Source organism: Treponema brennaborense DSM 12168, from assembly GCF_000212415.1.
In the GTDB taxonomy this organism is placed as follows: Bacteria; Spirochaetota; Spirochaetia; order Treponematales; family Treponemataceae; genus Treponema_F; species Treponema_F brennaborense.
Map to the genome: position 1 here is coordinate 2,364,532 of NC_015500.1, position 691,049 is coordinate 3,055,580.

At 51.5% G+C, this 691,049-nt stretch carries 589 protein-coding genes, 7 tRNA genes, 3 rRNA genes, 1 pseudogene, 2 CRISPR repeat arrays and 1 riboswitch (1 of these 603 running past the window's edge); of the genes and pseudogenes, 232 read left to right on the forward strand and 368 right to left on the reverse strand.

Annotated features, from left to right (window positions below; translation table 11 throughout):
• The 14 genes from TREBR_RS10300 to TREBR_RS10365 all read right to left on the reverse strand — a co-directional run.
• A protein-coding gene (locus TREBR_RS10300) for a hypothetical protein (protein ID WP_013759115.1) crosses the window boundary here: on the reverse strand, window positions 1-398 show its 5' portion. The gene continues 604 nt to the left of window position 1, outside the view; only the first 398 of its 1,002 coding nucleotides appear in the window; its start codon is at window positions 396-398; the stop codon falls past the left edge of the window.
• Window positions 391-1,365 carry a hypothetical protein gene (locus TREBR_RS10305; RefSeq protein ID WP_156786654.1) on the reverse strand — a complete coding sequence of 325 codons (975 nt, stop codon included), beginning with the start codon at window positions 1,363-1,365 and terminating at the stop codon, window positions 391-393. The genes TREBR_RS10300 and TREBR_RS10305 overlap by 8 nt, the downstream gene beginning before the upstream one ends.
• Window positions 1,366-1,367: 2 nt before the next feature.
• On the reverse strand, window positions 1,368-1,586 hold the full coding sequence (locus TREBR_RS14325) for a hypothetical protein (protein WP_156786655.1): 219 nt from the start codon (window positions 1,584-1,586) through the stop codon (window positions 1,368-1,370).
• A 10-nt stretch (window positions 1,587-1,596) separates the two neighbouring features.
• On the reverse strand, window positions 1,597-2,121 hold the full coding sequence (locus TREBR_RS10310; RefSeq protein ID WP_041610419.1) for a hypothetical protein: 525 nt from the start codon (window positions 2,119-2,121) through the stop codon (window positions 1,597-1,599).
• Window positions 2,122-2,124: 3 nt separating this feature from the next.
• Window positions 2,125-3,309: an ABC transporter permease gene (locus TREBR_RS10315; RefSeq protein ID WP_013759117.1), complete on the reverse strand. Its 1,185-nt coding sequence runs from the start codon at window positions 3,307-3,309 to the stop codon at window positions 2,125-2,127.
• The gene (locus TREBR_RS10320; protein ID WP_013759118.1) at window positions 3,306-3,974 is read right to left on the reverse strand and encodes an ABC transporter ATP-binding protein; all 669 of its coding nucleotides are present in this window, start codon (window positions 3,972-3,974) and stop codon (window positions 3,306-3,308) included. Before TREBR_RS10320 ends, TREBR_RS10315 begins: the two co-directional genes overlap by 4 nt.
• A gap of 1 nt (window position 3,975) precedes the next feature.
• Complete coding sequence (locus TREBR_RS10325; RefSeq protein ID WP_013759119.1) at window positions 3,976-4,701, reverse strand: hypothetical protein; 726 nt, start codon at window positions 4,699-4,701, stop codon at window positions 3,976-3,978.
• The gene (locus TREBR_RS10330) at window positions 4,673-5,434 is read right to left on the reverse strand and encodes a hypothetical protein (protein ID WP_013759120.1); all 762 of its coding nucleotides are present in this window, start codon (window positions 5,432-5,434) and stop codon (window positions 4,673-4,675) included. The genes TREBR_RS10325 and TREBR_RS10330 overlap by 29 nt, the downstream gene beginning before the upstream one ends.
• A 534-nt stretch (window positions 5,435-5,968) precedes the next feature.
• Window positions 5,969-6,562: a hypothetical protein gene (locus TREBR_RS10340; RefSeq protein WP_041610421.1), complete on the reverse strand. Its 594-nt coding sequence runs from the start codon at window positions 6,560-6,562 to the stop codon at window positions 5,969-5,971.
• Between the two features lie 86 nt (window positions 6,563-6,648).
• On the reverse strand, window positions 6,649-8,235 hold the full coding sequence (locus TREBR_RS10345; RefSeq protein WP_156786656.1) for a M30 family metallopeptidase: 1,587 nt from the start codon (window positions 8,233-8,235) through the stop codon (window positions 6,649-6,651).
• A gap of 142 nt (window positions 8,236-8,377) precedes the next feature.
• Window positions 8,378-9,073: a hypothetical protein gene (locus TREBR_RS10350; RefSeq protein WP_013759123.1), complete on the reverse strand. Its 696-nt coding sequence runs from the start codon at window positions 9,071-9,073 to the stop codon at window positions 8,378-8,380.
• A 7-nt stretch (window positions 9,074-9,080) separates the two neighbouring features.
• Window positions 9,081-10,421: a lipase family protein gene (locus TREBR_RS10355; RefSeq protein WP_013759124.1), complete on the reverse strand. Its 1,341-nt coding sequence runs from the start codon at window positions 10,419-10,421 to the stop codon at window positions 9,081-9,083.
• Between the two features lie 14 nt (window positions 10,422-10,435).
• Window positions 10,436-10,879, reverse strand: a complete 444-nt coding sequence (locus TREBR_RS10360; RefSeq protein WP_013759125.1) for a hypothetical protein — start codon at window positions 10,877-10,879, stop codon at window positions 10,436-10,438.
• A gap of 471 nt (window positions 10,880-11,350) precedes the next feature.
• Complete coding sequence (locus TREBR_RS10365; RefSeq protein ID WP_013759127.1) at window positions 11,351-12,340, reverse strand: hypothetical protein; 990 nt, start codon at window positions 12,338-12,340, stop codon at window positions 11,351-11,353.
• A gap of 224 nt (window positions 12,341-12,564) precedes the next feature.
• On the opposite strand from TREBR_RS10365, the gene TREBR_RS10370 reads away from it, so the two are divergent.
• From TREBR_RS10370 to TREBR_RS10400, 7 genes are all read left to right on the forward strand, one after another.
• The gene (locus tag TREBR_RS10370) at window positions 12,565-13,347 is read left to right on the forward strand and encodes a helix-turn-helix transcriptional regulator (RefSeq protein ID WP_013759128.1); all 783 of its coding nucleotides are present in this window, start codon (window positions 12,565-12,567) and stop codon (window positions 13,345-13,347) included.
• 190 nt (window positions 13,348-13,537) lie between these two features.
• Entirely contained in the window at window positions 13,538-15,226 is a 1,689-nt protein-coding gene (locus TREBR_RS10375; RefSeq protein WP_013759129.1) for a SulP family inorganic anion transporter, read from the forward strand.
• 192 nt (window positions 15,227-15,418) lie between these two features.
• Entirely contained in the window at window positions 15,419-16,768 is a 1,350-nt protein-coding gene (locus tag TREBR_RS10380; protein WP_013759130.1) for an ABC transporter substrate-binding protein, read from the forward strand.
• A 127-nt stretch (window positions 16,769-16,895) separates the two neighbouring features.
• A complete protein-coding gene (locus TREBR_RS10385; protein ID WP_013759131.1) occupies window positions 16,896-17,741 on the forward strand; it encodes a carbohydrate ABC transporter permease in 846 nt (281 codons plus the stop codon).
• Window positions 17,738-18,592, forward strand: a complete 855-nt coding sequence (locus TREBR_RS10390; RefSeq protein WP_013759132.1) for a carbohydrate ABC transporter permease — start codon at window positions 17,738-17,740, stop codon at window positions 18,590-18,592. The genes TREBR_RS10385 and TREBR_RS10390 overlap by 4 nt, the downstream gene beginning before the upstream one ends.
• A 144-nt stretch (window positions 18,593-18,736) precedes the next feature.
• Window positions 18,737-19,168, forward strand: coding sequence for a PaaI family thioesterase (locus TREBR_RS10395; protein WP_013759133.1), 432 nt, complete (start codon window positions 18,737-18,739; stop codon window positions 19,166-19,168).
• Between the two features lie 121 nt (window positions 19,169-19,289).
• The gene (locus TREBR_RS10400) at window positions 19,290-21,869 is read left to right on the forward strand and encodes a beta-mannosidase (RefSeq protein ID WP_013759134.1); all 2,580 of its coding nucleotides are present in this window, start codon (window positions 19,290-19,292) and stop codon (window positions 21,867-21,869) included.
• Window positions 21,870-22,073: 204 nt separating this feature from the next.
• On the opposite strand, the gene TREBR_RS10405 is transcribed toward TREBR_RS10400, so the two are convergent.
• The 7 genes from TREBR_RS10405 to nagA (TREBR_RS10435) all read right to left on the reverse strand — a co-directional run bounded on the left by TREBR_RS10405 (window position 22,074) and on the right by nagA (TREBR_RS10435) (window position 30,650).
• A complete protein-coding gene (locus TREBR_RS10405; RefSeq protein ID WP_013759135.1) occupies window positions 22,074-23,237 on the reverse strand; it encodes a carbohydrate ABC transporter permease in 1,164 nt (387 codons plus the stop codon).
• A 1-nt stretch (window position 23,238) separates the two neighbouring features.
• Window positions 23,239-23,973 (reverse strand): carbohydrate ABC transporter permease, encoded by a 735-nt coding sequence (locus TREBR_RS10410; RefSeq protein ID WP_245523713.1) that lies wholly within the window; start codon window positions 23,971-23,973, stop codon window positions 23,239-23,241.
• Between the two features lie 297 nt (window positions 23,974-24,270).
• Window positions 24,271-25,554, reverse strand: coding sequence for an ABC transporter substrate-binding protein (locus TREBR_RS10415; protein WP_013759137.1), 1,284 nt, complete (start codon window positions 25,552-25,554; stop codon window positions 24,271-24,273).
• Between the two features lie 175 nt (window positions 25,555-25,729).
• A complete protein-coding gene (locus tag TREBR_RS10420; protein WP_013759138.1) occupies window positions 25,730-27,079 on the reverse strand; it encodes an ABC transporter substrate-binding protein in 1,350 nt (449 codons plus the stop codon).
• Complete coding sequence (locus TREBR_RS10425; protein ID WP_013759139.1) at window positions 27,076-28,320, reverse strand: ROK family transcriptional regulator; 1,245 nt, start codon at window positions 28,318-28,320, stop codon at window positions 27,076-27,078. The genes TREBR_RS10420 and TREBR_RS10425 overlap by 4 nt, the downstream gene beginning before the upstream one ends.
• A gap of 243 nt (window positions 28,321-28,563) precedes the next feature.
• Entirely contained in the window at window positions 28,564-29,367 is an 804-nt protein-coding gene (gene nagB / locus TREBR_RS10430) for a glucosamine-6-phosphate deaminase (protein ID WP_013759140.1), read from the reverse strand.
• A 116-nt stretch (window positions 29,368-29,483) separates the two neighbouring features.
• Entirely contained in the window at window positions 29,484-30,650 is a 1,167-nt protein-coding gene (gene nagA / locus TREBR_RS10435; RefSeq protein WP_013759141.1) for an N-acetylglucosamine-6-phosphate deacetylase, read from the reverse strand.
• Between the two features lie 203 nt (window positions 30,651-30,853).
• Between nagA (TREBR_RS10435) and TREBR_RS10440 the strand changes: the two genes are divergently transcribed.
• Both TREBR_RS10440 and TREBR_RS13815 read left to right on the forward strand, forming a co-directional pair.
• The gene (locus TREBR_RS10440) at window positions 30,854-33,325 is read left to right on the forward strand and encodes a glycoside hydrolase family 94 protein (RefSeq protein WP_013759142.1); all 2,472 of its coding nucleotides are present in this window, start codon (window positions 30,854-30,856) and stop codon (window positions 33,323-33,325) included.
• Window positions 33,326-33,420: 95 nt separating this feature from the next.
• The gene (locus TREBR_RS13815) at window positions 33,421-34,305 is read left to right on the forward strand and encodes a carbohydrate-binding family 9-like protein (protein WP_013759143.1); all 885 of its coding nucleotides are present in this window, start codon (window positions 33,421-33,423) and stop codon (window positions 34,303-34,305) included.
• Window positions 34,306-34,442: 137 nt separating this feature from the next.
• Here TREBR_RS13815 and TREBR_RS10450 read toward each other — a convergent pair whose 3' ends face one another.
• The 15 genes from TREBR_RS10450 to TREBR_RS10520 form a co-directional block, all read right to left on the reverse strand.
• On the reverse strand, window positions 34,443-34,775 hold the full coding sequence (locus tag TREBR_RS10450; RefSeq protein WP_425358328.1) for a (2Fe-2S) ferredoxin domain-containing protein: 333 nt from the start codon (window positions 34,773-34,775) through the stop codon (window positions 34,443-34,445).
• Window positions 34,705-35,901, reverse strand: coding sequence for an aspartate-alanine antiporter-like transporter (locus TREBR_RS10455; RefSeq protein ID WP_013759145.1), 1,197 nt, complete (start codon window positions 35,899-35,901; stop codon window positions 34,705-34,707). Before TREBR_RS10455 ends, TREBR_RS10450 begins: the two co-directional genes overlap by 71 nt.
• Window positions 35,902-35,916: 15 nt before the next feature.
• Window positions 35,917-37,530, reverse strand: a complete 1,614-nt coding sequence (locus tag TREBR_RS10460; protein WP_013759146.1) for an FAD-dependent oxidoreductase — start codon at window positions 37,528-37,530, stop codon at window positions 35,917-35,919.
• A gap of 10 nt (window positions 37,531-37,540) precedes the next feature.
• Window positions 37,541-38,215 carry a 4Fe-4S dicluster domain-containing protein gene (locus TREBR_RS10465; protein WP_013759147.1) on the reverse strand — a complete coding sequence of 225 codons (675 nt, stop codon included), beginning with the start codon at window positions 38,213-38,215 and terminating at the stop codon, window positions 37,541-37,543.
• A gap of 12 nt (window positions 38,216-38,227) precedes the next feature.
• Window positions 38,228-39,055 carry an FAD/NAD(P)-binding protein gene (locus TREBR_RS10470; RefSeq protein WP_013759148.1) on the reverse strand — a complete coding sequence of 276 codons (828 nt, stop codon included), beginning with the start codon at window positions 39,053-39,055 and terminating at the stop codon, window positions 38,228-38,230.
• Window positions 39,055-40,083 (reverse strand): 4Fe-4S dicluster domain-containing protein, encoded by a 1,029-nt coding sequence (locus tag TREBR_RS10475; RefSeq protein WP_013759149.1) that lies wholly within the window; start codon window positions 40,081-40,083, stop codon window positions 39,055-39,057. Before TREBR_RS10475 ends, TREBR_RS10470 begins: the two co-directional genes overlap by 1 nt.
• Window positions 40,083-41,009: a 4Fe-4S dicluster domain-containing protein gene (locus TREBR_RS10480; RefSeq protein WP_013759150.1), complete on the reverse strand. Its 927-nt coding sequence runs from the start codon at window positions 41,007-41,009 to the stop codon at window positions 40,083-40,085. Before TREBR_RS10480 ends, TREBR_RS10475 begins: the two co-directional genes overlap by 1 nt.
• The gene (locus TREBR_RS10485; RefSeq protein WP_013759151.1) at window positions 40,994-41,440 is read right to left on the reverse strand and encodes a hydrogenase iron-sulfur subunit; all 447 of its coding nucleotides are present in this window, start codon (window positions 41,438-41,440) and stop codon (window positions 40,994-40,996) included. Before TREBR_RS10485 ends, TREBR_RS10480 begins: the two co-directional genes overlap by 16 nt.
• Window positions 41,431-43,428, reverse strand: a complete 1,998-nt coding sequence (locus TREBR_RS10490) for a CoB--CoM heterodisulfide reductase iron-sulfur subunit A family protein (protein ID WP_013759152.1) — start codon at window positions 43,426-43,428, stop codon at window positions 41,431-41,433. The genes TREBR_RS10485 and TREBR_RS10490 overlap by 10 nt, the downstream gene beginning before the upstream one ends.
• A 21-nt stretch (window positions 43,429-43,449) precedes the next feature.
• On the reverse strand, window positions 43,450-43,842 hold the full coding sequence (locus tag TREBR_RS10495) for a 4Fe-4S dicluster domain-containing protein (RefSeq protein ID WP_013759153.1): 393 nt from the start codon (window positions 43,840-43,842) through the stop codon (window positions 43,450-43,452).
• A gap of 1 nt (window position 43,843) precedes the next feature.
• Window positions 43,844-44,641 (reverse strand): CoB--CoM heterodisulfide reductase iron-sulfur subunit B family protein, encoded by a 798-nt coding sequence (locus TREBR_RS10500; RefSeq protein ID WP_013759154.1) that lies wholly within the window; start codon window positions 44,639-44,641, stop codon window positions 43,844-43,846.
• Window positions 44,642-44,761: 120 nt separating this feature from the next.
• A complete protein-coding gene (fumC, locus tag TREBR_RS10505) occupies window positions 44,762-46,138 on the reverse strand; it encodes a class II fumarate hydratase (RefSeq protein WP_013759155.1) in 1,377 nt (458 codons plus the stop codon).
• Window positions 46,139-46,160: 22 nt separating this feature from the next.
• Entirely contained in the window at window positions 46,161-47,108 is a 948-nt protein-coding gene (locus TREBR_RS10510; RefSeq protein WP_013759156.1) for an L-lactate dehydrogenase, read from the reverse strand.
• Window positions 47,109-47,313: 205 nt separating this feature from the next.
• Window positions 47,314-48,138, reverse strand: a complete 825-nt coding sequence (locus tag TREBR_RS10515; protein ID WP_013759157.1) for an SdpI family protein — start codon at window positions 48,136-48,138, stop codon at window positions 47,314-47,316.
• Entirely contained in the window at window positions 48,135-48,419 is a 285-nt protein-coding gene (locus tag TREBR_RS10520) for an autorepressor SdpR family transcription factor (RefSeq protein ID WP_013759158.1), read from the reverse strand. The genes TREBR_RS10515 and TREBR_RS10520 overlap by 4 nt, the downstream gene beginning before the upstream one ends.
• A 124-nt stretch (window positions 48,420-48,543) precedes the next feature.
• On the opposite strand from TREBR_RS10520, the gene TREBR_RS10525 reads away from it, so the two are divergent.
• A complete protein-coding gene (locus TREBR_RS10525; RefSeq protein ID WP_013759159.1) occupies window positions 48,544-49,968 on the forward strand; it encodes a hypothetical protein in 1,425 nt (474 codons plus the stop codon).
• 71 nt (window positions 49,969-50,039) lie between these two features.
• On the opposite strand, the gene TREBR_RS10530 is transcribed toward TREBR_RS10525, so the two are convergent.
• Window positions 50,040-51,329 carry a solute carrier family 23 protein gene (locus TREBR_RS10530; RefSeq protein ID WP_013759160.1) on the reverse strand — a complete coding sequence of 430 codons (1,290 nt, stop codon included), beginning with the start codon at window positions 51,327-51,329 and terminating at the stop codon, window positions 50,040-50,042.
• A gap of 119 nt (window positions 51,330-51,448) precedes the next feature.
• Here TREBR_RS10530 and TREBR_RS10535 point away from each other — a divergent pair, with 119 nt between their 5' ends.
• The gene (locus tag TREBR_RS10535; RefSeq protein WP_013759161.1) at window positions 51,449-52,507 is read left to right on the forward strand and encodes a YncE family protein; all 1,059 of its coding nucleotides are present in this window, start codon (window positions 51,449-51,451) and stop codon (window positions 52,505-52,507) included.
• Between the two features lie 2 nt (window positions 52,508-52,509).
• Here TREBR_RS10535 and TREBR_RS10540 read toward each other — a convergent pair whose 3' ends face one another.
• Both TREBR_RS10540 and leuB read right to left on the reverse strand, forming a co-directional pair.
• Window positions 52,510-54,696 (reverse strand): methyl-accepting chemotaxis protein, encoded by a 2,187-nt coding sequence (locus TREBR_RS10540; protein ID WP_013759162.1) that lies wholly within the window; start codon window positions 54,694-54,696, stop codon window positions 52,510-52,512.
• 236 nt (window positions 54,697-54,932) lie between these two features.
• Window positions 54,933-56,030 (reverse strand): 3-isopropylmalate dehydrogenase, encoded by a 1,098-nt coding sequence (gene leuB / locus TREBR_RS10545; RefSeq protein ID WP_013759163.1) that lies wholly within the window; start codon window positions 56,028-56,030, stop codon window positions 54,933-54,935.
• Between the two features lie 315 nt (window positions 56,031-56,345).
• On the opposite strand from leuB, the gene TREBR_RS10550 reads away from it, so the two are divergent.
• From TREBR_RS10550 to TREBR_RS10565, 4 genes are read left to right on the forward strand one after another with little or no spacing between them, the layout of a single operon-like run.
• Window positions 56,346-56,672: a PadR family transcriptional regulator gene (locus tag TREBR_RS10550; RefSeq protein WP_013759164.1), complete on the forward strand. Its 327-nt coding sequence runs from the start codon at window positions 56,346-56,348 to the stop codon at window positions 56,670-56,672.
• Window positions 56,673-56,687: 15 nt separating this feature from the next.
• Window positions 56,688-57,341 (forward strand): DUF1700 domain-containing protein, encoded by a 654-nt coding sequence (locus TREBR_RS13820; protein ID WP_013759165.1) that lies wholly within the window; start codon window positions 56,688-56,690, stop codon window positions 57,339-57,341.
• Complete coding sequence (locus TREBR_RS13825; protein ID WP_013759166.1) at window positions 57,338-58,201, forward strand: DUF4097 family beta strand repeat-containing protein; 864 nt, start codon at window positions 57,338-57,340, stop codon at window positions 58,199-58,201. The genes TREBR_RS13820 and TREBR_RS13825 overlap by 4 nt, the downstream gene beginning before the upstream one ends.
• A 27-nt stretch (window positions 58,202-58,228) precedes the next feature.
• A complete protein-coding gene (locus tag TREBR_RS10565; protein ID WP_013759167.1) occupies window positions 58,229-58,453 on the forward strand; it encodes a PspC domain-containing protein in 225 nt (74 codons plus the stop codon).
• A 171-nt stretch (window positions 58,454-58,624) separates the two neighbouring features.
• Here TREBR_RS10565 and TREBR_RS10570 read toward each other — a convergent pair whose 3' ends face one another.
• Window positions 58,625-58,978: a helix-turn-helix domain-containing protein gene (locus tag TREBR_RS10570; protein ID WP_013759168.1), complete on the reverse strand. Its 354-nt coding sequence runs from the start codon at window positions 58,976-58,978 to the stop codon at window positions 58,625-58,627.
• A 145-nt stretch (window positions 58,979-59,123) separates the two neighbouring features.
• Between TREBR_RS10570 and TREBR_RS10575 the strand changes: the two genes are divergently transcribed.
• From TREBR_RS10575 to TREBR_RS10610, 8 genes are all read left to right on the forward strand, one after another.
• Window positions 59,124-59,849 carry a hypothetical protein gene (locus tag TREBR_RS10575; RefSeq protein WP_013759169.1) on the forward strand — a complete coding sequence of 242 codons (726 nt, stop codon included), beginning with the start codon at window positions 59,124-59,126 and terminating at the stop codon, window positions 59,847-59,849.
• Window positions 59,850-59,946: 97 nt separating this feature from the next.
• Window positions 59,947-61,371, forward strand: a complete 1,425-nt coding sequence (locus TREBR_RS10580; protein WP_013759170.1) for an oligosaccharide flippase family protein — start codon at window positions 59,947-59,949, stop codon at window positions 61,369-61,371.
• A complete protein-coding gene (locus TREBR_RS10585; protein ID WP_013759171.1) occupies window positions 61,368-62,381 on the forward strand; it encodes a glycosyltransferase family 2 protein in 1,014 nt (337 codons plus the stop codon). Before TREBR_RS10580 ends, TREBR_RS10585 begins: the two co-directional genes overlap by 4 nt.
• Window positions 62,378-63,562 (forward strand): polysaccharide pyruvyl transferase family protein, encoded by a 1,185-nt coding sequence (locus tag TREBR_RS10590; protein ID WP_013759172.1) that lies wholly within the window; start codon window positions 62,378-62,380, stop codon window positions 63,560-63,562. The genes TREBR_RS10585 and TREBR_RS10590 overlap by 4 nt, the downstream gene beginning before the upstream one ends.
• Window positions 63,552-64,337: a glycosyltransferase family 32 protein gene (locus tag TREBR_RS10595; RefSeq protein ID WP_013759173.1), complete on the forward strand. Its 786-nt coding sequence runs from the start codon at window positions 63,552-63,554 to the stop codon at window positions 64,335-64,337. Before TREBR_RS10590 ends, TREBR_RS10595 begins: the two co-directional genes overlap by 11 nt.
• A complete protein-coding gene (locus TREBR_RS10600) occupies window positions 64,337-65,407 on the forward strand; it encodes a hypothetical protein (protein WP_013759174.1) in 1,071 nt (356 codons plus the stop codon). The genes TREBR_RS10595 and TREBR_RS10600 overlap by 1 nt, the downstream gene beginning before the upstream one ends.
• Window positions 65,394-66,203 carry a glycosyltransferase family 2 protein gene (locus TREBR_RS10605; protein WP_013759175.1) on the forward strand — a complete coding sequence of 270 codons (810 nt, stop codon included), beginning with the start codon at window positions 65,394-65,396 and terminating at the stop codon, window positions 66,201-66,203. The genes TREBR_RS10600 and TREBR_RS10605 overlap by 14 nt, the downstream gene beginning before the upstream one ends.
• On the forward strand, window positions 66,200-67,387 hold the full coding sequence (locus TREBR_RS10610) for a glycosyltransferase family 4 protein (RefSeq protein WP_013759176.1): 1,188 nt from the start codon (window positions 66,200-66,202) through the stop codon (window positions 67,385-67,387). Before TREBR_RS10605 ends, TREBR_RS10610 begins: the two co-directional genes overlap by 4 nt.
• A gap of 147 nt (window positions 67,388-67,534) precedes the next feature.
• Here the strand turns inward: TREBR_RS10610 and TREBR_RS10615 are convergent, their stop codons facing one another.
• From TREBR_RS10615 to TREBR_RS10625, 3 genes are all read right to left on the reverse strand, one after another.
• Window positions 67,535-68,350, reverse strand: coding sequence for an Rpn family recombination-promoting nuclease/putative transposase (locus tag TREBR_RS10615; protein ID WP_013759177.1), 816 nt, complete (start codon window positions 68,348-68,350; stop codon window positions 67,535-67,537).
• A 438-nt stretch (window positions 68,351-68,788) separates the two neighbouring features.
• Window positions 68,789-69,013: a hypothetical protein gene (locus TREBR_RS10620; protein WP_013759178.1), complete on the reverse strand. Its 225-nt coding sequence runs from the start codon at window positions 69,011-69,013 to the stop codon at window positions 68,789-68,791.
• A 209-nt stretch (window positions 69,014-69,222) separates the two neighbouring features.
• Window positions 69,223-69,591, reverse strand: a complete 369-nt coding sequence (locus tag TREBR_RS10625; protein ID WP_013759179.1) for a RidA family protein — start codon at window positions 69,589-69,591, stop codon at window positions 69,223-69,225.
• A gap of 63 nt (window positions 69,592-69,654) precedes the next feature.
• On the opposite strand from TREBR_RS10625, the gene TREBR_RS10630 reads away from it, so the two are divergent.
• A complete protein-coding gene (locus TREBR_RS10630) occupies window positions 69,655-70,569 on the forward strand; it encodes a PfkB family carbohydrate kinase (protein WP_013759180.1) in 915 nt (304 codons plus the stop codon).
• A gap of 168 nt (window positions 70,570-70,737) precedes the next feature.
• The gene (gltX, locus tag TREBR_RS10635; protein ID WP_013759181.1) at window positions 70,738-72,297 is read left to right on the forward strand and encodes a glutamate--tRNA ligase; all 1,560 of its coding nucleotides are present in this window, start codon (window positions 70,738-70,740) and stop codon (window positions 72,295-72,297) included.
• Window positions 72,298-72,477: 180 nt separating this feature from the next.
• On the opposite strand, the gene TREBR_RS10640 is transcribed toward gltX, so the two are convergent.
• The 16 genes from TREBR_RS10640 to TREBR_RS10715 all read right to left on the reverse strand — a co-directional run bounded on the left by TREBR_RS10640 (window position 72,478) and on the right by TREBR_RS10715 (window position 93,195).
• Window positions 72,478-73,392 (reverse strand): substrate-binding domain-containing protein, encoded by a 915-nt coding sequence (locus TREBR_RS10640; RefSeq protein WP_013759182.1) that lies wholly within the window; start codon window positions 73,390-73,392, stop codon window positions 72,478-72,480.
• A 73-nt stretch (window positions 73,393-73,465) separates the two neighbouring features.
• Window positions 73,466-74,461 (reverse strand): ABC transporter permease, encoded by a 996-nt coding sequence (locus TREBR_RS10645; RefSeq protein WP_013759183.1) that lies wholly within the window; start codon window positions 74,459-74,461, stop codon window positions 73,466-73,468.
• A 35-nt stretch (window positions 74,462-74,496) separates the two neighbouring features.
• Window positions 74,497-76,005, reverse strand: a complete 1,509-nt coding sequence (locus tag TREBR_RS10650; protein WP_013759184.1) for a sugar ABC transporter ATP-binding protein — start codon at window positions 76,003-76,005, stop codon at window positions 74,497-74,499.
• 10 nt (window positions 76,006-76,015) lie between these two features.
• The gene (locus TREBR_RS10655) at window positions 76,016-77,275 is read right to left on the reverse strand and encodes an AGE family epimerase/isomerase (protein WP_013759185.1); all 1,260 of its coding nucleotides are present in this window, start codon (window positions 77,273-77,275) and stop codon (window positions 76,016-76,018) included.
• 70 nt (window positions 77,276-77,345) lie between these two features.
• Window positions 77,346-78,359 (reverse strand): LacI family DNA-binding transcriptional regulator, encoded by a 1,014-nt coding sequence (locus TREBR_RS10660; protein ID WP_013759186.1) that lies wholly within the window; start codon window positions 78,357-78,359, stop codon window positions 77,346-77,348.
• 308 nt (window positions 78,360-78,667) lie between these two features.
• Window positions 78,668-78,741: transfer RNA gene (locus TREBR_RS10665), tRNA-Ile, on the reverse strand.
• Window positions 78,742-78,815: 74 nt separating this feature from the next.
• Window positions 78,816-80,897, reverse strand: coding sequence for a heavy metal translocating P-type ATPase (locus TREBR_RS10670; protein ID WP_013759187.1), 2,082 nt, complete (start codon window positions 80,895-80,897; stop codon window positions 78,816-78,818).
• Between the two features lie 8 nt (window positions 80,898-80,905).
• Window positions 80,906-81,232 (reverse strand): ArsR/SmtB family transcription factor, encoded by a 327-nt coding sequence (locus TREBR_RS10675; RefSeq protein ID WP_425358337.1) that lies wholly within the window; start codon window positions 81,230-81,232, stop codon window positions 80,906-80,908.
• 205 nt (window positions 81,233-81,437) lie between these two features.
• A complete protein-coding gene (locus TREBR_RS10680) occupies window positions 81,438-82,118 on the reverse strand; it encodes an ATPase domain-containing protein (RefSeq protein ID WP_013759189.1) in 681 nt (226 codons plus the stop codon).
• Window positions 82,119-82,126: 8 nt separating this feature from the next.
• Window positions 82,127-84,217, reverse strand: a complete 2,091-nt coding sequence (gene fusA / locus TREBR_RS10685; protein ID WP_013759190.1) for an elongation factor G — start codon at window positions 84,215-84,217, stop codon at window positions 82,127-82,129.
• 100 nt (window positions 84,218-84,317) lie between these two features.
• Window positions 84,318-85,775: a hypothetical protein gene (locus TREBR_RS10690; RefSeq protein ID WP_013759191.1), complete on the reverse strand. Its 1,458-nt coding sequence runs from the start codon at window positions 85,773-85,775 to the stop codon at window positions 84,318-84,320.
• A gap of 51 nt (window positions 85,776-85,826) precedes the next feature.
• Window positions 85,827-86,657, reverse strand: a complete 831-nt coding sequence (locus tag TREBR_RS13830; protein ID WP_013759192.1) for an SPOR domain-containing protein — start codon at window positions 86,655-86,657, stop codon at window positions 85,827-85,829.
• A 3-nt stretch (window positions 86,658-86,660) separates the two neighbouring features.
• Complete coding sequence (gene coaE, locus TREBR_RS10700; RefSeq protein WP_013759193.1) at window positions 86,661-87,332, reverse strand: dephospho-CoA kinase; 672 nt, start codon at window positions 87,330-87,332, stop codon at window positions 86,661-86,663.
• Window positions 87,332-90,112 carry a DNA polymerase I gene (gene polA, locus TREBR_RS10705; RefSeq protein WP_013759194.1) on the reverse strand — a complete coding sequence of 927 codons (2,781 nt, stop codon included), beginning with the start codon at window positions 90,110-90,112 and terminating at the stop codon, window positions 87,332-87,334. The genes coaE and polA overlap by 1 nt, the downstream gene beginning before the upstream one ends.
• An 87-nt stretch (window positions 90,113-90,199) precedes the next feature.
• Window positions 90,200-91,123 carry an Rpn family recombination-promoting nuclease/putative transposase gene (locus TREBR_RS13835; RefSeq protein ID WP_013759195.1) on the reverse strand — a complete coding sequence of 308 codons (924 nt, stop codon included), beginning with the start codon at window positions 91,121-91,123 and terminating at the stop codon, window positions 90,200-90,202.
• A 509-nt stretch (window positions 91,124-91,632) separates the two neighbouring features.
• A complete protein-coding gene (locus TREBR_RS10715) occupies window positions 91,633-93,195 on the reverse strand; it encodes an autotransporter (RefSeq protein ID WP_013759196.1) in 1,563 nt (520 codons plus the stop codon).
• 241 nt (window positions 93,196-93,436) lie between these two features.
• Between TREBR_RS10715 and TREBR_RS10720 the strand changes: the two genes are divergently transcribed.
• From TREBR_RS10720 to TREBR_RS13840, 3 genes are all read left to right on the forward strand, one after another.
• Window positions 93,437-94,090 (forward strand): hypothetical protein, encoded by a 654-nt coding sequence (locus TREBR_RS10720; protein ID WP_013759197.1) that lies wholly within the window; start codon window positions 93,437-93,439, stop codon window positions 94,088-94,090.
• A 292-nt stretch (window positions 94,091-94,382) separates the two neighbouring features.
• Window positions 94,383-95,933, forward strand: a complete 1,551-nt coding sequence (locus TREBR_RS10725; RefSeq protein WP_013759198.1) for an autotransporter — start codon at window positions 94,383-94,385, stop codon at window positions 95,931-95,933.
• Window positions 95,934-96,364: 431 nt separating this feature from the next.
• On the forward strand, window positions 96,365-97,204 hold the full coding sequence (locus TREBR_RS13840; RefSeq protein WP_013759199.1) for an Rpn family recombination-promoting nuclease/putative transposase: 840 nt from the start codon (window positions 96,365-96,367) through the stop codon (window positions 97,202-97,204).
• A gap of 7 nt (window positions 97,205-97,211) precedes the next feature.
• Here the strand turns inward: TREBR_RS13840 and TREBR_RS10735 are convergent, their stop codons facing one another.
• Complete coding sequence (locus TREBR_RS10735) at window positions 97,212-98,315, reverse strand: tyrosine-type recombinase/integrase (RefSeq protein ID WP_013759200.1); 1,104 nt, start codon at window positions 98,313-98,315, stop codon at window positions 97,212-97,214.
• Window positions 98,316-98,456: 141 nt separating this feature from the next.
• Here TREBR_RS10735 and TREBR_RS10740 point away from each other — a divergent pair, with 141 nt between their 5' ends.
• Window positions 98,457-99,791, forward strand: coding sequence for an acetate kinase (locus tag TREBR_RS10740; RefSeq protein ID WP_013759201.1), 1,335 nt, complete (start codon window positions 98,457-98,459; stop codon window positions 99,789-99,791).
• 20 nt (window positions 99,792-99,811) lie between these two features.
• Window positions 99,812-100,960, forward strand: a complete 1,149-nt coding sequence (locus TREBR_RS10745; protein WP_013759202.1) for a PfkB family carbohydrate kinase — start codon at window positions 99,812-99,814, stop codon at window positions 100,958-100,960.
• Here the strand turns inward: TREBR_RS10745 and TREBR_RS10750 are convergent.
• Window positions 100,946-101,545: a DJ-1 family glyoxalase III gene (locus TREBR_RS10750; RefSeq protein WP_013759203.1), complete on the reverse strand. Its 600-nt coding sequence runs from the start codon at window positions 101,543-101,545 to the stop codon at window positions 100,946-100,948. The genes TREBR_RS10745 and TREBR_RS10750 overlap by 15 nt on opposite strands.
• A gap of 82 nt (window positions 101,546-101,627) precedes the next feature.
• Between TREBR_RS10750 and TREBR_RS10755 the strand changes: the two genes are divergently transcribed.
• From TREBR_RS10755 to TREBR_RS10765, 3 genes are read left to right on the forward strand one after another with little or no spacing between them, the layout of a single operon-like run.
• A complete protein-coding gene (locus TREBR_RS10755) occupies window positions 101,628-102,869 on the forward strand; it encodes a response regulator (protein WP_013759204.1) in 1,242 nt (413 codons plus the stop codon).
• An 18-nt stretch (window positions 102,870-102,887) separates the two neighbouring features.
• Entirely contained in the window at window positions 102,888-104,972 is a 2,085-nt protein-coding gene (locus tag TREBR_RS10760; protein ID WP_013759205.1) for a hybrid sensor histidine kinase/response regulator, read from the forward strand.
• A complete protein-coding gene (locus TREBR_RS10765; RefSeq protein WP_013759206.1) occupies window positions 104,969-105,838 on the forward strand; it encodes a histidinol-phosphatase in 870 nt (289 codons plus the stop codon). Before TREBR_RS10760 ends, TREBR_RS10765 begins: the two co-directional genes overlap by 4 nt.
• 45 nt (window positions 105,839-105,883) lie before the next feature.
• On the opposite strand, the gene TREBR_RS10770 is transcribed toward TREBR_RS10765, so the two are convergent.
• Window positions 105,884-106,240: a TraR/DksA family transcriptional regulator gene (locus TREBR_RS10770; RefSeq protein ID WP_013759207.1), complete on the reverse strand. Its 357-nt coding sequence runs from the start codon at window positions 106,238-106,240 to the stop codon at window positions 105,884-105,886.
• A 105-nt stretch (window positions 106,241-106,345) separates the two neighbouring features.
• On the opposite strand from TREBR_RS10770, the gene infA reads away from it, so the two are divergent.
• Window positions 106,346-106,567 (forward strand): translation initiation factor IF-1, encoded by a 222-nt coding sequence (gene infA / locus TREBR_RS10775; protein WP_483754789.1) that lies wholly within the window; start codon window positions 106,346-106,348, stop codon window positions 106,565-106,567.
• Between the two features lie 21 nt (window positions 106,568-106,588).
• Here infA and TREBR_RS10780 read toward each other — a convergent pair whose 3' ends face one another.
• From TREBR_RS10780 to TREBR_RS10815, 8 genes are all read right to left on the reverse strand, one after another.
• A complete protein-coding gene (locus TREBR_RS10780; protein WP_013759209.1) occupies window positions 106,589-107,164 on the reverse strand; it encodes a DnaJ domain-containing protein in 576 nt (191 codons plus the stop codon).
• 61 nt (window positions 107,165-107,225) lie between these two features.
• Entirely contained in the window at window positions 107,226-107,897 is a 672-nt protein-coding gene (locus tag TREBR_RS14330) for a Smr/MutS family protein (protein ID WP_013759210.1), read from the reverse strand.
• Window positions 107,894-109,339 (reverse strand): SH3 domain-containing protein, encoded by a 1,446-nt coding sequence (locus tag TREBR_RS10790; protein WP_013759211.1) that lies wholly within the window; start codon window positions 109,337-109,339, stop codon window positions 107,894-107,896. The genes TREBR_RS14330 and TREBR_RS10790 overlap by 4 nt, the downstream gene beginning before the upstream one ends.
• On the reverse strand, window positions 109,288-110,988 hold the full coding sequence (locus TREBR_RS10795) for a VWA domain-containing protein (RefSeq protein WP_013759212.1): 1,701 nt from the start codon (window positions 110,986-110,988) through the stop codon (window positions 109,288-109,290). The genes TREBR_RS10790 and TREBR_RS10795 overlap by 52 nt, the downstream gene beginning before the upstream one ends.
• Window positions 110,985-111,986: a VWA domain-containing protein gene (locus tag TREBR_RS10800; RefSeq protein WP_013759213.1), complete on the reverse strand. Its 1,002-nt coding sequence runs from the start codon at window positions 111,984-111,986 to the stop codon at window positions 110,985-110,987. The genes TREBR_RS10795 and TREBR_RS10800 overlap by 4 nt, the downstream gene beginning before the upstream one ends.
• Window positions 111,986-112,972, reverse strand: coding sequence for a hypothetical protein (locus tag TREBR_RS10805; protein WP_013759214.1), 987 nt, complete (start codon window positions 112,970-112,972; stop codon window positions 111,986-111,988). Before TREBR_RS10805 ends, TREBR_RS10800 begins: the two co-directional genes overlap by 1 nt.
• Window position 112,973: 1 nt before the next feature.
• The gene (locus TREBR_RS10810) at window positions 112,974-113,876 is read right to left on the reverse strand and encodes a DUF58 domain-containing protein (RefSeq protein WP_013759215.1); all 903 of its coding nucleotides are present in this window, start codon (window positions 113,874-113,876) and stop codon (window positions 112,974-112,976) included.
• 1 nt (window position 113,877) lies between these two features.
• Complete coding sequence (locus TREBR_RS10815; RefSeq protein ID WP_013759216.1) at window positions 113,878-114,930, reverse strand: AAA family ATPase; 1,053 nt, start codon at window positions 114,928-114,930, stop codon at window positions 113,878-113,880.
• A 112-nt stretch (window positions 114,931-115,042) separates the two neighbouring features.
• Here TREBR_RS10815 and TREBR_RS10820 point away from each other — a divergent pair, with 112 nt between their 5' ends.
• The 6 genes from TREBR_RS10820 (at window position 115,043) to TREBR_RS10845 (ending at window position 121,365) form a co-directional block, all read left to right on the forward strand.
• Window positions 115,043-116,353 (forward strand): aminotransferase class I/II-fold pyridoxal phosphate-dependent enzyme, encoded by a 1,311-nt coding sequence (locus TREBR_RS10820; RefSeq protein ID WP_013759217.1) that lies wholly within the window; start codon window positions 115,043-115,045, stop codon window positions 116,351-116,353.
• Window positions 116,334-117,638: an extracellular solute-binding protein gene (locus TREBR_RS10825; RefSeq protein WP_013759218.1), complete on the forward strand. Its 1,305-nt coding sequence runs from the start codon at window positions 116,334-116,336 to the stop codon at window positions 117,636-117,638. The genes TREBR_RS10820 and TREBR_RS10825 overlap by 20 nt, the downstream gene beginning before the upstream one ends.
• 53 nt (window positions 117,639-117,691) lie before the next feature.
• The gene (locus tag TREBR_RS10830) at window positions 117,692-118,084 is read left to right on the forward strand and encodes a hypothetical protein (RefSeq protein WP_013759219.1); all 393 of its coding nucleotides are present in this window, start codon (window positions 117,692-117,694) and stop codon (window positions 118,082-118,084) included.
• Window positions 118,085-118,298: 214 nt separating this feature from the next.
• The gene (locus TREBR_RS10835) at window positions 118,299-120,125 is read left to right on the forward strand and encodes a phosphoenolpyruvate carboxykinase (GTP) (protein ID WP_013759220.1); all 1,827 of its coding nucleotides are present in this window, start codon (window positions 118,299-118,301) and stop codon (window positions 120,123-120,125) included.
• Window positions 120,126-120,275: 150 nt separating this feature from the next.
• The gene (locus TREBR_RS10840) at window positions 120,276-120,488 is read left to right on the forward strand and encodes a (2Fe-2S)-binding protein (protein WP_013759221.1); all 213 of its coding nucleotides are present in this window, start codon (window positions 120,276-120,278) and stop codon (window positions 120,486-120,488) included.
• A gap of 13 nt (window positions 120,489-120,501) precedes the next feature.
• Window positions 120,502-121,365: a glycoside hydrolase family 191 protein gene (locus TREBR_RS10845; protein ID WP_013759222.1), complete on the forward strand. Its 864-nt coding sequence runs from the start codon at window positions 120,502-120,504 to the stop codon at window positions 121,363-121,365.
• A gap of 75 nt (window positions 121,366-121,440) precedes the next feature.
• Here TREBR_RS10845 and rpmE read toward each other — a convergent pair whose 3' ends face one another.
• Window positions 121,441-121,647 (reverse strand): 50S ribosomal protein L31, encoded by a 207-nt coding sequence (rpmE, locus tag TREBR_RS10850; protein ID WP_013759223.1) that lies wholly within the window; start codon window positions 121,645-121,647, stop codon window positions 121,441-121,443.
• A 118-nt stretch (window positions 121,648-121,765) separates the two neighbouring features.
• Window positions 121,766-123,499 (reverse strand): transcription termination factor Rho, encoded by a 1,734-nt coding sequence (rho, locus tag TREBR_RS10855; RefSeq protein ID WP_013759224.1) that lies wholly within the window; start codon window positions 123,497-123,499, stop codon window positions 121,766-121,768.
• Window positions 123,500-123,781: 282 nt separating this feature from the next.
• Here rho and TREBR_RS10860 point away from each other — a divergent pair, with 282 nt between their 5' ends.
• The 3 genes from TREBR_RS10860 (at window position 123,782) to TREBR_RS10870 (ending at window position 126,742) form a co-directional block, all read left to right on the forward strand.
• Window positions 123,782-125,056, forward strand: a complete 1,275-nt coding sequence (locus TREBR_RS10860) for an IdeS/Mac family cysteine endopeptidase (RefSeq protein ID WP_013759225.1) — start codon at window positions 123,782-123,784, stop codon at window positions 125,054-125,056.
• Between the two features lie 347 nt (window positions 125,057-125,403).
• On the forward strand, window positions 125,404-125,712 hold the full coding sequence (locus tag TREBR_RS10865; RefSeq protein ID WP_156786661.1) for a hypothetical protein: 309 nt from the start codon (window positions 125,404-125,406) through the stop codon (window positions 125,710-125,712).
• Entirely contained in the window at window positions 125,702-126,742 is a 1,041-nt protein-coding gene (locus TREBR_RS10870; protein WP_013759227.1) for an SAM-dependent methyltransferase, read from the forward strand. The genes TREBR_RS10865 and TREBR_RS10870 overlap by 11 nt, the downstream gene beginning before the upstream one ends.
• Here TREBR_RS10870 and metA read toward each other — a convergent pair.
• Entirely contained in the window at window positions 126,735-127,652 is a 918-nt protein-coding gene (gene metA, locus TREBR_RS10875) for a homoserine O-acetyltransferase MetA (protein ID WP_013759228.1), read from the reverse strand. The genes TREBR_RS10870 and metA overlap by 8 nt on opposite strands.
• Window positions 127,653-127,700: 48 nt before the next feature.
• On the opposite strand from metA, the gene TREBR_RS10880 reads away from it, so the two are divergent.
• Window positions 127,701-128,678, forward strand: coding sequence for an alpha/beta hydrolase (locus tag TREBR_RS10880; RefSeq protein WP_013759229.1), 978 nt, complete (start codon window positions 127,701-127,703; stop codon window positions 128,676-128,678).
• Entirely contained in the window at window positions 128,666-130,117 is a 1,452-nt protein-coding gene (locus TREBR_RS10885; RefSeq protein WP_013759230.1) for a peptidase U32 family protein, read from the forward strand. Before TREBR_RS10880 ends, TREBR_RS10885 begins: the two co-directional genes overlap by 13 nt.
• A 233-nt stretch (window positions 130,118-130,350) precedes the next feature.
• Here the strand turns inward: TREBR_RS10885 and TREBR_RS10890 are convergent, their stop codons facing one another.
• Genes TREBR_RS10890 through prfA form a run of 3 tightly spaced genes read right to left on the reverse strand, consistent with a single transcriptional unit; the run spans window position 130,351 to window position 134,317 of the window.
• On the reverse strand, window positions 130,351-132,180 hold the full coding sequence (locus TREBR_RS10890; protein ID WP_245523715.1) for a RelA/SpoT family protein: 1,830 nt from the start codon (window positions 132,178-132,180) through the stop codon (window positions 130,351-130,353).
• A gap of 14 nt (window positions 132,181-132,194) precedes the next feature.
• Window positions 132,195-133,199 carry a peptide chain release factor N(5)-glutamine methyltransferase gene (gene prmC / locus TREBR_RS10895; RefSeq protein ID WP_169310640.1) on the reverse strand — a complete coding sequence of 335 codons (1,005 nt, stop codon included), beginning with the start codon at window positions 133,197-133,199 and terminating at the stop codon, window positions 132,195-132,197.
• A gap of 38 nt (window positions 133,200-133,237) precedes the next feature.
• Window positions 133,238-134,317 (reverse strand): peptide chain release factor 1, encoded by a 1,080-nt coding sequence (gene prfA, locus TREBR_RS10900; protein WP_013759233.1) that lies wholly within the window; start codon window positions 134,315-134,317, stop codon window positions 133,238-133,240.
• Between the two features lie 178 nt (window positions 134,318-134,495).
• Here prfA and TREBR_RS10905 point away from each other — a divergent pair, with 178 nt between their 5' ends.
• The 3 genes from TREBR_RS10905 (at window position 134,496) to TREBR_RS10915 (ending at window position 137,845) form a co-directional block, all read left to right on the forward strand.
• On the forward strand, window positions 134,496-135,083 hold the full coding sequence (locus TREBR_RS10905; RefSeq protein ID WP_013759234.1) for a TetR-like C-terminal domain-containing protein: 588 nt from the start codon (window positions 134,496-134,498) through the stop codon (window positions 135,081-135,083).
• 117 nt (window positions 135,084-135,200) lie between these two features.
• Window positions 135,201-137,048: an oleate hydratase gene (locus TREBR_RS10910; protein ID WP_215904821.1), complete on the forward strand. Its 1,848-nt coding sequence runs from the start codon at window positions 135,201-135,203 to the stop codon at window positions 137,046-137,048.
• A gap of 242 nt (window positions 137,049-137,290) precedes the next feature.
• Window positions 137,291-137,845 carry a DUF5698 domain-containing protein gene (locus TREBR_RS10915; RefSeq protein WP_013759236.1) on the forward strand — a complete coding sequence of 185 codons (555 nt, stop codon included), beginning with the start codon at window positions 137,291-137,293 and terminating at the stop codon, window positions 137,843-137,845.
• Window positions 137,846-138,195: 350 nt separating this feature from the next.
• Here the strand turns inward: TREBR_RS10915 and rrf are convergent.
• The 9 genes from rrf to TREBR_RS10965 all read right to left on the reverse strand — a co-directional run bounded on the left by rrf (window position 138,196) and on the right by TREBR_RS10965 (window position 149,167).
• Window positions 138,196-138,304: ribosomal RNA gene (rrf, locus tag TREBR_RS10920) — 5S ribosomal RNA — on the reverse strand.
• Window positions 138,305-138,403: 99 nt separating this feature from the next.
• Window positions 138,404-141,380 (reverse strand): 23S ribosomal RNA (locus tag TREBR_RS10925).
• A 210-nt stretch (window positions 141,381-141,590) separates the two neighbouring features.
• Window positions 141,591-141,664 (reverse strand) — tRNA-Ile (locus TREBR_RS10930).
• 107 nt (window positions 141,665-141,771) lie between these two features.
• A 16S ribosomal RNA gene (locus tag TREBR_RS10935) occupies window positions 141,772-143,314 on the reverse strand.
• The 16S, 23S and 5S rRNA genes sit together here with 1 tRNA gene alongside, the layout of an rRNA operon.
• Before the next feature lie 442 nt (window positions 143,315-143,756).
• Window positions 143,757-144,986, reverse strand: a complete 1,230-nt coding sequence (locus TREBR_RS10945; RefSeq protein ID WP_013759237.1) for a YibE/F family protein — start codon at window positions 144,984-144,986, stop codon at window positions 143,757-143,759.
• A gap of 93 nt (window positions 144,987-145,079) precedes the next feature.
• Window positions 145,080-146,699, reverse strand: coding sequence for an alkaline phosphatase (locus TREBR_RS10950; RefSeq protein WP_215904822.1), 1,620 nt, complete (start codon window positions 146,697-146,699; stop codon window positions 145,080-145,082).
• A 282-nt stretch (window positions 146,700-146,981) separates the two neighbouring features.
• Entirely contained in the window at window positions 146,982-147,572 is a 591-nt protein-coding gene (gene pgsA / locus TREBR_RS10955; protein ID WP_013759239.1) for a CDP-diacylglycerol--glycerol-3-phosphate 3-phosphatidyltransferase, read from the reverse strand.
• A 48-nt stretch (window positions 147,573-147,620) separates the two neighbouring features.
• On the reverse strand, window positions 147,621-148,349 hold the full coding sequence (locus TREBR_RS10960) for a hypothetical protein (RefSeq protein WP_013759240.1): 729 nt from the start codon (window positions 148,347-148,349) through the stop codon (window positions 147,621-147,623).
• Complete coding sequence (locus TREBR_RS10965; protein WP_013759241.1) at window positions 148,346-149,167, reverse strand: cytidylate kinase-like family protein; 822 nt, start codon at window positions 149,165-149,167, stop codon at window positions 148,346-148,348. The genes TREBR_RS10960 and TREBR_RS10965 overlap by 4 nt, the downstream gene beginning before the upstream one ends.
• Before the next feature lie 97 nt (window positions 149,168-149,264).
• Here TREBR_RS10965 and TREBR_RS10970 point away from each other — a divergent pair, with 97 nt between their 5' ends.
• Window positions 149,265-149,831 (forward strand): NUDIX hydrolase, encoded by a 567-nt coding sequence (locus TREBR_RS10970; RefSeq protein WP_013759242.1) that lies wholly within the window; start codon window positions 149,265-149,267, stop codon window positions 149,829-149,831.
• A gap of 64 nt (window positions 149,832-149,895) precedes the next feature.
• Here the strand turns inward: TREBR_RS10970 and TREBR_RS10975 are convergent, their stop codons facing one another.
• Window positions 149,896-150,591 (reverse strand): LysM peptidoglycan-binding domain-containing protein, encoded by a 696-nt coding sequence (locus tag TREBR_RS10975; protein WP_013759243.1) that lies wholly within the window; start codon window positions 150,589-150,591, stop codon window positions 149,896-149,898.
• Window positions 150,588-151,526, reverse strand: coding sequence for a hypothetical protein (locus tag TREBR_RS10980; protein ID WP_013759244.1), 939 nt, complete (start codon window positions 151,524-151,526; stop codon window positions 150,588-150,590). The genes TREBR_RS10975 and TREBR_RS10980 overlap by 4 nt, the downstream gene beginning before the upstream one ends.
• A 226-nt stretch (window positions 151,527-151,752) precedes the next feature.
• Here TREBR_RS10980 and TREBR_RS10985 point away from each other — a divergent pair, with 226 nt between their 5' ends.
• The gene (locus TREBR_RS10985) at window positions 151,753-151,977 is read left to right on the forward strand and encodes a YdbC family protein (RefSeq protein ID WP_013759245.1); all 225 of its coding nucleotides are present in this window, start codon (window positions 151,753-151,755) and stop codon (window positions 151,975-151,977) included.
• Here TREBR_RS10985 and holA read toward each other — a convergent pair.
• The 5 genes from holA to TREBR_RS11010 all read right to left on the reverse strand — a co-directional run bounded on the left by holA (window position 151,972) and on the right by TREBR_RS11010 (window position 155,438).
• Complete coding sequence (gene holA, locus TREBR_RS10990; protein WP_013759246.1) at window positions 151,972-153,018, reverse strand: DNA polymerase III subunit delta; 1,047 nt, start codon at window positions 153,016-153,018, stop codon at window positions 151,972-151,974. The genes TREBR_RS10985 and holA overlap by 6 nt on opposite strands.
• The gene (gene lexA, locus TREBR_RS10995) at window positions 153,015-153,629 is read right to left on the reverse strand and encodes a transcriptional repressor LexA (RefSeq protein WP_013759247.1); all 615 of its coding nucleotides are present in this window, start codon (window positions 153,627-153,629) and stop codon (window positions 153,015-153,017) included. The genes holA and lexA overlap by 4 nt, the downstream gene beginning before the upstream one ends.
• A gap of 6 nt (window positions 153,630-153,635) precedes the next feature.
• Window positions 153,636-153,902, reverse strand: a complete 267-nt coding sequence (locus tag TREBR_RS11000) for an HPr family phosphocarrier protein (protein ID WP_013759248.1) — start codon at window positions 153,900-153,902, stop codon at window positions 153,636-153,638.
• Window positions 153,903-153,969: 67 nt separating this feature from the next.
• The gene (gene hprK / locus TREBR_RS11005) at window positions 153,970-154,959 is read right to left on the reverse strand and encodes an HPr(Ser) kinase/phosphatase (RefSeq protein ID WP_041610853.1); all 990 of its coding nucleotides are present in this window, start codon (window positions 154,957-154,959) and stop codon (window positions 153,970-153,972) included.
• A gap of 188 nt (window positions 154,960-155,147) precedes the next feature.
• Window positions 155,148-155,438 carry an HPF/RaiA family ribosome-associated protein gene (locus TREBR_RS11010; RefSeq protein ID WP_013759250.1) on the reverse strand — a complete coding sequence of 97 codons (291 nt, stop codon included), beginning with the start codon at window positions 155,436-155,438 and terminating at the stop codon, window positions 155,148-155,150.
• 289 nt (window positions 155,439-155,727) lie between these two features.
• On the opposite strand from TREBR_RS11010, the gene TREBR_RS11020 reads away from it, so the two are divergent.
• Entirely contained in the window at window positions 155,728-156,492 is a 765-nt protein-coding gene (locus TREBR_RS11020) for an RluA family pseudouridine synthase (protein WP_013759251.1), read from the forward strand.
• A 127-nt stretch (window positions 156,493-156,619) separates the two neighbouring features.
• Here TREBR_RS11020 and TREBR_RS11025 read toward each other — a convergent pair whose 3' ends face one another.
• The 5 genes from TREBR_RS11025 to arfB form a co-directional block, all read right to left on the reverse strand.
• Window positions 156,620-157,903, reverse strand: a complete 1,284-nt coding sequence (locus TREBR_RS11025) for a hemolysin family protein (protein WP_013759252.1) — start codon at window positions 157,901-157,903, stop codon at window positions 156,620-156,622.
• A complete protein-coding gene (locus TREBR_RS11030) occupies window positions 157,900-159,204 on the reverse strand; it encodes a hemolysin family protein (protein WP_013759253.1) in 1,305 nt (434 codons plus the stop codon). The genes TREBR_RS11025 and TREBR_RS11030 overlap by 4 nt, the downstream gene beginning before the upstream one ends.
• Window positions 159,205-160,197 carry a thioredoxin family protein gene (locus TREBR_RS13845; protein ID WP_013759254.1) on the reverse strand — a complete coding sequence of 331 codons (993 nt, stop codon included), beginning with the start codon at window positions 160,195-160,197 and terminating at the stop codon, window positions 159,205-159,207. It lies immediately after the preceding gene.
• A 61-nt stretch (window positions 160,198-160,258) separates the two neighbouring features.
• Window positions 160,259-164,491 carry a phosphoribosylformylglycinamidine synthase subunit PurQ gene (locus tag TREBR_RS11040; protein WP_013759255.1) on the reverse strand — a complete coding sequence of 1,411 codons (4,233 nt, stop codon included), beginning with the start codon at window positions 164,489-164,491 and terminating at the stop codon, window positions 160,259-160,261.
• Window positions 164,492-164,731: 240 nt separating this feature from the next.
• Window positions 164,732-165,148, reverse strand: a complete 417-nt coding sequence (gene arfB, locus TREBR_RS11045) for an alternative ribosome rescue aminoacyl-tRNA hydrolase ArfB (RefSeq protein WP_013759256.1) — start codon at window positions 165,146-165,148, stop codon at window positions 164,732-164,734.
• A 126-nt stretch (window positions 165,149-165,274) separates the two neighbouring features.
• Between arfB and TREBR_RS11050 the strand changes: the two genes are divergently transcribed.
• The 4 genes from TREBR_RS11050 to TREBR_RS11065 all read left to right on the forward strand — a co-directional run bounded on the left by TREBR_RS11050 (window position 165,275) and on the right by TREBR_RS11065 (window position 168,785).
• Window positions 165,275-166,036 carry a hypothetical protein gene (locus TREBR_RS11050; protein WP_013759257.1) on the forward strand — a complete coding sequence of 254 codons (762 nt, stop codon included), beginning with the start codon at window positions 165,275-165,277 and terminating at the stop codon, window positions 166,034-166,036.
• Entirely contained in the window at window positions 166,033-166,890 is an 858-nt protein-coding gene (locus tag TREBR_RS11055) for a metallophosphoesterase family protein (RefSeq protein WP_013759258.1), read from the forward strand. Before TREBR_RS11050 ends, TREBR_RS11055 begins: the two co-directional genes overlap by 4 nt.
• A gap of 240 nt (window positions 166,891-167,130) precedes the next feature.
• Window positions 167,131-167,616 carry an Lrp/AsnC family transcriptional regulator gene (locus TREBR_RS11060; protein WP_013759259.1) on the forward strand — a complete coding sequence of 162 codons (486 nt, stop codon included), beginning with the start codon at window positions 167,131-167,133 and terminating at the stop codon, window positions 167,614-167,616.
• The gene (locus TREBR_RS11065; RefSeq protein WP_013759260.1) at window positions 167,616-168,785 is read left to right on the forward strand and encodes a pyridoxal phosphate-dependent aminotransferase; all 1,170 of its coding nucleotides are present in this window, start codon (window positions 167,616-167,618) and stop codon (window positions 168,783-168,785) included. Before TREBR_RS11060 ends, TREBR_RS11065 begins: the two co-directional genes overlap by 1 nt.
• Before the next feature lie 141 nt (window positions 168,786-168,926).
• Here the strand turns inward: TREBR_RS11065 and TREBR_RS11070 are convergent, their stop codons facing one another.
• On the reverse strand, window positions 168,927-171,047 hold the full coding sequence (locus TREBR_RS11070; protein ID WP_013759261.1) for a methyl-accepting chemotaxis protein: 2,121 nt from the start codon (window positions 171,045-171,047) through the stop codon (window positions 168,927-168,929).
• A 70-nt stretch (window positions 171,048-171,117) separates the two neighbouring features.
• Between TREBR_RS11070 and TREBR_RS11075 the strand changes: the two genes are divergently transcribed.
• The 7 genes from TREBR_RS11075 to TREBR_RS11105 are packed head-to-tail and all read left to right on the forward strand — an operon-like array spanning window position 171,118 to window position 179,730.
• Window positions 171,118-173,403 (forward strand): ATP-binding cassette domain-containing protein, encoded by a 2,286-nt coding sequence (locus TREBR_RS11075; RefSeq protein WP_013759262.1) that lies wholly within the window; start codon window positions 171,118-171,120, stop codon window positions 173,401-173,403.
• A gap of 17 nt (window positions 173,404-173,420) precedes the next feature.
• Window positions 173,421-174,038 (forward strand): NUDIX hydrolase, encoded by a 618-nt coding sequence (locus tag TREBR_RS11080; RefSeq protein WP_013759263.1) that lies wholly within the window; start codon window positions 173,421-173,423, stop codon window positions 174,036-174,038.
• Between the two features lie 8 nt (window positions 174,039-174,046).
• Entirely contained in the window at window positions 174,047-175,099 is a 1,053-nt protein-coding gene (locus TREBR_RS11085; protein ID WP_013759264.1) for a calcium/sodium antiporter, read from the forward strand.
• Between the two features lie 57 nt (window positions 175,100-175,156).
• Entirely contained in the window at window positions 175,157-176,665 is a 1,509-nt protein-coding gene (locus tag TREBR_RS11090; RefSeq protein ID WP_013759265.1) for a hypothetical protein, read from the forward strand.
• Entirely contained in the window at window positions 176,665-177,810 is a 1,146-nt protein-coding gene (locus TREBR_RS11095; protein WP_013759266.1) for an efflux RND transporter periplasmic adaptor subunit, read from the forward strand. Before TREBR_RS11090 ends, TREBR_RS11095 begins: the two co-directional genes overlap by 1 nt.
• A gap of 23 nt (window positions 177,811-177,833) precedes the next feature.
• Window positions 177,834-178,547 (forward strand): ABC transporter ATP-binding protein, encoded by a 714-nt coding sequence (locus TREBR_RS11100; protein WP_013759267.1) that lies wholly within the window; start codon window positions 177,834-177,836, stop codon window positions 178,545-178,547.
• The gene (locus tag TREBR_RS11105) at window positions 178,540-179,730 is read left to right on the forward strand and encodes an ABC transporter permease (RefSeq protein ID WP_013759268.1); all 1,191 of its coding nucleotides are present in this window, start codon (window positions 178,540-178,542) and stop codon (window positions 179,728-179,730) included. Before TREBR_RS11100 ends, TREBR_RS11105 begins: the two co-directional genes overlap by 8 nt.
• Window positions 179,731-179,818: 88 nt before the next feature.
• On the opposite strand, the gene fabV is transcribed toward TREBR_RS11105, so the two are convergent.
• The 3 genes from fabV to TREBR_RS11120 all read right to left on the reverse strand — a co-directional run bounded on the left by fabV (window position 179,819) and on the right by TREBR_RS11120 (window position 184,226).
• The gene (fabV, locus tag TREBR_RS11110) at window positions 179,819-181,030 is read right to left on the reverse strand and encodes an enoyl-ACP reductase FabV (protein WP_013759269.1); all 1,212 of its coding nucleotides are present in this window, start codon (window positions 181,028-181,030) and stop codon (window positions 179,819-179,821) included.
• A gap of 39 nt (window positions 181,031-181,069) precedes the next feature.
• Window positions 181,070-182,329: a beta-ketoacyl-ACP synthase II gene (gene fabF / locus TREBR_RS11115; RefSeq protein ID WP_013759270.1), complete on the reverse strand. Its 1,260-nt coding sequence runs from the start codon at window positions 182,327-182,329 to the stop codon at window positions 181,070-181,072.
• Between the two features lie 205 nt (window positions 182,330-182,534).
• Window positions 182,535-184,226 (reverse strand): AMP-binding protein, encoded by a 1,692-nt coding sequence (locus TREBR_RS11120; RefSeq protein ID WP_013759271.1) that lies wholly within the window; start codon window positions 184,224-184,226, stop codon window positions 182,535-182,537.
• 291 nt (window positions 184,227-184,517) lie between these two features.
• Here TREBR_RS11120 and trxA point away from each other — a divergent pair, with 291 nt between their 5' ends.
• From trxA to TREBR_RS14665, 7 genes are all read left to right on the forward strand, one after another.
• Window positions 184,518-184,829, forward strand: coding sequence for a thioredoxin (gene trxA, locus TREBR_RS11125; protein WP_013759272.1), 312 nt, complete (start codon window positions 184,518-184,520; stop codon window positions 184,827-184,829).
• A gap of 209 nt (window positions 184,830-185,038) precedes the next feature.
• The gene (locus TREBR_RS11130) at window positions 185,039-185,563 is read left to right on the forward strand and encodes a hypothetical protein (RefSeq protein WP_013759273.1); all 525 of its coding nucleotides are present in this window, start codon (window positions 185,039-185,041) and stop codon (window positions 185,561-185,563) included.
• A gap of 167 nt (window positions 185,564-185,730) precedes the next feature.
• Complete coding sequence (locus TREBR_RS11135) at window positions 185,731-188,697, forward strand: fibronectin type III domain-containing protein (RefSeq protein WP_013759274.1); 2,967 nt, start codon at window positions 185,731-185,733, stop codon at window positions 188,695-188,697.
• A gap of 229 nt (window positions 188,698-188,926) precedes the next feature.
• Window positions 188,927-189,484, forward strand: a complete 558-nt coding sequence (locus TREBR_RS11140; RefSeq protein ID WP_013759275.1) for a DUF308 domain-containing protein — start codon at window positions 188,927-188,929, stop codon at window positions 189,482-189,484.
• Between the two features lie 359 nt (window positions 189,485-189,843).
• Complete coding sequence (locus TREBR_RS14715) at window positions 189,844-190,125, forward strand: SDR family NAD(P)-dependent oxidoreductase (RefSeq protein ID WP_156786662.1); 282 nt, start codon at window positions 189,844-189,846, stop codon at window positions 190,123-190,125.
• The gene (locus TREBR_RS14720) at window positions 190,115-190,600 is read left to right on the forward strand and encodes an SDR family NAD(P)-dependent oxidoreductase (protein WP_281054881.1); all 486 of its coding nucleotides are present in this window, start codon (window positions 190,115-190,117) and stop codon (window positions 190,598-190,600) included. Before TREBR_RS14715 ends, TREBR_RS14720 begins: the two co-directional genes overlap by 11 nt.
• Before the next feature lie 275 nt (window positions 190,601-190,875).
• Entirely contained in the window at window positions 190,876-192,660 is a 1,785-nt protein-coding gene (locus TREBR_RS14665; protein ID WP_013759276.1) for an NAD(P)/FAD-dependent oxidoreductase, read from the forward strand.
• Window positions 192,661-192,746: 86 nt separating this feature from the next.
• Here TREBR_RS14665 and TREBR_RS11155 read toward each other — a convergent pair whose 3' ends face one another.
• From TREBR_RS11155 to TREBR_RS11165, 3 genes are all read right to left on the reverse strand, one after another.
• Window positions 192,747-194,123: an MATE family efflux transporter gene (locus TREBR_RS11155; RefSeq protein ID WP_013759277.1), complete on the reverse strand. Its 1,377-nt coding sequence runs from the start codon at window positions 194,121-194,123 to the stop codon at window positions 192,747-192,749.
• A 142-nt stretch (window positions 194,124-194,265) separates the two neighbouring features.
• A complete protein-coding gene (locus TREBR_RS11160; RefSeq protein WP_013759278.1) occupies window positions 194,266-195,183 on the reverse strand; it encodes a DMT family transporter in 918 nt (305 codons plus the stop codon).
• Window positions 195,184-195,396: 213 nt separating this feature from the next.
• Window positions 195,397-196,047 carry a lactate utilization protein gene (locus tag TREBR_RS11165; protein ID WP_013759279.1) on the reverse strand — a complete coding sequence of 217 codons (651 nt, stop codon included), beginning with the start codon at window positions 196,045-196,047 and terminating at the stop codon, window positions 195,397-195,399.
• A gap of 192 nt (window positions 196,048-196,239) precedes the next feature.
• Here TREBR_RS11165 and TREBR_RS11170 point away from each other — a divergent pair, with 192 nt between their 5' ends.
• The 4 genes from TREBR_RS11170 (at window position 196,240) to TREBR_RS11185 (ending at window position 199,613) form a co-directional block, all read left to right on the forward strand.
• On the forward strand, window positions 196,240-197,226 hold the full coding sequence (locus TREBR_RS11170; RefSeq protein ID WP_013759280.1) for a sialic acid TRAP transporter substrate-binding protein SiaP: 987 nt from the start codon (window positions 196,240-196,242) through the stop codon (window positions 197,224-197,226).
• A 105-nt stretch (window positions 197,227-197,331) separates the two neighbouring features.
• Window positions 197,332-197,805: a TRAP transporter small permease gene (locus tag TREBR_RS11175; RefSeq protein WP_013759281.1), complete on the forward strand. Its 474-nt coding sequence runs from the start codon at window positions 197,332-197,334 to the stop codon at window positions 197,803-197,805.
• Entirely contained in the window at window positions 197,802-199,085 is a 1,284-nt protein-coding gene (locus TREBR_RS11180) for a TRAP transporter large permease (protein ID WP_013759282.1), read from the forward strand. The genes TREBR_RS11175 and TREBR_RS11180 overlap by 4 nt, the downstream gene beginning before the upstream one ends.
• 78 nt (window positions 199,086-199,163) lie before the next feature.
• Window positions 199,164-199,613 (forward strand): NanQ anomerase/TabA/YiaL family protein, encoded by a 450-nt coding sequence (locus TREBR_RS11185; RefSeq protein ID WP_013759283.1) that lies wholly within the window; start codon window positions 199,164-199,166, stop codon window positions 199,611-199,613.
• Window position 199,614: 1 nt separating this feature from the next.
• On the opposite strand, the gene TREBR_RS11190 is transcribed toward TREBR_RS11185, so the two are convergent.
• Window positions 199,615-200,430, reverse strand: a complete 816-nt coding sequence (locus TREBR_RS11190) for a TatD family hydrolase (RefSeq protein WP_013759284.1) — start codon at window positions 200,428-200,430, stop codon at window positions 199,615-199,617.
• Window positions 200,431-200,658: 228 nt separating this feature from the next.
• Here TREBR_RS11190 and TREBR_RS11195 point away from each other — a divergent pair, with 228 nt between their 5' ends.
• The 3 genes from TREBR_RS11195 to TREBR_RS11205 all read left to right on the forward strand — a co-directional run bounded on the left by TREBR_RS11195 (window position 200,659) and on the right by TREBR_RS11205 (window position 203,529).
• Window positions 200,659-201,696 (forward strand): ABC transporter ATP-binding protein, encoded by a 1,038-nt coding sequence (locus tag TREBR_RS11195; protein WP_013759285.1) that lies wholly within the window; start codon window positions 200,659-200,661, stop codon window positions 201,694-201,696.
• On the forward strand, window positions 201,693-202,544 hold the full coding sequence (locus TREBR_RS11200) for an ABC transporter permease (RefSeq protein WP_013759286.1): 852 nt from the start codon (window positions 201,693-201,695) through the stop codon (window positions 202,542-202,544). Before TREBR_RS11195 ends, TREBR_RS11200 begins: the two co-directional genes overlap by 4 nt.
• Window positions 202,545-202,731: 187 nt before the next feature.
• Complete coding sequence (locus TREBR_RS11205) at window positions 202,732-203,529, forward strand: ABC transporter permease (RefSeq protein ID WP_013759287.1); 798 nt, start codon at window positions 202,732-202,734, stop codon at window positions 203,527-203,529.
• Here the strand turns inward: TREBR_RS11205 and TREBR_RS14355 are convergent.
• From TREBR_RS14355 to TREBR_RS11245, 8 genes are all read right to left on the reverse strand, one after another.
• Window positions 203,508-203,660, reverse strand: a complete 153-nt coding sequence (locus tag TREBR_RS14355; protein ID WP_156786664.1) for a hypothetical protein — start codon at window positions 203,658-203,660, stop codon at window positions 203,508-203,510. The genes TREBR_RS11205 and TREBR_RS14355 overlap by 22 nt on opposite strands.
• Window positions 203,661-204,220: 560 nt before the next feature.
• Window positions 204,221-212,492: direct repeats of the CRISPR family, unit length 32 nt; unit sequence GTTTCAATCCACGCTCCCGTGAAGGGAGCGAC.
• Window positions 212,493-212,711: 219 nt separating this feature from the next.
• A complete protein-coding gene (gene cas2, locus TREBR_RS11215) occupies window positions 212,712-212,999 on the reverse strand; it encodes a CRISPR-associated endonuclease Cas2 (RefSeq protein WP_013759289.1) in 288 nt (95 codons plus the stop codon).
• A 4-nt stretch (window positions 213,000-213,003) separates the two neighbouring features.
• Window positions 213,004-214,035 (reverse strand): type I-C CRISPR-associated endonuclease Cas1c, encoded by a 1,032-nt coding sequence (gene cas1c / locus TREBR_RS11220; protein WP_013759290.1) that lies wholly within the window; start codon window positions 214,033-214,035, stop codon window positions 213,004-213,006.
• Window positions 214,032-214,676, reverse strand: coding sequence for a CRISPR-associated protein Cas4 (gene cas4, locus TREBR_RS11225; RefSeq protein WP_013759291.1), 645 nt, complete (start codon window positions 214,674-214,676; stop codon window positions 214,032-214,034). The genes cas1c and cas4 overlap by 4 nt, the downstream gene beginning before the upstream one ends.
• Before the next feature lie 3 nt (window positions 214,677-214,679).
• The gene (gene cas7c / locus TREBR_RS11230) at window positions 214,680-215,522 is read right to left on the reverse strand and encodes a type I-C CRISPR-associated protein Cas7/Csd2 (protein WP_013759292.1); all 843 of its coding nucleotides are present in this window, start codon (window positions 215,520-215,522) and stop codon (window positions 214,680-214,682) included.
• Window position 215,523: 1 nt separating this feature from the next.
• Window positions 215,524-217,368 carry a type I-C CRISPR-associated protein Cas8c/Csd1 gene (cas8c, locus tag TREBR_RS11235; RefSeq protein WP_013759293.1) on the reverse strand — a complete coding sequence of 615 codons (1,845 nt, stop codon included), beginning with the start codon at window positions 217,366-217,368 and terminating at the stop codon, window positions 215,524-215,526.
• Window positions 217,365-218,048, reverse strand: coding sequence for a type I-C CRISPR-associated protein Cas5c (gene cas5c / locus TREBR_RS11240; RefSeq protein WP_013759294.1), 684 nt, complete (start codon window positions 218,046-218,048; stop codon window positions 217,365-217,367). The genes cas8c and cas5c overlap by 4 nt, the downstream gene beginning before the upstream one ends.
• A gap of 27 nt (window positions 218,049-218,075) precedes the next feature.
• Window positions 218,076-220,541, reverse strand: coding sequence for a CRISPR-associated endonuclease Cas3'' (locus tag TREBR_RS11245; protein ID WP_041610435.1), 2,466 nt, complete (start codon window positions 220,539-220,541; stop codon window positions 218,076-218,078).
• A gap of 520 nt (window positions 220,542-221,061) precedes the next feature.
• Window positions 221,062-225,512: a CRISPR direct-repeat array (repeat unit 32 nt; unit sequence GTCGCTCCCTTCACGGGAGCGTGGATTGAAAC).
• A gap of 6 nt (window positions 225,513-225,518) precedes the next feature.
• On the opposite strand from TREBR_RS11245, the pseudogene TREBR_RS11250 reads away from it, so the two are divergent.
• Window positions 225,519-225,929 (forward strand): annotated as a pseudogene (locus tag TREBR_RS11250) (IS256 family transposase); the annotation flags it as partial.
• 174 nt (window positions 225,930-226,103) lie between these two features.
• On the opposite strand, the gene TREBR_RS11255 reads toward TREBR_RS11250, so the two are convergent.
• The 4 genes from TREBR_RS11255 to TREBR_RS11280 all read right to left on the reverse strand — a co-directional run bounded on the left by TREBR_RS11255 (window position 226,104) and on the right by TREBR_RS11280 (window position 230,036).
• Entirely contained in the window at window positions 226,104-226,643 is a 540-nt protein-coding gene (locus tag TREBR_RS11255; protein ID WP_013759296.1) for a flavodoxin family protein, read from the reverse strand.
• A gap of 1,096 nt (window positions 226,644-227,739) precedes the next feature.
• Entirely contained in the window at window positions 227,740-229,086 is a 1,347-nt protein-coding gene (locus TREBR_RS11270) for an MATE family efflux transporter (protein ID WP_041610866.1), read from the reverse strand.
• Between the two features lie 192 nt (window positions 229,087-229,278).
• Window positions 229,279-229,632, reverse strand: a complete 354-nt coding sequence (locus tag TREBR_RS11275) for a hypothetical protein (RefSeq protein WP_156786665.1) — start codon at window positions 229,630-229,632, stop codon at window positions 229,279-229,281.
• A gap of 47 nt (window positions 229,633-229,679) precedes the next feature.
• A complete protein-coding gene (locus TREBR_RS11280) occupies window positions 229,680-230,036 on the reverse strand; it encodes a PEGA domain-containing protein (protein ID WP_013759299.1) in 357 nt (118 codons plus the stop codon).
• A gap of 137 nt (window positions 230,037-230,173) precedes the next feature.
• Here TREBR_RS11280 and TREBR_RS11285 point away from each other — a divergent pair, with 137 nt between their 5' ends.
• Window positions 230,174-230,494 (forward strand): helix-turn-helix domain-containing protein, encoded by a 321-nt coding sequence (locus TREBR_RS11285; RefSeq protein ID WP_013759300.1) that lies wholly within the window; start codon window positions 230,174-230,176, stop codon window positions 230,492-230,494.
• A 6-nt stretch (window positions 230,495-230,500) separates the two neighbouring features.
• Here TREBR_RS11285 and proC read toward each other — a convergent pair whose 3' ends face one another.
• The 4 genes from proC to TREBR_RS11305 are packed head-to-tail and all read right to left on the reverse strand — an operon-like array spanning window position 230,501 to window position 234,004.
• A complete protein-coding gene (gene proC, locus TREBR_RS11290) occupies window positions 230,501-231,352 on the reverse strand; it encodes a pyrroline-5-carboxylate reductase (RefSeq protein ID WP_013759301.1) in 852 nt (283 codons plus the stop codon).
• Window positions 231,349-232,149: a glutamate 5-kinase gene (gene proB, locus TREBR_RS11295; RefSeq protein ID WP_013759302.1), complete on the reverse strand. Its 801-nt coding sequence runs from the start codon at window positions 232,147-232,149 to the stop codon at window positions 231,349-231,351. Before proB ends, proC begins: the two co-directional genes overlap by 4 nt.
• The gene (locus TREBR_RS11300) at window positions 232,146-233,411 is read right to left on the reverse strand and encodes a glutamate-5-semialdehyde dehydrogenase (protein ID WP_013759303.1); all 1,266 of its coding nucleotides are present in this window, start codon (window positions 233,409-233,411) and stop codon (window positions 232,146-232,148) included. Before TREBR_RS11300 ends, proB begins: the two co-directional genes overlap by 4 nt.
• A 23-nt stretch (window positions 233,412-233,434) precedes the next feature.
• Window positions 233,435-234,004 carry a hypothetical protein gene (locus tag TREBR_RS11305; RefSeq protein ID WP_013759304.1) on the reverse strand — a complete coding sequence of 190 codons (570 nt, stop codon included), beginning with the start codon at window positions 234,002-234,004 and terminating at the stop codon, window positions 233,435-233,437.
• Window positions 234,005-234,211: 207 nt separating this feature from the next.
• Here TREBR_RS11305 and def point away from each other — a divergent pair, with 207 nt between their 5' ends.
• From def to TREBR_RS11320, 3 genes are read left to right on the forward strand one after another with little or no spacing between them, the layout of a single operon-like run.
• Entirely contained in the window at window positions 234,212-234,775 is a 564-nt protein-coding gene (gene def, locus TREBR_RS11310) for a peptide deformylase (protein ID WP_013759305.1), read from the forward strand.
• Complete coding sequence (fmt, locus tag TREBR_RS11315) at window positions 234,772-235,785, forward strand: methionyl-tRNA formyltransferase (RefSeq protein WP_013759306.1); 1,014 nt, start codon at window positions 234,772-234,774, stop codon at window positions 235,783-235,785. Before def ends, fmt begins: the two co-directional genes overlap by 4 nt.
• 3 nt (window positions 235,786-235,788) lie before the next feature.
• A complete protein-coding gene (locus tag TREBR_RS11320; RefSeq protein WP_013759307.1) occupies window positions 235,789-236,811 on the forward strand; it encodes a PASTA domain-containing protein in 1,023 nt (340 codons plus the stop codon).
• Between the two features lie 137 nt (window positions 236,812-236,948).
• Here TREBR_RS11320 and TREBR_RS11325 read toward each other — a convergent pair whose 3' ends face one another.
• Both TREBR_RS11325 and TREBR_RS13870 read right to left on the reverse strand, forming a co-directional pair.
• Window positions 236,949-238,565, reverse strand: a complete 1,617-nt coding sequence (locus TREBR_RS11325) for a Na+/H+ antiporter NhaC family protein (protein ID WP_013759308.1) — start codon at window positions 238,563-238,565, stop codon at window positions 236,949-236,951.
• A 124-nt stretch (window positions 238,566-238,689) separates the two neighbouring features.
• Window positions 238,690-240,516, reverse strand: a complete 1,827-nt coding sequence (locus TREBR_RS13870; protein WP_013759309.1) for a methyl-accepting chemotaxis protein — start codon at window positions 240,514-240,516, stop codon at window positions 238,690-238,692.
• A gap of 156 nt (window positions 240,517-240,672) precedes the next feature.
• Between TREBR_RS13870 and TREBR_RS11335 the strand changes: the two genes are divergently transcribed.
• Entirely contained in the window at window positions 240,673-242,166 is a 1,494-nt protein-coding gene (locus TREBR_RS11335; RefSeq protein ID WP_041610869.1) for a type I 3-dehydroquinate dehydratase, read from the forward strand.
• Window positions 242,167-242,180: 14 nt separating this feature from the next.
• The gene (gene rpiA / locus TREBR_RS11340) at window positions 242,181-242,894 is read left to right on the forward strand and encodes a ribose-5-phosphate isomerase RpiA (RefSeq protein ID WP_156786744.1); all 714 of its coding nucleotides are present in this window, start codon (window positions 242,181-242,183) and stop codon (window positions 242,892-242,894) included.
• Between the two features lie 68 nt (window positions 242,895-242,962).
• On the opposite strand, the gene TREBR_RS11345 is transcribed toward rpiA, so the two are convergent.
• Both TREBR_RS11345 and era read right to left on the reverse strand, forming a co-directional pair.
• A complete protein-coding gene (locus TREBR_RS11345) occupies window positions 242,963-243,850 on the reverse strand; it encodes a DUF4230 domain-containing protein (protein ID WP_013759312.1) in 888 nt (295 codons plus the stop codon).
• A 30-nt stretch (window positions 243,851-243,880) separates the two neighbouring features.
• Window positions 243,881-244,765, reverse strand: a complete 885-nt coding sequence (gene era / locus TREBR_RS11350) for a GTPase Era (RefSeq protein ID WP_041610870.1) — start codon at window positions 244,763-244,765, stop codon at window positions 243,881-243,883.
• Window positions 244,766-244,992: 227 nt separating this feature from the next.
• Between era and glgX the strand changes: the two genes are divergently transcribed.
• Together glgX and TREBR_RS11360 are read left to right on the forward strand one after the other, a co-directional pair.
• Complete coding sequence (gene glgX, locus TREBR_RS11355) at window positions 244,993-247,137, forward strand: glycogen debranching protein GlgX (RefSeq protein WP_013759314.1); 2,145 nt, start codon at window positions 244,993-244,995, stop codon at window positions 247,135-247,137.
• Between the two features lie 125 nt (window positions 247,138-247,262).
• Window positions 247,263-249,710, forward strand: coding sequence for a glycogen/starch/alpha-glucan phosphorylase (locus TREBR_RS11360; protein WP_013759315.1), 2,448 nt, complete (start codon window positions 247,263-247,265; stop codon window positions 249,708-249,710).
• A 329-nt stretch (window positions 249,711-250,039) separates the two neighbouring features.
• Here the strand turns inward: TREBR_RS11360 and putP are convergent, their stop codons facing one another.
• Window positions 250,040-251,527 (reverse strand): sodium/proline symporter PutP, encoded by a 1,488-nt coding sequence (gene putP, locus TREBR_RS11370; protein ID WP_245523716.1) that lies wholly within the window; start codon window positions 251,525-251,527, stop codon window positions 250,040-250,042.
• Window positions 251,528-251,649: 122 nt separating this feature from the next.
• Here putP and TREBR_RS11375 point away from each other — a divergent pair, with 122 nt between their 5' ends.
• Entirely contained in the window at window positions 251,650-253,947 is a 2,298-nt protein-coding gene (locus TREBR_RS11375) for a bifunctional diguanylate cyclase/phosphodiesterase (protein WP_013759317.1), read from the forward strand.
• 60 nt (window positions 253,948-254,007) lie between these two features.
• Here TREBR_RS11375 and TREBR_RS11380 read toward each other — a convergent pair whose 3' ends face one another.
• From TREBR_RS11380 to trxB, 3 genes are read right to left on the reverse strand one after another with little or no spacing between them, the layout of a single operon-like run.
• Window positions 254,008-255,054 (reverse strand): GNAT family N-acetyltransferase, encoded by a 1,047-nt coding sequence (locus TREBR_RS11380; RefSeq protein WP_013759318.1) that lies wholly within the window; start codon window positions 255,052-255,054, stop codon window positions 254,008-254,010.
• Between the two features lie 12 nt (window positions 255,055-255,066).
• Window positions 255,067-256,845 carry a glycoside hydrolase family 3 protein gene (locus TREBR_RS11385; RefSeq protein ID WP_013759319.1) on the reverse strand — a complete coding sequence of 593 codons (1,779 nt, stop codon included), beginning with the start codon at window positions 256,843-256,845 and terminating at the stop codon, window positions 255,067-255,069.
• Complete coding sequence (gene trxB, locus TREBR_RS11390; RefSeq protein ID WP_013759320.1) at window positions 256,846-257,784, reverse strand: thioredoxin-disulfide reductase; 939 nt, start codon at window positions 257,782-257,784, stop codon at window positions 256,846-256,848.
• A gap of 156 nt (window positions 257,785-257,940) precedes the next feature.
• Between trxB and TREBR_RS11395 the strand changes: the two genes are divergently transcribed.
• Window positions 257,941-258,012: transfer RNA gene (locus TREBR_RS11395), tRNA-Cys, on the forward strand.
• Between the two features lie 257 nt (window positions 258,013-258,269).
• Here TREBR_RS11395 and TREBR_RS13875 read toward each other — a convergent pair.
• From TREBR_RS13875 to TREBR_RS11430, 8 genes are all read right to left on the reverse strand, one after another.
• Window positions 258,270-259,070, reverse strand: coding sequence for a methyl-accepting chemotaxis protein (locus TREBR_RS13875; RefSeq protein ID WP_052296189.1), 801 nt, complete (start codon window positions 259,068-259,070; stop codon window positions 258,270-258,272).
• Between the two features lie 75 nt (window positions 259,071-259,145).
• Window positions 259,146-259,997 (reverse strand): MCP four helix bundle domain-containing protein, encoded by an 852-nt coding sequence (locus TREBR_RS13880; RefSeq protein WP_052296190.1) that lies wholly within the window; start codon window positions 259,995-259,997, stop codon window positions 259,146-259,148.
• Window positions 259,998-260,147: 150 nt separating this feature from the next.
• Complete coding sequence (locus TREBR_RS11405; protein ID WP_156786666.1) at window positions 260,148-260,663, reverse strand: hypothetical protein; 516 nt, start codon at window positions 260,661-260,663, stop codon at window positions 260,148-260,150.
• A 78-nt stretch (window positions 260,664-260,741) separates the two neighbouring features.
• Entirely contained in the window at window positions 260,742-261,164 is a 423-nt protein-coding gene (locus tag TREBR_RS11410; protein WP_013759322.1) for an arsenate reductase ArsC, read from the reverse strand.
• A gap of 7 nt (window positions 261,165-261,171) precedes the next feature.
• Entirely contained in the window at window positions 261,172-261,444 is a 273-nt protein-coding gene (locus TREBR_RS11415; protein WP_245523717.1) for a thioredoxin family protein, read from the reverse strand.
• Window positions 261,445-261,538: 94 nt separating this feature from the next.
• Window positions 261,539-261,982 carry a C-GCAxxG-C-C family protein gene (locus tag TREBR_RS11420; protein WP_013759324.1) on the reverse strand — a complete coding sequence of 148 codons (444 nt, stop codon included), beginning with the start codon at window positions 261,980-261,982 and terminating at the stop codon, window positions 261,539-261,541.
• Window positions 261,983-261,999: 17 nt separating this feature from the next.
• Window positions 262,000-263,013 carry a permease gene (locus TREBR_RS11425; protein WP_013759325.1) on the reverse strand — a complete coding sequence of 338 codons (1,014 nt, stop codon included), beginning with the start codon at window positions 263,011-263,013 and terminating at the stop codon, window positions 262,000-262,002.
• Window positions 263,014-263,095: 82 nt separating this feature from the next.
• Complete coding sequence (locus TREBR_RS11430) at window positions 263,096-263,410, reverse strand: ArsR/SmtB family transcription factor (protein ID WP_013759326.1); 315 nt, start codon at window positions 263,408-263,410, stop codon at window positions 263,096-263,098.
• Window positions 263,411-263,686: 276 nt separating this feature from the next.
• Between TREBR_RS11430 and TREBR_RS11435 the strand changes: the two genes are divergently transcribed.
• The 5 genes from TREBR_RS11435 to TREBR_RS13885 all read left to right on the forward strand — a co-directional run bounded on the left by TREBR_RS11435 (window position 263,687) and on the right by TREBR_RS13885 (window position 269,466).
• Complete coding sequence (locus tag TREBR_RS11435) at window positions 263,687-264,790, forward strand: alpha/beta fold hydrolase (RefSeq protein ID WP_013759327.1); 1,104 nt, start codon at window positions 263,687-263,689, stop codon at window positions 264,788-264,790.
• Between the two features lie 448 nt (window positions 264,791-265,238).
• Window positions 265,239-265,919 carry a redox-sensing transcriptional repressor Rex gene (locus TREBR_RS11445; protein WP_013759328.1) on the forward strand — a complete coding sequence of 227 codons (681 nt, stop codon included), beginning with the start codon at window positions 265,239-265,241 and terminating at the stop codon, window positions 265,917-265,919.
• 64 nt (window positions 265,920-265,983) lie between these two features.
• Complete coding sequence (serC, locus tag TREBR_RS11450) at window positions 265,984-267,096, forward strand: 3-phosphoserine/phosphohydroxythreonine transaminase (RefSeq protein WP_013759329.1); 1,113 nt, start codon at window positions 265,984-265,986, stop codon at window positions 267,094-267,096.
• Between the two features lie 180 nt (window positions 267,097-267,276).
• A complete protein-coding gene (locus tag TREBR_RS11455; RefSeq protein WP_013759330.1) occupies window positions 267,277-268,455 on the forward strand; it encodes a phosphoglycerate dehydrogenase in 1,179 nt (392 codons plus the stop codon).
• 189 nt (window positions 268,456-268,644) lie between these two features.
• Entirely contained in the window at window positions 268,645-269,466 is an 822-nt protein-coding gene (locus tag TREBR_RS13885; protein ID WP_013759331.1) for a transglycosylase SLT domain-containing protein, read from the forward strand.
• A 14-nt stretch (window positions 269,467-269,480) separates the two neighbouring features.
• Here the strand turns inward: TREBR_RS13885 and TREBR_RS11465 are convergent, their stop codons facing one another.
• The gene (locus TREBR_RS11465; protein WP_013759332.1) at window positions 269,481-271,145 is read right to left on the reverse strand and encodes a hypothetical protein; all 1,665 of its coding nucleotides are present in this window, start codon (window positions 271,143-271,145) and stop codon (window positions 269,481-269,483) included.
• A gap of 124 nt (window positions 271,146-271,269) precedes the next feature.
• Window positions 271,270-271,716, reverse strand: coding sequence for a PTS sugar transporter subunit IIA (locus tag TREBR_RS11470; RefSeq protein WP_013759333.1), 447 nt, complete (start codon window positions 271,714-271,716; stop codon window positions 271,270-271,272).
• Window positions 271,717-271,816: 100 nt separating this feature from the next.
• On the opposite strand from TREBR_RS11470, the gene TREBR_RS11475 reads away from it, so the two are divergent.
• The 4 genes from TREBR_RS11475 (at window position 271,817) to TREBR_RS13890 (ending at window position 275,684) form a co-directional block, all read left to right on the forward strand.
• On the forward strand, window positions 271,817-272,221 hold the full coding sequence (locus tag TREBR_RS11475; RefSeq protein ID WP_013759334.1) for a hypothetical protein: 405 nt from the start codon (window positions 271,817-271,819) through the stop codon (window positions 272,219-272,221).
• A complete protein-coding gene (locus TREBR_RS11480) occupies window positions 272,222-273,250 on the forward strand; it encodes a radical SAM protein (RefSeq protein ID WP_013759335.1) in 1,029 nt (342 codons plus the stop codon).
• A gap of 78 nt (window positions 273,251-273,328) precedes the next feature.
• Entirely contained in the window at window positions 273,329-274,309 is a 981-nt protein-coding gene (locus tag TREBR_RS11485) for a hypothetical protein (protein WP_013759336.1), read from the forward strand.
• A 535-nt stretch (window positions 274,310-274,844) separates the two neighbouring features.
• On the forward strand, window positions 274,845-275,684 hold the full coding sequence (locus TREBR_RS13890) for an Rpn family recombination-promoting nuclease/putative transposase (RefSeq protein WP_013759337.1): 840 nt from the start codon (window positions 274,845-274,847) through the stop codon (window positions 275,682-275,684).
• Window positions 275,685-275,768: 84 nt separating this feature from the next.
• Here TREBR_RS13890 and TREBR_RS11500 read toward each other — a convergent pair whose 3' ends face one another.
• The 11 genes from TREBR_RS11500 to TREBR_RS11550 all read right to left on the reverse strand — a co-directional run bounded on the left by TREBR_RS11500 (window position 275,769) and on the right by TREBR_RS11550 (window position 286,313).
• Window positions 275,769-276,746, reverse strand: a complete 978-nt coding sequence (locus TREBR_RS11500; RefSeq protein ID WP_013759338.1) for a GDP-L-fucose synthase family protein — start codon at window positions 276,744-276,746, stop codon at window positions 275,769-275,771.
• A gap of 116 nt (window positions 276,747-276,862) precedes the next feature.
• Window positions 276,863-277,936: a GDP-mannose 4,6-dehydratase gene (gmd, locus tag TREBR_RS11505; protein ID WP_013759339.1), complete on the reverse strand. Its 1,074-nt coding sequence runs from the start codon at window positions 277,934-277,936 to the stop codon at window positions 276,863-276,865.
• Window positions 277,937-278,092: 156 nt separating this feature from the next.
• The gene (locus TREBR_RS11510) at window positions 278,093-279,175 is read right to left on the reverse strand and encodes an NAD-dependent epimerase/dehydratase family protein (protein ID WP_013759340.1); all 1,083 of its coding nucleotides are present in this window, start codon (window positions 279,173-279,175) and stop codon (window positions 278,093-278,095) included.
• Complete coding sequence (locus tag TREBR_RS11515; RefSeq protein ID WP_013759341.1) at window positions 279,172-279,951, reverse strand: glycosyltransferase family 2 protein; 780 nt, start codon at window positions 279,949-279,951, stop codon at window positions 279,172-279,174. The genes TREBR_RS11510 and TREBR_RS11515 overlap by 4 nt, the downstream gene beginning before the upstream one ends.
• A gap of 36 nt (window positions 279,952-279,987) precedes the next feature.
• A complete protein-coding gene (locus tag TREBR_RS11520) occupies window positions 279,988-280,788 on the reverse strand; it encodes a glycosyltransferase family 2 protein (protein WP_013759342.1) in 801 nt (266 codons plus the stop codon).
• Between the two features lie 28 nt (window positions 280,789-280,816).
• Window positions 280,817-282,004: a glycosyltransferase gene (locus TREBR_RS11525; protein WP_013759343.1), complete on the reverse strand. Its 1,188-nt coding sequence runs from the start codon at window positions 282,002-282,004 to the stop codon at window positions 280,817-280,819.
• Between the two features lie 4 nt (window positions 282,005-282,008).
• Entirely contained in the window at window positions 282,009-282,725 is a 717-nt protein-coding gene (locus TREBR_RS11530; RefSeq protein ID WP_013759344.1) for a polysaccharide deacetylase family protein, read from the reverse strand.
• A gap of 277 nt (window positions 282,726-283,002) precedes the next feature.
• Window positions 283,003-284,244, reverse strand: a complete 1,242-nt coding sequence (locus TREBR_RS11535; protein ID WP_013758161.1) for an IS256 family transposase — start codon at window positions 284,242-284,244, stop codon at window positions 283,003-283,005.
• Window positions 284,245-284,320: 76 nt separating this feature from the next.
• Entirely contained in the window at window positions 284,321-284,779 is a 459-nt protein-coding gene (locus tag TREBR_RS11540) for a polysaccharide biosynthesis protein (protein ID WP_041610440.1), read from the reverse strand.
• Between the two features lie 230 nt (window positions 284,780-285,009).
• The gene (nusG, locus tag TREBR_RS11545; RefSeq protein ID WP_013759345.1) at window positions 285,010-285,537 is read right to left on the reverse strand and encodes a transcription termination/antitermination protein NusG; all 528 of its coding nucleotides are present in this window, start codon (window positions 285,535-285,537) and stop codon (window positions 285,010-285,012) included.
• 53 nt (window positions 285,538-285,590) lie between these two features.
• Window positions 285,591-286,313: a hypothetical protein gene (locus TREBR_RS11550; RefSeq protein ID WP_013759346.1), complete on the reverse strand. Its 723-nt coding sequence runs from the start codon at window positions 286,311-286,313 to the stop codon at window positions 285,591-285,593.
• A 144-nt stretch (window positions 286,314-286,457) separates the two neighbouring features.
• Here TREBR_RS11550 and TREBR_RS11555 point away from each other — a divergent pair, with 144 nt between their 5' ends.
• The 3 genes from TREBR_RS11555 to TREBR_RS11565 all read left to right on the forward strand — a co-directional run bounded on the left by TREBR_RS11555 (window position 286,458) and on the right by TREBR_RS11565 (window position 292,871).
• Window positions 286,458-286,721 carry a helix-turn-helix domain-containing protein gene (locus tag TREBR_RS11555; protein WP_013759347.1) on the forward strand — a complete coding sequence of 88 codons (264 nt, stop codon included), beginning with the start codon at window positions 286,458-286,460 and terminating at the stop codon, window positions 286,719-286,721.
• A gap of 157 nt (window positions 286,722-286,878) precedes the next feature.
• Window positions 286,879-288,927 (forward strand): 4-alpha-glucanotransferase, encoded by a 2,049-nt coding sequence (locus TREBR_RS11560; RefSeq protein WP_013759348.1) that lies wholly within the window; start codon window positions 286,879-286,881, stop codon window positions 288,925-288,927.
• A gap of 134 nt (window positions 288,928-289,061) precedes the next feature.
• A complete protein-coding gene (locus TREBR_RS11565) occupies window positions 289,062-292,871 on the forward strand; it encodes an alpha-amylase family protein (RefSeq protein ID WP_013759349.1) in 3,810 nt (1,269 codons plus the stop codon).
• Between the two features lie 276 nt (window positions 292,872-293,147).
• Here TREBR_RS11565 and TREBR_RS11570 read toward each other — a convergent pair whose 3' ends face one another.
• Complete coding sequence (locus TREBR_RS11570; protein WP_013759350.1) at window positions 293,148-294,458, reverse strand: pyridoxal-phosphate dependent enzyme; 1,311 nt, start codon at window positions 294,456-294,458, stop codon at window positions 293,148-293,150.
• A 47-nt stretch (window positions 294,459-294,505) separates the two neighbouring features.
• The gene (locus tag TREBR_RS11575; RefSeq protein WP_013759351.1) at window positions 294,506-295,423 is read right to left on the reverse strand and encodes a DUF2156 domain-containing protein; all 918 of its coding nucleotides are present in this window, start codon (window positions 295,421-295,423) and stop codon (window positions 294,506-294,508) included.
• A 192-nt stretch (window positions 295,424-295,615) separates the two neighbouring features.
• Between TREBR_RS11575 and pepT the strand changes: the two genes are divergently transcribed.
• The 3 genes from pepT to murA all read left to right on the forward strand — a co-directional run bounded on the left by pepT (window position 295,616) and on the right by murA (window position 298,509).
• Complete coding sequence (gene pepT / locus TREBR_RS11580; protein ID WP_013759352.1) at window positions 295,616-296,911, forward strand: peptidase T; 1,296 nt, start codon at window positions 295,616-295,618, stop codon at window positions 296,909-296,911.
• Window positions 296,912-296,978: 67 nt separating this feature from the next.
• Window positions 296,979-297,221, forward strand: coding sequence for a TIGR03905 family TSCPD domain-containing protein (locus TREBR_RS11585; RefSeq protein WP_013759353.1), 243 nt, complete (start codon window positions 296,979-296,981; stop codon window positions 297,219-297,221).
• The gene (murA, locus tag TREBR_RS11590) at window positions 297,214-298,509 is read left to right on the forward strand and encodes a UDP-N-acetylglucosamine 1-carboxyvinyltransferase (RefSeq protein ID WP_013759354.1); all 1,296 of its coding nucleotides are present in this window, start codon (window positions 297,214-297,216) and stop codon (window positions 298,507-298,509) included. The genes TREBR_RS11585 and murA overlap by 8 nt, the downstream gene beginning before the upstream one ends.
• Before the next feature lie 90 nt (window positions 298,510-298,599).
• Here murA and TREBR_RS11595 read toward each other — a convergent pair whose 3' ends face one another.
• From TREBR_RS11595 to TREBR_RS11615, 5 genes are all read right to left on the reverse strand, one after another.
• Entirely contained in the window at window positions 298,600-299,355 is a 756-nt protein-coding gene (locus TREBR_RS11595) for a J domain-containing protein (RefSeq protein ID WP_013759355.1), read from the reverse strand.
• Window positions 299,348-301,159 (reverse strand): hypothetical protein, encoded by a 1,812-nt coding sequence (locus TREBR_RS11600; protein ID WP_013759356.1) that lies wholly within the window; start codon window positions 301,157-301,159, stop codon window positions 299,348-299,350. The genes TREBR_RS11595 and TREBR_RS11600 overlap by 8 nt, the downstream gene beginning before the upstream one ends.
• Window positions 301,156-302,085 (reverse strand): hypothetical protein, encoded by a 930-nt coding sequence (locus tag TREBR_RS11605; RefSeq protein ID WP_013759357.1) that lies wholly within the window; start codon window positions 302,083-302,085, stop codon window positions 301,156-301,158. The genes TREBR_RS11600 and TREBR_RS11605 overlap by 4 nt, the downstream gene beginning before the upstream one ends.
• Window positions 302,086-302,408: 323 nt before the next feature.
• Window positions 302,409-302,960, reverse strand: a complete 552-nt coding sequence (locus TREBR_RS11610) for an STAS domain-containing protein (protein WP_013759358.1) — start codon at window positions 302,958-302,960, stop codon at window positions 302,409-302,411.
• 120 nt (window positions 302,961-303,080) lie between these two features.
• Window positions 303,081-303,815: an SDR family NAD(P)-dependent oxidoreductase gene (locus tag TREBR_RS11615; RefSeq protein ID WP_013759359.1), complete on the reverse strand. Its 735-nt coding sequence runs from the start codon at window positions 303,813-303,815 to the stop codon at window positions 303,081-303,083.
• 45 nt (window positions 303,816-303,860) lie between these two features.
• On the opposite strand from TREBR_RS11615, the gene TREBR_RS11620 reads away from it, so the two are divergent.
• The gene (locus TREBR_RS11620) at window positions 303,861-304,616 is read left to right on the forward strand and encodes an RNA methyltransferase (protein ID WP_013759360.1); all 756 of its coding nucleotides are present in this window, start codon (window positions 303,861-303,863) and stop codon (window positions 304,614-304,616) included.
• Here TREBR_RS11620 and TREBR_RS13895 read toward each other — a convergent pair.
• Genes TREBR_RS13895 through TREBR_RS11640 form a run of 4 tightly spaced genes read right to left on the reverse strand, consistent with a single transcriptional unit; the run spans window position 304,586 to window position 308,854 of the window.
• Window positions 304,586-305,725 (reverse strand): sigma 54-interacting transcriptional regulator, encoded by a 1,140-nt coding sequence (locus TREBR_RS13895; protein WP_013759361.1) that lies wholly within the window; start codon window positions 305,723-305,725, stop codon window positions 304,586-304,588. The two genes, TREBR_RS11620 and TREBR_RS13895, sit on opposite strands and share 31 nt — an antisense overlap.
• A gap of 24 nt (window positions 305,726-305,749) precedes the next feature.
• Entirely contained in the window at window positions 305,750-306,493 is a 744-nt protein-coding gene (locus tag TREBR_RS11630; protein WP_013759362.1) for a WecB/TagA/CpsF family glycosyltransferase, read from the reverse strand.
• Window positions 306,466-307,326: an RsmE family RNA methyltransferase gene (locus TREBR_RS11635; RefSeq protein WP_013759363.1), complete on the reverse strand. Its 861-nt coding sequence runs from the start codon at window positions 307,324-307,326 to the stop codon at window positions 306,466-306,468. Before TREBR_RS11635 ends, TREBR_RS11630 begins: the two co-directional genes overlap by 28 nt.
• A gap of 1 nt (window position 307,327) precedes the next feature.
• The gene (locus TREBR_RS11640) at window positions 307,328-308,854 is read right to left on the reverse strand and encodes a S41 family peptidase (protein WP_013759364.1); all 1,527 of its coding nucleotides are present in this window, start codon (window positions 308,852-308,854) and stop codon (window positions 307,328-307,330) included.
• 176 nt (window positions 308,855-309,030) lie between these two features.
• Between TREBR_RS11640 and TREBR_RS11645 the strand changes: the two genes are divergently transcribed.
• The 3 genes from TREBR_RS11645 to lgt are packed head-to-tail and all read left to right on the forward strand — an operon-like array spanning window position 309,031 to window position 311,591.
• Entirely contained in the window at window positions 309,031-309,483 is a 453-nt protein-coding gene (locus TREBR_RS11645) for a hypothetical protein (RefSeq protein WP_156786668.1), read from the forward strand.
• Window positions 309,474-310,601: a P-loop NTPase gene (locus tag TREBR_RS11650; protein ID WP_013759366.1), complete on the forward strand. Its 1,128-nt coding sequence runs from the start codon at window positions 309,474-309,476 to the stop codon at window positions 310,599-310,601. Before TREBR_RS11645 ends, TREBR_RS11650 begins: the two co-directional genes overlap by 10 nt.
• Before the next feature lie 12 nt (window positions 310,602-310,613).
• The gene (gene lgt, locus TREBR_RS11655; protein ID WP_013759367.1) at window positions 310,614-311,591 is read left to right on the forward strand and encodes a prolipoprotein diacylglyceryl transferase; all 978 of its coding nucleotides are present in this window, start codon (window positions 310,614-310,616) and stop codon (window positions 311,589-311,591) included.
• Between the two features lie 143 nt (window positions 311,592-311,734).
• On the opposite strand, the gene tkt is transcribed toward lgt, so the two are convergent.
• The 3 genes from tkt to TREBR_RS11670 all read right to left on the reverse strand — a co-directional run bounded on the left by tkt (window position 311,735) and on the right by TREBR_RS11670 (window position 315,774).
• Window positions 311,735-313,702 (reverse strand): transketolase, encoded by a 1,968-nt coding sequence (gene tkt / locus TREBR_RS11660; protein ID WP_013759368.1) that lies wholly within the window; start codon window positions 313,700-313,702, stop codon window positions 311,735-311,737.
• 120 nt (window positions 313,703-313,822) lie between these two features.
• On the reverse strand, window positions 313,823-314,299 hold the full coding sequence (locus TREBR_RS13900) for a PTS sugar transporter subunit IIA (RefSeq protein ID WP_013759369.1): 477 nt from the start codon (window positions 314,297-314,299) through the stop codon (window positions 313,823-313,825).
• Between the two features lie 20 nt (window positions 314,300-314,319).
• Entirely contained in the window at window positions 314,320-315,774 is a 1,455-nt protein-coding gene (locus TREBR_RS11670; RefSeq protein WP_156786669.1) for a hypothetical protein, read from the reverse strand.
• A gap of 484 nt (window positions 315,775-316,258) precedes the next feature.
• Between TREBR_RS11670 and TREBR_RS11675 the strand changes: the two genes are divergently transcribed.
• Window positions 316,259-316,696, forward strand: a complete 438-nt coding sequence (locus tag TREBR_RS11675; protein ID WP_013759371.1) for an Hsp20/alpha crystallin family protein — start codon at window positions 316,259-316,261, stop codon at window positions 316,694-316,696.
• A 155-nt stretch (window positions 316,697-316,851) separates the two neighbouring features.
• Here the strand turns inward: TREBR_RS11675 and TREBR_RS11680 are convergent, their stop codons facing one another.
• The 49 genes from TREBR_RS11680 to TREBR_RS11905 all read right to left on the reverse strand — a co-directional run bounded on the left by TREBR_RS11680 (window position 316,852) and on the right by TREBR_RS11905 (window position 350,699).
• Window positions 316,852-317,490, reverse strand: coding sequence for a CBS domain-containing protein (locus TREBR_RS11680; RefSeq protein WP_013759372.1), 639 nt, complete (start codon window positions 317,488-317,490; stop codon window positions 316,852-316,854).
• Between the two features lie 28 nt (window positions 317,491-317,518).
• On the reverse strand, window positions 317,519-318,223 hold the full coding sequence (locus TREBR_RS11685; RefSeq protein WP_013759373.1) for an ABC transporter ATP-binding protein: 705 nt from the start codon (window positions 318,221-318,223) through the stop codon (window positions 317,519-317,521).
• Window positions 318,223-319,035, reverse strand: a complete 813-nt coding sequence (locus TREBR_RS11690; protein ID WP_013759374.1) for an ABC transporter ATP-binding protein — start codon at window positions 319,033-319,035, stop codon at window positions 318,223-318,225. Before TREBR_RS11690 ends, TREBR_RS11685 begins: the two co-directional genes overlap by 1 nt.
• The gene (locus TREBR_RS11695) at window positions 319,028-320,086 is read right to left on the reverse strand and encodes a branched-chain amino acid ABC transporter permease (protein WP_156786670.1); all 1,059 of its coding nucleotides are present in this window, start codon (window positions 320,084-320,086) and stop codon (window positions 319,028-319,030) included. The genes TREBR_RS11690 and TREBR_RS11695 overlap by 8 nt, the downstream gene beginning before the upstream one ends.
• A gap of 2 nt (window positions 320,087-320,088) precedes the next feature.
• The gene (locus TREBR_RS11700; protein ID WP_013759376.1) at window positions 320,089-320,988 is read right to left on the reverse strand and encodes a branched-chain amino acid ABC transporter permease; all 900 of its coding nucleotides are present in this window, start codon (window positions 320,986-320,988) and stop codon (window positions 320,089-320,091) included.
• 180 nt (window positions 320,989-321,168) lie between these two features.
• Window positions 321,169-322,317 carry an ABC transporter substrate-binding protein gene (locus TREBR_RS11705; RefSeq protein WP_013759377.1) on the reverse strand — a complete coding sequence of 383 codons (1,149 nt, stop codon included), beginning with the start codon at window positions 322,315-322,317 and terminating at the stop codon, window positions 321,169-321,171.
• A gap of 130 nt (window positions 322,318-322,447) precedes the next feature.
• The gene (locus TREBR_RS14435) at window positions 322,448-322,624 is read right to left on the reverse strand and encodes a hypothetical protein (RefSeq protein WP_013759378.1); all 177 of its coding nucleotides are present in this window, start codon (window positions 322,622-322,624) and stop codon (window positions 322,448-322,450) included.
• Between the two features lie 30 nt (window positions 322,625-322,654).
• Window positions 322,655-323,173, reverse strand: a complete 519-nt coding sequence (rplQ, locus tag TREBR_RS11710; RefSeq protein WP_013759379.1) for a 50S ribosomal protein L17 — start codon at window positions 323,171-323,173, stop codon at window positions 322,655-322,657.
• The gene (locus tag TREBR_RS11715) at window positions 323,163-324,215 is read right to left on the reverse strand and encodes a DNA-directed RNA polymerase subunit alpha (protein ID WP_013759380.1); all 1,053 of its coding nucleotides are present in this window, start codon (window positions 324,213-324,215) and stop codon (window positions 323,163-323,165) included. Before TREBR_RS11715 ends, rplQ begins: the two co-directional genes overlap by 11 nt.
• Before the next feature lie 11 nt (window positions 324,216-324,226).
• Window positions 324,227-324,862, reverse strand: coding sequence for a 30S ribosomal protein S4 (gene rpsD, locus TREBR_RS11720; RefSeq protein ID WP_013759381.1), 636 nt, complete (start codon window positions 324,860-324,862; stop codon window positions 324,227-324,229).
• 18 nt (window positions 324,863-324,880) lie between these two features.
• Window positions 324,881-325,261 (reverse strand): 30S ribosomal protein S11, encoded by a 381-nt coding sequence (rpsK, locus tag TREBR_RS11725; RefSeq protein WP_013759382.1) that lies wholly within the window; start codon window positions 325,259-325,261, stop codon window positions 324,881-324,883.
• 17 nt (window positions 325,262-325,278) lie between these two features.
• Complete coding sequence (gene rpsM / locus TREBR_RS11730) at window positions 325,279-325,644, reverse strand: 30S ribosomal protein S13 (RefSeq protein ID WP_013759383.1); 366 nt, start codon at window positions 325,642-325,644, stop codon at window positions 325,279-325,281.
• A 10-nt stretch (window positions 325,645-325,654) separates the two neighbouring features.
• Window positions 325,655-325,768 (reverse strand): 50S ribosomal protein L36, encoded by a 114-nt coding sequence (rpmJ, locus tag TREBR_RS14155; protein WP_013759384.1) that lies wholly within the window; start codon window positions 325,766-325,768, stop codon window positions 325,655-325,657.
• A 124-nt stretch (window positions 325,769-325,892) separates the two neighbouring features.
• Window positions 325,893-327,212, reverse strand: coding sequence for a preprotein translocase subunit SecY (gene secY / locus TREBR_RS11735; RefSeq protein WP_013759385.1), 1,320 nt, complete (start codon window positions 327,210-327,212; stop codon window positions 325,893-325,895).
• A 17-nt stretch (window positions 327,213-327,229) separates the two neighbouring features.
• A complete protein-coding gene (gene rplO, locus TREBR_RS11740; RefSeq protein ID WP_013759386.1) occupies window positions 327,230-327,682 on the reverse strand; it encodes a 50S ribosomal protein L15 in 453 nt (150 codons plus the stop codon).
• A complete protein-coding gene (gene rpmD, locus TREBR_RS11745) occupies window positions 327,682-327,867 on the reverse strand; it encodes a 50S ribosomal protein L30 (protein WP_013759387.1) in 186 nt (61 codons plus the stop codon). Before rpmD ends, rplO begins: the two co-directional genes overlap by 1 nt.
• A gap of 3 nt (window positions 327,868-327,870) precedes the next feature.
• Complete coding sequence (gene rpsE, locus TREBR_RS11750) at window positions 327,871-328,383, reverse strand: 30S ribosomal protein S5 (RefSeq protein ID WP_013759388.1); 513 nt, start codon at window positions 328,381-328,383, stop codon at window positions 327,871-327,873.
• Between the two features lie 8 nt (window positions 328,384-328,391).
• Window positions 328,392-328,754: a 50S ribosomal protein L18 gene (gene rplR, locus TREBR_RS11755; RefSeq protein ID WP_013759389.1), complete on the reverse strand. Its 363-nt coding sequence runs from the start codon at window positions 328,752-328,754 to the stop codon at window positions 328,392-328,394.
• A 12-nt stretch (window positions 328,755-328,766) separates the two neighbouring features.
• Window positions 328,767-329,306: a 50S ribosomal protein L6 gene (rplF, locus tag TREBR_RS11760; protein WP_013759390.1), complete on the reverse strand. Its 540-nt coding sequence runs from the start codon at window positions 329,304-329,306 to the stop codon at window positions 328,767-328,769.
• A 12-nt stretch (window positions 329,307-329,318) separates the two neighbouring features.
• The gene (gene rpsH, locus TREBR_RS11765) at window positions 329,319-329,717 is read right to left on the reverse strand and encodes a 30S ribosomal protein S8 (RefSeq protein WP_013759391.1); all 399 of its coding nucleotides are present in this window, start codon (window positions 329,715-329,717) and stop codon (window positions 329,319-329,321) included.
• A gap of 15 nt (window positions 329,718-329,732) precedes the next feature.
• Window positions 329,733-329,918 carry a type Z 30S ribosomal protein S14 gene (locus tag TREBR_RS14160; protein WP_013759392.1) on the reverse strand — a complete coding sequence of 62 codons (186 nt, stop codon included), beginning with the start codon at window positions 329,916-329,918 and terminating at the stop codon, window positions 329,733-329,735.
• An 11-nt stretch (window positions 329,919-329,929) separates the two neighbouring features.
• Window positions 329,930-330,481: a 50S ribosomal protein L5 gene (gene rplE / locus TREBR_RS11770; RefSeq protein WP_013759393.1), complete on the reverse strand. Its 552-nt coding sequence runs from the start codon at window positions 330,479-330,481 to the stop codon at window positions 329,930-329,932.
• The gene (rplX, locus tag TREBR_RS11775; protein WP_013759394.1) at window positions 330,481-330,795 is read right to left on the reverse strand and encodes a 50S ribosomal protein L24; all 315 of its coding nucleotides are present in this window, start codon (window positions 330,793-330,795) and stop codon (window positions 330,481-330,483) included. The genes rplE and rplX overlap by 1 nt, the downstream gene beginning before the upstream one ends.
• Before the next feature lie 26 nt (window positions 330,796-330,821).
• The gene (gene rplN, locus TREBR_RS11780) at window positions 330,822-331,190 is read right to left on the reverse strand and encodes a 50S ribosomal protein L14 (RefSeq protein WP_013759395.1); all 369 of its coding nucleotides are present in this window, start codon (window positions 331,188-331,190) and stop codon (window positions 330,822-330,824) included.
• A 17-nt stretch (window positions 331,191-331,207) separates the two neighbouring features.
• Entirely contained in the window at window positions 331,208-331,483 is a 276-nt protein-coding gene (gene rpsQ, locus TREBR_RS11785; RefSeq protein WP_013759396.1) for a 30S ribosomal protein S17, read from the reverse strand.
• Window positions 331,484-331,493: 10 nt separating this feature from the next.
• Window positions 331,494-331,694 (reverse strand): 50S ribosomal protein L29, encoded by a 201-nt coding sequence (gene rpmC / locus TREBR_RS11790; RefSeq protein WP_013759397.1) that lies wholly within the window; start codon window positions 331,692-331,694, stop codon window positions 331,494-331,496.
• 10 nt (window positions 331,695-331,704) lie between these two features.
• Complete coding sequence (gene rplP / locus TREBR_RS11795; protein ID WP_013759398.1) at window positions 331,705-332,124, reverse strand: 50S ribosomal protein L16; 420 nt, start codon at window positions 332,122-332,124, stop codon at window positions 331,705-331,707.
• Between the two features lie 2 nt (window positions 332,125-332,126).
• Window positions 332,127-332,873 (reverse strand): 30S ribosomal protein S3, encoded by a 747-nt coding sequence (rpsC, locus tag TREBR_RS11800; RefSeq protein ID WP_013759399.1) that lies wholly within the window; start codon window positions 332,871-332,873, stop codon window positions 332,127-332,129.
• A 1-nt stretch (window position 332,874) separates the two neighbouring features.
• Window positions 332,875-333,231 (reverse strand): 50S ribosomal protein L22, encoded by a 357-nt coding sequence (gene rplV, locus TREBR_RS11805; protein ID WP_013759400.1) that lies wholly within the window; start codon window positions 333,229-333,231, stop codon window positions 332,875-332,877.
• 9 nt (window positions 333,232-333,240) lie between these two features.
• Window positions 333,241-333,519, reverse strand: coding sequence for a 30S ribosomal protein S19 (rpsS, locus tag TREBR_RS11810; RefSeq protein ID WP_013759401.1), 279 nt, complete (start codon window positions 333,517-333,519; stop codon window positions 333,241-333,243).
• A 17-nt stretch (window positions 333,520-333,536) separates the two neighbouring features.
• Window positions 333,537-334,361 (reverse strand): 50S ribosomal protein L2, encoded by an 825-nt coding sequence (gene rplB, locus TREBR_RS11815; protein WP_013759402.1) that lies wholly within the window; start codon window positions 334,359-334,361, stop codon window positions 333,537-333,539.
• Between the two features lie 38 nt (window positions 334,362-334,399).
• Window positions 334,400-334,684, reverse strand: coding sequence for a 50S ribosomal protein L23 (locus tag TREBR_RS11820; RefSeq protein ID WP_013759403.1), 285 nt, complete (start codon window positions 334,682-334,684; stop codon window positions 334,400-334,402).
• Window positions 334,684-335,316: a 50S ribosomal protein L4 gene (rplD, locus tag TREBR_RS11825; RefSeq protein ID WP_013759404.1), complete on the reverse strand. Its 633-nt coding sequence runs from the start codon at window positions 335,314-335,316 to the stop codon at window positions 334,684-334,686. Before rplD ends, TREBR_RS11820 begins: the two co-directional genes overlap by 1 nt.
• 15 nt (window positions 335,317-335,331) lie before the next feature.
• Complete coding sequence (rplC, locus tag TREBR_RS11830; RefSeq protein WP_013759405.1) at window positions 335,332-335,952, reverse strand: 50S ribosomal protein L3; 621 nt, start codon at window positions 335,950-335,952, stop codon at window positions 335,332-335,334.
• A 101-nt stretch (window positions 335,953-336,053) separates the two neighbouring features.
• Window positions 336,054-336,362, reverse strand: coding sequence for a 30S ribosomal protein S10 (rpsJ, locus tag TREBR_RS11835; protein ID WP_013759406.1), 309 nt, complete (start codon window positions 336,360-336,362; stop codon window positions 336,054-336,056).
• 78 nt (window positions 336,363-336,440) lie between these two features.
• Window positions 336,441-337,628, reverse strand: coding sequence for an elongation factor Tu (gene tuf / locus TREBR_RS11840; RefSeq protein ID WP_013759407.1), 1,188 nt, complete (start codon window positions 337,626-337,628; stop codon window positions 336,441-336,443).
• A gap of 583 nt (window positions 337,629-338,211) precedes the next feature.
• Entirely contained in the window at window positions 338,212-338,682 is a 471-nt protein-coding gene (rpsG, locus tag TREBR_RS11845; RefSeq protein ID WP_013759408.1) for a 30S ribosomal protein S7, read from the reverse strand.
• 12 nt (window positions 338,683-338,694) lie between these two features.
• On the reverse strand, window positions 338,695-339,069 hold the full coding sequence (gene rpsL, locus TREBR_RS11850; protein ID WP_013759409.1) for a 30S ribosomal protein S12: 375 nt from the start codon (window positions 339,067-339,069) through the stop codon (window positions 338,695-338,697).
• A 161-nt stretch (window positions 339,070-339,230) separates the two neighbouring features.
• Window positions 339,231-343,472, reverse strand: a complete 4,242-nt coding sequence (gene rpoC / locus TREBR_RS11855; protein WP_013759410.1) for a DNA-directed RNA polymerase subunit beta' — start codon at window positions 343,470-343,472, stop codon at window positions 339,231-339,233.
• Window positions 343,473-343,552: 80 nt separating this feature from the next.
• Window positions 343,553-347,074: a DNA-directed RNA polymerase subunit beta gene (gene rpoB / locus TREBR_RS11860; RefSeq protein ID WP_013759411.1), complete on the reverse strand. Its 3,522-nt coding sequence runs from the start codon at window positions 347,072-347,074 to the stop codon at window positions 343,553-343,555.
• 159 nt (window positions 347,075-347,233) lie between these two features.
• Window positions 347,234-347,614, reverse strand: coding sequence for a 50S ribosomal protein L7/L12 (gene rplL / locus TREBR_RS11865; protein ID WP_013759412.1), 381 nt, complete (start codon window positions 347,612-347,614; stop codon window positions 347,234-347,236).
• Window positions 347,615-347,730: 116 nt separating this feature from the next.
• Window positions 347,731-348,252, reverse strand: coding sequence for a 50S ribosomal protein L10 (rplJ, locus tag TREBR_RS11870; RefSeq protein ID WP_013759413.1), 522 nt, complete (start codon window positions 348,250-348,252; stop codon window positions 347,731-347,733).
• A gap of 2 nt (window positions 348,253-348,254) precedes the next feature.
• On the reverse strand, window positions 348,255-348,935 hold the full coding sequence (gene rplA / locus TREBR_RS11875) for a 50S ribosomal protein L1 (RefSeq protein WP_013759414.1): 681 nt from the start codon (window positions 348,933-348,935) through the stop codon (window positions 348,255-348,257).
• Window position 348,936: 1 nt separating this feature from the next.
• Window positions 348,937-349,368: a 50S ribosomal protein L11 gene (gene rplK / locus TREBR_RS11880; RefSeq protein ID WP_013759415.1), complete on the reverse strand. Its 432-nt coding sequence runs from the start codon at window positions 349,366-349,368 to the stop codon at window positions 348,937-348,939.
• A gap of 148 nt (window positions 349,369-349,516) precedes the next feature.
• The gene (gene nusG / locus TREBR_RS11885; RefSeq protein ID WP_013759416.1) at window positions 349,517-350,074 is read right to left on the reverse strand and encodes a transcription termination/antitermination protein NusG; all 558 of its coding nucleotides are present in this window, start codon (window positions 350,072-350,074) and stop codon (window positions 349,517-349,519) included.
• Between the two features lie 13 nt (window positions 350,075-350,087).
• A complete protein-coding gene (secE, locus tag TREBR_RS11890) occupies window positions 350,088-350,267 on the reverse strand; it encodes a preprotein translocase subunit SecE (protein WP_013759417.1) in 180 nt (59 codons plus the stop codon).
• Between the two features lie 26 nt (window positions 350,268-350,293).
• Window positions 350,294-350,366, reverse strand: a tRNA-Trp gene (locus TREBR_RS11895).
• Window positions 350,367-350,398: 32 nt separating this feature from the next.
• The gene (rpmG, locus tag TREBR_RS11900) at window positions 350,399-350,572 is read right to left on the reverse strand and encodes a 50S ribosomal protein L33 (RefSeq protein ID WP_013759418.1); all 174 of its coding nucleotides are present in this window, start codon (window positions 350,570-350,572) and stop codon (window positions 350,399-350,401) included.
• Between the two features lie 54 nt (window positions 350,573-350,626).
• A tRNA-Thr gene (locus TREBR_RS11905) sits at window positions 350,627-350,699 on the reverse strand.
• Between the two features lie 202 nt (window positions 350,700-350,901).
• Here TREBR_RS11905 and epsC point away from each other — a divergent pair.
• Complete coding sequence (gene epsC / locus TREBR_RS11910; RefSeq protein WP_013759419.1) at window positions 350,902-351,750, forward strand: serine O-acetyltransferase EpsC; 849 nt, start codon at window positions 350,902-350,904, stop codon at window positions 351,748-351,750.
• A 28-nt stretch (window positions 351,751-351,778) separates the two neighbouring features.
• Here the strand turns inward: epsC and TREBR_RS13905 are convergent, their stop codons facing one another.
• Entirely contained in the window at window positions 351,779-353,017 is a 1,239-nt protein-coding gene (locus TREBR_RS13905) for a lipid II:glycine glycyltransferase FemX (protein ID WP_013759420.1), read from the reverse strand.
• Between the two features lie 448 nt (window positions 353,018-353,465).
• Here TREBR_RS13905 and TREBR_RS11920 point away from each other — a divergent pair, with 448 nt between their 5' ends.
• The 6 genes from TREBR_RS11920 to TREBR_RS11945 all read left to right on the forward strand — a co-directional run bounded on the left by TREBR_RS11920 (window position 353,466) and on the right by TREBR_RS11945 (window position 361,738).
• Window positions 353,466-353,711 carry a (2Fe-2S) ferredoxin domain-containing protein gene (locus TREBR_RS11920; protein WP_013759421.1) on the forward strand — a complete coding sequence of 82 codons (246 nt, stop codon included), beginning with the start codon at window positions 353,466-353,468 and terminating at the stop codon, window positions 353,709-353,711.
• On the forward strand, window positions 353,708-355,462 hold the full coding sequence (locus tag TREBR_RS11925) for a [Fe-Fe] hydrogenase large subunit C-terminal domain-containing protein (RefSeq protein ID WP_013759422.1): 1,755 nt from the start codon (window positions 353,708-353,710) through the stop codon (window positions 355,460-355,462). The genes TREBR_RS11920 and TREBR_RS11925 overlap by 4 nt, the downstream gene beginning before the upstream one ends.
• On the forward strand, window positions 355,459-356,697 hold the full coding sequence (locus tag TREBR_RS11930) for a SpoIIE family protein phosphatase (protein ID WP_013759423.1): 1,239 nt from the start codon (window positions 355,459-355,461) through the stop codon (window positions 356,695-356,697). The genes TREBR_RS11925 and TREBR_RS11930 overlap by 4 nt, the downstream gene beginning before the upstream one ends.
• A 191-nt stretch (window positions 356,698-356,888) precedes the next feature.
• Window positions 356,889-357,143, forward strand: a complete 255-nt coding sequence (locus TREBR_RS11935; protein WP_013759424.1) for an NAD(P)H-dependent oxidoreductase subunit E — start codon at window positions 356,889-356,891, stop codon at window positions 357,141-357,143.
• Between the two features lie 137 nt (window positions 357,144-357,280).
• On the forward strand, window positions 357,281-358,756 hold the full coding sequence (locus TREBR_RS11940) for a 4Fe-4S dicluster domain-containing protein (protein WP_013759425.1): 1,476 nt from the start codon (window positions 357,281-357,283) through the stop codon (window positions 358,754-358,756).
• Window positions 358,757-359,062: 306 nt separating this feature from the next.
• Window positions 359,063-361,738, forward strand: coding sequence for an FtsK/SpoIIIE family DNA translocase (locus TREBR_RS11945; protein ID WP_013759426.1), 2,676 nt, complete (start codon window positions 359,063-359,065; stop codon window positions 361,736-361,738).
• Between the two features lie 1,135 nt (window positions 361,739-362,873).
• Here the strand turns inward: TREBR_RS11945 and TREBR_RS11955 are convergent.
• The 3 genes from TREBR_RS11955 to TREBR_RS11970 form a co-directional block, all read right to left on the reverse strand.
• Window positions 362,874-364,103 (reverse strand): dicarboxylate/amino acid:cation symporter, encoded by a 1,230-nt coding sequence (locus tag TREBR_RS11955; RefSeq protein ID WP_013759427.1) that lies wholly within the window; start codon window positions 364,101-364,103, stop codon window positions 362,874-362,876.
• Window positions 364,104-364,293: 190 nt separating this feature from the next.
• The gene (locus TREBR_RS11965) at window positions 364,294-365,286 is read right to left on the reverse strand and encodes an AEC family transporter (protein WP_013759428.1); all 993 of its coding nucleotides are present in this window, start codon (window positions 365,284-365,286) and stop codon (window positions 364,294-364,296) included.
• A gap of 40 nt (window positions 365,287-365,326) precedes the next feature.
• Window positions 365,327-368,110, reverse strand: a complete 2,784-nt coding sequence (locus TREBR_RS11970; RefSeq protein WP_013759429.1) for a glycoside hydrolase family 3 protein — start codon at window positions 368,108-368,110, stop codon at window positions 365,327-365,329.
• Between the two features lie 153 nt (window positions 368,111-368,263).
• Between TREBR_RS11970 and TREBR_RS14360 the strand changes: the two genes are divergently transcribed.
• Both TREBR_RS14360 and TREBR_RS11975 read left to right on the forward strand, forming a co-directional pair.
• Window positions 368,264-368,425, forward strand: coding sequence for a hypothetical protein (locus TREBR_RS14360; RefSeq protein ID WP_156786672.1), 162 nt, complete (start codon window positions 368,264-368,266; stop codon window positions 368,423-368,425).
• A complete protein-coding gene (locus TREBR_RS11975) occupies window positions 368,418-369,542 on the forward strand; it encodes an acyltransferase domain-containing protein (RefSeq protein WP_041610445.1) in 1,125 nt (374 codons plus the stop codon). The genes TREBR_RS14360 and TREBR_RS11975 overlap by 8 nt, the downstream gene beginning before the upstream one ends.
• A 68-nt stretch (window positions 369,543-369,610) precedes the next feature.
• On the opposite strand, the gene TREBR_RS11980 is transcribed toward TREBR_RS11975, so the two are convergent.
• From TREBR_RS11980 to TREBR_RS11990, 3 genes are all read right to left on the reverse strand, one after another.
• Window positions 369,611-370,252, reverse strand: coding sequence for a peroxiredoxin (locus TREBR_RS11980; RefSeq protein WP_013759431.1), 642 nt, complete (start codon window positions 370,250-370,252; stop codon window positions 369,611-369,613).
• 210 nt (window positions 370,253-370,462) lie between these two features.
• Window positions 370,463-370,960 (reverse strand): methylated-DNA--[protein]-cysteine S-methyltransferase, encoded by a 498-nt coding sequence (locus TREBR_RS11985; RefSeq protein ID WP_041610885.1) that lies wholly within the window; start codon window positions 370,958-370,960, stop codon window positions 370,463-370,465.
• Between the two features lie 125 nt (window positions 370,961-371,085).
• The gene (locus TREBR_RS11990) at window positions 371,086-372,000 is read right to left on the reverse strand and encodes an alpha/beta fold hydrolase (protein WP_013759433.1); all 915 of its coding nucleotides are present in this window, start codon (window positions 371,998-372,000) and stop codon (window positions 371,086-371,088) included.
• A gap of 199 nt (window positions 372,001-372,199) precedes the next feature.
• On the opposite strand from TREBR_RS11990, the gene TREBR_RS11995 reads away from it, so the two are divergent.
• Window positions 372,200-373,060 (forward strand): sulfide/dihydroorotate dehydrogenase-like FAD/NAD-binding protein, encoded by an 861-nt coding sequence (locus TREBR_RS11995; protein WP_013759434.1) that lies wholly within the window; start codon window positions 372,200-372,202, stop codon window positions 373,058-373,060.
• On the forward strand, window positions 373,057-374,556 hold the full coding sequence (gene gltA, locus TREBR_RS12000) for an NADPH-dependent glutamate synthase (RefSeq protein ID WP_013759435.1): 1,500 nt from the start codon (window positions 373,057-373,059) through the stop codon (window positions 374,554-374,556). Before TREBR_RS11995 ends, gltA begins: the two co-directional genes overlap by 4 nt.
• A 308-nt stretch (window positions 374,557-374,864) precedes the next feature.
• On the opposite strand, the gene TREBR_RS12010 is transcribed toward gltA, so the two are convergent.
• The 8 genes from TREBR_RS12010 to TREBR_RS12045 form a co-directional block, all read right to left on the reverse strand.
• The gene (locus TREBR_RS12010; RefSeq protein ID WP_013759436.1) at window positions 374,865-376,772 is read right to left on the reverse strand and encodes an AMP-dependent synthetase/ligase; all 1,908 of its coding nucleotides are present in this window, start codon (window positions 376,770-376,772) and stop codon (window positions 374,865-374,867) included.
• A gap of 157 nt (window positions 376,773-376,929) precedes the next feature.
• The gene (gene pheS, locus TREBR_RS12015) at window positions 376,930-378,486 is read right to left on the reverse strand and encodes a phenylalanine--tRNA ligase subunit alpha (protein ID WP_013759437.1); all 1,557 of its coding nucleotides are present in this window, start codon (window positions 378,484-378,486) and stop codon (window positions 376,930-376,932) included.
• A 12-nt stretch (window positions 378,487-378,498) separates the two neighbouring features.
• The gene (locus TREBR_RS12020; RefSeq protein ID WP_013759438.1) at window positions 378,499-378,867 is read right to left on the reverse strand and encodes a hypothetical protein; all 369 of its coding nucleotides are present in this window, start codon (window positions 378,865-378,867) and stop codon (window positions 378,499-378,501) included.
• Window positions 378,868-378,950: 83 nt separating this feature from the next.
• Window positions 378,951-379,649 (reverse strand): hypothetical protein, encoded by a 699-nt coding sequence (locus TREBR_RS12025; protein WP_013759439.1) that lies wholly within the window; start codon window positions 379,647-379,649, stop codon window positions 378,951-378,953.
• Window positions 379,625-380,266, reverse strand: a complete 642-nt coding sequence (locus TREBR_RS12030) for a rhomboid family intramembrane serine protease (RefSeq protein WP_013759440.1) — start codon at window positions 380,264-380,266, stop codon at window positions 379,625-379,627. Before TREBR_RS12030 ends, TREBR_RS12025 begins: the two co-directional genes overlap by 25 nt.
• Before the next feature lie 36 nt (window positions 380,267-380,302).
• Window positions 380,303-381,430, reverse strand: a complete 1,128-nt coding sequence (gene dgcA, locus TREBR_RS12035; protein WP_013759441.1) for a diguanylate cyclase DgcA — start codon at window positions 381,428-381,430, stop codon at window positions 380,303-380,305.
• The gene (locus tag TREBR_RS12040) at window positions 381,430-383,010 is read right to left on the reverse strand and encodes a DUF5312 family protein (RefSeq protein WP_013759442.1); all 1,581 of its coding nucleotides are present in this window, start codon (window positions 383,008-383,010) and stop codon (window positions 381,430-381,432) included. The genes dgcA and TREBR_RS12040 overlap by 1 nt, the downstream gene beginning before the upstream one ends.
• A gap of 59 nt (window positions 383,011-383,069) precedes the next feature.
• A complete protein-coding gene (locus tag TREBR_RS12045) occupies window positions 383,070-385,898 on the reverse strand; it encodes a CHASE2 domain-containing protein (RefSeq protein ID WP_041610447.1) in 2,829 nt (942 codons plus the stop codon).
• A 272-nt stretch (window positions 385,899-386,170) separates the two neighbouring features.
• Between TREBR_RS12045 and TREBR_RS12050 the strand changes: the two genes are divergently transcribed.
• From TREBR_RS12050 to TREBR_RS13915, 4 genes are read left to right on the forward strand one after another with little or no spacing between them, the layout of a single operon-like run.
• The gene (locus tag TREBR_RS12050) at window positions 386,171-387,724 is read left to right on the forward strand and encodes a hypothetical protein (protein ID WP_013759444.1); all 1,554 of its coding nucleotides are present in this window, start codon (window positions 386,171-386,173) and stop codon (window positions 387,722-387,724) included.
• Between the two features lie 43 nt (window positions 387,725-387,767).
• A complete protein-coding gene (locus TREBR_RS13910) occupies window positions 387,768-388,238 on the forward strand; it encodes a hypothetical protein (protein WP_013759445.1) in 471 nt (156 codons plus the stop codon).
• Window positions 388,235-389,338 (forward strand): hypothetical protein, encoded by a 1,104-nt coding sequence (locus TREBR_RS12060; RefSeq protein WP_013759446.1) that lies wholly within the window; start codon window positions 388,235-388,237, stop codon window positions 389,336-389,338. Before TREBR_RS13910 ends, TREBR_RS12060 begins: the two co-directional genes overlap by 4 nt.
• Before the next feature lie 9 nt (window positions 389,339-389,347).
• Window positions 389,348-390,058 (forward strand): FecR family protein, encoded by a 711-nt coding sequence (locus TREBR_RS13915; RefSeq protein ID WP_013759447.1) that lies wholly within the window; start codon window positions 389,348-389,350, stop codon window positions 390,056-390,058.
• On the opposite strand, the gene TREBR_RS12070 is transcribed toward TREBR_RS13915, so the two are convergent.
• Genes TREBR_RS12070 through TREBR_RS12080 form a run of 3 tightly spaced genes read right to left on the reverse strand, consistent with a single transcriptional unit; the run spans window position 390,051 to window position 393,187 of the window.
• Window positions 390,051-391,145: a glycosyltransferase family 2 protein gene (locus tag TREBR_RS12070; RefSeq protein ID WP_013759448.1), complete on the reverse strand. Its 1,095-nt coding sequence runs from the start codon at window positions 391,143-391,145 to the stop codon at window positions 390,051-390,053. The genes TREBR_RS13915 and TREBR_RS12070 overlap by 8 nt on opposite strands.
• Before the next feature lie 33 nt (window positions 391,146-391,178).
• Entirely contained in the window at window positions 391,179-392,405 is a 1,227-nt protein-coding gene (locus tag TREBR_RS12075; protein ID WP_013759449.1) for a tRNA-dihydrouridine synthase, read from the reverse strand.
• Window positions 392,406-392,413: 8 nt separating this feature from the next.
• Window positions 392,414-393,187: a TatD family hydrolase gene (locus TREBR_RS12080; RefSeq protein WP_013759450.1), complete on the reverse strand. Its 774-nt coding sequence runs from the start codon at window positions 393,185-393,187 to the stop codon at window positions 392,414-392,416.
• Window positions 393,188-393,475: 288 nt separating this feature from the next.
• Here TREBR_RS12080 and TREBR_RS12085 point away from each other — a divergent pair, with 288 nt between their 5' ends.
• Genes TREBR_RS12085 through ricT form a run of 4 tightly spaced genes read left to right on the forward strand, consistent with a single transcriptional unit; the run spans window position 393,476 to window position 396,425 of the window.
• On the forward strand, window positions 393,476-394,498 hold the full coding sequence (locus tag TREBR_RS12085) for a M23 family metallopeptidase (RefSeq protein ID WP_013759451.1): 1,023 nt from the start codon (window positions 393,476-393,478) through the stop codon (window positions 394,496-394,498).
• 10 nt (window positions 394,499-394,508) lie between these two features.
• Window positions 394,509-394,949 carry a bactofilin family protein gene (locus TREBR_RS12090; RefSeq protein WP_013759452.1) on the forward strand — a complete coding sequence of 147 codons (441 nt, stop codon included), beginning with the start codon at window positions 394,509-394,511 and terminating at the stop codon, window positions 394,947-394,949.
• Window positions 394,936-395,469 carry a YaaR family protein gene (locus tag TREBR_RS12095; RefSeq protein WP_013759453.1) on the forward strand — a complete coding sequence of 178 codons (534 nt, stop codon included), beginning with the start codon at window positions 394,936-394,938 and terminating at the stop codon, window positions 395,467-395,469. Before TREBR_RS12090 ends, TREBR_RS12095 begins: the two co-directional genes overlap by 14 nt.
• A 23-nt stretch (window positions 395,470-395,492) precedes the next feature.
• Window positions 395,493-396,425, forward strand: a complete 933-nt coding sequence (gene ricT / locus TREBR_RS12100) for a regulatory iron-sulfur-containing complex subunit RicT (protein ID WP_013759454.1) — start codon at window positions 395,493-395,495, stop codon at window positions 396,423-396,425.
• 97 nt (window positions 396,426-396,522) lie between these two features.
• Here ricT and TREBR_RS12105 read toward each other — a convergent pair whose 3' ends face one another.
• On the reverse strand, window positions 396,523-397,257 hold the full coding sequence (locus tag TREBR_RS12105; RefSeq protein ID WP_013759455.1) for a class I SAM-dependent methyltransferase: 735 nt from the start codon (window positions 397,255-397,257) through the stop codon (window positions 396,523-396,525).
• A gap of 121 nt (window positions 397,258-397,378) precedes the next feature.
• A complete protein-coding gene (locus TREBR_RS12110) occupies window positions 397,379-398,407 on the reverse strand; it encodes a hypothetical protein (protein WP_013759456.1) in 1,029 nt (342 codons plus the stop codon).
• Window positions 398,408-398,636: 229 nt separating this feature from the next.
• Between TREBR_RS12110 and TREBR_RS12115 the strand changes: the two genes are divergently transcribed.
• Window positions 398,637-400,034: an MATE family efflux transporter gene (locus tag TREBR_RS12115; RefSeq protein WP_013759457.1), complete on the forward strand. Its 1,398-nt coding sequence runs from the start codon at window positions 398,637-398,639 to the stop codon at window positions 400,032-400,034.
• Window positions 400,035-400,153: 119 nt separating this feature from the next.
• Here the strand turns inward: TREBR_RS12115 and TREBR_RS12120 are convergent, their stop codons facing one another.
• Both TREBR_RS12120 and TREBR_RS13920 read right to left on the reverse strand, forming a co-directional pair.
• Entirely contained in the window at window positions 400,154-401,257 is a 1,104-nt protein-coding gene (locus TREBR_RS12120; protein WP_052296193.1) for a phosphotransferase enzyme family protein, read from the reverse strand.
• A gap of 82 nt (window positions 401,258-401,339) precedes the next feature.
• A complete protein-coding gene (locus TREBR_RS13920; RefSeq protein WP_013759459.1) occupies window positions 401,340-402,287 on the reverse strand; it encodes an AraC family transcriptional regulator in 948 nt (315 codons plus the stop codon).
• 158 nt (window positions 402,288-402,445) lie between these two features.
• Between TREBR_RS13920 and TREBR_RS12130 the strand changes: the two genes are divergently transcribed.
• The 5 genes from TREBR_RS12130 (at window position 402,446) to TREBR_RS12150 (ending at window position 409,470) form a co-directional block, all read left to right on the forward strand.
• Entirely contained in the window at window positions 402,446-403,828 is a 1,383-nt protein-coding gene (locus tag TREBR_RS12130) for a carbohydrate ABC transporter substrate-binding protein (protein WP_013759460.1), read from the forward strand.
• 137 nt (window positions 403,829-403,965) lie between these two features.
• The gene (locus TREBR_RS12135; protein WP_013759461.1) at window positions 403,966-404,868 is read left to right on the forward strand and encodes a carbohydrate ABC transporter permease; all 903 of its coding nucleotides are present in this window, start codon (window positions 403,966-403,968) and stop codon (window positions 404,866-404,868) included.
• Between the two features lie 13 nt (window positions 404,869-404,881).
• On the forward strand, window positions 404,882-405,790 hold the full coding sequence (locus TREBR_RS12140; protein ID WP_013759462.1) for a carbohydrate ABC transporter permease: 909 nt from the start codon (window positions 404,882-404,884) through the stop codon (window positions 405,788-405,790).
• Window positions 405,791-405,935: 145 nt separating this feature from the next.
• Complete coding sequence (gene gnpA / locus TREBR_RS12145) at window positions 405,936-408,095, forward strand: 1,3-beta-galactosyl-N-acetylhexosamine phosphorylase (protein WP_013759463.1); 2,160 nt, start codon at window positions 405,936-405,938, stop codon at window positions 408,093-408,095.
• A 175-nt stretch (window positions 408,096-408,270) separates the two neighbouring features.
• Window positions 408,271-409,470, forward strand: coding sequence for a radical SAM/SPASM domain-containing protein (locus tag TREBR_RS12150; protein WP_013759464.1), 1,200 nt, complete (start codon window positions 408,271-408,273; stop codon window positions 409,468-409,470).
• Between the two features lie 8 nt (window positions 409,471-409,478).
• On the opposite strand, the gene TREBR_RS12155 is transcribed toward TREBR_RS12150, so the two are convergent.
• Window positions 409,479-410,939, reverse strand: a complete 1,461-nt coding sequence (locus TREBR_RS12155; RefSeq protein WP_013759465.1) for an arylsulfatase — start codon at window positions 410,937-410,939, stop codon at window positions 409,479-409,481.
• Between the two features lie 142 nt (window positions 410,940-411,081).
• Here TREBR_RS12155 and TREBR_RS12160 point away from each other — a divergent pair, with 142 nt between their 5' ends.
• Window positions 411,082-412,197 (forward strand): aminopeptidase, encoded by a 1,116-nt coding sequence (locus TREBR_RS12160; RefSeq protein ID WP_013759466.1) that lies wholly within the window; start codon window positions 411,082-411,084, stop codon window positions 412,195-412,197.
• 16 nt (window positions 412,198-412,213) lie between these two features.
• Here TREBR_RS12160 and TREBR_RS12165 read toward each other — a convergent pair whose 3' ends face one another.
• From TREBR_RS12165 to ptsP, 4 genes are all read right to left on the reverse strand, one after another.
• The gene (locus TREBR_RS12165; RefSeq protein WP_013759467.1) at window positions 412,214-413,758 is read right to left on the reverse strand and encodes a small ribosomal subunit Rsm22 family protein; all 1,545 of its coding nucleotides are present in this window, start codon (window positions 413,756-413,758) and stop codon (window positions 412,214-412,216) included.
• Complete coding sequence (locus tag TREBR_RS12170) at window positions 413,755-414,138, reverse strand: MerR family transcriptional regulator (RefSeq protein ID WP_013759468.1); 384 nt, start codon at window positions 414,136-414,138, stop codon at window positions 413,755-413,757. The genes TREBR_RS12165 and TREBR_RS12170 overlap by 4 nt, the downstream gene beginning before the upstream one ends.
• The gene (der, locus tag TREBR_RS12175) at window positions 414,114-415,607 is read right to left on the reverse strand and encodes a ribosome biogenesis GTPase Der (RefSeq protein ID WP_013759469.1); all 1,494 of its coding nucleotides are present in this window, start codon (window positions 415,605-415,607) and stop codon (window positions 414,114-414,116) included. Before der ends, TREBR_RS12170 begins: the two co-directional genes overlap by 25 nt.
• 102 nt (window positions 415,608-415,709) lie before the next feature.
• Window positions 415,710-417,413, reverse strand: a complete 1,704-nt coding sequence (ptsP, locus tag TREBR_RS12180; RefSeq protein ID WP_013759470.1) for a phosphoenolpyruvate--protein phosphotransferase — start codon at window positions 417,411-417,413, stop codon at window positions 415,710-415,712.
• 164 nt (window positions 417,414-417,577) lie between these two features.
• On the opposite strand from ptsP, the gene hisIE reads away from it, so the two are divergent.
• Both hisIE and hisD read left to right on the forward strand, forming a co-directional pair.
• Window positions 417,578-418,873 (forward strand): bifunctional phosphoribosyl-AMP cyclohydrolase/phosphoribosyl-ATP diphosphatase HisIE, encoded by a 1,296-nt coding sequence (gene hisIE, locus TREBR_RS12185; RefSeq protein ID WP_013759471.1) that lies wholly within the window; start codon window positions 417,578-417,580, stop codon window positions 418,871-418,873.
• Between the two features lie 9 nt (window positions 418,874-418,882).
• Window positions 418,883-420,202: a histidinol dehydrogenase gene (gene hisD, locus TREBR_RS12190; protein WP_013759472.1), complete on the forward strand. Its 1,320-nt coding sequence runs from the start codon at window positions 418,883-418,885 to the stop codon at window positions 420,200-420,202.
• Here the strand turns inward: hisD and TREBR_RS12195 are convergent.
• Window positions 420,197-421,150 carry a 1-acyl-sn-glycerol-3-phosphate acyltransferase gene (locus TREBR_RS12195; protein WP_013759473.1) on the reverse strand — a complete coding sequence of 318 codons (954 nt, stop codon included), beginning with the start codon at window positions 421,148-421,150 and terminating at the stop codon, window positions 420,197-420,199. The genes hisD and TREBR_RS12195 overlap by 6 nt on opposite strands.
• A gap of 126 nt (window positions 421,151-421,276) precedes the next feature.
• On the opposite strand from TREBR_RS12195, the gene TREBR_RS12200 reads away from it, so the two are divergent.
• Window positions 421,277-422,386 carry an AI-2E family transporter gene (locus TREBR_RS12200; RefSeq protein WP_041610892.1) on the forward strand — a complete coding sequence of 370 codons (1,110 nt, stop codon included), beginning with the start codon at window positions 421,277-421,279 and terminating at the stop codon, window positions 422,384-422,386.
• 4 nt (window positions 422,387-422,390) lie between these two features.
• Window positions 422,391-424,112: an NAD(P)H-hydrate epimerase gene (locus TREBR_RS13925; RefSeq protein ID WP_013759475.1), complete on the forward strand. Its 1,722-nt coding sequence runs from the start codon at window positions 422,391-422,393 to the stop codon at window positions 424,110-424,112.
• On the opposite strand, the gene TREBR_RS12215 is transcribed toward TREBR_RS13925, so the two are convergent.
• Entirely contained in the window at window positions 424,109-424,588 is a 480-nt protein-coding gene (locus tag TREBR_RS12215; RefSeq protein WP_013759476.1) for an S-ribosylhomocysteine lyase, read from the reverse strand. The genes TREBR_RS13925 and TREBR_RS12215 overlap by 4 nt on opposite strands.
• A gap of 337 nt (window positions 424,589-424,925) precedes the next feature.
• On the opposite strand from TREBR_RS12215, the gene TREBR_RS12220 reads away from it, so the two are divergent.
• Entirely contained in the window at window positions 424,926-426,161 is a 1,236-nt protein-coding gene (locus tag TREBR_RS12220) for a galactokinase (RefSeq protein WP_013759477.1), read from the forward strand.
• A 21-nt stretch (window positions 426,162-426,182) separates the two neighbouring features.
• Complete coding sequence (gene galT, locus TREBR_RS12225; protein ID WP_013759478.1) at window positions 426,183-427,688, forward strand: UDP-glucose--hexose-1-phosphate uridylyltransferase; 1,506 nt, start codon at window positions 426,183-426,185, stop codon at window positions 427,686-427,688.
• On the opposite strand, the gene TREBR_RS12230 is transcribed toward galT, so the two are convergent.
• Both TREBR_RS12230 and nifJ read right to left on the reverse strand, forming a co-directional pair.
• Complete coding sequence (locus tag TREBR_RS12230) at window positions 427,672-428,124, reverse strand: (deoxy)nucleoside triphosphate pyrophosphohydrolase (protein ID WP_013759479.1); 453 nt, start codon at window positions 428,122-428,124, stop codon at window positions 427,672-427,674. The two genes, galT and TREBR_RS12230, sit on opposite strands and share 17 nt — an antisense overlap.
• A 173-nt stretch (window positions 428,125-428,297) precedes the next feature.
• Window positions 428,298-431,858, reverse strand: coding sequence for a pyruvate:ferredoxin (flavodoxin) oxidoreductase (nifJ, locus tag TREBR_RS12235; RefSeq protein WP_013759480.1), 3,561 nt, complete (start codon window positions 431,856-431,858; stop codon window positions 428,298-428,300).
• 210 nt (window positions 431,859-432,068) lie between these two features.
• Between nifJ and TREBR_RS13930 the strand changes: the two genes are divergently transcribed.
• Together TREBR_RS13930 and TREBR_RS12245 are read left to right on the forward strand one after the other, a co-directional pair.
• Entirely contained in the window at window positions 432,069-434,498 is a 2,430-nt protein-coding gene (locus TREBR_RS13930; RefSeq protein WP_013759481.1) for a patatin-like phospholipase family protein, read from the forward strand.
• A 37-nt stretch (window positions 434,499-434,535) separates the two neighbouring features.
• Window positions 434,536-435,441 carry an ATP-binding cassette domain-containing protein gene (locus tag TREBR_RS12245; protein ID WP_013759482.1) on the forward strand — a complete coding sequence of 302 codons (906 nt, stop codon included), beginning with the start codon at window positions 434,536-434,538 and terminating at the stop codon, window positions 435,439-435,441.
• A gap of 28 nt (window positions 435,442-435,469) precedes the next feature.
• Here TREBR_RS12245 and TREBR_RS12250 read toward each other — a convergent pair whose 3' ends face one another.
• Window positions 435,470-435,835 carry a hypothetical protein gene (locus TREBR_RS12250; protein WP_013759483.1) on the reverse strand — a complete coding sequence of 122 codons (366 nt, stop codon included), beginning with the start codon at window positions 435,833-435,835 and terminating at the stop codon, window positions 435,470-435,472.
• Window positions 435,836-435,844: 9 nt separating this feature from the next.
• A complete protein-coding gene (locus tag TREBR_RS12255; RefSeq protein ID WP_013759484.1) occupies window positions 435,845-437,599 on the reverse strand; it encodes a M30 family metallopeptidase in 1,755 nt (584 codons plus the stop codon).
• A gap of 65 nt (window positions 437,600-437,664) precedes the next feature.
• Between TREBR_RS12255 and TREBR_RS12260 the strand changes: the two genes are divergently transcribed.
• Genes TREBR_RS12260 through rsmG form a run of 5 tightly spaced genes read left to right on the forward strand, consistent with a single transcriptional unit; the run spans window position 437,665 to window position 441,488 of the window.
• On the forward strand, window positions 437,665-438,438 hold the full coding sequence (locus TREBR_RS12260; RefSeq protein WP_013759485.1) for an RsmE family RNA methyltransferase: 774 nt from the start codon (window positions 437,665-437,667) through the stop codon (window positions 438,436-438,438).
• 18 nt (window positions 438,439-438,456) lie between these two features.
• Window positions 438,457-439,260 carry a hypothetical protein gene (locus tag TREBR_RS12265; RefSeq protein ID WP_013759486.1) on the forward strand — a complete coding sequence of 268 codons (804 nt, stop codon included), beginning with the start codon at window positions 438,457-438,459 and terminating at the stop codon, window positions 439,258-439,260.
• Window positions 439,247-440,167, forward strand: a complete 921-nt coding sequence (locus TREBR_RS12270) for a hypothetical protein (protein ID WP_013759487.1) — start codon at window positions 439,247-439,249, stop codon at window positions 440,165-440,167. Before TREBR_RS12265 ends, TREBR_RS12270 begins: the two co-directional genes overlap by 14 nt.
• Window positions 440,168-440,213: 46 nt before the next feature.
• The gene (locus tag TREBR_RS12275) at window positions 440,214-440,801 is read left to right on the forward strand and encodes a GNAT family N-acetyltransferase (RefSeq protein WP_013759488.1); all 588 of its coding nucleotides are present in this window, start codon (window positions 440,214-440,216) and stop codon (window positions 440,799-440,801) included.
• A 12-nt stretch (window positions 440,802-440,813) separates the two neighbouring features.
• The gene (rsmG, locus tag TREBR_RS12280) at window positions 440,814-441,488 is read left to right on the forward strand and encodes a 16S rRNA (guanine(527)-N(7))-methyltransferase RsmG (protein ID WP_013759489.1); all 675 of its coding nucleotides are present in this window, start codon (window positions 440,814-440,816) and stop codon (window positions 441,486-441,488) included.
• 50 nt (window positions 441,489-441,538) lie between these two features.
• On the opposite strand, the gene TREBR_RS12285 is transcribed toward rsmG, so the two are convergent.
• Complete coding sequence (locus tag TREBR_RS12285) at window positions 441,539-442,894, reverse strand: tetratricopeptide repeat protein (protein ID WP_041610452.1); 1,356 nt, start codon at window positions 442,892-442,894, stop codon at window positions 441,539-441,541.
• 178 nt (window positions 442,895-443,072) lie between these two features.
• Here TREBR_RS12285 and TREBR_RS14365 point away from each other — a divergent pair, with 178 nt between their 5' ends.
• Together TREBR_RS14365 and TREBR_RS12295 are read left to right on the forward strand one after the other, a co-directional pair.
• Window positions 443,073-444,839 (forward strand): LysM peptidoglycan-binding domain-containing protein, encoded by a 1,767-nt coding sequence (locus TREBR_RS14365; RefSeq protein ID WP_013759491.1) that lies wholly within the window; start codon window positions 443,073-443,075, stop codon window positions 444,837-444,839.
• A gap of 8 nt (window positions 444,840-444,847) precedes the next feature.
• A complete protein-coding gene (locus TREBR_RS12295) occupies window positions 444,848-447,007 on the forward strand; it encodes a flagellar assembly lytic transglycosylase (RefSeq protein ID WP_013759492.1) in 2,160 nt (719 codons plus the stop codon).
• On the opposite strand, the gene TREBR_RS12300 is transcribed toward TREBR_RS12295, so the two are convergent.
• From TREBR_RS12300 to TREBR_RS12310, 3 genes are read right to left on the reverse strand one after another with little or no spacing between them, the layout of a single operon-like run.
• The gene (locus tag TREBR_RS12300; RefSeq protein WP_013759493.1) at window positions 446,999-449,107 is read right to left on the reverse strand and encodes an adenylate/guanylate cyclase domain-containing protein; all 2,109 of its coding nucleotides are present in this window, start codon (window positions 449,105-449,107) and stop codon (window positions 446,999-447,001) included. The genes TREBR_RS12295 and TREBR_RS12300 overlap by 9 nt on opposite strands.
• A gap of 10 nt (window positions 449,108-449,117) precedes the next feature.
• Entirely contained in the window at window positions 449,118-450,002 is an 885-nt protein-coding gene (locus TREBR_RS12305; protein WP_013759494.1) for a M48 family metalloprotease, read from the reverse strand.
• Window positions 449,999-450,478, reverse strand: a complete 480-nt coding sequence (locus tag TREBR_RS12310) for an SH3 domain-containing protein (RefSeq protein ID WP_013759495.1) — start codon at window positions 450,476-450,478, stop codon at window positions 449,999-450,001. Before TREBR_RS12310 ends, TREBR_RS12305 begins: the two co-directional genes overlap by 4 nt.
• Before the next feature lie 162 nt (window positions 450,479-450,640).
• Here TREBR_RS12310 and TREBR_RS12315 point away from each other — a divergent pair, with 162 nt between their 5' ends.
• Entirely contained in the window at window positions 450,641-452,365 is a 1,725-nt protein-coding gene (locus tag TREBR_RS12315) for a cation:proton antiporter domain-containing protein (RefSeq protein ID WP_041610898.1), read from the forward strand.
• A gap of 52 nt (window positions 452,366-452,417) precedes the next feature.
• Here the strand turns inward: TREBR_RS12315 and TREBR_RS12320 are convergent, their stop codons facing one another.
• From TREBR_RS12320 to TREBR_RS12350, 7 genes are all read right to left on the reverse strand, one after another.
• Window positions 452,418-453,212 carry a sulfite exporter TauE/SafE family protein gene (locus TREBR_RS12320; protein ID WP_013759497.1) on the reverse strand — a complete coding sequence of 265 codons (795 nt, stop codon included), beginning with the start codon at window positions 453,210-453,212 and terminating at the stop codon, window positions 452,418-452,420.
• A gap of 284 nt (window positions 453,213-453,496) precedes the next feature.
• Window positions 453,497-454,732: a diphosphate--fructose-6-phosphate 1-phosphotransferase gene (locus TREBR_RS12325; RefSeq protein ID WP_013759498.1), complete on the reverse strand. Its 1,236-nt coding sequence runs from the start codon at window positions 454,730-454,732 to the stop codon at window positions 453,497-453,499.
• Between the two features lie 63 nt (window positions 454,733-454,795).
• The gene (gene nagA / locus TREBR_RS12330) at window positions 454,796-455,968 is read right to left on the reverse strand and encodes an N-acetylglucosamine-6-phosphate deacetylase (RefSeq protein ID WP_013759499.1); all 1,173 of its coding nucleotides are present in this window, start codon (window positions 455,966-455,968) and stop codon (window positions 454,796-454,798) included.
• 140 nt (window positions 455,969-456,108) lie between these two features.
• The gene (locus tag TREBR_RS12335; RefSeq protein ID WP_281054882.1) at window positions 456,109-456,360 is read right to left on the reverse strand and encodes a substrate-binding domain-containing protein; all 252 of its coding nucleotides are present in this window, start codon (window positions 456,358-456,360) and stop codon (window positions 456,109-456,111) included.
• Between the two features lie 60 nt (window positions 456,361-456,420).
• Entirely contained in the window at window positions 456,421-456,759 is a 339-nt protein-coding gene (locus tag TREBR_RS12340) for a cyclic-di-AMP receptor (protein WP_013759500.1), read from the reverse strand.
• A 115-nt stretch (window positions 456,760-456,874) separates the two neighbouring features.
• On the reverse strand, window positions 456,875-457,567 hold the full coding sequence (locus TREBR_RS13935; RefSeq protein WP_013759501.1) for a hypothetical protein: 693 nt from the start codon (window positions 457,565-457,567) through the stop codon (window positions 456,875-456,877).
• Window positions 457,564-458,118 carry a Gx transporter family protein gene (locus tag TREBR_RS12350; protein ID WP_156786673.1) on the reverse strand — a complete coding sequence of 185 codons (555 nt, stop codon included), beginning with the start codon at window positions 458,116-458,118 and terminating at the stop codon, window positions 457,564-457,566. Before TREBR_RS12350 ends, TREBR_RS13935 begins: the two co-directional genes overlap by 4 nt.
• 217 nt (window positions 458,119-458,335) lie before the next feature.
• On the opposite strand from TREBR_RS12350, the gene TREBR_RS12355 reads away from it, so the two are divergent.
• Window positions 458,336-459,601 carry a hypothetical protein gene (locus tag TREBR_RS12355; protein WP_013759503.1) on the forward strand — a complete coding sequence of 422 codons (1,266 nt, stop codon included), beginning with the start codon at window positions 458,336-458,338 and terminating at the stop codon, window positions 459,599-459,601.
• A gap of 746 nt (window positions 459,602-460,347) precedes the next feature.
• Here TREBR_RS12355 and TREBR_RS12360 read toward each other — a convergent pair.
• The 7 genes from TREBR_RS12360 to TREBR_RS12390 all read right to left on the reverse strand — a co-directional run bounded on the left by TREBR_RS12360 (window position 460,348) and on the right by TREBR_RS12390 (window position 467,666).
• Window positions 460,348-461,355, reverse strand: coding sequence for a hypothetical protein (locus TREBR_RS12360; RefSeq protein ID WP_013759504.1), 1,008 nt, complete (start codon window positions 461,353-461,355; stop codon window positions 460,348-460,350).
• Window positions 461,356-461,381: 26 nt separating this feature from the next.
• Window positions 461,382-461,942, reverse strand: coding sequence for a flavodoxin family protein (locus tag TREBR_RS12365; protein ID WP_013759505.1), 561 nt, complete (start codon window positions 461,940-461,942; stop codon window positions 461,382-461,384).
• The gene (locus TREBR_RS12370) at window positions 461,939-462,580 is read right to left on the reverse strand and encodes a DUF2271 domain-containing protein (RefSeq protein WP_013759506.1); all 642 of its coding nucleotides are present in this window, start codon (window positions 462,578-462,580) and stop codon (window positions 461,939-461,941) included. The genes TREBR_RS12365 and TREBR_RS12370 overlap by 4 nt, the downstream gene beginning before the upstream one ends.
• Window positions 462,577-463,179: a TetR/AcrR family transcriptional regulator gene (locus TREBR_RS12375; RefSeq protein WP_013759507.1), complete on the reverse strand. Its 603-nt coding sequence runs from the start codon at window positions 463,177-463,179 to the stop codon at window positions 462,577-462,579. The genes TREBR_RS12370 and TREBR_RS12375 overlap by 4 nt, the downstream gene beginning before the upstream one ends.
• A gap of 185 nt (window positions 463,180-463,364) precedes the next feature.
• Window positions 463,365-465,806, reverse strand: a complete 2,442-nt coding sequence (locus TREBR_RS12380) for a helix-hairpin-helix domain-containing protein (protein WP_013759508.1) — start codon at window positions 465,804-465,806, stop codon at window positions 463,365-463,367.
• Between the two features lie 230 nt (window positions 465,807-466,036).
• The gene (locus TREBR_RS12385; RefSeq protein ID WP_013759510.1) at window positions 466,037-466,798 is read right to left on the reverse strand and encodes a putative ABC transporter permease; all 762 of its coding nucleotides are present in this window, start codon (window positions 466,796-466,798) and stop codon (window positions 466,037-466,039) included.
• A gap of 190 nt (window positions 466,799-466,988) precedes the next feature.
• On the reverse strand, window positions 466,989-467,666 hold the full coding sequence (locus TREBR_RS12390) for a hypothetical protein (RefSeq protein ID WP_013759511.1): 678 nt from the start codon (window positions 467,664-467,666) through the stop codon (window positions 466,989-466,991).
• Between the two features lie 145 nt (window positions 467,667-467,811).
• Between TREBR_RS12390 and TREBR_RS12395 the strand changes: the two genes are divergently transcribed.
• Window positions 467,812-468,210, forward strand: a complete 399-nt coding sequence (locus TREBR_RS12395) for a hypothetical protein (RefSeq protein ID WP_013759512.1) — start codon at window positions 467,812-467,814, stop codon at window positions 468,208-468,210.
• A 151-nt stretch (window positions 468,211-468,361) separates the two neighbouring features.
• Window positions 468,362-468,949, forward strand: a complete 588-nt coding sequence (locus TREBR_RS12400) for a hypothetical protein (RefSeq protein ID WP_013759513.1) — start codon at window positions 468,362-468,364, stop codon at window positions 468,947-468,949.
• A gap of 94 nt (window positions 468,950-469,043) precedes the next feature.
• Here the strand turns inward: TREBR_RS12400 and TREBR_RS12405 are convergent, their stop codons facing one another.
• A complete protein-coding gene (locus TREBR_RS12405; protein ID WP_013759514.1) occupies window positions 469,044-469,463 on the reverse strand; it encodes a hypothetical protein in 420 nt (139 codons plus the stop codon).
• 105 nt (window positions 469,464-469,568) lie between these two features.
• The gene (locus TREBR_RS12410; protein WP_013759515.1) at window positions 469,569-472,451 is read right to left on the reverse strand and encodes a clostripain-related cysteine peptidase; all 2,883 of its coding nucleotides are present in this window, start codon (window positions 472,449-472,451) and stop codon (window positions 469,569-469,571) included.
• A gap of 392 nt (window positions 472,452-472,843) precedes the next feature.
• Here TREBR_RS12410 and TREBR_RS12415 point away from each other — a divergent pair, with 392 nt between their 5' ends.
• The 6 genes from TREBR_RS12415 to TREBR_RS12440 all read left to right on the forward strand — a co-directional run bounded on the left by TREBR_RS12415 (window position 472,844) and on the right by TREBR_RS12440 (window position 477,798).
• The gene (locus TREBR_RS12415; RefSeq protein ID WP_013759516.1) at window positions 472,844-473,503 is read left to right on the forward strand and encodes a hypothetical protein; all 660 of its coding nucleotides are present in this window, start codon (window positions 472,844-472,846) and stop codon (window positions 473,501-473,503) included.
• A complete protein-coding gene (locus TREBR_RS12420; protein ID WP_013759517.1) occupies window positions 473,500-474,051 on the forward strand; it encodes a GNAT family N-acetyltransferase in 552 nt (183 codons plus the stop codon). The genes TREBR_RS12415 and TREBR_RS12420 overlap by 4 nt, the downstream gene beginning before the upstream one ends.
• On the forward strand, window positions 474,048-474,860 hold the full coding sequence (locus tag TREBR_RS12425; RefSeq protein WP_013759518.1) for a hypothetical protein: 813 nt from the start codon (window positions 474,048-474,050) through the stop codon (window positions 474,858-474,860). Before TREBR_RS12420 ends, TREBR_RS12425 begins: the two co-directional genes overlap by 4 nt.
• A gap of 91 nt (window positions 474,861-474,951) precedes the next feature.
• Window positions 474,952-476,367 carry an aldehyde dehydrogenase gene (locus TREBR_RS12430; protein ID WP_013759519.1) on the forward strand — a complete coding sequence of 472 codons (1,416 nt, stop codon included), beginning with the start codon at window positions 474,952-474,954 and terminating at the stop codon, window positions 476,365-476,367.
• A gap of 18 nt (window positions 476,368-476,385) precedes the next feature.
• Complete coding sequence (locus TREBR_RS12435; RefSeq protein ID WP_013759520.1) at window positions 476,386-476,841, forward strand: hypothetical protein; 456 nt, start codon at window positions 476,386-476,388, stop codon at window positions 476,839-476,841.
• A gap of 96 nt (window positions 476,842-476,937) precedes the next feature.
• On the forward strand, window positions 476,938-477,798 hold the full coding sequence (locus TREBR_RS12440; protein WP_013759521.1) for a flagellin N-terminal helical domain-containing protein: 861 nt from the start codon (window positions 476,938-476,940) through the stop codon (window positions 477,796-477,798).
• 9 nt (window positions 477,799-477,807) lie between these two features.
• On the opposite strand, the gene recR is transcribed toward TREBR_RS12440, so the two are convergent.
• From recR to dnaX, 3 genes are read right to left on the reverse strand one after another with little or no spacing between them, the layout of a single operon-like run.
• Window positions 477,808-478,395 carry a recombination mediator RecR gene (gene recR / locus TREBR_RS12445; protein WP_013759522.1) on the reverse strand — a complete coding sequence of 196 codons (588 nt, stop codon included), beginning with the start codon at window positions 478,393-478,395 and terminating at the stop codon, window positions 477,808-477,810.
• Between the two features lie 8 nt (window positions 478,396-478,403).
• The gene (locus tag TREBR_RS12450; protein WP_342606940.1) at window positions 478,404-478,715 is read right to left on the reverse strand and encodes a YbaB/EbfC family nucleoid-associated protein; all 312 of its coding nucleotides are present in this window, start codon (window positions 478,713-478,715) and stop codon (window positions 478,404-478,406) included.
• 2 nt (window positions 478,716-478,717) lie between these two features.
• Window positions 478,718-480,736, reverse strand: a complete 2,019-nt coding sequence (dnaX, locus tag TREBR_RS12455; RefSeq protein ID WP_013759524.1) for a DNA polymerase III subunit gamma/tau — start codon at window positions 480,734-480,736, stop codon at window positions 478,718-478,720.
• 145 nt (window positions 480,737-480,881) lie between these two features.
• On the opposite strand from dnaX, the gene TREBR_RS12460 reads away from it, so the two are divergent.
• Window positions 480,882-481,523: a hypothetical protein gene (locus TREBR_RS12460; protein WP_013759525.1), complete on the forward strand. Its 642-nt coding sequence runs from the start codon at window positions 480,882-480,884 to the stop codon at window positions 481,521-481,523.
• Between the two features lie 36 nt (window positions 481,524-481,559).
• Here TREBR_RS12460 and TREBR_RS12465 read toward each other — a convergent pair whose 3' ends face one another.
• The 8 genes from TREBR_RS12465 to TREBR_RS12500 all read right to left on the reverse strand — a co-directional run bounded on the left by TREBR_RS12465 (window position 481,560) and on the right by TREBR_RS12500 (window position 492,765).
• Window positions 481,560-483,968 carry an ATP-dependent RNA helicase gene (locus tag TREBR_RS12465; RefSeq protein WP_013759526.1) on the reverse strand — a complete coding sequence of 803 codons (2,409 nt, stop codon included), beginning with the start codon at window positions 483,966-483,968 and terminating at the stop codon, window positions 481,560-481,562.
• Window positions 483,969-483,982: 14 nt separating this feature from the next.
• On the reverse strand, window positions 483,983-485,833 hold the full coding sequence (locus tag TREBR_RS12470) for a methyl-accepting chemotaxis protein (protein ID WP_013759527.1): 1,851 nt from the start codon (window positions 485,831-485,833) through the stop codon (window positions 483,983-483,985).
• Between the two features lie 97 nt (window positions 485,834-485,930).
• Window positions 485,931-486,611, reverse strand: coding sequence for a PAQR family membrane homeostasis protein TrhA (trhA, locus tag TREBR_RS12475; RefSeq protein ID WP_052296217.1), 681 nt, complete (start codon window positions 486,609-486,611; stop codon window positions 485,931-485,933).
• Window positions 486,612-486,911: 300 nt separating this feature from the next.
• On the reverse strand, window positions 486,912-487,700 hold the full coding sequence (gene rlmB / locus TREBR_RS12480; protein WP_013759529.1) for a 23S rRNA (guanosine(2251)-2'-O)-methyltransferase RlmB: 789 nt from the start codon (window positions 487,698-487,700) through the stop codon (window positions 486,912-486,914).
• Window positions 487,690-488,190 carry a YchJ family protein gene (locus TREBR_RS12485; RefSeq protein ID WP_013759530.1) on the reverse strand — a complete coding sequence of 167 codons (501 nt, stop codon included), beginning with the start codon at window positions 488,188-488,190 and terminating at the stop codon, window positions 487,690-487,692. Before TREBR_RS12485 ends, rlmB begins: the two co-directional genes overlap by 11 nt.
• Before the next feature lie 76 nt (window positions 488,191-488,266).
• Window positions 488,267-489,244 (reverse strand): SDR family oxidoreductase, encoded by a 978-nt coding sequence (locus TREBR_RS12490; RefSeq protein WP_013759531.1) that lies wholly within the window; start codon window positions 489,242-489,244, stop codon window positions 488,267-488,269.
• A gap of 25 nt (window positions 489,245-489,269) precedes the next feature.
• Window positions 489,270-490,481, reverse strand: coding sequence for a DUF5723 family protein (locus TREBR_RS12495; RefSeq protein ID WP_013759532.1), 1,212 nt, complete (start codon window positions 490,479-490,481; stop codon window positions 489,270-489,272).
• Window position 490,482: 1 nt separating this feature from the next.
• Window positions 490,483-492,765, reverse strand: coding sequence for a hypothetical protein (locus TREBR_RS12500; RefSeq protein ID WP_013759533.1), 2,283 nt, complete (start codon window positions 492,763-492,765; stop codon window positions 490,483-490,485).
• 193 nt (window positions 492,766-492,958) lie between these two features.
• Here TREBR_RS12500 and TREBR_RS12505 point away from each other — a divergent pair, with 193 nt between their 5' ends.
• From TREBR_RS12505 to TREBR_RS13940, 4 genes are all read left to right on the forward strand, one after another.
• Window positions 492,959-493,591, forward strand: coding sequence for an ECF transporter S component (locus TREBR_RS12505; RefSeq protein WP_013759534.1), 633 nt, complete (start codon window positions 492,959-492,961; stop codon window positions 493,589-493,591).
• On the forward strand, window positions 493,588-495,030 hold the full coding sequence (gene trkA, locus TREBR_RS12510) for a Trk system potassium transporter TrkA (protein ID WP_013759535.1): 1,443 nt from the start codon (window positions 493,588-493,590) through the stop codon (window positions 495,028-495,030). Before TREBR_RS12505 ends, trkA begins: the two co-directional genes overlap by 4 nt.
• 23 nt (window positions 495,031-495,053) lie before the next feature.
• Complete coding sequence (locus tag TREBR_RS12515; protein ID WP_041610457.1) at window positions 495,054-496,499, forward strand: TrkH family potassium uptake protein; 1,446 nt, start codon at window positions 495,054-495,056, stop codon at window positions 496,497-496,499.
• A 74-nt stretch (window positions 496,500-496,573) separates the two neighbouring features.
• A complete protein-coding gene (locus TREBR_RS13940) occupies window positions 496,574-497,521 on the forward strand; it encodes a DUF975 family protein (RefSeq protein ID WP_013759537.1) in 948 nt (315 codons plus the stop codon).
• Window positions 497,522-497,678: 157 nt separating this feature from the next.
• Here TREBR_RS13940 and htpG read toward each other — a convergent pair whose 3' ends face one another.
• The 6 genes from htpG to TREBR_RS12550 form a co-directional block, all read right to left on the reverse strand.
• Window positions 497,679-499,667 carry a molecular chaperone HtpG gene (htpG, locus tag TREBR_RS12525; RefSeq protein WP_013759538.1) on the reverse strand — a complete coding sequence of 663 codons (1,989 nt, stop codon included), beginning with the start codon at window positions 499,665-499,667 and terminating at the stop codon, window positions 497,679-497,681.
• A gap of 91 nt (window positions 499,668-499,758) precedes the next feature.
• Window positions 499,759-500,550, reverse strand: a complete 792-nt coding sequence (locus tag TREBR_RS12530) for a hypothetical protein (RefSeq protein WP_013759539.1) — start codon at window positions 500,548-500,550, stop codon at window positions 499,759-499,761.
• Window positions 500,547-501,455 (reverse strand): arginase, encoded by a 909-nt coding sequence (rocF, locus tag TREBR_RS12535; RefSeq protein WP_013759540.1) that lies wholly within the window; start codon window positions 501,453-501,455, stop codon window positions 500,547-500,549. Before rocF ends, TREBR_RS12530 begins: the two co-directional genes overlap by 4 nt.
• A 40-nt stretch (window positions 501,456-501,495) precedes the next feature.
• Window positions 501,496-503,220 carry a hypothetical protein gene (locus TREBR_RS12540; protein ID WP_041610458.1) on the reverse strand — a complete coding sequence of 575 codons (1,725 nt, stop codon included), beginning with the start codon at window positions 503,218-503,220 and terminating at the stop codon, window positions 501,496-501,498.
• Between the two features lie 103 nt (window positions 503,221-503,323).
• Entirely contained in the window at window positions 503,324-504,883 is a 1,560-nt protein-coding gene (locus TREBR_RS12545; protein ID WP_013759542.1) for a bifunctional metallophosphatase/5'-nucleotidase, read from the reverse strand.
• A 102-nt stretch (window positions 504,884-504,985) separates the two neighbouring features.
• Complete coding sequence (locus TREBR_RS12550) at window positions 504,986-505,372, reverse strand: arsenate reductase family protein (RefSeq protein WP_013759543.1); 387 nt, start codon at window positions 505,370-505,372, stop codon at window positions 504,986-504,988.
• Between the two features lie 249 nt (window positions 505,373-505,621).
• On the opposite strand from TREBR_RS12550, the gene TREBR_RS12555 reads away from it, so the two are divergent.
• Both TREBR_RS12555 and TREBR_RS12560 read left to right on the forward strand, forming a co-directional pair.
• Entirely contained in the window at window positions 505,622-506,818 is a 1,197-nt protein-coding gene (locus TREBR_RS12555) for a THUMP domain-containing class I SAM-dependent RNA methyltransferase (RefSeq protein ID WP_041610911.1), read from the forward strand.
• The gene (locus tag TREBR_RS12560; RefSeq protein ID WP_013759545.1) at window positions 506,802-507,398 is read left to right on the forward strand and encodes a TetR/AcrR family transcriptional regulator; all 597 of its coding nucleotides are present in this window, start codon (window positions 506,802-506,804) and stop codon (window positions 507,396-507,398) included. Before TREBR_RS12555 ends, TREBR_RS12560 begins: the two co-directional genes overlap by 17 nt.
• Window positions 507,399-507,692: 294 nt before the next feature.
• On the opposite strand, the gene TREBR_RS12565 is transcribed toward TREBR_RS12560, so the two are convergent.
• From TREBR_RS12565 to TREBR_RS12640, 17 genes are all read right to left on the reverse strand, one after another.
• Complete coding sequence (locus TREBR_RS12565) at window positions 507,693-508,853, reverse strand: HAD family hydrolase (protein WP_013759546.1); 1,161 nt, start codon at window positions 508,851-508,853, stop codon at window positions 507,693-507,695.
• A gap of 877 nt (window positions 508,854-509,730) precedes the next feature.
• Window positions 509,731-512,817, reverse strand: a complete 3,087-nt coding sequence (locus TREBR_RS12570) for a DEAD/DEAH box helicase (RefSeq protein WP_013759547.1) — start codon at window positions 512,815-512,817, stop codon at window positions 509,731-509,733.
• Window positions 512,807-513,613: a Hachiman antiphage defense system protein HamA gene (locus TREBR_RS12575; RefSeq protein WP_013759548.1), complete on the reverse strand. Its 807-nt coding sequence runs from the start codon at window positions 513,611-513,613 to the stop codon at window positions 512,807-512,809. Before TREBR_RS12575 ends, TREBR_RS12570 begins: the two co-directional genes overlap by 11 nt.
• A gap of 47 nt (window positions 513,614-513,660) precedes the next feature.
• Window positions 513,661-515,601 (reverse strand): restriction endonuclease subunit S, encoded by a 1,941-nt coding sequence (locus TREBR_RS14500; RefSeq protein ID WP_013759549.1) that lies wholly within the window; start codon window positions 515,599-515,601, stop codon window positions 513,661-513,663.
• Entirely contained in the window at window positions 515,601-517,130 is a 1,530-nt protein-coding gene (locus tag TREBR_RS12585; RefSeq protein WP_013759550.1) for a class I SAM-dependent DNA methyltransferase, read from the reverse strand. The genes TREBR_RS14500 and TREBR_RS12585 overlap by 1 nt, the downstream gene beginning before the upstream one ends.
• A 16-nt stretch (window positions 517,131-517,146) precedes the next feature.
• Entirely contained in the window at window positions 517,147-519,543 is a 2,397-nt protein-coding gene (gene hsdR / locus TREBR_RS12590) for an EcoAI/FtnUII family type I restriction enzme subunit R (protein WP_013759551.1), read from the reverse strand.
• 404 nt (window positions 519,544-519,947) lie between these two features.
• The gene (locus TREBR_RS12595; RefSeq protein WP_013759552.1) at window positions 519,948-520,193 is read right to left on the reverse strand and encodes a hypothetical protein; all 246 of its coding nucleotides are present in this window, start codon (window positions 520,191-520,193) and stop codon (window positions 519,948-519,950) included.
• Between the two features lie 9 nt (window positions 520,194-520,202).
• The gene (locus tag TREBR_RS12600; protein WP_013759553.1) at window positions 520,203-521,921 is read right to left on the reverse strand and encodes a plasmid recombination protein; all 1,719 of its coding nucleotides are present in this window, start codon (window positions 521,919-521,921) and stop codon (window positions 520,203-520,205) included.
• A 12-nt stretch (window positions 521,922-521,933) separates the two neighbouring features.
• Window positions 521,934-522,677, reverse strand: coding sequence for a ParB N-terminal domain-containing protein (locus tag TREBR_RS12605; RefSeq protein ID WP_013759554.1), 744 nt, complete (start codon window positions 522,675-522,677; stop codon window positions 521,934-521,936).
• 74 nt (window positions 522,678-522,751) lie between these two features.
• The gene (locus TREBR_RS13945) at window positions 522,752-523,447 is read right to left on the reverse strand and encodes an ATP-binding protein (protein ID WP_013759555.1); all 696 of its coding nucleotides are present in this window, start codon (window positions 523,445-523,447) and stop codon (window positions 522,752-522,754) included.
• Window positions 523,448-523,458: 11 nt separating this feature from the next.
• The gene (locus TREBR_RS12615; protein ID WP_013759556.1) at window positions 523,459-524,163 is read right to left on the reverse strand and encodes a helix-turn-helix domain-containing protein; all 705 of its coding nucleotides are present in this window, start codon (window positions 524,161-524,163) and stop codon (window positions 523,459-523,461) included.
• 183 nt (window positions 524,164-524,346) lie between these two features.
• Window positions 524,347-524,571 (reverse strand): helix-turn-helix domain-containing protein, encoded by a 225-nt coding sequence (locus TREBR_RS14175; RefSeq protein ID WP_013759558.1) that lies wholly within the window; start codon window positions 524,569-524,571, stop codon window positions 524,347-524,349.
• A gap of 154 nt (window positions 524,572-524,725) precedes the next feature.
• Window positions 524,726-525,886 (reverse strand): hypothetical protein, encoded by a 1,161-nt coding sequence (locus TREBR_RS12620; RefSeq protein WP_013759559.1) that lies wholly within the window; start codon window positions 525,884-525,886, stop codon window positions 524,726-524,728.
• Between the two features lie 233 nt (window positions 525,887-526,119).
• Entirely contained in the window at window positions 526,120-527,823 is a 1,704-nt protein-coding gene (locus tag TREBR_RS12625) for an RNA-binding domain-containing protein (protein WP_245523719.1), read from the reverse strand.
• A gap of 70 nt (window positions 527,824-527,893) precedes the next feature.
• Window positions 527,894-528,706 (reverse strand): ParB/RepB/Spo0J family partition protein, encoded by an 813-nt coding sequence (locus TREBR_RS12630; protein ID WP_013759561.1) that lies wholly within the window; start codon window positions 528,704-528,706, stop codon window positions 527,894-527,896.
• An 18-nt stretch (window positions 528,707-528,724) separates the two neighbouring features.
• Window positions 528,725-530,062 (reverse strand): tyrosine-type recombinase/integrase, encoded by a 1,338-nt coding sequence (locus TREBR_RS12635; protein WP_013759562.1) that lies wholly within the window; start codon window positions 530,060-530,062, stop codon window positions 528,725-528,727.
• 131 nt (window positions 530,063-530,193) lie between these two features.
• Window positions 530,194-530,266 (reverse strand) — tRNA-Met (locus tag TREBR_RS12640).
• Window positions 530,267-530,456: 190 nt separating this feature from the next.
• Here TREBR_RS12640 and TREBR_RS12645 point away from each other — a divergent pair.
• The 8 genes from TREBR_RS12645 (at window position 530,457) to TREBR_RS12670 (ending at window position 540,551) form a co-directional block, all read left to right on the forward strand.
• Window positions 530,457-530,530, forward strand: a tRNA-Ala gene (locus TREBR_RS12645).
• A 287-nt stretch (window positions 530,531-530,817) separates the two neighbouring features.
• Complete coding sequence (locus TREBR_RS12650; protein WP_013759563.1) at window positions 530,818-531,300, forward strand: PWWP domain-containing protein; 483 nt, start codon at window positions 530,818-530,820, stop codon at window positions 531,298-531,300.
• Between the two features lie 4 nt (window positions 531,301-531,304).
• The gene (locus TREBR_RS12655) at window positions 531,305-531,673 is read left to right on the forward strand and encodes a hypothetical protein (RefSeq protein WP_041610459.1); all 369 of its coding nucleotides are present in this window, start codon (window positions 531,305-531,307) and stop codon (window positions 531,671-531,673) included.
• A complete protein-coding gene (locus TREBR_RS14180) occupies window positions 531,667-531,939 on the forward strand; it encodes a site-specific integrase (protein ID WP_083816492.1) in 273 nt (90 codons plus the stop codon). Before TREBR_RS12655 ends, TREBR_RS14180 begins: the two co-directional genes overlap by 7 nt.
• Before the next feature lie 30 nt (window positions 531,940-531,969).
• A complete protein-coding gene (locus TREBR_RS14370) occupies window positions 531,970-532,206 on the forward strand; it encodes a hypothetical protein (RefSeq protein ID WP_156786674.1) in 237 nt (78 codons plus the stop codon).
• Window positions 532,207-532,340: 134 nt separating this feature from the next.
• Window positions 532,341-535,754: a helicase-related protein gene (locus tag TREBR_RS12660; RefSeq protein ID WP_013759565.1), complete on the forward strand. Its 3,414-nt coding sequence runs from the start codon at window positions 532,341-532,343 to the stop codon at window positions 535,752-535,754.
• An 11-nt stretch (window positions 535,755-535,765) separates the two neighbouring features.
• On the forward strand, window positions 535,766-537,175 hold the full coding sequence (locus tag TREBR_RS12665) for an RNA-binding domain-containing protein (RefSeq protein WP_013759566.1): 1,410 nt from the start codon (window positions 535,766-535,768) through the stop codon (window positions 537,173-537,175).
• A gap of 1 nt (window position 537,176) precedes the next feature.
• The gene (locus tag TREBR_RS12670; protein WP_013759567.1) at window positions 537,177-540,551 is read left to right on the forward strand and encodes an Eco57I restriction-modification methylase domain-containing protein; all 3,375 of its coding nucleotides are present in this window, start codon (window positions 537,177-537,179) and stop codon (window positions 540,549-540,551) included.
• Here TREBR_RS12670 and TREBR_RS12675 read toward each other — a convergent pair.
• From TREBR_RS12675 to TREBR_RS12705, 7 genes are all read right to left on the reverse strand, one after another.
• Complete coding sequence (locus TREBR_RS12675) at window positions 540,548-541,426, reverse strand: TaqI-like C-terminal specificity domain-containing protein (RefSeq protein WP_013759568.1); 879 nt, start codon at window positions 541,424-541,426, stop codon at window positions 540,548-540,550. The two genes, TREBR_RS12670 and TREBR_RS12675, sit on opposite strands and share 4 nt — an antisense overlap.
• 1 nt (window position 541,427) lies before the next feature.
• Complete coding sequence (locus TREBR_RS12680) at window positions 541,428-542,057, reverse strand: master DNA invertase Mpi family serine-type recombinase (RefSeq protein ID WP_013759569.1); 630 nt, start codon at window positions 542,055-542,057, stop codon at window positions 541,428-541,430.
• 1,147 nt (window positions 542,058-543,204) lie between these two features.
• A complete protein-coding gene (locus TREBR_RS12685; protein WP_013759570.1) occupies window positions 543,205-543,957 on the reverse strand; it encodes an acyl-[acyl-carrier-protein] thioesterase in 753 nt (250 codons plus the stop codon).
• A 75-nt stretch (window positions 543,958-544,032) separates the two neighbouring features.
• Window positions 544,033-544,893 (reverse strand): TonB family protein, encoded by an 861-nt coding sequence (locus TREBR_RS12690; protein WP_013759571.1) that lies wholly within the window; start codon window positions 544,891-544,893, stop codon window positions 544,033-544,035.
• A gap of 17 nt (window positions 544,894-544,910) precedes the next feature.
• A complete protein-coding gene (locus TREBR_RS12695) occupies window positions 544,911-546,926 on the reverse strand; it encodes a TonB-dependent receptor (RefSeq protein ID WP_013759572.1) in 2,016 nt (671 codons plus the stop codon).
• Window positions 546,927-546,952: 26 nt separating this feature from the next.
• A riboswitch (cobalamin riboswitch) is annotated at window positions 546,953-547,155 on the reverse strand.
• 20 nt (window positions 547,156-547,175) lie between these two features.
• On the reverse strand, window positions 547,176-549,764 hold the full coding sequence (locus TREBR_RS12700) for a homocysteine S-methyltransferase family protein (RefSeq protein WP_013759573.1): 2,589 nt from the start codon (window positions 549,762-549,764) through the stop codon (window positions 547,176-547,178).
• Between the two features lie 244 nt (window positions 549,765-550,008).
• A complete protein-coding gene (locus TREBR_RS12705; RefSeq protein ID WP_013759574.1) occupies window positions 550,009-550,365 on the reverse strand; it encodes a helix-turn-helix domain-containing protein in 357 nt (118 codons plus the stop codon).
• 104 nt (window positions 550,366-550,469) lie between these two features.
• Here TREBR_RS12705 and TREBR_RS12710 point away from each other — a divergent pair, with 104 nt between their 5' ends.
• The 4 genes from TREBR_RS12710 (at window position 550,470) to TREBR_RS12725 (ending at window position 554,094) form a co-directional block, all read left to right on the forward strand.
• Window positions 550,470-550,874 (forward strand): hypothetical protein, encoded by a 405-nt coding sequence (locus TREBR_RS12710; RefSeq protein ID WP_013759575.1) that lies wholly within the window; start codon window positions 550,470-550,472, stop codon window positions 550,872-550,874.
• A 19-nt stretch (window positions 550,875-550,893) separates the two neighbouring features.
• The gene (locus TREBR_RS12715; RefSeq protein WP_013759576.1) at window positions 550,894-551,820 is read left to right on the forward strand and encodes a glycosyltransferase family 2 protein; all 927 of its coding nucleotides are present in this window, start codon (window positions 550,894-550,896) and stop codon (window positions 551,818-551,820) included.
• Complete coding sequence (locus TREBR_RS12720; protein ID WP_013759577.1) at window positions 551,817-553,115, forward strand: DUF6056 family protein; 1,299 nt, start codon at window positions 551,817-551,819, stop codon at window positions 553,113-553,115. The genes TREBR_RS12715 and TREBR_RS12720 overlap by 4 nt, the downstream gene beginning before the upstream one ends.
• Window positions 553,116-553,668: 553 nt before the next feature.
• Window positions 553,669-554,094: a GatB/YqeY domain-containing protein gene (locus tag TREBR_RS12725; RefSeq protein ID WP_013759578.1), complete on the forward strand. Its 426-nt coding sequence runs from the start codon at window positions 553,669-553,671 to the stop codon at window positions 554,092-554,094.
• 195 nt (window positions 554,095-554,289) lie between these two features.
• Here TREBR_RS12725 and TREBR_RS12730 read toward each other — a convergent pair whose 3' ends face one another.
• From TREBR_RS12730 to TREBR_RS13950, 5 genes are all read right to left on the reverse strand, one after another.
• Window positions 554,290-555,126 (reverse strand): MerR family transcriptional regulator, encoded by an 837-nt coding sequence (locus TREBR_RS12730; RefSeq protein WP_041610461.1) that lies wholly within the window; start codon window positions 555,124-555,126, stop codon window positions 554,290-554,292.
• Complete coding sequence (locus TREBR_RS12735) at window positions 555,102-555,467, reverse strand: YbaN family protein (protein ID WP_013759580.1); 366 nt, start codon at window positions 555,465-555,467, stop codon at window positions 555,102-555,104. The genes TREBR_RS12730 and TREBR_RS12735 overlap by 25 nt, the downstream gene beginning before the upstream one ends.
• Window positions 555,468-555,673: 206 nt before the next feature.
• A complete protein-coding gene (locus TREBR_RS12740) occupies window positions 555,674-556,396 on the reverse strand; it encodes an ABC transporter permease (RefSeq protein ID WP_013759581.1) in 723 nt (240 codons plus the stop codon).
• A complete protein-coding gene (locus tag TREBR_RS12745) occupies window positions 556,393-557,184 on the reverse strand; it encodes an ABC transporter ATP-binding protein (RefSeq protein WP_013759582.1) in 792 nt (263 codons plus the stop codon). Before TREBR_RS12745 ends, TREBR_RS12740 begins: the two co-directional genes overlap by 4 nt.
• A 79-nt stretch (window positions 557,185-557,263) precedes the next feature.
• Window positions 557,264-557,995, reverse strand: a complete 732-nt coding sequence (locus TREBR_RS13950; RefSeq protein WP_013759583.1) for a vitamin B12 dependent-methionine synthase activation domain-containing protein — start codon at window positions 557,993-557,995, stop codon at window positions 557,264-557,266.
• A gap of 58 nt (window positions 557,996-558,053) precedes the next feature.
• Between TREBR_RS13950 and TREBR_RS12755 the strand changes: the two genes are divergently transcribed.
• The 5 genes from TREBR_RS12755 to TREBR_RS12780 all read left to right on the forward strand — a co-directional run bounded on the left by TREBR_RS12755 (window position 558,054) and on the right by TREBR_RS12780 (window position 563,355).
• Window positions 558,054-558,926 carry a cobalamin-binding protein gene (locus tag TREBR_RS12755; RefSeq protein ID WP_013759584.1) on the forward strand — a complete coding sequence of 291 codons (873 nt, stop codon included), beginning with the start codon at window positions 558,054-558,056 and terminating at the stop codon, window positions 558,924-558,926.
• Window positions 558,923-560,014 carry a FecCD family ABC transporter permease gene (locus TREBR_RS12760; protein ID WP_013759585.1) on the forward strand — a complete coding sequence of 364 codons (1,092 nt, stop codon included), beginning with the start codon at window positions 558,923-558,925 and terminating at the stop codon, window positions 560,012-560,014. The genes TREBR_RS12755 and TREBR_RS12760 overlap by 4 nt, the downstream gene beginning before the upstream one ends.
• Entirely contained in the window at window positions 560,007-560,837 is an 831-nt protein-coding gene (locus TREBR_RS12765; protein ID WP_013759586.1) for an ABC transporter ATP-binding protein, read from the forward strand. Before TREBR_RS12760 ends, TREBR_RS12765 begins: the two co-directional genes overlap by 8 nt.
• 254 nt (window positions 560,838-561,091) lie before the next feature.
• On the forward strand, window positions 561,092-562,144 hold the full coding sequence (locus TREBR_RS12775; protein WP_013759587.1) for an ROK family protein: 1,053 nt from the start codon (window positions 561,092-561,094) through the stop codon (window positions 562,142-562,144).
• Between the two features lie 2 nt (window positions 562,145-562,146).
• A complete protein-coding gene (locus TREBR_RS12780; RefSeq protein ID WP_013759588.1) occupies window positions 562,147-563,355 on the forward strand; it encodes an MFS transporter in 1,209 nt (402 codons plus the stop codon).
• A gap of 146 nt (window positions 563,356-563,501) precedes the next feature.
• Here the strand turns inward: TREBR_RS12780 and TREBR_RS12785 are convergent, their stop codons facing one another.
• From TREBR_RS12785 to TREBR_RS12805, 5 genes are all read right to left on the reverse strand, one after another.
• Complete coding sequence (locus tag TREBR_RS12785; RefSeq protein ID WP_013759589.1) at window positions 563,502-564,965, reverse strand: response regulator transcription factor; 1,464 nt, start codon at window positions 564,963-564,965, stop codon at window positions 563,502-563,504.
• On the reverse strand, window positions 564,962-566,722 hold the full coding sequence (locus TREBR_RS12790) for a sensor histidine kinase (RefSeq protein ID WP_169310641.1): 1,761 nt from the start codon (window positions 566,720-566,722) through the stop codon (window positions 564,962-564,964). Before TREBR_RS12790 ends, TREBR_RS12785 begins: the two co-directional genes overlap by 4 nt.
• Window positions 566,723-566,967: 245 nt before the next feature.
• On the reverse strand, window positions 566,968-568,608 hold the full coding sequence (locus tag TREBR_RS12795; protein ID WP_013759591.1) for an extracellular solute-binding protein: 1,641 nt from the start codon (window positions 568,606-568,608) through the stop codon (window positions 566,968-566,970).
• A gap of 20 nt (window positions 568,609-568,628) precedes the next feature.
• On the reverse strand, window positions 568,629-569,540 hold the full coding sequence (locus TREBR_RS12800) for a carbohydrate ABC transporter permease (protein ID WP_013759592.1): 912 nt from the start codon (window positions 569,538-569,540) through the stop codon (window positions 568,629-568,631).
• Between the two features lie 72 nt (window positions 569,541-569,612).
• Window positions 569,613-570,590, reverse strand: coding sequence for an ABC transporter permease (locus tag TREBR_RS12805; protein ID WP_013759593.1), 978 nt, complete (start codon window positions 570,588-570,590; stop codon window positions 569,613-569,615).
• Window positions 570,591-570,772: 182 nt separating this feature from the next.
• Between TREBR_RS12805 and TREBR_RS12810 the strand changes: the two genes are divergently transcribed.
• The 4 genes from TREBR_RS12810 to TREBR_RS12825 all read left to right on the forward strand — a co-directional run bounded on the left by TREBR_RS12810 (window position 570,773) and on the right by TREBR_RS12825 (window position 579,859).
• Window positions 570,773-574,309: a hypothetical protein gene (locus TREBR_RS12810; RefSeq protein ID WP_013759594.1), complete on the forward strand. Its 3,537-nt coding sequence runs from the start codon at window positions 570,773-570,775 to the stop codon at window positions 574,307-574,309.
• Window positions 574,287-575,723 carry a glycoside hydrolase family 30 protein gene (locus TREBR_RS12815; RefSeq protein ID WP_013759595.1) on the forward strand — a complete coding sequence of 479 codons (1,437 nt, stop codon included), beginning with the start codon at window positions 574,287-574,289 and terminating at the stop codon, window positions 575,721-575,723. Before TREBR_RS12810 ends, TREBR_RS12815 begins: the two co-directional genes overlap by 23 nt.
• 234 nt (window positions 575,724-575,957) lie before the next feature.
• Window positions 575,958-577,982, forward strand: coding sequence for a YgiQ family radical SAM protein (locus TREBR_RS12820; RefSeq protein ID WP_156786676.1), 2,025 nt, complete (start codon window positions 575,958-575,960; stop codon window positions 577,980-577,982).
• On the forward strand, window positions 577,979-579,859 hold the full coding sequence (locus TREBR_RS12825; RefSeq protein ID WP_013759597.1) for a B12-binding domain-containing radical SAM protein: 1,881 nt from the start codon (window positions 577,979-577,981) through the stop codon (window positions 579,857-579,859). The genes TREBR_RS12820 and TREBR_RS12825 overlap by 4 nt, the downstream gene beginning before the upstream one ends.
• Here the strand turns inward: TREBR_RS12825 and TREBR_RS12830 are convergent.
• The gene (locus TREBR_RS12830; RefSeq protein WP_013759598.1) at window positions 579,849-580,850 is read right to left on the reverse strand and encodes an omptin family outer membrane protease; all 1,002 of its coding nucleotides are present in this window, start codon (window positions 580,848-580,850) and stop codon (window positions 579,849-579,851) included. The genes TREBR_RS12825 and TREBR_RS12830 overlap by 11 nt on opposite strands.
• A gap of 9 nt (window positions 580,851-580,859) precedes the next feature.
• Window positions 580,860-582,644 (reverse strand): phospholipase D-like domain-containing protein, encoded by a 1,785-nt coding sequence (locus tag TREBR_RS12835; protein ID WP_215904823.1) that lies wholly within the window; start codon window positions 582,642-582,644, stop codon window positions 580,860-580,862.
• Between the two features lie 69 nt (window positions 582,645-582,713).
• Here TREBR_RS12835 and TREBR_RS12840 point away from each other — a divergent pair, with 69 nt between their 5' ends.
• Entirely contained in the window at window positions 582,714-584,378 is a 1,665-nt protein-coding gene (locus tag TREBR_RS12840; RefSeq protein WP_013759600.1) for a hypothetical protein, read from the forward strand.
• A gap of 65 nt (window positions 584,379-584,443) precedes the next feature.
• On the opposite strand, the gene TREBR_RS12845 is transcribed toward TREBR_RS12840, so the two are convergent.
• The 4 genes from TREBR_RS12845 to TREBR_RS12860 all read right to left on the reverse strand — a co-directional run bounded on the left by TREBR_RS12845 (window position 584,444) and on the right by TREBR_RS12860 (window position 587,337).
• Entirely contained in the window at window positions 584,444-584,716 is a 273-nt protein-coding gene (locus tag TREBR_RS12845) for a hypothetical protein (protein ID WP_013759601.1), read from the reverse strand.
• A gap of 3 nt (window positions 584,717-584,719) precedes the next feature.
• A complete protein-coding gene (lspA, locus tag TREBR_RS12850) occupies window positions 584,720-585,292 on the reverse strand; it encodes a signal peptidase II (protein WP_013759602.1) in 573 nt (190 codons plus the stop codon).
• Window positions 585,293-585,364: 72 nt separating this feature from the next.
• Window positions 585,365-586,132 carry a Nif3-like dinuclear metal center hexameric protein gene (locus TREBR_RS12855; RefSeq protein ID WP_013759603.1) on the reverse strand — a complete coding sequence of 256 codons (768 nt, stop codon included), beginning with the start codon at window positions 586,130-586,132 and terminating at the stop codon, window positions 585,365-585,367.
• A complete protein-coding gene (locus tag TREBR_RS12860) occupies window positions 586,129-587,337 on the reverse strand; it encodes a hypothetical protein (protein ID WP_041610463.1) in 1,209 nt (402 codons plus the stop codon). Before TREBR_RS12860 ends, TREBR_RS12855 begins: the two co-directional genes overlap by 4 nt.
• 169 nt (window positions 587,338-587,506) lie before the next feature.
• On the opposite strand from TREBR_RS12860, the gene TREBR_RS12865 reads away from it, so the two are divergent.
• Window positions 587,507-589,024 (forward strand): HDOD domain-containing protein, encoded by a 1,518-nt coding sequence (locus TREBR_RS12865; RefSeq protein WP_013759605.1) that lies wholly within the window; start codon window positions 587,507-587,509, stop codon window positions 589,022-589,024.
• Between the two features lie 57 nt (window positions 589,025-589,081).
• On the opposite strand, the gene TREBR_RS12870 is transcribed toward TREBR_RS12865, so the two are convergent.
• From TREBR_RS12870 to TREBR_RS12900, 7 genes are all read right to left on the reverse strand, one after another.
• The gene (locus TREBR_RS12870; RefSeq protein ID WP_013759606.1) at window positions 589,082-589,903 is read right to left on the reverse strand and encodes a TrmH family RNA methyltransferase; all 822 of its coding nucleotides are present in this window, start codon (window positions 589,901-589,903) and stop codon (window positions 589,082-589,084) included.
• Between the two features lies 1 nt (window position 589,904).
• Window positions 589,905-591,053: an iron-containing alcohol dehydrogenase gene (locus TREBR_RS12875; RefSeq protein ID WP_013759607.1), complete on the reverse strand. Its 1,149-nt coding sequence runs from the start codon at window positions 591,051-591,053 to the stop codon at window positions 589,905-589,907.
• Window positions 591,054-591,142: 89 nt separating this feature from the next.
• Entirely contained in the window at window positions 591,143-591,430 is a 288-nt protein-coding gene (locus TREBR_RS12880) for a flagellar biosynthesis anti-sigma factor FlgM (RefSeq protein ID WP_013759608.1), read from the reverse strand.
• The gene (rsmI, locus tag TREBR_RS12885) at window positions 591,420-592,154 is read right to left on the reverse strand and encodes a 16S rRNA (cytidine(1402)-2'-O)-methyltransferase (protein WP_013759609.1); all 735 of its coding nucleotides are present in this window, start codon (window positions 592,152-592,154) and stop codon (window positions 591,420-591,422) included. Before rsmI ends, TREBR_RS12880 begins: the two co-directional genes overlap by 11 nt.
• A 151-nt stretch (window positions 592,155-592,305) precedes the next feature.
• Window positions 592,306-593,259, reverse strand: coding sequence for an alpha/beta hydrolase (locus TREBR_RS12890; RefSeq protein ID WP_041610925.1), 954 nt, complete (start codon window positions 593,257-593,259; stop codon window positions 592,306-592,308).
• A gap of 81 nt (window positions 593,260-593,340) precedes the next feature.
• Window positions 593,341-594,066 (reverse strand): hypothetical protein, encoded by a 726-nt coding sequence (locus tag TREBR_RS12895; protein ID WP_013759611.1) that lies wholly within the window; start codon window positions 594,064-594,066, stop codon window positions 593,341-593,343.
• A 72-nt stretch (window positions 594,067-594,138) separates the two neighbouring features.
• The gene (locus TREBR_RS12900; protein ID WP_013759612.1) at window positions 594,139-594,891 is read right to left on the reverse strand and encodes a hypothetical protein; all 753 of its coding nucleotides are present in this window, start codon (window positions 594,889-594,891) and stop codon (window positions 594,139-594,141) included.
• 519 nt (window positions 594,892-595,410) lie between these two features.
• Between TREBR_RS12900 and TREBR_RS12905 the strand changes: the two genes are divergently transcribed.
• Together TREBR_RS12905 and TREBR_RS12910 are read left to right on the forward strand one after the other, a co-directional pair.
• Window positions 595,411-595,965 carry a hypothetical protein gene (locus TREBR_RS12905; protein WP_013759613.1) on the forward strand — a complete coding sequence of 185 codons (555 nt, stop codon included), beginning with the start codon at window positions 595,411-595,413 and terminating at the stop codon, window positions 595,963-595,965.
• Window positions 595,952-596,707: a helix-turn-helix transcriptional regulator gene (locus TREBR_RS12910; RefSeq protein WP_013759614.1), complete on the forward strand. Its 756-nt coding sequence runs from the start codon at window positions 595,952-595,954 to the stop codon at window positions 596,705-596,707. Before TREBR_RS12905 ends, TREBR_RS12910 begins: the two co-directional genes overlap by 14 nt.
• 6 nt (window positions 596,708-596,713) lie before the next feature.
• Here TREBR_RS12910 and TREBR_RS12915 read toward each other — a convergent pair whose 3' ends face one another.
• The 4 genes from TREBR_RS12915 to TREBR_RS12930 form a co-directional block, all read right to left on the reverse strand.
• Window positions 596,714-597,697, reverse strand: a complete 984-nt coding sequence (locus tag TREBR_RS12915; RefSeq protein WP_013759615.1) for an aspartyl protease family protein — start codon at window positions 597,695-597,697, stop codon at window positions 596,714-596,716.
• 338 nt (window positions 597,698-598,035) lie between these two features.
• Entirely contained in the window at window positions 598,036-600,366 is a 2,331-nt protein-coding gene (locus TREBR_RS12920) for a transglycosylase domain-containing protein (RefSeq protein WP_013759616.1), read from the reverse strand.
• On the reverse strand, window positions 600,347-606,373 hold the full coding sequence (locus TREBR_RS13955) for an alpha-2-macroglobulin family protein (RefSeq protein ID WP_013759617.1): 6,027 nt from the start codon (window positions 606,371-606,373) through the stop codon (window positions 600,347-600,349). Before TREBR_RS13955 ends, TREBR_RS12920 begins: the two co-directional genes overlap by 20 nt.
• 81 nt (window positions 606,374-606,454) lie before the next feature.
• The gene (locus TREBR_RS12930; protein WP_013759618.1) at window positions 606,455-607,387 is read right to left on the reverse strand and encodes an undecaprenyl-diphosphate phosphatase; all 933 of its coding nucleotides are present in this window, start codon (window positions 607,385-607,387) and stop codon (window positions 606,455-606,457) included.
• A gap of 202 nt (window positions 607,388-607,589) precedes the next feature.
• On the opposite strand from TREBR_RS12930, the gene TREBR_RS14375 reads away from it, so the two are divergent.
• Both TREBR_RS14375 and TREBR_RS12935 read left to right on the forward strand, forming a co-directional pair.
• Window positions 607,590-607,766, forward strand: coding sequence for an NADPH-dependent FMN reductase family protein (locus TREBR_RS14375; RefSeq protein ID WP_013759619.1), 177 nt, complete (start codon window positions 607,590-607,592; stop codon window positions 607,764-607,766).
• A gap of 70 nt (window positions 607,767-607,836) precedes the next feature.
• Window positions 607,837-608,748: a M15 family metallopeptidase gene (locus tag TREBR_RS12935; RefSeq protein ID WP_013759620.1), complete on the forward strand. Its 912-nt coding sequence runs from the start codon at window positions 607,837-607,839 to the stop codon at window positions 608,746-608,748.
• 57 nt (window positions 608,749-608,805) lie between these two features.
• On the opposite strand, the gene hcp is transcribed toward TREBR_RS12935, so the two are convergent.
• On the reverse strand, window positions 608,806-610,398 hold the full coding sequence (hcp, locus tag TREBR_RS12940) for a hydroxylamine reductase (protein WP_013759621.1): 1,593 nt from the start codon (window positions 610,396-610,398) through the stop codon (window positions 608,806-608,808).
• A gap of 64 nt (window positions 610,399-610,462) precedes the next feature.
• Window positions 610,463-611,206 carry a 4Fe-4S binding protein gene (locus tag TREBR_RS12945; protein ID WP_013759622.1) on the reverse strand — a complete coding sequence of 248 codons (744 nt, stop codon included), beginning with the start codon at window positions 611,204-611,206 and terminating at the stop codon, window positions 610,463-610,465.
• 92 nt (window positions 611,207-611,298) lie between these two features.
• Between TREBR_RS12945 and TREBR_RS12950 the strand changes: the two genes are divergently transcribed.
• Together TREBR_RS12950 and pyrE are read left to right on the forward strand one after the other, a co-directional pair.
• A complete protein-coding gene (locus tag TREBR_RS12950; protein ID WP_013759623.1) occupies window positions 611,299-611,979 on the forward strand; it encodes a Crp/Fnr family transcriptional regulator in 681 nt (226 codons plus the stop codon).
• A 138-nt stretch (window positions 611,980-612,117) separates the two neighbouring features.
• Window positions 612,118-612,777, forward strand: a complete 660-nt coding sequence (pyrE, locus tag TREBR_RS12955; RefSeq protein ID WP_013759624.1) for an orotate phosphoribosyltransferase — start codon at window positions 612,118-612,120, stop codon at window positions 612,775-612,777.
• A 61-nt stretch (window positions 612,778-612,838) separates the two neighbouring features.
• On the opposite strand, the gene TREBR_RS12960 is transcribed toward pyrE, so the two are convergent.
• The 7 genes from TREBR_RS12960 to TREBR_RS12990 all read right to left on the reverse strand — a co-directional run bounded on the left by TREBR_RS12960 (window position 612,839) and on the right by TREBR_RS12990 (window position 620,481).
• The gene (locus TREBR_RS12960) at window positions 612,839-613,825 is read right to left on the reverse strand and encodes an alpha-hydroxy-acid oxidizing protein (RefSeq protein ID WP_013759625.1); all 987 of its coding nucleotides are present in this window, start codon (window positions 613,823-613,825) and stop codon (window positions 612,839-612,841) included.
• Complete coding sequence (locus tag TREBR_RS12965; RefSeq protein WP_013759626.1) at window positions 613,810-614,895, reverse strand: 6-phosphofructokinase; 1,086 nt, start codon at window positions 614,893-614,895, stop codon at window positions 613,810-613,812. The genes TREBR_RS12960 and TREBR_RS12965 overlap by 16 nt, the downstream gene beginning before the upstream one ends.
• A gap of 146 nt (window positions 614,896-615,041) precedes the next feature.
• Window positions 615,042-616,214, reverse strand: a complete 1,173-nt coding sequence (locus TREBR_RS12970) for a biotin--[acetyl-CoA-carboxylase] ligase (protein ID WP_013759627.1) — start codon at window positions 616,212-616,214, stop codon at window positions 615,042-615,044.
• Complete coding sequence (locus TREBR_RS14670; protein ID WP_013759628.1) at window positions 616,211-616,873, reverse strand: P-II family nitrogen regulator; 663 nt, start codon at window positions 616,871-616,873, stop codon at window positions 616,211-616,213. Before TREBR_RS14670 ends, TREBR_RS12970 begins: the two co-directional genes overlap by 4 nt.
• Window positions 616,870-618,354: a DUF1538 domain-containing protein gene (locus TREBR_RS12980; protein ID WP_013759629.1), complete on the reverse strand. Its 1,485-nt coding sequence runs from the start codon at window positions 618,352-618,354 to the stop codon at window positions 616,870-616,872. The genes TREBR_RS14670 and TREBR_RS12980 overlap by 4 nt, the downstream gene beginning before the upstream one ends.
• A gap of 10 nt (window positions 618,355-618,364) precedes the next feature.
• The gene (locus TREBR_RS12985; protein ID WP_013759630.1) at window positions 618,365-619,060 is read right to left on the reverse strand and encodes a 5'-methylthioadenosine/adenosylhomocysteine nucleosidase; all 696 of its coding nucleotides are present in this window, start codon (window positions 619,058-619,060) and stop codon (window positions 618,365-618,367) included.
• Window positions 619,061-619,284: 224 nt separating this feature from the next.
• Entirely contained in the window at window positions 619,285-620,481 is a 1,197-nt protein-coding gene (locus TREBR_RS12990) for an alpha/beta hydrolase (RefSeq protein WP_013759631.1), read from the reverse strand.
• 411 nt (window positions 620,482-620,892) lie between these two features.
• Here TREBR_RS12990 and TREBR_RS12995 point away from each other — a divergent pair, with 411 nt between their 5' ends.
• From TREBR_RS12995 to TREBR_RS13020, 6 genes are all read left to right on the forward strand, one after another.
• Window positions 620,893-621,576, forward strand: a complete 684-nt coding sequence (locus tag TREBR_RS12995) for a zinc metallopeptidase (protein ID WP_013759632.1) — start codon at window positions 620,893-620,895, stop codon at window positions 621,574-621,576.
• Window positions 621,577-621,769: 193 nt separating this feature from the next.
• Window positions 621,770-623,077, forward strand: a complete 1,308-nt coding sequence (locus tag TREBR_RS13000; RefSeq protein ID WP_013759633.1) for an extracellular solute-binding protein — start codon at window positions 621,770-621,772, stop codon at window positions 623,075-623,077.
• 112 nt (window positions 623,078-623,189) lie between these two features.
• Window positions 623,190-624,101, forward strand: a complete 912-nt coding sequence (locus TREBR_RS13005) for a carbohydrate ABC transporter permease (protein ID WP_013759634.1) — start codon at window positions 623,190-623,192, stop codon at window positions 624,099-624,101.
• 68 nt (window positions 624,102-624,169) lie between these two features.
• Window positions 624,170-625,036, forward strand: a complete 867-nt coding sequence (locus tag TREBR_RS13010) for a carbohydrate ABC transporter permease (protein ID WP_013759635.1) — start codon at window positions 624,170-624,172, stop codon at window positions 625,034-625,036.
• A gap of 112 nt (window positions 625,037-625,148) precedes the next feature.
• Window positions 625,149-625,775 carry an HAD family hydrolase gene (locus tag TREBR_RS13015; protein ID WP_013759636.1) on the forward strand — a complete coding sequence of 209 codons (627 nt, stop codon included), beginning with the start codon at window positions 625,149-625,151 and terminating at the stop codon, window positions 625,773-625,775.
• On the forward strand, window positions 625,766-626,842 hold the full coding sequence (locus TREBR_RS13020; protein WP_041610465.1) for an ABC transporter substrate-binding protein: 1,077 nt from the start codon (window positions 625,766-625,768) through the stop codon (window positions 626,840-626,842). Before TREBR_RS13015 ends, TREBR_RS13020 begins: the two co-directional genes overlap by 10 nt.
• A 53-nt stretch (window positions 626,843-626,895) precedes the next feature.
• On the opposite strand, the gene TREBR_RS13025 is transcribed toward TREBR_RS13020, so the two are convergent.
• Together TREBR_RS13025 and TREBR_RS13030 are read right to left on the reverse strand one after the other, a co-directional pair.
• Entirely contained in the window at window positions 626,896-627,708 is an 813-nt protein-coding gene (locus tag TREBR_RS13025) for a response regulator transcription factor (RefSeq protein WP_013759638.1), read from the reverse strand.
• Window positions 627,705-629,615 (reverse strand): sensor histidine kinase, encoded by a 1,911-nt coding sequence (locus TREBR_RS13030; RefSeq protein ID WP_013759639.1) that lies wholly within the window; start codon window positions 629,613-629,615, stop codon window positions 627,705-627,707. The genes TREBR_RS13025 and TREBR_RS13030 overlap by 4 nt, the downstream gene beginning before the upstream one ends.
• Window positions 629,616-629,754: 139 nt before the next feature.
• Between TREBR_RS13030 and TREBR_RS13035 the strand changes: the two genes are divergently transcribed.
• The 3 genes from TREBR_RS13035 (at window position 629,755) to TREBR_RS13045 (ending at window position 632,227) form a co-directional block, all read left to right on the forward strand.
• On the forward strand, window positions 629,755-630,180 hold the full coding sequence (locus TREBR_RS13035) for a MarR family winged helix-turn-helix transcriptional regulator (protein WP_013759640.1): 426 nt from the start codon (window positions 629,755-629,757) through the stop codon (window positions 630,178-630,180).
• A gap of 97 nt (window positions 630,181-630,277) precedes the next feature.
• Entirely contained in the window at window positions 630,278-631,609 is a 1,332-nt protein-coding gene (locus tag TREBR_RS13040; protein ID WP_013759641.1) for an MATE family efflux transporter, read from the forward strand.
• Window positions 631,610-631,864: 255 nt separating this feature from the next.
• Complete coding sequence (locus tag TREBR_RS13045; RefSeq protein ID WP_013759642.1) at window positions 631,865-632,227, forward strand: DUF4180 domain-containing protein; 363 nt, start codon at window positions 631,865-631,867, stop codon at window positions 632,225-632,227.
• A gap of 132 nt (window positions 632,228-632,359) precedes the next feature.
• Here TREBR_RS13045 and TREBR_RS13050 read toward each other — a convergent pair whose 3' ends face one another.
• The gene (locus TREBR_RS13050) at window positions 632,360-633,193 is read right to left on the reverse strand and encodes an alpha/beta hydrolase (RefSeq protein ID WP_013759643.1); all 834 of its coding nucleotides are present in this window, start codon (window positions 633,191-633,193) and stop codon (window positions 632,360-632,362) included.
• A 188-nt stretch (window positions 633,194-633,381) separates the two neighbouring features.
• On the opposite strand from TREBR_RS13050, the gene TREBR_RS13055 reads away from it, so the two are divergent.
• The 5 genes from TREBR_RS13055 to TREBR_RS13965 all read left to right on the forward strand — a co-directional run bounded on the left by TREBR_RS13055 (window position 633,382) and on the right by TREBR_RS13965 (window position 639,727).
• A complete protein-coding gene (locus TREBR_RS13055; RefSeq protein ID WP_013759644.1) occupies window positions 633,382-634,599 on the forward strand; it encodes an HD-GYP domain-containing protein in 1,218 nt (405 codons plus the stop codon).
• Between the two features lie 182 nt (window positions 634,600-634,781).
• Window positions 634,782-636,698: a M3 family oligoendopeptidase gene (locus tag TREBR_RS13060; protein ID WP_013759645.1), complete on the forward strand. Its 1,917-nt coding sequence runs from the start codon at window positions 634,782-634,784 to the stop codon at window positions 636,696-636,698.
• Between the two features lie 12 nt (window positions 636,699-636,710).
• On the forward strand, window positions 636,711-637,625 hold the full coding sequence (locus tag TREBR_RS13065; RefSeq protein WP_013759646.1) for a 4Fe-4S binding protein: 915 nt from the start codon (window positions 636,711-636,713) through the stop codon (window positions 637,623-637,625).
• Window positions 637,622-638,509: a tRNA threonylcarbamoyladenosine dehydratase gene (locus tag TREBR_RS13070; protein WP_013759647.1), complete on the forward strand. Its 888-nt coding sequence runs from the start codon at window positions 637,622-637,624 to the stop codon at window positions 638,507-638,509. The genes TREBR_RS13065 and TREBR_RS13070 overlap by 4 nt, the downstream gene beginning before the upstream one ends.
• Before the next feature lie 342 nt (window positions 638,510-638,851).
• Complete coding sequence (locus tag TREBR_RS13965; protein WP_013759648.1) at window positions 638,852-639,727, forward strand: Rpn family recombination-promoting nuclease/putative transposase; 876 nt, start codon at window positions 638,852-638,854, stop codon at window positions 639,725-639,727.
• Between the two features lie 75 nt (window positions 639,728-639,802).
• On the opposite strand, the gene TREBR_RS13080 is transcribed toward TREBR_RS13965, so the two are convergent.
• A complete protein-coding gene (locus TREBR_RS13080; protein WP_013759649.1) occupies window positions 639,803-639,997 on the reverse strand; it encodes a hypothetical protein in 195 nt (64 codons plus the stop codon).
• Window positions 639,998-640,124: 127 nt separating this feature from the next.
• On the opposite strand from TREBR_RS13080, the gene TREBR_RS13970 reads away from it, so the two are divergent.
• Window positions 640,125-640,454, forward strand: a complete 330-nt coding sequence (locus tag TREBR_RS13970) for a helix-turn-helix domain-containing protein (protein ID WP_013759650.1) — start codon at window positions 640,125-640,127, stop codon at window positions 640,452-640,454.
• A gap of 308 nt (window positions 640,455-640,762) precedes the next feature.
• Here the strand turns inward: TREBR_RS13970 and TREBR_RS13095 are convergent, their stop codons facing one another.
• Window positions 640,763-641,719 carry an ROK family protein gene (locus TREBR_RS13095; protein ID WP_013759651.1) on the reverse strand — a complete coding sequence of 319 codons (957 nt, stop codon included), beginning with the start codon at window positions 641,717-641,719 and terminating at the stop codon, window positions 640,763-640,765.
• Window positions 641,720-641,857: 138 nt separating this feature from the next.
• On the opposite strand from TREBR_RS13095, the gene TREBR_RS13100 reads away from it, so the two are divergent.
• Entirely contained in the window at window positions 641,858-642,604 is a 747-nt protein-coding gene (locus TREBR_RS13100) for a copper homeostasis protein CutC (RefSeq protein ID WP_041610934.1), read from the forward strand.
• 48 nt (window positions 642,605-642,652) lie between these two features.
• On the opposite strand, the gene TREBR_RS13105 is transcribed toward TREBR_RS13100, so the two are convergent.
• On the reverse strand, window positions 642,653-643,519 hold the full coding sequence (locus TREBR_RS13105; RefSeq protein WP_013759653.1) for a LysR family transcriptional regulator: 867 nt from the start codon (window positions 643,517-643,519) through the stop codon (window positions 642,653-642,655).
• A 69-nt stretch (window positions 643,520-643,588) separates the two neighbouring features.
• Here TREBR_RS13105 and TREBR_RS14570 point away from each other — a divergent pair, with 69 nt between their 5' ends.
• Window positions 643,589-643,852 carry a putative sulfate exporter family transporter gene (locus TREBR_RS14570; RefSeq protein WP_215904824.1) on the forward strand — a complete coding sequence of 88 codons (264 nt, stop codon included), beginning with the start codon at window positions 643,589-643,591 and terminating at the stop codon, window positions 643,850-643,852.
• 6 nt (window positions 643,853-643,858) lie between these two features.
• Entirely contained in the window at window positions 643,859-644,728 is an 870-nt protein-coding gene (locus TREBR_RS13110) for a YeiH family protein (RefSeq protein ID WP_215904853.1), read from the forward strand.
• Between the two features lie 135 nt (window positions 644,729-644,863).
• On the opposite strand, the gene TREBR_RS13115 is transcribed toward TREBR_RS13110, so the two are convergent.
• From TREBR_RS13115 to TREBR_RS13130, 3 genes are all read right to left on the reverse strand, one after another.
• The gene (locus tag TREBR_RS13115; RefSeq protein WP_013759654.1) at window positions 644,864-645,886 is read right to left on the reverse strand and encodes a sugar kinase; all 1,023 of its coding nucleotides are present in this window, start codon (window positions 645,884-645,886) and stop codon (window positions 644,864-644,866) included.
• A gap of 289 nt (window positions 645,887-646,175) precedes the next feature.
• The gene (locus tag TREBR_RS13125; RefSeq protein ID WP_013759655.1) at window positions 646,176-647,525 is read right to left on the reverse strand and encodes a glycoside hydrolase family 28 protein; all 1,350 of its coding nucleotides are present in this window, start codon (window positions 647,523-647,525) and stop codon (window positions 646,176-646,178) included.
• 93 nt (window positions 647,526-647,618) lie between these two features.
• On the reverse strand, window positions 647,619-648,704 hold the full coding sequence (locus tag TREBR_RS13130) for a pectinesterase family protein (protein WP_013759656.1): 1,086 nt from the start codon (window positions 648,702-648,704) through the stop codon (window positions 647,619-647,621).
• A gap of 131 nt (window positions 648,705-648,835) precedes the next feature.
• Here TREBR_RS13130 and TREBR_RS13135 point away from each other — a divergent pair, with 131 nt between their 5' ends.
• The 3 genes from TREBR_RS13135 (at window position 648,836) to TREBR_RS13145 (ending at window position 651,148) form a co-directional block, all read left to right on the forward strand.
• On the forward strand, window positions 648,836-649,729 hold the full coding sequence (locus TREBR_RS13135) for a GIY-YIG nuclease family protein (protein ID WP_013759657.1): 894 nt from the start codon (window positions 648,836-648,838) through the stop codon (window positions 649,727-649,729).
• Between the two features lie 28 nt (window positions 649,730-649,757).
• Window positions 649,758-650,264: a flavodoxin domain-containing protein gene (locus TREBR_RS13140; protein ID WP_013759658.1), complete on the forward strand. Its 507-nt coding sequence runs from the start codon at window positions 649,758-649,760 to the stop codon at window positions 650,262-650,264.
• Between the two features lie 155 nt (window positions 650,265-650,419).
• On the forward strand, window positions 650,420-651,148 hold the full coding sequence (locus tag TREBR_RS13145; RefSeq protein WP_013759659.1) for a Lipl32 family lipoprotein: 729 nt from the start codon (window positions 650,420-650,422) through the stop codon (window positions 651,146-651,148).
• A 124-nt stretch (window positions 651,149-651,272) separates the two neighbouring features.
• On the opposite strand, the gene TREBR_RS13150 is transcribed toward TREBR_RS13145, so the two are convergent.
• From TREBR_RS13150 to TREBR_RS13195, 10 genes are all read right to left on the reverse strand, one after another.
• Window positions 651,273-652,619 (reverse strand): pectate lyase family protein, encoded by a 1,347-nt coding sequence (locus tag TREBR_RS13150; RefSeq protein ID WP_013759660.1) that lies wholly within the window; start codon window positions 652,617-652,619, stop codon window positions 651,273-651,275.
• A 218-nt stretch (window positions 652,620-652,837) separates the two neighbouring features.
• Window positions 652,838-655,357, reverse strand: a complete 2,520-nt coding sequence (locus TREBR_RS13155) for a pectinesterase family protein (protein WP_013759661.1) — start codon at window positions 655,355-655,357, stop codon at window positions 652,838-652,840.
• Window positions 655,358-655,453: 96 nt separating this feature from the next.
• The gene (locus TREBR_RS13160) at window positions 655,454-656,008 is read right to left on the reverse strand and encodes a hypothetical protein (protein ID WP_013759662.1); all 555 of its coding nucleotides are present in this window, start codon (window positions 656,006-656,008) and stop codon (window positions 655,454-655,456) included.
• A gap of 51 nt (window positions 656,009-656,059) precedes the next feature.
• Window positions 656,060-656,554 carry a hypothetical protein gene (locus TREBR_RS13165; RefSeq protein ID WP_013759663.1) on the reverse strand — a complete coding sequence of 165 codons (495 nt, stop codon included), beginning with the start codon at window positions 656,552-656,554 and terminating at the stop codon, window positions 656,060-656,062.
• A 301-nt stretch (window positions 656,555-656,855) separates the two neighbouring features.
• On the reverse strand, window positions 656,856-657,791 hold the full coding sequence (locus TREBR_RS13170; RefSeq protein WP_013759664.1) for a cation diffusion facilitator family transporter: 936 nt from the start codon (window positions 657,789-657,791) through the stop codon (window positions 656,856-656,858).
• A 122-nt stretch (window positions 657,792-657,913) separates the two neighbouring features.
• Window positions 657,914-659,635, reverse strand: a complete 1,722-nt coding sequence (gene pheT / locus TREBR_RS13175) for a phenylalanine--tRNA ligase subunit beta (protein ID WP_013759665.1) — start codon at window positions 659,633-659,635, stop codon at window positions 657,914-657,916.
• 251 nt (window positions 659,636-659,886) lie between these two features.
• The gene (locus TREBR_RS14380; RefSeq protein ID WP_013759666.1) at window positions 659,887-660,027 is read right to left on the reverse strand and encodes a hypothetical protein; all 141 of its coding nucleotides are present in this window, start codon (window positions 660,025-660,027) and stop codon (window positions 659,887-659,889) included.
• Between the two features lie 154 nt (window positions 660,028-660,181).
• Window positions 660,182-660,853, reverse strand: coding sequence for a hypothetical protein (locus TREBR_RS13185; RefSeq protein ID WP_041610470.1), 672 nt, complete (start codon window positions 660,851-660,853; stop codon window positions 660,182-660,184).
• Between the two features lie 227 nt (window positions 660,854-661,080).
• The gene (locus TREBR_RS13190) at window positions 661,081-661,722 is read right to left on the reverse strand and encodes a leucine-rich repeat domain-containing protein (protein WP_013759668.1); all 642 of its coding nucleotides are present in this window, start codon (window positions 661,720-661,722) and stop codon (window positions 661,081-661,083) included.
• 20 nt (window positions 661,723-661,742) lie between these two features.
• Window positions 661,743-661,928 carry a hypothetical protein gene (locus TREBR_RS13195; RefSeq protein ID WP_013759669.1) on the reverse strand — a complete coding sequence of 62 codons (186 nt, stop codon included), beginning with the start codon at window positions 661,926-661,928 and terminating at the stop codon, window positions 661,743-661,745.
• 520 nt (window positions 661,929-662,448) lie between these two features.
• On the opposite strand from TREBR_RS13195, the gene TREBR_RS13205 reads away from it, so the two are divergent.
• The 14 genes from TREBR_RS13205 (at window position 662,449) to TREBR_RS13270 (ending at window position 677,384) form a co-directional block, all read left to right on the forward strand.
• Entirely contained in the window at window positions 662,449-662,709 is a 261-nt protein-coding gene (locus TREBR_RS13205) for a DUF3795 domain-containing protein (protein ID WP_013759670.1), read from the forward strand.
• On the forward strand, window positions 662,694-663,368 hold the full coding sequence (locus tag TREBR_RS13210) for a GyrI-like domain-containing protein (RefSeq protein WP_169310643.1): 675 nt from the start codon (window positions 662,694-662,696) through the stop codon (window positions 663,366-663,368). Before TREBR_RS13205 ends, TREBR_RS13210 begins: the two co-directional genes overlap by 16 nt.
• Window positions 663,369-663,397: 29 nt before the next feature.
• Entirely contained in the window at window positions 663,398-664,030 is a 633-nt protein-coding gene (locus TREBR_RS13215) for a GyrI-like domain-containing protein (RefSeq protein ID WP_013759672.1), read from the forward strand.
• Window positions 664,031-664,257: 227 nt separating this feature from the next.
• Window positions 664,258-666,894: a hypothetical protein gene (locus TREBR_RS13220; protein WP_013759673.1), complete on the forward strand. Its 2,637-nt coding sequence runs from the start codon at window positions 664,258-664,260 to the stop codon at window positions 666,892-666,894.
• Window positions 666,891-667,991, forward strand: coding sequence for a hypothetical protein (locus TREBR_RS13225; protein ID WP_013759674.1), 1,101 nt, complete (start codon window positions 666,891-666,893; stop codon window positions 667,989-667,991). The genes TREBR_RS13220 and TREBR_RS13225 overlap by 4 nt, the downstream gene beginning before the upstream one ends.
• 249 nt (window positions 667,992-668,240) lie before the next feature.
• Window positions 668,241-668,960, forward strand: a complete 720-nt coding sequence (locus TREBR_RS13230) for an ABC transporter ATP-binding protein (RefSeq protein ID WP_013759675.1) — start codon at window positions 668,241-668,243, stop codon at window positions 668,958-668,960.
• Window positions 668,961-668,986: 26 nt separating this feature from the next.
• Window positions 668,987-670,252 (forward strand): ABC transporter permease, encoded by a 1,266-nt coding sequence (locus TREBR_RS13235; RefSeq protein ID WP_169310644.1) that lies wholly within the window; start codon window positions 668,987-668,989, stop codon window positions 670,250-670,252.
• A 162-nt stretch (window positions 670,253-670,414) separates the two neighbouring features.
• Window positions 670,415-671,617, forward strand: a complete 1,203-nt coding sequence (locus TREBR_RS13240) for an ABC transporter permease (protein ID WP_169310645.1) — start codon at window positions 670,415-670,417, stop codon at window positions 671,615-671,617.
• 34 nt (window positions 671,618-671,651) lie between these two features.
• Window positions 671,652-672,392, forward strand: a complete 741-nt coding sequence (locus TREBR_RS13245) for an outer membrane lipoprotein-sorting protein (RefSeq protein WP_013759678.1) — start codon at window positions 671,652-671,654, stop codon at window positions 672,390-672,392.
• The gene (locus TREBR_RS13250; protein ID WP_013759679.1) at window positions 672,386-673,612 is read left to right on the forward strand and encodes a hypothetical protein; all 1,227 of its coding nucleotides are present in this window, start codon (window positions 672,386-672,388) and stop codon (window positions 673,610-673,612) included. The genes TREBR_RS13245 and TREBR_RS13250 overlap by 7 nt, the downstream gene beginning before the upstream one ends.
• 413 nt (window positions 673,613-674,025) lie before the next feature.
• Window positions 674,026-674,523 (forward strand): helix-turn-helix domain-containing protein, encoded by a 498-nt coding sequence (locus tag TREBR_RS13255; protein ID WP_013759680.1) that lies wholly within the window; start codon window positions 674,026-674,028, stop codon window positions 674,521-674,523.
• Window positions 674,524-674,709: 186 nt separating this feature from the next.
• Entirely contained in the window at window positions 674,710-675,006 is a 297-nt protein-coding gene (locus TREBR_RS13260) for a hypothetical protein (RefSeq protein WP_013759681.1), read from the forward strand.
• 89 nt (window positions 675,007-675,095) lie between these two features.
• Window positions 675,096-676,376, forward strand: coding sequence for an MFS transporter (locus TREBR_RS13265; RefSeq protein ID WP_013759682.1), 1,281 nt, complete (start codon window positions 675,096-675,098; stop codon window positions 676,374-676,376).
• A gap of 12 nt (window positions 676,377-676,388) precedes the next feature.
• Window positions 676,389-677,384, forward strand: coding sequence for a LacI family DNA-binding transcriptional regulator (locus TREBR_RS13270; protein ID WP_013759683.1), 996 nt, complete (start codon window positions 676,389-676,391; stop codon window positions 677,382-677,384).
• Between the two features lie 18 nt (window positions 677,385-677,402).
• Here TREBR_RS13270 and TREBR_RS13275 read toward each other — a convergent pair whose 3' ends face one another.
• Window positions 677,403-679,082: a hypothetical protein gene (locus tag TREBR_RS13275; protein WP_156786678.1), complete on the reverse strand. Its 1,680-nt coding sequence runs from the start codon at window positions 679,080-679,082 to the stop codon at window positions 677,403-677,405.
• 381 nt (window positions 679,083-679,463) lie between these two features.
• Between TREBR_RS13275 and TREBR_RS13280 the strand changes: the two genes are divergently transcribed.
• Both TREBR_RS13280 and TREBR_RS13285 read left to right on the forward strand, forming a co-directional pair.
• Window positions 679,464-680,324, forward strand: coding sequence for a phosphohydrolase (locus tag TREBR_RS13280; RefSeq protein ID WP_013759685.1), 861 nt, complete (start codon window positions 679,464-679,466; stop codon window positions 680,322-680,324).
• Between the two features lie 8 nt (window positions 680,325-680,332).
• The gene (locus tag TREBR_RS13285) at window positions 680,333-681,151 is read left to right on the forward strand and encodes an epoxyqueuosine reductase QueH (RefSeq protein ID WP_013759686.1); all 819 of its coding nucleotides are present in this window, start codon (window positions 680,333-680,335) and stop codon (window positions 681,149-681,151) included.
• A 105-nt stretch (window positions 681,152-681,256) separates the two neighbouring features.
• Here TREBR_RS13285 and TREBR_RS13290 read toward each other — a convergent pair whose 3' ends face one another.
• The 3 genes from TREBR_RS13290 to TREBR_RS13300 all read right to left on the reverse strand — a co-directional run bounded on the left by TREBR_RS13290 (window position 681,257) and on the right by TREBR_RS13300 (window position 684,379).
• Window positions 681,257-682,129 (reverse strand): carbohydrate ABC transporter permease, encoded by an 873-nt coding sequence (locus TREBR_RS13290; protein ID WP_013759687.1) that lies wholly within the window; start codon window positions 682,127-682,129, stop codon window positions 681,257-681,259.
• 16 nt (window positions 682,130-682,145) lie between these two features.
• Window positions 682,146-683,057, reverse strand: a complete 912-nt coding sequence (locus TREBR_RS13295) for a carbohydrate ABC transporter permease (RefSeq protein WP_013759688.1) — start codon at window positions 683,055-683,057, stop codon at window positions 682,146-682,148.
• 68 nt (window positions 683,058-683,125) lie between these two features.
• On the reverse strand, window positions 683,126-684,379 hold the full coding sequence (locus TREBR_RS13300) for an ABC transporter substrate-binding protein (protein ID WP_041610940.1): 1,254 nt from the start codon (window positions 684,377-684,379) through the stop codon (window positions 683,126-683,128).
• Between the two features lie 139 nt (window positions 684,380-684,518).
• Between TREBR_RS13300 and argA the strand changes: the two genes are divergently transcribed.
• Window positions 684,519-685,871 carry an amino-acid N-acetyltransferase gene (argA, locus tag TREBR_RS13305; protein ID WP_013759690.1) on the forward strand — a complete coding sequence of 451 codons (1,353 nt, stop codon included), beginning with the start codon at window positions 684,519-684,521 and terminating at the stop codon, window positions 685,869-685,871.
• A gap of 663 nt (window positions 685,872-686,534) precedes the next feature.
• On the opposite strand, the gene gyrA is transcribed toward argA, so the two are convergent.
• Window positions 686,535-688,988 carry a DNA topoisomerase (ATP-hydrolyzing) subunit A gene (gene gyrA / locus TREBR_RS13310; RefSeq protein WP_013759691.1) on the reverse strand — a complete coding sequence of 818 codons (2,454 nt, stop codon included), beginning with the start codon at window positions 688,986-688,988 and terminating at the stop codon, window positions 686,535-686,537.
• Window positions 688,989-689,069: 81 nt separating this feature from the next.
• Window positions 689,070-690,986: a DNA topoisomerase (ATP-hydrolyzing) subunit B gene (gene gyrB / locus TREBR_RS13315; RefSeq protein WP_013759692.1), complete on the reverse strand. Its 1,917-nt coding sequence runs from the start codon at window positions 690,984-690,986 to the stop codon at window positions 689,070-689,072.
• Window positions 690,987-691,049 lie beyond the last annotated feature (63 nt).

The window sequence follows — 691,049 nt, forward strand, 5'->3', positions numbered from 1 at the left end:
TACTTCTTTTTGCCCAATACAAAAGGTAAATAAATTCCTCCTCTTTTCATTTGAAAATCAAGTTTGTTTTTGTTATAAAATACATGATTATTAAAAGAAACAAGAGAGGGTAACAATTCATAATGCAATTCAGATGTAAAGCGAATTTGCTTTAATGTTAAACTGATCCCAGCTAAAGATGCTAAAGAATAAGAATCGTCTGAATCGAAATTAAAACCAACAAAGGGAAATATCCCCCAGTCATTTTGTCTATATTCATAGCCAATTTTTATATTTATAGGAAGTCCATAATAATTCATATCTAAAGAAAGCTTTGACCTAGTTATGAAATTCTCTGAAAAAATTGAACCTAAAGTTAAAATTAACAATACGACAACTAAAAGTCTTTTTTTATTCATATGTAACTCCCAAAATAAATAAACTATCATCACTCAAAGATTTTTTTAAAATATCACCTGTCATATAAGACATTTCAAATTTATATTTGCCTAACACAAAAGATGCTTTATTAATAATTTTCAATTCATTTTCACTAGAATATTTTATAAAAAAAACATTATTAAGATATGTACCTAAATCCATATTCATATTAAAACCACAAGAGAAAACTTCATCTTTAAACAAAAATTCAATTTTAGGTGTAAAAATAGACTCTTTAACAAAAAAAGATTTATCTATAGAAGCTAAAAAGGAATAGTTTTGGTTTTCAGAAAAATTTGAAAGTAGAGAAGCTGCAAAATATAAAGAATAGTCATTTTTAAGGAAAAACTGTGTATCCAAAGCAAATTTGATTTTCGAAATATCAGGACTATCAAATTTATAATCATAATCGACACAAAATCCAATCATGGTAGATAAAGTATTATAAGTATAATAAAAATATGGATTTGTATAGTCAGGAATTTCATAATAGTCAATATCAGGATCAATTAAAGCACCTAAAGTCACGGTATGCTGATTTAAATACAAATCAAATTTACCATACCATTCCGTACTATCATTAATTTTTTGAGAAACACTTTGAGGGATAATCGGATTATAAATATAGCCATGCCCCATTGAATAAATATTTTTTGATAAAGAAAAAACTGCATTTTCAAACAAAAAATCAAACTTAAAACGATAAAAATTAAGAAAACTATTTTTATTTTTTAGCGAAAGGGACGGGCTGGCTGAAAAAATAATATAATCCGATATAATTTGAAAATTTAAAAAAAAGTTACTTTTGTTTGTAAAATAAACTGATGGTGTATATTCGGTTTTTTCAATAAATGAATAATTTTGAGAAAGATTAAAACCCAAATCTAAAGAAAAAATCCCTGTTGTAAAAAAAGAAAAAATAAAAATAAAAATTTTTTTTACCATACTCATTTTATCTCTAAATAGGGAATTAAATTTTGAAATTGCGTATTTGAGAAAAGAACATTCGGTATTTTGATTTTACTGAGCGACGAAGTTATATATCTTTTAATAGTTGATGTATTAAATAAATGATTATGGATTTCAATATCTGAAAAATATTCTATTCCATCTACAAATCCTGTCTTATATATTAAAGTTTTAATTGGAGTTTTGTTTTTATCCATAAAGGTTATTTCATATTGTTTTAATGATTTTTCTTTTAGGTAAACATACGGGTATACCATTTGTTTTAATGATTTTTCTTTTAGGTAAACATACGGGTATACCATTTTTTTTTGAAACTCGTTCTAATAATAGCCCTTGTTCATTATCATCAACCGCTTTTTTATAATTTTTTTCATAATCAATACGCAAAATATCTTGTATTTCCATTTCATCAATTTGAAAATTCCCGGATATTTTTAGAGGACTTTTTAATTTTCCATTTAATATCCAATAGCCTTGAGGTGTACTCAAAAAATAAGTACCAGACAAGGAGGTAACTTGTGATTCCCCTGAAAATATGGTTATTGCCGATTTCTCATCTACAAATTTATTATCCTCAGCAACCAGCATTTTTTGTAAAGATACATATTGCTGGGTTCCTAAAATATTATTAATTCTAATAAATTCATCATAAAAAGAAATATCATTTTGGGAAAAACCAAATATCGAACAGCTTATAAACATTAAAATGCAAACAGTTTTTTTTATAAACATAAACTACTCCACATGATGCATTAATTTAACAACAGAATTTGTTAGAACATGATATATAGGAATTATCATAGCAAGAATGCAAGTCAAAAAAACGAAAAAAACTGCTAAAGATACAATTTCGGAAGTTACAAAAAAATTAAGCAAATACCCTTCCGAATATCCTGGAGGTGTAAACGTTATTTTTAAGAAGGTAATAAATTTCGATAAAAATACCGAAAATAAAACGCCCCCAAGTATTCCAATTAAAGAAAGAAAAACGACTTCGTTAATTAACAAAACAATTAGTTTATTCTTTTTTAACCCGATAGCTTCCAAAGTTCCAAATTCATACAATCGTTCATTAAATGCAGTTGAAATAGATTGTGTAAGAGAAATAAAAACTAACGCACACATAATGACGCTAATTATTGTACATTGTACTTCATTCATAGCATTAATTTGATTGTAAGAAGGATTCATTTCTATCCAGTTTTTGACTTCAAAAGAAGCAGATAATTTTTTCTGCAAATTTTCTTGCATTTCTTTAGTATAAGAATCGTTTCGTGTATAAACCTGAAGATAAGATGCTATGTTGTCTAATCCTAAAAACTCCAAAATTGAGGCTCTTGAGGCTATCAATAAACCTTCATCATTTTGAGGAATCCCTGTAGATGTAATTCCTGCAATATTAAAAGAAGCTAACGAAATTCCCGAATCATTTGTGTTCGATAAAACATTTCCATAAGAGTTTTCCAAAGAATCAAAGTTTATGCCTAGCTTTTCAGCTAACAAAGTCCCAATAACAATACTGTCAGAATTCTTAAAAACGGGTTTGCCATATAAAACGCCATATTTTTTTTCAGGATTATCATAAGCTTCTCCCCAGAAAATTGTAGAGGTTTTATCAGTTCCTATAATTCCCGAAAAATCCAAAACAGGTTCAACGTTCTTTATGATGGAAGAGTTCTTTAATTCCGAAAAAATCATATTCATTTCAGCTTCCGTTAGATATTCAGAATTGTTTTTTTTTGAAATTTGCAAATTGCCCGTTTTTTCTATAAAACTTAAAGCCATACCTTGTTTTGAGTATTCAGTGTATCCTCGATACAATATTAAAGAACTGACAGTTACCATTATTAAGACTAATTGTAATAAAGTTCGTTTCCAATTTGCCCACAAATTAGTCCACGCAAGCTTTACAACAATCATAATTTCTCCAAAATTCCATTTTGCATTTTATACACACTATCCACATAATTTTCGATTATCGGATCATGTGAAACAAAAACACCTATACCATTATTTTTTTTAATATATGCTCGTATAACTTGATAAACAAACTTTGACATTTCAACATCTAAACTAGCTGTAATTTCATCTGCAATTATGTATTTAGGATTAGTCACCAAAGCTCTGATAATAGCCGTTCTTTGCTTTTCACCACCTGATAACTGATTTGGTTTCTTATTTTTTAACTCTGCTATTTGAAATTGCTCCAAAAAAGGATAAATAATATTTTTTATAGTTTTTGTATCTTTTTTTTGTAATTGCAAAGGAATTGAAATATTGGAATACACATTCTGTGTCTTTATCATCTCAAAAAACTGAAAAATTAACCCACAATTTGATAATCTAAAATCGGCTTTTTGATTACCAGTCTTTTTTGTTAAAGAATCTCCATCCCAAATAACTTCACCTTTATCTTCCTTATCCAGTCCTACCAATAAATTAAGCAATGTAGTTTTTCCTGATCCGGAATTTCCATAAATCCAAATCAGTTTGCCATCTTGAACTGTTAAATTGATATCTTTATTTGCATTGATAAAAGTCTTTCCTATACTGTATGATTTGCAAATATTATTTACTTTAAGCATATTACCACCCCATAATCCCTTTTTTATAATTTTCTTCTATTATCATTGTAAGAATACTATTTGGGAATATTGATTTTGCTTGGTCTAAGTAAAAAATTGATTTTTCCGAATTATAATTTTTGGCATAAAAAATTGAATACCACAAATACCCGTTGAATTTATCCACATCGTTCAATTTCGAAATATTTGCTTCTTGTAGTTTTATAAAACCATTCCAATTTGAAGTTGTATAATTACTTGCAGAAATATACCAAATTGATAATTTTGCTAAAGGGTCTGTATTATTTTTATTTAAAGAAGAAGCTTTTCGGTACAAAATAGGTAACTTCATAATAATATCACCAGTATTTGTTTTCCATGAAAATTGCGAATATAAAAAATTTGCATATTCCATACATATATCATAAGAAGATAAACTTTGTGGAAAATGATTAATAAGCTTTTTTATTTCATCATCAAGAGAATTCACTAACTCCTCATACTTAGGCATAAGCCCTGAAGAATAAAGAGTTGATAGTATAGTTGAAGCATATAAATACTCCAATATGCTGTCTTCTGTTAAATCTTCAAAATTTATAGCATTTTTGGCTTTCTCATAAATTGCAATAGCTTCGTTTATTTTAATATCATTACCGGAATAAAAATCCTCAATGATAGATTGGGTATGTCCGGCAAATGAAATTAAGATAAAAAGAGAACTAATCAAACAACGTTTTACCTTGTTCATTTTTCTCTCCTAGTACTTTTGTAAATTGTTCCTGCTCAAACAGCAAATGAGCTTTTTCCAATGCCTTTTTTGATTCTGTTAATCTATTCATTGAATATAAAATTTGAGATTTATTAATTAATGCAAAAAAAAGTTCTTCATTATTTATTGCATATTTTTCGGCTAAAGTAATATTTTTTAGAGCTTCAGCATATCCACCTCCTGCAACAGGCGGTGCAAAATATAACCACAAAGCATAACTTGAAAGACCAATACTTGATTTCTTATTTTTCTTTAAGCCTTTCATATATAATTCTTTAGCAAACATTGATTCTTTATACATTTCAGACTGTGAAAGATAAGATAATAATCTTGTTTTCAAATCTGCAAATGAAGTTAAATACTCGGTAGAAAAAGATGTCAATTTTTTATCTTTAATGAATAATTCATTTTTTAGATTTTGTGTATTCAGTGATAAATAAATTTCTTCATGATTAACGGTATCATCAAACTGGAAATTAATTTTTTCAATAAGAAGTAGATTTTCAATCGTTAAAGCAAGTTCATTGTTTTTAACAAAATTTTCATGTTTATTTTGCTCTATAATTTTTTCAATTTCTGAAATAACAATAGAAGGATTCTCTTCACTGTAAAAATTTATTTTCGCTTTATAAAAATCGTTTATTGAAGATATTTGTCCGTAGGAATAAACCGCCATGTAAATAAAACAAACAATTAAACTAAGTCTTTTCATGTAACCCTCCCAAGTTATTTTATGTATAAAAGTTTTTTTAATCTTTCTTTTTCAATTGAATCAGAAAGAAAAAATTCATAGAAACAAAAAACAATAAATAACAATATAATTATATTATTGAAAAGTAAAAAAAGAATACTTAACCCCAAACTATTTTTGTTACTATATTTATCTTTGAATAAATTAGGTGATTCATTCCAAAAAATGTTGAACTTAAAATTATATAGAATAGTTTTCCAATAAAAACGAACTTGCATCTGAATTTCCGTGACGTACTGTTTTCACGTTCAAACCTTACTGTTTTCACGTTCAAACCTTACTGTTTTCACGTTCAAACCTTACTGTTTTGACGCTCAAACCTTACTGTTTTGACGCTCAAACCTTACGGCCGTGACCCTCAAACCTTACGGCCGTGGCTCTCAAACCTTACGGTTAAAGTCATTGAAAAACACAGTGCTGCGATGAACGTTGCGGCACCGTGTTTCACTCGCGGTTACTTCATTCACCGCCGCAAAAAAGTCGCCGCGCCGGCTGTCAGAATTTCATGCCGGCGCCGAGTACCAAAAACGATCCTTCCGAACCGGCACCTATTTCAGCAGTGCCGAACATCGTTTTTCCGCCGAACTGAATGCCGATCGGCACTTCCTGAAAAGCAACGAACGGAAACACGGTGCCCCGCAGCGGCGTTTCAAAGAAAATTTCGCATCCCAAAGAAGTTGCCCCGTACAGACGGACGGCAGCGTTCTGCCAATACGTATACCGATACTTGAACGTGGCCGCAACGTACTGCAGCAGAACGTTTTCGCTTGAGGCTCCCTGCGTTTGTCCGTAAAACGGAATACCGTACGTAACGGTCGTGCCGATTGCGTGTCGTTCCGTAATGTTGTGCAGATATTCAACTGAAAAAACCGGAATAGTATATACGGTAGTATCGAAAATTTCAGAAGATTTGAACAAGCTCCCGAAAAACAAATTCGATACCTCAACGGTAAGCCCCACTACAGACTCAACAGCCGGAAACATCCCGATTTTAAGCTGTATTTCATTTTGCTTGGAATACTCGTCCGCAGCGCCGAAAGAAAGCGGCAGCACACACAGGCACGCAATGCTTATAAAAATCCTGTTCATTCGATTCATGATATCCTCGCTGTGTACAGTTTATACTAATTTTACCCGGTTGTAAACGGGAAAAAATAAGAACGCGATCACTGCGGTCATTCAATTTTCAGCATTCCGGCGTATACGGTACCGTTTATGCCATTCGCAGAAAAAACGATCGGCTGCATGGATTCAAATGTAACAGGATCAAAAAAAGAAACGGAATATTTCAATACCGAGAATTCCGTTTCAGACGTATATAAGCGCGGAATTCCTATATCGTATGATTTCCCGCCGAATTCAAACATACCCATATTGCAGAAAAAATCTACAGGTTCACCTGTTACCGAATCGGTGCGGTACGGAAAAGGTTCACCGGTATACACCGCCGTGGCAACCGCTGAAACAAAAGAACCGAACAGATAATCCGTTGAAGTTCCTAACGCCTCACCTATACATTCCCAGCCGAAACAATGAGAATCGAGAATATTCCGCAAAAAAGAATCGCCGTCTGCAGATTGCCGGTACAGCCATGACAAAAATAACAGCATTGCACCGCGCCGCCCCACAGAATCACTGCGGCCGTATTTATCTTCCGCACAAAGCGAATACGAACCGGTATCTTTTAAGAATGCATCAAGAAATACGATATTACCACCGGACACGCCGAATCCGCAGAGATTTTCACTTAAATGACTCAATCCCTCGTCAAGAAACAGTTCTTCCTGTTTTCTCTGTGTATCTCCGGCAAGAATGTGCCGGAACGTTTTGCGATTAAACGTTACATTATGAGTCAATTCATGCGCAACAGTTGCAGACAGCGAAGCGGCACTGTAATTGCCGGTCGCTGCAGCGGAAGGAACCGCAAGATACAACATATCCAGTTCATTGCTGTAAGGATTATATGAATCCGATGTTTTATCAGTGTTGCGGATAAACAAATCCGCCGAATTAAAGAAACCGATTGCCATTTGTTCCTGATTAATAGTCGGACACAGCAAAACGGCAATTTTTCCGTCACCGTTTATATCGGCCCATTGTCCGAAAACGGAACACACACGAGGAATCACGAGCGTTTCAATATTTTCTATGAGCGTATTAACGGCGGCAGCATCAACGGCGAACGATAACGGTTTCCATATCGTATATGTAGAACCCGCCGCATACAATTCAGCACGCACTATATGAGGTGCCGCAAGCTGATTCGCCGTATTGATTACAAAAAAATCACGTTCCTGAACAAGCATATCATCGGCAGCCGCAGTACGTGAAAAAGATACGTTTGCGAGCGGAACCAATGTTTTTATATCACAAGCAACGGAAAAATTCCTGCCGAAACCGGCGTGATTATCATCTTCATACGCCGCGTATGAGTCAGCAGTATACTTTACCGGAGCTGACATCTCCAACTGGGAAACGGAACCGTTATATGTATACACAATCGGTACATACGTACCGCTATCCATGTACAAGGACTGCTTCGGAGCATTCAATAAATGAGGCCGGATTTCACCTGTATTCAACACGCGGGAAACGACCGTTATGGATACCGCATCGCTGCTGCTGCCGTGTACAGCGGTAATACGATGAATACCGGCGGAAAGCAACACATCGACGGTACTCCCGACACCTAAACAGCCGTCTATTGAAGACTGCCATACAGGATACGCTGATTTACTGTTTGTCGAAAAACGGATCGGCATATCCGTATAGAATACCCAATCCGCCCGGGGACTTGTTATTGCAAACGACATTCCCGGCAATTCCGACTGATACACCTTTTCACATCCGCAAAAAACAAATAACGATCCGGCTGCAATAAAGAGGCAGCGCAATACGGTTCTTTTATTCAAGTGAGAACCCTACGTTAGAACCCGTATACACGGAAACGGAATAATACGGTGCATTTTTAAAGAAAGCATCACCCGCTATCCGCTGTGCCTGAACTTGCGCATAATACGTTTGATTCGGCAGCAAAGTACCTGCCGGAATAACAACTTGCGCCTGCTCGCAGGAAACCGTATAGACCGCTTCAAGCGCAGTCTTCACGGCAACTTTATATACAGTACCGGCGACGCCGTCGGTATTCCAGCAAATCTGGATATCCTTTGCCGAAGACGGCTTTTCGCCGGCAAAAACGGACTTACCTTCGGAATCCTGAATGAGGGTAACAACGGGGGCTCCTTTACACTGAAAATGAGGAACAGTGTATTCCTTTGCCGCCGCAGAAACAGCGGATGAAACGGAAATACGGAATATACCGTCGGAGGGAACCGGCAGAGTGATTTTATAACACCATTCCTGCGTGTCGAATTTGACCGGTGAAACCTGTTTCAAAGTATCATACACCAGTACCGTCGCACCGGTCAGCATATTTCCGTCAGCACCTTCCGCAAAAATCCGTACGACGGCGTCAGATTTTTTTTCGGATTCGACAGCGATGCGGACAAAGATATCCGCATCGCCGGAAGACATCATCTGAGAACACGATACTAACAGAAACAATATGCCGCCCGCAAAAAAGGAAATGATATACTTCATACTATGCTTATTTGCCCAGCAGTTCCAGAACTCTGGTCTCTGAGGTCGTTTTTGAAAGTGACCCCGTGTTGTTAATCGTTTCATGATTCATATCCCTGTATGTCCGGAAATCCGTGTTATTCAAAATAACCGTATCATAGCCGGTGCCGACGAGCGATTTTTGCGGTAAATACTGGCTTGACAGAGCTACCAAACCGTCGTGCGTTTGTTCTCCCACCAGTTCACTGATTTCACCGTTCAAATTATTACACCAATTTGCAGCTTTGCGGCAGTCGTTTGCTGCAGAAATACTGCCGGTAAATAACCCCCAAATACACACCGCTTTTGCATAATGCAAATACTCCGCACCTCTAAAAACGTTTCCCGTATGATCGAATCCCGTTTTTATTTTCCGTGCAGTATCGCCGTCAGCAAGACCTAACGAGTCGCTGACAGTTCCGGCAAGAAACATAAAGGGAAGATTTTTATCAACTTTCAAATCTACGCTCTGTGCTGCAACGATAACAGGTTTCGATTTCCATACAAGAACCGGATATCTTATGCCCCACCAACCTCTGCGCCATTCGACGGCAAGACTGCTTGTCGTTTTGGATTTGTGCTGCATATAGACCGTCTGCTCGGTAAGTACGTAATCCGTTATAAGTTTGCTCTGGGGCACCATGTCTCTTATTTGGGCATGACCGTCCCAATCCCGATTGTACATTATGGGATAAGCAAACTCTTTTGTTAAAGGCAGCATGCCGCCCAAAATCAATTTACACAAATGCCATGCGGCGCCGTTTATATCAGCTTTTGTTATTCCACCAAATATATAATCATTTACAGGATCGCAAAAAGGTATCAAATCAAAGAACTTGGCGACTCCGTATATCCCATTCGTGAGAATCTGAACATCGTTAAACAATCTTGAGCGGAACGCGGAACCGCGCCCTTCGAGCAGTTTCAGACCGCGGTCTATTCCCGAAAGCGTTATCACGCCTCGCAGCTGCTTATACAGTTCCGGATCACGGCGCTTCAAATACGTACTCATTGCAAGGGAACGCAAGCCTCCCTGACTGTGCCCGACGAATACGAACGGCTGTTTACTTGCCTTATATCTAAACTGCAGCAATTCAAGCGTCGTCTGCAGCATCGGTTCTATGCCGACCGATTCAGCTTCATAGCCTGTAAAATCGAAGCCTTTAAAGTAGACGTAGCCGACAACTTTGTTTTTGTTGCTGTCTTCATCAAATTCCATTCGTGCAAAATCTTTTTTGAGCTCAAAGTTCTCTTCTGTTACTTGTGAAAATACAAACGAATGCATCACAAACATACTTACAATAATACTTATTAACAGCTTGTTTTTCATAACCGCCATGCTCCTTAAATTGACCTTGAAAAGATATAGCTAATTTTTCCTTCATATACTATGGAACCGTCTTCACTGGTAAACTTAACAGGGATTGCATATATTCCGTCTTCTTCCAAATACGGCACATATATAGATGCAAATACCCGTACGTTCTTTCCTGATTCATACTGTATTTCCAATTTTACCGAATACGTAAAATCACGCCGCGTTTCAGGTTGCCCGCGGCCTGAACCAAGGAACCCCGGTCTTGAAGTAAGTGCAATTAACGGATATTTAACCAAAGTACCGTCGGCGTTAACGTCATACACAGCTTTCACCGGCCCCAGTTCCGCGGATTCCTCTCCAATGTAAAGATAGTAGGTTATAGAGACGCTTTTGCTTCCCCATTCATCAGAACATCCCGTGCACGTCAACGCACACACACAGACCGCCAGCAATAAAATAAGCTTTTTCATAACCGCCATGCTCCTTAAATTGACCTTGAAAAGATATAGCTAATTTTTCCTTCATATACTATGGAACCGTCTTTACTGGTAAACTTAACAGGGATTGCATATATTCCGTCTTCTTCCAAATACGGCACATATATAGATGCAAATACCCGTACGCTCTTTCCGGATTCATACCGTATTTCCAATTTTACCGAATACGTAAAATCCCGTCTCGTTTCAAGATCCCGGCCGCCAGAACCCAAGAACACCGAGTTTGGAACACTCTCATCAAATGTCAGTAACGGATATTCAGATAAAGTACCGTCGGCGTTAACTCGCCGAACATCTTTCACCGGCCCCAGTTCTGCGGATTCTTCTCCAATGTAAAGATAGTAGTTTATAGAGACGCATTTGCTTCCCCATTCATCAGAACATCCCGTGCACGTCAACGCACACACACAGACCGCCAGCAATAAAATAAGCTTTTTCAGGGTCTTACTCCTTCAGCAGTAATCTGAACGGATTATCCGTTACGGTATTTATTTCTATATCGTTGTATACTTCGATTATCGTTTCCTGATAACTCATATCCGCCGGATTGCCGAACGGCATAGCCTCTACTTCCGTTATTTCTCCGCTATCCAGCAGCCGCTGGTATTCGGCGTCGCTTATTTCAGGAATATCAGCAATGGAGTCAAAGTATTCCGCATCTTCAAACTCCGCCAGTAAACCCGGTGCTTTTGAATCGATAACAGTTACCGAACCGATTTTAACGGGTTCTCCGTTTTTTTCTTCATACATCGGATACGTCGTCGTAGTTACGTTCGTACCGTCCTGCAAAACCGTTACGATTTCGACTTGATTTAACGTTTCGTTAACCGTATCAAACGTTACCCTCGTAGACAGCCGTGTTTTATACGGATCTGCAAAAAAATCATTCGGAATTGAAACGATCAGCGCGCTTCCCTGTTCATCAGTCATATCGAATGCAAGACGCCGTGCTTCCGTTTTTATAAGGGATAAATTCACCCTGCTTACAGCGGTTTCCGTTCCGAGAAACGCAAGATCCGCAGAATAATCGTCCTGCACGGGAATCCGATATTCGATTTCTTCAGAAACCGTATCCACTATAATCGTTTCCGCAGTATCGGATATGGCGGAACGGAACAGCCCGCCGTTGTATTCCGGATCAAAATCCAATCGCACATACGGCACGTCGTTAACAGTCTTTAACGACATTCGATATTTATTTTGCAGCGAAGTTCCGGTACCCGCCCTATTCGTATTCGTATACACGGATACGTCCGCCTGAAAACTTTCAATATCTTTTTCTGCTCCGGACTGCCACGTAATAGTTACGGGATTTTCCGCAAAAAAATCTTCCGCAGGCTGTTTCTGCACCTGGGAAAACTGCCCGCAGGCACACACATATAAAACGCATCCTAAAACAACCGCACAAAAGCAAAAATTCCTGATGTTCTTCATAATCGTACCTTCTCCATTATTTACACAGTTTCTTATCCAGTTATAGTGTATAATGCAGTTTCCGCTCCTGTAAATGAATTCGCTGCCGAATTAACCGAAGTTACCGCAGAAGTAACCGAAGTTATTATTCTTGTCTGAAAAAAGCAAAGCGGGAAAACGAAACTTGGCAAATTTTCACGCCCATGCTATACTCGTATACGGTACGCTGCCATCAGGAGAGAAATATGAAACGAAGAAAACGAGCCGATTCAAGTCCGTTTACCTGCCTTACGGTATGCGGTTTTATCGCGCTGCTGACCGGAACGCTCCTGAATATTTGCTTCGGCAGCAGTTTCACGCAATCTTTCATACCGTATACGGAAACGGTAACGCCCTGTGTAAACGGATTTTGTACGGTTCTTTCCTTAATTCTCATTTTTAAACCGAATAAACGCATCCTGCTGTACGTGATTTTAGTTATACAAAGTGTTTACAACGTATGCACCGGATTCGATTTACTCGGACTGTTCCTGTTCGCTTTTCTTAACCTCGTCTTATTTTGCAAAGGATATTTCAAAACTCGGGCAAAACTGAAAACGACACTCATCGGCACCGGTTGGATACTGACACTGACAACGCTCATACCGTTCGGCATTGAAAGGTTCATTTTTGCAGTCAGTACTTCAATTTTCATGTTTGCGGCATACGTGTACATCTATTATTTACTGAGCGATAAGCTTTCCTATTTGCTGCCCGACGTAAACGTATGTAAAATGAAAGCTGCCTGCACGCTGCCTGAACCGGGAAAAATACTGAACCTGAGAGCGCTCGGATTAACCGAACGGCAGCGGCGGTGCGTGGAAGCATGTCTGCAAGATTCCATATCGTATAAAACGCTTGCAGATACGCATTACGTAAGCGAATCAACCATAAAAAAAGATATGACGGATATATGCCGTTTGTTCGGCGTAAAAAACCGGGAAATGCTCAGATTCTTATTGGTTCAATATAAGGTGGATAGTACCTGATTCCGCACGGCCGTATCTGCGGCTGAACGCACGCCTTGCACTTCTCTCGGCAAAACGGTATAATACGGTACGTTATTCACATAAAAATTAACGATCATTAAGAATAGGGGGCAGTCTGAAACTTTTTTCGGGCAGCACCGGATTTTTTTTGACTGATACCATAAAATGTCGTTTCAAATCGGAGCATACCATGTTCAAACCGGAATTACTCAATTCACTGAAAGGTTATTCAGTAAAAACGTTCGCCAGTGACCTTTCGGCCGGAATCATCGTCGGAATCGTCGCACTGCCGCTCGCCATTGCGTTCGCAATAGCGTCCGGCGTCGCACCGGAGCGGGGGCTGTACACCGCCATAGTCGCAGGTTTTATCATTTCAGTACTCGGCGGCAGTAAAGTGCAGATCGGCGGCCCGACCGGCGCGTTCGTCGTCATCGTGTACGGCATCGTCCGGCAGTACGGTTTTTCGGGACTGATGCTCGCCACGATGATGGCGGGCGTCATGCTGATACTGCTCGGTGCGTTCAAAATGGGCATTTTGGTCAAATATATTCCATATACTATTATCACCGGATTTACGGCCGGTATCGCGGTTACCATTTTGACTACGCAAATCGGCGATTTTTTCGGTCTGACGACCGGCCCGCTGCCGGGAGATTTTCTCGGCAAAATCAAGGCGTACGCCGCCTCGTTCGGGACGGTCAACCCGTACGCAGTGGCAGTCGGCGCGGTTTCGCTTGCCGTCATTCTGGTATGGCCCAAAATAAATAAAAAAATCCCCGGTTCGCTCGTCGTTATCATTCTGATAACGGCCGCGGTAAAACTGCTGAATCTGCCGGTCGATACGATCGGTTCGCGGTACGGGGCAATTCCCGCTTCGCTTCCGGCGCCGCAGTTGCCCGCGTTCAGCTTTGAATTGCTGCGGAAACTGTTCGCGCCGGCGCTGTCGATCGCCATACTCGCGGCGATAGAATCTCTGCTGAGCGCCGTCGTTGCCGACGGAATGATCGGCTCAAAGCACGATTCAAATACGGAACTGATCGCGCAGGGAATCGCGAACATTGCGAGCCCGCTGTTCGGCGGTATTCCCGCAACCGGCGCCATTGCCCGAACGGCCACGAACATCAAAAACGGCGGACGTACACCGGTGGCCGGAATCGTACACGCGATAACGCTGCTGCTCATCATGTTCATTTTCGGCCGATTCGCCGTATATATTCCGCTGGCGGCGCTCGCCGCCGTATTGGTGTCGGTCGCATGGAACATGGCGGGCATTCCCGCGATAAAAGCGCTGTTCAAAGGACAGAAATCGGACATAACGGTTCTTGCCGTTACGTTCCTCCTGACGGTTTTTATCGACTTGACCGTCGCGATCGAAGTGGGACTGATTTGCGCCGCGTTCTTTTTCATAAAGAAAATGATCGATCTGTCGTCTATCCGGCAAGTCAGCACGAATAAACCGGCCGTAAGCATAAAACCGGCTTCCGCACAGCCGTCGCAGACCGGCCGCTCTGAAACCGATGTTACAGAAAGCACCCCCGCACTACCGGACGGAACGTTCATATTTGAAATCGAAGGGCCGCTGTTTTTCGGTACGATACAGAAGTTTGAAGAAGCAACGGCCGTTTCCGGCATCACCTACAAAGCGCTCGTGCTGCGTATGCAGAACACCATGTACTTGGATGCGGGCGGAATACACGTGCTGGAACAGTTGTATCAGAACTGCTGCAGCAGAAACGTCATTCTACTGATATCGGAAATCCACACGCAGCCGTACATGCTTGCCATCAAAACGGGCCTGACGGTTAAACTCGGCAACGGGAATTTTTTCAGCACGTTTGAAGAAGCGCTTACGCGCGCTGCGGAAATCTGCGGAAAATAGCGGAACGCCGCCGCTGACAGACGCGCGCCCCGAGCGGTCTCGGCAAACGCCGCCGCCGCTCCGTTTGATTTACTAAAACAGCCGGACTATACTTAAATTACAAAAAAGTAAAAGTTTTTCTTGACAGGTCAAGAAAACCGGTTTACTATATATTCATATGCGAGATGCCGTAAACACGGCAAAGGAGAACACATGAAAAAGGTATTAACAATGGTGCTGGCTCTTTCAGTTCTGTGCGGGTCGATATTCGCCGCCGGCGGAAAAGATGCAACGCAGGAAATTTACTTTTTAAACTTCAAACCGGAAATCGCTTCCGTCTATGAAGAAAAAGTCGCGCCCGCTTTTGCGGCTGAAAATCCCGGTTATAAACTGAAGGTCGTAACCGCCGCTTCAGGAACATACGAACAGACTCAGCGCAGTGAAATGGCGAAAGCCAATCCGCCGGTCATTTTCCAGGTCAACGGTCCCACCGGGCTGAACAACAATAAGGATACCGTTGCGGCGCTCGACAACACCGGTTTCTACAAACTGCTCGGCGACAAATCGATGGCGCTGAAGCTGAACGGAAGCGTTGCGGCAATTCCTTACGCCGTTGAAGGTTACGGTATTATCTACAACGAATCGATCATGAAGAAATACTTCGCGCTGCCGAACAAAGCCGTTTCCGTTTCATCAGCGGATCAGATCAACAGTTTTGCAACGCTGAAAGCGGTTGTTGAAGACATGCAGAAAAACAAAGACGCGCTGGGAATCAAAGGCGTGTTCGCTTCAACGTCGATGTCCGCCGGTAACCAGTGGAGATGGCAGACGCACACGGTGAACGTACCGCTGTACTATGAATTCAACGACAAAAACTCAGGCGTTCCCGCGGTGACCACCGGTCTGGCTTCCGACACGATTGCGTTCAAATACGGAAAGAACTTCAAAAACCTGATCGACTTGTACACGAACAACAGCGTAACGCAGAAAACGCTGCTCGGCTCAAAGAGCGTCGACGACTCGATGGCTGAATTCGCGCTCGAACAGTGCGCCATGGTTCAGAACGGAAACTGGGCTGCCGCTCAGATTCTGGGAACACCGGGAAACAAAGTAAAAGCGGAAGACATCAAATTCCTGCCGCTGTACATGGGCATCAAAGATGAAGAAAAAGCCGGTTTGTGCGTCGGTACCGAAAACTACCTGTGCATTAACAAAGCGGCTTCCGCCGGAGCGCAGAAAGGTGCGGACGTATTCCTGACCTGGCTGTTCAGCTCCGATACGGGAAAAAGAATCGTTTCCAACGATCTGATGTTCATTACGCCGTTCAACAGCTTCAAAGCGAGCGAACTGCCGGCCGATCCGCTGTCTCAGCAGGTCAGCATCTGGATGAACAAAGACGGTGTTTCGTCGGTACCGTGGGCGTTCGCCGCGATTCCGTCGGAAGAATGGAAAAACGCATTCGGTTCGTCGCTCCTTTCATATTTTGAAGGAAAAGCCGACTGGGCCGCAGTTGAAAAAACGGCTGTCGACAGCTGGGCAAAAGAAAAATCCCTGCTGAAGTAAGCGTCGGGCTGCTGCCTATTTGATATAAAAATAACCGGAGGCCGTCTCTGACGTGTGTATTACAGCGAGGAGGCGGCCTTTTCTTTTGCGTTCAAACGGGGAAGTTCCCCGTACTTGCGAGGATTCTATGGAAAAGACATTGCGCAAATATTTTGTTTTGTTCGCACTTCCGGGTGTGATCTGTTTCTTGATAGCGTTTCTTATTCCCATGTTCATGGGTATTTATCTTTCTTTCTGCGACTTCACGAACGTTACGAACGCACAGTGGGTCGGGCTTTCAAACTATGTAAAAGCTTTTACGGTCGATAATTATTTCAATTCGGCGTTATGGACGACGACCAAGTTTACGGTCGTGTCGGTACTTTCAATCAATATAATGGCGTTCGCACTCGCCATAATGCTTACCCGCGGTATAAAAGGGACGAACGTATTCAGAACGATATTTTTCATGCCGAACCTTATCGGCGGTATCGTCCTCGGCTGGATATGGCAGGTTATCATCAACGGCGTTCTGTATAATTACGGCGCGACGATCGTTTCAAATCCCCGCTATGGTTTTTGGGGTTTGGTTCTGCTGATGAACTGGCAGAACGTCGGTTACATGATGGTCATATATATCGCGGCGATTCAGAACGTTTCAACGGATATGCTTGAAGCGGCGGCGATCGACGGCGCGAATTACTGGAAAACGCTGTTCAAAATCATCATTCCGACCGTCATGCCGTCCATTACGATCTGTCTGTTCATGACGGTTACCAACGGTTTCAAATTATTCGATCAGAACTTGGCTTTGACCGCAGGAGAACCGGGCAAACAGTCGGAAATGCTCGCACTGAACATTTACAACACGTTTTACGGGCGGTCGGGTTTTGAAGGCGTCGGACAGGCGAAAGCGGTCGTTTTCACCTTGATAGTCGCCGCTATTGCGCTGATTCAGTTGAGACTCACACGCAGCAAGGAGATCGAACAATGAAAAATTCCATCCGCGGTACAACGTCCAAGAAAATCATTTTTACCTTTCTGGTATTGGCGGCACTCTACGTGCTGTTTCCGATCGTCGTCGTATTGATGAACTCTTTTAAAGGCCGCCTGTTCATCTCAACGGAACCGTTCAAACTGCCCACGGCGAACGAGGCGGAACCGACGTTCGTCGGTCTGCTGAACTACGTAACCGGTATAAAGAAAATCAAATTCTTTTCCGCCTTCGGATATTCGCTGTGGATCACCGTCGCGTCGGTCGCGGGCATTCTGCTCATTTCGAGTATGCTCGCCTGGTTCATCACCCGGGTGAAAAACAAGGCTACCAGTATCATTTATTATTCACTGGTATTTTCAATGATCGTGCCGTTCCAGATGGTCATGTTCACCATGAGCAAGATGGCGAACCTGCTGCATTTGGACAATCCGGTCGGTATCATTCTGGTGTATATCGGCTTCGGATGCGGTATGTCGACGTTCATGTTTTCAGGATTCATAAAATCGATTCCGCTCTCCATGGAAGAAGCGGCGATGATCGACGGAGCGACTCCGCCGCAGATATTTTTCCTGGTTATCATACCCATGCTCAAAAGTACCGCCATTACCATCGGTATTCTTGAAATCATGTGGGTATGGAACGACTACTTGCTGCCGTATCTGACCATCGGTACGGACTATAAGACCATCCCGATCGCAATTCAGTATCTGCGCGGCGGCTACGGTGCCGTCGACATGGGTGCGATGATGGCTATGCTCGTTCTGGCCATGCTGCCGGTTATCATTTTCTACCTGGCATGTCAGAAGCATATTATTAAGGGTGTTCTCGCCGGCGCCGTAAAAGGCTAACCGCAGCGCACTATTGTTCTTTTCCTTGAACGGGGCGGTCGGGCAGGCAACTGTTTCGGCCGTCCCGTTCTCTTTTTCAGATTTCCGTAAAATGCCGCGCCCCGAATCTTTGCAAAACGGCGAAAAATCGATATACTATAACGTATGAATACACGTGAACCGCAGGGGCTTGACCTCATACGGGAAAAATTCAAAGCCGATAAATACGCAACGCAGGTAACCGGAATCAGCATAGACGACGCGCGTCCCGGTTACGCAAAATGTTCGCTTGAAATTACGGAAAAACATCTCAACGCGGCCGGCGCCGTCATGGGCGGCGTGCTGTTCACGCTCGCAGACTTTGCGTTCGCAGTGGCGGCGAATCAGGAAGAAGGCTGTATTACCGTTTCACTGGCAAGCCAGATTGCGTTTTTGGGCACCGCCAAAACGGCGTTTCTGAGCGCGGAAACACGCTGCGTCAAAGACGGCAAATCGACCTGTTTTTACCAAATCACCGTGCAGGACAGTCTGGGAACGCTCGTTGCGGAAATTTGCATTACCGGATTCAAAAAACAGCTTGCGGAATCGAAAGCCTGAAACCGATTTATCTTCAAAAATATGACAAACGGACCGCAATATGATATACTTTATACGGATTCATTACTGAACGACGCGCAACGGCAACATTCCGTACAAAATAAGTGAAAAGGAAATAACCATGAAAGCAACAGCACTCGACGGAACATGGAAATTACGCCCCCGGCATCCCGAACGGGTTGCCGCTTATACGGACGCATTTACCGCTCATACGGAAATACCCGTCCCGATTCCCGGAGACATTCATTCGGCTCTCATTCACGCGGGAATAATCGCGGATCCGTATTTTGCAAAAAACGAACTCGACGTACAATGGGTCGGCAAAGAAGACTGGATCATTTCACGGGAAATAAAAATCAAAAAAGCTTTTCTGAGCGGACAGCAGTTCATATCGTTTCAATTTGCCGATACTTTTTTTCACGTGTTCATAAACGGCAGAGAAGCGGGCAAAGGCGGAAACATGTTCCGCAGCTGGCGGTTCAACGTAAGCGGTTTGCTGCACGAAGGAATCAACACGATTGAAATCATGTTTGAATCAGCCGAACGGCGTGCCATCGAAAGCGCCGCCCGACAGCCCTACCCCGTACCGTACAGCGTGTATCCGGTGTATTCACCGCACCGCAATCTGGTACGCAAAACGCAGTGCCACGCGGGCTGGGATTGGGGACCGTGCATCATGGCGTTCGGCGTGTACGAATCCATCAGACTCGAACAGACGACGAAAGGCTTTATCGACTACGTCAACACCAGATACGTACGGGAAAACGACGACTGGCAGGTTGAAGTAACGACCGTTTACACCGCCATCACCGACTGTACGATTCCGGTATCGGTCAAGATAGAAGGACCGGGCATCGATACGGTCATTACGGGAACGCCGGTCAACGTTACCGTCGGTGAAAACCTGATCCGGCACACCGTAACGGTGCGCCGCCCCGAACTGTGGTGGCCCGCCGGATGCGCTCCCGAAGACACGGCGGCCGTGCTGACCGGCAGCAGTGCGCTCCGTGAAAATCCGCTGTATACGCTCACCGTTACCGCCTATCACGCCGTAAAAACCAAACGGATTGCGTTCCGCACTATCGACGTCGTAGCCGAACCCGACGAGCACGGCAAAAGCATGTACTTTAAGGTAAACGGCCGCCCCGTGTTTTCAAAAGGCGCCAACTGGATACCGTGCGACGCGCTGCCGTCCCGCCAAACTCCCCAAAAATACGAAAAACTGCTGCGCGATCTTGCGGCGGCACACATGAACACCGTGCGCGTCTGGGGCGGCGGTCAATATGAAAAGGATATTTTTTACGAATTGTGCGACCGGTTCGGCATCATGGTATGGCAGGATTGTATGTTCGCCTGTTCCCTGTACCCCGCGACGCCGCCGTTTTTACGCAGCGTCAGGGCGGAAATCCGCCATCAGGTACGCCGGCTGAAAGATCACCCTTCGCTGGCACTGTGGTGCGGCAATAACGAAGACGTCGGCGCGCTGACCTGGTATCCCGAATCGATTGCAAACCGGGACCGGTATATCATCGACTACGACCGTCTGAACGAAGGCGTACTTGCCGACGAAATCAGACAGCTCGACCCCGACCGCGCCTGGTGGCCCAGTTCACCTTCGGCGGGACCGAACGACTATTCGGACAACTGGCACGCCGACGGCCGGGGCGACATGCACTATTGGAGCGTCTGGCACGAAAAAAAATCGTTCGACGCTTATTTGACGATAAAACCGCGATTCGTTTCTGAATTCGGCTACGAATCGTTTCCGTCGCTGTCGGAAGTGCAGACCTACGCTCCCCGCGACCAGCTGAACCTGACCAGCCCGGTCATGGAATTCCATCAGCGGTCGCCCGGCGGCAACTCCATCATTCTGGAAAACTTTTCACGGTATTTCAGATTCCCCGAAGGAATCAAAAACATGCTGTATCTGAGCCAAGTGCAGCAGGCGCTCGCCATCAAGACGGCCGTCGAATACTGGCGCAGCCTGCGTCCGATCTGTATGGGAAGCATCATTTGGCAGCTGAACGACGTTTGGCCGGTCGCCTCTTGGTCTTCCATCGAATATTCGGGCAAATGGAAGCTGCTGCATTATGAAGCGAAAAAGTTTTTTGCACCGGTCGCCGTCGTGCTGTACAAAAAGGACGGAAAAATCAGCGCGCACGTGCTGAACGACACGGAAGAAAATCTGCCGGTACGCGTTGCCATCCGATTTCTCACGTTCGACGGAAAAAGCGCCGCGTCGCAAACCGGTGCGCACGCAGGAACGCAGACCGACCTCAGCATCGATGCGACCGTTGCGCCGGATTCCGTTTTGAAGGTGTTCGAGTGCCCGGAAACGGAACTGCCGCTCGCCGCCCACGAATGTTTCATATACGCGGAACTGACTTACGGCGACAACCGGAAAACGTCGAATACGCTGCTGCCGGCGCTGCCCAAGGAATGCGAACTGCGGAAAGCCTGCATAAAAACGGCCGTAAAGCGGCTCGCTCCGCAGATATTTGAAATTACCCTAACGACCGATAAACCGGCGTTCTTTACGGCGCTCGATACGAAAAAACTGGGCGGAACGTTCTCCGACAATATGCTCACGCTGCTGCCGGAAGCTCCGGTTACGGTGCGCTTTACCGCCGACAGTGAAAAACTGACGCAGGAGAAATTTGAAAAAGCGCTTTCCGTTACGACGCTGACGGACACTTACTGAAAACGGCCGGCAGCGGAAAGAAACGGCGGCTAACGGCAAACCGTTCGTCTGCCGCCGGCGGCTGTCAGCCTTTTAAGACGTACCGTAAAAAAAAATCCGACCGGAAAAACCGATCGGATTTTTTTTACGTTTTCACGGTACAGGCGGTCGCCGCACACCGGCAGCCGCCTGTACCGTCTTGACGTCCGTACTGCGAACGGAAACCTATTCCTTGATAGCGCCGCCGGCAACACCTTTGGCAAGCTCTTTCTGGAACGCAAAGTAGACGATCATAACGGGCACGGTCGCGATAATCAGCGCGGCAATTTGCCAGCCCAGCTGGATACCGGTGCGGCTCGAGAACGAATACACACCGACCGGCAGCGATTTTGTCATTTCCTTACTGGCAAAAATCAATACCAGCAGGAACTCATTCCAAACGTTCAGCGCGGTCATAATGGAAATCGTTACGATAACCGGAACGGTCATCGGACATATGATGCTGACAAACGTTCTGAACGGCTTGGCTCCGTCTATATACGCCGACTCGATCAGACTGTTCGGCAGTCCTTTAATGAACTGCGCACACAGCATGACCGAAAGCGGCAGCCCGAACGCAATATACACCATGATGATACCGATATGAGTATCGGTTAAACCGATGCCCGTCATCATAAGGAACAGCGGAATGATAACTTGGTTAACGTCGAGCAAATACCCCAGCCCGATCAGTCCGGAAACGATCAGCGCAATCCGTTTGTACTTGAACTTGCTGATACCGTATCCGATCATCAGTCCGAACAGTACGACGAAAAACGTGGATGAAACCGTATAAATGATACTGTTCAGGAACTTCATTCCCAGCGACCCGCGCTTCCAGGCAGACGTGTAGTTCCACCAAATCGTATTCCAGCTGATCGAACGCTGATACGATTTGGGCAGCTCGTTCAGCGTGATTTTGGCATTCGGAACCAATCGGGCGTTCATTTCATCCGACAAATCGGCGCGTTCCAAAAACTGCACCATAAGACGGCGCCCGCCGCCGATAGTCGTCGATTCCAGAATAACCAGCTTCTCATTGATATCGTCGAAGTTACCGGGAACGATTTCCAGCTGCTTTTGGAGCTTTTTGGGATACACGATGTTCAGCTGCGGTGCGACGACCACGTACTCGTCTTCCTTGTTGTCGAACATAGCGTGCGGCAGCGAATAAATGTTACTGTTCAGTTCTTCATTCGTTTTGAACGACGAATAGAGCATCCAAACCAGCGGCGCGATCGTAACCACAGTCCACAAAATGAAAATGAAATAGGAAAGCCCCTTCGTAAAATTTTGGGCTACCACGGATCCTGTCCGGGCTTCCTGCGGAATCGAATTGAATGTAGCCATATCAATACTCCTCGTCCGTACCGAGTTTCTTACCGACGAAATTGCTGAAGCAAATCATCACGACACTGATAAGAACAACGGTGTTTGAAATTGCGGAACCGTACGCGAATCGCATCGGATTACTGAAATCCTGGAACGCCGTCCGGTACATCAAAATGGGGAGTACTTCCGCATTTAACCGGACTATGCCGTCCGCCGCAATGGCAAATATTAAACTGAATCCTTTAAGAGAACCGGCGATAGCCAAAATGCACGACGTCAGAATGGTACCGGCCAGCAGCGGCACGATTACCTTAAAGAAAATCTGCGGCTCGTTTGCACCGTCTATTTTTGCAGCTTCAATCATACTTTCGTTGATTTTCTGCAAGTTTGCAAGGAAGATAATCATATAAAAACCGGTATATACCCAGATCAGCGCGATACCTATAGGAATCATAACTTTATTGCGGTCGAGCATCATCGTAAACTGCCGATGCGGATCGCCGGAAACGGACTGCATGATACGGGCAACGGGACCGTCGACCATAAACAGCATACGCCACATGATACCGATAACAATCATTGAAAGAAATTGCGGCAGGAACACCATCGACTGGAAAAAATTTCCGCCTTTGACCTGCTTTCTGTACAAGATAAACGCAAGAATGAATCCGATAGGAATCTGTCCGAATACGGAAACCAATACGACAATCATATTATTTTTTAATGCGTGCCAGAAATCAGGATCTGCAATCATCGTTTTATAATGTGTTAATCCCATAAAATGCCAAGCACCGCCGATATTCGGGTTGAAATCGGACAAACTCAGCACGACGGAATAACAAATGGGGTATGCAACTATAAAAAGGTACAGAAGGAACCCCGGAAGTATAAATCCAAGAAAAGTTAAAAAGTCTCTCGTATCACGTTTATTCAAAACAGAACCTCCTCGAAACTTCGGGTTGCACCGCGCGGATGCCCCTTTTAAAAGAAAGGGCTGCCCGGATTATCAGACAGCCCCTTGCATCAACCGATTCCTGCCAAGAGGATCCGATTATCTGGAATAAAGGCTTTCAACTTTTGCAGCAACCTGTGCGGCAGTTGATTTACCGGCAACGATTTCCTGCATACCTGCGTTCAGCGCGTCGTTGGGCGCACCGGTCAGCGTTGAATCGATAACGTCGCACGACACGTATTTACCCAGCGCGATTTTTTCGGAAATGATCGCGGGCATATCGGCCGGAACTTTATAATCCTTCAAAATCGGGGCAACGATCGCACCGTCGCGCAGACGCTGCGTAACTTCGGCAACACTGTTGAAGTAGTTCAGGAACTTGATGGAAGCGTCGAGCACTTCTTTTCCTGCCGCAACGGTCGCTTTCGTAATACCGTAACCGACCTGCCACGCACCGGCCATCGTATCGGGGCCTTTCTGACCGGGGAGAGACGGGAATGCGATAAGTTTGGTAACAGCCTGTGCTTCAGGTGAAATGTTACCGGCATCCCACTGACCGGTTACGTACATCAGGCATTTGCCGTTGCTGTAATCTGAAAGTCCGGTACCGGAATCGATCAGAACAGCTTTCTGAGACATAACGCCGTCTTTTACCATTTGGTTCAGGAACGCAAGACCCGAAACGACGTCCGCATCGGTGAATTTCTTGGCACCGCTGGCAATGTCGCTCATGTAATCCGTTTTGCCCGTCGTGCGGGAAAAGAGAGCCGACATCACGCAGGAACCCCACGCCCAGCCGTCCGCACCGTGAGTTGACAGAACTTCGATTCCTTTCGCTTTCGCCGCGGGAACCATGGCTTTCATGTCGTCGTACGTTTTCGGAATGTCGAAACCGAGTTCTTTAACCAGTTTTTCGTTTACGAAAACGACGGTACAGGCGTTCGACGTTCCCAGCGGCAGGTAGTATTTTTCGCCGTTCGGGCCCATTTCGGGAATCAAGCTCAAATCATACTGATTCTGATCGATGTACGGTCTCATGTCTACCTGCTGAGCAGCTTCTTTCCATGCGGTACCCCAGCGCGCGTCGGCTCCCATATACGCAACGTGCGGAACGTCGCCGGAAGCAAGGCGGGCGGGAACTTTCTGATGATACGCTTCATCATACAGCATTTCATAGTCGATATCGATAGTGGGATTGGCAGCTTCAAAAGCTTCGACAATGCGGACGAAACTCTGTCCTTCAGAATTCGAGTTGTCTCCGTAGGCAAGCACTTTAACGACTGTTTTTCCGGATTTACCGTCTTTTCCGCCGCCGGCAAAAACGATACCCATTGCCAAAACAGCAAAGAGCCCAATCAAAATAACTTTCTTTGAAAGTTTCATACATCTCCTCCTAAATAAGAAGTATGGAATACTATTCTTAAATCGGTGAAACCGAATTAAGAGCTTTGTTAGTTGAATCAATCAACTAACATTATCGTACACCTACTTTTCCAATATGTCAAACATTTTTTTAATTTTTTTCACTATTTTTTGTATAAAATTGTACTATAAGGATTTATAAGCCGAAATAACGGTCCGCCGCTTCCTGAATCGCCTGTGCGGCTTGCAGTGCGGTCATTTTTTCCAAACAAACGAGGGGCAGCACTTCGTTGCAGACCGTGCTGACTTCCTGCGGCAGGCCGCCGTCGAACACGGGTGTAATACTGAAGTACGCTTTGGTAAACGCGGCGCTTTTGGACTGAAGCGGTTCGAGCGCAGCCCCGGACGTGTTTATATCCGTGCGTGACGGGAACGGCGCGATGCCTTTTTCCATACGCCACAACTGTATTTCCGCGCTCTCAAGCCACTTGATGAGCTGCCACGCCGCTTCTTCTTTGGCAGAACCGGCCGGTATGGCGGCGCTCATTCCCCACCCCGTGCCGCAGATTCCCGCAACGCTGCCGCGCTGACGCTCGCCGGGAATCGACGGGAACACCAGCAATTCGATACGTTCCTGATCGGCAGGGCTTATGAGCGCCTTTCCCGTTACCGCGTCGGTTATAAACGAACCGATACGCCAATCGCCGTCTATCAGGTACGCGGCGCGGCCGGCCGCAAAATACCCGACCACGTCGTTGTAATTGACGTCGAACGTCGATTTTGCAATAACGTCGTCAAGGCACATCCGTTTCAAAAATTCAAACGCGGCCAGAAATTCGGGATCGGTAAATTCGGCGGTACCCGACAGGATGTGCTCCACCCAGTATTCGCCGGCGAACCGCCCGAGCAGCAGACTGAACAGACACGACTGGAGCACCCACTGCTCTTCGTTCGCCATGAGCACCGTCTCGTATCCCTGACGGGCAAGCACGGGCACCTGAGCGGCAAGTTCTTCATACGTTTGCGCAGGTTCAAGCCCGCAGGCGGCGAGCACGGCGTTATTCGCGTACAGCACGGAGGTATGCGTCATTCCGTTCGGCAATTCGCCCAAATAGCCGCCCATCTGCTTTTTCAGCGCGACTGCGTTGAACACACCGTCCAGACCGTCGCGTTCAACGAACGGAGCCAGATCTTTTACCAGATTGTTGGCGTGCAAATCGGAAGACCGTCCCGACGGCCACAGGTACAGAACGTCGGGGATCTGCCCCGCGTCCACGTACGATTTGAGGCGCTCGTGGAACGGTTCGTTGAACAGGTCTTCCCGTACGACTTTTATGTCCGGGTGCTGCGCGGAAAACGCGTTCCATACGCGTTCGATTTCATCGGTCGCGTTGGCACGAGTTATATCGAAGTAATTAAGCACGTGCAGAACGACGTTGCCACCGGAACCGTCTTTTTTTCCGGAACACCCGCACAGCAGGCACAACGAGAGAGCAACGGTTATCAGCGTGAAACCGCCCCCAATCATGATTCGCAGTTTTTTCATAAAACCTCTTTCGGAGCGGGACGGACAGCACCGCCGGTTGCCGGATACCGTTCTTTCATTTCATTAAACGGCTGCCGCAGATTTGAAAACGTTTCCAGCATCGAACGGGCCGTGCCGGACATGGAAGCCAAAGTTGGCAGCGCAAACAAATCCTCAACCACCATAGCCGCGGCACCGTACGAAACGGCAAAGTGCCCCAAAGAAGCGACGCGCACTTCATATTTACGGTGCTGATGATACGGCCACTGAAATTCGATTCGGGATGAAATGATTTTTGCTATCCGTTCGGCGAATTCGGATTCAATTCCGCCGATATACACGACTTCCAGATTCAGTATATTGACTAAAAAAGCGACGTGCCGAGCCAGTTCAAAAAAAACCGATTCCATTGAAGCGTTTTCAAACGAAATCGTTTCCAACCGGTCTTCGCCGGAAAAAAACTGTCCGGCATTGTCTGATTCCCAGAGAATGCTGCGAAATTCGCCAGCCGAACCTTCGTTTCCTTTATAAATCTGACCGTTGATAACGATCCCCATACCGACCGACAGGTTTTTTTTCGACGCGATTTTAGGCTGCAGCACCCGGTATTCGGTCAAAACGAACAGCATGTTCCCCGTACCGCGGTCGTTTGAAAGCATTTTTTCACTGTAGCAGCAGCAGCGCGCATCGTTTTCAAGAAAAACGGGAACGTCTATCTGTTCCGAAACCGACTCGACGAACCGGTACGGATCGTCTATCATAAGCGGAACGGACTGAATGATTGTGCCGTCATCGGAGTTCACCATTGCCGGCACGCCCACCCCCACGCCGATAAGCGGTATACCGCGCATTTCCGCTTCCGCGGCGATCATTTCAAACGCTTTGAAAAAAATACCGTCGCAGCGCAGCCGTTCGTACGTGTGCGGCTGCACGTTTTCCTGATACTGAAACAGCACGATTCCGTGCAGATCAAGCAGACAGCACACAAATCGCTCCGGATTGATTTCCACTCCGCCGACGCAGGCAAACGAATTGGTTATTTCAAGATATACGGGCTTTCTGCCGCCGAGCGGGCCGGGAACACCGTGAGACGTTTCCGAAATAAGACCGATGGACGACAATGAAGCCGTTATTTTGGTAACGGTCGATTTATCTATACCCAATTCGTTCGCGATTTCGATCCGGCTGATGCCTTTACTTTGCCAAATCAGACGGAGAATACGGGATACGTTTATATCTGCGGGCGAGTTAATTGATTTCATCTCTCAACTATCCTATCAGCACTTTTTGATATTTGCAATAAAAAAAACGCGTTTCCGGCCTTTTTCGTTATATTTAAGCCCGAAAACACGTTTTTCAGCTCAAAGCACACGCCGCGCGGCTATTTTTGCACCGGCGTGCGCCCTTTTCTCACCACCGCGCGGCTATTTTTGCCGGCGTGCGCCCTTTTCTCACCACCGCGCGGCTATTTTTGCCGGCGTGCGGACCGTAAACGGGAAAACGTTTTACAGCCCGTTGTTCATATTGTTTTTTTCGATATCCTTGAAATATTTCAGCGTGCCGACGCGCAGTTCGTCGGTAGCGTCTTCATCGCAGACGATAAGCGCGTGCTCGTGCAGCTGCAATTTGCTGATCGTCCACATCTGGGAAATTCCCTCTTCCACGCCGTGCTTTACCGCCATCGCCTTGTTGTGACCGGTTGCAAGGATCACCACTTCGCGGGCGTCCGTAATGGTACCGACGCCGACGGTCAGTGCGGTCGCCGGCACTTTGGAAACGTCGCCGCCGAAAAAGCGCGAATTGACCGCAATCGTATCGGCAGTCAGCGACTTGACGCGCGTACGGGATGAAAGCGACGAACCCGGTTCGTTGAACGCAATGTGCCCGTCGACGCCGACGCCGCCCAAAAAGAGGTCTATACCGCCCGCGGCTGCGATAGCTTTTTCATACGCGCGGCATTCGGCGGCGGGATCTTTTGCCATACCGTCGAGAATATGCACGTTTTCCTTTTTGATATCGATGTGATTGAAAAAATTATCCCACATAAAACGGTGGTAGCTCTGCGGATGATCGGCGGGCAGACCGACGTACTCATCCATATTGAACGTAACGACGTTTTTAAACGAAACTTTACCGGCTTTGCACAAGGCGATCAGCTGCTTATACGTTCCCAGCGGCGTGGAACCGGTCGGCAGTCCCAAAACGAACGGTTTTTCGGCCGTAGGAGCCGCGTCGATAATCCGCTTCGCAATATGATTGGCAGCCCACACCGAGCACGCGTCATAATCAGGTCTCACAATTACTCTCATATACAAACCTCATTGTATGTATAAATATCGTTTTTTCTCCGAACGGAGAAAAGTTTCCGCAAAACGCACCGCATTCGGCCGAAGCCGCCGCAGTCTGCGGCGGTTTTTATCAGGCGTTACATGATGTTCTTTTTAATATCGCCGGCTATAACCGAAATCAGCACGTTAAAATACTTGTCGAACACGACGACGTCGCCGTCGTAACCGGGAATAAGCTGTCCTTTACCCGCGTACCGCATGATCTGCGCCGGATTCGTCGAAGCGCATCGGACCGCGTCTCCCACGGGAAATCCGAACGACACCAAATTCTTGACGCCGCGGATCATCGTCAGCGCGGAACCGGCGATCACACCGTCGGCTTTCCGGTGGAAACAGCCGCCTTCAAAAACGACCTGTTCACCGTTCGCGTACAACTCGCTGCCCGCCTGCTCGGTCGGTTTGAGCGCGTCGGTAACCAGTACGATTTTATCGATCGGTTTATCGCGCATCAGCAATTTGAACAGATCGGGATGCACGTGCACACCGTCGGCTATGACCTCACACGACATTTCCGGATGGATCAGTACCGCGCCGACCGCACCGGGATTGCGGTGATGCATCTGGCTCATCGCGTTGAACAGGTGCGTCGAATGCAGAATACCGGCCTGCATACCTTCGACCATATTTTCATACAGCGCGTTGGTATGTCCGGCCTGCAGAACGATGCCCCTTTTTATGCAGTACAGCGCCAGTTCGCGCATACCTTTTACTTCCGGCGCAACAGTCATATTGACGATCGTACCTTTGGAAGCCTGCCACAGGCGTTCCATCATTTCGATATCGGTGCCCTTGATGGTTTCCGGACGCTGAACGCCCGCCTTATCGGGAGAAACGAACGGACCTTCCAGGTGAATGCCCATAATCCGCGCGCCTTCTTCTTTGCCCATCGCTTCGGTAACCGCTTCAATCGCCTTGACGAACGTAGGTTCGTCGGAGGAATACAGCGTCGGGTTGAACGAAGAAACGCCGTAGTCGGCAAGATCTTTCGACATGGCGAGGATCGAATCCGCGCTGATGTCTTCCGTTCCGTGCCCGTTGAAACCGTGAATATGCGTGTCGATCAGACCGGGTGCGATATATGCGCCTTCCACGTCGATCAGGCGAACTTTCGACGCAAAGCGCTTCTGCTCGAAACGTTTCTGACTGAAAACGTCGGCGATTTTTCCGTCTTCAATGAGAACCGCACATTTTTCCATCACGGAAAAACCGCTCAGCAGCGTACCGTTATACAGACAAATAGACATAGTAAACTCCTAAAACTGTCGGTAAAACAAGATTGTACACACACTGTACAATCTTTAATTCTCCCTGTCCAGAGTAATCATATCATAAAACGGCTAACTTTGCACGTTTTTTTCGGAATTCGGAAAATTTTGTTTGACAGATGAAATTTTCTGTGATACGCTATAGTTGATTGGATAAATCAACTAACCAAAGAGGTAGTAATATGCGCTTCGGACATTTTGACGATATAAACAGAGAATACGTTATAGAAACGCCGGAAACTCCGTACCCCTGGATCAATTATCTGGGAAATACGAAGTTCTTTTCCATCATTTCAAACACCGCCGGCGGATACGCGTTTTATACCGACGCACGGCTGCGCCGGCTGACGCGCTATCGGTACAACGACGTTCCGCTCGACAACAACGGGCGGTATTTTTATATCAAAGACGGCGATACCGTTTGGAATCCCGGCTGGAAACCCTGCCGCGTCGCCCTCGACGCGTACGAATGCCGCCACGGATTCGGCTACACTAAAATCAGCAGTTCCAAAAACGGCGTAAAAGCCGACGTGCTGTTCATGGTTCCCAACGGGGAAAACGCCGAAGTGCAGCAAGTTACGCTGACCAACGACAGCGGCGCAGCTAAAAAACTGTCTTTGGTGTCGTACGCCGAATGGTGCCTGTACAACGCGCACGACGACACGACGAATTTTCAGCGCAATTTTTCAACCGGAGAAGTCGAAATTTCCGGCAGTACCATCTATCATAAAACCGAATACCGCGAACGCCGGAATCATTTTGCGTTCTATTCGGTAAACGCGCCTATAGACGGATTCGACACCGACCGTGAAACGTTTCTCGGCCTGAGCAACGGCTGCGACGCACCGAAAACCGTTCTTGAAGGCAAAAGCGGCGATTCGGTTGCCGACGGCTGGTCGCCGATCGCGAGTCATCGTCTTAACTTGGAACTCAAAAGCGGTGAATCAAAAACGTTCATATTCGTACTCGGCTATATCGAAAACGAAACGGATAAAAAATGGGCGGCCAAAAGCGAACCCGGACTGCTCCAGACGAACGCGGCGATGCATGTGATCAACAAGGAAAAAGCGATCGCGCTGCAGCACCGGTTTTCCGCTCCGGCGCAGGTTCAGGCGGCATTCGACGAACTGAAAGCGTTTTGGAACGGAATGCTGTCGAATTTCACGCTCAAAACGGGAGACGAAAAGCTCGACCGCATGGCCGTGTGGAATCAGTACCAGTGCGTGGTTACGTACAACTTTGCCCGTTCGGCTTCCTATTTTGAAAGCGGTATCGGCAGGGGAATCGGTTTCCGCGACACCAGTCAGGACATGCTCGGCGTCGTGCATCAGCTGCCGCAGAGCCGCCTGCGCGAACGGTTGTACGACGTTGCGGCGACGCAATTTGAAGACGGCAGCGCGTATCATCAGTTTCAGCCGCTTACCAAACGCGGCAACGCCGACGTCGGCTCCAACTTTAACGACGATCCGCTGTGGCTCATTCTGGGCGTCGGCGGCTATATCCGCGAAACCGGCGACACGGAATTCCTGAATCAGCACGTTCCGTTCGACAACGACGAACGCAACACGGCGACGCTGTTCGAGCATTTGAAGCGCTCGTTCCGCTATATCACGACGCACAAGGGGCCGCACGGGCTGCCGCTCATCGGGCGGGCCGACTGGAACGACTGCCTGAACCTCAACTGCTTCAGCACCGACCCGAACGATTCGTTCCAAACGTGTACGAATAAAGACGGCGCGAACGCCGAATCGGTGATGATCGCACAAATGTTCGTGTACGTCGCGCCCGATTACGCGGCCATGTGCCGCATCGCCGGCGACGAAGCGGAAGCCGCGTTTGCGGAAAAAGCCGCCGCGGAAATGGCAGAGCAGATCTGCAAAACGGGCTGGGACGGCGAATGGTACCTGCGCGCGTACGACAACGACGGAAACAAAATCGGTTCCAAAGAATGCGGCGACGGTAAAATTTTTATCGAAACGCAGGGATTCGGTTCCATGGCTCAGATCGGCGCGGATAAAAACTACCCGATCAAAGCGCTGGACAGCGTAAAAAAACACCTCGATACGAAATACGGTATCGTCATTCTCGATCCGCCGTATAAAGAGTACCACGTGGAACTCGGTGAAGTGTCTTCATATCCGCCCGGATATAAGGAAAACGGCGGTATTTTTTGCCACAACAATCCCTGGGTCGTCATCGGTGAAGTAAAATCCGGCCGCTGCGAGCGCGCCTGGGAATATTACACGAAGATCGCACCCGCGTTTCTTGAAGACATAAGCGAAATACACCGGCTGGAACCGTACGTATACGCGCAGATGATTGCCGGCAAAGCGGCGCGCCGCCACGGTGAAGCCAAGAACAGCTGGCTGACGGGAACCGCCGCATGGAACTTCGTCGCGCTGTCGCAGTGGATCTGCGGAATCCGCGGAGAATACGACGGTCTGCGTATTGAACCGCGGCTGCCCGCCCATGTCAAAAACGCGGTGATTACCCGTAAATTCCGCGGCTGTACGTATACGATCAAGATTGAAAACCGCGACCCGGCGCGCGCCGTTTCGCTTGCGGTCGTTGAAGGCGACGGTTCGGTCAACGGCAGCCTCGTCCGGGTAAAACCCGGTACAAAGGAAATAACGATTCATGCTGTAATAGCCTGACGTTTTTCATATTTTTCTCCTTCCTTGTTTCTATCCGCCCGGATCGTCGATTCGGGCGGATTCTTTTTTTCCGAAAAGCGTGCTATACTGTCCGCATGAAACAATTCAGCGTACCGATCCTGCCGATCAGAGTCGAGCGGGACACCGATTCCAAAATGCAAACGTATGAAGTTTCGGGAATCGAATTGGAATACATTCCCGGCTGCACTGCCGGCCGGAATCTGTTTACCGGCGCCTTTTTCGCCGGCGGGACCGACGGACTGGCCGTTTCTTTCTGCGCCGAAGCGCCGCACGCAAAAGCGTTCGCACAGCGGCAATACGATTCGTATACACGGGAAGGGCTCGCCGCTCAGCGGAACGCCGTTCCGCCGGGATTTACGGCGAAGCGGCGTTCTTACAAGGGCAAAGTGTTTGAAGACGACTGCCTTGAACTGTTCATACGTCCCGCCGATTCCGACGTCTATTACGGCTGGGAAATCAATGCGTGCGGCGCCTGCCTCGATTACCGTGCCGGCGTCGGGGAAAGCGGGCTGAAAACCGTTTCCGTCCCGAATCGCGCGCAAGACGGCAGCACAGAACGGGACGGTACCGCCGCGCCGGACGCTCATCGGGAAGTCTGCGGACGGAAAACGGATCGGATTGAAGGAATCGATATCCATTTCGATTACGATTGGCAAAGCCGCGCGCAGTGGCGCATGGAATGCGAAGACGTTTTTTGGTATTTGGAACTGTTCGTTCCCTGGAGCGACTTCGGCATGAGCGAACCGCCGGCACGGGGAACCGTCTGGTACGGCACGATAAACAGAATAGACGCGGGAGTTTACGGCCGGCCGCACGTGCGCGGCGAGTCGGGACTGCAATGCCTGCTCGACTTCGCCGATACGGACGCCCCCGCTCCCCGGTTTCATCAGCCGCAAAGATTCGCCGCGTTCGAGTGGCTGCCCCTGCCCAAAAAAAATACCGGCGGCACATCGAAATGACCGTCGGTATCGAACGAACGTAAAAAAACCGCCCGTAAACGAGTTCCGCGCGGTACGCCGCCGGACTCCGTCAGGGCAGTTTTTTTGCCTATTTCGGCCTGTCAGCCGTTTTCAGCTTATCAGCCGTTTTCAGCTTATCAGCCGACCACTTTTTTGACGCGAGTGTCGAAGAATTCGGCAAAATTCGCTTCGGTTATACCGGTGATAACTTCGTCGCCGATTTTCAGATTCGCACCCGGTTCACCGCAACGGCCGAGGCACAACGTACCGGCAAGCGTTACTTTGTTTTCAAGCCCGTTTTCCTTGATCGCCTTTTTCAAAAGCTCAAGAATGCGGCCGGCACCTTTTGCATGGCAGGAGCTGCCCATACATGCTTCAATCGTCATACTACACCTCACTTTATACGAACAGTATAAATAACTTCGTCGCCAATACGACGGCAACGAGCGCAACCGGATACGTCGCGGCATATGCGGACGCCACGTCGTCCGTTCCGGCCGTATTTATTAACGCTCCCAGGGCCGGAGTACTGGTCATACCGCCGGTAATCGCACCGAGATTGTTGAAAATACTTAATTTGAACACATACTTTGCAACCAGGAATCCGATTATCATCGGTACCAGCGTAATGATAGCGCCGAAGATAAAATACGAAACGCGCACGTTGTGCACGAATTCCATACCGCCGGGAACTCCCGCTCCGATCAGGAACAAAATCAGCCCCAATTCACGGAAGCATTTGACGTTCGCCTTATCGATACGGCAGTCCAGAGGCCCGATGTGACCGAAATGGCCGATAATCAGCCCCGCAACCAACGTTCCGCCGGACGTACCGAGCGAAAAATTGATGCCGGGGATTTCGATCGCACCGATGATACAGCCGAGCGAAATCGCCAGAAAAAACGGAAAGAAACCGAACTGATCGAGCTTTATCAATTTGCCCTTCGGTTCCGGAACGGCGATCGCGTTCGCCGCAACGAAGTGTTCCCGTTCCTTCGCGATATCGACTTTCAGCAGTTTGGGAACGATCTGCACGAACAGCACGACCCCCAAAACGCCGAACAGATACGCGATACCGTATCCGGCGATAACGGATTCCTGACTCGCCGCCACTTCTTTTGCGGCGGAAAGTCCGGGCGTACTCGTCAGAGCACCCGTCAGCAGCCCCGCCAGCAATTCGGGAGACAAATCCTTATCGACCAACGACATAACGATGATCGAAAGGACGCCGGAACCGATGACGACGATTGCTATCACGATATACGCGAGCGACTTCCGGTTTAACGTCCGGAAAAACTTCGGCCCCGCAATCAGACCGACCGCCGTTACGAACAGCGCGGTTCCGATATTGGATACGAGCGAAAACTGCGTTTTCTGCACCGCACTGTACAAGACGATTTCGCGTCCGCCGAGGGAAAACGAAGGCACGTAACTCAACAGGATTCCGTACGCAAGCGCTATGAGCAGAACGCCCGCAGAGCCTAACGAAATTCCTTTAACGCTTATGCCGCCGACCAGATGACCGAGCGCGCCGACCGTGAAGATAATAAATATCGTCGAAAACAGCGACGCTCCCACACCCGCTACATACTCCATACGATTCCTGCCTGCTTATTTCGCTTCAAAACGAGGATTGCCGTGCGTGTACGACGGCAGCAATTTCGGAGAAACGGTATTTCCGGTGATTCCGGCCTTTTTCCGTTCGTCGGCAAAGGACGCGACGTGCTTCAAGGAAGGTTTGCCCGGTTTTGCCGTTTTGGCAGTCGCCGCCGCGTTCTTTCCCGCGTTGCGGCCGAACACGATAATGTCCAGCAGCGAGTTGCCCATCAGCCGGTTGCGTCCGTGAATACCGCCGACCGCTTCACCGGCAACGAACAGGTTTTCAACGCCGGACATGCAGTCCGCGCTGATGTCGATGCCGCCGTTCTGATAGTGCAGCGTCGGATACACGAGGATCGGTTCCTTGCGGATATCGATACCGTATTTTTCAAACATGCGCAGCATGGCCGGAATACGTTTTTCGATCGTGCCTTCGCCGTTTTTCAGTTCAATCATCGGAGTGTCGAGCCAGACGCCGTTGCCGCCGCCGGTCGCGATGCCTTTACCGCGTTCGCTGCATTCGCGGATAATAGAGGCGGCCGAAACGTCGCGCGTTTCAAGCGGATGCATGAACGCCTCTCCGTCGAGGTTGATCAGTTTGGCGCCGAGCGAACGCACTTTTTCGGTTACGAGCGCGCCGAAAATCTGTTCGGGATACGCAACGCCCGTCGGATGATACTGCAAAGTGTCGGCATACAGCAGTTTTGCGCCGGCGCGGTATGCAAGTACCAAACCGTCGGCCGTCGCACCGTAGTGGTTAGACGTGGGGAATCCCTGATAATGCAGACGCCCCGCGCCGCCGGTCGCGATAATGACCGTTTTCGCGCGCGCGATGAGGATTTCACCGGTTTCCATGTTCTTGAGAACGGCGCCGCACGCTTTGCCGCTTTCGTCCAGAATCAGTTCGATCGCCGCCGTAAAATCGACGACCGGAATACCGCGGTTGAACACTTCGTCGCGCAGCGTGCGCATGATTTCGGCGCCGGAATAGTCCTTTGCCGCGTGCATGCGTTTGCGCGACGTTCCGCCGCCGTGCGTCGTAATCATCGTGCCGTCGGCGTCTTTATCGAATTCGACGCCCAAATCGTTCAGCCACTGAATGGCTTCGGGCGCTTCGCATACGAGCGATTTCAGCAATTCGGGTTTCGCGGCGAAGTGTCCGCCGCCGAACGCGTCCAGATAATGGATTGCAGGAGAGTCGTTGGGCTTGTCGGCAGCCTGAATGCCGCCTTCGGCCATCATCGTGTTGGCATCTCCGATACGCAGTTTCGTCACGATCATGACTTTTGCACCGGCCTCGTCGGCTTCGATCGCCGCCGAAGAACCCGCGCCGCCGCCGCCGATAATGAGCACGTCGGTTTCATAATCGGTACGGGACAAATCGATATCGGAAGGACTGACGCGGCTGTTGCCCTGCAGCAGTTCGGCAAGTTCGAGCGGCACTTTTTCACCCTTGTTCGGTCCGATTTTAAGTTCGGCAAATTCGCTTTTCTTGTAATCGGGATGAAACGTTGCGAGCAGTTTGTCTTTTTCATCCGCCGTCATACGGCGCGGTTCCAGCTCCGCGTTCGCTTTCCGGGCAGCCGCCACTTTTTCGGCGGATTTACGCATTTCGTCTGTATACATGTCGCGTCTCCTATTTTTCGATTTCCCGGTTGTTGTACAGTTCTTTCATTTCCGACACCGGTTTCTGCATCAGTTTTTCGATCAAATCGTTAAACGTACCGTCTTTGATTTCCTGAACGCGGTCGCTCAAGTGCTTCGACGCGGGAGCGAGATATTTGCCGTTCAGACGGCGCGCAAGCAAACCGACTTGCGGATGTGAAATACCCGCCGGGCAGCGTGAAGAACAGACGCCGCACATAACGCAGTCGAACGATTCTTCGGCACATTTTTCAAACTCACCGCGCTGCGCGTACGCAACGTACTGCATGACGTTCAAACCCTGCGTACAGGCTTTCGTGCACGCGTTGCAGCCGATACAGCTGTAAATTTCGGGATACAGCTGCATCATCACGCTCTGTTCGGGTTTGATTTTTTCGATATCGTACACCTGTTTTACCAGCGGAAAAAACGGCAGCGTCGCAACGTACATATCCGCTTCAACCTGCGTCTGGCAGGCCAGGCACGCGTGCAGTTCGTTTTTACCCTTGATGCGGTAAATGGTCGCACACGCACCGCAGAAACCGTTGCGGCAGCCGCAGCCGCGCACCAACTGATATCCCGCGTATTCCATCGCGGTCATGATAGTCAGATTCGAGGGAACGTCGTATTTCTTTCCCATCAAAAAAATAGAAACCATATCGCTCATAGTTCGTAACTCCTAGTATTCGGAAGGCAATTCGCCGAGCTGATCAAAACGGAACACCGGTCCGTCTTTGCATACGTATTTGTCGCCGATATTGCAGCGACCGCATTTGCCGATACCGCACTTCATGCGCAGTTCCATCGTCGTATACACCTGCGTGTCTTTGAAGCCGAGCTCTTTGAGACCGGCGAGCGTAAACTTTATCATGATGGGCGGTCCGCACATCAGTACCGTTTTGCCCAAATCGGGATTCAGTTCCTTAACGTAGTTCGGAATGAAGCCGACGTGACCGTCCCAGTCGTCCTGCGGATTGTCGATCGTCAGGTTGACTTCCACGCCGTCGCTTTTCATCCATTCGTCAAGAATTTCCTGATAATCGACGAGGTCGGCTTTCGAGCGGGAACCGTAAATAATCTGCACTTTGCCGTAATTGGCGCGGTTGTCGCGCACGTAGTTGATGACCGACCGCAGCGGAGCGAGCCCGATTCCGCCGGCAATGAACAGCAAGTCTTTGCCTTTCAGTTCGGTTTCGACCGGAAAGCCGTTGCCGTACGGTCCGCGTACGGTAATCTGCTGGCCGACTTCCATATCGTGCAGCCACGAAGACAGGCAGCCGCATTTTTTGACGCTGAACTCCATAAAATCCTTGTTCGTCGGAGACGACGTGATCGAAATCATCGCTTCGCTGACTCCGGGAACGGAAAGCATGGCGCACTGGCCGGGAATATGTTCAAACAGTTTTTTGCCGTCGGTTCCCACGACGCGGAACGTCTTAACGTCGGGCGTTTCGCTGCGGATATCGGTTACGACCGCAACTTTGGGAATAAGCGTATCTTGTTCCATTATTCGTCTCCCAATGTTTTCATTACTTTTACGATGTTCATCGAAATCGGGCATTTTGCCAGACAGCGGCCGCAGCCGACGCAGCCGTACTGCCCGTCATTGTTCGACGGAAAATACACGAGCTTGTGCATGAAGCGCTGACGGAACCGTTCAAGTTGCGTCAGACGCGGGTTGCCGTGCGCCATTTTGGTAAAATCCGAATACATGCAGCTGTCCCAGCAGCGAAACCGCTTGACGCCGTGACCGGTGTCGAAATCGCGGATATCGTAGCACTGGCACGTCGGGCAGACGAACGTACAGGTGCCGCAGCCCAGACACGCCTGAGACAGGCTCTTCCAGCGCGGATCGTTAAAAATGTCGAGCAGGTTTTCGCCTTTGAAGCGGTCTTTGCACAGATGCGCGAACGGCTGTTTTTCCATCGCGGCGGAAGTCGCCTTTTTCTGAGCGGTTACCGCCGCTTCGCCTGAAGCGTCGGCCGGAGTAACGGCGGCGCTCAGCGAATCGAGCAATTTTTTGCCCTTTTCGGTTTTCGCTTCAAGGTACAGCGTACCGTCGGCAATCCAGCCGCTTACGTCTCCGGCAGGGTCCGCCGCGTCTATGCCAAACAGGTTGCAGAAGCACGTCGGCGCCGGCGCGGTGCAGGCGACGGTTACGATCGTGCCGTGTTCGCGCCGTCCTTTATAGAACGAATCGACGGGATCTGCAAGGAATACTTTATCAAGTATGCCGAAGCTCGCCGCGTCGCACGCACGCACACCGAATACGATAAAATCCGCGTTCGGTTCACGGGCGTCCACTACTTCGATATTCTTTCCTTCCATTTTGAAGTCGACGATATTTTCCGTCTGCGGAAAGAAAAAGTCTTTCGCACTGCGCACGGTATTTAAAGCCGAACTCAAAGCGGCGCCTTTCCGCCATTTTTTGAATTCAGCCTGCCCCGCCTGATTGTTGACGGGCAGATATACGTCCTGTTTTTCCGCCGCAGCGGCAAAAAAACGGTCGAGTTCGGAAACGGGAATTCGTACCATCAGTCGTTTCCTCCTTTTTCGGAACTCCGCTCGTATACGACGGAGGGTTCAACGTCGCCCGTCGTGTACGTGTTCAACGGCGCGCGCGATTCGGTATCGGCGCCGGCCTGATAATCACCGTACAGTTCGTCGATGTCTTTAATGAACTTGCGGTTCAGCAAATGCAGCGGAATGTGCTGCGGACACACGCGCGAACATTCGCCGCAGTCCGTACAGCGGCCGGCGACGTGAAACGCGCGGATAATATGGAACATGTTTTCTTCAAACGAATCGGACGGCGCTTTGTTCGCAACGCCGGATCCCGGATTGTCGAACACGCACAGTTCACACGAACAGGCGGGACACACGTTGCGGCACGCGTTGCAGCGGATACAGCGGGACAGTTCGCCCCGCCAGAACTCGAACCGCTCGTCGGGAGACAGGGCTTCAAGTTCGGCGACTTTTGCAAACCGTTTTTTTGCCGTTTCCGCGTCGAGCTCGCTTTCGTCGCAGCTTACGCCGTCCGCGCTCAACAGTTCGTCGTACGCGACGTGTTTTTTGCCGCGGCACACCAGACAGCGCTCGGCAGTTTCACCCGATTCGGGGTCTTTCATGCCGTTGCACGGCACACCCACCGCGTACACGTTTTCGCGGATAATGCGGTGTTCCTTGATCAGCTGATTGAAACTGTACGTGTCGCACGGTTTCAAAAATACCAGAATCTTGCCTTCTTTGCGCGATTCTTTAATCAGATATTTCGACATATTCGCACCGCAGAACTCGTTGTACACGAATTCCCTGCCGAGTTCTTCTGCCGAAGAAAACACGGCGGGCGTAATGTCGTAATTGAACAGCCCTTTCTGCCAGCCGAGCACGCGCGCAACGCTGCCTGAAGCCAGCATGTCTTTTGCCTTGGCAAGCAGGGCGGCGTTTATCGTTTCGTACATCGCAAGTCCTCCAGCCGTTTATTTTTACCGAGCGACGTAATCGTCGCCGCAAAATCGTTCATCGTCGCGGCGAACTTCGCTCCTTCCGCTGCGGAAACCCATTCCACGCGGGTGCGGCCTTTTTCAATTCCCAAAAAATCGAGCATCGAAAACAGCAGCGTCATGCGGCGGCGCGCAAAATAGTTGCCGCTCGTATAGTGGCAGTCGCCCGGATGGCAGCCGCACAAAATGACGCCGTCCGCGCCGCGCTGAAACGCGCGCAGAATGAACATCGGGTTGATCCGGCACGAACACGGCACGCGGATAATTTTTACGTCGGCGGGATACGCCAGACGGTTCGTTCCGGCAAGGTCGGCGCCGGCATACGAACACCAGTTGCAGCAGAACGCGACTATTTTGGGTTTAAAAGCTTCCGTTTCAGTTACCGGCATATTGCGTCCACCTCCGCCATGATTTGACTGTTGGAAAATCCGTTCAAGTCCATCGCTCCGGACGGACAGGCAACCGTACACGCGCCGCAGCCCTGGCAAACTGCCGAGTTAACCTGCGCAACGCGGCGCACGGCGACGGTGCGGTCGGGCATTTTGAACTCTTTATCCGCATAGGTGATAGCACCGTACGGGCAAACCTTTTCACATGAAGAACAGCCGTTGCACATCAGTTCGTTGCTGCGCGCAACGCACGGGTTGCCGGTCAGTTTGTCTTTTACCAGCAGACTGATAACTTTAGACGCGGCGGCGCCCGCCTGGGCAACCGTTTCCGGAATGTCTTTTGGCCCCTGACACGTTCCGGAAAGGAACACGCCGGCAGTCGGACTTTCGACCGGGCGCAGTTTGGGATGCGCTTCGGTAAAGAAATCGTTCGTATCCATACTGGCAGTCAGCAGCGTCGCAAGCGGACGCGCCGTTTTATCCGGCTCGATCGCGGCAGCCAAAACGACCATATCCGCGCTGATGTGCAGTTGTTCGTTTGAAATCAAATCGGACGCCTGCACGTCGAGCGTTCCGTCCGCACGGGGAACGACTTTACCAACCATGCCCTTGACGTAATGCACGCCGTATTGTTCGACGGCGCGCCGGTAAAACTCGTCGAAGTTCTTGCCGGGCGTACGTACGTCGATATAGAACACGTACACGTCGGTATCCGGATATTTTTCGCGCGTAAGCATCGCGTGCTTTGCCGTATACATACAGCAGATTTTGGAACAGTATTCTTTGCCGCCTTTACAGCTGTTCTGTTCGCGGCTTCCCACGCACTGAACGAATACGATCGTATGCGGATGTTTGCCGTCAGACGGGCGCAGCAGCGTTCCCGACGTGGGACCGGCGGCGTTCGTCAATCGCTCGAATTCAAGCGACGTAACAACGTCTTTGCTCTGCGCGTATGCGAATTCATCGTACTGATCGATTTTAATCGGATTAAAACCGGTTGCAACGACGATTGCACCGTATTTTTCTTCTATAAATTGGTCTTTCTGCGTATAGTCGATAGCGCCGGCACCGCACACTTTCGAGCAGATGCCGCACTTGCCGCTTTTGAGCATCATGCAGGAATTTGCGTCGATAGTCGCAACTTTCGGAACGGCCTGCGCAAACGGAATGTACACGGCGGTGCGGTTGTTCATGCCCAAGTTGAATTCGTTGGGAATCTTTTTCTGCGGACATTTTTCGGTACAGATACCGCAGCCGGTGCATTTGGTTTCATCGACGTAACGCGCTTTACGCTTGATCGTAACGGTAAAATTGCCGACGAAGCCTTTTACGTCGGACACTTCGCTGTACGAATAGATTTTGATTTTGTCGCTCTGGGCGCAGTCTACCATTTTCGGGGTCAGAATACAAGCTGCGCAGTCGAGCGTGGGAAACGTCTTGTCGATCTGCGTCATTTTACCGCCGATAGTCGGCTGTTTTTCTACGATATCGACTTCAAATCCCGCGTCGGCAATATCGAGTGCAGTCTGAATACCGGCAATACCGCCGCCGATAACCAGCGCGCGCTTGGTAACCGGAGATTCCCCCGGCGTCAGCGGCGCGTTCAGATGCACTTTCGCAACGGCGGCTTTACCGAGCGCGATCGCTTTTTCGGTTCCGGTCGCCATATCTTTATGAATCCACGAACACTGCTCGCGGATGTTCGCAATTTCGACCATATACGAGTTGAGACCCGCGGCGGCGGCCGTTTTTCTGAACGTCGCCTCGTGCATACGGGGCGAACAGGAGCAGATAACGGCACCGGTAAGTTTATGTTCTTTTATTGCGTCTTTGATGATGTTCTGTCCGGCTTCCGAACACATGTACTGATATTCGGTAGAAAAGACAACGCCCGGTTCGTGTTTAAGCACTTCGGCAACAGAGCGCACATCAACGGTTCCTGCAATATTCGTGCCGCAGTGGCACACAAAAACGCCTATTCTTTGCATTTTTCTTCCTTAATTAACCGTCTATTTGCTGTATTTTCTGAAAGCACTGACCAAAAGCTGCTGCGGAATTTCCGCGTCTTCGGCACAGAGCGCCGGAATCTCTTCCGGCTTCAGATGATTTTGACCTTGCTGCCGGATAACCGCCAAGCGCACCGCTTCCACCAATTTGGCAGGCTCCACGTTACGCGGGCAGCGATCCACGCAGGCAAAACACGACAGGCACCGGTACAGCGACTTTGAATTCAGCAAAGGCTCGATGTTGCCGGATTCAACCATGGCCACGAACTGATGCGGATGATATTCCATTTCGTCGTACGACGGGCACGTTGCAGAACATTTACCGCACTTCATGCATTTGCGCGGATTTACGCCGCTTGAACGGATGATCTGTTCGCGGAGATTTTTATTTTCCATTTTACAGAACCTCCTTTTCCGACACGCCGAGCGCCTGCGCGAGCAGTTCCGTAAAATAATATACGGGAGTCGTTTTTGACGCTTCGTTCTTGTTCAGATTATACAGGCAAAGCGGGCACGCGGTTACCAATAATTCGGCATCCGATTCCGCCGCGTTCAAAAGAATTTTGCCGCCGCGTTTGTGCGCCGTATTTTTATCTTCAATCGTAGCGTAACCGCCGCAGCATTCGTTGCGCAAACCGTACGCAACCGGTTCGCCGCCGATTGCACGGATAAAATCTTCGATAATCACCGGATTTTCCGGATTATCCATCTGCATGACCCGCCCGGGACGCAGCAGCAAGCAGCCGTAATACGCGCCGATTTTTTTACCGGTAAACGGTTTTACGACCTTTTTTGCAATCGCATCGAAACCGACTACGTCGCGCAGCAATTCCAGATAATGCAGCACCTTCGTTTCACCGTTGTACGGCGTTTCAAGCTGCATATAGTTGTTCGCCTTCGCCGCAATCTCCGCGTCGGTACGCATATCGTTGTTCACCTGCTTGAGCACGTTGTGACACGCCGAACAGATCGTTACCAAATCGCGGCCGCCGTCGCGCGCCTGAGCGAGCGTGCGCACGGAAGACAGCTTCGTCGCGATTTCATCTTTTGCCATCGGATACACGCCGCCGCAGCACTGCCATTCGGGAACTTCTTCAAGCGTAATTCCCAAAGCGGCGGCGGCCGCGCGTGCGGAACGATCAAGTTCGACCGCTTTCGTCCGCAGCGTGCATCCCGGATAATAACTGAAAGTCATTTTTCTTCCTTATAAGTTTGGCGGCATGTATGCGCGCCGGGTTAAAGAGTCTGCGCAAACACTGCAAAAGCGCAAACTCCCGTTAAAAGTGCACCGGCACTTTTAAACCTGCAGTGCGTTCTAAACCATTTGTTCGGGATGAAATACTTCATCGAATTTTTCGGCACTCAGGAAACCGAGCGCAACGCACGCTTCTTTCAGGGAAATGTTTTCCTTGAACGCTTTTTTTGCCGTTTTCGCCGCGTTTTCATATCCGATATACGGATTGAGCGCGGTAACGAGCATCAGTGAATTGTGCAGGTTGTGGTGCATTTTTTCCCGATTCGCTTTTATGCCGACCGCGCAGTTATCGTTGAACGAAACCATCGCTTCGGCAAGCAGCCGCACTGACTGCAAAAAATTGTAAATGCAGACCGGCATGAACACGTTCAGCTCAAAGTTTCCCTGACTTGCGGCCATACCGACGGCAACGTCGTTGCCCATAACCTGAACGGCGACCATCGTTACCGCTTCGCACTGCGTGGGATTGACTTTACCGGGCATGATTGAAGAACCGGGTTCGTTTTCGGGTATGAAAATTTCACCGAGACCGTCGCGCGGTCCGGACGCGAGCCAGCGAATATCGTTCGCGATTTTCATCATATCGCACGCGAGCGCTTTGACCGCGCCGTGAGCGAATACGATTTCGTCCTTACTGGTGAGCGCGTGGAATTTGTTCGCAGCGGTAACGAATTTTTTACCGGTCAGTTCCGACACGGCGGCGGCGACTTTTACGTCGAAGCCTTTCGGTGCGTTCAGCCCCGTCCCGACCGCCGTTCCGCCGAGCGCAAGCTCGGTCAGCGGTTCTATCGAACGGACGATCAGTTCGCGGTCGCGTTCCAAAGAAGAACGCCAGCCGCTGATTTCCTGCGAAAAGGTAATCGGCGTCGCGTCCTGTAAATGCGTGCGTCCGCTTTTGACGACGCCTTCGTTTTCGGCTTCGAGCCGTTTGAACGTCGCAATCAGCGTATCGACGGCGGGCAGCAGTTTGTCTTCGAGCGCCATAACCGCCGAAATGTGCATCGCCGTCGGGAACGTGTCGTTCGACGACTGACTCATGTTGATGTCGTCGTTCGGATGCAGCAGTTTGGAACCGGCGATTTCATTGCCGCGGTTCGCGATAACTTCGTTCGCGTTCATGTTCGACTGCGTACCGCTTCCGGTCTGCCAGACGACGAGCGGAAAATGATCGTTCAGCGAACCGGAAATGACTTCGTCGCAGGCTTTACCTATTGCGGAAAGTTTTTCCGCAGTCATTTTTTCGGGCTTGAGCGCGGCGTTCGCCATTGCGGCAGCCTTTTTGAGGATACCGAACGCTTTGGTAATTTCGCGCGGCATCGTTTCGATTCCGACGCCGATTTTGAAGTTTTCGTGACTGCGTTCCGTCTGGGCGGCCCAATATTTATCGGCGGGAACTTTTACCTCGCCCATTGAATCGTGTTCTATTCTGTATTCCATAATACCGTACTATGCTCCGCGCTTAAAATTTCAGCTGGCTGATAACGTCTTTGAGGCTGTCGGCGCTTTTCTTCAGCGATGCGACTTCCGTATCGGACATCGGCAGAATCAGTTTTCCGCCGATACCGTCGCGGCCTACCAGGGAAAGCGTACTCAGACACACGTCTTCAATACCGTACTCGCCGTGCATCAGCGTGGAAACGGTCAGCGTCGTGTCCGTTTCGCAGAAAATGCATTTGCAGACGTGACAGACCGAAATGGCGATCGCGTAGAACGTCGCGCCTTTGCGGGAAATGATGCGTCCGCCGGATTTGCGTACGTAATTTTCAACTTCTTCATGCACCAGCGGCGGGAACAATTTGTCTTCCGCTTTTACGCAGCTGCTGAACGAATCGATCGGCACCGTCGAAATATTGCACAGCGACCACGGCACGAACGAACTGTCGCCGTGTTCGCCGAACACGTACGCGTGCACGTTCTGCTGGCTGACTTTGTAATATTCGGAAAGGCGCGAACGAAGACGCGCGGTGTCCAGCGTCGTTCCGGAACCGATAATGCGGTTTTCGGGCAGCCCGGACGTTTTATAGAACTGATACGTCAGAATATCGACCGGATTGGCAACGATAATATATATCGCGTCCGGCGCGTATTTGGTAATTTCGGGGATGATCGATTTGGTGATATTGACGTTCGTCTGCGCCAAATCGAGGCGGGACTGACCGGGTTTGCGGGCGATGCCGGAGGTCAGAATGACGATATCAGAATCTTTGGCGTCCTGATAGCTTCCCGCGTAAATCTGAACGGGATCACAAAACGGCATTCCCTGCCGGATATCCAGTGCTTCACCCAATGATTTTTCGAGGTTGATGTCGATCATGACAATTTCGGAAGCAAGACTCTGCACTGCAAGCGTGTACGCGATAGTAGAGCCGACGCTGCCCGATCCGATGATAGTAATTTTGTTTCCCATTATATCCGTCCTTATAGCAAGTGCCGAAGCCGGAAAAATTCCGGGAGCACCCGTATTTTCATAGTACGGTGCCAGTATACCAAAACGTAAAAAATTAGGGAATACATTTAGATAATATTTTATCAATAATTTTTTAGATAAATGCTGTTTTTTGTAATCGGACAACGGTATTGTGCAAAAACTTCGTACAATACCGCATATCCGGTTATTTTTCAGCGTTTCGGCGAGCCGAACCGGCCAGAATGCGCGCATACGGGAGCGGCGCCAGCATAAGCAGGACGGCGATTCCCAGCCCGGCGAGCGCCGGAACGGTGTTGCCTGAACGGACGGTTACGATCGCCGCGGCGAGCAGCAGCACACCGGCGCCGACTCCGCAGAATCCGGCCGCGCGGTGCGTTTTACGCCAAACCGTTTTATCCGAAAACGTCGCGGCTGTCCGCACTCCCAGCCATTTATTCGGTTTTATGAGCGCCGAATAATTGCCGATCGCCATAAACGTGAGCGCAAGCGGTACGAGTATAAACAGCAGCATCACCGCGGGCATCGGTTCGCCGGACGCCGCGCGCTCGAACTGAAACGCCGCATATACGCACATCCATGACGCGCACAGCAGCACGGCGGTTACCGCCGAGATAACGACGGCGACGACTTTTACGTTCTGTTTTTCGGGTTTCGTTGCGCGGAATGCGCACAGCGCCGCTACCGGAAACAACACCGGAATCAGCGAAAAAAGCCGCAGTTCCCACACGCTGCCCCAACGGTCTGCCATCAACGCCCAATTCACGTGCACCGGTACGGACGCGGGCAGGCGCGCCGTTACGGCGAACAGCACCGCGCAATTAAGCAGCGCTGCGGCGGCGCATACGATGCACGTAATCAGTCCGACGCGCATCGGCGAAACCGCCGCACGGGAAGTATCAGCCGCGCGGGAAGTATCAGCCGCGCGGACGCCGTCGTCAATCACACGGGCAGAATCAGCTGTCCGAGAAGTATCCGCGTACATCGGCGGATCGGATTTTTTTTCATTCATTTGTTTGCCTCCAAAGGATCACTCGACGAATCGGCCATTGCAACGACCAATTCTATCAATTCCTGAAAAACCGTCATATTGGCCGAATAGATCAAATTCTGCCCTTTTTTTTCGCATGAAACGAGTCCCGCGTTTTTCAGGATACTCAAATGGTGAGAAACCGACGGTTTCGCCATATCAAAATGGGCGGCGATTTCACCGGCCGTCATATCGCGCTCCCGTAAAAGCGCGATAATCGTCCGCCGCGATTTATCCGCCAGCGCATTCCACACATCCGACACGTTTGCCTCCATTTATTATATATTTAGATATATATCTAAATATATAATAATATAAACACGGAACAGTGTCAAGGCTTGCTGCAACCGATTGCATACTTTCAAAAAATACCATACAGTTTTTGTTATGAACACACACAGGAACCCGTTTTATCGGGCAGCGGCCGTTTTAATAATATGCGTATTCCCGGTCGTCTCAGCTGCCTACGGCGTCTCAACCGCAGACGCCGTCTCCGCTGCCGATGCACAGCAGAATGATACGTTTCCTTCTATTGAACCGGCTTTCGTTTACCGAGCGCAGACGGCGGACGGAGAATTGACGCCGCAAGATTTGATTCAAGCCGCGCTCGCGTTTTCCGAGTGCCCCGCCGATTCGGACGAAGGGCGCGCAGTGATCGCTGCGTTCAGCCGCATCAGCGCCGCCGTGTCGCAGCCGGATTTTATGCAGCTGCCGGAACCGGAGCGCGCGGAAGCCGTTCTGTCGCTTCTCTATCGCGACGTGCTGAAACGGTACCGGGAAAACGAATCCCGCATACAGCGCCTGTTTGCCGAAGGAACGTACAACTGCGTCTCGTCGAGTATCCTGTATATGGCGGCGGCGCGGGCGGCGGGACTGACCGTAACCGGGCAGAAAACGCCCGACCACGCGTTCTGTACGCTCAACCTTGAAACCGGCGCAGTCGACGTGGAAACGACCAATCCGTACGGCTTCGATCCGGGGTCAAAAAAAGCACTTGCCGCGGAATCAGCAAACGCGAGCGCGTACGCATACGTTCCCAAACGCAAATACGCGAACCGCGCCGCCGTCAGCGACCGGGTGTTCGTCGGTCTGATCGGCGGCAACCTGAGCGTTTCCGCTATGAACCGCGGCGAATACGGACGCGCCGTACCGCTCGCCGCCGCGCGGTACGTATTTCTTGCCGGAGAAACAGGCGGAGCAGCGAACGACGTCCGCAAAGAATTCGACATCGTGTGCACGAACTACCTGACGGTACTGCAAAAACGGAAAGCATACGATCAAGCGCTCCGCTGGGCGGCTGCGGTTACCGAAAGATGGGGAACGACGGACATATGGCAAAAAGCGATAAACACGGCGGTATACAATACGGTTGTGGAATTGCTGAACGGCAAGAGTATTCCGCAAGCGGAATCACGTTTTACGGAATGGGAACCGCGTGTTGATGCGAACACGCAGCGAAAGATACGGAACGCAATTGTTGCGGCCCGCGATGCCGAAGGCGCCGCCGTCTGGATACAAAAAGTGATTGAAGCGGCAAACGGCAAGGCCTTTCTTGAAGCGGCGGAAATCGCACGGCAGGGACTTGCGGAATATGAAGGCAACGCGCAGCTGAAAAAACTGCACGATCAGTGTCTGCAAAATTACGCCTCACTCGTACACAATCAAATAGCACTGTTATACAACAGGCAATCGTACGAACAGGCTAAAATGGCTGCCGAAGAAGGTCTTTCCCACGTACCGGCAAGTAAGCTGCTCCAAAACGATCTGCTGAAAATCACCCGGCAGCTCGAAAATAACGGTATGAACGACTGATGATCGTCCGTACCGTTATTAACGCCAAGCAGCCGGAAACCGGCGCGTAGCCTGCCGGCGCTGAAAACACATCAGTCTTTTTCAGCCTCGGGCGTATCGATCGTTTTAGGCAGCAGCAAGTTCAGCAGAATACCGACCAGCGTCGCAAGCGCGACGCCGCCCAGAGAGAACGTAAAACTCTGGCCGATGTTGAACTGCAGGATACCGCCGCCGATACCGATAACCATAATAACCGACGAAATGGTCAAATTCCGCTTATCCTTGTAGTCGACGCCACTTTCGACGATCGTGCGCAATCCGCTTGAAGCGATCAGTCCGTACAGCAGCATGGAAATACCGCCCATAACCGGACCGGGAATAGTCTGAATGATAGCACCGAATTTCTGGATAAAAGACAGCAGCAGCGCAATCACGGCCGCGCCGCCGATAACCCAAACGCTGTACACTTTCGTAATCGCCATTACGCCGATATTTTCACCGTACGTCGTATTGGGCGGGCCGCCCCACAAAGACGCCCAGGCCGTCGCAAGTCCGTCGCCGAGCAGCGTCCGATGCAGTCCCGGATCCTTGTAAAAATCGCGGCCGACGACTTTGGACGTAACGAGCGTATCGCCCAAATGTTCGCAGATCGTCGCGAGCGACACGATGATAAACGTAATAATCGGCACTATGCTGAATTGCGGCAGCGCGAAATGCGGAAAACCGAACCAAGCCGCCTCTTTTACAATGGTAAAGTCGATCAGCTTATACGCCGGAAAGAACAACCCCATCACGAACGTAAACATATATCCGCCGACCAGTCCGATCAGGATCGAAATCGTATTGAAAAATCCCTTGCAGAAAATGCTGGCAACGACGGCAATGCCGAGCGTCACGATGGCGATTGAAAAATACGCCAAAGAATAGGTACCGTTGTTCATCATAGCCGAATTCATCGCCGTAGGAGCAAGATTCAAACCGATGACGATGATAACCGAACCGATAACGACCGGCGGCAGCGCGCGGTCGAGCCATGCCGTACCGGCAACTTTCACGATTCCGGCCACGAGGGCATAAAAAATACCGGCACAAAACGCGCCGCCAAGCGCAGCCGGCATTCCATACACACTTGAAATCCCGATTATCGCCGGAATGAACGCGAAAGACGATCCCAAAAAGGCGGGAACTTTCGCGCCGGTTACCAGAATATAAATCAGCGTTCCGGTTCCCGCCGTAAACAAAGCGGTCGACGGGCTTAACCCCGTCAGCAGCGGAACCAGAACGGTTGCGCCGAACATGGCGAACACGTGCTGAAAACTCAGCGGAATCCAACGCCCCAGCGGAGGGCGGTCGGAAGGGCCCAGAATCGAATGATCACTCATTTTTTCCTCCTCACAAATCGTCGAACACTGTAGCATAAATGCCGATTTTTGAAAAGAATGAAACATATATATTGAAAAGAAATATATACAACTGAGACAAAAAAAAGTATACTTTTCCCATGAAAATAAAACACGGAGCCCGACTGACGGCGCTCATCGCCGCACTTGCCGTATTAACGGTGCAAATATCGGCTCAGACACTGTCGGTCACCAAAAGCGCGGTACTGCCGTGCGGAAAACAGCCCAAACAGGTTCTCTTTACGCCGGACGGCAAAGCCGTCGTGCTGCCGCTGCTCGACGATACGGGCTTTGAAGTCATAACGCTCCCCGCTGCCGGCGAACCGGCACAAACCGAAACGCCGGCGAGTCGAAGCGTCGTCCGTCCGCCGCGCGCCGAACGGAAAGGCTTTGCCGAAGGCTTATTCGTTCCCGAAAAAGGCGCCTTTTTCATATCGCAAATGACCACCGGTTACGTGTACGAATACGCATATCCCGGATTTACGTTACGCCGTGAAATTCCGGTCGGCGGCGAATGGTGCAAGTTTATCGCCTGGGACGGAACGCGGCAAAGACTCGCCGTATCCAATTGGATTTCAAACACGGTTTCGATTATCGATTACGAAAGCGGTAAAACCGTTAAAACCGTGCGCACCGCCGCAGCCCCGCGCGGCCTCGCCTTTACCGAAAACGGAAACACACTCATCGTAACCTGCTTCGACGGCGGCGTCGTTCAGAAGATTCACGTTGAATCCGGTACCGAAACCGCCCGGATCGGCGTACCCAAATCTGCCATGCGCCACATTGCCGTAACCGCAGACGAAACGCGCGCGTACGTCAGCGATATGTACCACGCGGCGGTTTACGAGATAGACCTCGCGGCGTTCACCGTAACGGACACGTACCGCGTGTTCAACAATCCCAATACGATCTGCCTGTATAAAGATCGCTACCTGTTCGTGTCTTCACGCGGTCCCAACGATCCGGTCGATTACACCAGACGCAGCCCCGAAAACGGTAAAATCACCGTGATCGACACGGCCGCCAAGACGGTGCTCGCAGCGATAGACGGCGGCAACCAGCCGACCGGCTTGAGCGTCGCACCCGACGGCAGTTCGTTCTGTTTTTCAAACTTTCAGGACGCAAACGTCGAATTATACCGCATACGGTTTGCCGAATAACGCTACAGCTTATACTGGCTAACGATTTCCGAAAGTTCTTTGATACTGTCGGTTATCAAAAGACTTTCCTGATTCACTTCCTGAACGGCGTTGTTGATCTGTACGGAACCCGCCGCCATTTCGTTCATGCTGCCGGAAACTGAATCGCTCAATTCGCTCAGCTGCTTTGCTTTTTCCCGCAGCGCGTTGCTCGCCGATATCATGTTCTGCGAACTTTCCGACACGGTATGCGTTACCGTATCTATCACCTGAATCGATTTGAGTACCTGATCGTTAGCAAGATTTTGCTCCTGCATCGCCTGCAGCACGACGTCTTCCTGCCGGCTGACGGTAACCGTCAAATTGAGCATATCGGAAAACGCCCGATCAGCCGTACCGGCGGATTCCGCAATCAGTGAAATTTTGGCCATAAGCCATTTCAGAACGCTCGTAATCGCCTTGCTTTGCCGGCTTGATTCCTCCGCCAGTTTGCGGATTTCATCGGCAACCACCGCAAATCCCTGCCCGTACTCACCGGCGTGGGCGGCTTCAATCGCGGCGTTCATGGCGAGCAGATTCGTCTGACTCGAAATGTTCTGTATGACCGAACTTGCGTTCAGCAGGGAATCGGATTTTGCATACATTTCGTCCGACATTTTTCTATTATCGGCGGCGATATCCTGAGCCACTTTTGCCTGCTGTTCAAGCTGTTCGATCGACCGGATATTTCCCTCTACGATTTGCGTAACGGAACGGACGTTGGCAACCATTTCTTCCACGGACGCAAGCGAATCCTGCACGCTCCGTTCCTGCGCCGCAATGTCTCCGTTCAAATCGGTGAGCAGCTGCGTCATTTTCTGCACCGTATTTTCCGTTTCCAAGACGATTTCATTCTGGTTTCCGGCCTGTACTTTGACACTGTCTATATTTGCGGTAATTTGATGAATCGCCGCAACCGTTTCTTCCATATCCGCGGCAAGCGTCGTACCGGCGGAACATATTTTATCCGTGTGATTGCGTACCGAAACGAAATTATTCCTGATTTTTTCTATCGTTTTGTTGAAATAAAGTGCGATACGCGCCGGCTCGTCTTTTCCGACGCACTCAAGCCGGACGGTCAAATCACCCTCGCCGTCCGAAATATCGTGCAACAAATCGGCCGTCGTTATCAGCGGCTTGAGCATCGGCGTAAGAACCAATACGAAACTCAGAATCAGAATACAGCCTAAAACCGAAAACGTCAAAATCAGCATTCCGGTTACACGATCCGCCAACGCGTACGAGTCTTTCAAGGGCGTCATCGATACGACGAACCAGGTTGAATCGCTGTCTCTCAGCGAAAGCGGCAGGACAATGCCGACGACTTCCTTATCGAGATCAATCGAATGAGTTACGAATAAAAACGAACCGTTTTCAACGGTGCCGGTTCGGAGCGAATCGAACACCGATCGGTTCTTTTCAAAAAGGGGGTCTTTTTGCCCGATAGACGATTCATTCGGAGAAACGAGCACGTTACCTTCGCCGGAAATCAACTTTGAGTAGTTATTTTTGACTGAAGTATCCGTATCCAAAGACACCCAATCGCTCAAATGAATATCGAATCCGACGAATCCCATCCGAATACCGGAAGCATCGGTTACCGGAACCGCAATGGTAAAAATCAGCGTATGTTTGCCGAGCGCCAAATCGTCTTCGTCAAAAGCGGGCTCGCTTATGTCCAGCGCGTTTTTTTGCGCCAAAGAAGTATACCAGTCGGTATCCGCATAATCTTCAATCGAAGTGAAAGAGGATTCACCGGCGTCGTCGGTGAACCAGCAGGCAGAAAACCGGCCCTGCGCTCCGTACAATTCCGATCCGGCGAATTCGGCGTCCCGTCCGTCCAGCGCGTTCGGCTCCCAAATGGTCCAGGCACTGTAACAATTTTCCATACTTTCAAACGAATCTTTCAATAAGCCGGACAATATATTCCGGCGATATTCGGCCGGAATTTGTTTGAACGAACCGAATTGTGCTGCAAGATTTTCCGCTATTCCGATTTTCAACTGCATATCGGATTCAATGCGGGAACCGATAGTCTTGGCGAACAGAGTCAATTTCGTATCAGTTTCATCTTCCACCGCACGTTTTACAAAATGTGAAACGAAAAAGCAAGCGGCCACACTGAAAACGCACAAAACGGAACATAAAACGAGTAGTAATTTTTTCTTCATATCTACCATCCTACTGTACAAAAGTTGTATACCACACGGTGTACGAAATCGTATAGTAAATGATAACGAAAATTTTTTCAATATGTAAAATAATTTACTTTTTATGAATTCAAGTGTCCGGAGAAAGGAAACGACCGTTTTTGCGGAAGGAACGCAGCTCTGCCGGGAACCCGTCGGGAACCCGATCTGTCGGGCAAAAGAGATTGCCCGACGGGGTCCTTCCGCAGCCGGAGCTGCTATTTCAGCTTTTCGATAACGAGATCTCCCATTTTTCCGGTACCGACCAATTTTCCGGCAGCTTTCACCGCTTCCAGATCCGCACCGCTGCCGGCAATGTCGCCGGTCCGCCATCCCGCGTCGAGCACCGCTTCCACGGCTTTTTCAACGGCCGCGGCTTCCGCGTTCATGCCGAAGTCGTAACGCAGCAGCATTGCGCACGAAAGGATCGTCGCAAGCGGATTCGCCTTGTCCTGCCCCGCGATATCCGGCGCGGAACCGTGAATCGGCTCGTACAACCCGGGGCCGGATCCGTCGCCCAGAGAGGCGGACGCGAGCATTCCGATGGAGCCGGTAATCTGACTCGCTTCGTCGGAAAGGATATCGCCGAACATATTGCTCGTCGCGATAACGTCGAACTGTCCGGGATTGCGCACCAACTGCATCGCCGCGTTGTCCACGTACATATACGAAAGTTCCACGCCCGGATAATCGGCCTTAACCGATTCGGTTACCTCGCGCCACAGCCGGCTCGATTCCAGAATGTTCGCTTTATCAACGACGCACAGCTTATTGCGGCGTTTTTGTGCGGACTCGAAGCCGAGGCGCACGATGCGCTCGATTTCGGGAACCGTGTATTTTTCGGTATCCCACGCGGTGCTGTTGTCGGCAGACCGGCCGCGTTCCCCGAAATAAATGCCGCCGGTCAATTCACGCACGATCAGCAAATCGAGACCTTTTCCGACGATTTCGTTTTTAAGCGGGCACGCGGCGGACAATTGTTTAAACATGACGGCCGGGCGCAGATTCGCGTATACTTTCATGCCTCCGCGCAGACCGAGCAGCGCCTTTTCCGGACGCAGATGGCCGGGAACGTTGTCCCACTTCGGCCCGCCGACGGCACCCAACAATACGGCGTCGCTTGCCAGACACGTGTCCAGCGACGCTTTCGGCAGCGGCTCTCCGGTAGCGTCGATAGCGGCGCCGCCGGCCAGAACCGTTTTATAGGAAAATGAATGTCCGAATTTTACCGCCACTGCGTCAAGCACGCGGACACCTTCACGCACGATATCAGGTCCGATACCGTCGCCGGGAATAAGCGCAATCGTTTTTTTCATAAAAACCCCTATGAAACGTTAAGCCCGTCCGGAACCGTTCGGCGGCTGACTGCCGGTACGCTGCGTCGACACAATGTACCGCCGCAACACACCGGCGCATGAGCGCAGTACGCACGGAACCCGCAGTATGACGCGGAATCCGCCCCGCACGATGCTTAACAAATAATAAAATATAAGCAGTATTTATAAATATACTACACTATTGCGCGGATCGTGTCCAGACGATCGGCTTACGAGCGCAAAAAACAGAAAAAACATAATATCCTCTTGACAAAATGATATTATAGTAAGTATAATATCATACGAGGTACAAATATGGAATTTAATACCGGCGCGGCCTTGCTGGACGCAGTTGTACTTTCGATAGTTGCCAGAGAAGGAACATACGGATACAAAATCACGCAGGACGTCCGGAATATCATGAATATTTCGGAAAGCACGCTGTATCCGGTACTCAGGCGGCTGCAAAAAGACAACTGTTTGGACACGTACGACGTCGAATTCGGCGGCAGAAACAGGCGCTACTACAAAATTACGGCAAACGGCATGATACGGCTTGACGAATATCGCCGGGAATGGAATGCTTACCGTAAGAAGATCGATAAGGTGTTGTTCGGCACGGAAGCGGATAACAACGGGTAACAGAGGAAGGAGACTATGAACAAAACGGAGTATATTGCCGCGCTCAGAACGGAGATTCAAGCACTGCCGGAAACTGAGCGAGAAGAAGCAATTTTATACTATACGGAATACTTCGACGACGCAGGAGCGGAAAACGAAGCGGCGGTTATTGCCGAACTCGGTACGCCCGAAGAGTTGGGAAAGTATATTTTGACAAAGTTTTCGTGTGTGCCGGAAACGGTCAAAGCTTCCGCCAAAAAAAAGGCGGAGTCCGCCCTGAATGCAGCCGGAAAAACGGAAAAGGCGTCGTCGGGAGCAAAAATTCTGCTCATCATCCTGTTGGTTGTCATAACGTTTCCGATTTGGATACCGGTTGTCAGCACCGTTTTCGGCATCGCGTTCGGTCTGCTGATCGCCGCAATCGCTATCGTATGCAGCCTGTTCATCGCGGCGATCGCCGTTCTCATCGGCGGGTTGGCGGCGCTCATCTTCGGCTTGGCGGCAATGTTCACCGCGCCGGTGTCGGGCATTTTGCTGGCGGGGCTCGGTTTGATGCTGGCGGGAGCCGGTTTGATCTGCACCGTCTTCGGCATTTGGATCTGCACGAAATGCATTCCCGTCATTATCAGGGGATTCGTAAAATTGTGCAAAATGCCGTTCAGCAGACGGAAGGAGAATGACAACGTATGAAATCCAAAAATAAAATTGCAATTATCATCGGACTGTGCCTTGCCGGAGCGGGTCTGCTGTTAACGCTGATTGCACTCGCCGCCGGTGCAACGATAGAAAAAGCGGTGTACGATATTGACAAAAATATCGGAAAAAACGGACGCGCCGCCGCCGTTTACGAAAAGTGGGACGACTACGACAAAGGAGAGTATTATATGGAAGAAAAAGACCTTATTCTGCGCGGAGAAACGTATTCGGCGGAATCAGTCAGGCGTCTTAAACTGGACATTGCGGCGGCGGAAGCACAGCTCGTCATCGGGGACCGTTTTTCCGTACAGTCTGCGAATATTCCCTGCGCGGTCGATTTCAGCGACGGCACGCTGAACATACGCACGAAACATCCGCGCTGGAACTGGCTGTTCAAAGCGCCGTGGAAAAATCCAAAAATCGTCGTAACGGTTCCGCCGCACGCGAAGCTCGACTCGGTAAGCATCGAAATAGGAGCCGGCTCGCTTGTCAGCAAAAACGCGGAAATTTCATGCAATTCGGCAAAAATCGAAGTCGGAATGGGCGAATGCATATTGTATAATTTTACCGCAGCGGAATACGCCGATATAGAATGCGGCATGGGCTCCATGGAAATCCGCGGAACGATTACCGGTTCGGCAAAAGTCGATTGCGGTATGGGAGAAATCAATCTGTACCTGTACGGCGATCCGCAGGACTATTCGTACACCGCGTCGGTCGGTATGGGAAGCGTGCGTGTGAACACGACCGAACTGAACGGTATGGGCGGAAAAGCGCAATCTCCTTACCGAGGTAAAAACGACCTTGAAATTGACTGCGGAATGGGTTCCATCAACGTCCAAATCGCACGATAGACGTACAATAAATAGGAATAACCGATTATGGAGGAAAATCAATTGGCAGAAACGGAAAACACCGGAAAAAAATTGCGCAAATCACGGAACAAAATGATTTGCGGTGTGTGTGCGGGCGTCGCCGAATACTTTGCGGTAGATCCGACGCTGATCAGACTGATAACCGTCTTTCTGGTATTCGCGGGAATCGGAAGCGGGCTGCTCGCCTATATCATCGCGGCAATCATCATGCCCGAAGCGCCTCAGTCGTAACCGGAACGGCGCCCTGAAGCAAAACGGCAGCTTTTCTTCAGCGGCGCTTTTTTTACAACCGCGTTGCCGGCCCCGCACCATTTACGGCTACGGGGTACCGAGCCTCACGTTACGGCGGACCTCGCTTCGGCCAATCAGCACACACGAAAAGAATCTTCCCAAATGCGGTTTTTATTGTTTCCGATATAATTCTTCGATTTTCTCGTGAATGGAAGACTGTGCGTTTTCCAATTCCTTGTCAATGATCGAGTTAATTTTGTTCTGCACGGAACCGTCTATCGTATGCGCATTCTGAGAATAAAACAACAAAGACGGAGCGATATTAAAAACATCTATCATTTTTTCAAGCAATTTGTACGTTACAAATTTACCGCCTGTTTCAATAACGCTTAAATGGTTCGGTGAAATTTCAAGAATTTCTGAAAGCTGCTCTTGAGAAAGTCCCATCTGCTTTCTGTAATATTTTACATTTTCTCCAAAAATCTTTCTTATATTTATTTCACACATAAAAAAAGTATGAAGCATAAAACGAACTTATTACACATTCAAAAAGAATTAGTATTTATAAAATACATTCTTTTAGATTGATTATTATCTCGAATTGAATTATAATATTTATAAAATCATTCTAAAAGAATGTTTGTTTTTAACAAGGCGCTTTGAGAGAATCATGGGAATGACTGTTTTTGAAAACCGAATCGTTAACCGTTACGCCGTTCTTGCCGGAACTTCCTCTAAAGCGGGATTCCAGCAGAAATCAATTTGCAGCATATACGATTTTCTCAAAAGTACGGCCGGCGGCGCATGGGCGGACAGGGAGATTTTGATTCTTCCCGAAGGCGTTGACGTTCCCCTGCTGAAATTCATTCTGCGGCGTGCTGCGGAATGCGGAACTGATTTTCTGTTCCTGTATTTCTGTGGAAACGAGCACGACGGGCTGACAGGGGACGGCTTCTCCGTCGGCGGCACGGAAATTAAGCGTAATTATATAGAAGAAACATGCAAAAAACAGGTTACGGTGTTCGACACGTGCGCGGCGCTTGTTCCGGCGGACGCTGACGGTGCGGAGGAATGGAACGCTGACGACGGTGCAACCGCGTGCTGCGCGGACACCGGCGACGGTGCAGACGAGCGGCAGCTTGCAATGGCACGCATATTGGGTGATGAAGCGCTTTGTGCGGTGGACGGCGGTCTGTGGCTGTCAGGGTGCACGGAGGGCGAACGGCCGGTGCTCCGCGTTGACGGCTGTGGCGTGTACACCGCGGCATTGGTAGAATCGCTTGCCGCGGCGAACTCTATGCTCGATTTTAGAACGGCGGACAGAAGCGCGCGGTTTGCGTGCGCCGTGGCAAGGGCGGCGGCGGAAGCTGCTGTCAAAGAGGGAATTCCGGGGTGACGAAACTACCGTGCAAGATAAGAAAACTTAAAAAAACAGTTGGGAGAAAAAAGACCGCATATTACGTACCCGTTACGTATAGTTTGGCAGAAACAATATGAAAGGTAAGCGTTATCTTGCAAAAAATATGTTTTTTCTCACAATCGGGCAGTTCGGAACAAAATTGTTAAGTTTCTTTCTTGTACCGCTGTATACGAGCGTTCTGACTTCGGCAGAGTACGGAACGTACGACTTATATTCGGCGACGGTAGGACTGTTGGTGCCGATTCTGACACTGAATATAGCGGATTCAACCATGCGCTTTATGCTGGACAAGAACGTTTCAAAGGAAGCTGTCGTTTCCATCAGCATAAGAAATTATATTTTCAGCATTGTTCTGTTCACGGCATTCATTGCCTTGAACAGTGTTTTCAACCTGTTTCCTATTTTCAATGAATATCGTGCGTTTCTTTTTCTTATGTTCGCTACCAACGGCCTAAGTTCTCTTTTTTTGAATATTGCCAGAGGATTTGACAAGATAAAAGACGTTTCAGTTTCCGGTGTACTTTGTTCTGCCGTAATGATTGCGCTAAATCTGATTTTTCTACTGCCGCTTCACCTTGGGCTGAAAGGCTATTATCTTGCGACGATTACCGGAATCGCCGTTCAGATTGCGTATCTGTTTTTTTCGCTCCGAATATACAAATTCAGCAACTTCAAGATAAAAGAGCCGGCTCTCAATAAGCGAATGCTTCGGTATTCCTGTCCGATGATGTTGAACTCCGTTTCTTGGTGGGTCAATTCGGTTTCCGACCGTTACATCATAACATGGCTCTGCGGAATTATCGAAAACGGCATCTATTCGGTGGCGTATAAGATTCCGTCTATTTTGACAATGTTTCAGAGTATTTTTGCACAGGCTTGGACGCTTTCTGCGGTACAGGATTTTGATAAAGAAGATGTAAGCGGATTTTTTTCTGACATGTACAACTTTTATAACGTCTGCATGGTTCTTCTATGTTCGGGACTCATAATTCTAACAAAACCACTTGCCCATGTGCTGTTTGCAAATGATTTTTATGCAGCATGGAGATACGTACCGTTTCTTCTGCTTTCTACGGTTTTCGGTGCACTTTCAGGTTATATAGGCGGAATTTTTGCCGCAGTGAAAAATTCCACGGCATTTGCAATATCAAGTTTTGTTGGTGCGGCAATAAACATCGTGCTGAATATAATTCTTATTCGTTTAGTCGGAACAGTCGGGGCTGCGGTTGCGACACTCGTAAGCTATTTTGCAACTTGGATTATGCGCCTTATCTGTACAAGAAGAATCATAAAACTGAAGGTGAATTTTTTTAGGGATGGAGCCGCTTATGCCGTTCTCCTTTTGCAGACGGTAATAGTTCTGAAAATGAAATCTTCGTCGCCTATTCTGTATGGCACCTGTCTGATTCTGCTGATTCTGATTTTAATACTGTATCGGGTGGTGATTTTCGGGGTAATTCATTTTGTAATGGAAAAATTCAAAGAGGTCAAAGTATGAGTGAGAACGAAAAAGTGTCTGTTGTCGTAGCTATTTATAAATCCGAGGAATTTCTTGATAAACTTATTATTTCTTTGATTGAGCAGACTTATAAAAATATTGAAATAATTCTGATTGACGACGGTTCTCCTGATAACAGCGGAAAAATTTGTGATGCTTATGCGGAAAAGGATTCAAGGATAAAAGTAATCCATAAAAAAAACGGCGGTACGTGTGAAGCCAGAAATGTGGGAATGGAACAATGTACAGGAGAATGGCTGGTAATTGTTGATGGTGATGACTGGCTTGAAACGGACTATGTAGAGTATATGCTTCGCCTTGTGCATCAAACAGGTTCTGATATGGGAATGAGTACTGAGATTTTTACCACACGAGACAGAATTCAAACTGCTGTTGATAAGATTGAAACGTGGACATCTGAATATACTGCGGCGCAGATTATTCTTCCATATATTGCAATCGGACCTTGGAATAAAATTTATAGGCTGGACGTTTTACGACAAAATAGTCTAACGTTTTCTGTTCCGTGGTCGGGTGAAGGTCTTTATTTTTCATCTTTTGCGGCTCAATATTCAAACCATGTTGGTATCGGACATCGGAAAGTTTACAACTACCGTTTAAACAATGTTAATTCCGGTCTTACAAATTATAAGCTGGAGATGGGAACAAATGCCTTCCAGAATATAAGATATATTAAGGAACATCTTATCATAAAAACTCCGCTCCTTATAAATGCCTGTAACTGGCACATTTGGAAAAATTACAATTTTATTCTGTTTTTAATTATCGCAACAGATTCAAAAGGAAAAAATATAGAACTGTATAAAGACTGCTTAAAAAATAATAGGAAACTTTTCATTTCTGCAAATTTAAAAGCAGCACTTAAACTTAAAACGAAAATAAAGGGTTTAACAATCGGCCTCTTTCCGGTTTGGTATGCAAAACGCAGCTTCAAAAATCAAAAAAAAGCTCTGGCGAAAGATATCGCTGAATTGGGAGCCGCCCGGTGAAAACAGCAGGAATCATCACATATTGGGACACGGTTAATAATTACGGAAGCATTCTGCAGAACTATGCGCTACAGCAGTTCCTTATAAAACGCGGAATCAAGCCGTTTCTTATCAGAACTCGGTTTTATATTTCTAAAAGCAAACTTGAAATTTATAATGATGAGTTAAAGCGTACGGGAATTTTTGATGGCATGAGGAATCTTCCCGGAAGGGTCTTTCGGAAACTGTACCGTATTCTTGCCCGCTCCGATAAAAAAGACTCACGGAGGGATTTTTCTTCATTCATCGCAGAGAATCTTTCTCCGACGGATATTTTTACATCCCTTCCCGAGCTGCAAAAAAAATGTCCGGAAGCTGATTTTTATATTGCAGGCAGCGACCAGATTTGGAACACCTATGGCAAATTGCGTGCTGAAATCGGAGATGAAGTCCAGTCGTTTCTGCTTGACTTTGCACCCTCCGCTTCAAAGAAAATAGCCTGCGCAGCTTCCTTTGGAACGGATATATTGGATGAAAAATGCAACCCGCTGTTCAGGAAAGCACTCCTGCAGTTTGACTTTATTTCCGTCCGTGAAAAGAGCGGCGTCGATATATGCGGAAAACTCGGATTTACTAACGTTTTTCTGCAACCTGATCCTACGATGCTTCTTTCTGCTGATGATTATCGGGCTATAGAAAGTGACAGGCTTGTTCCGCACGGTGCTTACATTCTACTTTACCTTTTGGGAAACACGACGGATTTTTCAATAGGCAGATTGAAAGCATTTGCAAGAAAAAACGGACTTGAAGTGGTGTATGTGTATGCCAATGACTTACAGAGAATTAATTTCTACAAGAAAACATACTCAACTATAAATGAATGGCTCGGTCTTTTCGACCGTGCGGAATATGTCGTCACCAATTCATTTCACGGAACGGTGTTCTCACTGATATTCAATAAACGGTTTATTGCTGTTCCGCAAAGCAGAAATTTTTCAAAGCAGAACGTAAGGATTCGCTCCCTTTTGGAGATTTTCGGGCTTTCTGCGAGAATAGCTGCGGACAACTGTAAATGGAATGCTAACTCATTCTCTCAACTATTCGAGTCCGTTGATTGGGAAAAAATAAATTCGAAATTGGAGAAAATCAGGAAAACAGCTCCGTTTGTGAAGTATATGGAGGAGAGGAACTATGATTCCTAAAATAATCCATTACTGCTGGTTCGGCGGGAATCCGCTGCCGGAACCGGCACAGAAATGCCTTACTTCATGGAGGAAATTTCTTCCTGATTATGAAATAAAGGAATGGAATGAAAACGACTACGATGTCAGAAAAATTCCGTATGTCGCCCAAGCGTATGAGGCGAAAAAGTATGCCTTTGTGAGCGACTACGCGCGCTTCGACATTCTGTACCGGTACGGCGGAATTTATTTTGACACGGATGTTGAAGTAATAAAACCGCTTGATGATATTTTAGAACGCGGAGCGTTTGCCGGCGTTGAGTGCGCGGGCGCACTCAACGCCGGACTTGGCATAGCAAGTCCGGCGGCGAGTCCAATTTACAAAGAAATCCTTGATTCCTATGAAAAAAGCAATTTTCTGAAACAAGACGGTACGCAAGATTTAACAACAGTTGTTACGAGAGTAAGCGATATTTTCAGAAAACACGGATTCACCGACAAAGACGAAATTCAGACTGTCGCCGGAATAACGATATATCCGACGGAATATTTCTGCCCGAAATCATTGGAAACGGGAATAATTAGAATTACAAAAAATACTTATACGATTCATCATTATGACGGCAGCTGGACAAGCAAAGCTCAGAAGAAATATGACGGGAAACGCAAAAAACATTATGCGCAATTCGGCTGTCATATCGGAAAGTTTGTTTCTTTGGGTGCATTTATTCAATGGCAAATTACGGATAACGGATTCTTTGGTTTTTGCAGAAAAATCATAAGGAAGTTGAAGTAATGTTTAATATTTCAACTTTCTGGATTTTTTTATTGGGCATACGCCCTTTTTCTGAATTTCTCGGCATTCCGGCTGTTACTTTTACAGCATTAATTACCGGTCTTCAAGTTATTCATCTATTTATATTTCTTGAAAAAACATGTGGGAAAATGCATAAACATTATTTTTTCCTAATTTTGTTGATTCTTTTTACCGCATATAATTTTGCAACATTGGCTACCGTGAATATTGTGATATCCATAATTCTCTTAAAAAATGAGAGTTTAAAGAAAATTTCCCTGATATGTTTCTTGAGTATTTTAACGGCGTTATTTATCTATCTTTCGCTTTTGTCACTAACTATTCTGAAAGATGAATTAATCAGAATGCCGAAAGGTGTCGGTCATACATTCGGATTTGACAATACAAACGGAATCGGTGCTTTCGCAATGCAGATTACCCTTATTACCTATGTTTTTATCGCAAGCCATTTCAGAAATACAATACCGATTTATATTTTTTTGTTTCCGAATTATATGATCTACAAATTATCTTTAGGAAGAACACCGTTTTATACAATTATGATATTCTTTTTACTGATTTTAATCTTTTCATTATTTAAGAATACTTTGTGGAAATTAAAAAAAGCCGTTACGTTTTTACCGATACTGCTTTTTCTTTGTACAATAATTGCCTGCAAAATTTACGAACAATATCCGATTCTTGATGTCATTTTTACGACACGATTCAGTAAAAATTCTGTTCATTTGGATACGATGACTCCGCTTAATTACCTTATCGGATATAAATTACCGTCAGGCCCGATGGACTCTGCCTATCTTGACTCGCTTTTTGCCGGTGGAATTTTATCTGTATATATTTTTATTTCAGTTTCTATGAGAGGAATCTCTGAATTCAAATTCAGCGAATTAACCAAGTATATGCCTTTTGTAATCTGTATGCTTATCTCCGGATTTACCGAAAATACTTTTTCGTCTTTTTCATTGCAGACACTTCTTTTCTATAAAGTTTTATGTAATCAATTCCCCATAAAAGGGATTAAACGGAGGTATTTATATGCTGACATTTGAACTCTTAGTATCAACAATGCACAAAAATCAGGAACAGGTTCTTCAGATGCTTCAAGATGAGAACATTCACTGCGACAGCGTTGTGATCAATCAGTGTGATGAAAACAAAAATGAAGAACTCAGATTTGAAAATCAATCTGTCAGGATTTTTTATACAACGGAGCGCGGTTTAAGTCGCAGTCGCAACATGGCGATTCGGAATGCAAGGGCTGATATCGTCGCAATTGCAGACGATGATCTTTTTTACTATGACAGTTTTGACAGGACGATTTTGAATTATTACGAGAAGAATTCTATGGCGGATGTTGTTATGTTCAATATGGATTCTTTTATGAAGAAATTCGGAAATCATGAAACGAAATGTAAGTTCACAGAATTGGGTACTTACATTTCGGTTCAAACCTGTTTGAACCGAAGTGCACTTTTGAAAAAAAATGTCTGGTTCAGAGAAACGTTCGGAACAGGTTCAAAAGTATTCGATGCCGGAGAAGAAAATATTTTTCTTGCGGACTGCTTTAGAAGCGGACTGAAGATTTATTACTGCCCGGATAAAATTCTAAAACATGAACAATCTGATTCAACATGGTTTAAAGGTTTTAATGACCCGAAATTCCTCTCTGATAGAGGTGCCATTTATTGCGCAATTTCTCCTGTCTTTTCATGGTTATATTATTTACGCTTCGTAATTGTAAAAAGAAAAATCATTAAACCGATTTCAATGGCACAAGCATTTAAATTGATTCTAAATGGAAGAAAAAAATACAAAAGATTTCTTAAAGAAGAGAAAAAAATATGAAAATATGTTTTTTAACTCCAAGATTCCCGTTTCCGGAAAACGGAGGCGACGTACTTAGAATAAACAGTATTGCCCGGTATTTGAAATCGAAGGGAAACGAGCTGATTTTGATATCATTTTGTTTTGGTGAGATAAAGCTGAAAAAAGAATATTTCGATTTATACGATACGATTTATGTGGTAAAAAAATGCAAATTATCTTCTTATGTTTTCGCGTTTCTGTTTGCATTGTGCCAAAAACCTCTTCAATGCGGCTATTATTTTTCCGCCAGTTTCCTCAGACAGTTCAAGCGCACTCTTATCCGCGAGAGGCCGGATGAATGCGTTGCACACCTTTTGCGCATGGTTCCGTACCTTGAAAAGACGCGTGTCCGGGAAAAATCAATCGTAGAAATGACGGATGCACTTTCAAAAACATATGCAATTTCTTCTCAGACAAAACGGAATTCACTTAAAAAATTTATTTATCAGGCGGAATTTGGACTTATAAAAAAATATGAGCGTCGCGTAATCAGAACCTTTCCCAAAGTTGTACTTGTATCTCAGTCTGACATCGACTATTTAAAAGATATGAGCGAAACCTCAGGAGAAAATCTGTTTTTGCATACGAACGGAGTTACTGTAAATGAAAATATGTGTATCAATTACAATTCAAAGAAAATATGTTTTATAGGCAATATGCGCACTTTACAAAATCAGGATGCCGTTTTATTTTTTGTGAACGAAGTTTTTCCGCTTATAAAAAAAACAGAGCCGGAAACCGTGTTTTATATAATCGGAGCTGAACCGTCTGAAAAAATTAAAAATCTCTCAGATGATAAGTCGATTTTTGTAACGGGATTTGTTAAAAATATTGAATCGGCAATCGCTGATTCCTGTCTTGCCATAGCGCCGGTCAAAATTGCAGCCGGAATCCAAAATAAGGTTCTTACAGCAATGAGCTGTGCAGTTCCTGTCGTGATGACATCTCTTATTTCAGGTGCAATTCCTGAACTTTCAGACGGTAAAAACTGCATTATCAGAGATTTCCCCGGCGAAATGGCGGAAGCTTGTCTTCAATTAATGAAAAATGCCGAATTCAGACAAACTGTTTCAAAGGCCGGTCTCGAAATGGTATTAAATCATTATTCTTGGAATGAAAAACTTGCAGGGTATGAAAAAATACCGCGAAACGCCAAATCCTAGCGGTCTCTGCATTCGATATTTTTCCAAAAAGCGTTGAAATCTATTGGTTTACCGCTGCAAATCCCGTCGTTCCCTATGTTCCGCTAGAGTGATTTTTGAGTCGATGCACAGCAAGCCGGGCTGCCATAATCCGCCGGGCCGCCGATTTTACCTTTCCCTGCAAGCGAGTTCCCGCACGGTTTCCAGCGGTAATTCCGTTGCGGCGGCAATCTGCTCCGGCGTAAGCACTCCCATAGACAAAAGGTTGCCGGCCGTGGCGTATTTTTCTTTCTCCATACCGCTCGATTCGCCCTCGGCAAAGCCTTCCTTACGGATGCGTTTGATTTCTATTTCGTACTTCATGAACGCCCCCTTGGCGGCACCGTCGGTTTTCAGCTTGAACACCCGTTCGGCAAAGCTCTTCGCCGTCTCCGTGTCCGTTCCGCCTTCCGCTATGTAGTGTAACATGGCCGCCGTTTCCGAATCAAGCTCGTTTTCATACGCTGAGGCATTATAGACGACGGCAAACCGTTCGTCCCGGACGTCGAGCGCAGTGTGCTCGTCGCAGACGGTTCTGAGCGTGTAGCGCGGCAGCCCTTCGCCGAACGGATCCTTCGTGCAGATGAACAGGACGTACAGCTTTTTCAGGTCGTCGTAATCAACGCCGCGCTGTGCGGTGCCGATGTCGATGGAGCTTTGATAATAGCGGATCCGCTTGAACAGGTTCGGCTCGGAGGTCGTCTGCATCTCGACGTTGACGATCTCGTTCGTGGTTTCGAGCAGTACGTCGAGGCGGACGCTTTTGGAGCCGGGGGCGGCGGCGAGGGTTTCCTGCGTGTTGACGTAAGTGATTTCCTTTGCGTCAAGCTTGAGCAGGGTGCGCAGAAGGAGGCGGCACAGTTCGGTGTCGTGAAGCATCGAATAGGCGAAGAAGAAGTCGTTGGTGATGGTAACGTCTTCCCAGCGGGGAAAATCTGCGTTCATGGTCTCTCCTGTATAAAGCCGCTCCGGGCGGAATTTACGATAATCGGCGCGGCTTAACAAATAATCCGCGAGCTGTGGCAACCGGGCAGCGTTAGCCAAAGACGGCGGCCGCGGCGTAGCGACTGGCCGCGGCTCAGCAAATAGCTGCGATTTCCGATAATCAGTACCGTTCACTCGGCATATATATATTATGGGAGAAAATGAAGCGAATTTGATTCGGATTGGCCGCATCGGCTGACTTTCAGGCAAGAATCGGCTGATTTTTCAGGAAAAAATCGGTGTTGGGGGAAGAACACTTCCCTGTTACGAAAAAACACGCATGTTTTTCCGAAGTCGCTTCAAATATGGCGGAGACAGGAAAGCGTCTGTACAGTTGGGAAAAAGCGGCACAGCAGTACAACGCGCTGTATTGATTCATAAAAAATTTTTAAGAGCGGATTACAGTTGATCCAGCCCGGCTTTTGTCAGAATAAAACGTACAGAATCAGGATTAGAATCAGAATCAGTTTTTTTTGAAACGAAATTTTTAACCATGCAGCCTTCAAGCGCTTTTTCCGCTGCAGCCGGATTTTCAAATTGAGAAAGGAGTTCCCTCTTTGACATTATTGCAGAAGAAGCTATGAGCTGAAGCATTTGTTTTTCAAGCGAAGTGGCTGCAAACATACGGTTCTCTATATGATATAGGGATTTAAATTTTATGTCAATTTGCGGCGCAAAAAGGAATATCGCTGCCGTCTTCGAGCAAATAAATATATTCTGATCGCGCTTTCAGCAAAAACAGGCGCCTGACGCGCCGTACCGCTTCTGAAAAGCAAAGTTCGGACAGCGGCACGGTGAATTCGGCACGTCCGTATCCGGCTCGTTCCGGCCGTTTACAATTCCGCTATCGCCTCGATTTCACACAACACGCCTTTAGGCAGCTGTTTAACTGCAACGCAGCTGCGCGCCGGTTTTGAAATGAAATAGCGCGCGTACACTTCATTAAAAACGGCAAAATTTCCCATATCCGATAAAAAACACACGGTTTTTATCACCTTTGAAAAATCGGAACCGGCAGCTGCAAGAACGGCGCCGACGTTTTTGCAACTTTGCTCGGTTTGAGCGGCGATATCGTCCGCAATGGAACCGGTCTGCGGATGCAGCGGAATCTGACCGGACGTATACACCATACCGCCGCTTATCATGCCCTGTGAATACGGCCCGATAGCGCCGGGCGCGTCAGTCGTTTCAATTCGTTTCATAGCGTAAAATCCTCCGCATATAATATAGCACAGTTTCACAAAATCTGTTATAGTAATTCCCTTATGAAACAGACTCTTGTCATAGGTTCTACCGTAGTGGACGTCATCGTGGCCATTCCGCACTTGCCGAGTACCGGCGAAGACATAAACGTCACCGCTCAAACCCAGCGGCTCGGCGGCTGTGCGTACAACGTTTCCAACATGCTGCGCCTTACGGGAACGCCTTACACTTTGTGTTCCCCCGTCGGGAGCGGTTTATACGGCGACTTCGTTGCCGAACGATTGGCTCAGCTCGGAATTCCATGTTTCATCAGACTTGAAAACGTTCCCAACGGCTGCTGCTACTGCATCGTTGAAAACGACGGCGAACGGACGTTTTTATCTCAGCACGGCGCCGAATACGTCTTTTCCCGCTCCTGGATGCACCGCATCGACAGTGAAAGCGCAGACAGCGTGTACATCTGCGGCCTTGAAATCGAAGAACCCACCGGCAGTGAAATCATATTATATCTGGAAGAACATCCCGAATACACCGTATTTTTTGCGCCGGGACCGCGTATCAGCAGCATTCCGCAGGAACGGCTTAACCGGATATTCGCGCTTCATCCGGTGCTGCACCTCAACGACACCGAAGCGGTCGGTTTTACCAAACGCGCGGCGGTTTCCGAAGCGGCCGCGGCGCTCTATGAAAAAACGGGAAACGCAGTCGTCATAACGCAGGGTAAAGACGGTGCGTTCTGCATGGATCGCGGCCGCGGGTTTTCCGTACCCGGATTTCCGGCGGAGGTAGCGGACACGATCGGAGCGGGCGACGCGCACGCAGGCTCGGTCATTGCGTATCTGAAACAGGGTTTTTCCCTTGAAGAATCAGTCCGCCGTGCAAACCGGATCGCCGCCGCAGTCGTTTCCGTAAACGGCGCGACGCTCCCCGACGGGCAATACGCCGCCACCGTGCAAAATTTCGTTCCGGCACTTTGAAACGCCGCGGCAACCGGCGTTCCGGAGAGCTGCGCCGCCGCATTTCACCGGCCGCAGTAAGCCGATGCAACCAGCCGGCGGTAAACCGGCGCACACGCACGCCGCTCACGTATTGCCGTTCTCAACCGTTATGTACTATAATATATCAACACATTAAAGGAGTTTCCTGTGGAAGTTCGCGTTCGCTACGCCCCGTCGCCGACGGGAATGCAGCATATCGGCGGTGTGCGCACCGCATTGTTCAATTATTTATTTGCCCGCGCAAACGGCGGGAAATTCATTTTACGACTTGAAGATACCGACCGCACTCGCTACGGTGAAGAATACGTGCAGAATTTATTCGATACACTCGCATGGCTCGGCATCGAATGGGATGAAGGTCCGGACAAAGGCGGTCCGTACGGTCCGTACGTTCAGTCGGAACGGTTCGCGCTGTACAAAAAACACGCCGACGAACTGGTTGAAAAAGGTCAGGCGTACTACTGTTTCTGCGACGCGGAACGGCTGGAACGCATCCGCACCATCCAAACGATGAACAAAATGCCCCCCGGATACGACCGCAGCTGCCGCCATTTAACGGCGGAAGAAATCAAGGCGAATATCGACGCGGGAAAGCCCTACGTTATCCGGCTTAAAGTGCCACTTGAAGGCGTTACCCGTTTTCACGACGCGCTTTTAGGCGATATCGAATGGAAAAACGAAGACATAAATCCCGACCCCGTTCTGCTCAAAAGCGACGGTTTTCCGACCTATCATCTGGCGAACATCGTGGACGATCACTTTATGAAAATCACGCACGTCATGCGCGCGCAGGAATGGATTCCGTCGACGCCGCTTCACGTACTGATGTATCGGGCGTTCGGATGGGAGCCGCCGCAGTTCTGCCACCTGCCGATGGTTATGGGGCAGGACGGGCAAAAATTGTCAAAACGCCACGGTGCGACGAGCGTAAACGAATTCCGCGCACGCGGATATATTCCCGAAGCGCTCATCAATTACGTTTCGATGCTCGGCTGTTCGTACGAAGACGGGCGCGACCTGTATTCGCTTGCCGATTTTGAGAAATTGTTCAAAATCGAACATCTGAACAAAGCGCCCGCCGTGTTCGACTACAAAAAACTCGAATGGTTTAACGGACAGTACATGCGCCTGATGAGCGACGAAGCGCTGTACCGGGCTACCCTGCCGTTCCTCACCGGAACGGGAGACGCTGCGATTCCCGTAAACGCTACGGAACAATTTCCCGCACCCAAAGTCGGCCCGGACGTTTCGGGCGTTTCGCTCGACGAAAACGGAGCACCGATAGCTGAAGGGCTGACGTCCGCTCAGACCAAAGAAAAACTTCTGCAGCTCATGCCGCTCATCAAGGAACGGCTGCACTTTTTGTGCGACGCGGCGGAAATGGTGCGCTTTCTGTTTACCGAACCCGCCGTTCCGCCGATCGACCAGATCGTTCCCAAAAAACTCGACGCAGCAAAGACGAAGGAAGTGCTTGAAGCATCAATCGATTTCATACAGGCGATTCCGTCGCTCGATCACGAAGCGGCCGAAGAACTCGCGCGGAAAACGGCGGAAAATCTGGGAATTAAACTGGGCGATTTCATGATGCCCATCCGCATGGCCGTAACCGGAAGCCGCGTCAGTCCGCCGCTTATGGGTTCGATTGCAATACTCGGCGCAGACCGGGCCGTTGAGCGCACGCGAAAAACGCTCGAATTGTTTAAATAAAAAGAAGCGCGCGTCCGAAGCGGAGGAGCATTTTCATCTTTCGGACGGGCGCTTCACGTACAACTGATAAAACGAAAGGCAGCCTGAAAATTATCGGAAATCGGACCGCCTATCGTACTCTGAGGAGCCGGAAAAGTCGTTCAAGCGATACGCTTCAGGACTTTCCCGGTTCCTTGTTTTTTACAGATCCGATTTCGTGATGATCGAAACACCGGTATCGAAATACGACGGAGAAACTTTTTCACCGGCGAGTACTTTCGCCGCAGATTTCACGCCTTCATATCCCATGCGGTACGGATTCTGCGCCATAATGCACAGCAGCGCGCCGTTTTTTACCAGCGATTTGTTCATATCGGAAGCATCGGAACCGCAGCCGACGACGTTTTTGCCCGCAGCTTCTTTTACCGCGTTACCGACTCCGACCGTCGAACCTTCGTTCGCACCGTAAACGGCGACGCATCCCTGCGTAATGAAGTTCGCAGCCATATCTTTGGCAACGGCAGCGTCACCCTGACAATACTGCGTTTCGAGCAGCGTAAAAGCGGTTCCTTCAAACGCGTCGCGGAAACCGAATTCGCGCTGATTGCAGGATTCGGTTGCGGCGTTAACGCCTATAATACCGATCATACCTTTGGCAACACCTTTGGAAGCCAAATCCTTGATCAGCGTTTCACCGACCTGACGTCCGCCGGCACGGTTGTCGGTTGCAAGCAGCTGTTCACCGGGAAAATCGGCGGCGGAGTCTACGTATACGATTTTAACACCGGCGGCGGCAGCTTCTTTCAAAGCGGACGTAACCGCGTCGGGACCGTTCGCGGCGAGCAGGATGCAATCCGCACCGGCGGCGACCGCGTTGTTAACGCATTCGATCTGTTTCGCGTCGTCCTTTACATCGGGAGCAAGCCATTTATACTGGATATTTCCCAATTCCTTTACCGCAGCTTGTGCGCCGGCGTCAACCTGCACCCAGTGCTGATCCATTTGATCCATCGTAATGAGGAATACTTTTTTCTTTCCGGAATCTTTGGTTCCGCCGGCAAACAACGTCGCACCTGACACCATCAGCGCGGCTGCAACAAATAACGCCTTTTTCATAAAAACTCCTTTTGCGTTTCCGCATCTTATATTCAGAATCGTTCCGAAAGCGTAAAATCGGGAACGGTTCCTTTTACCGTTTTTTGCCGCCCTTTTTGGGAGCGCGGCCGCGTACCACTATGTCGAGCAGAACGGAAACGACGACGATGCAGCCGATGACGATGTTTCTGATAGCAACCGGCGCACCGGCAAACTGTAATCCGTTCTGCAGCACCGCCCAAATCGACGCACCGACCACCGTGCCCAGCAGAATACCCTGCCCGCCGAGCGTCGAAATTCCGCCGATAACGGACGCGGCGACCGCGTACATTTCATACGCCGAACCGGCGTCCATCGCGCCCATACCGGCCGACGCGCACTGTATCAGACCGACCACGCACGCACAGAAAGCCGAAACCAAAAACGTTTTGGTAACCGTTCCGAGCAAGTTCACACCGCTCAGTTTTGCCGCTTCTGGATTGCTGCCCACCGCGTATATGTAGCGGCCGCTCCTCGTCTTACTCAAAATGAAGTTAAAAATCGCCCACAACAATACGGAAATCCAAATCGTATTGAACAGCCCGAACGTTTTTCCGTAATAGAAAAAATCACGGAATCCCTGCGCGGCTTCACCGATACTGTTCGTGTTGTAGTTGTTGTTCACTATCTGCGCGATACCGCGAGCAACGGTCATCGTACCCAGCGTCGCAATGAACGGCGGAATTTTAAATCCGGCTACGAGATACCCGTTTATCAAACCGATCAGCAGACAACACACCAGCGTAATCGCGACGGATACCCACGGATTCACGCCCTTGGTCATCAGCGTCGCACTTATCATCGTAGACATCCCGACGACCGAACCGATGGAAAGATCGATGTTTCCGGTAATCAGTACGTACGACTGCCCGATACCGATAATCAGAATCGGCGCGATCTGACGCAGTAAATTGCTGACATTCCGGCCGGAAAAGAACGTCGGGTTGATAATGCCGAATACGAGACACAACACCGCAAGTCCCGCCGTAACGGTCAGTACCTGCCCGGTACCGCGCGCCATACCCAATTTTTTCTTCGCAATCGTGTTCATATAATACCCCTTACAATTCCGCGTGAGCGGCGCCCTTATACGGCAAGTTTGTTTTCAAAACTGGTCGCCAACGTCAGGATTTTTTCCTGCGTCGCTTCCGCCCCCGGCAATTCTCCGGTTATCCGCCCGTCGCACATAACCAGTATACGATCGGCGAACCCCATAACTTCGGGCATTTCGGACGAAACGAACAATACGCCGACCCCTTGCAGTTTCAATTCGTTCATCAGATTGTAGATTTCCACCTTAGCGGCAACGTCGATGCCGCGCGTCGGCTCGTCGAACATAACGACGCGGAACGACCTGCCCATCCATTTGGCAACGACGACTTTCTGCTGATTGCCGCCGGAAAGAGTGGCCGCGTTCACTTCGGCAGAAGGCAGCTTGATCCGCAGATTTTCAACGCCGGTCCGTACCATCGCCGCCTCTTTTTTCCGGTTTACCATGCCGATCTTGTTGCACAGCAGATCAAGATTCGGCAGCGCGATGTTTTCACGTACCGGCAGCTTCGTACAAAGACCGTCCTTTTTACGGTCTTCGGGTGCGAGCACGATCCCGTGCCTGATCGCGTCGAGCGGCTTACGAACGGTAATCGGTTTCCCGTCCAGACGGATATCTCCCGAATCGATGCGGTCGATTCCGAACAGCGCGCGCGTCAGTTCCGTACGGCCGGCGCCCATCAGCCCCGCGATGCCCACGATTTCACCCGCGCGTACCTGAAAAGACACGTCGCGAACCAGCGGCCCGGCGCAGAGGTTACGCACGTCGAGCACCGTTTCGCCCACCGGACATCTGATCCGCGGATACTTTTCCTTGATTTCCCGCCCCACCATGTGCGAGATGATCGACTCCATATCGAAATCGGCAAATTCACCCGACGTGATAAACTTTCCGTCGCGCATGATGGTTACGTCGTCAACGATATGCTTCAATTCTTCCAGCCGATGCGAAATGTAGACGATCGCGCAGCCTTCACTTTTAAGCTGCTTGATGATAGCGAACAGTTCGTTGATTTCCTTGCTGGTCAAGGCGCTCGTCGGCTCGTCCATGATCAGTACTTTCGCGTTGATCGAAAGTGCTTTCGCGATTTCAACCATTTGCTGTTTCGACACCGGCAATTCGTCAACCAGCGTATCCGCTTGAATATCGCAGCCGAGTTTTGCAAGAATGGTTTCCGCCGCTTTATTCATGGCCGCAGTATCTACGATAAAACCCTTTTTGAATTTTTCCCGTCCCAAAAAGATGTTTTCCGCAACGGTCAAATGCCGGCACAAATTGAGTTCCTGATGGATAATCGCAATGCCTTTTTCCTTCGCCGTATTCGGATTCAGGACGTCAACCTGCTCACCGAACAGCGTAACGGTTCCGCCGTCGCGGCCGTAGATACCGCTCAGTATTTTCATCAGCGTCGACTTTCCGGCGCCGTTTTCTCCGAGGAGCGCCATCACCCGCCCCGGCTTCAAACTCAAGGAAACACCGTCAAGCGCCTTTACGCCGGGAAACGATTTGCAGATACCTTCCATCCGTACGATGACTTCATTCATATACACATCCTCATTTGCAGCGGTCAAGGCGCTTGATGCATTCGGCAAGCGCCCGTCCGGTATGATACATACCTTTCCAGGGATTTCCCAGATTTGAAATCAGCGGAACTCCGGAACGGCTGAGCAATTGGCGGCTTTCACCGAGTTTGTGGTTCATAAAATACGCGTGAATGAAATCCCACGTACCGGCAAACGCCTTAAAATATTTTTCGTCTCCGAACAGAATGTATCCGTTCAGAAAACCGGTCATGGACTCAAAATTCTGCCACCATTCTTTGTCGTATACGAGCGCTTTCCGATCCGCGACCCCGTCTCTATAAACACCGCCGAACTCGTAGTCGTAACCGTACGTCAGCGCGTGATCGAGCAAACGCTGCAGCAACACGTTGTCGCAGAGCGTACGCTCGTTCAGTACCGTCAGCGCCAAATCCGCAAGCCAGCTCAATTCCGTATTGTGTCCGTAACTGGTCGTATCAGTCGGCGCGTCGATTTTTTCCCCTGCTTCACGCTCCGCATTCCAGGTGCGTTTTATATTGATTGCCGGCAGTTTATTGAAATCCAAATCAAACTGATTGTATCCGTATCCTTTTTCCGCGTTGACCATGCGACGTACGATCAAATCGTACACTTCGCGCAGTTTCCGGGCATGAATGGATTCGCCGGACGCCAAATACAGCGTAGTGTATGCCTCAAGCAAATGCATGTGAATGTCGAGCGATTTGCGGTCGCCGGCAAAGTCGCCCGCCGGCGACAGTTTCCAATTGCGCTCGATGTTTTCATAATAGCCGCCGCGCAGCGTGTCCGTCGCGTACTTTTGCAAACAATCGAATCCCCTGCACGCATATTCAAGCGCTTTTACATCTTTACTCATCAGATAATATTCCGACAATGCGTAAATGGCGAAGCTTTGCCCGTACGTCAGTTTAGCCGGATCACGCACGGACGCGTCCCGATTCAACAGCCAGTAAAATCCGCCGAATTCCGGATCCCAAAATCGCTCTGTCAAAAAACGCGCGCCCTGCGCGGCGGCTTCTTTCATTGTCGCTTTATCCTGTTCGCGGGCGAACGGAATTAAATTTGAAAAACCCCACACCATACGACTCTGCGTAACGATGTTCTTTTCAAGTTCACCGAACAGTTCCCCGTTTTCATCAAAGCTGGTCAGATAACCGCCGAACTGCGAGTCCACGGCCCGTTCAAGCCAAAACGGAATCAGTTTATCCCGTAATATTCCGGATAACTCTTTCTTATATTCTCCGGCATTCTTCATATAGCCTCCTGTAAAATACGAGTCTTCAGCCGCCGAATTGAACCGGTTCAATTAACGGTCAAAAAAAAAATCACCTTTGCGCAATCGACTTGCGGAGTACCACGCGCGGTTCAAGATACACCGGCTCCGCAACGGTTGCATCTCCGTTTATCTGACGGAACAGATTTTCAACCGCAATACGGCTCATCTGTTCCAAAGGCTGATGCACCGTCGACAACGGAGTTTCCTGCAAGCCCGAAACCGAAATATCGTCGTAGCCTGCAACCGACACGTCTTCCGGAACCCGAACGCCGCACGCATGCAGACTGCTCACGATCCCCATAGCCATCACGTCGTTGATTGCAAGGATCGCGTCGATCTTCTGCGAAAAATACACTTTCCGTATCGCATCGTAACCGCCTTGAAAACTCATGGACAGCGTCGTGATTATCCGATCGGCCGAAAACGGTATGTTCCGATCCCGATGCGCCTGAACGAATCCCCGGATGCGTTCCTCGAACGGCACGAGTTCGGGATTACCGGAAATCAGAATGATATGCCGGTGTCCGGAATCCAGCAGCTGCAAAGTCAAATCATACGAACCTTTGCACAAATCGGTCATCACACAGTTCGCTTCGACACCTTTGTAATAGCTCGAAATGAACACGAACGGAAAGGTATCTTTTATCAGCGTCCGAATGTGTGTCAACTCGGGTGCGTTTTCAACGACGGGCACGATGATTAAACCGTCGATCCCCCGATCGATGAATTGCCGGATCAGCTTCGCTTCCTGAGCGCTCGATTCGTTGCTCAGGCCGAACATCAGCGCGTTGCCGCGGCGTTCGACTTCTTTCTGCAAATACCCCGCCATTTCGCCGAAAAACGAGTTAAGCAAATCGGGAACCAGAAAGCCAATCGTGTGTGAGGATGAAAGACTGAACGACCGCGCGTACGGATTACGGTGATAATCGAGCTGCGCAACGGCGTCAAGAACCAACTGCTTGGTCTGCGCCGAAATGCGCGGAGAATCGTTCATCGCCATAGACGCAGTGCCGACCGAAACGCCGGCCAACGCCGCCACATCTTTTATGGTCGTCTTTGCCACACAAACTCCTTTCGTGGAACCGATTGCTGAATCACTTGTCAAACAGTAGTTGAACCGATTCAATAGTTGTATTGTAACCCCGAATTTTCGAGCTGTCAATCTTTTTTTTCAAAAAAATACAAATTTACGGAAGGCACTGCGAAACGGGACGGAAATCTGGGCGTTATTCAATCTCCAGAGCGTTATCCGTTCTCCGGATCTCTTCCCCAGAAAAAAAGAGAGAGCCGATCAGCTCCCGCCTGCGTTTTTCCGCTACAAATAAAAAAGGACTGTCCGCAAGCACGTATACTTGAAACAGTCCCGTTTAGTGGGCCCACCTGGACTTGAACCAGGGACCGACGGATTATGAGTCCGCAGCTCTAACCAACTGAGCTATAGGCCCGAAGCCTTTTTATGATAGCACAAAAAGAAGCTTCGGGTCAAGACTACCGAACGGCATTCTTGCCGGCATAACGCTTACGCGCTTTTTCTAGCGAGCAGACGCATCGAATTCAGCACGGCAAGGAACGAAACGCCTACGTCCGCAAAAACGGCGGCCCACATGGAAGCAAAGCCCGCCGCACCCAGCAGCAAAATCAGCGCTTTTACGCCCAACGCAAAAACGATATTCTGCGTAACGATACGCCGTGTTTTACGGGCGATTCCGACCGCTTCGGGAATCTTCGACGGTTCGTCGGTCATAATCACCATGTCGGCGGCTTCTATGGCAGCATCGGACCCGAGCGCCCCCATGGCGATTCCCACGTCGGCACGCGCCAGTACGGGTGCGTCGTTTATACCGTCGCCGGCAAACAGCAGCGTTTCCCGCTTCGTGCTGCCGCCGGGAGCTGCCGCGAGCAGTGCTTCAACTTTTGCAACCTTATCTCCCGGCATCAGATCGGCGTAAACCGTATCGATACCGAGCATTTCCGCCGTCTTCCGCCCGGACACTTCGGTATCACCGGTCAGCATGACCGTCCGCTTCACTCCGTACGATTTCAGCGCCGCAATCGCCTGAGCAGCATCGCTTTTCACTTCGTCGGAAATGACGATGTGCCCCGCGTACGAACCGTCCACCGCAACGTGAACCACCGTTCCCCCGTCGGCAGCGGCGCACGCTTCGGGAGACCGGACGTCGTCGCCGACATCGGAAAACCCGGTAACCGTAAAAGCGCGCATCAGCTTATTGTTGCCGACTAGTACCGCGCGGCCGTCCAAAACGGCACTGATCCCCTGCCCCGAAATCTCTTTTACGTCGCTTAAACTGACTGCGGCACAGCAATCGCACGACGTTTCGGAACAATCACCGCACATCTCTTCCGTATGCGCGTTTTTCAGCGAAACGGAAATGGGATGATTTGAATACTTTTCGGCATGCGCGGCAAGCGCAACCAGTTCACGTGCGGGAACCCGAACGGGATCCGCCGGATGTACCGCCGTAACTTTAAACACGCCCTTCGTCAGCGTTCCGGTCTTATCGAATACGGCCGTTCCCGTACGGGCGAGCGCTTCAAGATAGTTGCTGCCTTTGACCAAAATACCTCGGCGCGACGCCGCTCCGATACCGCCGAAGAACCCGAGCGGAACGGATATGACGAGCGCGCACGGACACGATACGACGAGGAAAATCAAGGCGCGAGACACCCAAGTGCTCCATTCGGCTCCGGGAACGACCAGCGGCGGAACGAGCGCAAGCAACACTGCGGAAACCGTTACGAGCGGCGTATATACCTTCGCAAATCGCGTGATAAAACGTTCCGTCACGGCTTTTTTACTGCCCGCGTGTTCCACCAGATCGAGTATGCGGGCAATGGCGGAATCCCCGGCGGATTTTGAAGTCCGTATCCGAAGCACGCCGTTCGTATTTATACAGCCGCCCAAAACCTCGTCTCCCGCCGCGACTTCCCGCGGAACGGATTCTCCGGTCAGCGCCGACATATCGACGAAGCTCGAGCCGCTTTCAACGACTCCGTCAAGCGCGATACGCTCGCCCGGCCTGACTTCTATCAATTCTCCCGGACTGACCGTTTCGGGAGCCACCGTCAGTACGATTCCGCCGCGTACGACGCCGACCGTATCGGGGCGCAATTCCATCAGAGCCGATATCGACCGGCGCGATTTTCCGAGCGCGTATTCCTGAAAGTATTCTCCGATCTGATAAAACAGCATGACGGCGGCAGCTTCGGGATATTCGCCGATAACGAACGCCCCCACGGACGCAATCGTCATCAGAAAGTTTTCATCAAAAATCTCACCGCGAAAAATGTTTTTTACCGCGTTCAGCAAAACGGGAAATCCCGCAAGCAAAAATGAAACGGCCACGAGGGCAAACCGGATGACCGCAATCGGAGAATCGGGCCTCCCGTCGCGAACGCCGCCAGCCGCTCCGACGATCAACGCGGCGGCAAAGAAAACCGCGCTCGCAATAATCCTATACAGCGTTCCGCGCCCGTCGGTATGTTCTCCGTGCAAATCCGATCCGCAGCCGCAGCCGCAGCCGCAGCCACCGCACGATTCTGCGGCGGTTTCTTCGCCGCACTTACATTCCTGTGATTCCATATACACTCCTATTCCGCAATATGTTCCATTCCCTGGCTTAAAATCGACGTAATATGTCCGTCCGAAAGTGAATAAAACAAAACCTTTCCTTCCCGCCGGAATTTCACCAATCCGTTCGTTTTCAGCACGCGCAGCTGATGCGAAATGGCCGACTGCGTCATGCCGAGCAGCACCGCAATATCGAACACGCACATTTCGCTTTCCAGCAGTGCGAACAATATTTTTACCCGCGTCGTATCACCGAATATTTTAAATAATTCAGCCAAATCGAACAGCATTTCTTCCGCCGGCATTTTTTCATTCATGCGGCTGACTTCGTCCCCGTGCATATGCATGAACTCGGCCGGTTCCGTTCCGTTTTCCGTCCCGCTCATATTCACCTCCATACAAACATATATACATATGAACAATTGTTCATATGTATATAATACAAATCTGCCTGAGGTCTGTCAAGCCGAAATAAAAAAAAGACTGCCCGAAAACTCACGTTTCAGGCAGTCTTTTATCGGTTTTCGGAATGAATCCGAAACCATACGATACTTATTTTTCAGCGATAAGCAGTGTTTTTGAATCGAGTTTCAAACCGGATGCTTTAACGGTCGCATCACGCAGTTTCAAAACGGCGAGTTCAATCATATCCGGCTTCGGATTTAAATGAAGCACGGCGGCAAACAGCGCGGCAAAATCGGGCTTCACAGTTGAAGCCAAATCGGTACCTTCAGAGGAGGCACTGAACCACACGGCAACGCCTGCTTCCTTCGCATACGACGCGACACATTTTATATCGTCCGCGGATACTTTCGATAAATCGATTCCGTCGATAACGAGACAAGCGGTAGCGATACCGCCCTCCGCCAGCGCTTTGACCGTTTTGACAACCTGCGGCAGCGTGATCGCATCCTGATTGAAGTTCAGAATGATCCGCTTCCGCACGAGTTCGTTCACCAGATCGGAAACGTTTGAAATATTCTTTTTCTTTGCAATTTCAGTAAAAATATCCTGATACCAAGTAATGACGTTTGAAGACTGCTGGTCAAAAGAAACGTGAACGACCTGTTTATCCTGCAGCAGCGTGTCAACGCCGAACTGAACAAGAACGGAAGTCTTTCCAAGACCTTTTTTCGCTGTCAGCAATCCCAATTCACCGGCTTTCAGGCCGCCGTCCGTTGCCTTGTCAAAACAGCGGATAGGGCTGCGTTCAAAGAGTTCATCCTTAATCATGGTTCCTCCTATTTATTCTGTTCCTTTCTGCGTTTTTCTTCATATTCCTTAATGAGCGTATCTGCAATGCTGTTCGGAACTTTACCGTATTTCAGGAATTCCATCGAAAATTCCGCCTTTCCCTGAGTCAGAGACCGAAGGATGGTAGAAAATCCGAACATTTCGCTCAGCGGAACTTCCGAATCGACACGAGAGAACGTACCGTCTTCCGTTGAAGAAACTATGATACCGCGGCGCTGGTTGATAACGGCGAAGATATTTCCCTGAAATTCAGTCGGACCTTCAATAGAAACTTTCATGATCGGTTCAAGAATAACCGGTTTCGCCTTCGCATACGCTTCGCGGAAAGCACCCATAGCGGCTACCTGGAACGCAATGTCCGAAGAGTCAACGGGGTGCGACTGACCGTCGTTAATCGTGCATTTCACACCGACGATCGGGAATCCGATCAAAGAACCTTTCGCCAGCGAAGCACGGAATCCCTTATCACAAGAAGGAATATATTCGTTCGGAATCGAACCGCCCTTGATCGCATCAACGAATTCGTAATCTTTTTCTTCAAGCGGTTCCATAAAACCGGCAACGCGGCCGTACTGTCCCGAACCACCCGTCTGCTTTTTGTGCGTATAGTTGAAATCGGCACGCTGCGTGATAGATTCGCGGTACGCAACCTGCGGCATACCGGTTTCCACTTCACACTTGTACTCGCGTTTCATACGTTCAATATAGACGTCGAGGTGCAGTTCTCCCATACCTTTGATGATCGTCTGATTCGATTCCGGATCGACGTACGTCTGGAACGTGGGGTCTTCTTTCGTAAAGCGGTTGAGCGCTTTTGCCATCTGGTCCGCAGATTTCTTGTCTTTCGGCGTAATGGCAAGAGAAATAACCGGTTCGGGAACGTACATACTCGACATCGCGTAATTCAATCCGCCGCCGCAGAACGTATCGCCCGACGCACAGTCGATGCCGAACAGCGCGACGATATCACCGGGAACACCTTCGTTAATATCTTCCATACTCGCGGAATTCATGCGGACGAGACGTCCGACCTTGAACTTTTTGCGGGCACGGGTATTGTACAATTCATCGCCTTTCTTGAGACATCCCTGATAAATGCGGACGTACGTAAGCTGACCGTACTGGCCGTCTTCAAGTTTGAAACCCAGAGAAACGCACGGTTTGCTTTCATCGGGAATCAATTCAACCTGCTCTTCGTTCTTATCAAGATCGAGCGCGTAGTTTTTAACTTCCGTCGGATTGGGCAAATAACTGACGACACCGTCGAGCAACGGCTGAATACCCTTGTTTTTGTACGCAGAACCGAGGAATACGGGCACGAACTGTTCAGCCAAAGTACCCTTACGGATGGCGGATCTGATCATGTCTTCGGAAGGATTTCCTTCCAGCACGGCTTCCATCAGTTCGTCGCTGAACATGGATGCCGCTTCCAGCAATTCTTCGCGGTATTTGTTCGCATCGTCAACGAGGTGCGCGGGGATTTCGGCCATACGGATCTCCGTTCCGCCTTCACCTTCAAAATACAGCGCTTTCATCGTGATAAGGTCGACGACGCCTTCCAGCTTGTCTTCCAATCCGATCGGGATCTGCATCATATACGCATTCAATCCCAATTTTTCACGCAGCTGCATCCGAACTTTAAACGGGTTCGCTCCGGTACGGTCGCACTTGTTTACGAACGCGATGCGCGGAACGTGATAGCGTTTCAACTGGCGGTCTACGGTGATAGACTGTGACTGAACGCCGCCGACAGAACAAAGAACAAGGATCGCTCCGTCGAGAACGCGCAAAGAGCGCTCAACTTCTACTGTAAAGTCTACGTGACCGGGTGTGTCAATAACATTAACCGTGTAATCTTTCCATTGAACCTGTGTTGATGCAGACTGGATGGTAATACCGCGTTCGCGTTCCAGTTCCATGTTATCCATGACAGCACCGACACCGTCTTTACCGCGGACTTCATGAATTGCATGAATCTTATCGCAATAAAAAAGAATACGTTCAGACAGGGTTGTTTTACCTGAGTCGATGTGGGCACTGATACCGATATTCCTCATCTTGGAAATATCAAAACTCATTTTGTATCTACCTCTCAAAATTGGTTTGCGTAATAGAGTAAACTAAATCACCATAGTGTACCCTAAACTGCAAAGAGTATCAAGAGGTTACAATAAAAAGTCAAAAAGAGAATGAAACTTCAACCGTTCCGCTGATCCGGAATATCCCCTCGCGTACGTTCCAGGTAAAAGAAACCACGCCTTTTGACGCCCCGTATTCTCCGCCGGCAAAGACGCTTTCGGACGAAACGGCGACGGCCGGCAAAAATTGCTGCGGAAACCGGCCGCCGCGTGCGTCGGGTTCCGCGGACAACGCGCCGGTTATTACGATTTTTCCGGCGCTGCCTGCTCCCGCCGGATATCGCCGGATTCCGGCCGATCCTTTAAACAGCGAATAAACGTTCCGCACGGTGCCCGGACTGCCGGCAGTATTCCGAAACGTGCAGCCAAGCGTGCCCCCGACATATTCGCCGGAATCCGATCCAGCAGCGTTTTCGGTATCGTATACGGAAAATCCGCTCCACACGGCGGAAGCACGCAGAGAAAAACGGCTGAAAACACATTCAGCGCCGGCGCTCATTTTACCTTCCGCTCCGAAAGCGGTACCGATACCGCCGGAATTTCTCCCGTTGACGGCAGTTTTTGCCCCGAACCGCAGCAGCGCCGAACTTCCCGCCCGAACGGAAAACAGCGGATGCAGAAAAGCCTGAAGGGTATTCCGTATACGCGTGCCTCCGATTCCGATACCGCCGGAATCACCGCAATACGCGCCGCCGTTTACGGACAGCACGCCGACATCGACACGTCCTTGAATTCGCCCCCACCGTGAAAATCCGCCGAACGGAGATTCCCTAAAACCGGCCGCACCGTATACTTGCCACTTTCGTGCACGGACGGTAAGTTCCTGCAGCACCCCTGTGCAGCGATTTCGCAAAAACGCGGGAATACGGAAACCGTTATCGGTGAAAACGGCGTCGTCAAGAAACCAGACGCTCTGCCGCAGTTTTTCGGAAACGGTACCGGCGTTTTCATACGAACACACGGAAACCGCATATATCCAGCTGATATCCGCAAGCTCAAACGGAAACCGGAACAGCATCGCATACGTTCCCGCAGTATCTCCCGCACACTGAATCGAAGCACGCCGCGCGACCGTTTTCTCCGGACTGCCGAACGGGATCGTGCACGACACGGCAAACGGCTTCCGTTTGGAGCCGCTGCCGGAATATCCCGCACCGAGTCCGGGATCGGGAAGCGCACCGGATCCGAACGGATTCAGGGATACCGTAAAAGAAGGATTTTTAAAAAGCGAAAGCGTTTTTGAAAACGTTAATCCGCCGAACAGCACCGTTATACCGCATTGCCAGCGCAAAGTAACCGCCGTATGGAAATCCGCCGCGTCCGGTTCAGGATACAGCTCAAACGGAAAATCCGCCCGTATCGAAACCGCCGGCACGGCGCGACGTTCGGCGGCCGGAAACGAAACGGTCGCTCCGGCTCCTGCGGAAACGGTATCAACATGCGCATAGAGCGGGCAAAGTCCGCATAAAGCGATAAAAAAATAAGATAGTATTCGCATACTATCTTATTCGTTCAGGAATATAGGAAATGTGCTTTATTTACGATACATTTATTTATTTTTCGGAGCGGTTGAATTGGTTACGTAACTCTGGCTCGCAGAAAATTCATCTATTAAAACGATTCGGGAACGCCAATATTCGGCTTCGGTCTTCGTCGTATACGGTCCCACGCGCAGCCGGTAATACACCTTGTTTGCAGAATCGGAATACGTAAAAATTTCACTCGCAATTTTATTGTCGAGCAGCGCCGTACGGGCCTCTTCCGCGTTTTTTTTGCTGGCAAACGACGCTACTTGCACCCAATACTGATCGGGCAATTTCCCGGCGTCAGCAGGCTTTTTTTCAGCGGCAGCAGACGGCTTTGCGGAAGCGGCCGATTGAGTCGCCGTTTTCTTTTCGGCAACAGCGGGAGCGGCGGATGCAGCCGGAACCGACGTCTGCTGCGGTTCGGAGGAACGCGCCGTCGTTCCGGAAGCGGCGCCCGCGGCGGAAACAGCGTCGGCGGCAGCCTGATTGAGCGGAGTTACGGCCGCAGACTGGGCTGTCGCCGGAGATTTAAGCGCGTTTATATCTATAACCGTAGAACCGGTTCCATACACCGTCGTCGTACCCGAAATCACGGTCAGTTCGTCCACGTTTTTTGCGGAAGAACCCGGAGTTTGCTCCGTACCGGATACGGTGGAAACGGACGGCTGCTCCGGCAGAGAAGGAACAGTTGAAGATACCGGCGGCAGCGTCCACGTATCGTTCTGACCCTGCAGCGACGCAATCGCAGGATCACGGGTTCGAGCAGGCGAATATAAAATGAGCGCCGCACCGATAACGACGAGCAGGAAAACACCCGCCGCCGCAATAATCCATAATGTCCGTTTCTGTTCCATAAATCAGTATCCTTTGTAGCGGCAATACGCAAGGAACTTATCTATTTTCCGTTCCAGCGCGTATGGTTTGCCGATATTCCATACTTTGTATATATCGGCATTTGTTTTTTTATATTTAGCAAAGATACCTGCCTGCGCGTGAAATCTTTTCAGAATTTGCCGGAATCCCAGACAGTCGCGGCTTTTTATTCTGAAAAAACGGATCAATTTAGGCGCGTCAACGAACAAAACGGCGGAACACCGTTTGAATACGTCCGTTTTGTAAAACACCGTGCCGTTGAGCGCAATCGGTTTATCGGAATTTGCATCGATAAACGTATGCAGCGCCGCGTCTACGGCCGGATGCACGAGCGATTCCTGCGCAGCAAGCGCTGCCGGGTCGGAAAACACGATTTGGCCGACGGCGCGGCGGTTCAGCGTACCGTCCGCGTTCAACAATGAAATTCCCCGCTTCCGCGCCGCGTCTGCATGTAAAACGACGATTTTATCCTTGAGGTTTTCCAGAATATCGTGTACGAGCCTATCCGCGTCTACACACAGCCAGCCGCGGCGCTCCAATACGGAAGCGGCCTGATTTTTGCCGGCAGCTATGGGACCCGCTATGCAGATAACCGGGAACTTTCGTCCGGGTCCCGGTATTCCGCCGTTCCGGGGTTCGGAAACACAACCGCACATCAGTGAAAATCACCCCAGCGGGGTCCGATTTCAACGGAAACCTTCAGCGGAACTCTGAGCGAAACGACGTTTTCCATCGTCTGCTTAATCAAAGAAGCCGTTTCGGCAGCCGATTCCTGCGGACACTCAAGAATCAATTCATCGTGAACCTGCAATAAAAGCCGCGCTGGGGAACCGGTCTTTTTCAGAGCGGCCGCCACGTCGATCATCGCCTTTTTTACGATATCCGCTGCGGAACCCTGTATCGGCGTGTTCACCGCAACGCGCTCCGCACCTGATTTTTCGATTTTACTGCTGCTGTTAATCGCACGGATGTACCGCCGGCGACCGAAAATCGTTTCAACGAATCCGGATTGCTGCGCCGCATTCACCATTTCGTTCATGAAATTGCGGACGCCTGCATAAGTTTTAAAATAGGCCTCGATGAATTCGGCCGCCTGAGTCCGCGGAATTCCCAACGCACCGGCAAGCCGAAAAGCACTCATACCGTACATGACGCCGAAATTGATCGTTTTTGCCGTCCGCCGCATATCGGGCGTTACCGCGTCAGGCTGAACTCCGAAAATGAGCGCCGCCGTGGCACGATGCACGTCGGTGCCGCCCGAAAACGCCGCGCAGAGATTCGGATCTCCGGACAAATGAGCCAAAATTACCAATTCGATCTGAGAATAGTCGGCGGAAATCAACTGACATCCCGGTTCCGCCGTAAACGCCAGTCTGATGCGCCGTCCGTCTTCATCCCGAACCGGAATATTCTGCAAATTCGGTTCCCGGCTCGATAAACGCCCCGTCGCGGTACCCGTCTGAATGAAACTGGTGTGTATGCGGTCATTGCCGTCGACCATAAGCGGCAGCGTGTCGACGTACGACGAAAAAAGTTTCGTTTTCAATCGGTAATCGAGAATTTTCCTCGGCACCGGATCAAGCGCGGCAAGCGTTTCAAGTACGCCGGTATCGGTCGAATATCCGGTTTTCGTTTTTTTACCGGGCGGAAGCTTCCGTTCCTCAAACAGCACGTCCTGCAGCTGCTTGGTGGACGCGACGTTGAATTCATGCCCTACCAATTCATAAATTTCACGCCGAATACGCTCGATTTCTGCCGTAAGTTCCTCTCCGTAGGAAATCAGTTCGCTTTTTTCAATATGAATGCCGTCCAGTTCCATTTCGGCAAGAATCGGCAACACCGGCATTTCAAGATTCCAAAACAAATCGCCCAGCTTTGCAGCGGCAAGCCGCGGCAGAAACAATCGATATAACTGCCACGTCAGATCGGCATCTTCAGCGGCGTACGGCACGGCTTGTTCAAGCGGAATATCGGCAAAAGTGGACCCCTTCGGCACCACGTCCGTATACGGAATCGTTTCCAGACCGAGTTTATCGGCGGCAAGCGCTTCCAGCGAATACGCGGAACGATCCGGGTCGAGCAGCCAAGCGGCTACCATCGTATCCGCTATCCGGCAGCGAGGTTCCGCCAAACCGTTTGAACGCAGAACTTCATAGTCGAATTTACCGTTGTGCATGGCGAGCGTACAGGCCGGGACGGAAAACAACCGTTCAAGCTGAACGAACGCATCCTGTTTTTCTATAAGCGTCTGCGTTAACAGGGCATCCGGAACCGAAAGGGGAACGTAAATACCGGTTCCGGCGCGGCGGGAAAGCGAAAATCCGACGATACGGGTATGGATGCGGTCGAGGCTGTCCGTCTCACAGTCGAACGCCGCTTCAATAGGCTCGGACGCAAGAATTTCGTCTATATATGAAGCCAAAACGGCAATCGACGTAACTGCCATATAATCCCCCGTATTTTTCGTCAGTTCCTCAAAAACGGGTTCATCCGGAATCAGTCCGGTCGGCCCTTTACTCTGAATCGCCTCAGTTTCCGATCCGGCGGGAAGCGGAACGGATGCGTACTGTTTTGCAACCGCCGGCACGCCGTATCGGAATAAAAGGCGGGAAGCCGCTTCGTAATCAAGCGATACGGTCCCGAAAGACGGAACGCACGTATCGACCGGCACATCGTACCGGAGCGCTATCAGCGACTTTGAAAAATACGCGGCATCTTTTCCGGCGCGGATTTTATTGCCCACCGCTCCCGAAATATCGTCGGCATGAGCAAAAATTCCGTCGAGCGAACCGTATTCGTCAAGTAATTTGAGCGCCGTTTTGATACCCACGCCGGAAACGCCCGGCACGTTATCGGAAGAATCACCGATAAGAGAAAGCAAATCGAGCATCAATTCAGGCTCGACACCCCATTCGGCTTTAACACCGTCTTTCCCAACAATCTCCCAACCGCCGTTTTTATCCGGTTTAAGTATCTGTGTCGTATCGTTAACCAGCTGCATCAGATCTTTATCCGCGGATAAAATCCGGCAGCACCTATTCTCCGCTCCGCACACGGAAGCAATCGTCGCAATTACGTCGTCTGCTTCAAAGCCGTCGCATCTCAGAACCGGTATGCCCAGAGCCGTCAAAATTTCCTCTATAACGGGAACTTGCGCGTGCAGGTCTTCGGGCGTTTTTTGCCTTGTCGCTTTATAGTCGGCATACATTTCATGCCGAAACGTCGCCTTACGAGAATCGAACGCCGCCGCGATATATCGCGGCTTATAGTGATCCAACACCGCTTTGAAATTACGGAAAAAACCGAATACAGCCGATACGTTTTTTCCGTCTTTATCCGTAAGCGGACGGTTGATGAACGCATAATACGAACGATAAATAAGTCCGTATGAATCAAGAATATACAGCGTTGAGTCAGGATCGGAAAAGTCATTCATACGTATAGAGTACGGTAATTACCGCTTTCGTGCAAGACCCCGGATTTCCGAGCGGTACGGAAATTCATCGTACTGTTTACGTCCCGCTTAAAACTGCGGTATATTTTCCCGGCAAGCAAGTTCCTGCACGGTTTTCAGCGGAAGTTCCGTTGCGGCGGCAATCTGCTCCGGCGTAAGCACTCCCATAGACAGGAGATTGCCGGCTGTAGCGTAGATTCCTTCCGCTTTGCCTTTCTCCATGCCGCGTATTTCGCCCTTAGCAATACCGCTCGATTCGCCCGCAGTAAAACCCTCACTACGGCCCGCTGCAAAACCGAGGGATTCACCTTCTGTAAGACCCTCGGCGAAGCCTTCCTTACGGATGCGTTTGATTTCTATTTCGTACTTCATGAACGCCCCCTTGGCGGCACCGTCGGTTTTCAGCTTGAACACCCGTTCGGCAAAGCTCTTCGCCGTCTCCGTGTCCGTTCCGCCTTTCGCTATGTAGTGTAACATGGCCGCCGTTTCAGAATCAAGCTCGTTTTTATACGCTGAGGCATTATAGACGACGGCAAACCGTTCGTCCCGGACGTCGAGCGCAGTGTGCTCGTCGCAGACGGTTCTGAGCGTGTAGCGCGGCAGCCCTTCGCCGAACGGATCCTTCGTGCAGATGAACAGGACGTACAGCTTTTTCAGGTCGTCGTAATCAACGCCGCGCTGTGCGGTGCCGATGTCGATGGAGCTTTGATAATAGCGGATTCGTTTGAACAGGTTCGGCTCGGATGTCGTCTGCATCTCGACGTTGACGATTTCACCGGTGGTTTCGAGCAGCACGTCGAGGCGGACGCTTTTGGAGCCGGGGGCGGCGGCGAGAGTTTCCTGAGTGTTGACGTAAGTGATTTCCTTTACGTCCAGCTTGAGCAGGGTGCGCAGAAGGAGACGGCACAGTTCGGTGTCGTGAAGCATCGAATAGGCGAAGAAGAAGTCGTTGGTGATGGTAACGTCTTCCCAGCGGGGAAAATCTGCGTTCATGGTCTCTCCTGTATAAAGCCGCTCCGAGCGGAATTTACGATAATCGGCGCGGCTCTGCGAATAGCTGCGGCTTAGCGACTAATCCGCGAGTTCTGGCAACCGGCCGCGTATCCGGCAACCCGCGCTTCAGCGTATAAAGTCACGTTGAATGTGTTCGCGACTTACCATTCACTCGGCATATATATTATGGGAGTAAATGAAGCGAATTTGATTCGGATTGGCTGCATCGGCTGAGTTTCTGACAGAATCGGCTGATTTTTCAGGAAAAAATCGGTGTTTGAATAAAAACAAAGAAAAAACGTAAAATTGAGTTCAAGTGACGACACATTTGCATATACGCCTGACGACACATTTGCATATACGCCACGCGCATTAACGGACGCCCTGCACGTTTGCCGCACTGCCCCGTGCGTCTGTATACTGGCGTTTACGTATAAAAAGGCCAGCCGAAAAACGGCTGGCCCGGTCGCGCATGCGTGCAAGGCAGGAGAAACCTGCCTTACGTCGGCTTACAGTGCGATTTTAGCTTTGAAGTTCAGTGTTCCGAGTTTGGAAACATTTGCACCGCTTGCAGCTTCCAACGAATTCAGCACGTTTGCTGATTCGTAGATCACGGACAGCGTCGTATTGCTGATAAGACCCGCAACGTCGACACCGGCTTTGATGTTCATGAAGTTACCGTCAAACAATGCAGAACCGGTTTTCGTCTTCTGATCACCCATTGAGAGTTTATAAGTACCATCTTTCTTACCAAAAACACCGTCATCGGCTTCACCGAAGTCTTTGTAGTTATCAGCGTAAGATGCGTTTGCAAAGCGTACACCGGCGTTCGGCGTGATGGTCATGGCATCAACCGGAATCGCGTATTTAGCGCTCAAAACGAACGCCATTCCCATATCTTTGTTGGCAACAGTCGGATATTTATCGTTCATTACGACGATATCACCGTAAGCAGCCGCAGTCAGGTTCTTGACGATTTCACCGCTGAAGAACGACGGCATGATACGAGCTGTATACAGCTGTTCAGCATCAGAACTAACACCAGCTACTTTAGAAGTACCTTTGAACGGTACGTACGCTACGACACCGACGCCCGGAGAAACTTTTTTTGCCATATCGTCGTCAAGGAATGCTACGTCGGCATTTTTATCCATACCGATTTCGCCCCAGCCGAACAGTACGCCGAATGCCATCGCCATACCGGACTTGCTGTTATTTGCGTCAGTTTTCGAATTAGCTCCAGCAAAACCGACCTGCGGACGAATGTAATACGTATCGTTCAATGCCAGTTTGTAACCGGCAGACGCGCTGTAACCCAGCACAGTGTCCAAAGAAGCCGACGTATCGGATGCCGTGTTTGCATAGAATTTGTCACTGAAGTTATAAGACGCACCGGCTTTTATGCTCAGGTTTTCAACGCCTTTAAATTCGGCTTCTCCGGCAAACGCGTACGCACCGGTGTATTGATTGACGATATCCGTTGAGTCTGTTTTATCTACCGCATATGAGCGCAGGTCAACGTCGATTCCGAACATGTCGTTCGCAAATCCCACGACGATACCCTGAGAAAACTTATCGGGGCCGACGTTGGAAAGCCATTTTGCCTGATCGTCGTCTGAAGAGCGGATAGCCGCATCCATTTTCAGTTCACCGGTCTGCGTGTCACCGCGTTTGATACCGATGTATGCGGGTCCGAGGTGAATCTTGGCTACGTCGACGAATACTTTCAGTCCTAAATTTTTACCATCCTGCATACCTTTGTTGGCATTAAACTTACCGTCGCTGTTTTCAGTATTTTTCCAACCGATGAACGTATCATCGTCGGTCTTCAATACCAATTCACCCCATACGCCGTCGCCGGTCGTAGACTTGGTGCCGTTGTTCAGCAGGTTCAGCTTGAACACGACTTCATAGGCATTCAGGAAACCTGTTTTTCCCGAATCGAGGTTTACACCCCACTGTACGGACGCATTGCCGCTGAATTCGGCGATTTTTACATCGGCTACCGGTTCCGCCGCAAACACGGACGAAACCAGCGCCAGCATAAGGAACACTACAAGTGCTTTTTTCATTACGAAAGTCCTCCTAATTTTGTTCAAATAGTTTCTTTAAGAAACTATTTCCTTCACGTTATTAGCCTACTACATGATTTTTGTCCTGTCAAGTGAAAAGTTTTAAATTAAAACAGATTTCATGTGTAACGTGTTTTTTTTCCGTTTGTTATGTGTTATCATTAATAGGTCTCTTTTCCGAAAATTATCCGGTAAAGGACGCCCGTTTTATTTTTTTCCTTAATAAAGGAGGGTTTCATTCATGAAGTCCACATATATGCGCAGCGCCGCCGCGGCGTTTTTGGCGATTTCCGTCGTATTGCTGAGTTCCTGCCTGTCGTCGTCAAAAAAAACGGCGGCAGACGACCCGAATTTTCTCGGCGATTTCAACCCCATTCAATTGGAAAACGGAATGGCTTTAACCAGTCTGTTCGGCAATACGAAACCGAAGGAACTTGAAATTTATTTGATTCCGCGAACAAACATAGTCGAAATATATTTCCGCGATATGGCGAATAAAGTATGTCTGATATTGGAACAAAAACAGCGGGACATGATTCAGCAAAGCGCGCTGCAGTTTCTTGAAGGTGCGGAAAACGGAACGCTTGCCGATTACAAGCCGTCTGCCAAAAACGCATATGCCGAAACGACTTGTTCTCTCGGCTGGGGCGTTACCGGTGTCGCTCGGGTAACGGAAAAAGCCGTTGCGCAATTTAATCACGAATATCTCGACGGCAAACCGTATTATTTGGTACGGCTGCTGCCCGGTCCCGATACTGCGGACAGCGAAGTGTATTCACCTAAAGTTGAACTTTATTTTTCACCTGCACAGCTGCGAGATTTCTGCGCGGCTATCGATCAGTCTGCTTTACAAGCATTGGTCGATGAACGGGAAGCTAAAGCGTACGCATATTAGCGTACTGAATATCCGCAAACGTTTTCTTTATCCGCAAACGGCGCGCTCTTGCTCTATCCGCAAAGGACGCGCCTTACTGCGGTATGCTTCCGCGGCATGTTTCCGCACGTTCGGTGTTATAAGCTGTCCGCAGCAGCCTCCGTTTTATCTGTAAAATTTCCGTATCGATTCAAAATATTTCTTTCACACTCACATTTCCTCTATTTGATTACGAAAAATCCCGCACGCTAATAACGTGAAGGAAATAGTTTCTTAAAGAAACTATTTGAACAAAATTAGGAGGACTTTCGTAATGAAAAAAGCACTTGTAGTGTTCCTTATGCTGGCGCTGGTTTCGTCCGTGTTTGCGGCGGAACCGGTAGCCGATGTAAAAATCGCCGAATTCAGCGGCAATGCGTCCGTACAGTGGGGTGTAAACCTCGATTCGGGAAAAACAGGTTTCCTGAATGCCTATGAAGTCGTGTTCAAGCTGAACCTGCTGAACAACGGCACCAAGTCTACGACCGGCGACGGCGTATGGGGTGAATTGGTATTGAAGACCGACGGTGACACGTTCATCGGTTGGAAAAACACCAGTTATGGTGATACGGCGACGAAATCAGGTGAAGGAATGACATCAGACCTTAAACTGAAGACGTTCGTCGACGTAGCCAAGATTCACCTCGGACCCGCGTATATCGGTATTAAATCCGGCGATACGCGGACCGGTTCGCTGAAAATGGATGCGGCAATCCGCTCGGCAGACAACGACAATGCGTTTATCCCCGTTGTGAGTAACGAAGACAATAAGACATATAACTACTTACACGATGTCGGACCTAAAGGCTTCTCTCAGGGTATCGTTGCCGGTTTTGCGAACGACATGTTCGGAATCGACGTTGACCTGCGCTCATACGAGGCTACCACACAGTATTCCAACGCATATGCGTTTGCAGCAGAAGCCGAATTCAAAGGCGTTGAAAACCTGAGCGTAAAAGCCGGTGCGTCTTATAACTTCAGTGATAAATACTATAATGATGATACATCTTCTGTTAAAACATCACTGGCAAACGTCATGGGCTACTCCGCCTCCGCAGGTTACAAACTGGCATTGAATGATACCTATTACATCCGTCCGCAGGTCGGTTTTACCGGTACTAATTCAACTCAAACAGTTGCTTCTGTTGAAACGAAATCAAACTCTATGGATATGGCATTCGGCGTACTGTTCGGCTGGGGCGAAATCGGTATGGACAAGAATGCTGATGTTCCGTTCCTTGACAACGACGGAGCTAAAAAAGTATCCCCGGGTGTTTCAATTCACGCTGCTATGCCGCTTGCTGCAAAAACCGGTGATACTGATTATCTGAAAGACGGACGCGCGATAGTTCTGCGGCCGGCGTTCTTCAGCGGTGAAATCGTTAAAAACCTGACTGTGGCTGCGTTAGCCGATATTGTACTGCCCGTCGGATACGATAACAATCCTGATCCTATGTTCGGTATGGTGTTCGGTGTGAAATATGCGATTGCCGTTGACGCAATAACCGTTACGCCGAATTTCGGTGTACGTTTTGCTAACAAAGAGTATGCGGCATATGCAAAAGCAGTTGTAGCGGAAAATAATGAATCGCTCATAACGAGAGATTGGTATGATGGTACTACGGAAAAAAATGCTGCTATCAACGGTTCTGTAGACGGTATTATGAACATCAAAGCCGGTGTTGACGTTGCAGGCCTTATCAGCAACACAACGCTGTCCCTGATCTATGAATCGGCAAACTTGCAGAATTCAAAAGATTATACGGGAACTGCTAATCCCGTAAAACTCGGAACTTTGAACCTCAAAGCTAAAATTGCACTGTAAGCCGGCGTAAGGCAGGTTTCTCCTGCCTTGCACGCATGCGCGACCGGGCCAGCCGTTTTTCGGCTGGCCTTTTTATATGTAAACGCCAGTATACAAACGCCCGGGGCAGTGCGGCAAACGTGCAGGGCGTCCGTTAATGCGCGTGGCGTATATGCAAATGTGTCGTCACTTGAACTCAATTTTACGTTTTTTCTTTGTTTTTATTCAAACACCGATTTTTTCCTGAAAAATCAGCCGATTCTGTCAGAAACTCAGCCGATGCAGCCAATCCGAATCAAATTCGCTCCATTTTCTCCCATAATATATACGCCGAGTGAATGGTAAGTCGCGAACACATTCAACGTGACTTTATACGCTGAAATACGGGTTGCCGGATACGCCACGCCGATTATCGTAAATTCCGCCCGAAGCGGCTTTATACAGGAGAGACCATGAACGCAGATTTTCCCCGCTGGGAAGACGTTACCATCACCAACGACTTCTTCTTCGCCTATTCGATGCTTCACGACACCGAACTGTGCCGCCTCCTTCTGCGCACCCTGCTCAAACTGGACGCAAAGGAAATCACCTACGTCAACACGCAGGAAACGCTCGCCGCCGCCCCCGGCTCCAAAAGCGTCCGCCTCGACGTACTGCTCGAAACCACCGGTGAAATCGTCAACGTCGAGATGCAGACGACATCCGAGCCGAACCTGTTCAAGCGGATCCGCTATTATCAAAGCTCCATCGACATCGGCACCGCACAGAGGGGCGCCGATTACGACGACCTGAAAAAGCTGTACGTCCTGTTCATCTGCACGAAGGATCCGTTCGGCGAAGGGCTGCCGCGCTACACGCTCAGGACCGTCTGCGACGAGCACACTGCGCTCGACGTTCGGGACGAACGGTTTGCCGTCGTCTATAATGCCTCAGCGTATGAAAACGAGCTTGATTCGGAAACGGCGGCCATGTTACACTACATAGCGGAAGGCGGAACGGACACGGAGACGGCGAAGAGCTTTGCCGAGCGGGTGTTCAAGCTGAAAACCGACGGTGCCGCCAAGGGGGTGTTCATGAAGTACGAAATAGAAATCAAACGCATCCGTAAGGAAGGCTTTGCCGAGGGCGAAATACGCGGCATGGAGAAAGGCAAAGCGGAAGAAAAATACGCTACGGCCGGCAACCTTTTGTCTATGGGAGTGCTTACGCCGGAGCAGATTGCCGCCGCAACGGAATTACCGCTGGAAACCGTGCGGGAACTTGCTTGCAGGGAAAATGTATCTCATTTTTAACGAAAAACTATGAAATATTCGTGTCTAAAAAGGGAGCAAAAATATTCACTGCCGTTTTTTTTATGATTTCCACGTCGTTTTCAAGCGAATGATCTGCATAATGTTCAAGCATGGTTGCCGTTTTATGCCCGCTGACACGCTGCAGCAGTCGGGATTCGAGTTTTCCTTCATTTTTCATGTGCGTTATGAAATAATGCCGCCAGCTGTGAAAATTAATTTTCCTGATAAGCAATTCGTCAACGGATAAGCGATGCAGTTCGGCACGGAGTTCCCGCAGCCAGCATTTCGCATCCATCGGCTGATGCGCCGATCGTATATGAAAAATAAAATCGCAATCTTCCGTGGCAAAAGATCGCAATTCATCCAAAAACGCAGGAAACGGAACGTACACGATACGTTCCGAGCCGTTTTTCGGTTTTTTCAGACCGTCAAGCAAATTCCAGCTATGCCTGACGTATACGCACTCCGTGCCGATATCGCAGCCGCGCAAAGCCTGAATTTCTCCGGCCCGCAATCCGGAAAGCATTGCCAATTTATTGGCGAACATCGCTTTTTTATGTTTCCACTGCCGGTTGAATAATGCGCGGACAATATCCGACGGCAGTATCGCTATTTCGGGTGTATCACCGCTGTAATACGAGAGACCGGCGGTAACGTCTTCACTCATCAGTCCGTTTTGAAACGCCCAGCGGAGCGCTATCGTTCCGCTGCGGATGATATCGTTTTTTCCTTTTGCAGATTTTGGAACTTTCTGTTCCATAAACGACAGCACGAATTCTTTCAGCGTCATTCGGGAAACGCCTGACAGCGGCAGCGTGTCTCCGAACCACGGCAGCCAGTAATTACGGACGGAGGCGGCACAGCGTGCTACGTAGCGGCGATGTATTCCGTTTTTCTGCAAAAGCCGCTCTTTGATATATATCGAAGAATCCCAATCCCAAAAACCGGACAAAAACGCTATAAGCGAAACCTCCGTTTCCGCAGCGGGAAGCGGGAACAACTGTTTATATTTAAGGATATTAAGGATTTGTTCAGCTTCCGTCCTGCCGATATCGGCGATAAAAAGATTGAAAAGTAAATCGTAAGTTGCCTTATTTTTATGCAATACCATATTTTGTATTATCGGCACGAAGCGGGAAATACTTTGACATATCTGAATAAACAAAAAAAATATCTGGATTTGCACTTCACACGAGTTCTTTTTGGGCGTATACTGTACGCATATTTATCACCATTTTATAGAGGGAAATCCATGGTTATTCTAACTTTGAATTGCGGAAGCTCGTCCGCGAAGTACCAGGTATACGACTGGAACAATAAAGACGTTTTGGCATCGGGTGTCGTCGAACGGGTTACACAGGATGGTTCGGCCATTACGCACAACGCGAAAGGAAAAGAAGAATTCACTCTGGAACGGCCGTGTCCTACCCATAAAGAAGCGATTGAACTTATTATCGAAACGATCACCTCGCCTAAATGCGGTGTAATCAAAGACATGTCCGTTATAAAAGCGGTCGGGCACCGCGTTCTGCACGGCGGCGATAAATTTACCAAATCGGTCGTTGTTACGCCCGACGTGCTGGAACAGTTCCGTGCCGTTCAGGATTTGGGTCCGCTGCACAATCCGGCGAACATTATGGGTATTGAAGCGGCACAGAAAGTGCTGCCCGACGTACCGCACTGCGCCGTTATGGATACGGCGTGGCATCAGACGATGCCCGCAACGTCGTTTATGTACGCGGTTCCGTACGAATGGTACGAAAAATATTCCGCACGCCGATACGGTTTTCACGGTACGTCGTTCCTGTATACGGCCAAGCGGGCGAGCGTGCTGCTGCATAAAAAACCGGCGGATACGAACATCATTATCGCGCATATCGGAAACGGTGCGTCGATGTGCGCGGTCAAAGGCGGGCAATGCTTCGACACGTCGATGGGAATTACGCCGCTCGAGGGACTCGTCATGGGTACCCGTTCGGGCGACTGCGACCCCGCCCTTCCGTTTTACATCATGCGCAAAACGGGCATGACCGCAGCGGAAATGGACACCGCGCTCAACAAGAAATCGGGACTGCTCGGTATAACCGGTAAATACGTAGATCGCCGGGACGTCCAGTCCGCCATGGAAGCAGGAGACAAACGGGCGGAATTGGCGCAGGACATGGAATGCTACCGGTTGCGCAAATATTTCGGCGCATATTTGGCGGCGATCGGTCCCGTAGACGCGATCGTGTTTACAGCCGGTGTCGGTGAATTCGCCTATCAGGTGCGCGCGAAAGCGTGTCAGGGACTTGAACATTTGGGAATAAAACTGGATCCGGCCAAAAATAAAATGGCGCGGACACGCAACGCGGAAACGCTGATCAGCGCGGACGATTCCGAAATCAAAATATTCGTCATTCCCACGGATGAAGAACTCGTCATGACGGAAGACGCGTACGCGCTCATGATGGGAACCTACGACGTCCACACGAATTTTACGTATTCGTTCCAAGATCCCGGCTACGTAAACAAAGCCCGTGCAGAAGGTTTGAAAAAAGATCTGAAAAAAAATCCGGATCTTGCGAAAATCATTGCAAAACCGTAAATCCGTGGTATACTGCGCTCATGGCGTTTTTTTACGGAATCGGACACGCACTCGTCGACTATTTTTTTGACGGCGAACTGCCGATCGCACGGTTTTCACCGGAACTGCAAGCCGCAGCTGCCGCGCGGCGGCCGGTGCACATCGGAAGCCGCAGCTTTGACGAACTGACCGCACGGCTGCAGGCCGCCGCCCCGGACTGGTCGTCAAAGGCCGACGGAATACGGACGAGCGGCGGCACGTGCGCGAACATGCTTAAAACCCTTGCCGCGCTCGGTGCGGAAACCCTGTTCAGCGGCAGCTGCGGCTGCACGCAGGACGGCGGTGAACGGAACGGCAGTCTGAAACGTGACGAGGAAGCGCTCTTTTTTCAAAAATCGCTTGCGCAAAGCGGCGTGTCCGCCCGCCTGAAACTCAGACCGGATCGGACGGGGCGCTGTCTCGCCGTGCGGGACGGACGGATTTCGTTCATTCTGGCCGTAAGTCCCGGCGCCGCGCCGGATATCGCAGCGGATCAGATAAACCCCGAAACACAGAAAAGGCCCGACTGGATCATAGCGGAAGGAATGCCGCTGGCGATTGATTCGGTGCGCGCGGAACTGAACGCCGTACGGCGAGCGCTCCGGATCCCGCTTGCCGTTGCGTGCGGTACGCCGGCGGGAGCCGTGCAAACCGCGGCGATGCTCAAAGAAGCGCAGTTTGAATCGGATCGGGCGGCACACGTTTCATCGGCGAACGTTTCATCAGCACACGCGCCGCCGCTGTCGGTTCCGCCGCTGCACGCACCGCCGGCGATCGTGTTTGCGAACGACGGCGAAGCCCGGATGCTTGAACGAAAAGGCATTGATCCTGCGCGGTACTCGGCGGATTACGGTACGGTGTTCGTCGTAACGCACGGCTGCGGCGGAAGCAGCGCCTACGCCGCCGGCAGCAGAATTTCCGTTCCGGCGCGAACGGCCGCCGAATGCGCGTTTACGGACGAAACGGGCGCAGGAGACGTATTTGCCGGCGCCTTTCTGTTCAAACTGACGGAGCCGCAGCCGTACGATTCGGAAAAAGCCCCGGCGCGGCGAATGGAACGCTGCCTTGCGTTCGGTTCGGAAGCGGCGGCGCGGATTCTTTCAGTTCCGCTGTGCCGCGTAACGAAAACGCTGCTCTCAGGATTGACATAAAGGCCGCATAACGCCGCCGATTCTCACTTTTTCAGCTGCCGCTTCACCGGCAACCAGCCGGATTAACTGCAAAGAAAACTCTTCCGCGGCTCCGGGACCGGCGGCGGTTACCAGAGTACCGTCAACGACGCAGCGCTCGTCCGTTTTGCGGGCGCCGGCCGTCAGCGACTGCCATTCGGCGCCGCACCATTCCGGCATGCGCTGCTCCATTCCCGGATAACACGTATAGCGTTTTCCCCGCAATATGCCGGTTTTTGCCAGTACGACGGCAGGAGCCGCGCAAATGGCCGCAACGATACCGCCGCGCCGGTGAACGTCCGCAACGGCTGTAACGGCCGCTTCGCAGGCGGCGACGTTCGCCGCACCGGGCATTCCGCCCGGAACGACAATGCCGTCCGGCGCGGCTTCGGCCAGATCGGAAACACAGATATCGGTTAAAACGGTTACGCCGTGGGAACCGGTAACGGCATTCGATTCCTTGCAGGAAACGGTCAGTACGGTCGCTCCGCTGCGGCGCAGATAATCGACCGGAGTAACGGCTTCAACTTCCTCAAAGCCGTCCGCAAACAGGACAGCGATCGTCATTATAATCTCCTAAATAATATTTTCCATTATTTTACTACATACTACTATTGTAAATATAACATTTTAAGAGTATCATGTATACATGAAACAAGTACTTATCGTGGATGCACCGCCGCTGTTCAGAGGTTATTTGAAAGACAAGCTGGCGGCAGAAAAAGTGTCTGTCGAATTTGTGCAGGGCAGACGGGATGCTTTCACCAAAATGCTCTCCGTTTTACCGGATCTTATCATCATCGACGCAGCCGAAGATATCGCTGAAACCATTGAATTCATGGAAAAAAAGGCCGCGGATCCGAACGCCGGTCACATTCCGACTATCATTTCGGGCCCGGAAATAGAACGTTCATTTATAGCGGATTTTGCAAAACTCGGAGTCATAAAATATTTTAACAAACCCATTAAATTCGATATTTTCTTTGAGGCCATCGGCCGCGTTTTGAAAATAGCGTTTTCCATCGACACCACGCCGTGCATTCTCGAAACGCACCTCAACGGCAATATCATTTTCATTGAAGTTGCAACCGGGCTCAATCGGGAAAAAATTTCACTGCTGAAATACCGGATTACCGAAATGATACAGGCGAACCGCATCACTACGCCGAAAATCGTTTTGATGATGACCGATTTGTCGCTCAGTTTCGTAGACGGTGCCAATCTTGAAATGCTGCTCGACAGTATCATCGCCGATCAGCACATAGCGAAAAAAGACATAAAAGTACTTGCGCTCGATTCGTTTACCAGGGAATTGATCGCGGGGCACAAAGAATACGACAGTATCCAAGTGTCCACCAACCTTTCCGCCATATTGAATTCGCTCGTAGACAATTCCGAAACGCACGACATTTCGGAACTGATTTCCGATAAAATCCTATCCGCAACGGAAGAAGCGCCGGCTTCCATCGAAATGCGGTTTTACTCCGAAACGGGAACCGGCGACGCACAGGCGGAACATAATACGAAAAAACAGATCGCCATTGCCGACGACGACACCGTACTGCTCGCCCTTTTGAAAAAGACTTTTTCCGCAATCAACGCCGACGTTTCCGCGTTTTCATCGGGCACGGAACTGCTGGCTTCAATCAATAAAACGGTGTACGATCTCGTAATCCTCGACATCATGATGCCGGGACTTTCCGGCTTCAATATTTTAAAAATACTCCAGCAAAAACAATATCCGGCACCGGTCGTCATTTATTCCGGCGTCATGCAGCGCGAATCGATCATTCAGGCACTCAGCTTGGGCGCAAAAGCATATCTGCTGAAGCCGCTCGCTCCCGATGCCATACTGCAGAAAGCGCTGGAAATAATGAACGCCGCCGTCTAATTTATAAGGAAACACGTCATGCAGCCGGTTCAGAGCAGTTTTCTCGCCTCGACACTTCACGAAATTCGGACACCGATACAGACGATATTGGGAACGGCGGAACTGCTGCAGGAAACGCAGCTCGATCCGGAACAGCAGGAATACGTGCGGCAGATAGCGTTCAGCGCGGACGTCCTGTACACGCTGGCAAACGAAATTCTCGATTTTGAAAAGATACGCACGGGAAGTATGCAAATCGAATACATTCCCTGCGCCGTCGGAACGCTTACCGAACAAATCGTCGATTTACTCTGTATTGAAGCGCACAATAAAGGGCTCGAACTGGTCACGGATATCGCCGACTCCGTGCCGGAAACGATAATCGGAGATCCCGTCCGCATTCAGCAGATATTGCTGAATCTGGTAAAAAACGCGGTCAAGTTCACGCAGTCCGGATACGTCGCGGTCAAAGTATCCGCCCGGAAGGGCGCGGACGGCGCCGGTACGCTGAGTTTTCAAGTTATCGATTCGGGGATCGGCGTTTCGGACAGTGCAAAAAAATTGATTTTCAAGGAATTCGTGCAGGCGGATGCTTCAACGACGCGCAAATACGGCGGAACGGGTCTGGGACTCGCGATATCGACGCGGCTCGCCGCACTCATGAACGGAAAGATAACCGTTACGGACAACGAGGACGGCGGCGCCGTGTTTACGTTTACCCTGCCGTACGAACGACCGGCGGACGCTCATCAGGCGGATGTTCATCCGGCGGCGGAAAATCCGGCGGACGTGCAAAAAAACGACCGCTCCGAAACACGCATCGTGCCCGACGGATTCAGAATACTGCTGGTAGACGACAGCCGCATCGCGCTTGAAAGTATGCGGAATAAAATCCGCCGGTTCGGCGGTACGGACGTGGAAACGGCCGCTTCGGGAGAAGAAGCGCTGCAAAAACTACGGGCAGCGCATCAGGCGGGGAAAGATTTTGCCGTCGCGTTCATAGACATGATAATGCCCGTTATGGACGGCTGGCGGTTATCGGCGGACATCAATTCGGATATCACGATAAACGGCACCAAACTGTTTCTCATGATTCCCGAAGGCGCTATGGGCAGAGACGCCAAAATGAAACTGCTCGACTGGTTCAACGGATATTTGTACAAACCGGTTAAAATGCAGATGCTCGAAGCGCTGCTGAAAGACGCCGTCGCGGATCCGCTTGAATTGCCGCCGGCGGATATTCCGGAAAAACCGCCGGTTTCTGTTGAAGAGCTGCCCGTTGCTGTTGAAGAGCTGCCCGTTGCTGCCGAAGAACCGCGGAACGCTCCGGCTCCGCAAAAAACCGAACCGTCCGTCGGCTGTTCGGTATTGGCGGTCGAAGACCATCCGGTGAACCGGAAAATCATCACGACGTTTCTGAGCGGATTCGGCGCCGTCGTATACACGGCGGAAAACGGCCGGGAAGCGATCCGCGTCGTACGGGAACACCCCGACATAAGCATCGTGTTTATGGATATTCAGATGCCGGTCATGAACGGACTAGACGCCGCAGTTGCACTCAGAAAACAAGGATACCCCGGGATCATCATCGCCTGTACGGCAAACTCGGATCCCGCGGATTTTCGGGAATACGGCCGCAGCGGGATGGACGATACGCTGGTAAAACCGTTCAAAAAGCAGACGCTGAAAGCGATGCTCGACAAATGGACCGGAGCAGCCGCGCAAACCGCTGCACTTCAAACCGCAGCGCCGTCTGCGAACGCCGTCCGTACGCAGCGGAAACAGCCGCTCTGGGATAAAACGGAACTGCTGAAATCGTTCGGCAATGACGAACCGTTCATAGCGGATCTCATAAGAGAATACATGAAACAAACCGATTCGCTGCTGACTTTACTGCGCGCAGGCGGTACGCCGGGCGACGCGGACAGTTCCCGCCGGGCGGCGCACACGCTCAAAGGCAGCTCTGCGGCGATATACGCGCGGCCGCTCGCACAGAGCGCGGAACGGCTGGAGCAGGCGTATAAAGACGGAAATGCCGCGAACGCCGACGCGCTGTTAGCCGAATTCGGCAGTCTGTACGCAGCGTTTGCCGAAGAATTCCGCTCAAAAGGAAAAATATCGTGAAAACGAATTATCACACGCACACGACGTTCTGCGACGGAAACGATACGCCCGAAGCGATGCTGCAAGCCGCGCTGCAAAAGGGATTCGACGTGTTCGGCTTTTCCGGGCACAGCATGTATCCGTTCGCCGCCGAATGGCACATCGCTCCGCGAAATTTCGATACGTATAAAGAAGAAATACGGCGGCTCAAAGCCGCGTACGGCGCACGTATCGGCGTTTTGTACGGATTTGAGGCTGACTACCTGCCGCCGCTTTCAAAGCCGCACAGGGCGCTCTACGACGCGCTGCAGCCCGATTTTCTGATAGGTTCCGTTCATTACATTACGGAGAATCCCGACGCCCAGCCGGCGGCGTGCAGGTGGTTCACCGCGGACGGTCCGGTAAAAGAAGTCGCGGACGGGATCCAGGACGTTTTCGGCGGAGACGGAAAAAAAGCGGTGCAAACGTATTTTTCACTGCAGCGGGACATGATGCGGAACGGCGAATTCGATATCGCCGGTCATATCGACGTTATCAGAAAACGGAACGGAACGCTTCGCTTTTTCGACGAAACGGAACCGTGGTACAAACGGGAACTTGCGGCAACTGCGGAAATCGCGGCGAAAACCGGCGTGATCGTCGAAATCAATACCGGCGGAATCGCCCGCAAGGCGATCGACGACTGTTATCCGTCGGCAGCTTTTTTGGCACAATTGCGCCGGTATGACGTTCCCGTAACGGTCTGCTCGGACGCCCACGCGGCGCGAGACGTCGACTGTGCGTTCGATCTTGCACGGCGGAAAGCTCTGGACGCGGGATACCGGGAAACGGCGTATCTGCTGCCGGCAGAAGGCGGCGTGCCACGACGCTGTACGGCGGAACTGTAATAGCCGCCGCACCGGCCGATATTTCCGGCCGGACGTTCAAAACACTCAGCGATTGCGGCGTTCGTCCGCAGCCTTGCAGTCGATGCACAGCATGGCGAACGGAATGGCCCGAAGCCGCGCTTCGGGAATCGGTTTGCCGCATTTCATGCACAGACCGTATTTCCCCAGTTCGATGCGGCTCAAAGCCGCGTTGATCGCGTTCAAACGGTTCGTATCTTTAGTGCCGAGCGCTTCGAGCATCTTTCGGTCGACGACGTCGGAAGCTTCGTCTATACAATCGCGCGCTTCGCCGCCTTCAACGAGCTGTCTGAAATCAGCGTTATTTTCCAGCAGTGAATCTATAATTTCTTTTTTCTGCTCAAGCAATTTTTCTTTCATTTCCGATACAAATTCTTTTTCCATTATCCAACTCCCATGTTGACAACTAATTGATTTACTCATAAAATTATACGAATGAAAAGCGAAAAAGACAACTTTTTTTTTCGTTTTTTTACATTTTTTGGAGGAATTGTGGCTAAAGAGGAAGCAATTGAAGTCGAAGGTATCGTCAGGGAAGCATTGCCGAATACGATGTTCCGAGTTGAGCTTCAAAACAAACACGTGATTCTGGCTCACTTGTCAGGAAAAATGCGCAAACACTACATCAGAATAGTTCCCGGAGACAGCGTCAAAGTAGCGTTGTCTCCGTATGATTTGAACCGGGGACGAATTATCTTCCGGGAACGGTAAATCGACCGGTACGCTTGATCTTTACTGCCGCGGTTTCGGCTTCAGAATATATAAGATCGAGCGTACGGCTCCCGTAATCCCGTTCGCAATCGCCGCTATGGACAATATGGGGCCGAACGGGAAAATAAACCACGAATATCTGAAAAAGAATACTCCCAATAAAAAGATACACGCATATTTGATGAACGAAGCGAACGCAGCGGATTTCGTCGGTTTATAGTCTTCCGCAGAATCGTTCGTCCAGGTATAGGTATAGCGGCGACCGGAATCGGTATTGCCGTAAGATCCGCCGCCGTATCCGCCGAACATATCCCAAAACGGATCGCCGGTCTGTCCGGCAGAACCGTACGGACGGTTCTGCGTTTGGGAAGCATACGGATTCTGTCCGGCGGCTCCGTAACGGTCGTATTGCGCACGTTTTGAAGGATCGCCGAGCACGTCGTACGCCGCGTTTATATTCTTGAATTTTTCTTCAGCAAGAGCATCGCCGGGGTTTCTGTCCGGATGATATTTAAAAGCCGCGTCACGGTATGCTTTTTTTAATTCGTCAGCAGTTGCCGTTTTGGGCACGCCCAGAACGGCATACAAATCGTCCATCTGCAACCTCACAGTATACTTTTAAAATAACTAATAACGCCTATCGTTACAAGCGTTTTTTTCATTTTTTTCGGATTATTACCCAGGTGGCACCGGTACCGCCCAGTTTTTTGTCCGGATGTCCGGAAATACCGAGCCGCTTGTCGCATTCGATAAAAGAACGAACCATCGCACTCAGCACGGAATCCCCGGCTTTATCGGAACTGTGATTACCTTTGCCGTGTACGATGAGCACTTTCCGGAGCCCGCGGTGCGCGCAGTCGCCGATAAAACTGTCGAGCCGCGCCCAGGCTTCGTCGCGGGTAAGTCCGTGCAAGTCCACTTTTGCTTCCGGCGGCAGCGATTTCAGATATTCCCGATTCTGCGCACGCTCCCGCTCGAGGGACGCCGCAGCCGCGGCATCCTTGTCAACGACGCCGTAACGCCGCAGCCACAGATCCATCGGGTTTACGCGGGGTTGTTCACCGGCGTACCGATCGCCGCCGCTGCCGCACGGGCTGCCATTTCCGCACGAGTTGCCGCCGCTCTGTGTGATTCCGCCGCCGCGCGTTTTGTCTCCGCGCGTGCCGTCCGAAGCCGATACCGATGCAGAACCGACCGCGGCGGTTTTGTTCCGGTCGGATGCGTTTGCAAGCCGTTTGCGCGGCACGTTATCATCGTTTTTCCGCGCGCCGCGGGCGTTCCGCCTGCACTGTTCGTCCCATTGTGCAAGAATATCTTCAAAATCCATCATTCACCTTCCGCGGCGGCGCCCTTCGACGTATGCCGTCCGCCGATCCGGAACACGTGCGTTTCCGGTACCCAGCCGCCGTTCGTATCGGTTTGAATATACAGCCATTTGCCCGCTTCCGACAAAATTTCCACTCGCGATCCGGCAGCGAACGCATACGCACCCGAAACCGAATTTTCGGGAACTGCGCGCACCAAACCGCCGGCAAAAACACCGGTATCGGCCCACAGCCGGGACGCGTAAATACCGCCGCACGTCAGCAGCAGCGCGCAAAGCGCCGCACCGCAGGCACAGACGGCTTTCTTCCCGAACAGCGCGAACACGACGCTTCCCGCACCGCAGACGGCGGCACAGACGGCGATCAGAATAGCCGCGGGAACCGACGGTTCGTTTTCGGAAGCCGTGATACCGTACGAGGCTTCCGAGCGCAGCCGCTCGTTACGGAACCCGGGACGCGGCAGCGCGTACCGCTCGGCAGTCCGGAGTTCCGCAAGCAAAGCGGCTCCCTGAGCGTCGGCAGTCCGATACGCATCCGTTTCCGCAACGGTTTCTCCCGGACGGGCGGTAAACGCGGCGGCAAACAAATCGGGAACCGCCGCCGGCGCGGAACCGGAGGCAGCGGACGTATTCGACGCGGCGGACGGCAAAACGTTCACCGTATAAGACGGCAGCGGCAGCGTCATCCGGTATCCGCCGAACGAAACTACCGTTACCGTGATGTCCGGCAGCGCGTACGTACCGGCAACGAGCGGCGTCCACTCGAAATCGGCAACCGCGTCCCAATCGGGAGAAAACGTCCCGCTGCCGTTCCGTGAACGGGAAAACGGATAGCGCTGCACTTCCGAAAAAAGCGAATCCCGCGGCAGCTTCCATGAAAAATCGGTCAGATTGGCGGCGAACCGCACCGATACGGAAAGCGTTAAAACTTCCGCCGCCCGCATCGAAAGAACGCCGCGCGAATCGGGCGGCAGCAGCTGCCCGTCTGCCGCACGGAATTCCAGGGAAAGTTCGGGTTTTATCAAAGCGGGATCTTCGTACACTTCCACCTCTTCAAACGGAACGGCGTACGTTCGGCCCGAAATGCGAACCGAAAGCGGCGGCAGCCGGATGCGGCCGCTTTTCATAATCGAAAACCAAACGCGCACGGACGTTCCGCGCACTTGTTCGCTAATAAGTTCGTCTTTATGCAGGGAAATGAACGAAACGCCCTCCGGCAGCCGCTGCACCGACGCTTGTACCTGCGACGGCGGCACGCCGGGAATTTCGAGTGAAAAGCCGCATTCGCTTCCGGTAAAAAACCAGCTGCCGTTCGGCGTAACGGAAAGATTGCGGAAATCGGACGGAGTTTGCGCACGGATCGACGGAATCGCCGCGCACAAACAGGCGGCTGCCGTTAATAATCGGATGCGGAATCCGAAACGTCGGTTGATTGCTGATTTTTCCATCGGTTCTGATCATTCTCCCTTATAAGCGAAAATATCGTGTTTTCCAAAGCCGAATCGCGCGGTTGTTCGGAAACCGGCGTCATTTCGACGGCGCCCGAAGACGAGGAAGACTCCTCCTGACGCAAAGACAATTCCAGGTTGATTTTGGCATTCATATTCGTACTGTCGATCAAAAGCGCCTGCCGGAACGCTTGCGCGGCCTGCTCGTACTTTCCCTGTCGATGCGCAATGACTCCCGCGTTGTACGCCGCAGAAAACCGGATAAAGTCGGGCGCACTGTCCGAAAGTTCGGAAAGTCGCGCCAAAGCAGCGTCCAGTTCGCCCTGCATGAGGTACGTAGCGGCGAGCCCGTACAAACCGTACTGTTTCAGCGTTTCGTCGTGCCGAAGCTCCGCCGTTTCCGTTACGTTCATAAATCCGGCGACGGCCTCACGATATTCTTTCCGATACCAGCGGAACGTGCTTTCAAGAATGTCTGCGCCGCTTTGCCAATCGGCCGAACAGCCCGTTGCCGACAGCACCAACAGTACCAGCAGCCCCGTCAGTCCTGCGGAATTGCGCCGTTTCTTCGGCGAATCGGAGGCGGCGGGAATCCGGGATTTTTTTTTCAGCCTAGTAACGTCGAATTCCGCTCCGACATATCCGAGCAAAAAGAACGCGACGGCCAACAGACAGAACAGCGGGAACCGTTCTATAGGCCGGTTTTCATATGAAAAACCGGAAAATTCGGCAGTTCCGGCGTGTTTCCGCACCAGATCCAGCACTTCCAGCGCGGAACCGGGAGCGTCGCTGTCCAGGTAAAACGCACGCGCCGTCTGCATGTCGGGAAAAACGACCGCTGCTCCCCGCGGCGTTTTCGCCGAAGCAACGAGATTCCGCAGCGCTTCCGTACGCAACGCCGTTTTTACCGTCGTTTTTTCGTCGCCGGCGAGAATTTCGCTTTCCGTATCGGAACCGAATCCGACGAACACGACCGGAATACCGAATTTCAGCGCGTCTGCCACCGCACCGCTCATGCGACCGTCGGTTTCTTCCCCGTCGGTAAAAACGACTATCGTCCGCGCGGCGGCGGACAGCGGCGGAAACGAATTGACGGCAGCTTCTATTCCGGAACCGATGCTGCTTCCGGTACTCGTCAGCAGCGCGGGTGAAAGCGACGGCAGCAGGGAACGCACCGCGTTCAAATCGGAAGTAAGCGGCACCGCGACGACGCCGCTGCCTTTTGCAATAACAGCAGAAACTTCAGTGCCTTCCATGCGGTCGAGCAGCGCGGCCGCATAGAGTTTCACCGCGTCCAGCCGCGACACCGGTTTGGAAACCGCCGCGCCTGCCCCGGACGAAACATCCTTCGCCGTCATGCTGCGCGAAACATCGAACACGAACGAAACGGACGAACCGGTTCTGCGGACGGGAATCAATTCGGTGCCCCAGCTCACGCCGGCATACGCCGTTATCAGAAAACACCAGGCGAGCGACCAGCAGACTGTCCGGCACATTACGGCGCGCCGCATACGGGCAAACGAAGGGCTCCGTTTTGAACCGACGGCGCCGGACAGCCGGCCGTAATACAGCCGGCACGCGATAACGGCGGGAATGATCGCGAGCAATCCGTAAAAGGCCCACGGACGGACGCATGAAAAATCCATCATATCAGCTCCTTCAAGTACAAACGGCGTATCAGCCACGCGCACGCGAAACAGATACCCGCCGCCAACAGCAGCCGATCGTAATACGAATCTTCAACGTTTTTCAGATAAAACGACTGTACGGTCTGTTCCCTGCCGGTAACGGCGGAAACGGCCGCCGTCAGCTCTCCCATCGATTCAACGCCGAAATACCGTCCGCCGGCCGTCAGGGCGATTTCCTGAAGCGGGCTTTCGTCGAATCGGGAATCCAAATAGCCCGAATACGTTTTGCCCGTCGCCGGGTCAACGTATTCCAGCGGTACGGAACCGCGCGTGCCGACACCCAAAACGTACAGCGTTATACCGTTTTCAAAAGCAAGCTGAGCGGCGGTTCCCGGATGCACGGAACCGGCGTTATTTTCACCGTCCGTTATGAGCACGATGCTCTTTTTGGGCGCCGCTGAAGAAATCAAATGATACGCAGCGGTGCTGACGCCCATACCGATGGCGGAACCGTCGCCGAGTTCTCCGGCTTGCAATGAATTCAGCCGGGCAAAAAAAGCTTCGCGGTCGAGCGTCGGCGGCACCATCAGCGCCGCTTCGGAAGCCAGCGCGACCAGCCCGAACGCCGTGCCGCCCGCTTCCGGCACGATGACGCGCACCGCCTGCTTTGCGGCTTCAAGCCGCGACATGCCGGCGATATCTTTCGCCGCCATCGACGGGCTGACGTCGAGCACGAACAGGATTTCGGAGCCCTTCGCCGTGTATACTTTTTCCTGCCGCATCACGACCGGGGACGCGAGCGCCGCGACCACGGCGCAGTATCCGGCGATGCATAAAATCCGCGACACCGCGGAGGCGATACGGTTCGGCGCATATTTCCATTCAAACGGTGATGCGTTCCAGTCGCCCAAAACGAGCGGAAATGCGGGACGGTTAAAAATACCGGTTCTGCGCAAAACGAACAGCAGCGGGATTGCCGGTAAAAAAAGGAAAAATACCGGATGTTGAAACGCAAGCATCACACTGCTCCTTTTTCAAACAGCTGCAGGCAGCACCGGACGTCCGCCGCCAGCTGTTCGCGGTCGACGTGTTCCTGCTGTTCGGCCGGCGCGAACCGGATATAATCGCAGCGGCGGAAAACGCCGCACAGCAGCTCCACCGCGTCGAACTGCAGCGCGTCGAGCGTTCCGCCGCTCAGCATATCGAACGCCGCCGGAATTTCCGCCGGAACGGCGGCCGAAAACGGATAATCGAAGCGTTTTTCAAGATACGATCGTAAAATCAGTTCGAGCGACGCGGCGAATTCGGCCGGAGAAACGCCGGAACGTCCGAGTTTTTTCAGTTTTGCAAGCGTACCGCGGTAATTTCTGAAATACCGCCGTCTGAGCGCTTGGTTCCGCCAAAACAGCAGCACCGATTTGAACCGCACGAGCGTCACGATGATACATATCAGCAGCACAAGAACGGCAACCGCCGCCGCGTACACTACGTACGTGGTTCCCGGAACGATAACCGGCGCCGCCGGAGAACGCAGCTGAGTTTCATTTAATTTTGCCGAAAGGGAACTGATCGTCACGCGCCCCGGATCGATTGTAAACCGGAAATCTTCCGTTTCCGCGAACATCGCGCGGACAGCCGGAAACGCCGTCAAATCTATCGGCGGAAACGACAGGCTGCCGGGCTTCCACGGAATGAAAAAAACGGATACGCGGTATCCGCGGTCGAGTTTCTGCAACGACAGCTCCCGCACCGTACAGACATCGGCCAGGCCGGCGAACAGCGCGGAATCCGGAACGAACGAATCGCCGTCCACATCGTCCGGCAGCAGCGACACGGACGTGAGTACCGTACAGCGCAGTTCGGCGGTGTCGCCCACGTACACTTCTTTCGGAATCAAAACGGCCGAATCGGCGGGTACCGCCTCGGCCGCGGAAAGGCCCGCCGCAGTGCACACGCAGAGCGCGCACACGCTGACCGTACACACGAACACTAAAACCCGATTCACGTCAGCGGCCCTCCCGTACGGCGAAAAAGCGGACGAGACTCTGCGCTGGATCTTCGGCGGTCGACATGACCAGCGGGACGGCGCCGCGCCGCACGCACGCAGTCTGCCAGCGCTCCACTCTGGCCCGTCCGTCTTCGCGCCACGCGCGGCGGAACGCCGTAAACGTCGTCGGAAGCTGCACGACGGCGGCGCTTTCCGGATCCTGAAACGGAACGCAGCCCATCTCGGGAATATCCGTGTCGAGCGGATCCGTTATGCGAACGGCGACGACGTCGTGCTTCGCACTCAAAACGGCGAGCGGTTTTTCATAGCCGGCCACCCTGAAATCGGACACCACCAGTACGAGCGAACGTTTTTTCAGAAGCCGCGCGGCACCTTTAAGCGCTTTATCCAACGCGGAACCGGCCGCCGCGTCGGACGGCCCAGAGGCCAGCGCATCGTCAAAAGCGGACAAAACGAGCATAACCTGATCGCGGCCTGATTTCGGTTCGCACGAAAATCTGATATCGCCGTCGAACAGGACGGCGCCCACCGGGCTTCCGGTCTGCTCCGCCGCGAACGCCGCGAGCGCGCACGCTTCGCAGGCAGTCCGAATCCGGCTCGAATCGCCGGAACCGGTCAGCATGGAAGCCGACGCGTCGACGATCAGAAACAATACGAGTTCACGCTCTTCTTCAAACAATTTGACGAACGGCTTTCCCATCCGGGCGGTAACGTTCCAGTCGATCGCACGCACGTCGTCGCCGCGCAGATATTCGCGCACGCCGCTGAATTCGACACCTTGTCCGCGGTACACGGACCGGAACGAACCGGATTTCATGCTGTCCGCGAACGTCTTTGAAGCAAGCCGCAGTTTTCCGGCGCGGCGGATAAGCGAGCGGCTGTCGAAAACGGAATCGTCCATATTACGGAACCGGCATCAGGGCAAGAATTTTAGCGATCAGGTCGTCGGCGTACACGCCGTCCGCCGCCGCTTCGTACGAAAGCACCAGCCGGTGCCGCAGCACTGCCGGAGCGGCCGCTTTGACATCTTCAGGCAGCACGAACGACCGGCCGGCAAAAAGTGCCGCGGCTTTGGCGCAGCGGCACAGCGCGATGCTCGCGCGCGGAGACGCACCGAACGAAATGTACCGGTGAATGTCGTCTTGAGCACGGGCGGCTCCCGCAGCAATGTTCCGCGCGCCGCCGAGTTTGAGCGCGGCGGACGGCGCGTTTTTCACCGGCGCCGGACGCGTAACCGACACGATCGAAACGATATATTCTATTATTTTATCATCGCATGAAACCGCTTCAAGCAGTTTACGGCAATTTCCGAGTTTTTCCGCGGAAAAAACTTTTTTGACCGGTACGGTTTCCGGATTCCCGCCGCCGCGCACGATGTTCACTTCTTCCGCCGCAGAAGGATAGGAAACCTGCAATTTTAACAGGAAACGGTCGAGTTCCGCTTCGGGCAAACTGTACGTTCCTTCCTGCTCGATGGGATTCTGCGTGGCAAGCACGAAAAACGGATCGGGCAGTTTATACGTCCGTTCGCCGATCGTAACCTGTTTTTCGGCCATCGCTTCAAGCAGCGCCGACTGAACCTTCGCCGGCGCACGGTTTATTTCATCGGCAAGCACCAGATTTGAAAACACCGGTCCCTTGCGCACCGAAAACGTTCCGCTGCCCTGTTCGTAAATCAGCGTTCCGGCAACGTCCGCCGGAAGCAGATCGGGGGTAAACTGGATCCGCTTGAAATCGAGTCCCGAAAGATCCGAAAACGTCTTCACCGCCAGAGTCTTGGCTAGACCGGGAACACCCTCAAGCAAAACGTGTCCGCCGGCGACCAACGCAGTCAAAATACCGTCTATAACCGCCTGCTGCCCGACGACCCGTTTTGCCGCTTCATCACGGCAATCCTGCAGCAGCTGTCTGCACTGCTCGAAATCGGCCGCATCTATTTCCTTCATCAACGCCATATACCCGTATCCTCATATTCTAAAATATGTATGAATTTGCAGAAATTTTCATCAAAATGTATGTTTATACAGATTGACACAAAATAACGCTTTCACAATAATATACTCTATCATGTTACACTTTTTAGCACAAGAATTAAACGATATTCTTACCTCGACCGCGCCCGGCGCGCTGCTTTCCGACTTCGGTCAGCGTATGTATTTTCCCAAGGGAATTATTGCACAAAGCGCGGAGGCGAAACAGTTCGGTAAAAAAGCGAACGGAACCATAGGCATGACGGTAAAAGACGGCAAACCGGTCATTCTTCCCTGCATTCACAAACAGGTTCCCGATTTGTCTTCAGCCGAATTGGTCGCGTACGCACCCACTGCGGGAAACCCGGAACTTCGCCAATTGTGGAAAGAAAAAATCATACGGAAAAATCCGGCGCTCACGGGAAAAAATTTCTCGCTGCCGGTAGTGGTTCCCGGACTGACTGCGGGAATTTCCTATTTGTGCGATCTGTTCCTCTCCGAAGGGGACGTTCTGCTGTCGGGCGATCCGTCGTGGGACAATTACGTGCTGATAGCCGAATCGCGCCGTAAAGCCCGGTTCGTACAGTTCAACATGTTTACCGAGGCCGGTCTGGACGGCAGATTCAATTGCGCCGAATTCAAAAAAGCGGTCGAAACGAACGCCGCGTCGGGAAAGTTACGCATACTGCTTAATTTTCCGCAGAATCCGTCCGGATATTCGCCGACGAAATCGGAAGCCGACGAAATCTGTTCTATTATTAAAGAAACTGCGGAAAAAGGCTGCACCGTCATGGTGTGGTGCGACGATGCGTATTTCGGGCTGAATTACGAATCGGACATCGAAGCGCAGTCCCTGTTCGCCCGCCTTGCCGATATGCATGAAAACGTGTTCGCGGCAAAAATAGACGGCCCCACCAAAGAAGATTTCGTCTGGGGTTTCCGCTGCGGATTTTTGACGTTCGCGGGCAAAGGTTTGACGGACGCGCACTACGACGCACTGGTAAAAAAACTGATGGGAGACATCCGTTCTTCGGTGTCGTGCTGTTCGACGCCGCCGCAGTCGATCATGCTGCGCGCGTTCAAGGAAGCTTCGCTTGAAGCTGAAAAAAAAGAATTCCGCGACATGCTTGAAAGACGGTACCGCAAAGTCCGCACGTTCCTTGAAGGCAAAAGAACCCATCCGGTGCTGCAGCCCATGCCGTTCAACTCCGGCTACTTTATGAGTCTGCGCTGCAACGGAATTGACGCGGAACAGCTGCGGCAGAAACTGCTGCATGAAAAAGGAATCGGCGGCATCGCTATCGACGATAAAACCTTCCGCATCGCGTTCTCCAGTATCGACGAACGGCTTATTGACGAGGTTTACGAGGCTGTGTACACTACAGCAGATGAATTGGCTCACTCCTGATTTTACACGTACCAAAAGAAGCGCCCGGCAGCGTGCTGCCGCGGCGTTCACACTCGCTTTTGCCGCCGCTTTCGGCTGCGTTTCCTGCACTGTGGGAAAGGCGGATCCCGTTATCGTGTGGACGAACCGGCAGGAATTGGTTTCATACGCCGAACTGTTCAATTCGGTCCAGAACGAAACCAAAGTTTTTATCGTCTACAAAGACGCTCCGGTCGAATCGATCCCGCCGGCAAAAGACGAACCGAGTCCCGACATCGTCGTGGGCCCGTGGCTTAAAAACGAAAAAGTTCGAAAAAACTTCAGACCGCTCGATTATATGTTCAGCGAACAGCGTGTCAATCAGGCGACGTTTTATCCGCAGCTGCTCAATTCGGGCAACGTCAACGACAAACAGTACCTTTTTCCGCTCAGTTTCAATCTGCCGGCGGTAATCTTTGCCAACGGAAACCGGAAATACGTCGATGAAAATTATATTCTGTCGCTGGACCAAATCCGCGACAAAGCGGCGGCGTTCAACGCAAAAAACAAATCGGGTATTTACACGTCGATGGGATTTGCGCCGCGCTGGAATCCCGATTTTCTCTATCTCGCCGCCAAAATAAAACAATGCGGTTTCCGGGAAAAAAACGAATTGTTTTCATGGAACGAATTGAAACTGGCGGAAACCATGAATTATCTGAAAAACTGGACGACCGCAGCGAACGGGTCGACGGCGGAAGAACGGGACTTCGAGTTTAAATATCTGTATACTCCCGAATACAAACAGGTTACCGCGGGAAGCTGCCTGTTCGCCTACGTAACCAGCGACGAACTGTTCACCATTCCGGCGGAACGGCTGCAGGAAATAGATTTCCGCTGGATACATGAAAATTATCGGATTCCGGTTGAAGATTCGCTTATTTACTTGGGATTGTATAAAAAAGCGCGCAACCCCGACGGAGCGGAAGCGTTCATTTCGTGGCTGCTGAAAGAGCCGACGCAGAAACTGCTGCTCGACCGGACGGCGGAGATGAATCTGAACACGACGACGTTCGGCATAGCCGGCGGTTTTTCTTCAATAAAAAGCGTCAACGAACGGGTGTTTCCGCTGTATTACCGAACGCTGCTCGACAACATGCCGGCCGCCGAATATCTGACGCCGCCGAATCCGCTGCCGCCGCGCTGGAAAAGTCTCAAGGAGCGGGTCGTCGTGCCGTGGCTGGAAGACGCTTCCGACACCAAAAACGAAACGCCGCCCAAATCGATGGACGCGCTGATTTCCGAATGGTCTAAGCAGTATTACTAAAACTGCTAAACCCGTAGCGTTTGGAGCCGATACTTTAAATGAGGGTATCGGTTATGATTTCCAATATCGGCGCGTTCAACGCTTATTCGTACAATGCAATTCTCGGCAACACAGGAAGCAGCAAGCTGCAAATTCCGGTACAGCCGGGTCTCGTCGTATATTCCCAACTGGAACATATTTCGGGCGTCGCGGCAAAACAGAATCAGAGCGGCGTCAACATCACTAAAATACAGATACTGAACACGCTTATCGACCAGCTCGTTTCCCTGAAAAAAAAGCCCGATCAGGGAGCGAAGCCGGACACGCTTACCGGCGATCAAGTAGATACGCTCATCAAAAACTATCAGAATCAAATTCAGACGGCAATAAAAACGGCCGAAGCCAATCCGTTCGCACCGGCGGGTGTCTCCGTGCAGCCGGGCGCGCTGTTCAGCCTTTCGGTGTAAACGTCTCCGCTGCCGCCGTGCGGGCGCGATTCAAAGGCACACGGCGCCGCCGACCGGCAGTTTTCATGCACAATTGCGTCAATCAATAAATTTTTCTCTTATTACTCCTTTTCAGATGTTCCGCTGTTGAATAAAACCGTAAAAAAAGGTATATTTTTCATATATACAGTCAGGAAGTTCTCCGGACAATACCGGTAAACGATAAGGAGTTATTATGACAATTAATGACATCAAACACCCCAAAATCAAAGCGTGGGTGGAAGAAGTCGCAAAAATGTGCGAACCCGACAACGTATACGTATGCGACGGATCAAAAGCTGAATACGACAAACTGATGCAGGAGATGATCAAGTCCGGCCTTGCCACTCCTTTGAAAAAACGCCCCAACAGCGTTCTGTTCCGCTCACAGCCGTCAGACGTTGCCCGTGTTGAAGGACGTACTTATATTGCAAGCACGAAAGAAGAAAACGCCGGTCCCACGAATCACTGGATCGATCCGAACGAACTGAAAGCGACGATGAAAGGATTGTACAAGGGCTGCATGCACGGCCGCACGATGTACGTCATTCCGTTCTCGATGGGTCCCGTCGGTTCCAAAATCGCCAAAAACGGTATCGAAATCACCGACTCCGCGTACGTTGTCTGCAATATGGACATCATGACCCGCGTGGGAACGGCCGTTCTCGACGTATTGGGTACGAACGGTGAATTCGTTCCCTGCCTGCACTCGGTCGGAAAACCCCTCGCGAAGGGTGAAAGCGACAACGGCGACTGGCCGTGCGCCGATATGGAACACAAATACATTTCCCACTTCCCCGAAGAACGCACCATTTGGTCGTACGGTTCGGGTTACGGCGGAAACGCCCTGCTGGGAAAAAAATGTTTTGCGCTCCGCATCGCGTCCGTACTGGCGCGCGACGAAGGCTGGCTTGCCGAACACATGCTCATCCTGAAGCTGACAAGCCCCAGCGGTGAAGTCAAATACGTTACCGGCGCATTCCCCTCTGCGTGCGGTAAAACGAACCTCGCCATGCTTATTCCGACCATCCCCGGCTGGAAAGTCGAAACGATCGGCGACGATATCGCCTGGATGAAATTCGGTGACGACGGCCGTCTGTACGCCATCAACCCCGAAAACGGATTCTTCGGCGTCGCGCCGGGAACGAGCAACGATTCCAACAAAAACGCCATGGAATCGATCAAAGAAAACACCATCTTCACAAACTGCGGTTTGACCGAAGACGGAGATATCTGGTGGGAAGGAATCGGTTACCCGGCTAAGGGCGAACTGGTCGACTGGCACGGAAACAAAAAACCGGCGCCCGCAAAAGACAAGAGCCCCAAAGGTGAAGAAATCGCTCACCCGAACGCCCGCTTTACCGCTCCGGCGCATCAGTGCCCCTGCATCGCTTCCGAATGGGAAGATCCCAAAGGTGTGCCGATCAGCGCGTTCCTGTTCGGCGGACGCCGCCCGTCTACGATTCCTCTGGTGCACCAGAGCCGCGACTGGAACCACGGTGTGTTCCTCGGTTCGATCGTCGGTTCCGAAGTAACGGCAGCCGTCATCTCCGATCAGGTCGGTCAGGTTCGCCGCGACCCGTTCGCGATGCTCCCGTTCTGCGGATACAACATGGGCGACTACTTCCAGCACTGGATCAATCTGGGCAAGAAAACGACGGCGGACAAACTGCCCAAAATTTTCTACGTCAACTGGTTCCGCAAGGACGCCGACGGCAACTTCATGTGGCCCGGATACGGCGACAACAGCCGCGTTTTGGCGTGGATTTTCGACCGCTGCGACAACAAGGACAACTTCGTTGAAACCGCTATCGGCTATATGCCGAAAGACGGCGCGATCAACACGACCGGCCTTGACGTTTCCGCCGACGCGATGAAAGCCATCACCTCCGTGGACAAGGAAGGCTGGCTGAAAGAAATCAAGGACATCCGCGAAAACCACTACCCCAAATTCGGAAAACACCTGCCTAAAGAACTGTCTGCCGAATTGGACAAATTGGAAGCGAATCTGAAAAAAATGTAAACGTGCCGAGCCGTAATTTGCGGTAAGGATACGGAACTCCGTAACTCCCGATATCGGGCGCTGCGGAGTTCTTTTCTTTTTAAATAAAATTTGAAAAAAATCCGTAACGGTAGTAATATATGGAAATGAAACCAAGGAGGTTTTTATAGTATGGATGAACTTGCAAACGGTGAAAACAGGGAAATATGTCACTGCAAAAAAGTTTCGTACGTCGATATAGAACGCGTACTGCACAACAGCAAAAAATTCAGCGACGTTGAACGGGCGTTCGCGGAAGTGCAAAAGCAGACCCATTGTTCGACGGGCTGCGGAAAATGTCAGAAAGAAATTGAAAAAACGATATCGGAAATCATGTCCGCATAAAGGCGGAATACTGTTGAGCGCGGCACTCGCCGCGTTCGCTGCCGCCGCGTTCGCGGCCGCAGCATTAGCGCAAACGGCAAGCGCCCAAACGACAGACGCAGTACTAACGGCAGACGCCGATCGGGCTTCGTACGGCGTGTTCATCGGCTTGGAACCGGAAAACGCCGGCGCGGCGGCCGGATATGAAACGATCGTCGTCGACGCAGCGCTTTTTTCTGCGGAACAGATTGCGGATTTACACCGTTCGGCCCGAACGGTGTATTCGTATTTGAACATCGGTTCGATCGAAAAATTTCGCAGCTATTACGCCGATTTCAAAAAAATTACACTCGGCCCGTACCGTAACTGGCCGGAAGAACGGTGGATAGACGTTTCTAATCCGGCGTGGCAGAATTTCGTAACCGAAACGCTTGCGCAAAATCTTGTCGAAAAAGGCATAGACGGCTTTTTTCTTGACAACGCGGACGTATGGCACGAATATCGGGAACCGCGAATTTACGCCGGACTGCTGCAGATACTCGCTGAACTGAAAAGATTCGGGCTGCCCGTGATACTGAACGGCGCCGACACGTTCGTGAGGCACGCGCTCGATACGGGAGAACTGGCGGGACTTGTCGACGGAGTGAATCAGGAAACGGTGTTTACGACGATCAACTTCAAAAAGGGAACGTTCGGTACTGCAAAAACCGACGCTATCGATTATTATACGGACTATTTGCTGCGCTGTAAACGCGCGGGACTTGCCGTCTATCTGACCGAATACGGAACGGACGCCCGAACGGCGGAGCGCATAGCCGAGTTCTGCATACGCAACGGGTTCGCGTATTACGTGTCGCCGTCCGTACAGCTGAACGGTGCGCCGCCGCAGGCCGAATAAAAAAACCTCCGCTACCGAACGGTACGGAGGTTTTCTCATACGGAAACCCGCCTGACGGCGGGATCGTACGCGGATTTAGTCCTGCTTGATATTAAAGCGCTTGTTAAAGCGTTCGATACGACCGGCAGTGTCGACCAATTTCTGCTTACCGGTAAAAAACGGGTGGCAAGCGGAACAAATTTCAACGTTAATATTTTTTACCGTTGACCGCGTTTCAATCACATTGCCGCAGGCACAGGTGATTTTCGTCATTTCGTACGTAGGATGAATACCTTCTTTCATCATTTCCTCCAACTATTCGATTCGTCTTGCCCGAAAACAGGGACGCACCCGCATAAAAGCGGAAGCGATCTTCTGCATCCACAAAACGTCAAGTTCCATATCCGTTCTTGAGCAACCGTTACGCTCCGCCGAGCGTATTCATTGATTTCAGGAACGCTTCATTATTCTTTGTTTTCTTCATTCTGTCAAGCAGCAATTCTATAATTTCCGCATCGTCCATCGGATTTATGACTTTGCGCAGCACCCACACTTTCTGCAATTCTTCTTCGGTAAGCAGCAGTTCTTCTTTGCGCGTACCGGATTTCTTGATATTGATTGCCGGGAACAGCCGGCGGTCGGCGAGCTTGCGGTCGAGATTGATTTCCATATTGCCGGTTCCCTTGAATTCTTCAAAGATAACCTCGTCCATACGGCTGCCGGTTTCGATCAGCGCGGTCGAAATGATCGTCAGACTGCCGCCTTCCTCAACGTTGCGCGCCGCACCGAAAAACCGTTTGGGCTTATGCAGCGCGTTGGAGTCGACACCGCCGGACAATACTTTGCCGGACGTTGGAACGGTCTGATTGTACGCACGCGCAAGACGCGTGATGGAATCGAGAAAGATCACGACGTCGCGTTTATGTTCCACGAGGCGCTTCGCCTTTTCAAGCACCATTTCGGCAACCTGCACGTGCCGGGTCGCCTGCTCGTCGAACGTGGAAGAAATGACTTCCGCGTGTATCGAGCGTTCCATTTCGGTAACTTCTTCGGGGCGTTCATCGATCAGCAAAACGATCAGATACACTTCGGGATGATTCGCCGTGATCGCGTTCGCAATCTTCTGCATCAAAATGGTTTTACCGGCTTTCGGCGGCGCCACGATCAGCGCGCGCTGCCCTTTGCCGATCGGGCAGAACAGATCCATTATGCGGGTGGAAACTTCACCCGTCGTCGTTTCCAAATGCAGTTTTTCATTCGGATACAACGGCGTCAGGTTTTCAAACGGTATGCGGGTCTGCGCCACGCGGGTATCGTCGAAGTTGACCGTTTCAATGCGGAGCAGCGCGAAAAAGCGTTCGCCTTCTTTGGGAGAACGAATCTGACCGTAAATGGTGTCGCCGGTTTTCAGATTGAACAGGCGGATTTGACTGGGTGAAATGTAGATGTCGTCCGGTCCCGGAAGGTAGCTGTTCTGCGGCGAACGCAGAAAACCGTAACCGTCGGGGAGGATTTCGAGCGCGCCGCTTGCAAAAATGATTCCGCCGTGTTCCGTATGGGCTTTCAGGATGACGAAAATCAATTCCTGTTTTTTCATCGGTGCAAGGTCGTCGTGCGGAATGCCGTACTGACCGGCCAATTCACGCAGTCCGTGCATACCCATACTCGTCAGTTCGTTTATGGAAAGACGGGGCTTTGAATCGTTTGCGGCGGCATCTTCCGCAGTGTTTTGCAAGGCGGCGGCGTCACCCTGATTTTCATACGCGGGACCGGCGTTCCGGTCGGCGTACGCCGTGTTCCGACCGCCGCTGCGCGGCCGGCCGCGGGGATTATATTCCTGATCCTGATTATTCCGGTTTGCGCCGCTGCGGTTTACCGGAACACGGCGGGCGGTTCTGCGAACCACCACGCGTTCTTTTGGGGCTGATTGCTGCTCCGAAACGTTTTCCGTTTCAGGACGAACCGTTCGAGCCGGCTCGGCGGTGCAACTATCCTGATTTGTTAAAGTATTACTTTCTGATTCGGCGGGATTTTCTGCGAAAGAAGGTGTTTCAGCGTTTGCAACGCCCAATTCGAGCTGCGCCTGAACAGGTTGCCCTTCTTGCGGCTGATTTTCTGACGTATCGACAAACCGCCGTCTTTGAATCGGTGCCATTAAAATATCTCCATGTTTATGGTTTATTAAAATGAAATAGGCATAGAATTTATTAAAACGAATTCAAAATGACTTAGTAATTGATTCTACCAGAAACGGCACCTACCTGTCAAGTATTACGCACGATATTTTTTGCCGATATGCAGCAGTTCGCCCTATAGACCAAATCGGAAAAATCTTGTATTCTTGTTACGAATTTTTTCCTTGTCTACGGTTTGTATCAAGAAAAATTCCAAAATATAACATATTGTCAATCGCATTGACAAAAGATAGGAGATACTGATGAAATTGATATCCCTGTTTTTGTTGCTTGTGGTTACATCCTGTAGTTTGGAAGATACCAGGAGCTTGGTGGACCACAAAGAAAAGCAAAACGAGATCACGGAGCCGCAGGTTCCGCAGCCATCAAAACCACCGAAAAATATTTTTCCCGAGAAAATTACACTCGCTACCAATGAAAAATACGAATTCCCCGTAAAGGGACTTTTCATCGATAATAGCGGAAACAAGATTTTCAGCATAAACGACAACATGATTGTCCCCAACGGAGAAACGACCGGCTCCCATACGATATTCTTCTATTATGAAAACAAACCCTACAAAATTGAAGTCGAGATCGTCAAGGCAACGGAACCTGAACCGGCAAAACCCGTCTCCCCGCAGGAAGAAAACACTCCCATCGTAAAACCGGATGTCAATCCGGGCAGTAAACCGGAAATAGCCCCCGTGGACAAAAACTACAAAATCAAAGAGACCAAGTGGCTGAAAGGAATCAGGGAACCTGCTGCCGGTGCCATCAAAACGGTAGACGGATATAAATCGTGGCCGGAGAACCCGCCCGCCACGAATTGGTACAATACCATGAAACTGGCCTACACTCACGGAGCCGATTCATTTATAAATTCCGGATTCAAGAGCGATGCAAGTCTCTGCTACGGAGTGGTTGCCGCAAACATGATTCACTGGTGGATCGACGTCAATCGCGACACTATAAACGGAATGGGTGAAGAGATATCGAAAAAAATATACGAGGAGATAAAATACGAGATACCGGACGGCAACTCCACCTACAGCACTTTGCTGGCTAAAATACGGGACAGTGACAAGCTCAATCACGCGAGCGGAGGCGACGTACGGGAAGTTCTGTACTGGTTTTTTGACACCTATCTGCCGGGCGCGTACGACAACGGCAACAGCTCGTCCACAAGGCTCATCTATTCGGAATTCGTTTCTCCCGCCGATTTTGAGGCGAAACTCAAAGGCTACATAGATGCGGGGCATTCCGTAGCCTTGAGTTACGCCATAAAAAACAGCGGCAGGCATATCATCAATGTATTCGGCTACAGTGTCGACGATAACGGAAAAATCGTCGAGATTTGGATCGGCGATTCAAACCACGGAAACAAAGACGAGCCGTTCAGAGGTTCCAAACTCATACCCTACGGCCTCTATTACCGAGGAGGTAACATTTATTTTACCAACTTGGGAGCCGGCTGGACAACGACGAACAGAATTGAGGAACTGACCATATTGAAATCTCATCCCGACGGCGCCTGAGCCGAGTGATTCGCCGTTTACGGTCTTTGCCGGCACGGAAGCAGCGAACAAGGCGGCGCTTTACAAAAAAAGGCTAGCCCGGCTTGGAGGGAGCGGAGCGTAAAAAAGAACCGGAACGAAAGTTCCGGTTCTTTTTTACCGGCCGTGAGGGTAAGTCCCGGAAAGCCGGGTTGCAAAGGACGCCGCTCCGAAAAACGCTCACTCGCGGCACTCTTGACTGTTCGCCGATAATCGGGCATAGTGTACCAATGCAAATAGAAAAACGACGGATGCCCCGCTTTTCCGATATAGGACGGGTTGAGGCGGCAGATATTTGTATTTTTCCCGGAACACTCATAGACATTTGTATGAAGGGGTGTAAAATCCGGTTTCCCATACACGTAACGCTTGATATGGACACGGAATACGAATTGACCGTAACGGTCAGCAGGAAATCCGTGCCGCAGTCGCTGACGCTTATCGGCCGGCCGGTACGGCTGGAGTACAGCGGAACTTCTTCCGAAATAGGTTTTCAGGTGCTGCGCAGTCCCGATTCACGCCTGTTTGAATCGTATATTCGGGCGCGGACAGCCGAGCAGCAATCCGAAGACTGCGGGTCCGATTTTGAATCCGAATCGGACGAAGAGTCGTACGTTTCCAATTATTATGTCGGCTGAGCGGAGCCCGGCGAGTACCGAGCGGCAGCCGGTGCGGGGTGAACGAAAGCCGATGCCGAACGGGGCCGCCGCGTATTTGGCGTTTCCCGAGGCGGCGCATCTGTTTACCGAAGAACTGCACAACAGGTTCGGTGTGGCCGAATCGGAAATCGCTTCGTTCAGACGGTACGGAGACTTATTCGTCCTGCCGCACGCGCTGGAAAAGACGCCGTATTGGTGCCGAACTGCGCTTACGGAGCCGTTTACGTTCTCGTTCAATTCGATCGGCGAGGCGGCGGCGGAACTGAAACGCATTCAGCGCAACTGGGCGCCGTACGGATTTACGTCGTTCAGGCGGACCGCTTTGATTCAGGAAAAACTTCCGTACGTCAATATGAAGCCGAAAACGTTTCCGGTCAAAATTCCGACGAGTCCGATCGGTGTGTATATGCTGACGGACGATCATACGATGCTCGCTTCCGCCCGAACGACCAGTTTTTTGCCGGCGGGTACGTTGGAATTCAAGGAAGATCACGAAAATCCGCCGAGCAGAGCGTATCTGAAACTGCAGGAAGCGCTTACGCACGTTTACAGCAGATTCGGCGTATTGCCCGGCGAAGGCAGCCGCTGCTTCGACGCGGGGGCGTGTCCCGGCGGCTGGACCTGGGTACTCAGACAGCTCGGCTGTACGGTGTTGGCCGTAGACCGTGCGGAACTGGCGCCGAAGCTCATGGCCGATCCGCTCGTAACGTTTCAAAAACACGATGCGTTTACGCTGCCGCCGCAGGAGATCGGCCCGTTCGATTGGGTGTGTTCCGACGTCATCTGCTATCCGGAACGGCTGCTCGAATGGGTAGGTAAATGGCTGGACAGCGGTATGTGCCGAAACATGATATGTACGATAAAAATGCAGGGTGCGATCGATTGGCGCGTCGTCGAGCGATTCGCCGATATTCCCGACAGTACGGTGCTGCACTTGAATTACAACAAGCACGAGCTGACCTGGATACACGTCGACGGCGCTGATTCACGCACAGAGAACGCTATTTAATAGAAGACAAATCGAACGGCGTTTCCTGATAGACGCAGTAGTTCAGCCAATTTGAATAAAACAGGTGAGCCGTACTGCGCCACGAAGACAGCGGCGGATTCGCCGGATCATCGCCGGGAAAATATCGGTACGGCACGTCGATCGGCAGCCCTTTTTCCTTGTCGCGGAAATATTCGGCGGCAAGCGTATCGGTATCGTATTCCAAATGCCCGGTCATGAATATTTCCCGATTCGTCGGTGAGCGTACCAGCAGCACGCCGGCTTCCCGGGATTCGGCCAAAATAGTCAAATCTTTTTGCGCTTCGATATCGCTGCGCGAAACGGTCGTATGGCGCGACTGCGGAACGGGAAAAATGTCGTCAAAGCCGCGCAGAAGCGGTTCGGCGGCGCTCGTCCGGTAATGATCGTAGACGCCGAACAGTTTTGCATCCAGCAATTGTTTTTGCACGCCGTAATGGTGATACAATCCGGCTTGAGCGCCCCAGCAAATGTACAGCGTACTGAACACGTTCTCTCGCGCAAAATCCATGATCGCGCATAAATCGTCCCAATAATCTACCTGCTCGAACGGCAGCTGTTCCACCGGCGCACCGGTAATGATCATACCGTCGTATTTGGAATGCAGAACGTCTTTCGACGTAATGTAAAATCGCTCCAAATGTTCCGGGCCGGTGTTTTTCGACACGTGGTGTTCCATGTGCACGAGTGAAATTTCCACTTGCAGCGGCGTGTTACCCAGCAGACGCAGCAACTGCGTTTCTGTGGCGATTTTGGTCGGCATCAAATTGACGATCGCTATTTTTAAAGGGCGGATATCCTGACAAACCGCCCGCTGATCCGTCATAACGAAAATATTTTCATTTTCGAGGATGCTGCAAGCCGGCAAATCGGATTGTATTTTAATTGGCATAACGGAAAGAGTATAGCATATTCCGTTCAGATTTGCTATACTTCACTTATGAGATTCTCTGCCTACCGAGCGGAGGATGGGGGCGGCGCAGGAAAACCGGATAAAAAGAAAGCCCTGAAAAAGCTGAAAACACTGGTTTTTACTTCAAAAAACGAACCGGAACCCTTCCGTAAAAAGATAGAAGAAACGTTCAACTCTCCGTTTATCCCGGCTAAAGTCGAATGCCGGGATCTTGCGTTGGGTACGGTTCCGTGCGATATACTGACGCCCGAAGTCTGTTTCGCGAAACGAATCATTTTATATATTCACGGCGGATCGTTTATCGGCGGTTCGCGTTTTTCATGGAGAAGTTTCTGCGCTTCATTCGCTGCGGAAGCGACGTCGCGGCTGGTCGTACCGGAATACCGGCTTGCGCCGCAGCACCCTTATCCGGCCGCGCTTGAAGACGTTCAGACCGTGTTCCGTGAAATATATACGAAAGAACAGAGCGCCGGCAAAGACGAGCCTGAATTTATCATAGCAGCGGACGGAGCCGGAGCGTCCATCGCGCTGGCGCTCGTACAGACGCTGCGCGATAAATACCGGCAGAGTATCAGAAACATCATGCTGTTTTCCCCTTGGCTTGATCTGACGGCGGCATCTTTGACTCCGAGTGAAAAGAAACGTTCCGACGACATCATAAACGCGGACTGCATCAAGCGCAGCGGCAGTCTGTACACGTATGAATCGAATTTGAAAAATCCGCTGGTTTCACCGCTATACATGCCGCAAGACAAAATAGCCGATTTTCCGCCGGTATACGTACAATGCGGCGGCGCCGAACTGCTGCTGCGCGACGTGCGGACGTTTCAGGAAAAACTGAAAGCGGCGGGCAGATCGTGCACGGTCGACGTATGGCCGGACATGATGTTCATGTTCCAAATGGCAGACGCTGACCTGCCGCAGGCGCACTTCGCCGTACAGCGGGCCGGAAAATACATTCAAACGTACGACAGGGAGCAGGACGGTCCGCAATGGAACTCGTAGCGCCTGCGGGAAATCTTGACAAACTCTTTTACGCCTACACGTACGGCGCCGACGCGGCGTACATCGGATTGAAACGTTTTTCACTCCGGGTAAAGGCCGATAATTTTTACGGAAACGAATACGAACGTATCATCGGATTGAAAAAAGAGCATCCGGGGAAAAAACTGTTCTGCGCACTCAACATCAGTTTCCATAACCGCGATATAGATCATTTTCTGGCGGAATTGGATTACTTTCGGTCCTACCCGATCGATTCTTTTATCATTCAGGATATCGGCATGGTTCCGATTATCCGAAAACATTTTCCGGAAGCGGCGCTGCATCTGAGCACGCAGGCGAACTGCATCAACCGCGAAGCCGTTAAAATGTACCGGGATCTCGGATTCAAGCGGGTCGTTTTGGGGCGCGAAGCGTCGCTGAATGAAATCCGCGAGATAAAAGACGCCGTGCCGGAAATGGAACTTGAAGTATTCGCACACGGCGCAATGTGCATCGCCTATTCGGGAAGATGTCTCATGAGCGCGTATCTGACCGGACGCAGTGCGAACGGCGGATTCTGTTCCCATTCGTGCCGCTGGGAATACGGCGTACGGGCGAATCTGCCGCAGTCGGGCGCACTCGCGCTGGAAGAAAAAGAACGGCCGGGGGAATATTTTCCCGTATTTGAAGGCGAAGATTTTACCGCCGTCCTGTCGTCAAAAGATTTGTGCATGATAGATCATCTTGACGATATGAAAAAAGCCGGCGTCGATTCGTTAAAAATCGAAGGCCGCATGAAAAGCATATATTACGTAGCGCTCGTTACGCGGGCGTATCGGAAAGCACTCGACGCACTGGAAGGCCGTATTACGTCCGAAGCGGCGGACCCGTTCGTGCGGGAACTGTACAACGCGAGCCACCGCGAATTCGGCACGGGTTTTTTCTACAGCCGGGAGGACGCTGACAAGACGACCGTCGGTGCGTCCGACAGTCCCTACGAATTGAGCGCCGCGCTCGGGAACCGCCTGTCCGAAACACGGGAACGGCTCGTGTTTACCCGCGCGGCGGAAACTGCCGCCCGGCGGAAAGCGGAAACGGAGGCGCTGCATCCGGCGGCCCGCGCCGCCCGTGAAGCCGATTACGCCGCTCACCCCGAAAAGCGACCGCCCGTCGTACAGCCGCGCGCCGGCTGGCATTTTTACGAATACGATTCCATGAATAAGATTTCCGCACCGTCCTGCGGCGGCGCACGGGAGACGCGGTTGGAGTTCATTTCACCGGACTGCGCGGCGCTGCGCACGGAACGCGGCGAATACGAACTCGTTGATCCCGAAACGGGCGAAATCATGCAGTGGGTATGCCACGGGCATCCGTGTCTGCTGTATACGGCGCTGCCGATCGAAAAAGGAATGCTCGTCCGTGCGGAGAACCCGCTGTTCGGCAAACCGCAGGGCCGATAACATCCGGCGTCTGCACTGCCAATAACCGCGCGGCGGAAAGCGGAAACAGCGGTCGGCGCTCAACAGCTGAGTTACCTATAACCGCAGGGCCGGTAACGTCCGGCGTCTGCACTGCCAATAACCGCGCGGCACGGTCTGTTGCCGATAATGCGGCACGGTCTGTTGCAGACGAGCGGCGGCACCGGAACGGAATAAACCGCCGGCAGCGCCGCGGGATATTCCGTTCCGGCGCGCTATTCGGACTGCCGCGGGCGGACGGCTTTTTTAGCCGGAATTTCAGCGGGCTCGTCCCATTCGACTTCAAGCGAGCGCTCTTTACAGTTTGGAATGCGGGCGAACACAGAACAGTCCGCACGGTGAATGATAATTCCCCGGCCGCGCGACACGAATCCGACGATAGGATCGCCGAAAACGGGTTTGCAGCAGCCGGCTTTCGTAACCAGAAAATTCGTCGTAGTACCGATTCTGATCTTATCCTGTCCGCCGCTTACCGGAGGAACGCCGGGCTTCACACCGTCGCCGCGCCGATGCGGCCGGGACGCCGCGGCATCCGATTCGGCGGCAGCGGATTTGAGCGCGCCGGGCACCGGCTGTTTTTCCGAAAATCCCGGGTCGTTTTGCAGCAGCCACGCGCGTATTTTGCTGCGGGCTTTCGCGGTGCGAACCATCTGCAACTGATTGGCCGTCGGATGCGCCTGCGGATTGGTGAGCACGTCTATACTCTGCGTATTTTTCAGCGGTTTTGACAACGGAATGATCTGACCGTCGGCCTTTGCACCAGTAATTTTTTCGCCGATCGCCGAATGTATCTGATACGCAAAATCTATGGCCGTTGATCCGGCCGGCAATTCGATGACGTCGCCTTTCGGCGTAAACACATAGATCGAATCGCCCAGCAAATCCTCTTTTATCTCATTGAAAAAGTTTTCGTCGTTCAGATATTCGTTTCTCAGCTTTTTAAGCTGATTGATGATCGATAAATTATCGACGCTGACTTCGTCGTGATTCGTGCCTTTTTTATACAGCCAGTGACTGGCGACACCGTATTCGGCGACCGAATGCATGTCTTTCGTCCGGATCTGTATTTCAAGGGGCATCCCCTCGCACAGAACCGTGGTGTGCAGACTCTGATACCCGTTCGCCTTCGGCATCGCGATATAATCCTTAAAACGCCCGTCGAGCGGCTTCCACAAATTGTGTACCAAACCCACCAGCGTGTAGCATTCGGCGCTCGTATTGCAGATAACGCGAAGCGCCAGCAAATCGAACAGTTCGTCGGCGGCTTTATTGCGTTTGCGCATCTTCTGATATATCGAATAAAAATGCTTGGCTCGGCTTGAGACGGCGATTTCGATGCCGGCACGCGAAGCTGCCCGATATATTTCCTTTTGCGCTTTTTCCAAATAATCGGAGCGCTCGTTTTTCTTGAGCGCCACGATACTTTTCAGTTGGGCGTATACGTCGGGATTCGTAAATTTCAGACTCAGATCTTCAAGTTCCGACTTTACCGACGACATACCGAGCCGGTTCGCCAGCGGCGCCCAAATGTCGATCACTTCCTGCGCAATCAACTTCTGCACATCCGGTTCCACCGAGGACAAATTTCGCATACGATCGAGGCGGTCGGCGAGCTTTACCAAAATGACGCGGATATCGTCTATCATGGCGAACAGCATTTTCCTGATGGAATCGGCCTGATGCAGCGTTTTTTTCTGGATTTTCAGATTCGTTATTTTCGCAGTTCCGCTGATAATGCGGAATACGGCCGATCCGAACCGGGATTCGACGTCCGCGGGATCGACGGTTTCAAGAGAAAGTACGTTGTGCAGAAACCCGGCGACGATCGTGTCGGCGTCGAGTCTGCTTTCGGCCAATATGCAGGCGACGCGCATCGGATGCTGGTAATACGGTTTTCCGCACGCGCGAAGCAATCCGGCGGTTGTGCCGCACAGATATTCCCACGCAGTGCGTATACGTTCCCGCTCGTCCGCCGTATAGTCGGGAAATGCTTTCAAAAACTGCTGCAGCAGTTCGTCTGCCGAATCGGCGCGTTCCGTGTTCACGGAAAGATTGTACGTCATAGTTTCTTTGCCAGAGTGACTCGCGGCATCCCTCCTAAATCGGTATACGTCACTATATCAGTAAAACCGTTCTTTGCCAAATAGGAAGCGGCGGCGGCGGCGTTATATTCGCCGGTTTCGATCAGAAAAAAACCGCCGCGTTTCAGCGCCCATCGCGCCTGCCCGATAAGCCGCCGGAGGAGTCCCGTACCGTCCGTCGTGCCGTCGCAGTCTCCGTTCAACGCGAGTTCCGGCTCCGAGCGCCCGTCGGCAAGCAGGCGCGCCGTTACGTCGGCCGGGACGTACGGCGGATTGGATACGATCAGATCAAACGATTCTTTGCCCGAAACCGCGTCGGAAAGCAACGGTTCCAGTAAATCGCCTTCAAAAAAATCCAGCGTATACGCGGCGGGCGCTTTCAGGAGGCGTTTCGCGTTTTCGCGGGCAACGCTCAGCGCGGCGGGCGAAATATCCGTTGCATACATTTCGTACCGAATATCCGCCCGATACGGCAGCGTGTGCAGAATCGAAACGGCGACGCAGCCGCTTCCCGTACAGACGTCGGCGATGCGAACGGACGCACACGGCGGCGCGGCAAAATCGCCGGATTCGTCACCCTCGGCGGGCGGCGCCGGCCGGTTTGCGCCGACAATCCGGGCGACCGTTTCAAGCGCCCGTTCAACCAGCAATTCGGTATCGGGTTTAGGTATGAGAACGGCTCGGGTTACGAGAAAATCAAGCGCCCAAAATTCTTTATGACCGGTGATATATGCAACCGGCAGCCCCGTTCGCCGCAGCCGCACCGCGTCAAAAAAAGCGGCGCACTGAGGCTCGGTCAATACGGTTTCGGGATGGGAAAAAAGATACGAACGGGGAACGCCGAGCAGGCGGGAAAGGATACAGTCGCAATCGAGCGGCGGCGTCGGCGTCGGTACGAACACAGCGGGCGACACGCTGAAATCGCCGGAAACGCTGAACGCGGCGGGTTCGCCGCCGGTCGCCGCATTTTTATCGGATAACAAGCGGATCCCCGCTTTCCGGGCCGTTCCCAGCGTCATACTCAGGTTTCGGACGGGACCGCGCTTTTCAGGGCAGCTTCTTTTGCGGATATGTTCAGTGCGTCGAGCATTTCGTCAAGGTTTCCCTGCATGAACTGGTCCAGTTTATACAGTGTCAGATTTATTCGGTGATCGGTAACCCTGTTCTGAGGGAAATTATACGTTCTGATACGCTCGGAACGGTCTCCGGAGCCGACCATGCTCTTGCGGGCGGCCGAACGTTCGGCCTGTTTTTTCGATTCTTCCAAATCGAACAGCCGCGCGCGCAACACGCGCATCGCCTTCGCTTTGTTTTTTATCTGACTTTTTTCATCTTGCTGAATGACGACCAGTCCCGTCGGCAAATGGGTGAGGCGCACTGCGGAATCGGTCGTGTTGACGCACTGACCGCCGGGTCCGCCCGCGCGCATAACGTCTACGCGCAGGTCTTCGGGGCGAATTTCGATTTCGGTTTCTTCCGCTTCCGGCAGTACGGCAACCGTTACGGCGCTCGTATGAATACGGCCCTGCGCTTCGGTTTCGGGAACGCGCTGCACGCGGTGAACGCCGCCTTCCCAACGCAAACTGCCGTACACGAATTTGCCGCTGATGGAAAACGAAATTTCCTTATATCCGCCGACTTCCGTTTCACTTGCGTCCATGATTTCGTATTTCCAGTTTTTTATTTCGGCATACCGCGTATACATCCGGAACAAGTCCGCAGCGAACAGGGACGCTTCGTCTCCGCCCGCACCGCCGCGAATTTCCATAATGATGTTTTTTTCTTCAAGCGGATCCGGCGGAATCAGCAGCATTTTCAAGGCCGATTCCATTTCGGGAACCCGCGATTCCAATGCCTTCAATTCTTCGCGCGCCATTTCTTTCATATCGTGATCGTCTTCTTCCGTAATCAGGTGCTGGGCTTCGCTTATGCCTTGCAGTACTTCCTTATACTCGGCATACGAGTCCATTACCTGAGAAAGATGCGAATGTTCGCGCATTATTTCTTTATACCGTTTGGGATCCCGCACCAATTCGGGATCTTGGATCATATCGTTCAATTCAGCGTAACGCTTTGACAATTCTTCAAGTTTTTTGAGCATGGTCTTTAAAAGATACCAAAAAACGCAATAAAATGCAATGCGGCGAGAACAGCGCCCACGCAGGCATCTCCGGCATCGCAGACACCTCCGGCAGTTCGGCTGTCCCGCATTACGGATTATGCCGGGGTGTTGAGCAGCAACGCCTCGTTGCCGTATACTGAACGCGGGAGGCACGGCCGTGTCGGATATTACCAAAAGGGCGTTGGAAGCTTCGCTCAAAAAACTGCTGCTGCAAAAGCCGCTCGGCAAAATAACGATCAACGATATTGCCGAAGACTGCGGCATAAACCGCATGACGTTCTATTATCATTTTCGGGACATTTTCGATTTGGTCGAATGGGCTTGCCAAGAGGACGCCGGACGCGCGCTTGAAGGAAAGAAAACGTACGACACCTGGGATCAGGGATTTCTCCGGATATTCGAGGCAGTGCTTGAAAACAAGCCGTTCATCATGAACGTGTATCATTCGGTAAGCCGCGAGCAGGTGGAAATATATCTGTATAAAGTGACGTACGATCTGCTGATAGACGTAGTTGAAGAAAAGGCGGCCGGCATGCCGGTGCGTGCGGAAGACAAAAAATTCATAGCCGATTTTTATAAATACGCATTCGTCGGTCTGATGCTCGAATGGATACGGGGCGGAATGGAAACTGATCCGCGGGAAATCATCAACCGGCTTTCACTGCTTACCCACGGAAACGTCGCCGTCGCGCTGGAGAATTTCAGAACCGACGGAAAAAACGGATCCGGCGAAAAAAAAGGTTAATCGATACGCTCCGCTGCAGAACAACGGGATGAGCAGCCATTTCCGTACTAATCAATTTGGGGTAAATGATAAAAATTTAATCAAACTGAAAAAATTGTACGTTGTATTCATTTCCGAATGGGTATATCTTTGAAAACGAGAGAACAGTCGACCGGACGTAATCCGGTATCGTTTTTGGAGGTAAAAGCTATGTATTATTCAAGCGGAAATTATGAAGCGTTCGCACGGCCGGTAAAACCGGAGGGTGTTGATCACAAATCGGCGTATATCGTCGGATCGGGACTGGCGGCACTGGCAGCCGCCTGTTTTCTGGTACGCGACGGTCAGATGAAAGGCCGGAACGTGCATATTTTGGAAAAAGATCCCATTCCCGGCGGTGCGTGCGACGGTTTTCTGTACGACGGACTCGGATACGTAATGCGCGGCGGACGCGAAATGGACAATCACTTTGAATGCATGTGGGATCTGTTCAAGTCGGTTCCGTCGATCGAAACGGAAGGAGTCACGGTGCTCGACGAGTATTACTGGCTGAATAAACGCGACCCCAACTATTCGCTGATGCGCGCCACCGTAAACCGCGGAAAAGACGCTCACACCGACAAAAAGTTCGGCCTTTCCGATGCGGGCGCGATGGAAATAATGCGGCTGTTTTTTACTCCCGATGAACGGCTGTACAACAGACGTATCGACGAGTTTTTCAGCAGCGAAGTGCTCGATTCCAATTTCTGGCTGTACTGGAGAACTATGTTCGCGTTTGAAAATTGGCATTCCGCGCTTGAAATGAAGCTCTACATCAAGCGATACATTCATCATATCGGAGGATTACCTGATTTTACGGCGCTCCGGTTTACCAAATACAATCAATACGAATCCATGATCCTGCCGATGATAAAATACCTCGAATCGTTCGGCGTGCAGTTTCATTACAATACGAAAGTGGTGAACGTACTGTTCGACATCCGCAAAGATAAAAAAACGGCCACACGCATAGAAATTCTGCGCGAGGGTACTGCGGATGCGATCGACCTGACCGAAAACGATTTGGTTTTCATTACGAACGGCGGCTGCGTTGAAAATTCTTCACTCGGCAGTCAGGATACGCCCGCTCCGTTCAACGCGGATATAAAGGAAGGCGGCGGCTGGGACATGTGGCGTAAAATTGCAGCGCAGGATCCGTCGTTCGGACATCCGGACAAATTTTGCTCAAATCCGGAACAGAGTAACTGGATGAGCGCGACGGTAACGACGCTGGACGATAAAATTCCGCCGTACATTCGGAATATTTGTCAGCGCGATCCGTTTGCGGGAAACGTCGTAACCGGCGGTATCGTAACGGCAAAAGATTCCAACTGGCTTTTGAGCTGGACGTTCAATCGGCAGCCGCAATTCCGGTCGCAGCCGAAAGGGCAGCTCGTCGGCTGGATTTACGGTCTGTTCAGCGACAAACCGGGCAATTATGTGCAGAAAACGATGCGCGAATGTACCGGAAAGGAAATCTGCATGGAATGGCTGTACCATATGGGCGTACCTGAAAAGGATATTCCCGAATTGGCGGAAAAAAGTGCGAACACAATCCCGTGCATGATGCCGTATATCACCGCATTCTTCATGCCGCGGGAAAAAGGCGACAGGCCGCAGGTGGTGCCGCAGGGAGCCGTAAACTTTGCGTTCATAGGGCAATTTGCGGAAACCGTCCGCGACACGATTTTTACTACCGAATATTCCATCCGCACCGGTATGGAAGCCGTCTACACACTGCTCAACGTGGATCGCGGCGTACCGGAGGTATGGGGCAGCACGTACGACGTACGGGATCTGCTCAACTCCACAGTCAAAATCCGCGACGGTAAAAAAGCAACCGATATGAATATGGGGTTCAAAGAACGGCTGATCATAAAAAAAGCGTTGAAGAAGATCGAAAACACCGATATTGCAAAAATCCTGAAAGAATATCACGTAATCTGATTCGCCGATCGTCCCGCCCATTCTCCCCGGATGGGCGGGTATCTGCGAGAACGACGGCCTATGTGAAGAGTCTGCGGACAAGGAGTTGAGGCAGCTCTCATTTTGCAGCAAGCCAATTTTTACACACACAGCTCTCCCGGTGGAATTATCCTGTAATCGGTATTTCCGGTAGATTTAAACCGTTTTATATAGTATGGTGTGAACAATCGGATACGACAAATTTTCCGGAGGATCACTGTTCTATGAATATTATCACCGATTTTCTTACCGGTTCATCCATATGGGTCTACCTCTTCATTTTTTTCGGTAAGATGCTGGAAGTTGCATTATCTTCGCTGCGCACTTTGATGATAACGAAGGGGCAGCGAACGGCGGGCGCGACCGTTTCCGTATTTGAATACGCAATCTGGTTCTGTATTACCGGTACCGCTCTTACGGGTTTTGCATCCGACCCCTTGAAGATGTTCGTCCTCATAGCGGCTTTTGCTTTCGGACAACTGCTGGGTTCTTGGATAGAAGAGAAAATCGCACTCGGATATATTACCCTATCCGTAATATTCAACGAGTGCGGAAAAGCCGATGAAGCGGTAAAAAGTCTGCGTGATCAGGGATACGCGGTTACCATACTGAGGGGCGAAGGGCGCGAGTGCAGCAAAAAAACGATTGCTTTTATGGTAATTCAGCGAAAAGCCGAAAAAACGGTAAAGAAAACCGTAAAATCATTTGACCCTAAAGTTGTCATCAACTCAACAGCCTCAAACGGCCTGCTCGGCGGCGTGATGAGCGGCCGCAGATAAACGTGTTTATCCGTTTTCCGCAGAATGAGTTGAAAAACTCCCAAGAATGAGTTGAAAAACCCCCAGCTTTTGATAGAACTTTTCAACAGCAGGCTTCATCGGTTCGGCTCGCGCCGTTATCGTTTCTCGCCGTTATCGTTTAAAGCCCGTGTGATCTGCACTTTACAAACTCGCTATAACCTTACGAGTTTGGAGAATGCCTACCAGACTGAGGAATCCCGCTACAACCTTACGAGTTTGGAGCCTACTCTGTCAGACTTTGAAAATCTTCTGCAAACTCGTTAGGTTTCTTTAGGTCTCTCATTTATTAAAAACCCCACACAAAAAGTGTGGGGTTTTTAATAAAAAAAGCCTGGCAGCAACCTACTTTCCCGCAATAGCAGTATCATCGGCGTAAGAGAGCTTGACTTCCGTGTTCGGGATGGGAACGGGTATTACCTCTCCACTATGGCCACCAGGCAATTAAACAGATTAAAGGAAACGAAACAATATCAAAAACCGCTGCGGTTCAGGCTATTGCGCTTCAAAGGTTTCATAAGATTATCAAGAAACGATAATATGGTCAAGCCTCACGACTTATTAGTACTGCTCGGCTGAATACATTACTATACTTATACCTGCAGCCTATCAACCAGATAGTCTGTCTGGAGTCTTCAGGAGGGTTAAACCCTCAGGGATGGTTTATCTTGAGGTGGGCTTCCCACTTAGATGCTTTCAGCGGTTATCCCTTCCGAACTTAGATACCCAGCACTTACCCTTGGCAGGATAACTGGTAAACCAGAGGTTCGTCCACTTCGGTCCTCTCGTACTAAAAGCAGCTCCTCTCAACCATCCAACGCCCACAGCAGATAGGGACCGAACTGTCTCGCGACGTTCTGAACCCAGCTCACGTACCGCTTTAATTGGCGAACAGCCAAACCCTTGGGACCTGCTCCAGCCCCAGGATGCGATGAGCCGACATCGAGGTGCCAAACCTTCCCGTCGATGTGAACTCTTGGGGAAGATCAGCCTGTTATCCCCGGAGTACCTTTTGTCCGTTAAGTGACGGCGCTTCCACTCGCTACCGCCAGATCACTAAGACCTACTTTCGTACCTGCTCGACATGTCTGTCTCGCAGTCAAGCCTCCTTGTGCCTTTACACTCGTGCGCTGATTTCCAACCAGCGTGAGGAGACCTTCGCGCACCTCCGTTACTCTTTTGGAGGCGACCGCCCCAGTCAAACCGCCTGCCTACCATTGTCCCGGCACCAGCTTCATGGCTCCGGTTAGAAATTCCATTCATAAAGGGCGGTATTTCACTTTTCGACTCTGCACAAGCTGACGCCCATGCTTCTCTGTCTCCCGCCTATTCTACACATCATAAATAGAATCCCAATAGTAAGTTACGGTGAAGGTTCACGGGGTCTTTCCGTCTAACTGTGGGTAACCGGCTTCTTTACCGGTATATAAATTTCACCGAGTCTCGCGTTGAGACAGTGCCCAGAATCGTTACACCATTCGTGCGGGTCGGAACTTACCCGACAAGGAATTTCGCTACCTTAGGACCGTTATAGTTACGGCCGCCGTTTACTGGGGCTTCGATTCACAGCTTCTACTCTCGTATTACCGCTCCTCTTAACCTTCCAGCACCGGGCAGGTGTCACCACCTATACGTCTCATTACTGATTCGCAGATGGCTGTGTTTTTGATAAACAGTCGCCTGGGCCTGCTCTGTGCCACCCCCATTCTTTTACCAATCAGGGGCCACACTTCTTCCGAAGTTACGTGTGCATTTTGCCGAGTTCCTTAACGCGAGGTCGCTCGTGCGCCTTAGATTTCTCATCCTTCCTACCTGTGTCGGTTTCCGGTACGGTCTTCAATAGCCTAGCCTTAGACAGTATTTCTCGGCACCTTGATTACACCCGCTTCACTTCGACTTTCTCTCCGCTCGCTGTCACAACTCACCTCAAAATACGGATTTACCTGTATCTCTCTTCAGCTCGTCGCTTCGACCGGAACTACCATTCTCCGGCCGGGTTTCACCTCATGCGTCCTGCCCTCGAAACTATTGAAGGTTCTGGATTTTGAACCAGATTCCCATCGACTACGACTTTCGTCCTCGCCTTAGGGGCCGACTTACCCTGGGCAGATTGCCTTTACCCAGGAATCCTTAGGTTTTCGGCGGACGGGGATCTCACCCGTCTTTGCGTTACTTATACCTGCATTCTCTCTTCCATTTCCTCCAGAACCCCTCACAGGTCTTCCTTCTTCAGTTAATGGAATGCTCCCCTACCACCAGTATCTTATGATACTGATCCAAAACTTCGGTATACCGCTTAGCCCCGTTACATTATCTGCGCACACATGCTCGACCAGTGAGCTATTACGCACTCTTTTAAGGAATGGCTGCTTCTAAGCCAACCTCCTGGCTGTCTTTGCATTTGCACTTCATTTTACACTTAGCGGTATTTCGGGACCTTAGTTGTTGGTCTGGGCTGTTTCCCTCTTGACTACGAACCTTGTCGCACGCAGTCTCACTCCCATACGTTGATTACAGGCATTCAGAGTTTGATTGGGGTTGGTAGGCAGTGACGCCCCCTAGCCCATCCAGTGCTTTACCTCCTGCAATTTTGTATGAGGCTGTCCCTAAAGGCATTTCGGGGAGAGCCAGCTATTTCCAGGTTTGTTTAGCCTTTCACTCCGAGTCACAAGTCATCCATACCTTTTTTAACAGATTATAGTTCGGTCCTCCACAAGGTTTTACCCTTGCTTCAACCTGCTCATGACTAGATCACCTTGGCTTCGGGTCTACGCCATGCAACTGTTCGCCCTTTTCAGACTCGGTTTCCCTCCGGCTCCAGCACTACTATGCCTTAACCTCGCTGCATAACGTAACTCGCAGGTTCATTCTACAAAAGGCACGCCACAACACTTTCGTGCCGTGACATCTTGTCAGTTTATGGTTTCAGGTTCTTTTTCACTCCCCTTACTGGGGTTCTTTTCGCCTTTCCCTCACGGTACTGGTTCACTATCGGTAGCTGAGGAGTATTTAGCCTTGGATCGTGGTCGACCCAGATTCCAACAGGGTTTCTCGTGCCCCGCCGTACTCAGGTACCGCATCAAAGAGTCTTATTCATTTCGCTTACGGGGCTTTCACCCTCTTCGGCAGGCATTCCCATACCTTTCTGCTATAAATAAGTTTTATCTCAACTCTTCGGGTCATCCCCATGCGGCCCTACAACCCGTTGTACCTTGCGGTACTTACGTTTGGGCTCTTCCGATTTCGCTCGCCGCTACTTTCGGAATCTCCGGAGGATCGCTCCTCTTCTTGATTTCTTTTCCCGTGTTACTTAGATGGTTCACTTCACACAGTCTGGCTCTACTGACCTATTTTATTCAGTCACTGTAGTACAGGAATCGCTCCCTGTGGGTTACCCCATTCGGCTATCCGCGGTTTAACAGATATTTGCTCCTACCCGCGGCTTTTCGCAGCTTATCACGGCCTTCTTCGCCTCTCAGCTCCTAGGCATCCACCATAAACCTATTTTCGCTTGACCATATTATCTTTTCTTCCCTTCAATACACTCTCTCGGATACTTCCGCTCTTTTCTCGTCAAGCTTCGCTTCCGCATCCTCGCATATCAAAGGTATCTTCTTTTACCTTCATTCCGAAATTGAACTTTCATTCAATTCCTTCTTCGTTTCCCTTCCCTGTTCTTTTCAAAGATCTCTCAATCAAAATGAACTTCACTTCATTCCGATTTTACTGGGACTGATAAGAGTTGAACTTATGACCCCTTCCTTATCAGAGAAGTGCTCTAACCAACTGAGCTACAGTCCCATATAACAAAAAGGGAAAAGGAAAGAAAGAGTGATAAGAATCAGTGAACGGGCGGTATATACACAATACCTTTTGCAGCTTTTATACTGCTGTTACCTTTCTCTTAGAAAGGAGGTGATCCAGCCGCACCTTCCGGTACGGCTACCTTGTTACGACTTCACCCTCCTTACAAAACGTACCTTCGACAGCGTCCTCCCTTTCGGGTTAGACTACCGGCTTCGGGTACCCTCTACTCGGATGGTGTGACGGGCGGTGTGTACAAGGCCCGGGAACGTATTCACCGCGCCGTGCTGATGCGCGATTACTAGCGATTCCAACTTCATGGAGTCGAGTTTCAGACTCCAATCCGAACTACGATTGCTTTTTTGCGTTTTGCTCTACCTTGCGGATTCGCTTCGCTCTGTTTCAACCATTGTAGCACGTGTGTAGCCCTGGACATAAGGGCCATGATGACTTGACGTCATCCCCACCTTCCTCCGGTTTGTCACCGGCAGTTCCGCCAGAGTCCCCAACATTACTTGCTGGTAACTGGCAGTAGGGGTTGCGCTCGTTGCGGGACTTAACCCAACACCTCACGGCACGAGCTGACGACAGCCATGCAGCACCTGTATACCGGCGTATTGCTACGCTCTGTTGTCTCCAACACATTCCAGTATATGTCAAACCCAGGTAAGGTTCCTCGCGTACCATCGAATTAAACCACATGCTCCACCGCTTGTGCGGGCCCCCGTCAATTCCTTTGAGTTTCACCCTTGCGGGCATACTTCCCAGGCGGTACACTTATCACGTTTGCTTTGGCACCCAGTCTCTTGACCAGACACCTAGTGTACATCGTTTACTGTGCGGACTACCAGGGTATCTAATCCTGTTCGCTCCCCGCACCTTCGCACCTCAGCGTCAGTTATCTGCCTGAAACTTGCCTTCGCCATTGGTGTTCTTCCAGATATCTACAGATTTCACCCCTACACCTGGAATTCCAGTTTCACTTCAGTAACTCTAGTCTTATAGTTCTCAATGCGGTTCCGGGGTTGAGCCCCGGGATTTCACACCAAGCTTGCAAAACTGCCTACATGCCCTTTACGCCCAATAATTCCGAACAACGCTCGCAACTTACGTGTTACCGCGGCTGCTGGCACGTAATTAGCCGTTGCTTATTCAAAACCTACTGTCACCACGCTGTCATTCCCTACAACGCTTATTCTTCAGTTTCAAAAGAATTTTACAACCTTCCGGCCTTCTTCATCCACGCGGCGTCGCTCCGTCAGACTTTCGTCCATTGCGGAATATTCTTAGCTGCTGCCTCCCGTAGGAGTCTGGGCCGTATCTCAGTCCCAATGTGTCCGTTCACCCTCTAAGGCCGGATACCCATCATCGCCTTGGTGGGCTTTTACCTCACCAACTAGCTAATGGGCCGCAGGCCATTCCTTCAGCGGAGCCTTAGCTCCTTTCCTCACAGCTCTCTAACCTCTGTGCTCGTATTCGGTATTATCTACTATTTCTAATAGCTATCCCCATCTGAAGGGTATGTCACCCACGTGTTACTCACCAGTCCGCCACTCTAGGAGATATTGCTATCTCTTGCCGTTCGACTTGCATGCTTAAGACGCGCCGCCAGCGTTCGTTCTGAGCCAGGATCAAACTCTCCATGATTTATTCATTAGCTCCGAAGAGCCGATGATTTCATTTCAGTTCGATTCCTTCTTATTTTCAAGGAATCTGCCGAATATTTTCATACTCGGCGGGTTTACAGATGTTACTCTGTCTTCCATTCTTTCTCTTTCAATACGGTTTCCCGTACCGAACGTACTGACCTTACCGGTTTTCTGCTTTTGCATTAAACCTTTGTCTTTCTTTCCCTTCCCTTTACTGTCAAATATCACCGCTTACTCCCCTTTTTTCTCAGGCTTTCAGCTTTATTCCTGCTTTCGCAAGTGCATTGAGTTTATCACAACTCGGCTTTTCTTTCAAGATACTTTGTGAACTTTCTTTCTGAACCGTTTTTTTTATTGGTACGGAACTGCAAAGTTTTCAAGGTATTGTTACCGTTTTCAGTGTTTTGAAGTGCTGTTTAGCGGCGACGTTGACTAATCTATCACACTTCTCTCCCCTTTGTCAACTCTTTTTTTCCTTTTTTTCTATTATTTTTTTCAGTATTTTTATTGCGCACCAGCACGAAGGACGACGCTGCCGCAGTAAACGGCCCTACCGTTACCAGCCCGAAACTTCCCGCCAATATATCCAGTATTTGAGCCGACATATGCCGGTAATTCAATATGTTATACACGGGCGTCCCCTGCGCCATAAAAACCATCAGCAACGTGATGCATCCGCCCGAATACGCGAGCAGCAGCGTCGTCGTCATCGTCCCCATCGCGGCGCGCGCAATATTCATCGCGGACGCACACAACTCCCGTCTGCCGATATCGGGCTTTTTCCGTACGATTTCATGCACCGCGCTGGTAATGTCAACGGCAAGATCCATCATCGCCCCCGCCGCGCCGATAAAGATTCCTGCAGTGAATATCCGCGTCAAATTCAAATCTTCAAAACCGCTGTACAGCAAACTTTCGGAACGGGTCATTACCGCTCCGTGAATCCTAAATATTCCCGTACACAGCGCGCCTATACCGTACGCCGTCAAAACTCCGGCAAACGCGCCGGAAACGGCGGCGGCGCACCGTAAATCGAACCCGTACACTAAAGCGATAATAACGACCGTCAGCACCAGCACCGCCGCGATTCCCGCCGCAATCGGATCGACCCCTTTCAGATACAGCGGTACAAGAACCTTCCATATCAGCAGCACGGTGAACGCAAACGAAAATACCGCGCGTACCCCCGTCCAACCGGAAAAACAGATAAGAAACAGTGCGAAGCAGATTGCGAGCACCGCTTGGCTACCCAAACGGTAGTGATCAAGCATATGTACCGACAAAAACATTACGCCGCCGGATTCTTCCTGCCGATAGTGAACGATCACCTGCGCCACGTCGCCGGGAACGAACACCGTGTCGGTTTCAAGAGAACCGGAAAGAAGCGTAAATCCCTCCGCCCGCATCCCCTTAAACTTGCCGCTCAAAAACTCCACCGTGCACACCTGCTGCCCCGACCGCACCAAACCGGTATCCACGACGCGCTCGTCGTTCACGTCGAGTACGCGCGCCCGGCAGCGAACGGCGTCGCGAAACTGCAGCGCGCCTTCAAACCCCGTAGGAATACACAGCAGCACGATAACCGCCGCAATGCAAAAAAGGAGCGGCAGCCGGTAAGCCCGCTTCTGCGGGGAAAGAAACGCCGAAAAAAAAGAAATTCGATCAGGCATACAACCTCGAAATCAACGTATTTTACCGAAAGAAAAAACGTCCGGACTCCGGCACGAATCACGAGTCGGAATCCGGACACCCTGACGCCGCGTTTATTTTTCCGCAACACCCGTCAAAGCGGCAAGTTTGCGGTAAATATCGGTATTATCGTAATACCCGCCGAACACCTCGTTTCCCGCGCCCTCGGCGAACACGGGAACCGGAATTCCCGTATGCGCGTACGAAGCGAAGTTCACGCCCGACTTATTGTTCAGCACGTGCGTTACCGTTACCGTAAGCGGTTCGTACGAACCGTACAGAACGTATTCCGCCTGATTTTTGGTATCTGCCCCGCCGTTCATCGTTTTACCGTACGCCGCGCGCAGCCTGTCCGTTTCGTAGTCGGTCAGTACGAGCCGGGAATTTCCGGCTGCAGCCGCTTTTGCCGGAGAAACCAAACCGAACAGTTTTTCAACGTCGGCCAGCACCGTTTCAAACGGAGTTTTCGCCGCTTTATATGCCGAAACGTATTCCTTATCGTATTTGGCGTACGATATTTTCTGATTTTCCAAATTATCGAGCCAGGTGTCGTAGTCGGTTCCCGCGAAACCGATGGAAAGGCCGCCGGTTTCGTGATCTCCGGTTACCAAAATCAGCGTGTCTTCGGGATGAGCCTGATAGAACGCGATCGCTTCCGCCACGGCGTCCGCAAGCGCAACCGTATCCGCAATAGTGGAACCGGCGTCGTTCGCATGGCACGCCCAGTCGATTTTTCCGCCCTCGACCATCATGAAAAAACCGGTATCGTTTTCCAAAAACTCGACGCCCTTCCGCACGTAGTCGCGCAGCGCCCATTCGTTCGGCGCACGGTCGTTTTCATAACTGAGCGAATCCGCATCGGCGAGCGTTTCGCCTATAACGAGCGCCTTCCGTCCCGCACCGCCGGTCAGCGATTCGGCTTCTTTTTGGGTAAACACGACCTCGTATCCGGCGTTTTTCGCCAAATCGTAAATGCTCGTTTTATCTTTTTTCTTATCCTGCGCTTCCATCAACGCACCGCCGGCAAAATAATCGAAACCGCTCGCCACAAGTTCTTCACCGATAGCGTAATTGCTCTTCCGGCTCGCCTGATGCGCGTACATCGCCGCGGGAGTCGCGTGATTCAAATTAACCGAAGACACGACGCCGATTTTCCAATTTTTTTGGGCTTTCAATTGTTCCGCAATCGTCGTATATTTTATCTTTTTTGTGATATCGACGTTGATCGAGCCGGAGTGCGTTTTATGCCCGGTCAGAATCGACGTCGCGGTTGAAGCCGAATCCGGAGCAAAAGACGTCGCGTCGTACGTCTGCGCGCTGCCCGCGGTCGGAAACTGCATGAAATTCAGCGCTTCGGCTCGCGGCGAATCCGCTGAGTCGGAAGACTTCTGTACTTGGGAAACAGGACCGGCCGCGTCCTTGCCTAAAAAATACGCGGCGCTCTGTATCTGCGGATAGCTCATACCGTCGCCGATAAACAAAAACACGTATTTCGGAGAAGCGACGAATTTCTTATCGGAAGCGGCTGCTCCCCTACGAGCCGCATTACCCGTACTATCCGTATTAATAGAAGAAACGTTCTTTTCCGGTGAACCGCCGGCAAAAAGCGGCACGCCGCCGATCGCCGCACACACCATACCCGCCGCACAAACGCGGCGAACTCTCGTCAAAACCTTTGTCATAATCGCATTCATACAATATACCTCCTGCAATACCAGCCGAAGCTCCAGCCAAGCGGCCGTAACTTTACCGTACAGAACGGGCATGAGAAACGAAGCAGAAAAATATGAAAATATAATGAAAAAACGGACGGAAAATAAAGCGGAATATAAAAACCGGTTTCGACTTATAACGTGAAACCGGCGTATTATCGTATAGTATCGACGTTCAGCCGCTATCGCGCGCACGCTCCCGGCAGCTATCGCACGCGCAACGTATCGGTAACGCACGACTGCGGCAAAAAACCGGAATTCAGCCTACGAATTTTTTTTTACGAAAAGCGATTTGAACTGCACCAGATAATCAACGAACGAAACGTACGAAGCGACCAGACACACGCAACTTAAAACGATACCCGCCGTATGCAGCGCGGCGGCGTTCGCAGAAACGGCGAAACCGAGCCGAATGCAGCTTTCAACGCCGAGAAAATAAAAACCGGTCGCAACGTACAGAACGGTCTTCAATTTACCGCCTTTGCGCGCCGCGATCGCAACGCCTTTACGCGCCGCGATCAGCCGGACGAAGTTCATGCCGAACTCCCGGTACAGAATGAGCACGAACACGACCGCCGGCATATAACCGCCGACGACGAAACACAAAAACGTCGTAAGATGCACGAGCACGTCCGCAAACGGATCGAAAAGTTTTCCGAAATCGCTTACGCTGTTCTGTTTACGGGCAAAGTAGCCGTCAAGAAAGTCGGTAAATTCCATAAAAGCAAGCAAAGGAACCAGAATATAGACCGAAAGGGCGCCGCCACGCCCCGTCCATACGGGTATGAAATACAGAACGAAAAAAACGGGCGCAAGTACGATGCGCGACAAAGTAAAAATATCAGCTAATCTCATGAATTCAGTATCCTTTTTAGCCGGTGGAATGTCAAGTGTCCCCGATACTCACAGGACACGGTTCAGCGAATAGGTCAATTCGCCCCCGGAAACCCCGTACGTTACGACGTATAGCGCAGAGGCAACGTCGGCAACGGGGATTTCAATATAATACGTTACTTTATCGGCACAGAGCAAATTACCGAACCCGCTGCGTGAATCACCGGAAGATTCGTCTCCGGCTCCGAAATCCCTGACGTCGGAAAAACCGGCAAACCGGCACCAAGTACGGCGCAGCGGCAGCAGCAGCGCCGGATTCAGCGTATACACGTTGACGACCGCATACCGGTACGGAGACTCGCTTTCCATACGGAACGTAACCCCTCCGGCTGCCAGCACATCGGCCGAAACGGCGACTTTCAACTCCTGCCGCGGCGCGCCGAATCGGGAATATAAAAAAAGCAGGCACACGAGCGCAAACACGACGTACGCCGACGCGGCCAGCGGCACGGCGATGCGGTAAAAACACGAAAGCACCGCACCGAACGCAAACAGCGCCCCGTAATAAACGCGCCATGAGCCGGACAGCGTAAACTGAAATTCAGCAGGCAGCGTGATGACGGACACGGCGGCGCACACGACGACCGCACTCAACAGCAGACACACGGAAGCAAACCGATGCCGGCCGCACGATCTTCCCGATATCCGGGCACCGAGCGCGATAAAAAAAGAAGCGGCGGCGGCACCCCCACAGATGCTGCCAACCGCCGTACACGTAATCAGCAAAGCCGGAATCACGGATACGCCTTAAAATCCTGTACCACGCTGATCGCGGATTCTACGGTATATCCCTTCATCAGAGTTGAAGCGATCGCCGTCGCTTTTTCCGCCAGCGCGGAAGAATCGGCAACGCCTTGCAGTATCACTTTATCACCGCAGATCACCGCTTTTAAGAAATTGATGTTCAGCTTATGTTCAAAAACGAGCGCGTTGACCAGCCGCTGCGCAGCAAGCAATTCGGCAATTTTCTTTTTGCCTTCCGCTTCTTTCTGCGGCGTAACGATATGGGCGCACAATCCGGTAATAATGGAAGAAGCGGCCTCTATATCGAGCACACCGGTGTTCATGACCAAATGAAAATGATCGGGCGACGCGTTGTCAAGATTGAAAAAACTCTTGTGAAATCCCATCCGGTTCGCATCGCTTTCGTTGATACGCTGCTGAGCCTGCTTTTCATCCCAACTGAACTCTTTCATAAGACGCTCAAGCCGAACCGCGTTTTTTGCAACGAAGCGCACGGAAACGAGATTGGGTATGTCTTCGAGAATAATAAAAGAACCGCGTCCTATCAGAATGCAGTTATCTTCGGAAGCGGCTTCAAGCACCGCAGTTTGAAGATAATCCAGATATTCATCCCGATCTTTTGCCAGCGAGGCAAAAAAACCCGGTTTTTTTTCATCATATTTCTTCAATTTATCGGCAGGAAAGCCCAAATCGATAATCCGTTGCTCGATAACCTTCCGGTCGATAAATTTATAATGCATTTTTTCCGCAACAGCGGCAGCAATTTCATCGCCTAAAGCGGCTACTTGACGCGATATCGTGATAACGGCCATATAGGTTCCCCCTTTTACAACACTTGCGTTTTTTTCAAAAAACTACGATTATAGAATAATGCCATTCAGGCAGATTGTCAAAGGAAATCAACGAACTATGAGTAAAAAATTGAGATGGAATCAAATAGCCGAAACAGAATTGCTGCAGACACGCGTCATGACGGTTCTTGAAACACAGAGCGTTTCTCCTGAAGGAAAGCAGGGAAATTATATCATCATGGATGCACCCGACTGGGTGATCGTCGTGCCGGTACTGAAAGATCCGGCACGGTTCGTTATGGTACGCCAGTGGCGGCACGGACTGAAAGCCGAAAGTACCGAATTTCCCGGCGGAGTGATCGACGAGGGAGAACTGCCGGAACAGGCCGCGCGCCGCGAATTGCTTGAAGAAACCGGTTTTATTGCGGAAAAACTGACGCTGTTAGGCAGCATGAGTCCCAACCCCGCGCTCATGACGAACAAAGTGCACTGCTTCGCTGCGGAACAACTGAAAGCAACGGGAACGCAGCATTTGGATCCCGACGAATTCGTCGACTATTTTACGCTGAGCGCCGAGCAAGTATATGAAAAAATGGGAAGCGCAGAATTTCCGCACGCGCTGATGGCAGCCGCGCTGCAACTGTACCGGCAGCATACGGACAAAAAAGAATCGCCGGAACGGTAACACACCGTTCCGGCGATCCGAAAAAATAATGATCGTTACGAACGACGATCGTTACAAACGGCGCTTATCTGTGCACCGAAAACGAGTCGTATTTTACCGCGGGGTCGTACGTTCCCTCGCGGTATTCGCCCGAAATGCTCGGAATTTCAACTTTCATGCCCGGATGAATCAAATTCGGGTCCGAAGGATTTTCCATATTGTTTTTGTTCGCCTGATACAGGTTTTCCCACAAAAACGGATTGTCGTACACGTACGGTTTACCCGCGATGTTCCAATAACAATCTTTCGTATCAGCCCACGGCCGAACGACGTAGTATTTCGGAAGCGGCACCACTTCTTTGACACCGGCGAGTGATTCCATAGCACGTTTTGCGGCTCCCGACGCAGTCGCGTACTCTTCAGCTGCAAAAGCGTTCTGTGCGTCTTCTATCGCACGGGTTGCCGCCGTGTACGCCATGGGATAATTGACGTCCGCGCGGATATTTTTTGCCCACACCAACCGGTTTCTGGCAACTTTTATCTGCGTGTCCGCGTCGCTGCGTTCCAGCATCAGCGCGATATACGCACGGGACAATTCGGCGTTTTCTTCCGCCTTCTGCGTATATTCGACCGCCGCGTCGTATTCGCCGGAGTCGAACGCTTCGGCAGCCTGAGCGTAATACGTGCGGGCAAGTTTCTGATATTCGTTGTCGGCGTAACTGGCGGCAAAAACGGCCAGTCCCGTCAGCAATAAACAAACGGTGAAAACGGTCTTTTTCATTCCTGAACCTCCGTATCCTGAATCGGGGCAAGTTCGTCGGCTTCCGCGGCAAAAACGGCGGCGGTGTCGATCTTCTGCTGAGCGCGGAGCATCGCTTCTTGCGCGGCGCCGCGTTTTGCGGAAACCCTTTCAAAAATTTCACGGAACGCCACGTGCGATTTCGTAAAATCGGTATAGGCGCGCTCGAAATCTCCGGATGCAAAAGCCGTGTCCGCAGCTCCGAACAGAAGCGCAGCCTCCGCGTACGCCTTTTTATCGGCAACTTGAGCTTTCACTTCTTCCGCGGAAGTTTTATATTGAACGGCCGAAGCGCGTTCCTGCGTTGAAAGCGATTTGAAACCGGCGGACAGCACCTGGTTATACGCGGTTTCCGCTTCCGAGACTTTTGCGAGCAGCGCTTTTCCCTGCGCACCGGTCTCGTACAGTTCGGACAGCGCGGCGTACGCTTCGTCTCCCTGCCGCAGCGCGTCAGGAGCGGCGGCGGTAAAATTCAGACTGACAATCCGCTCGCGCAGCTTTTGAACCGCGACGACTTTTTCCAGCGCTTTATATTTTGCCGTTACATCGTCGATTCGATCGGACAAATCCGCAGCCGGATTTTCTTCATACGCCGCTTGCACTTCGGCGTACTCCGCGTCAACCGCTCCGAACGCATCGCCGAAAGATTCGGCCGCACCGGACGCTTGCGCGGACTCGCGTGCCGCAACCGCCGCCGCAAACCGTTCGGCATTCGTCGCCGTATAATCGGCAACGGGAATTTCGGGTTCCGCAGGAACCGTGCTAATCTCCGGTTCCGACGCAACGTCTCCGGACGACAGATTCTGATCTATGGACGTATCAGGTTCCGGTTCCGGTTCGGGAGTTGACTTACACGCCGCGGCAAAAAGCACTACAAGCGAGCAGAGTATACCCGTAATAAAAATATGCTTTTTCATATTTCCTCCTAAATAAGCACGGCGGCATCACTGCGGAGCGCAGCATCCGGAAACGACTCCGCAATACCGCCGTTGCTGTGTAAAACACGTTTCCGTTATAAAGATACAGCAGAATAATTTTTCAAGCAATCTTTTATCGGCCCATTTTTACAAAAAAGACGGCGAACACTGAAAAAAAAGCCCCTTTTTTAGTTTTCGTGATATACTGTACGTATTGGAGGTATATATGGCCGATGATTTTTCATTTGAAATTACCCAACGGTTCGGAGAACTTTCCCAAGGAAAAGGCGGCTGGACGATGGAATTGAATCTGGTATCCTGGGGCGGAAGGGAACCCAAATACGACGTCAGAAGCTGGGCTCCGGATCATCAGAAAATGGGCAAAGGCGTAACGCTGACTAAAGAAGAGTTGCAGGCACTGAAAAAACTGCTCGGCACGCTCGACTTATAAAAGCGGTTCGCTCTCCGTTTCTTCACGTTCAAGCGTTTCGCCGTTTTTCATGACGATTGCGTACAGCAGCAGTTGAAGCTGCGTATCTTCCAAAGCAGTGCCCGCCGTGCGAATATCCATATCGGTGCGGGCCAGCGCGGCAAGAATGAGCGAAGTCTGCGGCGCGTTCCATATACGGGCCGCCGCGCGATATTGTTTCTGCGCTTTTTTGGAGGAAAAACCTTTTATTTTCAAATCGAAATCGGACGGATGCGGATTTTCCGCGAACAGGCGATGCCAAACGGCCAAACGGCGGAAACAATACGTCAGTCCGGCGATAAGCTGCACTCCCGAAGAATCCTTGGACATCCGCAATTTTTGCAGAATTTCAAGCGACGCTTCCAAGCGCGCCGCCGGGTTCCGCGCCAGATCGGTAAACGCGTCGAACAGCGTAAAAGGCGACTCTTCGCGATTGTGCGCCAATATCTGCTCGACGTCGGACGCGCCGACCGTATGGCCTTTGTCGAAACACAGAAAAAAGCGGGAACATTCGGTACGCAGCGCTTCGGTGTTGTTTTCAACCAGATCGAGTATAGTCGTTACCGCGTCGTTTTCAACGCCGTATCCCGCTTTTTTAAAGAAATTGCGGATCCATTCTTCTTTGCGATCGTCGAACATTTCCCAAAAAATGCGCTTGTTTTCTTTCGGGATCAGCGCTTCGAGTTTTTTATCGCAGGAATTTTCTTCCGACACCAGAATCAGCGCGGAGCCGGCGGCGTTTTTTCCGGACGCGGCGGACCGAATCCATCCGTCGAGCAGTTCAAGGTCTTCTTTCTTTTTGATCTGTTCCGCACCGTTCAGCACGATAAAGCGCGCCGCGGCAAAAAGCGATTCGTTCATCAGCAGCGAAACGACGTCCGCAACTCGGGTATCCGCGGTATAAAACGTGTATTCGTCAAGATCGCCCAGACGCTTGCGCATCTGTATCCGGAGATTCAACACGGCGTCGTTGCGTTCACCGAATTCGGGCCCGGTAAACAGATAAACCGGAGCAGCGCTCATCCGTACGTCCTAATGATGTTGGAAAGCGTGCCGACAACGCGAACGTCCTGGCAATAAATCGGTTTGAAATCGGGATTTTCCGGCTGAAGCCGAATACGGCACGCCTCTTTATAGAAGCGTTTGAGCGTAATGGACTCGTCGAGCACCGCGACCACGATCTGACCGTTGCGGGCGGTTTCGCACTGTTCTATAACGGCGATGTCGCCGTCGAGAATTCCCGCGTTTATCATTGAACAGCCGCGCACCCGCAGCGCGAAATACGTGCGGCCGGAGCGTACGAACGGTTCGGCAAGGCTGACGTACCCGTCGAGATTTTCTTCACACAGCAGCGGCTTGCCGGCAGCCACCGTTCCCAAAAGCGGAACCCGCGTAACGGCGGCTTTTTTTTCCGATTCGGGATCGTCTATCAGCACGCGGATGGAACGCGAACGTTTATCCGGCTGAGACAGGCAGCCTTTTTTTTGGAGAGCGGCAAAATGGCACTGAACGGCACGCAGCGAAATCCCAAAATGCTCGGCGCATTCGCGGAACGTCGGAGGACATGAATTTTCTTCGCTGTAGCTGCGGATAAAGTTCAATACCTGCTGCTGCTTGTCAGTCAGTTCTTTCATGCGCCGCTATTCTTCCTCGAATTTATTTTCAAAAAGTGAATAAATCGCCTGAACAGCAGCGGCTTCATCGGATCCGCTCGCCCGCACCGTTAAAGTCGTGTTGTAACCGGCGGCCATCGTGATGACACCCATAATGGACTTCGCATTGACGGTCGTGTCGTCTCTTTCAAGCAGCACTTCCGAAGCGAATTTGTTTGCCGTCTGGGCAATGAGTGCCGCCGGTCTTGCGTGAATACCCGCGCGGTTACGTACTGTTACGATTTTTTCAGTCACACTGTTCCCCTTAGAGTAATTTACCGCCGTTCAAAACGCAGCAGACGCTCCGAACGGCTTTTCTTTATCAATACGAATCGTCACTGCCGTAATAGGCAGCCTGAGCCGTACCGGTTTCTATCCATTTTAAAACGTTCTGATTGAAATCCCTCGCCGAATAATAGCCCATCGATTTAAGCCGTTCGTTCATGGCGGCGGTTTCTATGATGATGGGCAGATTCCGTCCCGGTTTCACCGGAATTTCTATGAGCGGAATCTTGACGCCGAGCAGCTCTATCGTATGTTCGTCCGTTCCGAGCCGGTCGTATATTTTATTGGAATCCCATTCTTCAAGTTTTACGACCAACTGCACTTCTTTTTGTTCACGGATCGCGCCCACGCCGTACAGCTGGGAAACGTTGATGATACCAAGGCCGCGGATTTCCATGTGGTGACTGATCATTTTATTCGCCCCTTGGCCGAGGACCGTGTTTCCGTTCACGCAGCGCAGTTCCACGATGTCGTCGGCAACCAGCCGATGTCCGCGCTCGATCAGTTCCAGCGCGGTTTCGCTTTTACCGACACCGGAATCGCCGGTCAGAATGATGCCGACGCCGTACACTTCAACCAGAACGCCGTGGATCGTTTTTTTGGACGCAAAAATATCGGAAAACACGCGCAGCAGTCTGGTCGAAAATTCCGTGGATTCGAGATTCGTCTGCAAAACGGCGCAGCCGGATTCTTCCGAAATGGCGGTGAAAGCTGCCGGCGGTTCGAGATCGTGCGTAAACACGCAGCAGGGAATTTCGTATGAAAAAAGCTGACGGATGCCGTCGAAGTTGTTTTCGGAAACAAGCTTCATCAGATATGAAACTTCACCGCGGCCGAACAGCTGTACGCGCTTATACGCGAACGAATCGTAAAATCCGGAAAGCGCGAGTCCGGGACGGTTCAGATCGGGAACGGTTATCCCGCGAACGAGACCTTTGCGTCCGCTTATACAGTGAAGATTCAGAGAATTGTGAGCTTTTAAGTCCAGATCGAGCAGATCAAGAACCGTAAAACTTTTATCCGCCATTATAGGCATACTATACACGCTCGGCGGATTTTTTGCAAGGTCAAGGCCTGAACGCAGCAAGGCCTGAACGCAGCAAGGCCTGAACGCATCAAAGCCTGAACGCAGCCGTATATAAAATCGGACAGCAGAAACTGCGGAACAGCGGTCAAGCTGCATCACGCACTCTTACTGTCCGCCGACGATCGATATTATTTTTTTTCCTGAATTTTATCTTTTTCTTTTTTTATTTTCTGGTCGAGCACGTCCATCATTTTATTGAGTGCCGCGGCGAAATCGTAATCTTCCGCGGAAACGTGCGCCGCCGAACCCCAGCGGAAATTGACGGTAGCGTCAAAAATGAATTTTTTATCTTCTTTTACACGCAAAATGAAATCGACGATAAGATCGTCTGCATATTTGATACGTTCTATTTTTTTATTGATAAGATCCGTCTGATCCTGTTCAAAATCAAACCCTACTGCGCTCATCGATGTTGTCATAAAACCTCCATACAGAAAATGAACATTACGGGAAAAAACGATAGGCTTAATTCCGTACCTTTATAAAGTATACACGGTATGGGGTAAAAATCAAGTTCTTTTTGAAACCCGGCAGCGCGAGGGGATTTGGCAGCGCGCGGGGATTTGGCAGCGCGCGGGGATTCGGCAGCACGCGGGGATTCGGCAGTGCGCCGTGTCCGGCACAACCGCGCCGTTCCGATATGCGCGCCGTGCGTTTTGACAAAAGCTGCGTTTTGACAAAGACGCGCGGCTCTGCTACACTGTGGACATGAAACAACAGACTTCCTACACCGTATTGTACGGCGACGACAGCATCGTCGTTTTAAATAAAAGATCGGGCCTGCTGGTAGCGGCCGATCGCTACGATCCGGACGCGCCGCGCCTCGACACGGCGGCTTCCGACGAATTCGGAAAATTATACGCAGTTCACCGCATCGATAAAGACACTTCGGGAATCGTCATATACGCCCGCACGGCGGAAGCGCACCGAGTGCTTTCGCTGCAATTCCAAAATCGGGAAGTTGAAAAAGTGTATCACGCGCTGGTAAACGGCCGGCCGGCGTGGCAGTCGCTGCACGTCGATTTGAAACTGATTCCCGACGGCGACGCGCGACATCGCACCGTCGTAAACAAACGCGAAGGAAAAAGCGCGGTAACGGATTTTACCCTGCTCGGCGTGTGTCCGCCGTACTCGTGGATAGAAGCGCGCCCCGAGACAGGACGGACGCATCAAATCCGCGCGCACCTCGCGGCGAACGGACTCGGCATCGTCTGTGATCCGCTGTACAGCGGCAATCAGAAACCGGTGCGGCTTTCCGAAATAAAGCGCTCCTGGAACGGCGACCCCGACGACGAGCGGCCGCTTTTGGCGCGGCTTGCCCTGCACGCCTACCGGCTGACCGTAACGCATCCGGAAACCGGCGAGCGGATGACGTTCACCGCGCCGTACCAGCGCGACATGGACGCCGTGCGCAAACAGTTGACAAAACTGTACGGTACGGATCCGCTCACCGCCGGCACCGCGGCCGACTAGACGCACGGACTCAGCACATACGGCCTCGGGGCGCACGGACTCAGCACATACGAGTTCAGCACACGGGAGCACATGCAGGCACAGTGCGCAGGCTCGGCACATACGAGTTCAGCGCACGCGGCTGATTTTACGGCGCAATCTTGAGTCTGACCGACTGGATGCGCCGCTGCGCCTGATCTTCGATAACGAACACATATTTGCCCGACTTAAACACTTCGCCGATCGACGGCAGATATCCGAACTGTTCAAGCAGCCAGCCGCCGAGCGTATCGAAATCGTCCGACGTGCAGCGAAGGCTGAAAATACCGTTCAGATCGCTCAGGCGCAAATCTCCGGGCAAAAGGAAATCGGTACCGGAAAGTATTTTTATCCGCTCCTCCGGCGGCGTTTCACGCGAAGCGTATTCGTCGGTGATGCGCCCCATAACGGCGTTCAGAATATCGTCCATCGTAACGATTCCGCTGTTCGTGCCGTGTTCGTCCACGACGACGGCGAAATTGACCCGTTCGGTTTTGAACACATGCAGCAGTGAAACGGCCGATTTCGTTTCGGGAACGAACAGAACCGGTTTCATGCACGAGCGGACGAAACCGGCTTGCGCCGCATCCAGTCTGCGCGCGGCGGGCTGCGTTTCGTAATAAAAAAGCAAATCCTTGTAATGAAGCAGTCCCACGTATTCGTCTTCGTTGCCGGCGTACACCGGCAGACGCGAATAACCGGTACTGCAAAAAACGGCGGCGGCTTCCGTGTAGGAAGCGTCCGCAGACACGGCCTTTACGAGCGACCGGTGCCGCGTAATATCGCGGGTCCGCAAATCGGTAAACTCGAAAATTTTATACAGCATGTCCTTTTCGGTTTTCTCGAGCGTGCCCTCCGCGTTGCCCACGGCGATAAGCGTTTTCAGTTCATCTTCCGTAACGAGCGGCGTATCAGACTTCCACAATGTGTCCACGAACAGTCCGACGCCTTTGGTCAGCATCGAAAACGCCCACACGAGCGGAAACATCATTTTCTGCAGCACCGTCAGCGGCAGTGCAGCGCGCTGCGCCGTAACGACGTTTTTATACGAAGCGATCGTTTTGGGCAGAATCTCGCCGAAAATAATAATGATCACCGTCATGGCGAGCGTCGCGGCTCCTACGCCGCGCTGCCCGAACAGCGATACGGCGAGCGCCGTCGCAGCCGACGAGGCCAAATTGTTTACGAAATTATTTCCGATCAGGATCGTCGTCAGCACGCGATCTATATCGCCTTTCAGCGCGGCGATCCGGCGTGAACCGGGAACGTTGTCTTTCACCAGCTGACGCACGGTGATCCGGGACAACGACAAAAACGCCGTTTCCGATGAGGAGAAAAACGCCGACGCGCAAACCAGCAGTACGAGAAGCAACGCAGTCAACACGATACTCATTCGTCACCGTCCTTGCGGATGTGAATCGAACGGACGTGCAGATCGTCGGCGTCGCACACCGTAAACGTGTAGCCGCCTTCCGTAATACAGTCGCCCGGCACCGGTATTTTGTCGAGCTTTTCGCTGACATAGCCCGCAATCGTGTCGTAAAAATCGGAGTGCAACGAAATCCCGAATTTTTCGGCTATGGCGGAGAGACGCACCGTTCCGTCGACGACCGACTCCCGTTCGTTGATTTTAGTGGCAGGCGGCGGCAGCGGCGTAAAATATTCGTCGCTCAGCGTACCGAAAATTTCGCGGGCAATATCTTCCGTGGACAGAATACCGTCGGTACCGGAATATTCGTCGATAACGACGGCAAGACTCTGATTGTTTTCGCGCAGCATCTGCTGCACCGACGACATTTTTTTGGAACCGACGATAAACAGCGGCGGGCGCATGATGTCGCGCACGGAAAACTCGTCGGGATTTCCGTTGTAAAACAGCATATCCTTAACGTATAAAATACCGACGATATCGTCCATGTCGTCGCCGTAAACGGGAAACCGCGACAACCTTGAACGCTGGGACAATTCGAGAATCGTATCGTATTCGGCCGAAACGGGAATCGCAAGGATTTTCGTACGGGGAATCATGATATCTTTTGCCGCAAGATCGGTAAATCTAAACACCCGATGCAGCATTTTTTTTTCGCCCTCGGCAAGAACGCCTTCTTCCTCACCCACGTCGATAAAATTTTTGATTTCCTCTTCCGTAAACGAAACGGTTTGCGTTTCAAGTTTTACGCCGAACAGCCGTGCCGTTCCCCGTGAAATTCGGGTAAAAACGAACACGAGCGGCGACAGCAGTTTCATGAAAAACGAAACGATATGAGCGAACAGAAACGCGACTGGTTCGGGATGGCGGGAACCGACCGTTTTTGGGGTAATTTCACCGAAGATCAGCAAAACGACGGTGGCGAAAACGGTTGCGATTCCCACGCCGGCAGGTCCGAACAGCTGCAGCGCAACGGAAGTCAGCAGCGCGGAAATCACAATATTGACGATATTATTCGCCACCAACACCGTATTTAAAAGCCGTTCCTTGCGGTCGAGCAATTTACCGACGTTGATGGCGCGTTTATCTTTTTTAGTACGTAAAAAACGGATACGCAGTTTATTAATGGATAAAAACGCGCTTTCCGATGCCGAAAAGATCATGGACAGCAGAATCAGTACCGCAACAGCGGCCAGAATACCGGTTACGCCTGCAAGCGCAGGCGGAGGCTCCTGCGGTACCGGAAGAGAGTCTGACGGGGGCATTTACTCCTGTTCCCCCTGAGCAGACACGGCTTCGATCGTCATCTTGATAGAATCGGCAATTTCACTTTCAGGTGCGGCGTCGTAGGCGTTGTTCAAATAGGCAAGTACCTGTGCGTTGTCGCCGCTTTGCGTAACGGCGAGCAGATACGCGGCCGTATAATACGCCTCCTGCATTTGTTCCGCAGAAAGATAGCCGCCGGAAATGGCGTCAACGAAACCTTGAACGGCACCCTGCACGTCGCCGCTTGCGAACGCATCCATTGCGTTTGAATACGCAATCTGAATCTGATATTTACCGACCAGACCGCTTTCGTTTTGCGGATCCGATTCGGGGACTTCCTTGATCAAATCGATCAGCAAATACCGATACGACGGTTCGAGCAGCTCGTACAACTGATCGATAGCCGTAACTTTATCGAGTGATTTTTTATTCTTTATCTGTTTCAGCAGGGTAGCGGTTTTTTCGCGGGTCTCCGTATACGCGTTCAGCAGCTGGATATACTGTGCGGCAGTTGAAACCGTTTCATCATACGGTATGGAACCGAACACGTAACCTTCCGGAGTTACGAGCAGCACGGTCGGCATTCCCTGAACGGAATACGCAGAAGCCGCATCGGCGTTTTTCTGCAGCGTTTCGGCAGCCTGTGCGGCGGCTTTTTTTTCAGCTTCGGTCGCGTCTTCCGCAGTTTCCGCACTATTGTATAGCGATTCGGAAAAATCGAGGTGCACGAGCACGTAATCGGCCTGCGCAGCTTTGATGAATTCGGGCGTGTCAAAAACGGACGAGCGCAGCTGCGTGCTTATGCCGTCCCAGTCTTCTCCGCTGAAAAACAGGAACATGTTTTTATGCTGCTTTTGCGCACGATCCTGCGCTTGTTCATAATCCGTAAGCCAGTCCGGATGTTTCTCCGCACAGCCTGCGGTTACCGCGACGACACATACTGCAGCCGCGAACAGCGCAGATCTCAGAATTTGATTCCGTATAATTTTCATCGTTTCTCCTAATAGGCGTCCCGTTCGATAAATGGACGCGTTTCTGTATATAATACCCGCTTTACGAAAAATATGCTACGCCGGCGGCGAACAGATTTTCACAGGAATTACCGCTGTCGTTCACCGCAGGGTCGCCCGCAACGTTTTTGATTAAATCGCGCGAACAGCCGAACCGTCCGGTACCGATCGTCCGCTCGCTGTGCCCCATTTTGCCCAGAACACGGCCGTCGGGGCTGGTCATGCCTTCGATGGCGAACGCGGAACCGTTCGGATTATCGGGTTCGGCGACGGCGGGCTCGCCCCGCTCGTCCGCATACTGGCTGAAAATCTGGCCGGAAGCGAACAACTGTTCGGCGAGCGCATCGTCCATAACGACGCGGCCTTCTCCGTGTGAAATCGGTACGTAATGCACCCGGCCGTCCAACACGGACGGATGCCGCGCCCAGGGTGAAAGCGCCGAAACGGTGCGCGTGCGGCAGATACGGGAAATATGGCGGCCGACGTTATTGTACGTAAGCGTCGGCATGGATTCCGACGGTTCGAGTATTTTTCCGTACGGCAGAAGTCCCGTTTTTATCAGCGCCTGAAAACCGTTGCAGATACCCAAGACGAGTCCGCCTCGTTTTTCGAGCAGCGCCATGACCGCGTCGCGGACGCGCGGTTCACGCAGTACGTTCGCAATGAATTTGCCGGAACCGTCCGGTTCGTCGCCGGCGGAAAATCCGCCGGAAAGCGCGAGAATCTGCGCGGCAGACAATTCGTTCTCAAGTTCGGCAAGCGAATCCGCAAGAGCCTGCGGTGTATTGTTGCGGAACACCAGAATCTTTGAATCGGCACCGGCAAGCGTAAACGCGCGCGCCATGTCGTATTCGCAGTTCGTGCCCGGAAACACCGGAACCAGCACGCGCGGTTTTACTGCCGAACCGCAGCGGGAATCCGAAGCGGCGCGATTGCCGCATACGGCCGCACGCCGAGCGTGCACGGCGGCGCACTCAGCACCTGCCGCGACATGATCACCGTGCACGGCGGCGCGAGCCGCTTCAAGCGACGGATGCACGCGGCGTGCGAATTCGGGATAAGGCGGGCACCGGGACGAAGCCTCCGCGGATACCGGCGGAAAAACGGCGGCAAGCGGCGTTTCCCACACACGCTGGCATTCGGCAAGATCGAGGTGCGCTTCAGGCAGAGCCGCCGCGGCGACCGTGATTTCCGGCTGAACCTGCGTCGTACCGAGCAGCGCGACGGTACCGGGCACGAAACCCGCTTTTGCAAAATCGGACGCACTGAGCGGAACGGTCGTTTCTATCAGGATGTCGCCGTATCTCGGCACGAACAGATCCGCCGCGCTCGTACTTTTTGCAGCGGAACGGCAGCCAGACCCGGTTTCGGAAACGGGCGAAGGCACGGAAGACAGAACGAATCCGACGCGGTTTCCGAACGCCATTTTGGATACGGCTTCGGCGATTCCGCCCGCGCCTACAGGATACGCGGCGCATACGGAAGACGCACCGAGCGAGTACAATGCGGCGGTGTTTTTATTGAAAGTTTCAAAATCGGGTGCAAAATCTTTTGAATACGGCACCGAAACCAGATACACGGAATGACCGGGAGCAGCGAAAGAACCGCCGCGCACCCGTCCCGCGCAGTCCGTACCGACGGCGAACGACACCAGCGTCGGCGGAACCGTCAGTTCCTGAAACGAGCCGGACATACTGTCTTTTCCGCCGATAGCGGCGGTACCGGCCGATTTCTGGGCGTCGAGCGCACCCAGCAGCGCCGCAAGCGGTTTTCCCCACGCGGCGGCGTCGACGGTACGCTCGAAATATTCCTGAAACGTCAAACGGCACCGGGCGGGATTACCGCCCATCGCCGCGATTTTTGCAAGCGAAGAAAGAACCGCCGTCTGCGCGCCGTGCCAGGGACTCCACTGTGCGACGCGGGGATCGTAACCGAACGACATCAGGCTGACCGTGGACGTCTCACGGGGCGGAAGCACGGGAATTTTGGCCGCCATGCCGGCTTCCGGCGTGGACTGATATTTTCCGCCCATCGGGAACAGCACGGACGCGGAACCGATGGATCCGTCGAACCGTTCGCTCAGTCCCCGCTGCGAGCAACAGGCCAGATCCGAAAGACAGGCCTTCCAGGCGAGTCCGAGCGTTTCCGCCGAAACGGCGCGGCTGTCTGCCGAATCGAGTTCCGCACCGCCGCTCGCAGTTACGCGGGGCGCCGCTGCTACACTTACGCCGCCGCTCGCAGTTACGCCGCCGCTCGCAGCGGGAACGTGCGCAGGTATTCCGGCTGCGATAACCGAATCGAGCGGTTTTGCCAGCGGGGAAGCCGCCGGATCGGGCGACGCGATAACAGCCTCCGCACTGCGGCTTGCGCCGGCAGTGTCGAGAAACGAACGCTCTATGTCTACGATGGTTTTTCCGCGCCAGGTCATGACGAGGCGGTTCGTGTCGGTCACTTCCGCAATAACGGCGGCGTTCAGATTTTCGGCAGCGGCGGCGTCGAGCAGCTGCTGCACGTCCGATTTACGGACGACGATCGCCATCCGCTCCTGTGATTCGGAAATGGCCAATTCGGTTCCGTTCAGTCCGTCGTATTTTTTGGGAACGGCGTCGAGGTTTATCGTAAGGCCGGGCGCCAGTTCGCCGACGGCGACCGCGACGCCGCCGGCGCCGAAGTCGTTGCAGCGGCGAATCAGACGGCTGACTGCGGGATTACGGAACAATCGCTGAATTTTGCGTTCTTCAACTGCGTTGCCTTTCTGCACTTCCGCAGCCGCTTCGGTTACGGACTTCGCCGTATGCACTTTTGAAGAACCGGTCGCGCCGCCGATACCGTCGCGTCCGGTACCGCCGCCGACGAGTACGACGATATCGCCGCATTCTGGTTCTTCCCGCATAACAGTGTCCGCCGGCGCGGCGGCTATAACCGCGCCCAGTTCCATGCGTTTCGCTTCAAAGCCGGGATGATACATTTCGGCGACTTGGCCGGTCGTCAGTCCGATCTGGTTTCCGTAAGAACTGAATCCGGCGGCGGCTTCGCGCGTCAGTTTCATCTGCGGCAGTTTGCCTTCGCGCGTCTTCGAGACCGGCACGGTCGGATCAGCCGCGCCGGTAACGCGCAGCGCCTGATATACCCAGGAGCGGCCGGAAAGCGGATCGCGGATCGCACCGCCGATGCAGGTGGCCGCGCCGCCGAACGGTTCGATTTCGGTCGGATGATTGTGCGTTTCGTTTTTAAACATAAGCAGCCAGCGTTCCGTTTTTTCGGCGGAAGCGGACGAATCGAGGCGAGCACAAGCGGCGGCCGTATCCGCGTTCGGTTCGGTGTAATGAACGTCGATATAAATCGAACACGCATTGATTTCCGGTGAAAGTTCAATGTCGTCGAGTTTGCCGTGTTTTTTAAGATATTTTGCCCCGATAACCGCCATATCCATCAGCGTTACCGGCTTGTCGCTGCGGCCGGCGTACAATTCGGTACGCATGTCCGTATACTGCTGCAGGGAAGCGCGGAATCGGTCGGCGTACGGCCCGTCTTCGATCCTGATGGAATCGAGCACCGTATTGAACGTCGTGTGCCGGCAGTGATCGGACCAGTACGTATCAAGTACGCGGATTTCGGTTTCGGTCGGATCCCGCCGTACGGTTTTGAAATAATTCTGAAGGAACTCGATGTCGGCCAGATCCATCGCCAAACCCATTTTTGCGTGAAGCGCGGCCAATTCATCTTTTGAATATGAAATGAATCCGTTTACAACCGGAATATCGCCGGGCACGGTCGTTTCCAACGACAGCGTTTCGGGAACCGAGGGCGAAGCAAGCCGGGAATCAACCGGATTGATCAAGTACGCGCGGATTTTTTCAAGTTCCTGAACGGAAACGTTTCCGGAAAGAATAACCATTTTTGCACAGCGGACTTTCGGTTTTTCCGCGGATACATCCGCCGACTCCCGTTCAAGGCCCGCCTGCAGCAAGGAAAGGCACTGTTCGGCGGAATCAGACCGCTGATCGTACTGACCGGGCAGATATTCCCAAATGATGGCCGTTTCGTCGGGATTCAGCGCCAGCCGGGAAAAACAGCAGCGGTCGCTTTGCGGTTCCGAAAAAATCCGGGAAGCTGCGGCGTGAACGAGCCGTTCGCTCGTATGCTCGATATCGTACCGGTTGACATACCGGACGCCAGTTACACTTGTAATGCCGAGGAAGCCGGTCAATTCGGAATGAATGCGGGCGGCTTCATTTTGAAAACCGGGTTTTCTTTCTATATATAAACGGAACATTTTCCTATTGTAAAGATTATGCTGAAAAATTGCAATGTGTTTGAAGCCCGACTGCAGCAGTTTACGCGACAATCGTACACGCGGCGGTTAACGACAGCATCGGCGGGTAAAGCCAGCGTCGGCGGGTAAAGCCAGCGTCGGCGGTTAACGACAGCGTCAGCGGTTAAAGCCAGCATCGGCAAGCCGGTACCGGTCAGCCGATGCAAACGGCCAACTGGCGCCAATAGCCAGCGCCGCCGATTACCCGTCCAACCGGCACGAGCGGTTCCGCTTTAACGCACCGCGCAGTTTTTTGCCCTGCAGGCGCCTTTCCCGCGAAGCAAGCGAAGGCTTGGTCTTTTTACGTTTTTTGGGAATAACCGCGGCCTGCACGACCAGCTGCTCAAGCCGGTCGAGTGCGATCTGCCGGTTCCGTTCCTGCACGCGCTCGTCCTGCACGGCGACGCACAGACAGCCGTCCTGCGTAATTTTATTTTTGAGCCGAAAAGCAACCTGAGCGCGTTCAGCTTCGGACAGCCCCCGCAGCTCCGCAAGCGGCACCGACGCGTGCACTTTCGTATTCAGTTTATTGATATTCTGCCCGCCGGGGCCGCCCGAGCGGGAAAACGAAAACGCCGCCTGCTCAAGAATCGACTGCCGGATTTCAGCACGGTTCACGTGGCACTCCTTGCGCGGTCATGTATTCCGTTTCCTTAAAGATATATATGAGTATAAAAGAAATTCCGCAAGTTAGCAAGTATACAAGTCTTTACATACGCCCCGCCAGTATGCGATACTCTGCACATGAACCGAAGCATTTGTACCCGTGTACTCGCACTTTTTATCGCTGCCGCAGTTTACCCGGCAGCACAATCTGCAGCCGAGCAGACGTCGGCTACGCAAACGGCGCCGGGCCGGCACGAATTGACATTCAAAATGCAAGTGGAAACGACGAGGGATCGCAAAGCGACCGACGTCGCCAATTCGTTCACGTACGAGTTTTCGCAATCGGCGTATTCCTTACTGGCGGGAATAAAACTCGGCGCAGAAAGTTCAGACATAACGGTCGCGGGAACCTGGATGCCGCTCAGGATGCGGCTGTTTTCGTTCGGGCCGCAAATCGAGTATAATTTCGACCTGTTCATGAATTACAGCATGGAACATAATTTTCTGTTCGGCGCGAAGGCGACGGTTGGCAGACCGGATCGGCTGCTGGTAACCGCCGAATGTTCGTATCTATTGAAATTGACCGATTTTTACCGGCTTCCGGCGATTCCCCTGCTCAGGGACGACTCGATTGCAACGACGCTGTCGTTCTCAAGCATCCTGCGAAACCGCATGAAAATCGCGTTCAAAATATATTCGCACGACACGTTCTATTATCCGCTTTTCTGCACGCCGACGTACGAAATGCAACTGGGGTGGATAGTAACGCCGGATTTTACCGTTGAAAGCAGTCTGATGGTACGGTATTCGGATATGTTCACGCTGACCTCGTACGTCTCGAACATACTGGGAAACGTTGCCATCCGGTATACGCTTCCCCAAACAGGAAGTACAAAATGAAGCAAACTCTGCACACAAACTCCGCCGCGTACCTGCTGCTTTGCATTATAGCGGCGTGCACATTTCAGTCGTGCCGATACGGAATAAGCGAAGCGCTGAACCGCGGTTACGAAGTTTCCAAACGCAGCACAACCATAACCGATATCCCGACTCCGATCTACGCCGAGGGAGCGGATTCGTACACGTGCGTGATTCTCACCGACGTACATTACGGAGCGGACAAAAGCCGGCCGGACGACCGTTTTTTAACCTGGCTCGATGAAAAAAAAACAAAACCCGCGTTCTGCCTCGTTTTAGGCGATATGGCCGAACACGGCGAAAAATCCGAATTTGAACAATACAAAGCGTTCGCGGATAAAATAGAAGAGAGAAAAGTTCCCGTATACGGCGTCGTCGGTAATCACGATTTGTACAAAACCGGCTGGCGGTATTGGAAAACGTACGTAAAACCGTATAATTCGTATTACCGATTTTATACGCAGAACTTCGCCTGGTACTTTCTGGATTCGGGAAACGGCACGCTCGGTGAACCGCAGCTGCAGAATATGATACGAGAAATGCAGGCGGATCCCCGCCCCAAACTGGTGTTTACGCACTACCCCGTATACGGCGGCGGCATTTTTTATTTCGCACTGTCCGACACGAAAGAACGGGCACTGCTGATCGACACGTTTGCGCGGAACAACGTGAAAACCGTGTTCACCGGCCATTATCATCCGGGAAAACCGCCGTTCAATTTCGGCTCATTTTCGGAATTGGTCGTCAAAGGCTTTTTGGACAACGCGGCGTGGATAGAACTGCACGTAGACGAAACGAACGCTGCCGTTTCGTGGACGGAATACGGCCGCAACTGAAAGAAAGCACAGCCGCTGACGGAATACGGTCGCAACCGATAATGCGGCCGGTCGGATTCCGACTGCACGCCGGCATGAAAAACCACTTGCAACGCGAATAAAAAACGGGTACTCTGTACGGAAACGGCGCCGACTCAAAACTTCGCCGCTTTTTGCCGGCCCGGCCGGCTGTATTCAAGGAAACTGCCCGAAAACTGAAGCATTCGGTCAGCCTCCATCTTTTCCAAGGGGCTATAGTTTATGGAAGAAATTTTAAATTTACTGCAGAACAACGCGCGGCTTTCAGTTGAAGACATCGCCGCAATGACCAAAAAAGAACCGGCCGAAGTCGCCGCCGCCATGCATAAACTGGAAGCCGACGGCGTTATCCTCAAATACGCCGCCATCGTCAATCCCGAAAAAGTAGCGGAAACCAAAGAAAAAGTCCGTGCCGAAATCGAAATTCAGGTAACGCCGGAACGGGAACACGGATTCGACGCGATTGCCGAACGTATCTACCGCTTTCCGCAGGTCAAAGCGCTGTATCTGATGTCCGGCGGATACGATCTGCAGGTAATCATCGAGGGCGAATCACTGCAGGAAGTCGCGTTCTTCGTAGCCCGCAAACTTTCCACGCTGAACGGCGTAAAGAGCACCAAAACGCATTTCGTTCTCAAAACGTATAAAGAAAACGACGTGCTGTACGTGGACGAGAAAAAAGACCGCCGCGAAGGGGTAACCGCATAATGAACACACGGCAAGATAAGTTTTCCGGAAAAATCGTAAAAACACCGCCTTCCGGAATCCGCAAGTTTTTTGAATTGATTCAGGGGAGGGACGACGTCATTTCACTCGGCGTCGGCGAACCCGATTTTACCACGCCGTGGCTCATGCGAGAGGAAGCGTATTACCATTTGGAACAGGGGCATACGTCGTACACGTCGAACTGGGGGCTCCAGGAACTGCGGAACGAAATAGCCCGCTACACGGAACGGTACGGTATGCACTACGATCCCAAGCACGAAGTGCTGATCACCATCGGCGTATCGGAAGCGATAGACGCGGTACTCCGTGCCATCCTGAATCCCGCGGATGAAATAATCATCTGCGAACCGTGCTACGTTTCGTATCAGCCGCTCGCCGCTTTGTGCGACACAAAACTGATTCATCTGGACACGTCGGCGAACGGTTTTTATCCCACTGCCGAACAGATTGAGGCGGCGATCACGCCGCGTACGAAAGCGCTGATGCTGTGCAGCCCCAGCAACCCGACCGGACGCATGATTCCGCGTGCGGAACTCGAAAAAATTGCGGAAGTGATCAAAAAACACCAAATTTGGGTGTTATCGGACGAAGTGTACTGCGAACTGGTGTACGACGGAAAAGAACACTGCTCCATCGGTTCACTGCCGGGTATGCACGATTACACCGTAACGCTCAACGGATTTTCAAAAGCGTTCGCAATGACCGGCTGGCGGATCGGGTTCATGTGCTGCCCCGCGGATCTGATGGAACAGGTGTACAAACTGCACCAGTATTCGACTATCTGCGCGCCGATCATGAGTCAATACGCGGCGCTTGAAGGACTGCGTTCCGGCTGGCACGAAGTTGAAAAAATGCGCGTTTCATATCAGCAGCGCCGCAATCTGATGTATAAAGCGTTCCGTGAAATGGGGCTGCCGGTAACCGAACCGGACGGCGCGTTTTACATTTTTCCGGACATCCGTTCCACCGGACTTTCGTCGGAAGAATTCGCCACGCAGCTGATCGAAAAATATCAGGTAGCCGTCGTTCCCGGAAGCGTATTCGGCGCCGGCGGCGAAGGCTATATCCGCTGCTGCTACGCGACGGACATAGACAAAATAAAAATCGCGCTGGAAAAAATTGCGCGTATGGTCGCGTCTTTAAAAGCGTAAATTCCGTAAAATAAACACGGGCGGCACGGCAGAACCAGGCGCACGGCAGTGCAATAGCCGTGCAAGCCACAGTCCGCCGGCAGCGCAATCACCGTCCGGCCCGCAAGCCCGCCGGCAACATATGCCGCGCCGGCGTACGGGCTATAATTTGAATTTGCCGATCAGCACGTCCAAATGCCGGATATTATCCTGCGTTTGGCGCGCCATATCGGAAACGTTTTCCGCGGACGAAGTTATCTCGGTCGCGCCTTCACGCATTTCATCCATACTGCCGGAAACGGTATCCGCTATTTGGCTCAGTTTGCTTATCTCTTCGTTGACGCGCTCTATACCGCTGCGCATCTGCTTTGAAGTAGTCTGAACGTCGGACGTCGACTGGTTTATATCGCGCAGCGCTTCAAGAATCTGCTGGGACGCTTCTTTCTGTTCGATCATGGCGTTGTCGATTTCGTTAACCAGATGGTCGGTTTCCATGATTTTGCCGGAAATCTGCATAAAGCCCTGCCGGGAAGATTCCGACGTATCGACGACTTCACCGATCGTTTTTGAAATTTTCTTCAATTCCTGCCCGATCGCGCGGGACTGTTTGCTGGAATCCTCCGCCAATTTACGGATTTCGTCGGCAACGACGGAAAAACCGGCGCCGGCTTCACCGGCGTGGGCGGCTTCAATCGCCGCGTTCATGGCGAGCAGGTTCGTCTGCGACGCGATACGGGCGATGACGCTGTTCGCTTCCATAAGAAGCTGCGACTGTTCGGCCATATCGCCGATATTCTTGTGTACCTGCGCCTGCCGCGTTTTATTTTCTTCCGTGATCGCAATCAGATCCTGATATTCGCTGCTCATCTTACGCACGGAATTCGACACGGAACTGATGTTTCCGACCATTTCTTCAATCGACGCGGAAGATTCCACGATACCGGAACTCTGATTTTCTATCTGGCGGTCAAGATTTTGAATACCGGCGATACTCTGTTCCAATACGTTCTGCACTTCGGAAATGGCGCCGGTTTGCAATTCGACGGAACGGTGCACGCCCTGAATGTTCGCCATAATTTGCGCAGTCGCGCTCGCCGCCTGCTGGGAACTTGAACCGAGACTTTCACCGATTTCATGCAGCTGAGTTTCCGATTCTTTCAGCTGGGAAATGAGCGCGTGTTGTCCATCGATAAACGTGTTGATCGAACGGCACATCGTTCCTATTTCATCTTCGCGCAGAATGGGAATCCGGTACGTTAAATCGGACTCGCCGGAAGCGCCGTTCAGATTTTCAAACGCAATAGACGCGCCCCGCAGCGGTTTTATGACGATTTGGCGCATCAGGACGACGATAACCAAACTGATAAAAATCATCATCAAAAGGATGATCGGCATTACCGCCCAGATAAGATTCAGCTTGAACGCCTGTATATCGGAAACCGGAATCACCATTGAAAACATCGCTTTATGCGCGGTTTCGGCCGTTTCGAGCGGAAAATACGCGGACAGATACTGTCTGCCGCCTACGGCCGTTTCGCCTAAAAACGGAGAATTCTGCGTGTACACCGTATCGAGAATGTTCCGATCGTCGAGCTTCGTCATGGCAAGGCTTTTGCCGCTCTTGTCGGTAAGCGTCGTCGCGACCCGCACGTCGTCCACGAACACCGAAATATTGCTGTCGACGAGTTTGCGGTATTTCGTCAAAAAATCGTTATCCGAAAGCGATTTCCGCGCGGTCATCGCACCGACGAGTTCACCGGCAGCGTTCCGGACGGGAACGGCCGTCAAATACTGGAGCGCGCTGTCGCTGACGGTAAGCGCAACCGAAACGGTGCCGGCCAGCGCGCTTGCAATCACCGATTTTTCAGATGCAAGAACGAACGAATCCCTCATTTCGGACGTGAACGCCACGTCGCCCTGCGCGTTTACCAGCGAAACGTTTTTAAATCCGTACGAATCGCGAAACGTCCGCAAAAAAAGAGTCGCGTCGCTTACGGTTCCGGCCTGGATCAGCTGTGCCGGAAGCGGAGACATTTCAACGAGCTGCATATCCCGTTTGAGAGCGGCAGCTTCCTGCTGCAGCATGGCGGTTACGAACGTCGATTTTTCGGTCAACTGTTCAAGGTAATTCCGCTTCATGGATCGGTTGGTACCGCCGTTTACCAGCAGAAAAACCGCCGCACAGCTGCCGATAACGGCGCAGAACACGGGAAGAAACAGTTGTTTATATACTGATAATTTCTTTAAAGCTTTAGAAGAATCCGCAAGTTTCGTATTAGCCATATATACTCCTACGGGATAATATAACGAAATAACTATAGCATTGCAAAGTAAAAAAGTATATACTTCGCGTATGAAAATACTGCAAGTTGATTCTGTATCATACGCATATACCGGCAGCGGAATCGCCGCCGTCAAGGATGTGTCTTTTACACTTGAACGGGGCGGTTACCTTGCAGTGCTCGGAACGAACGGATCGGGAAAAAGTACGCTCGCCCGGCTGATTTGCGGATTTATGGATCCGTCGGCGGGAACGATATCGTTCATACGGGGAACGAAAACCGGTATCGTGTTCCAGTCGCCGAACGATCAGATCGTCGCGGGCATCGTCGGCAGCGACACGGCGTTCGGCCCGCAGAATTTGGGACTGAACGATTTTGAAGTACAGCGGCGGACTAACGAAAGTCTGGCGGTTACGGGACTGGGCTCTAAAATAGAAGAAAAAACGTCGACCCTTTCGCAGGGGCAAAAACAGAAGCTCGCGTTTTCAGGCATACTGGCGCTTCAGCCGGACGTACTGATTTTGGATGAAGCCGCGTCCATGCTGGATCCGGTATCCCGTGCGGAAATGCTCGATTTTCTGGATTATTGGAACAGCCGCGGATTTTCCGTTATCCATATTACACACGACATCGACGAAGCGCGCAGGGCGAAACAGGTTATCGCGCTTGAAGACGGAAAACTGATTTTTAACGGTTTACAGACCGAATTCCGGGAAAACACCGAATTACTGTACCGGCTGTTCGGAGATCCGCTCGATTCGCTTGCCAAAACGGACTCGGGCGATCGGAATCGGCAAAAAACCGAAGCCGACGCGCTCGTATTCGACGATATCTCGTTTTCATACGATCCTGCGAAGCCGCTGTTCAGCGGATTTTCACTTTCTATAGAACAAGGCAGTTTAAACGCGCTGATGGGAGCGGCCGGCTGCGGAAAGTCGACGCTGCTCGAAATCGCGGCGGGACTGCTGACGCCCGCATCGGGAGCCGTAAAAAGTGAGACCAGACCCGCGCTGGCGCTTCAAGACAGCGAACACGCGTTGTTTGAAGAATTTGCCGGCGACGACGTTGCGTACGGACCGCGGAACAACGGCGTTTCAGGAAAAAAATTGCGCGACACGGTCAAAGCGGCGATGGACGCCACCGGACTGCCGTTCGATCGGTTCGCCGACCGTTACACGTTCCGGCTTTCGGGCGGAGAAAAACGGAAACTGTCGCTTGCAGGCATTATCGCGCTGGACACGCCGGTCATGATGTTCGACGAGCCGACCGCCGGTTTGGATCCGGTAAGCCGCCGCGCCGTTATACAGATACTGCAAAAAATTGCCGCAGCGGGCAAAACGGTGTTCTTTTCGACTCACCGTGAAGACGAAGCGGCGGCGGCTGACCGCGTGATACGGCTCGCCAACGCGCAGGACGGAACGGTGTTCCTGACCGGCGACACAAACGGCAGTTCGGCAGCCCCCGGCAGCGGTGCCAAATCCCCGGACAACAGTTCGGCAGCCCCCGGCAGCACTGCAAAATCCCCGGACAACAGTTCGGCAGCCCCCGGCAGCACTGCAAAATCCCCGGACGGCGGCGAGCCGGCCGAAAACGTCCGTATCGGAACGACGCTGCCGGAACAACCGCCGCTTGCCGGTGCGAAGCTGCTTGCGTTTTTTGCGAACTGCGGCAGTATTTTTTCCGCAGGCAGCAGAAAAAATTCATTCATTCAAAAACTGCCCGCCGTCGCAAAATACGTCGTGTTCGGCGTATTGTTTATCACTTCGTTTCTGATGCAGACGGTTTTCTATTCAGCGGCGGCGATCGCCGTCATTCTGCTCTATGCGGCGGCGGCGCGCTATCCGCTGAAAAAACTGTTCCGGTCGTTCGGCAAAATACTGCCTTGGGCACTGCTTTTCTTTGCGTTTCAGTTGTTTTTTCTGCCGCAGGGGCGCGGCGATACGGTGTATTACGCGTCGAAGCTGCTGACCGTTACGGATACCAAGCTGAACGCAGGCGCGATTACGATACTGCATCTGACGGCGGCGTTCGTTTCGCTGGCGGTGTTCGTTTATTCCATTACCGAGCGGGAAGTGCTCGACGGTCTTGAAGCGCTTTTAGCGCCGTTCGCACTTATGCGCGTACCGGTGCGGCATCTCGTGCTCATCGTCGGAATCATTTTCAGATTCATTCCGCTGCTCGCCGAAGAAGCGGCGCTGATCGTAAAAGTGCAGCTTATCCGCGGCGGGTTGGGTCAGGCGAAAGGACTTACCGGACGAATCCGCATGATTCTGCCGCTCGTCGTACCGCTCATCATGCGGACGCTCAAACGTGCCGATATTCTGGCGGACGCGCTGACCGCACGCTTTTATTCCTGACGGGAGGAGCCTCGATTATGGCGAACGAAAACGCAAACTTTGCGGTCTGCCCGAAATGCGGCGCCGCCGGCACCGTTTCATATCCGGACAGCCGCCGCTGGGTATGTTCCGCGTGTAATTTCAACCTGTACAACAACGTGGCAGCAGCCGTGGGCGTCATCATATGCGATTGCGCGGGCCGCGTCCTTTTTGAAGTCCGGGCAAAAAATCCGGGAAAAGGACTTCTGACGATTCCCGGCGGCTTCGTGGACCCGAACGAATCCGCGGAACAGGCGGTCGTCCGCGAATGCCGCGAAGAGATCGGATTGGAACCCGCCGCCGTGCGTTTTTTATGTTCGTATCCGAACACGTACGAATTCGATCACGTTACCTATAAAACCTGCGATCTGTTTTTTACCGCACGGCTGCCGGAAACCGGCGGCGACACAGCCGAATCAGCCGAATCAGCCGAATCGGACGGTGAACGCGCGCTGCTCGGCCGGCTCACGGCGCAGCAAAGCGAAGTAACGGCGTTCACGTTTGAATCCGTCGCGTCCGAACGGGACATAGCGCGGCTGCCGCTGGCGTTCGATTCGGTAAGAAACGCGCTGCGCACGTACGCCGCTTCTTGCCATTCGTCGTCATCAAGGATATAGTGAAAATCATGTTTGATGAATTTCTTTTAAATCTGATGAACGCCGTTCCCGACGGCATTCCCGGTCTTGTCATTTTACTGGCAATCATCGCCGCGGCGCTGTTCGTTTTGAGCAAAGGCGCCGATATTCTGGTCGACAGCGCGGTCGCCCTCTCGGAAAAATGGGGAGTTCCCAAAATGCTGATCGGAGCGACGGTCGTCAGCCTCGGCACGACGCTGCCGGAAGTTACCGTTTCCGTCATGTCGGCACTCAAAGGCGCGCCGGGATTGGCCATGGGCAACGCCGTCGGTTCCGTCATTTGCGATACCGGCCTCATTTTGGGTATCGCGGCACTGATAAAACCGCTGCCGTTCAAAAAAACGGTTGTCAACCGGCAAGGCTGGATACAGCTCGGTGCGGGAATACTGCTCGTCGCCGTATCGTTTATCGCCGGCGGCGGGATCCGGTCGTTTTCGGAAGGCGGCAGCATTCCGCGCGTTATGGGCTTCGTATTTCTCGGACTGCTCGCAGCGTATATCGTTTCGACTATCGCCGGCGCGCGCAAAGGTACGGACGCAGAGAGCCGGGACACCGATAATCCGTCGGGCGAAAACGGTTCGTCCGTCGCAGTCATTTTGCTGAAAATGATTTTGGGCGCAGCGCTCGTCATTTTATCGTCGAAAGTACTCATTCCGGCCGTGCAGGAAACGGCGCTCAGATTCAGGATACCGGAAACCGTCATCGCGGCGACGCTCGTTGCGTTCGGAACGTCGCTGCCGGAACTGATCACCGCTATCACTGCGGCGCGCAAGGGACACGGAGACCTTGCGATCGGCAATATTATCGGCGCGGATATTCTGAACGTACTGTTCGTTATCGGCGCGTCGGCGGCGGTAACGCCGGGCGGGCTGACCGTGGACGTCAATTTTTTCAGAATACTGTTTCCCGCCATGCTGTTCGTGCTGATCGTGTTCCGCTGCGGCGTACTTTTTTCAAAAAACTCGCTGAAACGTCCGGTCGGCTTCGTACTGCTCGCCGCGTACGTCGCGGTTACCGCGCTCAGTTACGTTTCGGGTGTGTAATCGGGTTTCCGCAACCGTTTTAAGAATATTTTAAGGATAGCGGTGGATACTGTCGGCATGAAACCGATACGTATGCCGGCCGCAGCGGCAGTGCTGTTCGCCGCCGCAATCCGCCTTTACGCACTCCCTTTTTCACCGCCGGAAACGGCGCTGCCGGCCGAGACGCAGCCCGACCGGCAATCCGCCGATTCGGCGGAGCAGCCGTTTTCTCTCCAAGACATGCTCGCAGGTTATTTTGCCCAAGACGCGGAATTGCGGACGCTCGCGCTCAAACTGCAGCAGGCGAAACTCCAAGCCGGCATCACCGCGGCGGAAACCGGTGTCGACGCCGAACTTGCAACGGGAACCGTTTCTTTTAATACGTCGGGCGTTCGAGCCGAACCGGCGGTTACGGTTTCCATTCCGGCGCTCAACGGAACGGTCGTTTCCGCGTCGGTACCGCTTTCATACGCAGTGAGCGCCGATTCCGCGCAGTCGTTCAGCGCCGCCGGCGCGGAACTCAGCATCGGCACGGAACTTTCAGGCAGCACGGCTGCACAGCGCGCGCTCGCCGTACAAAAAGCGCAGCGCGCCGTTACCGAAGCGCAGCGGAATCTCGGCACACGAGCGCGCACCGCGGAATACGAGTTTTACACGGAGCTGAAAGATTTGTACAGTGCGTATAAAGACGTCCTTTCCGCCCGCACGTCGCTGTACGAAACCCGCATAGACATGGAAACGCTCCGCGTAAAAGGATTTTCAGCGCAGTCGGCTTCATACCGGACGGCGCAGCTTGAAGCGGACTCGGCCGAGCGCACCGTCTCGGAATACGAGCGTGCGCTGAAACGGGCGGCCGAACGGTTCGCCGCAAAATGCGGCGTTTCCGCCGGCGGATTAAGCGGCGAATCGCTCCCCGACGTGCAGACGCAGCTCGTGCAGTGCGGCGTACTCGATTCGGATCAGCTGGGAAGCAAAGAAAGATACGCCGCCGTCGAGCAGGCCGAATGGGATCTGTACGTGGCACAGCTCGAACAGCACGCGGACAAAACGCCGACCGTTACGGCAAAAGCTTCCTATACGTATAAAAACAGCTCGCTGAACGGCGCCGACAGCGCGGGCGCTTCCCTTTCCGTTACCGGAAACGGACTGACCGTATCGGGCGGCGTTACGGTTCCGATCGCCGCGGAACGCACGACGCCGTCGGGAACAGTTTCGCTCAGCTGGTCGCCGGCCGACACTGCGACCTCCGCGCTTGAAAAACGGCAAAACCTGCTTACGCTTGAAATCAAACAGGCAGCGCGTGAGGCCGCGGCGGACGAATATGAACGCGCCGTGGAAGACGCGGCGACCGAACGCGAAGACCTGCTTTGGCAGCGCACTTTGAACGGCGAACAATACCGATTATACGCGGAACTCGCCGCCGACATGAAAACCTGGTTCGACGCGGGAATCGTCAGCGAATCCGAATACCGCAAAGCCGTATCGAACGAGCAGAACGCGCTTATCCAATGCCGCATTACGGACATAAATTTGATCCGGCACGCGATAGCCGCTGAAAATCTTTTTATCGCAGCGGAGGATCTGTGATGACAGCAAAAAAACGCACCCGAAACGGACGAACGGCGGCGCTCGCCGTTCTCACAGTTTGTCTTATTGCAGCCGGTACCGCCGCGGCACTGGTCGCAGCCAGGTCGGCGAATACGGCAGCCGACGCGAACCGGACGTACACGGTTACGCAGGAAACGGTCAAAAATATCATAGAAATATCGGGTACCGTTTCCGCGGCGGACGAGCAGACGCTGAAAGCCGCCGGCGACGGAACGGTAACCGCCGTCTACGTCGGGGAAGGCGACGCGGTGAAAAAGGGAACCGTGCTGCTGCAGCTCGACGACACCGAACAGACGTACGCGCTTGCGAAACACGATTACGATATCGCTCAAGCGCGGATCAGCGGCAGCCAGCGGGAACTGGAACTGCTGACGCTCCAGCGGCTTTCACTCGTAAAAAAACGGGAAAACAGACAGATCGTCGCGAACTTCGACGGTGTCATCGCCGAATTCAGTGCGGCGACAGGCGATTACCTTGAAGCGAAAGATTCCGTCGGCACCATTATAGACCGCAGTTATCTGAGCGCCTCCGTCGAAGTGGTGGAAACCGACGCCCCCAAATTACAGGCGGGACAGCTCGTCCGCTGTACGTTTCCCGCGTACGACGGCGGCACGATAACCGGATACGTCGTTTCGTACCCGGCGGTCGGAAGCGTTACTTCGCGCGGCGCGTCGATCGTCAAGGTGAAAATACGCATAGACGATCCGCCTGAAAGCATTCTGCCCTATTATTCGTTCACGGGCGAAATCGAAATCAGCCCGGAAGAATCGCTGCTGCTGGCGGCGAAAGAAGCCGTCGGCCGTGAAGGCGGTACGCAGTTCGTCGAAAAAATCAAGCGCGACGGAACGACGGAACGAGTAACGGTTACCGCCGAACCGTACGGCAGCGATTTCATGCGCATCACCGAAGGTTCCGTCGCTGAAGGCGACGTACTGAAAGCGCAGTCGGCTCCGCGCGTATCGGGCACCGGAAAAAGCGCTGCCGGCAATACCCGGCAATCGACGGATAAAACGGAAAACGCTCAGCAATCCGGTTTCTCGCTGCCGGGCAGCGGCGGCGCGGGTGTTCCCGGCATGAGCGGAGGGCCGGGCGGATCAGGCGGCGGTATGCCGCCGATGCGGTAACGTATTTTTCATCGGAGGCGCATATGGAAACGAACAGCGGGCGGATCTGCATCAGCATGGATCACGTCAAAAAGGAATACCTCATGAAAGAAGCTTCCGTAACGGCGCTCAACGACGTGTCGTTCAGCGTCCGTCAGGGCGAATACGTTACGATCATGGGGCCGTCCGGCTCGGGCAAATCCACGCTGATGAACATGATAGGCTGCCTCGACCGGCCGACTTCGGGAACGGTCGAAATCGACGGGCACGCAACCGCCGGCATGAGTGAAAAAGAATTGGCGCTCGTGCGGAACCGGACGATAGGCTTCGTGTTCCAGCAATATTTTCTGCTGCCGTCGCTGACCGTGCTTGAAAACGTCATGCTGCCGCTGCGGTATCGGAAAATCGACCGCGCGGAAAGCCGCGAACGGGCGACGGAAGCGCTCGTCCGGGTCGGCCTTGCGGATCGGCTCAAGCACATGCCGAACGAACTTTCCGGCGGACAAAAACAGCGCGCGGCTATCGCCCGTGCAACGGTCATGGAACCACGGATTATCCTCGCCGACGAACCGACCGGCGCGCTCGATTCCGAAACCGGAAAACTGGTGCTGGAAATGTTCGATCGGATCAGACAGTCCGGCACGACGGTGATCATCGTAACGCACGATCCGTATATAGGTTCGCTGGCTCCCCGCAGGATTTCCCTCTTCGACGGTGCCCTGCGCAGCGACACCGCGCAGGAGGACGCCGATGTTTGACGATTTTCTGTTCGCCCTGCGGAATTTCAAACGGAATCGAATCCGCAGCATATTGTCGCTGCTGGGCGTTATCATCGGCGTCGCGTCGGTCATCGTCATCACGTCGCTCGGGCGCAGTGCTTCCAAAAGTATCAAAGATTCGTACAGTTCGGCGGGGCTCGATCTGGTAAAAATTTCAGCGGGATTCATGCGGCGCGGTCGCGACACGTCCGTTACGTTCAACGAAGCGTTCAGAACGGAATTATTCGACGCCGTTGAACACATAACGAAAATTGCGTACTGCAACAGCATGTCCGTCACTCTCACCAAAGACGATACGAGCGTCAACGGTTCGGCAACGGCGATCGAGTACGGCTATCTGCCGATGTGCGGACTGACGCTGAGCGAAGGTGCGGATTTTACCGTTTCCGACGGCGTAACCGGCCAGCAGCGCGTCATTCTCGGCCCCGACGTAGCCGAAGCGCTGTTTCCCTCCGGCAGCGCGGTCGGGCAAAAAGTGATAGGCGTACACGATTCGGTTTCGTTTCAGTTTGAAGTCGCCGGCGTGCTGACGGAGTCCGCGTCCGGCATTGAATCGACGGCGAACGCAATCTACGTGCCGCGCGGTTTCTACGCAAAAAAAATACAGCCGTCGCCGAACGCGTCGAGCATCGTCGTGCAATGCACGGCGGCAGCGGCAGCGTCCGCCGTCGCTGAAAATATAGAAAGTTTTATCGCGGAAAAAGCGGGGAATTCGTACGCGGCGTCGGTTACGTCCATGCAGGCGATGCTTGAACAGTACGAACAGGTTACCGGTACGGTCAGTCTGCTGCTTTCCGGAATCGCGGCAATTTCGCTGCTCGTCGGCGGCATCGGAATCATGAACATCATGATCGTTACCGTTACGGAGCGGCGGCGCGAAATAGGAATCCGTAAAGCGCTCGGCGCGAGTCCCGCGGTGATACGTACGCAGTTTCTGATAGAATCGGCGCTTATCACGGGTATCGGCGGCTGCGTCGGAATCGCCGCCGGAATCGGTATCAGCGCCGCCGCCGCGGCCGTCATGAAGTGGTCGTTCGCGGTCGACGGAAACGCGTGCGCCGCCGCGTTCGTGTTTTCCGCCGCAATCGGCATATTCTTCGGCTTCAGCCCCGCCTCCCGAGCCGCAAAGCTCGATCCGGTGGAAGCGCTTTCGTCGGAATGACGGGGCGCGCCGGCTTTTCTGGGCTTTCCTGAACGGAGAAAGCGCAAGGCTTACCGTTCAGGGAGCACGTTCAGGTTCAATAAATCGATTAAACAACGTCCATCCGCTCGACGTCCGCGTCGTAATCAACGCCGGCAACGTCGAATCCGTTCGTCGCCAAAAAGTCGTGGCGGTAGCCGTCCATATCGCCCAAAGAGGCGAGCGTATCCTGCGTTACCTGCGCGAGCCGTTTGTCGACTTCGGCCTGAACGGCGGGGTCGAGTTCCCAGTCGTCCATGCGGATAAGATGTTCCGCATCAACCGGCACGCTGCCGTCGGTGTACAGCCGCTCGGCGAACAGGCGTTCCATCTGTTCGATGCAGCCTTCGTGCGTTCCCTTTTCTTTCATTACCTTGAACAATACCGAAAGATACAGCGGAATGATCGGGATGACCGCACTCGAACGGGTAACGAGTCCTTTGTTTACGGAAACGAACGCTTCGCCGCCCAATTTTTGGGACAGCTTCGAGTCCAGCGCGCGGGCCGTTTTTTCAAGATGCTTTTTCGCACCGCCGATCGTACCGTCGCGGTAGATCGCGTGAGACAGCGCGGGGCCGATGTACGAATACGCAACCGTCTTGCAGCCTTTCGCCAGCACGCCGGCTTCGGCAAGCTGATCGATCCAGCGTTCCCAGTCTTCGCCGCCCATGACTTTTACCGTCTGCGCCGCTTCGTCGTCGTTCGCCGGTTCTGCGCTCATGACGCTCAGTTCGCCGCTCATCATGTCCACCGTTTGGCCGGAAAATGGTTTTCCGAACGGTTTCAGCACTGATTTGTACAAAACGCCGGTTTCGGGGTCGGTGCGGACGGGGCTCGCCAAGCTGTACACGACGAGGTCGAACGCGACGCCCATTTTACGGGCTTCGGCAACGACGGCTTTGCGGCAGTCGTCGCTGAACGCGTCCATATTCAGCGTAACGCTCGGAATTCCGGCTTTTTTTGAAGCGCGGTCGAACGCCAGATTATTGTACCAGCCGGGCGTTCCGCCCTTTTTTTCGCTTCCTTCTTTTTCAAACGAAACGCCGATCGTGGCCGCGCCGTATTCAAACGCGGCGGTAATGCGGCTGGCAAGACCGTAACCGGTCGAGCAGCCCAGCACGAGTACGGCTTTGGGCGCTTTGCCGCCTTCGGCTGCGGTTTTGGTGCCGCGGTTTGCTTTGCGGGACTGAACGTACGCAATTTGGCGTTCGGTCTCCTTGGCGCATCCGACGGGATGTGCGTTGATGCAGATATTACTGCGAATCATCGGTTTGATAATCATACGATCTCCTCTAAAAGTAAAAACCGGCAGTTTGCGTTTTTACTTATCCTTGTATTTTTTCATGATCAGACAGCCGTTGTGACCGCCGAAACCGAGCGACGCGGAGGCGATGCAATTGATTTCACCTTCCACACCGGTGTTCGGCACGTAATCGAGGTCGCAGCCGTGTTCAAGATCGGGATTTTCCAGATTGATAGTCGGCGGGTAGAAACCGTCGTTTATCGCTTTAATGCCGATAATGGCTTCTATCGCACCGGCAGCGCCGACGCAGTGGCCGGTCATGCTTTTTGTTGAAGAAACCTTCATTTTGTATGCGTGATCGCCGAACGCAAGTTTTACCATTTGAGTTTCGGCGGGATCGTTTATCGGCGTCGACGTACCGTGCGCATTGTAATAGTCGACGTCTTCGGGTTTGATGCCGGCGTCGGCAATCGCGCGTTTAATTGCGAGTGCACCGCCGGTTCCGTCGGGGCGGGGACTGGTAATGTGATACGCGTCGCTCGACGCACCGTATCCGGCGAATTCGGCGTAGATTTTTGCACCGCGTTTTTTGGCGTGTTCCAGTTCTTCAAGAATCAGAATACCGGCGCCCTCGCCCATCGTAAATCCTTCACGCTTTACATCGAACGGGCGGCTCGCCTTTTTAGGATCGTCGTTGAAGGATGTGGCGAGCGTCTGGAGTACGGTAAAACAGCCGATTCCGAATCCGGTGATGGCCGCTTCCGTTCCGCCGGCGACGCACACGTCGATACGTCCCGAACGCACCAAATCGAGCGCCGCGCCGAGCGCGTCCGTGCCGGACGAACACGCCGTTGCCAAAGTCCAAGACGGTCCGTCTATGCCGAACAGCATGCTCACGTTCGCCGCGCCTTCGTTCGTAATGAACATCGGAACCGACAACGGCGGAATGCGCGTGTTTCCCGCTTCAAAGTATTTTTTATAACCGGCTTCCAGCGTTTCAAAGCCGCCGATACCGTTTCCGAGCATAATTCCGGATTTTTCGGCGGAAATGGTTTCTTTGGTATAACCGGCGTCGGCAATGGCCTGCGCGGCGACGGCGGCAGCAAACTGGGTAAAACGGCACATTTTGCGCGCTTCTTTACGGTCGATGCCGTAATCGCCGGCGTTGAAGTTCTTCACTTCAGCGGCGATTTTCACCGTGTAATCGGTCGTATCGAACAGCGTGATGCGGTCTATGCCGCACTCGCCCGCGCGAATCGATTTCCACGTGTCGGCGACCGTATTTCCGATCGGGGTAACCGCCCCCATTCCCGTTATAACGATTCTTCTTTCAGACATACATACTCCTATAAAAAGTCGCTGAGGAAACGTCAGTTTCCGAAGCGGCTTTTTAAGCACGTTCAAAGCAAAGCGCGAACGTGCAGTTAATATACGAGTTTTCCCGGAAAACTCGAGTTGAAAGGTGCGGCGCCATTTTAGCCGCGCCTTTCATACATACTCCCGTAAAAAATCCGAGGCGTACACGAATTGCAAAGCCGCCGGCTTATCTGCCGTTTTCATCGGCCGCAGTCCGATCTTGCGCGTCTTTTTCGCGTATTTCCACGCGGCGGATTTTGCCGCTGATCGTTTTGGGCAATTCCTTGACGAACTCGATCAGCCGCGGATATTTATACGCGGCGGTCACGTGCTTTACGAAATCCTGAATCTCCTGCGCCAATTTTTGGGTCGGAGAAAACCCGGGCGCGGGAACGATCGTCGCTTTGACGACCTGACTGCGCTTTTTGTCAGCAACGCCGGTAACGGCACATTCGAGGACCGCCGGATGCTGAAGCAGCGTGCTTTCAACCTCGAACGGACTGATGCGATATCCGGCGCTTTTTATCATGTCGTCCATTCGGCCGACAAACCAGTAATATCCGTCTTCGTCGCGATACGCCGTGTCTCCGGTGTGATACAGATTTCCATAGAAAGCGGCGTCGGTCAATTCCTGATCGCGGTAATAGCCGGCGAACATGCCGAACGGACGGCCGTTTTCAAGTCTGATAACGATTTCACCCGTTTCGCCGGCCGCACAGGATTTTCCTTCGGCGTCGACGATATCGATCTCGTAACCGGGCGCCGGTTTTCCCATGGAACCGGGCTTCGGCTCCATCCAGGCAAAATTGCCGATCGTGAGCGTCAGTTCCGTCTGGCCGTAACCTTCTTTCATCTTGAGGCCGGTCTGTTCGCAGAACCGATTGTATACTTCCGCATTGAGCGCTTCGCCCGCCGTCGTGCAATACGTCAGGCTTGAAAGGTCGTATTTTGAAAGATCGTGCTTGATAAGATACCGATAGACGGTCGGCGGCGCGCAAAACGTCGTCACCTTGTACCGCGCCATTTTTTCAAGCAGCTTTCCGGGAACGAACGACAGCATGTCGTACGCAAAAACGGCGCTGCCGGCAAGCCACTGACCGTAGATTTTACCCCACACCGCTTTTGCCCAGCCGGTTTCGGCAACCGTCAGGTGCAGTCCGCCGTCGACCACGTTCTGCCAATATTTGGCCGTAACGATGTGGCCCAGCGGATACGTAAAATCGTGCTGCACCATTTTAGGATAGCCGGACGTGCCCGACGTAAAATACAGCAGCATGATGTCTTCGTTACCGGCGGCAAGTTCACCGGTCGGTCGAACGAACGTTTCAGACAACGAGTCGTACGCTTCGTGAAAACACAGCCAGCCGGAGCGGGCGGGCCCCACGGTAACGAGCGTTTTGACCGTCGGAGAATCGGGCAGCGCCTGTTCAACCTGATCCTGCAGTTCGGGCTCTTCAAGCGACACGATCATTTTGACACCCGCCGCGTTGTTGCGGTATTCGATGTCTTTTTTGAGCAGCATGTGCGTCGCGGGAACCGCAATCGCACCGATTTTATGCAGTGCGAGAATGAAAAACCAGAACTCGTACCGGCGGCGCAAAATCAGCATAACCGCGTCGCCTTTTCGTATTCCGTTCATCGTCAGGAAATTCGCGGTTTTGTCGGAAGCTTTTTTCAAATCGCCGAACGTAAAAAATTTTTCGTTACCGTCGTCGTCGCACCACACGAGCGCACGGCGATCCGGTTCGGCACGGGCATATTCGTCCACGACGTCGTACGCAAAATTGAAGTTATCGGGAATACGGATGGAAAAGTTTTCTTTTAAATCTTCGTAGGAACTGTATGCGCTTTTTCCGGCGACGAACCTATCCAATATCATGTTTTAACCTCTGTACTCATTTTGTTTAAGCTGCATAAAAAAGACAGCTGTTTAGTTCGACACCGTTCCGGCAAAAATGTTGCAGTCCTGAACAAAATAACGCCTTTTCATAGTAATCTATTATGACATTTTTTGTCAATACGTCAAAAAAAACAAACGGCTGTTTACTCACGTGGCACGTCGTATCGTCGCATCAATCATGCACGCCCTGCATGTGCAACAAATAACGCTTGCTTCCCGACCGGAGATTGCGTATATTTAAAACGAGTACACAGCCGGGAGGTATACAAGATGGCACAAATACTTACACAAGCAAATTTTCAAAAAGAAGTTTTTGAATCGGATAAACCCGTTTTGGTAGATTTCTTTGCAACATGGTGCGGACCGTGCAAAATGATGGCGCCCATCGTCGACGAACTGGCAAAAGAACTGGACGGGGAAGCGAAGGTTTTCAAAGTCGACATAGATCAGGAAGAAGCGCTTGCCACAAAATTCGGCATTATGTCCATTCCGACGTTTATGGTCGTAAAAAACGGAAAAATTACGGCGCAGGAACCCGGCGGACGCAGCAAAGAAGATTTGAAGGCGATGCTCGCCTTGTGATTCTCGGCCCTGTCGGACGGCTCTCCCCGGCAGGGTCTTTTTTTTATTAAAAAAACGCCGAACCGTTTAAGCAGTCCCGCGGCTCAATACGCAAAACGATCCGCATCCGGACGGATTCCAATCAGAATTCTCCTAAAATAGAACAGTTTTTTTCAGCCTATCACTTTTATACTATATACAATCTTTGTATGAATTATTTTGGAGGCATTATGAAAAAACAATTATTACACGCCGCCGCGGTTCTTTTCGCGGCCGTATTGCTGTGTTCGGCAGGTACGGCTGAAGGATATATTAACGCGAACGATCTTGAAGCCGGCACGCTTACGGAAACGGAACGATATGAAGACGGATTCGTCGTGAGCGCGCGAGCGGACAAAACGGTCGTCGTGGACACGGCGGCGGACGGACGCACCGCGCCCGACGGTGAAGTTTTTACCCAGCGCATCAAACTGGGTGGCACCGGTACGGCCGAATACCGCTCTATCCTGTTTCCGGTGCAAGCGGGTGAAACCGTTACGATATATTTGAACAGTTCAAGCGCCGCCGACGCCCGTATGCTCGTATTTGCGAACGCCGCCGGAGACGTCGTTGCGACGATTACCGCACCGGCGGACGTAAAAGGCGAACTGAAATCGGGAATGGAAAGCGTCGCCGTCCCCGCCGCCGGAGACTATATGGTGTATTCAAAATCGGGCGGAATCAATATTTATCAGATTACCGTTACCGCAAAATAGGCGGCAGCGCCCCGCACTATGCGATGTTTTGCCGCACGGTGTTTCCGCTGCACGGTGTTTCCGCTGCACGGCGGAGTTCCGCGCGGCGATATCGCGCGGCGCATCCCGCATCCGCACGCTGCCGGTACGCAAACGACGGCAGTGCGTTTTTTTACATGGAGAACTGAATGAAACGAACCGCATCTCTATTCAAACGGCTGTGCGTATGGTATTGCGCCGCTGTCGTATTTTTTCCGCTCTTTGCGGCGGATCGAAAACCCTGGGATCAGACGGCCGTTCCGGTCATTACCGCGGCGCAAACGCTGCCGGACGCACCGGGAACCGTCGAGCTCACCTGTATGCTTGAAACCTCGACCGACGGCGCGGACAAAGGTCTTGCCGAAATGCTCGATCAGTCGCTGAACGTAGTCGATTCAAAACCGATCGGGAAAACCCGGCGCGACGAAAAGAAAATCACGTTTACGCCGCCTAAAAGCGGTACGTATTCGTTCAGGGTAACCGCGCTGCGCACCGGAGAAAAAGAAGGCCTCGTCTCTGAAAGCGTTACGGTCCGCTTTACCCTGCCGCTTGAAAAACCCGCCGTCCAGCTGCTCAACGCAGGCGGCGGAGCGCTCGAACTGTCATGGAGCGCCGTTCCCGAAGCTTCGTCGTACGTCGTCCGCTATACCGACGTCCGAACCGGCACGGCAGCCGAAAAAACCGCCGGCAGCACGACGCACGCGCAGCTTACCGGTCTTACCGCCGGCAGCACGTACGCCGTCAGCGTCGCCGCAGTGCGCGGAGCCGGCAGCGCATCCGCCGACGTTGCATACTCGGATCCTATCGACAAGCTGATAAAAAACGAACGGGAACGCGAATGGCAGTTCGCCTGGTTCGGCCAGTCGAGCAGCAAAGACCGCAATACGATGCGCATGATCGACGGCAACAATCTGACGTTTGAACTGAACTCGTGCACGTTCGATCCGGCAACGCAGATGATAAAAGACAAAGGCGGAAAATTCACCGCCTTTCACGACGGTATTTCCTACTATTATACCGTTATCGATCCCGATACCGAAAACTTTGAACTGACCGCAACGTTTACCGTCGATTACATCAATATAACCGCCGACGGACAGGAAGGCTTCGGCATTCTCGCGATGGACAGTATCGGGCAGAACGGCGTGAACGCGGTAAACCACTACACGAATTCGGCCGGCGTTATCGCGACCAAATTTGAAAAAACGATCAACGGTGTCAAAAAAACGAGCAAAGACACGCTCGGCGCACGCTTCGTTTCGGGCATCACCGGCGACGTCATAGCGCTCGGAGACAGCGGCATCGCGCAGTACGGAAAAAGCGTTTCCGATGCATACAGTTACGATCAGTCTGACCTTGTCCGGGCGGGAGACACGTACCGCGTTACGCTCAAAAAGACGAACACGGGTTATCATGCGATTTTCAAACGAACGATCGCGAGTGAAGATACTATAGAAGAATACATCATGTACGGCCCGGAAAAACTGCGCCAACTCGATGCGGATCACGTGTACGTCGGCTTTGCCGCAGCGCGCGGCTGCAACGTAACGGTCAGCGACGTGAGCATGAAAATTACCGATCCGGCGGCCGATCCGGCAGCACAGGAAGAACCGCCGGAATTGATTCCGCTCACGGTCAAAGTCGATTCGCCCTCGACGTATCATACGTCGAAATATCCGTTCGTTTTCACCTCGAACGCCGACGGACTGCTCACCGTAACGGATAAAAACGGCAAAACGCCCGTCAAAAATGCAAAAGTGAAAGCACTGATCGACTATAAAAAAACGATCAAAGTACCCGCCGGTCTGAACGATTATCAGATAACGTTCACGCCGGATCCCGATTTCCGCCCCGGAGAAAAACAGGCGATCGCCCAGTACAACGCCGAACTGAAAACGTACGAACAGGATTACAAATCGGTGTCAATAGTACACACGGTTATCAATAAATCGTACGGCCGGGCGGAATTGTACGCCGCGCCGGACGGCAGCGCGTTCGGCGACGGTTCGCCTGAAAACCCGCTTGACATTCAAAGCGCGCTCAATTACGTAAAACCCGGTCAGACCGTCGTGCTGAGCGGCGGCACGTATTATCCGACGCGCGGCATCATGATCGAACGGGGCAACAGCGGCGTTAAAAAATCGGCAAAAAACATCACGCGTAAAACGCTCCGCAGCGCGGACGGAACGCGCGCGATTCTCGATTTTACCTCGGCAGGCGCGGGGTTTCAGCTTTGGGGCGACTGCTGGCTTATCGAAGGCATCGACATCCGCAACACGCCGGGCAACGTCAAAGGGCTGCAAGTTGCCGGAAGCGACAACGTCGTGCGCAGAGTGAACACGTATTCGTGCGGCGACACGGGTCTCCAAATCAGCGGCGTCAGCAGCGAAACGTTTCCCAAATGGCCCGCGCGCAATCTGATTGAAAATTGCACGTCGTACGGCAATATCGATCCGGCGGCAAACAACGCGGACGGCTTCGCGGCCAAACTGACGTGCGCGGACGGCAACGTATTCCGCGGCTGTATCGCGTACGGCAACATCGACGACGGATGGGATCTGTTCGCCAAAATAGAATCCGGTCCCATCGGCGCGGTTCTGATCGAAAACTGCATCGCGTACAAAAACGGTTCGCTGCCCGACGGTTCCGGCAACGGAGACGGCAACGGCTTCAAGCTCGGCGGAGACGGAATCGCCGTTCCGCACGTACTGCGCAACAGTATTTCGTTCGGTAACGGTACGAGCGGCATTACGAGCAACTCGGATCCGGCGATTAAGCTTGAAAACGTTACGTCGTACGGAAACAAAGGCGCGAACATCAATTTGTACGGGAAAGGTAAAGAAACGGAACGGCAGTTCGCCGTTTCAAACAGTATTTCCATGGAAGGAATGAGCGCGGACGAATATAAGGAAATGCCTTCGCTCGCCGCACCCGGAAACTATTTCTGGAACGGCGCGCAAAGCCTGAACTCCGAAGGCCGGCAGCTGACACCGGACGTCTTCGTCAGTACCGATACGGACATCGTTCCGGTTCGGAAAGCCGACGGCTCGATCGACATGAAAGGGCTGCTCGAATTGACCGACGCGGCGCCCGCCGGAGTCGGCGCCCGATTCTGAGTTACGAAAGATTTACGAAACTGCGGACAGGCCGAAAAACCGCTGCGTTTTGCGGCCGGTTCGCGTTTTGCGGTCATTCCGCGTTTCCGCATTGCTTTTTACCGGCCGCAGTTATATACTATAATCATAGAAGAATCTGAGGCTGTAGCGGCGCGGCGCGAATACCCGCAATTCTGATGCGGAATCGCTCTCCGGTCGTTTCAGCCCGTACGAAAAACCGGAGGCACGTATGAGGAAAACGTATATCGGATTGGGAATACTTACGATCGTCATAGGACTGCTGATGCTGCTTTCCCCGAATTCATGGATAGCGGTTATGGTCATCATTTTGGGATCCGCTGCCATTTTGAATGGCGTATTCAACCTGTTTTATTTGAGGTCGATCATCGACGATCCGTATTACCGGAACGCGATCATCATTCGGGGCATTCTCAGCATCATCGTCGGACTGCTGGCAATCATACTGCCGCTCGCCATCGCCGGATTCGTTTGGACGGTTATGACGTACACGCTCGCCGTCTATCTGCTCGTTTCCGCAGGAATCGAAATCTATGCAGCACTGAAAATGAAAGCCGCCGGTATTCCGGTCAAACCGTATTACAGTGAAATCGTGGTGTCCGTCATTTTGGCAATCGTCCTGTTCATCATCAGCCCGTCGACGCTCGGTACGACGCTTATCCGTATCTGCGGCGTGCTGCTCATTCTGACAGGTATCGGCGTCATTTTCTGGGAGTGGAAGAACCGGAACTACGTTATCAATCCCGACAGCGTGGAAAACGCCGAATAAAAGGCAGCGGGCGGAGTTTGCAGGCAGCGCATCAAAGCGCACCAACGGCAGAGAATAACCAACGCGGTGATAGTGTCATTTGATACTATCACAATTATACGCAGCCGCCGTACGTAATTACCAATAAAACACGTGCGCTATATGGTCAGCTTACCGAAGCTCCCGATATCTGCCGGAGTATTTTGTTAGCCAAATACGGACTAATCTTCGCTTGATAAAAGCTACATCGTATTTTTTTGCCACTAAAAAAAACTTCTTTCCCAATTTAGAATTATGTAGTAAAATAATATCATGCAAAACCGCGGCAAGGTCTTTGAGCCCGGATAGATAAAGATTCATAAACGAGAGAGGTGTACTAATTGTATAAACTAACGGGAAAAACAGCTTTGATAACAGGAGCATCGTCCGGAATAGGTGCGGCGACTGCAATGTTATTCGCCTCAGAAGGTGCAAAAGTAATCTGTGTCGCCAGAAAACCTATAAATAGAGAAGGCGTAAATATTGAACAAAATATTAATTCCAGCTATCCAAATTCGGCTAAATTTTTTGAATGCGACGTTACAAATAAAAAATCCATTTTATCTTTATATAAAAAAATAAACGAACCGCACGAGGGGGGGGGGTATAGATATTTTATTTAATAATGCAGGTTGTTTAAAAACGGGGGCTCTTGAAGAAATAACTGATGAAGATTGGGATATTACTTATGAAACAAACCTCAAATCAATACTTCATCTATGTCAGACATTTATGCCTTTACTGATTAAAAATCAGGGTGTAATTCTTAATAATACATCAATAAACGGATTGCACAGTTATATAAAGGGGAAAAGAAGCTATATGTACGCTACTTCAAAAGCCGCGGCAATTCAGTTTACGAAATATCTAGCTAAAAATTACGCACCGGATGTAAGAGTAAATGCTTTATGTCCGGGACTTACGGAAACAGATCTTTTTACAAATAGAGATTTTTCAAGATTTTCTGATGCCAATTTATTGGAAAGAATGGCAAAGCCCGAGGAAATTGCAAGAGTCGCCTTATTTTTATGTTCTGATGATGCTTCATTTATAACGGGTTCCGTTATTGTTGCGGATGGCGGTGAAACGATAAAATAAGTTTTAACCGTTTTAGAAATGCACTATTATTGATGTTTCCATCAAACTTTTTAAACTTGAAAACGGCAGATACCGCCCGTTGGATAAAATATATCAATCAGTACGGCAATGAAGCATTTTATAATGACGTTACCGTATTCATTTTTTCCGTATATTGTAAAAAAATACGATGTGGCACTTTTTCTGTTTAATTCCGGAATTGATATCTATATCATCATTCGGTAACGAACCGCTGCGCCCTGTTCAGGGGCGGCTAAAAACGGTATACTCTGCGCATGATACAAGACATTACCGTTACCGTCGCCGCTTCCGAGCGGACGGACGAAGCATACGTTACGCAGTACGCCGCGCGTGAACTCAACTGCCGAACGCAGGACATCACCGCGCTCGTATTCAAAAAAAAATCGCTCGACGCGCGCCACGGAAAAGCAAAATACCATTTGCGTTACACCGTTTACACCGCCCCCGACGAACCGTTCTCAGCGGGAGCGGACACGATTGCACCGTTACCCGAATACCGGCAAGCACTTCCCGGACGCAGCGTGCTGATTATCGGCGCGGGGCCGGCGGGACTGTTCGCCGCGCTCAGACTGCTTGAAAACGGCGTAAAACCGATCATCGTCGAACGCGGAAGCAGAACCGGAGAACGCAAGCGCGACATCGCCGCTATCAGCACGAAACACGAAGTGAACGCCGACTCGAATTATTGCTTCGGAGAAGGCGGGGCGGGAACGTTTTCCGACGGGAAACTCTACACCCGCTCGGTCAAACGCGGCGATCCGGCAAAAATTTATCGGATATTCAACCACTTCGGCGCGCCGGCCGATATTCTGACCGACGCGCATCCGCATATCGGCACCGACAAACTGCCGCACATTATCGGCAACATGACCGCAAAGATAGAAGAACTCGGCGGAACGTTTTATTTCGACACGAAATGCACCGGCTTCATTACGCAAAGCGCCGCTGACGAAACGCCGCCGCGCGTTACCGGCGTTACCGTCCGTTCGACGAAAGACGGCGAAACTCAGGTTCACGGCTCACTACAGCCGTCCGCCGAGGCACAGCCGGTTCACGCAGCACAGCCGGTTCACGCAGCACAGCCGTCCACCGAAGCACAGCCGGTTCACGCAGCACAGCCGTCCACCGAAGCCGACCGGACGCTGAACGCCGACGCGGTGCTACTGGCAACCGGACATTCGGCCTGCGACGTATACGAACTGCTCGCCCGTACCGCACCCGAAGCACTTGAAGCGAAAACGTTCGCCGCCGGAGTTCGCGTGGAACATCCGCGAAAACTCGTAGATCACATCCAATATCACGGACGGGAACGTACCGAATCGCTCCCCGCCGCCGAATACCGGCTTACGGCGCAAATCGCCGGCCCCGGCAAAGGGAATCCGGTCAGAGGCGTCTATTCGTTCTGCATGTGCCCCGGCGGACTCGTCGTTCCGTCGGCGAGCGACAACGAGGGACTCGTCGTCAACGGAATGTCGCCGTCGAGCAGAGCCGCACGCTGGTCGAACGCGGCGATCGTCGTAGAAATCAGGCCCGAAGACATCCCGCCCGAATACGGAAACGAGGCTGAACAGCCGCAGCGTGCCGACGCACTTTCGGGACTGCGCTTCCGTACGCAATTGGAGCGGCTCGCCAAGCAGCACGGCGACGGACAGGCAGCGCCCGCTCAGCGGCTTACCGACTTTCTTGCCGGACGCGCGTCGCAATCGCTGCCGGAGACGTCGTATACGCCGGGAATCGTTCCGTCGCGACTTGATTTGTGGCTACCGGAACACATCGGTACACGTTTAAAAGAAGGATTCAAGGAATTCGGGCGGAAAATGCCGGGATTCATCACGGATGAAGCCGTTTTGATAGCTCCCGAAACGCGAACGTCCACCCCCGTACGCATTCTGCGCGATCGGGAAACGATGGAATGTACCGTACTTTGCGGATTGTACCCTGCCGGAGAAGGTTCGGGCTACGCGGGCGGCATCGTGTCGTCGGCAATGGACGGAGAAAAGGCGGCGGAAGCTATCATCCGCCGGTTCGCCGGCGTCTGAACGCGCCCGTAAACAACGCGGCGTTCGGGTGCGCAAAAAAGCGCCCATAAACGCCGTTTCGGCAACGCGGCGCCGGCTTGCGAACCTCAGATCAGCGTTTTATGCTGCCATTTGCCGCGCCGGAACCGGACGACGAACGCACCGGAACGGGCGACCCAGTCTATGACCATGGCGACCCAGCTGCACAGCGCGCCCAGCCCCGTGTACCAGGCGAACACGTAACTCAAGCCGACGCGGATAAACCACATCGAAAGCAGCGACACCACCATCGTAAACTTGGCGTCGTTGGACGCGCGCAGGGCGTTCGGCAGCGTGAACGAAAGCGGCCACACCAGCATTCCGCAAATACCGTGGCACATGAGCATTTTCCACGCCAAATCGGTCGTATCGGCTGAAAGCCCGTATACGGAAATGATACGGCGGGCAAAAAACAGCAGCGGAACGTTCAGAATCAGCATTCCCGCGTACCCCATGCCGGTCAGCTTCCGGGTAAAATACTTCGCTTCTTCAAGGCGCCCCGCGCCGATACACTGACCGACGACGGTCAGCATCGCCAATCCGATCGCGGCGGCAGGCAGCACTTCAAACGAAGCGATAGTGTTCGCGGCCGCGTTCGCCGCTATGGCACCCGTCCCGAACGTTGCGATCAGCGTAATAACCAAGATTTTGCCGACTTGAAACATGCTGTTTTCAAGACCGTTCGGAATACCGATCGCCAGAATATGTTTTATGATGCGGAAATCGGGCTTGACGGCCAAAATGCCTTTGATATTGATAGCCGGCGCGCCTTTATACGGTTTATTCCGATACAGCAGAAACAGCAGCACGCCGGCGGCAACCGTACGGGCCGCAAGCGTCGGCACGGCAACCCCCGCGACTCCCCAATGCAAACCGTAAATGAAAAACGCGTTTCCGCCGATATTGATCACGTTTACCAGTGCGGCGATATACATCGAAATCCGCGAATTCCCCTGCGCGCGAAACAGCGCCGCGCAGCCGTTGTACAAAGCGATCGACGGCAGCCCGAACATCATGAGCATAAAATATGTCTGCGCGTTGTCCATAACGTCCGCATCAATCCGGCCGAAAATAAGCGAAAGCAGTGGACGGCGCGTCAGCAGACACACCGTCATGGTAACGACGGCAACCAGAACTACCGCATAAATGAGCTGCTTGGCCGTTTTTGAAACCATTTCATCCTGCCGGCTTCCGATATACTGCGCGCAGACGACCGCACCGCCGGTTGCGAGCGCGGCAAAAATGTTAACGATGAGAATCTGGATATTATCGACGAGTGAAACACCGGAAACGGCAGCTTCACCGAGCGAACCGACCATGATAATGTCGGCCATACCGAGCGTAATCGCAAGAAACTGTTCTATCATCAGCGGCCAGATCAGCCGCCACAAATCCCTATTTGAAAAAAGGCGCTTCTGTCCTAAAACGGAAACCGGACTATCCATAATCGTCATCCTCGTGCGGGAAGCATTACAGTTTACCGGCGGAAAGTCAATGGACTTTACAGCACTCTTTTGGATAAAACACGACGCCGCGTTAGAACCGAACGGTCCGCGCTGCGCGCCGCCCCGCGGAAATCCGCTGCCGTCAGCGGCGAAACAAGCGGTGCACCAAGCGGCGCAGCGGGTTCGCGATAAACGAAAACTTCGTTTCGGCAAGAATGATCGCCGTAAAAAGCAGAACGCATCCCGAGACCATGCGGCCGGTCAGCACTTCGCCCAAAAAAACGCATGAAAAAAACACGCCGAACACCGATTCCATGGACAAAAACAGTGCCGCAACCGACGGCAGCGTATATTTTTGGCACACGTTCTGAAGCAGAAACGCGATCATCGTGCTGAAAACGCCCAAATATAGCATCGAGGCGACGGTTTTTCCGTTCCGCAAGGCCGCCGCGGGAAACCCGCCGTCCATAAGCGGCGCCAGCATCCACGAGAAAACGGCGGCAAAGAACAACTGCAGCACCGTCAGCAGCACGGCGTCCTGCGTCGCGTTGTATCGGGCAATGAAAATGATGTGAACCGCGTACCCGACGCCGCAAATCAGCGTGAGCACGTCGCCCTTATTGACCGAAAAATCATCCTGCAAAGACAGCAAACCGATTCCCGTCACCGCAAGTACCGCGGCGGCGAACACGTACGCGTCGGGGCGGCGCTTGGTTAGCACCCAGCCGATCAGCGGTACGAGCACCACGTAAATCGTCGTCAGAAACGCGTTTTTCCCGGCAGTCGTATACATACAGCCGACGGTCTGAAAGGCATACGCCGTAAACAGGAAAAATCCCAGCAGCGCGCCGTGCGCCAAATACGCCGCGTCCAGCAGCACCAATTTTCTGTGAAAAATAAGCGCGAGCGCCGCCGCGGCGATCGTAAACCGGAACGCAAGCATGTATATGGGAGGCACCGTATCGAGCGAATCTTTGACGACGACGAACGCGAAACCCCAAATGGCCGCCGTAAAAAGCATACCCGCAGAAGCAAATGCGGAAACCGTTTTGTCATTCATTTCATTTCCTAAAATCGCCGCCGCACGAATAAACGTACCGCGGCGCAGGCAAATATATATGTTGTTCTCACAAGGTATCGCAGTCGGGGTATATCCCCCTCCGCACGAATCAACCGACCTCGCTAAGGCCGGTTGTTCTCACAAGGTATCGCAGTCAGGTTTTATATCCTTTATTTCGGCGCAAACGCCGGGATATAAACCCCTCCGCACGAATCAAAAACCGAGCGGCTCGCCCACCAGAACGACTTTTATCTTTCCCGCCGGACGGCTGATCCGCGTCGTAACCATATATGCGCAGATGCAGTCCGTCGACACGCAGTCGGCGCACTGTCCCGTTTTTGCGCACGGCGTTTTCAGTCCGGAAAACCGCTGCATATTGAGCGGCGACGCGTAATTACGCACCCGACTCACCGCGTCGTCGAGCGTCTTGACCACTTTGTTCATACCCGCAATCACGACGACGCTTTCGGGACCGAACAGCAGCGCCGCGAGCCGGTTTCCCGTACCGTCGATATTGAAAAGCTGCCCGTCTTCCGTAACGGCGTTGCTGCTCATCAGAAAAGTTCCGCAGGAAAAACCCTGCCGCATCAGCGCCGCCCGTTCTTCCGGAGAAGCCGCACTGTCACGGTCAATGAGCGTGTAGCCGTTTTCCTTCAGCAGAGCGGGAATCCCCAGCGTTCTGATCGTTTCCGAACCACCCCACGAAACGGAATGAGACCGGGGTATCAGATCCGGCACGATTCGGCGCGCATCCTGCGCCGTATTGCAGTAATATGCGTCGAAATGCCGCTTCCGGAGCGCTTGCACCACCAACGGCCCCGATAAATCATACAGTTTCCGCAGAGCGGGACTCATTTCAGCCATATTCCCTCCAAACATATCGGAAATATGTATCATAAACGCTTTTCACAGGTATTGCAACTCCCCGCAAAAAACGCGAATATAAAAAAAAGTTGACAAAAGGAAAATTCAGGGTAATAATGTCAGTAAACTAGTATACAAGTTAGACGGGTCGCAATCCGGATACGCCACCCTCGACAGATTTAAGGAGGAATTATGAAAAAAATACTCGCAATCGCTTCCGCACTATGCGCGGCGGGAATACTGTTCGCCGCCGGCGGAAAAGAAGCCGGAACGGAAAAAACAGTAACGCTGAAACTCGGTTTTCAGGCCAACACATCCTCAAAAGAATACGAGGCCGCCCAAAAATTCGCCGAAGAAGCGAAGGCTCTTTCCGGCGGGACCGTCAACGTTCAAATCTTTGCCGGCGGACAATTGGGCGACGACCGGTCCATGCTCGAACAGGTCGCCGCGGGCGCGCTCGACTTGGTATACGCGGAAACGGGCCGATTCGGCTTGTGGATTGAAGAAGCCGAGATTTTCAGCTATCCGTTTGCGTTCAACGACTTTGCTCATCTGGAGCGGACGCTCGCTTCGGACTACGGAAAATCGCTTCATGCGAAATTTCTTGAAAAAGGCTGGCGTATCCTCGCCACCGGATACAACGGTACGCGCCAAACCACGTCCAACCGGCCCATCAATTCGATTGCCGATATGAAAGGCATGAAACTGCGCGTTCCGAACGCGGCGGCCAACCTGAACTTTGCCAAATACGCAGGCGCGGCTCCCACGCCGATGGCGTTTGCCGAAGTATACCTCGCGCTCAAAACGAACGCCGTCGACGGTCAGGAAAATCCGCTTTCAACCATTGACGTGCAGAAATTTTACGAAGTTCAAAAATATTGCGCGCTTACCGGCCATATTCTGAACGACAACAACATCGTGATGAGCGAAATCATTTACAAAAAACTGAGCGACCATCAAAAAGAAGCCGTTACGGAAGCGGCAAAACGGGCGGCCGCGTATCAGACCGAATTATTCACGGCGGACGAAAGCCGTCTGATCGAAGTATTTAAAGCGAACGGCATGACCGTCACCGCACCCGATAAAGCGCCGTTCCGCGCAGCCTGCCAACCGATGTACGACGAATACACGGCCAAATACGGCAGTGCGGCCGTAAACGCAATCAACGCGTCCAGATAGCTCGCCCCGTCATCCGGCCGGTTCCGGTTCCAGTTACGGCGGGTACGCGGCAAAAGCGACCCGACCGGAACGGCCGGAAATCATTTTTACTCAACAGGAACACACATGATAAAGAAATTGGAATCTTTCGAGCGGGCGCTTTCCGTCGCACTCTTTTTGGTCATCCTCGCAATCCTTTTATGGCAGATATTTACCCGTAAAATTCTCGGAACGCCCGCTCCCTGGTGCGACGAACTTTCACGGCTGCTGTTCGTCTATCTGGGCGTCATCAGCTGCCATCTGGCGCAGCGCGACAATATCCACGTGCGCATCGACGCACTGCTATCCGCAGTCACACACAAATTCCGGCTCGCAGTCGAATTCGCCATTAACGCCGTAATGGCGGGCGTTTTCATATGGATCGCGATCCTCGGTATCGGTATTGTCCGAAGAACCGGACCCAAAGACATGCTGGTAACGCTGCACCTTTCCGTCGGCATATTGAACGCCGCGCTGATTGTGCTCGGCGTACTCATGGCGATAGAACTCGTTGCCCAGATAATCAATATTATCCGTAAAAAAGAGGTCGTCCGCATATGATCATGCTGTTCACGTTTCTGTTATGGTTTATCCTGATATTCCTCGGCGTACACATCGGCTATTCGCTGATAATCGTTTCATTGGTATTCTTTGCGGCAACCGGCAATCTGATGCTGCTGCCGTTCGCGTTCAAGGAAATGCTTGCGGGCATCAACAATTTTACGCTCCTCGCCGTACCGTTTTTCGTTCTTGCCGGAAATCTGATGAACGGCGGCGGCGTTACGAACCGGATATTCAGTTTCGCACGTTCCATGATCGGACACCGTAAAGGCGGACTCGCCCACGTAAACGTGATGGCGTCGCTGATTTTTTCGGGAATGAGCGGCTCGGCGCTCGCGGACGCGGGCGGACTGGGACAGCTTGAAATCAAAAGCATGCGGGACGCCGGATACGACGACGGATTTGCCGGAGGCATCACCGCGGCCAGCTGTATCATCGGACCGCTCATTCCGCCGTCAACGCCGCTCATCATTTACGCCGTCGTTGCCAATCAATCCGTTGAAAAACTGTTCATGGCGGGATTTCTTCCGGGACTGCTGACGACCGGAATGCTCATGCTGATGTGTTCGATTCTTGCGCACAAACGCAATTATCCGGCCGAACAGAAATGTACCGCAGTGGAACGGTGGCACAGTTTCAAAAATTCCGTTTGGGCGCTGCTGACGCCGGTCATTATTCTGGTCGGCATATTTTCCGGTATCTTTACGCCGACCGAAGCCGCCGTCGTGGCGGCCGCGTATACGACGGTACTGGGATTTTTCGTATACAAAGAACTCACCCTGAAAAAATTCTTTGAAATCGTACTTGAAAGCGTCAAAACGACCGGAACCATCGTCATGATGATTTTGGGCGTTACGCTGTTCGGCTGGATTATTGCCCGCGAACAGATGCCGCTGCACGTCGCCGAATTTTTCATGAACTTCGTATCGAATCCGATAACGCTCATGCTGATGATAAACGTTCTGCTGCTGTTCTTGGGAACCGTCATCGACGCGCTGCCGCTGCTGATCATACTGATACCGATACTGCTGCCCACCGTAGTCGCCGCCGGTATAAATCCGATACACTTCGGCGTCGTCGTCATATTCAATTTGATGATCGGTATTCTGACGCCGCCGATGGGAACGGCGCTGTTCGTCGTGTCGCGGGTGGGAAACATGCCGTTTAAAACGCTCATGAAAGGCGTGGTACCGTTTCTGATTCCGCTGCTGATAACGCTCGTGCTGCTTTCGATTTTTCCGCAAATCACGCTCCTGCTGCCGACGCTGCTCGGCGGCTGAGCGGGACGAAAATAAACGAAGCGCCCGGCTGCAAACACACCGGGTGCTTCAACGGTAATTTTTTTATTGGAGTATACGATGATTTTCGATTCACTTGACAATCTTGCACGGTATGAAACGTTCATACCGGCGTTGAAAGCGGTACGGCAGATTCTGGGTGCCGAAGCGCTGCATGAAAAAGCACCCGGCTCTTACCGAACCGACGTTCCCGGCTGCCGGTATAATATCGCGCAGTATGAAACCTGCCCCGGAAGCAAAGCGTTTGAAATCCACCGCAAAGAAGCCGACGTACAGATCATGCTGAGCGGAACCGAACGGATGGAAGGCGCGCCGCGCAGTCTTTCCGACCAAGCCGGACCGTACGACGAAGGAGCGGACGCGGCGATGGCCGAAGGCACCGGCTGCGTCAGTTTTACCGCCGTTCCCGGATACTTTGCCGTATTTTTACCCGGCGAACCGCACGCCCCCGGGCTTGCCGCCGGCAACGCGACGACCGTTAAAAAAGCCGTTTTCAAATTGACGATGTAAATCACTCAAGCGGCGCGCAATACGGCGGGCGTGCGGCAAGCGCGTACAGCCGCCGCGCGTTTTCGTATACCAAGCGCGTCGCGGCCGCTTCGTCCGAACCGAGCACCGACGCAATATCGCGCAGAACCCGGAATATGAGCGCGGGAGTATCGTCGCAGCCGATTCCCGCCGCGGCCGCTCCGTTCTGCCCGCACAGCCACGGCTCGCCCACCGGATTGTCGGTTTCCGCAAGAATCGATTCGCGCGGCGTATGCGCAAGCAGTTCCCGCTCGTGCGGCGAATACCGCAGTCCGCAGCCGAACGTCGCGGCGTATCCGCGATCCATACAGTCCGCATACACGCGCTCCGGCCCCGAATACCAATGAATCACCGGCAGCGCGCCGGGAAAATCCGCCAAAATGTCGGCGACACGCCGCTCGGCGCCTTTTGTATGGATCACGCACACTTTTTTCCGTACGTGACAGTGCTGCAATATATGGATAAAAACTTTTTCCTGCACGTCGTGCGGCACCTCGTTCGCCCAATAATAATCCAGACCGATTTCACCGATCAGAGCAGACTGTTCCAAAAACGGATCGAGCGCCGTAAGTTCACCGTTCACCGCCGCGAACACGCGCGCCGCCCGTTCGGGATGTACGCCGAACGTCGGCACGATATACGGCGACAGTGCGGCAAGCGCGCGCACCGACCGATACGAATCCGCATCGACGGAAGCGGCGACCGTTACGATGCGCCGCTCGTTGATCTGATTGACGACTGCCGCGCGGCGGCTCTCCGGATACCAATCCGGATGCGAGTGAAAATCTACTGCATACATGACGGCAGTATACCCCGTCCGCCGCACCGGCACAAGTCACCGGTACCCGGCACAAGCGGCGAGTTTCCGAAAAACGCGGACGCACACCTCGGCGCGTCTCTTGACACTGCCGCCGCCTTTCGGGTATGTTTTTAACGATGAATTGCTGACATTTTTTTCCTCATTACGCAGAACGGGCCGGCTTACAACGCGGCGTTTCGTTCTCGTGAAGTATTACTAGGAGAACATATGGACGCAATCGTCGTTTCCCACGTATCAAAAACATTCAAATCACCGAAAAAATTTCCCGGTTTCGCCGGCGCTCTCAAGGGACTGTTCACAAAAGAATATACGATCAAAACCGCCGTTAACGACATCAGTTTTACGATCGCTGCAGGCGATATCGTCGGCTATCTGGGCGCGAACGGTGCGGGCAAATCGACTACCATAAAAATGATGACAGGCATTCTGACGCCGACGCACGGAACCATCCGAGTCAACGGTATGATTCCGTACGAACAGCGACGCAAAAACGCACGAAACATCGGCGTCGTTTTCGGTCAGCGCACCCAATTATGGTGGGATTTGCCGCTCAACGAAACGTTTACGCTGCTGCGCGACATCTACGACGTGCCGCATGACGAATACGCAGAACGATTCGCCTTTCTGAACGGCGTACTGGGATTGGACGAGTTCATCATGCAGCCGGTACGGACGCTCTCGCTCGGACAACGCATGAAAGCGGATCTTGCCGCCGCGCTGCTGCACAATCCGCCCGTACTGTTTCTGGACGAACCGACGATCGGTCTCGACGTTATCGTTAAGGAAAAAGTCCGCGAAGCGATTCGGCTCATAAACGAACGGTACGGCACGACCATCATTTTAACCACGCACGACCTGCGCGACATAGAAGCGTTGTGTAACCGTATCATCGTTATCGATCAAGGCGCAGCCGTGTACGACGGATCGCTGCAGGAACTGAAACATTCCTACGGATACTTGATGCACATCACCGTCCGCCTGAAAGATTTTCAGAACATACCGGAGGACCGGGTAGCCGCCGTTTTCGATTCGCACCGTCACACCGACGAATTCCGCGTGGAAAAAACGGAAGACGCGTTCGTCATTACCTGCAATAAGTTCGTGTGCCGCACGTCGGAGATTATGCAACTGCTGTTCGCTTCGTTTCAGGTGGAAGATTTTTCGGTAGAAGAAACGGGAATCGAAGAAATCGTCAAGAAGATTTACCGCGCGGAAACCGTCGTCCGCAAAGGAAGCGCCGTATGAACCCCGTTTTAAAACCGGCGGCGACCGTGCATCCGCTGAAAAAACTCGGAACTTATCTGCCTTTCACGCGGAACGCGATTCAAACGCTGCTATCGTACCGCACGAACGTACTTTTTTTCATCATCGGAAACGTAGTACGCATCTTCGTGTTCTTTTTCTTGTGGAAAGCCGTATTCGCCTCAAGCGGCCGAACCGAACTGCACGGCTTCACGTTCGCCCAAATGGCCGTTTACGTCATTCTGACGACCGTCGTCGGCGAAATCAGCGGCAGCGTCGGTTCCGACATGTCAGACGAGATAAGAAGCGGCCAAATCGCACTGTCGCTCATAAAACCGATCTCGTTCAGACTGCGCATCTATTTTACATCGCTGGGCGACACGCTGTACTGTCTGCTCATGAGCGGCGTTCCCGGAATGATCGCCGCATACGCCATCACCGCCTCGTACGGTGTGCCCGGAGAATTGAGCGTCCGCACTCTTCCGTTGTTTTTTGCCTCGCTCGCGCTTTCCGTCGTGCTGCGCATGTCGTACAACTTCATTTTCAGCCTGCTCGGCTTCGTCACCACGAACATGTGGGGATTGTGGCAAATAAACAAAGCCGTCGCGCAGCTGTGTTCCGGCGCGCTCATTCCGCTCGCCTTTTTTCCAGACCGGGCGCAAACCGTTCTTTCGTGGCTGCCGTTCGCCTCGTGGGTTGCAACGCCCATTTCACTCTTTTTGGGAAAAGTCGACGGACCGGGCGCGCTCGGCCTATTCGGCGTACAGCTAGCGTGGCTCGGCGTCTTTACGGTTGCCGGCAATCTGCTGTGGAACAAAGTAACGCGCCGACTGACCGTACAAGGCGGCTGACCGTACAAACCGCCGCGCACTCGGCAAACCGCCGCGCACTCAGCAAACCGCCGCGCGCTCGGCAAACCGCCGCGCACTCGGCAAACCGCCGCGCACTCAGCAAACCGAGGCTAAAATCGGATGCGAATCACCGCAACCGAAAACCGACACGTCGATGCACGGCGTGCCGATATATCAGGAGGATCCTATGGGATTAAAACGCTATATCAAACTGTATCCGAAATTCGCCGGACAATTCATAAAATCGCTCATGGAATACCGACTCGATTTTTTCATGGGACTCGCCGGTTTTTTCTTTCTGCAAATATGCGGCGTCGTCTTCATTTCGCTCGTATTCGATTCGATCCCCGCCCTTTCCGGCTGGAGCTTTTACGAAGTCCTGTTCATTTACGGCTTCGCCCAAATTCCGCGCGGACTCGACCACGTGTTCACCGACAATCTGTGGCTCCTATCCGGCTGGATGATCGCCAAAGGAGAAATGGACCGATACCTCGTGCGGCCGCTCAACCCGCTGTTTCAGGCGATTGCGGAACGCTTTCAGCCCGACGGACTGGGCGAATTTCTGGTCGGCGTCATACTGACCGTCTACGCCGCAGTCAAACTCCAACTTAGCCCGACGCCCCTGTCGTTCGCAGTCCTCGCCATTACCGTACCGGCGGGCGCCCTTATCATTACGGCTATTAAACTCATTTTCACCAGCTGCGCGTTTTGGCTCAAACGTTCGCAAAGTTACTTGTACACCGCCTACAATTTCAACGAATTCTGCTATTATCCGGTTACGATATACTCGAAAAGTATCCGATTCGTTCTCACGTTCGTCGTCCCCTTCGCCATGACCTCGTACTATCCCGCCGCATACCTGCTGGGCAAAGGAACGTTCGCATCAGGCGTCCTCATGCCCGTCCTCACCGCCGCCGTTTTCTGTACCGGCGGGTACCTCTTCTGGAAACGCGGACTCGCCCACTACGAAAGCGCCGGCAGCTGACGCTGTTCCGCGGCGGAACCGGCACGAACCGGCCGCCGCACTTGCGTCAAACAGCGCAGCGGCTCCTTCGCGAGCACTTCGTCCGTACAAAAATAGACGCGCCTTCCGTACATCCTGTCCGTGGTATCCACGCAAAACGCCTCAAAACACCTCAAAACGCCGTATCGTAACACGGCGCACCGCAGCTGTCAAGCTTTCATAAAACGGATACAACGGACCGAACCGATCAAAATCCGTATTCCCCTTCTCCGCCCCTTTTTTGCCGGGGGACCGCTCAACCGGCTCGCCGTTTTCGCTCCATCCCCCGCGCCTCCGGTAAAGCCGCCCGGCTTCTCCCGCAAACAGCCCTCCCTTCAGCCTCCTCTCCGCAACCGCACCGCACCCGACGCCCTTCCCCATCCGCCTCCGGCCGCCTTTTCCTCCGGCTCCCCCTGCGACGCGCGGAAGAAAAAAACAGCCGGTAAACCGAAACCGGCGCCCGACTGCACGTAACCCACGACACCGCCGCCGCAAGCAGAAACGCCGACAGAAAAGAACTCCCTTTACACGGCGCCGCTCCCCGAACGGTACCTACAGTACGGCGCCCAACCGATTCCAGCCCACGGACAATCCGAGCACACAATACGTATCGATACAGCCACCGGAAACCACACACGAAACGTATGCCCCACCGGCCGACACTGATAAACACGCTTCACCTCATGCTCCCGTGAAGGGAGCGACACGGCATAGCTGTCCGAGATGGTAAGCCATGCCGTTTCAATCCACGCTCCCGTGAAGGGAGCGACTAAGTAAGGCGCTTTTTTCAAGCGAATCAGAAGTTTCAATCCACGCTCCCGTGAAGGGAGCGACCTTGCAATGTGAATTCCCTTCAATCCTCGTAACGTTTCAATCCACGCTCCCGTGAAGGGAGCGACGTGTTGCCGGAAAGATTAATACTTCCATTGTCACGTTTCAATCCACGCTCCCGTGAAGGGAGCGACTAATCCGTTTTCTCTCTCCCTCAATCTGTGGAGTTTCAATCCACGCTCCCGTGAAGGGAGCGACGCACGGAATCCGTGCCACTGGTTGAATGTTACGTTTCAATCCACGCTCCCGTGAAGGGAGCGACCCTGTGGGGTTGTCCTGATTGGGAGACTTGGCAGTTTCAATCCATGCTCCCGTGAAGGGAGCGACACACGGGTTTAAATTCCCCTTTACACAACAAGCGTTTCAATCCACGCTCCCGTGAAGGGAGCGACTTTCTCCGGGCATTCATGCTGTTACAGCGCGGCGTTTCAATCCACGCTCCCGTGAAGGGAGCGACCGGTACCTGGCGTCTGCAAGCGCCAAAAATCCAGAGTTTCAATCCACGCTCCCGTGAAGGGAGCGACGGGAGCGCTCTCCACGGTATGTTAGAGAGCGAAGTTTCAATCCACGCTCCCGTGAAGGGAGCGACCAAAATTATTGCAGAGCGCAACGAGCGAATCGGAGTTTCAATCCACGCTCCCGTGAAGGGAGCGACCGCGATGTTGGAATTATGAAAAGGAGCAAACGAATGTTTCAATCCACGCTCCCGTGAAGGGAGCGACTACCCGTCAAGACCTGTTTCCCCTGTGTAAGTCGTTTCAATCCACGCTCCCGTGAAGGGAGCGACTGATTTATTTTTAGATCTTCTAAAATTCGTTGGTTTCAATCCACGCTCCCGTGAAGGGAGCGACAAAACGCCCTTGTTTTTTCCGACACACAAGGCGGTTTCAATCCACGCTCCCGTGAAGGGAGCGACGCGCTAAGCGTGATCAGTTAATCAAGGACGTTGTTTCAATCCACGCTCCCGTGAAGGGAGCGACTTTGTAGCAACCGTAACAAGTAAATCAAATTTTGTTTCAATCCACGCTCCCGTGAAGGGAGCGACGTTTTTAAACAATATATCGGCCGAGAGAAAAAAGTTTCAATCCACGCTCCCGTGAAGGGAGCGACCGCCGGCTTAACAAAACAATTGCGCGAAATTTTGGTTTCAATCCACGCTCCCGTGAAGGGAGCGACGACGCGATCAGTGTCGTTTCCAACGTCAAAAAGTTTCAATCCACGCTCCCGTGAAGGGAGCGACAGACTTTGCCGAATCCCTTGTTATCCCCGACATCGTTTCAATCCACGCTCCCGTGAAGGGAGCGACCTTCCGGGCTTTCGTGCTCCGTACGGCTCCCCGTTTCAATCCACGCTCCCGTGAAGGGAGCGACTCGTCCGCTCCGAGTGTTACCGGATAAAATTTTGTTTCAATCCACGCTCCCGTGAAGGGAGCGACCCCATAGAAACGATCTTGCCGGTTTTTTATGCTGTTTCAATCCACGCTCCCGTGAAGGGAGCGACATCAATAAAATATACCTGCTCACCCTTGAATCGTTTCAATCCACGCTCCCGTGAAGGGAGCGACCCGCCGTGTAAACTCTGTTTTGACCCGATGTTGTTTCAATCCACGCTCCCGTGAAGGGAGCGACCTGCAAAAAATGCAACAGTCGGAACGCTTACAGGTTTCAATCCACGCTCCCGTGAAGGGAGCGACGTGTTTGAAGAAACAGAGATTTCGGCCGCACTGTTTCAATCCACGCTCCCGTGAAGGGAGCGACTTGGTTTTCTTAGACAGGCTGCTAATGTTTTAGGTTTCAATCCACGCTCCCGTGAAGGGAGCGACAACGGCGACTGAAAGGCATACGGAGCCGACCAGTTTCAATCCACGCTCCCGTGAAGGGAGCGACTACGCTCGCAACTGCTATGTATGAGGTCGTGCTGTTTCAATCCACGCTCCCGTGAAGGGAGCGACGTTACAAAAAAAGAAGCGGCCGCGTCCCTTGTGTTTCAATCCACGCTCCCGTGAAGGGAGCGACTATATCTTGCGGTGTGTAAAGAGTTGGGTGTAGTTTCAATCCACGCTCCCGTGAAGGGAGCGACACTATGTCAGCGCACACGCAGACAACTAAAAAGAGTTTCAATCCACGCTCCCGTGAAGGGAGCGACGAGACCCGTGGACAAAGAGACAAACATGATACGTTTCAATCCACGCTCCCGTGAAGGGAGCGACCTATCCGTTAATAATGCTCAATACCTTTTGGCGGTTTCAATCCACGCTCCCGTGAAGGGAGCGACAGCAATAAATAAACAACTTATTTTTGCTCAAACGTTTCAATCCACGCTCCCGTGAAGGGAGCGACTTTGATTGACTACGTTGGCAGGTGGCAAAAGAGTTTCAATCCACGCTCCCGTGAAGGGAGCGACGAATTGTCTCGGGAAAATAACTGTTACAAAAAAAGTTTCAATCCACGCTCCCGTGAAGGGAGCGACTTGCGCCGACACTATCGCCGTCGACGGGTACCGTTTCAATCCACGCTCCCGTGAAGGGAGCGACCAATCCACGCGACACTCGCGACGTTATACAGCTGTTTCAATCCACGCTCCCGTGAAGGGAGCGACGTGCCAGTGTTGCAATCTCGGCCGCTTTTTTTGTTTCAATCCACGCTCCCGTGAAGGGAGCGACGGCCTTGCAGTATTTTATACTGTTAGCGTCGCCCGTTTCAATCCACGCTCCCGTGAAGGGAGCGACATATTGTTTAAAAACCATTTTAGCCCTTTTTGTGTTTCAATCCACGCTCCCGTGAAGGGAGCGACATCCGAGGCGGAGCATTTCAAGCGTTACCGGCAGTTTCAATCCACGCTCCCGTGAAGGGAGCGACTCATCGCGCGCGGGCATAAGATTCGCGGCGATGTTTCAATCCACGCTCCCGTGAAGGGAGCGACTCCTCAGCATCATGCTTTTCGAGATCTGTATCGTTTCAATCCACGCTCCCGTGAAGGGAGCGACAAGAGAGGTGCGATACTCATCTAAGCGACCCTGTTTCAATCCACGCTCCCGTGAAGGGAGCGACAGCTATATCACCAATTCCAAACTCACCAATCTCAGTTTCAATCCACGCTCCCGTGAAGGGAGCGACTATTAATCCTGTAAACTTGAGTATAAATATGTGGTTTCAATCCACGCTCCCGTGAAGGGAGCGACTAGTAACGCAGGAGTGGTGTCAACCACTCCGCCGGTTTCAATCCACGCTCCCGTGAAGGGAGCGACCCTTGAGGGCTTACACCATCAGTCGAAGACGTCTGTTTCAATCCACGCTCCCGTGAAGGGAGCGACGCACGGCCTAAAAGACCTTGATAACCTAACTCCGTTTCAATCCACGCTCCCGTGAAGGGAGCGACTTATTGCAAGAGAAATAGATACAATAGAACCAAGTTTCAATCCACGCTCCCGTGAAGGGAGCGACATTCAATCAATAGAATACGATCATCAAGGTAAGTTTCAATCCACGCTCCCGTGAAGGGAGCGACTTTGCAAAAAAATTAACGTCAAAACCATTATAAGTTTCAATCCACGCTCCCGTGAAGGGAGCGACCAAACTCTGTTAAATGATATGATTTCTAATATCGTTTCAATCCACGCTCCCGTGAAGGGAGCGACCAGGACAATTAGTCAATGCATTTAGATCAAGAAGTTTCAATCCACGCTCCCGTGAAGGGAGCGACAGCTGATCTTTAATTTTTCGCATATCCATAAATGTTTCAATCCACGCTCCCGTGAAGGGAGCGACTTTAATCATATCAAACACTTTTTGAATAGTCTGTTTCAATCCACGCTCCCGTGAAGGGAGCGACAATTTTATTTTAAAATATTCATATTGTCTAGAAGTTTCAATCCACGCTCCCGTGAAGGGAGCGACACAACTCAGAGATTTAATAATATCATTATTGAGTTTCAATCCACGCTCCCGTGAAGGGAGCGACTTATTGTTTGGAGAGCAGGAACTATAGTAATTGTTTCAATCCACGCTCCCGTGAAGGGAGCGACTTTATTTGTCGGGCAATAATAATTTTCTCAACGGTTTCAATCCACGCTCCCGTGAAGGGAGCGACTTAACGTGAGAAATAAAATAACTATATATTTATGTTTCAATCCACGCTCCCGTGAAGGGAGCGACATAAACAACAAGAAAATAAAACTTGGATTGATGTTTCAATCCACGCTCCCGTGAAGGGAGCGACATATGTATTTAGACATATGTATCCGAAATCTCAAGTTTCAATCCACGCTCCCGTGAAGGGAGCGACTTGTCAAGTATCTACTTGAGTATAAAAAATTTAGTTTCAATCCACGCTCCCGTGAAGGGAGCGACATGATTGAGGTGCTAGTATGAGTTTTGAAATTGTTTCAATCCACGCTCCCGTGAAGGGAGCGACTTGAATAAAGAGATGGTAAGTTATTGTTTATAGTTTCAATCCACGCTCCCGTGAAGGGAGCGACCAATCTCTTCAAAATCATTTCCTTTAATTATAGTTTCAATCCACGCTCCCGTGAAGGGAGCGACGTTGCTTAAAAATTGAAAACCTTAGGCTTCTTGGTTTCAATCCACGCTCCCGTGAAGGGAGCGACTAATTGTTAACCCCGAAAGCACGGCAGACCCTGTTTCAATCCACGCTCCCGTGAAGGGAGCGACAAATTGGACGACGGCACAGTAAAGCTGGTTGTGTTTCAATCCACGCTCCCGTGAAGGGAGCGACTAATGCGCATATCTCGCCGATTGTCGCATTTTTGTTTCAATCCACGCTCCCGTGAAGGGAGCGACCGCACCCGTCTGCGTAATCAATTTAACTGGAGTGTTTCAATCCACGCTCCCGTGAAGGGAGCGACTATAGATTTGAACGCCCGATTATATACCGGAGCGTTTCAATCCACGCTCCCGTGAAGGGAGCGACAGCAAGTACAAAGAGCCGCTGCCGCCGCAGGTTGTTTCAATCCACGCTCCCGTGAAGGGAGCGACAATTATTTTCATTGTTTAATTCCAATTAACTCTTGTGTTTCAATCCACGCTCCCGTGAAGGGAGCGACTCATTAAACCAATCATTTAATTTTCTGTTTTTGTTTCAATCCACGCTCCCGTGAAGGGAGCGACATATTTTTGGTGCAGGTGGAACCCCAATGGGAAGTTTCAATCCACGCTCCCGTGAAGGGAGCGACATTCAAAAAGAGGACTTCATATCTGATGTATATGTTTCAATCCACGCTCCCGTGAAGGGAGCGACAGCATAGCGGGTTCGTTTATGATATAGAGCTTGAGTTTCAATCCACGCTCCCGTGAAGGGAGCGACTTTTTTAATTGAGATTTAATGTTATTTTATATAGAGTTTCAATCCACGCTCCCGTGAAGGGAGCGACCTTTTATGAAAAAGTTCGTTTCTAATGTCTGTGTTTCAATCCACGCTCCCGTGAAGGGAGCGACCGTACTGCCTGCAACACGGCACAACTATGTAGACGTTTCAATCCACGCTCCCGTGAAGGGAGCGACTAATGCATAGAATTGGTGGGTTAACAATGGCGGTTTCAATCCACGCTCCCGTGAAGGGAGCGACAACAGAATTTGAGTTCAATAGTCATTTATTTAGTTTCAATCCACGCTCCCGTGAAGGGAGCGACAACAAAGCAAGGATACACGTAATTGAGAACGAAGTTTCAATCCACGCTCCCGTGAAGGGAGCGACATAGTTCGTAGTGATGGTGTGAAAATCAAATGCGTTTCAATCCACGCTCCCGTGAAGGGAGCGACTATGCCATATAGTATTCAAAGGAAACAAAAATGTTTCAATCCACGCTCCCGTGAAGGGAGCGACTTTAAGTATGAATATTTAAACCACAAGATTATTGTTTCAATCCACGCTCCCGTGAAGGGAGCGACTTCAATATCCTTATTAATAGATTCAGTATCGTGAGTTTCAATCCACGCTCCCGTGAAGGGAGCGACGACTGTATTAACGACGACATGCCGCAGGTCGTGTTTCAATCCACGCTCCCGTGAAGGGAGCGACACATCGCTTTTCCTGCACGGCCGACCCATGTCGGTTTCAATCCACGCTCCCGTGAAGGGAGCGACAAACCTCAGAAATCACAACAGGCTGACGCGTGGTTTCAATCCACGCTCCCGTGAAGGGAGCGACAGCAGCGGCGGGGTTCGTTTCGCTTTCCTAGTCTGTTTCAATCCACGCTCCCGTGAAGGGAGCGACATTTTGAATCGCTCAAAGGTGTAAAAATCGACGTTTCAATCCACGCTCCCGTGAAGGGAGCGACTTCCCAGTCTTCGGCTGATCCGGCAAATTCACAGAGTTTCAATCCACGCTCCCGTGAAGGGAGCGACAAGGGTGATTTTGAAATTTCCGCGGGAAAAGCGTTTCAATCCACGCTCCCGTGAAGGGAGCGACGAGATATCACGGAATTCGCAAAATGGGAGATAGTTTCAATCCACGCTCCCGTGAAGGGAGCGACCGTCAGGCGGTCAAACGTCCGACATAATCAAAGTTTCAATCCACGCTCCCGTGAAGGGAGCGACGAACGTGATAAGGCCGATACCCGGAGCGGCCTTAGTTTCAATCCACGCTCCCGTGAAGGGAGCGACATTATTTTGCCTATACGTAACCCCGTCAATTTTGTTTCAATCCACGCTCCCGTGAAGGGAGCGACAGCGCTGCGGCATGGCTTTTGACCTGTCATCAATGTTTCAATCCACGCTCCCGTGAAGGGAGCGACGTATCGTTCGGCGTCGTTTTCCCGTGCTACACCGTTTCAATCCACGCTCCCGTGAAGGGAGCGACCGCCCATTAACACGTCTTTTTTTAAAATTGCAGTTTCAATCCACGCTCCCGTGAAGGGAGCGACCCTTGCGGACCGTGGCGAGCGGGTCGTGGATGGTTTCAATCCACGCTCCCGTGAAGGGAGCGACTCGGCATGGAAATTGTAAAAAAAACAATCACAGTTTCAATCCACGCTCCCGTGAAGGGAGCGACCCGAATTTTTGGCGGGCAAAATCCCCGATAACATCGTTTCAATCCACGCTCCCGTGAAGGGAGCGACAAAAATCGATTTCCCTTTTAGCCCGTCGTAACCGTTTCAATCCACGCTCCCGTGAAGGGAGCGACTAGAGTAATTTTCAACGGCGCGGTAGATACAAAAGTTTCAATCCACGCTCCCGTGAAGGGAGCGACTCAAAACTTGAACGCGCAATATCAATTATCTTTGTTTCAATCCACGCTCCCGTGAAGGGAGCGACATAACATCCAAACCGGTGCAATTGCCGCGCTCGAGTTTCAATCCACGCTCCCGTGAAGGGAGCGACTGCTCCGATTTGGGACGCTCGCGTACTTCTCCCGGTTTCAATCCACGCTCCCGTGAAGGGAGCGACGCCGGTTCGGTATCATTATACGCACCCGACGGAGTTTCAATCCACGCTCCCGTGAAGGGAGCGACCCGGCATCAATACAAAGCGAGAACGGCAGACCCGTTTCAATCCACGCTCCCGTGAAGGGAGCGACCCGAAATGCTCCCGTATGGAATCGTATTTGACGTTTCAATCCACGCTCCCGTGAAGGGAGCGACTTAAAAAAAAGATAAACGAAATGACGGTTGAAGTTTCAATCCACGCTCCCGTGAAGGGAGCGACGAGAAATTGCGACAATAACAGCGCCATTTATGCGTTTCAATCCACGCTCCCGTGAAGGGAGCGACAACATTCGGCGGCGTTCTTGTTTTGACAATCCTGTTTCAATCCACGCTCCCGTGAAGGGAGCGACCTGGACGTGGTGACAGTTCGGGGTCGGGAGGTGTTTCAATCCACGCTCCCGTGAAGGGAGCGACTTTTAGTGCTAGATTTTCCCAACATACGTTTTGTTTCAATCCACGCTCCCGTGAAGGGAGCGACGTGTCGCGCGTCGCAGTTCCCACAGTCAGACGTGTTTCAATCCACGCTCCCGTGAAGGGAGCGACTCGGCGGTGAGTCCTTTGAAATATTCCTCACCTGTTTCAATCCACGCTCCCGTGAAGGGAGCGACCCGGAAGAAAAGGAGATTGAACAAATGGCAGAAGTTTCAATCCACGCTCCCGTGAAGGGAGCGACTCTACGAGTATAACTTATTATAATATATGGAGTCAAATCCCGGTTTGCGCGAATGGAGAGCGGGAACAAGTCCGTTTATCAATAAAAGGAAGAAGCGACGCACAAACGAGAAAAAAGGATATGCATATCTCGCAAATAATACGTTATTTCGCATATTTTACATGCGCGAAAGTAACGGAATGTTCATGGCAGATCGGGATTCGCGCATTGATTTTTCGTTCAGAATAATAGAACATCTTGCGGATCAACCGATTTCTTTGCTCCGACGTGTTCCATTTTCGCCTGCCAATTCGCCCCCAAATGATAAAAACGCAGACTATCGAATTCGGGATTAATTTCCTTACATAATTTGGATTTCAGCTCAATCCATTGCGCAGGATCGACCAAACATTCAAAAACCGAATACTGAACGCGCTGACCGAAATCTTCGCATAATTTTGCCACCCGCCGCAACCGCCGCGCTCCGTTTTCGTCTTTTGCCACGTCGTAGCTGACGAGCATCATCATATCGTTATCTCCATAAATAAACCGGATACCCGTCTATATCACCCCGGATATATCTGGCGAGCAACTGTGCTTGCACCTGAAACAGTATTGCAATATGCATTTTCTTCGCAACGTACGGATGCATAACGACGCCTTCTTTGCGTTTCTGATATGCCTGAATGAGATTCTTGCGCGCCGCATCGTTCATCAATACGGCGCCGGAAGCAGTCGTTTCAAAATCGGATGCGGTTATGATTTTTTTATTGATGAGCGACAATACCAGTCTATCTGCAAAAAAAGGACGAAATTCTTCCATTAAATCCAACGCAAGGCTGAGACGCCCCGGCCGATCGCGATGCAGAAAACCAACCGCCGGATCAAGTCCGCTGCATTCAAGAGCTGAACGCATATCGTGATATAACAGCGTATACGTATACGACAGCAATGCGTTTACCGGATCCCGCGGCGGACGTCGGTTCCGATCTTCAAACGCAAATCCGGGATCGGAACTCAAAATAAGCTGATCGAATACGGAAAAATATCTGCGCGCAGCGTCTCCTTCAATGCCTCTGATCGTATCAAGATCCGTTTCCCGCTCAAGCTGCGGTACGGCGCTCTCCAAGAACCGAACGACAGCCTGTACACGCTCCGTATCCATTTTATCCGAATGATCTCGGAGTGCCCGCTGCAAAACCGTCCGTTGGTTCCCGATTTTACCTATAAGAAAAAACTTCGCAAGATTTGCAGACCTTTCTTCCGAATCTGATATACGGTATTGTTCTTTACGCAACAAGACGTTTCCGGCAACAGGCCCCTGAGACCGAGCCAAAAATTCTCCGCTCATACCGAGGAAACTGACCGAAATATTATACTCGGGACAGGCTCCCAAAAGAAACGGACTTACCAGCACGTTTCCGTAGCACACTATTCCGTCCAGTGTGATCAGCGGTATTCTTGCAATCGTCTGTTTTTCACGGATAACGGCAACCGTTTCACCTTTTTTCCGTAAATACGTCTTCGGCGTCGTTACGTAAAGTGTGTTCAAAAATCGCTTCATGCATCCTCCGGATCGGGCGATATATCCTGTGCGAACATTTTGCGTACGTATGCAGATACGGACTTACGCCGACCGGCGGTGTCGGGAAAACAACTGTCTATAAACGAACAGCTTTCGCACCGCTTATCGTAGTCAGCAGGCGGAACCGTTTTACTTGCAATAAGCTGATGAAAACGATCCGCCAAACAGTGCGTTTCCGCACGAAGTTCTTCCGTAAAAAAGACTTCTTCCCGTTTTTTTATCTTATCATAAAACAGAAAGCCCCTTTCAATTCCGATACCGAGCATTTCTTCAAGACAAATCGCTTGAGCACACAGCTGCACGCGATCGGTTGTATCTGTTTTTATCGTTCCGCGTTTATATTCAACCGGACACACCGTACCGTCCGCGGAAAATTCAACGGCATCAGTCTGACCGATAAGACCGAGCGCAGAAGAAGCTATTCGCAGGCCCCGCTCCGTGCGAATCCGGCCGCGCGATTCACTCGACGCGGCGTGTACGCGTTCGTGCAGAACTCGCCCGTGTGCGGTAAAAAAATTTTCCGTCCACAGCTGTTCCATATGAATGAACGCACACTGCCGCACGCAAAACCGATAATGCTGAATGCCCGAAAGCGGCAAATAAGCTTCTTCTGCGTACATAGGTCAGAAACTCAAGATTTCCGGTTTCAATCCGTCGAGCGAGTCTACGATGATATCGAAATCGTCCGCGGCTTTCGGATTTGCCGTTTTCGCGGTTATCCGCAGCGAACGGTGAACTTTCGCCGCGGAATATTGTCCCGATTTGCAATTGTGCTTCCACCAGTACACGCTGATCACTTCCATGCTGCCTTCCGGACGGGCGGACGACGCGTCGTTGTCAAAAATATGCAGCAGTGCGTTCTTTATCTGTTCCGCGTCTTCAGCGGAAAATCCGGTTTTTTCCGCAAGCTGCGGATTGATACTGCCGTACGTTACGTATAAACCGAAATCGACGCGATGTTTCATACCCATCGTATCCGAACCGCGTTTGCTTCCGTCGCCTTCTCCGCTGACGCTTTTAGTAATCTGCATACTCGTCACGTTTACCGGCGTCACGCTGAACGCGGACTGAATCGAAACGGGACCGCGTATGCCGACTGATATACCGGTTTTATCATCGCCTTTATAGGCGAACACCTGACCGAAACTGCGCACGTCGAGCCAGGTTTCGCACGATTTTTTTCTCAGCTCGTCTTCCGATTTGGCCGCGTTTCCCAACACTCCTTTCGCCCTATTTAAAAGCGAACGGTATTCATCTACACGGTTATCGTCGGATTGAACGAAAATCGGATTTCCGGCTTCCAGGAGCCGATTCCGTATCTTGCGTTTCAGGCACACGTCGGAAACTTCACTGTAGCCTTCAAGCGTCGTACGCGGCATGTTTTCACTCAGCGGGTCTCCGTTCGGATTCGCATTCTTCACACTGAACACCAGCGCAAAATCGATTTTGTTTTCAAGTACAGCCATCTTATTCCTCCGTTTCCATTGTTACCGTTTTTGAGTCGGCATCGTTTTTCTTCACATAAAAATCTTTCGATTGGCATTGAAAGCCCAACAAATATTCCCCCGATAACGGCGCGTCCGAAATATAATCGTCGGCAACGAATAAAACGGTAATATCCCTGATACGGCCTTCAAACCAATTACGTAATCCGGGTTCCAACTGCCGTTTATACGGAATTAATTTTTCGTACAGCATTTTCCATGTTGAAGCCGGGCGCGCAGCGAAACGCTGTAAATACCGCATCGCGTTGGTATCCCGCTCCGCTCCCATTTTCTTCAACACACTCCGTTCTACGGCATCTGCTGCGGCGAGCAATCTGCCGTACAGATAGTCCCTATCCGTTCTGTTTTCTTCCAGAGCCACTGTATATCCCTCCACTGTGTGATTGTATTTATACACCGCGCAGGCGGTATTCAAAACCTGATCCCTTTCAAAACCCTTTTTGTACAGCGCTAACTTCGACGCACGGCAAACGCAACGCCGTTCGATTTCTTTCGGAATCGGTTTCCGATCGAGAATGCAGGACACGAGCCTTTCAACCGTTTTTTCTTCCTGCTTGGGTTTTATACGCTCTCCGTATGCGGCTTTTGCAATTTCTTTCGGAGACGGCGAACTGATCGTCGAAATCACGCACCCAACCTTCGGATCCGCAGTATCTCTTTTCCAATACGTATAAAACCACGCCAAACCGGAGTGCCAGACGTTCAGCATATCAATAAAATCCGTCTGTGCGATTTCCCGATATAAAACGATCGACATCCGTCCGGGAGTCGCCGCGTTTATTCCCATAATCATATTCTTACCGGGATTCCGGATATCCGCGTAATAACCGTGCAGACTGCGGTTTACGGCGGAAGCGAACGCGGCGTCCGTCGTATATTCGACGTCTTCGTCACCATACAGATCGAGCCCGCCGCAAAGTACCGGCGGCGGCACATTTCCCGCCGCACTCCATTCCACGAACGTCAAGCCGTCCCCCACGCGAGTTCCCTGTTTTTCGATAAGCCAGCGCAGCGCGTTGTGCGCTTTAAAGGACACGTCCGCACTGATTTGACACGCTTCCTGCGCCGTGTGAAATCGACCGCGGAACGTAAAGTTCTGATCGTCGTTTGCGGAAATGATTTTGGCTTTGTCGCCGGAATTGCGCAGTTTTGCGGGATGTAAATCGAGTATAACGGCGTCTTTTCCGCAGGCATAGCAGAGAGCCCGACATTCACCGAGCGATTCGTAATACCGAACCCATTTACTCTGCAGCGAGGTATCTTTCCAGACGGCAGAAACAGGATCGCCCGGCAGTTCCACTTCCCAACGAATGAAATCGGTCAATTCTTCGGCAAGGTTTCCTTTTTCATCAAGAGAAAAAAGCCGTGCCTTTTCTATCAAATCGGTAATGAGCGTTCCTTTTTTTACGTACGCAAAGATGCTTTCGATTTTCGGATCCGAAAACGGCGAACGGCACCATCCTTCGAGTTGTGTCAGAAACTCACCGTTTTTTTCCGAAAGATTTTTTCCGTCCGAATATCGCCCGTAATCGCCCGCCACGTATTCAAATTTATCGCACAACGGATACGGCGCAATCGACGCCGTCCGTGCCGCACTTTTTTCCGTACACGGCATACAGGTGGCCCGCTCTTTTCTGTCTTTCGGATCAATCAGTTTCGCCGCTCTGAAATTGCCTTCACCGTCGAGTACGACGGTAATTTGCGCGTTATTCTGAATGTGATACAACGGCAGCGGCTTTGAATCCGCGGAACTGCCGCCGCCGGCAACCGCATCGTACACATCGCGCAATTCGGTTATCCAACTCATTCGATTACCTCCGCCGTGTTTACGTTCAGCGAGTTCATCTGCATCGGCCGGATGTCCCGACGGATAGTGCAGGCTTCCGGACGGGGAAAAGTAATGATTCCGTTTTTCATTTGGGCAAGCCAAAAACGGGCGGAAAGCATAGCTTTTTCCTGCTCGTCGGGATAATCGAACCCGTGAAACATCATTCCGTATGAAAACGATTCATCCGTATCGTACACGCTTTCTCCCGAACCGAATCGGCACGGTTCGACGTATCCTTGACATTCCCGCGCACCCAGGAAAATATCCCTGCGTCCGCCTTTTTTCAGCATACGATGTGCTACCTGAAAATGCTTGTCTTCGTTTCGATCTTGTTTCAAATCGGGCCGGTTCATATTCCATTCAAAATGCGCTTTTACCTGATACGACACGTCTTTCAGATACGTATAAATGGCAAGATCGTTTCCGCCGTTGTATTTGAGCGGCTTGATACTTTTCGATTCCGTTCTGATTTTGTTCATAATTCTGACCGAATCGATGATCCAGGTAAACGTCGGCTTCCAATATATCGAGCCGGTAACGCCTTTTAACGCTTCGTACGTCGGAACCAAATACGACGATTTTTCTCCGCCGATTCGCGTAACCGGATCGGTAAACAACGCGTACCGTCCTTCGACACAATATTCAATGCTGTTTTCCATGCAGCCGAATCCCTCCTTTGATGTATACTAATGTACCAAACAGGCAGCGCCCGAAAATCTTTCGGCAAAACCCGTTCCACAGTCATAATATCCGTCTATTGCAACGTAAATCGACGTATTTTCCGAAAGCGATATTTCCCGAACACATTGTTTTTCAAGGTATTCCGGCAGCTGCGTATAAAATACGTTGACCGTATACTGCTGCGCTTTTTCGAGCAGCCGGTAACATCGTTTATAGTCGTCCGCCGAACGCAATTCAAGGGAAAGCAATTTGCCGATAATCCGTTCGCCCTCCCCGTACGGAACGATAACGCCGACCGTATTGTCTTCTATAACTTCAAACTTTTCCCATGCCGTTTTAAATGCCTGCCGGAACACCGGCAGCATTTCTTTGGGAAACTGATCACAGCGCAGAAACGCGGCCTTACTTTCTTTATTGGTTGAAAGCAAATCTACAAGAGTATCACGGCGAATTCCGCGTACGTCGTACGCAAGCGTCGCGGCGGGTAAATCGCTGAAATAATACGTAAAATACCGCTTGATAATCTCCGGATTTAGAAGCGTGCCGCCGAATCGTTCCGGTTCGTCCTTATATTCGCGCAGGATACGTTCCATTTTGGATTGACCGAGCTTGAGTTCTTCAAGCGAACCGAGACGCTCGTCTTTCATGTTGACGATATACGTTTTACCGCTTATCGGATGTCCGGCCTCATCCGTCAGCGTTCCGTTCCGGTTGCACCGTCCGGCGGTTTGAGCGATTGAATCCATTCCCGCATTCAAACGGACGGCGCAATCGAAACTGATATCGATCCCGGCTTCAATAAGCCTCGTGCTCACGCAGATGATCCGTTCCCGCGCGGTAAGCGCCGCACTGATTCGCCCGATAACGGCCCGGCGGTGCGCCGGACACATATTCGTACTTAAATGATACGATTCGTCAAACCCATCCGGTTCCGATTGCAGCAGCGTGTACAATTCAAGTGCCTGAGGTTTCGTATTTACGACGACAAGCAGCGAACGAACCGTTTTCAGTTCGTTTAATATAAAAGTACAAAGATCCGGCGCCGTGTATCCGCCGGGAACCGTTTTATCGATGACGTCGACCCGTTTAAACTCCGTAAAATGGCGTAAAATGTCGGGAATGATTTCATGCTCGGCCTTGAGCGGCAGCGCGTACGTTTTATCCAGCGTTTCAAACGCGGGTTGGGTCGCGGTACATAATAACGCCGTCGAACCGCACACGTCGACTAAAAACGGTACGGCGAAGTTGAACAGATACGTACATTTTGAAGGGAGCGTTTGAATCTCGTCAAAAACGACGACGCTCCGCGCCAATTGATGCATTCGGCGTATTTTTTGCGTTCCCGATGCAAAGAGCGATTCCAAAAACTGTACCATAGTCGTGATGACGACGGGGGTGTTCCAGGTTTCGGCAAGCAGCGTTTGCATCATGCGCGCTTCGGCGTCGACTTCTTTCAATACGTTTGAATGACATTCCAAAACGATACTGTTTTCCGGTTCATCTTTTTCCAATATATCGCGTATGACTTTGGCGTTCTGGTCGAGGATCGAAGTATACGGTGCAATAATGAAAATATGATCGAGTTTGTGTTTTGCCGCGTGCGTCAGCGCGAATCTGAGCGAAGAAAGCGTTTTTCCGGCTCCGGTTGCGGCAGACAACGTGTAGATTCCTTTTTGTTTTTGACCGAATTCAGCGCATCGCTGAGAGACGGCTTTCCGATGCACGGCGAGATCCGAATCGACCGGAAATTTTTGAATGTGTGATTCGAGTTTTTCAAGCAAACGCTGCCAATCGGGAATACGCTCGTACGACGGGACATGCAGCGGACTGTGCCGTTCAAAAAGCGCGCTGCTCGTTCTGTCCGCATCGATAAGGCAGCTCGACGAATACCGTGCCAAAAGACCCGCGTAAAAAGTGGACTTTGCGGGAAGAACCTTCCCTGTCTCGAAATCTGTCCGACGGACATACGTTTCGATACTATGATTTATTTTTTTCAGCACGTCGGAATCAGACAAGATGCGCTCGGCCTCTTCCGGCGGGTGAACGGCATCGGCCGCATCCCCGTTTTCAGTCAGTCGCGTCAGATACGGAGAAGAGCCGTCTTGCGTTATCATGTCCGGCAAACCGGAACCGTGATGATACATGACGCACATCGCAACCAATTCCCTGACGGCGGCATAGTCGCGGCCCGCAAGTTTTCGAGCTACATACACACCGCCGGCCGTTGCGTGCGGAATTTTCTCACGCCGATTGGTGGTTTCGACGTTTTCCCGTAAATAGCGCTGCCATACCGGTGTGCCTTTTCCGATATCGTGCAGCAATCCGCACAAAACGCCGAGTTCCGATAAATCGATTTTCCCCAAAAACAGAGAAGCAAGCGCCGCCGTTTCTGCCAAATGATCTTTTAAAAGTTGATATGTCGAATCTTCTGCCCGATAACGGGCATACGCCGTATCCGCCACTGACAACATCCTCTCCTGAATGTATAATATGGGCTTCAATGCCCTATGCATACAGGATAACACCGGATACGGCGGCTGTCAAGTTATACTGCCAAAATACTAAAAAATATACAGCCAACATACTATTTCAATCCACGCGGCACGATTCGTCTGAACAGCACACGACTATACATACTATACGACACTTTTTTAAAACGGTACAGTGGAAAACACTTGAAATCACATTTTTTACAGTGCGACTGTACACCGGTATCTGAAAAGCTGACATGCCAACAACCAAAAGAAAATGTTCCGTATGGTTTGAAATTATGCTTTTTCTGATTTTCCGCGAAACACAATCTGACATGAAAACACCGTGTCTTTCGCGCATTCAAAACATGCGAAAAACTGTCACCTTTGCAAAATATTCATCCATTTGCTGTAATATATTCCAATCGTATTTTTATGACGGCACACTGCAACCGCATTTTTGCCCTTTCGCGAAATACAGAATTTGACTCTATATATTATAATAAGTTATACTCGTAGAGTCGCTCCCTTCACGGGAGCGTGGATTGAAACCAATTAAGCCGGACATTCCAGACCTCACCTATGGTCGCTCCCTTCACGGGAGCGTGGATTGAAACTTACTGGTGAAATGGCAATCGGTAACGACGGTGTCGCTCCCTTCACGGGAGCGTGGATTGAAACGCTGTAGTCGTCTCCGGCGTCAATTACTACGCGGGTCGCTCCCTTCACGGGAGCGTGGATTGAAACTTTTTGTAATTCGCTATTGATAATTGCAATGTCGTCGCTCCCTTCACGGGAGCGTGGATTGAAACATTTCAGCTGCGGTTGGAATAGTCGGCATTGCCGTCGCTCCCTTCACGGGAGCGTGGATTGAAACGAAGTCGTATCCGTGGTTTTGTCGGAAACGGTTGTCGCTCCCTTCACGGGAGCGTGGATTGAAACTTACTGCCGGCATTGTCCTCATGGTAAAACATGTCGCTCCCTTCACGGGAGCGTGGATTGAAACTTGTAAAGTTTGCACCGATAATACTTGCAGTAGTGTCGCTCCCTTCACGGGAGCGTGGATTGAAACCGCCCCCCTTTGTATTTCGGAAAAATATCGCGCGTCGCTCCCTTCACGGGAGCGTGGATTGAAACTCCGTTGTTTGCGGGATATTGGGCGATTGTATGTCGCTCCCTTCACGGGAGCGTGGATTGAAACTTGCGAACGAGAATACAGGAAACGCAGTATTGCCGTCGCTCCCTTCACGGGAGCGTGGATTGAAACGTCGTTAAAAGTATAATCCGATGTATGAATAACGTCGCTCCCTTCACGGGAGCGTGGATTGAAACTACAGCTGGCGAAAGTTCGGGCTTGTTTGCAATGTCGCTCCCTTCACGGGAGCGTGGATTGAAACTATCATCCTGGTTGGGCTTGGTGCTTTTGTGCGTCGCTCCCTTCACGGGAGCGTGGATTGAAACAATTTATACAATGTTAGACGGTGCCGGGATGATGGTCGCTCCCTTCACGGGAGCGTGGATTGAAACTGCTGGCAATAGGTATATACCGCGCCCAGTGCTGTCGCTCCCTTCACGGGAGCGTGGATTGAAACATTTTTCAGGCTCCTATCCGCAAACAAGCGTTGTCGCTCCCTTCACGGGAGCGTGGATTGAAACGCGCCTTTAAGAAACGGAAGCTGTGTTATTCGCGTCGCTCCCTTCACGGGAGCGTGGATTGAAACAGTTTGGCGACATCCCGGAATATCAAACAAACCGTCGCTCCCTTCACGGGAGCGTGGATTGAAACCCAGTTGTCTTGTTTTTTGACACTGCGATTGCTGTCGCTCCCTTCACGGGAGCGTGGATTGAAACATGTCGCGCCCGAACTCTACGTACGGCACGCCGTCGCTCCCTTCACGGGAGCGTGGATTGAAACCAGTTTTTTGTTTAAATTCGTTTAAATCTTTTGGTCGCTCCCTTCACGGGAGCGTGGATTGAAACATTTCTATATGAAACCGTTGAACTTTGCGATATGTCGCTCCCTTCACGGGAGCGTGGATTGAAACTTGCAATGTCAATAGTTAAATTCTCAATCCAGTGTCGCTCCCTTCACGGGAGCGTGGATTGAAACGTTTCTTATTGAGCGATATAATAAGAAAAACGTGTCGCTCCCTTCACGGGAGCGTGGATTGAAACATATATTCATTAAAACTAATGTCATGCGATAACTGTCGCTCCCTTCACGGGAGCGTGGATTGAAACTCATCCATATTTAAATAAAAATTTCCAGTGAAAAGTCGCTCCCTTCACGGGAGCGTGGATTGAAACATCAATAAATATAGCTTTATAATCTGCTCTCAAGTCGCTCCCTTCACGGGAGCGTGGATTGAAACACACCTAATACAACTTTTGAGTTTACATAGCCAGTCGCTCCCTTCACGGGAGCGTGGATTGAAACTGATATGCAGTTACAATATGTTTCGTTGCAGAAGTCGCTCCCTTCACGGGAGCGTGGATTGAAACTTTTGGAATAGAATTTTTAGAAGATAGCAATATTGTCGCTCCCTTCACGGGAGCGTGGATTGAAACTGTTTTTAATTTATCAAATGTCAGGAAGATGAGTCGCTCCCTTCACGGGAGCGTGGATTGAAACGTATGGGTGCTCTTAACGATACTTATCCGTGTGTCGCTCCCTTCACGGGAGCGTGGATTGAAACAATTTTGAAAAGCAGCAAAGAAATCAGCCGATTAGTCGCTCCCTTCACGGGAGCGTGGATTGAAACAGTAAAAAAATGTGCGAAGCGCTGTACCCTGTATGTCGCTCCCTTCACGGGAGCGTGGATTGAAACGTTGAATACACCTCTATAACAAATGAACCTAAAGTCGCTCCCTTCACGGGAGCGTGGATTGAAACCTTTTGTATCGCCTACTTACGCAGTGGCAGCGTGTCGCTCCCTTCACGGGAGCGTGGATTGAAACCGGATAAAACGGATAAACCGGAAACGGACGATCGTCGCTCCCTTCACGGGAGCGTGGATTGAAACAGTCCAACATGGACGGTATGGGAGAACGTGCCGTCGCTCCCTTCACGGGAGCGTGGATTGAAACGCTCCCCAGTACTGGGTGCCTGCTCCGGTTCCGTCGCTCCCTTCACGGGAGCGTGGATTGAAACCGCGTGGGTCGGTCGCGCCGGAAAAGCGATGTGTCGCTCCCTTCACGGGAGCGTGGATTGAAACCCTCATATTAGCCCGGTTTTGTGTATTGTATTAGGTCGCTCCCTTCACGGGAGCGTGGATTGAAACAAAATTTTATCCGGTAACACTCGGAGCGGACGAACGTCGCTCCCTTCACGGGAGCGTGGATTGAAACAAACACATTTTTGCCGTTGTGTTTTTGTTCCAGTCGCTCCCTTCACGGGAGCGTGGATTGAAACATAAGCTTCAAGCAGTCACCGCCTTCCAGTTTGGTCGCTCCCTTCACGGGAGCGTGGATTGAAACCAGAAGAAACGGTTAAAGAAAGATACGAAAGCGTCGCTCCCTTCACGGGAGCGTGGATTGAAACGGCGCAAGGAAGGGGCGTTCTCGACGCTCTCAAGTCGCTCCCTTCACGGGAGCGTGGATTGAAACTACCGATCTGCGGCATTACCGATATAAAAAAATGTCGCTCCCTTCACGGGAGCGTGGATTGAAACTTTTGTATCGCCTACTTACGCAGTGGCAGCGTGTGTCGCTCCCTTCACGGGAGCGTGGATTGAAACTGTTTTTTTTCATTTTTAAAAGCTGGTCAAAATGTCGCTCCCTTCACGGGAGCGTGGATTGAAACAGCTCTTGGTATCTGGAAGCGAACGGAAATAATGTCGCTCCCTTCACGGGAGCGTGGATTGAAACCTTGTACGTACACGCAGATTCTTGCCGTTAACGTCGCTCCCTTCACGGGAGCGTGGATTGAAACAATACCGATACGATAATAACCAACCATACACGGTCGCTCCCTTCACGGGAGCGTGGATTGAAACAACGTTGCCGTGCCAATTTCTAACTGCTACTTTGTCGCTCCCTTCACGGGAGCGTGGATTGAAACTACGACGACTTCTAAACCTCATTTAAATACCTCGTCGCTCCCTTCACGGGAGCGTGGATTGAAACCGCTCTCCCGGCGGGAAAGTTGACCCGTCGGAAAGTCGCTCCCTTCACGGGAGCGTGGATTGAAACTCGATGTAACGATCCTCAAGTTTTTTCTTTTGTTGTCGCTCCCTTCACGGGAGCGTGGATTGAAACATTTTTGAGACAACGTATCGAGGCTCAATTGGATGTCGCTCCCTTCACGGGAGCGTGGATTGAAACCAGTCTGAACTTTATTTTACAGGTTTTGCGGCTGTCGCTCCCTTCACGGGAGCGTGGATTGAAACCGCAGTTCAACGCGCTAATAATCCGCAAGAACGGTCGCTCCCTTCACGGGAGCGTGGATTGAAACATTGAGCAGCCCGTTTTATAAAATCACGGGAACGTCGCTCCCTTCACGGGAGCGTGGATTGAAACATAAAAAAGCAGATATTCTCGAAGCCATAAAAGTCGCTCCCTTCACGGGAGCGTGGATTGAAACTACGGCGTAACTGATGAAAATGCCGTTGCAAGTGTCGCTCCCTTCACGGGAGCGTGGATTGAAACGTTTACCCCGCAGAAACGGAAGAGGAATTGTAGTCGCTCCCTTCACGGGAGCGTGGATTGAAACACAGGTTATCATCGTCAGCCTCCGTATCGCGGTCGTCGCTCCCTTCACGGGAGCGTGGATTGAAACTTCGATTTCCGACAAGTCGCCGTTAAGATCCCGTCGCTCCCTTCACGGGAGCGTGGATTGAAACGGAAAACTCGGTACTGCTCCTTGTCTCTTACTGTCGCTCCCTTCACGGGAGCGTGGATTGAAACGTCAGGGTCAACTTGGTCAGAGTTGATTAAAGAGGTCGCTCCCTTCACGGGAGCGTGGATTGAAACGCTGTACAAAACGGGCACGGCAGCAAGCAGGTGAGAACTGAGGACGGGATTCTTGAAATCAAGGTACCGCGAGACCGGCAGGGTGAGTTTGAACCGGCGATAATAGCCAAACACCAAAAAGAGTTTAAGGGTTTTGATGATAAAATCCTGTCAATGTATTCACGCGGAATGACAACGAGGGAAATACAGGGGCACCTGAAAGGTATTTATGCTATCGATGTGTCGCCCGATTTAATAAGCAGAGTAACCGATTCAGTAAAGGAAATGCTGGATGAATGGAAAGGGCGGAGCCTTGAATCATTTTACCCTGTGTTATTTCTCGATGCCATAAGGATTAATATCAGGGAAAACGGACAAATCATCAAGAAAGCGGTGTATCTTGCTCTTGCCATACGGATGGACGGACAAAAAGAACTTTAAGCTTCGCATAATCCGCCGTTTCCTCGCGCCCGCCTGCATATGTTCTAAAGGTTATTTCTGTTCTCATATTTTTTTCTCAACCTACCAGCAATCGGCGTAATGATTGCTGGTAGTAAACTCCTTCCCATTATGGTCGCTGTGCCCCTCCGGTGCATCCGTCCCATTCCTGATCTATAGTTTATTGCAAAATTCGATAATTTCCTCTTTTCTTTGTTCCACAGCTTCCTTATATTCCACCGAGCACAAACCCAGACTGCCACAACGCGCAATTTCCATATGTCCATAGAAATGCTCAATACTTTCGATAATTCTATTGCATTCTCCGATACTTGGACCTGTTCGTAATGCGATTACATAACCTTTTTTCCCTTTACTGACAGCAGCATGTGGTTCATGCGTATTGCACCAAGGTGTGCATCTGTCAATAAACGCTTTAAATTGACCCGGAATATCTGCCCAATAGGATGGTGCTACCAAAACAAGGATGTCCGCCCTCTCATACTCCTTTATGATCAGATCTATATCATCCTGCTGCATACATTTTGCTGTTGTATGACAGCTCCTGCATCCCTTGCAGAAGTCAAAATCATAATCATCAATGCATATACTTTTTGTATGGTATTTGTGCGACATCTGTTCTGATACTATTTTTACAATTTCCGCTGTGGCTCCGGTTTTAACGGGACTGCAATTCATTACAAGTGCGTTCATGATGACCTCCTTGTTATGCCAATAACACCTTTTTCAAATCTGCCGCATACAACTCCTGCTGCTTCTTCAGATATACTTTCACAAAAGGTTATTATACCTAGTTAATTTTTCTGGTCAACCTGCAACCTTCAATCCACGCGGAAACCCGCGATAAACATTATACCTAGTTAATTTTTTGGGGTTACTCTACAACAAATACGGTGTTAAATGGCCAAACCCCGATATTATCATCGATGGGCAACTCGCCGACATAAAAAAAGTAACAACGTCGATAAAATCCCGCTTAAAAAGCGCAAGAGAGCAGCGTGTTAAAACGGCGGTCCTTACTATTCCGGACAGCTTCACGGACGATAATATTCGCGACGCTTTCGCAATATGGAAAGGAGAGCATCACTCTCCGATGACCGTATTTTGGATTATAAAAGGAAAGGTCAAAAAAACTATTCTTTAAAAAAATCACGGGGGCGTTTTAATAAACGCCCCCGGCACCGATCGGGCAGTCCTATTTCTAGAAGCTCCTCAACCATAATTAATATATCATGTCTGTATAAAAAAAGCAAGTTGTTTTGCGTGATATTCTCAAATAAAGGAGTCACCGTGAACAACACCGTCTTTTTAAGAGATTGTATGCCTTTTTTAAAAGAATGCAAAGATAAGGAATTCGACCTTGCAATCGTAGATCCGCCGTACGGGGGGGGGGCACGAGAACGGGAAAATTAATAAATCTGGAGGTTCAATATCAGGATGTTCAAAAAATATGATATCACGCACCGGAGGATCTTGGGCAAAAAAATATGACAATAAAATAAAAAAATGGGACGTTGCGCCTGATCCAGAATATTTTTCCGAGCTATTTCGCGTCTCAAAAAATCAAATTATATTCGGCGGTAATTATTTTCAGCTACCACCGACCCGATGTTTTGTCATTCTCCGAAAAAAACAAATCCCTATTAAAGGATTTTCTATGTCGCCGGTCGAATACGCCTGGACAAGCTTCAGTCAAAACGCAAAATTGTTCGAATGTTTTACAAGCGGAAACGCTAAATACAAGCGATTCCATCCGACACAAAAACCGGTGGAATTATACGAATCAAAATCACGCTTTTCCGAAATCTCCCGCGCGCCCCAGACGCCCCCGAATCCGTTTCACGTACATCGGAAACTCGTACGCAATCATCACCACCCAGCCGAGCGCACACGCGTACGCAATCCCCTGAATGCCGAACCGCGGCGCAAGCACGTACACGAACGCCACCCGCGCGCCCATCTGCAGCAGCGTCGAAACGAGCGTCACGCGCACGTCCCCCATCCCGCGAAAAATCCCCTGCAAACCGTTCGTCCAAGCGGGCAACAGGTAAAAAAACGCCATCGCGCGCAGATACGACGAACCGGACAGCACCACCGCCGCCTGCGCTCCCACGAACAGCCGCATGATCGGCTCGGCGCAAAAAAACACCGCAGTGCCGATGCCTACCCAATACGCCGTCTCTATAAGCATACCCGCTCTGATTCCCGAACGCAGCCGCTCCGTTTTTTCCGCACCGCGATTCTGCGCAAGAAACGTCGTCAGCGAATGGGAAATGCTCTGCTGCGGTGAAAACGCAAAATCATCCACGCGCGTAACCGCGTTGTACGCCGCAATCGTTCCCACGCCGAGCGGATTCACCGCCCCCTGAACGAACAGCTTCCCCACGTACAGACACGTCTGCTGCATCGCGCTCACCCAGCTGAACTGCACCGTTTTTTTCAGCAGCGCCGCGTCCACCACCACGTCCCGCGCCAAAATCCGCAGCAGCGGCTGCCGCGCGTACACGTAGCCGACGCACAAAACCGCCGAAACCACCTGCGCCCCCGCCGTAGCCCAGGCAGCCCCGTTCGCACCCCAGCCGCAGCGCGCCACGAAAATGAAATCGAGCACACCGTTCAAAACGGCGGAAATCACGACGCACACGATCGGCGTCCGCGAATCTCCCACGCTGCGCAGCGCCGACGCAAACAGATTATATAAAAAAGTAAACGCAAGCGAACCGAACACGATCCTCAAATACGACGCAGCCGTATCCAGCAGTTCAGGCGGCGTCCGAATCAGCTGCAGCAGCGGCCGCACGAACGCAATCCCCACTGCGCTCAGCACGGCGGTAAACGCAAGCCCCGGAAACAGCGCGGTGGAAATCTGCCGTTTCAGCGTCCCGTAATCTTCCGCACCGAAAAACCCGCTCATCAGAATCGACGCACCCATGCACAGCCCAACGAGGACAAAAATGACGATGTTCATGACCGGACTCGCAACCCCCACCGCCGCCAACGGCACGGTTCCGGCAAACCGCCCCAAAACGATCGAATCGACGGCGTTGTACGTGAGCTGAAACACGTTTCCCAATACGAGCGGAACCGCGTACGATACGAGGTGCCGGGGAATATTCCCCGTTGTCATTTTTACCATATATGAATAAAACCTTATTGGAAGCGCACGTCTCCGCACACGGGCTTTTCGGGGCTTGACCTCTCGGCCGGTAAAAACGTTCCGTTCCGGCCCGTTTTTACCCGCTTCGCGGCCCCTCCAATCCCGGCTGGTCTTGTACCCGCACGGCCGGCACATCGGCATATTTATCAGTATCATAAACGCTTTCGCCGTCTATTGCAAGCAAGTTTCGGCAACGCGTTCGTACACGTATTGTTTTTCAGTATTTTGAATATAAGTCCGCAGCGTATCTTTGCTTACTAAAAAAGAAAGCTGCTCTACGTGATTTTCAAGATCGGTTCCGGCAACGGAATACCATCGACCGTCCTTGTATAAATATTCTTCAAACGACAAACTGAGCACGTTTTTATCGATATCCGCACGCCCGCGAAAACCTTTTATTTCCGCGGTATCACCATATAGGATCTGAAACGTATCCGAATCGGTGATGACAATCGTTCTTTCACCGTTTTTCCAAACACCGTACGGCCGCTGCGCATTTGAACAACCGAAAACGGCAATTCCCATACACAGCAGAAAAACGGCCAGCCGTAAAAAACGCAAGCCGGTTCGCATTATTGCGCGGAAGGTGTTAAAACATAAGACTGATTCTGTTTCGGACCGTACACGTACAGCAGCGACGGCCACCACAGCAGCAGACCGCATACGAGATTAACCGGTTTCACTTCTTTTTTAAGTTCCGTATACGTATCTTTATACCCTTCTTTTACAATCAGAACGTCCGGTGATTCCCAGACTGCGTTGCTCAGTTTTACGGCAGTCGGCGTAGTACCCACAAGTTCTCCGTCCACGTACACTTGCGCACCGGGAACGTCGGAAACGAACCGGACGTTCGTTCCGGACACACACCCCGTTCCCAACAGCACCGCAGTAACGACCGCAGCAACTGATACGAACACTTTTGATTTCATCACGAACCTCTCTTCTCAGCATTTTTAATCAGATATGCACATGTAAATGATTATATCTAATCACATTTAAATCTATTTTATATCTTTTCAGATTTATGTCAAGAGGAATAGCAATCTGATAAGATTAATATAAACGTATGGGTTTTAAAGAAAATCTGCGCAGGGAAATGGAATTTCAGGATATAAAGCAGAAAGAACTGTCCGAACTGACAGGCATCAGCGTAAATACGCTGCGTAATTATATAAACGGACACAACGCGCTGCCGAATATAGATTCAGCGATAAAAATAGCGGCAGCGTTGAAAGTTTCAGTAGAATATTTGGCGACGGGCGCAGAGGAACACGATACGGAAGAAAATTATAAACAACGCCGGAAACTGCTGGCAGACTTTGAATCGCTGGGCCCCAACGATAAAAAATCCGTCCTTGCACTCATTGCGGAAATGAAACGGCACTGAAAAAAATTATTTTTTGCCCAACTCGATCGACTTTTCAAACGCAGCTTCAGCCGCACCGATAACGGCCGAACGGAAACCGCGGTCTTCAAGCACTTTAACCGCTTCAATCGTAGTTCCCGCAGGCGAACAAACGGCGTCTTTTAACGCGCCCGGATGGGTACCGGTTGCAAGCTGCATCGCGGCGGCGCCTTTGAGCGTCTGAGCCGCGTATACGTACGCCTGAGCGCGCGGCATACCGAATTTGACGGCCGCGTCGGCGAGCGCTTCTATGAACATAAACGCGTACGCGGGACCCGAACCGCTGACGGCCGTTACCGCGTCCATCAGTTTTTCCGGAACCTGTTCCACCCGGCCGGCCTGCGAAAGCAAAGTCATCACCGTCTGTACGGCGGAATTTTCCGCCGCAGCCGGCGCGCCGGATTCGGTGCACAGCGCGATCATCGCTTCGCCGACGGTGGCGGGAATATTCGGCATCAGCCGAATGAACGTAACGGTTTCGGAACCGTCCCGGCCGGACATCATCGCGTTAAACGCGTACGATTCGCGTACGGAAGCGAGAGGCACGCCCGCCGCAACGGAAACGACCGTTTTACCGGCAAGATACGGCGCAACGTCTTCCATAACGGCGCCGATGAACGACGGTTTTACCGCGATGAACACGACGTCGGCGCCCTTCACCGCATCCTTATTGGAAGCCGCGGCGGCGCAGCCCGCTTCCGCGGCGAACGCTTTCGCCTTTTCGGGATTTGCGTCGGCAATAATCAGTTTATCGCCGCCGGTCACTTTTACGACCGCTTTCATCAGCGCGCCGCCCATAACGCCGCTGCCTATGCAGCACACGTTCACCGTACTTTTCATATGTTTTCTCCCTCGAACAGCGTCGCCTTCATGGTACCGGCCGCAAGTTGGTCAAGCGCGTGTTCGCGGCCGCCGTTTGCAAGAATCATCGGAATTCCGTACGACGTCGTCCGTTCGGCCGCCTCGATCTTCGTAGCCATGCCGCCGGTTCCGAAACTGTTAGCGGAACCGATAATGATGTGCGTACGCAGTTCGCTGATATTGCGGACGTTTTCTATCAGTTCCGCCGCCGGATTCGTTTTGGGATTGTCAGTGAACACGCCGTCGATGTCGCTGAACAGAATCAGCAAATCGGCGCTCCACAGCACCGCCGTGAGCGCGCTCAAATTGTCGTTGTCGCCGATGCGTATTTCGTCGAACGCAACCGAATCGTTTTCGTTGATAATCGGCACGACGCCTTCGTCCACCAGCGTGAACAGCGTGTTGCGCATGTTAAGCGTCCGGTGATCGTCGGCAAAATCTTCTTTCGTCAGCAGCAGCTGCCCGATGTGCAGACCGAATTCGCCGAACGCACTGCGCCATTTATCCATAAGTTCCACTTGTCCGATCGCGCACAGCGCCTGCCGGTAATGGATATCCTTTTTGCGCGCCCACCGGTCGAGCGTTGAAACACCGGCAACCTGCGCACCCGAAGACACCAGCACGATCTGCTTTCCTTTTTCAGCGAGCGCACCGCACTGACGGGCAAAATCCTGCATGAAAGCAAAATTGATCGTTCCGTCCGACTTTGCAAGCGTATTTGAACCTATTTTTATGACGATCTTACGCGCGTCGTGTATCGTCTGCTGAACTGTCATCGTATCTGTCCTTCACCGTCGATAAAAAATTTCGTCGTCGTCAGTGCCGTCAGTCCCATAGGGCCGCGCGCGTGCAGTTTTTGCGTACTGATTCCCAATTCCGCGCCGAATCCGAACTCGCCGCCGTCGGTAAACCGCGTGGAAGCGTTCACGTAGACGCACGCCGCGTCGACGCGCTGCTGAAACGCGGCCGCGTTCGGCAGGCTCTGCGTAACAACGGATTCGGAATGGTGCGTATTGTGCGCGTTGATAAAACCGATTGCTTCGTCAACCGAGCCGACCGTTTTCACCGCGAGGATCGTATCGAGAAACTCGTAACCGAAATCTTCCGGAACGGCCCGTACGACGCACGGCGCGCGGCCGGCCTTTTCGGCAGCCGCTTTCAGAATCGGATACGACTCCGCGTCGCAGCGGAACTCGGCGCGCCCGGCAAACGTTTCTTCCAACGCGGGCAGCAGCTGCTGCAAAACGGCGCGGTGCACGACGAGCGTTTCAATCGCGTTGCACACGCCGGGGCGCTGCAGTTTCGCGTTTTCGGCTATCGCGCAGGCACTCCGGATATCCGCGCTTTCATCTATGAATAAATGACACACACCGCTGCCCGTTTCTATAACGGGAACGCGCGCCTTTTCGACTACCATTTTAATGAGCGCAGCCCCGCCGCGCGGCAGCACTACGTCTATCAAGCCGACGGCGTTCAGTATTTCGTCCACTTCGGCGTGACTGCCCGAACAGGCAAGTTCTATCGCCTCGGGAACGCCCGTTTCCGCAAGACCGGCCTTGATTGCGGACACGATCGCCTTATTCGACTCGAGCGCGGAAGAACTGCCGCGCAGCAGAATCGCGTTGCCGCTTTTATACGCCAGCGCGAACGCGTCTACGGTTACGTTCGGGCGCGATTCGTAAATGATCGACGCAACGCCGAGCGGGACCCGCTGCTGACGAATGCGTAAACCGTTCGGCGTCGTCCATCCGGCGACGCACTGCCCGACCGGGTCCGTCTGTTCCATTATAATGCGAATACTTTCAAGAATTGAATCGATTCGGGAGGGAGTAAGGCGCAGTCTGTCTATCAGACTTTCTTTCATACCCGCGGCGGCCGCTTTTTCAACGTCGCGCGCGTTCGCGGAAAGAATTTCGGCACGCGCCGCGTCGAGCCGTTTTGCAACGGCGGCCAGCGCCCCGTTTTTCCGCTCCGCGGTATGTACGGCAAGCTGTTCGGCACCGGCACGCAGACCGGCGCATATACGTTTTATATCCATAAGACGGACCGCCTGTTTTCAGGTCAATAATTAGCCAGAAAATACATTCCCAGCAGCATAACGATACGGCATTTTTCAGCAGGCCAAGACGGAGTTTGCGGCAACGACCGCACATACCACCAGAATATTCCGAATTCGGGGTCAATGCGGAGCGCGTATTCGGCGAAATCTTCTTTTTTAGCCTGTACGCCGAACAGCAGATATACGACGTCCGAAAGCACGGCGATAAAATCCGTATAACAGTCCGCATATTCACCGTCGGCAAGTTTGCCGCAAATCCGCTCGAGCCGGTACAGCACCTGCTGCTTGAGCGCTTCGTCCGATTTTTCAACCCAGGTTTTTTCAACAAGCAATTTTAAATTACTATGGAAACTCGCAATCAGTTTCTGTTCCGCGTCGTTATGAACGCTGCCGGAAGCCTCAACGATGGCCTTAAACGGCAGCCCGGCGCCGAACACGTCGGCCACGGTACACGCGGCGGCCTTATCCGCATCGTCTTTATCGCTCGATGATAAAATGCCGAAAGCCCGTACGACATCGGTATCAACGAATTGCAGAATAACGTTGTTCTGATTATTTTCTGAAATCTCCATACTTATGTATAGACTTTTCCGGCGATTTAATCAAGGGGTGAATATCCGGCCGGTTCGCGGACGCCGCCGGGAAACGTTCACGATTTATCCGCATCTGCAGCCCGTAACGTCCGGCTGCTCCGCGGATACGTACGGAAAAGCGTTCCCGTTCCCCGTAAAACGCGCGACTCCTTGACTTAACCGGATCATTTTTATACCATAAATAACATGAAGATATTGTACTTAGGCGAACAACTGCTGCGCCGAAAATCGGAACCGGTTAACGAAGTTACCGATGAAATCCGCCGGCTGACGCAGGACATGTTCCAATTGATGGATGAAGCGCAGGGCGTCGGACTTGCGGCGCCGCAAGTCGGTGTTTTGAAACGGTTATTCGTGATCACCGCGGACGACGGTGTCCGCCGCGTATTCATCAATCCGCAGATAATCGCGACCTCAAGCGAAACGTGCGACTACGAAGAAGGCTGTTTGAGCATTCCCCAAATATACGAACATATTACGCGCCCCGCCAAGGTAACCGTTCAGGCAATCAACGAACACGGCAAGCCGTTCACGCTTGAAGCGGACGGATTTTTGGCGCGTATCATCCAGCATGAAAACGACCATCTGGACGGTATTCTGTATATCGATCGGGGCGATCCCGATTTTCGCGCCAAAACGATCGATTCGTTTGAAAAAAAAGCGGAACGGCGCAAACTGAAAGAACAGGCGAAAGCCGCCAAAGCGGCAAAGATTGCGGCAAAAACTGCAAAAAAGGCAGGTTGCGAGTGATAAACATACTGTACGCGGGCAGTCCCGATGTATCTGCAATTCCACTCGAACGGCTGATCGCGGAGTCGGTTACACCCGGCGCGCAATTTCGGATAGCGGGCGTTCTGACCAATCCGCCGGCGGCGCAGGGCCGAAGCAAAGCGCTCGTTCCCACGCCGGTGGCGCAGGAAGCCGAACGCGCGGAGAGCCGGTACGGAATAACCGTTCCCGTGTTCACGCCGGAAAAGCTCGGCGCGCAGGCCCGCGAACAGATCGCCGCAGTGCACCCGGATCTGCTGGTCTGCTTTGCATACGGCAAAATATTCGGCCCCAAATTTATGGCGCTGTTCCCGTACGGCGGCATCAATTTGCACCCGTCGCTGCTGCCCGCGTACCGCGGCTGCGCGCCGGTTCCCGCCGCGATCCTCGACTGTAAATCGGAAACGGGGATAACCGTCCAAAAACTCGCCGCACAAATGGACAGCGGAAACATTCTGCTGCAGCGCATCATTCCGCTTTCCGGCACGGAAACCGCCGGAGTACTGCTTGAAAGCGCGGCGCGCGCCGGAGCTGAAATGCTGCTGGAAATCATTACCGGAGCGGCGAAAAACCGTGCGATTCCGGAAGGTATTCCGCAAAACGACGCGGACGCAACCTATTCGGCAATGCTCAAAAAAGAAGACGGGCTGATTGATTGGCACGACACGGCGCGCGCGATAGACGCAAAAATCAGGGCGTTCAATCCCTGGCCCGGCGCGTTCACCCGCGTGCGCGGCGTACAACTTAAAATCCATCGGGCGGCCGTCTACGGCGGAGAATTACCCCAACAAGCACGCGAAGCGCTCGATCGGGGAGCAATACCGGGAACGGTGCTCGGGGTAGACAAAAAAGAAGGAATTCTGATACAAACAGGTAACGGAATTCTTGCCGCGGCGACCCTGCAGTGGCAGACGAAAAAAGCCGTCGATTGGAAAGATTTTATAAACGGTTCCGGAGATTTCCCCGGAATGATCTGCGGAACACAGGAATAGCCCATGAATATCAAAGATTTTTTTACCAAACTCAGAATCGGATTTTCCAGTTCGATGGAAAAAATGCAGTCGAACGGTAAAGCGCTCGTCGTCGCCGCGCTCAGCGCGATAGTCGTCATGATCGCGATTTGTATCGCGGTCTTTTTTGCCAACGTAAAAGGCCCTGAAGAAGTACTGGTACCGGACGTCGTCGGTAAAGAATTGACCGCGGCGCTCATCGAAATGCAGGCGAAGGAACTGTACCCCAAAATTCAGCTGCGGTACTCGGACGTTCCCGGCAACGAAGGAACGATACTCGAACAGAACCCCGTCTCCGGTGCAATCGTCAAAGCCGGGCGCAGAATAAATCTGGTCGTAAGCCGCGGCGTCGTCATCGACCAGATTGAAGATTATACCGGACTGAAACTCGACGATCTGCGCATCAAACTGCAAACGCTTTTTTCCGGTTCGACAAAGCCGCTCATCGTGCTTTCCGACCCCCTGTATAAAGCCGATATGTCGGAAGCGGGAACTATTCTCGAACAGGATCCGCCTGCCGGAACCAAAATCGCCGAGCCGGTTACCGTCAGCCTCGTGGTAAGCCGCGGTCCCGCGTACGAACAGACTAGAGTCCCCAATCTGCTGAAAATGAGCGTCAACGACGTGCTGACCCAGATGTCCCGCAGTAAAATCACGTTCGATTTTACCGCCCACACGGTCCAAGACGGTGAAGTTCCGGGCACGGTTACCGCACAGCAGGAAACGGGAGAGTTCCTTCCCAACTATTCCCGGATGACCGTCGACTTTGCGTTCCCCGCCGGACCGCTGAACGGGAACTCTTACGGGTTATTCACGGCGGTGCTGCCGGCGTATCCGTATCCGCTTTCGATGAAACTCGACGCAGTTACGCCCGACGGCGAACGGTACACGATCGCGGCGTTCAGCCATCCCGGCGGAAATCTTTCCGTGCCGTACGCGCTGCCCGCGGGCACGCAGCTGCTGCTGAGTGTCGAAGGCCGTGAAGAAGTCAAATCGATCGTTCAGTAATAAACCCGTAATCAGTAATAAAGCGATAAAATGAAAAAGCCGGCAAAAAAGTAACGCACTTTCAAGCCGGCTCTTTACAGACAGATACGATAAAACGCAGCGCCGTGCAGTTCACGCCTGCGTTTTTTTTTGACGCCTTACGCGCGGCCTTTGCAGAGTTTCGGCAAAACCGCCAAACCGAGCGCGAACACGGCGAGCGCCGCAATCCAGGCAGCAAACGCGTTCAGCAGCAATCCGCCGATAACGAACCCGATAAACGAACAGACTGCAACGAATATCGCGTACGGCATCTGCGTCGCAACGTGTTCAAGGTGCGGACAGCTCGCACCGGTCGAAGATAGGATCGTCGTGTCGGAAATCGGAGACGCGTGATCGCCGAACACCGCGCCGCCGATAACCGCCGCAATCGAAATCATCGAAGCGTTAACCAGCGCGCCGGTCGCAAATCCGTTCGACTGAGCAAGTCCGGTTACGATCGGCATGGCGATCGGAATCATGATGCCGAACGTTCCCCAGCTGGTACCGGTTGCGAACGCGATAACCGCGGACAAAATGAACAGAATGCACGGCAAAAGCTGCACGGGAAAGCCGCCGTTTTTGACCACTTCCGACAGATACAGGCCGAGACCCAAGCCGCCGTCCGCGCGCGGAGATTTGATGATGGAACCGATAGACCACGCCATCGTCAAAATGATGAGCGCCGGTATCATCGATTTGATGCCGTCGCGCAGCGCCTCACCGGATTCTTTCAGCGTCAAAAGGCGGCGCACCAAATAGTACACGTACGTTGCCGTTACGGTAAAGATGACCGCGTACATCAATGCGACCGACGAATCCGTATCGTTGAACGCCGCGCCGAGACTCATGGACGAAACGGCCTGTGAAAAAGACGTAACGGTTTCGCCGTCAATAGCGCCGATCCAGGTTACGATCGGAAAAAAAGCGACGGCGCTTGCGATCAGTACGATGATCGGAAACAACATGTCGAACGGCTTTGCCCGCGTGTCGTTTTCTTCTTCCACGGAACCGGACGCCGGCCCGTATTTTTCTTCATTATAAAGCACGCCCTGTTTTGCAAGCGTTTCGGACTGAAGCATCGGACCGAAGTCCCGCTTCAAAAAGATCACCGAAAGCACCATCAGCAGCGCCAGCAGCGCGTATAAATTATACGGAATCGATCTGATGAAAAACTCGAATTCGGTCATGCCGAGCGCTTCAAAGCCCTGCGCATCACGGACGATGGACATGACCGTTACCACCCAGCTTGAAATGGGCGCCAAAATACACACCGGTGCGGCCGTCGAGTCGAGGATATACGCCAACTTGGCGCGGGACACGCCGGTTTTGTCACTGATCGGACGCATAACCGTACCGACGGACATCGAATTGAAATAATCGTCTATGAAAATGATAATGCCGAATACGAACGTCATGAACTGGGAACTGGTGCCCGTTTTTAACTTTGCCGAAGCCCAGCGCCCGAACGAGCGGGTCGCACCGGTTTTTGAAAGCATTCCGACCAGTCCGCCCAGCAGCGCACAGAATAAAAAGATACGGATATTCCACCCGTCGGCTAAAGAACCGGCGAGCAAATCGGATAAATTCATTAACGCGGATCCGGGATTTCCGCCGGCAATAATCAGTGCACCGGAAAAAATACCGAGAAAAAGCGACACGATAACGTCTTTTGTTACGAACGCAAGAATGATTGTCAAAAGCGGCGGGATAATTCCCCATAACCCGTAATGATCCATACTAGCAACCTCTCTTTTTCAACATAAAGAATGCAGCCATTTTAGCATGAATTAACGGATTAGTACAGAAATATTTTGAGCCGGAACCGGGCCGGCTCCGTGTCAGGTCTGCGCATCCTCCGCGTCAGGCCCGCGCCTCCTCCGCAGCACCGTCCCGCGCCGTTTTGAAAAAGGCGATTTCCTTCGTAAGCTGCGCGGCGTGAGCGGAAAGTTCCGCCGCCATCGCCGCAACCTCCTCGGAAGCGGCCGCGTTCCGCTGCACCACCGAATCGAGCTGCACGACGGCTTTATCGACTTGCTGCGCGCCCTGATCCTGCTGGCGATTCGACTCGGTAATTCCGGCAACCAGCAAAGCCGTTTCGTTGATATTCGGCACGATGTGCAGAATCGTTTCCTGCGCCTTTTCGGCGGCGTTTACCGTCGCCGCGGACAAATCGTTTATTTCCTCCGCGGCGTGCCGGCTGCGTTCCGCGAGCTTCCGCACTTCACTCGCCACGACGGCGAACCCTTTTCCCGAATCACCGGCGCGGGCCGCCTCGATGGCCGCGTTCAGCGCAAGCAGATTCGTCTGACTCGCTATATCCCGGATGATGCCGATTTTTGCCGCTATGTCGTTCATAGCCGTAACGGCCTGCTGAACGGCGGATCCGCCGACCGAACTTTCTTCCGCCGCTTTTTTTGCGATTTCACCGGTTTTTACGGACGCATCCATACTCTGCCGGATAGTGGACACCATTTCTTCAATCGAGGCGGAAATCTCTTCGGTAGAGGCGGCTTGCGCCGACGCACCGGTCGACAATTCCTGACGGGTGGAGCTGAGCTGCGCACTGCCTGCCGAAACCTGATTTGCAACGGCCGCCGTTTTGCCGATAAAGGCAGTCAGCGCGTCCCGATGCCGCGACAGGGAACCGGCAAGCCGCCCGATCTCGTCACGCCGGCCGGTGTAGCGGCTGATAGCGTTCAGCGTGTGCAAATCACCCGACTCCAAAATCCGCAGCTGCTCCGCGGCAAGTACGATCGGACGGATGAACGTTCCCGAATAAAAAAACACGCAGACGCCCGCGGCAATAAACAGCAGCGCGCTGATGCCGATAATCGTCTCTATCAGCCGATAAACGGCGTCCATGTTTTCATTCTGCGGCTGATACAGCAACAGTCCCCAGGCCGTACCCGGTATCGGCTGATACGCGCAGTTTTTGGTAACCCCTTCGTACGTGTACGAAGTTACCGCCGTTTTACGGGCCATAATACCGCGAACGCAGTCGGCCGTTTCTTTCAGCGCGGGATTTTCAAGCGAATCGGCTATGATGTCTTCGCCCTGCACAACCTTTTCGGGAAAGCGGTGCCCGATCGTTTTACCGGTTTCCGCACTGAAAATCGTTCCGCCGCCTTCAACGCCGATACGAATCTGCTGCGCAAGAGACGAAAGATACGTTCCGTCGCGCGTCAGCATGAGAACGCACGCAACGCGTCCCGCGGCGTCGAACACGGGTACGGTGCAAATCTGGATAAGCGCGCCGGCTTCGGCGGAAAATTCCGGTTCCCGTACGGATTCGGTTCCCTGCAGAGCCGCCGTAAAATAATCTTCGCCGGCAACGTTCGCCGTTACTCCGTTCGTAGACTGTACGGTGCCCGCAAGATCTATGATCGCCAAACTTCTGTACGAACCGTTTGCTGCAACTTCGGGCTGCAGATACGAAACTTTATCGGACAACGGCATATTCTGAGAAAAAACGGAACGGCGGGCAAGCTGGCGCAACGCGGCCATATCGGCTTCGACTTTATTTCCGATCGCGGTCGCCCAGGAATCGGACAAACGTCCCATATATTCATCGATCGTATTTTTCATGGCAGACCAGGCAAAAATGGAAGAAATAAGTCCCAACCCCGCGCACACAACGAACACGATAGCGCAGACTTGTACGATAAGTTTTGTTTTGATGCTTTTCACGAAAAAACCCCTTCATGCAATCTTGTGATACCATATTGATTTACAACCGAAACGGCGCAATGGTACCATACCCGCCGGTACTTGTCAAGAAAAAAATACGGCCGCACCGCGCCCGCCGATTGAAACGGCATTCCGTTTTGCGCTATGATAGCGGATATGCAGCGACCTAAAATTTGTTTGTGTTTGACCGGAAATACGCTGGCGGAAGATCTGGCCATTTTGAATACGTATCGGAAGTGGATCGATATGGCGGAATTACGCGTCGACTACCTCGAAAAAGACGAACGGCTCCAAATCAGGCATTTTCCCGCGATGGCGGGCCTTCCGTGCATTCTGACAATTCGGCGGAAAATAGACGGCGGACAATTTCTTGAAGGCGAAGCTTCCCGTACGATGCTGTTCGCCCGCGGACTCGCGTTCGCGGAACAGGATACCCGCAAAAATTTTGCGTACATAGATTTTGAAGAGGATTTTCACGTGCCGAGTCTGCAGGACGCGGCGCTCGCGTTCGAAACCAGAATTATCCGCAGCGCGCACGATATGGAAAATCCCGTGTACAATATCTGCGAACGGCTTGCAAAGATGCGGACGACCGGTTTTGAAATACCCAAACTCGCCTGTATGCCGCATTCGCTCTCCGACGTAACGCACATGTTTGCAGAAGCGGCTTCTCTTGCGGATTCGGAACACATTCTGTGCGCAATGGGACCGCTCGGCCTGCCGTCCCGTATATTGGCCGGAAGACTTCACTCGTTTTTGACTTATACGTCGCCGAAAGAACCGACCGGCGGTATGCAGCAGATCGGACACATCGACCCGGTTACCTTGAACGAAATATACAACTTCAGGGCGATAGATGCGAACACCAAATTATACGGTATCACCGGCTATCCGCTCGCTGCGACGGACAGTCCGCGGATCCACAACGAAGGGTACCGCAAGCACGGCATGAATGCCGCCTATGTGCCGGTGCGCGCCGCGACTGTCTCGGAAGCGCTCGAATTCGCCGCGGAAACGGGCATACAGGGGCTTTCCGTTACCATACCGCACAAGGAAAAAGTGCTTGAATATTTACCGCAAGTATCGGCGGAAGTCGGCGAAATCGACGCCTGCAACACGATCGTACGCACGGAGTCGGACTGGTTCGGCTACAATACGGATGCGTACGGACTGAGCAGGGCGGTCTGCGACTTTATGAACGTAAAAAACCTCGCGCACTGCAAAGTCGCAATCATCGGTTCCGGAGGGGCGGCAAAAGCCGCCGCTTTCGCGGTCAAACAGCTGCGCGGCAAAGCCTGCATTTTTAACCGTACCGTTTCAAAGGCCAAGCAAATCGCCGAAAATTTCAATTTCAAATGGGCGCCGCTCGGTCCCGAATCAGCCGATCTGCTCGAAAAATATTCCGATCTCATTATCCAGACCACGCCGAAAGGGATGGGCGCCGCGCCGCCGGCGACGGAACAGAACGATCCCATTTTCTTTTACGATTTCAAGGGATACGAAGCAGTGTACGACGTCGTATACGTGCCGGAAATCACCCCCGTTATGGCGCGCGCAAAAGCCGCCGGATGCAAAGTTTCAAACGGACACACGATGCTTGAATATCAGGCATATAAACAATTTGAATTATTCACAGGAGCAGAATACTGATGACCGACACCGTTATGACTCAAGCCGAACAGAAAAAATTGGCAGGTGCGACCGCAATCGATATATTAATAGAAAGAAAACTCATTTTTTCCGGAATGAAAATAGGTCTCGGAACCGGCTCGACGGCGCTGCCCGCGGTAGAACGGCTTGCCCGCCGGATTGCCGACGGAACGCTGTCCGGAATAAAAGCGGTCGCGACCAGTTTTCAAACGACGATCGCCTGCGAACAGCTCGACATACCCGTTTATTCGCTGAATGCAAAAGAAATCGGCGGAAAACTCGACCTTGCAATCGACGGCGCGGATGAAATAAGCCCCGAAGGTTATCTGATAAAAGGCGGCGGCGCCGCGCTGCTGCGTGAAAAAATCGTCGCGTATAACGCCGCGCACTTTGCCGTCGTGGCCGACAGCTCGAAAGAAGTTGCTTCGCTCGGAACGGGATTCGCCCTTCCGGTTGAAATAATCGCCGAAGCGCGCGTATCAATCGTACGGGAACTGGAACAGCTCGGCGCCGCCTGTACGCTCCGCGAAGGCATCCGCAAAGCGGGGCCCGTCGTAACCGATAACGGCAACCTGATTCTGGACGTGCAGTGGCAAAACCCGGTCGACGCCGCGGCGATGGAAGACGCCGTAAACCGTATCACCGGCGTCCTGGACAACGTTTTTTTTACCAAGAAAAAGCCGATGATTTTCGTCGCCGACGGAACCGGAACCGTACGCGAACGCTGACCGCCGCCGGATGCAACCGGCATCCGGATACCTACCGCTCAGCTCAGGCGGCGCTTATGCGGCGGAACTTATTCGGCGGAACGCAGATGCCCGTTGGAACGCGGGCATTCGTCGGGACAGGGAGCGCTGCCGGCAGCCGCCGGCGTTTCGTATAAAACGCTGCGTTCGGGAAGCGGCTCGGCAATATCCGGCCGCAGTTTTTTTACCGTACGGAAAACGACGTCGAACCCGCCATATCCGAGTGCGGCGAGTAATTGAGTAACGACGGTTTCAGCCCGATCGGCTGCTTCCGTCAAAAAACCGTGTTCAACGAGCAGCGCCTCCGAAGCTTTTTTCCGCGCGTCGATTTCGTCGAATACTTCCGAATTGTTGATTTTACAGAAAAGGCTCGAGTGTTCGTCGAATTTTTCGATTTTTTTCACGGAATGATGCAGGATTTCGGGCGGCAGAACGTCGACGTACACGCGGTGCGCGTCGGCGTCGACGGTAAACCGCGCGTTTTGCATATCGGGAATTCCCGCTTCCAGTTCGCCGATGTAGCGGTAAATACCGTACGTCTTGGACAATCCCCACAAACGCGATTTTTTCAGCAGCACGACGTCCGTGTATATTGAAGAAAGGACGGTCAGCTTGGAACAGGCGAGCAGTTTCCGCAAAACCAAAGCGCTGGCCTCGGACGTTTCGGTCCGTTCGGTAAATCCCTCCGCCAGCGTTTTGCCTGCCCGCGCCGCGGCGCGCCGCAGCGAAACGTACACAAAAATCAGACAAACGAGCGGCACGAGCGCCGTTACAATCGACTGAACGACGCTTTTGCGCGGAACGAGCAGCGCGATCAGCACCGTGCATCCGAAAACGATGACGAACGGCAGCACGATGCGAAACGGCAGTCCGCTCCGCCCGGAACCGGACGGAGAAAACTTCGGAGAACCGCCGTTCTTTTTCTTATTCATTTTCATACGAATCGCCTCTTTGTTCCTTTACGGCCGTTATTTGAGCAGTTTATTCAAAATCGGATCTTTTTGCCGCCAATTTTTGTTCACTTTTACCTGTAAATCAAGATCTACCCGATACGGAAATATTTTGCGCAGCGTTTTGATAGATTCGACGCGGATCGTCTTTATCATGGCCGCGCCTTTACCGATAACCATACCTTTCTGACTTTCGCGCTCCACGCACAAAAACGCGCGAACCCATAACTCCTTGCCTTCGCGGCGCCATTCCATATCCGAAATATCCACGTAGATCGCGTGCGGCAGTTCGTCGCGCAGCCGATTGATCGCCTGTTCGCGGATTATTTCCGCAATACGGAAATCGACTTCCTGATCGGTGTAGAATTCTTCAGGGTACAGCGGTTCGGCTTCCGGCGCGATGTCGTACAGCGCGCGAAGCACGTCGTTTACGTTGGTGTCCTTTTCCGCCGATATGTCGAACACGCGTCCGGCCGGAACCGACGGCAGCGCGGAAGCAGCGAACGAACGGGCGGCAGCAGGGTTTGCTTCGTTCAAATCGATTTTATTGACCGCAACGACGGTTTTATCCGCGAACGGCGCTACCAATTCGGCAGTCAGGCGTTCTTCCGTACCGACGGCACGCGCGGCGTCTATCATGTACAGAACGGCGTCCGCACTCGACAGCTGCTCGGCGGCGATTCCCTTCAGCTTGACGTTCAGTTTTTTATCCGAATCGTGATATCCGGGCGTATCCACGAACACCAGCTGACCGAGCGACGTGTTGACGATGCCGCGCACGGCGTTTCGCGTCGTCTGCGGCACCGGAGACACGATCGAGATTTTTTCACCGCTCGCAGTGTTCAGGAAGGTCGATTTTCCGACCGACGGGCGGCCGACGATCGCAACGACGGCCGTTTTCACCGGCACGTCCGAAGCGCCGCATTCCGGCAAAGTGCCGCATTCCGGCAAAACGCCATTTTCCGGCAAAGTGCCGCATTCCGGCAGCACGCCGTTCTTTTTTTCAGTATCATCCATAGGCTGCCAGTATACCGGAAAACGGGGCTCTCCGGCTACCGGTCCGAACGGCCGGAAGAATCTCCGTTTCCCGTATAGCAACACCGTTTGCGATATGCTATAATAAATACATTATGGATTCTATCAAAGTTCATCCCGGACGTCCGATGCCGTACGGCGCGACTCCCGTACGGGACGGGATCAATTTCAGCGTTTTTTCACGCAACGGAACCTCCGTCATTCTCGATATCTTTAAAAAGCCGGAAGACAGCGAACCGTATTTTTCATACGAGTTCGATCCGGTGGTCAACCGCACGGGAGACATGTGGCACGTCCGTCTTGAAGGGGTGGAAACGGGAGCGCTGTATTTATACCGCGTGGACGGTCCGTTCGCTCCCGAAAACGGACACCGATTCAACAAGAACCATTACCTGCTCGATCCGTATGCAAAAGCGCTCACCGACATGTCCATATTCGCCAACCTGCCGAAGGACTACGCCGCTCCGATCGACAAACTGGACGTCGAATTCGGCAAACGGCGTTCGGCGCGGCATTTTCCCAAATGCATCGTCATTGACGACGCGGACTTCGACTGGCAGGGCGACCAGCCGCTCAACTATAAACTGAAAAACTGCGTGCTGTACGAAACGCACCTGAAAGGATTCACCGCCAGTCCCACGTCCGCAGTCGCGCATCCGGGAACGTACCGCGGCATGACGGAAAAAATCCCGTATTTGAAGTCGCTCGGCATCACGAGCGTGGAATTGATGCCCATACAGGAATTCGACGAATTTGAAAACGCCAATACGAATCCCCGTACCGGTAAACGGCTCAAAAATCACTGGGGCTACAGCACCATTTCGTTTTTTGCTCCCAAAACGTCGTACGCCGCCGATCGGACACCCGGCGGTGCCGTTCGCGAATTCAAGGAAATGGTCCGTGAAATGCATAAAAACGGGCTTGAAGTTATCCTTGACATCGTGTTCAATCATACGGCAGAAGGCAACGAACACGGATTGACGCTCAATTTCCGCGGATTCGACAATTCCATTTATTACATATTGGAAGATAAACACAAACAGTATTATAAAAACTTTTCGGGCTGCGGAAACACGGTCAACTGCAATCATCCGGTCGTGCGCAGCTTTATCATCGACTGTCTGCGGTATTGGGTGATCGAAATGCACGTAGACGGGTTCAGATTCGACTTGGCGTCCATCCTCGGCCGCGACCGGAACGGCAATCTGATAAAAGAACCGCCGGTTCTGGAACGTATTGCCGAAGACCCGATTTTAGGCCGAACCAAAATTATCGCCGAAGCCTGGGACGCCGGCGGTGCGTATCAGGTGGGTACGTTTCCCGGCGGCAGATGGGCGGAATGGAACGACCGGTTCCGCGACGAAATCCGCCGGTTCTGGCGGGGAGACGATTTTCTGTGTACGGCCGCCGCCACGCGCATGACCGGCAGCGCCGACTTGTATCAGGACGACGGCCGTAAACCGTATCATTCGGTCAATTTTATCACCAGCCACGACGGGTTCACACTGAACGACCTCGTCTCCTACAACGGAAAGCACAACGAAGAAAACGGCGAACACAACCGCGACGGTTCGGACAACAATTCCAGCTACAATTACGGGTACGAAGGCCCCACCGCCAATAAAGCGATAGAAGGAATTCGGACGCGGCAGGTAAAAAACATGCTGCTCACGCTGCTGCTGTCGCAGGGAACGCCGATGCTCCTGTCCGGCGATGAATTCCGGCGAACGCAAGGCGGCAACAACAACGCGTACTGTCAGGACAACGAACTGTCCTGGCTCAACTGGACGAACCAGGAAACGTACGCGGAAATCGTAACGTTTCTCCGCAAAGCAATCCACACCCGGCTGACGCATCCGGTATTCCGCCGTCCGGATTTTTTCGAGGGACAGGATCACTCGGCGAATTTACTGCCCGACATCAACTGGTTCGCCTCCGACGGAAAAACACCCGACTGGTCCCAACTGAATCATTTTCTGGCGTTCCGATTGGACGGCAGCAAAGCCGAAATTTTTGCCGACCGGGACGACAACGATTTTTTCATCATGTGCAACACCGGTGCAACGGATATGACGGTCAAAACGCCGTCTTTGAATAAAGGCAAAAAATGGTATCGCTTTATCGACACGTCGGTTCCCGCTCCCAACGATTTTACGGATCACGGCAGCGAAGAATTGCTGGAAGAACAGAAAACTTATATCCTTCCGGCACGAACGATGGCGGTGCTTTTAGGGAAATAATTACTAAATCGGTTTACATTCACCTTGACAGATATTCTGTTTTGCGTTTATCATAATTTCAATGATTCTGCAATTCGTGTGTTTTGTTTATAAAACGGATAACGCATAAAGTAAAGGGAGCCCAAATGAAGTTTGACGCACAGCAATTTAAAGAAGCCCTGACGGAACGCCTGAAACGTCAGTACGGAAAAGACATAACGCAGGCAAACCGGCACGATCTTTTCGACGCAGTTTCCGCATCCGCGCTTGAACTGATAATGAACAACTGGATGGAAACCCGCCGCCAGTACGACAAAAAGCCGACCCGTCAAGTCTATTATTTGTCCGCGGAATTCCTTATGGGACGCGCTTTGGGAAACAACCTGATCAACGCACTCATCCGCGACAGCGTTGCCGAAGTTCTCAAGGAAATGAACATCGATTACAATCTGCTTGAAGACGAAGAACCGGACGCCGGTCTCGGCAACGGCGGACTCGGCCGGCTCGCCGCCTGTTTCCTCGACTCGCTCGCAACGCTCGACTACCCGGGACACGGATACGGAATCCGCTATGAATACGGCATGTTCGAGCAGCACATTGAAAACGGCTACCAAGTCGAATATCCCGACAACTGGCTGAAACACCGCGATCCGTGGGAAATCAAACGCAGCGACTTGGCAGTCACCGTTAAATTCGGCGGCCGCGTCGCCGTCCGCAAAGGTGAAAACGGACGCGATTGCTTTTACGTTGAAAACGCGGAAAACGTAACGGCGATTCCCTTCGACATGCCGATCGTCGGCTACGACACGAATACGGTAAACACGCTGCGCCTGTGGCAGGCGTCTTCCCCGAACGGATTCGACCTGCAACTGTTCAATAATATGGAATACAACCGCGCCGTCGAACGGCAGAACAGCGCCGAAAACATTTCCCGCGTTCTGTACCCGAACGATTCCGGTCCCAGCGGCAAAGCGCTGCGGCTCAAGCAGCAATATTTTTTCACGTCCGCAAGTTTGCAGGATCTGATCCGGCATTTCGTACATAATCACGGAACCGATTTCTCCAAATTTCCGGAACTGCACGTTATCCAGCTGAACGACACGCATCCGGTCGTCGCCATTCCCGAACTGATGCGCATCCTGATGGACGAATACGGCATGGGTTGGGAAGATTCCTGGGGCATCGTGGCCAAAACGTTCGCATATACAAATCACACGATTCTTGCCGAAGCGCTCGAAAAGTGGCCGATCGACATTTTTCAGGGACTGCTGCCCCGTATTTATCAGATCGTCGAAGAAATCAACCGCCGCTTCCTGATCGAATTGCGCGGCAAATATCCGGCCGACTACGCAAAGCAGAACCGTATGTCCATCATCGCCAACGGGATGATTCACATGGCATGGCTCGCCATCCACGGCTCGTTCAGCGTGAACGGCGTCGCGGCGCTCCACACCGAGCTGCTCAAAACGCAGGAACTCAAAGATTGGGCGGAATTATATCCGAAGAAATTCAACAACAAAACGAACGGCGTTACGCAGCGCCGCTGGCTGCTCAGCGCGAATCCCGAACTGGCGAACTTTATCACGCAGAAAATCGGACACGGCTGGGAAAAAGACCTGTCGAAACTCAAACAGCTCGAAAAATTTGCCGACGATTCCGCCGTTCAGAAAGACTTTTTGGCTATCAAACGCCGCAACAAGGAACGCCTTGCCGACTATTTAAAAGTAACCCAAAACGAATTCCTTGATCCGGACTCGATCTTCGACGTTCAGATCAAGCGTCTGCACGAATACAAACGGCAGCTGCTGAACGTACTGCACATCATGTACTTGTACAACCGCATTTTGGAAGATCCGTCTTTCAATCCGCCGGCGCGTACGTACATTTTCGGCGCGAAGGCTGCGTCCGGTTACCGCCGCGCGAAATCGATCATAAAACTGATCAACACGGTCGCCGAGCGCATCAACAACGACCGCCGCGTCCGCGGAAAACTGCGCGTCGTATTCGTTGAAAATTACCGCGTCAGCGTGGCTGAAAAACTGTTTCCCGCGTCCGACGTATCCGAACAGATTTCAACCGCCGGAAAAGAAGCGTCCGGTACCGGAAACATGAAGTTCATGATAAACGGCGCGCTCACGCTGGGAACGCTCGACGGTGCGAATATTGAAATCGTAGAAGAAGCCGGCAATGAAAACGCGTTCATCTTCGGTCTGACGGCCGACGAGATACTCAAGATAGAAAAAGAACACAGTTATAATCCGCAGAAATATCTTGAACGCAATCCGCACTTGGCAAAAGTCATGAACCAGCTCATAGACGGAACTTACGATCCGACCCATCAGCTGTTCAAAGAGCTGTACGACTCGCTGGTATACGGAATAGAAGGGCAGCGCCCGGACGTGTATTACGTACTGGCGGATTTCGACGCGTATGCGGCGGCGCAGGAACAGGTGGCGGAAGCGTATACCGATTCCGCCGCTTGGGCAAAGAAAGCGATCCTGAACATTGCCCGTTCAGGCAAATTCAGTTCCGACCGCACGATTGAAGATTACGTGCGCGATATCTGGAAACTGAAAAAAGTAACGGTAAACTGACGGGCAGCTGCGGGAAACGTTCAACAGTTTCCGCAGCTTCTCCGCGTTCGGAATCAAGCCGTTGCTGCGTCTGGAACTAAACATTTGCACGGCGGCGGTTCGGTTTCAGGCAGCTGCTTGCACAAAAAAACCGGCGGTTCGGTTCCGGGCAGCGGTTTGCACAAAAAAACCGGCGGTTCGGTTCCGGGCAGCGGCTTGCACAAAAAAACCGGCGATTCGGTTCCAGGCAGCGGCTTGCACAAAAAAACCGGCAATGAGAACTTTTTTGAAAAGTTCCGCTGCCGGTTTTCATTTTAAACGATGCCGGCGTTTTCGCCGGCACACGGAATTTAATCTTCCAATTTCTTATACGCGTCGAATTCGGCGAGTATTTCGGAATTTTTGTTTTTATCCAAAAGACTGACGACGACCGCAACTGTCAGACACACCAAAAATCCGGGAACGATTTCATACAAATCGAAAATTCCGCCGGAAAGCGGCTTCCACAACAGCACCGTAATACCGCCGGAAATCAGTCCCGCAAGCGCACCGTTCCGCGTTGTGCCCCGCCAAAACAGCGACAGCAGCACCAACGGACCGAACGTCGCACCGAACCCGGCCCAGGCGTAGCTTACCAAACCGAAAATCGAACTGTTCGGATTCAGCGAAATACAGAACGCAACGGCGGCCACGGCCACGACGGTTATCCGGCTGACAAGCAGCGTCGTTTTTTCTCCGGCATCCTTTTTGATGAACCCCTTGAAAATATCGCGCGAAAACGCCGAAGACGCGACCAAAAGTTGGGAATCGGCCGTACTCATCGCCGCCGCCAGAATACCGCACAAAAACAGTCCGCCGATAAACGCCGGATACGTTTTTTTAATCGCCTCGATAAACACCGTGTCCGCAGCCCCGGCGGAAAGTTCCGCCGGAAGCAGATACGCGCGGCCGAACGCACCCACGAGCAGCGCGGCGGCGAACGCGATAACGACCCATATCATGGCGATCCGGCGCGACACTTTTACGTCCGCGTTTGAACGCAGCCCCATGAATCGAACCAAAATGTGCGGCATCCCGAAATAGCCGAGCCCCCACGCCAACGCCGAAACGATACTCATCGTACCGAACGAACCGCCGGCAACGAACGGATTTAAAAAGTTCGTACCGAATTCACTCAGCTTTACGGCGGCTTCTGCCGGCCCGCCCAACGACACGACCATGATAATCGCGGTAACCACCAGCGAAACGAACATCAGCGTTCCCTGGACGAAGTCGGTCGCGCAGACGGCAAGATATCCGCCGAGCAGCGTATACGCCAAAATGACCGCGATCCCCAGCAGCAGCGCCGGCAGATACGGAATATTGAAAACGGAATTGAACAGTTTCGCGCACGCGACAAAACCGGACGCGGTATAAATGGTAAAGAAAATCAAAATGAAAACGACCGACACCGCGGAAATCAGCCGCTTTGAATCTTTAAAACGGTTGGTGAAGAATTCGGGAATCGTGATCGCGTCGTTCGTATGAATCGTATATTTGCGCAGCCGTTTCGCAACGAGCAGCCAATTCAAGTACGTTCCGATAATCAAACCGACGGCAGTCCAAAACGCTTCTTTCATACCGCCCAGATACGCAACGCCGGGCAGCCCCATCAAAAGCCAGCCGGACATGTCCGAAGCTTCGGCACTTAAAGCCGTCATCCACGGCCCCACCTTGCGGCCGCCCAAAAAGAAATCGCCGGAACTGGAATTTTTCTTCATATAACGCCAGCCGATCATGACCATTACGGAAAGATAGCAGACGAAAGCTGCCAGAACGCTTACCATTCTCGAGTTCACAATATTACCCCTGTTAAAATTATTTAAATATACGTTCAGTATACCAGCGAACGCGTAATCCCGCAACCCGTAAAAACTTAAAAAAATTTGCGTATTCGACCTTTATGCGGTATACTGAATAAATGAACCGTTCGAATACGAATAGCACAAAGCCGTACCTGTTTGCAATCATCATCTTCCTATTCGTTCTCCTGCTGGCGGGATTACTGACACTTTATTTCATTTCCAACAGAACCATTCTGAAGTCCGAAACGGAAAGTTCCGTCGCGTCCGTCGCTCAGGTAACCGTAACGGCAATACAAACCCGACTGCACAGCGTCCTGCACAACATGGAAGTGTCGGCGCTGGCCGCACTGCAAATGAATTCGCCGCAGGAACTGCTGGAGTTCGTCCGGCAGGCCGACACCGACAACACCTTCAAAGATATCACCTGGATGCAGCGCGACGGCAGCGCGCAGTCGGTATCGGGAAAACGGCTGAACATTCCGATAACGCCGGAACATGAAAACGTATTTTCCGGCCGGTCGGCCGTATTTTACGTTGAGGACTCCCCCGTTACGCATATGCCGTCGATCGTTGCGGCGGTGCCCGCGTCTATCGGCGGAAACCGGAGCGGTATTCTCATGGGAAGCAGCCCGGTAACCTTTTTAAGCAGCTTTCTGCTGATAGACACGTTCAACGGGCAGGGCTTTTCGCATATCGTCGACTCGCACGGTAATCTGATTCTGACCTCCGAAAACAGCAATTCCGAGCAGACGCAATCGAATTTCTTCGATCATATGAAAAAAGAGGGAACCGTTACCAGAGATTACTCTCTGGAAAAAATGCAGCGAAATATGGAAAACATGCTGCCGGGATTTCTGTACTACCGCTTTCCGGGCGGAAAAGAAAAGGTGCTCTATTACATTCCCGTGGAAGCAGACGACTGGTATCTTTTTTCCATACTGCCGGTTGAAGCCACGCAGGAACGCATTTTTCAGCAAATAACCAATTCCGCCGCCTTCAGCTTTATCATTATCGTGCTGTTCACGACGACCGCGGCCCTCTTTATGAAGCACAACCGGAAATACCGCAAAGAGCTCGAAACCGCACTGTTCGTCGATCCGATTACCGGCGGTATAAGCTGCATGAAATTCGAACAGCTCGCCCGCAAACGGATTACCGAAGCGCTTCCGGGAACGTATACGTTTTTATCGCTGGATATCTGCGGATTCAAGCTGATAAACGACATCAACGGCGGAGGCGGCGGCAACGCAACGCTCATGTACACCCATTCGGTTCTGTCAACATTTCTGAACGATGAAACGATCATGTGCCGCGTAAACGCGGATGTTTTCAACGTACTGATGCCCACCGTAAGCGAAGCGCAAATCAAAAAAATGCTGACGGAATTTTCCGCCGCACTGAATAAATTCAACGAAACGCGCAAAAACAAATATTTTCTGCGCATAAAAGCCGGCCTTTACATGATAAGCGATTCCGGCCTGAGTTTTATGGCGATCAGAGACCGCAGCAACATCGCCCGCAAATTGGCAAAAGAAAAACAGCGGGCAACGCTCTTTGCTTACGAGTTTTATAACGATGCGGAATTGCTGCGCCAAAACACCGAACGTGAATTTGAAAATTCAATGGAACAGGCGCTCAGAAATCGGGAATTTAAAATGTATTTACAGCCCAAAATCAATATCCAAACCGGTAAGATTGCGGGAGCCGAGGCGCTCGTCCGTTGGGAAAATCCTTCGTACGGGCTTCTTCCGCCGGATAAATTCATTCCGGTATTCGAGCGCAACGGATTCATAACGATGATCGACCTGTACATTTTCGAGCAGGCGTGTTCGTTTCTGCGCCGGCAAATTGACGAAAACGCAGCGGTGCTGCATATTTCGGTTAATTTGTCGCGCGCACATCTGTTCGATCCCGATTTTTTGCAGAAATTCATCGTTATTAGGAACAAATACGATATTCCGTCCCAGCTGCTTGAATTTGAAATAACCGAATCGATGGCGTTCCAGCAGTCCGCTATTATTGCCGACGTTATCAATAAAATCCACGCGGCAGGTTTCAGCTGCTCAATAGACGACTTCGGCAGCGGGTATTCGTCGCTGAACGCACTGGCGGACATTCCGGCAGACGTGCTGAAATTGGATAAAGCTTTTTTCAGAAACGATTCCCAAAAGGAAAACCGCAACCACCGGATCATTGCGTCCGTCATCGCGCTGGCAAAACAGCTGGGCATGAAAGTCGTTGCCGAAGGCATTGAAACGACCTCCCAAGCGCATTTTCTGCAGAACGTCCGCTGCGATATCATTCAAGGCTATATTTATTCCCGCCCGCTGACCGTCGCGGATTTTACCCTGTTCAGTGAAAACTGGAAACAAAGCCCGTCCATACCGGCCGCATACGAAATACAGGAATCGTAACAGCCGCTCGCCGGGGCCGAACCGGGATCCGAACGGCAAAGCGTATCGCGCTGATACGCACTACACCGCGTAATATGCAATCGTATACGAACCGCATTCGGTAAATCCGGCTTTTGCGTAAGCGGCGCGAGCGGCGCCGTTCCCGATTTTAACGAACAGAACCGCCTGCTGCCCGCCACGCGCCGCGTTTTCCGCTATATACCGGACCAGTCGCGCCGCCAACCCTTTGTTGCGGTGTTCGGGGACCGTAAACACACCGCCGATCTGCACACACTTTGCCGACACCGCACTCACGGAAGCTTTCGCCGCAAAACCCGCACCGCCCGGCAAACCGACGCCGAACACACGGCGGCGGGCGAGCGCTTTCCGCAGCGCGCCTCGGCACGGCAATTCGCTGAACGGCCTGCCTTCCGGCAGCACTTCGACGATATCGTAGGCGCGCTGCAGCGGATACAGCAGGTCTTCGTCGGCGGCGGAACACTGAATCACCGGCAGTTCGGCGATAGACGATTCGGTAATCGGCAGTATTTTCGGCAGCCGCGGCGCCGATTGTCCGGCAGCAGACAAGGCTTCCGGCAGCCGCGGCGCCGATTGTCCGGCAGCAGGCAAGGCTTCCGGCGGACGCGGCGCCTCGATTCGTTCAGAAGCCGGCAGCGTTTCCGAAAATCGCACCGTCGTCGGCATTTCCGTCGTCGGCGTTTCCGCCGCCGGGCATACCGGCGACGCCCCGTACGACATCAGCACGTACGACCTGACTTCGGCGGGAACGGGCTGCGCGCCCGACTCCGCGGCCGCACGCATAAGGATTCCGGTACCGGCGGCGGCGCCGCTGATACAGTACACGCTCCGATCGGTAAACAGACAGCGCAAGACGTGCGCCGCGTTCCGGCAAAAATCAGCCGAAAGTTCCGGCGGAAAACAATGCAGCATGAGCCCCGCTTTTGAAACGAATACGACGCCGCACACTCGCCGGTCTGCTATCAAACAATACGACCGCGCGTCGCTTTCGGAAAAACGTTCCGTTAATTGCACGCAAAAAGGTTCGTGCAGGGAAAGAAACGCCCGCACCTGCTCCGGAGGCACTGCTGAAGCGGCAACAACATACATATCGCGCCGCCGTTACGGAGAAAGCGGCAGCGTTCCGCGCGCGCTGAATTCACCGGCAAGCAGGCCGAACACTGCGGCGAACGAATACGGCGAATAACTGTACGCCAGCAGAACGGTATCGGCCCAATCGCATTTCATCGCGGGAAACGGCGCCAAGACCGATATAACGATCGTCTTGACGTCAAGCTGCCGCAGCCGCTCGGCAACCGCCGCGCTCGCCGCGTCTGCAACGCAGATAATCACGGTGTCGAAATCCTTCGCAAAACCGGCAAGGTAATCGGACATCCATTCCGTCTCGTTCGGCCCCATCGCGTAATTGAACTGCACGAATTTTGCGTCGGGATAACGCAGTTTTGCTTCCGAAAAAAACGAAGGGAACTGCTTCTGCCCGGCCAGCAGGATACGCTCGCCCGCAGCAGGCGCATACGGAACGCTGCCGCCCTTGAATACGGAGATCGACCGGCACGCCTGAGACAGAAAAAAATCCGCCCCGTCGGGATCGGGAATCGATTCCGCTATTTTCGACACGTCGGGATACAGCGGAACGGCCGTACCGCTTTTGAAATAAACCAATTTGGCATGAATGACCCGCCGGGCAGCGTCGGCAACGCGCGCTTTAAACGCCGCGGACGTCTTCATCAGTTCCAGATTGGAGCGCCACAGCGCTTCGTTCAACTGAGCCGTCGTAGACGAAATAATGATATCGTTTCCGGCTTCAATCGCCATTCTGAACGCGGACGAAAGATTCCCCGCGTACATCGTAGCGCCGTTCATCATCATGTCGTCGGTAATGATCAGCCCCTCGTAGCCGAGCTTGGTTCGCAGAATATCCGTCAGGAATACCTTTGAAAGCGACGCCGGCTCGCCGTTCGGAACGATCTGCGGAAAACTCAAATGACCGGACATAATCGCGGGAATTTTTTCCGCGATCAGATATTTGAACGGCACCAATTCCCGATTCAGCAGCGTGTCGAGATCGATAGAAATAACCGGCAGATTTCCATGGGAATCGACGCCGGTGTCGCCGTGACCGGGAAAATGCTTCGCCGTCGGAATGACTCCGGCCGCCAAAGATCCCGCGGTAAAAGCCGCGCCCAGCACGCCCACCGAATCACCGTCTTCGCCGAACGAACGCGGACCGATGACGCTGGAATCGTGATTCGTATACAAATCGACCGTCGGCGCAAAATTCATATTGATTCCGAGCGCACGCAATTCCCGGCTGATGTAATAGCCGCTGAACCAAGCGTCCGCCGCATATCCTGAAGCACCGATTGCAAGGTTTCCCGGCGTGTCGCTCGTTTCGCCTTTCACGTGCCGAATCCAGCCGCCTTCCTGATCGGTCGCGACGAACAGCGGGATTTGGAATCTGCGCTGTTGGGATTTCTGTTGTAAACTGACAACGGATTCCGCAACGAGCGTCGTGTTGTCCGTGTTCCAGCCGAATACTTTCACACTGCCCAGTCCGCGCTCCACCACCCAGCGGTTCAAAAGCTCGGACGGTTCCTGTCCCGCCCAGCCGAACATGAAAATCTGCGCAAGCAGTTCTTCGTCGCTCATGCGCGAAACGAGCGTATCCGCAAGCACGTCCGCCGGATAATCGCTCCAGAACGTAATCCGTTCGGGCAGAGCCGCTTCAATCGGCGCAGCGGCAGATTGCGCGGAAGGGGCCTGCGCACCGGCAAAAAACGAGAAGCATACGGATAGAAAAACGGCCGCTGCCGTCCGCGCGGCGCTCCCCAAAAAACGGCCGCGCCCGGCACGCCCGCGCACAATCTGCAATTTTGCCATTTACCGATACGCCTCGCTCCGCGCGTCCCTGACATACTTTTCGGCCGAATGGGCGGCGAGCGCGCCTTCCGCAGCGGCGGTTACCACTTGCCGGAACTGTTTGGAGCGGACGTCGCCGGCGCAGAACAGTCCCGGAATCGGCGTCGCCATGCGGTCGTCCGTCAGGATAAATCCGCCGTCGTCGTGCGGCAACACCGGCACCAACTCCGTACGGGGAACGGAACCTGCAAAGATGAAAACGCCGTCCGCGGCGGCTTCGCTTGTCAGACCGGTTCCGGTGTCCTCTAGCAGCAGCGATTCGACGGCCTGCGTACCGCGGATCTCTTTTACGACGGTGTTGAAGCGGACGGTGATTTTCGGATTACGGAGTACGCGCTCGGCTACGGCTTTCTGCGCGCGCAGCTGAGCGCGGCGGTGTACGAGCGTTACTTCGGCGGCAAGCGTAGACAAATACGTCGCCTCGTCGCACGCCGAATCTCCGCCGCCGACTACGACGACGCGTTTATTGCGAAAAAACGGACCGTCGCACGTCGCACAGTACGACACGCCGCGGCCGGCGAACGTATCTTCACCGGGAATCCCCAATTTCCGCGGATATGCTCCGGTCGCCAACAGCAGCGCCTCGGACGAAAACGTCTGATCTGCGGTTTTCACGGTAAAAAGCGGGCCTACTTTATCGACGGAGAGCACTTGCGTTTTTTGCATGACCGCGCCGAAATCCTTCGCCTGAGCTTCCATTTTTCCGATAAATTCGCTGCCCGGTATTCCCGGATACAGGCCCGGATAATTTTCCAAATGCATGATATTCAAAGCTTGCCCGCCGGAACTTACGTTTTCAAGGACAAGCGTTTTCAAATTGGAACGGGCGCCGTACTGCGCGGCGGTAAGCCCCGCGACACCCGCTCCGATAATGATAAAATCGTACCGAGTACTTTCCATGCCGTACAGTATACCGATTTTCCCCATAAGATACCAGTGGAAAACCGGCGCGAGGTCTCCGCACAAACCGAGTTCCGCATACCCTGCGCGTGCGACTGTATTAAACTGCCGGCCTCTAGACACAAGTTCCGTTTTCTGATAAGATATACCCGTTACGGCGCCATGCCCAAGTGGTAAGGGAGCGGTCTGCAAAACCGTTATGCATCAGTTCGATTCTGATTGGCGCCTTTGGAAAGGACTGGAAAGGAGTTCCACTTCTTGTCAGTCCTTTTCTTATTCAGGGGAAAGCCGCGGATGCGGGCCGGCAGATTTGCAGCATGAATACAGCAGCACGGTATTGAAACTCTTTCCCTTCCATATATATTAAGCCCGGCGTTACGTTCATTCGGTATTCCGAACGGACGGCGCCGGGCTTTTTTTTCAAACGGAGCCGATACGCGCCCGGGAACCCCGGAAACGCGTATCCCTTTCATGCGGAGAAACCGCTAGAATTCTTCAAAATCGGAATCGGACAAGGCCGATGCGACCGTTCCCGACGCGGACTTTACCGCAGGCTTCAGCAGCGGTTTCGGAGCGGTTTTACCGACCGGTTCCGCGGAAGTTTTCACAGCCGCAGTCGTAATCGCAGAAGCCGGCACGGCCGCCGCCCGTTTTTGCACCGCAGCCGGCGGCCGTTTTTGTGCCCCGGCCGCCGATTCCTTAATCTTGAAAAACCTGATCGTTTCCATCAGATTTTCCGCAAAACCCGACAGTTCCTCCGCCATAGCGGCCAGTTCTTCGGAAGCGGAGGCGTTCTGTTGAACGACCGTATTCAACTGCATAATGGCCTTATTTACCTGCTGGGCACCGGAATCCTGCTCTTTGCTCGCCGCAACGATTTCATCAACCAGAGACGCGGTTTCTTCTATACCGGGAACCACTTGATTGATAATGGTTCCCGCAGTTTGCGCGGAACCGACCGTTTTTACGGACAGCTCGCTTATCTCGGCCGCGGCGTGCTGACTCCGCTCGGCAAGCTTCCGTACTTCACTCGCCACGACGGCAAAACCTTTGCCGGCCTCTCCGGCACGGGCGGCTTCGATCGCCGCGTTCAGCGCGAGCAGATTCGTCTGACTGGCGATATCGTTGATAATGCCGATCTTCGCCGAAATATCGGTAATATCGGTAACCGATTCCTGAACGGATTGTCCGCCGGCTTTACTGTCTTCAACGGATTTTTTTGCAATGCTGCCCGTTTTAACGGCGTTGTCGGTACTCTGCCGAATATTCGCGGCCATTTCTTCCATAGTCGAAGACATTTCCTCCGTTGAAGCCGCCTGCTCGGACGCACCTGCGGAAACCTGCTGACTGGTGGAACTGATCTACCGCGCTCCTTCCGAAACCTGCGACGAAATCGAATTGATGTTCGTGATGATACTGGTCAGATTTCCCACCATGGTATCGAGTGCGCTCCCCATCCGCCCCAACTCGTCCCGTCGGCTCAGAACCTTCTGCCGGCGTTCGAGTGTCAAATGCTCAAGCAGCAAATCACCCTCCGCAAGGCTTTCGATGCCGGCCTGAACGGTACTGACGCAGCTAACGATTGAATTGCTGATCGAAAGCGCAATGATCAGCCCGGCTGCAATCGCGAAGATCACGACCGCAAGCAGCAGCCCCGTACTTTGCCGGTACACGGCGCCGGCGGCTTGTTCCACCGCAACGGATTCCGCTTCATTATACTTGACCAATTCCAGACATTTGTCCGAAATCGTATTATACAACGACAGGGATTCACCGAGCGAAAGCGTCATGGCGGCGCTTCTGTTTCCGACACGACTGAAATCAAGCTGCTGCTTGCTGATCACCAAATACCGGTTCCACAGCTGCAGCAGTTCCCGCATCAGTTCGTCGTCGCCGGAATCCACGCTGGCCTGTTCATAAGACCCGAATTCTTCCGTAATCTGCGTTTTCGCCTGTTCCAGCAGCGCGTCAACCGTCGCCATTTCTTCCGCCGATTCGGAAACGATGTGCCAAAATTCATTGGCACGGTACTGTGATATATCGTTGTTTATCAGACCCGCAAACAGCACGGCCGGCAGATTTTTTTTCGTTATGACCGCAGTTGCGGCGTTCATTTTCGACATATTGTAAAACGAAAACCCCGCGGCTGCCACAATAATGACGATAAGGATGCCGAATCCGCCCAGTAAGGTTGTCTGTAACGATTTTTTCATAAAGTCCCCCTTATATTACAGCTTATCTGCAAAAACTACGATACGGCGCAGAATCTGCATCATGCGTAAGAATACCCCCCCCCCCCCCCGCAATTTGTCAATACGCCGAATCCCTTTTTATCGCTTTTTTTGTATACTAGTTTTACCTTTTCAGGATTTCAATTCCGGTTTCAGCTTCACCAGAACGTCAACGGCAGCGTTACGCTCGTTTTCATCGGCAAATCCGATAAACACGACGCCCGATGTGCGCGTTACGACTTTCAAAGAACGTGCGTACAGCGATTCCTGCTCGGAACCGTCTTCATACGAAAGCGTCGGAAGCGCCGTAATGTCGCTCAGCAAAAAAAAGCGCCCGTCGGCAACGAGCGCGTGTTCATACACGCCCGCCATTCCGCCCAAAATGCGGTCGCGAATAACGACTTCAGCCCCGAACAGTGCGCAGCCGCACAACACGGCGTTCACCGGCAGGCCGAAATCGCGCACTGTTTGCAGTACGATTAAAAGCGGCGCGCAGACGAGTACCGCGTACATCAGCGCATTTTGCTTCCGTTTGAGCGGGAGCACCGGAGCGCCGGCCTTACGGCGAAGTTTTTTCAGCCGCAGCGGCCAGCTTACGAGTAGCGCTGCGTACGCTGCGTACGCAACGGCGCGGAGTATTACGTTCATATTCATATGCACTGTACTAACATATATACCAGTTGTCTGCAAGAGGGGTACTGCACGGCAGGGAAAGAGTCCGGGAATTCAGCGCACTTCACGTTTCACACAACTCGCGGCGCCCTGCCGCCGTAACTGTAATACGTTTTGCTCTATCGTTCTGATAATTTTCTTAAACGCTTCGTCACTTTTTCCGGTCGGATCGTCGAGCCCCCAGTCTTCGCGATGTCTGCACGGCAGAAAAGGGCACTGAACGCTGCATCCCATGGTAACGACGATATCCACGGGAGGTATATCGGCAAGCGATTTGGAATGTTGCGTTTTTTCCATGTCTATGCCGTACAATTCTTTCATAAGCCTGACGGCATCCTGATTGATTCGCACGGCGGGTTCCGTTCCCGCAGAATGAAATTCAAATCCGTCGCCGGCCAAACGGTTGCCGAGCGCTTCGGCAATTTGACTTCGGCAGGAATTATGTACGCAAACGAACGCAACTTTCAGTTTATCCATACGCCGGTCATCCGCTGACTTTTTGCAGGATTTTCACCACGTCGTCGGTGCTGCACACCGTACCGTACGCAACGACTTTGCCGTCGACCACGAGTGCCGGCGTACTCATGACACCGTACGCCGCGATCTGCCCGAAATCGGTAACGTGTTCAATCGCCGTATCCATTCCGAGAATTTTAAGCGCTTCCACCGTATTCGCTTCAAGCTGATTGCATTTTGCACAGCCGGAACCCAGAATTTTTACGCTTGCCCCGACCGTTTCCGCTTTTTTCTTCGTCACGGCAGTTTCCGCCTTTCCGCTACCGCAATCACAGCCGCTACCGCTACCGCAGCGGGATTTTTTTTTACCGAATAATCCCATAATGGACAGCTCCTTATCTATTCTCGCTGCATATCCGTTCAACGATGTCCACCGCATCGGCGATGCACTGCGGACATTTCGTACCGAACAATCCTTTTTCTTTTATAATGGCCATATCTTCAGGATCGGACACATCATACCCCAGTAATTCTTTACACACGACGGATTTATGTTTACTGCAAAACCGTTTGTTGAAGTCGACGGCCAAAGCGTAGGCTTTCGATTTCTGATCGCCGTTTTCCGCTTCGTAATGACCGTATTTTAACCCCAAGACCAATAAAGCCCCCGATACGGCCCCGCACAGCTGCCCGCAGCGAGCACCGCCGCCGAATTCCGTGCCCAGTTTTAAAGCCAGTTCTTCGCTGACACCCATTTCCGTTGCAAACGAAGCGAACACAGCTTGCGAACAATTGAAATTGTTTTCAAAATACGCCAACGCTTTTTCCTTGTGCAGCATAATTTATGCCTCCTCAATTATATGAATAAAAATTGCAGCGCATTAAACAGATATCCGGCAAGCATGATACCCGCCGTACAGATACCGATAAACGTACCGAGCAGCTTCGGCTTTACCGCTTTCCGGAGCATGATCAGCGACGGGAGCGAAAGCGTCGTAACCGCCATCATAAACGACAGTACCGTACCCAGCTGCGCGCCCTTGAAAAGAAGCGCTTCCGCAACGGGTATGGTACCGAAAATATCGGCGTACAGCGGAACGCCGAGCAAAACGGCCAGAACGACGCCAAACGGATTGCCGGACCCCAAAACGGTTTCAATCCAAGTTTCAGGAATCCAGTTGTGAATCACCGCTCCTATTCCCACACCGACGAGAATATACGGAAACACTTTTTTAAAGGTAAATGCAACTTGCGCGCCCGCATAGGTAAAACGGTCGTTTTGCGATACCGAGACGGCTTCGATATCCGCAGCGGGAACGTTTTTGATAAAATCTTCCACGTAGGTTTCCATGTGCAGTTTTTCAATCAGCGTACCGCCTGCAACCGCAATAATCAAACCGAAAACGACGTATACCACCGCAACGTTCCAGCCGAAAATGCTCGTCAGCAGCACCAAAGAACCGAGATCTACCATAGGGGAAGAAATCAGAAATGAAAAAGTTACGCCGAGCGGCAAACCGGCACCGGTAAAACCGATAAAGAGCGGAATGGATGAGCAGGAACAAAACGGGGTAACCGTTCCCAGCAGCGCGGCAACGATATTTGCCCACACTCCGTGAAACCGCCCCAGTATTTTCCTGCTTTTTTCAGGCGGAAAATAGCTTTGAACGTATGAAATGAGAAAAATCAGAAAACAAAGCAGTACCGTAATTTTTACCGTATCATACAAAAAGAACCGGACGCTGCCGCCAATCCTGCCCGTTACGTCAAGACCGAACAGTGAAAGAAAGCGGCCGATACCGGCGTTCAGCCACTTCATTCCGAAAACCTGATCCTGCAAAAACGTACCGATGTTTTCCAGAAAGCCCATTCAAAAACCTCCAAACGTATTTATATATTTATATATATCAATACGAATAACACAATATGCCGCACCCCGAATGTGCCTGATATCAGGACTTGCCGAACGTTTGCCCGCACGCAGATTCCGGCGGCAACGTATATCTTGAAATCATGTTTCTCAATACGGTACTCCCGTTTTTGCAAATGGAATAATAAATCCATTTGCCGTGCTTGCGCCCCGTGACGATCCCCGCATCACACAAAAGTTTCATATGATGCGATAAAGTAGGCTGCATAATGGAAAGCGCTTCCAGCAGCACGCACCCGCATTTTTCACCGCTCAAAAGCAACTCAAGTATTGCCAAACGGTTTTCATCGGCAAGCGCCTTAATGAGTTTTACGTCTTCCCTATAATCCGCTGCCATCCCGTTCACCTCACATCGACATACTTGAATGTTTATACTCTACTTTATAGATTTAAGTTTGTCAATGTATTTATACCGATTCTTTCTGCCGGTGCCATTATTTTCACGGAGGCAGCTTACTTGACGGTTTCAACGCGATATGCGCAACCGGGCCCGACGGCATCGGATTTTTTGCCGAAACAAGTTGCGATTTTTTTTCAGGAAAAGGGTTACAAAAAAGCTGAATGCATATATAATGGTACACAAGAATCGCACAAAACATATACGGAGAGAACTATGGAAGCGAAAATATTCTTGGAACGGACAGGCGTCGTCTGCCTGTCGTTCGTGCTGACACTGATACTTTGCGTGATCGTCGTATGTATTGCCGTACGGATCAACAGTTCGGGAAAACCCGTGCAATATGAAGACGAAAACGGAGCCGAAGTGCGCGGCAGCATCGCGGAAAAAGGTTTTCTACCGGTAAACGGCAAAAATCTCGGCTACATCATAAAAAGCAAAAACGAACGGAATCCGGTACTGCTGTATCTGCACGGCGGAATGCCGGATTATTTTCTGACCGAATTGTATCCCACCGGACTCGACGATCTGTTTACCGTCGTCTGGCTTGAGCAACGGGGATCCGGCCTGTCGTACGATCCGAAACACGCGGATGCAAAAATTTCGCTCGACGACCTGATCGCCGATACGAAGGCGGTTACCGACTATCTGCGCGAACGGTTCGGACAGGATAAAATCTATCTTATGGGACATTCGGGCGGAACGTATCTCGCCGTCAAAACGGTGCAAACGTATCCCGAACTGTATAACGCGTATATCGCCGTTGCACAGGTAACGAATCAAAAATTATCGGAACTGAAAGCATACGAGTATATTTTGGAACAATACCGAAACACTCCGGCTCGAAAAAAGCAATATGAAAAATTAGAAGAACACCCCGTTACGCTTGACGCACTGCTGCCGGACGCGTACCTTAAACTGCGGGATAAAGCGATGCACGAATTAGGCGTCGGCACGATGCGAGACATGACGGATATCGTTACCGGCATCGTAATCCCTTCCCTGTTTTTTTCCGAATACACGGTCAAAGAAAAAGTCAATTTATGGAAAGGAAAAATGCATTCCGGCGTCGGCGTGCTGTGGACTGAAATGCTTTCACACGATCTGATGCAGGAAAATACCGATTTCAAGATTCCCGTATATTTTCTGCACGGTGTATACGACTACACCTGTTCGTACGAGTTGGCAAAAGAATATTTCGACGCAATCTCCGCACCGCGGAAAGGATTTTATACGTTCAACAATTCGGCTCACAGTCCGATATTTGAAGAACCGCAGGAATGCGTGCAGACGATTAAAGCGCTGATACTGCCCCGCTGACGGTCTTCACCGTACGGATAAAAAACGGGGAGCGAACGGACGGAAACTATTTCCGACCGGCCGCTCCCCGGACGCATTCAAGATAAGTGTGAAGGATTCTTGAACACGGAGGATGATTACATCGTATCATCAGTGCCGTACATATAACAATTAAAAACTTGTTATATAACAGTTTTTTCATAAAATACGGCAGAATCGTCATTTTTTTCAAGCAAACCGCAGCGAGCGCAGCAAACCGGATATTTCCGCAACCGTCGTTTTTTGATAACCGGACCCTAATTGTGAAATAATTCACATAAAAGACGCAAACGTACCGTTTTCGGCATATTTCAGCACTCAAACCGGAAAAAACCCTGAAAAAAACCTTGACCTCGCGCTCCGTTCGGTGCTATGATGAAACCGTAAATTGTGAAATATTTCACAAAGCATAATCCGTTAGAGGACTATAATGCCGAATTTGCCGGAGCCGACCAGAAAACGTCTCGTTACTCTCGAATATCTGCTTTCACGGGAATTGCGGGAGCACGGCGAAGGTACGGACGCGGATGAAGACGCACCGGTACGGCAGACCGTAACCTCGTACGAACTGGCGGCGCGCACGGGATGGACCGACGCGACGATCCGGCGCGACATTTCCAAACTCGGCATAAAATGCGGTGCGTCGAACGGATACAATATCCGCGCGCTGCGTGAAGCGCTCCGCGGCACGCTTGATCCGGGTACGGCGCACGACGCAGCCGTAAAAAAATGCTGCATCGTCGGATTGGGAAAAATAGGCGCCGCGCTGCTCGATTACAGCGGGTTTGCGGAAGCGGGGTTCGTCCTTGCCGCAGGATTCGATGAAAGCGTCAACCGCGTGGAACTGCTGAACGCATCGTTTCCGCTCTACCCCGCGTCGCAGCTGGAACGGGTCGTCAGCCGCGAAGGCATTTCGTACGCCGTGCTGACCGTATCCGAGCGGGACGCAAACCGGTACGCAAAACGCCTCGCCTCATGCGGCGTTGCGGGAATAGTAAACTATACGGCGGCGCTGCTGACCGTACCGGCGAACACGGCGGTGGAAAACGTTTCCGTCGTCCACGCGCTGCGCAATCTGAATTCACGGAGCACCGTACCGTTCAAAAGCTGACGCTTACGGATCGGGCTGCCTGATAGCATACAAACGACAACCGAATATGCAGAGGAGTTAACACATGAATCGCGTGTACAATTTTTCCGCAGGACCTTCGTGCCTGCCCGAACCGGTGCTCAAAGAAGCGGCAGCGGAAATGCTCGATTACAACGGAACGGGACAGTCCGTCATGGAAATGAGTCATCGCTCCAAAGCGTACGAGCCGATTATCGAAAAAACGGAAGCGCTCGTCCGCAAACTCATGAACGTCCCCGAAAACTACAAAGTGCTGTTTCTTCAGGGCGGAGCGAGCACGCAGTTCGCCATGATTCCCATGAATCTGAAAAAACTCGGCAAAGCGGCGTACGTGGATACCGGCGTTTGGGCGGACAAAGCGATTAAAGAAGCAAAAAAATACCTGACGGTAGACGTGCTCGCTTCTTCAAAAGACAAGGGCTATTCGTACATTCCCGCGGTTAAAAAAATCGAAGGCGAATACGATTACGCGTACATCACGCTGAACAATACGATCGTCGGAACGAAATGGCACGAACTGCCCGAATGCGGAACGCGCGCAGACGGGAAACGGATTCCGCTGGTAGCGGACGCGTCGAGCTGCATACTGAGCGAACCGGTCGATATCAGCAAGTTCGGTATTTTCTACGCAGGCGCGCAGAAAAACCTGGCACCCGCGGGCGTAACGCTCGTTATCATCAGAGAAGACCTGATTCCCGACGAACCGATTCCCGGCACACCCACGATGCTTTCCTACAAGATCCACGCGGACAACGGTTCCATGTACAACACGCCGCCGTGCTATACGATTTACGTTATGGGCAAAGTGCTCGCTTGGATAGAAGCGAACGGCGGCGCCGAAGGCATGAAAAAACGCAATCAGGAAAAAGCGGCGCTGTTTTATGACTATCTCGACACCAGTTCCTTTTACCGCAGTCCGGTAGAAAAAGGCAGCCGGTCGCTGATGAACATTCCGTTCGTTACCCGGGAAACCGATCCGGATAAGGCCGGCGCGCTCAATAAGAAGTTCGTGGCGGAAGCTGCGGCCGCGGGGCTCGTAAACCTTGCCGGGCACCGGCTCGTCGGCGGTATGCGCGCATCGATCTACAACGCGATGCCGATTGAAGGCGTAAAAGCGCTCATCGCTTTTATGAATACATTCGCAAAAGAAAACGCGTAACCGGCTAACCCGTGTAAAGGCGCATAAGATGAAAACTGCCGATTTGCCGTCAGTTTTCATCTACCCCAGTTTGCGTTGCAAACTGTCTTATCATCTGTACGTTCACGATTTGCTTTGGACGTGCTTAAAAAATCAATCCGAAACTTGACACTTTCGTCTTGATTTTTTATGGGAGTGTATATGTATAAGATTCAGACTTTAAATAAGATATCCGCCGAAGGATTGTCCAAGTTTCCGCGCGACGATTATGAAATCGCCTCGGAAATAGTGAATCCGGACGCCATTCTGCTGCGTTCCGCAGACATGCACAGCATGGAATTGCCGGCCTCCGTAAAAGCGGTCGCGCGCGCCGGAGCCGGTACGAACAACATCCCCATACCCGCGCTTACGGAAAAGGGAATCGTCGTATTCAACACGCCCGGAGCGAACGCAAACGCGGTCCGCGAACTGGTGCTGCTGGCGCTGCTCATGTCAAGCCGACCGGTGCTGCAGGCAACGCAATGGGTTAAAACGCTCCAAGGAAAAGGAGCCGAAATCGCCGAGCTTGCGGAAAAAGGGAAAGCCCAATTCATCGGTCCTGAAATCCGCGGAAAAACGCTCGGCGTTATCGGACTGGGTGCGATCGGCGCAATGGTAGCCAACAGCGCGTCCGATCTCGGCATGAACGTCATCGGCTACGATCCGTACATTTCCGTAGACGCCGCCTGGTCGCTCAGCAGGGCCGTTCATAAAGCGGAAACGCTCGACGCAATCCTGACTAAAGCCGACTACATCACCATCCACGTTCCGCAGACGCCCGACACGAAAGGCCTCATCAACGCGGACCGGATTAAAGTAATGAAAAACGGCGTGCGCATCATCAACTTGGCGCGCGGCGGTCTCGTGGTAAACGCAGACGTTCTGGAAGGACTCGACAGCGGCAAAATCGCCTGTTTCGTCAGCGACTTTACGGACGAAGAGCTGCTCAAAAACGATAAAGTCATCTGCCTGCCGCACTTGGGCGCCTCGACTCCCGAAGCGGAAGAAAACTGCGCGCTCATGGCGGTCAATCAGCTCAGACTGTTCCTGGAAACCGGCGCAATCATCAATTCGGTCAACTTCCCCAAATGCAAAATAGACGACCCGCTCCCCGCAAAAGGAACCCGTCTGTGCATTGCTCACCGGAATATCCCGAACATGGTCGGTCAAATCACCACGATTCTGGCGAACGCCTCGCTCAATATTGAAGGCATGGTCAACCAAAACCGCGGCGATCTTGCGTACAATATTATCGACGTGGAAACGAAAGTCGGTTCCGACGTTTTGAACAAACTGCGCACCATCAGCGACGTTATCACCGTTCGCCCCATTGAAGCGTAACGTAAAATCGAATTGCGTGTTCCGGTGAAACATTCCGGAACACGTATTTTTTACGCAGCCGCCGATTTTCACGGCGGATCGCATGAATAAGTAAAAAAACGCAGCAATTGCGTTAAAATGCATTATATGTATTGAAAAAACATTTTTTTTGTGTCATACTCGTTCATATTGAATTTTGGAGATATTCAAATGACATCGAATCAAAACCGTAGTCAGGATTTGCTGGCACGGTATTCGGGAGCGTTTGCGTTCTGCCTGTTTTTTTTAACGGCAGGAATCGCCTCGCTGCTCCTCTTTCCGGCGCAATCGGACGCCGCTTTTACCTCATCAGAAACAGACCGAACTTTCCAATCACTAACCGAAACGAACTTAAACCTGACTGACTTTGACACCGACGCTATCAACAATTACTATTCCGATTCCTACAAAACCGCGGTCGCCGAACACGCGCAAAAAGAAGACAAGGGGCTCGCACTGTACCGATCGGTGTATTCCCGCCCGGCAGTCGAATGGTTTTACACGCATATTACGGAAAACAACAACGTTGCCGTGGCCATTCTGGAAGAAGCGGATAAAAACGATATTCCGCTGTCGCTTGCATTCGCGCTCGCCTACACGGAAAGCCGCTACAAGGCACGCGCCGTAAATAAAAACACGAATGCGTCGATCGACCGGGGACTGTTTCAGCTCAACAGCAGTTCGTTTCCGTCCTTAAAAGAAGACGATTTTTTTGACCCGGCAGTCAGCGCGAGGTACGGACTTTCGCATCTGAGATTCTGTCTGGACACCGCAGGCAACGAAATCGCCGCACTCGCCATGTACAACGCCGGAACGAACAGGGTCCGCAAAAACGGCACGCCGCAGATGACGCTCAACTACGTTTCAAAAATAATCGATTACCGGCAGGGGCTCGACGAACTGTTCTCTACGGAAGTCGCCCAGTTCTACCAAAACGGCACCGGACCATATCTGGCCGCAGCCGGCAACGGCGAAAGCGACGCCTACCGCTAGAAGAAACGGCGCGGTTACGCCGGAACGATACGTATCCGGCACTTCCGTTCCGAAAGCGTCGTCACATAAAGCCGCTGGCGTTCGGGAGCACACGTCAGCGTTCCGACGCCGTCGAACGATTCGACTTTCCATCCGGAAGGATACCATACCGAAGGAATAACCAGTTCAGTCGCACCCGCGGTACCGCTGCCGCTTTGCTGAGGCAGCGCGTGCCATTCAAATTCAAACACGGCGACGGGTTCGCTGCGGAAAGAACTGCCGAGCGGCGTGCCGTTTACCGCGCACGCATACGGCCGAATCAGTCCCGCTCCGTCGAGCGCATCGGCTGAGTCCGGAACGGACGCGTACAGATACGAAATGCGCGGTTCATCGAGTGCAGCGCGCGCATCCGGTTCCGCGCCGGAACGTTTACCGAACAGAGAAGCCGCCGCGTTTTTTATGAACGACACGGTGCTTGCGAGTGCGGCGCGCGCGCACGGCTCGGACGGGCACACCCCGGTTACCAAAAACGGCAGGGTTTTTCCCGCGGCGGCAGTTCCCGTACCGGTGATTTCTGCCGCAGGGTCGGATACCGGCGGTACCGCCGAAAACGCCTGAAAAGCGAACGGCAAAATCATTTTCAGTGTTTCCCGGTCGCCCTCGGCAAGTACGCCGCCTTCTTTTTCAACCGCACGATCCGGCAGCAGCGCCGGATTTTCAAATATACGCCACTGCGGTCGCTCTCCGGTAACGGCGGCCTCCGGAAAAAACAAATACTGATCGTGTTTTTTTTCAAGCGCCGCCATAAAACGTTTTTGGAACGGTTTCAGAAAATCTTCGGCGAACCGCACCGGCGCGCCGCACAGCGTATTGAAATAATCGGGCATATCAAACACAACCGCTCCGCCGGCTTCGTGCCACACGCCGGCACTTTTCCACGGACAGTCGAAGCCGGGCTTCCAAACGGGCGCGGATAAACAGTCGGAAAACGCGGCCGCAAACCGAGCCGGATCTTCGGTACCGATATAGCCGGGATGCGCGTCCGCCATGCAGCCGAATCCTATCACCGACTCGCAGTCTTTCAGGCGACGCGCCGTATGTTTCATCGCCGCGATGTAATGCGCCTGCAGATATTCGCTTACCGCCTCGCCTTCGGCATGTACAGCGGGAGCAAAATCGGCGGCTCCCCAAAACAGCGTGTTTACCGTTGCCGGCGCGTACGCCGACAGATCGGGCGCCGCGTACAACGGCCGATTTGCGGCCGTACCTGCACGCTGCGAGCCAACCGATACCGCTGCCGCATCGGCCTTCGGAACGGAGTCCGTGTCAAGACCTATCAAGTCCGGTATCCAAGAGGGAATTCCGGAAACAAAGTCCGACGCTCCCGCACGGGAAAACGACGGTTCAAGAACGAAGCGAAGCGCGTACGATTCCGCTTGCTTCAGCAATCGGCGCAGATCGGCAAGATAGGCTTCATCGTATTCGTCCGGCGCGGACGGTTCAACCGCAGTCCACGGAACGTTCCAAAAAAGCAGCGTGCCCCCGAGTTCTGCAACGCGTGAAAAAAAAGCGTCAGCGTCCGCTTCCGAAGCGGTAACGGAAAGCTCGTCGTGAACGGAAAAACCCCGGAAGATTCTGAACCGGCCGTCCTTGTCATATACGGCACCGTTTCGCGTATAAAATTCTGTTTCGAGTTTCACGGTACGACCTCCATAGGCTGTACGAAGCGCGATATAAACAAAACAAGACCACCCGCCGGGTTGTGCGTCCGACTGAAGTGGTCTGCTTTCTGCCTCAACAGAAAAGAAATTCCGTATCCGGAAACTATTCCGTCAGTATCTTAATAACCTGAGCTTTATCTGAAGTGTTCAGGATTTCCTGACGTTTTTCAGCGCTCTTGAACAGAAGACTTACTTCTGCAAGAAACTGAAGGTGCGGACCGGTTTTGTTAACCGGAGAAAGCGTCATAATAAAAATCCGACACGGTTCCTGATCAAGCGAATCAAAATCCACAGGATTATCGGAAACACCGAGACACGCGACAAGATCGGAAACGGTATCCGTTTTACCATGAGGAATAGCAATCCCGTGTTTCATTCCTGTCGACATTTTGCGTTCACGATCAAGAACACATTCACGAGCCGCGGTTTTATCGGTAACCTTACCGGCAGCAATGAGAATTTCCAGCATCTCATCAATGATCTCTTCTTTGGTTTTACCCTTGAGATGCAAATTCACAGTTTCAGGTGTCAAAACAGTTCTTAAGTTCATAAAATCAGTTTATGATTAGTTGAGTTAAAAGTCAAGGAAAAAATGTTCATTTTGCACAAATTCTCTGTGTTTTTACATCCTTTTCTGTTACACTGTACGTATGACAGAAATCGAAAAATTTTCCGCCGACGTAAAGCGGATTGTCAAACACGACCGTGCCGATCACGGCGGCTCGTACGACGGATTACGGGCGGCACAGAAAGCTGCCGAACTGTTTTCTTCCTATAATAAGGAACTTGCAGGCTTACCCGAATCCATAGCGGATTATTGGCTGCACACGTACGTGGAGCCTTCGGCGGATGCGGATAACGAACCGAGCGAGGAACACGTCGAGTGGCTTGCGTCCGCATTGGCCTTTCTTGCCGGCGATGAACGGGAATGCGTCGGATTTTCGGCCGCCGATTGGCGTACGCTGTGCGATCTGGTAAACTATGAGGCGGAGGATTTGCCGATCGACGTATTATCGGATCTGATGACGATTTTAGTAAACAGGAAGGCACTCTGAATGGACGTCCGTTCGTACGATCCGTGCAACCAATGCCCGCGTAACTGCGGCGCCTCCAGAACGGGAAACGGTACGCGCTCCGGTTTTTGCAAAGAAAGCGCGGAACTTCGCGCGGCCAGCGCGTGTCTGCATTTCGGAGAAGAACCGCCGATCACCGTGTTCGGCGGATCGGGAACCGTTTTTATCACCGGCTGCAACCTGCGCTGTGCGTTCTGCCAAAATTATCAGATATCACAGCACGGTATGGGAAAAGCACTCTCCCGGCAGGATTTCGTCCGCATATGCCTGACGCTTCAGGAACGCGGCGCGGAAAATATAAACATCGTAACGGGTAGCCACGCCGTGCCGCAGTTGGCAGACGGCATCGCCGCGGCAAAACGGGAGGGACTCACGATTCCGGTTTGCTGGAATTCTTCGGCGTATGAAAAACCTGAAACGCTTGATCTGCTCGCGGGACTCGTCGACATTTGGCTTCCCGATCTGAAAACGGTGAACGCGGAGGTCGGCAAATCCGTATTCAAAGCGGCCGACTATCCCCAAAAAGCCCGGCACGCCATACTGCGAATGCTGGAACTTTCACCGCTGAAAGAAATCACCGTACACCAAAACGGCGGCGAAGCCCGAACGAAACTGTTGAGCGGCGTCATTATCCGGCATCTTTTTTTACCCGGAAGACTCGACGACACGATCATAACGCTCGATTGGCTTAAAAAACACGCGGACGGGAAAGCGTACGTTTCGCTCATGTCGCAATACACGCCCGTCCCTTTTAAAGAAACGGCGGCGGAAGCCGGTGAGCGGCAGGCGGCGCTGTCCGTCCTTGAAAACCGTCTTGTAAACGCCCGCGAATTTGCCGATCTGCAGGACATACTGGCGGCGTATGATTTTGAATATCTGTTTTATCAGGAACTGGAAGCGAACACCGAATGGCTTCCCGATTTTGATCGTGAGCAGCCGTTTTCCGCTTCGATTGCAAAACCGGTGTGGCACTGGAAAACCGGTTTTATAGGGGAGATGCAGCCCGATTGACATGCGTCCCCTTGAGCAATGAAAATATGCTGCAAAAAGCGCACAGCATAAAATAAAATAGAATAGAGAGGAGATACGATGAAAAGAATTTTATTGGGCGGAGTTGCGGGATTGCTTTGCACGCTGAGCATAAGCTGCGCTTCGTCGGTACCGGTAACGGTGCTGCGGCCGGCGGAACTCGACTTGAACGGTGCAGACACGATATCCATTTTGCCGTTCAAGGAATCAAACAGCAACGAAGCGTCACTGCTGTTCGGCTTGATCGTCATAACGGCGACTAGCGATTCAAACAACCCGGAAACGATGATCTGCAATTATCTGACAACGAAGCTGACGCAGACCGTACTCGATTCTCCATACCTCAAGGTAGTGTATCCGAAATATGTCGAAACGGCACTGAAAAACGGAACGGAAGTTCCCGCCGACGTTTATCTGACCGGAAGGATAGATTTATTCAACAATTCACTGAGCACGAAGACCCGCAAAGAAAAAATCGACGAACAAGAAATTGAAGTACCGTATTACGTGCGGAGCGTACAGCTGAACATCGTATACGAAATCATCGATTCCCAAACGACCACGGTAATCGCATCGAAATCGAAAAGTATAAAAGAATCTTCATTTGAAACGAAGACCAAAACTGACGTTCCGAGCGCGTTTTCAGTTGTTGAAAAATCGCTGGATCAGCTGGTTTCTCAGATAACGAAAGAACTGCAGCCCTACGAAGAGAAAAAATACATCACTTTGATAGCCAAAGACGACGCGGAGCCAGCGATCAAGACCGTATCTAAGTTGGCAACGGACGGTTCCGTCGCACAGGCAAAAGAACAGTTCCTTGCTCTGTATGAAAAAACCGGCAACTTTTCCGCAGGCTACAACGCGGCGATGCTCATGCAGGCACAGGGCGAACTATACGAAGCGAAATCTCTGATTGAAGAGCTTGCATCCTATACCGGTAATAAAAAAGCGTACGCCGCGCTGCGCGACATCGACTCGGAAATCGCACAGGCGGAACGTCTGGAACGGCAGATTTCCCGGCAGGAAACCAATAGTCTTTAGCGTTTTTCGGAAAAATACCGAATGCACCGGACGGCCGGAACGAATCCGCCCGGTGTATCGACCGCAAAAGCACGAACAGCAGCAAACGTGCCGATATTTATACAAACCGTTGGATAACATGCAAACGTGCCGGACGGTACGCAAACGTGCCGATATTTATACAAACCGTTGAACAACATGCAAACGTGCCGGACAGTACGCAAACGTGCCGATGCCCTAACCCAAACGCAATTTTACCGTTTTCCATTCGATTTTTCCTGAAAACTCAGCCGATTCTTGCCTGAAAGTCAGCCGATGCGGCCAATCCGAGGCAAATTCGCTTCATTTTCTCCCATAATATATACGCCGAGTGAGCGGTAAGTCGCGAACACATTCAACGTGACTTTATACGCTGAAGCGCGGGTTGCCAGATACGCGGCCAGTTGCTAAGCCGCGCCGCCGACTTTGGCCAACGTTGCCCGGTTGCCAGAACTGCTGCCACCCACCGGCAGCAACCGGTACCGTCCGCTCGGAGCGGCTTTATACAGGAGAGACCATGAACGCAGATTTTCCCCGCTGGGAAGACGTTACCATCACGAACGACTTTTTCTTCGCCTACTCGATGCTTCACGACACCGAACTGTGCCGTCTCCTTCTGCGCACCCTGCTCAAACTGGACGCAAAGGAAATCACTTACGTCAACACGCAGGAAACTCTCGCCGCCGCGCCCGGCTCCAAAAGCGTCCGTCTCGACGTGCTGCTCGAAACCACGAACGAGATCGTCAACGTCGAAATGCAGACGACCTCCGAGCCGAACCTGTTCAAGCGGATCCGCTATTACCAAAGCTCCATCGACATCGGCACCGCACAGCGCGGCGCCGATTACGACGACCTGAAAAAGCTGTACGTCCTGTTCATCTGCACGAAGGATCCGTTCGGCGAAGGGCTGCCGCGCTACACGCTCAGGACCGTCTGCGACGAGCACACTGCGCTCGACGTCCGGGACGAACGGTTTGCCGTCGTTTATAATGCGGCGGCGTATGAAAACGAGCTTGATTCTGAAACGGCGGCCATGTTACACTACATAGCGAAAGGCGGAACGGACACGGAGACGGCGAAGAGCTTTGCAGAGCGGGTGTTCAAGCTGAAAACCGACGGTGCCGCCAAGGGGGCGTTCATGAAGTACGAGATAGAAATCAAACGCATCCGTAAAGAAGGCCTCGCCGAGGGCGAATCGAGCGGTATGGAGAAAGGCAGAATCAGCGGTATCGCGGAAGAAAAATACGCTACAGCCGGCAACCTCTTATCTATGGGAGTGCTTACGCCGGAGCAGATTGCCGCCGCAACGGAATTACCGCTGGAAACCGTGCGGGAGCTTGCTTGCCGGGAAAGATAAAAACGAATTCTGATATAAGCAAATCTGATCACTTGTTAAAAAATGGTAAACATATAATCAGATTATTCTTTATTACATAATTGATTATTTCCTCACATTCCCATGCAGAAAATCATTGTATGCAATTTCTATCCCCTGCCGAACATCAACCTGAGCCTTCCAGCCAAGATTATTCACTCGAGTCACATCGCACAGTTTGCGAGGCGTGCCGTTCGGTTTTGAGGTGTTCCATTCCATTTTACACTTGCGGCCGTCCTTTCGGACATCGGCATAGACGACAGCTTCAACCGTTTCAGCAAGCTCCTTTATCGTACATTCCTTTCCGGTTCCCACGTTTACAAAGTCACCGGCCGGATTGCGCAGGTCAGCCGCATCCTTGTTTTCCATAAGATAGACGACGGCATCAGCCAAATCTCCGGCATACAGGAACTCGCGCAATGGAGAGCCGTCGCCCCACAGTTGAACGACATCTTCTCCGCTAGCCTTTGCTTCGTGGAACTTACGAATCATAGCAGGAAAGACATGACTTCCCTGAAGTTCATAGTTATCGCCCAGACCGTACAAATTTGTCGGCATTACGGAAAGAAAATTCGTGCCGTGCTGCCTGTTATAGGCGGTGCAGAGCTTTATTACGCTGATTTTTGCAAGCGCATAGGCATCATTTGTCGGCTCAAGAAAACCGCTCAGAAGCGATTCTTCCTTAATCGGCTGCGGTGTCATTTTGGGATAAATGCAGGTTGAGCCGAGGTTCATCAGTTTTTTAACGCCGTTCACACGGGCCGCTTCCACGACGTTAAAACCAATCATCATATTCTGATAGATGAAGTCGGCAGGATACGCCGAGTTCGCCCCGATTCCGCCGACGTGAGCAGCCGCAAGAAAAACATACTCGGGCTTTTCCGCAGCAAAAAATGCATTCACCGCCGCCTGATTCAGCAAGTCAAGCTCACTGTGTGTGCGCGTGACGATATTCGTATACCCTTTTTCGGTCAGACAGCGGGCAATCGCACCGCCGACAAGCCCGCGGTGTCCGGCTATATAGATTTTTGCGTTTTTGTTCATAGTGATTCTTCTTTAGATTAGGATAGGATTAAAATCTGAATACAGATTTATCGAGTTTTAAAGGTCGTATGATTGAATATATGAATGCAACTTCTCTTGCCGAAAGCAAGTCCGTTTCATCTCTTGTGCAGAATCTTCTCAGCTTTCACATATTCCATGTCGTGAGCCATCATAATTTTCACAAGCTCAGGGAACGGTGTTTTGGTCGGATTCCAGCCGAGAACGGTCTTTGCTTTTGTCGGGTCACCGAGCAGCGTCTCTACTTCCGCAGGGCGGAAATATTTCGGGTCGACTTCGATAAGTACTTCACCGGTCGCCTTGTTGTATCCTTTTTCGTTCACGCCTTCGCCCTTGAACTCAACCTCTATTCCTGCCTCACGGAACGCATACCGGCAGAACTCTCGCACGCTGTGCTGCTCGCCTGTTGCAACGACAAAATCATCGGGCGCCTCCTGCTGAAGGATAAGCCACATGCACTCAACGTAGTCTTTCGCATATCCCCAGTCGCGCAGCGCGTTCAGGTTGCCGAGGTACAGTTTTTTCTGAAGCCCCTGTGCGATGCGGCTGGCAGCCAGCGTGATTTTTCGCGTTACGAACGTCTCTCCGCGGCGCTCCGACTCATGGTTGAAAAGAATTCCGTTCGAACAGAACATTCCGTAGCTCTCGCGGTAGTTCCTCATAATCCAGAAACCGTACATTTTGGCGACGGCATACGGGCTTCTCGGATAGAACGGAGTCGTTTCCTTCTGCGGAATCTCCTGCACAAGCCCGAACAACTCCGAAGTGGATGCCTGATAGATTTTGCAGATCTTTTCCATTCCGAGGAAATGCACCGCCTCCAGAATACGCAGAACGCCGGCAGCATCGCAGTCAGCGGTATATTCAGGCACTTCAAAAGAAACCTGAACGTGGCTCTGCGCCGCCAGATTGTAGATTTCATCAGGCTTGATTTCACGGATGATGCGAATCATACTTTCAGAGTCTGTCATATCACCGTAATGCAGAATAACCTTGCGTTTCTTATGCATGTCTTCTATAACATCTTCAAGATACAGATGCTCGATGCGGCCCGTGTTGAATGATGACGAGCGGCGGATGATGCCGTGAACTTCGTAGTCTTTCTCAAGCAGAAACTCCGCAAGATACGAACCATCCTGCCCGGTGATTCCGGTGATGAGTGCTTTTTTCATGAGAAAACTCCTGTAGATTAAAATGCGTATTAAAGATTTATGAAATGAAAATAACCTGTGATTTTACATGCAGGGTTAAAAAGTGCCTAATTTTGCCTTTATTCTAAGTGACATTATTGAATTAAATAAAATTTGTAAAAATAATGTATTGAGTTTTCACTCGCAGCTGAAAGTATGCCCTTCCACCTTATGCACGAACTCATACTCAATCGTTGCTTTCAGTCCGTCCTCAAGTTTTACCGGCGGAACAAAATCTGTTTTCTTGATGTTGCTGCCCACAAAATAAGTGTTCTGGCAGAATTTCTTTACACGGATGGAATTGATTGCAAACTTCTTGTGCAGAATGAACGCGAGCAGGTCAAAGCATTTTCCGCCACAGTACGCAAGCCAGTACGGAAAATGAACGAGCTTTGTCTTTGGTTTTCCGAGATACTTGTACACATCGAGAACAAGATGGTTCATATCGTAGGCCGGCTCGTCGCAGTAGTTATACAAATGCAGCCCGCCATCAGTATCGTGGCTCAGCTCGTACTCGATGAACGCCGCCACGTTCTCCACATAGTTCATGCTCTTGCGGTTCGTACCTTTGCCGACCATCGGGAACTTTCCGCCGGCAATCTGGCGGAGCAGATTGTAGACGTTTCCGCGGTTCTGCTCACCGAAGATGACGGTCGGACGGATAATCACCGCGGAATTTGCAGCGTCTTTTTTGAACCACTCGCGGTATTTTTCTTCTGCAAGATATTTTGTACGCCCGTAGTCGTTAAAGTAATTGATTTTTCCGCTCTCGTCAGTTCCCACCGGAGCAAAACCGTAGATCGCGACAGAGCTGGTAAAAATAACTTTATGAATTCCCAGCTTGCTACAGGCATTGCAAATGTTCTCACTACCATGCACGTTTACGTCATCATAGAGCGATTTCGGCGTAACGTCGTCGCGGTGTTCGGCGGCAAGATTGATGACGACGTCGCTGCCTTTCAGCACTTCCGCAAGAGAGTGCATCGACTGGGATTTTTTGGCAATGTCGTCTGCGCCGGGAGCCATCGCCTCGTCGGTAAGGCTTGCAGGAAATTCGTTCGTTTCGGTTCCGCTGTTCCGCACATCGCAGCGCAGCCATAATTCAGGATAGGCGACGCTCTTTCGTTTATCCGCAATTTTTACTGTATGCCCGCCGGCAAGAAGCCGTTTTGTAAGGCGTGTTCCGACAAAGCCGCTTCCGCCGATGATGGTGATGGTCACAGCTTATTCTCCATTTTTACAAATTTTGCTATTACGAACTGCGGAATTTTACGAATCTTTTTCCAATAGACAGTATAGAAAGCAGGTTTTAGCCCATTCACTGTCCATGCAATTCTATTATCAACAATCCCCTGAATTCTTGAATTTACTCCGTTACCACTCGTTCCACCTGCCGCCATATATACAAAGGTTTTATTTACCCAGCAAGTTGTTGCCCTCTCTTTTTCCAAAAGCCGAAGCATAAACTCATAATCTGCGTTTACTCCGCAATCAAGCCGATACATACCGTACGTTAAGTATGCTGTTTTCGTTACAAAGAAAGCAGGATGAGGAGGCATCCATCCATGCTTAAAAGTATGGAATTTCCCGCTCCTCCAATAGCGATAAGGTTTCTCATTTTTTATATACATCAGATTGCCATACAGGGTTTCTGTCTGACTTTTCCAAAAAGTTTTTGCCACAGCAAAAAGCACATCATCGGAAGCATATCTGTCGTCAGAATTCAGAATACCTATTACGTCTCCAGCAGAAGCACGGATACCTTTGTTCATTGCATCGTAAATGCCGTCATCTTTTTCTGATTTTATGACATAATCTATCTCTTTATCTGTAAATTTCTGCCGATATGATTCTGCAATTTCAACCGTACTATCTTCTGACGCTCCATCAATTATCAGATATTCAAGCTGGACATCCTTTTGACAAAGAACAGATTCAATCGTTTTCGCAATTGTTTTTTCGCTGTTATAACAAACTGTAATGATAGAGATTTTCATGCAGCCACTCCTTGCTGGAGCGGTATGAACTTTACTCTACCCCCCCCCCGCATATGTATAACTACTTAATTCTTTCATGTATAATTTTGCCTCCATAAATTGCGGTAGTTTCCGAAGTTTTTTCAATAAAATTGTGAATCTCCCCGGCTTCATATTATTCTTTTCCCATGCAAGACGATCGTTGTTCATTCCCGAAATGCGAGATTGTATGCCGTTATTGCTTGTACCACCGGCTTCCATGCAGGTAATAATTTTGTCCAGCCACACCGCAGAAAGTTTTTCTTTCTCAAAGAAGCGAAGCATAAGCTCATAGTCTGCATTTATTCCGCAGTCAAGCCTGAACATTCCGTATTTTTTATATACGGATGTCTTTATGAAAAGTGCAGGATGCGGCGGCATCCAACCGAACTTAAACGAACGTGCCGCTCCGCTTTTCCAATAGCGATACGGTTTACCGCCTTTTATATACAGAAGATTGCCGAAAACCATATCTACATTGGTTTCTGCGAATGCTCCAGCCACGGAAAGAAGAGAAGCGTCCGAAGAATAGAAATCATCAGAATTCAAGATACCGATAATCTCGCCGGTTGCAGAAGCAATCCCTTTGTTCATCGCATCATAAATACCCTTATCCGATTCGGACTTGATAATGTAATCAATCCCCTTTTCTGCAAACTGCCGACAGTACGATTCTGCGATTTTAATAGTATTGTCTTTCGACGCACCGTCGATTATCAGATATTCAAGCTGAACGTCTTTTTGAGCAAGAACAGATTCGATAGTGCGGGAAATGGTCTTACTGCTGTTGTAGCAGACGGTAATAACGGAGATTTTCATAATAAACTCGATAATATTTTAGTCAGATCTAAAGAGTTAAATCGTTATATAACTTTATATACTTCTTAAAATTGCATTCTTTATCAAAGAAATCCACCGCCCGACTGCGGCACAATGCAAGATACAGCTCTTTTCCTGCGTTTTCTATTTTAGTTATGCATTCTCGCACTGCGGCTATATCACCGGCTTCTGTTACAAATCCTGTATTTTCATCTATAATTTCAGGACTTCCACCGGCTCTGTACGTTATAACGGGCGTACCGCAAGCGAGGGATTCTATATTTGTTGTAGGAAAATTATCTTCATAGGTCAGATTTAAAAAACAGACAACTCGACGGTACCATTCCGCCAACTGCTGTTGATTTTCAGTTCTGGATATTCCGACTATATTTTGCGGCAGCATCGCCTTTTGTTTTTCATTCACACCAATCAATACAATCTGCTCACCGGTCTTCAGCAATTTTGACAACTTAATAAAATCATAAAATCCTTTTCTATCTGTCCAAGTACTTGCAACACCCAGTATTACGGGTTCCTCTTTTTTCAATGACAATGACGGCTTAAACACATTCAAATCTATTCCGTTATGAATAACTTTGACAGCATACGAGCCCAGAAAGGACTTTCCGACTTCCTCGGCCAACCATTCGGACGGGGTTATAAGAGTCAGATTCTTTATGCCGGAAAATAAACGTTTTTTATCGTTGTAATTTTTTCGTGAATTATCGAAAAAACTTTTTGGATACTGTTTTTCCTGAGGACATTCAAAACACTCAGCCTGCCATTTGCTGCAGCAGCCTGCCGTATAATGACTGCAATGCCCTGTAAAAGCCCAGCAGTCATGGAGTGTCCATACAACAGGAATATAAAGCGTTTTCAAATATTCAAAAAAGACTTTTATGTTCAGATAATATCCATGAATATTATGCAGATGAATAATATCAGGCTTTATCTTTTTTATCTGCTTAATCAGTTTCTTTGTTGCAAAATATGAACCGAAGCCATGCCGGTCAAAAAGGCGTGTAATCAGAACATGTGAATATACGCTCCATTTAGAACCGATTCGTATTGATTCAGAACTGCTTGGGCGGGGATTCCTGCCATAAGCGATATATGATTTCCAGCCGCTTTGCATGACAAGATTTCCAAGCTCCTCTGCAATGTGCCCGGTGGAACCGGAATTGATTACTGTATTTATTTGTAATAATGTCGGCATACTTTTATATGTTTATATACGGAGCAGGATATTTATATACGAAAGGCATATAGTGTTCTGAAATCCATGAAAGCATTTTTTCCAATTCCTGCCACAGGCCGAACTGTTCGAGTTCCCATGAATGTCCCCAAATATGGATAAAAAACTCTTTTTTTGATTCTGCACAAACATCGATAAGAAGTCTCAGCAACTCAAAATAATCATCACAATTAGATATTTTTTCTAATACAGCTGGAAATAAGGCGTCTTTATGGCGCAGAGAATTAAGCAGTAAACTTTTCTTTCCTCTAGGATAAAAATGAAAAGTCGGTCTTATCACCTCTTTGTTCAGACAAGAACACATAGTATCGGCAGTACGGTATGTTTTGAATTCATCTTTTATTGCTTCAAAAATACCCTGATTGTATTTGCCTCCGGGAAAACTGAAGTCGTTTACAGAATCTCCCAAAATATCCTCAAGATATTTTTTGTTGTTGACAACTTCAGTCCGAACATCAGAAAGCGGAATTTCTGTAAGATAGGTATGATGCTGCGTATGTGCTCCTATTGCAGTCAGTTCAGAGCGCACAGCTTTTATTGTATCAGCAGAAAGAACAGCTCTTCCCTCTTGATTTTCGTTCGGAATGAACAGCATAGAGGGAATGGAATACTTTTCACATAAACGCACCAACTTCAAATCGTCTGGTGCGCCGTCATCCCAAGAGAAAGATAGTTTTAACATTGGTTTTTAGCGTTTATTGCAAGAAGGTTTCAATCTGATTTCTTGCACGTTCTCCAAAATCAAGTTTTGAGACACCCAGTCTAAGTCGATTGTAAAAATCAGGTTCAATGATTTTTAGCACACACTGCTTCAAAGATTCTTTATCATTGCTCAAAAAAACAAGCCCTGTTTCAGAACTAATTAAATCATCCCTACAGCCGACTTTGTCGCTTACAATGCAAGGAAGTCCATTGTGAGAAATTGTCAAATGTTGTGGATGAAAAATCCTGGGATTTGTTTAGGCTGCAATCTGTAAGATTCCATCTACAAAAGTTTTATCTTCTTTGACCAGCTGGAGCTTTTCAAAACCTTTGAGCCGTCTCCAGTTCTTTTCAGCTTCCTTGCAGAGCTTAAACACCATTGCGAGCGTGGCATCCGCAGAACCATTTCCTTTAGTTGACCTGTGCCTTAGCCTTACCGTTGCGAACATCGATTCAATCGGGTTTGAAGTCCTGATATGAACCCAGTGCTCTGCCGGATAATCATAGAACCTGAACAGGTCATCGTAATCTTTTGCAAGGCACTCCGTTGCTTTCGGATATTTCAGCTCATACGTATCAATGAAATGCCGATAGGCATCCTGTGCGTGCTGTTTTGTGTCTGCAAGAAAAATATCCTGAAGTTTCTTTTTAGCCGCCGGCTGAACGCAGTCCGGCATTTTGTCCAGCACATTGCCCGTCTTGTGAAACCAGCATCGCTGGATTTTCATCTGACCCCAGACTTTATCCACTGCATTTTGAAATCCAAGCGCTCCGTCACATATTGCAAGTTTTGGAGCTGCCGTAAGTCCGCGGAATTTCAAGTCGCGCAGAACCTCAAGCCAGGATTCCTCACTTTCACGCACTCCCTGATGAACTGCCACAAGCTCCTTCTTTCCGTCTACTGTAACTCCAATTATTACAAGGAGACAGAGTTTCTGGTCATCAAGCCGGGCATTGCAGTAGACACCGTCAGCCCACACATATACGTATTCTTTTCCGTCAAGCCTTCTGTGTGCCCATTCGTTATATTCTTTCCGCCAGACCTCCTTGAGTCTTGTTATTGTTGCCGGAGAAAAGCCTTTCGCGCCTTCTCCGAAAATCGCCGTTAGCGCATCCTGAAACTTGTTTGTGGAGATTCCTTTCAGGTACAGCGTTGGAATCACGTTCTCAAGTGTCGGTGTTTTCCGCATGAACCTGGGAAGAATCGCACTTGTAAAACGCTCTGGACCAGGAAGAGCACGGTCGTCAATGCGAGGCTGGCGGACTTTGATTGTTCCGCATGTCGCCTGAATTTCACGTTCCGGCATATAGCCGTTTCTGACCACCGTCCTATGTCCGTCTGCATCCAGCTTATGCTGATGTTTCTGGATGAACTGGTCAACTTCGCTTTCCAATGCCGCCGCGAGCATCTTTCTTGCCGATTCCCGGACAAGATTTTCAAAAAAATCTGCACTTGCTGTAGTGCTTTTTTCCAAATTCCACTGTAAAATATTTTCCATAAGAGACTGTCCTTTGTTTTTGTTTGGTTTGGTCATTAAACTTTAACAAATCTCAGTCTCTTTTTCTATTTTTAATTTAACTCATCCACAACTTTTGAGTATAACTCACAGTAGTGCTGATTGCTCCCGAAATTACATAGTCAATATTTCTTCCTAGACCGCGGCAGACGCTGTTCATAACAAAAAAGAACAGATACGCAATTCCATAACAGAATGCTATAACAGGAAAACGAATAATAAAAAAGCAAGAAAATACGGAGAATACCGCTACATACAGCAGCGCAAAAACCGGCAAAAGACTTATAAATGTCTTGATCGGACTGTATGCATCCTCATCATCAAACATAAACCGTATTATGCCGGACCACACTTCCATGAATGCAATTGCAACAATCAACTGCATATTTGAAAGCAGGACATCATAATAACCGTAATCAGCCGGGGAGAGAACCCGTGTGTAAAACGGTATCATTATGAACACGAGAATTTTTGAGAAAAAAGTTCCTATGCCATATATAAGGATTTTTTTTAACATATCTTAATATCAGAATTTTCCAGAGTGTCGTAACCTCACCGGGAAATTTTATTTTCTACAGTTCCATATTGCCATACAAATAATCTATCAGAAGAATTCAGCCAGCCTATGTACAATTTAAAGACACCTTCTCCGTTGAAGACGAAACACTCGTTCCGTCCTCCCTGAAAAAGATGATCGCCGGCCGGTGTGCGTGCTTGAACCAAGCTCCGCTCCTGAACCAACTGTCTTTAAATGATGCCGTCCGGCTTCCGTACTTCCTCGTATGTAAGCCCGACGACCTTTACTCCGTTCATAAAGTCAATTTCTATATTAAGCCGCTTATTGCGGCGGTTTACCGCAACAACACGCCCGGAAAAATCCTTGAACGGAGCATTCATAATCACTATGCGGTCGCCCTTATCAAACGTAACCGGAACGATTCCGACTGTGCTTCCGAACTGCAATATCTTCCGCACAATCTCGGAATCACTTTGCTCAAGCGGATGCACTTCGCTTGACGAAGGCAGAAACCGCAGGAATCCTTTTCCCGCAGAAAAACACCTGAGTTTCGCCGCGTCAGACTCCTCCGTTTCAAGGAATACATACCCCGGAAAAAAACTCTCGAAGTATTCCCTGCCGCTTTTAAGCCTCATACGCTTTTTCAGTATGTGAAGCCTGCCGCACAGAACGCGCTCATCGCCCTCAACAAAAGTCAGAACGCTCTGTCTGAACTTTTCCTCCATACCGGTGCGCACGGATATGCAGTAGAACGTCATTCCCCGCCCTCCGCGCGTCCGTTCAGACCGGAACACCTGCACTTTCCGCCCATCTAGCTTCCCCGATTATGCTCCGCAAAAGAAACCGCCCGATACTCATGCACCACGCTGCACGCAAAGCGCGCGTTCCTGTCTGCCGCCGTAAAATCGAGCATCGTGTCTGCTGCGCCAAGCGATTCCGTAAAAGCCGCGGTGTACACACCGCTTCCGTCTGCTCCAAGAACAGGCCGCTCGCCGCCGATGCCCGCTGTGCACCCTGACAGCCACAGACTGCCTTTTATCCGGCCGAGCGCCTCATCGCCTAAAATGCGAGCAGCAGCAAGCAGCTGCCCGTTCGTACGGCAGACATCCTCCGCGTTTATGGCGGAGACGGCCGCGTTTGCATCAAAATCAACCGCATCCCAAACCGGAGCTTCGGCAGCATCATCCGAAACCAAGTTTTCGCACGCATCAAATACGGCGACCTGATTTTCACATGTTTCTTCTATATATATACGTTTAATCTCAGTAGCGCCGACGGTGAATCCGTCCGCGGTCAGCCGGTCGTGTCCGTTTCCGCAGAAATACAGGAACAGAAAATCCGTACCGCTTTCGGCAATGCGGCGCAGAATCAGTTTGAGCATTGAAACATTGACGCCCGCAGGCAGTATGAGGATTTCCTTGTCTGCCCATGCGCCGCCGGCAAAACTTTTGAGAAAGGTGTACATGTCGCATAGTGATTTCTGCCGGAAATCTTCTTTTTCACTGCAGCCGGCAAGAACGGCGTAACGTGTCAAAATTCACTCCAAATCTTTATATCAGTAGTCAACTAATAAAAAACTACTTACATTCGTAGCTCACACACATTCTACTACTTATTTTCGGATAGTTCAACTATAAAACTATGAATTTTAGTATCAAATCTCAAGTAGAATAAAGCCATGACGTTTTGGGAAAGGGTAGAAATCTTACGGGAAGAACAGAATACCTCATACAGATGGATTGCCGCGCAGATGGGAGTTTCAGAAACTACCGTTTCCAGCATGAGAAAAGCAGGAACGGAGCCGCGCGCCGGAGAAGCCGTAAAAATTGCTAAAGCGCTCGGGACTACGGTAGAATTCCTTGCCGGCGCAGGTGAAGACGAATACTATAAAAAATACGTTTTGTTAAAATCCGCACTCAGGGAACTTTTAACTACAAACTGACAATACTCAAGCGAATTGCGCGTCTCTTTTTCCAGACGGAAAATGCGGCAGATAGAGGAAAAGGTGCGGAAAATGTGTCTGCAATTTCTGCTAAAAAAAACAATAAACCGCTTTACATTTTTCCCCACATTTTTCCAAGGTATGCTATACTGGTGTAATGAAAATTAGTAATAGTTTTAAATACACTTCGCTCACCGGAACAGCCGTTCCGCTCGGCGCTTTAAAAACGGCGCGGAGCTGCGGCTCCGGAGAATATCCTGATCTGATTCCGTTTACGGACTTCTGCAAAAAAGCGGGACTCGGCATCGTGCAATTGCTTCCGGTAAACGACACCGGCACGGAAAGTTCACCGTACAGCGCGCTGTCGGCGTTCGCACTGCATCCGCTGTACGTCAGCATCGATTCCGTCCCCGAATACGCCGAAGTTCCGGCTGCGGAAAAACAGCTTACCGCCCTGCATCAAAAACACGACGGAAACGGGCGATTCCGCTATCGCGAACTGCGGAACGATAAAACGGCGCTGCTGCGTATGATATTCGACGCTCGCCGAGACGTCATTACCGCAAGCGCCGAAACGCCGGACGCCGAACTGAACGGGTGGATCAAGGCGAACGAATGGGTAAAAGAATATGCGGTTTTTATGGAGCTCAAACGCACGTACCGCGAAGCGTCCTGGAAAGAATGGCCGCAAAAATACCGCCGGCTGTCATCCGCACAGATCGCCAAACGATGGAACGATCCGGCGCTCAAATCGGCACACGTGTTTTACGCCTGGCTTCAAATGCGCACCGCGCAGCAATTCAAAAAAGCGGCCGATTATGCGGCGGACAACGGGGTGATTCTGAAAGGCGACATTCCGATCATGATGAACGAAGATTCCGCCGACGCCTGGGCGCATCCCGAGTTTTTCGACGACACGCTGCGCGCAGGTTCGCCGCCTGACGGTCCGAATCCGGTGGGTCAAAACTGGGGATTTCCAATATACCGGTGGGACAATTTGGCAAAATCCGGCTATTCGTGGTGGAAACAGCGACTCGTCAGCGCAGCGCAATATTATAAAGCGTACCGCATCGATCACGTGCTGGGTTTTTTCCGCATTTGGGCAACGAGCGAACGCGAAACGACCGCCGCGCTCGGGCACACGCAGCCTTCCGCGCCGATAACGCAGGCGGAACTTGCCGCCGCAGGCTTCGACGACGACCGGATCCGCTGGCTCAGTCAGCCGCACGTGCCCACGCGTTCCATAAAAGCGGTAAACGGCGGCGATTATTTGGGAACGCACGGACTGCTGCACAAGCTGATGGACCGCATCGGAACGGAAGAACTCTGGCGGTTCAAACCCGAAATTGCCGGCGACAAGGATATTTGGGAAACGCCGGACGTCCCCGATCCGGTAAAAGCGAAACTCGCCGAGCACTGGAGAGATCGTACGCTGACGCAGATTCGCCCCGGAACGTATTCGCCGCTGTGGACGTACCGCGAAACGTCCGCCTGGAAATCGCTGTCTCAGGACGAACAGCACAGACTCGGCACGCTGATCGCGGATAAAAACGCACGGATGGAACGGCTGTGGGAAGCGCAGGCGCGCACCCTGCTGGGCGAACTCACCGGAGTTACGGACATGATAGCCTGTGCCGAAGATCTGGGAGCGAATCCCGAATCGCTGCCGCGCGTTCTTGCGGATCTTTCGATCATGCGGCTGTGCGTCGTGCGCTGGTGCAGACACTGGGAACAGCCGGGGCAGCCGTTCACCCGATTTGAAGCGTATCCCGCGCTGAGCGTCGCAACCTCGTCGGTGCACGACTCCTCCACGCTCAGGCTGTGGTGGCTTACCGAAAGCGACGCGCACGATTTTTTCGGAAATTTTCCGCCCGATGCCCGCGGCTCGAATTTCACTGCCGAACGGAACCCGCCCGCCCCTCCCGGTTCGTACACACCGGAAACGGCGCGCTATCTGCTGACGGAAATCGCCCGGGCGAACAGCCGGTTCTGCATCCATCCGATACAGGACTTGCTCGGCCTGAGCCGAACGTATTACGCCGCCGATCCGCAAAAGGAGCGCGTCAATATTCCCGGCAGCGTATCCGAGTTCAACTGGACGTACCGGCTGCCGGTTCCGATTGAAACGCTCGCACAGGACGCGGCGCTTATCGGCGCCGTCAGACAGATCGCCGACGCTCATTCGGCCGCGCACGGTTCGGTCTGAGCGCTGATTTCCGATTTTACGGAATGTTTTTTACCGCAACAGGCGTTTATGGTATATAATAACGGAACGGATACTTGCAGCGCGCGAACCGGCTGCAGGCGGTTCCGCAGCACATTGGGAGATAAAACGGATTTATGGATGTATACGTATTAGAAGAACGATTTAAAACCGACGGAGTTTCCGTAAATGAATTCCACGTTGCAAAAACGATCCGCGACGAATGCGGATTCGACGGAACCTTATTCGCCTCAACCGGAAACGTCATTCTGGCAAACTTCAAAAACGTCAGGATTTTCGCACAAAAAATCAACGACCTGATAGAATCCCGTTCGCAAAATCACGCGGAAGCCGGCAAAAAAATGATAAAAGCAGGACAGCTCAACGCGATGGGATTAATCGACGAGATTTTCCATTACGTGTGCGCGCTGTTCCGGCGCGACGCGAATCCGACCGCGTTCGACGAACTGCTTTCGTCGCTCGACGAAGCGTACGGAAAAAAATCCGTAGACGCACTGCTGCGCTCCTTTACCGACGATTTTCCGCCGACCGCCGTCTACAACGGCAGCACGTCGGCCGACGACTATCTTGCCGCCGACGCGGTGGACGCAGCCACGGGCCGCACGAGGTCGAACCGTGTCGCAACGCTTGAAGAACTCGTACTGCTGCGCCTTGCCAACGAAAACCCCGCGTTCAAACCGTTTTATCTATTGTTCGACGACGCGAAACTCACGCGGAATCCGCTGTACGCGCTGTCCTGGACGCACGTCAAGCAGTTTTTCAAAAAACAGCCGATATTCGGGCCGAACGGCGTAGACCTCGTTTCGATGCTCAAAGAGCCGGTCGTCTTCAGTCCGCACAGTCTTAAAGGCCAGCTCGACTACATCCGCACGCATTGGGAAAGCGTACTCGGCGAATGGCTCAAACGGCTGCTTGCCGGCATCGATATGATAAGCGAAGAAGAAAAACCCGGCTGGGCGCCGATGAGCGGCGGAGCGCCGGAAATGGCACCGTACGATTACGGTGCGCTGCAAAAAGAATACGAACGGTTCAGTCCCGATCGCGAATGGATGCCCAGAGTCGTCCTCATGGCGAAAACCGTTCTCGTCTGGCTCGACCAGCTTTCCAAGCAATACGGACGAGACATTACGCGCCTCGATCAGATTCCCGATGAAGAACTCGACATGCTCGCCGCGCGCGGATTCACCGGACTGTGGCTCATCGGCCTGTGGGAACGGTCGCACGCGAGCCAGCGCATCAAGCAGATCTGCGGAAACCCCGAAGCCGCCGCAAGCGCATACAGCCTGTACGATTACGACATAGCGCAGGGACTCGGCGGCTGGGACGCGCTTGATAATCTGCGCAGGCGGCTCTGGCGCCGCGGAGTCAGGCTCGCCTCGGACATGGTTCCCAACCACACCGGCATGGATTCGCGCTGGATAAACGAGCGGCCGGACCTGTTCGTGCAGACGAGGGACTGTCCGTTCCCCGGCTACACGTTCAACGGCGAAAATCTGTCTTTGAACGACCGAATCGGCGTGTATCTTGAAGATCATTATTACCGAAAGGACGACTGTGCCGTCGTATTCAAACGCGTCGATCATTACACCGGCGATGTCCGATATATCTATCACGGAAACGACGGCACCGGAATGCCCTGGAACGACACGGCACAGATCGATTTTCTGAACCCTGAAGCCCGCGAAGCGGTCATTCAGGAGATTCTGCACGTCGCACGAAACTTTCCGATCATCAGATTCGACGCGGCGATGGTACTCGCTAAAAAACATATCCGCCGCCTGTGGTATCCGGAACCGGGACAGGGCGGAGATATCGCCAGCCGTTCCGAATACGCCGTCGGTCGCGACGAATTTGAGGCGCGCATTCCCGAAGAATTCTGGCGCGAAGTGGTGGATCGCGTCGCTTCCGAATTACCCGACACATTGCTGCTCGCCGAAGCGTTCTGGATGATGGAAGGTTATTTCGTACGCACGCTCGGTATGCACCGCGTGTACAACAGTGCGTTCATGAACATGCTCAAACGCGAAGACAACGCGAAATACCGCGCCACGATAAAAAATACGATCGAATTCGACCCGCAGGTTTTGAAGCGTTTCGTAAATTTCATGAACAATCCGGACGAAGAAACCGCCGTCGCCCAATTCGGTAAAGACGGCAAATATTTCGGCGTCTGCACGCTGATGGTCACGATGCCCGGCCTGCCCATGTTCGGGCACGGTCAAATCGAAGGCTTCAGCGAAAAATACGGAATGGAATTTACCAAAGCGTATTGGAACGAAACGCCGGACGAAAACCTGATCGCCCGACACGAACGGGAAATTTTCCCGCTCATGAAAAAACGCTATTTGTTCGCCGAAATCGAAAATTTCCTGTTTTACGACGTGTGGAACGACGGGCAGGTTAACGAAAACGTATTCGCTTACTCCAACCGCTGCGGAACGGAACGCGCCGTCGTTTTCTACAACAACGTGTATCAGCAGGCTTCCGGCTGGATCAAGCATTCCTGCCCGTACGCGGTGAAAACCGGCAGCGGCGAAAACGATATCCGCAAAGAAGTCCATACGATAGGCGAAGCGCTCGGATTGTTGCCCGATCCGCGCAATTACTGCATTTTCCGCGAACAGCGCAGCGGCCTTTGGTTTATCCGTTCGGCGCTCGACATTTGCAGCAACGGGCTGTACGTGCATTTGGACGGATTCGAGTCGCAGGTTCTGATGGATATTTCACAAGTGAGCGACGATGAAACGGGTAAATACCGCATACTGTGCGACACGCTCGGCGGAAGGGGCGTTGCCGATATGGAAACGGCGCTGCGTGAAATATTCCTGAAAGATCTGTACAAGGCGTTTACCGACGCGGCGACATCCGAATTCTTTGAAGCAATCCACTTATCGTGTCTGCCCGCGACGCATCTGAAAGCGCGGAAACTGACCGCGCCTGCACTGAAAGACGTACTTGAAACGCTCAAACCGTCCGCGCTCGTATGGTTTGAAACGCTCGACGCGTTTATTCACGGCAATTACGGCGCGTCCGCGGTACTCGGCGGAAGGGATTGCGGCAAAAAAATTCCGGCTGAAAAAATCTGGAAAAACGTTGAAAAACGCCTGACTGCAATCGTCCGGACGGCGGAGATCGCGCAAAAAACGGCAGCCGCGCAAAAAGCCGCGGTAAAAAAAGAGGCTCTCCTAAAAGAAAACGCTCAAGACGACGCGGCACGCAAGAGCGACACGGCGTTTACGGTTTCCCTGTACGAAGGAATGCTCGAACGGCCCGCCTGCCCCGAAATGCTGGCCGCATTCGCGCTGCTGTACGCGGCAAAAGACGTACTGGGCAGCAAAGCCACCGCCGGCAGCGCGGCGGATCTTATCGAGTTATGGGGACTGGAACGCAAGCTGCAGGATCTGCTGATGAACGAAAACGTTCCCGCAGCCGACTCGTTCGTTCCGCTTAAAACGATTCTTTCCGTGCTGCGCGTATGCGACATCGCGGCGGCCGTACCGCTGAACGAAGCGGGAGAAGCGACGCCGAAAGCAATCAAAGCGGCGGCGGGAACGGTTGCGGATCACATCGTACACGGTAAGTACGCGCCGCTCACCGCAGGGACGAACAGCTTCGACAACGTGCTGTGGTTCAACGCGGAGCGCATGACGGATACCGTCTGGTATGCAATCTCCGTTCCCGCGTTTTTTGCCGCCGGCGACGTTTCCGTATCGCTTCTGGCGAAACTGTCCGCACTGCTGAGCGGTGCACAGGTAAAAGCCGAATACCGCGCGGCGGCGTTTACGGAACTGCTGCCGCTGCCGGAAAAAGCACGGGGAGCAAAAAAAACCGCCGGGAACGGAAGCAAAATCACCGGTCGTCCGGCGCGCACGGGTACCGCAAAATCCGACGCGCCGTCCTCCCCGGCAAAAAAACCGAAAAAATAAACCGGTACGGTCCGCCGTCTGCGCTGTGCGCGTTCCGCGCCACGCGGACGACCCGCCGATCCATAAAACCGCCGGTTTGCACAGGCGCCGTGCGCGTTCCGCGCCACGCGGACGGCCCACCGATCCATAAAACCGTCGGTTTGCACAGGCAACGGTACGGTATGCCGGTTTGCGCAGGCGCCGTGTTGAAAGGGTTCCGGCGCAGCGGAAAAAGAACAGCCCGTGTTTTTCAGCAAAACGCCGAAAAACACGGGCTGTTTTCATATACGGAGACGGTCAGCCTTTCAATTCCGCACATATCCTTATTACGTGCGAAAGCTCCGGCGGAATCCGCTTTACCGGCGTTACCGGTTCCAAAAGGGCGGCGATATGCGCCGGAATTTCGGGAGCTTCTCCGCAGCAGCGGCGGATTCGGTCAACGTGAAACGCCGGATGATCGCGCGCAACGAGCACCACCGTACTGTCGTCCGTATGGAACGCGTCGATATGGTTTTTCGCCGCCGCATACGCGCCGGACGTTTCGCCGTCCGCGAATTCACCGTATTTCATGAAAAGTTCTTTGCAGGCGGCTTCGCGCTCCGTCTGAGAAACGGGAACGGGAAAGACCATGCCTTTCAGCACGGCAGGGTTCGTAAAAAATACTTCCTCCAGCCGCTCAAGATTCGAGGGACTGGCCGGATCCGCCGGTCCGCGGTTTTCAAGCGGAACGACCGCGTCCAGCACTTCGCACCGATTGAACGGATCAACGGTCAAAGACGGCGTGCATTCGGTGATAAAACCGTTCACCGGCAGCGAGAACTTCCAGCCGTACAAGCCGGCTGCAAGATTACCGTAATTGCCCGGCGCGAGTGCGTAAAAAATATCTCCGAACACCTTTTTTTTAAGCCGTGAAAACGCGTACATATAAAAAAACGTCTGCGGCAGCAATCGGCCGATATTCGCCGTGTTCACCAACGTAAGCCCGTACGACGAAACCGCTTCGCGGTCGGCAAAAACGGCTCCGACGAGCCGATTACATTCTTCAACCGTCCCGTCCACTTCGACCGGATATACGTTTCCGCCGTTCCAGACGCAGTCGCTCTCATTGAATCCGCGCATCGTACCCTTAACGTACAGCAAAACGGCTTTCAGATGTTTTTTACCGCGCATCGCCTGTACGACGCTGGCGCCGATTTCTCCGTCGGTAACGGCGACCACGATCGCGTTTTTATCCTGCATCAGCAGCGTGTATTCCAAGCAGGCCGCCAAATACGACACGCCGAAATCCTTATGCGAACCGGTCGGGCCGGTAAACAGTTCAAGCTGATACAGAGAATCGTCGAGCCGGCGGAATCCGGGACTGAACGGAAACGCGCCGGTCGCAATCGCTTCCGATATGATCGGGCTGAATTCTTCCTTTATAAGAGCGGAGGTAAGAGAACCTGCGAGAGAAGCAAAAGACGTTTTGTCGTTCAAATAATAGACCCACGGCCCCAAATTATCCGCGTACGCGGGCACGTACAAACCGCCGTCGGGAGCCATACAGTCGGTAATCGCCTGAGAGAAACTCACGACGTTTTTGCGGTCACGGGTACTGACGAACTGCATTAAAACCTCCTATAAAAATCCGAGTGCATTCGCAACGTTATACGATTTTAACACATCGACGGAGGAAGTACCAGATACTTCTTTACGAAAGTATGCGGACGGTACGTCATCTTTGCCTGCCGAAGTCCCTCGTTGCCCAAATCCTGTTCTCGATTAACGTATTGTACCGAAGGCGGAAGCTGCAGCGCCTGCGCCTGATTGACGAATTGGTAAATTCCCTTATAACTGTTTATTCCTTTTTCAAACAGATCGATGAACATGGTTCCGCCGGCGGAAATTTCCCCCACCGAAAATCCGGCCGGAACACCGTCGGCATACGCGACTATGCCGGAAAATCCGAACAGGGAAAAATGTTCAAGCGCGTACAGACATTGCGCGTAATCGCCCGGATCTTCAGCCGGACGCGTCTGTTTCCAGCTTTCGAGTACGGAAAGCGCGTCGGGCAGCGTATACGTATCCAGCGGTTTCACCTCCGAAGCATACGAATTGATGAACGCGTTTACCAAATTTTTCTTTTTATGAAACGCTTTGCCTGAAAGCGCCGCAAGTTCCGCGCGGATATAAACGTAATCGAAGTTATCCCGATCTTCAGCTATTTGAAACCCCTCCCGCTCAAGCTCGGCGGAACCGCGGACGTATAAAGCGGCGTCCATATTTTTCCAATAACCGAACCCTGCAAACAATTCGGCACGCTGTGCTGCGGAAGGCGGGTCGCCCATGACCCAGAAAAAGGAAGCACCGAGGTCTTTTCCGTTAAAAACGCGCACGGGCCCGGTTCCGGCTACGGCGAGCGACGTTTCGGAAAGTCTTGCAATGCGGTACGCGTACTTGTTACTGTCCAAAAATATATTTGCAAACGTAAATTCACTTACTTCAGTTTTCAGATTACGGCAAAAAGCCGTCAATTCGTCACGCATATCGACGCTGACCGGCAAAAATTCGGGAAAATCGGGGATAGAATTCATATATAGAAGATAGCGATTTTCCGGTAAAAAGTCAAAATATCCGGCGAATTTAAAACCTGCCGAAACACACAGAGAACCGGTTGCCGCACTCTGCAAACCGGCCGCCGCACTCCATACACTTACACTCGCGGTACCCGTCGCTCGCCGCCGCGACGGCTTGCAGCAACGGATAAAATATCGTACCATATCGGTATGAAACCCGCAATTTTGAGCGCACCTTTTACCGACGCATTGCTGGCACGTTTTCTCAAATACGTGCAGATATGGACAACCAGCGACAGTTCCCGTTCCGACGCGGGAACCGTCCCGTCTACCGAGCGGCAAGCCGATTTTGCACAACTTTTGGCACAGGAACTGCGAACGCTCGGCGTATCCGACGTTACCGTAACCGCACATTCGTACGTCTGCGCCCGCATTCCGGCAACTCCCGGCATGGAAGACGCGCCGGCCGTCGGTTTTTTGGCACATCTGGACACGACGGAAGAGGTGAGCGGGCTGAACGTCCGCCCCAACGTTCTGGAAAACTATCAAGGTACGCCGATCCGGCTTGCGGACGGAGCCGGGCTCGATCCTGCCCAAGACGCGGCGCTCGCCCGTGCAGCGGGCGACACGATCATCACGTCCGACGGGACGACGCTGCTCGGCGCGGACGACAAGGCGGGCATCGCAATCATCATGAGCGCGGCGGAGGAACTGCTCAAAACCGCTCCGGACGGAAAGCCCGCGCTGCCGCACGGTACGGTCGAAATCGTATTTTCTCCCGATGAAGAAACGGGGCACGGCATGGATCACGTACCGCTCGGCTGGTTTACTGCGCGGCAATGCTACACCGTAGACGGCGGACAGGCCGGAGAAATCGAAGCGGAATGTTTTAACGCCTGGAAAAGCGAAATCACGTTCAGCGGAAAAGCAAAGCACACCGGAACAGCGCGCCCCGACATGGTGAACGCCGTCACGATGGCTGCGGATTTCATTTCGTTTCTGCCGCGGAACGAAGCGCCGGAAACCACCGATTCGTATCAGGGATTTTACGCTCCCATGGAAATAACCGGCCATCTGGAATCGGCGGCCGTTACGCTTTTTCTCCGCGACTTCGACACGGAGGGAATGAAACGGCGGCTGCAAAACGTCGAAACGTTTGCCCAAGCGATTGAAAAAAAGTTTCCCGGTGCAAAAGTTTCCGTAACGCACACGCAGCAATATCTGAACATGAAAGAAAAAATCGACCAATGTCCGGCTATAACGGAAAATCTGGTGCAGGCGGTGCGGCAGGCGGGATTGGAACCGGTATTCAAACCGATACGCGGCGGTACCGACGGCGCGCGGCTTACGGAAATGGGCATTCCCTGCCCGAACATTTTTACCGGCGGACACAATTATCATTCGCGCACCGAATGGGCGGCGTTGTCACAAATGGCGTACGCCGTTCAAACGGTGCTGAACTTGATCCGATTGCAGACCGGAACCGTAATGTCCGTTTCAAAATAAGCCGAAAATAAAACGACTGCGTGCGCTCACTCATACCGCACGCCGGGAATTTTTCAGAGGAGTAATCATGAAACACTATACGCCGAAAGGAGTTTGTTCACGTAATATAACGTTCGACATCGTCGACGGCGTCGTTACCGGAGTTGCGTTTGAAGGCGGCTGCAGCGGAAATTTGCAGGGAATCGGTAAATTGGTAGAAGGTATGCCGGTTGCGGAAGTCGTATCGCGGCTTAAAGGCATCCGCTGCGGTTTCAAATCGACCAGCTGCCCGGATCAGCTCGCCCGTGCATTGGAGAACGAACATGAATAATCCGTACGAATACCGAATTGAAGGCGGATTCCCGATCAAAGGAACCGTTACGGTAAGCGGCAACAAAAACGCCGCCCTGCCGTGCATCGCGGCGGCGCTGCTCACCGCGGAACCGGTCGTTTTGCAGAACGTGCCCGATATAAAAGATACCGGCGTCATGCTGCAAATTCTTGAAGCGCTCGGTGCTTCGGTAAAAAAGATCGCCGCCAACGCCTGGGAGATCTGTGCCGCCGATCCGATCCGCACCGAAATTCCGCAGGAACTTTCAAAAAAACTGCGGGCGTCGATCCTATTCGCCGGCCCGCTCACGGCGAGAACCGGCAAGGCAACACTGCCTCCGCCCGGCGGCGACGTCATCGGACGGAGGCGGCTCGACACGCACTTTCTGGCGCTCACTGAACTGGGAGCGCGCGTGGCGGTAAACGGACAGTTCGCGTTTACCGCGAACAAACTGGTGGGAGCGGACATTTTTCTTGACGAAGCGTCGGTTACCGCCACGGAAAACGCCGTCATGGCGGCCGTGCTTGCCGAGGGACACACGATCATCACGAACGCCGCAAGCGAACCGCACGTACAGGATTTGTGCAAAATGCTGAACGCGATGGGCGCAAAAATCGGCGGCGTCGGCAGCAATATTCTGGAAATAGACGGCGTTACCGAATTGCACGGCTGCACGTACCGCATCGGCCCCGATTACATGGAAATAGGTTCGTTTATCGGACTCGCGGCGGCTACGCGCGGCAGCGTTACCATATGCGGCGTTGAACCGCGCGATCTGCGCCCGGTCAAATTGGCGTTCGGAAAGCTCGGCATCACGTGGCATATCGAAGGCGATTCGCTCACCGTTCCCGTCGGACAGGCGATGCAGGTAAACACGGATTTGGGCGGTATGATTCCCAAAATAGACGACTCACCGTGGCCCGGATTTCCGCCCGATCTGACGAGCATAATGACGGTCGTCGCGACGCAAGTTGAAGGAACCGTCCTGATTCACGAAAAAATGTTTGAATCGCGGATGTTTTTCGTCGACAAGCTGATCGGCATGGGCGCGCGCATCACGCTGTGCGACCCGCACCGCGCCGTCGTGTCGGGGCCGTGCACGCTGCACGGTGATCATCTGGTTTCACCCGACGTGCGAGCAGGCATGGCGATGGTCATTGCCGCAATGGCCGCGCACGGCGAAAGCGTTATCAGCAATGTGTATCAGGTCGAACGCGGCTACGAACATCTGATCGAACGTCTCCAAAGTCTCGGCGCTCATATTGAAAAAGCCGACTGCGGTGATTAGTCCGATTTCAGGCACCGCCGATAGCTCCGAACCGTACGCAGCTGTTCCGCTGCAATCCGGCGTCCGAATCGCGCACAGGCTGCGTACCGTTTACCAGCCGCGCGCCGCCGCGACCGTTTCGTACGCGTGCTGAATGCGTATAAAAGCCGAACGGGCGATTTCCTGTTGCCGTTCGGGCAGGCACGCAAGCGTATCGGGATGATAGAGCGAAACGAGCCGGCGATGCGCCGCTTTTACGTCCGCATCGGAAGCCGCCGACGGAATATCGAGGATCAGATACGCGGCGGCAATTTCGTTTGAAACGGTGCGCCGCCCCAAAAGTTCCGCAAGATATGCCGACGGTTTTCTGCCCCGTTCGGCTTCGTTCCAGCCGAATTCCAAAGCGGCAAGCAGCGTGAACACACGCTCAACCGGCACGGCGCTCTCGTTTTGCTTTATGAGCGCCGCCAGACATTCCGTTAAAAGATCCCCGTTCAAACTCTCGGCCTCACTTGCGGGCCGGCACAGACTGAACCAATCGGCACCGCCGATAATTCCGAAACAGGCACGCAACTGTTCCGCCGCGATCTGCGCGTCCGAAACGCAGTATACGGCGAGCGCGCACACCAGTTCCGCTCCGCAAAACGGTTCGGTAATACCGGAAACGGCGTCCCGGCTGCCGCTCCCGCGAGAAGTCGGATTATCGGCCGCCTTTTTGCGGCGCACGTCTTCGCGCACCCGATCGACGATAATATCGGCCGCCCAGCCGATCGCGAGCCCCGCGGCGGCTCCGCCCCAACCGGCAAGAAGACCGACCAAACCAAAAACGACGCGGCACGCGTATTTTTGCAGCGGAAACTTACGCATCGTGCCGGGAAACGAACAGGACTGCCGCGGCGAACACTGAAACCAGCGCTATTCCCAAAATCATCGGAGCCGCCCAAACACCGAACAAGCTTATCAGTCCGTAATTGAACAATGTACCGCAATATCCGGCCGCTTGCAGAACGGCGTACGCTACGGCCGTAAACAGCGGGATCGGAAACAACCATGAAAACCGGAACTGCCGGTTTTTCACGATCCGGTAATTCCATCCCAACACCGCCGTCAGGATAAAAAGTGCAAGATAATACACGGGCCGGCACGCCCTGAAACAGGCCGCCTGACCGTACACTTCCCGCGAAAACCCGTATCCGGGCGCTTTTCCGGCGAACCTGAACAGATCCGTCAGCACCATATCGGACGAATCAAGAGAAACGTTCTTCAAAAGCAAAAATTCCTGAAAAGGCATCGGAAGTACCAAATAATTGCACTCTGCAAATTCCGTGTACGACGCCGCACCGTCGGCGAACGTAAACACCGGTTTCTGCACGGAAGTTTGCCGGCTGCGATCCGTCGATTCCAGCATAATGTACGGTACGGCGATATTTTTTCCGCTCAAACCGAGCTTTTTTTGAAATTCGGCGTCAAACACCGATACGGACTGTGCAACCATTTTCGCACACGGTACGTAAAACGAAAATTCAAACGTTCCGTTCCGTGTGTACGCATAAACGGTCAGCGAACGCAAATACTGCACCAAACCGCCGAGCTGCCGCGCCGACGCTACGCCTCTTATATATACCGCAAAAAAACCGCCGTTCGGACGCGGTACGGAAAAATACATATCTTCCGTATCCTCAAAAATGCGGGAAACGGGAATTTCGTCAAAGAAAAAATACTTTTTCGCCATTTCAGCCGAAGCGATCCGATAATAGCGGTCTACATCGGGATCGTCGGCGTACGCTTCGGACAACGAGCCGAACGCATAATAGGCCTGCAGCACGTCGCCGGACATAAGCATCCGGTACGCCGCCTTCTTCCGCGCGAACAACCGTTCCGCCGCCGGATCTTCGGAGCGTTCCGTTTCTTCTATCCGATTCCAGGCATCGGAGGCCAGTATTTTCGCTTCATTGGCGTTTGCAGAACCGGCTTCGGCGAACGCATAAGCAAGGCTTGCGTAATAATGCGCGTCGAGCCACGACTGCTGCCCGTACAGCAGCCGGGCGCGGGTCAGCAGTTCGTAAGACGAACCGTTATCGCCCTCGGCAGGCAAATCCGCACCGGGAATCGCCGTATCGGAAACCGCGGGTTTGACCGGATAACCGCCGAGTTTCAATTCGCACAATTCGCGCAGCCGCAACGCTGCGTCCGAGCGCGGAAACAAATGCTGTGCGGACAGTGCGTACTGCAGCGCAACGGTGAACGACTCGCCGGCTGCGGACGTTTCCGCGGCGGCAAGATATTCACGATACAGCGCGGGAGCCCGTTCTTTTTCATGAAGCGAACGGGTCAGCAGCGGAGAGGCCAATTCCTGTGCAAAAATGATCGCCGCAACGCCGTACAATGCGGAGAACGCAACCGTTCTGAACCGCTCGAACATTACGGGAGAAAACCGCACAGCCGGTTTTTTATCCTGCCTGCTGAAAACGACCGCGTACGCAACGACCGAAGCGCTTATCAGCGCTGCCGGCAGAACATCGCAGAAAAACAGCAGGCTGCGAATCCATTTGTACGCAGCCGCCGAATCGGGCAGCAATTCAGGCAGCGTACCCGAGAAAAAACCGACACACAGGCACACGACCAGAACGAAAGCCGCGTATGCACAGCAGATACCGAGAATGCGTTTCATGACTTCGGCTCCCGATTCGGATCAACCCTGAACACGGCCAGCACGATACCGATAACCGCGCAAATCGCGAACAGCACCCCGTTCAGAAGCCAAAGCGGCAGCCCCGATGCCTCAGAAAGATAAAAATACCGGCCCGAATGATACGCCGCGTTAACGGCACACACCGCAAACAGGCCCACGGTAACCGCCGCCGTATTCAGCAGCCGCCACTTGAACACGCGCCGCAGCCCCACCAGCGAAAAGAGCGCGAGCCCTGCCGAAGCAAATTGCAGCCATGAAAGGAATCCGGCCGACACGTATTTCACCGCCTGAAGCCGCAGCAAGTCAAACGCGGAAAAAATCTTTTTCAGAAACGGAGGATTCCGCAGAGACTTCAGTATGAGCAAATCGGAAAACGGCCGGGCCGCCGTTACGTCCAGCGCTACGTTTTCAATACGAAGTACGCGGCTTTCCGAACCGGTAAAACCTTCAAGATCGATAAAAATGCCGTCACCGGTTTCCGTTTCAGGATACACGGCCGAGTAAAAGAAAACGCCGTCCCGGTCCGGACGGAAATATTTACGGCTCGGTATTTCACTCTGCCAGATTTCAAGCGGCGTCCACTGCCGATCGGATTCGTACACGCAGAACGGAATGATGCCGAGCCAGGCGACGGCACCCCACACGAAGCACGCCGCGGCGGATGAAAAACGGCTTCCGGGATGCCGGATCGTATACGTAACCATAAAAAACTGAGCCGCAAAAGCGGCGAACGCACACGAAGAACATAAAGCTGCCAAAACCAACCCGCCCGGCACGGAAGCGGGCGGCTGTCCTGCCACCAAAAGCGCCGAGTGAATGAATAAACTACATAAACAAGTACCGGCAAGAGCGCAGCCGATGCATACTGCAAAAAAAACGCCGGTCAGCGATAGAAACATTTTCATCAATTACAGGATACCACGAAGTCGGCACAAATACAACAATCCGTTCTGCAATTCAAATCATTTTTTCCGTACCGAACGCGAACGAACAGGTTTTTCAATAGTTTTCCACAGACTTTCCCCATGAAAAACGGCGGAGGAACCGTTCGGAAGAACGCTTCCGCGAAGAAAACCGTCTCCCATTTAAAATAAAAAAAAGCAAGTCTTTATTATATAATAAAATAAAAACCCGCTTTTTCATACGAACCGAATAAAAAAATCAGTATTTGTATAAAATCTAAAAAAACTCTATCACTTCAGGACTTTTCCACAACTTGTGCACAAAATCAACCCAAAAAGACCTGTCCCTGATTGTCGATCGCCAGAATCGATTTACATTCCGAACACCGAAAGCGGCCGGCCTTCGTCGTTTTAAGACGCTTTGAACACACCGGGCAGGCAAATATTTTCGGAAACACACTGTTCGTTAAAGACGGCTCCTGTCGGAAAAAAGAGACCGCTTCGTCTTCGTTTTCCTTGATATTGAAAAACTGCGAAAAACCCAGCAATTGAAACACTTCATACACTTTCGGCTGGATGCGCAGCAGTACGATATCGCCGCCTTTAGGCTTCACTTTGCGCAGAAACGCAGTAAACGAACCGATACCGGTCGACGAAACGTAATTCAATGAAGAACAATCAAAAATCAGATTGATAAAATTCGATTCAACGATCGCGTTAACCCTTTTCCGAAAAAAGGTCGAATTGTATGTATCTATATAACCGTTCAAACGAATGACAATGCCTTGTTCTACGGGTTCACACTTTTGCAAAGATATTTTCAGGCTTTCGTCCTTTTCATCATCAAATCCGGGAACTAAATTATTATTATTGCTCATATAACTATCCGAAGAAACCTGGATCTCCTTTACATTATGATATCAGGGAAAAATTCCTTGATAATAGTATACTACTTTTCATGATAATGTCAAACCATAATATGGTAATTTTAGAGAAAATCAGGGAACCCAGCCGGCGTCCACATTGAGCAGCGCACCGTTTATTTCCGGCGTTTTCAGCAGAAACAGCACCGCTTCCGCAATTGCTTCCGGTGCGATCATTGCGCCGGTCGGCATTTTACGCGCCAAAACGGCCTTCAGCGAGTCCGGCTGATATTCGGTATCGGTAAAACCGGGCAGAACGGCGTTGCACGATATGCCGAAAGCCGCGTAAGAAGCGGCGACGGATTTTACCAGACTGCACACCGCCGTCTTTGCACCGCCGTACGCGGCGTTCGTACGGAACGCGTTGATCACGTGAGTACGGGTGCCGCCCATCAGCATGATGCGGCCCCAGCGTTTTTCCTGCATGTGCGGAAGCGCCGCCGAAACAAGGCAGCCCGGCAGCGTGTAATTCAGCGCCGCCACATCAATCCAGTCGGCGCAGGACATCCGGTCGAGCGGTTTTTGCAGGAACGGGCCTGTGCAGACGCACAGGATATCCGCCGAACGGACGGCGTCGTATACGGCTGACGATTCCAGCTGCGGCAGCAACGCTGCGCTGAACCGCTGCGTCAGCGGCTGCACGGGAACGGAAGCGGCAAGTTCCGCACATAATGCGGCAAATCGGGCGGAATCACTGCCGCCGTGCACGGTCAAAGCGGCGCCTTCGCGAGCCAGCAGCCGCGCAACGCGCGCACCAATGCCCCCCGATCCGCCGATAATCACCGCGCGGCGATCTTTAAAAGTACACATGTTTTTATTGTAGCGCAAATCCCGAAAAAAAAGTATAGTAACCGCATGGATTTATCCCGAATTTGCATCGTTTTAGCGCATCCGGAAGAGAGCCGGAACGTCGGCGCCGTCTGCCGCGCCATGGCGAACTCCGGCATGAAAAAACTCCGCATCGTCGGCAAAAAACAGGACTACGACGACGAACGGGTCCGGATTTTGGCCATTCACGCCGCCGGCATCTGGGAACGGGCGGAGTTTTTTGAAACGATTACCCAAGCGACGGCGGACTGCCCGCTTTCAGCCGGAACGACGCGCCGGAAAGGGAAAAAACGCAAAAACATGCTGCTGCTTCCCGAAGAATTCGCGCGGCAGGCGGCGGCAGTGCCGGGTGCGGCCGTCGTGTTCGGCAACGAACGGACGGGATTGACCGACGAAGAACTTGCCGAATGCACGGTCGGCGTTACCATTCCCTCGCACGAATCGTTTGCGTCGCTCAATTTATCGCATGCAGTCCAAATTATCTGCTACACGCTGTTCCGCGCGGCGCGGACGCGGTCTCCCGGATACACACCCGTTCCTCTCGACAGACTCGACGCGGCGGTCGGCACGATCGCCGACGACTTGCGGAAAATCGGTTTTTTCAGCGTAACCGGCCGTGCCGACATGGAACGGTTCTGGCGGTCGATTCTGGCACGCGCCGCGCTGTCGGAAGGAGAATGCCGTTATATTGAAAAAATTTTCGACAAAGCGGCGGGGCTCGCTTCAAAAAACGGCGCGTCGGAGCCGGCGGATCAGAAAGCCGAATTGAATACGACGTGCTGATCCTGCACTACGGCGGACGGACTTATCAGACAAGCCCGCGTCAGACAGTTTTTCAGTTCGCGGATATTGCCCGGCCAGTTGTAATCGCACAATTTACGCAGCCCGGCGGCGGAAAGCGTTTTACGGTACGGAACCAAAAAATGCTCGGCAAGCACCGGAATATCGGGTTTCCGTTCGCGCAGCGGCGGAATGAGAACGGGAATGACGGCGATTCGGTAGTATAAATCTTCCCGAAACCGGCGGCATTTTATCTGTTTCTGCAAATCCGCGTTCGTTGCAAACAGGAATCGGACGTTGCACTGCTGTTTTACCGGAGATCCGACGCGATAATAAGTGTTGTTTTCAAGTACGTGCAGCAGCTTGGGCTGCACCGGAACCGGCAGTTCCCCGATTTCATCCAAAAGCAGCGTCCCGCGCTCCGCATACGCAAAATATCCGTTCCGCGAAACGGCGTCCGTAAACGCCCCCGCAGCCGTACCGAATAATTCCGCTTCCGCAAGCTGCGCCGGAATGGACGCCATATTGACGGCGTGAAACGAATTGCCGGAGCGCAGCGACACGTTGTGAATCCGTTCGGCTATATACGTCTTGCCCGTTCCGCTTTCGCCGGAAAGCAGCAGCGGCGTATCGGTACGGGCAAAACGGGCGAGCAGATATTTCAACCGGTACATTTCCGGCGTCGTTCCTATGATGTCGGAAAATTCGGATTCATTAAATCCGAGCGTTTTACTCCACTCCCCGACACTCTGCTGGAGCCGTTCAAGCAGCGGATTCAGTTTTGCAGCCAAATACGCCGGCCGGCACGGCAGCGTAATGACCTCCTGAACGCCCAAACGGGAAAACCATCGCGTAAACTGCGAGCAGTCTTCAAAAGAAAGAAAAAAAACGGGAACGGCACCCGCACAGGAACAGAACCGCGCGATAGATTCGGGGCCGACGGTTGCTGCCAGTGCGTAATCGATTAAAATGAGAGCGGGAGGCACGGTCATGATTTCCGCACAGAATACGTCGAAATCACTATAATAGTAAAAACTGCAAAACAATCCGCACTGCCGGCACAAATCCCGTATCCGGCGGTCACACGAGTAGAGAAATACAGAACTTTTCAAAAACAACACTCTCCAGTAATATCTTTATTGATCCGGCTTTATGATTTTATACCATACCAATACTATTATATACCAGAAAAACGGAAAAACAAGAAATATTTTCAGCGGATTGTGGAGAATTTCACCCCAGATTTCAAGACCTTTATCAAATATTTTCGGAGAGACGTGTTTTACCCGTTTTGCAAAAATACCGATCATATCACGATAATATACGAACGTACTTGAAGAAAAACGGTTACGCCGGTGATACGGCCAGCAGTCCTTTTCGGAAACACCGTCGCTGATCAGAACTAAAGACGGAGAAGCTTTATAAATGGCCGAAACGATGTCGGGTTCGACGTGTTTGGGATAGTAACCGACGTATCGGCCGATAACGTGCAGACCGGGAAACGTCATCCGCACGTTGTGTTCCGCCTTGGACAGCGTCTTCTTGCGGTCGCCGAACAGATACACGGATTTGTATCGCGAATCGAGCGCGTTCAGAAACGAGATAACAGCCGAAAACGGATCGTAGCGCACCGGAACGGCCAGTTTCAAAAAAGACGCGCCGTGAAGCAGGCTCTTCGATACGGGCAATATCAGATCAGCGTTATTCACGCATTCGCGGAATTTCGCGTTGGAACGGGCTTTCAGCAGACCCCAGACCGATAAAAATATGATTTGCTTCGTTCCCGGTTTTTCCACCAGTTCAAGAATTTCCTGTTCGACTTGTTCGGGCGGTAAAATATCGATCGGTATTCTCAGCAGGGAAATCCGCTTTGTCGCCATGATGTATACTCCGTCAAAATGGTTTGCAATGCAGCGATTCCATACAGGGCTGCAGTTTCAGTACGCAATATGTTCGTGTCAAAATGCACCGGCGCGAATCCCGCACGCTGCAGTACGTCTATTTCGTCAGGCGAAAGTCCGCCTTCGCAGCCGACCGCCAGCGCGGCGGCCGTACAGGGTGCCGTCGGTTTTTCGGAAGTTCCGGAAGCGCACATACGAGCCGCACACGAATGAAGCGGCAGACAGCCGGCAGATTCTTCGTACAGCGCCACGGCGCACGGACGCGCCCCGCAGCGGCCGCTCCATAAACGGAGCGCGCCGTCCAAATCGAGCGGTTCCGCTACGGTTGTTTCAACGGGAGAACCGCTTTGCTGCCGCGCTTCACGCACGATGCGCTGCCAGCGCTCCCGGCGTTCGATGCAGTCGGATTTTTGAGACCGCGCGCCCCGCACCGGAACGATAACGGCGACGCCCGTTTCGGCAGCCTGCCGGACGATCAGATCCATCTTCTGCGCTTTGGGCATAAACTGAAACAGCCACAGCGGCGCACGGACACCGCCGTCCGCACCTTCGATCGCACCGGCCGGCACCCCCGTTTCGGCGGTAGCGCGCGCACCTTCGGAACGTGCGCCGCACCGTTCCAAGACCAACGCGCTTCCGGCCGCCTTCACTTCCGCGACGCGCATCCGGCACAATTCACCGCCGCTCAGCCGCACGTCGAGCGTGTCGTCCGGTTGCAGTCGCAATACGTTCCGCAAATACCGAAAATCCTTACCGGTAACGGTGATCCTGCCGCGGGGATCCGGTTCGGACGGAGCAATAAACTGCCGCATGTTACTCTTCCGAAGCGGAGCGGTCTTCCTGCAGCCGGGCTTCCTGCTGCAATTCTTTCAGCGTTTTTGCACCGGCAATCAGCGCCGGAAAATTATCCCGTTTCAGCACGTCGAGCGCCGCGTTCAGCTGCACGTCGAAATCCAGATCGTACAGCCGGGTTCCCTTTGTGCGGTCGGTCTCGATACGGATGAGGCGGCGCAGCACGCGCAGTTCGAGCGGATACGAAGCCGAAAGCGTTTCCGCAAAACGGGTGATGTCCTGCTCGCTCATGGAAGGATGCCGCTCGACGTATTCGGCAATCACCGAAGAGGTGATCAGCTCCACGTACGCTTTTTCTTCGGCTTCCGAAAGCGCGGGGAACGAAACTTCCATATCCGGCGGAATGCCGATCTTATCGATATTCGTGTCGCTCGGCGTGTAATACCGGGCGATCGTCAGTTTGATGCCGTCGGAATTCGGCAGCGGCACCGGCTGCTGTACGGAACCTTTTCCGAACGTACGCTCGCCGACCAAATACGCAAGATGGTCGTCTTTAAGCGCTCCGGCAAGAATTTCAGACGCGCTGGCGGAACCGCGGTTTATCAGAACCACGATCGGCACGTTCGCGCTCATGGTCGTCTTTTTTGCACTCGCCGTATAAACCGAATTTTCATACGCAAGGCGGCTTTTTGTCGTAACGATGGGCCCCGCGCTGATAAACTTATCGGCAACGTCGGCGACGCTGGTAATCAGCCCGCCCGGATTGTTCCGCAAGTCGATCACGAGCCCGGTAAAACCGTGTTGTTTGAACGAATCGAGCGCTTCCTGCACCCGCTCGGGCGTCTGCGGAGTAAACTCGATAATCCGCAGATACCCCGCATTGCCTATCATGCCGTATTTCACCGTGGGCACTTCAATGAGCGCACGCACGAGTGTTACCGGAAACTCCATCGATTTTCCGCGGCGAATCACCAAGTCCACGCTCGTGCCCACCGTTCCGCGCAGCATGGAAAGCACTTCGTCCATCGTGATTTCCGGAGTGGAAGTACCGTTTATCGAAACTATTAAATCTCCGGCCTGAATACCGGCTTTCCATCCCGGAGAATCTTCCACCGGAGAGGCGACTTCAACGTACGCGGGTTTTTCCGGCGTAGACGTATTGAGTTTCGTTATGGAAAGCCCGACACCGCCGAAATTGCCGACCGTCGTGTCGTTCAGCCCGCGCATCATGGACGTATCCATATACGAAGTATACGGATCTCCGAACGAATCAAGCAGACCTTTCATGGCTCCTTCGTACAAAACGGCGGGATCCACTTCGTCAACGTAATTGCGGTGCACGAAATCGAACACGCTGCCCAATAATTCGATATATTGGCGGCGTTTGGACGCATATTCGGACGTATTTTTAACTTCGGGTTCCGTTACCGGAGCGGGATTCTGGGCAAACGCGCCGACTTGCGGCAGAAATACCAGAACCGAAAAAACGACCGCTATCAGCGCGGCTCCGGTCCACGTCTTTTTACCTGTTTTATTCCATATTCTCATTCTTTTTATTGTACTTTACTGCGGGAGTTTGTCAAGCAGGTTGCCGAGCTTCACCGGCCTTTACCAGTACCGGCAACACCGGCGCTTGAGTACGAAACAGGCCGTTACCCGTACACAGCGTGCGGCGCCGCCTTATGCGCATTGACAGTTACGCCCGCATGGCGTACACTTTGCGCATGATACAAAATCTACGCCCGTTATGCATAAGTGCGGCCATATATGAAGCGGTACACATAGGATTCATTTTGACGTTCAGACCGGAAGCTTCCATTTTATTGCTGCCGCCGTCGTGGTACGCCGCGGTGCCGTATCTCGTATTTCCGCTCATACTGCTGTTTCTTGCTTATCATGCTGCGCAAACCGAAACGGACTGCGGCCGGGAAAAACCGTACGCAGGACTATACGGCGTCGCCAAACTGATGTCCGCACTGGGGCTGCTTTTCTGTATCCGCGCCGTCGTTCCGTACGCACTCGCCTACGGACAAGTAAACGATTTTTATTCCCTGAAAAGGGCCGGAATACTGATGATATTTTTGCTGATAGATGTTATACTGTGTATCGTATTTCTATTGCGTACGCGCGGTACCTACGGCCGCAGCACAGACGGAGAAAACCTACTATGCAAATAATTCCCGTAGCCAGCGGAAAAGGCGGTGTCGGTAAAAGTCTGCTTTCGGCGAACCTCGCCATAGCGCTCGGACAGGCAGGCAAAAAAGTCATTCTCGTCGATCTCGATCTGGGAGCGTCGAACCTGCATTTGGTCATCGGACATCAGGCGCCCAAAAAGGGACTCGGCACGTATCTTTCCGGGCAATCGTCGTTTGAAGATATCGTTACGCCGTCCGAGTACGAAAACGTATCGTTCATTCCCGGCGATTCCGAAATTCCGGGAATGACGGCTATCAAACTCAGCCAGAAAAACGATCTTATCCGTAAATTGCAAAATCTGAAAACGGATTATCTGATCCTCGATTTGGGAGCCGGAACGCATTTGACGATTCTCGACATGTTTCTGCTGTCTCCGCAGGGCATCGTCGTAACGGCGCCTACGGTAACGGCGACACTGAACGGGTATCTGTTTTTGAAGAACACCGTTTTCCGGATGATGTACAACACGTTCAAAAAGAATTCAAAAGCGTACGCGTTTCTCGAACGGCTCAAAGCGGACGCAACTTCTCTCCAGCGCCTGTACATTCCCAAACTGACAGATCACATCGCGACCATCGATCCGGAAAGCGCCGCCGCGTTCCGCCGCCGGATGCAGCAGTTCAAGCCGCGTCTCATACTGAACATGATAGACGATCCGCGCGACGCCGACAAATCGCTTAAAATACGCCGCTCGTGCAGCGAATACCTCGGCCTCGAACTGGAACATCTGGGCGTCATTTACCGCGATTCCATGCAGGATAAGGCGCTCGCCTCGAGACTCCCGGTCATCGTGTACAAACCGCAGTCGGTTCTGGCACAGTCGGTGTACCGTATTGCCGAAAAAATAATGCGTTCCGAAACGCTTTTGTTCGACACGAACACAGCCGACAGTTTTGAATTGGCGGAAGCCGAGGCGAACGACGATTTCGAGGCGAAACTTTCATACGTGGAAGACCTCGTCGGTTCCGGGGCGCTCACGATGGGAGATCTTGCCGAAACGATCAAAACGCAGCAATATGAAATTACTCAGCTGAAAAAAGAAAATCAGCTGCTCAAATCGAAAATAGTCAAAGCCTGTTCGCAGGGTTTCAAATTGTAAAGGATGCATCGTATGCCGCTCGCTCTTAAATATCCGTCGTGGATTCACCCTGAAATTTTTCCCGGAATTCCTTTTTTAAATCTGTTCCGCTGGTACGGACTGATGTATATTTTTGCGTTCGCAACGGCGTTTCTCGTACTGCGCAAATTGGTAAAAGAAGGCGCGCTCGACACGGCCGGGTACTGCGTTACGGAAGACGACTTGTTCAGCTTTTTCGCCACCGGAATCCTGTTTTTGCTGATAGGTGCCCGCGTGTTTTCGGCGTTCGTATACGATACGTCCGGGATTTACCGGGCAAAGCCGTGGCTGATTTTTTGGCCGTTCGACGAGTCGGGCCGTTTTACCGGACTTGCCGGCATGTCGTACCACGGCGGTTTCATAGGCGGTCTTTTGGGCATGATTTTCTGGTGCGTACGCAAAAAGAAACCCGTTTTAAAATGGATCGACGCGATGGCGATCGCCATTCCGCTCGGCTATACGTTCGGCAGACTGGGTAATTTCCTGAACGGAGAATTGTTCGGCCGCGTTACCACGATGCCGTGGGGAATCGTGTTTCCCGACGCGCAGAAATTTTCCGCTTCCATTCCGTGGGTACGGGACATCGCCGACAAAGCCGGCATCGTAATCGCGGAAGGGCAAAAACTGGTCAACCTGCCGCGCCATCCGAGTCAGCTGTACGAAGCGTTCTTTGAAGGCATCGTGCTGTGGACGCTGCTGTGGTTCTGCCGCAAACGCAAACCGTTCGACGGTTTTATGGCGGCGCTGTATACGATCGGATACGGCACGGTGCGGTTCGTCATTGAATATTTCAGGGAACCGGACGCCGATCTGGGCTACCGGATAGAAACGGTCGCCGGAACGCCGACGTATTTCAACACGTCGCTGCTCAACATTTCGACCGGACAGATTTTATGCTTGCTCATGATAGGCGGCGGCCTGATTTTGATGCTGCTTTGCGCCGTTCGCGCTCGCCGCAGCGGAAAAAAATAACGCGCCCCGCACCGGGACACCGGAAATTTCCGGCGGAGCGCGCGTAAGGGCTGCGCAGGATACACCTGCCGCACGATACCGTGCGGGCCGATATCGCCGCGCATTGATTCCCGTACGCACAGCGGATGCGGGCGGCGGGCTTTTTACTGAGAAATCAATTCGGCGAGCTTTTCCGCCGTAAAACCGAAGTGCTCCGCAACTTTTTTCGCGGGACCTGATGCACCGAAATCTTTCAAGCAAAAAATGTCTTTTTCGGCGGAAACGAAACCTTCCCAACCGAGCTTACTGCCCGCTTCTGCGACAATAACGCGCGGAGCGGCTCCGGTAATCAATTTACGCAGCGCGGCCGGCTGCGATGCGAACAGTTCCCGGTCGGGCACCGACACGACGCGGACGGTTTTTCCGTTCACGAGTTTCGCCGCGTTCAGCGCGAGTTCCACTTCCGAACCGGTTGCAAGCACGGTAACGTCCGGGACGTCTGCTCCGCGCCGGACGACGTACGCACCGCAGCGCATCGTATTGCGCCAGTCGGGATCGTCTTTTTCATAAACGGTAATATTCTGCCGCGTAAAAAACAGACACACCGGATGATCGGTAACCGACATCGCCATATTCCACGCTTCGACCGTTTCTTCCGCGTCGCCGGCGCGGATAACCTGCATACCGGGAATCGCGCGCACGCACGAAATCGTTTCAATCGGCTGATGCGTCGGGCCGTCTTCCCCGACGTAAATCGAATCGTGAGTTAAAACGTACAGCACCGGCAGCTTCATCAGCGCCGCCAGACGCATCGCGGGACGCATATAGTCGGTAAAGACGGCGAAAGTCGCGCAGAACCCGCGCAATCCGCCGTGCAGGGTGATACCGGACGTTACGCACGCCATCGCGAATTCCCTGATGCCGAACCGGATCGTACGGCCGCCCCTGTTTTGAGCCGAGTAAATACCGTAACCGGGAAGCGCCGTCGCGTTCGGGCCTTCAAGATCCGCCGACCCGCCGACGAGCGCCGGACAGCGCGCGGCCAAAGAAGCAAGCATCGCGCCGGACGCCTTGCGCGTCGCAAGCGAATCGCCCGCCGCGTACCGGGGAACGGCACCCTCGCCGCTTACGGAACGCGAACGCATCGCGTCCCATTGCGCACGCAGCTGCGGGTTCGCGGCTGACCAAGCGGCGAACACCGCGTTCCAGTCGGCCTCGGCCTGAGTGAACGCGGCTTTTTTCCGGTCAAAATATTCGTATGCGGCAGAATCTACGTAAAAGAACTTTTCCGGATCCAGTCCGAGTTTTTTCTTAGCTTTCGCAACGTTTTCGTCGCCGAGCGGCGCACCGTGCGCTGCGGCGGTTCCCTCCACCGGAGAACCTTTGCCGATCACCGATTTCAACATAATCAGCGAGGGCCGTTCGGTATCGGCCTTTGCCTGCGCAACAAGCGCCGCAATTCCTTCCATATCGTACATGGAACCGGACAGCACCTGCCAGCCGTACGCTTTGTAGCGCATCGCAACGTCTTCGGTAAACGCTTCGTCGGTAGAACCGTCGATGCTTATTTTATTTTCATCGTAAAATACGATCAGTTTGCCGAGTTTCAGATGCCCGGCTAGGCTCGACGCTTCGGAAGAAACGCCTTCCATAAGACAGCCTTCGCCGACCAGTGAATACGTATAGTGATCTACGATCGTATGTTCGGCGGTATTGAACCGGGAGGCGAGCATCGTTTCGGCGATCGCTTCACCGACGGCCAGCGCGACGCCCTGTCCCAGCGGACCGCTCGTATTTTCAACGCCGTCGGTCCAGCCGTATTCGGGATGCCCGGGGCACTTTGAGCCGACTTGCCGGAACGCACGGATATCATCAGTAGTAACGCCGTATCCGCTCAAATGCAGGATCGAATACAGCAGCATCGAGCCGTGACCGGCGGACAATAAAAAACGATCGCGGTCTGCCCAATGTGAATCAGCAGGATTATGCTTCATGATTTCGCCGTACAAAACGGCCGCCAATTCCGCACAACCGAGCGGAAGGCCCGGGTGCCCCGATTTGGCTTTTTGGATTGCATCCATCGATAAGCTGCGGATGGAAAGCGCGACTGCTTCAAGACCTTTTAAATTCATAAAAGCATACTCCTGATCATATGTTCGGATACCGACACTATACCATGAAATACGTTCGATGGCAATGAGAACGCGAACGGCAGAAAGCGGGCCCGGATCCGATACAAGGCCGCAATCGCACTACAATTCGCTTACAATTTTGCGCATTTCCGCAAGCAGCGTATTTTTATCCGCCTGCCGTTCAAGCAGATGCCGAACGGACGTTTTCTGGAACAGATTCGCCAACTGGGACAGAATATCCAAATGGCAGCGGGAACCGCCGGTCAGCAAAATGAACAGGGACGACACCGGCCGGCCGTCGGGCGCATTCATATCCAGCGGCCGTTCCGGAAAACATAAAAAAATACGTTGCAGGGAAGCGTCTTTTAAAAGCGGGTGCGTCGGATGCGGAAGCGCGATTCCGTTGCCAACCGCCGTACTCATCAATGCGTCGCGGCTGATCAATTCCCGACAAAAAACGTCGGCGGAGATCTCCGCCGGAAAGTCGGCGTGCGCGCAAACGAACGCGTATACATCGGCCGCCGCGGCACCGGGCACACCGTAAAACACGCCGCCTTTTTCTATTAAATCGCATACGTTTATCGTTGTTTCTGACAAGCACTACCCCTTGTGGACGTTCAAACGCCGTTTTTGATTACTGAAAAACTATTTTTCCGATAAACGCTCAGCGCGTCCTCCAGTTCTTCAGAAATATCTTCAAAATTATATTCCATACCTTCAATCGAAATGTCGATGGTTCTGATGTCTTCAGTTTTTAGCGACGGATCGTGAAGCAAAGAATCCAAAATATGGGAAATATGATTGAACAGTTGAGACAAAATGACGAGCGCCTGCTGCGGAAACAACGCCAAACCGTTTTCCGCAAAGTCGAGTTCGCCCATCAACTGCGTAACGCGCGAATATAAATCGAGCAGACGATGGCGCACGGGTCCCGCTTCAAAATCGGCAAACCAATTATACTGCTCTTTCAGTATACTATACCGAACTTCGATTTGCAATAAAAAATATTTTTTCTCAAGCGAATCGAGTTTGTACGGCGGCGGGAAAAGGCGCTCCAAAAGTTGATCGGGGTCGCCGCTTTTCAGGAACAACGCGTCGGTAACGTACGAATCGAGAATCCAAAGCGGCACCGGCAGGTACGGAACCCCCGGCAGCTCCGCATGAATATGCTCGGATTCCGCCGGTGCGGCGTTCCAGCTGCCGACAGCGGGCACGTCCTGCCCCTTAAACCACAGCCGGGTTTCCACGCCGTACACTTCGGCGGCAATTTTTTTCGTCTGCTGCAAATATTTCTCAACTGATCCGCAGACGGGAACGCACAATTCGCGCCGGTAGTCAAAAAATACGGTGGCAAGCTGATCTTCTATTGAAGTACCGGGTCCGTAAACATCAAAACTTTCAAGCAGTGCGTTCTCCAAAACGTTATACCATGCGGCGCGCTGTTCATCGGCGGAACTGAACTCGAACGGATTTTCCTTTTTTTCGGTTATCGGAATCATTTCTATTATACCGGAATCCCAATCCAGCACTCTGCACAACAGGGAATCGCCCGGCTGCAATCCGGCGGCGGCATACACCGAAGTCATATCTGTTACGGTCAATCGGATCCGCGCCGGAAGTTCAAAGTCAGGGTCGCACAACGAAGGGCAGTCGCACGCGGGATCCGCGGCCAAATACTGCGGCGCGTATTCTTCACCGTATAAGGAAAAATACGGCAGCACGTCTTTCACGGCAAATTCAACCGCAGCGTGAGGCAATTTTTGCTCTTTAAAAATGAACGTCAAAGTTCCCGACGGCATTTCCACATCTGTGAACGGCATACAGCGGTGTCCGGGCAGCAGCAGATTTTCCTTAATTTCCAATGCGGACAGCTTTATTGAAAACCAGGCGCCGGTGAACGCTCCCGCACGGCTCATATACGCATCGCCGTCGAGTGCAAAAACGTACGGACTGGAACATACATAATCGGCAATCTCCCTTGACGGAAGTTTATATCCCAGTTTTCCTAATACGGCGGAAATATCCTTGACCGTAAAAGACGTACACTTGACGCGTAAAAAGTGTGTTAACAAGTTTTCAATTATAGGTTTCATGCTTTCTTATATAATATATCGTATAAATGCAAAAAATCAAGCTAAAACGATTCCGTGCACGACTTAGAAAACGAGCCGTTACGGAACAAGCGACTTACGGAATAGGCGCTCTTAAAGCCGAAACTTCCGACAGCACGTGAACGGCTGACCCGATTCCGACATGACTCGCGTCAGCAATGTATCATTATGATACATTGTATACGAGTAAAAATAACACACTTGTTTTATTTTGAACCTTTCACGGACTCAAAATCCGGCAATTCGGCACCGTACGGTGCGGCAGAAAAACATAGCCGACCGGCATTTTATTTATATATCATTACAACATAACAAAATACGGTTTTATCAAGAAAAAATTATAAAGTTGGCACGATTATTGCTCAATTAAAAGTGTGCGGAAAGAAATCCGCACGAAGCACCGACGGTGCTTCAACTTGTATCAAACCCTTTTGGAGGTAATAATATGAACTCATTAGCATTTTTCAACCCGCGCTTTACGTCGGATCTGTTCGATGTGATCGACAGAAATCTTGCCGATTTCGTTCCTGCTGCGGAAACGGGACGCGCGTTCATGAATCCCAAAGTAGACGTCCGCGAAACGAAGGATGCCTACGTATTGGACATGGATCTGCCGGGAATCACCGAAAAAGACGTTGAAATCAACCTGAAAGACAGAGTACTGTCGATTTCTTCCGTAAAAGAAGAAAAAAAGGAAGAAAAAAAAGAAGGCGAATGGCTCATTAAAGAACGCCGCAGCGCCGCTTTCTCACGAAGATTCACCCTGCCTCAGGATATCGACGCTGAAAAAGTAACGGCGGAATTCAAAAACGGCGTACTGACGATCGACATTCCGCGCAAACCTGAAACGCAGGCAAAAACGATCGCCATCACGGCAAAATAAGCGGATAATTCGTAACGGAAAAACCCTCCGGTCGGCTCACGGCCGGGAGGGTTTTCATTATTTAAAACGGAAGCAAAGCGGCGCAAAAGCGGCATCAGCACATCGCGGTACATCGGCGTCGCAAAAAGCCGAACCGACGTATCGGCACCGAAGTGCTAGCGGATATCTTCCAGTTCGGCGCCGGACGCGGCAAGCGCCTGTTCCATTTGTTCTTTCGTAATGCCCGTCGCTTTGCACGTACAGCGGCGCTTCGACATATCTTCACCGTCGCACGTTACCAGCGACACGATGTTGCCGTTACAATCGGCGATAGCCTGCGCAAGTTGGGCAAGTTTTCCCGGTTTTTCATCCACTTGGAACGTTGCGCGCACACCCGAATGACGGGCGCCGAACATGTCGATAAATACGTGAAACAAATCCGTTTCGGTAATAATACCCACGAGCAGATCGCCTTTCATAACCGGCAGACAACCGATGTCCGAATCGGCCATGATTCGGGCGGCTTCTTCAACCACTTCAGTCTGCTGCACGCTCACGACGTTCCGCTCCATTACTTTTTCAACCTTGAGTTTTGAAAGCAGATAACTGATTTCATACATATCGAGCGTCGTGGCGGCTGAAGGACCTGATTTTATCAAATCCTTTTTGGTAATGATGCCGACCAAACGGTTGTTTCTGTCAAGAACCGGCAATTTACCGATTTTCTGCTTCGTCATTAACGCACGTGCATCGTTTACCGACATATCCGGAGATACGAATACAGGATTTTTTGTCATTACGTTCGCTACTATCATGTCAATCTCCTCCTAGACGATGGCGGTCTCAGCCGCCCAAATAAGCGGTTTTTACGGAATCATCCTTCGCAAGCTCCGAAGCGTTTCCGCCTTTAATAATCAATCCGGTTTCCAGAATATACGCGCGATTCGCAATGGAAAGCGCTTTATACGCATTCTGTTCAACGAGCAGGATCGTCGTACCGGACTTGTTGATTTTTTGAATAATGGAAAATATTTCGTCAACCAGAATGGGAGCGAGCCCCATCGACGGTTCGTCCAGCAGCAACAGCCGCGGTTTGGACATAAGCGCACGCCCCATGGCGAGCATCTGCTGCTCGCCGCCGGAAAGCGTTCCGGCAATTTGCCTGATCCGTTCCTTCAAACGGGGAAACGTTTCGTACACGGATTCCATATCGCGCTTTACTCCGGCGGCGTCTTTACGGGTAAAAGCGCCCATTTCCAGATTGTCCCGTACGGTCAAATTGGCAAAAATGCGGCGCCCTTCCGGAACCTGAATCAAACCGCGGCGAACGATCATATCGGGCGACAGCGTCGTTATGTCTTCATCCTCGAACAGGACGCTCCCCGCCGCCTTTTTAATAATGTTTGAAACGGCGTGCAGCGTCGTCGTTTTTCCGGCGCCGTTCGAGCCGATAAGCGTAATGATTTCCCCTTCGTTAACTTCAAACGAAATACCGCGCAGCGCTTTAATAGCGCCGTACGATACGGCTAAATCGGTAACCGTCAGCATTACAGCCCTCCTTCGGCGGAATCGTCGCCGCCCAAATACGCTTTGATCACCGCGGGATCCGTTCTGATCTGTGCGGGCGTTCCGCTGGCAATGATGCGCCCGTAATCCAGCACCATAATCCGTTCGCAAATTCCCATAACCAAATACATATCGTGTTCAATCAACAGAATCGTCAGGTTAAATTCCTTGCGGATAAACGCGATCAGTTTCATCAATTCATCGGTTTCCTGCGGATTCATACCGGCGGCGGGCTCATCCAAAAGCAGCAGCGACGGATTCGCTGCCAGCGCGCGCACGATTTCCAGTTTACGCTGATCACCGTACGGTAAATTCGACGCGAGTTCATCACGTTTATCTTCTATTTTAAACAACGACAGCAGCAGTTCAACCTTTTCACTCATCAGCCGCTCGTCCCGGCGGAAACGCGGAGTGCGGAACAGCACGTCGAGCGGCGTTACCTTGCGCTGCGCGTGCAACGCGATGCGAACGTTATCGGATACGGACAACTGCCCGAACAACCTGATGTTCTGAAACGTCCGCGCAATGCCGATCCGATTCAGCTGCGCCGGCGTTTTTTTGGACGCCGCATGAACGCGGCCTTTTTTGTCCCAAAACGTGATTTCACCCGACGTCGGCGTATACACGCCAGAAAGCATGTTGAACACGGTCGTTTTTCCGGCTCCGTTCGGTCCGATAAGGCCGACAAGCTCGCCGCTGCGCAGTTCGCATGAAAAATCACTGACAGCCCGCAATCCGCCGAACACGATGGACACGTCGGTTGCCTGTAAAAGGAGCGTTTTATCGTCAGTCATCGGAATCCCCCTTTTCGTCAGCGTCAGCGGAACCGTCCACCGGTGTTCCGGCGTTCCGGACCTTTGCCGAACGCCGGGCTTTCAGCCGGTTCCATAGACCGGGCAGCCCGTCCCAGGCCTTTACGAAAGAAAACTCTTTTGTGCCGAGCAGCCCCTGCGGGCGGAACAGCATCACGAAAATCAAAATCAGCGGATAAATGAGCAGCCGGTAATCCTGCAAAAATCGCAGAAACTCCTGCAAATACGTCAAAACGAACGCCGCAATAACCGATCCCGTTACGGACCCCATGCCCCCCAGCACGACGAAAATCAGATAATCGATGCTGCGGTTGAACGAGGCAAGATCTGGCTTTACGAAACCGATAAACGGTGCGTACAGCGCGCCGCCGATGCCGGCAACCGCGGAGGCAACGGCAAATCCGATCATTTTATACCGGAATACGCCGATTCCGTTTGAATTCGCGGCGATTTCATCTTCGCGCACGGCTAAAATGGCCCGCCCGTACGTTGAACGTACGAAATTCTGCAATAAAACGATAATAACGACCAGCACTCCGATTACTGCGAAATACGCAAAATCGGCACGAGCTGCCAGAATCGTCGTAAAGCGAAGTCCGTTTGCCCCGCCGGTTACCGACTTGAAGTTAACCAGCATAACGCGGATAATTTCGCCGAATCCCAGTGTAACGATCGCCAGATAGTCGCCCTGCAGTTTGAGCGTCGGAAAACCGATCAGAATGCCGAATACGACCGTTACCAAAGCCGCAATGATCATACTTACCGGCATGGGAATACCGACCGTCTGCGTCAGGATAATCGTCGTATACGCGCCGATCGCCATAAATCCGGCCTGCCCCAGCGAAAGCTGCCCGGTGATACCGCAAATGATATTAACACTGATAGCCATGATCGCGTTAACACCGGCAAGCGTTATAATCTGCGCCGTGTACGCGTCTATGACGCCGAGTGAAATTAAAAAACCGGGAACGACGACGGCCAAAACGGCGAACGAGCCGGGAATCAGCATATTACGGAGAATTTTATTTTTCATCATCACACCTTCACCCTGATCTTTTCACCCAGGATTCCGGTCGGCTTTACCAACAGAATGATAATCAGAATCGAAAATGAAATCGCGTCCGAAAATTGGGAAGACAGAAAACCTTTGGTCATCGTTTCGGCAATTCCCAAAATGTAGCCGCCCAGCATCGCGCCGGGAACGGAACCGATACCGCCCAAAACGGCGGCAACGAACGCCTTTAATCCGGGCATCGTTCCCATCGTCGGATCGATTTGCGGATACGCACTCGCGTACAGCACGCCGCCGGCAGCGGCGAGCACTGCGCCGAGCGCGAACGTAAACGCAATCGTCCTGTTGACGGAAATTCCCATCAAACTGGCAGCCTGCAGATCATATGAAACGGCGCGCATGGCTTTTCCCGTCTTAGTGTAATTGATGATATAATTCAGAATCAGCATTAACACTGCCGAAAGCACGATAACGATCAGCTGGATATTGGAAATCGATACGACGCCCAAACTGATATTGACCGTCGCCATCGTCGGGAACTGCCGGGGATTCGGTCCGATAAACGGCAGCACGCGTACGCCGTTCTGCAGAATGAGCGAAATGGCAATCGCCGTAATCAGTGAATTCAACCGCGGCGCCGAACGGAGCGGCCGGTACGCAAACCGCTCAATCAGAATCGCGATAACCGCACACAAAACCATCGCAACCAGAAAGGCAAGCGCCATGCTCGCCGGATTGGTACCGAAATGCCGCAGAACGAAATAGCCGGCGTACGCGCCGAGCATCAAAACGTCGCCGTGAGCAAAGTTGATGAGTTTCACGATACCATACACCATGGTATAACCGAGCGCAATCAGAGCGTAAATACTTCCCAGCGAAAGACCGTTAATCAGTTGCTGGAGAAAAAGACTTCCGTTATCCATATATCCTCCAGATTTTTATATCGTATTTAAATGATTTTACTATAGATTCATATTTTGGGTAAAGACATCTAGACCGTCATTTTCTTTAATTACATATACTTTTTAAATAAAAAAAGGGCGTCCGAAAATCCGCATCGGACAGCTCGGACGCCCTTGCACTAAAAAACGTACCGCATTGTATTACGGATTGACCGTCGCATTATACACGGGTGTCAATTTTCCGTCCTTTTTGACGATTTCCATCATGACGGCAGATTTGATGGGATTGCGTTTTGCGTCGAACGTCAGATTACCGGTAACGTACGCGTTGTTGATTTGCATCAGCGCGTCTTTCAGTACCGTCGGCTCCGTAGAACCGGAAGCGACGATCGCATCCTTGAGCAGGTACACGCAGTCGTAACCGAGCGCAGCAAAAGAAACCGGCGTAGAACCGTACTTTTTCTGATATGAGGAAACAAACGCGATAACGCGGGGATCCGTCGAATCGGCCGCATAGTGGTTTGAATAAAAACCGTTCAGCACTTCGTCGCCCGCGTTGTCGATGATACCGTCCCAACCGTCGGCACCGACGATCGGAGCCGTAATTCCCTGAGCGCGCAGTTGTTTTGCAATCAGGGCAACCGTTCCGTAATAATCCGGCAGATAAACGACGTCGGGATTCGCGTTCTTGATTTTCGTCAGCTGAGCGTTGAAATCCTTGTCGCCGGTACTGTACGATTCGGCTGCAACGAGCGTTCCGCCGCTCAATTCAAACGTTTTCTTGAAGTTTTCGTACAGACCGATCGAATAGTCGTTGCCGATATCGTACAGCACTGCGGCGCGTTTTGCCTGAAGCGTTTCAGCCGAAAACTTGCCGCCGACCGTTCCCTGGAACGGATCGATAAAACAGGCGCGGAACACGTAATCACCGGCGTCGGTGATGCTTTCCATCGTCGCGGCGGGGGCCAACAGCAATACTTTCTGAGCCTGAGCCAAAGACGAAATGGCGGCCGTACAGCCGGACGTTAAGGAACCGATAATAACGCTGCATTTATCTTTCGTTACCAGTTTCTTATATACGTTCACCGACTTTTCGGGGCTGCCTTCGTCGTCTTCGCTGATCAATTCCAGCATTTTACCGTTAACGCCGCCGGCCGCGTTGATTTCGTCAATCGCCAGCATGATACCGTTGCGGCATTCAACGCCGTATACGGCCACCGCGCCGGAAAGCGGAAAAATACCGCCGATTTTTATCGTATTTCCGGATTCTTTTGCACAACCGGTGAAAATCATTCCGAAGCTCAAAACGACCAACAGAACGATCAGGGCTGTTTTTGCAACATTCTTCATAATAGCCTCCAAATTTAATCTATATCCGTATTTTAATGAAACTTAATTTGTTTGTCTATGACTTCAGAATATATTTAAAAAAATAAAGCCGCCCTGTAAAAAGAGCGGCTGACACTGTCAAGCAATACTATCAGACAGATTTTCCATTCTTGATTGCGGCTTTGCAAAATTTGCAAATCTTTGCCTTCTGTCCATCAATTTCCTGTTCATACAGAACCTTGATGTTTTCTTTTTTACAGCGGGCACATACTCCACGTCCGTGAGCAGCCAATTCAAGAATACCTTTTCCGCGATGGGATTTAGACATTTCTACTCCTATGCAGGGATTCCTGCGGCCTTATTCTGCAGCCTTTTCAGCAGGTTCTGCTGCAGGCGCTTCACTTTTTGCTTTGGCAGCCGGTGCTTTTTTTGCAGCGGGTTTTTTCGCAGGCGCCGCTTTTTTTGCATCAGAAGCCTTTGCTTTAGAATCTTTCTTTTCTTCCTTTCCGTCGGTATCCAGTTTGTAGTCAACCAGTTCAAGGATCACTACGTCGGCGGCATCACCCTGACGGAAACCGAGTTTCAGAACGCGCGTATAACCGCCCGCCCGATCCTTCATACGGGGACCGATATCGGTAAACAATTTTGCTAAGATAGTTTCATCCTGAATATACCGGGCGGCTTGTCTGCGATTATGTACCGTATCTACTTTACTCCGGGTAATCAGCTTTTCAGCTGCCTTTCTCACCTCAAGCGCTTTAGCTTTTGTAGTAGTAATGCGCTCATACCTGAAGAGCGACGTTACCATATTCCGCGACATTGCACGGCGATGTGCAGTCGTACGCGAAAGAGGGTTAAATCCATTCTTATGATTCATCAGATTCTTCCTTCTTCTTTGATAAATTTACAGCATCTTTCAAATGACTGTAATCAGTCATACCGAGGTTCAAGTTCCACTCAAGCAGTTTTTCCTTGATCTCCGTGAGACTCTTTTTACCAAAGTTACGAGTTTTGGCAATATCATCTTCTGTCTTTTTCGTCAGTTCACCGATCGTACGGATATTCGCGTTTTTCAGACAGTTTGAAGACCGAACCGACAATTCCAGCTCATCAACAGGTGTGTTCAGCAATTGGCGAATACGTTCATCGCCTTCATCCAGTTCACCGTCGTGACCGATTTCACTATCGTTAAAGTTTACGAAAATCGCAAAATGATCTTTTGCAATTTTTGCAGCTTCAGCGAGCGCATCTTCGGGAGAAATTGTACCGTCTGTCCAGATTTCGATAACGAGTTTGTCGTAGTCGTTACGCTGACCTACGCGACAAGGTTCAATTGCATATTTTACCTTGGGAATAGGCGTAAAAATCGCATCCATCGGAATCGTACCGACGATTTCGATATAATGTTCATTTACTTCCGCAGGAGTATATCCTCTTCCTAAATCAACCTGAACTTCAAATTCAAGGTGCGCGTTTTCCATCATGGTAAAAACGAGCATATCTTTAGAAAGGATTTCAAGACCTTCGCGACTGAAATCGTTGCTGGTAATGGTACCGGGGCCTTTAAATTCAAAAAGGAACGTTTCCTGCTCAGCGTCTCCGGGCAGCCGCAAACGGATCTGTTTCAAGCTGTTCAAGACTTCCAAAGTATCTTCGACAACGTTGGGAATTGTTTCAAATTCACTGGAGATGACGTGCGGCACATTATCGGCATCGTATGACGTTATACGAACAGAAGTAATCGCGTACCCCTGAATCGACGACAACAATACTCTGCGCAAAGTGTTACCGACAGTCGTTCCGAATCCCGTCTCGAACGGATAAGCGGTAAACTTACCGTAATTGGGATTCGAGTCCAGCTGTTCAAATGTAATCCCTTTCGGTTTTTTGAAACCTTTAAGCAGATTTTTGCGGGCCATCGGAACTCCTCTTACTTAGAATAGAGCTCAACTACGAGCTGCTCTTTGATATCCGCAAGGTCAATAACTTCAACACGGCGGGGTTTGGCGGTATAAACACCTTTCTGCGCGTCAACGTCGAGGTTAATCCAAGGCATAACACCGGATTTTGAAACTTCCTTGAGAGCATCCAAAATAACAGTAAGTTTTTTACTGTTTTCTTTTACTTCGACAACATCGCCCGGTCTGACTTCATAACTGGGGATATTAACCGATTTTCCGTTTACGAGGATATGTCCGTGCAGAACCAACTGGCGGGCCTGCGTGCGGCTCGATGCAAAATGCATTCTGAACACAACGTTATCCAACCGGCTTTCAAGCAAGCAGATCAAATTATCGCCCGTAACACCCGGCATGCGCTGCGCATGTTCAAACGTCAAATGGAACTGCTTTTCAAGCATACCGTAAATACGCTTCATCTTCTGTTTTTCACGAAGCTGAACGCCGTATTCGCTTTTTTTACCCGTACGGGCTTTCGGATCTTTACCGGGAGCTCCGCGTTTTTTGTTGATCGGACATTTATCGCTTTTGCAGCGGTCGCCTTTCAGGCAGAGTTTTTTCTGTTCGGTTCTACAAAGTCTGCATACGGGACCTGTATATCTTGCCATTCTTCCTGTTCTCCTTACTTACATGCGGCGTGTTTTGCGGGGACGGCAACCGTTGTGCGGAATCGGAGTAACATCGGAAATCGATTTTACTTTCAATCCCAGCGCGCCGAGCGAGCGGACAGCGGATTCGCGGCCGACACCGGGGCCCTTTACAAACACATGAACTTCACGCAAGCCGTAGCTTGCTGCTTTCTGCACAGCCGTTTCTGCAACGGACTGAGCGGCAAACGGAGTCGATTTTTTTGCTCCGCGGAATCCCAAACCACCTGAAGAAGCCCAAGACAATGCATTACCTTTCAAGTCGGTAATCGTTACAATAGTGTTATTGAACGTTGCCTGAATATACACGTTACCTTCGTAAACGCTTTTCTTTTCTTTCCGTTTTTTTACGGTTGCCACGTTACTTTACCTCCACCTTACTTCTTCTTGCCTGCAACGGTCTTTTTCTTACCTTTGCGTGTACGGGAATTGGTACGGGTACGCTGACCGCGGACGGGCAGTCCCTTTCTGTGCCGGAGGCCCCGGTAACAGCCGATATCCATAAGGCGTTTAATGTTTAGACCGATTTCAGAACGCAGCCGGCCTTCAACTTTATATTCACCGTCGATAACGGTGCGAAGAGCCGCCAAATCATCCTGAGAAAGATCGTTTATCATGGCATCAGGATTGATCTTCGTTTTCTTGCAGATTTCATCAGCAGAAGAACGTCCGATACCATAAATATACGTCAAAGCAATATTGACATGTTTGTTAGGGAGGTCAACTCCCGCAATTCGAGCCATCTGTTACTCCTCAGCCCTGTCTCTGCTTATGTTTCGGGTTGGAGCAAATGATGCGGACAACTCCGCAGCGTTTGATAACCTTACATTTGTCGCAAATGGGCTTTACGCTGGTTCGTACTTTCATAAAAATCCCCCTTGGGAAAACGCTATAATCGTGCCGGATCCTAGCAAATCGCAATGATTACAATCCGGTGTCTGACGATTATAACACGTTTCTCCAAACTTATTCTACAGGTTTTTCACGAAATCTACAGATTCCGCGAACGAATTTTGCCTTTCTTGACCAATCCGTCGTGATGATGCATTTTGAGCAATGCTTCAACCTGACTCATCGTATCAAGGTCTACACCGACCAGAATCAGCAGCGACGTACCGCCCATCAACATTGAAATCGATTGGGGGAACCCGAACAGATTCTGAATGATCGTCGGCAAAACGGCGATTACAGCCAGATACAGCGAACCGGGCAGCACAAGCCGATTCAAGACCTTCTGCAAATATTCTTCCGTTTTATCAGTTCTGATTCCGGGGATCGAGCCGCCGTTCTCCCGGACGTTCTTTGCAATTTCGGAGGGGTTCAGTGTTACCTGCGTATAGAAATATGCAAAAAAGACAATCAGCACTACAAGAAATACATTGTACCATACACCGGACGGGGTCAGGAACGTAGCCAGCTTATTCAGCCAGCGGATACTCGGCCCCATACTGGTAGCAATCTGCAGCGGGAACGTTAAAAACGAAGATGCAAAAATAACGGGAATAACGCCCGACGGATTGATCTTAAACGGGATATAGGTGCTCTGTCCGCCGTACATTTTGCGTCCGACAACTCGTTTCGCATAATGTACCGGGATCTTGCGCTGCCCCTGCTGTTCGTAGACGACGAGCGCAATAATTCCCGCAAACATAACCACAACAACAATGACAAACACCACGTTGATATCACCGTTTTTAACCATGCGTCCCAGTTCCCATACTGCGGACGGGAGCCGTGCCACGATACCTGCAAAAATCAGCATGGAAATACCGTTTCCGATACCGCGTGCGGTTATCTGTTCACCGAGCCAAATGGTTACCATAGTACCGGTCGTTACCGTCAGCATGGCGATCAGCTTAAACACGATCTGACTCTGAAGGATGATAGCCCCCGGAATGCTTGCCGCATATACGGTAACCGCAAGAGACTGAATCAAACAGACGAACACCGTACCGATACGAGTCCACGCCTGCACCTTTTTCTGACCGCCGTCTTCCTGCGCAATGCGTTTCAACGACGGAAAGATGATCAGCGCGAGCTGCATGATGATCTGCGTTGAAATGTACGGCATGACGCCGAGCATGAACACAGAAAAGTTGGAAAACGCACCGCCGGCAAAAAAGTCCATATAATCGACGAACGCGTTTCCGCGCGTCATCGATTCAAAATACGAAGTCAATGCCTGCGGATTGATACCCGGTACTGTCAGCACGCTGCCAAGACGGAAAACGGCGAGCACAATAAAAGTAAAAAGAACACGTTCACGCAGTTCCTTTACTTTAAACATATTTACAATAGGATTGTTTGCCATGTTGTTTTGCGCTCCGTTTATTCGTTGGTAACAGTTACAGTTCCACCGGCTTTTTCAATCTTCTCTTTTGCAGAAGCAGAAACTTTATCTACGTTTACGGTTACTTTCTTCGTGATTTCACCGTTTCCGAGAACTTTAACCAGCGCGGCGGATTTGGGCAGCAAACCTTTGCAGACAAGCGTTTCCTTGTCAACCGTTTCGCCGTCGGCATATTTCGCATCGATATCGCACAGGTTCAAAACCGCGTATTCCTTGCGGAACGGACAGTTTGAAAAACCTTTGTGGGCGATGCGGCGGAACAAGGGCATCTGACCGCCCTCGAATCCGACGTATACTTTACCGCCGGAACGGGACTGCTGTCCTTTGTTACCGCGGCCGGCTGTCGTACCGCGACCGGATGACGAACCGCGTCCGACAATCCGCTTCTTCTTATTGGCACCGGCAGGTGCATTGAGAATAAATTCTGACATCAGTTCATCTCCTCAACTTTAACCAGATGGGAAACGGAGGCAACCATGCCGAGAACGGCAGGATTCGCTTCGTGTTCCACAACCGAGTTGATCTTTTTCAAACCGAGACTGCGGACAGTCGCCCGCTTTGCGGGCTTCTGACCGATCGTACTCTTCACAAGCGTGATCTTCAATTTCTTTGCCATGTCTTACCCCCACAAATCTTTCAGAGTTTTACCTCTGTTCTTTGCAACGGTACGGGCATCCATCAGGTTGGTCACAGCGTTAAACGTTGCTCTTACCACGTTCACGGATGCATTGGAACCGAGCGACTTTGACAATACGTCAGTCGCGCCGGCCGCTTCCAAAACCGCACGTACGGGTCCGCCGGCAATAATGCCGGTACCGGAACAGGCGGGTTTCAGCAAAACGGAAGAGCTCTTGTACTGACCGAGAATATCGTGCGGCAACGTACCGTTTTTAAGCGGCACGTGTACCAAATTGCGCTTTGCCTTATCAATACTCTTTTTGATCGCTTCCGTAACGTCGTTCGCTTTACCGAAACCGAAACCGACTCTGCCTTTCTGATCGCCGACAACCGTCAATGCTGAAAACGAAAATCTGCGGCCGCCTTTTACGACTTTTGCAGTACGATTCAGCTTGATCAGTTTTTCGACGAATTCTTTGGGCTGATCTCTATCATAATTCTTCTGGTGTTCCATAGCCTCTCCTAGAATTCAATCCCGGCTTTGCGGGTACCGTCGGCAAGGGCCTTTACTACACCGTGATACAAGTAACCGTTACGGTCGAATACCACAGTTTTAATGTTCTTGTCTGCAAGGCGTTTACCCATTGCTTCACCGAGTTTCGCAGCTCCGTCCATATTCGGTTTGAGAGAGGCGAATTCCTTTTCCAGAGTGGAAATAGACGCAAGCGTCTTTCCGGCATCATCATCAATTATCTGCACGAACAGATTGCAGTTGCTGCGGGTCACCGTCATGCGGGGACGTTCTGCAGTACCGAAAATCCGTTTGCGGATATGAATCTTTCTCTTGAGACGTTTTCTGTCTTTATCATTAAGTTTTCTGATCATATCGCTCTACCCTTATTTGACGCCGGATTTACCGACCTTCCTTCTAATGGTCTCGGTTTCGTAGCGGATACCCTTTCCTTTATAGGGTTCGGGTTTGCGCAGTTTACGAATCTGAGCACAGAACTCACCGACAAGCTGCTTATCGATTCCGGAAACAGTAATTTTTCCCTGTCCGTCAGCAGCAACCGTGAGTCCTTCAGGAATTACGGCGATAAAATCCGAGGAATAGCCCAGGTTCATGACGAGCATTTTACCCTGAACTTCCGCACGGTAACCGACACCGTTAATGATCAGGCTCCGTGAAAAACCGTCCGTTACGCCGACAACCATGTTGTGAATCAGGTTGCGGTACAAACCCTGAGCCGCGTTCGCAGCTTTGGTTTCGTCGGTCGGAGTTACGTGAACCAGTCCGTCTTTAACTTCAATAAAAACGTTCGCCGTATAGTGCTGAGAGAGTTTTCCCTTGGGACCCTCAACGTCAACACTTGCAGGCTGCACGTTAATTTTTACACCCGCAGGTACAGTTACGGGAATCTTACCAATACGTGACATTATTCCTTCCTCTTACCAAACGGTGCAAATCAATTCACCGCCAACCATTTTTTCCGCAGCTTTTTTACCGGTGGTAACGCCTTGGCTGGTTGACACGATAACCGTACCGTATCCGTTATAGACGCGGGGCAGTTCTTTATAACCGGAGTAAACGCGGCGGCCGGGAGTGGAAACCTTACGGAGTCCGTGGATGACCGAGGCATTCGTCTCATCATACTTCAGGAAAATGCGGATACAATTGAGTCCGTCCTGACTAACCTTTTTAAAGTTTTTGATATAACCTTCGGTCTTCAGGATTTTCACGATTTCCAACTTGAGTTTGGAGGCAGGAACATCTACCTTTTCGTGGCGGGCCATTGCCGCATTCCTAACCTTTGTCAGCATATCTGCGATGGGGTCTGAAACGCTCATTCTATTCTCCTACCTCTACCAGCTGGACTTTGTGACGCCCGGCAACAGGCCTTCACTAGCTAACTTGCGGAAACACAGACGACACATCTTATATTTCCGAAGATATCCGCGCGGACGACCGCAAATCTGGCACCGATTGTATTTCCGGGAGCTGTATTTGGGAGTGCGGTTCGCCTTGATAATCATTGATTTCTTAGCCATGAATTCCTCTCTTACTTTCTGAAGGGCATTCCGAACTTGGCAAGCAAAGCACGGGCGTCACTATCGGTTTCCGCACTTGTAACAATAGCAATATTCAACCCTGCAACGCGTTCGATCTTGTCGAAGTCGATTTCAGGGAAAATGATCTGCTCTGTAATGCCAAGAGAAAAGTTTCCGTGACCGTCAAATCCGGAAGATTTGATACCGCGGAAATCCTTAACACGGGGTAATGCAACGTTGATGAGCCGGTCCAGGAATTCATACATCTGGGCGCCGCGCAACGTTACCATTACACCGACCTCATTGCCCTGACGCAGTTTGAAGTTCGCAATACTCTTTCTTGCTCTTGTCTTCACAGCTTTCTGACCGGTAATAGCCGTTATGTCAGTAACTGCGGCGTCAAGAAGTTTCTTATTTGCGAGTGCTTCACCCACGCCCATGCTTACTACGATCTTTTGAACCGAAGGGATTTGCATGACGGACTTATAACCGAGCTCTTTGAACAACTCGGGGGCGATAGTGTCCTTATAGACTTTCTTAAGCCGAGGTACATAATTACTCATTACAGTGTGTCTCCACATTTACGGCAGACGCGAAGTTTTTTGTCGCCGTCGAGTTTATATCCGATTTTAGTAGGACCGCATTTTTTGCATACGATCGCTACGTTAGAAATATGCAACGGCGCTTCAATCTCGGCGATACCGCCGTGATCCTGCTGGTTGCGTTTTTTCATCGCTTTTTTGACAATATTGCAACCGGCGACAATGACTCTGTCCTTATCGCTTACTACGCGAACTACCGTACCGCGCTTGCCTTTGTCTTTTCCGGCAATGATTTCTACCATATCGTCCTTATGGATCTTGAATTTCTTAACCATTTCCAATTCTCCTAAAGAACTTATTCTTACAGAACTTCCGGCGCCAGCGATACGATTTTCATATAATCCATATCGCGCAGCTCACGGGCTACCGGGCCGAAAATACGCTTACCTTTCGGGTTTTTATTCGCATCAATGATAACGCACGCGTTATCGTCAAAGCGGATATACGTTCCGTCGGGACGGCGGTATTCTTTTGAAATGCGCACGATAACGGCTTTTTCAATCGAACCCTTTTTGATCGTAGAAGTCGGGATAGCATCCTTAACAGCTACAACAATAATATCGCCAATACTCGCATACCGGCGGTGTGAACCGCCGATTACCTTAATACACTGAACGAGTTTTGCACCGGAGTTATCGGCAACGTTCAAATTTGACTGCATCTGAATCATTTCGTTATCTCCTTAGCTTATTTTGCCCGTTCAATAATTTCGGCAAGACGCCAGCATTTTTCTCTGCTGATCGGCCGGCATTCTACGATGCGAACTTTATCACCAACGTGAGCATCATTCAGTTCATCGTGAGCCTTGCATTTCTTGACGCGCGTAACGTATTTCTTATAAAGCCGATGCAGCTTTTTGGTCGTTACGGATACGACGATGGTTTTATCCATTTTGTCGCTGGTAACGATACCAACAAAAGCGCGTTTTGCAGCCTTATTAGTCTGAACAACCTGTTCTTCCACGGGTCAGCTCCTACTTGTCCTGTCCGGCAATCTCTTTCTGCCGGATCAGCGTATTCATGCGGGCGATTTCTCTGCGCATGGTACGTTTCTGCATGGGATTATCTACATGGCCGATTACCATCTGGAACCGGAGATCCATATACTTCTTCTTCAACTCGTTCCGTTTTACAATCAGTTCAGGATACGACAGTTCTTTTTCTTTTTTCGCCATCAGTTACTCCTTAGTCAATCGTAGGACGGACTGCAATTTTCGTTTTGATCGGCAATTTACTGCCGGCCAACTGCATCGCGCTTTCTGCCAATTCCAAATCGACTCCGCCGATCTCGAACAGGATCTGACCCGGTTTGATTACCGCAGCCCAGAATTCCGGTGCGCCCTTACCTTTACCCATACGGGTTTCGGCAGGTTTTTTGGAAATCGGTTTATCCGGGAATACGCGGATCCAGACCTGACCTTTACGGTTGATCTTACGATTCAGCGCGACACGGGCAGCTTCAATGTGCCGTGCAGACAGCCAAATCGGTTCCATAGCGACCAGCGCGATATTACCGAAATCGATCGTATTCGCACGCGTCGCGTTTCCCTTGATTCTGCTGCGCTGCACCTTACGGTGCATAACTCTTTTAGGTGCGAGTGCCATCACTAACTCCTTGAAGCTTTAGCGCCACGGTCTGCGCGGGGTGCGCGTTCCGCACGATCAGAACGTTCACGGCGCTGCTTTTTTACCAGCTGGCCCGCGTCTTCATTCTGTTCGTGGCTGTACATCATTCCGTTATAAACCCATACTTTAACACCGATTTTTCCGTATGTCGTATGAGCTTCCGCAAAACCGTAATCGATATCCGCACGAAGCGTATGCAGAGGAACGCGTCCCTCTTTATGCTCTTCCGTACGGGACATCTCCGCACCGCCGAGACGGCCGCTGATACGGATTTTCACACCCTGAGATCCCGCTTTCATCGCGTTACCGGAAGCCTGTTTCAGCGCCTTGCGGAACGAACCGCGGCTCATCAACTGACGGGCAACGTTCTGGGCGATCAGGGAAGCATTGATTTCAGCACGTTTGATCTCTTTGATCTTGATCTGAACTTTTTTGGTCAAATGCTTCTGGATCTCGACACCGATTTTTTCGATGTTGGCACCTTTTACACCGATAATCACTCCGGGGCGGGCGGTATGAATCACAATGGTAACCCGCTGCGGATGACGAACAATTTCAATTTCGGCAATATCGGCGTTTTTGCATTCGGGCAGATCCTGTACCATTTTTCTGATTTTCAGATCTTCAAGAACCAGATCGGCATACTCGCGTGAATCTGCATACCAGCGAGACTGCCAAGTCTTGTTAACGCCAAGCCGCAATCCGATAGGATTTACTTTCTGTCCCATCTTATTCCCCCGCCTTTTCATCTACTACGACGGTAATATGACACATACGTTTCAAAAGCATGTCGGCGCGTCCGCGGGCGCGGAACCATACACGTTTCAGACGCGGACCTTCGTCGATGCGAATTTCCTTAACGTACAGCATATCTTCATCAAGCTTTTTATTAGCATAGAGCGCGTTCGCAATCGCGGATTTCATCGTTCCGCGGATCAGATCGGCACCTTTCTGAGGCATATTCTCAAGAATAGCCATAGCTTCCGAACAGGTCTTCCGTTTTACGACATTTGCTACGGGACGAACCTTCGTAGGAGATGCGATAAGGAATTTTGTAACGGCTCTATATCCAGTTTTTTCAGCCATCATATCCACCTATTTTCCAGCCTTTTTGTCAGAACCGGCATGACCACGGAAGATACGCGTAGGAGCAAATTCGCCGAGCTTGTGGCCGACAAGGTTTTCCGTAACGTATACAGGTACCCATGACTTACCGTTATACACTGAAATCGTATTTCCTACCATTTCAGGAATAATCGTCGAGCAGCGCGAGTATGTTTTAATCATCTTGCGGTCTGCCGCCTTGTTCATTTCAATAACCTTCTTATAAAGGCTCTTCTCAATAAAAGGACCTTTTTTAACAGATCTTGACACGGTTATCTCCTATCCTGCTACTTCTTCCGGCGTGAAACAATAAAATTGTCCGACACCTTCCGCTTGTTGCGGGTTTTGTATCCACGGCAAGGCTGTCCCCAAGGAGTAACGGGGTTACGTCCTTTACCGGCGCCTTCACCACCACCAAGCGGATGATCAACAGGGTTCATAGCCATACCGCGGACAGTAGGTCTGATACCGCGCCATCTGTTACGTCCCGCTTTACCGAGTTGCGTATTCATGCGGTCTTCGTTACCGACGACACCGATAGTGGCATAGCACTTTCCGTGAATTCGGCGCATTTCGCTTGAAGGAAGGCGGATCGTGACGTATTCTCCTTCCTTTGCCGCTACCAGCGCGCTCGCACCGGCAGACCGAACCAACTGTCCGCCGCGGCCGAGCGTAAGCTCGATGTTATGAACGGTAAACCCTACGGGAATTGCTTCCAAAGGCAGCGCGTTTCCCACAACGGGAGCGGCGTTGTCGCCGGACATAATTTTCTGTCCGACGGTTAAACCTTTCGGTGCAATAATATAACGTTTATCACCATCCGCATAAAAAATCAGCGCGATGTTGGCACTGCGGTTCGGATCGTACTCGATAGTCTTAACCGTACCCGGAATACCGTGTTTATCACGTTTAAAATCAATCTCGCGGAACTTGCGCTTGTGACCGCCGCCCTGATGACGGACGGAAATACGTCCGCCGGCACCGCGACCGCCGTGCGCGTTACGACCGTGAGTCAAACCTTTTTCGGGCTTGTCAGTCGTTACTTCGTCTCTCCGCAGGTCAATACGAGTTCTTGTACCTGCGGTTATCGGCTTATATACTTTAAGAGCCATAGTTATTGGTTCCCCTTAATCCAACGAAACCGAGAGGCTTAGACGCCTTCGAATATCTTGATTGTTTCGCCAGGCGCAAGCTTGACGATAGCCTTTTTCCAGCTGGAAGTTTTACCGGCCCGATAGCGGACACGTTTCATTTTTCCACCCACATTCATTACCGTACAGCCTACAACTTTTACATTGAAAAGTTTGCGGACAGCTTCTTTGATCTGAATTTTGTCCGCCGAAGGCGCTACTTTGAATACGTATTTTCCTTCTTCACGCAGCTGAGTTGCTTTCTCTGAAAGCACAGGCTCGATAAGGATATCTTCATATACCATTATTCAGCCCCCTCACCATAGAAACCGGAAAGATTTTTTACCGCGGATTCAAGCATGATAACTTTTCTTCCGTAAAACAGATCGTGTGCACGAAGTCTGTTGTAAGAAAGGAACGATACGGCCGGAATATTGCGTCCCGCCTGCTTAATATTCGCATCATCATCTTTCAAAACGATGACCGTGCGTCCGTCCGAAGGGAAATTCTTCAGAATGGCTACAAGATCCTTTGTTTTGCCGCTTTCTACGGTAAAATCTTCAATTACCGTAAGTCTGTCGCCCTGAGCTTTCAGGCTCAAAATCGACTTCATCGCCAGCCGTTTTACTTTTTTGGGTAAAACAAAACTGAAATCACGCGGTTTCGGCCCGAAGATGACTCCGCCGCCTCTGCAAAGAGGAGACTTTTTATCACCACGGCGGGCACGTCCGGTTCCCTTCTGTTTATACGGCTTCGCATTGCTGCCATGTACTTCAGAACGATCTTTCGTACAGGCGGTACCGACGCGTTTGTTTGCTAACTCATTATTGATGGCGTAATAGATAACGTCTTCATTGACCGGGAGGCCGAACACTTTATCATCAAGAGTAATAGTCCTAAGCTCTTTGCCATCGACTGAATAGACTTTCTTTTCCATCGTCTTCCTCTGTCGTTATTTCTTTACCGCGGACTTGATGATCAGCGTACAGTCTTTATTCCCGGGCACAGACCCGCGAACCATCACTACTTTCAGCTCAGGATCAACTTTGATGACTTTCAGATTCTGAACGGTTATGCGTTCGCATCCCATGTGACCAGGCATCTTGATATTCTTGAAGCTGTGTCCGGGAGACGTACACTGTCCCGTTGAACCGGCTTCCCGGTGGAACTTTGAACCGTGAGTGGCACGTCCGCCATGGAAACCCCATCTTTTCATTACACCCTGAAACCCCTTACCTTTCGAGGTAGCGGTAACATCCACATAATTGGTGTTTTCAAAAAGTTCGACACCAATCTGATCACCCACGGCAACTTCATTGCTGAAATCACGGAATTCTTTCAAATGCCGCTTGGGGGTAATACCTTCGGGAAACTGACCGGCATACGGTTTTGAAATCTGCGAGTTCTTCAGGTCTCCGAGACCGAGAACGACAGCGTCATAGCCGAACGTTTCCTTCGTCTTGCAGGCAACGACCACATTCGGGTCAACGCGGATCACAGTAACCGGCGTAAGGTTACCGTCTTCGTCGAACACCTGAGTCATTCCCACTTTTGTTGCAATCAGACCTTTCATTCTGATACGTCTCCTTGTGAAAGAAACAAACGTTTCTTTCCATATCGGCCGCCATTCCCTGATCCGGGGAACCGTACCGGTTTTTACAGTAAGAAAATATCTTACTGTTTTATTTCAACATCTACACCAGCCGGCAGTTCAAGCTTCATCAGCGAATCCATAACGTCCGCCGAAGGCTCGATAATATCAATAAGCCGCTTGTGCGTCCGCATTTCAAACTGCTCACGTGATTTTTTGTTTACGTGAGGTGAACGCAGAACAGTCACCTTATTAATTCTGGTCGGCAGCGGAATCGGTCCGGAAACCTTAGCTCCTGCCTGCTGAACAGTCTGCACGATGGCTTTTGCGCTCTGATCGATCAGCCCTACATCAAATGCCCGAAGTCTGACGCGAATCTTATCGGTAGCCATTATTCCTCCTGGAAAATGCGGAGGCTGTCTGAACGGTGATGTTACACGCCTCTCAGACAGCGCTCGCTCCAAAACAATTTATTCGATAATATTTGTTACCTGGCCGGATGCAATAGTGCGTCCGCCTTCACGAATAGCGAATTTAAGACCTTTGTCCATTGCAACGGGGTGGATCAATTCACCGATAACGGTCGTATTGTCACCGGGTTTTACCATGTCCACGCCGGCAGGCAGCGTGATCGTTCCGGTAATATCCGTCGTTCTGAAATAGAACTGAGGGCGATATCCGGAGAAGAACGGGCTGTGACGTCCGCCTTCTTCCTTGGACAGAACGTACACCTGTCCTTCGAATTTCGTGTGCGGATGGATTGAACCCGGCTTTGCAAGAACCTGACCGCGTTCAACCGCTTTTTTATCGATACCGCGGAGCAGCAGACCGACGTTATCGCCCGCTTCACCCTGATCCAACAGTTTGTTGAACATTTCGATACCGGTAATAACCGTTTTCTGCGTGGGTTTGATACCGATGATTTCGACTTCTTCGTTCATATGAACGATACCGCGTTCGATACGTCCCGTTACTACGGTACCGCGGCCGGAAATCGTGAACACGTCTTCGATCGGCATCAGGAACGGCAGGTCCGCCGCACGCTCCGGATCTTTGAAATAAGTATCCATGGTATCCAGCAGTTCGTCGATACAAGCGGTCGCTTCGGGATTATCCGGTTCGGACAGTGCTTTAAATGCAGAACCCTTGATAATCGGAGTTTCAGCAGGGAATCCGTAAGACGTCAGAACGTCGCGAACTTCTTCTTCGACCAATTCGAGCAGTTCAGGATCGTCGATCAGGTCGACCTTGTTCAGAAATACGATCATTCCGGGAACGCCTACCTGACGGGCGAGCAGGATGTGTTCGCGAGTCTGGGGCATAACGGAGTCGGGAGCGGAAACTACGAGAATAGCACCGTCCATCTGAGCGGCACCGGTGATCATGTTCTTGATATAGTCCGCGTGGCCGGGGCAGTCGATGTGTGCGTAGTGGCGCTTATTTGACTGATACTCAAGGTGACGGGTATTGATCGTGATACCGCGTGCTTTTTCTTCCGGGGCGTTATCGATTTCATCATACTTCAGAGCTTTGTCGCCGAATTTTTGAGCGCAGTGCTGAGTAATTGCCGCAGAAAGAGTTGTCTTACCATGGTCAACGTGACCGATGGTTCCTACGTTCATGTGCGGTTTGGTTCTCTCGAACTTTTCCTTTGCCATGTAATCCTCCTATACCAGAATATTTCAGGTATATTAAAAAATTGCTGTGCTGTATTATAAAGAATATATTCAGCCTTTTCAAGCGGAATTATATTCCCATACACATATACACCGAGTTTGAATTTGACGATTTTAAGGAGGTTAACAGAAAAAACTTTTTTTTCTTGCTTTGACAGCCCATCTATTCGGACTGTTTCGGCCGGAACCACCTATCGCCATCAAACCCATACTTGATGACCGGTCTGGTATCACGGAGCCTTAAAACAGGACAACCTGTTCTATCAGGAACCCCTTGATCCAAACCATCTATCTGATAGTGCCGACGGCACGTATCGCCAAATCAAAGGGCTGCGAACACCTGATTCTTTCCTTAATACGGATCGAATCTTTACGGTTTCGCCGGACGCACAACACGCGCCCGCTTGACTCTCAAAGAACCCTGAAGCTACAGCTTCCATACAACTGCCTCTTTTATAAACAGGCAGTTCTTATTTATATACTTTAAAGAAAAAAAAATCAAGTACTTTAAAAGTATTTATATCAGTTTACAATAAAAAAAGAGGCCGAACGGCCTCTTTTTTTTCTACCAGCGGTAGTGCGCGAACGCTTTGTTCGCTTCCGCCATTTTATGCGTATCTTCCTTCTTTTTATAAGCCGTACCGGTATTGTTGAATGCGTCCATCAATTCGTTGGCCAAACATTCACTCATACCGTGACCGCTTTTGGAACGGGCGGCGCCGATTACCCAGCGCATCGCCAGCGCTTCGCGGCGGCTTTCGCGGATTTCAATCGGAACCTGATACGTGGCACCGCCGACGCGGCGGGATTTTACTTCCACCATCGGCTTTACGTTGTCAAGCGCTTTCAGAAATACTTCAAGCGGGTCTTTGTCCGTTTTCGTTTTAAGCAAATCCATCGCTTCATAAATGATGCTGATACACGTTGCTTTTTTGCCGTCAATCATCATACGGGAAACGAATTTCGATACAACGGGACTGTTGTATTTCGGATCGGGCATAATAGGACGGTTAATGCTTTTGTTCTTTCTTCCCATTTTACTGTCTCCTTATGCCTTGGGCCGTTTGGCACCGTATTTCGAGCGTCCGCGTTTGCGGTCTTCAACACCGAGCGTATCTTTAGCACCGCGAATGATATGGTAGCGGACACCGGGGAGGTCTTTTACACGACCGCCACGGATAAGAACAACGGAGTGTTCCTGCAAATTATGGCCGATACCGGGAATGTATGCAGTAACTTCAAATCCATTTCCAAGACGAACACGCGCAACTTTACGAAGGGCCGAGTTCGGTTTTTTGGGAGTAACGGTCATAACGCGCGTGCAAACGCCGCGTTTCTGCGGACAAGACTGAAGCGCGGGAGACTTCGTTCTATTCGCAACCGTTTTACGTCCCTGACGAATCAACTGATTAATTGTAGGCATTAGCCTTTCTCCTCTATTCTACCGGCAGCACTCCGGGTAAATTTGGCAATTGTATAGATATATACTCTACCAAAAAAAATACGATACTGTCAATCGGAAATCCATAAAACGGCGTTCCGAGTACGAAATTCCGGCTGCCGTGAAAGCAGCCGGTTTTCCGTTCAGTCTTCTTCCGAATCGAACGACGTGTCCGCGACCTGCGCTTCCATCACTTTTTCAAGTTTACGGCGTTCAATGATTTCGTTCATCTGTTCGTCGAGATCCGTTGCGTTTTCATCGAACAGTTTGACGTTCCGATAATTACGGATACCGGTTCCCGCGGGAATCAAATGACCGATCGTAACGTTTTCCTTCAGACCGCGCAGATAGTCGGTTGAACCGGCAATCGCGGCGTTCGTCAGAACGCGGGTCGTTTCCTGGAAAGAAGCCGCCGAAATAAACGAATCGATATTCAGCGCCGCTTTCGTAATACCCTGGAACATCGGCCGGGCGATGGCAGGCTGACCGCCTTCTTCCATAACACGGCGATTTTCCTCATGAAACTTATATTTATCGACCTGCTGGCCGTAAATGAATCTCGTATCACCAACGGCAACGATTTCGACCTTCCGCAGCATCTGGCGCACGATGACACCGATGTGCTTATCGTTGATGCTTACACCCTGCATACGGTACACCTGCTGGATTTCATCCATCAGATAATTCTGCAGTGCGTTTTCACCGAGAATGGCCAAAATGTCGTGCGGGTTTAACGCACCGTCGCACAGTTTTTCTCCGGCTTCAACGGTGTCGCCGTCGCGGACGAGCAGCCGTTTCGTCATCGGTACAAGATGATCGAACGATTTGCCGTATTTGTCTACTACTACGACGACGCGCTTGCCTTTCGTAATTCCCTTGAACTGTACGGTTCCGGAAATCTGTGAAAGAACGGACAGCGACTTCGGCTTGCGCGCTTCAAACAATTCGGAAACGCGCGGCAGACCGCCGGTAATATCGTTCGTTTTCGACGCTTCTTTCAGCGTCTTCGCGATAACCGTACCGGCCGTAATCGTTTCATTATCGTTGATAAGAAGATACGCGCCGCCGGGAAGATAGTAACTTCCCTTTTCGTTACCCGCCTCGTCGGTGATCAGAATGCGCGGCTGCTTCGTATCAAGATGCAGTTCGCTGATCGTTTTTTCGATCTTTCCGGTTTCTTCGTCGATAACTTCCGCCAAAGTCGAACCGGGAATGATGTCTTCAAAGTGAACGTATCCGTCCACTTCGGCGATAATCGGTTCCGAGAACGGGTCGAACGTTGCGATCGGATCGTTCGCGGCGACGAAATCACCGGCCTTAACGAGAAGCGAAGAACCGTTCTGTATTTCAACTTTCTGATCATTGCTGGTAAGGTACACCGCATTGCCGCGCACGATAACGCGCGCGATATCGGAAGAAAGAACTTCTTTACCCCCGTGCGTAAACAGCGGAATATCCTTCAGTATGCGGCTGCCGTCTTCAACGAGCAGTTTGTCGCCTTTTTCAAGCTTATACTGATTGATAACGCGCGTAACGAGCATGGAGCCTTTACGGGTGAACAGCCACGTACCGTCGTCCATCACGACGTGCGTACCGGTAATATCCTGAATAAGCACCGGATATTTCAGCACGATGTGGTTTTCTTCACTGACTTTTGACGCCGTACCGCCGACGTGGAACGTACGCATCGTCAGCTGCGTACCGGGCTGACCGATGGATTGCGCGGCAATAATACCGACCGCTTCACCGATTTCAACGATTTTATTGTGCGCGAGGTTACGGCCGTAACATTTGCAGCACACGCCGTGACGGCTTTCACACGTCAAAACGGTACGCAGCTTAATGCTTTCCACCCCGGCCTCGTCGATTTTGGCAGCCAGATCGTCCGTGATATATTCGTTTACGTCGCACAGCAGTTCGTGCGTAATCGGATGCAGCACGCGTTCAAGCGTGTACCGTCCGACGATGCGGTCTCGCAACGCCTCGATAACTTCGTCTCCGTCTTTTACGGCGGAATATTCGATACCGTTGATCGTGCCGCAGTCGTCTTCGTTAATCACGACATCCTGCGCGATATCGACCAGACGGCGGGTCAGATAACCGGCGTCGGCCGTTTTAAGTGCGGTATCGGACAGACCCTTACGGGCACCGTTCGTTGAAATGAAGAATTCGATAACGGACAGCCCTTCCTTGAAGTTCGCCCGAATCGGCAATTCGATGATGTCGCCGTTCGGCTTCGCCATCAGTCCGCGCATACCGGCCAACTGACGGATCTGGTTGCGGCTACCGCGCGCTCCGGACGTGGCCATCATGTAAATCGTATTGAAGCCTTCCTTGTCTTTTTCAAGGTTCTTCATCATGATGTTGGTCAGTTCTTCGTTCGTTTTCGACCAGATATCGCACACACGGTTATACCGTTCGTCCTGCGTAATATGGCCTTCGTGATACTGCTTTTGAATCGCATCGACTTTTTTATTCGCCGTACCGATCATTTCTTCTTTTTCCGGCGGCACGATAATATCGTCCATGGAAATGGTTGCACCGAAGAACGTCGCGTATTTATATCCGACCGCCTTGATAGCGTCGAGCATCTGAACGGTCAGCCACGGGCCCTGTTCTTTATAGACTTTTTCAATGAGCTTTTTCAGTTCCTTATCGCCGAGCAGCGCGTTCACGAATTCAATATCGGCCGGCATCTCTTCGTTAAAGCGGAGCCGTCCGGCAGTCGTCGATACGACCTGTCCGTTATACGGCGCTTTCGCGACGGGAACCTTGATTTCGGCCTGCCAGTCGATACTCTTCGTTTCGGCGGCCAGAAACACTTCGTCAACGGAACTGAAACGCTTTCCCGTTCCTTTTCCGCTCGGCATGATCTTCGTCAGGTAATAAATACCGAGAACCATGTCCTGCGACGGATACACGATCGTCTTACCGTTCGCCGGATCGAGCAGGTTACGCGCCGAAAGCATCAGCGTCCAGCATTCCATCTGGGCGGCCTGCGTAAGCGGCACGTGAACGGCCATCTGGTCACCGTCGAAGTCGGCGTTGAACGCGTGACAGACGAGCGGGTGCAGTTTTATCGCTTTTCCTTCAACCAAAACCGGCTCGAACGCCTGAATACCGAGCCGGTGCAGCGTCGGCGCGCGGTTCAGCATAACCGGATGTTCGCGGACGACTTCGTCAAGAATGGCGAATACTTCCGGCGATTCCTGTTCAACGAGCATTTTCGCTTTTTTAACATTGTAGACAACGTCTTTGTCCACCAGTTTTTTCATGATAAACGGCTTGAACAGTTCGAGCGCCATTTTCGTGGGCAAACCGCACTGCCACAATTTCAGTTCGGGACCGACGACGATTACCGAACGGCCGGAATAGTCGACGCGTTTACCGAGCAGATTCTGGCGGAAACGTCCCTGCTTACCCTTGAGCATATCGGAAATCGATTTAAGCGGACGGTTCGACGCACCTTTTACGACGCGTTTGCGCTTGGAATTGTCAAACAGGGCGTCCACCGCTTCCTGCAGCATACGCTTTTCGTTGCGGATAATGATGTCCGGCGCGGAAAGCTGCATGAGCCGTTTGAGACGGTTGTTGCGGTTGATAACGCGGCGGTACAGATCGTTCAAATCGGACGTTGCAAACCGACCGCCGTCGAGCTGCACCATCGGGCGCAATTCCGGCGGAATGACCGGAATGACGTCGAGAATCATCCATGAACATTTATTGCCTGACGAACGGAAATTTTCTACGATTTCGATACGCTTCAACAGACGTTTATCGCTTTTGGCACCTTTTTCGACCATCTTCGCGCGCAGCTCGGCGGCGAGTTCGTCCAGATTCAGGTTTTCCAAAAGCGTTTTTATCGCTTCCGCACCCATTCCGGCAGAGAAAGATCCGCCGTAACGTTCTTGAGCTTCGATATATTCGTCTTCCGTGAGAAGCTGCATTTTTTTAAGGTCGGTGTCACCCGCGTCGATAACGATGTATTTTTCGTAATACAATACGGAACGCAATGCCGCGACCTGCAAATCAAGCAACAATCCCATGCGGGAAGGAACGGAGCGATAATACCAAATGTGGGAAACGGGAGCCGCAAGTTCTATATGTCCCATGCGCTCGCGGCGGACTTTAAAATGCGTAACTTCCACTCCGCAGCGGTCGCACACGACGCCCTTATAACGGATGGATTTGAACTTACCGCAAAAGCATTCCCATTCTTTGGTCGTACCGAAAATCCGTTCACAGAACAGACCGTCTTTCTCCGGCCGCAGCGTACGGTAATTTATGGTTTCAGGCTTCTTGACTTCGCCGTACGACCACGAACGGATCGTTTCAGGCGAAGCGAGCTTAATCATCAAACTGTCGAAATCTTGTATATCCCGCATGTATTTCTCCTGCAATGCAACCGGAAAAGAAGCCGCCGGACAAGCGCAGCGCGTGCGCGGCGGTTCTTCTCCCACAAATCTTAGAAGTCAGAACTGGTCTTTTTAATCAGTTCGTCGTCGCGCTCCGTAAGCGGAATCTGCTTGCCTTTGGCGTCGTAAATCGTAAAATCCAACGCCAAACCGCGCAATTCCTGTACCAGAACGTTAAACGATTCGGGTACGCCCGCTGCGGTGGACGGTTCGCCTTTTACGATGGATTCGTAAATTTTCGAGCGGCCGTTCATATCGTCGGACTTGATCGTCAGCAATTCCTGCAGCGTGTTCGCGGCGCCGTACGCCTCAAGCGCCCACACTTCCATTTCACCCAGACGCTGACCGCCGAACTGGGCTTTACCGCCGAGCGGCTGCTGCGTAACGAGCGAATACGGTCCCGTTGAACGGGCGTGCATTTTGTCGTCAACGAGGTGGTGCAGCTTCATGAAGTAGATAACCCCGACGAAAACGTCGTTCAGGAACGGTTCGCCGGTGCGTCCGTCGCGGAGCGTGGCTTTCGAGTTCGCATTAAAGCCGGCTTCCACCAACTTCTGCGAAATCTGTTCGTTCGACGGCGACTGGAATACCGGAGCTTCGTACCATTCGTTCAGATACATACCGGCAAGTCCGAGTTCGGATTCCATGATCTGACCGATATTCATTCGGGACGGAACGCCGAGCGGATTCAAACAGATATCGAGCGCGGTACCGTCAGCCAAATACGGCATGTCTTCAACCGGCAAAATGCGGGCAACGATACCTTTGTTACCGTGGCGGCCGGCCATTTTATCACCTTCGCGCAGCTTGCGCTTGGTTGCGATAAGTACTTTAACCACTTCGTCGACACCCGGATTCAAATCGTCGCCTTCGGTACGGCGCAAGCGCTGAACGTCGATAATCGTTCCTTCAACACCGTGCGGAACGCGCAGCGACGAGTCGCGCACTTCTTTCGCTTTTTCACCGAATATCGAATTCAGCAGTTTAAATTCAGGCGTCGTTTCGGTTTCACTTTTGGGCGTTACCTTACCGACGAGGATATCTCCGGAGCGGACCTTCGCACCAATACGGATAATACCTTCGGCGTCGAGATTGTCCAGCGTTTTTTCACTGGTATTCGGAATATCGCGCGTAATCTTTTCGGGGCCGAGTTTGGTTTCCCGAATTTCAGTCATGAATTCCTTAATATGGATAGAAGTGAACATGTCTTCTTTTACGACGCGCTGTGAAATCAGGATGGCGTCTTCATAGTTGTATCCGTTCCAGGGAACGAATCCGACCAGAATGTTGCGGCCGAGCGCCAGCTCGCCGTTGAACGTCGCAGGTCCGTCGGCAAGCACTGTTCCCTTTTCGACTTTCTGACCGAGTTCGACGACGGGACGCTGGTGATAACAGGTATCCTGATTCGTCCGCTGATATTTCAAAAGCGGATATTCGTCGATATCGTCGGGTCTGCGCGGCGCGGTGGGTTTAACTTTCACCACGTCGGACGTAACCCATACGACTTCACCAGGGCGCTTCGCCTTAACCAGAACGCCCGAATCGTACGCGCATTTGCCTTCCATACCGGTGCCGACGTGCGGCGGTTCGGGGAACAGCAGCGGAACGGCCTGGCGCTGCATGTTGGAACCCATGAGCGCGCGGTTTGCGTCGTCGTGTTCCAAAAACGGAACGAGCGCGGCGGACACGGAAATGATCTGCTTGGGAGAAACGTCCATGTACTGCACGTCTTTGGGATCTCTGGTCGTATAGTCGCCGTGACGGCGGCACGAAATCTGTTCGGTTGCAAACGAACCGTCTTCTTTCATATTAACCGAAACCTGGCCGATGTAATATTTATCTTCGTCCATTGCCGACAAATAGTCGACCTGATCGGTCGCTTTGCCGGCGTCGATCTTCCGATACGGCGCCTCAAGGAAGCCGTATTCGTTCACGCGCGTATAAATCGCGAGAGATACGATAAGACCGATATTCGGACCTTCGGGCGTTTCGATCGGGCACATGCGTCCGTAATGCGTATAGTGAACGTCGCGGACTTCAAATCCGGCGCGGTCGCGCGAAAGACCTCCCGGTCCGAGCGCGTTCAAACGGCGTTTATGCGTCAATTCCGCGAGCGGGTTAACCTGATCCATGAACTGAGACAGCTGACTCGAGCCGAAAAATTCCTTGATTGCGGCGACGATCGGCTTTATGGATATAAGATCCTGCGGCTTCATCGTTTCCGTTTCTTTGAGTCCCATGCGCTCTTTGGCGATGCGTTCCATACGGCTGAAAGCCGTTTTCAGCTGATTCGTCATCAGTTCGCCGACAGAACGGACGCGGCGGTTGCCCAGATGGTCGATATCGTCGATATTTTCAACACCGGAATACACTTTAATCAGGAATTTCATCGTCGCGATGATATCCTGTTTCACCAGCGTATGTTCTTCAACGGGCTCCGCATAATCGAATTTCTTATTCAGCTTGTACCGTCCGACGCGGCCCAAATCATAGCGGCGCATCGAAAAGAACATCGTCGTAAGGTCTTTTTCCGCAGCGTCGACTGTAATCGGTTCACCCGGCATCAGTACCGAGTACACGGCGGAAAGCGCGTCGTCTTTCGTAGGCTCATCCGAACCCGAACCCTCTTTGGTAAAACGGATTTCTTCGCGCTCGAAACAGTTGATGATCATCTGGGAACTTAGCGAAGTATCGTTTTCATCGTCGCCTTTGGCAAATCGGATGACGGTCAGCTCTTTAATGCCGTGCAGCAGCAGTTCGTCGATATTGTGCGGATGTAGTTTTTCACCGGCACGGAAAATCTTCTTGTTTTCACCGGATTCGGCGTCGACCGCATACACTGCGTCGGCAAGCACCTTGCCTACCAGCGCTTCTTTTTCTTCACGGGAATCGCCGACGACAACTTTTTCAGTGTCGTAAAAACAGCGGATGATTTCTTCACGGGTACTGTATCCGAGCGCACGCAGGAAAATGGTTCCTAAAATGCGCTTTTTACGGTCGATTTTCGCATAAATCAGTTCTTTTTTCTGATCGATTTCAAATTCGAGCCAACTTCCGCGGTACGGAATGATACGGCTGGAATAAATACCTTTTTCATGACTGAAAATGACACCCGGCGAGCGGTGAATCTGCGAAACGACGACGCGCTCCGCCCCGTTGATGATAAACGTACCGCGATCGGTCATCAGCGGAATGTCGCCCATGTATATATCTTTCTGACGGATTTCTCCGGTCTGCTGAAAATTCAAATTGATACGCGCTTTAAGCGGAACCGAATAGGTCAGACCTTTCTGCTTGCACTCAAGCTCAGAGAATTTTATATTTTCTTCATCGAGTTCATAATATTCATATTCAAGAAACATATCGCCGTTAGGGCTTTCAATCGGGAACGTGGAAGAAAAAACCTCCTGTAATCCCTGTTCGGCAAGCGGTTCACGATTATCCAGTTTTTCTTTCTGTAAAAAGTTCTCATATGATGAAAGCTGAATATCTATGAGATTGGGAAGTTCCATGAAGTTCTGGATATTTTTACCAATATACTGACGGTTGATCGTCCGGCTTTTTGCGAACATCAAATCCCCCTTGACTGCTGCGTCATATAGACAGATATAGCCGCCGCGGAAATACATTTTTCCCGGCAGCACTTTTCAGTAACCACTTTTGAGTTATCACAATTGATTTGCTCGAAAGCCGTACCGGCAATCCGGTACGGCATATTCAGGGTGCAAGACTTATGCAATCTTAACAACACCGCCTGCTTCTTCAACTTCTTTCTTGATTTTTGCAGCTTCGTCTTTGGAAACGCCTTCTTTCAGGGGTTTCGGAGCGCCTTCAACCAAGTCTTTCGCTTCTTTCAAGCCGAGGCCGGTAACGGCACGAACGGCCTTGATAACGGCGATTTTTTTGGAAGCGTCCGCGCTTTCCAAAGAAACGTTGAATTCGGTCTGTTCTTCAGCCGCAGCAGCGGGAGCAGCACCGGCACCTGCTACCATAACGGGAGCGGCGGCGGTAACACCGAATTTTTCTTCCATAGCTTTCACAAGCTCGGATGCTTCCAGTACGGTCATGGAAGCGATAGCATCAAGAATCTGATCTGTAGTAAGAGCTGCCATATTATCTTCTCCTTAAATAGGCATTTTATATACAGACAGGACGACAGCAATTGAAGCCTGACTGTATGTTGTCATAAGACGGTCACCGGCAAACTGCCGTAACGAGCTGTATCCGATTACTCGGCGGCAGCTCCGCCTTCTGATTTCTTGTCCACATACGCCTGCAACGTGGCGGCGAGTTTCTGAACGGGGGCATTGATCGTAGACATAATCATTGCGATCAGCTGCTTCTTTCCCGGGAGCTTCGAGAACGCTTCCAGTTTTGCCGCGTCGTACACTTCTTTTTCGATCAAGCCGCCTTTAACCTGCAGAGCCGGCGTTTCTTTTGCAAAATCGTACAGGATTTTCGCAATTTCATTCGTATCACCGGAAGCAAGCGCGATAGCGGTCGGTCCTTTCAGATAATCCGCAACCATGCTGATTTCCATTTCTTCAAATGCAACACGCGCGAAATTATTTTTAACGACCTTGAAACTGCAATTCTTTTCGCGGAGCTGATCACGCAGCGCGGAAATCTGTTCGACGGTCAAACCGCGGTAATCCGTAAAAATATAATCGGAACCGCCTTCCAGCGTCGTTTTTGCAGCGGCAATCGCTTCAACTTTTGCAGGCTGGAGTTTTTTCGCTTTCATCGCCATAATTACTCTCCTTCCTTAAAGTTCACCCAAACACCGGGACCCATGGTCGAGTTCACCGATACGGACTGAACGAAGCCGGCTTTTGCATCGGCGGGCTTCTTTCTGATGACTTCGGACAGCAGCGCGTTTACGTTTTCTACGAGTTTGTCCGCATCCATCGAAACCTTTCCGACTGCGATGTGAATAACGCCGCCTTTGTCGGCGCGGAATTCAGTACGACCCTTTTTCAGTTCGTTGATCGCGTGCGAAATATCGGCGGTAACGGTGCCCGTCTTCGGGTTCGGCATCAAGCCTTTGCGGCCCAGAACCATACCCAAACGTCCGACGTCTTTCATCATGTCGGGAGTTGCAACGGCGATATCAAAATCGAGCCAGCCGCCCTTCACTTTTTCGATGTATTCGTCGGCACCGGCGAACGCCGCTCCTGCGTCGAGCGCTTCTTTAATTCTGTCTTCTTTACAGAAAACGAGAACTTTCTTTTCACCTTTGAACTGATGCGGGAAAACCAGCGTATCGCGCACCGTCTGACTTTTGCCGAGGCGCAGATTGACGTGAACTTCAACCGTTTCGTCAAATTTCGCGAATTTCAGTTCTTTTACCAGCTTACAAGCCTGATCCAGTTCGTATGCTTTCGAGGAATCGTATTTTGCGAGTGATTCGCGATATTTTTTTCCGTGTTTCATATTACCGCTCCACCTCTACGCCCATACTGCGCGCAGTACCGGCGATGATCTTCTTTGCCGCTTCAATGTCGTTCGCATTGATATCGGGCATCTTCGTTTTTGCAATTTCTTCCAACTTGCTCTGAGACAAAGTCGCAACCTTGTCGCGCAGCGGGTTAGCGGCACCTTTATCGATACCGGCAGCTTTTTTGATAAGCACCGCAGCGGGCGGAGTCTTGAGAATAAAGGTAAACGTTTTATCCTGATAGACGGTAATAACGACAGGAATAACCAATCCCTGTTCCATGGACTTTGTACGGTCATTAAACTGCTGTACAAACTGAGGGGCGCTGACGCCGTGAGGACCGAGCGCAGGGCCGACGGGCGGCGCGGGAGTCGCTTTTCCCGCGGGGCACTGCAGCTTGATAACGGCGGTCACCTTCTTTTTAGCCATATATGTACTCCTTACATTGGTATGACGAAACCCGGACGATTCCGAAATTTTCGTCTAGCGAGGCTGAATCATGCAACGCAGTTCAGCCTCTCCCAAAACAAGAACGAGCGGTATCTTTCTATATAAAACATACCGACAATTCTACGATCTAAATTTTTTCTACCTGTAAAAGATCGACTTCAACCGGGGTTGCGCGTCCGAAGATCTGCACCATAACCCGCAGTTTGTTTTTTTCAAGATTAACTTCTTCAATAGTACCGGAAAACGTCGCGAACGCGCCTTCGATAATTTTGACCTGTTCTCCAACGGAAAAAGACTGCTTAAGACGAGCCGTTTTTTCGCCCTTGATTTCACCGGACTTCTGCAGCAGAGATTTTGCCTCTTCCAAAGAAATCGGACGAGGACGTTCACTCGGACCGGTACCGACGAATCCCGTCACGCCCTGGATACGGCGAATAACGGAACAGACGGCTTTCCAGCCGATATCAGGCAGATCCAATTCGAGCATAATATAGCCGGGCAGAAATTTCTTCGTGGAAGTTTTCTTTTTACCGTCTTTAATCTCGACGACTTCCTCAACGGGCACCTTTATATCGAGCACCGCTTCGGAAGACAGATCGCCTGTCTCAAGAAGAGAACGGATCGTCCTTTCGATTTTGCCTTCATACCCCGTGTACGTATGAAGAATGTACCAGCCTTTTGCCATCAAATACGCCTAATTAAAATACGAGATTCATGCCGGTTACAAAAAGCAGATCAAGCAACCCGAGAATTACCGCAACAATAACAGTTGAAATCAGTACAACTCTTACAGAGGATACTACATCGGAACGGCTCGGCCATACGACTTTCTTAAGCTCGGCGCCACATTCCTTAAAAAACTGGACGATTTTTCCCATACCAGTCCCCATTTTCATTTAAGATACAGGCCAGGAAGGACTCGAACCCTCAACATTCGGTTTTGGAGACCGACGCTCTACCATTGGAGCTACTGACCTAAGATTATCGCCGGCAACACCGGCGTAAAAAACTATTTCGCTTTCGTTTCTTTATGCAGCGTGTGTTTACGGTCAAACGGGCAATATTTATTCAGTTCCAACTTACCCTGAATATTCTTGCGGTTTTTGTACGTTGTATAATTTTTGCGTTTGCATTCGCTGCACTGCAACGCGATGATTTCAACAGCTGTTTTTTTACTGGCCATTCTTTTATTCTCCTTAAAGAAGTATCCATTCCGACGTTACGCCGGTCCGCTTCCAGCCTCCGAGCGGGATCGAACCGCTGACCTCAACCTTACCATGGTTGCGCTCTACCGACTGAGCTACAGAGGCAAACATCAAAAACGACGTGTCCTGCTACTATACATGCTATATACTCTTTTGTCAATAGAGAAAATGATATTTAACCCCGCAACGCTGCAACCCGAACGCCGAGTATTGATGAATCAGCAAAAAACGGCTATCCTGTAAAAATACGCCGGCCGATGCCGGTACGGGTTTCGCTTTTACGCGGGACTGCAACTCCGGAGGATTCATGACACCAGACGTCCTTATCGACAACATCATCGCATCGTACGCGCAATACGGCGGTATCAATTCAGGCGAATCGCAGACGTTCCCCAACAGACAGAACGTCGTTACCGCGCTGCAGGATCTGCAAAGTCTGATTTTTCCCGGTTTCAGAACGGCGGAGCAAGTCGAACAGGAAAATCTGCATTATATTATCGGTGAAAAAATAAATCGGATCATCGCCGTACTCACGCGCGAAATCCAGAAGGCACTGCTGTATTTATGCAAGAACTGCGGGTATGAAAAAACGGCCTGCTTCGGCCTTGCGGAAAAAACGACGCTCGCGCTCATAGAAGCGATCCCCGAAATCAGACGCAAGATAAATCTCGACACGAAAGCGGCGCTTGCCGGCGACCCTGCGGCAAAAAGCAGTGAAGAAATCATCCTTTCCTACCCCGGGCTGGAAGCGGTCGTCGTATACCGGATAGCCCATTTTCTGCACGAAAACGGCGTACCCGTCATTCCGCGGATCATGAGCGAACACGTGCACGGCAAAACGGGAATCGACATCCATCCCGGCGCGCTCATCGGCGAATCTTTTTTCATAGATCACGGAACGGGCGTAGTCATCGGAGAAACCTGCGTTATCGGCAAAAACGTAAAAATCTATCAAGGCGTAACGCTCGGCGCGCTGAGCGTTCACAAAAAATTGCAGGATAAAAAACGGCATCCGACAATAGAAGACAACGTTACCATTTACGCCGGCGCAACGATTCTCGGCGGAAACACGGTCATCGGCAAAAACAGCGTTATCGGCGGAAACACCTGGGTTACCGAATCGGTTCCGCCGGACAGTACGATCACCATAAACTGACCCGCGCGAAAAGTGCGCCTGAAATCCGTTAAAGTCCCGGCAGCCCCATCAGCGTTTCGGCGGTGCGGAAGCGGTCGTAAGAATCTTCGTCGTACGGATAATCCCAACAGCCGCAGTACCGCACGACGGCGCCGCCGAGTCCCGTTTTAAATGTATACAAACCGCTCATCGGATGATTTTTATCGTTATTTGGCGGAATGCCGAGTAAATCGTACGTAACGCAGCCCGCGCGGCGAGCTGTCAGCATGGCTTCCCACTGCAAACCGTAACTCGCCATGTACGGTCCCGCATCGGCCCGGGATCCGGCGAACAGATAATACGCGCTTTTACCGCAGACAGCCAAAATCAGACCGGCAAGAAGCACCTCGTCTTTTTCCGCGGCAAGCAGATACAATTCGGGTTCCGGCACCGGCGCGCTCACCGGCATACGTCCGGGATTTGCGGACATCAGTTTACTGCCGGAAAGCGGCGCGTACGGCGGCCCTTTTCCGCAGTCCTCATGCGGGCTCGCCGTCTGTTTAAAAAACAAGCGGCCTATTTTTGCCGACTGCCGGAACAGCGTTTCAAAATACGCCAATTCTTCGGTAAAAAAACCTTTCCGCAAACCGGTGTCACGGTACAAGTCGTGCCAGACCGGAAGGAAATCGGCGTTTTTCCGGGAAAACAAAACGCCCATCCGGTACGATTTACGGATTGCGTTCCGCGTAGTCTGGCGCATACGGGAAAGCATTATTTCAGGAGAAGCGGTCAAGTCGACGAGCACGGTGTCAGGGCAAAAGTGATCGGACCCCGCTTTACGCAGATTACGGGTGTTCGTGCCGAAGTTCATGCGCATTTCGCGAATTTCGCTGCGCGGAACCGCCGTACCGGCGTACGGGGAAAACCACGCGGTGTCGAAGCGGACGAACGCCGTGCCGTCGGGCAAAAACGGGCGGATCCGTTCGGCGAGCGCTTCAAGCACGGAACCGTACCGGTCTTCTTTTACGGTGAACGCCGGCGCTTTGGGTACGTACGCGTACGGAATTCCCGCGCCGGTATTCCGCAGCAGCACCAGCAGCGGTACGAACCGCCGGCCGCCGCACGACGCGGCAACACACGATTCTCCGCCGCATGATTCGCCGACGTCCGGCGCGGCAGCGTCGTCGAATCCGCATAAAAAAAATACAGCCTGCTGTCCGCAGGCTGTTTTAAAGCCGCCCCAGAACGCCGTCTGGAACAAGTTGTCCTGTACCGGAAAATCTTCCGGCGAAATACGAGTTACAAGCATAATGCCACGACCATATCAAATATACGCGGACTATGCAAGGCAATAAAAAAAGAGGGGCCGGAAAACAACGTTAACCGGGCCCCTCACGTCCAGCAAGCCGGACATCGGAGAGAGTTTATCAGCTTATTTACAAGCTGTAATAAACATACTACAACCCAAAGAAAATGTCAATACTTTTTTAACTTTTTTCTGAACAATAATTAATACGGCAGCAACTGTAAACGGACGGTTAATTTTTGCCGTGCTGATCAGGCGCCTGTTCCTGCCTGAACGAATCGATCGATCTCATCCACGGCCGACCTTCGCATTGAAATATGCGCGGCGGACGGCAATTTTTCAAATCCGCGGCATATGAGAGCGATATATTTCTATTCAACATAGATATTTAAATAAAACAGGCTTGACTATATCGAGTTTCGTTTATAGAATAAAAAAAGGCGGGTTTTATATGAAAACAATCACAGTATGTATGGGCAGTTCGTGTTTCAGCAGAGGCAACTCGGCGAACGCCGAAGTTATCCAGCGATTTCTCACGGAAAACGATTTGCAGGATAAAGTAACGCTGCGCGGCTGCCTGTGCGAAAGCGAATGCAAAAACGGCCCGAACGTCCGCATAGACGGCAAACTGTACACGAATATGACTCCCGAAAGTCTCGTTGATCTGCTTTCTCACGAATTGGGACTCGACAAATGAATTTTTTATACCCCGTATACACCGAACAAACAGAATGTCAGGATTGCTACAAATGTATCCGCCGCTGCCCCGTCAAGGCGATCCGTGTTGAAAACGGACACGCGAAAATCATTTCCGAATTGTGCATCGTGTGCGGACGCTGCGTTATCAATTGCCCCGCGCACGCAAAACGCAGCCGCGACGACTCGGCCCGCGTAAAACAGCTGCTGAAGCTCAAGGAAAAAGTGATCGTGTCGCTGGCACCGTCGTTCGTGGCGGAATTTCCGGATTTTACGCCTCAGCAAATGATAGCGGCACTGAAAAAACTCGGCTTTTACGGCGTTTCGGAAACGGCGCTCGGGGCGGATCTGGTATCCGCGCAAGTTACCGAAGACTTGACGGCCGCTGCGGAAGGAAAAACGGATCGGAAACTGTTTTTATCGTCGGCGTGCCCTGCCGTCGTGGAATACGTAAAACAGTTTTTAGGCGAATACGCGCCGTTCATCACCGACCGGGCGTCGCCGCTTTTAGCACACGCGCGTTTTCTGCGCAAACAGTACGGCGACGATATCGGTATCGTATTCATGGGGCCGTGTATTGCAAAAAAGCGGGAAGCCGATACCTGGAAAGAAATCGACATAGCGCTTACGTTCAACGAACTGCGCGCTTGGTTTACCGCCGAAGGCATCAGAGCCGACACGGCCGTTCCCGCGGGGCATGAAGCGGAACAGCAATTCATTCCGCGGCGCGCGGCCAAAGGCGCGCTGTACCCGATCGACGGCGGTATGATAGCCGCGTGCAAAAAATACGCCAAATTGCCGGGCGTCCGCTCCATGTCCGTATCGGGCATAGACGAAATCCACGAAGCGCTCAAAGGATTCGAGCCGGATAAACTGGAATCGCCGCTTTTTATGGAATTGCTGTCGTGTATCGGCGGCTGCATCAACGGACCGGGAACGGCCCGAAATCTTTCGGGTGCGATGCGGCGAGTGCGCGTCGTGGAATACGCAGAGACGGCGGACGAAGTGCTCGACGGCACGACGAAAGCGGCCGCTCCGCCGCTGCAGGATACGCTGCCGGTTCCCGAATCGGATCGGAAACAGTATACGGAAGAAGATATCCGCTCCGCCCTCCGCGCCGTCGGCAAATATACGGCGGCCGACGAAGTTAACTGTGCCAGCTGCGGCTACGACACGTGCCGCGCGTTCGCCGAAGCGGTTTTGGACAATCGGGCGGAAAAAACGATGTGCGTTTCGTATATGCGCAAATTGGCGCAGAAAAAAGCGAACGGGCTGATCCGGGCGATTCCGAGCGGCGTCGTCATCGCAGATAAAAACCTACAGATAGTCGAATGCAACATGAACTTTGCCAAGCTGATGGGGCAGGACGTCATTGAAATGTACGAAGCGAAACCGGGACTCGAAGGCGCGGATCTGACGAAACTGACGGGAGCGTCCCGATTTTTTGCCGACGTGCTCGCACTGAACGGTCCGGACGTCATCGAACGCGATGTCCGCGAAGGAAAGAAGATTTTTCACGTAACGGTTTTTGAAATCGAAAAAGAAGAAATCGCCGCAGGCGTCCTGGAAGACGTTACCGCCCCGCAAAACCAGAAAAACAGAACGGTAACGCAAGCCCGCAAAATCATCGATAAAAATTTGTCCGTCGTCCAGAAAATCGCGTTTCTGCTCGGTGAAAACGCCGCCGAAACGGAATCGATGCTCAATTCGATCATCGATTCGTACACGGAAAGCGGAGACGACGACCAATGAATCCGCTGAACGCCGCCGGCTCCGCACCGAAAGGGGTGCTGCCCGAAACCTTTATAGAAGTGGGACATTACCAACTCTGCAAATACAATCAGCACGCCGAAGGCGATGTGTTTCTGTCGCAGAAAAACCCGGCCGACGGCCGCGTTATCACCACACTGTCCGACGGTCTCGGATCCGGCATCAAAGCGGGCGTGCTTGCGACGCTGACCGCAACGATGGCAACGAAGTTTATCGCGAACGACATTCCGATCCGGCGGGCTGCCGAAATTATCATGAACACGCTGCCGGTCTGCAAGGAGCGGGGCATCAGTTACGCAACGTTCACGCTCGTCGACATCGAACCGAACGCGACCGTGCGCATCATGGAATACGATAATCCGCCGTACGTGCTGATCAGGCAGCAGACGATCATCGAACCGATCAAGGACATCACGCCGATCGAGCGGAAAAACAAAAAAACGGCGCCGACGCGCGACGCGCTTTTGCAGTATTCGCGGTACGCAGCCCGGCCGGGCGACCGGCTCGTCTTTTTTTCGGACGGCGTAACGCAGGTGGGAATGGGGTCGCCCTGCTATCCGTTCGGCTGGGGTTCGCCGAACGCACAGACGTTCATCCTCGAAAAGGTAATCGAAAACCCTGAAATCAGCGCGCGCGATTTGGCGCGTTCGGTCGTGCAGGAAGCGTGTTTCCACGACGGCTTCAAGCCGAAAGACGACATAACGTGCGGCGTCATTTATTTCCGGAAACCGCGCGACATGCTCGTAATGACCGGCCCGCCCGTTCATAAGGAAAGCGACTCGGAAATAGCCCGCATTTTTTCTCTCTTCGACGGCCATAAAATCATCTGCGGAGGGACGACGGCGAACATACTGTCGCGCGAACTGAACCGGCCGATCAGGGTCAGCCTGAAAGACTTCGATCCGAAGGTGCCGCCGTATTCGGAGATGGAAGGCGCGGACATGGTAACGGAAGGCATCATCACGATGGGCGCCGTGTCCGAAATTCTTGAAAACAGGGCGGAAATGGACGGGCTCGCCGTAAACGCGGCGACCAAAATGGTCGAACTGTTTTTGAATTGCGACCGGATCTGGTTCGTCGTAGGCACGAAGATAAACGAAGCGCATCAGGATCCGAACATGCCGGTCGAATTGGAGATCCGACGCAACGTCGTCAAAAAGATTGCGGCTCTGCTGCAGGACACGTATCTGAAAGAAGTGCACATTCAGTATTTTTAACATACGGACGTTCTCCGGCGATTCGCACGCGCTCATACGCTGCGGCGGCAAACATCGGAGAGACGAGTCCGTCTGACGTTTTGCGGCTGCAAAACGATATATCAACTGCACGTTCGCGCTTTGCATTGAACGTGCTTAAAAAGCCGTTTCGGAAACTGACGTTTCCTTACTGACTTTTTATGGGAGTATCTATGAACAAAATTCACGTTTCGATTTGCACCGGAACAGCGTGCTTCGTAATGGGAGCGTCGGAAATCATGCTTTTGGAAGAGCAATTGCCGCCCGAACTGCAAGGGCGCGTTGAAATAGAAGGCATTACGTGTTTTGATAAATGCAAGAACGCCGAATGCGGCAAAGCGCCGTTCGTACAGATAAACGGCGAAACGATTCCCGAAGCGTCGCTCGTTACCGTGATCGACCGCATCAGGGAACTCGCGGGCGCGTAACCGAAAGCAAGGCGGACAGCCGGAAATCGAGCGCGCAGCAGGCGTCCGCCGCGCGGCCCGAGAATCAAACGCGCAGCCGGAAACCGAACGGATCGGAAAGAGAGATTTCCTCACCGAATTTTTACAGGAGACGACAAATGCTGAATATTAATAATAACGCCGCGCAGTTGAAGCGCGAAATACTCGTACGCATCGCAAAACTGCAGCTTGAAGGTAAATTGGAAGAAGGCGTTCATTATATTCCCAGAGAAATGGCACCGGTCGGCAGCCAGCCGGTTCGCTGCTGCATTTACCATGACCGGGAAATCCTGCGGCAGCGCGTTATGGCGCGCCTCGGATGCAGCGTTGAAAACTACGACGATGAGAAAAAACTGGCGGAATTCGCGCACGAAGCGCTGAACCGGGAAAAACCCACGTGGCCGATGCTGACCGTTTTGGACGAAGCGTGCAACGCGTGCGTACGCAGCCATTACATGGTTACCAACGCGTGCCAAGCGTGTCTGGCGCGTCCGTGTATGATGAACTGCGCAAAAAAAGCAATCGCAATCACCGAAGGACGCGCGCGCATCGACCCCGAAAAATGCGTTAACTGCGGCCTTTGTATGCAGAACTGCCCGTACCACGCGATTATCAAGATTCCCGTACCGTGCGAAGAAGCCTGCCCGGTCGGCGCCATTTCCAAAGACGAAACGGGCAAAGAACGTATCGACTATCACAAATGCATTTTCTGCGGAAATTGTATGCGTGAATGTCCGTTCGGCGCCATGATGGACAAAAGCCAACTCGTGGACGTATTGAAGCGTATCATGGACGGGAAAAAAGTCGTCGCCATGTACGCACCCGCAATCGCAGCCCAATTCCGCGCCGCACCCGGCCAGCTTGAAGGCGCGCTGAAACAAGCCGGATTCGCCCGGACGTGGGAAGTCGCCATCGGTGCTGATATAACCGCGGATAAAGAAGCGCACGAATTTGAAGAACGTATGGAACGGGGCGACAAAATGATGACGACGTCGTGCTGCCCCGCGTACGTGCGCGCCGTACACAAACACGTACCGGAACTGTCGCCGTGTATTTCCGATACCAGAAGCCCCATGCACTATACGGCGGAAATCGCCAAAAAAGCCGATCCGGACTGCGTGAGCGTGTTTATCGGTCCGTGTCTGGCAAAACGCCGTGAAGGAATGGACGACGAGTTCGTCGATTACGTCCTTTCAATAGAAGAAATAGGCGCATTGTTCGTAGCGAAAGGGATAGACGTTGCCAAGACGGAAGCTGAACCCGGAACCATTATTCCCACCGTTTCCGGCAGGAACTTTGCCGTTACCGGCGGCGTCGCCGAATCGGTGCGCGTCCGGCTGACCGACCCCGAAAAACTGAAAGCCGCAGTCATCAACGGACTGAACAAAGCCGGTATGAAACAGCTCGCACAGTACGGCAAAATCAGAAGCGGCGAAGCGCCGTACACGGCGGACTGTCCGAACCTGATAGAAGTCATGGCGTGCGAAGGCGGCTGCATCGCCGGCCCTTCGGTAATAACAAACCCGAAAGTCGCCGCCATTCAGCTTAAAAAATACGTCGAAGCGGGCGCGTCGGACAAGACGAACGCCGAATAAACGGCCCGTTATCCGAAAATAACCCGTTATCCGAAAACGGCACCGGCGGCATCGCACGGTGCCGTTTTTTCACCCTTTCCGTGCAGTTTCCGCACAGTTCCGCACATCGCCGGCGGGAAAAGCAAGCCGCACTCAGCGGATTACTCAGCGGGAACACGGCAGGCGTTCAGCGGATTACTCAGCGGGAACGTTCACGGATCGGAATCTAAAAAGCTAAGATCTCAAAAAAAGAAACCGATATTAATAAAAGCGTGTTTCGGGATTTTGCTCCGCCCGCGGCATGCGCGACTCATGGGAGATTTCTAAATGAAGCGATCAGAAAAAATAACCGCAGCATCCGGTTTTATAGTACTCATACTTGCAGCTCTTTTTTCCATTGCACTATTACTGCACTTTTTCAACTTCGGCTTGGTACGTTCGGGCGGAGCACGCTTTTTTCTTGCGCTCGGCTCCATGCTTTACAGCGTGTACGGTTTTTCATGCATACTGATTCCGCTCTTTTTATGCGTAACCGGTTTGAGCTGCTTTGCCGAAACCTGGTCCGTAAAAAAGGGAATAATCCTGCTCGTTTCAGTAATACCGTTCTTTACCGTTGCACTCACGGAACGGTTCGCAAGGTTTCTTGCCGCCGCCGAAAGCGGCCCGCTGCTTACCATAAAAATATGCGCGCTGCTGACCATCGGCGCGCTGCTGATCGCGATCGAATACATTGCGGCGAGCATCGCCGGCGATAAAATACAGAACGCCCTGCTCGCCCGGCAAATGCCCCGAAAGTCCGGCAATGAAGCCGATACCGCGGAAATCGAACCCGAAGCAGAATTCCCCGCAGACTTTCCAAGCGAACCGGAACGGCCTGAAGCGGCTGAAAGCCTTCAAACAGAACCGGCCGCCGCCAGTCAAAGCGAACAGCCGGAAACGCAGCCGGAGCAGCCGGAAGCGGCGGAGCCGGCGGCGCCGCACGAAATCACCGTAGAATTGCAGACGCCCGGCATGACGATTGCCGAAGCGGAACGCTTGGCGGCGGAGGAATCGGCCGAGCAGGCGGCACCCAGTCCGGTTCCGGCACCCGATTCGGAATTGTACAGTTCCGACGAAGCGGCCTTTATCGAAAATCCGTTCGCAGAAGACGGCGGAACAGCAGCCGAAGCCGCCGGCACGGACGAAGACGAATCTGACGAATCTGACGATTTAGACGCTATCGACGACATTGACGATGCGGACGACGACGAAACGTATTCCGATGAAGACGACGATTGCGCGGACGAAGCGCAGGATTTTGACGATGTGTTCGACACCGAAACGGACGGCGGCGATTGCGCGGATTCGATAGATTCGACGGATCCGGCGGCTGAAGCCGAACCGGAAACCGCCGCACATTCCGCACATTCCGCACATTCCGCACATTCCGCCGCTATGGACGCGGCCGCATACCCGGAGGAACGCAGCTGCGCAGAAACGGCAGTATCAGCGCCCGGCTCCGCCGCTTCGGCAAACACCGCTTCGGCGGAAACGACCTCGGCATCGGCATTGCCGCTCGTTGAACGCGCGGTTCCGGCCCGCATAAAAGGCGCGCCGTATCACATTCCGGTCGACGGTCTGCTTACGTCGTATCCCGACGGTGAATACTGGATTATCGACGACGAAACGCTCGCTTCCGCAGGGGAACTTAAAGACACCCTCAGCGAGTTCAAAATAGCGGCAGAAGTAACCGGCATCAGAAAAGGGCCGGTTATCACGATGTTTGAAATTCTGCCCGCGCCCGGCGTAAAACTGAGCAAAATAGTCGCGCTGCAGGACAACATCGCGCTCCGCCTCGCCGCGTCGAGCGTCCGCATCGTCGCCCCCATTCCCGGCAAGCACGCCGTCGGCATCGAAGTGCCAAACAAGGAACGCGCCATCGTCAGTTTCAAGGAACTCATCGAAACCGAAGCGCCGGCGTTCAAAAAATACGCGATTCCCGTCATTCTGGGAAAAGACATCACCGGAGAAGCGCAAATCATCGATCTGGCAAAAACGCCGCACTTGCTGATCGCCGGATCCACCGGTTCGGGCAAATCGGTGTGCGTCAATACGATGATTCTTTCCATTCTGTACAAAAGATCGCCGCAGGACGTCAAAATGATCCTGATAGACCCCAAAATCGTCGAACTCAAACTGTACAACGATATTCCGCACCTTTTGACGCCGGTCATCACCGAACCCAAAAAGGCGTTTCAGGCGCTACAGTATTGTCTGTGCGAAATGGAACGCCGATACGCGCTGCTCGACGGCATGGGCGTCCGTGAAATCGCCAGCTACAACCGCCGCATTGCCGAACGCAACATCGCGACGGAAAAACTGCCGTACATCGTCATCATCATAGACGAATTTGCGGATCTGATGGCCACGACCGGCAAGGAACTCGAATCCACCGTTGCGCGTCTTGCCGCCATGAGCCGCGCCGTCGGCATCCATCTGGTGCTGGCAACCCAGCGCCCCTCGATCGACGTTATCACCGGACTCATCAAGGCGAACATTCCCACCCGCATCGCGTTCATGGTGGCGTCCAAAATGGACAGCCGCATCATCATAGACCAAGTCGGCGCGGAAAAGCTGCTCGGCCGCGGCGACATGCTGTACGCGTCGGCAACCGATCCGTTCCCCGTGCGTATCCAAGGAACGTTCGTTTCGGACACTGAAGTCGAAAACGTCGTCGAATACGTCAAACAGTACGGCGAGCCCGAATACATCGACGATGAAATCTTTGTGGAAGATGAAGAGATCGACATGGGACCGTCGCTGTTCAGCGACGGAGACGATCCGCTGTACGAGCAGGCGCTCGAAATCGTCGTCCAGGCGGGCAAGGCGTCCGCGTCGTATATCCAGCGCAGACTCAAAATCGGCTACAACCGGGCGGCACGTCTGGTGGAAGAAATGGAAGCGCGCGGCATCGTCGGCCCCGCGAACGGGTCGAAACCGCGCGACATTCTGCAAGTACCGTAACGCCGAAGCGAACCGCGCCGGCCGCAGCAGCCGAGGCGAACCGAGCCGAAACGGACGGCCGCCTTAACTTAACCGAAGCGCCGTCCCCGCAGCGGGTCGAAACCGCGCGACATTCTGCAAGTACCGTAACGCCGAAGCGAACCGCGCCGTCCCGAAAAGATGCGCAGGAAACGGTACAGGTGTAACCGTGCGGCAACGGCGTTTGCCGCATCTTTTCCTCAAAACATGCGGAAGGAATTTTAAAACATGCGCATCTTTTCCCTAAAACATGCGGAAGGAATTTTAAAACATGCGCATCTTTTCCTCAAAACATGCGGAAATAATTTTAAAACATGCGCATCTTTTCCCTAAAACATGCGGAAGGAATTTTAAAACATGCGCATCTTTTCCCTAAAACATGCGGTAGAAATTTTAAAACATGCGCATCTTTTCCCCAAAACATGCGGTAGAAATTTAAAAACATGCGCATCTTTTCCTCAAAACATGCGGTAGAAATTTTAAAACATGCGCATCTTTTCCCCAAAACATGCGGAAGAAACGGCGCGGATGCAGGCGGCAACGTGTGCCGTCTGCCGGCGGCGGCCTTAGGATATGATGAATGTCTCGGGATAAAGATACAAGCCGGCGGCAGTTGCCGTCTGCCGGCGGCGGCCTCAGCCGATGCCGGCGCGCTTCAACCGCAACACCGGCCGCGGCCTTAGGGTACGACAGCGCCCTTCGCGTACGATGCCCGCGGCTGCCGCATCGTCTCTGCCGGCGCCCGCCTCAGCCGATGCCGGCGCGCTTCAACCGCAGCGCCCTTCGCGTACGATGCCGGCGGTTGCCGCATCGTCTGCCGGCGGCGGCCTTAGGATATGATGAATGTCTCGGGATAAAGATGCAAGCCGGCGGCAGTTGCCGGCGGCCGGCGGCGGCCTTAGCCAATGCCGGCGTGCTTTCGTCTGCCGGCGCCCGCCTTAGCCGATGCCGGCGGCGGCCTTAGCCGATGCCGGCGCGCTTTCGTCTGCCGGCCGAGGCCTTAGGATATGATGGATGTCTCAGGGTAAAGATGCAAGCCGGCGGCAGTTGCCGTCTGCCCGCGGCTGCCGCATCGTCTGCCGGCAATCGGTGCGTTCCCGCCCGTTCCGCACGCAGTTTAAATGAACTTTCGCACTTCGTAATGATCGGTCATGCCCATTTTATGTGCGACGAAATACGAACCGAACATCGCCGTCGCCGCGTCGATCGCCGCCGCAAACGAACAAATCAAAAGAGCTGCCGGCTTGAGCAGCAGATAGCCCGCCTCAAATCCGCGCCCATATATCGTGCACATCACCGTCAGCGCCACGAACGGACCGCCGGACGGCAGAGCGCCCAGTACGAACGACAGCACGCACGACATTCCCGCAATCCACAAAACGTCTTCAGCCGAAATGCGCAGACTCGAATACGACGTCAAAATCACCACGAAACACACGGTCGTGCACAGCGCGGATCCGCCGCGCGCAAAAACCGAAAACACCGGATACGTTACCGCGTTTATCTTGCGCTGAATCCCCAAACTTTCCTTGCCGTGCCTGACGGCGACCGGCAGCGTCAGATTCGTATCGCCTGAAAAAAACGCAACCAATATCGGACAAATGCTCGCGTACAGCACCCGCATCGGCTTCGTTCCCTTGCACAGCGCGTACAGCAGCACCGGATACAGCACGAACGCAACCAAAACGAAATCCGCCGCAAGCATGATCAGCAGCGGAACGTACACACCCGACGCAAATACGGCGAACGAATCGATCGCCCAGGTACACGCGATCGCAATCATCCCGATCGCCAGCATATCCACAAAAAAACTCATCACGTTGTACGCCACCGTCGACAGCGAATCGAACAGCGTTACCGCACTCTTGGAAGCCGCCGTATCCACGGCGCAGCCGGCTCCCGCCAGTCCCGCAAACAAAAACAGCGGCAGCAGAAAAGCCCCGTCCAAAAACGCCTCGAATCCCGAATACGGAAACAGCCGCCGCACCAGTGCCTGCACGTCTATGGAAGCCACCTCGGCAACCTTTTCCGCCGTAATCGGAATACGCGGCAGACGCACGACCAAAACGGACAGCAGCCCGACCGCCGTCAGCATACACACCGAAACGGCCAGCACGCTCACAATCAAAAACGCCGGCTTCAATATCCGCTTAGAAGCGCGCAGCTTGCACACCGCAACCGACACGCTGAAAAACAGCAGCGGCAGCACCGTATACCGCCCGAACCGCACCGACACGTCGGTCAAAAAAGAAAGCACCGCCGCAGCGTTCCGACTCTCAAACGGCACCACCAGCGCCGCCGTAATTCCCAACGCAATTCCCAGAAGATATTTGATCCAGATTTTCATGACACAAGCATAGCGGAAGAACCGCCGTTAATCAAGCCGTTTTTTTCCGGTGTTTTTCAGCATTTTTCGGGAGCGCATCCGTACGCACACCGGCTCGCTTCGGGGTTCGGCGTCTTGCGCGCCTCCGTTTTTCAAACCGGAACGGACGTTCCGCCCGTTCCGCCCTGCGCATCCGGGCTGGCCGGTATTTTCAGAACAGTCCGGCGCTGCGGAAAACCGCCGTATACGCAAAGATTGCCGGCATCGAAAAAAGCGCCGTCCACACCAGCACCTGTCCGGCAAGTTCGCTGTCGCCTCCCATCTGATCCGCCATGGAAACGCTCGCCACCGCCTGCGGCGCCGCGAACAGCGCGAACAGCGCCGCGTACTCGGCGCCGGTGAACGGCCGCAGTCCCAGAGCGGACGGTACGAAAACGACGGCCGCCATCCCCAGCACCGGCGCCAGCACCAAGCGGGAGGCGACGCTCAGCGAAATCTGCGGCAGCAGACGGCGCACTGCGGAAAACTTAAACTGTCCGCCCAAAATGATCAGCGACAGCCACGGCGCTATGCCGCCGACGCTTGCCAGCGCTTTATACACGAACCTAAAACTTCCCGTACTCAGCCGCCGGCCGCCCAGGTGCGGACGCAGCAGCAAACACACGAAGCCGGCGGCAACGCCGATAATCAGCGGATTCGTAACGATCTGCTTTACGATAAACCGCACCGGATGCACCATCCGCTGCCGCACGAACGCCGAAAGGGAAATCACTCCCAGCACGTTGTACAGCGGAACGCTGAACGCCGACACCAAAGACGCAACGATCAGCCCCTCGCTTCCGCACAGATTGAACGCGAGCGGCAGCCCGATCGTCGCGTAATTCGACCGGTAAAAAGCCTGATGCACCACGCCTTTCTGCCGGTCGTCGGGAACGGCGAACGGAACGACGGCGAACCCGATAACGAACAATACCAGAATCACCGCGACGGCGAACGCAACCACCTGCCACCGGATATCCGCAAGCGAATCGATATCGTAAATGTTGACGAACATCATCGCCATAAATCCGTAGCGAAAGCAGAAGCGGTTTCCCTCTTTCAGAAACGTATCGGAAACCACGTTTTTCCGTCTGACGTAAAATCCGAGCGCGGAAACCAGCAGCAGCGGAAACACGGCGTTCAATGAAAATACAAGCGCGTCCATTTATTCAGTATACCGCATCGCACCGGCGTGCACAATCGAATTAAAACAGCTGCATATACTCCTGCGGATCCGTTATGGCGTCCTTATCGACGCGGAACGTGATTTTCAGATTTTTCAGCCGCAGTCCGTTCCGGCTGAAATACAGACGGATAATGACATATTTCATGTTGATGCAGATTTTCCGCGTTTGCGTCAGCCAGGCGCCGCCGGTGCCGTTCCAAGTGAACGTTCCCGCCGCGATTCCCTGAGAAAACACGGTAACCGGAATCTGGGACAATTCGCCCAAATCGGACGCGCCGGTCAATTCCATGTCGTAACCGCCCAGCCGCTCGGTGTTCAGCGCGATCACGAAATCGGCGTCTTTCGACGTATCGACGGCGCTGAGGTCGAGTTCAAGCGAATCGGAAAGCGTGTGATACACCACTTCATCCGGCAGAAAACTCCGGTCTTCGGCGGGGCGGTTTACGACGGTTACCGCGTCTTCCGTTCCCGAAAGCCGCCGGAACGCGCGCGTTTTCATCAGAAACCGGCAGATATTGGCGGCGCTGCGCTGCAATTCGCTTCGGGCAAGCGTCCCCGAAGCCAGCGCTTCAAGCGTGTTGTCGCCGGTACTGTTGACCGCCGCGTCAAGGCACACCATGTACAAATCGTTCTGCGCGCGCGCCATCGCCGCAAAGTTCGTCTTGGACGGGGAAGCGCCGTAATCGTTCATTACGGCCCACCAATCGGTCATGACCACGCCGTCGAATCCCCATTCGCCGCGGAGAATCGCCGTGTTCAAATCAAAACGGCTTGCAGCCCACATGCCGTTCAGGCTGCCGTACATCGTCATGATCGCGTCGGCGCCGCCTTCTTTTACGGCGATTTCATATCCTTTCAGGTATATTTCACGGAGCGCGCGCTCGGAAACCGCAACGTCGGCTTCGGCGCGCTTGAACTCCTGATTGTTGCAGCAAAAATGCTTGAGCGTTCCGGTGGAACCGGCCGAATGCAGACCGCGTATTTGGGCGGCGGCCATTTTTCCGGTTACGAGCGGATCTTCGGAAAAATATTCAAAATTCCTGCCGTTCAGCGGATGACGGTGCACGTTCATTCCCGGCCCGAGCAGCACGTCCACCCGGTTTTTCGCCATTTCGAGGCCGGTAAAGAAAAACAGACGCTCCACCAATTCCGTATTGAACGTACAGGCGAGCAGCGTGCCGCACGGCAGACTGAACGCTTTGGCGCCGCTGTCCAAGCGCATACCGGAAGGCCCGTCCGCACAGCACGCGCACGGAACACCGAACTTTTTCAGGGCGGCAGACACGCCGCCGAACGCGCCGGCCGTACCGGGCGTTACCTTCGGACTGCCCATGCCCTCTCCGCGGATAACGCACGACAGGTCGTCGTCGGAAAACTGTGCGACGAACGCTTCCATCGACGAGCCGCCGCGGCGTACGTCGGCGAGCGTTATCCCCGCGTCGCCGGTATACGGAATCTCTGAGGGAATAGCCGCAGCGCGCCGCACCGGCTCGCTTTCGCGGGAAAGGGGAACGCCTTCCCAATCCATGCCGTTTTCATCGGCACGGGGTTTCATTCTGCGGAACGGACGCTCCGGCGCGAGCAGCTGTTTCAGCGTTTCCGTAACGCGCGTCTTTTCAACGGTAAACGAACCGGCTTCCCGCACGTCGCGGACGCTCGTACCCGCGTACACGGTGTACGTTCCGCTTTCAAGCACGTAACACGACGGATAACCGGTAACGCCGCCGTCGTCATACGACGCGAACAGCGATTCGGCAAGCTCGAACGTCAGCGTCTGCGATTCGCCCGAACCCAATTCGCGCGTCTTGCCGAACGCGACCAGAACGCGCTTCGGTTTGCCCAATTTTCCCTGCGGACACTGCGCGTACAGCTGCACCGCTTCCTTTCCGCGGCGCCCGCCCGTATTCGTTACGGCGACGGCGGTGCGCACGGTACCGTTTTCGGCAGAAAAAGAACGTACGGCAACGTCGAACGTTGTGTACGACAGTCCGAATCCGAACGGATACAGCACCGCCTCGGGCGCGGCGGTTTCAAAATAACGGTAACCGACGTATATGTCTTCCGCGTAAAAGTTGCGCACCGCGTCGCCGAAATACGGTGATGACGGATAATCGGCTATCGTCTTCGCGATCGTGTCGGTCAGTTTTCCCGAAGGAGAAACGCGCCCGGTCAATACGTCGCACACGCCGCGGCCGCCGATCATGCCGCCCTGCCACACGTACGCGAGCGCGTCCGGCGCCAAATCGCACAATCCCTGCGTGTCCATAATGCCGCCGGTGTTCAAAAGGACGACCATCTTCGCGTGAGCGGCGCGCACCGTTTTCAGCATGTCTTTTTCCGTTGCGGAAAGCCGGTATGCGCCGGGAACGTCCTTATTGTCTTTATCTTCACCCGCGCTGCGCCCGATGATAACCAGCGCAACGTCGCTTTCCGCAGCGGCGGCCGCGGCGGCAGCGTAATCCAGCGGCATTTCTTCCTGAGACCACGGTTCGTTTCCCCAGCCGATACCTTCGTCGAACGGATGCGTTTCTTCCCATTCACGGTAGCGCGCAAGCAGTTCCCGATTAACGCTCACGTCCGGGCACGAAAGCAGCGCGTCCAAAATACCGATAACGCCCGAAACGTTTACTAAGCCGCCGGAGCCCGTGCCGCTTTTATAATAATGCGTCTGAATGCGGCCGTACACCGCCACGCGGCAGCCCGCCGGCAGCGGAAGCACGTTCCGATCGTTTTTTAAAAGCACGATACCCTCGCCGGCTGCCTGAACGGCGGTTTCAATATATTCGTTCCAGTCTAACGTCATAAAAAAAACTCCTTGCGTCGCGGCGGTAAAACGCCGGCGCCGAACGACCGCTTGAGGCGGCGCATTCGGCGGCGAATATTGAAACTATACCGCAAGAGTGTCTTTTACGTCTAGCAGACGTGCGTTTATATCGATGTAAGTCCGGTGGATGCGGTGTGCGCCGCTCTGCAGCCGGAGGATATCGGCCGGCAGTGTACCGAAGCGCCGCTTTCGAGTATAATCGACGCGTCGATGCTCAGCCATTATGCGGCTTTTGCCGCCGAAAAATCACGGCTCCGGGGAGGTTCGGTTGTCCATTGCGAAATCGGTGACTGACGTTCATAAGCGGCTCGCTTTTCCCGAAGACTTTTTCTCCGTTTTGCAGCGGTGCGCTTCCGCCGTCGATAAAGACGAGGCGCGTTCCCGCCGTTTCAGAGACGGACTTCGGGCAATGAAAAGCGACCCGCCGGCAGACGGCTTTGAATTCGACCGATGCCGGGAAGTACTGCGCTCCGTGCGGAAAGAAATCGACGCGGGTTCACTTTCCGCCGCAGACGGCTCACTTTTAGTCGCAGCCGCAGCGGCCGAATGCATTCCCCGCTATGAACGGCTGCATATAAGCGCCGCCGTTTTTGCCGATACGTTCGGCGACATCACCGTCTGGGCGCGCGACTGCCTGGCAAAAACCGGCGCGTGGGGAATCACCGAACTGCCTTGGTTCTCCCACCATCTTTCGTTGCGGCTTTTTGCGCTCGGCCGGCTGCAATTTGAACTGACCGCGCTCGATCTGCCGTACTCGCGACTGGAACCGCGGCACAACCGGAATCAGGCGGAAAACCGCGGCGCCGTATACGCCGTAAAAGGAAATCTTTCGTGTACGGCCGACGGCTTTTTGCGGACGCCGGACGATCCGCCCGATATTGCGGCGGCGTTTACCACCCGTTACGAAACGCTCAGAACTTCCGGCGACACGCAGCTGCTCGTGGCAAATACGGTACGCGAGGGTGTCGTTTTGCCGCGGCAAACCGCCTTCGACCGCCGCGACTGGACGGAACAGTCGCTGTGCGGCGGAGAACGGAACGTCCTCGACGTACACATTCCCGCCACCGGACCGCTGGACACAAACGACTGTCTCGCGTCTTTCGGGCAAGCCCGCCGTTTTCCCCTTTTTGCCCGGCACGCACCCGTCGGTTTCAGCTGCCATTCGTGGCTGCTCGATCCGTATTTTATCCGCCGACTGCCGGAAACTTCCCGCATCAGACGGTTTTCATCGTTATTCGACATCGTTCCTCCCGTTTCCGTCGATTACGGCGAAGGGCTGAGCCGAGTGTTTCCCGTCCGGCATGAAACCGGCAATCCGCCGCCGCTCACATCGCTGCAGAAAACGGTGCGCGACTGGCTCGCCGGAGGCGCCCTTTTCAGGCAGGGACAAGGACTCCGTTTTACGCCGTAATAAAAAACGCCGGCCGAAAACTGAAGTATTCGGTCGGCGCTCACTGCACGGCAACGGACGTACCGTTTTCAAATTTTCTTATACGCAAACCACCAGTCGAACGAATCTTTCAAACTGCGCCGTTCTGCGGCCGTTTTTTCATCCGCTGCCGGCGGAATAATCACCTGGGAACCGATCAATTCGTTTTCCGGCCAGTTCGCGGGGCAGGCAACCTTGTGACTGTCGCTTGTCTGGAGCGCTTTAACGGCCCGCAGGATTTCATTCATATTGCGGCCGATTTCCTGCGGATAATATAAGAGCAGCCGCAGCGTTCCTTCGGGATCAATAATGAAGACGGCGCGCACCGTGTTCGTTCCTTTGCCGGGATGCACCATACCGAGTTTTTCGGCAACTTTACCCATATCGTCGGCAATGATGGGGAATTCGATTGCGGTATCGAGCTTTTCGGCCATAAATTCAGTCCATTTCAGATGGGACTGCACTTGATCGATGGACAATCCCAGCAATTCACAATTTACCGCCTTAAACGCAGCGTAATGCTTTTGAAACGAAATGAATTCGGTCGTACAAACGGGAGTAAAATCGGCCGGATGCGAAAAAAGAACGAGCCATCGTCCTTTGTAATCTTCCGGAAGCTGTTTCATTCCGTGTGTCGTTTTTACGGTCATCGAAGGTATTTTGTCTCCAAGCAGCGGCATTCCGTTTTCCATAACAATTCTCCTGTTAATATAAATTATAATAATTACAAATATACAATTATTACATCGTTAACATATGCTAACTTGTATTTTTTGTCAAGCCCCGATATTTAATAAAGCAACCGTACCGCACACGTCAAACCGGCCGCGTACATCTGCTACCAAATGCACGTACGCCGCCAGATGCACGTACGCCGCCGGCATACCCGCCGGCAGTCCGTTTTACCGCAGATCCAGCGCCTGAAATCCCGCTTCCAAATCGAGCAGCAGCCGCTTTACGTTCAGTCCGCCGGCGTATCCGGTCAGACTGCCGTCCGCACCGATAACGCGGTGACACGGCACGATAATCATCACGGGATTGCGGTGATTCGCCATACCGACGGCGCGGCACGCTTTGGCGTTCCCGACCCGGTACGCAAGCCGGCCGTACGTCGTCGTTTTTCCGTACGGAATGCGCAGCAGTTCGTTCCACACGCGCAGCTGAAATTCGGTACCTTTTAAAGACAACGGCAGATCGAACGTCCGGCGCGTTCCGGCAAAATACTCGCCGAGCTGAACGAGCGCGCGGCGCAGCAGCGGCGTTTCTTTCCGCTCAAATTCTTCCGCACCGCACGACGGTTCTGCGGCGTCCGGCAGCACGTGCACTGCGCAGATACCGGCGCCGTCTTCCGTAACCGCAAGAGTCCCTATGGGAAAATCACCCGTCGTAACATACTTCATACCGATATAATACACCGCCGTCTGAAAAAAAGAAACATCGCGCGGCAGCGCTTCCGGTAAATTTCCGCATGAATTCCGCATTGCCGAAAACGAAACGCACGCGGCTGAAGCCGCACCGCCGGCCGCTATTCAGAAATCCACGAAAGCACGTCCGCAAAAACGGTTTTCCGGTCTTTTTCGTTCAGAATTTCGTGCCGCATCCCGTCGTACAGGATACCGCGCACGTTTCCGTATCCGACGCGACGCAGAAAATCTTGCGCGCGAAGCCAGGCGCGTTCACCCAAAATGACCGGATCGTTCCGACCTGCTATAAACAGAATCGGCAGCGGCGCGTTGCGCAGTTCCCAGCCGCACGGACTGTATACGGTTTTCATCAGCAGAAACAGATTACGGAATCCGTTCAGCGTAAAGGTAAAACCGCACAGTTCGCTGGCGTTATAAGCGTCGACGACCGCCGGATCCGCACAGATCCAGGCGTTTTCGGGCCCTTTTTCACCGACTTTTCCGTTATACGAGCCGAACGCCAGATTCTGGAGCAACGCGCTGCGGTGACGGCTGCCTTTCAGCGCCGTCAGCAAACCGGACAACGCCAGTGCGACGCCCGCGAACGGATTTTTGCCCGGCGCGCCGCAGATTACCAATTTATCGATATCGGCATCGTATTTTTTCAGATAACTTCGGGCAACGAGCGAACCCATACTGTGCCCGAACAGCACGAACGGTTTTTGCGGATAGCGGCGTTTCAGTTCAAGCGTAATTTGGTGCACGTCGTCCACAATAGCGGAGCCGGTCGTATCGTAAAAATACCCCAGATCGGCCTTATCCTTGACGCTTTCACCGTGTCCGCGGTGATCGTGTACGGCGGTTACGAAACCTGCTGCCGTCACATATTCCATGAACTCAAAATACCGTTCCTTAAATTCCGCCATTCCGTGCGAAATCTGCACGACGCCGCGTATCTCCGAATCGGGAAGCATAACTGCAACGTGAAGCGGAAGTCCGTCGAATTCCGATTGTACCGAAAAGTCTTTTCTTTCCATACGTATAACCTCGATTATTCATAGTATAAATGATATTTTTCCGGAAAACAAGAAACAAACAAGAAAACGCCGCACACGGACTGCGGGCGGAAAAACTACAGCAAAACTTTCTTTTCTGCACCATGCTTGAATACATTCGGCATATGCGGTATTATAGGATATTACATTTTCTTTGTTTTTGTCGAAAAGGAATTCATTCATGTTCAAAATTATTGAAAAGAAACAACTTTCGGCGGATGTTTTCTATATGAAAGTGGAAGCACCCGACATTGCGCGCAACCGGAAGGCGGGACAATTTGTCCTCGTACAACTCGACACCGAATTTGCAGAACGAGTACCGCTCACCATCGCGGACGCAAACGCACAGGAAGGCTGGATTGCCCTCGTATTTCAGGCAGTCGGCGCCAGTACGCTTAAATTATCACGTAAAAACGTTGCGGACGAACTCGGCGCCGTACTCGGCCCGCTGGGAAATCCGACTCATATAGAAAAAGTCGGCACCGTTATCTGCGTCGGCGGCGGCATCGGCGTCGCACCGCTGCATCCGATCGTCCAAGCGCACAAGGCTGCCGGCAACAAAGTGATCGTCATCATGGGCGCGCGCAATAAAGAGCTGCTCATTTTTGAAGACGAAATGCGCTCGCTCGCCGACGAACTTATCATCATGACCGACGACGGTTCCGCCGGCACCAAAGGACTCGTTACCGAACCGCTCAAAAAATTCTGCGAGCAGAATCCCAAACCGAACGAAGTCGTCGCCATCGGGCCGCCCGTTATGATGAAATTCTGCGCCGCCACGACCAAGCCGTTCGGCGTGCATACGGTCGTTTCCCTGAATACGATCATGATCGACGGAACGGGCATGTGCGGCGGCTGCCGCGTTACGATCGGCGGCGAGACTAAATTCGTCTGCGTCGACGGTCCCGAATTCGACGGACATCTGGTCGACTTCGACAACATGATGATGCGCATGAAAGCGTTCAAAGGACGCGAACAGGAAGACCTGCATAAATGCCGCATGGAAGCGCAGGCAGCACAGCTTGCAGGAGGAGCAAAATGAGCGGATACGTTTCAGCCGGGCAGCTCGCACAAGCTGCGCAAAAAGAATACGACGCGCTGAGCGCCAAAACGGCGGCCGGCACGATTTCTCCCAAAGATCGCATGGCGATCCCGCAGCAGGATATGCCCGTCGCCGAACCTCGACTGCGCGCACGGCAGATGAGTGAAGTCGCGCTCGGTTACACGCGCGAACAGGCGATCGTTGAAGCCAACCGGTGCCTGCAATGCAAAAACGCGCCGTGCGTCAGCGGCTGCCCGGTCAACGTACCGATTCCGCAGTTCATAGCCGAAGTTGCCAAAGGCGAATTCAAAAAAGCCGTCGATATCATCAAGACGACGAACTTACTGCCGGCAATCTGCGGGCGCGTCTGCCCGCAGGAAAAACAGTGTCAGGGTCAGTGTACCGTCGGCAAAACGTTCAAAAATGCCGAAAAATCGGTTTCCATCGGACGTCTTGAACGGTTCGTAGCGGATTTTGAACGCGAAAACGGACTGCAATCGGTTCCCGAAGCCGCACCCGAAACCGGCAAAAAAGTTGCCGTCATCGGTTCCGGCCCCGCCGGTCTCACCGTAGCCGCCGATACGCGCCGTGCCGGACACGACGTTACCGTTTTCGAGGCGTTCCATAAAGCCGGCGGCGTTATGGTATACGGAATTCCCGAATTCCGGCTGCCGAAAGCAATCGTCGCGTCGGAAGTCGAAATGCTCAAAAAAATGGGCGTTAAATTCCGTGAAAACTTTCTGGTCGGACGAACGGGCACGCTGCTCCAGCTGCTGAAAGAACAGGGATTCGACGCGGCGTTCATAGGAACCGGCGCGGGGCTGCCCAAATTCATGAACATTGAAGGCGAAAACCTGATCGGCGTATTCAGCGCAAACGAATATTTGACGCGCGCCAACCTGATGAAAGCGTACGACACCGCGCACGCCGACACGCCGCTGTATGAAGCCAAAAACGTCGCAGTCGTCGGCGGCGGAAACGTCGCGATGGACGCGGCCCGTATGGCCTACCGCCTCGGCGCGGAAAAAGTATCCGTCGTATACCGCAGAACGCGCGCCGAAATGCCCGCCCGCGGTGAAGAAATAACCCACGCGGAAGAAGAAGGCGTCGAATTCCGCTTCCTCGAAAATCCGGTACGCGTTATCGGCGACGAAAACGGCCGAGTCCGCGCCGTATCCGCGCTTTCCTACGAACTGGGAGAACCCGACGCGTCGGGCCGCCGCAGTCCCGTCGCAATTCCCGGAAGCGAACATGAAATTCCGTGCGACGCGCTTATCGTAGCGCTCGGAAACGGCTCGAATCCGCTCATGGTACAAACCACGCCCGGGCTTGACGCCGACAAAAAAGGCCACATCGTCGTAGACGAAACCGGACGCACGTCGTACCCTGCGGTTTGGGCCGGCGGAGACATCGTTTTGGGCGCGGCAACCGTTATTCTTGCAATGGGCGAAGGACGCAAAGCTGCGGCGAGCATCAACGAATATCTGAAAAAATAACGCTCCGTGCACGCGGTTGCCGAACGGTGCTCAGCCGCGTTCGGAAATCGCACCGTGCTCAGCCGCGTCAGGAAACTGCACGCGGTACCGCACTGTACGCGAACGGAAAAGAAAGGGGACGGAACGTTCCGGATGAATATCATCCGAGGCGCTCCGCCCCCTTTTTGTTTCGGAACCTCCTCTCCCGAAACAAAAAGCTTGCCCGAAAACGCGCGTCTTCGGGCAAGCCCGTCCGGCCGAAAACCGGCTGCAGCCCGACTGAAAAATACGCAGCAAACGCATCGTTCCAGCCGATCCGCTCTCCTCTTCTATTTGAACAGCAACTTTATTTCTTTTTCATATAATTCGCTCAGTTTGTAGCGCATGATTTCCTGCTTGGCGGAAAGTTCCACGCCCGGCTCGAACGGTTTTGCAAGCAGCGCAAACCGACCGATTTTTTCAAACAGTTTGAAGCCGTTCTTTGCATTGATGGCTCCCTGTATCTCCGAATCGAACAGTTTTATGATTTCATCCTGTTTCAGCAAAGACTGATAATCGGTGTACCGGATGCAGTTTTCATCCGCAAACGCCGTTACGTCTTCCTGCGACGGCACGATCAGCGCACCCAAATACCGCTGATCTTGCCCGATGACGACGGACTGGGCAATATAGCGCGACTCGTTCAGGCGCATTTCTATCGGCAGCGGTTCGACGTTTTCTCCGCCGCGCAGCACGATGGTGTCTTTCATCCGGCCGCGCAGCACGATTTCGCCGTCGACGGTAAGCATACCGATGTCGCCCGTGTCGAACCAGCCGCCGTCACGCATCACGTTCGCCGTCAAATCGTCGCGCCGATAATATCCTTTCATAACCGTACCGCCGCGCACCTGTACCACGCCTTTTTTTCCGGCAGGCAGCACGTTTCCCTGCGCGTCCACGATACGGACTTCAACGCCGCGTATCGCCGATCCCACCGTGCCGAACACGGGCTTACGCAGAGGGCGCACGGACACGACCGGCGCGGTTTCCGTCAATCCGTAGCCTTCGACGATATTCACGCCGATCGCCCAAAAAAACTCGTCGATCTGCGGAGGCAGCGCGCCGCCTCCGGAAACACCGCCGCGGAACGAATTGCCCAGCTTCGCACGGATTTTCTTAAACACGAGCACGCCGCCGAGCAGCTTGATCGGATACAGCAGCAGCCACGGCAGCACGAGCACGATCCATGACGGAATCAGAAAATCGTTTCCGAACCGCGCCGTTTTACGGAACAGGCGGCGGTCTATCTTTGAATGGAGAATCGCGGCTGCGGTAAAAAAGCGAAACAACGCGTACACGGCGCCGCCGGTTTTACGCATCAGGCGAAACACGCCTTCATACACGGATTCAAACACGCGCGGAACCGCCGGCAGCAGCTGCGGATTCAGTTTCTGAAAATCGGCGAGCAGGATACTGCCGACCGGTTTTGAATAACACAGCGCGGCAGCCTGACACAAAATGACGTATTCGCACAAGCGCTGAAACGCATGCCACACCGGCAGTACGCACAGCGCTTTATCGCCCGGATACAGATAAATACGTTCCTGCAATTCATCCAACTGCGTCAAAAAATTCCCGTGCGTAAGCATGACGCCTTTCGGTTCGCCCGTAGTTCCCGACGTAAAAATGATGCACGCCAGATCGTCGCGCTGCCCGGCTTCCAGTTCCGCCTCGACCGCACCCGGCTCCGCCGCACGGAATGCTTTTCCGGCGGCTGCAACGTCGTCAAACGAAAGCAATTCGATCGAAGCTTCCGCGGCGAGTTTTTTATCCGCGTCTGAAAGCGGCTCCAAACAAATCAGCCGTGAAAAAGACGGCAGATCCGCTTTCAGCCCGATGATTTTCCGCAGCTGCGCCGAATTTTCACCGATAATAGTCTGACAGTCCGTCACGGACAGAATGAAACGCAGATCTTTTTCCGTAGCGTCGCAGCCGCGCGGCACGTCTATCGCACCGATCGCCATAATGCCCATATCGGCCTGAAGCCATTCTTTGCGATTATCGGCTATCAGCCCGACGTGATCGCCGCGCCGCACACCTAAAGACAGCAACCCGCCCGCAAAATCGAGTATATTACGAAACATGTCCTTGTACGATACCGGATCAAACCCGTCGGCGCTGTTCCGGAAATATTGTGCCGCAACTCCGGGGTAATCTGACGCGACCCGTCTCAGCATTTTGGGCAATGTTGCTTCCATACAATTTCTCCACAATCAAAATGACAAACTTTGAGATTTTGTAAAGTATCACTACCAGTATATACTGCTTTTTTTGAAAACGCAAGCTCTTTTTGCTTATACTGTCGGCTGATACAAAAAAGCTATCCAAAACCGCGTTTGGATAGCCGCTCAGCCCCTAGTAGCGGGCTTTTCGGAGCCGGACTTGTTCTATGTCGGTAGAAAACAATTCGCGAAGGTCGTTCAAACCGAGCGCCATCAGCGCCATACGGTCGATGCCGATGCCCCAGGCGAGTACCGGCACGTCGATGCCCATCGCCTTGGTAACCTCCGGCCGGAAAATGCCGGAACCGCCCAACTCAAACCAGCCCAGCACGGGATGCTTGATGTGCACTTCGATCGACGGCTCGGTGAACGGAAAATAACCGGGAACGTACTTTACGTCCGTCGCGCCCGCAATTTCCACCGCGAACATTTCCAGAAAACCGAGCAGTGTTTTCAGGTTGACTTCGTTGCCCAAAACGATGCCTTCCGTCTGATAGAAATCGGAAAGATGCGTTGCGTCGACTTTATCGTAGCGAAAACAGCGCGCAATACCGAAATATTTACCCGGAATTTTCGCCTTCGCAAGCTGATGAGCCGAAAGCACGGTTCCCTGACTGCGCAGGATAAGACGCCTCGTAAAATCACGGTCGAACGTGTAATTCCAACCGCGGCTGCCGGTGTTGCCCCCGTTTTCATGTGCGGCGGCAACGTTCGATAAAAACGGTTCGTCTATTTTCGTCGCGTGCGTTGGATTTTTTACATAATATACGTCGTGAATATCGCGCGCCGCGTGAAACTGCGGCATAAACAGTGCGTCGGAATTCCAGAATTCGGTTTCCACCAGCGGACCGTCGAATTCTTCAAAACCGAGCGAACACAGTTTATCTTTAACGCTTTCAAGAAACGAAACGTACGGATTCGTCCGCCCCGGAATGATACGCGCGGGAGGCACGGAAATATTGTATCCGCGGAACGTTCCGTTTTTCCAGCTGCCGTCGGAAAGCATTTTGGACGTCAGGGAACCGATTTCGTTTCCGGTAATACCGGCCTTTTTCAAATATACCGTTACGTCCGCCGCGGCTCCGGTCAGTTTGTATACGACCGTTTCCCGTTCCAGCATACGGAACGGAGCGTCCGCCGCGCCGCGTTTTTTAGCGAGCGAAGACACGACGTCTTTTTCCCCGGCGGAGAGCGCCGCCTGATCCAAAACGCCGTTTTCCGCAGCGGCGGCTTTTTTCAGCAGCCCGGCGGTTACGGCAGCCCGGGGAGGCAGCGGATTACCGGTATACGACGCCTTCTTTTCCGCGTTCATCGCAAGGACACCTTCTTTTGAAAGCGTACCGAACGCACTGCCGACGTCCTTGTTTTCAATACCCGTCGCCGCGGCGATTTCGGGCAGCGTGTGTGCGCCGGACTCTTTCAAAAACGCAACGATGCGTTCTTCCGGCGTACCGGTTTGCGCATAGGATCGTCCGAGTTCTGTCAGTTCAAAAAACGTGTGATTCTCCCTGCGGACGACGGCCGCCAGTTCCTTACCGGCCAGCCATGAAAACGCCTGATTTGCGTGACCTTCCTTATAGGAAAGTTCCTTCTGCAAACGGGCGGCAGTCAGCTCGTCTGCGGGAGAATATGATAAAAGCACCCTGATTTCAAGCGGGTGCAGGTTTTTTATGACAGTTTGAACGTCCATCGTAACTCCGGATTAGTGTAAAAGTTTGATATATGAAGTGTAAATCGCCGTTTTTTTCGTGTTATCGTAACGGGTATCGTCCGCCCGGATATACGTATAAAAATAGTAACCGCGTTCCTTGACAAAAGCCGTCGCGCTTTCCTTAATCGCAGTCATGGCGGCACTCTGTTCGAACAGGACCGTCGGACACGTATAAATGAAACGCGCTTCGTCGTGAGCCGGCATGTATTCGATCGTAATCGTCGCTACGTCTTTTTTCTGCTGTATCACTTCAACTTTCGTAGGATCAATCGGCTGTTTCAGCAAATCTTCCGCTTCTTCCGCATATATTCCCGAAAACGCGGATACACACAGCAAAAAACACAGAAAAGATTTTTTCATAGAATCTCCTATTAAACGTCTGCCTTTCCGCAAACGTACGTACGTATGGGAATATTTCGATATCCGATGATTCAAAAAATTCCCTAATAATAATTGTACGGTACTATTTTACTCACATTAAGAAAAAAATCAAGGTCAACGACGTAGCGGCCGGACTTAACCGAAACGCGCGGATCTCCCGTTACCAGCACGCTGCCGGCAACCTCTTTCGGTTTATTGCGCGTCAGCGCGCGCGCATATTCCCTGACGGCATCCTTCAGCGCGTCCCGGCACGCCGTCTGAAGGCCGTCGAAACCGTCAGACAACGCCCCCGTACCGCGGCCCGAAACACGCTTATACGAAATCGCTTCCCACGACTTGCGCAGCGAAATCATCTGCGGCGTCCGCAGAAAGCGAACCCAGCAGTACAGCCGGTTGTCTTCTATCCACGGTGATTCGTACGCAATTCCCGTCGCCGCGTTTCCCAGCGGAATGACCGGCTCGTATGCAAAAAATTCAGCTACGTTCCTCGTTTTGTCGGAAGGCGTGTATGAAAAAGACCAGCCGTACACCATGCCTTCTATTATAAACGGCGCCGTTTCTTTTAGCCGCGATATCGGATACGCAAAAACCTGATCACCCGAGGCGGCGGCGGCCGTGCCGGGATACGCTTCAAGCGGTGCCCAGAGCGCGATGCGGATATATTCCGACTGGTCGACGTGCTGGCAAAACGCCGGAAAACAAAAACAGCCGATCAGCACACAAAAAACGAACCGTTTTACGACCGGTACGCGTTTTTCCATACTTTCCACGGATTGATCCCCATCCGGATCATCAAATACAGCCAGGCAACGGCGAACCCGGTCAGATGCGCCATATGCGCGACGCCGTCCCGCAGACTGAACAGCTGGCTGGCAATTTCAATACCCGCGTATATCGCGATGAGCAGCGGCGCCGGAATCGGCAGAATTCCCCAAATGAAAATACGGGAACGGGGAAAAATAACGGCGTACGTCAGCAGCAGCGCGTAAATGGCACCGGAAGCGCCCATAAGAAATACGAACGTACCGGTAGCATAGTAAATCGCAAAAGAAATGACGCCGCACAGAATGCCCGAACAAAAATACAACAGCAGAAATTCCTTCGAGCCGATCGCGCGTTCAACGGCGACCCCGAAAAAGAAAATTCCCAACATATTGAACAGGATATGCGAAAAACTGCCGTGCACGAACATATACGTCAGCGGCTGCCAATACATATGATACCGCACGACGTACACGACGTTCAAAGACAGATACGAAAGCAGTTTCGGATACAAATACGTCAGCACAAAAACGAGCACGTTGACACCGATGATAATAAAGCTGGCGTTATAAAACGAATACGGAAACGGTTTCCGTATTTTACGCAAGAATTCCATATACTCCTACCGCGCTGCGCGCTTTATTCTTTTTTCTCACACCGCATCAGCCGTCGAAACCGAATGCACTTCTTTCAGTACAGCCGGATCCGCGAACGTAATCCGGTTACGGCCGTTCCGTTTGGACAGATACAACGCCTGATCCGCAAGTTCGACCAGCTGAGTCGGCGTAACCGCCGCGTTTTTCTCATCGCCCGGATCGTACACGGAAAATCCGGCGGAAATAGTTACGTTCATATGAACGTCTTCATACACCAAATCGCTTTCTTCTATAACCCGCCGGATCCGGTCGCCGACTTTATACGCACCGTTGCTGTCGGTATTGTACAGCATTACGACGAATTCTTCACCGCCGTAACGGGCCGCCAAATCCTGACCCCGCACGCCGTCCTGAATGATCCGCGCCACGCGCTGCAGCACGAAATCGCCGCACGCGTGCCCGTACGTATCGTTAAACCGTTTGAAAAAATCGATATCGAACATGATGACGGCGACAGGCATCTCCGCCTTTTTGGCAGCTTCAAGTTTATCGTCAAGCAGTTTGTAAAAGAAATATTTCAATTTCAAATGCGTCATCATATCCGTGGAAGAACGTTCCACCAATATCGTGTTGTTGATGGCGATCGAAGCCAGCACCGCGATGTCCAGAATCTGCTGTTTATCGTCTTCACTAAATCCGGCGCCGTCGCCGATATCGATACGTTCGCCCAGCACCAAAATGCCGTTTACGTGATTCTGCTGCTTGAGCGGAATAATCAGCGACGGTTCCAGCGAGGCAATAGGAGACAAATCCGTACCGGCCGGCAGATGCACACGCAAATCGTTCAGCGTGAACGTTGCGTTCACCGATCCCAAAAAGCCGACCAGCGGATGCGACTCTGAAAAACTGTAATCGATTTCAGGTTCCAAATCAAATCCGTTATAATTATCCGCCAGAAAAAGCGTATCGGAATCAAGACTTTCGGGAACAAAAATTCCCGCGCCCAATACGCGCATTTGGCACATGCAAATATATAAAATGGATTCAATCAGGGATGAATATTCCAACACGGATGAAAGGGATTTCGAGATTGCCAGTAACTGCTGCAAATCGTAAATTTTCTTCTCGTATTGTGCAGCGAGATTTGTCGGCACCGTTTTTGTTTTACGGGTTTGTTTCCTCATTAAGATTTTCCTATTTCACCTATTATAACATAATTTCTCATAATTGCAACAAATTTCTGCCAATCGCCATATTGATTTTCAAACAAGTTTGCCGTTTCACGATTTCTTGTGGAAGAAAACAGGATTTTTATATTTGAAATATTGCTCGGATTGGCCGACTTGGCGTCTTCAAAAATATCCTGCAATTTTCTGAAAAGCGCGAACAGATAATTTACTTCCGTTTGGAGCAGTTTTTTTGCTTCCACATTGATGGTTGAAATCATCTGGCTGAGTTTTTTGGCAAAATCGGGGTCTTTATGGCTGTCGCGTATGTAACCGTACAGGATCGCCATGTCGTTCGAGCCGCCGCGCAGAAAACTGTCTTCAAAACCTTTTATCCGTTCGGAAGCTTCGGTGCACGAAAAAACTGCCGATGAAAAATCGCTTTTATACACCGGATTGTTGAAAAAACCTTCTATAACTACGTCGTTCAGCAGCGCCTTTATTTTATCGTCAAAAAAATACGTCAGAAACGTTTTCAGTATTTCCAGCGGCATAATCCACAAAAACGGATCGGCGCCGTTCGTCCGCAGGTACGTATTCTGTTCGGCATTATAGCCGTTGAGCGATTCGAGCTTACGGCTGCCGAACAGATTCTGCAGTTCCTGCGTAATGGTTTCATTCTGCAGTTCGGTTTTTATGCGCTGCTTGTCAAGTTCATACTGTTTTTTCAGATGTTCGATAAATCCCGCCAATTTATTCACATTGTACGAAGCGGTCTGCAGTACCGTTTCCGTATCCTTTTTACTGATAACGACGATATTTTTCAGCACGTCCGGAGACAGCAGATGCCGGTATACGAACGCAATCTTTTTCAAATGAAACACTATTCCGTCCCGGTCAAGATCGACGGGATCCGGCGCGTTCAATTCGGCAAGAGCCACGACGGCTTTTGCCAGCGTATTGGTAAGCTGAAAATCCGCCGTCAAATAATACAAGTCCAGCGAAAACACTTCCACCGCAGACGGCGGCAAATTCCGGAACGAGGGTGTATAGTCCGGATTTCCCTGAACGTAGTCCGGATCGAACAATTTGACGACTGAAAAATAATTGAAACAGCAGATATCGAAAAGCTGCATCAGCCGGTTGATAACCGCGTCTATTTTTCTGAATTCCGGCTGATCGAGCGATTTCAGCAGCCGCTCGAAAAGCCGGCCCTGTTCCTCGTACGCTTTAGACTCGTTTCCGGCTTCCCGGACGGCATTTTTCCTGTTCTCATACGACAGCTGTTCGTACAGCTGACGCATTTCAGGCGAAAATCCCGTCATGAACAGTTTTGCGGCAAACGTATCCGCACGCTGCATGTCTTCGTCCGCGATCGTGGCGGAAAGAATATCTCCGATGGGTTTTACGTGCGCATACAGCAGATTGAACCCTTCGGCAAGGTTTGCAAGCAGCATACCGCCTTTATACACGATCGGTTCGTGCGCTTTGAGTTCAAATTCTATTCTTTTGATTTCGCTTTTCGTTTTTGAATCGGACGCGGGACCGCCGCCGAACAAGGAGCCGAAGAAAGCCGCAACTACCCTGAATATTCCCATACTGCATTGTACCGCGCATCGCCGCCTTATTCAAGTAAAGCAACGCGCGGCGGCGGCGGTTATTTACTGGTCAAATTGACTACGCCGGTCCATCCGGCGGGCGGCATGGACGCACAATATCCGCGGCAGCGTTCCGCAAACACCGGCGCGGTGGTGTCTTCCGGATCGATGGCGGCGGCCTTTTCAAACAGGGTAAGCGCCGCTTTGAAATCTTTTTCAAGATACCGGTCGAGCCCCTCGTGAAAAACGTCTATCGCCTCAACGGCACGTGCGGGCAAATCCGCGGTAAAACCCGCCAGCGTATACAGCTGCACCGGCGTGTTGATTCCCACGACGCGCACTTTATCCAAACGGCGCACCGTAATTTCGTCTTTATGGCTCCCCGCCTGCACGTCTTTCCAGGTATCCTCGGCCACAAGAATCCAGGAACCGTATACTTTATTGACGCCTTCAAGCCGCGCCGCGATATTCACGTTGTTGCCCATAATCGTGTAATTCATCTTGGAGGACGTTCCCATATTGCCGACGACCATTTTACCGGTGTTTATGCCGATGCGCGTACGGATCGGCATCGGTATGCTTTCGTCGGCAAGATGCCGCTCGTTGAATTCCCGTTCGAGTTCCTTGATACGCAGCGCGCTCGCACATGCGCGGTAGGCGTGATCGGCAAGATCGGCCGGCGCACCGAAGAACGCGACGATCGCGTCTCCGATATATTTGTCGATCGTACCTTTGCGCTCAAGGATAACGTCGCTCATCGTCGTCAGATACTCGTTCAAAATGGAAACGAGCTGTACGGGCGTTACCTGCTCCGACAATGAAGAAAAACTCTTGATATCGGTAAAAAACGCGGTGATGTTTTTTTCAACGCCGCCCAGCGCGAGCTTGGCAGGATCGTTCACGATATCGTCCACGACGTCCTGCGACAGATACGTCGAAAACGCCTGCCGCAAGAAGCGTTTGTCGTTTTCCGTCGTTGCGTACCGGTATACGGCAACGACGACGTAGCCCACCGCCGTAACGACGAGTGCCGCCGCCGCGGGAACGTATACGTTGAACAGCCGCATACAGATGAAGCTCGCTGCGGGAACGAGCGCAATCATCACGACGCCGGCTGCGTTTTGAAACAGCGCCTGTTTTTTTCCCAACAGCACGATGTACAGAACAAGAAGCAGCGCGGCAACGGCGAGCGGCACGATTCCCCGCACCGGATAAATGAACGACTGCGTAACGATCGTATTGTACACGTTGCCGTGCGTTCCTACGTTCGGATACCGGGAAACGAAAGGCGTCGCGCCCATATCGGTCGTTCCGGTCGCACTGTTGCCGATAATGCAAAAACTGCCCGCGTAGATTTCTTCCATTTGCGAAAACATGTCGCGGTATGCGTTCACGTTCTGCGCAAGCAGGCCGAACGTATCCCGGGCGGCTTCCCGCACCGGTTCCGCCTGCGCAGCGCCGGCTTCACCGTTCAGCACCATCCGGTCGAGCCGCGTTTCTATTTCCTGCAGGTACGCCCCGCCGGCGAACGACGCGGCGGCGTCAAAAAACGCGCGGCGATCGGCAAAGTACTGCGCGTACGTTTCGGCGGCGATATCTTCCGGCACGCCGCTTTCACCGGCGCCGGAAACACCGCACGCGGCGAGCAGCGCCCGTTTACGCTGCAGCAGCTCTCCGTAAGAACGGGACAGCTGCTGAGCGGCGCCGTAATACGGCAGCCAGCCTCCGTTTTCGTCCAGAATATACAGACTTTCACACAGCCACTCGATGCAGCCGACGATATTGGTTTCCGCGCTGTCCAGCTGATTCAGATATACGATCGGTTCGTGCCGAAAACTTTCAAAATAATCGCCACGCAGCCAATTGATCAGCATCCGTCCGTGCGCGTCGAGCGGAATCGTTACGTCGCGCCGCACGTCCGGCGCGATCAGTGCGTTTCGGATAATCAGCGAACGGGCGGTCCGTTCCAGTTCCCGCGAATCAAGCCGGTCGAGCAGCGGAGAAAAAACGAGCTGCGCCAGATATCCATCTCCGTATCGGTACAGCAGCTCCATCCGGCGCCGGCTGCCGTCGGAATCCACGACGACGTTCGTAAACCCCGCGCCGCGCGCACTTTCCGTCAGCAATTTCAGCGGCGGAGAAAAACCCGGTTCGATGTCCTGTTTGCGCACGGTGTACAGATTGTCCCGCTCCGTACGGTTTCCGCCGTCCCGAACCGAATCGAACAGAAAACGCCGCTGCGCAGCCTCTTTCGCCTCCGCAGCCGTTTCCATCACGTTCGCGTAATTTACGGTCAGATACGAATTGCCGAAAAACCGCAGCGCGCGGGCAAAATAGTCGTCGTTGTCGCGGTACAGCTGATTCGCCGCGGTGTCGTACAGCTGCCCGAAAAGCGGCTCGATATAACCGCTCACCATGTCCTGCGCCACAGCCGGCGCGTCCGCAGAAGTCAGCCGCCCGTCCGCCAAAGAATCGGACAAATCGGTTACGAGCGCCGACACGGTGCCGGCACTCTCCCGAATCAGTTCCGGCAGTTCCTGCGCCGCTTGCGGGTCGACGCCGCTTCGGGACACCGAAAGATATTCGATATCGAAAACGGCGGTTTCCGCACCGAGCTCTTTCATCCGAATCAGCGCGTCCGCAACGATATCGCGCGGCCACGGCCACGTTCCCATTTCATTGAGCGACAGATCGTCTATGTCGACGAACAGCAATTCCCGTGCCACGGGAGGTTCTTTTTTTACCTGAAGCAATATATCGTAAAAACCGTTTTCAGCATCCGAAAGCAATCCCAGCGCGTACGCACCGGCGACAAGCACGATGATACCGACGGCGGCAAAAAGCACGGTCTGTTTTTTCAGTGCGGAACGCAGCGTTTTCTGTTTCATATCGGTTAGTATAACACAAGCTCCGCCGTTTTGCATATTGAATTTCAGGCACGTTTTTCTGCAAATTCTGCGTTTATTCCGCTTAAATTTTGATAAAACTACCTGACAAATCACTAATTACGTATTATAATCTTGCAAAAGAGAAATATGGTTATGCATATTATAAATGTTGAAAGTTCTGCGTGCTTCGGCACGGATATAAAAAGAACGCATTTTTCCGTAAATATTTTCAGAAATACAGTCAATCATAAATCCTTGTGAAGGAGGCATAAATGAAAACCTTATTTAAACTCATGGGAATCGCCGTACTGAGCGCGTGCGTCTGCAGCTGCAGCGCGTTGTTCAGACCGAACGAGGACGCGGAAACCGGTTCCGTTGCACTCGTACTCGATACGCACGCAACCGGAACCGATACGCGAGCAGCCGTGTTCAGCGGAGCGAATCTGCAAATATCGCTGACAGGCGATTACCGTGCGGAACAAACCGTTACGGTCAGCGGCAGTCAAGCCGCCGTCAGATTCGAGGGAATCCCCGTCGGCAGTTCCGTCCGCGTGCGCGTCTCGGGACAAACGAGCGACGAGCGTTCTTTTTTCTACGGTAACTCAAGCACCGTAACGATCCGAAAGGGACAAAATACGGTTGTGGTTCCAATCGAAGCAAAGCGCAGCACCCCGTACGTGTTGTGGAACAAGGCACCGAGCACACAAATTTACGGATTGTACGCAACGCAGACGCCTGATAAAATCTCAACAGCAACAGAGCCCACCGTAAAATTCGAAAATGAGAGTGAATTTATGGGGTTTTGTTTTGACAACGATGCGAATCTGTATATCATACACCGGATATCAAGTGACACGTCGAGCGAAGTAACGATAACCCTTAAAAAATACGAGTATTCGGAGAAGGATGCATCGTATAATCCGGAACCTGCTTCACGGCCGCTTACAGACCTGACAGCCAACACGCATAGTTTGTTCGTTACCTGCGACAATGACAATCTGTATATAGCAACCGGGAGAGAAACGTCCGATCCGTCACCTGTCGCCCTGTATTACGCTCCGCGCAAAACGGCGTTGGAAACATCAGAATACGAACCGATTCCGACAGTCATTGCCAATTCCGCCGCAGTCGAACTTACGGCAATCGCGGCGGCGGACGGTATCGTATACGTTGCATACAACAGCAGCACCGAATCCGCCGGTACTGATGGCAGTACGGATTCCGACACCATTGGGAGCACGGGTTCCGATACCTTCCAATCCAATACGATCTCCATCGCCGCATACGGTACGGACGGCAAAAAAGCCGAAGCGTCCGACGTCGCCAACATGCTCGGTCTGGAGACAAGGGCTGACGTTGATACACAAATCAGTGACCTGCTGGTGCAGGACGGCGTGCTGTACGTGCTTATCAGCCAAACAGGCGAACTTTCTGATCCGTATTGTTATTACAGCCGCGGCGGCGTTGCCAAGTTCAGCCCGTCAGATTTGAAGCCGAACACATCGTTCGGCTCGAACGGTATTCTCGGATGGACAGCAAACGCCCAAAAAATTGAATCTTCATCCTCAAGCAACCCCATTGACTGCTACTGGCCTGCTACAGCCGCAAACGCGTTTTACGGGCCGATGCGGTTCGCCGCAATCAGGCCGAAAAAACTGGTCATCGCCGACGATGGTGTAACCATAGAAGAGGAGAACAATCAAGCAAGTATCAAGCAGAAAAACGCAATCGTGGAAATAAATCTTGATTCTTTCGCTACGTTGGAGAGGATCCCGGTAAACGTCGAGTTTGACAGATATATTGATTCCTTCAACTTTTCCATTTAAGTACACCGATATACCGAATGAAGTTTTCAGAGGAGGAGAATATATGAAACGATTATACATGACGGTTCTGCTCTGCTTCGCCGCCGTACTTCCGTTCACGGCGCAGAGTGCCGACAAAATGACGGAATTTTTGGACGCAAAAACGGTTACGTACGCGCAGGCGAGTTATTTCCCCGCCGTGTGGCTGGACAGCACGAACGAAACGCTGCCGCTTGAGCAAACCGCGCAATATCTTGCCGATCGGAAAATTCTGCCTTCCGTATTCGGCGACGCCGGCGCACGGCAGACGCCGATAACGCTGGAACACCTCGCATTTCTCTGCATGAACGCATGGGAACTCAAAGGCGGTATGATGTATTCTCTTACCCGGCTGCCCCATTACGCGTTCAGGGAATTACAGGCGAACGGAATACTGAAATCGGACGACGATCCGTCGCTGCACGTGGACGGGCTGCGGGCCATGAACATCATGTACGCCTGCATGGAACTTGCCGAAACGGAGATAAAAAAATGAAACGTATTATAGCAATCGCACTGTGCGTGTGCACGGTCGCGGCCGCCTTTTCCGTAGATGGAGGCGCACTGCTGCGCGGCTACGGAGAATTTTCGGGAACCGATTTCAATAAAAAATTGTTCCGGTTCGACGGCTCGGGCTGGATGCGGACGCCGCTCACGAAAAACGGCAATCTGGTACTGTCCGCCGAAGCCTGCTACGGTATGGAATACGGTACCGACGGGCAAATCGCGCATACGGCGGATCTGTCGCTGTTCAAACTGGGTTACGCCGCGAAAATCGGCGGCGGCAACCTGAACGTGTCGGCCGGACGTTTTTCCGTATCGGACGTAAGCGGAATCGTGTTCAATCAGCCCGCCGACGGCGTCGCCGCAGCGTACCGCAATTATCTGCTGTCAGTTACGGCGGCGGCAAATTACACGGGGCTCATCAACAGTCGAAACACGACGATGATTCCCGTTCCGGCCGAACCGATTGAAAATACGGCCGTCTACGCGCTGTCCGTACCACTCGTTTCCGGTATGGCGAGCGTTTCGTTTCCGGAATTGTTCGCAAATCAGACGCTCTCCGTCGGCATACAAGGATACTGCGGTATACGCAAAATAGATTATCAGCGGATATACGCGACGCTGAGCGTAAACGGTCCGCTCAGCGCAAATCTGTTCTATACGGCCTCCGCAACGGGTGAAATGCTGTTCGGCGATACGAGTTCTCCGTACGCAGGCCTGTACGGCAGCGCGGAACTGGCGTATTATCCGCCCGTGCTCGCGGCGAAAATTGCGCTGCGCGGAGAATCCGCATCGAAAAACTTTGACACGATAACGAAATACAGCGTGTCCGTTTCAGACGATCCGTGCACGAATATAACGAAATTCGGGGTTTCCGGTTCGTTGAACATAAAAGCGATACTCGTACTGGCAAACGCGCACGCGCTGTTCACGACCAGTTCAATGGATTATCGGGGATTCCAGCTCGACGGCGGAACCCGGTGGCAGATAGTGAGCGACGTACAGCTCGGCGCCTCCGCCGGCTACTTATTTCCGTCCGGCGAACAGGACGGATACGGAAAAATATCGATCAACGCGCTTATCGCGTTATAGGAGAAGCATATGAACAAACGGTTACTACTGCTTTGCGCCGCCGTATTATTCGTTTCGGGGGCGCTCTGGAGTCAGCAGGCGGAAGTCGTCTCGTTTACCGGCAAAGTCGAATACGATAAAGACGGCGTGTGGACTGCGGTTGCCGCGGGAGACGTGCTCCCGCAAGGTACGGTAATTTCCACCGGATTCAAATCTTCCGCCGTACTCAAAATAGGCGCTTCCCGCTTTACCGTGGAACCGCTGAGCCGCATCGCGATAGAAAAAATTGCGGAAAACGACGGCGATTACGACAGCGCCATGTACGTATCGTCGGGAAAACTGAATATAGACGTAAAACCCGTTGCCGGCAGAAAAGTCAATTTTCAGGCGCGAAGTCCCGTTGCGACCGCATCCGTACGCGGAACGTCCGGAACCTTCGGTGCCGACGGCTCCCTGAAAGCGACGAGCGGTACCTGGGCGTTCAGTCCGGCAGAATCGCCGCGCGATGTGGCCGTAAAAAAAGGACAAACGGCCGTCTGTGCGGCTGACGGAACGGTAACCGGTCCGCAGGCAGCGGCCGCTCAAGCGGCAACGGCAGCAAAGACCGCGACGGTTACGCTCGCGGCAAAAGAAAGCGTAACACCCGGCGTCACGACTGCCGCACCCACAGTTGCCGTCGAAAGCCCCGCCGCTACCGGAGATACGCAGACGACGCTGACCGTTACGGTTACCATTAAATAAAGTCGAAAGACGAAGGCTTCGCCGCTACGGCAGCCTCCATACGTGAAACGAAATCCCGCCCCCAATAATCGCACAGTATATCATGCGCGTGCGTCTGCAGGGAGGCGGGAACGCACGTCCGCAGCCGAACGATGGTTTTGGCAAGAAAACTGCGGCAGTTACGCTGAACCGCCGCACGCTGGACGTCCGTAACCGGCTCGTTTTCCATATAAGAAAACAAAACGGTAAAAACGGAAGCGGCGGAACAGACGCGCGTCCATTCCGCCATATCGGTTACGGCGGAGTGTTTGCTGACGCCGATTTCCATCCGGTACCGATACACCGTATCGGTGATACCCGCGTACCGGCGGGCATATCTGCTCAAGAAAAAATACAGTAAACTGTCTTCGCCCATAGTGCACTCAACTGCCGGAATCCGCTCGAACGCCCGCTCCCACAATTCCCGGCGATACAATTTTGCCCACAGCATTCCCGCGTGATTGCGTTCGCATAAAAAACCGTTGAACACCGCTTCTCCGTCGAGCAGTCCGTCGTGCACGTGCCGCGCGCGCTCGGTCAATATCCGGCGGAGCTTTTCATCGGCCGCCGCAACGTTATCAGCCGCCGCAGCACCGTTACCAACAGCAATGCCGTCGTTAACAGCAGCACCGTCGGCTGCCGATTCCGCGCCGTCCGTTACTGCGGCCCTGCCGTGCACGATATCCGCGCCGCTCGAAACCGCCCCCGCGTACAGCGCAGAAACCGCTCCGGGAACGAGTGTGTCGTCGCTGTCGACGATAAGCACGTACGCGCCGCGGGACGCAAAGAATCCGGTACGCCGAGCCTCCACAAGCCCGAGGTTCCGGCGGTGAAACGTATACTGCAGCCGGACGGCGCTTCTCCGCTGTGCAGCCTGCACGTTCCGCACGATTGAACGGCAATCCGGCGCGCCGCTGCCGGGGCGGGGACTGGCGTCGTCGGTAACGATGATCTCCAGATTCGGATAGTCTTGGGCAAAAATACTTTCAAGGCAGTTTGCAAGATACGTTTCCGTACCGTAAACGGGAACGAGAACACTGATCAGCGGAAAAGATACGGATTTCGTCATATGATATTCCCGGCCGCCGCCGCAGTACGGCTGCTACAGAACCCCCGCAGCGCGAAACAGCGCGACGTAATCGCGTTCCGTTTCCGCCGTAACGATTCCGGCCCGAAGCGCCGCGCCGCCGGCAACGCCTTTTGAATAGGCGCAGAAACGTTTGCGCATTTGGCGACACGCCGACTCTTCACCGGCGTCTTCGATCAGGCAGCGCAATTCGCGCAGACCCGCTTCCATACGCACGGACACGGGGATTTCTTCATAAGAACCGGTTTGCAGCAGACGGCGAGTTTGAATGAAAATGAACGGATTTCCCATCGCCCCGCGGGCAAACATTACGCCCGCACATCCGGTCTGTTCCAGCATCCGCGCGGCGGCTTCCGGTGAAAACACGTCTCCGCTGCCGAACACCGGTACTTTTCCGCCGGTTTCGCCGGCAACGAGTGCAGTCAATTCCGCAAGAGCGTCCCAATCGGCCGCACCTTCGTAACCTTGCGCGCGCGTTCTCCCGTGCAGGGTGATCGCGGAAGCGCCGGCTTCAATCGCGGCGCACGCAGCTTCTTTCCACGTAATATGGTCAGCGTCCCAGCCGGCTCGAATTTTCACCGTTATCGGAACCGGCCCGGCGATTGTTACTTCAGCATCACTGATTTTCGCTTCGGCACCGTTTTTCGCTTCGGCATCAAGGCTTTTTACTTCATCGCCGTTTTTCGCGGCAGCAGCATTATCGGCAGCGATATTTTTTGCGGCAACGGCGCATTCCGCCGAAGCACGCACGGCGGCCTCAGTTATTTTGTACAGACGATCGGGATCGCGCGTGAGTGCCGAACCGGCACCGGTTTTGGTTATTTTCGGAACCGGACATCCGGCGTTTATATCGATCACTTCAGGAACGTCGAACCGACGCGCCGAAAAGGAGCGTTCCGCCGCGTCGCCGCAGGCGTCTGCACTGCCGAAAGTACCCGCATCGCCGCGTTCCGCAGAAGCGCCGTTCAAAATCAGGCGCACGGCGGCGGCCATGACCGCAGGCTCTCCGCCGAACAGTTGGATCGCGTACTGCGTTTCGTTCGGCGCGCGCGCCATAAGCAGCGCCGTTTTATCGGAACCGCGCACCAAGGCCTCCGAAGAAACCATCTCCGTATACGCAAAATCCGCGCCGCCTTCACGGCACACGGAACGAAACGCGCGGTCGGAATAACCGGCCACCGGAGCCAAAAACAGATTACCCGGCAGCACGACGCCGCCGATCGTTACGGGATGATACAGCATCACCGTCGTTATTCAGGCAAACGGAAAAATTTACAGCTGTTTTTCCACAACTGCACGGACAATTCCTCCAAATCCATATCGAGCAACTCGGCCAAGAAACGCGCGGTCGACGGCGTGAAAGACGGCATGTTGCGTTTACCGCGGTATTCGGCCGGCACCATAAACGGACTTTCCGATTCGATCAGAATCCGGTCTATCGGCACGTTCAAAACCGTTTCGTGCAAATTCCGCGCGTTCCGATACGTCAAATTCCCCGCGAACGAAAAATACACGTTCAGATCGAGCGCCTTCTTCGCAAACGCGGCGTCTTCCGAATAGCAGTGCAGAACGGCGCCCGCAGTCGGGCAGCGTTCCGACAAAATATCGAAAATATCCTTGCCCGCGTCGCGATTGTGCACGATAACCGGCACGTTCGCCTTTTCGGCCAATTCGAGCTGCGTAATGAACAATTCGATTTGGGAACGTTTGTCGCCGAATTTGCGGAAATAATCCAAGCCCGTCTCGCCGAGCGCAACGACGTTCGGCAGTTTCAAGCCCGCCTCTATCGTCTGAACCCAGTTCTTGCCGGGCGTATTGACTTCCGACGGAGCGACGCCGACCGCATGATATACGCCGGGCACGCTTTTCAGCGTTTCATACACGGAGGCGAAGTCATGTAAACTGTTGCAGATGCTGACGATACGGGTAACCTGCGCCTGCTTGGCTTCCTGTATTACGCGGAGTTGTTCAATAGGATCATCATAGATAAGCCCGATATGGGCGTGAGTATCAAAAAACTGCATGGCTTTCTTCCAAAAAAAGTGATTCAGAGTACCGCGCCTCAAAACGCCGTACCCAAGAGAGCGAAGCTCCCTAAAATAGACTATTGTGTTACGCACAGCCGCCGCAACCCGGACGGTTTCACCGGTTGTACGTAAAGTTCAACACATTTCCTACCGATAAAGATAACACAGGAATCGGGAATCGTCAACGCCTGAACGCAGTAAAATTTTCACGCCGAAAGGACATTTTGTTTGACACCCCTCGATGTGGTATGATATAATTACCTACTTAGTTATGGAGATTTGATTTTGGCTCGGACAAGACAATATAAAAAGCTTGAAAAAAATATGGCGTTTTCCATACTCCGCTTTTTCGGCAGGGGCTTTCGCCGTATCGGTCGATTTTTTGCATCCGTGTTTAAGATTTTCGACCGTAAATTGACGATCATGATCGTTCCGCATTCCCAGGCAAAACCGCTTAACTTTCAGACAAATATATTCGCACTGACGTTCGGCTTTCTGCTCGTCGTCGGCATCGTTTCTACTTTTTTCTATTTTAACAAACAGGCTATCGGTTCCGGTACCGAAATCGCACGGCTGCAGACCGAAAACCGGAAAACGCTTGCGTCGCTCGACGAACTGCGGGACGAAAACAACAATCTGCTGCAGACTGCGAAACGGTTTCAGTCGTCGCTGTCACAGTCGCTCTCACTGCTCGGCATAAACCAATCCGGTACGGCGGCAAAAGCATCAATGCAGAACAGCGATCTGTCGTCGCTGTTCGCGGCGAACGATTTGGCGTCCGGTACGGTTCGTGAAGCCGCCGACATCCGCCAGCTCACGTCGTATCTTGAAGGCGCCATTCAGCCGATAGAGCAGATCGGTAAAATGCTCGAATCGCAGGGAACGCTGTTTTCCGATATTCCGAATATCTGGCCGCTCAAAAACGGTATCGGTCATATTTCCATGGAATTCGGACAGAACGAACACCCGATCACCGGTCAGTGGTATATCCACAAAGGACTCGACTTTTCCACTTGGCGGAAAGGCGACCCGATCGTCGCTACGGCGAACGGCCAGGTCGTAACCGTCGGATACGACAGCGGGTTCGGCAATTATATCATCATCAAACATAAGCACGGCATTTACACCCGATACGCGCACATGGATACGTTCAGAGTAAAAAAAGGGCAATTCGTGTCGCAGGGCGAAGTTATCGGAACCATCGGAAACACCGGTATTACGACCGGGCCGCACCTTCACTACGAAGTGCACATCGGTTCGGACGTCGTGGATCCGGCCAAGTATATCAACGTAAAATTAAAGAATTAACGGAGCTTGAATGGCTTTTCAGAATGACGATATTTCCATCAATACGTTTATCGGAGCGGGTTCCGCAGTGGCCGGCGATATGCGTATTTCGGGATTTATCCGCATAGACGGCGACATCGCCGGGAATCTTGAAACGACGGGTAAAGTCATTATCGGCGAAAAAGCGCGGGTAAAAGGCAATATTACGGCAAAGTCGGCGATTATCGGCGGCATCGTGGAAGGCAACGTTACCGCGCCGGAACGGATTCAGTTGTTTGAAACGGCGGCGGTCATCGGCGACATCGCGACCAAACGGCTGGAAATTGCCGACAACGTCGTTTTTCACGGGCACTGCATTTCCCTGGCAGATCAGAACGAATATGAAACGGCGGAACGCCGCTGGCTGGACATTACGGCGCTGCGGGTAAATCCGCTGATGCAGAGGGAGACTGCCGCGAATGCCGAATATTGATCCGCTGCAGTCGTCCCTTTACTTTTCGGCGACCGCCGCGGCACAAACTGCCGCCGGTGCAAACGCGGGTACGGCGAACAGAAAAACGGTAAGCGCAAAAAAAAGCCGTTTTTCAAACATGATCGAACGGCAGGAATCAGAACTCGCGTTAGCCGAAGCGGGGTTTCCGCCGGAAATCGCGGAAATGGATTTTGAAGAAGCGTTCGTTTACTTGAAAGACCGGGCCGACATTGCCGCCGATCGGGTAAAGGCGGAATTGAGCACCGATTCTTTTACCGAATACCGGCAGGCGGTCAGCCACTTTATGAAATTCATCGTCCGGTCGAATTACGACATCGAAATTCACAAACGGCGGCGCCCGAACAGAAAATTCAATACGAATAAATTTTATCTGATACAGGTAATCGATCAAAAGCTGGATACGCTTGCCGCCGAAATTTTATTGAACCATTCCGAAACGCTGCGTATTCTTGCGGGAATTGATGAAATTAATGGAATTCTGGTAGACTTGATCACATAAGCTACCGGGCAAAAGGAACACACATGAGCGAATTATTTGAAAACGATATAGAAAACCTTTCCGGCGAAGACCTTGCGGCGCTGGAAGATACGGATGTCGTCGAAGAAACTTCCGACGGAACTGAAAACCTCATATATCCGGAGCCGCTGTACCGGCTGAAATTGGAATATTCGTGCGAAGGCGTGTACGCCGCGGTTCCCGACGGTATGACGCTCGAAAACGGCGAATACGTTATCATTCCGACCCGTTACGGCAAAGATCTGGCACGGGTATTGGGAAAAGTTTCCCATCCGATCGGCATACGGACGTCCGACATCATCACGGTCGATCGTAAAACGAACGCCGCCGATTTGGCGCGCGCGGAAGAACTGAAAGAAAAAGAAAAACAGGCTTTCAAAATATTTCAGGAAAAGGTTCTCAATCATAAACTCGATATGAAACTGATTGCAACGCATTATCTGCTTGAAGAACAGAAAATCCTGTTTTTCTTCAGTGCGGAAAAACGCGTCGACTTCAGGGAACTGGTAAAAGACTTGGTTTCCGTTTTCAAGATGCGCATTGAACTGCGCCAAATCGGCGTACGCGACGAATCGCGCATTACCGGCGGGCTGGGCGTGTGCGGCAGACCGTACTGCTGCCACGCGGTTTCCGACAAACTGCGGCCGGTTTCAATCAGAATGGCAAAAGACCAAAACTTATCGCTTAATTCGATGAAAATTTCAGGCCAATGCGGACGGCTCCTGTGCTGCCTGTCGTACGAATACGACTGGTACACCGAAGCGCGTAAAAAACTGCCGAACGAAGGGCTGCGCATTTTCTACGACGGAACGAATTTTCGGGTATCCGAAGTAAATCCGCTGAACGGGTTGGTCAAAATGTCCGGAGAAGACGGCCGGCTGCTGGAAATAGCGGGAACCCGCTTCGTTCAGCAGGACGGCCGCTGGAAAATCAATTAACAGGCGGCGCGCAAACGGACCGGGCGCAGCAGCAACAAAAAGGCAACCGCAGCAGCCGACGCTGCAGCAAACGGATCGGGTCAGCAGAAACCCGCCGTCAGCGTAATTCGCAGACCAGAAACGGACTGAGGTCGGGCGCAAACGGCTGCTTGTCGAACCCGCTCCAGCAAGTTACGTGCGAAAACCCGACCGACGCGGCGAACTCGCGGATTCGGGACTCAGTCAGCGGGAACACCGGTTCGCGGTCGGCGATCGTAACCAATCTGCCGCTGCTGGTTTCCACTTGCTGAACGATATATTTGGAACCGTCGTCCTGAGTTACCAATCTGGTATGCAATTTTGAACGGATACTTTCGACCGCCGGTAATTCGACCGACGGTTCAGCAGAAAAATAATCGTAATTCGGAAGCTGTAAAATCAAAGCACCGCCCGGGGTAAGCAGCGACCGGCAATCAAAGAAAAATTTACGCAGCAGAGTCGTATCGTGAATGAACGCGGCTCTGCCGTTTAAACAGGAAATAACCGAATAAAAACTTTTTCCCAAAAAACGAGTCATTTCAAGCGTCGACATCTGGAAAAAACGAATCGACGTTCCCGGCATCCGCCGCTTGCGGTTTGCCGATTCCAGCAGAACCGGAGACGTGTCGATACCCGTAACGTCGTAGCCGGATCTGGCAAGCACCTGTTCAAAGGAACCGGAACCGCAATAGATACTCAGCAATTTGGGAGGCGTCTGAAACGTTTGCAACAACTGAAGGTAAAATTCTTTTTGTACTGGAGCAACAGGAAATAATTCATCATAATATTCCAGTATATTCTGCATGAATTCCATGTATCTATTATACGACAGAACCGTAAATTTTACCAGCGCTAAATCGGGCAATAAATGAAAAGACCGGCAAAAAGCGGAACGCGCCTGCCGGTCTGCATCATATCAGCAAAAATAAAACGGTTTATTTAAAAGTATATTTCCACGATACGGGAATCGCAAACGTAAAGTCCGTTTTCGAGTTCGACGATCCCGTGCTGTCGTTGAAAGCGAGTTTCGCACCGCCGATCAGCTGATGGCGGCCGGTAACGAAGATAACGCGCGGATGAACGGTAAGCGAGTACGGGTTATTGTCGCTTCCCGCATCGCCGAACGATGCGAAATACTTCGCGTCGACTTTAAATGCAACCGCTTTCGTCAAATTCATTGCGAACATGGCGCCCGCATAGAGCGGCGTTCCTTTTTTATTCGTAATGGAAAGTTCCGCATCAGCACCGAAAGAGAACTTGGCCGGTGAATACAGCAGCGTGAAAGCAAAAACGTGCGCATCATCGAATGATTTTTTCAAGATATCGGAAACGAGCGACTCTCCGTTGAACGTATAGCCGCCGCCCAAATAGAAGTTTTTGACTCCACCGTAATTGAAGAACACGCCGATCGATTCCTTTTCCATTTTGTACGCGGCGCCGATATTGAAATTCTTTGCAATCGCAACGTTTAAACCGAAGTTGATTTTCATGGAAAAATTATCACCCAAAGTCATTTTGGGAATATTCAATCCGGCGGTAACGGGCGCGTACGTAAACGTCGCACCGACATATTTTTCACCGTACCAGCCGTTCAGCGTATAATCGTCGTATACTTGCAGGAACGCACCGGGCAGCGTTTGATAGAATTTGTTTCCAACGGCGACTTCAAGCCCTTTTACCGGACGGAACCAGACGTTCGCCTTTTCCATCGTACCGTTCAGTGAATAATTCTTGAAATTGACCTGATCTTCCAACGACAGACGGTACTGCGCCTGCACGCTGAACATACTGTAATGAATCAAACCGGAGACGGTATTATACAATCCTCCGAAACCACTGCTGTTGTTGTTGGTCATAAAGAGACCTTCACTACCGAGCTTGTTGTACACATCGTAATTCTGAGCCGAAAGAGCAACCCCTGATGCAAGTGCGAGCATCAAAGCTAACGTAACAATCTTTTTCACGGTATCTCCTTAAAATAGATATTCTGGAAAAAATAATAATACCTTACGCAGACCTTGTCAATTGCGAATATCCATGCGCAAACGTTCACGGCGGTACCCAAACCTCCCGTAACGCACGAATTTTCTGCGTCCGCTATGCGAACGAACCGAAAAAACGGCAGAGACGTCAGCCGAATCTCCGTTTAATAAACCACTTTACTCTTTCAGTATAAAATCGTATCCTGCCTAGATGAAAACTTTACTCAGTGCGCGCAAATCTCTTATCGGACCTGCTTCTTTTTACAAACAGGCGCTGGCAATCGCGCTGCCGGTCATGGCGCAGCTGCTCATTCAAAATATGGTTTCCCTGATCGACAATTTTATGGTCGCCGGGCTGGGAGACATCAAAATGTCCGGAGTGAACATCGCCGGACAGATAAATTTCGTTTTTCTGGTATTCATCAATACGATTTGCTCGTCGGGCGGAATTTTCATGTCGCAGTACAACGGCGCTAAAGACCCCGACGGGATGCAGCAGACGTTCCGGTTCAAGATACTGATGTGCACCGTCGCGGGAATCGCGTACACGGCGATCAGTTTCTTCTGTCCGCGGCCGTTTCTGGCGCTGATGGTGCACGGAAACAGCGAAAGCGCGCCGATTATTGAAGAAGGCGTAAAATATATGCGCGTTCTGGCGTTTTCGTGGATTCCGGCCGTGCTTGCGATTGCGATCGGATCTTCTCTGCGCGAAATAGGCAAAGTGCGCCCGCCGCTCGTCATTTCCGTTGCGGCGACGGCGGTGAACACGTTTTTCAACTGGATATTCATATACGGAAACCTCGGCGCACCGCGGCTGGAAGTGGAAGGAGCCGCGATCGCGACGATAATCGCCCGCGTGACGGAAATAACGGCGTTCGTCGTTTTTATCAGAAAAGTCCGTCCGCCGTTCTTTTCTCGCATGCGGCAATTGATCCGGATAAAAGCCGCGCTCTTTTTTACCATTCTGCGCAAATCGGCGCTCATTCTCATATCGGAAATGATGTGGGTACTTTCGGAAACGATTACGACGGCCTTGTACAACAGCCGCGGCGGCGCCGACGTCGTATCCGGCATGGCGGCCGGATTTGCAATCGCAAACCTATTCTTCGTCTGCTTCAGCGGTATTTTTACGGTAACCGGCGTCATACTCGGCGGAACGCTCGGGGCGAACAAACTGGAAGAAGCGCGCGTTCAGAAAAACTGGCTGTTGTCGGGAGCCGCCATGTTCGGCGTCGGTTCCGCCGTTCTCGGCTGCATGACGGTGCTGCTCATTCCGGTTGTTTACGGAAACCTCAGCGCCGCCGCGCAGACGATCACACGAGGACTGGTGCTGGTTAACGCGGCGTACATGCCGATCTGGGCGTTCGTGAACGGACAATTCGCCATATCGCGTACCGGCGGAGACACCACGATGGGCGTCATCGTGGACGTTTCGGTGAACGGTCTGATCGTCGTTCCGGGAATGTTCGCGCTCACCTATCTGACGCCGCTCGGCCCCGTCGCGATGTACGCGGTGATTAAGATAAGCGACTTCGTCAAAATGGCGATATGCTCCGTGTGGCTCAAAAAAGAACGCTGGGTCAAAAATCTGACGACGATGAAAAAATAGCGGCGACAGGAAACGCGTACCGGCGGAACGCGGCGCATTTGGCGGCAGACCGGCGCTTTCAGCGGCAGGCGGCGCATTCGGCAGACCGGCGCTTTCGTACCGGCCGCCTACGATAAATCCTACAATCCGTTTACGAACGCCTGCACGGTGTCCCACTGCGCGTCCATCGACCGGATGAGCGCAATCTGCGTCCGCGCGCGTACCAGATTGTGTTCGGGATAGTCCGTGTGATAATACACGTCGCCGTTCAGATAATCGGTGATCATGCGGACGGCCATAATCTGCGTGATCACTCGGCCCGATTCGGCAAGCAGACTTTTTTCGTACGGAGAAAGGAACGCGGAAGCTTCGCTCATGTAACCGGCAATGATCGATTTGAAAAGCCCGATGTTAAACGAAACTTTCGACACGTCCTTTTCGTCTTCCGCGGCGGTATTCGTTGCGGTTCTGATAAGATCGCCCGTATCGAACAGCACGGTTCCGGGCATCACCGTGTCCAGGTCGATGACGCACAGCGCGTCGCCCGTTTTTTCATCAAACAGGATATTGTTCAGCTTCGTGTCGTTATGCGTAATGCCTTCGCGCAGTTTACCGGAAGCGAGTCCGTCCGACAGCACCATGCCGCGTTCACGGTTTTCCGCCAAAAACGCCAGTTCCGACGCAATCCCGGCGGCGCGTTTTTTCACGTCATTCGCGAGCGCTTCGTCGAGCTGCGCGTAGCGCAGGCGCATATCGTGAAAACGGGGAATCGTATCGTTCAATTTTTTGCCGTCGTAGGCCGAAAGCCGATTCTGAAAATCGCCGACGGCTTTTCCGAGCCGGACGGCAAGTTCCGCGCTGTCGAGGATTTCAAACGTTTTTACGTTTTCGACGAATAAATACGTCCGCCAGTAATCGCCGTTTTCATCCAGATAAAACAACTTGCCGTTTTTACACGGAACGAGCGTCAGCGTCCGCCGTGAAATGTCGTCGAGCCCGTCCGCTGCGTACGTGCCGCGCAAAAAATCGGTAACCGCGGAGATGTTTTCAACCACGGCGGCGGGATTTTTAAACACCTGCTTGTTTATACGCTGGTGCGTGTAGCGCACGGCCGCTCCCGCCTGATTGAACGTAGAACGGTACGTATTGTTGATGTGACCGTTTCCCACCGGTTTGCAGGAAACGAAATCGCCGTATATCGCAAATTGCGAAATGACTGAAGATATGTCTGTGATTTCTTTCATGGTTCCGATTAAAACACGGGCCATATCAAAAGTCAAGAGAATTTTGCGGAAGCCGGAGCGCAGGCGGAACGTAAAACGGTTTTTAACGGAGTTTTGCGGCCGAACGCTTACGGTACTGCAGCGGCGCGCAGCCTTCTATCTGTTTGAATCGCTGGGAAAAATGACTTGTGGAAGAAAATCCGACCGAAAACGCGACGTCGACGATGCTCAGTTCCGTGGACGTCAGCAGGTATTTTGATTCTTCAACCCGCCGTTTGAGCTGGTACGAAACGGGCGGCATTCCCGCATAACGGGAAAATTCCCTGATAAAATGATATTTGCTCAACCCGGCTTTATCGGCAAGAAATTCCACCGAAAGTTTATCCGCATAATGATTGTCGATATAATCTTTTATAATGGCGCAGGTGCGGCTGTTGCCTTCCGAGGCCGATTCGGGATCGGTGAACGACGGCAGCCATTCCGTCCGCCAGATAAGAAAAACCGACAGCTGCAGCAGCAGACTTTGCACTTGCAGTTCGTACCCTTTCTGCTTGACCTGCACTTCGTGAAAAATATCCGAAAACAGATTGCGGATTTTTATACTTTGACTGCCGAGCGGCAGCACCGGTGCCAACCGTTCGGCACCAGCCGATTTTACGCCGAACTGCCCGGACGGCGTTCCCTGTGCCAATTCCTGCGGACGCACACCGTACTCCGGCACGAGCGGCTTCGATTCTCCGGCCGGCCGGCCGGCGTCGAATTGGATGTTTTTGACACCCAGAAAATAGTACCCCAGCGCGTTGTCGGCGGAAGACAGTTCGGTGTGTTTGCAGTTCGGCAAAATGACGACCAGCTCGCCCGACGTTACCGGATACGTGCGGTCTTCGATAATTACGGATCCTTCGCCGCTTTCGATAAACGCGAATTCCGTAAACGGATGGGAATGCAGCGTAGACTGCCAGTCGTGCTCGAACTTGGATCTTGAAATATATTGGAACACGGGCAGCGTTATTCCCGCCTGCTCCGTACTTCCGTATCGGGAATTGCTCATACGATGAGTATACAATATTTTACAAAAAAAGCAATATTTAAAAAAAACTTGGCAATTTATTGATTGTAAACCCGGATTTTCACTCGTATGATGATAACTGTGAGTAAGTTCATCGGAAATCAGCGTGAATTAACTTATCATTTCATTAGGAGGAATCTATGAAAAAGCAATTAGCGGCAGTTCTCTGTGCGGCTCTGGCTTTAACCGGACTGTACGCCGGCGGCGGCAAAGACGGCAACAAGCAAGTACTTAAAGTTGCGGGTCTCAAAGGCGCGTACGGCGACGCGTACTGGCAGGAACTGAAAAAAGGTTTTGAAGCGGCCTATCCCGGAACGGAAGTTCAGCTTACGATCGAAGCGAAAGTTGAAGACACAATCAATCCCCAGATCATGGCGGGCGCAGGCCCCGACGTATTGTATTTGGCAACCGGACGCGAAGCCCAGCTGACCGAAATGATGATTTCAAGCCGCGCGCTCCGCGACTTGACCGCATTACTCGACAGAAACGTATACAATGAAAACGTAAAACTGAAAGATCGCGTGCTGTCCTCCATTATGGGCAACGGCGTGACCAATCCCTATGCCGGCGACAGCACCAACTACATGCTTCCGCTGTTTTTCTCTAGCAACGGTCTGTTCTTTAACGCCGACCTGTTCTACGACAACGACGGCGACGGAAAAGAAGGCGTCAAGAAAAACGGTAAATATGAAATGCCCGCCACTTGGGAAGAATTTTTGGCACTCGGCGAAATGCTGAACGCCGAACGCGCTTCCAATCCGAAAGCACCGTATCTGTTCACGTACCCGACCGCGGGCTACCTCGACACGATGGTTCCCGCCTCTATCGCGGCGAGCGCCGGTGAAGCTGTGGTAAAACAGGCTTTCAATTACGAGCCGGTTTGGGAACGCGCAGACGTAAAAGCAGTGTTTGAAAACCTCGGCAAACTGCGCCCCTATCTGCTGCCCACGACGGTCGGCAACGCGAACGGCACCGGATTTAAAGACAACCAGCAGGCCGTTATCGACGGACGCGCACTGTTCATGACGAACGGCGACTGGGTAAAAGGCGAAATGGCCGACACGACGCCCACCGGTTTTAACTGGGGTTCCGCACCTTTCCTTGCCTTTGCAAAAGGCGGCGAACGCTACGGTACGGTTAACGCCGAACAGATCTACATCAGCAACAACACCAAAGTTCCCGAATTGGCGGAACAGTTCATCCTGTACGTATACAGCAAAGACGGCCTTTCCCGCATTGCCAAATACGGTAACGGAGCGTTCGTTCCCGCCAAAGGTTACGATACGATCGCCGTCGCACAGGGCATGAACCCCGGTGCGGTTGCCGGTTACAAAGGATATTACGACGGCAGCGCGAAAGTGCTGGTCGGCAGCTTTGCCGCGTCGTCCGCGGAAGGCGTAAACTGGAAACAGACGTACTGCTTTACCATGGACAGCGTTATGAACGGATCAAAAACGGTCGATCAGTGGATCGCACAGCTTAAAACTGACAGCGCGAAACTGAAAGCGAACTTGAACAAATAACCGTACGGGTAAAGGCTGCGGCCTTTGCCTGCACGGCCGGAAGACCCCGGTCCGTACGAACGGGTTGACTGAACGAGGTTTCGGACAGCTTCTTTGTACGCGGGGTCTTTTTTTAGCGTAACAGGAGTCAAATCAGTATGAAAACAGCACCTTGCCCCCGGATGAAAAATGATGCCGCTACGAAGCGTTTTATCTGTACCTGCACCATTCCGACTTTCATTTTATATCTGATTTTCGTCGTATATCCCATTTTCAACATGTTCGGACTGTCGTTCGTTCAGTGGAACGGATTATTGGGAAAAAAAACGTTTTACGGTCTGAAAAACTATCAGATCCTTTTTCAGGACAGTCAATTTTGGCTTTCATTTAAGAACACGCTGATCCTTATCGTTCTGGTTACCGCGGTAACGTTCATTCTTGCCCTGCTGTTTGCCAGTATTTTGGCAAAAGGAAAACTCAAAGGACAATCTTTCTTCAGAATATTGTTTTATATACCGAATATACTTTCAATCGTCGTCATTTCCGCCATTTTCTACATGTTTTATTCGAGCGATTACGGCATTTTAGGTCCGATCGTCAGATTGTTCGGAAAAGAATATACCGGCGTGTTGGGAGATCCGAACAAAGTCGTGTACGCCATAGCAATCGCCATGATTTGGCAGGCTATCGGTTATTATATGGTCATGTACATTGCGGGAATGGATTCCATTTCAGACGAATTATATGAAAGCGCGAGCCTCGACGGAGCGACGAAATTCAAGCAGTTTTTCATCATCACGCTGCCGCTCACCTGGCAGGTAATCCGCGTAACGCTGACGTTCTTTATCATCAGCACCATAAACATGAGTTTCCTGTTCGTTACGGCAATGACCAACGGAGCTCCCGACGGTGCAAGCAACGTGCTGCTCGTCTATATGAGCAAACAGCGCGCGAACGGTTCGTTCGGCTACGCGATGGCGATCGGAACCGTACTGTTCGTTTTTGCGTACGGAATCGCGCTCATCGTCAATAAACTGACGGAAAAAGATCCGCTTGATTAACAAGGAGCAGTATATGGAAAAGAAATCAAGAACCGCAACGCTATTGAAGCCGGAAATGACTGCAAGCAGATACTTCAGAACGCATCTTTTCGCTTATCTGCTGCTCGGTGTTTTCACCGTACTATTCGCGTATCCCATTTTGTGGTCGATCATATCGTCGTTCAAAACCAGCGCGGAAATCAGACAAAGCCCGTTTTCGCTGCCGGCGGTACCGCAGTTCGTAAACTATAAAAACGCGTGGCTGGCCGCGCACATGGGAGACTATTTTCTGAATTCGCTGATGGTTACCGCGCTCTCTATGACACTGCTCGTCATACTGGTCATTCCGTGTTCGTACGTTCTGACGCGGTACCATTTCAAACTGCGGAATTTTCTGCGTCTGCTGATGATGGCGGGATTGTTCATCAACGTAAACTACATCGTGTATCCGATCTATCTGATGATAAACGGCGTCAGCAAAACGGTCTTCGGAAACGGCTTGCTGCTGACCGACAACTTGGTGACGGTCGCCGTCATCAACGCGGTAACGAGCGTACCGTTTTCGATCTACCTGCTTTCAGGATTTTTGGCTTCACTGCCGACCGGCTATGAGGAAGCGGCCCGCATCGACGGCTGTACGAACTGGGGCATTCTGCTGCGCATCATCGTACCGCTTTCACTGCCAAGCATTCTGACGGTCATTCTGTTTCAATTTCTTGCATACTGGAACGAATATCTGGTGGCGCAGACGTTCCTCATCACCGATACGAAACGGACGCTGCCGGTCGGACTGTTGAGTATCATGCAGGAAGCGAAAGTCGCGACCGACTACGGGCGTCTGTACGCAGGTTTGGTCATCGTCATGCTGCCGGTGCTGATTTTGTACTGCTTCGTGCAGAAAAACCTGACCAAAGGCATTTCGATGGGCGGGCTGAAAGGCTGACGGTTATCCCGGTCAACGACACGCCCGCCAAACATTCTGATGGGCGGGCTGAAAGGCTGACGGTTATCCCCGCGCGAGAATGTATAGGGAAACGGATATTACGGGCCGGCCGAAAGGCCGCTCGTTTGGAACAATAGGAGAAAATATGAACTCAAAAAATATGCGGGGCCGCGTTACGATTCCGACCGATTTGGACGTCGTTCCGCAGACGCTTGAAATTCTCAAAAAATGGGGCGCCGACGCGATACGGGACTGCGACGGAACCGATTTTCCGCAGGAACTCAAAGACGCCGATGCGAAAATCTATTCGACGTATTACACCACCCGCAAAGACAACGCCTGGGCAAACGCGAACCCCGATGAAATTCAGCAGATGTACCTGATGACGCCGTTTTATTCGGCACCCGAAGGAGCACTCCGCATCGAGCTGATGAAAGGATTGTATCCCGACATGCTCAAAGTAAACCCCAAAGACAAGGAACGGTGGTGGGAAGTGATAGACAGGACGGCGGGAACCGTCGTCCCCGTTTCCGAGTGGACGTACAATGAGAAAACGGGATGCGTCGTTATCCCCGGCGCACTGCCGTTCCATTCGTACACGGTCAGTTTTTTAGCGTTCATCATGTGGGATCCGGTGCACATGTACAACGCGGTCGTCAACGGCTGGAAAAACGTCGAACATCAGATCACGTTCGACGTCCGGCAGCCCAAAACGCACGAGTACACGATGCGGCGTCTGCGCACATTCATTGCGGAACACCCGTACGTAGACGTTATCCGTTATACGACGTTCTTTCACCAATTCACGCTCGTATTCGACGAACTCGCCCGTGAAAAATTCGTGGACTGGTACGGATATTCCGCGTCGGTTTCACCGTATATCCTCGACCGGTTTGAAAAAGAAGCCGGCTATCCGTTCCGTCCCGAATACATTATCGATCAAGGCTATTTTAACAATCAATACCGCGTTCCGTCGAAACAGTTCAAGGATTTTCAGGCCTTCCAGCGCCGTGAAGTGGCGAAACTCGCCAAAGAAATGGTAGACATTACCCACGAATGCGGCAAAGAAGCCATGATGTTTTTGGGCGACCACTGGATCGGAACGGAACCGTTTATGGAAGAATTCAAAACGATCGGGCTCGATTCCGTCGTCGGAAGCGTCGGAAACGGCAGCACGCTCCGCCTGATAAGCGATATTCCCGGCGTCAAATATACCGAAGGGCGATTTCTGCCGTACTTTTTTCCCGATACCTTCCACGAAGGCGGCGACCCGGTCAAAGAAGCCAAAGTCAACTGGGTAACGGCACGGCGCGCCATACTGCGCAAACCGATCGACCGCATCGGCTACGGCGGCTACCTGAAATTGGCGCTCGATTTTCCCGAATTCATCGACTACGTGCAGAGCGTGTGCGACGAATTCCGCACGCTGTATGAAAACATCAAAGGTACGACGCCGTACTGCGTCAAAACGGTCGCCGTGCTCAACAGCTGGGGCAAAATGCGCGCCTGGGGATGCCACATGGTGCATCACGCGCTGTATCAGAAACAGAACTACAGCTACGCCGGCGTTATTGAAGCGCTGTCCGGCGCGCCGTTCGACGTGCGGTTTATCAGCTTCGACGATATCCGCGCCGACTCCGCCGTACTCGACGGCATCGACGTGATTATCAACGTAGGAGACGGCGACACCGCGCATACCGGCGGTTCCAACTGGGAAGATCCGGCAATCGTCGCGGCGGTCAAACGATTCGTCTGGAACGGCGGCGGCTTTATCGGCGTCGGAGAACCGGCCGGACATCAGTATCAGGGGCGGTTCATTCAGCTTGCCGACGTACTCGGCGTGGAAAAAGAAACCGGCTTTACGCTCAACTACGATAAATACAACTGGGACAGCCGCGCGCATTTTATTACCGAAGACAGTACGGATATCGATTTCGGCGAAGGCAAAAAAAGCATGTACGCACTTGCGGGAGCCGAAATTCTGGTGCAGAAAGACAAAGAAGTACAGCTGGCTGTCAACGGCTACGGTGCGGGACGCGCCGTTTATATCAGCGGCTTGCCGTACAGCTTTGAAAACAACCGGCTTCTGTACCGCGCGGTTTTGTGGAGCACCCGTTCGGAAGACAAACTCAACACCTGGTTCAGCACGAACTGCAACGTTGAAGTGCACGCGTACGTTAAAAACGGCAAATATTGCGTGGTGAACAACACGTACGAACCGCAAACCACCACGGTGTTCCGCGGCGACGGTACGAGCTTCGATCTGGCGCTGGACGCAAACGAAATCAAATGGTATAAAATCTAGAACGCACATGCGGATAAACGCGGGATGCGCGCGCCGATATTCCGAAGCCGCGCAGCCGCGCCGTAATCGATGCGCAAACCTGTAATCGATGTGCAAACCTGCACACGCGGGATGCACGCGCCGACAACGGCTCACGCGTCCCGCAGCCGTTTACGACACACGGAGGAATGCCGATATGCCGCCCGTCAGTCTCCTGATAAAACCGGTTTCCGGTGCCTGCAATATGAAGTGTCCGTACTGCTTTTACCGCGACATCACATACCGGCGAACCGTACCGCAGCCGCACCCGATGAGCGAACGGACGCTTGAAACGCTTATCATGAAAACGTTCGCGTATGCGGACGGCGGCTGCATGATCGCGTTTCAGGGCGGAGAACCGACGCTCGCCGGTTTGCCGTTCTTTCAAAAAGCGCTGGAACTCGTGCAGCGGTACAACGTAAAACGACTCCCCGTCCGCTATGCGTTTCAAACGAACGGGCTTGCCGTAACGGCCGAATGGGCCGAGTTTTTCCGCAGTAACCGCATACTCGCAGGACTGTCCCTCGACGGACCGCCTGAAATTCACAACGCGCACCGGCCGGATTCCGCCGGAAAACCCACGTACGACGCGGTAATCGCCGCCGCCGACACGCTTTCACGGGCAGGAGCGGACTTTAATATTCTGACTGTCGTTACGAATCGAACGGCCGAACGGGTCGACGACGTATACCGTTTTTTCAGAAAACGCCGGTTCAAATATCTGCAATTCATTCCGTGCCTTGCACCGCTCGGAGCGCCGCAGAAAAAAACGGGCGGCACGGTACCTGATACGAAACCGTATCCGCTTACGGCGGCAGCGTACGGAAAATTCCTGAAACGGTTATTCGGATTGTGGTACGAAGATTTGAAAAAAGGCCGGTACATTTCCATCCGCCAATTCGACAACTATCTGTCCATTCTGCAAGGCAACGCACCGGAAGCCTGCGACATGGGCGGCGTTTGCTCGATACAGTACGTCGCCGAATCGGACGGCAGCATATATCCGTGCGATTTTTACGCACTCGACGAATACAGGCTCGGCACTATCGATTCGGCCTCTTTTGCCGAATTGGATGCGGCGCGTAAAAAACTGCTTTTTATAGAAGAATCAAAGCCGCCGGCAAACGAATGCCTTGCGTGCCGTTATTTTACGCTGTGCAGGGGCGGCTGCAAGCGGCATCGTATAATGAACGCCGGAACGGCCGCCGCAGAAAAACATTCCGGCGCGGACGACTTTCCGATACACGAAAGCCGTTCACCCGCTCCGGCGTTTCCGCGCAACTATTTCTGCTCCGCATACGTCGATTTTTTCGATTCCTGCCTTCCCCGCCTCACGGAAATCGCGCGCACGCGGTAAGCGCACCGTCAGATACGGTTTTGGGAAACGGCGAGCGTCGGCGGATACGGACGACCCGCGACGAGCACCGAACCGTCGGTAAAACCTTCCGGGCGGCCGTCCAATTCCCGTATCAGAATCCGGCGCAGTTCGGCAACGCGCGCCGCGGCCGCTTTGTCCGCGATACGGTTATCCGATTCGTACGGATCCGTTTCAAGACAAAAATACTGTTCTTCACCGGTTTCACTGTACCAGATGAATTTATCGGTTTCCGTAACGATCCAATGGGCGGAAAGCGCACCGTACGAATGCTCGCCGTGCAGATATCCGCGCAGCGCGCGCTGCGTTCCGCACACCAGCGGCAGCACGCTTTCTCCGTCCGTTTCCGGGCACGGCGCACCGGCAATGTCGAGCAGCGTCGGCATCACGTCGCGCAATTCCGTTACCGCGTGACTCACGCCGCCGCGATTGATACCCGGAATCAGCGATTCGGGCGCGGACACGATGAACGGAATACGTGAACTGCCTTCATACGCGCGCGACTTCCGGAACAAGTGATGGTCGCCCAATTCCTCTCCGTGATCGGCGGTAAACAGAATGACCGTATCGTCGTATACTTCATATTCCACCAGCGCCTGAATCAGCCGCCCGATTTGATGATCGAGATGCGTAATGCATCCGTAATAACCGGCCTGCATCTGATGCAGCAATTCGGAATCCGACGGGCCGCATTTTGAATCGAAAACGCGGCCTTGGGAACGCAGCGCGTCGTCCGTTTCCCAGTTGCCGAGCGCCGGCGACGAAAGCGTTTTATGCAAATATAAATTCAGATAATATTCGGGCGGATCGAACGGCGGATGCGGTTTCAGATACGACGCCATCAGAAAAAACGGTTTATCGGGATCTTTTCGGCGCAGAAAATCAATGCTGCGATCGGTTACCCAATTCGTCGGGTGCAGTTTTTCAGGATAGATCCAGGGACGCGAAAGCCAGCTGTTGCACTCAAGTCCCGTATCGGTTACGTCGGCATCCACGCCGCCTTCGTTCCGCAACCAGTGAAAATAATCGTCAGCCTGCTTTTGCGATTCCGTCCAAGCGACGGAACCGTACCGCGCGGCGTGCAGGTATCCGTCGTGCAGTTCCACGTTGTGGAAGCCCAAGTAATTGCGCAGCGGATGCACGTGCATTTTTCCGACGCACTGCGTATAATAACCCGCCGCGGAAAGTTCGCCGGCAAGCGTGTGCTCGTACCGCCACGGAACATTGTCTTCGTAACCGACGCGGCCGTGATGCCGCTGATCCAATCCGGTATGGAACGCAGCGCGCGCTGCGATGCAGCTCGGACACGCACTGTACGCGTTGTCGAACGACACGCCCCGCGCGGCAAGCGTGTCGAGATACGGAGTTTTCACGTCCGGATGTCCGGCGAATCCGAGGCAGTCTCCCCGAAACTGATCTGCCATTATCAGCAAAATATTGGGCCGTTTCATGTATACCAGTATACCGCAAAACGCCGCCTTGGGGAACAGCCGCACGCAGCGCAAATGCGGCTCGAACAGGCGGCTTCCGGACGCCGCGATGCGCCCCGTTGCACACCCGACGAAAATTTTCTATAGTAATTGCGGAGGCTGTATGAAAGACCCCAGAATGGACGCGCTCGCACGAAATCTGATAAGACATTCCGTACGCGCGCAAAAAGGTGAAAAAGTACTGATTCAGGCGAACAACTGCGTACCTGAATTGGTACGGGCGCTCGTTCGGGAAACGTACGATGCGGGAGCGCTGCCGTTCGTGTCTATTAAAGACAAAACGGTCGAACGGGAACTGCTGCTTCACGCCACGAAAGAGCAGCTGCGCGTTCGGGCTGAAATCGAACTTGCCGAGATGAGCCGAATGGATTGTTTTATCGGTTTTACCGCCCCGCAGAACTTGAGCGCCTGGAGCGACGTTCCGCAGGAAAAACTCGATTTATACAATACGGTGTATTATCATCCGGTCCATTTGGAACGGCGCCTCAATCACACGCGCTGGGTCGTTCTGCGTGCGCCGACGCCTTCGATGGCACAGCTCGCCAACATGAGCGAAGCGGCGTTTGAAGACTTCTTTTTCAACGTATGCACGCTCGATTATGCGAAGATGTCGGCCGCGATGGACAGGCTGGCCGCGCTCATGAAAAAAACCGATACGGTGCGCGTTACCGGGCCGGGAACGGATATTTCTTTTTCCATCAAGGGATTACCGCCGGTCAAATGCGACGGTGAACGCAATATTCCCGACGGGGAAGTATACACCGCGCCGGTACGCAATTCGGTCAACGGCGTCATCTCGTACAACACGCCGTCGCTCGAATCGGGATTCGTTTATGAAAACATTTCGTTCCGATTTGAAAACGGCAAAATAGTCGAAGCGTCCGCAAACGATTCAAAGCGGCTGAACGCGGTGCTCGACACGGACGAAGGAGCCCGCTACGTCGGAGAGTTTTCGTTCGGGCTGAATCCGTACATTCTCGAGCCGATGAAAGAAACGCTTTTCGATGAAAAAATCACCGGTTCAATCCACTTTACGCCGGGAAACGCTTACGAATCGTGCGACAACGGAAACCGATCCGCCGTTCACTGGGATCTGGTGCTGATTCAGCGTCCCGAATACGGCGGCGGTGAAATCTTTTTCGACGGTGTGCTGATACGCAAAGACGGCCGGTTCGTACTGCCGGAACTCGACTGCCTGAACCCCGAAAACCTCGTCTGACAAGAACGCAAACCGGTTACGCCAAATCCACGACCACCGCGCCGCTTTTTGCGTCGGTTTTCACGTATTTGGGAAGCGGCGCGTCGATAAGGTCTCCCGAAACGGGAGAGACGGGGCAAGCCGCGGCGGGACGCGTAACGGCGGCACACTCGGTCGCGGCACGTCCGCTGCCGTTCGGCGCCACAGCGGGACAAATCGCACGCGGTCGTACCGTATCGGACGGCTGCGATTGCGACGGTGCCGGCCGTTCCACGGCGAGCGTCAGGCCGAGCCGGGAACAGGCGTAATAACCGGTTCTGCCGCCGGGCAAACGGATAGGATCGGAGGCGACGCGCAGTTCGACGCTTCCCGAGAGGGCTGCCGGCGCGGCGGAACGGGTTCCGGCAGAACGGTTCACGGATGAACGGGTTACCGCAGAACAAGTTTTTGCGGAACGCCCCGCAGCGGCGGATGAACCGGCCGACTCGGTTTGCACACAGGGCTGCCTTGAACCGGCCGACTCGGTTTGCACCAGCAGAAACGACAACGCCGCCCGCTCTTTGGGGAGCCGCGCGGCCGCCGACAGTTTTAGTAATTTTGCCGGCGCGCACTCCGCCGCAAAAACGAAATGACACCATTTACCGCCGCGCCGCGCATCCATAGGACACGAACTTCCGGTGCCCGCTTCGGGAGAAACGGCGCGCTGCATTCCGCGGGGACACGGCGCAAGCACCGTACAGTTTTTTCTGAACAAAGCGTCGCGAAGTGCGAACAAAAATCGCGCGGCCGGCGGAATTCCCGGTTCAACTACGAATATTCGCGCGCCGGCGGCAGCGTATCCGCTCAGCTCCGCCGCCGCTTTTTTCGCCGTAAATTCCGGCGGTTTGCCGGAAAGCTGAACCGCCTCGTTAAACATATTCGCGCAGGAGATAAAATCGGCGCGGCGGCGGATTTGCGTACCCAGCTCGCCTTTAACGCGCACTATTTTCCAAGGACACCCGCCGGATCGTTCCGCGTCTGCTTCCCCGCACGGCTCGGACGAAGCACTCGTGCGCGCGGCAACCGTACGCACCTCGGCTGCGGTACCCGTGCGCGCCGCAGCAGCCGCGATCGTGCGCGCCGCGACGGCCAGAAACATATCCTCACCGAACGCAAGCGCATTCTGCGAATAATCGAGACAATACCACGTCAGTTTCTTCGCGCGCAGTTCGGGACGGGCAAGCCACAACGCGATCGGCACGGTCAGCGGACCCGAACCGACGTCCAGACACACGCCGTCGTCGGGAACGGAAAAACATTCTTCCCCAAGTCCTGCAAACAGACGCGTCAGCCGCACCAGATTCCACCACTGAAAATACCGCACGTACGCGGTCAGAGCCGCGGTTTCGTTCAAATATCCGACGCGCCGCCGGGAACGTTCGTCGGTAAGCCGGTGAGACAATCCGCGGATATCTTCCGGCAGATGCAGAAACTGCTTGCTTGAAAGCGGCCGGACGCTCTGCACTACGTCGTCAAAATCGTTTACTATTTTCTGCGCATCGGGCGGCAGATTTTCAAATAAATGAGAAAAAGTGTGATTCATCCGTTTTTTCCTTCGGAATCGCCTCGATTCCGGCGATGCACCCGCAGATACGCGTCGGTCAGCAGCGTCCGTATTTCGGCAATCTGTTCAAGCGTTTCGGCACTGCCGCGCCCGGACGCACCGTATAATTCGGATTCGGCGATCAGTTCGGAACGGGCGCCTTCGATCGTAAATTTCCGTTCCTGTATCAGATATTTAAGCCGCATGATCATGCGCACGTCGCGGTTCGAGTACACTCTGCGGCCGCTCACATCTTTGCGCGGTGCAAAACCGGGAATTACGTCTTCCCAGTACCGCAGCACGTGCGCTTTTACACCGGTTATTTCTTCAATTTCACCGATCGAATACGACGCCATCAGCCGCGTTCCCTGTCTTCCCATTTTTTGCGGCTCGACTTCAACTCAAGCAGCACCGGAATTTTGTCGAATCCGAGATCGCTTCTGATTTTGTTTTTCAGATACGAAAGATAACTTTCCGGCACTACTTCCGGCCGGCTTGCAAACAGCAAAAACGAAACCGGATTGACGGACGTCTGCACCATATACCGTATTTTGAACTGGGAAGCACGGCTCGCCGGCGGCGGATACGCGGACACCCAATCTTTGAGCGCCGTATTCAGCACGCCGGTTTCGATTTTGCGGGTCAGCTGCCCGTACAGTTCGATCGCCGTATTGAGCAGATTTTTAAATCCTTTTCCTTCAAGCGCCGAAACTGCGACGACGGGCGCGTAACTCATATGGCCGAACATGATTTTCAGGTTTTCTTCCGCACGTTTCAGCGTTTTCCGATCCTGCTCCTGCGTATCCCATTTATTCAGCACGAAAATCACACCGCGGCCCCGTTCGTAAGCGAGTGCGGCGATTTTTTTATCCTGCTCGGCAAGACCTTCCTGTGCGTCGATCATCAAGAACACTACGTCGGTATCGTCGAGCGTCTTGATTGCGCGGTTTACCGAATAGTATTCGATATTTTCACTGACGCGCGCTTTACGCCGAATTCCGGCCGTATCGAGAACCAAAAACGCCGTATCCTGATAGGTAAACGAACCTTCAACGACGTCGCGCGTAGTACCCGCGTAGTCGCAGACGATGGAAGCCTGCGTATGCGTCAGCTTGTTTGAAAGCGTCGACTTTCCGGTGTTCGGTTTCCCCATGATCGCAACGCGAATCGGCTTTGCCGATTCGTCGCGCTCCACACGCGAAAAATCGAGGTTTTTCACGATCAATTCGCTTAATTCGGGAATCCGGTCGCCGTGCTCGGCGGAAATGAACAGCAGATTATCGAATCCGAACCGCATGTAATTCCACGCTTCCTCTTCAAGGCGCCCGCCTTCGGTTTTATTTACCGCGGCTATCACTTTATGCCAGTACGGGCGCAAAAGCGCGATAAACTCTTCGTCTTCGCCGGTAACGAGTCCGGCGTCGAGCAGCAGCAATACGAGATCGGCGTTTTTGAGCGCCCGAAGCGTCTGTTCAACCACAAGTTCGTCCATCAGCGCTTCCATCGTACCGTTTTCCCGGTCGAGTTTGAAACCGCCGGTATCCATCAGCCGCACCGGACATCCGTTAATAAAAGCAGTTTCTTCAATCGGATCGCGGGTAACGCCGGGCGTCGGATCCGTTATTGCGCGCCTTTTCCTGAGTATTCGGTTAAAAAGCGTCGATTTACCGACGTTCGGTCTGCCCGCAATAACGACGAGCGGCAGATTGCGATATTCGGCATTTTCATCAAACGCCGGCACCGCCGCGACTTCGGCATCAGCCGACGCAGCGGCGGACGTAATTTCGGCATCAACTGCTGCACCGACGGCCGTAAGTTCGGCATCACCGGCTATATCAAATTCTTCCATATATAGTAATCCTGATACTGTGCGACGATTGCGAAAATCCGACCGATTCCCGCAGCGCCGCCGTGCTATATGCGGAATACGTACATCCGCAAAACCGTCCCGTTACGGCAAAAACGCCGCCGCGGCCTTTTTCTGCAATTCCGCCATGGAGTGCGACGCAAACAGTTCCTTTAACGCGGTAATCCGCACCGGCGCCATGCTGAGCGAGCGGACGCCCATTCCGGCAAGCAGCAGCGCGCCTTCGGGATCTCCGGCCATTTCTCCGCACACCGAAACGGGAATACCCGCTTTTGCGGCACTGTCCACCGTATGCTTGATAAGCCGGAGCACCGCGATATTCCGTTCGTCGTACAGCGGCGCCACGGCGGAATTTTCACGATCTATGCCGAGCGTATATTGGGTAAGATCGTTCGTTCCTATTGAAAAGAACCGGCACTGTTCGGCAAATATATCCGCAGTAACCGCGGCGGCGGCCGTTTCAACCATTATACCGACCGGCGTATCGGCGGCGAACGCGTGGCCTTCAGCCGCAAGTTCCGCCTTAACGTCCGCTATGAGCGCAAGCGTTTCTTTTACCTGTGCCGGATGGGTTACCAGCGGCAGCATGATTTTCAGATTGCCGAACGCGCTCGCACGGTACAACGCGCGCAGCTGTCTTTTAAAAAGCGCCGGATGCGCAAGCGTCAGCCTGATCGCGCGGCTCCCCAGCAGCGGATTCTTTTCTTCCGAAACCGGAATTCCCGCCGATTTTATCAGTTTATCGCCGCCCGCGTCGAGCGTCCGTATCGTAACCGGCTTGTCCCCCATCGTTTCAAGCACTTGCTTGTACGCGTTGAACTGCGCTTCTTCGGAAACCGAATGAACGCCGGACGCCCCCTGTTTTTTTGCCGACTGAACGGCTCCCATGAACAGGAATTCGGTACGGAACAAACCGATGCCGTCCGCGCCTTCGTCCAGCGCAATTTGGGCTTCTTCGGGCAGTCCGATATTCGCATACAGCTGCAATTCGGTACCGTCTTCAGTAACGGCGCGCCGGAAACGATACTGCGCAAGCTTTGCGCGATGCACGCTTTCGGCCCGTGCGGCCGAGTTAAACCGCTCGAGCGTCGCCGCATCCGGATCAACCGTTACCGTTCCGGCAGTACCATCGACGAGCACTTGCCGGCCGGTCGTGATCAGCGCCGAAAGGTGCTGAATGCCGAACACGGCCGGAACCTGATAATTGCGCGCCAGAATCGCCAGATGACTCGAAGTGCCGCCTTCCGTTATGACTAATCCTTTGATATTCCGGCGCGACAGCACCACCGCGTCCGACGGATTGACCGCACGGGCAACGATAACCGCGCCGTCGGGAACCGTTTCAAAGTCGAACGGTTTATAACCGAGCAGCTCGTCGGACACCCGGCCGAACACGTCGCAGATATCGGCGGCGCGTTCGGAAAGATATGCATCGTTCGACGACCTGAGCATGGCCGCCATTTCCGTCACTTTCCGGTCAAGTATATATTCGATGTTATACCGCGCACGCTCGAACTCCGTGCGCACTTGTTTCAGGAATTCCGCATCGCTCAGCATCAGCAGATACGTCTGGAAAATTTCCGTCTGAGTGCCGTCCGCACCCGGAAGCATCGCTTCAATTTTGGTATGCACAGTCTGCAGCGCCGTTTCAAAACGCTGCCATTCGGCGGCACAATCGTTTTCCGCCACCGCATATTGGGGAACGGCTCTGGTCTCCGGTTCCGGAACGACGAACGCGGGCCCGGCGCCGGTTCCGCCGGAAGCTGAAATACCTTTAAAAGTTTCCATTGTATAAATATATCAGCCGGTAAAACATCTGTCAACAAAAAGAAACTGATACGGCGGCGGCGCAGCTTCCGCCTGATGACTTCGGCAAACGGGAGCCGCTGGCTCCGCATCGGACGGAGCGCGTTCACGTTGTACAATTTCTTAATTTCTGCTACACTTTCTGTATGGTAATTTCATCAATCGATTTAAAAGACGGAAAAGTCGTTCAACTTAAAAACGGCAAGGAACCGGTTCTGGAACGGAACGACGCGGCGGCCCTTATCCGGGAATTCAACAGATACGGAGAAACGGCGATCATCGACCTTGACGCGGCGCTCGGCAATACGACGGCAAAAGGAACCACCGCCAACACCGAAATGCTGAAAAGCCTTTTACGCAGCGGAAACGTACGCGTCGGCGGCGGTATTCGCGACGTAAAAAAAGCGAAAGAACTCGTTTCACTCGGCGCAGAAAAAGTAATCGTCGGTTCGGCCGCATTCAACGCGCACCGTGCGGCTCCGGCCGATCCCGTTTTGAATACGGCGTTTCTTGATGAACTTACCGAAGCGATCGGCAGACAGCGCATTATCATTTCCGTAGACGCAATAAACGGAAACATCGCGGTAAAAGGCTGGACGGAAACGGCCGGCATCCCGCTTGCAGAAGGCGCCGCCGCCGCCGAAAAATACGCATCGGAACTGCTTTTTACCTGCGTGGAGCGCGAAGGCTGCATGACAGGCATCGACATGGAACAAGTCGGGAAACTGCGTAACACCGTTTCGTGCAGGCTGGTTGTCGCCGGCGGTGTTTCGAGCGTAGAAGAAATTGCCGAACTTGAACGGATGGGCTGCGACGTGCAGCTGGGCATGGCGCTGTACACCGGCGCAGTGGCGCTCAAAGACGCGTTCGTCGCATGTCTCAACTGGCAAAAAGTGGATATGATCCCCGTCATTGCGCAAAGCGTTTCCGGCGAAGTGCTGATGATGGGCTACGCGAACCGAGAAGCGTTCGCCAAAACGTTCGACAGCGGAAAACTCACGTTTTGGAGCCGGACGCGCAACGTCCTGTGGACGAAAGGCGAACACTCGGGAAATTACCTGGAAGTAATCAAATTACGGGCCGATTGCGACCGGGACACGGTGCTCGCGACGGTCGTACCGCACGGCCCCGTCTGCCACACCGGCAGCTGGACGTGCTTTACCGCCGAAGCCGGCGCCGCTTCAACGCTCGAACGCCTTTACGGCACCATTTCGGAACGGTTCGCCGATCCGCGGCCCGGTTCGTACACCGCGACACTCGACGCGAAACGGGTTCGCGAAAAAATTGAAGAAGAAGCCGAAGAACTGATCGAAGCCGAAGACAAAAGCGAAACCGTATGGGAATGCGCCGACTTGCTGTACTTCGTAAGCGTTCTGATGTATCAGGAAAAAGTTACCTGGCAAGACGTGCTCGACGAACTCGACCGTCGCCACAAAAAATAGGAGCGCGCCGTGACCGCGATTAAAACCGTACCGGCGGCGCAGCTGCCCGCCGCGTTTTTTGAGCCCCGTATATTTGAAAAAGATACGGAAGCAACCGTTTCGGATATTCTCCGCCGCGTGCGAACGGACAAAGACGCCGCCCTGCACGAATTCGCACGAAAATTCGACCGGGCCGATCCGCACTCGTTCCAAATAGCGCAGAGCGATCTCGACTGCGCCGTACGGCGGCTTGAAGCGGAGAACGCGGCGCTGCACGGCGCGTTGTGTTATTCGCATGATCTCGCGCTGCGCTTCGCACTCAAACAGCGGGAATCGTTCACGAACTTTGAAGCGGAACTGGAACCGGGAATCATCACCGGACAGCGCACGATAGCCGTCGATCGCGCCGGCTTGTACGTTCCCGCCGGCCGGTTTCCGCTGCTTTCAACGGTAATCATGGCTTCCGCGCCGGCGATCGCAGCCGGCTGCGGTGAAGTCGTCCTGTGCACGCCGCCGCGCCCGCATCCCAACGATAAAACGCTTCCCTATGCGGACGAAGGCATCATGGCCGCCGCCGCCTTGTGCGGCGTACACCGCGTGTTTGCCTGCGGCGGCGCGCAGGCGATCGCCGCCATGGCGTACGGTACGGAATCGATACCGCGCTGCGACGTCATCGTCGGCCCGGGGAATAAATTCGTCGCGGAAGCCAAGCGCCAAGTGTACGGCACCGCCGGCATCGACATGATCGCGGGTCCTACCGAAGTATTCATCATTGCCGATTCCACGGCGAATCCGGCATGGATCGCGGCGGACATGCTCGCACAAGCCGAACACGACCCCGACGCGCAAGCCGTCCTCGCGACGCCGGACGCGGCGCTTGCCCGCAACGTGAGCGCGGAACTTGAAAAACAACTCGCCGCGCTCGCCACTGCCGAAATAGCCCGCACCAGCATCGAACGGCACGGCCTGATCATCATAACGGATTCGCTCGAACAGGCCGCCCGCATTGCGGATAAAAAAGCGCCGGAACATCTTGAACTGGCACTCGAAGCAGGGCCGGCGCTCGACGCGCTGGCGGCAAGCGTCCGCAATTACGGTTCGCTTTTCATCGGACACGGTTCGGCCGAAGTTCTGGGCGACTACGCGGCGGGACTGAATCACACGCTGCCGACGTCGACGTCGGCGCGTTTTACGGGCGGGCTTTCAGTACGCTGTTTTCTGAAAACGGTTACGACGCTTCGGACGAAAGGCGAATCCGCAGGGTTTCACGCTTCCGCGGAAGCGGCAAGCATTTTGGGAGAGACGGAAGGACTCGCGGGCCACGCACACGCCGCCCGCATCAGGTTATAGACCGAATTCCGCGTCGGGATTCTCTCGGCCGAGCGCTTCCAGCGACTGCCGGCGGACGGAATCGTAGCGCGCGTGCTGTTCGTCGAGCAGTTCCATAACGCGGTCGACGGTCTTCTGTTTGGGATCGATGCCCCGGATTTCGGGATTTTCGCCCAACGAATCGATCACTTCGTTGCGGAATTTTTTGCATTCAATGACGGGACTTGCCGACATGATGACGACGTCCTGCACGACCAAATCGGCCAGCATGTTTTCAGGCTCGGCCGGATTGATGCGCAGACAGTTGCCGTTTATGGACACGAGTATCATGACATCGAACATGCGCAAATACGAATCGATCTCGCGCAGGCCGCGTTTGGTTTCGGGTTTTCCCGGCCGGTAGCGCGTTCCGCTCGGGAACACCAAAATAGCCTGACCGTTGCGTTTCGCCGCGTCCATGGCGCGCATGGACGCCATGTTTATCTTGCGGCTTTTCGCTTCTTCCGCAGCGCGTTCGTCCGGATCGGTATGCGCAGCCAAACTGCGGCTGGGATAGATGACGATCCGGGTAAAACCTTCCGCCCAGGCTTTTACCATCGGGTTCGCTTCGTTCAATTTCATACCCGCGATCGCGACCAGCCGATTTGAAACTTCCGTACCGAAGTCTCCGCCGTCGTGTTCCAGCAGATAACACAGCGCGGGCAAATCCATGTTGCTGTAATGTTCCATCAGTATGAGACCGCGTTTGCCGGCCTGAAGTTTATCCAAAAAATCTTTAAAATGCCCGCAGCCTTCGAGCCGGGAACCGTCGAGCAGATTGTCTTTAAGCATGGCGTCCATAATTTTACGGGTTCCCGGATTCGCTGCCTGATATACGTTCGTTTCGTCAATTTTATCCGCGGCCTGCGCCAGTTTTGCCAATTCACCGAAATAGCATTTGTAGCGTTCGCCGAGAGGGATTCCTGTCATCTAAAGCTCCTCATGATTACGCCGGACGGATCCTGCGCGGTATGCTTTTCGATAACGATACCCCGATTGTTCCCGTTCTGTCAAGCTCTGTTGATTTCCCTGCTGAAAGGCACTATATTTATACCTATGGATAACAAACGTACCCTCCAAACCGTTTTCATGTTCGCACTTTTTGCGCTGCTGTTCGTACTCATACTCGGAATGCTGCATCCTTTTTTCACCGTTATTCTATGGACCATTTTATTGTACATTATCTTGAATCCGCTGCATCACCGCTGCGTTTCACGCCTCAATGCACAAAAAAAACTGTACGAATTCAGGAGGCACGTACTGGCAGGCGTTTTTTCCGTCGGAACGCTCATCATCATTATCGGACCGCTCATAACGATCGCAACGCTGCTGGTGCAGCAGATGCTGTCGTTTTTGCACGCCGTAGAGGACTTCATCAATCGGAATCCCGATTTTCTCACGTCATCCGAAATCGGCAAATCCGTACTCGGATTTATCGATAGATTCAATTTGGATTTCATCGACTTGAATTCGACCGATCTGCGAACCAATCTGATAAAATTCATACAGCAATACAGTTCGCGTATCGTTTCGACAGGCGCGACGGTGCTGAGCAGCACCGGTAATTTTCTGGTTTCCGTATTGTTCGTCACGTTCGCCCTGTATTTCTGTTTTCTGGACGGCCGCTACCTCGCCTCGCTTTTAGCGCAGGCGATTCCCATCAATCCGCAGTACATGTCCGCGCTTATGAAAAAGTTTGCCGAAATCACCCGGCATTTATTTTCAGGCTATATTTTGGTCGCCTTGTACCAGGGATTCGCCGCGTTCATCATCATGTCGATTTTCAGAGTGCAGGGTTCGCTGCTGTTCGCCGTAATACTGATGTTCGCTTCGTTCATTCCGCTGTTCGGTGCGGCGCTCGTCTGGCTGCCGATGGGAATCGTCATCTGCGCCACGGATTCGCTGCTGAAAGGTATTCTGTTCCTCGTTTTATGCGGTATCTGCGTCAGCTTTTTGGACAATTTCCTGCGGCCGATGTTCCTGAAAGACCGGATTAAAGTGCACCCGCTCGTTATCTTTTTTGCCATTTTGGGCGGATTGAAAGTATTCGGCATGAACGGGCTTTTGCTCGGGCCGATGATAATCATTCTGTTCTTTACCGTTCTCGATCTGCTCGTCAATTCCGAAGCGGCGGTCCCGACCGAAATCACCGACTCTGCGGAGTAACCCGATGCGGAAAATCTTTGCCAAATGCGCGTCGCTCGACGCGCGCTGCCGAAGCGAATACGGACTTACCGAAGACATTATGATGGAAAACGCGGCGGCGGCGCTTGAAGCCGAAGTCCGCCGCTTTCTCTCTGCACAACCGAACGGTATGCAGCCGTGCGGTACGCAGCCGAACAGTACGCAGCCGTGCAGCGGACAGTTGCAGTCGCTCAAAACGCAGCCGTGCGGCGGACAGTTGCAGTCGCTCAAAACGCTGCCGTGCGGCGGCCAATCGTGCGGCGCGGCGGACGTCCTGATCGTAACCGGAAGCGGCAACAACGGAGCCGACGGCTGGGCACTCGCGCGACGGCTGACCGGTACCTGTATCCCGGCGATTTATCCGGTGAAAGAACCCGCTTCCGCACAATGCATCGCACAGGCAGCCCGTGCCGAAAAAAGCGGCGTACGCGTCGTCCGGACGATTGTCCCTTGCCGCGTATTGGTCGAATGCATTTCGGGCAGCGGATTTTCCGGAAAACCGGCACCGGAAACGGAAGCACTGCTCACCGAGTTGAACGGCACGAACGCGTACCGCATCGCGTGCGACGTGCCGTGCGGCGTGGACGGCAGGGGAACCGTAAACGGCACCGCGTTCAACGCCGACGTTACCGTTACGATGGGCGCGCTCAAAACGGCGCTCGTAAGCGACGAAGCCAAAGATCATATCGGAAGCATTATCGTCGCCGACCTCGGAATCGGACGCGCCCGATACGAAAACACGGCAACGGACGCGCACACCGGCGCCGGCGTTTTGCCCGGAACGAGCGATGCGGCAGGAGCACAAAGCCGGGACGCCGTACCCGATGCCCCCGCGGCACCCGACTCGGCTGAAGCGCCCGCCGCGCCGTTTTCCGTACCGGAACCGGAACTGTTTCTGCTAGAACGAGGCGACGTCCGCCTGCCGCTCAGAACGGGACGCAACACCTGGAAAAACGCGTTCGGCCACTGCGCCGTTTTTTCGGGAGAAAAAGACGGCGCTTCGATACTCGCCGCAAGCGCCGCGCTCGCGTTCGGCGCGGGACTGGCAACGCTGGTTCAAACACTGAAACGCCCCGTCCGCTGCCCGCCGAGCATCATGTACGGCGAAACACTGCCGGAAAGCACGACGGCGCTCCTTGCGGGGCCGGGGCTCGGTGCCGGAACGGAATCCGCCGTTACGCACATTGCCGCGCGGCCGGAACTTCCCTGCGTACTCGACGCGGATATGCTCAGACATCCGGCACTAAAAACGCTGCTGGAAAACCGCCGCGCCGGGTGCGTCGTTACACCGCACCCGGGCGAACTGCGCGCGCTGCTTGAACGGTGCGGCTTCGGGGAACCGAGCGCCGAAGACATACGGAAACACCGGATCGAATTACTGCGCGCATTCTGCGCGCGCTACCCGAACGTAACGCTCGTCTCCAAAGGCGCGAACACGTTCGTCGCCGACGCACAGCGGATTTCGGTCTTTACCGGCGGAACGGGCGCCCTTTCAAAAGCAGGCAGCGGAGACGTTCTGGCGGGACTTATCTGCGCGCTGCTCGCCCAAGGGTATGCGCCGCGGGAAGCGGCGGAAACGGCGGTGTTCGTCCACGGAACGGCGGGCGCCCGCGCGACGGAACCGGGCGGAGTCGCCTCCTACGGGCTTATCCCGGAACTGCTCATCGAAGCGGTGCGGACGTTCCGAGCGGAACGGGCGAACGTTTAATCGGGATAATTCAAGTGCGCGTCGGTAATACCGTACAGCGTCGCGTCCAAAAAACGTTTCGCAAGCAATTTTGCCATCGGCAGATTCATGTCCAGATAATTACCGCAATCCTTTGCCGAAGCGCCCGGAACCGCTCCGCAAAAATCACGGACGAACTCGAACAGTTCGGTTATCAGCGGCACTGCGGCGCGCGACGTATACGAGCCGGCTAACAGCAGGTAAAACCCCGTTCGGCAGCCCATCGGCCCGAAGTACACCGTCTTCGCCTTAAAATCAGGATGATTGCGCAAAAACGTCGCGCCCAAATGTTCTATCGTATGAATTTCGGCCGTATTCATAACCGGCTCGTCGTTCGGACTGGTCATGCGTATATCGAACGTCGTGATCGGCGCGCCGCCGAACGTATCAATCCGGGAAACGTACAAGCCCGGTTCCAGCCGCAGATGATCGACCGTAAAACTTGCAATTTTTTCCATATCCGTATCACCTCGTTTTTTTCGGAACGCAGAAACGCCCGTTTTACGGCGGCGTCCAGGATTCCGATCTCATTTTCAGTTCCCAGTATACGCCGCACGCCGCGCACTGTCAAAGGGAATCCGCTTCAAACGGGAATTCCGCAGGGACCGCCGCAACCGAAAAGTGTTCGTTAACACGGCGATTCCGGCGCTCGTGCCGAGAAACACGAAACCGCCTGATTTACCGGCAAAAAGTCCCGTTTTCCGGTAAATTCGCCGAATTTATGTAAAAAGTGCTTGCATTGGCACCCTCAGTGAAGTATAATAATGCGTGTACGTTAACACACTAGGAGGCTGTATGAAAACTGATTATACCGCGCTTGTTGCATATGCGGAAACGGATATTTCCCTTCTGAAAAAAGCATTCGGCACGTTGTTTGAATCCAAATACGGTACATCGGATGAAGAGATTCATTTTTACGCCGCCCCAGCCCGCATCAATATCATCGGAGAACACATCGATTACAACGGCGGCAAGGTATTTCCCGCCGCCATAGACAAATACATATACCTTGCACTGCGCCGGCGCACCGATGCGACCGTCAAATACGACGACGTCAGGTTTCCCGGAGAATTCTCGTTCAGCATAACCGATAATTTCACGTACAAAAAGGAAAACGATTACTGTAATTATCTGAACGGAATCCTGACCATTCTCAAGGACCGCGGATTCACCTTTGAAACGGGATTTGAGGCGCTGTTTTTCAGCTGCATACCGGCCGGCGGGGGAATTTCATCCTCATCGGCGCTGGAATGCTGTTTCGCCTACGCGGTGAGCGATCTGTACGGTCTCGGCATCGACGGTGTGGAAATTGCAAAAATCGGACAGGAATCCGAACACCGTTTTATGAACGTAAACTGCGGCATCATGGATCAGTTCATCATTGCGACGGCAAAAAAAGAAACCGCGATTCTGCTCGATTGTGCGACGCTTGAGTATCAGTACGTTCCGCTAAAACTGGGCGACTACCGGTTCGTCGTCATGAACACGAATAAAAAGCGGCAGCTGAGCGACTCCAAATACAACGAGCGCGTCTCCGAATGCAAAATCGGGCTCGGCGTGATAAACGCGAAACTGACTTCGCTCGGCAAAAAAACGGTGCCGGATCTGTGTTCGCTCTCATCGCAGGATTTTGCCGAATTGCAGGACAGCGTCAAAGATCCGATCATTTTGAAGCGGATCCGCCACTGCGTTACCGAAAACGAGCGGGTTTATAAAGCCGTCGCCGCGCTGAAAGCGGGAGCGCTCGCGGACCTCGGCGTGCTGATGAACGCGTCGCACGACTCGCTGCGCAACGATTACGAAACGACGGGAATCGAACTCGACACGCTCCATGAAGAAGCGAACAAAACGGCGGGCTGCCTCGGTTCGCGCGTAACCGGCGCCGGATTCGGCGGTTGTGCGATCGCACTGATCCATAAAGACGGTTATAACGATTTTGTCAAAAAAGTCGGCGCCGCGTATAAAGATAAAATAGGCTACGAAGCGACTTTTTTTGAATGCGGCACCGGCGGCGGCGCACATTCGATTTAACGGTAATAGGGAAACGGCATCATGATATACCAATTGATTCAGGAACTTACGGAATACGGTCTCAGCCGCGCGCTCATACAGCCGCAGGACCGTATCTACACGGTAAACCGACTTTTCACACTGTTCAAACTTGCAGGCAGTAGTGAAGCGCTTCCCGCGCCGCGCCGGATTCCCGCCGGATCGAAAACGATTGCACTGGAACCGATTTTGACCCGAATGCTCGATTATGCGTATGAACACGGACTCATAGAAGAAAATTCCGTTGTATACCGGGATCTCTTTGACACTCAGATAATGGCGTGCTTAACACCTCCTCCTTCTGCCGTTATCCGGGAATTCAACGAGCGATACAACGTATCACCCGAACGTGCAACCGAATGGTTCTATGAGTATTCGTGTAATACGGATTATATACGGCGCTACCGCATCGCAAAGGATATCAAGTGGACCGTTTCCACCGAATACGGCGAGCTCGATATTACGATCAACCTTTCAAAACCTGAAAAAGATCCCAAAGCGATCGCGGCGGCAAAGTCAAACCCGCAAACCGGCTATCCCAAATGCCAGTTGTGCGTTGAAAACGAAGGATACGGCGGCCGACTTGATCATCCCGCACGCGCAACTCACCGTATCATTCCCGTCACCATCAACGGTTCGCAATGGGGATTCCAGTATTCGCCGTACGTATACTACAACGAACACTGCATCGTTTTGAACAGCGAGCATACGCCCATGGTCATCGACCGGGCGGCGTTTGTCAAACTGTTCGACTTTGTGCGTCAGTTCCCGCATTACATCGTGGGTTCCAACGCGGATCTCCCCATTGTGGGCGGTTCCATTTTATCGCACGAACATTTTCAGGGCGGCAATTACGAGTTTCCCATGGCGCGCGCTGAAATCGAAACGCAATTCAGCATGAAAGCTTTTCCCGACGTACACGCGGGCATCGTAAAATGGCCCATGTCCGTCATCAGACTGCGGCACGAAGATCCGGCACGGCTGGTGGAAGCCGCCGACTTGATATTGACCAAGTGGCGGAAGTACACCGACGCAGATGCGTTCGTTTTTGCCGAAACGGACGGAATTCCGCACAATACGATCACGCCCATAGCGCGCCGTCGCGGTGCCGAATATGAAATAGACCTCGCGCTCCGCAACAATATCACGACGGAAGAACATCCGCTCGGCGTCTTCCATCCGCATCAGAATCTGCATCATATCAAAAAAGAAAACATCGGGCTGATCGAAGTAATGGGTTTGGCGATTCTGCCGGCCCGTCTTGAACGGGAACTGGAACTGCTTGCCGACTATCTTGTCTGCAAAAAGGACATACGCAGCAACGAAACGATTGCAAAACACGCCGACTGGGCGGAAACGTTTGCCGCCGAATGTACAGCAGCGAACGTACGCGACGTTTTGAAGCGTGAAACCGGACTTGTTTTTAAACAGGTGCTGACCGACGCCGGCGTGTATAAACGGACGCCGGAAGGCAAAGAGGCGTTTCTGCGTTTTACCCGAACGCTGTAACCGACGACGCCGTATCCGCAGCAGTCGCCCGCAAACGGCGGATGAGTTCTTCGTCCGCCGGCGCCCAATCGAGTTCCGAAAGCCGTTCCGGCGGAAGCCATACCGCTTCCGAATGTTCTTTCAGTACTAAATTTCCCGACTGCACGGTGCAAAAATACACGTGCATGGTCAAATCGAACGTCCGATACGCGTATTCGACCGTCATGATAAAATCGTCAACCGAAACCTGCGTATCGAGTTCTTCGCGGATTTCACGTTCAAGCGCCTGTTTCGGCGTTTCTCCGGCTTCAATCTTGCCGCCGGGAAATTCCCATTTTTTAGCCGTTTCGCCTTTATCGGGACGGCGCGCGCAAAACAGCTCGCAGCCGCCGCCTTTTTTGGGGCGGGTAATGACCCCGGCGGCAACGTAATAATGGGGTTTTATACTTTCTGGCATACTCACTGAAAACTCCTTAGTGAAACGGCTATGGTACGTGCAGTTTCCCGGATAAATAAAAAAGCCGCCGTTACCAAACAGGAACGGCGGCTTTCGTTTCTTTAAACGGACAAGACTGAAACGCCGCGCACGCTAAGCGTTATGCGGCGTTTCCGAACTCAACTGTTCGTCAATTAGAATTCCCGTTTTGACAGGTATTCGTATTCTTTCCACTGGCGCTTCGCTTTCGCCACGGCTTTTTCAAGCAGCATGGCCGCGCGTTCCGGGTTTGCAGCTTTGAGCGACTTGAAGCGGACTTCTTTGTACATAAAGTCTGCCAAATTGTAGTCGGGTTCTTTGCTGTCGAGCTGGAACGGATTTTTGCCCTGATCGGCCAAGCGCGGATCATAGCGGTACAGCGGCCACAGACCGCAGCTGACGGCCTCTTTCTGGTTCGTCAAACCGTTGGACATATTGATACCGTGGTTGATACAGTGCGAGTATGCGATGATGATCGAAGGACCGTCGTACGCTTCCGCTTCGCGGAACGCCTTGATAACCTGATTCATATTCGCACCCATCGAAACGCGCGCGACGTATACGTAACCGTAGCTCATGGCGATTGCACCCAAGTCTTTCTTGCTCATCACTTTACCGGACGCCGCAAACTTTGCGACGGCACCGATCGGCGTTGCTTTGGACATCTGTCCGCCGGTATTTGAATATACTTCCGTATCCAGAACCAGAATGTTGATATTCCGTCCGGAAGCGAGCGTATGATCCAATCCGCCGAAGCCGATATCGTAGGCCCAGCCGTCGCCGCCGATAATCCAGACCGACCGTTTAATCAGGTGATCAGTCAGGGAGGCAAGCTCGGCCGCAACAGTGTCGGACGATTTTGCAAGTTCCGCTTTCAGTTCGGCAACGTAACCGCGCTGAACGGCAATCGCCGCATCGTCTTTCTGTTCGTTGGCAAGAATCTTACCGATAACGTCTTTGGCAATACCTTTTTCCGCAGCGGCGTCGGCGACTTCACGCGCATACTGGGCGAGCTTGTCGCTGGTCATGCGCATACCGTAACCGAATTCCGCGGCGTCTTCAAACAGGGAGTTCGACCATGCCGGACCGCGACCGTTCGCGTCTTTTGCATACGGAGTTGAAGGCAGGTTACCGCCGTAAATGGAAGAACAGCCGGTAGCGTTCGCAATGACCGCGCGGTCGCCGAACAGCTGGCTGAGCAGTTTGATATACGGCGTTTCACCGCAGCCGGCGCACGCACCGGAGAACTCGAACAGCGGGCGTTTCATCGCGAGCCCTTTCGGCGTACCCAGGTTGAGGGTTGAAGCGTCGGCTTCAGGCAGCGCCATGAAGTAATCCCAATTCTTCGATTCAACGGCACGCAACTCTTCGGTAAAGTGAACCAAGTTGATGGCTTTTTTGGTTTCGTCAGCCTTGTTCTTTGCAGGACAGACGGCCACGCACAAACCGCAGCCGGTGCAGTCTTCGGTGGAAATCTGCAGCACGACTTTCTTTCCGGCTTCCGCTTTGGGTTTAAGGTCGGCAGATTTGAAACCGGCCGGAGCTTTTGCCGCAGCGTCGTCGGACAGCGTCTTCATGCGGATAACGGCGTGCGGACACACGACCGTACACTGACCGCACTGGATACAAACTGACGGATCCCACTCGGGTACCTTTTCGGCAATCGCGCGTTTTTCAAACTGAGTCGTCGCGGTCGGGAACGTTCCGTCTTCGGGCAGTTTGCTGACCGGCAGCTTGTCGCCGTTCTGAACGGCCATCGCGCCCAGCACGTCGCGCACGAACGCGTCTTTGGAAGCTGCCATGGCAGGCTTCATGTGCATGTCGCCGGAAACGGCAGCGGGCACGGCGACTTTTTCAACTGCGTTCAAAGCCGCGTCGATCGTCGCGAAGTTTTTCTGTACGACGTCCGCACCTTTTTTGCTGTATGATTTTTCGACGAATTTCTTCATGTATTTGACGGCAACGTCTTCGGGCAGAACGCCTGAAATCTTGAAATAGGCCGCCTGCATGACGGTGTTGATGCGCGTACCCATTCCGGTCGCTTCGGCAATCTTAAACGCGTCGATAACGTAGAAGTTCAGTTTTTTGTCGATAATCTGTTTCTGCGCTTCAACGGGAATGTGATTCCACACCGTCTTCGCATCGTACGGGCTGTTCAAAAGGAACGTCGCGCCTTTTTTAGCGGCGGCGAGCATGTCGTACGTTTCCATGTAGGTGAACTTATGACACGCCAAAAAGTCGGCAGCCGTGATCAGATACGGACGGCGGATAGAACCTTTGCCGAAACGCAGGTGAGACACGGTGAAACCGCCGGATTTTTTGGAGTCGTAGCTGAAATACGCCTGAGCGTTCAGTTCGGGCTTCGCTTCACCGATGATTTTGATCGAGTTTTTGTTCGCGCCGACCGTACCGTCGGAACCCAGACCGTAGAACATCGCTTCGTTCATGCCTTCTTCTTCAAGATAGAAGGATTCATCGTACGCGAGGCTCTGACCCAACACGTCATCGTTGATACCGATGATAAAATGATTGAGCTTTTTGCCGGACAGATTGTCGAAAACGGCTTTGACCATCGCGGGCGTAAATTCTTTTGAACCCAGACCGTAACGGCCGCCGAGTACGACCGGATAATTTTTGAACGGGCAGGTTCCCGCAGCCTGCATTTCACCGATCGCTGTGCGTACGTCTTCATACAGCGGTTCGCCGAGCGCGCCCGGTTCTTTCGTACGGTCGAGAACGGCGATCGATTTAACGGTAGCGGGAATGGCTTTTACGAACGCTTCCGCGCTGAACGGGCGGTACAGGCGAACTTTCAGCACGCCGATTTTTTCGCCTTTTTTGTTGAGCGTTTCAACGGTTTCTTCGCAGGTTTCGGCACCCGAACCCATGATGATGATAATTTTTTCGGCGTCTTTCGCACCGAAGTAGTCGAACAGATGATACTGGCGGCCGGTCAGTTTGGCGTATTTATCCATTTCGTTCTGAACGATTTCGGGAACCGCGTTGTAGTATTTGTTCACCCCTTCGCGGCTCTGGAAATACACGTCCGGATTCTGGGCAGTTCCGCGGATAACCGGATTTTCCGGCGTCAAACCGCGAGCGCGGTGAGCGCGCACCAGTTCGTCGTCAACCATTTTCTGCATGACTTCGTATGAAACTTCTTCAACTTTCTGAATTTCATGCGACGTGCGGAATCCGTCGAAAAAATGAACGAACGGAACGCGGGAACGCAGCGTCGAAGCGTGGGAAATAACGGCCAAATCCATAACTTCCTGAACGCTGTTTGAAGCGAGCATCGCCCAACCGGTCTGGCGGCACGCCATAACGTCCTGATGATCGCCGAAAATGGACAGGGAACTGGTCGCAAGCGCACGGGCCGCGACGTGGAAAACGGTGCTGGTCAATTCGCCGGCAATCTTATACATATTCGGGATCATGAGAAGCAGACCCTGAGAAGCGGTAAAAGTCGTGCTGAGCGCACCTGTTGTCAACGCACCGTGAACGGCACCGGCAGCGCCTGCTTCCGACTGCATTTCCACAACGTCGGGAACGGTACCCCAAATGTTTTTCTTACCTTTTGCCGAATATTCATCGGCAACCTCTCCCATCGGACTGGATGGAGTAATCGGGTAAATGGAGATTACTTCACTCAGTGCGTGGGCAACGTGACCGGCAGCGGTATTTCCGTCGATCATGACCATGTTCTTGTCAGCCATAGTTCCGTCCTTACAAAATATAAAATAAACTTACAATATTATAGTAATATACAGTACTAGCATACATCTATATGGAGATTTTTGCAAGCGGATTCAAAATGAAACGATGTTTTATTTTCTACAGCAATACTGCGGAGCCGTGCTTTGCGGCGCACGTTCAGTCCGCCCGGCCGATTTACACAACCGCCGATCTCTGGTATTACTATACGTATGAAAATAACGGATATGCTTTACAAACGCGCGCTTACGCTGCTTTTTATAACGTGCGCTCTGGCGCGCACGATTCCGGCTCAAACCGCCGCCGAAATCGAACCGACCGGCAGACCGTCGGTTGCGCTCGTTCTTGCCGGCGGAGGAGCAAAAGGATTCGCGCATATCCCCGTGCTGGAACTGCTTGAAGAACTCGATATTCCGATCGATATGGTAATCGGCAACAGTGCCGGCGCCATTATCGGCGGATTGTACTGCGCGGGCTATTCTCCGGCGGAGATTGCGAATGAACTGCTCGATTTGAACTGGGCGCAACTGTTTCAGGACGAACCGGTGTCGCCGTTTGAATCCCTGCTCGGCAACAGGAGCACGTTCGCCAGTCCGGTTTCGGTTCGGCTCGGAAAAAACTTTTCGTTCGATATGGGCGCCGGTCTTTCCACCGGGCAGAACGCGTACATGAGATTCAAACAGCTGACGGCAAAGATTCCGTCGTACATCGACTTCGACAGCTTACCCATACCGTTCCGTGCCACGGCGGTAAATCTGCTCACCGGCGACTTGGACATAATCGGCACCGGCGACATTGCCGAAGCCATCCGCTCCAGCATGAGCATTCCGGCGGTGTTCCAGCCGTTTCCCGTAGACGGCAAACTGTACGTGGACGGCCTCGTACGGAACAACATGCCCATTCAGCCCGTCGCCGATCTGGGATACGACATTATCATCGCGATTGAACTGGGCGACGAACTGATCGACAATCCGTCCAAATTCGCGTCCACACCGCTGACGACCGTTTCTCAGGTAATGACGATTTTTATGTATTCGGGAAATAAGGAGCAGTACAAACTTGCCGACATCGTGCTGTATCCCGACGTTGCCGAATTTTCAACTTTCGATTATCCCAAATCGCGTCAAATCTACGAAAAGGCAATCAAAGATAAAGAACGGTTCAGGGAACCGCTGCGGGAACTCCGTAAAAAGATTTTTCCGGAACAATACGCGGCAGACGGCGCCGGCAAAACCGGCAGTTCCGATGACGGCGGTTCCAACGGTGCGCAGCTTAAAACGGCGGAGAGAACGTCCGCCGGCGGCGGTTCCTTTGCGTTCACGCCGATTCACAAAGGAGCCGTGGAGCCGGACAGAAACGGTGTCTACGACGATCTGCCGTATCTGATACCGGAAGTACTGGTTACCAGCGGTGCCGCCGTACAGGATATGGATTATATAGAAACGTATTTTGAAAAAATCAGGAATAAACCGCTTACGCCCGACGCGCTGAACGATTTCATTTCCGCAGTGTATCATACCGGAAACTATACGCTCGCCATTCCCCGGATCGACACGCGCTACGCGCAGACACGGCTTGAACTGCGGCTGCATCAGATAGAAAAGGAAAACTGGCTCATCATTCCCGGAGCGGCTTTCGAGGGCACCGTTTCGGATCAATCCGTCAGCAAACTGACTTTTTCACTCGATATCCAGTTCCGCGGGCTCACCGGCACGGGTTCCGTTCTTTCCGTAAAATCGACGATGATAAACAATCTCGGCGCGGCGCTGATGTACATGCAGCCGATCGGAGCGCATTCGTACGTGCAGCTGTCGGCGGACGTAATTGTCGAGCAGGAATTCGTTACGTCCGGCTTTCAGCGGCACGAGCTGCAGGGTAATCGTTTGTCCTACTCGTCGACCGGGCTGCTGTTCGGCGTTAAATTCGGCTCGTATCATCGAATGCAAATCGGCGGTTCCATCTACTGGATGGACACCGACGGCAATGCCACCGAAGAGTTGGAAATCCAACAGAATAAATACCGGCAAACGTCCGCATCGATCGCCGCGCCGCTCAACATCGGCTATACGTTCGACACGTTCGATTATCCGTCGTTTCCGACGCGCGGCTTTTACGTCAAATTCGACGATACGGGCGTTTTTCCGCTGCTGGCGACCGAGGCGCCCGTCGCGTTCAATCTGTGCCGCGTGGACTTTACCGCGGCGGTGCCGCTTGCCCGAAACTTCAGCATCATTTTCAACGTATTCGCCGGGTCAGACATTTCCATGCAGCTCGCCAAGATTCCGTCTTTTATTCCCCTGTTCGGCTACACGCTGGGCGACCGGACGTATTTTCCGCAGATGGCCGGAAAACAGCAATACGGAACGCATAAAGCGGCGGCTCAGATCGTATTCCAATTTCAGCCGTGGCAGAATCTGACTATCATGGGCGGACAGATGTTTTTTTCGGTTTCCGGGTCGATCGGAGAAGTCGCGATGGAATACACGGATTTTACCGTCAAAGACATCAAATGGAACGCGTCGTTCAATACCGGAATACGGATAAGCAAGACGTTCAGCGTGATGTTCCGATTGGGCGCCGGTACCACGAAAAACACGATCATACCGTTTATATCGGTGGATTTCGGCACGATACGGTATTGAGGCGGATCGAAAACCGCCTTACGTTACAGGAGTATGCATGAATTGTATTGAATTCAATGATATCAGGTTCGCCTATCCGCCGGTTCCGGACGATACGGACGAAAACGGAAACCAACTCGTTCCCGCGCCGGTGTTCGATCATTTTACCGCCGCACTGCCGGAAGGATTCGTCAGTCTCGTGGGACCGAACGCAGCGGGCAAATCCACGTTTATGCTGCTCGCCGCGGGGCGGATGCTGCCGCAGCAGGGAACGGTTTCCTTATTCGGAAAAAACACCGCACGGCTTTCCGAAGCCGAGCGGGATGCACTCGCTTCGTTCATATATCAGAATATGGAATTTGAAACGGACGATACGGCGGGAAATCTGCTTGCATACGTTTTCACGCACGGTCTTTTCGGCGGCTCGGCGGCAGCAGTCGGCAACGGTAAAATCGCCGGTGCATCGGACGAGACCGCACCGGATATTAGCGCGAACGGCGGCGATTCACTGCTTGAACAAATCGTCTCAGTGCTGGAACTCGGTTCCGTGCTGCACCGCAAACTGACGGGCCTTTCAAAAGGTGAAATGCAGCGGGTGATTATCGCGTTTGCCCTTTTATACGGCAGCAAAAGCATTTTTATGGACGAACCGCTGTTCGCTCTGGAAGACCGCCAGAAGCGGACGGCGCTCGCATATCTCAAAAAATACGCGGCAACGTTCGGCGTAACCGTGTACATCTCCATGCACGTACTGGAGCTCAGCCGTGCGTACGCCGACAGCGTGCTGCTGTTTTATCCGAACAGGGACATGGATTTCGGCACGCCGGAAGAAGTGTTGACCCCCGAGGCGCTCGAAAAAGCATACGGCGTACCGGCCGCGATGCTCAAAGATTCGGAAGCGCTCACCCGTAAAACGCTGAAAGAACAAGCGGAAGCAATTTCCCGTCTGCCGCACGAACACTGAAACTTGGCGGGACCGAACCGCAATCGCTCTATACGGCAGGTTCCGAACGCGCCACGTGCAGTACTCCGCCGGGAAGTACGTTCGGAGCCCGAATCGATTCGGCGGGAGCGGGTTCTACGGTTCCGGTTATCCGGAGGCGGCTTCCCTGCTTGTCACGCAGTTCCCGCAGTACGTTCTCGGCGGCGTCAAGCGTATACGCCGTTCCGTCGTCGGTAACGAATCCCGCGAACGTATGCGGTTCGCTTCCGTAAACACGAACGAATCCTTCAATTTCCACAGTCTGCGTTTTCAGGGACTCGACTTTTTTTCCGCCGGAAAAGCCCGTAACGGGAAACAGACAGCAGCACACCGCGCAGGCGATCACCGCGCGGCGTGCGATACGGACAACGTTCATACCCCCCCCCTACGCACGCGGACGAACCATCACGTAGATTTTTTCAGCCGAAGAAATCGGCTGTGAAAACTTCAGCTCAATCGTACCGGCCGATGTCGTATGACCGACTGCGTGCAGCGTCAAGCCGTACGGACGCAGCGTGATCCGCCCCTCAGAACCGACTTTAAACATAGCAGGTCCGATGTAAACCGTACCGGAAGAACTGTCCGACCACCGCAATCCCAGCAAATCGATAGCCGTCATCGGATACGTATACCCGCTGAACGCCGACGCGGCGGAAACGGACTTGTTGAACGACGGATAACCGGCCGGCGGATCCGTGAACACAAGCGCACGGGCAAATTTCGTAAATACCGAATTGAAGCTTTCGGCAAAACCGGCACTTTGAAGCGCTTCGGTAACGGAGGCTTGGTCAACGGAAGCGTTTTGCGCAATCGCCTTCACCAAATCGGGACCGCCGTAATTGCGGGCGAGATACGCACCGAACGCAAACGCGTTCGCGTACGACTGCAGCACGTTATTGCCGGACAACCAGTCGGTAATGCCTGAAAGCGGATAGGCCGCGCAAAACTGTGCCAAGCGGGATTTCGGTGATTTTTCGTCGCCGATGCCCAAATGGGACTGCATCATGTCTTCACACAGCATGGAAAGCATTTCGTTATACCAGGTTTCGGATATCGCACCGCTGCCGGCACCGGTCGCTTCCGGCGTCAGTGCCTTTACGCCGAAATGGATCATATGCTGGAACTCGTGCGCAAGCGTGGAATATATCATATCGGGTTGCTCGTTTGCAAAATACGAGTCGACGTAAAAATATTTGCCTTCGTTCGACTGTGCCACCGGCGCGTCGGCGGAGAATCCCCGCACGTAATAATCTTTCGCCCAAAAATAACCGAACGTACCGCTCATCTGTCCGGCCTTATAATCACCTTCAATATCGTATAAAACGATATTCACCTTGGAACCCGTATCGCTGACTTCCGTCATGACGGCGGGAGTCGGATTTTGACTCGTTCCGGCAACCATATGCTCGGCTTCATTGCCGAACACGTTCCGAATCAGCGGATACATGGCGTCGAACTTGCCTTGTACGGCCGTCGCCGTCGCCGAAGAAACGCGCGCATCGGATGCAGACACCGCGTAATAACCGTCCACGATCCATACGTAACAATGCGTACCGGCAGCCCGCAACGTCGCCCGCTTTTGCAGCAGATACGACGTGCCGCTTTGTACGCTGCCGGCAGTTCCCGCCGCGACGTCTACCCACACGTCTTTCTTCGTAACGTCGACGTTCGGCGTAATCTGCGTTACGGCGCGCTGCGGTTCACTTACCGCGAAACGGGCCGAACCGTTCAAATCGAGCTGCGGAACGAACTGCTGCGCAGGTTCAAAATCACGCCGGATGAATTCCGCAGACGAACCTTCAAATTCGGAAAAATCCGGCGTTCCGGAAATCGAACCGATTACGTCCGCACTGCGACTTACCGCAGATGAAAGGTATCGGGTTTTCAGACCGTCGACGACGGCGGAGGACGGATTCATCCGGGCAAAAAAGATGTCAACCGGTGTGCTCGCTGAAAACGAAACCGTTTCCACATTCTGCGGAAGTTCGTACACCGGATCCGATGCCGAATAATTCCATGTAACCGAATCCGCAGACCAAGGAGCAGATTCTGCCTTATCAAGCGGGCAGGAACACAATGAAATAACCGCGCATACTGCAAAAAACGCCGCAGCGGCTTGCTTTCTACAAAACATAATCATACGAATAAGTATATCATAAATCCGCTTGAAAACAAGTTGAATCCGCTATATAATTTTGCCGGTACATGAATATCGTCCTTTTTACGCCGGAAGAAATACGCGCGCCGCTCCCGCTTTCAGACGAACGGGCAAAACACATTACGGTCGTTCTGCATAAAACCGCGGGCGACACGTTCGAGGCGGGAATCGTCAACGGGCGGGCCGGAACGGCGCGGATCGAATCGATACGCAGCGACGGAATCGAATTTTCCTTTGAAGCGCAGTCGGACGGCAAACCGCTGTATCCGCTCACGATGATCATCGGATTTCCCCGCCCCATCCAGCTGAAACGGCTGCTGCGCGACGTTGCAAGTTTAGGGGCGGCGGCGGTTCATTTGACCGGCACGGAATTGGGTGAAAAATCGTATATGAAATCATCGCTCGTGGAACGGGGCGCCGCCGCTCGAATGCTGCAGGACGGCTCGATTCAGGCAAAAAGCACACACGTGCCGGAACTGTACCTGCATACGTCCCTCGGCGAATGCCTTATGGCGCTGAGTTCCCGGAACGCAGCGGGCAAAACGTCCGGAGCGCAGCCGGTACGGGCGGCGCTCGACAACGTACGCCCCGAATGCAGTCTGACGGATCATCCCGAAATCAAAAACGCCGGAGCGGCGGGGCTTCGGGAGCGCGGCGTGATAGCAGCCGTCGGCAGCGAACGGGGCTGGACGGATAACGAGCGCACGCTGCTTACGGACGCGGGATTTACGCTGTGCGGAATGGGCACGCGTATTCTGCGCACCGAAACGGCGGCAACGGCTGCGGCGGCGCTCATTCTCGCGCAAGCCGAATTTTTATAAGAAGCGGCAGGAGACACAATGAATCAGGATCAAATAAAAGACATGCTGCTGCAAATTGAAGGCAGCGAATTGGATTTTACGGTTACTTTCACCGGAAAAGAAAGCAAAAAAGTAAACGGTTTATATAAGCCCGATACGTATGAAATTCTGCTGCACAACAAGAATTTCAAAGCGGACAACCAGTTGATATACACCGCCATTCACGAATATACCCACCATTTACTGAACGAAGCGAAACTTGCCGAAACGGGCGGGCTGAAACCGTCTTACGCGCGGGTGCACACGAATGAATTCTGGGCGCGATTTCACGGTCTGCTCGAAACGGCCGAGCAAAAAGGCTTTTACGTGATCGGATTGGAAAATTCGCCGGAACTGGCGCAGCTGACCGAAGAACTCCGCGTCAACTATCTTGAACAGAACGGACGGCTCATGCAGGAATTCGGGCGGCTGCTTGCCAAAGCGCACCGGCTTTGCCAGGAAGCGAACATCCGCTACGAAGATTACATAGATCGGGTACTCAAACTGCCGCGCACCGCCGCAAAAACGATTGCGAAAGTCGCAGCCGTCGAAGTGAATCCCGCAATCGGATTTGAAAACATGAAACTGGTCGCTTCCCTGCCCACTCCGGAAAAACGCAGCGCTGCCGAACAGCAAATTCTTGAAGGCCACAGTCCCGATTCGGTCCGGTCGCTCATGAAGAAAAAATCGGAAGAAACCGACGCGCGCACCCGCCTTGAAAAAGAAAAACAGCGGCTCGAAAAAACCATCACCCAACTCACGTCCCGCCTTGAACTGGTGGAGGAAAGCCTTGCACAGCTTTAGACGCACCGCCGCGTTCCGATTTGCAGCCGCGTGCGCGCTGCTCGCCGCGGCTAAAACGGCGGCTGTCGATTTTCCGACCATGCCCGCCGTTACGGCGCCGTCCATGCCGGAACTTTCGGATTCCTCGCCGTTTCAGCAGACGAAGCCGACCGGAACCGACGCCGCGGAAACGGATAAAAAAAAGACTTCACCGAACGTAACCGCGCTGCAAATTGCAAATCTCGGCGGATTGAACGCTCTGGGCTCGTTCGATTCGCTCTCGTCTTCGGGGGCGCTCGGCTCGCTCGATTCTCTTGAATCGCTCACCGGCAGCGGCCGGCTTACGGACTATCTTTCCGCACTGACCGAACTCACCCGGAAGACCGCGGCTGCCGCCGGCAGTACCGCGGACACCGGCAAAACGGCGCCGGACACCGCAGCGGCAACTGCATCCGCAGCCTCCGCTGCAAAGACAGCAGCAGCCGCTTCCCCGGCAGCCGTTTCCGCCGCGACCGGAGCGACGGCGACACTTGTACCCGAAACGTCAGCCCAGCCGCAATCGCGCGTGCTGCGATTCAAAGTAAACGGCGCCGACATCCTCGGCACGTGCAGCACGCTGTATTTTTCGGAACCCGCGGCTTCCGGCATTTTTCTGCTTACCGGCGACCGCACCGTCGTTTCACGCAACCGAAAGTACGCCGAAACGTTTTATCTGCTGTTCAAGCCGCAGGAAACCAGCGGCGGCGCCATACGCTACGACGTTGAAGCCGACATAATGCAGGAAACGGATAATTCCGCTTCGTATCTGTATCTTATGACGCAAAAATCGCCGTTTACCGCGCTGCGCACCGGAAATCTCGTCAGTCTCAGGGCAAACGACGCCGACTGGAAGCTTGACTTGCTTATCGACCTGCGGGAAGACAAATGAACGCCCCGTTCTTTCAAAACCGACTGTCGGCGTAAGGAGTTAATTGATGATCAGATTCGTACGACCCGAAACGGACGCTCCGCGCATTCTTTCCATATATAAGCCGTTCATTACGGACACGGCGGTATCGTTTGAGTATGAAATACCGACGCTCGAAGCTTTTACCGGCCGCATCCGCTCCATAAGCAATGAGTTTCCCTACCTCGTGTGGGAAGAAGACGATGCGGACGAGCCGGGCGCAAAACGCATCGGCGGATATGTGTACGCGTCGCGCCACGCAGCGCGCGCAGCGTATCAGTGGGGTGCGGATCTTTCCGTATACCTTGCGCCGGAAAGCCGCGGCAAAGGCATCGGACGGCAGCTGTACGAGGCGCTGTTCCGGCTGCTTCAGCGGCAAGGCTACTTGACCGTGTACGCGGCCGTCGCCGTTCCGCATCCGGCAAGCGAACGGTTTCACGAATCGCTGGGGTTCAAACGGATCGCGCTGTTCCCCGCCGCCGGCTGCAAATTCGGCGTCTGGCACGACTTGCTCTGGCTCGAAAAACCGCTGTACCCGGAAACCGGAATCAAACCCGTTCCGACGGCGGCGCCCGTACCGGTAACAGAACTCGGACTCGGCGACGCCGATTTATAGTGAGGAGACGACATGCCGCAGACGATACTGGCACAAGGATTGGCGGAGCTCGGATTTGAACCCGAAGCGACGGCCGCGCTGGAACGGAAATTGGACGCGTACGTCCGGGAACTCGAAATGTTCAACGCCGCGTACGACCTATGCGGCGCGGATACACGCGACGATATCGTCGTAAAACACGTACTCGACAGCCTTTCCGCCGCAAACCGCGTAAAAAAATTCGCGGACGCCGTTCAAGCCGAAGCGGGCCGCAGCGCGCTTATCGCGGACGTCGGTTCCGGCGGCGGTCTGCCCGGCATTCCGTTAGCCGCGGCGCTCTCCGGGCATCGGTTCGTCCTGATCGAACGGATGAGCAAACGCTGCGCTTTTTTGGAAAACTGCATCGCCATTCTCGGCCTGACCAACGTATCAGTTGAAAACACCGAAGCCGAACGGGTTTTTCCCGAAACCGCCGACATCGCCGTGTTCCGCGCGTTCCGACCGCTCGACAAAAAAATGATCCGCACGCTGCTGCGCATCGTAAAACCGGGCGGCATACTCGCCGCTTATAAAGCGAAACGGGAAAATATCACAGCTGAAATGGCGGGCATTGCGGATATCGTGCCCGAATACGGCGTCGAACCGCTCGCCGTTCCGTTCATGCCCCAACACGAACGGAATCTGGTTATCATCGGGAAACGTCCGTAACGGAGCGCCGTCTCGGCAACTACCGGTAAGCGCCGCCGGAACGCATCGTTCTACACGGAAGAAATCGAATCGACCCGTTTCAAAACGGATACGAGCCGCTCTTTTTCAATCAGATCGATCGGGCGCCCTTCGGTATAATTACGGGCTTCCGCCGTAAACGTTCCCGCCGTAAAACAGATTCCGCGGCCGGCCTTCGTATCCCGGATACGGGCGTGAAAATCGCGCACGTACAATTCGCCGATGGAACCCGTCGTCCGATAAAATCGGAACACCACGGTGTCTTCCCATTTCGTCGTTTCGATTTCGGTGAACACTTCCGCGCACTCGGCGGTTACCGACAGATCCAATATTTTTACGAACGCTTTTTCATAAAAAATGGAAACGATTTTCCGGCACAACGCGACGAAGTCGCTGTTTCCGGCGCTCAAATAGATTTGCAGATTCGCATTCTGTTTCAATTCCTGATACCGGTTTATCAGCGTTCCCACGTCGCGGTAATTCTGATTTTCGGCCTGAATTTCACGCAGCAGCGCAAGTCCGCGGTCAATATTCCGAGTTTGCAGATAACAGTGGGCTAACCGGTATTTAACTTCTACCAAAATATCCGCCGGAACGCCGCTGTGTTTCAGCGCGATTTCAAAATCCGTAATCGCTTTATCCAGCTGATTCGCGTTCATGTGCATGATTCCCGCCGCCAAGCACGACTTCGCGCCGAACTGCGGATCGGGACGCAGATGCATGAACACTTTCATCGCTTTGTCTCCGAAACCGCTCTGCTGCATCGAATCGGCCATAGCGAACAGCACTTCCTTATTTTCGGGGTTTTCATTCAGCGCACGCTTCAGATACGGCAGCGCGTCGCGGAATTTTTTCAAATTGTAAAAAGACAGTCCGAGCAGTCCGTACACGTCGGAAGCCTCGCGGTTCAGCATCAGCGCCTTTTTCAGCAGCGGTACGGCTTTTTCAAATTCGCCGCACTGATAATACGCCTGCGCCAAATTATAGTTGACTTCAAAATTTTCGGGCCGCATTCTCAAAGCGGGAAGCAGCCCGCGCAACGCATCCTGCGGCCTATTCAGTTTGAGCGCACAGATTCCCTGCCGCAAAGACGTTTGCTGCAGATCGATTTCACGATGCACTTCCGCAATATTCAGCATGAGTTCGAACAGCGGCAATGCCTTTTCCCACGCATGATCGCGGTAATACAAATCCGAAAGGACGTTCAGCGCGTGCGCGTTATGCGGATCCTGCGCCAGCCTTTTAACCGCGTCGCGGATCGCCGCCGTTTTGTTTTTGGGTGCCGAATTTTCGCCCTTTTTCTTTTTCAGAGCCGATAATCCGTACAAAAAAGCACTAAAAAATATGATAACAACGACGACGACCAAAACGGAAAATAACGTATCCATTCTTTTATTATGCCGTCCAATCGAAAAGGTGTCAAGAAAAACCATCAGGAGCAGCCGCATTATAAAATACGGTCGCTGCTGAAACCGTTGACAAGAATGCATATCAATAATAACATATATGAGAGGTATGGCGTCTACCCGAAAATTCGTTTTCAGAGTAGCCTCGTAAAGGGATGATATGAGTAAACAAATCGGCATAAAGCTGGCTGACGGAACATTTTATCCGGTCTTGGAAGAAGGTTTGCCCAAACGGAAAATACTCGATTTAACGACGGTGCAGGACAATCAGACAACCGTAATGGTCGATCTGTACCGCTCGGAAACGGGAACGATGGACGACGCAGAATACGTAGACACGCTGCAGATTTCGGGGCTGAATCCGCATCCGAGCGGAGAGCCCGATTTGAGTCTTTCCGTAAAATTGGATGAAAACGACACGCTTTCCGCCGAAGTTATCGACGCGGAATCCGGCCGCCACAGCGGTACGACCGTCCGGCTGATATCGCGTACGCCCGAAGAGCGTTCCGAAGCACCCGATTATACCTTAAACGAAACGGTTGACACCGACGGCGAACTGCCGCCGCGGGAAGACGACACGACCGTCATAGACACTTCGGCCTTTGCCGACGACGTGTTCCCCGCCGAGTTCGACACAGCCGAATTCGATACCCCCGACTTCGACACCGCCGGCGATGACCCTGAGAACGCCGTTCCTGCTGCCGAATTTACCGAAACGGACGATGCGGAGCTGCCGCCGATGCCGGACTTCACCGAATCCGTTCCCGACGACTTTTCTCCGGAAGATTTTGAAATTGCAGCGATACCCGATACGGTTTTTGAAAATGCCGAGCCGGAACCCGCGGAAACGGACACGGATATGGAAGCAGATATGGGTACGGAAGCGGATGCCGATAAACCTGCGGACGGCGATTTCCCGGCCGCCGGCGACGACGCACGGCTCGACGCTGACACTTTCACCGTTACCGACGATCCCTTTGCTGCAGAAGATTCCGCTGCGGACGGCGATTTTCCGGCCGCCGGCGATCCGGCTGCCGAATTCACCGAAACGGACGATCTGGATCTGCCGCCGATGCCGGACTTTACCGAATCCGTTCCCGACGAACCCGGCGAATACGACGCCTTCCCTGTAAGCGCTGACGCCGCCGCCGAAAACGCTGACGACTTTCCTACAAGCACTGACGCTGACAGCGCATCGGACGAACCGGCCCTGCACGAAGACACGCTGCCGGATTTCAGCAAATTTGAACTCCCCGACTTTGATGAACTGCATAAAACCGAAGAGCCGCAGCACACGCCGCTGTTCACCGACGACGACTTCGACGACCCGGCGTTCCACACCGATTTTGCCGCGGCAGACGGAAGCGGCGGCGAACTCGATTTCAGCGGATTATACACCGATGAATTTCCCGAAGGGGAACGGGAACCCGAGCGTAAAAAGAAAAAGCTCACCGTTCCGGTCATCATCTGCATTATCTGCGCAATCATCTGTTTAGGCGTGCTGGCGGGTATTCTGCTGTACGTGCCGTCGCAGATCAGTATTCAAATTACGCGGAAGAGCGACGCGGAACTGCAAAGTCACGAACCGGCGGCGCCCGTAACGTCGCTGCCGGAACAACCCGTGCGGATAGAGCCCGTACCCGTGCAGCCGGAACCGGAACCCGCACCGCTGCCTGAAGCGCCGGCTGCTGAAGAAAACCGCATCGTCGTTGCGGACACACCGGCGGTAATTCCCGCACCGCCGCCGGAGCCGGCCAAAGAACCGGAACCGGTACGCTATAAGATCAAATGGGGCGACACCTTATGGGATCTGGCGGATTCATACTACAACAATCCGTGGCTGTACAAGAAAATTGCCAAAGCGAACGGTATCCGTAATCCCGATTACATCATTTCGGGAACGTATATCATGATTCCGCCCAAATAACGGGGTTTATGAGACGTTCATTCGCCCCGATCGTATGGTTTCTGACGATAGCAGTCTGTTTGGCAGCCGGATGCACCGATGCGTCCGGCGCCGATTCTCCGCACATTTCCGGTAAAAACGCGTATTATTTCCTCGGTGAAAAAAATCTCCGTGCAGGAGACGTCGTTTCCGCGCGCCGTTTTTTTGCCAAGGGCGCAAAAAAATCGGATCCGCCGCTTGCGCGCATGTGTGCGGAAGCCCTGACGAAAACCGGAACGCTCAAGGAACGCCTTGACGCTGCCGGCAAATACGCGGCAGTCTATTCAGATCTGCCGGCAAAATTGCGCGCGGCGCAGGAATTTGACGCGGCAAAAGAATACGCCGCCGTCCTGAAACTGACCGAAAACCTCGAAGCCGGTGCGCCGGATGAACTGATCAGATTGCGGCTTACCGCGCTCGAAGCCAAACGCTACGCGGCCTTTGCAGCGGAAACCGAAAACTGGTTTTTCTCCCGCCCCGTTTCGCAGGAACACCGCACGTTTTTCGACACGATCGGCGTACAGGCGCTTACCGATGCCCTCGGCGACGCCGACGTGCAACTTATCAAATTGCGCCTCAGCGTATACCGCAGGGATTACGCAGGCGCGTTTCAAATCGTAACGGAACTGCGCGGCGCGCAGGAAGACGGCGAAAGTCGGCTTGCTTCGCTGCCGGAGCAACTGCTCTCAGACGTCGGCAAAACGTTTTTATACGGCAGCACCGATTATGCGGCGAACGCGGCTTTTTTTGACAAGGCCGCCACAGCTGCCGAAAAAGCTGCCGCCGAAAAAACCACGGCCGCACGTTCTCGGCCGGACGCCGCTTCGACGGATAACCCCGTACACGCGCTCTTTTTTACCCGTTTTTACGCGGGACGCCTATACGACCGCGCTTCCGCAGGAAACGTGCGCACCGCGGCGGAACGGTATCTGCAGGCAATGCAGGCCGCTCCCGATGCCGACTATTACGACAACGCGCTGTGGTATTATTTTTCCGTTCAACTGAAAATCTCACCGGACGCGGCGGAGCGCGCGCTTGCCGAATTCATCGGCACCGTGAACGATCCGTCCTATTACGCGGACTTTTTCGACGCACTGTGCGTTACGCTTTTTTCCGGCAGAAAATGGCAGCAGCTCTATCGCGTCTACCGCCTTATCGAGCCGTACGCCGACGCGGAAACTGTCTCCAAATACGCATACGTATGCGCCCGCCTTATCGAAGAAAAGCGGCTGATCCCGGAAGACGCCGCGGCGGCGAAGCCGCAGAATCCGGAAACACTCGCGCGCACGCTGTTTGAACGGGCGTACCGGCCCGGCGGCGCACCGTATTACCGAATGCTTGCCGGATATCGCCTCGGCACCGGCGCGCAGGAAAATCGGGAAACCCTGTATCGGACGGAGCTCGAGGCGCTTTCCGCACCCGATGAAAAACGGGAACTCCTGCTTTCCGGCTACGCCGCGTACGGACTGCCGGAACTCATTTACACTGAGTGGCAAAAAGATCCGCTTTCCGTCCGCATCACGGCAACCGCGCAGGCTGCGGATTTTCTTTCAAGCTGCGCCGATCCCGAATACCGCTCGCAGGGACTCAGAATGATGTCGAACGCTTTATACCATGCGGATACGCAGCCGACCGAAGCGATGTATGAAACGGCGTATCCTCGGCTGTATCGAGATGAAATAACGGACGCGGCGGCGCAGTACGGATTGAGCGAATACGTGCTGTACGCACTTATCAGAAGCGAAAGCTTTTTTGATCCGCTCATCATGTCTCACGCCGGAGCAATCGGCCTTGCGCAGCTTATGGCACCGACCGCAACCGATATCGCACGGAAATTGAAACTGAGCGAATACGATTTGGAAGACGCGCGCACGAACATACGGTTCGGCGCGTTTTATCTTGAAGAATTAATCCGCCGACTCGACGGTTCGGTGCTCGACGCACTGTTCGCCTACAACGGCGGCATCACGCGCGTGCGCAATTGGAAAAAGGACTCGGGCGGACTGCCGCCGGATCTGTTTCTTGAAACGATTCCGTTCGCCGAAACGCGCGAATACGGCCGCAAAGTTACGTCGGCGGCAGTCTGGTACGGCATACTGTACTACGACAAATCGGCTGCCGACGTAATCCGGGAAATCATGTCATTTTGACGTCGCAACCCATACGCCGCGCCATGCGGCCGGGTCGGGCGGCTCGGCAATCAGTTCCGCACATTTGCGTACGTAATGGTCGGCGGCGGCGTCCGTTTGCCGGATACTTTTGAACAGCGCGGCGGAATCGGTAAAGCGCCCCTCGTAGAACAGCGCAAGCGCTTCGGCAAAAACGGTAAAATCGCCCGAACGCCCGTCGTATTCGGCGGCGGACATCGGTTCGTATACGGTAACCGCTTCCGATTTGCCGACGACAGCCGCACGCGCCAATTCCCGGAACCGCAAAGCGGTTCCCGCCGCTTCGGCTTCAGTTTTCGCCGCTTCCGTGCACATGCAATATGTCCCGAACTGTTTGTTCAAACCTTCCAGACGGGCCGCCAGGTTAACCGCGTCGCCCAGCATCGTGTAGTCGAACCGACTGTGGGAACCCATGTTGCCCACGACAGCTTCACCGGTATTCAATCCGATACGCATGAAAAACGGCAGCCCCGCACGCTTTTCGAGTTCAGGGCGCAGCTGCGCAAGTTTTTCCTGACAGGCAACCGCCGCTTCAAGCGCACGCCGCGCGTGATCGGCCTGCGCCACCGGCGCGTTCCAAAACGCAATGACGGCGTCGCCTTCGTATTTATCGATCGTGCCGCCCGATTCCAGAATAATCGCGGACATTGCCGAAAGGTAATCGTTCAGCAGCGAAGTTAACGAAGCAGGATCCAGCTTTTCCGAAATGCCGGTAAACCCCTGCACGTCGGAAAAATACATGCTGATGCGCCGCCGCTCGCCGCCCAGCTGGAGCCGTTCAGGATGCGCAATCAAATCTTCTATGACGACGGGACTCAAATACTGCCTGAACGCCGACTTCAAGTACCGGCGCTGCCGGCCTTCCTGATTGTAGCTGACGACGACCGAAGCGCCGAATCCCGCAGCCAGCGCGGCCAGCGGCGGAACGAGCGGTATCAGCACACCCGCGGCAAAAGCCGCGTATGCCGCCGCCGTATACGAAGCGGCTTCCGCAGCGAATAAAACGGAAGCGGCGTACACACCGAACCGGCGTGACGAAACGGCTTCGGACGCGAACACCGGAACGGTACCTAAAATCGCGCACAGCAGAAGCAAAAGTGCCGAAACGCCCGCAGGCACCGGACGGATAAACGAATTCTGCAGCATGTTGTCGAGCTGCGTAACGTGAACGCCGACGCCCGGATATACGGATGAAACCGGCGTCGTACAGATATCGAACAAACCCGGCGCATAAAAGCCGAAAAACACGTACGCGCCTTCAAATTGTTCGGGATCCAAAAGCGGCTGCTCACCGGCGAGCACCGCGTCGTAACTTTGCAGAATCTGCGCCGCGCTGTACGGTACGTACGCGTCCAGACCGGACTGAAACCGCAGCAGTCGGCCGGATTCCGGTTCGGAATCCGCCGGAGGCAGCGCGGCGCCGGCAGCCTGCAGCGCCGCCGCGCCGAGCGCCGGCACGTTATACGAACCGTACCGGTAATAAACGGCGGCGCGGCGTACCGTTTTATCGGCGTCGCTCGAGCCGGTGATGCTTCCCAGCACCGCCGCGGATCGGCACAACGGATCAATCGGAAACAACGCGGGAGTGCTGCCGGGCGTGCCGTCTCCCGTATCGGCGGGCAGCGGCGCGCCGTCTTTCCAACCGGAAACGTTCCCCTGCACCGAATCGAAATACACCGTCTGCACGACGCGTCCGTACGACGCGCACGCGGCAGCGAACGCATCGTCGTCGGAAGCGCCGTAAACGGACGGTTCGGTGTACAGAACGTCGAACGAAACGGACGCGGCGCCTGCCGATTCAAAAAAACGTACGATGTCGCCGTACGCCGCGCGCGCCCAAGGCCAGCTCCAGCCGCGCTCGCGCGCCGCCCAGTCGAGACTGTCCTGATCCAGCAGAATCAGCACGATCTCATCCGCCGGACGCACCGAAGACGCGGTAACACGCATCCGGTGATCGTACAGGGCGTTTTCCGCCGAGCGGAACACACCGGCGGCAGACAACACGGCGGCGAGCGCGAACGAAGCGGCCGCGATAGCGAGCGAACGCAGTATCAAATTTCTGCGAGTACTTTCTTCCGCCATACGGAAATCCCTAATCCGAAAAGGCCGCGGCCGTAAAACGGTCTCTGCGCGCGGCGGGTATCGTTACAGCCGGATATTTTTTTACGTCCTGTGAAACTTCCCTGATACGCGACGATGCCGACGGATGCGTGGACGCGAATCCTCCGGAAGAATGCGGCTGCTTTTCTTTCAGCATCTGCAGCATATCGGTCATTGCCGACGGATCGTATCCGGCACTGCTCATGAGCGCGAGCGCCGTTTTATCGGCGTCGTATTCCTGCGATTTTGAATAACCGGTATTGACGAGCGTCGTAACGATTTCATTCACGGATTCGTCCAGCGTATTGGCAAGCTCTGCCAGATCTTTACTTCCGGTAAACGCCAAAGCGGCACCCGTCGTCGCCAAAAGCGCGCCCGAAATTCGATTCGTTTTTATGGCCTTTATACTGTGCTGCAGCTGGATATGCGCAATCTCGTGAGCAAGAACGGCGGCGAGCGCGTCTTCACTGTCGGCGCACGCAAGCAATCCGCGCGTAACCAGAATATGACCGCCCGACGTTGCGAACGCGTTGATTTGATCGGTGTCGAGAATTCCCACCCGATATCCGACGAACAATTCGGGCCGGGCGGAATTGACGACGAGCACTTGGCAAACCGAGTTGACGTACCGTTCCTGCGGTTCACTGCGGTACAAATCGTAGGATTCCAGAATGGTAGCGGCAACGGCGCGCCCGATATAATATTCCTGTTCGGGAGTGATATCTTCGGCAGCTTTCGCAATGGAAACGCCCGCGTTCATTCCGTGATAAACGGCGTCGAACACCGTATCCGACGTGACGCATGAAAAAAACGTAAAAACCGCACCGCAAAGCGCGAATCCGGCCGCGGCGAAACGTTTGGAAAAAGAGCGGTTCATTCTGCGCCTCCCGCAAGATTACCTTCGACGATAAAAGCATACAAAAGTTCGGGATCTATTTGCCGGTTTTCCACCACATCGACCAAATCATAACGCAGCGCGTTATTTCCGCTGCGGAACGCACCTTCCACGTCCGCCGAGAATCCCTTTCCGGCGAGCGCAAGTTCGTCGGCTGAAGCGGAAACGCTGTTTTTACCGTCCCGTACGACGATCTTTTTCTTTGTCAAACTGGAAACCGGAATCCATCCGCGCACCTGCGGCTGCGTACCGGAGACGATTTCCACCCATTTGCCTTTTTCGGAAACGACGGTCACTTGTTCGCCGTACGAAACGGATCCGACCTCCGCAGCGAACATTCCCGTTCCGGAGCGTACCGCAGACTCCTGTACGTTTACGTACATTTTGTCACCGGTTTTTGCAAAAATTCCCGGCACGCACGCAAGAATCAGCACGCACAAAAACGCACCTTTTTTCATGATCGTCCTCCTCGTCATATGGTTATCAGTATAACATCCCGAACGGCGTTTTTCAATAAAATATTCATATTATAGAACAAAAGACAGTTTTGCGTTATAATGGGGCAAAAAGACGGGACCGTTCACCGCGAACGCAACCGGCCGGTTTATAGGGGTTCAATCGTGAATATTTTTGCCGAGTTTTTACCCGAGTTCATGCACTTTTCAAAGCTGGAAAGTGCGAATCTGATTCTGCTTTTCGGATTAATCATGTTTTTAGGCGCACTCGGAGGGCGTCTGTTCCAAAAATTGAAAATCCCGCAAGTCGTCGGCTATATCGTGATCGGTATAGTGATAGGTCAATCAGGATTTCAAATTCTGAGTTCAAACGTGATCACGGCGTTGGAACCGGTAAGCAGCATCGCACTGACGCTCATCGGATTTCTGATCGGCGGAGAACTGAAATCCTCCGTCATAAAAAAATACGGCAAGCAGTTCGTCGGAATTCTGCTGTTCGAGTCGATCGTGCCGTTCTTCGTCGTGTCGATCGTCGTTACCGGCGTGTCGTATCTGGTTACGAAAGATTTAGGCACTTCGATTGCTTTCGGTTTGCTGCTCGGTTCGATTGCGTCGGCGACGGCTCCGGCGGCAACGACGGACGTGCTGAAAGAAAACCGGACGCGCGGACCGCTGACCGTTACCGTTTTGGGCATAGTCGCCATGGACGACGCGGTGGCGCTGATTCTGTACGCGATCACATCGTCCATAGCGGCGTCGCTGCTCGGCGGACAAGGCGGCAACGTCGGAGCACAACTGCTCGGCGTATTGTACGACGTGGGCGGTTCGATCGCGATAGGTTCGCTCGTGGGATTTCTGCTCGGAAAATTCGTTCACAACGTCATGACCGACGAAGGGCGCATTTTGTCGTTTTCACTCGGTGCGCTGCTTTTAACGACCGGAATCTGCCAGTTTCTTGACTTGGACAACATTCTCGCCGCCATGTCGATCGGATTTTTTATGGTCAACTTTGCACCGGTAAAAATACGGCCGACGTTTTCCATGGTGGAAAAATTCACGCCGCCCATTTACGTTTTGTTTTTCGTACTGGTCGGCGCCAAACTTAACATTTGGAACGTTACCGCGTTCGTCGGCGTGCTCGCACTGGTGTATATCGTCTGCCGTACCGTCGGTAAATCGGTCGGCGCACGGTTCGGCGCCTGGCTTACGAAAGCGCCGCCGACCGTCGGAAAATATCTGCCGTTCTGTCTGCTCAGTCAGGCGGGCGTCGCCATCGGCCTTTCGATCGCGGCAGGGCAGGACTTCGCCGCGACTATCGGACCGACGATCATGCTCATCGTTACCGCGACGACGTTCGTCGTGCAGCTGATCGGGCCGGTCTGCGTAAAACACGGTGTGCAAAAAGCGGGTGAATGCGGACTCGACATAAACGAAGAAGATCTGATGAAGCAGACGAGCGTCGCGGACGTTACCTGGAGCGGTCAGTCCATCTGTTCGGCCGAATCGCCCGCAATCGTTTCGGAGACGACGACGCTGAACCATATCATCGATTCGTTCAGCCGGAACGGAAATCTGAATTACGCCGTAAAGGACGCCGACGGGAAACTGATCGGCGTCATCACGATTGAACATTTGAAAGAATGTCTGCTCATAAGCGAATTATCGGAAAGTCTCGTTGCGTTCGACGTTATGGAGCCGGTAAAGGTTACCTGTACCGGTGAAACGCCCGTTCCCGATATCTACCGGCAGTTTACCGAACACGACACGGAAATGATTCCCATAGTTGCAGCCGGCGGAAAAGCCGACGGTGTTGCCGAAAAATATGCGATCGATCATTATCTGCATACAAAAATAATCGAACTGCACAAAAAAGTCGAAGCGTTGGGATAACGGCGCTGCCGGAAACGAAGCACGGCGGGCAAACGCTGCGCCGTGCCGTTCGTTATACGGATTTGACGATATTCAGCACGCAGATTATCGTTATTAAAACCTGCACCGCGTTGAACAGCCGGGTTACCGTTTTGCTGCGCACTTTATTTTTTATCCAGGTGCCTAAAAATCCGCCGGCAATCGCCGCGCAAATCATAAAAGGCGCCAGACGCAAATCGTATACGGAAAATCCCGTTGAGAACGCGACGGTCGCGAGTTTTGAAATTTGCGCGAAAAGGATAATGACGATGCTGACGAACGTCGCCGTTTTGATGGGAAACGCAAACAGAAACATCAGCGCGGCAACGTTGATCGGTCCGCCGCCTATCCCCAAAAAAGAAGACATGCACCCCAAAAAGATACCGGTCGCGGCGTAGATACTCCAATGCCGGAACGAAAGGTTTTTTACTTTTTCCGAATTAAGCATATACACGAAAACGACGCAAATGATTACGAGCAACACGGCGTTTTGCACGACGGTAACGAGTCCGTTGTCGTTCACGGCCGTGCATAATTTTTCAAACAGAAACTGTCCGATAAAACCGCCGGTAACGGCGCCGGTTCCCAGCAAAACGGCACCGGCAGCGGAAACGTTCTGCGTACCCGTACCGCGCGTGCTTTTCAGCAACGATACAATCGACATGAAAAAGACGGTTATGCAGCTGAGCAGTCCGATATCGGCCGCCGAATATTGCCCCAGCAAATCCATGACCGTCTTCATGATTACTCCGCCGCCCATGCCGCTGATGGCTCCGAGCGTCGTAGCGCCTAACGCCAAAAGCGTGTATATAATGGTAGAATATACCATCTTGCCCTCCCATAAAAAGCCACTGAGGAAATGTCAATTTCCGATTTGGCTTTTTAAGCCGTTTCGCAACGCAGTGAGAAACGGCAGTTAATCCGCAGTTTGCAGCGCAAACTGATAAAGATAAAAACCGGCGCCATTTTAAGCCGATTTTTATCTTGCCCTCCCATAAAAAGCCACTGAGGAAATGTCAATTTCCGATTTGGCTTTTTGAGCCGTTTCGCAACGCAGTGAGAAACGGCAGTTAATCCGCAGTTTGTGCGCCGCGCGTATATCACGCCGGCCGCTTATCGGGCGAACGGCGGCAGTTCGTCGCCGATGAGCGGTTCACACCAGTTGACGAACGCTTCCGACGGAATCGTGCCTCCGGCGGTTGCAGTTGCGATTCCGGTGGCGGATCCGGCGGTCCCGGTTGCAATCGCGGTCCCGGTTGCGGTTCCGGCGGTTAAAAACTCCGCAGGAAGCGTGCGCTCGTGAAGCATTACTTCTTCAACGGGGATCAGAACGGTTTCACATCGATACGGCCGCGTCGATACGCGCTTAAAGCCCACCATCACGGCGGTTTTTCCGGCGAGCGCGGCCTGAACGGCGCGAGTACCGGCTTCTATAGCCTCCGCGCGGTCAACCGAAGATTGGTAGGCCGCCGCACAGCGCCCGATCAGGCCCGGCTTTTCACTGCGCGCCTTGATTCCCAGTTTCCGTATCACCAGATTACACAAATGCGCGGACACGTCTCCGTAATACACGGAGCGGCCGACTTGAAAAATGGGGTCTACGATGGGTTTCCCCGTCTTATCCCGCAAGCCTTCACTGGCAACGACGACCACGCCGCCGTACGCATCGTACAGCGTTTTGGCGTTATCCAAAAAAGCTTCTTCGTCGAAAGCGATTTCCGGTACGTATATCAGATGCGGACCGGTTTTTCGGGAACCGCCGGCCAAAGCGGCGGCTGCGGTCAGCCATCCGGCGTTCCGCCCCATAGTTTCCACGACGCACACGTGAATCGGCAGCGACGCGACGTCTGCACAGATATCACGAACGGTTGCAGCCACGTAGCGCGCCGCGCTGCCGAACCCCGGCGCGTGATCGGTAACCGCAATATCGTTGTCTATCGTTTTCGGAATACCGGTAACGCAGATTCCCTTTCCGGGAGCTTTTTTTGCAACGCATTTCGCTATTTTACCGCACGTATCCATAGAGCCGTTTCCGCCGGTAAAGAGAAGCCATTGTATATCTTTTTCGACAAGAACGTCCACCATCCGTTCGTAATCGGACTCCGTAACCTGATAGCGCGAACTGCCTATAAACGAAGCGGGCGTTATGGGAAGCAATTCGACCGTTTCTTCCGGAAGGTTTCCCAAATCGATAAAATCTCCCGTCAAAACGGCGTGGGAACCGCCTCTCGCCCCCCAGATATGATTCACCATCCCGGATTTCTTCGCCTGTTTTATCGCGCCGTATAAAGAAGCATTGATGACTGCGGTGGGAGCACCGCCGTGGACGATCAGCATGTTTTTTTTCACAAGAACGCTCCTTTCATTCGTTTTTTGCCGAAAACGTTCAAGAGCCGAAGCTTCCGAACTTTTCTACAATGCATTGTAAAGTCCGATTCCTTTCGCATACGTACACACGCACGTATCGCGTTCGTCCAGCACCGCAAAATCGGCGTATTTACCTACGTCGATCGAGCCGGTCAGATCATACATACCGTTCAATTTGGCCGGATTCGCAGTGAACAGCGGAAGCACGGTTTCCGCGGGCAGCCCCGTAAACCGCAGCACGTTTTTCAGCGCGGCGTTCATCGTCAAAGTGCTGCCCGCACGCACGCCGGTTTCGGTAAGCGTGGCGTCGCCGTCTTTTACGGTAATCGCATTGACGCCGAGTTCGTAATTGCCGTCCGGGCAGCCGGCGGCCATAATGCTGTCGGTAATGCCGATCATTTTATCGAGACCCTTTATTTTCAGCAGCAGCCGGACGATCGGCGGATGCAAATGCAGCCCATCGCAAATCATTTCGGCAAAGATATCCGATTCGAGCACGGCGCTCAGGATTGCCGGATCGTGCATGTGCAGCAGCTTCATCGCGTTCATTATGTGAGTCGCGCTCGCGGCTCCCGCCTTGATTGCGGCCGTCGCCTGTTCGTATGAAGCGCCGGAATGCCCCAAAGAAACCCTGACGCCGCAGCACGTAAGCTGTTCGATCAGTTCGGCGGCGTGCGGCAGTTCGGGAGAAATCGTTATCAGTTTTATCCGCCCCCGCGCAGCATCCTGCAGTTCCCGAAACAGGGCGAAATCGCACGGCTGCAAAAGTTTTTCGGGCATCGCTCCTTTATAGAGCGGACTCAAAAACGGCCCTTCAAGATGGATTCCGCGAATCTTCGGATAGGTTTCAGTTACGAGCGGATCGGAAAGGATATCGAGTTTTTCTTTCATCGTTTCAACGGCATCCGTCATGACGGTGGGGAAAAAACAGGAAACGCCGCACGAAGCAAAGTAGCGGCACACGGTGTCCAGATCGGCAGTCTGCACGTGGTTAAAATCGACGAACATTCCGCCGTGCGTGTGCTGATCGAAAAATCCGGGAATCACCCGTTTTCCGGCAGCGTCCAGCAGCGGGCAACCGCTTTTCGTTTCAGCGGCGGAAACGGAACCGATGCGGCAGAATTTGCCGTCTTGAATCATCACGTCCGTTTTGTGAAAAGAACCGCCGGTATAGACGTTTCCGTTCAAAAGAATCAGCGAATTGCGCGTGTGTTTCATATAAGTTCCTTCTAAATGAAGCGCCGGATCGAAGCATTCCCCGGCACTCACCTTACAGTGCCCGGCGCCACCATACAGCGCTCTTTACGAGGCAAGCCGCTTCGTATATCCGATAACCCGGCGACGCTCCGCCGCCCGTTTTAAAACTTCCGGCAGCTTTCCCGTTCTATGATTTTAAACGGAAGGAACACCTGTATGGAATACGTCCGCTCCGTTTCCAATCTGTCCAGCAGCACTTTTACCGCCAGCCGCCCCAACTCCAATTTAGGCACGTCGACCGTCGTCAGCGCGGGTTTTACATACGCAACCGTTTCGATATTGTCGAATCCAATAATCGAAATATCCTGCGGCACGGCTATGTGCCGTTCGTCGAGTGCTTTCATAACGCCCAGCGCGACAGGCGCGCGCTACATTCTGACCCCCGCGGATGCCGATTCCCGGTTTCGTGCGGATTAATCTTTTATGAACTGCTCCACCGGCAGCACGAATATCGTACAGCCGCCCACGGTAACCGGCTGCGACACGAGCGGAGTCAGCGCGGGATTTATCATACCGATTGCGTTGAACGGCATTGTATACGATATCGTGCGCCGCGTACGAGCAGTCGCTTTTATACAGGCGATCGCCTGATCCAATTCACCGTCTTCCACACCGACCATCAGCGTAACGTTTTTTTCTTTCAGAAAACCGCCGGTAGTGGCGAGTTTCGTTACGTAAAATCGATTCCGATTGAGTTCGTCGACCGTTTCGATTTCATCTTTTTCCTGTATAATCGCAAGGATCATTTTCATGGGGACACCTCCCGTACACCGGATGCCGGAACAGCCGCCGCCATCCGAAACGATTCTGTATATATAATACCACTATCGGCGTAAAAGAGGTGTAAAAAATGATATGTATCCGTATCTATTTATAGTAAAAAAACAGCAGCACGTACAAAACGGCGGGTAGCAGAACCGCCGCCGCCGCTCCGGCAAACTTCGTCCCGCCGGACTTTTCCGGAGCCTGCGGAGAATCTGTCACGGCAGCTGATTCCGTATCCGACACGGTATCCGTCTCCGCAGTATCCGTCTCCGCAATGCCGGTGCCGTCGTATACCGCACACAACCGGGCGTCTATCGCCTCTATCACTTGCCCGCGCTTGAACGGCACGCGAACGCTGCTCAGTTCGTCAAGATAGGAAAACATCCGGGAAAGGAACGCCCCCGCTTTCCCCGGAAGCATCAGGCGAGGGGAAACTGCCAGCTGCGACAGGAACACCATTCCGGCGAGCATCAGGCCGCGCCGAAGTCCGCCGTCCAGCGCTCCCGCAGTAACAGTGAAATCACCGACTCTGAACAGAACTTTACCGTACGGCGACAGAAGCGAAAAAAACGCCACTCCCGCTACGACCAGTATCGGCGGCAGCAGCCGGACGCTGCCGCGCTTCGTCAGTGCAAGGACAAAAAACACCGCCGCCTCACACGCAAGCACCACCGTATTCTGCTGAAAGAGAAACGCCGGAAAACAGCACAAAGCCGAAACGAACAAAACGCGCGCACTCAGCCGCGTCTCCCAAAACCGCGCGCACGCACGGGCCACCCGTACCGGAAGTTTCACGCTCGGCTCCTTTCGGCCGGAACCGACCCGTACCAGTTTGAAACGGCGGTAAACTTTTCGGCGAACAGGCCGAGCAGCAAACCCGTTACGGCACCCGTACACAACAGCACCGGCGCAACGTACCGCACCCCCTCGCCGAACAGCACGAACCGCGCCAGCAGAATTTGCGCGGCGTTGCTGCACAGTGCACCGCACAGACTGATGCCGACGAACCCCGCGTACGGACGCGTCCGCCTGAAAATGAGCGCGTAATAGACCAGCGACATTCCGAATGCCGACGCGGCGGAACCCGCAGCGGAAAACAGGAAAACGTAAGAAAACAACGTACCGGAAATGAACCCCTGCCCCACCGTTTTGAGCAGCACCAGAACACACACGCTGCGGAAACGCAATTTGGGAAGCGCAAGCAGGATCGGCAAATTCGCAAGCCCCAACCGCAGAAACGGCAGCGGCTTGGGAATTGCATATTCGATCGCCGACAAAAACAGACACAGAGCGGCAAAGAAAGGTACCGTCCGCTCGTCCGATTGCCGCAAAATACGTTCACTCATGCCGCCAGTATACCCGTGCAGCCGGCAAAACGCAAGCGTATGACAGCCGGCCATGCATACCAGACGAACCAATCGAATACGCGCGCACTGCAGCCGACGGGTTCCGCTGCGGTTGGCAATCGATCGAACGTACCGCAACGAACATTTGCCTTTACAGCACGGAAAATCGGATATATCATAGTATGTATATTTATTTGTAAACCAGGAGAGAATCATCATGCCGAAAACGACGAGTACGCTGCGCGTACAGGCGCGGTTTTCAAAACCGACAGAAACACAACTGCGAAGGCGCTACGCCGTGCCGAAAGATGAACGGTTGCAATGCGAAATCCGCTTTGCCGGACAGCGCGGGAGCGCGTTCCTGCTTACCGAACAAGCAATTTATTGGACCACTGAAAGCAAATACACGGAAAAGAGTTCCATTGAACGGATAAAAACCACCCTTCCGGCGCACGTGTCCATACGGGAAGTAACACGCATACGTGCGGAAACGGAACCGTTTACCGATCGAAACGAACCGAACGCTTCGGCGCAACCGGCCGGCGAAGCAGCACAGGCTTCAAAAGAAACGATGCAATCCGCGCAAACTGCCGCCGGAAAACCGGCGCGCCGTATCAGGATCGATACTGCGGATCGGATAATAACGATATCCGCTGATTTTTTGCCGGAAAAGGACACCGAAGTGCTCGCCGAAATTCTATGGAAACACAGCACGCAGGACGCAGCGTTTGCGGAAGCCGTATCGACGTATAAAACGAACGAACCAATCGAATACGCGCGCACTGCAGCCGACGGGTTCCGCTGCGGTTGGCAATCGATCGAACGTACCGCAAAACGTGTGCACCTCAAAACGGTAACGTTCCTGCGCGGAACACAAGAAGAAGCACGCACGGCTGCTGCTGCCGGGAAAAAACAGGCAACCTCGTTTTTTATCAGCGTCGGTCACGGGCTGCGACATATATTCGATCTTTTCGCCGACCTCGTTTTCATAGCCGCAGTCATAGTTGTCGGTAAACAGGAACTTATCATCAATTGGTTCTCCAAAAAACAGTTTCATTTTCCCGATATACAGCTAGACCCTCTTTTTCGATTAGACAAAAAACCTGCATTCGTATTTTGTATACTCACAGCCGGCTTCATTATACTCAAGCTGATAATTCTGTTTTCATGCCACCGAAAAAGCAATGCCATTTCGATTTTGTTGCTGATACTCACGTTACTTTCATGCCTGCTCATACAGACGCACTTTTGGCTGTTCATTTTGTTTTCCGTGTTGCTGTACATATGCTTTCAACTCAGCTGCGGATTTTCATCTGTGGTAATAAAACTGAAAATGCTTCTACTGATTCTGCTGGCAATAAGTCTATACGCAACGGCAAATATCGTTTTAAACGACAATATGAAGGACGCCGTGAAAATACTAATGACGGAACTGAAATTTCCCGCCGTACCGAAAGTTCAGGGATACGAAGCAGGATTCTGAACGGAGTGTGCCGGGTATGCCCCGCTGTTCTGCGTGATTCCCGTGACATAATCCGTTACGGAATCATGCGCACAAATTCGGTTTAAATCGGTTTAAAAAGGCGATTTTTATAGTACACAACCGGCTTTGTTTACAAAGACGTATTTTTTTCCATTGATTCGAGCGTCGTATTTACCAGTTCCCGAATGTTCTCGATGACCTTCTGCCTTGGGGACGACTCGTTATCAAACAAGAGAAAACTTATACGAAAATCCATTAGTGTGGGAGAATTTTTCCGAGAAGAGCCGCCAACTGGCCGAAGAGCACTATATGTGGCAGGATGAAATCTCGCGATTCGACACTTTGATGAAATCTCTGGAATCAGAGTAACTTCAACCATTGTAGATATTTCCTATATTGCGTAAAGGAATTTCTCTTCTATATTGACTTTAGTATCTATCCCCGGAGTTTCCGCACCGTCTGCATAGGCTCAAAAATACTCGGTTTTTCCCGTGCTAAAACAGTCATACCGGGCTTTCAGCGTGTCCTGCCGAAAGACGAACGGCTGCTCGACAATCTTATTTGCCTACAGCAAATTTTCAGTATAACCTAAAGCAATCAATCAGCCGCCCACAGCGGAAGGCGAGCCTATATAAAAACGCCGGCCCTTATAGTCGGGAGCAAACAACTCAGGGAATCCCGCACGATTGTTGGCACCTGGACAATAATTCGCAGAAAAATCGCCTTTTTTACGCAGTACGAGGCGATTATTTTATTTTTGCCGATTCTATCATTTTCTTATACATTTCCATATTTTTTTCTATAAATTGAGAATATCCGTTTATTTTTAAGATATTAAATTCATTTCCATCATTCGATAAAAGACATACAATGCACGTATTTAATTCATAATATTCGTAATCCATGACTTTATAAATCAAGCATACAGAATTTCCCATTTTTTGTATTTCAACCGAATCCGGAATTACAATTGCGTTTACATTTAACAACTCGATCATAAAATACGTCCAAAAATCTGCAAGCTGCATTGCATCGAGCCGGATTATATCGGACCAAATTATAGAATCACGTTTCGTCGTGTCCGACAGAGCATAACAATTTTCCTGCTCTAAATGAAAGTTTTCCGGCAAAGAAATTTCTATATTCCCGATTTGCGTATTTTTCGTTTTTCCGACTTTTACCGTATTCATTTCACGAATTACGGCAGCAGGTAAAATATCAGAATTCAGAAACGGACCAATTTCATCGGGTGATAAACTTCCGAATCTGTCACATTTTATGACCACAGTACCGTTTGCATCAGATTCACTTATCAAATTTGTAATGGGAACATAAAAATCTATCACGGCTGAACTTATGAGATTTCCATTTAAATCATTCCTTTGAGAAATAAACGCCGACGGGAGATTTTCTCTTAGCCCCAAGTCAGTATATGAAAATATATTTACAAGTTTCGGCTTTACGATACTTTCAAAATCGTCTTTTGAACCTTCGACAGCTTCCAGAAATTTAATCTCCGTATAAAAAGCTTTTTTTATGCTGATTTTGCTCGTAATGCCGTCTTCCGTACCGGCAGGTCTGTAACGTACATAAAAACAATCCTGCGCGTTGACCAGATTGATTCGATTCCCATCCTTATCGGAATAAATGACACAGGCCCCCGGCATATCACTTAAAAAATCAGTATCCAGTTTTTGTGCGAACAGATTTACTGCAAGAAACGACAATACCAATAAAAACAACTGCTTTTTCATTTTCTTCCTAAATAACTCGGTATTTTCTAGATCAGCGTTGCGGCTTTTCGTTCGATTTTCTGCGGAAGTATTTCCATTCCTTTCGTTCCCGGCAGCACAATTTTTCCTTTGAGTTTAAATCCTGAAGCTGCAAGAACTTCCTTTACGGCAGCGACAGCTTTTGTGCTTTGTCCTGCAAGAATATTGAAAGGAAACGGCGTCGTGCACGTTACAACAATATATGCTTTTTTACCTTCATGCAACGGTTTCGGTATTCCGAGCTTTGTCTCTGCCATAAGAATACCCACCAGACGGTCAAAAAGCCTTTTCAAATCTCCGTTCATATTTCCCCAGTACACGGGAGTTCCGACAACAACCGCATCACACGTTCGGATTTCTTCCGCAATCTTGTGCGCGTCGTCTTTTTGCAGAACACACAACCTGTTTTTTCTGCAAGCCATGCAACCGATGCATGATTTAAATGCAAGATTGCTGACAGTATAAGAACGGACTTCATCATTCCGTTTTGCGCTTTCCTCAATAATACGCAGTATCTGAGACAACCTTCCGCCGTTTCGCGGAGAGCCGTTTAACAGCAGTATTTTCATTTTTCAGCCTGCTTTGCGGCAACGGCAATACATTTTACAATTTTATTTGCAGTTGTAAGCTGCGAAAAATCTTCTGAAATATTTCCGGTCTTCCCGTTCACATCGCCGGTTCCGGCAAACCGCAGAACAATTTCCCCGTTTAGTTCAGCGGGTAATTCGGCTTCATAAATAACGGAAGGCTGACCGTTAACTCCCGAGTTTTCTTTCGTATAAAAATCATTGTAGTCAAAACTGTTGTTGAACTCTGCTTTGATAATGTACGGGTTTTCATCAATATCCGCCGAAAAAACGATTCCCCTTTTGGGAGTTGCAGATGTTACCGCATCAATCTGCAAATCCGAATCATTCCGGGTTCCCGTTGATTCTTTATTGCTGTCGAATTTTGCAGCGTGATACCAGACCGGCAATGATTCAGGGCGGCCTTCTTTCGGACTGAAGACCCAAGTTTTTTTACTTGCACGGTTTGTCACATACAATGTTTTTACATAATTGCCTTTTGCATCTTCCAGCCAAACTGCAACTTGCGGATCGCGTTTTTCTTTCCAGTTTTCACCGGCGTCTATAGAAATAGTAATCCCTTTTGCCGATAGCATCGAGCAAACAATTGTTGATAGAATCAATGCTGATATCTTTTTCATTTTTCTTCCTCCGTAAAAACGGTATCCAGCCAGATTTTTATGAATCTGTCCGTAAATAAATTTCCTTTTTCCCAATATTCCGTATCCGCTCTTTTCAAAAGCACAGACTCTATACAGCCCCAAAGTCCCGAAACAAGGATACCGACATCAAGTTTCGGATTCGCAGATTTCGCGATGCCTTGTTCTATGCAGCGTTCCAACAGCTCGGTTCCCGTTCTGTTGCACACATAATACTTTTCAATAGTCGATTCGTCCGCGTCATCTGCCGGTTTTATTCCCTGCATGACAATCAGCGCTTTTCTCGGATTGGAAAAACACCAGTCCCGGTACGAATTAATAGCACGGAGGATCTGTATTTTAGAAGTTTTGCCCTTTTTTGCATTTTCAGAAATGACCTGATTAAGCTCGTTCAAGCAGTCGAGACTGATTTCCTGAAAAAGCGTATCTTTATCTTTGTAATAATGATAGATGTTTGCAGCTGTTATCCCGCAGTTTGCAGCTATATCACGCATACCGATTTCATCAGGATTCTTCTTCATAAGAAGTGCAAGCGTTTTTGATTTTATTGCCGTTATAATTTCCGTATTCGCAGTCCGCATATTTTCCCGTTTTATTGAACATTGATAATTTAACAGTGTTTAACAATAAAGTCAAGAGGCTGAATCACCGATTGCAAAATCGGTACGGAGATTAAGCACACGTAACTGAACGTCGGGCAGCAGTTCAGGACGTCCGCCTGGCAGCGGCCGTCCTGAACTCGCGCTTTCTCAGCGCAACGTGCCCTTTACCGCTTGTTCTTCAGCAAAGCGGCGAACGGGTTGTAGCTCATGCCGTCGTCGTCGCGGGAAGAGCGGCCGTACGAATCTTGCCCGCCGCGGCGTTCGCGGCCGCCGGAACGCTCACCCGACGGCGAATTTACCGAACTTCCGACGCCCACCGCTCGGCGGTCGTCCGGACCTCGCCTTTTTCCTTCCGCAGAACCGGGAGCGCCCTTTTTGGCAACGACCACGCGGCGAACGCCGCCTTCGGTTTTACCCGAAGCGCTTGCTCCGCCCTGACCGACGCGCGAAGCTGCGTCGCTTTTGAGCGAAAGACTGATGCGGCGCCGGTCCGCGTCGAGTCCGATAATCGTGCATTCTTTGATGTCGCCCACTTTGAGCACTTCCATCGGATCGGTCACGAACGAATCGCTCAATTCCGAAATATGCAGCAGCGCCGTTTCCTTGATTCCCAAATCTACGAACGCGCCGAAGTCTACGACGTTTTTGATTTTGCCGGTAACTTTCATACCCTCTTTCAAATCTTCGAACGTTACGACGCCTTTCTGCATGATCGGTTTGGGATATCCGTCGCGCGGGTCACGGTTGGGTTTTTGCAATTCTTCTATTATATCGCTCACCGTCTGGTCGCCGAGCGAATATTTTTCTTTCAATTCCTTTTTGACTGCACCGGGAATATCCGACTTCTGCTGTACGAGCGGCAGCACTTCGCGCGCAGCCTGATAGTTTTCCGGATGCACCCAGGTGTTGTCCAGCGGATCGGCACTTTCGGGAATCTTCAAAAATCCCGCGCACTGCTCGAACGTTTTTGCGCCCATGCCGCCCACTTTCATCAACTCGTCGCGGCTGGTAATTTTACCGTGCTCGTCGCGATACGCGACTATTTTCTTTGCAAGCGAACCGTTGATGCCAGAAACGTATTTCAAAAGCGAATACGACGCCGTGTTCAAATTGACACCGACGTTGTTTACGACCGAACCGACCACTTCGTCGAGCATTTCCGAAAGCTTTTTCTGGTTTACGTCGTGCTGATACAGTCCGACGCCGATCGACTTGGGATCAATCTTAACCAATTCCGCAAGCGGGTCCTGCAATCTGCGCCCGATGGAAATCGCACCGCGGATAGTCAAGTCAAGATCGGGGAATTCTTCACGCGCCGTATCGCTCGCCGAATACACGGACGCACCGTCTTCATCCACTACCGTATACAACACTTCGGGAAAGTTTTCGTTTATCACGCGCGACACGATTTCCTGCACTTCGCGCGTTCCCGTACCGTTGCCTACGGCAACCAGCTGCACGTTATACTGCATGATCGCCTTGCGGATAGCGGCGGCCGCACCGTCGGGGTCGGCAACCTGCTTAACCACAAAATACCCCAAATATTTACCCGTTTCGTCCAGTGCGGCACACTTGGTTCCCGTGCGGATACCCGGGTCAACGCCCAGAACGCGCGTACCTTTAATCGGCTGCTGCATCAGCAGATTTTTCAGGTTTTCGCTGAAAATGCCGATACCGTGTTCGTCCGCCTCGTCGGCCTGATCGCCGCGGATTTCGCGCACGACGGCCGGCGACAACAGACGCACCAGTCCGTCTTCAATCGCTTCCGCGTGATATTTATTGTTGATCACGTACTTATGCTTTATCACGTCGATCGCGCCGTCCACGTCCACGTCGATGGTAACCTCAAGCTGACTTTCGCGCTCGCCGCGATTTATCGCCAAAATGCGGTGCGGCTTGATTTGATTCAGCGGCTCCTCGTAATCCCAGTACATCTGATACACGGACGTTTTTGCCGCCGATTCGTCGCCCACACCTTTGACGATAATTTTACCGGTTCGCAGATAGAAACCGCGCACGTCGGAACGGTTTTCACTGCCCTGCGCCGTACGCTCGGCAAGAATGTCCTTTGCCCCGGAAATCGCGTCTTCCGCCGACGCAACCGACAATTCCGGCGCCTCCGCGTTTTCGCACACGAATTCGGCCGCCTTCGCCAGTACCGCCGCATCGTCCAGTTCAAGCATCGCGTCGGCAAGCGGATCGAGTCCTTTTTCGATCGCCGCCATACCGCGCGTCTTCTTTTTCTTTTTGAACGGCGCCCACAAATCTTCAAGCTCGGTCAGCGTCTTCGCATTCATAGCCGCTTCGTACAGGGACTCGGTCAATTTATTCTGGCCGAAAATCCCTTTTACAATCTCAAGCCGCCGCGTTTCAAGATTTGAATAACTTTTAAATAAGTGATCCGTGTCGCGAACCTGCACTTCATCCAAAGACCCGTGCGCTTCCTTACGATAGCGCGAAATGAACGGGATGGTACACCCTTCGTTAATCAGCGAAATAACCGCGCTCACCTGCGCAACGCGGATCGAAAGCTCATCCGCAATCCGTTTCATGATGTCAACTTCATTCACCGCAAGCGCGTCAATGTTTTCCTGTGTCAATTCCATATAAATACATACTCCTGCGGGCCTGTGCCCCACCGCTTCCAAAATCAAAAAAAGCGGGTAATGCTTATTCTACTGAAAAACGGCACCGGAAGCAAGGCGCGCGGTTTCGGGAAACGCAAACCTGAGCGGATGCATTTTGCGGGGGAAAGCCTTCCCCCTGGCCCGCACGCTGTTGCGGGCACCCCCTTCTGCGGGGACGAGTGCGCAAACGCCCCGCAACGCCCCGAACGTCATCGTTCCGTACGCTGCCGTGCAGCAGTAGCCGGCGAACGGCGGATAAATTCTTCAAACTTATCGACGCGCTCGCTCAAATAGTCGCCGTTATGCACGGTAAAAAACCGGACGCGGCCGGCAAGTTTGAGTTTGCGCTGCAGCGTCTGAAAATCGATCGGAACGGAGCGGTCAATTTCGGCCGCCTTTTTACGCAGCACCGTACCTAAATGGAACGAAAACGCACCGTCAACGATGAACAGTCCGAAACCTATTCCCACGACGAACGAAAACCACGGGTGCGCCGTAAACCATATCACCAGCCGCTGAATCGGCGGAAACAGAAAAAAGTAATACACGGCGGAAAGTACGCCCCAAATAACCGTAAATTTGGGACAGATCACGCCCTGCACGTTTCCCCACTCGCCCGAATAATCCCACAGCTTGATGTGCATCCCCTTGACGAACAGGATACCCGCGATATATTCGATCAGCGTCATCGCGAGCGCCATAATCGCGAACATACACGCGTAATGCAGAACACCGCCGTTATCCACGCTCAGCAGCTGCGATTCAAACAGCGACAGCACGTACAGCACCGCCACGCCGAAGCCGTACAGCGGCAGACACGGTCCGGTCAGAAATCCGGGATTCAGCCATTTGCGCTCGGGGTTCGCTTTGGAAACGAACCGCCGGAACAGCAGTTCCAACACCCATCCCATCGTGCCGCCGAAAAAAAACAGAAACACGATAACGATAAAACGCTGATACAAACCGAACATTCATACCTCCAAAGTAATTCAAACGGACGCGCCGCGTCTGCAACACGTCAGCCCGCGGCGATTCGGCTCCGGCGGACTTGCCTTGCGTACATATCCAAAGGACGTCCCAAACAATATGCCCCGTGAAGCACACTTCGGGATGACACCCGTGAATACCTCATCGGGCAATTCACGGCAGGGCCGAAAAAAGTCAATACGGAATACACGCCGCAGGTATTTCAGGCAATCCGCCGGCTCCCCATGAAACCGTTTTTGAAAATTTCACGCAGACGGTAACCGTTTCACCGAAAAGGATATGTTTTAAACACAGTTTCGTTTGAGGTTCAATATACGACACGGAATACACGATATCGTCAATTCCGTATGACTTATATTCATCGCAAACGACGCCCGCTATTTTAAGCGTTTTTCCGGTTCTTTCCATTCGCTTAATGGAACCGTCGTCAAACTCTTTCCAAAGCTTGCGCAGCAGCATTTGATCCGCATATCTGTTATCGTACTCGTCGTTCATCAGCGTGTCTCGCGGATCCGCATCACCCGTTCCGTAATCGTAAAAACAGGCATCTTCAAACGAATAGGAAAGATCTCGCCATTGTCCGTTTTCAAAAATATAGAATTGTTCTTCAGGAAATTCTCCCGTCTGACTGAAATAGTAATCGTTTCCCTTCTTTGCAATAGTGAAAACTTCTTTCGCGTCTTCACTGTCAACGGCTTTTTCAACCGTTATATGATAAGTATCCGGAAAGGTGATTTTAAACGCATCCTTTTTCCCCGTTACATCTTCGGCAAAAACGGAAAGTGCCGGAAACGAAACCAGCACCCCCAAAAACACGCCCAGCGGTAATACGTTTCGAAAAATCTTTTTCATAAACCATTTCTCCTTTGCTGATATGTTTTATAATAACACGGCGAATGTCCCGTGTAAACCTGAGCGCTGCACTATAAAATCTGAACATATTCCGCCACGTCAGTACGACACGACACACTGGAACAGAGGCCGCGGATATGGTATCATGTCATGTATCAAAGGAATCGCCGTGAAAAGAGAATTGGGAATCGCAAGATGCGGCCTCGCCTGCTGCTTATGTACCGAAAACGACCGGTGCGCGGGCTGCAATTCGGGAGACTGTCCGGATAAAAACTGGTGCGAAAACCGGAACTGTTCGCTCGATAAAAATATCGGGCACTGCTTCAGCTGTACGGAAGAATGCAGGAAAGGATTGCTGAAAAAAATCAAACCGTATGCATTCACGTTGTTCGTAAAAAGATACGGAGAAAACGCGCTGCTGGATCGGCTGGCCGAAAATGAAAAAAACGGCGTCGTCTATCACCGCAAAGGGATAACCGGCGACTACGACGATTTTGACGACGCAGAAAAACTGATAGAATTCATAAAAACGGGCAAACGGTAGGTTTCAGGTTGCCGCACGGGCAAGCGGTTTAGCCCTTATCCGTTCCGCATACCACCGCATGTACGCGTCAACGCATTGTCTCCGAAAATACCGCAGAAATATCGGCGTATTTTATAGAAAAAAAAGCGTACGTCAGGTTATACTTCATGGTATGAACATACCTTTTTTTATCTGCATTATCGCCGCAATACTGTGTGTCGCAGTGGTATCAAAACGGCGCGGCGCGAACGGTTCCGCCCGAAACACCGAAGGGAACGGAAATGAAACCGCCGGCACCGCATATACAGAAGTCGGCGAACCTGCCGCAACCGACGAATCGGGCGATGCCGACAAAGAGCAATTCTCCGCGAAGTTCTTCGAGCGGATACGAAACGGTGAAGAATCCCAAACGTTTTTGACCCTTTCCTATCAGGGAGACTGTGCGGTAATTCAAAGCCTGCTGCAAAGTGCGGACATCCCGTCATTTACGGAATTTGAACACTTCAATCTGGTTAAAGGCGGCGGACTGTGGGGAGGCGGAGCGGGAACGGATATAAAACTTTCAATACTGAAAAACGACTACGACACGGCGTTTGAAATCGTCGATCAGTTTATCCGAAACAAAAGCGAAACGCTGCAGCACCGCGATTCCGCCGGAGCGGAAGCCGCCAAGACGACCGCCGCGCTGCTGGCAGGAAGCCCGGTAACTCCGACACAGCGTATTTTAGGTATTACCGTCTATCCCAAACACGACGAATAGCGTCCTCTGTGCAAGCAGCGTCCATTACGCGGGCGTGTCCTCTGCGCGGCGCGAAACGTGGAGCATACACGCAGCGCGCGGGCGTGTCCTCGGTTCACTGAACGGCGGTTACCGCAAGCGTTTTTGTCCAGACGGCGGAAGCCTCGGTAAGGATACCGGTAACGGTAACGCTCGCTTCATTTAATGTGCTGAAGAACCCTTCCAGTTCAGCGGGAACTATCAATATGAACGTTACGCGGCTTTTACTTTCCGGATTCTCAAGCAAAGTCCACTTGCCGTCGGAACCTCGCAAGAATCCCGTAACGGAGAGAACTTCACCTATATTGTTTTCATTCAAATACGAATGCGAAGCAGCCGGCACCAAAACGCTTCCTGACGCAGCCGTAACGGTCTGCACGGAGACAGCCGTTTCCGTTCCTTTGTTCCCGTTTTTATCGGATTGACATCCCGAAAAACATAAAAACGCGCATATCGCGCAGACACCCGGCACGGCTATATACGATGAATATTTCATGTGCAGTTTCCTTAAAACATACGGAATCGATTTAACGTAAAAAGTACAGGGCTGCCGGAAAAACGGTTAATTTTTCGGACAACCCCTACGATGTTCCGTATTATACTATAAACTACCGAACCATACCGCAAGTAAATCAGCCCAAGAAGACTCAGCTCCGAAGGCAAGATCCTCTTTATAGAAGGACGGAATAACGCCCGGCTGTATAGAGCTGCCGTTTATATTCACCGTCTCACCGCTGATTGTCAAACCGAACGGATTCGCCGTCCTGTTCAGGACGGGATACAATCCCGTTTCCGCCGCAGGAGGCGCGGGCGCGTCGCGCCAAGATGAAACGACGGCAGCGTCCAGCGCGGTAATCACCGCGGCACTCGCCGTATTCAGTTCCGGCCAGGCGTTTACATTATTGGAACCCTGTGTTGCGGCGGAAACGTATTCCATATTGCTTGCCATGTAGCCGATATCGAACAGCCAGGAAAACGATCCCAGATAATACAGGCTGTTCCCCGAAAATCCGCTGAATCGAACGTAATCTTTCAATACCTCCAAATACGTTACCGGTTCGGTATTTTCATTTGCGGTCGATACGTACGTATTTTCTACCTTATCGAAATACACTCCGTCAAAAACTTTCGTCATATTGCTCAGCAGCAACGTTGCAAGCGAATCAACGGACGTTTTTACCGCGTCGATTTTCGTCAAATCGATAAACGAAAAAGTCGGGATACCGAGATGGGAAAGCCACATGACTTTTTCTAAGTTTTCATTCATTGCACCGCTGGTCAGACCTGCAGTTGAAATCATTGTACCCCATTCGGAACCGCTCAGTTTATAAGAAGTCTTATAATCGGCTACCATTTGGGTCCCCATGCTTTCAAGCGTTGCCGAAGCGGTGCAGGATTTCATCATGGCAACGTAATCCATTCCCATACCGGGAATATTGTTCGGCGAAGCTGCAAAATACTCCGCGTAATCCTTAAACTGATACGAATCTTCAATGGAAGCGCCCAAACAAACGTCCATCAGGATCATACCGAGTTTATTCGTCGTACCGTAACCGGCGGCGGCAAGCGCCTCGGAAACGTCTTTCGTTTTAAGGAACGCGCTCGCACTGCCTTCGTCCCAGCACAACGCTTTCCGACCGAAATCTCTGTTCAGTACAATCGTGCTGCCGTCTTCAAGCGTCGCGGTTACCGGTGCGCTGCGCGGACCGCCGCCGTGATTCGAAAATTGCAGCACGACGTTCTTTGCGTCGTATCGCTCTTGTGCCCACTGAAGAAAGTTTATGAGCGTTTGCTTATCGCCCATATTGACTTCACCGCAAGAAAGAGCCGTTACGTCCGCAATATTGCTGCCTCGCGGAACTACCCAATCTGCCGTATAGGAAAGATTTTTTGTATCGGAAGAAAGTACGCATCCGCGGGAATCGATATATGTGTTTTCATTGGAATCATCGGTTCCCAATTCATACAGATAGCTGCCGGACTTTCCGATTTGCGGCGTCGTCTGAGCGTCGCCGGCAAAACCGTCCCATAAACTGACAACGTTTACGGAACCGTATCCCGTTTCTGCAGAGCCGTCCGCCTTCCGTATATTATACAAACCGTATTCTACTTCATTTAAATCGAGAAAAATCGGATCGTTCAGGTTGTTGTCTCCGTCCATATAAAGCAGGAAAAGCCAGTCCGACGTTTTTCTTGTTATTTTAGGAGTCGCGGAAACGGAAACCGATTTATCCGTTCCGGTCGTCGTTACTTTGAACGTATACTCGGTATTATTGGTGAGTCCGTATATCGAAGCCGATGCTCCTGATACGGTAGCCGTATACACGACGGAATCACCGGCTTTACATTCAACATCAAAGGAAGAAAACCCATCAGGTTTCACCCATGACAATACGATCTTTGAATCCTCCGCAGAAGCGCTCAAGCCGGAAACCGGAGCCGGCAGTACGACTTTCAAAGTATTTGTTTTAGTTTCATATCCGTTTGTTACTGAAATTGTATAGGTTTCCAACGCTGCGGAGTCAAATGCCGGAAACGTATACGTAACAAATGAACCACTTTGACTTTTATACGTAAGAGCCAGCGGCTGCGAATCAGCAGGATTTGTCGCCGTCGTGTACGTCGCGGTAATGCATCCGTCGGACACGTTCGGAGACGACGACAAATACTCGACGGTAAGAGAATCGTTTGAAACGTTTTTGAGGCTATACAGTTTCGGACTCCACAACGCATACAACGTAAGAGATTTTGTTACCGAAGATGAAAAATCGTATTCCGTTTTTTTATCTTCAGACCAAAATCTGAAATAATGAAAGAGTAATGAAGGTGTTCCGGACGGTTTGTCAATCGTTTTACCGCTTATCGCAGAGACAGACGAAAACTTTTCCTTTCCGCCGTTAACATCGAAAGAAACGGTAAACACATCTTTTTCAGTCCATACCGCGTACAGAGTTACCGGTGAAGTGGCGGAACCACTTGTAAGATCGAATCTATCATCCGAAAAACTGGCTTCCGTTGCGGTTTGTTTTTCCGACCATCCCAAAATGTGGTACGTTTTTCCGGCAGCAGTCTGTTCCACTTCAGGAGCGGAAAAAGGGGCGCCTTTATCAAAGTAAGATTCTTTTGTAACATCCGCAGAACTTTTCAGCGTTCCGCCGTTTGCATCGAACGTTACGACAACTTGCCAATTCGCTTTTAATGTTATATTACCGGAAACCGGCAGGGAAAAATCATAGGCCTGCCCGTCATCGGTCAGCCATCCGCCGAAATGCCAACCGTCTTTTCGGGGAGAGGCAGGTTTCTCGGCCCGAGCCCCCGATTCAACCGTTTGTGCCGAAACCGAACTGCCGTCGTCACTATTAAACGTCAGGGTATACGTTACCACCGGCTTGGGATCCGCCGGAGACGGACATCCCGTCAGGATAACGCCGGCTAGCGCGGCAAAAAACAGAAAGGGCAGCATAGTGCACACATTTTTCTTCATAAAACAACCTCCGATGATGAGCAACGTTTTTTCGCAGTTCATGCCATTTACGCTAAATATGCATAAAATACGTATTTGCTAAGTGTATAATACAAATGCCACGAATTCAACTTAAAAATTATTTTATTTTGAATAATATCAGCTTTTTTATTTAAGCCTGATTTTTTTAATGAAAATGGAGAATTTTAAGTTTTGTCCGAACGGTGCCGTACCGTCTATCCCAAACACGCCGAATAGCGTCCATTGCGCGGGCGTGTCCTCTGCGCGGCGCGAAACGTGGAGCCGCGGAACATATACGCAGCACGCGGCTGGTCGGGAAAAGCGCCTTGCAGAACGGCGGCGACTGTGTTACAGTACCGGTAGTACGGCAACGATATACAGGAGTTTTCCCTATGTTGAAAAGAAATACGCTACCTATTTGCATTCTTGCGGCGGGCCTGCTGTCGCTTTATTCCTGCAAAAGTACCGAAGTTCCCGTCGGCGGCGAACAGGTTCTGCTTTCCACCTTTACGACCGACTGGGCCGAAAATTCGTTTTCTGACGAGTCGCAGCTCGGCTACTTTTTTACCACGCCGGAACTGGGCTCTTTTTCCATGATCCAAGGCGAATTCAATAAAACCGGCGGATACGAAAAAAGCGCCTTCGGCTTCGTATTCTCCTATACGGCGGATGAGAAAGGGCGATTGTCAAATTATATCCGCTTTGAAATCAACACTGCGGGTGAATACGCCGCATACGCGTACGACGGCCGCACGTATACCGATCTGATCGAAGCACAACCTGAAAACACCGCGTACCTGTACCCGTCCGCCGCAATCAAAAGCGGCTACGACAGCATCAACACGCTGAAAATCGCCGAAACGTCTGCCGGGTACGATTTGTTCATCAACGGAACGAAAACCGCATCGATAACCGTTCCTTCCGGATTTGACGGCGGAACCGGCGTCATGGCGTTTTTTTCCGTCGGAAAGAAAGACCAGGAACAATTTCCCGGTGCTCCGGTTCGCGTAACGTACCGAATCACGGATTCAAAAGCGGCGATGCAAAAATGAAACTACGGAAGGCGAAACCGACCGACATCGGCGTTATCATGAAAATAGAACGAAGCGCGTTTATTCCCGCCGTCTGCGAAACGGAAACGACGTTCGCCGAACGCATCGCCGTATTTCCCGACGGCTTTTTGCTGCTGGAAGACGACGGCGGAACAGTCTGCGGCTATTTCGCGTCGGAACGATGGCGGAACGTCCGTATGGAACGCGCGTTTTTCGAGCTGGGACATTCCGCCGCCGCCAGCCACGAACCGGACGGCAGCGTGCTGTACGTTTCATCCATGGGGATACTCCCGTCGCACCGCGGTACCGGGTTGGGAACGTATCTGTTCAACACTGCCTGCCGAACGATATGCGATTTCTGCAGCCGCGGCGATCCCGAAAAGGCTGCCGTTTCCGCGATCGCACTGCTGGTCAATGAAGCGTGGAAAAGCGCGCGCCGTATCTACACGCAGGCGGGCTTTACCGAAACGGCGCGGTTTGCGGGCTTTTTCCCCGCACCGGACGGCGGCAGCCCTTCCGACGGAATCGTCATGGAGCGCGCCGTATGACCGAAACACAATGGAACAGTTTTGCCTGCTTCCGCAGCGAGTTCAAAACGCAGTGCGCCGTCTGGAACGAACGATTTCAAACGGCACTGCAGCCGCTGCAAGCCGCGGCCGCGGCAGCGGACACGCCGTCGTATCCGCTTGAAACGGCCGTCGTATACAACACGGCGCTCGATGAAGTTACCGCGCAGGACGACATTCGCCTCATCGTCATCGGCGACAATCCGGGAAAAGACGAGCAGCGCGCCCAAAACAGACGCTACCTGGTGGGGCAATCGGGCAAAATTGCCGACGGTTTTTTCCGCCGGGAACCGGAGCTGCGCATCGACTTCCGCAAAAACGTCGTCATATTAAATAAAACGCCGGTTCACACCGCAAAAACGGCGCATCTGAAATACGTGCGCAAACACGGTTCGCCGGAAATAACGCAGCTGCTGCTCGAAAGCCAGTTGTGGATGGCGCGCAGCACCGCCCGGCTGCATCAAACCCTGTGCTCCGCGGCCGCACCGGGTGAAACGTGCGCACTGTGGCTCGTCGGATACGCGGAACTCAAAGGCAACGGCATCTTTTTGCCGTACCGAGACGAACTGCACGGCGCGTACCGTACCGATACGGAGACGAGCGACGCGTGGCGGCACGTGTTCGTGTTTCAGCATTTTTCGATGAACCGATTTTTGATCGATCTGAAAGACTACCGCAGCCGCACGGCCGCGGCTTTTCCCTGCGAAGCGACTGCTGAAAACGGACACACACTGGCGCACGACCTCGCCGCGCTGGGAACGCTGCACCGGACCGAAATCTTCGGCGCGTAACGCCGCAACTCCATACACGGCGCAACTCCATACACGGCGCGCGCTGTGCGAACCGATTGTCTTATCCCGGATCTTGAAGTATACTGTACGCATGGACAGTCAAACCGTTTCAGCCGTACTGGAAAGCCAGCGCGCGTTTTTCGCCTCGAACATCACGAAAGATATCGTTTTCCGCCGCAAGCAATTACTGGCGTTAAAAAACGGCATCACCGAGCGCGAACAGGATATCCTCGACGCATTGCGCCGGGATTTGGGCAAATCATCGTTTGAAGCCTATTCGACCGAAATCGCGATGGTGCAGGAAGAGCTTTCCTTTATGCTCAAACATCTGCGCTCCTGGGCAAAACCGCGGAAAGTCAAAACACCGCTTATCAATTTTCCGTCCGAAAGCGTCGTCTACCCCGAACCGTTCGGCTGCGTCCTCGTCATGGCGCCCTGGAACTATCCGTTTCAGCTCGCACTGGCACCGCTTGCGGCGGCGCTGTGCGCCGGAAACTGCGCGATCGTAAAACCGTCGAATTATTCCCCGTCCGTGTCCGCCGTCGTCGAATCCCTGCTGAACGACGTGTTTCCGCCCGAATACGTCGCCGTCGTTACCGGCGGGCGGGAGGCGAACGCGTCGCTGCTCGAGCTGAAATTCGACTATATTTTCTTTACCGGCAGCCCTTCCGTGGGTAAAATCGTCATGCAAGCCGCCGCCGCGCATTTAACGCCGGTCAGCTTGGAACTCGGCGGCAAAAGCCCGTGCATCGTGGACGCGTCCGCCTCCGTCGAACTCGCCGCAAAACGTATCGTCTGGGGCAAATTGCTCAACGCCGGGCAGACGTGCGTCGCCCCCGACTACGTCCTTGCCCACGAATCGGTTAAAGACGCACTCATCGCCGCGCTGCGCCGCCAAATCACCGCGTTTTACGGTTCCGATCCGGCGCACTGCGACTATTATCCGAACATCATAAACGAAAAACATTACCGGCGGCTCGCCGCGTTCTGCGACGGCTCCGATCCGGCAAACGGCACGGTACTGCGCGCAGACGGTGCGGACGATTCTGCGGAAACGGCGTTCAACGATGCCGAACGGAAAATAGCGCCGGTCGTACTCGACGGCCCGGCACCCGATTCGCCGGTCATGAGTGAAGAAATATTCGGGCCGGTGCTGCCCGTCTTGAGCGTCGCCTCCATTGAAGAAGCGGTTTCGTTCATCAGGGAACGGCCGGAACCGCTGGCGCTCTACCTGTTTACCGGCGACGTAAAAGCCGAAAAATACGTACTGCGCAGCGTCAGGTTCGGCGGCGGCTGCGTGAACGACACGATCATGCATTTGACGTCTTCGTATCTGCCGTTCGGCGGCACCGGCAACAGCGGCATCGGCAGTTATCACGGCAAAGCCGGATTCGACACGTTCACGCATTACAAAAGCGTGTTGTCAAAATCCGTACGCATCGACGTTCCGTTCCGGTATCCGCCCTACACCGGAAACCTGAATCTGATAAAACGCTTCATGAAATAAGCGCCGCGCTTGCCCGTCATGCAGGATTTGTTAACCGTCATCGGAATCGCCGCGGCAGTCGTGCTGTTCGCGGCGGCGTACCGTTTGTATATCCGCTGGAAAAAACCCGTTCCGCACGATTACGAAGCGGCGGCACCGCGATCCGCTTCCCGGCGGAGCGATGCGGCAAGCAGCCCTCAAGAATCCGGTTCCGCTACGTGTCCGCTCTGCGGAACGCGCCTCGCGCGCGGAGAAAATCTCGTTTCAAGAGTATTCCGCGAAATTGAAAAAGCCGGCGACGGCGAACAGCGCTGCACCGTCCTCGGCTGCCCGCACTGCTACCCGGCGTGCGAACCGGACGTGCGCCGGACGTGTCCCGTGTGCGGAAAACGGGTACCGCCGGACGGCTGGCTTATTGCCAAACTGTATTCGCGCACCGGCGGAAAGCATCACGTCCGCATCACCGGATGCACCGAATGTCATAAAAAACCGTAAAGTCTTGCCACGGATCTCCGATAGTTAAATATCAGGCAAATACCTGAAGCGAATAACGCAGACAGTTCCGACTGACTGGATAAATGGGAGAATACGATGGTCATAAATCACAACATGAGCGCTATGTTTTCACAGCGCACGACGAACGCAACGAACGGCGCAACGCAGAAAAACATGGAAAAACTTTCTTCAGGCATGAAGATCAACCGCGCCGGTGACGACGCGTCGGGACTTGCCGTATCTGAAAAAATGCGCAGTCAGGTTCGCGGTTTGAATCAAGCCGCGACCAACGCACAGAACGGTATTTCTTTTATTCAGACGACCGAAGGATACCTGCAGGAAACAACTGACATCGTACAGCGTATTCGCGAACTTGCCGTCCAGTCGTCGAACGGTATTTATACGGACGAAGACCGTATGCAGATCCAAGTTGAAGTTTCCTCGCTCGTTGCGGAAGTCGACCGCATCGCGAGCACCGCGCAGTTCAACGGTATGAACATGCTCACCGGACGGTTCGCCCGGCAGGCGGGAGACAACACGGTTACCGCTTCAATGTGGCTGCACATCGGCGCGAATATGGATCAGCGTTCGCAGGTGTTCATCGGCACCATGACGGCGACCGCGCTGAACCTGCGCAATTTCGGCGACGAATCCATCATTTCCCTGGAATCACCCGACAGCGCAAACCGCGCGATCGGTACGCTCGACGAAGCGCTTAAAACGATCAACAAACAGCGAGCGGATCTGGGTGCGTATCAGAATCGCCTCGAATATACGGTTACCGGCTTGAGCATCGGCTCCGAAAACCTTCAGGCCGCCGAATCGCGCATTCGCGACACGGACATGGCCAAGGAAATGGTCGATTTTACCAAAAATCAGGTGCTGCAGCAGGCCGGTACGGCGATGCTCGCGCAGGCGAATCAGTCCACGCAGAGCGTCCTGAGTCTGCTCAAATAAAACGGGAATTTAAAACGCCGCCCGTCCGCGAAAGCTGCGGGCGAGCGTCAATCGGTCGGCGTATTCAAGATCACCGCCGACCGGCAATCCCGACGCAAGGCGCGTTACGGTTACGCCGGTTTTGGCCAGCAGTTTCTGTAAATACAGCGCCGTCGTGTCGCCTTCAACCGTCGGGTTCGTTGCGATGATAACTTCGGTAACGGAACCGTCGCCGAGGCGTTCCATCAGCTTTCCGATCGAAAGCTGTTCCGGCCCCACGCCGTCGAGCGGCGCGATCACACCGCCGAGTACGTGAAACAAGCCGCGGAACTCGCGCGACGCTTCTATGGTCTGCACGTCCTGCGGCTGTTCAACCACACACAGCAAATTTCGCTCCCGCAGCGGATCCGAACAAATCGCACACGGATCTTCTTCCGTATACGAGCCGCACACGGAACACGGTTTTATTTTATCCTGAAGCACCGCTATCTGCTGGGCAAAACGCAGCATGAATCCGCGGTCCGCTTTGAGCAGATAATTGGATATCCGGGACGCACTTTTTTTTCCGATCCCCGGAAGCCGGGAAAAGGATTCCGTCAACTCTTCAAGCGCATTCATAAAAGCCTCTACAGATTCAAGCCGGGAATATTCAATCCGTTCGCCAGAGGGCCGAGTTTGTCTTTGACTGCATCCTGAACGCGGCTCACCGCGTCCCGGCTCGCCGCCGTAATCAAATCTTGCAGCATCGGAATATCGCGCGGATCGACGGCAATAGGATCAAGTTCCACCCGCTGCGTCTCGAATTGACCGTTCACCGTTACTTTTACGATTCCGCCGCCCGCCGAGCCGGTTACTTCTATCAGCTTCAATTCTTCCTGAATTTTTGCAAATTGTTCTTTCATGCTCTGCGCGTTTTTCAGCAGTTCGAACGGATTCATATTCATTTTTTTACTCCTACGATAGATCCTTTAAACATTCTGCACACGGCTTCAACCTGTTCGGGAATAACGTTTTCTTCTTCTTTTACTTCAGGTACGTACGCTTCAGGCTCAAACAGAACGGTTCTCTTATAGAAGGCGGAAATGAGTTCGGCAATCAGCGCCGCGTCTTTGCGCAACTGATTGAACATAAAAGAACCGGCGACGCCCGCGCGTATGACCGATCCGTCCAAAACCCACGGCTGCGTATCCATAAGGGCCGAAGCGGTCAGCGCGTTTGAAACGGACAGCTCCCGGATCACCAGTTCCCGCAGTTCACCGAGCGGAATTGCCGGTTCAGCAGGTTCAGCCGCTTCAGCAGGCACGTTGCCCGGCAGCGGTGAGTTTCCCGGCACGGTTTGCCCGGCTGACGGCGAACCCACCTGCGTCTGATTCTGCATCTGCGCCGGAAATTCGGGTTCAGGCTGCTGCAAGGCAGCGTCATGCCGATCCTTCATCGATTCCGCCACGTCGGAACGCAGCGGCTGAGTTTCGCGCCGGGGTTCAGGCGGCACGGCTCCGCCATCAGCTAAAGGGCGCTGTTCACCTCCGCCCTGTCCGAATACCGAAAAACGCGGAACGTTCGGATTAGGCGCCGCAGCCGCAGCCGTATTCGGTATGGGCGCGTTCAGCGCGGATACGTTCGGAGCTGCCGAACTTGCCGGCAGACCGCCGAAGTTTGCCGGCTGACCGCCGAAGTTTGCCGAACCGGCCGCCGAACTTGCCGGCAGACCGCCGAAGTTTGCCGAACCGGCTGCCGCGTTTGCCGGCTGTCCGCCGAAGTTTGCCGAACCAGCCGCCGTGTTTGCCGGCTGAGTGCCGGCACTTCCCCCGGACGATCCGGTCAGCGCGATGCGCGCCGTCTCGATCGCAGCTTTCACCTCCGCCGAGGAAACGAACGAGGTCAAACCGCACAAACGCGTAACGGCGAGTTCCGTCTCGTAACGCGGATTCAGGGAATAACGTATGTCCCGGTATAAATTCAAAAACAGCGAAAGCGCGCGTTCAAGCTGCACCTGATTCCACGCCGCCAGCACCGCCTGCGAATAACGTTCCGCAGACTGCCCGAGCAGCGCTTCTTTGGTAATGCCCGTTTTTATGAGCAGCAGACTCCGCACGTAATCGGCAACGTTTGAAATGAATTGTTCTATTGAAACGCCGCTTTGCAGTATTTCGTCAAGCCGTTCTATCGCCGCCGATGCATCCGCGGCAACGCAGATTTCACATAATCCGTTGAGCCGGTCGACACCCACCAAGCCGAGCTTTTCCCTGATTTTGTCAAACGTAATATGCCCGTCGGAAAAGGACGACACCTGATCGAACAGCGTGTACGCGTCGCGGATACTGCCGGTCGACTCGCGTGCAATCCAATACAGCGCCTCGTCGTCCGCCTGCACCTGTATCTCCGCCGCCGCCTGCGCCAGCAGTTCTTTTATCTGCTCCACGGCCACCAATCGGAAATGAAACTGTTGGCACCGGCTTTTAATCGTCGCGGGCACCTTATGCAATTCCGTCGTCGCAAAAATGAAAATGACGTACGGCGGCGGCTCTTCTATCGTTTTCAGCAGCGCGTTGAACGCGCTCGTAGAAAGCATATGCACTTCGTCTATGATGTAAATCTTATACCGGCACGAATTCGGCGGGAACAGCACTTCGTCCTTGATCTGGCGCACGTCGTTTACACTGGTGTTCGACGCACCGTCTATTTCGATAACGTCCAGACTCGAACCGCGCGTAATTTCACGGCACGCCGCGCACTCTCCGCACGGAACGGCGGCGGGTCCTTTCTCGCAGTTCAGAGCTTTCGCAAGGATGCGGGCCGACGATGTTTTTCCGCAGCCGCGCGGACCCGCGAACAGATACGCGTGAGCTATTTTACCCGATTGTATTGCGTTTTTGAGCGTTGCCGCAACGAATTCCTGTCCGACCAAATCGTCGAACCGCTGCGGACGGCGCCGGGTTGCAGTTACTTCATATGCCATACGTTATAGAATATCCGAAAAGACGCCTTTCCGCAAGCATACCGAACGGAACGTTCCGAACGAAAAAATATCCTGAAAATCGTTTTTTCTGCCGAAAATCGTGCTATAATGGCAATACGAACGGGCTTTTTCAATAGGAGAATACATGCGTACATTGTTTTTAGCGGGAATGACTTTCTGTATACTGTCCGCCGCAGCCTTTGCGTCCGGCAGAATCGAAGCGACCGGCGGCTATCCGGTGCAGTCTTCGTTCGGAGAAGAAAAAGTTACCACCGGCGGATACAACGTTACCGCCAACACCGAACGCTTTTTGGCAGGTCCGTCGGCGGGAATCAATTACATCAATATGAACGAAGCCACGGCCGTCGGCTTCGGCTTGTTCCTGAACATGCAGTTTCCGCTCAACGCGGAATCGGAAATAAAATCGAACCGCGGAAACGTTTCCGAACGGATATCCGCCAAAGACGCGTACGATTCCTATCATTCGTTCGACGCGCTGCTCGGCGCCGTGTTCAACGTCGTATCCGGTTCGGTAATCGAGATTCCGGTAACGTTCGGCGGACACCTCAGATTCGACCGCTATCAGACGAAAGGTGCCTCATCCTCCCGCTCGGACGTATATCTGGGTTTGGGCGGCAGCGCCGCGGTAAACCTGTTCTTTGCCCGCCCCGTATATCTTACGGTAAAATGCCAAATCGCCTACGATTTTCTGGTACTTTCCAAAAATGAAACGGTAAAATCGGCCGTATCCGTCGTTCCGGCAATCGGTCTCGGCTTTAAATTGTAATCCGCAGCGTAAACGCCCGCCGGAACGAAAATACCGTTATTCAAAGCGGCGGTAATCCCAGTTATGTTTGGGATACCGCCCTTTCATCTCCTTGCAGACGTCGGGCCAGGTGTTTTCCCAAAACCCGGCAAGATCACGCGTAACCTGCAGCGGGCGGCGCGCCGGAGAAAGCAGCCTGAGCAGCACCGGTTCGCCCGAAACGAGCGGCGTTTCAAAACAGCCGAACAATTCCTGCACGACCGCTTCAAGCACCGGCGTAACGGTTCCCGCGATGCGTTCGTACCGCAGCTTCCGTTTTTTCCCGTTCGCGAGCGTCAGCAGAACCGGCACCGCTTTGTCCACCGCCGCGCCGCCGCAATACCAATACAGTGCGTCGTACAGCAGTTCCGCCGTTACCGTTCCGTCGGGCGGCAGGAACGGAACGAGCCACCGCTCCAAAGAAGCAAGCAGCGCTTCGTCGGAAAACGCCCCTCGTTCTCCGTCCGCGGCGGGACGATCCGGCGCGCGGGCTTCAAGAAACCGAACGCGCAGCAGAAACGAACGAGCCGCGTCGTTCCACGGCAGCGTTTCCAATCCGTTTTTGCGCACGGCGCCGCACACGGCGGCAGCGGCGTCCGCAGGTTCGGTTTCGACGCGGCGGCTTGAAAGTTCCAGTTTGCCGTAGCGGACGTATTCGGTTTTTCTGACTTTGCGGACGGAACCTTTTCCGCGCTCTTCAAATTCGACTTCATACTCGACGCGCGCGCGGTTCGCGAGCCACGCTTCGGCAAAATCGGCCGGAAGCGGATGCCACGCGTAAATGCGGCCGGTGCGTTCACCCGCGTCGGCGTCGGGCGCTACGATCCAGGCGGGAAAAACGGCGTGCTGTCTGCATTCGTCGTCGGAAAGCGACGCGACGCGGCCCGACGGAAACCGATACGTTCCGCCGCCGAGTGAAGCGCATAATCTGTCGGGAAACCCTGCAAGCAGCGCCGCCTCGATTCCGTAAGCGGGCGCGGCGGGAACCGGATATCCGCACGTTTTGAGCCGCCGTTCCAAATCGAGCGCAAGCCGTCTTTTTTCGGCAACGGCGCGTTCGTCCAGTCCGGCATACGAAACGGCGGCAGCGATTGCTTCACGGCCTCCGCTCAGCGCCGTGCACGCAATCCGCGGATGTACGCCCAATTTTAAAGCCGCCCGCCCTTTAGACGTAATACGGAACGATTCGTCAAGACATTCCATCGTTTGGAGCAGATCGCGGGCGGCGTTCCAGGCACCGGACGGCGGCGTGTCGAGCCAGGAAAGGGACGCTGCGTCCGTTACGCCCCACTGCGCGCATTCGAGCACGACCGGCATCAAGTCGGTCCGCAGTATTTCGGGCGGCGTTTCAGTCACGCGCACTTCATGTTCGTTCCATAAACGCACGCACCGTCCCGCGCGAAGCCTTCCGGCGCGTCCGGCGCGCTGCTCCGCAGAAAACGCGCTTTCGGGTTCGGTCGAAAGCCGTCCCATGCCGGAACGCGGATCGAACCGGCTGATTCTTGACAAACCGCTGTCTACGACGACGGTAACGTCGGGAACGGTAAGAGAAGTTTCGGCTATTGCAGAAGAAAGAATGACCCGGCGCTTTTCAGGTACCCCCGTACCGGGATCGAGTACCGCCCGCTGTTCGTCGAACGGAACTGAACTGTGCAGTATGAGAATTTCGGCAAAACGCTCCGCACCGGCGGCGGCAAGTTCCCGCGCACAGCGCCGGATGTCGGCTATTCCCGGCAGGAACACCAGCACGGCGCCGTCCGACGGCGTGCCCGCTCCGGATTTCGTATTTTCCGCAGTTCCGCTCAGTTCGTCCATAACGGCTGCGGCGGCGCTTCGCGCTCCTGCATATTCAATTTTCACCGGAAATCGCCGGCCGGGAACGGACAGAACGGGCGCGGGAAGCGTGGGTTCCAGAAAAAGGGACAGCTTTTCAACGTTAATCGTCGCCGACATTACCAGCACGAACAAATCGTCGCGCAGCAGCATCGCTTCCTTCAGAAAAGTCAGCGCAAGATCGGCGTGCACACTCCGTTCGTGGAATTCGTCTATCACGACCACGGAAACACCTTCGAGCGACGGATCGGCTTGCAGCATATTGATCAGGATCGCCTCGGTCAAAACCTCAAAACGGGTACGCCCGGAAATTTTGGTTTCAAAACGGAGCCGGTAGCCGGCAGTTTCTCCAGGCTGTTCCCCCAGCAGCGGGGCGACGCGCGACGCGACCGCGCTGACTGCAAGCCGTCGCGGTTCAAGCAGCACGATTTTTCCCGGAAAATGATCGAGCAGCGCGAACGGCACCGCCGTCGACTTTCCGGCAGCCGTTTCCGCCGTCAGTATCAGAAAACGGGAAGCGGACGACTCGAGCCGAGCGGCGATGTCGTCCAAAAACGGAAAAATCGGTAAACCGGAAATTTCAGGCGGATACACGGAGCGGCCCGCCGTTACAGTTTAAATTTATCGACTTTCTCATTCAGATTATTCACGACACCGGAATTCTGCGCGGCCGAGTCGGTAACGAGACCAAGCGCCTGCGTAATAAAACCGGTGTCGCTCGCCATCGTTCCCATGGACGTATTGATGATTTCGGTCACTTCGGCAAGTTTTTTCATTTCCACGGACACTTCCCGGCTGCCCTGCAGCATCAGCGAAGCGCCGTCTTTTACCGACTGCGTAATTTCCTTGATAGTTTTCATCGCGCCGAGTACTTGAGAACTGCCGGTATTCTGTTCTTTCATCGCACTCATGATGACTTCTTCCTGATTTTTGACCGACTGAGCCAACTCGAAAATCATCAGGAATTGTTTTTGCACGTCCTGTGTATTGGCGGATACCGCACCGATCGACGCTCCCAAATCTTTCAGGCGGGAGGTTATCATCAAACTCTGCGCGCTCGAATCTTCGGCCAATTTTCTGATTTCGTCGGCAACGACGGCGAATCCCTTTCCGGCTTCCCCCGCGTGCGCCGCTTCGATTGCTGCGTTCATCGCGAGCATATTCGTCTGCTCCGCGATATGCTTGATAATCGAACTCGCCTCGATCAGCCCTTCCGATTCTTCGTAAATGCGGCGGGACACGTTTACCGCACCCTCGACCGTTTTCTGGCCCTCAAGAGCCGCCGTATCCAAATCGTCAACCGACTTCGTATTTTTTGCAAGAATGTCCGTTACGGACCGGATGTTTGCGACCATCTGTTCGATCGCGGCTGAAGCCTGGGCAACGCTCGCAACTTGCGACTCGATGCTCGTATTCAGCGATTCTATCGTTCCCGAAATCTGATTGATCGTCGCCTGCGTCTGCTCAACGCCCGCGGCCTGATTGATCATCTCGACTTTTACCGTCGACACCGAATTCACCACCTGCTGCACCCGACTGTCCGATTCCTTGATATTATCGGAAAGGGTTTCCGCCGCACGCTGCGAAATGTCCACGCCCGTTTTGATATCGCGAATCAGTGACTGCGTATTCCGCAGAAAATAATTCAGATTCGTTACCAGAAGACCGAACTCGTCGCGACTGCGGACTTTCATCATTTCCATGGAATAATCACCCACGGCAACCCGTTCGGCAATCACGGTGATTTCCTTGAGCCGCCGCGACGTTCCCTGCATTTGCGTGAAAAAATCGAGAATCGCCACTACGACTCCGATAAAGCCCAGCGGCAAAGACATCCGAACGGCAAGATACAAAGTAGAAACCGATTCGGCGCGGGGAACGAATAACGGCGCGATCGCCACGGAAAGCACGCTGACCGAACTGAAAAACGCCACCAACGACGATCTGATGATCAGCGGCATTGAACAATATTGCTTTTCAAGCGGTAAAAATTGCAGATAATCTTCAAACAACTGCAAAAACTTGATGTAACAAAAGAGGCTGAACAGGCAAACGCTGCCGAACGACTGCAGAATGATTGCAGTGAACACGGGAACCGACACGCCCATAAACAAAAGGCCGGCAGCGGAAAACAGCAAATTGAGCAGAATGGGCAAATACATTGAAAGCTTCGGATACAACTGCGCCGTTTCATTCGCCTTCTTCAGGGAAGCCGACGAACCGTCGTACTGCCGGATACGCCGAATGCACACACAATACAACACGAGCGGAACGGCAATCGACGTCAGCAGAAACGTGATAAAAATCGGAGAGCCGAAAAACTGCCGAACGGCGGCTCCGCTGAGGCTTTTCGTATATAAAATCTGAAAAACGAAAGCTACCAGCGGGGCATAATAAATGAACAAATTAAGAACGAATACGCTTCGGGACAACCGGGGCACCGATACTTGTACAGACATGATATTCCTCTACACAAAACTTTATGCTATTAGTATAGCAGTTTATCGGGAAAATTCAATGCTGCCGCTAAAAAAAAATGCGACTAAACCGATAATTTTATACCGGAATGGAATAATAGACTGAGAAAAAATGAAACGCGCTGCCGGCAATCACGAACAGATGCCACACGGAATGCATCCATTTAATTTTTTTCAGCGCGTAAAAAATGCAGCCGACCGTATACGCAACGCCGCCGGTAATAAGCAGCACGAGGCTCAGCCACGGCAGAGTTTCGGACATAGGTTTGAACGCGACCACAACCAGCCAGCCCATCAGCACGTACGTTACGGCTGACAATAAGCGCATTCTGCTGCCGAATATGGCGTAAAACGTCATTCCCGCAACGGCGAGCCCCCAAATAACGGCGAACAGCACCCAGCCCATCGTACCGCGCAGCACGGTCAGACAGAACGGCGTATACGTTCCGGCAATCAGCAAATAAATGGAAGAATGATCGAAAATGGCGAAAACCTTTTTTGCTCCGTACGGCGTCAGCGCGTGATACAGCGTGGACATCAAATATAACACGAACAGCGACGCGCCGAAAACGGCAAAACTGGTAATATAAAACCCTTTTCCGTCGTCGGGGGCGTACACGACCGCCCTGACAATCAGCAGCACGATTGCTGCGGCCGCGAGGCCCGCGCCGATACCGTGCGTAACGGAATTGAATATTTCTTCACCGATTGAATAGCGCTTGGGAATGGCAGCTTCCGCCGCTTTCCGCTCCGCACGCAGCGCGGCATTCTGCGCTCGTTTTTCGGCTTGCGCGGGCCGAGCAGCGGCGTATTCGGCGGCTTTAAGCGCCTTGATTTCACGCGCCGCCCGTTCCCGAATGAGGCTGATTTCCGCTTTCGCAGACTGTTTTACCTCTTTTACCTGATTTGCAATTTTTTCCGACATGGATGCTCCTTTATAAAATGAGTACAGGCCGCTCCGCGGAAAACCGACTCCGTGTGCTTTGTCTGCACTTATTAGACACGCACAAAGCGCGGGCGGTTGCACATTCGCAGGAATCACGCTGCAGTTCCGCAGGAATTACAAAGATTTTCTATATATATCGTACAGCAGAATACCCGCGGCAACGGACACGTTCAAACTGTCGAGCTTACCGCACGTCGGAATGGAAACGATCCGATCGCACTGCTCCGCAAGCAGTCGGGAAATACCGCTGCCTTCGCTTCCCATAATCAGCACCGTTCGCGGCGGAAAATCGACGTCGGTCACGGGCGTACCGCCTGAATCCGCGCCGTAAATCCAAAAACCGGCGGCTTTGAGCTGTCCTACGGCCCGAACCAAATTCGATGCGATCGAAATCGGAACCCAAGCGCTCGCACCCGCACTCGCCCGGCTGATAACTTCGCTGCCGTCGACGTTTTTAACGCCGCGGCGTTCAGGCAGAACCGCGAGCGACACGCCCAGCTGATCACAGCTGCGCAGAATAGCTCCGATGTTATGCGGATCCGTCACGGAATCAAGGACGACGACCGTCTGCCGTTCAGCCGCACCCGGTGCGGAAACGGACGCGACGTATCCGTCGAAATCGATTCTGTTCAGAGTCTCTTCCGCCGCGCCGCTGACGCGCAAAACGACGCCGCGGTGCTCCCGCGCGGTAACGCTCAGAGAAGCCGTCAGTTTGTCCAGTTCGCCGCTTTCCGTTTTTTTACAGGGGATGCCGGCTTTTTCTGCGGCGGCCAGTATCTTTTTGACGCGGGGTCCGGGCGCAGCGTAGAACAACTGCAGCGCGGCGGGCTGTTTTTCCTGCACCGCGGCGCGCCGAACGTATTCTTCAACGGCGTGAAACCCCGTTACGATTTTATCTGCCACAACACGCCTTGTATTTTTTACCGGAACCGCACGGACACGGCTCGTTGCGGCCGACTTTGCGGCCGTCGCGCACGACGGTCGTCGTTTTCAGATTGCCGCTTGAATACAGCCACTTACCGTCGATTTTCTTGAAGACGCCGGTCTCGTGATGTACGTCGCGGAGCCCTTTACGGGTGTAGACGGCCTCGAATTCGACGACGCCTTCCGTGTCGGCGGCCGTGCCTTTTTCCGTCCGCAGGATTTTAAGCCCGTGCCATGTCGAGTCTTCGCTCCAGGTGCGGGTTGCGTCGCGGTCGATTTCGTTGACGTCCTCGCCGTGCTCGCAGCTGTTGATGATAAAATCGATTTCATGTTTTTCATACGCGGAATAACGGGCGCGCATCAGTTCTTCGGCCGTCGCCGCAAGACGCGTTCCTTTTATGACCGGCTCGCAGCATTCACCGTACGTTTTGCCCGAACCGCAGGGGCATACTCTATCAGATGTTTTCATACGGAAAGTATACCAAATTCCACCCAAACAGTACAGCGGAAAAAGAGCGCAGTCATTTGCGGCCGCCCGGCAGCCGTCAGCGTGCTTGCAGCATCCGTTCGATAAACGCGTTCGTCGCCGGATTCACGACCATTCGCGCCGGATCCGCCTCGAACCAGTCTACCGTTCTGCGGATTCCCTGACTGAACGGAATCGAACAGATAAAAGACGGCACCAGCCGTTTTATCTTGGTATTATCGAAAATAACGCTCCACGCTTTGTCGCCCAACAATTCGCCTTCATAGCGCGGATCGGCGGCAGCAAGCCGGTCGCTCGTAACGTGAACGATTTGGGGCACCCGATTGACGGCGGCACCGATCGCCTGATAAATTTGGTCCCACGAGAGCACTTCGTCGGACGTGATGTGAAACGCGTTGCCGGTCGCCCGGACGTTACCGAGCAGCCCGACGAAGCCCTTCGCAAAATCCTCGGCGTGCGTCAGCACCCACAGTGACGTTCCGTCACCGTGACTGATCACCGGCAGACCCTTTTTTATCCGGTCGACGGCGGTATATTCGCGACCGCCGCCAATCGGCAGCGGAATTAGCTTATCGTAGGTGTGAGACGGCCGCACGATCACGGCAGGAAAGCCTTCCTTCCGGTATGCGTCCGTCAGCAGCTGTTCGCAGGCAATTTTATTGCGCGAATATTCCCAATACGGATTCGCCAGCGGCGTAGATTCCGTGATAAAACAGTTGACCGCCGGTTTCTGATACGCGCTCGCACTGCTGATAAAAACGTACTGCGCAGTCTTTCCGCGGAACAGTTCGACATCACGCCGCACCTGATCCGGAGTGTACGCAATCCAATCGACTACCGCATCCCAACTGCGCCCGTTCAGCAGCCGCCGCACGGCGTTTTCATCGGTTATATCGCACGCAACGGATTCCGCACCGTCGATGCCGGCCGCTCCGTTTCTGGTGAGCAGCGTCAGGCGGAATCCCCGTTCCACACACAACCGGCTCACGCTCGTACTGATATTTCCCGTTCCCCCGATAAAAAGCACCCGCAGCATACCGCCTCCGTCTGCATTCGCTTTTTTAGAAACCGATTCTGACGCCCAATCCTGCGCCGAGCCCCGTTCCCGTAAAACTCTTTATAAAGTCACTGCTCTGGCTTGAAACGTGCGCGGTAAGTTCCAACACCCGCAAGTTCAAACCGATGGTCACGCGCTGTATCCAAACCGAATCTTCATAATTCATGGAAAAAGCCGCCGCCAACAAATGCCCGCCCATTTTACTCATCGGCAGGAAATAAACGCCGGCTTCCACGCCCGCGTTCAGGTACACCGGATTCTTGAACACGCAATCCGCATTGCCTTTTACGACGAACCAGTCACCGAACGGACGATAAGCCGCCTGTACACCGAAAATGATCGGCCGCTGCACCGTATACGGAGAACTCAGCGTTTCATATACGGGGTCGGTATGCGTGTATGTGCCGTCGTATTTAAGACCGCTGGATGAACCGTTCAAAAGCGGCTCCATTGCATATTCAGCCGTCGCCGTAAAACCCATTTTATAGATCATTGACGCGGGAACCGCCGGAATATGACGCAGCGCAACGCCCAAATCAAGATTTTTCAGCAGCGGATATTCAACCTCCAGATCAAAATCGAGCCCCGCCCCGGCTAACTGTTCCGATACGTTCAGCGTTCTCGTATCCAGCGGAATAGCCGAATACACGCTGATGTCGGCCGAAGCGGAAATACTTGAATGACCGTCGTCCTTCGTACTTACCGAATACGCAGCTTCGGTATCGGGAACGTACAGCGCAGGCATAAACACCGTCGGCGTCACTTTTATTCCGAACTTTTTGACGAACGACTGAATCGAAAATCCCGCTTCCACGTATACCGCCGTACCTATATAGAGCTCGCCGGAAAATCCGTTCGGAGTCTGCGCGTTGCCGTTCGCAATAAAATCGAGCAGAGTCTGCGGAAGGTTGACCATTCCGTCACCGTCCACCGCAACGAACGTTCCGATCCGAGCCACTTTGCCGAGATTCAAATTCATGAACACGTTTACGTCTGCAGCCGCGTTGAGGTTCATTCCGTCTTTCAGTTCGTCGGACATTTTGTTCAAATCAACCAGCAAAACGTCCTTAAAAAAATCATTCACTGCAAACCAGTTGTTTGAAACGCCCGCGGAAACGTCCGTTCCGATTTCAAAATACCGGTGCGGAGGATTCAATTCTGCAGACGCGGCGCCCATCACGGCGACAAGTAAAAAAACGCAACAGATTTTTTTCATATTATTTTCCTCCCAGCTCGTACGTATAATCAACATCGGTAACTGCGGAAACGGACAATTTGACGGATATGCCGCCGTTTTTCTTTAATTTGAACGCATTGGTATTCGGAATGAATATCTTTACCGTCGGAGCAAAAGGATACGAAGTTATAACGGATTTCAGCTCGTCTGCATTCAGGGAAACGGTCGCCGTATTCTCACCTGGCTTTAACACGAAGGATTTCTGAATTTTGATAGTCTTATCCGGAGCCGTATCTTCAACGTAAGCCTCCATTTCCATTCCGAGCTCGTTGACATATTTGACGGCAATGGTCATCTCTTTAAGCTGTTCAAGCAGTTTATCCACCTCGGACGAAAGAGTGCCGCCCTGCGACCGGCCGAAAAGGTCTTTGTCGGGGTCGATTCCGGCCAGATCCAGCACGTCAACCAGCACACCGTTTACCGTCGGGTCGGCAGGAGACGAATCTTCACCGTTTATATTTAACGCTACCGGTATTTTAAGAAGCATTTCCGCTTTTACGGAAGTTGGTCCGGATTCCAAGTTCTCCGCTGTTATCGTAGCTTTACTCACGGTAAGATCGTAAGACAGGGAAGCCGTTTGCGGCTTCTCGTTTATAACGCCAACCAATTCCGAGCCGAAAGAAGCGGACGGAGAGGGAACCGGTCCCGACCAGGACGTTCCCGCCGGCAATGAAAGCGCCGAGCTGCTGGGCTCGATGAGTTTTGGCGAACCGTCCTTATTGGCTACTAAAGGCTTTGTTTGCTTATCACCGTTTTTATCAACGTAAGTCATCGATATTTTGCCGGTCATCTTCAACGTATCGGACAACTGCGGACTGCTCAAGTAAATATTCGCTATAAAACCGTCTTCCGCCAATTTAACCCCGGCGGGCAGTTTGTCGATAAACGAACTCAAATCCAGTGCGTCCTTTTCGGGGAACGTGCCGCTGAACTTACCCGAATCACCGAGATCTATTTTTGCGGACTCGAATTTCGCTAAAAGGCTGAAAGAACCGGACAACGAATACGTACTGCCAGGCGTAATGTTTGAAACCGTCAAGTTCGTTCCATCATAAACGTCTGCAGGGAACCCGATCTTTGCGGTAATATCCAAATTCCCGTTGGACCACGTACGGGGTTTCAACACGGGATCCTCCGTGTTTACGATAGAACGGGGATGGGGATTCGTTTCCTGCGCGGGGAACGTCGCGGATTTATTGGCAATACCCAAAGCGGTCGAATCGACTGTAACGGTTACGTCCATGCCTTTGGGCAAGCCGTTCGTAAGTTCTATCTGCAGTCCCAAGCCCGGATCGGATTTGAAAGCTATTTCGGAAATAAAATCCGTCACTTCCGCAGGCATTTCTTTCGTAATGGGAATACTGAGCTTCTCCTTATCAAACCCGATTGTCGCCGACTGCAGTTCCTCGATACTTACCGAACAGGAGATATCGGCTCCTATACCTTTGGCAGGCACGACCGTCCCCGCCGCTACCGTACCGGATATCGAAACGGAACCGCCGATACTGAAATCACCACCTGCCGTTACAGTCTTGTCCTTCAAATTGCAAATGAATTTGGCGGTATTGGTGGGATCAGGGACAAAATTAAGCGGTGTACCATCTCCGGGAAGTGTTATCGTTATTCCGGAAGCATCAACCGTTAAACCTTGAACGGTCGGAATGACCGTAAGCGTGATTGCCCCGTTTTCTATTTTCGCGCTCTTGAACGTCTCACCGCTGTTCAGCGGAACGGGTTTGGAATCAAGGTTGATGGTACCGGCGGCGCCGATAAGGCCGTTGACCATCACCGCCTCAGCGGTGCCGAGCGTCCGTCCCGCATAAGCGTCCGAATTCGGTACTTTAACGGTTTGGGAAAGCCCTGAAGTATCCACGGTCAATTCGGGAACGGTAAAACTGATATCGCTCAAAGACGTATTCAAACCCGCCGTCAAGTCAATATCTTCCAGATATTTGCTGAAATCGACCGGAATGTCCATCAGCGGATAATACACCACAAAAGTAGCGGTGTCATCGGCATCTGTCGCAGTATAATCATACACTATTACCTTGGAGGCCGCAGAATCGGATTCCAAAGGATTAGGTTCCAAAGCTTTTTTTATTTTATCTATAGATACGTACTCCGCAACTTCAACGCTGTGACCGCCCAAGGGCGCGTACAACGACGGGGAAGCTTTCACTTGCACTTTGGTAAACACCGAACCGCACGATACCGCAAGAATCGCCGCGCAACCGATTGCCGCTACTGTAAGCAGTTTTCTCATAATTCACTCCTCGCACACAATCCCGAGCGCATCTGTCAACGGCAGACAGCGACCGAATCTATTCCGCAATAAACGTCAGGAAAGCAGACGTTTTCTCCAATATCATTATAACACATAATATACTAAATTCCATCACTTTCAGCAAAAAAACGAGGGATTGTCATTTCTATCGGGATAGGCTATAGTCGTACGCATGGATACACAAAACCGAAACGCCAACTTGAATAGAAAAATCGCCGTGATCGGTGCGCTCGGCGCGCTGACCGTATTGTTCGGAATTACGCCGATAGGATTTATCAGACTGCCGTGGGGGCTCGCGCTGACGCTGCTCCATATTCCGACCATTTTGGGAACGCTCCTTGAAGGAGTTGCCGCGGGAACGGGAATCGGCGCCGTATTCGGTATATTCAGCATGATACAGGCTGCGAGCAATCCGGTCGGATTCGACGCGCTGTTCGTAAATCCGCTTGTTTCCGTGCTGCCCCGCTTGCTGATCGCGCCGACGGTCTTTCTGCTTTTCAAGGGACTGTCCAAAATAAAGGTATTTCCCAAAGCGGTTTCCGCAACGGCCGCAGCCGTCGCAGGAACGCTGCTTCACACGCTGTACGTAAGCTGCGCGCTGTACCTGTTCGCAGGCACCGGCGTTACCGAACTGATGGGCGGCGCGGGACTCGGTGCGTTCATACTGCTTCTGCTGCCGAACGCGGCAGTTGAAGCCGTTGCCGCCGGAATCATCGCCGGTGCGGTTACCGGTATCCAATACGCCGCGCAAGGCAAAAAATCCCGTCTGACACGGGAAATGCAGGATCTGCCGGAAGAGAAATGAGAATAGTCATCGTCGGCGCGGGGTTAACCGGCACCGAACTTGCCAAGCGGCTCATTGCGGAAAAAAACGACGTAGTTCTGATCGACAACGATGAAGAACTCGTCCGCCACGTGTCGAACCGCTTGGACTGCATGGTTGTCCAAGCGGACGGCAACAGTCTGGAAACGCTTGAAGACGCCGGCATTTCAAAAGCCGACGCGCTGGTCGTTCTGACCGAATCGGACGAAGTGAACATGATTACCTGTTCGCTCGTCGACGCCGTGTACCCCAACGTCATAAAAATCGCCCGCGTCCGCAATTACGAATATTACGTAAAAACCCGCAAAACGCTCACGCAGCACGCCGCCACTTTTTCCGGCGAACACCGCCCGCTGTACGGAATAGATTTTATGGTCTATCCCGACATGGAAGCGGCGAACGCCATAGTGCAGGCCGTAGAGCACGGCGCGTTTACCGAAGTCCTTACGTTCGACAACTCGGAATACGAAATTCTCCGCATAACCGTAGAACCGGGCAGCAGACTTGACGGACGCACCGTTCAGGAACTGCGGACGTTCATCGACAAACCGTTTCTGCTGGTATACGTGGAACAGGCCGAGCATACGGCGCTTCCCGACGGATCAACGGTCATACGTGCCGAAGACAGCCTCGGCATTCTGACCAAGCGGGAACACATGAAAGCCGTTTTGGAATTGTGCGGATCGAAAATAACCGAATTGAAGAAAATCGCGCTCGTCGGCGCGGGCCATATCGGCACCATTATTGCCGATAAACTGATCGCCAAAAGCAAAACGGCGTGGCTGCCGCACGTTTTCCGGACGAAGCGGAAGATCACGCAAGAATTCGTCATTATCGATAAAGACGACATGCGCACGAAAGCGGCTGCCGAACGGTATCCGAACGCATCCGTGTTCAAAGCCGACATCACCGACGAAGGGTTCGTTGCCGAAGAAGATCTGTCGTCGTTCGATCTCATCATCAGCGCAACTCATAATCACGAACTGAACATGGTCGTCTCCGCGTATATGAAATCGCTCGGTGTTGAAAAAACGGTGTCGCTCGTGTCCAGCAGCGGCTTTGCGGAAATTGCGCGCAATATCGGCGTAGACGTTGCCGTTCCCATAAAAGACACGGTGGTAGACACCATTTTGGGGCACCTGCGCGGCAAACGGGTTACCGGCGTGCACACGGTGTCAGAAGGCGAACTCGAAATCATCGAATACGATCTGCCGGAAACGTCGCACGTCATCGGCAAACAGCTCAAAGACGTTTCGGATTCCGGCTCGTTTCTCATTTTGCTGATAAAAAAATATTCAACCGAAAATTTCATCATTCCGGCGGGGAACACGTTCCTCGAAAAAGGCGACCGGCTGGTTCTGATAACGGCGATGAATGAAACGTCGCGAATCCTGGAACGCTTCGGCGGCAACGATGAATAAACGGAACGGGGCGCGTTTTTAACATGCGGATATTTTCATTTTTCAGGATGATTTTCCTTCTGCTGGCGATCATTTCGGTTACGTTCATACTGCCGATCGGAACGGCGGCGTATTACGGCGAAACGGAGGTCATACCGGCGTTCGCCTTTCCGGGCGCCGTCTGCATCGCGGCGGCGGCAGTCTTTTTCATAGCCGGGCGGAAGCAGCGGGTGTCGCTCACCGCGCGGGACGCGTTCATAGTCGTCGCGGCGTCTTGGGTGTTCGCGAGCATCCTCGGTGCGGTGCCGTTCGTGCTTTCGGGAACCATACCGCGGATCGCCGACGCCGTTTTTGAAAGCGTTTCGGGTTTTACGACGACCGGCGCGACGATTTTATCCGATATAGAAAGTCTGCCGGTATCCGTCAACTTATGGCGCTGCCAAATGCATTGGCTTGGCGGCATGGGAATCGTCGCCCTGACCGTTGCGCTGCTGCCGCTGCTCGGCGTCGGCGGTTTTCAATTGATAAAAGCCGAAACGACCGGTCCCGAAAAAGGCAAAGTAACGCCCAAAATCGCGACGACGGCAAAAATATTGTGGTTCATTTACGCCGGCTTTACGGTCATTCAGACGGTACTGCTGAAACTTGCCGGAATGACCTGGACGGACGCGCTTGCGCATACGTTTTCAACGTTGGGAACCGGCGGATTTTCAACCAAAAACCAAAGCATCGCCTATTACCAGTCGGCGTCCGTGGAATGGATATGTACGATATTCATGATCCTCGCCGGCGTCAACTTCAGCTTGTATTATTACGCCATTTTGGGCAAATTCGACGACATTCGGCACAACAGCGAATTGAAAGCGTATCTGGCCATCATCGGCGTTTCAACGGCGGCGATCACGCCGTTCATTCTTGCCGGCTCGGATTCGGTCGGCGATGCCGTGCGGACGGCTGCGTTTCAAGTTGCTTCTATTATATCCACTACCGGATACAGTTCCGCAGACTTCAATTTATGGCTGCCCGGCGCGCAGCTGGTCATCGTGCTGCTGATGTTCATCGGCGGCTGTTCGGGCTCGACAGGCGGCGGCGTCAAAGTGGTACGCTGGGTCATTCTGTCCAAACAAATGTCCAACGAGGTCCGCAAAATGCTGCATCCGCACGGCGTGTTCAGCATCAGGCTTAACGGCAGGTCAGGCCGAAAAGACGTAGTGTTCAGCGTGGCGGCGTTTTTATTTCTCTATTTACTGCTCGTGTTTATCACCGCGTACATTGCGGCGCTGGACGGAACGGACGTGCTCTCGGCAGTTACGGCGTCGCTGGCGATGGTCGGCAACATCGGCCCCGGACTCGGCAAAGTCGGGCCGGTGGCAAATTACGGCTTTTTTGCGGACGGCGTAAAATGGTGGTTTTCATTCGCCATGATTGCCGGTCGACTCGAATTGTACACGATGCTCATCTTTTTTATGCCTTCTTTTTGGAAAAAATAACACCGGAAGCGCGCGTGTTGCGGTCTTGTTATCGGAATATAACTGCGCTATACTGTGATTAGGAGGAAAACCCCATGTTTAAACGCATATTTTATAAGAAACAGGCTCGATTGTCGCTGAAGGACCGTAAAAAACAGGCGGCGGCAATAAGCGTAATTCCCATCGTTACGATCGGTGTGCTGTACGCCGTCTACATTGCGGTTCTGCTCTGCATCATGAAAAACAGTCTGCACTTTTCGGTATCCCCGCTGCTGCGCGTCATTGAAGTGAGCGCCGTCTGCTTGGTGCTGCTGCTCGCAATGACGCTCGTTTCGTTCGCCTATCTGCGAACTGTCAACGATATGCAGGATCAAAAACCGGTCGGTATAAAAACGATATTTTCCAAATTTTCACCGAAAGCCATTACGGCGATGCTTTGGGCAACGCTGTGGCAGCTGATTTGGATGATTCCCCTTATCATCGGCGCGATTGTCTTTTTTACCGCCTCATTCCGCGTAACGAAGGCGGAAACGGTCGGTTCCATGCTGTTCATGTTCAGCGGCGGCGTACTGTATTTGGCGGGATTTATCATTTTGTATGCAAAAATGCTGTCGTACAGTATGATTTATTTCATTCTGGCGGACAATCCCGAACTGAGCGTCCGCAGAGCGCTGAGGCTGAGTATTGCGGTAACGAAAGGTTCACGTGAAAACATTCTGGTTATGGCGCTCAGTTTTTACGGCTGGCTACTTTTGGGATTTTTGACGCTCGGTATCGGATTTTTATGGATAGGACCGTATATGACGATGGCGATGCGGAACGCGTACTCTGCGCTCAAAAACAACGCGATCTCGGAAAACATTCTGAAAGCTTCTGATTTTACCGTTCACAAAAAGATTACGCCGCACGCAGCCGGCGGTTCCGCAGTAACCGGAAATTCTTCCGCAGTAACCGGAAATTCTTCCGCGGCAGCCGGCGGTTCCGAAACCGCAGAAACTACGGCCGCAGAACCCGCGAACGCGAACGCGGACGTCCAAGTCTAAATAAAGAAACCGGACGGGAACGTATGTTCGCGTCCGGCGGCAGCGTTATACCCGGCGATTTGCACCCGACGCCGGCTCTGCACTACCCGGCGATTTGCACCCGGCGGCTCGACGGCAAGCAGCGTCGGACTGCGAGCCGGTTCACCGCGGTGTATCCTTATTTACCGAGCAGATTATTCAGCCGTTTTACAAAGTCGGCCGGATCTTTGAGCGTTTCTCCGCTGACCAGCAGCGCCTGATCGAGCAGAACGGTCGAAACGTCTTCTATATATGATTCGTCTTCGGAATCCCGAAGCGCGGAAACGATCGGATGGTCGCCGTTTACTTCCAGAATCGGTTTTACTTCGCCGAACGAATTCTGGCCCATCGCGCGCATCATGCGTTCCATCTGCAGCGAAGGATCGTTTTCATCCACGACGATACACGACGGTGAATCGGACAGACGCTTGGAAAGATGCACATCTTTTACCTTGTCGCCGAGTGCTTTTTTGATTTTTTCCACGACCGGTTTGAACTCTTTTTCTTTCTTTTCGGCCTCTTTTTTGTCGACGCCGAGTTCTTCGTCGCTGCCGGCGCGGTTGACGGCTTTCAGTTCAAAGTCCTTGTATTTGCCGAACGACGGAATGACGATGTCGTCTATGTCGTCCGCCATAATGAGCACTTCAAGCCCTTTCGCTTTATATGCTTCCAGAAGCGGAGACGCGCGCAGGTTCTTTTCGTCGCTGCCGGTAATATAATAGATGGCCTTTTGGTCGGCGCTCATGCGCTGAACGTAATCGGCAAAACTCGTCCAATTGTCGTCGCCGGTACCTTCTTCGGCAGTAGATTTGAAGCGTACGATTTCCGCCAAGTCTTCGCGGTTGGCAAAATCGGAATACAGCCCTTCTTTGAGCGGACGGTTGAACTGTGAAACGAATTTCGCCCATTTTTCGAGCGCGGCTTTATCGTCTTCACCCAATTTGTCTTTGCCGCCGGCTTCTTTCGCAGCGGCGGCTGCTTTTCCCGCCGCTTCACCCATTTTCTTGAACTCACCGAGCAGTTTTTTGACGGACTGCGTTTTAATGGTTTCCAGAATGCGGTTCTGCTGCAGGATTTCACGGCTGACGTTGAGCGGCAAATCTTCGGAATCGATAATACCGCGGACGAAGCGCAGATATGCGGGCAGCAGTTCGCGGTCGTCGTCCGTAATGAACACGCGTTTAACGTACAGTTTTACGCCGCTTTTGTAATCGGCCTGATACATGTCGAACGGGGCGGTTTCGGGAACGTAGAACAGCGTGGTGTATTCCTGCGTGCCTTCCGCGTGCGTGTGCACGTACATCAGCGGATCGGAAGAATCGTGCGAAATGGTTTTATAGAACGCATTGTAATCTTCCGCTTTGAGCTCGGATTTCGGTTTTTTCCACAACGCGCTCGCGCTGTTGATTTTATCGGTTTTCTGCTCGCTGCCGGTTACTTTGCCTTTGTCGTCGTACTTATTCTGCGTATAATGCAGATAAATCGGGAACGCGATGTGGTCGCTGTAACGCTTGATCAATTCTTCAACCTTCCAGCGGCTCGCGTATTCTTTGCTTTCGTCGTTGAGCGTCATGGCGATTGCCGAACCGTGCGCGGCCGCGTCGCTGAAGCCGTACAGTTTGGCTTCCGCACTGTCCGCGGCGATCTCTTCCATATCATAGGAATTTGAACCGTCGCTCGACCAGTGAAAAATCGCCGTCGTACCCGCTTTGCGCGTGTATACGTCGATATGGGAAGCGGCCATAAACGCCGAATAAAAACCGACGCCGAATTGTCCGATCAGCGAAGAATCTTTTTTTGCGTCGGCCGTCAGTTTTTCAATGAACGCTTTGGTTCCCGAACGGGCGATCGTACCCAAATTGGAAGTCAGATCGTCGCCGTCCATACCGATACCGGTATCTTTTACGACCAACAGTTTTTTTTCTTCATCGAACGAAATATCGATGCGCGGATCGAACGCGACCGATTTGTACGCGTCGTCGGACAGCGTCAAATACTTGAGCTTGTCGAGCGCGTCGGACGCGTTGGAAACGATTTCCCGCAGGAAAATATCCTTATTTGAATACAATGAATGAATGATGAGCGTCAGAAGCTGATTCACTTCCGTCTGAAACTGATACGTTGCCATTACAGCATCTCCTCTTATAGGTAACAATAGGTAATTACTATAAATGTACTGATTTACGGAAAAATCGGCAAGTTTTTTCCTTACGCGGAAATTACAGCCGTATTTGAAACCGCAAACTCGTTTCGGCAACGCGCAGGGAACTGAGATTTTCCGAGTTAGCCGCGTATTCGATATTGTTGCGCGTCGTTATCATATACGTAAACGACAAAATACCCGCCGAAACCGTCGTTGAAATCTCGTAATTCAGCTGAAACACGGACAAAGATGAAAAATCGAGGCGGCTGAACGGTGAAAACGACACGCCGTACTCCATGGTGATGAACCGGATCGGTCTGAACGAGATCTGCGCGCCCAAAAGCAGCGAATGGTATACGAGCTCTTCGCGGATCGTCTGCCGATCTTCACGGTCGTTCAGCGTGTACTGCAGCATCGAATATCCGGCAAAAAACGCAAGACCCGAACGGTAGGTAACCGGAAACGACTTGATCACGAACGTTTCCGACTCCACGGATGTCCATTCCGAATCGAGATACGGCAGCGTGGTAATGGAAAAATCGGTCGGCACTTCGTTCTGCAAAAAACCGACGTTCAGCACTGTTTTCAGAAAAAAAAGGTCGCTCACCCACACCGTCAAAATCATGCCGCGGTACTGCATCTCCAGATACGAAGTTCCCGGCGAAAACAGCAGGCCGCCGCTGCCTTCGGCAACGCGCGCGACCGACTGTACGCCCTGACTCCGTTCGAGCGTCCAAGTAATGCCGGGAACCGCCGTTTCTCCGGAGAGAACCGGCTCGTCGGATTCGGATGCGATACAGACGGCCCGGACGCACAGCAGCAGAATCGCCGCCGCACAAAACCGGACGCGATGCGGCGTGCAGCTCAATAAATCGTATCTCCGAGAAGACGCGCAACCAGTTCAACCGCCATGCGGGCAGTCTGGCTGCGCACGTCAAGTACCGGATTGACTTCCACTATTTCGGCGGACCCGACCATACCGGTAGCGGCCATTTCTTCCATGAGCAGCAGCGCTTCACGGTAATTGAGTCCGCCGGGCAGCGGAATACCGACGCCGGGAGCGAACATGGGGTCGATAACGTCCATATCGAAACTGACGTGCACGACGTCGACGCGCGATTTGAAAAACGACGTCACTTTTTGCAGAATCGCGGAAAAACCGAGCCGGTCTATGTCGCTCATCGTAAAGGCGGTAACCCCTGCCCGTTTCATCAGTTTTTTTTCTTCGGAATCGATATCACGCAGCCCGACGTAGCAGACGTTTTCCGGCAGAACTTTAACGCCGGGCCGATACAGTTCGGTCAGTTCGGGAATCCCGAATCCGCACGAAGCGGAAAGGCACATACCGTGAATGTTTCCCGACGGAGACGTTTCGCTCGTATTGAAATCACCGTGAGCGTCCACGTACAGAACGCCGAGTTTCAGCTGTTTTTTTCGGTACGCACCGGACAGTCCGGCGATCGTGCCGAGCGCGATAGAGTGGTCGCCGCCCAAAACGAGCGGAAATTTACCGTCGAGCACCGCTTTTTCCGTTTCCGCGGCGAGCAGATTGCAAGCGGAAACGATTTGTTTCAGATATTTTGCGTCCGCACGTCCCGGATCTTCATATTCCTGCGGATTGATCGCAATCGGTGAAAAACTGGTAACGGCTTCGTGGTCGAGGTGCGAAAGGCGTTCTTTGAGTCCCGCCAGCCGGATTGCGGACGGCCCCATATCGGAACCGTGCCGGTTGCCGCCGAAATCGAGCGGCATTTCCAGAATATGTATTTTCATGCCGCTATTGTATCCGCTTTCACCGATATGCGCAAGAAACTCACTGCACCCCGTCCGTCCGGTACGCTTCGTACGGGCGAATTCTGAGCGAAACGGATGCCTCAAATCCGGTCTGCGTGTTTCCCCGCACGTTGTCCTTATTCAGATAATGCGAAACGCCGCAGCCGGTCTGCACCGAAATTCCGGGGAACAGCGTTTTTTCTCCGGAAAGCATTACCGCATGGCTGTATTCGGGCGTTCCCGTCGGCGTTGAAGCCTGCGCTTCTTCCACCGTGGTCGGATAATAGTGATCCTTTTCAAATACGTTCTTTCCGTTTTCACCGTGAACCGTAAAGCGGTAGCGCACGCCGGCTTTCCAGTCGCCGTATTCGCCGTACGACGCGCCGATCTGACAGGCAATCGTATCCGGCCCGAACGGCGAGCCTATCCAGGAAAGAAGCGGCGATCCGCCGCGGTAAAATTCCGTCCGTTCGGAGACGAGCGACCACTCTTTGTCCCGCGAAACGTAAAACCACGGCATCGTATACACGAACTCGCCGTTTACGGTAAGGTAGCCGCTTTTCAGCGGCACGATGCTTTCAACGCCGCCCTGAAACCCCAAACTGTTCGGCACGGCGAGCGCGGCGGGATCGTTTTCGATTTCAAATTTAAGTTGGAACTGATTCATCGCGAACAGTCCGTACAGCCGCGTATACGCGCACGGCCGCGCGTCGACCGTAAACGCCAAATAACTGCCGACGCGGGAGTCGCCGGCGGGATGCGAACCGTTTCCCATATCCGCATTATACGCGTCGTAATCGCGCCAGGCTCCGAACCCGTGAAATATCATCATCGGATTCAGATACCGCAGTTCAAGCGGCGCGTTCACCATAACGCCCTCCAGCATACTCACGCTGAACCAATCGGCGGGGCGTACTTCAAAATGATGAAAGTAAAAATATTTATTCACCGCGTGCTGGGTTACGTATGAAGAAAATCTGAGCCGGGGAGAAAACAGGGAAATTTTCGCGTAGCTGACGTCGCGCATGTAGTCGGAAATGATGATCGATCCCATCGCCGTGCGACCGATGTTCAGGCTGCCCCGCCCGATTTGAAAATTGAGAAAGTGCCGCCCGTCGTGCTGAAACCCGACGCTGGCGTACGCGTCGTGCGGAAAGTTTCCGTCGAGCGTGTCCATACGCAGCGGTATGTTGGTAAAGTTAAAATGACGCAGCGCGGCGCCCTCGTAAATGCCGACGGAAGCCGACGTTTCGAGCGTCAGATAGTCGCCTGCGGAAACGACGAGCGGCAGCAAAAAGAACGGATCCCGATTTTTCCATTCGTATTGCCAGCCGATAGCGGCGTTCGATTTGACGTATCCGTCTATGGAGACCGCCGCTTCCGTTCCCAAAGAAATGAAACCGTCCCATGAAATCCCGGATACCGGACGCGACAGTTCCTGCAAAACCAGCGCGTAGTCGTATCGTCCCACGGAACTGAGCGATTCGTACGGAATCGCGTCCAGATAGCGCCGCAGTTCACCGGCCGTCGCGGGTCCGTTTACCGCGAACGGCAGCCGGCCGCTGTCTAAAGCGAGCGCGGCGAGCGCGTCGTACACCGGACTGGAAGTTTTTATCACGCGCTGCGCTCCCGCCGGAACACCGAACGGAACCGCAGCGGCGAATGCGGCGCACCATAAAAGCACGCCGCACGGTAAAACGGCGCGCAGTACGCGCGGCGCCGCTTTTTTCATACACGTATCCGTTTTCACTATGCGTTTTGTCATACTATAAATATAGCATTTTTTTCGCCGCAGTTACGGCATCAGCATAAAAAAACGGACGCGACGGAAAAATCCGCCGCGTCCTTCAAGCACCGCGTACGGAGCGTTACGGTTCAACACCGCCGACGATCGTAATGCGGCCGTCGGTTGCCGGAGCGACCGGCTGCGGCAGCGTCTGCACGTAGTCGATGACGACGTCGCTGAGCAGCATGGACGTGTTGTACGTATCGATACTGCGCGTCAGAACGGTGTAGCCGTCTCCGCCGCCCGCCAGATAGTCGTTCGTGGCGACGCGATACGTCTTTGCAGGATCAATCGCTTTTCCGTTGATCGTTACGCCGCTGACGGTTCCGTTGCCGGAAGCGTCGTACGTAATCGTATAGCGGACTTCCTTAGACATCTGCGCGAACGCACCCGCGCCCTGCTTGATGGAACCGATAAAATTGAACAGATCGACGACGTCCGAACCGTTCAGCGTCAGCACGTACACGTAATTTTCAAACGGCAGGACAGTCATGATGTTCTCTTTGGTAACGTCTCCCGCGGGAAGTTCCGCGCGGATGTTTCCGCCGTTGTGGAACGCAAAATCGGCCGCGACTCCCGTGGACGCCAGATACGCGACGGTTGCGTCGCAGGTCAGATCTCCGAGCGCGATTTCACGATAGCGGCTCAAACGGTTGCCGAATTCGAATTTTTCGGTCGTCGTCATCACCACTTTTTTCAGACTCGCGTTCGCTTCGTCAACGTACGGCTGCAGCATTGCGGCGACTTCCGCATCCGGGGGGAACGCGGAAGTCTTGATTTCCACCGGCTTCCAGTCGAATGAAACGACGTCTCCGTCTACGATTGAAAACGTCCCTTCACCCATGAATTTACCCCATTCGTTTGCGGAAACGATCGGCGTGCCGTTCACGTACAACGGTTCTTCAAATTTGGTGTGGGAATGGCCGTCGATAATCAGGTCGAATTCGGGAATCGCTTCGGCAAGTTTGAGCGAAGTGTTCTGGCTTTCGGTTTCTTCTACAGAACCCAAGTGACCAAGCGCAATGATAACGTCGGCCTTTTCCTTATTGATAAGCTCGGCGACCGCAGTGCGGGCAGCGGCGATCTCGTCTTCAAAGGTCAGACTTTTATCGGGAGACGCGATGACGAGCGTGCGCAGCGTCGTCAGTCCGACCACGCCGACGCGGAATCCGTCGAAATCCTTAACGATATAAGGAGCGGCGAGCGTTTTGCCGTTCGCTTTTTTGACGTTGGCGGAAATCCATTCAAAATCGGAAAGAGCCATCTGCGCAGTCAATTTTGCGAGCGAGCCGTCGAATTCGTGGTTACCGAACGCGACCGCGTCGTAACCGATCATATTGTACGCTTTGATGTCGGGTTCCGCGGCGAACATGTTTGAAAGCGCGCTGCCGGTGTTGATATCACCCGCGTCGAGCACCAATACGTTCTGCGCTTCGGCGCGAACCGATTTGACGAACGTCGCGCGTTCGGCGAGTCCCGCAATGCCGTCTTTTGACAGCGTCGTGCCGTGATGGTCGTTCGTATGCAGCACTACCAGCTGATACGTTTTGCCCGCTTCCCGTGCGACCGGTTTGGTTCCGGCACATCCTGCCAACAGCAGCAACGCGGCGGCTACCGCGACTGCACTCATGAATCGTTTCATACATCCTCCTGTAAAAACTCTTGCCAAAAACTTTTGTTAAAAAGAGGCGGCGCCGCTGCGGACGCCCCTTTCACCTATGCTACGAACGTTACAAAACGGACGTTACGAAACCGTCCACCGCTGCCAGACTTCGGGCTGAAGGCCGACGGTAACCGCACTGGCGCCGCCGCAGGTAGCCGGATCGGTGTTGCGCACGATCGGCGTCTTCAAAAGGAGCGGATTTTCAAGCAGTTTGCCGAATTTGTCGGCGTCTTCCAGATACGCGACGGACGCGTACTCTTTGCTTTTGCCGTCGATCAAAGCGTTTACCGCTTCGCCGCGGCCGCCGAGGGAACGCGCGAGCGCGGTTACGACCGATTCGAGTTCGCCTTTACTGATCGGTTTTTCACGCAGGTCTATTTGCTGAACGCGGATTGCGCGAGCCGAAAACCAGCGCGCCGCGTTTTTGGTGTCGAAGCTCTTTGCCGTACCGAATATCTGTATCGCCATACGCACAGTATAGCCGATAGCAGCGTTTGCCGCAATCAATTTTACGTAAAAGCCTAGCCCGGATCGAAGGGGGACTGCGCACGCAGTCTTGTGCCGTTCATGCAAAGCGCGCAGGCGCTTTGCATGAACGGCACAATGGAGGCGAAAGCCGGAACCCCGCAGAGCCGGTGAGCGGTAAAGTCCGCTCCGAATTCGGCGCTTGAATTCGACAATTGCACATTTTATGAAAAAATGTTATCTTTGGAAGCAATGATGACACTTACGGCGCTCTGCGCGATCGGGGCCGAAAAAATACTCGGCAACGAAATCAAACAACTCGGATATACGTTAAAAGACACCGGCGCCGGAACGCCGGGGCGGGTCGCGTTCAATGCGGACGAAGACGCGCTGTTCCGCGCGAATTTGTGTTTGCGGACGGCGGATCGCGTCTATTTGCAGCTTGCGTCCTTTCGGGCCGAAGACTTCGGCGCGCTGTTCGACGGGGTATACGCCGTCAACTGGCAGGATTTTTTCAAAAAGGACGTAAAAGTCGTCGTCGACAAGGTTCGCACGCGGGGCAGCAAGCTTTCATCGGAACACAGCGTGCAGGGAATCGTACACAAGGCGATTTATACGAAACTGGGCGATTTGTGGCATATCAGGACGATGCCCGAAACGGGTGCGGAGTCGGACGTGCGCGTTTATATAGAAAACGACGCGGTGACCGTGCTGCTCGATCTTTCGGGCGTGCCGCTGCACCGCAGGGGCTACCGTACGGACGGAGGAACGGCGCCGATACGCGAAACGCTGGCCGCCGCATTGCTGCAGCTGATGTGCTGGCGGCGCAAAACGCCGCTGCACGATGCGTTCTGCGGTTCGGGAACGATTGCGTGCGAGGCGATGCTGTACGCGTACAACGTTGCGCCCGGATTCGGGCGGCGGTTCGCACTTGAAAACTTGAGCATATACGACGCGGCGCGCGCTGCCGAAATCAGGCGGCAGGAAGCGGCAAAGATTCGCCCCGACTGCGAGGCGCGGATTACCGGAACCGACGTCGACGGAGCGGCGGTGGAACGTTCACGGGCGAACGCGGAACACGCGGGCGTTACGGCGGGGCGGGCGCTGCAAATTGTCGGAAGCGACGCGCGGATCCGGCGGCCCGATTTTGAACAGGCCGATTTCAGGGAGCTGGCCGCTCCGTATGAAAGCGGTTTGCTGCTGGGAAATCCGCCGTACGGCGAACGGTTGGGCGACGCGGCGCAGGCGGAAGCGCTGTACCGCGACATGGCGATGCTGTTTCAGTCGTTTCCCGGCTGGAATATGGGTTTCATTACGTCGCACGAACACTTTGAGGCGGCGATCGGCAAAAGGGCCGATGCGCGCAAAATGCTTAAAAGCGGCAATCTCGACACGTGTTTTTATATGTACACGGGTTTGAGCGGAGGGGCTCATGGCGATCGTAGTTGAACATGAAAAGCGAAAGCGCGAGATTCTTGATAAGTCGCTCGACATTTTTATGGAAGAAGGATACGAGGACGTTACGTTCCAGAAAATAGCGGATCGCTGCGGGATCACGCGCACGACGCTGTATATTTATTTCAAAAACAAGCGCGAAATTTTTTTGTGGAGCATCAAACAGCTGACCGGTGAAATTGAAACGTCTTTGCTGCTCATCGTGCGCGACGCCGATATTCCTATCAAACAGCGGCTTTCCACCGTACTGAACACGATTTTGGATAAATGCGCGGAAAACCGGCGGCTTTTTACGGTTACGCTGTCGTATCTGCTGCAGCTCAAAAAATCGGGGAAAGATCCGGGAGTGCGCGTGCGGCGGCGGATTCTGCGACTGCGGCATCTGCTTTCGACGATCGTGATCGAAGGCATCAATTCCGGCGATTTCAAGGAAATGAACGTGCGCGACGCGAACGAAATGCTGTACGGGATTATCGAGTCGGCCATTTTCAGGCTGGCGGTGCTCGACCAGCAGAACGTGGACGAGCTGCGCGGTGCGTTCGATTTGGCGATTCAGGGGATTTCGGCACGATAGCGGAGACGGATTTGAAACGCCAAGACGCCGATTCGCACGGTGAGGGCGAACTGAAGCCGGAAAGTAATCGCGCACGGGTAACGGTGCACGGGTAACGGCGCGGGTGCAGCCTCACCGGCGGGTCCGGCGGCGGGCAAGGGCGCACAGTAACGGAAAAGGGACAGACGATACCGAGCGATGAAGCATTGCCCGAGCGACGGAACGCAGGCGGTTTAGGGTTAACTCCGGGCGGATGCGTTCCGTTATGGTACGGTTCCGAAGCGATTCTTTCTTTTTGGAAAATCGCACCCGTTTTTAATCTGCAATACGAGATTTCAGAGTGTACGCTTTATCCGATAAAGGCGTCATTTTTTCCAAAATGGATTTATAGAAGTTTTTCACATCCGAATCTGTAAGGATTGCATACACTTGACTGTTTTCGACAGCTATATCTACAAGCCAGTCCAGTTCGCCCGCACTCCACTCGTTATATCCACGTAATGCATCAACTATGACATGTGTTTTGGCAAAACTGTTGCTATTTTCCAACGCAATGATCAGATCCCTTTTCGCTTTTTGTTCGGCATTCGTCGATTCGTCGTTTTTGATGAATTCCGTTTTGTCCTTATAATGTATGGACTCCAAAACTTCATTATACGCCGTTCTGTCGATTATGGCTTTTATCAGTTTATCCAGTTCACTGTTTTCCGTATAATCGGCAGGCGCGAAATATTTTATTCTGTTGTCATGCATCATTTTAAACACTTTGGATTTGTTGTTCGTTTCGGAATTATAAACACCGATCGAATGACCCTGATTGGAATTGATGAGCTTCATGCACGGGATATCAGTATCACTGTCCCCGATGTAAATCATATTACGAAAAGGAACCCGTATCTTTTCAGGTTCAAAATAATCATTGACACCGGAGTCGTTCACATCCAGTACACCTTTTTCGATTCTGAACAGAAATTGCGTCTTGCTTGTATAATTAATGACCTGAGCAGGCCAAAGAGCAACGCCATCTTCATCATAGTAAAAAGAACTTGCATATATTTTTTCGAATTTATCGGCAACGCGAGTACCTTCTATCATTTCTTTTAACCCGGATGAGATGATGTAATGTTCAATTATTACCCCTTTCGCTTCTCCGTACTCTTTTATTCGGTCAAACCAGTTTTCAACACCGGGAAACAGCATTACTTGCGCCCCATATTCTTTCAACACTTTCTTGTTAAAAACCAAGTTGCCGCGCACTTTTTTCATCATCGTATACATATATGCAAGGTTTTGATCCATTTCGTTAGCATCCGCCAATCCGTTCGATTCCGTCCAGAATGAAGTTACGTCGCACCCGACGGATTGAATAAAACCTTGCGCCTGCATATCATTCGGCGACAGCGTTTTATCAAAATCATAACAAATTGCTACAACAGGTTTTGTTTCTTTAGACTTTCTGATATATTCCGTGTTCACCTTCGGTAACTCCTGTGCGCTGCAAGTTTGGTTATCAAATCGTAGTATTTATATATAAGAGTGTTTTATGATATTATAACACGATTCAAGTAAAATACAGCTATATTTTACTTGCAGTCTCTCATACAAGGGCAAAGTTTGGAAGGTTTTTTTCCGTCAGTTCAACGCCCAGAAACCGTGAGCTTATGGAACAGTTGTGTTCAGGTATGGAACGCATTTTAAAGGCGTTTTGTATCTAAAAGATGACCCTCACGAAAACGATTTGGACAAAACTAATGGAATCCGATTGCTGCAATTGAGAGACTTTCCGTTATCATATTAAAAAAAATAAAGCCAGAACATGAATTACCTTTTATTATAAATTAAAGGAATTTCACGCCAAGCTTTACCTCTATTGAAATCAGACTATCTTAGTTCTCTAAAAAACTAACTTTTTAGCAGGGACAGGACTTGAACCTGTGACCTCCGGGTTATGAGGGGACTTAGGGGAGTTCTTTCCTGCTTCAAATTACTTTAGATTGTCTTATTATTCCTATATTTTACACTATTTTCCGCTATTTGCAATCAAAAAAGCTCAGATTTTCTCAGAAAAAAGCATTTTTTACTTAATATTTTTCCTCAATAGCAGAGGGCGGAACTGTAGTATCTTTCCGTTCAAAATTCTGATTTTTGGGGAAGAATTTTTTCAGAATAGTGAAACTAACGATGATTATTTTTAACAAAAATGTCCGTCGGGTTTTTGTCCGAAAAACCTAACGGCCGTTGCTCAAATTTGCAGATAATTTAAGTAAAATTGTAGTTATTCTCCATATTTTAAGCTATTAAACAATTCCTTCATGAATTCTATTAAACTTTGTTGATAATATATATACGAAGTTTAATTATTTTCTTTATGAATTAAGACACAATAATGATTGTAAAAATATGATGGATAAGTTTGTAATAAAAGAGAAATTTCTGCATCTTTTAATACTAATTTATGAAATAGTTCTGAACGGTTATCAGGGTTTCCTAAAATACTATTTATTTTTTGACAAATTGTTCGATCACAAAAACCTTCTTCATAGAGTAATATGGCACCAGTTTCTGGTAATCCATATTTTATAATTTTTTGAAAATTATGTAATTTAGTACAGATTTCCTTGTATTCGTCTTCTTCTAAATAAAGTGATAATAATTCAGTAATACAGTTAATTAAAATAGGTACATCATATCCAAACCCATTTTCAAAAATATTAATGACATGTTCTATTGTAAGTGTATCACGTTTATTAACTTTTAGTTTTGGAAGATACGAGAATATTTCGAAATATGGTTTGCCTTCAATCCATAATAACAAAGCATTTAGCAGGCTTGCTTTATCTTCATAAAATTGGAAATATGAGTTTTTATTGGCTCCTATTATTAAAGGCCAAATTGATGTGATAAAATCCGTAATGGAAGATGTTTGAATTAATGAATTATGATTATCTGATAACCAAGATGAAATTATTTTTGATTCATCAATTCCAGATAAAGATTTTGCAAAAATTGGTAAAGTAGATATATCTTCAATTTGGGAAAGAATTTTTGCTTTGATAAGTGAAAACAATCGGATAATTACTTCCTTAGTTTCATCATCTGCCAATGAATATGCCAAAGTATTCTTTGCAACTAATTCTACATTAGTATCTGATAAATCATCTCCAAGAACCATTAAAAAATTTTCAATTGATTTAATTAAATGTAATTTTTCATTCATCTGTGAAACTAAATCATTAACAGAAATATTTTTTAAATCGAAGTGTTTTATAAGTTGAGAAGCAATATCTTGATATTCCTCTGGAGCAGATTCATAATATTGATTAACAAAAGAGTCAACATTAGTTGAATGAAGAATGCTTGTCCCATATCGATTTTTATATTGAAGGATATCCAAAATTTTACTTAAACAATCTTCAGATTGATTTGGATCTAATAATTTAGTTGTTTTTTTCCATTGCTTATCTTTATATGGAATATCACGGTATTTATATATGTCTGGATCAGTAAAAATAATACAGCCTTCTGTTAGTTTACCTGCACGACCAACTCTTCCAATTAAATTGTTGAAGTCTCGAACACTTATTTCTCCGCCAACTTGGTATGTATTATTAACAAACATATATCTTATGGGAAGATTAACTCCTTGTGCTAAAGTTGATGTACAAACTACAAATTTAATTAGACTTTTTCTCATTCCAAACTCAATTGCCGCTCTAATACCTTTAGGAATATCTGCATGATGTGGAAAAATACCTTTTGTACATGATTTTGTAATTAATGATTCAGAACCTAAATTTTCATTGCATAAAGAACCAATTTTATTAATTTCATCTAGATTCCCTAATGAAGATATATTGAATTCTTCTGGAGATAAATCCATAGCAGAAATTGTATCTCTCATAATTTTAGTTACTGATTTTTTTTGGCCACAAAAAACAGCAACACTTCCTTCCGTAACCATCTTAAAAGCCATATATAAACTAATATTTGTAGGCGAAATATTTCGTAATAATGGATTTTGAGTACTATGTAAAGCAGGAAGAACTCTAGGAACAAAGTATTTTTCTTTTAGTGTTACAGAATCAATAAATCTAATAGAAGGACTCATTGAGAAATCGATAAAACCAATATTCTTTTTTGTTGGAACATAACTGTTTGTAATTGTTATGGAATCAGGCATTAACCAACTTGCTATTTCGGATGCATTATGAATTACTGCTGAAATTAATACTTTTTGTGAAGATTCTGGTAAAAGAACTTTTAATTCAGTTATCAAAAGCTCATATGTTATACCTCTTGAGCCATTATCAAATTGATGTCCTTCGTCAAAAATTATTAAACCAATAGTATTTGCAATTGACTTGTCCAAAGATAATAAATAATACAGTTTTTCAGGAGTAACAACTAAAATATGCTTTTTACTATCAGAAAAAAACAATGATTGTTCAGAATTTTCAAATGCGTCATTAAGTTGATTTATATCTATCAGTTTATCATTAGAAAAAGAATAACGTAGTTCATCTGTTATTTCGGAACATAAAGCTTTGAAAGGTGCTACTATAACAGCTATTGAAGCTCTTTCTGAATAGAAACCAGATCTAATTATTATTTCAATCGATTTTGTTTTTCCAGAACTAGTGGGCATTTGAACAACAGCAGATTTACCCTGAAACACACCATTTTCCCCTAATAATTTTTGAGATGGCCATAATTCTTTTATAAATAATCCATTGTTTATTATTGGTAACCAAACAGAACTTTGAAGATTTGAGTAAAGAGGTAGAAGTTTTAAACAAGAATTTTTAATTTTTTCAATGATAATTGAAGTAATCAGTTCACTAAAAAATAACTCTCTTGAATTACCGTCAATATATGCATTTTTTCTGAATGAATTTGCTATATTAATACATAATTCTTCTTCTGTAGATTTATTAAAATAACGGTGAAAATAAAAAGAAAGAATAAGAACATGACTATTATATATACCACAATCCCAATCAGGAATGTTTTGATAATCATTTTTTAATAGCCAATATAGAAAACGGTCGAGGTTTGAACAGTTAAATTCATACTCGTAATTTTCGTGTATCTTATTTATAAGAACTTGAGAACTTCCTGGTAGATCACAAAGATAATATGCTGCCGCCCCGACCAAAAGTTCATAAATTGGATTTTTATCTAAATTTGAATTTGCATATGATTCCAAAAATTCGGCTGAGTATAATAAGTCTGATTGAAGTTCTTTTTTCTGAGGGTTCTCATAATCTGTATTAATTAATCTTGCATAATCTCCTAATAATCCAATAGAAATAGAAAAAAGCTTTTCAGGTTTCTGGGATGTTCTTAATTGCCTATCATCTTCAGGAACATGGAATTCTATCATTTTTGCAATAGATTGAGAAATACTAAGTAAGTTTTTTGAATTTGTCTTAGGCTTCATCTGCAGCTCTCTTATATAAACTATTAATTAAAGTCTTCATTTCTTTTACACTTATCACTATTAATCTTAGAATATCATTGTTAGAATGTTCGGTACAATCTACTGAAATAATCCTGGTTGGTAGAAAAATATTTTCATCAAAAAGAGCGGCTGCACCATATTCTTGTATATAAGGAATATCTGCTGGATCTTGAAAACGTTCTATTTTATTTGCTTCATTAAATTGTTTTAAATCAATAAACCTTTGTTTTATTGCATTTAAGGATTCGGCTTTTCGTTTTTCATCTTTTTGTGAACCGTTTACTGCATCTTGAAGACGGTCATAATTGCCCTTAGTCTCACTATAACCTGCTTTTACTTCAAAAATGCATAGCTCATCATCTGCAGAAAAAGAATTAGTAGAAGCGAACTTAAATCCAAGAACATCACTTCCTTTGGAAGATTCATTTTGAATATCTTTTCTATTATAACGAGTTCTAGGAATCCAGTAATTTTCTAAGAATTCAAGAAAATCTGAAATTAAAATTTCACCAAAATCTCCTGACCTAATTGATGGCCCCGGTGCATTAGATGGATCAGGAAATTTAATTTGATTTAAATAATCTTTTCTAGATTGATTCTTTGGTTTTAGTAAATCAATTTCAGCATCATCACAATATTGATTTCTAAAATGAGTAGCCCATTCAGACATAATGGCATCATTATTTAGATCACAATTTAAAGAATAAATTTCAATTGTTTTTCCATCGACAGACAATAATGATGTTTCTTTTTTTAACCAATTAAAATAATTCATTTTTTAATCTCAGTTTTATTAAAATCAAATATTGATTTTTCAATATATTAACTCAATAATTTATTTCCATTATCTTTCAACCACTGTTTAGCATCCTTATACCATGGGCAGTATTCTGCAACAATGGCCCAGAATTTAGTGCTGTGGTTTAATTCCTTGCGGTGGGCGAGTTCATGAATAATTACATAGTCTCGAACATTTTCCGGCATCTTCATTAAAAGATAATTGAAACTTAAATTGCCTGTTTTTGTACAACTGCCCCAGCGGGTTTTCTGGTGGCGGATTGTGATGCGGTTATAGGTTACACCCATAAGACTAGCGTATTTTGTTACAATAGCAGGAAGATCTTCTTTTGCTTTTGCTGTAAGTTCTGTGATTTCTGGACTTACAGATTTTGAACCTGTTGATTTTTGTGTTCCTAGAAGTGAACTTATAAATGCTAATGCTTCTTCCTGTTTGGGACGACCAGCTTTTTTCTTTGTGCCATAAACTGCCATGCTGTCGATTATTGGAAGAATTGTATTGAGTTTTTCTACAATTCGTTGCTGTTCTTCGATTGGTGGAAGAGGAAATGGAGTATCAACAATCTTTGTTCTTGAAATATTTGGTTGTGCTCCACCTGCTGATTGTTTTACAAAATCTGGCTTATTTGCTTTTAAGAAATAAAATAGATAGTAATTATATATTCCCCCAAATGGAGTACAGGCACAACATGCTTGATTTGTAGTTAAATCAAAACCTGCAATTGCTACTTTACCAATAGTTGCTCCATACATTGCAATAAGAACGTCATTCATTTTGTTCATTCGTAATGAACATTTTTCGAACGCCATTTCAGTTATATATTCCTCGGCGCTTGTTATGATGCTATCATTCAATTCTCCTGTTTTTATCCAAGGAATAGTTCCATTTTTATAATATTCTGACTTTCCTCTATCAGGTGTTGCCCCAGCTCCCCAGTCACCAATTAAACCAAGCTTTGTCCATCTCCAGTTTTCTGGAATATCAAAAGGTATTTCATCTTCTGTAATTTCTGCGAGTGCACGACTAGACGCACCTGCTTTGGTCGTGTCCTTTCTAATTTTCCCTTCTTTAATGAGTTTTGCTTTTTCTTCAGCAATCTTTTTAAGGAGTTCATCTACACTGGAATCAGTTTCCAGCTGTCTTGTCAGCTTTCCCTGCATTGCTGCCTGAAGAACAGATTTTTTCATTTCTTCAGGGAATTTTTGGCAAAGCGCAATCAATTCGTCTTCTTCTTTGCTGTATTCATCAATAAGAGGAAGTATATGATTTAGTTTTTCTACGATGCGTTGTTGTTCTTCGATTGGCGGTAAAGGAAGAATTATTCTTGAATAATGTGCATATCCAAAATTAGGTTGCATTCCAGCTAATTGTTCTTTTAACTGTTCTTTAAATAATGGACTTTGACAAAGATAATATAGGAAATTATTATCAGCTAAATCACCGAAAAATCTTAATCGTAGAGTAGATGTATTCAACATCACAGTATCTTCTTTATCATAAATTGCGACCTTTCCCCAACTGCCACCTGAACAAGCTGTAAGGATATCTCCTTTTTTTGGAGTTAAATGCAAGTATTTCTTTTTGTATTCTTCTGTTGAAACAAATAGTTGCTTTTTATTTAAATCAATTGAACCTTGAAGAATATTTGTAACGGATAAAAGTTGTGTACCTTCTTTTGTATATTGAAACTTTCGAATTCCAGCGCCTTCTTGTATAATTGAAACATCAGAAAGTTTCATTAATTTCCAACTGTTTGGAAGTTCATATGGATAATCTTCATCTGAATAATATGGTTCTGTTTCTTTTTTATTATAGAATAATCCTTCTGAAACGTATTCTTGTTTCTTCGTCTTTAATTCATTAAGCAAATCAGATGCACTTGAATCCGTTACTTTTTGTTCACTTAATTTACCTTGAAAAGCTGCTTGTAAAATCGCTTTTTTTAAATCTTCTGCAAGTTTCATTATTTCACCTCAAGAAGATTCATAATAAGAGCGAGTTTTTCATCAAGCTTTGCTTCAAGACTTTCGCGACGTTCTTTGTAGTTTTTAATTGTTTCTTCTGGAGTAAGAACTACATCTTCTTCTTCGGGGTAGCCGCACAAATCAAGATCAAATCCGCGTTCTTCAATTTCTGCAAAAGTATATTTTTTTGCCTTAAAGGTCTGTGTTGATGTTTCACTTTCTTTTTCATCAGCAATTTCAACTCGATTGTTCCACCATTCATCAACGCATTTCATATCTTCGCGTTTAATTGGATTTGTCTTGTTAAAATGTTTTACCCCTTCCGGCATATCCATACGATAGAACCAGATTTCTTCTGTTTTTCCTGTCTTATCAAAGAAAAGAAGGTTTGTATTTATCGAGGTATAAGGAGCAAAAACACTGGAAGGCAGACGGATAATCGTATGAAGATTACATTCTGTCATAAGTTTTTTCTTGAGATTTACTTTAGAGTTATCACTATTGAATAAAAGCCCATCAGGAAGAACAAGGCCACAGCGTCCATCTTTTTCAAGACAATAAATAATACGTGCAACAAATAAATCAGCAGATTCGCTGGATGCTAAATCATCAGGGAAATTCTGAAGGTCAGATTTATTGAATTCTCCACCAAATGGAGGATTCATAAGAATACAGTTGTATTTGTCTTTTGGTTGAAGGTTTAGGACATTAAGGGCAAGTCCGTCTCCATGAACTATATCTGGATTATCAATATCATGAAGAAGCATGTTTGTTGTAGCAAGCATGTAAGGAAGCTGTTTCCATTCAATTCCATAAATAGAATTCTGAATTGTTGTAATATCTTTTGGACTTTTTGCCTGAGCCATTAAATGAGATATTGCTTCTGCAAGGAATCCTCCTGTTCCACAAGCAAAATCTGCCACGCGTTCCCCAATTTTTGGATCTACATGGTCACAAATGAACTTTGTAATTGCACGAGGAGTATAGAATTCTCCAGTGGCTTTACCGCCATTCTGAAGTCCTTTTAGAAGAGTTTCGTAAAAGTCATTGAAATCGTGTTTGATTCCAGCATCGTCAAAATCAATATCTGCAATTTCATTTACAAGTTGGCGAAGTTTTACACCATCCTTCATATAATTCTGACTTTCGCCCATAAATTCACGAACAATTAAGGCCTTGGGATCATCACTTGTAAACAAATGTTCTTTGTCATTTACAGAAACAGGCTTACCTTGAAGAAATGGAAAAAGAGTGTTATTTACAAACTGAATCAGTTTGTCGCCAGTTAGCCTATTTGCAAGATCTTTTGAACCATCCTCTTTACGAAGGTCAGCCCAGTCACGAAATCTAAAACCTTCTGGTATTACAGGAACATAACCTTTTTTAAGTTCCCATTCTTCTTCTTTGGCATCAAAAACTTTTAAGAAAAGTATCCAGATTAACTGGCTCATATATTGTGCAGTGCCACTAACACCGGCATCTCCAAACATTATTTTTGTAGTAGATTTTACTAATGCATCACCGTTCATTTATTTCCCACCAAAATTATTTATAAAGTTCTTTTTCTATCTCAAGAATAATTGTTTCGTATGCTGCTTCGCCACCAAGAGTTTTTACTGCAGTTTTGTAACTGTAGCCATTCTGCTGAAAATATGGCATCCCGAAAATATCGATTGTCTTAAGATTTGAAAAATCAGTTTCTTTATACAAATCAATTACAAGATTCATGATTTTCTGCTGCTCTGGATTCAAATGTTTATTAAGTTCTCTTGCTCGATTAACTCTATCTTGCTTAGAAATTGCTTTTCCATATCCAAAATGGCAGACAAGATCATATAAATCTACTTCATGTCCAACAATATCTCTCAGTTTTGTAACAACTTTTTCACTTATCAATAAATCCATCAACATTCCATCTTTGACTTCAGCTACATCAAGTTTTGACCATGTGTTATAAAAATCTTCAAAAGTCGGGAATAAGTCTTCCACATTTTTTCTTACACAGCTTTCAACAGATTCTTCTCTTACAAGATTCATATTGTCATCAAGATATCTGATAGATGTATCTACGAGTTCAACATCAACACCTTTAATTCTGAAAACTTCTCGTTTTTTCTTATTTTTTGTAGTAAGTGGAACAGCCGTTCCTCCTGGTACGACATCAACAATACCATCAAAATCTGGATCGTCAAACTTCAAGTAATTCTTTCTGAAATCCATAATAACAAAGTGTGTTTTTGTTCGTTCTTCGGTTTCGTTTTCAAATTGGTATTTCTCAACTATACGAGTACCACGTCCAATTGTCTGCTTAAACTCAGTCATTGAGCCAATTGTTTTATCAAGAACAATAAGACCTACTGTTTTTGTATCAACACCAGTTGAAAGAAGTTTACTTGTAACAGCGATTACAGGATATTTTTGACTTGTTGAAGAAAAGTTTTTTATTTGATCTTTTCCGGCCTGGTCATTTGCTGTAATTCTCATTACGTAGCGCTGATTACTTTGTTTCATTAAGTCAGCATTTTCATTTGCAAGATAATCTCGCATAGCACCTGCATGTTCTTCTGTTTCACAGAATACTATTGTTTTTGTAAATCTATCATGTTCTTTTAAGAATTCGGAAATCTTTGTTGCTACAAGTTTTCTACGTTCATCAATAATTAACTTACGGTCAAACTCTGGCATTAGATAAACTCGGTCTTCAAGAGGTTTTCCATGTATATCTTTTTCACCTTTCTTAGGTTTATATCCATCTCTATCAATATCAAGTTCATGTGCCATTACAACATACGGAGAAAGAAATCCGTCTGCAATTCCTTGCTTAAGAGAATATACATAAACAGGATCACCAAAGTATTCAAGATTGGAACCAGAATTTGTTTGTTTAGGAGTTGCAGTTAAACCAATTTGTGTAGCACTGCCAAAATACTCAAGCATTTCATGCCAGCTTTTTTCTTCATTCAATGAACCTCTATGACATTCATCTACTACAATAAGATCGAAGAAATCTGGTGGGAGTAGTTTATAATAATCTTTATCCGCAGTTGGTTCTTCATCAGGATTTTTATCATCTTCATCTTCTGAACGACCAGATTTAAGTTGCTGATAAAGAGAAATAAAAACTTCGTAACTTGAAAGTTTTTTTACATCTTCTTCTGTTCTAAGATTTATATGCTCACCGATACGAACCATATTGTTCATTTTATGAAAGGCTGTGAAATCATCAAAAGTTTGAGCTGCGAGAGATGTTCGATCCACAAGGAAAAGGATTTTTTTCTTTTTGCCAGCTTCATAAAGACGATAAATTATCTGCATTGCAACAAATGTTTTACCTGTTCCAGTTGCCATTACAAGTAGAAGTCTCTGTTGTCCTTTTGCAATTCTATCAATACAACGGTTAATTGCATTACGCTGATAATATCGTGGTTTTCTTCCATCTGCTCCCTGATAATAAGGAACTGTAATTAAGGAATTCTGTTCATCACTAATATTGTTGTTTTTCTTATATCTTTCCCAAAGTTCATCTGAAGTTGGGAATTCATTCATTGGGAATTCTCTGTTTGTTCCCATATCCATATCTTCTTCATGGAAACATTTTCCATTACTAGCATAGGCAAAAGGGACATCCAAGAGTTTTGCATATTCAATAGCTTGGCTAACACCATCATGAACATCATGGTCTATTCCTTTTGCTTCAACAAGAGCTAGAGGAAGATTGTATTTATAAAGTAAAAGATAATCGACTTTTTTTCGTTCTCCACGAGTAACAGTACCATCTGAATCAACAAGAATCTGGCCATCTGTAAAGGCTGTCTTTCCATATTCCATCACAATTTGGTCACCTTCTGCAGACCATTTTTTTGTTAATTCTGGAGTAATGTATTTTAGTTTTGTATTTTCTTCGTTTCGTGTTTGTTCATCGATATCATTAATTGGGGTCATGGTACGAGTATATCATATAACTCGATATTTTTATAGATAAATAAAGCAAGGAATCCAAGCCTAGCTTGTAACGGCGAAATGTTTGCTGGGATGCAACGGCAGGGCGTTGCTCGTGGAAGTGAGAAAAACTCGCTGAATAAGACTACACTTTGTCTGAAAGCCATTTTGTTCAAATAGTACAGGCTTTTATGACTGGGGTCGCAATGTTGCGAGTTTTTCGAGAGGCGGCGAAACGCCTCTAAAAGAGAGAGAAACCGACGATACGGTTTGGGGCCCCGGATTGAAAATGTTATACCACGTAGTCGGTATGACATTTTCAGTGTGGGGTACACCCAGTTTGGCATGCCAAATTGTGGTGTAATACGGATTCCAAAGGGAATCCGCAACGTTGCGAAGCTGTACTTTTAACCGAACATAGAACTAAAATCCTCATCATCGGCATCTACTATATCAATAATAGAACCATCACAGCTTGGGAATTTACAATAAACAAGATGACTATCATCTTTCTTGAAGACTCGCATTTCATCTCCCTGAAAAACTTTGCCACAATGAATACATCTAATCCAAGAATCAAGCTTAAAATCATATTCTTTCAATGCAGAACGTAATACCTTTGTTCTGATTTTTTCATCTGTTATTAAATCCATAAAGACATCCTATATTTCCCATTCATAATCATCATTAATTTTTTTCTGATGAATGGTGTGCTGCATCTGTATCTGATTCATTTCCTGAATCTGATAATCCAGTTCTGCGTTATAGAATTTTTTATTGTAGTCAGAAAACTTTTCACATTTATTTCTGTCCATTACATCAGCAAGATGCCTGAAGTCCTTTGAAGTTTTATTCCAAAAATCCTTGAACACTTCCTTGTACCAGTTCAATTCTGTTGTAATTGCTGTAACAATTTTTTTTACATTTCCAACGAATTTATTGAACCTGGAAGTGAAGTCTTCAAAACGATTGATCTTAAATGCTCTGATTTCAGAATCAATTGTCATGCTATTTCTTTCAACTTCATCACAAATCTGATTATAAGCAACAACTTTTTGTGTAGAAATCTTGAACAAACTTTTATTGCGTTCTAAGTCATTCTGCTCCAATTCAAGATTCTTAGATGCCTTTTTATTTTCATCCTGAATAGTTTGAGCATCCTGTAAAGTTTTATCAGCATTTTTGAATTTCTGATCAATTTCTTTTTTTTGCTCATCAAGTTCTTTTTGTTTTTTCAAAAGAGGAGCTTCTCCGAGTTCAACAACTTTTTCACGTTCAGCAAGTTCAAGTTCTTTTTTCTCGTTTCTTTTACGTTGAAATTTATTGTTTGTTTCTTTTATTTCAACCATGAGTTCTCGAGACTGTAAATCGCTTTCTTTTCGTTCAAGTTCGGACTGTTTTGTATGCTGTTCTTTTTCTTTTTTGGAAAGCTTGCTTTCCTTGATAAACAAATCCAAAGATTTTTCAGTATTTGTCTGAATATCTTTTTCCAACTGTTCAGATTTCTCATTAAAGGATTCAATATTTTTATCCAAATCAAATCTTTCCTTTTCAAGCTGCTGTTCTTTCTTTGAAAGTCTCTTCTCTTTCTTTTCATTTTCTTTCATCTGCTGATATACAGGTTTTTGTTTATGTGAATGCTTTTCACCAGGAGTTCTGTCTATAGTGATTCCACGTTCTTCTGCAAAATCTTGTAAATCATGCCGAACCGATTCTTCAAATTGTTGCTGTGCAGTACCTTTACCTTTTGCAGTAACAAATCCCATTTCAGCTAATGCTCCACTCATTGAACTTTGCAATTCCATTCCAGTCTTAAGAGATTTACCAAGGTGAGCCACATAAACATAATCGAAATGGATATGAACTGGACTGTAAATCTTTTGATGAGTTTCTTCATCGATTGAAAATTCATCGTTGTGGAGATAAATCCCGATTGGAACAATATTAGGATATTTTTCAGTCAAGTAATTACAAAAATCTTTTAAGACTTTAGAAGCTTCTTCATCATCCGGTCTATTGTCCCTGTTTCCGAGTTGAATGATCATCTCGTAAGCAGGTTTACGACTTCCATCAGCTTTTACATTTTTGTGTTTTCCCTGACGCTTGTCGTTAAGAATTGTTTTCAGATAATTTTCAATTCGACGATCTTTTCGCTTCTGCTTAGCATTGTAATTTTTTACTGCCTCTCCAAAAATCTGCTCATAACACTTTTCTAAAGTACCACAATCAAGAATTGTTTCATGCTGTCTTGAAAGGTCGATATGTTTTTCTGAACATACGATTTTTGGATCGCGCATATTGTGTAAACGTTGAATTATAGGTCTACAATGGCACATTGCCTTGTAGCCCATGAAGTCTAAAGTAAAATCTTCATTTTTCATGAGCTACTCCTTTTATAATTCCGCAAGAATTTCTTCTGCGGATTTACCCTTTGAAAGTTCATCTAAAGCAAACTTTACACCTTTAAAAAACTCAGACTTATTTATAGAAAGTTTTTCATTGTTTTTGTTTTCTTTTGGATGTTCTGCTTTTTTTACTTCCGAATATGCCTGATTGATTGTGAGTTCTCCAGAAGAAACTTTATCTAAAGTTTCTTCGTCAGCTTTTTTTGAAAGTTCACGCATTTTCTGAACCTGACGTTCAGACTTTTTCAGTTGTTCGGCAAGTTTTGCATCAGTAAAATCTTCTGTAGATTTACCTTCTGATTTTGCTTCTTGCTTCATTTCTTCAAGTTTTTTGAACATGGTAAAAACTTCTGCATCGGTAAGATTTCTGCGATCAAGTTGTAAATGAAGTTCATACTTCATAGCTTCGTTCTTATCTGCAAAAACTTTATAAACAACAGGAACATATTTTATTCCAATCTGATTTGCTGCTATGAACCTGGAATTTCCGTCCAAGATGGAACCATCCTTCGTCGCAATAATTGGCTGGGATTTATCGAATCCACGCTCTTTCATATCCTGCGCAATGCGTTCTACCTTTTCAGGCTCCTGCATAAATAACTCCTTGAAATCTTTATCAAACTTAAGTTTTGAGATTTCAACTATTTGTATTCTTTCAGAATCAAACTTGTTCTGAAAATTCTGTTTAGCAGTTTCGAATGAAGTGCTAATTTTTTTATTAAAAAATTTCATATAATATTTCTCCTATAAAATCTCGCATCATCTTGGTCGGCCGGAACCAAAATGATTCTGCTTATTAATTGTGATTACAGATTTACATCTCTAATGGATGTTCTGTAACTTTCACCTTCGAATTCCAAACTTATACAGGTTTCTCGAAGGCGATCTAAGACAGCTTCCCCAAGCTTCTTTAATAGATCTGCTTTTGAAAGATTCGAGATCAGAACCGTTGGAAGCATGTTCTCATAACGACGGCGAAGAATGTAGTTCAGAAGAGCATTTTCCTTCTCCTGCTGTATCGAACGCCCAATCTCATCAATAACCAGCATCTTTGTACTGGAATATGATTCCATTAATTCCTCGCGGTTTGTCTTAGCGTGAAAATCCTGAGCTGATTCATACTTGAAGATAAATTCTTCTATAGATATGAACTTACCACCACAATTGCGAATTATCGCTGAACCAAGGTGTGTTTTACCAAGACCTTTCGAACCAAGCAGAATAAGTACTTTGTCATTCTTTTTTAGATTCGCAAATTTTTTGATAGTTTCAAGATTTATAGAATCTTTCTCTTTCTTGGGAATGTAAGTGTCAAAATCTACATGCCAGTACCGTCGAGGAACTCCGCTTGATTCAACTCTTTTTTGCGTCTGATAAGCAGCTTCTTTTTCGGCCTGCTCTGCAAGTTCTTTTTCACGTTGCTTTACCCATGCATCTATTTCTGGATCTGGTTCTAGAGTGCCAAAAAATGAAATAGGATTTAATTTATTAATTTTGTTCACAAAAATCTCCATCAGAATGGCAAGTCAGCAAGCATTTCCTCGGTCACTTTATCAGCTCCGCTTTCTTTTATAGAACTAACTTTAGCTTTGTATTTGGCCTGTACTTTACTGAGCCATTTTTTTAATGAATCAAAGTCTGATTTTGGATGTGCATTAACTCTTCGTTTCCAGTTTGAATAATCTACAATGCCTGTTTCAAACTTTTGTTTCCCAAACTCATTAATAAGGCTTTGATATTCCTCTGGACTTAAAAGAACATTAGATATGTCTTTTAAATCTATTACATCTTTAATATTCAACTCTTTATTATTAACTGCGCCATTTTTGACAGGAGGGGTATTGCCATTATTGGCTATACCTTGCTGCCGTTTTTGGCGATACCAGTTCATATATTCAGCCAGAATAGGTTTTGTTGTATCAACTTTTATCTGTCTTTCATCTACTTCTTCTGAGCCTTTTCTTTTTACAATCTTAATTGTGATATAACCTTTCTTTCTTAGGTCATTAACCCATCTCGAAGCAGTTCGTTCTCCAATATGAAAACGTTCCATCAGATGCTTGTTAGAAAACCAACAAAAGCCTTTTTCCAGGGAATTAGATGCTATTTCACCGAATAACAGTTTTTCACCATCTGGAATATTTAAGTCATCAATGATGAAATCTGGCACAATAATAAAGCGTATCTGTTTCTTTCCATTACCGCCTTCTATTTCCATCTGCATCTTCCTTTAAGTGGTGGTCAGATGATTTCGAAAGTGAATCAATGTTTCTGCGACGATGAGTCGTAAGCTCGTAGCTTGTAGGGCGTCCGTCGTGAAATGTAAAAGAAACTTCAACAGTTCCGAATCGTACATTCTCGCGATTAATGTCTTGAAGTAACTGGATCAATACATCTTCGCTCATTTTGCACCTCCCTGAGATGTAACGCGATTTGCCTCAATGTAGCGTTCAAGGTCTCGTCGATGTACGAGCACACGTTTATGTATTACCGTGCGCGGTAATTCTGAATAAGAGATGAGAGAATCCAAAGTGGACAACCCAATTCCTAATATCTGGGCTGTCTCCTGGCGAGTAAAGAGAGTTTTTTCAGGAAACTCTGTAATACAATAACTAGAGGTTTTCATAATTCCTCCGTTGTCATCTTGCTATCTGGCGTGATAGCAAGAATCTGAAGTAGATTAACGGTACCATGTGATATACAATCACATTCGCGATAATCTGAATCTAACGGAGAATTTGGAAAAATAATAAAGGTTTTGAGAAGGTTTTATAGAATTTCTATTTTCTTGATATTTTTAGCTCATTGAGTTTTGGAATAATTGTATTGTTAGAAAGATTTTTATATCCGTTATAAGTTACGGAGTAAGATTCTTTATCATTTAAATCTTTATTCTTTTTCAAACCAAATAGTTCCATGAAATAAGTATTTATCTGATTAAAATGTTTCACTAATTCAAGATTCTTATCATGAATAAATGAACCTGGATAATAGACTCCCCAAGAATCTTTTTTTGTAGCTTGGAGAATATTGTTTTCATATTTCAAAATTCGTGTTTTCAGAAGAATGTAGCAATAGTCTTGAAATTCAGGGCAATTATTTTTTATTGCAACGAAATTTGAGTCCTGTAATAAATCTAAAAATTGTTTTTTTATATCAAATTCGCAATCTTCAAAAAAATAGCATTTAAGTTTTAAATATTCCTCTTTTGTAAGTTTTACAAAATACAGTTTCTGTAAGGTAATAAAATAATCAATTGATTGTATTACCGTTAACTTAAAAAATTCCGGTTTGTCTTTTATTTCGTTTTCAATCTGTTCAAATTCATTTATATGGCAAATTGGGGTATCAATAAAGTCTATGACATTCATAGGCTTTGTATCAGCAATTAATTCACCAAGTGAATTCTTCGCTTTGGGAAGCACTCGTAATGCACTCCATAAACCTCCATAGAGAAGAAATGAAATGCTTGTATTTGCATAAAGAAGACTTTCGGTTTTATGGAAAAGCACATTTCTTTTAAATATTTTAACCACATATTTATACTCTTTTACAAAATCATTCATGACTTCATTGAAAATTGTCTGGAAGTTTTCTTGTATATTATGTGGAAGGGATAAGATTTTTTCTGAAGGAATTAAGCAATCAATAGAAACATATTCTTTCAGTTTTTTAGGACTAGCAAATGCTTTAAAAAATGCTATTTTTCCTTTGATTGTTGGAATGACTATCCATTTATAAACAATCATACATCGAAGATATACATCTACTAATTGAAAAGATTTCCATTTAATATCGTTCTCAAGATTATCATCTAATATGGATTCTTCAATGGATTGTTTATAATCAGAAAATGATAACATTTCATTTTTGATATAATCTCCAGAATTTTGTTCAGCATAAATCAACTGATCATCCTGTCTCTTTCTCAGCCAAATCATTCAGAAACCTCCATACCCCATATTATACACTGCAAAAGTGTCAAACAACGACATTATATAAATTAAATAACATCCGTCATAATTCAGCAAGTTTTTTCTGAAATCTACTGAACGCAACTTTGCGTTTAAAAGATTTCCTTAACTTATCTTCTTTCAATTACTTTAAAAGAAGTTTGATGCTAAATAAAAAAGGCTTTCAAAACTGACAAAGAAGAATTGAAATCCTTTGAAATCTAATCTTTTAGTTTATAATTTGCATACTTTCCTTTTTGGTTAGGAACAAGTTTACCTTCTGCAAGTAACTTCCTAATTTGCAAATAAGCCTGATCGCTTGAAAGCTTTAGTAAATCCATTACATTCTCTTTTGTGATTATTCCATCCTGTTGCTTTGCAAGTTTAATTATAAGTTCAGGATAGCGAACTGCATCTATATCAGTTTGTCGAACATATTTTGCACTTTCGTTATTCTGTTTATAAACTTTCGCACTCAGAATATAAGAACGATTGGTTCCATTCCTGGTTGCTTCTACAAGCCCAGCTTCTACCAGGTTTTCAATTGTAGAGATGGTGCGGGCTTTATTAAGATGAACAACTTCGCTTAGTCTTTCTATCGTCACTCTGCGTTCATTGCGGATTGTAGAGAGAATCAATAATGCGTTTATTGAAAGAGGGCGGTCTCTTCTATTCTGTTCATCAGCAATCATTTTTGTAAACTGCATATCCGGATTAGCTCGTGGTACAAAAAGCTTAACAATTGATGATGTGCTTTCTGAATAATCAGGCCAAGGGCGACCATAAAGAATAGAGCCTTCGAAAATTCTATCGATTCCGCGACCAGTTTTTTCAACCATACCAGTACGTTTTAATACATCCGATAAACAAGGGTTTCTACCATGGGGTTCAACAGAAATAAGGTTTTCTGCATTTACTCCTTCGATAAATCCGCCCTGACTTGAAATCGTCATTCCTTCATTATCAATAAGAACACGAACTTGACCAAGCTGAGTATAATCTCGATGACCAAAAGCATTTAATAAACCTTCACGGAAAGCGGCAAGAGTGAACTCTGGAACAGGAATTCTGAAAAGACCATACTCCATTTCTTTCTCTGGATTCCAGGCTGTAAAGTATGTGGAAAATCTTTCAAAAACTTTGCCTACTGGTTCGTTTGAAGTTTCGTTTATTTTTACATTGGTTCCAGATAAAACTTGAAATGATGCTCTATAAGTTGGCATCAAACGTTTTAAGCTTTCTGTTTTTCCAAGGAAAAGTAATCCTGTTACAGTTGGTATTGTTTTTCCATTTTCTTCTACAACAAAGTGAAGAGCTTTGTAAAAGTTTTCCTTATTCAATTCAAGCAAGGACTTATCACTTCCAGGGTTATTTTTAATAATACTTCTTAGATGCTCGAATTCTAGAATATCTAAATCTTCTTCTGTTGATCCTTCTACTGGCTGTGCAGAAAAATCAAGTAGACTTAATTCTGATAATCGGCTTGGAATTTCGTATGGGAACAAAGGAACTGCTTCTGGAGAACCATCAAATTTTAATCTGCGTCGTAAGGTTTTTCCGCTGGAAGTTGCGGTAACTGTTCTTGCTTTTGGAACTTCTATTTGTAGAACATCTGTCTTTTCTTCAGTTAAAACTTCAGCTCTTGTTGAAATTGACGGAACCGTGCTGTTTGCAATTAAAGCCATTACACCAATAGCATCTTTATGCTGCTTTGTAAGTCCGGTTATTTCACCATCATCTTCAACTCCAACATAAATTATACCGCCTTCGGCATTTGCCATTCCAACTACAGCTTCAATTAATTCAGAGTCTGGTAATCCATTTTTTTCCTTTGTATCTGATTTAAACTCAGTAAAAAGGTCTTCTTTTACAGGTATTGTTCTCATAATATTCCCTTTTAATTCGATTATAATATATTTTAACACGGTTTGTCGAGTTAAAATATAAATCTAACTCGGTTTACCGAGTTAAACCGAGTTAGATCCCGAGTTAGAATTACACAATTCCAAACCTCTGTGAAATACGAACTGCATCTTCCTCTGAAAGATTAAGTTCTCCAAGTTCAAGTTTCGCAATCCGCTTGTCTTTAAGAATCTGACCTTTCTTCCGACCTTTTTCTAGTTCTGATAGAACGAAAAGAACTCCGAGCTTGAAAGAGTCAGAATTGATACCTTTACCAGTGTTGGATACGGTTTCGGTTGGTACTACAACTTCTCCGGCTTTCTTGCGAGCTTCCACCGCCTTAATCATTTCATGTGCCTTATTTATTGAGACAGAACCGTTCTGAATCTTTTCCAGAAGCGAAGCATCAGCTTTCTTTGCAATCTCTCTCATCTTACAAATCTGACGTGCAGATTTATTAAGTTGTCGACCAATTGCTTCATCAGAAGATCCTTGCGCATTAGGATTTGATTTTCTAATTTCATCGAGTTTCAAAAATGCAGCAAAATATTCGCCATCTGTTAGTCGGCGGGAATTAAGCTGCATTTTATATTCGTATTCAATTGTTTCATCTCGCGATTCAAATTTCTTGATAATTACAGGTACTTTCTCAAGTCCAGCTTTTTTTGCTGCCTTGAATCTCGAATGTCCATCAACAATGATATAAGTATCAGTTACAATAATAGGGCGAGATTTATCAAAGCCATTCACCCTCATATCGTTAGCAATTTCGGTTACCTTGTCATTCTCTTGCTGGAAAACATTCTTGAAGTCTCTGTCAAACCGAAGTTGTGAAACTTCCACCATCTTAATCTTTGCATTGTCTTTATCGTTTGCCTTTTTTGTAGAATTTCCAAATAATTTCATATCTTTTTCTCCCTTTTTCTAAGCACTAGCTTTATTCAACTCTTCAAGTTTCTGATTCAGCATGTTGATTGTTTCTTCATCTTCATTCTGTTCGATAAAGACTTTCTTCATAACACTGCGAGCTAGATTAACAACTTTTTCATCTTCAAGATGTGCCGCGTAGTGATTAAGCATTGCTTCTGTCTTATGACCAGAGAGAGCCATAATATATCGCTTGTCCTGAACATAATCCAACATTCTTGAACAGAAGAAATGCCGCCATGAATGAAAACAGATATCTTCAGGATTTTCAAATCCAATATCTTTCAATGCACGTTTCAAATATTTATTGAACTGTTTACTGTCCATTGGCTTGTCTGGAACTGTGCTGTAGAAGATAAATCCATTATCATGAGGATTAAATTCTGCAAGCATTTTGAGCTTCAAATAAAGCTGGTGAGAAATAGGAATTGGAACAGAACGTTCTTCTCCATTTTTACAGCATTTAAGACCGTCATATTTTGACCAACTGCGGCGAACATAAATCTCATCTTCGCCAAGATCATCAACAGTAAGAGCTTGGATTTCTCCGGCTCTCATTCCTGTGTGCATGGCAAGTTCATTTGCGATTTTTGCTTCGTCGTTATCCCAATCAAGTTCCATCAGTTTTGTTGCAGTTTCCATATCAAGAATCTTTCGTTTTTTACTGATATTTGAACATTTAATGATTCCATCAAAACAATTGTTCTGAGTGAGTTCATTGTAATATGCCCATTTGAGTGGAATTGTGATCGTTTCGATAATTGAGTTTACTGTTTTTGGAGCAAGTTTTTGTGCTTCATCACTTGAGAAAAATGCATCAACATCTTTTCTTGTAATTTCTGCAACACATTTTCCTGCAAGACGAGGAATCCAATAAAGGCGAGTTCTGCTTAAAAGGGTAGCGCAATACTGACGATGGATAGACTGCTTCTTTCCAAGCTTCTCTCTGACATATGGAGACTTATCATAATCCCAGAAGTTTTCAAGAAAATCTTCAATCGGAATACTGCCTTTAGAAGTTTTTGGAACAGCAGAGTAGAGATAATTTCTTTCTGTGAGAATTTTGATGATGGTGTTAATATCATCACTGTCAAAATCAGCACTACGCAAATCATTGAACAATCTGATTTTATCGATGCTCTGAACTTTGCTGTCTTTTGAATTAACACGAACAGGAATATTGCCTGTAACAATCCATTGCATAACAGTACGTTCTGCTTCTGTACGGTTTCTGCAACCAGTTGATTTGTTGTTGGAGAGGGTTCCATCTGCAAGACGGATTTGAGCGTAATAAATCCCAGTATGGGCTTTAAAAATTAAATAGGGCTTAGCCATATTCACCTCACTAAGACTGTAACAACTTTACTTAAAGTTGTTACTTAAATTAGTAATTTGAATCACGCTAAGCCCTACTTCATTGGGTTTAGTAGTGTGTTAAACCCTTATAACATAAGAGATTAACTATTTAGCAGGGGTTGGACTTGAACCAACGGCCTCCGGGTTATGAGCCCGACGAGCTGCCATCTGCTCTACCCTGCGTCGTAACGTTCAAGTATATTAACATTCGTTTCATAAAATGTCAAGCGGTTTAGTGAAATAAATATACCAAAAAGTGAAACGAAAGCGATAATATCCGTATGAGCGCAAATCTGCCATCAGACGGCCTTCGCCCGATTTCGGACACTCCGGTTGACATATCCGTCCGTTTTGTATATACTGAAACAGCTTTGGGGGTGTAGCTCATCTGGCTAGAGCGCTTGCATGGCATGCAAGAGGTAAGGGGTTCAAGTCCCCTCATCTCCAAAAAGACCGAACATTCCGTTCGGTCTTTTTTTTCCGTTTTCAGCGTTCCGAAAACGAAACGTATCATATGATACCGTCCGACAGGGCGGTTTTATTTTTTTAGGGGACTTGAACCGGAGCGGCACTGCCGCGCAGGCGGGGCAAAGCCCAAGTCCCCTCATCTCCAATCTTTTAAACACTTATATAATAAAAGTTTAGGGGTTCTTACATAGTTTGTAAGAACCCTCTTAGTTTTCGATGGTGATACTATGGTAATAACCTAGACGATACCAACCGGACAGGTGCGAATGAAATGCATCAAATCTTCAAAAAAATTACCTTTTAGGTTATATCTACGTAAACCTCGTAATGGCTCAAAAGAGTTACCCATTTACTATGTGCAGTTTAGAAGTGTGAACTCCAAACGATACTGGACTTCTGGTAAAAGCACAGGAAAAACAGATAAGACAGAAGCAACTATTATTGCATATAAATGGCTAGCTTCAGAACAAATACCAGACAGAATAAATGCTCAAGTTTCAACTAATCATAGTTTGCAACTACAAACAGTTCTAAATGCATTACGAAATGCACAATTCAATCAAAATGAACTTACTCAAATTATTCATACTCTAGAAACTGTATATGATATAAAAGGCGGAGTTGTTCCAAATACAGCAGCAGCAGTTTTAGTAAATGAGTATATGGTAGACTTTTGGGATAAAGACAAATCAGCTTACTTAAGAGAGAAAGGAATGTCTGGAAAGCCGGTCTATAATAATCACGCTTAATACTATGCGAAATATTGTTAAAAACTTCTGGTTACCCAAGTATGGAAATCATGAAATAGGTAGTTTTACAAAGCAAGAGTTACAAAAATGGTTATGGGACATTAAAGTAACAGATTATGATAAAGGACAAAAGAAACCAAAAGTAGGAAAGCTATCTCACGTCTACGTAAACAGAATTCTAAGAGCAGGATTACAACCGCTTAAATATGCTTATCAAAATCAACTGATTAAAAACGATTGTTTTACAGGTTTTAATTTTCTATCGGACAATCCAAAAAAGAAACAGATATTGACTCTTGAGCAGGCTGAAAAACTCTTAATACCCCATGTCTTAATCCAACTGCAAAACTTGCAAATCAACTTGCTATGCTAACTGGTTTACGTATAGGAGAAATACTAGCTTTTACTCCTAAAGACTTAGGCGTAAATAAAATATACGTGCAACATAGCTTTGCTGTTAGAGACGGTCTTAAGTGTCCTAAAAATGGAGAAACTCGAATTGTTCCAGCACCGTCAGAGTTACTGGAACAACTAAGAAAACAAGGACAAACTAATCCTTATGGTCAAGGTGAAAACGATTTTATCTTTTGGAGTACTACAAATCCAAATAAACCTTTTGACAATAAAACCAGGGGATAGCAACTAAGATTACAGCTAAAAAGTTTACGTATGGAAAATGTTGAATCTATATCTTTTCATTCTTGGGGACACTTTTTTTCCACATATATCGAACCCAAATTGACTCATTCAGAACTTCAAAAAGTTACAGGTCATCCAGATGAAAAAATGCTTGAACATTATACCGATCATGAAACAGAAATTGCTCTTGAGCATGTTGGTTCGGGACCCCATACAGAAAATGATACTTGCGTTAGCTTGTGTCATTTTCAGTGTGGGGTACACTAAAAATATACAACATTTTATAGGGTAATCTTCGCCTACTGGCGACTCTTTTGGGCTGCTTGCAACATTGCGAGAGTCTAGAAACAAATGAATTAGTGAAGTATAGTATAGTAATCTTTTAAAATAGGATTATATAAATGGCATCAAAATTTATTACAAATACAAATGGCGAAAAATCACTTTCTGAACGTATACAGGGACTTACAAAAAGTAGTTCAAAACTTGATTTCCTTGTGGGATATTTCTTCTTCTCTGGTTTTTGTGAAATATATAAAGAAATTGCAGATAAGCCGTTACGTATTTTAATTGGAATGGATGCCGAAGTTGATTTAAATAATTGTATTTACGAATACACAACTGAATTAGGAAATAAGAAAAATACTGATTCAAAACTTACAATTAGAAATAAGTATTTTGAAAGCTTAAAAAAGGCAATTAACAAAGCAGACAATCTAGATACAAAAGAAGTGGAAGACTCTTACAGGCTGTTTGTTGAAAAACTAGATAACGGTACTTTGGAAGTAAAAAAAACAAAAGACCCAAATCATGCAAAAATGTATTTGTTTTACATTCCGGCAGAAAAAACAACATCTGGTGAGGATGAAAGCAAACTGATTATAGGCTCAAGTAATTTTTCTTTGCAAGGATTAAAAGCCCGTAATGAAGTAAATGTTTTTTTACAAGAAGAAGCAGATTTTACAGATGCAAAAAAAATATTTGAAACACTTTGGAATGAAGCTATTCCATTAGTTAATGTAGATAATAAAGATGAGTTTAAAGAAAATGTTTTATCCCACACTTGGCTTGAAGCACTCCCAACTCCATACTTAATGTACATCAGAGTTTTGTATGAATATTTCAAAGTTAGCAAAGATTATATAAAAACACCAAAAGAGCTTACTTCAGACGGCATGACAGAATTTTTTGATGTATCGTATCAAGTTGATGCTATTCGTGACGGTGTAGCAAAAATTAAAAAACACTCTGGGGTTATTGTTGCAGACGTTGTAGGTTTAGGTAAATCAATTATTGCGTCTGCCATTGCTGCAAACTTAGACTGTAAAACTGTAATTGTTTGCCCACCTCATTTAAGAACACAATGGGAAGATTATGCTTCAGATTTTAAGCTACGAGGATGCAAAGTTTACACTGCAGGAAAACTTGAAGAAGCTGTAATGCAAAATAAAAACGCTCAAGACCTTGTTGTAATAATTGATGAAGCTCACCGTTACCGAAATGAAAACACAGTTGATTATGGATTTTTACACCAATTATGTGCAGGTAACAAAGTAATTTTACTTTCTGCAACTCCATTTAATAACTGCCCCGAAGATATTTTTTCCTTAATAAAACTGTTCCAAATTCCAGCTCATCCTACAATTCAAACTGTAAATGATTTAGGAAATCAAATGGAACAACTTGTTATAGAATACAAAAAATTAAAAAAAGACCATCGCAATAAAAAAGCTAATGAAGCTCAGTTTAACAAAGAATCAAATGCATTAGCAGAAAAAATACGCGAAATTCTTGACCCTGTAATTATACGCCGAACTAGAGTTGACCTAGAAAAGCTTGATAAATACAAAAGTGATTTAGACTCACAAAATATTAAATTTTCTGACGTTCAGCCACCTAGCTCGCAAAATTATGAACTTGGCGAGCTATCACCTTTGTACATAAAAACCTTAAATAATTTAACTGGTGCAATGGAAGATACGAGCGACGATGAAGATGACGAAAATGAAGAATCTAAGATAACTTTTAAACAAAAAAACAATTCTCAATTTGGATTTTACGGTGCACGTTACAAACCATTAACGTATCTAAAAAAAGACACAAAAGATAAAAACAAGATTGATAAAAAGCTTATCAACAAATATAAAGTTTATTTTGATGATGTAGAAAACTTTGCTTCTGGTCAACGTAATATGGCAGAGTTTATGAAACAGTTGCTTGTACGCCGTTTTGAAAGTTCAAAGTATAGTTTTATAAAAACGCTTGAGAATATCAATAAATCTATGCTTACTCTAAAACGTTGGTATACAGAACTCCATAGAATTCCTATGATAAAAAAAGTTAAATTACCTGACATTGATGAAATTCTAGAATTACTAGATGACACTACAGATAGCCTTTTTAGCGAAGATGATATTTTGCAATCAACCCTTTCTAAAGAAAATGAAAAGGGTGTTTGGTACATTGATTCAGAAGACCTTTCTCCTGATTTTGAAAAAGAGCTTAATTCAGATATAGCTCTTATTACAAGTTTTATAAACGACTGGAAAGCTACAAAAGAAGATCCAAAACTTAATAGCATTATTAAAACAATTCAATCATCTGTAAAAAAAGAACATAATCGTAAAATCATCATCTTTACAGAGTTTTCAGATACTGCCGATTATTTGCAGGAAATGTTTGCAAAAGAAAAAATCCGCTCAATGATGTATTCCTCTAAAGTTGCAAGTAAAAGCGGCAGAGAAACTATCCGTTACAGTTTTGATGCTGGCTGTCCAGCAAATTTGCAAGTAGACGATTACGATGTACTTATTGCAACAGATGCAATTTCTGAAGGATTCAGTTTGCATAGAGCAGGCACAATTTACAATTATGACATTCCTTATAACCCAACACGTGTAATTCAAAGAGTTGGACGAATTAACCGTGTAAACAAAAAAATGTTTGATAAACTTTATATCTATAACTTTTTCCCTACTGCAACAGGTGAAGAAATAAGCCATACTGCAGAAATTTCTACATTTAAAATGAAGCTGTTTCAAGCAATTCTTGGAGCAGACACAAAGATTCTTACCACTGATGAAACAATTGACGGTTATTTAGGAGCAAAGTTTGCAGAAGCAGAAAATGAAGCAAACTCTATTTCTTGGGACGTTCCATTTAGAAACGAACTAAATACTTTAGAAAAAGAAAAAAGTCCTTTACTCGAAATGGCAAAAGAATTACCACAAAGGTGTCGTCTTGCCCGTAAAAACGTGAACTGCACAAATGCAAAAGAAGATTTATTAAATAAAGAACTTTTTGAAGATATAAAAGAAAAAGGTGTTTTACTTTTTTCTAAAAAAGGTGATTCTTACAGATTCTGCTTTACTTCTCTTGACAGCTCTACAGTTTTAACATCTCCAGAGCAAGCATTAACGCTATTTAGGGCAACAGAAAAAGACGAAGGTACAAAAGTAACAGATGCCTTCTATTCACTTTACGAAAGAGCAAAAGTCGAAAGCGGGCACGTAAAAACGACAAGACAAAAAAGTAAAACTATACAAGAGGCTCTAATTAAGATTAATAGTTTGCTACGTACTGTAACAAATGAAAATCAAAAAGAATACTTGGAAGCCATCCGAAATGTGATTAGTTGGGACAGTATTCCGTCTTTTTACATGAAGAAAATTGCAAAGATGAAAGAAGCTGGAGAAGAAACTATAACAAACTTAAAAACAATTATATCAGATAAATATCTTGAAACAATTTTAGAAAAAGACAACAGAATAGATTCTGAACCAGAAACAATACTTTTATCAGAAGAGTTACAATAAAAGGATAACAAATGGCAGAGTCACAAAATATTGAATATAAAGAATCTTGGCGCGATGAATATCTTAAATGGATTTGTGGTTTTGCAAATGCGCAGGGAGGCAAAATCTATATTGGTATTGATGATAATGGAAAAATAATAGGTGTAAAAGATTCAAAAAAGCTTATAGAAGATATTCCGAATAAAATTCGTGACACGCTTGGAATTGTTGCCGACGTAAATCTGGTAAAAAAAGAAAGCAAAGAATACATTGAAATTTCAGTTTTACAAAGTGCATATCCTGTAAATTACAAAGGTGAATATCACTATAGAAGCGGAAGCACAAAACAGCTTTTACAGGGAACAGCGCTTACTCAATTTTTGCTTTCAAAAACGGGAACAAAATGGGAATCTGTCACAGTAGATAATGTTAAGATAGAAGACCTTGATAAAGAAAGTTTTGATATTTTTAAGCGTGAAGCATTAAAAAGCCAACGCATGACAAAAGCAGACCTTGCAATGACGAATGAAGAGCTTTTAGATAGCCTTCATCTTTTACAAAATGGAAAACTTACACGAGCTGCCGTTTTACTTTTTTACAGAGAACCAGAGCGGTGGTACAAAGGTTGTTATGTAAAGGTTGGATACTTTGGACTTGGTTCAGATTTACAATATCAAGATGAAATACACGGTTCTTTGATGATTTTAGCAGACAGAACAGTAGAACTAATTTACTTAAAATACCTAAAAGCATTTATTACTTACGACGATTTAATTAGAGTTGAAACATATCCAATTCCAAAAGATGCAATGCGTGAAGCTGTTTACAATGCACTCATTCATTCAAATTATGCTGCTGGTTCACCAATTCAAATACGTATACATGAAGACCAAATTTATATTAGCAATGACTGCGTATTCCCTACTGGATGGACAGAAAAAACTTTACTAGGACATCACCGTTCAGAACTGTATAATCCGGACATTGCAAAAACTTTTTTTAGAGCAGGCTACGTAGAATCTTGGGGACGTGGTATTCAAAAAATTTGTGAATTATGCAAAGAAGCCGATGTGCCTGAACCTGAATACATTGTTCATCCATACGACATAATGCTCTGTTTTAAAACAAAAGTAGGCAGAAAGATTATAGAAACAGATGAGAAACTACCTGTAAATGAGCCGCTAAATGAACTTCAAACTACCCAGAAAACTACCCAGAAAACTACCCAGAAAATTACCGATAGTCAGATTAGTATTCTTAATGAAATAATGAATAATCCTCAAATAGGAAGAAAAGAATTAGCACAAAGAATAAGTAGTATTTCTGAGGATGGTGTAAAATACAACCTTAAAGCACTTCAACAGAAAAAAATAATTAAACGAGAAGGTCCTGACAAGGGCGGTTATTGGAAAATAATACAGCAAGAAGACAGAGGAGAATAACATGCAAACATTTGACGTAACAAAAAAATACAACAAGGAAGACTTTACAAACTTTTTAAGCGATTTTTTACCAGACGATTTTGTTCCAAACGAAGAAGAACTGTACGCAGATTTTAAGAACATAAAAACAGGTTTTAGACTTGGTGAATGTAAAAGCCTTGATTTAACAATATTTGAGTTTTCTGTATTAAGTGTTAATGACCCACGCGTAACTTTAACACGTGAAGTTTGTGCTCTAATGAAAAAATATGAATCATACCCAAACGTACTAGCTGTTTTTTATAACACAGAAAATTCTCAATGGCGATTTTCATTAATCACTACAGATTACGAGACAGATAAAGAAGGAAACAATAAACCACTATACTCAAACCCAAAGCGTTTTTCTTTTGCTTTAGGCGAAGGCTGTAAACGTCATACACCAGAGTCTATGCTTTTTGAAAAAGGCACAGTAAAAGCAACAAAAGACAAGGCTGCACTTGATGATTTAAAAAGTAGATTTGCAATAGAAGTTGTTACAAAAGAATTCTACTCTGAACTTTTTGCTTGGTACGAATGGGCGTGTTCTGTTGCAACATATCCTGTTGGAAAAGGCGACAAAGTAGAGCAAGTGGCAAAAAATAACGAAACAAATATTATCCGCTTAATTACAAGACTAATGTTTGTTTGGTTTATAAAGCAAAAGTCTCTTATTCCAGAGTGGGTTTTTAATGAAAGTGAACTTAAAAATGTTTTAGCCGATTTTGACAAAGAGAGCCTAAAAAAAGGCAACTATTACAATGCAGTTTTGCAAAATCTTTTCTTTGCTACATTGAATAAAGCAATTAATGAACGTGAGTTTACCGATAACGATAACGCAGCTAAACACTACGGCATAAAAACACTCTACCGTGATGACACTGAAAAATCATTCTTTAAAGTTGACCATAAGAAGATTGTAGAAATTTTTAAGAGTGTCCCATTTTTAAATGGTGGACTTTTTGAATGTCTAGATAAACTGGAAGACAAACAAATATATAATGATGGTTTTAGCCGTGAAAAAAATAGACGAGCATTTTTACCGAATGCATTGTTTTTTAGGGAAGAAAAAGACGGTCACGAAGGTATTGTTCATATTTTAAACCGATATAATTTTACGGTAGAAGAAAACTCTCCTGTTGATATACAAGTTGCCCTTGACCCTGAACTTTTAGGCAAAGTATTTGAAAATCTTTTAGGAACTTACAATCCAGAAACAAAAGAAACCGCACGTAAAGATTCTGGTTCTTTTTACACACCGCGAGAAATTGTAAACTATATGGTAAAAATCAGTCTTGAAAAATACCTACAGCAAAAAATATCGTCCTTAAAACAAGAGGAAGCAGAATTACTTTTTTCAAGCGACGAAACAAATGCACCTTTTGACGATTCTGAAAAACTAACAAACTGCCTGATGAATGTAAAAGTGTTTGACCCCGCATGCGGTTCTGGAGCTTTTCCTATGGGAATTTTACAGGCTCTTGTTCTTGCTATAAAAAAACTTAACAGCGATAAATATAAAACAAACAAAGATTTATATAATTTAAAACTGCACTTAATAGAAAATTGCATTTATGGCAGCGATATTCAAAGTATTGCGATTCAAATTGCCAAGTTACGCTTTTTTATTTCCCTGATTTGTGAACAAGACAAAACAGAAGACGCAAATAATAATTACGGATTTGACCCTCTGCCAAACCTAGAAACAAAATTTGTAAGCGCAAACAGTTTAATTGGCATAAAAAAAGCAGAAAATCAAGGAAACCTTTTTGAAAACCCTGAAATACAAATCATTAAAGGAAAACTTACTATTATACGGCAAAATCATTTTAAAGCAAAAACTTTGCAAGAAAAAAAGAGTTTGCGTGAAGATGACAAAGCCTTGCGCGAACAATTAATACAGATTTTGCAGGAAGATAAATTTTTTGCACCAGAAGATGCAAGACAAATTGCTAGCTGGAATCCGTATAATCAAAATGATGTAAGCTCCTTTTTTGATACAGAATGGATGTTCGGAATAAAAGACGGCTTTGATATTGTGATTGGAAATCCGCCGTATGTACAGCTGCAAAAAGACGGCGGCAAACTAGCTACGATGTACGAAAACTGCGGATTTAAATCTTTTGCAAAAACCGGTGATATTTACTGCCTGTTCTACGAAAAGGCACATCAGCTTTTAGGACAAAACGGGTACTTGTGTTTTATAACCAGCAACAAATGGATGCGTGCTGGCTACGGTGAAAAACTGCGTGCCTTTTTTGCTTCAAACGTTAACCCGGAAGTTTTAATAGACTTTGCCGGCGTAAAAATTTTTGAAAGCGCAACGGTAGACACAAACATTATGCTCTATTGTAAAGCTAAAAATAAAGGTAAAACTCTAAGCTGTGTTACAAAAGGCTTAACACAAGACGGCAGAGATAAATTGAGCGATTTTGTTCAGCAGAATTCATCAGTTTGCAAATTTGATAATTCTGACAGCTGGGTAATTCTTTCTCCTATAGAACAGAGTATAAAAAGTAAAATTGAAAAAGTTGGTGTACCACTTAAAGATTGGGATATAAATATTTATCGTGGTGTGCTTACAGGATTTAATGATGCTTTTATAATTTCCACTGAAAAACGAAATGAAATATTGGCTAATTGCGAAACAGTGGAAGAGAAGACTCGTACTGCTGATTTAATACGACCGATTTTGCGCGGCAGGGATATTAAGCGATATTCTTATGATTGGAAAGATTTATGGTTGATTTATATTCCTTGGCATTTCCCTCTTCAATCTGATAAATCAATCCAAGGTGCATCAAAGAATGCCGAGCAAGAATTTCAAAGGCAATATCCAGCTGTTTATAATCATTTATTACAGTATAAAAAAGAATTACTTTCAAGAAATAAAGCAGAAACAGGAATCCGTTACGAATGGTATGCAATGCAGCGTTGGGGTGCAAATTATTCGGAGGAATTTAATAAGCCAAAAATTGTGTATCCAAACATGACAAAGTTTTTACCATTTGTTTGGGATTCTAAGCAATTTTTGACTAACCAAAAGTGTTTTATTATTACTGGAAACAACACAGCTTTTTTAACTGCTTTTTTGAATTCATCTTTATTCAAGTATTGTTTTAGAGATTCATTTCCAGAATTACTTGGTGGAACACGTGAACTAAGTAAAATTTTCTTTGATAAAATTCCGGTAATCAAAGTGGATAAAGAAACAGAGACAAAGTTTAAAGCCCTTGTTAATGACATTCAGTCAGATTATACAAAATCAAAAGCAATAGAAATTGATAATATCATTTTTAACTTATACAATCTAACTGATGAAGAAAAATGTGTAATTGGTTACATAGAAGTAAATTAGCTATTTTCTACAAAGTCTATTTCTTCTTCTGTAAGATTATATATATTGTAAACTAATTTATTAATCTCATTTTCATTTTGCGATTCTTTATATTTAGTAAATAATGCATCAGAAATTGTATTAGGAACAGGCAATTGTTCAATAAACATAGGTTTATATTCAAAATAGCCACCATTTCTTGTTACTCCAAGATTTCTGATATAGTAATCTGCAAGCTTTGAATTAAGTATACACAATAAACTCTCACTTGCAGAAACAATCATTGTTGCAGGAGCATTTATCATCATTCCCTTTGGTGCAAAGGAATATGTTGCAGATAAGTTAAGATTCCCCCAAACAATTTTTGGCTTATTAAATTCGTCCCAATAACTTATGCTGTCTTGTGTTTCAAACCATTTGTTATTTGTCTTTTTACGGGCAGTAATTTGTTCGCCTCTTATAATGTACTTTTTGCCAGTCTGTTCAAGACGTTCCATTCCAAAAGTTAGTAAGTATTTTTTTACCGCAGGATATTTTTCAATATCGTAATGCTTAGATGGAAATGTTGCGATTAAATAAAGTTCCGCCCACTCATACCCATAACGCTTAATATCCCTGCCGCGCAAAATCGGTCGTATTAGCTCCTCAGTTCGTTTGTTTTCGTCAGCGGTTTTACAGGCGGCTAAAATCTCGTTACGCGTCTCTTTGCTGATAATAAATGCGTCATTGTAGCCGGTTTTAATGCCGTAATTTATGCTTATATCCCAGTCCTTGAGAGGCGTGCCAACAGCTTCAATTTTACTTTTTATACTCTGTTCTATAGGAGAAAGAATTACCCAGCTGTCAGAATTATCAAATTTGCAAACTGATGAATTCTGCTGAACAAAATCGCTCAATTTATATACACATTTTTTTGTATTTTTGAATCAAACTACTTTTTCCCACAAAATGAGCAAGAGTGTTCCTGTCAACTTCAAAATATTTGGCAATTTTTCTTTGTGATATACGGCAGAACAACAGTTCGCATATTAGTTCGTCTTTTTGATATAGCTTATGCCGTTTTGGAGATGTTTTTCTTCCTTTAGGTCTTCCTAAAATAGTGCCACTTGCTTTTTTCAATTTTAACGCTTCTTTCGTTCTTTGACTAATTAGATTACGCTCAATTTCTGCACTTAATCCAAACGCAAACGCCAATACCTTGCTTTGAATATCGTCGCCAAGTCGATAGTTGTCTTTTATTGTCCACACTTTGCATTCTTTATTCATACAAATATTCAATATTTCCATAATCATAAAAAGATTTCGTCCTAGACGACTAAGTTCTGCACAAATTATTAAATCACCTTTTTTAACTTGCTGTAAAAGAAGCCCTAGTTTTCGTTTGTCGTAATTTTTTGTTCCGCTGATTGTTTCTTCTATCCAGCCGTCAACGTTAAGCTTTTCTTTTTTACAAAAATTGTTAATTTCAAACCGCTGGTTTTCAACTGTCTGTTTGTCGGTGCTAACCCGAATATATCCGTATGTCATTTTATAACCTCGTTACAGAGTATTAAAGAGGAAATCAAATGGAACAGCAACCAACTACGAATTCTATTGCATTTAACAAATGCCTATATTCTTACAGAACAATTATTAATACAATCAAATCTCAGCCAAAGAGCAAAAGTATAGACTAATTTAGACATGTATTGTTTATTTTAGGAATTAGTTAAAAATTTAATTCATTTTCTATCAACTTCATGTGGCGTGTACCATAGGATAGGAAGGATTCATAGGAAATGATTATTAAACTTTATCAGAATTTATTCTGATAAAGTAACAGGGAATTGTCAGCTTTAGCTGACAAGGGGTGTAACCCTCGTGTTAGTCTAACGGCATTGGTAAGTACTACTGGTAGTAAAAACATACAGTTTCAATATTCTCTTATATAACTCAATAATACACTGTATTTTTGTATCTCTATATGATATATTAAATAAGCGATTCTATATAACTTGCTATAACACAATAAAATATATTATAACAATACTATAATTCAATGGCATGCAAGAGGTAAGGGGTTCAAGTCCCCTCATCTCCAAAAAGACCGAACATTCCGTTCGGTCTTTTTTTTCGTTTTCAGCGTTCCGAAAACGAAACGTATCATATGATACCGTCCGACAGGGCGGTTTTATTTTTTTAGGGGACTTGAACCGAAGCGGCACTGCCGCGCAGGCGGGGCAAAGCCCAAGTCCCCTCATCTCCAAAAAGACCGAACATTCCGTTCGGTCTTTTTTTTCCGTTTTCAGCGTTCCGAAAACGAAACGTATCATATGATACCGTCCGACAGGGCGGTTTTATTTTTTTAGGGGACTTGAACCGAAGCGGCACTGCCGCGCAGGCGGGGCAAAGCCCAAGTCCCCTCATCTCCAAAAAGACCGAACATTCCGTTCGGTCTTTTTTTTCGTTTTCAGCGTTCCGAAAACGAAACGTATCATATGATACCGTCCGACAGGGCGGTTTTATTTTTTTAGGGGACTTGAACCGGAGCGGCACTGCCGCGCAGGCGGGGCAAAGCCCAAGTCCCCTCATCTCCAAAAAGACCGAACATTCCGTTCGGTCTTTTTTTCGTTCTCAGCGTTCCGAAAACGAAACGTATCATATGATACCGTCCGACAGGGCGGTTTTATTTTTTCTACGCAAAATACAGTTCGCTTTCAAAGCAGGTGCCGCCGTCCGTCTTTCCGACGACGATAAGCTTATGCGCGGATTCTTCTGCTTTGCCGAACAGGCGGAGCGTATCTCCTTTTCGGGCTTCATGCGAATAATTAATACGGAAATCGGTGAGCGTTTTTTGCTGATATTCGGCGGGAAGGCAATCGATGATATACGCACCGTAACGCGCGTTGTTCATGTGTCCGTTCGCGTCGATATCGGTATAACGGATCGTCCGTTCGTCCAGCAGCTGCATATCTTCGGGAACCGCGATCTTTGTACAATCAAGACCGCAGAACTCAGTTTTAAGCGTCGGTTCGTCGCGCAGCGTGAACTGGGACGGCTTCATGATTCTGCGAAGTTCGGGATTTACGACGAGCCAAGTACTGTACCCCGACACGAGCGACTGCCCGGAAACACCGGTAATTTCATAGCGGCGGGCAAGCTGCAAACCGACGGGCGCTTCTTCCCAAGTTTTTATCGTGATAATATCGTTCGATTTCGGCATGGAATGGATTTTAAACGATACGCGCGACACCAGAATCGCCACGCCGTGGTCATTCAAATATTCGTACGTAAAACCGCGCTGATGATAATCTTCAATAGCGGAATCGGCCGTTACCAAAAGCAGCTCCGAAAGATTGAGCTGATGCAATTCATCGCACTGACAAAAGTTCAGTTTCGTTTCCCGATAAAAAAAAGTATCCTCATGCCACTGCTTAAAACATATCATGTATTACTTCCTGCGGATTGATTCAAAACGCCGATGAAGAACGCGTCCTTTTCCGGCAGCTCCGCCGTAACTATATCACATCAGACCGTCGCTGCCAACAACCGGCCGCAGCGCATATACGATCCGAACGGTCGTATTCACCGGATACGGATACGAACTTTCCGTGAGCGGAAACACGCGCTCGATCAACGCCGCAGCGGCATCGTCCAACAACGCGCTGCCGGATCCCGCTTCGATACGGTAAGAATCGAGCGTTCCGTACGGGCCGATCGATATGCGAACCGTAACGCGGCCTTCAACCGCACGCCGCCGGGCGCGCTCCGGATACGTTAAATTGTCCAGGATTTTCCGGTCGAGCAACGCAAGCACCGCCGGTTCCGTTGCGGCGGCACCCGGCGCGTTACCGGGTGTATCGCCGTTAACGTGCGCCGGTTCAAGGCGTCCCGGTTCAAGGAGTTCTGTTACGGCGGCAGCTGCCGGTTCATGGCCACCGCCGCCGGACACGATTTCCGGCGCGTCATCGGATATGCTGCCGGACACGATTTCCGGTGCGTCATCGGATATGCCGCCGGATGCGGCGGACTGCAGTGAAAAGTTCCGGACGGCGGACAGCTCAGGTTTGGAGGCTGCTTCCGGTTTACTGGCTGCCGATTTGGCGGACAACTCAGGTTTGGAGGCCGGTTCCGGTTTACTGGCTGCCGGTTTGACGGACAGCTCAGGTTTGGAGGCCGGTTCCGCTCTCAGTTCCGCGGCGCCGTTCAGAACGATGCGTATCGGCAAAAATCGGCGCGCCGCATCCGCGTCGGAAGTATCGGCACCGCCGCATATCTGCAGCACGGCACTCACCCCGCACGGAACGGCAGTCCAAAAAATCGCCGCGGAAACGGCAGCCGCCCCGCAGCGACGCAGCCTCCGCCGTTTTTCCGCATCGCGCATCAAACCGTACCGCGGCTTTAATACCGGAACGAAGCGCGTATACTGAACGTGCGCCCCGTTCCCGGATAATACGCCGCGCCGCTCCACGCAGAAGGAGCCGTAGCGAACGTCGCGTACTTTACGTTGAACAGATTTTCAACCGAAGCGGAAACCGTCAGCATATTGTCCAGCTGCGGCGGCGTGTACCGCAGTGAAAGGCCGACGAGCGCGTACGGATCGAGCTTTGCGTACGCGTTCGCAGTGTCGCCGCTCATATACCGGCTTCCGATAACCGAAACGTCGGACGATGCGACGATTCCCTGAGGCAGATTGAACGCAGCCTGACAATACGCGTTCACAGCCGCCTGCAGCGGTATCCGATTGTTTTCAGCCGCACCGGCGGCGAAAACCGCATACACGTATCCGACGTTTCCGTTCAAACTGAACCATGAAACGGGAGACGACTTCACGGAAAGAGAGCCGCCGATTCTGCGCGTCGCGTCCAGATTTTCATTCCGATACGTCGCCGCGTTGTAGCTTATTTCGTTTTCGAGATACGTTACGTAGGCAACGGCGGCGGTTTCGATTTTATCACCGAACGCATATTTTGCACCCGCTTCCGCGTTCCAGCCGTTTTCCGGCTTCAAATCCGCGTTAAAACCGGCACCAGACGCAAGCGACGTTTTTTCATCGATAAAAGGCAGCCGGAACATCGTGCCGTATTTTGCGTATACGGACGCCGTTTCGGTAAAATTATAGCTCGCCGCAATATCGTACGCCCAGGCGTAATACGTATCATCGGCGCTGAACGAAGCCGATTTTTTTTCGGCAGATATGTTCGCCGCGGTAAAACGCACGCCCGCGTTCAGCACGACCGGAACGGTAAAAGAGAACGACGCGCTCGCGTACGGCGCGTACGAAAACTGATTGATTTCGTATTCGTTCGTCAACGTTTTACGTGCCGACTCTCCGTATTTTTGCCCGGTATACAGTACGCCGCTGAAATCGAATCCGGCGCGGGCCGCGAGCGATCCTGCCAAAAACAAATCCGTATACACGGCCTGCGCGGCCGCTTCTATTTGATGAAAGAAATACGTCCTGTACCCGTAATTGTCGAACTGCCGGTTTTTATACGTCCAGGCGACGGGCAGGGAAACGGTCAATTTATCACCGGGAACGAATTCGCCCGTCAGCGCAGCGCCGGTGTTCCATTCCGAACCTTTATCCTTGCTCGTAACGGACGCCGCGTTCGCCTGCGTGGGATCGGCGTTAAATTCGGCTTCGGTCAAACTGCCGGGCAGTTCAAAATCGGTCGTAAAATATGACGCGGACGGTCTGAACGTCAGTTTGCCGGCAGCCGAGACGTATCCGTTGAGTCCGGCGTTCAGGGACGACAGCGCCGAATGTTCGCGCCACCCGCTGCTTCGGTAATAATCAACGAACGCACGGACGCCGCCTTTTTCGGAACCGAATCCGCCGGAAGCCTGCAAAGTCGTTTCGTTATTGCTGCCGTAAGAAACGGACGCGTCGCCGGTTACGCCGGTTTCGGGCTTTTTGGTAACGATGTTCACGACGCCGCCGACCGCACCGGAACCGTACCGCGCGCCGGCCGCTCCGTCGATAACTTCAATGCGTTCCACGGCGGAAAGCGGCACCGCGCTCCAATTCTGCGGAGACATATCGGGATTATTCTGCCGTTTGCCGTCAACAAGGACAACGACCTGACCGAACGGATTGTCACCGGAAGCGCCTCTCATGCGGATTGACGCCGTGCTTTTACCGTAATATCCTTCGGTAAACGTAACGCCGGGCACCGTCGCCAGCACTTCCATCACGGACGTTTTGCCGGAAGCGGCAATATCATCGGCAGTAATAACGGTAACGGCCGCAGGAACAGAATACACGTTTTGTTCGTCGGGAGCGGCGGAAACCGTATAGGTTCTCACGCTATCACCCCGCAAGTCCGGCTCCGAATCCGTCATCGAATCGGCAAAAGCGAACGTACCCACTGCAGCGACACACACGGCCGCCGCACACACACGGGAAAACTGCATACAAACCTCCTCGGGAATGTAAGAAAAAAAATAAGATGCGACGGGCGTCTCCTGGCTTACGGCTCCGTTCCGCGCCTTCTCACCTTCCGGCAATGGCGTACGTGCGGAACGGCGTACCTCCCCGCATCCCGTTCGGGAAGCGGAAACGGTACGAATCGTTTACAGTGGCGGGACCGCTCCGGTATTGCACCGGATTCCGTGACCGTCAGCCGACAGCATAACAAAGAAATCTGTTTTAAGCAAATGATTTTACGAAAACACACTTTGCGCGTATTTTACGGTTTCAAGCGCGTCTTTGCCGTAAAAGTCGGCTCCGATCATATCGGCGTATTCCGGCGTTAAAACGGCGCCGCCGACGCACACTTTGCACCAGGGAGCCCGGGCGCGCAGCAGCGTGATCGTGGCTTCCATTGCGGGAACGGTCGTCGTCATGAGCGCGCTCAGTCCCGCGAGCCGAACGCGTTTTTCCGCGCAGATTTCGGCAATCCGTTCGGGCGACACGTCTTTGCCCAAGTCGACGACGGTAAAACCGTAATTTTCAAGCAGCACTTTTACGATGTTTTTGCCGATATCGTGGATATCGCCCTTAACGGTCGCGAGTACGACGGTGCCTTTGCTTTCATCGGTTTTGCCCGCGGCGGCGAGCGTTTCTTTTATAACCGAAAACGCGGCTTTTGCGGCTTCCGCGCTCATCAAAAGCTGCGGAAGATACACTTTTTTAGCTTCAAATCCTTTGCCCACGACGTCGAGTGCGGGAATCAGGTGATTGTTGATAATATCAAGCGCTTCCGTCGTGCCGAGCAGCGTACGGGTACGCGCGGCGGCATCTTCTTTTAAGCCGCGGATAACCGCGTATTCGAGCGTTTGCGGCGGCGCGCTTTGAACGGAGCCGCTGCCCGCTGCCGTCGCCGGAGCGCTTTGAGCCGCTGCCGTCGCCGGGACACGGTGAACAGCGGCGGCAGACTGAGCGCCACCTGCCGAGAGCGGCGGCGGGGCCGCACCGTACGATTCGGCGAACGCGATGTAATCGCTACAGTGCGGATCGTAACCGGAAAGCGCGCAAAAACACGCGTACGCTTTCATCATTTCCGCCGAGTTCGGATTCATGATCGCGGCGCTCAGCCCGTTCTGCATCGCCATCGTAAAAAAGGAAGCGGTAATGAGTTCGCGCTGCGGCAGTCCGAACGATACGTTCGACACGCCCAAAATCGAACGGCCGCCGAATTCGTCGCGGACGGCGCGCAGCGTCTCAAGCGTTACCGCAGCGGCACCGGGGTCGGAACTGACCGCCATCGCCAGCGGGTCTATGACGATATCCTTGCGCGCAATACCGTATTCGGCGGCGGCGGCGTATATCTTCCGAACGATACGGAGGCGACCTTCCGCCGTTTCCGGAATGCCGTCTTCGTCCAGCATGAGCGCAACGACCGCACCGCCGTATTTTTTGACTAGCGGGAACACCGCGTCCATCACTTCGCGCTTGCCGTTTACCGAATTGACCAGCGCTTTGCCGTTGTAAACGCGAAGCGCCGCTTCCATAGCCGCGGGATCGGAGGTGTCGAGCTGAAGCGGCAGATCCGTAACGCTTTGCAATTCGGTAACGACCGTTACCAACAGTTCCGTTTCGTCTATTTCAGGCAGTCCGACGTTCACGTCGAGCACGTGCGCGCCTTTTTCTTCCTGCGCGAGACCTTCGCGGATAATGTACTGAATATCGTGCTCACGGAGCGCCTGCTTGAACCGCTTTTTTCCGGTCGGATTGATACGTTCGCCCACGAGTATCGGTTTTTTGCCGAACGCGACGGTTTTCGTATAAGAAGAAATCAGCGTAACGCCCGTGTCGCGCCGCACCGGACACGGTTTACCCGCGCACGCGTTTACCAAACGGCAGATATGTTCGCTCGTCGTACCGCAGCAGCCGCCGACGAGCGCCGCGCCGCGATCGACGAAGCCCGCCGTTACCCGCGCGAATTCGGCGGGCGTTACGTCGTACACGGTACGGCCATTTTCACTGCGGGGAAGCCCCGCGTTCGGGTTCACCGCAAGCGGAATACTCGCGGCGGCGGAAAGCCGATCAAGAATCGGCTGCATCTGGTGCGGTCCCAAACTGCAGTTCATGCCGAACGCGTCGACGCCGAGCCCTTCGAGAACGGCGGTCATGGTTTCGGGGTCGGCGCCGGTCAGGAGCTTGGCCGATTCGTCGTACACGGTCGTTACGATTATCGGCAGCCGGACGTTCAGGGCGGCGCACGTTTCCTTTGCCGCAACGACCGCCGCCTTCGCTTCGTAGCAGTCGTTCATCGTTTCAATCAGAATCAGATCGACGGCTTCACGCCGCGCCGACGAGAGGGCGGCTCGGATCGTGTCCGAAAACAGTTCGACCGCGCCGCTGAACGGAAGGTCGCCGAGCGGTTCAAGCAGTTTGCCCGCGGGTCCTACGTCGAGCGCGATAAAATGCGGAAGTTCCGCAGGATTTACAGATGCGGGCGCGAGCGAGGCGGCGCGCAGCGTTTCGAGTTCCGCTTCCGGAATCGGTTCGTTTTCAATGCGGCGGCGCGCTTCGGCGGCGTTTTCAAGCGCGGCGAGGACGACGGATTCGAGTTCTCCGGGCGCGCTGAATTTGAGCCGGTTCGCACCGAACGTGTTCGTTTTTACGATATTGCAGCCAGCGCGGTAATAGCCGTAGTGCAGCGCGACGATTTTTTCACGCTCGCTCAGATTCCAGGTTTCGGGCAGTTCGCCGGGTTTCAGTCCCTGCGCCTGCAGCACGGAACCCGTGCCGCCGTCAAAAAACAACACCTGTTTTCCCAAAAGGTTCCGTATATCTGTCCGTTTCATTGCGGCAGGCTCCTTGCAAAACGATTTTTCACCAAGATACACTATTGCGCGGGACGCTGCAAGGCGAAAAGGCGCGTCTTGTGCCGAGGCGGCTAGCCCGGATTGAAGGGGGACTGCGTACGCAGTCTTGTGCAGGGAGCGTGCTGCGCGAACGGCGCGGCCGCGGAGTGCACAACGAAGGCGAATGCCGGAGCCCCGCAAAGCCGGTGTGCGGTGCGGTGCGCTCCGCATAAAAAGGAAAAAATTATTTTTCTACCGCCAATTTATGAATCATTTCTATGATGGTCTGCCGTACGTATACGGGCAGCCGTTCCAAATCATCGTATACGCTGCAATATTTTACGTACTGCCGGTTTTTTCTGATTTGTTCAGGGAAAACCGACAAGTCGAGGTCTACGCCGATATCGGAATCGTCAAGAAAATACTCAAGGGGTTTATGCAGTACCTTCGCGATGCGGACTGCAAGATCAGCAGAGGGCATGTTATCTCTTGAAATTCCCGCGCTGATGCTTGAAACGGTAAAATTTGCCATTTGTGCCAAACTGTCGCGTGAAATTCCCTGATATTTCAATTCATCGTCGACTTTTTTCCAAAAACTCATAGCTATTTTTACTACTATTGTAAAAAAGAGTTGCAAATTCGCTACTATTGCAGTATGTTGATACTATAGTAGCATTGCACTGCAAAAGTAGGAGGAGAGTCGGCGTGAAAAACTCTAAAAGAAAAGCTTTTTTTTTGCTTGCCGTCATTGTCTTATGCACGGCGGTAATTTTTACCGGATGTCCGAATGCAGGAGACGACGGCAGTAACGCAGGGAACAACGGTTCAAATGCGGGCACAGGTACTGTTGAAGTTCGCTCGCATTCACTTCGGGTACTGAAACTCATGGAAGCAGGCACAGAGATCTGCGTGGCTTCATCCATAGCAGAAGGTTACAGTTACAATCATTTGGATGAGGACGACTGTACTTTTAAAGACGTACCTGTCGGATATTATTATGTTAAGGGAACCGGCGATTTCTGCAACGGATCTGTTTTCCGTTCCGAAATATACCCCGTTACGGCAGGAAAGACGACTGTAATCAAAATAACCGACGATATGTTGGAATAACGGCGTCCGCAGCAAATAAATGGTACTTTCCGTTTGCGTTCCCTGTTTTAACGAACAAGACGTGTTGCAGGAGTTTTATTCCCGCGTTATAGGAGTGCTCCAAACCGTCGGGACGGATTCCGAGCCCGTATTCTACGAACTTATCTTTGCAGACGACGGGTCTACAGACGGAACTTTTACGGCGATTAAAAAAATATCCGCTGAGAATCCGTACGTCCGATACGTCTCGTTTACCAGAAATTTCGGCAAAGAAGCAGCACTGTACGCGCTTCTGCAAAGAGCGCAAGGGGATTTTATCTGCATACTTGACGCTGATCTGCAAGATCCGCCGGAATTGATACCGAAAATGCTTGCGGCAATACAAAACGGCGGCGACTGCTGTGCAGCCAGAAGAACCGGTTTTCCTAAGAACTCCATACGGAATTTTTGCACGATTCTGTTTTACAGATTCTTTAATCTCTTTTCCGATATAAAACTTGAATGCGGCGAACGTGATTACAGGGTTATGAGCCGCCGGATGGTGGATACGGTTTTATCAATGCCGGAACGATTCAGATTCTCAAAGGGAATTTATGCCTGGACGGGGTTTACTGCCAAAACGATAGAATATGAACCGGTTAAGCGATGCCGCGGAGTTTCAAAGTGGTCCTTTTTGAAGCTGTTCGATTATGCTGCCGACGCCGTTTTTACTTTTTCCGACAAATCGATGAAAATCGTAATCGGTTTCGGATTTCTGCTTATGCTGCTCGCCGTCATAAGCGGACTTGCATGTTTTATTATCGGCGTATTGAACCGAACGGCCGGCGCCGCAGCCCTATTTGTTTGCCTATTTGTTTTTCTTGCCGGATTACAACTTTCTGCAACCGGTATAGCGGGATTGTGCGTTTTCCGGTGCTGGGCAGAACTGAAACAACGTCCGCAGTTTATTGTTAGAGAAGAAAAGTGAATAAAAATCGGGAAAAAACGTTCTTTTACGGTACGTTCATATTGTTTTGTTTAGCTACCGTCATACATCATCGGTTTTTAAATGCCGGATACTGCGATGACATATGGTTCTTGGAATTATCGAAAGAATACAGTCTGACGGAATTTCTGAACATGCGTTATCAGACATGGTCGTCTCGGCTGATTATTGAAACGGTACTTTATTTTATCATACAGCATAATCAGAATGTCTGGCGATGCTGCAATATACTTTCCATTTTTCTGCTCGTATACAGCTTGCAAAAATTATGTTTAAAAGAAACATATAAAAAATATACCTGGGTCATTGCTTTGTTTTTCTATTTTGTGTTTCCCTATAAGTCGATGGGTAACGTAGGATGGGTAACGACGACCGTTAATTATTTGTGGATAGCCGCGGCGGGGACGTTCGCACTCATTCCGATAAAAGACGCTCTGACTGAAACTGGCAGAGGGCAACGTAACGCTGTTTTAAAAATCGGTTACGTTGCCGCCGCTTTGTTCGCTGCAAACCAGGAACAAATGGCGGCACTGCTGGCGGGATATTATTTATTTTTCATCGTGTACATCACAGCAACACGTAAAAAGATACCGCAGTTTTTGCTACTGCTTTGGGCTTGCGTATTGGTGGAACTTGTTTTTATCTTTTTATGCCCTGGGAACAGACTCCGGTACGATTTTGAATTGAACAACTGGTTTGCAAATTACGCTGAACTTTCGATGGCCGATAAAATTGCAATGGGATTTTTATATACCATGGCATACTACTGTTTCTGCGATTTGAATTTCGTATTCATATTTTTTTCGGGCGTTTTGTTTTGTACCGTTTTGATTCGCGGTAATACGCGGAAACCGCAGCCGGGTAAAGCCGGAAATCTGCGAAAAATTCCTTATTACATTGCTGCCGCGATACCGTTCTGTGCAAGTCTTTTGCTAACTTTTTTCAGCCGCAATTCTTATTTTAAATCGCGTTTCTTCGTGAAAAAACTGCTTAACACGGAATTATACTTTTCGGCAGGGCTTTCCGCCGCGGATTTTGCACTTGAATTGAGTTTCTATTTTTTGATCATCATATGCGTTTTGATTGCGCTTCGATATGCCTCGCCGTGCAAAAAAGTTTTTTTTCTTTGTTGTCTGATTTTTTGTGCCGGAATCTGTTCCCGTATCATACTCGGATTTTCACCGGGCATTTTCATATCCCATACCCGTACCGCCTGTTTTTGCACACTTTCACTGTTTACGGTTATGATACTTTTTACCCAGCCGTATGTCGAATAACACACTATTGCGCGGGACGCTGCAAGGCGAAAAGGCGCGTCTTGTGCCGAGGCGGCTAGCCCGGATTGAAGGGGGACTGCGTACGCAGTCTTGTGCAGGGAGCGTGCTGCGCGAACAGCGCGGCCGCGGAGCGCACAACGAAGGCGAATGCCGGAGCCCCGCAAAGCCGGTGTGCGGTGCGGTGCGCTCCGGAAGAAAAGCCAGGGAAAGCGGCTGTATCCGATCGGCAGCACGCGGGCCGTTCCTGCTGAAGGCCGGCCTGACCGGAATCGAACCGCCGCGACCGGTACCGACCCAAAAACAAAGCACCACGACCGGTACCGAAGCGACACGGCTCGTCCCGTCCCACGCTCGCGCTCGTTTTCGGCCGAACCGACTTCGCACTTGCCATGAAACGCCGTTGGTAGTATCTTTAATGACGGTCGTTTACACGGAAAATTGCGTGAACGTCCGCAGGCACCGCGCGCTGCGGTGCGAAGCAGGTTGCAGCGGTTTGCAGCGGCTCACAGCAAGTTGCAGCGGCTCACAGCGCCGTGTAAAAAAGGAGATTTTTATGGCAACAACGAAAGAATTATTTAAAGAACGCATGTCCATCCGCAAAACCGATCCGGTGCGCGCTTCCGTTTTGGGAATGCTTATCGACGCCGTTCAGAAAGCGACGCGGGAACTGAATCGTGAAGAAACCGATGCCGATATAGCCGGCGCAGCGAAAAAAATGTACGATCAGACGCAGGCAACGATCGCCGAATATGAAAAAGGCGGCGCCGACACCGCGCAGTTAAAGACCGAACTCGCAATTCTCAAAGAATTCGTTCCCGAAACGCTCTCTCCCGAAAAAACGGAAACCGAAGTGAAACGGATCATAGAAGGGCTTGCGGAGCAGGACCGCGTGCTGAAAAACATCATGCCGCTCGTTAAAGCCGTTCCGGGCATGGATATGAAAGTGGCAAAAAGCATCGTGGAAGCGCTGCTGAAATAGCGGAACGGGCGCGGTGAACTGCGCGTATGCACGAGGGGCGGCAGCCGCGCGTCAACGCGAGCCGCAGACGCGACCTGAACCGTACATGCGGCATGGAAACGCAGACGCGACCTGAACCGTACATGTGGCATGGAAACGCAAACGTGGCCTGAGCCGCAGACGCGGCCTGAACCGCAAACGCGGGCGTTCGCCCGGTTATCCGATCGGAACTTGGATTTCCGTGAGCCATTCGTCCGGATTCTGGCGATTCCAAACACCGTCGATATACGATTCGCGGGTAAGTCCGGCGCAGGTCAAACGGTTGTCTTCAATCCATTTAAAAACGGCGCAGTATGCTTGCGGCAACGTTGCGTACGGACCTTTGTGCAATACGCACGCGGCGCGAGGTACGCGTTCGATTTCCTTGAATTTTATTCGCGGCGTGTCGGTTCCTTTGCACGTAACCGCTTCGCAGTATTCCATGTCGATGTCCCGAGATCGGTATTCGCCGTCGTGATACATGATAAAACAGTAAAACGGATCGGTTTTGCAGGTAAGGCCGGGATTTGCCGCCTCGATTTCGCGACCGATTTCGGGGATGACGTCGAAATACGCATCGTACGACGGAACCACCATACGGCAGCTGTACACCGTAACGCGCGGCAATTCTTTGACGACCACTTGATACGGTACCGTCTTTTCTTCCTGCAGAAAACTCATATACGAATTAATCGAAGCCAGCTGCGCCGTCTGCGCGGCGATCCGATTTTCGAGCCGCTTTTTCTGGGACGCGAGCAGCGGCGCAACATCACAGCCGTCGAGCATTTTCCTGATTTCGCACAGCGGGAACCCGCACTGCTTCAACGATACGATTTTATGCACGCGCAGCAGCTGCGCCGTGTCGTAATAGCGATATCCGGTGGCCGGATCCACGTGCACCGGGTACAAAAGTCCTTCATCCTCGTAAAAACGGAGCGCTTTAACAGTCACTTTCGTCATGACTGAAAATTGTCCTATCCGATACACCGCTAACCTCTCTTTTTTGCAATCCATAAAATATGCACGGTAACGGCCGCGCCTACGGCGGCCAGCAGCAAACACACCGGCAGTTTTCGTATCAGAACGGCGGAAACGGTCAGCATTCCCCACAGAAAAATCAAACTGCCCGCAATCGTCCGGCGGCGCAGTCCGGTTTTCCGCGTGTAGCTTTCGTAATATTCGCGGAAAAACCCGATTTTAAGTATTTTCGACTGCAGAGCCGGCGTTGCCGAAAAACAGCCGAGCGCAAGCAGCACGAACGGCGTCGTGGGCCAGACGGGAAGCACCGCGCCCACGAGACCGAGCGCAAGCGCCGTAAAACCTGCTGTCAGTTTCAGAAATTGCGATAATTTCACGGCGTCCTCCCGTTTCCGGCTGATCGGCTGATTTGCTCGTCAGCTGATCGGCTGATTGCACCGCGAAATCCGGCCGCAGTGCAGGCACAGTACCGTTTTTCATATTCGACTATCGGCGGCGCGTTGTCAAGACGCTGCGGGTGCAAATAGCGGAACGCACGGCGCAACCTCACGGAAACGAATGCCTGCCCGCGGAACGCCGCCGGTTACTCCCATTTGAACAGCTTGACGGAAAGCGCGAACGCCGCGACCGTTACGGGAAGCAGAATTCCGATCCGAAGGATATCCGCCGAAACCGGCAGCCCCGCCGCCGCGTTGTCGAGCAGTTTAATTACCTGCGTAAGCGGAAACACGTTTGAAAACGCCTGAAGCCCGCGCGGCATGATCGCGTACGGAACCGTCGCGCCGGACAAAAACAGCGACGGAAAATAGATCAGCGACGTAACCACGTTAGCCGTTTTCACGTCGGGAACGACCGCACCGATACAAGCGCCCAGTGAAAACACCGCGCACACCGAAAACAGAAACGTCGCGACGAAGCGCGCGCCGTCGGCGATTTTTACGCCGAAGCCGAATCGGGCGGCAAGCCACACCAAAACGGCCGAAACGGCGGCGAACAGAAACTGCAACGCCGTATCCGCGGCGAGCAGCATTCCCGGACTTACCGGCGTTACCTTAAAGCGCTTCAGAACCTTTTCATACCGGTAACCGGACAACGTCAGCGGAATGCCCATAAAACCCGCCGCGCAAATTCCCACGCACGCGACGCCGCTGAAAGCGCTGCGCACCGTTTCCGGTGCCGACACGCATCCGATCAGAAACATGATTCCAACCGGCATGGCGACGGCGAACAGCAGCATGTCGCCGCCTCGGATCGCCAGTTTCGCTTCGGTTTTGAACAATGTGTAAAACGTTTTCAAAGCAGTCATTCTCCGATTCCTCCGTCCGCCGCAGCGGGATCCGCATCCATATAGTTCAAAAAAACGTCTTCCAGATTTTTGACACCGTGCGAAGCTACCAACGTACTCGGCGTGCCCAGAGCGACGATTTCACCCGATTTCAGCACGCACACGCGGTCGCACAAATATTCGACTTCTTCCATATAATGCGAGGTTAAAATGATAGTCAAACCGTCGGCTTGCAATTTTTTCAGCGTATCCCAAATCATGCGGCGCGCTTTCGGATCGAGTCCGGTCGTCAGTTCGTCCAGAAAAACGATTTCGGGCTGAGGAATAAGCGCAAGAACGATCGCCAGTTTCTGTTTCTGCCCGCCGGACAGCGAAGCCACGTCGCGATTCCGCAGTTCCGAAAGCGAAAAAGTTTCCAGCAGCGATTTCCAGTCGGCAGGACGTGCGTACAAACAGGCGGACGTTTCACACGCTTCGCCGACTCTGATTTTATTCTGAAAACTGGTTGCCTGAAACTGAACGCCGACGCGATTGAACAGCGCCCGTTTCACCGCACGCGGCGCGCGTACCGGATTCATGCCGAGCAACTGAACCGAACCGGAATCGCAGTCTCTTGAACCGAGCACGCACTCGACGAGCGTCGATTTTCCGGCGCCGTTTTCACCGATGATGCCGAAAATCTCTCCCTTCCGCACGGTGAAACCGACTCCGCGCAGCGCTTCAACGCGGGTTCCTTTTGTACGCGATCGATACGATTTCCGTAAATCCCGAACGCACAGCACGTCGCCGCGCGACGAACACTCACTCATACTGATACCTCCATGTCACAGACAAAAAGGTACAGTCTCCCGCAACGGGAGAGTCAAGCGCCGGCCGAGAAAACGCCTCTCACGTAGCCGATTCCGCGCGTTTCATGCCGATAAACGCCGTTACCGATTTTTCGGGAGCCATAACGAGCGACGAAGTCAGCGTCAGTCCGATTTTCTGCGCGCACGGCAGAATCGAAAAAAAGACACGCTGCACGTCGAGCGGAACGTCGCCGTATCCGGGGCTGTAGCGCGGCTTCAAAACGAAGCCGCCCGCAACGGCGAGCCGGGAAAGTTCCGCGTTCAGAAAATCCGCGTACGATTCGGCGAACATGGCGCCGGCCGCCTGCATGACCGCACCGCGCGCCGCGTCCAGTTTTGCCGATTTCCGGATCAGAAAATCGACCTGCGGCCCGATCGTCGCGGCGAACAGAATCACGCGGCTGCAGCCTGCAAGATTCCACGCCAGACAGGCGCTTTTCATCGTATATCCGGCGAACGAACAGATTTCGGAACCGCCGGCGGCCGTGCCGGGGGCGGCTGCAGCGAATGCAGTCGCAGCGCCGCCGACGGTCAGCGGAAAAACCGCGTACACGGCCTGCGGGCGCAGAACCGGCCGCATGGCCGCGATGCATTCGGACACGAGCGCGGAGGTTTCCGGAGTGATCGCCTCCGCGTTCAAAAGGGCGGCTTTGGAATATCCGGCGTATCGATATACTTCGCGTTCGTCGGCGGCGAGCAGATTCGCCGAAAGCCGATGCTGATAGGTCGTTCCCGTTTCCATTCCGTTTGCCGGCAGATCGATCGTTTTCATGAAAAAAGCATAACTTTTTTACGGACTTAACGCAACGAATATGATATGATTTTCCATCATGAAACGATTACGCGCATTCATACTGGCGATTCTCGTCTGCACCGGAACGGGCGGACCGCTGCTTTCCGCAGCGGCAGAAACTGTTTCCGCCGGCTCTCCCCGGCGGATCGTTTCACTTTCGCCTGCGGTCACTGAAATCGTTTTCGCGCTCGGAGCGGAACGTTCGCTTCAAGCCCGTACCGACTACTGCGACTGGCCGCCGCAAGCAGCTGCTATTCCTTCCGTCGGCGGGTTTGACGGCAAGGCGACCAGTCTCGAAAAAATCCTGTCTTTCAGGCCCGATCTGGTCTGCGTTACCGCCGGTATGCACGATCATCTTATCGCACCGCTTGAAAAATACGGTATCGGCGTGTTCGTGTCTTCCGCGGACACCGTTGAAGACGTACTCTCCGAAATAACCGAGCTTGCCCGAATTACCGGATGCGAACGCAGCGGAGACACGCTCGTTGCCGGAATCAGGGCGCAGCTCGCACAGGCGCGCGCGCTTCTACGGGACGGACCGCCGGTCCGCGTTTTTTGGGAAGTGTCGGCATCTCCATATTTTACCTGCGGAAAGAATTCTTTCATAAACGACGTGCTCGCTTGTGCGGGAGCCGTAAACGTCTTCGCCGACGTTACGCAGCCGTACCCGCAGGTAAGTGAAGAAAGCATCATTGCGCGCGCGCCGGACGTTATCATCGTTCCCTCTTACGGAGGAATAGACGCGGCGGCGGCCGTACTGAAACGCCGCGCTTGGGAAAACGTCCCCGCGGTGCGGAATCGGAACGTGTTCAGCGTCGACGCCGACGTCGTTTCCCGTCCGGGGCCGCGAATCGGACAGGCGGCGCTGCTGATCGCGCAATTACTGTACGCGCGGGACGGCAACCGATGAAAATCTCCGCGCCGCACCCGGTGCGCACCGGAACTTCGCTCACCGTACGATTCACGGCCACCGCGTTGTTTTTGCTGGCCGCCGCCGCTGCAGGTATCGCTTTCGGCACCGAACGCATTCCGTTCCGTGAAATCGGGAACGCCCTGTTCCGCCCTGCCGCCGCCGATCCGTTTGCCGCCGTCATCGTCAGGGAACTGCGGCTGCCGCGCGTGCTGCTCGCCGGCCTGAGCGGCGCGCTGCTCGCCAGTGCGGGAGCCGCTTTCCAGGGATTTTTCCGTAATCCGCTCGCCGAATCGGGAATCATGGGAATCTCGTCGGGAGCAGCGTTGGGGGCGGTGCTGAGCGCGTTCATTCCCGCGGCAACGGGAATCGCAGGCGCAGCGGAGCTTGCTTCACGGTTTCCGCAATTCATGCAGGCAAACGTAACGACCGTCTGCGCGTTCTGCGGCGCGGCGGCGGCGGCGTTTCTGATATACGCCGCGTCAAAATTGACGGCACGTTCGGGCGGAACGATTGCGATTCTGCTGACGGGAACCGCCGCCGGAACGTTTTTTTCAGCGGTAACGTCCGTCGTACTGCTCGTCAAAGATACGGAACTGCACCGGATGTTCGTGTGGACGCTCGGCAGCTTCAACGGCAAAGGCTGGAGCGAACTGGCGTTCGTACTGCCGGCGGCGGTGCTGTCCGCAGTGCTGCTCGCCGGCTGCGCCCGTTTTTTGGACGTCCTGAGCGGCGGCGAACGTACCGCGCAAGCGCTCGGTCTTGATCCCGCTCACGCGCGGCTGCTGGTTCTGACGGCCGGCTCGCTCGCGTCGGCAGCCGCCGTCTGCGCGGGCGGCACCATCGGATTCGTAGGGCTGATCGCACCGCACGTCGCGCGGAGGCTGTTCAGCCCGCGTCACGCCGTTCTGATACCGGCAAGCATGATGGGCGGCGCCGTGTTTCTCATAACCTGCGATACTGCCGCGCGAACCGTTGCGGCTCCGGCGGAAATTCCGGTGGGAATCATCACCGCGCTCGCCGGCGCGCCGTTTTTCATATCGATACTGTTCGGCGGCCGCAACCGGACGGGGAATTTCAATGAATAACGTATGCGTGCGGCGGCTCGACGCTTTTTACGGAAAAACGCAAATCCTGAGCGATATTTCGCTTTCGGCGGAAGCCGGACGCTGCACGTTCCTGACCGGGCCGAACGGAAGCGGCAAATCCACGCTGCTCGCCGTTTTGGCAGGAATCGACGTACCGGGGCTCATCTGCGGAGCCGGAAAAAAATCTCCGCCGGTAACGCTCGACGGAGAGCCGCTCGCGTCGTTTTCCCGCAAAGCGCTTTCGCGCAGAATCGCGTTCATGCCGCAGCACGAATCGATCGTCTGGAATTACACCGTGCGCGACGTGATTCTTGCCGGACGATACGCGCATACGGGCTTTTTCGGTTCATACGCCGAAGCCGATTACGAGGCCGCACGCCGCGCCGCCGCTGAATTGGAACTCGAACCGCTGCTGGATCGCTCCGTCACGACGCTTTCAGGCGGAGAATTCCAGCGGGTCAGAATCGCCCGCGCACTCGCGCAGGAACCGGGCGTCCTGCTGCTCGACGAACCGGCGGCGAATCTCGATTTTACGTTCAGATTTTGTCTGCTCGATACGATCCGACGTCTCGCCCGGCGCAAAAATCTGACGGTCGTCGTTTCGATCCACGATCTCGATCTTGCCGCCGCGTTCGCCGACGTACTGGCGCTGCTTTCGCCGATCGGGCGCGCGAGGGAAAACGGAGCGGCACAGCTGTGCACGGGCACGCCGGAATCGGTTCTGACGCCGGACTTGTTGTACCGCGCGTACGGCAAAAAATTCGGCGTCTACACCCACCCGGCGTACGGCTGTCCGACGGCGTTCGTCGTTCCGTCCCAATAAAACGCCGGCCGTACATTCAGGCGGCCGGCCGTAAATTCACGGCGACCGGCGCTGTAAACGTAAACGCAACAGTAACAATAACGGTAACCGGCGCCGTAATCGGCGCGCCGATGCGCACACTGCGGCAGCCGATGATTCCGGCAGACGAATAGCACACGCAGGCAAGTCGGGCGGCAGGCTGAATATCGGTGTTTCTCCGAAAAACCGACGAGGTTCGCTTGACATACACTTATTAAAATACTTATAATAAGTGTATGAATGAATCCTGCGGAAACGCACTCGTTGTAAAAGAAGTAAACACCGCGCTCGTCTCCAAAGCGCTGCAAAATTGCCGGACGGCAACCAAACAGGAACTGTCGCAGCTCACCGGATTAAGTTTGATGACGGTGGGAACCATCCTTCTGCAATTGGAAGAAAGCGGTGAAGTACTGCAAGGCGAACAAGTTCCTTCAGCGGGAGGGCGGCCGTCGAGGCAGTACCGCTACAACGCCGACTCGACCCTGCGGCTCGCCGTTCAGACGCTCAAAAAGGACGGATTCGACACGGCGGAAATCTGCGTTGCAAACGCGTTCGATGAAATCGTGTACCTGAAGGAATTCCGGGTTTCTCACATGGAAGCGCAATCGTTTTTTGCACCGATCGACGACGTGCTGAACGCCTACCCGGCGATTCGGTCGATCGCCGTCGGCTTGCCCGGCGTCGTACAGGGCGACACCGTCGTTTCATGCGACTTCGGGCGGCTCGCCGGCTGCGATTTGGGCACGCTGTTCCGCGAACGGTACGGGTTACCCGTCGTGCTTGACAACGACGTAAACTGCGTCGTCGCGGGTCGGTGCGGAGGGCGGGAATTGCAGCCGGAAACGGCGGTGGTGGCATTGTATTTTCCGCGCGTCTGCGCGCTGGGTGCGGGAATCTGGATCGGCAGCGGCGTGTACCGCGGGTTCCGCAGTTACGCGGGTGAAGTTTCCGACATGCCGCTCGGCATCGACTGGTGCAGCGATCAAACGCTGTACGACGATGAACTGAAACTCGCCGCCGCGATTGCAAAGCTCGTAACCTCCCTGTGCTGCGTACTCGATCCGCAGGAAATCGTCTTATACGGGCGAGTTTTGACGGAACGGCATCTGAATCTCATACTGGAGCATCTGAAACGGACGGATAAGCTGTCCGGCGACGCCTGCTCCGGTACCCGGGCGCGGCTGCCAGAAATAGTACTTTCACCTGAATTTGAAACCGATTACCGGAACGGACTGCTGCATCAGGCTCGCAGTCTCTTAAAACCGGCATTTGAATTAAGAAGGAACTGATCATGTCCATTCTCATTTTGTGCATCATTTACGCCGCTTTTATCAGTCTGGGCTTGCCCGACGGAATGCTCGGCGCCGCGTGGCCTACGATACGCGGTCAATTCGGCCTGCCGCTCGGATACGCGGGGTTCGTTTCGCTCACGATTTCAGCCGGAACGATCGTTTCGTCGCTTTTGAGCGTCAAAGTACTGCGCCGCTTCGGTACCGGGAAAGTGTCGGCGGTGAGCGTTCTGCTGACCGCGGTCGGTCTGCTGGGATTTTCGCTTGCGCCGTCTTTCGGATGGCTGTTTCTGTTCGCGATTCCTCTCGGCATCGGCGGAGGCGCCATAGACAGCGGTTTGAACGAATACGTGGCTGAACATTATAAAGCGAGCCACATGAATTTCCTGCACAGTTTTTGGGGAATCGGCGCGCTTACCGGGCCGCTGGTCATGTCGGCTTTTATCAGGCAAAACGGCGTGTGGCAAAACGGATACCGTTTTACCGCCGCGGTGCAATTCGTACTGGTAATCGTCATGTTTTGCGCACTGCCGGTGTGGAAGCGGGCCGAACGGAAAAGCCGGCTCGAACACGAAGCGCTTTTGGCGCGCGCCGAGCGGGAAAATATCACGCATCCGGCAAAAAAAACGTTCATCGAAAGTATCCGCGTGCCGGGCGTAAAAGAAGTGCTGCTGTGTTTTATGACGTACGCGAGTATGGAGTTCATGCTCGGTCTGTGGGGCTCAAGCTATTTGACTGCCGTAAAAGGCTTTGAAACGGCGCGGGCGGCGGCCTGGGTATCGCTGTATTACGGCGGAATTACCGCCGGGCGCTTTTTATGCGGATTTCTCGCCATGAAACTTTCAAATAAAACGCTTATCCGTACCGGTGCACTCACCGCGCTCACGGGTGTCGCGTGCCTTTTTGCCGGACATTACACCGGAGTCGGCGACTGGTGCACGTTGTGCGGGTTCATATTCTTCGGTCTCGGCTGTGCGCCGATTTTTCCCGCCATGCTGCACGAAACGCCCGCGCGGTTCGGCAAAGACAACGCGCAGGCGGTCATGGGCTTTCAAATGGCGGTGGCGTACACGTCTTCGGCACTGATGCCGCCGCTGTTCGGCTGGGTGGCGACGATTGCGTCGGTATCCATTTTACCGTGGGTGCTCGCCGGCTTCGCGCTCGTCCTTTTCATCTGTTCGGAGAAGGCGAACGGTATATTCAAAAAATAAGCGTCGGGCGGATTCAGTCGGGCGGCACCCGCCGACCGGCACTCAGTCTGCCGGAATTCAGTCGGGCAGCACCCGGCCGGACGTGTAACGGCTGCGCGCCGATTTATCCGGCCGGGATTCGGCCGGATGCTTGGGGCACCACGGCATCAGCCGGCAAAATGTGTTTGGGATTCCTTTACTTTACGATACTCGCCCGGCGACATACCGGTCGCCTCCTTGAACGTTTTCATAAAGTATTTTACATCACTGAAACCGGATTTCTGCGCGACTTCATACACTTTGTAGCAGCCTTTACTCAGCAGCCGCTGGGCTTCCGTAATCCTGATACGCTTCAGATATTCGTTAAAATTGATTCCGACGTGCTCTTTGAATTTCTCGGAAAACCAAGTATAGTTTACCGATACGTGGTTCGCAACCATCGCCATATTGATGTTTTTTGCAAAATGAGTTTTGACGTATTCAAGCGCGTCGGTAATGAACGGATATTCGGCGGTATTTTGCTGCAAAAGCGCCGCAAGATAGACGGTGTAATCACAAATGCAGGTTTTCCACTCGTTTACGGAAGCAAACTGCCAAATATTTTCTATCATAATACTTTTCAGATGCAGATACATATCCGAACCGCTGCATCCGGGAAAACGCTTGAACAAATTGTTCATGACTTTGTTGTACAGATAATACAATACGGCAGCGCGGCGGGGATCCGAAATCTTTGCAAAATCGAACAGCAGTTCCATATCGCGCTGAATTTCGGCAACGGACGCAATATCGAGCCGGCTGATACATTTTTCATACGCGCTGTCTATTGCCGAAAAATCGGATACAGCCGATGATTCCGTAAAACGGAACACGCCCGGTGAACGGCGACCCGCAGAATCGGCAAAAAACGACTGCAAAAGCGCCGCAAACGCCTGCATCCGAAGCGTGCGCAGGGCCGAAAGGTTACCGGAAGAAGCGCTGATTCCCGCCGAAAAAGAAGCAGCCGACAAATCGGTTTCCAAAAGATACACCGCTTCGCAGGGTACGACGAGCATAACGAAATCTTTTTTCTGTTCAAGCACATAAAAACGGACGGGCTGCAGAATCCGGGAAACGACGGCAAGGCACCGTGCGCCCGTAACCGCCGTGCAGCACAATCCGTTATCAAAACGGAAACTGCCGGGCACACAACTGCTGTCGAACCGGCCTTCGTCCGCAATTTTTTTGAGCATCTGTTCCGTTCTGGCTTTTTCTTCTTTACGCGATACGGCGATCGCCGTGTTGACTGCCGAAATCAGTTCTTTTTTATCAACCGGTTTAAGAATATATGAAACGGCGCCGCCGGCAATCGCCTCTTTTGCATACGAAAAATCGTCAAATCCGCTCAAAACGATGAGTGAAGGCCGCTGCTCGCACTGCGCAAGCCGATGCATCAGCTCCACGCCGTCCATACAGGGCATTCGGATATCGGTAATGATTAAATCCGGCAATTCGGTCGTACACAATTCGAGCGCTTCCGCTCCGTTTTTTGCTTCCAGAACGGAAACGGGAACACCCAGCGAATCCGTAATGATTTTCTTGATACCGGCGCGGATCAATTTTTCATCGTCGGCAATAACGATCGTTATCATAATCGATGCTCCAACGGGACGGGAATGCACACGAGCGTCCCTTTTCCTTTTTCCGATTCCAATTTGATGCGGTATTCGCTTCCGTAAAACATGTCGAGCCTCTGCTGAATATTTTTAAGACCGATGCTGCCTTTCGCGTTCCGCTCGGGCGAATCGTCGGAAAGATACTGCCGAATGGTTTCAAGTTTTTGTTCATCCATTCCGCAGCCGAAATCCCTGACGCACAGCCACACTCTGCCGCAGCTTTCGTCCGGTTCCGTATATACGCGGATAACGGCGTCTTTGCCGGCCGGTTCCACCGCATACATGAACGCGTTTTCTATGACCGGCTGCAATATCATTTTGAGAATTTCAAGACTCTGAAATTCCGGTGCAATTTCCGTTTCAAGCGAAATGACGTAATCGTTGCGGAGATTGAGAATATATACGTATGAGCAGATATATTCGATTTCCTGCTGAACGGTAACGCGGTGGACTCTCCAGCGCAGGCAATACCGCATCATCTTTCCCAAGACGGTAACACTTTCGGCGATGTCGTTCTGATCGGCAAGCACCGCCTGCATTTTAATCGTTTCAAGTATATTGTAAAGAAAATGCGCGTTTATCTGATTCTGCATCGCCTTTATTTCCGTCTCCGCAACGAGCGCCTGTTCTTTACAGATTTGATCGATCTGTTCCCGCAGCTGCTCCGTCATGGCGTTGAACGTCTGCTGCATTTCGGCAACTTCATCGTTTCCGTCGACCGGAACGGTAACGTCCAGCTTGCCGTTCCGCACCTGCCGCATTCTGTCCATAACGGAATAGATTCGGGCCATAAGCCGCTTCGTCGTAACGCTGATAATGAAAAACAGCAGACAGATCGTAACGAGCAGCGCCGCAACCGTTCCGCCCCGGAATAAAAACAACTGCCTGCGTATCATATCCGTCGAACACACGTGTGCAACAAGCAGATTCATGCGCGGAATCGTACGCCACGCGGCGATCTTCGTACTGCGTCCGCTGTTCATCGTAAAAAGACCGGACGCGGAATCCGTTCCGAACACCGCAGCGGAGGCGAGCTGCGACCGTTCCGCCGCAGTCAATTCGGGGTGAACGCTTTGCTTTCCGCCGGCCGTAACCGGCACCAGAGCATCGGCTTGAACTGTAAAAACGTAATCCGCACGGAACGGTGAATCGGCTTTATATAAAAACGGAAAAAAATCTTCCATAAACATGGCTATTTGGATATAACCGAGCTCACGGCCGTTCCGTACGAGTCGCCGCGTGGTACAGACCGAAGGAGCTTTAAGACGATCCTGATTTCCCATATACGAAGCGGCGTAATTGTATTCCCACTTATCGAGCGCGGCAAGATCCGTTCTGTTTGAATGTAAAATAAAAGGCCACCGTTCGGGAATCAGCGGATTATCGGTAAACATACGCACCGCGCATATATCGGGCACAACGAACATCAGCCGCGACATAAAAGAAACTTCGTCGATTATCGCGCTAATCAGCTGAGATTCGTCGTCAGACTCCGGTTTCGTAACGAGAAACATCAGTTCGTCGTTCGCACGAATAACGCTCTCTATCAGTACGAAGGAATCGACGCGCCCGTTTATCAGTTCAGCATGATCCGTTACCGCCTGCATACTCGCGGTGCGTAATTCTTCAAACAATCCGTTCCGGATATAATTCGTTGCACCGATAACGAGCAAAAACAGAGGAATCACTATTATACACGTATAAACGAGCACGAGCCGTTTTGAAAAAATCATGTCTTCATTATAAGAGCGGAATCGCTTTCTGTAAATGGAAAATACGGACCGGTACACCCCTGTACGGAGCAGTGCCAATCCGTAACGCCGCACCCGCACCCCGTAACGGACCGGCGGTTTATACGCATGAATCGGCGTCAACTCGCACAGACCGGCGGTTTGTATGCGCAGGTGCGGTTTGTACATACACAGGCACGGTTTCCTCCCGCAGAGCTTTCGCTGCCGCGCGGAGGAAACGTTCCGTTTTACTTCATACCCAATTTTTCTTTGTTGGCATTCATCATTTTCGTTTGAGCTTCAACAACCTTGTCGATACCTTTATCTTTTTTGAATTTTGCAAAATCGCTCCAGATTTTGTCAAATTCAGCGTCCGACGGCGCGCGCAGCAAGGCGGGAAGAACTTTTCCCCAGCGCCGCTGAATTTCTTCAAATATGAGCGCTTCGTCGCTGCCGGCAGGGAGCATCAGATTATCGTAAACGGCAAAGGAATGTACGTACGGACGGGTCCACAGCTGCGGCTGTTCCAGCGACGGCGCATACGTGATGCCCCACTGCTGCTGCCAGGCGGTGTCCATCAGCATCCAGTACGTATACTGAACGCCGATCTCCGTTTCCTGTCTGTTTTTGTCATTCTGATCGAGTTTCTGTACGGCGGGAAGCAGTGCAGGAATACCGTCCGCACCTATCGAATACGTAACGTCTTTTATGCCGAAGTTCGTATCCATCTGACCTTCTTCACTGATCAGATACGTCATGAACTGCATTGCCCGGGCGGGATCTTTGCAATTTTTTGAAATCAGCGTAACGGTCCATCCGGCGATACCCGCGCCGCCGAGCGTCGGTTCGTCTCCACGGGAATTACGCGGAGGATTTACCGCAATATAAATACTGTTCGGATCTTTTTCATACAGTGCGTTCTGTGCAGCCTGCATGTCCCAATTGTAATACAGCATACAGAAATAGCGGCCCTGCGCGGCTTTTTCTTCAATCTGGGAACGTTTGTCAACAAAAATGTCCGTCGGAATCAGCCCTTCTTCATGAGCTTTGCGGAACGTTTTAAGCCAGCGTACGTATTCGGGATCCGTCGGACCGAGCTGAGGATCGTAGAATTTGCCGTCTTTTTCGGGCAGCAAAGCAAGAAAATGCGGCAGCGCGTCGCGCAGGCGGTCGCAGCCCAAATCGTTGAATTCGTTGGTTCCGAACGGAATGAGCGACTGCCCGTTAACCGTGGGAAATTTCGCTTTCGCAGCGCGCAATGCACCGAGAAAACCTTCCGGCGTAGACATATCGGGGCTGCCGATAGCTTCGTACATATCCTTGCGCACCAAAAACGTTTCGTTCGACGTCAGTTTACCGGCATATTTTTCATAATCGGCAGGCGTATATGAAGCGTTCGGATATCCGTACACATGGCCGTCGTTCTGCCGGTACCAACCGAGTTTGTTCGCGTCGGCAACTTTGAAAAAATACGGATCGTATTTCTGCGCCAATTCGTCAAGCGGCAAAACCAATCCTGCGTCGATCATCATGGCCACCTGACCTTCGTACCAGCCCAGCGTAATGATGTCGGGCAGCGCGTCGCCGGCGATCATGGCGTTCAGTTTTTCCGTTTCATTACCCGCCGGAACGATAAAATTAACGTCGACTCCGGTTTTTTCGGTAATGTATTTGGAAACCTGCGAATCGCCCCAATGGCGCGCAAACCAACTGAAATTGACGTACCAGTCTAATTTGACAGGCGTATCCTTGTTTGCCTGCCAGCCGGGAGTACTCCCTGAACCGGATTTCGTCCCGTTCGCCGCCGCGGTATCTTTACCTCCGCCGGCAAACACGAATGACGATGCCAAAAGGCAAACCGTCAGCACTGCGGTTAAAACTTTCTTCATCTATTTCCTCCTTTTGGAAATTAACCCTTTATGGAACCGATCATCATACCTTTTACGAAATATTTTTGCATAAAAGGATACACGCAGATAATCGGGGCCGTCGTTACGACCATAGTCGCAAGCCTGACCGACTGCGAACTGACTTGCTGTGCGGTAACGCCGGCCGGCATGGACACGACCGCTTTAGACGCACTGGCGCTTGCAACGATGCGGTACAAAAACGTCTGTATCGGCTGCAATTCCGCCCGATTCGTATACATGACTCCCGTAAAATAATCGTTCCAATGCGCCACGCCGTTGAACAGCGCAATCGTTGCGATCACCGGCATTGAAAGCGGAATGACTATTCTTATGAACACGACCAAATCGTTCGCACCGTCGAGTTTGGCGGACTCTTCAAGCCCCGCCGGAAGCTCCCTGAAAAACGACATGAAAATAATCATATTATAGAAATTGAAAAGACCGGGAACAATGTACACCCAAAAACTATCGTATAAACCGATGTTTTTGATAAGAATAAAATAAGGAATAAGACCGCCGCCGAAAAACATCGTAATCGTTCCCAAAACGGTATATATTTTATTGCCCATAATGTGCTTCTTTGAAAAAGCATAACCGACCATTGCGGTAAAAAAGACGCTCGACACCGTTCCGATAACGGTGCGCAGAATCGTTACGGTAAACGCCTGGGCGATGGATTTATCCATAAAAACCGTTTTGTAGCTTTCAAGTGAAAACTTACGCGGAAACCAGTAAATACCGCCGCGCAGCGCGTCCGAAGAATCGTTGAACGAAATGATAACCGTATACCACACCGGATACAATATGATAAAACACAAAACAGCCATCGCCGCCACAAGAATTTTATCCCCGATTATATTACTCTCCAATTTCCGCGCGCGTTTTTTTTCCATAAGTCTCTCGGTATTCATGACATACTCCTTTTTGCAATATACATCCGAACGGATAAGCGCCGCATTGACCGCGCGCTTGCTGCGGACACCCTAAAACAGCGACGTATCGTTCAATTTTTTCGTAACGCGATTCGCAACGAGCAGTAAAAGGAACGCTGCAACCGATTTGAACAGACCGATAGCCGCCGCGTACGAATACCGCATACTCCGCATGGCCGTGTTGTACGTATAAATATCGATCACGTTGCTGCGCTCCGAATTGAGCGGGTTCCATAATACGAATATCTGATCGAAATTCGAATTGAGCAAACCGCCCACGGCAAGAATGAACAGCAGCGCAATCGTGCCGCTGATTGAAGGCAGCGTTATTGAAAATATTTGGCGGAACCGTCCCGCTCCGTCAACGCGCGCGGCTTCGTACATTTCCTGATCGATACCGGAAATCGCCGCAAGATAGATGATCGCCGACCAACCGAGCTCTTTCCATAAATCGGAAATAACGGTGATCGCCCAAAAATATTGGGGATACGCAAGATACGTAACGCCTTTTTCTATAATACCGCATTTGATGAGCAGTTCGTTGAACAGCCCCGTTTCTCCCATCCAAGTCGTCAGGATTCCTCCCAAGACGACCCATGAAAGAAAATGCGGCAGATACGAAATGGTCTGTATCGCTTTTTTAAAACGCTGATTGCGCACTTCGTTCAGCATCAGCGCAAACACGATGGGAAGCGGAAAATTGATGCAGAGTTTCAAAAGACTGATTCCCAGCGTATTCGTCATAACCGACGAAAATTCTTCATCCTTGAAAAAATTGATAAAATGCTGGAATCCGCCGGAGGCAGCCCATTCGGATTGAAGAAACTGCCCGCTGAACAAGGGCACGGTTATACGGTAATTTTTTTTGAACGCAATAAGGATTCCGTACATCGGCGCGTAATTGAACACGAGCATCCAGGCAACGCCGCACAAAGCCATAAACTGTAAATATTTTTCTTCACGCAGCCGGCGCCGGAACGTTTTCTTATTTAAAAGAACCGGAGCCGATTTTTCGGTTTTCTGTTTCATAAAAGCATCCTTTCTGATTACCAATATACCAGCCTTCCGCAGCGGCCGCCAGAATACAAAATTTCAGAAAGGTGTCTTTTTTTCGGTTTTCCCCGGATTTACCGTACTCTCCGCGTTGACAACTGAAATACCTTCTTTTAGATTGAACAGCGAAAGAAAACAAGCGCGCACAAGGAGTTGTGATGAAAGAGCGGCACTGCACCGGATCGTTTACCGAGCTTGACGGCGAACGATTCTATAAAATCGAAAATTACGACGCCATGGAAGATTTTTTCATGACGATAACAAGTTCGTCGGATATTTGGAATTTCTGCTGGGCATCCGGAGGCGTTACCGCAGGCCGAATAGACTGCGATCACGCGATATTTCCCTATTATACGGCGGATAAAGTTTCCGATGCAAAAACGTATACCGGCCCGTATACGGCGATCGCCGTACAACGAGGCTCCGATCACGGCGAGCAGCACTGCGTCGTCTGGGAACCGTTTGCCGCCGCGTCGCCCGCACAAAAAGGTCCCGAATGCCGGCCCAGCATTTACAAAAACGAAGTCGGCACGAAAGTCTGGTTTGAAGAAATCAACACGGAATTGCAGATTTCGTTCCGATACGGCTGGACGTCTTCGGCAGCCTTCGGCCTCGTACGCTGCGTCCGGATCGAAAATCTTGCACCCGTTCCGCAAACGCTCGCCGTTCTCGACGGCTGCCGAAACATACTGCCGGCGTGCGTAACCGCCGACTTTCAAAACGGCAACAGCATTCTGCTCGACGCATACAAAAAAACGGAAAACAGCGGAGATACGAATATCGCGCTGTTTTCCGTTTCTTCCATCGTTACCGATAAAGCCGAACCGAACGAAGGGCTTTTTGCAAACGTCTGCTGGTTCACTACGGACGACGATCTCATTCTCAGCCCGGACGCACCCGCCCGATTCGCGGCAACCGCGGCAGCAGCCGGCAGCACCGTACACAGCGCCGCGGCGGCCGTTGCGGCTCCGGACGCGCGCTCCGCAGTTATCAAAGGAAAACGGCCGGCGTGTTATATCTGCCGGACACTCACACTTGAAGCGGCAGCCGCAGACTGCTGGTATCAGACGTTCGATACGTCGCTCGACGCGTGCCGGCTCGCGGCGCTTGAATCGCGGATACGGGATCGTTCCGCTGCCGCCGCCGCACTCAAAGCGGACGCTGCCGCCGGAACGGAAGCGATGCGCCGGTACGTCGCGGACGCCGACGGTATCCAGCATACCGCGGATATCATGGCCTGCACGCATCACACGGCGAACGTCATGTTCAACATCATGCGCGGCGGCGTTTTTGCGGACAACGGCCGAATCGGGACACAGGATTTTCTCGATTTCATCGGCGTCCGCAATAAAGCAAAGCGGGCGGCGGCGGCAGACCTGATACGGCGAACCGCCCCGGAACGGAACGGCACAATCGGCGACAACGGTAAATGCGGCGATATAGGCAGCGCCGACGGCAGCAATAAATGCTGCGACAACGCTAAATGCGGCAAAATTTCACCGCAGGCGCTTTCCGCTGCCGTCGTGCAATCCGCAGATCCGCAGCTTGAACGGCTCGTTACGGAATACCTGCCGCTCGCCTTTTCTCGCCGCCACGGCGACCCGAGCCGGCCATGGAATCGGTTCAGCATCAAAGTACAAAACGCAGACGGCAGCCCGGTACTCAATTACGAAGGAAACTGGCGCGATATTTTCCAGAACTGGGAAGCGCTCGCCTTTTCATACCCCGCGTACGTCCAAAACATGTGTGCCAAATTTCTCGGCGCAATGACCATCGACGGTTTCAATCCGTATCGCATCACGCGGGAAGGAATCGAATGGGAAGAACCCGAGCCTGACAATCCTTGGGCACAAATAGGATATTGGGGTGATCACCAAATCATCTATCTTGAAAAACTGCTCGAATTATACAGCCGGACGAACCGCAAAGGGTTGCTCGCTTCTCTGAACCGTCCCCGCTGCGCGACCGCCCGCGTACCGTACCGACTTAAACCGTATGCGGATATCCTCAAAAATCCGCGCGAAACCATCGATTTTGATCGAAATCTCAGCCTGCAGCTTAAACGGGAAGCCGAGAAAAAAGGATCCGACGCGAAACTGGTTCCGGGAGCGGACGGACAGCCGGAACTCGTTTCGATTACCGCGAAACTGCTCCAAATCGTTATTGCAAAAGCGTCGAACTTCGTTCCCGGCGGCGGTATCTGGCTCAACACCCAGCGCCCCGAATGGAACGACGCAAACAATGCGCTCGCCGGTTACGGACTTTCCGTAGTAACGCTGTGCTATCTGCGCCGCTTCGCCGCGTTTTTGATCGATTTATATGAAAATTCGCCGCTCGAAGTTTTTACGGTGCCCGGCAAAATTGCGGAAACGTTTACGGGGCTCGGCGTGCTGTATTCGGCATACGATCCGGTCCAGACGGCCGCAGACAGCGTCTCCCGCCGCGCTTTCACCGACCGCGCGGGACTGCTGTTTGAAAAAGAACGCGGCGATTTATATCAGGAAGGATTCGCCGCTCCGGCAAAAAAACTGACGGGCTCCCGCATCGTCGCCGTATTGCAAGCCATTCTTGCCCACGCGGAACACACTATCCGGCTGAACCGGCGCCCGGACGGCCTGTTTCACGCATACAACACGATGCGCATTACCGAAACGGGCATGGAACTTTCATCGCTGCCGGAAATGCTTGAAGGGCAAGTCGCAGTCCTTTCAAGCGGAATGCTCTTACCGGAAGAGGCGCTTTCCGTGTTCAAAACGCTTAAACAAAGCAAACTCTTTGAACCGCGGCAGCATTCGTATCTGCTGTATCCGGATAAGGAATTGCCCCGGTTCCGCGATAAAAACCGAATTTCCGCGGCGGAAATTCAGCCGGTCGAACGGCTCGTTTCCGAAACGAACGGACGGATCATCGCGAAAGACTGCGCCGGCGATTATCATTTCAACGCGGATTTCCGCAACGTACACGTTATGGAGGCGTATATCGACGCGCTGCCGGCTGCCATGCGGCCCACGGATGCGGAAAAACGCGTACTCGCCGAATTGTATGAAAAAACGTTCAATCATCAGAATTTCACCGGCCGCTCCGGCACGTTTTACGCGTACGAAGGACTCGGAAGCATCTACTGGCACATGGTTGCGAAACTGCTCGTTGCGGCGCAGGAAAACGTCTTTGCCGCAGCCGGTTCGGAAACTGCGGCGGAACTTGCCGCAGTCTATTACGACATCCGCAGCGGAATCGGATTCAATAAAACGCCGGAGCTGTACGGCGCGTTTCCCGCGGATCCGTATTCGCACACGCCGGCCGGTCAAGGAGCAAAACAGCCGGGCATGACGGGGCAGGTAAAAGAAGAAATCATTACCCGCTGGGGCGAACTCGGCGTTCATATTGAAGACGGAAAAGCCGCCTTCCGCCCGATTTTGCTCCGCCGAACCGAATTCCGGCAGGACGGTACGCTTGATTTTACCTGGTGCGGCGTTCCGGTTACGTACTTTCTGACGGAAAGCGCCGATTCGGAAAACATCCGCATCACGTACGCGGATAAAGCCGCGGCGGAACGGGCCGGAACAACGCTCACTGCGGAAGAAACGGCGCTTCTGTTCAGCAGAGACGGTGCGATCCGCGCGATAGACGTGCGGGTTTGCTTGAAAAACACCGAACTGAGGAGGTACGAAAATGAACATAACACGCATATTTGAAACGGCAAAAGATTCCCGGCAGCGCCTTGCGGAGCTGCCCGGCGAATCGCGGCTGATTACGGACCCGAAAATCAATCCGTGTATCATAACGGTAAAACCGGAAGCCCGATTCCAAACGGTAACGGGTTTCGGCGGCGCAATCACGGAATCCGCGGGATACGTCGTATCGAAACTTCCGCCGCACGTACGGCAGGAAGCGGTCGACGCCTGTTTCAGCGCGCGGAACGGCAACAATTACACGTATGCCCGGACGCACCTGAATTCCTGTGATTTCTCGCTCGAAAACTGGGCGTGCGTCCCTCAAAAGGATGAAACGCTTGATTCTTTTTCCATGGAGCGGACGGATCGGTACGTTACGCCGCTGCTGAAAGCGGCGAAGATCGCCGCAAATACCTCGAATGACCCGGACGACGCAAACGGTGCCGCCGGGACGAAAGCGGATCGGTTCCGGCTCATGGTAACGCCTTGGTCGCCGCCGGCCTGGATGAAAGACAACGACTGTATGAACGGCGGCGGACATCTGAAGCCCGAATACCGCCGGCTGTGGGCGCAGTATTTCGTACGGTTTCTCTCCGAACTGCAAAAACGCGGCCTGCGCACCGGCATCGTCAGCATTCAGAACGAACCGGCGGCCGTACAGCGCTGGGATTCGTGCATTTGGTCGGCAGAAGAAGAAGCGGAATTCGCCGTCCGATATCTGGGACCCGCGCTGCGGCAATCGGGATTTGCCGATACGGATATTTTGGTATGGGATCACAATCGGGATCTGCTGTGGGACCGATTCGCCGCGTCGATGGCGGTGCCCGGCGCCGCCGATTATATCGCGGGAGCCGCGTACCATTGGTACTCGGGAGACCAATACGACAACGTCCGGAAAATTGCCGAACGCTTTCCGGACAAACAAATCGTTTTTTCCGAAGGCTGCATAGAAGGCGGCCCCCGCGACGGCGCTTGGTTTTCCGGAGAGCGATATGCGCATAATATCATCAACGATCTCAGCAACGGCTGCACGGCGTGGATAGACTGGAACATCGTTCTCGATATGAACGGCGGCCCGAATCACGCGGGAAATTACTGCGACGCACCGATTCTTGCCGATATCGCCGCCGGAACGCTGCATTATCAAAGTTCTTATTATTATATAGGGCATTTCAGCCGATTTATCCGTCCGGGCGCAGTCCGTCTCGGCGCGGAAACGACTCCGTACATGGTGCCGGCCGCCGTCGACGGAAAGCTGGGAAACACGATAGAAAACTGCGCGTTTCTGAATCCCGACGGCTCAATCGTGTTCATCATCTGCAACAGAACGGAAGCGGATCTGCCGTACGAACTGAAAATAGATGGTACGGCGGATTCCGCCCGGACGCTCCGCTGTCCGCCCCGCGCGATTCAGACGCTGATTATCCGCCGGTAACCTGTCGGGCGGCACTCAGTCAGCAGCACTCAGCCGCTCGCGTAACGACAGCGGCGTGCAAACTATCTGTCCGGCCGGTATCTTGTACGAACCGTTCACCGTCTTTTCAAGCGGTGTATAAAACTCGGAGGATTTATACACGACGTCGGTACCGATGCCTTTGCGCGCCGCCGCCCGCAACTGTCATTTCTGCGCAGTATGGCGCGTTTCCGCGCGGCGTGCTATACTGCGGCTATGAAAATCTCTCAGTCCGAAGCGAACGCGCACCCGGCACTCTCCTCCGCGCGCAAAAAAACGGGCGCACATCCGACCGCAGCTGCCGCAGCGGCACATCTCGCCGCACGACCCGCGCCGCCGCAATCGGCCGCCGCATCCGCGCAATCGGCCGCAGCATTTGCCGCATCCGCGCAATCCGCACCGGCCGTACCGCGCAGCCGGTTTCTGCCCGTAAGCCGCGCGGACATGGACGAACGCGGAATCGTGGAACTCGACTTCGTGTTCGTCTCCGGCGACGCGTACGTAGACCATTCATCATTCGCCGCGGCTATCCTCGGCCGGCTGCTTGAAAAAAACGGCTACACGGTGGGTATTATCGCCCAGCCCGACTGGAAATCGGCCGAACCGTTCAAAAAACTCGGCAGACCGCGCCTTGCGTTTTTGGTAAGCGCCGGCGCGATGGATTCGATGGTCTCAAACTACACGGCGAACAACAAACCGCGTTCGTCCGACGCGTACGCGCACGGCGGAGAAGCCGGACACCGCCCGGACCGGGCGCTCATCGCGTACACGGCCAAAATCCGCGAAGCGTATAAAGGCGTACCCGTAATTATCGGCGGCATAGAAGCCAGCCTGCGCCGTACCGCGCACTACGACTGCTGGTCGAACACGGTGCGCCGCTCGATCCTGCTCGACACTAAAGCCGATCTGCTCATTTACGGCATGGGAGAACGGCCGATTCTCGAAATCGCCGAACGCCTTGCACGCGGAGAAACGGCGTCCCTTATCCGCGGCGTTCGCGGCACCTGCTGGCGCACCGGACGCCGAACCGAACTGCCGGCCGTTTCCGCCGACGCGAACGGAAAAATCTCCGCTCCCGTCGAACTGCCCCCGTTCGCCGAAGTTTCGGCACCTACCGCCGAAGGCAAAGCCGCGTTCGCGCGTTCCTTTACGCTGCAAGAAGCGAACACCGACGCCGTTTCGGGAAAAATCCTCATCGAACAAAGCGAAAACCGCTACGTCGTTCAGGAACCGCCCGCGTTCCCGCTCACGCAGGAAGCGTTCGACGCCGTCATGGAACTGCCGTTCACCCGCCGCTGGCATCCCGATTACGACCTTCCCGCCGCCAACGGCAAAACCGGCGTCCCCGCCCTTGCGGAAGTACAGTTTTCACTCGTCAGCTGCCGCGGCTGCTTCGGCGCCTGCTCGTTCTGCGCCATCACCTTCCATCAGGGAAAACGCATCCAATCGCGCAGCCACGACTCGCTCGAAAAAGAAGCCCGCGCGCTCACCGCGTTGCCCGGCTTCAAAGGCTACATCCACGACGTCGGCGGCCCGACCGCCAACTTCCGGCAGGACGCGTGCGCCAAACAGGAAAAAAGCGGCGCGTGCACGAACCGCGAATGCCTCGGAACGGACCCCTGCCCCAATCTGAGAGTCGATCACCGCGACTACGTTACCCTCTTGCGCCGCCTGCGCGCGCTGCCCGGCGTCAAAAAAGTCTTCATCAGGAGCGGCATCCGCTTCGACTACCTGCTGCTGGACGGCGATAAAACCTTTTTCCGCGAATTGTGCGAACATCACGTTTCCGGCCAGCTCAAAGTTGCCCCCGAACACGTCAGCAACCGCGTGCTGAACCTCATGCGCAAAAGCACGCACGAAGTCTACGAACGGTTCTCCTGCGAATACGCCGCGCTGAACCGGAAACTCGGCAAAAAACAGTACCTCGTACCCTACTATATCGCCGGACACCCCGGAGCGGAACTGTCGGACGCCGTAGAAACGGCGCTGTACCTCAAAAAAACCGGCTTCGTCCCCGAGCAAGTACAGGATTTTTACCCCACTCCCGGCAGCCTCGCCACCTGCATGTATTACACCGCGCTCGACCCGCGCACCATGCAGCCCATTCACGTTGCCGCCGGCGCACGGGAACGCCGTCTGCAGCGCGCGCTGCTTCAGTTCAACAAACCGGAAAACCGCGCCCTCGTCAAAGAAGCGCTGCTTGAAGCCGGCAGGGCGGACCTTATCGGAGTCCTGCAATGAGCAAAACCGTCGTCGTCTGTACCGTTCTGGCGGAAACCTCACCCCAAGCGCTCCCGCTCGGAGCCGCCTGCATCGCTTCGGCCGTAAACGCCGCGTTCAAAGACTGCGGCGAATCCCGACGCGTCCGGGCGGAACTCGTTTCAGCCTCGCTTGAAGACAATCTTTCACCCGAAACGCTCGCTTCCCGCCTGACGGAAAAACACCCCGCAGCCGTATGCTTTTCCGTATACGTGTGGAACCGCCGCCTGCTTGAACGAACCGCCGCCCTCGTCAAAGAACGCGCACCGCACGTCCCGATCGTCGCCGGCGGCCCCGAAGTTACCGCGAACCCCGAAAGCTTCAATATCGGTTACGGGAGCGGGAGGAGCCCCTCCCGCGCTCCAATGAGCGCCGCATCCGCGCCGCTCCTTTCCGCTGCCCTCCCTGCGGGGGAACCCGGCACGCTCAGCCCCCGCAACGCCCCCCTGCCCGTATTCGATTACCTCGTTACCGGAGAGGGCGAAGACGCCGTTCCCGCGCTGCTTGCCGAACTGTTCGCCGCAGACGACGCAGCGGCGGCAACCGATACGCGGCACGCACCGGCTCAGCACGCAGCGGCACAACCGTCCGTTCTGCACGGCACTCGCACCGCGCCCGAACGCCTTTCGTCGCCCTATCTGGACGGCACGCTCGACCCGGCGCGCTACGACGGCGGCGCTTTGTGGGAACTGGCGCGCGGCTGCCCGTTCAAATGCTCGTACTGTTACGAATCAAAAGGTGAAAAAACCGTCGTTCATTTTCCGACGGAACGTATCCGTGCGGAGCTTGATCTGTTCGTTCAAAAAAAAGTGCGCCAAGTATTCGTTCTCGATCCCACTTACAACGCGGACAAAAAACGCGCGCTCGACATGCTGGCTTACATCAGGCGAACTGCGCCGGACATCTTTTTTCATTTTGAATGCCGCGCCGAATTTCTGGACGCGGCTTTGGCACAGGCGTTCGCTTCGATTCCCTGCTCGCTCCAAATCGGACTGCAAAGCGCGCACGAACACGTGCTCGCCCTCGTTCACCGCGGCTTCAATAAAAAAGATTTTATAAAAAAGATCGGGCTGCTCAATAAAAGCGGCGCCGTGTTCGGCTTCGACTTGATATACGGGCTGCCCGGCGACTCGCTTTCCGGCTTCCGCGAAAGCATCGATTTTGCCGTAAGCCTGTATCCGAACAGCCTTGAAATATTCCGCCTGTCCGTACTGCCGGGCACCGACTTGTACGACCGCCGCAGCGAACTCGGTTTGAACGCTCAAGAGCGCGCGCCGTACCTTATCCGCTCGCTGCCGACATTCCCGGAAGACGCGCTCAATCAGGCCGAATCCTTGGGCAAAGCGGCGTCCCTGTTTTATTCGGCGGGCCGCGCCGTCAGCTGGTTTCATAGCGTAACCGCGCCGCTGCACTGCAAACCGTCGGCGTTTTTCACCCGATTCGCCGCCTGGCTGGATCGCCCGCCGGCCGCACCTACGCCGCCGGGAACGCAAAGCGCGGCGCGGCCGCAAACCGCGCCGGTAACCCTAGCCGCGGCGCCGCGGAACGATGCGCACGCCGAATGCGCCCACGCGCAGACGGAACGGCTGCAAGTCGGTTTTATCACGGCCGAATACGAAGCGGCAAAACAAACCCGCCTGCTCGCCGCTGCAACCGACCTCATCCGGCTCAACGGCGCGCTTTCGCGTGCGTACGCGGAAGGCGAATCGTCGGAACTGACGCTTTCGTATCACCCCGACGACGTTCTCAGCCCGTACGCGCAGGACTTGTTTTTTTTCTGCAAAAACGCGCGACGCAGCCCCTGCCGCGTCCGCGTCGGTCCGAACGGAAACGGACCGCAGTGGAAAATCATCGGCTGACGGCCGGCACACGGCGCTGCCATCGGTATGAAATCGCCGCGCGCCACAGCGAACTGTCGTATCCGGGCGTCACGCCGCGGCTCGGCACCGGATAAAAAAAATCCGTACTGCTTGAAGCGCTCGCGCCGCTTCTTACCGACATATATTCGTACGTCAGCGTAATCCGTACGTTGAAAAGACGCATCGTGCCGCCCGCAGCCACGCCGAAGCCGCCGCGCATGGAGTCGAAAAACCGCGTGCTCCGTAAAAAATGCGTGTCCAGCGCGTCGGCGATTACGTACGGATACCAGGCGGCGTTCACGCTGAAGCCGACTTCGCGCCGCGCCTCGAACGACGCTTCAAGCGCAAAATACGGCAGCCGCAGCACCTGCCCGTAACTGATGACGCTGCCGGAAAACGCTTTTTTCTCTTCAGTTCCCGTCCAGGCGCCGCTCGCCGGATACTGACTGTAGCCGTCTTTCGCCGTCCACTTTACGCTGCGATACCGAAAGCCCAGCGCCGGCCTCACGGAAAACCGCCCGAATCGCGCACGCCACCCGGCGCTTACCGAAATATCCGCAAAGCGGTCCGTATACAGATCGTGCCGGGAATAATGGGACGCAGCGGATGTCTGCGCAAGCAGAAAATCGAAGTCTTCCATTACGCCGCTTTTTACGGGAATCGCCGCCGAAAATCCGGCCGAAAGTTCCGCACCCCAAACCGAAGCCGTTCCGGCCGCACTCAGTACGGGAACGCCCGACATCCGCCAATCGAGCCGGCTCACCGTGTTACCGTTTCGTTCAACGTATTCGCGCACCGTGCCGGCCAAAAGGGAAATTCCCGTCTCGAATGAAACCGAAACGGGCGGAACGGAAACGGCCGCCGATACCGGCGCAAAAGCCGTTCCCGAATCGGCCCAAACCGTACCGGGCGCCGCCGGCAGCAGCGCCGCGCAGAAAACGGCGGAGACAACGGGCATATGCTGCAAAAAACGCGCTGCACTGAACTTCATTCCGGCGCCTCACATGAGCGGAGCAAAAATTCTCAGAATATCCTGCACGATTTTCATCACGAAGTTGACGCGGCACGAATCGATCGTAATCGGCGTACTCGCTTTTACCGTTTCGAGAAAATCGTTTTTCACGTCCGCAACCGCGGGCGTCCCGTACAGCACCGTTCCGCACTCGAAATGGTGATACAGACTGCGAAAATCGAAATTGGTCGTACCGACGACGGCCGCGTTATCGTCGGTTACCAGCAATTTCGCGTGAACGAAACCGCCGGTATATTCGTATATCTTTACGCCGCCTTCGATCAGTTCGCGGTAATACGAGCGAGTCGTTATGTGCACCAGCCGTTTGTCCCATACCTGCGGCGTAATGACGCGCACGTCCACGCCGCTTTTTGCCGCAAGGATCAGCGCCGAAATCATGCTGTCGTCCAAAATCAGATACGGAGTCGTAATGTAAATATACCGGCGGGCACCGGTAATCAATTGCAGATACACGTGTTCGCCCACATTTTCGCCGTCCATCGGCGTATCCGCGTACGGCTGCACGAAGCCGCCGGATTCCGGCAAAGTTTTATCCGAATCCGGCAGCGCCGCTTCATCGGCTCCGGATGCAATCCCGTGCGGAACGGCCGGAAAATACGATTCGTAAGAATCGCAGCACGGCGGCGGCAGCGCCTTTTTACGGTGCGGCGCCGCGATGTACCGGCAGAAATCCCACATCTGCAAAAACAGCAGCGTAAACGTCCAGGCGCCTTGTCCCGTCAGTTTTACGCCGCTGTCCTTCCAAATACCGTGTTTTTCAACCGTACCGATATACTCGTCCGCAATATTGATACCGCCGGTAAACGCGACCGTTCCGTCTACGGCGATAATTTTACGATGATCGCGGTTATTCTGATTGATTGCCAAAAACGGTTTAAGCGGGTTGAATACCTGCGCTTTAATACCCTGAGATTTCAGTGTCTCCGTATAATCCGCCGGTAAAATGAGGAAACAGCCGATATCGTCGTACATGACGCGAACGTCGACGCCTTGAGACGCCTTTTCAACGAGAATCTCCAATATTGAATTCCACATAACGCCTTCTTGCATTATAAAAAACTCAAGAAAGATATATTTTTCGGCTTTTTTCAGCGCTTCAAGCACCGGCGGCAGAAAAGATTCTCCTGCCGAATAATAGACCGCCTCCGTCCGAGCGCACACGGGAAACCCGACGAACCGTTCCAAATACGACATCTGCGCACTATGCTGCGGATACGCGGACACGGCCGCCTCCAGACAACTCCCGTTCAGCATGAACAATCCGCGCGAACGATCTTCGATAGTCAGATTCGCTTTCCGAAAACGGCGAACCGCGGCCTGACAGCGGATGACGACGTACAGAACGCCGCCGAACAGCGGAACGATCAGCAACAGATAGATCCAGGCAAGTTTGAACGCACCTTTGTCGCGGCGGCTTATGATATACAGCGAAACGGCGAGGCTCATCACAGTCAGAAACGGCGCAACGTACGGATACCTGTCTGAACCGCGCAAAATGAACCATATGAAAAAGCAAATTTGTGCCAGCAATATCAAAACGACGATAAACCGATAGCGTAAGAGCTGTTTAAGCCACTTGGGCTTCATCCGTACCTCCTGAAAAACGTAAAACGGCCGCGCAAACCGTTCCAAGCAGCCGCCGGTTCCGTTCCGTTTATAACTATACGGCACGCGCTGAAAATTAACAAGCGCTTTTACCGCACGGTTTCCCGGTACGGTTTCCTGCGCCGGCAGAACCGCCGCATTCGGCAAAATTACTCCGCCGCCAAGACCGGGCGCCGTAAACTTGACTTTATATAAAAGATATCACATAATTACGGAATGTACGAAGACGAATTAGCCCCGGAAATTGCAGCCCTTCTGAACGAGGCACAAAACGTAAGTCCGAAAGCGGCAGCCGCATCTGCAGCGCCGATAAAATCCGCCGCAGAACCGGATCCCGTAAAAAAAACCGCCGCCGTCGGCGTACCCGACGTTGATCTGAGTGTCCGACAATTCCAACCCATACAGGAATTTTTTTCTTCAACACCGTCGCCGATATTCGACGATCCGGCATACTATAAAACGGCGTTGACCGGAGAATCGGAATCCGCCCAGCGTCTGCACACGCTGCTGACCAAATATCTGACCGCACAGGACCCCAAAGACCGCACCGTATACCGTCAGCAAATAGTCAACGTCTACTGGGAATTTCTGCGCTCACTCGCACCGAAAATGAACGATCCGTCGCTCCCGCTGTGTAAGCGTACGCTGATGCGCTTCGCCGTCGTGCTGCCGTCGCTGTTCACACACGAACAAAAAGAACTGTTTTCCTCCGTCTTTTTTGAAAACACGAGCGGCGAGCCGGTTTTTTATCTGGACGAATGGTTCCGTGAAATCGCCGCCGGCAGACTGACGCTGTCTGCCACTGACGAAGCCCGTCCGGCCCGTAAAAACACGGGAAATCCCGCGGAAGAAACGGCCCGCCTCATGCAGCTGAAAAGCAAAAACTCGGGCAAACTGCAAAACGCGGAAAACTTGCTGAACGCCAAAGAAAGCCAGCGCGCCATGATCGAAGCGGAACTCAAATCGCGCGTCGATCAGATATGCCAGCACGATGCGGTGATCGGACTGGGAACGCATAAAGCACCGTACTCGGAAAGTCAAAAACGCATGTTCGCCGAAGTCACGGAACGGCTGCGGCTGCTCGCAAAAATCGATAAAGAACTCGGCAGCAGCCTCGCCGAATTTCAGGAAGCGAAAAACATATCCGATTCACTCGATACGAAAATAAACAGCGGTCCCGCTGCCATAGAAGTCAGCAAAGCGGACGTGTTTACGGAACTCGACACGGTGCGTCAAATGGCCAAAATGACCGTCGGGCGGCAGGGAAACCATTTTCCCGTTTTTACCAGGGAATACTTTCATTGCATGCCGCGCGCAACCGGATTCCGTGAAAACGTCATAGACGTTATGGCGTGGATCGAATCCGTTGATCCGGGCGCGTTCTGCCGTATCCATAAAAATGTATCGAACCGCATCGTTCCGTACGTCATCCTCATCCCGACGTACGGCGACACCGGTTTCTGCTGGGAACCGTTCGACCGGTACAACCGTATCACCAGTCGCGGACGCATCGCCGTACCCATGTATCCCAAAGATCTCAAAATCGCGCTGCTCACCGCCGTCGCCGATTTGCGCTGGCAGGTTGCCAAGGAAAAAGCTTCTTATTATTGGATGGAAGAAGGGCTCACCGGGCAGTACTATCAGTGGCTCGTTGCCCAAAAATTGAAAGGCGACGTAAAAGATTATTTCATAAACGATTACGTGCTGTGGATGACAAAAGAAAGCGAAGGCGTTCAGCGGCTCGACAAAGAAGTGCGCGGCGTATTCTGGCGGCACATGCCGTTCTCGCCGGACATCAAGGAAAAACTGAAAACGCGCAGTCTCGTCTATCAGGAATTGTACCAGCGCGACATAAACCGATCGATGTCGGACGGATATTGATCCGCATTACGGTGCCGCACGCAGGGAACTCGTAAGACTGCGTGCGGGAACACGCACAGTAACGGCTAGTCCCTGCGGTTCCGTCTCTTTCTGCCGAACAGCGGCTCCAGTTTGTCCTCAAGATTCCACTTTTTGATGACGATGCCGGTCAGTTTTTGCGCGATCAGCATTCCCAAAAAAACGGCCAGAACGAACACGAACGGCAGCACGAACGCTCCGTTTTCTTTCAGCGCGAGCAGCGCGATCACCGAAAACAAAACCAGCAAAAGCAGCATTATCACCAAATTGGCCGCCGTCGTTATCAAAATGAAAATGACAGTCCGTTGTTTTTTCGTCATCAGTCAGTCCTTCACCGTATTCCGGTTCGATTTCGATTCGTTTTTTACCATAATGATAAAAGAAATTATCAGCGTCGCGCCGCAGATCAATACGGACATATCGGCCACGTTGAACGTCGGCCACCGTTCCAGCCCGAACAACCCGTAAAATTTCACGTCGATAAAATCGACCACGCCTTCGGATCGGAAAAACCTGTCGAACAGATTCCCCAGACCGCCGCCGACGATACCGGCGATCGCCCAGCGCTGTACGGATGAAAATTCGTTCGTGCGGAAGTACACGACCATCACGACGATCAGCACCGCGAGCGGCGCGAACGCGAACAAAACGCTTCTGATCGTATCCGGCAGACCGTTGCCCACGCTGAACGCAATTCCGGGATTATACACGTGCACGATACGCAAAAAACCATTTAAAAAACTCGCGCCCACCGTATACGGCGATATGAACGTAACGACCAGCCATTTCGTCAGCTGGTCGGCGGCAAAAATCGCAGCCGTCAAAATCAACGGAATTAATTTCCGCTTCAGTCCGGTATTCTTCACAAACTCAACAGGTACAACATCGTCAATCATGCAGATATACTATACTATTCAGGTTACAAAGTCTAGCTGCATAAAATCGCGCGTTTGCCGAATCGCCGAACGTTACAAACCGGTCGGCACGTCGATAAATACGGTTTCGAGTCCTTTTTCTTCGCCAAGTTTTTTCATTACGAGCGAAACGCCGACCGTTTCCGTCTGATAGTGTCCGCCGGCAATAACGGTCAGTCCCGCTTCCAACGCAAAATGATACTGTTCGTGCCCGATTTCACCGGTGATATACACGTCGAATCCGGCGGCGGCGGCCTGTTCCGCGTCGTCTCCGGCACCGCCCGAAATGATCGCGACGGTTCGGATACGTTTATTGCCGAACGGCAGCACGTGCAGCGGCTGCTCCCCGTGCGGAAATAATTTTTTTGCAAGCTGCTCGGCCGTCAGCGCTTCGGGCAAACACCCCGCAACGCCGATACTCATTCCGCGCCATAATCCGAACGGTTCAAGCTGCTCGAGTCCGATTCTGCGCGCAAGACCGTAATTGTTGCCGACTTCTTCATTCGCGTCGAGCGGAATATGACACGCGTACAGCGCCGTATCAGCGTCGAGCAGCGTTTTGACGCGCCGATACAGTTGAGCGGTTATCGGCTCGCACTGCCCCCAAAACAGTCCGTGATGAACGAACAGCACGTCGGCGCCGTACGCAGCGGCGCGCCGGATCGTTTCCGCACACGCATCCACTGCGAACGCAACCTTTCCGATCCGTTTTTCGTCCGGCGCGCTGTTCTGGATCTGAATCCCGTTACGCGACGGATCCGCGGGATATGAATCGATTGCCAAAAATGAGCGGAAATACGTATCAAGTTCGGTTAACGTCACGGCAGCAGCCCTCCTTTAAAGACCCGATCGGCCTGTTCCGCGGCAAGTACCGCGCCGGGAGCGGGAACGGAAGCGTTCCGTACCGGAAAAAAACGTTCAGCAGCGCGCAGCTGAGCTGAAACACTCGACTGAGCTGAAGCCATGCCGGCAGTACCACCCGAAGCCGCAGAGCTTGAAGCTGCCGAAGCCGCAGAGCTTGAATCCGCAGTGCCGGTGCCGGCGGGAGACGATTGCAGCGCCGGATGATTCAGCACTGAAAGCAGCGCGTACAGTTCCGGCGCGAGTTGTGCGACAGCCCCGTATCCGTTGCACCAGCCGGAAACGGCGAACGATTCGCCGGCGGAGTTCCCGCCGTTTATCGTATATATGCCGCTCGCAATATCCGGTTCCGCGGCGGCCGCACCGAACGCCGCCTGGCGGCAGATGCCCTCGCCCGCAAGAAACACCAGCCTTCCCGCGGCGGCGGCCGGCTTGCCGTACAAATCGAACAGAGCCACGTACTGCATCACCGCGTCGCGGATATAATCCGGCTTTTCGGCCTCGAACGATACGGGAAAAAACAACGCTTTCCAGCGCAGCAATCCCGACGCGGCGGACACCGTGTTAAAATCGGCTGCAACAACTTCATAGCCGCGGGAAGCCAGCGCGGCCGCAAACGGCATACTGCGCGCCGCGGTCGAACGCGGATCCGTCGCAAAAAGCACGAGCGGCAGCGGCTCCGGCGCGTCTTCGGGAACAAAAACCGACACTTCGGCGTCGAGCGATTCGAACAACCCCTTCCGTTCGGAAAACCCCGTGCGGTACGAACCGGTAAGCAGCAATTTCCGTTCCGCAGCGCCGAACAGGTCCGCACTCAGCGGAACCGGCCGAAAAAACACGATCGCACCGCCGGCCGCCGCGATCAGTAAAACGGCCGCCACCGACGAAACGTATGCGGCGGGACTGTACTGCTCCACAAACAGCCGGGAAACCAATCGCGTCAGACTGTGCACGTTTATCACGCACACAAAAAGCGAAAGCACGCACACGGCCAGTATCGGCAAATCCGGCTTCCAGGCAAAACACAGCAGAACGCTCAGCACCAAAGCCAGCGGCGCCAAAACGACCACCGCGTCGCGCTGCGATCTTTTTCTTATAAACACGCGGAAATTGACGATCAATAAAAGAACGAGTATCACCAATTCGCTTACAACAGTATCCGTCATACCCGTATCATAAAGCAAAAGCCGAACAATCTCAACCGACTGCAAAAACGGCCTTTTTTACGGCAATTTACACTATTTTGTTATAAGGGAAGCAGCTATAATCTCTTTACTTCCTTATCCGTTTGTGTTATTGTTGTATACATGATTTAAAGTAACAAAGTAGGTCGTTATGTCAGAAAGTAAAAACGCAACTGAAAAAATGCCGCTGCCTGATACCGAAAAAATACGTTCGGCAATCAAAGCGAGCCTTCCCTTGTCGATTACCACATACACGCTGCCTCATGAAATGGAAATTTACATGAACAGGGTGCTCACGATCTTCCTGCACGAACTCGATCAGGATTTCATGACGGAATATTTAACGTACTGTCTGAACGAGCTGATAACCAATTCCAAGAAAGCGAATACGAAGCGTATCTATTTCCGTGAAAAAGATCTCGACATCACGGATATGCACGACTATACCGTCGGAATGGAACATTTCAAACACGAAACGCTCGGCAACATCGATCATTATCTGGTGCTGCAAAAACAGGCGGGCTTGTACGTAAAATTGATCCTGCAAGCCAAAAACAACAAGATAAAACTTGAAATCCGCAACAATTGTGAACTGACCGTATACGAATATAAGCGAATGCACGACAAATTGTCGCGCGCGCAGCAGTATCATTCCATCGAAGACGCCATGACGCAGCTTCTCGACGAAACCGAAGGAGCCGGTCTCGGACTCATCATCCTGATACTGATGCTCCAAAAAATCGGACTGACTGATGAAAATTTCCAGATAGTGTGCGAAAACGGAGAAACGATCACGCGCATCATTCTGCCGATGAATGAAAATCAGCAGAACCAGATTTCAAGTCTTTCCGCAGAAATCGCGAATCAAATCCAGACCATTCCGAAATTTCCGGAAAACATCACGACGATCAATCGGCTGCTCAACGATCCCGACTCAAAACTGTCGGACATCGTCATGCACATCAGCAACGACGTATCGCTCACCACCGATCTGCTGCGCATGGTCAACAGCGCCGCGTTCGGCTTGAACGAACCGTGCACGAACGTCGCGGCGGCCGTAAAACTGATCGGCCTGCGCGGCATCAAAAACCTCATGTACAGCATCGGCACCCTGCAGAACTTGGATCCGGCGGGCTCGGACAGAAAAGAACTGTGGGATCATTCCGCCCGGACGGCGTTTTACGCGTACAATTTAAGCCGCAATTTCTGCCGCGCCGAACCGAACCTCATCTCCGTTTCCTACGTATGCGGCCTGCTGCACGACATCGGCAAAATAGTTTTCGACTGCGCGCATCCGGATCTCATCAGCAAACTGCAAACCCTGTGTACCGAAAAAAACATTCCGCAGCGCGTACTTGAAAAAATCATCGCCGGCGTCAATCATGCGGAGATAGGAGCGCTCGTTACCCGTAAATGGAATTTTCCCGAAATCATAACGGATGTTATCAAATATCACCATCTGCCCGAATGCAGCGCTCCCGAAAACCGGAAACTCGTACAAATCGTTTATCTGGCGAACTTGCTGACTCATTACCAAAAAGGCGAAGTCGATTTTTACCAATTCGATCCGGATGTTCTGGCCGTATTTAAAATCAGTTCCGAAGAACAGCTGAAAATCATTTCAGACAAACTGCAGGAACATTTTGAACAGCATCCTGAAACGCCCTGACCGGCAAATGCGGAAACGCCATTTTAACGTCAGGCACGTTTTAACGCCGAACGCGGATCAGACGCCCTGAAGCGAACGGACCCAAGCCTGCATCAGTATGCCGAACGCCACGCCCACGTTCAAAGACGCTTTCAGCCCTTTCATCGGGATGGAAACGCGCCCGTAAGTACCCCGTTTCAAAGCTTCCGGACTGACACCGAGTTCTTCCGAACCGATGACGACGATTCCTTCCCGCGGAAACGCGAATTCGTCGAGCGGGGTTCCTCCCGTTTCAAGAACGAAAACGGGTACGCCGGCCGGCAGCGCCTCAAGCGGCACGCGCTCCCACGGCATCGTTTCTATGCAGCCCATGCCGGAACGCAGCGCGCGCGAATGAGCCGGATCCGCACATCCGGGCGAAAGCAGCACACGCTCGGCACCCATTGCTTCGGCAGTTCTGAAAATCGAACCCAAATTGAACGGCGAACGGATATCTTCGGCATACACCGTTACGCCGCGGTAAAAATCGCGTTCAGCGCAAACCGACTGCGCCGCTTCCGTGCGGTGAGGCGCGATAACCAAATCCCACTCGGCGGGAAACGTTCCGATGACAGCCAGCAAATGATTGCGCGCGCAGTTGCAGACGCGGCGCTCGTCGAACGGATCGGCTGCAAGAAGCCGCTCCAATTCACCCGCGGCGGACGGCGGCAGCTGCGGATCTTCAAGCACGACTCGCGCCAGTTTTTTGACGTACTCGCCGCGGCTCAGAGAGGGGAACGAATAACCGCAGCCGGCTTCCGCAATTCCCGCAATGTCGCGCTCAAGCGCGCCGAAGCACAGCGCCAATTTGCGGCGTTTCTGGCCGCCGCGCAGATGAGACAATTTGTCGGGTGCGATCATATCAATATGCCAATTTGATCAATTCAAACAGATCGTCGGCCGTCATGGAGCGCGGCAGTCCGTTCATCAGTTCAAGCTGTCCGGCGTCTTCCGCCGCTAAAGAAAACTGTTCTATGCTGATGGAAAGATCCTTGAGCCGGGAAGGCAGGTTCGCCTGCGCCAACCGGCGGCGGGCGTTTTCCGCAAGCAGTGCCGCCGCCTGTTCGGGAGCGGCGTCCGCATCCGCAAGCCGCAGCATTCGTGCGATTTTGGCGAGCCGGTCGACCTTATATTTTGCCATATCTTCTATAATATACGGAAACAGAATTGAAACGGTCAGCGCGCGCGAAATGCGGAAACGGGCGTTTACCGCAAGCGCAAGCAGCGACGCCGGCCCCGGAGAGCCGGTCGCAACCGCAAGAGACGCCAAACAGCCGCCCATGGAAAGCAGCACTTCAGGCGGCGTCGTTACCGCAAGCGACTGTCCGCCGTCGAGCGCGTAGCCGAGTACTTCAAACGCCTTTTCGGCAAGCATGTCGGAAAAGAACGTCGCTTTCTGGGAAACGTACGCTTCAACGGCAAGGCACAGCGTTTCTATGGACATGGCGGCTATCTGATTTTCCGTCAGCGACACGGACAGATTGGAATCGAACAGCGCCATTTTACACAGGCCCGGCTGGGCTTTTATCAATTTGACGTGACGGCTTCTGGAGTCGACAACCGGAACCCGATCCGTAAAAACGAACGTATCGCGGATAGTCGAAGGAATCGCAATCATCGGCAGCGGCGCCGTAGACGGAACCGCTCCGTCTATAAAATCGTACAGATCGTGCACTTCGTTATATACGGCGCTCACGGCGCGGCCCAAATTCAGCGTTTTTGCACCGCCGACGGCGATCAGGCCGTGAACGTGCGCTTTACGGGCAAGAGACAATGCGCGCTGGATTATTTCCGAATCGGCGTCCGCTTCCATTTCGTCGAACTGAAAGAATTCAACTTTCCGGTCGGTCAGCGACTGCAGAATACCGTCGGCAACACCAAGTTCTTTCACGACCGGATCTATCAGCACGATATAACGGGAACCCCAGTCGCGGGCAAACTGTCCGGCACGGGCGGCCGTATAAGAGCCGAGTACGATGTTCGGCGAAATTCTAAAAATCAAATCGGACATATGTTTCTCCAGATTGCATAGTTTCAACAAAAAAAGACGGAAGCAACGTTCCGTCTTTTTTTTCCTCAGTTGCGAATTCGTGTTTTACGTTAAATACCGTAACTGGTCATGATACGGTCGGCAACAGAATCGATTACGGCGGAATTGATATACGACGGATCCTGTATCTTTTCTTTTACCTGCGCAACCAGGTCGCTGCGGACGTCGGGCGTTTCTGCGGCAATTTCGGACAAATAATATGCTTCGGCCATTTCCTGCGCTTCTTTCGAGACGGAAATGGAATCAACTCCGGAAGAAACGGACGCTTTTGCCGCGGTTCGGTGAGAACTCTGCACGTTATTCAGAGGATTTATGCCTCCAAGTTTATCAATCATCATTTTGACCTGCCTCTACCATATTATCGGTATTCTCTTCTAAAAATTGAGCATTTTTATTACCCGCAACGAACACCGCAAATTCACCAAGCACTTTGCTGCGTCCGGCAAAATCGTCTCGAACAGTCTCGGCCGATCCCTCCACAATTTCTTCGTGCAGTTTCGTCAGCTCACGGCCGACTACCACACGCCGCTCTTTTTCAATATCGGCAATATCCGTCAAAAGCTTAACGATTCTGAACGGCGATTCGTATAAAACGAACGCATATCCCAGCCCCAAAAGCTCCCGCAGCCGGGAACGGCGGCGCCCCGGTTTGGGCGATAAAAACCCTTCAAAAACGAGCGTTTTGCCGCCGGCACCCGCGACGCTCACCAAAGAAGCGAACGCCGACGCACCGGGAATCGGTACCACCGTATGGCCGGCTTCACGGGCAAGCCCCGCAAGCACCGCGCCCGGATCGCTAATGCCCGGCGTCCCCGCGTCGCTCGCATAAGCGACGGTCTGCCCGTCGTCGAGCAGCCGAATGATTTTCTGCGACGCCGCCGCTTCGTTTTGCGCGCGGCACGACACGAGCGGCTTCCGTATTTCAAAATGCGTCAAAAGCTGCAACGTATGCCGGGTATCTTCACAGGCAATCACGTCCGCCGTTTTAAAAGTTTCAAGCGCGCGGAACGTTATGTCGCCCAAATTTCCGATGGGCGTCCCGACGATATATAAAGTTGACACCCGTTAAGTATATACCGAATCCGACGGCGGCGCAAGAGAAAACGCGCCGTTTCCATGCACTCCACACTCATGCCAATCACACTGCGCACGTGCCGCTTCAGCCGCGCACTCGGCAGGCTTACGGAGGCCCCCGCATTCGGAACGGCCAGGCTTACGGAACGTACTTGCTCAGGAACGAATCGACGGCCGCCCAATACAGGTCAGGCGCGTCGTCTACGGAGTCTGCGTGAGCGGCGCCGGGAACGACGAGTTTTTCCTTTTCACACGAGGCCGCCTCGTACACCTGATCCAGCATGGCGAACGGTACGAACGTGTCCGCGTCGCCGTGAATGAACAGCGTCGGCGTAACCGAACGGCCGACGGCACGAACACAGTCGCCCTCGCCGAAAAAGTACCCGGCGCGCAGCTTGGTTACGAGCGACGTAACCGGAATCAGCGGAAAACGCGGCAAATTAAACGACTGCTTCAGCTGATACGTAAACTCCGCGTCGATGCTCGAATAGCCGCAGTCTTCCACGGCGGCGCGCACGTTCGCGGGAAGCGGCTCGCCGGTAGTCAGCATAACGGTTGCCGCTCCCATCGAAACGCCGTGCAAAACGACGCGGGCGGCCGAATCTTTTTCGGTCAGATACCGGATCCATTCTATCATGTCGTAGCGTTCGGGTGCGCCCATACCGATATACCGGCCTTCGCTCAAACCGTGCGAACGCTGATCAGGCACGAGTACGTTCCAGCCCCGCTCGTAATAATGCCGCGCGTACTGCGCCATAGCGGCCGCGGACATTTTATATCCGTGCACGGCGAGCGCATACCGGTCAGACGGAACTTTTGCCGCGATAAAATAGCCGTGCAATTGCAGCCCATCTTTTGCGGTAATGAATACGTTTTCGCCTTCACTCATCAGCCATTCTTCCGCAGGCAACGCGGCTGCCGATTCATCTTCGGCAATCAGCACGGCCGGCTCGTCGTCGGTAAAAACGTCTTTATCCGAAGCCGGATCCAGTGCGAACGTAAAAAAATAACTCGAAGCGGCGGCCAGTCCTATCACGGCGATCACCGCAACGGAACAAACCGCAATCACAATCCCTTTAACTGCTGTTTTCATACATTCAATATATACGAAATCGACGGGCGGTGCAATTTTCTGCGGCATAATTTTATCCGGCAGTTCGATTTGAACCTCTTATTATATATTCAGCACGATATTCCGTAATGTTGAAAACACCGCTATGCACGGCCATAATAGTTTTTCATCTATTTTGGAGTCTGGTACTGAGAAAATCTTATAGGAATCATAAGAAAATTCAGCATAAACTGTTCCATTTCTATCTACAATTTGAAAAACTTGTTCTTTTAATGTAATCATTTGTATAAAAGAGCTCATGCTGTCTTTCATTGTCGATACTGTATTCATACTTGTTAATAATACGGAAAATTCCACTCCCTCAACAGAGAAAGATGCAAGTTTAACAGGCAATTCAGACTCATGCACTTCTTTTTCCCAAATTGCTTGAGAACCGGATATATCAAATTTTTCAAATTTATAGATAGGCGGAAGATTTTGAATATCAATCGCTCTAATATTCAAAATTCTATTATTTTCTGTCATTTTACGGTAGTTGATATTAATGTTGTACAATGCGTCATTAAGGAAAACTTTTCCAGTCCATTTCATAAGATCTACAGTATTTAGATACAGTGGGTCAAAACCAAATCGGAAGTCTGTTTTTCCACTTAAAATGATATCTCTAGAATCTACATCGTCTGACTTTTTAAATTCTTTAATATTTCCGGATAATTCTGTTTCAAATGCAGTCGTCTCGATTCCGTACTGTTTTATCGTCATACAAGATAAAAAAATGAATATAAGCATTCCTAAAAACGGAAATATAATGCCCTGTTTGATTTTCATAATCGAACTTCTCCTATTAAGAATCATAGGAAGGAGCTAAAAATAAGATTTCAGTTCCTTCCTTTTATCATATTAATTTATATTCAGCACGATATTCCGTAGTGTTGAGAAAACAGCTATACACGGCCATAACAGTTTTTCATCTATTTTGGAGTCTGGTACTGAGAAAATCTTATAGGAATCATAAGAAAATTCAGCATAAACTGTTCCATTTCTATCTACAATTTGAAAAACTTGTTCTTTTAAGGGAATTAATTCGGTAAAGGAACTTATGTTATCATCTAACGATGGTAAAACATTCATAACCGTTACTAATACGGAAAAATCATTTTCGCCAATGGAAAAATTCGTAAAAACGCCAGGCATATCTTTTTCATACACAGTAATTATGTTTTTCTCTTTGAAAGAGAATCTTCTTTCTATGTCAAATTTAGCAAACTGGTACATTGCGGGTAAGCCTTCAATTGTAACATTAGTCACTTTAGATATACGGTTGCTATAAGGTCTATCCCCTTCATACTCTTGCCTATAAGACATTTTAATGGCATATTCAGAATCATACAGACTTATAGTTCCCTTCATTTTCCTGTTTGCAACAGGCAGGTCTGAAAAAAGTATAAATACACCGCCATATTTATTTGTGTCATTTACCACAATATCGCTTTCCGTATATGTTCCATTTTTTTTATATTTCTTTATTTCACCGGAATACAGAACTTCAAAACTGTCGGTATTCTGCCCGTACTGTTTTATCGTCATGCAAGATGAAAATAAAAAAAAGGATAAAAATACTAGTATAAGCAAAAATGTTTTATTAATTTTCATAATCGAACTTCTCCTGTTTTAATGGGAATTGAAGAATTGAAATTCATTTTTAAGAAAAAACGCCAAATCTTTAAATCAATATCTATCCCAACTTGGGGAGATATCGACTGACTCCATATTAATTTGCTGATTTGAATTTCATCATGAATGACAATCTGTCCTATGACCGATTTTATTAAACTGTAGAATGTGTTTCACAACCGCTCCTCTCTCCGACACATTTTTCATAATTCAATTTTATAATATCAGTGTTGCATGATTTTTTTTCACAAGTCAACTCAAAAAACGCCATTTATTACATATGTAATATCCCAATATTACATAAATCATATGGTAATATTACCTAAATCATCTTGACAAAATCAGTTTTATACCCATTTAAATTTGATTCAATGGAGTAAAAATCCAGAATATTACCAAAGTAAGGTAACCTGTAAATAGTAATATGACAAATTTGCCAAAAATGTAGTTTTATGTTATTCTTAAAAAGTTATTTTTTTAACACCGAGGAGAAGGTTTATGAAAAAAAATAGTGTATGCCCATTATTTTTACAAAATCCAGAAGAAAAAGAACGTATTGATTGGGATTATTTTGTTTCCGAAATACAGAAAGTGTTCAAATTAAATGATTTTGAAGTTACTCGCTTAAAAAACAGTAATGTAGCAAAAATTATAGCTACTATTCCATTTGCAGCGGGTTGTAATGAACCGGAAAGAACTGCTATATCACATTTAATAACTTACATTGCAGAAATTAAAGGATTTCAAAAATACTGCGCCCATTTACCCTGTGATAATTTTGATATTTATCATAGATTAAACAGATTAGCAACGTTTTCCGGTGGTGATAAAAAAATAATTCATGAAGGCTTATCTTTGTTAGCATTGATTATGTTAGAAGGATATCATGAATCTCAAGAACACGATAAACAAAATAAAATCTACAACCCGTTAAATTCTGGGTCATGGAATTATGAACAAAAAAAAGCTGAACTGGAAAAAGAACTTGAAGTAATTACCTGTGAATCTCTTGCTGATTTTTTTACTATCGGAGTTAGTAATGGAAGATGGTAGAAATAACGAATTGATTATTTGGCGATGTATTGCCATATTTGGAGCCATATTATTACTATCAAGAATTATTCCAAATATCATAAATAATGATTACCACACAGGTACTATTTCAGACTCGAAAGATAGTTTCTCTCGTATATCTATGTTTGTAATTAATGTTATAGGTTTCTTTGTTTTTATTTTTTTAATTTTCCAACCTTTGAAACTAGAATTATACGGTATATTCAGTTTTTTATATGCAGTTTATTTTTTTATTGACGGATACTCTCCGTTAATGGGAGTATTAATGTTCATACTATCCTTTTCAACACTCTATAAACGCGGATTTTATAGGAAGAACAAAAAAACTAAATTTATTTTCACCTGTATCTTTCTATCACTCATAATGATATCAGGAATTAGATATGGGATAGATATTTGGTTTGATGGATTCATCAACACATTCGGCTATCTTTTTATAATCGGTCTTATCGCCTACGTTATTCTAAGTAAAGTTGCAAAAGACAAAAAATATTCCGGTCAACCGGTGTTAGATTTTAATAAATTTCCGGATCTTACAGAACGTGACAAAGAATGGATAAAGCTACTTATAACTGAAACTAAATACACAACTATTGCACATGAATATGGTATTTCATTTGGCACTGTAAGAAACCGAATGCGATACATCTTCAAAATCCTTGGAGTTCCAGACCGCATTGGTTTTATGGCTTCATTTTCTGGTTATGAAATTCTAGGGTAATCACTTTCAATAAGATTCAAGCCACAATAACCCATTTTTATAATCTACGGTAATTCTATTGCGAGCAAAAAAGTCGTAGCCAAGAAGCATGTCTACGTTAATAGAACTAAGAACATCAGCATACATATCTGTAGCAGAATCTTGAACAACTAGACCTGTAAAGGTTTTAGTTAATGTGATATTTCCAATTTCAACAAGCTCTACATCATAGTAATAGGAGTTTCCTGTTAGCATTGTGCTATTAAAATATTCCCAGTTAACATCTTCTGTTAACATATCAGTTAAAGGGAAATTAAATATCTCATTATTTATTAGTCCTGTTGGCGCACCTGTATCTAAACAAATTTTAACAGGAACACCATTAACTTTTCCTTCCGTAACAATATGACCTGTTGAAACATCACAAGAAATAGGCTCAACATTGGGAACTTCATCGTTTAAAATTAGTTTTCGATTTTTATAATCAAAAGTTACTCGTTCTGCATAAAATCCGTATATACTACTACCAACATAGCCCATTCCGTTTCTATTAAACATGCCTGAATAATTAGCAGTGTATGCAATTTTTCCAAAACCTAAATCAATTTCTCGTGGAAAGTAAAAATAGGCAGAATCATCAACATTGTACGTCCCACCTAGAGATTCAAAAGTTTCAATAGAAAGACTTATACCAGAAGCTCCAGAATCAAGAACCATATTACCTTTTTTACCGTTAACCGTTACAGGAACATAAAGCAAACCATTCATTATAAAAATTCCGATTTCTGTTCTTGGAATATCTGTAGGTAATGGAAGATTATTTTTTATACGAAATTTGTCTCTAAATGCTACCACAGCTTCTATTTCTTCATTAGTGTAAAACTTACCGCCATTATCGCCTTTTGTTAGCAATTCACCTGTTTTGTATCTTGCACAACTGGTAATACTACTCAAAAGTACAGCAAATAAACAAATTTTTATTAACAAGACATTCACTCTATTAAACTTCATTTTCACTCCTTCAAAAATCGGAAAACACCTTAATCAATCCTTGCAGTAGTTGTACATGAAAAAATCAATAGTGACAGAACTGCCGTTGCTAAAAGTAAATAAGATTTTTAAGCTTTGCATTCATTCTCTCCCGTAAAAAGTCAAGTTAAAACTTGAAAGGTTATCATAATAGTACAGTCAAAAAAAATACCCGAAAACAAAAAGAGGGAAACCGGCCCCATTTTGTATGATTTAAAGTAATTGCCGCGGTAATCGATAAGCACGACCGAATAAACGTACTGCGCCGAGAGCAGCCCGAAAAAAACGGACTCTCGCCCCCGAAACGTTTCCGGCGCAATCTATTTTACCGAAATCCGGATCGCCGCGTTCCGTCCGTCCGCAAAACGCACCGTAAGACGCATTTCGCCCGGCAAAAGAGGAACGTACCAACTGAACGGCCGTTCACTCGTTCCGGCGGAAACACCGTTCACGAACAGCTCCGCCCGCGCACCGGCGCCGGTACAGTCCACTTTGATTTTCTGCGCCGCCGACGGAATCGACGGATCGAACACGAACACCGCGCCGTCCGCCGGATACAGAATCCGCCCTTCGCCCGTATCCGCAAGCGCGCCAGCCGTATTCCGCCCGCTCAGCCAGCGCTGATATTCCTGCGGATACCGCACGTGAACGCGCCCGTTCTGCCGGTAATGCCACGAACAAACCGGACGGTTCGCCGCCGCCGCTAAAGCGACGTATTCGTCCGTAACCGCAGGGCAGTCCGGACCGGGCGCCATACCCGACACCGCGCACACTGGCAGTTTTCGGTAATTGCGGGGAGCGGCAAACGCGGCGGCGGTTTCCGGATTCCGCTCCGACAGCACGTCCAACACGCCGCGCACGACGGCGGCCGGAACGGAACTGCCCGTTTCGCGCACGACGGTTTCACCGGTAAAGTTTCCCATCCAAACACCGGCGGTATACCGCGCCGTACTGCCGAGCGCGATGATGTTCTGAAACTGATTCGACGTTCCCGTTTTGAAAATCGCCGGATACGGCGTGCTGAACACTTCGGCAAAACCGAACCCCAGTGCGCGAGCGCGGCGGTCGGACAAGATGTCGCAGATGAGCGCGGCGGTATCCGGTTCGTACACTGCAGCAGAAGCCGAGAAGTCTGCCAATCCGGCCGGCTCCGTCCCGGCTTCAGCCGAAACAGCTCCCGCTTTAAGATACGTAACGGAGGGAATCGTACCGCCGCGCGCGAACACGCTGAACGCCCGAACCAGCTCGAACAGCGTCACTTCTCCGCTGCCGAGCGCGAGCGAAAGCCCCTGCCGGTTCCGCTCGCCCGCCAACGAATCGAATCCGAGCGCGCCGAGCGTTTTCAGATAATTGTCCACGCCCAGCCGGTACAGCAGATATACGGCGGGAATATTCAGACTCGACGCGAGCGCGTTCCGCAGCAATACCGGCCCGTTGTATTGATTGTTAAAATTGAGCGGTACGTACACCTGCTCGCTGCCGAAATCCATCGGAACGTCGGCAAGGACACTCGACGGAGTAAAACCGCGTTCAAGCGCGAGCGCGTAGATGAACGGTTTCATCGTACTGCCGCTCTGATTCCGGACGAGCACGCCGTCTATCTGCCCCTCGTTTTCGCTGAAAAAATCACCGCTACCCGCCCAGCAAAGAATTTCACCGGTTACGTTGTCAATGACGAGCGCCGCACCGTGAGAAAGCCGGGCATCGGCGTGCAGTGCGATCTGCGTACTGATATCGTTCGCCACTTTATCCGACAAAGCGGCGTCGACGCTCGTATGCAATTCCGGAGGCAGCCGTCCGCCTGCCGAATTACGGACGTACAGAACGAAATGCGGCATACCGAGCGGATATTCGTACCGTTCGCCGACGGACACCGCATCGATCCATTCGGTCTTCGTCACGGAAAACCCCGTTCGCTTTCCGATTTCCGCCGCAGCTTCAAACGACGCGCCCGGATCTTCAAGCGGATTGTACTTGACCGGACGGCGCGGAATAACCGCCAGCGCGTGAATCTGCGCTTCGGACAGCCTGTCCGGAGTCGTACCGAAATACGTACGCGCTGCGGATCCGACGCCTTCGGCCTGCAGTCCGAACGGCAGGGAATTCAAATATAATTCGAGAATACGTTTTTTCGGCAGTTTCGATTCAATCCTGACAGCCGTAAACGCTTCGGCAAGTTTGACGCCCACCGAAACCGGCTTACCCGGATCGCGCGGAACCACCAGACGCGCAAGCTGCATCGTTACGGTAGACGCGCCGCTGACCGGCCGCCCCGATTTCGCGTTCTGAACGAACGCCCGCACGAGCGCAATCACGTCAACGCCGCCGTGCCGGTAAAAATTCTCGTCTTCCGCCGCAATAAACACGCGCAAAATTGCGGGCGGCAGTGCGTCCAAGTCGTACCATTCGCGGCGCAGTCCGTTTTCAAGCGGCAGAACTTGCAGCAGCACACCGTTTCGGTCGTACACGCGCGTACTGCACGGGCGGACGATAAACGCGTCGAGTGCGGCGAACGGTGCGAACCTCAGCGTCAAACGTACGCCGCCCCACAGCGCGATAACCGCGACAACTGCCGCCGCTATGCGGCGGCGTCTGCCGGCAAATTTGGCAGCCTGCGAATTCCCGGCACCGTTATTTTTCCGTAATGACAACGACGCCGCCTTTCGATCTGCCGAAAATTTCCGGCTCGTACATACATTCGGCCGTCGCGCCGGGTACGGTGAACGAACCGCTGCGCACCGCTCTGAATAGGAATTCCACCTGCTGCCGTCCGCGGCGGAACGCGTCCCAGAAATAGCGCACTTCGTTGTCGTATATTTCCTGCCCCGAAAGACCGAAGTTGTACCGCTCGAACCATTCGTCTTCGGAGATAAAATTGCCGTCCGCACCGGTATCGTCCGACGCGGAACCGGTTCCCGCATACTGTGCGCTCGTTGCGAACGCCGCGTTCAGCACTTCGGCGCCGGACGGTATCGGAACGCGGAGCGCGACGAAGGTTCGGTCTTTCGTCGTGGAAAGCGTTGCCCGCGCGCGGTAGACCGTTCCCGAAACCAACGCGCTGCCCGCAACCGGTTTGCCGGTTTTGACGTCGGTAATATCGACGAACACGCTCAACCCTTCGTCGCGTGCGTACTGCTTATCCGCAGGTACCGGATATTTCATCGAAACCGTATAAAACAACGTTCCCCGACCGTCTTTCGACACTTCGAGCGGCAATTCCGTACCGAATGCCGCACCGTCCGCGGCGAGTTCCGCAAACGGCGCCGTCTTTTCCACGGGTTTCGCCGCAGCCCCTTTGAACGAACCGGACACGAACCCGTTTCCGGCAAGAGTCGCTTCGGCACTGAAATCGAGCGATTCAAGATTATTTGCTTCTATATACGAAGCGACCGCTTCAAGTACGCGCGCGGTAGACGCCGTATTTTTCCAATAACCGTTTCCGGCACGCTGAATTTCAAGCAGATTGAACAGAAATCTGCCGTTCAGATCGTCGGACGGATCAAGCGCCGTAAAGAACTGCAACAGCAGCGCGTTCCGTTCGGACACGTCGTTGAAATACATCCACGGTGAACTCGTAAACCGTGAATCCGTTACGTCCGCACCGCGCGTCGTCGGCCGTACGTGTGCACGGATATCCTTCGCCACCGCTTCGGCTTTTTGCCGGTTTCCGTTGCTCAGATACATCAGCCCGCACAACGCTTTTTCCGCATATCCGGCCGAAGGTATTCCGCACACGCCGTCTATTTTGCGTTCATCGACGGAACCGGTCAGCTTCATCCGAACGAACAGCGTGTACGCCTGCACGTACGCATTGCCGCGGTACCACGAGCGGGTCACTTCCGCACTCAGATAATCCGAAAGCGCCGGCACGTTTATCGACCGGGGCACGGTTATTCCATGCAGTTTTGCCGACGCAATCAATTCGGCAAACCGAAGCGACGGAGCGAACGACGAATATGAACTCGTTTTCCAATACGGAAAACCGCCGTCCGACTGCTGGGTCTTCGCCCAATCGGCAATTTCCCGTTCAATGACTTTTTTGGGCGAACTGACTTCGCTTTGCATACCGAACACGTCGATATATTTTTCAAAATACAGCAAGGGAATCATTGCCGAACAACGCTGCTCAAGGCAGCCGTACGGATAGCGGAACACGTACGAAACCGCTTCGGTCAGCGTTCCCAATCGCGTCGGGTCGAGTTGCACGAAAAGCGTTCCCGCACCGGCAGCGGCCGTTGTGCCGGCAGCGGCCGTTGTGCCGTCGGCGGACATCGCGGAACCGCCGGTAACAGTTGTGCCGTCGGCGGCCGTTGTGCCTGCAGCGGCCGAGACTTCGGCAACCGAAACAGGAAGAACGATTTTTTCGGTAACTGAGGCCGCGCCCTTTTTGTCCGTACTGCCGGACGACACGTCGCCGACGGTCGTTACCGTTTCAAACACGTACGGGCGGTCTATTTCAAGCACTTTTACGATACGCTCGGTTACCACGTCCGATTCGACCTTAAACACGACCGAGACGAACCCGTACTCCTGCGCGCTTATATCGAACATAAGCGGAACGGTTTTTCCCGCGGGAACGGTTACCGTTTTCCGCACCGGAGCCGCGCCGGCTGCCGAAATACCGCCGTTAGCGGCGGCAGCACCCGCGCCGGCTGCCGAAGCACCGCCGTTCGCGGCAGCAGTACCTGCGACTGCCGAAGCGCGGCCGGGCCGGCGAACGACGCCGTTTTCTTCAGCGGGAACACCCGCGCGTTCGCTTCCCGGCACGATTTCCATTGAAACGGTTACTTCGTGCGCGCGGCCGTCAAGACTCGAAATCACTACGCCCGCGTCGGACGTATCGTGTTCGCGAAGCCGGCGCGGCAGAACGTCGCGCACGCTGACCGGTTTGTTTACCGACATTTCGGCTTCGGAAATTCCGAAATAATCGCTCAGCACGCCCACCGCCGTAATCCGGTACGCCGTAATCGTGTCGGGCAACGTGAACGAATATGAAACGGTGCCGTCCGCGCCGGTCGTCAGAACCGGAACGAACACCGCCGTCGGATCAAAGTTTTTGCGCTCTTCAATTTTATCGCCGCCCTCGTCTCCGCCGAACAGATTGCGCACTTCGTACGTAACCGGATCGATCAAAAGCGAACGGGAATCACCGCCGGCAACGGCGCTGAAAAACAGATATTCGTTATAAAAATGTGCAACCGGATCGGGCACGTGATAATTGATAAGGTCGATAACGCCGCGATCCACCGCCATGAGCGTCAGCTCGGCACCCGCGAGCGGCTGGCCGGCTTTAGAAGCCGAAAGCGTTATCGTCGCCGTGTCGCCCGGCCGGTACGACGGTTTATCCTGCGTTACAGTTATATCGAACTCGCGCGCAACCGGATCTACGCGAATCGCCGCCGCACCGAAATATCCTTTCGGTTTATCCATATCGGGAGTCGCATAATCGTGATCGGGCTTTTTCGTGCGCGTCGAATACGACGAAACCGTTACGTACGCAACCGGCAGATACCGATCCGTAACCGGCACTTCAAGAACCGTACTCGGCTCCGTCAGGCGGAACACCTGCTCGGAAAAAACACCTTCCCGTTCGACAGTCATCAGATAGGTGCCGGCGGGCAGCGGACTTTGCAGCAGGATACGGGCGGTGTCGCCCGCCTGATACACGTCCTTATCCGGCAGCAGCGTGATTTCCTGCGATTCGTTTCCGTAATAATAATTCCAGTCCGAACCGGTTACGTAAAAGCTGCGTTCGGTAACAACCGCACGGGCACCGCTGTCCTGAGCGGAAAGCCGAAGGACGTACGCGCCGCCTTTGGGAGGCGTTACGGAAACCGTTCCGGCCGCCGCAAGCGGTACCGTCGATGTCGATTCGCTTACCATTTCGCGCACGTACCGGGTAATAATCTGCCCGTTCAGTCCCATCTGGCGTACTTGTTTCCAGTCTTCGCGCAGCAATTCTACGGACAGTTTGCGATCGCTTTTACGCCGCGGAAGCATTTCCTCGGCGGGAGCCGAACCGTCCGGCTGCGCAAGCAGATAATCGAAGGAAAGTTCCGTTCCCTTTTTGGCAAAACCGGTTATCCCCTTCGCAGCGGAAAGACCGATGTAATACTGCGCCGGATGCACGACGACGGAGGCCGAAGAGCTGACGGCCTGCGAACCCGCGTCAAAAACGGTCGACTCCACGCGGTACGAATACGCCATACCTTTTATCGTTTCACCGCCGGAAAGCTGGGAGGCGGACGCTTTACCGGTTCCGTCGAGCGCGCCCTCTTCCGATGAAAGCGCGGACCGGCCGTCGTATCCCTGCCGCGGGCCGAACCGGTATCCGTCGAAGCGCACGCCGTCCGGACGGAAGCCCGCCGGTTCGCGGTACCACTCGGCGTTCCACTGCGCACCGGCAAGGCTGCCGCCGCCCAAATACGAAGCGGAGACGGCCGCGGGAATGCGGTCGCCGCTGACGTACGGAACGGCAGTCGGAATCGAAACAGCCGTCTCAAAGCGCAGCCGTTCAAAATACGCCACCGTAACCGGAATCGATTCGGTAGCGGATCGGCCGTTTAATGTGCGCGTATATTCTATCAGATACGAACCGGGCGCCAGCTCCTGCGGCAAGGTGAACTTTCCGGTAAAACCGCCGCTTTCGGAAGCGGAACCGGTCACGGTAACGAACGGCTTCGACCGCCAGGTATTTTCGCGAATGCTCAGCGTGTACGGTCCCGCGTACGGTTCGTACGAACCGAGCTGCAAATTGCGATCTATGCCGCGCAGCTGCATCGTTTCACCGGGTTTGTACAACCCGCGGTCGGTAAACATGAACGTTACCATCTGCGCCGCCCGCGCGTTCTGCGGAGATCTGACGTTTCCGGCGTACTGCCACAACCGGTTCCCGGAAGGATTAAAAACGGCACGGTCGCCGTCTTTTTCCGCGCTGACGTAACAGGTGCGTACGGAATCACCGATGACATTCGGCTCCAAATCGATGCGGACGAATCCGTTTTCATCGGTAACGCCCGAAGCAGCCGGAGTTCCCGGCGCGGTGAGCACCGTCTCCCCGTCCACCGAATACGATGCGTACGTATACAGTTTGACGGCGGCGCCCGGAACGGGTTTTCCCGTCGCAAGGCTGGTAACGAGAACCAAAACGCGGTTGTATCCGTACCGAACCGTCAGTCCCAAATCGGTTACCTGTACGGTTTGTCCGTTTTCCATCTTCGAGACGCGCGTTTCGCCGTAATAATCTTTCCGATTATATTTCATCACCGCGCTGAACGACACGGCGCCGAACGCACCGTGATCCGTTTGCGTTAAAAACGGCAGCAAATCAACCGGCTGCAGCACGCGGACGTTTTTGGGAATTGAAGTTTCGTCCAAAACGGTTACGTCCGCCGGCTGTGCAGCCGGCGCGCCGGTGAGCGCCTTGACGCGATATTCGGAACCGGGCAAAACGTTCTGATACTCGAAAATCAGTTTCGGCGGAAACTGCGCTTCAAGCATTCCGAAGCCGTAATCCTTGAAGCCCGCGTAACTCGCCGCTTCGGGAACGGTCACCGTTTCAGGACCGGCGGCGTCGGCAAACGGTCTGCCGTACACATCGGAAACCGCCCCGGCCGCAAGCGTTATCGTATACTGCTGATCGAACGTAACCGGCAGACCGAACACGGTCAGCACCGAACCGTCCGCTTCCACGTTCGCCGCGGTTACCGGCATCGCCGGTTCCGTCCGCACGGCTGCCGCAAGCTTTGCCGGATCGAGCGCCGGTGCCAGCCGGTGTGAAAATCGAAAGCGGACGGGATTCGTGTATTTGCCGTACGAACGGCCGTCGGTGTCGATATCTTCGAGGGAAAAAGGTTTCAGCGTGTGAAACGAATGGCTGCCGTCGCTCTGCGCCGTACCGAGCGATTCCGCGTCGGAACGCGCGCCGGCTTTAAGCGTAACGGTCATGCGCGTATTCTCAGGCGGCGCTTTTTTCAGCGTCAGCACGAGCAGCTGTTTTTGCTTTTCATCGGACTGAGCGGCATCGAACGGATACACCGTTCCCGCCTCGTCGCTCACTTCAACGTATTTCGCCGTTTCCTTTGCCGTTACCGGCTGCGAAAAAACGAGCGCAATCGAACGCGCCTGTTCGGGCGGAACGTCGCCGGCATCGACCCATTCGCCCGCGGCAATCGCCTTATAGCCGGGCGTTACGGAAAGGAGTTTCAATTCTTCGGTGCGGAACGTGAATTCAGTCTGACCCGAAATCGGCGTACCGTCGGCCGCGCGAATATCGCCCGACAGCGTTACCGTATATTCGCGCTGCGGAACGGTCTGCTGCGAAGAATCGAAGCACAGCAGACTCGTTCCGTACCAGCGGAACACGCCTTCAAGCGGCGGTTCGATTTTCATCAGATCAGACTTTTCCGAAGGTTCGCCCAACACGGTAACGGGAACCACCGGTTTTGAAAACTGTACGTACACCGCCGGATATTTCATGTCGGCGGGTAAAACGCCCGCGGGCTGCATATCCAGCACGTACAGCGCGTCGTCGGAAACGGCGGCGGCAGCATCCGATTTACCGGCGGCAACTTTGCTGCCGTTCCCGCTGCAGCCGAAAAAAGCGCACCACGCGCACAAACAACAGAAAGCGGCGAGCACCGTTCGTCCGAGTTTCATACATCCTCCGAAAATCCATAAAAACGATTACAAAATCAGAACGCCGCCGCCCCGAAACGGCGGTCTTACGCGGCGTTCAGTTTAATGCAGAAAAATGATTCCGAGAATACCGATCGGTATCAAATACGCAGCGAACCATTCGAGTTTGCCTTTTCTGATAATTTTCATCAAAAACGCCAGCGCGGCGAAGCCCGAAACGAACGCAGCCGCGCACCCGACGGCGACGGTTCCCATGCCGATACTTGAAGCGACAGCTCCGATATCTTTGGCTTCAAGCACGAACGCGCCCAAAATCGCGGGAATCGAAAGCAAAAACGAAAATTCGCCTGCCGTCGTTCGATCCACGCCGCACAAAAGCGCGCCCGCGATCGTACTGCCCGAACGGGAAATACCGGGCAGCACGCCGAATCCCTGTGCAAGCCCGATCAGCAGGCCCTGAACCGGCCGGACCGCTGCGGAAACGGGCGCTTCGGCGGAATTATCCGCATTATACGCCTCGGCGGCACTGTCCGCATTATACGCTTCGGCGGAATTGACCGCCTTGCCGGCTTTGCCCGTATCGTCCGCCCCGTAACCGCCGGCGGCTTTTTTCAGCGTCCGCTGCGCGTTGAGTTTTGCCGAAAGAATCAACACGAACGCCGTTACGATAAATCCCGCGCACACGACTTTTATCGGAACGTCGGGAATAAAATCTTTCAGCACGACGCCGAACACACCGGTTACCGCCGTTCCCAGCAGCAGCGCGGCTATCGTCTGCAATCCGGCTGCGTCTCCGGCACGCGAACGGCGGCTTATCCACCGCCCCAAAACGCACAGCAGCAGCCATATCTTTTTGCGGAAAAACACCACCACCGCGGCGAGCGTCGCCAAATGCAAAAACACGTCGAACAGAAGCGGTACGTCGTCGAGCGAAAATAAATTCTGCACGACGGCCAAATGCCCTGAACTTGAAATAGGTAAGAATTCCGCCACACCTTGCAGCAGTCCGAGTAAAATCGCCTGAATAATCGACATGGAGCCTCCGTCTATGTTAAGAGTAGCAAACTTTTGAAAACCGCTCAAGTATAGCACGATACTCGAAGTGCGTCAGGCACCTCCGCGCTTCCGCGAACCGTCCCGTATCCTGAATCGCAGTATCCGGCAAAAAATCCGATAAAAAACGCTTGCCTTTGAGCCGGCTCCAAGTAGTATGTTTAAACCGAACCGGAGGTAACACATGAAAAAAATACTCGTCGCCTATTATTCACGAACGGAGGAAAACTACGTAAACGGCGGCATCGTACGCCTGCCGAAAGGCAACACGGCGATTGCCGCCGAAAAAATCGAAGCGCTCGCCGGCGGAGATTTATTTGAAATCAAAACAATCAGAAAACGGATCACCGAAGAATGCTGACTCCGGCTCCCCTACGATCCGCATACCGAAAACCACTGACACCGCAACCGAAAAAGGATATACTGTTCATATGACAAAACGTTTTTTTCTGATTTTGCTGCCTCTTTGTTTTTTGCTTTGCAGCGGCAGCTGCAACCCGACGCAGACAGAACAGCCGAATGAAGCAGCTCCCGCCGAACCGGAGCTGCTTTCCATATTTCGCACGGCGTACCCCGACGTTACGTTTTCCGCAGCATACGATACGCTGATCGGCGACTGGCTCGTAACCGTAACCGCAGACGATCGGCGTGCCGAACTGTACTGGTGCGGCGGCCGACTGCTGAGCGCCGATAAAATCCCCGAAAAAGAAAACTATCGGGTACTACTTTACGACTATGCCGAAGCCGTCCCCGATCCCGAAGATTTCAGCGAGCAGGACATCGAGCGGATCCGCGCGTTCAGTGCGCCGGAAACCCGTTCGGCAAGCGCCGGAACACCGCCGTTTTTTTATGACACGATATACGACTGTGCGTCGCAGACCGCCGTCGAGCAGCACATCACGCGGATTACCTTTTTGGGAAAACAGGCGAACGTTCACGAACGTATCCGCGACCCGCTCGCCGCCGTCGAACGGGACATACGGGCACTTGCGGAAACGGATCCGGAAGCACGCGCCTTCGTAACGAATCTGTCGCAAACCGACGGTTACTATTGGCGCACCATTCGCGATTCGGGAAACCGTTCGTTTCACAGCATCGGCATCGCGCTCGACATTCTGCCCGTCGGCTGGCAACAGAAAAACATTTATTGGGCGTGGCGGCGCGACATCGACCCGGAAAAATGGATGCTGACGCCGCTCGATCGCCGCTGGATGCCGCCGGAAAGCATCGTCGCCGCTTTTGAAAAACACGGTTTCATCTGGGGCGGAAAATGGATCATCTGGGACAATATGCACTTTGAATATCACCCCGAACTGATTTTATACCGAAAGTCAAAAAAATAACGCCGCCCCGGAACCGCCGCGCGACGCGTCGTTTCGGCGGCTCCGAACGGACGGGCGTCAGCCCAAAATCTTTTTCAAATCTTCGTCGGGTGTGCCGACCGGAGACACGGCGAACTGTTCCACCAGAAATTTGAGTACGTCGGGAGAAACGAACGCCGGCAGCGTCGGACCGAGGTATATGTTTTTAATTCCCAAATACAGCAGTGAAAGCAGAATGCACACCGCCTTCTGTTCGTACCACGAAAGTACCAGTGAGAGCGGCAAATCGTTCACGCCGCAGTCGAACGCCTTCGCCAATGCGAGCGCAACCTGTACGGCTCCGTACGCGTCGTTGCACTGCCCCATATCCAGCAGACGAGGCAAGCCCGCCACCGTTCCCAGATTCAAATCGTTGAATCGGTATTTACCGCACGCGAGCGTCAGAATCACGCTGTCTTTCGGTGTTTTTTTGACGAACTCGGTGTAATAATTTCTGCCCGGCCGGGCGCCGTCGCAGCCGCCGACCAAAAAGAAATGCGTTATCTTTCCGGATTTTACCGCGTTTACTACGTCTCCCGCAACGGAGAGCACCGTATGGCGTCCGAATCCCGTCGTAACCTCCGTTCCGCCGTTGATACCGGTGCGCGTCTGATTTTCCGCGTAACCGCCCAATTCCAGTGCTTTTTTAATAACCGGCGAAAAATCCTTGTCTTTGCCGATGTGAACCATTCCCGGATACGACACGACTTCCGTCGTAAACACACGGTCTGCATACGAAGGTTTTACCGGCATGATGCAGTTGGTCGTAAACAGGACCGGTGCCGGCATGTCGGCAAATTCTTTCTGCTGATTCTGCCAGGCCGTGCCGAAGTTTCCTTTCAGATGCGGATATTTTTTCAAAAGCGGATATCCGTGCGCCGGAAGCATTTCGCCGTGCGTATACACGTTGATACCTTTTCCCGCCGTCTGTTCGAGCAGCAGCTTCAGATCGAACAGATCGTGTCCGCTTATGACGATGAACGGTCCTTTTTCAATCGAAAGCGGTACCGTCGCGGGAACGGGATTGCCGAACGTCTCCGTATTGGCGCGATCGAGCAGTTCCATACAGGCGAGGTTCACTTTTCCGGTTTCCATCACGACGGGCAGCAGCTCTTTTTGATCCGAATCTTCACCCAGTACGCACAGCGCTTTGACAAAAAACTGATTGACGGTCTCATCCGCATAGCCGAGCACCATCGCGTGATACGCGTACGCCGCCACTCCGCGGATACCGAACAGGATAAGCGACTTCAGCGAACGGACGTCGACGGGAGCGTTCCAGATCGATTCCACATCGTAATCGTCGTTGTGCCCGCACGGTGAAGCGCAGCAGCCGCAATCGGGTACGAGTTCCGCCGTTTTGGCGTGCACGCGATCGATCAGCGCCTGAACGGTTTCATCGTTAAAATTAACGTTCGTAATCGTCGTGAACAGCCCCTCAAGCATCAGCCGGTTCACATCCGCCGGAACCGGTTCCGTTCCGCACGCGCGGGCAAGACCGATGAGCGCACCGGTCAGTTTATCCTGCAGCTTTGCCGTAGAAGCCTGCTTTCCGCACACTCCTGCTTTTCCGGTACAACCGGTACCGCCGGCCGTCTGTTCACACTGAAAACAAAACATGTTGCCTTCCATAATTACACCTCCGTATGATGATACGCCGGCAGTTTCAGAACCGGCGGTAAGCCCTTGCAGGCTGTCATATAATTTTTCCGTCCGTAGAAACCGTAACGACTTGCCACGGAACGAGTTTTCCGCCCTTTTTGACCGCCGCCGCTTTCAAAGCGTTTTTAACCGCGTTTTCAATTCCGCCGCAGCAGGGAACTTCCATCCGCACGACCGTTACGCTTCGGATATCGTTTTCGCAGATGATCTGCGTCAGTTTTTCCGTATAATCGCCGTCGTCCAGCTTCGGGCACCCGATCAGCGTAATTTTGCCGCGAATAAAATCGGCGTGAAAATCGGCATACGCGTACGCGGTGCAGTCGGCGGCAACCAGCAGATCCGCACCGTCAAAATACGGCGCGTTTACCGGAACCAGTTTTATCTGAACCGGCCACTGATTCAGCATGGACTCCTGCCGGCCGGCCGCGGCAACCTTCGCGGAAACCGCAGTTTCCGGCGCCGCCGCAGGCTTGCCATGCCGCTCGATCAGATGCGAACGCGTCCCCGGACAGCCGCACGCAAGCGCGTGCGGAGCGGCAGCCTTTTTTTTATTTGCAAGCACGGCTTGTTCGTCGTACGCCGCCGCTTCGCGCTCGACAAAACTGATCGCGCCGGTCGGACAGGCGGGCAGACAATTGCCCAATCCGTCGCAATAATCGTCGCGCAGCAGCTTCGCCTTACCGTCTATCATGCCGATGGCTCCTTCATGACACGCGTGAGCGCACAATCCGCAGCCGTTGCATTTTTCTTCATCAATCTGAATTATTTTCCGTATCATATACGACCTCCGCGTACTATTGACTTTATATACTAAGAATAGTATATTTGCCCGACGCCGTATGTTGTTAAAACAACATTTTTGAGGATTTTATGGATTATTTCTTTTTATCAAACACCGTTTTGTTCCGAGGCGTTCGGGAATCCGAAATTCAGCCGATGCTGAACTGCCTGAACGCTTATACCAAAAAATACGGCAAAGGTGAAACCGTGTACCGCGAAGGAACGGTCGTCCGTGAAATAGGGCTGCTGCTGTCGGGCAGCGTGCACGTCGAACAAAACGATATTTGGGGCAACCGGGCGATCCTCGGCAGTTTCGGCCGGGGAAACATTTTTGCCGAAGCATACGCGTGCACACCCGGCGAACCGCTCATGATTTCAGTCACCGCCGCCGAAGACACGGACATTCTGTTCATGGATACCCGGCGAGTTCTGACAACCTGCTCCTCCGGCTGCAAATTTCATCACACGCTGATCCAAAATTTATTGTATATTATGGCGGAGAAAAATCTGAATCTGACGCGTAAAATAACGCATATTACGCCCAAATCCATTCGCAACCGGCTGCTTTCGTACTTGTCGTTTCAGTCGCGCAAACAGGGATCGTTCGACGTTGCCGTACCGTTCAACCGGCAGCAGCTTGCCGACTACCTGTGCGTGGATCGGAGCGCCCTCTCGAACGAACTGGGCAAAATGCAGGGTGAAGGTCTTCTTTCCGTTGAAAAAAACACGTTTCATCTGATCCGGCACGAACGGACGGTACTCCCGGAGTAAACCGCCAGCAAACGAGAGCCGCCGTCCGGAAAATCCGGCTTGGTATTTTCCGCACCGTATGCTATCATACTCCGGCACGGCGCGGCGAAAAACCCCGGGAACACGGTTCCGCTTCACGCCGTTTCCGCAGGAGGAATAATGACGTACAAGCAGGAATTCATCAAATTCATGAGCGACAGCGGCGTGCTCACGTTCGGCGACTTCACGCTGAAAAGCGGACGGCGCGCACCGTATTTTATCAACACGGGCAACTACACTACCGGCGCACATCTGGCGCGTTTGGGCGGATTTTACGCCGACTGCATCAAGGAACACGGCATTCAGGCCGACGTTCTGTTCGGTCCCGCGTACAAGGGAATTCCCCTCGCCGTCAGCGCAGCCGTCGCACTCTATACGAAATACGGGGTCGACGTGCGATACTGCTTTGACCGGAAAGAAATAAAAGATCACGGAGAAGGCGGTGCGTTCGTAGGAAAACAGCCCGAAGCGAACGACCGCATCGTCATAATAGAAGACGTCATGACCAGCGGAAAAGCCCTGCGCGAAGTGATGCCCAAGCTGACCGGCTGCGCCGACGTTACGGTTGAAGCCATGATTATCACCGTTGACCGCATGGAAAAAGGACTGACCGGAACGCTTTCCGCCGTACAGGAAGCCTACCGCGACTTCGGCGTAAAAGTGTATCCGATCGTAACAATCAACGACATCATTCAGGCTATGGAAGAAGGCGTCATCGCCGGAAAAGAACACCTCGACTCGATGCGCGCGTATCGGGCGCAGTACGGCGTACTGAACTGATTCACCTGCAATCTGATATCGAATAAACGCCGGGTCGAAGAGCTATTGCGGTAGCGCCGAATCACAATCCGCGCAGTGCGCGCGCTTCGCGGATTACTTCGCGGACGCCGCCGCGGCAGAGCGCCGAAATGAACGGACGGCCTACCAGAACCTGCGCCGCGCCGAACCGGGCGGCGGTTTCAATATCGCCTTTATCGCGTATACCGCCGTCAACCCACAATTCGCCGCAGTTCGCTTGCAGCGCGCGCCCGTACTCGGCCAAAAAAGCGGCCGTACTGCCGCGGCGGGTTTCAATGCGGCCGCCGTGATTTGAAACGACCGCCACGTCGGGTTTCAGCTCGCGCACCAGCTCCACGTCGGCTTCGGTAAATATTCCCTTTACCGCAAACGGGACGCGAAGCGCGCGCCGAATCTCACGCAGCTGTGCCGCGTTCTTTTTTTCGAGCCGAACCAAATTGCGCATCGTTACGATATTATACGAATCGATATCGACTCCTATCAGTTCCGCACAGGAACCGGCCCATTCGATACGCTCGAAAATACGCTTGTTTTCATACGGTTTAATGAACACGGCGGCGCGGCGTTCCGGATAAAACCGCCGCACGGCGCGAAGCGCGGCGATACCGCCCAAAATTTTTTCATCCGGACAACCGTCGCCGATCGAAAGCGCGATTCCGGCTTCGCTTACCGCCGTAATCAGATCAAAATAAAACGAACGTTCGTCCTGATACCCGACGTTTTCAACGCCGCCGGTAATCGGCGCAAGCCTGATCAGCGGCATCCGCTGAGGTGCCGCAGTTTGAAGCGGCGATTTTTCGGCTCCATACGGCAAGGCGGCAAGTTGAAGCGATTCCGCGGCTTCACGCGAGGTTTCCGCCGACGGCGGACTGCCGGCAGCGAAAGTCCGTGCAAGAATTTTCCAGTCTTCGCAATTTCTGCGGAAATTTTCATTACCGTACACGCCGCCCATTCCCGGCAATTCACCGGTACATCCGGACCCGTCGCATACAGCGCAGAAATGACATTTATAGTTTAATCGCCGAAACATGTTCCAACTTCGCGCCCGGCCAGCAGCATTTTATCATCGAGCGGAACCCGCTTTATTTTTCCGGCCACATTTTCAAGCGGCACGCCTACCACTTTTCCGTTCTGCAGCGCAACCATTTTGCCGAAGTCGCCTTGCGAAAGCATGTGCGCCGCCGCGGTTCCGAAAATCGTCGCAAGCGCCCTGTCGTACGCGACGGGCGTTCCTCCGCGCTGCAAATAACCGAGCACGGTAACGCGCGACTCAAGCGCAGTCGCTTCTTCCAATTCGTGCGCAACGCGATACGCAATGGAATACGGCATCGCAAGCCGCGATTTTTTAAAGGTCTTTTTATCCATAAGCGCTTCTTCTTCGGAAAGCGCGCCTTCGGCAACCACCACGATGGAAAACGCCTTTCCGGCATCGCGCCGTTTTTTCAGATGATCGGCGATTGAAGCGATATTGTACGGTATTTCGGGCAGCAGGATAACGTCTCCGCCGCCGGCAACTCCCGCGTACAAACCCAGCCAGCCGGCCTTATGGCCCATCACTTCAATGACCATGATCCGGTTGTGACTGTGCGCGGTCGTGTGGATGCGGTCGATTGCTTCGGTAGCGACGGAAACCGCGGTATGGAAACCGAACGTGATATCGGTTTCGACCAAATCGTTGTCTATCGTTTTCGGCAGTCCGATAACGTTCAATCCCTCTTGGGCAAGCAGACTGCCGGTCGTGTTCGTTCCGTTTCCGCCGAGTACGACGAGCGCGTCGAGCCCCCACTTTTTATAATTGGCTTTGATTCGTTCGACGGCGGACATTCCGGTCTCAGGGTCGATTTCCTCATTTTTAAACGGTTTTTCGCGCGAAGTTCCCAAAATGGTTCCGCCGCGCGTCAAAATACCCGAAAAATCTTCGGGATGCAGTTCCCGCGCGTTGCCTTCTATTAAACCGCGGTACCCGTGTTCAATACCGATCACGTTCATACCGAACTGATCAATCGCGGTACGCGCGACGCCGCGGATCGCCGCGTTCAAGCCGGGAGCATCCCCGCCGGAAGTTAAAATACCGAATGTTTTCACCGCAGATTTTTGCATGGGAAGCTCCTCTGATAAGCTGCTTTCAGTATAACAGATACGCCGGCGGCACGCAAGAAATAAATGTGCGGGCGCCGAACTGCCGAAATTCCGCGCCGCTTTGCGTCACTGAAACGCCGCTCGAACCTAGCCCGCGCCGCTTTGCATCACTGCGCCACGCGCGCACTGCGCAGCGTTACTTCGCCCGATCCCAGCGCGCGTCGCGTTCCGTCCGGCAGCTCCACGATAAGGCGCGCGCCGTCGTCTATGGAAACGAAACGCGCCGCGTATCCGGACGAAGCGTCCCCGGCGAGCGGGAACACGGTCAATTCCTGTCCTCCGGTAAAAAGCGATCGTTCCCGATATTCCCGCATCACCGGATTTACCGATGCGCCGGTGTCGACTGCAGTGCGTTCAGCAGTTGCAGATTCGGCTGCGTACCCGCCGCTTTCGTCAAGCGCACGCATCACTTCGTATACGAGGGCGGCGGCCAGTTCGTTCCGGCGCAATCCGCCTGACGCGGCTGCCGGTTCGTCTCCGGCAGAGGGCAAAACGGTGCCCGCAACGCGCGCAATTTGATCGGGAAACCCGTCGCCGCTTTCGGCAATATTGACGCCGATCCCGACGACGGCGGCTTCTATAATACCCGTTTCAAAATTGCTGACGCCTTCGGTGAGAATGCCGCATATCTTTTTGCCGTGCAGAAACACGTCGTTCACCCATTTTATCCGGGCGTCGACGCCGTATACGCGCGAAAGCGCGCGGCAGACACCCACGGCGGCACTCGCGGTAAGCAAAGCCGGCTCGTGCACGCCGCCTGCGGGAACGTACACCAGGCTGACGTACAATCCGGTGTGCGACGGTGAATAAAACGGACGCCCCAGTCTGCCCCGCCCGGCAGTCTGCGTTTCGGCAAAAAACGCGGAACCGTGCAGCGCCCGCCCCTCCGCAGAAAGGGATCCGTCCGCCGTATGTACAAACGCCGCACCGGAAAGCGCCTTTTTAGCTTCGCTGTTCGTGGAATCGGTAACGCCGAACACGCGAACTTTACCGCTAAAATCCGTACGGCTTCCTTGTGCGGCGCCGCACAAGGAAGCTGTGCTGCACAAGGAGGCTGCGCGCCGCTCGATCAGCGATGCGTCCAGTGATTCGCCTTCCCGAACGAGCCGATATCCGCGGTTCGTTCCGGCTTCAAGCACGTAACCGTCCGAACGCAGCGCCGAAACGGCTTTCCATACGGCGGTACGCGAAACGCCGCACCGCTCGGCCAAATCTTCTCCGGACACGACCGCGCCGTCCGCCTCCCGTAATATGGAAAGAATACGGTCTTTGGTCTTCATTCTTTCGCCGCTTTCTGCCCCAGCGAAGTGAAACTGTCCACGTCCATGCAATACGCGATGCCGCTGCCCGGTTCGGCAAGACACGGCAGCGTGCATACGGCCTCAAGAACGGCGTCAGCCTTTTGTTTTTCCGTCAAAATGAGCAGCATTTCCTTTTCGGGCACCAGCGTTATACCGAAAAACGACGCGTCTTCTTCACGAGCCGTACCGCGCGCATGGATAACCGTTCCGCCGCCGGCACCCGCCTTACGGGCTGCGGCCATCGCGTCGTCGGCAAATCCCTTATTCAAAATAACCGTGATCAGTTTATGCGTTTTTTCCGTCATACGGGTCTCCTCCGCAGATTCCGCCGGAACTGCGTGTTTGTTTTTAAAAAAGGTCGAAACTTCGCGCGCGAACAGAATGCCGTAATGCGCTTTCTGATCGGCGGTTCCCGCTCGAACGGCGTCCATCATCGCCTGTTTCTGCGCGCTGTCCACGACGGAAAAGACGATATCTTTAGCCGTATCGCCGACGCCGAGCAGCCGCAAAAACGAGTTTTCGGCCGTACCGCGCGCCATCAGCACGGTTCCCCCGCGCGCTCCGGCAGCTTTGAGAATCGAAGCGATCCGATCTCCTTCGTTATGCGGCACGATCGCCACCAATTGGGAAAACGTCACGCGGCACCTCCTATTTTCCGTAACGAATTGCGGTATAAAAGTCCGACCGTTTGGATCGCAATCAGCGGCGTAAGCGCAACGAGGGCGATAACGCCGAACGCGTCGGTTACCGGATTTCCGCCGCACGCCGAAGAAATACCCAGCGTGAACGACAGCACGAACGTGGAAGTCATGGGGCCGGACGCAACTCCGCCGGAATCGAATGCAATCGCGGTAAACAGTTTCGGACAGAAAAACGACATCGCGAGCGCCAGCGCGTAACCGGGTATTAAATACCACCAAATGCTGAATCCGGCAAGAATGCGCACCATGGAAAGCCCGACGGAAACGGCGACCCCGGCGGAAAGCGCAACGAGCAAAAAGCGCCGCTTCACCGTACCGCCGGAAACCGTTTCAACCTGATCCGTCAGCACCCACACCGCGGGTTCGGCACAGACGACGACGGCGCCGAGCACCACGCCCACGCCGATGATCAGCGCTTCGTACAAAGCGCCGTTCGCTTCTGCGGCAACGTAGCCGCCCAAAATCCGCCCTAACGAAGATCCCGCCAGCATAAAGCCGCCTTTTACCCCGACCAAAAAGATAATCAGCCCGATAAAACTGTAGATCAACCCTTTTATTATTTTGGCAAACCGATACGGCGGCATTTTTATGAGCGTCAGCTGAAACACGGCGAATAAAGCGATAAGCGGCAGCAGCGCGTACGTGACTTCTTTGAAAACTTCGGGCAGTAGCCGCAGAAAAATACCAAGCCCTTCGACTTCTTCCGCCGAAGCGGCGGCAGCCGCGTTTTCCGCCCCGGACGGCCCGGTATATATACCGAACAGCAATACGGCGAAAATCGGGCCGACGGACACAATGCCTATCAGGCCGAAACTGTCGTTGTCGCGGGCGCGCACCGCCGCAACTCCCACGCCGAGCGCCATGATAAACGGCACCGTCATCGGCCCGGTCGTCGCTCCGCCTGAATCGAAGGCGACGGCAAGAAATTCGGGCGGCGTAAAATACGCACAGATGAACACAATCGCGTACGAAATGCACAGCACTACGTTGAGCGGCAGCGCGAGTACGGTACGCAGCAATCCAATCATGACGAACAGCCCGATACCGGCCGAAATCATCATGACGAGCGCAAATTTATGTACGGCGGGACTGACGGATTGGATCTGTCCGGCAAGCACCTGTACGTCGGGTTCGGCAGCCGTAACCAAAAATCCGGTAACGAACGCGACGGAAAGCAGCAGCGGCAGACTGCGTTTTTTAACCAGAGCGGAGCCGGCCGCTTCGCCGATCGGCAGAATACCCAGATCCACGCCGAGCAGAAACACCGTCAGCCCGACGATAAGCAGCACGCCGCCGATAACGAATCGGGCTATCAGCACGCCGCCGAGCGGTGCTACCGTACACCCCAAAATAAGCACGATAACCATAATGGGAACGACCGAATACAGCGTTTCCCGAAATTTTACCAACAGATTCATTTATAGCGTATTATAACCGTTCAAGCAGTGCAATAACAAGAGCGGCGCTCGTTTCTCCCGCGGCTTTTTCATTGAAAACCGCCGTCCGGCCGCCGTCGTCGTCGGCCATATCGGACATGCTGCGCACCACGACGAACGGAACGGCGTTCAGCGTACACACGTGAGCCACGGCCGCCCCTTCCATTTCGACGCACGCCGGAGCGCAGAGAGCCCGGATCGCCTGTTTTTTTTCCGCGGAACTGATGAACTGGTCTCCGCTTGCAACTCTGCCGCACACTACGTTCCGTTCCGGAAACAGCGCCTTACAGACCTCTTCGGCACGGGAAACGAACGTTTCGTCGGCCTTGAACGCAACAGGCAAACCGGGAACACCGCCGGCTTCGTACCCCCATGCGGTAACGTCAACGTCGTGATACATGACGTCGGTGGAAATCACCAAATCGAGCACGCCGAGTCCCGAAGCGAACGCTCCCGCGGCTCCGGTATTGACGACGCCGGTTACGTCGAACGACCGGATGAGCAGCTGCGTACAGACGGCGGCGTTCACTTTACCGATGCCGCTTTTTGCCACTACGACCGGCGTTCCGTTTATCGTTCCTTCGATAAATTCGATTGCGGCTATCCGCGTTATAAGCGGATTAACGATGTTTTTTCGTAAAAGAGCAACTTCTACGTCCATAGCGCCTATTATGCCGAGTTTCTTCATAAAACAACCACCTTTTACAAACTTTGCGAAAAAACGCATTGAATGCGAAAAAATATATTGACATATTTTTATCAAATCAGTATATTATGGATAAGCAGCAAGAAAAAGTATAAACCGTACCGCGTTTTCCTCCTCCTTTAGCGGTACGGTTTTTTTATTTTAAACCGGTTAACGGTACGAACGTTTCAGCCGGAAAAAGAAGCGGCGTAAAAGCACCGCACGTTTCAATCAATTTTCCGGACTGCGATTGCGTCGAAAATCCGCCGCATGTACGACTGCGGATCGTAAAAATAACTGCCGATGTGCGGCGCGTCCGGTACGTGCGCAACGGAAACGCCGCAGCCAGCCGCAGCCGTTTCAAGCTCGTTCGCCATGCGGGGACTCACCATAACGTCCGCGTCTCCGTGAAACAATACGAGCGGAATGCGGCACGCCGGTAATTTTCGCCGTTTCCGCAGCGCCTTTACCGGCGAATCCTGCCCCAAAAAGAACCCCGACATGAGGCCGTTCACCAGCGACATACCGTTTATGACAAGGCCGCCTATAAAACGCTGAAACGCCGCCGCCCCGATAATCTCACCGATCTGACAGGCGAGCTGCTCTTTTGCGGAAGAAAATCCGCAGTCGGCGACGGCCGCCGTTACGTTCGGAACGAACGGCTGAAACTCTTTTAATGAAAGCGACTGCAGTACGGCGGCGGCTCCCATCGACACGCCGTGCAGAATGAATCGAGTGTTCTCGCCGTATTTTGCGGTCAGAAACGCAAGCCAGTCGACGACGTCGGACGCATCGGTGTAGCCCATCGTGATGAGTTTGCCTCCCGAACCGCCGTGCGCGCGGCAGTCGACGGCAACGACCGTTACGCCGCGTTTCAAATACTCTTCGGCAAGATAGGCCATCCCCGCCGCGGAATCCGAATACCCGTGCACCAGCAGCGCGACGCGGCGCGGACTGTTCCCGGCAAGCGTGCCGTTCGCAGGAAGCGTATCGTTCCCGGCAAGCGTGCCGTTTGCAGTAAGCGCACTGCACGGCGCATCCGCAAAACCGACCGCTTCAGGTTCAACGGCGTAGCCTGCCAGCCGCACCCGGCGGAAACCGGTTATGAAAAGACGTTCGACCGCCGCTTTGCGCCCGCACAGCCCGAACCAGCGCAATTTTGCTTCAAGCAGCGGAATCATGATCCGTTTATCGTTCAAATGCGCCGCCAACCGGGCGGACGCGCCGCTCATTTCAACGCCGCGAAGGGACGTGCCGTCCGCGCTTTTTCTGAGCGCATCCAGTGCCTGCGCGATAACGGCCGGATCGAGCGAACTCGTATCTTTTTTCCGCAGAAAAAGAGACCCGAACAGCAGCGCGCCTGACGAAACCGAAAACGCGGCGATTCCCACCGCCGTGAATCCTATAATCAGTAAAAATATCATATCGGAATCCTCCGGAGAAAGCCGCGGATGCACCGGCCGCACGAATCGGCATCACTCGCCTGGGCAACGTTTTTCCGCTCATATCGTTTAAGTCGCCCCCAGTATAACTAATCGAATAAAGATGTGCAACGTTAAAGGAAACCGTCCGATATCGGCCGCATTTTCCGAATGCGTATTCCGCAGCTCCCGTTTATTGCAGCGTGAGGCTCGCCGCCCGTACGAAAAAAACGTATATTATTGTATAAAGAAGTGTAAGATACAAACCGCCTGAACTATCGTCGGCTCGTATCTTTTATACGTTTGCGTTGCAAACTTTCTTATCAAGTGCAGCTTCTCTCTTTGCTGCGAAGCTGCGTAAAAAGCCAAGCCGGAAATTGACAGTTTCTTCTTGACTTTTTATGGGAGTTGTTCATGTATTTCGATACGTATTATCTGATTCTCGTCGTTCCGGCGCTTCTGCTGTCCGTATGGGCACAGTTTAAAGTAAAATCGACGTTTTCGCACTTTTCACAGCAGGCAAGCGCCCGCGGAATAAGCGGCGCGCAGGCGGCGGCGTATCTTTTAAAAGCCAACAACATCGGCGACGTAAAAATCGAACGGGTTTCAGGCAACCTGACCGATCATTACGATCCGTCGTCTAAAACGCTGCGTCTGTCCGATTCCGTATACGGAAAAACGTCCATCGCCGCAATCGGCGTCGCCGCGCATGAAACGGGACACGCCATTCAGCACGCCGTTCATTACGGCCCGCTCGCACTGAGAAGCACGCTCGTTCCGATCGCAAACATCGGTTCAGCGGCGGGGCCCGTACTGGCCGTGTTGGGCATCGTATTCAGTTGGAGTTTTCTGATAAACTTGGGCCTGCTGTTTTTCGCCTGCGCGGTGCTGTTTTATCTGGTAACGCTGCCGGTCGAATTCAACGCGTCGCGCCGCGCCGTCGCCATTTTGGGCAAATCCGGCACGCTGAACGAATCGGAACTGGGCGGCGTCAAAAAAGTACTGTCCGCCGCCGCACTCACGTACGTTGCTTCCGCACTCACCGCGATCGCAAGCTTCCTGCGCCTCGTCCTGATTTCGCGAAACCGGCGCAACTGACGCACTCGTTCGGCTCCTCATACCCGAAACCTTTCTCATCACACCCGCAGTATCAGAATTTTAAACAAATTCGCAGAAATCCCGCATTGCGCAATTCAAAAAACAGTCAGATTCTATATATACGGGCGGTTTGCCGGAGGCGATCGGTTTTCGGCAATTCCGCGTGAGAAAGGTTTTTAATAAGGAGGCTTTTATGAAAAAAGCAATCGGTATCATCCTTGCAGTATGCATGGCGTTCAGTGCGGCAGGCGCGTTCGCCGCAGGCGGAAAGGATTCCGCGGATCCGTCAAAACCGGTTGAGATAACCATTTGGACACATGAAGACGTCAACCGTACCGCTATCGAACAGCGGTACATCGCCGAATTTCAGGCGGCTAACCCCGGTGTAAAAGTAAATTACGTAACCTATCCGTCCGGAAAAATCAAGGACATTCTGGTTGCCGCATTCGCTGCGAACGAAGGTCCGGATATCTTCAATCTTGAAATCAACGATTCGTATCCGTTCATCGTAAACGGACGCGTCGCGCCGGTAGACGCACAGGCGGCCGGATACAAAAACCAAAAAGCGATCATCGACGCGTATATGGGCGGAATGCTTGATCCCGTTACCGAAGACGGCAAAGTATACGGTCTGCCGCTCGAACTGACGAACTGGTGTATTTACTTGAACAAGAAAATTTTCCGCGACGCGGGTCTTGATCCGGTGAAGGATCTGCCGCGCACTTGGGAAGACATTATGGCGGTTTCCGAAAAAATCGCGCTCAGAAACGGTGAAATCATTACGCGCCGCGGATTCGACTTCCGCTATCCGTACTATCTGACCAGCTGGATGCCGATGGTTGAACAGTTGGGCGGCAAGCTGATCAGCGACGACGGCAAAAAAGCAATCGTCAACGACGACGCCTGGCTCAAATCGTTGCGCTACATGCAGCAGTTCGGTCCTTCGGGCAAAAACCTCGGTTCCCCCACGTACACGGCTGCACGCAAGATCTTCGACAACAACCAGAACGAAATCGCCATGTCTTTGAGCGGTCTGTATCAGGAACAGCGCATGGCGGCGGCGAATCCCGCGTTCTTCAACAGCGACGACTGGATGGTCATTCCGTTCCCGCAGTGGAAAGACGCAAAAAAAACCGAACCGTGCCACTACTACGGTCATTATTACATGGTCAACTCGCAGAAAAGCAGCGCGCAGCAGCAGGCTGCCTGGAAACTGCTCGGCTATATGCTCAGCCACGGCGAAGAATATCTGAAAGAAGTTGCCATCGTACAGCCTACGAAAGCGCTGTTCGAGTCCGCAACGTTCAAAAACATGCCGTATTCCGACGTATTCAAATCGGATCTCGAAAAAGGCAGCATCGTCTATTATGCCGAAAACTCGCCTAAAATCGAATCTTTGCTGAAAACTGCGGTCGAATCGGTCATGCTTTCCGGCATCACGCCCGAAAAAGCACTTGAAACGCTGAAAAAGAATCTGCAGTCCGTTATCGACGAAGAATAACGCTCCGTAAAACCGTCGGCACGGAAACCCGGCGCGGCGCTCAGCTGCTGCCGGATGGATCCGCTGCCGCCGGTTCCTTTCTTTCACGAAACAGATACATGAGGAGGCGGATATGAAAAACCGCAAATCAAGATTGACGTATGAACAAAAAAAAGCCCGTTGGGGATGGTTTTTCACATTGCCGGGGCTCCTGTTCTTTGCGCTCTTTTCGTTTTATCCGATTATCAACGCGTTTATCACCAGTCTATACAACAAGAAATTATTGTCCCTGAAAGCGCCGGCGTTCGTCGGAGTTTCCAATTACGCAAAAATACTTTCCAGTCCCGATTTCTGGAATTCCATGCGGGCAACCGCCGTGTTTACCGTCGGCTGTTTTATTCCGCTCGTCATCGTGTCGCTCGTACTGGCGGTATTCATTACCAGCCGCAGTAAATTCAAGCGCGGATTCCAGATGATTTTATATTCGCCGGCAGTGCTTTCTTCCGTCGTCGCGGCGCTCATCTGGATGCTGTTGTTCGACCCGCGCGGCGTTATGAATCAGTTCATGAACACCCTTACCGGACAAAACGGCGTCGACTACAAATGGCTCGCCGATTCCGTCATGGTTCAGTTTTCTACCATTATGGTTTATTTTTGGAAATACGTCGGATATTTTACGATTCTGTACATAACCGGCATCGGCAAAATTCCCGACACCGTATACGAAGCGGCGACCATAGACGGCGCGAGCGCTTGGCAGCGTTTTTTGTGGGTTACGATGCCGCTGCTGAAACCGACGACCGTTATGGTTTCCATTATGGCGATGATTCAGTGTCTGAAAACGTTCAGCACGCAATACTTGTTCACGCAAAGCGGCGCGCCGCTTGCACCGATCAACGTTATCACGCTTAACATTTACAATACGGCGATGCGCGATCTTGCAATCAGCCGCGCAAGTGTCATGAGTATCATATTGTTCCTCATCATGCTGCTTTTGACGACGCTGCAGATGAAAGTAACCAAAAGCGACGACGTAACGTTCTAAAGGGACGTTCAACGCGTGCGTCCGAAAGTATCCGCTCGCGCTGCGTTCGATCTTAAAAGGAGGAAACAATGATCAACACGAAACATTCGGCAGGTTCAACCTCGGCCAAAATCGGCAATTCTTTGATATGGATTTTTCTGTGCGCGTTCTGTGCAGTCATCGTACTGCCGCTCGTATTCATGGTAACGGCGAGTTTTATGAAAGCCATCAACATCATGAAAATGCCGTACAGCTGGATTCCGAAAGAATTCTATTTTCAGAATTACGTGCGCGCCATCGCGGGCAACGACAATTCGTTCATGTACGTACGCAACATCGCGAACAGCCTGTTCGTAGCAGGCACTATTACCGCGACCACGATATTGTTCGCGTCGCTCATCGGATTCGGACTGGCAAAATACAAATTCCGCGGACGGAACGTCGTGTTCCTTGCAATCATGGCGACGATGATGATCCCGTTTGAAACCATCATGGTTCCGCTGTACATGGTCGTCCTGAATCTGAATATCCAGAACACGTACGCGGGTCTTATCATACCGTTTATGGTCAACGCGTTCGCCGTGTTCCAGATGCGCCAATATCTGATGACGTTTCCGGAAGACGTACTCGACGCGGCGCGTATTGACGGAACGAGCGAACCCGGTATATTCTTCCGTATCGTGTTTCCGAACTGTGCGCCGGCGATTGCGACGCTGGCAGTTCTGACGTTCCGGCAGCAATGGGACAATCTGCTGTGGCCGCTGCTGGTCGCGCAGAGTGAAAAAATGAAAACGATTCCGGCGTATATCGTCAAATTTGCGGCGGAAAAATATTCGGACGAAGGCGCCATGATGGCCGTCGCGGTTATTGCGAGTATTCCGATTTTCATTCTGTTTTTCGGTTTGTCCAAATATTTCGTCGGCGGATCGTCTATGTACGCCGCAGGAAAAGAATAGCGGCGCACGCGGCGGTTCGGACGGAGCCGCCGCGTTCCCTGCAGTTTGCCGTGCACGCGGCAGTTTGCGTGCACGCGGCAGCTTGCGTGCACGCTGCGATTTAGGAGTACGTATGTTGTTTATTTTCGATATGGGCGGAGTCGTTACCGACAACGTCGTCGTCATTCCCCGCATTGCCGAAAAACTCGGTATTACCGAAAGCGATTTTTACCGCTTTGCAAAACAAAGCGCGCTGCCTGAAACGATCGCGGCGGCAAAGCGCGGCCCGAACCCGTACGCGGAGGGCGGTCTTGCAGATTTGCAGCGCGGAACGCTCGACGAAGCGCAGTTCTGGTATAACTTTGAAAAGGTGTCCGGAATCGCCGTGCCGTGCGACTACTGGCGCTTTTATTTTCAGCCGGAAAAGATAGCGGGTACGTACCAGCTGATAGAAGCGCTGCGCAAAAAGTATCGGGTCGTCGCCGGCACCAATACGATTCGCTGCCATTACGACGTGCACAACGAACGCGGCGATTACGCCTGTTTCGATAAAGTTTACGCGTCGCACCTGATGGGAATTATCAAACCGGACGCGGAATTCTGGCACTTTATCCTCGAAATGGAACGCACGCCGCCTGAACAGACGGTGTTTTTCGACGATAACGAAGACAACGTACGGGCAGCGCTGAAACTCGGCATTCAGGCGCATCTGTTTACTTCAAGCGACGAAGCCGCCAGCGCGGTGCGGGAATGGCTGTAAGGAAACCGCCGGCGGCCCGGATGCTCCGGCTCTGCCTTCTGCTTTGCGTAATCGCGGCGACTACCGCGTGCGCAAAACGGGAACGGCAGGCGGAATCCAACGTTCCGAAATCATCCGCAGCGGAAGCGGAACTGGTCATTTATTCTCCGCATTATACTGATAAAACCGAATTCATCATCCGCGAATTCCGCCAGCGAACCGGCATTACCGTCGAATTGGTGTATCAGGGAACGACCGAACTGCTTGAGCGGCTCGCACATGAACGGGAATCGGGCGTACACACGGCCGACGTCTTCTGGGGCGGCGGCATCGAGTCGCTTGAAGCAAACACGGCGCTGTTCGCTCCGTACCGAAGCAGTCAACTCGACGCCATAAATCCCGCCTATTGCGATCCGGAACAGTACTGGACGGGATTTTCGGTCATGACGATGGTTCTCGTGTACAACACGGATTTGGTTCCCGCCGATAAGATTCCGCGGACGTGGCGGGATCTGCTCGATCCGTTTTTTGCGCACCGCATCATCATGCCCGACCCGATGCGATCGGGTTCCGCGTACAGCATTCTCAACGCGATTCTCTCATCCGAACGGGACGGCGGAGACGAATGGGTTCTGCTTCGGGAACTGAAAAACGCCGCCGGTACCGGCGGGCTCGCCGCCGCGTCGTCGCAGGTACACAGTGCGGTCGCCACCGGCGAATATTTTGCAGGGCTTACCGCGGAAGACGCCGCGCTGCCGGAAACGGCGGCAGGTCAGCCGCTCGCGATCGTGTATCCCGCAGACGGAACTATCGCCGTTCCCGACGGCGTCGCGCTCGTCAAAGACGCGCCACACGCGGAAAACGCAAAACGGTTTATCGATTTCGTGCTCGGCCCGGACGTGCAGCAGCTCGTGCCCGTCCGCTGGTACCGGCGCAGCGTCAGAAACGACATACCGCTGCCCGCCGGCGCCGAATCGTTCTCAAAGCTGCGCATTCTGCCTTACGACGTGTTCGCCGCCGCGCGCAGCCGCGAACGGATACTGCAAACCTGGCAGGCGTTTCCGCCGCAGTCGGCACGGGAACCGTAAACGCGCGCCCTGAACGGGAATACCGCGCGTGCACCGAAACGCGCGCCCTGAACCTACCGGCGCTCCTGAAACTCTTTCGGCGTCAAACCGGTCAGCCGCTTAAAAATCTGACTGAAATACCGCGCGTCGCCGTAGCCGACCATATCCGCCACTTCGTAAATTTTCGCATTCGCATCCTGCAGCAATTCGGCGGCCTTTTTTATTCTGAAAAACGTCAAATAATCTACGAACGTATATCCCGTTTCGCTTTTAAAACTCCGGCTCAGATGTCCGGCGGAAATGCCCAACGTTTCGGCCGCCTGCTCGATCGTGATTCCGCCGATATATCGGGTGCGTATCAGCTCGATAGCTTTTTCCACGTTCCGCGCGGAAACCGATTCACGCCCGCCCAGCTCGTATTCTTTAAATAACATCAGCATACTTTCCGATTTACCGCCGTCGCCGGAAACGCCCGCACCGGACTGTCCTTTCCGAGCCGTAATCCGTCCGATGACGCGTCGGACGGCCGCGGCGAGTTCGTCGTCGTCCACCGGTTTCAAAAGATATTCCTGAACGCCTTCGCGCATCGCCTTCCGGGCGTACTCGAAATCGCCGTATCCGGACAGAATGATGAATTCGGCCGACACCGATCCGGCGGTTACCGCGCAGATTTCCGAAATGATGCTTATCATTTCAAGTCCGTCGAGTTCCGGCATTCGGATATCGGTTATCACGATGTCCGGCTGCAGCTCGTTAAACCGCGCGATACCTTCTTTGCCGGTGGCGGCTTCTCCCGCGCACACGCAGCCCAACTCTTCCCATCGGGTCAGCAGCACCAGATCGCGGCGCACGATCGGTTCGTCTTCAACTATCAATACTTTTATCATAACGACCTGCCGAACGGAATGCGGACGGTAACGACGGTACCGCATTCCCGTTTTGAATCTACGGTCAGTCCGTACCGATCGCCGTACAGCAGTTTCAGACGGCGATGCGTGTTTACGAGCGCGATGCCGTTCGAGTCCGTCATCGCGTTCCCGGCGGCGGCGGGAACGGGCGTGTCGGCTGAAACAGGCGCGTCTGCAACATGCGCGTCGGCGAAAAACTGCGGGCGGCCGATTTCCGCTGTTTCGGCTAAAATGATTTGAAGCGCGGCAAGGCGCTCTTCGCTCATGCCCCGGCCGTCATCCCGTATTTCTATGACAATATCGGACTGCTGCGGAAACCGAACGCCGATTTCCACGGAAGCCGTAATCCGGAGCGTTCCCGCTCCGTTTTTTTCTTCAAGACCGTGGATCAGCGCGTTTTCCACCAACGGCTGAATGACGAGCCGCGGCACCGCGCAGGCGGTAACCCGCGGATCTACCGACTCTTCAAGCGAAAACCGCCCGTCCCAACGATACGCTTCAATCTCGAAATAATTGCGCGCCATTTCCAGTTCTTTTTCGAGTGGAGCGAAATTTTCTTCCGGCGTAAACTCGTACCGGAGGATTTTCCCCAAAGCGGTGACCATGTTCGCCACTTTATGCGCGCCCGCCAGTTTCGCCGTCGATTTGATGGAATTGAGCGTATTGTACAGAAAATGCGGATTGATCTGCGCCTGTAGCGTTTTCACTTCCGCTATGCGCAGCCGCTTTTGCTGTTCCACGATGTCGTCGACCTGCCGCCCGATCCGGCCGACCATCCGGTTGAAACACCGGATCAGAAACGACATTTCGTCTGTCTGCGACGCGTCGGCATACGGCTCTTCACACCTGACGGAAAGATCTCCCGATTCGGCTTTTCGCATTGCGCGCGCGAGCGCCTCCACCGGCCGGGTGATCGATCGGGAAAACAGAACCGCCGCAAAAAACGAAATGCCCGCGGTCAGAAAAGCAATCAGCAGTGCGACGGAGCGCAAATCGCGCACGAACTGCACCGTACCGATTTCCGGCTGCCCGCCGTACACCGACAGCCCGGAAAGCGGCGAACGCGCAACGTGCGTCGCAGCCGTTTCAGTCCCAAAATCCGGCACCGGATCGAAGAACGCGCTTTCCGTTTCAGGCGAAAAGTGGCTGTACAGCACGCACCGATTTTTGTCGTATAAAAGCAGCGTGTCGAGCGCCCCTTGAAGCCCGGCAATCTGCGTAATCCGCGACGCAAAGCCTTTGCGCAGAATATCCACGATCACGAATCCGGTTACGCCGGCGGGAAATCCGTCCTGCGCGCGTGATAACGCGGCAGCCGGAGCGGCGGTTCCGTACACCGGCACGATAACGGCGGCCACCGTTTGGTTGCCGCTGTCCGGATGCGGCTGCCCGAACAGCACGTACGGACTGCAACCGTCCGTACGGTTCAGTTCGGAACGCGCCGCGTTGAAAACACCCCAGCCGCCGTACGACGCGAGTTCGTACTGTGCGGGAATCGTTTTTTTGGAAAGAACGGGGCGCCCGTCGGCAGGTATCACGTATATCTGAAAATCGTCGTCTTCGGCGTAAAGCCGCGTCTCCTGAAAAATGTCCGAAACGAGCAGGCTCTGAGCCACCGGCGAAGCCGCGTCCCCGTTCGCGCAGTAGCCGATAACCGCGGCGGAAGCGGATAAATGTTCCGCAGTGCGAATCGCCGTCTGCACAAAGCTGTCCGCCACGAGCCGTACCGATTCAACCGATTCGGCGGCGCGCCGGTAATTGTTTTTTTCTATGACGTGTTCGACCGCTCCGGTAAACACGACCGAAAGCAAAAACAGCGGCGCCATACCGCACAACACGAACGCCGATAAGATACGCCAAAAGAAGGAAAACCGCGGCAATTTCATACGTTCAGTATATCATAAATTCCGCCGATTTTGCGGCTTTCCGTTTATTCTTTTGTATCCCGGTTGACTTTATTTTTTTAAGCCGGTATGATTTTCCTGCTCAATAGTCCGAAACCGGACTATATTGACAGAGGTGTGAATGAATCGGTACGGTATTGAGGATTTCAGAAAAATCGACAAGGAAATCGAGTCGGTCTACAACGGATTTATCCGCGAAAGTGGCATTTCGCTTTCAGAATTCTGGATTCTGCTGATGTTTCACGAGGGAATTGCCTCGCAGAATGAGATTGCGCGCGAACTTTTTTTGAGCAAGCAAACGGTCAATTCGGCGTGCGCAAAACTCGTTGAGCGCGGTCTGATTACGCTCGCACCGGCAAAAGACGACAGGCGAAGCCGGCTGATTGCGCTCACGGAAAAAGGGCGGACTTTTATGGAAACGTACATCGGTACGGTTGACCAGGCGGAGGAATCCGTTTGGAATGATTTTTTGCCGGAGGAGCAGGCGGCGGTGGTGGAGCTGCTGCAAAAATACTGCTCGCTTTTAAAAAAATATACGGCACAATAAAACGAGAAATAGTTAAAAACGGCGCACTTGCGCGGCCGAAACGCAATCCTCGGAAGCCGAAGCTTTCTGCGATGTGCAATTTTTAAGGATTTTTTATATGACAATTCAACTTTCAGAACATTTCACCTACCGAAAGCTGTTCCGGTTTGTGTTTTCTTCCATACTGATGATGGTTTTTACGTCCCTGTACAGCATTGTGGACGGATTTTTTGTTTCGCGCTTTGTAGGCAAAACGCCGTTTGCGGCAATCAATCTGCTTATGCCGATTATTATGGGCGTCAGCACGGTCGGTTTTATGCTCGGAACGGGCGGCAGCGCGATTGTTTCCATGACGCTCGGTCAGAAAAAAAAGGATTTGGCGGACAAATATTTTTCGATGATTGTATACGCGGGAATCATTCTGGGGATTATATGTGCGTTTGTCGGCAGCGCCGTTATCCGTCCCGTCGCACGGCTTTTGGGAGCGGAAGGCGAGCTGCTTGAGGACTGCGTCATGTACGGAAAAATTATTTTTGCGTTCATTCCGCTGTATATGCTTCAGGTAATGTTCCAGAGTTTTTTCGTTGCCGCGGAAAAGCCGTCCTACAGTTTAAAGGTGAGCGTGGCGGCGGGGCTTACAAATATGGTGCTCGACTACGTTTTTATCGTCATTCTAAAGAAGGGGCTTGCCGGTGCTGCTGTTGCGACTGTCATCGGCTACGGCATCGGCGGAATTACGCCGCTTGTGTATTTTGCGCGGCGGAACAATTCAAGTCCGCTTCGCCTTACAAAAACAAAATGGTACGGACAAATTTTTGCAAAATCCTGCACGAACGGCTCGTCGGAAATGGTTTCAAATCTTTCGACTTCGATTGTGGGAACGCTGTACAATATGCAGCTTATGAAATATGCCGGAGAGAACGGCGTTGCGGCGTACGGCGTCATGATGTACGTCGGGTTTATTTTTGCCGCGATTTTTATCGGCTATTCAATCGGAAGCAGCCCGATTGTAAGCTACCATTACGGAGCGGAAAATTCCGGCGAACTGAAGAATATGTACCGCAAAGGGCTTTCGCTCATGGTTCTGGGCGGAATTGTGATGGTTTTTGCGGCGGAACTGTTTGCGCGTCCGCTTGTTCAAATATTTACCGGCTACGACAGCGAGCTTACGCAGATGACGATGTTCGGCTTCAGGATTTTTATACTGAGTTATCTTTTTGCCGGAATAAATATCTGGGGCTCAAGTTTTTTCACCGCGCTCAACGACGGTCTCGTTTCAGCGGCGATTTCGTTTTTGCGGACGCTCGTTTTTCAGGTTGCAACGGTGCTGATTCTGCCGATTCTGTTCGGGCTGAACGGAATCTGGTTTGCAATCATCATTGCGGATTTGCTTGCGGCGACGGTAACAATTACATTCCTTTTGACGAAGCGGAAAAAATACGGGTACTAGGCGCAGCAGCAGAAAAAAGGCGGCCGGTACCGTGCAATTCGTACTGTATTTGTTTCTTTTCCCCTCGGAAAAAAATATCCGCTGGAACTGATTATCGCCGGGAGCGATTCTGCCGATTCCTGAGCCACGCGGTGGCCAGCGCTGAAATTGCGCAAAAACAGTCAGATCGGTTAGATGTGGAACGGAATAATCCGCAAAAATATAATCGGCTTGCTTCCGGAAGGATGATTCTCTGCCGGAAAAGGAGAAGTAAAAGTGGACATTAAAAAAATTACAAGGAACGGCGCTGAATGCGCTGTCATAGACAGCAATGAAACGGTTATTACCGACGCACAGTCCGCACTGGACGTGCTTGTAAGCGCGGAATACGGCGCGGGAACAAAAAATATCGCCATCGATAAAAAGCTTGTGGCGGAAGATTTTTTTATCCTGAGCACGGGAATCGCCGGCGAAATATTGCAGAAGTACATCAATTACGGCGCACGCATAGCCGTTTACGGCGATTTTTCGCACTATACGAGCAAGCCGCTGAAAGACTTCATATACGAATGCAACACCGGAAACGACGTCTTTTTTACCGAAACGCGGGAAGAAGCAATTGACATGCTGACCCGGTGACGCTCAAACTCGGCTGCGAGACGGTACGGCTGCAAGAGTCGCAGGTGTACAGTCTCGCGGGTCAGCTGGAAACCGACCTGCTCTTAACGCCCTCATTCACAATCAGCGGAAAGCAGAACCCGAACCGTAAATTTACAAGTTTTTGAGCCACACGGCGAACAGATCGGCCCACACGGCGCATTCAGGCTGCACGGCGCTGCCGTCGGGGGCGGACGTTTCCGCCGTCGCGAGTCCTATACCGTGAACACCGCGCCGAAACAAATGATATTCGAGCGAAACGCCCGCCGTGCGGAGTGCGGCGGCGAACCGCAAACTGTTTTCGGGCGGAACGCACGTATCGGTGTCGGTGTGCCACATAAACACCGGCGGAACCGCGCCCGTTACGAGCGTTTCAAGGCTGACGTCCGCCGCGGTGAATTCGGCCGTACCGCCGAGCACGTTCCGAATCGAACCCGTATGCGCAAATTCGCCTGCCGTAATAACCGGATACGACAGCAGCAGCCCGTCCGGCCTCACTTCGTCCGCTCCGTACGGCAAATATTTTCCGATAAGCGGCGCATTCCAATACACGCCCAGAGAAGCGGCCAAATGTCCGCCCGCGGAAAATCCTCCGACAATGATCCGTTTTTCATCAACGTGCCACAGCGCCGCGTGAGTCCGCACAAAGCGAACCGCCTCGCACAAGTCCAGCAGCGCCGCCGGAAAATCCATCGGAGCAAGACTGTACCACACCACGACGGCATGAAAACCGGCCGCGTTCATTTTTATCGCAACGGCCTCCGCTTCCCGGTTGGACAGATGTTCGTATCCGCCGCCCGGACAGATCACCACGAGCGGGCGTTTGCGCTCCGCATCAATTTCGTCATAATTATCAAGAATATACGTCGTCATATACGGCAGAGCCGACCCGCGCTTTACCCCTTTATCGGTGTACTGCACGGGCAGCGGTATGTTTTCATGAATCATAAGAACCTCCGGCGGTATTGTAAAAAACTGCGCGGCCGCCGTCAAGGGCACGGCTGCCGGCAAAAGCCGCATGAAACGCCGCCGAGAACGGAGACCGACGGCAGCAAATAACGGCTGCCGGCAAAAGCTGCGCAAACCTTTCCGTGCACATTGTACTGATTCCCGTTTTCAGGTAGTATACAAGCGTTATGCAAATACATTTCAAAGCCCTGCTCGGCGCCATTTCGGACGCGCTCGATTACGTCGAAGGCAGTTTATTCGGCGCGGTAAAAAATCACGCGAAACGGGTTGCTTATATAAGTGCCGTTATGGGAAAAAAAGCCGGAACCGAACCGGATCACATCACCTGTCTCGCGGCCTGCGCACTGCTGCACGACAACGCGCTTACCGAATACATCCGTGCGGAACAAAACGCGGGCTTCGACGTTTTACAAAATCCCGAATACACGAAACTTGCCGAACACTGCGTACTCGGAGAAAAAAACATTTCCGTCCTGCCGTTTTATTCGCACATACGGAACGTCATTCTGTATCATCACGAGCGGGCCGACGGGAAAGGCCCGTTCGCCAAAAGCCCCGCGGACGTTCCCCTGTTCGCACGGATTATCCATCTGGCGGATATGGTGGATATCGGCTTCAATCCGCAAAAAAATCTGCCCGACAAAAAAGAAACGCTGATCGAATATATACGCAACGCGACGGGAACGCAATTCGACCGGGACACCGCGGGACTGTTTTTGGATTGTCTTGAGGAATACGATCTGCTCGCACAGCTTGCAGCGCACGACGCGGGGCAGCTGCTGGCGGATTCGTTCACGGATACGGTCGGCGAATACGGGCTCAATGAAGTCATTGGCATGGCGGATATATTCGCCAAAATTATCGACTACAAATCGTCGTTCACGTGCGCGCATTCGACGGGCATTGCAAGCAAAGCGTACCGAATGGCGCAGTTTTACCGCTGGGATACCGACAAACAGGCCGCTTACTATCTTGCCGGCGCCCTGCACGATATAGGCAAACTGGCGATCGATACGGCGATCCTGGAAAAGCCCGGCGCGCTGACACCGCAGGAATTTACGGAAATGAAACGGCACGCCTCCATTACGAGGGAAATTCTGCATCAGGTTCCGGGATTTGAAGACATCACCCGCTGGGCGGCAAATCACCACGAAAAACTCGACGGCACCGGCTACCCGCTCGGCCTGAGCGCAAAAGACCTGAGCAAAGAAGAACGACTCATGGCCTGTATCGACATGTATCAGGCGCTCCGAGAATCGCGCCCGTATAAAGCGGAGTTTCCCCATGCCGAAGCGATCCGCATCCTTTCTCAGCACGCGCAGGACGGAAAACTCGACGCGGATATCATTGCAGATATCGACGCCTGCTTCGGCGCGAAAAGCTGAACGGCGGCAGCCGCTGCGGACAGCGCATCGCCGGAAGCAGCAGAGCGTTGCAGGGTACGGGAACGCCCTCCCGCTAAAAGTTTTCCACAAGCTGTCCACAAGCGTTTCCGTTGCTTGTAGCAAACGGGTATTTGCAGTATACTTCCTGAGGATTCAATTACATTCATATCAAGGATTTATATATGCCGAACACGAAACCGGCAGCATCCGCTGCTCCCCGCTGGAATCTTTCTTCAATATATACGGATTTTGCTCACGACGACTACGCGCAGGCCCTTGCAGCGTATGAAAAAGGCCTCGACACGCTCGACGAGCTGCTTTCCCGGGCCGAAACAGCCCCGAAAATCACGAAAAATGCGGAAAAGACTTCGGATACGGAGGAAACCGGCGCATTTGAGTTTTTTCCGTGGCTGGCAGAGTTTTTAACCGAGTCGAACACCGTCGGCGCACTGGAAGAATCGCTGAACGCGTACGCGTACGCTTCGTATTCGACCGACACGACGAACACGGTTTTTTTGAACAACCTGTCCAAACTGGAAGAAATCGGGCTGCGCTCGTCGCAGCAGGCGCTGAGTTTTCAACAAATTTTAACAAGCCGTGCACATGAACTCACACAGTTTTTCACAAGTTATCCACAATACGAAGCGTACCGTTTCATATTTCAGGAAGAACTGTCCGACGCGGCGCACCGCATGAGCCGGGCTGAAGAAAATCTTGCCGACGATCTCGAACGTACCGGAGCCGCCGCCTGGGGAAGACTGCACGAGCAAATCATTTCAAACTTGTCCGATCCCGTCAGCGGCAAAACGTTCAACGAAATCCGCAACGACGCGTACAGCGGCAGCCGCGACGTCCGGCGCGCCGCCTGGCAGACGGAAATCAAACTGCTGCAAAGTATGCAGATTCCGATTGCCGCCGCGCTCAACAATCTGAAAGGAACCACGGTTACGCTCAACCGGCGCCGCGGCTGGGAACAGGCGCTGGACCGTTCGCTCGCCGCCGCCCGAATGAGCCGCGCCACGCTCGACGCACTTATCGGCGCCATAGAAGATTCCCTTCCGCTGTGGCGCCGCTATCTGAAAGAAAAAAAGCGGCTGCTCCGCCCAGCGGAAATCGCCGCGGTGAAACCCTCCGCCGAAGAAAGCGGCTGCGCGTTTTACGATCTGTTCGCGCCGCTCGCTCCGCCTGAAGGCGCCAAAACCGAATGCGCCGATTCCGTACGGATGGAAGGATGGACGTTCGATCAGGCGCGCGCATATATTATAGAAAGATTCGATTCGTTTTCCGCCGATATGGGTGATTTTGCCCGCACCGCTTTTGCCGAAGGCTGGATAGACGCGGAAGTCCGCAAAGGCAAAGTCGGCGGCGCGTACTGCATCGATTTTCCCGCGCACGGCGTGTCGCGCGTACTCTCGAATTTCACCGGTACGTTTTCCGACGTTACAACGCTCGCACACGAACTGGGACACGCGTATCATCATCACTGCATCACCGGAACCGACTACGCGCTTACGCACTACCCCATGACGCTCGCCGAAACCGCCAGCATCTTTGCCGAAACCATCGTCATGAACGATATGATCGGCCGTGCGGCGGGATTCGACAAGATCCGCCTGACGGAACTGCATCTGCAGGACAGCTGTCAGGTTTTGGTAGACATTTTGTGTCGGTTTTACTTCGAGCGTTCCGTGTTTGAAGAACGCGCGAACGGCGAGCTTTCGGCAGAAGACTTCTGCCGGCTCATGGCGGCCGCGCAGGAAAAATCGTACGGCTCCGGCCTTTCAGACGAGCGCCATGAATATATGTGGGCGGTTAAAACGCATTATTACAGTCCCGACCTGGATTTTTATAATTTTCCGTACGCATTCGGACTGCTGTTCGCACTCGGTCTGTATGCCCGATACGAAAAGGAAGGAAAACCGTTCGCCCGAACGTACCGAACGCTGCTGCGCCAAACGGGCAGTCTTTCCTGTGAAGACGTCTGCCGGAACGCCGGATTCGACATTCAATCCAAAGAATTCTGGGCGCAGGGAATTAAAACGTTTGAAACGGAACTCGCGCTGCTCGTCTCGTACGAGCCGGCCGCACGTTCTTCATAGAAAAGGAATCGTATGAAACTGGTTATTTCAAAACAGACGGTAACGCTGCCGCTCGTGTTCATCGCCGTATTTTACGGAACGGCGTTCGCGTTGTTTTTTGCGAAAGGGGATCCGTTTTTTCTGTTCAACTTCATGTATATCGGAACGACGCTCGCCGCGGGATTTTTTCTGACAGGCGCGCTTCCGGCCGAAAAAAAAGACACGGGACGCAAACTGACGCAGCTGTTCGTCGGGTTGTATTTGCTGTGCTACGTCGGCATATTCCTCAAAGAAGATCTGCAGATTGAAGGATTTTGGTTTTACCTGTTTTCGGGAGTATTCGCCGGAGCGACTATCCATTACTTCGTCGCAAAAATTGCCGGTCCGTTCATTTTCGGCCGCGGTTGGTGCGGCTGGGCGTGCTGGTCTGCGATGGTGTTCGACCTGCTGCCGTGGAAAGAACCCGCCGGCGGAAAGCGCAAACCGTTCGGCTTTTTCAGATACATCCACTGCGTCGGCATCGCGGCGGTCGCCGCGTTCCTGTACTTCGGGACGACGTTCGGCAAGACGTTCTATGAGAATCCGCACTTGGAACTGCGCTGGCTGCTCGCCGGAAACGCCGTGTACTATCTGACGGGAATTATGCTCGCCGCAATTCTGAAAGACAACCGGGCTTTCTGCAAATACGTGTGCCCCGTTCCCGTTTTTCAAAAAGCCGGAAACGCCTGTTCACTGCTCAAAATAACCATCGATCCCGAAAAATGCATCGGCTGCAAAAAATGCGAACGCTCGTGTCCGATGCAGGTGCCGATCCTGACGTATAAAACGGGAAACATGCGCGTCGGTTCCACCGAATGCATCGCGTGCCTCAAATGCACTCACGTGTGTTCCCGAAACGCGCTGTCGTACGCGTTCAAGGCGAAAAGCAAATCGGGACGATCCGTATGACGGAACTGCGGGAACCGATATTCGACGGGCGGCATTCCCGTACCGAACGACTTATCGGAGCGGAAGCACTGGAGCGCATCAAATCGGCTAAGGTCGCCGTCGTCGGGCTCGGCGGCGTCGGTTCCTTCGCAGCCGAATCGCTCGCCCGCGCCGGAATCGAACGATTCGTGCTCCTTGACAGCGACTGCGTTACGGAAAGCAACATCAACCGCCAAAACATCGCGTTATATTCTACGGTCGGAAAGCTCAAAACGGACGTCCTTCGCCGCCGGATTCTCGACATCAATCCCGGCGCGGATATCACCGTTTATCCGATATTCTACGGCAAAGACACGGCGCGCGACGTCGATTTTTCCGGCTGCTCATATATCGCCGACGCCATCGACAACGTTACCGGTAAGTTGCTGCTCGTCGAAACCGCCGCGCGCCTCGATATTCCGCTCATCAGCGCAATGGGTGCGGGCAACAAGCTCGACCCGTCCCGATTCGAAATTGCCGACATTTACGATACGTCCGTCTGCCCGCTCGCACGCGTTATGCGCCGCGAACTGAAAAAACGCGGCGTTCCGGCACTGACCGTTGTCTATTCAAAAGAACCGCCGTACGCTGCGACATTCGATACGGCAACGGCAGCCGCTCAAACGGCAGCCTCCGCCGATACCGCGGCTTCCGGGGAATCGCCGGATATCCGGGTACTGCGGGAAATCACGGGTAACCCGCCGATAAGCCGGACTCCGCAAAAAAACACAGGTAACCCGCCGCCCCGGCTTGCATCTTCGCCCGGCTCGTATCGGAAACCCGTTCCCGCGAGCATTTCGTTCGTACCTGCAGCCGCCGGTTTACTCATGGCATCCCGCATCATTACGGACATCGCCAGCCTGTAATCCTCCCGCCGACGAAACGCAGAACGACGAGCACAAGCCTCCCCAATCAGCCGAATAAAAAAATCAGCCGATTCTTGCCTGAAAAATCTGCCGATGCAGCCAATCCGAGGCAAATTCGCTTCATTTTCTCCCATAATATATATGCCGATTGAGCGGTAAGTCGCGAACACATTCAATGTGACTTTATACGCTGAAATACGGGTTGCAGGATACGCAACTATTCGCTGAGCCGCGACGGCGCTTTCGGCCAACGCTGCCCGGTTGCCAGAACTCGCGGATTATTTGTTAAGCCGCGCCGGTTATCGTAATTTCCGCTCGGAGCGGCTTTATACAGGAGAGACCATGAACGCAGATTTTCCCCGCTGGGAAGACGTTACCATCACCAACGACTTCTTCTTCGCCTACTCGATGCTTCACGACACCGAACTGTGCCGCCTCCTTCTGCGCACCCTGCTCAAACTGGACGCAAAAGAAATCACCTACGTCAACACTCAGGAAACCCTCGCCGCCGCACCCGGCTCCAAAAGCGTCCGCCTCGACGTGCTGCTCGAAACCACCGGTGAAATCGTCAACGTCGAAATGCAGACGACCTCCGAGCCGAACCTGTTCAAGCGAATCCGCTATTACCAAAGTTCCATCGACATCGGCACCGCACAGCGCGGCGCCGATTACGACGACCTGAAAAAGCTGTACGTCCTGTTCATCTGCACGAAGGATCCGTTCGGCGAGGGTCTGCCGCGCTACACGCTCAGGACCGTCTGCGACGAGCACACTGCGCTCGACGTCCGGGACGAACGGTTTGCCGTCGTCTATAATGCCTCCGCGTATGAAAACGAGCTTGATTCGGAAACGGCGGCCATGTTACACTACATAGCGGAAGGCGGAACGGACACGGAGACGGCGAAGAGCTTTGCCGAGCGGGTGTTCAAACTGAAAACCGACGGTGCCGCCAAGGGGGTGTTCATGAAGTACGAGATAGAAATCAAACGCATCCGTAAGGAAGGCTTTGCCGAGGGCGAATCCCTCGGTTTTGCAGCAGGCGAATCGAGCGGCATAGAGAAAGGCAGAATCAGCGGTATCGTGGAAGGTAAATCCGAAGAAAAATACGCTACGGCTGGGAACCTCTTATCTATGGGAGTGCTTACGCCGGAGCAGATCGCCGCTGCAACGGAATTACCGCTGGAAACCGTGCAGGAACTTGCTTACCAAAAGAGATAAAAGCCGCAGCTTTTACGAACTCTGCGTCCGTTTTCTAAACCCAGTGGCAGCAGGTTAATCTATTTATTCATGCAGTCAGAGAGTATTCTGCATTATTTTACGGTATAGATTCGCCATACGGGACACAGCCGTATCCACGGAAAATAATTTCGCCCGTTCCGCCCAGAAACCACCCCGCGTACTTTTGAGAAAATCATATATGTCGCACAGGGATTTCTGCTGGAAGCCCGGTTTTTCGGAAACTCCGGCAAGAATCGCATAACGCGTCATTTATTCCCCAAATTCTGTTATAAAAACATATGTTAATAACAGTATAATGTTATCTTTTATTAATGTATCACAGTTTAATGAAATAATCAAACACAAAATAACAGTATTTTGATATTTTTAAGGAACCATGGACTTCAGGTCGAGATTAAGAGAGGAAATTATATTTTCAGGATTATCAAATAAAGAGGTGGCGGCGAAAGCCGGAATAACGAAACGCGCCTTAGACAGCTACGTAAGCAGTCAAGCCTGTATGCCTTCCGCCGATGTAGCTGTCCGTCTGGCACTGGTACTGAATACAAGCGTCGAATATCTTGTCACCGGTGAAACATTCCAGATTCAAACTGCCGGATCAAAAGAAAATATCCGTAAACTGCTGCATATTTTTTCATCTCTTCCGGAAAAACAAAAGAACCTTCTCCTGGTTATTGCAGATGATATCCAGCAGTACCTGTCATAAAAAGTGAATACCCACACACCTCCCGGCGTCGCAACGAAGAGTGCATATTCAAACGCAAAGGTTTGACGCAGGCGGAACTCGCAGCGGAACTGAACGTAACGGATAAAGCTGTTTCAAAATGGGAACGCGATCTTTCTTATCCCGATACGGCGGCAATTCCGGCACATGTACAAGTGCCGGATATACAGCTCGAAGAATTACTGTCCGGCAGGAGCGCGGTACGGTGCAAAACGGATCTTTTTAACTCGTCTGCTTTGCCGTCAGTTTTGCGATGGGCGTCGCGGTGTTTATTCCAACCGCGCACCGCGTTACCGATTCCGCACGCCCAGCAGCGCCGCACCGATAACGCCGGCTTTATCCTGCAAAGTCGCGGCGCAGATGATCGGAACGCGGCCTTTGGGATTTTTCAGACATTCGGACTGAACCAGAGCGCGCACCGGCTCGAGCAAATATTCGCCTTCGCGGCTTACGCCGCCGGCAATCGAAATCATATCGGGCTGGAAAATATTCACGATATTCGTAACGCACGCCGCGAGAACGCGCACGTACGAGGCGACGACGGCGCAGGCCGTTTCGTCTCCCTGCTTCGCTGCCGAAAACGCGGAGGCGCCGTTCACCGCGGAAATATCACCGTTCACCAGCCGCCATAGGAGACTCCGCCCGTCCGCACGCATGGCTTCTTTCGTACTTGTAATGAGTCCCGTTGCTGAAGCGTACACGTCCATGCAGCCTTTCCTTCCGCACGAACAGGGGCGGCCGTCGAGCACGACGACGGTATGCCCTAATTCACCGCCGACGCCGTTCGCACCGCGGTATATATTTTTGTCCAGAATAACGCCGCTGCCGATTCCGGTACCGATCGTGAGCGCAATAAAATCATTCGTATTTTTTGCCGCGCCGGCAAGAAATTCACCGTAAGCGGCGGCGTTCGCATCGTTTTCCAAAATTACGCGCACACCGAGTTTCCGCGACAGATACGAACCGAGCGGAACGTTTTTGAATCCCAGATTCACCGCGTCGATAACAACGCCGTCCGCTGCGGAAACCACGCCCGGACTGCCGACTCCCACATAAGCGAAATCGGACGGAGATATTCCCGCCTTTTCAACCGCATCGAGAACCGTCCGCGCAACGTCGTCCAAAATGGCGTCGTACGGGCGCGGACAGGAAGTGAGACGCTTCGCCTGCGCTATGACAGCGTACGAATCGTCAAGAACGGCGGCGGTCATGTTCGTTCCGCCTAAATCGACACCGACGTAATTCATGGTTTAAAAGTATACGCGCCCGTATTTTGAAAGTCAAGCGCCGGGTAATGCGAATATCGCCGATCACGCGCGAATCGGAATCGCCCCATTGACAGCGACCGCATGTGTCTGTATGGTAAAAATCTGTATGGTGAAAAAATGAACGATTACATTCTTGAAGTATGCGTAGATTCGGTAGAGTCTGCGTTGGCCGCAACGGAAGGCGGCGCGACGCGACTGGAATTATGTTCCGCGCTCATCGTCGGCGGCGTTACGCCTTCTGCGTGCCTGTTTGAAGCCGTACGCGGCGCGACGCGGCTGCCCGTGCGAGTGCTTATCCGGCCGCGCTTCGGTGATTTTTGTTATTCGGTTCACGAATTCGAAATCATCCGGAACGAAGTCGCTTTATACCGAAAACTCGGCGCGGACGGCGTTGTTATCGGCTGTCTGCAGCCGGACGGCGCGCTCGATACGCCGCGGCTTCGGATTTTGAAAGAAACGGCGGGAGCGCTTCCGATTACGTTGCACCGCGCGTTCGACATGTGCCGGAATCCGTTTGAAACGCTGGAGCAAGCCGAACGGCTGGGAATCGATACCGTGCTTACTTCAGGACAAAAACAGAACTGTACGCAGGGTTCCGCCCTGCTTGCGGACCTGAATAAACGTTTCGGATCGGACATAACGATTATGGCCGGCGGCGGAGTTTCGGCAGACGGCATACGGAAATTGTACGAGACAACCGGCATCACGGCGTTTCACCTGTCCGGAAAAACGACGGTCAAAAGCGCCATGACCTACCGCAATCCCGCCGTCCGCATGGGACTGGAAAGCATCAGCGAATACGGCATACTGCTGACCGACATGCGTCGGATACGGGCCGCGGCGGACGTTCTGCGCGGACTGTAGTCTGAACGGCGCGGATGTAATGGGCGTTCCGGCGACCGACCGCACCCGTTACGCGGATTCGGCTGCCAACCGTTCGGCAAAACGCCGCGCCGAATCGTCGGCGCAATTTTTCATGCGAACGATCGTGTATGCGTGCCTTTCCGCCAAACCTTCAACGTGAAACCGTTCAAGCGCGGGATCAGCGCGTACTATCGAATCATAACCGAAACTGATCCCTGCACCGCGCGCAACCAGCGCCGCGATGACCGACACGCTGTTGATGCTGTTTACCGAGCGGAACTGCTCGAGCGAACAGTTGTTCATCGTCAGAAACTGCTCGAAGATGTCGCGGCTGCCCGAACCGGGTTCGCGAATCAAAAGCCGTTCGGCAAAAAGGGCGTCCGGCAAAACTCGCCGCCCGGCAAAAGGATGCCGAACGGAGCAGAATCCGGTGAAAGACTCTGTTTTGTACGGGTACGTTTCATACAAAGATTTATTGAAAAATCCTTCAATCAGGGCAAGATCAAGCGCGCCGCCGTCTATCGCGTTCAGTAAATTAAGCGTATTGTCGATCCGCACGCTGAAGCGCGCGCTTTCCAAATGCCGTTCAAGCAGCCGCGGCAATTCGTATTCGCCGATCGTTTTGGTTGCGCCGATTCTAATCAGCGGCAGCTCGTCCGGCAAAAGGCGCATTCCGTCTTCCATGATCCGCACGTTTCGCGTCAGCTGCAGGGCGAACCGTTCAAGCGTCTCGGCCTTCGGCGTTTTGAAAAGCTGTTTGCCCCTGTGTTCAAACAGTTTACAGTTGAATTCCCGTTCAAGATACTGAATATGCTGACTCACGGCCGGCTGAGTTACGTGAACTTCTTCCGCCGCTTTCGTATAGTTCAGCGTCCGGCACACGGCGAGAAAGGTTTTCAGCCTGAAATCTATCATAAATATTCCTTATATAATAATAAAAATATATAACTTTACCTTATCTTAAAAACATGATATGTTCAACTCATGAAAACTGAAAACACACTGCGCGGCAATGCGTTATTTTTTACGGCGATCGTATGCGTCGCGGGACTCGCCCTCGCGTCATCATTTCTTGCAAATCTGATACCGTACCATCTGATTTCAGCCGGCGTCTTTGCGATGCTTGCGGGAATGGCCATTCATCCGCTGCTGGCCGGAATCGGACTGACGGGCCGCGGCAACGGTTTTGAACACGGCGTTCAATTCGTTTCAAAACGGATCCTGAAAGCAGGAATTATCCTGATGTGATTTACGCTGAGCTTTTCACAGGTACTGCTCGTCGGCAAATTTTCGCTCATCGTGATGTCGTTCACGCTGATAGCGGCATTCGGCTTCGGCAATCTGTTCGGCAGACTGTTCAAAATGAACTGGAAACTTTCCAACCTCATTTCCGCCGGAACCGGTATCTGCGGAGGCTCGGCCATCGCGGCTATCGCGCCGGTCATTGAAGCGGACGACGGCGACATCGCTTACGCGATTTCCGCAACGTTTCTGTTCGACATCGTTATGGTTATCGCGTTTCCCCTCATGGGCCGATTTTTCGGGATGACCGACATGGGATACGGATTATGGGCGGGAACGGCCGTGAACGACACGTCTTCTGTCGTTGCAGCCGGATACGCGTTTTCCGAAGCCGCCGGAAACTTTGCAACCATCGTAAAACTGACCAGAACGCTTTCCATCGTACCGATCGTACTGCTGTTCGGATATATAAACGGGCGGATAAGCGGACGGAACGCCCCGCAGTCCGCGTCGGAAAAAAACGCGGGTTCGGCAGCCGCCGATAAATCCGCTGCCAAACGTACGGCTAAATCCGTTACCGATTCCGTTACCAAAATATTTCCCTGGTTTATCCTTGCCTTTTTGGGCTTCGTGGCACTGCGCAGTGCCGCAGAAGCGTGCAGTCCGCGCTTTTTGAGTGCGGAACTTATCGAATCGGTTGCGGACGGTGCGGCGAAACTGAGTAAATTCGCGTTCGTCATGGCGCTCGGCGCGATCGGCCTCAAAACGTCGTTCGGAAAAGTCGCAAAAAGCGGTCCCAAACCAATGCTGCACGGATTTATCATTTCGCTGCTCGTCGTGGTAGTATCGTTCATCGTTCAGGCATTTTTGGGACAGATGTAAGAAAAAAGAGCTGCCGGCAGCGCACGCACGCACCGGCAGCCCTCAAAGGAGATGCTGTTTTTACATATTTATACGAGTAAGTCAGAGGTCAAGACGCCGTTCATTTCCGACGGAGCGCCGGCGTCCCGATAGGAGTTACCGCTGAACACGTCCGGAAGCGTTACCGGCGGCGAGTTTTTCAACTTCGTCTACGGTAACCATATTGTAATCGCCTTCAATCGTATGTTTCAGGCACGAAGCGGCGACGGCGAATTCGACCGCATCCTGCGTGGATTTACCTTCGAGCAGCGCGTAAATCAGACCGCCGCCGAACGAATCACCGCCGCCGACGCGGTCGACGATGTGCATGTGATATTCCTTGCTGAAGCAGTAATCCGTGCCGTCGAACAGAAGCGCCGCCCAATCGTTGTCGTTTGCGGAAATGGAAGTACGCAGCGTGATCGCCACTTTTTCAAAACCGAACGTGTCGGCAAGCTGTTTCGCAACGCTTTTATAACCTTCCTTGTCGAGTTTTCCGCCGTAAATATCGGAGTTCGCGGCTTCAATGCCGAACACGTCTTTTGCGTCTTCTTCGTTTGAAATACACACGTCCACGTATTTGCACAGTTCAGTCATAGCCGTGCGCGCCTGTTCGCGCGTCCATAATTTTCCGCGATAGTTCAAATCGCAGGAAATCTTTACGCCCGCTTTTTTGGCGGCTTTGCACGCTTCAAGGCAGACGTTTACCATATTTTGGCCGAGCGCCGGCGTGATTCCGGTAAAATGAAACCATTCGGCACCTTTGAAAATTTCTTCCCAGTTGAAATCGGCGGAGGAAGCTTCCTGAATCGCCGAATGCGCGCGATCGTAAATGCACACGCTGCCGCGCTGCGACGCGCCTTTTTCAAGATAATAAATACCGACGCGGTCTCCGCCGCGCGCAATGTGAGCCGTATTCACGCCGTATCTGCGCAGACTGTTTACCGCCGACTGACCGATCGCATGTTTAGGCAGCTTCGTAACGAAACACGCATCGTAACCGTAGTTTGCCAGCGATACGGCTACGTTCGCTTCACCGCCGCCGAACGTAGCGCCGAACGAATCGACCTGCTGAAAACGATAATATCCCTGCGGGGCAAGGCGCAGCATCAGTTCACCGAATGTAACAACCTTCTTCATATATGTCTCCCATAAAAATACCGCGTGAGCGGCGCGGCACTGACGTATGCGTATCAGGCCTTCTGTAATTTTATCATAACTCAAAAAATACGCTTCGTCAATACAAAAATGAAACTATATTTCATTTTTAGAAAAACGCGATACGGCACCCCGCAATACGGCAAACCTCTATACTGCAAACCGCGCAGCGGCGTATTTCGCCGAACGGAATGCAGCCTGTGCGGCGCACTGCACACGAGGAGGCGCGGCGCACAGAAAGACTCTGCACGTCGCGGCGCGGCCGATTCCGTCACCCGTAAACGAACGGTTCGGAAGGACCTTCTATCCGAACGTTTTCAAAGAGCGCTCCCGGCGCATTTAAAACCCGAAAACTTTTTTCCGCCACTTCGGGCAATCCGTAAAACATATCCGAGTTCATCGGCGACTCGGGCGACCGTTCGTCCGTCCGAAACACGCAGTCTTTTATGACCAGATTGCCGACCGGCGATTCGGGGAGTCCCGCGATAAATCCCGCCGACGCCTTGCAGCCTGAAGCACGGACTCCGGTAATTTCCACATCGTGCACGTGCGGAGTCGAATCGGTAACCGGCTGCGCGTCGAGCGAAAACAGCGGACTTTTAGGATCGGTTTCACCGCATTTATAGTACATGTTGATCGCAATCGGACACAGATTATCTTCCATAACCAGATTACGCAGTTTGACGTCGTATATTTCACCGCCGCGTCCCCGACGCGATTTTATTCTGACTCCGCGATCGGTTCCGGGAAACCGGCAGTTTTCCGCAAGTACATGCCGAATGCCGGCGGCAGTCTCACTGCCGATGACCATACCGCCGTGCGCGTCGCGCACCGTGCAGCCGCGCACCGTTACGTTTCGCGTCGGCCTGTTGACGCGAATACCGTCCTCGCCGGAACCGGATTTGAGCGCGATGCCGTCGTCGCCGACGCTCACTTCGCAGTCGACAATCTGCACGTTCGTGCACGAATCTATGTCGATACCGTCGGTGTTCGGCGCGTCTTTGGGATTCTGTATCGTTATGCCGCGAACGAGCAGATTGTCGCAGTATACCGGATGTACCGTCCAAAACGGTGAATTTTCGAGTGTTACCTGTTCCAGCCGGACGTTCGTACAATTATAAAACTGAACGAGCGCCGGCCGCAGAAACTGCACTTCACGACCGCCGCCGCCGCCGGGCTGCGACCGATATCCGGGATTCAGCGCCGCAAGTTTGCATTCTATCGGCGACTTGGGGCCTCCCTGATCCGCCTTCTGCCAGCGCAAATCCCACCACGTATCGCCGGAGCCGTCTATAACACCCTTGCCCGTTACCGTTACGGAGTCGGAATCGGCACAGTACAGGCACGCCTGCATCGCGTAACATTCCACGCCTTCCCAGCGCGTATACACCGGCGGATACAATTCCGGATCGGGAATAAAACGGAGAACGGCACCTTCTGCAAGATGCAGCGTCATTTTGGCACATAATCTGATCGGCCCGGTCTTCCAGATTCCCGCGGGAACGGTCAGCGTGCCGCCCCCCGCTTCGTGCAGTACCGACACCGCTTCTGCAAACGCGGCGGCGTTATTGTATATTCCATCGGCTTTCGCACCGAAATTTTTCAAATTCAATTCACACACTATGTTACTCCTGCATTGCACAACAATCACATCTTTCCTATTTTCAGGCATAATCCTTCAGAAAACAAGAAATTAAATTGTACTATTTTTGGACTATTCCGACCGTACGGCAGACGCAAGCGGAGTGTCCTTTACGATCCGTTCGCAGTCGCGGTAAAAAAGCCCGTATTCGACCGCAGACAGCACGTATCCGGCTTTATGACGGAAGCGGACGTCCGCCGGTTTTATGCTGCCGTCGGGATACGCGATTTTTGTTCCGTATTCACGCCAGCCGGTGAGCGCCGTTCCGCGTTCGGGATAAACGGCACGACCGCCGTCGTCCGTCCAAAACGCCGCGTCGTACCCGCTGTCAACCGTGCAATTGATGAGCGCCACGCTGTCCCAGCGATCGGCGGATGCCGCCGAACCCGTGCCGCTTGTCCGGGCGATATACACCGGAGATGTCGGACGCGGATCGACCGAAAATTTACAGTTCAAAAACACGAAGCCGGGTTTTCCGGCAAGCGTGCGTGCCTGCAGTACGTATGCCGGAAGATCCTCGCCGCGATTGTCCTGCCGGGTGTGCAGCGTACATTCCTCGAATAACGTAAGATTGTTGTAGCCCCACACGTAATCGATGTCGCCGGTAACGTAGCAGCGGTAAAACCGGCTGAATCCTTTAACGTGGATCGTATCCTGACGGCTCATAAACTGCATGTTTTCCGCAACAAGCACGCCGTTCTGATTATGAAAACAGAACGCTTCCGCCTGATTGCCGAGTGCTTCATCCGGCGACGTTTTTACGTGCGTATTTTCAAGCGTAAAATTTTTCAGAGAAACGAACGTCGCCTTCGGCCCGACGGTAAAGAGCGCGCGGTTTTCCGTGTCTTTACGGAAGGCTTCACAATTTTCCGCCCGCACCGCGCACGCCGCGCTGCACGTCTGCGCTCCGTTCGGCCCATTCATGAAAAGCGAATTTGGTTCGTCGTAACGCAGGATTTCCCGATATTCGCCCGCCGCCAAATGCAGCGTGAACGGTTCGGACGCGGACGCACCGCCGCTACGACCGATACCGCCGTTGTACGCCGCAATATATGTAAACGCATTTTGAATACCGTATATCGTCAATTTATCCGCCGCCCGGAAAGGCATCGCCGCGGCGTTCTTTTCCGTAAGCGGAAAAACGTATAAGTCTATCATACGGTAAGTATACCTTTTTTGGAAACGGTACGCAGTGTACTGTTCCGTCGCCTTTTTGTCTTATTGCGGGAAAACGGGAAGAGTGCTAATCACGATACGAAAGATGTGATATAATAAAAAGGGAGCATATTATGGCGGGAAAAACGATAAAACTATATATCACAGGTGATGAGCAGAAAAACCTCAAATCAGCAGAACTGAGTAATTGGACTGGTAAAGCATATATCGGCGAAAGAAAACATGTTCCAGCTATTCTAAAAATAGAAGAAATATCGAATCCGGGTATTTACTTTCTTATTAATCAAGAGCAAAACAGTATACAAAAAACTATATATATCGGTGAAGCTGATGAAGTAAATACAAGATTGAAGAATCACATAACAGGAAAAGATTGGTGGGATTCTTTTGTCGTGTTTATAAGTAAAGACGCCAATCTCACTAAAGCACATGTCAGATACTTGGAAAAACGTTTTTACCAAATTGCAAAAGCTAATACGACGGCGTTTAATCTCCGAAATCTTACCGAACCGCCGGGATCAAAACTACCATATTGTGATATCGATGATTTAGAAGAATACTTAAATAATATGATATTCATTTTGCAAAATCTCGGATTATTGGATTTTGCAAAAACAGATGAAATCGAAACGCCAAAAGAAGACAATACGAACATATTTTATATTGCATTAACGGCTGAAAGAACCGATCAATCAGGGAATCAATTAAAAGGAATGTTGCAAATAACAAAATCAGGATATAGATTACTAAAAGGATCATATATCGAAAAAAATGAAAGAGAAAGTTTTAAAAATCATTGTTATTATCCGTTACGCAAAAAAATAGAAACGGAAAGGGTATTTAAAAATTGCGATTATGAAGGGGTCTACATTCTTGATAAAGATATCGATTTTAATTCATCTTCTGCAGCAGCGTCCATTGTCAAAGCGAGGGCAACAAATGGTCCGAAAGAGTGGAAACTGCAAAATGGAATGACTCTGGATGCATGGGAAACAAAAGAATTCTAGTTAAAATATTAGTATGAAAGGAGCCACCATGAACGTTCTCGTAGTTTATCAAAGCAACACCGGATTTACCGCGCAATACGCCGAATGGATCGCGCAGGCGCTCGGCGGCGAAGCCAAACCGCTGAAACAAGTGACGGCATCCGAAATATCCGCAGCCGGTATGGTGATATACGGAGGCTGGATTTTCGGCAACATGATATCGGGACTGAATAAAATGACCGGACGCGGCTGTAAACCGGCAGCCGTTTTCGCCGTGGGAGCAACGCCCGCAAGCGAACGAATCTCGCAGGCAATAACGGAAACGAACAAACTCGGCGACACGCCGTTTTTTTATCTGGAAGGCGGGTTTCGGACGGACAAACTTTCATTTTTCCAGAAGATACTGCTCAAAATGGTAAAAAAAATGGCTGCACAAAAAGAAAACAAAACGGAACAGGATTTGTTCATGGAGCAAACGCTGGGAACGTCTTTTGACCGTTCGGATAAAAAAACGATTGAACCGCTCGTAACCTACTGCAAAGGCCTGAACGGATAAAAAATTCACGCGAACATTTCCCATTATTTACATTTTCTTTATTATTAAAAAAATAATTAGTTCTTTTTTGTAATATTTAGTTTTTTTTTGGTATTTTATGGTTTTCAAGAAAATATAATATATTCTTTATATCACAATAACGTAGGGAGACGTTTATGAAAAAAGTTTTGATCACTGCACTTGCCGCAGCCGTATTTTTTACGGCAGGCTGCAAATCGGCAACCCTGAAAACCGATTCGGAATTACCGATCTTCGGTACGGATGCGGAAAAAACTTCCGCGGGCGGCAAAAAAATATGTATTCCGTACGCAGACGTAACGGGTTATTACGGATACGTAAGTTCCGGATCGTTACCGGACGAAGTCGCCAATGGCAAAAATATACGCTATTTATATTTATGGCTGCCGTTCACCGTCCCGGAACTCGGCGTCAGGATGGCATCCCCGGCAGTGGGAATTCCGGCGGAAAAAGACTTCGTTGAGAACACATGGGAAACGGACGCCCAAAACAACCGGTTGTACTTTGATCCGTGGATCCGCCTGGAACGGGCGGTGGATATTATCGACCTGGAAGACATTCCGTCCAGAATCAATTCCACTAAATGGCTTACGTACGGCACAAACGACGACAATCCGGAAATGCCCGCGAATCCTGCCGGCAAAAAATACAATTCACTGCTGCGGATCTCAAACGATCCGAGAAATCCGGCGAAAGCTTTAATTCGCGGACTGTACCGAATCGGATTTACCTGCTACAAAACGGGAGACGTACAAGGATCTTTTATCGTGCAAGTCGGAGCGCCGGTCAAACTGGCCGGCGCCGTTATGGTAAAAGAGAAGACTTCCCTTTTACCCGCTATTCAGGCTGCGGAAAGTGCGGAATAATTCCGTTCCGAACCAACCACCGAAGATCACTGAAGGCAGCCGGACAGTACATATCGGCCGCGCTGCCTGACGCTGCCGGGCAAGTGATTCGGCACACCGCCGCTCGGATCAGTTGCCCATTTTTTTAACGCACGACCGGCAGAATGCCGGCACCTGCGTTCGCTTTTATAAACGCAGGCAGTGTGTCGGCGTCCGCCGCTTCATACCGATACGGAACGCTGAACGGTGCGGCGGCGAGCGTTGCGAACTGATCCGTACGCCCTTTATTTGCAGAATTATCGCTGTCGCCGGCAGCAAAAAGGCTGCCTTTCGCGCTCGTCCCCGTCGCTCCCGAATACGAATATTTTATATTGCACCCAAAACAGTTCTTTTCGGCATACACGGCCGCATTCTTTCGGACGCCGATTGCGTACGAATTCGCATACGAGGCGGAATCCGCGTCGTAATAATTGTTGAAAATATGGATGTTCGTCATGCGTACCATCGGCAGCCGCTGTACGCAATTATAATAATAGTTGTGGTGCAGCGTTACCGTCCGCGTTACGGACAGGCTCTCGGAATCGGAGGAACCGATGAGCATCGTTTTATCGTGATTCATGAATTTGCAATACGAAACGGTGATATTCCGACTGTTTCCCTTTATATCGCACAGTCCGTCGTACGTCTGCCATTTGACGCCCGGAGTCCCGCTTCCGGTCTTTACCTTATTAAAGTTGCTGAAAGAATCGGCGAACGTGCAACGATCGATCCAGATGTTCGAACTTGTCCCCTGAATGCAGATTCCGTCGTACTCCGCGTTAAAGCCGTCGTTCTTTTCCATATCGGGAAACGGATCGTATGCATCCCGAATCGTCATATTGCGTACGGCTATATTCGACACACCGGATATGCTGATCGTACCGCCGGCGATACCTGAGTCGGAAGTCAAACCGATAAGAGTCGTATTGGACGCGACGGAAAGCTGTATCTGTGCTTTCCACGCCTTCGACAACGCAGCCTGATATCCGGCCAACGCCGAATCCGAAGAACCGTCGGCCGAATCTTTGCAAGACGCCGCGTACGCAGTTCGCCAGGAAGCGTACGTCGAATACAAGCCGTCGGTCTTTTCCGCAATAAGCGCATCCAGTCCCGCCGTACTGTCGTCGTATACGGAAGGCAGCATTCCGCCGCTCATATCGATCATACCGTCGACGTAAATTACTTTACCGCCGGATTTTGCCGCGGCTATCAGGGCGGCGCGGTCGGATACGGTAACCGCGCTTCCGCCGTATCCGCCGAAATTCGACTTTGCTCCTACCGAAGCCCAGCCGGTCGGCGCGTCGGACGCACGGATTTCCACCGAAACGACGGTGCCGCCGCTTTCCGCATCGTTCGCCGCCTCCAACTGAACGCAGCCGATGCAAAACAGCGCGGCGCATACTGCAAAGAACACTCCCTGACCGTGCATGATTATTTTCCGTAACCGACTCATATTATACTCCTCGTATTTTCAATTCCATAATAGAAGAATTCCGTTGTGTTATGCAGACATATTTTTGTAATAAAAAAACCGATTTATGGAACGGACGACCGTACGGGAGGAGCCGATGGCGGCGGCGTTTTATTGCACACCGCACACCACCGCCCGGGAACTGCGCATATCGGTAATACGCGGATCGGGAACTGCACGCGGACCGATACCCGCGCCTTTTACTCGAAAATCGCCGGATCCAAATTCCACAACGAATCGGAAGGTCCGTACGCGCCCGTATCCGTATTGAACACGCGATTCATGATGAGGTTTCGGTTTCCGTATTCGGCCGCATACACCGCGTCCGATATCGTGCCCGCGTACGGAACGCCGGCAGGAGCGCGAAATCCGCTGCCTCCGTACGTTTTCCAGCCGACGTTCATATTTCCCGCCGCATCCGGCGCACGATATTCCGGCTCGTTGCCCACTGACCACAACGGAGCCTGTACGGTTCCGGTTACCGTCGTATTGACGACGGCGGCCTGATCATAGTAATCGGTGTCAGCGTCCTTTGCCGTCGCGCGCCGGCCGAACCAGTTGCCGCCGCCGTGAGCAGCCTGCACCGTGCAGTTCAGCAGAACGTATCCCTTCGGCACGAGCGCAGATGAAAGGCTTCCCACGCGCGTTTCAAAAACGTACGACGCGCTGGCGGGAACGGCGTCTTTCGACGTGTCGAGCATCACGATATCGCACTTTTCAAACAGCGCGACGTCCGCGTATCCCCAGATAAAATCCGTGTCTCCTTCTATATGGCAATCGTAAAACCAGTTTTTGCCGGTCGTCTGAATCGTATCCTGAAAACCTTTGAACGAACAGTTATACGCAGCCAATTTTTTACCCGCACCGTTTGCAAAAAACAACGCTTCCGACTGGGCCGTTCCGCCGATATTCCGATCGTACGCATTCCGAATCGTCAGATTTTTCAGCGTCAAATCGGATCCCGACCAGTAAAACGCCGCCCGGCCGTGCGTTCCGCCGTTGTACGCGTTGCAGTTGATACCGACGATTTCGCATCCGGCGCCGCGTGCGTTTCCGGCAGGTCCCGCAACCGTAACGTTTTTTCCGCCTTTGTAGCAGATAATTTCACGATACGTACCCGCTTCAAGCGAAACGACCGCCCCGTCGGCCGCGACGTTCAGCGCAGCCTGCAGCGTCCGATAATCGGCGGCGACGGACGTTCCCACTTTTAAAGCGGCGGCGTTCACCGGTACGTACGCGGCGCGCGTCGTAAACGCCCACCGTTTTTGCTCCCGATCAAAACCGGTAAACGGCTTGCCGTTCACCGTTCCGCAAATCGCGCCGTCGGGAATCACGACGTAATACGAGCCGCCGTTTTCAAGCGCGCCGTAATGCGGTTTAACGTACACCGTATTTCCGTCAATCTGAACCATAAAATCCTTGAGCAGATATGAAGTCGTTTTTCCCGTTCCGTCGGGAATTTCAACGGTTTCACTTCCGATCCGTATCGTATCAACGAGCGCACCGCTCGCCGCATCATACAAATACACCGCGTCTTCAACTAAAACGGGCGGTCCGTCGAACGTGATTGAAAGCACGTCGTCTTCATACACACCGGCCGTTCCCGGCTGCGGATAAAACGCCGCATACGATCCGTAATCGGTATCGGTCAGCGTTAACCCTTTCGACACAGTGCAGCGGAACAGCTTCCGGACGGATGAATCGGCCGCATTGGAAACCGTAACCGCCGCACTGCCGACAGCAACCGGCGTCATCGTGAAACCGGTTTCCGTCCGCTCAACGCGAACCGCCGCGCCGTCGGCTGACACGCTGAAATCGCACGCGGTGCCGGCATCGTCGAACGCTTCAACACGGAATTCCGCCGCATCTGTACCCGTTCTTACATTCCAGTTATTTTCATTTAACAAGACAAACGGCGTACTGTCTTCTTTAAGCGTAATAAAATCACCGTTCATAGACGACAGTTTGAGCGCCGCGCGTCCGGTATCAAGCGAACCTATTTTAAACGAATACAATTCAAAGCTGTCGCCGTTGGTATAGATACCGAACGAACCGGCGGAAATGGTTTCACCGTCTTTGATCGTATAGGACGTTTTACCGCTCTTATTGAACGGAATACCGTTGAACGAACCGGAAATCGTTCCGCCGTCATACTCGCAGCGGATAACGTACGGCTGATCGGAACATACCGCGCTCCATACCGACGTGTCGCTGACCAAACTGCCGAACTGCAATCCTTTCGGCGTTAACGCCGTTCCCAGCTGATTGCGGCCGTTCCAGTTGACGCCCGCGTAGTAAAAATTCTCCTCACCGGAAGCGGTTTTTCCGATTCGGCACGCGACGCCGAAATTCTTGTTTTTCCCGCTACCTTTCGCCGTCGGCCGCACCACGGCTTCCGCATAGAATCGATCGCCGAATTGCTGCGCTGCAGCAGCGGCTGCTTCCGGCGCAAGCATCAGTGCAATCCCTTCCGCGGGATTTTCCACAACGAGCCGATTCCCGACAACGAAAACGGTCCCGCCCGGAACCGTCCATTCGTATCCGGCGAACGAACCCGTAAATTCCCGCGGCGTTTCGTCGTCCTGCGAATCCGAATCAGTCCGAGCGCGTCCGTTTCCGGTGCTTCCGCAGCCGGCCGTAACCGCGCATAAAACGGCGGCGCATACAAGCACCGCACGGATAAAAATCGGCCGCCGAGCGGCTGCCGGTATGAATTTCATGTTTCCTCCGATTTTGCGGCAAATCCGTTCCGCCGCAGCTGAAAAGCGAGGCCGCCCGTTAAGGCAGCCTCGCAAGGATAGGATCTATGAAGAACTCTATTGCAGAGTTACTTCCACCTCATAAACGTTCACCCCGCCGCCGCCGGCAGCTTGGAGCGAGTACGTACCGGGAGCCAGTTCGACGGTACTCCGCACCGGAGATCCGGGAGCGGGAACTTCCGCCGCCACAGTGCCGTCGCCCGTTTTGAATTCAAGCGACCGCACGGCGCTGTTTGAAGAACTGCAGCACACCACCGCTACGGAAGCTGTCGAAGGAACGGTAAACGTTACCGTATTGAGCATTCCGCCCAATTTCAACCGCCGCGAATACGCCGTACCCTCGACCGTTTTATTATTCGCATCGACAACCAGTTTTGATTCCGCCGGATTCGGAACGTTCAGCGTAAAGAAGCCGTCCGTTCCGGCTTTCGTTCCGCCGGCAATATCCGCGTTCAAATCAAGTTCCGACGCGTTCAGCACGTACACGGCTGCAGCCGCAGCAGTAACTTCGGGTTCCGCCGCACTTTCGGCAGCCGTACCGGTCGTTGCGCAGGAAACGAACAGACATCCGGCCAAAACGACCGACACAGCGCCTGACAATAATTTTTTCATCGTATCTCCTCGTATAACTTTAAAGTAATGCAAAGAACGCCGCATTTGCGGTTATTTTGTGATACTTATATCGTGAATACGGACAACGTTCGTTCCACCGAAATAAACTTTTACCGTATCCGTACCCGTATAAGACGCTTCAAGCCAAGCTCCCGCAACGGGAACCGAATTTTCGGGCCCGAACGTAGTGGTACCGTTGACCGTTATCTGCGCCGTCCTGTCCGATTTGTCGGTGGAAGAGTTCGCCGCATAAAACATTTTAGCGGTAAACGGCCCTGCAAGCTCAGCGTACACCATATCCGCTTTTGAAGGTTCTACGGCACCGACCGAACCTTCACCTTTTGCACTCTGCGCCGTGTTGATTTTGTTGTAAGATCCGCTGGATGAACCGTTCGATAAAATGAGTTGTATTCCGGTTGGAATCGAATCATACCTTATCACCGAATCGGTACCGCCGACGGTAACTTTCGCAACGCTGCCGTCGCTGCCATCCGTATCTGATCCCGTTTCCGCTGCTGCAACGAACGTCACCGCAGATAAATCCAAATCGGAAAAACTCCACGCGTAGGTAGTGGGCGTCGGGGTCGGGGTCGACTCCGAAGACGAATCACCGCCGTTTCCGTTATCACAGCTTACGAGATACCCCCCCCCCTATCGTCAAAACCAGCAGACACGCCAAACCGATAAAACCTGAACGATTTTTCATCAAATCCTCCTTAAAAATGAAAACGCTTGATGTTTTATTATTTGCCGGTTTTAGGGAACTATACCGGAGACTTTTTGGACTTTCACGCCCTCTATAAATCTAAAATGAGAAAAAAGTTCGTTATGGAGAAAAAGACGCCGGTTACGACGATTCGCCGTGCGGAAACGACAGCGGAATCCAAGTCTTATCCAGCGTAAACACGATATCGGTATCGCTGTAGTGCCAATAATTGCGGATGTCGCGAATCATCGCCTTGCGCACGACGTCAACGCGCTTTATGGGAACGTCGTGTTTCAGATACACGTGCACGACGATATACAACGTGCGCCCGCGCTTGGTGGAATACGTTTTAAATCCGGCCAAATCATACGCGGCGACGTACGGCCGTATCACCGCGTCGAGTTCCTGCTGAATATCGACCGGCGGTGCGGCGGTCAGCAATTCCTGAATATTGTCGCCGAGCTGACGAACGAATTGCGGTACCAACAGGACGATAAAAAGCAGCGTCATTCCCGAATCGATGTACGGAATCACAAAGGCCGCCCGGGTCCGCCGCAACACGAAGATACAGCAGAACGCGGCGAGCACCGACACGCTCAAAAGCGTGTCGTTCACCCAACTTTTTGCCTCGGCCGAAAGCACCGGCGAATCGGTTTTCTTTGCGGCAATCCGTAAAACGACCGAAACGGCCGCGCACACGCAAACCGAAATCAGCGTGTACAGCGCCGCGGATTCCGCGCCGATTACCGCGCCGCCGCCGAGCAGCGTCTTTAACGCGGCGTACGCAAGCGCGCAGTTCATCGTCAGGATAAACATCGTCCGTATCACGATGAACAGCGGCTCGAACGAGCCGTAACCGAACTGGAACTGCCGGTCGTCGCCGCGCTTTACCAGCTGCACCACGCGTGCCGAAATCAGCGTAAAAAAGCTCGACGTAAACGAATACAGCGCGTCGAATAAAACAGACTGGGACTTCGAGACGAACGCGAAGAACAATCCGCCCACCGCGAACGCAAAGTTGACGATCGTAACGAATTTGATAAGGGATATTTCGGAAAAAGGTTTCGATTTTCTCATAACGGACGGACACCCGCGCGGACAAACGGCTGCCGACGATGCCGGACGTACCGGATAAATCGGCGGCAGCAAAAAACGGGGCGTCCTCACCGCGCGAAAAAGACGTCCCCGGTTGTAAAATGTTACATCAAGGCTTCAATATCGAGTTCGCCGGCAACGCACGGAACGGTAATCGCCCAGTTTTCAAGAACGGCCGGATGCACTTCGCCGAACACGCCGACCGCGCTGCCGTTTACCAGCAGACGCGCCTGACGGCCCGGAATAAAGCGCGGATCGTCGGATTCTTCCACGCAATATTCGTGATCCAAAAAATGCAGCAACGTGGCCACTTCGCTCGCCACCGTGTTGAAGTTCGCGTCACCGGCTGCGGTTACAAAGCCCAAACTTTGGCGCGTCCGGGTGCCGGTTACTTCTTCGCCGCACAAAAACGCCACTTTACCTATTTCAAAAATCTTGTGCGGATAAATCGCGTTGCCGGAACCGGCTTCGGCTCCCAGCAGGGACGCGATAATCGACGGGCGCACGAACTGATAATTTTCGCTCATCGGATTTGAGATTTCAATAACGTCTTTTCCGTCGATATTCATCCGGTCGATATAATCGCGTTTCGAGCCCAAATAGTTGAAAATCATTTCCTGATAACCGAGTCCCACCATGAGCGTCTTCGCTTTGCGGCTGAACAGCGTTACCGGCGACAACCGTCCGATCGTAAAATCGCGCGGTTTTTCGGGTGCAAAGTACGACAATTCCATACCCATCATAACGTCTTCTATAACGTCCACTTCGTGCAGAAAGTCGTTGCGGTACGGCGGCGGCAGCACCGTCAGAACCGCATCGCTGCCGGCTTCCACGCTGACCGTGTTTCCCATGCGTTCCAGCGCTTTTTTCGCCTCGGCGGCGGAAAGCGAACTGCCCAGCACTTTATTGATCGCGTGCAGCGTCGCGTGCGCCGGTTCCTGAAAATAATACGGCGCCACAATCGTTTTGCCGAAGCCGGTATCGTAGGGATGCTCCACTTTGCACGGTAATATCGTATAGCCGGCGTCTGCAAAATCGCACGCCACGATGTTCGTCGCCAAAAGCAGCGACGGCATATCGGTACCGGTCATTTCAACCAGCAGATCCGAATCGCCGACTTTTACCGCTCCCAGCGTCGCACTGTTGATGATCGGTGCCATCGACATGACTTCGCCTTTATCGTCTTTCAGAAGCGGGAATTTTTTTGCATCCTTTAAAATCCAGCCGAAATCTTTGCCTTTCGGATGATCGCTCAGAATCTGCCGGCACGTCATGGGCTGATCGCACTGAAGCGGTACGAACGACGTTTTATCCGGATCGACGGCAACGTAATGAACCGGCCACTGAATCAGCGCCGAACGGTACACACCCATCGAAATGGAACGGCGCTTACGTCCGAAGTTCCAGCACAATTTTTCCTGCGTTTGGATAATATCAAGCAACATCGGTTCGTCGATCGGTTTTCCGGAAATGACGAACGCCGTCATAAACGGCCGAACTTCTTTCAGCGCCGGGTCGACCGTTACCGTCCGGCTTCCGCAATCGGCCAACGTACCCGGCTTGGACAGAAACGCCGTATAGTCCGCGTGCGTGCCGCCTTTGTGCAAACGCAATTGACGCGCGACGCCGCCGGTGGACCACAAATCCGGACGGTTGGTATCGTTCAGTTCTATTTTAATGACCCGATCATCCGCATTTACCGACATATCGGGTTTTTCATCAAGTTCCGCCTTGCCGCACGTCAGACGGTTTTCAAGCGTATCGTAATCGTATGTTTCACCTAGCAGGTTAAAGAAAAGTTTTTCATTGACTTCTATTTTAGGCATGACAGCACCTCTGTAACAATATTTTATCATTATAGCAAAACGGCTGTCGGTTGTCTATCAGACGCGGCAAACCGGCATTTCAGGCTGAAATTCCGAACCGAAATTCCGACGGAAAGCGAACTGAATTACCATTGAAAGCCGGCAGGCTGAATGCCGTTTTATTTCATGCGAAAATCATGCGATACCCGACTGAAACGTATTCGGCTATCGGAAGACGCGCAGACCGCCGATGACTGCCGGTAATTTACCATTTAACCGGAACTGCTTTGAGCTGGCTCTATAAGTATCCACTTACCAACCGAATCTTTGAGTTCATACTCATCATTATTTTGTGAATACACCATCAAAGAACATACTGTCATTATAATTAAAAGTATCATTTGTTTTTTCATATTAAAAGTTCCTATTAAACACGGCTTTTCCGCATTCTATGCTTCGCACCCTTTCACCCCCTAACGCGGATGCTATGCTAAAAAACACAGTGTTCCCCGATAAACAAAACGCTTTTCCGCTCCCCCAAAGGAGTAGGTTCTTACAGTCTTAATCTTATTCCGGTTCATCGGGTATGTAGAAAAACATGGTATCATCAACTGGTTTTGTTATGATAATTTTTCCTTCTTCATTAACTGAAACAATCCAATCTGGAATAATTTTTTTTCCTAAAGGAATTGGAAATTTCCCGGTATTCGCCTTACGTTCTACGACACCTATATAATTTTTAACAGTAAAGAATCCTCCATCTGGATGATCTTTTCTTAATTCAAAATTACTAAATGAGTTACCAACAGCCCCTTCCATATGGACTATGTCAATAATTTTTGTATCATTATTCCCATCAGGTTTATTTATTCTGCTAGTTGTATAAATCATGGTTTTAGCTGCAGTTATATTAATTCGAGGAGTAATGGATATAAGGTAAGGAAAATTCATAGAATCATATGAAATGAAGTAACCTCTACTTCCATATTTTTTATATAAGTTACTCATTTCTTCAAATGTTACAATTTTACCAATACACTGTTGTAAACCATCAATATCATCCTTAAAGAAATAATTATCAACAATTTCTGTAAATGAAACTTTTAAATAATCTTCTGGATTTATTTCTGGTTCCTTTACTGCCTCTTGTTTTTTGGTACATCCAAAAAACAAACTCAAACATAATACTAACAAAAATACGACTTGTTTTCGTTTATTTGTTATACGTTCCTGCATCATTCTTTGCTCCTTTATTTCATTAATGGCTCAACATTTTTCTTCTTTCTTTTTGGGGCGTCTTTTCCAGGGCTCAAGCTTCGCACCCTTTCACCCCCTAACGCGGATGCTATGCTAAAAAACACAGTGTTTCCCGCATCAGTTTTCTATATCCAGATATTTACCGTAGACCCAGCCGTCAGGATAACCCTCGGCGTCAACTTTATACCAGTAAGTGGAAATATATTCATCTATTGCTCACTTGCAGGACTACCAAACATAAAAGTAACGCCATTCTTCTTAATAAACCGAATATCTTCAGCATTATATGGTTCTGCAACCGGATTATTTGCTAAGTATACGCGTTCAACCTTTTTAAAATCTAAATCATCTGGAATCTCGGTTATATTATTGTAATAAAGAGCTAAACCTGTTGTATAATCAAATATATCTTGAACTTCATACAAACTATTTACATTCATAAATGCGTATCCAAAACCTTCCAAATCATCAGGTATTTGTAAATTTGAAATATTATAAATCTTAGTTTTTCCAATATTTAAATCAGTTAAATATGTATTAGTTAAATTTGGTAATTCTGTAATATTCGTTCCCATAAGTGATAAATAAGTTAATTTTGGCAAGTTTTCTAATGCTGATACATCATGTAAAGTTTCAATATTACATATAATACGTCTTATTGAAGGAGCCTCTTCAATTCCATCAAGAGTTTCTAATAAAGTTCCTTCATAAATATAAAGACCTCTGAGATTTGAAAAACCTCCAATACCTTGCAACGATTTTAAAAATTTATTATTTGTAAGTGATATATTTTCTATTTCATTTCTTTGCTTTTCTGTTAAACTTTTTGCAAACAAAACAAAGTCTTCCATCTCTGTAAATCCGTTGTTTTCTAAATCAATCTGTTCAATTGTATTAAATCCTTTAATTTGATAGTTTCTTTTTCTTCAACAGATGATACACTTGAATCTTCTACTTGCTTTTCAGCTTGTGATTCAATATTACCTATTTCCTTTTTTTTACACCCTATACAAAATAGTAAGACTACCAACATCACACTTATTACGATTTTTTTCATTACTTACGCTCCTTATAATTAAAATTATATAAATTCATAGGATTTTCTGAATAAATACTATTACTTAAAATCAGTTTATCACACCTTTTCCTTTTTTCCAATTTTTTTCTGTTTTACGAAGGCGCGAGGGATCGAAGCGGAAATGAGCGGACGCGGCGTAAACGGTAAACAGCGAATGCCGAATGCCGGCAATTTTCTGCAGCGGTGGGCGGAAAGGGGCGCCGATGCAAATGCGACGCGTACGGGAATTACAGCGGAGAGCCCGACCCGAGCGGCTCGGCCGGAAAGGGAAACGGAACGCGGTAATTCGCAGCGCCGGACGTATGAGGAAATGCAAAAAGGCAAAAGTACAGCAGAACACAATGATGGGAATCTTCCAGCCGGGAGCGGAGGGGCGCGCCCGAAAAAAAACGAATCACCGACAGAACATGACACACCGCTGTCATGTTTCGGTGCGTATACTAGTTTAAAAAAGCAGGCCGAAAGGTGATACTTTCGTTTGACTTTTACGGAGGTTTCCATGATAGAATCAAGATGCGGTATCCGTTGCAGTGAATGCGGATATAAGGAGCAAGTCCGCTGCGCAGGGTGCACGGCAATACGCAAGCCGTTCTGGGGCGAATCGTGCCCGGTAAAAACCTGCTGTGAACGAAAGCAGTTGGCGTACTGCGGAGAATGCGCCGAATTTCCGTGCGCACAATTGAACAGTTTCGCGTACGATGCGGAACAGGGCGACGGCGGCAAACGGATCGAACAATGTCGGATATGGAAAAACACATGAGCGGTAAAAAAGGAACCTCCGGTATGAAAATATACGAACCCGACGACAGTCTGAAAACACTGTACACCAGTACCAAACGGAAACCGTTTTTCGTAACCGTTCCTCGAATGAATTGCATCGCTTTCAAGGGAGCCGGACATCCGTTTCAACTCGCCTGTAAAACGCTGTTCACCCTTTCGTACGAACTCAAATTCGGGATAGCCCGGAAAACGCTGGATACCGATTACGCCGTCAGTCCGATGGAAGTAAGCTGGTATCTGGACAAAAGTACGCCGCAGATTGCGTTTTCGTGGACTATGATGATCGTACAGCCGCCGTTCATCACGGCGGAACACGTACGGCGGGCAAAAATGATCGCGGCCGAAAAAGGAAAACGGATAGACGAATCGCGTGCGGAGTTTTCGGTAATCGAAGGCGGACGCTGCGTTCAGGCTTTTCATCGCGGCGACTACAACCGGATGAACGAAACCCTCGGCACGATGATTGCATTCGCGCAGGCACACGGACTGCGGCACGAGCGGTATACGCACGACGTATATTTGAACGATTCGCGCAAAACGCGGACCGAAAATCTTAAAACGATCATGAGACTCGGCGTAACCGGCGACTGCAATCGGCAAACCGGCGGCTTTTGTCCACGCGAGCACGAATTTGCTTAGCGGGACGCCGCGTTCACAAGGAGACAGATATGGCATTCGATTTCAAGAAAGAGTACAAAGAATTTTATTTACCGCCGCGAAAACCGACGCTCGTCGAAATTCCGTCCATGAATTACGTTGCGGTGCGCGGTACCGGAGACCCGAACGATCCGGCGGGCGAATATCCTGAAGCGATCTCGCTGCTGTACGGCATCGCGTTTACCCTCAAAATGAGTTACAAGGGGCCCCGGAAAATGGACGGTTATTTTGAATACGTCGTCCCGCCGCTGGAAGGATTTTGGTGGCAGGACGGAATTGCCGGCGTAGATTACGCGCATAAAGCGTCGTTCAACTGGATTTCGGTAATCCGTCTGCCGGACTTCGTCACACAGGACGATTTCGACTGGGCGTGCGGCGAAGCTTCGGCAAAAAAGAAAAAGGATTTTTCAAAGGCGTATTTTTTTACCTATGAAGAAGGTACGTGCGTACAATGTATGCATGTCGGGCCGTACGACGCGGAACCGGAAACGGTCGCCGCAATGACGCGATTCGCCGCGGAAAACGGATACGTCACCGATATTACCGACTGCCGGTTTCACCACGAAATATACCTGTCCGACCCCCGAAAATGTTCGCCGGAAACACGGAAAACGGTCGTCAGGCATCCGGTAAAAAAACGCTGAAACGCGTGGCGTGCGGTGAACAGGCGGCACAGTACGCGGTCGCGGTCGTGGTACGTGGTACGCGGTCGTGGTCGTGGTCGTGGTACGTGGTCGCGGTACGCTGAACGCCCGGTGTCGCATTATACCGAGCGTCCGGCACCCGCACAGCGGTATTATTATTTACAAACACCCTGACAGATGATATTCTGTATAAACATCAAAACAGTCCAACAGTCAGGGAGTATCGTATGAAAACCGGCAAAAAAAGATCCGTCATTGCAAAGATAGGAGGCGCCGTTCTTATCTTTTTTGCCGTCCTTCTCGCAGCGTTCTGCGTCTGGGCACTATATTGTGTACTGGACACGTACGATCCCGTAAACGCGTTGCCGGAACCGTTCGCCGCGTACGTTCAGACCGACTCGATCCGGCAGGCGGCGGAACCGCTCCTCGACTTGCAGGCCGCCGACTTGGTTCTCGCGACGCCCGAATTTTCGGGATTCCGCGAATCGTTCATCAATCTGCGCGCGTCCGGCTTGCGCCGGAACTTTTTCGTTAAACGGATTCTTTCCCGCAGGGTAGACGCGGCGCTTTACACCGAAAACGGCGCCGAACCTCGGTATATTGCCGTCATCAAAATGGATCTGCTCTCGACGCTCACCCGAATCTCCCATTTTGCCGCGCCGTTTCTGAACGTTCCCGGCCTCGTCTACGTCAGTTCCGCCTCTTATTCGGGATTTGAATACCGGACGGACGCCGGAACGTTCTTCGTAAAACCGATGAAAAATCTGCTCGTCGTAACCACCGATCGCGAACTCCTGCAGCAAAGCCTTGCTTCGCTCGAAACGGGAACCGCGAACCGGCAGGCGCAAACCGTTCTGGAATCGCAAGCGGCAAATCCCATCCGCATAGCCGTAAACGCGGAGAATCTGTTCAATCTTTTTCCGCAGGACAATCCGCTGCTCGCAAAACTGCGCGCTTACATTCCGGCGGAAAGCTTCGGTACGGTGTCGTTCGGCATAACCGATGAAGAAATACGGCTGAACATTCAAGTGCCGTTCGCCAATCCCGAACCCGGCGATCCGTTCGAGCCGATTTTGACCACGCCGTCCGCACTGCCGGCCGTATTGCAGCGCCTGCCCGAATCGACGCAGTATTACACGCTGCTCAACGCCGGCACGCTTGAACAGATCAAAAACGCCGCCGTTCCTTTTTTGCCCGACGCACTGCGCTTCGACTCCCTGTGGAGCAACGCCGATTCGATGTGCCGGTTCCTGTTTTCCATTCCGCTTGAACAGCTGATTTTCTCCTGGACGGGAAAAGAAATCGGCGTTCTCGGGCTTGAAGGCAAAAACGATCCGGTTTTCGTCCTCCAGATAAAGGACGAACAGCGGCGGCAGGAAATATTCAATACGTTTCTTTCTTCTATTATAATACAGAACGGAAACAGTCTGATTTACGACGGCGTGCGTATTCCCTGTCTGCAAATTCCGCAATTCTTTCAAAACCTGTTGTCCGTGTTCGGCGTAAAATTACCCCGCCCGTATTACCTGATACAGGACGGATTCATTTATTTTTCGGAATCTCCGGAAAATCTTTCCGAAATATACACCGCACGCAGCAGAAACGCACACATCCTGAAAAATAAAAACTGGACGGACGTTTCGGCTTCCGCACCGACTGAAATTTCGGCGAGCCTTTTTTACGATCTGGAACGGAGCCTTCCGTTCTTTGCCCGCGGTAAATCGCTCCCGTCGGATATTTTCCGCCTGTACAACATCGGGCGTTGCGACGTCAATGTGAAAAACGGAATCATTGCGTGCAGCCTGACCGCGCAGGCCAAGCGGAATCCGGCGGGAACGCTCGTACACGGATATCCGATGCAGCTGGAGGGCGCTCCCGATCCGGCGCTCATTCTTACCGAATCGAAGGGCTCCTCCCGCGTCTATTGGATTGAAGACGGAACGAACGTTCAGCAGCTCGACACCAAGACGCTCCGCCGGACAACCTACGTGTTACCCGAAAAATCGTTCCTCGTAAAATCCGAAGCGGCCGGCAGCGAAGTATGGGCCGTAACCGCACAAGGCGCCGTGTACCTGCTCAACGGAGAACTGCAGCCCGTACCGGGATTTCCCGTTCTTACCGGAGAAACACCCAAAGCCGACGGCAGCGTGCTGAACGGTTCGCTCGTATTCCCCGCCGCCGGAAATCTGCTGTGCAGCGTTTCACCTTCGGGAACGGTCGCAAAAATCGCCGTACCTGCGACGGGTTCGCTTATGTCGAAACCGACCGTACTCGGTGCACGCGCCGCTGTATACGCCAAAGGATTTACCGGCGAACTGTTCCATTTAAACGCAAACGGCGAACCGGCGCCCGGCGAACCGCTTAAAGTAAACGGTATCGCATTCGGGTCGCCCGCGCTGGCGGACATCGGCGGCGCGCAGTATACGGCGTTCGTCACGCAGGCGGGAACCTTTTATCTCTGGAAAAACGGAATCCCCGCCGACGGCTTTCCGATAAAGCTCGACGGCGTTTTCTACACGAACGTGCAGGCAGGCGGCCCGTATTTTTACGCGCTTTCAGCGGACGCAACCGTACACCGCGTCGACACGGGCGGCGGCGTACTGAGCGTTACCGTTCCGAACTACAAGGCGAAATCCGGAACGCTCACCGTCACCGACTGCAACGACGACGGCACCGCCGAAGTTTTCGTCAGCCCGGACGGCAGCGTCGTTTACGGCTTTACCGCCGATCTGGAACTGCTCCCTTCGTTCCCCCGCCCCGGATGGGGACGACCGGTGTTTACCGACACTACCGGCGACAAAAAACGGGAAATGATCGTTTTGACCGCCGATAAAAAACTGACCGCATGGAAGATAGCACAATGAACGCACTGAAAAAATTTTTACCGGGAGCCGCCGCGGGAATGCTGATTTGCCTCTGCGTTTCCTGCGCCTCGATTCAACAAGACGTGTACGTTTCAAACCTCGATCCGCAGGATCGGCTGCCCGTAACGGAAATGGAACGTGAAATCATTCTGCAGGACGGCAGGCTGCTCGCCGCCGCCGGTACGCAGGAAGACGCAAGCGCCGTCATAGCCCGTATCGACGCGTTGCTGGCGAATCCGTCGCTCAGTGAAAACGCACGCGGCAGATTGTACGCGCTTAAAGGACGCGCGTTTCTTGCCGAAGGCAAAACGCAAGACGCCGCCAAGCAGCTTAAAGCCGCGCGGCAAATCAATCCCGGCGACCCGCAGGTTCTCATTTTGGAATACCGGCTCGATCCGTCGATTCCGATCGAATCCCGGATGGAACTCAGCGACGACACCGCGCCGCTTGCAATCGAATCCGCCGTCGCGCGCTATCGGGAAGGAAAGTATGCGGAAGCGGCGGCGGCGTTCGACGCAGCGTTCATCGCCCTCGATCAGGTTTACGCCGAAGCGTACGGACCGCTGCGCGATACGGCCTGGGCGCTCAAAGACATTCGTTCCGATAAAAACGTCAAACCGGACGCCTCGTACGCCACGCGCACCGAACTTTCCGCCGGAGAACTGGTTCAAGTCATACACGATCATTCCGATTTATTTTTGAACGAAACCGGCGGCAAAAAAATGAGCACAAAAGAACTTTTCAGCCGTCTTTCGTCGCTGAATCTGTTCACGCCGGTTTCCGCCGGAACCGCCGCCGTCCGGCCGGTCGCTCAAGAACAAATCGTTACGCGCATCGTCTGCGCGCGTTTTTTGTGGAACCTGTACACCGTCCGTACCGGAAAACGTGCCGCCGCCGCCGCGTATTCCCGCGCCTACCGCAATGACGCGCACAGTGAAAGTCCCGTCCCCGACGTTCCGCTTGATTCACCCGATTTCGACGCCGTTTTAGGCTGCGTCGAAAACGAAATCATGGAACTGCCCGACGGTATCCGGTTTTTTCCCGATCGGACGTTCAGCGCCGCGGAAGTCCTCGGTTGGATCAAAAACCTGAAATAAAACCGGCGTGTCACGCAGTGCGGAAAACAAGCCGCGCCGGTGACGCCGGCAACTTCCGCACTGAACGTTATGCCGATGTTTTCCAGCGTAAGGATGCGCATCGTCAGCATACCGGCAACTTCCGCACCGTACACTTTCGATTCCGCGTTATCGAATTTCAGCGATTGAATAAATCGACGGTACAAGTTATACTATGCTAACTTTTATACGCGTATAAATTAAACATCGCATCGTAATTAAGGAGAGAATGTGACCGAAATCGTAAAAATTCTCAGCGCCTGCAAAATCTATTCCATGGGAATACAAAAAAAGAATTCCCGCAGAAAATCAGTGGACTTGAGCGCGGAAGTTCACGCACTCAACGGAGTTTCCGCTGTCATCGAAAAAGGCGAATTCACTGCAATCGCCGGTCCCTCCGGCAGCGGAAAGACAACGCTTTTAAATCTTATCGGCGGACTTGACTCAATCACATCGGGCGATATTTTTGTTGACGGAAGCGGACTTGCCAAAATGAACAAAAAGCAGAAAACGCTTCTGCGCCGTGAAAAAATCGGATTCATCTTTCAAAGCTACAATCTGATTCCCGTTTTGAGCGCGCAGGAAAACGTGGAACTTGCCCTGCAGCTTTTAAATCGCTTTTCAAAAGAAGAAGTAAAAGAGCGCGCATGGTCCATTTTGAAAGAAGTCGGACTTGACGGAATGCAGGACAGAATCCCTTCCCGTTTGAGCGGCGGACAACAGCAGCGCATTTCAATTGCGCGCGCACTTGTAAAAGAGCCTGCCGTCATTCTTGCCGACGAGCCGACGGCAAACCTCGACTCAAAGAACAGTGCAATGATTCTTGACCTGATGAAAGAATTGAACGAAAAGCACAGCATAACCTGTATTTTTTCGACCCATGATCAGCTTGTAATGCAAAATGTCCGCCGCATAATCCGCCTGAAAGACGGAATGTTGGACGAAAAATAAATCGGAGTATAATTATGATATTAAAAATGGCATGGAAAAATATATTCCGATATAAAAGGCGGACGCTGGTTACGGCAAGCGCAATTGCATTCGGCGTGCTTTTTACCGTTTTGTTCGACGCACTCATTTTCGGGATTTCAAACGAAAGCGAAATCAACATTCTTGAATATGAAACTCCGGGAGCAAAGCTGTTGGCAGACGGTTATTTTGAAGAAATCAAAAAGCTTCCGATGGACTATCTTATAGAAGAAAACGATTCGTCAAAAATCATCTCGTATCTTGAGTCAAAGAAACTTCCGTACACAAAAGAGATTCAGACAGAATGTGAAATCTACTTTAATGAAGACTATTTTGAAACGTCGGGAAGTATGGCAGGAATCGTAAGCGCGCTTGACTGCGAAAAAGCAAAGGACGTTTTTTCACTTCATGAAAGCATTGAGTCAGGCACATGGCTTAAAAAAGAAGCGGACGGAAGCGCCTGCACCGGTGCGGTTGTCGGAAGCTGGATGGCAGACGATATGAAAGCTCAGCCCGGCTACTTTATTACCGTTCAGTGTAAAGGGCGCGGCGGTTTTTCGCAGACAATCGACGTTCCGATTATAGGAATCATTCACTGCCCCAACATGGCAATAAATTCCTCGTATATTTTTATGGACATCGACTATATCGACGAAATGCTTGCTATGGAAAAAGCCGTTACCGCAATAGATGTAGGGCTTGGAGGCGGCGGACTTGCCGACAGGAATTTCAAGCGGTTTTCTGCTGAAATTAAAAAAACCGACCTTTTACACAACGGTCCGGAACTTAAAAGCTGGCGCGACATTCAGGCGGACATTCTTTCTGTTGACGATATGTATTCCTTATATTGCAATGTTATAATGGCATTTATGTTCATAATTGCCGCAGTCGGAATCAGCAACACAATGCTTATGAGCGTAATGGAACGGCGCAACGAAATTGCAATGCTTAAAGCAATGGGCTACAGTTCATTTTACGTAAAACGGCTTTTTATGTGGGAAGGCGTTTCTATCGGAATTGTAGGCTGTATTATAGGCTGCACCGTCGCCTGCCTTCTGAACATTCCGCTTTCTGCAAAAGGCATTGACTTTACATCGACGCTTTCTACCGTGAGCTTCGGCTATCGGATTTCGGGACTTATAAAAAGCGGCTGGGACATTCCGGGATTTATCCGCGTAACGCTCGGTGCTTTACTTGTTGCGGGAGCCGCAGCCTTTATTCCGACAAATTCGATTTTAAAAAAAGAAGTTGCGGACATATTCAGAAAAAACTGACGAATAAGGAACGGAATTATGAAATCGGGAAATATCAGCCTTCTTTTTATGATGGCTTGGAAAAACATCAGGCGCAACAAACGGCGGACAATACTGACCGGCGGCGCGCTTTTTTTAGTTACGCTTTTTGTTACGTTATATATGGCAACGGAGTACGGTTCTATGGACGATATGAAATTCAACATCGTCCATAACAAAATGGGCGTCGTCCGCATCAGAAATCCGCTCTACACAAAAAACGAACGTATCAATCCGCTCAGCCAGTACATCCCGGATACGGCGCACGTCGTAGAAAAACTGGAGTCGTTTCCGGGCATAACGCGAGCCGAGCCTAAAATCGTTACGGGAGCGGCTGTCTATCAAAACGAAGACACAAAAACAGTCAGCCTTCTCGGAATCGATTTTGCAAACAGCAATTACTTTAAAGACAAAGATATGCAAATTCTAAGCGGCGATCTTGCGCCGCTGACACAACAAACTGCACCGCTGACACAACAAACTGCACCGCTGACACAACAAACTGCACCGCCGGCAACACAGTCAAACGAAAAACCAAAACGCAGGTGCGTTGTGACGAATCACTTTGCCAGAACGTTCAATCTGAGTGCCGGCGACAAATTCACCATTATGACGCAGACGGCACGCAACGGAACGAACGGCTGCACGCTCACCATTCAGGCGGTAGTCCACCTTTCTGACGGAGATTACGCGGGCGACTTTATCTTTATGGATTTTGGGCAGGCTTCGTCCCTGTTACGGATGAATGGAAACGCAACAGAAATCCTCGTCTTTACGGATAACTGGCAGGATATTGCCGAAACAAAAAAACTTGCTGCCTCCTTAAAAGAATCGGAAGATTTTTCCGATCTTGAAATCATTCCATGGGTTGAAGGAAATTCATTTTTGCAGTTTTTGGAATTTACGGATCAGATTTATTTCATTTTTGCGCTGATTTTTTTCGTCCTGTCAGCAATCGTTATTTTCAATTCCTCAATGCTCAGCGTTATGGAGCGCAAAAAAGAAATCGGATCCCTTTTATCGCTCGGAATGGGCGGCAGCACCGTCGTGCTTTTATTTCTTTTAGAAACGATTATAACATCTGTAATCGCCACGGTTTTCGGCTCCCTTACCGCTGCGGTTTTGATAAACATCACGAACAAAACGGGAATCAACTTAGCACAGTTCTCTGCGTTTAACTCGTACGAAGGATTTAATATAAAAATGATTTTATATCCGAATCTGACCTTCGGGCGGTACGTGGAATTTGCGCTTACCGGATTTTTAACGGCCGTAATCGCGTGCATACTGCCTGCAAGGATGGCGCTCAGCGTCCAGCCGGCAGAAGCGCTGCGCTCAGAAAATTAAAACAAATACTCGGATTGAAACAGGAGAATTACAAATGAAAAAATTATATGCATTTATGCTGGCAGCGCTCACCGCCATATCAGCTGCATTTGCCGCGGAACTTTCAATTGAAGAAATCATGGCAAAATACGACGCCAACACAGATTATAAAACGTCCAAAATGAAAGCGACGCTTTTAGTAACAGACAAGTTTGGAACTGCAAAAACAACATTTGAATCGTACCAGCGTAAAAACAACGACACGCTTATCATCGTTGCAGACGGACCCGACGCGGGACAAAAAATTCTGCGACTTGAAAACTCGGTATATTTATATTACCCGGACGCGGAAGAACTTATCCGCCTGCAAGGAAGCGCGCTCAAAGACAGCATAATGGGTTCTGATTTCAGCTATGAAGACTTAACGGAAAACGACGGCACGCTTGCGAATTACACAGGCGAGCTTTTGGGAACGGAAACAATCGACGGCGCGGAATGCTATCACCTTATGCTCACGGCAAAAACGAAAAAACAGTTATACCAAAAACAGGAACTATGGATTGACAGCACGACGTTCGTCGGAAGAAAAGAAATAATGTATTCTGCAAGCGGAAAAGCGCTCAGCGAAAGCACTATGACCGATTTTAAAAAAGTCGGAAACTACTACGTCGGAATGAAAGGACGCATGGTAAATCTGCTGAAAAAATCAAGCGTTACGGAAATGTCAGTTTTATCCATTGAATTTGACACGCCGATTTCCGACAAAATATTCTCAAAGGATGAACTCGCATGGTAAAAAACACGGTAAAAAAATCGTTTGCGTTTTTATCCGCGCTTGTCTTTGCAGCGCTTGCGTCGTTCGATGTATGTGCGGAAACGAAAATCGGTGCGGAAATCTCGCTGAACTCCGGCTGGATGCACATACAGTCGCCGGTTATTAAAAACGATGACTTTTGGTATTCGAGCGCACAAGCCGGACTGAAAATCGACACGGCGTTGTCTTCTTCTGTAAAAGCATATCTTGAAGGACGAGTCGATATTACTTCCGTGCCTGAACTGATAAACCCGGAAGCCGGAAACGCAGTTCCTGCGGCGTATCAGGCAAACTGGACACTCCGTAAAGCGTATATGAAATTCCGTCTGCCTTGCGGACTTCCGGCCGGAGAAATGCGCATTGCCGCGGGAAAAATGCCTTTATCTTGGGGATACGGCTTATTTTACAACGCAGGCGACTTGATTTTTGGAAGCGACCCGCTCGGCACGGCGGGAACTGATGCAACAGCTGCCGCAGACGCAACGTCACTGACCTTTTCCGCATCCTCGCTTTCTGACTTTAGAACGGCGACAGACTGGATTTTTGCGCTTACCGTTCCCCTGCTTAATGGAATTCAGATTGAAGTCGCGGCACTTCCGCCGATAGAAACAGCATCAACATACGGTTTTGGACGCTTTGGCGGACGCGTACAATTCAACACGGAGTTTGCAGCGCTTGAAAATATCGAAGCAGGCTATCTTGCGGAAGGAAACGCCGCAGTTCAAAAAGCATATCTTTCTTTAGACGGAAACCTCTGGCTCGATTACAATGTAAACGTCAGCACAGCTTTTAAAAAAGACGACGGCTTTGACAAAGATGAAATGCAATGCTCGGTTTCCCTTGCAAAGATTTTTTACATACAGACAGACGTCCGAAATCATCAGTTGCAGCTCAGAGCCGAAAGCCTCTGGGCGCCTTTCACACAAAAACTCGGAGTATTCAGCTTTGCGTCCTACCAGATAACGGAAAAACTATCCGTTTCAGGAACGTATCTTTTCTGCGCAATAAACGGAACCGGCACAGCAACCGGTGGCGCTGCAACCGGAACAGACAAGAAAATCGAAGACAATGCACACTTCGCGGGAATCGCGATTGCATGGGAACCGATAAGCGCGCTGGAACTTTCGCTTGAAGGAATGCTCAATGCGCAAAAAGCAGACAAACTTGCAAGCGTAAGCGCAGGATTAAAATACAGGTATTAAAACCACCGGAGCTTTTTCCGCGCAGGAACGTTTTTCTCGCTGGAGCGTTTTTCTCACTATCTCCGCGCCGGTGGACACGCCCCACCAACACGTTCCATCTCCGCGCTATCTCCGCACCGGCGGACACGCCCCACCGACATACCCCACCGCATCTGCTTCACCCGCCCCAATTCTCTCCCGTTCCCGTACGATTCGGCACGATTCGGCACGTTCCTCACCATTTCCGGCAAATTCAACCGCCGGTTGAGCGAAAATTCACCAAACGGTTGTAAAAAAATGCTATAATTCAACCGACGCTCCATTCAAATCACCGCGCACTTCGGCTATAGTCGTCGTATACCGCGCTGAAAAGCAAAGCGGATTCCGCAAAAGTCGGCCGACACGGGCGGATACAACGAACAAAGAGGTATCATATGGAAACAATAAGCATCGGAAAAAAAATCGCCGAACTGCGCAAAGCCAAAGGGCTCACCCAAGACGAACTGTCGGAACAACTGAACGTCTCGCCGCAAGCCGTCTCAAAATGGGAAAACGACGTATCCTACCCGGACATCACGCTGCTTCCCAAACTGGCGGCCGTACTCGGCGTTACGGTGGACGACCTGCTGACTCCCGGCAAGCAGCCGGAAACCAAACTCGTTCCCCAAGCTGACCGGAAAAACGTCGACGACATGATGTTCAAAGTCGTCGTCAATTCGGTAAAAGGCGACAAAGTCCGCGTCAACCTGCCCGTTCCCCTTATTAAAATGGCGCTCGAAATGGGCGTCGCCGTTCCGCAAATTGCCGGAAACGAATACCTTCAAAAAATCGACTTTGCCCAAATCCTCCTGATGCTCGACAAAGGCATCATCGGTAAATTGGTGGAAGTCGAAAGCGCCGAAGGCGATATCGTAGAAGTGGTCGTCGAATGAATCTTTTTTCGGCGTGTTTTACTGCGTAAAACCGGGCTACTCCGGCTTCGCTGTTCGCTCATCCGGCGCCGGACTTCGCCTGCGCCGGACTTCGGCCTGCGTATCCCTCACGCTCGTTCAAAGGAGACCGCTTAATGCCGGCGCAAGCTTTCGCTTTCGCCACTCAATTCAGTAAGGAAGAATTCCATGAAAATTTTTATACGTGAAGCGGGAAAACCGCCCCTTTACTTCATACTGCCGACGCGGCTGCTGCTCAACCGCTGTACCGCCCTGATCACCGAACGTGCCGTAACCGCGGCATACCGCCGTCACACCGAACCGGACACGCCGGAGATACCGGAAACGCCGCGCGCACCGTACGTAACCGCAAAACAGCTGAACGCGCTGTTCGCCGAACTCCTGCGCATCAAACGAATTCACGGCAGACTTGAACTGGTCAACGTGCGCGCCGCGGACGGCACGAAAGTCCTCGTTACGTTGTAAATCGCACGCGGACACGACGCCGCGGAGAACCGCCGCTTGACTTATATTTTTTATTACTATGTAATTGTGATTACAACGAGGAGTTTCCCATGAACGACACGCTATCGCCGAACGCGACGCCCGATGTCTCCTGCACGCACTGGAAAAGAACGTTCGCCGTCATCTGGGGCGGCCAGGCCGTTTCAATAATCACGAGCGCTATCGTCCAATACGCAATCATTTGGTACATAACCGCCCGCACCGGTTCAGCCGCCATGCTCGCCCTCGCCACGGGCGTCGCGTTTCTGCCGCAGGCGCTGTTCGCTTCGTTTACCGGCAGCCTCGCCGACCGGTACGACCGCAAAAAGATTATGATTTTTGCGGACTGCTTCGTCGCGGCCGCCGCGCTCGTTTTGGCCCTGTTCGCAATGAAAGGAGACCTCCCGCTGCCGCTCGTGTACGCCGTACTCTTTTGCCGCGCGCTCGGTTCCACCTTTCACGAACCGGCGCTCCAAGCCGTTACGCCGCTCATCGTGCCGCCCGATATGCTCACCAAATGTGCCGGCTACGCGCAGGCGGTCATGTCCGTATCGTTCATCGCAAGCCCGGCGATCGCGGCCGTTTTATACGCGGCGCTCGACATGCCGATCATCATCATGCTCGACGTTATCGGAGCGGCGTTCGGTTGTCTGGCGGTCGCCCTTGTAAAAATACCGCGCCTGAAAAAAACGGACGCGGCCCTTACCGCCGAAAAACCGCATCTTATCCGCGACACGATCGCCGGCTACAAACTGCTGCTTTCGTTCCGCGGGATTCGTATGCTCGTTTTGGTCGGCTTTTTGTTCACGTTCGCATACCTGCCGGCCGCGTCGCTGACGCCGCTGATGTGCATGGGCTACTTCGGACAGACCGCCTCCGCCGCAGGATTCGCCGAAACGGTGTTTTCAGCGGGAATGCTCGTCGGCGGAATCATCATCGGCATATGGGGCGGCTTCAAAAACCGGCTCGTTACGATGACCCTTTCCACGCTGCTGCTCGGCGTCCTGTTCGCCGGAGCCGGACTGCTGCCGCCGACCGCGTTCGGCGTATTCGTTGCGGGAGCCGGAATTATGGGATTTTCCTGCCCGTTTTTCAACGCGCCGTGCATGTCGCTCTATCAGGAAAAAGTTCCCCCGGAATATCTGGGGCGCATTATGGGCGTTTCGGCAAGCAGCATGTCTTTGGCAGGCCCGCTCGGACTGGTCATTTCGGGACTGTTCGCCGAAGCGGTCGGCGTCAACACCTGGTTCGTTATCGCCGGCATCGCCGTCTGTCTGTGCGTCATACCGATGGTCGCGAGCCGTGAAATCCGCGATCTGCAAAAACCGGTGGAAACCGCCCGTGAAATGTAGTATACTGCCCGTATGGCAAGCATAAAAGATGTCGCCGAAATGGCCCACGTCGGAATCGGCACCGTTTCCCGCGTACTCAGCGGGAACGGATACGTTTCGGCCGAAACGCGCAAAACCGTACAGGCCGCCATTGAAGCGCTCGATTATTCACCCAACGAAACGGCACGCTGCCTGTCGCGCTGCAGAACCGGCATCGTCGGTCTCGTCATTCCGGATATTTCACATCCGTTTTTTTCACTCGCCGCAAAACATATCGAAATCGAATTATACAACGCCGGATATAAAACGCTCATCTGCAATACTATCCGCAAAAGCAACCGCGAAAAGGAATTCCTTGAAATGCTGCGCTGCCGCGTCATGGACGGCATCATCATGGGTTCCCACACGCTCGACCTCACCGAATACCGGAAAATAAAAGAACCGATCGTCGCATTCGACCGCATCGTCAGCGCCGACATTCCCTGCGTCGCCGCCGACCATAAAAAAGGCGGCAAACTCGCCGCCGAAAAACTGCTTTCAAACGGCTGCCGTTCCGTGCTGCAATTCACCGGCACGCACAAAGTGCGCACGCCGTCGGCAGACCGGCACACCGTTTTTGCCGATGTCATGGAAAAAAGCGGCTGCCGCGTTGAAACCGTCGAACTGCCCTGGAACGAATTCGACTTTACCGAAACGGCGCGCATCGCGGCCCGCATCATGGAAGCGAGGTCCGATATCGACGGTATTTTTTCAAGCGACCTGGTGTCGATCGCCTGTATCAACGTTCTTCACGAACGGCACAAACGGGTGCCGCAGGACGTTAAAGTGATCGGATACGACGGCACGCTGCTTGCCGACGCGTTTCTGCCTCGGCTCACCACGATCGTACAGCCCCTGCCGCTCATAGCGGAAAAACTCGTGTCCGTAATGCTGAACCGCATTCAAAACCGAACCCAACCGATCGCACCGGAAAACATGCTCACTCTGGCCGACGTATATCTGCGCGAAGGAAACACGACGCTGCCGTAAAACAGGACACGGTACGTTTTAATACACTTTCAGCGTTTTTAAAAGCGTCTCCGGATCAAGATTTTTTTCCCATTTTGCACGATCATTCGTTTTTTCATAATACCAGAATCGTTTATTTGCATATTCGCCGAAAGTCACTTCATACTTGAAGAGAAGCCTTCCCGTTTTTTCATCGTATCTGTAATACACCCGTTTTATTTCTTTGCCGTTTTCCGATTCAATAGTTTCAATAATATTGCCTTTTGAATCATATACACATTTTTCCTGTCCAAACGCACTCTTGGCAAGCGTCTTCCGTCCGTTTTTATCATATTCATATACAATTTCCGATATGGCGCCCGTTTCATTATTTACGGAAACAGTTTTTATCAAAAGGCCGGTTTCACCATAAAAATTTTCATATGTGTAGTCACCGCTGAAATCACCGTTATCAAACCGGGCTATTATAATGTTTCCATATTCATCGTATTCTCTTATATCGAATAATCCGGTCGTTCCATATTCGCTAGATGCCTTTCTGACAACGTTATTTGCGTCCGTTTCCGTTTTTTCAAAACCGTCGTCATGCTCCGTTGTCGGTTTAAAACTGTACCGATAATATTTACCGGTTTTCACTGTCATACTGTCTTTGTTTTCATACGCGTATTCCTTTTTTATCGTCATACGCCATTGCGTATCGTCAGTTGTCCACTTTCCGTCTTTTTTATACATCTTGGCTTCATAGCATTTTTCGGAAAGAACGTTTCCGTTCTCATCATACGTAATTATCAGCCTGATGCGGTGTACAAGCTGATCGTCATAAAAATACGCATGCATAAAAAGTGTCCCGTCTTCATGGTACCAGCCTTCGTTAATATTGTTTTTATTTTCTTCAAATTTACCCGTTTTTTCATTAAAATAAAAGAAACGCTCATATTCAGCAAAATCCGTGTCCAAAAACTCCGGCAATGGAATATCAACATAATCATCGGATATTGAAGAGTCCGGACTGCTGCTTTTCACATAATTTGATATATTTTCACCGGTTACTTGCCCGATATAGTCCAGCTTAAAATGTACGATGTCTTCAGGCGACTGTAGCGAAAAATCCCTGACATAACAAAACACTTCCCGATTAATCTCGTATAAAATATTTATATACAGATATATATCATTATTCAGCTGATATTCTTCGCGTAAATAATAATCATAGCCCTGATAAAAGAAAAGCCGGAGCGGAACACCGTCAAAATCTATTTTCATTTCATGAGTACAGGAATCAAAAATAGCCGGACTTTCGTCTTTTATTTCAGGATATTTATCCAACTTTGTTTTTATGATAAATGAAGTCGGCGGATACGTGCATATAACATCTTCCTGAGCGTTCGACATATTGACCATATCGTTCAGCGACTGCGGTTGTCCCGTACCGCCGAAATCAATTTTTTGATCCGCGTTATCGAGCGTCTGATAATCCAAAAAGCGCATTACGTTCGGTGAAAAATATTCCAATCCGTAATACCAGTATCTGCCGAAGCGGCGGGGCACATTCTGTGAAAGCAGGACCAAATTCGGATCAAGATAAATGCAGCGCAGCATTACGCATACCGTATCTGCTTTTGCCGTTCCTATTACGGTGTTTACCGGAAGAATACTGCCCGTATCTAAATCCGATTTAAGCTCAACGTTGAAAAATACCAGTTCATAAAAACTGTTCATTTCCTCCCCTCCGTAATAATACACGGAAGGAAAAACGATACAAATATAATCTTCTTTCAAGTTTTCCGGTATATCGACCGGAAAAGCAGAATTATTTTCTTTATTTGTAAATTGAACCATGCCTGACACCGGAAGCAAAATTTCGTCGCCGGCTTTTAAGTTCAGACTGCCGTAAGGAACGCCTATATCCGGAAAAGGTTCGGAATTTGAATTTTGAGCAAATACATAAAATAAAAATGCTGTTTGCAGCAAAAATACAATAACTTTTTTCATAATCACTCCTGAATTTCGGTGATTTAATCATACATCAGGAGCAATACTTCTGCAACTGAAATCTGCTTACCCTTGTCTTCCACCCTGAATTCGGGTATCTTCTATATTATGAAATCACCCAAAGAAATATCGCTTGAAAAAAAGATACTCGCGCTCCTTGAAGAAGCGCACGCACAGACGGCCGACGCTCGGGAACGGCCGTACTTGCCGCTTGAAACGGTAAAACGGCTGATCGCCGATGCGGAAATACAGGCCATACAGGATTACGCGAACGACGTTTCCATCGTCCGTCTGGGATTCAACGATCACGGCCCCGTTCACATGCGGACGGTTACCGGCAACGCAATCCGCATGATGCTCCTGCTCAGGGAAGCCGGCATCAAAACCAGCCTTGAAGCCGAAAATGCCGGAACCTTTGAAGACAGTCTCACGGCGGTCATCCTTGCGTCGTTCATGCACGACTTCGGCATGACGGTCGGGCGGCAGGATCACGAACTGTTCAGCGCGACGCTCGCCCTCCCGATTATCGACCGCATTTTGGACAAAGTGCTTCCCGCCGTACCGGAAACTGAAAGTCCCGTTCTGAAAAGGCGCGTTATCATCCGTTCGCTCGCACTCGAAGGAATCGCCGGACACATGGGGAGCCGCCGCATCCACTCGCTTGAAGCCGGCATGATCCTGATTGCCGACGGCTGCGACATGGCAAAAGGCCGCGCGCGTATCCCCATGGCTATAAACACCGAACCGAAAGTCGGCGACATCCACAAATATTCGGCGAACTCGATCGAAAAAATCAGCATCCATGCCGGAACGGCAAAACCGATACGCATCGAAATCACCATGTCGAGCGACGTCGGATTTTTCCAGATCGAAGAAGTCCTCCTGCAAAAAATCAACTGCAGCCCGGTCAAACCGTACATAGAACTGCTTGCCGGCGTTGAAAACGCCGAACTCAAACAATATTTGTAACTGTAAAAATGAATAAAACCGATACGAACGGCAGGACAGAAAAACCGAACTACCAAAAACAACTTGAGGCCGAACTCGATCATATCCGCAGATCCGCCGCTGCGGCGGCGGCAACGTTTGAAGTGAAAAAACCGTCGCTGCTGCTGCACGCCTGCTGCGCCCCGTGCAGTTCGTACGTCATTGAATACCTGCATTCTATTTTCGATATAACGGTTTTCTATTATAACCCGAACATTCATCCTCAAGCCGAATACGCGCGCCGTATGACGGAACTGTCATCATTTATAAAACGGTTTCCGTGCGCACAGCAGGTACAGCTGTGCGTTCCGCCGTATGATCCGGACGAATACTTCTCGGCGACGAACGTCCGAAGCGAACCTGAACTTGAAACCGAAGCGGAACGCGGCGAACGCTGCCGGCGCTGTTACCGGCTCCGCATGGAGCGCGCGTTTTCCTACGCTGCCGCCGCCGGATTCGACTACGTAACCACGACACTCTCCATCAGTCCGTATAAAGATGCGGAAAAAATAAACGCAATCGGCCGTGAATTGGAAAACGAATTCCGAACGGCGGCAGCTGTCACTGATAAAGCAATCAATGCTGCACAACAACCAAGCGACAGATCGCCCCACGACGACGTGCACATCGCCACCGGCACATACGTTGCCACCGGCACTCCGCCTCCGCGCTACCTGTACGCCGATTTCAAAAAGAAAAACGGCTTCAAACGCTCGCTCGAACTTTCGGCCGAATACGGACTGTACCGCCAAGACTACTGCGGCTGCGTCTATTCCCGACAAAACGGAACGCACTCGCCCTCCGAATAAAAAAGGAGCCGCCGGAAATCCGCATTATCCGGCAGCTCCTAAAGGAGGGGATGTATGATGAGGTGACCGACGGAAAGTGAGATTTTTCCTTCCGGCCAGGAACTCCTAACCTTTGATCGCACCGCCGGTAACACCTGCAATGATTTTTTCCGAGAGGAAAATATACAGGATGAACGTCGGCAAAAATACGATAACGACGCTTGCGAACATGCCGCCCCAGTCGCCCGTATAGCGCATCGACTGGATCATGTTGTACAGACCGACGGCAACCGGCCGCACGGACGTCTTATTCGCAAAAATGAGCGACATGAAATACTCGTTCCATATCGTGATAAAATTGAAAATGCTGACCGTAACGATTCCCGGCTGCGCGAGCGGCAGCATAATCTGCCAAAACGTCCGCATCGGCGAACAGCCGTCTATTGAAGCCGCCTCTTCAAACGTAAAACTCAAGTTCTTAAAGAACGCGAGCAAAAAGAAAATTGCGAACGGAACGTTCATCGCAACGTACAGGAAAATCAGCATCCACCGGTTGTTCGTAAGCCGCATCTGAGAAATCAGTCCGAAAAGCGGCATAATGATCATGATTACCGGAATACCCAGCGCCGCTGCAAACATGTTCTGGACCATCAGATTACCGCGGAATTTGAACCGCGACAGCACATAAGAAGCCGGCGCCGCGATCACGATAATTGCCGTACAGGACACCAGTGTGTACAGCAGCGAGTTCATAAAGAACACGGATACTTTCTGCGTTTTCCACGCTTTCGCATAATTCTCAAAATGGAAACCGCTTTCAAACTTGAACATATGATCGGAAAATATCTCCGACGAAGTGGAAAACGACGCGAAAAAAACCCACCCTATAAGCAGAAAAGTGAACAGAACCCATAAGCCGACCAAAACGTACCCGGGAGTCAGCGCCCATCGTCTGTGCCGTTCGGCGCGTTCGTTCGTTATTTTCATGGAAAATGCCATACGTTCCTCCTTTTGCTCACAGTTCTATATCGTCGTTTTTAACGATACGGTTTGTCGCAAAGAACACCGCAACGACGATCAGACACATAATCACGCCGATCGCCGCTCCCGCACCCGAATTGCGGGCCGTCGCCGCAGATGAAGAAGATCCGAAAACCAGTTCATACATGTAATTCATCGGTGCAACCGTATCGTTCGACAAATTGACCGGACTGAACAGTTGCCCCCAGACGAAGAACCCGACCGTATACACCGTCCACATTACGATGTTCGTACGCAGCACGCCGCGAAGAAACGGCAGCGTGATACTCGTAAACCGCTTGAAAATATTCGCACCTTCTATGAGCGCCGCCTCGTAATAGTCGTTCGGTATCTGTTCAATGCCGCTCATAAATATGAGCATATGGTAACCGACCATACCGAAACTGTACGCAACCAGCATACTCCAAAACAGATTGCCGGGACTCGTCCAAAGTGTCTGGCTCAAACCGGTCAGTCCCACCGCGTTAAAAAAAGTATGTAACAGACCGTAGTCCGAATTGTATACGTAATTGATCCACATCGTTCCCATTGCGACCGCACTGACGACGTTCGGCAAATAAATAACGCTGCGGAAAAAAGTTTTGCCTTTCACTCCGCTCGTCAAAATGACGGCGAACAAAAGACTCAAAAACATGACTCCCGCGCCGCCGAAAAACCAAATCCGGCCGATGTTTTTCATCGACTGCAGAAAAATGGGCGTAGTGAACAGTTTTATATAATTTCCGAAACCGTAAAACCGCCATTTCGAGACGGAATCGGACACGCTCTCCACGGCAAAAAAACTCATGATAAAAGTTCTGATAGTCGGATACAAAAAAACCAATACGTAGCACAATACGGCCGGAGTCAAAAAGGCAACGATCATCGGTTTATCTTTTCTCAGCATATCCACCTCCAAACAGGGTAAGCGGGTCGCCTCCGATACGGGGACGGCGACCCGTTCCGATTACATCACTATTTCGTCATGGCTTTTGCGAACGATTCGGCGTTCAAATCACCCTTGACCAATTTTGCAAAGTTTTCCTTTATTTTGGCATTGATATCGGGATTATCTTCCATACCGACAGCCCAGGGCAGACGGTTCGTCGTAGAATCGACCACGACGCGTGCTTCGGCAAGCGCCGTCGGCCAAGCGGAGTCGTTCGCCATCGGAATACCCAGACTGTCCTGAGCCAATTTGGCGTCCCAGGTACCTGTAGTCAGCCATACGATCAGACTGAACGCTTCAGCCGGATATTTCGTATTTTTGTTGATACCGAAACTCTGCGCACCGTAATTGTTCGATTCGGGACCGTCGCCGGACGCCGCAATCGCAGGCCACGCGAACGCACCCCAATTCATGCTCGGATTGTTGCCTTTGATTTCGTTCGGCAGCCACGTGCCGTTCAGATACATGGCGGCACGGCCGGTCGCCATTTCTTCGACCTGTCCGGCCGGATAAATGTTCGAGGCGGCTTTCGCACTGACGTAACCGTTTTTGGCCATGTTTTCCCATATTTTACCGAACTCAAGAACGGCGGGATTTGTAAAATCGTTGTTCTTCACCATAGCGAGCGTTGCGTCTTTGCCGATCATGCGGTCCATGCAATAGCCGAACAGACACGCCATATACGCGTCGTCAACGGTGATACCGGCAACGCCGATCGCTTTCAATTTGGCGCACGTATCCAGGAATTCTTCCCAAGTGGCAGGAAGTTTCGTTACGCCGGCTTTCGCGAACAGATCCTTGTTGTACATGGTTACAAAAGCGGAAGGCTGATACGGAATGTTTTTGACTGAACCGCCGCCGAGATCTTTCGCCAAGGAAATCAGCGTCTGATTGATAACCGTATTATACGGTTTACCGTTCGTCGTCGGATACGAACGGGTTATGTATGAATCGAGCGGCAGCAGGTAGTTACCCCACGCGTTCAGAACGCGTTCGATATCTTCATCGAATAAATCGATCGTTTCACCCGCATCAAGCGCGGGCTGCAGCGTTTTACGGATTTCACGACCGTTGAAGTTGACTTCAACTTTAACGCCGGTTTCGGCTGTAAATGCTTTTACCGCTTCGGCAATAACCTGACCCTGAGGTTCGGCTTCATTCCACATAGTCCAGTATACGAGCTTTGCATCCGAACCGGAATCTTTTTTACTGCACGAGGTGAAACATACTGCAGCTGCTGCAAGTACGAATACGACCGTAATCCATAATCCTCTCTTCATATTTCCTCCTATGAGCACGCGGTTCAAATCTGCGTCTTCTATAATAAGCATAACATCAATTTCCTTGTATACAAGTTACATTTGTACTGTATTTTGTACTTTTATTGTCACCTGTTCGCATATCTGCTATACTTTTTACATGCAGGAACAAAACCTTTATTCAAAAGCGGAAAATATCCGCGACGTTATCCGCTATCTCCGCCGATTCAAAAACGCATCGATTGTCATCTATATGGATGACCGCGTTATAGATTCGCCGCTGTTCACCAGCCATATCCGGGATATCTGCATGATACACGCAGCCGGACTGCAAGTCGTCATCGTTCCCGGCGCCCGAAAGCGAATAGACGAGGTGTTAGCTTCCGCTAACATTCCGTGGAGATTGGAAAACGGGTGCCGTATTACCGGAGAAGACGCTATGCCGCTTATAAAAATGGCGGCGTTCGACGTCTCCAACCGGATCATGACCAGCCTTGCCGGAGAACGGCAAACGGCCGTTATCGGCAATTGGGTTCGTGCACGCGGAAAAGGAGTCAGAGACGGAACGGATTTCGCCACTTCGGGAGAAATTGATAAAGTACAAACCGACGCGATCCGTACCGTTTTGGAAAACCGGTTCATACCGATATTCCCCTGTATCGGCTGGAGTGCAGCCGGAAAACCGTACAACATATCGTCCGTCAGACTCGCTGCCGAAGTTGCCGAACGAATTCAAGCGGACAAGCTCTTTTTCCTGCTCCCCGATGCGGAACTTACCGCGTCACGATTTAGCATTCCGGATCAGATAGGACTTTCGCCTGAAGGTCATATTCCGGCGCTCAATCTTGAAGAAGCCGAACTGTTTCTGCAACGAAATCCCCTTCAGTCCGATGCGGATGACAAAACGATCCGGAACGAATCGCTTATCCGCGATCTGATCGAGCTCGGTACGCAGGCATGCCGCAGCGGTGTATCGCGCGTGCACATACTGAACAGTAATCTTGACGGAACCGTTCCGTGTGAAATCTTCTCGGATCTCGGATCGGGAACGATGATCTACGAATCGGATTACGGCGGAATCAGGGATATGTCTATAGAAGATATTCCCGCAGTACTGAACCTTATCCGACCGTTCGTGGAAAAAGGGATTCTGCTTCCGCGCACGGAATCTTCTCTTGCCGCACGGTACGCCGATTACATCGTGTACGAACTTGACGGAGGTATTCGGGCATGTGCGGCGTTGCACTCATACGCCGACGGTCAAAAAGAAATAGCCGCCGTTGCCGTTGATCAGACGTGCGCTCACTTAGGTATAGGTCCCAAATTGGTGGAATATCTGATTGCACGGGCAAAGAAGCAAAAAGCACGCAGCGTATTCATTCTGACGACACAGACAGCCGACTGGTTTGAAGCACTCGGATTTAGACCGGCACCGATAGAAACACTGCCGGAGAAACGGAAAGAAACGTGGTCGCCGGCGAGAGGTTCCAAGCTGTATCGAAAATCTTTTTAATCCCGGAAAATCACCAGGTTTTCCACAATCCGTCCACAAATACCGGATATATCTACAGATAGCGTAGAATAACCGGTATTTTTTTATTTTACCGCTATTTATACCGTTTTTGACAATGATTGCAATTTTATTTCACTACCTTTCCATGAGTTTTCCACAAGTTTTCCTATTTCTGCGTTAATTTTTAAAGTTTTGTTCTTGTCGGGATTTTATTGTTTCACGTGAAACACATATATGCATATACGGGAGAAACGTTTTACATATTTTTTGTAAAAGCCGTTAATATCAGAACTTATCTGTTTCACGTGAAACAACCGAGCAAGATGCGAGAGTTTTTACCCAAAAAAAAGATTCACAGAAATGTTTCACGTGAAACAAGAAAGCAACACAGAGAGGAGCGTTTCAGAAAAAAGATTTCTCACATATGTTTCACGTGAAACAATAAAAAGAAATACTACATAAAAAAAGAGGCATTCAAAAGGAAATACGTCGGTTTGATAAAACGACGTGTGAATTCGCTTTATCAAAAAAACGATTCCTTTTGAATAACCTCTCGCCTGATGGTATTATATATATCAGTATCCCCTCGATACGATATATAATCGTAATAACAACTTATCACGCTATACTTAACGCATATTTAATTCATTATAATATAAATAATTAAGCATCTTCCTTATCTTCGTTGGCAACGCGGTCAAGACCGATCACCATATCCGGAGGATCGATGTTAAACACGCGCACGCCTGAAGCCGAGCGCCCCTGCTTCGTCACGGAATTCGCGGCGACGCGCAGCGATTTTCCCTGACTGGTAATGCACACGATCTCATCGGAATCGGCGGCGTTGATCGTACCGACGATCTCACCCGTTTTATCGGACACGCCGTAAATGCGCTGTCCGCCGGTTCCGCGACCGTGCGCGGCAAACTCGTCGAAGTCCACCCGTTTGCCGAATCCCTTTTCGGTCAGAAGCATCATGCACGCATCCGATTCAACGCGCAGCGCGCCGGCAAGTTCGTCTCCCTGTGCAAGCTTGAGCCCCCCTACCCCGCGGCCGGCCCGGCCCATAGGACGCACACTCGTTTCGGTTATGCGCAACGCCTGTCCGCGCCGTGAAATAAGAATCAGTTCGTCGGTTCCGCCGCTCAAAATGGCGGTTACCAGTTTGTCGCCTTCATCGAGCCTGATCGCAATAATACCGCGCGTCTTTGCGTTGCTGAATTGGCTCGTTTGAACTTTTTTAACCACGCCGGCCGCGGTCGCCATGAACAGATACTGTTCGTCGCTGAATTCCTTGAGCGACACGACCGTCGTTATTTCTTCGTTCGGAGAAACGGTCAGAAGTCCCTTGATATGCGCACCGCGGGAATTACGTCCGGCTTCGGGAATTTCATGCACTTTGAGCCAGTAACTTTTACCCTCGTTCGTAATGAACATAATGTAATCGTGCGTCGACGCAATGAATATCTGATTTATGAAATCGTCTTCCACCAGCTTCGCACTGTTGCTGCCTTTGCCGCCGCGCCCTTGCGCTTTGTACGCGGTGAGCGGAATGCGCTTGATGTAGCCGAGGTTCGAGATCAGAATGACCATCTCCTCTTCTTTGATAAGGTCTTCAATGTTTATCTGTTCCACTTCATCGGCAACGATGTCGGTGCGGCGGTCGTCTCCGTATTTTTCGCGGAGCGATTCGGTTTCTTCTTTTATAAGCGCAAGGATTTTTTCCGGATGCGCCAGCAGATCTTTCAGATGAACGATAAGCGTTTCAAGCTCGGCAAGTTCGCGCCGCAGATCTTCGATTTCCAAATTGGTCAAACGCTTCAGCTGCATGTCGACTATGGCCTGCGCCTGCACGTCGTCGAATTCAAAACGTTCCATCAAACCGTTTTTGGCAGTCTGCGTGTCGCGCGATCCGCGGATAATCCTGATAACTTCGTCGATATTGTCAATCGCAACGATAAGCGCGCGCAGAATGTGAGCACGCTCTTCTGCCTTGCGCAGATCGTAACGGGTTCGCCGCGTGACCACTTCCTGCCGATGTTCCACGAAATACCGGATAAGGTCTTTGAGCGTCAGAATCTCCGGTCGGCCTTTTACCAGCGCGAGGTTGATAACGCCGAACGAAGACTGCAGCGCCGTCTTTGAAAACAGCTGGTTCAGGACAACTTTCGCAATCGCACCGCGTTTCAGTTCGATAACGATACGCACGTCGTCGCCCGCCGAACCGTCGTTAACCCGTTCGATGCCTTCGATTATTTTATCGCGGGCCAGCTCTCCTATGCGTTTGCACAGATCGTCGGTTCGCACTTGATACGGAATTTCGGTAAAAATGATCGTTTCACGACCGCGTTTGTCAACTTCAATATTGAACCTTCCGCGGATAAGAATTTTACCGCGGCCGGTTTTATAAGCCTGCTTGATACCGCGCCGGCCGAAAATGATGCCGCCGGTCGGAAAGTCGGGTCCTTTTACAATGCCGCATAATTCTTCTAAAGAAACGTCGGGATTATCGATGTACGCGGATATCGCACTACAGATTTCGCGCAGATTGTGCGGAGGCATGTTCGTCGCCATACCGACGGCGATACCGCTCGAACCGTTGGCAAGCAAAAACGGAAACTTTGCCGGCAGAACCGTCGGTTCCTGGCGCGTGTCGTCGAAGTTCGGCAGAAAATCGACCGTTTCCTTTTTAATGTCGGCAACCATTTCTTCGGCTACCGTCGACATTTTGGCTTCGGTATAACGGTACGCAGCGGCGGGACTTCCGTCGATGCCTCCGAAGTTACCCTGCTTTTGGATCGGCATGTACCGCATTGAAAAATGCTGGCCGAGCCGGACGATCGCGTCGTAAACGGAGGCGTCTCCGTGCGGATGATACCGACCCAGCACGTCACCGACTACCGTCGCGCATTTGCGGGTTTTGCCGGAATAATGCAGACCTTCTTCATTCATGGCGTACAGGATGCGCCGGTGTACCGGCTTCATTCCGTCGCGCACGTCCGGCAGCGCGCGGCTTACGATGACCGACATCGAATAGTCGATATACGCTTTTTTCATTTCCGCTTCAATTGAAACGGGTATTAACGTGCCGCCTTCCGGTGTCCGTATTTCTTCCATATATGATTCCTCTTATTTTTTATACATAAAGCAGCCGGAAGCGCGTGCTTCCGGGTCATGTATCTGTCGGCGAACGGAACGCTATACGTCCAGCGTTGCGTACACCGCGTTGTCTTCAATAAATTTACGGCGCGGTTCCACTTCTTCACCCATAAGCGTAGTAAAGATATGATCGGCTGCCACTGCGTCGGTCAGTTCCACGCGTTTCATTTTGCGGTTTGCAGGATCCATGGTCGTTTCTTTCAGCTCTTTCCATTCCATTTCACCCAGACCTTTATATCGCTGAATATCGACTTTACCTTTATCGTCCCCCAACGTTTGAAGTATCTCATCGCGTTCGGCATCGGAAAAAACGAAATGCTCTTTTTTGCCCAATTTTATTTTGTACAGAGGCGGCATCGCGATGTACACGTATCCGTGTTCGATAAGCTGCGGCATGTACCGGAAAAAGAACGTCAAAAGCAGCGTAGAAATGTGCGAACCGTCGACATCGGCATCGGCCATAATGATGATTTTATGATACCGCAGTTTTTCAACGTTAAAATCCTTACCGATACCCGCGCCCAGCGAAGCGATAACCGGCTGCAGTTTGTCGTTATTGATAACTTTATCGATGCGCGTTTTTTCAACGTTGAGCATCTTTCCCCACAACGGCAGAATCGCCTGAATTTTGGGATCGCGGCCCTGTTTGGCCGAACCGCCTGCAGAATCTCCCTCAACGATATACACTTCGCATTCGGTCGGATCTTTTGAAGAACAGTCGGCCAGTTTTCCCGGAAGCCCGAAACTGTCCATACTGTTTTTGCGCCGGGTAGCTTCTTTCGCTTTACGAGCCGCAATGCGGGCGGCCGCTTCGGAAACGGCTTTTTCAAGAATCTGTTCTATAAGGCGCGGATTCTGTTCAAAAAACAGCGTAAGCTGTTCGTTTGACAGCGACGCGACGATACCGCGTACTTCCGTATTTCCCAGCTTCGTTTTGGTCTGCCCTTCAAACTGCGGTTCGGGAACTTTTACCGATATGACCGACGTAAGTCCCGCCCGGACGTCTTCTCCGGTCAGTTTTTCTTCTTTATCCATCTTTTTGAGCAGTTTCGCGTTATTTTTGAGGAACTCGTTCATTACCAGCGTAAGGGCCGATTTCAACCCTTCCAGATGGGTACCGCCCTCGCGGGTGTTTATGTCGTTTACGAACGACAGCATGTTTTCATTGTAACCGTCATTGTATTGAATACAAAGTTCAACCTGAATGTCGTCGCGTTCGCCGCTGATATACACCGGTTCTTCGGGAATGACTTTCTTACCTTCATTCAAATACGACACGAAGTGGCGGATACCGCCTTCAAACTGAAAGACGACTTCTTTCGGATTCGTCAGCCGTTCGTCCCGAAAAACGATTTTTATGCCGCTGTTCAAAAACGCGAGTTCCCGCAGCCGCGTACACAAAACGTCAAAATTATACGTGGTCGTTTCGGTAAAAATGGTCGAATCGGCCTTCCAACGAATGGTCGTACCGCGCCGGTCGGTCGTTCCCGTTTCTTTTACCGGAGATTCAGCAGCACCGGTATTGAACTTCATGTAATATTTTTTTCCGTCTTTTTCAACGTACGCTTCAAGCCAAGATGAAAGCGCGTTTACGCACGAAACACCGACGCCGTGCAGACCGCCGGATACTTTATAGGAACCTTTATCGAATTTACCGCCGGCGTGCAGGCGCGTCAGAACCAGTTCAAGTGCGCTGATGCCTTCAGTAGGATGTATGTCGACGGGAATACCGCGGCCGTTGTCTTCAACGCGAACGATATCGTCTTTTTCAAGCACGACGACGATAGTATCGCAGAAACCTGCCATAGCCTCGTCGATACAGTTGTCTACGACTTCGTATACCAGATGATGCAGTCCGTCCGGACCGGTGGAACCTATGTACATGCCGGGGCGTTTCCGGACAGCTTCAAGACCTTTTAAAACGGTTATATTGGAAGCGGAATAAGATGCGTTCATTGTTTTTCCTTAAATCGTGTACGGGATTCTGAATTCTATGCAGATGCAGGGTTTTCCGTGAAT

Excerpts from the sequence above, each read along its gene's own strand:
- TREBR_RS10305 (WP_156786654.1), bottom strand. The coding sequence starts at position 1,365 with ATGGTAAAAAAAATTTTTATTTTTATTTTTTCTTTTTTTACAACAGGG.
- TREBR_RS14325 (WP_156786655.1), bottom strand. The coding sequence starts at position 1,586 with ATGGATAAAAACAAAACTCCAATTAAAACTTTAATATATAAGACAGGA.
- TREBR_RS10310 (WP_041610419.1), bottom strand. The coding sequence starts at position 2,121 with ATGTTTATAAAAAAAACTGTTTGCATTTTAATGTTTATAAGCTGTTCG.
- TREBR_RS10315 (WP_013759117.1), bottom strand. The coding sequence starts at position 3,309 with ATGATTGTTGTAAAGCTTGCGTGGACTAATTTGTGGGCAAATTGGAAA.
- TREBR_RS10320 (WP_013759118.1), bottom strand. The coding sequence starts at position 3,974 with ATGCTTAAAGTAAATAATATTTGCAAATCATACAGTATAGGAAAGACT.
- TREBR_RS10325 (WP_013759119.1), bottom strand. The coding sequence starts at position 4,701 with ATGAACAAGGTAAAACGTTGTTTGATTAGTTCTCTTTTTATCTTAATT.
- TREBR_RS10330 (WP_013759120.1), bottom strand. The coding sequence starts at position 5,434 with ATGAAAAGACTTAGTTTAATTGTTTGTTTTATTTACATGGCGGTTTAT.
- TREBR_RS10340 (WP_041610421.1), bottom strand. The coding sequence starts at position 6,562 with ATGAACAGGATTTTTATAAGCATTGCGTGCCTGTGTGTGCTGCCGCTT.
- TREBR_RS10345 (WP_156786656.1), bottom strand. The coding sequence starts at position 8,235 with ATGCCGATCCGTTTTTCGACAAACAGTAAATCAGCGTATCCTGTATGG.
- TREBR_RS10350 (WP_013759123.1), bottom strand. The coding sequence starts at position 9,073 with ATGAAGTATATCATTTCCTTTTTTGCGGGCGGCATATTGTTTCTGTTA.
- TREBR_RS10355 (WP_013759124.1), bottom strand. The coding sequence starts at position 10,421 with ATGAAAAACAAGCTGTTAATAAGTATTATTGTAAGTATGTTTGTGATG.
- TREBR_RS10360 (WP_013759125.1), bottom strand. The coding sequence starts at position 10,879 with ATGAAAAAGCTTATTTTATTGCTGGCGGTCTGTGTGTGTGCGTTGACG.
- TREBR_RS10365 (WP_013759127.1), bottom strand. The coding sequence starts at position 12,340 with ATGAAGAACATCAGGAATTTTTGCTTTTGTGCGGTTGTTTTAGGATGC.
- TREBR_RS10370 (WP_013759128.1), top strand. The coding sequence starts at position 12,565 with ATGAAACGAAGAAAACGAGCCGATTCAAGTCCGTTTACCTGCCTTACG.
- TREBR_RS10375 (WP_013759129.1), top strand. The coding sequence starts at position 13,538 with ATGTTCAAACCGGAATTACTCAATTCACTGAAAGGTTATTCAGTAAAA.
- TREBR_RS10380 (WP_013759130.1), top strand. The coding sequence starts at position 15,419 with ATGAAAAAGGTATTAACAATGGTGCTGGCTCTTTCAGTTCTGTGCGGG.
- TREBR_RS10385 (WP_013759131.1), top strand. The coding sequence starts at position 16,896 with ATGGAAAAGACATTGCGCAAATATTTTGTTTTGTTCGCACTTCCGGGT.
- TREBR_RS10390 (WP_013759132.1), top strand. The coding sequence starts at position 17,738 with ATGAAAAATTCCATCCGCGGTACAACGTCCAAGAAAATCATTTTTACC.
- TREBR_RS10395 (WP_013759133.1), top strand. The coding sequence starts at position 18,737 with ATGAATACACGTGAACCGCAGGGGCTTGACCTCATACGGGAAAAATTC.
- TREBR_RS10400 (WP_013759134.1), top strand. The coding sequence starts at position 19,290 with ATGAAAGCAACAGCACTCGACGGAACATGGAAATTACGCCCCCGGCAT.
- TREBR_RS10405 (WP_013759135.1), bottom strand. The coding sequence starts at position 23,237 with ATGGCTACATTCAATTCGATTCCGCAGGAAGCCCGGACAGGATCCGTG.
- TREBR_RS10410 (WP_245523713.1), bottom strand. The coding sequence starts at position 23,973 with ATGATTGCAGATCCTGATTTCTGGCACGCATTAAAAAATAATATGATT.
- TREBR_RS10415 (WP_013759137.1), bottom strand. The coding sequence starts at position 25,554 with ATGAAACTTTCAAAGAAAGTTATTTTGATTGGGCTCTTTGCTGTTTTG.
- TREBR_RS10420 (WP_013759138.1), bottom strand. The coding sequence starts at position 27,079 with ATGAAAAAACTGCGAATCATGATTGGGGGCGGTTTCACGCTGATAACC.
- TREBR_RS10425 (WP_013759139.1), bottom strand. The coding sequence starts at position 28,320 with ATGAAATCAATTAACTCGCCCGCAGATATAAACGTATCCCGTATTCTC.
- nagB (WP_013759140.1), bottom strand. The coding sequence starts at position 29,367 with ATGAGAGTAATTGTGAGACCTGATTATGACGCGTGCTCGGTGTGGGCT.
- nagA (WP_013759141.1), bottom strand. The coding sequence starts at position 30,650 with ATGTCTATTTGTCTGTATAACGGTACGCTGCTGAGCGGTTTTTCCGTG.
- TREBR_RS10440 (WP_013759142.1), top strand. The coding sequence starts at position 30,854 with ATGCGCTTCGGACATTTTGACGATATAAACAGAGAATACGTTATAGAA.
- TREBR_RS13815 (WP_013759143.1), top strand. The coding sequence starts at position 33,421 with ATGAAACAATTCAGCGTACCGATCCTGCCGATCAGAGTCGAGCGGGAC.
- TREBR_RS10450 (WP_425358328.1), bottom strand. The coding sequence starts at position 34,775 with ATGCCGCGACGTATCCGGTTGCGCTCGTTGCCGTCGTATTGGCGACGA.
- TREBR_RS10455 (WP_013759145.1), bottom strand. The coding sequence starts at position 35,901 with ATGGAGTATGTAGCGGGTGTGGGAGCGTCGCTGTTTTCGACGATATTT.
- TREBR_RS10460 (WP_013759146.1), bottom strand. The coding sequence starts at position 37,530 with ATGTATACAGACGAAATGCGTAAATCCGCCGAAAAAGTGGCGGCTGCC.
- TREBR_RS10465 (WP_013759147.1), bottom strand. The coding sequence starts at position 38,215 with ATGAGCGATATGGTTTCTATTTTTTTGATGGGAAAGAAATACGACGTT.
- TREBR_RS10470 (WP_013759148.1), bottom strand. The coding sequence starts at position 39,055 with ATGGAACAAGATACGCTTATTCCCAAAGTTGCGGTCGTAACCGATATC.
- TREBR_RS10475 (WP_013759149.1), bottom strand. The coding sequence starts at position 40,083 with ATGGTACGAATTCCCGTTTCCGAACTCGACCGTTTTTTTGCCGCTGCG.
- TREBR_RS10480 (WP_013759150.1), bottom strand. The coding sequence starts at position 41,009 with ATGTACGAAACGATAAACGCCGCCCTGCTTGCCAAGGCAAAAGACATG.
- TREBR_RS10485 (WP_013759151.1), bottom strand. The coding sequence starts at position 41,440 with ATGCCGGTAACTGAAACGGAAGCTTTTAAACCCAAAATAGTCGCGTTC.
- TREBR_RS10490 (WP_013759152.1), bottom strand. The coding sequence starts at position 43,428 with ATGCAAAGAATAGGCGTTTTTGTGTGCCACTGCGGCACGAATATTGCA.
- TREBR_RS10495 (WP_013759153.1), bottom strand. The coding sequence starts at position 43,842 with ATGGAAAATAAAAATCTCCGCGAACAGATCATCCGTTCAAGCGGCGTA.
- TREBR_RS10500 (WP_013759154.1), bottom strand. The coding sequence starts at position 44,641 with ATGACTTTCAGTTATTATCCGGGATGCACGCTGCGGACGAAAGCGGTC.
- fumC (WP_013759155.1), bottom strand. The coding sequence starts at position 46,138 with ATGGAATACAGAATAGAACACGATTCAATGGGCGAGGTAAAAGTTCCC.
- TREBR_RS10510 (WP_013759156.1), bottom strand. The coding sequence starts at position 47,108 with ATGGGAAACAAAATTACTATCATCGGATCGGGCAGCGTCGGCTCTACT.
- TREBR_RS10515 (WP_013759157.1), bottom strand. The coding sequence starts at position 48,138 with ATGAATGAAAAAAAATCCGATCCGCCGATGTACGCGGATACTTCTCGG.
- TREBR_RS10525 (WP_013759159.1), top strand. The coding sequence starts at position 48,544 with ATGAACACACACAGGAACCCGTTTTATCGGGCAGCGGCCGTTTTAATA.
- TREBR_RS10530 (WP_013759160.1), bottom strand. The coding sequence starts at position 51,329 with ATGAGTGATCATTCGATTCTGGGCCCTTCCGACCGCCCTCCGCTGGGG.
- TREBR_RS10535 (WP_013759161.1), top strand. The coding sequence starts at position 51,449 with ATGAAAATAAAACACGGAGCCCGACTGACGGCGCTCATCGCCGCACTT.
- TREBR_RS10540 (WP_013759162.1), bottom strand. The coding sequence starts at position 54,696 with ATGAAGAAAAAATTACTACTCGTTTTATGTTCCGTTTTGTGCGTTTTC.
- leuB (WP_013759163.1), bottom strand. The coding sequence starts at position 56,030 with ATGAAAAAAACGATTGCGCTTATTCCCGGCGACGGTATCGGACCTGAT.
- TREBR_RS10550 (WP_013759164.1), top strand. The coding sequence starts at position 56,346 with ATGGAATTTAATACCGGCGCGGCCTTGCTGGACGCAGTTGTACTTTCG.
- TREBR_RS13820 (WP_013759165.1), top strand. The coding sequence starts at position 56,688 with ATGAACAAAACGGAGTATATTGCCGCGCTCAGAACGGAGATTCAAGCA.
- TREBR_RS13825 (WP_013759166.1), top strand. The coding sequence starts at position 57,338 with ATGAAATCCAAAAATAAAATTGCAATTATCATCGGACTGTGCCTTGCC.
- TREBR_RS10565 (WP_013759167.1), top strand. The coding sequence starts at position 58,229 with ATGGAGGAAAATCAATTGGCAGAAACGGAAAACACCGGAAAAAAATTG.
- TREBR_RS10570 (WP_013759168.1), bottom strand. The coding sequence starts at position 58,978 with ATGCTTCATACTTTTTTTATGTGTGAAATAAATATAAGAAAGATTTTT.
- TREBR_RS10575 (WP_013759169.1), top strand. The coding sequence starts at position 59,124 with ATGGGAATGACTGTTTTTGAAAACCGAATCGTTAACCGTTACGCCGTT.
- TREBR_RS10580 (WP_013759170.1), top strand. The coding sequence starts at position 59,947 with ATGAAAGGTAAGCGTTATCTTGCAAAAAATATGTTTTTTCTCACAATC.
- TREBR_RS10585 (WP_013759171.1), top strand. The coding sequence starts at position 61,368 with ATGAGTGAGAACGAAAAAGTGTCTGTTGTCGTAGCTATTTATAAATCC.
- TREBR_RS10595 (WP_013759173.1), top strand. The coding sequence starts at position 63,552 with ATGATTCCTAAAATAATCCATTACTGCTGGTTCGGCGGGAATCCGCTG.
- TREBR_RS10600 (WP_013759174.1), top strand. The coding sequence starts at position 64,337 with ATGTTTAATATTTCAACTTTCTGGATTTTTTTATTGGGCATACGCCCT.
- TREBR_RS10605 (WP_013759175.1), top strand. The coding sequence starts at position 65,394 with ATGCTGACATTTGAACTCTTAGTATCAACAATGCACAAAAATCAGGAA.
- TREBR_RS10610 (WP_013759176.1), top strand. The coding sequence starts at position 66,200 with ATGAAAATATGTTTTTTAACTCCAAGATTCCCGTTTCCGGAAAACGGA.
- TREBR_RS10615 (WP_013759177.1), bottom strand. The coding sequence starts at position 68,350 with ATGAACGCAGATTTTCCCCGCTGGGAAGACGTTACCATCACCAACGAC.
- TREBR_RS10620 (WP_013759178.1), bottom strand. The coding sequence starts at position 69,013 with ATGTTTGCAGCCACTTCGCTTGAAAAACAAATGCTTCAGCTCATAGCT.
- TREBR_RS10625 (WP_013759179.1), bottom strand. The coding sequence starts at position 69,591 with ATGAAACGAATTGAAACGACTGACGCGCCCGGCGCTATCGGGCCGTAT.
- TREBR_RS10630 (WP_013759180.1), top strand. The coding sequence starts at position 69,655 with ATGAAACAGACTCTTGTCATAGGTTCTACCGTAGTGGACGTCATCGTG.
- TREBR_RS10640 (WP_013759182.1), bottom strand. The coding sequence starts at position 73,392 with ATGAAAAAGGCGTTATTTGTTGCAGCCGCGCTGATGGTGTCAGGTGCG.
- TREBR_RS10645 (WP_013759183.1), bottom strand. The coding sequence starts at position 74,461 with ATGAACACGATTGCGAAGAAAAAATTGGGTATGGCGCGCGGTACCGGG.
- TREBR_RS10650 (WP_013759184.1), bottom strand. The coding sequence starts at position 76,005 with ATGAATGAAGTCATCGTACGGATGGAAGGTATCTGCAAATCGTTTCCC.
- TREBR_RS10655 (WP_013759185.1), bottom strand. The coding sequence starts at position 77,275 with ATGAAGAATGCCGGAGAATATAAGAAAGAGTTATCCGGAATATTACGG.
- TREBR_RS10670 (WP_013759187.1), bottom strand. The coding sequence starts at position 80,897 with ATGGAATCACAGGAATGTAAGTGCGGCGAAGAAACCGCCGCAGAATCG.
- TREBR_RS10675 (WP_425358337.1), bottom strand. The coding sequence starts at position 81,232 with ATGCATATGCACGGGGACGAAGTCAGCCGCATGAATGAAAAAATGCCG.
- TREBR_RS10680 (WP_013759189.1), bottom strand. The coding sequence starts at position 82,118 with ATGATTAAGGATGAACTCTTTGAACGCAGCCCTATCCGCTGTTTTGAC.
- fusA (WP_013759190.1), bottom strand. The coding sequence starts at position 84,217 with ATGAGTTTTGATATTTCCAAGATGAGGAATATCGGTATCAGTGCCCAC.
- TREBR_RS10690 (WP_013759191.1), bottom strand. The coding sequence starts at position 85,775 with ATGCGAATACTATCTTATTTTTTTATCGCTTTATGCGGACTTTGCCCG.
- TREBR_RS13830 (WP_013759192.1), bottom strand. The coding sequence starts at position 86,657 with ATGGAACAGAAACGGACATTATGGATTATTGCGGCGGCGGGTGTTTTC.
- coaE (WP_013759193.1), bottom strand. The coding sequence starts at position 87,332 with ATGTGCGGTTGTGTTTCCGAACCCCGGAACGGCGGAATACCGGGACCC.
- polA (WP_013759194.1), bottom strand. The coding sequence starts at position 90,112 with ATGAATGACTTTTCCGATCCTGACTCAACGCTGTATATTCTTGATTCA.
- TREBR_RS13835 (WP_013759195.1), bottom strand. The coding sequence starts at position 91,123 with ATGAACGCAGATTTTCCCCGCTGGGAAGACGTTACCATCACCAACGAC.
- TREBR_RS10715 (WP_013759196.1), bottom strand. The coding sequence starts at position 93,195 with ATGAAAAAAGCACTTGTAGTGTTCCTTATGCTGGCGCTGGTTTCGTCC.
- TREBR_RS10720 (WP_013759197.1), top strand. The coding sequence starts at position 93,437 with ATGAAGTCCACATATATGCGCAGCGCCGCCGCGGCGTTTTTGGCGATT.
- TREBR_RS10725 (WP_013759198.1), top strand. The coding sequence starts at position 94,383 with ATGAAAAAAGCACTTGTAGTGTTCCTTATGCTGGCGCTGGTTTCGTCC.
- TREBR_RS13840 (WP_013759199.1), top strand. The coding sequence starts at position 96,365 with ATGAACGCAGATTTTCCCCGCTGGGAAGACGTTACCATCACCAACGAC.
- TREBR_RS10735 (WP_013759200.1), bottom strand. The coding sequence starts at position 98,315 with ATGGTATTGCATAAAAATAAGGCAACTTACGATTTACTTTTCAATCTT.
- TREBR_RS10740 (WP_013759201.1), top strand. The coding sequence starts at position 98,457 with ATGGTTATTCTAACTTTGAATTGCGGAAGCTCGTCCGCGAAGTACCAG.
- TREBR_RS10745 (WP_013759202.1), top strand. The coding sequence starts at position 99,812 with ATGGCGTTTTTTTACGGAATCGGACACGCACTCGTCGACTATTTTTTT.
- TREBR_RS10750 (WP_013759203.1), bottom strand. The coding sequence starts at position 101,545 with ATGACGATCGCTGTCCTGTTTGCGGACGGCTTTGAGGAAGTTGAAGCC.
- TREBR_RS10755 (WP_013759204.1), top strand. The coding sequence starts at position 101,628 with ATGAAACAAGTACTTATCGTGGATGCACCGCCGCTGTTCAGAGGTTAT.
- TREBR_RS10760 (WP_013759205.1), top strand. The coding sequence starts at position 102,888 with ATGCAGCCGGTTCAGAGCAGTTTTCTCGCCTCGACACTTCACGAAATT.
- TREBR_RS10770 (WP_013759207.1), bottom strand. The coding sequence starts at position 106,240 with ATGGAAAAAGAATTTGTATCGGAAATGAAAGAAAAATTGCTTGAGCAG.
- TREBR_RS10780 (WP_013759209.1), bottom strand. The coding sequence starts at position 107,164 with ATGGACGATTTGTATGCCGTTCTGGGCGTGCCCAAAACGGCAACTGCT.
- TREBR_RS14330 (WP_013759210.1), bottom strand. The coding sequence starts at position 107,897 with ATGATGGATTTTGAAGATATTCTTGCACAATGGGACGAACAGTGCAGG.
- TREBR_RS10790 (WP_013759211.1), bottom strand. The coding sequence starts at position 109,339 with ATGGAAAAATCAGCAATCAACCGACGTTTCGGATTCCGCATCCGATTA.
- TREBR_RS10795 (WP_013759212.1), bottom strand. The coding sequence starts at position 110,988 with ATGATGGATTTTTCATGCGTCCGTCCGTGGGCCTTTTACGGATTGCTC.
- TREBR_RS10800 (WP_013759213.1), bottom strand. The coding sequence starts at position 111,986 with ATGCTTGCGTTTCAACATCCGGTATTTTTCCTTTTTTTACCGGCAATC.
- TREBR_RS10810 (WP_013759215.1), bottom strand. The coding sequence starts at position 113,876 with ATGGACGATTCCGTTTTCGACAGCCGCTCGCTTATCCGCCGCGCCGGA.
- TREBR_RS10815 (WP_013759216.1), bottom strand. The coding sequence starts at position 114,930 with ATGGCGTTGATGAAGGAAATAGATGCGGCCGATTTCGAGCAGTGCAGA.
- TREBR_RS10820 (WP_013759217.1), top strand. The coding sequence starts at position 115,043 with ATGTTACACTTTTTAGCACAAGAATTAAACGATATTCTTACCTCGACC.
- TREBR_RS10825 (WP_013759218.1), top strand. The coding sequence starts at position 116,334 with ATGAATTGGCTCACTCCTGATTTTACACGTACCAAAAGAAGCGCCCGG.
- TREBR_RS10830 (WP_013759219.1), top strand. The coding sequence starts at position 117,692 with ATGATTTCCAATATCGGCGCGTTCAACGCTTATTCGTACAATGCAATT.
- TREBR_RS10835 (WP_013759220.1), top strand. The coding sequence starts at position 118,299 with ATGACAATTAATGACATCAAACACCCCAAAATCAAAGCGTGGGTGGAA.
- TREBR_RS10840 (WP_013759221.1), top strand. The coding sequence starts at position 120,276 with ATGGATGAACTTGCAAACGGTGAAAACAGGGAAATATGTCACTGCAAA.
- rpmE (WP_013759223.1), bottom strand. The coding sequence starts at position 121,647 with ATGAAAGAAGGTATTCATCCTACGTACGAAATGACGAAAATCACCTGT.
- rho (WP_013759224.1), bottom strand. The coding sequence starts at position 123,499 with ATGGCACCGATTCAAAGACGGCGGTTTGTCGATACGTCAGAAAATCAG.
- TREBR_RS10860 (WP_013759225.1), top strand. The coding sequence starts at position 123,782 with ATGAAATTGATATCCCTGTTTTTGTTGCTTGTGGTTACATCCTGTAGT.
- TREBR_RS10865 (WP_156786661.1), top strand. The coding sequence starts at position 125,404 with ATGAAGGGGTGTAAAATCCGGTTTCCCATACACGTAACGCTTGATATG.
- TREBR_RS10870 (WP_013759227.1), top strand. The coding sequence starts at position 125,702 with ATGTCGGCTGAGCGGAGCCCGGCGAGTACCGAGCGGCAGCCGGTGCGG.
- metA (WP_013759228.1), bottom strand. The coding sequence starts at position 127,652 with ATGCCAATTAAAATACAATCCGATTTGCCGGCTTGCAGCATCCTCGAA.
- TREBR_RS10880 (WP_013759229.1), top strand. The coding sequence starts at position 127,701 with ATGAGATTCTCTGCCTACCGAGCGGAGGATGGGGGCGGCGCAGGAAAA.
- TREBR_RS10885 (WP_013759230.1), top strand. The coding sequence starts at position 128,666 with ATGGAACTCGTAGCGCCTGCGGGAAATCTTGACAAACTCTTTTACGCC.
- prfA (WP_013759233.1), bottom strand. The coding sequence starts at position 134,317 with ATGCTCAAAAAACTTGAAGAATTGTCAAAGCGTTACGCTGAATTGAAC.
- TREBR_RS10910 (WP_215904821.1), top strand. The coding sequence starts at position 135,201 with ATGGGTATATCTTTGAAAACGAGAGAACAGTCGACCGGACGTAATCCG.
- TREBR_RS10915 (WP_013759236.1), top strand. The coding sequence starts at position 137,291 with ATGAATATTATCACCGATTTTCTTACCGGTTCATCCATATGGGTCTAC.
- TREBR_RS10945 (WP_013759237.1), bottom strand. The coding sequence starts at position 144,986 with ATGCCTGATCGAATTTCTTTTTTTTCGGCGTTTCTTTCCCCGCAGAAG.
- TREBR_RS10950 (WP_215904822.1), bottom strand. The coding sequence starts at position 146,699 with ATGAATGCGATTATGACAAAGGTTTTGACGAGAGTTCGCCGCGTTTGT.
- pgsA (WP_013759239.1), bottom strand. The coding sequence starts at position 147,572 with ATGAGATTAGCTGATATTTTTACTTTGTCGCGCATCGTACTTGCGCCC.
- TREBR_RS10965 (WP_013759241.1), bottom strand. The coding sequence starts at position 149,167 with ATGGCCGTTATCACGATATCGCGTCAAGTAGCCGCTTTAGGCGATGAA.
- TREBR_RS10970 (WP_013759242.1), top strand. The coding sequence starts at position 149,265 with ATGAGTAAAAAATTGAGATGGAATCAAATAGCCGAAACAGAATTGCTG.
- TREBR_RS10975 (WP_013759243.1), bottom strand. The coding sequence starts at position 150,591 with ATGAAAAAGACCGTTTTCACCGTTTGTTTATTGCTGACGGGACTGGCC.
- TREBR_RS10980 (WP_013759244.1), bottom strand. The coding sequence starts at position 151,526 with ATGAAAAAGCATATTTTTATTACGGGTATACTCTGCTCGCTTGTAGTG.
- TREBR_RS10985 (WP_013759245.1), top strand. The coding sequence starts at position 151,753 with ATGGCCGATGATTTTTCATTTGAAATTACCCAACGGTTCGGAGAACTT.
- holA (WP_013759246.1), bottom strand. The coding sequence starts at position 153,018 with ATGAGCGCTGCTCCGGTTTATCTGTTTACCGGGCCCGAATTCGGTGAA.
- lexA (WP_013759247.1), bottom strand. The coding sequence starts at position 153,629 with ATGAAAGAACTGACTGACAAGCAGCAGCAGGTATTGAACTTTATCCGC.
- hprK (WP_041610853.1), bottom strand. The coding sequence starts at position 154,959 with ATGGCGGATAAAAGTTTTACGGTTCTTGATCTGCTCGATCTGGACTTA.
- TREBR_RS11010 (WP_013759250.1), bottom strand. The coding sequence starts at position 155,438 with ATGACAACATCGATGAGCGCAGTAGGGTTTGATTTTGAACAGGATCAG.
- TREBR_RS11020 (WP_013759251.1), top strand. The coding sequence starts at position 155,728 with ATGAAACAACAGACTTCCTACACCGTATTGTACGGCGACGACAGCATC.
- TREBR_RS11025 (WP_013759252.1), bottom strand. The coding sequence starts at position 157,903 with ATGAGTATCGTGTTGACTGCGTTGCTTCTCGTACTGCTGGTTTGCGCG.
- TREBR_RS11030 (WP_013759253.1), bottom strand. The coding sequence starts at position 159,204 with ATGCCCCCGTCAGACTCTCTTCCGGTACCGCAGGAGCCTCCGCCTGCG.
- TREBR_RS13845 (WP_013759254.1), bottom strand. The coding sequence starts at position 160,197 with ATGAAAATTATACGGAATCAAATTCTGAGATCTGCGCTGTTCGCGGCT.
- TREBR_RS11040 (WP_013759255.1), bottom strand. The coding sequence starts at position 164,491 with ATGTTCCGTTTATATATAGAAAGAAAACCCGGTTTTCAAAATGAAGCC.
- TREBR_RS11050 (WP_013759257.1), top strand. The coding sequence starts at position 165,275 with ATGAACCGAAGCATTTGTACCCGTGTACTCGCACTTTTTATCGCTGCC.
- TREBR_RS11055 (WP_013759258.1), top strand. The coding sequence starts at position 166,033 with ATGAAGCAAACTCTGCACACAAACTCCGCCGCGTACCTGCTGCTTTGC.
- TREBR_RS11060 (WP_013759259.1), top strand. The coding sequence starts at position 167,131 with ATGGAAGAAATTTTAAATTTACTGCAGAACAACGCGCGGCTTTCAGTT.
- TREBR_RS11065 (WP_013759260.1), top strand. The coding sequence starts at position 167,616 with ATGAACACACGGCAAGATAAGTTTTCCGGAAAAATCGTAAAAACACCG.
- TREBR_RS11070 (WP_013759261.1), bottom strand. The coding sequence starts at position 171,047 with ATGGCTAATACGAAACTTGCGGATTCTTCTAAAGCTTTAAAGAAATTA.
- TREBR_RS11075 (WP_013759262.1), top strand. The coding sequence starts at position 171,118 with ATGAAAATACTGCAAGTTGATTCTGTATCATACGCATATACCGGCAGC.
- TREBR_RS11080 (WP_013759263.1), top strand. The coding sequence starts at position 173,421 with ATGGCGAACGAAAACGCAAACTTTGCGGTCTGCCCGAAATGCGGCGCC.
- TREBR_RS11085 (WP_013759264.1), top strand. The coding sequence starts at position 174,047 with ATGTTTGATGAATTTCTTTTAAATCTGATGAACGCCGTTCCCGACGGC.
- TREBR_RS11090 (WP_013759265.1), top strand. The coding sequence starts at position 175,157 with ATGAAACCGATACGTATGCCGGCCGCAGCGGCAGTGCTGTTCGCCGCC.
- TREBR_RS11095 (WP_013759266.1), top strand. The coding sequence starts at position 176,665 with ATGACAGCAAAAAAACGCACCCGAAACGGACGAACGGCGGCGCTCGCC.
- TREBR_RS11100 (WP_013759267.1), top strand. The coding sequence starts at position 177,834 with ATGGAAACGAACAGCGGGCGGATCTGCATCAGCATGGATCACGTCAAA.
- TREBR_RS11105 (WP_013759268.1), top strand. The coding sequence starts at position 178,540 with ATGTTTGACGATTTTCTGTTCGCCCTGCGGAATTTCAAACGGAATCGA.
- fabV (WP_013759269.1), bottom strand. The coding sequence starts at position 181,030 with ATGATTATCAAACCGATGATTCGCAGTAATATCTGCATCAACGCACAT.
- fabF (WP_013759270.1), bottom strand. The coding sequence starts at position 182,329 with ATGTCTGAAAGAAGAATCGTTATAACGGGAATGGGGGCGGTTACCCCG.
- TREBR_RS11120 (WP_013759271.1), bottom strand. The coding sequence starts at position 184,226 with ATGATATTGGATAGGTTCGTCGCCGGAAAAAGCGCATACAGTTCCTAC.
- trxA (WP_013759272.1), top strand. The coding sequence starts at position 184,518 with ATGGCACAAATACTTACACAAGCAAATTTTCAAAAAGAAGTTTTTGAA.
- TREBR_RS11130 (WP_013759273.1), top strand. The coding sequence starts at position 185,039 with ATGAAAAAACAATTATTACACGCCGCCGCGGTTCTTTTCGCGGCCGTA.
- TREBR_RS11135 (WP_013759274.1), top strand. The coding sequence starts at position 185,731 with ATGAAACGAACCGCATCTCTATTCAAACGGCTGTGCGTATGGTATTGC.
- TREBR_RS11140 (WP_013759275.1), top strand. The coding sequence starts at position 188,927 with ATGAGGAAAACGTATATCGGATTGGGAATACTTACGATCGTCATAGGA.
- TREBR_RS14665 (WP_013759276.1), top strand. The coding sequence starts at position 190,876 with ATGATACAAGACATTACCGTTACCGTCGCCGCTTCCGAGCGGACGGAC.
- TREBR_RS11155 (WP_013759277.1), bottom strand. The coding sequence starts at position 194,123 with ATGGATAGTCCGGTTTCCGTTTTAGGACAGAAGCGCCTTTTTTCAAAT.
- TREBR_RS11160 (WP_013759278.1), bottom strand. The coding sequence starts at position 195,183 with ATGAATGACAAAACGGTTTCCGCATTTGCTTCTGCGGGTATGCTTTTT.
- TREBR_RS11165 (WP_013759279.1), bottom strand. The coding sequence starts at position 196,047 with ATGGCTGAAATGAGTCCCGCTCTGCGGAAACTGTATGATTTATCGGGG.
- TREBR_RS11170 (WP_013759280.1), top strand. The coding sequence starts at position 196,240 with ATGAAAAAAATACTCGCAATCGCTTCCGCACTATGCGCGGCGGGAATA.
- TREBR_RS11175 (WP_013759281.1), top strand. The coding sequence starts at position 197,332 with ATGATAAAGAAATTGGAATCTTTCGAGCGGGCGCTTTCCGTCGCACTC.
- TREBR_RS11180 (WP_013759282.1), top strand. The coding sequence starts at position 197,802 with ATGATCATGCTGTTCACGTTTCTGTTATGGTTTATCCTGATATTCCTC.
- TREBR_RS11185 (WP_013759283.1), top strand. The coding sequence starts at position 199,164 with ATGATTTTCGATTCACTTGACAATCTTGCACGGTATGAAACGTTCATA.
- TREBR_RS11190 (WP_013759284.1), bottom strand. The coding sequence starts at position 200,430 with ATGTATGCAGTAGATTTTCACTCGCATCCGGATTGGTATCCGGAGAGC.
- TREBR_RS11195 (WP_013759285.1), top strand. The coding sequence starts at position 200,659 with ATGGACGCAATCGTCGTTTCCCACGTATCAAAAACATTCAAATCACCG.
- TREBR_RS11200 (WP_013759286.1), top strand. The coding sequence starts at position 201,693 with ATGAACCCCGTTTTAAAACCGGCGGCGACCGTGCATCCGCTGAAAAAA.
- TREBR_RS11205 (WP_013759287.1), top strand. The coding sequence starts at position 202,732 with ATGGGATTAAAACGCTATATCAAACTGTATCCGAAATTCGCCGGACAA.
- cas2 (WP_013759289.1), bottom strand. The coding sequence starts at position 212,999 with ATGATGATGCTCGTCAGCTACGACGTGGCAAAAGACGAAAACGGAGCG.
- cas1c (WP_013759290.1), bottom strand. The coding sequence starts at position 214,035 with ATGAAGCGATTTTTGAACACACTTTACGTAACGACGCCGAAGACGTAT.
- cas4 (WP_013759291.1), bottom strand. The coding sequence starts at position 214,676 with ATGTACGCAGAAGAAGCTTATTTGCCGCTTTCGGGCATTCAGCATTAT.
- cas7c (WP_013759292.1), bottom strand. The coding sequence starts at position 215,522 with ATGGCTGTACTTGAAAACAAAATCGATTTTGCGCTGGTGTTCAGTGTG.
- cas8c (WP_013759293.1), bottom strand. The coding sequence starts at position 217,368 with ATGAGTTGGATAACCGAATTGCGCGATGTGTACGATGCGGTTGCCGGC.
- cas5c (WP_013759294.1), bottom strand. The coding sequence starts at position 218,048 with ATGGAAAACAGCATTGAATATTGTGTCGAAGGACGGTACGCGTTGTTT.
- TREBR_RS11245 (WP_041610435.1), bottom strand. The coding sequence starts at position 220,541 with ATGTTGTCAGTGGCGGATACGGCGTATGCCCGTTATCGGGCAGAAGAT.
- TREBR_RS11255 (WP_013759296.1), bottom strand. The coding sequence starts at position 226,643 with ATGAACGCACTTGTAATGAATTGCAGTCCCGTTAAAACCGGAGCCACA.
- TREBR_RS11270 (WP_041610866.1), bottom strand. The coding sequence starts at position 229,086 with ATGGTAAAAATGACAACGGGGAATATTCCCCGGCACCTCGTATCGTAC.
- TREBR_RS11275 (WP_156786665.1), bottom strand. The coding sequence starts at position 229,632 with ATGGGAATTGCCGTTTTCGGTTGTTCAAATGCGCAGCGGCCGTACGGT.
- TREBR_RS11280 (WP_013759299.1), bottom strand. The coding sequence starts at position 230,036 with ATGAAATCAAAAGTGTTCGTATCAGTTGCTGCGGTCGTTACTGCGGTG.
- TREBR_RS11285 (WP_013759300.1), top strand. The coding sequence starts at position 230,174 with ATGGGTTTTAAAGAAAATCTGCGCAGGGAAATGGAATTTCAGGATATA.
- proC (WP_013759301.1), bottom strand. The coding sequence starts at position 231,352 with ATGAAAAGTACGGTGAACGTGTGCTGCATAGGCAGCGGCGTTATGGGC.
- proB (WP_013759302.1), bottom strand. The coding sequence starts at position 232,149 with ATGACAGTTCAGCAGACGATACACGACGCGCGTAAGATCGTCATAAAA.
- TREBR_RS11300 (WP_013759303.1), bottom strand. The coding sequence starts at position 233,411 with ATGGATATAAAACGTATATGCGCCGGTCTGCGTGCCGGTGCCGAACAG.
- TREBR_RS11305 (WP_013759304.1), bottom strand. The coding sequence starts at position 234,004 with ATGGAGATTTCAGAAAATAATCAGAACAACGTTATTCTGCAATTCGTT.
- def (WP_013759305.1), top strand. The coding sequence starts at position 234,212 with ATGAAGATATTGTACTTAGGCGAACAACTGCTGCGCCGAAAATCGGAA.
- TREBR_RS11320 (WP_013759307.1), top strand. The coding sequence starts at position 235,789 with ATGAATATCAAAGATTTTTTTACCAAACTCAGAATCGGATTTTCCAGT.
- TREBR_RS11325 (WP_013759308.1), bottom strand. The coding sequence starts at position 238,565 with ATGGATCATTACGGGTTATGGGGAATTATCCCGCCGCTTTTGACAATC.
- TREBR_RS11335 (WP_041610869.1), top strand. The coding sequence starts at position 240,673 with ATGCAGCGACCTAAAATTTGTTTGTGTTTGACCGGAAATACGCTGGCG.
- rpiA (WP_156786744.1), top strand. The coding sequence starts at position 242,181 with ATGACTCAAGCCGAACAGAAAAAATTGGCAGGTGCGACCGCAATCGAT.
- TREBR_RS11345 (WP_013759312.1), bottom strand. The coding sequence starts at position 243,850 with ATGAAAATGAATAAGAAAAAGAACGGCGGTTCTCCGAAGTTTTCTCCG.
- glgX (WP_013759314.1), top strand. The coding sequence starts at position 244,993 with ATGGATTCTATCAAAGTTCATCCCGGACGTCCGATGCCGTACGGCGCG.
- TREBR_RS11360 (WP_013759315.1), top strand. The coding sequence starts at position 247,263 with ATGAAGTTTGACGCACAGCAATTTAAAGAAGCCCTGACGGAACGCCTG.
- TREBR_RS11375 (WP_013759317.1), top strand. The coding sequence starts at position 251,650 with ATGAACCGTTCGAATACGAATAGCACAAAGCCGTACCTGTTTGCAATC.
- TREBR_RS11380 (WP_013759318.1), bottom strand. The coding sequence starts at position 255,054 with ATGTATGTTGTTGCCGCTTCAGCAGTGCCTCCGGAGCAGGTGCGGGCG.
- TREBR_RS11385 (WP_013759319.1), bottom strand. The coding sequence starts at position 256,845 with ATGGCAAAATTGCAGATTGTGCGCGGGCGTGCCGGGCGCGGCCGTTTT.
- trxB (WP_013759320.1), bottom strand. The coding sequence starts at position 257,784 with ATGGAAAGTACTCGGTACGATTTTATCATTATCGGAGCGGGTGTCGCG.
- TREBR_RS13875 (WP_052296189.1), bottom strand. The coding sequence starts at position 259,070 with ATGGAAGAAATGGCCGCGAATATTCGGCAGAGTACCGACAACGCCGTT.
- TREBR_RS13880 (WP_052296190.1), bottom strand. The coding sequence starts at position 259,997 with ATGAAAAAATCGTTACAGACAACCTTACTGGGCGGATTCGGCATCCTT.
- TREBR_RS11405 (WP_156786666.1), bottom strand. The coding sequence starts at position 260,663 with ATGAACGTAATACTCCGCGCCGTTGCGTACGCAGCGTACGCAGCGCTA.
- TREBR_RS11410 (WP_013759322.1), bottom strand. The coding sequence starts at position 261,164 with ATGGATAAACTGAAAGTTGCGTTCGTTTGCGTACATAATTCCTGCCGA.
- TREBR_RS11420 (WP_013759324.1), bottom strand. The coding sequence starts at position 261,982 with ATGCTGCACAAGGAAAAAGCGTTGGCGTATTTTGAAAACAATTTCAAT.
- TREBR_RS11425 (WP_013759325.1), bottom strand. The coding sequence starts at position 263,013 with ATGGGCTTTCTGGAAAACATCGGTACGTTTTTGCAGGATCAGGTTTTC.
- TREBR_RS11430 (WP_013759326.1), bottom strand. The coding sequence starts at position 263,410 with ATGGCAGCGGATTATAGGGAAGACGTAAAACTCATTAAGGCGCTTGCC.
- TREBR_RS11435 (WP_013759327.1), top strand. The coding sequence starts at position 263,687 with ATGGAAGCGAAAATATTCTTGGAACGGACAGGCGTCGTCTGCCTGTCG.
- TREBR_RS11445 (WP_013759328.1), top strand. The coding sequence starts at position 265,239 with ATGCCGAATTTGCCGGAGCCGACCAGAAAACGTCTCGTTACTCTCGAA.
- serC (WP_013759329.1), top strand. The coding sequence starts at position 265,984 with ATGAATCGCGTGTACAATTTTTCCGCAGGACCTTCGTGCCTGCCCGAA.
- TREBR_RS11455 (WP_013759330.1), top strand. The coding sequence starts at position 267,277 with ATGTATAAGATTCAGACTTTAAATAAGATATCCGCCGAAGGATTGTCC.
- TREBR_RS13885 (WP_013759331.1), top strand. The coding sequence starts at position 268,645 with ATGACATCGAATCAAAACCGTAGTCAGGATTTGCTGGCACGGTATTCG.
- TREBR_RS11470 (WP_013759333.1), bottom strand. The coding sequence starts at position 271,716 with ATGAACTTAAGAACTGTTTTGACACCTGAAACTGTGAATTTGCATCTC.
- TREBR_RS11475 (WP_013759334.1), top strand. The coding sequence starts at position 271,817 with ATGACAGAAATCGAAAAATTTTCCGCCGACGTAAAGCGGATTGTCAAA.
- TREBR_RS11480 (WP_013759335.1), top strand. The coding sequence starts at position 272,222 with ATGGACGTCCGTTCGTACGATCCGTGCAACCAATGCCCGCGTAACTGC.
- TREBR_RS11485 (WP_013759336.1), top strand. The coding sequence starts at position 273,329 with ATGAAAAGAATTTTATTGGGCGGAGTTGCGGGATTGCTTTGCACGCTG.
- TREBR_RS13890 (WP_013759337.1), top strand. The coding sequence starts at position 274,845 with ATGAACGCAGATTTTCCCCGCTGGGAAGACGTTACCATCACGAACGAC.
- TREBR_RS11500 (WP_013759338.1), bottom strand. The coding sequence starts at position 276,746 with ATGAACAAAAACGCAAAAATCTATATAGCCGGACACCGCGGGCTTGTC.
- gmd (WP_013759339.1), bottom strand. The coding sequence starts at position 277,936 with ATGAAAAAAGCACTCATCACCGGAATCACCGGGCAGGATGGTTCGTAT.
- TREBR_RS11515 (WP_013759341.1), bottom strand. The coding sequence starts at position 279,951 with ATGAAAATCTCTATCATTACAGTTTGTTATAACAGCGAAAAAACAATT.
- TREBR_RS11520 (WP_013759342.1), bottom strand. The coding sequence starts at position 280,788 with ATGAAAATCTCCGTTATTACCGTCTGCTACAACAGCAGTAAGACCATT.
- TREBR_RS11525 (WP_013759343.1), bottom strand. The coding sequence starts at position 282,004 with ATGCCGACATTATTACAAATAAATACAGTAATCAATTCCGGTTCCACC.
- TREBR_RS11530 (WP_013759344.1), bottom strand. The coding sequence starts at position 282,725 with ATGTTAAAACTATCTTTCTCTTGGGATGACGGCGCACCAGACGATTTG.
- TREBR_RS11535 (WP_013758161.1), bottom strand. The coding sequence starts at position 284,244 with ATGGAAAATATTTTACAGTGGAATTTGGAAAAAAGCACTACAGCAAGT.
- TREBR_RS11540 (WP_041610440.1), bottom strand. The coding sequence starts at position 284,779 with ATGTTAAAAAAAATCCTTATATATGGCATAGGAACTTTTTTCTCAAAA.
- nusG (WP_013759345.1), bottom strand. The coding sequence starts at position 285,537 with ATGACGTTCTACTGCATATCCGTGCGCACCGGTATGGAGGAAAAGTTC.
- TREBR_RS11555 (WP_013759347.1), top strand. The coding sequence starts at position 286,458 with ATGACGTTTTGGGAAAGGGTAGAAATCTTACGGGAAGAACAGAATACC.
- TREBR_RS11560 (WP_013759348.1), top strand. The coding sequence starts at position 286,879 with ATGAAAATTAGTAATAGTTTTAAATACACTTCGCTCACCGGAACAGCC.
- TREBR_RS11565 (WP_013759349.1), top strand. The coding sequence starts at position 289,062 with ATGGATGTATACGTATTAGAAGAACGATTTAAAACCGACGGAGTTTCC.
- TREBR_RS11570 (WP_013759350.1), bottom strand. The coding sequence starts at position 294,458 with ATGCAGTTCGTCAGTACCCGTGACCGCAAAAACGTCGTGAGTTTCTCT.
- TREBR_RS11575 (WP_013759351.1), bottom strand. The coding sequence starts at position 295,423 with ATGAATTCTATCCCCGATTTTCCCGAATTTTTGCCGGTCAGCGTCGAT.
- pepT (WP_013759352.1), top strand. The coding sequence starts at position 295,616 with ATGAAACCCGCAATTTTGAGCGCACCTTTTACCGACGCATTGCTGGCA.
- TREBR_RS11585 (WP_013759353.1), top strand. The coding sequence starts at position 296,979 with ATGAAACACTATACGCCGAAAGGAGTTTGTTCACGTAATATAACGTTC.
- murA (WP_013759354.1), top strand. The coding sequence starts at position 297,214 with ATGAATAATCCGTACGAATACCGAATTGAAGGCGGATTCCCGATCAAA.
- TREBR_RS11595 (WP_013759355.1), bottom strand. The coding sequence starts at position 299,355 with ATGCGTAAGTTTCCGCTGCAAAAATACGCGTGCCGCGTCGTTTTTGGT.
- TREBR_RS11600 (WP_013759356.1), bottom strand. The coding sequence starts at position 301,159 with ATGAAACGCATTCTCGGTATCTGCTGTGCATACGCGGCTTTCGTTCTG.
- TREBR_RS11605 (WP_013759357.1), bottom strand. The coding sequence starts at position 302,085 with ATGAAAATGTTTCTATCGCTGACCGGCGTTTTTTTTGCAGTATGCATC.
- TREBR_RS11610 (WP_013759358.1), bottom strand. The coding sequence starts at position 302,960 with ATGAGCAATAATAATAATTTAGTTCCCGGATTTGATGATGAAAAGGAC.
- TREBR_RS11615 (WP_013759359.1), bottom strand. The coding sequence starts at position 303,815 with ATGTGTACTTTTAAAGATCGCCGCGCGGTGATTATCGGCGGATCGGGG.
- TREBR_RS11620 (WP_013759360.1), top strand. The coding sequence starts at position 303,861 with ATGGATTTATCCCGAATTTGCATCGTTTTAGCGCATCCGGAAGAGAGC.
- TREBR_RS11630 (WP_013759362.1), bottom strand. The coding sequence starts at position 306,493 with ATGGCGACAAAGCGGATTTCCCTGCTGAGAATACCGATCGATATTTTA.
- TREBR_RS11635 (WP_013759363.1), bottom strand. The coding sequence starts at position 307,326 with ATGCGGCAGTTTATTGCTCCGTCCGAACCGGATCCCCGCGGCAGGATC.
- TREBR_RS11640 (WP_013759364.1), bottom strand. The coding sequence starts at position 308,854 with ATGAGAATATGGAATAAAACAGGTAAAAAGACGTGGACCGGAGCCGCG.
- TREBR_RS11645 (WP_156786668.1), top strand. The coding sequence starts at position 309,031 with ATGATACAAAATCTACGCCCGTTATGCATAAGTGCGGCCATATATGAA.
- TREBR_RS11650 (WP_013759366.1), top strand. The coding sequence starts at position 309,474 with ATGCAAATAATTCCCGTAGCCAGCGGAAAAGGCGGTGTCGGTAAAAGT.
- lgt (WP_013759367.1), top strand. The coding sequence starts at position 310,614 with ATGCCGCTCGCTCTTAAATATCCGTCGTGGATTCACCCTGAAATTTTT.
- tkt (WP_013759368.1), bottom strand. The coding sequence starts at position 313,702 with ATGAATTTAAAAGGTCTTGAAGCAGTCGCGCTTTCCATCCGCAGCTTA.
- TREBR_RS11675 (WP_013759371.1), top strand. The coding sequence starts at position 316,259 with ATGAACTCATTAGCATTTTTCAACCCGCGCTTTACGTCGGATCTGTTC.
- TREBR_RS11680 (WP_013759372.1), bottom strand. The coding sequence starts at position 317,490 with ATGATAGTAGCGAACGTAATGACAAAAAATCCTGTATTCGTATCTCCG.
- TREBR_RS11685 (WP_013759373.1), bottom strand. The coding sequence starts at position 318,223 with ATGCTGACGGTTACCGATTTAGCCGTATCGTACGGCGCTATTAAAGCG.
- TREBR_RS11690 (WP_013759374.1), bottom strand. The coding sequence starts at position 319,035 with ATGACTGACGATAAAACGCTCCTTTTACAGGCAACCGACGTGTCCATC.
- TREBR_RS11695 (WP_156786670.1), bottom strand. The coding sequence starts at position 320,086 with ATGAAAAATAAAATTCTCCGTAATATGCTGATTCCCGGCTCGTTCGCC.
- TREBR_RS11700 (WP_013759376.1), bottom strand. The coding sequence starts at position 320,988 with ATGGATAACGGAAGTCTTTTTCTCCAGCAACTGATTAACGGTCTTTCG.
- TREBR_RS11705 (WP_013759377.1), bottom strand. The coding sequence starts at position 322,317 with ATGAAGAATGTTGCAAAAACAGCCCTGATCGTTCTGTTGGTCGTTTTG.
- TREBR_RS14435 (WP_013759378.1), bottom strand. The coding sequence starts at position 322,624 with ATGTCTAAATCCCATCGCGGAAAAGGTATTCTTGAATTGGCTGCTCAC.
- rplQ (WP_013759379.1), bottom strand. The coding sequence starts at position 323,173 with ATGAATCATAAGAATGGATTTAACCCTCTTTCGCGTACGACTGCACAT.
- TREBR_RS11715 (WP_013759380.1), bottom strand. The coding sequence starts at position 324,215 with ATGGCCCGCAAAAATCTGCTTAAAGGTTTCAAAAAACCGAAAGGGATT.
- rpsD (WP_013759381.1), bottom strand. The coding sequence starts at position 324,862 with ATGGCAAGATATACAGGTCCCGTATGCAGACTTTGTAGAACCGAACAG.
- rpsM (WP_013759383.1), bottom strand. The coding sequence starts at position 325,644 with ATGGCTCGAATTGCGGGAGTTGACCTCCCTAACAAACATGTCAATATT.
- rpmJ (WP_013759384.1), bottom strand. The coding sequence starts at position 325,768 with ATGAAAGTACGAACCAGCGTAAAGCCCATTTGCGACAAATGTAAGGTT.
- secY (WP_013759385.1), bottom strand. The coding sequence starts at position 327,212 with ATGGCAAACAATCCTATTGTAAATATGTTTAAAGTAAAGGAACTGCGT.
- rplO (WP_013759386.1), bottom strand. The coding sequence starts at position 327,682 with ATGTCAGAATTTATTCTCAATGCACCTGCCGGTGCCAATAAGAAGAAG.
- rpmD (WP_013759387.1), bottom strand. The coding sequence starts at position 327,867 with ATGGCAAAGAAATTGAAGATCACGCTTGTGAAGAGTACGATCGGTCAG.
- rpsE (WP_013759388.1), bottom strand. The coding sequence starts at position 328,383 with ATGGAACACCAGAAGAATTATGATAGAGATCAGCCCAAAGAATTCGTC.
- rplR (WP_013759389.1), bottom strand. The coding sequence starts at position 328,754 with ATGATCAGAAAACTTAATGATAAAGACAGAAAACGTCTCAAGAGAAAG.
- rplF (WP_013759390.1), bottom strand. The coding sequence starts at position 329,306 with ATGTCACGTATTGGTAAGATTCCCGTAACTGTACCTGCGGGTGTAAAA.
- rpsH (WP_013759391.1), bottom strand. The coding sequence starts at position 329,717 with ATGAGCGTTTCAGACCCCATCGCAGATATGCTGACAAAGGTTAGGAAT.
- TREBR_RS14160 (WP_013759392.1), bottom strand. The coding sequence starts at position 329,918 with ATGGCTAAGAAATCAATGATTATCAAGGCGAACCGCACTCCCAAATAC.
- rplE (WP_013759393.1), bottom strand. The coding sequence starts at position 330,481 with ATGAGTAATTATGTACCTCGGCTTAAGAAAGTCTATAAGGACACTATC.
- rplX (WP_013759394.1), bottom strand. The coding sequence starts at position 330,795 with ATGGTTAAGAAATTCAAGATCCATAAGGACGATATGGTAGAAATCATT.
- rplN (WP_013759395.1), bottom strand. The coding sequence starts at position 331,190 with ATGATTCAGATGCAGTCAAATTTGAACGTTGCCGATAACTCCGGTGCA.
- rpmC (WP_013759397.1), bottom strand. The coding sequence starts at position 331,694 with ATGGCGAAAAAAGAAAAAGAACTGTCGTATCCTGAACTGATTGTAAAA.
- rplP (WP_013759398.1), bottom strand. The coding sequence starts at position 332,124 with ATGGCACTCGCACCTAAAAGAGTTATGCACCGTAAGGTGCAGCGCAGC.
- rpsC (WP_013759399.1), bottom strand. The coding sequence starts at position 332,873 with ATGGGACAGAAAGTAAATCCTATCGGATTGCGGCTTGGCGTTAACAAG.
- rplV (WP_013759400.1), bottom strand. The coding sequence starts at position 333,231 with ATGGCTGAAAAAACTGGATATAGAGCCGTTACAAAATTCCTTATCGCA.
- rplB (WP_013759402.1), bottom strand. The coding sequence starts at position 334,361 with ATGGCTCTTAAAGTATATAAGCCGATAACCGCAGGTACAAGAACTCGT.
- TREBR_RS11820 (WP_013759403.1), bottom strand. The coding sequence starts at position 334,684 with ATGGTATATGAAGATATCCTTATCGAGCCTGTGCTTTCAGAGAAAGCA.
- rplD (WP_013759404.1), bottom strand. The coding sequence starts at position 335,316 with ATGGAAAAGAAAGTCTATTCAGTCGATGGCAAAGAGCTTAGGACTATT.
- rplC (WP_013759405.1), bottom strand. The coding sequence starts at position 335,952 with ATGAAAGGTCTGATTGCAACAAAAGTGGGAATGACTCAGGTGTTCGAC.
- rpsJ (WP_013759406.1), bottom strand. The coding sequence starts at position 336,362 with ATGGCTACCGATAAGATTCGCGTCAGACTTCGGGCATTTGATGTAGGG.
- tuf (WP_013759407.1), bottom strand. The coding sequence starts at position 337,628 with ATGGCAAAGGAAAAGTTCGAGAGAACCAAACCGCACATGAACGTAGGA.
- rpsG (WP_013759408.1), bottom strand. The coding sequence starts at position 338,682 with ATGGGAAGAAAGAACAAAAGCATTAACCGTCCTATTATGCCCGATCCG.
- rpsL (WP_013759409.1), bottom strand. The coding sequence starts at position 339,069 with ATGCCTACAATTAATCAGTTGATTCGTCAGGGACGTAAAACGGTTGCG.
- rpoC (WP_013759410.1), bottom strand. The coding sequence starts at position 343,472 with ATGCGGGATATACAAGATTTCGACAGTTTGATGATTAAGCTCGCTTCG.
- rpoB (WP_013759411.1), bottom strand. The coding sequence starts at position 347,074 with ATGTTCGCAAAAAGCCGGACGATCAACCGTCAGTATATTGGTAAAAAT.
- rplL (WP_013759412.1), bottom strand. The coding sequence starts at position 347,614 with ATGGCAGCTCTTACTACAGATCAGATTCTTGATGCTATCGCTTCCATG.
- rplJ (WP_013759413.1), bottom strand. The coding sequence starts at position 348,252 with ATGGCGATGAAAGCGAAAAAACTCCAGCCTGCAAAAGTTGAAGCGATT.
- rplA (WP_013759414.1), bottom strand. The coding sequence starts at position 348,935 with ATGAAACACGGAAAAAAATATCGCGAATCACTCGCAAAATACGATTCC.
- rplK (WP_013759415.1), bottom strand. The coding sequence starts at position 349,368 with ATGGCTAAAAAGAAGGTGACCGCCGTTATCAAGCTGCAGTGCCCCGCG.
- nusG (WP_013759416.1), bottom strand. The coding sequence starts at position 350,074 with ATGGCAAAAGGCTGGTACATTCTTCATACGTACACGGGGTATGAAGGC.
- secE (WP_013759417.1), bottom strand. The coding sequence starts at position 350,267 with ATGGGAAAAATCGTCCAGTTTTTTAAGGAATGTGGCGCCGAGCTTAAG.
- rpmG (WP_013759418.1), bottom strand. The coding sequence starts at position 350,572 with ATGGCCAGTAAAAAAACAGCTGTTGAAATCATCGCGTTGCAGTGCAGC.
- epsC (WP_013759419.1), top strand. The coding sequence starts at position 350,902 with ATGACACCAGACGTCCTTATCGACAACATCATCGCATCGTACGCGCAA.
- TREBR_RS13905 (WP_013759420.1), bottom strand. The coding sequence starts at position 353,017 with ATGCTTGTAACTCGTATTTCGCCGGAAGATTTTCCGGTACAGGACAAC.
- TREBR_RS11920 (WP_013759421.1), top strand. The coding sequence starts at position 353,466 with ATGAAAACAATCACAGTATGTATGGGCAGTTCGTGTTTCAGCAGAGGC.
- TREBR_RS11925 (WP_013759422.1), top strand. The coding sequence starts at position 353,708 with ATGAATTTTTTATACCCCGTATACACCGAACAAACAGAATGTCAGGAT.
- TREBR_RS11930 (WP_013759423.1), top strand. The coding sequence starts at position 355,459 with ATGAATCCGCTGAACGCCGCCGGCTCCGCACCGAAAGGGGTGCTGCCC.
- TREBR_RS11935 (WP_013759424.1), top strand. The coding sequence starts at position 356,889 with ATGAACAAAATTCACGTTTCGATTTGCACCGGAACAGCGTGCTTCGTA.
- TREBR_RS11940 (WP_013759425.1), top strand. The coding sequence starts at position 357,281 with ATGCTGAATATTAATAATAACGCCGCGCAGTTGAAGCGCGAAATACTC.
- TREBR_RS11945 (WP_013759426.1), top strand. The coding sequence starts at position 359,063 with ATGAAGCGATCAGAAAAAATAACCGCAGCATCCGGTTTTATAGTACTC.
- TREBR_RS11955 (WP_013759427.1), bottom strand. The coding sequence starts at position 364,103 with ATGAAAATCTGGATCAAATATCTTCTGGGAATTGCGTTGGGAATTACG.
- TREBR_RS11965 (WP_013759428.1), bottom strand. The coding sequence starts at position 365,286 with ATGGACGCGCTTGTATTTTCATTGAACGCCGTGTTTCCGCTGCTGCTG.
- TREBR_RS11970 (WP_013759429.1), bottom strand. The coding sequence starts at position 368,110 with ATGACGTTAGACTGGAACGAATATATTGAAACCGCCGTTCAGGCAGCC.
- TREBR_RS11980 (WP_013759431.1), bottom strand. The coding sequence starts at position 370,252 with ATGGAAAACGGAATGCCGCTGCTTGGAGACAAAATACCTTCGATGACC.
- TREBR_RS11985 (WP_041610885.1), bottom strand. The coding sequence starts at position 370,960 with ATGAAGTATGTTACGACGGGTGATTTTCCCATAGGGACTCTTGCGGTT.
- TREBR_RS11990 (WP_013759433.1), bottom strand. The coding sequence starts at position 372,000 with ATGGAAAGAAAAGACTTTTCGGTACAATCGGAATTCGACGGACTTCCG.
- TREBR_RS11995 (WP_013759434.1), top strand. The coding sequence starts at position 372,200 with ATGTTCAAAATTATTGAAAAGAAACAACTTTCGGCGGATGTTTTCTAT.
- gltA (WP_013759435.1), top strand. The coding sequence starts at position 373,057 with ATGAGCGGATACGTTTCAGCCGGGCAGCTCGCACAAGCTGCGCAAAAA.
- TREBR_RS12010 (WP_013759436.1), bottom strand. The coding sequence starts at position 376,772 with ATGGAAGCAACATTGCCCAAAATGCTGAGACGGGTCGCGTCAGATTAC.
- pheS (WP_013759437.1), bottom strand. The coding sequence starts at position 378,486 with ATGGACGTTCAAACTGTCATAAAAAACCTGCACCCGCTTGAAATCAGG.
- TREBR_RS12020 (WP_013759438.1), bottom strand. The coding sequence starts at position 378,867 with ATGAAAAAATCTTTTCTGTGTTTTTTGCTGTGTGTATCCGCGTTTTCG.
- TREBR_RS12025 (WP_013759439.1), bottom strand. The coding sequence starts at position 379,649 with ATGGAAAAACGCGTACCGGTCGTAAAACGGTTCGTTTTTTGTGTGCTG.
- TREBR_RS12030 (WP_013759440.1), bottom strand. The coding sequence starts at position 380,266 with ATGGAATTCTTGCGTAAAATACGGAAACCGTTTCCGTATTCGTTTTAT.
- dgcA (WP_013759441.1), bottom strand. The coding sequence starts at position 381,430 with ATGAGGAAACAAACCCGTAAAACAAAAACGGTGCCGACAAATCTCGCT.
- TREBR_RS12040 (WP_013759442.1), bottom strand. The coding sequence starts at position 383,010 with ATGGGAATATTCAGGGTAGTTGCGGCTTTCTTCGGCTCCTTGTTCGGC.
- TREBR_RS12045 (WP_041610447.1), bottom strand. The coding sequence starts at position 385,898 with ATGAAACAGAAAACGCTGCGTTCCGCACTGAAAAAACAGACCGTGCTT.
- TREBR_RS12050 (WP_013759444.1), top strand. The coding sequence starts at position 386,171 with ATGAAAACCTTATTTAAACTCATGGGAATCGCCGTACTGAGCGCGTGC.
- TREBR_RS13910 (WP_013759445.1), top strand. The coding sequence starts at position 387,768 with ATGAAACGATTATACATGACGGTTCTGCTCTGCTTCGCCGCCGTACTT.
- TREBR_RS12060 (WP_013759446.1), top strand. The coding sequence starts at position 388,235 with ATGAAACGTATTATAGCAATCGCACTGTGCGTGTGCACGGTCGCGGCC.
- TREBR_RS13915 (WP_013759447.1), top strand. The coding sequence starts at position 389,348 with ATGAACAAACGGTTACTACTGCTTTGCGCCGCCGTATTATTCGTTTCG.
- TREBR_RS12070 (WP_013759448.1), bottom strand. The coding sequence starts at position 391,145 with ATGACGAAATCCGTATCTTTTCCGCTGATCAGTGTTCTCGTTCCCGTT.
- TREBR_RS12075 (WP_013759449.1), bottom strand. The coding sequence starts at position 392,405 with ATGCTGTATCATCCCGTAACGATCGGCGGCGTCGTGCTGCCGGGTAAT.
- TREBR_RS12080 (WP_013759450.1), bottom strand. The coding sequence starts at position 393,187 with ATGCAGTTTTTTGATACTCACGCCCATATCGGGCTTATCTATGATGAT.
- TREBR_RS12090 (WP_013759452.1), top strand. The coding sequence starts at position 394,509 with ATGGCTTTTCAGAATGACGATATTTCCATCAATACGTTTATCGGAGCG.
- TREBR_RS12095 (WP_013759453.1), top strand. The coding sequence starts at position 394,936 with ATGCCGAATATTGATCCGCTGCAGTCGTCCCTTTACTTTTCGGCGACC.
- ricT (WP_013759454.1), top strand. The coding sequence starts at position 395,493 with ATGAGCGAATTATTTGAAAACGATATAGAAAACCTTTCCGGCGAAGAC.
- TREBR_RS12105 (WP_013759455.1), bottom strand. The coding sequence starts at position 397,257 with ATGGAATTCATGCAGAATATACTGGAATATTATGATGAATTATTTCCT.
- TREBR_RS12115 (WP_013759457.1), top strand. The coding sequence starts at position 398,637 with ATGAAAACTTTACTCAGTGCGCGCAAATCTCTTATCGGACCTGCTTCT.
- TREBR_RS12120 (WP_052296193.1), bottom strand. The coding sequence starts at position 401,257 with ATGAAAGAAATCACAGACATATCTTCAGTCATTTCGCAATTTGCGATA.
- TREBR_RS13920 (WP_013759459.1), bottom strand. The coding sequence starts at position 402,287 with ATGAGCAATTCCCGATACGGAAGTACGGAGCAGGCGGGAATAACGCTG.
- TREBR_RS12130 (WP_013759460.1), top strand. The coding sequence starts at position 402,446 with ATGAAAAAGCAATTAGCGGCAGTTCTCTGTGCGGCTCTGGCTTTAACC.
- TREBR_RS12135 (WP_013759461.1), top strand. The coding sequence starts at position 403,966 with ATGAAAACAGCACCTTGCCCCCGGATGAAAAATGATGCCGCTACGAAG.
- TREBR_RS12140 (WP_013759462.1), top strand. The coding sequence starts at position 404,882 with ATGGAAAAGAAATCAAGAACCGCAACGCTATTGAAGCCGGAAATGACT.
- gnpA (WP_013759463.1), top strand. The coding sequence starts at position 405,936 with ATGAACTCAAAAAATATGCGGGGCCGCGTTACGATTCCGACCGATTTG.
- TREBR_RS12150 (WP_013759464.1), top strand. The coding sequence starts at position 408,271 with ATGCCGCCCGTCAGTCTCCTGATAAAACCGGTTTCCGGTGCCTGCAAT.
- TREBR_RS12155 (WP_013759465.1), bottom strand. The coding sequence starts at position 410,939 with ATGAAACGGCCCAATATTTTGCTGATAATGGCAGATCAGTTTCGGGGA.
- TREBR_RS12160 (WP_013759466.1), top strand. The coding sequence starts at position 411,082 with ATGAAAGACCCCAGAATGGACGCGCTCGCACGAAATCTGATAAGACAT.
- TREBR_RS12165 (WP_013759467.1), bottom strand. The coding sequence starts at position 413,758 with ATGAATCACACTTTTTCTCATTTATTTGAAAATCTGCCGCCCGATGCG.
- TREBR_RS12170 (WP_013759468.1), bottom strand. The coding sequence starts at position 414,138 with ATGGGAAGACAGGGAACGCGGCTGATGGCGTCGTATTCGATCGGTGAA.
- der (WP_013759469.1), bottom strand. The coding sequence starts at position 415,607 with ATGGAAGAATTTGATATAGCCGGTGATGCCGAACTTACGGCCGTCGGT.
- ptsP (WP_013759470.1), bottom strand. The coding sequence starts at position 417,413 with ATGGAAACTTTTAAAGGTATTTCAGCTTCCGGCGGAACCGGCGCCGGG.
- hisIE (WP_013759471.1), top strand. The coding sequence starts at position 417,578 with ATGGTAATTTCATCAATCGATTTAAAAGACGGAAAAGTCGTTCAACTT.
- TREBR_RS12195 (WP_013759473.1), bottom strand. The coding sequence starts at position 421,150 with ATGACAGGAATCCCTCTCGGCGAACGCTACAAATGCTATTTCGGTGAA.
- TREBR_RS12200 (WP_041610892.1), top strand. The coding sequence starts at position 421,277 with ATGGATAACAAACGTACCCTCCAAACCGTTTTCATGTTCGCACTTTTT.
- TREBR_RS13925 (WP_013759475.1), top strand. The coding sequence starts at position 422,391 with ATGCGGAAAATCTTTGCCAAATGCGCGTCGCTCGACGCGCGCTGCCGA.
- TREBR_RS12215 (WP_013759476.1), bottom strand. The coding sequence starts at position 424,588 with ATGGAAAAAATTGCAAGTTTTACGGTCGATCATCTGCGGCTGGAACCG.
- TREBR_RS12220 (WP_013759477.1), top strand. The coding sequence starts at position 424,926 with ATGAAAACTGATTATACCGCGCTTGTTGCATATGCGGAAACGGATATT.
- galT (WP_013759478.1), top strand. The coding sequence starts at position 426,183 with ATGATATACCAATTGATTCAGGAACTTACGGAATACGGTCTCAGCCGC.
- TREBR_RS12230 (WP_013759479.1), bottom strand. The coding sequence starts at position 428,124 with ATGCCAGAAAGTATAAAACCCCATTATTACGTTGCCGCCGGGGTCATT.
- nifJ (WP_013759480.1), bottom strand. The coding sequence starts at position 431,858 with ATGGCTGACAAGAACATGGTCATGATCGACGGAAATACCGCTGCCGGT.
- TREBR_RS13930 (WP_013759481.1), top strand. The coding sequence starts at position 432,069 with ATGAAAATAACGGATATGCTTTACAAACGCGCGCTTACGCTGCTTTTT.
- TREBR_RS12245 (WP_013759482.1), top strand. The coding sequence starts at position 434,536 with ATGAATTGTATTGAATTCAATGATATCAGGTTCGCCTATCCGCCGGTT.
- TREBR_RS12250 (WP_013759483.1), bottom strand. The coding sequence starts at position 435,835 with ATGAACGTTGTCCGTATCGCACGCCGCGCGGTGATCGCCTGCGCGGTG.
- TREBR_RS12255 (WP_013759484.1), bottom strand. The coding sequence starts at position 437,599 with ATGATTATGTTTTGTAGAAAGCAAGCCGCTGCGGCGTTTTTTGCAGTA.
- TREBR_RS12260 (WP_013759485.1), top strand. The coding sequence starts at position 437,665 with ATGAATATCGTCCTTTTTACGCCGGAAGAAATACGCGCGCCGCTCCCG.
- TREBR_RS12265 (WP_013759486.1), top strand. The coding sequence starts at position 438,457 with ATGAATCAGGATCAAATAAAAGACATGCTGCTGCAAATTGAAGGCAGC.
- TREBR_RS12275 (WP_013759488.1), top strand. The coding sequence starts at position 440,214 with ATGATCAGATTCGTACGACCCGAAACGGACGCTCCGCGCATTCTTTCC.
- rsmG (WP_013759489.1), top strand. The coding sequence starts at position 440,814 with ATGCCGCAGACGATACTGGCACAAGGATTGGCGGAGCTCGGATTTGAA.
- TREBR_RS12285 (WP_041610452.1), bottom strand. The coding sequence starts at position 442,894 with ATGGATACGTTATTTTCCGTTTTGGTCGTCGTCGTTGTTATCATATTT.
- TREBR_RS14365 (WP_013759491.1), top strand. The coding sequence starts at position 443,073 with ATGAGTAAACAAATCGGCATAAAGCTGGCTGACGGAACATTTTATCCG.
- TREBR_RS12295 (WP_013759492.1), top strand. The coding sequence starts at position 444,848 with ATGAGACGTTCATTCGCCCCGATCGTATGGTTTCTGACGATAGCAGTC.
- TREBR_RS12300 (WP_013759493.1), bottom strand. The coding sequence starts at position 449,107 with ATGGCGGAAGAAAGTACTCGCAGAAATTTGATACTGCGTTCGCTCGCT.
- TREBR_RS12305 (WP_013759494.1), bottom strand. The coding sequence starts at position 450,002 with ATGAACCGCTCTTTTTCCAAACGTTTCGCCGCGGCCGGATTCGCGCTT.
- TREBR_RS12310 (WP_013759495.1), bottom strand. The coding sequence starts at position 450,478 with ATGAAAAAAGGTGCGTTTTTGTGCGTGCTGATTCTTGCGTGCGTGCCG.
- TREBR_RS12320 (WP_013759497.1), bottom strand. The coding sequence starts at position 453,212 with ATGGTATATTCTACCATTATATACACGCTTTTGGCGTTAGGCGCTACG.
- nagA (WP_013759499.1), bottom strand. The coding sequence starts at position 455,968 with ATGAAACACACGCGCAATTCGCTGATTCTTTTGAACGGAAACGTCTAT.
- TREBR_RS12340 (WP_013759500.1), bottom strand. The coding sequence starts at position 456,759 with ATGAAAATGATCCTTGCGATTATACAGGAAAAAGATGAAATCGAAACG.
- TREBR_RS12350 (WP_156786673.1), bottom strand. The coding sequence starts at position 458,118 with ATGAGTGAACGTATTTTGCGGCAATCGGACGAGCGGACGGTACCTTTC.
- TREBR_RS12355 (WP_013759503.1), top strand. The coding sequence starts at position 458,336 with ATGCCGAAAACGACGAGTACGCTGCGCGTACAGGCGCGGTTTTCAAAA.
- TREBR_RS12360 (WP_013759504.1), bottom strand. The coding sequence starts at position 461,355 with ATGAAAAAGCAGTTGTTTTTATTGGTATTGTCGTTTCTTGCAGTAAAT.
- TREBR_RS12365 (WP_013759505.1), bottom strand. The coding sequence starts at position 461,942 with ATGAAAATACTGCTGTTAAACGGCTCTCCGCGAAACGGCGGAAGGTTG.
- TREBR_RS12370 (WP_013759506.1), bottom strand. The coding sequence starts at position 462,580 with ATGAAAAAGATATCAGCATTGATTCTATCAACAATTGTTTGCTCGATG.
- TREBR_RS12375 (WP_013759507.1), bottom strand. The coding sequence starts at position 463,179 with ATGCGGACTGCGAATACGGAAATTATAACGGCAATAAAATCAAAAACG.
- TREBR_RS12380 (WP_013759508.1), bottom strand. The coding sequence starts at position 465,806 with ATGGAATTGACACAGGAAAACATTGACGCGCTTGCGGTGAATGAAGTT.
- TREBR_RS12385 (WP_013759510.1), bottom strand. The coding sequence starts at position 466,798 with ATGTTCGGTTTGTATCAGCGTTTTATCGTTATCGTGTTTCTGTTTTTT.
- TREBR_RS12390 (WP_013759511.1), bottom strand. The coding sequence starts at position 467,666 with ATGAAAAAGATTTTTCGAAACGTATTACCGCTGGGCGTGTTTTTGGGG.
- TREBR_RS12395 (WP_013759512.1), top strand. The coding sequence starts at position 467,812 with ATGTCATGTATCAAAGGAATCGCCGTGAAAAGAGAATTGGGAATCGCA.
- TREBR_RS12400 (WP_013759513.1), top strand. The coding sequence starts at position 468,362 with ATGAACATACCTTTTTTTATCTGCATTATCGCCGCAATACTGTGTGTC.
- TREBR_RS12405 (WP_013759514.1), bottom strand. The coding sequence starts at position 469,463 with ATGAAATATTCATCGTATATAGCCGTGCCGGGTGTCTGCGCGATATGC.
- TREBR_RS12410 (WP_013759515.1), bottom strand. The coding sequence starts at position 472,451 with ATGAAGAAAAATGTGTGCACTATGCTGCCCTTTCTGTTTTTTGCCGCG.
- TREBR_RS12415 (WP_013759516.1), top strand. The coding sequence starts at position 472,844 with ATGTTGAAAAGAAATACGCTACCTATTTGCATTCTTGCGGCGGGCCTG.
- TREBR_RS12420 (WP_013759517.1), top strand. The coding sequence starts at position 473,500 with ATGAAACTACGGAAGGCGAAACCGACCGACATCGGCGTTATCATGAAA.
- TREBR_RS12425 (WP_013759518.1), top strand. The coding sequence starts at position 474,048 with ATGACCGAAACACAATGGAACAGTTTTGCCTGCTTCCGCAGCGAGTTC.
- TREBR_RS12430 (WP_013759519.1), top strand. The coding sequence starts at position 474,952 with ATGGACAGTCAAACCGTTTCAGCCGTACTGGAAAGCCAGCGCGCGTTT.
- TREBR_RS12435 (WP_013759520.1), top strand. The coding sequence starts at position 476,386 with ATGCAGGATTTGTTAACCGTCATCGGAATCGCCGCGGCAGTCGTGCTG.
- TREBR_RS12440 (WP_013759521.1), top strand. The coding sequence starts at position 476,938 with ATGGTCATAAATCACAACATGAGCGCTATGTTTTCACAGCGCACGACG.
- recR (WP_013759522.1), bottom strand. The coding sequence starts at position 478,395 with ATGAATGCGCTTGAAGAGTTGACGGAATCCTTTTCCCGGCTTCCGGGG.
- TREBR_RS12450 (WP_342606940.1), bottom strand. The coding sequence starts at position 478,715 with ATGAATCCGTTCGAACTGCTGAAAAACGCGCAGAGCATGAAAGAACAA.
- dnaX (WP_013759524.1), bottom strand. The coding sequence starts at position 480,736 with ATGGCATATGAAGTAACTGCAACCCGGCGCCGTCCGCAGCGGTTCGAC.
- TREBR_RS12460 (WP_013759525.1), top strand. The coding sequence starts at position 480,882 with ATGCGTACATTGTTTTTAGCGGGAATGACTTTCTGTATACTGTCCGCC.
- TREBR_RS12470 (WP_013759527.1), bottom strand. The coding sequence starts at position 485,833 with ATGTCTGTACAAGTATCGGTGCCCCGGTTGTCCCGAAGCGTATTCGTT.
- TREBR_RS12485 (WP_013759530.1), bottom strand. The coding sequence starts at position 488,190 with ATGAAAACATCTGATAGAGTATGCCCCTGCGGTTCGGGCAAAACGTAC.
- TREBR_RS12490 (WP_013759531.1), bottom strand. The coding sequence starts at position 489,244 with ATGCTGCGGGTGCTTTTTATCGGGGGAACGGGAAATATCAGTACGAGC.
- TREBR_RS12495 (WP_013759532.1), bottom strand. The coding sequence starts at position 490,481 with ATGAAAAAAATCTGTTGCGTTTTTTTACTTGTCGCCGTGATGGGCGCC.
- TREBR_RS12500 (WP_013759533.1), bottom strand. The coding sequence starts at position 492,765 with ATGAGAAAACTGCTTACAGTAGCGGCAATCGGTTGCGCGGCGATTCTT.
- TREBR_RS12505 (WP_013759534.1), top strand. The coding sequence starts at position 492,959 with ATGGATACACAAAACCGAAACGCCAACTTGAATAGAAAAATCGCCGTG.
- trkA (WP_013759535.1), top strand. The coding sequence starts at position 493,588 with ATGAGAATAGTCATCGTCGGCGCGGGGTTAACCGGCACCGAACTTGCC.
- TREBR_RS12515 (WP_041610457.1), top strand. The coding sequence starts at position 495,054 with ATGCGGATATTTTCATTTTTCAGGATGATTTTCCTTCTGCTGGCGATC.
- TREBR_RS13940 (WP_013759537.1), top strand. The coding sequence starts at position 496,574 with ATGTTTAAACGCATATTTTATAAGAAACAGGCTCGATTGTCGCTGAAG.
- htpG (WP_013759538.1), bottom strand. The coding sequence starts at position 499,667 with ATGGCAACGTATCAGTTTCAGACGGAAGTGAATCAGCTTCTGACGCTC.
- rocF (WP_013759540.1), bottom strand. The coding sequence starts at position 501,455 with ATGAAAATACATATTCTGGAAATGCCGCTCGATTTCGGCGGCAACCGG.
- TREBR_RS12540 (WP_041610458.1), bottom strand. The coding sequence starts at position 503,220 with ATGACAAAACGCATAGTGAAAACGGATACGTGTATGAAAAAAGCGGCG.
- TREBR_RS12545 (WP_013759542.1), bottom strand. The coding sequence starts at position 504,883 with ATGAAACGATTCATGAGTGCAGTCGCGGTAGCCGCCGCGTTGCTGCTG.
- TREBR_RS12550 (WP_013759543.1), bottom strand. The coding sequence starts at position 505,372 with ATGGCGATACAGATATTCGGTACGGCAAAGAGCTTCGACACCAAAAAC.
- TREBR_RS12555 (WP_041610911.1), top strand. The coding sequence starts at position 505,622 with ATGATGACACTTACGGCGCTCTGCGCGATCGGGGCCGAAAAAATACTC.
- TREBR_RS12560 (WP_013759545.1), top strand. The coding sequence starts at position 506,802 with ATGGCGATCGTAGTTGAACATGAAAAGCGAAAGCGCGAGATTCTTGAT.
- TREBR_RS12570 (WP_013759547.1), bottom strand. The coding sequence starts at position 512,817 with ATGAAGCCTAAGACAAATTCAAAAAACTTACTTAGTATTTCTCAATCT.
- TREBR_RS12575 (WP_013759548.1), bottom strand. The coding sequence starts at position 513,613 with ATGAATTATTTTAATTGGTTAAAAAAAGAAACATCATTATTGTCTGTC.
- TREBR_RS14500 (WP_013759549.1), bottom strand. The coding sequence starts at position 515,601 with ATGAAACTTGCAGAAGATTTAAAAAAAGCGATTTTACAAGCAGCTTTT.
- TREBR_RS12585 (WP_013759550.1), bottom strand. The coding sequence starts at position 517,130 with ATGAACGGTGATGCATTAGTAAAATCTACTACAAAAATAATGTTTGGA.
- hsdR (WP_013759551.1), bottom strand. The coding sequence starts at position 519,543 with ATGACCCCAATTAATGATATCGATGAACAAACACGAAACGAAGAAAAT.
- TREBR_RS12595 (WP_013759552.1), bottom strand. The coding sequence starts at position 520,193 with ATGGATTTAATAACAGATGAAAAAATCAGAACAAAGGTATTACGTTCT.
- TREBR_RS12600 (WP_013759553.1), bottom strand. The coding sequence starts at position 521,921 with ATGAAAAATGAAGATTTTACTTTAGACTTCATGGGCTACAAGGCAATG.
- TREBR_RS12605 (WP_013759554.1), bottom strand. The coding sequence starts at position 522,677 with ATGAAATTTTTTAATAAAAAAATTAGCACTTCATTCGAAACTGCTAAA.
- TREBR_RS12615 (WP_013759556.1), bottom strand. The coding sequence starts at position 524,163 with ATGGAAATAGAAGGCGGTAATGGAAAGAAACAGATACGCTTTATTATT.
- TREBR_RS14175 (WP_013759558.1), bottom strand. The coding sequence starts at position 524,571 with ATGAAAACCTCTAGTTATTGTATTACAGAGTTTCCTGAAAAAACTCTC.
- TREBR_RS12620 (WP_013759559.1), bottom strand. The coding sequence starts at position 525,886 with ATGATTTGGCTGAGAAAGAGACAGGATGATCAGTTGATTTATGCTGAA.
- TREBR_RS12630 (WP_013759561.1), bottom strand. The coding sequence starts at position 528,706 with ATGAAATTATTTGGAAATTCTACAAAAAAGGCAAACGATAAAGACAAT.
- TREBR_RS12635 (WP_013759562.1), bottom strand. The coding sequence starts at position 530,062 with ATGGCTAAGCCCTATTTAATTTTTAAAGCCCATACTGGGATTTATTAC.
- TREBR_RS12650 (WP_013759563.1), top strand. The coding sequence starts at position 530,818 with ATGAAATGCATCAAATCTTCAAAAAAATTACCTTTTAGGTTATATCTA.
- TREBR_RS12655 (WP_041610459.1), top strand. The coding sequence starts at position 531,305 with ATGCGAAATATTGTTAAAAACTTCTGGTTACCCAAGTATGGAAATCAT.
- TREBR_RS14180 (WP_083816492.1), top strand. The coding sequence starts at position 531,667 with ATGCTAACTGGTTTACGTATAGGAGAAATACTAGCTTTTACTCCTAAA.
- TREBR_RS14370 (WP_156786674.1), top strand. The coding sequence starts at position 531,970 with ATGGAAAATGTTGAATCTATATCTTTTCATTCTTGGGGACACTTTTTT.
- TREBR_RS12660 (WP_013759565.1), top strand. The coding sequence starts at position 532,341 with ATGGCATCAAAATTTATTACAAATACAAATGGCGAAAAATCACTTTCT.
- TREBR_RS12665 (WP_013759566.1), top strand. The coding sequence starts at position 535,766 with ATGGCAGAGTCACAAAATATTGAATATAAAGAATCTTGGCGCGATGAA.
- TREBR_RS12670 (WP_013759567.1), top strand. The coding sequence starts at position 537,177 with ATGCAAACATTTGACGTAACAAAAAAATACAACAAGGAAGACTTTACA.
- TREBR_RS12680 (WP_013759569.1), bottom strand. The coding sequence starts at position 542,057 with ATGACATACGGATATATTCGGGTTAGCACCGACAAACAGACAGTTGAA.
- TREBR_RS12685 (WP_013759570.1), bottom strand. The coding sequence starts at position 543,957 with ATGATATGTTTTAAGCAGTGGCATGAGGATACTTTTTTTTATCGGGAA.
- TREBR_RS12690 (WP_013759571.1), bottom strand. The coding sequence starts at position 544,893 with ATGCGCGATGCGGAAAAACGGCGGAGGCTGCGTCGCTGCGGGGCGGCT.
- TREBR_RS12695 (WP_013759572.1), bottom strand. The coding sequence starts at position 546,926 with ATGCAGTTTTCCCGTGTGTGTGCGGCGGCCGTGTGTGTCGCTGCAGTG.
- TREBR_RS12700 (WP_013759573.1), bottom strand. The coding sequence starts at position 549,764 with ATGAAACGGACAGATATACGGAACCTTTTGGGAAAACAGGTGTTGTTT.
- TREBR_RS12705 (WP_013759574.1), bottom strand. The coding sequence starts at position 550,365 with ATGAGTTTTTGGAAAAAAGTCGACGATGAATTGAAATATCAGGGAATT.
- TREBR_RS12715 (WP_013759576.1), top strand. The coding sequence starts at position 550,894 with ATGGTACTTTCCGTTTGCGTTCCCTGTTTTAACGAACAAGACGTGTTG.
- TREBR_RS12725 (WP_013759578.1), top strand. The coding sequence starts at position 553,669 with ATGGCAACAACGAAAGAATTATTTAAAGAACGCATGTCCATCCGCAAA.
- TREBR_RS12730 (WP_041610461.1), bottom strand. The coding sequence starts at position 555,126 with ATGGATTGCAAAAAAGAGAGGTTAGCGGTGTATCGGATAGGACAATTT.
- TREBR_RS12740 (WP_013759581.1), bottom strand. The coding sequence starts at position 556,396 with ATGACTGCTTTGAAAACGTTTTACACATTGTTCAAAACCGAAGCGAAA.
- TREBR_RS12745 (WP_013759582.1), bottom strand. The coding sequence starts at position 557,184 with ATGAGTGAGTGTTCGTCGCGCGGCGACGTGCTGTGCGTTCGGGATTTA.
- TREBR_RS13950 (WP_013759583.1), bottom strand. The coding sequence starts at position 557,995 with ATGAAAACGATCGATCTGCCGGCAAACGGAATGGAAACGGGAACGACC.
- TREBR_RS12755 (WP_013759584.1), top strand. The coding sequence starts at position 558,054 with ATGAAACGATTACGCGCATTCATACTGGCGATTCTCGTCTGCACCGGA.
- TREBR_RS12760 (WP_013759585.1), top strand. The coding sequence starts at position 558,923 with ATGAAAATCTCCGCGCCGCACCCGGTGCGCACCGGAACTTCGCTCACC.
- TREBR_RS12765 (WP_013759586.1), top strand. The coding sequence starts at position 560,007 with ATGAATAACGTATGCGTGCGGCGGCTCGACGCTTTTTACGGAAAAACG.
- TREBR_RS12775 (WP_013759587.1), top strand. The coding sequence starts at position 561,092 with ATGAATGAATCCTGCGGAAACGCACTCGTTGTAAAAGAAGTAAACACC.
- TREBR_RS12780 (WP_013759588.1), top strand. The coding sequence starts at position 562,147 with ATGTCCATTCTCATTTTGTGCATCATTTACGCCGCTTTTATCAGTCTG.
- TREBR_RS12785 (WP_013759589.1), bottom strand. The coding sequence starts at position 564,965 with ATGATAACGATCGTTATTGCCGACGATGAAAAATTGATCCGCGCCGGT.
- TREBR_RS12790 (WP_169310641.1), bottom strand. The coding sequence starts at position 566,722 with ATGATTTTTTCAAAACGGCTCGTGCTCGTTTATACGTGTATAATAGTG.
- TREBR_RS12795 (WP_013759591.1), bottom strand. The coding sequence starts at position 568,608 with ATGAAGAAAGTTTTAACCGCAGTGCTGACGGTTTGCCTTTTGGCATCG.
- TREBR_RS12800 (WP_013759592.1), bottom strand. The coding sequence starts at position 569,540 with ATGAATACCGAGAGACTTATGGAAAAAAAACGCGCGCGGAAATTGGAG.
- TREBR_RS12805 (WP_013759593.1), bottom strand. The coding sequence starts at position 570,590 with ATGAAACAGAAAACCGAAAAATCGGCTCCGGTTCTTTTAAATAAGAAA.
- TREBR_RS12810 (WP_013759594.1), top strand. The coding sequence starts at position 570,773 with ATGAAAGAGCGGCACTGCACCGGATCGTTTACCGAGCTTGACGGCGAA.
- TREBR_RS12815 (WP_013759595.1), top strand. The coding sequence starts at position 574,287 with ATGAACATAACACGCATATTTGAAACGGCAAAAGATTCCCGGCAGCGC.
- TREBR_RS12820 (WP_156786676.1), top strand. The coding sequence starts at position 575,958 with ATGAAAATCTCTCAGTCCGAAGCGAACGCGCACCCGGCACTCTCCTCC.
- TREBR_RS12825 (WP_013759597.1), top strand. The coding sequence starts at position 577,979 with ATGAGCAAAACCGTCGTCGTCTGTACCGTTCTGGCGGAAACCTCACCC.
- TREBR_RS12830 (WP_013759598.1), bottom strand. The coding sequence starts at position 580,850 with ATGAAGTTCAGTGCAGCGCGTTTTTTGCAGCATATGCCCGTTGTCTCC.
- TREBR_RS12840 (WP_013759600.1), top strand. The coding sequence starts at position 582,714 with ATGTACGAAGACGAATTAGCCCCGGAAATTGCAGCCCTTCTGAACGAG.
- TREBR_RS12845 (WP_013759601.1), bottom strand. The coding sequence starts at position 584,716 with ATGACGAAAAAACAACGGACTGTCATTTTCATTTTGATAACGACGGCG.
- lspA (WP_013759602.1), bottom strand. The coding sequence starts at position 585,292 with ATGATTGACGATGTTGTACCTGTTGAGTTTGTGAAGAATACCGGACTG.
- TREBR_RS12860 (WP_041610463.1), bottom strand. The coding sequence starts at position 587,337 with ATGACGGATACTGTTGTAAGCGAATTGGTGATACTCGTTCTTTTATTG.
- TREBR_RS12865 (WP_013759605.1), top strand. The coding sequence starts at position 587,507 with ATGTCAGAAAGTAAAAACGCAACTGAAAAAATGCCGCTGCCTGATACC.
- TREBR_RS12870 (WP_013759606.1), bottom strand. The coding sequence starts at position 589,903 with ATGATCGCACCCGACAAATTGTCTCATCTGCGCGGCGGCCAGAAACGC.
- TREBR_RS12875 (WP_013759607.1), bottom strand. The coding sequence starts at position 591,053 with ATGTCCGATTTGATTTTTAGAATTTCGCCGAACATCGTACTCGGCTCT.
- TREBR_RS12880 (WP_013759608.1), bottom strand. The coding sequence starts at position 591,430 with ATGATGATTGATAAACTTGGAGGCATAAATCCTCTGAATAACGTGCAG.
- TREBR_RS12890 (WP_041610925.1), bottom strand. The coding sequence starts at position 593,259 with ATGAAAACAGCAGTTAAAGGGATTGTGATTGCGGTTTGTTCCGTTGCG.
- TREBR_RS12895 (WP_013759611.1), bottom strand. The coding sequence starts at position 594,066 with ATGAAAATCAAACAGGGCATTATATTTCCGTTTTTAGGAATGCTTATA.
- TREBR_RS12900 (WP_013759612.1), bottom strand. The coding sequence starts at position 594,891 with ATGAAAATTAATAAAACATTTTTGCTTATACTAGTATTTTTATCCTTT.
- TREBR_RS12905 (WP_013759613.1), top strand. The coding sequence starts at position 595,411 with ATGAAAAAAAATAGTGTATGCCCATTATTTTTACAAAATCCAGAAGAA.
- TREBR_RS12910 (WP_013759614.1), top strand. The coding sequence starts at position 595,952 with ATGGAAGATGGTAGAAATAACGAATTGATTATTTGGCGATGTATTGCC.
- TREBR_RS12915 (WP_013759615.1), bottom strand. The coding sequence starts at position 597,697 with ATGAAGTTTAATAGAGTGAATGTCTTGTTAATAAAAATTTGTTTATTT.
- TREBR_RS13955 (WP_013759617.1), bottom strand. The coding sequence starts at position 606,373 with ATGAAACTCGGACGAACGGTGCTCGCCGCTTTCTGTTGTTTGTGCGCG.
- TREBR_RS12930 (WP_013759618.1), bottom strand. The coding sequence starts at position 607,387 with ATGTCGATTATTCAGGCGATTTTACTCGGACTGCTGCAAGGTGTGGCG.
- TREBR_RS14375 (WP_013759619.1), top strand. The coding sequence starts at position 607,590 with ATGAAAAAAATACTCGTCGCCTATTATTCACGAACGGAGGAAAACTAC.
- TREBR_RS12935 (WP_013759620.1), top strand. The coding sequence starts at position 607,837 with ATGACAAAACGTTTTTTTCTGATTTTGCTGCCTCTTTGTTTTTTGCTT.
- hcp (WP_013759621.1), bottom strand. The coding sequence starts at position 610,398 with ATGGAAGGCAACATGTTTTGTTTTCAGTGTGAACAGACGGCCGGCGGT.
- TREBR_RS12945 (WP_013759622.1), bottom strand. The coding sequence starts at position 611,206 with ATGATACGGAAAATAATTCAGATTGATGAAGAAAAATGCAACGGCTGC.
- TREBR_RS12950 (WP_013759623.1), top strand. The coding sequence starts at position 611,299 with ATGGATTATTTCTTTTTATCAAACACCGTTTTGTTCCGAGGCGTTCGG.
- pyrE (WP_013759624.1), top strand. The coding sequence starts at position 612,118 with ATGACGTACAAGCAGGAATTCATCAAATTCATGAGCGACAGCGGCGTG.
- TREBR_RS12960 (WP_013759625.1), bottom strand. The coding sequence starts at position 613,825 with ATGTTTCGGCGATTAAACTATAAATGTCATTTCTGCGCTGTATGCGAC.
- TREBR_RS12965 (WP_013759626.1), bottom strand. The coding sequence starts at position 614,895 with ATGCAAAAATCTGCGGTGAAAACATTCGGTATTTTAACTTCCGGCGGG.
- TREBR_RS12970 (WP_013759627.1), bottom strand. The coding sequence starts at position 616,214 with ATGAAGACCAAAGACCGTATTCTTTCCATATTACGGGAGGCGGACGGC.
- TREBR_RS12980 (WP_013759629.1), bottom strand. The coding sequence starts at position 618,354 with ATGAATCTGTTGGTAAAATTTCGGGAAACGCTGTATTCGGTCGTTCCC.
- TREBR_RS12985 (WP_013759630.1), bottom strand. The coding sequence starts at position 619,060 with ATGAAGAAACTCGGCATAATAGGCGCTATGGACGTAGAAGTTGCTCTT.
- TREBR_RS12990 (WP_013759631.1), bottom strand. The coding sequence starts at position 620,481 with ATGATATTTTTACTGATTATAGGATTCACGGCGGTGGGAATCGCCGCG.
- TREBR_RS12995 (WP_013759632.1), top strand. The coding sequence starts at position 620,893 with ATGTATTTCGATACGTATTATCTGATTCTCGTCGTTCCGGCGCTTCTG.
- TREBR_RS13000 (WP_013759633.1), top strand. The coding sequence starts at position 621,770 with ATGAAAAAAGCAATCGGTATCATCCTTGCAGTATGCATGGCGTTCAGT.
- TREBR_RS13005 (WP_013759634.1), top strand. The coding sequence starts at position 623,190 with ATGAAAAACCGCAAATCAAGATTGACGTATGAACAAAAAAAAGCCCGT.
- TREBR_RS13010 (WP_013759635.1), top strand. The coding sequence starts at position 624,170 with ATGATCAACACGAAACATTCGGCAGGTTCAACCTCGGCCAAAATCGGC.
- TREBR_RS13015 (WP_013759636.1), top strand. The coding sequence starts at position 625,149 with ATGTTGTTTATTTTCGATATGGGCGGAGTCGTTACCGACAACGTCGTC.
- TREBR_RS13020 (WP_041610465.1), top strand. The coding sequence starts at position 625,766 with ATGGCTGTAAGGAAACCGCCGGCGGCCCGGATGCTCCGGCTCTGCCTT.
- TREBR_RS13025 (WP_013759638.1), bottom strand. The coding sequence starts at position 627,708 with ATGATAAAAGTATTGATAGTTGAAGACGAACCGATCGTGCGCCGCGAT.
- TREBR_RS13030 (WP_013759639.1), bottom strand. The coding sequence starts at position 629,615 with ATGAAATTGCCGCGGTTTTCCTTCTTTTGGCGTATCTTATCGGCGTTC.
- TREBR_RS13035 (WP_013759640.1), top strand. The coding sequence starts at position 629,755 with ATGAATCGGTACGGTATTGAGGATTTCAGAAAAATCGACAAGGAAATC.
- TREBR_RS13040 (WP_013759641.1), top strand. The coding sequence starts at position 630,278 with ATGACAATTCAACTTTCAGAACATTTCACCTACCGAAAGCTGTTCCGG.
- TREBR_RS13050 (WP_013759643.1), bottom strand. The coding sequence starts at position 633,193 with ATGATTCATGAAAACATACCGCTGCCCGTGCAGTACACCGATAAAGGG.
- TREBR_RS13055 (WP_013759644.1), top strand. The coding sequence starts at position 633,382 with ATGCAAATACATTTCAAAGCCCTGCTCGGCGCCATTTCGGACGCGCTC.
- TREBR_RS13060 (WP_013759645.1), top strand. The coding sequence starts at position 634,782 with ATGCCGAACACGAAACCGGCAGCATCCGCTGCTCCCCGCTGGAATCTT.
- TREBR_RS13065 (WP_013759646.1), top strand. The coding sequence starts at position 636,711 with ATGAAACTGGTTATTTCAAAACAGACGGTAACGCTGCCGCTCGTGTTC.
- TREBR_RS13070 (WP_013759647.1), top strand. The coding sequence starts at position 637,622 with ATGACGGAACTGCGGGAACCGATATTCGACGGGCGGCATTCCCGTACC.
- TREBR_RS13965 (WP_013759648.1), top strand. The coding sequence starts at position 638,852 with ATGAACGCAGATTTTCCCCGCTGGGAAGACGTTACCATCACCAACGAC.
- TREBR_RS13080 (WP_013759649.1), bottom strand. The coding sequence starts at position 639,997 with ATGACGCGTTATGCGATTCTTGCCGGAGTTTCCGAAAAACCGGGCTTC.
- TREBR_RS13970 (WP_013759650.1), top strand. The coding sequence starts at position 640,125 with ATGGACTTCAGGTCGAGATTAAGAGAGGAAATTATATTTTCAGGATTA.
- TREBR_RS13095 (WP_013759651.1), bottom strand. The coding sequence starts at position 641,719 with ATGAATTACGTCGGTGTCGATTTAGGCGGAACGAACATGACCGCCGCC.
- TREBR_RS13100 (WP_041610934.1), top strand. The coding sequence starts at position 641,858 with ATGAACGATTACATTCTTGAAGTATGCGTAGATTCGGTAGAGTCTGCG.
- TREBR_RS13105 (WP_013759653.1), bottom strand. The coding sequence starts at position 643,519 with ATGATAGATTTCAGGCTGAAAACCTTTCTCGCCGTGTGCCGGACGCTG.
- TREBR_RS14570 (WP_215904824.1), top strand. The coding sequence starts at position 643,589 with ATGAAAACTGAAAACACACTGCGCGGCAATGCGTTATTTTTTACGGCG.
- TREBR_RS13115 (WP_013759654.1), bottom strand. The coding sequence starts at position 645,886 with ATGAAGAAGGTTGTTACATTCGGTGAACTGATGCTGCGCCTTGCCCCG.
- TREBR_RS13130 (WP_013759656.1), bottom strand. The coding sequence starts at position 648,704 with ATGATAGACTTATACGTTTTTCCGCTTACGGAAAAGAACGCCGCGGCG.
- TREBR_RS13135 (WP_013759657.1), top strand. The coding sequence starts at position 648,836 with ATGGCGGGAAAAACGATAAAACTATATATCACAGGTGATGAGCAGAAA.
- TREBR_RS13140 (WP_013759658.1), top strand. The coding sequence starts at position 649,758 with ATGAACGTTCTCGTAGTTTATCAAAGCAACACCGGATTTACCGCGCAA.
- TREBR_RS13145 (WP_013759659.1), top strand. The coding sequence starts at position 650,420 with ATGAAAAAAGTTTTGATCACTGCACTTGCCGCAGCCGTATTTTTTACG.
- TREBR_RS13150 (WP_013759660.1), bottom strand. The coding sequence starts at position 652,619 with ATGAGTCGGTTACGGAAAATAATCATGCACGGTCAGGGAGTGTTCTTT.
- TREBR_RS13155 (WP_013759661.1), bottom strand. The coding sequence starts at position 655,357 with ATGAAATTCATACCGGCAGCCGCTCGGCGGCCGATTTTTATCCGTGCG.
- TREBR_RS13160 (WP_013759662.1), bottom strand. The coding sequence starts at position 656,008 with ATGAAAAAATTATTGTCAGGCGCTGTGTCGGTCGTTTTGGCCGGATGT.
- TREBR_RS13170 (WP_013759664.1), bottom strand. The coding sequence starts at position 657,791 with ATGAGAAAATCGAAACCTTTTTCCGAAATATCCCTTATCAAATTCGTT.
- pheT (WP_013759665.1), bottom strand. The coding sequence starts at position 659,635 with ATGCCTAAAATAGAAGTCAATGAAAAACTTTTCTTTAACCTGCTAGGT.
- TREBR_RS14380 (WP_013759666.1), bottom strand. The coding sequence starts at position 660,027 with ATGAAAAAACAAATGATACTTTTAATTATAATGACAGTATGTTCTTTG.
- TREBR_RS13185 (WP_041610470.1), bottom strand. The coding sequence starts at position 660,853 with ATGATGCAGGAACGTATAACAAATAAACGAAAACAAGTCGTATTTTTG.
- TREBR_RS13190 (WP_013759668.1), bottom strand. The coding sequence starts at position 661,722 with ATGGAAGACTTTGTTTTGTTTGCAAAAAGTTTAACAGAAAAGCAAAGA.
- TREBR_RS13195 (WP_013759669.1), bottom strand. The coding sequence starts at position 661,928 with ATGAAAAAAATCGTAATAAGTGTGATGTTGGTAGTCTTACTATTTTGT.
- TREBR_RS13205 (WP_013759670.1), top strand. The coding sequence starts at position 662,449 with ATGATAGAATCAAGATGCGGTATCCGTTGCAGTGAATGCGGATATAAG.
- TREBR_RS13210 (WP_169310643.1), top strand. The coding sequence starts at position 662,694 with ATGGAAAAACACATGAGCGGTAAAAAAGGAACCTCCGGTATGAAAATA.
- TREBR_RS13215 (WP_013759672.1), top strand. The coding sequence starts at position 663,398 with ATGGCATTCGATTTCAAGAAAGAGTACAAAGAATTTTATTTACCGCCG.
- TREBR_RS13220 (WP_013759673.1), top strand. The coding sequence starts at position 664,258 with ATGAAAACCGGCAAAAAAAGATCCGTCATTGCAAAGATAGGAGGCGCC.
- TREBR_RS13225 (WP_013759674.1), top strand. The coding sequence starts at position 666,891 with ATGAACGCACTGAAAAAATTTTTACCGGGAGCCGCCGCGGGAATGCTG.
- TREBR_RS13235 (WP_169310644.1), top strand. The coding sequence starts at position 668,987 with ATGGCATGGAAAAATATATTCCGATATAAAAGGCGGACGCTGGTTACG.
- TREBR_RS13240 (WP_169310645.1), top strand. The coding sequence starts at position 670,415 with ATGGACGATATGAAATTCAACATCGTCCATAACAAAATGGGCGTCGTC.
- TREBR_RS13245 (WP_013759678.1), top strand. The coding sequence starts at position 671,652 with ATGAAAAAATTATATGCATTTATGCTGGCAGCGCTCACCGCCATATCA.
- TREBR_RS13250 (WP_013759679.1), top strand. The coding sequence starts at position 672,386 with ATGGTAAAAAACACGGTAAAAAAATCGTTTGCGTTTTTATCCGCGCTT.
- TREBR_RS13255 (WP_013759680.1), top strand. The coding sequence starts at position 674,026 with ATGGAAACAATAAGCATCGGAAAAAAAATCGCCGAACTGCGCAAAGCC.
- TREBR_RS13260 (WP_013759681.1), top strand. The coding sequence starts at position 674,710 with ATGAAAATTTTTATACGTGAAGCGGGAAAACCGCCCCTTTACTTCATA.
- TREBR_RS13265 (WP_013759682.1), top strand. The coding sequence starts at position 675,096 with ATGAACGACACGCTATCGCCGAACGCGACGCCCGATGTCTCCTGCACG.
- TREBR_RS13270 (WP_013759683.1), top strand. The coding sequence starts at position 676,389 with ATGGCAAGCATAAAAGATGTCGCCGAAATGGCCCACGTCGGAATCGGC.
- TREBR_RS13275 (WP_156786678.1), bottom strand. The coding sequence starts at position 679,082 with ATGAACAGTTTTTATGAACTGGTATTTTTCAACGTTGAGCTTAAATCG.
- TREBR_RS13280 (WP_013759685.1), top strand. The coding sequence starts at position 679,464 with ATGAAATCACCCAAAGAAATATCGCTTGAAAAAAAGATACTCGCGCTC.
- TREBR_RS13285 (WP_013759686.1), top strand. The coding sequence starts at position 680,333 with ATGAATAAAACCGATACGAACGGCAGGACAGAAAAACCGAACTACCAA.
- TREBR_RS13290 (WP_013759687.1), bottom strand. The coding sequence starts at position 682,129 with ATGGCATTTTCCATGAAAATAACGAACGAACGCGCCGAACGGCACAGA.
- TREBR_RS13295 (WP_013759688.1), bottom strand. The coding sequence starts at position 683,057 with ATGCTGAGAAAAGATAAACCGATGATCGTTGCCTTTTTGACTCCGGCC.
- TREBR_RS13300 (WP_041610940.1), bottom strand. The coding sequence starts at position 684,379 with ATGAAGAGAGGATTATGGATTACGGTCGTATTCGTACTTGCAGCAGCT.
- argA (WP_013759690.1), top strand. The coding sequence starts at position 684,519 with ATGCAGGAACAAAACCTTTATTCAAAAGCGGAAAATATCCGCGACGTT.
- gyrA (WP_013759691.1), bottom strand. The coding sequence starts at position 688,988 with ATGGAAGAAATACGGACACCGGAAGGCGGCACGTTAATACCCGTTTCA.
- gyrB (WP_013759692.1), bottom strand. The coding sequence starts at position 690,986 with ATGAACGCATCTTATTCCGCTTCCAATATAACCGTTTTAAAAGGTCTT.